The organism is Pseudooceanicola sp. NS-SX8 (assembly GCF_057380755.1).
On record NZ_CM170819.1, the window covers coordinates 818902 to 1726669 of the forward strand.

The 907768-nt window shown below is 65.9% G+C and carries 804 protein-coding genes, 10 tRNA genes, 5 pseudogenes and 2 riboswitches (1 of these 821 cut by a window edge); of the genes and pseudogenes, 488 read left to right on the plus strand and 331 right to left on the minus strand.

Annotated features, from left to right (window positions below):
* Positions 1-466 carry the start of an alpha-hydroxy acid oxidase gene (locus AC2IR1_RS03785; RefSeq protein ID WP_486474949.1) on the minus strand. It extends 701 nt beyond the left edge of the window, so the window shows 466 of its 1167 coding nt (coding positions 1-466); its start codon is at positions 464-466; the stop codon falls past the left edge of the window.
* Positions 467-599: 133 nt separating this feature from the next.
* On the opposite strand from AC2IR1_RS03785, the gene AC2IR1_RS03790 reads away from it, so the two are divergent.
* Positions 600-941, plus strand: a complete 342-nt coding sequence (locus AC2IR1_RS03790) for a 5-carboxymethyl-2-hydroxymuconate Delta-isomerase (protein ID WP_486474950.1) — start codon at positions 600-602, stop codon at positions 939-941.
* 128 nt (positions 942-1069) lie between these two features.
* On the opposite strand, the gene AC2IR1_RS03795 is transcribed toward AC2IR1_RS03790, so the two are convergent.
* From AC2IR1_RS03795 to AC2IR1_RS03810, 4 genes are all read right to left on the minus strand, one after another.
* Positions 1070-1762 carry a helix-turn-helix domain-containing protein gene (locus AC2IR1_RS03795; RefSeq protein ID WP_486474951.1) on the minus strand — a complete coding sequence of 231 codons (693 nt, stop codon included), beginning with the start codon at positions 1760-1762 and terminating at the stop codon, positions 1070-1072.
* A gap of 187 nt (positions 1763-1949) precedes the next feature.
* Positions 1950-2369: a hypothetical protein gene (locus AC2IR1_RS03800; protein ID WP_486474952.1), complete on the minus strand. Its 420-nt coding sequence runs from the start codon at positions 2367-2369 to the stop codon at positions 1950-1952.
* 2 nt (positions 2370-2371) lie between these two features.
* The gene (locus AC2IR1_RS03805; RefSeq protein ID WP_486474953.1) at positions 2372-3991 is read right to left on the minus strand and encodes an amino acid ABC transporter permease/ATP-binding protein; all 1620 of its coding nucleotides are present in this window, start codon (positions 3989-3991) and stop codon (positions 2372-2374) included.
* A gap of 105 nt (positions 3992-4096) precedes the next feature.
* On the minus strand, positions 4097-4951 hold the full coding sequence (locus tag AC2IR1_RS03810; RefSeq protein ID WP_486474954.1) for an ABC transporter substrate-binding protein: 855 nt from the start codon (positions 4949-4951) through the stop codon (positions 4097-4099).
* A gap of 535 nt (positions 4952-5486) precedes the next feature.
* On the opposite strand from AC2IR1_RS03810, the gene AC2IR1_RS03815 reads away from it, so the two are divergent.
* The 10 genes from AC2IR1_RS03815 to map all read left to right on the plus strand — a co-directional run bounded on the left by AC2IR1_RS03815 (position 5487) and on the right by map (position 17753).
* Positions 5487-6647: a mandelate racemase/muconate lactonizing enzyme family protein gene (locus AC2IR1_RS03815; RefSeq protein ID WP_486474955.1), complete on the plus strand. Its 1161-nt coding sequence runs from the start codon at positions 5487-5489 to the stop codon at positions 6645-6647.
* On the plus strand, positions 6644-8722 hold the full coding sequence (locus AC2IR1_RS03820; protein WP_486474956.1) for a hydantoinase/oxoprolinase family protein: 2079 nt from the start codon (positions 6644-6646) through the stop codon (positions 8720-8722). Before AC2IR1_RS03815 ends, AC2IR1_RS03820 begins: the two co-directional genes overlap by 4 nt.
* Positions 8719-10470: a hydantoinase B/oxoprolinase family protein gene (locus AC2IR1_RS03825; RefSeq protein WP_486474957.1), complete on the plus strand. Its 1752-nt coding sequence runs from the start codon at positions 8719-8721 to the stop codon at positions 10468-10470. Before AC2IR1_RS03820 ends, AC2IR1_RS03825 begins: the two co-directional genes overlap by 4 nt.
* A gap of 37 nt (positions 10471-10507) precedes the next feature.
* Positions 10508-11701: a cytochrome P450 gene (locus tag AC2IR1_RS03830; protein ID WP_486474958.1), complete on the plus strand. Its 1194-nt coding sequence runs from the start codon at positions 10508-10510 to the stop codon at positions 11699-11701.
* A 25-nt stretch (positions 11702-11726) separates the two neighbouring features.
* A complete protein-coding gene (locus tag AC2IR1_RS03835) occupies positions 11727-12050 on the plus strand; it encodes a 2Fe-2S iron-sulfur cluster-binding protein (RefSeq protein WP_486474959.1) in 324 nt (107 codons plus the stop codon).
* Between the two features lie 4 nt (positions 12051-12054).
* On the plus strand, positions 12055-13539 hold the full coding sequence (locus AC2IR1_RS03840) for an amidase (RefSeq protein ID WP_486474960.1): 1485 nt from the start codon (positions 12055-12057) through the stop codon (positions 13537-13539).
* A 1-nt stretch (position 13540) separates the two neighbouring features.
* Positions 13541-14290, plus strand: a complete 750-nt coding sequence (locus AC2IR1_RS03845; protein WP_486474961.1) for an SDR family NAD(P)-dependent oxidoreductase — start codon at positions 13541-13543, stop codon at positions 14288-14290.
* A gap of 10 nt (positions 14291-14300) precedes the next feature.
* The gene (locus AC2IR1_RS03850; RefSeq protein WP_486474962.1) at positions 14301-15782 is read left to right on the plus strand and encodes a gamma-glutamyltransferase; all 1482 of its coding nucleotides are present in this window, start codon (positions 14301-14303) and stop codon (positions 15780-15782) included.
* A 204-nt stretch (positions 15783-15986) separates the two neighbouring features.
* Complete coding sequence (locus AC2IR1_RS03855; RefSeq protein ID WP_486474963.1) at positions 15987-16961, plus strand: bile acid:sodium symporter family protein; 975 nt, start codon at positions 15987-15989, stop codon at positions 16959-16961.
* Positions 16962-17006: 45 nt separating this feature from the next.
* Entirely contained in the window at positions 17007-17753 is a 747-nt protein-coding gene (gene map / locus AC2IR1_RS03860; RefSeq protein ID WP_486474964.1) for a type I methionyl aminopeptidase, read from the plus strand.
* Between the two features lie 95 nt (positions 17754-17848).
* On the opposite strand, the gene trpA is transcribed toward map, so the two are convergent.
* Both trpA and ilvD read right to left on the minus strand, forming a co-directional pair.
* A complete protein-coding gene (gene trpA / locus AC2IR1_RS03865; RefSeq protein ID WP_486474965.1) occupies positions 17849-18640 on the minus strand; it encodes a tryptophan synthase subunit alpha in 792 nt (263 codons plus the stop codon).
* 351 nt (positions 18641-18991) lie between these two features.
* Positions 18992-20848, minus strand: coding sequence for a dihydroxy-acid dehydratase (gene ilvD / locus AC2IR1_RS03870; RefSeq protein WP_486474966.1), 1857 nt, complete (start codon positions 20846-20848; stop codon positions 18992-18994).
* A gap of 108 nt (positions 20849-20956) precedes the next feature.
* Here ilvD and AC2IR1_RS03875 point away from each other — a divergent pair, with 108 nt between their 5' ends.
* The gene (locus AC2IR1_RS03875) at positions 20957-21862 is read left to right on the plus strand and encodes a LysR substrate-binding domain-containing protein (RefSeq protein WP_486474967.1); all 906 of its coding nucleotides are present in this window, start codon (positions 20957-20959) and stop codon (positions 21860-21862) included.
* 92 nt (positions 21863-21954) lie between these two features.
* On the opposite strand, the gene AC2IR1_RS03880 is transcribed toward AC2IR1_RS03875, so the two are convergent.
* Positions 21955-22356, minus strand: a complete 402-nt coding sequence (locus tag AC2IR1_RS03880; RefSeq protein WP_486474968.1) for a VOC family protein — start codon at positions 22354-22356, stop codon at positions 21955-21957.
* 128 nt (positions 22357-22484) lie between these two features.
* Here AC2IR1_RS03880 and ychF point away from each other — a divergent pair, with 128 nt between their 5' ends.
* Entirely contained in the window at positions 22485-23582 is a 1098-nt protein-coding gene (gene ychF, locus AC2IR1_RS03885; RefSeq protein WP_486474969.1) for a redox-regulated ATPase YchF, read from the plus strand.
* A 126-nt stretch (positions 23583-23708) separates the two neighbouring features.
* Here the strand turns inward: ychF and AC2IR1_RS03890 are convergent, their stop codons facing one another.
* A complete protein-coding gene (locus AC2IR1_RS03890) occupies positions 23709-24359 on the minus strand; it encodes a DUF1236 domain-containing protein (protein WP_486474970.1) in 651 nt (216 codons plus the stop codon).
* Positions 24360-24645: 286 nt separating this feature from the next.
* On the opposite strand from AC2IR1_RS03890, the gene AC2IR1_RS03895 reads away from it, so the two are divergent.
* Positions 24646-24735: transfer RNA gene (locus AC2IR1_RS03895), tRNA-Ser, on the plus strand.
* A 712-nt stretch (positions 24736-25447) separates the two neighbouring features.
* Here the strand turns inward: AC2IR1_RS03895 and AC2IR1_RS03900 are convergent.
* Entirely contained in the window at positions 25448-27715 is a 2268-nt protein-coding gene (locus tag AC2IR1_RS03900; RefSeq protein ID WP_486474971.1) for a glycoside hydrolase family 3 C-terminal domain-containing protein, read from the minus strand.
* A gap of 119 nt (positions 27716-27834) precedes the next feature.
* Entirely contained in the window at positions 27835-28248 is a 414-nt protein-coding gene (locus tag AC2IR1_RS03905; RefSeq protein ID WP_486474972.1) for a VOC family protein, read from the minus strand.
* Between the two features lie 341 nt (positions 28249-28589).
* Between AC2IR1_RS03905 and AC2IR1_RS03910 the strand changes: the two genes are divergently transcribed.
* The 9 genes from AC2IR1_RS03910 (at position 28590) to AC2IR1_RS03950 (ending at position 36662) form a co-directional block, all read left to right on the plus strand.
* On the plus strand, positions 28590-29318 hold the full coding sequence (locus AC2IR1_RS03910; RefSeq protein ID WP_486476368.1) for an amino acid ABC transporter ATP-binding protein: 729 nt from the start codon (positions 28590-28592) through the stop codon (positions 29316-29318).
* 53 nt (positions 29319-29371) lie between these two features.
* Positions 29372-30298: an N-carbamoyl-D-amino-acid hydrolase gene (locus tag AC2IR1_RS03915; protein WP_486474973.1), complete on the plus strand. Its 927-nt coding sequence runs from the start codon at positions 29372-29374 to the stop codon at positions 30296-30298.
* Complete coding sequence (gene hydA, locus AC2IR1_RS03920) at positions 30298-31752, plus strand: dihydropyrimidinase (protein WP_486474974.1); 1455 nt, start codon at positions 30298-30300, stop codon at positions 31750-31752. The genes AC2IR1_RS03915 and hydA overlap by 1 nt, the downstream gene beginning before the upstream one ends.
* Positions 31749-32387, plus strand: a complete 639-nt coding sequence (locus AC2IR1_RS03925; RefSeq protein WP_486474975.1) for an aspartate/glutamate racemase family protein — start codon at positions 31749-31751, stop codon at positions 32385-32387. Before hydA ends, AC2IR1_RS03925 begins: the two co-directional genes overlap by 4 nt.
* Before the next feature lie 31 nt (positions 32388-32418).
* Positions 32419-33189 (plus strand): sugar phosphate isomerase/epimerase family protein, encoded by a 771-nt coding sequence (locus tag AC2IR1_RS03930; RefSeq protein ID WP_486474976.1) that lies wholly within the window; start codon positions 32419-32421, stop codon positions 33187-33189.
* Entirely contained in the window at positions 33189-34295 is a 1107-nt protein-coding gene (locus AC2IR1_RS03935; RefSeq protein WP_486474977.1) for a Gfo/Idh/MocA family protein, read from the plus strand. The genes AC2IR1_RS03930 and AC2IR1_RS03935 overlap by 1 nt, the downstream gene beginning before the upstream one ends.
* 34 nt (positions 34296-34329) lie before the next feature.
* Positions 34330-35184 carry a substrate-binding periplasmic protein gene (locus AC2IR1_RS03940; RefSeq protein WP_486474978.1) on the plus strand — a complete coding sequence of 285 codons (855 nt, stop codon included), beginning with the start codon at positions 34330-34332 and terminating at the stop codon, positions 35182-35184.
* Between the two features lie 138 nt (positions 35185-35322).
* Positions 35323-36000 carry an amino acid ABC transporter permease gene (locus AC2IR1_RS03945; protein WP_486474979.1) on the plus strand — a complete coding sequence of 226 codons (678 nt, stop codon included), beginning with the start codon at positions 35323-35325 and terminating at the stop codon, positions 35998-36000.
* Complete coding sequence (locus tag AC2IR1_RS03950) at positions 35997-36662, plus strand: amino acid ABC transporter permease (RefSeq protein WP_486474980.1); 666 nt, start codon at positions 35997-35999, stop codon at positions 36660-36662. Before AC2IR1_RS03945 ends, AC2IR1_RS03950 begins: the two co-directional genes overlap by 4 nt.
* A 3-nt stretch (positions 36663-36665) precedes the next feature.
* Here the strand turns inward: AC2IR1_RS03950 and AC2IR1_RS03955 are convergent, their stop codons facing one another.
* Positions 36666-37688: a LysR family transcriptional regulator gene (locus tag AC2IR1_RS03955; RefSeq protein WP_486474981.1), complete on the minus strand. Its 1023-nt coding sequence runs from the start codon at positions 37686-37688 to the stop codon at positions 36666-36668.
* Between the two features lie 46 nt (positions 37689-37734).
* Positions 37735-38661 (minus strand): LysR family transcriptional regulator, encoded by a 927-nt coding sequence (locus AC2IR1_RS03960; protein WP_486474982.1) that lies wholly within the window; start codon positions 38659-38661, stop codon positions 37735-37737.
* Positions 38662-38754: 93 nt separating this feature from the next.
* Between AC2IR1_RS03960 and AC2IR1_RS03965 the strand changes: the two genes are divergently transcribed.
* On the plus strand, positions 38755-39351 hold the full coding sequence (locus AC2IR1_RS03965; protein WP_486474983.1) for a flavin reductase family protein: 597 nt from the start codon (positions 38755-38757) through the stop codon (positions 39349-39351).
* A 39-nt stretch (positions 39352-39390) separates the two neighbouring features.
* Here AC2IR1_RS03965 and AC2IR1_RS03970 read toward each other — a convergent pair whose 3' ends face one another.
* The 12 genes from AC2IR1_RS03970 to AC2IR1_RS04025 form a co-directional block, all read right to left on the minus strand.
* On the minus strand, positions 39391-40491 hold the full coding sequence (locus AC2IR1_RS03970; RefSeq protein WP_486474984.1) for an amidase: 1101 nt from the start codon (positions 40489-40491) through the stop codon (positions 39391-39393).
* On the minus strand, positions 40491-40709 hold the full coding sequence (locus tag AC2IR1_RS03975; protein ID WP_486474985.1) for a hypothetical protein: 219 nt from the start codon (positions 40707-40709) through the stop codon (positions 40491-40493). Before AC2IR1_RS03975 ends, AC2IR1_RS03970 begins: the two co-directional genes overlap by 1 nt.
* A gap of 38 nt (positions 40710-40747) precedes the next feature.
* Positions 40748-41317: a nuclear transport factor 2 family protein gene (locus tag AC2IR1_RS03980; protein ID WP_486474986.1), complete on the minus strand. Its 570-nt coding sequence runs from the start codon at positions 41315-41317 to the stop codon at positions 40748-40750.
* Positions 41318-41363: 46 nt separating this feature from the next.
* On the minus strand, positions 41364-41897 hold the full coding sequence (locus tag AC2IR1_RS03985; protein ID WP_486474987.1) for a flavin reductase: 534 nt from the start codon (positions 41895-41897) through the stop codon (positions 41364-41366).
* 17 nt (positions 41898-41914) lie between these two features.
* The gene (locus AC2IR1_RS03990) at positions 41915-42865 is read right to left on the minus strand and encodes a PDR/VanB family oxidoreductase (protein ID WP_486474988.1); all 951 of its coding nucleotides are present in this window, start codon (positions 42863-42865) and stop codon (positions 41915-41917) included.
* A 148-nt stretch (positions 42866-43013) separates the two neighbouring features.
* Entirely contained in the window at positions 43014-43508 is a 495-nt protein-coding gene (locus AC2IR1_RS03995; RefSeq protein ID WP_486474989.1) for an aromatic-ring-hydroxylating dioxygenase subunit beta, read from the minus strand.
* Positions 43509-43511: 3 nt separating this feature from the next.
* A complete protein-coding gene (locus tag AC2IR1_RS04000; RefSeq protein WP_486474990.1) occupies positions 43512-44774 on the minus strand; it encodes an aromatic ring-hydroxylating oxygenase subunit alpha in 1263 nt (420 codons plus the stop codon).
* Positions 44775-44856: 82 nt separating this feature from the next.
* Complete coding sequence (locus AC2IR1_RS04005; RefSeq protein ID WP_486474991.1) at positions 44857-45687, minus strand: ABC transporter permease; 831 nt, start codon at positions 45685-45687, stop codon at positions 44857-44859.
* Positions 45684-46481: an ABC transporter ATP-binding protein gene (locus AC2IR1_RS04010; protein WP_486474992.1), complete on the minus strand. Its 798-nt coding sequence runs from the start codon at positions 46479-46481 to the stop codon at positions 45684-45686. The genes AC2IR1_RS04005 and AC2IR1_RS04010 overlap by 4 nt, the downstream gene beginning before the upstream one ends.
* Positions 46482-46484: 3 nt before the next feature.
* Complete coding sequence (locus tag AC2IR1_RS04015; RefSeq protein ID WP_486474993.1) at positions 46485-47438, minus strand: ABC transporter substrate-binding protein; 954 nt, start codon at positions 47436-47438, stop codon at positions 46485-46487.
* A gap of 132 nt (positions 47439-47570) precedes the next feature.
* A complete protein-coding gene (locus AC2IR1_RS04020; protein WP_486474994.1) occupies positions 47571-48080 on the minus strand; it encodes a V4R domain-containing protein in 510 nt (169 codons plus the stop codon).
* A 10-nt stretch (positions 48081-48090) separates the two neighbouring features.
* Positions 48091-49302: an acyl-CoA dehydrogenase family protein gene (locus tag AC2IR1_RS04025; protein ID WP_486474995.1), complete on the minus strand. Its 1212-nt coding sequence runs from the start codon at positions 49300-49302 to the stop codon at positions 48091-48093.
* A 489-nt stretch (positions 49303-49791) separates the two neighbouring features.
* Here AC2IR1_RS04025 and AC2IR1_RS04030 point away from each other — a divergent pair, with 489 nt between their 5' ends.
* The gene (locus AC2IR1_RS04030; protein ID WP_486476369.1) at positions 49792-50295 is read left to right on the plus strand and encodes an invasion associated locus B family protein; all 504 of its coding nucleotides are present in this window, start codon (positions 49792-49794) and stop codon (positions 50293-50295) included.
* On the opposite strand, the gene AC2IR1_RS04035 is transcribed toward AC2IR1_RS04030, so the two are convergent.
* Positions 50280-52010 carry a bifunctional helix-turn-helix transcriptional regulator/alpha/beta hydrolase gene (locus tag AC2IR1_RS04035; RefSeq protein WP_486474996.1) on the minus strand — a complete coding sequence of 577 codons (1731 nt, stop codon included), beginning with the start codon at positions 52008-52010 and terminating at the stop codon, positions 50280-50282. The two genes, AC2IR1_RS04030 and AC2IR1_RS04035, sit on opposite strands and share 16 nt — an antisense overlap.
* Before the next feature lie 317 nt (positions 52011-52327).
* Here AC2IR1_RS04035 and AC2IR1_RS04040 point away from each other — a divergent pair, with 317 nt between their 5' ends.
* From AC2IR1_RS04040 to AC2IR1_RS04055, 4 genes are all read left to right on the plus strand, one after another.
* Positions 52328-73561: a leukotoxin LktA family filamentous adhesin gene (locus AC2IR1_RS04040; protein ID WP_486474997.1), complete on the plus strand. Its 21234-nt coding sequence runs from the start codon at positions 52328-52330 to the stop codon at positions 73559-73561.
* 67 nt (positions 73562-73628) lie between these two features.
* Positions 73629-75266, plus strand: coding sequence for a ShlB/FhaC/HecB family hemolysin secretion/activation protein (locus AC2IR1_RS04045; protein WP_486474998.1), 1638 nt, complete (start codon positions 73629-73631; stop codon positions 75264-75266).
* A gap of 42 nt (positions 75267-75308) precedes the next feature.
* Positions 75309-75851 (plus strand): invasion associated locus B family protein, encoded by a 543-nt coding sequence (locus AC2IR1_RS04050; protein ID WP_486474999.1) that lies wholly within the window; start codon positions 75309-75311, stop codon positions 75849-75851.
* Positions 75852-76089: 238 nt separating this feature from the next.
* Positions 76090-76713: a PAS domain-containing protein gene (locus AC2IR1_RS04055; protein WP_486475000.1), complete on the plus strand. Its 624-nt coding sequence runs from the start codon at positions 76090-76092 to the stop codon at positions 76711-76713.
* A 37-nt stretch (positions 76714-76750) separates the two neighbouring features.
* Here AC2IR1_RS04055 and AC2IR1_RS04060 read toward each other — a convergent pair whose 3' ends face one another.
* From AC2IR1_RS04060 to AC2IR1_RS04070, 3 genes are all read right to left on the minus strand, one after another.
* On the minus strand, positions 76751-79312 hold the full coding sequence (locus tag AC2IR1_RS04060) for an HWE histidine kinase domain-containing protein (RefSeq protein ID WP_486475001.1): 2562 nt from the start codon (positions 79310-79312) through the stop codon (positions 76751-76753).
* Complete coding sequence (locus AC2IR1_RS04065) at positions 79309-79860, minus strand: heme oxygenase-like domain-containing protein (protein ID WP_486475002.1); 552 nt, start codon at positions 79858-79860, stop codon at positions 79309-79311. The genes AC2IR1_RS04060 and AC2IR1_RS04065 overlap by 4 nt, the downstream gene beginning before the upstream one ends.
* Positions 79861-80019: 159 nt before the next feature.
* Complete coding sequence (locus AC2IR1_RS04070; protein WP_486475003.1) at positions 80020-80835, minus strand: metallophosphoesterase; 816 nt, start codon at positions 80833-80835, stop codon at positions 80020-80022.
* Positions 80836-81129: 294 nt separating this feature from the next.
* Between AC2IR1_RS04070 and AC2IR1_RS04075 the strand changes: the two genes are divergently transcribed.
* Positions 81130-81744: a phosphatase domain-containing putative toxin gene (locus tag AC2IR1_RS04075; protein WP_486475004.1), complete on the plus strand. Its 615-nt coding sequence runs from the start codon at positions 81130-81132 to the stop codon at positions 81742-81744.
* Positions 81745-82089: 345 nt separating this feature from the next.
* Here AC2IR1_RS04075 and AC2IR1_RS04080 read toward each other — a convergent pair whose 3' ends face one another.
* Positions 82090-82986, minus strand: coding sequence for a LysR family transcriptional regulator (locus AC2IR1_RS04080; protein ID WP_486475005.1), 897 nt, complete (start codon positions 82984-82986; stop codon positions 82090-82092).
* Between the two features lie 184 nt (positions 82987-83170).
* Between AC2IR1_RS04080 and ygiD the strand changes: the two genes are divergently transcribed.
* From ygiD to AC2IR1_RS04095, 3 genes are all read left to right on the plus strand, one after another.
* Complete coding sequence (gene ygiD / locus AC2IR1_RS04085) at positions 83171-83995, plus strand: 4,5-DOPA-extradiol-dioxygenase (protein WP_486475006.1); 825 nt, start codon at positions 83171-83173, stop codon at positions 83993-83995.
* Positions 83996-84045: 50 nt separating this feature from the next.
* A complete protein-coding gene (locus AC2IR1_RS04090; RefSeq protein ID WP_486475007.1) occupies positions 84046-85008 on the plus strand; it encodes a glutathione S-transferase family protein in 963 nt (320 codons plus the stop codon).
* 232 nt (positions 85009-85240) lie between these two features.
* Positions 85241-86020 carry a DeoR/GlpR family DNA-binding transcription regulator gene (locus AC2IR1_RS04095; protein WP_486475008.1) on the plus strand — a complete coding sequence of 260 codons (780 nt, stop codon included), beginning with the start codon at positions 85241-85243 and terminating at the stop codon, positions 86018-86020.
* Here AC2IR1_RS04095 and AC2IR1_RS04100 read toward each other — a convergent pair.
* From AC2IR1_RS04100 to AC2IR1_RS04110, 3 genes are all read right to left on the minus strand, one after another.
* Positions 86017-86868, minus strand: a complete 852-nt coding sequence (locus AC2IR1_RS04100; RefSeq protein WP_486475009.1) for an EamA family transporter — start codon at positions 86866-86868, stop codon at positions 86017-86019. The two genes, AC2IR1_RS04095 and AC2IR1_RS04100, sit on opposite strands and share 4 nt — an antisense overlap.
* Before the next feature lie 148 nt (positions 86869-87016).
* Positions 87017-88339, minus strand: coding sequence for a GH1 family beta-glucosidase (locus AC2IR1_RS04105; protein WP_486476370.1), 1323 nt, complete (start codon positions 88337-88339; stop codon positions 87017-87019).
* A gap of 123 nt (positions 88340-88462) precedes the next feature.
* Positions 88463-89497, minus strand: a complete 1035-nt coding sequence (locus AC2IR1_RS04110; RefSeq protein ID WP_486475010.1) for a LacI family DNA-binding transcriptional regulator — start codon at positions 89495-89497, stop codon at positions 88463-88465.
* 241 nt (positions 89498-89738) lie between these two features.
* On the opposite strand from AC2IR1_RS04110, the gene AC2IR1_RS04115 reads away from it, so the two are divergent.
* The 5 genes from AC2IR1_RS04115 to AC2IR1_RS04135 all read left to right on the plus strand — a co-directional run bounded on the left by AC2IR1_RS04115 (position 89739) and on the right by AC2IR1_RS04135 (position 96030).
* Positions 89739-91007: an ABC transporter substrate-binding protein gene (locus tag AC2IR1_RS04115; RefSeq protein ID WP_486475011.1), complete on the plus strand. Its 1269-nt coding sequence runs from the start codon at positions 89739-89741 to the stop codon at positions 91005-91007.
* Positions 91008-91098: 91 nt separating this feature from the next.
* Positions 91099-92100, plus strand: coding sequence for a carbohydrate ABC transporter permease (locus AC2IR1_RS04120; RefSeq protein ID WP_486475012.1), 1002 nt, complete (start codon positions 91099-91101; stop codon positions 92098-92100).
* A gap of 10 nt (positions 92101-92110) precedes the next feature.
* On the plus strand, positions 92111-93265 hold the full coding sequence (locus tag AC2IR1_RS04125) for a carbohydrate ABC transporter permease (protein WP_486475013.1): 1155 nt from the start codon (positions 92111-92113) through the stop codon (positions 93263-93265).
* A gap of 10 nt (positions 93266-93275) precedes the next feature.
* The gene (locus AC2IR1_RS04130) at positions 93276-94931 is read left to right on the plus strand and encodes an alpha-glucosidase (RefSeq protein WP_486475014.1); all 1656 of its coding nucleotides are present in this window, start codon (positions 93276-93278) and stop codon (positions 94929-94931) included.
* Between the two features lie 4 nt (positions 94932-94935).
* Positions 94936-96030 (plus strand): ABC transporter ATP-binding protein, encoded by a 1095-nt coding sequence (locus AC2IR1_RS04135; RefSeq protein WP_486475015.1) that lies wholly within the window; start codon positions 94936-94938, stop codon positions 96028-96030.
* Between the two features lie 529 nt (positions 96031-96559).
* Here the strand turns inward: AC2IR1_RS04135 and AC2IR1_RS04140 are convergent.
* Complete coding sequence (locus AC2IR1_RS04140; protein WP_486475016.1) at positions 96560-98764, minus strand: NADP-dependent isocitrate dehydrogenase; 2205 nt, start codon at positions 98762-98764, stop codon at positions 96560-96562.
* 282 nt (positions 98765-99046) lie between these two features.
* On the minus strand, positions 99047-99940 hold the full coding sequence (locus AC2IR1_RS04145) for a LysR family transcriptional regulator (protein WP_486475017.1): 894 nt from the start codon (positions 99938-99940) through the stop codon (positions 99047-99049).
* A 381-nt stretch (positions 99941-100321) separates the two neighbouring features.
* On the opposite strand from AC2IR1_RS04145, the gene AC2IR1_RS04150 reads away from it, so the two are divergent.
* The 3 genes from AC2IR1_RS04150 to AC2IR1_RS04160 are packed head-to-tail and all read left to right on the plus strand — an operon-like array spanning position 100322 to position 103142.
* Positions 100322-101302 (plus strand): TRAP transporter substrate-binding protein, encoded by a 981-nt coding sequence (locus tag AC2IR1_RS04150; RefSeq protein ID WP_486475018.1) that lies wholly within the window; start codon positions 100322-100324, stop codon positions 101300-101302.
* A 5-nt stretch (positions 101303-101307) separates the two neighbouring features.
* A complete protein-coding gene (locus AC2IR1_RS04155) occupies positions 101308-101841 on the plus strand; it encodes a TRAP transporter small permease (protein WP_486475019.1) in 534 nt (177 codons plus the stop codon).
* On the plus strand, positions 101838-103142 hold the full coding sequence (locus AC2IR1_RS04160; protein WP_486475020.1) for a TRAP transporter large permease: 1305 nt from the start codon (positions 101838-101840) through the stop codon (positions 103140-103142). The genes AC2IR1_RS04155 and AC2IR1_RS04160 overlap by 4 nt, the downstream gene beginning before the upstream one ends.
* Before the next feature lie 176 nt (positions 103143-103318).
* On the opposite strand, the gene AC2IR1_RS04165 is transcribed toward AC2IR1_RS04160, so the two are convergent.
* The 11 genes from AC2IR1_RS04165 to chvE all read right to left on the minus strand — a co-directional run bounded on the left by AC2IR1_RS04165 (position 103319) and on the right by chvE (position 116182).
* A complete protein-coding gene (locus AC2IR1_RS04165) occupies positions 103319-104290 on the minus strand; it encodes an aldose epimerase family protein (protein WP_486475021.1) in 972 nt (323 codons plus the stop codon).
* A 1-nt stretch (position 104291) separates the two neighbouring features.
* Positions 104292-105140, minus strand: coding sequence for an SMP-30/gluconolactonase/LRE family protein (locus AC2IR1_RS04170; RefSeq protein WP_486475022.1), 849 nt, complete (start codon positions 105138-105140; stop codon positions 104292-104294).
* A complete protein-coding gene (locus AC2IR1_RS04175; protein ID WP_486475023.1) occupies positions 105137-105742 on the minus strand; it encodes a 2-dehydro-3-deoxy-6-phosphogalactonate aldolase in 606 nt (201 codons plus the stop codon). The genes AC2IR1_RS04170 and AC2IR1_RS04175 overlap by 4 nt, the downstream gene beginning before the upstream one ends.
* 55 nt (positions 105743-105797) lie before the next feature.
* On the minus strand, positions 105798-106694 hold the full coding sequence (locus AC2IR1_RS04180) for a 2-dehydro-3-deoxygalactonokinase (protein ID WP_486476371.1): 897 nt from the start codon (positions 106692-106694) through the stop codon (positions 105798-105800).
* Between the two features lie 41 nt (positions 106695-106735).
* Positions 106736-108247 (minus strand): aldehyde dehydrogenase (NADP(+)), encoded by a 1512-nt coding sequence (locus AC2IR1_RS04185; protein ID WP_486475024.1) that lies wholly within the window; start codon positions 108245-108247, stop codon positions 106736-106738.
* A 12-nt stretch (positions 108248-108259) separates the two neighbouring features.
* The gene (locus tag AC2IR1_RS04190; protein WP_486475025.1) at positions 108260-109189 is read right to left on the minus strand and encodes a dihydrodipicolinate synthase family protein; all 930 of its coding nucleotides are present in this window, start codon (positions 109187-109189) and stop codon (positions 108260-108262) included.
* 32 nt (positions 109190-109221) lie between these two features.
* Positions 109222-110148 (minus strand): Gfo/Idh/MocA family protein, encoded by a 927-nt coding sequence (locus AC2IR1_RS04195; RefSeq protein ID WP_486475026.1) that lies wholly within the window; start codon positions 110146-110148, stop codon positions 109222-109224.
* Positions 110148-111893 carry an L-arabinonate dehydratase gene (gene araD, locus AC2IR1_RS04200; protein ID WP_486475027.1) on the minus strand — a complete coding sequence of 582 codons (1746 nt, stop codon included), beginning with the start codon at positions 111891-111893 and terminating at the stop codon, positions 110148-110150. Before araD ends, AC2IR1_RS04195 begins: the two co-directional genes overlap by 1 nt.
* Positions 111894-112163: 270 nt before the next feature.
* The gene (gene mmsB / locus AC2IR1_RS04205) at positions 112164-113360 is read right to left on the minus strand and encodes a multiple monosaccharide ABC transporter permease (RefSeq protein WP_486476372.1); all 1197 of its coding nucleotides are present in this window, start codon (positions 113358-113360) and stop codon (positions 112164-112166) included.
* A gap of 20 nt (positions 113361-113380) precedes the next feature.
* Complete coding sequence (mmsA, locus tag AC2IR1_RS04210; RefSeq protein WP_486475028.1) at positions 113381-114922, minus strand: multiple monosaccharide ABC transporter ATP-binding protein; 1542 nt, start codon at positions 114920-114922, stop codon at positions 113381-113383.
* Between the two features lie 210 nt (positions 114923-115132).
* The gene (gene chvE, locus AC2IR1_RS04215; protein WP_486475029.1) at positions 115133-116182 is read right to left on the minus strand and encodes a multiple monosaccharide ABC transporter substrate-binding protein; all 1050 of its coding nucleotides are present in this window, start codon (positions 116180-116182) and stop codon (positions 115133-115135) included.
* A gap of 161 nt (positions 116183-116343) precedes the next feature.
* Between chvE and AC2IR1_RS04220 the strand changes: the two genes are divergently transcribed.
* Positions 116344-117261, plus strand: coding sequence for a LysR family transcriptional regulator (locus AC2IR1_RS04220; protein ID WP_486475030.1), 918 nt, complete (start codon positions 116344-116346; stop codon positions 117259-117261).
* Positions 117262-117478: 217 nt separating this feature from the next.
* On the opposite strand, the gene glpK is transcribed toward AC2IR1_RS04220, so the two are convergent.
* The 5 genes from glpK to AC2IR1_RS04245 form a co-directional block, all read right to left on the minus strand.
* A complete protein-coding gene (gene glpK, locus AC2IR1_RS04225; RefSeq protein WP_486475031.1) occupies positions 117479-118975 on the minus strand; it encodes a glycerol kinase GlpK in 1497 nt (498 codons plus the stop codon).
* A 23-nt stretch (positions 118976-118998) separates the two neighbouring features.
* Positions 118999-120576: a glycerol-3-phosphate dehydrogenase gene (glpD, locus tag AC2IR1_RS04230; protein WP_486475032.1), complete on the minus strand. Its 1578-nt coding sequence runs from the start codon at positions 120574-120576 to the stop codon at positions 118999-119001.
* A gap of 146 nt (positions 120577-120722) precedes the next feature.
* Positions 120723-121382, minus strand: coding sequence for a phosphoglycolate phosphatase (gene gph / locus AC2IR1_RS04235; RefSeq protein ID WP_486475033.1), 660 nt, complete (start codon positions 121380-121382; stop codon positions 120723-120725).
* 248 nt (positions 121383-121630) lie between these two features.
* Positions 121631-122140: a flavin reductase family protein gene (locus tag AC2IR1_RS04240; RefSeq protein WP_486475034.1), complete on the minus strand. Its 510-nt coding sequence runs from the start codon at positions 122138-122140 to the stop codon at positions 121631-121633.
* The gene (locus AC2IR1_RS04245) at positions 122140-123261 is read right to left on the minus strand and encodes an aromatic ring-hydroxylating oxygenase subunit alpha (RefSeq protein WP_486475035.1); all 1122 of its coding nucleotides are present in this window, start codon (positions 123259-123261) and stop codon (positions 122140-122142) included. Before AC2IR1_RS04245 ends, AC2IR1_RS04240 begins: the two co-directional genes overlap by 1 nt.
* Before the next feature lie 603 nt (positions 123262-123864).
* Between AC2IR1_RS04245 and AC2IR1_RS04250 the strand changes: the two genes are divergently transcribed.
* The 17 genes from AC2IR1_RS04250 (at position 123865) to AC2IR1_RS04330 (ending at position 143138) form a co-directional block, all read left to right on the plus strand.
* Positions 123865-124779, plus strand: coding sequence for a helix-turn-helix transcriptional regulator (locus tag AC2IR1_RS04250; RefSeq protein ID WP_486475036.1), 915 nt, complete (start codon positions 123865-123867; stop codon positions 124777-124779).
* Positions 124780-124830: 51 nt separating this feature from the next.
* Positions 124831-125379: a YbhB/YbcL family Raf kinase inhibitor-like protein gene (locus AC2IR1_RS04255; RefSeq protein WP_486475037.1), complete on the plus strand. Its 549-nt coding sequence runs from the start codon at positions 124831-124833 to the stop codon at positions 125377-125379.
* Between the two features lie 34 nt (positions 125380-125413).
* Positions 125414-126295 (plus strand): polysaccharide deacetylase family protein, encoded by an 882-nt coding sequence (locus tag AC2IR1_RS04260; RefSeq protein WP_486475038.1) that lies wholly within the window; start codon positions 125414-125416, stop codon positions 126293-126295.
* Between the two features lie 141 nt (positions 126296-126436).
* A complete protein-coding gene (locus AC2IR1_RS04265) occupies positions 126437-127417 on the plus strand; it encodes a TRAP transporter substrate-binding protein (protein ID WP_486475039.1) in 981 nt (326 codons plus the stop codon).
* Positions 127418-127527: 110 nt separating this feature from the next.
* Positions 127528-128049 carry a TRAP transporter small permease gene (locus tag AC2IR1_RS04270; RefSeq protein WP_486475040.1) on the plus strand — a complete coding sequence of 174 codons (522 nt, stop codon included), beginning with the start codon at positions 127528-127530 and terminating at the stop codon, positions 128047-128049.
* A gap of 3 nt (positions 128050-128052) precedes the next feature.
* Positions 128053-129336, plus strand: coding sequence for a TRAP transporter large permease (locus AC2IR1_RS04275; protein WP_486475041.1), 1284 nt, complete (start codon positions 128053-128055; stop codon positions 129334-129336).
* 17 nt (positions 129337-129353) lie between these two features.
* Positions 129354-130136, plus strand: a complete 783-nt coding sequence (locus AC2IR1_RS04280; protein ID WP_486475042.1) for an enoyl-CoA hydratase/isomerase family protein — start codon at positions 129354-129356, stop codon at positions 130134-130136.
* 15 nt (positions 130137-130151) lie between these two features.
* Positions 130152-131504, plus strand: coding sequence for an MmgE/PrpD family protein (locus AC2IR1_RS04285; protein WP_486475043.1), 1353 nt, complete (start codon positions 130152-130154; stop codon positions 131502-131504).
* Between the two features lie 10 nt (positions 131505-131514).
* Entirely contained in the window at positions 131515-132909 is a 1395-nt protein-coding gene (locus AC2IR1_RS04290) for a phenylacetate--CoA ligase family protein (protein ID WP_486475044.1), read from the plus strand.
* On the plus strand, positions 132906-134225 hold the full coding sequence (locus AC2IR1_RS04295) for an amidase (RefSeq protein WP_486475045.1): 1320 nt from the start codon (positions 132906-132908) through the stop codon (positions 134223-134225). The genes AC2IR1_RS04290 and AC2IR1_RS04295 overlap by 4 nt, the downstream gene beginning before the upstream one ends.
* Positions 134218-135609 (plus strand): MmgE/PrpD family protein, encoded by a 1392-nt coding sequence (locus tag AC2IR1_RS04300; RefSeq protein ID WP_486475046.1) that lies wholly within the window; start codon positions 134218-134220, stop codon positions 135607-135609. Before AC2IR1_RS04295 ends, AC2IR1_RS04300 begins: the two co-directional genes overlap by 8 nt.
* A 53-nt stretch (positions 135610-135662) precedes the next feature.
* Positions 135663-137339 carry an ABC transporter substrate-binding protein gene (locus AC2IR1_RS04305; RefSeq protein WP_486475047.1) on the plus strand — a complete coding sequence of 559 codons (1677 nt, stop codon included), beginning with the start codon at positions 135663-135665 and terminating at the stop codon, positions 137337-137339.
* Positions 137340-137349: 10 nt separating this feature from the next.
* Positions 137350-138375, plus strand: a complete 1026-nt coding sequence (locus tag AC2IR1_RS04310; RefSeq protein ID WP_486475048.1) for an ABC transporter permease — start codon at positions 137350-137352, stop codon at positions 138373-138375.
* A complete protein-coding gene (locus AC2IR1_RS04315; protein WP_486475049.1) occupies positions 138372-139262 on the plus strand; it encodes an ABC transporter permease in 891 nt (296 codons plus the stop codon). Before AC2IR1_RS04310 ends, AC2IR1_RS04315 begins: the two co-directional genes overlap by 4 nt.
* Positions 139255-141075 carry a dipeptide ABC transporter ATP-binding protein gene (locus AC2IR1_RS04320; protein ID WP_486475050.1) on the plus strand — a complete coding sequence of 607 codons (1821 nt, stop codon included), beginning with the start codon at positions 139255-139257 and terminating at the stop codon, positions 141073-141075. The genes AC2IR1_RS04315 and AC2IR1_RS04320 overlap by 8 nt, the downstream gene beginning before the upstream one ends.
* Before the next feature lie 5 nt (positions 141076-141080).
* Positions 141081-142715, plus strand: a complete 1635-nt coding sequence (locus AC2IR1_RS04325) for a GMC family oxidoreductase (protein ID WP_486475051.1) — start codon at positions 141081-141083, stop codon at positions 142713-142715.
* Between the two features lie 15 nt (positions 142716-142730).
* A complete protein-coding gene (locus AC2IR1_RS04330; RefSeq protein ID WP_486475052.1) occupies positions 142731-143138 on the plus strand; it encodes a GlcG/HbpS family heme-binding protein in 408 nt (135 codons plus the stop codon).
* Here the strand turns inward: AC2IR1_RS04330 and AC2IR1_RS04335 are convergent, their stop codons facing one another.
* Entirely contained in the window at positions 143139-143885 is a 747-nt protein-coding gene (locus tag AC2IR1_RS04335; RefSeq protein WP_486475053.1) for a maleate cis-trans isomerase family protein, read from the minus strand.
* A 286-nt stretch (positions 143886-144171) separates the two neighbouring features.
* Between AC2IR1_RS04335 and AC2IR1_RS04340 the strand changes: the two genes are divergently transcribed.
* From AC2IR1_RS04340 to AC2IR1_RS04355, 4 genes are all read left to right on the plus strand, one after another.
* Complete coding sequence (locus AC2IR1_RS04340) at positions 144172-145119, plus strand: TAXI family TRAP transporter solute-binding subunit (RefSeq protein ID WP_486475054.1); 948 nt, start codon at positions 144172-144174, stop codon at positions 145117-145119.
* Positions 145120-145194: 75 nt separating this feature from the next.
* On the plus strand, positions 145195-147108 hold the full coding sequence (locus tag AC2IR1_RS04345; RefSeq protein WP_486475055.1) for a TRAP transporter permease: 1914 nt from the start codon (positions 145195-145197) through the stop codon (positions 147106-147108).
* 213 nt (positions 147109-147321) lie between these two features.
* Positions 147322-148092 (plus strand): maleate cis-trans isomerase family protein, encoded by a 771-nt coding sequence (locus AC2IR1_RS04350; protein WP_486475056.1) that lies wholly within the window; start codon positions 147322-147324, stop codon positions 148090-148092.
* Positions 148092-149309, plus strand: coding sequence for an FAD-dependent oxidoreductase (locus AC2IR1_RS04355; protein ID WP_486475057.1), 1218 nt, complete (start codon positions 148092-148094; stop codon positions 149307-149309). The genes AC2IR1_RS04350 and AC2IR1_RS04355 overlap by 1 nt, the downstream gene beginning before the upstream one ends.
* Positions 149310-149322: 13 nt before the next feature.
* On the opposite strand, the gene AC2IR1_RS04360 is transcribed toward AC2IR1_RS04355, so the two are convergent.
* Positions 149323-149994 carry a GntR family transcriptional regulator gene (locus AC2IR1_RS04360; RefSeq protein WP_486475058.1) on the minus strand — a complete coding sequence of 224 codons (672 nt, stop codon included), beginning with the start codon at positions 149992-149994 and terminating at the stop codon, positions 149323-149325.
* 17 nt (positions 149995-150011) lie between these two features.
* On the opposite strand from AC2IR1_RS04360, the gene AC2IR1_RS04365 reads away from it, so the two are divergent.
* Positions 150012-150794 (plus strand): SDR family NAD(P)-dependent oxidoreductase, encoded by a 783-nt coding sequence (locus tag AC2IR1_RS04365; protein WP_486475059.1) that lies wholly within the window; start codon positions 150012-150014, stop codon positions 150792-150794.
* Between the two features lie 21 nt (positions 150795-150815).
* Here AC2IR1_RS04365 and AC2IR1_RS04370 read toward each other — a convergent pair whose 3' ends face one another.
* On the minus strand, positions 150816-151133 hold the full coding sequence (locus tag AC2IR1_RS04370; protein ID WP_486475060.1) for an NIPSNAP family protein: 318 nt from the start codon (positions 151131-151133) through the stop codon (positions 150816-150818).
* 179 nt (positions 151134-151312) lie between these two features.
* Between AC2IR1_RS04370 and AC2IR1_RS04375 the strand changes: the two genes are divergently transcribed.
* From AC2IR1_RS04375 to AC2IR1_RS04465, 19 genes are all read left to right on the plus strand, one after another.
* Positions 151313-152221, plus strand: a complete 909-nt coding sequence (locus AC2IR1_RS04375) for a polysaccharide deacetylase family protein (RefSeq protein ID WP_486475061.1) — start codon at positions 151313-151315, stop codon at positions 152219-152221.
* A complete protein-coding gene (locus tag AC2IR1_RS04380; RefSeq protein WP_486475062.1) occupies positions 152221-153117 on the plus strand; it encodes a branched-chain amino acid ABC transporter permease in 897 nt (298 codons plus the stop codon). The genes AC2IR1_RS04375 and AC2IR1_RS04380 overlap by 1 nt, the downstream gene beginning before the upstream one ends.
* Complete coding sequence (locus AC2IR1_RS04385) at positions 153117-153971, plus strand: branched-chain amino acid ABC transporter permease (protein ID WP_486475063.1); 855 nt, start codon at positions 153117-153119, stop codon at positions 153969-153971. Before AC2IR1_RS04380 ends, AC2IR1_RS04385 begins: the two co-directional genes overlap by 1 nt.
* The gene (locus tag AC2IR1_RS04390) at positions 153968-154744 is read left to right on the plus strand and encodes an ABC transporter ATP-binding protein (RefSeq protein ID WP_486475064.1); all 777 of its coding nucleotides are present in this window, start codon (positions 153968-153970) and stop codon (positions 154742-154744) included. Before AC2IR1_RS04385 ends, AC2IR1_RS04390 begins: the two co-directional genes overlap by 4 nt.
* Entirely contained in the window at positions 154734-155441 is a 708-nt protein-coding gene (locus AC2IR1_RS04395; RefSeq protein WP_486475065.1) for an ABC transporter ATP-binding protein, read from the plus strand. Before AC2IR1_RS04390 ends, AC2IR1_RS04395 begins: the two co-directional genes overlap by 11 nt.
* A 53-nt stretch (positions 155442-155494) precedes the next feature.
* Complete coding sequence (locus AC2IR1_RS04400; RefSeq protein WP_486475066.1) at positions 155495-156670, plus strand: ABC transporter substrate-binding protein; 1176 nt, start codon at positions 155495-155497, stop codon at positions 156668-156670.
* Positions 156671-156745: 75 nt separating this feature from the next.
* A complete protein-coding gene (locus AC2IR1_RS04405; RefSeq protein ID WP_486475067.1) occupies positions 156746-157525 on the plus strand; it encodes an SDR family NAD(P)-dependent oxidoreductase in 780 nt (259 codons plus the stop codon).
* Positions 157522-158262, plus strand: a complete 741-nt coding sequence (locus AC2IR1_RS04410; protein ID WP_486475068.1) for an SDR family NAD(P)-dependent oxidoreductase — start codon at positions 157522-157524, stop codon at positions 158260-158262. The genes AC2IR1_RS04405 and AC2IR1_RS04410 overlap by 4 nt, the downstream gene beginning before the upstream one ends.
* A 10-nt stretch (positions 158263-158272) precedes the next feature.
* Complete coding sequence (locus AC2IR1_RS04415; protein WP_486475069.1) at positions 158273-159127, plus strand: isocitrate lyase/PEP mutase family protein; 855 nt, start codon at positions 158273-158275, stop codon at positions 159125-159127.
* Positions 159124-159756, plus strand: a complete 633-nt coding sequence (locus AC2IR1_RS04420) for an isochorismatase family protein (RefSeq protein WP_486475070.1) — start codon at positions 159124-159126, stop codon at positions 159754-159756. Before AC2IR1_RS04415 ends, AC2IR1_RS04420 begins: the two co-directional genes overlap by 4 nt.
* 416 nt (positions 159757-160172) lie before the next feature.
* Complete coding sequence (locus AC2IR1_RS04425) at positions 160173-160997, plus strand: substrate-binding periplasmic protein (protein ID WP_486475071.1); 825 nt, start codon at positions 160173-160175, stop codon at positions 160995-160997.
* A 15-nt stretch (positions 160998-161012) separates the two neighbouring features.
* A complete protein-coding gene (locus AC2IR1_RS04430; RefSeq protein WP_486475072.1) occupies positions 161013-161939 on the plus strand; it encodes an amino acid ABC transporter permease in 927 nt (308 codons plus the stop codon).
* Complete coding sequence (locus AC2IR1_RS04435) at positions 161936-162703, plus strand: amino acid ABC transporter ATP-binding protein (protein ID WP_486475073.1); 768 nt, start codon at positions 161936-161938, stop codon at positions 162701-162703. The genes AC2IR1_RS04430 and AC2IR1_RS04435 overlap by 4 nt, the downstream gene beginning before the upstream one ends.
* Positions 162704-162729: 26 nt before the next feature.
* Complete coding sequence (locus tag AC2IR1_RS04440) at positions 162730-163923, plus strand: FAD-dependent oxidoreductase (RefSeq protein ID WP_486475074.1); 1194 nt, start codon at positions 162730-162732, stop codon at positions 163921-163923.
* A gap of 14 nt (positions 163924-163937) precedes the next feature.
* Positions 163938-164714 (plus strand): VOC family protein, encoded by a 777-nt coding sequence (locus tag AC2IR1_RS04445; protein WP_486475075.1) that lies wholly within the window; start codon positions 163938-163940, stop codon positions 164712-164714.
* Between the two features lie 7 nt (positions 164715-164721).
* Positions 164722-165915, plus strand: coding sequence for a MalY/PatB family protein (locus AC2IR1_RS04450; RefSeq protein ID WP_486475076.1), 1194 nt, complete (start codon positions 164722-164724; stop codon positions 165913-165915).
* Positions 165912-168236 carry a molybdopterin-dependent oxidoreductase gene (locus AC2IR1_RS04455; RefSeq protein ID WP_486475077.1) on the plus strand — a complete coding sequence of 775 codons (2325 nt, stop codon included), beginning with the start codon at positions 165912-165914 and terminating at the stop codon, positions 168234-168236. Before AC2IR1_RS04450 ends, AC2IR1_RS04455 begins: the two co-directional genes overlap by 4 nt.
* Entirely contained in the window at positions 168229-169104 is an 876-nt protein-coding gene (locus AC2IR1_RS04460; protein WP_486475078.1) for a sulfurtransferase, read from the plus strand. Before AC2IR1_RS04455 ends, AC2IR1_RS04460 begins: the two co-directional genes overlap by 8 nt.
* Before the next feature lie 91 nt (positions 169105-169195).
* Entirely contained in the window at positions 169196-169759 is a 564-nt protein-coding gene (locus tag AC2IR1_RS04465) for a MarR family winged helix-turn-helix transcriptional regulator (protein WP_486475079.1), read from the plus strand.
* 132 nt (positions 169760-169891) lie between these two features.
* Here AC2IR1_RS04465 and AC2IR1_RS04470 read toward each other — a convergent pair whose 3' ends face one another.
* Positions 169892-170815, minus strand: a complete 924-nt coding sequence (locus tag AC2IR1_RS04470; protein WP_486475080.1) for a LysR family transcriptional regulator — start codon at positions 170813-170815, stop codon at positions 169892-169894.
* 107 nt (positions 170816-170922) lie between these two features.
* On the opposite strand from AC2IR1_RS04470, the gene AC2IR1_RS04475 reads away from it, so the two are divergent.
* Positions 170923-171612: an RraA family protein gene (locus tag AC2IR1_RS04475; protein WP_486475081.1), complete on the plus strand. Its 690-nt coding sequence runs from the start codon at positions 170923-170925 to the stop codon at positions 171610-171612.
* Between the two features lie 2 nt (positions 171613-171614).
* Positions 171615-172304, plus strand: a complete 690-nt coding sequence (locus AC2IR1_RS04480; RefSeq protein WP_486475082.1) for a helix-turn-helix transcriptional regulator — start codon at positions 171615-171617, stop codon at positions 172302-172304.
* On the opposite strand, the gene AC2IR1_RS04485 is transcribed toward AC2IR1_RS04480, so the two are convergent.
* Entirely contained in the window at positions 172286-173044 is a 759-nt protein-coding gene (locus AC2IR1_RS04485) for an HpcH/HpaI aldolase family protein (protein WP_486475083.1), read from the minus strand. The two genes, AC2IR1_RS04480 and AC2IR1_RS04485, sit on opposite strands and share 19 nt — an antisense overlap.
* 101 nt (positions 173045-173145) lie before the next feature.
* Here AC2IR1_RS04485 and AC2IR1_RS04490 point away from each other — a divergent pair, with 101 nt between their 5' ends.
* The 7 genes from AC2IR1_RS04490 to AC2IR1_RS04520 all read left to right on the plus strand — a co-directional run bounded on the left by AC2IR1_RS04490 (position 173146) and on the right by AC2IR1_RS04520 (position 180518).
* Positions 173146-174096, plus strand: coding sequence for a proline iminopeptidase-family hydrolase (locus AC2IR1_RS04490; protein ID WP_486475084.1), 951 nt, complete (start codon positions 173146-173148; stop codon positions 174094-174096).
* Positions 174093-174923: a nitrilase-related carbon-nitrogen hydrolase gene (locus AC2IR1_RS04495; RefSeq protein WP_486475085.1), complete on the plus strand. Its 831-nt coding sequence runs from the start codon at positions 174093-174095 to the stop codon at positions 174921-174923. The genes AC2IR1_RS04490 and AC2IR1_RS04495 overlap by 4 nt, the downstream gene beginning before the upstream one ends.
* Before the next feature lie 138 nt (positions 174924-175061).
* On the plus strand, positions 175062-175937 hold the full coding sequence (locus tag AC2IR1_RS04500) for an alpha/beta hydrolase (protein WP_486475086.1): 876 nt from the start codon (positions 175062-175064) through the stop codon (positions 175935-175937).
* Positions 175934-177025 carry an ABC transporter substrate-binding protein gene (locus AC2IR1_RS04505; protein ID WP_486475087.1) on the plus strand — a complete coding sequence of 364 codons (1092 nt, stop codon included), beginning with the start codon at positions 175934-175936 and terminating at the stop codon, positions 177023-177025. The genes AC2IR1_RS04500 and AC2IR1_RS04505 overlap by 4 nt, the downstream gene beginning before the upstream one ends.
* A gap of 554 nt (positions 177026-177579) precedes the next feature.
* Positions 177580-178812, plus strand: coding sequence for an ABC transporter permease (locus AC2IR1_RS04510; RefSeq protein WP_486475088.1), 1233 nt, complete (start codon positions 177580-177582; stop codon positions 178810-178812).
* Entirely contained in the window at positions 178805-179878 is a 1074-nt protein-coding gene (locus tag AC2IR1_RS04515) for an ABC transporter ATP-binding protein (protein WP_486475089.1), read from the plus strand. The genes AC2IR1_RS04510 and AC2IR1_RS04515 overlap by 8 nt, the downstream gene beginning before the upstream one ends.
* Before the next feature lie 10 nt (positions 179879-179888).
* On the plus strand, positions 179889-180518 hold the full coding sequence (locus AC2IR1_RS04520; protein ID WP_486475090.1) for a GntR family transcriptional regulator: 630 nt from the start codon (positions 179889-179891) through the stop codon (positions 180516-180518).
* 665 nt (positions 180519-181183) lie between these two features.
* Here the strand turns inward: AC2IR1_RS04520 and AC2IR1_RS04525 are convergent.
* A tRNA-Gln gene (locus AC2IR1_RS04525) sits at positions 181184-181258 on the minus strand.
* 228 nt (positions 181259-181486) lie between these two features.
* Positions 181487-182143, minus strand: coding sequence for an SH3 domain-containing protein (locus AC2IR1_RS04530; RefSeq protein ID WP_486475091.1), 657 nt, complete (start codon positions 182141-182143; stop codon positions 181487-181489).
* 111 nt (positions 182144-182254) lie between these two features.
* On the opposite strand from AC2IR1_RS04530, the gene AC2IR1_RS04535 reads away from it, so the two are divergent.
* On the plus strand, positions 182255-183241 hold the full coding sequence (locus AC2IR1_RS04535; RefSeq protein WP_486475092.1) for a 2-hydroxyacid dehydrogenase: 987 nt from the start codon (positions 182255-182257) through the stop codon (positions 183239-183241).
* A gap of 5 nt (positions 183242-183246) precedes the next feature.
* A complete protein-coding gene (locus tag AC2IR1_RS04540; protein ID WP_486475093.1) occupies positions 183247-184038 on the plus strand; it encodes a hypothetical protein in 792 nt (263 codons plus the stop codon).
* A 553-nt stretch (positions 184039-184591) separates the two neighbouring features.
* Here the strand turns inward: AC2IR1_RS04540 and AC2IR1_RS04545 are convergent.
* From AC2IR1_RS04545 to AC2IR1_RS04560, 4 genes are all read right to left on the minus strand, one after another.
* A complete protein-coding gene (locus tag AC2IR1_RS04545) occupies positions 184592-185164 on the minus strand; it encodes a cob(I)yrinic acid a,c-diamide adenosyltransferase (RefSeq protein WP_486475094.1) in 573 nt (190 codons plus the stop codon).
* Between the two features lie 4 nt (positions 185165-185168).
* Positions 185169-185366: a twin transmembrane helix small protein gene (locus AC2IR1_RS04550; protein WP_486475095.1), complete on the minus strand. Its 198-nt coding sequence runs from the start codon at positions 185364-185366 to the stop codon at positions 185169-185171.
* An 85-nt stretch (positions 185367-185451) separates the two neighbouring features.
* On the minus strand, positions 185452-186315 hold the full coding sequence (locus AC2IR1_RS04555; protein ID WP_486476373.1) for an SDR family NAD(P)-dependent oxidoreductase: 864 nt from the start codon (positions 186313-186315) through the stop codon (positions 185452-185454).
* Positions 186316-186597: 282 nt separating this feature from the next.
* Positions 186598-187290 (minus strand): SH3 domain-containing protein, encoded by a 693-nt coding sequence (locus tag AC2IR1_RS04560; protein WP_486475096.1) that lies wholly within the window; start codon positions 187288-187290, stop codon positions 186598-186600.
* A gap of 218 nt (positions 187291-187508) precedes the next feature.
* On the opposite strand from AC2IR1_RS04560, the gene AC2IR1_RS04565 reads away from it, so the two are divergent.
* From AC2IR1_RS04565 to rplA, 11 genes are all read left to right on the plus strand, one after another.
* Positions 187509-189839, plus strand: coding sequence for a DNA topoisomerase IV subunit A (locus tag AC2IR1_RS04565; protein WP_486475097.1), 2331 nt, complete (start codon positions 187509-187511; stop codon positions 189837-189839).
* Between the two features lie 549 nt (positions 189840-190388).
* Positions 190389-191144, plus strand: coding sequence for a hypothetical protein (locus tag AC2IR1_RS04570; RefSeq protein ID WP_486475098.1), 756 nt, complete (start codon positions 190389-190391; stop codon positions 191142-191144).
* A gap of 499 nt (positions 191145-191643) precedes the next feature.
* Positions 191644-192819 (plus strand): elongation factor Tu, encoded by a 1176-nt coding sequence (tuf, locus tag AC2IR1_RS04575; protein ID WP_486475099.1) that lies wholly within the window; start codon positions 191644-191646, stop codon positions 192817-192819.
* Positions 192820-193117: 298 nt separating this feature from the next.
* Positions 193118-194089 (plus strand): zinc transporter ZntB, encoded by a 972-nt coding sequence (locus AC2IR1_RS04580; RefSeq protein ID WP_486475100.1) that lies wholly within the window; start codon positions 193118-193120, stop codon positions 194087-194089.
* A 387-nt stretch (positions 194090-194476) separates the two neighbouring features.
* Entirely contained in the window at positions 194477-195547 is a 1071-nt protein-coding gene (locus AC2IR1_RS04585; protein ID WP_486475101.1) for a GSCFA domain-containing protein, read from the plus strand.
* Positions 195548-195782: 235 nt separating this feature from the next.
* A complete protein-coding gene (locus AC2IR1_RS04590; protein WP_486475102.1) occupies positions 195783-196550 on the plus strand; it encodes a hypothetical protein in 768 nt (255 codons plus the stop codon).
* Positions 196551-196983: 433 nt separating this feature from the next.
* A tRNA-Trp gene (locus AC2IR1_RS04595) sits at positions 196984-197059 on the plus strand.
* Positions 197060-197704: 645 nt separating this feature from the next.
* Positions 197705-197896, plus strand: a complete 192-nt coding sequence (secE, locus tag AC2IR1_RS04600; RefSeq protein WP_486475103.1) for a preprotein translocase subunit SecE — start codon at positions 197705-197707, stop codon at positions 197894-197896.
* Positions 197897-198204: 308 nt separating this feature from the next.
* A complete protein-coding gene (gene nusG, locus AC2IR1_RS04605) occupies positions 198205-198738 on the plus strand; it encodes a transcription termination/antitermination protein NusG (RefSeq protein WP_486475104.1) in 534 nt (177 codons plus the stop codon).
* Between the two features lie 201 nt (positions 198739-198939).
* Positions 198940-199365: a 50S ribosomal protein L11 gene (gene rplK, locus AC2IR1_RS04610; RefSeq protein WP_486475105.1), complete on the plus strand. Its 426-nt coding sequence runs from the start codon at positions 198940-198942 to the stop codon at positions 199363-199365.
* A gap of 1 nt (position 199366) precedes the next feature.
* Positions 199367-200065 carry a 50S ribosomal protein L1 gene (gene rplA / locus AC2IR1_RS04615; RefSeq protein WP_486475106.1) on the plus strand — a complete coding sequence of 233 codons (699 nt, stop codon included), beginning with the start codon at positions 199367-199369 and terminating at the stop codon, positions 200063-200065.
* Between the two features lie 171 nt (positions 200066-200236).
* Here rplA and AC2IR1_RS04620 read toward each other — a convergent pair whose 3' ends face one another.
* Positions 200237-201019, minus strand: coding sequence for a YkgJ family cysteine cluster protein (locus tag AC2IR1_RS04620; RefSeq protein WP_486475107.1), 783 nt, complete (start codon positions 201017-201019; stop codon positions 200237-200239).
* A 741-nt stretch (positions 201020-201760) separates the two neighbouring features.
* Here AC2IR1_RS04620 and rplJ point away from each other — a divergent pair.
* The 16 genes from rplJ (at position 201761) to AC2IR1_RS04700 (ending at position 222536) form a co-directional block, all read left to right on the plus strand.
* Positions 201761-202276, plus strand: coding sequence for a 50S ribosomal protein L10 (gene rplJ / locus AC2IR1_RS04625; RefSeq protein WP_486475108.1), 516 nt, complete (start codon positions 201761-201763; stop codon positions 202274-202276).
* Positions 202277-202348: 72 nt separating this feature from the next.
* Positions 202349-202729 (plus strand): 50S ribosomal protein L7/L12, encoded by a 381-nt coding sequence (gene rplL / locus AC2IR1_RS04630; RefSeq protein WP_486475109.1) that lies wholly within the window; start codon positions 202349-202351, stop codon positions 202727-202729.
* A 673-nt stretch (positions 202730-203402) separates the two neighbouring features.
* Positions 203403-207539, plus strand: a complete 4137-nt coding sequence (gene rpoB / locus AC2IR1_RS04635) for a DNA-directed RNA polymerase subunit beta (RefSeq protein WP_486475110.1) — start codon at positions 203403-203405, stop codon at positions 207537-207539.
* A 106-nt stretch (positions 207540-207645) separates the two neighbouring features.
* Positions 207646-211869 (plus strand): DNA-directed RNA polymerase subunit beta', encoded by a 4224-nt coding sequence (gene rpoC / locus AC2IR1_RS04640; protein ID WP_486475111.1) that lies wholly within the window; start codon positions 207646-207648, stop codon positions 211867-211869.
* A 200-nt stretch (positions 211870-212069) separates the two neighbouring features.
* The gene (locus AC2IR1_RS04645) at positions 212070-212975 is read left to right on the plus strand and encodes a DMT family transporter (RefSeq protein ID WP_486475112.1); all 906 of its coding nucleotides are present in this window, start codon (positions 212070-212072) and stop codon (positions 212973-212975) included.
* The gene (locus AC2IR1_RS04650) at positions 212972-213805 is read left to right on the plus strand and encodes a glycosyltransferase (RefSeq protein ID WP_486475113.1); all 834 of its coding nucleotides are present in this window, start codon (positions 212972-212974) and stop codon (positions 213803-213805) included. Before AC2IR1_RS04645 ends, AC2IR1_RS04650 begins: the two co-directional genes overlap by 4 nt.
* Positions 213806-214392: 587 nt before the next feature.
* Complete coding sequence (rpsL, locus tag AC2IR1_RS04655; RefSeq protein WP_486475114.1) at positions 214393-214764, plus strand: 30S ribosomal protein S12; 372 nt, start codon at positions 214393-214395, stop codon at positions 214762-214764.
* A gap of 12 nt (positions 214765-214776) precedes the next feature.
* The gene (gene rpsG, locus AC2IR1_RS04660; protein WP_486475115.1) at positions 214777-215247 is read left to right on the plus strand and encodes a 30S ribosomal protein S7; all 471 of its coding nucleotides are present in this window, start codon (positions 214777-214779) and stop codon (positions 215245-215247) included.
* 23 nt (positions 215248-215270) lie between these two features.
* On the plus strand, positions 215271-217394 hold the full coding sequence (gene fusA / locus AC2IR1_RS04665; RefSeq protein WP_486475116.1) for an elongation factor G: 2124 nt from the start codon (positions 215271-215273) through the stop codon (positions 217392-217394).
* Between the two features lie 82 nt (positions 217395-217476).
* The gene (gene tuf, locus AC2IR1_RS04670; RefSeq protein ID WP_486475099.1) at positions 217477-218652 is read left to right on the plus strand and encodes an elongation factor Tu; all 1176 of its coding nucleotides are present in this window, start codon (positions 217477-217479) and stop codon (positions 218650-218652) included.
* A gap of 244 nt (positions 218653-218896) precedes the next feature.
* Positions 218897-219202 carry a 30S ribosomal protein S10 gene (gene rpsJ, locus AC2IR1_RS04675; RefSeq protein ID WP_010137465.1) on the plus strand — a complete coding sequence of 102 codons (306 nt, stop codon included), beginning with the start codon at positions 218897-218899 and terminating at the stop codon, positions 219200-219202.
* Between the two features lie 14 nt (positions 219203-219216).
* The gene (gene rplC, locus AC2IR1_RS04680) at positions 219217-219942 is read left to right on the plus strand and encodes a 50S ribosomal protein L3 (RefSeq protein WP_486475117.1); all 726 of its coding nucleotides are present in this window, start codon (positions 219217-219219) and stop codon (positions 219940-219942) included.
* Positions 219939-220556, plus strand: a complete 618-nt coding sequence (rplD, locus tag AC2IR1_RS04685; protein WP_486475118.1) for a 50S ribosomal protein L4 — start codon at positions 219939-219941, stop codon at positions 220554-220556. The genes rplC and rplD overlap by 4 nt, the downstream gene beginning before the upstream one ends.
* On the plus strand, positions 220553-220849 hold the full coding sequence (locus tag AC2IR1_RS04690) for a 50S ribosomal protein L23 (RefSeq protein ID WP_486475119.1): 297 nt from the start codon (positions 220553-220555) through the stop codon (positions 220847-220849). Before rplD ends, AC2IR1_RS04690 begins: the two co-directional genes overlap by 4 nt.
* 120 nt (positions 220850-220969) lie before the next feature.
* Entirely contained in the window at positions 220970-221650 is a 681-nt protein-coding gene (locus tag AC2IR1_RS04695) for a spermidine synthase (RefSeq protein WP_486475120.1), read from the plus strand.
* 121 nt (positions 221651-221771) lie between these two features.
* A complete protein-coding gene (locus AC2IR1_RS04700) occupies positions 221772-222536 on the plus strand; it encodes an SDR family NAD(P)-dependent oxidoreductase (RefSeq protein ID WP_486475121.1) in 765 nt (254 codons plus the stop codon).
* A 334-nt stretch (positions 222537-222870) separates the two neighbouring features.
* Here AC2IR1_RS04700 and AC2IR1_RS04705 read toward each other — a convergent pair whose 3' ends face one another.
* Positions 222871-223065, minus strand: a complete 195-nt coding sequence (locus tag AC2IR1_RS04705; protein WP_486475122.1) for a hypothetical protein — start codon at positions 223063-223065, stop codon at positions 222871-222873.
* A gap of 59 nt (positions 223066-223124) precedes the next feature.
* Complete coding sequence (locus AC2IR1_RS04710) at positions 223125-223625, minus strand: hypothetical protein (protein ID WP_486475123.1); 501 nt, start codon at positions 223623-223625, stop codon at positions 223125-223127.
* A 326-nt stretch (positions 223626-223951) separates the two neighbouring features.
* On the opposite strand from AC2IR1_RS04710, the gene rplB reads away from it, so the two are divergent.
* From rplB to AC2IR1_RS04915, 41 genes and pseudogenes are all read left to right on the plus strand, one after another.
* Positions 223952-224791: a 50S ribosomal protein L2 gene (gene rplB, locus AC2IR1_RS04715; RefSeq protein WP_486475124.1), complete on the plus strand. Its 840-nt coding sequence runs from the start codon at positions 223952-223954 to the stop codon at positions 224789-224791.
* Between the two features lie 3 nt (positions 224792-224794).
* Positions 224795-225073 carry a 30S ribosomal protein S19 gene (gene rpsS, locus AC2IR1_RS04720; protein WP_486475125.1) on the plus strand — a complete coding sequence of 93 codons (279 nt, stop codon included), beginning with the start codon at positions 224795-224797 and terminating at the stop codon, positions 225071-225073.
* A gap of 3 nt (positions 225074-225076) precedes the next feature.
* Positions 225077-225457 carry a 50S ribosomal protein L22 gene (gene rplV, locus AC2IR1_RS04725; RefSeq protein WP_486475126.1) on the plus strand — a complete coding sequence of 127 codons (381 nt, stop codon included), beginning with the start codon at positions 225077-225079 and terminating at the stop codon, positions 225455-225457.
* The gene (gene rpsC, locus AC2IR1_RS04730) at positions 225457-226179 is read left to right on the plus strand and encodes a 30S ribosomal protein S3 (RefSeq protein ID WP_486475127.1); all 723 of its coding nucleotides are present in this window, start codon (positions 225457-225459) and stop codon (positions 226177-226179) included. Before rplV ends, rpsC begins: the two co-directional genes overlap by 1 nt.
* Positions 226180-226191: 12 nt before the next feature.
* Positions 226192-226605 (plus strand): 50S ribosomal protein L16, encoded by a 414-nt coding sequence (rplP, locus tag AC2IR1_RS04735; protein ID WP_486475128.1) that lies wholly within the window; start codon positions 226192-226194, stop codon positions 226603-226605.
* A gap of 125 nt (positions 226606-226730) precedes the next feature.
* Complete coding sequence (locus AC2IR1_RS04740) at positions 226731-227417, plus strand: alpha/beta hydrolase (protein WP_486475129.1); 687 nt, start codon at positions 226731-226733, stop codon at positions 227415-227417.
* 104 nt (positions 227418-227521) lie between these two features.
* Positions 227522-228142 carry a TIGR02466 family protein gene (locus AC2IR1_RS04745; RefSeq protein ID WP_486475130.1) on the plus strand — a complete coding sequence of 207 codons (621 nt, stop codon included), beginning with the start codon at positions 227522-227524 and terminating at the stop codon, positions 228140-228142.
* A 280-nt stretch (positions 228143-228422) separates the two neighbouring features.
* Positions 228423-228896, plus strand: coding sequence for an acyl-CoA thioesterase (locus tag AC2IR1_RS04750; RefSeq protein ID WP_486475131.1), 474 nt, complete (start codon positions 228423-228425; stop codon positions 228894-228896).
* A gap of 219 nt (positions 228897-229115) precedes the next feature.
* The gene (locus AC2IR1_RS04755) at positions 229116-229880 is read left to right on the plus strand and encodes a prephenate dehydrogenase/arogenate dehydrogenase family protein (protein ID WP_486475132.1); all 765 of its coding nucleotides are present in this window, start codon (positions 229116-229118) and stop codon (positions 229878-229880) included.
* A 131-nt stretch (positions 229881-230011) separates the two neighbouring features.
* Entirely contained in the window at positions 230012-230215 is a 204-nt protein-coding gene (rpmC, locus tag AC2IR1_RS04760; protein WP_486475133.1) for a 50S ribosomal protein L29, read from the plus strand.
* Between the two features lie 11 nt (positions 230216-230226).
* A pseudogene (gene rpsQ, locus AC2IR1_RS04765) lies at positions 230227-230454 on the plus strand (30S ribosomal protein S17); the annotation flags it as partial.
* A 172-nt stretch (positions 230455-230626) separates the two neighbouring features.
* Complete coding sequence (rplN, locus tag AC2IR1_RS04770; protein WP_009574016.1) at positions 230627-230995, plus strand: 50S ribosomal protein L14; 369 nt, start codon at positions 230627-230629, stop codon at positions 230993-230995.
* Positions 230995-231306: a 50S ribosomal protein L24 gene (rplX, locus tag AC2IR1_RS04775; RefSeq protein WP_486475134.1), complete on the plus strand. Its 312-nt coding sequence runs from the start codon at positions 230995-230997 to the stop codon at positions 231304-231306. Before rplN ends, rplX begins: the two co-directional genes overlap by 1 nt.
* Positions 231299-231862, plus strand: a complete 564-nt coding sequence (gene rplE / locus AC2IR1_RS04780) for a 50S ribosomal protein L5 (protein WP_486475135.1) — start codon at positions 231299-231301, stop codon at positions 231860-231862. Before rplX ends, rplE begins: the two co-directional genes overlap by 8 nt.
* 21 nt (positions 231863-231883) lie before the next feature.
* Positions 231884-232189 (plus strand): 30S ribosomal protein S14, encoded by a 306-nt coding sequence (gene rpsN / locus AC2IR1_RS04785; protein WP_486475136.1) that lies wholly within the window; start codon positions 231884-231886, stop codon positions 232187-232189.
* A 14-nt stretch (positions 232190-232203) separates the two neighbouring features.
* Positions 232204-232596 (plus strand): 30S ribosomal protein S8, encoded by a 393-nt coding sequence (rpsH, locus tag AC2IR1_RS04790; RefSeq protein ID WP_486475137.1) that lies wholly within the window; start codon positions 232204-232206, stop codon positions 232594-232596.
* 11 nt (positions 232597-232607) lie between these two features.
* Positions 232608-233141, plus strand: coding sequence for a 50S ribosomal protein L6 (rplF, locus tag AC2IR1_RS04795; protein ID WP_486475138.1), 534 nt, complete (start codon positions 232608-232610; stop codon positions 233139-233141).
* Positions 233142-233152: 11 nt separating this feature from the next.
* Complete coding sequence (gene rplR, locus AC2IR1_RS04800; RefSeq protein ID WP_486475139.1) at positions 233153-233512, plus strand: 50S ribosomal protein L18; 360 nt, start codon at positions 233153-233155, stop codon at positions 233510-233512.
* A 218-nt stretch (positions 233513-233730) separates the two neighbouring features.
* A complete protein-coding gene (rpsE, locus tag AC2IR1_RS04805) occupies positions 233731-234303 on the plus strand; it encodes a 30S ribosomal protein S5 (RefSeq protein WP_486475140.1) in 573 nt (190 codons plus the stop codon).
* A gap of 12 nt (positions 234304-234315) precedes the next feature.
* On the plus strand, positions 234316-234501 hold the full coding sequence (gene rpmD, locus AC2IR1_RS04810) for a 50S ribosomal protein L30 (protein ID WP_486475141.1): 186 nt from the start codon (positions 234316-234318) through the stop codon (positions 234499-234501).
* Between the two features lie 279 nt (positions 234502-234780).
* Entirely contained in the window at positions 234781-235545 is a 765-nt protein-coding gene (locus AC2IR1_RS04815; protein WP_486475142.1) for a gamma-glutamylcyclotransferase, read from the plus strand.
* Positions 235546-235676: 131 nt separating this feature from the next.
* Positions 235677-235955: a hypothetical protein gene (locus tag AC2IR1_RS04820; RefSeq protein ID WP_486475143.1), complete on the plus strand. Its 279-nt coding sequence runs from the start codon at positions 235677-235679 to the stop codon at positions 235953-235955.
* Between the two features lie 171 nt (positions 235956-236126).
* Positions 236127-236585: a 50S ribosomal protein L15 gene (gene rplO, locus AC2IR1_RS04825; protein ID WP_486475144.1), complete on the plus strand. Its 459-nt coding sequence runs from the start codon at positions 236127-236129 to the stop codon at positions 236583-236585.
* A 116-nt stretch (positions 236586-236701) separates the two neighbouring features.
* Entirely contained in the window at positions 236702-238066 is a 1365-nt protein-coding gene (gene secY, locus AC2IR1_RS04830; protein ID WP_486475145.1) for a preprotein translocase subunit SecY, read from the plus strand.
* Entirely contained in the window at positions 238063-238644 is a 582-nt protein-coding gene (locus AC2IR1_RS04835) for an adenylate kinase (RefSeq protein ID WP_486475146.1), read from the plus strand. Before secY ends, AC2IR1_RS04835 begins: the two co-directional genes overlap by 4 nt.
* A gap of 179 nt (positions 238645-238823) precedes the next feature.
* Complete coding sequence (locus AC2IR1_RS04840; protein WP_486475147.1) at positions 238824-239264, plus strand: hypothetical protein; 441 nt, start codon at positions 238824-238826, stop codon at positions 239262-239264.
* A gap of 64 nt (positions 239265-239328) precedes the next feature.
* Positions 239329-239730 (plus strand): hypothetical protein, encoded by a 402-nt coding sequence (locus AC2IR1_RS04845; protein WP_486475148.1) that lies wholly within the window; start codon positions 239329-239331, stop codon positions 239728-239730.
* A 294-nt stretch (positions 239731-240024) separates the two neighbouring features.
* Positions 240025-240393, plus strand: coding sequence for a 30S ribosomal protein S13 (gene rpsM / locus AC2IR1_RS04850; RefSeq protein ID WP_486475149.1), 369 nt, complete (start codon positions 240025-240027; stop codon positions 240391-240393).
* A gap of 15 nt (positions 240394-240408) precedes the next feature.
* A complete protein-coding gene (rpsK, locus tag AC2IR1_RS04855) occupies positions 240409-240804 on the plus strand; it encodes a 30S ribosomal protein S11 (protein WP_486475150.1) in 396 nt (131 codons plus the stop codon).
* Positions 240805-240920: 116 nt separating this feature from the next.
* On the plus strand, positions 240921-241937 hold the full coding sequence (locus AC2IR1_RS04860; RefSeq protein WP_486475151.1) for a DNA-directed RNA polymerase subunit alpha: 1017 nt from the start codon (positions 240921-240923) through the stop codon (positions 241935-241937).
* 392 nt (positions 241938-242329) lie between these two features.
* Complete coding sequence (gene rplQ, locus AC2IR1_RS04865; protein WP_486475152.1) at positions 242330-242752, plus strand: 50S ribosomal protein L17; 423 nt, start codon at positions 242330-242332, stop codon at positions 242750-242752.
* A 220-nt stretch (positions 242753-242972) separates the two neighbouring features.
* Entirely contained in the window at positions 242973-244376 is a 1404-nt protein-coding gene (locus tag AC2IR1_RS04870) for a trypsin-like peptidase domain-containing protein (protein WP_486475153.1), read from the plus strand.
* On the plus strand, positions 244377-245708 hold the full coding sequence (locus AC2IR1_RS04875) for a replication-associated recombination protein A (protein WP_486475154.1): 1332 nt from the start codon (positions 244377-244379) through the stop codon (positions 245706-245708).
* A gap of 137 nt (positions 245709-245845) precedes the next feature.
* Positions 245846-246229, plus strand: a complete 384-nt coding sequence (crcB, locus tag AC2IR1_RS04880) for a fluoride efflux transporter CrcB (RefSeq protein ID WP_486475155.1) — start codon at positions 245846-245848, stop codon at positions 246227-246229.
* Positions 246226-247278: an RluA family pseudouridine synthase gene (locus AC2IR1_RS04885; RefSeq protein WP_486475156.1), complete on the plus strand. Its 1053-nt coding sequence runs from the start codon at positions 246226-246228 to the stop codon at positions 247276-247278. The genes crcB and AC2IR1_RS04885 overlap by 4 nt, the downstream gene beginning before the upstream one ends.
* Before the next feature lie 4 nt (positions 247279-247282).
* The gene (locus tag AC2IR1_RS04890) at positions 247283-247960 is read left to right on the plus strand and encodes an HAD-IA family hydrolase (RefSeq protein WP_486475157.1); all 678 of its coding nucleotides are present in this window, start codon (positions 247283-247285) and stop codon (positions 247958-247960) included.
* Positions 247957-248673: an ATP12 family chaperone protein gene (locus tag AC2IR1_RS04895; protein ID WP_486475158.1), complete on the plus strand. Its 717-nt coding sequence runs from the start codon at positions 247957-247959 to the stop codon at positions 248671-248673. Before AC2IR1_RS04890 ends, AC2IR1_RS04895 begins: the two co-directional genes overlap by 4 nt.
* A 234-nt stretch (positions 248674-248907) precedes the next feature.
* Complete coding sequence (locus tag AC2IR1_RS04900) at positions 248908-249927, plus strand: amino acid ABC transporter substrate-binding protein (protein WP_486475159.1); 1020 nt, start codon at positions 248908-248910, stop codon at positions 249925-249927.
* 120 nt (positions 249928-250047) lie between these two features.
* Entirely contained in the window at positions 250048-251304 is a 1257-nt protein-coding gene (locus AC2IR1_RS04905; RefSeq protein ID WP_486475160.1) for an amino acid ABC transporter permease, read from the plus strand.
* A gap of 1 nt (position 251305) precedes the next feature.
* Positions 251306-252610 (plus strand): amino acid ABC transporter permease, encoded by a 1305-nt coding sequence (locus tag AC2IR1_RS04910; protein ID WP_486475161.1) that lies wholly within the window; start codon positions 251306-251308, stop codon positions 252608-252610.
* 14 nt (positions 252611-252624) lie between these two features.
* Complete coding sequence (locus AC2IR1_RS04915; RefSeq protein ID WP_486475162.1) at positions 252625-253413, plus strand: amino acid ABC transporter ATP-binding protein; 789 nt, start codon at positions 252625-252627, stop codon at positions 253411-253413.
* 83 nt (positions 253414-253496) lie between these two features.
* Here AC2IR1_RS04915 and AC2IR1_RS04920 read toward each other — a convergent pair whose 3' ends face one another.
* The 4 genes from AC2IR1_RS04920 to argB form a co-directional block, all read right to left on the minus strand.
* Positions 253497-253931, minus strand: coding sequence for a DoxX family protein (locus tag AC2IR1_RS04920; protein WP_486475163.1), 435 nt, complete (start codon positions 253929-253931; stop codon positions 253497-253499).
* Positions 253932-254059: 128 nt separating this feature from the next.
* Complete coding sequence (locus tag AC2IR1_RS04925; protein ID WP_486475164.1) at positions 254060-254533, minus strand: SixA phosphatase family protein; 474 nt, start codon at positions 254531-254533, stop codon at positions 254060-254062.
* A gap of 17 nt (positions 254534-254550) precedes the next feature.
* On the minus strand, positions 254551-255231 hold the full coding sequence (locus tag AC2IR1_RS04930) for a ferredoxin (RefSeq protein ID WP_486475165.1): 681 nt from the start codon (positions 255229-255231) through the stop codon (positions 254551-254553).
* Positions 255221-256087: an acetylglutamate kinase gene (argB, locus tag AC2IR1_RS04935; protein ID WP_486475166.1), complete on the minus strand. Its 867-nt coding sequence runs from the start codon at positions 256085-256087 to the stop codon at positions 255221-255223. The genes AC2IR1_RS04930 and argB overlap by 11 nt, the downstream gene beginning before the upstream one ends.
* 334 nt (positions 256088-256421) lie before the next feature.
* On the opposite strand from argB, the gene AC2IR1_RS04940 reads away from it, so the two are divergent.
* Complete coding sequence (locus tag AC2IR1_RS04940; RefSeq protein WP_486475167.1) at positions 256422-257000, plus strand: outer membrane protein; 579 nt, start codon at positions 256422-256424, stop codon at positions 256998-257000.
* Between the two features lie 141 nt (positions 257001-257141).
* Positions 257142-257663 carry an outer membrane protein gene (locus AC2IR1_RS04945; protein ID WP_486475168.1) on the plus strand — a complete coding sequence of 174 codons (522 nt, stop codon included), beginning with the start codon at positions 257142-257144 and terminating at the stop codon, positions 257661-257663.
* 34 nt (positions 257664-257697) lie between these two features.
* On the opposite strand, the gene yihA is transcribed toward AC2IR1_RS04945, so the two are convergent.
* The 5 genes from yihA to ttcA form a co-directional block, all read right to left on the minus strand.
* The gene (yihA, locus tag AC2IR1_RS04950) at positions 257698-258351 is read right to left on the minus strand and encodes a ribosome biogenesis GTP-binding protein YihA/YsxC (RefSeq protein ID WP_486475169.1); all 654 of its coding nucleotides are present in this window, start codon (positions 258349-258351) and stop codon (positions 257698-257700) included.
* Positions 258351-259091, minus strand: a complete 741-nt coding sequence (locus AC2IR1_RS04955) for an MOSC domain-containing protein (RefSeq protein ID WP_486475170.1) — start codon at positions 259089-259091, stop codon at positions 258351-258353. The genes yihA and AC2IR1_RS04955 overlap by 1 nt, the downstream gene beginning before the upstream one ends.
* Before the next feature lies 1 nt (position 259092).
* Positions 259093-260937, minus strand: coding sequence for a membrane protein insertase YidC (yidC, locus tag AC2IR1_RS04960; RefSeq protein WP_486475171.1), 1845 nt, complete (start codon positions 260935-260937; stop codon positions 259093-259095).
* Positions 260938-261236: 299 nt separating this feature from the next.
* Positions 261237-262778: a putative bifunctional diguanylate cyclase/phosphodiesterase gene (locus AC2IR1_RS04965; protein ID WP_486475172.1), complete on the minus strand. Its 1542-nt coding sequence runs from the start codon at positions 262776-262778 to the stop codon at positions 261237-261239.
* A gap of 57 nt (positions 262779-262835) precedes the next feature.
* On the minus strand, positions 262836-263699 hold the full coding sequence (gene ttcA / locus AC2IR1_RS04970; protein ID WP_486475173.1) for a tRNA 2-thiocytidine(32) synthetase TtcA: 864 nt from the start codon (positions 263697-263699) through the stop codon (positions 262836-262838).
* A 49-nt stretch (positions 263700-263748) separates the two neighbouring features.
* On the opposite strand from ttcA, the gene AC2IR1_RS04975 reads away from it, so the two are divergent.
* Positions 263749-264663 (plus strand): YwqG family protein, encoded by a 915-nt coding sequence (locus tag AC2IR1_RS04975; RefSeq protein WP_486475174.1) that lies wholly within the window; start codon positions 263749-263751, stop codon positions 264661-264663.
* A 71-nt stretch (positions 264664-264734) separates the two neighbouring features.
* Here AC2IR1_RS04975 and yidD read toward each other — a convergent pair.
* The 3 genes and pseudogenes from yidD to rpmH form a co-directional block, all read right to left on the minus strand.
* Positions 264735-264950: pseudogene (gene yidD / locus AC2IR1_RS04980) on the minus strand (membrane protein insertion efficiency factor YidD); the annotation flags it as partial.
* The gene (gene rnpA, locus AC2IR1_RS04985) at positions 264950-265426 is read right to left on the minus strand and encodes a ribonuclease P protein component (RefSeq protein ID WP_486475175.1); all 477 of its coding nucleotides are present in this window, start codon (positions 265424-265426) and stop codon (positions 264950-264952) included. The pseudogene yidD and the gene rnpA, both read right to left, overlap by 1 nt.
* 81 nt (positions 265427-265507) lie before the next feature.
* Positions 265508-265642 carry a 50S ribosomal protein L34 gene (gene rpmH, locus AC2IR1_RS04990; RefSeq protein WP_005980833.1) on the minus strand — a complete coding sequence of 45 codons (135 nt, stop codon included), beginning with the start codon at positions 265640-265642 and terminating at the stop codon, positions 265508-265510.
* A gap of 388 nt (positions 265643-266030) precedes the next feature.
* On the opposite strand from rpmH, the gene AC2IR1_RS04995 reads away from it, so the two are divergent.
* The gene (locus AC2IR1_RS04995; protein WP_486475176.1) at positions 266031-267437 is read left to right on the plus strand and encodes a sensor histidine kinase; all 1407 of its coding nucleotides are present in this window, start codon (positions 266031-266033) and stop codon (positions 267435-267437) included.
* 121 nt (positions 267438-267558) lie between these two features.
* Positions 267559-267635: transfer RNA gene (locus tag AC2IR1_RS05000), tRNA-Arg, on the plus strand.
* Between the two features lie 75 nt (positions 267636-267710).
* On the opposite strand, the gene AC2IR1_RS05005 is transcribed toward AC2IR1_RS05000, so the two are convergent.
* The 8 genes from AC2IR1_RS05005 to AC2IR1_RS05040 all read right to left on the minus strand — a co-directional run bounded on the left by AC2IR1_RS05005 (position 267711) and on the right by AC2IR1_RS05040 (position 272584).
* The gene (locus AC2IR1_RS05005; protein ID WP_486475177.1) at positions 267711-268736 is read right to left on the minus strand and encodes a tyrosine-type recombinase/integrase; all 1026 of its coding nucleotides are present in this window, start codon (positions 268734-268736) and stop codon (positions 267711-267713) included.
* A gap of 2 nt (positions 268737-268738) precedes the next feature.
* Positions 268739-269137, minus strand: coding sequence for a hypothetical protein (locus AC2IR1_RS05010; protein ID WP_486475178.1), 399 nt, complete (start codon positions 269135-269137; stop codon positions 268739-268741).
* 184 nt (positions 269138-269321) lie between these two features.
* A complete protein-coding gene (locus tag AC2IR1_RS05015; RefSeq protein WP_486475179.1) occupies positions 269322-269495 on the minus strand; it encodes a hypothetical protein in 174 nt (57 codons plus the stop codon).
* Entirely contained in the window at positions 269473-271038 is a 1566-nt protein-coding gene (locus tag AC2IR1_RS05020; protein WP_486475180.1) for a DNA cytosine methyltransferase, read from the minus strand. Before AC2IR1_RS05020 ends, AC2IR1_RS05015 begins: the two co-directional genes overlap by 23 nt.
* Before the next feature lie 14 nt (positions 271039-271052).
* Positions 271053-271355, minus strand: coding sequence for a DUF2312 domain-containing protein (locus tag AC2IR1_RS05025; protein WP_486475181.1), 303 nt, complete (start codon positions 271353-271355; stop codon positions 271053-271055).
* Between the two features lie 11 nt (positions 271356-271366).
* On the minus strand, positions 271367-271609 hold the full coding sequence (locus tag AC2IR1_RS05030) for a hypothetical protein (protein WP_486475182.1): 243 nt from the start codon (positions 271607-271609) through the stop codon (positions 271367-271369).
* 112 nt (positions 271610-271721) lie between these two features.
* The gene (locus AC2IR1_RS05035; protein ID WP_486475183.1) at positions 271722-271940 is read right to left on the minus strand and encodes a hypothetical protein; all 219 of its coding nucleotides are present in this window, start codon (positions 271938-271940) and stop codon (positions 271722-271724) included.
* Between the two features lie 224 nt (positions 271941-272164).
* Positions 272165-272584: a hypothetical protein gene (locus AC2IR1_RS05040; RefSeq protein WP_486475184.1), complete on the minus strand. Its 420-nt coding sequence runs from the start codon at positions 272582-272584 to the stop codon at positions 272165-272167.
* Between the two features lie 270 nt (positions 272585-272854).
* On the opposite strand from AC2IR1_RS05040, the gene AC2IR1_RS05045 reads away from it, so the two are divergent.
* From AC2IR1_RS05045 to AC2IR1_RS05070, 6 genes are all read left to right on the plus strand, one after another.
* Positions 272855-273328 carry a hypothetical protein gene (locus AC2IR1_RS05045; protein ID WP_486475185.1) on the plus strand — a complete coding sequence of 158 codons (474 nt, stop codon included), beginning with the start codon at positions 272855-272857 and terminating at the stop codon, positions 273326-273328.
* 331 nt (positions 273329-273659) lie between these two features.
* Positions 273660-274214, plus strand: coding sequence for a hypothetical protein (locus AC2IR1_RS05050; protein ID WP_486475186.1), 555 nt, complete (start codon positions 273660-273662; stop codon positions 274212-274214).
* Positions 274211-274555: a hypothetical protein gene (locus AC2IR1_RS05055; RefSeq protein WP_486475187.1), complete on the plus strand. Its 345-nt coding sequence runs from the start codon at positions 274211-274213 to the stop codon at positions 274553-274555. Before AC2IR1_RS05050 ends, AC2IR1_RS05055 begins: the two co-directional genes overlap by 4 nt.
* Positions 274540-275163: a hypothetical protein gene (locus tag AC2IR1_RS05060; protein ID WP_486475188.1), complete on the plus strand. Its 624-nt coding sequence runs from the start codon at positions 274540-274542 to the stop codon at positions 275161-275163. Before AC2IR1_RS05055 ends, AC2IR1_RS05060 begins: the two co-directional genes overlap by 16 nt.
* Before the next feature lie 201 nt (positions 275164-275364).
* Entirely contained in the window at positions 275365-275958 is a 594-nt protein-coding gene (locus AC2IR1_RS05065) for a hypothetical protein (RefSeq protein ID WP_486475189.1), read from the plus strand.
* On the plus strand, positions 275955-276752 hold the full coding sequence (locus tag AC2IR1_RS05070) for a hypothetical protein (RefSeq protein ID WP_486475190.1): 798 nt from the start codon (positions 275955-275957) through the stop codon (positions 276750-276752). The genes AC2IR1_RS05065 and AC2IR1_RS05070 overlap by 4 nt, the downstream gene beginning before the upstream one ends.
* 594 nt (positions 276753-277346) lie before the next feature.
* Here the strand turns inward: AC2IR1_RS05070 and AC2IR1_RS05075 are convergent.
* From AC2IR1_RS05075 to AC2IR1_RS05090, 4 genes are all read right to left on the minus strand, one after another.
* Positions 277347-278972 carry a GMC family oxidoreductase gene (locus tag AC2IR1_RS05075; protein ID WP_486475191.1) on the minus strand — a complete coding sequence of 542 codons (1626 nt, stop codon included), beginning with the start codon at positions 278970-278972 and terminating at the stop codon, positions 277347-277349.
* Between the two features lie 24 nt (positions 278973-278996).
* Positions 278997-279494, minus strand: coding sequence for a sugar dehydrogenase complex small subunit (locus AC2IR1_RS05080; RefSeq protein WP_486475192.1), 498 nt, complete (start codon positions 279492-279494; stop codon positions 278997-278999).
* 2 nt (positions 279495-279496) lie between these two features.
* Entirely contained in the window at positions 279497-280909 is a 1413-nt protein-coding gene (locus tag AC2IR1_RS05085) for a c-type cytochrome (RefSeq protein ID WP_486475193.1), read from the minus strand.
* A gap of 480 nt (positions 280910-281389) precedes the next feature.
* Complete coding sequence (locus AC2IR1_RS05090) at positions 281390-282292, minus strand: LysR family transcriptional regulator (protein ID WP_486475194.1); 903 nt, start codon at positions 282290-282292, stop codon at positions 281390-281392.
* A gap of 130 nt (positions 282293-282422) precedes the next feature.
* On the opposite strand from AC2IR1_RS05090, the gene AC2IR1_RS05095 reads away from it, so the two are divergent.
* On the plus strand, positions 282423-283589 hold the full coding sequence (locus tag AC2IR1_RS05095) for an MFS transporter (RefSeq protein ID WP_486475195.1): 1167 nt from the start codon (positions 282423-282425) through the stop codon (positions 283587-283589).
* 115 nt (positions 283590-283704) lie between these two features.
* The gene (locus AC2IR1_RS05100) at positions 283705-284070 is read left to right on the plus strand and encodes a hypothetical protein (protein ID WP_486475196.1); all 366 of its coding nucleotides are present in this window, start codon (positions 283705-283707) and stop codon (positions 284068-284070) included.
* A 628-nt stretch (positions 284071-284698) separates the two neighbouring features.
* Here AC2IR1_RS05100 and AC2IR1_RS05105 read toward each other — a convergent pair.
* The 11 genes from AC2IR1_RS05105 to AC2IR1_RS05155 form a co-directional block, all read right to left on the minus strand.
* A complete protein-coding gene (locus tag AC2IR1_RS05105) occupies positions 284699-285706 on the minus strand; it encodes an O-methyltransferase (RefSeq protein ID WP_486475197.1) in 1008 nt (335 codons plus the stop codon).
* Positions 285703-287112 (minus strand): ATP-binding protein, encoded by a 1410-nt coding sequence (locus tag AC2IR1_RS05110; protein WP_486475198.1) that lies wholly within the window; start codon positions 287110-287112, stop codon positions 285703-285705. The genes AC2IR1_RS05105 and AC2IR1_RS05110 overlap by 4 nt, the downstream gene beginning before the upstream one ends.
* Before the next feature lie 66 nt (positions 287113-287178).
* A complete protein-coding gene (locus AC2IR1_RS05115; protein ID WP_486475199.1) occupies positions 287179-288255 on the minus strand; it encodes a DNA cytosine methyltransferase in 1077 nt (358 codons plus the stop codon).
* A 971-nt stretch (positions 288256-289226) separates the two neighbouring features.
* The gene (locus AC2IR1_RS05120; RefSeq protein WP_486475200.1) at positions 289227-289520 is read right to left on the minus strand and encodes a helix-turn-helix domain-containing protein; all 294 of its coding nucleotides are present in this window, start codon (positions 289518-289520) and stop codon (positions 289227-289229) included.
* A 158-nt stretch (positions 289521-289678) separates the two neighbouring features.
* Positions 289679-291085 carry an amidase gene (locus AC2IR1_RS05125; RefSeq protein ID WP_486475201.1) on the minus strand — a complete coding sequence of 469 codons (1407 nt, stop codon included), beginning with the start codon at positions 291083-291085 and terminating at the stop codon, positions 289679-289681.
* On the minus strand, positions 291082-291303 hold the full coding sequence (locus AC2IR1_RS05130; protein ID WP_486475202.1) for a hypothetical protein: 222 nt from the start codon (positions 291301-291303) through the stop codon (positions 291082-291084). The genes AC2IR1_RS05125 and AC2IR1_RS05130 overlap by 4 nt, the downstream gene beginning before the upstream one ends.
* A 125-nt stretch (positions 291304-291428) precedes the next feature.
* Positions 291429-292328, minus strand: a complete 900-nt coding sequence (locus AC2IR1_RS05135; protein ID WP_486475203.1) for a nitrilase-related carbon-nitrogen hydrolase — start codon at positions 292326-292328, stop codon at positions 291429-291431.
* 129 nt (positions 292329-292457) lie between these two features.
* Positions 292458-293507 carry an ABC transporter substrate-binding protein gene (locus AC2IR1_RS05140; protein WP_486475204.1) on the minus strand — a complete coding sequence of 350 codons (1050 nt, stop codon included), beginning with the start codon at positions 293505-293507 and terminating at the stop codon, positions 292458-292460.
* A gap of 42 nt (positions 293508-293549) precedes the next feature.
* The gene (locus AC2IR1_RS05145) at positions 293550-294644 is read right to left on the minus strand and encodes an ABC transporter ATP-binding protein (RefSeq protein WP_486475205.1); all 1095 of its coding nucleotides are present in this window, start codon (positions 294642-294644) and stop codon (positions 293550-293552) included.
* Positions 294645-294697: 53 nt separating this feature from the next.
* On the minus strand, positions 294698-296419 hold the full coding sequence (locus tag AC2IR1_RS05150; protein ID WP_486475206.1) for an ABC transporter permease: 1722 nt from the start codon (positions 296417-296419) through the stop codon (positions 294698-294700).
* A 158-nt stretch (positions 296420-296577) separates the two neighbouring features.
* Complete coding sequence (locus AC2IR1_RS05155) at positions 296578-297480, minus strand: LysR family transcriptional regulator (protein ID WP_486475207.1); 903 nt, start codon at positions 297478-297480, stop codon at positions 296578-296580.
* A gap of 91 nt (positions 297481-297571) precedes the next feature.
* Here AC2IR1_RS05155 and AC2IR1_RS05160 point away from each other — a divergent pair, with 91 nt between their 5' ends.
* Positions 297572-298960, plus strand: coding sequence for an MFS transporter (locus AC2IR1_RS05160; protein WP_486475208.1), 1389 nt, complete (start codon positions 297572-297574; stop codon positions 298958-298960).
* A 77-nt stretch (positions 298961-299037) separates the two neighbouring features.
* Here AC2IR1_RS05160 and AC2IR1_RS05165 read toward each other — a convergent pair whose 3' ends face one another.
* On the minus strand, positions 299038-299196 hold the full coding sequence (locus tag AC2IR1_RS05165; protein ID WP_486475209.1) for a hypothetical protein: 159 nt from the start codon (positions 299194-299196) through the stop codon (positions 299038-299040).
* 3 nt (positions 299197-299199) lie between these two features.
* Between AC2IR1_RS05165 and AC2IR1_RS05170 the strand changes: the two genes are divergently transcribed.
* On the plus strand, positions 299200-299646 hold the full coding sequence (locus tag AC2IR1_RS05170; RefSeq protein WP_486475210.1) for a hypothetical protein: 447 nt from the start codon (positions 299200-299202) through the stop codon (positions 299644-299646).
* On the opposite strand, the gene AC2IR1_RS05175 is transcribed toward AC2IR1_RS05170, so the two are convergent.
* The 8 genes from AC2IR1_RS05175 to AC2IR1_RS05210 all read right to left on the minus strand — a co-directional run bounded on the left by AC2IR1_RS05175 (position 299622) and on the right by AC2IR1_RS05210 (position 307253).
* The gene (locus AC2IR1_RS05175; RefSeq protein WP_486475211.1) at positions 299622-300683 is read right to left on the minus strand and encodes a carbon-nitrogen hydrolase family protein; all 1062 of its coding nucleotides are present in this window, start codon (positions 300681-300683) and stop codon (positions 299622-299624) included. The genes AC2IR1_RS05170 and AC2IR1_RS05175 overlap by 25 nt on opposite strands.
* A gap of 59 nt (positions 300684-300742) precedes the next feature.
* Positions 300743-302152: an MFS transporter gene (locus AC2IR1_RS05180; RefSeq protein WP_486475212.1), complete on the minus strand. Its 1410-nt coding sequence runs from the start codon at positions 302150-302152 to the stop codon at positions 300743-300745.
* On the minus strand, positions 302149-303585 hold the full coding sequence (locus tag AC2IR1_RS05185) for an amidase (protein WP_486475213.1): 1437 nt from the start codon (positions 303583-303585) through the stop codon (positions 302149-302151). The genes AC2IR1_RS05180 and AC2IR1_RS05185 overlap by 4 nt, the downstream gene beginning before the upstream one ends.
* The gene (locus AC2IR1_RS05190) at positions 303582-303779 is read right to left on the minus strand and encodes a hypothetical protein (RefSeq protein WP_486475214.1); all 198 of its coding nucleotides are present in this window, start codon (positions 303777-303779) and stop codon (positions 303582-303584) included. The genes AC2IR1_RS05185 and AC2IR1_RS05190 overlap by 4 nt, the downstream gene beginning before the upstream one ends.
* A gap of 87 nt (positions 303780-303866) precedes the next feature.
* Complete coding sequence (locus tag AC2IR1_RS05195) at positions 303867-304814, minus strand: ABC transporter substrate-binding protein (RefSeq protein ID WP_486475215.1); 948 nt, start codon at positions 304812-304814, stop codon at positions 303867-303869.
* Positions 304815-304862: 48 nt separating this feature from the next.
* Positions 304863-305630: an ABC transporter permease gene (locus tag AC2IR1_RS05200; protein ID WP_486475216.1), complete on the minus strand. Its 768-nt coding sequence runs from the start codon at positions 305628-305630 to the stop codon at positions 304863-304865.
* A 10-nt stretch (positions 305631-305640) separates the two neighbouring features.
* Positions 305641-306426, minus strand: a complete 786-nt coding sequence (locus AC2IR1_RS05205; RefSeq protein WP_486475217.1) for an ABC transporter permease — start codon at positions 306424-306426, stop codon at positions 305641-305643.
* Positions 306423-307253, minus strand: coding sequence for an ABC transporter ATP-binding protein (locus tag AC2IR1_RS05210; RefSeq protein WP_486475218.1), 831 nt, complete (start codon positions 307251-307253; stop codon positions 306423-306425). The genes AC2IR1_RS05205 and AC2IR1_RS05210 overlap by 4 nt, the downstream gene beginning before the upstream one ends.
* 316 nt (positions 307254-307569) lie before the next feature.
* Between AC2IR1_RS05210 and AC2IR1_RS05215 the strand changes: the two genes are divergently transcribed.
* The 5 genes from AC2IR1_RS05215 (at position 307570) to AC2IR1_RS05235 (ending at position 313290) form a co-directional block, all read left to right on the plus strand.
* Complete coding sequence (locus AC2IR1_RS05215) at positions 307570-308385, plus strand: IclR family transcriptional regulator (RefSeq protein WP_486475219.1); 816 nt, start codon at positions 307570-307572, stop codon at positions 308383-308385.
* Positions 308386-309014: 629 nt separating this feature from the next.
* Positions 309015-309222: riboswitch (cobalamin riboswitch) on the plus strand.
* 128 nt (positions 309223-309350) lie between these two features.
* Entirely contained in the window at positions 309351-310496 is a 1146-nt protein-coding gene (locus tag AC2IR1_RS05220; RefSeq protein ID WP_486475220.1) for a 5-methyltetrahydropteroyltriglutamate--homocysteine S-methyltransferase, read from the plus strand.
* A gap of 4 nt (positions 310497-310500) precedes the next feature.
* Positions 310501-311481, plus strand: a complete 981-nt coding sequence (locus AC2IR1_RS05225) for a TRAP transporter substrate-binding protein (protein WP_486475221.1) — start codon at positions 310501-310503, stop codon at positions 311479-311481.
* Positions 311478-311990 (plus strand): TRAP transporter small permease, encoded by a 513-nt coding sequence (locus AC2IR1_RS05230; protein WP_486475222.1) that lies wholly within the window; start codon positions 311478-311480, stop codon positions 311988-311990. The genes AC2IR1_RS05225 and AC2IR1_RS05230 overlap by 4 nt, the downstream gene beginning before the upstream one ends.
* Positions 311983-313290, plus strand: a complete 1308-nt coding sequence (locus tag AC2IR1_RS05235) for a TRAP transporter large permease (protein WP_486475223.1) — start codon at positions 311983-311985, stop codon at positions 313288-313290. The genes AC2IR1_RS05230 and AC2IR1_RS05235 overlap by 8 nt, the downstream gene beginning before the upstream one ends.
* Positions 313291-313510: 220 nt before the next feature.
* On the opposite strand, the gene AC2IR1_RS05240 is transcribed toward AC2IR1_RS05235, so the two are convergent.
* On the minus strand, positions 313511-314359 hold the full coding sequence (locus AC2IR1_RS05240) for a helix-turn-helix transcriptional regulator (RefSeq protein ID WP_486475224.1): 849 nt from the start codon (positions 314357-314359) through the stop codon (positions 313511-313513).
* Positions 314360-314544: 185 nt separating this feature from the next.
* On the opposite strand from AC2IR1_RS05240, the gene AC2IR1_RS05245 reads away from it, so the two are divergent.
* From AC2IR1_RS05245 to AC2IR1_RS05265, 5 genes are all read left to right on the plus strand, one after another.
* Complete coding sequence (locus tag AC2IR1_RS05245; protein WP_486475225.1) at positions 314545-316740, plus strand: TonB-dependent siderophore receptor; 2196 nt, start codon at positions 314545-314547, stop codon at positions 316738-316740.
* Between the two features lie 4 nt (positions 316741-316744).
* Positions 316745-318325 carry an alpha/beta hydrolase-fold protein gene (locus AC2IR1_RS05250; RefSeq protein ID WP_486475226.1) on the plus strand — a complete coding sequence of 527 codons (1581 nt, stop codon included), beginning with the start codon at positions 316745-316747 and terminating at the stop codon, positions 318323-318325.
* Between the two features lie 494 nt (positions 318326-318819).
* The gene (locus AC2IR1_RS05255; RefSeq protein ID WP_486475227.1) at positions 318820-319518 is read left to right on the plus strand and encodes a helix-turn-helix domain-containing protein; all 699 of its coding nucleotides are present in this window, start codon (positions 318820-318822) and stop codon (positions 319516-319518) included.
* A 105-nt stretch (positions 319519-319623) separates the two neighbouring features.
* Positions 319624-321765, plus strand: coding sequence for a TonB-dependent siderophore receptor (locus tag AC2IR1_RS05260; RefSeq protein ID WP_486475228.1), 2142 nt, complete (start codon positions 319624-319626; stop codon positions 321763-321765).
* A 261-nt stretch (positions 321766-322026) separates the two neighbouring features.
* Complete coding sequence (locus tag AC2IR1_RS05265; protein ID WP_486475229.1) at positions 322027-323724, plus strand: ABC transporter ATP-binding protein; 1698 nt, start codon at positions 322027-322029, stop codon at positions 323722-323724.
* A gap of 36 nt (positions 323725-323760) precedes the next feature.
* Here the strand turns inward: AC2IR1_RS05265 and AC2IR1_RS05270 are convergent, their stop codons facing one another.
* Entirely contained in the window at positions 323761-324681 is a 921-nt protein-coding gene (locus AC2IR1_RS05270) for a LysR family transcriptional regulator (RefSeq protein WP_486475230.1), read from the minus strand.
* A 212-nt stretch (positions 324682-324893) separates the two neighbouring features.
* Here AC2IR1_RS05270 and AC2IR1_RS05275 point away from each other — a divergent pair, with 212 nt between their 5' ends.
* From AC2IR1_RS05275 to AC2IR1_RS05300, 6 genes are all read left to right on the plus strand, one after another.
* Entirely contained in the window at positions 324894-326507 is a 1614-nt protein-coding gene (locus tag AC2IR1_RS05275; protein WP_486475231.1) for an ABC transporter substrate-binding protein, read from the plus strand.
* A 104-nt stretch (positions 326508-326611) separates the two neighbouring features.
* Positions 326612-327589, plus strand: coding sequence for an ABC transporter permease (locus AC2IR1_RS05280; protein ID WP_486475232.1), 978 nt, complete (start codon positions 326612-326614; stop codon positions 327587-327589).
* Complete coding sequence (locus AC2IR1_RS05285) at positions 327586-328569, plus strand: ABC transporter permease (protein WP_486475233.1); 984 nt, start codon at positions 327586-327588, stop codon at positions 328567-328569. Before AC2IR1_RS05280 ends, AC2IR1_RS05285 begins: the two co-directional genes overlap by 4 nt.
* A 13-nt stretch (positions 328570-328582) precedes the next feature.
* A complete protein-coding gene (locus AC2IR1_RS05290; RefSeq protein WP_486475234.1) occupies positions 328583-329584 on the plus strand; it encodes an ABC transporter ATP-binding protein in 1002 nt (333 codons plus the stop codon).
* Entirely contained in the window at positions 329581-330429 is an 849-nt protein-coding gene (locus tag AC2IR1_RS05295; protein ID WP_486475235.1) for an ATP-binding cassette domain-containing protein, read from the plus strand. The genes AC2IR1_RS05290 and AC2IR1_RS05295 overlap by 4 nt, the downstream gene beginning before the upstream one ends.
* Positions 330430-330475: 46 nt before the next feature.
* Positions 330476-331675, plus strand: a complete 1200-nt coding sequence (locus tag AC2IR1_RS05300) for an amidohydrolase (protein WP_486475236.1) — start codon at positions 330476-330478, stop codon at positions 331673-331675.
* A gap of 46 nt (positions 331676-331721) precedes the next feature.
* Here the strand turns inward: AC2IR1_RS05300 and AC2IR1_RS05305 are convergent, their stop codons facing one another.
* The 6 genes from AC2IR1_RS05305 to AC2IR1_RS05330 all read right to left on the minus strand — a co-directional run bounded on the left by AC2IR1_RS05305 (position 331722) and on the right by AC2IR1_RS05330 (position 337739).
* The gene (locus tag AC2IR1_RS05305; protein ID WP_486475237.1) at positions 331722-333170 is read right to left on the minus strand and encodes an aldehyde dehydrogenase; all 1449 of its coding nucleotides are present in this window, start codon (positions 333168-333170) and stop codon (positions 331722-331724) included.
* Between the two features lie 12 nt (positions 333171-333182).
* Positions 333183-333905 (minus strand): ABC transporter ATP-binding protein, encoded by a 723-nt coding sequence (locus AC2IR1_RS05310; protein WP_486475238.1) that lies wholly within the window; start codon positions 333903-333905, stop codon positions 333183-333185.
* Positions 333898-334626 (minus strand): ABC transporter ATP-binding protein, encoded by a 729-nt coding sequence (locus AC2IR1_RS05315; RefSeq protein ID WP_486475239.1) that lies wholly within the window; start codon positions 334624-334626, stop codon positions 333898-333900. The genes AC2IR1_RS05310 and AC2IR1_RS05315 overlap by 8 nt, the downstream gene beginning before the upstream one ends.
* The gene (locus AC2IR1_RS05320) at positions 334623-335555 is read right to left on the minus strand and encodes a branched-chain amino acid ABC transporter permease (protein WP_486475240.1); all 933 of its coding nucleotides are present in this window, start codon (positions 335553-335555) and stop codon (positions 334623-334625) included. Before AC2IR1_RS05320 ends, AC2IR1_RS05315 begins: the two co-directional genes overlap by 4 nt.
* The gene (locus AC2IR1_RS05325; protein WP_486475241.1) at positions 335552-336421 is read right to left on the minus strand and encodes a branched-chain amino acid ABC transporter permease; all 870 of its coding nucleotides are present in this window, start codon (positions 336419-336421) and stop codon (positions 335552-335554) included. The genes AC2IR1_RS05320 and AC2IR1_RS05325 overlap by 4 nt, the downstream gene beginning before the upstream one ends.
* Positions 336422-336521: 100 nt before the next feature.
* Positions 336522-337739, minus strand: a complete 1218-nt coding sequence (locus AC2IR1_RS05330; RefSeq protein ID WP_486475242.1) for an amino acid ABC transporter substrate-binding protein — start codon at positions 337737-337739, stop codon at positions 336522-336524.
* 250 nt (positions 337740-337989) lie between these two features.
* Here AC2IR1_RS05330 and AC2IR1_RS05335 point away from each other — a divergent pair, with 250 nt between their 5' ends.
* Both AC2IR1_RS05335 and AC2IR1_RS05340 read left to right on the plus strand, forming a co-directional pair.
* Positions 337990-338796, plus strand: coding sequence for a helix-turn-helix domain-containing protein (locus AC2IR1_RS05335; protein ID WP_486475243.1), 807 nt, complete (start codon positions 337990-337992; stop codon positions 338794-338796).
* 113 nt (positions 338797-338909) lie between these two features.
* The gene (locus AC2IR1_RS05340) at positions 338910-339872 is read left to right on the plus strand and encodes a levansucrase (protein WP_486475244.1); all 963 of its coding nucleotides are present in this window, start codon (positions 338910-338912) and stop codon (positions 339870-339872) included.
* A gap of 78 nt (positions 339873-339950) precedes the next feature.
* Here AC2IR1_RS05340 and AC2IR1_RS05345 read toward each other — a convergent pair whose 3' ends face one another.
* Positions 339951-341015 (minus strand): Gfo/Idh/MocA family protein, encoded by a 1065-nt coding sequence (locus tag AC2IR1_RS05345; protein ID WP_486475245.1) that lies wholly within the window; start codon positions 341013-341015, stop codon positions 339951-339953.
* 69 nt (positions 341016-341084) lie between these two features.
* Entirely contained in the window at positions 341085-342590 is a 1506-nt protein-coding gene (locus tag AC2IR1_RS05350) for a GMC oxidoreductase (protein WP_486475246.1), read from the minus strand.
* Positions 342591-342764: 174 nt separating this feature from the next.
* On the opposite strand from AC2IR1_RS05350, the gene AC2IR1_RS05355 reads away from it, so the two are divergent.
* Positions 342765-343670, plus strand: a complete 906-nt coding sequence (locus AC2IR1_RS05355) for a sugar phosphate isomerase/epimerase family protein (protein ID WP_486475247.1) — start codon at positions 342765-342767, stop codon at positions 343668-343670.
* A gap of 95 nt (positions 343671-343765) precedes the next feature.
* On the opposite strand, the gene AC2IR1_RS05360 is transcribed toward AC2IR1_RS05355, so the two are convergent.
* Entirely contained in the window at positions 343766-344620 is an 855-nt protein-coding gene (locus AC2IR1_RS05360) for a sugar phosphate isomerase/epimerase family protein (protein ID WP_486475248.1), read from the minus strand.
* A gap of 414 nt (positions 344621-345034) precedes the next feature.
* On the opposite strand from AC2IR1_RS05360, the gene AC2IR1_RS05365 reads away from it, so the two are divergent.
* A complete protein-coding gene (locus tag AC2IR1_RS05365) occupies positions 345035-345433 on the plus strand; it encodes a RidA family protein (RefSeq protein ID WP_486475249.1) in 399 nt (132 codons plus the stop codon).
* Between the two features lie 4 nt (positions 345434-345437).
* Positions 345438-346199: a glucosamine-6-phosphate deaminase gene (nagB, locus tag AC2IR1_RS05370; protein ID WP_486475250.1), complete on the plus strand. Its 762-nt coding sequence runs from the start codon at positions 345438-345440 to the stop codon at positions 346197-346199.
* A 52-nt stretch (positions 346200-346251) separates the two neighbouring features.
* Here the strand turns inward: nagB and AC2IR1_RS05375 are convergent, their stop codons facing one another.
* The 4 genes from AC2IR1_RS05375 to AC2IR1_RS05390 form a co-directional block, all read right to left on the minus strand.
* Positions 346252-346989, minus strand: a complete 738-nt coding sequence (locus AC2IR1_RS05375; RefSeq protein WP_486475251.1) for a copper homeostasis protein CutC — start codon at positions 346987-346989, stop codon at positions 346252-346254.
* Positions 346990-347031: 42 nt separating this feature from the next.
* Positions 347032-348246, minus strand: coding sequence for an MFS transporter (locus AC2IR1_RS05380; protein WP_486475252.1), 1215 nt, complete (start codon positions 348244-348246; stop codon positions 347032-347034).
* Between the two features lie 128 nt (positions 348247-348374).
* Positions 348375-349817, minus strand: coding sequence for a M81 family metallopeptidase (locus AC2IR1_RS05385; RefSeq protein ID WP_486475253.1), 1443 nt, complete (start codon positions 349815-349817; stop codon positions 348375-348377).
* Positions 349818-349921: 104 nt separating this feature from the next.
* Positions 349922-350785, minus strand: a complete 864-nt coding sequence (locus AC2IR1_RS05390) for a MurR/RpiR family transcriptional regulator (protein WP_486475254.1) — start codon at positions 350783-350785, stop codon at positions 349922-349924.
* Between the two features lie 196 nt (positions 350786-350981).
* On the opposite strand from AC2IR1_RS05390, the gene AC2IR1_RS05395 reads away from it, so the two are divergent.
* A complete protein-coding gene (locus tag AC2IR1_RS05395) occupies positions 350982-351503 on the plus strand; it encodes a hypothetical protein (protein WP_486475255.1) in 522 nt (173 codons plus the stop codon).
* Positions 351503-352594: a D-TA family PLP-dependent enzyme gene (locus AC2IR1_RS05400; protein ID WP_486475256.1), complete on the plus strand. Its 1092-nt coding sequence runs from the start codon at positions 351503-351505 to the stop codon at positions 352592-352594. Before AC2IR1_RS05395 ends, AC2IR1_RS05400 begins: the two co-directional genes overlap by 1 nt.
* Positions 352595-352746: 152 nt before the next feature.
* On the opposite strand, the gene AC2IR1_RS05405 is transcribed toward AC2IR1_RS05400, so the two are convergent.
* The 5 genes from AC2IR1_RS05405 to AC2IR1_RS05425 form a co-directional block, all read right to left on the minus strand.
* On the minus strand, positions 352747-353871 hold the full coding sequence (locus AC2IR1_RS05405; protein ID WP_486475257.1) for an ABC transporter ATP-binding protein: 1125 nt from the start codon (positions 353869-353871) through the stop codon (positions 352747-352749).
* Positions 353872-354005: 134 nt separating this feature from the next.
* Positions 354006-355214, minus strand: a complete 1209-nt coding sequence (locus AC2IR1_RS05410) for an ABC transporter substrate-binding protein (protein WP_486475258.1) — start codon at positions 355212-355214, stop codon at positions 354006-354008.
* Between the two features lie 157 nt (positions 355215-355371).
* Entirely contained in the window at positions 355372-356232 is an 861-nt protein-coding gene (locus AC2IR1_RS05415; protein ID WP_486475259.1) for a carbohydrate ABC transporter permease, read from the minus strand.
* Complete coding sequence (locus AC2IR1_RS05420; protein ID WP_486475260.1) at positions 356229-357113, minus strand: carbohydrate ABC transporter permease; 885 nt, start codon at positions 357111-357113, stop codon at positions 356229-356231. Before AC2IR1_RS05420 ends, AC2IR1_RS05415 begins: the two co-directional genes overlap by 4 nt.
* Positions 357113-358273 carry a Gfo/Idh/MocA family protein gene (locus AC2IR1_RS05425; RefSeq protein ID WP_486475261.1) on the minus strand — a complete coding sequence of 387 codons (1161 nt, stop codon included), beginning with the start codon at positions 358271-358273 and terminating at the stop codon, positions 357113-357115. Before AC2IR1_RS05425 ends, AC2IR1_RS05420 begins: the two co-directional genes overlap by 1 nt.
* Before the next feature lie 237 nt (positions 358274-358510).
* Here AC2IR1_RS05425 and nagA point away from each other — a divergent pair, with 237 nt between their 5' ends.
* From nagA to AC2IR1_RS05445, 4 genes are all read left to right on the plus strand, one after another.
* Positions 358511-359650, plus strand: coding sequence for an N-acetylglucosamine-6-phosphate deacetylase (nagA, locus tag AC2IR1_RS05430; protein WP_486475262.1), 1140 nt, complete (start codon positions 358511-358513; stop codon positions 359648-359650).
* Positions 359647-360567: an ROK family protein gene (locus AC2IR1_RS05435; protein ID WP_486475263.1), complete on the plus strand. Its 921-nt coding sequence runs from the start codon at positions 359647-359649 to the stop codon at positions 360565-360567. The genes nagA and AC2IR1_RS05435 overlap by 4 nt, the downstream gene beginning before the upstream one ends.
* A 183-nt stretch (positions 360568-360750) precedes the next feature.
* Positions 360751-362253, plus strand: a complete 1503-nt coding sequence (locus AC2IR1_RS05440; protein ID WP_486475264.1) for a M81 family metallopeptidase — start codon at positions 360751-360753, stop codon at positions 362251-362253.
* A complete protein-coding gene (locus tag AC2IR1_RS05445; protein WP_486475265.1) occupies positions 362253-363008 on the plus strand; it encodes an SDR family oxidoreductase in 756 nt (251 codons plus the stop codon). Before AC2IR1_RS05440 ends, AC2IR1_RS05445 begins: the two co-directional genes overlap by 1 nt.
* Positions 363009-363106: 98 nt before the next feature.
* Here the strand turns inward: AC2IR1_RS05445 and AC2IR1_RS05450 are convergent, their stop codons facing one another.
* Positions 363107-364141 (minus strand): LacI family DNA-binding transcriptional regulator, encoded by a 1035-nt coding sequence (locus tag AC2IR1_RS05450; protein ID WP_486475266.1) that lies wholly within the window; start codon positions 364139-364141, stop codon positions 363107-363109.
* Positions 364142-364300: 159 nt separating this feature from the next.
* Between AC2IR1_RS05450 and AC2IR1_RS05455 the strand changes: the two genes are divergently transcribed.
* The 13 genes from AC2IR1_RS05455 (at position 364301) to trpS (ending at position 378813) form a co-directional block, all read left to right on the plus strand.
* Positions 364301-365275, plus strand: a complete 975-nt coding sequence (locus tag AC2IR1_RS05455) for a sugar ABC transporter substrate-binding protein (RefSeq protein ID WP_486475267.1) — start codon at positions 364301-364303, stop codon at positions 365273-365275.
* A gap of 149 nt (positions 365276-365424) precedes the next feature.
* Complete coding sequence (locus AC2IR1_RS05460) at positions 365425-366474, plus strand: ABC transporter permease (RefSeq protein ID WP_486475268.1); 1050 nt, start codon at positions 365425-365427, stop codon at positions 366472-366474.
* Positions 366475-366484: 10 nt separating this feature from the next.
* Positions 366485-367495, plus strand: coding sequence for an ABC transporter permease (locus AC2IR1_RS05465; RefSeq protein WP_486475269.1), 1011 nt, complete (start codon positions 366485-366487; stop codon positions 367493-367495).
* A gap of 10 nt (positions 367496-367505) precedes the next feature.
* Complete coding sequence (locus AC2IR1_RS05470; protein ID WP_486475270.1) at positions 367506-368339, plus strand: ATP-binding cassette domain-containing protein; 834 nt, start codon at positions 367506-367508, stop codon at positions 368337-368339.
* A 92-nt stretch (positions 368340-368431) separates the two neighbouring features.
* Positions 368432-369328, plus strand: a complete 897-nt coding sequence (locus tag AC2IR1_RS05475; RefSeq protein ID WP_486475271.1) for a sugar phosphate isomerase/epimerase family protein — start codon at positions 368432-368434, stop codon at positions 369326-369328.
* A gap of 26 nt (positions 369329-369354) precedes the next feature.
* A complete protein-coding gene (locus tag AC2IR1_RS05480) occupies positions 369355-370377 on the plus strand; it encodes a Gfo/Idh/MocA family oxidoreductase (protein WP_486475272.1) in 1023 nt (340 codons plus the stop codon).
* 36 nt (positions 370378-370413) lie between these two features.
* Entirely contained in the window at positions 370414-371355 is a 942-nt protein-coding gene (locus tag AC2IR1_RS05485; protein WP_486475273.1) for a sugar phosphate isomerase/epimerase family protein, read from the plus strand.
* Between the two features lie 4 nt (positions 371356-371359).
* Positions 371360-372406 carry a Gfo/Idh/MocA family protein gene (locus AC2IR1_RS05490; RefSeq protein ID WP_486475274.1) on the plus strand — a complete coding sequence of 349 codons (1047 nt, stop codon included), beginning with the start codon at positions 371360-371362 and terminating at the stop codon, positions 372404-372406.
* A gap of 2 nt (positions 372407-372408) precedes the next feature.
* Positions 372409-372693, plus strand: coding sequence for a putative quinol monooxygenase (locus AC2IR1_RS05495; protein ID WP_486475275.1), 285 nt, complete (start codon positions 372409-372411; stop codon positions 372691-372693).
* Positions 372694-372731: 38 nt separating this feature from the next.
* Positions 372732-374645, plus strand: a complete 1914-nt coding sequence (locus tag AC2IR1_RS05500) for a bifunctional 5-dehydro-2-deoxygluconokinase/5-dehydro-2-deoxyphosphogluconate aldolase (protein ID WP_486475276.1) — start codon at positions 372732-372734, stop codon at positions 374643-374645.
* A gap of 82 nt (positions 374646-374727) precedes the next feature.
* A complete protein-coding gene (gene iolD / locus AC2IR1_RS05505; protein WP_486475277.1) occupies positions 374728-376614 on the plus strand; it encodes a 3D-(3,5/4)-trihydroxycyclohexane-1,2-dione acylhydrolase (decyclizing) in 1887 nt (628 codons plus the stop codon).
* Between the two features lie 15 nt (positions 376615-376629).
* The gene (gene iolB / locus AC2IR1_RS05510; RefSeq protein WP_486475278.1) at positions 376630-377421 is read left to right on the plus strand and encodes a 5-deoxy-glucuronate isomerase; all 792 of its coding nucleotides are present in this window, start codon (positions 376630-376632) and stop codon (positions 377419-377421) included.
* A gap of 333 nt (positions 377422-377754) precedes the next feature.
* The gene (trpS, locus tag AC2IR1_RS05515) at positions 377755-378813 is read left to right on the plus strand and encodes a tryptophan--tRNA ligase (RefSeq protein WP_486475279.1); all 1059 of its coding nucleotides are present in this window, start codon (positions 377755-377757) and stop codon (positions 378811-378813) included.
* 14 nt (positions 378814-378827) lie between these two features.
* On the opposite strand, the gene AC2IR1_RS05520 is transcribed toward trpS, so the two are convergent.
* Entirely contained in the window at positions 378828-379907 is a 1080-nt protein-coding gene (locus AC2IR1_RS05520) for a DUF475 domain-containing protein (protein WP_486475280.1), read from the minus strand.
* A gap of 303 nt (positions 379908-380210) precedes the next feature.
* A complete protein-coding gene (locus tag AC2IR1_RS05525; protein ID WP_486475281.1) occupies positions 380211-381146 on the minus strand; it encodes a LysR substrate-binding domain-containing protein in 936 nt (311 codons plus the stop codon).
* A gap of 162 nt (positions 381147-381308) precedes the next feature.
* Between AC2IR1_RS05525 and AC2IR1_RS05530 the strand changes: the two genes are divergently transcribed.
* The 9 genes from AC2IR1_RS05530 (at position 381309) to AC2IR1_RS05570 (ending at position 390507) form a co-directional block, all read left to right on the plus strand.
* A complete protein-coding gene (locus AC2IR1_RS05530; RefSeq protein WP_486475282.1) occupies positions 381309-382919 on the plus strand; it encodes an ABC transporter substrate-binding protein in 1611 nt (536 codons plus the stop codon).
* The gene (locus AC2IR1_RS05535; RefSeq protein WP_486475283.1) at positions 382916-384034 is read left to right on the plus strand and encodes an NAD(P)/FAD-dependent oxidoreductase; all 1119 of its coding nucleotides are present in this window, start codon (positions 382916-382918) and stop codon (positions 384032-384034) included. The genes AC2IR1_RS05530 and AC2IR1_RS05535 overlap by 4 nt, the downstream gene beginning before the upstream one ends.
* Positions 384035-384127: 93 nt before the next feature.
* Positions 384128-384478 (plus strand): RidA family protein, encoded by a 351-nt coding sequence (locus AC2IR1_RS05540; protein WP_486475284.1) that lies wholly within the window; start codon positions 384128-384130, stop codon positions 384476-384478.
* Between the two features lie 176 nt (positions 384479-384654).
* Positions 384655-385662 (plus strand): ABC transporter permease subunit, encoded by a 1008-nt coding sequence (locus AC2IR1_RS05545; protein ID WP_486475285.1) that lies wholly within the window; start codon positions 384655-384657, stop codon positions 385660-385662.
* Entirely contained in the window at positions 385655-386578 is a 924-nt protein-coding gene (locus AC2IR1_RS05550; protein WP_486475286.1) for an ABC transporter permease subunit, read from the plus strand. The genes AC2IR1_RS05545 and AC2IR1_RS05550 overlap by 8 nt, the downstream gene beginning before the upstream one ends.
* Positions 386579-386582: 4 nt before the next feature.
* Entirely contained in the window at positions 386583-387404 is an 822-nt protein-coding gene (locus AC2IR1_RS05555; protein ID WP_486475287.1) for an ATP-binding cassette domain-containing protein, read from the plus strand.
* On the plus strand, positions 387401-388246 hold the full coding sequence (locus tag AC2IR1_RS05560) for an ATP-binding cassette domain-containing protein (RefSeq protein WP_486475288.1): 846 nt from the start codon (positions 387401-387403) through the stop codon (positions 388244-388246). Before AC2IR1_RS05555 ends, AC2IR1_RS05560 begins: the two co-directional genes overlap by 4 nt.
* A gap of 12 nt (positions 388247-388258) precedes the next feature.
* Complete coding sequence (locus AC2IR1_RS05565) at positions 388259-389392, plus strand: alpha-hydroxy acid oxidase (RefSeq protein ID WP_486475289.1); 1134 nt, start codon at positions 388259-388261, stop codon at positions 389390-389392.
* Positions 389389-390507: an NAD(P)/FAD-dependent oxidoreductase gene (locus AC2IR1_RS05570; RefSeq protein ID WP_486475290.1), complete on the plus strand. Its 1119-nt coding sequence runs from the start codon at positions 389389-389391 to the stop codon at positions 390505-390507. Before AC2IR1_RS05565 ends, AC2IR1_RS05570 begins: the two co-directional genes overlap by 4 nt.
* A 36-nt stretch (positions 390508-390543) precedes the next feature.
* Here AC2IR1_RS05570 and AC2IR1_RS05575 read toward each other — a convergent pair whose 3' ends face one another.
* Positions 390544-391431, minus strand: a complete 888-nt coding sequence (locus tag AC2IR1_RS05575; RefSeq protein ID WP_486475291.1) for a LysR family transcriptional regulator — start codon at positions 391429-391431, stop codon at positions 390544-390546.
* A 158-nt stretch (positions 391432-391589) separates the two neighbouring features.
* Here AC2IR1_RS05575 and AC2IR1_RS05580 point away from each other — a divergent pair, with 158 nt between their 5' ends.
* The 7 genes from AC2IR1_RS05580 to AC2IR1_RS05610 all read left to right on the plus strand — a co-directional run bounded on the left by AC2IR1_RS05580 (position 391590) and on the right by AC2IR1_RS05610 (position 398540).
* Positions 391590-392639, plus strand: a complete 1050-nt coding sequence (locus tag AC2IR1_RS05580; protein WP_486475292.1) for an SDR family oxidoreductase — start codon at positions 391590-391592, stop codon at positions 392637-392639.
* Positions 392636-393214: a VOC family protein gene (locus AC2IR1_RS05585; RefSeq protein WP_486475293.1), complete on the plus strand. Its 579-nt coding sequence runs from the start codon at positions 392636-392638 to the stop codon at positions 393212-393214. Before AC2IR1_RS05580 ends, AC2IR1_RS05585 begins: the two co-directional genes overlap by 4 nt.
* Before the next feature lie 3 nt (positions 393215-393217).
* Positions 393218-393940, plus strand: coding sequence for an SDR family oxidoreductase (locus tag AC2IR1_RS05590; protein WP_486475294.1), 723 nt, complete (start codon positions 393218-393220; stop codon positions 393938-393940).
* 69 nt (positions 393941-394009) lie between these two features.
* Positions 394010-394963, plus strand: coding sequence for an aldo/keto reductase (locus tag AC2IR1_RS05595; protein ID WP_486475295.1), 954 nt, complete (start codon positions 394010-394012; stop codon positions 394961-394963).
* Positions 394964-395157: 194 nt separating this feature from the next.
* Positions 395158-395892 carry a sulfite exporter TauE/SafE family protein gene (locus AC2IR1_RS05600; RefSeq protein WP_486475296.1) on the plus strand — a complete coding sequence of 245 codons (735 nt, stop codon included), beginning with the start codon at positions 395158-395160 and terminating at the stop codon, positions 395890-395892.
* A gap of 153 nt (positions 395893-396045) precedes the next feature.
* The gene (locus AC2IR1_RS05605; RefSeq protein WP_486475297.1) at positions 396046-396615 is read left to right on the plus strand and encodes a MarR family winged helix-turn-helix transcriptional regulator; all 570 of its coding nucleotides are present in this window, start codon (positions 396046-396048) and stop codon (positions 396613-396615) included.
* On the plus strand, positions 396612-398540 hold the full coding sequence (locus tag AC2IR1_RS05610) for an FUSC family protein (RefSeq protein ID WP_486475298.1): 1929 nt from the start codon (positions 396612-396614) through the stop codon (positions 398538-398540). Before AC2IR1_RS05605 ends, AC2IR1_RS05610 begins: the two co-directional genes overlap by 4 nt.
* A 71-nt stretch (positions 398541-398611) precedes the next feature.
* On the opposite strand, the gene AC2IR1_RS05615 is transcribed toward AC2IR1_RS05610, so the two are convergent.
* Positions 398612-399418: an AraC family transcriptional regulator gene (locus AC2IR1_RS05615; RefSeq protein WP_486475299.1), complete on the minus strand. Its 807-nt coding sequence runs from the start codon at positions 399416-399418 to the stop codon at positions 398612-398614.
* Between the two features lie 83 nt (positions 399419-399501).
* On the opposite strand from AC2IR1_RS05615, the gene AC2IR1_RS05620 reads away from it, so the two are divergent.
* Entirely contained in the window at positions 399502-400878 is a 1377-nt protein-coding gene (locus AC2IR1_RS05620) for an SLC13 family permease (protein WP_486475300.1), read from the plus strand.
* Positions 400879-400898: 20 nt separating this feature from the next.
* Here AC2IR1_RS05620 and AC2IR1_RS05625 read toward each other — a convergent pair whose 3' ends face one another.
* The 4 genes from AC2IR1_RS05625 to AC2IR1_RS05640 all read right to left on the minus strand — a co-directional run bounded on the left by AC2IR1_RS05625 (position 400899) and on the right by AC2IR1_RS05640 (position 405979).
* On the minus strand, positions 400899-402407 hold the full coding sequence (locus tag AC2IR1_RS05625) for an alkaline phosphatase D family protein (protein ID WP_486475301.1): 1509 nt from the start codon (positions 402405-402407) through the stop codon (positions 400899-400901).
* 422 nt (positions 402408-402829) lie between these two features.
* Positions 402830-404095 (minus strand): ABC transporter permease subunit, encoded by a 1266-nt coding sequence (locus AC2IR1_RS05630; RefSeq protein ID WP_486475302.1) that lies wholly within the window; start codon positions 404093-404095, stop codon positions 402830-402832.
* Positions 404092-404898 carry an ABC transporter ATP-binding protein gene (locus tag AC2IR1_RS05635; RefSeq protein WP_486475303.1) on the minus strand — a complete coding sequence of 269 codons (807 nt, stop codon included), beginning with the start codon at positions 404896-404898 and terminating at the stop codon, positions 404092-404094. The genes AC2IR1_RS05630 and AC2IR1_RS05635 overlap by 4 nt, the downstream gene beginning before the upstream one ends.
* A gap of 82 nt (positions 404899-404980) precedes the next feature.
* The gene (locus AC2IR1_RS05640) at positions 404981-405979 is read right to left on the minus strand and encodes a taurine ABC transporter substrate-binding protein (protein ID WP_486475304.1); all 999 of its coding nucleotides are present in this window, start codon (positions 405977-405979) and stop codon (positions 404981-404983) included.
* Between the two features lie 245 nt (positions 405980-406224).
* On the opposite strand from AC2IR1_RS05640, the gene AC2IR1_RS05645 reads away from it, so the two are divergent.
* The 4 genes from AC2IR1_RS05645 (at position 406225) to AC2IR1_RS05660 (ending at position 412342) form a co-directional block, all read left to right on the plus strand.
* On the plus strand, positions 406225-407604 hold the full coding sequence (locus AC2IR1_RS05645) for an aminotransferase family protein (protein WP_486475305.1): 1380 nt from the start codon (positions 406225-406227) through the stop codon (positions 407602-407604).
* A gap of 54 nt (positions 407605-407658) precedes the next feature.
* Positions 407659-409131 carry a MocR-like pyridoxine biosynthesis transcription factor PdxR gene (pdxR, locus tag AC2IR1_RS05650; RefSeq protein ID WP_486475306.1) on the plus strand — a complete coding sequence of 491 codons (1473 nt, stop codon included), beginning with the start codon at positions 407659-407661 and terminating at the stop codon, positions 409129-409131.
* Between the two features lie 105 nt (positions 409132-409236).
* The gene (locus AC2IR1_RS05655; protein WP_486475307.1) at positions 409237-409824 is read left to right on the plus strand and encodes a helix-turn-helix domain-containing protein; all 588 of its coding nucleotides are present in this window, start codon (positions 409237-409239) and stop codon (positions 409822-409824) included.
* Positions 409825-409873: 49 nt separating this feature from the next.
* The gene (locus AC2IR1_RS05660) at positions 409874-412342 is read left to right on the plus strand and encodes a GcvT family protein (protein WP_486475308.1); all 2469 of its coding nucleotides are present in this window, start codon (positions 409874-409876) and stop codon (positions 412340-412342) included.
* Positions 412343-412349: 7 nt separating this feature from the next.
* On the opposite strand, the gene AC2IR1_RS05665 is transcribed toward AC2IR1_RS05660, so the two are convergent.
* From AC2IR1_RS05665 to AC2IR1_RS05705, 9 genes are all read right to left on the minus strand, one after another.
* Entirely contained in the window at positions 412350-413009 is a 660-nt protein-coding gene (locus AC2IR1_RS05665) for an adenosylcobinamide amidohydrolase (RefSeq protein WP_486475309.1), read from the minus strand.
* Positions 413006-413755, minus strand: coding sequence for an ABC transporter ATP-binding protein (locus AC2IR1_RS05670; RefSeq protein WP_486475310.1), 750 nt, complete (start codon positions 413753-413755; stop codon positions 413006-413008). The genes AC2IR1_RS05665 and AC2IR1_RS05670 overlap by 4 nt, the downstream gene beginning before the upstream one ends.
* A complete protein-coding gene (locus AC2IR1_RS05675; RefSeq protein WP_486475311.1) occupies positions 413752-414732 on the minus strand; it encodes a FecCD family ABC transporter permease in 981 nt (326 codons plus the stop codon). The genes AC2IR1_RS05670 and AC2IR1_RS05675 overlap by 4 nt, the downstream gene beginning before the upstream one ends.
* Positions 414729-415544: an ABC transporter substrate-binding protein gene (locus tag AC2IR1_RS05680; protein WP_486475312.1), complete on the minus strand. Its 816-nt coding sequence runs from the start codon at positions 415542-415544 to the stop codon at positions 414729-414731. The genes AC2IR1_RS05675 and AC2IR1_RS05680 overlap by 4 nt, the downstream gene beginning before the upstream one ends.
* Positions 415544-417403 (minus strand): TonB-dependent receptor plug domain-containing protein, encoded by a 1860-nt coding sequence (locus AC2IR1_RS05685; protein WP_486475313.1) that lies wholly within the window; start codon positions 417401-417403, stop codon positions 415544-415546. Before AC2IR1_RS05685 ends, AC2IR1_RS05680 begins: the two co-directional genes overlap by 1 nt.
* 134 nt (positions 417404-417537) lie before the next feature.
* Positions 417538-417743: riboswitch (cobalamin riboswitch) on the minus strand.
* A 78-nt stretch (positions 417744-417821) separates the two neighbouring features.
* Positions 417822-418415: an SCO family protein gene (locus AC2IR1_RS05690; RefSeq protein WP_486475314.1), complete on the minus strand. Its 594-nt coding sequence runs from the start codon at positions 418413-418415 to the stop codon at positions 417822-417824.
* Between the two features lie 59 nt (positions 418416-418474).
* A complete protein-coding gene (locus AC2IR1_RS05695; protein WP_486475315.1) occupies positions 418475-419098 on the minus strand; it encodes a copper chaperone PCu(A)C in 624 nt (207 codons plus the stop codon).
* A gap of 102 nt (positions 419099-419200) precedes the next feature.
* Positions 419201-419554: a hypothetical protein gene (locus AC2IR1_RS05700; RefSeq protein WP_486475316.1), complete on the minus strand. Its 354-nt coding sequence runs from the start codon at positions 419552-419554 to the stop codon at positions 419201-419203.
* A gap of 40 nt (positions 419555-419594) precedes the next feature.
* A complete protein-coding gene (locus AC2IR1_RS05705; protein WP_486475317.1) occupies positions 419595-420062 on the minus strand; it encodes a MarR family winged helix-turn-helix transcriptional regulator in 468 nt (155 codons plus the stop codon).
* A gap of 132 nt (positions 420063-420194) precedes the next feature.
* Here AC2IR1_RS05705 and AC2IR1_RS05710 point away from each other — a divergent pair, with 132 nt between their 5' ends.
* From AC2IR1_RS05710 to AC2IR1_RS05725, 4 genes are all read left to right on the plus strand, one after another.
* The gene (locus tag AC2IR1_RS05710; RefSeq protein WP_486475318.1) at positions 420195-422102 is read left to right on the plus strand and encodes an FAD-binding monooxygenase; all 1908 of its coding nucleotides are present in this window, start codon (positions 420195-420197) and stop codon (positions 422100-422102) included.
* A 408-nt stretch (positions 422103-422510) separates the two neighbouring features.
* Positions 422511-423032, plus strand: coding sequence for an SRPBCC family protein (locus AC2IR1_RS05715; RefSeq protein WP_486475319.1), 522 nt, complete (start codon positions 422511-422513; stop codon positions 423030-423032).
* Between the two features lie 175 nt (positions 423033-423207).
* On the plus strand, positions 423208-424143 hold the full coding sequence (locus AC2IR1_RS05720) for an ABC transporter ATP-binding protein (protein ID WP_486475320.1): 936 nt from the start codon (positions 423208-423210) through the stop codon (positions 424141-424143).
* A complete protein-coding gene (locus AC2IR1_RS05725) occupies positions 424140-424901 on the plus strand; it encodes an ABC transporter permease (protein ID WP_486475321.1) in 762 nt (253 codons plus the stop codon). Before AC2IR1_RS05720 ends, AC2IR1_RS05725 begins: the two co-directional genes overlap by 4 nt.
* A gap of 92 nt (positions 424902-424993) precedes the next feature.
* On the opposite strand, the gene AC2IR1_RS05730 is transcribed toward AC2IR1_RS05725, so the two are convergent.
* The 6 genes from AC2IR1_RS05730 to AC2IR1_RS05755 form a co-directional block, all read right to left on the minus strand.
* Positions 424994-426496, minus strand: a complete 1503-nt coding sequence (locus AC2IR1_RS05730; RefSeq protein WP_486475322.1) for an SLC13 family permease — start codon at positions 426494-426496, stop codon at positions 424994-424996.
* A gap of 109 nt (positions 426497-426605) precedes the next feature.
* Complete coding sequence (gene uvrC / locus AC2IR1_RS05735) at positions 426606-428546, minus strand: excinuclease ABC subunit UvrC (protein ID WP_486475323.1); 1941 nt, start codon at positions 428544-428546, stop codon at positions 426606-426608.
* A 289-nt stretch (positions 428547-428835) separates the two neighbouring features.
* Positions 428836-429615 carry an SDR family oxidoreductase gene (locus AC2IR1_RS05740; RefSeq protein ID WP_486475324.1) on the minus strand — a complete coding sequence of 260 codons (780 nt, stop codon included), beginning with the start codon at positions 429613-429615 and terminating at the stop codon, positions 428836-428838.
* Between the two features lie 21 nt (positions 429616-429636).
* Positions 429637-430590, minus strand: coding sequence for a calcium/sodium antiporter (locus AC2IR1_RS05745; protein ID WP_486475325.1), 954 nt, complete (start codon positions 430588-430590; stop codon positions 429637-429639).
* Between the two features lie 6 nt (positions 430591-430596).
* Complete coding sequence (locus AC2IR1_RS05750) at positions 430597-430809, minus strand: hypothetical protein (protein ID WP_486475326.1); 213 nt, start codon at positions 430807-430809, stop codon at positions 430597-430599.
* 39 nt (positions 430810-430848) lie between these two features.
* Positions 430849-431646: a S49 family peptidase gene (locus AC2IR1_RS05755; protein ID WP_486475327.1), complete on the minus strand. Its 798-nt coding sequence runs from the start codon at positions 431644-431646 to the stop codon at positions 430849-430851.
* Between the two features lie 241 nt (positions 431647-431887).
* Here AC2IR1_RS05755 and pgsA point away from each other — a divergent pair, with 241 nt between their 5' ends.
* Genes pgsA through AC2IR1_RS05770 form a run of 3 tightly spaced genes read left to right on the plus strand, consistent with a single transcriptional unit; the run spans position 431888 to position 433296 of the window.
* On the plus strand, positions 431888-432541 hold the full coding sequence (gene pgsA, locus AC2IR1_RS05760; protein WP_486475328.1) for a CDP-diacylglycerol--glycerol-3-phosphate 3-phosphatidyltransferase: 654 nt from the start codon (positions 431888-431890) through the stop codon (positions 432539-432541).
* A 38-nt stretch (positions 432542-432579) separates the two neighbouring features.
* On the plus strand, positions 432580-432825 hold the full coding sequence (gene moaD, locus AC2IR1_RS05765; protein ID WP_486476374.1) for a molybdopterin converting factor subunit 1: 246 nt from the start codon (positions 432580-432582) through the stop codon (positions 432823-432825).
* Positions 432826-432828: 3 nt separating this feature from the next.
* Positions 432829-433296, plus strand: a complete 468-nt coding sequence (locus AC2IR1_RS05770) for a molybdenum cofactor biosynthesis protein MoaE (RefSeq protein ID WP_486475329.1) — start codon at positions 432829-432831, stop codon at positions 433294-433296.
* 263 nt (positions 433297-433559) lie between these two features.
* Here AC2IR1_RS05770 and AC2IR1_RS05775 read toward each other — a convergent pair whose 3' ends face one another.
* The 3 genes from AC2IR1_RS05775 to ubiA form a co-directional block, all read right to left on the minus strand.
* On the minus strand, positions 433560-433889 hold the full coding sequence (locus AC2IR1_RS05775; protein ID WP_486475330.1) for a hypothetical protein: 330 nt from the start codon (positions 433887-433889) through the stop codon (positions 433560-433562).
* A 256-nt stretch (positions 433890-434145) separates the two neighbouring features.
* Complete coding sequence (locus AC2IR1_RS05780) at positions 434146-436128, minus strand: OmpA family protein (RefSeq protein ID WP_486475331.1); 1983 nt, start codon at positions 436126-436128, stop codon at positions 434146-434148.
* A gap of 58 nt (positions 436129-436186) precedes the next feature.
* Entirely contained in the window at positions 436187-437185 is a 999-nt protein-coding gene (gene ubiA / locus AC2IR1_RS05785; RefSeq protein WP_486475332.1) for a 4-hydroxybenzoate octaprenyltransferase, read from the minus strand.
* An 11-nt stretch (positions 437186-437196) separates the two neighbouring features.
* Here ubiA and AC2IR1_RS05790 point away from each other — a divergent pair, with 11 nt between their 5' ends.
* The 5 genes from AC2IR1_RS05790 to AC2IR1_RS05810 all read left to right on the plus strand — a co-directional run bounded on the left by AC2IR1_RS05790 (position 437197) and on the right by AC2IR1_RS05810 (position 441393).
* On the plus strand, positions 437197-437946 hold the full coding sequence (locus AC2IR1_RS05790; RefSeq protein ID WP_486475333.1) for a 16S rRNA (uracil(1498)-N(3))-methyltransferase: 750 nt from the start codon (positions 437197-437199) through the stop codon (positions 437944-437946).
* On the plus strand, positions 437916-438893 hold the full coding sequence (locus AC2IR1_RS05795; protein ID WP_486475334.1) for a GNAT family N-acetyltransferase: 978 nt from the start codon (positions 437916-437918) through the stop codon (positions 438891-438893). The genes AC2IR1_RS05790 and AC2IR1_RS05795 overlap by 31 nt, the downstream gene beginning before the upstream one ends.
* Positions 438890-439465 (plus strand): hypothetical protein, encoded by a 576-nt coding sequence (locus tag AC2IR1_RS05800; protein ID WP_486475335.1) that lies wholly within the window; start codon positions 438890-438892, stop codon positions 439463-439465. The genes AC2IR1_RS05795 and AC2IR1_RS05800 overlap by 4 nt, the downstream gene beginning before the upstream one ends.
* A 90-nt stretch (positions 439466-439555) precedes the next feature.
* Positions 439556-440926 (plus strand): glutamate--cysteine ligase, encoded by a 1371-nt coding sequence (locus AC2IR1_RS05805; RefSeq protein WP_486475336.1) that lies wholly within the window; start codon positions 439556-439558, stop codon positions 440924-440926.
* A 146-nt stretch (positions 440927-441072) separates the two neighbouring features.
* Positions 441073-441393, plus strand: a complete 321-nt coding sequence (locus AC2IR1_RS05810; RefSeq protein WP_486475337.1) for a hypothetical protein — start codon at positions 441073-441075, stop codon at positions 441391-441393.
* Positions 441394-441681: 288 nt separating this feature from the next.
* On the opposite strand, the gene AC2IR1_RS05815 is transcribed toward AC2IR1_RS05810, so the two are convergent.
* The 5 genes from AC2IR1_RS05815 to AC2IR1_RS05835 all read right to left on the minus strand — a co-directional run bounded on the left by AC2IR1_RS05815 (position 441682) and on the right by AC2IR1_RS05835 (position 446010).
* Positions 441682-442071 (minus strand): DUF805 domain-containing protein, encoded by a 390-nt coding sequence (locus tag AC2IR1_RS05815; RefSeq protein WP_486475338.1) that lies wholly within the window; start codon positions 442069-442071, stop codon positions 441682-441684.
* 160 nt (positions 442072-442231) lie between these two features.
* Positions 442232-442846: a glycerol-3-phosphate 1-O-acyltransferase PlsY gene (gene plsY / locus AC2IR1_RS05820; protein ID WP_486475339.1), complete on the minus strand. Its 615-nt coding sequence runs from the start codon at positions 442844-442846 to the stop codon at positions 442232-442234.
* The gene (gene pyrC, locus AC2IR1_RS05825; protein ID WP_486475340.1) at positions 442836-444128 is read right to left on the minus strand and encodes a dihydroorotase; all 1293 of its coding nucleotides are present in this window, start codon (positions 444126-444128) and stop codon (positions 442836-442838) included. Before pyrC ends, plsY begins: the two co-directional genes overlap by 11 nt.
* A gap of 128 nt (positions 444129-444256) precedes the next feature.
* Positions 444257-444886, minus strand: coding sequence for a hypothetical protein (locus tag AC2IR1_RS05830; protein ID WP_486475341.1), 630 nt, complete (start codon positions 444884-444886; stop codon positions 444257-444259).
* Positions 444887-445059: 173 nt separating this feature from the next.
* Positions 445060-446010: an aspartate carbamoyltransferase catalytic subunit gene (locus tag AC2IR1_RS05835; RefSeq protein WP_486475342.1), complete on the minus strand. Its 951-nt coding sequence runs from the start codon at positions 446008-446010 to the stop codon at positions 445060-445062.
* 113 nt (positions 446011-446123) lie between these two features.
* Here AC2IR1_RS05835 and AC2IR1_RS05840 point away from each other — a divergent pair, with 113 nt between their 5' ends.
* The 5 genes from AC2IR1_RS05840 (at position 446124) to AC2IR1_RS05860 (ending at position 453055) form a co-directional block, all read left to right on the plus strand.
* Positions 446124-446960, plus strand: coding sequence for a uracil-DNA glycosylase (locus tag AC2IR1_RS05840; RefSeq protein ID WP_486475343.1), 837 nt, complete (start codon positions 446124-446126; stop codon positions 446958-446960).
* A complete protein-coding gene (locus AC2IR1_RS05845) occupies positions 446960-447568 on the plus strand; it encodes a LysE family translocator (RefSeq protein WP_486475344.1) in 609 nt (202 codons plus the stop codon). Before AC2IR1_RS05840 ends, AC2IR1_RS05845 begins: the two co-directional genes overlap by 1 nt.
* A gap of 3 nt (positions 447569-447571) precedes the next feature.
* A complete protein-coding gene (gene moaB, locus AC2IR1_RS05850; protein WP_486475345.1) occupies positions 447572-448105 on the plus strand; it encodes a molybdenum cofactor biosynthesis protein B in 534 nt (177 codons plus the stop codon).
* Positions 448106-448201: 96 nt separating this feature from the next.
* Positions 448202-449656, plus strand: a complete 1455-nt coding sequence (locus tag AC2IR1_RS05855; RefSeq protein ID WP_486475346.1) for an efflux RND transporter periplasmic adaptor subunit — start codon at positions 448202-448204, stop codon at positions 449654-449656.
* 3 nt (positions 449657-449659) lie between these two features.
* Positions 449660-453055 (plus strand): efflux RND transporter permease subunit, encoded by a 3396-nt coding sequence (locus AC2IR1_RS05860; RefSeq protein WP_486475347.1) that lies wholly within the window; start codon positions 449660-449662, stop codon positions 453053-453055.
* 23 nt (positions 453056-453078) lie between these two features.
* Here the strand turns inward: AC2IR1_RS05860 and AC2IR1_RS05865 are convergent, their stop codons facing one another.
* Positions 453079-453915 (minus strand): protein-disulfide reductase DsbD domain-containing protein, encoded by an 837-nt coding sequence (locus AC2IR1_RS05865; protein ID WP_486475348.1) that lies wholly within the window; start codon positions 453913-453915, stop codon positions 453079-453081.
* Positions 453916-454054: 139 nt separating this feature from the next.
* On the opposite strand from AC2IR1_RS05865, the gene AC2IR1_RS05870 reads away from it, so the two are divergent.
* Positions 454055-454657: a YqgE/AlgH family protein gene (locus AC2IR1_RS05870; protein ID WP_486475349.1), complete on the plus strand. Its 603-nt coding sequence runs from the start codon at positions 454055-454057 to the stop codon at positions 454655-454657.
* 40 nt (positions 454658-454697) lie between these two features.
* On the opposite strand, the gene AC2IR1_RS05875 is transcribed toward AC2IR1_RS05870, so the two are convergent.
* Entirely contained in the window at positions 454698-455660 is a 963-nt protein-coding gene (locus tag AC2IR1_RS05875; protein ID WP_486475350.1) for an L-threonylcarbamoyladenylate synthase, read from the minus strand.
* Between the two features lie 164 nt (positions 455661-455824).
* Here AC2IR1_RS05875 and AC2IR1_RS05880 point away from each other — a divergent pair, with 164 nt between their 5' ends.
* The 5 genes from AC2IR1_RS05880 (at position 455825) to AC2IR1_RS05900 (ending at position 460062) form a co-directional block, all read left to right on the plus strand.
* Entirely contained in the window at positions 455825-457549 is a 1725-nt protein-coding gene (locus AC2IR1_RS05880; protein WP_486475351.1) for an acyl-CoA dehydrogenase family protein, read from the plus strand.
* Positions 457550-457569: 20 nt separating this feature from the next.
* On the plus strand, positions 457570-458610 hold the full coding sequence (locus tag AC2IR1_RS05885; protein ID WP_486475352.1) for an MBL fold metallo-hydrolase: 1041 nt from the start codon (positions 457570-457572) through the stop codon (positions 458608-458610).
* Between the two features lie 3 nt (positions 458611-458613).
* The gene (locus AC2IR1_RS05890) at positions 458614-459069 is read left to right on the plus strand and encodes a DUF6173 family protein (RefSeq protein ID WP_486475353.1); all 456 of its coding nucleotides are present in this window, start codon (positions 458614-458616) and stop codon (positions 459067-459069) included.
* 153 nt (positions 459070-459222) lie between these two features.
* Positions 459223-459357, plus strand: a complete 135-nt coding sequence (locus AC2IR1_RS05895) for an aa3-type cytochrome c oxidase subunit IV (RefSeq protein ID WP_486475354.1) — start codon at positions 459223-459225, stop codon at positions 459355-459357.
* A 45-nt stretch (positions 459358-459402) separates the two neighbouring features.
* A complete protein-coding gene (locus AC2IR1_RS05900; RefSeq protein ID WP_486475355.1) occupies positions 459403-460062 on the plus strand; it encodes a hypothetical protein in 660 nt (219 codons plus the stop codon).
* 49 nt (positions 460063-460111) lie between these two features.
* Here AC2IR1_RS05900 and AC2IR1_RS05905 read toward each other — a convergent pair whose 3' ends face one another.
* Both AC2IR1_RS05905 and AC2IR1_RS05910 read right to left on the minus strand, forming a co-directional pair.
* A complete protein-coding gene (locus AC2IR1_RS05905) occupies positions 460112-460465 on the minus strand; it encodes an AzlD domain-containing protein (RefSeq protein ID WP_486475356.1) in 354 nt (117 codons plus the stop codon).
* On the minus strand, positions 460462-461199 hold the full coding sequence (locus tag AC2IR1_RS05910; RefSeq protein ID WP_486475357.1) for an AzlC family ABC transporter permease: 738 nt from the start codon (positions 461197-461199) through the stop codon (positions 460462-460464). The genes AC2IR1_RS05905 and AC2IR1_RS05910 overlap by 4 nt, the downstream gene beginning before the upstream one ends.
* 98 nt (positions 461200-461297) lie before the next feature.
* Here AC2IR1_RS05910 and mobA point away from each other — a divergent pair, with 98 nt between their 5' ends.
* Positions 461298-461909 (plus strand): molybdenum cofactor guanylyltransferase MobA, encoded by a 612-nt coding sequence (gene mobA, locus AC2IR1_RS05915; RefSeq protein WP_486475358.1) that lies wholly within the window; start codon positions 461298-461300, stop codon positions 461907-461909.
* Here mobA and AC2IR1_RS05920 read toward each other — a convergent pair whose 3' ends face one another.
* The 5 genes from AC2IR1_RS05920 to soxR all read right to left on the minus strand — a co-directional run bounded on the left by AC2IR1_RS05920 (position 461910) and on the right by soxR (position 467433).
* The gene (locus AC2IR1_RS05920) at positions 461910-462389 is read right to left on the minus strand and encodes a transglycosylase SLT domain-containing protein (protein WP_486475359.1); all 480 of its coding nucleotides are present in this window, start codon (positions 462387-462389) and stop codon (positions 461910-461912) included.
* A gap of 117 nt (positions 462390-462506) precedes the next feature.
* On the minus strand, positions 462507-463346 hold the full coding sequence (locus AC2IR1_RS05925; RefSeq protein WP_486475360.1) for a 4-(cytidine 5'-diphospho)-2-C-methyl-D-erythritol kinase: 840 nt from the start codon (positions 463344-463346) through the stop codon (positions 462507-462509).
* Between the two features lie 21 nt (positions 463347-463367).
* Positions 463368-465068 carry a tetratricopeptide repeat protein gene (locus AC2IR1_RS05930; RefSeq protein WP_486475361.1) on the minus strand — a complete coding sequence of 567 codons (1701 nt, stop codon included), beginning with the start codon at positions 465066-465068 and terminating at the stop codon, positions 463368-463370.
* Positions 465069-465177: 109 nt separating this feature from the next.
* Complete coding sequence (locus tag AC2IR1_RS05935) at positions 465178-466821, minus strand: electron transfer flavoprotein-ubiquinone oxidoreductase (protein ID WP_486475362.1); 1644 nt, start codon at positions 466819-466821, stop codon at positions 465178-465180.
* A gap of 96 nt (positions 466822-466917) precedes the next feature.
* Positions 466918-467433 carry a redox-sensitive transcriptional activator SoxR gene (soxR, locus tag AC2IR1_RS05940; protein WP_486475363.1) on the minus strand — a complete coding sequence of 172 codons (516 nt, stop codon included), beginning with the start codon at positions 467431-467433 and terminating at the stop codon, positions 466918-466920.
* A 75-nt stretch (positions 467434-467508) separates the two neighbouring features.
* Here soxR and AC2IR1_RS05945 point away from each other — a divergent pair, with 75 nt between their 5' ends.
* The 3 genes from AC2IR1_RS05945 (at position 467509) to AC2IR1_RS05955 (ending at position 469674) form a co-directional block, all read left to right on the plus strand.
* Positions 467509-467892: a VOC family protein gene (locus tag AC2IR1_RS05945; RefSeq protein WP_486475364.1), complete on the plus strand. Its 384-nt coding sequence runs from the start codon at positions 467509-467511 to the stop codon at positions 467890-467892.
* Between the two features lie 147 nt (positions 467893-468039).
* Positions 468040-468510 (plus strand): transcription elongation factor GreA, encoded by a 471-nt coding sequence (greA, locus tag AC2IR1_RS05950; protein ID WP_486475365.1) that lies wholly within the window; start codon positions 468040-468042, stop codon positions 468508-468510.
* Positions 468511-468651: 141 nt separating this feature from the next.
* A complete protein-coding gene (locus tag AC2IR1_RS05955) occupies positions 468652-469674 on the plus strand; it encodes a hypothetical protein (RefSeq protein WP_486475366.1) in 1023 nt (340 codons plus the stop codon).
* A gap of 81 nt (positions 469675-469755) precedes the next feature.
* Here the strand turns inward: AC2IR1_RS05955 and AC2IR1_RS05960 are convergent, their stop codons facing one another.
* The gene (locus tag AC2IR1_RS05960; RefSeq protein ID WP_486475367.1) at positions 469756-470736 is read right to left on the minus strand and encodes a polyprenyl synthetase family protein; all 981 of its coding nucleotides are present in this window, start codon (positions 470734-470736) and stop codon (positions 469756-469758) included.
* A 105-nt stretch (positions 470737-470841) separates the two neighbouring features.
* Between AC2IR1_RS05960 and AC2IR1_RS05965 the strand changes: the two genes are divergently transcribed.
* From AC2IR1_RS05965 to AC2IR1_RS05975, 3 genes are all read left to right on the plus strand, one after another.
* On the plus strand, positions 470842-471057 hold the full coding sequence (locus AC2IR1_RS05965; RefSeq protein WP_486475368.1) for a putative signal transducing protein: 216 nt from the start codon (positions 470842-470844) through the stop codon (positions 471055-471057).
* 3 nt (positions 471058-471060) lie between these two features.
* Positions 471061-471819, plus strand: coding sequence for a tRNA1(Val) (adenine(37)-N6)-methyltransferase (locus tag AC2IR1_RS05970; RefSeq protein ID WP_486475369.1), 759 nt, complete (start codon positions 471061-471063; stop codon positions 471817-471819).
* Positions 471820-471988: 169 nt separating this feature from the next.
* On the plus strand, positions 471989-472159 hold the full coding sequence (locus AC2IR1_RS05975) for a DUF465 domain-containing protein (RefSeq protein ID WP_486475370.1): 171 nt from the start codon (positions 471989-471991) through the stop codon (positions 472157-472159).
* Positions 472160-472410: 251 nt separating this feature from the next.
* Here AC2IR1_RS05975 and phbB read toward each other — a convergent pair whose 3' ends face one another.
* The 3 genes from phbB to AC2IR1_RS05990 all read right to left on the minus strand — a co-directional run bounded on the left by phbB (position 472411) and on the right by AC2IR1_RS05990 (position 475445).
* The gene (gene phbB, locus AC2IR1_RS05980) at positions 472411-473133 is read right to left on the minus strand and encodes an acetoacetyl-CoA reductase (protein WP_486475371.1); all 723 of its coding nucleotides are present in this window, start codon (positions 473131-473133) and stop codon (positions 472411-472413) included.
* Positions 473134-473315: 182 nt separating this feature from the next.
* Positions 473316-474491 carry an acetyl-CoA C-acetyltransferase gene (locus tag AC2IR1_RS05985; protein ID WP_486475372.1) on the minus strand — a complete coding sequence of 392 codons (1176 nt, stop codon included), beginning with the start codon at positions 474489-474491 and terminating at the stop codon, positions 473316-473318.
* A gap of 132 nt (positions 474492-474623) precedes the next feature.
* Positions 474624-475445 (minus strand): EAL domain-containing protein, encoded by an 822-nt coding sequence (locus AC2IR1_RS05990; RefSeq protein ID WP_486475373.1) that lies wholly within the window; start codon positions 475443-475445, stop codon positions 474624-474626.
* A gap of 61 nt (positions 475446-475506) precedes the next feature.
* On the opposite strand from AC2IR1_RS05990, the gene AC2IR1_RS05995 reads away from it, so the two are divergent.
* The 12 genes from AC2IR1_RS05995 (at position 475507) to AC2IR1_RS06050 (ending at position 488518) form a co-directional block, all read left to right on the plus strand.
* Positions 475507-476094, plus strand: a complete 588-nt coding sequence (locus AC2IR1_RS05995) for a DNA-3-methyladenine glycosylase I (RefSeq protein ID WP_486475374.1) — start codon at positions 475507-475509, stop codon at positions 476092-476094.
* A 420-nt stretch (positions 476095-476514) separates the two neighbouring features.
* Positions 476515-477900 (plus strand): aspartate aminotransferase family protein, encoded by a 1386-nt coding sequence (locus AC2IR1_RS06000; RefSeq protein ID WP_486475375.1) that lies wholly within the window; start codon positions 476515-476517, stop codon positions 477898-477900.
* Positions 477901-478509: 609 nt separating this feature from the next.
* On the plus strand, positions 478510-480183 hold the full coding sequence (locus tag AC2IR1_RS06005) for an OpgD/OpgG family glucan biosynthesis protein (protein WP_486476375.1): 1674 nt from the start codon (positions 478510-478512) through the stop codon (positions 480181-480183).
* The gene (locus AC2IR1_RS06010; protein WP_486475376.1) at positions 480180-480407 is read left to right on the plus strand and encodes a hypothetical protein; all 228 of its coding nucleotides are present in this window, start codon (positions 480180-480182) and stop codon (positions 480405-480407) included. Before AC2IR1_RS06005 ends, AC2IR1_RS06010 begins: the two co-directional genes overlap by 4 nt.
* Positions 480408-480414: 7 nt before the next feature.
* A complete protein-coding gene (gene mdoH, locus AC2IR1_RS06015) occupies positions 480415-482289 on the plus strand; it encodes a glucans biosynthesis glucosyltransferase MdoH (RefSeq protein ID WP_486475377.1) in 1875 nt (624 codons plus the stop codon).
* Positions 482290-482452: 163 nt separating this feature from the next.
* Positions 482453-483397 carry an alpha/beta hydrolase gene (locus AC2IR1_RS06020; RefSeq protein WP_486475378.1) on the plus strand — a complete coding sequence of 315 codons (945 nt, stop codon included), beginning with the start codon at positions 482453-482455 and terminating at the stop codon, positions 483395-483397.
* Between the two features lie 120 nt (positions 483398-483517).
* Positions 483518-484684 (plus strand): ABC transporter substrate-binding protein, encoded by a 1167-nt coding sequence (locus AC2IR1_RS06025; RefSeq protein ID WP_486475379.1) that lies wholly within the window; start codon positions 483518-483520, stop codon positions 484682-484684.
* Between the two features lie 65 nt (positions 484685-484749).
* A complete protein-coding gene (locus AC2IR1_RS06030; RefSeq protein ID WP_486475380.1) occupies positions 484750-485673 on the plus strand; it encodes a branched-chain amino acid ABC transporter permease in 924 nt (307 codons plus the stop codon).
* Positions 485670-486608 (plus strand): branched-chain amino acid ABC transporter permease, encoded by a 939-nt coding sequence (locus AC2IR1_RS06035; protein WP_486475381.1) that lies wholly within the window; start codon positions 485670-485672, stop codon positions 486606-486608. The genes AC2IR1_RS06030 and AC2IR1_RS06035 overlap by 4 nt, the downstream gene beginning before the upstream one ends.
* On the plus strand, positions 486601-487347 hold the full coding sequence (locus tag AC2IR1_RS06040) for an ABC transporter ATP-binding protein (protein WP_486475382.1): 747 nt from the start codon (positions 486601-486603) through the stop codon (positions 487345-487347). Before AC2IR1_RS06035 ends, AC2IR1_RS06040 begins: the two co-directional genes overlap by 8 nt.
* A complete protein-coding gene (locus AC2IR1_RS06045; protein WP_486475383.1) occupies positions 487347-488039 on the plus strand; it encodes an ABC transporter ATP-binding protein in 693 nt (230 codons plus the stop codon). The genes AC2IR1_RS06040 and AC2IR1_RS06045 overlap by 1 nt, the downstream gene beginning before the upstream one ends.
* A gap of 239 nt (positions 488040-488278) precedes the next feature.
* Entirely contained in the window at positions 488279-488518 is a 240-nt protein-coding gene (locus AC2IR1_RS06050) for an Lrp/AsnC ligand binding domain-containing protein (RefSeq protein ID WP_486475384.1), read from the plus strand.
* A 314-nt stretch (positions 488519-488832) separates the two neighbouring features.
* Here AC2IR1_RS06050 and AC2IR1_RS06055 read toward each other — a convergent pair whose 3' ends face one another.
* Complete coding sequence (locus tag AC2IR1_RS06055; RefSeq protein ID WP_486475385.1) at positions 488833-489120, minus strand: DUF2218 domain-containing protein; 288 nt, start codon at positions 489118-489120, stop codon at positions 488833-488835.
* A gap of 180 nt (positions 489121-489300) precedes the next feature.
* Here AC2IR1_RS06055 and AC2IR1_RS06060 point away from each other — a divergent pair, with 180 nt between their 5' ends.
* From AC2IR1_RS06060 to AC2IR1_RS06115, 12 genes are all read left to right on the plus strand, one after another.
* Positions 489301-490236 carry a siderophore ABC transporter substrate-binding protein gene (locus tag AC2IR1_RS06060; RefSeq protein ID WP_486475386.1) on the plus strand — a complete coding sequence of 312 codons (936 nt, stop codon included), beginning with the start codon at positions 489301-489303 and terminating at the stop codon, positions 490234-490236.
* Positions 490237-490250: 14 nt separating this feature from the next.
* On the plus strand, positions 490251-491189 hold the full coding sequence (locus AC2IR1_RS06065) for an ABC transporter permease (RefSeq protein ID WP_486475387.1): 939 nt from the start codon (positions 490251-490253) through the stop codon (positions 491187-491189).
* Positions 491182-492126: an iron chelate uptake ABC transporter family permease subunit gene (locus AC2IR1_RS06070; RefSeq protein ID WP_486475388.1), complete on the plus strand. Its 945-nt coding sequence runs from the start codon at positions 491182-491184 to the stop codon at positions 492124-492126. Before AC2IR1_RS06065 ends, AC2IR1_RS06070 begins: the two co-directional genes overlap by 8 nt.
* The gene (locus tag AC2IR1_RS06075) at positions 492123-492875 is read left to right on the plus strand and encodes an iron ABC transporter ATP-binding protein (RefSeq protein ID WP_486475389.1); all 753 of its coding nucleotides are present in this window, start codon (positions 492123-492125) and stop codon (positions 492873-492875) included. Before AC2IR1_RS06070 ends, AC2IR1_RS06075 begins: the two co-directional genes overlap by 4 nt.
* Positions 492876-493092: 217 nt before the next feature.
* Positions 493093-494139, plus strand: coding sequence for a MotA/TolQ/ExbB proton channel family protein (locus AC2IR1_RS06080; protein WP_486475390.1), 1047 nt, complete (start codon positions 493093-493095; stop codon positions 494137-494139).
* Between the two features lie 21 nt (positions 494140-494160).
* A complete protein-coding gene (locus AC2IR1_RS06085; RefSeq protein WP_486475391.1) occupies positions 494161-494547 on the plus strand; it encodes an ExbD/TolR family protein in 387 nt (128 codons plus the stop codon).
* A 4-nt stretch (positions 494548-494551) separates the two neighbouring features.
* A complete protein-coding gene (locus AC2IR1_RS06090; protein ID WP_486475392.1) occupies positions 494552-494965 on the plus strand; it encodes an ExbD/TolR family protein in 414 nt (137 codons plus the stop codon).
* Complete coding sequence (locus tag AC2IR1_RS06095) at positions 494962-495972, plus strand: energy transducer TonB (protein ID WP_486475393.1); 1011 nt, start codon at positions 494962-494964, stop codon at positions 495970-495972. The genes AC2IR1_RS06090 and AC2IR1_RS06095 overlap by 4 nt, the downstream gene beginning before the upstream one ends.
* Positions 495973-496300: 328 nt before the next feature.
* Positions 496301-496801 carry a type III secretion system chaperone family protein gene (locus AC2IR1_RS06100; RefSeq protein WP_486475394.1) on the plus strand — a complete coding sequence of 167 codons (501 nt, stop codon included), beginning with the start codon at positions 496301-496303 and terminating at the stop codon, positions 496799-496801.
* 44 nt (positions 496802-496845) lie between these two features.
* Entirely contained in the window at positions 496846-497661 is an 816-nt protein-coding gene (gene proC, locus AC2IR1_RS06105; protein ID WP_486475395.1) for a pyrroline-5-carboxylate reductase, read from the plus strand.
* Positions 497654-497995, plus strand: coding sequence for a tRNA-binding protein (locus AC2IR1_RS06110; protein WP_486475396.1), 342 nt, complete (start codon positions 497654-497656; stop codon positions 497993-497995). The genes proC and AC2IR1_RS06110 overlap by 8 nt, the downstream gene beginning before the upstream one ends.
* Positions 497995-498951 (plus strand): 2-hydroxyacid dehydrogenase, encoded by a 957-nt coding sequence (locus AC2IR1_RS06115; protein WP_486475397.1) that lies wholly within the window; start codon positions 497995-497997, stop codon positions 498949-498951. The genes AC2IR1_RS06110 and AC2IR1_RS06115 overlap by 1 nt, the downstream gene beginning before the upstream one ends.
* 96 nt (positions 498952-499047) lie before the next feature.
* On the opposite strand, the gene AC2IR1_RS06120 is transcribed toward AC2IR1_RS06115, so the two are convergent.
* From AC2IR1_RS06120 to AC2IR1_RS06145, 6 genes are all read right to left on the minus strand, one after another.
* Entirely contained in the window at positions 499048-500106 is a 1059-nt protein-coding gene (locus AC2IR1_RS06120) for an alpha/beta hydrolase (RefSeq protein ID WP_486475398.1), read from the minus strand.
* A 191-nt stretch (positions 500107-500297) separates the two neighbouring features.
* A complete protein-coding gene (locus AC2IR1_RS06125; protein WP_486475399.1) occupies positions 500298-500885 on the minus strand; it encodes a thymidine kinase in 588 nt (195 codons plus the stop codon).
* Between the two features lie 76 nt (positions 500886-500961).
* Positions 500962-501519: a hypothetical protein gene (locus tag AC2IR1_RS06130; protein WP_486475400.1), complete on the minus strand. Its 558-nt coding sequence runs from the start codon at positions 501517-501519 to the stop codon at positions 500962-500964.
* A complete protein-coding gene (locus AC2IR1_RS06135) occupies positions 501516-501956 on the minus strand; it encodes a hypothetical protein (RefSeq protein WP_486475401.1) in 441 nt (146 codons plus the stop codon). The genes AC2IR1_RS06130 and AC2IR1_RS06135 overlap by 4 nt, the downstream gene beginning before the upstream one ends.
* A 243-nt stretch (positions 501957-502199) precedes the next feature.
* Complete coding sequence (gene carB, locus AC2IR1_RS06140) at positions 502200-505508, minus strand: carbamoyl-phosphate synthase large subunit (protein ID WP_486475402.1); 3309 nt, start codon at positions 505506-505508, stop codon at positions 502200-502202.
* A gap of 283 nt (positions 505509-505791) precedes the next feature.
* Complete coding sequence (locus tag AC2IR1_RS06145; protein WP_486475403.1) at positions 505792-507078, minus strand: class I SAM-dependent methyltransferase; 1287 nt, start codon at positions 507076-507078, stop codon at positions 505792-505794.
* Between the two features lie 586 nt (positions 507079-507664).
* On the opposite strand from AC2IR1_RS06145, the gene aspS reads away from it, so the two are divergent.
* The 3 genes from aspS (at position 507665) to grxB (ending at position 510932) form a co-directional block, all read left to right on the plus strand.
* Positions 507665-509446 (plus strand): aspartate--tRNA ligase, encoded by a 1782-nt coding sequence (gene aspS, locus AC2IR1_RS06150; RefSeq protein ID WP_486475404.1) that lies wholly within the window; start codon positions 507665-507667, stop codon positions 509444-509446.
* Positions 509447-509597: 151 nt separating this feature from the next.
* A complete protein-coding gene (locus AC2IR1_RS06155; protein WP_486475405.1) occupies positions 509598-510203 on the plus strand; it encodes a hypothetical protein in 606 nt (201 codons plus the stop codon).
* Positions 510204-510293: 90 nt separating this feature from the next.
* A complete protein-coding gene (grxB, locus tag AC2IR1_RS06160) occupies positions 510294-510932 on the plus strand; it encodes a glutaredoxin 2 (protein WP_486475406.1) in 639 nt (212 codons plus the stop codon).
* Between the two features lie 356 nt (positions 510933-511288).
* On the opposite strand, the gene AC2IR1_RS06165 is transcribed toward grxB, so the two are convergent.
* The gene (locus AC2IR1_RS06165) at positions 511289-512215 is read right to left on the minus strand and encodes an electron transfer flavoprotein subunit alpha/FixB family protein (RefSeq protein WP_486473402.1); all 927 of its coding nucleotides are present in this window, start codon (positions 512213-512215) and stop codon (positions 511289-511291) included.
* Positions 512215-512973 (minus strand): electron transfer flavoprotein subunit beta/FixA family protein, encoded by a 759-nt coding sequence (locus AC2IR1_RS06170; protein ID WP_486475407.1) that lies wholly within the window; start codon positions 512971-512973, stop codon positions 512215-512217. The genes AC2IR1_RS06165 and AC2IR1_RS06170 overlap by 1 nt, the downstream gene beginning before the upstream one ends.
* Positions 512974-513362: 389 nt before the next feature.
* On the opposite strand from AC2IR1_RS06170, the gene AC2IR1_RS06175 reads away from it, so the two are divergent.
* The gene (locus tag AC2IR1_RS06175) at positions 513363-515858 is read left to right on the plus strand and encodes a GcvT family protein (RefSeq protein ID WP_486475408.1); all 2496 of its coding nucleotides are present in this window, start codon (positions 513363-513365) and stop codon (positions 515856-515858) included.
* Between the two features lie 839 nt (positions 515859-516697).
* Here the strand turns inward: AC2IR1_RS06175 and AC2IR1_RS06180 are convergent.
* From AC2IR1_RS06180 to xdhA, 7 genes are all read right to left on the minus strand, one after another.
* Positions 516698-517792 carry a BMP family ABC transporter substrate-binding protein gene (locus AC2IR1_RS06180; RefSeq protein WP_486475409.1) on the minus strand — a complete coding sequence of 365 codons (1095 nt, stop codon included), beginning with the start codon at positions 517790-517792 and terminating at the stop codon, positions 516698-516700.
* A gap of 59 nt (positions 517793-517851) precedes the next feature.
* Positions 517852-518772 (minus strand): ABC transporter permease, encoded by a 921-nt coding sequence (locus AC2IR1_RS06185; protein WP_486475410.1) that lies wholly within the window; start codon positions 518770-518772, stop codon positions 517852-517854.
* Complete coding sequence (locus AC2IR1_RS06190; protein WP_486475411.1) at positions 518772-519854, minus strand: ABC transporter permease; 1083 nt, start codon at positions 519852-519854, stop codon at positions 518772-518774. The genes AC2IR1_RS06185 and AC2IR1_RS06190 overlap by 1 nt, the downstream gene beginning before the upstream one ends.
* An 87-nt stretch (positions 519855-519941) precedes the next feature.
* Complete coding sequence (locus tag AC2IR1_RS06195; RefSeq protein ID WP_486475412.1) at positions 519942-521459, minus strand: ABC transporter ATP-binding protein; 1518 nt, start codon at positions 521457-521459, stop codon at positions 519942-519944.
* Positions 521456-522391, minus strand: coding sequence for a xanthine dehydrogenase accessory protein XdhC (xdhC, locus tag AC2IR1_RS06200; protein ID WP_486475413.1), 936 nt, complete (start codon positions 522389-522391; stop codon positions 521456-521458). Before xdhC ends, AC2IR1_RS06195 begins: the two co-directional genes overlap by 4 nt.
* Entirely contained in the window at positions 522384-524774 is a 2391-nt protein-coding gene (gene xdhB / locus AC2IR1_RS06205; protein WP_486475414.1) for a xanthine dehydrogenase molybdopterin binding subunit, read from the minus strand. Before xdhB ends, xdhC begins: the two co-directional genes overlap by 8 nt.
* A complete protein-coding gene (gene xdhA / locus AC2IR1_RS06210; RefSeq protein ID WP_486475415.1) occupies positions 524771-526150 on the minus strand; it encodes a xanthine dehydrogenase small subunit in 1380 nt (459 codons plus the stop codon). The genes xdhB and xdhA overlap by 4 nt, the downstream gene beginning before the upstream one ends.
* A 267-nt stretch (positions 526151-526417) precedes the next feature.
* Here xdhA and dnaE point away from each other — a divergent pair, with 267 nt between their 5' ends.
* A complete protein-coding gene (gene dnaE / locus AC2IR1_RS06215) occupies positions 526418-529927 on the plus strand; it encodes a DNA polymerase III subunit alpha (protein WP_486475416.1) in 3510 nt (1169 codons plus the stop codon).
* A 69-nt stretch (positions 529928-529996) separates the two neighbouring features.
* On the opposite strand, the gene AC2IR1_RS06220 is transcribed toward dnaE, so the two are convergent.
* Positions 529997-530191 carry a SlyX family protein gene (locus AC2IR1_RS06220; RefSeq protein ID WP_486475417.1) on the minus strand — a complete coding sequence of 65 codons (195 nt, stop codon included), beginning with the start codon at positions 530189-530191 and terminating at the stop codon, positions 529997-529999.
* Between the two features lie 421 nt (positions 530192-530612).
* On the opposite strand from AC2IR1_RS06220, the gene hisS reads away from it, so the two are divergent.
* The 5 genes from hisS to AC2IR1_RS06245 all read left to right on the plus strand — a co-directional run bounded on the left by hisS (position 530613) and on the right by AC2IR1_RS06245 (position 536585).
* Positions 530613-532127 carry a histidine--tRNA ligase gene (hisS, locus tag AC2IR1_RS06225; RefSeq protein ID WP_486475418.1) on the plus strand — a complete coding sequence of 505 codons (1515 nt, stop codon included), beginning with the start codon at positions 530613-530615 and terminating at the stop codon, positions 532125-532127.
* Positions 532128-532141: 14 nt separating this feature from the next.
* A complete protein-coding gene (locus AC2IR1_RS06230) occupies positions 532142-533239 on the plus strand; it encodes an ATP phosphoribosyltransferase regulatory subunit (RefSeq protein ID WP_486476376.1) in 1098 nt (365 codons plus the stop codon).
* A complete protein-coding gene (gene hisG / locus AC2IR1_RS06235; RefSeq protein ID WP_486475419.1) occupies positions 533236-533931 on the plus strand; it encodes an ATP phosphoribosyltransferase in 696 nt (231 codons plus the stop codon). Before AC2IR1_RS06230 ends, hisG begins: the two co-directional genes overlap by 4 nt.
* A 536-nt stretch (positions 533932-534467) precedes the next feature.
* Entirely contained in the window at positions 534468-535382 is a 915-nt protein-coding gene (locus AC2IR1_RS06240) for a porin (protein WP_486475420.1), read from the plus strand.
* A 276-nt stretch (positions 535383-535658) separates the two neighbouring features.
* Positions 535659-536585 carry a hypothetical protein gene (locus AC2IR1_RS06245; protein WP_486475421.1) on the plus strand — a complete coding sequence of 309 codons (927 nt, stop codon included), beginning with the start codon at positions 535659-535661 and terminating at the stop codon, positions 536583-536585.
* Positions 536586-536746: 161 nt separating this feature from the next.
* Here the strand turns inward: AC2IR1_RS06245 and AC2IR1_RS06250 are convergent, their stop codons facing one another.
* Positions 536747-537172 carry a DUF1489 family protein gene (locus AC2IR1_RS06250; protein ID WP_486475422.1) on the minus strand — a complete coding sequence of 142 codons (426 nt, stop codon included), beginning with the start codon at positions 537170-537172 and terminating at the stop codon, positions 536747-536749.
* Between the two features lie 238 nt (positions 537173-537410).
* On the opposite strand from AC2IR1_RS06250, the gene AC2IR1_RS06255 reads away from it, so the two are divergent.
* The gene (locus AC2IR1_RS06255) at positions 537411-539699 is read left to right on the plus strand and encodes an adenosylcobalamin-dependent ribonucleoside-diphosphate reductase (protein WP_486475423.1); all 2289 of its coding nucleotides are present in this window, start codon (positions 537411-537413) and stop codon (positions 539697-539699) included.
* Between the two features lie 348 nt (positions 539700-540047).
* Complete coding sequence (locus AC2IR1_RS06260) at positions 540048-541622, plus strand: ABC transporter substrate-binding protein (protein ID WP_486475424.1); 1575 nt, start codon at positions 540048-540050, stop codon at positions 541620-541622.
* Positions 541623-541788: 166 nt separating this feature from the next.
* On the opposite strand, the gene AC2IR1_RS06265 is transcribed toward AC2IR1_RS06260, so the two are convergent.
* Positions 541789-542706, minus strand: a complete 918-nt coding sequence (locus tag AC2IR1_RS06265; protein ID WP_486475425.1) for a LysR family transcriptional regulator — start codon at positions 542704-542706, stop codon at positions 541789-541791.
* A gap of 96 nt (positions 542707-542802) precedes the next feature.
* Here AC2IR1_RS06265 and AC2IR1_RS06270 point away from each other — a divergent pair, with 96 nt between their 5' ends.
* The 9 genes from AC2IR1_RS06270 to AC2IR1_RS06310 all read left to right on the plus strand — a co-directional run bounded on the left by AC2IR1_RS06270 (position 542803) and on the right by AC2IR1_RS06310 (position 551724).
* On the plus strand, positions 542803-543921 hold the full coding sequence (locus tag AC2IR1_RS06270) for an NAD(P)/FAD-dependent oxidoreductase (protein ID WP_486475426.1): 1119 nt from the start codon (positions 542803-542805) through the stop codon (positions 543919-543921).
* Complete coding sequence (locus AC2IR1_RS06275; RefSeq protein ID WP_486475427.1) at positions 543902-544228, plus strand: (2Fe-2S)-binding protein; 327 nt, start codon at positions 543902-543904, stop codon at positions 544226-544228. The genes AC2IR1_RS06270 and AC2IR1_RS06275 overlap by 20 nt, the downstream gene beginning before the upstream one ends.
* Positions 544228-545751, plus strand: a complete 1524-nt coding sequence (locus AC2IR1_RS06280; RefSeq protein WP_486475428.1) for an FAD-dependent oxidoreductase — start codon at positions 544228-544230, stop codon at positions 545749-545751. Before AC2IR1_RS06275 ends, AC2IR1_RS06280 begins: the two co-directional genes overlap by 1 nt.
* A complete protein-coding gene (locus AC2IR1_RS06285) occupies positions 545748-546875 on the plus strand; it encodes an NAD(P)/FAD-dependent oxidoreductase (protein ID WP_486475429.1) in 1128 nt (375 codons plus the stop codon). The genes AC2IR1_RS06280 and AC2IR1_RS06285 overlap by 4 nt, the downstream gene beginning before the upstream one ends.
* A complete protein-coding gene (locus AC2IR1_RS06290; RefSeq protein WP_486475430.1) occupies positions 546872-547810 on the plus strand; it encodes an ABC transporter permease in 939 nt (312 codons plus the stop codon). The genes AC2IR1_RS06285 and AC2IR1_RS06290 overlap by 4 nt, the downstream gene beginning before the upstream one ends.
* Positions 547810-548682, plus strand: a complete 873-nt coding sequence (locus AC2IR1_RS06295) for an ABC transporter permease (protein WP_486475431.1) — start codon at positions 547810-547812, stop codon at positions 548680-548682. Before AC2IR1_RS06290 ends, AC2IR1_RS06295 begins: the two co-directional genes overlap by 1 nt.
* Positions 548679-549671 (plus strand): ABC transporter ATP-binding protein, encoded by a 993-nt coding sequence (locus tag AC2IR1_RS06300; protein WP_486475432.1) that lies wholly within the window; start codon positions 548679-548681, stop codon positions 549669-549671. Before AC2IR1_RS06295 ends, AC2IR1_RS06300 begins: the two co-directional genes overlap by 4 nt.
* On the plus strand, positions 549668-550627 hold the full coding sequence (locus AC2IR1_RS06305; protein ID WP_486475433.1) for an ABC transporter ATP-binding protein: 960 nt from the start codon (positions 549668-549670) through the stop codon (positions 550625-550627). The genes AC2IR1_RS06300 and AC2IR1_RS06305 overlap by 4 nt, the downstream gene beginning before the upstream one ends.
* A 62-nt stretch (positions 550628-550689) precedes the next feature.
* The gene (locus tag AC2IR1_RS06310; RefSeq protein ID WP_486475434.1) at positions 550690-551724 is read left to right on the plus strand and encodes an NAD/NADP octopine/nopaline dehydrogenase family protein; all 1035 of its coding nucleotides are present in this window, start codon (positions 550690-550692) and stop codon (positions 551722-551724) included.
* Between the two features lie 103 nt (positions 551725-551827).
* Here the strand turns inward: AC2IR1_RS06310 and AC2IR1_RS06315 are convergent, their stop codons facing one another.
* Together AC2IR1_RS06315 and AC2IR1_RS06320 are read right to left on the minus strand one after the other, a co-directional pair.
* A complete protein-coding gene (locus AC2IR1_RS06315) occupies positions 551828-553204 on the minus strand; it encodes an MmgE/PrpD family protein (RefSeq protein ID WP_486475435.1) in 1377 nt (458 codons plus the stop codon).
* A gap of 388 nt (positions 553205-553592) precedes the next feature.
* Entirely contained in the window at positions 553593-554864 is a 1272-nt protein-coding gene (locus tag AC2IR1_RS06320) for a sulfatase-like hydrolase/transferase (protein WP_486475436.1), read from the minus strand.
* A 309-nt stretch (positions 554865-555173) separates the two neighbouring features.
* Between AC2IR1_RS06320 and AC2IR1_RS06325 the strand changes: the two genes are divergently transcribed.
* A complete protein-coding gene (locus AC2IR1_RS06325) occupies positions 555174-556202 on the plus strand; it encodes a LacI family DNA-binding transcriptional regulator (RefSeq protein ID WP_486475437.1) in 1029 nt (342 codons plus the stop codon).
* Between the two features lie 31 nt (positions 556203-556233).
* Here AC2IR1_RS06325 and AC2IR1_RS06330 read toward each other — a convergent pair whose 3' ends face one another.
* The 8 genes and pseudogenes from AC2IR1_RS06330 to AC2IR1_RS06365 form a co-directional block, all read right to left on the minus strand.
* Positions 556234-557007, minus strand: coding sequence for an ABC transporter permease (locus AC2IR1_RS06330; RefSeq protein WP_486475438.1), 774 nt, complete (start codon positions 557005-557007; stop codon positions 556234-556236).
* Positions 557004-557786, minus strand: a complete 783-nt coding sequence (locus AC2IR1_RS06335; RefSeq protein WP_486475439.1) for an ABC transporter permease — start codon at positions 557784-557786, stop codon at positions 557004-557006. Before AC2IR1_RS06335 ends, AC2IR1_RS06330 begins: the two co-directional genes overlap by 4 nt.
* A gap of 1 nt (position 557787) precedes the next feature.
* The gene (locus AC2IR1_RS06340; protein ID WP_486475440.1) at positions 557788-558561 is read right to left on the minus strand and encodes an ABC transporter ATP-binding protein; all 774 of its coding nucleotides are present in this window, start codon (positions 558559-558561) and stop codon (positions 557788-557790) included.
* Between the two features lie 21 nt (positions 558562-558582).
* Positions 558583-559611 carry an ABC transporter substrate-binding protein gene (locus tag AC2IR1_RS06345; protein ID WP_486475441.1) on the minus strand — a complete coding sequence of 343 codons (1029 nt, stop codon included), beginning with the start codon at positions 559609-559611 and terminating at the stop codon, positions 558583-558585.
* Between the two features lie 323 nt (positions 559612-559934).
* A complete protein-coding gene (locus tag AC2IR1_RS06350; RefSeq protein ID WP_486475442.1) occupies positions 559935-561449 on the minus strand; it encodes a sulfatase in 1515 nt (504 codons plus the stop codon).
* A 44-nt stretch (positions 561450-561493) separates the two neighbouring features.
* Positions 561494-563710, minus strand: coding sequence for an arylsulfatase (locus AC2IR1_RS06355; protein ID WP_486475443.1), 2217 nt, complete (start codon positions 563708-563710; stop codon positions 561494-561496).
* A gap of 298 nt (positions 563711-564008) precedes the next feature.
* Positions 564009-565402 (minus strand): annotated as a pseudogene (locus AC2IR1_RS06360) (NAD(P)/FAD-dependent oxidoreductase).
* A 72-nt stretch (positions 565403-565474) separates the two neighbouring features.
* Complete coding sequence (locus tag AC2IR1_RS06365; protein ID WP_486475444.1) at positions 565475-566689, minus strand: multidrug effflux MFS transporter; 1215 nt, start codon at positions 566687-566689, stop codon at positions 565475-565477.
* Positions 566690-566822: 133 nt separating this feature from the next.
* On the opposite strand from AC2IR1_RS06365, the gene AC2IR1_RS06370 reads away from it, so the two are divergent.
* Positions 566823-567404, plus strand: coding sequence for a TetR/AcrR family transcriptional regulator (locus AC2IR1_RS06370; RefSeq protein WP_486475445.1), 582 nt, complete (start codon positions 566823-566825; stop codon positions 567402-567404).
* 58 nt (positions 567405-567462) lie between these two features.
* On the opposite strand, the gene AC2IR1_RS06375 is transcribed toward AC2IR1_RS06370, so the two are convergent.
* Positions 567463-568263 (minus strand): SGNH/GDSL hydrolase family protein, encoded by an 801-nt coding sequence (locus AC2IR1_RS06375; RefSeq protein ID WP_486475446.1) that lies wholly within the window; start codon positions 568261-568263, stop codon positions 567463-567465.
* A gap of 357 nt (positions 568264-568620) precedes the next feature.
* Between AC2IR1_RS06375 and AC2IR1_RS06380 the strand changes: the two genes are divergently transcribed.
* The 5 genes from AC2IR1_RS06380 to AC2IR1_RS06400 all read left to right on the plus strand — a co-directional run bounded on the left by AC2IR1_RS06380 (position 568621) and on the right by AC2IR1_RS06400 (position 575644).
* Positions 568621-569547, plus strand: a complete 927-nt coding sequence (locus AC2IR1_RS06380) for a carbohydrate ABC transporter permease (RefSeq protein ID WP_486475447.1) — start codon at positions 568621-568623, stop codon at positions 569545-569547.
* Positions 569548-569552: 5 nt separating this feature from the next.
* The gene (locus tag AC2IR1_RS06385; RefSeq protein ID WP_486475448.1) at positions 569553-570695 is read left to right on the plus strand and encodes an ABC transporter ATP-binding protein; all 1143 of its coding nucleotides are present in this window, start codon (positions 569553-569555) and stop codon (positions 570693-570695) included.
* Between the two features lie 50 nt (positions 570696-570745).
* Positions 570746-571987: an ABC transporter substrate-binding protein gene (locus AC2IR1_RS06390; RefSeq protein ID WP_486475449.1), complete on the plus strand. Its 1242-nt coding sequence runs from the start codon at positions 570746-570748 to the stop codon at positions 571985-571987.
* Between the two features lie 137 nt (positions 571988-572124).
* A complete protein-coding gene (locus tag AC2IR1_RS06395) occupies positions 572125-573066 on the plus strand; it encodes a carbohydrate ABC transporter permease (RefSeq protein WP_486475450.1) in 942 nt (313 codons plus the stop codon).
* A 73-nt stretch (positions 573067-573139) separates the two neighbouring features.
* Positions 573140-575644, plus strand: a complete 2505-nt coding sequence (locus AC2IR1_RS06400; protein WP_486475451.1) for a beta-glucosidase H — start codon at positions 573140-573142, stop codon at positions 575642-575644.
* Between the two features lie 83 nt (positions 575645-575727).
* On the opposite strand, the gene AC2IR1_RS06405 is transcribed toward AC2IR1_RS06400, so the two are convergent.
* The 6 genes from AC2IR1_RS06405 to AC2IR1_RS06430 form a co-directional block, all read right to left on the minus strand.
* A complete protein-coding gene (locus tag AC2IR1_RS06405; protein WP_486475452.1) occupies positions 575728-576963 on the minus strand; it encodes a YbfB/YjiJ family MFS transporter in 1236 nt (411 codons plus the stop codon).
* 24 nt (positions 576964-576987) lie between these two features.
* Positions 576988-577461 carry a DUF2938 family protein gene (locus tag AC2IR1_RS06410; protein ID WP_486475453.1) on the minus strand — a complete coding sequence of 158 codons (474 nt, stop codon included), beginning with the start codon at positions 577459-577461 and terminating at the stop codon, positions 576988-576990.
* A 131-nt stretch (positions 577462-577592) separates the two neighbouring features.
* Complete coding sequence (locus AC2IR1_RS06415; RefSeq protein WP_486475454.1) at positions 577593-578504, minus strand: choline/ethanolamine kinase family protein; 912 nt, start codon at positions 578502-578504, stop codon at positions 577593-577595.
* 2 nt (positions 578505-578506) lie between these two features.
* Complete coding sequence (locus AC2IR1_RS06420) at positions 578507-579451, minus strand: phosphotransferase (protein WP_486475455.1); 945 nt, start codon at positions 579449-579451, stop codon at positions 578507-578509.
* Between the two features lie 2 nt (positions 579452-579453).
* A complete protein-coding gene (locus AC2IR1_RS06425) occupies positions 579454-580845 on the minus strand; it encodes an amidase family protein (protein ID WP_486475456.1) in 1392 nt (463 codons plus the stop codon).
* A 185-nt stretch (positions 580846-581030) separates the two neighbouring features.
* Positions 581031-581822, minus strand: a complete 792-nt coding sequence (locus tag AC2IR1_RS06430) for an inositol monophosphatase family protein (protein WP_486475457.1) — start codon at positions 581820-581822, stop codon at positions 581031-581033.
* Between the two features lie 260 nt (positions 581823-582082).
* Between AC2IR1_RS06430 and AC2IR1_RS06435 the strand changes: the two genes are divergently transcribed.
* Positions 582083-582871, plus strand: a complete 789-nt coding sequence (locus AC2IR1_RS06435) for a DeoR/GlpR family DNA-binding transcription regulator (protein ID WP_486475458.1) — start codon at positions 582083-582085, stop codon at positions 582869-582871.
* A 197-nt stretch (positions 582872-583068) separates the two neighbouring features.
* On the opposite strand, the gene eutC is transcribed toward AC2IR1_RS06435, so the two are convergent.
* From eutC to AC2IR1_RS06450, 3 genes are all read right to left on the minus strand, one after another.
* Entirely contained in the window at positions 583069-583812 is a 744-nt protein-coding gene (gene eutC, locus AC2IR1_RS06440) for an ethanolamine ammonia-lyase subunit EutC (protein WP_486475459.1), read from the minus strand.
* A complete protein-coding gene (locus AC2IR1_RS06445; protein ID WP_486475460.1) occupies positions 583812-585194 on the minus strand; it encodes an ethanolamine ammonia-lyase subunit EutB in 1383 nt (460 codons plus the stop codon). Before AC2IR1_RS06445 ends, eutC begins: the two co-directional genes overlap by 1 nt.
* A gap of 84 nt (positions 585195-585278) precedes the next feature.
* Positions 585279-586508 carry a serine hydrolase domain-containing protein gene (locus AC2IR1_RS06450; RefSeq protein ID WP_486475461.1) on the minus strand — a complete coding sequence of 410 codons (1230 nt, stop codon included), beginning with the start codon at positions 586506-586508 and terminating at the stop codon, positions 585279-585281.
* Between the two features lie 624 nt (positions 586509-587132).
* Between AC2IR1_RS06450 and AC2IR1_RS06455 the strand changes: the two genes are divergently transcribed.
* From AC2IR1_RS06455 to AC2IR1_RS06490, 8 genes are all read left to right on the plus strand, one after another.
* Positions 587133-588665 carry an ABC transporter substrate-binding protein gene (locus tag AC2IR1_RS06455; protein ID WP_486475462.1) on the plus strand — a complete coding sequence of 511 codons (1533 nt, stop codon included), beginning with the start codon at positions 587133-587135 and terminating at the stop codon, positions 588663-588665.
* A gap of 94 nt (positions 588666-588759) precedes the next feature.
* Positions 588760-589746, plus strand: coding sequence for an ABC transporter permease (locus tag AC2IR1_RS06460; protein WP_486475463.1), 987 nt, complete (start codon positions 588760-588762; stop codon positions 589744-589746).
* A 9-nt stretch (positions 589747-589755) separates the two neighbouring features.
* The gene (locus tag AC2IR1_RS06465) at positions 589756-590679 is read left to right on the plus strand and encodes an ABC transporter permease (RefSeq protein ID WP_486475464.1); all 924 of its coding nucleotides are present in this window, start codon (positions 589756-589758) and stop codon (positions 590677-590679) included.
* On the plus strand, positions 590679-592538 hold the full coding sequence (locus AC2IR1_RS06470) for an ABC transporter ATP-binding protein (protein WP_486475465.1): 1860 nt from the start codon (positions 590679-590681) through the stop codon (positions 592536-592538). Before AC2IR1_RS06465 ends, AC2IR1_RS06470 begins: the two co-directional genes overlap by 1 nt.
* Complete coding sequence (locus AC2IR1_RS06475; protein WP_486475466.1) at positions 592528-593292, plus strand: DeoR/GlpR family DNA-binding transcription regulator; 765 nt, start codon at positions 592528-592530, stop codon at positions 593290-593292. Before AC2IR1_RS06470 ends, AC2IR1_RS06475 begins: the two co-directional genes overlap by 11 nt.
* 131 nt (positions 593293-593423) lie before the next feature.
* Positions 593424-593897: a putative pterin-binding protein gene (locus AC2IR1_RS06480; protein WP_486475467.1), complete on the plus strand. Its 474-nt coding sequence runs from the start codon at positions 593424-593426 to the stop codon at positions 593895-593897.
* On the plus strand, positions 593894-595243 hold the full coding sequence (locus tag AC2IR1_RS06485) for a sensor histidine kinase (protein ID WP_486475468.1): 1350 nt from the start codon (positions 593894-593896) through the stop codon (positions 595241-595243). The genes AC2IR1_RS06480 and AC2IR1_RS06485 overlap by 4 nt, the downstream gene beginning before the upstream one ends.
* Entirely contained in the window at positions 595236-596300 is a 1065-nt protein-coding gene (locus tag AC2IR1_RS06490; RefSeq protein ID WP_486475469.1) for a response regulator, read from the plus strand. The genes AC2IR1_RS06485 and AC2IR1_RS06490 overlap by 8 nt, the downstream gene beginning before the upstream one ends.
* Positions 596301-596600: 300 nt before the next feature.
* On the opposite strand, the gene AC2IR1_RS06495 is transcribed toward AC2IR1_RS06490, so the two are convergent.
* The 3 genes from AC2IR1_RS06495 to AC2IR1_RS06505 all read right to left on the minus strand — a co-directional run bounded on the left by AC2IR1_RS06495 (position 596601) and on the right by AC2IR1_RS06505 (position 597772).
* Positions 596601-596674 (minus strand) — tRNA-Cys (locus tag AC2IR1_RS06495).
* Between the two features lie 76 nt (positions 596675-596750).
* Positions 596751-596939: a hypothetical protein gene (locus AC2IR1_RS06500; RefSeq protein WP_486475470.1), complete on the minus strand. Its 189-nt coding sequence runs from the start codon at positions 596937-596939 to the stop codon at positions 596751-596753.
* Positions 596940-597103: 164 nt separating this feature from the next.
* Positions 597104-597772: a GntR family transcriptional regulator gene (locus tag AC2IR1_RS06505; RefSeq protein ID WP_486475471.1), complete on the minus strand. Its 669-nt coding sequence runs from the start codon at positions 597770-597772 to the stop codon at positions 597104-597106.
* Positions 597773-597907: 135 nt separating this feature from the next.
* On the opposite strand from AC2IR1_RS06505, the gene dctP reads away from it, so the two are divergent.
* Genes dctP through AC2IR1_RS06530 form a run of 5 tightly spaced genes read left to right on the plus strand, consistent with a single transcriptional unit; the run spans position 597908 to position 603586 of the window.
* Positions 597908-598891 carry a TRAP transporter substrate-binding protein DctP gene (gene dctP / locus AC2IR1_RS06510; RefSeq protein WP_486475472.1) on the plus strand — a complete coding sequence of 328 codons (984 nt, stop codon included), beginning with the start codon at positions 597908-597910 and terminating at the stop codon, positions 598889-598891.
* Between the two features lie 58 nt (positions 598892-598949).
* Positions 598950-599498 carry a TRAP transporter small permease gene (locus tag AC2IR1_RS06515; RefSeq protein ID WP_486475473.1) on the plus strand — a complete coding sequence of 183 codons (549 nt, stop codon included), beginning with the start codon at positions 598950-598952 and terminating at the stop codon, positions 599496-599498.
* On the plus strand, positions 599498-600814 hold the full coding sequence (locus tag AC2IR1_RS06520) for a TRAP transporter large permease (protein WP_486475474.1): 1317 nt from the start codon (positions 599498-599500) through the stop codon (positions 600812-600814). Before AC2IR1_RS06515 ends, AC2IR1_RS06520 begins: the two co-directional genes overlap by 1 nt.
* A complete protein-coding gene (locus AC2IR1_RS06525; RefSeq protein ID WP_486475475.1) occupies positions 600811-602088 on the plus strand; it encodes a malonyl-CoA decarboxylase in 1278 nt (425 codons plus the stop codon). Before AC2IR1_RS06520 ends, AC2IR1_RS06525 begins: the two co-directional genes overlap by 4 nt.
* Positions 602069-603586, plus strand: a complete 1518-nt coding sequence (locus AC2IR1_RS06530) for a malonate--CoA ligase (protein WP_486475476.1) — start codon at positions 602069-602071, stop codon at positions 603584-603586. Before AC2IR1_RS06525 ends, AC2IR1_RS06530 begins: the two co-directional genes overlap by 20 nt.
* 224 nt (positions 603587-603810) lie before the next feature.
* Here AC2IR1_RS06530 and AC2IR1_RS06535 read toward each other — a convergent pair whose 3' ends face one another.
* The 5 genes from AC2IR1_RS06535 to AC2IR1_RS06555 all read right to left on the minus strand — a co-directional run bounded on the left by AC2IR1_RS06535 (position 603811) and on the right by AC2IR1_RS06555 (position 608119).
* Complete coding sequence (locus tag AC2IR1_RS06535; protein WP_486475477.1) at positions 603811-604545, minus strand: gamma-glutamyl-gamma-aminobutyrate hydrolase family protein; 735 nt, start codon at positions 604543-604545, stop codon at positions 603811-603813.
* Positions 604542-605561, minus strand: a complete 1020-nt coding sequence (locus tag AC2IR1_RS06540) for an amidoligase family protein (RefSeq protein ID WP_486475478.1) — start codon at positions 605559-605561, stop codon at positions 604542-604544. Before AC2IR1_RS06540 ends, AC2IR1_RS06535 begins: the two co-directional genes overlap by 4 nt.
* Positions 605562-605622: 61 nt before the next feature.
* A complete protein-coding gene (locus tag AC2IR1_RS06545) occupies positions 605623-607341 on the minus strand; it encodes a sensor histidine kinase (RefSeq protein WP_486475479.1) in 1719 nt (572 codons plus the stop codon).
* A 14-nt stretch (positions 607342-607355) separates the two neighbouring features.
* The gene (locus AC2IR1_RS06550; RefSeq protein WP_486475480.1) at positions 607356-607952 is read right to left on the minus strand and encodes an RNA polymerase sigma factor; all 597 of its coding nucleotides are present in this window, start codon (positions 607950-607952) and stop codon (positions 607356-607358) included.
* Positions 607949-608119 carry a NepR family anti-sigma factor gene (locus AC2IR1_RS06555; RefSeq protein ID WP_486475481.1) on the minus strand — a complete coding sequence of 57 codons (171 nt, stop codon included), beginning with the start codon at positions 608117-608119 and terminating at the stop codon, positions 607949-607951. The genes AC2IR1_RS06550 and AC2IR1_RS06555 overlap by 4 nt, the downstream gene beginning before the upstream one ends.
* 99 nt (positions 608120-608218) lie before the next feature.
* Between AC2IR1_RS06555 and AC2IR1_RS06560 the strand changes: the two genes are divergently transcribed.
* A complete protein-coding gene (locus tag AC2IR1_RS06560) occupies positions 608219-609043 on the plus strand; it encodes a response regulator (protein ID WP_486475482.1) in 825 nt (274 codons plus the stop codon).
* Positions 609044-609130: 87 nt separating this feature from the next.
* Here the strand turns inward: AC2IR1_RS06560 and AC2IR1_RS06565 are convergent, their stop codons facing one another.
* The 3 genes from AC2IR1_RS06565 to AC2IR1_RS06575 form a co-directional block, all read right to left on the minus strand.
* Positions 609131-609352, minus strand: a complete 222-nt coding sequence (locus AC2IR1_RS06565; protein ID WP_486475483.1) for a DUF1328 family protein — start codon at positions 609350-609352, stop codon at positions 609131-609133.
* A 195-nt stretch (positions 609353-609547) separates the two neighbouring features.
* Positions 609548-610585 carry a 5-oxoprolinase subunit C family protein gene (locus AC2IR1_RS06570; protein WP_486475484.1) on the minus strand — a complete coding sequence of 346 codons (1038 nt, stop codon included), beginning with the start codon at positions 610583-610585 and terminating at the stop codon, positions 609548-609550.
* Positions 610582-611331, minus strand: a complete 750-nt coding sequence (locus AC2IR1_RS06575) for a 5-oxoprolinase subunit B family protein (RefSeq protein WP_486475485.1) — start codon at positions 611329-611331, stop codon at positions 610582-610584. Before AC2IR1_RS06575 ends, AC2IR1_RS06570 begins: the two co-directional genes overlap by 4 nt.
* A 145-nt stretch (positions 611332-611476) precedes the next feature.
* Here AC2IR1_RS06575 and AC2IR1_RS06580 point away from each other — a divergent pair, with 145 nt between their 5' ends.
* From AC2IR1_RS06580 to AC2IR1_RS06590, 3 genes are all read left to right on the plus strand, one after another.
* On the plus strand, positions 611477-612454 hold the full coding sequence (locus AC2IR1_RS06580) for a TRAP transporter substrate-binding protein (protein WP_486475486.1): 978 nt from the start codon (positions 611477-611479) through the stop codon (positions 612452-612454).
* Between the two features lie 74 nt (positions 612455-612528).
* Entirely contained in the window at positions 612529-613053 is a 525-nt protein-coding gene (locus tag AC2IR1_RS06585; protein ID WP_486475487.1) for a TRAP transporter small permease, read from the plus strand.
* Between the two features lie 4 nt (positions 613054-613057).
* Positions 613058-614371, plus strand: a complete 1314-nt coding sequence (locus AC2IR1_RS06590; protein ID WP_486475488.1) for a TRAP transporter large permease — start codon at positions 613058-613060, stop codon at positions 614369-614371.
* A gap of 470 nt (positions 614372-614841) precedes the next feature.
* Here the strand turns inward: AC2IR1_RS06590 and AC2IR1_RS06595 are convergent, their stop codons facing one another.
* Positions 614842-615441 (minus strand): winged helix DNA-binding protein, encoded by a 600-nt coding sequence (locus AC2IR1_RS06595; protein ID WP_486475489.1) that lies wholly within the window; start codon positions 615439-615441, stop codon positions 614842-614844.
* A gap of 189 nt (positions 615442-615630) precedes the next feature.
* Between AC2IR1_RS06595 and AC2IR1_RS06600 the strand changes: the two genes are divergently transcribed.
* A complete protein-coding gene (locus tag AC2IR1_RS06600; protein ID WP_486475490.1) occupies positions 615631-616875 on the plus strand; it encodes an N-acetylmuramoyl-L-alanine amidase in 1245 nt (414 codons plus the stop codon).
* A 288-nt stretch (positions 616876-617163) separates the two neighbouring features.
* The gene (locus AC2IR1_RS06605) at positions 617164-619695 is read left to right on the plus strand and encodes a penicillin-binding protein 1A (RefSeq protein ID WP_486475491.1); all 2532 of its coding nucleotides are present in this window, start codon (positions 617164-617166) and stop codon (positions 619693-619695) included.
* Between the two features lie 184 nt (positions 619696-619879).
* On the opposite strand, the gene AC2IR1_RS06610 is transcribed toward AC2IR1_RS06605, so the two are convergent.
* The 3 genes from AC2IR1_RS06610 to rocF form a co-directional block, all read right to left on the minus strand.
* On the minus strand, positions 619880-620350 hold the full coding sequence (locus AC2IR1_RS06610) for a GNAT family N-acetyltransferase (RefSeq protein WP_486475492.1): 471 nt from the start codon (positions 620348-620350) through the stop codon (positions 619880-619882).
* A 223-nt stretch (positions 620351-620573) separates the two neighbouring features.
* Positions 620574-621629, minus strand: coding sequence for an ornithine cyclodeaminase (locus AC2IR1_RS06615; RefSeq protein ID WP_486475493.1), 1056 nt, complete (start codon positions 621627-621629; stop codon positions 620574-620576).
* The gene (rocF, locus tag AC2IR1_RS06620) at positions 621626-622576 is read right to left on the minus strand and encodes an arginase (RefSeq protein ID WP_486475494.1); all 951 of its coding nucleotides are present in this window, start codon (positions 622574-622576) and stop codon (positions 621626-621628) included. The genes AC2IR1_RS06615 and rocF overlap by 4 nt, the downstream gene beginning before the upstream one ends.
* A 114-nt stretch (positions 622577-622690) precedes the next feature.
* Between rocF and AC2IR1_RS06625 the strand changes: the two genes are divergently transcribed.
* From AC2IR1_RS06625 to AC2IR1_RS06640, 4 genes are all read left to right on the plus strand, one after another.
* On the plus strand, positions 622691-623134 hold the full coding sequence (locus AC2IR1_RS06625; protein WP_486475495.1) for an Lrp/AsnC family transcriptional regulator: 444 nt from the start codon (positions 622691-622693) through the stop codon (positions 623132-623134).
* 135 nt (positions 623135-623269) lie between these two features.
* Positions 623270-624391, plus strand: a complete 1122-nt coding sequence (gene prfB / locus AC2IR1_RS06630) for a peptide chain release factor 2 (protein ID WP_486475496.1) — start codon at positions 623270-623272, stop codon at positions 624389-624391.
* 590 nt (positions 624392-624981) lie between these two features.
* Positions 624982-625197, plus strand: a complete 216-nt coding sequence (locus tag AC2IR1_RS06635) for a hypothetical protein (protein WP_486475497.1) — start codon at positions 624982-624984, stop codon at positions 625195-625197.
* Positions 625198-625717: 520 nt separating this feature from the next.
* Complete coding sequence (locus AC2IR1_RS06640) at positions 625718-626503, plus strand: DUF2189 domain-containing protein (protein WP_486475498.1); 786 nt, start codon at positions 625718-625720, stop codon at positions 626501-626503.
* Positions 626504-626784: 281 nt separating this feature from the next.
* Here the strand turns inward: AC2IR1_RS06640 and AC2IR1_RS06645 are convergent, their stop codons facing one another.
* The 3 genes from AC2IR1_RS06645 to AC2IR1_RS06655 form a co-directional block, all read right to left on the minus strand.
* On the minus strand, positions 626785-630993 hold the full coding sequence (locus tag AC2IR1_RS06645; RefSeq protein WP_486475499.1) for a translocation/assembly module TamB domain-containing protein: 4209 nt from the start codon (positions 630991-630993) through the stop codon (positions 626785-626787).
* Entirely contained in the window at positions 630993-632852 is a 1860-nt protein-coding gene (locus tag AC2IR1_RS06650) for an autotransporter assembly complex protein TamA (RefSeq protein WP_486475500.1), read from the minus strand. The genes AC2IR1_RS06645 and AC2IR1_RS06650 overlap by 1 nt, the downstream gene beginning before the upstream one ends.
* A 439-nt stretch (positions 632853-633291) precedes the next feature.
* Positions 633292-633993: an isochorismatase family protein gene (locus tag AC2IR1_RS06655; RefSeq protein WP_486475501.1), complete on the minus strand. Its 702-nt coding sequence runs from the start codon at positions 633991-633993 to the stop codon at positions 633292-633294.
* Between the two features lie 773 nt (positions 633994-634766).
* Between AC2IR1_RS06655 and AC2IR1_RS06660 the strand changes: the two genes are divergently transcribed.
* The 4 genes from AC2IR1_RS06660 to AC2IR1_RS06675 are packed head-to-tail and all read left to right on the plus strand — an operon-like array spanning position 634767 to position 638749.
* Positions 634767-636194: a circularly permuted type 2 ATP-grasp protein gene (locus AC2IR1_RS06660; RefSeq protein WP_486475502.1), complete on the plus strand. Its 1428-nt coding sequence runs from the start codon at positions 634767-634769 to the stop codon at positions 636192-636194.
* A 5-nt stretch (positions 636195-636199) separates the two neighbouring features.
* Entirely contained in the window at positions 636200-637141 is a 942-nt protein-coding gene (locus AC2IR1_RS06665) for an alpha-E domain-containing protein (protein ID WP_486475503.1), read from the plus strand.
* Between the two features lie 9 nt (positions 637142-637150).
* A complete protein-coding gene (locus tag AC2IR1_RS06670) occupies positions 637151-637954 on the plus strand; it encodes a transglutaminase family protein (RefSeq protein ID WP_486475504.1) in 804 nt (267 codons plus the stop codon).
* Between the two features lie 54 nt (positions 637955-638008).
* On the plus strand, positions 638009-638749 hold the full coding sequence (locus tag AC2IR1_RS06675; RefSeq protein WP_486475505.1) for a proteasome-type protease: 741 nt from the start codon (positions 638009-638011) through the stop codon (positions 638747-638749).
* Positions 638750-638999: 250 nt separating this feature from the next.
* Here AC2IR1_RS06675 and AC2IR1_RS06680 read toward each other — a convergent pair whose 3' ends face one another.
* The gene (locus tag AC2IR1_RS06680) at positions 639000-639374 is read right to left on the minus strand and encodes a CZB domain-containing protein (RefSeq protein ID WP_486475506.1); all 375 of its coding nucleotides are present in this window, start codon (positions 639372-639374) and stop codon (positions 639000-639002) included.
* A 616-nt stretch (positions 639375-639990) separates the two neighbouring features.
* On the opposite strand from AC2IR1_RS06680, the gene urtA reads away from it, so the two are divergent.
* The 6 genes from urtA (at position 639991) to urtE (ending at position 646768) form a co-directional block, all read left to right on the plus strand.
* Positions 639991-641274, plus strand: a complete 1284-nt coding sequence (gene urtA / locus AC2IR1_RS06685) for an urea ABC transporter substrate-binding protein (protein ID WP_486475507.1) — start codon at positions 639991-639993, stop codon at positions 641272-641274.
* A gap of 210 nt (positions 641275-641484) precedes the next feature.
* Positions 641485-643455 (plus strand): urea ABC transporter permease subunit UrtB, encoded by a 1971-nt coding sequence (gene urtB / locus AC2IR1_RS06690; RefSeq protein WP_486475508.1) that lies wholly within the window; start codon positions 641485-641487, stop codon positions 643453-643455.
* 213 nt (positions 643456-643668) lie between these two features.
* Positions 643669-644109, plus strand: a complete 441-nt coding sequence (locus AC2IR1_RS06695) for a DUF6636 domain-containing protein (RefSeq protein ID WP_486475509.1) — start codon at positions 643669-643671, stop codon at positions 644107-644109.
* A 46-nt stretch (positions 644110-644155) separates the two neighbouring features.
* Positions 644156-645334 (plus strand): urea ABC transporter permease subunit UrtC, encoded by a 1179-nt coding sequence (gene urtC / locus AC2IR1_RS06700; protein ID WP_486475510.1) that lies wholly within the window; start codon positions 644156-644158, stop codon positions 645332-645334.
* Positions 645331-646071 (plus strand): urea ABC transporter ATP-binding protein UrtD, encoded by a 741-nt coding sequence (gene urtD, locus AC2IR1_RS06705; RefSeq protein ID WP_486475511.1) that lies wholly within the window; start codon positions 645331-645333, stop codon positions 646069-646071. Before urtC ends, urtD begins: the two co-directional genes overlap by 4 nt.
* Position 646072: 1 nt before the next feature.
* On the plus strand, positions 646073-646768 hold the full coding sequence (gene urtE, locus AC2IR1_RS06710) for an urea ABC transporter ATP-binding subunit UrtE (protein ID WP_486475512.1): 696 nt from the start codon (positions 646073-646075) through the stop codon (positions 646766-646768).
* Positions 646769-647011: 243 nt separating this feature from the next.
* Here urtE and dtd read toward each other — a convergent pair whose 3' ends face one another.
* Positions 647012-647449, minus strand: coding sequence for a D-aminoacyl-tRNA deacylase (dtd, locus tag AC2IR1_RS06715; RefSeq protein WP_486475513.1), 438 nt, complete (start codon positions 647447-647449; stop codon positions 647012-647014).
* A gap of 198 nt (positions 647450-647647) precedes the next feature.
* Between dtd and AC2IR1_RS06720 the strand changes: the two genes are divergently transcribed.
* A complete protein-coding gene (locus AC2IR1_RS06720) occupies positions 647648-648055 on the plus strand; it encodes a hypothetical protein (RefSeq protein ID WP_486475514.1) in 408 nt (135 codons plus the stop codon).
* Positions 648056-648100: 45 nt separating this feature from the next.
* Here the strand turns inward: AC2IR1_RS06720 and AC2IR1_RS06725 are convergent, their stop codons facing one another.
* The 5 genes from AC2IR1_RS06725 to AC2IR1_RS06745 form a co-directional block, all read right to left on the minus strand.
* On the minus strand, positions 648101-649165 hold the full coding sequence (locus tag AC2IR1_RS06725; protein WP_486475515.1) for a DUF2927 domain-containing protein: 1065 nt from the start codon (positions 649163-649165) through the stop codon (positions 648101-648103).
* A 216-nt stretch (positions 649166-649381) separates the two neighbouring features.
* Positions 649382-650632: a toxic anion resistance protein gene (locus AC2IR1_RS06730; RefSeq protein ID WP_486475516.1), complete on the minus strand. Its 1251-nt coding sequence runs from the start codon at positions 650630-650632 to the stop codon at positions 649382-649384.
* Between the two features lie 3 nt (positions 650633-650635).
* Positions 650636-651709 (minus strand): 5-bromo-4-chloroindolyl phosphate hydrolysis family protein, encoded by a 1074-nt coding sequence (locus AC2IR1_RS06735; protein WP_486475517.1) that lies wholly within the window; start codon positions 651707-651709, stop codon positions 650636-650638.
* Positions 651706-651924 carry a hypothetical protein gene (locus AC2IR1_RS06740; RefSeq protein WP_486475518.1) on the minus strand — a complete coding sequence of 73 codons (219 nt, stop codon included), beginning with the start codon at positions 651922-651924 and terminating at the stop codon, positions 651706-651708. The genes AC2IR1_RS06735 and AC2IR1_RS06740 overlap by 4 nt, the downstream gene beginning before the upstream one ends.
* A gap of 425 nt (positions 651925-652349) precedes the next feature.
* Complete coding sequence (locus AC2IR1_RS06745; protein WP_486475519.1) at positions 652350-654071, minus strand: pseudouridine synthase; 1722 nt, start codon at positions 654069-654071, stop codon at positions 652350-652352.
* A 149-nt stretch (positions 654072-654220) separates the two neighbouring features.
* On the opposite strand from AC2IR1_RS06745, the gene AC2IR1_RS06750 reads away from it, so the two are divergent.
* Positions 654221-654688: a nucleoside deaminase gene (locus AC2IR1_RS06750; protein ID WP_486475520.1), complete on the plus strand. Its 468-nt coding sequence runs from the start codon at positions 654221-654223 to the stop codon at positions 654686-654688.
* A 522-nt stretch (positions 654689-655210) separates the two neighbouring features.
* On the opposite strand, the gene AC2IR1_RS06755 is transcribed toward AC2IR1_RS06750, so the two are convergent.
* Positions 655211-656227 carry a ribose-phosphate pyrophosphokinase gene (locus AC2IR1_RS06755; protein WP_486475521.1) on the minus strand — a complete coding sequence of 339 codons (1017 nt, stop codon included), beginning with the start codon at positions 656225-656227 and terminating at the stop codon, positions 655211-655213.
* 119 nt (positions 656228-656346) lie between these two features.
* Between AC2IR1_RS06755 and AC2IR1_RS06760 the strand changes: the two genes are divergently transcribed.
* Both AC2IR1_RS06760 and AC2IR1_RS06765 read left to right on the plus strand, forming a co-directional pair.
* Positions 656347-656949 (plus strand): DsbA family protein, encoded by a 603-nt coding sequence (locus AC2IR1_RS06760; RefSeq protein ID WP_486475522.1) that lies wholly within the window; start codon positions 656347-656349, stop codon positions 656947-656949.
* A 3-nt stretch (positions 656950-656952) separates the two neighbouring features.
* On the plus strand, positions 656953-657798 hold the full coding sequence (locus AC2IR1_RS06765; RefSeq protein WP_486475523.1) for an alpha/beta fold hydrolase: 846 nt from the start codon (positions 656953-656955) through the stop codon (positions 657796-657798).
* A 175-nt stretch (positions 657799-657973) separates the two neighbouring features.
* Here AC2IR1_RS06765 and AC2IR1_RS06770 read toward each other — a convergent pair whose 3' ends face one another.
* The 4 genes from AC2IR1_RS06770 to glyA form a co-directional block, all read right to left on the minus strand.
* Positions 657974-659014 (minus strand): threonine aldolase family protein, encoded by a 1041-nt coding sequence (locus tag AC2IR1_RS06770; RefSeq protein ID WP_486475524.1) that lies wholly within the window; start codon positions 659012-659014, stop codon positions 657974-657976.
* Positions 659014-659484, minus strand: a complete 471-nt coding sequence (locus AC2IR1_RS06775; protein ID WP_486475525.1) for a YcgN family cysteine cluster protein — start codon at positions 659482-659484, stop codon at positions 659014-659016. The genes AC2IR1_RS06770 and AC2IR1_RS06775 overlap by 1 nt, the downstream gene beginning before the upstream one ends.
* Entirely contained in the window at positions 659481-660419 is a 939-nt protein-coding gene (locus AC2IR1_RS06780; RefSeq protein WP_486475526.1) for a bifunctional riboflavin kinase/FAD synthetase, read from the minus strand. Before AC2IR1_RS06780 ends, AC2IR1_RS06775 begins: the two co-directional genes overlap by 4 nt.
* 87 nt (positions 660420-660506) lie before the next feature.
* The gene (gene glyA, locus AC2IR1_RS06785) at positions 660507-661790 is read right to left on the minus strand and encodes a serine hydroxymethyltransferase (RefSeq protein WP_486475527.1); all 1284 of its coding nucleotides are present in this window, start codon (positions 661788-661790) and stop codon (positions 660507-660509) included.
* 196 nt (positions 661791-661986) lie between these two features.
* Between glyA and AC2IR1_RS06790 the strand changes: the two genes are divergently transcribed.
* The 3 genes from AC2IR1_RS06790 (at position 661987) to AC2IR1_RS06800 (ending at position 663601) form a co-directional block, all read left to right on the plus strand.
* Positions 661987-662760, plus strand: coding sequence for an NAD kinase (locus AC2IR1_RS06790; RefSeq protein WP_486476377.1), 774 nt, complete (start codon positions 661987-661989; stop codon positions 662758-662760).
* On the plus strand, positions 662757-663233 hold the full coding sequence (locus AC2IR1_RS06795; protein ID WP_486475528.1) for a GNAT family N-acetyltransferase: 477 nt from the start codon (positions 662757-662759) through the stop codon (positions 663231-663233). Before AC2IR1_RS06790 ends, AC2IR1_RS06795 begins: the two co-directional genes overlap by 4 nt.
* A 170-nt stretch (positions 663234-663403) precedes the next feature.
* On the plus strand, positions 663404-663601 hold the full coding sequence (locus AC2IR1_RS06800) for a CsbD family protein (protein WP_486475529.1): 198 nt from the start codon (positions 663404-663406) through the stop codon (positions 663599-663601).
* Positions 663602-663974: 373 nt separating this feature from the next.
* Here AC2IR1_RS06800 and AC2IR1_RS06805 read toward each other — a convergent pair whose 3' ends face one another.
* Together AC2IR1_RS06805 and AC2IR1_RS06810 are read right to left on the minus strand one after the other, a co-directional pair.
* The gene (locus tag AC2IR1_RS06805) at positions 663975-665879 is read right to left on the minus strand and encodes a propionyl-CoA synthetase (protein ID WP_486475530.1); all 1905 of its coding nucleotides are present in this window, start codon (positions 665877-665879) and stop codon (positions 663975-663977) included.
* Positions 665880-666124: 245 nt separating this feature from the next.
* On the minus strand, positions 666125-668416 hold the full coding sequence (locus AC2IR1_RS06810; protein WP_486475531.1) for an NADP-dependent malic enzyme: 2292 nt from the start codon (positions 668414-668416) through the stop codon (positions 666125-666127).
* A 294-nt stretch (positions 668417-668710) separates the two neighbouring features.
* Between AC2IR1_RS06810 and AC2IR1_RS06815 the strand changes: the two genes are divergently transcribed.
* From AC2IR1_RS06815 to AC2IR1_RS06840, 6 genes are all read left to right on the plus strand, one after another.
* Entirely contained in the window at positions 668711-669100 is a 390-nt protein-coding gene (locus AC2IR1_RS06815) for a cytidine deaminase (RefSeq protein ID WP_486475532.1), read from the plus strand.
* Positions 669101-669103: 3 nt separating this feature from the next.
* Positions 669104-670444 carry a thymidine phosphorylase gene (locus AC2IR1_RS06820; RefSeq protein ID WP_486475533.1) on the plus strand — a complete coding sequence of 447 codons (1341 nt, stop codon included), beginning with the start codon at positions 669104-669106 and terminating at the stop codon, positions 670442-670444.
* Positions 670441-671682, plus strand: coding sequence for a phosphopentomutase (locus AC2IR1_RS06825; protein ID WP_486475534.1), 1242 nt, complete (start codon positions 670441-670443; stop codon positions 671680-671682). The genes AC2IR1_RS06820 and AC2IR1_RS06825 overlap by 4 nt, the downstream gene beginning before the upstream one ends.
* On the plus strand, positions 671679-672683 hold the full coding sequence (locus AC2IR1_RS06830) for an adenosine deaminase (protein ID WP_486475535.1): 1005 nt from the start codon (positions 671679-671681) through the stop codon (positions 672681-672683). Before AC2IR1_RS06825 ends, AC2IR1_RS06830 begins: the two co-directional genes overlap by 4 nt.
* Positions 672680-673318, plus strand: a complete 639-nt coding sequence (upp, locus tag AC2IR1_RS06835; protein WP_486475536.1) for a uracil phosphoribosyltransferase — start codon at positions 672680-672682, stop codon at positions 673316-673318. Before AC2IR1_RS06830 ends, upp begins: the two co-directional genes overlap by 4 nt.
* 66 nt (positions 673319-673384) lie before the next feature.
* On the plus strand, positions 673385-674776 hold the full coding sequence (locus AC2IR1_RS06840) for an SPOR domain-containing protein (protein WP_486475537.1): 1392 nt from the start codon (positions 673385-673387) through the stop codon (positions 674774-674776).
* Between the two features lie 142 nt (positions 674777-674918).
* On the opposite strand, the gene AC2IR1_RS06845 is transcribed toward AC2IR1_RS06840, so the two are convergent.
* Positions 674919-675956, minus strand: coding sequence for a hypothetical protein (locus AC2IR1_RS06845; RefSeq protein WP_486475538.1), 1038 nt, complete (start codon positions 675954-675956; stop codon positions 674919-674921).
* 228 nt (positions 675957-676184) lie between these two features.
* On the opposite strand from AC2IR1_RS06845, the gene AC2IR1_RS06850 reads away from it, so the two are divergent.
* Together AC2IR1_RS06850 and AC2IR1_RS06855 are read left to right on the plus strand one after the other, a co-directional pair.
* Positions 676185-676865, plus strand: a complete 681-nt coding sequence (locus AC2IR1_RS06850; protein ID WP_486475539.1) for a sulfotransferase family 2 domain-containing protein — start codon at positions 676185-676187, stop codon at positions 676863-676865.
* A 150-nt stretch (positions 676866-677015) separates the two neighbouring features.
* The gene (locus AC2IR1_RS06855; RefSeq protein ID WP_486475540.1) at positions 677016-677762 is read left to right on the plus strand and encodes a Hint domain-containing protein; all 747 of its coding nucleotides are present in this window, start codon (positions 677016-677018) and stop codon (positions 677760-677762) included.
* A gap of 272 nt (positions 677763-678034) precedes the next feature.
* Here AC2IR1_RS06855 and AC2IR1_RS06860 read toward each other — a convergent pair whose 3' ends face one another.
* The 3 genes from AC2IR1_RS06860 to AC2IR1_RS06870 form a co-directional block, all read right to left on the minus strand.
* Positions 678035-679147, minus strand: a complete 1113-nt coding sequence (locus tag AC2IR1_RS06860; protein ID WP_486475541.1) for a nickel/cobalt transporter — start codon at positions 679145-679147, stop codon at positions 678035-678037.
* Positions 679144-679827: a DUF1007 family protein gene (locus AC2IR1_RS06865; protein ID WP_486475542.1), complete on the minus strand. Its 684-nt coding sequence runs from the start codon at positions 679825-679827 to the stop codon at positions 679144-679146. Before AC2IR1_RS06865 ends, AC2IR1_RS06860 begins: the two co-directional genes overlap by 4 nt.
* 318 nt (positions 679828-680145) lie before the next feature.
* The gene (locus tag AC2IR1_RS06870; RefSeq protein ID WP_486475543.1) at positions 680146-681351 is read right to left on the minus strand and encodes a multidrug effflux MFS transporter; all 1206 of its coding nucleotides are present in this window, start codon (positions 681349-681351) and stop codon (positions 680146-680148) included.
* Positions 681352-681479: 128 nt separating this feature from the next.
* Between AC2IR1_RS06870 and AC2IR1_RS06875 the strand changes: the two genes are divergently transcribed.
* Positions 681480-682196, plus strand: a complete 717-nt coding sequence (locus tag AC2IR1_RS06875; RefSeq protein WP_486475544.1) for a TetR/AcrR family transcriptional regulator — start codon at positions 681480-681482, stop codon at positions 682194-682196.
* Positions 682197-682356: 160 nt separating this feature from the next.
* Here the strand turns inward: AC2IR1_RS06875 and AC2IR1_RS06880 are convergent, their stop codons facing one another.
* Positions 682357-683478, minus strand: a complete 1122-nt coding sequence (locus AC2IR1_RS06880) for a quercetin 2,3-dioxygenase (protein WP_486475545.1) — start codon at positions 683476-683478, stop codon at positions 682357-682359.
* Between the two features lie 139 nt (positions 683479-683617).
* On the opposite strand from AC2IR1_RS06880, the gene AC2IR1_RS06885 reads away from it, so the two are divergent.
* Entirely contained in the window at positions 683618-684484 is an 867-nt protein-coding gene (locus AC2IR1_RS06885) for a LysR family transcriptional regulator (RefSeq protein WP_486475546.1), read from the plus strand.
* 750 nt (positions 684485-685234) lie between these two features.
* On the opposite strand, the gene AC2IR1_RS06890 is transcribed toward AC2IR1_RS06885, so the two are convergent.
* From AC2IR1_RS06890 to AC2IR1_RS06925, 8 genes are all read right to left on the minus strand, one after another.
* Positions 685235-687424: a 3-hydroxyacyl-CoA dehydrogenase NAD-binding domain-containing protein gene (locus AC2IR1_RS06890; protein ID WP_486475547.1), complete on the minus strand. Its 2190-nt coding sequence runs from the start codon at positions 687422-687424 to the stop codon at positions 685235-685237.
* Positions 687421-687897, minus strand: coding sequence for a cupin domain-containing protein (locus AC2IR1_RS06895; RefSeq protein ID WP_486475548.1), 477 nt, complete (start codon positions 687895-687897; stop codon positions 687421-687423). The genes AC2IR1_RS06890 and AC2IR1_RS06895 overlap by 4 nt, the downstream gene beginning before the upstream one ends.
* On the minus strand, positions 687897-689108 hold the full coding sequence (locus tag AC2IR1_RS06900; protein ID WP_486475549.1) for an acetyl-CoA C-acetyltransferase: 1212 nt from the start codon (positions 689106-689108) through the stop codon (positions 687897-687899). The genes AC2IR1_RS06895 and AC2IR1_RS06900 overlap by 1 nt, the downstream gene beginning before the upstream one ends.
* A gap of 154 nt (positions 689109-689262) precedes the next feature.
* On the minus strand, positions 689263-689901 hold the full coding sequence (locus tag AC2IR1_RS06905) for a glutathione S-transferase family protein (RefSeq protein WP_486475550.1): 639 nt from the start codon (positions 689899-689901) through the stop codon (positions 689263-689265).
* Positions 689902-690259: 358 nt separating this feature from the next.
* Entirely contained in the window at positions 690260-690472 is a 213-nt protein-coding gene (locus tag AC2IR1_RS06910; RefSeq protein ID WP_010139436.1) for a hypothetical protein, read from the minus strand.
* Positions 690473-690684: 212 nt separating this feature from the next.
* Complete coding sequence (locus tag AC2IR1_RS06915) at positions 690685-692463, minus strand: acyl-CoA dehydrogenase C-terminal domain-containing protein (RefSeq protein WP_486475551.1); 1779 nt, start codon at positions 692461-692463, stop codon at positions 690685-690687.
* A gap of 42 nt (positions 692464-692505) precedes the next feature.
* A complete protein-coding gene (locus AC2IR1_RS06920) occupies positions 692506-692910 on the minus strand; it encodes a MerR family transcriptional regulator (RefSeq protein ID WP_486475552.1) in 405 nt (134 codons plus the stop codon).
* Between the two features lie 611 nt (positions 692911-693521).
* Entirely contained in the window at positions 693522-693926 is a 405-nt protein-coding gene (locus tag AC2IR1_RS06925) for a MerR family transcriptional regulator (RefSeq protein WP_486475553.1), read from the minus strand.
* Between the two features lie 153 nt (positions 693927-694079).
* On the opposite strand from AC2IR1_RS06925, the gene AC2IR1_RS06930 reads away from it, so the two are divergent.
* From AC2IR1_RS06930 to AC2IR1_RS06940, 3 genes and pseudogenes are all read left to right on the plus strand, one after another.
* Complete coding sequence (locus tag AC2IR1_RS06930) at positions 694080-694517, plus strand: PaaI family thioesterase (RefSeq protein WP_486475554.1); 438 nt, start codon at positions 694080-694082, stop codon at positions 694515-694517.
* On the plus strand, positions 694514-695032 hold the full coding sequence (locus AC2IR1_RS06935) for a PaaI family thioesterase (RefSeq protein ID WP_486475555.1): 519 nt from the start codon (positions 694514-694516) through the stop codon (positions 695030-695032). The genes AC2IR1_RS06930 and AC2IR1_RS06935 overlap by 4 nt, the downstream gene beginning before the upstream one ends.
* Positions 695033-695034: 2 nt before the next feature.
* A pseudogene (locus tag AC2IR1_RS06940) lies at positions 695035-696378 on the plus strand (MATE family efflux transporter).
* Between the two features lie 139 nt (positions 696379-696517).
* Here AC2IR1_RS06940 and arsC read toward each other — a convergent pair.
* From arsC to AC2IR1_RS06985, 9 genes are all read right to left on the minus strand, one after another.
* Entirely contained in the window at positions 696518-696859 is a 342-nt protein-coding gene (gene arsC, locus AC2IR1_RS06945) for an arsenate reductase (glutaredoxin) (RefSeq protein ID WP_486475556.1), read from the minus strand.
* Positions 696856-697944: a quinone-dependent dihydroorotate dehydrogenase gene (locus tag AC2IR1_RS06950; RefSeq protein WP_486475557.1), complete on the minus strand. Its 1089-nt coding sequence runs from the start codon at positions 697942-697944 to the stop codon at positions 696856-696858. Before AC2IR1_RS06950 ends, arsC begins: the two co-directional genes overlap by 4 nt.
* Positions 697941-698279 (minus strand): DUF952 domain-containing protein, encoded by a 339-nt coding sequence (locus AC2IR1_RS06955; RefSeq protein ID WP_486475558.1) that lies wholly within the window; start codon positions 698277-698279, stop codon positions 697941-697943. The genes AC2IR1_RS06950 and AC2IR1_RS06955 overlap by 4 nt, the downstream gene beginning before the upstream one ends.
* Before the next feature lie 143 nt (positions 698280-698422).
* The gene (locus AC2IR1_RS06960) at positions 698423-699271 is read right to left on the minus strand and encodes an alpha/beta fold hydrolase (protein ID WP_486475559.1); all 849 of its coding nucleotides are present in this window, start codon (positions 699269-699271) and stop codon (positions 698423-698425) included.
* Positions 699268-700353, minus strand: coding sequence for a branched-chain amino acid ABC transporter permease (locus AC2IR1_RS06965; protein ID WP_486475560.1), 1086 nt, complete (start codon positions 700351-700353; stop codon positions 699268-699270). The genes AC2IR1_RS06960 and AC2IR1_RS06965 overlap by 4 nt, the downstream gene beginning before the upstream one ends.
* Positions 700354-700360: 7 nt before the next feature.
* The gene (locus AC2IR1_RS06970; protein ID WP_486475561.1) at positions 700361-701353 is read right to left on the minus strand and encodes a branched-chain amino acid ABC transporter permease; all 993 of its coding nucleotides are present in this window, start codon (positions 701351-701353) and stop codon (positions 700361-700363) included.
* Between the two features lie 9 nt (positions 701354-701362).
* Entirely contained in the window at positions 701363-702067 is a 705-nt protein-coding gene (locus AC2IR1_RS06975; RefSeq protein WP_486475562.1) for an ABC transporter ATP-binding protein, read from the minus strand.
* Positions 702064-702828: an ABC transporter ATP-binding protein gene (locus AC2IR1_RS06980; protein WP_486475563.1), complete on the minus strand. Its 765-nt coding sequence runs from the start codon at positions 702826-702828 to the stop codon at positions 702064-702066. Before AC2IR1_RS06980 ends, AC2IR1_RS06975 begins: the two co-directional genes overlap by 4 nt.
* Before the next feature lie 115 nt (positions 702829-702943).
* A complete protein-coding gene (locus AC2IR1_RS06985; protein ID WP_486475564.1) occupies positions 702944-704140 on the minus strand; it encodes a substrate-binding domain-containing protein in 1197 nt (398 codons plus the stop codon).
* Between the two features lie 109 nt (positions 704141-704249).
* On the opposite strand from AC2IR1_RS06985, the gene AC2IR1_RS06990 reads away from it, so the two are divergent.
* The 4 genes from AC2IR1_RS06990 to AC2IR1_RS07005 all read left to right on the plus strand — a co-directional run bounded on the left by AC2IR1_RS06990 (position 704250) and on the right by AC2IR1_RS07005 (position 713750).
* Positions 704250-704846, plus strand: a complete 597-nt coding sequence (locus tag AC2IR1_RS06990) for a helix-turn-helix transcriptional regulator (protein ID WP_486475565.1) — start codon at positions 704250-704252, stop codon at positions 704844-704846.
* Positions 704847-705923: 1077 nt separating this feature from the next.
* On the plus strand, positions 705924-709526 hold the full coding sequence (locus tag AC2IR1_RS06995) for a calcium-binding protein (RefSeq protein ID WP_486475566.1): 3603 nt from the start codon (positions 705924-705926) through the stop codon (positions 709524-709526).
* Between the two features lie 1214 nt (positions 709527-710740).
* On the plus strand, positions 710741-711913 hold the full coding sequence (locus tag AC2IR1_RS07000) for an amidohydrolase (RefSeq protein ID WP_486475567.1): 1173 nt from the start codon (positions 710741-710743) through the stop codon (positions 711911-711913).
* Between the two features lie 277 nt (positions 711914-712190).
* Positions 712191-713750: a bifunctional metallophosphatase/5'-nucleotidase gene (locus AC2IR1_RS07005; protein ID WP_486475568.1), complete on the plus strand. Its 1560-nt coding sequence runs from the start codon at positions 712191-712193 to the stop codon at positions 713748-713750.
* 120 nt (positions 713751-713870) lie between these two features.
* Here the strand turns inward: AC2IR1_RS07005 and AC2IR1_RS07010 are convergent, their stop codons facing one another.
* Both AC2IR1_RS07010 and AC2IR1_RS07015 read right to left on the minus strand, forming a co-directional pair.
* Positions 713871-714260, minus strand: coding sequence for a hypothetical protein (locus tag AC2IR1_RS07010; RefSeq protein WP_486475569.1), 390 nt, complete (start codon positions 714258-714260; stop codon positions 713871-713873).
* A 208-nt stretch (positions 714261-714468) separates the two neighbouring features.
* Positions 714469-714843: a hypothetical protein gene (locus AC2IR1_RS07015; RefSeq protein ID WP_486475570.1), complete on the minus strand. Its 375-nt coding sequence runs from the start codon at positions 714841-714843 to the stop codon at positions 714469-714471.
* A gap of 494 nt (positions 714844-715337) precedes the next feature.
* Between AC2IR1_RS07015 and AC2IR1_RS07020 the strand changes: the two genes are divergently transcribed.
* Positions 715338-715646, plus strand: coding sequence for a DnaJ family domain-containing protein (locus AC2IR1_RS07020; RefSeq protein WP_486475571.1), 309 nt, complete (start codon positions 715338-715340; stop codon positions 715644-715646).
* 6 nt (positions 715647-715652) lie between these two features.
* Positions 715653-716345, plus strand: a complete 693-nt coding sequence (locus tag AC2IR1_RS07025) for an SOS response-associated peptidase (protein WP_486475572.1) — start codon at positions 715653-715655, stop codon at positions 716343-716345.
* A 16-nt stretch (positions 716346-716361) separates the two neighbouring features.
* Here the strand turns inward: AC2IR1_RS07025 and AC2IR1_RS07030 are convergent, their stop codons facing one another.
* Positions 716362-717039 carry a cupredoxin domain-containing protein gene (locus AC2IR1_RS07030; protein WP_486475573.1) on the minus strand — a complete coding sequence of 226 codons (678 nt, stop codon included), beginning with the start codon at positions 717037-717039 and terminating at the stop codon, positions 716362-716364.
* Between the two features lie 170 nt (positions 717040-717209).
* Between AC2IR1_RS07030 and AC2IR1_RS07035 the strand changes: the two genes are divergently transcribed.
* From AC2IR1_RS07035 to AC2IR1_RS07045, 3 genes are all read left to right on the plus strand, one after another.
* Positions 717210-717569, plus strand: a complete 360-nt coding sequence (locus AC2IR1_RS07035) for an ElaB/YgaM/YqjD family protein (protein WP_486475574.1) — start codon at positions 717210-717212, stop codon at positions 717567-717569.
* A gap of 8 nt (positions 717570-717577) precedes the next feature.
* Complete coding sequence (locus AC2IR1_RS07040; RefSeq protein ID WP_486475575.1) at positions 717578-717943, plus strand: phage holin family protein; 366 nt, start codon at positions 717578-717580, stop codon at positions 717941-717943.
* Between the two features lie 235 nt (positions 717944-718178).
* Positions 718179-719414: an NAD(P)/FAD-dependent oxidoreductase gene (locus AC2IR1_RS07045; RefSeq protein ID WP_486475576.1), complete on the plus strand. Its 1236-nt coding sequence runs from the start codon at positions 718179-718181 to the stop codon at positions 719412-719414.
* Positions 719415-719594: 180 nt separating this feature from the next.
* Here AC2IR1_RS07045 and AC2IR1_RS07050 read toward each other — a convergent pair whose 3' ends face one another.
* Positions 719595-720659, minus strand: a complete 1065-nt coding sequence (locus tag AC2IR1_RS07050; protein WP_486475577.1) for a tyrosine-type recombinase/integrase — start codon at positions 720657-720659, stop codon at positions 719595-719597.
* A gap of 129 nt (positions 720660-720788) precedes the next feature.
* On the opposite strand from AC2IR1_RS07050, the gene AC2IR1_RS07055 reads away from it, so the two are divergent.
* From AC2IR1_RS07055 to AC2IR1_RS07075, 5 genes are all read left to right on the plus strand, one after another.
* Positions 720789-721517: a lysozyme gene (locus tag AC2IR1_RS07055; protein ID WP_486475578.1), complete on the plus strand. Its 729-nt coding sequence runs from the start codon at positions 720789-720791 to the stop codon at positions 721515-721517.
* Complete coding sequence (locus AC2IR1_RS07060) at positions 721514-721765, plus strand: hypothetical protein (RefSeq protein WP_486475579.1); 252 nt, start codon at positions 721514-721516, stop codon at positions 721763-721765. The genes AC2IR1_RS07055 and AC2IR1_RS07060 overlap by 4 nt, the downstream gene beginning before the upstream one ends.
* Before the next feature lie 150 nt (positions 721766-721915).
* The gene (locus AC2IR1_RS07065) at positions 721916-722101 is read left to right on the plus strand and encodes a hypothetical protein (RefSeq protein ID WP_486475580.1); all 186 of its coding nucleotides are present in this window, start codon (positions 721916-721918) and stop codon (positions 722099-722101) included.
* Positions 722102-722229: 128 nt separating this feature from the next.
* On the plus strand, positions 722230-723045 hold the full coding sequence (locus AC2IR1_RS07070) for a DNA adenine methylase (protein ID WP_486475581.1): 816 nt from the start codon (positions 722230-722232) through the stop codon (positions 723043-723045).
* Between the two features lie 412 nt (positions 723046-723457).
* Positions 723458-724735 carry a hypothetical protein gene (locus tag AC2IR1_RS07075; RefSeq protein ID WP_486475582.1) on the plus strand — a complete coding sequence of 426 codons (1278 nt, stop codon included), beginning with the start codon at positions 723458-723460 and terminating at the stop codon, positions 724733-724735.
* Positions 724736-725074: 339 nt separating this feature from the next.
* On the opposite strand, the gene AC2IR1_RS07080 is transcribed toward AC2IR1_RS07075, so the two are convergent.
* Positions 725075-725350, minus strand: a complete 276-nt coding sequence (locus AC2IR1_RS07080) for a hypothetical protein (protein ID WP_486475583.1) — start codon at positions 725348-725350, stop codon at positions 725075-725077.
* A 208-nt stretch (positions 725351-725558) separates the two neighbouring features.
* Positions 725559-726317 (minus strand): hypothetical protein, encoded by a 759-nt coding sequence (locus AC2IR1_RS07085; protein ID WP_486475584.1) that lies wholly within the window; start codon positions 726315-726317, stop codon positions 725559-725561.
* Between the two features lie 845 nt (positions 726318-727162).
* Between AC2IR1_RS07085 and AC2IR1_RS07090 the strand changes: the two genes are divergently transcribed.
* Positions 727163-728274, plus strand: a protein-coding gene (locus AC2IR1_RS07090) for an IS3 family transposase (protein WP_486475585.1) whose coding sequence is annotated in 2 segments (ribosomal slippage) — positions 727163-727412 and positions 727412-728274 — 1113 coding nt in all. Because the reading frame shifts where the segments join, the coding sequence is not laid out codon by codon here.
* 268 nt (positions 728275-728542) lie between these two features.
* Here AC2IR1_RS07090 and AC2IR1_RS07095 read toward each other — a convergent pair.
* Positions 728543-729022 (minus strand): hypothetical protein, encoded by a 480-nt coding sequence (locus AC2IR1_RS07095; protein ID WP_486475586.1) that lies wholly within the window; start codon positions 729020-729022, stop codon positions 728543-728545.
* 379 nt (positions 729023-729401) lie between these two features.
* Between AC2IR1_RS07095 and AC2IR1_RS07100 the strand changes: the two are divergent.
* Positions 729402-730189, plus strand: a pseudogene (locus AC2IR1_RS07100) (IS5 family transposase).
* 855 nt (positions 730190-731044) lie between these two features.
* Here AC2IR1_RS07100 and AC2IR1_RS07105 read toward each other — a convergent pair.
* A tRNA-Gly gene (locus AC2IR1_RS07105) sits at positions 731045-731118 on the minus strand.
* 205 nt (positions 731119-731323) lie between these two features.
* Between AC2IR1_RS07105 and AC2IR1_RS07110 the strand changes: the two genes are divergently transcribed.
* Positions 731324-731827, plus strand: a complete 504-nt coding sequence (locus tag AC2IR1_RS07110) for a MarR family winged helix-turn-helix transcriptional regulator (protein WP_486475587.1) — start codon at positions 731324-731326, stop codon at positions 731825-731827.
* 48 nt (positions 731828-731875) lie between these two features.
* On the opposite strand, the gene AC2IR1_RS07115 is transcribed toward AC2IR1_RS07110, so the two are convergent.
* From AC2IR1_RS07115 to AC2IR1_RS07140, 6 genes are all read right to left on the minus strand, one after another.
* Positions 731876-733177, minus strand: a complete 1302-nt coding sequence (locus tag AC2IR1_RS07115) for a TRAP transporter large permease (protein ID WP_486475588.1) — start codon at positions 733175-733177, stop codon at positions 731876-731878.
* Entirely contained in the window at positions 733174-733698 is a 525-nt protein-coding gene (locus AC2IR1_RS07120; RefSeq protein WP_486475589.1) for a TRAP transporter small permease, read from the minus strand. Before AC2IR1_RS07120 ends, AC2IR1_RS07115 begins: the two co-directional genes overlap by 4 nt.
* 92 nt (positions 733699-733790) lie before the next feature.
* Entirely contained in the window at positions 733791-734915 is a 1125-nt protein-coding gene (locus AC2IR1_RS07125; RefSeq protein WP_486475590.1) for a C4-dicarboxylate TRAP transporter substrate-binding protein, read from the minus strand.
* Positions 734916-734942: 27 nt separating this feature from the next.
* Positions 734943-735818, minus strand: a complete 876-nt coding sequence (locus AC2IR1_RS07130; RefSeq protein WP_486476378.1) for an amidohydrolase family protein — start codon at positions 735816-735818, stop codon at positions 734943-734945.
* A 27-nt stretch (positions 735819-735845) separates the two neighbouring features.
* A complete protein-coding gene (locus tag AC2IR1_RS07135) occupies positions 735846-736313 on the minus strand; it encodes a MarR family winged helix-turn-helix transcriptional regulator (protein ID WP_486475591.1) in 468 nt (155 codons plus the stop codon).
* 2 nt (positions 736314-736315) lie between these two features.
* A complete protein-coding gene (locus AC2IR1_RS07140) occupies positions 736316-737101 on the minus strand; it encodes a crotonase/enoyl-CoA hydratase family protein (protein ID WP_486475592.1) in 786 nt (261 codons plus the stop codon).
* A 144-nt stretch (positions 737102-737245) separates the two neighbouring features.
* Between AC2IR1_RS07140 and AC2IR1_RS07145 the strand changes: the two genes are divergently transcribed.
* From AC2IR1_RS07145 to AC2IR1_RS07160, 4 genes are all read left to right on the plus strand, one after another.
* Positions 737246-739093, plus strand: coding sequence for a feruloyl-CoA synthase (locus AC2IR1_RS07145; protein WP_486475593.1), 1848 nt, complete (start codon positions 737246-737248; stop codon positions 739091-739093).
* 4 nt (positions 739094-739097) lie between these two features.
* The gene (locus AC2IR1_RS07150; protein ID WP_486475594.1) at positions 739098-739859 is read left to right on the plus strand and encodes an SDR family NAD(P)-dependent oxidoreductase; all 762 of its coding nucleotides are present in this window, start codon (positions 739098-739100) and stop codon (positions 739857-739859) included.
* Positions 739856-741499 (plus strand): acyl-CoA dehydrogenase family protein, encoded by a 1644-nt coding sequence (locus AC2IR1_RS07155; RefSeq protein ID WP_486475595.1) that lies wholly within the window; start codon positions 739856-739858, stop codon positions 741497-741499. The genes AC2IR1_RS07150 and AC2IR1_RS07155 overlap by 4 nt, the downstream gene beginning before the upstream one ends.
* 164 nt (positions 741500-741663) lie before the next feature.
* A complete protein-coding gene (locus AC2IR1_RS07160) occupies positions 741664-742893 on the plus strand; it encodes an aminotransferase class V-fold PLP-dependent enzyme (protein WP_486475596.1) in 1230 nt (409 codons plus the stop codon).
* 21 nt (positions 742894-742914) lie between these two features.
* Here the strand turns inward: AC2IR1_RS07160 and AC2IR1_RS07165 are convergent, their stop codons facing one another.
* Complete coding sequence (locus AC2IR1_RS07165) at positions 742915-746304, minus strand: molybdopterin cofactor-binding domain-containing protein (protein ID WP_486475597.1); 3390 nt, start codon at positions 746302-746304, stop codon at positions 742915-742917.
* Positions 746301-746792, minus strand: a complete 492-nt coding sequence (locus tag AC2IR1_RS07170) for a (2Fe-2S)-binding protein (RefSeq protein ID WP_486475598.1) — start codon at positions 746790-746792, stop codon at positions 746301-746303. The genes AC2IR1_RS07165 and AC2IR1_RS07170 overlap by 4 nt, the downstream gene beginning before the upstream one ends.
* Positions 746793-747086: 294 nt before the next feature.
* Between AC2IR1_RS07170 and AC2IR1_RS07175 the strand changes: the two genes are divergently transcribed.
* Together AC2IR1_RS07175 and AC2IR1_RS07180 are read left to right on the plus strand one after the other, a co-directional pair.
* The gene (locus tag AC2IR1_RS07175) at positions 747087-748883 is read left to right on the plus strand and encodes an ABC transporter transmembrane domain-containing protein (RefSeq protein ID WP_486475599.1); all 1797 of its coding nucleotides are present in this window, start codon (positions 747087-747089) and stop codon (positions 748881-748883) included.
* 239 nt (positions 748884-749122) lie between these two features.
* Positions 749123-751024: an acyl-CoA synthetase gene (locus AC2IR1_RS07180; RefSeq protein WP_486475600.1), complete on the plus strand. Its 1902-nt coding sequence runs from the start codon at positions 749123-749125 to the stop codon at positions 751022-751024.
* Positions 751025-751132: 108 nt separating this feature from the next.
* On the opposite strand, the gene katG is transcribed toward AC2IR1_RS07180, so the two are convergent.
* On the minus strand, positions 751133-753307 hold the full coding sequence (katG, locus tag AC2IR1_RS07185; RefSeq protein WP_486475601.1) for a catalase/peroxidase HPI: 2175 nt from the start codon (positions 753305-753307) through the stop codon (positions 751133-751135).
* A 1055-nt stretch (positions 753308-754362) separates the two neighbouring features.
* On the opposite strand from katG, the gene AC2IR1_RS07190 reads away from it, so the two are divergent.
* The 7 genes from AC2IR1_RS07190 to AC2IR1_RS07220 all read left to right on the plus strand — a co-directional run bounded on the left by AC2IR1_RS07190 (position 754363) and on the right by AC2IR1_RS07220 (position 774780).
* On the plus strand, positions 754363-755652 hold the full coding sequence (locus AC2IR1_RS07190; RefSeq protein ID WP_486475602.1) for a TolC family protein: 1290 nt from the start codon (positions 754363-754365) through the stop codon (positions 755650-755652).
* A 116-nt stretch (positions 755653-755768) separates the two neighbouring features.
* Positions 755769-756623, plus strand: a complete 855-nt coding sequence (locus AC2IR1_RS07195) for an efflux RND transporter periplasmic adaptor subunit (protein ID WP_486475603.1) — start codon at positions 755769-755771, stop codon at positions 756621-756623.
* Positions 756620-757768: a BamA/TamA family outer membrane protein gene (locus AC2IR1_RS07200; RefSeq protein ID WP_486475604.1), complete on the plus strand. Its 1149-nt coding sequence runs from the start codon at positions 756620-756622 to the stop codon at positions 757766-757768. Before AC2IR1_RS07195 ends, AC2IR1_RS07200 begins: the two co-directional genes overlap by 4 nt.
* Positions 757769-757818: 50 nt before the next feature.
* Entirely contained in the window at positions 757819-770766 is a 12948-nt protein-coding gene (locus tag AC2IR1_RS07205) for a hypothetical protein (RefSeq protein ID WP_486475605.1), read from the plus strand.
* Positions 770767-770817: 51 nt separating this feature from the next.
* Positions 770818-771123 carry a DUF3467 domain-containing protein gene (locus tag AC2IR1_RS07210; RefSeq protein WP_486475606.1) on the plus strand — a complete coding sequence of 102 codons (306 nt, stop codon included), beginning with the start codon at positions 770818-770820 and terminating at the stop codon, positions 771121-771123.
* A gap of 7 nt (positions 771124-771130) precedes the next feature.
* Positions 771131-772840 (plus strand): efflux RND transporter periplasmic adaptor subunit, encoded by a 1710-nt coding sequence (locus tag AC2IR1_RS07215; RefSeq protein WP_486475607.1) that lies wholly within the window; start codon positions 771131-771133, stop codon positions 772838-772840.
* Positions 772813-774780, plus strand: coding sequence for a site-2 protease family protein (locus AC2IR1_RS07220; protein WP_486475608.1), 1968 nt, complete (start codon positions 772813-772815; stop codon positions 774778-774780). Before AC2IR1_RS07215 ends, AC2IR1_RS07220 begins: the two co-directional genes overlap by 28 nt.
* 205 nt (positions 774781-774985) lie before the next feature.
* On the opposite strand, the gene AC2IR1_RS07225 is transcribed toward AC2IR1_RS07220, so the two are convergent.
* A tRNA-Thr gene (locus AC2IR1_RS07225) sits at positions 774986-775060 on the minus strand.
* Positions 775061-775208: 148 nt separating this feature from the next.
* Between AC2IR1_RS07225 and AC2IR1_RS07230 the strand changes: the two genes are divergently transcribed.
* From AC2IR1_RS07230 to AC2IR1_RS07295, 14 genes are all read left to right on the plus strand, one after another.
* A complete protein-coding gene (locus AC2IR1_RS07230; protein ID WP_486475609.1) occupies positions 775209-775376 on the plus strand; it encodes a hypothetical protein in 168 nt (55 codons plus the stop codon).
* Positions 775377-775381: 5 nt separating this feature from the next.
* Complete coding sequence (gene murA, locus AC2IR1_RS07235) at positions 775382-776650, plus strand: UDP-N-acetylglucosamine 1-carboxyvinyltransferase (RefSeq protein WP_486475610.1); 1269 nt, start codon at positions 775382-775384, stop codon at positions 776648-776650.
* Positions 776647-777120: a DUF2948 family protein gene (locus tag AC2IR1_RS07240; RefSeq protein WP_486475611.1), complete on the plus strand. Its 474-nt coding sequence runs from the start codon at positions 776647-776649 to the stop codon at positions 777118-777120. Before murA ends, AC2IR1_RS07240 begins: the two co-directional genes overlap by 4 nt.
* A gap of 102 nt (positions 777121-777222) precedes the next feature.
* Positions 777223-778527, plus strand: a complete 1305-nt coding sequence (gene hisD / locus AC2IR1_RS07245) for a histidinol dehydrogenase (protein WP_486475612.1) — start codon at positions 777223-777225, stop codon at positions 778525-778527.
* A gap of 143 nt (positions 778528-778670) precedes the next feature.
* On the plus strand, positions 778671-779150 hold the full coding sequence (locus AC2IR1_RS07250; protein WP_486475613.1) for a UPF0262 family protein: 480 nt from the start codon (positions 778671-778673) through the stop codon (positions 779148-779150).
* Positions 779151-779157: 7 nt separating this feature from the next.
* The gene (locus tag AC2IR1_RS07255) at positions 779158-779619 is read left to right on the plus strand and encodes an arsenate-mycothiol transferase ArsC (RefSeq protein WP_486475614.1); all 462 of its coding nucleotides are present in this window, start codon (positions 779158-779160) and stop codon (positions 779617-779619) included.
* Positions 779616-780014 (plus strand): ketosteroid isomerase-related protein, encoded by a 399-nt coding sequence (locus AC2IR1_RS07260; RefSeq protein ID WP_486475615.1) that lies wholly within the window; start codon positions 779616-779618, stop codon positions 780012-780014. The genes AC2IR1_RS07255 and AC2IR1_RS07260 overlap by 4 nt, the downstream gene beginning before the upstream one ends.
* The gene (locus AC2IR1_RS07265; protein ID WP_486475616.1) at positions 780011-780589 is read left to right on the plus strand and encodes a GNAT family N-acetyltransferase; all 579 of its coding nucleotides are present in this window, start codon (positions 780011-780013) and stop codon (positions 780587-780589) included. The genes AC2IR1_RS07260 and AC2IR1_RS07265 overlap by 4 nt, the downstream gene beginning before the upstream one ends.
* Positions 780586-781461, plus strand: coding sequence for a carbon-nitrogen hydrolase family protein (locus tag AC2IR1_RS07270; RefSeq protein WP_486475617.1), 876 nt, complete (start codon positions 780586-780588; stop codon positions 781459-781461). The genes AC2IR1_RS07265 and AC2IR1_RS07270 overlap by 4 nt, the downstream gene beginning before the upstream one ends.
* A gap of 86 nt (positions 781462-781547) precedes the next feature.
* Positions 781548-781766, plus strand: coding sequence for a translation initiation factor IF-1 (gene infA, locus AC2IR1_RS07275; protein ID WP_010137880.1), 219 nt, complete (start codon positions 781548-781550; stop codon positions 781764-781766).
* A 63-nt stretch (positions 781767-781829) separates the two neighbouring features.
* Positions 781830-782417, plus strand: coding sequence for a Maf family protein (locus AC2IR1_RS07280; protein WP_486475618.1), 588 nt, complete (start codon positions 781830-781832; stop codon positions 782415-782417).
* A complete protein-coding gene (locus tag AC2IR1_RS07285; RefSeq protein ID WP_486475619.1) occupies positions 782414-783529 on the plus strand; it encodes a ribonuclease E/G in 1116 nt (371 codons plus the stop codon). The genes AC2IR1_RS07280 and AC2IR1_RS07285 overlap by 4 nt, the downstream gene beginning before the upstream one ends.
* A complete protein-coding gene (locus AC2IR1_RS07290; protein WP_486475620.1) occupies positions 783529-783729 on the plus strand; it encodes a DNA gyrase inhibitor YacG in 201 nt (66 codons plus the stop codon). Before AC2IR1_RS07285 ends, AC2IR1_RS07290 begins: the two co-directional genes overlap by 1 nt.
* A gap of 141 nt (positions 783730-783870) precedes the next feature.
* Positions 783871-783945, plus strand: a tRNA-Phe gene (locus tag AC2IR1_RS07295).
* Between the two features lie 112 nt (positions 783946-784057).
* Here the strand turns inward: AC2IR1_RS07295 and AC2IR1_RS07300 are convergent.
* Positions 784058-784789, minus strand: a complete 732-nt coding sequence (locus tag AC2IR1_RS07300) for a hypothetical protein (protein WP_486475621.1) — start codon at positions 784787-784789, stop codon at positions 784058-784060.
* Between the two features lie 100 nt (positions 784790-784889).
* Between AC2IR1_RS07300 and AC2IR1_RS07305 the strand changes: the two genes are divergently transcribed.
* The 3 genes from AC2IR1_RS07305 to AC2IR1_RS07315 are packed head-to-tail and all read left to right on the plus strand — an operon-like array spanning position 784890 to position 788401.
* Positions 784890-786134, plus strand: a complete 1245-nt coding sequence (locus AC2IR1_RS07305) for a CBASS cGAMP synthase (RefSeq protein WP_486475622.1) — start codon at positions 784890-784892, stop codon at positions 786132-786134.
* 36 nt (positions 786135-786170) lie between these two features.
* Positions 786171-787934, plus strand: coding sequence for a ThiF family adenylyltransferase (locus AC2IR1_RS07310; RefSeq protein WP_486475623.1), 1764 nt, complete (start codon positions 786171-786173; stop codon positions 787932-787934).
* On the plus strand, positions 787931-788401 hold the full coding sequence (locus tag AC2IR1_RS07315) for a Mov34/MPN/PAD-1 family protein (protein WP_486475624.1): 471 nt from the start codon (positions 787931-787933) through the stop codon (positions 788399-788401). The genes AC2IR1_RS07310 and AC2IR1_RS07315 overlap by 4 nt, the downstream gene beginning before the upstream one ends.
* A gap of 75 nt (positions 788402-788476) precedes the next feature.
* Here the strand turns inward: AC2IR1_RS07315 and AC2IR1_RS07320 are convergent, their stop codons facing one another.
* Both AC2IR1_RS07320 and AC2IR1_RS07325 read right to left on the minus strand, forming a co-directional pair.
* On the minus strand, positions 788477-788686 hold the full coding sequence (locus AC2IR1_RS07320; protein WP_486475625.1) for a hypothetical protein: 210 nt from the start codon (positions 788684-788686) through the stop codon (positions 788477-788479).
* A gap of 65 nt (positions 788687-788751) precedes the next feature.
* A complete protein-coding gene (locus tag AC2IR1_RS07325; RefSeq protein WP_486475626.1) occupies positions 788752-788970 on the minus strand; it encodes a helix-turn-helix domain-containing protein in 219 nt (72 codons plus the stop codon).
* 199 nt (positions 788971-789169) lie between these two features.
* On the opposite strand from AC2IR1_RS07325, the gene AC2IR1_RS07330 reads away from it, so the two are divergent.
* Together AC2IR1_RS07330 and AC2IR1_RS07335 are read left to right on the plus strand one after the other, a co-directional pair.
* Complete coding sequence (locus tag AC2IR1_RS07330; protein ID WP_486475627.1) at positions 789170-789676, plus strand: GIY-YIG nuclease family protein; 507 nt, start codon at positions 789170-789172, stop codon at positions 789674-789676.
* A gap of 616 nt (positions 789677-790292) precedes the next feature.
* Positions 790293-790523 (plus strand): hypothetical protein, encoded by a 231-nt coding sequence (locus AC2IR1_RS07335; protein WP_486475628.1) that lies wholly within the window; start codon positions 790293-790295, stop codon positions 790521-790523.
* A 318-nt stretch (positions 790524-790841) separates the two neighbouring features.
* Here the strand turns inward: AC2IR1_RS07335 and AC2IR1_RS07340 are convergent, their stop codons facing one another.
* The 5 genes from AC2IR1_RS07340 to AC2IR1_RS07360 all read right to left on the minus strand — a co-directional run bounded on the left by AC2IR1_RS07340 (position 790842) and on the right by AC2IR1_RS07360 (position 795244).
* Positions 790842-791138 (minus strand): hypothetical protein, encoded by a 297-nt coding sequence (locus AC2IR1_RS07340; RefSeq protein ID WP_486475629.1) that lies wholly within the window; start codon positions 791136-791138, stop codon positions 790842-790844.
* A 132-nt stretch (positions 791139-791270) separates the two neighbouring features.
* Entirely contained in the window at positions 791271-793043 is a 1773-nt protein-coding gene (locus AC2IR1_RS07345; RefSeq protein ID WP_486475630.1) for a bifunctional DNA primase/polymerase, read from the minus strand.
* 23 nt (positions 793044-793066) lie between these two features.
* Positions 793067-793291, minus strand: coding sequence for a helix-turn-helix transcriptional regulator (locus AC2IR1_RS07350; protein ID WP_486475631.1), 225 nt, complete (start codon positions 793289-793291; stop codon positions 793067-793069).
* Positions 793288-794112 carry a hypothetical protein gene (locus AC2IR1_RS07355; RefSeq protein ID WP_486475632.1) on the minus strand — a complete coding sequence of 275 codons (825 nt, stop codon included), beginning with the start codon at positions 794110-794112 and terminating at the stop codon, positions 793288-793290. The genes AC2IR1_RS07350 and AC2IR1_RS07355 overlap by 4 nt, the downstream gene beginning before the upstream one ends.
* Complete coding sequence (locus tag AC2IR1_RS07360) at positions 794027-795244, minus strand: tyrosine-type recombinase/integrase (protein WP_486475633.1); 1218 nt, start codon at positions 795242-795244, stop codon at positions 794027-794029. The genes AC2IR1_RS07355 and AC2IR1_RS07360 overlap by 86 nt, the downstream gene beginning before the upstream one ends.
* Before the next feature lie 276 nt (positions 795245-795520).
* On the opposite strand from AC2IR1_RS07360, the gene AC2IR1_RS07365 reads away from it, so the two are divergent.
* From AC2IR1_RS07365 to AC2IR1_RS07390, 6 genes are all read left to right on the plus strand, one after another.
* Entirely contained in the window at positions 795521-796525 is a 1005-nt protein-coding gene (locus tag AC2IR1_RS07365; RefSeq protein ID WP_486475634.1) for an HNH endonuclease signature motif containing protein, read from the plus strand.
* A gap of 12 nt (positions 796526-796537) precedes the next feature.
* Positions 796538-797188 carry a hypothetical protein gene (locus AC2IR1_RS07370; protein WP_486475635.1) on the plus strand — a complete coding sequence of 217 codons (651 nt, stop codon included), beginning with the start codon at positions 796538-796540 and terminating at the stop codon, positions 797186-797188.
* Complete coding sequence (locus AC2IR1_RS07375) at positions 797188-797802, plus strand: hypothetical protein (protein WP_486475636.1); 615 nt, start codon at positions 797188-797190, stop codon at positions 797800-797802. The genes AC2IR1_RS07370 and AC2IR1_RS07375 overlap by 1 nt, the downstream gene beginning before the upstream one ends.
* Positions 797802-798674 carry a hypothetical protein gene (locus tag AC2IR1_RS07380; RefSeq protein WP_486475637.1) on the plus strand — a complete coding sequence of 291 codons (873 nt, stop codon included), beginning with the start codon at positions 797802-797804 and terminating at the stop codon, positions 798672-798674. The genes AC2IR1_RS07375 and AC2IR1_RS07380 overlap by 1 nt, the downstream gene beginning before the upstream one ends.
* Before the next feature lie 574 nt (positions 798675-799248).
* The gene (locus AC2IR1_RS07385) at positions 799249-802230 is read left to right on the plus strand and encodes a TrlF family AAA-like ATPase (RefSeq protein WP_486476379.1); all 2982 of its coding nucleotides are present in this window, start codon (positions 799249-799251) and stop codon (positions 802228-802230) included.
* Entirely contained in the window at positions 802227-802943 is a 717-nt protein-coding gene (locus AC2IR1_RS07390) for a hypothetical protein (protein WP_486475638.1), read from the plus strand. The genes AC2IR1_RS07385 and AC2IR1_RS07390 overlap by 4 nt, the downstream gene beginning before the upstream one ends.
* On the opposite strand, the gene AC2IR1_RS07395 is transcribed toward AC2IR1_RS07390, so the two are convergent.
* Entirely contained in the window at positions 802940-803161 is a 222-nt protein-coding gene (locus AC2IR1_RS07395; protein ID WP_486475639.1) for a hypothetical protein, read from the minus strand. The two genes, AC2IR1_RS07390 and AC2IR1_RS07395, sit on opposite strands and share 4 nt — an antisense overlap.
* 293 nt (positions 803162-803454) lie before the next feature.
* Here AC2IR1_RS07395 and AC2IR1_RS07400 point away from each other — a divergent pair, with 293 nt between their 5' ends.
* Complete coding sequence (locus tag AC2IR1_RS07400) at positions 803455-803685, plus strand: hypothetical protein (RefSeq protein WP_486475640.1); 231 nt, start codon at positions 803455-803457, stop codon at positions 803683-803685.
* Positions 803686-804093: 408 nt separating this feature from the next.
* Here the strand turns inward: AC2IR1_RS07400 and AC2IR1_RS07405 are convergent, their stop codons facing one another.
* The 5 genes from AC2IR1_RS07405 to AC2IR1_RS07425 all read right to left on the minus strand — a co-directional run bounded on the left by AC2IR1_RS07405 (position 804094) and on the right by AC2IR1_RS07425 (position 808454).
* Entirely contained in the window at positions 804094-805077 is a 984-nt protein-coding gene (locus tag AC2IR1_RS07405) for an AAA family ATPase (RefSeq protein WP_486475641.1), read from the minus strand.
* Entirely contained in the window at positions 805074-805964 is an 891-nt protein-coding gene (locus tag AC2IR1_RS07410; RefSeq protein WP_486475642.1) for a DNA-primase RepB domain-containing protein, read from the minus strand. The genes AC2IR1_RS07405 and AC2IR1_RS07410 overlap by 4 nt, the downstream gene beginning before the upstream one ends.
* Before the next feature lie 393 nt (positions 805965-806357).
* A complete protein-coding gene (locus tag AC2IR1_RS07415; protein ID WP_486475643.1) occupies positions 806358-806591 on the minus strand; it encodes a helix-turn-helix transcriptional regulator in 234 nt (77 codons plus the stop codon).
* Between the two features lie 110 nt (positions 806592-806701).
* On the minus strand, positions 806702-807289 hold the full coding sequence (locus AC2IR1_RS07420) for a hypothetical protein (RefSeq protein WP_486475644.1): 588 nt from the start codon (positions 807287-807289) through the stop codon (positions 806702-806704).
* Between the two features lie 4 nt (positions 807290-807293).
* Complete coding sequence (locus tag AC2IR1_RS07425) at positions 807294-808454, minus strand: tyrosine-type recombinase/integrase (protein WP_486475645.1); 1161 nt, start codon at positions 808452-808454, stop codon at positions 807294-807296.
* 99 nt (positions 808455-808553) lie between these two features.
* Here AC2IR1_RS07425 and AC2IR1_RS07430 point away from each other — a divergent pair, with 99 nt between their 5' ends.
* From AC2IR1_RS07430 to AC2IR1_RS07455, 6 genes are all read left to right on the plus strand, one after another.
* A complete protein-coding gene (locus AC2IR1_RS07430; protein WP_486475646.1) occupies positions 808554-809435 on the plus strand; it encodes a hypothetical protein in 882 nt (293 codons plus the stop codon).
* Between the two features lie 3 nt (positions 809436-809438).
* Positions 809439-809972: a restriction endonuclease gene (locus AC2IR1_RS07435; protein WP_486475647.1), complete on the plus strand. Its 534-nt coding sequence runs from the start codon at positions 809439-809441 to the stop codon at positions 809970-809972.
* 412 nt (positions 809973-810384) lie between these two features.
* The gene (locus tag AC2IR1_RS07440) at positions 810385-811701 is read left to right on the plus strand and encodes a hypothetical protein (RefSeq protein ID WP_486475648.1); all 1317 of its coding nucleotides are present in this window, start codon (positions 810385-810387) and stop codon (positions 811699-811701) included.
* A 134-nt stretch (positions 811702-811835) separates the two neighbouring features.
* A complete protein-coding gene (locus AC2IR1_RS07445) occupies positions 811836-813083 on the plus strand; it encodes a hypothetical protein (protein WP_486475649.1) in 1248 nt (415 codons plus the stop codon).
* Positions 813084-813341: 258 nt separating this feature from the next.
* Positions 813342-813545, plus strand: coding sequence for a DUF6538 domain-containing protein (locus AC2IR1_RS07450; protein ID WP_486475650.1), 204 nt, complete (start codon positions 813342-813344; stop codon positions 813543-813545).
* 282 nt (positions 813546-813827) lie between these two features.
* Positions 813828-814751 (plus strand): GNAT family N-acetyltransferase, encoded by a 924-nt coding sequence (locus AC2IR1_RS07455; protein ID WP_486475651.1) that lies wholly within the window; start codon positions 813828-813830, stop codon positions 814749-814751.
* 64 nt (positions 814752-814815) lie between these two features.
* Here the strand turns inward: AC2IR1_RS07455 and AC2IR1_RS07460 are convergent, their stop codons facing one another.
* Positions 814816-816105, minus strand: a complete 1290-nt coding sequence (locus AC2IR1_RS07460; RefSeq protein WP_486475652.1) for an NAD(P)/FAD-dependent oxidoreductase — start codon at positions 816103-816105, stop codon at positions 814816-814818.
* Positions 816106-816343: 238 nt separating this feature from the next.
* Between AC2IR1_RS07460 and AC2IR1_RS07465 the strand changes: the two genes are divergently transcribed.
* The 8 genes from AC2IR1_RS07465 (at position 816344) to AC2IR1_RS07500 (ending at position 825484) form a co-directional block, all read left to right on the plus strand.
* The gene (locus AC2IR1_RS07465; protein WP_486475653.1) at positions 816344-816712 is read left to right on the plus strand and encodes a cupin domain-containing protein; all 369 of its coding nucleotides are present in this window, start codon (positions 816344-816346) and stop codon (positions 816710-816712) included.
* 181 nt (positions 816713-816893) lie between these two features.
* A complete protein-coding gene (locus AC2IR1_RS07470; RefSeq protein WP_486475654.1) occupies positions 816894-818267 on the plus strand; it encodes an aminotransferase class III-fold pyridoxal phosphate-dependent enzyme in 1374 nt (457 codons plus the stop codon).
* The gene (locus tag AC2IR1_RS07475) at positions 818267-819178 is read left to right on the plus strand and encodes a 2-hydroxyacid dehydrogenase (protein WP_486475655.1); all 912 of its coding nucleotides are present in this window, start codon (positions 818267-818269) and stop codon (positions 819176-819178) included. The genes AC2IR1_RS07470 and AC2IR1_RS07475 overlap by 1 nt, the downstream gene beginning before the upstream one ends.
* Positions 819179-819480: 302 nt before the next feature.
* Entirely contained in the window at positions 819481-820212 is a 732-nt protein-coding gene (locus tag AC2IR1_RS07480) for an HAD-IA family hydrolase (RefSeq protein ID WP_486475656.1), read from the plus strand.
* A gap of 63 nt (positions 820213-820275) precedes the next feature.
* Complete coding sequence (locus AC2IR1_RS07485) at positions 820276-821886, plus strand: ABC transporter substrate-binding protein (protein ID WP_486475657.1); 1611 nt, start codon at positions 820276-820278, stop codon at positions 821884-821886.
* A 111-nt stretch (positions 821887-821997) separates the two neighbouring features.
* Complete coding sequence (locus AC2IR1_RS07490; protein WP_486475658.1) at positions 821998-822960, plus strand: ABC transporter permease; 963 nt, start codon at positions 821998-822000, stop codon at positions 822958-822960.
* Positions 822957-823823 carry an ABC transporter permease gene (locus tag AC2IR1_RS07495; RefSeq protein ID WP_486475659.1) on the plus strand — a complete coding sequence of 289 codons (867 nt, stop codon included), beginning with the start codon at positions 822957-822959 and terminating at the stop codon, positions 823821-823823. The genes AC2IR1_RS07490 and AC2IR1_RS07495 overlap by 4 nt, the downstream gene beginning before the upstream one ends.
* Positions 823823-825484, plus strand: a complete 1662-nt coding sequence (locus AC2IR1_RS07500; protein ID WP_486475660.1) for an ABC transporter ATP-binding protein — start codon at positions 823823-823825, stop codon at positions 825482-825484. The genes AC2IR1_RS07495 and AC2IR1_RS07500 overlap by 1 nt, the downstream gene beginning before the upstream one ends.
* A gap of 111 nt (positions 825485-825595) precedes the next feature.
* Here AC2IR1_RS07500 and AC2IR1_RS07505 read toward each other — a convergent pair whose 3' ends face one another.
* The 13 genes from AC2IR1_RS07505 to AC2IR1_RS07565 form a co-directional block, all read right to left on the minus strand.
* Positions 825596-827863, minus strand: coding sequence for a glycoside hydrolase family 3 C-terminal domain-containing protein (locus AC2IR1_RS07505; RefSeq protein ID WP_486475661.1), 2268 nt, complete (start codon positions 827861-827863; stop codon positions 825596-825598).
* A 204-nt stretch (positions 827864-828067) separates the two neighbouring features.
* A complete protein-coding gene (locus AC2IR1_RS07510) occupies positions 828068-828562 on the minus strand; it encodes an Lrp/AsnC family transcriptional regulator (protein WP_486475662.1) in 495 nt (164 codons plus the stop codon).
* A 236-nt stretch (positions 828563-828798) separates the two neighbouring features.
* Positions 828799-829842 carry a siderophore-interacting protein gene (locus AC2IR1_RS07515; protein WP_486475663.1) on the minus strand — a complete coding sequence of 348 codons (1044 nt, stop codon included), beginning with the start codon at positions 829840-829842 and terminating at the stop codon, positions 828799-828801.
* Between the two features lie 19 nt (positions 829843-829861).
* Positions 829862-830632: an ABC transporter ATP-binding protein gene (locus AC2IR1_RS07520; protein WP_486475664.1), complete on the minus strand. Its 771-nt coding sequence runs from the start codon at positions 830630-830632 to the stop codon at positions 829862-829864.
* Complete coding sequence (locus tag AC2IR1_RS07525; RefSeq protein ID WP_486475665.1) at positions 830629-831606, minus strand: FecCD family ABC transporter permease; 978 nt, start codon at positions 831604-831606, stop codon at positions 830629-830631. Before AC2IR1_RS07525 ends, AC2IR1_RS07520 begins: the two co-directional genes overlap by 4 nt.
* Positions 831603-832595, minus strand: coding sequence for a FecCD family ABC transporter permease (locus tag AC2IR1_RS07530; RefSeq protein ID WP_486475666.1), 993 nt, complete (start codon positions 832593-832595; stop codon positions 831603-831605). The genes AC2IR1_RS07525 and AC2IR1_RS07530 overlap by 4 nt, the downstream gene beginning before the upstream one ends.
* Positions 832592-833635: an ABC transporter substrate-binding protein gene (locus tag AC2IR1_RS07535; RefSeq protein ID WP_486475667.1), complete on the minus strand. Its 1044-nt coding sequence runs from the start codon at positions 833633-833635 to the stop codon at positions 832592-832594. Before AC2IR1_RS07535 ends, AC2IR1_RS07530 begins: the two co-directional genes overlap by 4 nt.
* Positions 833636-833735: 100 nt before the next feature.
* Entirely contained in the window at positions 833736-835817 is a 2082-nt protein-coding gene (locus AC2IR1_RS07540; RefSeq protein ID WP_486475668.1) for a TonB-dependent siderophore receptor, read from the minus strand.
* A 465-nt stretch (positions 835818-836282) separates the two neighbouring features.
* Entirely contained in the window at positions 836283-837209 is a 927-nt protein-coding gene (locus AC2IR1_RS07545) for a nucleoside hydrolase (protein ID WP_486475669.1), read from the minus strand.
* Between the two features lie 99 nt (positions 837210-837308).
* Positions 837309-838685 (minus strand): guanine deaminase, encoded by a 1377-nt coding sequence (gene guaD, locus AC2IR1_RS07550; protein ID WP_486475670.1) that lies wholly within the window; start codon positions 838683-838685, stop codon positions 837309-837311.
* A gap of 4 nt (positions 838686-838689) precedes the next feature.
* Positions 838690-839331 (minus strand): glutathione S-transferase family protein, encoded by a 642-nt coding sequence (locus AC2IR1_RS07555; protein WP_486475671.1) that lies wholly within the window; start codon positions 839329-839331, stop codon positions 838690-838692.
* Between the two features lie 3 nt (positions 839332-839334).
* Entirely contained in the window at positions 839335-841017 is a 1683-nt protein-coding gene (locus AC2IR1_RS07560; RefSeq protein ID WP_486475672.1) for a PDR/VanB family oxidoreductase, read from the minus strand.
* A gap of 13 nt (positions 841018-841030) precedes the next feature.
* Entirely contained in the window at positions 841031-841900 is an 870-nt protein-coding gene (locus tag AC2IR1_RS07565) for an aromatic ring-hydroxylating oxygenase subunit alpha (RefSeq protein WP_486475673.1), read from the minus strand.
* Positions 841901-842043: 143 nt separating this feature from the next.
* Here AC2IR1_RS07565 and AC2IR1_RS07570 point away from each other — a divergent pair, with 143 nt between their 5' ends.
* Genes AC2IR1_RS07570 through AC2IR1_RS07590 form a run of 5 tightly spaced genes read left to right on the plus strand, consistent with a single transcriptional unit; the run spans position 842044 to position 847421 of the window.
* Entirely contained in the window at positions 842044-842742 is a 699-nt protein-coding gene (locus AC2IR1_RS07570; RefSeq protein WP_486475674.1) for a GntR family transcriptional regulator, read from the plus strand.
* A gap of 33 nt (positions 842743-842775) precedes the next feature.
* Positions 842776-843858, plus strand: a complete 1083-nt coding sequence (locus AC2IR1_RS07575; protein ID WP_486475675.1) for a BMP family ABC transporter substrate-binding protein — start codon at positions 842776-842778, stop codon at positions 843856-843858.
* Positions 843859-843894: 36 nt separating this feature from the next.
* Entirely contained in the window at positions 843895-845415 is a 1521-nt protein-coding gene (locus tag AC2IR1_RS07580) for an ABC transporter ATP-binding protein (RefSeq protein WP_486475676.1), read from the plus strand.
* Between the two features lie 3 nt (positions 845416-845418).
* Positions 845419-846501, plus strand: coding sequence for an ABC transporter permease (locus AC2IR1_RS07585; RefSeq protein WP_486475677.1), 1083 nt, complete (start codon positions 845419-845421; stop codon positions 846499-846501).
* Complete coding sequence (locus AC2IR1_RS07590) at positions 846498-847421, plus strand: ABC transporter permease (protein WP_486475678.1); 924 nt, start codon at positions 846498-846500, stop codon at positions 847419-847421. Before AC2IR1_RS07585 ends, AC2IR1_RS07590 begins: the two co-directional genes overlap by 4 nt.
* 47 nt (positions 847422-847468) lie before the next feature.
* Here AC2IR1_RS07590 and AC2IR1_RS07595 read toward each other — a convergent pair whose 3' ends face one another.
* The 8 genes from AC2IR1_RS07595 to AC2IR1_RS07630 all read right to left on the minus strand — a co-directional run bounded on the left by AC2IR1_RS07595 (position 847469) and on the right by AC2IR1_RS07630 (position 857464).
* The gene (locus AC2IR1_RS07595; RefSeq protein ID WP_486475679.1) at positions 847469-849046 is read right to left on the minus strand and encodes a patatin-like phospholipase family protein; all 1578 of its coding nucleotides are present in this window, start codon (positions 849044-849046) and stop codon (positions 847469-847471) included.
* 120 nt (positions 849047-849166) lie between these two features.
* Entirely contained in the window at positions 849167-850147 is a 981-nt protein-coding gene (locus AC2IR1_RS07600; RefSeq protein ID WP_486475680.1) for a hypothetical protein, read from the minus strand.
* Positions 850148-850371: 224 nt separating this feature from the next.
* Positions 850372-851253 carry a helix-turn-helix transcriptional regulator gene (locus AC2IR1_RS07605; RefSeq protein ID WP_486475681.1) on the minus strand — a complete coding sequence of 294 codons (882 nt, stop codon included), beginning with the start codon at positions 851251-851253 and terminating at the stop codon, positions 850372-850374.
* 145 nt (positions 851254-851398) lie between these two features.
* Positions 851399-852838, minus strand: a complete 1440-nt coding sequence (locus tag AC2IR1_RS07610; protein WP_486475682.1) for a c-type cytochrome — start codon at positions 852836-852838, stop codon at positions 851399-851401.
* A 2-nt stretch (positions 852839-852840) separates the two neighbouring features.
* Positions 852841-854430, minus strand: a complete 1590-nt coding sequence (locus AC2IR1_RS07615) for a GMC family oxidoreductase (RefSeq protein ID WP_486475683.1) — start codon at positions 854428-854430, stop codon at positions 852841-852843.
* Positions 854431-854501: 71 nt separating this feature from the next.
* Positions 854502-855002 carry a sugar dehydrogenase complex small subunit gene (locus AC2IR1_RS07620; RefSeq protein WP_486475684.1) on the minus strand — a complete coding sequence of 167 codons (501 nt, stop codon included), beginning with the start codon at positions 855000-855002 and terminating at the stop codon, positions 854502-854504.
* A 289-nt stretch (positions 855003-855291) separates the two neighbouring features.
* Positions 855292-856293, minus strand: coding sequence for a LacI family DNA-binding transcriptional regulator (locus AC2IR1_RS07625; protein WP_486475685.1), 1002 nt, complete (start codon positions 856291-856293; stop codon positions 855292-855294).
* A gap of 265 nt (positions 856294-856558) precedes the next feature.
* Positions 856559-857464, minus strand: coding sequence for a LysR family transcriptional regulator (locus AC2IR1_RS07630; RefSeq protein ID WP_486475686.1), 906 nt, complete (start codon positions 857462-857464; stop codon positions 856559-856561).
* Positions 857465-857557: 93 nt separating this feature from the next.
* Here AC2IR1_RS07630 and AC2IR1_RS07635 point away from each other — a divergent pair, with 93 nt between their 5' ends.
* The 17 genes from AC2IR1_RS07635 (at position 857558) to AC2IR1_RS07715 (ending at position 873818) form a co-directional block, all read left to right on the plus strand.
* Positions 857558-859000 carry an amidase gene (locus AC2IR1_RS07635; protein ID WP_486475687.1) on the plus strand — a complete coding sequence of 481 codons (1443 nt, stop codon included), beginning with the start codon at positions 857558-857560 and terminating at the stop codon, positions 858998-859000.
* Between the two features lie 161 nt (positions 859001-859161).
* A complete protein-coding gene (locus tag AC2IR1_RS07640) occupies positions 859162-860460 on the plus strand; it encodes an ABC transporter substrate-binding protein (RefSeq protein ID WP_486475688.1) in 1299 nt (432 codons plus the stop codon).
* Positions 860460-861272 (plus strand): ABC transporter ATP-binding protein, encoded by an 813-nt coding sequence (locus AC2IR1_RS07645; RefSeq protein ID WP_486475689.1) that lies wholly within the window; start codon positions 860460-860462, stop codon positions 861270-861272. The genes AC2IR1_RS07640 and AC2IR1_RS07645 overlap by 1 nt, the downstream gene beginning before the upstream one ends.
* Positions 861265-861981: an ABC transporter ATP-binding protein gene (locus tag AC2IR1_RS07650; protein WP_486475690.1), complete on the plus strand. Its 717-nt coding sequence runs from the start codon at positions 861265-861267 to the stop codon at positions 861979-861981. The genes AC2IR1_RS07645 and AC2IR1_RS07650 overlap by 8 nt, the downstream gene beginning before the upstream one ends.
* Positions 861982-861985: 4 nt before the next feature.
* Positions 861986-862870, plus strand: coding sequence for a branched-chain amino acid ABC transporter permease (locus tag AC2IR1_RS07655; protein WP_486475691.1), 885 nt, complete (start codon positions 861986-861988; stop codon positions 862868-862870).
* A 10-nt stretch (positions 862871-862880) separates the two neighbouring features.
* On the plus strand, positions 862881-863906 hold the full coding sequence (locus AC2IR1_RS07660) for a branched-chain amino acid ABC transporter permease (RefSeq protein WP_486475692.1): 1026 nt from the start codon (positions 862881-862883) through the stop codon (positions 863904-863906).
* A gap of 79 nt (positions 863907-863985) precedes the next feature.
* The gene (locus AC2IR1_RS07665; protein WP_486475693.1) at positions 863986-865587 is read left to right on the plus strand and encodes a GMC family oxidoreductase; all 1602 of its coding nucleotides are present in this window, start codon (positions 863986-863988) and stop codon (positions 865585-865587) included.
* A gap of 72 nt (positions 865588-865659) precedes the next feature.
* The gene (locus tag AC2IR1_RS07670) at positions 865660-867090 is read left to right on the plus strand and encodes an aldehyde dehydrogenase family protein (RefSeq protein WP_486475694.1); all 1431 of its coding nucleotides are present in this window, start codon (positions 865660-865662) and stop codon (positions 867088-867090) included.
* A 247-nt stretch (positions 867091-867337) separates the two neighbouring features.
* Positions 867338-868762 carry a F0F1 ATP synthase subunit beta gene (gene atpD / locus AC2IR1_RS07675; RefSeq protein WP_486475695.1) on the plus strand — a complete coding sequence of 475 codons (1425 nt, stop codon included), beginning with the start codon at positions 867338-867340 and terminating at the stop codon, positions 868760-868762.
* On the plus strand, positions 868759-869211 hold the full coding sequence (locus AC2IR1_RS07680; RefSeq protein ID WP_486475696.1) for a F0F1 ATP synthase subunit epsilon: 453 nt from the start codon (positions 868759-868761) through the stop codon (positions 869209-869211). The genes atpD and AC2IR1_RS07680 overlap by 4 nt, the downstream gene beginning before the upstream one ends.
* Positions 869208-869474: an AtpZ/AtpI family protein gene (locus AC2IR1_RS07685; RefSeq protein ID WP_486475697.1), complete on the plus strand. Its 267-nt coding sequence runs from the start codon at positions 869208-869210 to the stop codon at positions 869472-869474. Before AC2IR1_RS07680 ends, AC2IR1_RS07685 begins: the two co-directional genes overlap by 4 nt.
* Positions 869471-869773 carry an N-ATPase subunit AtpR gene (locus AC2IR1_RS07690; protein ID WP_486475698.1) on the plus strand — a complete coding sequence of 101 codons (303 nt, stop codon included), beginning with the start codon at positions 869471-869473 and terminating at the stop codon, positions 869771-869773. The genes AC2IR1_RS07685 and AC2IR1_RS07690 overlap by 4 nt, the downstream gene beginning before the upstream one ends.
* Entirely contained in the window at positions 869773-870471 is a 699-nt protein-coding gene (locus tag AC2IR1_RS07695) for a F0F1 ATP synthase subunit A (protein WP_486476380.1), read from the plus strand. Before AC2IR1_RS07690 ends, AC2IR1_RS07695 begins: the two co-directional genes overlap by 1 nt.
* Positions 870471-870716: a F0F1 ATP synthase subunit C gene (locus AC2IR1_RS07700; RefSeq protein ID WP_486475699.1), complete on the plus strand. Its 246-nt coding sequence runs from the start codon at positions 870471-870473 to the stop codon at positions 870714-870716. Before AC2IR1_RS07695 ends, AC2IR1_RS07700 begins: the two co-directional genes overlap by 1 nt.
* A gap of 7 nt (positions 870717-870723) precedes the next feature.
* Positions 870724-871455, plus strand: coding sequence for a F0F1 ATP synthase subunit delta (locus tag AC2IR1_RS07705; RefSeq protein ID WP_486475700.1), 732 nt, complete (start codon positions 870724-870726; stop codon positions 871453-871455).
* Positions 871448-872968 (plus strand): F0F1 ATP synthase subunit alpha, encoded by a 1521-nt coding sequence (locus AC2IR1_RS07710; RefSeq protein ID WP_486475701.1) that lies wholly within the window; start codon positions 871448-871450, stop codon positions 872966-872968. Before AC2IR1_RS07705 ends, AC2IR1_RS07710 begins: the two co-directional genes overlap by 8 nt.
* 1 nt (position 872969) lies before the next feature.
* Complete coding sequence (locus AC2IR1_RS07715) at positions 872970-873818, plus strand: F0F1 ATP synthase subunit gamma (protein ID WP_486475702.1); 849 nt, start codon at positions 872970-872972, stop codon at positions 873816-873818.
* Between the two features lie 15 nt (positions 873819-873833).
* Here AC2IR1_RS07715 and AC2IR1_RS07720 read toward each other — a convergent pair whose 3' ends face one another.
* The gene (locus tag AC2IR1_RS07720) at positions 873834-875312 is read right to left on the minus strand and encodes a sensor histidine kinase (RefSeq protein ID WP_486475703.1); all 1479 of its coding nucleotides are present in this window, start codon (positions 875310-875312) and stop codon (positions 873834-873836) included.
* Positions 875309-876028 carry a response regulator transcription factor gene (locus tag AC2IR1_RS07725; RefSeq protein WP_486475704.1) on the minus strand — a complete coding sequence of 240 codons (720 nt, stop codon included), beginning with the start codon at positions 876026-876028 and terminating at the stop codon, positions 875309-875311. The genes AC2IR1_RS07720 and AC2IR1_RS07725 overlap by 4 nt, the downstream gene beginning before the upstream one ends.
* Positions 876029-876304: 276 nt before the next feature.
* Here AC2IR1_RS07725 and AC2IR1_RS07730 point away from each other — a divergent pair, with 276 nt between their 5' ends.
* The 5 genes from AC2IR1_RS07730 (at position 876305) to AC2IR1_RS07750 (ending at position 881646) form a co-directional block, all read left to right on the plus strand.
* Positions 876305-877549 (plus strand): ABC transporter substrate-binding protein, encoded by a 1245-nt coding sequence (locus tag AC2IR1_RS07730; RefSeq protein ID WP_486475705.1) that lies wholly within the window; start codon positions 876305-876307, stop codon positions 877547-877549.
* Between the two features lie 89 nt (positions 877550-877638).
* The gene (locus AC2IR1_RS07735; protein ID WP_486475706.1) at positions 877639-878511 is read left to right on the plus strand and encodes a carbohydrate ABC transporter permease; all 873 of its coding nucleotides are present in this window, start codon (positions 877639-877641) and stop codon (positions 878509-878511) included.
* Positions 878504-879412, plus strand: coding sequence for a carbohydrate ABC transporter permease (locus AC2IR1_RS07740; protein WP_486475707.1), 909 nt, complete (start codon positions 878504-878506; stop codon positions 879410-879412). Before AC2IR1_RS07735 ends, AC2IR1_RS07740 begins: the two co-directional genes overlap by 8 nt.
* Positions 879413-879416: 4 nt before the next feature.
* Positions 879417-880514, plus strand: a complete 1098-nt coding sequence (locus AC2IR1_RS07745; RefSeq protein WP_486475708.1) for an ABC transporter ATP-binding protein — start codon at positions 879417-879419, stop codon at positions 880512-880514.
* A 238-nt stretch (positions 880515-880752) separates the two neighbouring features.
* A complete protein-coding gene (locus tag AC2IR1_RS07750) occupies positions 880753-881646 on the plus strand; it encodes a glucokinase (RefSeq protein WP_486475709.1) in 894 nt (297 codons plus the stop codon).
* Positions 881647-881917: 271 nt separating this feature from the next.
* On the opposite strand, the gene AC2IR1_RS07755 is transcribed toward AC2IR1_RS07750, so the two are convergent.
* Positions 881918-881992 (minus strand) — tRNA-Glu (locus AC2IR1_RS07755).
* A 379-nt stretch (positions 881993-882371) separates the two neighbouring features.
* On the opposite strand from AC2IR1_RS07755, the gene AC2IR1_RS07760 reads away from it, so the two are divergent.
* From AC2IR1_RS07760 to AC2IR1_RS07825, 14 genes are all read left to right on the plus strand, one after another.
* On the plus strand, positions 882372-883772 hold the full coding sequence (locus AC2IR1_RS07760; RefSeq protein WP_486475710.1) for a family 4 glycosyl hydrolase: 1401 nt from the start codon (positions 882372-882374) through the stop codon (positions 883770-883772).
* The gene (locus AC2IR1_RS07765) at positions 883772-884656 is read left to right on the plus strand and encodes a carbohydrate ABC transporter permease (protein WP_486475711.1); all 885 of its coding nucleotides are present in this window, start codon (positions 883772-883774) and stop codon (positions 884654-884656) included. The genes AC2IR1_RS07760 and AC2IR1_RS07765 overlap by 1 nt, the downstream gene beginning before the upstream one ends.
* Before the next feature lie 4 nt (positions 884657-884660).
* Entirely contained in the window at positions 884661-885575 is a 915-nt protein-coding gene (locus tag AC2IR1_RS07770) for a carbohydrate ABC transporter permease (protein ID WP_486475712.1), read from the plus strand.
* Positions 885575-886693, plus strand: coding sequence for an ABC transporter ATP-binding protein (locus tag AC2IR1_RS07775; RefSeq protein WP_486475713.1), 1119 nt, complete (start codon positions 885575-885577; stop codon positions 886691-886693). The genes AC2IR1_RS07770 and AC2IR1_RS07775 overlap by 1 nt, the downstream gene beginning before the upstream one ends.
* A 31-nt stretch (positions 886694-886724) precedes the next feature.
* Positions 886725-887984, plus strand: coding sequence for an ABC transporter substrate-binding protein (locus AC2IR1_RS07780; RefSeq protein WP_486475714.1), 1260 nt, complete (start codon positions 886725-886727; stop codon positions 887982-887984).
* 85 nt (positions 887985-888069) lie between these two features.
* A complete protein-coding gene (pglA, locus tag AC2IR1_RS07785; RefSeq protein WP_486475715.1) occupies positions 888070-889584 on the plus strand; it encodes a polygalacturonase PglA in 1515 nt (504 codons plus the stop codon).
* Positions 889578-890651 carry a glycoside hydrolase family 88/105 protein gene (locus AC2IR1_RS07790; RefSeq protein WP_486475716.1) on the plus strand — a complete coding sequence of 358 codons (1074 nt, stop codon included), beginning with the start codon at positions 889578-889580 and terminating at the stop codon, positions 890649-890651. Before pglA ends, AC2IR1_RS07790 begins: the two co-directional genes overlap by 7 nt.
* A complete protein-coding gene (locus AC2IR1_RS07795) occupies positions 890648-892081 on the plus strand; it encodes a pectinesterase family protein (RefSeq protein ID WP_486475717.1) in 1434 nt (477 codons plus the stop codon). The genes AC2IR1_RS07790 and AC2IR1_RS07795 overlap by 4 nt, the downstream gene beginning before the upstream one ends.
* On the plus strand, positions 892078-892896 hold the full coding sequence (locus AC2IR1_RS07800; RefSeq protein WP_486475718.1) for an NAD-dependent epimerase/dehydratase family protein: 819 nt from the start codon (positions 892078-892080) through the stop codon (positions 892894-892896). The genes AC2IR1_RS07795 and AC2IR1_RS07800 overlap by 4 nt, the downstream gene beginning before the upstream one ends.
* Entirely contained in the window at positions 892889-894400 is a 1512-nt protein-coding gene (locus AC2IR1_RS07805; protein WP_486475719.1) for an aldehyde dehydrogenase (NADP(+)), read from the plus strand. The genes AC2IR1_RS07800 and AC2IR1_RS07805 overlap by 8 nt, the downstream gene beginning before the upstream one ends.
* Before the next feature lie 110 nt (positions 894401-894510).
* Positions 894511-895413: a 5-dehydro-4-deoxyglucarate dehydratase gene (gene kdgD / locus AC2IR1_RS07810; RefSeq protein ID WP_486476381.1), complete on the plus strand. Its 903-nt coding sequence runs from the start codon at positions 894511-894513 to the stop codon at positions 895411-895413.
* Positions 895414-895421: 8 nt separating this feature from the next.
* Positions 895422-896567: a mandelate racemase/muconate lactonizing enzyme family protein gene (locus AC2IR1_RS07815; RefSeq protein WP_486475720.1), complete on the plus strand. Its 1146-nt coding sequence runs from the start codon at positions 895422-895424 to the stop codon at positions 896565-896567.
* Positions 896568-897422 (plus strand): amidohydrolase family protein, encoded by an 855-nt coding sequence (locus AC2IR1_RS07820; protein WP_486475721.1) that lies wholly within the window; start codon positions 896568-896570, stop codon positions 897420-897422.
* Positions 897422-898321, plus strand: coding sequence for a sugar kinase (locus AC2IR1_RS07825; RefSeq protein ID WP_486475722.1), 900 nt, complete (start codon positions 897422-897424; stop codon positions 898319-898321). Before AC2IR1_RS07820 ends, AC2IR1_RS07825 begins: the two co-directional genes overlap by 1 nt.
* 166 nt (positions 898322-898487) lie before the next feature.
* Here AC2IR1_RS07825 and kduD read toward each other — a convergent pair whose 3' ends face one another.
* From kduD to AC2IR1_RS07840, 3 genes are all read right to left on the minus strand, one after another.
* Positions 898488-899216 carry a 2-dehydro-3-deoxy-D-gluconate 5-dehydrogenase KduD gene (gene kduD / locus AC2IR1_RS07830; RefSeq protein ID WP_486475723.1) on the minus strand — a complete coding sequence of 243 codons (729 nt, stop codon included), beginning with the start codon at positions 899214-899216 and terminating at the stop codon, positions 898488-898490.
* Positions 899213-900037, minus strand: coding sequence for a 5-dehydro-4-deoxy-D-glucuronate isomerase (kduI, locus tag AC2IR1_RS07835; RefSeq protein WP_486475724.1), 825 nt, complete (start codon positions 900035-900037; stop codon positions 899213-899215). Before kduI ends, kduD begins: the two co-directional genes overlap by 4 nt.
* A gap of 171 nt (positions 900038-900208) precedes the next feature.
* The gene (locus AC2IR1_RS07840; RefSeq protein ID WP_486475725.1) at positions 900209-900913 is read right to left on the minus strand and encodes a FadR/GntR family transcriptional regulator; all 705 of its coding nucleotides are present in this window, start codon (positions 900911-900913) and stop codon (positions 900209-900211) included.
* Between the two features lie 264 nt (positions 900914-901177).
* Here AC2IR1_RS07840 and AC2IR1_RS07845 point away from each other — a divergent pair, with 264 nt between their 5' ends.
* Complete coding sequence (locus AC2IR1_RS07845; protein ID WP_486475726.1) at positions 901178-902323, plus strand: mandelate racemase family protein; 1146 nt, start codon at positions 901178-901180, stop codon at positions 902321-902323.
* 291 nt (positions 902324-902614) lie between these two features.
* Here the strand turns inward: AC2IR1_RS07845 and AC2IR1_RS07850 are convergent.
* The 4 genes from AC2IR1_RS07850 to AC2IR1_RS07865 form a co-directional block, all read right to left on the minus strand.
* Positions 902615-902689: transfer RNA gene (locus AC2IR1_RS07850), tRNA-Glu, on the minus strand.
* A 127-nt stretch (positions 902690-902816) separates the two neighbouring features.
* Positions 902817-904562, minus strand: a complete 1746-nt coding sequence (recJ, locus tag AC2IR1_RS07855) for a single-stranded-DNA-specific exonuclease RecJ (RefSeq protein ID WP_486475727.1) — start codon at positions 904560-904562, stop codon at positions 902817-902819.
* A 76-nt stretch (positions 904563-904638) separates the two neighbouring features.
* Entirely contained in the window at positions 904639-905940 is a 1302-nt protein-coding gene (locus AC2IR1_RS07860; protein ID WP_486475728.1) for a homoserine dehydrogenase, read from the minus strand.
* A 113-nt stretch (positions 905941-906053) separates the two neighbouring features.
* Positions 906054-906413 carry a hypothetical protein gene (locus AC2IR1_RS07865; protein WP_486475729.1) on the minus strand — a complete coding sequence of 120 codons (360 nt, stop codon included), beginning with the start codon at positions 906411-906413 and terminating at the stop codon, positions 906054-906056.
* 68 nt (positions 906414-906481) lie between these two features.
* Between AC2IR1_RS07865 and AC2IR1_RS07870 the strand changes: the two genes are divergently transcribed.
* The gene (locus AC2IR1_RS07870) at positions 906482-907069 is read left to right on the plus strand and encodes a TetR/AcrR family transcriptional regulator (RefSeq protein ID WP_486475730.1); all 588 of its coding nucleotides are present in this window, start codon (positions 906482-906484) and stop codon (positions 907067-907069) included.
* Between the two features lie 181 nt (positions 907070-907250).
* Positions 907251-907754, plus strand: coding sequence for a hypothetical protein (locus AC2IR1_RS07875; protein WP_486475731.1), 504 nt, complete (start codon positions 907251-907253; stop codon positions 907752-907754).
* The last annotated feature ends 14 nt before the right edge of the window (positions 907755-907768 follow it).

Consider the following 907768-nt stretch of genomic DNA (forward strand, 5'->3'; position numbering starts at 1 on the left):
TGATCACCAGGGCGGAGCAGTTCGCATCCTTGGCGCGCTGGATCAGCCGGCGCAGGTAATCTTCGTCCTTCATGGTGTAGAGCTGGAACCAGAAGGGTTTGGTGGTGTGTTCGGCCACGTCCTCGATCGAGCAGATGGACATGGTGGAAAGGGTGAAGGGCACGCCGAACTTCTCTGCCGCGCGGGCGGCCTTGATCTCCCCATCCGCCCTTTGCATGCCGGTGAGGCCGACGGGGGCGAGGGCCACGGGCATGGCGACCTTCTGGCCGATCATTTCCGATGCGGTGGTGCGGTTCGACATGTCGACCGCCACGCGCTGGCGCAGGCGGATCTTCTGGAAGTCGGTGGTGTTCTCGCGGAAGGTCTGTTCCGTGTAGGAGCCGCTTTCCGCGTAGTCGTAGAACATCTTGGGCGTGCGGCGCTTGTGCAGCCGCTTGAGGTCATCGATGCAGGTGATGACGGGCATGGCGGAACTCCCCGGGGGCTGTGGTCAGGTTTTCTTACCAATCCTGTCGCAAGGCGGCAAGCGGCCTCGACAGCGCGCTTGACTGCGGCGTGGAAGGGGCAGATTTCGGGAGGAAAGCCAGAAGGAGCCGGAGATGCCGCATTTCGTCATGGAATACACCCCTGCGGAGGGGGTCGCGCTGGACGTGCAGAAGATGATGTCGATCGCGCTGGAGGCGGGCAGCGCCAGCGGGTTCATCGCGCGCGACAACATCAAGGTGCGCGCGGTGCAGCCCGAGGCGATCCTGATGGGGGATGACCGGACGAGCTTCATCCATGTCACGCTTTACCTGCTGGAAGGGCGCAGCACGGCGCAGAAGCTGGTGCTGGCGCAGACGCTGACGGGCCAGCTGCGCGAAGCCTTCCCCGAGATCGGGTCGATCAGCATGGACACGCGGGACATGAACCCGGGGTGCTACAAGAAGAACCTGGTCTGAGCCCTGCGGGGCCTGATGGGCCCGGAGGTGGGGACCGGGAGGAGCAGGTGAAAAGGGCCGCGCGGAGGTGATCCGGCGGCCCTTTGCTTTTGCTGGTTGCCCCGCGATGCCCCTCGGGGGAGGGGGCGTCAGCGCTGGCGCAGCAGGCGCGGTTCGGCGGGGGTTTCATCCGCGTCCACGGGCCGCGCGGCGGAGTGCATGTAGGCCGAGATCGGCGCCTGCCGCGGGCGCGGGTCGTAGGAGACGGAGAGCACGTGGGCGTCTTCCTCGCTGGTGGAGAGGTAGATATGTGCCATCGAACTGTCGAAATAGGCGCTTTCGCCCTGTTTCAGCCGGAAGGGCGCGTAGAGATCCGTGTGGATCTCTATCTCTCCGGAGAGGACGAAGACGAATTCCTCTCCGTTGTGGCTCGACCAGTGATCGAATTCCTCGGGCGAGCGGGCGCGGATGACGATTTCCAGCGGCACCATGCCCTTGCGGAAAAGCTCGGTCGCATGGGCGGTGTAATCGTATTGTTCGGAGGCGAAGCGGGCGCCGGAGCCCATGAGGGTGGTCGTCTTGCGGCCGTTCATGGCGGGGGGCGGGGGCGTTGCGGTTTCGGCGTCGCCCATCATGTCCTCTATGGCGATGTCGAGGCCGTCACAGATCCGCTTGATGATGTCGAAGGAGGGGGAGACCTGGGCGTTCTCGATCTTCGACAGGGTGGAGGCGGAGACGGAGGTCATCTCTGCCATCCTGGTGAGGGTCAGCTTGCGCGCCTTGCGCAGTGTCCGCAGGCGGCGGCCGATGGGGGGCTTGCTGTCTTGATCCGGCGCGGGCATGCGAATTCATCCTTCGGTTCCGTACCGGCAGGGCCGGCGGTCTGGCAACTATAACGGGCGCCTGCGCGGTATGGCACGAAAATTTTCCGATTGGAAAGAAAACGAACAGGAATTTTCCGGGCGCTGCGTGGTGGCGAGGCAGCGCGCCCCGGGGCCCTTGGTCCCGGGGCATCTGGTGTGGGGCAGGTCAGTCGCCGGTGGCGGCAGCGGCAGAGGCGGCCACCAGCGCCTGTGCGACCCAGTGGGCGACCATGCCGTCCTGCTCCGGGGTCAGCCCGGCACAGCCCACGGCGATACCGTCGATCCAGGCGGAGCCGGTCCATTCGCTGTCCTCGGGGCGCAGCATGTGCGGCGGCACGCGGTCGCCTGCCATGCGGGTGCGCAGCGAGAGGTCGCGCTTGGCCCGCGCGATCTGGTCGTTGGGATAGGGATTGGCCGAAAGATCGCCGATGGTGACATCGGAGAGATAGTCGATCGTGCCGTCGCCGGGCGCGAAGGCCACGGAAAGGGCGAGCCCGGGCCGGTTCACATGGGGCTGGGCCAGCAGGCATTCCAGCACGGGGGTCAGCTGGGCAAGGGTGGTGGTGGTCAGGTCGGGGGTGATCATTGTCAGCCTTCTTCTACCTCGTCGCCGCCGAGGCGCTTGAGGAAGGCGCGGGTGCGCGCCTTCCGGGGGGAGTCGATGACCTCGCGGGCGGGGCCCTCTTCCACGATCTCGCCTTCGTCGAAGAAGACGACGCGGTCGGCGACCTCTCTCGCGAAGTTCATTTCGTGGGTTACCACGATCATGGTCATGCCCGCATCCGCAAGTGTGCGCATCACGGAAAGAACCTCTCCCACCAGCTCCGGATCGAGGGCGGAGGTCGGCTCATCGAAGAGCATCAGGCGGGGCCGGACGGCCAGGGCCCGGGCAATGCCCACGCGCTGCTGCTGGCCGCCGGAAAGCCGGTGCGGCAGGTGGTCGGCATGGGTCGACAGGCCCACCACGGCGAGCAGGTCGCGGGCCATCTCCTCTGCCTCGGCGGCGGAGACGCCATGCACCTGCATCGGCGCTTCCATGATGTTTTCCAGCACCGTGAGGTTGGCGAAGAGGTTGAAGTTCTGGAAGACCATCGACACGCCGACCTCTGCCCGGGCGCGGGCGACATTGGAGGTCGGCACCAGTTTGCCCTGTCCCTTCTCGTAGCCGATGTAGCGGCCGCCGACCTTGATTTCCCCATCGTCGAGGTCTTCGAGGTGGTTGATCAGCCGCAGCAGGGTGGATTTGCCCGAACCGGACGGGCCGAGGACGGCCACGACCTCCCCCGGGGCGACGTCCATGTAGATGCCCTTCAGGATCTCGCGGTCGCCGTAGGATTTCCACAGGCGGCGGACCTGGACGAAGGGGCCTTCGGGGTCCAGCGGGTCGAGGGAATGGTGCTTGGACAGGACCTTGCGCATGATCGCCGCGCGATCTGCCTCCGACAGGCGGGCGGGGGCGGCGGGCAGGGGCGTCTTGCCGGTGTCGTCGCGGCGCCGGACGGAGAGGCCCAGCTTGCCGCGCAGGGCCTGCCAGAGCGTGAGCGAGCGGTCGCGATCGGGATCGAGGCGGAATTCCAGCCAGGCCTGGCCGATGGAAATCAGCGAGGTCAGCAGCAGGTAGATGAGGCCGGCGGCGGTGAAGACGGTGAAGAATTCAAAGGTCTGGCCGACGATCTGCTGCGAGCGGAAGGTCAGTTCGTTGACGAAGATGACCGAAGCGACGGCCGTCATCTTCAACAGGGTGATCGACTGGCCGGCCAGCGCCGGCAGGATCGAGCGCAGCGCCTGGGGCAGGACGATACGGCGCAGGGTCTGGGTGCGCGACATGCCAAGCGAGGTCGCGGCCATGGCCTGATCCCGGTTCACCGACAGGATGCCGCCGCGGATGATTTCGGCGCAATAGGCGGCCTCGGTCAGGGAGAAGGCGATGACGGCGGTGACGAAGGGAGAGAATTTCAGCCCGATGGCGGGCAGGGCGTCGAAGATGAAGACCAGTTGCAGCAGCTGCGGCGTGCCGCGCAGCAGCCAGACATAGGTCCAGGTGACGGCGCGCAGAAGGCGGTTGTTGGTCAGGCGGATCAGGGCGATCACGAGGCCCAGCAGCAGGCCCAGGGCCAGCGCGGAGAGCGTGATCCGAACGGCGAGGAGTGCACCTTTCCACAGGAAGTCCGAGGTGAAGTAGCCGAGGACGTCGGAGATGAATTCCATCGGGAGGGCCTTTCGGAAGTAAAAGGACGGCGCCGGGGAAGGGGAGCCCGCGGCGCCGCCAGTCAGAGGGCGCGGACGCCCCCCGGGAGAGGTAACGGAGCCGGATTATTCCGGCAGGAAGGCGGTGGGGATGATCAGGTCGGATTCGATGCCGTAGTGGGCAAAGATCTCTTGCTGCTTGCCGGAGGCCTGCACCAGTTTCAGGGCGTCGAAGATCGCGCCGCCCAGCGGGTTGTCATTGGCCACGGCGGCCCCGATGGCCCAGTCGGTGATCTGGGAATAGCCCAGGTCGAAGGCATCGGGCTGACGTTCGATCATCATGTTGATCAGCGGCAGGTCGGAGACCATGGCATCGGCCCGGCCGGAGGCCACGAGGCGGAAGCCGGAGGCCACGTCGGTGGAGGTCATGACGGTGATCGCCTCGTTGCCGGCGGCGACGCATTCCTCGGACCACTTGGCGGCCTGGCGTTCCTCGACCGTGCCGAGGCCGGCCGAGAGGGTCTTGCCGCAGAGATCATCCTGGGAGGTGATGCCGGCAGGGTTGCCTTCGCCCACGATGGCGCCGGAGCCTGCGCGCATGTAGGTGATGAAGTCGCCTTTCTCTGCCCGGGTGGGGTTGTGGTAGAGGTAGAACATCACGTCGATCTGCCCGGAGACCACGGCGGGGAAGAGGCCCGGCCAGGAGCCCGGCGCGACTTCGAAGTCGAGCCCCATGCAGTCGAAGACGGCGCCGGCCAGTTCGATGTCGGAGCCGATGATCTTCTCGTTATCCTCGGGGTCGATCATGGCGTAGGGCGGGGTGGAGGGATCCGCGCCGAGCTTGATCGTCTTGCCTGCGAGGGAGGGATATTTGGCGGCGAAGGCGGCGGGATCGCAGCTTTCGATATCCTGTGCGCTGGCGGCGGTTCCGGCGAGGCAGAGCGCGCCGAAGGCCGCGCCGAGGATGAGGGACTTTTGCATGAGAGCTCCTGTTGGGTGGCGAAGTTGCTGTCGTGTTGGAGCGGCGGGTGCCGGGCTCGGACTCAGGTAAGAGGCGCGGATTGGAAAATTTCCACCAAAAATATCATATCGGAAAAATTTTCGGGAAAATGGCCCTTAGCGGGGCGTGAATTTGGTGGATTCGGGAGCGTTTGGTTAAAAATTAAGCGGGAAACCCGGGGTGCGACCGGCGGTCGCGCGCAAAAACCGGCCTCATCTGCAGGGCGCCGCTTTGAGCAGGGGAAAGCGGCGGCGGCGCCTGATTTTGCACGGCTTGCGGCTATACCACCGATAAAACACGGGTTTTTCGAAGCTTAATTTTTCTGCGAACAAATGTTTTCATATGCTGCGACAGTGCGTTAGACTGATCTTGGCTCCTCTGAAACGGTCAAAAATTTTCCAGAAATTTCCGAAAGGAAATATTTGAGTTGACCGCCGGAGGGGGAGGCATAATGTGACACCGAACGCGGCAGAGGCCGCCAGACCAAGCACCATCAGCGTCCGACAAGGAAATACCATGAAAATCAAGAGCATCGAGGCTTTCCCCATCCGCTTGCCCGCGCGGCGCGACTTCAAGTGGGCCGGGCTGCGGGAGAACCTGGGTGGATTCGTCGTGGTCCGTCTGGAGACCGAAGAGGGTGTAATCGGCTGGGGTGAAGCGACGCCGCTGCCCGACTGGGGCGGGGCGGCCGGCCGCCGTGGCGGGGAAACCCAGGCGACCGTCTGCACCATGATCCGCGACGTGCTGGCGCCGGTCGTCGTGGGGCTGAACGTCTGTGACGTGAACGCCGCGCGGCTGGCGATGGACGCCGCAGCGATCGGCAACAGCTATGCCAAGCTGGCCATCGACATCGCGCTGCACGATGCCTGGGGCAAGGTCCTGGGCCAGCCGGTCTATCGCCTGCTGGGTGGCCGGGTGCGCGAGGGCGTCCGCTACGCCCACATGGTCGGCCTGATGGACCACAAGGAAGCCATGGAAGAGGGCCTGGGCGCCTTCGCCGACGGCTGCACCGCGCTGCAGATCAAGGGCGGTGTGGATCCGGAGCGGGACATCAAGCTGGTGTCGGAGCTGCGCCGCGAGGCGGGTGATGAGGTCTTCATGCGGCTGGATGCCAACCAGGGCTACCGCACGGCGCGGGCCGGCATCGATTACCTGGCCCGGCTGAAGGACGCGGGCGCCGATGGCTGTGAACAGCCGGGGGCCAACCTGCAGGCGATGGTCGGGATCACGCAGCGGGGCAACCTGCCGGTCATGGCCGATGAAAGCTGCTGGGATGCGGTGGATGCCATGGAAGTGGTGCAGAACGGCGCGGCCGACTGGATTTCCATCTACCTGGCGAAGGCCGGTGGCTATGTCGGTGCGCGCAAGGTGTCCGCGATCGCCGAGACGATGAACATCCCCTGCGACGTGAACGGGTCCATCGAATCGGGCATCGGCAATGCCGCGAACCTGCATTTCGTGATCTCCCAGCCCTGCGTCAGCCTGCCCAACGTCATCCCCGTCAACGCCCCCGCAGGCAGCCACCCCTGCAAGATCGCGGGCAACTACTACACCGACGATATCCTGGCCGAACCGATGACCGTCGTGGGCGACAGCATCATGGTGTCCGACGCGCCGGGCCTGGGGATCGAGGTGGATGAGGCCAAGCTGGCCAAGTACCGGCAGGACCTGAAATGAGCACATCCGGCTACCGCATTGCCGCCGACATCGGCGGGACCTTCACCGATATCGCCTGTCTGAGCGCGGACGGGCGGCTGGTGACGCGCAAGGTGCCTTCGACGCCTGCCGACTATGCCACCGCCATCATCGAGGCCATGGCAGACCTGGGCCAGGCCGAGGGCGGCGTGCGCTTCGACGAGGTGCTGCATGCCTCCACCGTGGCGACCAACGCGATCCTGGAAGGCAAGGGCGCGAAGACCGCGCTGATCACCACCGAAGGCTTCCGCGATGTGCTGGAGCTGCGGCGGATCCGCGTGCCGCGTCTCTATGAACCGCTCTACGAGAAACCGGCGCCGCTGGTGCCGCGCCGTCACCGGTTCGAGCTGGCAGAGCGCATGGATGCGCAGGGCAACGTGCTGGTGCCGCTGGATGAGGCGGCGCTGGAGGCGCTCATCGACCAGATCGAGGCGCTGGACCTGCAGGCGGTGGCCGTCTGCTTCCTGCATTCCCACGTGAACCCGGCGCATGAGCGGATCGTGGGCGAACGCCTGCGGGCGCGGCTGCCGGGGCATTTCATTTCGCTCTCCTGCGAGGTGCTGCCGGAGATCCGTGAATACGAGCGGACCTCGACCACCGTGGCCAATGCCTATATCGGCCCGCCGGTGGCGAGCTACCTGCGGTCGCTTTCCGCCCGGCTGAAGAGCGCGGGGCAGGATGGGCGGCTGTTGATGTGCCAGTCTTCGGGCGGGGTGCAGCAGATCGAGACGATCATCGCCAAGCCCGCCACGGTGGTGGAATCGGGCCCGGCGGCGGGCGTCGTGGGCGCCGCGCGCATGGGCGCGAAGGCCGGTTACGGCAATATCATCACCTTCGACATGGGCGGCACGACCGCCAAGGCGGCGATGGTGGAAGAGGGGCGCATCACCTCGACCAGCGAATACGAGGTGGGCGGGGGGATTTCCCTGTCGGCCGGGCTGGTGAAGGGCGGCGGTTATGCCCTGAAGCTGCCGGTGATCGACGTGTCCGAAGTGGGCGCGGGTGGCGGGTCGATGGTGCGCATCGACGCGGCAGGCGCGCTGAAGGTCGGGCCGCAGTCCGCCGGGTCGACCCCCGGGCCTTTGTGCTATGATCAGGGTGGCGAGGCCGCGACGGTGACGGATGCCAACGTGGTGCTGGGTTACCTGAACCAGGACGCGCTGGCAGGCGGGTCGGTGCCGATCCGCTCCGACCTGTCCAAGGGCGCCTTCGCGGGCGAGATCGCGCCGCACCTGGGCACGGATGTGCATGAAGCGGCGTTCGGCGTGCACAAGCTTGCCAATGTCACGATGATGCGGGCGGTGAAGGCCGTCAGCACCTATCGCGGCCGCGATCCGCGCGATTTCACCCTGTTCTGCTTTGGCGGCAACGGCGGTGTCCATGGCGCGATGATCGCGCGGGAGCTGGAGATGTCGCGCGTGGTCGTGCCGCCTGCGGCCGGTGTCTATTCCGCCGTGGGCCTGCTGTTTGCCGATTTCGAGGCGACGCGGTCGCGTGCCTTCCTGGGCCTGCTGGATGCGGCCACGGCACCGACCATCGCGGGCGTCCTGCGCGAGATGGAGGCCGAGGTGCTGGAGGAGCTGGGTGTCGAGGCGCCCGAGGTCCGCTGGTCCGCCGACCTGCGCTATGCCGGGCAGGCGTTCGAGCTGCAGATCGACCTGCCGCGCGAGGGCGCTCTGGCCGATCAGCTGGGCACGGTGCGGGCGGCCTTCGAGGCCGAGCACAAGCGCAGCTTCGGCCACCTGCTGGCCGCGCCGGTGCAGGTGGTGAACCTGCGGGTGCTGGGCGCGGTGGCGCCGCAGGTGCCCGAGCAGATGGCGCTGGAAGAGCGTAACCCGCCGGCCGAGGGCACGACGCGCCCGGTCTATTTCGGGGCCGACCTGGGCCTGCACGAGTCGCCGGTGCTGCGCCGTCACGCGCTTGGCGATCAGCCGCTGCAGGGGCCCGCGATCATCGAGGAATACGAGGGCACCACGGTGGTGCCGCCCGATGCCACGGTCTTCCGCGACGCCTTCGACAACATCGTCATCGACTTCATCCGGGAGGAAAAGGCATGAGCGGCCAGACAGATCCGATCCTTCTGGAAGTGCTGAAGAACGGCTTCGAGGCGATTGCCGACGAGATGGCGCTGATCCTGATGCGGACGGCCCATTCGCCCATCGTGCGCGATGCGATGGATTACTCCACGGCGCTGTGCAACGCGAAGGGCGAGACCATTGCGCAGGGCGTCACCACGCCGATGCACCTTGGCAGCTTCTACGACGCGATGAACTTCCTGGTGAAGGAGTTCGAGGGGCGCATCCATCCCGGCGACGTCTTCGTGGGCAATGACCCCTACATCATCCAGGGCCAGCACCTGCCGGACATCTACGTGATCGAGCCGATCTTCGCCGAGGGCCGCATCTGTGCCTGGGCGACGACGATTGCGCACCATGCGGATGTGGGCGGGCTGGTGCCCGGGTCGAACTCCATCGGGGCGACCGAGATCCACCAAGAGGGGCTGCGCCTGCCGTTCCTGAAGCTGGTGGACCAGGGCGTCGAGAACGACATGCTGTTCCAGGTGGTGGCCGCCAACGTGCGGGTACCGGAACAGGTGATCGGCGATCTGCGCGCCCAGATGGCCGCCGCGCGGGCGGGCCGCCAGGGGTTTGCCAAGCTGCTGGAACGCTATGGCGCCGACGAGATCGAGACCTATGCCGAAGCGCTGCAGGACCAGGCCGAGGTCTTTTCGCGCAAGGCCATCGAGGCGATCCCGGACGGTACCTACAGCTTCGTCGATCATATCGACGGGCTGGGCGAGAACCCGGAACCCATCGAGCTGCACCTGAAGCTGACCGTGAAGGGCAGCGAGATCGAGGCGGACTGGACCGGGACCAGCCGGCAGGTGAAGGGCGGGATCAACGCGCCGCTGTCGTTCTGCAAGTCCAACGTCTATGCCGCGCTGCGCTCGATCATGCCGGAGGATGTGCCGAACTGCCATGGCTACACCCGGCCGATCACCGTGACGGCGCCGGCGGGCACGCTGGTCAGCTGCGTCTACCCGGCGCCCTGCGGGGCGCGCGGGATCACCGGCTACCGGATCATCGACTGCATCTTCGGCGCCCTGGCTGAGGCGCTGCCGGACAAGATCGCGGCGGACAATACCGGCGGCTCCACCCTGCCCAGCTTCGGCGGCCAGGTGGAGGGCAAGCCCTTCGTCTTCTCCGAATGCGTCATGGGCGTCTGGGGTGCCACGTCGCAGCATGACGGCCAATCCGGCGTGCCGCACATGGGATCGAACCAGTCCAACGTGCCGGTGGAGATGATCGAGGCGGATTACCCCCTGCGGATCGAACGCTACGGTTTCGTGGCCGATACCGGCGGCGCGGGCGAATTCCGTGGCGGCGTGTCGATCCAGCGGGAATGGCGTGCCCTGGCCGACGACACCTATTTCGGCGTCCGGTCCGACAAGGTGTATCACCCGCCCCATGGCCTGTTCGGCGGTTCGGAAGGCATGCCTGCCTTCACCGAGATCGAGCAGGGCAACGAATTGCGGCCCATGCCGCCGCTGGCGACCAAGGCGGAAACGCTGAACGCCGGCACGGTCGTCCGTCACCGCATGGCAGGTGGCGGCGGCTATGGTGACCCCCTGGCGCGGGAACCGCGCCGGGTCGCCGATGATGTGCTCGACGGGCTGGTCACTCCCCAGGCCGCCGTCGATGCCTATGGCGTCGTCCTTGCCGACCCCCTGACCGGGGTGGTCGACGAGGCGGCGACAGCAGCCCTCCGCGCAGAGATGCGTCAGACAAAGGCGGGCGGCGCCTGAGCCGCTCCCAAAGACACCCAGAGCACGGAGCCAAGACATGCCCGACCGCGTGACATCGCAACTCGACCCCTTCAGCCCGGAATTCCGGGCGGATCCCTATGCCGCCTACGAAGAACTGCGGGCCCTGGGAAAGGTCGTCTACCTGGAGAAGCACGACATCTGGTGCGTGCACCACTACGACACCTGCCAGCAGGTGCTGTCGGATTACGAGAACTTCTCCAACGCCGGGGGCGGCGGCATCCGCAACTACTTCAAGGAGAAGCCCTGGCGGAAGCCTTCGATCATCCTTGAGGTCGACCCGCCCGAGCACACCCGCACCCGCACCGTCCTGACCCGGGCCCTGTCGCCGAAGATCCTGCGGGAGATCCGCGGCCGGATGGAAGCCGATGCGGCGACCATGGTGGCGGACGCCCTGCAGAAGGGAGAGATCGAGGCGGTGACCGAGCTGACGCGGCGCTATCCGCTGAAGGTCTTCCCCGACTCGGTGGGCATCGCGGACGAGGGCCGGGACAACCTGCTGATCTACGGCACCATGGTCTTCGGCGCCTTCGGCCCTGTGATCCCCTGGTACGAAGAGTACATGGAGGCCCACAAGGACGTGCCCGCCTGGATCATGCGCCGTTGCGAACGCGACATGCTGGCGGATGGCGGGATCGGCCAGCTGATCTATTCCGCCGCCGATGACGGCCAGATCACCGAGGAAGAGGCCGGCATGCTGGTGCGCACCTTCCTGTCCGCCGGCGTGGACACCACGGTGGACAGCATCGGCCTTTGCCTGCGGGCCCTGGCCGAGCATCCGGAGGAATACGCCAAGCTGCGCGAGGATCCGAAGCTGGCACGCAATGCCTTCGAGGAAGCGACGCGGTGGGACAGCTCCTCCCAGTCGATCTTCCGGACCACGCTGAACGAGGTGGAGGTCGCGGGCCAGACCATCGGCGCGAACGAGAAGGTCATGAGCTTCCTCGGGTCCGCGGGCCGCGATCCGGCGCATTACGACGACCCCGACACCTTCAACATCAGCCGCAAGATCAAGGGTCAGATCGGCTATGGCGTGGGCGTGCACGGCTGCGTCGGGCAGATGTTTGCCCGGATGGAGGGCGAGTGCTTCTTCCAGGCGCTGGCCCAGCAGGTCGAGACGCTGGAGGTCACCGGCCCCGACGAGCTGCGGATGCACCCGGGCCTGCGCGGCCTGTTGAAACTGCCGCTGAAGATGACCGCGAAAGCGGCCTGAGCCAACCAGACCAACGGAAGAGCGAATGCCCAAGGTTACCTATATCGCCGATGACGGCACCGAGACCGAGCTGGAGGTGCCCGTTGGCACCTCCGTCATGGAAGCGGCCATCGAGGCCAATGTCGAGGGGATCCTCGGCGAATGCGGCGGGTCGACCAACTGCGCCACCTGCCACGTCTACGTGCAGGACATGGACCGGTTCACCCTGCCGGACCTGGGCGAGGTCGAGGACGAGATGCTGGAGGCGACCGCATCCGAGCGGCTGCCGGAAAGCCGGCTGTCGTGCCAGCTGATCATGACCGAGGACATGGACGGGCTGCGCGTGCGCCTGCCCGAGGCTCAGTACTGACAAGATGAACGCAGCTCCCCAGAGCGATGCGGCGGGCGGTCCCGCCGGCCGCGCGGCGGACCCGCTGCCGGGCTATCCGGCGCTGTCCGCGCGGGCCATCGCCAGGGGAGTATCTGCGGGAGATCTGGACCGGGCGGCGGTGATCGCCGCCGCCCGGCAGAGACTGGCGGAGATCGCGGGGCTGCAGGCCGTCTGCCAGCGCTTCGATCCGCCGATCCGGTCCGAGGGGACCGGAGACGAACCCCCGGGTGTGTCATCAGAGATGATGTCAGGGGTCCCGCTGCTGGTGAAGGACCTGTCCTTCCCGGTGGCGGGTGAAACATGCGCCGCGGGCAGCAGCTTTCCCGCGGTGCCCGCCCGTCGCCACGCGGTGCTGCTGGCGCGCTACCTGGAGGCCGGTGCCCTGGCCCTGGGGCGCAGTCACAGCCCGGAGCTGGGCGGTGGATCGGCCTGCGAGAGCAGGCACTGGGGGCTGGCCACGCGCAATCCCCATGATCCCCGGCTTTCTTCGGGGGGCAGCAGCGGTGGGGCTGCTGTCGCCGTGGCCACGGGCGCCGTGCCCATTGCCCATGCTTCCGACGCGGGCGGCTCGATCACCATTCCGGCGGCGCTTTGTGGCGTTGTCGGGCTCAAACCCACTCACGGGACGGTACCTCTGGGACCGGAAAGGATCGAGGGCGCGGCGGGTTTCGCCGCGCAGAATGCCCTGACGCGGGACATGGGCGATGCGGCGCTGGCCCTTGCGGTCGGCGCAGCGCGGCCCGAGCTGGCGCGGATCGCGCCGGTGCAGGGGCGGTTGCGGATCGGGCTGGTGACGCGGGCGGCGGACGGGCTGCCGACGCGGGATGACATCCTGACGCGGCTGCTGCGGCAGGCCGGGACCCTGCGCGAGCTGGGCCACCGGGTGGAGTGCGTCACCCTGCCGCCGCTGGAGCCGGAGGTCGCAGAAGCCGAACGTGCGCTGCGGCTTGCCTCCTTCGCCGCGACGGTGGCGGGGATGGAGGCCGCGGCGGGCTTGACGGCGGAGCCTGGGCATTTCGAACCGGCCACCTGGGCGCGGATCGAGGCTGGTCGCCGGGTGCGCGGTGCCGAGGTCCTGATCGCGCGGGAGCGGGTGCTGGGCTGGGCCGCGCGGTTCACCGCCCTGTTCGACCGCCACGACCTGCTGATGAGCCCGGCGCTGAACGCCCCCGCGCCTGCGCTGCACGCGCTGTCGCTGATGCGACCGGACAGCGAGACCGGCCCGCTGAACCGCGACTACACCTGCTTTACCCGCCCCTGGAACCTGTCCGGCTGTCCGAGCCTGTCGCTGCCGCTGGTGCGCGACGGGGCGGGGCGGCCCGAAGGGGTCCTGTTCGGCGCCGCGGCGGGGCAGGAGGCCCTGCTGCTGTCGCTGGGGGCACAGCTTGAAGCCGCCATTGGCTGGCGGCATGATCATCTGGAAACGGTCTTTGCGGCGGATGCGCCGGCGAAGCACCAAGGAGACTGACATGACCCGAGTACTTATCGCCGGTGGTGCCACCGGTATCGGCGCTGCCGTGGCACTGGCCTTTGCCGCCCGTGGGGACAGCGTGACCGTCTGCGACCTGAACGAGGCGGGGCTGGCACGCCTGGCCGAGCAGGCAGAGGGGCTGGCCGGGCTGGTGGCGACCCGGGTGCTGGACCTGGCGACGCCGGAGGCGCCGGCGGAGGCCGTGCGCTTTGCCGAGGAACGCCAGGGCGGCATCGATTGCCTCTTCGTCAACGCGGGCCTGATGCTGTCGGCCGATCTGGCCGACTGGACGCCCGAGATGTGGGCCCGTTCGGTCGCGGTGAACCTGTCGCTGCCGATGTTCATCACCCAGGCGGCGCTGCCCAGCCTGCGCGCGTCGGGCAATGCCAGCGTGATCTTCACCTCCTCCACCGGGGCGCTGCGCGGCCATGCGGGCATGCCCGCCTACCACGCCACGAAATCGGGCGTTCTGGGCCTGGTGCGGTCGCTGGCGGACGAGCTGGGCCCGGACGGTGTGCGGGTGAACGCCCTGCTGCCCGGCTGGGTCGACACGCCCTTCAACGACACCTTCTGGGAGCACCAGGAAGATCCGGCGGCCGCGCGGGCCAAGATCGAGGCGGGCATTCCGATGCGCCGCCACGGCACGCCGGAAGAGCTGGCAGGGACGGTGATGTACCTGGCCTCCGATGCGGCGCGCTATGTCACGGGCACCCAGCTGGTGGTCGATGGCGGCTATTCGGCGGTCTGAGGAGGCGGGCATGTTCAAGATCGCGGATCCGTTCTCGTCGCAGCTGCGCCCGGTGGTCGAAGGCCACAGGGGCACGATTTCCTGCGAAAATCCCCTGGCGGCCTCGGCCGGCCTGCGGGCCTATGACCTGGGCGGCGGCGCGGTGGATGCGCTGATCTCGGCCCAGGCGGTGCTGGCCGTAGTGTCGCCCGACGCCTGCGGGCTGGGGGGCGACATGCTGGCCCTCGTGCATGGCGCGGATGGCGAGGTGGTGGCGCTGAACGGCACCGGCTGCGCGCCGATTGCCTGGGCGGGCCAGCCCATCGAAGGGCCCAATGCGATCACCGTGCCGGGGCTGGTCGGTGCCTGGGCCACGGCCCATGCCCGCTGGGGCCGCCTGCCCATGGCGGAGCTTCTGGCGCCCGCGATCCGGCTGGCGGAGGAAGGGTTCAAGGTGACCTCCTACCTCGCCAAGGCGCTGGTGGCGCAACGCGAGAGGCTGGTCGCCGGTGGCGCAGAGGGCTGGCCGCTGTTCGACCGGGCGGAGGGTGAGGTGGTGCGCCTGCCCATGCTGGCGGCGCTGATGCGCCGGGTGGCGGAGGAGGGCGCGGAGGCCTTCTACACCGGCGCCATGGCGGCGGCGACGGCGCAGGCCGTGCAGGCCCTGGGCGGCACCCTGGCCGAGGCCGACCTGGCCGCGCATGAGACGGTGGTGACAGCACCCAATGCCACGTCCTTCCGGGGCTGCACCCTGATGACCCAGCCGCCGATCACCCAGGGCATCCTGCTGAACATGTCGCTGACGGCGCTGGAGCGCGCGGCCCCCGAGGCCGGGCTTGCCGCCGATCATGCGGGCGCAGAACTGACCGAGGCCGCCTTTGCCTACCGCGCGCGGGCGGGCGAGGGCATGGCGCTGATGGACGAGGTGCTGAGCTATGATCCCGCGCGGGCCCTGCACCGGGGCGGGCCGCGCGCCTACCTGCATACGGCGGGCGTGGCCTGTGCCGATGCGGAGGGGCTGGTCGTCTCCTCCCTCGTCAGCGTCTTCGACGATTTCGGATCGGCGGTCTACGTGCCCGAGGGTGGTTTCATGCTCAACAACCGCGCGGCGGGCTTCGGGCCTGCGCCGAATGATGCGGCCCCGGGCAAGCGGCCGGTGCATACGCTGGCGCCCGCGCTGGTGACGGGGCCCGATGGCGCCGCCTGGGCGGTGGCAACCCCGGGGGCGGACGGCCAGGTGCAGACCCTGCTGCAGGTGCTGTGGAAGGCCCTGGGCGAGGGCACCGACATCGCCTCGGCCGTTGCCGCCCCGCGCTGGCGCTCCGAAAACGGCGCGCTGCTGGTTGAGGGGGGGCATCCCCACGGCGAGGCGCTGGCCGCACTTGGCCACGAGGTGAAGCCGCTGCCGGCCGGCGACCTGCGCTTTGGCGCCGTGGTGGCCGCCGGGGTGCAGGCGGGCACGCCGCGCGCCCTGGCCGACTGGCGGCGCCTGACGACCTCGGGCGCGGTCTGATCAGGGTCTGATCAGGGCCCGGTCCGGCCCGAAGGTGGCCTGACCCCGGGGCCGACCCGGGACGAGAGAAGTTTGCGCAGGCGGATGGCGCGGGGCCGGGAAGCCCCCGCGCACCGCCTGCGCTTTGTTGACACCGGCGTGCCGATGCCGCAGGGCGGGGCGCACGCCACGTGCGTCGAGAGACGACTACAGGAGACCGGACAGGTGAATTCACTCAAACGCATCGGGATCGATACCTACATGATCCTGCTTTTCGTCATGGTCCTGGCCGGGGCGCTGATCCCCGCGCGCGGCATGGCGGCGGATGTGCTGCACCAGGTCAGCTACTGGGCCGTGACCCTGCTGTTCTTCCTCTACGGGGCGAAGCTGGACCCGAGCTCCGTCAAGGCGGGTTTCCTGAACTGGCGCCTGCAGGGGCTGACCTTCGGCGCGACCTTCGTGCTGTTCCCGCTGCTGGGGCTGGCGATGGCGACGATCTTCGGCCCGGTTCTGGGCATGCAGATGGCGACGGGGCTGCTGTTCCTGTCGATCCTGCCCTCGACGGTGCAGAGTTCGATCGCCTTCACCTCCATCGCGGGGGGCAACGTGCCGGCGGCGATCTGTGCCGCGTCGGTTTCCAACATGATCGGTGTCGTGCTGACACCGCTGCTGGCGGCGCTGGTGCTGCACCAGGACGGGGGCGGAATTTCCTCCGGCGCGATCATCAAGATCGGCGAGCAGATCGTGCTGCCCTTCATCGTGGGCCAGCTGCTGCGGCGCTGGATCGGGGGTTTCGTGGCGAAGCACAAGTTCCTGACGATGCTGGTGGACCGGGGCGCGATCCTGCTGATCGTCTATTCCGCCTTCAGCTCCGGCACGGTGGCGGGCCTGTGGACGCAGATCCCGGCGCTGAGCCTGGTGTTGCTGCTGGTGGTGGTCTGGATCTTCCTCGGGCTGGCCTTCGGCATCATGGCCAAGGGCGGCAAGATCCTGGGCCTGCCGGAAGAGGACCGGATCGTGCTGCTGTTCTGCGGATCGACGAAGAGCCTGGCGAGCGGGCTGCCGATTGCCTCTGCCCTGTTCCCGGCGGCGGCGGTGGGGGCGATCGTGCTGCCCACCATGCTGTTCCACCTGTCGCAGCTGCTGCTGTGTTCGGTGCTGGCGCAACGCTGGGCCCGGGCGCGGGCGGTTGCTGCCTGACCGGGGCCTTTATCGGGGTCCATACCGGGGCCGAAAGGACGCGCGATGACGATCACCCAGGAAGATGAACTGGACGGGCTGAAGACCATTGGCCGTATCGTGGCCAACACGCTGCGGCGCATGTCGACGGCCCTGGTGCCGGGGATGACCACGCTTGAACTGGACGAGATCGGCCGGATCGAGCTGGAACGCGAGGGCGCCATTTCCGCCCCGCAGGCGACCTACGATTTCCCCGGTGCCACCTGCATCAGCGTGAACGAGGAGATCGCGCACGGCATCCCCGGCCCCCGGGTGATCGCCGCGGGCGACCTGGTGAACATCGACGTCTCCGCCTCTCGCGACGGGTTCTTTGCCGACACCGGCGCGACCTTCCGGGTGGGGCAGGTGGCGCCTTCGCTGGAGCGGTTGTGCAAGGACGGCAAGCGGGCCATGCAGGTGGGCATCGCCCAGGTGCGCGAGGGTCGCAAGCTGGAGGAGATCGGCAAGGCCGTGGGCCAGTTCGCGGCCGGAAAGGGCTATACGCTGATCCGCAACCTGGCCAGCCACGGTGTGGGCCGGTCGCTGCACGAATACCCCGAGGAGGTCGCCACCTGGCCCTGCCATGACCGCCGCCGGATCGAACGCGGGCTGGTGCTGACGGTGGAACCCTTCCTGTCGCGCGGCGGGCTGTGGGCGGAGGCCGGTGATGACGGCTGGACCCTCTACAGCGAGCCCGCGGCGCCCGTGGTGCAGTTCGAACATACCGTCGTGGCCACGGCACGCGGCGCGACCATCGTCACGCTGCCGGGCTGAGCCCACCTGAGAGTGGCCCGCCTGCAGGTGGGCCGAACGTGAAAAGGGCGCGCTCCTCGCGGGGCGCGCCCTTTCGCATGGGAATGGGGGCGGGATCAGGCGCTGTGGGCGCCGTCGGCCAGGCTCTTGATGAAGGCCAGGACCTCTTCCACCGGCTTGCCGGAGGCGATCTCGTTCACGATGGCGGAGCCCACGACGCTGGCATCGGCGATGGCGGCGATGCTGCGGGCGGTTTCCGGGGTCTTCACGCCGAAGCCCACGACGACGGGCAGGTCGGTGGCGGCCTTGATGCGCGCGACCTCGGGGGCGACCATGTCGGCGGAGGCCTCGGCCGAGCCGGTGATGCCGGTGATCGAGACGTAGTAGACGAAGCCTGAGGTGTTCTGCAGCACCTTGGGCAAACGCTTGTCATCGGTGGTGGGCGTGGCGAGGCGGATGAAGTTCAGTCCCTTGGCCTGGGCGGGCAGGCAGAGCTCCTCGTCCTCCTCGGGGGGCAGATCGACGATGATCAGGCCGTCGATGCCGGCCTCCTTGGCCTGGTCGAGGAAGGTCTCCACCCCACGGGAATAGATCGGGTTGTAATAGCCCATCATGACGATCGGCGTGGTGCTGTCGTCCTCGCGGAAGGCGCGGACCATGGCGAGCGTCTTGTCGAGGGTCATGCCCTGGTCCAGCGCGCGCTGGCCGGCCAGCTGGATCGTCGGGCCGTCGGCCATGGGATCGGTGAAGGGCAGGCCCAGTTCGATGACATCGACGCCGGCGCCGGGCATTCCCTTCATCACGGCGAGCGAGCGCGCCTCGTCCGGGTCGCCGGCCATGATGTAGGCCACGAAGCCCTTCTTTCCCTGCGCCTTAAGATCGGCAAATTTGGCGTCGATGCGGCTCATGCCCGTCTCCCTTTTACGTCCCCGTGGGTTTGGCGGAAATCCGGCTGTGTGGCAAGGGTGGCGAAGGGGGGAGGGGGCGCTGCCCCCCGCCTTCGGCGTCCCCCGGAGTATTTTCGGCGGGTTGAAGACGGAAGGCAGTTCCCGGCTGGGCGGCGGACGTTCGCAATGGGCGCTCGGACGCTTTGCGGCATGCGGGCGCGGCGCCTTCCCGGTGCTGCCGCCCCTGCTTCAATCCGCCGAAAATACTCCCGCCGGAGGCAATCGGCCGGCAGGCCGATACTCCCCCAGTCCGGACAAGCAAAAACCCCGCCCGGTGAGGGGCGGGGTTTCGGTTTCAGCGGCGAAGTGCGATCAGCGGGCCTTGGGGGCCAGCTGGGTCACGTCGCGGACCGCGCCGCGGGCGGCGGAGGTGGTCAGCGCGGCATAGGCCTGCAGCGCGGCGGAGACGCGGCGGGTGCGTTTCTCTGCCGGGGCCCAGCCCCTGGCATCCTGTGCCGCGCGGCGGGCCGCCAGCGTCGCGTCATCCACGGCGAGGTGGATGGAGCGGTTCGGGATGTCGATCTCGATCTTGTCACCCTGTTCGACGAGGCCGATGGTGCCGCCTTCGGCCGCTTCGGGGGACACGTGGCCGATGGAGAGGCCCGAGGTGCCGCCCGAGAAGCGCCCGTCGGTCAGCAGGGCGCAGGCTTTGCCCAGGCCCTTCGACTTCAGGTAGGACGTCGGGTAGAGCATTTCCTGCATCCCCGGACCGCCGCGCGGGCCTTCGTAGCGGATCACCACCACGTCACCCTCCTTCACCTTGCCGGTGAGGATGTCGTTGCAGGCCGCATCCTGGCTTTCGCAGACATGGGCGGTGCCGGTGAACTTCAGGATCGAAGAATCGACGCCCGCGGTCTTCACGATGCAGCCGTCCTCGGCGATGTTGCCGAAGAGCACGGCGAGGCCGCCGTCCTGGCTGAAGGCATGTTCCTTGGACCGGATCACGCCCTTTTCGCGGTCGGTGTCCAGTTCCTTGAAGCGGTTCTCGGTCGAGAAGGCCTGGGTGGTGCGGACACCGCCGGGGGCGGCCTTGAAGAGCTGTTCTGCCTCGGGGTTGTTGGCGACCTTGATGTCCCAATGCGCGATGGCCTCGCCCATGGTGGAGGAGTGCACCGTGGCGCAGTCATTGTGCAGCAGGCCCGCGCGGGACAGCTCGCCCAGGATGGAGAAGATGCCGCCGGCGCGGTGGACGTCTTCCATGTGGACGTTTTCGATGTTGGGCGCGACCTTGCAGAGGCAGGGCACGTGGCGCGACAGCTTGTCGATGTCGTCCATGGTGAAGTCCACGCCGCCTTCGTTGGCAATCGCCAGAAGGTGCAGCACGGTGTTGGTCGAGCCGCCCATGGCGATGTCCAGCGACATGGCGTTCTGGAAGGCCTTGAAGGTGGCGATTTCGCGCGGCAGCAGGCCGTGCTCTTCCAGCTCGTAGTGGCGGCGGGTGATCTCGACGATCTTGCGGCCGGCTTCGAGGAAGAGGTGCTTGCGGTCGGCGTGGGTGGCCAGCGTGGAGCCGTTGCCGGGCAGGGCGAGGCCGAGCGCCTCGGCCAGGCAGTTCATCGAGTTGGCGGTGAACATGCCCGAGCAGGAGCCGCAGGTGGGGCAGGCATTTTCTTCGATATGCTGCAACTGCTCGTCGGTGTAGGCGTCCGAGGCGGCGGCGACCATGGCATCGACCAGGTCGATCTTCTTCACGTCGAGGTCGGCAAGGTCGATCTTGCCCGCTTCCATCGGCCCGCCGGAGACGAAGATCGCCGGGATGTTCAGGCGCATGGCGGCCATCAGCATGCCGGGGGTGATCTTGTCGCAGTTGGAGATGCAGACCATGGCGTCGGCGCAGTGGGCGTTGACCATGTATTCCACGCTGTCGGCGATCACTTCGCGCGAGGGCAGGGAGTAGAGCATGCCGTCATGGCCCATGGCGATGCCGTCATCCACCGCGATGGTGTTGAATTCCTTGGCAACGCCGCCGGCCTTCTCGACTTCTTCCGCCACCAGCTGGCCCAGGTCCTTCAGGTGGACGTGGCCCGGCACGAACTGGGTGAAGGAGTTGACGATGGCGATGATCGGCTTGCCGAAGTCGCCGTCCTTCATGCCGGTGGCGCGCCAGAGGCCACGGGCGCCGGCCATGTTGCGGCCATGGGTACTGGTTCTTGAACGATAACGGGGCATCGAACTCTCCCTGGGTGTGTGATCTGGCGGACCCTACAGGGATGGATGAGGAGAGTGAAATATATTATTATGACCCAATTGGGTCGCGCAAGGTATCAGAGGGGCGGGATGGAGCTGCGGCAGTTGAGGCATTTCCTGGCAGTGGCGGAGGAGCTGCATTTCGGCCGGGCGGCGGAGAAGCTGGGCATGACCCAGCCGCCGCTGTCGCAGTCGATCCGCGCGCTGGAGGCGGAACTGGGCGCGGCGCTGTTCCACCGCACCCGCCGGTCCGTCGCGCTGAGCCCCTTCGGGGCGGATTTCCTGCCCCATGTGCGGCGCGCCCTAGCGGAGGTCGACGGGCTGGGCCCGATCGCCGAGGCGCTGCGGGGTGGCAGCGCCGGGCGGCTGGAGCTGTCCTTTGTGTCCACCGCGGACTACTCGGTCCTGCCCGCGTTGGTGCAGGACTTCCGCCAGCGCTACCCGGGGGTGGAGCTGGCGCTGACCGAGATGACGACGGACATGCAGATCGCGGCCCTGGCGGCGGGGCGCGGGCAGGCGGGGATCGTGATCCCCCATGGGGAGGATCCGCTGCCCGAGGGGCTGGCCTATCGCCGCCTGCTGGTGGAGCCGCTGGTGGCCGCCGTGCCCGAAAGCTGGGTGGCGGAGGGGCGGTTGCCCGGTGGCGCGGGCCCGCTGGCCCCCGAGGTGGTGACGGAGCAGCCGCTGATCGTCTTCCCCCGCCGTGCCGCGCCGCTGTTCCATGACCTCGTGACCGGGTTCTACAGTGCCCACGGGGTGCGCGCCCGGGTGGCGCAGCATGCGATCCAGATGCAGACGATCATCAGCCTTGTCTCTGCCGGCATGGGCATCGCCTTGGTGCCGCAGAGCCTGCGCAACATGGCGCGGGTGGGCGTGCAGTACCGAGAGCTGGGGGCGGATGCGCCGATGCTGGAAACCGGGATCGCCTGGCGGCGGGAGGATGCAACGCCCACGCTGCGCAATTTCCTCGCCCTGCTCGACGTGCCGCAGGGGTAGGGGAGCGGGGCGGGGGCGCCGCCCCCGTCTCCGTCCCGAAATACTCCTGCCGGAGGCAGGAGCGCGCAGCGCTCCAGCATGTCTGGGCGGCATCAGCGGTCGCAGTTCACCATCCAGGGGACGCCGAAACGATCCCGGCAAGTGCCGAAGCCACGCGCCCAGAAGTTGGAGGCGAAGGGCACGATGACCTCCCCCCGGCCGGACAGCCGGTCGAAGAGGACCCGGGCGGTGCCGGGGTCGTCGTGTTCGATCTCCACCGCGAAGCCGGTGTAGTCGACCTTGCTTTCCGTGTCGTAGCGATCCGACACCATGATATCCACGAAGGAAGAGGTCAGGTGGCCGTGCATCAGCCAGCCGTGCTTGTCCCGCGGCAGGGGCGGCGGCTGGGGCATGTCCGCGTAGGTCAGGATGTGTTCGATGTCGCCATCGAGGACGTCGGCGTAGAAATTCAGCGCGGATCGCGCGGTGCCGTTGAAGAAAAGGTAAATGGACAAAAGAAGACCTCGCCGTTCCCCCCGGAAAAAGGAGGCGGCCCCCACCCGGGGACAAGATACCACGGATCGGCTTGCGGCAAAGCCCTTTGCAAACTAAGACGCCGGGGACGTTTTAAACGGAGAGAGACATGGGTTTCAGGATGGGCATCGTGGGTCTGCCGAATGTCGGCAAGTCGACCCTGTTCAACGCGCTGACCAAGACAGCCGCGGCCCAGGCCGCGAATTTCCCCTTCTGCACCATCGAGCCCAACGTGGGCGAGGTGAACGTGCCGGACCGCCGCCTGGACGCGCTGGCGGAGATCGCCGGGTCGAAGCAGATCATCCCGGCGCGGATGACCTTCGTCGATATCGCAGGGCTGGTGAAGGGTGCCAGCCAGGGTGAAGGTCTGGGCAACCAGTTCCTGGCCAACATCCGCGAGACCGACGCGATTGCCCACGTACTGCGCTGCTTCGAGGACGGCGACATCACCCACGTCGAAGGCCGCGTGGATCCGGTGGCCGATGCCGAGGTGATCGAGACCGAGCTGATGCTGGCCGACCTGGAAAGCATCGAGAAACGCCGCGCCAACCTGGTGCGCAAGCTGAAGGGCAACGACAAGGAAGCGCAACAGCAGGACCGCCTGCTGGCCGCCGCTCAGGCTGCGCTGGAAGACGGCAAGCCCGCCCGCACGGTCGAGGTGGACGCCGAGGACCTGAAGGCCTGGAAGATGCTGCAGCTGCTGACCTCCAAGCCCGTCCTCTACGTCTGCAACGTGAACGAGGAAGACGCGGCCAAGGGCAACGACTTCTCCGCCGCGGTCGAGAAGATGGCCGCCGAGCAGGGCGCGGGTACCGTTCTGATTTCCGCCCGGATCGAGGAAGAGATCTCCCAGCTGGATGCCGAGGAAGCCGAGATGTTCCTGGGTGAGATGGGCCTGGAAGAAGCCGGTCTGGATCGCCTGATCCGCGCGGGCTACGAGCTGCTGCACCTGGAGACCTATTTCACCGTAGGTCCGAAGGAGGCACGCGCCTGGACAATCAGGCAGGGCACCATGGCGCCGCAGGCCGCCGGTGTGATCCACGGCGATTTCGAGAAGGGCTTCATCCGGGCAGAGACCATCGCCTACGACGATTACGTCACCTACAAGGGCGAGGGCGGTGCCAAGGAAGCGGGCAAGATGCGGGCGGAAGGCAAGGCCTACATGGTCAAGGACGGCGACGTCCTGCACTTCCTGTTCAACACCTGATCCGCCGTTTCCCCCGGGAAACGCGAAATGGAAACGCCCGCCACCGGGGAGCCGGGGCGGGCGTTTGCCGTTTCGGGTGGCCAGGTCTGGAGGACCAGTCCCGGGGCGACCGTCAGTGGATCCGGGTCAGCGGACGACCTTGACGATGGTGCGGTCGGTGTCGACCAGGACGGGCTGACCGTTGACGTTGATGTAGCGGTATTCGCTGTCGGGAATCGTGGCCAGCTGCGCGCCTTCGGGGATGCCGGCGCCGACGATGACTTCGCCGTTCATGTAGACCGGCTGCACCGGGTGGGCCTGGACGTAGGTCACGGTATCCTCGGGCACGGCAGCGGCGCCGGCCGTGGTGCCAAGCAGGACACCGGCCGCAACCGCGGCGGGGCCGCCGATCAGCGACATGGCGATGGCGCCGCCGGTCAGCGCGCCTGCGGTGGCGGCATCGGCACGGGTGTCTTCGTTCACGTCGACGGTTTCGACCTCCAGCCGCTGGATGTTGTCACGCAGGACTACCGGCTTGGTGTCGAGGGAGGCGGTCAGGTAGGGGCTGTAGGCCCAGCCTTCCTGGCCACCGAAGCTGACCTTGCACCAGTCGATGGCGGTGGCGCATTGTTCGACCAGGACCTCGCCTTCGCCGGGGATCACGCCGATGATCTCCCCCTTGGGGCCGGGGTTGGCGCGCAGGTTCAGATCGGTCGTCGCCGTGGCGCTGGTGGCGGCAAAGCTGCTGGTGGCGGTCAGGATGGCTGCGGTGCTGAGAATGGCGATCTTGCCGTACATGGTCGTATCTCCTTGTCTTCCAACGCCTTTCGGCGCGGGGCTGCGGCGCCTGTCCGGCGCCGCGACGTGACGGGGCTGGCCCGCCGGTTGCATGGGCAGACAACGGTTGCGGGTGCATCGGGTTCCGAAAATGGCGGGCGGGCGGCGGCGGATCACTGCCGGCGGAGGCCGCGCGCCCCCGCGTTCGGCCTTGTGTTGCAGGGGTTCGGGAGGCACGGGGCAGAGCATCGCGCCCGACGATAATTTCCACTTGTTTTCCCTGCCCCTGCCGCATAGACACACCGGCGGAGACGTGGCCGAGTGGTCGAAGGCGCTCCCCTGCTAAGGGAGTAGGCGGGAAACCGTCTCGAGGGTTCGAATCCCTTCGTCTCCGCCACAACTTGGGGCGTTAGAGTCAAGAGACTTAGATCCTGGCGCATTCGCGCGTTTTCCGCGGTATGCGAGATACTCTCCGCCCTTGAGATCCCAAATCAGATGAGAAACAGCCGCCCCGGATAGCGCGCGTCTCTGTTTGGCATTTTGTGCGATACGGGTTTCGGCCGTGGGTTCGGGTGCTGGACTTCACTACTCGTGATTTCGAAGCCGGGGCGAGGCCTGAACAGTCTATTTGCCTCTAACCTGCTCCATGTGACCATGACCGCGTTCGCTGGCAGCTGATCCTGCCTCGCTTCATCGTTTCGAACAGTGGATGGCGGTCCGTTCGCGGGGGCGTGGAGCACAAGGAGAGAGAGGCGTGATGATGCGATCCGGGCCCGGAGAACCGCATCGCAGGCCATGGAAATTCCAATGCGCTGTCCGCAGATGTCCCTGGCTCGCTGCCTGGCCAATGGTGCAATGCGAACAGCTGCCTGGTGGACCTCCGTGCCGGCCGGAACGCCCCCTCAGGTATGGTATTGGTCATGGCATGCGCGCCGCCCGCGTTCATCTGTGTTTGATGCCGCAGGTTGAAGTCGCGATCCATTCCGCTGGAATGGAAGCGCGATCTGCAGGGCCGATCCGCAAAGGAAGCGCCATGCCTATGCAGCCCATCAGGGCCGCGCGGTGCTCTCATGTGGGGGCATACGTTCAGACAGGTCGCGAAGGGGGCATCACAGATCGTCAAACCGGTGTGCTGCTTCCTCCACAAGCCAGCAGAGATCGGATCGGTCGAGCGGTACGCCCGGGAACTCGGCCAAGGCGGCCAGCGGATTGGAGTATACTGTGTTGCGTCCCGTGGGGTCGTTCAGCAAGTCGCCGGCACGGCCCTTCACGCCGCCACGCTCTTCCAGCAGACCCCTGAGGCGAGGGCCCATGATCGGGTCAGCCATCCACTCTCCCAGCAGCGACCAGGAGGTCAGGTTCAGGTGCAACGGTTCGCCCGGCACCTCGATATCCTCGCTCAGGCGCAGATCGCGGGAGGAGGCGCCGATATGCAGGGTCATCGGCCCTCCCGGGAAGATCCAACGGCCCAGCTCGGTATGCCAATGGGCCAGATGGGCGCGTTTGACGGGGATCTCGACCGTCCCGGATTCGCCGGGTTCCAGCGCCAGCTTGGCCCAGCCGCGCAACTCGCGCGGGGGGGTGACGAAGGCAGGCGTGTCGCAGGCGGTGTAAAGCTGCACCACCTCCTGGCCCGCGCGGGCACCGGTGTTGGTGACCTCCACGCGGACGCGGAAGGCGATCTCGTCTTCGGGCGCGCAGATCTCGACGGACATGCGGTCGTGCGAGAAGGTCGTGTAGGAAAGGCCGTGACCGAAGGGGTAATCGACCTCCATCTCGCGCGCGTCGTAGTAGCGGTAGCCGACGAACAGCCCCTCGCCATAGGTCACGCGCTGCTTCTCGCCGGGGAAGTCGAGGTAGGCGGGGGTGTCCTGCAGGCGCCGGGGGATCGTTTCGGCCAGGCGTCCGCCGGGGTTTGCGTCCCCCATCAGGACGTCTGCCATGGCCTCGCCGTGGGCCTGGCCGGTCAGCCAGAATTCGACAATGGCGTGCGCCTGGTCGCGCCAGCACGCGGTGGTGACGACAGCGCCGTTGGTGAGCGCCACGACCAGGGGGACTTCCAGCCCCTTCAGCGCGGCCAGCAGCTCAAGCTGCTGTTCGGGCAGGTCGATGTGGGTCCGGTCGCTGCCCTCGGCCTCGGCTGCGTCGGTAAGGCCGAGGAAGAGGAGGACCATGTCGGAGGACCTGGCCAGTGCCACGGCCTGTTCCGCCAAGGTCGGATCGGACGCTCCGCTGGCCACGCCGTAGCCGGGGGCGAAGGTCACCTGGGCACCGGCGGCCTGCAAACGCTCGGTCATGGCATCGACGCCGGAGAGGATCTTGGGCACGTTGACCCGGGAGCTGCCGGCGCCCTGAATGCGCGGGGTGCGGCCCAACTCGCCGATCAGGGCGATGCGCTGACCGGCCTCGGGCGCCAGCGGCAGGGCGCCGTCGTTTTTCAGCAGAACAGTCGACTGGGCGGCGGCGCGGCGCACGAGGGCATGATGCGCGGCAAAATCGGGGGGGGTGTCTGTCTTGCCGTCCGTCCGGTCGGCAAGCAGACGGGTGCGGGCGATGACCTGGTCGATGGTGGCCTCCGCGATCTCGCCCCGGTCGGCGGCCTCGGTCAGGCGGCTGTCCAGCTCTCCGCCGGGCATGCGCAGGTCCATGCCGGCATTCAGTGCGGGGGCCGGGTCATAGACGCCGCCCCAGTCGGAAATCACCAGCCCGTCGAACCCCCATTCGCCGCGCAGCACATCCGTGAGAAGCCAGGGATCCTGCGAGCAGTGCAGCCCGTTGATCCGGTTGTAGGACGTCATGATCGACCAGGCCGGGCAGACCTCCAGCGCGTATTCGAAATTGCGCAGGTAGATCTCGCGCAGCGCGCGTTCTTCAATGTCCGCGCTGATGCGATTGCGGTCGGTTTCCTGGTTGTTGGCTGCGAAATGCTTGGGGCAGGCGCCCACGCCAACGCTCTGGATGCCCTTGGCGGAGGCCCCGGCGAGCATGCCCGACAGCATCGGATCCTCGGAGTAGTATTCGAAATTCCGGCCGCACAACGGGCTGCGTTTGAGGTTCAGCCCCGGCCCGAGCACAACGTCGACATCCATTGCGGCGGCCTCGGTGCCAAGGGCTGCGCCAACTTCGGCGATCAGCTCGGCATCCCAGGATGAGGCAAGCGTGACGGCGGGCGGAAAACAGGTGGCAGGCACGCTCCGCTCCAGGCCCAGGTGATCCGGGTTGTTGTCATCCTGTACGCGCAGGCCGTGGGGCCCGTCGGCAAAGCGGATGGCGCGCAGGCCGGTCGACGGGTCGGGATGCGAGGTCCAGTAGTCACGGCCACGGGCAAACTTCAGCTTGTGGTCGGAAGGGCGATCGGAGGCAGTCTGGTTGGTCATGGGATCTCTCGCGGCCTGAACGGTCGGGCCTTGGTGACGTGTGGGGAAGGTGGGGCACTGGGGCACCCCACCCTTGGGCAGGTGCTGTCGGCCGGGCGACAAGCTTGCCTGGTGAGGGTTTACTTGGCGAAGAGCCCGGCGAAATCCCTGAAGCCCTTGATCTCGATCGGGTTGCCGGAGGGATCGAAGAAGAACATCGTGCGTTGTTCGCCGGGCTCTCCTTCAAAGCGGATGACGGGCGGAATGTCGAAGGCAACGCCGGCTGCCTCCAGGCGTTCGGACAGGGCGATCCAGTCTTCCAGCGGCAGCACAGCGCCCAGGTGGGGCATCATCACCATGTGGTCACCGACCTTGCCGGTCCTCGTGGTCTTGAAGGGTTCGCCCAGGTGCAGCGAAAGCTGGTGGCCGAAGAAGTCGAAATCGACCCAGGTTTCGGTCGAACGGCCTTCGGTGCACCCAAGGACACGGCCGTAGAAGTCCCGCGCAGCGTCGAGGTCGGTTACGTGGTATGCGAGGTGGAAAGCGGAGCGCATGTTGTCCTCCAGAGGTTTCGGTCGGGACTTGGATGCGCGCGAATTGAGCATGTGACAAGCGGCTGGCCGCCTCGCCCGCGCTGATCCCGATGGAGGCATGATCCTGGCCAGGGTTGTTGGCCGGGGTCGGGGAATCCAATCCATTCAGGTGCTTGCGGTCCCCTCGGGGCCGGATATGAGGGCAATAGACGCGCCCATCAATAAGCTGAGCTTATATTCTTATTCAACTGATTTGCTCGATCAATGTGTCGGCTCGGGCGTAGGTGAAGCCAAGACGACAGAGCCCGCACCATCCATGTGTCGGCTGACAAGAAGGACGGACCATGACCGAAACCCGGCCCATGCTGGAAATCCACTCGCTCGAGAAACGCTTCGGCGATGTCGAAGTGCTGCGGTCGATCGACCTGGAAGTGCAAAAGGGGGAACTGGTCTTCGTGATCGGGCCTTCCGGTTCCGGCAAGTCAACCATGCTGCGCTGCTGCAACCGGCTGGAAGAGCCGACCTCGGGCGCGATCTTCATCGACAACCGGCGGATCACCGACATTCCCGCCAAGGAGCTGGACGAGATGCGCCAGCAGGTCGGCATGGTGTTCCAGTCGTTCAATCTCTATCCGCATATGACCGTGCTGAAGAACGTCATGCTGGCGCAGACCTGGGCGCTGAAACGGTCGAAGAAGGACGCCGCGGCCCGCGGGATGGAGCTGCTGGCGCAGGTCGGGCTGGATCACAAGGCGCAGGCCATGCCGGGTGAGCTGTCAGGCGGTCAGCAGCAACGTGTCGCCATCGCCCGGGCGCTGGCAATGGATCCCAAGGTGATGCTCTTCGACGAGCCGACCTCGGCGTTGGACCCGGAGCTTGTGGGATCGGTCCTGAAGGTGATGAAGGAGCTGAAGGGCCGCGGCATGACCATGCTGGTGGTCAGTCACGAGATGGGCTTCGCCCGCGACGCGGCCGATCGGGTCGTCTTCATGGATGGCGGTCACGTGGTCGAGCAGGGGACGCCCGACGAAATATTCGGCAACCCCAGGTCCGAGCGCCTGCGGGAATTCCTGTCCCGCGTTTCCGAATGACCTTCGCCGCCCACAGACGGGCCGCCCACTAAATTATCTGAAAGACCAAGACTATGACGAAGATGATCATCGGCGCCGCGCAGATCGGCGGCATACAGAAGGCCGAGACCCGCGAGGAAGTGGTGGCGCGCATGCTCGCGCTGATGGACGAGGCGCACCGGAAAGGTGTCACGTTCCTGGCCTTCCCGGAAATGACCCTGACAACCTTTTTCCCGCGTTTCTACGTTGAGGACCGTGCCGAATTCGATAGCTGGTTCGAGACCGAGATGCCTTCTCCGGCAACCCAGCCGCTGTTCGATCGCGCCAAGAGCTATGGTATGGGCTTCACCTTCGGCTATTGCGAGCTGACGCCCGAGGGCAAGCATTTCAATACCTCGATCCTGGTTTCTCCCGAAGGCGAGATCGTATCGAAGTATCGCAAGACGCACCTGCCGGGCCATGCCGAGTTCGAGCCCGAGCGTACTCACCAGCACCTGGAAAAGCGCTACTTCCTGCCTGGCGACACCGGCTTCAACGTTGTCCGCAATCAGGACGTTCTGATGGGGATGGCGATCTGCAATGACCGCCGCTGGCCGGAAACCTGGCGGGTGCTGGGCCTGCAGGGCGTGCAGCTGGTCACCATCGGATACAACACGCCCAGCCAGAACAACCTTTCGGCCAACGAGGGCCTGGAGAAGCGGCTTTATCATCACGAGCTGTCGGTCTGCGCAGGCGCCTATCAGAACTCCACCTATGCCATCGCGGTCGCCAAGTGCGGTACCGAGGACGGCAACCACATGATTGGTGGTTCGATCATCGTCGATCCGGACGGTTTCGTCATCGCCAAGGCAACTGGCGAAGGCGACGAGCTGCTGGTGGCCGAGGCCGATTTCGGCAAATGCGCCTTCGGCAAGTCCACCGTTTTCAACTTCGCCGCGCACCGGCGGATCGAGCATTACGGCCTGATCACCGAGCAGACCGGCGTGAAGGAGCCCGAATGATGTCCTACGATACCGTTATCCACTCCGGCACAATCGTCACGGCGGATGGTCAGTTCCGCGGAGACATCGGCATCACTGACGGCCGTATCGCCGCCGTGGCCGAGAAGATTGATGGCGGCGCCGAACGCATCGATGCCGGCGGACGCCTTGTCATGCCCGGCGGTATCGAGGCGCACGCCCATATCGCGCAGGAAAGCTCTTCCGGCGTGATGACGGCGGACGATTACCTGTCCGGGTCCATCTCGGCGGCCTTTGGCGGCAATTCCTCCTTCATTCCCTTCGCCGCGCAGCAGCGGGGGCAGTCGGTGGATGATGTCATCAAGACCTATGACGCCCGTGGCGCCCGTTCGGTCATCGACTATTCCTACCACCTGATCATTTCGGATCCGCGCCCCGAGGTGCTGTCGGACGAACTGCCCCGCGCCTTCGCCCGTGGCATTACCTCCTTCAAGGTTTTCATGACCTACGACCTGATGAACCTGGGCGACGGCGGCATGCTGTCCATCCTCGAGGTCGCGCGGCACCATGGTGCCATCACCATGGTCCATGCCGAAAACAACGACATGGTGAAGTGGATGAACAAGCGGCTGGCCGACAATGGGCTGACCGCACCGAAGTACCACGCCATCTCTCGACCGCAGCTGGCCGAAGAAGAGGCAATCAATCGCGCCATCCAGCTGGCCAAGCTGGTCGATGCGCCGCTTTTCATCGTCCATGTCTCGACCGAGGGCGGGGCCGAGATCGTGCGCCGTGAAAAGTACAACGGCGCCAAGCTTTTCGCAGAGACCTGCCCGCAGTACCTGGCGCTGACGCGTGACGATCTGGACCGGGAAGGCATGGAGGGCGCCAAGTACATCTGTTCGCCGCCGCTGCGCGGGGCCGATACCCAGGCTGCACTCTGGAAGCACGTCGCCATGGGGACTTTTGAAAGCGTCAGCTCGGATCATGCGCCCTATCGTGCGGACGAGACAGGCAAGTTCCTGAACGGGACCGATGTCGCCTATCCCAAGATCGCCAATGGCATGCCCGGAATTGCCGCGCGCCTGCCCTACCTCTTCTCCGAAGGGGTGATGAAGGGCCGCATCACGCCCGAGCAGTTCGTGGCGCTGTCTTCCACCAATGCGGCCAAGACCTTCGGCTGCACCACCAAGGGCCGCATCGCTCCGGGGATGGACGCCGATATCGCGATCTGGAACCCGGAGACCAAGCGTACCGTCGTCCAGGCCGATCAGCACGACAACATGGACTACACTCCCTTCGAGGGCATGGAACTGACCGGCGTGCCCGAGATCGTGATGAACCGTGGCCGCACCATCGTCGCCAATGGCGAACTCAAAGCCGTCGAAGGGCAGGGGCGTTTCTTCGGCCGTGCCCCGGTTGATCTGCGCGGCAAGCCCGGGTTCACCGCGCCGGAGTTCGATCCGGCCCAGAACTTCGGCACGGTACTGCGATGACCATCCTCGTCATCAATCCCAACAGTTCGGTCCCCGTGACCGAAAGCATCGCAGGGGCGCTTGCACCGCTGTCGGGCTTGTTCAGGGTGATCGGTCTGCCGCAGAGCCCCGCGACCATCGCGACGGTAGAGGACGTGGCCCGTGCCGGGCTCGGGGTTGCAGATGCGATCTCGGCTCATCCCGAGGCGAAGGCCTATGTCTCTGGGTGCTTCTCCGACCCCGGGGTGGAGATTGCGCGTGGGCGCACCTCCAAGCCGGTGATCGGCGCTCAGGAGGCCGGAATCCTCACCGCCATGGCGCGTGCCGATCTTTTCGGGATCATCGCCATGGCCCCGGCCTCCATCCCGCGCCATCGCCAGAAGATGCGACAGATGGGCGTGGACAGCCGCCTGGCCGGAGAGATTCCGCTACCTGCCGGTTCCACCGCCGAAGCCACCGGGCGTGATCCGGAGCTTTACGCGCGCGCCGTGGAAATCGCGGTCGAGCTCAGGGAGCTGGGGGCCGGCGCCGTCGTCCTGGGCTGTGCCGGCATGACCCCGATCCGCGCCCGATTGGAGGCCGATGCGGGCGTCGCCATCATTGATCCCGTTCTCGCAGCAGCTGCCATGGCCCTCGGCTCGGTCTCTCTCGATTGACCCCACACAAGTTCTTTCCGGATCCTGATAAATGACCATCAAACATCCTCATTCCTTCCAGCTTTACTCCAGCCGCAATTTCCCGCCGTTGGAAACTCAGCTTGAGACGATCGCCAAGATCGGCTTCACCAACGTGGAGCCTTACCGGCAGTGCTACGAGGATGTTGCGGGCTTCAGCGCCGGACTCGCCCGGTTCGGGCTGACGGCGGTCAGCGGCCAGATGAACGTGCCTGCTTTGCTGAATGAGACTGACGCCTGTCTGCGCCTGGCCGAAACGCTGGGGCTGAAGATTCTGGTCGCCCCCTTCTTGCCTGAGGATATTCGCCCCACGGATGAGGCAGGATGGGAGGAGCTGGCAGAGTCTCTGGACCGTCTCATCCCGCTGCTCAAGCGGAACGGCTACGAACTGATCTGGCACAACCACGATTTTGAGATGACCGTGCTGCCTTCGGGGCGTCGCCCCCTCGATATCCTGCTCTCCACCGGAATGGGCTGGGAGGCGGATGCGGCCTGGATCGCCCGGGCCGGGGCCGATCCGTTGAACGTGGTCGAGCAATACGCCAGCAAACTCAGGATCTTGCACCTCAAGGACCTGGCGCGCGCTGGTGAGAAGGTTGACGAAGACGGCTGGGCCGATCCGGGGCAGGGGGTCGTCGACCTGGTTGCGCTGTGGGAACTCGCCGATCGCGCCGGGGCAGAGGCGGTGATCGCCGAACACGACAATCCCAGCGATTACGTGCGCTTTGCCCAGACCGCCCACGCCTTTGCAGAGGCGCGACTGGCCGAGGCTGAGGTGGCATGATGCGCGTCGGTATCCTGGGCGCAGGCAATATCTCGAAGACTTATCTGGAGCTGGCGGGGATTTTCGATGCCTTCGGCTATGTCGCCATCGCCGACATCCGGCCCGAAGCCGCAGAGGCCCGGGCGGCCGAGTTCGGGTTGCGCGCTCTATCGGTCGAGGCCCTGCTGGCTGACCCGGAAATCGACACGATCCTGAACCTGACGATCCCGGCGGCGCATTACGAGACGGGTCGTGCGGTGCTGGAGGCGGGCAAGAACCTCTATGTCGAAAAGCCCTTGTCGCTGACACGGGGGGACGCGCAGGCGCTTTTGCAACTGGCCGCGAGCAAGGGGTTGCGGTTGGCGTCGGCCCCCGACACCTGCTTTGGGGCTGCCAACCTCCGCGCCCGGAAACTGCTGGCCGAAGGGAAACTTGGCGCGCCCGTCACCGGCATGTCCGCGATGATGACCCGCGGTGTCGAGGGCTGGCATCCAACGCCCGGGTTCTTCTATCAACCCGGTGGCGGTCCGGTTCTCGACATGGGGCCTTATTACGTTGCCATGATGGTGCAGTTGCTGGGCCCGGTAGAGAGCGTCACGGCCTCCGGCACCATCGGCATCAAGGAACGCCGTATCGCCGCGCCGGGCGCCCCCGATGCCGGCGCGCTGATCCCGATCGACACCTGGACGACGCTCCAGGGCACGCTGACCTTCGCCACCGGCCCGCAGATTGCCTTCAGCTATAGCTGGGACGTCTGCCAGCATGGGCTGCCCTTCCTCGAGCTTTACTGCGAAGCCGGAACTCTGCGTATGGCTGACCCGAACTTCTTCGGCGGCACGCTGGAGCTGGCCATGGGGCAGGATCCCTGGCAGCAGATCCCCTGCGACGGTGACCCCTGGGGCCGGCCCAACATGGAGTTGCGGGGCGTGCAGAAAGCGAACTACCGCGGCCTGGGCCTCCAGGACATGGCCCGGGCCATCATCGAGGGCCGTCCTCACAAGGCCTCGGCCGAATTCGGTTTCCACATTCTCGACGTCCTGCTCTCCATCCAGCAGAGCGCGGAGATGGGCGCGCGGCAACGCGTTGCCTCTGCGGCGGAGTTCGCCGCATCCCTCAACCGCAGCTGATCAAGCGCGGAAAATGCCAACAGGAGTTCCTCCCATGAAGACCATGTTCAAATCCGCAGTCTGCGCCCTTGCGCTGCTCGCCTCTGCCCCGCTGGCAATGGCCGAAGGCCATGACGCCTCCGCGCCGCTGAAGGCTGCCTATGATGGTGGCTTCGCCCCCTTCGCCTTCGTTGGCGATGACGGCAAGCTGACGGGCTTTACCTACGATCTGGGCACTGCCCTGGCCGCCGCGATGGGTCGGCCCTCGCTCGATCCGATCGACACGCCCTTCTCCTCGATCTTCGCCGGGCTGCAGTCCGACCGCTACGAGTTGATCATCGCCCCCGTGAACGGGACCGAAGCGCGCGCCGAAACGATGCTGTTCTCCGAACCTTACCTGTCCACCGAAAGCTCGGTCATGACCCGGAAAGGCGAAGGTGTTTCTTCCCTCGAAGAGCTCAAGGGCAAGGTCATCGCCGTGAACAATGGCTCCGGCGCCGACAAGGAAGCGACCGAATGGGCCGAAAAGTACGGTTTCACCGTCGAGCGCTACAACTCCCAGCCTGATGCGATCCGCGCTGTCATGTCCGGACGCGCCTATGGGACGATGGCCGATGCTTCGGCAAGCCGCTATACCGCAGCGCAGACTCCCGCTGTCGAAGTGGCCTTCACGATCCCCGTTGGCCTGAACGTGTCCTTCTTCTTCCGCAAGGATGACGTGGCCTTCCGCAACGAGGTCGAGGATGCGCTGGAGTGCATGAAGTCCGACGGCAGCTTCGGCGAGATCTACAAGAAGTGGTTTGGCGTCCTGCCGGCAGAAGGCACCTCCCAGGCCACCATCTATCCGGGCTACGGCGCGCCGGGCTTCGACGGCTACGACGAGACCCCGCACGAGCTGACCTGCAAGTGACAAGAATCGGGGCCGCCCTGCTGGCGGCCCCGGGACTGCTGTTGAGGGCGCCCATCCTGCCCGCGACACGGTCCGCAAGACGGCGATCCGGGGTGCATGCCCCGGATCCTGCCCATCCAGACCAATATCCGAGGCCCCATGGACCACTTCCTGACAACCTTCTTCCGGTTCGACTTCCTGGCGGAAAGCTGGCCCATCATCCTGGCCGGGGTCTGGATGACCCTGCGGATGGCGGCGATGACCATGCTGCTGGGGCTCCCGCTGGGCCTCGCCCTTGCGATACTGCGCCTTTACGGGATCCGCCCGCTGAATTGGCTCATCATACTTTGGATCGATTTCTTCCGGGCCGTTCCGGCGCTGGTGATCATTGTCCTGGTCTATTTCGCTCTGCCGATGGCAGGCGTCACATTCTCTTCGTACTGGGCCACTGTTCTGTCGATGGCCTGTGTCCTGTCTGCTGTCGCCGAAGAGGTCTTCTGGGGGGCATTCCGTGCCGTGCCCAAGGGGCACTGGGAAGCGGGCCGCGCCACGGGTCTCGGCTACAACCAGACTCTGTTCCTGATCGCCGTGCCGCAGGTGCTGCGACTGTCGATCCCACCGCTGACCAACCGTTCCATCGGGGTCACGAAGGGTGTGACCCTCGGTGCCGTCGTCGCCGCGCCTGAGCTGCTGCAGGTCGCGTCCAAGCTTCAGTCCGACCTCGCGAACCCCTCGGTCTTTACCCTGACGGCCGCAATCTACCTGGCCATTTTCCTGCCCTTCGTCGCGCTGACGCGCTGGATGGAAACCCGCTTCGCGAAGGGAGTGTACAAGTGAATTTCGCAGACCAGTTCCTGAACCTTGCCGTGCTGCAACGCAGCTGGCCCATCCTGCTGAGCGGCATCGAAATGACGCTGCTGCTGTCGCTGATCTCGGTCCCTCTGATGATCATTGGCGGCCTGTTCCTGGCGTTGCTGGGGCGGGCGTCGAGCCCGGTGCTGAGATTCATCGTGCGTTGGTATGTGGACATCATGCGGGCCTTCCCGCCGCTGGTGCTGCTGATGTTCCTGTTCTACGGGCTGCCCTTTGCAGGCATCGACATCCCGCCTTTCGTCGCGGCAGCGCTGGCGCTTACGCTGAACACCTCCTCTTACGCGTCCGAGATTTTCCGGGGCGGCTTCGCTTCGGTCAGCAAGGGCCAATACGAGGCGGCGCGGGCGACCGGGCTGTCCGGGCCGCAGGCGATGTTCCTCGTGGTGGTGCCGCAAGCGGTGCGCAACGTCTTCCCCGACCTGATGTCGAACCTGATCGAGCTTGTGAAGCTGACGTCGATCGCCTCGGCCGTTGCCCTGCACGAATTGCTGAAATCCGCCATGCAGGCGCAAAGCCTGACCTACAATGCGACGCCCCTGATCGCGGCGGCGGCGATCTACTTCCTCGCACTTTGGCCGCTGGTGCGGATCACCAGCCAGATCCAGGAGCGGCGCTCCGGCTGGTAAGATCTACAGCGGCAGGCTCAGTTCCTTCACGTGCAGCACGTCTTTCAGGATCTGGGTAAAGGTCTTTAACTGGCTGCTGTGGGGGACCCCCCGCCGGGTGACGACGCAGGCGGAGACATCGACCGCGGGCGCGAAGGGCAAGCGGATGACATTCGGGAAACTGTAGGAGGAGGCAGAGTAGGGGTCGACCATGGCGACCCCGATCCCCTGTTCCGACAGTGCGGCCGCCGTGGCGCAGAAACGGACCTCGATGCGAGGTTTGTAGGGCACCGAGCGGCTTCGGAAGGCGTCGCGGATCAACTGGCCCAGGATGCTGTCGTTCTCCAGCCCGATGTGGGGAGTGTCGCGGAGATCCTCGGGCGAAATGACATGCGCCTTCGCCAAGGTGCTTTCCCGGGGCACCAATGCAATCATGCGGGTGCGGTGGATTGGCGTAATCTGCAGCGCGGTATCCACGTTGCCCTCGAAAACGGCCAGGCCAACGTCCGCCTCGCCTGTCTGAACCGCGGTGTAGACTTCGGAAATTCGGCGTACATCGTAAGACGCCGAAAGCGCGGGGTAGTGTTCGTAGAGACGCGCAAGGGCCTCTGGCGCGTGAGAATAACCCAGCGGCGGGGTTGCGACCACGCGCAGCCGTCCCGTGACGCCATGAGCCAGATCCGAGGCGCGCCGGGAAAATCCGCGCAGGGCAAGCATGACAGAGGCCACGTCTTCGTTCAGCAGGATCGCGGTATCGGTCGGCGACAGCCGGCGTCCGCTGCGCTCGAAGAGGCTCAGCCCCAGGGTTTCCTCAAGCTGTCGAATGCTGAGTGATACAGCCGGTTGACTGATGCCGAGGATTTCAGCCACCTCTGCCGTGGTCGAGCCACTCATCATCTTCGCGAAGATTTCCAGGTGACGCAGGGTGACACCCGGATAGCTGAGCAGCCGATCAGAGTAGGACCTCGCACCTTTGCCTTTTGACTTTTCCATGATTGGATCTAACAGCTTGGTTGCGTGGGAGAAACCTGGTTGATGCGCATACATGGATGTCGCCGCATCATTCGGTATCCGGGTGAGCCGGGGCCTTGCTTCAGGCTGTGGGGACCCGGGTGTGCGGTAGCAGGGTTTCGCGGAGCAGGTTGGTGACCCAGGTCAGTCCCGGATCACTGCGGAAGCTGCCGTGGAAATGTGCGTGGATGTCGATGGTGGGCGCCGCAAAGGGCAGCTCCTGCGTGACCAGGTTGCCCTTCTCGACCAGGGCGGAGGCAGCCGAGGCCGGGTAGATCGCAATCAGGTCGCTGCGCATGACGATTTCGGGGATGACCGAGAAGTGCTCGATCTTGGCCCGGATCCGTCGCCGGATATCCTCTTGCTGCAAGATCGCGCGTATCATCTGGAAACCGGTCGCATGCACCGCGACCTCGATGAACTCCATCCGGCCGAGATCGGCGAGGGTAAGCGGTTTTCCTGCCATCGGGTGATCGCGGCGCATGATGCAGACGAACCAGTCTTCCAGCAGGAAGGTGCTTTCGAATTCATCCTTGTTCAGGGAGGGCAGGTATCCCAGGGCCATGTCGACCTGACCTGAGCGCAACTTCACCTCGATATCCTCCGCCTCCAGCTGGACCGAGCGGAGCTGGACACCGGGCGCCTGGGCCATCAGCGTGCCGATGATCTGAGGCAGCACGTAGGTTTCGGAGATATCCGACATGGCCATGGTGAAGACGCGGTCGGAGGTCGCGGGATCGAAGGAACCGTAGGTCGTCATGGTTTCGCGCAGGACGTCGACGCACTGGGTGAAGGGCGCATGCAGGCGGCGCGCCATCTCCGTCGGTTCCATGGTCTTGCCGACGCGGGTGAACAGAGGGTCGGAGAACTGCTCCCGCAGCCGTTTCAGCGAGTGGCTGACGGCGGGCTGGGTCAGGTTCAGGCGACTGGCCGCTGCGGTGACCGAACGCTGTTCCCACAGCGCCAGGAAGACCCGCACGAGGTTGAGATCGAAAGTGTTGAAATTCATCTCATTCATACCTTCGATTAGATATATTTTCTGTCTCGATCAACGGTGGCCTTCTATAGATGCGGTTTCACTTTCAGAAATGGCGGGGACCGCTTGGATTTCATCGACCACGACCTGGCGGATCTTTCCGCCGCGCAGAGCTACAAGCTGCTGAGCGGGGCGGTTCTGCCACGCCCTATCGCCCTGATCACCACGCGCTCCTCTGACGGGATCGCCAATGCGGCGCCCTTCAGCTTCTTCGGGGTGCTCAGCCATGATCCGGCCACCCTGGCCGTGGGGATCGAACCGCGCCCGGACGGGCGGCGCAAGGACACGGCGCGCAACATCTTCGACACCGGCGCCTTCATCGTGCACATCCCCGATGTGGCCATGGCGGCCAAGGTGCAGGCCCTTGCCGCACCGGAAGAGCCGGAGGTGGACGAGATCGCGCTGCAGGGACTGGCGACGGTGCCGGGCCGTCATGTCGATTGTCCGCGGCTGACCGATGCGCCGGTCGCGCTGGAATGCACCTTTCGCCAGTCCATCGACCTTGGCCCCGCCCGGGACATCATTCTGGGGACGGTGAAGGGCATCACCCTGCGGGCCGACGCGGTCAACGACCGGCATCATGTGGATCCTGAACGCCTGGATGCGCTTGGCCGCCTGGGCGGCGCGGTCTTTGCCACGACGCGGGATCGGTTCACGCTCTGACACGGGCTGCGCCGGGCCGCCCCCGATGATCGGCTGCGGTCAGCCGTCGATCAGGGCGGCCACGGCGCAGACCCTGGCATCGGCGCCCCTGGCGCCCACCAGTTGCAAGGATACCGGCGCGCCGTCGAGCGCGGGCAGGGGCATGGCCAGGGCCGGGTGGCCGCTGAGGTTGAAGGCGCGGACGTTGCGGGTGACGGCGACGGCCGTGGTGTCGGTCCGGGCCAGCTCCAGCGTCGGCGGGGCGGAGGCGAGCGTGGGCAGGGCGATCACGTCGACCGTTTCCAGCACGGCGTCGATTTCGGCGATGATGCGGGCGCGCACGGCTTCGGAGGCTGCGAGGTCATCGGCCGTCACATGTTCGCCCGCCGCGATCCGGGAGGCGACCGCGGGGTGAATCCTGCCCCCGGCGACCAGCGGGCCGACGGCGGCCCAGTTTTCGGAGTTGATCAGGCTGACCCCGGCGTCGAAAGCGGCCATGAAGGAGGGCAGGTCGATCTCGATCACCTCGATTCCGGCATGGTCGAGGGCCGCGCGGGCGGCGGCCTCGATCGCGGGCTCTGCCTGGCCGGGGAACCAGCCAATGCGGGCGTTTTCGAGCCGTTCAGGGGTGAAACCGGGGGCGATGACGGACATGGCCCATTCCAGATCCGTCAGGCTGGCGGCGAAGGGGCCAACGCAGTCGAGGGTGGAAGCCGGGGGCATGACGCCCGCGCGGCTGACGCGGCCATAGGTCGGTTTCATGCCCCAGACGCCGCAGCAGGCGGCGGGGATGCGGACCGAGCCGCCGGTGTCGGTGCCGAGCGCCACCCGGGCGGAGCCTTCGGCCACCGCGGCGGCACTGCCGGAGGAGGAGCCGCCGGGGATCAGGTCGGGGAAGTGGGCGTTGACCGCCGTGCCCGCGTGATCGTTGATCCCCGAGACGCCGAAGGCCAGTTCGTGCAGCGTGGTCTTGCCGGTGATCCGGGCGCCTGCGGCGAGCAGCAGCTCCACGACCTCGGCATTCGAGGCGGCGGGGGCGGCATCGTCGAGTGCGGGAGAGCCTGCCCGGGTGGGCAGGCCGGCAATGTCGATGGTGTCCTTGACGGCAAGGGTGATGCCGTCGTCCGGACCGATGGAGAGCTCTTGTACGTAGGTGGTCATCAGCGTGCGCCCTCCACGATCTCGTCTCCGGCGTCACGCAGCAAGCTGGCCTGGGAAAGGAACTCGGCCTCGGTCATGCCGGCGGCCTGGACGTCGCCGTCTTCGACCAGTCCGAAACGCAGCATCGCCACGCCGAAGGGGTCGACCCATTGCTGGATGATGGTCACCTCGTGGCCGGCAAAATCATAGACCTGCCACATCGCGGTTTCATGAGTCATCGCCTCGCTCCTTTCTCAGGTTGTCCCATTGCCGTCGATCAGGGCTTCATCAGCACCGAGCGGGACGGGTAGTCCGAGGCCCAGGTTGCGGGCAGGGGGGCGACGAAGACGTTTTCGGTGCGGTTGCGGGTGAAGCGCCACTTGCCATCGTCGCATTTCTTGAAGGCGTTATACAGACGCGAGGAGCGCAGCAGCGCCTTCCCGTCGGAGAAGAGCCAGGGCTGCATGTGGATCCACTGGCCCTCGGCGGTCAGCCCGTCTTCGGCGACGTGGATCTGTTCAGAGGTCAGGTAGTGGGCGTTCAGGATCAGCGCCGGATCCTGCTTCTGGCCCCAGAAGCCTTCGAAGTGGCGGCGCACGGCGGCCTTGCCTTCGGCGCGGCCGAACTGGTTGTCGTAGTATTCGCCGACGCCTTCCCAGACGGCTTCTTCGGCGAAGAGTTCCATGATCACGTCGATGCGGTCGGCATCGGATTCAACGCCGTATTCCGGCATCGGGGTATCGCAGAGGAACATGTAGCGGGCCTGGACGCGGCGCACTTCGGCCTCGGCTTCGAGGATCGCGATGCGGTGGGTCAGGGCTTCGACGGTCTTGGTCAGGTCGGTCATGGAGGGTCCTTTGGGTCTTTCGGAAAAGGGCTTTTCAGTTAGGGGGTCAGGCGGCGGGGATGACGCCCAGGCGGTGGAAGTCACGGTTGAAGTAGACCAGTCCGGCGGGGCTTTCCTCTCCAAGGCGCAGGGCCTGCACCTCACCCAGGATGACGGAGTGGGTCCCGGCCTCGGTCACGGTGGAGACGCGGCAGTCGAGGGCGACGGAGGCACCGGCAAGTGCGGGCGCGCCGGTCGCCAGCGGGGCCCAGTGACCGTCGGCAAAGCGTTCCTCGGGCGAGAGGCCGGGACGACCGAAGCGCATGGCGAGGTCGGCGTGGTCATGGGCCAGGACATTGACGCAGAAGACGCCGTTGCCGAGCACGAGGTCATGGGCGCTGCTGCCACGGTTGATGCAGACGAGGAGCGTCGGCGGGGTATCGGTCACCGAACAGACCGCAGAGGCGGTGATGCCATGACGGCCCTTCGGGCCATCGGTGGTGATGATGTTCACCGCCGCGCCGAGCCGCGACATGGCCTGCCGGAAGTCGCCCTGGCCCGGGGGAAGGGGCAGGGAGGGGGGCTGCTGTGTCGTCGTCATGTCGAAACTCCGTCCGGTTAAAGATCCAGCACCAGCCGCGCGGATTTGGCGCGCGAGCAGCAGAGCATGATCTGGTCGTTGTCGGCGCGTTCCTCGTCGGTGAGGAAGCTGTCGCGGTGATCGGGGGTGCCTTGCAGCACATCGCAGAGGCAGGTGCCGCAGATGCCCTGTTCGCAGGAGACCTCGACGCTGACGCCGACCTCGGCCAGGGCCTGGACGATGGTCTGGTCGGGGCCGACGGTGACGGTCTTGCCCGATTGCGCCAGCTCCACCTCGAAGGTGTCGCCGCCGGTCTCGACCTCGACCGAGAAATATTCCTTGTGCAGGCGTTCCTCGGGGTAGCCGCGGGCGGCGGCGGAGGTCAGGACGAAATCCATGAACCCGCCCGGTCCGCAGGTGTAGACATGGGCGCCGGTGGCGGGGTCGGGCAGGTCGGTCGCGGGGGAGAAGGCGGCGGTGCCGTCCTCGCCGCTGTCGAAATGCAGGGTGACATTGGCGGCCCAGGGGGCGGCTGACATCTCTTGGAGGAAGGCAGCGCTGTCCTTTTCGCGGGCACAGTAGTGCAGGGCAAAGGGCTGGCCTGCATCATGCAGGGCATGGGCCATGGCGATCATCGGCGTGATGCCGATACCGCCGCCCATGAGCACCGAGAAGGGCGCGGCCTCGGCCAGGGGGAAGAGATTGCGCGGTTCCCCGATGCGGATGGTGGCGCCTTCGGCAAACCCGGCGTGGATGGCGGCGGACCCCCCGCGCGAGGCGGGATCCTTCAGCACGCCGATGCGGTAGAGCGCGCCTTCGGCCGGGTTGCCGCAAAGGGAATACTGCCGCACCAGCCCGTCGCCGACTTCCACGTCGATATGGGCGCCGGGGGTGAAGGGGGGCAGGGGGGAGCCGTCGGCGGAGACGAGATCCAGGACGACGATGTCGCGGGCCTGGGCGTGGCGGCGGGCGATGGTAGCTTCGATCATTTGGACGTCCTTGGGCGCAAGCGGGAAGGCAAACTCGTGAAAAGGGGGCCCGGCACGGGAAACCCCGGGGATGAAGGCCGGGCCCAGTCTGGGGAACAGTCAGGGGAGAGGTCCGGCCGGGCGACTGAGGGAACCCGGCCGGTTTCGGTCAGAGGATGTAGGAAATCCCCGAGAGCGAGTTGTCGGCATTGATCAGCCGCACGACCTTCTGCTGGATCTTCAGGCCCGCGCCTTCGCGGACGAAGGTGAACTCCAGATCGGCCACGTGGGTCTTCAGACGCTCACGGCGATACTCCGTCAGGGTCTGCATGCAGCGCAGTTCGATCGTCTTGCCATCGTCCGACAGCAGGCGGAAACGCGAGAGCGCCCGCACCGTCTTGGCCAACGGCGAGGCGGAGACGCTGTCCCCCCCCATCATCCGCTCGATGCGCTTGGCGCGCATCTCGGCGTTGTCGTAGGCATTGTTCAGATGCGCTTCGAAGTCGGTCACGCCGGGTTCGATCGGCACGATGTAGAGACCGTCTTCGGTCCACATCGCCTGCCAGTCGTCGAATTCGCGATGGTCCAGCCGGTCGGCTTCGAGCCAGGCAAAGGCCATGGCATCCAGCAGCGCGGTGTCTTTCACAGGGGTCATCATGTCCATGGATCAGCTCTCCATCATCAGTTTCTTCCACTGCCTGTAGGCAGCGCGCATGCCGATTTCCGAGCTGACGTCACCCTTCACGGTGCCCTCGTCGGTCGGCTGTTCGTTGTCGGTGGAGCGGTTCAGCAGCAGCCAGAGTTCCTTGCCGCCCTGTGCGCCCTGCTGGACGCGGTCCCAGACCTCGGCATCGTCGGGGGAGCCGAAGCCCATCGGACCCTGGAAGAACTCGTGGATGCGCAGCCGCTCGCGGTTGGCGATTTCCGGGCCGCCGTCCATGCCGAGCGCGATGTGACGCACTTCGGTTTCATTGACCGACAGCGGTTGCAGCACGCGGAAGAAGGCAGCGGAGCAGCCGAGGTTGGGGAACAGGTTGACGTTGAAGCCCGAGCCGCCGACGGCACGGATGATGCGGCGCACCTGCTCTTCCTCGTGGCCTTCGTCGCGCAGGGCCTGGGCCAGGTTGGCGAACTTGTCGGGGATCGGCGCGTCCAGGTTCTCTTCTAGGTCGACCAGTTCCGGCATCATGATCATGACGGAGTGGCCATTGCCCAGGTCCTCGACCCAGCCGCCCTTGTTCATGATGTCGAACTGTTCTTCGGTTTCGACGTCGGTCAGCTTCAGGAAGGGCTTGTGCACCAGCGGGAAGTGATAGGCGTCGGTGGTGTTTTCCAGCTGGATCTTCCAGTTGCCGGGGAAGGTGAACTTGTGTTCGCCATTGGCCTTCACCGGGTAGCCCGCGCCCTGCTTCATGAACAGGTCGATCCACTTCTTGGCACCGGCCAGGAAGTCTTCCAGCGGTTCGATCTCGTCATTGAAGGTGGCGAAGATCAGGCCGTTGTAACTTTCGGTGCGCAGGATCTTCAGGCCCAGCTTGCCGCGTTCCAGCTTGCCGGCATAGCTTTCCTCGTAGGGCACGCCACGCAGCGAGCCGTCGAGGCCGTAGGCCCAGCCGTGGTAGGGGCAGACGAAGGAGTTGGTCTTGCCCTTCTTCACTTCGCAGACGGTGGCGGCGCGGTGACGGCAGCGGTTCAGCAGGACGTGGACGTTCTTCTTGCGGTCGCGGGTGACGATCACCGGCTCCAGCCCGACCTTGGCCATCTTGTAGCTGCCGGGCTCGGCGATTTCGCTGTCATGGGCAACCCAGACCCAGGTCTTGGCAAAGATCTTCTGCATCTCTTCGTCGAAGAGCGCGGGATCGGTGTAGAGCGTGGTCAGGGCGCGGTCGTCCTCGACCCGGGCGGCGAAGGGGGTGTCGATATCCTTCATGTCGTTCTCCTTTGGGCAGAGCTTCCCCGGGCGGTGCCCGTTCGGGGCACCGCAAAGGGGTCTGCGATCATGGGTGGATGGTTCAGAAGCTGAAGCGGACGAACCAGCGTTTGGCGGCGTAGCGGAAGGCGCGGTCGAAGAGGTAGCCGAGGATCCCGAGGGAGATGATGCCCACGAAAACCCAGTCGGTCCGGCCGAAGTTCCGTGCGGTCCAGATCATCGCACCGAGCCCGCTCTGGGCCGAGACGATCTCTGCCGAGACCACGGTGAGGAAGGAATTCCCCATGGCGATCCGGGCGCCGGTCAGCATGAAGGGCACGGAGGAGGGCAGGATGACCGTGGTCATCTCGGCCAGCTTGCCGGCCCCCATCGAACGGGCGGCCTGCAGGCGCAGCGGGTTGACCGCGTTGACCCCGGCGATGGTGTTGATGGTGACGATGAAGACCGTGCAGTAGAAGATCAGCGCGATCTTGGTCAGCTCGCCCGGTCCAAGCCAGATGACGGCCAGGGTCACGAAGGCAATGGGCGGGATGAAGCGGAAGAACTCGATCCAGGGGTCGCAGATCAGCCGCACGACCTGGAAGCGGCCCATCACCAGGCCGAGCGGTACGCCGATGACGACGCCGGCGACCCAGCCCGCGAGGATCCGCCAGGCCGAGGCGCCGATGGCCACGAAGAGCGACCCGTCGGCGATCATGCCCACGGTGGTCTGGGCGACGCTCCAGGGAGAGGGAAGGAACAGCGGAGAGGTGTAGAGCGAGCCTACGTGCCAGATGATGATCCCGACGACGACGGAGGCGATGCCGAACAGGACGGGGCGCATGGCCGGGCCGGTGAGCGCCCGGTAGACCTTGCCCTTCATCGGGCTGCCTTCCGGGGTTTGGGCCGGGGATTGGGTTGCGGCGTCGGTCATTCTGCCGGTTCCTCCTGTGCCAGGCCCTGCTGTTGCAGGGCGCGTTTCACTTCCTCGCCGATATCGTCGCGCAGGGCGCGGTACAGTTCGAGGCATTCGGGGCTGGCCGGGTCACGGGGATGGGCCAGGTCGATGGGCTGGATCGTCTTGATCCCGGCCCGGGGGCCGGCGGACATCACCACGACGCGGTCGGCCAGCAGCAGGGCTTCCCAGATGTCATGGGTGACGAAGACGATGGTGCAGCCGGTTTCGCGCCAGATCCGGTCCAGCTCGCGCTGCAGCACTTCCCGCGTCTGCGCGTCCAGCGCGCCGAAGGGTTCGTCCATCAGCACGACGGAAGGTTCGTTGATCAGCACGCGGGCGATCTGCGCGCGCTGGCGCATGCCGCCGGAAAGCTGCTTGGGGAAGCGGTCCGCGGCATGGGACAGGCCCACGAGGCGGATGAAATACTCGGCCTTCTCGTGCCGTTCCTTCGCCGGAACCCGGGCCAGCTTCAGCCCGTATTCGACGTTTTCGCGGATTGTCAGCCAGGGGAAGAGAACCTCGGCCGACTGGAAGACCACGCCGCGGTCGAGACCGGGTTTGGTGACCCGGTCCCCCCCAACGGTGATCGTGCCATGGACAGGCAGGAACCCGGCGATGGCATTGAGCAGGGTGGACTTGCCACAGCCGCTCGGCCCCAGAAGGCAGATGAATTCACCCGGCTGGATATCGAGGTTCACGTTCGATGCGACATGGACGTCGCCGAAGGAAATCCCGACATGGTCGAGCGTGATGTGAGCACCCTTGGTCATGGCTTATCCCTTGTAGAAGCCGCGCTGCATGTAATCGCGCCAGGGGATTTCACCCTCGGTCGCGCCATTGTCGGCCAGGAATTTCGAGATGCCGGAGAAGCTTTCGTAATCGGCATCGGTGAAGTCGCGAACCACGGCCGTCATGTCCTTGAAGGCGGTGAGCGTCGTGTCGGTGGGGATACGGGTGATCGCCTTGACGCCTTCGGCGGCGCGTTCGGGATCAGACTGGACGATCTCCGATGCCTTGGCGAGAGCGCCCAGCATGGCCTGCAGGCCCTCGGGGTCGGATTCGAGGATCGCTGCCGAAGAAGTGGCCCAGATGGTGTCGGTGTAGCCGACATCGCGGGAGGTCAGCAGGACGTGGCCGCCCTGTGCGACGGCGGTCGCGGGCCAGGGTTCCCAGGCGAAGAAGGCGTCGATGTCGCCACGCACCAGCAGGGCCGGCAGTTCGGGCGGGCCCGAGGGAACCATCTTCAGCGAAGTGGCGTCGAGGCCGAAGTGCTGGATGGTCAGGCCGGTGCAGTATTCGGAGATGGAGCCGGGAACGATGCCGAAGGTCTTGATCTCGGAGGCATCCTTGATGCCGTCACGCAGCACCAGCTTCACGTAGAGGCCGGAGGAGTAGGTCACGGCCAGCGGGCGGATCTCGGCCCGGGGCATGCGGGTCATGGTGGTGGATTCGGAGGCCGCGGCGACATCTACCTGGCCTGCGACAAGGGCGTTCATCGCTTCGCCGCCGCCGGAGTAGGTCTGGATGTTCACGTCAATGCCGGCATCCTTGAAGAAGCCTTCGTGCGACGCGAGGAAGAAGCTGGCGAAGACGGGGTCGGAGCCGACGCCGATGCGGATCGTGCTGGCTGCGCGCGCGATGCGCGGCGCGCCCAGGACCAGGGAAGACGCTGCCAGGCCTGCGCTCGCGGCCATGAAACCGCGGCGGGAGAAGTTGCTTTGTGTCATTTCACATCCTGTTGGGTTGTGCTGAGGGACTTTTTTCATTGGTCTTTCTGTCGTTTCCGCGGGCCCCTGCGATGGGGCCCGTGGCCTCTTGCATCCGGCGCGCTCCGGGGAGCGGTGGAGCGCCAGTGCCGGTCAGCAGCTTACGGTGAAGCTGCAGCTTCCGGTGCCGGAGGTCGCATGGCACTGCGTCTCCGTCACCGTAACTTCCTTGCCGCCGGTCAGCAGCGGGCCCATGGCGGTCAGGATGCCGCGGATCGCGCCGCAGACGGGCATGTCCGAGGACCCGATCCCGTCCGCGAAGGGGCTGTTGCGGACCGTCACGGAGAAGCCGTCTTCGCCCTGCCGGTCGAAGGTCCAGAGGCCCCAGCCCAGCTCCGCTGAGGTTTGAACGATGGTGTGCATGAGCGCCTCGGGATCGGCCGCGCCGCTGTCGCGGTAGGCCTTGACCGATTTGCCACCGTTCTCCGCCACGGAGGCGGCGAGAGCGTCGAGCGCCTCGATCCGGGCGGCCGGGGCGAGACGGGCGAACATGCCCATCAGCGCGTCGGGCCGCATCATCAGGTAGCGGATCGCACCGTCGCGCATCTCGCCTCTGTCGGGCGTGATGGCCAGCCGCTGGTGGAAAGAGAGAGCCAGATCCATCTGTCTTGCCTCAGGGGTAGCCGGCGGGCGGGGTCATGCCTGCCAGGACGGCACCGGCGTTGTCCATCGTCGCATCGTTGAGCGCGGCGTGCTGTGTCACCACCAGGCAATCGCGCAGGATCCGTTGCATCGGGTGCGTTTCCTGGATGACGGCCATGCCCGAAATCCGGAAGCACTGCTGGATGGTATCTGCTGCGGCACGTGCCGCGTGGCTGGCGGAGATGCGCAGCATGTTGTTGGTCTCCAACGAGACTTCGGGGGCATGCTGCAGCTCGTCCCAGGCCTTTTCCGCCATCTCGTAGTAGAAGGAGCGGGCGGCGCGGAGACGGGCTTCGCCTTCGGCCAGACCGGTGCGGAAATAGCCCCGGTCGGCCAGCCGCGAGGCCCCCGGCATCAGCTTGGCCCCGCCGGACATCTGGGTGGCAAGGTCGAGTGCGGCCCGGGCCAGGCCAAGGTTGCAGGCCGCGTGCACCTGCGCCTGGTAGGCAAGCGGCGGGTAGCGGAAGAGCGCCTCGTCGTAGATCCCGGCGGCACCGCGGCTGCAGGTCCACATGTCGGCATAGAAGCGATCGGTCACCATCGTGTCGTGGCTTCCGGTGCCCTGCATGCCCATGACGTTCCAGGTCTCGATGATCTCGACCTCGGACGCGGGGGCCACGGCCATCAGGACCTGCGGGGGCAGACCTTCGGCGGCGCGGGTCACGTGGTCGGCCCCGATGATGCCGACACCGATCCAGTCGGCGCCCATGCAGCCGGAGGCGAATTTCCAGCGGCCCGAGACCTGCCAGCCGCCGTCGACGCGCTTGGCCTCCTTCAGCGGGTAGAGCCCGCCTGCATAGACCTGGTCGGGGCCGTCGGCGTAGATGACCGCCTGGGCTTCTTCCGGCAGGGCCGCGATGTAGGTGTTGGCCGAACCGAAGGCGGCGACCCAGGCGGCGGAGCCATCGACCTCGCCGATCTTTTCGACCATCTTCAGGAAGTGGTGCGGGGCCATCACGTCGCCGCCGAACTTCGATGGGGTCGAGGACCGGAAAATCCGCGCGGCTTTCATCTTGTCGATGATGTCGCGGGGGACATGGCGTTTGGCATGGATTTCATCGCGGCGGCTGCGAATCGTGTCCAGAAGATCCAGGAAGGCGGGCTGTTCAGTCAGGGTCGAGAAATCGACCGCATCCGCCTGGGGACCTGTGTTCGTCTGCCGCACCATTTCGATCTGGTTCATGGTTTTTCCCTTGGTCTCGTTTGACCTAGATCAAGGCGAATGACACGGTATTCTGGAAATGAATTGTCATAATCTGTCGCATGAATCACATTTATTAATGTGACTTGAAGGTGTGCGTTTCCGGTCCAGGCACGGTCAGGCAGCGGTCTGATGGATGATCGGAAATTTATATATTTTTCAGTGTTTTGGGGCTGGTATTGTGGCGGGGCGCTCGGGGGGCTGTCCACCTGGGATCGGGTTCGGTTCGCATGCGCAGGGTGGAGCCGCGAGCGATCGGCGCCGGGGGCTTGCAAATGGATTTGCTGCCAGAATGAGCAGACATGAGGACGGGACCCGCAGTCGGGGCGGCAGGCCGGCCAGGTGGAGCCGCAGAAAGGCGGCGGTCCGCCGTGATGATGGCCTGCAGAATCACCAAACGGGGCGCCGTGGTATCGGCGGGCCAGACATGTGCGGCGAGAGCTGAGGGGGGCGTGCGGGGGCTTGACGCATGTGACGTACGTGGCCGACGGTGCGGCCATGTCCCGGTTGCTTTGCCTTTTCCTGTCGATCCTGCCCTTCGGGGTTTCCGATGTCGCGGGTGCGACGCGGGAAACCTATCGCGACTGGTCGGTCCTCTCTGGCGAGGAAGGCTGCGTCGCGACCGCTTCCGTCGGCCTGGCCGACAGCGGCTCCGGCCTGGCGACGCTGGCTCTCTATCCCCTGGAGGAAGGCGCGATGGTGACGGTGCGGGTTCCGGTCGGGGCGGATCTGCCCACCGGCATCGGCTATTCGCATCTGCGGGATGATGCCGTGGTCGGTCTGGCCTGGCAGTACTGCGATCCGCGCAGCTGCCTGGCATCCGGCCCCGTCAGTCTGGCGGAGCTGTCTCGGTTCCGGGCTGGTTCGCGGATCTACCTTGCCTTTCGCCCGTTGCCGGAGGCGAAGGTGCTGATCGCGCCGGTTTCGCTCATGGGGTTCACGCGGGCCTGGGCGGCGGTTCAGGCCTGCAGCTGAGGCTGCAGCGCGCAGATCTCGTCGAGGATGAGTTCCGGGTGACGATAGAAGACAAGCTGGCCGATGCCCTGGACCTCTTTCAGCCGGGCCCGCGCGGCGTGCCTTTCGGCGAAACTCCGGACCGACGCGATGGAGACGACGGGATCGCTGACCCCGTGCACGATGCGCAGCGGAACGTCTGAACCCGTCACCAGCGGGGTCCAGTCGTTCACCACCTGGCGGCTGTCGATCTCGAACGCGCGGTAGCCCTGCGCGACGGTGAAGCGGTAGCCGTTGAGGATGATATCCTGCACCTCCGGATCCGCGATCACGCGCTGGTCGTCGGGGGCGTGTTCATAGAGCGTGCGCAGGAAGCGCCTTTCGCCGCCAGAGCGCATCTGCCGGATCCCCGCGCGCAGCAGGAAGGGCAGGACCCGGGGGGTGTAGCGTGCGGTATAGGCCACGGCGCGCTGTCGCGGTGACATGCTGGCAAACTGTTCCTTGCCGAGGATCGGCACCCCCGCGGCCACCTGGACGACCCCCGCGATTTCCCCCGGTTCGGCGGCGGCGGCCGTGGCGTGGGCGTAGACCGATCCGGCCATGTGTCCCAGAAGGACAGGTCGTTTCAACCCGAGGGCCCGGGACATTTCCAGCACGTCCCGGGCGAAATCCTGCGGAGCCCGGGCAGCATCCCCGTGATAGGGTTCCGAGGTTCCGAACCAAGGCCGGACCGGGCAGATGAAGTGCAGCTTCCTGTCCGTCAGAAGATCGCGACAGTGCCGGGTGATCGAGGTGCCATCCAGCATGCCGTGGAAGAAGATCACCGGGCGGCCCGAGGGATCGCCGTGCGTTTCGATCGGCATCTGGCGCCCGTCGGAAAGCTTCATTCGGGACAGGACAGCGCCGGGCGCGGCAAGGCGGGGCGGAAGCGGCTGTTCTTCCGCGATACGGATCAACAGGTGCAGCAGGCGCACCAGCTCATGCTGGGCAGATGTGCGGGTCTTGCCCATGATCTTCTTCAGCTGGGTTCGTACCGTGGCGATCCGGGCCTGACGCCGCTCCGCGATTTCAGCGGCGGAAAGACCATCGGCCAGGGCTTCGCAGACCTGGATCTCGGACGGGGTGAGGCCGAAGCTTTCGCGCAGCAGAGGCAGGATGGCCGGGGGCCAGACCGGGACAAGCTTGCTGACAAGGATCAGCCGGTTGCCGGAGCCGTCCGTGATTGCGTGGGCTTCGAAGTGAAGGGAGCGTTCGTCATCCGAGCCGTTGAAGGAAAAGACCTGCGCACGTGGGCGGTTGGAAGGATCGGAGAGGGATAGGACAAGCTCTGTCAGCCTTTCACCGGCGGGGCCGAGCGCAAGGCTGGACAGGCTGTCACCACGGCCGAAGCCCAGCTGGCGTTCGGCCTGTGCATTGCTCCAGACGACCCGGGCATTTCCGTCGAGGAGGAACCGCGGTGCGCGCCGGTCCGAGCCGGTCGGATCCGGCTGTTCACCATCCTCGGTCGGCGGCGGCATGGTTTCATCCAGCAGCCGAGACGCCATGGCGAAATGCGGCTCCAGCTCCGGCAGATCCGTTTCCTCGTGTTCGACCAGCTGGGTCACGACATGTTCGTTCCACTGGTCCATGAAACTGTCATAGCTGTGCGGGTCGAGGGCGATCCGGTAGATCGCCTCGATCAGCTGGTCACGGGTCTGGGCCGGAAGAGCGGCTGGGGACTTCAGGGCAAGGCTCATACCAAAATTTTGGTACGTGAGTTGAAAAACTCAAGTTTCTTCTGGATCGGCTATCGGATGGGGCGCGATTTCGCTTCTGCGGCATTGACCGGTCGGGGGGGAACGCGAACTCTTCAGGCATTGTTACCCACGTCCCATTTTTCATTACGAAGTATTTTTCGATGCGTCGTCCCGTATTGTCTGTTGCATCCCATCAGTTCCGTGATCGACTTCACGGGGCGACGCGCCTCTTCGTGGCGTGGGTTTCCTGTTTCTTTCTTGTTCTGCCGCCACCGCTGGTGGCCCAGGTCATCGCCGATGGGAGGACCGCGACCAGCGTGACTTCCGCCGGTTCGGTGACGGATGTCACGACCGGGACAATCACCCAGGGCTATGGCGTCAACAGCTTTTCCGCCTTCGGGGTTGCCAGCGGGCAGACCGTGAACCTGCATGCCCCGACCGGCACGGCTGGCACCGTGAACATCGTCACCGGTGCGCAAAGCCAGGTGAATGGACTGGTGCAGTCCATGCAGAATGGCCAGATGGGAGGCGAGGTCTACCTTGCGAGCCCCAACGGAATTGTCATTGGCCCGCAGGGCACGATCCGGGGGGGCTCCGTCTCCCTTTCCACCCCGGCGGCGGGGGCGGTTTCGGGCTCCATTACCGATGGCATGATCAGCGGCATCACCGGTGGGACCCTTGCCCAGGGCGATGGTGACATCACCGTCGAAGGGCGGATCGAGGCGGCGGACGCCCTGACCCTGCAGGCCGGTGGGCTGGTCACCATCGACGGCTCCCTTTCGGCGGGAGAGATCATCAACGGCGGGCAGGGTGCGATCAGCATCAGTGGCCTTGAAGGGGTGAGCTTCACTGAAAATGCCACGGTCACGGCCCGCAACGGAGAGAGCGGCGGCACGATCACCGTCACGGACAGCGAGACGATCGGCCTGGCGCGCGGCGCGCGCCTGCTGGCAGAGGGGGAGGGCGCAGGCGACGGTGGCAGCGTGATCCTCTTCGCGGAAGAAAGCGCGGTGCTGAGCGAGGGAGCCGTGATTTCTGCTGCGGCGCTCGGGACGGGCGATGGCGGCTTCATCGAATTCAGCTCCCACAACGAGGCGCAGGCCCTGGGGGAATTCCGGGTCTGGTCCGACGGGGGGCAAGCGGGCGCGATCCTGATCGACCCCGAGGAATATGCCGTCGTCGCATCGCAGGATACAGCCGGCGGAGATCTGACGATCATCGCCTACGAGAGCATCACCTTGCTGGAAGGTACGGTGATTTCGACCCTGGCCATCGCTTCGGCCGGCGACGTGACCCTGATCGCGCCCGAAATCGTGCTGGAAGCAGGCAGCCAGATCCTGGCGGCAGATGAAAGCGGCAGTTTCGGTGGCGTGGTGACCCTGCACGCACGGCTGGACGACCGCATCACGGATGAGGCGGAAGGGCCCGGCGACCTGCGTCACAACGCGGACCCTTCGGCGACCGTGTCGCTGACCGTCACCGGTGCGCTGATCCGGGGGGAGGAGGTCAACCTCCTCGCCACCGCTTACAAGGACAACCTTGCGGACACTGACGCGGCGGCCGCTTCCTACGTCAGTTCCCTCTTCGACAATGCGGCCGGCTTCACCGGGTCGGAGGAGATCTATGCCCTGGCAGAGGAGCTGCTGACCGGCGCCATTCCCGACCTTGGCGATATCAACTTCGAGGCGCTGCCTTCGGCGTTGCAGGCAAAGGCGCTGATCACCGTTTCCGACAGCTATATTGCGGCGATCAATGATGCGAGCGTGGCCGCGGAGGCCTCGACGAAGATCACCGTCGCGCCGGAGAATACCGATACCGCATTTGCCATCGCCGCCAGCAATACCGTGGCGGATGTCCTGTTCGAAGACAGTGCAATCGACGCCGGCGGGGCCATCGCCGTCAGTGCCCTGGTGAACGAAGAGCAGACCCTGATCGCACAGTCCGGGGTGCAGGAGGACGCCGGGGATGGATCCGTCGGTGCCTTCAACCTGGCGCTTGCCGCATCCCTGCGCCGTGCCCGCGCCTCCGTCACGGTCAACGGCATCCGCCCGGCGATCGGTTTCGTCGCCGGCGCCAGCCAGGACGAGGCGACGTCCAGCTATCTGCCCTGGAACAGCGGCACCGATCAGGACGAATATGCGCAGTTCGTGTCCCTGGGCGGGATCTCCATCACTGCGGATGTCGTCAAGAACATCGTCATGACAGCCGATGCGGTCACCAACGAGGAAACACGGGCCGTGGCGCTGGCGCTGTCGTTCGACGACACGCGGACAGAAGTCCTGCTGGGTGGCTCCATGGCCACCGAGAACGGTGAACTGACCGTTGCCGCAACCACCACCTGGGCCAGTTTCCTGTCGCGCGCCCGTGTCAGCGGCGGGATCTATGCCGCCAGCGGCGTGGCCGAAGCGGAGGAGGATCAGCAGGTCTCGGAGGAAGAGCAGGACGCCGAGGCCGAAGAGGTCCTGAATGTGGCGGATGGCATGGCGGATGCGTTGCTGGGCAGCCTGGGGTCCGATGAGGACGGGACAGAGGACGACAGCGGCTTGCTTGACGGCGTGACCAGCGACGAAGGGTCCGGCGAAAGCGACGGCACGCGCTTCGGGCTGGCGATCAACCTGTCGGGCCACAAGACGGAGACGGAAGTGATCTTTGGCGGGCCCGAGGTCACCTACGAGGATGCGGACGGCAACCTGCGCCTTCTGAATGCGCCGCTGGTCGACACGATCGCCGACGGTACCTACGGCGCAAGGGGGGGCACCAGCGCGAAGGCTCCGAGCTACGTGGACCTCGACAGCGATCCGACCATTACCATCGCGGCTCGCAACGTCTTCGAGGATATCCGGGTCGAGACGATAACGACGCTGGGATCCGTGCCGGATACCGACACGACGGCGGCGGGCGAGCTGACCGGCGACAGCGCGGAAGAGCTGGAGGCCAGCGGAAACACCGCCTACCTGATTGCGCTTGGCTATGCCAACTGGAGCGCTGACGCGCTGGTCACCTTGGATGGTGGCGGCGCCAATACCCCCGATGCCCAGATCAACGCGGTCGGCGATGTCGAGGTGATTGCAGAAAACACCTTTGTCGAGGGCGAGGGACGCGATGAAGTCGGAGACTGGTGGGATGCCTACCGAGCAGGTCTGATCGCGGCCGAGACGGGCGAAACGGCCGCCACCGAAGGCGACGTGATCGGAGAGGTCGCCGCTGGCGATCGGGCCACCCTGACGACCGTCGCTTCGGAGGAGGAAGGTGCCTCCGATGAGAGCGGAGAGGGCGAGAGTGGTGAAGGGGACGGTGACGGCGAAGAGGACGGCGGGCTGGACGAAGATGGTGGACTGACCCGATCCGACGCGACGGCGGAGGAGGATGACGCGGACCCGGATGTGCCGGAGGATGCCGACGAGACGCCGGCGCAGGAAGAGAGCGACACCAGGCTCTTCCTGTCTGAGACGGAGGGCTACGGCGACGAGATCGGCGTCGGCTTGAATGGTTTCGTGGCCCAGATCGAACTGAGTGCCATCGCCGATCTGGAAGATGCCCAGATCGAGCTTGAAGACAATTTCCTGATCGACGGTTCACGGACGGAGCTGGACCCGGAAGCCCTGCTGACGATCCGGGCCGCCAACACCGGCGACATTGTCCTGGGGGCCGGGGCGCCGGGCGCAACGACCGGCAGTGACAAGACAGGTTTCGGCGGCGCCGTCGGGATCCTTCTGGTCGATGCACAGGCCGAAGCCCTGATCGGAGACGACGCGACACTGAACATGCACCAGTACGTTCAGCAGGCCGAACAGGATCTTCTGCTTCTCAACACCGCTCGTGCCTATGGCGCCAACGAGGGCGGGTTCGGCCTGAATGCCGGGGTCGCGATCACCAGCTACACGGCACAGACACGGGTGACAAACGGCGCCTTCAGGATCAGCGGAGCCGACCTCGGCTATGCGATGTCGGCGCATGACGGAAGCTCCCTCGTGACCCTGGCCGGGTCTGGAACGGAGGGGGCCAAGACCGGCCTGGCCATCGGGGTGGCCGTCAACCTGACGGACCGGACAACCGAGGCGGAGCTGACCAGTGGCCGGATCCGCATCGAAGGTGACCTCGCGGTGGAGGCGGTCACCGACGGCTACGTCCTGGCCGCCGGAACCGTGTCTTCCAGCGACGGAGGCGAGGTGGAAGACGCAGATACGGGCGAGGCGGATACGGATACTGAAGAAGATGACACCGAGGAAGGGGAAGACGAGGCGACCGTTGCCCTGTCCGAGGCGCTCTTTGGCGATCATGCGGATGCCGTGGCGGAGGCGGCTGGCAATGGCGACGACGGTAGTGCAACAACGGACAGCGGTGATGACGACGATCGGACCTTCGTCTTCTCCGGTGACTTTGCCGGCACCTTCGGTGAGGTGACGACCTCCCTCCTGATGGAGGGGGCCTCGATCGACACCGAATGGCCGACGGATGTGACCCTGGATGCGCGCACCGCGATCTCCTACGGGCAGGCCTCAGCAGTGTCCGCCGTCGCGGTCGACGGCATCGGCATCAGCGGCAGCTTCGGCCTTGCTTTCGTCACCCACCATACCGAGGCCTACGGGCTGTCGTCCTCGATCGCCATCGACGAGGACTGGGCCGAAGACACCACGAATGTCCTGCCGGAGACGCGTTTTGCCGCCACCGACAGCTCGGTCTTCGAGGTGATCGTCACCGGGCGCAGCGGCCATGCCCAGGATGGGTGGGGCGTTGCTGTTTCCGCGTCGTTCAACCGGCTGGAAGTCGTGACACGGACCATGCTGGACAACGTGACCTTCACCAACGGGGACTGGTACTCCGACGATGAGGAATGCGGGATCGAAGTGCCGTGCCCCGACAATGCCTTCGGACGGGAAATGAACATCATCTCCTCCGCTTCGGCACAGTCGTTGGTGACGGTGATCGCGGCCCGGGACGAGCTCGGAGTGGACAGCAGCGGCGGCCAGCAGATGGATCAGGTGGCCACGCAGTTCGAGGATGCGGCGGCAGAGGCACGCACGCCCGAAGGGACGGAGGGCACCGAAGAGGACGGCGAGGCTACCGGAGACGGGTTCTCCGGCGTCAGCATCGCAATCGCGCCGACGGTGGTCGTGGCCGACAGCGAAGTGTCGATCTATCGCTCGGTCCTGCTGTCGGATCGGGCAGCCATCGACGATGATGAGGCGACCGAGGGCCAGCTGAACATTTCGTCCAGCGCGTCGACGGTGGCAAATGTCGATGCGTCGGCCGGTACAATCGGGTTGGCCTTCGCGCAGAGCAAGACCTACAGCCGTGTCCTGATCGAACAGTCCCAGCTGGATTCCAGGGGCAACGGCACGATCGCGATCACCTCGCGGGTGAGCGAGGTTCAGGACATCACCGCGCGCGTGGACAACCAGTCCTCGTTCAAGGCGGCGGGTGTCCTTTCGTTGCGCGATGCCCTGAACAGGGTAGAGATCGACCCGGCCTCTGCGGATTACGGAAGCCTGATCACGGGGGGCAGCCTTGCGACCGTCTCGGCCAGCACGACCCACGACATCACGCTGACGGCCCTGGCGGAGGACAGCACGACCCTGTCTCTGGCCGGGGCCGGCATCGTCTCTCTCGCGGATTCGGATACCCAGATCCTGATCGGCGGGGATATCGGGCTGACCAATGCGGGGACGATCCTGCTGAGGGCCAGCGATACAATGACGAACTACACGGCAACCGCAGCGGCGGTGACCGGATCGCTGACCGATGGAGAGCTCGACAAGTCCATCGCCGAGGATGAGGGCGAAGAGGCCGAGGAGGAAGAGAAGGTCGAGACGCCTTCGGAGGAAGACGACAGCAACGACAGCTCTGCCCTTCTGGATGCGCTGGCGGGGGCCACCGACCAGGTGCAGGACGACATGGCCGACGAGGTGGAGGGCGCCGGAGAGGCCGAGGACGAGGACGACGAAAAGGCGAAAACAGCCCCGAGTTTCGTGGTCGCGCTGAATCTGGACCGGCACGACACCATCGTGAAGGCCCTTTTGGGGGGCAGCGGTACCGACAGCTACAGCGGGGAGGCCTACGACCTGTCCCACGGTGCCCTCTGGGCGGGAAGTGTCGGGGTGAACGCGTCGCTGGAAGCGGTGAATGCGGTTTCCGGTTACAACAAGCTTACGGCGACCAAGGCCGGGAACCTTGATGATACCAGCTTCGGGTTCGTCGGTACCGTTTCACTCGGCTTCATGCAGATGGAGACAGTGGCAGAGCAGGGCATCACCAACTATGCCGGCAACGTCGACAGCCTGACGATAAGTGCCGCGTCCAGCCTGCCCTCCACCGATCTGTCCGCGCTCGAAACGGCGCTGGAAACCGCAAGCAGCGGCCTGACGGAGGAGGTGACGGACAGCGGGCTGTCCTCTGACGATCTGCTGCCCGATCCCGCGCTGACGCTGGATCGTGACCTGTGGTCGGTGATCAACCAGACCGAGGGGGAAGCGAACGTCGGCTTCGTGTTCGACATCGGTGTGCATGTGCAGAACATCACCGCCTCTGCCAGGGTTCTGGACGGGGCCTATGCCCAGTACACCGGATACCTTGCGATTTCGGCGGCGACGACGGGTGGACTGATCGCACTGCGCGACATTCCCCTGGAAAAGGCGCTCGCCGAGGAGGACGAGGAGGAGGATCCGTCGCAGGAGGAGAAGCGGACGGAGAAGGAAAACGAGGTCGGTGCCTTTGGTCTGGGCGGGGCGCTGCAGTACATCCGGCAGCGGATCGAGACGACGGCTGATCTAGGGGAACTGCTGACCGCCGACCTGCAGCTGGACAGTCTTGCGGTATCTGCCGTCAACGATGTGAGCGCCGTTGCCGTGGCCAAATCCTTTGGCGGTGCCGACGGGGTCGCCTTCAACGCGGGCGTGGCGATTGTCGATCACCAGAGCCAGGCGCTCGCGCGGATCGATTCCGACAACGCGCTGGAGATCGTGACCGGGACGACCCTGACGGCAACCGACGCGGCCCGTCTTTTCGCCTTCGGTGCCGCGGGTACACAGGCCGGGACCGTGGGCTTCGGGCTTGCGACCGGGTTGGTCTTTGCCAAGCGGCAAGCCGTGGCGTCTATCACCTCTGACCTGGCAAGCGCATTCGCCGAAGACCAGTCCTTTGCGGGCGGGCCCGACCTGATCCTGGGCGCGCTGTCGATCTCGGCGGAGACGTCAGGGTGGAGCGTGGCCGGGGCATCTGCCGGGGCCGAGGGCCTGGATGAGGAGAAGGCCGATCACAACGCCGGCGAGGCAGGGGACGAGGCGGAGGACGAAGAGGAAGACCGGGAAAGCATCGACGTGCCCGAGACCCTGATCGGCGATCAGATGGACGAGAATTCGGAGGCCTTCGAGCTGCAGCAGGCGCCGGAGGACGAGGACGCGGAGGAAGGAAGCGAGGCCACGCCGGAGAGCAGCTTCGGACTGGCGGTGGCGGCAGACTTCGCGGGCGTCTTCGGATCCAATTCCGCCATCGCCGCCCTTGCGACGGAGGCGACGGTCGACCTGACCGAGGCGGCGATCACGGCGACCAACACCGCCTCCGCCCAGATCGGGACGGGCGCCGCCATCGGCGCTGGTGGAAGCTTCGGTTTGGCGGGGGCAGCGTCGCTGACCCTGATCAGGACCAGCGTTTCCGCCCTCGATCTTGGCGGTCAAAGGCAGGTCGCCGCAGGTGGTTCCTTCGACGTGGGGGCAAACGACAGCGGAGACCTCTTTGCCATCGCGGCGGGGCGGGGCGGTGGCAACAAGGTTGAAGTCGCCGCATCTGCCGCGTTGCACCTTGGCCGGTCGGACGTGACGGCGAGCCGGACAGCCGCCGTTGCCGGAGCCGGAGACATGACCATCGTCGCGGGGCTGGAGGGCGAGACTGTGTCGATCGCCGGTGCGCTGCAGGCCTCCGTGGTGGAAGAGGTCAAGGAGGAGGAAACCGGGACCGATTCCGGCAAGACGGCAGGCGATCTGATGAGCGATGTCGCTGCAGGCGCCGCCGAAGAGGTCGGGGCGGAGGAAGACGAGGAAGATGCCGAAACCGATACCGGTGACTTCGGCCTGGGGGTTGCCGTGGCGATATCCCAGCGAACGGAGACGGTGACCGCGACCCAGAGCGGCGGATCGGTCGAGGTGGAGAGCCTGGCCGTCAGGGCCGTGTCGACGCGCAATATCCTGTCGGTTGCGGCTGCCACGGGAGGCGACACGGAGATCCAGCTCAACGCGTCTGTCGTGGTGAACATCGTCAATCTGACAACCCGCGCCGAGGTGACGGAGCTTGGCACTGCGGAGTTGGGCGAGGTTGAAATCCTTGCCCGCAGCGCGGGGGATACCTCGGCCCAGGTCGGCTTCCTTGGCACCGGGGCTGGTGACTTCGGCCTGGGGATATCCGTCACCGTCCAGTCGGACAACCGCAGGACCCTGGCCCTTCTGGAAGGGGCGGAAAGCGTTGATGCCACGGGCAGCGGAACCGTGACGGTTTCGGCCGAGCAGACCGGCGGGCTCAGCTCTCTCATCATCGCGGGCCAGCGGGCGCAGGGCTTTGCGATCAACATCCCCGTGGCGGTCATCGTGACCGACTGGGATACCGAGGCGCAGGTCTTCAACAGCGAGCTGAGCGGCTACGCCGCCGTCGATGTCGCCGCCACCGAGGCGGCCGTGATCGACAACCGCCAGGATGCGCGCAGCTACGGGGACACCGCAGGCACGATCGGGGTGGTGATCACCCGCCACAACGCCGCGACCCTGGCCGAGGTGCAGGGTGGTACGATCCTGGCCGGCAGCATCGGTGCCGTGGCCCAGACCTCCACCATCCAGCATCTGATCGCCCTGCGGGACGGAGAGGCGGATGACACGGGCGCGGTCCTGGTGGTGATCCTGTCGACCAGTGGCGAAACCCGTGCGGAGCTGCTGGATCTGCGCGCCGAAGGTGCAATCCGGGTTTCCGCCCTGGATGCAACGCAGCGGGATCTGCTGGCGAACGGGAACGCGGTAAATGAAGGGGTGGGGATTTCTGGCGGGGTGATCGTGGATGCCTATCGTCGCGATACCACGGCCCGGGCGGACAATGTGGACCTCTATGGCCCCGTTGCCCTGTCCGCCGTTTCTGAGATGTTGATTTCCAGCGTTGCCATCGGGCGCAACGGCGGTTCCTCGGACGCGGGCGTCACCGGAAACGTCAGCTGGCTGAGCGATGTCCGCGACGTCGTGGCAGAGATCACCGACAGCCTTGTTGCGGCGCCGTCGGGCGAAGTTGCGCTGGAAGCACGGCGCAGTGATCAGGTCTTCTCGGTTCAGGCAAGCGACAGCCGCGCGTCCGACGGGGCGGGGATCGGCGTGGGGATGTTCCTGTTCCACGGCGAAACGGCCGCCCGGATTACCGGGACCAGTTCCTTTGCCACGGATGCCGATGTCAGCCTGGTGGCCCTTGATGAGACCAAGGTCCTGGACGTGGCGATCGGGGTGACCATCGGGGGCGGCTTCGCGGGGGTCGGCTCCTTCTCCTACGTGGCCTTCGGGCAGGCGTCGGACGATCTGACCGATCTCGACGGCGACGAGCGCAGCACGACCCTGCGTGAGACCATCGAGGAAGCGACCAATCTTGTCCTGGATTTCGTGTCCGACAAGACGGGGATGTCCCTGCCGGAGCTGAACCTGAGCAAGGAAAGCGCCATTTCGGCGACCATCGACGCCACCGGGTCCTCCCGCTCTATCGGAGGCGACATGAGCCTGTCCGCCACCGATGCGCGTACGGCGGATGCCCTTGCGGGCGCGATGAGCCTGGGCCTCGACATCGGCTTCGTCTCGGGCCTGATCGACAACTGGACGGTCGAACGCAACGAGGTGACGGGCAAGTTCAAGATCGTGAAGCGGGATATCCTGCCCGGTGAGCGTGACGGAGAGGAAAGCGAGACCACCGAGGACGAGATCGCGGTGCCGGAAGACAGTGCCGGTGCGGATGCGGTTTCGGGCGCGGGGACCGAGGCATCGGGGGAGCAATCGGCCGAAAGCGACGGCGGCAGCGACGACAACGATGCGACGACCATCGGGATCGGTCTGTCCTGGGTGCGCCAGGGCGGCAAGGTGGAGGCGGAGCTGGCGCTGAACGGCGTGCAGACGGAGGTGTCGGGCGATGTGACGCTGAGTGCGGCGGCGCAGACGGACATCATGGTGGGGGCGGCGGGTGCGGCCTTCATGGGCAATGCCGTGGGTGCGGGCGGCGCCATCGTGCGGCAGGCCCAGTCGGTGACCAGCGCGATCACCGGCAACGGGGCGCTGCAGGCGGCGAATGTCTCTCTGCAGACGACGGATGCTAACCGCTTCTGGGCGATCACCGGGGCCCTGCCCATAGGTGAGGACCTGGCCATCGGCGCGACCCTGTCCATCGCCGAACTGCTGGCGAAAAGCACCGCCGTGGTGGAAACCAACGTGGAAATCGCGGCGTCGGGGGATGTCGATCTTACGGCCGCCGAAACCACCAAGGTGCTGTCTCTGTCGATCTCTGCGGGGGGATCGACCTCTGGCGCGGCGGTGAGCGCCTCCAACGGGCTGATCTTTGCGCGTTCGGCCATCGAGGCGCGGGTGTTGGCGGGGGCCGAACTGTCCGCCGGCGGAAGCGTTTCCGTGCAGGCGCTGCGGTCCCAGGTCCTGACCTCCCTGGCCTACTCGATTGCGGCGGGCGACAGTGCCGGGGTCGGGGCTGCCCTGGCCATTGCCTGGGACAAGGGCATCACCACGGCCGAAGTCCTGGATGCGGATATCGAGGCGGAGGAAGACGTGGTCGTCGCGGCGACCAATACCACGGATGTCACTACCAGCGCGGCGGGCGCCGGGGTTGGTGGAACCGTCGGTGTCGTCGGCTCGGTCGCACTGACCCTGAAGCAGGACGAGGTCACGGCACGCATTGCCGGAAGCACCGTCATGGCCGGTGACACGGTGCTGGTCCAGGCGCTGAACGGTGGCACGCTGAGCGGTGTCGGCGGCGGCAACGAAAGCTTCCTGGGCAACTTCGACAATGTCTCCGGCGGCGTCACCTATGGTGGATCTGCGGGCATCGGTGTCTCGGTCACGGTGCTGCGCTCCACCTCCGTGGTGCAGGCGCTGATCGAGGCGGGCTCGCTCGTACTGGGAGAGGGCGCCGGGGATGGAGCTGCGAGCTACGCCCGGCTGGAGACGCTGGCGGGCGAAGATGACCTTTACCTGACCCGCACCAGCGCGACCCGGACGGGGGTTGCCGTCGTCGCCGATACGTTCAGCCAGTTCAATTCGCTGAGTTTCGTCGGGGCGTTGTCCAGTGGGGTGGGTATCGGCCTGCAGCTGCCGATCACCCTGATGGGCGACACGGTGCGGGCAAATATCGACAATTCCACGGTCAGCAGCATGAACGGCGATGTGGATGTCTTCGCCGGCAACGCGACCTCCATGCAGCTGGTGAACCTGGTTCTGGGCGGCGGGCTGACCGCCGGGATCGGCGCGCTTCATGAACTGCTGGTGGTGTCCAAGCTGACGGAGGCCACGGTGACGAGTTCGAATGTCACCGCGGGCCATGACATCGACATTGATGCGGTCACCGCGGAATCGGTGAAATCGACCGCGGCCGCGCTTGGCGCGGGGATCTACGCGGGTATCGCCGGTGTCTGGCAGGTGGCAATCACCCGATCGACGACGAATGCCTATGCGTCCCAATCCGTGCTTGGCGCCGGAAACGACGTGACGATCACCGCAGTCGCACCGCGACGGATGCAGAACGTTGCGGGATCCGTGGGGGTGGGCCTGGTCGGCGCCGGATCCGCCGTGCTGATCGCCAACAGCGAAGACGTCGTCTATGCCGGAACCCTGGATGGGGACGCCTACAGCGGTGTCCGGCTTTCGGCGGGCGGTGACATCGTGGTGGAGGCCGAGGCCAGCAGCACCCCGTTTGCGGAGACCGACAGCGATGTGCTGCTTCCCTCGGGCGAGGATCTGATTTCTGCCAACCAGGTGATCGTCGGAACGGGCGGCGGTCTGGTCGGGGTTGCGGGCGCCGGGCTTTATACCGTGTCGCGCCAGAGCGTGCAGGCACGCCTGGGCGCCTACACGGATGCCACCGCAGGCGGCGACCTGACCGTCCGCGCCACGCAGGTCTTCAGCCAGAGCGCCTATGTTCTTACCCAATCCGGCGGCTATGTGGCGGTTGGTGCCTCGGTGCTGATCTCGACCATGCGCAACACCGTCCTGGCGGAGATCGACGACAATTCCACCGTGGTGATCGACGGCGACCTGGCGGTGGAGGCCTACGGCGAACGCAGCTTCGACGGCGTGGCGGTGTCGCTGGGGGGCGGGGTCTTCTCCTTCCAGGGCTCGGGTGTGCTGCTGAGCTTCGGCACCCCGGTCGCCGTGTCCGGCGATGACAGCGACGAGGCGGAGAGCGCACAGGATGCCATCGACGATGCGGATGCCGCGCTGCAGGACGACTCCTTCACGACCTCGGATGATGCAGAGGACGAGGATCAGGCCGACTACGACATTCACTTCGGCGACGGCTTGGTCAGCTCCCTCCTGGGGGACGTCACCGCCGAAGAGCAGGCAATCAGTCTGAACGCGGCGTTCAACGGGGTGGAAGAAGACACGATCCGTGCCCGGATCGGGGATGGGGTGAGCATCACCTCCGGATCTGCTTCGGTCGCTTCCGAGGAGGGCGGCACGCTGTCTCTTCTGGCTGGGGGGGCGTCCGGCGGGGCGATTTCCGCCACCCATGGCGTGGTCCTGGTGCGCCGCGGTTCCACCGTGGAAACCCTGGTGGGCAGCGGATCGGCGATCAGCACTGCAGGTGCACTGAACCTGACGGCCCTGGCGGATGTGAACGATGGTGAACCGGTGGCCTTTGCCGGCTCTGGCGGGCTGATCGCCTCCGGCGCGGGGGTGGTCGACATCCGGATCGGGCGCGCGGTGCAGGTCGAGGTGGGCAGCAATGCCGAACTGGACGCCGGAGGAGCGCTGGAGCTGACGGCAGAAGAGGCGGCGGAAACCAAGGCCAAGGTCAATGCGGCGGCCGTGGCGGCCATCGGCGCGGGCGTTTCGGTGGCAAACGCCTACCGGCAGTCGACCATTGCGGTGCTGTTGCAGGGCGCGCCGCAGCTTTCGGGCAGCAGTGTCGCGATCCAGGCCCTGCGCTACGGCGCCGTCACGGCGGATATCGATCTGCTGGCGGCAGGGGCCATCGCGGTGGGGGTGACCTACGCCCGTGCCCGGGACCGGTCGGAAGTGACGATCTCCCTCGGGGCTGCGAATATCAACGGGGGGGCGGTCAGCCTGCTGGCAGTCAACAGCGGCGACGTCACTGCGGACACGAAGGCGAACGTCGGTGGCGGTGGCAGTTCCGGCGTCAACGTGGCCAGTGCCAAGCGCGAAAGCTGGACGACCATTGCCGCAAGCGGGCTGAGCGTCGATGCGACCAGCCTGGATGTGCTGGCCGTGGACAATGATCCCGATGCGGAGGACCGGGCGCAGATCTTTGCGACGGCACGGTCGACGACGGTCACGGCCGGATCGTCCGGCGGGTCGGAAGTGCTGGCGCGCAATGCCTCCGAGGTCGAGGTCCTGCTGGGCTTCGACAGCCTGACGACCACGGGCGATGCGGTGATCGAGGCGCGCAATGCCTCCGACCTGGAGTATGAGGCCAAGGGCACCTTCGCGGGGGGCGTCGGGATCGGCGGGACCCTGGCCGAGGCGGAGGATGTCAGCCTGGCGCGTACCGCGCTGACCTTTGCCAGCACGGCGCAGATCGGCGGCACGTTCCAGGCGATCTCCGGCGGTTCATCCTACCTCTTTGGCAATGCGGTCGCCGGGCAGGGCGGGCTGACCACGATCTTTGCCTCCAAGCTGGTGCTCGACGTGGAAACCACGACGGAGCTGCTTGTTTCCGGGGCGGGCATCGAAGCCGCGGAGATCGTGCTGGAGGCCGACCGCGATATCGAGTTCGAGAGCAATTCCGACTCCATCTCGGTTGCACTGGCCGATTTCGGTGCGACCCAGATGCGGAACCACGTGAGCTCCGACAGCCTGCTTCAGCTTTCCAGCGATCTGACGGCAAACCGGATCAGTATCGCCTCGGATACCTCGATCACCAAGACCGCCATCGATTTCAACGGATCCACCGGCAGCTTCGGCGGCATCAACGTGGCGGCGCTGTCCTCCAAGACCGAGGTCATGTCGAACGCGCTGATCGACATCCAGAACGGCACCGTCCTGACGCAGGTCAACGGTGATGACGGAACGGCGGGCCAGGTCTCCATCTCCATGGCGCATACCTATGATCTGACGGACCGGCTGACGGGCGACATGGGGGGGCTCGTGACCATACCACGCCTCGTCAGCGAGCTGGTGGTCGGTGACCTGAACGACGAAGAGGAAACCGCGAGCGGCACGGTGCGTCTGACCGGGGCCACGATTGATGCAGAGGGCGATGTCGCGATCTCTGCCTATTCGGATGCCACCCTTGTATCGGAGGCCTACATCCGTACCTTTGGTCTGGCGGGTGCGGGCGAGGCGCAGGGAAAGACAACGCTGCGTCAGGACAACCTGGTCGATATCGTCTCGGGTACGATCACCTCTTCGCGGGGCGAGATCGAGATCCTGGCGGGTGAGGGAGAGGACGGCAGGCAGACCATCCAGCAGCACGCCGAGGCACGGATTCACAATCGCACCGCGATCCCCATCGGTGCCGACCCGACGGCGGCTGCGCTGGCCGAGCTGGGCAATTTCGTCAACATCGGTGCCGGGGCGACGATCACGGCGGCCTCCGACATCTCGGTCAAGGCGGGGGACGGCTATGTCGATCTCTATGGCTATTCCTATGCCATCGACAGCTACGCCGAAGCGGCAGAGGCCGTGGTCAACTTCTTCGGCAACCTGGTGGGGGTCGATGACGTCTCCCTCGCGTTCGAGGGTGGCTCGGCGGTGAATTCCTCCACCGCGGGGCTGGTCATCGAAGGGACGCTGCTGGCCGGTTCCAATTCGGCACAGCGCGTGATGATCGACTATGCCGGTGGCGATACCGACGTCAGCGACATCGGGGACCTGACCGTCACGACCGAGGGCGACATCGAGGTTTCCTTCGAATTCGACCGCGACGTGGGAAGCCAGATCGAAGCCTATATCGTTGCCCTGACCACCCTGCGAGATGCCTACCCTGCAGACAGCGATACCTGGGCAACGCTGAATACCCAGATCGAGGGCCTCGAAGCGCGGCTTGCCTACCTGGATGTCACGGGGGCAGGCGACTATGTGACCGACTTCGCCATTGTCGAAGAAGGCTATGCCCAGGGCGGCAACATCATCCTGGCAGGAGATTACCTGCTGGGCGACGGATCGATCCAGGCGATCGGCGACTCCCTGATCGAGATCATCAACAACACCCACCTCAGCCTGGAGGTCGGGGACCTGACGATCCCCTATGTCGATGCCGGCGAGCTGAGCTGGAACGGATCCACCTTCCTGACCCTGGCGGAGCTGATCGACCTCGGGGCCGGGACATCGGCCGCGGATCCGGAGCTGAGCAATGTCGCCTCCTCTCCGACGTCGGACATCCAGCCGCAGATCATCCTGCAGAACACCTACAACGTCACCTCCGGCGCGGCGGCGGATCTCTATGTCCGTGGGGAGGTCTCCAACGTCGGCGGGTCGGTCACGATGCAGACCGCCGATGGCTCGGTCTATGTCTTCGGCGGGGATATCAGCGCGCGGGCAATCACCATCGATTCCGGCGGCGATTTCTTCCTCGCGCCGTCCTCCCCGCTGACGCACCTGCCCAGCAATCCCGTTTCGGCCTATGCGACCCTGTTCGAGGCTCAGGAGTATTACCAGGATCTGATCTACGACGCGATGAGGGTCGCACCGGACAGGGATGAGGAGACCATCCAGTCGGTCATCGACGCGCTGATCGCCGCCGGCACGATTGACCCAGAGGTGGATCTGTCGGTCGAATACGAGGTGGCGGATGTCGGCGGATCCGTGACCGCCGTGGGCGCGATCTTCATCTACGCAGAGACGCTCAACATCGACGGGCTGATCCAGTCCGGGATCACCGACTGGTCGCTGACCATCGATTCCAGCATCGACACCCTTCTGGATACGCTCGACAGCGGCAGCACCACGCTCTACTCGCCCCTGCGCGGGACCAGCGCCTCGGTCGAGACGGAAACCAACGTGGATGTCATCGCCGCCAACCCGACGACCGGGCAGCTGGGGGACGACTACATCACCGGCAATGTCGCGGTGGTCTACAATGCAGAAACCGACCGGCTGGAAATCACCGGGGTGGAAACCCTGGGCGGCTACATCGAGATTTCGGGGCAGATCGCCTCGACCGGGAATGGTCAGATCGTGGCGGCCAACGGTTATGGCAGTCTGACGGTCGAAAGCGGATCGACCCGTGACCTGGAATTCGCAGAGATCAACCTGGGCCCCGAAGGCGGGGTGACCGGCACGATCCGGATCATCGACCGCTTCAAGGAGGTGTCGAGCCTTTTCGGCGACGAGACGGGCTATCAGGTCACGACCTTCACGGTCGATGCGGATGGCGACCTGACGAAGAGCGTGTCGGCGACGGTGCCGGGCGTGATGATCGTGGATACCTCGGATCCGGCCTATTACTTCCCGCTCGATGATCTGGCCTGGTACTATACGACCGCGACCGAGATCGACGTGGATCGCACCTACGAGGTGACCGAGACACAGCGCTTCCTGGCGCAAGACACCACCACTTCGGACTACGACGTCGCGGCGGTGGAAGACGATGACATCACGGTGGTTCTGGTCGGCGAAACGCCGGAGGTCGGTTACATCGCGGTCGCCCAGGATGACATGGATGACCCGGACAATTACTACACCTTCTTCTCCTCCTACGAGTTGCTGAACTTCACTTCTGTTGCGGTCGATGACGATCCCGACTGGGACAAGAGCTGGACCGAAGGGTTCTTGACGGGCAACCGGTCCCGGGTCTTCGTCTACGAGGAGAGCTTCACGGAACTGCGGACCTACACCCATCGCCTGAAGGCCGACTACGGGATCGAGGTCGATATTTCCGGTCGCAGCCTGGCGTCGCTTGCAATCGAAAGCGCGGGGTCGGTCCTCTTTTCCGAAAACGTGCAGGTGGGCGATGGCACCATCGACGTGACCGCGGCCGGGGACGTTCTGACCGTTGGATCCGACGTGACGATCACGACCGATGTGCTGACCATCGACGCGGGGGGCGATGTCGCCGGGGCGTCCTCTTCGGGCCTGTCGCTGTCGAAGTGGGTCCTGGACGCCGACATCGAGGCGCGCACAATCTTCGGTCGCAAGAGCGGCGCGAGCCTGCAGGCGGGCAGCACGCCCTATGTCAACGAACTGATCGGCGCCGGCACCATCGAAGGTGACCAGGTGGCCCTGCTGATCGGGGATGACGTGGATCTCTTCATCCAGGCCGAGGGCGACATTCGCCTGCGCAATGAAACCGGGGGGCTGGGGATCTATTCCGTGGAGGCTGCGACCTATGGTGAGGTCCAGCTGGAGGCGGAGGGATCCATCTACGCGGCGGGGGCATCTCTTCTGGGATCCGTCACCGGGGTGATCACCGGGACGGATGTCTACCTCCTGTCGGAAACAGGGGCCATCGGGTACGACGCGGATGCAACGATCCGCTTCGACGGCGACCTCGACGTGATCGCCGCCGGTACGATTTCCGCCTACGCCCGCGAAGATATCGAGCTGAAGACCACCTTCGGTACGATGGTCATCAACGAGATCATTTCCGAAACCGGCGATGTCACCCTCACCGCCTCCAGCTACTCGATCCTTGACGACAACGACGTCGAGGAGACGGATCGCCGGGCGCAGGCCGATATCCTGTCCGCCCTCTGGGAAGAGCTGCAGCTGATCGACCAGGACCTGGATGCGGTCACCCAGGCAGAGATCGCGGCGGCCTCTGACGCCTATGTCGAGGATCAGAACGCGGACTACGCGGCCTTCTGGGAAGAGCTGATCATCCGCGACGCACGCGGCAATATCGTCGGGATCGAGGAGTATGCTGCCGATATCACGCTGAAACCCACGGAAGACGAAACGAAGACCCTTCTGGCAGAGGGCTATTCCAGGGCGGAGATCGAGGCGCTTTACGCCGAGAGGACCGCAGCATTCCACGCGGCGGCGGCCCTGTACCTGGATGAAGGATACGATCCGACCTGGAGCTACAAGCTGACCGAGGCGGACAAGAGCACCATCGAGGCGGCCCTGGCGGCGGAAAAGGCAGGCAGCGATCCTATCGTCGCCCAGGAAATCGAGGTGCGCACCGCGGCCTACTTCGACTGGTGGGCAAAGCTTGCCATCTACGACGACCAGGGCAATGTCACGGGCTATGCCGCCTACGATGCCGATCTCGATCCTGTCAGCTACAGCGCGACACAGCGCGCCAGCCTGATGGCAGATGGCCTGACGGAGGCAGAGGTCGACGCGCTGGAGGCCACGCAGAACGCGGCATTCCACGAGAACTACGCGCTCTACGGGGCGGCGGCCTATGATGCGGCTTATTCCTATACCCTCACCTCGGAAGAGATCACGGAGCTCAAGGCCTCTGCCTACTTCACGACGACGGAGCTGGAGGCAGCCTTCCGGCGGGACCTGATCCTGGATGTCACGGACACCCAGCTGACGATCGAAGCGCCCAATATCTCTGCCCGAAACGTCACGCTGATCGCCGGGGAAAGCATCGGTGCCGAGGTCGAGCCTATCGTGAAAATGGCGGGCAGCACCCTGACGGTCGAAGATCGGCTCGCGCTCTTCTCCGCCTCGGCCACGGATGTCGTGATCGAGGAGGATCGCGTGATCATCCTGCAGAACGAGGACCTGGATATCGAGGCCAGCGGCGAAGTGCGGGTGACGGCCGGCGAAGACGTCTACCTGGGCAGCGAAGGCGATCTGCTCCTGGCGGAAATCGCGGCCGGCGGAGATGTTCAGATCCGCAGTTCCGGTGCGCTCACGGGCCTTTCGGGTGGCAGTGTCAGCGGTCAGGCCGTCTACCTGGAGGCCGCGACGGGTGGCATCGGCACGTCCAGCAGCGCGCTGGAAGTCAACCTGCTGTCCGGCGGCACCCTGGGCCTGCGCGCGGCGGAAGACATCTACGTCACCTCCTCCTCCGGCAACCTGGCCCTGACGGAGGTCTACACGCCCGGCCACGTCGATATCCGCGCGCTCGGCGGGAACATCACCTCTGCGGACGGGGGGGAGACGATCAAGGCGGCTTCCGTCGATCTTGCAGCGTCCGGCGCGGTTGGCCGCAACAGCGTGCTGACGCTGGTGCTGACCCAGCCCGGTGCACTGGTCAACATCCTGGCGCAGACCGGAAACGTTCGCGTGACGCTGAGCGGCGAAGACCTTCAGGTCGGGCGGATCGCTTCCCGGGATGGCAACGTGAACCTGACCACGATCGGCAGCGGTGTCACGCTGGTTGCAGGGGCCGCCGGCACACTGGGCGCGGGGGCAAACGGTGCGCGGATCTACGCGGGGGCGGACGTGACGCTGGACATCGACGGCCAGATCCTTTCCGCCGCGGCGGGTCTGCTCTCCATCAAGGCGGGGGGTGACCTTCAGATCACGTCCAGCGGCGATCTGGGCAGCGAGAGCGAGGCGATGCAGATTGCTGCGGCGACGCTTGCGGTCTACAGCCAGGCGGGCGCGCGGGCCTCGCTGGTCAACCTGTCGGCAAGCGAGGTGATGACGGTCAGGGCCCTGTCCACCGGCGGTGTCGTCCGGATCACGTCGAGCGCGCAGATGTCGCTTGCGGTCACGGAACTTTCCGTGACGTATCTGCAGCTGACGACCTCCGGTCGGGGGAACGAGGCGGATATCGTCCTTCTGCGAACCCTGGGCACCACGGCCGATGTCACCCTTTCCGCCGCGCGAAACGTGACCTTCGAAGGCGATGTGACCCTGGCGGCTGGCACGGTGTCGATCGACGCAGGCACATATGAACAGGGTAGTATCCTGGCGGCAGCAGGCTCGCTCGTGTCCGTAATCGCCACTGCGGCAGTGGACCTCTCCGCGACCGGCGACATCGTGATCGACCTGGTGGAGGCGCCCCTGATCACGGCCGTGGCCAATGGCAGTACGATGACCTTCGTCACGGCGTCGGCGGAGCGGATGGAACTGAGCGGCGCCGCGGACCTGTCGGGCGCGCTGACGACGGCGGAGCTGGATCTGCAGACCGCCTCTGCGGGGCAGGGTGGCACGCTGCGCATCACCCCCGAGGGCGGGGCGCTGCTGGCCACCCTCGCCCTGTCGGGCAGCGGTGAGATCAGCTTCGGCAGCGGGGTCGTCACGCTGGTCTCGGCGACGGCGGGCGGTGACCTGTCCCTCGCGGCAGACGGAACCCTTGCCACCTGGGGCATCAGTGCGGGCGGGGACCTGTCGGTTTCTGCCGCGGATCTGGATGTCGTGGGGCTGCTGGAGACCCCGTCTCTTCTGGAAATCGGTGGGGGTCGCATCGGCAGTGCCTCGGTCCCGGTGCGCTTCCTGGCAGATGAACTTTCGGTCACGGCAGGCGACGAGGCGATCCACCTGGTCAGCGCCGCATCCTTTGCCCTGTCGGGGGTGACCGGGGGCGGCGGCCTGGTGGATATCCTGGCGGAAGCCTCGCTCACCATCGCCGGATCGGTCCTGCGGGATCAGACGGCAGAGACGATCCTGACCTCGCTTGGCGCGATCTACGGCGATGACGCGGGCGTGGACCTTTCGGGTCGGGTCGCCTTGACGGCCCTCGGCGGAGAGGTCGGTCGCCTGACGGTGGGTGAGCAGACCTCGGGCACGCTGGACGTCGCCGCAAACGGTGACATCGAGGTCGCGACCCATGGCGATATCACCATGGGGTACGCGGTATCCGAAACGGGTTCGGTCGAGGTCAGCGTCGGCGGCCTGGCCACGATCGACCTGCTGGGAACCGGTGAGACACCGGAGATTTCCGGGGATGAGGTCATCATTGGCCTTTGGGGCACGGATGAACCGTTGCAGACGCCGGGAACCGAGAGCGAGATCCAGTCGCCGGAAATCTACACGGCGATGGCTGTGCTGGGAGATGGCTCCAGCACCGGCGACGGATCGGATGGTGGAGACGGCGGTGACGGTACCGGTGACGGATCGGACGGTGGCGACGGCGGTGATGGTACCGGCGACGGGTCGGACGGTGGCGACGGTGGTGATGGTACCGGCGACGGGTCGGATGGTGGCGACGGTGGCGATGGTACTGGCGACGGGTCGGACGGTGGCGACGGCGGTGATGGTGCCGGTGACGGATCGGACGCCGGCGACGGCAGCGATGGTACCGGCGGCGGGGCCGAGGAAGGTGTCACCACGGGAGTGTCCGGGCAGTATCGCGGCTCTGGCCTGGTACTGACCCTGCCGACGCTGGACGACGGGTCCGCTCTCGATCTTCAGGGCAAGGTCACGTGGCCGCCCCGCATGACCCGCGAACAGCTTGTGCTGCCGGAGGTCAAGCTTGTCGACGAAGAGCCGGACGAGCTTGGAGACGAGAAATGACCCCACAGAGCCAGGCGCGCCGTGGCGCCACAGGTCGTGGCGCAGGAAGCAGAGGCGGACCCGCAGCGTGAGACTGACAGAGCTGAAATCACTCCTCGCCCTATGGGCCGTCGCGGCGCTGGTCCAGCCCGTCTGGTCAGGGCGGGTCATGGCGCAAGCGGTCACCCTGGATCCGGGCGCGGCAGAGGCCACGGGCACGGGGGGGACAGGCCAGGCAAGCTCCGAGGCGGAGGCAGCCGCCCGTGCCGCCGCCCTTCCGCCTGAGGACCCTGCACCAGAAAGAGCCGCACCCGGTGTCTTCATTCGGCAGATCGTCTTCATCAATGCCTCTGACTACTTCAGCGAGGCAGAGTTGCAGGCTGCGGTCGCGGGGATGGAGGGACGGCGATATGACCGTGCCGGTCTTGCCGCGATCCCCGGGCGCATCGATGCTCTCTACCGCGATGCGGGGATCGTCACGGCCCAGGCCCTGCTGCGTGACGTGACAGGCGGCATTGCCCGGGTGGAGCTGCTGGAAGCCCGGCTGGGAAGGATCGCCGCGACGCCCGAGGTGATCCGGCCCGGCTACTTCAGCTATCGACTGGGACTTGCGCCGGGAACCCTCGCGGACAACCGCGCCGTCGTTGCCGGGCTGGAACGGCTGGCCCTGACCGACGGGCTGCCGGTGGAGCTGTCCTACGCGCCGGGGGCGGACTATGGCACGACCGATCTGGTGCTGCGGACCGAAGACATGCCGCGTCACCAGACCCTGCTTTCACTGGATAACTACGGGTCCGAGGCCCAGGGCGAGGCCGAGCTGACGGTGAGTCACCAGGTCCGTTCCCTCACCGGCTGGAACGACCCGCTGAGCGCTTCGGCGCAGTTGAGGGAAGGCTCGGTCAGCCTGACCCTTGGCTACGCCCGGACCGTGACACCGGGTGGCGGGGTCCTTGGCCTCATGCTGTCGGGGGCCCGGACGGAGACGGCCACGGGGGTCGACATGCAGGGCAGGTCCTACAGTGCCGATCTGACCTATTCCCATCCGGTCATCGTCACCCGGCCGCAGCGCCTGACCCTCACCTTCGGCCTTTCCGCCTATGGCGAGACCTCTGACCTTTTAGGGACGCGCACGCTGGATCACGCGGGAACGGAGCTTTCCGCCGGGCTCTACTGGAGCCACTATGCAGAGGCGGGGCAGCTGGCCCTGTCACCGCGCCTGATGGTCGGCCAGTTCGAAGATGCGGTTCTGGAGGAGACCACGACCTATGGGGCGCTGCAGCTGTCGCTCTTTGCCACCGGACGCATCGGCGCGGGGCTGGCCCTTTCGGGCAGCCTGACCGGCCAGGCCCTGCTGGAAGGGCACCTGCCGTCCCAGAGATCCTTCACCCTGACGGGCCCCGCGGCAGTGCGGGGGTACCCGACGAGCCTGCTGTCGGGCGATCAGGGCTGGCTGCTGCGCCTGCAACTGGAAGCGGCAGAGCCGATCAACCTGCCCCACGGGATACGTCTGCGCCCCTTCGGGTTCGTCGATGGCGGGCGGGCCTATGACAGCATCGGCGCCCTGCTTGGCACCGCCGTCAGCATCGGCGCTGGTGTCTCCATCCTGAAGGGAGACCGCTACTACGGAGACATCTTCGTGGCACGCCCCCTGTCGGACGACATCGACGGCTGGACCTCGCCCGACCTGACGCCGCGCATCGGTATCGCCGTTTCCATGACCTTTTGAAAACCTTGCCTTGAGTGATCTTGAATGATGAAGGAGCTTTCCGTGACCCCCAAATTTTCCGCACTGCGCCGCCTTGCCGCCCTGTCGCTTCTCTCCCTCGGGGGGCTTGCCCCCGCCGGCTCCGCCTTCGCGCAGGATGCCGTCAGCAACGGGTCCCGCTTCGGCGCCTGGACCGTGACCTGCGAAGCCCTGGGCGTGAACCAGACCGCCTGCGTGCTGAGCCAGACACTGGTGCGGTCCAGCGACAATGCCTTCCTGGCGGAGATCCTCGCCTTCTGGTCCGGAGACGGCAGCCAGAGCTACATGGCCGCCCGTGTCCCCGTGGGGGCCTTCTTCCCCTCCGGCTTTGCCTTCAAGGCCGAGGACAGCGAGGACCGGCAAAGCTTTGCCTGGCAGTCCTGCTCACAGGAACTGTGCGAGGCTCTTCTGCCCATCGGCCTCGATGATCTGCAGAGTTTCGAAGAGGGGGCAGAGGTCTATGCCGGCTATCGCCCGCGCCTGGGAGAGGAGCCGGTCGTTTTCCGGTTGGACTTTGCCGGCATGGGAGAGGGCATGGCGGCGCTGAAGGCCGCGTTGAGCAACTAGGGGGGATCGGGGCTTCTGACGTGGTGCGTCCGGGGCCCCGAACCAGGGCACGACACGGGGTAGGACGCCGGGGCATGACACTGGGGTTTTGCGCCTTGGCGGGCTGCCATACGGGAGGGTTCCGTGCAAAATCGCCTCAGCTTGCAGGCCAACGCCACGGAATGGAAGATTTTATTACCGCCCGGACAACAAAGATGGATATTTTCGGGGCAATGAAAGACTCCCTGTATCCACGCCGATGATCTACGCCGACCCTGCCCTGAACTCGACCGCCATTTCCACAATCGTCGCCAGCCTGTCCGAACGCGCCCAGCTTTGCGTGAAGGTGCTGGACCAGGACGGTCGCGTCCTGGCGGTGAACCGGCGCGGGCTGCAACTGATCGGGCGCGATGCGGCGGAGGTCTGCGGGCAGCCCTGGCTGGGCCTGTGGTCGGATGTGAATCGCGATGCGGCGGAGAGAGGCCTTTCCAGCGCGTTGGACGGATCGGTGGCCCGCTTCCTGGCGGAACGGGGGAGCCACCTGGGCCAGGCCGCCTGGGAGGTGGAGCTTTTCCCATGTGACTGGCAGGAGGGGGCAGTATCGCGCGTGGCCGTGATCTCTGCCCCGCTTGCCTCTGCGGGCAGCGCGGATGATGCCGCGCAGGGGCTGCATGTCGCCCAGACCCTGCGGGAGCTGCTGCACGCCATGGCGAACCTGGCCTCTGTCACGACCAGTGCCGCGAATATCCTGCGGCGCGGGGTCGACGAGGCGCGGGCAGAGGTGCTGGCGACCTCGCTCGAAGAAAGCGGGGAGGCCGCGACACGGGCGGTTGCGGATCTTCGTGCGCTGATCCTGCCCACGCCTCCGGACGACATCGCCTGAAGCACGGCGGATGCCGGCCCGGCAGGCCGTCCTGCGATCAGGTTTTCAACCGCAGCAAGGCCTTGGAAAGGGTTTCGATCGTGTAGGGCTTCGGGATCACCGGGGCCGAAGGGAATTGCGCCAGGCTGTCCGACTGGCTGCCATAGCCGCTCGCCAGGACATAGGGCACCTTCCGCGCCGCCAGCAGCTGTGCCACCGGCAGGCTGGTTTCGGCGCCAAGGTGCACGTCCAGCACCGCAAGGGTGATGTCGTTCGCCTCGGCGATCCGCAGGGCCTCTGCCACGGTGGAGGCCGTGTGTACCCTGTCGACGCCGAGGTCGCCCAGGATATCCGCGGCATCCATGGCGATGATCATGTTGTCCTCGACCACCAGCGCGGTCCCGGAGAGGGAGGTCAGCGCGGCGTCTTCCTCCGCTTCGGGGGGGGCGCTGGCGGGGCCGGTCTCCTCCATCCGGGTGACATAGCGTTCGGGCACCAGGAAACCCGCCTGCAGGCCGGTCAGGACGAAATCCACCTGTGCCTTGCCGCCCAGTTCGAAGGGGATCGACTTTTCTATGATCGTGGTGCCGAAGCCGCGCCGTTTGGGCGGATGCACGGCAGGGCCGCCGACCTCCTGCCAGGTCACGCGGTAGAAGCCGTCGGGCAGGGTTTCCACGTTCACCTCGACCCGGCCGTTGGGAGCGGACAGCGCCCCGTACTTGACCGAGTTGGTGACCAGTTCATGGAACACCAGCGCCATGGTCGAAAAGGCCTCCGGCGCCAGCATGATGCCCTGTCCCGTCAGGGTCAGGCGGTCTTCGCGCCCGGCCTGGTAGGCGCGCAATTCCGTCTCCAGCAGTTCCCGGAAGGGGACGGCGGTCCATTCCGTTTCCGTCAGCTGATCATGGGCCTTGGCCAGCGCATGGATGCGGCCGTCGATGGCGGCGGAGAATTCCTCGATCGTTTCGCTGGTCTTGCGCGACTGGCCGACCAGAGACCGGATCAGGCCCAGCACGTTGCGCACGCGGTGGTTCAGCTCCGCGATCAGAAGTTCCTGCTGGTCCTGCGCGCGCTTGCGTTCGATGTTCACCTCGTCGGCGAGTTTCAGCACGACTTCCAGCAGGGTGACGCGGATCGCCTCTGCCGCGCGCAGCGCCGGCTGGGTCCAAAGCTCCGACCGGCTGCCGACGTCTTCCTTCCAGATCTCGAAGCTCTTCCTGGGGGTCAGCCGCGCGCCGAGGGGGCCGACTTCGACAGGTTTGTGCGGGTCGCCGGCCCAGTGGACCTGGCGCACCGCCTCTGTCCGGAACAGGACGATGTAGTCGCGCGGCTTGCGCGAGATCGGGATCGCGAGGATCCCGGCGCAGGTATCGACGGCATGGGCCATCGACGGCAGGCGGGCGATCAGGTGATCGGTCGCATAGACGCGGGAGGCGGCGGCGGTGTTCAGGAACCGCGCGACGGTCTGGAAATCCTCTTCCGAGGGGGCATTGCCGCGGCTGGTATAGGTGCCGTCGGTATAAAGGGCGATGCCGTCGTGGGGGATGACCCGGGCGATTTCCCGGGCGATGCCGTCAAACCCCTGGGCCAGGTCGTCGCCGGAGCTGAGCTGCATCATCAGGCGGTCGTGCAGGCGCTGCGCGCGGCCTGCCACTTCGGAGGCATTGCGGGCCTCCCGGCGCTCCAGCTCGTAGGAGTAGAACTGGGCCAGAAGCTCAATCGCGGTGCGGCGTTCGTAATCGACGTAGAGCGGTTCGCGGTGGTGGCAGGCAAACAGGCCCCAAAGCTCCCCCCGGATGATGATCGACACGGACATGGAGGCGCGCACCTTCATGTTTCGCAGGTATTCCAGGTGGATGGGGGAAACGGCCCGGGTGACAGCCAACGACAGGTCCAGCGGCTGGCCTTCGGGGCTGAACTGCGGCTGGATGGGGGAGACCGGCGCATCCACATCTGCGATCAGGCGCAGGTGGCTGCGCTTGTAAAGCTCCCTCGCCTGTCGGGGAATGTCGGATGCGGGGAAGTGCATGCCGAGGTAGGTTTCGGTATCCTGATCGTCCTTCGCCTCTGCGATGACGCTGCCGTCGCCTTCGGGGCCGAACTGGTAGACCATGACGCGATCGAACCCGGCCAGGTCCCGCAGCTGGCGGGCCGCCACGCGGGAGACGTCGATCAGGTCCTTCTCGGCCGCGACGCGGCGCATCATCGGGGTCACGATGGCCATCTCATCATGGTCCTTGCCGCGCGACTTTGCCTCGAATTCGAAGATGAAGCTGAGGTCGGACTGGTGACCGCAGACATCGAAGAGGCGGCCGTCCTCGAACAGGTCGAACCCGAACAGGCGGCTGACCGCGTGTTCATGGGAGGAGGCGCCGACCCGCGCGCGCAGCTTTTCCACAGAGGCGGCGGGCAGGAAGTGGTTGAGCGGCAGGCCGATCATGTCCTGCGCGGCGATGCCCAGCTGTTCTGCCGTGTTTTCAGAGGCATGCTGCACGATCCAGTCGGCGGAAATCGCCACCAGCGCGCCGAAGGACTGGACGTTTCCGAGGATGTGGATCGGTTCGCGATCGCAGTTGGTCAGATCCACGGGGGTATCGGTAGAGATGAAGCTGTCGGTCATGCGCTCACGGGATCTGTCTGGGTCATTTGGCGTTCGGCTTCCTGGCGGAAGATCTCGAACGCGCGAAGGGCGTCGGCGCGGATGCGCTCGGCAAGCGCCGGTGCGGGGGGATGGCGGGTGATGCGGGTGGAAAAGGCCTTCCACCCGGCAAGATCGGGTTCCAGCGCAAAGAGGCCCGTCCGGTCCGCCTCTGGCAGGCCCTGCCGAAGCACCGTCAGGCCCAGTTGCGAGCCGAGGGTCACATAGGCCACGGCATCGGGGTGCAGGGGCGCGTCGTTGCAGGGCGCCGCGTGGGTCAGCGGAAGGCCGTCGAGCGCCGAAACGGTGGCGCAAAGAAGCGGGGTCGCTTCGGCCGCCTGCCAGTCACAGGCCTGGCCCAGCCGACGGAAGCCCCTGAGTTGTATGAGGGAAAAGGCATTTCGGCCCGCCACATCGGACAGATCGAGGCGCGCCATCAGCCTGTCGAGACGCGCATGCGCGGGCCCTGTCGCATGCCGCAGGCTGTGGCGGAAACCGCCGTCTGCGGTGTCGATCTGTTCTGATTTCATCTGCGAATGCCGGCTCCGTAACCTGTCACGCTCAGGTTACCTAGAGCCAAGCGTACCTGAACAACGTTGCCCGCAGCCTAAGGGTTCCGTGGAAAGTGAAGATTTTTTCGTTTCCGGCTTCGTCGGAGGTCCGGGCGCCTGGCCGGTGCGTGAGCGGGGTCAATCGTGGACGATCCGGGCAAGGCCGGCGGCGTCGAGCGGGGCGCGCAGGCCGATGGGCGTTGCGGTGCGGGCAAGGGTGAACGGATGGGTGATCATCTGGCCGGAGGCCGTCATCTGGTGCAGGTGCATGGCCGGCGCATCCTCCACATGGGCCTGGGGCGCCTGGTCGTGGAAGGAAAGGGCCAGCGCATGGGCCAGGGCCGGGGCGGTGCTGGCGGGGACACCGGCCCATGTGGTGAAGATGCCGCGATGGACATGGCCGGCGATCACCCGCGCGACCCGGCTGCCCTGAACCAGGGCGCGAAGCTGCGGCTCCATCTCGAAGCCCGCGGTGTCGGCCCGCGGCACGCCGGTGGCGAATGGCGGATGATGAAGGGCAAGCAAAACAGGGGTTTGCGCCTGTCTCAGCACCTCTGCCAGCCAGGCCAGCCTTGCCTCATCCACCCCGGCGCCGCCATCGGGCCGGTTGCTGTCGAGCCCGACGAGGGTCAGGGGCCCAAGCGGTTGGACAAAGCTCAGATGACTGTCGGCGAAGGGGGCCGTCGGGCCGAGCGTGGCGCGGAATTCTGCCGGGCGGTCATGGTTGCCGCTGATCGGCAGCAGCGGGCAGGGCGCCCGGTCGAGCAGGCGGAGCGCCCCGGCATAGGAGGCGGCGCTGCGGTCGATGATGTCGCCGGTCAGCAGGATGGCATCCGGCAGGGGCTGCATCCGGGCGATGATGTCGAAGGCGCGGGTCAGGGCCTGGGCGGGATCGTGGCGGAGATAGGCGCCGTCGTCCCGCAGGTGGAGGTCGGAAAGTTGAACGATGATCATGGCTTACCTGCTTCCGCCTGGGAGATGGCCGGGCCGCCCCGGGGCGGCGGCGGGACCGCGCTTCGGCCCCTGTCCTTCTTGCCGCCCGGGCGGGGCTTTGGCCAGAGAGTTTGGCCGGACCGGATGCACAGCGCGGGGTAAAACGCCCGGCAAAGGTGCATTTCCGCTTCCGCAGGCGGGGCATTGCTGTAGGCTTTCGCGACGCCGGAAAGGCCGCGCAGGGGACAGCGCAGGGGACGGGCACGGGTTGGCTTTCGGGCCAGCGACGGGCCAGGAACATCGAGGGGGAGTTGCATGAGCATCAGGGGGCCGAAAACGGCGCCGGAAACCGGGGCGGAGAAGTATTCGCCACAACAGCAGGTGGAGCTGAACAGGCGCCGCACCAGCATCCGCGCGGTGCTGTCCGCGCCCAGCGGAGGGCGGATCGTGACCATGGGGTTCCCGGGGCTGGCCTTCGATGCGGCGGGGGCCGAGGTCTTTGATGCGGGGCGGATGCGCGCAACGCTGGAAGATCCCGCGCTGGAGGGCTGCAAGCACCTGATCGTGCTGGTGGAATCCGAAGAGGTGCCCGAGGGCACGCTGGCGCAGATCGCCGCCTTCTGCGCGGAACGCGGCATGGTGATGGCGCATCTGCCGATCCGGGATTACCAGGTGCCGGGCCGCCGGTTTGCTGCCGGATGGCCGCAGCAGGAGGCCGCTGTTGCGGCGGCTTTGCAGGCGGGCGGGACGGTGGCGTTGTCGTGTCATTACGGGGCGGGACGGTCGGGCATGATCGCCGCCGCGCTGCTGATCGACCAGGGGTTGGACGCGGCGCAGGCGGCGCGGGCGATCCGGGCGCAGTTCCCGGATTCGATCGAGACGGAGGCCCAGATGACCTGGCTGGAAGCCCGCGCCGCAGCGCGAGGTTAAGCGAAGCTTACCCCCACCGTGTCCAACGTCGGTACTGCACTGCGGCGACTCACCCTTTGTTTGCCAGTGTTAACAGGGAAAAACGGGCGAAATCGGCACGTCGGTATTACGTCGGTATCGCGTCGGTATTGCGGCGGTGCAGAAAGCGCCGGAGCGCCCGGGTTAACGGAGCGCGCGGTGTGGGACGGCGGGAGGGGTGCTGGGAAGGTTGGCTGTGACGGTTGCTTGCGAAGGTTGCCTGTGAAGGTGGATTGCGAAGGTTGCCTTTGAAGGTGGATTGGCATCCACCCTACGGGGACATTGGAGCGGGGGCGTCGGGGGGCAAAACCCCTTCGGTCAGCCGCCTCAGTCGAGGGTGCGGTCGCGCATGTCGGCTACGGCGAAGTCGATCAGCGCGCGGAGCTTGCGGGGCAGGCTGCGGCCTTCGAGGTAGACCGCGTGCAGCGCATGGGTGGCGCAGTCGTAGCCGGGCAGCAGCGGCACCAGGCGACCGGCGGCCAGGGCATCGGGCAGGACGAAGCGGGGGCAGTAGGCGATGCCGTGGCCCTCTTCGGCCAGGTCGCGGGCGGCGCGGGCGGAGTTCACCATGAAGCGGCCGCGCACCGGCACCGCGAAGTCCTGGCCGTCGCGGCGGAATTGCCAGCGGCCCGGGTCGGCGCGGTTGGTGTCCACCAGGCAGGCGTGCTGGCGCAGGTCTTCGGGGTGGACCGGCGCGGGGTGCTCCGCCAGGTAGGCGGGCGAGGCCACGACCATCGAGCCCAGCACCCCCAGCTTGCGCCGCTTCAGCGAGGAGGTCGCCGCATCGCCGACGCGGAAGGCCAGGTCGACCCCGCCGGTGGCAAGGTCGGCGTAGTCGTCATCCAGCCGCAGGTCGATCACGAGGTCGGGGTGGGGGGCGGCAAAGCGCGCGATGAGGTCCTTCACGTAGACCTCCCCCAGGGTCACCGGTGCCGAGATGCGCAGCATGCCGGAGAAGCCGCGCCCGTCCTCCGTCACGGAGGAGAGCATCGCGTCCAGCTCATCCAGCAGGGCGGGCGCGCGGGCGAGGAGTTCTTCGCCCGCAGGTGTCACGCCGACGCGGCGGGTGGTGCGTTGCAGCAGGCGGATGCCCAGCTTGTGCTCCAGCTCCGCCACGTATTTCGAGGTCAGCCGGTTGGACATGTTCAGCCGGTCCGCCGCCACGGTGAAGGAGCCGGTTTCGGCGGTGGCGACAAAGGCGCGGAGGCCGTCGATCAGGTCCATGGCGCGGTACCTTGCTGGATCATCTGGGCGATCATTCGGAACGTGGCGGGGAAAGTCATTCCACATACTCTCCATTTCATTCGGCGGCCACAAGGGGCATCTTGGCGTCAACAGGGGTGCTGTGCACTCCGCCACATCACCGCCGGGCGCCGGGTGCGCGCGGCGCGGACGATAGGAGGATCCCATGTCCGTTTCGAAAGATCTGGAAAAGCTGGCCGAGGGCCTGAAGGCATCCGACCGCATGCCGGTGGTGTTCCTGGGCCATGGTTCGCCCATGAACGCCGTCGAAGACAATGAATACAGCCGCAGCTGGACCAAGCTGGGCCGCACCCTGCCGCATCCCCAGGCCATCCTGGTGGTGTCTGCGCACTGGATGACCCGGGGGTCGACCCTGGTGAACGTCTCGAACATGCCGACGACGATCCACGACTTCTACGGCTTCCCGCAGGTCCTGTTCGACCAGCAGTACCCGGCGCCGGGCGCGCCCGACGTGGCGAAGGAGGTTGTGTCGATCCTGGCCTCGCACCATGCCGAGGGCGATGACACCTGGGGCCTGGATCACGGCGCCTGGTCGGTGCTGAAGTTCCTCTACCCCGAGGCCAACGTGCCGGTGTTCCAGCTGTCCATCGACATGACGAAGGACCTGCCGCACCACGTGGAAATCGGCCGGGCCCTGCGCAAGCTACGGGAGCGCGGCGTGCTGATCCTGGGCTCGGGCAACGTGGTGCACAACCTGCGCGCCGTCCGCTGGGGCAAGGGCAGCGAGGCCTGGGACTGGGCCGAGGAGTTCGACGGCCTGTTCGCCGAGCGGCTGGAAGCCGGGGACATCGACACGCTGGCCGACCGGAAGAAACTGGGCAAGTTGCTGCAGGTGGCGCACCCGTCGGTCGACCACTACCTGCCGTCGCTGACGGTGGCGGGCGCGGCCGACAAGAAGGACAACCTGCTGTTCATGACCGACAAGATCGACCTCGGGTCGGTGTCGATGCGCAGCTTCATCTACTACTGATTTTCCCCGCCGGGCCTTCGGGCCCGGCAGGATGACGAAGGAGAGACGACATGCTGGTTGACGGCAAATGGACCAAGGACTGGGACCCGGTGCAGAAGGCCGACGCCAAGGGGCGTTTCGTGCGCCAGGTCTCGACCTTCCGGAACTGGATCACCCCCGATGGCGCGGCCGGACCGACCGGCGAGGGCGGCTTCAAGGCGGAGGCAGGGCGCTACCGGCTTTACGTCGCCTACATCTGCCCCTGGGCGTCGCGCACCCTGATGGCGCGGACGCTGAAGGGGTTGGAGGATCTGATCCCGATCACCGTGGTGAACCCGCAGCTGGGCCCGCAGGGCTGGGAGTTCGGTGGCTACCCGGGGGCGGAGGAAGATCCGCTGCACGGCGCGCGCTACATGCATGAGCTTTACACCCGCGCCGATCCGGCGGTGAACGGCCGCGCCACCGTGCCGGTGCTGTGGGACATGAAGCAGGACGTGATGGTGAACAACGAGAGCGCCGACATCGTGCGCATGTTCGACACTGCCTTCGAAGGGCTGGTGCCCTCTGACCTGCGGCTGTACCCGGCCGATCTGGCCGAGGAAATCGACGCGCTGAATTCCGTGGTCTACGACCGTTTCAACAACGGCGTCTACAAGGCCGGGTTCGCCAGCAGCCAGGAGGCCTACGACGAGGCCGTGAAGGGCGTGTTCGAGACGCTGGACATGCTGGAAGATCGGCTGCAGGGGCAGGAGTTCCTGGTGGGCAACCAGTTCACCGAGGCCGATATCCGGACCTTCGTGACCCTGATCCGCTTTGATGCGGCCTATCATGGCATTTTCAAATGCAACTTGCGGCAGATCAAAGATTTCCCCGCGTTAAGTTCCTATACACAACGTATCTACGGCATGCCGGGGATCCGCGAGACGGTGAACATGGATCACATCACGCGGGGCTACTACGGCATCAAGGCGCTGAACCCCAGCCGCATCCGCCCTGTCGGACCGGCCCATGTGGAGGCGCTGCTGCAGGGGTAAAGATTGGTGTTTTGTGTGTGTAAGAAGGGGAGCCGCTGCGGCTCCCCTTTTGCATGTGGGGCCTGCTTCGGGCCCCGTGTCGGCCCCTGGTCCGAAGACTTTGCGGGCCCGAAGACTTTGCGGCCCCGAATACTTTGCTGGTCCGAAGACTTTGCAGGAACTTCGGGGAAACGTAGCAAAACTGACATGAAAGCGCGCTCAAGAGAGCATGAGACATGCCGAAGTGAGCGCGATGGACCGCAGGGAACAGATTTTGCAGATGGCGCGGCGGGACGGCCGCGTGATGGTCGAGGACCTGGCGGGGGCCTTCGGCGTGTCCGCCCATACGATCCGGCGGGACATCAACGCGCTTTGCGAGGAGGCGAAGCTGCGGCGGCTGCACGGCGGGGCGGAGTACATGGAGGGCCAGGCGAACCTGCCCTACCACGCCCGCGCGGTGCTGCATTTCGAGGAAAAGACGGCGATCGCCCGGGCGGTCGCGCGGGAGGTGCCGGATGGCGCCACCGTCTTCATCTCCATCGGGACGACGCCCGCGATCGTGGCGGGCGCGCTGGCGGAGAAGCGGGCGCTGACGGTGGTGACCAACAACCTCAACGCCGCCTTCGCCCTGTCGGAGGTGCCGTCGAACCGGATCATCCTGCCGGGCGGGGAACTGCGCCTGCCGGACCGGGACATCCTGGGGCCCGAGGCGCTGTCGCTGTTTGAAACCTACCGGGCGGATTTCGCGATCTACGGGGTGGGCGGGATCGACCATGACGGCAGCCTGCTGGATTTCCACGCCAGCGAGGTGCAGATGCGCGAGACGATGCGCCGCAATGCCCGCCGGTCGATCCTTGTCGCAGACCGGACGAAGTTCGGCCGCCGTGCCGCCGCCGTGGGCGGTCGGCTGGAGGACGCGGGCATGCTGGTGCTGGACGCCGCCCCGGAGGAGGGCTGGCGCGGGCTGCTGGAGGACTACCCGGGCAAGCTGGTGCTGACGGTGGAGGTGGCGGGGGAGATGGCGGGGCGCTAGGGCCTGCCGGGCCTGCGGCGGGGCAGCAGGCCGAGGGCGATCCCGCCGAGGATCAGCAGGGCCGAGGCCAGGGCCGTGGGCGTCACCGCCTCTCCCAGCAGGAGGGCGGCGAGGGCCAGGGCGATGGCGGGCACGGAGAGCTGCGCCAGCGCCCCCCGGGTGGCCCCCAGCCTGGGCAGCAGCGCGTACCAGAGCGCGTAGCCAAGCCCCGAGGTGATTCCGCCCGAGGTCAGCGCCAGGGCGATCCCCCGGGCGGAGGGCGTCACGCCGTCCGGCAGCAGCGCCAGGGCCAGCAGCACCGGGGGCACGGCGTAGAGGAAGTTCCAGGCGGTGGCGGCCAGCGGATCGTTCACGCGGCGCCCGGCCAACGAGTAGATCCCCCAGCCGAGGGCGGCGAGGGTCATGCAGGCGAGTGCCGGTAGCGGCGCCGTTGCGGCATCCCCTGGTGCGCCGAGCAGGGCCAGCCCCAAGAGGGAGAGGCCCACCCCCAGCCAGCGGCGCAGCGGCGGGCGGTCCCCTTCGGTCAGCGCGCCGAGGAACATGGTGCATTGCACCCCGCCAAAGAGCAGCAGCGCGCCCAGCCCCGCATCCATCGACACATAGGCGAAGGAAAAGCCCAGCAGGTAGGCGGCAAGGCCCGCCACCGCCCAGGGCGCGGGGCGCGCGGGCGGGGGCAGGGCGCGGTGGCGCAGCCCCAGCAGCAGCAGGAGCACGGCGGCCCCGGCACAGACCCGGATGGCGGCAAAGGCGGCGGGCCCGCTCTCCGCCTCGGAGAGGGCCTGTCGGTTCAGCAGCGAATTGGCGGCGAAGGCCACCATCGCCAGGGTGGTGAGCAGAAACAGTCGCATGGCCGCCTCCTCCCGCAGGGGTCGGGTCATGGTGGCGCGGGGCGGGGGTGTTGTCCATCCGGACGGATGGGTGGGGGCGGCGCATGCGCCCCCACGGGCAACTGTCAGGCCAAGCTGTCAGGCCAAGCTGTCAGGCCAGTGCCTTCTGTCAGGCCAGCGCCTTCTGCCAGGCGTAGTAGGAATTCTTGGGCGTCCGCTTCATCGTGTCGAAGTCGACATGGACCAGTCCGAAGCGTTTTTCATAGCCCAGCGACCATTCGTAGTTGTCCAGAAGGGACCAGAGGAAATAGCCCTGCACGGGCACGCCCTCATCCGCCGCCCTTTTCACCATGGCCACGTGTTTTTCCACGTAATCAAGGCGTTCGGCGTCGTTGACCGTGCCGTCGGGTTGGATCACGTCGGCGTTGGCCATGCCGTTTTCCGTCACGATCAGGGGCAGGTCGCCGGTGTATTCGGCCGCCGTGCGTTTCAGGAACTTGTAAAGGCCTTCGGGGTGGATCTCCCAGTCCATGAAGGTCTTGGGCAGGGGGCCGGGGACCTCTTCGTGGTGGGGCCAGGGGCCGTTGTTCGGGCCGATGAGCTTGCGCGTGTAGTAGTTGACGCCGACCCAGTCGAGGGGGGAGGCGATCACGTCGAAATCGTCCTGCCAGCCCTCGGGCATATGGGGGGCGAAGCCTTCCATGACGTTGGCGGGGTATTCGCGCTTGAACATGCCCGAGAGGAAGAAGCGGTTGTAGTAGCCGTCGTAGAGGTCGGCGGCGGCGCGGGCTTCGGGCGTGTCATCGGCCGGGTCGGACCATTCCATGTTCACCACGGCGCCGAGGTTCTTCAGCCCCATGGCGCGCATGGCCTGGATGGCGGTGCCATGGGCCAGGTTGACGTGGTGCATGGCGCGGGCGGTGGCGCGGATGTCGCGCATCCCCGGCGCATGGAAGCCCAGGAAGTGGGACAGCCAGCCGACGCACCAGGGTTCGTTGATCGGCGCGACGGAATACATGCGGTCGCCGATGCGGCCCATGATGACCTCTGCGAAGTCACCGAACCACTTGGCGATGTCGGGGTGGCGCCAGCCGCCGAGGTCGGCCAGGGGCGAGGGCAGTTCCCAGTGGTAGAGCGTGGCGCAGGGCTTGATCCCGCGTTCGAGCATGGCGTCGGTCAGCCGGTCGTAGAAATCGAGCCCTTCGGGGTTGGGGGTGCCGCGCCCTTCGGGCAGGACCCGCGCCCAGGAGGTGGAGAAGCGGTAGCAGTCGAAGCCCGCGCCCTTCACGAGGTCGAGGTCTTCTTCGTAGCGGTGGTAGTGGTCACAGCCGCGATCGCCGTTTTCAGCGCGCACCACGTTGCCCGGGGTGGCGGCGAAGGTGTCCCAGTGGGTGGAGCCCGCGCCGCCGTAGGCGTGCCCCTCGATCTGGTAGGAGGAGGTGGCGGTGCCGAAGAGGAAGCCTTCGGGGAAATCCTTGCGGGAGAAGGTCATGGGGCGGGAAGGGGTCATGGGATCTCTCTGTGGGTCTGACAGGTGTGGCGCAGCCGGGGCGCGCGCGGACGGTCGGTTGGTTCGGGCCAAGGGTTTCAGGCCAATTGGTTCGGGCCGGGTCTTTCAGGCCGGGTGGACCGGGGCAGGGCCGGTGGAGGCCCCGACCACGAGCTGCGCTTCGAGCAGGCGGGTGATCGGATCCTGATCCGGCTCCGCGATGAGCTGGACCAGCGCATCGGCAAGCAGTTCGCCGGCCTGGCGGACGGAGGACCGGGTGGCGGTGAAGATCGGGATTTGATGCCCGTTGCGCAGGTAGGAGAGGTCATCGTCATGGGTGATGACGGAGACATCGCGGCCCATGGTCAGCCCGGCATCCTCCAGGGCGCGGCGGGTGCCGATGGCGGAGATGATGGAGGAACACAGGATCGCCGTGGGCGGCGTCTCCAGCGCCAGCAGGCGGCGGGTCTGCAGGTAGCCGAATTCCTCCGTCATCTCGTCGCTGGCATGCAGGCGCGGATCGAAGGTGAGGCCGGCGGCATGCAGCGCCTGGACATAGCCCTTGCGGCGACGGAAGGCGAAATCCATCCGTTCCAGCCCGTTGATCAGCGCGATCCGGGTATGGCCCAGCTGGATCAGGAATTCGGTGGCGCGGCGGAAGGCCTGGGTGTTGTTCACATCGACCCAGGAAAAGGGCGCGGTGACCCCGGTGCAGCGGCCGTGGACGACATAGGGCAGGCGGATCTCGTTCAGCAGGGCAATGCGGGGGTCATCGACCTCCGGCGCCTGGATGATCACGCCATCGACCGCGCCACGGGCGCGAAATTCACGGTAGACATTGCCTTCGTCCGCGCCCGGCACACGTGTGAGGAGGATGTCGTAGCCATGCCGGGACAGGGCGTGACTGGCCCCGGAGACGAAATCCCCGAAGACCGGGTTGACCATTTCATGCTGTTCGGAGGTCGGGACGAACTGCCCGATCAGCATGGCGCGCCCGGTCGCGAGCCCCTTGGCCCGGCTGTTCGGACGATAGCCGAACTGCACCGCGGCCTCCTGCACGCGACGACGTGTCGCTTCGCTGACTTCCGGGTAGCCGTTCAGGGCACGGCTGACGGTGGTCTGCGAAAGTCCGAGGGCTTCTGCGAGGGTTTTGAGATTCATCCGGCCGTCCAAAGCGCTTTGAAAACTGCGACGACATTCTGTGTGCAATCAAAGGCTCTGCAGGTCAATGGGCTTCGAAGTTAGGGCGGAAATGCTGACCTTTGCCTTGGAAAACATGCATTTTGTCGCGACTTGTTGACATCACGTGTGCCCGTGTCATTTAAAAGGCGTGCTTCAAAGCGCTTTGAAACGGATTCGGCGCTCACAGGACACGCATGGCGTATTCGGGAGGGAAACGGCTATGAAATCTTCGCTTTTCACTGGTGTCGCAACACTGGCCCTGGCGGCCGGGGTGGCGCATGCAGACACCGTCACGGTGTTCGGTCCCTGGCTGGGCCCGGACCAGGAACAGGTCGAGCAGGTGCTTGACGGTTTCGCGAAGGCGACGGGGCACGAAGTGTCCTATGTCGGCTCCGACAGCTTCGAACAGCAGATCGTCATCGACGCGGAGGCGGGCTCCGCCCCCAATATCGCGATCTTCCCGCAGCCGGGTCTGGCCAAGGACATGGCGCGCAACGGTTTCCTGACGCCGCTGGCCGATGGCACCGACGACTGGGTGAAGGAACACTACGCCGCTGGCCAGTCCTGGGTGGACCTGGGCACCTTCGCGGATCCGCAGGGTGACGATCACCTTTACGGGTTCTTCTTCAAGGTCGATGTGAAGTCCCTGGTCTGGTACATGCCCGAGAACTTCGAGGATGCCGGCTACGAAGTGCCCACCACCATGGAAGAGATGAAGGCCCTGACCGAGCAGATCGCCGCGGACGGCGAGACGCCCTGGTGCATCGGCCTGGGCTCCGGCGCCGCGACCGGCTGGCCGGCGACCGACTGGGTCGAAGACCTGATGCTGCGCACCGTCACCCCCGAGGAATACGACGACTGGGTCAGCAACGACATGCCCTTCGACGATCCGAAGGTGGTCAACGCGATCGAGGAATTCGGCTGGTTCGCCAAGAATGACGACTACGTGGCCGGTGGGGCCAACGGTGTCGCCGCGACCGACTTCCGCGACAGCCCGCTGGGTCTCTTCGATCTGCCGCCGCAGTGCTACATGCACAAGCAGGCGTCCTTCATCCCGACCTTCTTCCCCGATGATGCCGTGGTCGGCGAAGATGTCGATTTCTTCTACTTCCCGGCCTACGAAGAGAAGGACCTGGGCACCCCGGTTCTGGGTGCCGGCACCCTGTGGGCCATCACCAACGACAGCCCGGGTGCGCAGGATCTGATCAAGTACCTGCAGACCACCGAGGCGCATGAAACCTGGATGGCCCTGTCCGGCTTCCTGACGCCCTACAAGGATGTCGATACCTCCGTCTTCGGGGATCCGACCCTGAAGAAGATGAACGACATCCTGCTGGAAGCCACCACCTTCCGCTTCGACGCCTCCGACCTGATGCCGGGCGGCGTGGGCGCCGGGTCCTTCTGGACCGGCATGGTGGACTACGTCGGTGGCAAGTCCGCCGAAGACGTCGGCCATGACATCCAGGCGTCCTGGGACGCGCTGAAGTAAGCTCGCACCGCGAGACATAGCTGCGACAGCGCGGCCCGGGGCAGGATCCCGGGCCGCGCTTTGGACTTAGTTTCTTCCAGACGAGGGCACCATGGCACCGGCTTTGCAGGGGTTGCTGACAATCGTGATCGGCATCGGCGTATGCGTCGGATATTTCTACGGATCCAACCTTCTGCTGGACATCCTGTTTCCCCCACGAGGGCCGAAGGCGGGGCGCAACATCAACGTTGCCAACCTTGTGCGCCCCTGGCTTTTTCTGTTCCCGGCGCTCTTCGCGCTTGGCCTCTACCTGGCCTACCCGGTGGTGGAGACGCTGCGCCTGTCGCTGACGGAGCGGGTGCCGGGCGGCGGCTACGTCTGGGCCGGGCTGGACAACTACCGCCAGATGATGGGCGAACCGAAGTTCTGGGAGGCCATGCGCAACAACCTTCTGTGGCTGCTGGTCGTGCCGGGGCTGGCCACGGTGTTCGGCCTGCTGGCGGCGCAGCTGACGGACCGGATCAAGTGGGGCAATGTCGCCAAGTCGATCATCTTCATGCCCATGGCGATCAGTTTCGTGGGCGCCGCGGTGATCTGGAAGCTGGTCTATGACGCCCGCCCCGCCGGGCAGGAGCAGATCGGCATCCTGAACGCCATCGTCGTCGCCTTCGGCGGGGAGCCGGAGACCTGGCTGACCCTGCCGTTCTGGAACAACTTCTTCCTGATGGCCGTGCTGATCTGGATCCAGACCGGGTTTGCCATGGTGATCCTGTCGGCCGCCCTGCGCGGCATCCCCGAGGAAACGATCGAGGCCGCCATCGTGGATGGCGCGGGCCCGATGCAGATCTTCTTCAAGATCAAGGTGCCGCAGATCATGGGCACGATCATGGTGGTCTGGACGACCATCACCATCATCGTGCTGAAGATCTTCGACATCGTCTTTGCCATGACCAACGGCCAGTGGGGCACGCAGGTCCTGGCGAACTACATGTATGCCAAGCTCTTCGTGGCGCGGGACTGGGGGGTCGGCTCCGCCTCGGCCATGGTGATCATGATCCTGGTGCTGCCGATCCTGGTCTGGAACGTGCGCAACGCGCGCAAAGAGATGAACTGAGGAGGCGGTCATGAACAATATTGCCGGACAGAAACCCGCGCTTCTCTGGGCCACGCATCTGGCGGTGGCCTTCATGGTGATCCTGTGGATCATCCCGACCTTCGGCCTGCTGGTCTCCTCCTTCCGGACGGGGGACCAGATTTCCACCAGCGGCTGGTGGAAGTCGCTGTTTGCCAGCGAGCAGGTGGAAAGCTTCCGCACCCTGGGCCCGGACGACCAGGTGCAGGAGGGGGACCTCTACGTGATCGAGGGCAATGTCTTCACCGATGGGGGCGCGGCGGAAAACACCCTGTCCGCCTGGGGCACCTCTTCGCGCGACGTGAGCGCCTATGGCCCCGGCGATACCGCCGATCTGCGCGGTGGCGGCACCATCACGATTGCGAAGAACGGCGACTACCGGCTTGAAAACACCGAACCCTTCGAAGGCAGCCGGGGCGAGCGGGTCTTCGGCACCGTGTCGGTGCCGCCCAGCTTCACCCTGGAAAACTACCGCCACGTGCTGTTTTCCGGATCGACGACGGACGGGATGCAGAAGGCCTTCCTCAACACCATGACGGTGACGATCCCGGCCACGGTGATCCCGATCCTGATTGCGGCCTTCGCGGCCTATGCCCTGGCCTGGATGGACTTCCCCGGCCGGGCCCTGCTGATCGCCACGGTCGTGGGCCTTCTGGTGGTGCCGCTGCAGCTGGCCCTGATCCCGCTGCTGAAGCTTCACCTCAACATCGGGATCGGCAAGGGCTACATGGGGGTCTGGCTGGCGCACACCGGCTTCGGCCTGCCCATGGCCGTCTACCTGCTGCGCAACTACATCGCCGGCCTGCCGCGCGACATCATCGAGAACGCCCGCGTCGACGGCGCGACGGAATTCCAGATCTTCACCAAGATCATCCTGCCGCTGTCCTTCCCGGCCCTGGCCTCCTTCGCCATCTTCCAGTTCCTGTGGACCTGGAACGACCTGCTGGTGGCCAAGGTCTTCCTCATCGACGCCTCTGGCAAGACCACGGTGATGACCGCCCAGATCGTCGAGTTGATGGGCACGCGCGGTGGCGACTGGGAGATCCTGGCGACGGCCGCCTTCGTCTCCATCTCGGTGCCTCTGCTCGTCTTCTTCTTCATGCAGAAATACCTGGTCCGCGGCCTGCTGGCCGGGTCCGTCAAATAGGACTTTTCCAATGAACGAAACAACTTCTCCGGTTGCGATGTCCGAAGAATGGTGGCGTGGCGCGGTCATCTACCAGATCTATCCCCGCAGCTACCAGGACAGCAACGGCGACGGGATCGGCGACCTGGCCGGTATCACCAGCCGCCTGGGCCACATCGCCTCCCTCGGGGCCGATGCGATCTGGATCTCGCCCTTCTTCACCTCGCCGATGAAGGATTTCGGCTATGACGTCAGCGACTACTGCGACGTCGACCCGATGTTCGGCACCCTGGCCGATTTCGACGCCCTGACCAGCCGCGCCCGGGAACTGGGCCTGAAGGTGCTGATCGACCTGGTGCTGTCGCATACCTCGGACCAGCATCCCTGGTTCGCCGAAAGCCGCGCCAGCCGCGAAAACCCCAAGTCCGACTGGTACGTCTGGGCCGATGCCAAGCCCGATGGCACCCCGCCGAACAACTGGCTGTCGATCTTCGGCGGCTCGGCCTGGCAGTGGGATGCCCGCCGCCAGCAGTACTACCTGCACAACTTCCTGAAGGAACAGCCGGACCTCAACTTCCACAACGTGGAAGTGCAGGAGACGCTGCTGAACGTGGCCCGTTTCTGGCTGAACCGGGGCGTCAACGGCTTCCGCCTGGACACGATCAATTTCTACACCCACGACAAGGAGTTGCGGGACAACCCGGCGCTGCCCGCAGAGCAGCGCGTGGCCAATACCGCGCCTTCGGTGAACCCCTACATCTGGCAGGACCACATCTACGACAAGTCCCGCCCGGAGAACCTGGGCTTCCTGCGCAAGCTGCGGGCGGTGATGAAACCCTATGATGCGGCCGCCGTGGGCGAAGTGGGGGACGACCAGCGCGGTCTGGAGATCCTGGGCGAATACACCGCCGGTGATGACCTGATGAACATGTGCTACGCCTTCGAACTGCTGGCCGGGTCGACCCCGACCGCCAGCTGGATGAAGGACGTCATGGCGCATTTCGACCGCGTCGCCAGCGATGGCTGGGCCTGCTGGGCCTATTCCAACCACGACGTGATCCGCCATCCGTCGCGCTGGAAGCTGGAAGGGCCGGGCATCCGTTGCTTCAACGTGCTGATGCTGTGCCTGCGCGGGTCGGTCTGCCTGTACCAGGGCGAGGAACTGGGCCTTTACGAGGCCGACGTGGCCTACGAAGATCTTCAGGATCCCTATGGCACGCTGTTCTGGCCGGAGTTCAAGGGCCGTGACGGGTGCCGGACACCTATGGTCTGGGAAGCGCACAACCCCCATGCGGGCTTCAGCGCGGAAGGCGGCGACAGCCGTCCCTGGCTGCCGGTCAGCGGGAGCCAGGCCGCCAAGGCCGTGGACTTGCAGGAAAATGTCCCGAGTTCGGTGCTGAACCACTACCGCCGGGCGATCGCCCTGCGGCAGGCGCACCCGGTGCTGAGGAACGGTACGCAAACGCCGATGACGGCAGAGGGCACGGTGCTGTCCTTCGTCCGTGAAGGCGCGGGGGAGACCATGCTCTGCGTCTTCAACCTGAGCGATGCCGAGGCGGGCATGACCCTGCCCGCAGGCAGCTGGGAAAGCGTGGCCGTGGATCTGGACGGGGCCGCTGCGCCTGCGGACGGCGCGCTGAAGCTGGCGGGCTGGGGCTATGCTGTGCTGAAGAAAACGGGGGAGTGAGAGAATGGGTAACCTGACGCTGAAGGATGTTTCCAAGACCTACGGGGGCACGGTCAACGTCCTGAACGATATCAACCTGGATATCACGGCGGGCGAACTGATTGTTTTCGTTGGTCCTTCGGGCTGCGGCAAGTCCACGCTGCTGCGCATGATCGCCGGGCTGGAGAAGATCACGGGCGGCGAGCTGGCCATTGACGGGCAGCGGATGAACGACGTGCCCCCCGCCCAGCGGGGGATCGCCATGGTGTTCCAGAGCTATGCTCTCTACCCGCATATGACCGTGCGGGAGAACATGGCTTTCGCGTTGAAACTGGCGAAGAAATCCAAGGAGGAGATCGCCGAGGCGGTGGAGGATGCGGCGCGCAAGCTGCAGCTGACCGACTACCTCGACCGGCTGCCCAAGGCGCTGTCCGGCGGGCAGCGGCAGCGGGTCGCCATCGGCCGGTCGATCGTGCGGGACCCGAAGATCTACCTCTTCGACGAACCGCTTTCGAACCTGGATGCCGCGCTGCGCGTGGCCACCCGGATCGAGATCGCCAAGCTGAAGGAGGAAATGCCGGACCGCACGATGATCTACGTCACCCACGACCAGGTGGAGGCGATGACGCTTGCGGACCGGATCGTGGTGCTGGCCAACAAGGGCATCGCCCAGGTCGGCAGCCCGCTGGAGCTCTACGAGCGGCCCAAGAACGAGATGGTCGCGACCTTCATCGGGTCCCCGGCGATGAACCTGATGGCGGGCAAGATCACCGCCACCGGCGCGCAGACGGAGATCACGCTGGATGCGGGCGGCAAGGCCCTGTCCCATGTGGCGACCAGTGACGAAGACCTTGGAAAGGTTGTGAATATCGGCGTCCGGCCGGAGCACATGGAGCCGCTGGAGGGGGAGGGCGTCCCGCTCTTCACCGGCAAGGTGGACATCACCGAGGCCCTGGGCGAGGTGACGCTGATCTACTTCGAGGCGCCCAGCACCGACCATGCGGTCATCGCGAAACTGCCGGGGGTGCACAAGCACCTGCGCGGCAAGGAGGTGTCGATGACGGCGGATCCGCAGCATGTGCACCTGTTCCACGAAGGGCTGTCGATGCTCGCGGGTTGAGGCGCATCGCGCCAGATCTGAAGCGACCCCGCCGGTGCCCGCCGGCGGGGTTTTTCGTGCGTGGTGGGGGAGGGGTTTGAGAGGGGGGAAGGCGGGATTGGGAGGCGGGATTGGGAGGCGGGGTTAACCCCGCCCTACGGGACCGTTGCAGACGTCGGTATTGCGGTGCAGCGACTCACCCGGCCCGAGCCTTGGTTAACAGGGGTTTCGGGGCCAAATCGGGGCGTCGGTATCACGTCGGTATTGCGTCGGTATTGCGGCGGTGCGGAAACGCCGGAAGGGGCCGGGTTAACGGGGCGTGCGGTGATATCGCGCCTGCGGCGCGAGCGTGCGGCGCCCACGAGCCAGCAAATAGCAGGGAGGGGGTTTCTTCCTGATATTTGATGGCCACAAATATCCCGGGGGAGTCGCGCCGCAGGCGCGGCGGGGGCAGAGCCCCCTCGCCCGGCATCAAAAGGAAAACCCCCGCCGGAGGGGCGCTCCGGCGGGGGCAGGATTTGCAACCATTCAGCAAGTGCGAACGGTCAGCTCAGCCGATGATGGCGTTCAGCGTGGCGGAGGGGCGCATCACGGCTGCGGTCTTGGCCGCGTCGCCGTGGTAGTAGCCGCCGAGGTCCGCAGGCGCGCCCTGGGCTGCTGCCAGTTCGCCGGTGATCTCCGCTTCCTTCGCGGCCAGCTGGGCGGCGATGGGGGCGAAGTGACCGGCGAGCTCCGCATCGTCGGTCTGTGCCGCCAGGGCGTCGGCCCAGTAGCGGGCGAACCAGTAGTGGCTGTCGCGGTTGTCCGGCTCACCCACCTTGCGGGAGGGCGAGCGGTTGTCGTCCAGGATGCCCTGGGTGGCCGCATCGACGGCCTCGCCCAGGACCTTTGCCTTGGCGTTGCCCTTGGCGTTGGCCAGGAACTTGAACGACTCGCCCAGGGCGCAGAATTCGCCCAGGCTGTCCCAGCGCAGGTGGTTTTCTTCCTGCAGCTGCTGGACGTGCTTGGGCGCCGAGCCACCGGCGCCGGTTTCAAACAGGCCGCCGCCCTGCATCAGCTTCACGATCGAGAGCATCTTGGCGGAGGTCGCCAGTTCGAGGATCGGGAAGAGGTCGGTCAGGTAGTCGCGCAGCACGTTGCCGGTGATGGCAATGGTGTTCTCGCCCTTGGTGATGGTTTCCAGCGAGGCAATGGTGGCTTCGCGGGGCGCCATGATCTCGAACTTGTCGGCGACGCCCTTGGCTTCGAGGATCGGCTTGACGTAGGCGATCAGCTCGGCGTCGTGGGCGCGGGCGGCGTCCAGCCAGAAGATCGCGCGGTAGCCGGTGTCGGCCTGGCGTTCGATGGCCAGGTTGACCCAGTCCTCGATCGGGGCCTTGCGGGCGGAAGCGGAGCGCCAGATGTCGCCGGCTTCGACGGCGTGGGAGTGCAGCACGGTGCCGTCTTCGAGGATCATCTTGACGGTGCCTGCCGCCGGGATCTCGAAGGTGGTGGGGTGGGAGCCGTATTCCTCGGCCTTCTGGGCCATCAGGCCGATGTTCTGAACGGTGCCGGCGGTGGCCGGGTTCAGCTTGCCGTTGGCCTTGAAGAATTCGACGGTGGCGTCATAGACCGGCGCGTAGGAGTTGTCGGGGATCACGCAGTTGGTGTCCGCTTCCTTGCCGTCCGGGCCCCAGCCCTTGCCGCCGGCGCGGATGAGCGCGGGCATGGAGGCGTCGATGATGACATCCGAGGGGACGTGCAGGTTGGTGATGCCCTTGTCGGAGTTGACCATGTACATCGGCGGGCGGGTTTCGCGCACGGCTTCGATGGCGGCGAGGATTTCCGGCTCGTCCTTGACGCGTTCCAGCAGGGCGCCCAGGCCGCCGTTGGGGTTCACGCCCAGCTCTTTCATCTTGTCGCCGTACTGTTCGAAGACCGGCGCCAGCCAGGCCTTGACCGCATGGCCGAAGATGATCGGGTCGGAGACCTTCATCATGGTGGCCTTCATGTGCAGCGAGAAGAGCGTGCCGGCCTTCTTGGTCTCTTCGATCTGCTCGGCCAGGAAGGCGTCAAGGGCGGCTGCGGACATGTAGGTGGCATCGACCACGGTGCCGGCGGGGTATTTCACGCCGTCCTTCAGGACGGTTTCGCCATCGGCGGTTTCCAGCACGATCTTCGCGGTTGCCGCGTCACCCAGGGTGGCGGATTTCTCGTTCGAGAAGAAGTCGCCGCCGGACATGGCGGAGACGACGGTCTTGCTGTCGGCGGTCCACTCGCCCATGCGGTGCGGATTGTTCTGCGCGTATTTCTTCACGGCCGCGGCGGCGCGGCGGTCGGAGTTGCCTTCGCGCAGCACCGGGTTCACGGCGGAGCCCTTGATGGTGTCGTACTTGGCGCGCACGGCCTTTTCTTCGTCGGTCGCGGGTTCGTAGGGGTAGTCGGGCAGGGCGTAGCCCTGGGCCTGCAGTTCCTTGACGGCGGCGACCAGCTGCGGCTCCGAGGCGGAGATGTTGGGCAGCTTGATGACGTTGGCTTCGGGGGTCTTCACCAGCTCGCCCAGCAGGGCCAGGTCATCGGGGATCTGCTGCTCTGCCGTGAGGTATTCGGGGAAGGTGGAGATGATGCGGCCGGCCAGGGAAATGTCCTTGGTGCCGATGGTGACGCCGGCGGGGGCGGCGAAGGCCTGGATGATCGGCAGGAGAGAGGCGGAGGCGAGCTCCGGCGCTTCGTCTACCTTGGTATACACAATATCCGGCGTCTGTTGGTCAGCCATGTTTCTTCTCCCTTTCGCGTTCTTCGGAAGGTCCGGCCATGTGGCGCGGCGTCGGGTTGACGGTCGGTCCGGGCCGGCGGGCCCGGGCAGGACGGGGCCCCCGTTGGAGGCCATCAGGCAAATCCCTAGAGACTGTACCGGGGGATGGCAAGTTTGCTGAGCGTCGCACCTCGGGGTTGGCGCTATCATGGGGAGGGAGTGGGCGGGGAGGGGGCTCTGCCCCCCGTCGCCTGCGGCGCCTCCCCCCGGAGTATTTCGGGCCGGAGGCACCCGGCCGCAGGATCAGATGCGACAGGTGGTGTTGAGGAATTCCAGGAAGGCGCGGACCTTGGGGGACATCAGCCGACGGGAGGGGTAGACCACCGCGAGGCGGGAAATGCCGGGGTCGAAGGTGACGTGATCGCAGACCGGGACCAGCGCGCCGCTGTCGAGGTACTCCTGGCAGTAGAACTGCGGCAGCGGAGAGATCCCGGCGCCGTTGAGCAGGGCGCGGCGCACCACCAGGGGGTCGTTGACTTGGATCACCCCGGTGGCGAGGTCCAGCCAGGAGGCATGGCCGTCGATCTGGACTGGGTGGCGGCGCAGGCCGTAGCGCTTCTCGATCAGCTGGATATGGCCCGCCACCGGGTCGATCCGCCCCTTGAGGCCCTGCTCTTCGAGGTAGGCGGGGGAGGTGACCCAGAGCAGGGGGCCGGAGACGAGGGTCTTGGAGATCAGTTCGGAATCGTCCTGCCGGCCGACGACGATGGCCGCATCCAGCTGTTCGCGTACCAGGTCGACGCCACGGCCGGTGATCACCAGCTCCAGCTCAACCTCCGGGTAATCGCGGCGGAAGGCGGCGAGATTCGGCGCCAGGATCTCCTGGCAGAAGGCGGGGGGTAACGCGATCGTGAGCTTGCCGGAGGGACGTGACGTCAGTCCGGCCATGGCGGCATCGGTTTCGCGCACCTGTTCGAGGATCAGCATGGCCTGGCGATAGAAGGTCTCCCCCTCTCCGGTGACCCTGACGGAGCGGGAATTGCGATCCAGGAGGCGCAGGCCGAGAGAGGTTTCGAGCCGGTTAAGTGACGCTGACACCGTACTTTTCGGCATGTCGAGGGCACGGGCCGCCGCCGTGATGCCGCCGTGGTCCACCACCGCTGCAAAGACCGGTACGTCATCGATATTCCACTTCACGGCGCTCTCCTTCGCGGCAAATTGCGTTCAGAAATCTGAACGCAATGTTCAGTTCGCGCAAATTGTCCATCAGGATAACCTTTGTATAGTCCATAAATGCAAGCAACAGGATCGGCGCCCTGCCCAGGTGGGCGCGTCGGACGATGCCGGTGCAAAAGGTGTGATCGGAGCACATCTTCTGCGTGCAAGCCGGAGGAGAGACCTGCAGGTCGAAGTGACGCGTTCCGTGCCAGGCCGAGAGGCCGGGCGGCGGAGCCGTGGCTGCGGCTGCTGGCACGAGGTCCGGGAGGCCGGGCCGGGCGCGCATCCCCGCGCGTCGGACATCAACCACGACGGTGGCCAGGCCCTTCCCGGCGCGCCGTCACATTCGGGAGGATTACCATGTCCATCATCACCAAGTTCACCGCCGCCGCCCTTGCCCTGACCCTGGGTGCCGGCGCAGGTGCCGCCGAGGAGCTGAAGTTCGCCAACTTCCTGCCCGCCGGCCACCCCTACACCGTGCGCACCTTCGAGCCCTTCGCCGAGATGGTCGCCGAGAAGACCGGCGGCGATGTCACCGTCGACCTGTTCAACGGCGGCGAACTGGGCCCGGGCCCGGTCGAGCAGTATTCCCGCGCCCTGGACGGCGTGGCGGACCTGTCGGTGTCGCTGGCGGGCTATACCGCCTCGACCTTCCCGCTGACCCTGGTGGGGGAACTGCCGGGCGTGCTGGATGAACAGACCGGGACCGAGACCTTCTGGAACAACATCGACCTGCTGAAGGGCGAATACCGCCGCGTGCAGCTGGTGGCGCTGTGGTCCTCGGCCAAGAACTACATCTTCTCGGTCGATACCCCGATCCGCACGATCGACGACATGAAGGGCCTGAAGGTCCGCGTGCCGTCGCGCAACACCGGCCTGATGGTCGAAGCCTGGGGCGCGACCCCGGTGTCGATGCCGGTGTCGGAGATCTACAACTCCATGCAGACCGGCGTGATCGACGCGGCGATGATCGACGGCACGGGCGTCAACGCCTTCAAGCTGGGCGAAGTGTCCAAGTACCTGACCGTGGGCATCGACAGCACCAACTCCCCCTTCTTCATCGTGATGAACCGCGACGCCTTCCGGTCGCTGTCCGACGAAGACCAGGCCGCCGTGCTTGAAGCGGGCCGCGCCGCATCCGACCTGGGCCAGAAGACCCAGCTGGACGTTGCCGCCGCAGGCATCGAGGCCTTTGCCGAGATGGACGGCCACGAGGTGATCACCCCCACGCCGGAGGCCGCAGCCGCCTTCAACGAGGCTTCGGCCAGCATCATCCCCGAGGTGATCAAGGCATCGGGTGACGACGCCCAGGCGGTCTATGACGCGCTGAAGGGCGAGTGAGCCCCTTGAGCACCGCGAAAGTGAAATCTGCCCTGTCGGTCGCGACCGACAGGGCAAGCTGGGTCCTGGCCGTGATGGCCGCGATCCTGCTGCTGTGCATGGTCGTCGTGCTGACGGCCGGCGTCTGTGCGCGCTACTTCTTCGCCAGCCCGATCCTGGGCCTGAACGAGATCGTGCAGCTGAACGCCGTGGCGCTGGCGATGCTGGCGCTGCCCTATGCCACCGCGGGCAATGTCCATGTGCGGGCCGATATCTTCGATCCGTTCATCACCCGCTGGGGCCGGTTCCTGGGCGATATCGTGACCCGGGGGATTTCGATCGTCGCGCTCTACCACCTGGTCGACAAGGCCTACTGGAAGGCGCTGGACGCGAAGGAATTCGAGGATGTGACCAACATGCTGGAACTGCCGCTGTGGCCCTTCTACGGGCTGATCGGCGCGGGCATGGCGCTGTGCATCGTGGTGCTGGCGCTGCAGCTGGTGGGCATCCTGATCACCGGGCGCCCGGAAGGGGAAATGCCCGGGGAGGCTGACGCATGAGCGACCTGACAATCGGTATCCTGGGCTTCGTGGCCCTGTTCGGGCTGATGATCTTCCGCATGCCGGTGGCCTTTGCCATGCTGGCGGTGGGCTTCTTCGGGACCTGGATCGTCGACGGGCTGCGCCGGGCAGGCGCGCTGATGCTGACGGAAACCTATGGCGCGGTGGCGAACTATTCGCTGGTCGTCGTGCCGATGTTCATCCTGCTGGGCAACATCAGCTCCGAGGCCGGCTTCTCCCGCCGGCTTTATGATGCGGCCTATGCCTGGGTCGGGCGGTTCCGCGGCGGGCTGGCCACGGCCTCCGTCATGGGCTGCGCGGCGTTTTCCGCCGTGTCGGGCTCTTCGGTGGCCACGGCCGTGACCATCGGCAAGGTGGCCCTGCCGGAGATGAAGCGGCTGGGCTACGGCGATGGCATTTCCACCGGGTCGATCGCGGCGGGGGGCACGCTGGGCTTCCTGATCCCGCCCTCCACCGGGTTCGTGATCTACGCGATCCTGACGGAGGAAAGCATCGGGCGGCTGTTCATGGCGGGGATCCTGCCGGGCGCGCTGATGATGCTGCTGTTCATCGGGGCGATCTGGATCGTCACCCTGCGGGACCCGGCGGCGGGCCCCAAGGGCGATCCGGTGGCCCTGCGGGCGCGGTTCTGCGCACTGCTGAAGGCGATGCCGCTGCTGGCGGTGATCCTGGTGTCCATCGGCGGCATCTACCTGGGTGTCTTCACCCCGGTGGAGGCGTCGGGCGTGGGTGCGGCACTGACCGTGGTGCTGGCCTTCGCGACGCGGGCGATCAACGTGAAGGGCTTCTGGCGGGCGGTGATGGACACCGTGCGCACCTCGGCCATGCTCTACATGATCGTGGTGGGGGCCAATGTCCTGAACCCCTTCCTGGCGCTGACCGACATCCCCGAGGCGCTGGAACATGCGCTGGTGGCGCTGGGCATCGGCAAGTACGGCACGCTGCTGATCATCCTGCTGAGCTACGTGGTGCTGGGCATGTTCCTGGACGGGCTGGCGATGCTGGTGATCACGGTGCCGATCTACTACCCGGTGATCATGGCGCTGGGCTTCGACCCGATCTGGTTCGGCGTGATCGCGGTGATCGTGATCGAGATGGGGATGATCACCCCGCCGGTGGGCCTGAACGTCTTCGTGGTGCGAAACGTGGCCGACAACGTGCCGCTGTCGACGGTGTTCAAGGGCGTGACGCCCTTCCTGCTGGCGATGATCCTTTGCATCGTGCTGATCATCCTCTTCCCGGATATCGCGCTGATCATCCCGAACTCCATGTTCGGCTGATCGTCACGACAGGCATTGGCAAGGGGGCGCTTCGGCGCCCCCTTTTCGTATCGGCCTGCGGCCGGGTGCCTCCGGCGGGAGTACTTTTGGCCCAGTGAAAGAGCGGGCGGGGTGCCATGCCCGTCCCCCGACGATCGCAAGAGGCGCGTGGCACGCGCGGCGGGGGCAGCGCCCCCCTAGCCCTGCACGAAGCGATATCGCGTGGTGTTGCGGTAGACCTCTCCGGGGCGGATGACCGGATCGGGGAAGGCGGGCCGGTTGGGCGCGTCGGGCCATTCCTGGGTTTCCAGCGCCAGCCCCGACCGGGCGGTGTAGCTGCGGCCGTCCAGCCCCGGCAGGCCCGGGGTGGGCAGGTGCCCGGCGTTGTAGACCTGCAGCCCCGGCGCATCGGTTTCCACTTCAAGCGAAAGGTCGGGAGCGGAGAGGCGCGCGGCGGGGCCCGGACCGTCGAGGCAGAAGCAGTGATCGAGCGGCGCGGGGCCTATGGGGGTTGGCGTGGTGAAGTCGAAGCGGGTGCCGGCGACGGGGGCGATCTCCCCCGTGGGGATCTTGCGCGCGTCGGTGGGCAGGTAGTGGGTGGCGGCGAGATGCAGGTCCTGTGCGGCGATGTCGCCCGTGTTGGTCAGGGTGAAATAGGCGTGGTTGGCCATGGAGAGCGGGCAGGGCGCGGTGGGCACGGCCTCCATCGTCACAGAAAGGGTCGTGTCTTCGCAGCGGTAGGTCACCGTGGCGGCCAGCGCGCCGGGGAAGCCCATGTGGCCATCGGGCAGCAGCAGGGCGAAGGTGACATGGGCGGGGCCGTGGTCTTCGACCTGCCAGAGCTGGCGGTGCATTCCGTCGGAGCCGCCGTGCAGGCAGGTCTGCCCGGCCTCGTTCCGGTCGAGCTGGTACGTCTGGCCGTCGAGTGAAAAGCGCGCTTCCGCGATGCGGTTGGCGTAGCGCCCGACGGTGGCGCCGAAGCTGTCCATCGGGCCGAGGTAATCGGCCAGCCGGGGCGAGCCCAGCACCAATGGCGCCCCATGGCCCGCCAGCCGCAGGTCCTGCAGCCGGGCGCCATGGCTCAGCAGTGTCGCGGTGAGCGCGCCGGAGGTGATGGTGACGCGGGAGACGGCACGCCCGTCGGGCAGGTGATCGAAGAGGTCGATCATGTCAGGCGATGACCCGGTGTTCGGGCTGGCCCGCCACCCCGGCGGGGGCGCGGTAGAGCAGACCCTGGGCCGCGTCGGGATCGGGGATCGCCTCCTGCGCGGTGGTGACGAAGAGCGTGGTCAGCCCCGGGCCGCCGAAGGCCGGGCAGGAGCTGTGCCTTCCGTCCACCGCGATGGCCCGGTCGAAGCTTCCGTCGGGGTGGTAGCGCGCCACCCGGCCCGCGCCCCATTGCGCGTTCCACAGCCCGCCTTCGGCATCGACCACGGCGCCATCCGGGAAGAGCCCCTGGGGCGCGAGGTCGAGGAAGAGCTGGGGGTCGCCTTCGGGCCAGCCTTCGGCATCGAGGGCGACCCGGTGGATCTTCTGCGTCGGGGTGTCGGCGAAGTAGGCGCTGCGCCCGTCGGGGGCAAAGCAGATGGCGTTGGGGATGGTGATCGCATCGAAGAGGCGGGTCACCTGGCCCCGGTGGTAGCGGTAGATCGCCCCGGCGCCGGGTTCCGCGCCCTTGCCCATGGTGCCGATCCAGAAACCGCCCCGGGGATCGGCGCGGCCGTCGTTGGAGCGGGTCGCGGCGTTGTCGGCCTCCACCTCTGCCAGGCGGTCGCGGGTGCCGGTGGCGATGTCGAACCGCCAGAGCCCGGTTTCGGAGGCCAGCAGCAGGGTTTCGCGGTCGATCCAGCCGGCGGCGGAGTGCATTTCGTCGAACTGCCAGGTGAGCGGCGTGTCCCCGAACTGCGACAGCAGGCGGCGGTGGAGGATGTCGAACCAGAAGAGCTGTTCCCGCTGGGGATGCCAGAGGGGGCCTTCGCCCAGTTCGCAGGGGCGGCTGTCCTGGATGCTGCAGGTCACGGGAAGACCCTGTCGTGTTCGGCGGTGATGGCGGCGGCCTTTTCCGCCACGGTTTCGGCGCTGTCGCCGGGGCGATAGATCGCCGTGCCGATGCCGAAGCCCGAGGCGCCCGCGGCGGCCCAGTCGGCGAAGTTCGAGGGATCGGCGCCGCCCACGGCGTAGACGGGCACGGAGGCGGGGATGACGGCGCGCATGGCCTTCAGCCCGGCGGGCCCGATGAGCGATCCGGGGAAGAGTTTCAGCCCCGTGGCGCCTGCGCGCAGGGCGGCGAAGCATTCGGTCGGCGTCATGACGCCCGGCCAGGAGGCAAGGCCGCGCGCGCGCGTCGCCTCGATGACCTGGGGGTTGGCGTCGGGGGAGACGATGAGCGTGCCGCCGGCCTCTGCCACGGCGGCGACATCTTCGGGGGTCAGGACCGTGCCGGCGCCGATTTCGGCGCGGTCGCCGAAGGCCCGTGCCATGGCCGCGATGGAGGCCAGGGGCGAGGGGGAATTCAGCGGCACCTCGATCCGGGTGATCCCGGCGGCGATCAGGGCTTCGCCCACGGGGAGGGCATCGTCGGGGGTGATGCCGCGAAGGATGGCGATGATGTTGCGGTGCATGGGAAATCCGGTCTTCGGGGGGCAGTCGGGAAGGGCTGTTTCAGGTGACGGCTTTTCAGGCGAAGGCGGCCCGCAGGCCGTGGAGGGCCAGGTCGGCCGTGGGGGCGGGGCGGGCGCTGGCGCCGAGGCAGGCCAGCGCACCGGCGTAGCGGGTGGTGAGCGCGGGGGAGCCGATGATGACCGTTTCCCACCCCGTCCAGAGGTCCCGTGCCCCGGCCAGTTCGGCGCCGATCAGCAGGCCGGAGAGCTGGCCCGCGGCCTGTGCCGGCGTGGTGCCTGCCAGCAGCGCGCCGGAGCGGACGGTGAAGAGATCGGCCAGCAGTCCTTCGGGCGCGTGGGCGGCGCGGGTCAGCGCGCGAGTGAAGGCGGTGTCGCAGGCGGGCGCCTCCGTCAGGGAGTGGCGCAGCACCGACTGGCGCGAGAGCAGGGCGAAGAGTTCGCCGGTCATCGAGGTGCGGAAGTGCAGCACCTGGCCACCCGCGACGCGGACCCACTTGGTATGGGTGCCGGGCAGGCAGAGGGTGCCGTCGAAACCGGGCTCAAGTGCGAGAAAGCCCGCGATCTGGGTTTCCTCGCCGCGCATGACGTCGGGCGGATCCAGCTGGCAGAGGCCCGGCAGGATGCGCACCGAAAGGCGCGGATCGGTGGTGGGGGCGGTCACCGGCGGCGTGCCGGTGGGGGCGCAGGGGACCTGGGCGTAGGGTGCTTCGATCCAGCCCTGCCGGGCGCCGGCCATGCCGCAGATCAGCACCGGGGTGACCCGGCCCGGGGGCAGCAGGTCATCGCAGAGCCGCAGCAGCGCCGGTTCGAACTGATCCGGGGCGAGGCTGCCCATGCCGTCGGGCGCACTGCGTTCCGACAGGATGTCTCCTCCGGGCCCGAGGGCCCAGAGGCGGAGGTTCGACGTGCCCCAGTCGACGGCAATGCGCCGGACCGTCGGTGCGGTCAACATGTCGGCGGTGGTGCCGGCGGCCGGGGATCTGTCTGCTTGCATCAGAGCTCCTGCAGGTCCGCCGGCAGCAGTTCCGGCGCCAGGTTCTGGTAGCAGACCGGGCGCAGGAAGCGACGGATGGCCAGGGTGCCCACCGAGGTGGCACCGAAGTTGGTGGAGGCCGGGAAGGGGCCGCCGTGGACCATGGCATCGCAGACCTCGACCCCTGTCGGGAAGCCGTTGGCCAACACCCGCCCCGCCATGCGTTCCAGCACCGGCATCAGCGATTGCGCCACGGGAATGTCTGCGTCGTCCATCATCAGGGTCGTGGTTAGCTGACCGTGGAAGGACTTGGCAAGCGCCACCATCTGATCGGGTCCGGAGACGGTGATGGCGACGCCCATGGGGCCGAAGACCTCTTCCGCCAGGGCCTCGTTGGCCATCCATTCGTCCGCCGTGGTGCGGAAGACGTAGGGCGTGGCGTTCCGGAGGTCGCAGGTGGAGGTCATGACCTCCTGCACGCCGGTCTGGGCGCCGATGGTTTCCACCCCCTTGCGGTAGGCATTGGCGATACCTTCGGTCAGCATGACCTGCGCCGCGCCGGCCTCCAGCTCTGCCCTGGCGGTGGCGAGGAAGGTTTCCGCCGCGGGGCCTTCGGGCAGCACGACGACGCCGGGGTTGGTGCAGAACTGGCCCGCGCCCATCGTCAGCGATCCGGCCCAGCCCTTGGCCATTGCCTCTGCCCGGGCGTCCATGGCGGCGGGGAGGAAGAACATCGGGTTGATGGAGCCCAGTTCCCCGAAGAAGGGGATGGGTTCCGGGCGCTGGGCGCAGAGATCGAAGAGCGCCTTGCCGCCGCGATAGGAGCCGGTGAAGCCCACGGCCTTGATCAGCGGATGCTGGACCAGCGCGCCGCCCGTCTCGTAGCTGCCGCCGTGGATCATCGAGAAGGTGCCGGCGGGCATGCCGGTCTTCTCGATGGCGGCCGCGATGGCCTCGGCGACGATCTCGGCGGTGCCGGGGTGGGCTTCGTGCCCCTTCACGACGACGGGGCAGCCGGCGGCCAGGGCCGAGGCGGTGTCGCCCCCGGCGGTCGAAAACGCCAGCGGGAAGTTCGAGGCGCCGAAGACGGCGACGGGGCCGATGGGGCGTTCGATCATCCGCAGGTCGGGGCGGGGCATGGCGCGTTCCGGCAGGGCCGGGTCGTGGCGCACGTCGAGGTAATCGCCTTTCAGGATGTGATCGGCGAACATGCGCAGCTGGCCGGTGGTGCGGCCGCGTTCGCCCTGCAGGCGGCCTGCGGGCAGGCCGGTTTCGGCGGTGCCGATTTCCGTGATGGTATCGCCGCGCGCCTCTATCTCATCCGCGATGGCGTTGAGGAAGGCGGCGCGGGTGTCGCGCGAGGTGTAGCCGTAGGTCCAGAACGCCTCTTCGGCGGCCTGGACGGCCTGGTCGACCAGGGCTGCGGTGCCCTTGGAGACCATGATCGGATCGCCCGTCACAGGGGTGGAGGCGAAGGTGTCGTCCGAGCCGACCCATTGGCCCGCGATCAGGTGTTTGCCGTGGAAAGTCATATGTTTGCTCCCTTACTTGCCCCAGCGGAGCGCCATGATGTCGAGGTCGCCTGCCAGTTGCAGCAGGCGCGACCGCGTGCGCGGGGACATGGGTTTGAGAGGGTGACGCACGTGATCGGAGGAGATTACGCCACCCTCCTTGTAGACCACCTTGCAGGCGCGCAGCCCGCATTGGCGGTTCTCGTGATTGATGAGCGGCATGCAGAGCTGCCACTGGGCGAGCGCCGCGTCCTTGTCACCCGCGAGGTAGTGGGTGACGATGGGGCGGATCTTTTCGGCGAACATGCCGGAGGTCATGGTGCCGGTGCAGCCCGCGTCGAGGTCGGCCAGCAGGGTCACGGCCTCTTCGCCGTCGAAGGGGCCGATGATGTCCTTGCCGCCTGCCGCGATCAGCGCTTCGAGCTTGTCGGCGGCGAAGGGGGTTTCCATCTTGAAATAGCAGACGTTCTCGATCTCTGCCGCCATCTTCACCAGCAGCGGAACGGGCAGGGTGACGCCCGAAAGCGGCGCGTCCTGGATCATGATCGGGATGGTGATCGCATCCGACACGGCGGCGAAATGTTCAAAGATGCCTTCGGGCGCGGGGGAGAGGCCGACGCCGTGATAGGGCGGCATCATCATCAGCATCGAGGCGCCAAGGGACTGTGCCTCCTTCGCGCGGGCGACCACGACCTGCGTGGAGAAGTGGGAGATCGTCACGATCACCGGCACGCGGCCCGCCACGTGTTCCAGCGACAGCTTGGTCAGGATGCGGCGTTCCTCGTCCGACAGCACGAACTGTTCGGAGTAGTTGGCGAGGATGCAGATGGCGTCGACGCCCTGGTCGATCAGGCAGTCGAGGGTGTTCTTCATGCCCTGCAGGTCGAGGGACCCGTCATCGAGGAAGGGCGTGGGGGCGACGGGCAGGATGCCGGTGAGCGGGGTGGTCTTGAGATCGGTCACGGGGTGTCCTCGGGTCTGGAAATGGGGATCTGTCAGAAGAAGAAGGGATCGGTGGTTTCGCGGGCGCCCAGCAGGAAGGCATCGGCAACATGGCGCATGGGGGCCATGTCCATGTCGACGCCGCCCGCGCGCACCAGCTGCGCCATGTTGGCGTAGAGCCGGGGGTATTCGCCGTGCAGGCCCGTTTCGGAACTGCCCTGGGGCGCGCCGTCGACGAACATCTGCGCGCCGCCGTGGGTCAAAGCCAAGGTGCCTTCCTCGCAGACCGCTTCGATCGACCAGGTCTGTTCGCCTTCCTGGCGGAAGTCGAAATCGCAGGTCACGGCCGCGCCGCCGGGGTGGAAGAACGACAGTTCCGCCGCGATGGGGGCCTGCCGGTTTTCCGGGAAGAGCAGGTCGGCGCGGGTCAGGTGGATGGGCTGGGGCAGGATTTCCGTCACGATGGAGAGGGCGTTGATGCCCGGGTCGAAGACGCCGAGCCCGCCTGCTTCGAAGATCCAGTCCTGTCCCGGGTGCCAGCGGCGGACGTCCTCGCGCCAGGTGACATGCAGGGATTTCAGGGTCTTGCCCGCAAGCCAGGCCTTGGCGGGGGCGACCTTGTCGGCCTCGCGCGAGTGCCAGGTGGCGTAGAGGGACAGGCCCCGGTCGCGGGCCATGCGCTCCAGTTCGACGCATTCCGAGAGGGTGGCGCCCGGCGGTTTTTCCAGCATGACATGGCGACCTGCGGCCAGTGCCCTTGCCGCGTAGTCGAAGCGCGGGACGGGCGGCAGGCAGAGGGAGATCACGCGGATTTCCGGATGATCGGCCAGCATCTGGTCGAAGTCGGTATAGGCGGGGGTGCCCTCCACCGTCCCCGCGCGGGAGACGGTGGCGGCGAGGTCCCAGTCATTGGAGGCGGCGATGGCGGGGACGTGCTGGTCCAGCGCGATCTTCCCGATGCCGACAAGCGCGATATCCATCAGTGCGCATCCTTTCCGACCGCGTTGCCCCGGCAGCCCTTGAGGAAGTCCAGATCGGCCCCGGTGTCGGCGCCTTCGACGTGCTGCTGGTGCATCCAGCCGTAGCCGCTCTCGAAACGTTCGTGGGTCGGCTGCCAGGCGGCGAGGCGGGCGGAGAGCTCCTCGTCGGAAATGTCGAGGTGGATGCGGCGCCCGGCCACGTCCAGTTCGATCATGTCGCCGGTCTTCACCACGGCCAGAGGGCCACCGGCGGCGGCTTCGGGCGAGGTGTGCAGGACGACAGTGCCATAGGCGGTGCCGGACATGCGGGCATCGGAGATGCGGACCATGTCGGTGATGCCCTTCTGCAGGACCTTGGGCGGCAGGCCCATGTTGCCCACTTCGGACATGCCCGGATAGCCCTTGGGGCCGCAGTTCTTCAGCACCATGACGCAGGTCTCGTCGATGTCGAGATCGGGGTCGTTGATGCGGGCCTTGTAGTCGTCGATATCTTCGAACACCACGGCGCGGCCCCGGTGCTGCATCAGGTGGGGCGAGGCGGCGGAGGGTTTCAGCACCGCGCCGTTCGGCGCCAGGTTGCCCTTCAGCACGGCGATGCCGCCCTGGGGCGTCAGGCCCTTGCCCACGGGGCGAATGACGTCCTCATTGTGGTTCAGGACGCCCGAGACCTCTTCCCAGATCGTGTCGCCGGAGACGGTGAGGGCGTCCTTGTGCAGGAGCCCGGCTTCGCCCAGGCGTTTCAGCACCACGGGCAGGCCGCCGGCGTAGAAGAACTCCTCCATCAGGTATTCGCCCGAGGGCATCAGGTTGACGATGGTTTCCACGTCGCGCCCGCAGCGGTCCCAGTCGTCCAGGGTCAGGTCGACGCCGGGCACGCGGCCCGCGATGGCCAGCAGGTGGATAACCGCGTTGGTGGAGCCACCGATGGCGCCGTTGGTGCGGATCGCGTTTTCGAAGGCCTGCTTGGTCATGATGTCGGAGGGCTTCAGGTCGTCCTTGACCATCTGCACGATGCGGCGGCCGGACATCTGCGCCATGACGCGGCGACGCGAGTCTACCGCCGGGATGGCCGCGTTGCCCGAGAGCGCCATGCCGAGCGCTTCGGCCATCGACGCCATGGTGGAGGCGGTGCCCATGGTGTTGCAGGTGCCGGTGGAACGGGACATGCCTGCCTCGGCCTCCAGGAACTCCTCCTGGGTCATCTTGCCGGCCTTCACGGCCTCGGAGAACTTCCACAGGTGCGTGCCACTGCCCACGCGCTCACCCCGGAAGTAGCCGTTCAGCATCGGGCCGCCGGTGACCACGATGGAGGGCACGTCGCAGGAGGCGGCGGCCATCAGCAGGGAGGGCGTGGTCTTGTCGCAGCCGACCATGAGGACGGCGCCGTCGATGGGCTGACCGCGCAGCTGTTCCTCGATCGAGAGCGCCGCGAGATTGCGGAACATCATCGCCGTGGGGCGGAAGGTGTTTTCGGAGGCGGAGAAGACGGGGACCTCGACCGGGAAGCCGCCGGCCTCCCAGATGCCGGCCTTCACCTTTTCCGCCAGTTCGCGGAGGTGGCCGTTGCAGGGGGTGAGGTCGGACCAGGTGTTCATGATCCCGATGATCGGGCGCCCGTCGAAGAGGTCGTGCGGGTAGCCCTGGTTCTTCATCCAGCCACGGTGGTAGATCGTGTCGCGGGAATTGCCGCCGTACCATTCCTGCGAGCGCAGTTTGCGGGGCCAGGGGGCGGGGGTGAACGTCATTGCACTAGGTCCTGACAAAGTTTGAACGGGGGCCGAAGGCGGGGTGAACCCCGCCCTACGGGATGTTGGTGCCCGGGCCGAGACGCGCGGGCGGTGTCGCGCAGACGAGAGGGCGAAGGCGGCGGGAGCGAAGGCGGGGTAAACCCCGCCCTACGGAGCCCGGGAGAGTGGCGAAGGTGGATTTCATCCACCCTACGCAAGGAGGAGATACCTCTCCCCTGGGCGGCGTAGGGTGGATGGAAATCCACCTTTGGCCGCCATGGGTCGTCGTCAGCCCTTGTTCTTCTGGTAGACGTCGAAGAACACGGCGGCGAGCAGCACCAGGCCCTTGATCATCTGCTGGTAGTCGATGCCGATCCCCATGATGGACATGCCGTTGTTCAGCACGCCCATGATGAAGGCGCCGACCACCGCACCGATGATCTTGCCCGAGCCGCCCGACATCGACGCGCCGCCGATGAAGACCGCCGCGATCACGTCCAGTTCGAAGCCGAAGCCTGCCTTGGGCGTCGCGGTGTTCAGGCGGGCGGCGAAGATGAGCCCTGCCAGCGCCGCGAGGAAGCCCATGTTGACGAAGGCGAGGAAGGTCAGCTTCTCGGTCTTGATGCCCGAGAGTTTCGCCGCCTTTTCATTGCCGCCGAGCGCGTAGATGCGGCGGCCGAGCGTCGTGTTCTCGGTGATGAAGGCATAGAAGGCCGTCAGCACCACCATGGAGATCATCACGTTGGGCAGTCCGCGGAAGCCCGCCAGCTTGTACATGACGTAGAAGAGCGCGGCGGAGACGACGGCGGTGCGCACGGCGAAGAACATCGTCGGTTCCAGGTCCATGCCGTATTTCCGGTTCGAGGCGCGCTGGCGCAGGCCCATCCAGATGATCAGCATGACGGCGATCACGCCTGCGATGAGCGCGGTGCCGTTGGGGCGGCCCATGCCGGTGATGTCGGGGATGAACCCCGTCGACAGCGACTGGAAGGAGCGTTCGAAGGGCCCGACCGACTGCCCTTCGAGCAGCCAGAGCGAGGCGCCGCGGAAGACCAGCATGCCCGCCAGCGTCACGATGAAGGCCGGGATCTTCCACACGGCGACCCAGTAGCCCTGCCAGGCGCCGATCGCGATGCCGGCCACCAGGCAGGCGGGGATCGTCGCCCAGACGGGCCAGCCCCAGTTGACCATCATGACGGCGGCCAGCGCGCCGACGAAGCCCATGACCGAGCCCACGGACAGGTCGATATGACCCGCCACGATGACGATCAGCATGCCGAGCGCCATGATGATGATGTAGGAGTTCTGCAGGAAGAGGTTGGTGATGTTGACGGGCTTCAGCAGCGTGCCGTTCGTCACCACCTGGAAGAAGATCATGATGGCGATCAGCGCGACCAGCAGGCCGTATTCGCGCAGGTGTCCGGCCAGGTACTGGCCCAGGCTCTTGCCGTCGGGCTGACCGCCGGTTCCGTTCGATTTTTCCACGAGTTCCACGTTCCCTCTCCCTATTCAGCCGCATCCGCGACGACGTCGGTCACGATCATCGACATGATGGCTTCCTGGCTGGCCTCGGCCTTGCTGAGCTGTCCGACCAGGGCGCCTTCGTTCATGACGTAGATCCTGTCACACATGCCGAGCAGTTCGGGCATCTCGGACGAGATCATGACCACGCCCTTGCCCTGTTCGGACAAGTCGTTGATGATATTGTAGATTTCAAACTTCGCGCCGACGTCGATGCCCCGGGTCGGTTCATCGAGGATCAGCACCTCCGGCCCGGAGAAGAGCCATTTCGACAGCACGACCTTCTGCTGGTTGCCGCCCGAAAGGTTCATCACCTTCTGGAAGACGCTGGGCGTGCGTATGTTCATGGCCCGCCGGTATTCTTCGGAGACGCGGGTTTCCTCCCCTTCGGAGATGACGCCGCGCGGGGCCACGCCGGGCAGGTTGGCAAGCGTCACGTTCCTGGCGATGGTTTCTTCCAGCACCAGGCCCAGGGACTTGCGGTCCTCGGTCACATAGGCCAGGCCCGCGTCGATGGCACGGCCGACGGTGGAGGTGTCGACGGGCTGCCCGTGCATCTTCACCTGGCCCGAGATGTTCTTGCCGTAGCTCTTGCCGAAGATCGACATGGCCAGTTCCGTGCGGCCCGAGCCCATCAGCCCGGCGATGCCCACCACTTCGCCCGCGCGGACGTTGAAGGCGGCGTTGCGGATGACCTGCCGGTCGGCATGTTCGGGGTGCCAGGCGTTCCAGCCTTCGACTTCCATCAGCATGTTGCCTGCGCGGTGCGGGCGGGGCGGATAGCGGTCGGACATGTCGCGGCCGACCATGTCCCGGACGATGCGATCCTCGTGGATCTCTCCCTCTGCCGCGCTGAGCGTGGAGACGGTGGAGCCGTCGCGGATCACCGTCACGCTGTCGGCGACGCGGCGGACCTCGTTCAGCTTGTGGGAGATGATGATCTGGGTGACGCCCTGGGCCTTCAGTTCCAGCATCAGGTCCAGCAGGGCCTGGCTGTCGTGTTCGGACAGCGCCGCGGTGGGTTCGTCGAGGATCAGCAGGCGCACGTCCTTGCTGAGCGCCTTTGCGATTTCCACCAGCTGCTGCTTGCCGACGCCGAGACTGTCGATCTTGGTGGCGGGGCCTTCCTTCAGCCCGACCTTGGCGAGCAGGTCGCCGGTGCGCTGGAATGTCTCGCGCCAGTCGATGACGCCCTTGGACGCGCGTTCGTTGCCGAGGAAGATGTTTTCCGCGATGGACAGGAGCGGCACCAGGGCCAGTTCCTGGTGAATGATGATGATGCCGCGGTCTTCGGAATCGTTGATCCCGCCCCATTGGGCCAGCGCGCCGGCATAGTGGATTTCACCGTCGTAGCTGCCGGCGGGATAGACCCCGGACAGGACCTTCATGAGGGTGGATTTGCCGGCGCCATTCTCGCCGCAGATGGCGTGAATTTCGCCGTCGCGGACGGTCAGGTTGACATTGTCGAGGGCCTTAACACCCGGGAATTCCTTGGTGATGGCGCGCATCTCGAGCAGGGCGGTCATGGTCGGCCTCTTGCGTTCGATGGGGATCCGCCCGGGCTGCCGGGCGCGAAGGATCGGGAGGAGCGTTCGGAACCGGGCGTCGGGATGGAGGACCCGGGCGGATCAGGTCCGGGCGACGGCGGGCGCCGCCCGGAGGAGGATCGGGCCGGGCGGCGGCAGAAGGGCCGCCCGGAGGTTGGCAGAGCCGGGCAGCAGAGCCGCCCGGGATCGTCAGAACTGCTCTTCGGTGTAGTAGCCGGAGCCGATCAGGATCTCTTTCCAGTTCGACTTGTCCACGGCCACCGGCTCCAGCAGGTAGGAGGGGATGACCTTGACGCCGTTGTCGTAGGTTTCGGTGTCGTTGATCTCCGGCTCGGTGCCTTCGACCAGCGCCTTGACCATGCCGACGGTGACGCGGGCCAGTTCACGGGTGTCCTTGAAGACGGTCGAATACTGTTCGTCCGCGAGGATCGACTTCACCGAGGGCAGTTCGGCGTCCTGGCCGGTGACGATGGGCATCTTCATGTCGCCGGAACCGTAGCCCACGCCCTTGAGCGAGGACAGGATGCCGATGGACAGGCCGTCGTAGGGGGACAGCACGCCCTGGATCTGCTGGTCGGTGTAATAGGCCGAAAGCAGGTTATCCATGCGGGCCTGGGCCACCGCGCCGTCCCAGCGCAGGGTGCCGACCTTTTCCATGCCCATCTGGCCGGAGACGACGTTGACCGTGCCGTCCTCGATCAGGGGATCCAGCACGGACATGGCGCCGTTGTAGAAGAAGTAGGCGTTGTTGTCGTCCGGGCTGCCGCCGAAGAGTTCGACGTTGTAGGGGCCGTCGCCGAAGCGTTCTTCGAGGCCCTGGACCAGCGAGGTTGCCTGCTGCACGCCGACCTTGAAGTTGTCGAAGGTGGCGTAATAGTCGACATAGGCGCTGTCGCGGATCAGGCGGTCATAGGCGATGACCGGGATATCGGCGTAGTAGGCGTTCTCCAGCGCGTTGGACAGGGTGGTGCCGTCGATGGCGGCAATCACCAGAACATCCACCCCGCGGGTGATCATGTTCTCGATCTGGGCGAGCTGGTTCGGAATGTCGTCTTCCGCGTATTGCAGGACGGTGTCGTAGCCCGCTTCCTGGAACTGCTCGACCATCGACTCGCCGTCGGAAATCCAGCGCGAGGACGATTTGGTCGGCATTGCGATGCCGATAAGCCCGTCGGCATAGGCGCCGGTGGCGAATACGAGAGCGGCGGCCGTAGTGGCCGCAAGGGTCTTGAGAGTCATGATCTCCTCCACATGCGCGACCCTTGAGACGAATCCTCCGGACGGGTCGCTGTTCTATACGGGCTGGTCTCCTCAGCCGTTGCCTGCCTAGCCTGTCACAATCATACCTGTAAAATTCTATTTCTGGCGATAAGCATATCGAAAGTGGTATGGTGGGCGTCATGGACCTGACCAAACGCCTGAAACCCGTGCACCTTCGCCTGATCGACGAGATCGCGCGCCGTCAGAAATTGCAGCTTGCGGCGGAGGCGCTGGCGATGTCGCAACCGGCGGCGAGCCGGATGCTGGCCGATGTGGAGGCGGAGGCGGGGGCGCCGCTGTTCACGCGCCATCCCCGGGGGATGGAGCCGACCCAGGTGGGGGAGGCCTTTTTGCGGCACGTCCGGGTCATCCTGTGGGAACTGGAAACCCTGCAGGCGGAGGTGGGCAGCATCGCCGCAGGTGTTGCGGGGGAAATCCGGGTGGGCGCGGTGACCGGCCCGGCGATGGGCTTCCTGATCCCGGCCCTACGGCAGGTGAAGGCCGAAAGCCCGGCGATCGAGCCGACGATCGAGGTCAGCCCCTCTGTCCAGCTGGTGCGCGGCCTGCGGGAAGGACGGTTCGATTTCGTCATCGCGCGTCTGCCGCCGGACCAGGAAAGCGCGGATTTCAACGTCTACCCGGCCCGGTCGGAAAACGTGTCCCTGCTGGTGCGGGACAGTCACCCGCTGGCCGGCGCCCGCAACCTGTCGCTGGAGGAAACCCTGGGCTACGAATGGGTGATGCAGGAGCGCGGCTCCCCCATCCGGCAGGCGGTGGAGGCGGTCTTCCTGCAGACGGGCACGCCGGTGCCGCGCAACGTCTCCAACTCCTCCTCCCTGCTGGTGGTGCTGTCGATGCTGGCCCATGAGGACGTCATCTCCCCACAGTCGGAGGAGGTGTCGGAAATCCTGACGGGCGATGCGCTGGGCGCGCGGCTGGTGGCGCTGGACCTAGCGGACCGGATCACCGTGTCGCCCTACTTCATCCTGTCGAACCGTGGTCAGCAGCTGCCCCGCGCCGCCGAACGGGTGCTGGAAGAGGTGCTGCGGAGGTTGTGATGGGCGTTGCCTCCGGCGGGAGTATTTCCGGCGGGTTGAAGCCCGGGGTGGCCGGGGGATTGGCGGAGGTTTGCAAGGGAGAGCGTGCAAGCTCCCTCTTGCAAAAGGAGGGTGCCATTCCGGGTGCCATCCCCCATCTTCAATCCGCCGGAAATACTCCGGGGGAGTCTCCGGCACGGAGACGGGGGCGGAGCCCCCCGCGGCGGCCCCCGGTGCCTCAGACCGTCTGCACTGCTGCCACGGCGCGTTTCCAGCCGTCGTAGAGGCGGGCGCGGGTGTCGTCTTCCATCGCGGGCGTGAACTGCCGTTCCAGCGCCCAGCTCTCCGAAAAGCCCGCCATGTCGGGGTAGATCCCCGCGCGCTGCCCCGCCAGCCAGGCGGCACCGAGCGCCGTTGTTTCCAGCATCTCGGGTCGGTCCACGGGGGCGCCCAGGATGTCGGAGAGGAACTGCATCGCCCAGTCGGAGGCGCTCATCCCGCCATCGACGCGCAGGGTCGGGCTGGTGGCGTGATCGGCGGTGTCCCAGTCGGCGTGCATCGCCTCCAGCAGGTCACGGGTCTGGTAGCCCACGGATTGCAGGGCCGCGCGGGCGAATTCCGCCGGGCCGGAATTGCGCGACAGGCCGAAGATGGCGCCGCGGCAGTCGGCGTTCCAGTAGGGCGCGCCGAGGCCGGTGAAGGCGGGCACGAGGATCAGTTCCTGCCCCGGGTCGGCGGCCTGGGCCAGGGGCTGTGTTTCGGAGGCTTCGCGGATGATCTTCAGCCCGTCGCGGAGCCATTGCACCACGGCGCCGGCGATGAAGATCGACCCTTCGAGGGCATAGGTCCGCTTGCCGTCCAGCTGGTAGGCCACCGTCGTCAGCAGCCGGTGGGAGGAGCGGACCGGCGTGTCGCCGGTGTTGAGCAGGGCAAAGCAGCCGGTGCCATAGGTGGATTTCACCATGCCGGGGGCAAAGCAGGCCTGGCCAATGGTCGCCGCCTGCTGGTCGCCCGCGACGCCCAGGATCGGGATCGGGCGGCCGAAGAGATCGGGCCGGGTCATGCCGAAATCGGCGGCGCAGTCACGGATTTCGGGCAGGACCTGCATGGGGATGTCGAGCATGCGGCAGATCTCCGGCGACCAGTCGCCGGTTTCGATATCGTAGAGCAGGGTGCGGGCGGCGTTGGTGGCGTCGGTGACATGTTCGGCGCCGCCGGTCATTTTCCAGATCAGGTAGCTGTCGACGGTGCCGAAGAGGGCGCGGCCCGCCTCAGCCGCTTCGCGCGCGCCTTCGACGTTGTCGAGCAGCCACTTCAGTTTCGTGCCGGAGAAATAGGGATCGAGAAGGAGGCCGGTGATCTCCGTCACGCGGTCCTCGTGCCCGGCGGCGCGCAGGTCCTGGCAGAGGGCGGAGGTGCGGCGGTCCTGCCAGACGATCGCGTTGTTGAAGGGGCGGCCGGTTTCGCGATCCCAGAGCAGTGTGGTTTCGCGCTGGTTGGTGATGCCTATGGCGGCGATGTCTTCGGGGGTCAGGCCCGCCTTTTCGATCGCGGCGCGGCAGGTGGCGGCGGTGGAGGACCACAGGTCCGAGGGGTCATGTTCGACCCATCCCGAGGCGGGGTAGTGCTGCGGGAATTCCTGCTGGGCGGAGGCGACCTGTGTCATGTCCGGGCCGAAGAGGATCGCCCGGGTCGAGGTCGTGCCCTGGTCGATGGCAAGGATATGGGTGGTCATGGGGTCTCCTCCGGGTCTTGCTGTCAGCGGGCGGCCTGCATCCAGGTGTCCAGCGCGGCAATCTGCTCTTCGGTCAGACGTAGGCCTAGCTTGGTGCGGCGCCAGACGACATCTTCGGCGGTGCGGGCGTATTCGCGGGTCATGAGGTGGCGCACCTCTGCCTCCGAGAGGCCGGCGCCGAAGTCCTGGCCGAGGTCGGCGGCCTCTTTCGCATCGCCCAGGAAGCTGCGGGCCTCGGTGCCGTAGTGGCGGATCAGCCGTTCGGCGCCGCGCGGGCCGAGGAAGGGGTAGTCGGTCATCAGGCGGGAGATGAGTCCCTCGGTCTCGGCGACCTCGAAATCGCCGCCAGGCAGGGTGGCGCCTGCCGTCCAGGCGGGGCGGATCATCGGGAAGAGCGGGGCGAGCTTTTCCATCGCGTGTTCGGCCAGCCGCCGGTAGGTGGTGATCTTGCCGCCGAAGACCGACAGGAGTGGCGGGCCGCTTTCTTCCAGCCGCAGAACGTAGTCGCGGGTGGCGGCGGAAGCCGAGGATGCGCCGTCGTCGTAGAGCGGGCGGACCCCGGAATAGGTCCAGACGACCTGATCGGGGGTGACGGGCGTGCGGAAGTATTCCGAGGCGAAGCGGCAGAGGTAGTCGATTTCGTCGGGCGTTGCTTCGGGCTTCTGCTCGGGGTCGGGGTGGTCGACATCGGTGGTGCCGATCAGGGTGAAGTCCTGTTCATAGGGGATGGCGAAGATGATCCGCCCGTCGGAGCCCTGGAAGAAGTAGCACTTGTCGTGATCGTAGAGCCGTTTGGTCACGATGTGGGAGCCGCGCACCAGCCGGATCCCGGCGGTGGAGTTGCGCCCCAGCGTGCCGTTCAGCATCTCGGCCACCCAGGGGCCTGCGGCGTTCACCAGCGCCTTGGTGCTGATCTGGCGGGTGGCGCCGGTTTCGGTGTCTTCGAGCGTGACAGACCATTCAGATCCTTCAGGCGCGGCGGAAATCACCCGGGTGCGGGTCATCACCTCTGCCCCCCAGCGGGCGGCGTCGCGGGCGTTCAGCACCGTCAGCCGGGCGTCCTGCACCCAGCAGTCGGAATATTCGTAGGCGCGGGTCATGCTGTCCTGTAGGGGGGCGCCTTCGCGGCTGCCCTTGAGGGACAGGGACCGGGTGCCCGGCAGGATCTCCCTCCCGCCGAGGTTGTCGTAGAGGAAGAGGCCGAGGCGGATCAGCCAGGCGGGACGGCGGCCCTTCATCCAGGGCATGAAGAGGTTCAGCAGGCGCGAGGTGGGGGTGGAGTTTTCGAACACCATGTCCTGGTGCAGCGGCAGGACGAAGCGCATGGGCCAGGAGATATGCGGCATCGCCTTCAGCAGCACCTCGCGTTCGATCAGGGATTCGCGCACGAGGCGGAATTCGAAATATTCGAGGTAGCGCAGCCCGCCGTGGAAGAGCTTGGTCGAGGCGGAGGAGGTCGCCCCGGCGAGGTCGCCCTTTTCCGCCAGCCCGACGCGCAGGCCCCGGCCCGCTGCGTCGCGGGCGATGCCGCAGCCGTTGATGCCGCCGCCGATGACGAAGAGGTCGAAACTGTCGCGGGGCGCGTCGGTTTGGGGGGCCATGGGCTGTCCTCTGCTGGTGCCGAGCCTTGCGGGTCGGGCGCAGATGACAACGGCAGGGCCGGGATGTCAAAGCGTTGGAAGGCGTGGGGGCGCCTGTCAGCGGGAAAAACGCCCCGGGCGTCGGGCCTTGGCGGCCCGCTCGGCAATCAGTGAAGGAAGCCCGTCACGAGTTCCGGCAGCTGGGCGTAGTCCGAGAAGGCGGCGTTGCAGCTGAGCCCGCCGCGCCCCTTCCGGTAGCCTTCGGTGAAGAGAAGGAAGGGCACATCGGCCCGCAGGGCGGTTTCGGCGTCGGTTTCGCTGTCGCCGATGTAGAGCTGGGCGCGCGGGTGCGTGGGGCAATCGGGCAGCCGGTCGAAGGCGGCGCGCAGCGGCGCCGGGTTCGGCTTGCGGCAGTCGATGGTATCGCCGCCGACGACGGTGACAAAGCAGTCTTCCAGCCCGAGGTGGCGCAGGATGGCGCGGGCCGCGGCCTCCGGCTTGTTGGTGCAAAGGCCCAGCTGGTGCCCCTGGGCGGCCAGGGCCAGAAGGGTGTCGCGCACGCCGGGGTAGGGGTGGGTCAGGTCCACCGCGTCTTCGTAGCGGGACATGAAATCGGCCAGCATGCTGTCGTGCAGCGCGGGGTCCAGGTCACGGGTGCGGATCATCCGGTCGACGAAGACCGAAACACCTTCGCCCATGAAACGGCGGGTTTCCGACAGTGTGAGGGGGGCCACGTCGTGGCGTTGCAACAACGCGTTGGCGATGCCCTGTATGTCGGGTGCGCTGTCGATGAGAGTGCCGTCGAGATCGAAGACGAGCCGGGCCATGAAACCTCCGGGATACCTGTAAACGGAGGGCGGATTCGCTGCTTCGGTCTTATGCCCTCCCTTCCTGCCTAGAGCGCGGCGCGGGCGGGCGGAAGGAGATCAGCGCCATACGGTAGTGTTTGCTTTGGCGCTGCTCAAAGCTTTGGCGAAAGGGGTCAGAGAGGCGGCGTTCGGAGAAGTCGGCGCCGTCTGCCGGGGCAGTGTCCGAAAAAGGGCAGTGGCTTGCGGGCGCCAGTGGCTGACGAGGGTCAGTTGCCGACGAGGGCAAGGGGGGCGGCATAGGCGCGGTTGGCGTGGACCAGCGGCTTGCCCGGCGCGCCGAGGTGGACCTCTTCCACCGCGCCGAAGACGACGTAGTGGGTGCCCACGCGCTGCGCGGTGTCGATGCGGCAGGCAAAGGAGCAGACCGCGCCCAGAAGGCGCGGCGCACCGATGGAAGTCCGGTCCCAGTCGCCCGCGTCGAATTTCGACGCGAGCCCGGGCACGCGGCCGGCGAAGGCATCGGAAATGCGCGACTGGTCCTCGCGCAGGACGTTGACGCAGAAGGTGCCGTTGCGGCGGATCACCTCCGCCGCGGTGGATTTGTGATGCAGGCAGACGAGCAGCGTGGGCTGTTCGGTATCCGCCGAGACGGAGGACATGGCGGAGACGGTGACACCCGCGCGGCCCGCCGCGCCGTCGGTGGTGACGACGCTGACGGTGGTGGCGGCGCGGGACATCGCTTCCAGGAATTCCTGTCTCAGCGGTTCATCGGGCATCACGGCATCCTGTTCGCAATCCAGCGGGCAAATTCGTAGTTCGGCCGTTCCAGGTGGCTCAGGGAGCCGGGGCGGGCCAGCCGCCCCTGCATGCCCTTCCAGACCCGTTCGGTGCAACCACGATCCTCGTCATTGACGTGATCGAGAAGGCCCTTGAGTGCGGAAAAATGTGCCTCGTGGTCCGGATCGGCGGCGAAGTCGGGATGCAGGCCGCCGCCGTAGAGGATCTTGACCTGGCCGGGGCCGTCGGGGGTCAGGCAGAGGTACCAGAAGTAGCCGGGCGTCAGGGTGATGAGCAGCGACGGATAGATCGCCATCAGCCAGGTGCGGTAGCGGTCATCGCCTTGCAGCGTGGTGTTGTCCTTGTGGGCAATGGACAGGGCGATGCTGTCGTCCTTCAGGATGTGGTGGTAGTTGAAGTGTTCCTTGCCCTCGGGGCAGGTCATCTTGCGCAGGTCCACCGCCCCGCCGATGGTGCCGCCGTGGCACATGGGCAGGTGGTAACTTTCCATGAAGTTCTCGGCCAGAATCTTCCAGTTGGTGTTCCAATGGTGCTCCTCGCGGAACACTTCGACATAGCTGGACATGTCGAGGTAGCCGACCAGGTCGTCGACCTCCTTCAGCTGCTCGGCGGGTTCGGGCAGATCGGGGTCGAGTGTGACCATGATCCAGCCGTTCCAGTCGACGCAGCGGATGGCGGGCAGGGCGTTCTGATCCTTGCAGAAGCCCTTGTTCATGTCCATCGCCGGGGCGCCGCGCAGGGAGCCGTCGAGCGAATAGGTCCAGGCGTGGTATGGGCAGGTGATGACCCGGGCATTGCCGCGCCCTTCCAGCAGCACCGACATGCGGTGGCGGCAGACGTTGGACATGGCGCGCAGCGTGCCTTCGCGGTCGCGCAGCACCAGGACGGGTTCGCCCGAGATTTCCATGGTCAGGTAGTCGCCGGGGTTCTTCAGCGCATCCACCCGCCCGGCGCAGAGCCAGGACTTCGCGAAGACATGTTCCTGTTCAAGGGCCTGGAAGTCAGGTGAGGTATAGACCGATATCGGCATCGCGTTCGCCTGATCAAAGGGCACGGCGACATTCGCGCGGAGCTCGGCTGCGGGATCGTGGATGTTCATGGAGCGCTCCTTTTCGGTTGTACCTGGCGGACGGGCTGGATCAGCGGCCAGGGGATGTTCCGAAAAGAGAGGTTCTGCGCTTCCCGAAATAAAGCAATAGAAGTGTTGGCCGGCCGGAGGTCGCCGGTATTGTTTGATCGCAAACGAGTGCGGATTGGGCAGGTCGCTGCATGGCGGGGGGCAGAGGGGCGACGTCGGGGAAGGCGAAGCAGCCTCCCAAGGGGCGGCTGGCGCCCCGGCCGGGCGTTGCTCAGGGCGCGTTTCGCGCCCTTTCGGCAGCGATTCGGCAGCGTCCGGAGGGCGCGCGCGGCGACGCTGGGTGGCGTCAGATTGGCCGCGCCGCGGTGGTCCGCCATCCGGGCGAGGGGTTTGCGCATGGAAAAACAGTGCACAATTTCGTCACGTATGCCCAAGGGATCGTCGATTGCGGGAAAAAGTACATGTCCGGCGATCCGGGGACGGGACGGGATCTTCCTGTTGCCGGGAGCGCGCCCGCAAACTGGAACCGATCACGCCGCAGGGCCACCGCCTGCAGCCTGCCATCCCAGATCCCTGTAAAGATCCCTGTCCGGAGAGCCCGCAATGCTGATGATGCCTCATGGAATGAATCACTCCTTCCCGCGCCAGACCGGCGGCCGGGAGGTGATCGGGGTTTCCGCCGCGCAGAAACCCAGGGCAGTGCGGGAGCGCAAGGGCTTCGGGCTGACGGCGCAGATCCGGCAGTTCCGGGCGCTGATGGCGACCCATGTGACGGTGGATCACCCGATGCTCGTGGGCGTGCGCGCCGGCCGCAAGATCATCCGCAACGCCAAGGGCGAGGTGACGGTGAACGCGGGCGAGTACATGGTGATCACCCCCGGCGTCTACGACAGCTACAACGAGCCCGAGGCAGACAGCCCCTATATTGCCGACTGGATCATCTTTGCCCCCGACCTTCTGCGCGAACACGATCAGCACCTGCCGGGGCCACGGCCCAAGCCGCTGGAATGGATGCGCCGGATCGAGCCGGTTTACGAAGGCTTCGAACGCAGTTTCGCCGCCAGCCGCGAAGCGCTGGTGGAGGCCGACTACGTGCCCGAGACGGTGGCACGCCTGCGTCTTTACGAGGTGCTGGCCTGGCTGCGCGAAGCGGGCGTTCACCTGATCGACCGGGAGCCGGAGATGGATCAGCTGGTGCGTGCCCTGATCGCCGCCGATCCCGCGCGCAACTGGAGCGCTGCCGAGGTGGCCAGCGCCATGGCCGTGAGCGAGGCCACCCTGCGGCGCCGGTTGTCGAAGCTGGGCACCTCGCTGTCCGCGATCCAGATGGACACGCGGATGACCACTGCGCTGAGCCTGCTGCAGGAAAGCGAACTTCCGATCAACCGGATCGCGCTGGATGTCGGCTACGAGTCGGCCTCCCGCTTTGCCATCCGGTTCCGCCAGCGTTTCGGGTTCGCCCCGTCCGAGGTGCGCAGCCGCTCGGGCGAGATTGATCGGATCGGCGCAGAGGATGAGCGGATCGGCACCGCGGAGTGATCGGAGCTCCGTCAGTCTGGGGATAACGAAACCAGACTGACAGAGAGCCAGATGACCCATCTCTCCGTCGCGGCGGCTGCCGCGCTTTCCCTCCTGGCCTGCAGTGCCGCTGCACAGGATTTCACCCTGACCTCCCCCACCATGCCCGAGGGCGTGATGGAGGCGCAGCAGGTTCTGTCGGAGCCTTATGGCTTCGGCTGTGCCGGCGGCAATGTCGCACCCGCGCTTGAATGGAGCGGTGCGCCCGAGGGCACCCAGAGCTATGTCCTGCGGCTGCACGATCCGGATGCACCCACCGGCATCGGCTGGACCCACTGGGTCGTGGTGAATGTCCCCGGTGATGCGGAGGCGATCGGCCTGGGCAGCGACCTGCCCGATGGCGCGATGGAGACCCGGACCGACTTTGGTCAGCCGGGCTATGGCGGCGCCTGCCCGCCCGAAGGCACCGAACATCGCTATGTCTTCACGCTGGACGCGCTGAGCATCCCGGCCCTGCCGGCAGAGATGATCACCGAGGACAGCATGCCCGCCCTCGTGGGGTTCCTGACCAGCGCCTATTCGCTGGGACAGGCCAGCCTGACCGTGACCTACGGCCGCTGATCCCGCCCTTCGTATCCCTAGACCGAGTTGACCCATGTCCGAATTCACCTGGCCTGACGGCAAGAAACTGGCGCTTTCCATCGTCGTGAACATCGAGGAGGGATCCGAGCTGTCGATCCGCGAGGGCGACAAGAAGCCGGAGCCGGTGGATGAGCTGGGCGTCGGCCTGAAGATCCCGATCCGCAACTACATGAACGAAAGCAACTACGCCTACGGCATCAACGAGGGCGCGCGGCGGATCTTCGACCTGATCGACGAACGCGACATGGCCTGCACCGTCACCGCCGCGGCGCTGGCGCTGGAACGCGCGCCGGAGCTGGCGGCGCGGATCGTCGCGAAGGGGCACGAGGTCTGCTCCCACGGCTATCGCTGGGTGCATCAGTTCAGCTTCGACGAGGATCGCGAGCGGGAGTTCATTGCCGGCGCCGCGCGCAGCATCGAGGCCAGCACGGGCAGCCGCCCGAAAGGCTGGCTGAGCCGCTATCTGCACACCGACCGCACCCAGCGGCTGCTGGTGGAGGAGGGCTACAGCTACCACATGGACAACCTGTCGTCGGACATGCCGTTCTGGCAGGAGGTGGAGATGTCGGACGGCAGCATCAAACCGCTGCTGATCGTGCCCTATGCCATTGATACCAATGACATGAAGCTGTGGACCGAGCCCAGCTACACCCCCGACCAGTGGCTGGCCTACAACATCAACAGCTTTGACTGGTACCTGCGCGAAGCCCGGACCTGTGGACCCCGCATGACCTCTGTCGGGCTGCACCTGCGGGTGATCGGCCGGCCGGGCCGGATCTGGGCGCTGGAGAAGTTCCTGGATCACGTCGACCAGTACCGTGACGAGGTGTGGATCACCTCCCGTGCGGCCATCGCAGACAGTTTCACCGCCGCGCACCCCTGGGGGACGGCCTGAGAAGCCGCGTTCCGTATCGGCGGGCGCCCGGGGACGGGCGTCCGGCGCAGGGGAGGGAACGCGGGAAAGATCAAGAACAGCCCCGAAGACGATCCTCCAACAACCGGGCGCAAAGACCGGTCACAATCAACAGGGAAACACATGAAACACTTTCTGAAATCCACCGCCCTTGCCGCCGCGCTGGCCGTCGGCGCCGTTGCCGCGCAGGCCGAGACCTGGGACGTCTCGATCCCCTGGGGGCCGTCGGAGTTCCACACGATCGACGCCCAGAACTTCGCCGAGGCGGTGAAGGAAGCGACCGATGGCGAGCTGGAGATGATCGTGCATCCGGCGGGCGCCCTGGGCGTGCGGCCGAACGAAACCGTGCGCGCGCTGGAAGACGGCATCGTGCCGATGGCGGAAACCGCCGCCTTCCTCAACGTCGGTGACGTGCCGCTGCTGGGCCTGGACGGTCTGCCCTTCCTCATCACCTCTCCCGAGGATCTGGACCGCTTCTTTGCCCTGGTCCGCCCGGTCTGGGAAGAGGCGCTGGCCGAGCGCAACCAGAAGCTGCTCTATGCCGTGCCGTGGCCGACCCAGCTGATCTACACCAAGAAACAGGTGACCACGCTGGATGACCTGAAGGGCGTGCCGATCCGGACCCTGGACGCGATCACCACGACCATGGCCGACAGCCTGGGCATGCTGCCGCTGATCCTCGGCTCCGGCGATATCGTCCCGGCCCTGGCCACCGGCAAGCTGGAAGCGGTGATGACCTCCGGCACCACGGCAGTGGCGCAGAAGTACTGGGAATTCCTGAACTACGGCATCGTCACCGACCACATCATCAGCTTCAACATCATGTCCGTGAACATGGACTACTGGAACGACCTCGATCCCGAGACCCAGAAGACCGTGGAAGACCTGGCCCTGAAGATGGAGCCGGAGTTCTGGGACGTTGCCAACGCCGAGCACGTCAAGCGCATGGCGGAGCTGGAAGAGCACGGCATGACCATCGAGGAGCCCTCGGACGAACTGCTGGACACGATGCGCGAGGCGACCTCGGGCATGGAAGCGCAGCTGATCGAACGCGCGGGGCCCAAGGCCGCGGAGGTTCTCGAAGCCTACCACGCGGGTAAATAAGCCGGATCTCTCCCCTTACCGGCCAACTGGGATCGCGGGCCTTCAGGTTCTTACCTCTTCGGCCCTCCGGGTGCCGCGGTCCCCATTTTCTTCAAACCGGGAGGTTTGCCATGCAAACGGTTCATCGCCTCTGTCTACTTGTTACCCGTGCGGGCGCCATCGTGGGCGCCGTGGCGACGGCCATCCTCTCGGTCATGCTGGTGCTGGAGGTCGTGCTCAACTCGGTCTTCGGCACCTCGCAGCCCTGGGCGACGGAATATGCCAGCTACTTCCTCTGTGCCGGCCTGTTCGCCGGATCCGGATGGGTCCTGACGGAACAGGGCCATATTCGCGTCAACCTGCTGACCGACCGCCTGCCGCCGATGGCGGAGCGCACGCTGGGCGTGCTGACCGCGGCGATCGGACTGGCGGTGGCGACATATGCGGCCTGGTACATGACGCAATACGCCCTCAAGAGCCTCGATCGCGGAACGGTCAGCCTCTATCCGTCGCGCACCCCCTTGTGGCTGCCGCAGATGGTGCTGGCGGTGTCGCTGTGGCTCCTGTCGGTCGGCATCGTCGCCCGCATCCTGGAGATCCTGGGCCTGGCCCGGTCCCAGGCGCATGAATTCGATCCGGCGACGGAGGTCTGACCCATGGGCGCACCTGCAACTTTCATCCTGGGTGTCCTGGCGCTGTTGCTGCTGGGCGGGACCTGGATCGGCCTGTCGCTGATGGGCGTGGGCATCGTTTCGCTGGAACTGTTCAAGAATATGAAGGTGGGGAACTTCCTTGCCTCCGACATCTGGGCCAATGCCACCTCGGCCGAGATGGTGACGCTGCCGCTTTTCGTCCTGATGGGGGAGCTGCTGTACCACACCCGGCTGTCGCGGAACCTCTTTGACGGGCTTGCGCCCTTCGCGCGCAAGCTGCCGGGCGGCCTGATCCAGGTGAACGTCCTGGCCTCTGCCCTGTTCGCGGCGATCTCCGGCTCTTCGGCGGCGACCACGGCGACCGTGGGCCGGATCACCCTGGACGAGCTGGACAAGCGCGGGTTCGACCCGATGCTGAACCGGGGATCGCTGGCCGGGGCCGGATCCATCGGGCTGCTGATCCCGCCGTCGATCCCGATGATCGTCTATGGCGTGATCGCCCAGGTTTCGATCCTGGATCTGTTCATCGCGGGCATGATCCCCGGGCTGCTGCTGTCGGCCCTGTTCATGGCCTGGGTCGGGATCCGGTCCAAGGCCCCCGTGGAGGAAGGGGTTGAACGGCTGACCTTCCTTGGCGCGCTGAAGGCCCTTGGTCAGCTGGCACCGACGCTGGCGCTGGTGGTCTGCGTCATGGGGTCCATGCTGTCGGGCATCGCCTCCATCACCGAAGCGGCGGCGATCGGCGTGGCCGGCGCGCTGGTGCTGCTGGTGATCGAGAAGGGCAACCGGATCGCCAAGATCGCCGAGGCGCTGATGGGCACGGTGAAGACCTGTTCGATGATCGCGCTGATCCTGTCGGGCGCGCTGTTCCTGACCAAGGCCATGGCGCGGCTGTCGATCCCCAACGACATCGCCCATGCGATCGAGGGAATGCAGCTGAACCCGATCATGCTGATCGTGCTGCTGGTCGTCTTCTACCTGGTGCTGGGCTGCGTGATCGACGGGCTGTCGACCATCGTGATGACCCTGCCCGTGACCCTGCCCCTGGTCACCGCCGCGGGCTTCGACCCGGTCTGGTTCGGGATCTTCCTGATCGTGACCATCGAAATGGCCCAGATCACCCCGCCCGTCGGCATCAACCTGTTCGTGCTGAAACGCATGTCGGGGGATCCCATTGGCCGTCTGGCGAAGGCCGCGCTGCCCTTCTGCCTGCTGATGATCCTGCATGTCGCCCTGATGACCGCTTTCCCGCAGCTGGCCACCTGGCTGCCCGGCGCCCTGCGCTGATGATGACCGGAGTTCACATGACCACCGAAGACCCCATCCTGCTGTCCCGCTCCGGCCCCGTGGCCCGGCTGGTGCTGAACCGGCCAGGGAAGCTGAATTCCCTCGACACCTCCAGCTGGCGCCTGCTGGGCGAAATGATCACCGCGCTGTCCGGCGATCCGGAGGTCCGGGTGATCGTCATTGCCAGTGCGGGCGAAAAGGCCTTCTGCTGTGGCGCCGACATCTCGGAATTCTCGGTGACCTATGCCTCGCCCGAAAACGCGGCGCATTTCGGCGAGGTGTTCAACGGTGCGCTGGATGCGCTGATGAACAGTCCCAAGCCGATCATCGCCGAGGTCGACGGCCTGTGCGTGGGCGGTGGCTGTGCCCTGATCATGGCCTGCGATCTGCGCTATTCCAGCGCCGCCAGCCGCTTTGCCATCACGCCGACCAAGATCGGTGCCGCCTACAGCTTTGGCGATACCAACCGGCTGGTGCAGCTGGTCGGGCCGGGACGTGCCAAGGAAATGCTGTTCTTCGCGGAGCTCATGGCGGCCGAGGACGCCTGCGCGGCGGGGCTGGTTGACCGCGTCTACCCGGTCGAGACGCTGGAGGCGGAGGTTGCCGCCCGGGCGGCAAAGCTGGCGCGGTTCTCCCGCAATTCGCTGCATATCGCCAAGTCCGCGGTCAACGCCATCGTGGGGCAGACCAGCACCACGCCGGCGGAGATAGAGCAGATGCTGGGCGATGTCTTTTCCTCTGCCGATTTCCGGGAGGGCTACAACGCCTTTCTCGAAAAACGCAGCCCCGAATTCAGCTGAGGCCCGAGTATGACCGTGACCGCGAAACAATCTCTCACCCAGGGCCTGTTCGACCTGATGCAGCGGGAAATTCCCGCCGCCACGATGGAACGCGCCCCGCTGCACCTGCTGGACTGGATCGGCTGCGCCATCGGCGGATCCGCGACCGAGGTAGGCCAGAAGCTGCGCACCGTGGGCCCCGTCTACGGGCAGGGCCCCTGCATCGTGATCGGGCACAACGCCGGCCTGTCGGCGGATGGGGCGGCCTTCATCAACGGGGGGCTGGGCAACATCCTGGAGATGGACGACATCCACCGCTCCTCGATCCTGCATCCCGGGCCCATCGTGATCCCGGCCGCCCTTGCCGCCGCAGAGATCCACCACCTGTCCCCGCGCCTGCTGCTGGAAAGCATCATTTGCGGGTACGAGGCGACCATCCGGATCGGGCGCTCCGCCGGGCCGGCCCATTATCGTCACTTCCATGCCACCGCGACCTGCGGGACCTTCGGCGCCGCCGCCGGCGTGGCCCGTGCGCTTGGCCTTGAAAAAGATCGCTTCGCCTGGGCGCTTGGCAATGCCGGGGCGACTGCCGGGGGGATCTGGCGCTGCATCCATGAACAGGTGATGACCAAGCAGTGGCACAATGCGCTGGCGGCCTCTTCGGGGCTGCGCGCGGCCACCCTGGCCGATGGCGGCTTTTCCGGAAGCACCTACGTGCTGGAAGGCAAGGACGGCTTCTTCGAAGGGCTTGCACCGGATGCGGACAAGGACTTCGTGCTGGCGCAGCCGGAGGAGCCCTGGCTGATCCACGACACCTCCTTCAAGCCCTGGCCGAGCTGCCGGCACACGCATCCTTCGCTTGATGCCCTGCGCATGGCGCGGGAAGCGGGGATCCGTCCGGGCGATGTCGCCTCGATCCAGCTGTCGGTCTACAAGGACGCCATGCGGTTCTGCAACCGGCCCCAGCCGGTGACGGAGAACGACGCCAAGTTCAGCCTGCAGCACACCGCCGCCGTCGCCCTGTCGCGGGAGCTGCCGGAGATGTGCGATTTCGCCGTCGAAAGCTTTGCCGACCGGGAGCTTGTCGCCCTGCGCGACCGGGTGAGCGTGGTCGAGGATGCCGCGATTTCCGCAGCCTATCCCAACCATTACGGCGCCAGCGCGCGGGTCGTTCTGACCGACGGCAGCAGCCGCGATTTCCCCGTGCGCGATGCCTGGGGCGATCCCGAACGGCCGCTGGATCAGGATGGGATCATCCGCAAGTTCTGCATGCTGGGCCAGTATGCCGGCGTGTCCGACCCGGCGCTGAGCCGGATCATCGACGCCACGCTGTCGCTGCCCTGGTCGCGCAGCCTTTCCCAACTCAATGCCACCTTTGCCGAGCTTTAAGGACCACGACATGGACTATTTCGCCGCCCTCGACCTTGCCCAGCTGCGCGATCGCTATCCTGTCGGTCAGGCCTTCACCGACCGCTACACCGGGATGAGCCGGGACGAGCTTTTCGCGATCCAGGATGCGCGGTTCCGCGAACTGCTGACCGCTGGCTGGAAGGTGCCGTTCTACCAGCGGCTCTGGGGGGCCGAGGGGATCGAACCCGGGGACATCGACGGGCTGGCCGACATCGCGAAACTGCCGACCTATTCCAAGGACGACCTGATGGAATCGGTCGAGGCCTATCCGCCGCTGGGGGATTTCAACCTGTTCGGCACCTACGCCCCCGAGGCGCGCCCGCCGCTGGTCTTCCAGACGACGTCGGGCACCACGGGGCGCCCGCAGCCGCTGCTTTACGGGCCGATGACCCGCGAGGTGCAGAACATCCTTCTGGGCCGTCTCTACCAGATGCAGGGGCTGACAAACCGCGACGTGGTGCATTCGGTCTATGGCCACGGCACCGTCAACGGCGGGCACTACATCCGCGAGGCCGTCAGCCACTGGGTTGGCGCACAGTTCCTGTCGGCGGGCACGGGGATCGAGACCCGCTCCGCCAAGCAGGTGGAGCTGATGCGCGACTTCCAGGTCACCGCCATCGTGGGCTTCGGCGACTACATCCGAAAGCTCGCCACCGTGGCGCAGGAGGCCGGGCTGGAGCCGGGCCGCGATATCCCTGTGCGGATGATCTCCGGTCACCTGGGCTCCGAAACCGCGGAGGGGCTGGGCGCGCTCTGGGGCGGGGCGAAGGTCTTCGACTGGTACGGCGTGGGCGACACCGGTGCCATCACCGGACAGGGTGCCGATCGCACCGGTCAGCACATCATGGAAGACGCCCAATATGTCGAGCTGCTGGACGTGGACACCCACGCGCCCGTGGCACCGGGGGAGCTGGGCGACCTGGTCTGCACCTGCCTTTACACCACCGATGTCTTCCCGATCATCCGCTTCAACACCCATGATGTGACCCGTGTGATCCCGGGGGACAATCCGCTGGACCTGCCTTTCCGCCAGACGGAAGGCTTCCTGGGGCGGTCCGACAACATGGTCAAGCTGCGGGGCATCAACATCTACCCGCAGGGCATCGGCGCGATCCTGTCCACCGGTTTCGAGGAGACCAACGGCGAATACTACTGCGAGGTGGTCCAGTCCGAGGGGCGCGAGGAGATGGTCGTGCATGTCGAGGCCACGAGCCAGGACGCGGCGCTGACCGAGGCGATGACGAGCCTGCTGCGCGCCCGCCTGGGCGTGGCGATGGATGTCAGCCTTTGCGCGCCGGGGGCCACGGCGGAAGTGACGCAGCTGGAAAGCCGGCAGAAGCCCATCCGCCTGGTCAAGCGCAAGGCCGAGGGTGCCGAGGCATGAGCAAGGCGCCCGATACGGTCCTGTCCCGGACGGAGGCGGCGCTGGCGCGGATCGCGGCGGAGAATGGCGAAAGCCACATCTTCGTGTCGACCTGCGCGGAAACGGCCCGGGCCGAGGCCCGTGCGGCGGATGAACGCCGCGCCGCGGGAACGTCCCTGGGGCTGCTCGACGGGGCGCTGATCGCGGTCAAGGACAACCTGGCGATCGCGGGGGTGCCGCATAGCGCGGGCACCGGTGTCTGGATGGATCGGATCGCCGACGCGGATTCCCACGCGGTGGCGAAGCTGCGGGCGGCAGGCGCCGTGGTGCTGGGCACGCTGAACATGCACGAAGGCGCCCTGGGGGCGACCAATGACAACCCCTTCCACGGCCGCTGCGCCAATCCGCTGGCCGAAGGGTACACCCCCGGGGGCTCCAGCGGTGGATCCGGGGCGGCGGTGGCAGCCGGGCTGGTGGACATGGCGCTTGGCACCGACACCATGGGGTCCGTCCGGATCCCGGCGGCCTATTGCGGGGTCTATGGCCTGAAGCCCACGGATGGCCTGGTGCCGCGTGACGGGCTGGCCTTCCTGTGCCCGCAGCTGGATGCCATCGGCCCGCTCAGCGCGGATCCGGCGCTGCTGCTGCCTGCCGTGCATGCCATGGCCAGCGGCGGCACGGATGCGCTGCGCCTGTCACCCCCCTTCGGCTGGTGCGAGGAAAAGCGGCCCCTTGCGGGCGCCATCGTGCTGTGTCCCGAAAACCTGGTGGACTTCGGCTGCGAACCGGCCGTGCTTGAGGGGTTGGAACGGGCCATCGCCGCGCTGGAAGAAGCGGGCGCGCTGGTGGATCGCGGGCCGCTGCCGGAGTGGGAGCCGGGCCGGTTCCGCCGGGGCGGGCTGCAGCTGATCGAGGCGGAGGGTGCACGGATTTTCGCGGCGGAACTGGCCGACCCCGAAAGCCGGTTGAGCCCGGACTTCCGCGCCATGCTGGACTACGGCGCGCGTCTTCCGGCGACGAAGCTGACAGAGGCGCTGGAGCGGATCCGCTCCGCCGGGGCGATGGTGCACCGTGCCCTGTCGCGCCACCATTTCCTCCTGCTGCCGACGGCGCCGCAACGCGCCTTCCGCTTTGGCGCGGAGGTACCTGCGAACCAGGCCGATTTCACCTGCCTGGCCAACTTCTCCGGCTGTCCGGCGGTGGTGACCCCGGTGCCGATGGAAGAGGGGCTGCCCGCCTCGGTGCAGCTGATCGGCCGCCGCTGGTCCGAGGCAAGCCTGTGTGCCGCCGCGGAAACCCTGGGCGGACTTCTGAAAAGGGAGAGCGTGAATGGATAAGGAAGAGGCCATCATCGACTGGCTGCTGACCCGCGTGGCCGAGACGCCTTTCGAGGCGCTGCCGGAGGCAACGCTGGCACGCACGCGCACCTTCATGCTGGACACGCTGGGGGTGGGGGTTGCCGGCTGCCACGGCACCGGCCTGTCGCAGATCATCGAGATGACGCGCAGCTGGGGCGCGGGGGATGCCGCGACCGTCTGGGTCAGCGGCGAAAAGGTACCGGCGCCCACGGCGGCCTTCCTGAACGGCTACCAGATCCACAGCCTTGAATTCGACTGCCTGGTGGACGAGGCGGTCATGCACCCGATGGCGACGATGGTGTCGGCGGTCATGGCCCATGTGGAACGCCGCAGCGCCGAGGGACGCCCGGTGTCCGGGCGCGACCTGATGGCGGCCGTCGTCCTGGGGATCGACCTGGCGATCTTCCTCGGCCTTGCCTCTCGTCAGGCGCTGCGTTTCTTCCGGCCGGCGACGGCGGGCGGCATGGGCGCGGCAGCGGCGATCGCGCGGCTGGAAGGGTTCGACAAGGCCGGGCTGCGCCAGGCGCTTGGCCACCAGTACGGTCAGCTTTGCGGCACGATGCAGGCCCATGTCGAAGGCTCCCCCCAGCTGGGGCTGCAGATCGGCTACAACGCCCGGGCCGCGCTTGTTTCCGTCGACCTGGTGAAGGCGGGGATCCGGGCGCCGGACCATGCCTTCCTTGGTCCGCACGGATATTTCCGCATCGTCGAGGCCGAATACGACCTGGAGGCGGCGCAGGCCGCCCTGCTGGCCGGGTTCCAGATGGAGAGGATGGCGCACAAGCCCTTCCCCTCGGGCCGGCTGACCCATGGCACCGTCGGGGCCCTGCAGGAGCTGATGGCGGAGCATGGTTTCGCTGCGGCGGATGTGGCGGCGGTCAGGCTGTCGGAACCGCCGCTGGTCTACAGGCTGATGGGGCGTCCCGACGTGCCGGAGCCGGAAGCGAATTACGCCAAGCTCTGCCTGCCTTTCGTGTCGGCGCTGGCGCTGGTGCGGGGCGGGGTGGAGATCCAGCATTTCCTGGATCGGGACACGCTGAACGATCCGCAGATCCATGCGCTGGCGGCGCGGGTCACGCTGGAGGAGGACGGAAATCCCGATCCCAACGCGATGTATCCGCAGGGCCTTGAGGTCACGCTGACCGACGGCACCCAGCATGCGGTGACGATCCCGGCGGCCTACGGCCATCCCGACAAGCCCCTGACCGAGGAAGCGAACCTGGAGAAATTCCGGGCCTGCTGGCGCCACGCGGCGCGGCTGCCCGAACAGAATGCCTCCCGCGTGATCGAAGCCGTGGGGCGGCTCGACACGCTGGAGGACGCGGCGGGGCTTGTGCCCCTGCTGCTTGCCACGTCCGGATAACGACCCGGGCGAAGCCAAAAGAAGAAAAACAAAGTTCCAACAGGAGAAAAAGAATGATTTCCAAAAGAGAAGGAACGCGGCTTCTGGCCGCGACGGCTTTCTGCGCCCTGTTGCCTGCCATGGGCAGCGCGCAGCAGATCCTGATGCTGGCCGAGGACGTGCCTGCGGGCCTTGACTACGACGGGCCCTCGGCCGCCGTGCCGGCTGCCCAGCAGGCCATGGTCAACACCATGGAACCGCTGGTCTTCTACGCCAAGGGTGAGGTCAACGAAGAGGGCGTGCAACTGCCCGACTTCGACACCTTCGAAGGGCGCCTGGCCGAAAGCTGGGACTACGACGAAGCGACCCTGACCTGGACGTTCCACCTGCGCCAGGGCGTGAAGGGCTGCGGCGGCGCGACCTTCGATGCCGATGACGTGCTCTATACCTTTGCCCGCGCCAAGTCGGTCTCGGGTGCGGCGCCGATCGGCTGGTTCCTGTCCAACGTCGGGTCCATCGCGGGCTTCGATTCCTCCGTCTTCGGGGAAGATCCCGCCGCCAAGGAACTGGGCGACACGGTCGTGAAGATCGACGACTACACCGTGCAGATCCGCCAGTCCGAACCCAACGCCCTGTTCCTGCCGGTGCTGGCCGCCTTCGGCCTGCTGATCTTCGACAAGGAGACCATGGAGGCCCACGCCACCGCCGAGGATCCCTGGAGCCATGACTGGGGCAACACGACCTCTGCCGCCAGCTTCGGTGCCTATTGCATCGACGAATGGTCGAAGAACGAGAAGATCTCCTACACCGCGAACGAGGACTATTACCTGGGCGCGCCCGAGATCAAGAAGGTCACCGTTCAGCGCGTGCCGCAAAGCTCCAACCGGGCGGTGGTGCTGATGAGTGGCCAGGCGCAATATGCCTCCGGCCTGACGCCGCGCGAATACGACAGCCTGCGCAAGAACCCCGCCGTCTCGGTGTCGGGCGTGTCCGGCAACGAAGCGACCTTCCTGCACATGAACTTCGATGTCGAACCCTTCGACAATCCGAAGCTGCGCGAAGCCATCGCCTATGCCGTGCCCTATGACCAGATCATCGCCAACGGCTATTTCGGCCAGGCCAGCCAGTGGAACGGCGTCGTGCCTTCGTCCTACCCGGGCTATGTCGATGCGACCGACTTCACCTATGATCCGGAAAAGGCCAAGGAACTGCTGGCGGAAGCCGGCTACCCGAACGGTGAGGGCCTCGATGCCTTCGCGGATGCCTTCCAGCTGACCTACGTGGCCGAGAAGGAAAGCACCCTTGGCCCGATCGTCAACATCATCCAGACGGCGCTGCGCGGCGTCGGCATTCCGGTGACGCTCGATCCGATCCCGCTGTCGCAATACGGCGACCGCCAGCTGGTCAAGCGCGACCTGGGCTTTGCCATCAACGACCAGGAAAAACCGGTTGCCGTGGATGCGGGCTATGCGATCCAGCTGTTCTTCGTCTCTCCCGACAAGGGCGGGCTGAACAACATGGTCAACTACTCTTCCGACGTCGTGGATGAAACCTGGGCCGCCGCCCGCGTCGAACCCGACATGGAGAAGCGTGACGCCATGGTCGCCCAGATCCAGGAGCAGATCGGCAAGGATATCGCCTGGCTTCCGGTGGTCGAATACAAGACCCAGTGGGCGCATTCCGCCGCGCTGAAGGGGCAGTCCTGGTACGCGGACAACGCGCCGCGCTATTTCGACTTCTCGGTCGAGTAAGGGCGCGATCATGCTGAAATATGTCTCCAGGCGGCTTGGCGTCGGTCTGATCCAGCTGCTGGCCCTGACCATCGCCGTCTTCTTCATCATCCGCCTGCTGCCTGCCGATCCGGTGGCACGTCTCGTGGGCATGAATGCCAGCCAGGAGGCATATGCCCAGGCGGAACATCAGCTGGGGCTGGACCGGCCCTTGCTGAGCCAGCTTTCGATCTACCTCGGGTTCAGGCCCGAGGTGGAGCCGGGGCTCGCGCAGGCGTCGCTTGGCACCTCCTGGGTGACGGGGGAACCGATCCTGGGCGAGATCGCCCAGTTCCTGCCGGTCACCCTGCAGCTGGTGACGCTGGCCTTCGTGCTGGCCTTCGTGCTGGCCGTGCCCATCGGCATGGCGGGCGCGCTGAACCCGGGCGGAGGCGCCGACAAGGGCGTCTTCGTCTACTCCCTCTTCGCGGGCAGCCAGCCGGAATTCTGGTGGGGCCTGTTGCTGATCTACCTGTGCTTCTTCCAGTGGGGGATCGCGCCCGCGCCCCTTGGCCTGCTGTCGCCCCTGACCAGCCAGCCGGAGCCGATTACCGGGTTCCTGCTGATCGATGCCATATTGCGCGGCCGCTTCGACGTGTTGGGCGAAGCGCTGAGCCACCTGGCGCTTCCGGTGCTGTGCCTGGCCTTCGTCGTGTCGGGGCCGATCATCAAGATGGTGCGCCAGAACATGATGCGGGCGTTGCAGTCCGACTTCATCCTCTACGGCCGCTCCATCGGGCTGCCGAAGAGGCGCATCGGCCGCTACGCCCTGCGCGCGGCCATGGCGCCTTCGATGACCATCATCGGCATCCTTTACGGCTTCATGTTGTCGGGGGCGGTACTGATCGAAAACGTCTTCTCGCTGAACGGCATCGGGCAATACGCCATCCGTTCGGTGCTCAACTTCGACTATCCCGCCATCCAGGGCGTGGTGCTGGTGATCGCTGCCGTTTCGCTGGTGATCTACCTGGCGCTTGACCTGATCCAGGCGGCGATCGACCCGAGGATCGTCTATTGACCCAGATTGCCGACCCCGAATTCGCCGCGCCGAAGAAACGGTTCAACTGGCTGCTTGCCGTCGGGCTGATCATCGTCGCGGGTGTCATCTTCCTGGCGGTCTTCGGGCCCTATGTCGGGCCCTACGACCCCACGCTGACAACCCCGCGCGTCTCCGTCGCGCCGCCCGCCCTGTCGGAGATCCCGGGCCTTCTGGCCGGATCGCTTGCCGGCACGCTGGACCATCCGCCGCACTGGATGGGCACCGACAGTTCCGGCTACGACGTCTTCAGCCGCGTCATCGCCGCGCCGCGCACCGACCTGACCATTGCGCTGGCGGCCAACTTCGTCTCGCTTGCGCTTGGCGCCGTGCTGGGCCTGCTGGCGGGCTACTTCCGCAACTGGGCGACAGAGATCCTGATGCGGGTCTCGGACGTGCTGCAAAGCTTCCCGGTCTTCATTTCCGCGATGGTGCTGGTGGCGCTGGCGGGCCGGTCCATGGGCAATATCGTCATCGCCCTGGCCCTGGTCTATACGCCGATCTACATCCGCCTGACCCGCGCCGAGGTGCTGCAGAAGAAGGCTGCGGGCTATGTCGAGGCCGCCCGCGCCATGGGCACGCGGGAACTGGCGATCGCCTTCCGCCACGTGTTGCCCAACTCGATGACGCCCGCGCTGATCCAGTCCTCTGTCACCATCGGCATGGCGATCCTGCTGACCTCGGGCCTGTCCTTCGTGGGGGCGGGGGTGCGGCCGCCGACGCCGGAATGGGGGCTGTCGATCTCCACCGGGGCGAACCAGATCATCCTTGGTGAATGGTGGCCCTCCGTCTTCCCGGGCATCGCCATCTCGATCACCGTCTTCGGCTTTGCCGTCCTCGGAAACGCGCTGGAGAACCGCTATGAGTGAGCTGCTTCTGCAAGCGAAGGACCTGATCGTCGGCTATCCGGCGGGAGGGACCTATTCGAAACCGGTCAACGGTGCCTCGCTGTCGATCCGCCCGCGAGAGGTCGTGGGCCTGATCGGCGACGCCGGTTCGGGCAAGTCTACGCTGGCGCTGGCCCTCATGGGGCTGGTGCAGGCCCCGGGCAAGATCCTGGACGGTTCGGTGCAGTTCGACGGGCAGGACCTGACCGCGATGACGGAGGACCAGCTGCGCGCATTTCGCGGCAGCGACATCTCTGCCATCGTGCAGAACCCGCGGGGTGCGCTGAACCCGCTGCTGCGCATCGGCGAGCAGATCTCGAACGCCTATCGCGCCCACACGAAGGCCACCCCGGCCGAGGGGCGCGAAAAGGCCATCGAGATGCTGAAGATGGTGGGCATCAACGATCCCGAGCGTCGGGTGAACGCCTATGCGCACGAGCTGTCGGGCGGCATGGCGCAGCGCGCGATGATCGCCATGGCCCTGGCCGCCAGGCCGCGCCTGCTGATCGCGGACGAGCCGACCTCGGGCCTTGACGTGACCATCCAGGCGCAGCTGCTGGATCAGATGTGGCAGACGGTGCAGGACACCGGATCGGCCATTCTGCTGGTCAGCCAGGACCTTGGCGCCATCGCCAACTACTGCGACCGGGTGCTGGCGCTGCACGACGGAAAGATCGTCGAAGACGCGCCGGTAAAGCGCTTCTTCGCCGCGCCCCAGCATGACTATTCGAAAGACATCCTGGGGCTGCATCACGCGCAGGGCGACCGCTATCCCGAACAGGTGAAGGACGACGCCCGCCGTATCCTGGCCGTTGAAAAGTTGCGCATGGAATTCCCGGTGCGCAATTCGGACAAGAAGGTGCATGCGGTCGGTGATTTCCGCATTGATATCAAGGCGGGCGAAGCGGTCGGGCTGGTCGGCGAAAGCGGCTCGGGCAAGACCACCGTGGGGCGCTGTCTTGTCCGGCTGCTGGATCCGACCGAAAGCATCATCCGCTTCGACGGGATCGACATCGGCTCTCTCGATCAGCGGTCGATGCGCAAGTTCCGCTCGCGCATCCAGTTCGTCTTCCAGGACCCGTTCGACAGCGTGAACCCGCGCTGGACCATCGGTGACATCCTGCAAGAACCCCTGCGGCAGCTGGAAGACATGCCGCGCGCCGAACGTCGCAAGCGCGCCGAGGGGGCGATGGAACTGGTGGGGCTGCCCGTCTCGCTTCTGTCGCGCAAGCCGCGCGGCCTGGGCGCCGGCACCCTGCAGCGGATCAACATCGCCCGCGCCCTGATCTGCGAACCGGAGTTCCTGGTGCTGGATGAGCCGACTTCGGTCCTCGCGCCCCGCGCCCGCAACGCCCTGATCGAGCTTCTGGGCCGGCTGCAGAAGGATCTGGGGATCGCGCTGCTGTTCATCACCCATGACCTGACGACGGTGCGCTACCTCTGTCAGCGGGTGGCGGTGATGTACCTCGGTCAGATCGTGGAGGAAGGCTCGGTGCAGCAGGTCTTCACCGAACCGCGCCATCCCTATTCGCAGGCCCTGCTGGAGGCGCACCTTTTCCCCGATCCCGACCACCGGCGGGTCGACCATCCGGTCGCCTCTGCCCTGCAGGGGGAAATCCCCAGCCCGATCGACCTGCCCAAAGGCTGCTACCTGGCCAGCCGTTGCCCCCATGCGGACGACACCTGCCGGGCCACGCCGCAGCAGCTGGATCGCCTGCCCTCGGGGCAGACGGTGCGCTGCTGGAAGGCAGAAGCGGAGGCCGCAAAGACGGCCCCGGAAACAACAACAGGGTGATTACCATGGACGAATTCGATTTCATCATCATCGGCGCCGGATCGGCCGGGGCCGTGCTGGCGAACCGGCTGTCGGAAGACCCGGCCAACAAGGTCCTGCTGATCGAGGCGGGCGCGGGGGACAAGCACCCGATCTTCCGCATCCCGATCCTGGCCGGCGGGGCCTACTGGTTCAAGCGGTCGAACTGGGGCTACGAGACCGAGCCGCAGGCCGGGCTGAAAGGGCGCACCCTGAAGTGGCCGCGCGGCAAGGTGCTTGGCGGGTCCTCGACCATCAACGGCATGATGTACATGCGCGGCAACCGGGCGATCTATGATGACTGGTCTGCCAGGGAGGGCCTGTCTGGCTGGTCCTACCCGGAGGTGCTGCCCTACTTCCTGCGCGGAGAGGACTGCCCGGAACGTGCGGGCAGCCCCTTCCACAACGTCGGGGGGGAGTTGCGCGTCTCGCCTGCGCCGGCCCTCAACCCGCTTTACGATGACTTCCTTGCCGCGGGCCAGGAAGCCGGGATGGCGCGGATGCCCGATCCCAACGTGGCGGAGCCCGAAGGGCTGGGCCCGTTCGATTTCAACATCCGCGACGGACGGCGCGAAAGCAGCTCTACCGCGTTCCTCTGGCCGATCATGGATCGCCCGAACCTGACGATACGCACCGGCGCGCTGGTGAAGAAACTTTCGGTCAGTGGCAATCGCGTGACCGGGGTCGAGCTGGAAGGCGAGGGTGGCGCCACGTCGGTTACCGCAAGGCGGGAGGTCATCCTCTCCGCCGGGACGATCAACACGCCGCAGATCCTGATGCTGTCGGGGATCGGCCCGGGGGCCGTCCTGAAAGATGCGGGCGTGGAGGTGGTGAAGGACCTGCCCGGCGTGGGGGAAAACCTGCACGACCATATCGGCGTCTACATGACCTATGCCTGCAAGGACCCGGTCAGCCTCTATTCCCTGTTCCGCCCCGATCGTGGCGCGATGCAGCTGGCCAATGCCCTCTTCCGCCGCAAGGGGCCCATGGCCTGTGCCCCGCTCGAAGTCGGTGGGTTCCTGCGCACGCGTGAAGGCCTGTCGGAGCCGGACATCCACATGACCTTCGTGCCCGGGCTCAGCCTGGAAACCAGCCAGAAGGGCCAGGGGCAGCACGGCTACATCATCCACTTCTACCCGACGCGCCCCGAAAGCCGCGGCAGGATCTGGATCGACAGCGCGGATGCCCGCGCCGCCCCGCGCATTGACCCGAACTGCTTTGGCGAGGCGCGCGACATGGAAACCTTCTTTGGCGGGATCCGCCTGGCACACAGGATCGCCACGACCGGCGCGCTTGATGCGCGGCGCAAGGATTACCTGTCCTACGATCCGGCGATGCTGACGGATGAAGCCGCGATGGAGGACTGGGTGCGTGGCAGTGCCGAGACGGTCTTCCACCCCGTGGGCACGGCCCGCATGGGCACCGGCGCCGATGCGGTGGTGGATGCGGAGCTGAAGTTGCACGGCATGGAGGGGCTTCGGATTGCCGATGCCTCGGTCATGCCCTGCGTGACGGGAGCCAATACCTCGGCCCCGACGATGATGATCGCTGAAAAGGCCGCGGACATGATCCTGGGGCGGGCGCCGCTGCCCGCGCTGGATCCCGATGCCATGGCCGCCTGAGACAGGAGAGACAGGATGACGAAACTGACGCAGGAAAGCGTGATGAAGGCCCTTGTCGCGGGGCAGGCAAAGGTGGCGGAGCTGGGCATGCCGTCTTCGCTCGTGGTGCTGGACGAAGGCGCGCGGATGCTGGGTTTCCTGCGCTGTGACGGGGCCTCCTTCGGGACGGGCGACGTGGCGCGGCGCAAGGCCTACACGGCGGCGGCCATGCATATGCCGACCGCGGGCATGGCCGACCTGGCCCAGCCCGGGGCGCCCTTCTGGGGGCTGGAGGTCTGTGGCGAGGAGCCCTTCGTGCTGTTCCCCGGCGGCGTGCCGGTGACCGAAGATGGCCGCACCATCGGGGCGGTCGGTGTTTCGGGCGGCACGCCCGATGCCGACGTGGCGGTCGCAGGTGCGATGATTGCCGCGATCCTGGGGTGATCAGACCTGGAAGAGACGCCCGCCGGCGGGGAGGTCATCGCCGATCCCCGCCGCGCGCAGGCAGGCCCGCAGGGTCGCGGTGTTCGAAGTGATCACCGGCACGCCCAGATCCGCCTCCAGTTTGCGGATCAGGGGCAGGCTGGGAAAGTCGGTGCAGGAGATCAGCAGCGCCTCGCTGCCGGGCACGAAGGCCCCGCGCACATGGGTTTCGACCCGGTCAAGCGGGGTCCGGGCGATCAGTGGGTAGTCCTGCGGGCCGGCCGCGCCCAGGCCCAGCCCGCGGATCCCGGCCACGGCAATTCCATGGTCCCCCAGGAACCGCGTTTCGTGGTCGTTCAGGGCCGCATGGTAGGGCGTTGCAACGCTGATCCGCGCCACGCCCAGGACCCGAAGCGCGTCGATGATCGCATCCGCCGTGGTCACCACCGGCAGGCCCGCCTGTTGCGTCAGCCTGTCGGGCAGCGCGGAGGAGGGCGAAGACATGGATCCCGCAGTGCAGGCATAGGCGATGACCGCAGGCGCCAGCGGCCGCAGCATGTCGATGGCCGCTTCCAGGTCGCGGCGCAGGGCTGCCGCGCCTTCGACGCTTTCGGTGTCCGCATGCAGGGGCATCCGGTGGGCATGGGCCGTGACGCCCGCAGGCAGCAGGCGGGCCCATTCGACCTCATTCACCGTGTTGGTCGGCGGGACGATCATCCCGATGCGGGCGCGGGCGGAATAGGTGGCGGGCGGCAGGGCGGAGCACATCGGGATACCGTGATTGGGGAGGGATAATTGTGCACTGTAATTTTTTCGCGACCGGGACGGAAGATCACGGTGCCTTCCCCATCTGGGAAAAGTGGGCGGCCTCGCGAAAATGCCGAAAAATGCAGTTTTGTAACGGAAATATGCGCGCAAATCCTGTGCGAACCCAACGGATTGGTATGGTTTTTCGCTCCGTACAGGTGAATTTTCCCGGAAAGATCTGGCCGCGCCGCCGTCGCTGTGCCTTCTATTCGGTATACAAAATGAATCGAAAAAACAGGGAAGCAAGATGAAGATGATGAGGAGTTTCGCAGGTGCTCTCGCGATCTGTGCCGGGCTGGCCGGTGGCGCGATGGCGCAGACGGTGGCCCTGGGTACGACCAAGGGCGGTTCCACGGCGCAGGTGGCAACCGCAATCGCCAGCGTTGCGACCCAGTCGGGTGCGCTGCGGGTCATCCCGCAGGAAACGGCCAACACCTCCCAGTACATCCCCATGGTGAACATGGGGCGCGTGGAATTCGGCGTGGCCAACTATCCGCAGATCGCCTTTGCCAGATCCGGCACCGGCATGTCGGAAGGTCAGGCGAATGATCAGCTCGACGTCGTTGCAACGCTCATGAATTTCGAAGTCGGCCTGCTTGTCCTGAAGGATGCGGGCATCGAAAGCATGGCGGATCTGGCGGGGCACAAGATCCCCCGGTTTCCGGACAATTCCCTGGGGGATTACATCATCCGCGCCTCTCTCGCGACTGCGGGCCTGACCTATGACGACGTGACCGAAGTGCCCACGGCGAACTTCCCGGCAATGTTCAGCAGCATCAAGGATGGGTCCATCGACACGTCGATCGCGACGCTCGGCTCTGCCTCGGTGATGGATATCGCGGCCAGCGCGGGGGACGTGGTCTTCCTCTCCTTCGACGGCGAAGGGGATGAGGCCGCAATGGCAGAGGTCCTTCCGGGGTCCAAGGTGTTCGATGTCACCGGGCGGGACCTGCCGGGGGTCGAGGGGGAAACCCGCGTCTTCGGCTATCCCTACCTGCTCTTCGCCAGTGCCGCGACCCCGGATGAGGCCGTGACCGCCATGGTCGAGGCGCTCTACAACGGCAAGGCGGCGCTGGATGAGACAGGCCCCCTGTGGTCGACCTTCACGCCGGAGGGCATGGCGCGGGCCACGGGCCTGCCCTACCACCCGGCCGCTGCCGCCTTCTACGCGGAAAAGGGTATCGAGGCAGAGTGATGCCCGCCTGAAGGCGCGCGCCCGCAATCCGTGGTGCGCGCCTTAGCAATTTTCTTCAGACGTCCGGGATCCACCATGACGCAAAATATCGCCCCGACCATGATCCGGGGGGCCAGGGCCGCGCTTTCGGCTGCGGTCCCCCTTCTGTCGCTCGTCTGGATCCTGAAGCTGCCCATGCATGCCGGGCTGCTGATCTTCCCGGAACAGATCGCGGCGCTGATGCTGGCGGCCTCTCTGGCGGCGGTCTACCTCAATACCATGGGGCATCGCGGCTTGCCGGGCTGGTTGGATGCGATGCTGGCGCTTGTCTCTCTCGGGCTGGGCGGCTGGGTCTTTGTCCGGTTCCAGGTGCTGTCGGAGCAGGCGATCTTCCACCCCGGGGAATCCCTCTGCCTCGGCATCCTCGTCGTGGTGCTGGTGATGGACGGGATCCGCCGGGTGATCGGATGGATCCTGGTCGGGCTCTTCGGGCTCTTCCTTCTTTACGCGCTGTTCGGTGCGCATGTGCCTGGCGCGCTGTCGGGGCGGTCGATGCCGCTGCACGAGGTGCTGGAGTTCCTCGGAACGGACAGTTCGGCGACCTGGGGCGCCTCCCTGCAGGTGGCCTGCTTTGTCGTCGTCATCTTCGTGCTGTTCGGCGGCTACCTCATCGCCGTTGGCGGTGGAGATTTCTTCACCCAGCTTTCGATGCGCATTTCCGGCAACGGGCCGGGCGGGGCGGCAAAGATCGCGGTGACGGCCTCTGGTCTCTTCGGATCCATCTCCGGCTCTGCCGTGTCCAACGTGATGTCCACCGGGGTCATGACCATTCCGATGATCACCCGCTCCGGCATTTCGCCGGTGACGGCGGGCGCGATCGAGGCCGTGGCCTCCACCGGGGGGCAGCTGATGCCGCCGATCATGGGGGCGGCGGCCTTCCTGATGGCAGAGATCCTGCAGGTGCCCTATCGCGATGTCCTGATCGCGGCGATCCTGCCGGCCCTGATCTACTACATCTCGATCTACCTGCAGATCGACTTCATGTCGCGCCGTGACGGCGTCGGATCCATGCGGGATGAGGCACTGGATCGCCTTGGGCGCACCCTGCTGCGGGGCTGGACGACGCTGCTGGGCTTCGTCGTGCTGCTTTCGGGCATTTTCGTCTTCAACCGCGATGCGCAGGTGGCGGCGGTCTGGACGATCTTCGCCCTGATCGCGGTGGCACTGGTGGCCCATGTGGTCAGCCGGGGCATGCCGGGGGCGCTGTCGCCGCGGGGCGTGTGGCAGACCCTTTGCAAGACGGGCCTGGCGACGTCGGAGGTACTTCTGGTCACGGCGGCCGCCGGGATGATCGTCGGCCTCCTGTCGGTCACGGGGCTGGGCTTCACCCTGTCGATCCTGCTGCTGGATCTGGGGGGCACCTCGATGATCGGCATGCTGCTGGTCACGGCGCTGGTCGCGATCGTGCTGGGGCTGGGCCTGCCGACGACGGCGGTCTACCTCCTGCTGGCATCGCTTGCGGCGCCCGCGCTGATCCGTTCGGGGATCGCGCCGATCCCGGCGCATATGTTCGTCTTCTATTTCGGCATGCTGTCGATGATCACGCCGCCGATCGCCCTTGCCTCCTTCGCGGCGGCGACGATCTCCGGCGCGGGGCCGGTGCGGACCGGGATGGAAAGCTTCCGCGTCGGCTGGGTCGCCTACCTGCTGCCCTTCCTCTTCATCTACAAGCCCGCGCTGCTGATGCAGGGATCGGTGCTGCAGATCGTCTATGTCTTCGTCAGCGCGTTGATCGCCCTGGCTCTGGTGGCCGGCGGGATCCTCGGGCATGCGCGCGGGCCGGTGCCTGCGGTCCTGCGGCCGCTCTGGGTGGTTCTGGGCGTGCTGACCATCGCCCCGCTTTCCCGCCTGGGCGGCGGGGCGCTCGAATGGGCTGTCAGCGCCCTGGGTCTGGCGTTTCTCCTGCATCACCTGCTGGGCGCGGCGCGGCGCGAGCGGCCAAGGGTCTGAGCCGGGCCGGCGCCGAATCGTGCCGTGCTGAAGGCAGGGTTTTGGTGCACCAAGGTTCCGGCCTTGTCCGTGGTGTCCGGCGATCTGAGGCAGCTTCCTGCATATTTGGTGTACAAATATTGATTGAGTGAGGCCGGTATGGCGGGTTTTCATGGGGTTCACCTCTGAAACGGTGTACTAAATTATCAACTTCGGACTGAAAAGGAGAATGCCGTGATTGAAGTGGTGGAGGCCCAGGAGCCGTGGATCGGGCCGCGCGGCCGTATTGGGGTTGTCATCCCCTCGACGAACATCTCTGTCGAATATGACATCCAGCGTCTGAACATCCCGGGGGTCACCTGGCACTTCGGGCGCTTCATGGTCGATCAGCCGGACCTGTCCAGCGACGACATGTTCCTCAGCTTCCTGGAGGCGATCCGGCTGGAGATCCCGAAGGCGGTCGAGGGGCTGAAGAGCTGCGAGATGACCCACCTGATGATGGGGATGTCGGCCGAAACCTTCTGGGGTGGCGTCAAGGGCAACGAGGAGTTCATTGCCCGGATCCATGACCAGATCGGCGACATGGGCCTGACCACCGGCGCGGGGGCCATGGTCGATGCGCTGAATGCCTTTGGGGCGAAGAAGGTCGCGGTGATGACCCCCTATCAGCCGGTGGGCGACGGGCAGGTCCTGGACTTCTTCAACGGCTCCGGCTTCGAGATCGCGCGGATCAAGGGGCTGCGCTGCGGCACCGCGACCTCCATCGCGCATACGCCCCGTTCCAAGTTCCTGGAGATCGCGGCGAAGGAGCTGGACGGCGATGACGTGGATGCCATCGTCCAGGTCGGTACCAACCTGACCACCGCCGACTTCTTCCCCACGCTGGAGCAGATGACCGGCAAGCCCTGCATCCCGATCAACGTCGCCACCGCCTGGAGTGCGCTGCGCGCCGTGGGCGTGACCGACAAGCTCTATGGCCGCGGCCGCCTGTTCGAGGAATTCTGATGGCCGGTGACAAGACTTTCTCCCCCCGCGTGATCATCGTGGGGGCAGGTCCCGTGGGCTCTGTCGGGGCATTGCTGCTGGCGCAGGCGGGGATCCCGGTGCTGCTGGTGGAGCAGAACGACGAGCTGCCGGAGGACCTGCGCGCCTCCACCTTCCACCCGCCGTCGCTCGACATGCTGGGGGACATGGGCCTGGGTATTCCGGAATACCTGATCGAGAACGGGCTGATCGCGGATCGCTACCAGTACCGCGACCGCAGTGCGGATATCTACGCGGAATTCGACCTGCGGGTTCTGGATGGCGTGGTGAAGCATCCCTACCGGGTCCAGTGCGAGCAATTCAAGCTGACCCGCCGGGTGGCGGAGCTGATGAAAGACTTCCCCGCGGGGAAGGTTGCTATGGGTACCCAGCTTCTGAGCTACAGCCAGGATGCCGATGGCGTGACCGCCGTCCTGTCCAGTGGCGGTACGACGCAGGAGGTGCGTTGCGAGTACATCATCGGGTGCGACGGCGCCGGTTCGAAGGTGCGCGAGGGCATGGGGGTCTCCTTCGAGGGCTTTACCTATCCTGAACAATTCCTTGTGGTGGCGACCGATGCCCCGCTGGAACAGTCGCTGCCGAACCTGGCGCATGTGAACTACGTTTCGGGCGCCGAGGACTGGTGCGTGATCCTGCGGGTCCTGGGCAACTGGCGCGTGCTGTTCCCCACCGATCCGGATGCCGATCCGGCATCGCTGAAGGATCCGGAGGTGATCGAGGCGCGGTTGCAGAAGCTGGCCCCGCGCGAGGGTCGCTACCCCATCCTGCACAAGTCGCTTTACCGGGTGCAGCAGCGTGTCGCCTCTTCCTGGCGGCAGGGGCGTGCCCTGCTGGCGGGGGATGCGGCGCATCTGAACAACCCGCTGGGTGGTATGGGCATGAACGGCGGCCTGCACGACATCTTCAACCTGATGGGCAAGCTGATCCCGCTGCTGAAGGGCGAAGGCGACGAGGCGGCGCTGGATCTTTACGACCGGCAGCGTCGGATCGTAACGCATGAGTTCACCCAGGCGCAGACGATCGCCAACAAGAAGCGGATCGAGGAGCGCGACGACGCGGCCCGGATCGGCCGCATCGAGGAGCTGCAGGGCTTTGCCGCCGATCCCGGCAAGGCATTGGCCTATCTGCGCAAGGCCAACATGCTGGATGCGCTCGATCGCGCGGCCTCGATTGACTGAGGCCGCCCGGGTGTCAGCGTGCCGCCGCCGGGCGCGAGGTCTGGATATGGGATTCCATGCAGGCCGCGGCCCAGTGGCGGTTGCCGCTTTCCAGGGCGAGGATGATTTCACGGTGCTGCTGATGCGACAGCGTCAGCTGCACCGTATCCCCCCAGACGTAGTGTTTCAGCAGCACGATGGGCACCGTGATGGCGGAGCTGACAGCCGTTTCCAGCTGGTGAGAGCCCGCGATCTCGACGATGGCCATGTGGAATTCCGCGTTGAGTTCCAGGAACTTCGCCAGCGAGTAGTTGGAAACTTCGGGGCCCAGTTCCTCGATCCGGCCGTTGATTTCCTTCAATCGGGCGAGGCCGCAGGCGTCGATCCGCTGCGAGGCGAGGCCGGCGGCGTAGCTTTCGAGCCTGACGCGGACCTCGTAGACGGAGGCGACCTCTTCCATGTCGAATTCGGCCACGCGCGAACGGCGGTTTGCGCCGGTCACGACGAGGCCTTCGGCGGAGAGGCGGCGCAGGGCATCGCGCACCGGCGTGCGGGAGGTATCCGCCATCTCTGCCAGGGTGGCTTCGACCATCTTGTCGCCGGGCTTGAAGGTGCCGTCGAGGATCCGGTTCCGGATCATCTCGTAGACCCGGTCGATCGGGCGCTCGGCTATCTGGGGCATGTCGTTGCTTTCGAAATCGGACACAGCCGGAGGATCCTCCATTGACGCAATTTGCCAAGGATACCGTTACGGCCGCAGAAGGCCAGCGCCTTCGGTTTGAGGGAAAGATCGCGCTGGTGACCGGCGCGGGATCGGGCATCGGGCTGGCCTGTGCGCGCCGTTTGCTGCGTGAAGGGGCGAAGGTGATCGCGGCGGACCTGGTTCCGCCGGAGAGCGCGGGCGCCCTGGTGGGGGTGGAGGCCGACGTGGCCGATCCGGCGGCCTGGGCGCGCCTGGTGGCCGTGGTGGAGGCTGCCGGCGGCCTGGACGTGCTGGTGAACAACGCGGGGCTGATGGCCTCTGGCGAGGAGGTGCATGTCGCCACCGCGAAGCCGGATGCGATCCGCGCCGCGATGGCGGTGAATTTCGAGGGCGCCTGGGAGGGTGTGCGGCAGTGCCTGCCGATGCTGGCGGCGCGCGGCGGGGCCGTGGTGAACGTCGCGTCGCGGGCCGCGCAGGCCGGGGCGCCTGCTGCCGCCGCCTATGCCGCCAGCAAGGCGGCGCTGATCAGCCTGACCCGTTCGCTGGCCCTGCATGGTGCGGGGCTGGACCTGCCGGTGCGGTGCAATGCGGTGTTGCCCGGATCCGTCCGGACGCCGATGTGGCGCCCGATCTCCGGCGCGGCCGCCGGGCAGGGGGGTGGTGATCGGTTTGCCCATATCCCCCTGGGCCGGCTGGCGGAGGCGGAGGAGATCGCCTCTGCCGTGCTGTATCTGGCCTGCGACGAGGCAAGCTACATCACCGGCACCACCCTGACCGTGGATGGTGGGCAGTCGTGCAAGTGACAACGTGCGGCCCGGCATAGGTCAGTCCTTCGGGTTGAAGAAGCCTGCGGGTTTCAGCAGCCAGCTTTCCTGTTCCTGGATCAGCGGCTGCGCGGCCTTCAGGTAGTCCTTCCAGCCGGCTTCGCGGGCCAGGGCGGCCTTTGCCTCGTTCCGGGCCTCGACCGAGTCGTAGCCCCAGATGTTCACGGTGCGGTTCAGCGGGCCCGAGTCGGTCTGCCAGAAGCCGACGAGGCGCTGCTGGTGCTTGAGTTGCAGTTCAAGCGCCATCTCCTCGTAGGTTCGCAGGTATTCCTGCGCCTTGCCGGGGGCGAAGCGGTAGGTGCGCATCTCGTAAATCATCGGGCAGGACTCTCGTCTTTGGGAAAGATGCTCATTTGGTACACAATAGTGGAATTGTGATCCACTTCGATCTCCTAAAGAAAGAGAAAAACATTGATCTGGATCAATGTTGGCGCGAAAGCTGCCGAAAAAAGTATACCGTTTGACCGGTGAATCGACGGCTGTAAAGGAAACGCCCCATGCACTACGATTTTGTTCCCATGCCCCACCGCAAGCCGCTGAAGTGGCCGAACGGCAAGAAGGTCGCGGTGATGCTGACGACCAACATGGAATACTGGGATCAGGTGCGGGACGATCCGGCGCCCTTCTATCCGGGTGGTCCCGGGATCGTTGGCGGGACGCTGGCGGGCAATGTCTACGACAATCCGAACTGGACCTGGCGCGAGTATGGCCAGCGGGTCGGTGTCTGGCGGATGATCGACATCTTCGACAAGGCGGGCGTGCCGTCGTCCTGCACGATGAACGCCAAGATGGGGATCGAGCGGAAAGCCGTGGTGGATGCCGCGGTCGAGCGCGGCTGGGAGATCGTGCCGCACAACTACGTCCAGACCGACCTGCTGACCGACTTCTTCTTCGACAAGGAGAAGGAGCGCGAGGTGATCCGCGAGACCCTGAAGGTCTACAAGGATACCACCGGGCGGGATGCCAAGGGCTGGCTGTCGTCCTCGTTGCGCCAGACGCTGAACACCATCGACATCCTGGCCGAAGAGGGGCTGATCTTCACCACCGACCTGCTGAACGACGACCAGCCCTACCTGGTGCAGACCGAAAGCGGCAAGCCGATGGTGTCGATCCCCTATACCTCCGAAGTCAACGACTTCACCGTCTTCATGCGCCAGGGCATGGACGTGGACGGGGCCGCCAAGGTCTTCAAGGAGCAGCTGAACTGGCTGCGCCGCGAAGCGGAGGAACAGGGGTCGGGCCGCCACATGAACATCGGCCTGCACCCGCATGTCATCGGCCAGCCCTTCCGCATCCGCGCGCTGGAAGAGTTCATCGATTACGCCAGACAGTTCGACGACATCTGGTTCGCCACCCGGGAAGAGATCGCCACCTGGTATCTGGAAAACCACGAGAGCCACATCTGATGCAGATCCTGCAACAGCTCATCTCGGGCCTGATGCTGGGGAGCCTCTACGCGCTGGTCGCGGTCTCCTTCACGCTGGTCATCGGGGTGCTGAACTTCCTCAACTTCTCCATCCCCGGCATCTTCATGCTGGGGGGCATGGTCAGCTGGGGCCTGATGCATTTCGGCGGGCTGGACTGGTACGTCGCCATGGGGCTGGCGCTGCTCGTCTGCGTTGCCGCCTCCCTTCTGGTCGAGCGGTTCACCTACCGCTTCATGAAGGCGCGGTTCGGTGACAGCACGGAACATGCGATTCCGCTGGTCAGTTCGCTTGGCTTCCTGACGCTGTACCAGGGGCTCGTGCTGGTCGAATGGGGGCCGGAAATGCAGTATTTTCCCTCTCCCTGGACCGATCCGAACCTGCGCCTGGGCGATCTGGTGGTGGGCATTCCGCAACTGGCGAGCCTGATCCTGGCGCTGGTGCTGGTGACGGGGCTGAGCCTGCTGCTGAACCGTTCCGGGCTGGGCCGGGCGATCCGCGCCATCGCCGAAAGCCCCGACACGGCGCAGATGCTGGGCATTCGCGTGAACCACATCGTGCCGGCCGTCTTCGTCATCTCCGGCCTGCTGGCCGGTTTTGCCGGGGTTCTCTTTTCCCTCAACTACCTTCAGGTCAGCCCCCGCATGGGCGATGAAATCGCCAACCTCGCCATTTCCGCCATGGTCCTGGGCGGCCTGGGCAACGTCTGGGGCGCGGTGATCGGCGGGATCTTCCTGGGCCTTGTGCAGGTCCTGGCGATCCAGCTTTTCGGGGCCGACTTCCTGCGCGCCATCCTGTGGGGGCTGCTGCTGCTCATCATCGTGGTGCGCCCGCAGGGCCTGTTCGGCGGCGCCAAGATCAGCAAGGGCAAGTTCTGATGTCCGGATATCTGAGCGGCGTTCTGGCCGCATACCTTCTTAACCTCATCATCGCCTACGCGGTCTTCCTGCCCGGCGCCGGGGGTATCATCAACCTGGGTGTCGCGGGCTTTGTCGCGATCGGGGCCTATGCCTCTGCCTGGATTTCCAATGAATACGAATGGCCGCTGGCGCTGTGCATCCTGTCCTCCATGGGGATTTCGGCGCTGATCGGCATGGCGATCTCCTTCCCGATCCTTCGGACCCGGGGCGTCTACATGGTGCTGGCCACCATTGCCTTCGGCGAAGTCGTCGTGGGCCTGCTGATCAACATCGACGCGGTCGGCGGGGCGGCGGGCTATCCGGTGTACGAATTCATCGACCTGCCCGTGATCGCGCTGTGCACGCTGGCTGTGGTGGTCTTCGTCGTCTGGCTGATGTCCACCCGTTTCGGGCTGGTCCTGAGGGCCGTTCACGATGACGAGCCGGCCTCGGCGCTGTTCGGCGTGCCGGTGCGGGGGATCCGCGTCGCGGCCTTTACCTTGGGCGCTGCGCTGGCGGGCCTGGGCGGGGCGCTTTACGGCCACCACTATTCCTATGTCGATGTCAGCTACTTCATGACATCGCTGAGCATCTACACGCTGCTTTACGTCCTGCTGGGCGGGGTCCAGACGCCCTGGGGCCCGATCGTGGGGGCCGCCGTCTACTCGGTGCTGCCGGAAATCTTCCGCGGGGCGGCCGACTGGCGCTACGTGATCTTCGCTGTCGTGATCATTGGCATCATGGCAGTGCGCCCCGAAGGCATCCTGACCCGTGCCCTGTTCCTGCGCCTGAAGCCCGGCGTCCGGAAGATGGAGAAGGAGGCCGCGCAATGACCCCGCTGCTGCAACTGAAGAACGTCGAGAAGCATTTCTCGGGGCTGCAGGTGATCCGCGATGTCAGCTTCGACGTGATGGAGGGTGAGCGGCTGGCGCTGATCGGTCCGAACGGCGCGGGCAAGACGACGATGTTCAACCTGATCACCGGGGTCTACCCCCTGTCGGGCGGGTCGATCCACCTGGGCGGAGAGGACATCACGCAGGTTCCGGACCGGCTACGGGCCCGCAAGGGGATCATCCGCACCTTCCAGAACATCCGCCTGATGCCGCATCTGACGACGGTGGAAAACGTCATGCTGGGCCAGACCAGCCACATGAAGAGCTGGCTCGGTTACCTGTCGCCGGTCGGGCTGCGGGCCTCTGCCTCTCGCCGTGCGGCGGAGGAGGCGCTGGAGATTTCCGGCCTGCTGCAGTACCGCGACATGCTGACCTATGACCTGCCCTACGGTGTGCAAAAGCAGATCGAGCTGGCCCGTGCCATGGCCGCCAGGCCCCGGCTGATGCTGCTGGATGAGCCGGCTGCGGGCCTGAACCCGGCGGAAACAGATGCGCTGGCCAGCCAGCTTCTGGAGATTTCGGCGCAGGGGGTGACCCTGCTGACCGTCGAACACGACATGCATTTCGTGCGCCGGCTGAGCCAGCGCGTGGTGGTCTTCAACTTCGGCGAGCTGATCGCCGAGGGGACGGCGGCCGAGGTGCAGAAGGACCCGCTGGTGCTGGAGGCCTACCTTGGTTCCGACCGCAGGCTGGAGGATGCAGATGCTTCTTGAGGTTGAAAACCTGCAGGTCCGCTATGGCCGCACCGAGGCGCTGAAGGGAATTTCCTTCCAGCAGCAAGCGGGGGAGATCCTGGCGGTGCTGGGGGCCAATGGTGCGGGCAAGTCGTCGCTTCTGAAGGCGCTGTCGGGCGTCGTCGGCCCCGCTGCCGGATCGGTGCGCTACGAGGGGGAGGACATCACGAAGCTGCGGGTCGATCAGCGGATTGACCGGGGGATCGTCCTGGTCCCTGAGGGCCGCCGCATCCTGGTGTCCCTCTCGGTCGAGGAGAACCTTCAGCTGGGCGCGCATCAGCGCCCCGACCGCAACCACATCCATGACGAGATCGCCGCGATCTACGACCGTTTCCCGAACCTGAAGGAACGGAGGCACATGGATGCCTCCTGCCTGTCGGGCGGGGAGCAGCAGATGCTGGCGATCGGCCGCGCGATGCTGGCCAAGCCCAGGCTGATGATGCTGGACGAGCCGTCGCTGGGGCTGTCGCCGCTGCTGGTGCAGCAGGTGTTCGGGCTGATCGCGGAGCTGAACCGGGGCGGGCTGTCGATGCTGGTCATCGAGCAGAACACCTCGATGGCGCTGTCGGTGGCCCATCACGCGGTGCTGCTGGAGCTTGGCACCGTCGTGCTGTCGGGCACGGCCGAAGACATGACCAAGGATGACGTGCTGCGGGAAGCCTACCTCGGCGCGTGAACATAACCGGGCAAACCCGGACTTAACTGAACCCCAACAGGAAAGACCTCTCCATGATCCATACCCGTTCCCTGATTTCCGCGGCCCTCGGGCTGGCGCTGATGGCGGTGCCGGCCGTCGCGCAGGAGCTGACGATCGGCCTGTCGATGAACAAGACCGGCCCGCTGGCTGCCAATGGTACGACCAACGACGTTGCCGTTCAGCTGGCCGTCGACGAGATCAACGCCGCGGGCGGCGTCAACGGCATGCCCCTGGCCATTTCCGTCTTCGATACGGCGGGCGACCCGAAGCAATCCGTGACCGCGGTGCGCCAGTTCGCAAAGGATGACGATGCCCTGGCGATCATCGGCCCGTTTTCGTCCGGCGAATGCCGCGTGGCCTTCCCGGTGGGCGAGCGGGAGAAGATCGTGCAGATCTCCAACGCCTCTTCGGCGCCGGGCCTGACCGAGGGGTTCGACTATGCCTTCCGCAACACCTCTGACGAGCTGACCCAGTTCCGCCGCCTGATGACGGCGATGAAGGATCACGACATCCTGCCGTCCAACGTGGCGATCATCTATGCCACCGACGAGTTCGTCTCCAAGACCCTGGGTGAACAGGCCTTCCCGGCGGCCTTCGAAGAGGCCGGCGTGCCGGTTGTCGCCACCGTCGGTTTCCAGCTGCAGGCCTTTGACCTGGCGCCGCAGGTGACGGAGCTGAAGCAGGCCGATCCCGAAGCGGTCGCCATCGGCGGCACGGTCGAGGCGGTGATCAAGGTCGTGCGCGAGATGCGCCGTCAGGGCATGACGTCGCGGGTGCTGACCTCCGGGGTGGCGGCCGACCCGCACCTGGCGGAGAAGCTGGGCGCCGATGGCGAGGGGACGCTTTACCCGACCTACTACTATCACAAGCTCAACGATCAGGTTCTGGCGTTCCAGCAGAAATTCGGCGCGGCAACCACCGCCGAGGGCTATTCCAAGACCATCCCGCAACACGCGGACGCCTCCGCCTATGAGATCGTCTACATCCTGGCCGAAGCGATGAAGCGTGCCGGCGTCACGGGCGATCCCGCCAAGGTCGAGGAAGAGCGCGTCGCGATCCGCGAACAGCTGGCCGCGATGAAGGACTGGGACTACGCCGGCATCCTGGGCGAAGAGTACTTCGGCCCGAACGGCGACGCCGTGCTGCCGACACACGTGGTGGAGATCAAGGACAGCGATTTCGAGCTGCTCGAGTCGGTCACGCAGTGATCCGCCCCTAAAGGGGGAAGAAGCTGAAAGCCCCGGCCGGTTCCCCCGGCCGGGGCAGACCATGAGGACAGCACCATGACGATGACACTTGGCCCGGGTCCGGGCGCGCGGACCCTGGTGATCGGCGGTTGCGGCGGGATAGGTCGGGCCTATGTCGACGGGCTTCTTGCGGGCGGGGCGCAGGTCGTGGTGATCGACCGAGCCGCCGCGCAGGAAGCGGCCCCGCTGCCGGAGGGCGTCACCGCGCTGGAGGCCGATGTCACGGATGAAGCGGCGTTTCGCGACGCGATCAGCCGGGCCGTGCAGATCATGGGCGGGCTGGACGTGCTGGCCCATCTTGCAGGCATCAATCCGTCCCAGACCCGTGTCGCGCAGATCGACCTGGCCGAATATGAGCGCGTCATGCAGGTCAACCTGCGGTCCGCCCTTGTCACCAGCCAGCAGGCCCTGCCGCTGATGGCGGGCGAGGGCGCGATGGTCTTCGTCTCCTCTGGGCTTGCGACGCATCCGGAGCCGACCTTCGGCAGCTACGCGATGTCCAAGGCCGCGTTGCTGGCGATGGTGAAGACCCTGGCGAAGGAAGCAGCGCCGGGGATCCGGGTCAACGTCGTGGCCCCGGGACTGGTGGAAACCGCCTTTCTGAACGGGGGCACCGGCGCGGGCGGGACCGCAGGCGGGCACGGCTACATCGACGATCTGGGCGAGGTCGGGGAACGCATCCTGGCCTCCATCCCCATGAAGCGCCTGGCCGGGCCGGAAGACGTGGCAGGCCCGATGCTGTTCCTGACCGGGCCCGCGTCCGGCTACATGACGGGTCAGACCCTCTACATCGGTGGCGGGAGGATCATGCCATGACCCTGCAGGGGCGGCGGGCGCTGATCACCGGCGGGGCAGGGGGGCTGGGCCGCGCCATGGCCGCCCGCCTGGTCGCAGCCGGGGCCGATGTGATGCTGGCGGATCGGGACGAGACCGCCCTGGTGCAGGCCTGCGAAGAGATCGGCGCCTGTCCGGTTCTTGCCGACAGCCTGGACCCGAAGGCGATCGCGGATGGGGTTGCGGCGGCCATGTCCGTGCGGGGGCCTGTCGACATCCTGATCAACAATGCGGGCCTGTCGGGCCGGGGCCTGCCCCTGTCGGAGATTTCGGCCGAGGAGGCGGCGCGGATGTTTGCCGTGCATGTGCAGGGGGCCATCCACTATGCCCAGGCAGTGCTGCCGGGGCTGGATCACCAGGGCAAGGGGCGAATCATCAACATCTCTTCCCACTTCGCGATGACCGGACATGAGGTGATGAGCCACTACGTCGCCGCCAAGTCCGCCCTGCTGGGGCTGACGAAGGCCTGGGCGCTGGAACTTGCGCCGCGCGGGATCCGGGTGAATGCCGTCGCGCCCGCCCTGCTGGACACGCCGATGACCCGTGCGAGCATCGGCCCGGCCGAGATCGCGCGACGGGCGGCCACGGTGCCGCTGGGGCGGCTGGGCCGGCCCGAGGATATTGCCGAAGCGGTGGCCTGGCTGGCTTCCGACGCGGCGGAGATGATGACCGGCCAGACGATCAGCCCCAACGGGGGCTGGGCCATTGTCGGGATCTGAGGAGAAAGACATGACGACCCTGAAAGACCGCCTTGCCGCGGGAGAGATGATCACCGCCCCCGGTGTGTTCGAGCTGATCTCGGCCCTGCTGGCCGACCGGATGGATTTTCCCGCGCTCTACGTGACGGGCTATGGCACGGTGGCCTCCTACCTTGGGATCCCGGACGCGGGTATCGCGACCTATACGGACATGCTGGGCCGGATCTCGATGATCTGCGAACGCACGACGACACCGGTGATCGCGGATGCCGATACGGGCTATGGCGGGTTGCTGAACGTCCATCACACGGTGAAGGGCTACGAGGCGGCGGGGGTGGCCGCGATCCAGATCGAGGATCAGGAGTTCCCCAAGAAGTGCGGGCACACGCCGTTTCGCCGGGTGATCCCGGCAGAGGACATGGTGCGCAAGATCCAGGTCGCCGTGGATGCGCGCGAAGACATGCTGATCATCGCCCGCACCGATGCCCGGACCGGGCTGGGCCTGGACGAGGCGCTGCGGCGCGCGCATCTCTATGCGGAGGCCGGGGCGGACATCATCTTTGTCGAGAGCCCGGAGAGCGAAGAGGAGATGGCCCGCATCGGTGCCGAGATCGACAAGCCCCTGCTGGCCAACATGGTGCAGGGCGGGCGGACGCCCATGATCTCTTCCGCGCAGTTGCAGGGGCTTGGCTACCAGATCGCCATTCACCCCGCGATCGGGTTCCTGGCCATGGGGGAGGCGCTGCAGGGGGCCTATGACGATCTGAAGGAAAACGGGATGGCCACGGGACGGGTGCCGCTGCATTCCTTCGCGGGGTTCAACGAATTGCTGGGCTTCCCCGAGGTCCATGCCTTTGAGAAGAAGTTCCGGGAGATCGAGGCATGAGCGAGAGCCAGGAAAGCAACTACTCCGGCGTCTATGAAAACTCGGTGGGTTTCGGGGAGGCCCCGGCGCTGATCATGATCGACTATGCGCAGGCCTATTTCGATCCGAACTGCGCCCTCTTCGCGGATGTGGACGATGCACTTGCGTCGGGGTTGCGCCTGCGGGAGGCGGCACATGCGGCGGGGATCCCGGTCATCCTGACCGAGGTGATCTACCAGTGCGGCGGGGTCGATGGTGGGCGCTTCTTCGAGAAGGCGAAGCCGCTGGAGGCCTATCTGCCGGGCCGTTCGACGCAGAAATTCGCGGATGGCCTCGTTCCGCGAGACGGCGAGATCATCGTGTCGAAGCAGTATCCTTCGGCCTTTTTCGGCACGTCGCTTGCCTCCACCCTGACGTCCCTGCGGCGTGACAGCGTGATCCTGTGCGGGTTGACGACCTCGGGCTGCGTCCGGGCGTCCTGCGTCGATGCCATGTCGCACGGGTTCCGGACCCTCGTGGTGCGCGAAGCCTGTGGTGATCGTCACGATGGCCCGCACGAGGCGAACCTGTTCGACATGAACGCCAAATATGCCGACGTCATCAGCGAGGCCGCGGCGATGGAATACCTGGCGGGACTCGCCGCGGGCTAAGCACACCGGCCTGCGGGAGCCTGTTCGCTTAGATGCCCGCCCACTCAGATGCCTGTCCACGATGTGGGCAGGCATTTTCATTGGCGATATCGCGAGACGGCCGGACGCCCCGGCCGTGCCCTGGGCCGTTGGCGGGTCGTGCCTTCTTCAGCGCTGCCGGACGTGCGACTCGCCTGGCCAAGGTTCCGGCCCGATCCTGCAGCCTTCGCCATCAAGGTGCGCGGAGAATGCGCATTTTTGCAGCGTTTCCGATCATCGCTTCATCACATTTTCCCGGCGGGTCGCCCGCATGGGGATTTAAATGTTGATGAGGTCAACAATCAGCGTAAGCGTCGGCTCAGACCCGGAGAGAGCCGCCGCATGCGCAGCGGAACGTCAGACAATCCGGGCTTGCTATCCCCTGGAGGTTTGAAGACATGATCACCAAGAAATCCGGACGGGCCCTTTCCCTCGTCCTTGCCGGGCTGACCTTCGTGGCCGCCGGTGCCGCCGCGGCCGACGCACCCAAGCAGTCCCCCGTCTGGGGTGTCGTGGAAGGCTTCCCGCCGCTGTCCTCGACCGACGAGAACGGCGACGTGGTGGGCTCCGAAGCCGACATCGCAGCCCTGCTGGGGGAACTGATGGGCGTGACCCCGGATGTTCAGGCCGCTGCCTTCCAGAACAACATGATCGGTCTGCAATCGGGCCGCGTGGACATCGTGACCATGGGCTCGATCAACCCCGAGCGCCTGGAAACCCTGAACATGGTGCCCTACTTCCGCTCCGGCTACGGCCTGGTGGTGAAGGCCTCTGCCGAGGACCTGCCCGAGGATCCCGACAAGGCACTGTGCGGCCTGAAGATCGGCATCACCGCAGGGGATCCGGGGATCGCGGCCTTCGAAGGTCATTCGCAGGCCGGCTGCGGCGACGACCAGGTCGAGATCGTGGGCTACAACGACGGCCCGGCGATCGCGGCCGCCGTGCGTTCGGGCCGGATCGACGCCTGGGCCTGCCCGTCCATGACCTGCGCCGAGCAGGCCAAGATCAACCCCGATACCTTCAAGATGTCCGGCCCGCTGATCGGCGAGAAGACCATCGGCATTTCCTCCAAGGCCGGCAGTGGCTGGGCGCCGCTGATCGCCGCGGCCCTGCGCGAAGCGATCGAAAGCGGCCGCTACGAGGAAGTGCTGGCCAAGTACAACATGCAGGACTTCGCCGTCCCGCTTGAAGACGTGAAGATCCTCGGACCGGACGCCGAGTAAGTCGAGGAAACCGAAGTGACCGCCAGCCTGACTGAACCCAACACCATGACACCTTCCGAAACCCAGACGAAACTCTCTCCTCCGCTGCGCGAGCGCACGACCTGGAGTGCCCACGTCCTTGCCGTGATCATCCTGCTTCTGGTCGCAGCCTTCCTGCGCGACCTGGCCGGAAATCCGATCATGCGGTGGTCCGACGTGGGGTCCTACCTGTTCGATCCCCGCATCCTGAGCGGGGTTGGGCGGACGATTTCCCTGACGGTGGTGTCCATGCTGTTCGGGGTCGTGCTGGCGGTCCTTCTGGCGCAGATGCGCCTGTCGCAGAACTCCATCCTGAATGCCATCGGCGCCTTTGCCGTGTGGTTCTTCCGGGCGATCCCGCTGCTGGTGCTGCTGATCCTGATCTACAACATCGGCCTGATCTACCCGACCGTGGGCCTGGGCATTCCCTTTACCGATATCTCCTTCTTCCGGACCGACGCGCAGGCGCTGATCACGCCCTTCGTGGCCGGTGTCATCGCCTTTTCGCTGCACGAAAGCGCCTATGGGTCCGAGATCGTCCGCTCCGCCATGCAGGCAGTGCCGCGCGGTCAGGTCGAGGCGGCGGAAACCCTTGGCCTGAGCCATTGGGTGATCCTGCGCCGGACGATCCTGCCGCAGGCCTTCAAGATAGCCCTGCCGCCGCTGATGAACAACCTGATCACCATGCTGAAGGGTACATCGCTGGTCGCCTTCATCTCCATGCCTGACCTGCTGTTCTCTTCCCAGATCATCTACATGCAGAACTACGACCTGATCATCCCGATGCTGATGGTGGTGTCGATCTGGTACATCGCGCTGGTTTCCGTGCTGACGCTGGCCCAGATGGCCCTTGAAGCCCGGCTGTCGCCGGGAACCGCCAAGGGTCCGTTCCGCTACCTCGCCAAGAAAGGGTCGCAACGATGAACGCGCCACTGCTTCAGGCAAAGAACATCTGCAAGAGCTACGGTGACCTGCAGATCCTCAACTCCGTCTCGCTTGATATCAAGAGCGGCGAGACCGTCTGCCTCATCGGGCCGTCCGGCGCCGGCAAGAGCTCCCTCCTGCGGTGCCTCAACCTGCTGGAAGCCTTCGAGGAAGGCGAGGTCCGCCTGGATGGGGAGCTGATCGGTTACGAACAGCGCGACGGTTACAACCTGAAACTGCGCAAATCGGCGCTGCAGAAGCAGCGTCAGCAGATCGGGTTCGTCTTCCAGAGCTTCAACCTTTTCGCGCACCGCAGCGCGCTGGAAAACGTGATGGAGGGGCCGGTGCACGCCCTGGGCATGTCAAAGGACGAGGCCCGGGCCGAGGCGCGGCGCCTGCTGGGGGTCGTGGGCCTGGCCGAGTACGAGGACCGCTATCCGCACCAGCTGTCCGGTGGGCAGCAGCAGCGCGTGGCCATTGCCCGGTCGCTGGCGATGCGGCCCAAGATCATCCTCTTCGACGAGCCGACTTCGGCGCTGGATCCGGAGCTGGTGGGAGAGGTCCTGACGGTTCTGCAGGAGCTGGCAGAGGCCGGGGCGACCATGGTCGTGGTGACCCACGAGATGGGCTTTGCCCGCCGCGCGGCGGATCGGATCGTCTTCATGGACCGCGGTCGCATCGTCGAGGAAGGCCCGGCGGAGCAGATCATCGACAATCCGCAGAACCCGCGCCTGCAGGATTTCCTGGGCAGTGTGCTGGCCTGACGGAACGAAAGACGAAGGACATTATCATGAAGGACACAGCCATGAAGGTTGCCGTCATCGGTGTCGGCACCATGGGATCCATGGCCATGTGGCAGCTTGCCGCCATGGGCGCCCAGGTGGACGGTTATGAGCAGTTCGGTGTCGGCCACGATTTCGGCGCGGGGGGCGGCGGGACACGGATGTTCCGCCTCGTCTACGCCGAGGGCGCGGCCTATTTCGATCTGTTGCGGGAAAGCCGGCTTCTGTGGAGCGATCTGGCAAACCGGTCGGGGCAGGATATCCTGGTGCGCAACGGCACGCTGGTGATCGCCCCCGAGGACAGCCCGCAGATCGCCCGGGGGACCGAGATGGCCCGCGCCTGCGGTGTTCCCTACGAGGTGCTGGACGCGCGGACGGCATCGGCGCTTTACCCGCAGCACCGGCTGGCAGCCGACGAGGCCGCGCTGTTCGACCCCATGGGGGGTGTCATCCATACCGAACGGGGCATTCGTGCCGCTGCCGATGCGGCCATTTCCATGGGCGCGCGCCTGTTCGACTATACCAGGGTGGAGGCGATCACCCCGGGGCCGGAGGGCGTTTCCGTCACCGCGGGCGGGGAGACCCGGCAGTATGATCGCGTCGTCGTCAGCACCGGCCCCTGGCTGAACCCCGTTCTGGGACGGCTGGGGCACGCGCTGTCGACGCGGCGTGTCTATACCACCTTCCACCGCCCCCGCGACGCGCGGCTGCTGGAGCCGCGGAACTATCCCTCCACCATCCGCCGCAATGGCAACGAGACCCTGGCGACCATGTCCGCCCTGGATGCCAACACGGTGAAGATCCTGATCCAGAGCGATGGCCTGGCCGCAGATGTTCCGGCGGACGAGGTGCAGGTGGGCCAACCCCCTGCGACCCTGCTGGCAGAGATCCGCGAAATGATGGAACGCCTGATGCCCACCGTGGACCCCGATCCCGTGCGCGTCGCCCCCTACCCGGAGGGCTTCACCGCCGACGGCGAAGGGGTCGTGGGCATGTTCCCGGGCGAGGACAACATCGTCCTGATGTGCGGCTTCTCGGGCGCGGGGTTCAAGAAGGCCCCGGCGCTTGGCAAGGCCGCGGCCGAGCTGGCGCTGACCGGCGAAACGAAACTACTCCCCGACACCATGAAATCGAGGGCCTGGGACAAGCCCGGCGACAACAGCGAGCTCGCCACCCTCTGGTTCGACGTCGGAAATCACTGAAAGGCAGGCACGACATGACCGTTTCCATCGACCACATCATCTTCATGGTCGACGATCCCGCAAGCTGGACCGCAAGGCTGGCCGACAAGGGGATCAATGCCGTCCTGCGTGACGAGGGGCCCGGCTCCGACAAGCACATGCTGGCGGTTTTCGATGGCTGCTCCTACCTGGAGGTGATCCGGCGCCCGGCAAAGCCCGAAGACGCGCACCTGCCGTGGGAGGGCCGCCTGTCGACCCTGGGCGAAGGCTTCGGCGGGTTCTCCATCGCCGTGGACACCATGGAAGAGGCCCTGCCGACGCTCTATTCCGACCGCCCGGTCGAATCCGGCGGTTTCGGCAATACGGTGAAGGACCGCGGCAACTGGCAGGTGAAGCACGGCGCACCGGAAAATCACCTGGATGTCACCACGCCCTTCCTTCTGGAAAGCGTGAGCGGCCGTGACGTGCGGGCGCCGAAATCCGATTCCATGCCGCATCCTTCGGGGTTGACCTTTTTCGCGGGCATTTCCATGGCGGTCGAAGACATGGCTGCCTTCGAAGAGGTCTATTCCCGGATGTTCCCGATCGAGGACGCCCCGGCGACGGAATGGTCCGAAGGCGCGGGGCGGATGGCCCGGATCGGAGACCAGTGGGTCGCGGCCTACCTGGCGCGGCCGGGGACCCCGGCGGCGGAGCGCGTATCGCGCCGTGGCCCCGGCCCGGTCGAAGTGACCCTGTCGACCGGCCCCGCCGAACCCGCGCAGGGGGAGCTGATCGCCGATCTCGCCCCGCTCGACATTCGCATCGCGTGAGGGCGTCATGACTGCAACTGACTGGAACGAACTGACCATCGAGGAGCTGCGCGCCAAGGGCAGCTTCAAGTGGAGCCTTTTCCCCGACGACATAGGCGCCTTCATCGCGGAAATGGATTTTGGCATCGCGCCTCCGATCGCCGAGGCCATTCGTGGCGTCGCGGATGAGGCCGCGACGGGATACCTGCCGATCCCGCTGCGCAAGCAGCTGGGCGCCGTCACCGCGGCCTACATGGAGCGGACCTACGGCTGGAAGGTGAACCCGGCCCATGTCGGCGGCCTGGGAGACGTGCTGCGCGCGTTCGAGATCGTCTTCACCCACTACATCGCCGCGGATGCGGCCATCGTGGTGCCGACGCCGTCCTATACGCCGTTCCTGGCCATCCCGGCCATGCATGGCCGCGAGGTAATCGAGGTCCCGGGCTTCCGCGACGATGGCGGCATCTGGCGGCTGGACGAAGCGGCCATCGAAGAGGCCCTGGCGCCGGGCGGTCGGCTCCTGGTGCTTTGCTCGCCGCACAATCCCCTGGGGCGGGTCTATACCCGGGACGAGCTGGAGCGGATCGCAGCCATCGCGACGCGGACCGGGTCCCGCGTCTTCGCGGACGAGATCCACGCGCCGCTGGTCTACCCGGGCGGCACTCACATCCCCTATGCCTCGCTTTCCGAAGAGACCGCGCGGCACACGATCACGGCGACCTCTGCCTCCAAGGCGTTCAACATCCCCGGGCTGGCCTGCGCGCAGATCATCTTCAGCGATGATGCCGATGCGGAGAAATTCCATGCCCTGGGTCACTTCGTGAGCCGTGGCGCGTCCAACGTCGGTGTCATGGGCAACATCGCGGCCTATGAAAAGGGGGCCGACTGGCTGGCCGAGGTGCTGGACTACCTTGATGGGAACCGGCGCCATCTGGTCGCGCGCCTGGCCGCGGAACTGCCCGGTGCCAGGGTTTCCATGCCGGAGGCGACCTACCTTGCCTGGATCGACCTGTCGGAGCTGACCGACCGAACAGAGCTTGCCGGCTACATTCGTGAGCAGATCGGTGTCGCGATAACAGGCGGAGAGGACTGCGGAGCCGCCGGTCAGGGGGCCATCCGCTTGAACTTCGCCACGCCGCGCCCGATCCTGGACGAGGTCATCACCCGCCTTGTGGGGCTGTTCGGTGATGCCTCCGCCAGCCATGGAGAAGCCGCCCAATGATCCGTCGCGTTCCCCATTGCGCCCACTGGGGGGCGCACACCTTGCTGGTCGAAGACGACAAGATCGTCGGGGTGGAGCCCTTCGGCCCGGATCAGGCGCCGTCGCGGATGATCCAGGCCATGGGTCACTGGATGGATCCCGATCACCGCATCCAGCAGCCCATGGTGCGCGAAGGCTGGTTGCGGGACCGGACCGGTTCGGACAGGTCCGGTCGCGGGCGGGAGCGCTTCGTGCCGGTCAGCTGGGACGAGGCGACCGATCTGGTCGCGGGGGAAATCACCCGGGTGCGCGACACCTTCGGCCCCTCGTCGATCTTTGCCGGGTCCTATGGCTGGGCCAGCAGCGGGCGCTTTCACCATGCCTCTTCGCAGTTGCACCGCATGATGAATGCGGCGGGCGGGTACACCGCGCATCGCGACACCTATTCTCTGGCCGCCGGGCCGGTGATCATCCGCCATGTGCTGGGGGATGAACAGGCCGTCTACGGCGGTGCGAATACCTATGAGAACTGGGTCGAGAACTGCGAGATCCTGCTGGTCTTCGGGGCGTTGTCGACGCGTCCAAGCCAGATCGATTCCGGCGGGATCGATATCCACCGTCTGCCAGGGTACCTGGATCGCATCGCGGAACGCGGTGTGCGGGTGGCCCTCGTCTCTCCCATCCGGGAGGATCTGCCGGAAACGGTTCCGGCGGAGTGGTGGGCGATCCGACCCAACACCGACACGGCGCTGATGCTGGCCATGGCCCGGGAGATCGTGAAGGCGGGGCGCCAGGCAACAGATTTCCTGGATTGCTATACCAGCGGCGCGGAAGAGTTCCTGGCCTACCTTTCGGGAAAGACCGACGGTGTGGAGAAGAGCGCCGAATGGGCCGAGGGGATCACGCAGATCCCGGCGGCGCAGATCCGGGACCTGGCCCTGGCCATGACCGAGAAGCGCAGCATGATCACGGTCAGCTGGAGCCTCCAGCGGGCCGAACATGGCGAACAGCCCTACTGGGCCGCGCTTGGCCTGGCCTGCGTCATCGGACAGCTTGGCCTGCCGGGCGGCGGTGTCGGCTACGGCTATGCCTCCACCGGCGCCCTGGGGGCGAACCGGGGGCAGGCCAAGTCGCCCGCGTTTTCCCAGCTCAAGACAGGCAACAACGACTTCATCCCCTGCGCGCGGATCGCCGATGCGATGCTGAACCCGGGCGGGGCATATGAATATGACGGGCAGACGCGGATCTACCCGGATATCCGCATGGTCTACTGGGCCGGGGGCAATCCCTACCACCATCATCAGGATCTGAACCGGCTGGAACAGGCCTGGCAACGGCCGGAGGCCATTGTCGTGCAGGATCCGGTCTGGACCGCCACGGCGCAGCGGGCAGATATCGTCCTGCCGGCGACGTCGACCCTGGAAAGGAACGACATCGCGGGGACGGCCCGGATGAAGTGGGTGTTCGCCATGCAAAAGGCGGTGGAACCGCTGGGGCAAAGCCGGACCGACTACGACATCTGCACGGAAATCGCTGCGAAGCTGGGCGTGGGAGAGACCTTTACCGAGGGCCGTTCCGAGATGGACTGGCTGCGGCATCTCTATGAAAAGACCCGGACAGATGCCCGGGAGCGGTCTGGCTTCGAAATGCCCGAATTCGACGCGTTCTGGGATGCGGGTCATGCCGAGGTGCCCGTCGAAACCGACCATACCTTCCTGTCGGACTACCGCGCCGATCCGGAGGCCAATGCCTTGCCGACGGCCACGGGCCGCATCCTTCTGGCCAGCGATGCCCTGCGGGCGCGGGGCTATGATGACTGCCCGCCGCATCCGGCGTGGATCGCCCCTGACGAATGGCTGGGCGCAGAGGCGGCGGCGGAAGGGGCGTTGCACATGCTGTCCCAGCAGCCGCGTACGCGGTTGCACAGTCAGCTCGATTACGCGCCTGTCAGCGGAGAGAGCAAGACGGACGGCTATGAGTGGATCATGCTCAACGCCGAGGATGCCGCGGAACGCGGGATCGACGAAGGCGCGCTGGTGATGGCGCGCAACGAGCGTGGCAAATGCCTCGCCGTTGCGCGACTGCGCGATGACCTGCGGCCGGGTGTCTGCATCCTGCCGACCGGCGCCTGGTTCCGCCCCGAGGCCCTGCACGGATCGAACGGGAGTGTCGATATGGGCGGCAATCCGAACGTGCTGACCCGGGACAAGGGGGCATCGGCCTTCAGCCAGGGGTGCGCGGCACAGTCCTGCCTGGTCTGGCTGGAGCCTGTCTCTGCCCCGGACAAGGCGCCGGAGCTGCGCCCCTGGCGCCACCTGGTCGAGGAGACGTCGAATGGCTGATACCTCCATGCCGTCGCTCGTGTCGGCAGACTGGCTTGCCGCACTGCTGGACAACCCTGAAGTCACCGTGCTGGATGCCGCCCTGACCAAGGTGGGAACCACCACGCCGGGGCCCGAACTCTATGCCAGAGAGCATATTCCCGGCGCGCGTCATTTCGACATCCGCGAGGTGTCGGACAAGAGCAGCCCCTTGCCGAACATGTTGCCGGACAAGGGGCGGTTTCAGGCGGCGGCGCGCCGGCTGGGCGTGTCGCGCGACAGTCTGATCGTGGTCTATGATCAGGCGGAGCTTTATGCAGCTGCGCGGGTCTGGTGGATGTTCCGGCACTTCGGTCACGGGCAGGTCGCGATCCTGAACGGCGGATTGCGCGCCTGGAAAGAGGCGGGCCATCCGACCGACAAGGTGATCCCGCCGGAGGGGCAGGGCGACTTCGTATCCAGTGAGCCACGCGCGGATGTGCGTGACAGGGCGGCGATGCAGGCCAACCTGGAAACGCGGACGGAACAGGTGGTGGATGCCCGCCTCGCCGATCACTTCACCGCAGAAACGGCGGGCGGGCCCCCGGGGCATCGTGCTGGCCACATTCCCGGGGCGCGGTCGCTGCCGGTCTTCGCGCTTTCGGACGAAGACGGGCGCCTGCTACCGCCCTCGGCGCTGCGCGCGCGGGTGGATGCGGCGGGGATCGACATGACCGCGCCGGTGGTCGCCAGTTGCGGTTCGGGCGTGACGGCCTGCGGTGTCCTGTTCGCACTGCATCTTCTGGGGAAGGAGGATCTTTCCCTCTACGATGGGTCCTGGGCCGAATGGGGCCAGCCCGGTGATTGGCCCGTCGCCACAGGTGTGGCTGACGATGCGGCAAACGAATGACGAGGGGCCGATGACAAGGCGGGACGAGATGGACAGCACGGCCCAATCCGCGGTAGCCACGACCGAGCCTCCGCAATCGAGCAAGGGCAGAATGTCCGATAGCGCCAAGCCCCAGCAAGACGCCAAAGCGACCGGTGACCGTCCTCGTGGTGGGCGCCTCGATCCGCACGAGGTGGATCCGGGCGTCCAGGCGGACCTGATCGGGACCTATTTCCGACTGCTGATTTCGATCTTCAACACCTCGGCGGACCGCAACATGGCGGAACATCCCGTGGGGCAGGGGGTCGGCAAGATCTCGACCCTGCAGGCGGTCGTGCTGAACCCGGGTATCAGTCAGATGGAGCTGAGTGAGATGTTCGGCCGCGACCGGTCCCTGCAGTTCCGGATCGTCTCCGACCTTGAAAAGAAGGGGCTGATCCGAAGGGAGGTCGATCCGACGCAGAAACGCAGGCATGCGCTTTTCCCGACGGAGTTCGGAGCCGGTTTGCTGCCGGATCTGGATACGATCATCCGGCGCCTGGATCGCGAAACCTTCGCGGTTCTTTCGGACGAGGAATACCTGGTGCTGAAGAACCTGCTGCGGCGCGTCTTCCTGGCCAACCTCGGGCCGAGCGGTGCCGCCTACTGGGAAAAGGCACCTGCCGAAGAGGAATGACAGGGATCTGTCCGGAGGGCCGGGCGGGATGCAAACGCCGAAGGGGCAGTGCCGGTGCCTTCAACATCCTGATCCATGATCGGGCGATCATCGCCGTCAGGTTTGAATGCAAGCCGGTGCAGACAGTGCCGGTCAGCCCGCCCCGGATGAGTTGCGGGCCATTTCGGCGCCAGCTTCTGGCTGATCCTGTGTCAGCGCCCCCATGGCCTTTCGCGCGAAGTTCATCGCCGTATCGGCGGGCAGGCTTCTCGCTTCACGCCGGTGAGCAGCGGAAATCGCAAGTGCGGCAGGCGAGCTGTTCGTCCCGACTTCCACAAGCAAGCTTGCCTCCAACTCTCGCTGGACCGAGGCGCGCGGAACGAGGGCCAGGCCTGCGCCTTCGACGGCGAGCCGGATCATCATGAAAAGGCTGTCGCTTTGCGTGAAGCGATGGTGGCGGCCGGGGCCGAAGGCCGGGGCATGGGTGCTGTCGTGAACAGGCGAGTCCCAGTTGTAGCCGATGATCGGGGAGCGGCCGATGTCTTCCTCCGTCAGGCGCGGGGGGAAGAGGCCGGGGGCGGCGACCCAGGTCATGGCAAAGCCGCCGATCGGTGTCAGCTTCAGTTCTGATCCCGGCGCACTGGCCGAGGTGAAGGCGATGTCGAGCTGGCCCGAAGACAGGTGACGCAGGAGCGTTGCGCTCTGGTTGACCTCGATTTCGAGGCGAAGATCGGGGTGCTGTTTCTCCAGCCTTTCGACCAGTGGCATGAGCCAGGTCGCGGCCACGGGCCCATTGGCCCCGAGGCGCAGGCGCGACACGCGGGCCTCGGGGCTGCGGTGAAAGGACAGGTCGTCGGTCAGGCGCAGGACGTTGCGGGCATAGTCCAGCAGTTCCTCGCCCTGCTCGGTGAGCGTGAGCCCCGCATCACGTCTGAGCAGGAGGACGCCCAATTCTTCTTCGAGCCCGCGAATGCGTGCCGATACGGTCGGTTGGGAAATGCTCAGCGCTTCGGCCGCCCTTCGAAAACTGTTCAGCTGAGTGACCCAGTAGAAGGTGCGCAGGCTGTGGATCTGCATGGGGATGCCTTCCGGTGATCATGAATTTCTATCAGGCTGATCACGCAATTCAAGTGGACCTGACCATTGCACGTCTGTCCTGATAGGGAAAACAACTTGGATGCCCGATGACCTACGCCCTTGCCCCCATGCCCCGGCCTGTCGCTTCGGACGCGATGACGCGCCTGTGCCGGTTCGAAACCGTTCTGTTCGGCCATTTCCTTGATCGGGGGATCCTGGATCCGGGGATACGGCCCGTTGGTCCGGTGGAGAGGTTCGCGGGAACCGCCGTCACGCTCAGCCTTCCGGGCTTTGATTCTACCCTGTTGCACCATGCCGCCGGTCTGCTGCGACCGGGGGATGTGCTCGTGATCGACCGGCGGGGAGACAGGCGCGCGGCCTGCCTTGGCGGTGGCGTGGCGCTGGCCCTTCGCAATGCGGGCGCCGCGGGGGTGGTGATCGACGGCTGCCACACGGATACGCGGGAGCTGTCGGAGCTGGGCCTGCCGGTCTTCAGCCGGGGCGCCTCCGTACTGACGACACGGCTGACGGGGCAGGGTGGGGCTCTCAACCGTCCTGTCAGTGTTGGCGGTGTCCCGGTTCTGCCGGGGGATGCCATCCTGGCGGACGAACTGGGTGTCGTCTCGATCCACGCAGATGAACTGCCCGGGGTGCTGGCGCGAGCCGAAGCGCTTCAGGCGCTGACGGACAAGACCATCGCCGGTGTCGAAGCGGGGGAGAAGATCGGAACCCTCTCCGGCGCAAGCGAGATGGTCGCCCGTCTGTCAGAGCCGGATCTTGTGAAGCAGGAGGCCTGATCATGGACGCGGCCAGGCAGCAGGTGGATCAGCTCTATGCCGAACTCGGCACCTCTGTCCGGGGGCTGGTCTACGACTATTCGCCCGTGGTGTTCAGCAGTGACCCCGCCCGTTTCGTCCTGCCGGAGGTGATAGAGGCGCGTGGCGCGGGGGAACGGCTTCTGGCGGATTGGTGTGGCCGCGCGCTCTACCGGGCCGATCCGGTGCAGGGGCGTGCGGCGCGCATGCTGCAGCCCTTCAGCTGGAGCTACCATGACAGCGAACCTTCGGTCATCGGCCCGGATCTGGATCGGGCTGATGTCGGGGATGTGCGCGAACGCCTCCTGGCCTGGGATCTGGGTCGGGGCATGACAGTGCCGCTGCATCTGCCGGGCCATGGGTTTGCAACCCTGACTGCATTTCTTGAAACCACGGTGGACGAGGCTGCCTTGGCGCGTTTCGCGCTGCGTGCCTTTGATCTGCAGGACAGGATCGGCGCGACGCGGTCGCGTGGTCAGAGCCCGCTTTCACCGCGTGAGGCAGAGTGCCTGGCCCATACCGCCGATGGGCTGTCGTCCAAGCAGATTGCCCATGCGCTCGGCCGGTCAGAGAGCATGGTGGTGAAGCACCTGCAGGCGGCGGGGGCCAAGCTGGGGGCGCGCAACCGCAGTCATGCCGTGGCCATCGCCACGCGTCACGGCTGGATCGACTGAACCGCCGCCAGCGCCGCCCCGCGCAGCAGCCCGACGTCCGAGGCCGCGCTGACCAGGCTGTGACCGCGCGCGAAAAGATCCCGCGCGCTTTCCCCCGGCAGGGTGGCCCCGCCCAGCAGCTTGCCGGTGGCCAGCACCCGCGCCTCCGCCTCTGCCAGGGTCCGGGCCAGTGCGGGCGAGGCAAGATCGCCGAAGGGACCGAAATCCGTGGTGAGGTCCAGCGGCCCGAGGAAGAGCATGTCGATGCCGGGCGTGGCGGCGATCTCCTCGATCTCGTCGAAGCCTGCACGGCTCTCGATCATCACGGCCACCAGGATGCTTTCGTTCGCCTTGGTCGCGTGATCGGGGTCGGCGCCGTATTCCGCCGCGCGGGAGACGGTGAACTGGGCACCGCGGCGTCCCACCGGCGCGTATCGGGCGGCCTCTGCGATGGCACGCGCCTCGGTCGCAGACCGGACATCGGCCACCATGATCCCGTCGAACCCGGCATCGAGCAGCGGCTTGATCGCCCCCGGCGACGCGTCCCGTGCCCGCGCCATGACGAAGGCGTCGCAGGTGGCGCGAATGGCTCGTAATTCGTGCAGCGCATCGGACAGGTCGGCGGCGGCGTGCTCACGGTCGACGATCAGCAGCGGGAACCCCGCGCCAGCCATCACCTCATCCACGTCGGGATTGCCGAGGAAGAGGAAGGCGGCGGGCAGGCGGGTACCGGCCATCAGGGTCTGGCGCAGGGGTTTCATCGGGACCTCCGGAGTTTTCCGCAGGCTACCGGCGCGCCGGGCCCCCGGCACCCTGCAAGATCTTGCAGCTTACCGGGGCAGGTCGATCCGGCGCAGGATCCATGGGCAATCAAGGTGACGACACGAGGATGCAGATGCTGGATCAGCCGCAGGAACAGCCGGAAAGCCGTGAGGGGTTCTGCCCCTTCGGAGAGCATCTGACCTGGTACCGGGTGACCGGGGACCTCGACAACGGCCGTATGCCTCTTGTCGTGGCCCACGGCGGTCCGGGCTGCACCCATGACTACGTCGATGCCTACCGGGCCATCGCGGCCACCGGGCGGGCCGTGGTGCACTACGACCAGCTGGGCAACGGCAAGTCGACCCATCTGCCAGACGCCCCCGCGGACTTCTGGACGGTGGACCTGTTCCTGGAGGAGCTGGAGACACTGCTCGATCACCTCGGCATCCGTGACGGCTATTGCCTGCTGGGGCAGAGCTGGGGCGGCATGCTGGCGGCCGAACACGCGGTGCGCCGTCCTGCCGGTCTGAAGGCGCTGGTCATCGCCAATTCGCCCAGCTCCTTCCCCACCTGGGTCGCGGAGGCGCTGAAGCTGCGCCGCGCCCTGCCGGGCGGCATCCACGAGGAACTTCTGAAGTACGAGGAACGGGGCGAATTCGACCACCCCGCCTACCTTGCCGCGACAGATGTCTTCTACCGGACCCACGTCTGCCGCATGGACCCCTGGCCCGACGAGGTGGTGGCGACCTTCGATGCCATCGCCGCCGATCCCACGGTCTACCACACCATGAACGGCCCGACGGAATTCCACGTCATCGGCACACTGAAGGACTGGACGATCGAGGATCGCCTGCATCTGGTCACCGCGCCCACCCTGGTGCTGACCGGCCGCTTCGACGAGGCGACGCCCCGCGCGGCGGAGGCCTATGCCAACCTGATCCCCGGCGCCGACTGGGTGATCCTGGGCAAGTCCAGCCACATGCCCCACGTGGAGGAGCATGACCTCTGCATGTCCGTCGTCGGCAGTTTCCTGGACCGGAGCGCCGCATGACCCGTTTCGCCGCCATCCAGATGTGCTCCACCGCCGATGTCGCCGCCAACGAGGCGGAAATCGAACGGCTGGTGCGCGAGGCCGCAGGGCAGGGCGCAGAGGTCGTCAGCCTGCCCGAGGCCGCCAACATCCTGCTGCGTGACCAGATGGACTATCCCCGCCGCTGCCTGCCGGAAGAAGAGGACACCACCCTGTCGCTCTGCCGCGCACTGGCGGCGGAGCTGGGGATCTGGCTGCACACCGGCTCTCTGCTGCTGCGGACGGAAGATGGCACGCGGATCTGGAACCGCGCCCATGTCATCGCCCCGGATGGCCGCATCTCCGCGCGCTACGACAAGCTGCATACCTTCGACGTGGCCCTTGGCGGGGCGGGGGACTTCATCGAATCCCGCGCCGTCGCCCCGGGGCAACGTGGTGCCGTCACCGCAGGGGCGGGCGGGCTTAAGCTGGGTCTGTCGATCTGCTACGACCTGCGTTTCGCCTATCTCTTCCGTGCCCTCGCCTCTGCCGGGGCGGAGGTGCTGATGATCCCGGCCTCCTTCTCCCCGATCACCGGGCCCCTGCACTGGGAAACCCTGCTGAAAGCCCGCGCGATCGAATCCGGCGCCTATGTCGTTGCCGCCGCCCAATGCGGCACCCGTGACGGCATCCGCACCCACGGCCAGTCGCGCATCTTCTCTCCCATGGGGGAAGTCCTCGCCGCAGCGGGGGAGGAACCGGCCGTGATCCTTGCCGATCTCGATGCCGCCGCCGTGGCCGAGGCGCGCCGCCGCCTGCCCGTGCTTGCGCAGACCCGCACCCTGGGGGAGGTCACGCATGAGGCATGATCCCGCATCCGGCAGCCTGTTCCGGGGCATGGATGGCCGCACAGGCAAATCCATGCTTCAAATTGGCGCCAATTACGGTGACGATACTGTGGCCAATACAGGCGGCACCCCCGATTCCCCAATTGCGAAAGGCGCGGCATGACGACGACCCGCCCCACCGAAACCCCCATGGCCCTGACCGATCCCCAGGCCGATCCCCTGGCGGGTCTGCCCGCGCACCGGCTTGCCGACGGCGGCTGGCGCTACCTGCTGCGGCAGGCGCCGGCGCCGGATGCGCCGCTTCTCGTGGCGGTGCACGGCAGCGACCGCGACATCGCGGGGCTTGATGCGGGCTTCGGTCCCGGCGGGGACCTCGAAGGGCAGGTCAGCCTGCTTGCGCCGCTCTTTCCCGCGCGGATCGGCGGGAAGGACACGGGCGACGACTACAAGTTCCTGACCGGCGGTGGGGCCGACTACCTGGCGCTGATGGATGCGATCCTGGCCGAGGCGATCTCCCGGCTCGGCGCGCAGCCCCGGCAAGTCTGGCTCTTCGGCTTCTCGGGTGGGGCGCAGTTCGCGCAGCGCTACGCGCTCTTCCGGGCGTCCCGGCTGTCGGGGCTGATCGTTGCAGCGCCCGGCGGAGTCACGCTGTTGCGCCCCGACATCGACTGGTGGCCGGGCCTGCGCGGCGCAGCGGAGGCCGTCGGTACGGCCCCCGACCTCGCGGGGCTGGCCCGCCTGCCCACCGGCATCATCGTCGGCGACGAGGACCGCGTCGCGGGCGTCGTCAACCGTGGCCCGGGCACGAAATTCGGCGCGGCCCAGGCCGATCTCGCCGGGCTGACCCGGATCGAACGGGCCCGCGCGCTGCATGCAGACCTTGCCGCCCATGGCACGCCGGTCACCTACACCGAACTTCCAGGCGTGGGGCACAAGCTTGCCCCCTGCGCCGAGGCCGCCTCGCAGATCCTGCAGGGCTGGCTGAGACAAGAAAAAGCAAGCACCATTCACACCACCAACAGGAGTGACACATGACCCGTTACTGGATCACCGGGGCAGCGGCCCTGCTCATCGCGGGTGCGGCCAATGCCCAGACCGTTCCCGAAGGCTATCCCGCCGACTACACCGACCTGATCTCCCAGGCCGAAACCGAAGGCTCGCTGCTCATCTACACCAACCTGTCCAGCGGCAACCTCTCTCCCGTCATCGAGGCCTTCGAAGAGGCCTACCCGGGCATCGACGTCGAATCGATCGAGATGGGCCCGTCCGAGACCTTCTCCCGCTACGAGGCCGAGGTCGGCACCGGCGTCGAAAGCGCCGACCTGATCGTCGCCAACTCGATACCCGACTGGGTCCGTGCCGCAGGCAGCGGCCTGCTGGAGGATTACGACAGCCCCGAGAAGGCCAATCTGCCGGACTGGTCCTACCCGGAACCCGGTCTCTACACCTTCTCCGCCGACCCGATGGTGACGATCTACAACAAGCTGACGGTCCCCGAAGAGCTGCAGACCAGCTCGATGGAAGAGTACTTCAAGAACATCGTTGCCCATCCGGAGGTCTTCGAGGGCAAGGTCGGCACCTATGACGGGCGCTACGCCTTCGGCGGCTCCATCGGCTATGCCTTCGTGAAGTACCACGGCGATGCCGCCTGGGACTGGTTCTCCTCCGCCGGGCCGCTGACCCGTCCGGGCGGCGGCGCGGGCGGCATGATCGAACGCACCCTGACCGGCGAACTGGCCTCCTCCTTCTTCGTCTCCGGCCCCTCGGTCTTCAGCAAGCTCGACGACGGGCTGGGCGAAGTGCTCGGCTGGACCTTCCCCTCCGACGGCACGCCGGTCTTCCTGCGCGGCATGGGCATCACTGCTCAGGCACCGCATTCCGCCGCGGCCAAGGTCTTCCTCGACTTCGTGCTCTCCGAACCGGGTCAGTACGGCGTGGCCGCAGGCAACCTGACCGCCTACCGTCCCGGTGTCGAACCCACGGCCGAGAATTCCTATTCTCTGGATGACGTGATCGAGGCGATCGGCGGCGAGGAAAAGCTGATCCTGATCGACTACGATCCGGAAATGGTCGCCAATTTCGAGGCCTTCAACGCCAAGTGGGGCGAAGCCTTCAAGATGTGAACCGCGACAGGACCGGGGCCCGCGGGGTCCCGGTCCGACGTGAAAGGACCGACCAATGGCTGACGTGACGATGACCGGGGCGGCCCCCGGGCGCGGACCCGCCGCCCGCTTCGACCGGGCGCGGCTGGCGCAATGGCTGATCTTCCTCGTGACAGCGGCGCTGATGCTGGCGCCGGCGCTGCCCATCCTGCTGCAGGTCTTCGTCGACCGGCCGCTCTATTCCGAAGGCTGGCAGTTCACCTTCGACAACATCTCGCAGATCCTGCACTCCGAACGGATCGGCAGGATCGCCCTGACCACCGGGCTCTTCGCGCTGTTCAGCGTCGTCATCGCCCAGGTGCTGGGGATTGCCGCGGCGCTGCTGATCGGTCGTACCGACATGCCGGGGCGGCGGGTGATGGGGGACGTGCTGATGTGGCCGCTCTACCTGTCGCACCTGATCTTCGCCCTGGGCTGGGTCGTCATGTACGGCCCCTCGGGCTTCATCACCCAGTACATCGCCCAGAACGCGGGCTTCACGCCCTGGACGCTACTCACTGGCGGGGATGTCGGTTGTGGCCGGGATCAGCCAGGCGCCGCTGGCCTATCTCTATTGCCTCTACGGCGCCGTCCGTTCGGTCGATTCGACCCTGGAAAGCGCCGCGCGTACCGTGGGCGCCGGGCCGCTGCAGGTGCTGCGCAGGGTGACCCTGCCGCTGATGATCCCCTCGATCATCACCTCCACCGCGCTGAACCTGGTGATCGCGGTGGAAACCCTCTCCATCCCGCTCTTCCTCGCCCGGCCGGCGCGGATCGACACCCTGTCGACCTTCCTCTACGGCGAAGGCATCGCGGCCTCGAACCCCAATCACGGGCTGGTCGCGGCCTCCTCCCTGCTGCTGATGGCGCTGGTGGGCTCCACCCTGGTTCTGCAACGCATGCTGCTGCGGCAGGGCCACAGGTTCGAAACGGTGAAGGGCAAGGGCTCCCGCCCGATGACTCTTTCCCTCGGCGGGCTGCGCTGGCCGCTGGCGATCCTCTTCGGCCTCGTGCTCCTCGTCGCCGTGGTGGTGCCGATAGCGGGCATCCTGCTGCGCGCCTTCACCTCCTTCCTGTCGCCGCTGATCCCCATCGGTAAGGTCCTGACCCTCGCCAACTTCACCAAGCTCTTCGGGGATGAGGCGAACATCCGCGCGATCTGGAACACCGTGGAAATCTCGTTGCTCTCCGCCGGGCTGGGCACCGTGCTGGCGGTCGCCGTGGCGCTGGTCATCCAGCGCTCCGACTTCCGTTTCACCGGCTGGCTGGAGGCGTTGGCCTATTCCCCCCGCATCATCCCCGGCATGATCACCGGCCTCGGCGTCTTCTACGCCGCCGTCATCCTGCCGCCGATGGGCTGGCTGCGCGGCAACATCGGCATCATCGTCGTGGCCTATGTCATGGCGACCCTGCCGCTGGCGCTCGGCGTGATCCAGCCCGCCATTGTCCAGATCGGCCGCGACCTCGACCGGGCGGCGCGCACCGTCGGCGCCGACTGGGTCAGCGCCATGCGCATCGTGCTGCTGCCGCTGCTGAAACCCGCGCTGCTGGGCAGCTTCATCCTGCTCTTCGTCTTCCACCTGAAGTCCTACATCATCGCCATCTTCCTGATGGCCCCGGGGCTGGAGGTGATGGGCGTCACCATGCTCTCGCTCTGGACCAACGGCGATGTCGGCGTGCTCGCGGCCTTCGCCACCCTGCAGATCGTGATGATCGCCGTGCTGCTGATCCTCGCCCGCGTCCTCTTCAAGGTTAAGATCTATGACTGAACTCGTTCTCACGGATGTCTCCCGCCAGTACGGAGAGGCGCTTGCCATCGACCGCATCAACCTGACCGTGGCCGAGGGCGAATTCCTGACCCTTCTGGGGCCTTCGGGCTGCGGCAAGTCCACCACGCTCGCCTCCATCGCGGGGCTCGACCGGCCCACCGGCGGGCGCATCACCTTCGGCGACCGGGTGCTGGCAGATGCCGCCACCGGCGCCTACCTGCCGCCCGAGGCGCGCGGCTTCGGCGTGGTGTTCCAGAGCTACGCTCTCTGGCCCCACCTGACGGTCGAGGACAACGTCGGCATGGCGCTGAAACTGCGCAAGGTGCCCGCCGCCGAACGGCGCAAGCGGATCGACGAGGCGCTGGAGCTGGTCGAACTCGGCCCGCTGGCGAAACGCTATCCCGGCGAACTCTCGGGCGGTCAGCAGCAGCGCGTTGCCCTGGCCCGCGCCATCGTCTTCCGCCCGCCTCTGCTGCTGCTGGATGAACCGCTCTCGAACCTCGACGCGCAGCTCCGCCAACAGGCACGGATCTGGCTGAAGGACATCCAGCGCGAACTGGGCCTGACGACGATCTACGTCACCCATGACCAGGACGAGGCGCTGGCCATGTCCGACCGCATCGTCGTCATGCGCGGCGGCAAGGTGGTCCAGCTGGGTACGCCGCAGCAGATCTACCGGGAACCGCAGCACCCCTTCGCCGCCAGCTTCATCGGCAATGCCAACCTGATCCCCGTGACCGGGACCGCCGTGGCCGAGGCGGGGTCCTGTGCCGTGACCCTGCCCGACGGGCAGACCATCCGGGCGCGTACACCCATCGGGCACCTTCCCGCCGGGGATCAGCTTCTGGCGATGCGCCCCCACCTGATCAGTTGCACCCCGTGCGAAAATGCGTCTGAAATCAAGGTGCAGTTCGGGGCGGAAAGCTATCTTGGCGATCACTTCGAACAGGAGGCTCTGGTCGCGGGCGATGCGATCCGGCTCAGCCTGGAGGCGCCGCAACCGCGCGGCGAGGGGCGGATCTGGATCCGGCAGCAGGATGCCGTGGTCTTTGCAGCGGACCGGTAAGGAGGGGCGTGTGACCAGGACAGAAACCATCGCCACCGATGTGACGGAACGGCTGCGCAGCGATATCCTTCTGGGGGCGTTGCGCCCGGGGGAATGGCTGCGCCAGATCGATCTGCAGGATCGCTACGGCTGCACCCGTTCTGCCGCGCGAACTGCGCTTGCGACCCTGGCGGCAGGGCAGGTGGTCGAACATGTGCCGAACCGCGGATTCCGCGTCGTCCAGCCCTCGGTCGAGATCCGGGAAGAGATCACGGATGTTCGCCTGATGCTTGAATTGCCCGCAGCCGAAGGCATCGTCGAAAGCGCCACGGCGCAGGACGTCGCGGCGATCGAGGCCGCGGCGCAGGCTTTCGAAGATGGGGTGGACCAGCTGGGGTATCAGCAGATGCGACGCCTCAACCATGACTTCCACCGCGTACTGATCGCCCCGCTGCGCAATGCGACCCTGACGGGACTGATCAATGACCTGCGGGAAAGGGATCTTCCCGGAGACTGGTCAAGCTGGTCCGTGGCGGCGAACATCCGGCGGTCCAGCCAGGATCACCTGGAGATGGCCGCAGCGGTCAGGGCCCGGGACGTCACGCGGCTGCAGGCGCTGATCCGCCAGCATCTGACAGGCTGGAAAAGCGGACAGAGCTGAGGGGCGAGGCTTTCTGATGCCGGTCTTGGGGGGGGCGAGTGTTGCCGCTCAGCCCCCTCTCAGCATGGCTTCGAACCGCATCCAGGCTGACACCGCGAATGCGCCCCGAGCGGCATCAGCGACTACATGGTGGGCGGCCCCTGCACAGAGCGCTGCACGAAACCCTGCGCGTCCTGGCCCCCTTGGGGCAGCTCACCTGCTCCCTGTGTTTCACGACGCTGGCGCGGCGCTTGAAGATCGGTTCGATTCGTCCGTTCATCACATCCCAGCGGTGCGGAATCTGCTCGATTATCCAGCACGCCGCCAGAAGGATGAGGATGTCGAGAAGCGCGTAGGGGAGGACGCCCTACGACAAGCTTCCGGAGTACCTTTCGCAAGACAAGGAAATTGACCGTATAGGTCGGGCGAGGACGGGGATCGTTCTTTCCCGATCCACGCCGGAACTCGCCATTGCAGGGCGCTTGCCGAGGCGCTGCGCCCCGTTGAGACGGGTCCCGGGGCAGTCTGACAGCTTGCTTCGGCACTGGGGGCGTGATTGGCCCGCAGAGGCAGCGGACATCGCTGCAAGGCCCCGCTGGCAGAGGCCGGAAGGGCAACCTGACGTGCCAAGATCCCGGGCCGGAGAGGCCCGATTTCAAACAGGTTTCATGATCTTCAGAGAGAAGTGGCTGGGGTGGTAGGATTCGAACCTACGGTACGCGGTACCAAAAACCGTTGCCTTACCACTTGGCTACACCCCAACGGTGACGCGCTAACTAATTAAAGCCGCGCCGGTGTTCAACCCCTATTTGGAAGAAAGATCACCGGTTTTTCACGAACGGCCCGGGCGGTATCTGACGGGCTCAATAAACCTTGGGAAAACGGGCCCTTGCAAGCGGCCCAGAGGGGCCTTGGTTGGGCCGTGATCGGGGCAGATCGGGAGGGCGAGCCAGGGGCGTCGGCCCCGCCGGGGGCAGGGCTGGCGCGAGTCAGTCGCGGATTTCGTCGGGGAAGACACCCCAGATCGCCGACTTCGGCGCCCAGCCCTTGAAGCCGTTCACCGACAGGCGGCACCAGTCGGTGTCGCAGCGGCCCAGGTCCGCGATCACGCCCTGTTCCAGCTGGGCAACCACGCGGGCATCTTCGGAAGGCTGGAAACGCAGGGGAAGCATGTCCTGCTCGACTAGGACGGTGCGGTTGCCCGAGATCATCACGTAGTGAACCCAGCCGCCAACCCCGTCGTGATCGCGAATCTGTCGCCAGTGGCCGTATTCCGCCACGACTTCCACCGGCATGTCGCGGCGCAGGAATTCCCAGTCGATTCGATGGGTCTTCGACGGCCCGCGCCGGATGTTCACCCGGTCGGATTTCATCGAGACGAAGCGGGGGAGCGGCAGGCCGGTGACCGGGCCGGTCCTGTGACTGGTCAGGGTGGTCGCAACGTCATCCACGGGCAGGGCCCCGGGGGCGGGGGACTGCGCCGCGGCGACCTGCGTGCCTTCGGAGCTGCCTGCGGGCGCGGGCGCTTCGGCCCGGGCCAGGTCGTCGGAGCCTTCGAACCCGGGGGTTTCCGCTGCTGCGAGAATACCTGCGATCCCGAAGAGCGAGATCGACAGCGCAAGGATGCGCATGCGCGACTTGGTCATCGTGCCGTCCGTTTCTGCTACTGCCTCGTGCGGGGTTGTTCTTGTACCCTCGCGTTGTTTGCGCCACTTTGCCCCCGAAACGCCGGATTGGGAAGACGGAGGAGCCTGCCAATGCCATCTCGCCGCCTGAGTGTTGTCGTGACGCGACGCCTGCCGGACCGGGTAGAGGCCCGGCTGGGCGAGTTGTTCGATACCCGCTTCGGTCCCGCCGACCGGCCCATGACCCGCGAAGAGCTGGCCCAGGCCATGCGGGAGGCCGACGTCCTGGTGCCCAACCTGCGCGACCGGATCGATCAGTCCCTGCTGAGCCAGGCCGGGGACCAGCTGCGGCTGATCGCGAACTTCGGCGCGGGTGTCGATCACATTGACGTGGCCACCGCCCGCCAGCGCGGCATCCTGGTGTCCAACACGCCCGACGTGGTGACCGAAGACACCGCGGACATGGCCATGGCCCTGATCCTGGCCCTGCTGCGGCGCCTGCCTGAAGGCCTGGCGCAGATGCAGCGCGACGACTGGGAGGGCTGGAGCCCGGAGGCCTTGCTGGGCGCGCGCATCGCGGGCAAGCGCATCGGCATCCTGGGCATGGGGCGCATCGGCCAGGCCGTGGCCCGGCGGGCCAACGCCTTTGGAATGCAGGTACATTACCACAATCGCCGCCGCCTGCGCGAAGAGGTGGAGGGCGAGCTGAAGGCCCGCTACTGGGAGAGCCTGGACCAGATGGTCGCGCGGATGGACGTGATCAGCGTCAACTGCCCGCACACGCCCTCCACCTTCCACCTGATGAACGCCCGGCGGCTGAAGCTGATGAAGCCCGAGGCGGTGATCGTGAACACCTCGCGGGGCGAGGTGATCGACCAGAACGCCCTGACCCGGATGCTGCGCGCGGGCGAGATCGCGGGCGCGGGTCTCGATGTCTTCAACTTCGAAAGCGACGGCAATCCGCGCCTGAGGGAGCTGCCCAACGTGGTGCTGCTGCCGCACATGGGATCGGCCACGAAGGAAGGCCGGATCGAGATGGGTGAGAAAGTCCTGATCAATATCAAGACCTTCGCGGATGGGCACCGGCCGCCGGACCTTGTCCTGCCGGCGATGACCTGAACGCGATGCGATCCGCCCGCAACTCCCTTTTGTCGGTGGTGCTGGCCTTGCTCTGCCTCGGCCTGGCGGCGGTGCCGCAGCATAACCCGATGATCCGCAAGGCCGAGGCCTACCAGGGGGAAATCGCCGTCGCCTCCGGCGCGACCTACATTTCGCTGCGGGCGATCAATGCCTTCCTGTCGGCCGCGCAGGAGGTGCAGGTGGGCGGGTCGCTGGTGGTCGAGGGATCGGTGCAGCCGCTGAAATGGCTGGAGCCGGTGGACGACACGGTGGAGCGGGTGTCTGCCGCGATCTTTGCCGTGGCGGTTCTGACCGGGGTTCTGAAAATCTCTTTGGCGCCCGTGGCTTCGGTGGGGTTCGCCCTGCTGGCGCTGGCGCTTCTGACCCGGGGCGGCTGCGAGGCCGCGACCGGCTGGCACCGCGCGCCGGAGGCGCTGCGGCGGCTGGGCGGGGTCTGTGGCGGGCTGGGTTTCGCCTTTGCCATCGGGCTGCCGCTGGCCTTCGTCGGCGGCGTCTGGGGCGGAGACATGCTGACGGCCGATGCCGCGCGGGAGGCCAATGCGACGCTGGACATGATCGCGGCGGAGGCGCGCAAGCTGGTGGCGCTGGACGACCAGTCCTGGCGCGAAAGCTGGGAGGCCTACCGCGGCGCCGCGCGCTTCTTCTGGGACAATGCGGATGACCTGCTGACCGCCTCGCTGAGCCTCGTGGGGGTCTTCCTGCTGCGCATGGTGGTGCTGCCGATGGTGCTGCTGCTGGCGCTCTGGGCGGCGGCGCGGCGCGTGGTGGCGGGCTGAGGAACGGCTGGGGGACCGGCCTTGGGCCGGTGCCTCCGGCGGGGATATTTATCAACCAGAAAATGCAGCGTGCGGTGGCCTGAAAGGGGCGCCGTTCACAGCACGTGGTTGTTTGGCGAAGGGGCTGAAAAGGCGCGATTTTAACGTCGGTATTATGTCGGTATCGCGTCGGTATTGCGGGGGTGCGTTTTGGGCGGAGGGGGAGCGGCGCCTTTCCCCCGGTCCTGCGCGTATTCGGGCCCAGCGAATGGGAGGCGATACGGGGTCGGGCGGCGTTCGCCCGGTCGGACCCCGCCCCGCTCTTTCACTGGGCCGAAAATACTCCGGGGGAGCCGCAGGCGGGGGCGGAGCCCCCTTTCGTCGTCCCAGGTCCCTCCGCCGTGTCCCGTAGGGTGGATGCCAATCCACCTTCCGCAGGGGGCGGAGTGTGGGGGCAAGGCGGGGTCCGGAAGGCGGGGTGAACCCCGCCCTACGAGGTGCGGTGCGTAGGGCGGGGTTCGACCCCGCCGCGAGGGATGGTGCGTAGGGCGGGGTTCACCCCGCCGTCCCCGGATCAGCGCGTCGCGCCGGGGACCCAGAGCACATCCGCCTTGCCGCCGTCATTGGCGATGCGGGAGGCGACGAAGAACCAGTCCGACAGTCGGTTGAGGTATTTCACCGCCTCCGGGTTGCAGCCCTCTTCGGACATCAGCGCCACGGCCAGCCGTTCTGCACGGCGGCAGGTGGTGCGGCACAGATGCAGGTTCGCCGCCAGCGCCGAGCCGCCGGGCAGGACGAAGCTGCGCAGCGGCTGCAGGTCGGCGTTCATCACGTCGATCTCTGCCTCCAGCCGTTCCACCTGGGAGGCGATGATGCGCAGGGGCGTGTAGGGGGCTTCGTCGTCGCGGTCCATGTTCGGGCGGGCAAGGTCGGCGCCGAGGTCGAAGAGGTCGTTCTGGATGCGGGCCAGGGCCGCGTCCATCTCCCCTTCGGCATGCAGCCGGGCGAGGCCTGCGGCGGCATTGGTTTCATCCGAGGTGCCGTAGGCTTCCACCCTCAGGGAGGGTTTGGGCACCCGGGTGCCATCGCCGAGCGCGGTGGTGCCGGCGTCGCCGGTGCGGGTGTAGATCTTCGACAGTACGACCATGTGGTCAGCCCTTTCCACGTATCAGGACGAAGGCGAGAATCAGCAGCACCGCGATGAACTGTGCCGCGATCCGCCATCGCATCAGCTTGTTGGAGGTCTTGGGGTCGCCGCTTCTGGCGAAGTTGCCGATGCCCATCAGCAGGATGACGGCCACGATCAGCACCGCACCCGCGGCGACGAGGAATAGGGGGTCCTTGCCCATGTGTTCTCTCCTCCTCCGGTTTGCCCTTCCTCCGGTCCTGTCCTGTCTAAGCCGGGGCTGCCGTGAAAGCGACCGGAAAGAGGGATCAGGCGTTGCGCACCATGCGGTCGATGGCGCGGGCGGGCAGCAGGCGGCGCATGGTGGCGGCGATGTAGGTGGGGGTGGTGACCATGTAGCGCGCCCTGGGCCTTGGGTCTTCGAGCGCGCGGATCAGCTTGGCGGTGCAGGCGGCGGGTTCCAGTTCGAAGCGGGCCTTGCCCTGATACTTAGGCCCGCGCTTGTAGAGCATGTCCAGCAGGCCCGCGCGGTAGTCGTCCGCGCGGTCGGAGGATTCCCAGTCGACCCAGCGTTCGAAGGCGCGGATGGCGTTCTTGCGGAAGTCGGTGCGGATCGGCCCCGGTTCCAGCAGGATCGGGTGGATGCCGGAGCCCGCGAGTTCCAGCCGGAGGGTATCGGTCAGCCCTTCCATGGCGAACTTGGAGGCGTTGTAGGCGCCGCGCCAGGGGGCCGCGACGAGCCCCAGCACCGAGGAGCACATGACGATGCGCCCGCCGCCCTGGCGCCGCATCACCGGGATGACCAGCCGGTTGAGCGCATGGGGGCCGAGGAAGTTGACCTCGAACAGGGCGCGCATGGCATCGCGGGAGATGTCCTCGGTCGGGCCGGGGATGGCGAAGGCGCCGTTGTTGAAGACCGCGTCTAGGGTGCCGCCGGTTTCGGAGAGGACCTGTGCCAGGGCGGATTCGATGCTGTCCTGGTCGGCGTAGTCGAGGTGGAGGGTGCGCAGGCCCTGTGCCTCCAGCGCGGGGATGTCGGCGGGGTTGCGGACGGAGGCGAAGACGCGCCAGCCGCGGGCGTGCAGGCCGAGGGCCGCGTCGCGGCCGATGCCGGAGGAACAGCCGGTGATGAGGATGGAGCGGGGGGCGGAGGAGGAGGCGCGGTCTGTCATGGTCAAGCTATGACGTGGCGGCGCCGGGCGGGCAAGGGTGGGGGAGGGGTGCGCTTGGGACGTGCGGTGGGGGCGGCGGTGGGGGAGGGGGCAGAGGCGGGGTGAACCCCGCCCTACGGATCGGGCCATGGGGGGCGCGCGTTTGGGTGGGGCGCTTTGGGACGGCGGGGGACGGCGGGGTGAACCCCGCCCTACGGTCTGCCGGTGGGGGGAGGTGGAGGAAGGCGGGGTGAACCCCGCCCTACGCCTCGCCCGACGGTTCGCCCAAGGGGGGGGGGAGGGTCAGTTGGCGCTGACGAGGCTGGCGGCCATCCAGCCGGTCGTGCCGTCGCCGGGCACCGTGAGCTTCAGCCAGCCGGCGCTTTCCTCCGTCACTTCGACCTTGGTGCCGCGCGGCAGGGTTTCGACCACGGCGTGGGAGGTGCCGGGACCCTGGCGCAGGTTGACCCAGTCGCCTGCGACCTGGCGCAGGTCGGTTGCCTCGGGCGTGGCGGCGGCGGCGACATCGGGGATGGTGCCCCGGATCACGGCGCGGGTTTCCATGTCATCCAGGGCCGCGGCCGAGGTCGCGGCGGGCAGCATGCCGCGCGTCGCGGTAGAGGCGGTCGCGCTGTCCTGCGGCACCTCCGGCGTATAGGACGCATCGCTGACGGTGGCATAGTGCAGCCCGTCCAGCACCGGGTCGAGGCCCGCGTCGTTCATGCCCGCGGCCGAGGCCAGTTGCACGCCCTTGGTGGAGGGCCGGATCGTGTCGTCGGGGTGGTCGGCGGCCATAGCGGGGGAAGCGATGCCGAAGCCGCCCATCCGGGCCTGGGCCAGGAAGACTCCATGTTCGGGTGCGGTGCCGCGGGAGCGGTCATAGGCGGACGGCGCGTTGATGGCGTAGGAGGGCACTTCGCGCTGCCAGGGTTCGAAATCGGTGCCGCCGCTCTGCTGGTAGAAGACAGCGGCGAGAAGAAGGGTGGTAACAGTCATGAATCGGTACATCTGAAAGCTCCCTGCGGGCGAATTTTCGCGCGTCTTCGGCGGCCCGATGAGCCGGTTCCTGCCGTGACGCCATGTTACCCAGACAACCGGCGAAAGCGGATCCGGTTCCCGGAATTGCGACTTTCGTATCGCGCCGGGGGCCGCTGTGGCCTGCAGGCCGCAGGCGGCGCTTTACCGTGGCACGGGCTGCGGCTATCACCTCGTCCATGAGTGACACGCCCGAAGATTCCGAGACCGGCGCCCCCGGGGGCCCCGGTGCCATGCTGGCAGAGCCGCTGCGCCGCGCGATCGGCGAGCGCTACCTGACCTATGCGCTTTCGACTATCATGCACCGGGCGCTGCCCGATGCCCGGGACGGGTTGAAACCCGTCCACCGCCGCATCCTTTACGCCATGCGCGAACTGCGCCTGTCGCCGACCTCCCGTTTCCGGAAATCCTCCAAGATCTCCGGTGACGTGATGGGCAACTACCACCCCCACGGCGATACCGCGATCTATGACGCGATGGCCCGCCTGGCGCAGGATTTCAACGTCCGCTACCCGCTGGTCGACGGCCAGGGCAACTTCGGCAACATCGACGGCGACAACCCTGCTGCCAGCCGCTACACCGAGGCCCGCCTGACCGCCGTTGCGGAGGCGATGATGGAAGGGCTGACCGAGGATGCGGTCGACTTCCGCGACAACTACGACGGCACCCTGCAGGAACCCGTGGTGCTGCCCGCGGCCTTCCCCAACCTGCTGGCCAATGGCTCCAGCGGGATCGCGGTGGGCATGGCCACGAACATCCCGCCGCATAACATCGTCGAGCTGTGCAATGCCTGTCTGCACCTGATCAAGGCGCCCAATGCCGACGACGACACCCTGCTGAAATACGTGCCGGGCCCGGATTTCCCCACCGGCGGCGTGCTGGTGGAAAGCCCGGAGAACATCGCCCGCGCCTACCGCACCGGACGCGGCAGTTTCCGCCTGCGGGCGCGCTGGGCGGTGGAGGACCTGGGCCGGGGCCAGTGGCAGATCGTCGTTACCGAGATCCCCTACCAGGTGCAGAAATCCAAGCTGGTCGAACGGGTCGCGGAGCTGATCCAGACCAAGAAGATCCCGATCCTGGCCGACATCCGCGACGAAAGCGCCGAGGATGTCCGCATGGTGCTGGAACCCCGGTCGAAGAATGTCGATCCCGAGCTGCTGATGGGCATGCTGTTCCGCAACTCCGACCTGGAGATCCGGTTCAGCCTGAACATGAACGTGCTGATCGACGGGCTGACGCCCAAGGTCTGTTCGCTGAAGGAGGTGCTGCGCGCCTTCCTCGATCACCGGCGCGAGGTGCTGGAACGGCGGTCGAACCACCGGCTGGCGAAGATCGAACACCGGCTGGAGGTGCTGGAAGGCCTGGTCATTGCCTTCCTCAACCTCGACCGGGTGATCGACATCATCCGCTACGACGAGGATCCCAAGGCCGCCCTGATGGCCGAGGAATGGGGTAAAAAGCGCGGCCGCTGCCGGGACGAGAAGGACTATGTTTCCCCGATCGGCCAGGGCGATACCGGCGAACTGACCGAGGTGCAGGCCGAGGCCATCCTGAACATGCGCCTGCGCAGCTTGCGGCGCCTGGAGGAGATGGAGCTGCTGCGCGAGCGTGACGCGCTGATGGCGGAACGGGCCGAGCTGGAAGACCTGCTGGCGACCCCCGACCTGCAGTGGACCCGCATCGCCGAGCAGCTGCGCGAGACGCGCAAGACCTTCGGCAAGGACTACGAGCGTGGCGACCGCCTGACCCTGATCGAGGCCGCGGCCGAGGTCGAGGAAGTGCCGCTGGAAGCCATGATCGAGCGTGAGCCGATCACCGTGGTCTGTTCCAAGATGGGCTGGATCCGGGCGATGAAGGGTCACATCGACCTGTCGGCCCAGGACAAGCTGAAGTTCAAGGACGGCGACGAGGGCCGCTTTGCCTTCCACGCCGAGACGACGGACAAGTTGCTGATCTTCGGCACCAACGGGCGGTTCTACACCCTGATGGCGTCGAACCTGCCCGGCGGGCGCGGCATGGGCGAGCCGGTGCGGCTGATGGTGGATCTGCCCAACGAGGCGGAGATCATCGCGATGCGCATCCACCGCCCGGGCGAGCGGCTGATCGTCGCCTCGACCGCGGGCGATGGTTTCATCGTGCCCGAGGACGACGTGCTGGCCCAGACCCGCAGCGGCAAGCAGGTTCTCAACGTCAAGGACGCGGTGAAGGCCCTGCTGGTGAAGCCGGTGACGGGCGATCACGTGGCCGTGGTGGGCGAGAACCGCAAGGTGCTGATCTTCCCGCTGGAAGAGCTGCCCGAGATGGGCCGTGGCAAGGGCGTGCGCCTGCAGAAGTACAAGGACGGCGGGTTGTCGGACCTGACGACGCTGGTGCTGGAGATGGGCCTGTCGTGGCACGATCCGGCGGGGCGGACGCGCACCGAGACGGAGCTGGGCGAATGGCTGGGCAAGCGCGCCGGCACCGGCCGCATGGCCCCGCGCGGCTTCCCCCGGGACAACACGTTCACCTGACCAGCGGCGGGGTCAGGGACAGGACCCGCGACATGCGACACCCTTCCGGTTTCCCGGGAGGGTGTTTTTGTTTGGGGGGCGGGGTGATGTTGGCGTTGGGGCGGATGTTGGCGCTGGCAGCTGTTCGGGGTGTTGGCTGGGGGCTGGCCTTGGGATGTCGGAACCGGTTGTTGGGGCAGGGTATCGGCCTGCGGCCGATGCCTCCGGCGGGGATATTTGGGAGCCAGAAAATGGGAAGGGGGCGTGGTGGAAGGCCGGGGGGTGCCGCTTGGTGTCGGGGGAGGGGCATTGGTTTGGATGGGTAACGGTGGATTGGCATCCACCCTACGGGCGCTGGCCCGGCGTAGGGTGGATGCCAATCCACCGCCCGGGGTGACCCCGCCGGGAGCGGGCGGCCGGTCGGGCATCTGTGATCGCCGGCTCCGGGGGCGCTCTGTGCCTGCTTCGGGAGTGGGGCTGACCTGATTGAAGCTTGCGTGAATTGAAACGTGGGGGCAATCGGGCTAGATCCGGGGGAACTGCATAAGACAAGGGGGGCCAAGGGAGGCCATGTTCCGCATTTCCGCCGCCGGGGGCATTTCGTCCCGACGTCTCGCCCCGGCCTTCCTGGCCGCAGCGCTGCTGCTGTCGGCCTGTACCAATCCCGACGACTTCGACGAGCCGCTGCCGGACCTGGGCGACTTCCGCCTGGGTCACAATGTCGTGGTTGCCTCCAAGATGAAGCGCGTGCCGATCTCCCGCGAGGCGACGGAGGAGGAATGGGTCTCGGTGATGAAGGCCGCCGTCCAGGAACGCTTCGGGCGTTACCAGGGCGACAAGCTCTATCACATCGGGATCTCCATCGAGGGTTACATGCTGGCGCCGCCGGGCATCCCGCTGGTCGCCTCGCCCAAGTCGGGGCTGATCATCAACGTCACGATCTGGGACGACGCGGCGGGGGGCAAGATCAACGACAAGCCCAAGCAGTTCACGGTGCTGGAAAGCTTCTCCTCCGACACGGTGGTGGGGTCGGGTCTGACCCAGACCAAGGAAGAGCAGATGACCAACCTGGCGCGCAATGCCGCCAAGCTGGTGGAAGACTGGCTGCTTGAGAATCGCGTGTGGTTCGGTGAGGCGCCGGGGCCGGGATCGGCCGCCGGGATCGCCGCGGGGATCCCGCTGCCGGAGCCCGAGGCCACCACCACGACGACATCTGCGACGACCACCTCTGCGACCAGCTCTTCGGGCAGCAGCGGATCCACGGCGGAGGAAACGGACGGCACGACGCCCGATGCCGCCGCCGCAGCGGCCGCCGCGCTGCAGTAGGCGCGGGGGCTTTCCGCCTGCGTTGCCTGACTGCCTTGCCTGACGATGTGGCCGGCTGGGTCGTCTGCTAGAGGGGGCGCCCGTCATGGGGGACTGGCGTGGACAGGTGTCTGGCAAGGCTGTCAGGCATCCGGCGCGGGGTAGGATCCCCCGGGCAGGCCCGCGATCCGGTGCTGCGTTTGCCCTTTGCCGGGCCCCAAGATGGGCCCCAAGATGAGCCTCATGCCGGGCCTCATGATGGGGCCCGATCAGACGCAGATCCGCCGCCCGATCCGGCAGGCGGGGGGGCTGCTGCGCCACGCGCCCCGGGGGGTGTTCGCCGCGCCGGGGATCGGATGGGCCGGAGGAGGCGCCGCCGGTCGGCCGGACCCCGCCGCCACACCCTGCGATCACTGGGCGCGAAGACCCAACTGGCGCTTGATTTTCCCCCACAGACCCAATAAATCGCCGTCCGAGTGAAATCGGGCCAGCGGCCCCCCAGACACGAAGGCGCCTGACGATGGCAAAGGAAAAGTTTGAGCGCGGCAAACCGCACTGCAACATCGGCACGATCGGTCACGTTGACCACGGCAAGACGACGCTGACGGCGGCAATCACGAAGTACTTCGGTGACTTCCGTGCCTACGACCAGATCGACGGCGCGCCCGAAGAGAAGGCCCGCGGGATCACCATCTCCACCGCGCACGTGGAATACGAGACCGAGAACCGTCACTACGCGCACGTCGACTGCCCCGGCCACGCCGACTACGTGAAGAACATGATCACCGGTGCCGCCCAGATGGACGGCGCGATCCTGGTGGTGAACGCCGCTGACGGCCCGATGCCGCAGACCCGCGAGCACATCCTGCTCGGCCGTCAGGTGGGTATCCCCGCCATGGTCGTCTTCCTGAACAAGGTCGACCAGGTCGACGACGAGGAGCTGCTGGAGCTCGTCGAGATGGAAGTTCGCGAACTGCTGTCCGAATACGACTTCCCGGGCGACGATATTCCGATCATCGCGGGTTCCGCGCTGGCGGCCATGGAAGGCCGTGACCCGGAAATCGGCGAGAACAAGATCCGCGAACTGATGGCGGCCGTGGATGAGTACATCCCGCAGCCGGCCCGTGCGGTTGACCAGCCCTTCCTGATGCCGATCGAAGACGTCTTCTCGATCTCCGGCCGCGGTACCGTTGTGACCGGCCGTGTCGAGCGTGGCGTCGTGAACGTCGGCGACGAACTGGAAATCGTCGGCATCAAGGACACGCAGAAGACCACCTGCACCGGTGTCGAAATGTTCCGCAAGCTGCTGGACCGCGGCGAAGCCGGCGACAACATCGGCGCCCTGCTGCGCGGCATCGACCGTGAAAAGGTCGAGCGCGGCCAGGTTCTCTGCAAGCCGGGTTCGGTGAAGCCGCACACCAAGTTCGAGTGCGAGGTCTACATCCTGACCAAGGAAGAAGGCGGCCGTCACACTCCGTTCTTCGCCAACTACCGTCCGCAGTTCTACTTCCGTACGACGGACGTCACCGGCACCGTGACCCTGCCCGAGGGCACCGAGATGGTCATGCCCGGCGACAACCTGAAGTTCGACGTTGAACTGATCGCGCCGATCGCGATGGAAGACGGCCTGCGCTTCGCCATCCGCGAAGGTGGCCGTACCGTCGGCTCCGGCGTCGTCTCCAAGGTCATCGCCTGATGACCGGCCAGGAGACGCCGGCAAGAGGTGTCTCCAAGGTCATCGCCTGATGATCTTTCGGGGTGGGTAAGCGCCCCGGAACGGAAAATTGAAACGGCGGTCCTTCGGGGCCGCCGTTTTCGTTTGCGGCAGGGCGGGGCGTATTCCGCCCACGTAGGGTGGATGACAATCCACCATGGGGGCCGCCGTCCACCATTGGGGCCACCATCGGGGCCACCATCCGCCCCCCCCCATCCGCCCCACCGCCGGCGCCCCGGACGGGGCTGGACCTTTCGCCCGGCGCGGCTACATTCGCCCCATGACAGCACCCGTGACCTTTGCCTATGCCCTGTCCGGCCCGCAGCGCGGCCAGGCCCTGACCGGGGACGCCGTGGCCGACACCCTGCGCGCCGAAACCCTGGGCTGGGCCCACCTGGACGCCGCCCATGCCGGCACCCGCGACTGGGTGGCCGAACGGCTGTCCTACCTCGACGACACGGTGATCGAGGCGCTGACCCAGCCGGAAACCCGCCCGCGCGCCACGCCCATCGGCGAGGGGCTGTTGCTGAACTTCCGCGCGCTGAACATGAACCCGAACCGCGACCGGGAGGACATGGCCTCCGTCCGGATCTGGGCCGACGGCCAGCGGGTGATCACCCTGTCGCGCCAGCGGGTGCGCACGCTGGAGATGATCGCGGCGGAGATCGAGCAGGGTCGGGGGCCGGAAACCGCGGGACAGTTCATCGCCCGGCTGGTGGACGGGCTGACCGACCGGCTGGAGCCCTTCGTGGCGGAGCTGGACGCCGAGGTCGATGCGCTGGAGCCGCAGGTGATTCAGCAGCCGGATCAGGCGATGCGCCGCCGCGTGGTGGAGCTGCGCCTGTCGGTGGTGGAGCTGCGCCGCCACATGCCGCCGCAGCGCGAGGCGATGCTGCGCCTGGCGCAGAGCCGGAGCCCGCTGTTGCAGGAGCATGACCTGCGCGAGGTGCAGGAGGCCTGCGACCGCCAGACCCGGATGACCGAGAACATCGACGAGCTGCGCGACAACCTCGGCGTGCTGCGCGACGAGCTGGCGGGTGCGCTGGACGAGCGGTTGAACCGGCACATGTACACCCTGTCGATCCTGTCGGCGGTCTTTCTGCCGCTGACCTTTTTCACCGGCCTGTTCGGGATCAACGTCGGGGGCATCCCGGGATCCGGCGCGCCCTTGGCCTTCTGGATCTTCAGTGCCGTGATGGTGCTGATCTTCCTGGCGCAGGGCCTGATCCTGCGGCGGCTGCGCTGGATGTAGCGGGGCGTGGGAGTTGCCGGGGAGGGGCCGGGGAAGGCGGGGAAGGCGGGGTGAACCCCGCCCTACGTTGGATCGCCTGGGGCATGGCGGGGTGAAATCCGCCCCGTAGGGTGGATGCCAATCCACCATTCCGGCGCCCACATGCCCCTCACCGCCGTCCGACACGACCCCCGCCGGATTACCTCCCCCCATTCCCGCCCCCAATTCCATCTCGGCGGTGCCTTTCCTCTCCCCTGTACGGGTGCGGACGGAAAACGCCCCGGCGGCGACATGATTTCGCGACAATTCCCTGCAAATGTCTGGTATTGGCCAGAGGCGGCTTTTGCCGTGCAAGAGCCTGTTCCCGTCCGGCAGATCCGCTGCCGGCCCCTTTGCAAGGACCGCTCGATGGCCCACCCCTACGAGGACCTGCCCGACACCGCCTACTGGAAGACGGGCGTGGCCGCGCTGAACCCGCTGCAGATCTCGGGCCTCTGGGCGCCGAAGTTCCGGGTCGACCCGCAGGGGCCGATCGTCACCGCCGGATCCTGCTTCGCGCAGCACATCGGCCGGGCCCTGTCGGCGCGGGGCTATCCCTGGCTGGATGCCGAACCCGCCCCGGGCTGGCTGTCGCCAGAGGATGCGCGGGCCTACAACTACGGCATCTTCTCCTTCCGGACCGGCAATATCTACACCGCCCGCACCCTGCTGCAGTGGCTGCGCCTGGCCTTCGGTGAGATGGCCGAGCCGGAGGAATGGTGGGAGGCGGGCGGCCGCATCTACGACCCGCTGCGCCCGGCGATCGAACCCGGCGGCTTCGAGGACGTGGCGGAGGCGCGCGCCTCGCGCCGGGCGGTGCTGGTGGCGATCCGCCGCGCGGTGGAGGAGGGCCGGCTGTTCGTCTTCACCCTGGGCCTGACGGAGAGCTGGTACAACGCCCGTACGGGGCTGGAATACGCGCTTTGCCCCGGCACGCTGGCCGGGGCCTTCGACCCGCAGATGCACCTGTTCCGCAACCACCGCCATGGCGATATCGCGGCGGACATGGAGGCGGTGCTGGCGCTGCTGCGCGCGCGCAATCCGGCGCTGAACGTGCTCCTGACGGTGAGCCCGGTGCCGCTGACCGCCACCGCCAGCGGCCGGCATGTGCTGACCGCCACGAGCTATTCCAAGTCGGTCCTGCGCGCCGTGGCGGGCGAGCTGGCGGAGGATCACGCCTTCGTCGACTACTTCCCCAGTTACGAGATCATCACCCACCCGGTCTTCCGCGGCATGTTCTATGCCCCCAACCAGAGATCCGTCGTGCCCGAGGGCGTGGAGGTGGTGATGTCGAAGTTCTTTGCCGACCAGGAGGCCGCCTTCGGCCCCGCGCGGATGCCGCGCCGGGGGCCGGATGCCGCCGCCCGGGCGGAGCGCGCGGCCGATGCCGCCGAAGAGGTCAAATGCGAGGAGGAGATGCTGAATGCCTTTGCCCGCTGAGCCTGCCCGGACGTCGGATGCCTCCCGAAACCCTGATCTGCAAAGCCCTGATCTGGGCCCTGATCTTTCCCGGCCCGCAGGAGCTGTGCCGCCCGAGGGCGCGTCCGGCGGGTTTGCCGATGGGATGCCCATGGGCGAAGGCGCCATGCCGTCAGGCAACGAGATCGGCAACGCAGTCGCCCCCGCCGCTGGAGCCGCTGCGCCGTCCGTTGCCTCACCTGAAATGCTGCCTGAAATGCCACCTGAGATCCCGGCCGAAATCCTGCCCCTTCCGTCGCTGTGCATCTTCGGGGACAGCCACATCGCCTCGGTCAAGCAGGCGCTGGACCGGGGGCTGCTGCCCCTTGTCACCCATCACCTGGAATTCTGGGGCGCCGAGGGCCCGGCCTTCCGCCAACTGGATTTCCGCAACAACGCGGTGATCGCGCCGAAGCGGGTGCAGCCCATCGTGGCGCGGATCAACGGCCTGGGGCGGGAGAAGCTGGACGGGGATGCCTTCGCGGCGATCCTGTTCTACGGCGCGCGCCTGCGCATGGCGAAGTTCCTGCCGCGCCAGGCGGCGCTGCTGGCGGAGGGCGGCTACCTCAGCCGTGCGGTGCGCCAGCGCGCGGCGCGCGGGTTCCTGGAGGCGGCCAAGCCTTACCGGATGGCGCGCAACTTTGCCCGGATGAACCCGGGGGTGCGGATCACCTTCGCCCCGGCGCCGCTGCTGACGCTGGGGGTGGGGCACCCGGGCTGGATCTGGCCCGGCTCCGACCGCATCGGCCCGGCGGAGCGCGCCGAGGTGCGCAGCTGGCTGGACGAAGAGGCGGCGCGCGACGGGATCACCCTGCTGCACCAGCCCGAAGAGACCATCGTGGCGGGCTGTTTCACCGACCCGGCCTGGGCGGGGGAGGAGGCGCGGCAGGCCGAGGACGGCGTGCACAAGAGCGCGGAGTTCGCGGCCCTGATGATCACCCGGTATCGGGACATGTTGGCGGGGCAGGGGGGCGGCCTGGGATAGGGTTCGGTCGGGGCCGGGAGGGGTGGTGGATTTCTTCCACCCTACGGGTTGGCGGCGCTTGCGGGGGAGGGGTGGTGGATTGCATCCACCCTACGGGCTGGCGGCGCTTGCGGGGGAGGGATGGTGGATTGCATCCACCCTACGGGCTGGCGGCGCTTGCGGGGGAAGGATGGTGGATTGCATCCACCCTACGCGGGGCGTTTGTGATGGAGGGGGCCACCTAATGAAGCGTGACGGCGGGGTGGCGGCGTTGCGCGGTGGGGGCGGAACGGCCCATCCATTTTTTGGCTGAAAATATCCTCGGGGGGTGCGGGGGCGGAAGGCCCCCGCTTCGGTCCGGCACTCCTTCGGGCCGCGGCGGAAATTTCGCGCCATCGGGTCAGATCGCCCTTGATCTCCCCCTCCGGCTGCCGTAGGTGACGACGACGGATCTAGGGGTATAGCTCAGCTGGTAGAGCGACGGTCTCCAAAACCGTAGGTCGCGGGTTCGAACCCTGCTGCCCCTGCCATCCGATCCCCATCCCGAAAATCACCTTTCCGCCAGTTGAGGCCGGGCCTGACAAACTGTCTGGCATGTCTGGCAGGGCACATTGTCGGTCGTGACGCCGTGGTGGGCATGTCTCCATGTCGGGCATGTCCTCAATCGGGGCCGTGCCGATGGTGGACCTTGCGAATGCCAGGGGCGGCGCCCTTCATGCGAAGGCTTGCGCGGCCCGACGGGGCGCACTGGATTTCGTCACCTTGGGGGCTCGCGCCCATCTCCGCCGTGTTGAGAGGCGCTGCGTTGATGCCGTCGTCCATTTGCCGGCCATGTGGTTGTCAGGTGAGGTCGGGCCGCGCGTCAGGGCGGTGGAGCCTGACTGCCGGGGAGGGGAGGCGGGTGGGGGATCAGAGATCCTCGCAGCTGATCGTTGCGCCGGACCTTTGGGTCGGATCGTCACACTGGATGCCTTTGCCGGATCCTGGCGCCGGATCCTGGCCCTGGATCTTCACACCGGATCTTCACACCGGATCTTCACGCCGGATCTTCACGTGGGGGCCGCCGCGCCCTTATGTGCCTTGATCCCGGCCCCGGTTTTCAATATCTGCAGCGGATGACTCTCCGGGTGCATCCGCCCCGGACCCTCCGTTTGCGATCCGAAAGGACCCCGTCCATGGCGAACCCGCTGCAATTCATCCAGCAGACCCGTGCCGAGATCGGCAAGGTCTCCTGGCCCACGCGCCGCGAAGTGCTGCTGACCACCGTGATGGTCTTCGTCATGGCGGCGATCACCTCGATCTTCTTCTCGCTGGTGGATCTGCTGATCCGCTCCGGGCTGACCGGACTGCTGAGCCTCTTCGGCTGATCGCGATCCCCGCGCGGATCCTGTTCGCGACCGGGTGGGCCCGCTTGGGTCCGCTTGGGTCTGCGCCGGGCGGGACGACGCCGGGCGGGATCAGACGGCCGGGGCAGAGGGGGCGAGGAAGAGACGTCGGGGCGGCAAATGCCCCGCGGGCTTGCGCTTTCCGGCTCTTCGCTGTAACCCACGCTCCACTCCCCTCATGTGGCGCGCGGCGATTCGAGTCTCGCGCCGATTTTCTATGGGGGACAGACAGGAATTTTCGGCCCACGGCAGTTGCCGGCAGGGTCGGGTGAATGAAGGGTCGTTGCGACATGGCTAAGCGGTGGTACTCGGTCTCCGTCCTCTCGAACTTCGAGAAGAAGATCGCCGAGCAGATCCGGACGAGCGTGGCCGAGAAGGGGCTCGAGGATCAGATCGACGAGGTTCTCGTTCCGACCGAAGAGGTCATCGAGGTGCGCCGCGGCAAGAAGGTCAGCACCGAGCGCCGGTTCATGCCGGGCTACGTGCTGGTCCACATGGAGATGTCGGACGAGGGATACCACCTGGTGAACTCGATCAACCGCGTCACCGGCTTCCTTGGCCCGCAGGGCCGGCCGATGCCGATGCGGGATGCCGAGGTCAACCAGATCCTGAACCGGGTCCAGGAGGGCGAGGAAGCCCCGCGGACGCTGATCCACTTCGAGATCGGCGAGAAGGTGAAGGTCAACGACGGGCCGTTCGAGGATTTCGACGGCATGATCGAAGAGGTCGACGAGGACAACCAGCGCCTCAAGGTCTCCGTTTCGATCTTCGGCCGGGAAACCCCGGTCGAGCTGGAATTCACGCAGGTCACCAAGCAGGGCTGACCTGGGTGCGGGCGGGGTGACCCGCCAAGGCGGGATGAAATCCCGCCCTACGGGGCTCCGGTCCCGTTCATACGTGGGGGGCGAGGCGGTCGCGACCGTCGGACCTGACCACGCGTAACAGACCCGGAGGGCGCGCCCCGAGGGTCAGGCGTAGGGTGGATGCAATCCACCGTCACTGCGCGATGAACAAGGAGAAGGCCAATGGCCAAGAAACTCGTCGGCAGCCTGAAGCTGCAAGTGAAGGCCGGGCAAGCCAACCCGAGCCCGCCCGTCGGCCCCGCACTGGGTCAGCGCGGCATCAACATCATGGAATTCTGCAAGGCGTTCAACGCCAAGACGCAGGACATGGAGCCCGGCGCGCCGTGCCCGACCGTGATCCAGTACTACCAGGACAAGTCCTTCACCATGGATATCAAGACGCCCCCCGCGTCTTATTATCTGAAGAAGGCCGCCAAGCTGTCCTCCGGGTCCAAGACCCCGGGCAAGGCCACCGCAGGTACCGTGACCGTCGCACAGGTCAAGGAAATCGCGGAAGCCAAGATGAAGGATCTGAACGCCAACGACATCGAAGGCGCCATGCAGATCATCCTGGGCTCCGCCCGCTCCATGGGCATCGAGGTGAAGTAAGATGGCAAAGTTCGGTAAACGTACCCGCGCCGCTCGCGAAGCCTTCGCCGGCAAGGAAGAAGTCACCGTCGAGGAAGCCGTTGCGCTGGTGAAATCCAACGCCAAGGCCAAGTTCGACGAAACCATCGAGATCGCGATGAACCTGGGCGTCGACACCCGTCACGCAGACCAGATGGTCCGTGGCGTGATCGGCCTGCCCAACGGCACCGGTAAGACCATGCGCGTCGCCGTTTTCGCCCGTGGCGCCAAGGCTGAGGAAGCCCAGGCCGCAGGCGCCGACATCGTCGGTGCAGAGGACCTGATGGAAACCATCCAGGGCGGCACGATCGAATTCGATCGCTGCATCGCGACCCCGGACATGATGCCGATCGTCGGCCGTCTGGGCAAGGTCCTGGGCCCGCGCAACCTGATGCCGAACCCCAAGGTCGGCACCGTGACCATGGACGTCGCCCAGGCCGTCAAGGACGCCAAGGGTGGCCAGGTCCAGTTCCGCGCTGAAAAGGGCGGTGTGGTGCACGCAGGCGTCGGCAAGGCCTCCTTCGACGAAGCCAAGCTGGTCGAGAACATCCGCGCCTTCGTGGACGCGGTGAACAAGGCCAAGCCGGCCGGTGCCAAGGGCGCCTACATGAAGAGCGTTTCGCTGAGCTCCACCATGGGCCCGGGCGTGACCGTCTCTGTCGAGAGCGCCACCGGCAACTGATCGGTTCCCGATCCGAAGAACATGAAGGGCGGTCCTGCGGGGCCGCCCTTTTTCTTGTGTGTGGGGAGGGTGGGGATGGTGGGGTGGTTGGGATGGTGGATTGGCATCCACCCTACAGGCCCTCGTAGGGTGGATGCCAATCCACCATGTTCCAGCCGTCACCGTGACCGATCACCCGAAGATGTCGTGGCAGGTATCGTCAAGCTCCCGGCTGGGGTGCTTGGCGGCGGCGAGGGCCGTCTTTGCATCCTTGCCGTCGATCGCGGCGCGGGCCAGGGCGTCGAGGGCATAGGTGCCGACGAGGGAGGTGCCGCGCATGACCTCCCGCGAGAGGGCGAGGACGGCGAGGTAGTCGAGGTGGTTGCCCAGCATGCCGGACCCGTCCGCATCCCCGCCGAGGGCATTGACCTCGCAGGCGGCGACGGAGGTGGAGAGGAACGAGCGGCAGACAGTGGGCCGGGCGTCGTAGGCCCGGCACTGGCGGGTTTCGGGATCGAGCGCGGCACAGGCGTGGGCGTTCCAGCTGCGGCCGTCGGGCTGGCCGGCGAGCGGCGCCAGGGCGGCGTGCAGGCGGCGGGCCTCCGCCTCGGTGATCAGGCCGCCGTCCCCTTCGAGCAGGATGCAGCAGAAGGCGCAGCCGGGCGCGCAGGCGGCATTGGCCAGTTCCGGCGGATTGGTGGCGCGGATCTGCTCGCCGGTGATCGCGGCGAGGGAGGCCGCGGCCTGACCGGAGGCCAGGGCGGTGAGCGTGTCCGAGAGCGGCTGGCCCTGTGCCTCGGCCGTTCCGAGCCAGGCGTCGAGCATGCGGCGCGCGCGGTCCTCGCGGCCCTGGGGCAGGGCGCGGGCCCGGACCTTGCCTAGGCGGGCGCGCAGCACCGCATAGCTGCCGAGGCGCCCCTTCGGCCCGGTGTTGCGCTGGCTGTTGCGCTGGCGGCTGGTCTTGCTGGCACTCATCTGGGGATCCCGTTTCTGTCGCAGGTGCGGAGTATAGGAGGTGGGGCGGTAGGGTCCAGCGGTGGGGGTACGGCGCGGCGGGACGGCGGGGTGCGGCGGGGTGAACCCCGCCCTACGCGTAGGGGGGATGCAATCCACCTTCGGTGGGGCGCCTTTCGCCGGGCAGGGGATGGCGCGAGTTGGCGCGAGGTTTGGTGCGGGGGGCGGCGGGGTGAACCCCGCCCTACGCGTAGGTTGGATGCAATCCACCTTCGGTGGGTCGCCTTTCGCCGGGCGGGGGATGGCGCGAGGTGGCGCGGGGTTTGGTGCGGGGGGCGGCGGGGTGAACCCCGCCCTACGCGTAGGTTGGATGCAATCCACCTTCGGTGGGTCGCCTTTCGCCGGGCGGGGGATGGCGCGAGGTGGTGCGGGGTTTGGTGCGTGGGGTGGCGGGGTGAACCCCGCCCTACGGGGCGGCGGAGATTTGGGGTTCACAAGGGAGGGGAAAAGCCCTAGAAGGCCGCTCGTCAGGGCTTCCGGGATTCGGAATGCCCTGACGATTCGTCCGAGACGGTGGGTGCCGGGGATATGCCCGGCATAATTCCTGCCCGAGGCGGGTAACAACCAGATTTCTTCCGGCAGCTCGCGCAAGCGGCTCCCCGGGACGATCTTGGACGGACCCCGTTTACGGACCCGCTTGCCGGGCCCCGCGCCCGGCGAAACTGAGCCGGAGGGTCACACCTCCCAAATTGGAGTGAAACTGTGGATAGAGCCCAGAAAGAGAAAGTGGTCGAGGAACTCGGCCAGATCTTCGAAAGCTCTGGCGTTGTGGTGGTTGCCCACTACACCGGTCTCACGGTTGCTGAGATGCAGTCGCTGCGTGCAAAGGCTCGTGAAGCCGATGCGAGCGTCCGCGTCGCCAAGAACAGGCTCGCCAAGATCGCCCTGGAAGGCAAGCCCTGCGAGAGCATGGCCGAATTCCTGTCGGGCATGACCGTTCTGACCTATTCCGAGGATCCCGTCGCAGCAGCGAAGGTGGCCGAGGACTTCGCCAAGGAGAACAAGAAGTTCGAAATCCTTGGCGGTGCAATGGGTGAGACGGCCCTGGACCGTGCCGGTGTCGAAGCCGTGTCGAAAATGCCGTCCCGCGAGGAGCTCATCGCTTCCATCGTCGGCTGCATTGGCGCACCCGCTTCCAACATCGCCGGTGCAATTGGCGCCCCTGCTTCCAACATCGCCTCCATCCTGTCCACGATCGAGGACAAGGCTGCGGCGTAAGCAACAGAGAGACCGGCGTAGGGAAGACCTCCCATACGTTGGAACACATCTAGAGATACGGAAAGAAGTCAAATGGCTGATTTGAAGAAACTGGCAGAAGAGATCGTTGGTCTGACCCTGCTGGAAGCACAAGAACTGAAAACCATCCTGAAGGATGAGTACGGCATCGAGCCCGCTGCTGGCGGCGCTGTCATGATGGCCGGCCCGGCAGGCGGCGACGCAGCTGCTGCTGAAGAAGAGAAGACCGAATTCGACGTCATCCTGAAGTCGGCCGGCGCTTCCAAAATCAACGTCATCAAAGAAGTCCGCGGCATCACCGGCCTGGGCCTCAAGGAAGCCAAAGAGCTGGTGGAAGCCGGCGGCAAGGCTATCAAAGAAGGCGTTTCCAAGGAAGAAGCCGAAGAAATCAAGGGCAAGCTGGAAGCAGCTGGCGCCGAAGTCGAAGTCAAGTAATCGACTTTGGTCCGCGCGAGCGGGCTTTGAAATCTGTGAAACGGGCGTCCTTCGGGGCGCCCGTTTTGCGTCCGCGGCCTTCGGGACCGGGGTTGGGCCGGGATTGGGCCTGTGATGGCAGGCTCCGGGCGGGCGCGGGGCGTTGGCGAAATCTTCACGGGTTTCAGGGCCAGGCATTGCGCTGCGGCGCAAGGTGCCCTATTTGGAAGGTTCCGCTGGACCCGTGCGATTCGGGTCTGGCCGTTGTTGCATTCCCGAGAGGTGTTCCCGACCCCATCCAATTCGTCTTTCGCAGGAAGCGACCGGAGCGGGGCAGGTGCCCGGTTTTCGGCCCCTCGGTTTTCGGTCCCCGGTTTTCGGGCCAGCCAGGACGGGATGCATCGGAACTCCAAACAGGATCACGCGGGGCGCGCCTTCCCCAGGATGGGCCGACCGGAAAGCAGAATTCACGGGCTGGGTGCAGGCTTCCTGCGTCCGGCCAAACCTGTCTGGGGACCCTTCTTGGCGAGGGCTTGAGTGGCAAGCCCTCCCCAAGGCGCGGTTCAGCGATCGGGAGGCCACCATTGGGCAGGTGGCCAGGCATTGATCAGAACCCCCTGTTTCGAAAGGGTGTGGTACCGGGAGGCCCCGACGGTATCTTCACCCGCTTGAGAAACGAAAGGTGACGTCAGTCATGGCTCAGACCTACCTTGGTCAGAAACGTCTTCGCAAATACTACGGCAAGATTCGCGAAGTCCTTGAAATGCCGAACCTCATCGAGGTTCAGAAGTCTTCCTACGAACTGTTCCTGAAATCCGGCGACCAGCCCGACCCCGCAGACGGCGAGGGCATCAAGGGCGTCTTCCAGTCGGTCTTCCCGATCAAGGATTTCAACGAGACGGCCGTGCTGGAATTCGTGAAGTACGAGCTGGAAAAGCCGAAGTACGACACCGAAGAATGCATGCAGCGCGACATGACCTACAGCGCGCCCCTGAAGGTCACCCTGCGCCTGATCGTCTTCGATATCGACGAGGACACCGGCAACAAGTCCGTCAAGGACATCAAGGAACAGGACGTCTTCATGGGCGACATGCCCCTGATGACCCCGAACGGGACGTTCATCGTGAACGGCACCGAACGTGTCATCGTGTCCCAGATGCACCGTTCGCCCGGCGTGTTCTTCGACCATGACAAGGGCAAGACCCACTCCTCGGGCAAGCTGCTGTTCGCCTGCCGGATCATTCCGTACCGTGGCTCCTGGCTGGACTTCGAGTTCGACGCCAAGGACAACGTCTATGCCCGTATCGACCGTCGCCGCAAGCTGCCGGTCACCACGCTCCTGTACGCCCTGGGCCTCGACCAGGAAGCGATCATGGACGCGTATTACAACACGGTCGACTACACCTACCGCCGGGGCCAGGGCTGGGTGACCAAGTTCTTCCCCGAGCGTGTGCGCGGCACCCGTCCGACCTACGACCTGGTCGATGCCGACAGCGGCGAGATCATTGCCGAGGCCGGCAAGAAGGTGACCCCGCGCGCCGTCAAGAAGCTGATCGACGAAGGCACCGTGACGAGCCTGCTGGTGCCCTACGACCGCATCGTCGGCAAGTTCGTGGCCCGCGACATCATCAACGAGGAAACCGGCGCCATCTACGTGGAAGCCGGTGACGAGCTGACCGTCGAATACGACAAGGACGGCGAGCCGCTGGGCGGCACCCTGAAGGAGCTGCTGGACGCCGGCATCACCGAGATCCCCGTCCTGGACATCGACAACGTCACCGTCGGCGCCTACATGCGCAACACCATGGCGATGGACAAGAACATGAACCGCGAAAGCGCGCTCATGGACATCTACCGCGTCATGCGCCCGGGTGAACCGCCGACCGTCGAGGCTGCCTCCGCCCTGTTCGACACCCTGTTCTTCGACAGCGAGCGTTACGACCTGTCCGCCGTGGGCCGGGTGAAGATGAACATGCGCCTGGCGCTGGACAAGCCCGACACCCAGCGGACCCTGGACCGCGAGGACATCGTGGCCTGCATCAAGGCCCTGGTGGACCTGCGTGACGGCCGTGGCGAGATCGACGACATCGACCACCTCGGCAACCGTCGTGTGCGTTCCGTCGGCGAACTGATGGAAAACCAGTACCGCGTCGGCCTGCTGCGGATGGAACGTGCGATCAAGGAACGCATGTCCTCCGTCGAGATCGACACGGTGATGCCGCAGGACCTGATCAACGCCAAGCCGGCGGCCGCTGCCGTCCGCGAATTCTTCGGCTCCTCGCAGCTGTCGCAGTTCATGGACCAGACCAACCCGCTCTCTGAGGTGACGCACAAGCGTCGTCTGTCGGCGCTTGGACCGGGCGGTCTGACCCGCGAACGCGCAGGCTTCGAAGTGCGCGACGTTCACGCCACGCACTATGGCCGGATGTGCCCGATTGAAACGCCGGAAGGCCCGAACATCGGTCTGATCAACTCGCTGGCGACCTTCGCCCGGGTGAACAAGTACGGCTTCATCGAAACCCCCTACCGGGTGGTGAAGGACAAGCAGGTCACCGACGAGGTGCACTACATGTCCGCGACCGAGGAACAGCGTCACGTGGTGGCTCAGGCCAACGCATCGCTGGACGCCGAGGGCAAGTTCACCAACGAGATGGTCAACACCCGCCAGGCCGGTGAATACACGCTGACCCCGACCGAAGCCGTCGACCTGATCGACGTTTCGCCGAAGCAGCTGGTCTCCGTCGGTGCCTCGCTGATCCCCTACCTGGAAAACGACGATGCTAACCGCGCCCTGATGGGGGCGAACATGCAGCGTCAGGCCGTGCCGCTTCTGCGTGCGGAAGCGCCCGTCGTGGGCACGGGTATCGAAGGCAAGGTCGCCATCGACTCCGGTGCTGCGATCCAGGCCAAGCGGGCCGGCATCATCGACCAGGTCGATGCCCAGCGTATCGTGATCCGTGCCACCTCCGATCTGGAGCTGGGCGACGCGGGCGTGGACATCTACCGGATGCGCAAGTTCCAGCGTTCGAACCAGAACACCTGCATCAACCAGCGTCCGCTGGTGAAGGTGGGTGACAAGGTTTCGAAGGGCGAGGTGATCGCCGACGGCCCGTCCACCGACATGGGTGAACTGGCGCTCGGCAAGAACATCGTCGTCGCCTTCATGCCCTGGAACGGCTACAACTACGAAGACTCCATCCTGATCTCCGAACGCATCGCGCGGGACGACGTCTATACCTCGATCCACATCGAGGAATTCGAAGTCGCGGCACGTGACACGAAGCTCGGGCCGGAAGAGATCACCCGCGACATCCCCAACGTCGGCGAGGAAGCCCTGCGCAACCTCGACGAAGCGGGCATCGTCTACATCGGTGCGGACGTGGAGCCGGGCGACATCCTGGTCGGCAAGATCACTCCGAAGGGCGAAAGCCCGATGACGCCGGAAGAAAAGCTTCTGCGCGCCATCTTCGGCGAGAAGGCTTCGGACGTGCGCGACACCTCGCTGCGCGTGAAGCCGGGCGATTACGGGACCGTCGTGGAAGTGCGCGTCTTCAACCGTCACGGCGTGGAGAAGGACGAACGTGCCCTCCAGATCGAGCGGGAAGAAGTCGAACGCCTGTCGCGCGACCGTGACGACGAGCTGCTGATCCTGGACCGCAACATCTACGCGCGTCTGAAGGACATGATCCTGGGCAAGACCGCCGTGAAGGGCCCGAAGGGCGTCAAGGCGGGATCCGAGATCACCGAGGAGCTGCTGGGTTCGCTGAGCCGTGGCCAGTGGTGGCAGCTGGCGCTGGAAGACGACAAGGAGGCCCAGATCGTCGAGGCCCTGAACGAGCAGTACGAGGCGCAGAAGCGCGCCCTGGACGCCCGTTTCGAGGACAAGGTCGAGAAGGTCCGCCGTGGCGACGACCTGCCGCCGGGCGTCATGAAGATGGTCAAGGTGTTCATCGCGGTGAAGCGCAAGCTGCAGCCGGGCGACAAGATGGCGGGCCGTCACGGCAACAAGGGTGTCGTGTCGCGCGTGGTGCCGATGGAAGACATGCCGTTCCTGGCAGACGGTACCCCCGTCGACTTCTGTCTGAACCCGCTGGGCGTGCCGTCGCGTATGAACGTCGGTCAGATCCTGGAAACGCACACCGGCTGGGCCTGCCGTGGCCTGGGCCTGAAGGTGGACGATGCGCTGCAGGATTACCGTCGTTCCGGCGACCTGACCCCGGTGCGTGAAGCGATGCGCCTGGCCTATGGCGACGATGTCTACGAAGAGGGCATCGAAGGCATGGACGAGGACATGCTGCTGGAAGCGGCAGGCAACGTCACCCGTGGCGTGCCGATCGCGACCCCGGTCTTCGACGGCGCGAAGGAAGCGGACATCGACGAACGTCTGCGTCGCGCGGGCTTCGACACCTCGGGTCAGTCCGAGCTGTTCGATGGCCGCACCGGCGAGAAGTTCTCCCGCAAGGTCACCGTCGGCATGAAGTACATGCTGAAGCTGCACCACCTGGTCGACGACAAGATCCACGCACGTTCCACTGGCCCGTACTCCCTCGTCACGCAGCAGCCGCTGGGTGGTAAGGCGCAGTTCGGTGGCCAGCGTTTCGGGGAAATGGAAGTCTGGGCCCTGGAAGCCTATGGCGCCGCCTACACCCTGCAGGAAATGCTGACCGTGAAGTCGGACGACGTGGCTGGCCGGACCAAGGTCTACGAAAGCATCGTCAAGGGCGAGGACAACTTCGAAGCGGGCGTTCCCGAGAGCTTCAACGTTCTGGTGAAAGAAGTCCGCGGCCTCGGCCTGAACATGGAACTCCTGGACGCGGAGGACGAGGAATAAGCGGTTCGGACGGCGGGATAAATCCCGCCCTACGTAGGGCGGGGTTCACCCCGCCTTACCCTGCCGCTCTCCCCCTCTCCAATGCTCCCTCTATGAGGAAAGACACATGAACCAGGAACTGACGAACAACCCGTTCAACCCGCTCACGCCGCCGAAGGCCTTCGACGAGATCAAGGTCTCGCTGGCGTCGCCGGAGCGGATCCTTTCGTGGTCCTACGGCGAGATCAAGAAGCCGGAAACCATCAACTACCGTACCTACAAGCCGGAGCGGGATGGCCTGTTCTGCGCGCGTATCTTTGGCCCGATCAAGGATTACGAGTGCCTTTGCGGCAAGTACAAGCGGATGAAGTACCGCGGCGTCGTCTGCGAAAAATGCGGCGTCGAAGTCACGCTGCAGAAGGTCCGCCGCGAACGCATGGGCCACATCGAGCTGGCCGCGCCCGTTGCGCACATCTGGTTCCTGAAATCGCTGCCGTCCCGCATCGGCCTGATGCTGGACATGACGCTGCGTGACCTGGAACGCGTGCTCTACTTCGAAAACTACGTCGTGATCGAACCCGGTCTGACGGATCTGACCTATGGTCAGATGATGAGCGAAGAAGAGTTCATGGACGCCCAGGACACCTTCGGTGCCGACGCCTTCGAGGCGGATATCGGTGCGGAAGCGATCCGGAAAATGCTGGCCAACATCGACCTGGAATCCGAGGCAGAGACCCTGCGTGCGGACCTGGCCGAGGCCACCGGCGAACTGAAGCCCAAGAAGATCATCAAGCGCCTGAAGGTCGTGGAATCCTTCCTGGAATCCGGCAACCGCCCGGAGTGGATGATCATGACCGTGATCCCGGTCATTCCGCCGGAACTGCGCCCGCTGGTGCCGCTGGACGGTGGCCGCTTCGCGACCTCCGACCTGAACGACCTGTACCGCCGCGTGATCAACCGGAACAACCGTCTGAAGCGTCTGATCGACCTGCGTGCGCCCGACATCATCGTGCGTAACGAAAAGCGTATGCTGCAGGAATCCGTCGATGCGCTCTTCGACAACGGCCGTCGCGGCCGCGTCATCACCGGCGCCAACAAGCGTCCGCTGAAGTCGCTGTCGGACATGCTGAAGGGTAAGCACGGTCGTTTCCGTCAGAACCTTCTGGGCAAGCGCGTCGACTTCTCCGGCCGTTCGGTCATCGTGACCGGTCCGGAACTGAAGCTGCACCAGTGCGGCCTGCCCAAGAAGATGGCGCTCGAACTGTTCAAGCCCTTCATCTACTCGCGGCTGGAGGCCAAGGGCCTTTCCAGCACCGTGAAGCAGGCGAAGAAGCTGGTCGAAAAAGAGCGTCCCGAGGTCTGGGATATCCTGGATGAGGTCATCCGTGAGCACCCGGTTCTGCTGAACCGTGCGCCCACGCTGCACCGTCTGGGCATCCAGGCGTTCGAACCCACGCTGATCGAAGGCAAGGCGATCCAGCTGCACCCGCTGGTCTGCTCGGCCTTCAACGCCGACTTCGACGGTGACCAGATGGCCGTGCACGTCCCGCTGTCGCTGGAAGCACAGCTGGAAGCGCGCGTCCTGATGATGTCGACGAACAACGTTCTGTCGCCCGCCAACGGCGCACCGATCATCGTTCCGTCGCAGGATATGGTGCTTGGCCTCTACTACACCTCCATGGAGCGTGAGGGGATGAAGGGCGAAGGCATGACCTTCTCCTCCATCGACGAGGTCCAGTACGCGCTGGACACCGGCGAAGTGCACCTGCACGCCAAGATCACCGCGCGGATCCTGCAGATCGACGAGGAAGGCAACGAAGTCTACAAGCGCTTCGAAACCACCCCCGGCCGTGTCCGTCTGGGCGCCCTGCTGCCGATGAACGCCAAGGCTCCCTTCGAGCTGGTGAACACGCTGCTGCGGAAGAAGGACGTTCAGCGGGTCATCGACACCGTCTACCGCTACTGCGGTCAGAAGGAGTCGGTCATCTTCTGTGACCAGATCATGTCCATGGGCTTCAAGGAGGCCTTCAAGGCAGGGATCTCCTTCGGCAAGGACGACATGGTGATCCCCGACAACAAGTGGGACATCGTCGAAGAGACCCGTGACCAGGTGAAGGACTTCGAACAGCAGTACATGGACGGCCTGATCACCCAGGGCGAAAAGTACAACAAGGTTGTCGATGCCTGGTCGAAGTGCAACGACAAGGTCACCGAGGCGATGATGTCGACCATCTCGGCCGTGCCGCGCGATGAAAACGGCGCGGAAGGCGAGATCAACTCGGTCTACATGATGGCGCACTCCGGTGCCCGTGGTTCTGTCACGCAGATGAAGCAGCTGGGCGGGATGCGCGGCCTGATGGCGAAGCCGAACGGCGACATCATCGAGACGCCGATCATCTCGAACTTCAAGGAAGGTCTGACCGTTCTTGAATACTTCAACTCGACCCACGGCGCCCGTAAGGGTCTGTCGGATACCGCGCTGAAGACCGCGAACTCGGGTTACCTGACCCGTCGTCTGGTGGACGTGGCCCAGGACTGCATCGTGCGTGAGCCCGACTGCGGCACCGACCGCGCGATCACCGTGGGCAACGCGATCAACGACGGTGAAATCGTCGCGACGATCGGCGAGCGCATCCTGGGCCGTGTCGCGGCCGATGACGTGCTGCGCCCCGGCACCGATGAGATCTTGGTCAAGCAGGGTCAGCTGATCGACGAACGGATGGCGGATTCGATCCAGGACGCCAACGTGCAGTCCATGCGCATCCGCTCGCCGCTGACCTGTGAAGCCGAGGACGGCGTCTGCGCGGCCTGCTACGGTCGTGACCTAGCCCGCGGTACGCAGGTCAACATCGGTGAGGCCGTCGGCATCATCGCGGCACAGTCGATCGGTGAACCCGGCACCCAGCTGACGATGCGGACCTTCCACATCGGCGGCGTTGCCCAGGGTGGTCAGCAGTCCTTCATGGAAAGCTCCACCGACGGTATCGTCGAGTTCGAGAACGCCAACCTGCTGGAGAACGCCAACGGCGAGATCCTGATCATGGGCCGCAACATGAAGCTGCGGGTCATGGACGAGCACGGCGAGGAACGCGCCAGCCACAAGCTGGGCTACGGTACCAAGCTGTTCGTCAAGGATGGCCAGGAGATCAAGCGCGGCGACAAGATGTTCGAATGGGACCCCTATACCCTGCCGATCATCGCCGAGAAGTCCGGTAAGGCCCGTCTGACGGACCTGATCACCGGTATCTCCGTGCGTGACGAGACCGACGATGCCACCGGCATGACGCAGAAGATCGTGACCGACTGGCGCACCGCGCCGAAGGGCAACGAGCTGAAGCCGGAGATCTTCGTGATCGACGAGGACGGCGAACCGATGCGGAACGACGCGGGCAACCCCGTCAGCTACCCGATGTCCGTGGATGCCATCCTGTCCGTCGAAGACGGCCAGGAGATCAAGGCCGGTGACGTCGTCGCGCGTATCCCGCGTGAAGGCGCGAAGACGAAGGACATTACCGGTGGTCTGCCGCGTGTGGCCGAACTCTTCGAAGCGCGTCGTCCGAAGGACCACGCCATCATCGCCGAGATCGACGGCTACGTTCGCTTCGGTCGCGACTACAAGAACAAGCGCCGCATCACGATCGAGCCGGCGGATGAGAGCCTGGAGCCCGTGGAATACATGGTGCCCAAGGGCAAGCACATCCCCGTCACCGAAGGCGACTTCGTTCAGAAGGGCGACTACATCATGGACGGCAACCCGGCGCCGCATGACATCCTGGCCATCATGGGTGTCGAAGCGCTGGCGAACTACATGATCGACGAAGTGCAGGACGTCTACCGACTGCAGGGCGTGAAGATCAACGACAAGCACGTCGAGGTCATCGTTCGCCAGATGCTGCAGAAGTGGGAGATCCTCGACAGCGGCCAGACCACGCTGCTGAAGGGCGAGCATGTCGACAAGGTCGAGTTCGACGAGGCGAATGCCAAGGCGGAAGCCAAGGGCCTGCGTCCGGCGAGCGGCCAGCCGATCCTCCTGGGGATCACCAAGGCGTCGCTGCAGACCCGTTCGTTCATCTCTGCCGCCTCCTTCCAGGAGACCACCCGCGTGCTGACCGAAGCCTCGGTTCAGGGCAAGCGCGACAAGCTGGTCGGCCTGAAGGAAAACGTCATCGTGGGTCGCCTGATCCCCGCCGGGACCGGCGGTGCGACGGCCCGTGTGCGCTCCATCGCCGGTGCGCGCGACAACGTCGTGCTGGAAGCCCGCCGCGAGGAGGCCGAACAGGCCGCCGCCCTGGCAGCCCCGGCCGCCGCGACGGACAGCGACTTGGTCGAAACCCCGGAAAACCGGGACTGAGACCACCCGGTCACATGATCTGAGGAAGGCCCCCGGTTTCGGGGGCCTTTTTCGTTTGCGGTCCGCTGTGACAGACGCCGCATGTTCCTGCGCCTGTGTGGGGGCAGGGGCGGGGGCAGGACGTTGCGGCAGGGCGTGGGGCAGGATTGCTTTTGCAGCGCAGCCGGGTCATTGGTCAGCCAACAATCCGGAGCCGTCTCATGACCGACAATTTCAAGGCCGCGCTGCTGATGATGGCCTCGCTGGCGCTGCTGTCACTGAACGACAGCGCGATCAAGGCCCTTGCGCAGGAGATGCCGCTGCCGCAGATCATCGTGATACGCAACGCCGTCATCTGTGCCGTGCTGGCGCTGGTGCTGCTGCGCCGGCCCGGGGCCTTCTCCCTGTCGCGCCGCGACTGGGCGCTGGTGCTGCTGCGCGCGGTGGGGGAGGCGGGCGCGGCCGTCTTCTACCTTGCGGCGCTGGTCAACATGCCCTTTGCCACGCTGACCGCGATCCTGCAGGCCTCTCCCTTCGCGGTGACCCTGGGGGCCGCGCTCTTCCTGGGCGAAGGGGTGGGCTGGCGCCGGCTCTCGGCCATCCTGGTGGGATTCCTGGGCGTGCTGCTGATCCTGCGGCCCACGACCGAGGGGATCGACCTCTATGCGCTTTATGCCCTGATCTCGATCCTCTTCGTGGTGCTGCGCGATCTCAGCACGCGGGGGCTGTCGGCCAGGGTGCCGTCGATGACGGTGACCCTTTTCACCTCGCTCTTCGTCACCGGGACCTACCTGGTGCTGGGCGCCGATACCGCCTGGGTGATGCCCGGGGGCGGGGCGCTGCTGCTGCTGCCCTGCGTCTCTGCCCTGGTGCTGGGATCCTACCTGCTGATCATCCGCGCCATGCGCCTGGGCGAGGTCGCCTTCGTTTCCCCCTTCCGCTACGCGGCGCTGCTTTACGCGCTGGTGCTGGGGCTGGTCCTGTTCGGCGAATGGCCCGATCCGCTGACCCTGGTGGGATCCGCAATCGTCGTGGCGTCGGGGCTGTTCATGCTCTACCGTGAACGCAAGCTGGGCGTCAGCCCGCGCACCCCGAAAGACCTGCCGGAGGTATCGACGCAGCCATGAGCCGGATCCAGATGCTGGGCCTGTGCCGCTTTTCCTACCCCACGGGCGGAGACGGCTTTGACGAGGTGCTGGGCGATCTCGCGGCGAACCGGGCGCGGCTTTACGATCCGGCGCGGCTGGCCCTGCGGTTCTGGTTCTTCGAAACGCTCTGCCTGCCGACGCTGAAGGCGCAGACCGATCCCGATTTCACCGTGCTGCTGATCTACGGAGAGGCCCTGCCGGAGCCCTGGGCGGGCCGCCTGCGGGCGCTGGTGGCGGATGTGCCGCAGATCCGCGCCATGGCCCTGCCCGAAGGGCTGCCCCATCTGGAGGCCTGCGGGGTGCCGATGCGTGCCGCCCGCGATCCCGAGGCCCGCGCGGTGGGGGAGTTCACCATCGACGATGACGATGGGCTGGCACCGGACTTCATCGCCCAGGCGCGGGCGCGTTTCGACCACCTGCGCCCGATCTGGCGGGAGGGCAAGCGCGCGGCGCTGGATTTCAACGGTGGCATCGCGGTGGATGCGCAGGGGGATGGCCTGACCCTGAGCCCCGTGCAGGCGGATTTCTGGGCGCCGGCGCTGGTCGTCTTCTGTGCCCCGCGGTCGACCCGGTCGATCCAGAATTTCAACCACAAGCGGGTCTGGAGCCGGATCCCCTCCCTGACCCTGCCCAAACCGGCGATGTTCCTGCGCGGCGCACATCACGCCAACGACAGCCGGGTGTCGCGCCGGGTGCTTGGAACGCTCAGCCGGGGCGGACCGGGGGTGGAGGCGCTGTTGCAGGAGCGTTTCGGCCTGCAGGCGGACAGGCTGAAGGCCAGCTGGCAGAGCTTCCTGCAGTCCGCCTGAGCCGGTCGTCCTTCTGACCGCCCCGGGGGGGGCGGGCAGGGCATCCCTGCGGGAGATCCCGACGTTTCCGTCCGGTTCCCCGAGGATGGCGGGTTGGGTCCCGGTCGAAGACCCGGTAAAGGGGCGTCGGAGTGCCGCCCTGAAGCTCCGCCGCGATGGCGGGCGGAGCATTGCCGGAGGCGGCACAGGACCTTGCGGGAAAGGCGCTTCGCCTTCACCCATTGTTGACAACCCCTCCGACTCCCCCTATACGCGCCAGCAATCAGGCGAGGGGGCCGCCCCTTTGCCTTCCAGGTACGAAGTGGTCAAGATCCGGGAGAGATCCCCGATCCTCTGGAAAACCCACCGCGTCGATCCCCGTGTACGTGGGGTCGGATGCGGTTTTTTACGTTGCGCGCACATCGCCTCCTAACCCGGGGCCGAGCGCCCAACGAGACGTCGGGGCCGAACCCCGAAAAAGCATTCCTGCCTCGGCGGGAAAATGATCACCCGGTCCCGGCGGACGCGTCGAGGACCACGTTTATGAACTCGCATGGGGAAACGGCCCCCTCATGCAACACATGTGTTAGAGATGGGAAAATAACCCTATGCCTACGATCCAGCAGCTGATCCGCAAGCCGCGGCAGCCGAAAGTGAAACGTTCGAAGTCCCAACACCTGGAACAGTGCCCGCAGAAGCGTGGCGTCTGCACCCGCGTGTACACCACGACCCCGAAGAAGCCGAACTCCGCTATGCGGAAAGTTGCGAAGGTGCGCCTGACCAACGGCTACGAGGTCATTTCCTACATTCCCGGTGAATCCCACAACCTTCAGGAACACTCCGTTGTCCTGATCCGTGGCGGCCGTGTGAAAGACCTTCCGGGCGTTCGCTACCACATCCTGCGCGGTGTGCTGGATACCCATGGCGTCAAAGACCGTAAACAGCGTCGCTCCAAGTACGGCGCGAAGCGGCCTAAGTAAGAGGATTAGAGAATGTCCCGTCGTCACGCTGCCGAGAAGCGCGAAGTCCTGCCCGACGCCAAATATGGCGATCGCGTCCTGACCAAGTTCATGAACAACCTGATGATCGACGGCAAGAAATCTGCCGCCGAGAAAATCGTCTACAACGCGCTCGACCGTATCGAAGCCAAGGTCAAGCGCGCGCCCGTGGAAATCTTCCACGAAGCGCTGGACAACATCAAACCCTCCGTCGAGGTTCGCTCCCGTCGTGTGGGTGGTGCCACCTACCAGGTGCCCGTCGAAGTCCGCCCCGAGCGCCGCGAAGCTCTGGCCATCCGCTGGCTGATCAACGCGTCCCGCTCGCGCAACGAGAACACCATGGAAGAGCGCCTGGCAGGCGAACTTCTGGATGCTGTGAACTCGCGCGGTTCCGCCGTGAAGAAACGCGAAGACACCCACAAGATGGCCGACGCTAACAAAGCGTTCAGCCATTACCGCTGGTAATTCCAGAAAGGCAGAGGCCCATTATGGCACGCGCATATCCGCTCACTCGCTACCGCAACTTCGGCATCATGGCGCACATCGATGCCGGCAAGACCACCACGACCGAGCGTATCCTTTACTACACCGGCCGTTCGCACAAGATCGGCGAAGTCCACGACGGCGCCGCCACCATGGACTGGATGGAGCAGGAGCAGGAACGCGGGATCACGATCACCTCGGCTGCCACCACGACCTTCTGGCAGTGGCAGGAAGATCCGACCCCCGAGGGCACCGATGACACGAAGTTCCGCTTCAACATCATCGACACCCCCGGCCACGTCGACTTCACCATCGAAGTGGAACGTTCCCTGGCCGTGCTCGACGGTGCCGTCTGCCTGCTGGACGGTAACGCCGGCGTCGAACCGCAGACCGAAACCGTGTGGCGTCAGGCTGACCGCTACAAGGTTCCGCGCATCGTCTTCGTCAACAAGATGGACAAGATCGGTGCCGACTTCTTCAACTGCGTGAAGATGATCAAGGACCGCACCGGCGCGACCCCGGTTCCGATCGGCATGCCGATCGGTGCAGAGGATCAGCTGGAAGGCACGATCGACCTGATCACCATGGAAGAGTGGGTCTGGAAGGGCGACGACCTCGGCGCTGGCTGGGTCCGTCAACCGATCCGTGACGAGCTGAAAGATCTGGCCGACGAATGGCGCGCCAACATGATCGAGAACGCCGTCGAAATGGACGACGACGCCATGGAAGCCTACCTGGAAGGCGAAGAGCCCGACGTGCCGACCCTGCGGAAGCTGATCCGCCAGGGCACGCTGTCGCTGACCTTCGTGCCCGTCCTGGGCGGTTCCGCGTTCAAGAACAAGGGCGTGCAGCCCCTGCTGAACGCCGTGATCGACTTCCTGCCCGGTCCGCTCGACGTGCCGCCCTACATGGGCTTCTCGCCGGACGATGAGACCGAAGAGCGTAACATCGCCCGTCACGCATCGGACGAAGAGCCGCTCTCCGGCCTGGCCTTCAAGATCATGAACGACCCGTTCGTCGGCTCCCTGACCTTCACCCGGATCTACTCCGGCGTGATGAAGAGGGGCGACAGCATCCTGAACTCGACCAAAGGCAAGAAAGAACGCGTTGGTCGTATGATGATGATGCACTCGAACGATCGTGAAGAGATCGACGAGGCATTCGCCGGCGACATCATCGCCCTGGCGGGTCTGAAGGAAACCACCACCGGTGACACGCTCTGCGCGCAGAACGCTCCGGTCGTGCTGGAAACCATGACCTTCCCGGATCCGGTGATCGAGATCGCGGTCGAACCGAAGACCAAGAACGACCAGGAAAAGATGTCCCAGGGCCTGCAGCGCCTTGCGGCAGAAGATCCCTCCTTCCGCGTCGAAACCGACCTCGAGTCCGGTCAGACCATCATGAAGGGCATGGGCGAACTTCACCTGGACATCCTGGTCGACCGTCTGAAGCGCGAATTCAAGGTCGAAGCCAACATCGGCGCCCCGCAGGTGGCCTACCGCGAGACCATCGGTCACGAGGTGGAGCACTCCTACACCCACAAGAAGCAGTCGGGTGGTTCGGGTCAGTTCGCTGAAGTCAAGCTGGTCATCACCCCGACCGAGGCCGGCGAAGGTTACTCCTTCGAGTCCAAGATCGTCGGTGGTGCGGTGCCGAAGGAATACATCCCCGGCGTCGAAAAGGGCATCAAGTCCGTCATGGACTCCGGCCCGCTGGCAGGCTTCCCGGTGATCGACTTCAAGGTCGCGCTGATCGACGGTAAGTTCCACGATGTGGACTCCTCGGTCCTGGCCTTCGAAATCGCCGCCCGGATGTGCATGCGTGAAGGTATGCGCAAGGCTGGCGCCAAGCTGCTGGAACCGATGATGAAGGTCGAAGTGATCACCCCGGAAGAATACACCGGCGGCATCATCGGCGATCTGACCTCCCGTCGTGGTCAGGTCTCCGGCCAGGAGCCCCGCGGCAACGCGGTCGCCATCGCCGCCTTCGTTCCGCTGGCCAACATGTTCGGCTACATCAACAACCTGCGTTCCATGTCCTCGGGCCGCGCGCAGTTCACGATGCAGTTCGACCACTACGATCCGGTCCCGCAGAACATCTCGGAAGAGATCCAGGCGAAATACGCATAAGGGGGCGGCGGGGTGAACCCCGCCCTACCCACAACCGTAGGGCGGGGTTCACCCCGCCACCCGAAAAGACTAGGAGGCCATCATGGCAAAGGAAAAGTTTGAGCGCGGCAAACCGCACTGCAACATCGGCACGATCGGTCACGTTGACCACGGCAAGACGACGCTGACGGCGGCAATCACGAAGTACTTCGGTGACTTCCGTGCCTACGACCAGATCGACGGCGCGCCCGAAGAGAAGGCCCGCGGGATCACCATCTCCACCGCGCACGTGGAATATGAGACCGAGAACCGTCACTACGCGCACGTCGACTGCCCCGGCCACGCCGACTACGTGAAGAACATGATCACCGGTGCCGCCCAGATGGACGGCGCGATCCTGGTGGTGAACGCCGCTGACGGCCCGATGCCGCAGACCCGCGAGCACATCCTGCTCGGCCGTCAGGTGGGTATCCCCGCCATGGTCGTCTTCCTGAACAAGGTCGACCAGGTCGACGACGAGGAGCTGCTGGAGCTCGTCGAGATGGAAGTTCGCGAACTGCTGTCCGAATACGACTTCCCGGGCGACGATATTCCGATCATCGCGGGTTCCGCGCTGGCGGCCATGGAAGGCCGTGATCCGGAAATCGGCGAGAACAAGATCCGCGAACTGATGGCGGCCGTGGATGAGTACATCCCGCAGCCGGCCCGTGCGGTTGACCAGCCCTTCCTGATGCCGATCGAAGACGTCTTCTCGATCTCCGGCCGCGGTACCGTTGTGACCGGCCGTGTCGAGCGTGGCGTCGTGAACGTCGGCGACGAACTGGAAATCGTCGGCATCAAGGACACGCAGAAGACCACCTGCACCGGTGTCGAAATGTTCCGCAAGCTGCTGGACCGCGGCGAAGCCGGCGACAACATCGGCGCCCTGCTGCGCGGCATCGACCGTGAAAAGGTCGAGCGCGGCCAGGTTCTCTGCAAGCCGGGTTCGGTGAAGCCGCACACCAAGTTCGAGTGCGAAGTCTACATCCTGACCAAGGAAGAAGGCGGTCGTCACACTCCGTTCTTCGCCAACTACCGTCCGCAGTTCTACTTCCGTACCACGGACGTCACCGGCACCGTGACCCTGCCCGAGGGCACCGAGATGGTCATGCCCGGCGACAACCTGAAGTTCGACGTTGAACTGATCGCGCCGATCGCGATGGAAGACGGCCTGCGCTTCGCAATCCGCGAAGGTGGCCGCACCGTCGGCTCCGGCGTCGTCTCCAAGGTCATCGCCTGATGATCTTTCGGGGTGGCCTGGCCACCCCGGCAACCGGTTGAAACGGCGGGGGAAACCCCGCCGTCTCTCTTACCGGCTTCCGAAAGGCAGAATCCCTCTGGACAGACTGTCCGGAACCGATTATGCCGCGCCAATTCCAAACGGCGGGCCGCCCTGTTCTGCAGGGTCCGCCGATGGGTTCGACGAGGGACAGGGGTGAGCCCTGTTCGTCCTATCAACTCCTACGCCGCGAAAGGCTGACACAATGAGCCAAACCATTCGCATCCGGCTGAAGGCATTTGATTACCGCGTCCTGGATTCCAGCACGCAGGAAATCCTGAACACGGCGAAGCGCACCGGCGCGACCGTCCGTGGCCCGATCCCGCTGCCCAACAAGATCGAGAAGTTCACGGTTCTCCGTGGTCCGCACGTCGACAAGAAGTCGCGCGACCAGTTCGAGATCCGTACGCACAAGCGTCTGCTCGACATCGTTGACCCGACTCCCCAGACCGTGGACGCGCTGATGAAGCTCGACCTGGCTGCCGGTGTCGACGTCGAGATCAAGGTTTAAGGAGGGTCCAACTGATGCTCCGTTCCGGTATCATCGCTAAAAAGGTCGGCATGACCCGTCTCTTCATGGAAGACGGCAAGCAGATCCCCGTGACCGTTCTTCAGCTGGACAAGCTGCAGGTCGTCGCACAACGCACCGCAGACGCCAATGGCTACACCGCTGTCCAGCTGGGCGCCGGCACTGCCAAGGCAAAGCGCACCTCCCAGGCCATGCGTGGCCACTTCGCAGCCGCGAACGTGGAACCCAAGCGCAAGGTTGCAGAGTTCCGCGTGGACCCCGAGAACCTGATCGAAGTTGGCGCGGAAATCTCCGCCGACCACTACTTCGCCGGTCAGTTCGTCGACGTCTCCGGCACCTCGATCGGTAAAGGTTTCGCCGGTGGCATGAAGCGCCACAACTTCGGCGGCCTGCGCGCCACCCACGGCGTGTCCATCTCCCACCGTTCGCACGGCTCCACCGGCCAGTGTCAGGACCCGGGCAAGGTGTTCAAGGGCAAGAAGATGGCAGGCCACATGGGTGCCGTCCGCGTGACCACGCAGAACCTGCAGGTCGTCAAGACCGACGCAGAGCGCGGCCTGGTCTTCATCAAGGGCGCAGTTCCCGGCTCCAAGGGTGGCTGGGTCACCGTCAAGGACGCCGTGAAGAAGCCGTTCCCCGAGAATGCCGTTCTGCCGGCAGCTCTGAAAACCGCCGCCGCTGTCGAAGCGCCCGCGGCTGAGCAGAAGGAAGGCGACGAATGAAACTCGACGTGATCAAACTGGACGGCTCCGCGGCCGGTTCCGTGGATCTCGGTGACGAGATCTTCGGCCTCGAGCCTCGCGCCGACATCCTGCACCGCGTTGTCCGCTGGCAGCGTAACAAGGCGCAGGCCGGCACCCACAAGGTGCTGACCAAGTCGGAAGTGTCCTACTCGACCAAGAAGATCTATCGCCAGAAGGGCACCGGCGGCGCACGCCACGGCTCCCGCAAGGCGCCGATCTTCCGCAAGGGTGGTATCTACAAGGGCCCGACGCCCCGCAGCCACGCCCACGACCTGCCGAAGAAATTCCGCAAGCTGGGCCTGATGCACGCGCTCTCCGCCAAGGCGAAGGCCGGTTCGCTGGTCATCATCGACACGGCAGAGGCCGACGGCAAGACCGCTTCCCTGGCCAAGCAGGTTGCAAACCTGGGCTGGAAGCGTGCGCTGATCATCGACGGCGCCGCCGTCAATGAAGGCTTCGCCCGTGCCGCCGCCAACATCGACGGTCTGGATATCCTGCCGACGATCGGTGCAAACGTGTACGACATCCTGAAGCGTGACACCCTGGTGATCACGAAGGCGGGTGTCGAAGCTCTGGAGGCTCGCCTGAAATGAGTGCCAAGGCAGAACATTACGACGTGATCCGCAAGCCGGTCATCACCGAGAAGGCAACCATGGCTTCCGAAGCCAATGCCGTTGTCTTCGAAGTGTCGATCGACGCCAACAAGCCGCAGATCAAGGAAGCCGTCGAGGCTCTCTTCAATGTCAAGGTGAAGGCCGTGAACACGACCGTCACCAAGGGCAAGGTCAAGCGGTTCCGCGGCCAGCTGGGCAAGCGGAAGGACGTCAAGAAGGCCTACGTGACCCTCGAAGAGGGCAACACGATCGACGTGACCACCGGTCTGTGATCGTTGCGTGGGCGGCGGGGTGAACCCCGCTCTACGACAGACAGGGCCCCTCGCCGCAAGGCGGGGGGCCTTTTCCATGCGGGCCCTGCGGCCCCACTGCCCTAGCCAACGGAGGCGGCAATGATCCCCTGGGAACTCCTGGCCACGACCCAAGCGCCCGAGGGCGACATCCTGCGCCTGTTCCGGCGCGGCACGGAATATTCCATCCGCCTGGGCGACGGGAACGAGCTGATGAACTCCCGCCTCGGCGGGTCGGAGATCGCGCTCGCGACCCTCTCCTTCGACCGTCTGAAGCCCCGCCCCGCGCCGCGCATCCTGATTGGCGGGCTGGGCCTCGGCTTCACCCTGCGCGCCGCGCAGGAGCTGGCGCCGTCGGATGCGCAGATCGTGGTGTCGGAGGTCGTGCCGGAGCTGATCGGCTGGGCGCGGGCCGAGATGGCCCCGGTCTTCGGCGACTGCCTGTCGGACCCGCGGGTCGAGCTGCGCGCCGGCGACGTCGCGGCGGAGATCGCCTCGGTGACGGGCCACTGGGACATGATCCTGCTGGACGTGGACAACGGGCCGGACGGGCTGACGCGGGACGGGAACGATGTGCTCTATGGCGATGCCGGGCTGGGCCTGGCCCACAGGGCGCTGACACCCCAGGGCGTCCTTGCGGTCTGGTCGGCGCATCCCAGCCATCCTTTCACCAAGCGCTTTGCCCGGGCGAATTTCGACGTGCAGGAGCAGGGGGTGAGGGCAGGGCGGACCAAACGCGGCTCGCGGCATACGGTCTGGACGGGGGTCCGGAAGGGGCGGTAATCTGCTCTCTTCGGCCCTGACTGCGCAGTACGGTGTTCAATTGTGCACATTTTGGTGCGCGGGCGTCGGGTGTACATCTGTTTCGCAGGGGGCTTGGCCCCTGGAAAAATGGAGGTTTCCGATGGAATTCAAGGACAAGGTGGTCCTGATCACCGGCGCGGCAGGGGGCATCGGCATTGCCGCTGCACGCAAATTTGCATCCGAAGGCGCGAAGCTGGCTCTCGTCGATCTGAAGATGGAGGCGTTGGAAAAGTCGGCTGCGGACCTGGAGGGCGCGCTGCTGCTGACGGCCAATGTCGCGAATGAGGCGGATGTGAAGGCCTTCGTGGATGCAACGGTAGAGAAATACGGCCGCATCGACGTCTTCGTGAACAACGCCGGGATCAACGGCGAATTCAAGAACATCGAGGATCAGACGGTCGAGAACTACACCAATGTCCTGAACATCAACGTCGTGGGCGTGGCCATGGGCCTGAAGCACGTGGTGGCGCAGATGAAGACGCAGGAGGGCGGCGCGATCGTCAACACGGCCTCCAACGGTGGCCTTCTGGGCGCCCCGGGGATGAGCGCCTATGTCGCCTCCAAGCACGCGGTGATCGGCATCAACAAGTCGGTGGCACTGGAAGCGGCGCCCTTCAACATCCGCGTCAACGCGGTCTGCCCCTCGGGTGTGGACACCCAGATGATGCGCTCGATCGAGGAACGCGCCACGAAGAACGGCGCAGTGGATCCGCGCAAGACCTTCGAAAGCTCGGTGCCGCTCGGCCGCTATGCGGAAGCGGACGAGATCGCGGACCTGATGCTCTTCCTCGCCAGCGACCGCGCCAGCTTCATCACCGGGGCGTACTACCGGATCGACGGCGGCGGCGGTGCCGTGTCGGTCTGAGGTCCGTTTGGCTGGTAGACCTTGGCCCCTCGCCGGAAGGCGGGGGGCTTTTTGTTTGGTGGGGGAGGTAGCCGGGCAGCGCGCGGTGGTCTGGCGCTTTGTTCGGGCGAACCAAGCGCGGGTCGCGGCATACCGTGTGGACGGGGGTGCGGAAGGGGCGGTGAGGGGCTTGACCCCCTGCGCGATAGTCAGTCCGTGAACACCTCGAATAGGGAGGCAATCCAAGTTCTAGTGGGCTTGTCGGCTGTGGAGCTGAGGCTTCACTTCTCTGCGTCATGTAGGACTGCAACAAAAAGCCGGACAAAAGCCCGGCCTTACGTGTTTGTTTGGCCCATCATGCAGACTTCAGGGGCACAAATTGCTGGGTGTAGCTGTGGGTGCTTGCATGGTCGCGAACCTTAACGGGCTCACGTAGAACCTCTTTGAACTTCGCATCTGCGTTCCAGCCTTCATGACGAAGTTCGCGACGCTTTGCTGCGTTGCGCATAAATTCGATCTGCTGTTCGCGGTTCAGTGGAGCTTCATTCATGTCTCAGTCCTCCTCTGGAGGTCGTTACACGACTCAACGAAGTGCAACTCAACTAGTTCCTATGCTTCGCGGATAAACATCCACATGTCAAACCCGTCGTAGCCCTCGGTCCTGCCGCCGCGGTAGCCCGCGCCGCGTATAGCCGCAGATACGCTCGAATACTTTACAAGAGCTTTATTTGGCGTGTCCCGCTCTTTGGTACTCATGTGAACGGACAACGGCTTACGTTGCTTCAAGATTATATCAACCAAAGCTGCGACCAAGGACAGAACGTCGTCACGGATGTGCTGCTCTGATAAGAACGGCTTAGTTTGTGATCCATTAGCATAGTAAATGGGGTTTCCGTCGCCGATCGCAAGGACCTCGAACGAAACTTCTGCAGCGCCCTCTCCGAAGTGTTGCGCTGGGAGTGCCGTTAGCGAGACGACCAAGCTATACTGGAGGTTCAGTTCCGGATCATGGCCAATCGGGACACGAAACTCGGCCTCCAGAGCATTCTCGCGTCCTGTGACCTTTGTGCTCAAACTGCCGTCAATTGGAAGGTCAGAAACAAATGGCATGAGGATCGTGCGCCCTGATGAAATGAAGGGCCATGCTGCCAGTGAAGAATGCGTCGCGCAAGGTTGGTCACTCCTCCCCACACCCCTTGCCACCCCACCCCCACCTTGCTATACGCGCCCAATCCTGACGGCCCCGGATTCGCTCCGGGGCCTTCGGGTGTTTGACGCCTGGGGACCTTCGGGGCCCTGTAACACCGGGTAGTCTGTCAGCGGCGGCACTTCCAACCGCCCGGCAAATACCCACTACATAGCCGTCCCACGTGGTCCGACCCGACTATCACACGGGCCAAACGAAGGCGGCGCTTGCTAAACGGAAGACAGAAAGCATGGCACTCAAGTCGTATAAGCCGACGACGCCGGGCCAGCGCGGGCTGGTGCTGATCGACCGTTCGGAGCTGTACAAAGGACGCCCCGTCAAGGCCCTCACCGAGGGTCTGACGAAGTCGGGCGGCCGGAACAACACCGGACGTATCACCTCCCGCCGTCGTGGCGGTGGCGCTAAGCGCCTCTACCGGATCGTCGATTTCAAGCGCAACAAGTTCGACGTCGAAGGCGTCGTGATGCGCATCGAATATGACCCCAACCGTACCGCGTTCATCGCGCTCATCCAGTACGTGGATGGCGAGAAGGCCTATATCCTGGCCCCTCAGCGCCTCGCAGTCGGTGACAAGGTCGTCTCCTCCCAGAAGGCAGACATCAAGCCGGGCAACGCAATGCCCTTCTCGGGCCTGCCGATCGGTACCATCGTCCACAACATCGAACTGAAGCCCGGCAAGGGCGGTCAGATCGCACGCGCCGCGGGCACCTACGCCCAGTTCGTCGGCCGTGACGGTGGCTACGCACAGATCCGCCTCTCCTCCGGTGAACTCCGCATGGTTCGCCAGGAATGCATGGCGACTGTCGGTGCCGTGTCGAACCCCGACAACTCCAACCAGAACTACGGTAAAGCGGGCCGCATGCGCCACAAGGGCATCCGTCCGTCCGTCCGTGGTGTCGTGATGAACCCGATCGACCACCCCCACGGTGGTGGTGAAGGCCGCACCTCCGGTGGCCGTCACCCGGTTACCCCCTGGGGTAAGCCCACCAAGGGTGCGAAAACCCGCAAGAACAAGTCGACGGATAAGTACATTATCCGCTCGCGTCACGCGAAGAAGAAGGGTCGCTAATCTATGGCACGTTCTGTTTGGAAAGGCCCCTTCGTTGACGCCTACGTCCTGAAAAAGGCCGAGGCGGCACGCGACAGCGGTCGTAATGAAGTCATCAAGATCTGGTCCCGTCGCTCGACCATCCTGCCCCAGTTCGTGGGCCTGACGTTCGGCGTGTACAACGGGCACAAGCACATTCCTGTCAACGTCACGGAAGACATGATCGGTCAGAAGTTCGGTGAATACTCCCCGACTCGTACCTATTACGGTCACGCCGCGGACAAAAAAGCGAAGCGGAAGTAAGTCATGGGTCAGGAAAAAAATCCCCGCCGCGTGGCAGACAACGAAGCAATGGCAAAGCTGCGCATGCTTCGGACCAGCCCGCAGAAACTGAACCTCGTCGCCGGCCTCATTCGTGGCAAGAAGGTTGAAAAGGCCCTGATGGACCTGACCTTCTCCAAGAAGCGTGTGGCCCAGGACGTGAAGAAGTGCCTGCAGTCCGCCATCGCCAACGCCGAGAACAACCACGGCCTGGACGTCGATGAACTGATCGTCGCCGAAGCCTGGGTCGGCAAGAACCTCGTGATGAAGCGTGGCCGTCCGCGCGCACGTGGCCGTTACGGCAAGATCATGAAGCCGTTCTCGGAAATCACCATCAAGGTGCGTCAGGTCGAGGAGCAAGCCTAATGGGTCAGAAAGTCAATCCGATCGGCATGCGCCTCCAGGTCAACCGCACCTGGGATTCGCGCTGGTACGCCGACACCAAGGATTTCGGTGATCTTCTTCTGGAAGACGTCAAGATCCGTGAGTTCATCAAGACCGAGTGCAAGCAGGCCGGCATTGCCCGCGTGATCATCGAACGTCCCCACAAGAAGTGCCGTGTGACCATTCACACCGCGCGTCCGGGCGTGATCATCGGCAAGAAAGGCGCTGACATCGAGGTGCTTCGCAAGAAGCTGGCCAAGATGACCGACAGCGAGCTGCACCTGAACATCGTCGAAGTGCGCAAGCCGGAACTCGACGCGATGCTGGTGGCCGAATCCATCGCCCAGCAGCTGGAGCGCCGCGTGTCCTTCCGTCGCGCCATGAAGCGGTCTGTTCAGAACGCCATGCGCATGGGCTCCCTGGGTATCCGGGTGAACGTTGCCGGCCGTCTGGGCGGTGCAGAAATCGCGCGTACCGAATGGTACCGTGAAGGCCGCGTGCCGCTGCACACCCTGCGTGCCGACATCGACTATGCTCACGCCGAAGCCATGACCCCCTATGGTATCATCGGGATCAAGGTCTGGATCTTCAAAGGCGAGATCATGGAGCACGATCCGCAGGCCCGCGACCGCAAGGCGCAGGAACTGCAGGACGGTCCGGCTCCGCGTGGCGCTGGCGGTAATCGCCGCGATCGCGACCGGTAAGGAGACAGAAAGATGCTTCAACCGAAACGCACGAAATTCCGCAAGATGCACAAGGGCCGGATCCACGGCCTGGCAAAAGGCGGCTCCGACCTGAACTTCGGCACCTTCGGCCTCAAGGCCACCCAGCCGGAGCGTGTGACTGCACGTCAGATCGAAGCAGCCCGTCGTGCCATGACGCGCCACATGAAGCGTCAGGGTCGCGTCTGGATCCGCATCTTCCCGGACACCCCCGTCACCTCCAAGCCCACCGAAGTTCGTATGGGTAAAGGTAAGGGTTCCGTCGACTACTGGGCATGCAAGGTCAAACCCGGCCGGATCATGTTCGAAATCGACGGTGTCTCGGAAGAAATCGCACGTGAGGCCCTGCGCCTGGCGTCGATGAAACTGCCGATCAAGACCCGCGTCGTCGTTCGCGAAGACTGGTAATCGGTGGCGGGGAGAACCCCGCCCTGCGATAACGGAACCCCCGTCGCGCAAGCGGCGGGGGTTTTGCTTTGTCCGAAGGGCGCGGGCTGGCATGCTGCGGCAGGAACGCAGCGGCGGAGCAGGTGATGACGGCAGGCAAGGACCCCGGGCTGACCCGAATTCCGGCGCAGGCGCCCCGGCTGCGGCTGCTCTTTGCCGTGGGTGCGGGCGGCGACCCGATGCGCCACCGCGGCCTGCTGCAGGCGCTGGCGGCAGGGGGCTGCACTGTCCTTGCACCGCATTTCGACCGTATCACTTCGCCGGTGGCCAGCCTTCGGGACGTCGAGACACGTATCGCGGGCCTCGTGGCGGCCCTGGAAACGGAACGGGACGGGGAGGGGGCAGAGGACCTGCCGCTGGTCGGTCTCGGCCATTCCATCGGCACCGTCGCGCTGCTGGCGCTCGCCGGGGCGCGGGGCCGGGTCCTCTCGGGGGAGGGGTTCGCCGTGGCCACGTCGCTGCCCTTCCGCAGGCTTGTCCTGATGGCCCCGCCGACACGGTTCTTTGCCGTGCCCGGCGCGCTCGACCGCGTGCAGGTGCCGCTGCAGGTCTGGACCGGCGGCGCCGACCGGATCACCCCGCCCGCAATGGCACAGGCCCTGGCCGACGCGCTGTCCGGCAGGCTGCCCCTGGACCTGCGGCAGGCGCCGCGGGCGGGGCATTTCACCTTCATGGACAGGCAGCCCCCGGGGCAGGAAGAGCCTCACCCGGATCGCGCCACCTTCCTGCGGGACCTGGCCGCAGCGACCGGCGCCTTCCTGGCGGAAAGCTGAACCGCCCTGCGGCAATCGTGCAGCCCGGCGTCGCCCGCTGGGGCTTTCGCCAGGGCGCACGTCGCGCTATGGCACCGGGGAAACCATCCGGCCAGAGGTGTCCCATGCCCAAGATCCGCAACCTGTTCGCCACCCCGCTCTACCAGGCGCCCCTGTCCGAACTGGGCCCCAAGGTGGATACCGCCGAGCTGGAGGCCTCCTGCTACTCCATCGCTGAGGATGACGAGGCGGGCCAGGAATGGTGCGAGGCGAACGACTACCCCGGCTATACCTCCTATGCCTCGCTGACCGACCTGCCCTGGCGCTTCCCGATCTTCGAGGACATCAAGACGGCTCTCGACCTCCATGTCGCCGCCTTCGCGGAGGAACTGGCCTTCGACCTGGCCGACCGCCCGCTCGAGCTCGAGGATCTCTGGATCAACATCCTGCCCGAGGGCGGCACCCACAGCTCCCACATTCACCCGCATTCGGTGATCTCGGGCACGACCTACGTGGCCATGCCCGAAGACACCTCCGCGCTGAAGCTGGAAGACCCGCGCCTGCCGATGATGATGGCCGCCCCGACCCGTCGCAAGGGCGCGCCGGAGCACCTGAAGCCCTTCATCTACGTCAAGCCGGTGATCGGCGACGTGCTGCTGTGGGAAAGCTGGCTGCGCCACGAGGTGCCGATGAACATGTCCGAGGATGACCGGATCTCCGTCAGCTTCAACTACAAGTGGGCGTGACGGAACCGGGCCGGACGTAGTCCAATCAGAAACAGGCCGACCAGTAAGTCCGGCCCCCGGACCTTCCGGCCTGACCTGCGGGGCAGGGGCAACCCCGTCCCGCCGCTCCTGCCGCCACCCCAGCCCGCCTGCCTGCCCCATCCCGCCTGCCTGCCCCAGAATGTCGCAGGAAAGCCGCCATCGGCGGCCGTTCCGCCCGTGAAACGCAAAAGCGCTGGAAGACGGCGCCGGGATCGCGGATAGGGGGCAGCAGGGAGGCAATCAAAGACCGGAGCCAGCCATGGACCCCCGCAAGCTCGAAATGACCGTCCTCATGACGCCCGACATGGCCAATTTCAGTGGCAAGGTTCACGGGGGTGCCCTGCTGAACCTGCTGGACCGTGTCGCCTTTTCCTGCGCCTCGCGCTACTCGCACCAATATGCGGTGACGCTCTCGGTCGATCAGGTGATGTTCAAGGAACCGATCAACGTGGGGGAGCTGGTGACCTTCCGCGCCGCCGTCAACTACGCCGGTCGCACCTCGATGGAGATCGGCATCCGGGTGGAGGCGCAGGACATCCGCTCCGGCAAGTCGCGCCACACCAACTCCTGCTACTTCACCATGGTCGCGGTGGACGAGAACAGCAAGCCGGTCCAGGTGCCCGAACTGCAGGTGCTGACGGACGAGGAAGACCAGCGCTTCCGCGCGGCAGAGATCCGCAAGAAACTGCGCAAGGAATTCGCGGCCGAGATGCAGAAGGCCACCAAGGGCTGATCCGAATGCGTGCCCCCCGCACGGGCGCTTGACCCCGCGCCCCGGCAGGCCTATGCCGGGGCCATGACGCTGATGACCCGCACCCCCTTTGCACCGGTTTATTACCCGCTGACCTGATCAGCGGTTGCGTCATCTTGTTCTCCCGCTGCCTCCCCTGCCAGCGGCCGAACACCTCCCCCTCGATGTCCCGGACCCTGGCCCCCTTCAAGGATCAGGATCATGTCCGACATTGCTTCACCCACAATCGCCATCCTCGGCTTCGGCGCCTTCGGGCAGCTGCTGGCCCGGCTGCTGGCGCCCGATCTGCCGCTTGTGGCCTGCGATCCCGCCCCGGCCGCGCGGGGCGCGGCGCAACGCTTGGGCGTGCCCCTCCTGCCAGAGGCACAGGCGCTATCCGCCGATATCCTGATCCTCGCCGTGCCAGTGGATGCCATGGCCGGGTTGCTGGCCCGCATCGCGCCGCGCCTGCGCCCGGGGCAACTGGTCGTCGATGTCGCCTCGGTGAAGGAGGAACCGGCCCGGCTGATGCAGGCCCTGCTGCCTCCGGGGGTAGAGGCGCTGGCGACCCATCCGATGTTCGGCCCCGCCAGCAGCCGGGCAGGGGTGACGGGCGCGCAGGTGGTGCTGTGCCCCCTGCGCGGGCAGCGCTGGCGGCGGGTGGCGGCCTTTCTCAGGGCGCGCCACGGGCTGCGGCTCATCCTCGCCTCGCCCGAGGAACATGACGCCCAGGCGGCGCTCAGCCAGGGGATGACCCACCTGATCGGCCACGCCCTGCGCACGCTTGGCCCCGCGCCGCGCATCCGCACCCGCAGCTTCGACATGATGATGGAGGCGCTCGCCATGGTGGCGGGCGACGCCCCGGAGGTGTACGAGGCGGTGACGCGCGGCAATCGCCACGTCGGCCCCCTGCGCGACCGGCTCGTCGCGGCCCTGCGGGAGGGCGGATCGGGGCCGGCGGGGGCGGACCCGCTTGCAGGCAAGTAATATTGCCCTTTGCCGGTTGACGGAGGCCGGGCACGCGCGTATAGGCGACGCTCATTGTTCTTACATAACCCACCGGATTCGGGGTTACCCCTCTTAGGGGCCCCCCGGTGCAAGGAAGGAAAGGAAGCGCCATGAGCGCCAACGAGCTTCGCGAGAAGACTCCTGACCAGCTGCGTGAACAGCTGGCAGAGCTGAAGAAAGCCCAGTTCAATCTTCGTTTCCAGCAGGCCACCGGCCAGCTCGAGAACCCGGCGCAGATGCGCAAGGCCCGTCGTGACGCGGCCCGCGTTCTGACCATTCTCAACGAAAAAGCTGCAGACGCAGCCGGCGAATAAGGAGCTTTCGAATGCCCAAACGTATCCTTCGCGGCACCGTCACCTCTGACGCCAATGCCCAGACCGTTACCGTGTCCGTCGAACGTCGCTTCACGCACCCGGTTCTGAAGAAGACCATCCGTAAGTCCAAGAAGTACCGGGCTCACGATGAGAACAACCAGTTCAAGGTTGGCGACATGGTCCGCATTCGTGAATGCGCGCCCAAGTCCAAGACCAAGCGCTGGGAAGTGATGACCGCCGAGATGATCGAAGCCGATAAGATCGAGCGGGAAGAGAACGCCAAGATCCAGCAGGAGCTGGATGCCAAGCGTCATGCAGAGCACGAGGCCGCGGCTCACTAAGAGCCGGGGCCTCCCGTCGAAACCCTGGGGGGTCTAACCAGAACAACCCCCAAAGGTCGGGAGAAACCACATGATCCAGATGCAGACCAATCTGGATGTCGCTGATAACTCCGGCGCACGCCGAGTTCAGTGCATCAAGGTCCTGGGTGGCTCGCACCGTCGCTATGCGTCGGTGGGCGACATCATTGTCGTTTCCGTCAAGGAAGCCATCCCCCGCGGCCGTGTGAAGAAGGGTGACGTGCGTAAAGCCGTCGTCGTTCGCACCGCCAAGGAAGTCCGTCGCGAAGACGGCACCGCGATCCGTTTCGATCGCAACGCCGCCGTCATCCTCAACAACAACAACGAACCCGTTGGTACCCGTATCTTCGGACCGGTTGTTCGCGAGCTGCGCGCCAAGAACTTCATGAAGATCATTTCGCTGGCTCCGGAGGTGCTCTGATGGCCGCCAAGCTGAAGAAAGGTGACACGGTCATCGTCCTGTCCGGCAAGGACAAGGGCAAGACCGGCGAGATCACCCTGGTGGATCCGAAGGCCGGCAAGGCCATCGTCGAAGGCCTCAACATGGCCGTCCGCCACACCCGCCAGACCCAACAGTCGCAAGGTGGCCGCCTGCCCAAGGCCCTGCCGATCGCGATCTCGAACCTGGCGTTCGTTGACGCAAACGGCAAGGCAACCCGCGTCGGCTTCAAGATCGAAGGCGACAAGAAGGTGCGTTACGCCAAGACCACGGGGGACGTGATCGATGCTTGATACCGAAAACTACACCCCGCGTCTGAAGGCAGCCTACGCCGAGACCATCCGTGCCGCTCTGAAAGAAGAGTTCGGCTACAAGAACGAGATGATGATCCCCAAGCTGGACAAGATCGTTCTGAACATCGGCTGTGGTGCGGAAGCTGTTCGTGACACCAAGAAGGCGAAGTCGGCTCAGGAAGACCTGACCACCATCGCCGGCCAGAAGGCACTCGTCACCAAGGCAAAGAAGTCCATCGCTGGCTTCCGCGTCCGTGAAGACATGCCGCTCGGCGCCAAGGTCACCCTCCGCGGCGACCGCATGTACGAATTCCTGGATCGCCTGATCACCATCGCGATGCCCCGGATCCGCGACTTCCGCGGCGTCTCCGGCAAGTCGTTCGACGGTCGTGGCAACTACGCCATGGGCATCAAGGAACACATCGTCTTCCCCGAGATCAACTTCGACAAGGTCGATGAAGTCTGGGGCATCGATGTCGTCATCGGCACCACCGCGAAAACCGACGCAGAAGCCAAGGCGCTGTTGAAAGCTTTCAACATGCCCTTCAACAGCTGATCGCGCGAGGGAGATTTAGATATGGCTAAAAAATCCATGATCGAGCGCGAGAAGAAGCGGCAGAAGCTGGTTGCCCAGCACGCCGCGAAGCGCGCTGCACTGAAAGAGGTCATCTACGACCAGGACAAGCCGATGGAAGAGCGTTTCCGCGCGTCCCTCGCACTTGCCAAACTGCCGCGGAACTCTTCCGCGACGCGTCTGCACAACCGTTGCCAGCTGACGGGCCGTCCCCACGCTTACTACCGTAAGCTGAAGGTCTCCCGGATCATGCTGCGCGAACTGGGCTCGAACGGTTACGTTCCCGGCCTCGTGAAATCGAGCTGGTAAGGAGGGCATAGAGAATGAACGATCCTATCGGCGATATGCTCACCCGTATCCGCAACGCCCAGATGCGTGGCAAGTCCACCGTCATCACGCCGGCTTCCAAGCTGCGTGGCTGGGTCCTGGATGTGCTGGCCTCCGAAGGCTACATCCGCGGCTATGAAAGCGGCACCGACTCCAACGGTCACCCGACCCTGGAGATCAGCCTGAAGTACTACGAAGGCACCCCTGTCATTCGCGAACTGAAGCGGGTTTCGACCCCCGGCCGTCGCGTCTACATGGGCGTCAAGGACATCCCGTCGGTCCGTCAGGGCCTGGGTGTGTCGATTGTCTCCACGCCCAAGGGCGTCATGTCCGATGCAGCGGCTCGCTCCAACAATGTTGGTGGCGAAGTTCTCTGCACGGTCTTCTAAGGAGGTCTGTTATGTCTCGTATTGGTAAGAAACCGGTCGAGCTGCCCTCTGGCGTCACCGCCACTGTTTCGGGCCAGACCGTCGAAGTGAAGGGCCCGAAAGGCGCCCACAGCTTCACCGCAACGGACGATGTCACCATCGCCGTGGAAGACAACGCCGTCACCGTGACGCCGCGCGGCACCTCGAAGCGCGCACGTCAGCAGTGGGGCATGTCCCGCACCATGGTCGCCAACATGATCACGGGTGTGAGCACCGGCTTCAAGAAAGAGCTGGAGATCACCGGTGTGGGTTATCGTGCCCAGGCGCAAGGCAACACGGTCAAGCTGAACCTCGGCCTGTCCCACGACGTCGACTTCCCGGTTCCGGCCGGCGTCACCGTCACCACGCCCAAGCCGACGGAAATCATCATCGAAGGCACCGACGCCCAGCTTGTGGGCCAGGTCGCGGCGAACATCCGCGAGTGGCGCAAGCCCGAGCCCTACAAAGGCAAGGGTATCAAGTACAAAGGCGAATTTATCTTCCGTAAGGAAGGTAAGAAGAAGTAAGGACCAGACAAATGGCAAATACGAAACGTACCCTGTTTCTGAAGCGCCGTCTGCGCGTCCGGAACAAGCTTCGCAAGGTGAACTCCGGCCGCGTCCGGCTCTCCGTGCACCGCTCCAACAAGAACATCTCGGTCCAGCTGATCGACGATGTTCAGGGCGTCACCCTGGCTTCCGCCTCCTCCCTGGAAGCGGATCTGGGCTTCGTCGGCAAGAACAACGTCGAAGCGGCCACCAAGGTCGGTCAGGCGATTGCCGAACGTGCCAAGAAGGCCGGTGTGGAAGAAGCCTATTTCGACCGTGGCGGCTTCCTCTTCCACGGCTCGATCAAGGCCCTGGCAGACGCAGCCCGCGAAGGCGGCCTGAAGATCTGATCGTTGTGGCGGGGGGGACCCCGCCGCTCCGACAGCCGTAGGGCGGGGTTCACCCCGCCTTGCGTCCAATCTCCGCAGGGCGGTCCGCCGCCTTGCGACCCCGCTGCGGGCACCCCTCGTGCCCCGATGATCCGGGAGACGCCGTACTGCACGCGCCTCACCTGGATTGGACAACCGGGCGGTCAACAGGACACGCCCATGTGAAAAGGAATTGCCTCATGGCAAGAGATGACAACCGGGGCCGCCGCGATCGCGACGAAGCACCGGAATTCGCCGATCGCCTGGTAGCGATCAACCGCGTGTCCAAGACCGTCAAGGGCGGTAAGCGTTTCGGCTTCGCCGCGCTCGTCGTCGTGGGCGACCAGAAGGGCCGCGTCGGCTTCGGCAAAGGTAAGGCCAAGGAGGTCCCCGAGGCCATCCGCAAGGCGACCGAGCAGGCCAAGCGCCAGATGATCCGCGTTCCGCTGAAGGAAGGCCGCACCCTGCACCACGACATCGAAGGTCGTCACGGTGCCGGCAAGGTCGTGATGCGCACCGCACCGCAAGGTACCGGTATCATCGCCGGTGGTCCGATGCGTGCCGTCTTCGAGATGCTGGGCGTTCAGGACGTGGTCGCCAAGTCGATCGGTTCGCAGAACCCCTACAACATGATCCGTGCCACCCTGGACGGCCTGACCAAGGAATCTTCCCCGCGTCAGGTGGCTCAGCGTCGTGGCAAGAAGGTCGCCGACATCCTGCCGACCCGTGACGAAGCACCCGCTGCTTCCACCCAGGTCGCAGAAGAGGCGTAAGGAGGTCCACCCATGGCAACCATCGTCGTCAAGCAGATCGGCTCCCCGATCCGTCGCCCCGCCAAGCAGCGTGAAACGCTGATCGGCCTGGGCCTGAACAAGATGCACAAGACCCGCGAGCTGGAGGACACCCCCTCCGTGCGCGGCATGGTCAACTCGATCCCCCACCTGGTGGAGATCATCGAAGAGAAGGCCTGAGCCTTCACGGGCCCCGGCTTTGAAAGCCCCGGCTTTCAAGGTGCAGCCCGCTTCGAGACCTGACAGAACGCCCCGGCCCGCAAGGACCGGGGCGTTTTCGTATCCGGCGCATGCACCCGGCGCTCCAGTCAGGGCCTGACAAAACGGGGCCCGCCAAACCTGCGCTGCCCGCCAAAGAGGCGCCGCACAGTGCCCCTGCATCATTGCGCGCGCGCGGGCCTTTCGCGGTGACGGATGAGGTGCCATCTAATGTCCCTCGTGCCCCAACCCGGATCCGCCATGCCCCTCGACCCCGCCGCCTTCCGCCATCATCCCGGCCTGCTCGGCAAGATCCGTGACCCGGAAGACAGCTTCTTCCGGCACATGACCCCTGCCATGCTGGAAGAGCGGATGCGGGAACGCGGCGTCACCCCGATCTGGCGCTACCCCGATGAGCAGCGCGAACAGATGCGGCACGACACGCTGGCGCCCTACGCCGGGCAGGACATCTGGGTCTTCGGTTACGGTTCCCTGATGTGGGATCCGGCCATCTACTTCTCCGAAGTGCGGCGCGCGCGGCTTGCGGGCTACCATCGCAGCTTCTGCCTGGTCGATCGCAGCGGGGCCCGCGGCACGGAAGAGGCGCCGGGCGCCATGGCCGGGCTGGGGCAGGGGGGCAGCTGCGACGGGCTCGTCTTCCGCATCCCCGCCGATCAGGCGGAGCATGAAACGGAAGTGATCTGGCGGCGGGAGATGATCGCCCCCTGCTACCACGCGATCTTCGCCCCGGTGGAAACGGCCCACGGAACGGTGGATGCGCTCTGCTTCGTCGCCGATCCGGAAACCGACATGATCGAGGTGGACCTGCCCCATGATGACCGCGTGCGGTATCTTGCCACGGGCACCGGCCTGCTGGGCACCAGCCGGGAGTACCTGGAGAACGTGATCGCCGGCTGTCGCGAACTGGGGATCGAGGATCCCGACCTGGACGCGCTGCTGGCAGAGGTCGACGCCTGGCCGGGTCCCGTTCCCGGCCCGGCAGGTGCCCCCCTCGCCGAAGGCTGACGACCGAGCCGCCGCGCGGCCCCCCGCTTGACCCGGCCCCCGCTTGACCAGACCCCCGCCGCGCCCCATCTCTGTGTCAGGCAGCAAGGACAGCTCCAGCAAGGACAGTTCCAGCAAGGACGGCGCCCGTGATGGCCAGCAGAGCTCTTTCCCTCCTCGTTTCCACCCTGCTTCTGGCGGGGGCCTCCGGCTGTGCCTCCATGCCCAACCGGCCGGAATACGCGGCGCCTGCAGGCTACGCGACCTCGGGTCCCTACACGGCGGTGCACGGCACCGTCGGCGCGGGGATCACCACCCATGGCCCGGCCGCCAACGCCGACATCACCCTGACGATCTGCGGCAATTCCAGCCCGGTCAGCGTCGGCGTGCGCGGATCGGATGGCACCAACACGGTCGAGGCGCGCTGCTAGGGCAGGACCGGCCCAGCTGCCGGACCCCGCGCGAGCCTTGCATCGCGGGCCTCAACCCGCTAAATGCGCCCGGTGGCCCCTTTCGCAGAATCGGTGCCGCTGACAAATCAACCAAGAAAAGCCGTGGTCACCCTATCCGCTTCGGGGGTGTTTCCGGCAAGGAGAAGCGAAATGAAACTGAACGAACTCCGCGATAACGCGGGCGCATCCCCCAAGAAAAAGCGCGTTGCACGTGGTCCCGGCTCCGGCAAGGGTAAAACCGCCGGCCGTGGTATCAAGGGTCAGAAATCCCGCTCCGGCGTGGCCATCAAGGGCTACGAGGGCGGCCAGATGCCGCTGTACCAGCGTCTGCCCAAGCGTGGCTTCAACAAGCCGAACCGCAAGAAATTCGCCGTGATCAACCTCGGCCTGATCGCCGCCTTCATCGAAGCCGGCAAGATCGACACCTCCGCACCCGTGACCGAAGACGTGCTGATCGCCTCCGGCCTGGTGCGTCGCAAGTGGGACGGCATCCGCGTTCTGGCGAAGGGCGAAATCGCCACCGCCGTGAACCTGGAAGTGACCGGTGCCTCCAAGTCGGCCATCGAGGCTGTCGAGAAGGCTGGCGGCTCGCTGAAGGTGGCCGCCTGAGCGGATTGAGGTTGTGAGCCGCGGTCCCGCGGCTTACACCTTCCACGTCATTTCTCATCGAGCGCCGCCGGGCCAGGGGATGGCTTCGGCGGCGCTCTGCCAAGAAAGAGAGCCATATGGTATCTGCAGCAGAACAGATGGCTGCGAACACCTCCTGGGCCGCGCTCGGCAAGGCCACGGAGTTGCGCAAGCGCATCCTCTTCACCATCGGGTTGCTGATCATCTGCCGGCTGGGCACCTACATTCCCGTTCCGGGAATCGACGGCGCCGCCCTGCGGGAGTTCATGGAAGGCGCGGGCCAGGGGATCGGCGGCATGCTGTCGATGTTCACCGGCGGCGCGCTTGGCCGCATGGGGATCTTCGCCCTGGGCATCATGCCCTACATCTCCGCCTCCATCATCGTTCAGCTGATGACCGCCATGGTCCCCGCGCTGGAACAGCTGAAGAAGGAAGGCGAACAGGGCCGCAAGAAGATCAACCAGTACACCCGTTACGGGACGGTCTTCCTCGCCGCGCTGCAGGCCTACGGCCTGGCGGTCTCGCTCGAAGCGGGCGACCTTGCTTCCGATCCGGGGCTCTTCTTCCGCATCGAAGCGGTGATCACCCTGGTGGGCGGCACCATGTTCATGATGTGGCTGGGTGAACAGATCACCGCACGCGGCATCGGCAACGGCATCTCCCTGATCATCTTCGTCGGCATCATCGCCGAGATCCCGGCAGCCCTGGCGCAGTTCTTCGCCTCCGGCCGTTCCGGCGCGATCTCCCCCGGCGTGATCATCGGCGTGATCGTCATGGTGATTGCGGTCATTGCCTTCGTGGTCTTCATGGAACGCGCCCTGCGCAAGATCCATATCCAGTACCCCCGCCGCCAGGTGGGCATGAAGGTCTATGACGGCGGTTCCAGCCACCTGCCGATCAAGGTGAACCCGGCGGGCGTGATCCCGGCGATCTTCGCCTCCTCGCTGCTGCTGCTGCCGACCACGATCTCGACCTTCTCGGGCACCGATACCGGCCCCGTGATGTCCACGATCCTGGCCTACTTCGGCCCCGGCCAGCCTCTCTACCTGCTCTTCTTCGTGGCGATGATCGTCTTCTTCGCCTACTTCTACACCCACAACGTCGCCTTCAAGACCGACGATGTGGCCGACAACCTGAAGAGCCAGAACGGCTTCGTTCCCGGCATCCGCCCGGGCGCAAAGACCGCCGAATACCTGGAATACGTCGTGAACCGCGTGCTGGTTCTGGGCGCCGCATACCTCGCACTGGTCTGCATGCTGCCCGAGATCCTGCGCAACCAGTTCGCGGTGCCCTTCTACTTCGGTGGCACCTCCGTGCTGATCGTCGTCTCCGTTACCATGGACACGATCCAGCAGGTTCAATCGCACCTTCTTGCCCATCAATATGAGGGGCTCATTGAAAAATCCCAGCTGCGCGGTAAAGGTAAACGACGCGCACGCAAGGGAGGAGCTGCACGTCGATGAATATCATTCTACTTGGACCGCCGGGCGCCGGCAAAGGGACCCAGGCGGGCTTCCTCGTGGAGGAGCGGGACATGATCCAGCTCTCCACCGGGGACATGCTCCGCGAGGCCCGCACCTCCGGCACCGAAATGGGCCAGAAAGTCGCCGAGGTCATGGACCGTGGTGAACTCGTCACCGACGAGATCGTCATCGGCCTGATCCGCGAGAAGCTCGAAGGCGACTGCAAGGGCGGCTTCATCTTCGACGGCTTCCCCCGCACCCTCGCCCAGGCCGATGCCCTGGAAGAGCTGCTGGCCTCCGTTGGTCAGAAGCTCGACTGCGCGATCGAACTGCGCGTCCGGGATGAGGTTCTGGTCGACCGTATCGTCGGCCGGGCCCGCGATGCGGCAGCCGCCGGCAAGCCGGTCCGCGCGGACGACAATGCCGAAAGCCTGCAGAAGCGGCTGATGGAATACTACAAGAAGACCTCGCCGCTGCTCGGCTACTACCACGCGAAGGGCAACCTGAAGCGCGTGGACGGCCTGGCAGAAATGCCGGTGGTCAAGGCTTCCATCGCGGCGCTGCTCGACGAAGCCTGAAGACCGAAGCCTGAACGACCCCGGTCCTCGGACTGAAAATGGGCGCCCCTCCGGGCGCCCTTTTTCGTGCGCTGCCTGTGCGCCGCCTGTGCTCCGCCGGCTGCATCCGGCACGGCCGGGGCGCCCTGACGGGCTTTGTCATTTGCCTGCGGGCGGGGCAGGGGGGGCATGATCGCCCCATGACCTCGCTCCGCCACCTGCTTCCCGCCCTTCTGCTTCCCGTCTTTCTGTTGCCGGTGCCCGCGCCTGCCTCCGACGCGGCGCTTGACGACATCGCGAACCAGCCCGCTGGCCTGGAGGTGGAATGGCTCGACGATCCCGCGCTCTGTGACGCCACCCTGATCGAGTGGGAGGAGGCCGAGCCGATGGTCCTCGCCCGCGACTACCTGGGCAATCACTACGAAGGCTGTTCCTGGGAGGCCACGCCGCTGCCCTGGCCGCTGCCCGCCACGGGCAGCATCCGGATCGAAGGGGCGGAGTGCTACAGCCATGCCAGCGTGCCCAGCCGCTACTGGACGACGGAGATCGAATTCCGGCTGAACGGCGAAGACCGGATCGACATGCATGTGCCCGGGCTTTCGACCCGGAAGAAGACCTTCCATCACTGCGATCGCGGCTGATGGGGCGGGGCGCGTGATCGCCTGCGGTGCAAGCCCTTCCTCCCCGGGCCGCATCGGGGGCCGCATGAGGGGCAGGGCCTTCGCCCTGATCGCGCTCGTCACCCTGGGCACTACCCCCGTGGCGCGGGCGCAGGACGGCGCCATGTTCTACCTCTCCGACCCGGCCCGCTGCGACGGCAGCCCGGCCCCACCCGGCAGCTTTGCGCCCCTCGCGCTGACGCCCCTGTCCTTCGGTAACCTCCACTACATCTGCCGCTGGGATGACCCGCTCGCCCTGCCTCTCGCCCCGGGGCAGGGCAGGGTGATCGCGGCGGCGCGCTGCCACGACAGCCGGGCCTCGGGCCGGGTCGCCTGGGCGGGGCGGTTCACCGGCACGCTCGATCTGCGGGCCGACGGCGCGGGCAGGCTGACCGTCGTGGTGACCGGCGGGATCGGGCGGCGCGTCTCGCTGCATCCCTGCTCTTGATCCGGGCGGCCGGGCGATGTACCGTGTTGCGAACGGTCCGAAGGCGTCCTGCCCGCGACCCGATCCCCTCAGCTCCGCCGGTTCTGCCGGGCGGTGCGTCACGTAACGGTGAAAAAGGGGTTGACCCTCCGCACGATCCCCAATACGCAGCCCTATCTACGGGGGGTGGAACGATTCCCGTTTCCGCCTGCCAGATTGGAATTCAGACATGGCTCCGGGCCAACGTGCCTCGGGTCATCCTGTTGTGAAAAAAGGTTCTGGAGCTACGGAACCGCAACCGAAGGAAAGTGACCATTGGCACGTATCGCCGGCGTTAACATCCCGACTGCAAAACGGGTGCCTATCGCCCTCACCTACATCACCGGCATCGGCCCGGCTTCCGCGAAAGCAATCTGCGAAGCCGTCTCCATCGATGCTACCCGCCGCGTCAACGAACTGTCCGACGCCGAAGTCCTCGCCATCCGTGAGCACATCGACGCCAACTACACCGTTGAAGGCGACCTGCGCCGCGAAGTTCAGATGAACGTCAAGCGCCTGATGGACCTCGGCTGCTACCGCGGCCTGCGCCACCGCCGCAACCTGCCGGTTCGCGGTCAGCGCACCCATACCAACGCCCGTACCCGCAAGGGCCCGGCAAAGCCGATCGCCGGCAAGAAGAAGTAAGGGGAGATCTGACACATGGCACGCGATACCCGCCGCGGCGGTACCAAAAAGAAGGTTTCCAAGAACATCGCCGCAGGCGTTGCTCACGTTAACTCTTCGTTCAACAACACCAAGATCCTGATCTCCGACGTGCAAGGCAACGCGATCTCCTGGTCGTCCGCCGGCACCATGGGCTTCAAGGGTTCCCGGAAATCCACCCCCTACGCCGCTCAGATGGCTGCAGAAGACGCAGGCAAGAAGGCACAGGACCACGGCGTGAAAACGCTGGAAGTGGAAGTCCAGGGTCCCGGTTCGGGCCGTGAATCCGCACTGCGCGCCCTGGCCGCAATCGGCTTCAACATCACGTCCATCCGCGACGTGACCCCGATCGCCCACAACGGCTGCCGCCCGCCGAAGCGCCGCCGCGTCTGATCGGAAGTACCCAGTACGGGGGGTCGCGCCACGGCGCGGCCTCTCTTTTCGTCTTTTGAACCTCGGGCGTGCCGGCCTTCGGACATGGGGCCGGGACAGGAATTGAGGAGACACGCATGATCCACAAGAATTGGGCCGAACTGATCAAGCCGACGCAGCTTGACGTCAAACCGGGCAATGATCCCGCGCGCCAGGCGACCGTTGTCGCCGAACCGCTGGAACGTGGCTTTGGTCTGACGCTGGGCAACGCACTGCGTCGTGTGCTGATGTCCTCCCTGCAGGGCGCGGCCATCACCTCGGTGCAGATCGACAACGTCCTGCACGAGTTCTCCTCCGTTGCCGGTGTTCGCGAAGACGTCACCGACATCGTCCTGAACCTGAAGGGTGTCGCCCTGCGCATGGAAGTCGAAGGGCCCAAGCGCCTGTCGATCTCCGCCAAGGGCCCGGGCGCCGTCACCGCCGGTGAAATCGCCGAAACCGCGGGGATCGAGGTCCTGAACAAGGATCACGTGATCTGCCACCTCGACGAAGGTGCGGACCTGTTCATGGAGCTGACCGTGAACACCGGCAAGGGCTACGTCCCCGCCGACCGCAACAAGCCGGAAGATGCACCCATCGGCCTGATCCCGATCGACGCGATCTACTCGCCGATCAAGAAGGTCTCCTACGATGTGCAGCCCACCCGTGAGGGCCAGGTGCTGGACTACGACAAGCTGACCCTGAAGGTCGAAACCGACGGCTCCGTCACCCCGGATGATGCCGTGGCCTATGCCGCGCGCATCCTGCAGGACCAGCTGTCGATCTTCGTGAACTTCGAAGAGCCCGAATCCGCCGGCCGCCAGGACGAGGACGACGGTCTGGAGTTCAACCCGCTGCTGCTGAAGAAGGTCGACGAGCTGGAGCTCTCGGTCCGTTCGGCAAACTGCCTGAAGAACGACAACATCGTCTACATCGGCGACCTGATCCAGAAGACCGAAGCCGAGATGCTGCGCACCCCGAACTTCGGCCGGAAGTCCCTGAACGAGATCAAGGAAGTGCTCTCGGGCATGGGCCTGCACCTCGGCATGGACGTCGAGGACTGGCCGCCGGACAACATCGAAGACCTGGCCAAGAAGTTCGAAGATCACTTCTGAGCCGCGGAAGGTGGATTGCATCCACCCTACCCGCAGCCCGTAGGGTGGATGAAATCCACCGCTCAGCCCGGGCGACAGATCAAGAAGCCGTAGGGCGGGGATCTCCCCGCCTTTCCCGCACCAGGGCGGCACGATATCCGCCCTTTCCGAATCACCGGCGCCGGGGTAGAGCGCACGCTGCGTTTACCCGCATACGGACCGGTTTTTCGCACCGACGTGTTACAGTTGGAATACCGACGTAATACCGACGTTAATTCCGGGCCCTCAGGGTTCGTTAAGACATTTCGGGCCTGGCCCGGGATCGGGCATACCGCCCCAAGGAGAGCGGCCCCCACGCAGGGCTGCCGGACAAAGCAAAACCGCCCGTAGAGGGCACCCTAGGAGTAAGACATATGCGTCACGCAAAAGGTTACCGCCGCCTGAACCGCACCCATGAGCACCGCAAGGCTCTGTGGTCGAACATGGCAGGCTCGCTCATCGAGCACGAACAGATCAAGACCACCCTGCCCAAGGCCAAGGAACTGCGTCCGATCGTCGAGAAGCTGATCACCCTGGCCAAGCGCGGCCCCGATGATCTGCACGCCCGCCGTCAGGCCGCGTCCAAGCTGAAGCAGGACGCCCTGGTTCAGAAGCTCTTCGACGTCCTCGGCCCGCGCTACGCCGAACGTCAGGGTGGCTACATCCGCATCATGAAAGCCGGCTTCCGCTACGGCGACATGGCACCGATGGCGATCATCGAATTCGTCGACCGCGACGTCGACGCCAAGGGCGCAGCCGACAAGGCCCGCCTGGAAGCAGAGGAAGCCGCAGAGTAATCTGCGCCCCTCGGCACCGTATTGCAAACCCCCGGAAAGCCCTGCTTTCCGGGGGTTTTTGCTTGGCCGGGGTCGCGCGCGGTTCGCACAGGGGGCGGCGCCGGACCGGGCACGCTCCAAGCACGCCGAGGTGACTTTCCGTGCATGGCGCGTGCCTTGCCATTGCGGCGGGGCTGCTTCTATCTGGTGCCATGCCCGTCCCCACAGGAAAGGCCGAAAGGTGACCAGACCCCTCGCCGCGCTCTTCGTCGCACTGACCCTTGCAGCTCCCGTTGCTGCCCCCGTCGCAACCCTGGCAAAGGACCGCGTGCCGGCCTCCCAGGGGGAAATCACGCTCAGCTTCGCACCGCTGGTGAAACAGGCCACGCCCGCCGTGGTGAACATCTACGCCAAGCGGATCGTCGAAACCCGGACCTCCCCCTTTGCCAATGATCCCGTCTTCGGGGATTTCTTCCGCAATTTCGGTCCTTCCCGGCCGCGCGTGCAGAACTCCCTCGGCTCCGGCGTGATCCTGACGGATGACGGCTACGTGGTGTCGAACTACCACGTCGTCGGTCAGGCGGACGAAATCCGCGTGGTGTTGAACGACCGCCGCGAATTCAATGCCGACGTGCTGCTGGCCGACAAGGATGCAGACCTTGCGATCCTGAAGCTGGAAGGCGCAAAAGACATGCCCCACATGGACTTGCGTGACAGCGACACCGTCGAGGTGGGGGAACTGACCCTCGCCATCGGCAACCCCTTCGGCGTGGGCCAGACGGTCAGTTCCGGCATCGTTTCGGGCCTCGCGCGGTCCGGAACGGCTACGGGAAGCGAACGCGGCTACTTCATCCAGACCGACGCGCCGATCAACCCCGGCAACTCCGGCGGGGCGCTGATCGACGTGAAGGGGCGGCTGATCGGGGTGAATACCTCCATCCTGTCGCGCTCCGGCGGGTCCAACGGCATCGGTTTCGCCATCCCGGCAGGGCTGGTGAAGGAGTTCCTGAAGCAGGCAGAGAACGGTCAGACGAGCTTCCAGCGGCCCTGGGCGGGCATATCCGGTCAGCCGGTGGATGCGGACATGGCGGCCCACTTCGGCCTGGACCGGCCCGAGGGGATCGCGATCACCGACATGCATGATGCCTCGCCCTTCAAGGCGGCGGGCTTCGAAGTGGGCGATGCGATCCTCGCGGTCGACGGCTATCCCGTGTCGTCGCCTCCGGAAATGATCTTCCGCATGACGGTCGCGGGGCTTGGCAACAAGGTGACGGTAACCCGGGTTCATGAAGGCGAGACGCGCGATGTCGACGTCCTTCTGTCCGCCGCGCCCGAAGACCCGCCGCGCGCACCGCTGACCACCGCAGCCGACAGCGTGATCCCGGGCCTGGGCCTTGTCACCGTGAACCCGGGCGTCATTGCGGAATCGCAGTTGTCCTTCGACGCCACAGGCGCGATGATTACGGACCCGGGCGCGGTCGGCACCCGGGCTGGCCTGAAGGAGGGCGACGTGATCCGAGAGGTCAACGGCACGACGGTGGAAGGCGCGCAACAGGCAGCGGATGCGCTGCGTGATGCGAAGAATTTCCTGACCCTGTCGGTCCTTCGGGAGGGGCAGACCCTCAGCATGCGTTTCAGGCTCTGAATGGCGGATCTCTTCGACAGTGGACCGGAGGCTGCAGAGGCGGCAGGGGGCAGCGCGCCGCGCCCCCTGGCAGATCGCCTGCGGCCCCAGACCCTGTCGGAGGTCATCGGCCAGCGCCAGGTCATCGGCCCGGATGCACCGCTGACGGTGATGCTGGAGTCGGGCTCCTTGTCGTCCCTGATCTTCTGGGGGCCGCCCGGCACCGGCAAGACCACCATGGCGCGGCTGCTGGCCCATGAAACCAACCTGGAATTTGTCCAGATCAGCGCGATCTTCTCGGGCGTGGCGGACCTGAAGAAGGTGTTCGAGGCCGCCAAGCAGCGGCGCCGGATGGGGCAGGGGACCCTGCTTTTCGTCGACGAAATCCACCGCTTCAACAAGGCGCAGCAGGACAGCTTTCTGCCGCACATGGAAGACGGCACGATCCTCCTGGTCGGCGCCACGACCGAGAACCCCAGTTTCGAACTGAACGCCGCTGTCCTGTCGCGCGCGCAGGTGCTGGTGCTGGAACGCCTGTCGATGGAGGATCTGGAGCAGATGGCGCAGCGGGCCGAGGCGGCGCTTGGGCGGTCCCTGCCACTGACCTCCGAGGCGCGCGAGGCGCTGCTGGCCATGGCCGATGGTGACGGGCGGGCCTTCCTGAACCTGGTGGAACAGGCGGCGGCCTGGAAAACCAAGGAGCCGCTGACGACGGAACAGCTGTCGGCGCGGCTGATGCGGCGGGCGGCGAAATACGACAAGTCCGGTGATGAGCACTACAACCTCATCTCGGCACTGCACAAATCCGTCCGGGGCAGCGATCCGGATGCCGCGCTCTACTGGTTCTGCCGGATGCTGGAAGGGGGCGAGGATCCGCGTTACCTGGCCCGCCGCATCACCCGCATGTCGGTGGAGGATATCGGCCTGGCCGATCCGCAGGCACAGACGATCTGCCTGGACGCCTGGCAGGTCTACGAACGGCTGGGCAGCCCCGAGGGCGAACAGGCTCTGGCCAATGCGGTGATCTACCTGGCGCTGGCGCCCAAGTCGAACGCGACGGAGATGGCCTACATCGCCGCCCGGGCCCAGGCGCGGAAGACCGGGTCGGTCATGCCCCCCAAGCACATCCTGAATGCGCCGACCAAGTTCATGGCCGCGCAGGGGTATGGCAGCGATTACGCCTACGACCACGATGCGGAAGACGGGTTCTCCGGCCAGAACTACTTCCCTGAAGAGATGAAGCGGACGGAGTTCTACCAGCCCGTCGAACGCGGGTTCGAGCGCGACCTGAAGAAGCGGATCGAGTATTTCGCCAAGCTGCGGTCCAAGCGGGCGGGCAATCCCGGCACCTGAGGCCCAGCACCAGAGGCCCAGCACCAGAGGCCCGATACCTGAAGCCCGGCACCCGGGCGTAGGATGCAACCCAGCCAGAACCCGGCGGATCCCTTGGAAAACTTGACAACCGCGGGCCTGCGCGCGAGAGGAACGCAATGATCCTGACCGTTTTTCAAGTTGCCGCCGGGGGCGCTATCGGCGCCTCGCTCCGTTTCCTGTCGGGGGTTGCCATCGCGCGCCTCTTCGGCACCGGCCTGCCCATGCCGCTGGGGGTGATCTTCGTGAACATCCTCGGCTCCTTCCTGATGGGCGCACTGGTCGTCTTCATCGGGGAAAAGGGGCTGGGCCATTGGAACGCCTTCCTGGCGACCGGTATCTTGGGCGGCTTCACCACCTTCTCCTCCTTCTCGCTGGAAGCCTTCACGCTCTACGAGCGGGGGGAGCCGGGCCTGGCGGCCTTTTATGTCGGGATCAATGTCATCATTTCGCTCGCGGCGATCGTCGCGGGCACCTATGCAATGCGGGGTGTTTTCGCATGAGCGGCGTACAGACCATCACGATCCCCGAGGGCGACAACGACATGCGGCTGGACCGCTGGTTGCGCCGGACCTTCCCGCAGCTGACCCAGGGCCGGATCGAGAAGATGTGCCGCAAGGGGGAACTGCGCCTGGACGGTGGTCGGGTGAAATCGAACACCCGGCTGAGCCCGGGCCAGCAGCTGCGCGTGCCGCCGATCCCCGATGGAGAGGCGCCCGCACCTGCACCTGCGCCGCGCATCTCCGACGCCGATGCGGAGATGATCCGCAATGCGGTGATGTGGAAGGACGATTACATCATCGCCCTGAACAAGCCCCCGGGCCTGCCGGTGCAGGGCGGGTCGGGCCAGACCCGCCACGTGGACGGCCTCTCCGAGGCGCTGAAGTTCGGGTTGGAGGAAAAGCCCCGTCTGGTGCACCGGTTGGACAAGGACACCTCGGGCGTGCTTCTGCTGGCCCGTACGCGGGAAGCGGCGGCCAAGCTGACGGCGGCCTTCCGGTCCCGCGAGACGCGCAAGATCTACTGGGCGCTGGTCGCCGGCGTGCCGCATCCCTACATGGGCACGATCAAGTACGGTCTGGTGAAGGCCCCCGGCCACGGCAAGGGCGGCGAGGCGGAGAAGATGATCTGCATCCATCCCGCCGAGGTCGACAAGACCGAGGGTGCCAAGCGCGCCGTCACCGATTATTCCGTCCTGTGGCGGCTGGGGCAGCGTGCGGCCTGGGTCGCGATGGAGCCCGTGACCGGCCGTACCCACCAGCTGCGCGCCCATATCGCGGAGATGGGGCACCCGATCATCGGCGACGGCAAGTACGGCGGTTCGGGCCAGGAAAACCTGGGCGACGGCTGGGGCGCCCAGCTGGGCGGTGATGTCAGCCGCAAGCTGCACCTGCATGCGCGGACCCTGCGCCTGACACATCCCTTCACGGGCAAGGACCTCGACTTCACGGCGCCCATGCCCGATCACATGAAGCGCAGCTGGGATCACTTCGGCTGGTCCGAAAAGGATGTGCGCCGCGATCCCTTCGACCTGGACGAACCCCTGGGGTGAGATGATGACCGACCTGCGACTTGTGATCTTCGACGTTGACGGGACCCTCTCCGACTCCCTTGGGGACATCCATGCCTCGATGACCGAGGCCTTCACGGCCGAGGAATTGACGGTGCCGGACCGGGATCAGGTCATGTCGATCATCGGCCTGTCGCTGGACGATGCGATGCCGCTTCTGGCGAGAGAGGTCCCGCCAACCACCCATGCGCGGTTGGTGGCGGCCTACAAGGCGGCCTATCAGCGGCGCCGGCTGGATGCGGGGGCAGCGCATTCGCCCCTCTTCCCCGGCATGAAGGACCTGGTGGAGAAGCTGGCCGGCGAGTCGGAAACGCTGCTTGCCGTGGCCACCGGGAAGTCGCGGCGCGGGCTTGTCGCGCTGCTGGAAAATCACGGTCTTTCGGGCCACTTCCAGTCGATCCAGGTGGCAGATGACCATCCGTCCAAGCCGCATCCCTCCATGGTGATGACCGCCCTGGCAGAGACCGGCGTCGCGCCGGAACGCGCGGTGATGATCGGGGATACCAGCTACGACATGCAGATGGCCGCCTCTGCTGGCGTTGCGGCGATCGGCGTCAGCTGGGGCTATCATCCGGTGGAACAACTGAAGGGCGCGCGTGTCGTGGTCCGCACGCCGGATGAACTGGCGCAGGCGATCGAAACGCTGATCGGAGCAGGCGCATGAGCGAGTGGAAACCCCGCAGGTTCTGGACCAGCGCCGAAGCGGTGGCGGAGGGCGAAGGCTTTACCGTCAGGCTGGATGGCCGCCCGGTGAAGACGCCGGCGAAGGCCTCCCTGATGGTGCCGACCCGGGCCCTGGCCCAGGCGCTGGCGGCGGAATGGGACGCCCAGCAGGAGGTCGTGGATCCGGCGACGATGCCGATGACGCGGACCGCCAATTCGGCCATCGACAAGGTGTCGATCCAACGCGCCGAGGTGGCAGAGATGCTGGCAGCCTATGGTGACAGCGATCTGCTGTGCTACCGTGCCGACACCCCGGCAGAGCTGGTGGCGCGCCAGGCAAGAACCTGGGACCCGGTTCTGGACTGGGCCGAAGCGGAGCTCGGCGCGCGACTTGAGCCGCGTACGGGGATTCTTCACGCACCCCAGGACCCGCAGGCGCTGGCCCGCCTTTCAGCCCGTGTTCACGCGATGTCACCCTTCGAACTGGCTGCTTTTCATGATCTCGTTGCACTCACGGGCTCACTGATCCTGGGTTTTGCCGCTTTTTTGACCAGCTGGTCCGCTGACGATCTCTGGGCCATGTCGCGACTCGACGAGACCTGGCAGGAGGAGCAGTGGGGCACCGACGAGGAAGCTCAGCAGGTGACTGCCTTCAAAAAGACCGCATTTCACGATGCGCGCCGCTTCGTGTCGCTTTTGGCGGCTGAAAACTGATCATAAGACCATTCTGCGGTACTTCTTTTCCGTCCTCGGGCGGCCCTTCGACATGCCCATCCGTCTTCAACTGTTCGTTCGCTTTTCGTGATGAATGGGTTGACCCTTCGCGATGAATCCGCTCACTGTTTAGGCACTGTTAGGGGGAGCACCTCTAGCGCATTCATCTCCGACCCCACAAAGGGGCGGTGAACCGCCTTAGAGGACAAGGCGGAAAATCAGGAAGAGGTAAACATGAAAAAATCCGTATTTCTTGGCGCGCTGACCGTCGCCACGATGGCTGCCGGTTTCGCCGGTGCGGCCACCCTGGACGACGTCAAGGCCCGCGGTAAGCTGAATTGCGGTGTTTCCAGCGGTCTGACCGGGTTCTCTTTCCCGGACGCCTCGGGCGAGTGGGACGGCTTCGACGTCGGCGTGTGCCGTGCAGTTGCTGCTGCCGTTCTGGGTGACCCGAAAGCTGTCGAATTCGTCCCGACCACCGGCAAGACGCGCTTCACCGCGCTGGCCTCCGGCGAGATCGACCTGCTGGCTCGTAACACCACCTGGACCTTCTCTCGTGACGCCGACCTGAAGTTCACCTTCGTTGGCGTGAACTACTACGATGGTCAGGGCTTCATGATTCCGAAGGCCCTGGGCGTCTCTTCGGCCAAGGAACTCGACGGCGCGACTGTCTGCATCCAGACCGGTACCACCACCGAACTGAACCTTGCTGACTTCTTCCGCGTCAACAACATCAGCTACGAGCCGGTTCCGATCGAAACCAATGCCGAAGCTCAGCAGCAGTTCCTGGCAGGCGCCTGCGACGTCTACACCACCGACGCATCCGGCCTGGCAGCAACCCGCGCCACCTTCGAGAACCCGGGCGACTACGTCGTTCTGCCCGAGATCATCTCGAAAGAGCCGCTCGGTCCGCTTGTCCGTCAGGGCGACGACGAATGGGCTGACATCGCTCGCTGGACGCTGAACGCGCTGATCGCCGCCGAAGAACTCGGCGTGACCTCCGCCAACGTCGACGAGCTGGCTTCCGCGCCGACCAACAACCCGGAAATCAACCGTATGCTGGGCACCGAAGGTGAACTCGGCGCCATGATCGGCCTGGAGCCGACCTGGGCTGTCGCAGCCATCAAGGCCGGCGGCAACTACGGCGAACTGTTCGAGAAGAACATCGGCGAGAACACCCCGATCGGTCTCGCCCGTGGTCTGAACGCCCAGTACAAGGATGGTGGCCTGCTCTACACGCCGCCGTTCCGCTAAGATCCAACGGGGGAGGGCGCGGCAGAAGTCGCGCCCTCCCGCCATCAGCCCCAAGGGGCAATACGACCGGCCACGCGCATAGACGCATTCAAAGAAGCGGCCGGACACGGGGAAATTCACATGACAACGCTTACTGATCCGCCGGCGGACTCCTTCAAGCTATCCATGCTTGTCTACGATACCCGCTATCGTTCGATCACTTTCCAGATTATCGCCCTGATCGGCTTCCTGCTGTTCTTCGGCTGGCTGACGCTGAACACGATGCAGAACCTCAGCGACCTGGGGAAGGAAGTTTCCTTCGGGTTCCTCGGAACGCCGGCCGGGTATGATATCAACCAGCGCCTGATCGAGTACAACAACCAGGACACGCACCTGCGCGCGGCCTTTGTCGGCCTGCTGAACACGCTGCTCGTCGCCTTCCTGGGCTGCATCACCGCCACCGTCATCGGTGTCGTCGTGGGCGTTCTGCGGCTGAGCGGCAACTGGCTCGTCGCGCGCCTGATGACGGTCTACGTCGAGATGTTCCGCAACGTCCCCGTGCTGATGTGGATCATCCTGGCAATGGCCATCCTGATCGAGGGCCTGCCCGCCCCGAGCGCCTTCCGCGGAGACGATCCCGAGGCCACGATGAAGCTGTTCGATTCGGTGGCCCTGACCAACCGGGGCGTCTACGTGCCCGAACCGCTCTTCTCCCGCGGGTTGGGAGATTTCTCCTTCTTCGGTGCCTTCGACATCAGTATCGACCTGATCGCGATCCTCGCGGTCCTCTTCGCATCGATCTGGGTGGTCAAGCGCATCGGCAAATCCGCCGACGCAAAGCAGGAAGCCACGGGCCTGCGTCCCAAGACCTGGCCGATCCAGACCGCGATCATCGTGGTTCCCATGGTGATCCTGCTGGCGATCCTGGGCTTCCACCTGGGCTATCCCGCCCTGAAAGGGTTCAACTTCCAGGGTGGCACGCATATGCGGAACTCTCTGATTGCCCTCTGGCTGGCGCTGAGCCTTTACACCGCGGCCTTCATCGCCGAGATCGTACGCGCAGGCATCATGGCCATTTCGAAGGGTCAGACAGAGGCCGCAGCGGCCCTTGGCCTTCGGTCCAACCGGATCATGTCGCTGGTCATCCTGCCCCAGGCCCTGCGGGTCATCATCCCGCCGCTGATCTCCCAGTACCTGAACCTGACGAAGAACTCGTCGCTGGCGATCGCCGTGGGGTACATGGATATCACCGGCACCCTGATGGGGATCACGCTGAACCAGACCGGGCGAGAGCTCGAGACAGTTCTGCTCGGCATGCTCATCTACCTGACGATCAGCCTGCTGATCTCCGGTGCGATGAACCTCTACAATTCCCGCGTCAAACTGGTGGAGCGTTGATATGAGCAATACTCACGCAGATACCGTCCTCTACGTTCGGGACACGATGCTGCCGCAGCAGGAGCCGCCGTCCTCCACCGTCGGTTTCGTCGGCTGGGCCAAGGGCAACCTGTTCTCCGGCTGGCTGAATACGATCCTGACCCTGGTGGGGATCTTCTTCATCGCCCTGCTGCTGTACCGTCTGGTGCCGTGGTTCGTCTCTCCGACCTGGCATGGGGCCTCGCTTAACGAATGCCGGGAGATCCTGGACGGGCACGAAGGCGCCTGCTGGGGCGTGATCCGGGACCGCTGGCAACAGCTGCTCTTCGGGTTCTATCCGTCCGAGCTCTACTGGCGTCCGGTGCTGACGCTGGTCCTGCTCTTCGTGGCACTGGCGCCGGTTCTCTTCGCGGACTACGTGCCGGCGAAGATGCTGGGCTTCTCGGCTGCCTTCCCCTTCCTGATGGTCTGGTTCCTGTGGGGCGGGACCGTCTGGATGCCGCTGATGGCGGCTGCGGGCTTTGGTGTCGGGTTCTTGGCGTTCAAGCTGATTTCCAAGGCGCTGAATGCGGGGATTTCCCTTCTGATCGCTGTGGTGGTCGCCATCGTATGGTGGGCGCTGCTGGCCGCACCGGTGGCGAATGGCCTGGCCTCGGTCGTGCCTCTGGCGCTTGAGCCGGTGCAGTCGCGTAACTTCGGTGGCTTCATGCTGTCCATCACCATCGGCGTGACCGCGATCGGGTGTTCGCTGCCCATCGGCATCGTGCTGGCCCTTGGCCGTCGCAGCGATCTGCCGCTGGTGAAATGGATGTGCGTCTGCTTCATCGAATTCATCCGTGGTGTGCCGCTGATCACGCTGCTCTTCGTGGCCTCGACCTTGCTGAACATCTTCCTTCCGCCGGGCACCAACTTCGACATCATCCTGCGGGTGATGATCATGACCACGCTCTTTGCATCGGCCTACATGGCCGAGGTCATCCGTGGCGGCCTGGCCGCGCTGCCCAAGGGGCAATACGAAGGGGCCGATTCGCTTGGCCTGGACTACTGGCAGGCACAGCGGCTGGTGATCATGCCGCAGGCGCTGAAGATTTCGATCCCGGGTATCGTTTCGACCTTCATCGGGGTTTTCAAGGACACCACGCTCGTCTCGATCATCTCGATGTTCGACCCGATCGGCCTGTCCAATGCCATCCGTGCCGACACCGCCTGGAACGGGATCTACTGGGAGCTGTTCATCTTCATCGGTGCCGTCTTCTTCGTCTTCTGTTTCTCCATGTCCCGCTACTCGATGTACCTGGAGCGCAAGCTTCAGACCGGCCATCGCTGAGGAGGTAATCCCAAATGACCAATACTGCCGTCGAAACCCCGACCCCCGCCGCGATGAAGGTCTCTGACGAGGTCGCCATCGAGATCAGCCAGATGAACAAGTGGTACGGTCAGTTCCACGTTCTGCGCGACATCAACCTGACGGTGAACCGGGGCGAACGCATCGTCATCGCGGGCCCGTCCGGTTCGGGCAAGTCCACCATGATCCGCTGCATCAACCGCCTGGAAGAACACCAGTCGGGCAAGATCATCGTTGATGGGACCGAACTGACGAGCGATCTGAAGAACATCGACAAGATTCGCTCCGAGGTCGGCATGTGCTTCCAGCACTTCAACCTGTTCCCGCATCTGACGATCCTGGAAAACTGCACCCTGGCGCCCATCTGGGTCCGCAAGACGCCGAAGAAGGAAGCCATCGATACCGCGATGCACTTCCTGGAAAAGGTGAAGATCCCCGACCAGGCGAACAAGTACCCGGGCCAGCTTTCCGGCGGTCAGCAGCAGCGTGTGGCGATTGCCCGTTCGCTCTGCATGAAGCCGCGGATCATGCTGTTCGATGAGCCGACCTCGGCGCTCGATCCGGAGATGATCAAGGAAGTGCTCGATACCATGATCGAGCTGGCGCAGGAGGGCATGACGATGCTCTGCGTCACGCACGAAATGGGCTTTGCCCGCCAGGTCGCCAACCGCGTGATCTTCATGGACCAGGGCCAGATCGTGGAACAGAACGAGCCGGAAGAGTTCTTCAACAACCCGCGTTCCGAACGGACCAAGCTGTTCCTCAGCCAGATCCTGGGTCACTGACCCGGCACCGGCGTAATCCATGGACAAAGAGAAACCCCGCGCGGAGAGAACCGCGCGGGGTTTTCGTTTTCAGGGCGATGGATTTAGCCTTGGGTGATGGCCAGGGCACCTCCGCCGAGCAGCACCTGGACCAGCAGGGTCACGGCCCAGAAGGCGGGATATTCCCAGCCGCCGTTCTCATTGTTGAACCAGAAGCCGTTCTTGCCGTGTGCCAGGACGGCTGCGCCCAGCAGGGTGGGGATCAGCAGCAGGGCGACAAGGCTGGTCTGGAAGCCCAGGATCAGGGCGATACCGCCCAGGGTTTCGGCGGCGATGGTGATATAGGCGAACCAGCCCGGTACGCCGAGAGAGGCGAAGAACCCGGCCGCGCCCTTCGGCGTGAAAACGAAGTATTTCAGGTAGGCGTGGGCCAGGAAGAGGCCGCCCAGGCTGACCCGGAGCAGCAGGGCTGCGATGGCGATTGCGGTGGCGGAACCGGCGCCGGCGACGCCCAGGATGTTGGTGGAAAGGTCGATCATTGTCTTGTCCTCAGCAGGTGCCCGATGGGGCAGTGTTTGTTGTGTTGAGGCAGAGATAGACCTGTCAGATACTCCATGAAATGGAGATTGTGTTGAATGACTTTCCTGAAATCGTTCCTAATGTGCCGTCAGTCGGTCAGATCCCGGGCGAGCACGAAATCCACCGCGGTGCCCGTGCCCGGATCAAGAAGATCCCAGCGGTCGATGGGGAAGTCCGCGATGAGGGTCGCCGCAGTTGGATAGTCTCGGAACCTCGGATTGCCGACAGGGTTCGCCAGAAGGTTCGCGGCAAAGCTGCCGATGCCTGGGTTGTGCGCGATCAGCAGGACACAGGTGCCCTCTGCGTCCCGCAGGGAGGCCAGAAGCTGCGCCTCGTCTGGCAGGTAGAGATTGGGCTCCAGCTGCGGTGACAGCCCCAAAGAGAGGCCTGCGAAGGTTTCCACGGTGCGGCGCGCGGTCGAGACCAGCGCCTGATCGGGCAGGTAGCCGCCCCGGCGCAGCCAGTCCCCCAGGGCGGCGGCGCTGCGCTGGCCGCGCGGGTTCAGCGGGCGGTCATGATCGGGCAGGGAAAGGTCTGTCCATGCGGACTTCGCGTGACGCATGAGAATCAGTCGTTTCGTCACCTGTCCCCCAGGAATTGCCGCATGTGATAGGCCGAATGCGCAGGTATCCTGCCATGCGCGGCGCCGGCCGGACAAGCGCGTCGCGCCAGGCAACCTGCATCGAGGCAGGGGTTGCCGCCCTGGCGAAGGAAGCTCTTGCAGGTGGGCACGTCGTACCCCTTGTCGCCGCCCAGGGCAGAGACGGGGCAATGCGACAGGCAGGGCGCATGGCACGCCGTGCAGGGGGAGGGCAGGGCGGCGGGGACCTCCACCTCCCATGGCAGCGCGAGCGCGCCCCTGAAGGAGGTCATCAGCCCCGGGCCAGTCGAGACAAGCATGCCGATGGGGGAGCCATGAACGCGGCCGCTGGCCCGGGCCCAGGCGAGGAAGGGCGCGAAAGGTGGCCCGCCGAAGGGGAAGAGCGCCTCGGCGTCCAGGGTACGTGCCCAGGTGCCGATTACGCGGGATGACCAGCGGTCCATCGGATCTGGATGGCCATCGGACCATTCGGGACTTTGCGTGAAGGCAGGCCAGAAGGCGGGTTCCGACGGCGAAAGCATGAGCAGGCTGAGGGTGGCCGGAGGCAGGTCGTTGCGCCGGGCGCAGGCGGCGGCATCCAGACCGCAGGAAATGGTCAGGTGGCGCGCCTGTGCGGCGCGCTCCAGCCCGTCCAGATCGGGAGGGATGTCACTCTGCACGGATCATGGAGCCGGCACCATGTTCGGTAAAGAGCTCCAGCAGGACGGCGTTCGGGGCGCGGCCATCCAGGATGACGACGGCGCGGACACCCCGTTCGATCGCGTCCAGGGCGGTCTGGGTCTTGGGAATCATCCCACCCGCGATCACGCCCTCTTCGGTCATGTCCCGAATCTGCTGCGCGGTGAGTGCTGTCACGACCTCTCCGCTGCCATCCTTCACGCCGGAGACATCGGTCAGCAGCAGCAGGCGGTCGGCGCGCAGGGCACCGGCGATGGCGCCTGCCGCGGTGTCACCGTTCACGTTGAAGGTCTCTCCGTCGCGGCCCATGCCGATGGGGGCGATCACGGGAATGATGTTGGCGCGGAACATCGAGTGCAGGATAGTCGTATCCATCTCGTCCGGCGTACCGACGAGACCCAGGTCGGGATTGTCCTGGGTGCAGATCATCAGGTTTGCATCCTTGCCGGACAGTCCGACACCCTTGCCGCCCTGTTCGTTAATCGCTTGGACGATCCGCTTGTTGACCTGGCCGGACAGGACCATTTCCACCACTTCCATGGTGGCTTCGTCGGTGACGCGCTTGCCCTTCACGAACTCGCTCTTCACTTGCAGCTTTTCGAGCATTTCGTTGATCATGGGGCCGCCGCCATGGACGATCACGGGGTTCACGCCGACCTGCCGCATCAGCACGATGTCCCGGGCGAAGCTTTCGAGGCCATCGGCATCGGTCATGGCATGGCCGCCGAACTTCACGACCACGATCGCCCCGGCAAAGCGTTGCAGGTAGGGGAGGGCCTCCGACAGGGTCCGGGCGGTGGCGATCCAGTCTCGGTTCATGGCGGTCTGCTTCTTCATGTCTCGGCGTCCTAGTTTGCAGGGTTGATACGCGTTGCGCCGCGATCTGCCAAGTCTGAGCGCGCCATAAGGGGGGATCCCCGGTTTCAAGGGGTGCTCACGCAGGTGTCTGTGGGCATTTCAGGTCCCGGCAGCCTTCCGCCGTTGCGCCGGGATCTTCCCGGCATTTGACAGCCGATCCGGGGTCTCTTTTTCGGGAGCTATGGAACTTCCCCGGATTTCGAGTGGTTTATGCCGCGAGAACGCAGTCAGCAGGAGCTGCGTTCGCGGCGTGCCGAAGGCGCGCTGCGGGGCGGGCCCGGGTCCGTTCCACAAGAAACAAAAGGAGACTAGAATGCTTCGCACTTCCATGATCGCAGCAGTGGCAGCCACCGTCGTTGCCGGCCCCGTTCTGGCCGGTTCCTATGAGCCCGCACCGGCAGATCCGGTTGTCACCACCCCCGCCCCCGCGCCCGTCTACATGGGCACCGACTGGACCGGCGGCTACGTCGGTGGCTCGCTGGGCTATGGCGACTTCGACGCCGATGACGAATCCGGTGACGGCACCGTCTACGGCCTGCAGGGTGGTTACGACTACGACTTCGGCACCTTCGTGATGGGTGGTGAACTCGACTACCTGGCCAGCGACATCGATATCGGTGGTGTCGACGTCGACTCCATGACCCGTCTGAAGCTGAAAGCCGGCTACGATGCTGGCCCCGCCCTGATCTACGGTGTTGTCGGTGCCGCACGCGCCGATACCGACATGGGCGATGACACCGGCTGGGTCTACGGCGCTGGCGTCGACTACAAGGTTTCCGACAACGTCTCTGTTGGCGGCGAATACCTGTACCACCAGATCGACGACTTCAACGGCACCGGTACGGACGTTGATGGCGGCACCCTGGCCGCACGCGTCAACTACCGCTTCTGATCCTTCGGATCATCGAGTTGCGGGAAAGGCCCGGGCATTGCCCGGGCCTTTTCTGTGCGAGCGGCCTTCGGACAGGCAGCCTTTTGCGGAAAAACGTCCGTCTCAATGAACTTTTAGGGAGAGTCGTGTGTTCTGTCAGTGATGGAACAGAACAACGGTCATATTCCCCTTCCCCTCGCCGCTGGTGCCCTTGCGCTGGTTGCCGTTCTCACCGCTTCTCAGGCCGAGGCGCAGACGGATTGGGATGGCGGCTACCTTGGCGCATCCCTCGGCGTGGCGACCTCCTCAGGTGACGACAGCCTGCGCAGCCTTCATGGTGGTGTCCTGCGCCAGCAGGGCACTCTGACCTATGGGGCAGAACTGGAGTATGTCGAGACCGACATCGGCACGCGCGCCGGCCCGATCGACAGCATGCTGCGCGCCAAGGCTCGCTTGGGTACGGTCAGGAACGGCATCCACTACTACGGAGTTGCCGGGATCGTGGAGGCAGAACGGCGCACGGGCGAGGATACCGGCCTCGTGCTTGGGGCAGGGGTGGAAACCCGGCTGGGCGAACACGTTTCCGTCGGGGCGGAATTGCTGCACCACGGCTTCGCGGATTTTGCGGGTTCGGGAGATCTGGGCGTGAACACCCTGACAGCGCGCATGACCTACCGGTTCTGAGGCCCGGGTTCTGAGGCCGGATCTGCTCAGCCGATCAGGTCAGCCCGGCGATGATGGCGCGCAGCGTCGCGATGCCATCGCCCTTTTCGGAAGAGGTCAGGACCAGTTCGGGGAAGGCGGCAGGGTGCTTTGACAGAGCGCCGCGCACCTGTTCCAGGACCTTGGCGCGATCCTTTTCCTTCACCTTGTCGGTCTTTGTCATGACGCACTGGAACGTCACCGCGGCACTGTCCAGAAGGGCCATGATCTCATCATCGACTGCTTTAACGCCATGGCGCGAATCGATCAGGACGAAGGCGCGGCGCAGGGTCTGACGGCCCTGCAGGTATTGTTTCAGCAGGCGCTGCCATTTCTCCACCACGGCGAGCGGGGCATTCGCATAGCCATAGCCGGGGAGGTCGACGAGGTAGCGTTCCTCGCCAAGCGTGAAATAGTTGATCTCCTGCGTCCGCCCGGGCGTGTTCGAGGCACGCGCCAGCGCCTTGCGGCCCGTCAGCGCGTTGATCAGACTCGACTTGCCCACATTGGACCGCCCGGCGAAGCATACCTCCAGCCGGTCAGCTTCGGGCAGGCCGTCCATGGCCACCACGCCCTTGAGGAAATCGACCTGGCCCGCGAACAGCTTGCGGCCATTTTCGGTCGTCTGGGCATCGGGCTCTTCGGCCACGGGGAAGGGGAGAACGGCCATTACAGCACCTCCAGCGGGTCGCCGACCGCGATCTCGCCGGGGGTCAGGACCTTGGCCTTCACCCCGAAATCAATGTGGCCCCAGGTGCGGCGCAGCACCTGAAGGGTCTGAATGTCTTCCTTGCCGGTCTCCGGATTGACCTGCGTCGCACGACAGCGGTCGATGCGTTCGACGACCTCCAGCTCCACCGCGCCGATGCGCAGGCGCCTGCCTGGCCAGTCGAGCTCTTCCCAGGGCTCCAGCCCGGAAATCCAGAGGTTGCCACGGAAACGACGTGGGTCAAGTTGCTGTCCGCAGGCCTCCGACAGGGCACCAAGGGAGGCGCGCCCGAGGATCGAAAGACAGCCGTAGGGGGCATCGGACATGCCCTCCTCTTCCGGGGCGGCAATCAGGGCACCCAGGGGAGGGCGCTCTTCCGGCCAGAGCGGGCCGAGCCAGGCAACCAGAGCCGCACCGTCTTCCTTCGGATCTAGCTCCAGCTCTCCCGCCGTGGGGTGGGAGAGCCGGATGCACCCGTCCGGCAGGCTTTGGGCGGTGATCGCCATGAGCTCCGGCCCGTAGCAGCCCCGTGCGAAGTTGCGGCAGGGTTGCCAGGCGCCGGTGTCGGTGTTGTCACCGGTCAGCAGGGCCCAGGCCCGATCCCCCGGCAGCGGATGCGCCGGGGTCAGGGAAACGCTTTCAAGCGCCTCGGCTCCGATCCCCTTGATCGGATGCCGCCAGATCTGGGCCAGGCGGCTCATCTCACTTCTTGCCCTTCGCGTCAGCCGCCTTCTTCTTGCGCGAGAACGAGGCCTTGATGTTGCCGAAGACGTCCGGCTTGAACCCATGGCTGCGCATGATGAGGTACTGCTGGGTGAAGGTGATCGTGTTGTTGGTGATCCAGTAGAGCACCAGGCCGGAGGCGAAGTTGCCCAGCATGAACATGAACACCCAGGGCATCCAGGCAAAGATCATCTGTTGGGCCGGATCAGCGGGCGCCGGATTGAGCTTCTGCTGCAGCCACATGGAAATGCCCAGCAGGATCGGCAGGATGCCGAGGTTCAGGATCGCCAGAGCGCTGTCAGCGGGCAGTGCCTCCCAGGGGAACAGGCCGAACAGGTTCACGATGGAGGTCGGATCGGGGGCCGAAAGGTCCTTGATCCAGCCAAGCCAGGGCTGGTGACGCAGTTCGAGCGTCACGAAGATCACCTTGTAGAGGGAGAAGAAGATCGGGATCTGCAGAAGGATCGGCAGGCAGCCCGCAGCGGGGTTCACCTTTTCCTTCTTGTAGAGCTCCATCATCTCTTTCTGGAGCTTGGCCCGGTCATCGCCTGCGCGCTCCTTCAGTCTCTCCATCTCGGGCTGCAGTTCCTTCATCTTCGCCATGGAGGCGTAGGACTTGTAGGCCAGCGGGAAGAGCAGGGCCTTCAGGAAGATGGTCATCGCGATGATGGACCAGCCCATGTTGCCGATGAAGCTGTGCAGCCAGTGGATCAGCCAGAAGATCGGCTTGGTCAGGAAGAAGAACCAGCCCCAGTCGATCGAGTCGAAGAAGCGGGTTACGCCTGCGTCCTGGTAGGCCTTGATCGTGGTGGCGTCCTTCGCCCCTGCAAACAGCTGGGTCTGGACCGAAACGGTTTCACCCGGCGCGGCCTCCACGCCATCCAGAACAGCTTCGGTCTGGTAGATGTCAGGGTTCGGGTAGTATTTCGCGGTGGATCGGAACGGCTGATCGCCGGGGATCAGCGTGGCCATCCAGTAGTGATCGGTGAAGCCGATCCAGCCGCTCTCGGCCACGTCGATACGCTCTGCCGGGACGCCTTCGCGGCTGTCGATATCGTAGTCGGAGATATCCTTGTACTTGGATTCCTCCAGCTCGCCATCGGACATGCGCACCAGGCCCTCGTGCACGACGAAGAAGTTCTGCAGGTCGGAGGGAATGCCGTCACGACGCAGCAGGCCGTAGGGGCGCAGGCCGACGGCGCTCTCCCCGGTGTTCTCGACCGACTGGGAGACGGTGAACATGAACTGGTCATCGACCGAGTAGGTCTGACGGAAGATCAGGCCGGCGCCGTTGTCCCAGGACAGGGTAACGGGCGTGTCGGGGGTCAGCGTGTCACCGCTGTCCAGGGTCCAGACCGTGTCGGCGTCAGGCACATTGGCGCTGTCCACGTTGGTGCCGGCGATCCAGCCGTAGAGGGCGTAGTAGCCTTCCGGTTCGGACTGCGGCCGCAGCAGGGTCACCTCGGGCGAGCTGGGGTCCAGTTCGGTGTGATAGTTCTTCAGTTTCAGGTCGTCGATGCGGCCACCGCCGAGGGAGATCGAGCCGGAGAGGCTGGGCGTGTCGATGGTGACGCGGGGCGCGTCCGCCACGGCGTCGTCCTCACCGGTCGGTTGGGATGCCGTTGCGGTCCCGTCGCCGGCGGGCGACATGCCACCTCCGGTCGCGGTGGTGTCACTGCCGGTGGTGTCGTCCACCTGGGCCTGCTCGGTCCCGTCCTCGGTCGTCGGGGCCTGTTCCTGAGGGGGAAAGAGCAGGAACCACGCGAGCACGACGATGAAGGATAGCACCGTGGCCAGGATTAGGTTCTTGTTCTGATCGTCCATCGCGCTGCGCCACCCTTGGTCGTTGCATACTTGGAATTCGGTCTTGGGGCGTTCAACCTGTCGCTGGCCGAAAGGTCAAGTGCCTTCGGCGGCGCAGGGGGGCTGAGCGTTGGGGTAAACGGAGCGTTTCAAGCCAGTGGAATGCCCATCTACACGGGCTTGCTGCGGCGCGGGGGTGAGCAATGGGCGCCAGCGCCCGGTGTCATCATGGTGGGAACAGCGGGTTCATCCCGCGGCTCTTCGGAGCTGTCGGGAGGGTATTCGACTGCTGCGGTTTCTTGCGGTCATTGAGCCGAAGGTCAGCCGGAGCGACGCCCGAATTTCGGCGCTTCGATAAGCCCGGCATGATAGGCGCGGATCCACTCGATGGTCTGTTCAAACGGCATCGGGCGGGCAATTTCGAACCCCTGAACGTGGTTGCAGCCCAATTGGCAGAGCATCGCATGCTCTCCGGCGGTTTCGACCCCTTCGGCGAGCGTGCTCAACCCCAGGCGTTCGGCCATGGTCAGGATCGCCGCGACCATCCGCTGTTGTTCGATGTCGACGTCCACCTTCATCACGAAGCTGCGGTCGATCTTCAGCCGCTCGACCGAGAAGCGCCGGATCGAGGAAATCGAGGCATGGCCGGTGCCGAAGTCATCAAGGTCGATCCGGCATCCGAGCTTTGCCAGGCCGTTGATGTTCCGCGCGATCACATCATCGGGAGAGGCGGCCACTACCGTTTCCAGAACTTCGATCGTCAGCCTTTGCGGGTCCAGCCCATACCGATCGAGTTGCCAGCGCACACGCTCCACCAGCTTTGGATTCATCAGTTCGTCGGTGGCGAAGTTGACCCCGATCTGCGGCACGCAGACACCGGCATCATCCCAACGGCGCAGCGCGATCAGGGACTGCACCAGCATCATGTCGCCCAGTCTTTCCATCAGCCCGGCCTGTTCGACCAGAGGCAGGAAGTCCGAGGGCGGAATCATGCCCCGTTCCGGGTGGCACCAGCGGGCGAGCGCTTCGAACCCGGTAACGAGGCCGGTGTCGGTGGAGACCTGGGGCTGGAAGAACGGCAGGATCTGGCCGTTTTCCAGCGCCTCGGCGACTTCGCTGCCGGTTGGACTGCCCGCTTGCCGACCTGCCTGCATTTCGGAGGAGAAGGAGCGGATGGCCGAGGGGGCAAAGCGCGCCGCTTCCCGCAACGCGGCCAACGCGGCGGAGATCAGCGAGGCGCCTGTGGGCAACGGGCTGCGCGAGCCGAGGCAGAAACCGATCGAGCAGGACAGATGTGCCGTCGTGGCGTCGAGGGCAAGAGGCTCTTCCACGGCGGCCTGAAGGCGGGAAGCAAGCTGTATCGCGGCTTCGAGGTTGAGCTGCGTCACCGGGGCGATGCCCACGCCAAAGCTCGCCTCGCCCATCTTGCAGACGATGTCACTGTCCCTGAGGACGCTCTTGAGCCGTTCGGAGATCCTATGCAGGGCATCATCGGCCGCTGTTTGGCCGAAGCGGTCGCGGTAGGTTTCGAAGTCGTCGATGCGCAGCATCAGGCAAGCGGTCTTGCCGCCGCCTTCGCCATTCTTCAGCCCGTGGTCCAGGACCCGTTCAAGCGAATCCCGCAGGGCCAGGCCGGTTGCTGCGTCTCGGGGGGCAGGCAGCGGGCGGGCCGGCGTGCTTTCGCCGGCGAAGATGTAGACCAGCGGCAGGACCAGGGCGGCAAGGATCAGGGCGGCTTCGCCGGCGATCCAGAATGCGGTCAGGCAGATTGCGGGCAGGATGGCCACCATCTGGGGCCCGGCGAGGGCCCGGCGCAGTCTGGCGCGGATCTTTGCAAAGTCGCTAGCGCTGAGCCCCGGCATGGCGGTTCATCCCCTCGGTCATGAGGGTGACGCTAGGGCCATAAGCTCAATAGGCGCTTAACGGAGCTTCGGAATCGAGTCCTCTTCGACCGGCTTCCCGCCCAGTTGCAGACCGGCGAAATCGAAGAGCTTGGGATCCAGCAGGTGCGAGGGCCGCGCGTTCATCAGGGCGCGGAACATCACCTGCCGGCGGCCGGGCGAATTGCGTTCCCAGCCGTCGAGAATCTGTTTCACCTGCTGGCGTTGCAGCCCGTCCTGACTACCGCAGAGATCGCAGGGGATGATCGGATAGTTCATCGACCTTGCAAATTTCTCGCAGTCTTCCTCCGCCACGTGGGCCAGGGGGCGATAGACGAACAGGTCGCCTTCCTCGTTCACGAGTTTGGGCGGCATGGTCGCAAGGCGCCCGCCGTGGAACAGGTTCATGAAGAACGTTTCGAGGATGTCGTCGCGGTGATGGCCCAGGACCACCGCAGAGCAGCCTTCCTCTCGCGCGATGCGGTAGAGGTTGCCGCGACGGAGGCGGGAGCAGAGCGCGCAGTAGGTCCGGCCCTGGGGGACCTTGTCCATGACGACGGAATAGGTGTCCTGGTATTCGATCCGGTGCGGGACGCCCATTTTCTCCAGGAACTCGGGCAGGACGGTCGCGGGGAAGCCTGGCTGCCCCTGGTCGAGGTTGCAGGCCAGCAGGTCGACGGGCAGCAGGCCGCGCCATTTCAGTTCATGCAGGACGGCGAGCAGGGTGTAACTGTCCTTGCCGCCCGACAGGCAGACGAGCCAGCGCGTGCCGGGCTCTACCATGCCGTATTGTTCAACAGCTTCGCGGGTGTAACGCACAATCCTTTTGCGCAGCTTTTTGAACTCCGTACTTTGCGGAGCACCATGGAAGAGCGGGTGGATTTCGTCACATTCATCGCGCATGGTCGGCCCATAGTTCTTTTCACGGGACCGGACAAGAGCGGGGTGCGTCATGAGCTGGCTTGGAAAGCTTTTCGGCAAACGCGAAACGGCGACTGCGGAGAGCGAGCCTGCCGAACCATCCGCGCCGGTATCCGAGGCGGAGCAGCCGGCGGTCGCCCCGGCGGCACCCGCGCCCGTCGCCCCTGCAGAGCCCTTAGCCCCTGCGAAGGAGGTGACGGATGCCTTCGTCGCCCTTGCCCTGCCTGCCGTCAGATTGGATCCGCGCCTGGGTGAACCGGTGCCCGAGGGCCCCGTGTCCAGCCTCGGCGGCCGCCCGAGCCTGCCGGCGGACTTCGACTGGCCCAAAGTCGACGGGGTTCCGATGCTCTTCCTCGCCCAGGTCAACTACGCCGATATGCCACCGATCGAGGGGTTTCCCGCCGCCGGCATGCTGTCTGTCTTCATCGCGGATGACGAGACACATGGCTGCGGCTTCCCTTCTGTGGAACGATCCGGTTTCCATTGCATCTACTTCGAGGCGCCGGCTCAGTTCGCGCGACGAGAGGCACCGGCAGCGCCGCAGGGTCCGGATGTCCTGTCGCCGGTTGCGCGCAGTGAAGGCGTCGTCCTTGACGGAAGTGCCTTCGACGCTCTCCCCGATTTGGCGACGCGGGAAGCCGTGGCGGCTTTGACGGCGTTGAGCGCGGCCGGGGTGGATGTCGACGAAGCTGGACTTGAAGCTTGGCTTGGCGCCGGGGCAAGTAGTGCCCTGGCCTATGGCGGCTACCCTGTCTTTGCCCAGACGGACGTCCGGGCGGGGCCCTACCGCTTCTTCGCCAAGTCACTGCTGCTTGTGCGATCTTTCCAGGCGGGGGATGTTTCGGCCACTTGGGGTGACCTGGGAGCGGGGAATTTCCTGATCAAACCCAAGGACCTGGGCCCATTGCGCTTCGACCGGGCGCTTTATTACTACGACAGCTTCTGATCCTCGGCGTCTGCCGCAGGGCTTTTCCCGGCCTCGTGGCTGCAGGTCTTGCCCGTCGTCCCGCGCGGCGGCGGAACGTCATCCACGCCCATGCCGCCCCAGGGGTGGCAGCGGGATACCCGCCGGATCGAAAGCCACAGGCCCCTGACCGGGCCGTGCTTTTCAAGCGCTTCAAGGATATAGGCGGAACAGGTCGGATCGTAGCGGCAGTTGTGACCAACCCAGGGAGAGAAGATCAGCCGGTAGGCGCGGATCGGCAAAGATAGGATCCAGGCGGCGGGTGACATTACTTTGCCTCCGGTCCGGGTTTGCGTTTCGGCCCGTCGTGCAACCGCTCCAGCGCCCGCGCGAGGTCTTGCTTGAGCAGCTCGAAGGGCCGCTCGGCAGTCTGGTCCTTGCGACCGATCAGCACGTAGTCCCATCCCGGCTTCCCAAACTGGGGCAGGATGGCGCGCGCGGCCTCTCTCAGCCGGCGCTTCGCGCGGTTGCGGGCAACGGCATTGCCGACCTTCTTGGAACAGGTGAAACCGACCCGGAGTGTGCCCGCCTGCACGCTTTCGTCCTCGGCACGCTTGCGCGCCTGAACCAGCATGGAACCGGCCGGTTGTCGGCGCGCGCGCGCAGCCGCGAGGAATTCCGAGCGTTTGGCCAGAATCTCCATCCGGGGAGGGGAGGAGGGGAGGCGTACGCATGAAGAAACCGCCGGAGCCGTAGCCCCTTGCGCCGTAGTGGCGGATTTGGGCGTGGCTTTCGGCGGTGTCATGATCTTTCGACCCTCAGGCCCGTGGGCCTGCAAATTATTTGGATCCGCTGCAGGAGAGTTCCTACAGGCAGCCCCCGGCAATTATGCGCTCAGGGACTTCCGACCGCGTGCGCGGCGTGCGTTCAGGATCTTGCGGCCGGCCTTGGTGGCCATGCGTGCGCGGAAACCGTGGCGCCGCTTGCGGACCAGGTTCGAAGGTTGGTAGGTGCGTTTCATCGCTCCGTCTCCGTTTCTATCCCCGCGTTGGCGTTCGGGGTTTCTGTTAATCGCCGTGCAGGCGATGCGAAGACGCCGCTGCACGAAGCTGCACGGTATGGTTTCGGGAATCGCCCCAAAGCCATGGCTGTTCGAAGCCCGGTCTATACGAATGCCGGATGCGGTTGTCAAACCCATCTGCCCGCAGGACTGGGAAAAACTCCGGATCCGTGGGGAAGGCAATCCTGCTTTCTGCCTTTGCTCCTGAAACCCCTCGGGGCGGACTTTCGTGCAAGCTTGTAGCGCCGCTCTGGGAATTTCCCTTGCAAGGCCCTAGATTCAGGGCACGAAACAGTGAAGCAGGCACGCTGGTGCGGCGTGTCCCGGGCACAGGAGGTGACCGACGACCATGTTCCGTTCGCTCACCGGCCGGGTGCTGATCCTGACCGGCATCTTCGTGATCCTGGCCGAGGTCTTGATCCTTGTGCCCTCAGTGGCGCGATTCCGTCAGGATTATTTGGTCTCGCGACTTGAACGGGCGCAGATCGCCTCTCTCTCCCTCCTTGCGGATGACATGATTCCCGAGGATCTGGAGCAGGAGCTTCTGCGCAATGCCGGCGTCTACAACGTCGTGCTGCGTCGTGATGAGGCGCGCCAGCTGGTTCTGTCTTCCCCGGTGCCCGGCCCGGTCGTCGATACCTACGACCTGCGCGACCCTTCGCTGATGGAATTGGTGCGCGAAGCGCTCTTGTGTTTCGTCATGCCCGAGAACGAGGTGATCCGGGTGATCGGCAACCCGGTGCGCCAGGCGGGGCTGCTGATCGAAGTCACTATGCCGACTCAGCCCCTGCGTGAGGCGATGATCGACTACGCGCGCTACATGGTGACGATCTCGACCATGTTCGCGGTGTCGACCGCCCTTTTGCTGTTCCTTGCCTTCAGGTCATTCATCCTGCAGCCGATGAAGCGGGTGATCAGCCAGATGCGTGCCTACGCCGGAGATCCGGAGGATCAGCGCAGGATCATCGAGCCTTCGGCATCTGTCTCAGACATCCGCGATGCCGAAGAGGCTCTGCACGAGCTCGAAACCCAGCTGACCGCGGCCCTGCGTCAAAAGGAGAGGCTGGCGCAACTGGGGTCTGCCGTCGCAAAGATCAGCCACGATCTGCGAAATATCCTGACGTCGACGCAGTTGTTTGCGGACCGGCTCGAGAGCTCCGAGGATCCGACGGTGAAACGGTTGGCGCCCAAGGTCGTCAATTCCGTCAGCCGGGCCGTGAACCTGTGCGAGTCGACCCTTGCCTTTGGACGGGCAGAAGAACCCGCCCCACGCCTTTCCATGTTGGCCCTGGCGGAACTCGTCGGGGATGTCATCGACGGGGAGCGGCTGGCCGTCGGGGATCACGACATTTCCTTCGCGGAGGATATTCCCGCAACCCTGCGGCTCCGGGCGGATCCGGAGCAGTTGTATCGTGTGCTGGCCAATCTTGTGCGAAATGCCCGCCAGGCGCTGGAAGTGACGGGTCAGCCAGGGGAAATCGCGGTCACTGCCGAGGAAACCGATTGCGACTGGTTGATCCGCGTTGCCGATACCGGGCCGGGTCTGCCCCCCAAGGCGCGCGAGCATCTTTTCACGCCCTTCGCGGGGGGCGCCCGCAAGGGCGGAACCGGGTTGGGACTGGCAATTGCCGCCGAGCTGATCCGGGGGCACGGCGGTGCGATCGAGCTGGAACGAACCGGCCCTGAGGGAACTGTTTTCCTGATCCGCCTCCCGCGAGAGGTCTTGTCGGAAGGGCAGGGGCTGGCGGCACGCTGATCTGCCGTTCGAGAAAGTCAGCAAAACAGGGTGGCTGACGGGCGCATGAAAAATCTGTCGAGAAAATTTCGATTTTGCACTTGCGCCCCGAAGACCTGCACGATACATCGCCCCCCACGACGCACCGGTAGCTCAGCTGGATAGAGTACTTGACTACGAATCAAGGGGTCGGGGGTTCGAATCCTCCCCGGTGCGCCACTTCCCCAAATTAGTCCAGCTGGCACAGGCGCTTGGTGATTTTTTCCCACTTTCGCGCGGATCTGTTCCCATGTTCTATTTCTGTTCCGCCCCCATCACGGCGCGCCGCCGATCGGCCAATCGGCAGTAATGTTCTGCCTCTTTCAGGGTCTGCCAGCCTCCCCAGCTCATGATTTGGTGCGCCGAGGCGCCGCCCTCCGCGAGCGCGATTCCGCGGCTCTTTCTCAGCCCATGTGCTGACTTCTCGACGCCTGCTGCCCGGGCCCAATCCCGCATCCTATTGCCGAGGCCTTTTTCGGAACGCGGCGCACCAGCTTCCGTCGCGAGGAAGGTCGCCCGGCGCAGAGTGATGGTCGAGATGGCTTCCAGCATCAGATCGCGTTCCCAGGCAAATGTCTGGGCGTAGGGAGGGAGAGCCGCTGTCCACGGCATAAATGCCGGCGCTTTGACTTTTGATTGTCGGAACACCATGACACCATCGCGGTCTACGTGGCCCGGGCCAATCGAGACGGCGTCAATCAGGCGGAAGCCGGTCCATGAAATGACCTCGAAACAAAGGCGCGGGGTGGAGCCGATTGGCCAGCGATCCCGAAAGGCCTTCTTTTCATCGTCGCTCCACGGTGGGTGTCCATCGGATTTGACCCTTCGCGGTGGCCGAACGCCCATCGTCGGATCCGCGCGGACGGCACCGGTGTCGAGCGCGTGTTGGGCCCAGAAGCGCCATGTCTTGAGGCGGTCATGAGGTGACGCGGCTTCCGCAACATTCTTCCTGACGTGGTAATCTCGCAGGCCCGAGGCTGGTGCCGTTCCCACCTCGTCGCTGATCTGGCCCAGATGGCGGCGCAGAGTGGCTTGGTAGCCTTCGGACAATGTCCTGAAGTATTTGCTTCGCAGGGCTCCATCCGCGATGGCGGCGATGCTGCCAGCTCCTGCCCTACTTCGGACCGGCCCGTTCTGCTCGGCAAGCGCCGTTGCGTAGGCCTCGAGGAATGCGGGGCTATCGAGAGGGACATCAGAGGGCAGTTTCGCGACGATTGTTTGTCGGATCCGGAGGTAGCGATACTCGCGTTCCCCGCGCCGTTTGATGACCAGGCCTTTCAACTCTACATTCCGAATGCCGCGTCGCATGCGTTTTGGCTCTCAACTTCATTGTGGTTGGGGGGCGTATCACCTGTATTGAAAGCCGCAAGGCGGTCCGTTTCATAGGGGAGGTGATCGGCATATGTGTCGAGGTCGGAACGATCGTAGACCCGTTTCCCTCTAAGTTCTCTTCTTGGAAGGCCGAGGCTGCGAAGCATTGATTCCGAAACCCCGAGATAGTGAGCTGCCTGCGGAGCGGGCATCAGCCTGGGGGTGAACTCTTTCGTTGCTGCCATGATCATCGCCCTCGGTGCGGATCGGCGGGAGGGGCGGAAGACGCCGCCCATGTAGAGCAGCGTGACGACGATGGCGAAGCCGACGTGGTGGGGCCAGAAGTCGTGCGTGCGCTCCCGCTTCTGCACGTGCCTGTCCAGGGATATCCCGAGGCCGAGGAACTGGGGGCGAAGAATGCGATGATCCAACCGTTCATGGATTTAACCCTCTTGTTCGAATTGCGGGATCGGGCAGGCCGTGGCGGTTGCGGGTGCGAACCTTCCTGGGCCTGGGATCCTGGTAACTGGAAGCGTTGGTTGGGGTTAGCATGGCTCACCCTTCCTCCTTCAGTTCCCGGATCATGGTCCCGGCCTCTCCGGCGATTGCCTTGCAGACCTTGCGCAGGGCCGGCGAGGCGTCGGCGCGGGCGAGGTCCTTCGCATTGGCGCGCAGCCTGCGGAGCCGTTCGAGCTCTTCGGCCTGGTCATCGGTGGGGGCATCGAACATGGGCGGTCTCCCTGGTTGCGAGCTGTGGGCAGTTGGCGCCGACGAGGGCGGCGGCGACGGGCGGGCAGACGGAGTTGCCGACGCAGCTGACCTGCGTGGTCTTGGGGAAGGGGCGCCAGACGCGCTGGCCCGCCCCGGTCTCCCAGACTCCGTCGATCTGGTAGTCCGCCGGGAAGCCCTGGGCGGAGAAGAGCTCGCGCGGGGTCAGCATGCGCATCCCGATATCGACGAGGACGAAGGTCAGGCCATGGGCGTCGAGCGTGACCACCTCGCCGCCGTCCCAGGCGCCATTGGCCCGCAGGAACGCGGCCACCTGCCGGGCGCGGGCCGCGTGGGCCTCGGTGAAGGGCGGGGCCTGCAAGGCCGCCTGCATGTGCGCCATGCGGTCCTTGACCGTGATGGTGTGGCAGGGCGCGTCGGTCCGGGCGCCGTCGCCGGTGCCGTAGTACTTGGCGAAGAAGGGGGCCTGGATCAGCGTCGGCATTATGACCGCGTTCTGGTCCTTCCGGCTGGCGCAGATCGTGTGTAGGGGGGCCGTGACCGAGCGCGAGCTGCCGCCCTGCTGGGCATAGGTCAGGACCGGGGCGATGACGGCGCTGTGGCCGCCGCCAGCCAGTACGGTCGGGTGCGGGGCGCTGATGGGGCCGTCACGCCGGTCGGTCCCCTTGAGCGAGACCAGGAAGGGCGCGTCGGCCTCCAGCACGTAGCGCTTCACGCCCCGGGCGATGCGGGCAAGGGTGTTCTCGGCAAGCGGCCGCACCGCCCGCAGCCCGTGGGTCGCGTAGATCTCCTCCTTGCTGTCGAAGATCGAGGGGCAGGGCAGCGACCAGTCGATGCACTCGGCCGCCGTCCGCCAGGGCGCCAGCTCGCCCGCAATCACCCGGGGATCGTCGGGCGCGCCATGGGTCGGCGCGGGCCAGGTGATCGGGGCCCCGTCGAAGCGGATGACGATGAAGAGCCGCTTGCGGATCGTGGGGGCCCCGTAGTCGCAGGCACGCAGCTCGCGGCTTTCCAGCCGTCCACCGAGACGGCGTATGGCCTTCACCCAGGCGCGGTAGGTCTCTCCCTTGCGCTCGGGGCAGGGGAAGAGGCCGCGCGGGGTCTCGATGACCGGGCCCCAGGTGGTCCACTCCTCCACGTTCTCCATGATCACCACGTCGACGCAGCCGCCGCTCTGCTGGATGCGCTCGATCCAGCCGGGGATCACCCAGGCGAGGTCGCGGATGTTGCGGGCCACCGGGGTGCCGCCCTTGGCCTTGGAGAAGTGGCGGCAGTCGGGGCTGAACCACATCAGGCCGATGTGACGCCCCGCGAGGTGATCCAGCGGATCGACCCGCCAGACGTTCTCCGAGAGATGCAGCGCCTCCGGGTGGTTGGCCGCATGCAGGGCCAGCGCGGCGGGGTTGTGGTTGATGGCGATGTCGGGCGAGCGGCCGAGGGCCATCTCGATCCCGGTCGAGGCGCCGCCGCCGCCGGCGAAGCTGTCGACGATCAGCGGAGGACCAGAGGGGGCAGGGCGGTTCCCGACCGCAAGGTCTAACATCTGCGCGCCGTCCATCAGTCCATCTCCAGCGCGTCTTTGTAGAGCTGCAGGACGGCCTCTTCCTCGGCCACGTCACTGGCGTCGCGCTTGCGCAGGGCGATGACCCTGCGGAGGATCTTCGGGGCATAGCCGCGCGCCTTGGCCTCGGCCATGACGGCCTTCTGCTGGTCGGAGACCTCTTCCTTCTCCGCGACGAGCCGCTCGAAGCGCTCGATAAAGCTGCGCAGTTCGCCGGCGGTGACGCGGAAGGCCTTGTCGCGCACCTCGCGGTCGGCCTCGGTCTCCTTCAAGCGCGGGGTCTCGTCTGCTTCAGCCATGGTCATGTCCTTCATGCCGAGGTGGCCGCGCGGGCGCGGGCGATCCAGGCGGTGATCACGGCGGCCTCGGTCTCCGCCTGGGCGGTGATGCGGTGCAGGTCGATCACGGCGCGGCCCTCGGCTGGGACGTGGAAGGTGCCGCCGCTCTCGATGGCGGCACAGACGAAGGCCTCGCGCAGGCTGGTGCCGGAGAGGCGGTCCAGGCGCCGCAGGAAGTCGCGGACGGTGTCGGTGTCGAGGAGGAGGGCGGTCATCGGGCTGTCCTCGCGCAGATGGTCGGCGCGGGGGTGGCGGCCCCGGCAATCAGGACAAGCGAGGCGGTCGCGATAGACCAGCCCAGCAGGGCGAGCAGGAGGATGGGCAATCTCATGCGCGCTCCTCCTTGCCGATCAGGGAGCGGACGCGCTGGCGGCAGCGCTCTGTGATGTCATGGATCTCGGCCATCTGGGCGGCGACGGAAGGCGCGCCGGTCAGGTGGTGGGGCTGTAAGCGGGCCATCCGCTCGGCGGGGATGGGGGCGCCGCGGGCGGCCTTCCTCGCGGCCCAGTCGGACCGCAGCCGCGCGCTTTCGTCGGGAGTGAGCATGACAGGTCTCCATCAGGGGTGATGGAGATGTCTAATATGGTGCCAATTGGCACATATCAAGAAAAAAAGGGCCAATAGGCACAATGTGACTTCAATTGGCGTCAAATCCGCTGTTAGTGTTAAGAGGGACAAATGACGCAGGGAGGCGCAAGTGCTTGCAATCGAGGAACTATCCCAGTTGGAGGACTGGGAGTACGAGGCGCTGCTTGTTGCCTGTGGTCAGGTTATTTTTGCCCGCGCTGTGCGAGAAGTCCCCGAACTTGCGCTGCGAGCATCGCTTGTTCGTCTTCGGTCAGGAGTTCGGAGAGGGCGGAGAGAGTGCTTGACCGAGATTCTTCAAGGCGAATGAACTGTTCGACTGTCTTGCCGTAGAATGCTGCGAGTAGGACAGCGTTCTCGACGGCCGTGGAAGAGTTCTCACGCGACAGCAATTTGTTGATCACGTCGCGGGAAATGCCTGTTGAGCGCGCGAGGTCGGATACTCGCGTGCCGTTCTTCTCCATGTGCCAAACCAGCGCGTTGCGAAATTCACCAGGCATGATCGACTGTAAAAGGACAATTGGCACGTGTAGCAATGTGTCAATTGGCTCTTGACTGATTGTGTGCCTATTGGCACATGATTGTGCATGGATGAAATTGCTCAACGCTTAACACGCCTTGAAAGCTATGCGGCGAGGCTCGGAGTCGAGCCTGCAACTGTGTGCCGTCGGGCAACAGGAAATCCGCGGTTGTTTGCGAGGATGCAGCGGCGTGCGGATCAACTGGAGCGAGATCTGATCCGCTTGGAGCAATACATGGCTAGGCATCCTAAAGGCATCCCGGTCTCTGAAGGCACAGTGGGGAAGGCGGCATGACCCAAGTTTATGCCTCCTGTCCCGCGCCTCGTCCCGTGAAATCCCCCGGAGAATTTTCCCATGCGTAAGGCGCGTCCTGCTTCGATCCAGCTGGCGGTGCAGTCCGCCATTCGCGCAGCCGGCGGCCTAGAGGCCGTGGCCAATGACCTCGGCGTTGGCGTCTCGACCTTGTCGCATGGGACGGAAGTCTCGGAGCAGCGACCGGGCGGGTTGGGCGTGAACTACCTCGATCGGCTCAGCCGGATCGTTCCCGAGGCGGCTGTTCCGATCGCTGCCCACTTTGCCAGCCTGGGCGGGGGCACGTTCCACCCGCTGGCGGTGGACGGGGCCACGGCTGCGAACATCCATCGCGTCACCCGCGAGTTCTCGGATGTCCTGGAACGCCACGCGCAGGCGCACTCGGTGGGTTCGGAGGCTCCGAACGACTACAGCCCGCGCGAGGCACAGGAGCAGATCGTCGAACTGGACGAGATGGTCGCGGCTGCGATGCAGTTCCGGGCCGTACTGGTTCGCAAGGCGGAGGGCGCCGCGTGATGCTTTCCCTAGATCACTACACCCTCATTCTCAGTTCCCGCCGACGGGCGGGTGTCTGGCGCCGGCCACCCCTTGGGGGAGCTGCGGGCCAGTTGGCGCGGAGCGGCATGTCCCATCCGACGCTCCGCGCCATTTTCCTTTCGACCATCCACTCACGGAACCCCGCGTCAGCAGCGCGGGGCCGTGGGGAGCGCCTGCGTTCGGGCAGGGCAGGGCGCTCCATCGCGCGGGGGGCCGTCCTCCCGGCCTCCCGCGCACCCCTCTACCTCTGTCTGTCCCAAACTGGGGGCGCGTCCGTCGTGGCGTGCCCCGCCTTTCCGAGGAGCCCCGCATGGACATCGTGACCGAGGAAGAGCGCCGGCTGATCGACGAGGCGCTGGCACGGACGCCGGAGGCAGAGCGCCGGGTGCCGACGGGCAAGAGTGCGCTGGCCGAGGAGTACATCTGGGATCCGAAGGTGCGGCAGCTGGTCTGCAAGACGGCCGAGGGGGCGAAGGGCTTCCGCTTCATGAGGCTGGCGCCGCAGCGAAGCCTCGCCGATCGGCTGAAGGATCACGATATCGCGGCGGACATTCGGGATGGCTACGACGTGAGCCAGGTCATGCGGATGCGCGGCGTGAGCCGGTCGTGGGTGATGCGCGTGGTCGAGGCGCGGGGGCTCGAGCTGCCCAGGATGGGTGAGGAGCCGCCCGCGGCGGAGCCGCAGCCGACCGAGGCGGCGCTTAAGAAGGAAGAGATCACCCGCAAGGTCGTGGCGCTGGCTGACGGCACGCGGGGGCTGACCGAGATCGCCCGGCTGGCGGGCTGCCACAAGGACGCGGTGCGCCGGAGGCGCGATCAGCTCGGCCTCGACATTCCGCCGGCAAAGCGAGGCGAGGCGGCATGAGCAGATGTGTCGTGAAGTCAGGCCTTGTGGCGGATGGCCGGCCGGTCCAGACAGGGACACCCGCGTGTTCCCCCGACGCGCGGCCGGCTGGTCGCAACGTTCCCAACCTGGCGACGGCCTGGCGCGGCGACAGTTTCCATGCCGCCGTCGCGCCATCCCCATCCCTTGATGTCTATGACCTTTGCCGCCGCCTCGGCGCGGGTGCTTGCGGCTGCGCGGCACGCGGCGAGGGGCCCTGCGCGGACCTGCTGGATCTGCTCGACAACCACGGTTCGGTCGAGGCCGCCCACGCGGCAGAGCTGCGGCGCATGGAACAGGTGGCCCGATGCGCCCGCTGGTGAATGGACCGGGCCTGCGGGCCGTCGATGGCGAGGAGCTGGAGGAGTATCCGTTCCCATGGGGCACCCGGCTGGAGAGCCATTCCTACTTCCAGCTCCACTATGATCGCTGGCTGGAGAGCGACTTCTACACCCGGACTTCCCGGAAGGGAGACTGGGATGTTCAGGGGCTCGCCGTGGCCATCTGGTGCAAGGCACGCAAGCAGGACCCGGTGGGCACCATGCCCTCGGACCAGTCCCTGATCGCCGATCTGCTGGGCCTCTCCCTGCAGACCTGGGAAGGCTACCTCCGCCGCGATCCCTCGCCGCTCTACGGCTGGCGGCCCTGCCGGGTCGGCCGCGAGGTGCGGCTGATGCATTCCGTGGTGACCGAGGTGGTCGCCGCGGCGATCGGCTCGCGCGAGAAGAACGCCGACCGGGCCGCCGCCGACCGGGAGCGCAAGGCGCTTACCCGGCTGAAGCGCTCGCTGAAGGAGCTGGGCTTCGAGGCGGTGGCCGAGCAGGCGCAATACGTCGTCCGGCTGAATGCCTGGATGGATGCGCATTACCCCGAAGGAAACCGGACGCCGTCGCGGATCGTGGCGGGTGTCGAGGCGCTGACCAGGCGCTGAGCGGGTTGTCCCAATTCTGTCCGTTTTTGTCCTGCGGACAGAACCGGACAGAATGCGGACAGAATGGCGGACATTCTGTCGGCTGCATGAGAGGAAAAGGAGACGAAAAGACATGAATACGAAAAGAGATCTTCGTCCCACTCCCGATCAGCCGGCGTCCCTTGTGGGTAAGTTGAGCTTGGGCTGAGAAAGGGTAGGAAGATGCAACAGGTGCAGGACCATGAGAGCAAGCGGGACCGCGTGAGGCGGTTGCTGCTGGACCGGTTGAGCAGCATCGGGTTCCGGTTCCCGAAAGGGACCGACCCGGCGGAGGCGCAGAAGCGCCTCGATCGGCTGGCCGATGAGCTGGGCTACATGACCGACCTGAACCTGGAGCGGCTGTTCGAGGCGATGCGCTCGAAGGGCGAGGGCAGGGCGCGGGACTTCTGGCCCAGCCACGCCGCCTTCATCGCCCTGGCGCAGCTTGCCCAGCCGCGCCCGCTGCAGGAGATGCCCGGGCTGGCGAGCTGGTTCGGCAGCGCCGCCGGGCGCGCCGCGCTCGCCGAAGGCCGCCTGGTGGCCGAGTACCGCTGGTGGCGGGAGAAGCACCGCCCGCCGCTGAATGCCCAGGAGCGCCGCATCATCGCCGGCCGGGCAGGGGAGGCGCAGGCCAGGGCCGCGCGGGTCAAGGAACGCCTCGGCCACGCCCTGCCGGTGGATCCGGTGGACCGAGAGTGGCTCGCAGCCTTCGAGCGAGACGAGGCGGCAGCGCGAGACCTTGTAGATCTGGGGCAGACGAAGGAGCAGGCGGCATGATGATCCCAGACCAGGAAGCCTTTGAACGCGCCCGGGAGCTGCCGGGGATCTACGTCAACAGCCGGGGCACGGCCTTTGTCGGGGAGCTGCCCGGGCAGCGGCTGGCGGAGACGGATGCCGCGGCGGCGGATGTGCTGTCCCGGGCGCAGCCGCCGAAGCTCTGCGGGCCGGAGATCCCGGCGGCGCCGGCCCGGGGGCCGATGAGATCGCTGACCCCGACGCGGCTGGTACGGGGCCTCGAGGGTGAGATCAGGCGCGAGGAGGCTGGCTACGAGGGCCGGAAGGCAGCCCGGGCGCTGGATGTCTTCGACCTGATGGTGGCGCAGTCGCGCCGGTCGCATGGCCGCCTGGTGAAGCAGGCGAAAGCGCGGGGCGAGGTGGCGCCGGCCTTCGTCTCGCCCTTCACGGTGGGGCAGGTGGAGACGGCGCGGCTCTACGCGGCGCTGACGGAGCGCTGCGCCAGTTCGGGAATGCGCTGCACGCGCTGGAGCGCCGCCCCGGGCGGCAGCTCGTCTCCCGGCGAGCGCGAGCTCGCGATCCAGCGGGACCTGCAGCGGCTGCGGGCGCTGCAGGCGCGGATCGGCGATGGCCTGGTAAAGGAGGTGCGGCGGATCCGCCCGGGCGGGCGTCCGCGCCGCCCGATCCGGGCACGGGCGCTGGTGGACGGCGTCTGCCTGGCGGACCGCAGCCTGAAGGCGGTGCTGGAGGCCCATGGCTGGGGCTATGACGCCCGGAGCCTGGAGGGGCTGAGGACGGATCTCCGCGCGATCCTCGATCGGATGGCGGGGGGCTGATCTGCGCCAGGACGGAGAAGATGGAGCGGGGCGGCTAGGGAGACGCCCTCAGCCCGTTGCGGACCTTCACGCCTGGCGCAGCATTGTGGTCAGCACAGGCACGAAGGGTGGGAAGCGGCCCAAAGCCGACCTTCGCTGCGCAATTTACGCACGGCAGCAGGCCGGAGGTGTCCGACCCCGCCTTTGTTCGCACTACGACTGCGGATCGCTCAACCGAAGAATATTCTTTCCGGATGGAGGTGTCATGTCGCATTCGGAGCCGTTCCCAGACAACACACCCCTGATCAAGGCCTAGGTAATCGTTCTAAGCAACTTTGGCGCACGATGCCCAGATACCGTACTTTGATTGATGAGCTCGTCCATATCATGCCCCCTTGCGACGAGCGCCGCCGGGGGCGAGAATTGACGGTGCCGAGATGCCGAAATCGGTCTACGTGCCCGATCCGATGGTCACGGCCGAGAACGTCGATGAGGTTTGCAAACCCAGGCCGTCGAAGTAACGGCCCTGGTCGGAAAACGGAAAGGGCAGCATCGCAGGACGCTGCCCTTTTTCATTTCGGGTGAACTTCTTGGTCCTGTCGCACAGGGCAGGCCTCAGGCGGCCTGCCGTCCCAGCAGCGTGTCGGCCAGGCGCAGCGCCAGCGCGGCCCCCGTCAGCGTCGGGTTCACGCATCCGGTCGAGGGGAAGACAGCGGTGGAGGCGACATAGAGGTTGTCGTGATCGTGGCTGCGCAGGTTGCCGTCGACCACCGAGGTCTTGGGATCGTGGCCCATGATCAGCGTGCCCATGATGTGCTGGCGGTTGGCCTTGCCGGGGTTGTCATCGTCGATCTCGGCATCCAGCACGCGGGCGATGTTCTTCACATCCTCGATCGCGGCGGTGCGCCCGTCGTCCCAGTACTGGTTCACGTCATAGTAAAGCTCGGGCACGGGCAGGCCGATGGCATCCACCTTGTCCCGGCTGGGGGTGACGCGGTTTTCCGGGTTCGGCAGGGTCTCAAGGTCGATGCCCAGGATGATGCTACGGGACACCTGGTCGCGCAGCTCGTCAAACAGCTTGGTGCCCATGACGCCCTTCTCCAGCAGGCCCGCCGCGATCCCGCCGTGGGTGGTCAGGTTGTAGAAGGTGGTCTTGTAGGCGGACCTTTCGCTGCGGAAATCGCCATCGCGGCCGTTCATCATGCACAGCAGCGAATTGGGCCCGGTCCCCGGCCAGACCGGCTCTGCGGTCTTCAGGGTGAAGGTCAGCCCGGTGTGGTCCATCAGGTTGCGACCGACCATGCCCGAGCTGTTGCCGATGCCGTCCGGGTACTTGTCCGAGGTCGACATGAGCAGGATCTTCGGGCTTTCGATGCCGTTTGCCGCGACGATGAAGTGGCGGCCGGTGATCGTGCCGTCGGTCTTGTCGGGGCGGCGGAAGGTGGCGGAAACGATCTGCCCCGTGTCATCGGCATCCAGCCGGTAGACGACGGAGTTGGTCAGGATCTTCGCGCCCGCCTTGATCGCCTTCTTGACGTGGATATCGCCGGTGTACTTGGCGCCGATCGGGCAGATTGGATCGCAGGAGTTGTTGCCGGCGCAGGCGGGGCGGCCATCCTGGGCGACCGACAGGCGGGCATTGGGTTCGTGCAGGGCATCGTAGCCGCCGGCCTGCAGCTTCTCGGCCATGACCTTCTGGCCCCAGCTCAGCGGGTGGCCCGGCGTGGGATAGGGCTTGGAGCGGGGCGGGAACTGGCCGCCGTGCTGGCCGCTCTGGTCCTCGTCGTCGTAGCCGTTCACGCCCATCTCTTCCTCGGCGCGCTGGTAGTAGGGCTCGATCTCGTCATAGCTGACCGACCAGTCGCGCCCGACGCCATGGTCGGTCTTCAGGCTGAAATCGCTGGGCAGCATCCGCCAGGACACGGAATCCCAGTGCCAGGTGCTGCCGCCGACCATGCGGATGTAGAGCGTGTCATAGGCCACGGGGCCCGTCTGATCCAGGTAGCCGCCGCCCTGCGGATTCCGGGCCCAGGGCAGGTTGGGGTAGGGGGATCCGGCGTAAATGTTCTTGTCGGGCAGGTTGCGGTAATGTTCCACCGCCTTCCAGCGGGTGACCCAGTCGCCGGCCTCGACGATGGCCACGTCCTTGCCGGCCTCGGCCAGCTCGCAGGCCACGAGGGCGCCCAGCACCCCGGAGCCGATCACGACATAGTCGAAATCGTTCTTGGTCGTCTCGTTCATGGAATGAACCTTCTTCTTCGGGGATTAGCGGTGTGTTTCGGTGACCCAGCTGTCGGGGCCGCCGCCATAGGTGGGCACGTAGATGTGGTCCGCGGTCGCGCGGAACATCAGGGCGTCGTGGAAGGCGATCAGCCGGGCGGAACTGCCGATGCCGATCACGCCAAGGTACCAGGCGGAGGTGACGGTGCGGATCGTCTCGTAGACCGGATCCGTTTCGGAAAGGTCGGCCAGCATGGCGTCGATCCCCGTGTCCCTGTGCGCCGCGCAGGCCTGGATGGCCGCCTGCAGGGCGGAGGCAAAGCCGGGATCCGCATCTTCGAGGGCGCCCAGGTAGCGGCCGGCAAGGACCGGATCCAGGCTCTGTCCGGTGATGAACTGCGAGAAGTCCAGGAAGGCCTGCTGATCGGGGGCGGCAAAGGCCGGCCGCGTGCTGCCCAGGCCCGCGGCGCTGGCAAAGGCCAGGGCCGAGGCGCTGCGCAGGAAGCTGCGCCGGCTGAGGCCGGCAGGCGATGCAATGGTCATGGTCAGGCTCCCTTCCTGGAGGTGCGGCGGGCAAGGACCAGGCCCGTGAGAACGAGCACGGCGAGGATCAGGATCAGCGCGATCAACGGCATCGCCTCTCCCAGCTTGGCAAGCGCCGGCTTCGGGCCGCCGTCGATGATGAGCTGCACGTCTTCGGCGGAAAGTCCTGCGTCGCCCTGGCCGAAGGTGCGGGTGACGTAATTGGTCAGCTGCGCGATCTCGTCGTTGCTCAGCTGATTGACATAGGCGTCCGGACCGAAGGCGGGCATCTGCACCTTCTCGCCGTCTACGGTGCGCTCAACGCCCTGCACGATGGCCGAGACCAGGTTGGAGACGTTCACCGATCCCACGGCCGAGTTATGCGTGAGCGAGGGGTATTCCTGCGCATAGCCGCCCAGGCCGTCCGCGCCGTGACAGGAGGCGCAGTTGCCGGAATAGAGGATCGCCCCCTGGGGCGCGTCGGGCAGCGCCGCGCCGCTGGCGACAGCGAGGCCGCGCACGAGCGTGTCGTCCGTGGCGGGCTGACCCATGGCGGAGCGGTCGCTGTCGGCGTTCCGGATCGGCTCCACCTTGCGCAGGTAGGCGACGATGGCGGTGATGTCGTCGTCGACAAGGTACTGGAAGCTGTGCTGCACGGCCTCGGCCATCGGGCCTGCTGCCTGGCCGCGGCCTGCAGCCCGGCCGGTCCGGAGGTAGCTTGCCAGCTCCTCATCGCTCCAGCTGCCGATGCCGGCGGTGGCGTCCGAGGTGATGTTGGGCGCGTACCAGGACCCGACCTGCCCGCCGGCCAGGGCCTCGCCGCCTTTCAGCGCCATCGCCGCGTTGCGCGGCGTGTGGCATGTCGCGCAGTGTGCCAGTGCATTGGACAGGTACTCGCCGCGGCTTTCCTGTTCCGTCAGCGGGCCGGTGAGCGCCGGCAGCGGGTCGGGAGAGAACATCAGGTTCCAGCCGGCCATGCTGGCGCGCAGGCTGTAGGGGAAGTCGAGCTGCGTCACCGGGGCGGGCGTGTCGACCGGGGCAACGTCCTGCATGAAGTAGGTATAGAGCGCGTGCATGTCCGCGTCAGTGATGCGCGCGTAGGCGGAGTAGGGCATCGCGGGGTAGAGGTGCCGACCCCCGGGGGCCACGCCCTCGCGGACGGCACGGGCGAACTCCGCCTCGGTCCAGTTGCCGATGCCGGCGACCTTCGACGGCGTGATGTTGCTGGACCAGATCGCCCCGACGGGCGAGGCGATGGCGTAGCCGCCGGCCATCTCCGCGTGGGCTTCTGGCGCCGTGTGGCAGGCGCCGCAATCGGCGGCCGTCGCGACGTAGCGCCCCTGTTCGATCAGGGCATCCTGGTCGGCCTCGTCTGCCCATCCCTGGCTGGCGAAGGCCATGGTGCAGGTGGCAGCCAGCACCGCGATGCGGGGCATCAGGCGGTGCCTTGGCTGGGGGTGGGTCCTTGGTCTCATAAGCTTTCGGTCTTTTCTCTGTGGTCAAAGTGGCGAAGCGTCATGGCCGCACGAGACCACCCGGCCGGAATGCCGGTGCGACGCCTGCGGCGCCGGAAACGTGTCAGTCGGGTGGAAACCGGAGCATCCAGCGGGGGCGACAAGCGGCACAAATGGCCGTCATGCCGGTGTTTGCCCGGGTTCGAGAGGCGATGACCCTTTGATTTGTCCGTGACTTGGCCGAAATGCCGAAATCAGGGAAGTGGTCCTTGGCTCAAAGCAATTTTGACTCTGGTGCAAAGATGAGCCTGGTCGGGCCTGCGGCATTTCGCCTCAAGTCATTGCAAATTCACGGTTTTCCTCGTAGTCCCGGATACCTTTCAGCGGAGGGGGAGCGCGGGCGCAGAGTGTCCTTGTCCTGTTCCGCCGGCCTCTTTGGTCTGCCCCTGTGGCGCCGCGGCATCAATCGGAAGCATTCATCCGATCGGAGAGGAAGTCGACGAGCGCCCGCACGCGCCCAGGCAGCGCCGGCCCGCCTACGAAGATGGCATGAACCTCGTGCGGGTCTTCCGCGGCATAGCTGCCCAGAATCTCCTTCAGGCGCCCTGCCCGGATGTCCTCCTCGACCGCGAAGCGGGCGACGCGCGCGATGCCGAGGCCTGCAACCGCCAGCATGCCAAGGGCTTCGCCGCTGTTGGCGCGAATGCTGCCGCCGACCTGCACCTCGATCCGCTGCTCGCCGTTGCGGAAGGGCCAGCGCGACCGCCGCTGGTCGAAGTTGAACAGCAGGCACTGGTGGGTGCGCAGTTCTTCCGGGTGATGCGGTGTGCCGCGGCTTTCCAAGTAAGAGGGCGCCGCGACGACCACCATGGGTTCGTTGCCAAGCTTGAGGGCCATCAGGTTGCTGTCCGGAAGCGGACCAAAGCGGATTGCCACGTCGGCCTCGCCCTGGGCCGGGTCCTCCAGCAGGTCAGTCAGGGTCAGGTCGATGTGTATGCCCGGGTAGAGGCGAGCGAAATCCTCGAGAAGCGGCACGATCCGCAGCCGCCCGTGCGACAGCGCGGCCGATATCCGTAGCAGGCCGGTCGGGCCGCTGCCGGCGCTGATCGCGTCCTCCGCCTGGTCCAGGTCGTCAAGGATGCGCCGGGCCAGGATGGCAAAGCGCTGGCCTTCCTGTGTCAGCGTCAGCGCCCGGGTGGAGCGGGTCAGAAGGCGCACGCCCAGCCGCTCCTCGGTCCGGTCCAGCGTCCGGCTGACCCCGGAGGGGGTCATTCCAAGTCGTCGCCCCGCGGCTGAGAAGCTGCCCTCGTCGAGGACGGCAAGGAAGACCTCCATTGCGCGAAGACGGTCCGGTGCCTGGCTCATCTTTGACTTACTCTCAAAAATCGTTTGCTTGGCGACGGCCTACATCGCGACGCCGGACTGGTCCATACCCGGCACATGCTTCTTGCCGGGCCGTGGCCCGACTGCATCCACGTGACATGAAGGAAATCACATGAGGTTCAATCCAGCCCTTGCGGCACTGACGCTAGGCTCCTTTACCATCGGTCTGACCGAGTTCTCTCCGATGGGTCTTCTGCCGGTGATCGCCGATGATCTCGGCATTTCCATCCCGACCGCAGGCATGGTCGTCACGGCCTATGCCTTCGGCGTCATGATCTTTGCCCCGGTGGTGACGCTGGCCGCCGGACGGATGGCGCGCAACCGTCTTCTTGTCCTGCTGGCTCTGCTACTGACCGCAGGCAACCTGCTGGCGGTTCTTTCGCCCAGCTACGAGGTGCTGCTGGTGGCGCGCGTGATCACCGCGCTGTGCCAGGGTACCTTCTTCGGGGTCGGGGCGCTGGTTGCCGCCAGCCTCGTGCCGCCGAACCGCCAGGCCGGCGCCGTTGCGGCGGTGTTCATGGGTCTGACCGTGGCCAATGTCGCCGGCGTGCCCGCCATGACCTACCTGGGCGAATACTCCGGCTGGCGTGTGCCCTTCATGGTGATCACCGCCCTTGGCGTGGTCTCGGCCCTGGCCCTGACCCGCGTCCTGCCGCATATCCCGGCCAAGGAAGGCGTGGACGCCAAGGCCGAGATCGGCGTCATGCTGCGGCGTCCCGTTCTGGCGGCCCTCGGCATGACCGTGATGACCTCGACCGGGCAATTCACCGTCTTCACCTACGTTGCGCCGATGCTGCAGAACACCACCGGTGTCAGTGCCCAGATGGTCACCCTGGCGTTGGTGATCGTTGGGCTTGGCATGACGGTGGGCAATTCTTTGGGCGGCCGTGCGGCGGACAAGTCGCTGCATGTCACGCTGATCGTCACCCTGGTGTCGCTGATCGTCCTGCTGATCGCGCTGAACCTGGTGCTGAACCAGCTGATCCCGACGCTAGTCTTGCTCTTCATCTGGGGCGGCCTGTGCTTTGCGCTGGTGCCCACCATGCAGATGCGGGTGATGGGCGCGGCACAGGATGCGCCCACGCTGGCCTCTTCGGTCAATATCGGGGCCTTCAACCTTGGAAACGGCCTGGGAGCCGTCGTGGGGGCGGCTGTCCTAAATGCCGGGTTCGACTATCCGGAGATCCCGATGGCCAGTGCCGTTGTCTTTGCGATTCCGCTGGTGTTGGTGCTGGTGCAGGGCGCGCGCTCGCGAACCCAGGCACACAGCCACGGTTGAGGGCGCTCGTCATCCGCTGTGGGTGACGCCCAGCACCGACCCGGCGGCGGTCAGAACCGGATCGCCGCCGTGATCTGCCACAGAGATGGGTGTCGCCCGGATCGATATTGCTTAGGTGAACCAGGAGACGGCTGCGTGGCTGAACGCCGGACGGGCGCGCCATCTCGGGGATCTTCGAGATGATCGGAAAATACAGCAGCCCGACCGCGTTGAAATCGAGCGTGGGCAGCGGTGTGTCGCGGAACGGCCCCTCGGGCGCGGTGCCGCGGTGCACGCGGGCGATCTCGCGCGCCAGGGCGTCCAGGTGCAGCAGGTCGGGCGGCGGGCCCGGAAGGTGGCGCTGGCCGGGCAGGCCGGCGCGCAGCAGGCGGCGGCTCGACCCGGTAGCGTTATGGCGCAGGAAGCAGGTGATAATACTGACCTACGCCAGATCGACCTCCGTCCGCTCGACCTGCGGGTGCCAGACCTTCTCGAAGGGTGACTTGACCGGGGCCTGCGCATTGCGGCCGTTCCTGCCCTCTGCGGCGAACTTCCAGAAACCGCCCTTTGGGCGGGGGGCGGAAGTTCGCCGCAGGCGCGAACGCACCCTCGCCAGAACTTGGAAGCGGACATTCAGCCAGGATCGCGCAACTGGATGGGGCGCAACCTACACAGGGGGCGGAAAGCGGAAGTTCGCTGTTCAGTGGACCGATAACCGCTGCGCGCGGGCAAGCGCCGTTCGTGTCCGGCCCAAGAGTGTCCGGCAGGCGCAGGAAGCGGACTTGCAGCAGGTCGTGCCTCGGCGCTTGCGGCTTAGAATTTTCGCACCTTCTCAGCTGGTCGCGGCAGGTCTAGCATGACGTTTGACGTCGTCACGAGGAGCTGAAACTAGTCCTTAGCCGCGCGCGAATTCTTCACTCGTCGGTCTAGGAAGCTGCGCTTGGCGCTTATTCTGAACGCTGGCGGTCCGGCAGCTGGGTCGTCAATTTTCACTCCCCATAAGAAATACTCAGGAAGGGTCATCGACAAGACCGCAGGGACGTCTGGTCGTTTCAGAAAGGGAAACTTGGGAAGCCCAGCGGGTGCCACTAACGGACATACTCAAGAGCGCACGACCGGAGGAGTGGGACTCATTCCAACACGAGGACATCCGGATAGAACCTGAGTAGATCTTGGTACTTCTTGAAGTGTTCTGCCATTTGCATCTTTGTCATGGCTCCGTCGAACGGATCAAATGGTAGATCACTTGCGAGTTTCTCTGCTCTAAGCGAAGGAACTAGGCGCGTAACGAGTTCTCGTTCCCTGGAAGTGAGCGTCGCTATGCGCAATGGGTGAACTTCGGTCCACCTCGACGAGATCAGAGACCAACTCTGTAGCTTTTCCAGATCGATGATCCGGTCTGGGTCTCTTTCATCCACGATCATAGTCGCTGCGAGCATCTGATGACCATCCGCATAGCGCACGAGAGAAAGAGGTCTCACAACCCCGTCGCCGAGCGCGTCAGCAGCTGCAGCTCGGAGAATTCTCGCAAGCAATATTGGATATCCGCTTTCAGTCAGATTGCTCGGCTCAGCGTCCTCAGGAACGTACTGCCCAACTTGCTCCTTGATCCAGCTAAAGCGGTTTCTGAGCTTCTCAGGCTTGGGAAGTGCCTCCTTGCCGCCTTTGATGGCCTTCTCGTTCGCGTTGAGCGTAATCCTTACGACATCGCCATGTTCGCAATTTCGCAGCAGACTTACGAACTCCTCGACGTTTTGCCCCAGATCAGCGGGTCGGACATAGTCCAACCATACAATTTGGCCCTGCCTTCCATGAATTCCCGCTTCTCTGTAGGCTCGGTCCGGATCGGAGGAGAATTCTGCAGTAGTTAGTTCAACACAGCGGCAGTCGGGTATGGGCTTATTGAATTTTTGCCGCGTGACTGTTTTCGGATCTTCGTCGAAGCAGAAAAGGCGTTGAAGTCCGAGCATTCGGTGAACGCGATGATGGTCAGCCATCGGGTAGCCACCCATCGATGCATAGACATAACCGTCCAATCGAATAATCCGCTCTAGACGTCGGAGCAATTCCACGAAGAAGCTACGATCCGCCATCTTCGCGGTACGAAGGTGATAAGGAACGACTGCACCCGCGTTCATCGGTTGCTATACTCCGCCGCATCCAAAGCGTAATCGAACGAAGAACGACCCACTTCATTGTCCGTCAAATCATCGTTCTCGAAAAACTCGCGAAGCGCATCCAGCTCGGCTTTAGCAACCTCAAAAGAAACACGTGGAGCGCGACGCTTCCGGGAAGGCTTCGGAAGATCCGGTACGGAAATCTCGAACCCCTTTAGATTGCCATGCGTAACCGTGCGTAGGCCTTCGTACGCACGCAGCTCCGCTAACGGCCTCGGTGGGGCTTCCTCAAGAAGCTCTTTTCTGTCTTCGTCGGTTTTAAAGTTGTTAGTAAAAGAAGTGAGCTTCTTCGTCGCATCGCGCATTATATCCAATACACGCGCGTAAACGGCTGAAGATCCGTCTAGGCCCCTCTTGGTGGTAGTCAACGGCAGTTTCTCCACGTCGTCAGCGTAAAGTAGCGCGATTCCCGCGATCACAGAATACTGCCCGTGGTACTGCGCTACCCCCCCGGTTCCCCAACCTGTAAGGAAAGTTCGGTCTCGTGAAACTACGACACGATCATTACAAGCGATGGTCCAGCCGGCCGCAGATTTTTCCGCGTGTTCGTTGTCTGCGGCTTCGATCTCCTTCGAGTTGAGTGGCTTGCGTAGGAGCCCGGCGATCACTCTTACCGAAACACCTTCGACCTCACCCCGATAGATGAAAGGTTGCACCCCGCCGCCGCCGAGATCGCCAGTGACCGCCAATGCGAACTCCGCCGCCCGAACAGGCACTTCCGAGACACCTTCGGCCTTAATTACGACCTCGAACCCCTTGGCGATGATCAACGCGTAATGGTCCGCGACGTATTTGCGGAAGCGCTCGATCCAGTCCCTGGAACCCAAGTCGCGACCTACGGTAGGGTACAGGCTTTCAACAATGATTTGGGTACCTGGTTCAGCATTCAGATCAGGTTCGAATTCCGCCAACTCCAGCGGCTTCCAATCGTCGGATTCGAGCCAATCTGCGTCAATCCTTACTTCGAAGGGATCTTCCCCAGTCGATCTAACAGTCGCATCGCGCCCCATCTTGAAGATCGCGCGCTTCATCCCGATACCATAGACTCCAACCGTCTTGCCGTCTCCAGCAGAAGGTTCTTCCGTCGGCGGACGGCCCAGTCGAAAGGCTCGCTTTCGCGCAGTGCCTATCGGTATCCCGCCGCAGTTATCGACTAGAGCGAAACGATCTGCCGAAAGCGTTAACTCAGCCCGATAGCCTCTGTAGGGGAAATCACCTACATTCTCCGCGGCGCCTGATCGCACTGCACCATCAATGCAGTTGTCCAATAGGTCGAGTATCGCATCCCGAAGATCGATGTCGCGCGTGAGCATTGAAACGAAAAAAGACTTTGACGGTCTAGTTTCCGCTATCCGTTCATTGGTCATACAGCTCGCCTTCCATCTCCTTCTTCGAACTTATCGGAACGTAGCTATAGCGCAAGGCGCTTCACGCTATTCTGCAGCCAGCGCAGGCAGCGCCTCGAAACCGCATATCCGACCAATCTCTTTTAGCACCGTCGCTGCGACCGGAGGGGAAACGCTGTTTCCAATCATTCTGAAGCTGTGCCAAATGGTCGGATGGAATAGATGCCAATCGGGGAAGCCCTGCAAACGCGCAGCCTCTCGTACTGTGATCACTCTAGGCTGAGCCGGGTGCAATGGTCTAACGGACTGGAACGACCCCCGATCAGCTCCCGTGCCCGCTCGTAGGGTAGGGCAGATGCCATTCCAAGAAAGGCGCTGATGCCTGCCAACAGGGTCCGTCTTCCCTTGTGGGACCTTTGCGAAGCGCTTCGATACCGGTTCGGTGTGGACCGTTCGGCGGTGTCCCGTCGATTGTCCGTTGATCGTCCTCAGAGCCTTTGCATATGCCGACACGGTGGCGTCCTGCTCCGTCTCGCCCAAATCGAAGCCGCGATCATCCACGCCCACGCTACGCACGTGTTGAAGGTCACTAATCGCATCGGCAACCGTACTCTTCGGCGCACTTGAGGCGATCTCTAACGCTGCAACGTTTCCACGCTCCTTGCGAATGCCGACTACGAAGCACCGTTTTCGAGATGTAGGCACGCCGAAATCAGCGGCATCTAGAATAATCGGACCGACAACTCCATACTCTTCAGGCAACCGATTCATTGCCGAGGCCAGTACTTCCAAAGCGTCGCCCTGAATAAGGCCTAGGACGTTCTCCATCACGAAGAAAGTTGGCTGAACCTCTGCTACAAGTCGGAAGAAATGATCGACTAGGTTTCTGCGCGGGTCGTCGGCCTGGCGCTTTCCCATTAGGCTGAAGCCTTGGCAGGGAGGGCCACCAATCAGGCCGTCTACCACTCCGCCTGCAGCTTCGACGATAGCCGCGCCTTCAATAAGTGAGACGTCCGCCAGTTTGAGTTTGCCGGTGGGGAAGTTCCACTCATGGGACGAGGTCAGGATCGGATCTAGATCGATGGAGAGCGGCACCTCAAATCCGGCGTTTCGAGCTCCAAGCCCGAAGCCGCCCGTACCGCAAAAAAGATCGACTACCTTCATATTTGGATACCCACCAGACCGTACCTCATGATGCCTTCTCGGCTCACAATTTATCGCAGACTTTTCCATTTCGGAGAAGATCCGCCACCCGTTTCTGTCCCTCGGTGGCTCAGTGATGCGTCCACTTCTTAGCCACCTGTGCAAATTCGCCCTGGAAATGCCTGCTTCGCCCGCCGTCCCTTTCGTGGACTGGACATCCTAGCTGAATGTGAACTTGGACGCGCTCGAACGTCTGCGGAACTTGGCTATGGTTGACCACACTGGCGTCATGCAGACAAGCCTTCGTGGCAAAATGAGTCGAGATCACGAAGCTACGCATCCACTGCGGTTCGCGACTGACGCAGCAAGTGTCGTCTCTCCCGCCCTTCGCGTAGGCGCCTGGCGTCATGCTGCATCCTGCACATATGTCGCGGATGGGCTGAGGCCAGCCGTCAGGCACGCCTGGCACGAAGGTCGGCTGTGGGCCGGGAGCGCCGGACGGCGCGACTGGGGGTGTCTGGCCGGCGACGTTCGCTTCCTCCGCAAAGCCGCCGCCTGCATGATCTCTGTCCGTGCCTCGCGGGGAACCCGAGCGGGTCCTTCCTATAGGATCCTGTAACGGGGGTAATTCGCACCCCGACACTCGCAAGTCTCCTATTCACGTTGAGGGGTGGTGTCTTGGTTGTTGTTGTTTTTTGAAGGCCTCGGACGGCGAAGGGATCATGGCCTTGATTGGCTTCCAGTGAGCTTGCGGCGAGGCAGCCCGAGGGGCTCATGCAGGGGAACGAGTGCGTTCTGGGGGCACTGATTTCCGCGTCTTTTGGCCGGGGGGCGTACGGACGGTCGTCCGGTGGGGATGCCGTTGGTCGGCAACAAGGGCGGGGAAGAGGCGCTGCTGCGCCTGGGACTGGCCTGCCAGCGGCAGACGGCCTGGCATCTGCGGCGCCCGCTGGACTGAAACAATGTCCTGCCCCCCGTTCGCAGATCGGTGGTCAGGACAGCAGCCGGTTGAGCGCCACGAAGGCCGCCAGCTCATAGCGGTTGGCGCAATCGCGCTTGGCCAAAATGCGTCCAATGCGGGTGCGAACGTTGCTGAAGGAACTGCCGGTGCGCCGGGCGATCTCCTTGTCGGGCGGGCCCTTGGTGATCAGCTCGGCAATCTGCAACTCGGCCTCGTAAAAGGCGGCGTGGCGCGGAATTACGTTGATGTGGGCGGGGGTGGAATAGGTCCCCGTCTCCTCCGACCAAAGGAAGGACACGCTGGCATCGGCGCGGGTCAGCATCATAAGGTTTTCCATCGCCGTCAGCTGGGCCGCACTGTCGGTGCCGCCATCGAACTACAAGGAAACCGTGTCCGACAGCAGGTGCAGATCGCTTGGGGTCAGGTCGATGGAGCGCGGCATGACCTATCCGTTTGAGTCCCCGCCCGGTTGGCAACATCGCGTCAGGGGCGCGGAGCGTCAAGCGGCGGCAGGGCCAGGCCTGCCTCCGACAGCGCAGTCTCCAGGGCACGCGCCACCGCCAGCAGCAGCGCTTCGCGTCCCGCCACCGAAACCAGCTGGACCGCCACCGGCCGCTCGTCCACCAGCCCGCAGGGGACCGAGATCGCCGGTGCGCCAAGGGCATTGACCCAGCCGTTGGTGCCCACGTGTTGCCAGTGGCCATAGCCCAGTGTCTCGGGGTCCAGCGGCCCGTTCGCGGGCGCCGGGCCGCTGGCCATCGGCAGCATCAGGATGTCGTTGCCGGGCAGGCAGGCGGCGAACTGCGCGGTGCAGGCGGCGGCCCGCTGCTTTGCCAGCAGGTAATCATCGGCCGAGATCAGCGCGCCGATATGCAGCCGCACCCGCGCATCGCGACCGTAAAGCTCGGGCGTCGCGGCCAGCCGCTCGCGGTGCAGGTGCCAGCTTTCGGCGGTGGCGATCAGGGCGCTGGCGGCGTCCATGTCTTCCAGCCCGTCGAACCCGCTGTCGAAACCCGTCGCACCAAGGCCCAGCAGCAGCGCTTCCACCTGGTCCAGCCGGCTGCGGTAGTCCGGCACCAGCCCGGCGTCGAACCCGGTCATCCGGTCCAGCCGCCAGTCCTGCGGCAGGGTGGCGCTGGCCTCCAGGTAGCTGGGCACATCGGCCGGGCGCTGCGCGGTCTCTGACGGATCGACGGCGACCATCGCATCCAGCAACAGCGCCACATCGGCGGCGGTGCGCGCCATCGGGCCGACGCTGTCCATGCCTTCGGACAGGGGCATCACGCCGCTGCGGCTGACCAGCCCGCGCGATGTCTTCAGTCCGACGATCCCGTTGAACGCCGCCGGCACGCGGACGGATCCGCCAGTATCAGTGCCAAGTGCGCCGGGCACTTCGCCCGCCGCAACCGCCGTGCCGGACCCGGAGGAGGATCCGCCGGTGGCATGACGCGCGCTCCAAGGATTGCGCGGATTGGGCTGGATCGCGTCGGAGCCATGGGCGCCGATGGCGAATTCATTGGTGGCGGTCTTGCCCAGGATCACCGCGCCCTGCGCCCGCAGATGGGCGATGACGAAGGCGTCCTTTCCGGCTACCCGGTCCGCGTAAAGCGGCGAATGGCCGGTGCTGCGTAGCCCGGCGACGTCGATGATGTCCTTCACCCCCAACGGGATGCCGGTGATCGGCGTCACGTCCCGGCCCGCGTCCAGCCGGGCATCGGCCAGGGCGGCGGCGGCCAGGGCGGCTTCCCGGTCAATGGTCAGGAAGCTGCCCACGGCCTCTTCCACCTCGGCGCTACGGGCCAGGTAATGTTCGGTCACCGCGACCGAGGTCAGGCGGCGGCTCCGCAGCGCTTCGGATAGGGCGGTCAGCGTGTCGGGCATGGTCGTCATTGCGCGGCGCCTCCGGTGGGGTTGGTGGGGGCGATCCCATCGGTCTTTGCGGCGCGCGCGCGGATCAGCGCGATCTTGGCGTCGATCATCGGCAGCACCGGGTAGAGCAGCGCGCGGTCCTCGGGCGACAACCCTGCCACGCCCGCACGGTCCAGCAGCAGGTCATAGGCATCTGCGCCGGGAAGGGGCACGCCGGGAAGAGGGGGGGTGTCGGACATGGGAGGCTCCGGTGACAGGATGATCGGGGGAGCATGGCGCCAACCCTCGGGCCGGCGCCATGCAGAGAGACGATGACGCGCCGCGCACGGTCGGGCGGCGGTCCTCAGGTCTCGGTAGGACGATCTCAATCGACCGGCGTATAGCCCAGCGGATCGGCGTCGAAGTAGCTGGCGCGCACCTTGTCCAGGTCGATCTCCGCCATCAGCAGCCCGTCGGTGTCATGGGGCAGCGGCGGCACGGCGTCTTCTCCGGTGGGGGTGAAGATGCGGCTGGCGCCACCGCCAACGCTGATCTTCTCGGCCCGCTCCGGGGTGTCGGAGAATTCGGCGACGATCTCCTTGCCCAGAACCTGGGTGGCGCCCAGAACCCACATGCCGCCCTCGTTGGCATAGGCGGAGGTGACGCCCATGTTGGCGACCGGCCCCATGGCATAGACCTTGGGCACCAGCCCAAGCGCGGGCCAGGACGCGACGTGGATCTCTTCCTTCTTGCCGAACATGATGTGCAGCAGCATCGGCCGCTTGTGCTCGGAACAGTTCAGACAGCCGATGGTGCCGGTGGCGGTCCTGACCACGTTCAGGTTTTCTTCCGGGTTGCCGGGGGCATAGAAGGTGCCCTCCCAGCTGGAGGGTTTCAGCTTGCGGCGGGTCATCACCGTTTCGCCCTCAGCGTCGATCACCCATTGGGCGATGTAGATGCGGCCCTTCTCGTCCTTCTCGGACACACCCAGGATCACCTCGACGCCATGGTCCTTGGCAGCGGCGGCGATGGCGGCATGTTCCGGCCCGCCCAGCACGGGGGAATTGGCGAGGTAGCGTTCGCGATAGGGGGCCTGCCAGTCGGCATCGCCCAGCCACAGGAAGACCGGGTAACCGGGCAGCCAGACCTCGGGGAAGGCCAGGACCTGCACGCCCTGGCGACCGGCCTCGGCGATCAGGGCAACGGTCTTTTCGGTGGTGGCGGCCATGTCGAACCAGACGGGTTCGCTCTGGACGGCGGCGACCTTGACGATCCGCTCGCTCATTGGGGTATCTCCTTGAAAAGGCCGCCGGACCTTGGTCCGGCGGCAAGTCGGGTGGGGACGACCGGGGAGCGCGATCCACCCATTCCGTCAAACCGGGCACCTTGCGGGCGCCCGGTCTTGGGTCTCGCCTCAGTTGGCGAAGACCTCCTTGTACATTTCCAGCTGTGCCGGGTACTCGGCCACCAGGGTACGCCAGTCGATGACGTTGAAGGTCACGCCTTCGGGGGCATCCTTGACGGTGGGGGCGCCGGGCATCGGGCTCTGCATGCCGATCTCGGCCAGCAGTTCCTGTGCGTCGCTGCTGAACAGCCAGTTGATGAACAGCTTGGCGGCCTCGGGGTGCGGGGCGTCGGTGACCAGCGCCTCGTTCAGCGGGATCGACATCACGCCCTCTTTCGGCCAGATGAAGGTGAAGGGCGCGCCCTTGGCGATGGCCGCCTTGAAGAAGTGATAGGGCACGTCCAGGCCGATGGTGGCCTGACCGGTGGCCACGGCCTGGATGGCCTGGGCGTTGGCCTGGCTGACGACCGGGTGATTGGCGGCCAGCGCTTCGAAGAAGGCGCGGTCCAGCGTGCCCTTCAGGGTCAGCGTGGTCAGCGCCTGACCGGTGCCCGAGACGTTCTGCAGGGTCGAGATCGACAGCGCCTTGTCGTACTTCTTGTCGGTCAGATCCGCATAGCCCTTGGGGGCCTCGTCGGGCTTCAGGTAGACCTTGTTGTAGAACATGCCGCCAACGGTCAGCGTCCAGTCATGCCACATGTCGTCGGTGCCGATGTACTTCTCCTCCAGGCCCTCGGCCAGCTCGGGCATGTAGGACACCAGGAAGCCGCGCTCGGCATAGCCGGGCATCTCGTTGGCGGTGGTATAGACGACGTCGGCGGCAACATTGCCCGACGCGGCCTCGGCTTCCAGCCGGGTGGTCAGCTTCGGACCATAGAGGTCGACGCCGGTGATCGCGATCTCGGGGAAGCGCTTGGAGAAGGCGTCGAAGATCGGCTTGTTGGCGTTGGTATTGGGGTTGTAGACCACCAGCTCGGTTTCGCCGGCATCGGTCGCGGCCTTGTAGAGACCGTCGAGGATCGCATCCTCATTGGCGGGCTGGGCCAGGGCCAGCGGCGCGCCGAGGGTGAGGGTGGCAAGGGTCGCCGCGATGCGGGAGGTGCTGCGGAGCAGGGACATGTTCGGACCTTCTGTTGGGAGGAGTTGTTCTTCGTCTTGGGGTTAGGGCAGCACGGGCGCCCGTTCGGGCAGCCGCAGCTTCATCGTGTCGCCGGCCTTCGGCAGGGCGCCAGCGCTGACCGGCTGGGCCACCATCAGGGGCTGGCCATGCACGGTGATCTCAACTTCCGCCGTCGGACCCAGGCGGGTGACGCGGTCGATGACGGCGGTTAGGCCCTCGCCGTCGGGGGCAAGGCGCAGCTCCTCGGACTTCAGGCCAAGCGCCGCGGTCTGGCCCTCGGGCAGGTCGGAGGCCGACAGGATCTCCGCCGCCTCGCCGCCCACGGTGAAGGCCAGTTTGCCATCGGCACCGATCGCGCCGGGGGTGATTTCCAGCATGTTGTCATAGCCGACGAAGCCCGCGACATAGCGGGTGGCCGGGCTGTTCAGCACCACTTCGGGCGGGCCGTACTGCACCACTTCGCCCTGGTAGAGGACGGCCACCATGTCGGCCAGCGCCATGGCTTCCTCCTGATCGTGGGTCACCATGACCGAGGTCATGCCCAGACGGTCGTGGATATTGCGCAGCTCGCGGCGCAGCTGCTTGCGCAGTCCGCTGTCCAGGTTCGACAGCGGCTCGTCCAGCAGCAGGATCTGGGGTTCGGCGCACAGGGCGCGGGCCAGGGCCACGCGCTGTTGCTGCCCGCCCGACAGCTGGCCGGGGAAGCGGTCCAGCAGCGGGCGCAGCCCGATCAGGTCGGCCAGTTCGATGACCCGTGTCTCGGCGGTGTCCTTCGAGGCGCCGCGCTGGCGCAGCGGGAAGGCGATGTTGTCACGCACCTTCATGTGCGGCCACAGCGCGTAGTGCTGGAAGACCATGCCCAGCCCGCGTTTCTCGGCCGGAACCGGCACCGCCATCGCTTCGGAGAACATCGTCTTGCCCTGGATTTCCAGCACGCCCAGGTCGGGGTGTTCCAGCCCGGCGATGGAGCGCAGCAGCGTGGTCTTGCCGCAGCCCGACGGGCCCAGCAGGCACAGGTAGGTGCCGGCGGGTACATCAAGATCGATGCCTTTCAGGACCTCGGTCTTGCCATAGGATTTGCGCAGCGCGGAGATGCGGATGCTGGTGGTCTGTGCGTCAACCTGGGACATCATCATGGGGTCGGTCTTTCTGGAAACGGGGGGCACGCTGGCAACGGTGGACATGGGCATCACGCGGCCGCCGGGACGATACCGGCCTGGCGGCGGATCATTCGTTGGCCAAGCGCGAGGAGCGCCAGCACGACGGTCAGCCCGGCGAAGAGGACAAGGTAGGACAGGAAGAAGGCTGCAGCCTGCGCGACCTCGCCGTTGGCATAGAGCGAGAAGGCATAGGTCGAAACGGTCTGGCTCGAGGTGCTCTGCAGCAGCAGCGGCACGTCCAGTGCGCCTGCGATGGCCAGGCTCACCAGAACCCAGGCGGCGGCCAGCGATGGTGCCGACAGGCGGGCGGTGATCTTCATCACCACGGTCGCGGGGCTGGCGGCACTGATCTTGGCGGCATCTTCAAGGTCGGTGCTGACCTGGGCCAGGATGCCTTCGCAGGCGCGGACCGCCAGCGGCAGGTGTGCCACCACCAGCGCGACGAACAGCAGGGTGTTGGTGCCATAGAGCGCCCGCAGCCCCGGCATGCCGGTGAAGGTCCAGACGAAGGCCAGCGACAGCACGATCCCCGGCGCAGTGGCCGGCACCCATGAGGCGACCTTGACCACCCCGGTCAGGAACCCGACGCGCGACCGGCTCATGATGTAGGCCATCACGAAGGCCAGCGCTACGACGGCCACACCGCCCAGCGAGGCAATGACCAGCGTCGTCAGCAGGATCTTCACCTGCACGGCATCCGACAGGATCGCCACGTAGTTGGCCACCGTATAGGTGCCGTACATGCCGAAATAGGGCTGCAGCGATCCGATCACCATCTGGGCCAGCGGCAGCACCAGGGCCAAAAGCAGGTAGATGACGATCGCCAGCGACACCAGCCATTCGCCGCGCTGCTTCGTGGTCGGCGGCGCCTGCCGCGACTTGCCCACGATCGAGGTGAACTCCCGTCCCCGGGTCATCCGTGCCTGCACCACCAGTAGGGCCGCGATCACAACCATGACGATCAGCGACAGCGCAGAGGCAGAGGACCACTGCGGAGTGATTTCCTTGTTCAGGTAGGCATCGACCGAGGTCGACAGGGTCTCGTAGCCCGCCGGAGAAATCAGCAGCGCCGGGAAGTCGTAGACCTGGATGCCCTCGACGAACATCAGCATGGCCACGGCCAACAGGGCAGGTGTCAGCATCGGGATGGAGATCAGGCGCACGGCTTTGCCCCGGCTGACACCGGACATGACAGCGGCATCTTCCAAGCCCCGGTCCAGCTGCATCACCGGGCCGAGCAACAGCAGATAGGCCACGGCGGTCACCTTCAGAGCGGTGACGAAGACCAACCCGCCGATGCTGTAGGCGGTCATCCAGTCGGGCATCATGATGCCGATTTCACGCAGCCAGCTGGCGATCAGGCCGGTGCGCGGGTTGCCGATCATGCCCCAGCTCAGGCCGAAGAATAGCCGCGGGATGGCCGCGACCACCACCATGGCGGGCAGCAGGATCTTTACCAGCGGCGCCCGCGATCGGGCGGTGGCAAAGGCAAAGCCAAGCCCGCCGATGATCGCCAGCACCAGCACCGCGACCGAATAGAAGATCGAGATGCCAAGCGCTTCGTAGGTCTTCAGCGATCCGAAGACGTTGGAAAAGCCCTCCAGCGTGAAGGTCCATTCCCCGAAGGGCGTAGATTTGAAGGACCCCAGCAGCAGGGTCACGAAGGGCATGAACACGAGGACGGCGAGCGCAAGAACGAACAGCCCGCCCGCGGGGCCCATGCGTTTCAGCGTTCTGACAAACTGCGACAAGGGGGGTCTCCATCAATTTCAGTTTATCCAAGCCACGGATGTAGGGCGGGTAAGATATGCCGTGTAGGCATACCCCCGCCCGCCGTGCCAGGTTTCCGAACGGTTTGGCCTAGAAGCTGAGTATCTGATTAATTTTTGTGCGTCGACAGCCGGGCGGATCAGCTTGCCATGGCGCCAGCCAGGAAACCGCTCTGGTCGCGGGTCAAGAAATCTTGGGTCACGCTTTGGATCACGGGGATCAAGGCCTTGATTTCCGGACGTTTCATCGCTGCCCGATTTACGTGCAGATCCAGCGGAACGCGCACCTGCTGCGATGCGAAAACGGCATGTTTCTCCAACGCGCCAGCGGCCGCCAGCAGGGAATAGGGCAGCACCGCATAGGCGCCCTTGTCCAGCAGGCGCAGCGAATCCGCTGCGGGCCAGACCGCAACCGTGCGTTCCGGCACCAGCGCGAACTCCGCCAGGACCCGACCGATGCTCTCGCGCACCTCCGACCGGCGCGCGGCCTCGACGTAGGTCATGGCCCGCAGGTCCTGCAGGCTCGCCCCGGCGGGACCGACCACCAGCAGGGTCTCGCGCCAGATCGGCAGTGTCATGACCGAGGGGGAAGGCATCTCCGTCCGGCCGATCTTGATGTTCAGCCCAAGCGCCTCCAGCGCCTGATCCGCCAGACCATCGACCTGCAACAGTACGTCGGGCCGTGCGCGGGCATATTCCAGCACGATCCGTTCCAGCAACAGCGACGAGATCGACGACACCATGCCCAGCCGCAATGTGCTCTGCGCCTCTACCGGCGCCTCCGGCCCGTCGCCCAGGCGGCGAATGCGATCCAGCAGCGAGGTCAGCTCGATCGCATGGCTCATCAGCTGCCGCCCGGTGGGGGTCAGAGTCACCCCCTCGTGCGACCGTTCGAACAGCGGTCGGCCGATATCGTGCTCCAGCTTCGCCATACGGCGGCTCAGCGCGGACTGGGTGATATGCAGGGTTTCCGCCGCGCCCTTGATGCTGCCAAGGGTGCCCACTTCGAGGAAATAACGGAGCTGGGTGCTGTCGAGGGCCATGGGTATCTCCAACGGGCATACCGTTTTGTTTTCCATAGCAGCTATCGCTGGGCCTGCAAGCCGCGCCAGTCGGCACCAGAACGAGCAGCCCATGAAACCCATCCACTATATTCTCCTCGCGGCCATCCCGGTGTTCATCTCGGGAATGGAGCAGTCGATCATGGCCACTTCGGCGGCCAGCATCGCTCGTCTGGCGGGGGTGGAAACGGCCATGGCCTGGATTCTGGCGGCCTATTTCATCGCGGCCGCCGTCGCCAGCCCGGTCTATGGCCGGCTGGGCGACAGCTTCGGCGCTATGCGGATGCTGATCGTGGCGATCGTGATCTTCGCCTGCGGCAGCCTGCTGGCCAGCCAGGCCGGAAATTTCGCCACGCTGGTGGGCGCGCGTTTCGTCCAAGGCATCGGCGGCGGCGGGCTGATCGCCCTGCCGCAGGCCTTCCTGGCGCGCAAAATCGAACCGCGGGTGCGCGCCGCCTACCAAGGCTACCTGGTGGCCGTGGCCTTCTTTGCCAATACCTTCGGACCGGCGGTCGGTGGCTATCTGATTGGGCATTTCGGCTGGCAGTCCGTCTTCCTGCTGCAACTGCCGCTGGCGGCGGTGGCGGTGGTGATGCTCTGGCTGGCGCCCAAGGACAGCGGCGCGGAAAACGCCGGTCCGCTGCGCTTCGACTGGCCGGGCGCGCTCATGCTGATCGGCACCGTCACCTGCCTGATGTGCCTGACCCAAAGCCTGCGCAATCCGGGCGACAGCGAAGGCGCCGCGCTCTGGGCGCTTGGCCTGCTGGCCTTCGGCACCGCCTTCGCCTGGATCGAACGCCGCAGCGCCGATGCGTTGATCCCGCCGGAACTGCTGCGCCGCCCGATCGTCTGGCGCAGCGGGCTGATCGTCTGCTGCTATGGCGCGGTCTTCACCGGCCTCAGCTCTTTCCTTCCCGTCCTGCTGCGCCATGTCTACGACCTGCCGGTGGAACAGGTGGGGCTGATGATGATGCCGCTACTGGGTGCCGTGGGGATCGGCTCCATCATCACCGGGCAGATGGTGCGTCGCAGCGGCCGAACGATGATCTTCCCCACCCTGGGCCTGTTGACCGTGGCCAGTTTCCTGCTCTGCTTCTCCTTCGCCTTCCGCTACCTCAGCCCGATGCAGGTGACGATCTGGATGGGCATCAACGGGCTCTTCATGGGCTCCACCATGGGGGTGGTGCAGGTCTCGATGCAGGTCGGCGCACCGGCGGAAATGCTGGGCCGCGCCTCCGCCTTCCTGCAACTCAGCCGCACCATCGGTGCCAGTCTCGGCGCGGGCCTGGGAGCCGTCATCTACTTCCGTGGCCTCGGCGCTGCGGAGCAGGGCACATCGGGCAGCCTTCCGGTGCTGGATCATGGCATGACCGTCTTCGTAGTGCTCTTCGCCAGCTACGCGCTGATCGCGCTCTTTGCCTCGCTCACCGCTCTGACCTGCCGGGTCCCCAGATTGACCTGACGCTTCCGGGCGGCACGCCATCATGACCGCAGAGACGCAAAACGCCGCCCCGCGGGGCGGCGTTTTCGCGTCGGGCCTCAGCCAAACATGAAGACCGTGCGCCGGTTCGTCGGCAGAGTCACCATGGTGTCGAAGTCGATGAAGGCGGCGCTGTCCTCGATCACCTCGGGCTGCTCCCAGAAGGCCTCGGCATTTTCCTCGGTGTCGAAGCTGCAGACCGATACCGCCCGTATCACCTGATGCAGGCGCTGCGGGCGCTGTCTGTCATGCCATCGCCGCTGACTGCCGCGCTGGCGACCCAACGCGCCAAGGATCGCACTGCCGACAGCATCCGCCGTTTCATCCGCGCCGAAAGCGCTGCGCGTCAGGCCATCGTGCGCGAAGTGCTGGGCGGCATGTCCTATCGCTCAGCGGACAATGCCTTCAACATTTGGCTGGACCTGCCCGTAGGCGTCGGCCGTCTGGTGCCGTGGCGCATCGGCCTGATGCTCTCGGACGCCTGCACTGTGGCCGGTGTGCTGGGGGAGCATCTGCGGGTCTGCCTGGGTGGCACAATGACCCGGGAGAACCTGCATTTCCTCGCCAACGGCTGCAGCCGAACGTCTTCAGGGGCTGAGGCCTGTTGCCGGTCGGCGCATCCGCTGCGCGCCGACCGGGGGCGTTACTCCTCGCGCAGCGCGTCGTAGGAAATGACCTGATCCGCCGCCGGCTCGCCTGCCACATGGCAGAGCGGGGCGGGTTTTGTGTTCAGGTTCAGGCTAGCCACATGTGGCGATGAATAGTGACCACCAGTGTCACACATGTACTTGGCCGAGACGATCTGCTCCAGATTGATGTCGGCGTAGATCAGGCCTTCGGCATCATGCGGCAGCACGTCACCGATGGTGATCCCCTGCGGATTGATAATGCGTGCGGCACCGCCACCGGGCTTGAACCGGGCCCGAACCGCCTCGTCTCCCTGCGCGAAGGCGTCGATGTAGTCTTGGCGCATGACCATGGTGGAGGCCAGGACGTAGGACTGCGTTGCCATGGCGTAATAGCGATTGGTCACCTCGAACCCGTTGGATTCGCCGGGCAGGCCGGGTGCGCTTTCCAGCCCTTCGGACGCGGCTGGCATGGGGGCATTCAGGCCGCCCTTGCGCACGAAGGTTCCGACGAAGTTCCAGCAACCCACGTGCACCTGTTCATTCTGGGCTGCCATCAGGGCAAGGTTGATCGGCATGCGATGTTCCCAGCAGATCAGCCCGCCCAGGTTGCCCAGCGGTGTCTGCATCACGCCCATGGTGCTGCCATCGCCTTCGCCCCAGATGAAGCGCTCGGGCCCGGTGGGCTTCAGCTTGCGGTGACGGCCGATCAGGTTGCCCTGATCGTCGAACCAAAGCTGCGACAGGAAAAGTGTGGCCTTTTCCCGTTCGCTGACCCCCAGGGAGACATAGATGCCGTGTTGGCGCGCGGCTTCGCTGATCCGGCGGACGGCCCGATCGGGGACTTCGACCGAGTTGTTGAAAAGCTTCATAAAATGCGCGCCCACGGGGTCATATGGGGCGGTTTCGAAGATCCAGATCGGGAACCCGGGTACGAAGGACTCGGGGAAGGCGATCAGCTTGGCGCCGTTCTCGGCGGCTTCGGCGATGTACTTGACGCAGATGTCGATGGTCGCGTCCAGGTCGAGGAAGGACGGGCAGGCCTGGACGACGGCGACCTTGTAGGCGGGATGCTTCATGCGGGGCAACTCCTTGGGATGTCTGCGGGATGTCGGCGCGCGGTAGGGCGCGAATGGGATTAGGTCTGGGGCTTGATGCGGCGCAGGGCGCTCATCAGTGCGGCGATGGTGCCGAGGGCGGCGGCGGCGTAGAGCGCGGTCGCGCCGCCGCCGGGAGCGTGGTCTTCCAGCGCCATGGCGACGAGGATCGCGCCGAAGAGCTGGCCGAAGAGGCGGGAGGCCGCCTGCATGCCGCTGGCGGCGCCGGAACGTCCCTCGGGGGTGATCATGATGATCGCCTTGAGGTTCGGAGAGACGAAGGTGCCGAAGCCGCCGCCGGCCAGGGCGAGGCACAGGACGATCCAGACAGCGCCGGTGTGGCCGGCGATGGACAGGCCCAGGCCGAGCTGGCCCAGGGCCATCACTGCCAGACCGGCGGAACCGAGGCGCGATGGCGAGGCGGTGTTGAACAGCCAGCCGCTGCAGAACCCGCAAAGCGCCATGCAGATCGGTGAGACGGTCATCACCAGGCCGACCTGCTGGGTCGAGTAGCCCAGTTCGCCCTGAAGCAGGAAGGGGAGCGAGACCATGACGATGCTGGAGGCCGCGAAACCGCAGAGCGTCCCGGCCATGGTGAAGGAAAAGGGCGGAATCTTCAGCAGGTCGACGGGGATGATCGGATTGCGCTTGCCGCGTTCCAGCCGGATCTGCAGGGCGCCAAGGGCCAGGCCAGCCAGCAGAACACCGGCCCAAGGCAAGCGTGTCGTCCCGCGCAGGATGCCGTCCAGCCCGATGCCCAGCAGGCCGAAGGTGAAGACGCTGATCAGGGCGATCTTCCAGTCAAATCGCTCTCCGCTGCCCTGCGAATGGGGGAGTACGCTGCGCGAGATCCACCAGGCGACGACGCCGAAGGGCAGGATCATCAGGAACAGCCATTGCCAGTCGGCAAAGAGCAGAACGAAGGCGGCGAGGGAAGGCGCCGCCATGGCACAGATCTGCGAGGTCAGCGTGCCCAGGCCGACGCCTCGGCCGACAAGCTTGCGCGGGAAGATCTGGCTGATGGAGGAGACATAGACGCTCTGGATCGCGGCAGAGCCGATGCCCTGCAGGGCACGGCCCAGCAGCAGCTGTTCGAACCCGGCGGAGAACCCGCAGATCGCGGTGCCGGCGACGAAGGCTGTCAGGCCGATCAGGTAGATCGGACGATAGCCGATCTGGTCGGCCAGCGAGGACAGGGGCAGCAGCACGACGATCAGCGCCAGCTGGTAAATGTTGATGACCCAGATCGCATCGGAATCGCTGACACCAAGATGCTGGGCGATGGTCGGCAATGCGATATTGGCGATGGTGCCCATCACCACCGAAAGGTTGAACGCGATCAGAACAGCAGAGATCGCGAAGGTCCGCGTAGGTTGGGGAAGCCCGTCGGCAATGGGTGTGTGCGCGCTGCGTGCGGCGCCGATTTCGGGGTCTGTGTCCAGGGTACTCATGCGGCGGCCTCCTCGGGCGACTTGTCCGAGGGCGGGGGGAAGGCAGGGCGTTGGCCGGACCAGCCGCAGGCGGCCTCGATGGCATGGGCCACACGCAAAAGCGTCGGCTCGTCGAAATGGGTTGCGGCCAGCTGCACGCCAAGGGGCAAGCCCTCGTCGTCCCGCCCCGTGGGCAGGCTCAGTGCGGGATGGCCGGTGATGTTGAAGGTGGTGGTGCGGCCGAATTCGGTCATCGCGGGTTTCGGTTCATAGGGCACCGCACCGCCGGACGTGGTGACGGTCAGAAGCACGTCGATATCCGCCAGAACCTCGCTCACCTCGCGGGTCACCTCGGCGCGCAGTTTCTGGGCCTGGATGTATTCCAGTGCCGAAACCCCGATGGCTGGCAGGAAGCTCTGGCGCAGGGTGCGGGTGTCGGGGCCGCTGTCGGCACGCAGGTGATGGGCGTGAGAGGCCAGTCCCTCGACGCCGATGATGGCTCCGGCACAGGTGGAAATGCGTGCGTAGTCCGGCATCTTCACTTCGACGAGGGTGGCGCCGAGATCGGTCAGCAACTGCCGGATCCGGGCCAGCTCTCGGCGCATCTGCGCCGTGATGGGCATGTATTCGTCGAAGGCCGGATCGAAGCCCACCCGCAGCCCTGCTATGCCCCGGCCCAGTCCGGCGCCGAAATCGGGCACTGGGACATCGGCACAGTCGGGGTCGTCTGGGTCGTATGCGGTGATCACCTGCATGCCGACCGCCATGTCGGTCACATCGCCGGTCAGCAGGCCCGCATGATCACAGGAGGGCGCAAAGGGGTAGATCCCGTTGCGGCTGAGCCGTCCGAAGGTGGGTTTCAGCCCCACGGTGCCGCAGGCGGCGGCAGGAAGGCGAATCGACCCGCCGGTGTCGCTGCCGGTCGCGATGCGCAGCATGCCGGTGGCCACCGCCACGCCGGACCCGGAGGAGGAGCCCGGCGTTACCCGCGATGTGTTCCAGGGGTTCGCGGCAGGGGGGAAGGGGACGTGATCGGTGCGGTCCCCGATGGCGAATTCGTAGGTGTTCAACTTGCCCAGAAGGACGCCGCCGCCTTCGGCCATGCGGCGGGAGACGAAGCTGTCGGTCGTGGGGACGTTGTCTTGCAGCAGGAAAGAGCCGCAGGTCGTTCGGATCCCGGCCGTGTCGTAGATGTCCTTCACGCCATAGGGGATGCCCTGCAACGGACCGCGGTCGATCCCGGCGGCGAAATCGGCATCTGCGGCACGGGCCTGGTCCAGCGCCAGCTCGGGCGTGAGGGTGATGAAGGCGTGGACACTGTCTTCCCAGAGCGCGACCTGAGCCAGGGCGGCTTCGGTCAGCTGTACCGAGGTCAGGCGGCCAGCGCGCAGCGCGGCCCCCGCCTCGGCAATGGAAAGCGTCGACGGAGAGGGGCAGGAGGAGGGGGAAGTCATTCGCGTACCGGCGTGGCGGGGTGGAAGGTGAAAGCGGGCAACAGGCCTTCGGGCGCCACGGCAGCCGCACGGGCGCGGTTGCGGGTCTCGAAGGCGGTCACGAGGTCTGCCAGTTCTTCGGGTGGAACGGTGATCCCCGCGCGGGCTGCGGCCGCCAGCAGGGCCGCTTCTGCGTTTCGGTCGGGATCAGTCATGTCAGTCCTCGGGTCGTCTTGGTCTTGGGGATTGGGGTAAGTGCCTGAAAATGGGCCCACCTGTGGATGCGGCGGGCCCGAAACGTCTTATTCGGCGGGGGTGTAGATTGCCTTCATCGGGTCGAAGTCACCCTTGATCAGGCCGCGCTTGGTCATGATGTCGTACCACCACTGGACGTCCTGGGGTTCGACGTCGCCCTTGATCTTGGAGTAGGGGGTGTTCATCACCATGTCCTCGGGCAGGCCGGTGGCGACCAGCATTTCCTTGTGGCCCGCTTCGGGATTGTCGATCAGCCACTGGGTCGCTTCGGCCATCGCTGCCTGGAAGGCGGCGATCTCTTTCGGGTGGGCATCGGCCCAGGTCCGCGAGGTGCCCCAGGAGTTGATCATCACCGGCTGTTCCAGCGCCTGACCGATGTCGCCCACCAGCTCAGCACCGCTTGCGGCCATGACGTTTTCAAGGAAGGGCGAGGCGACGATGCCCGCATCGATGCGGCCCGCCTTCAGGAAGTCCGCCAGGTTCGACAGCGGCACCTTGACCATGTTGACCTTGTCGGTGTCGGCGCCGTTGAACTCCATCCAGTTGCGGAAGAAGATCTCGAACGCGCCGGAGGTGACGATCATGCCGAAGGTCTTGCCTTCCAGGTCCGATGCCGTTTCGATCCCGCTGTCGGGCTTGGCGAAGATGCCCCACTTGTGCTCGGAGGGCAGAACGGCGCCGCCGTAGATCAGCACGATGTCCATGCCCGCCTCTTGCGAGGTCAGCGCGGTATCCGGCGGAATGACCGAGGCGTCGAGAGAACCCGACATGATCATTGCAGGGGCCGAGCTGCCAGCGGGCAGGGTGACCAGTTCCACGTCGAGACCGTGTTTCTCGAAGAAGCCCTGAGACACGGCTGCCTGCAGGTTGGTGAAGTCCGGCGACGGCGTGGTGCGGACGCGCATCGTCATCAGATCTTCGGCATTGACGGATCCGGCGCCGAGGGCGGCAACCAGACCAGCGAGGGCAAGGCCCTTGCGGAAGGAGTTGAGCATTGAGAATTCCCTTTCTGGACTTTGTAGTTGGTTGGTTTTGGAGGAGGTTCAGCGCTTCACGTTCCAGGCCAGCAACCTGCGTTCCGCGAAGTTCAGGAGGGCCGTGGTGATCAGAGCGATGACGCAGATCAGCACGATGCCGGCAAAGACCTGGGGCGCCCGGAACATCTGCGCCTGGTAGAAGATGTACTGGCCCAGCCCGTCCTTGGTGGCCATGTACTCGCCCAGCGTCGCCACGATCAGCGAGATCGTCATGGAAATCCGCGAGGCCGCGAAGATGTCCGGCATGGCCGAGGGCAGGTGGATCTTCCAGAAGCTCTGGACCTTGTTGAAGCCCAGGACCTTCGCCACCTCGCGGTGCCGCGGCTCGATGTTGGAAAACGCGTGCACCGAGGCAAGCAGGGTCGGCCAGCCGGCGGCGAAGCAGATGGTGAACATCACCATCGCCTCGCTCAGGCCGAAGATCGACAGGCTGACGGGCAGGATCGCGGTGGCGGGGATCGGGCGCAGCAGTTCCAGCGTGGGGGCCAGAAAGCGGCGGATGCCCGGGGACATGCCGATGATGCTGCCCAGCAGGATCCCCAGCAGGGAAGCCAGGAACCAGCCTTCGAACATCCGCAGGGCGGTGGCGCCCGTCAGACGCAGCAGGTCATCGGCCTCCAGCCCGTCACGGATCGTTTCCCAGACCTGGACTGGGCCGGGCAGCACGTAGGAGGGCAGCATCCCTGTTACGTTCACGCGGTGCCACAGGAAGACGAGGAAGATCGTCATCGCGAAGCTTCCGCAAAGCCAGAAGATGCGTGTCTTGTTCAGCATGGCGCGGACCTCAGGATTTCGAATTGGAAAGCTGGTAGCGCCAGAGCAGGCGCGTTTCGGCCAGCTCGACGAGGGTGTTCATGGCCCAGCCGAGGAAGGCGATCCACAGCAGGTAGGCGAACATCACGTCCGGGTGCAGACCTTCCTGGGCGCGCATCATCGCGTTGCCCACACCGCGCGGGTTAGAGATGATTTCGACCGAGACGGCGCCCAGAAGAGCAAAGCCCATGGCCATGCGGAAGCCCACCAGAATGCGCGGCAGCATCGCCGGAAGCAGGACTTTCACCACCGAGGCAATGGGGCCCAGGCCCAGGACACGGGTCACTTCCAGCAGGCGCGGCTCGATCTGACGTACGGCAGAGCGTGACAGGATGAAGTTGGGCCAGAAGGTCCCGATGGCGACCGAGGTCAGCTCCAGCTTCAGGCCGATGCCCACCAGCATGATCAGCATCGGGATCAGGACGACGAAAGGGATGGTCCGCAGGGTTTCCATCGTCACTTCCATGATCTGATCCAGCGGCTTGAACAGGCCCATCAGCATGCCGGTGATGATGCCGATGACGGATCCGATCGCCAGGCCCAGGAGGGCAGCCCCCAGGGTCTGGCCGGTGGCGGCGAAGACCCGGCCGCTGATCAGCTCGTTCCACAGTGCGGCGGCGATCTGGCTGGGCGGAGCGAAGGCGAAGGTGTTGTAGTCGTCCGAAAGGCGCATCCAGAGCTCCAGCAGCACCAACACGGTCACCGGCACGGCAAGCCCGGTGGCGATGACCTTCGCGCGGGAAGGGGCTGCGCTCATTGTTCCGCCCTTTCGATGAATTCGAAGAGCTCGCGGCGCAGGCGGATGAATTCGGGATGTTCGCGCGTCGTCAGTTGATCACGGGGGCGCGGCAGCTCGACGTCGTAGATCTTGCCGATGCGGCCCGGGTTCGCCAGAAGGCCGACGATGCGGTCGCCAAGATAGATCGCTTCCTCAAGATCGTGGGTCACGAAAAAGACCGTGGTACCGGTGTCTCGGACGATCTTCAGCATCTCGTCCTGCAGCGCCTGACGGGTCATCGCATCCAGCGCCCCGAAAGGTTCATCCATCAGCAAGACCTTGGGGTTCTGTGCCAGGCAGCGGGCGATCTGCAGGCGCTGTTGCATGCCGCCAGACATCTCGCCGGGGTACTTTTCGGCGCTGTTGCCCAGGCCGGTCATTTCCAGCAATTCGCGGATCCGGGCGGGGCGTTGCGCTTTCGGCATACCCGTCGCTTCCATCGCCAGTTCAATGTTGCGGGCAGCGGTGCGCCACGGCAGCAGCGCCTTGCCATAGTCCTGAAAGACCACGGCGATGTCGGGGCGCGGTCTGCGCAGCTCGTGGCCGTCCAGAAGGACCTTGCCGTTTTCGGGCTGCAGCAGCGCCGCGATCAGGCGTAGCAGGGTGGTCTTGCCGCTGCCGGACGGGCCGACAACGCAGACGACTTCGCCGGCTTTCATGTCGAGGCTCAGATCCTCGAGGATCGTCTTGCCACCCAGGACGACGGTGCTGCGCCAGATCCGTATCAGCGCTTTCAGGGCGTCATCGGGGTTGGCGGCCGAAATGGCGGGCTGGCTCTGGGAGTGGATATCGAGAGCTTCGGTCATCTGTTCCTCGTTTGTCACGAAGAGCACTCAGCATAACCTAATGAGGTTTGTTAATAACGAAATATATTCGGGAAGGGATAAAATCATGCTGTCGCTCGAATTTGCCTAAGATATGCGCAAAGTCTCTTAGTGTCGGCTTGACTGAGGTGATGACAGTGGGTCCCGGTCTCAGTCTCCCGAGAATGCGGGCAGCCGAAGCGCCATGTAATTCGTTCACTGCGAATAATCTGATCGGAAACTGAGGTAAGTTGCTTGCCCAATCCGCCTCCGTGGTCCTACAACCGTCGGCGAGCAGGAAGACGCAGGAGACAGAGACATGGGTGACAGCCCGGCCCCCAAGGCGACCGAGGCCGCGACATCAAAGCGCGGGATCCAGTCCATCGACACTGCCGGGCGCATCCTGAAGGGGATGATCGGCTCTCCACGTCCGCTGATGCTGAAAGAGTTGTCGGACATGACTGGTCTGCCGGGTGGTCAGTTGCATGCCTACCTGGTCAGCCTGAAAGAGTTGGGCCTGGTCGAGCAGGAGACAGGGCAGGGCCGCTACCTGTTGGGGCCCTTCGCCCTCACACTGGGTGCGGCCCGGATGCGCAGCTTCGATCCACTCAACCGCGCCTCGAACGACCTACAGAACATCGCCCGTGATAACGCCTTGCTGATGACACTCAGCGTCTGGGACTTCGAGCGCCCGGCCATTGTGCAGGTGCATCGCGGCACCTTCGATATCCAGGTTCCGCTCTATCCCGGCGGGACGCATCGCCTGTTGACCAGCGCGGCGGGGATGCTGTTCTCGGCCTACCTGCCGGAAGATATCATTGCCAGCGGCATCCGCGAAGAGCTGCGCAGCGGATATCGCGCGGCGCACCACAGCCTGCCGACCACCTTCGAGGAATGGCAGGCCGCAGCCGAGCGCATCCGGGCACAGGGCTATGCGAGCCTGGAAGACAGTCCGCACATCGGTCTGAACGCGGCGTCTTTCCCGGTGATCGACTTCAATGGGCGACTGCAATTCACCTTCACCGCCATGGGCTTCTCGTCCGAGTTTGGCCTGTCGCCGGACAACCGTCTGATGCAGATGTTGCTTAAAGAGAGCCAGCGCATGTCGGCGGAGCTGGGATGGGCCGGTCGTTAACAGGGTCTCTTTTGCACAAACCGGTCGATGGCCGAGACCTACCCTTCCCCAGACGGAGGTATCCCACAACTTCCGTGATAGGTATGCCGAGCGCTATGTAGCTGTTGAGGGCTGCAGTTGCGAATATCAGGGGGACTTCATTGATGCCCGATGAAGTGGTGAGTCTGGGCATGTTGCGAGTGTGTCAGGTGCGCAGATGGACCCAATCTCTGTGTTCCCAATGTCGTCTCAAGTCATTGAATTTGTTGCGTCCGCGCTTGATATGTTCTCACAATAACTCGTTGTTCTTGTGTTGTTCGAACGATCCTCCCCGGTGCGCCACTTCCCGAAACAGCCAGCTGAGATCATTCGGACACCTTCCGATCTTGCAACTCGGTGTCTGCTGATTTTGGATTTTCCGTTCCCGATATGATGTCCTGAAGGGCCGCGCTCTGGCCGTAGCGCGAGGCCTCGCCTTGCGCTTCATATCCCGGGATCACGATCCGTTGCTCGGCCTTCGCGCGGGGCTCCTTTGATGTCGAAGCTCTGGGTTTCCTCCGCGCGGGCCGGACTGCCGTGTGAGCGGCGCTAATGATCTTGTTGCAGGGAATGGGCCGCTGGCCAGATTGACCGGCCTGCCCGCAAGCCGCATACTCCCCGCGATTTCAGGTGCCGCAGGAAGCTGCGGAGAATAGGGAATCCGGTGAGGGACAACCGTGTTGGACCAAATCCGGAGCTGCCCCCGCAACTGTAAGCGGAGAGTCTCCCCGAAAGACCACTGGTGCGACAGGCGCCGGGAAGGTCGGGAGAGGCACTGATCCGCGAAGCCAGGAGACCTGCCTGAAACGCTCACCTGTTCCGATCGCGGGGTGCGTATCGGGCGCGGCTTCTTCCGTAATGGTGACATTCCGCGGGTCCTGCCTGGTGCAGGGCCTTTTCCTGCACGGCATTCGGGCGCGGCCCGGTGTCATCCGAAGAGGTATGTCATGACGGCACATGATTCCAAGATCATCCCTGAAACCCCCAAACGCAAAGCGCCTTACCGGGCAGATCATGTCGGCTCGCTCCTGCGGCCCGAACCTGTGCGAGAGCTCCGCGAACGCGGCATCTTCGACGAGGAACTGACCTGCGTCGAGGACATGGCAGTCCGCGATCTGGTGAAGCTGCAAAAGGAAGCCGGACTGCATGTCTTCACGGATGGAGAGGTGCGCCGTGCCTTCTGGCACTATGACTTCATGGGCATGCTGACCGGGCTGGACATGAAACCGTCCAGCCGGAGCCTTCCCTTCAAGACCGAATACAAGACCCCACCGATCGAGGCGCATCTGACCGGGCCGCTCGACTTCCCCGAAGATCACCCGATGCTGCGCCACTACACCTTCCTGGCGGAGCAGTTGTCCCCCGGCGACGGCATTCCCAAGATTTCCATCCCCGGCCCCTCGGCCTGCCATTTCCGGATGGAAGCGGAGAACATCGAATATGAGCCCTATCGGGATCAGGAACTGATGTTCCATGATATCGCCCAGACCTATCGCAAGGCCGTGCAGGCCTTCTACGACGTGGGCTGCCGCTACCTGCAACTGGATGACATCTTCTTTGCCTACCTGGGCGACCCCAAGCAACGCGAGCAGCGTCGTGCCATGGGGCAGGATCCGGACGAACTGGTGATGAAATATGCCTGGATGCTGGAGGAGGCGATCAAGGACCGCCCCGATGACCTGATCATCGGCATGCACATGTGCCGGGGCAATTTCCGCTCGTCCCATGTGGCCGAAGGCGGCTATCACTTTGCGGCCGATGCGATCTTCAACACGACCTCTGTCGATGTCTATCTGATGGAGTACGACACCGAGCGCGCAGGCGGGCTGGAGCCGCTGGCCAAGCTGCCCAAGGGGAACAAGCGGGTCATGCCCGGCTTCATAACCACCAAGCATGGCGAGCTGGAAAGCATGGACTGGATCAAGTCCAAGTACGACGAGGCTTCGAAATACGTCGATATCGATCAGCTGGGGGTCGCCCCGCAGTGTGGTTTCTCCTCGACCGAACACGGCAACAACATCACCGTGGATGACGAGAAGCGGAAGCTGGAGCTGGTGGTCAAGGTCGCCGAAGAGATCTGGAACGAAGTCTGAGGTCATGACCATGAAGATCCTGAAGGCGGCCGCTTTTGCGGCCTCTCTCGGTGTGCCTGCCGGGCTGTGCGCCGAGACGCTGAAGTTCGCCCATTTCGTACCGCCCACCCACACGCTGACAGCTGCGATCGTCGATCCGCTGACCGAAGGGGTGGCCGACGCCGGTCTGGTGATCGAGACCTATCCCGGTGGCAAGCTGGGCGCTGGACCTGCCGAGCAATATGTCCGTGCGGTTCAGGGTGTCGCCGATATCGTCTGGGGCTTGCCGGGATATACCTCCTCGCAATTTCCGCTGACCATGCTGACCGAATTGCCCGGTGCCTTGCCTGCGGGCATGACGGGCGCTGACATGCTGTGGAACGGCTGGGATGCCGGGGTGATCCGCAGGGAGTTCCCGGCGACCACGCCGCTCGCGCTGTGGACGGCAGAAGCCTCGGTCCTGATCCTGCGCGACAGGGTCGTTCGCAGGCCCGAGGATCTCTCCGGTCTGAAGATCCGCGTCTCGGGCTCGATCACCGGGGAGGTCGTCCGGGCGCTTGGGGCGACGCCGGTGCAGATGCCGGCGGGGGACGTCTACAATGCGCTGCAGACCGGGCTGATCGACGGCGTGATCATGGGCTCCAGCGGGATTTCGGACTTCAAGCTGGACGAGGTTCTGAGCCATGTCACCCTCGGCATTCCGCTCGGCAATCAAGGGTTCTACGTGGTGGCCAACTCCCGCCGCATCGATGCCCTGCCTGAAAGGGAACGCGCGGCGCTTGATGCGGCATCCGGTCGGGATCTTTCCCGCCACGCCGAGGCGCTGTGGAATGCCAGGGGCGAGGCCGCGATCGCGGATCTGCGAAACCGGGCCGACGGGATCGTGACGGATCTGACGGAAGACGAGGCAGCAGCCTTCCGGGCGGTACTTGCACCGTTCACCAGGGAAAAGCTCGAAGAGCTTGGCGCGTCCGAAGCCCTCGCCGTGATGCAGGGGGGCGAATGACCGCCCCTGCCTTGGTGCGCGCGATTGATCGGGGGGTGGGCGGTCTCGCCCACCTCGCCGGTGCGGGGTCTGCGCTGTCCATCCTCTTGCTGACACTACTGCTCTTTGCCGATGTCGCCGGGCGGGCCCTGGGCGTGCCGCTCTTCGGCGCGCAGGACCTGGCGGAAATGGTCATGGTCCTCGCGACCTTCGGTGCGGTTGCCATGCTGGAACGGCAGGATGCCCAGATCCGGGTGGAGCTTTTGCGCCCCGCTCTTCCTTCGCTGATCAATGGCGCCATGGACAGGTTCACTTCGGCCCTTGCGGCCCTGATCTATGGCGCCCTTGCCTGGACGCTGGCAGAGGCTGCGGCGCTGTCCTCGATGCTGTCCCTGTCGACCAACATCCTGGGCTTGCCGCGTGCACCCTTCCAGTACCTGCTGGCAGCCATGGCGGTCATCGCTGCGTTGTCCGCCATGGCACGCGCCTGCTTCGGGGGCGAAGGGCCAGGGAGGCCCCGGAATGAGTGACGCTATGACCGGCCTGGTGGGGCTGTCCCTGCTGGTGCTCATGATCCTGCTGCGCGTCCCCGTGGCCCTGGCCATGTTCAGCGTCGGGCTTGGTGGGATCTGGATACTCTCGGGGCCACAGGCCGCCTTCAGCCTCCTTGCCTCGGAGACCTTCACCCTTGCCTCCAAGTTCGACCTGATCGTCATCCCGCTGTTCATCCTGATGGGCACGCTGGCAAGCCGCACCGGCCTCAGCGCGGCGCTCTATACGGCTGCCTATTCCCTCGTCGGCAGGTTCAGGGGCGGGTTGGCGATGGCGACACTGCTGGGCTGCGGCGCTTTCGCGGCGCTGTCGGGGTCTTCGATCGCTTCGGCCCTGACGATGGGCAGGGTCTCCCTCGCGGAGATGGACCGCTATGGCTATGCGCCTGGTCTGTCGACCGCCTCGGTGGCCGCAGGGGGGACGCTTGGCATCCTCATACCGCCATCGACCGGCTTTGTCCTTTACGCCTTGCTGACTGAACAGAGCATAGGGCGCCTGTTCCTGGCGGGCGTGGTGCCGGGGCTTCTGCTGCTCGGGCTGTTCATCCTGACGGTGGCGCTGTTCTGTCGTCTCGATCCGGCAGCCGGACCGTCAGGCAGGGCTTTTGATCGGCAGGAACGTTTCCGCGCGATCATCGGCGCGCTGCCCGTGCTTGGGGTTGTCGTTGTCACCCTGGGCGGTCTCTATGGCGGGGTCTTTTCGCCGACGGAGGCCGCGGCGGTGGGGGCCGGGCTCTTGCTCATCCTCGGCACGGCGTCGCGCAGGCTTTCTCTGCGTGAGCTATGGGAGGCCCTGCGGGACAGCGCAGGCACCTCGGCCAGCCTGATGCTGATCGTGATCGGGGCACACCTGGTCAACCCGTTCCTGGCACTTAGTCACGTTCCGCAGGTCGTGGGCGATGCGATGGCCGGCAGTGGCCTGCCTCGACTGGCGATCCTTGGCCTTATCCTGCTGAGCTACCTTGTCCTTGGCATGGTGATGGATGGGCTTGCCATGTTGGTTCTGACGCTGCCCGTGTTCTTCCCGGTAATCATGACGTTGGGCTTCGATCCGGTCTGGTTCGGCGTGATGGTCATGATCGTGCTGGAAATGGGGCTTCTGTCGCCGCCGGTCGGTATGAATGTCTTCATCGTCCATTCGGTCGCGAGAGACGTGCCTCAGTCCACCATCTTCCGGGGCGTCTTGCCGTTCTGGGGCGCGATGTGCCTGAGCCTTCTCGTGCTGGTTCTATGGCCCGGGCTGGCGACGTTCTTGCCCGGCAGGCTGATGGATGGGTGACGCAATTCCGCAAAGGCGCTTCGCCGGGGCCGCGCGGTGATGCCAAGGCGATCTGGGGCCGCGAATGGCGCATTCGGCAGGTGCGGCGCCTGATCGGCCCACGCTCCAACAGGCTGAAGCGCACTCTGTGATGCGGGCGCTGCGCAGAGAGGGGCGGAGCTATCTTGGCGGCACTGCGCTAGGGTTGACCCGCCTCTGCCTCCGTCAGGTGTCAGGATGGCTAGATCGCGCGCGACCGGCTTTCCTGCGGTGTCTGCCCGAAGGTGCGTCGGTAGGCCGTAGCGAAATTTGCGGGCGATGCATAGTGCGCGATGTGGGCCGCCTGGGCTACGCTGACCCCGTCTTCTGCCAGCGCACGTCGTGCCAGGCGCAGCCGCTCTGCTCTCAGATATGCGCTTGGGCTCATCCCGAACTGCTGCTTGAATAGCCGCTGCAGCGAGCGCCGATTGCGGCCAAGCGCCGCTTCCATGGCGTCCAGGGACAGGTCTTCAGCGAGGTGATCCAGGATATAGAGGCGTAGCTTGTCGGCGAGGGTCGAAGGCGTGGTCGCCGCGCCTTTTCGATGACTGTCAGAGGCGGCTTCTTCCAGGGCGCGGCGCAACACTTCGAGCCCGCGGCTCATACGGAAGAGACCGCGTTGTGCCGGGTCTTCCGCTTCAGGCGGGCGGATGATCAGGCTGGCAAGGCGGCAGATCTCGGGGCCCGGGCGCCAGGTTCGGATATCGAGATGGTTGTGCATCGTATGTGCCGGGCTGCCGCAGTCGCGGTCGGGCATCTCATCCAGCCAGGTGCAGGGCATCGCCAGGGAGATCTTGCGCAACGGCGCCCCCTGCGAGACCTGGTATCGCAGTTGCGTGGGCACCTCGATCCGCATCATCATCGCGGCAGGTCGTCTGCGGGCATCCAGTTCGACCGGCTGTCCGTCGAGCGTGAAGTGTTGATAGCCCGAAAGCAGGATCAGCAGCTGGAACTTGGGGAGCACATCGTCCGGCGTCGGATTCTCGACCGCAAGCACCACCTGGTCCAGTACGCCGATCCTCAGGTCTCCGGGAAACTGTTCTACGCTCATCCTGTCCGTCCTGCAGAGCCCCATTCAGGCGAAAAGTGTCGTTGTCGCAAAGATCATAGTCGCAGCCGAAAACGTCAGTTCGCTGGACCCAAAGCCCTGTCTAGTTTATCTGACAAAAATAATCAAGAAAGGCGACATGGCTCTGACTGGGATCTGCCATGGCCTGCGAGAGACGGGATAGACAGATGACAGACATGCGGATGACCCGCGCCGGAGTGGTTCCGGTGCGGCAGGGAGTTCTGTGGGCGGCATTGCTGGCCACGACGGCGATCACGGCGCCCATGGCCTGCGCCCAGGAGGTGACGACGCTTGCGCCGATCCTGGTCGAGGCCTCCGACGAGGAAGCCGGTGGTCCGGTCGAGGGATACACAGCCAAGCAGAGCAGTTCGGCCACCAAGTCGGACACGGCGCTGGCGGAAACCCCGGTGACGGTTTCGGTCGTCACGGCCGAGCTGATCGAGGACCAGGCGGCCAATTCCGTGGCCGAAGCGCTGCGCTACGTGCCGGGCACCTTCTCGGAATACCGCGGGACCTCCAACCTGCATGACGAGACCTCGCTCCGGGGCTTCGGTGACCGCGCCTTCGCCACCAAGTACCTGGACGGTCTGCTCATGGGGCAGGCCTCCATGGGCCAGCTTGATCCCTACTACCTGGAGCGGGTCGAAGTGGTGAAGGGCCCGGCCTCGCTGACCTACGGACAGGTCGTGCCCGGCGGCGTCATCGCGCAGTTCTCTAAACTGCCGAAGGAGCAGGGGGGCAACGAGCTGGTCATGGGCTTCGGCTCGGATGGCTACCAACGGCTCAGCGCCGACCTTCAGGGCGACCTCAACGAAGAGGGCACCGCGCGCTATCGCCTCGTGACCTCGGCCTGGACCAAGAACCTGCAGGGCGATTTCGACCAGAGCCGCTTCCTGTTGGCGCCCTCGGTCACCGTGGATATTTCGGAGGCCACCAGCCTGACCCTGAACGCGCTCTACCAGAATGAGCCCGATGCAGGGTATCGCGGTTTCATGCCTCTTTCCGGCACGCTTGAGCCGACGTCGAGCGGATATCTGATCCCGCAGGATTTCGTCAGCTTCGCGCCCGATTTCGACAAGACGACCCGGGAGACCTTCGCGCTCGGCTACCAATTCGATCATGAATTCGACAATGGCCTGAGCCTGCATCACCGCGCCCGCGCCACTCAGATCGACGCGACGCAGCGCGGTGCGACGCTGTGGTCGTCCAGCACCTCTGACGGATACACCTTCCCGATTTATGTCTTCGAAAACACCGAGGAGCTGAGCCAGGTGTCGGCCGATACCTACCTGGAAGGCGACTTGCTGACAGGTGCCGTCGATCATCACGTCGTGGCGGGCTTCGACTACAGCTGGTCCGAGCTGAACTCGACCTATGCCCGCGACGATGGCAGCACGCTGACGTTCGACTTTTCGACCATGAACTACGTCAGCTATGCCGATGCGACCTCGGTCACGCTGGATGCCTATACTTCGACCACCGACACCACCATGCAGCAGACAGGCGTCTACCTGCAGGACCAGATGAGCCTCGGAAACTGGAACTTCCTGCTCGGCGGGCGCTATGACTGGGTCGAGACCAGCATCGCGGAGACCTATGCGGCGAGCTGGGGCAGCGGGTCTTCGGACGACACCTATACGCAGGAGGCCTTCTCGGGCCGGGCAGCGCTGTCCTATGAGTTCGGCAACGGGCTGATGTCCTATGTCAGCTACTCGACCAGCTTCGAACCGGTGACCGAGCTGGACGACAACGGCGATGCGAGCTTCGATCCGACCACCGGCAAGCAATGGGAACTGGGCGCGAAGTGGCTTTCACCGAATGGTAATGTGATGTTGTCCGCCGCTCTCTTCGATATCACCAAGCAGAACATCGTCGAAACGGTGGACCTGGGCGGCGGGCTGAGCGAAAGCCAGCAGGTCGGTCAGATCTCCTCCCAGGGGATCGAGCTTGAGGCCCATGCAAAGCTGAGCGAACGGCTCAGCATCGTGGGCGGCTACTACAAGGCGGATCCGCGTTACGATACCGGCGACTACGAAGGCAACCAGATGCATATCGTGCCGCTGGAAGGCGCCTCGCTTTGGGTGAAATACGGGGTCAGCCAACATGTCGACGCCAGCCTGGGCATTCGCCACGTTGGCAAGAGCTGGGGCGACCAAGAGAACACCGTGACGGTGCCGGCCTACACCTTGGTCGACCTTGGCCTGACGGCGGACCTGGCGATGATCGGTCTCGACGGAATGAGCGCGCAGCTCAACATCCAGAACCTGGCGGACAAGCGCTATGTCACCTCCTGCGCCTTCGGCAACTACTGCTGGCTGGGTGAAGGGCGTACCGTGCAGGCCAATCTGACCTACCAGTGGTGACACCTTGTTTCGCAAGATCATGACCCTGCTTCCGGCGCTGTTCTTCGGCGCCGGTCTCTCCCATGCCGAGGCCCCGCAGCCGGGCGAGATGCGCGTCCTCGGTCCCGCAGCCGCCTTGGCGCCATTGGAGCTGCCCGCCGGAAGCTACGTGGTCGCCCGGCTCAGCGCAGCGCATCCCGTGGTGTTGGACCTGATGACCCCGGACGGCCCCTATCGGCGGCTGGTCTATGGCGCTGCGGGGCAAAGGGCCCTGCATTTCGTGCTGCCGGACGGTCCCGCCTGGCTGAAGATTTGGGGCGGCCCGGCCGAGCTGACCTTTGACCGGATCCTTCCACCTGCGGCGCAGCCCGCCGAGGCGCCAAGGGTCTGGCCGCTGGCCAGGGCCGGCGCACTGCAAAGCCCCACCCTGCGGGCGCTTGCCGAGGGCCTGGCCGCCGGTGACGACACGGCGGCCTTCTGGAAGGCGCGGGCCGCGGAGGGGACGCCGATGGTCGAACCCGGCCCTACTCCTGACACCCGGATCGTCACCTTCCTCTGGCGCGGTGCGGCGCGCAACGCGCGGCTGGTCGGCGGCCCTGCGAATGATCACATCTGGATGCAGAAGCTCGGCGACAGCGACATCTGGTTCACCAGCTTCGAGGTGCCCGACAGCCTGCGGCTTTCCTACCAGATCGCCCCGGACATTCCGCAGGTCGAGGGCAGTTTCCGTGACAAGCGGGTGGCGCTGCTTGCGACCCTGCAGGCCGATCCGCTGAACCGCCAGCCGGTCTGGCCGAAGGGAGTGGACCGTTTCAATCAGATGTCCTCCATCGCGCTGGACAACGCACCCTTGCAGCCCGGCATAGACGGCCCCCTGCCGGAGGCGCGTGGGCGGATGGAGACCCTTCGCTTCACCTCCGATGCGCTCGGCAACAGCCGCGACCTGCAGCTTTACCATCCCCCGGAGGGCGCCGGGGGGAGGCCGCTGGTGCTGGTGGTCTTCGACGGCGAACGTTTCACAGATGCCCGCGCGCCGATCCCTCAGGTGCTCGACCGGCTGATCGCCGCGGGGCGTCTGCCGCCTGTGCACGCGATCTTCGTCTCCTCGATCGACAGCGCGACCCGCTCTGCCGAACTTCCCTTCAACGCAACCTTTGCCCGGGTGTTGGCCGAGGAGATCCTGCCGCTGGCCGAGGCGCGCTTCGGCCTGGCCCATGATCGCGCCCGCACGGTCCTGAGCGGTGCCAGTTATGGGGGACTCGCCTCTGCCTGGATTGCCCATGAGCAGCCGGAGGCCTTCGGCGCCTTCATCTCGATGTCCGGGTCCTTCTGGGCCGCGCCCGAGGGGGCGCAGGTAGAGGGCGTCTACCTTTCGCATCTTTATCGTGACGCCCCGCGTCCGGACCTGCGTGCCTGGCTTTCTGCAGGGATCTACGAAACCGGGCTGGATGGCGACTATGGCATCTTCGGCCCAAGCCGGAACCTGTGCGAAACCCTGGCCTCGCAGGGAGCGGAGGTGCACTTCAGGGCTTATGCCGGAGGCCATGACTACCTGGTCTGGCGCGGGGCCCTGGCCGAGGGTCTTCTGGCGCTTTTCGGTCTGTAAGACGGGTGCCCGAAATAACCGTAGACGCTCGCTCACTTGCTCGGTGCCAGAAGCTGGCGCCGGAGTTGGGAGATAACGGTTCCGGCCCGAGCGACAGCAGAAAGATAGAGCTGCGGGAAACCGTCGCGGAGCCGGCGCATTCCTTGCATGAAGCACTAAAAAGGTAGGCGGCAAATAAGGCCGGTCAGACTGGTTGACGCTGCGCTTGCGTTGACAATCCTTATTGTAATTGTCAGGATTGCGACTACCCAATCGCACTGATCCGCTTTCTCATGACGCCTCCGATGCCCATCCACAGTTCGGCACCGCCTGCATTCCGCCCTCGCATGGAGGCGCGGACGACTGCGTTGCGGACCGTTGCTCCATTGCGGTTTCGGCCGCTGTCCGGCGCGGTGGCGGATCTCTGGCGCGTTGCCGGGGATGTCGGGGCTGGCGGATACTATCGCTCTCCGGACCCGCGATTGGTGGTGTTCTTAGGGGCAAAGCCGCCGCAGATGAGCTTCAGGACAGGCCAGTCGTCGGCCCCGGAACGCGCCGGTGTGCGGGCCTTCTTCGTGCCGGCGGGCCAACCGCTCTGGGTCAGGCTTCTGCAGGCAGAGACCTTTGCGCATGTGGATTTGCACCTCGATGCGCTCTCTTTGCGGCGCCGTCTTGCGCTGTCGGGCGGCGGGGCGCCGCCGGGGGATGTCATCTTCGCAGATGACAGCAAGGAGCTGACGGTTCTGGCGGCCATGGCCGCGGCGGAAATTGAGCAGCCGTCCCGGGGCGAAGTGTTCCTGGACGGCCTCTTCCAGGCGCTTCTGGGCGTGCTCTTGCCGCCGGAACAGGACGCCGGGGCCGTGCTTGCCACGGGGCTGCGTCCCCACCAGATCAGGCTTTTGAATGAGCATGTGGCGGCGCACCTCGATCAGCCGCTCGGCCTGGCAGAGCTGGCGCAGCTGGTGGGGCTTTCCGAAAGCTGGTTCAGCAGGGTCTTCAAGCAAAGTGTCGGGATGACGCCGAAACGGTGGATCGCGCAGCGCCGGATAGAGGCCGCGCAGGATATGATGATCCAGGGGCATCAACCCCTGGCGGAGATCGCCCTGGCAACCGGGTTCTCCGATCAGGCGCATCTTTCGCGCGTCTTCAGGCAGGCGGTCGGAATGCCGCCGTCACGTTGGCGGACGCGACACATGACGCCAAGCCTGTCTTGATTTCTTCAACTGCACGGCGGTTTTCGCCAAATCGCGACAGGCATGTTCAAGACCTCGACTATTTCTTGACTTAAAAAGTCGGAAAATGTGCGAGGGACGTAGGACATGAAACGCAGCTACTTTCTTTTGGCGGGGGTCAGTGCCCTTGCCCTGACAAGCGGTGCAGCCTGGGGGCAGGATGGCGCGGCGATCGAACTCGCGCCGATCATCGTTCAGGGGACAGAGGATCCCACAGGTCCCGTCGCGGGCTATGCCGCCGGCACCTCGGCCTCTATCAAGAGCGACAGGTCACTGCTGGAGGTGCCGGGATCGGTCACTGTCGTGACAAGGGACCAGATTTCGGACACCGGGGCGACCAACCTGTCCGAGGCGCTGAACTATTCCGCAGGCGTTGTCACGGAAGCCTATGGTGCGGATCCGAGGTTCGACTCCATCGTCGAGCGCGGGCAGGACCTTCAGAACCAGATCTACCTCAACGGCCTGCGTTTCCGCCGCTCGTCGGATCCGGACTACGGTGCACCGTCGCTCGACCTTTACGGGACGGAGCGGGTGGAGCTGCTGCGCGGGCCGCAGTCGGTTCTTTACGGCGCCGGGTCCCCGTCCGGCCTGGTGGGCCTTGTTCAGAAGCGCGCGCAGCTCGATGGCGATACGTCCGAAATGGGGGCTGACCTGGACAGCAACGGATCCTGGCACCTGTTCGGAGACTTCAACCGGGTTGTCAGTGATCGCCTGGCCTACCGGCTGGTCGCACGTGCAGGCGATGCAAAGCTGGGGATCGACGAATATGGCAACGAGGGCGGGTACCTTGGCTTCTCCGGCAGGTATGAACTGACGGACAGCACCACGGTCGAGCTGCTGGCGAATGTTCAGAAGGACGACCCTGATGCGCCGTCCGGCGTGCCGAATGCCTTCATAGGTGTCTATCCGGACGAAGACCTTCGCGATTTCTACTTCGGCAACGAGTCGCTGGAATCTGGCGATCGCCGCACCGCGACCCTGGGTCTGCAGGTGACGCACCTCTTCGACAATGGCTGGGAACTGGCCGGCAACATGGGGGTGATGAAGTTCGATTGGGACTACACCAACCTTTCCGTGGGCTCGGTCTCGGGAACGGAAGTGGGCCGGACCCTGCTGGATCAGGCGGAGGACGTCAGCTCCATTGCCGCAGACCTGCGCCTTTCGGGGGATGTGGATATCGGAATGGTGCGCCACCGCCTGACCTTCGGTCTCGACGCTAGCCGGTTCGAAGAGGATGCGACCTCCATCTTCTATTACGGGCAGCAGTCCATCGATTACGCCAACCCTGACTATTCGGCGATTACGCCGGTCACGAATGGCACCACCTGGACTGCTCAGAAAGACGTGACGATCGAACAGCTGGGGATCTATGCCTCGGACGAAGCCGACTGGGGACCTTGGCGGAGCAGCCTTGCCCTGCGGCACGACTGGAACCGGTCCGAGGGGCAGCAGGAAACTCTCTACGATATCCCCGGCGTCGGAAGCACGCCGGGAGTGACGGATCTTGGCCGTGACGACAGCGCGACAACGGGGCAGGCCAGCTTCGGCTACGTCTGGGATAGCGGCATGTCCGCCTACCTGTCCTATGGCACCTCCTTCTCCGTCTACGCTGCACCCGATGCCGGTGGGAACGTCCTGGAGCCGACCCGAGGCAAGCAGTGGGAGCTGGGCTTCAAGTACCTGCCGCCCTCGACGGACATCTACCTGACTGCCGCAATCTACCAGCTGGATGAGACAAACCGTGCCGTCAGCACCAACGTCGGTGGGGTTCCCGTCTACAGTCAGGTTGGCAAGTCGCGTATCCGCGGGGCCGAATTGGAAGGCCGGGCGAACCTCGCTGACGGCTGGAGCTTCACCGGGGGGTACTCCTACACCGACAGCGAAATCATCGGTGGCAGCAATGACGGCAACGAGTTGGGCCTGACGCCGGAGCACACCGCCAAGCTGTGGGTTTCCAAGGAAATCCAGTCGGGGCCGCTGGCCGGGCTGACGATCGGGGCAGGGGCCCGGTTCATCGGCGCGCGCTATGCCTTCAACGAAAACAACTACCGTCTGGACCCGGTGACCCTGCTTGATGCCGGTCTTACCTACGCATTCGACAGCGGGACGGAGCTGCGGCTGAACGTGACCAACGTGACGGACGAGGTCTACATCTCCTCCGTCGGCTACTTCTCCTCCTACTACGGAGATGGCAGAACGGTTTCCGCCACGCTGACCCACCGCTGGTAAGCAGCGTCTCGAACCACGCACGGATGATGCGGACAGCGAAAGAGGGAGGCGGGCAGGGTTCCGCCTCTTTCTGGATGCAACACGGCCCTCTGCCACTGCGCTGAACAATCCGGGCGCAGCCGTTCCGTGAAACAGGCGTAGCGCTGGTTCTGCTGCAGGCAGGACCGCTATAGGAATGGCCTGAAGAAAAGCCTGGGCCGGATCCTGCGCTTGCCGTTCTTCCATCTCCTTCCATGCGACCAAAACGACCGGGTGTTCGCCATGCTAAGACAATTCTTCGAGTACTATCGCCCGCACCAACGGTTGTTCTGGGTCGACTTCGGCTCTGCCGTGCTCTCCGGCCTGCTGGAGCTTGTCTTCCCGCTGGCGATCACGGCCTACATCGACCACCTGCTGCCGCTCGGAGACTGGCGGCTGACGGTTCTGGCTGCGATCGGACTGCTTTGCATCTACGCCGTGAACACGGCCCTGATGGGGGTCGTGATCTACTGGGGGCACCGGCTGGGCATCGAGATCGAGACGGAGATGCGCCGCCGCGCCTTCGCGCATATCACGCGGCTGTCATGGCGCTGGTTCGACCGGGCCCGGACAGGCAAGCTCGTCGCGCGGGTGACCCGCGACCTGGAGGAGATCGGCGAGGTTGCGCACCATGGTCCCGAGGATCTGTTCATCGCCGTCATGACGTTTGTCGGCGCCTTCGTCCTGATGTTCTTGATGCACCCGGCGCTGGCCCTGATCACGGCTGTCATCGTGCCTTGCACGGTCTGGGTCGTCACGGTGTACGGCGCGAAAATGACCCGAAGCTGGCGCGACATCTATGCACGTGTCGGCGCCTTCAATGTCCGTCTCGAAGAGGCGATCGGGGGCATTCGCGTCGTACAGGCCTTCGCGAATGAACGACACGAAGAAGCGCTTTTCGCGCGGGACAACGCGGCCTACCGCGATACCAAGCTGGAAGCCTATTCGCTGATGGCCCGGGCCAGCGCGATTCACTACATGGGACTGCGTTTCGTGCAGGTGATCGTCATGGTGGCCGGGGCGGCTTTCGTCCTGCAGGGGTCTTTGGAGGTCGGCGGCTTCGTCGGGTTCCTTCTGCTGGTCAATGTCTTCTTCCGCCCGTTGGAAAAGATCGCCGCGGTTATCGAAACCTATCCGCGTGGTATCGCGGGGTTCCGGCGCTACCTCGAATTGCTGGAAACCGAACGGGATATTGCGGATCTGCCCGGGGCAACTCCTGCGGGGAAACTGACGGGGGCGATCCGGTTCGAGGGCGTCCACTTTGCCTACGACGGGGCGTTGCCGGTTCTGCATGAGGTCAGCTTTTCCGTGGACCCCGGGCAAACCGTGGCCCTTGTCGGGCCGTCCGGCGCGGGCAAGAGCACGGCCCTGGCGCTGCTGCCGCGCTTCTACGACCCAACCGCTGGACGGATCACGATCGACGGCACCGATATCCGCGACATGACGCTGGAAAGCCTGCGGGGACAGATCGGAACCGTCAGCCAGGATGTCTTCCTGTTCGGGTCCACCCTGCGGGAAAACATCGCCTACGGCAGGTTGGAGGCAACCGAGGAAGCGCTTCTTGCCGCTGTTGCCGATGCGCAGCTGACCGACCTGGTGGAACGCCTTCCCGAGGGTCTGGACACGGTTGTGGGGGAACGTGGCGTGACCCTGTCCGGGGGGCAAAAGCAACGTGTCGCAATCGCGCGCGCCTTCCTCAAGAATCCACCGATCCTGATCCTGGATGAGGCGACATCCGCCCTGGACCGGGAAACCGAGCGCGAAATCCAGGCCGCACTGGAGCGTCTTTCCGTCGGTCGTACCGTTCTGGTGATCGCCCACCGGCTGGAGACCATTCGCGAGGCCGACAGGATTCTCGTGTTCGAAGGCGGGCGTCTGATCGAGGCGGGCAGCGACCAGGAATTGCGCCAGGTCGGCGGGGTCTACGCGCGGCTTCAGTGAGGGGGATGGTCGGCCTTGCGCATCGGCCTGGGGCGATCATCCCAGGGTGCCGGCGATTTCCTCGAACTCCCCGTCACGGATCAACAGATCCAGCAGGTGCCGAACCGGCGCCCCGTGGTATCGACCGCGCCTGGTGATGATCTGCGTATGCGAGGTGATCTGCGATGGGTAGTCCAGTGGCAGGGTCGTAAGCGCCTCGTCCATGTCCCTCTGTGGGGAGGGCTTGTAGGGCATCAGGAACAGGGCCTGCCCGATGGCCACATAGGACAGCGCGACGCGATAGGAATTGGCCAGCATCGTCGGCCGCAGGGTGACGCGTTCCATCCGGGCGATCATGTCGGTGATCTGTCGCCCGCCAAAGCGCGGTTCGAGCAGGACCAGCGGGTAGGCGACGACATCCTTGAGGCGCGGTGACCGGCCAAGTTGCTGCAGCGGGTGATCCTTGCGCATCGCCACGGTCATCGGCACCTCGGATCTTGCATGAAAAACAAGCGACGGGTCGTTGGGGGCGAAATAGGTCACGGCGATATCCGTCTCGTTGGCGAGCAGGGCATCGACGGATTCGCTGGTCGGGTGGATCAGCACCTCCAGGTCGGTATTGGGCCATGCTGCGCGGAAGTCGCGCAGGGGCCGGCCCATAAGCCAGTTGACAAACCCTTCCCCGGACGAGATGCGCAGCCGGGTCCTGCGGGAGTTGCGGAAGCCGTCGAGGTTTGCCTGCAACTGCAGCTCCGCCTCCTGCTGGGACCGGTAGTATTCACAGAGGCTGAGGCCGATGTCGTTCATGATCACGCCGCGCCCCTCCCGCTCCATCAGGGTGAGGCCCAGTTCGGTTTCCAGCTGCGCGATCTGCCGGCTGATGGTGGAGGGCGCCACGTCCAGCCGTTCGGAGGCCTGGCGGATGCCGCCGCAGATATGCGTGTAAAACAGGTAGTGCAGGCGCGTCGGGTCGATCACGGGCGGGGCCTTCCATACGGATCCGGGGTGAGGTGGCGGGCAGCGGTCGGCATGACTGTTGCGCTGGATGCAGCGCTTTGTTGCATCAAGAGGCATTGATTGCAACGGCGTCCCCTACGTAGCGTCCGACCTCATGACCCGTCCCCAGGCATGCCGGCCCCGCCCGGCGACCGGAGGGGCGCAAGAAAACATCCCCCTGCAAGGAGGCAGACTTGAAACTTCGTTCCATCCTTTCCGGTGCGGCCGTCGCCCTGGCACTGGCCACCTCGGCCCTGCCGCAGGCGTCGCTGGCGCAGGACAACACCTTCCGCTTCGCGGCGCAGGGCGACCTGAAGTCGCTCGACCCCTATGCCCTGGCCGAGACCTTCTCCCTCGCCATGATCGGCGGCGTCTACGAAGGCCTGGTGGCCCGTGACGGCGATCTGAACATCATTCCCGCCCTGGCCGAAAGCTGGGAAAAGTCGGACGATGCCAAGACCTGGACCTTCCACCTGCGTCACGGCGTTACCTTCCAGGACGGCAGCCCCTTCACGGCGGATGACGTGATCTTCTCCGCCGACCGCGTGCGGTCCTCCGGGTCGGACCTGAAGACCCGCGTGCCGGCCGATGCCGTCTTCACCAAGATCGACGATTACACCGTGCAGGTGACCACGCCCGAACCCTCGCCCATGCTGATGGCGGTCTGGGATACCTGGTACATCGTGTCGAAGTCCTGGACCGAGGCGCATGACGCCGTGTCGGTGAACCAGGGCGGCACCGATGCCTCTTACATGGCGCTGCATGCCAATGGCACCGGCCCGTTCAAGCTGGTGTCGCACCAGCCCGGCGTCGAAACCGTCTGGGAGCCCAACCCGACCTGGTGGGGCACGCCGGTGCACAACCTCGACAAGGTGGTGTTCCAGCCGATTTCCTCCGGCGCGACCCGCGTGGCCGCCCTGCTGTCCGGCGAGGTCGACATGATCGAGCCCGCGCCGCTGCAGGACGTGGACCGGATCAACGCCTCTGGCACGGCGCATGTGCTGCAGGGGCCGGAAGTGCGGGTGATTTACCTGGGCTTCGACCAGCATTCCGACGTGCTCCCCAAGTCGAACCTGACCGACAGCAACCCGTTCAAGGATCCGCGCGTCAAGATGGCCGTGTGGAAGGCGATCAACGAGGATGCGATCGTCGACAAGGTGATGCGCGGCGCGGCCGTGCCGGCGTCGCTGATGGTCTCGAAGGAGCTGTTCCCGCTCTATGACGAGTTCACCCGTCCCGCCTATGACCCCAAGGGTGCCAAGGAACTGCTGACCGAGGCCGGCTATCCCGACGGCTTCGAAGTGCAGCTGGACTGCCCGAACGACCGCTATGTCAACGACGAGCGGATCTGCCAGTCGATCGTGCCGATGCTGGCCAAGATCGGCATCAAGGTCGACCTGAACGCAGAACCCAAGGCCACCTATTTCGGCCGGATCTTCGCCTCGGGCGGCTACGACACCTCGTTCTACCTGCTCGGCTGGCAGACCAACGGGTCGGGTTCGGTCGGCGTGCTGCGCGACCTGTTCCGCTGCCGCGACGAGGCTGGCAACGGCGGTGGCAACAACGTCGGCAACTACTGCAACCCGAAGGTGGATGCCCTGATCGAGCAGATCGGCAGCGAACCTGACGACGACAAGCGCAACGAGCTGATCGCCGAAGCCTACAAGATCGCCCAGATGGACGAAGTCGCCTATGTGCCGCTGCACCAGCAGACCCTGGCCTGGGGCGTGCGGGACAACGTCGAGGTCGTGCAGCGTGCCGACAACGACTTCCGCTTCTACTGGGTGACCAAGACCCCCGAGGAGTGAGACACCCCGTCGCTCCTTGAACCTGGGCCGTGGCGGCCTCTCCCCCCGCCACGGCCACTTTGTGACCGGCCGCCCCCGGGCAGCCAAACCTTTCGAAAGTTGACATGCTCGCCCTGATCATCCGCAGATTGCTGCAGTCGGTCATCGTCATGCTGGTCGTGACCCTGATTGCCTTCGTCATGTTCCGTTTCGCCGGGGATCCGGTGAACCAGATGGTGGGGGTCGAGACCACCCAGGCCGACCGCGAGGCGCTGCGCCAGTCGCTGGGCCTGGACCAGCCGACCATCGTGCAGTTCGCACGCTACATCGACCGCGTGGTGCACCTCGATTTCGGCAATTCCTTCCAGTTCCGCCAGCCCGTCACCGACCTGCTGGCCGAACGCCTGCCCGCCACGCTGGAACTGGCCTTCGTCGCCGCGCTCTTCTCCATCATCGCGGGGATCCTGCTGGGCGTCTATTGCGCGCTGCGGCCGCGCGGTGTGCTCTCGACGCTGCTGCAATCCGCCTCTCTGGTGGGGGTGTCGCTGCCGACCTTCCTGATCGGCATCCTGCTGATCTACGTCTTCTCGGTCCAGCTGGGCTGGCTGCCGTCCTTCGGGCGCAACGGGCTGGTGAAGATCACCGACCACTGGAGCACCGGGCTGCTGACCTGGGAGGGCTGGAAATCCATGATGCTGCCGGCGATCACGCTGGGGCTGTTCCAGATGACCCTGATCATGCGGCTGGTGCGGTCCGAGATGCTGGAGGTGCTGCGCGCCGACTTCATCCGCTTCGCCACCGCGCGCGGCCTGCCCAAGCGGCTGGTCTATTTCCGCCACGCGCTGAAGAACACGCTGATGCCGGTGATCACCGTGGTCGGCCTGCAGATCGGGTCGATCATCGCCTTTTCCATCATCACGGAAACCGTCTTCCAGTGGCCGGGCGCGGGCCTGCTGTTCCTGCAGGCGGTGCAGAATGCGGATGTGCCGATCATGTCCACCTATCTGCTGCTGATCGCCTTCTTCTTCGTGATGATCAACCTCATCGTCGACCTGATCTACAACGCGGTCGACCCGCGTCTGAAAGGCAAGGCCAAGGCATGACCCAGCCCGACCTCTCTAACCCGAGCACCCCCGCAGTCGAGACCCGTGCCCCGCGCAACGAGCCGCTTTCGGCCCGGGCGAAGCGCGCATGGGACAGCGACCTGTGCATCGATTTTCGCCGCAACAAGCTGGTCCTGCTGGCCACGGTGATCCTTCTGGCGATCCTGCTCTCGGCGATCTTCGCCCCCTGGATCGCGCCGATGGATCCCTTTGACCCGATGTCGTTGGACATCATGAATTCTTCCCTGCCGCCAGCCTGGGAAGAGGGCGGTGATCCGCGCTTCTTTCTGGGCACCGATGATCAGGGGCGCGACATGCTGTCGGCCACGCTCTACGGGCTGCGCGTCTCGCTGGGCATTTCCGCCGTGGGCGTGGCCCTGGCCACGGTGATCGGCATCGCCCTTGGTGTGATCGCGGGCTATTTCGGCGGCGTCGTCGACAGCGTGATCATGCGGCTGGCCGATATCCAGCTGTCCTTCCCGGCGATCCTGATCGCCCTGCTGATCGACGGGGTGATCCATTCCTTCCTGCCGGGCATCGGGCGCGAAAGCTCTGCCTCCCTCATCATCGTGCTGTCGATCGGCGCCTCGTTCTGGGTGCAGTACGCGCGGACGGTGCGATCCTCCACCATGGTGGAGAAGAGCAAGGATTACGTCAGCGCCGCGCGGCTTTTCGCGCTGCCGGCGACGAAGATCATGCGCCAGCACATCCTGCCCAATGTCATGGGGCCGGTGCTGGTGATCCTGACGATCAACTTCGGCCTGGCGATCATCACCGAGGCGACGCTGTCCTACCTGGGCGTGGGCCTGCCGCCGATGAAGCCTTCGCTGGGCACGCTGATCCGGACCGGGCAGGAATACCTGTTCTCCGGCCAGTGGTGGATCGTGGCGGTGCCCGGCGTGGCCTTGGGCGTGCTGGTGCTGACGATCAACCTGCTGGGCGACTGGCTGCGCGACGCGCTGAACCCGAAACTGCGCTGAGGGAGGTCCGGAAATGAGCGAACCCATCCTGTCCATCCGCAACCTGCGGGTCGAATTCCCCACCCGGCGCGGCGTGCTGACCGGGCTGAACGACGTGTCCTTCGACATCCACCCCGGCGAGGTTCTGGGCGTGGTCGGCGAAAGCGGCGCGGGCAAGTCGATGACCGGCGCTGCCATCATGGGCCAGATCGCCGCCCCGGGCCATATCGCCGGGGGCGAGATCCTGCTGAAGGGCCGGGAGATCCAGGCCCTGCCGCCGCGCGAGATGGAGAAGATCCGCGGCCGCCACATCGGCATGGTCTTCCAGGATCCGCTGACCTCGCTCAACCCGCTGATGCGGGTGGGCGATCACCTGGTGGAGACGATCCGCGTGCACCTGGGCCTGTCGCGCAAGGCGGCGACCGCCCGTGCGGTGCAGCTGCTGGACGAGGTCGGCATCCCCGATCCGGAGACCCGCATGCGCAACTACCCGCACGAGTTTTCCGGCGGCCAGCGGCAGCGCGTGGTGATCGCGCTGGCGCTCTGTGCCGAGCCGGAGCTGGTGATCGCGGATGAGCCCACCACGGCACTGGACGTGTCGGTGCAGAAGCAGATCATCGGGCTGATCCGGAAGCTGTGCGAAAAGCACGGCACGGCCTTCATGCTGATCACCCACGACATGGGCATGATCGCGGAGACCGCCGACCGGGTGGCGGTGATGTATGCGGGCCGGGTGGCCGAGATCGGGCCGGTGGCCCAAGTCGTCACCGATCCGCGCCATCCCTACACCCGGGGCCTGATGGCCGCGATCCCCTCGCTGGAAAGCAACCTTGATCGGCTGAAGCAGATCCCGGGGTCGATGCCGTCTCTGTCGTCGATCCCCGAAGGCTGCGCCTTCAGGCCGCGCTGTGAGTTCGCGACGGAGCTCTGTGCCGCGAAACGTCCCGAGCCGGAGGGGCAGGGCGGGCACCTGGCCGCCTGCCATTTCGCCGGCGCCCAGTCTGCAGGAACTCAGGCCGAGGAGGTTTCCGCATGAGCCGCGCCTTTGTTGAAGTCCGGTCGCTGAACCGGCGGTTCGACGTGTCGAAGCCCTGGCTGAACCGGGTGATCGAGCGGGAGCCGAAGCGGTTCGTGCATGCGGTGAAGGACGTGAGTTTCGAAGTGCCGCAGGGCCGCACCTTCGCCCTGGTGGGCGAGAGCGGGTCGGGCAAGTCGACCATCGCGCGGATGCTGGTCGGCCTGCTGGAACCCAGCTCCGGCGACGTGGCGATCGACGGCACGCCCATTGCCGCCAGCCTGGGCGGCGCGGATCAGCGGGCGCTGCGGCGGCGGATGCAGATGATCTTCCAGGATCCCTATGCCAGCCTCAACCCGCGCTGGCGGGTGCGGCGGATCGTGTCGGAGCCGATGCTGGCGCTGAACGTGGTGGCCGATGCCGCCGAGGCCGAGGCGGAGACCGCGCGGCTGCTGCAGCTGGTGGGCCTGCAGGCCTCGGACATGCTGAAGTACCCGCACGAGTTTTCCGGCGGCCAGCGGCAGCGGATCGCCATCGCGCGGGCGCTGGCGGCGCGGGCGGAGTTCATCGTCTGCGACGAGCCTTCCTCGGCGCTGGACGTGTCGGTGCAGGCGCAGATCCTGAACCTGATGCGCGACCTGCAGCAGGAGCTGGGGCTGACCTACGTGCTGATCAGCCACAACCTGGCCGTGGTGCGCCACATGGCCGACGAGATCGGCGTCATGCACAACGGCGTCATGGTGGAACGGCAGGAGGCGCGCCAGCTCTTCCGCGATCCGCAGGATCCCTACACCCGCATGCTGATCGACGCGGTGCCGCAGATGTCGGCCGCCACGCGACGGCAGGAGGTGGCGGCGGCGGGGTGATCCCGCGCGCTCGTCCGAAAGAGACTAAATACCACAGGAGCCAAAGATGCCCGTTACCGAGGCCGACCGCCTGGAGGCCATCCTTCCAGAGCTGATCGCCATCCGCCGTGATCTGCATGCCCATCCCGAAACCGCCTTCGAGGAAGTCCGCACGGCGGGCATCGTCGCAGAGCGCCTGCGCGCCTTCGGGCTGGAGGTGCATGAGGGCATCGGCCGCACCGGTGTCGTCGGCGTGCTGAAGGGGCGTCACCCGGGTCAGCGCAGCATCGGTCTGCGGGCGGACATGGATGCGCTCTTCATCGAGGAGGCGAACGAGTTCGACTATGCCTCCAAGGTGCCGGGCAAGATGCATGCCTGCGGTCATGACGGCCATACCACCATGTTGCTGGGCGCGGCACAGTACCTGGCCGCCGATCCCGATTTCGCGGGCACGGTCCATTTCATCTTCCAGCCCGCCGAGGAAGGCGCCGGCGGCGCCGCCGCGATGATGGAGGACGGGCTGTTCGAGCGGTTCCCCTGCGAGGCGGTCTATGGTCTGCACACCGATCCGCTGCAGGAAGAGGGCGCCATCGCCAGCCGCGAGGGTGCGGCGCTGGCGGGCACGATGACCTTCGACGTGACCTTCAAGGGCACCGGTGGCCATGGCGGCGCCTCTCCGCATGCGGCCAATGACGCGACGATCCCGGCGGCGCAGTTCGTGCTGGCCCTGCAGGCCATCGTCGGACGCAACGTTTCCGCCCGCGAGGTCGCGGTGCTGAGCGTGGGCCACATGGCGGGCGGCTCTCCCTCCTCGCTGAACGTGATGCCCCGCGAGGTGAGTGTCGGTGGCACCGGGCGCTACTTCAGCGATGCCGTGGGCGACATGATCTGCACCCGGATCGAGGAACAGGCGCAGGCGCTGGCGCTGGCCTCCCGCTGCGAGGCGACGGTGGTGATCAACCGCAACACGCCGCCGCTGATCAACTCCGGCGAGGCCTTCACCGCCGCGCTGCAGGCGGCGCGGACGACCTTTGGCACGACGCAGGTGAACCCGGAGCGGGAAGCCTCGACCGGAGGTGAGGATTTCTCCTTCTTCGGCGTTGACCGGCCGGGGGCCTATTTCTGGATGGGCGCGGGCGCGGGGCCGGACGGCAAGGTGCATGACGTGCACACCGACCGCTTCGACTTCAACGACCGGACGCTTGGCCTTGGCGTCAGCTACTGGGTGAACTTGGTGCTGCAGGAACTGGGCCGCGACGACGCCTGATAACCGTTGGGACCGGCCCCGTGGCGGGGCCGGTTCCTCCGTTGCCCTAGATCGGGTAATGCAGATCCCCGTCCTGCATGGTGATCCAGCGCAGCTCGGTAAATTCGTTGATGCCCCAGATCCCACCAAACCTCCCGTAGCCTGAGGCCTTGACCCCGCCGAATGGCATCTGTGCCTCGTCATGGACCGTCGGGCCGTTGATATGGCAGATGCCGCTTTCGATCCGCCGCGCGACGGACAGGGCCGCCATCGTGTCCCGGCCGAAGACGGCTGCGGACAGGCCGAAGTCGCTTTCATTCGCGATCCGGACGGCTTCATCCACGGAGCCCGCCCGGATGATGGCGACGACCGGGCCGAAGCTTTCCTCGCTGTAGATCCGCATGTCGGAGGTGACGTGATCCAAAGCGGCCGCGTTCAGAAGCGTGCCCTGGCCACCGCCCGCGATCAGCCGGGCGCCCTTTTCGACGGCATTGCCGATCAGCGTGCCGATCCGTTCCGCCGCCGCCTCGTTCACGAGGGATCCCAGGGGGCTGCTGCCTTCGACGGGATCGCCTGCGGTCAGGCTTTCGACCTTGGCGGCGAAAGCTTCGACGAAGCGGTCGCCGGCGCTTCCGACGGTGATGATCCGCTCTGTCGACATGCAGATCTGCCCTTGGTTCATGTAGGCGCCGAAACCCGCTGCTGCGACGGCTGCGTCGATATCGGCATCCTCCAGCACGATCATCGGGGCCTTGCCGCCAAGTTCCAGCAGCGCGGGTTTCAGGTGCCGCCCGGCCAGTTCGCTGATGACGCGTCCAACCCGGGTCGAACCTGTGAAATTCACCCGACGGACCGCAGGATGTTCGACCAGCGCCGCAACCACCTCCGGCGCCTCGTCGGGGTCGTTGGAGATCGCGTTCAGCACACCGGGCGGAAACCCTGCCTCCGCCACCGCTTCGATGATGAGCGCATGCACCCGGGGGCACAGCTCCGATGTCTTCATGACCACGGTATTGCCGCAGGCGAGCGGCGTCGCGATGGAGCGCACGCCAAGGATCACCGGTGCATTCCATGGCGCCATCGCCAGCACCACGCCAGCGGGTTGGCGCACGGCAAGCGCGGTGGATCCCGGGCGGTTCGAGGGAATGACCTCTCCCTTGATCTGCGTGGTGAGCGAGGCCGACTCCACCAGCATGTCGGCAGCCAGCATGCAGTTGAACCGGGCCCAGGCCTCGGTCGCGCCGATCTCGTCCTTCATGGCCTGAACGATATCGTCGGCTCGGGCCTTCAGGTTGTCGGCCGCCGCCAGCAGGATCTTGCGGCGCTCCCCGGGGGAGGTGGCGGACCATCCGGCGAAGGCCACCGCAGCGGCATCTACCGCCCGGGCCACGTCGGAAAGGGAGGCCGCGGCGGCCTCCGTCACGACCTCTCCGCTGACGGGGTTGGCCCGGGTGAAACTGCGGCCGCCCTCGGCGGGAACATAGGCGCCGTTGATGTAGAGATTGAGCTTTTCCATGTGGCTCTCCTGTTACCGTGCAGGCGCAAGCGATCCGCCCAGGAAGGCGCGGATTACCGCAGGGTCTGACTTGATCTGGGCCGCGGGACCGGATCCGGTGATCCGCCCGACCTCTACCAGGTAGGCGAAGTCCGCCAGGTCCAGGGTGGCGCGCGCGTTCTGCTCGACGATGAGGATCGTCAGCCCCGTTGCGCGGATGCGGGAGAGGGCGGAAAAGACCTCTTTCACGACGATCGGCGCCAGGCCGAGCGAGGGTTCGTCGAGCAACAGAAGATCGGGGTTGGACATCAGGGCACGTCCGATGGCGACCATCTGCTGTTCGCCGCCGGACATTGTTCCCGCGATCTGGCCATGCCGTTGGGCGAGCTTGGGGAAGAGCGCAAAGACCTCCTCCATCCTGGCCGCGGCGCCGTTGCGGGCGCGTTCGGGAATGGCGCCCAGGCGCAGGTTGTCTCCGACCGTCATGGCGGGAAAGATGCCGCGCCCCTCGGGGACGAGGGCGATGCCTTCCTCGACCAGCCTGTGCGCCGGCTGACGCAGAAGCGATTTGCCTTGATAGAGGATGTCGCCCGACACTGGCTTCACCCGGCCGCCGATCGCCCCGAGCAGAGAGGACTTGCCGGCGCCATTGGCCCCCAGGATGGCGACCATCTGCCCCCTTTCGACCGAGAGCGATGCGGCATCGAGCGCGACATGCTTCCCGTAGGTGATCGTCAGGTCCTTGATCTCAAGCATCTACTTCCCCTCCGAGGTAGGCGGAAATGACCGCGGGGTCGGACAGCGCCCTGTCCGTCGCCTCATCCGCGATCATCTGGCCGGAGTTCATGACAACGACACGCGGGCAGAGCGCGCGCACGGCGTCGATGATGTGTTCGACCATCAGGATGGTCAGGCCGCCGTCATGCAGCTTGCGGATAAGCGCGACGCCCTCCTCAAGCTCCGTCGGGTTCAGCCCGGCAAGCCATTCGTCGAGCAAGAGGACTTCCGGCTCCGCCGCGAGGGCGCGGGCAAGTTCCAACCGCTTCTGATCGATGTAGGTCAGGCTGCCTGCAACCGCATCGGCACGTCCGGCAAGGCCCACGTCCTCCAGTGCCTGTCGGGCGACCCGGCGTGCGGCAGGGCCCCAATGGCCATGACGGCCGAAGACGGCGGTGATCATGACGTTCTCGATGAGGCTGAGGGAGGGCAGGATGCGCACCAGCTGAAAGGTTCTTGCAACGCCGGCCCGGGCGATCCGGTCGGCCCGCAGGCCGGTCAGGTCCCTGCCGGCCAGGCGGATCCTGCCGGAGGTTGCGGGCAGGGCGCCGGAGACCAGGTTGATCAGGGTCGTCTTGCCCGACCCGTTGGGCCCCAGCAGGCCGACGATTTCACCACGTTCCAACCCGAACGAGACCCCGTCGACCGCCCTCAACCCGCCGAACTGTTTCACCACGTCGTTGATTTCGAGAAAGCTCATGCCTTTGCCTCCCGTCGGGACCTGGCGGGCCAGCGCCCGCTGCCGAATTTCTCTGCCGTCGCGATCAGTCCCTTGGGCACCAGGAAGACGACACCGATGAAGAGCAGCCCCAGCAGGATCGGGTAGGTGTCGGGAAAGTTGGAGGACAGCCATTCGAAGACCAGGAACAGGGGCACGGCGCCAAGCGCGGGCCCCCAAAGCCGGTTCGCGCCGCCCAGTAGGGCCATGATCACGGTCAGGAAGCTGACCGTCGGATTGAACACGATCGAAGGCTCCACGTAGACATAGCGCGGAGAGGTGATCGCCCCGGCCAGCGTCAGGATCACCGCCGAGATGATGAAGGCGATCAGCTTGACCCGGGCAAGATGGATCCCGGAGTGCGCCGCCACTGTCTCGTCATCTCCGATCACCCGCAGCGCCATGCCGAGGCGGGCGCGGTGGATCCAGGCGGTCAGCGCGATGGTCAGCGCGCCCAGGGCCAGCATCTGCCAGTAGATCTGCCGGGTGGAGATATCGAGGAAGATGTAACGCCCCAGCGTGCCGGTCACGTTGACCTCGTACCAGGTGATCAACTGCCGGACGAGCTCTGCCAGGCCGAAGCTGAAGATCACGAAGTAGACGCCTTTCAGGCGCAGGGTCGACAGCCCAACGAGGAGCGCCATGGCACCGCCGATGGCCGCTGCAGCCAGAAGCACCGCGCCATAGGGCAGCGCCTCGTTCAGCACGGCCACCGTGTAGGCTCCGGTCCCGTAGAAGGCGACCGTGGCGAGCGAGATGTAGCGCGTCTGGCCCGAGAAGAGCGCCCAGGCAGAGGCGAGCGTGACATAGGTCGCGGTGCCGATCAGCAGGCCCAGCCCGTAGTCGGATACCAGCAGGGGGACCCAGGCCAGCACCCCGAGGGCTGCCAGCGGAAGGAGAATGCGGATCATGTGCGTGCTCCGAACAGGCCCTGCGGGCGCCACAGCAGCACGAGCAGGAAGATGGCAAAGGTCGCGGCAAGTGTCAGGCCCGGGTCGATGGCGGTCGCCACGAAGGTTTCCAGCAGCCCAAGGGCAAAGCCCGCCGCCAATGCGCCCGGCACATTGCCCACGCCCCCCATGATCACGATGACCAGCGCCTTCATGGTGAAGACCACGCCGCCCGTTGCGGAAAAGGTCTGGTACATGGAGATCGAGGCCCCTGCGGTCGCCGCCAGCGCAGAGCCGAGCGCGAAGCCCTGGCGCGCCACCCGGTTGACGTCGATCCCCACCAGCGGGGCGGACCCCGGGGTCAGGGCGACAGCCCGCATGCGCAGCCCCCAGGTGGTCGTGCGCAGGGCGATCACCAGGGCTCCGCCGGCCACGACGCAGATCGCGAAGGCGATCAGACGGTTCAGCGCGACGGAAACCCCCAGCACGTTCACCCCGCGATCAAGGTAGGAGATCGAGGTGAAATTCGCACCGAAGACCACCAGCAGAAGCCCCTGGATAAGAAACAGCAGGCCGAAGGTCGCCAGGATGCTGTCGACCTCCAGCTGTCCGCCACCGCCCGACCGCGCGACAAGCGGGCGCATCATGACCTGGTAGAGCAGCCAGCCCAGCCCGTACCCCGCGACGGCGACCGCCGGCAGCGACAGCAATGGCGACAGGCCCAGCCCCTGGAAGGCGGCGACGACGACAAAGGCGGAAATCAACGTCAGTTCGCCATAGGCGAGGTTCATGATGCGGGCGATCCCGTACTGCAGCGTCAGCCCGAGCGCCAGAAGCGCATAGGTGCCGCCCAGCACGAGGCCGAGGATGAGGGTGGTTGTCAGCATGAGGATACCTTCAGTGTCGGGTTCCCCCGGGGCTCCGGAGACGAGAGGGCCGGGGGCTACGGTCGGCCCGCGTGCCGCAGCGCGCGGGCCAACGGGCAAGTCACCAGTCCGGCTTTGGGATCACGGGGGCGGAGGCCCCCTCCTTGTCGGCGGGGTTCACGGCGCGGAAGGCATCGCCCTGCCACTGACCGACCCACCACAGGTCGCGCAGCTGGTTATCCTCCAGCGTCACGTCCCCGATCACCGTTTCGAACGTCCCGGTGGAGAGTTCCTCCGCCAGGGCCCCATGGTCGAGGCCGACGCGCTCCACCGCCTGGGCCAGCATTTCAAGCGAGGCATAGGTGATGGCAGAGGCCCAGCTGTCTGGCGCCTTGCCGATGAATTCCGCGTGGCGGGTGAAGTAATCCTGGATGGCGGGACTGTCCGCATCGACGCCACCGATGGCCATGACGCCTTCCGCCTTGCCGTCCGCGATGCCCGGGTAAATCGGGAAGGCCCCTCCGACGGAGATGTAGAAGACCTTGGGGTTGTAGTTCATCGACTGCGCGGTCTTGGTCATCCCGAAGGAACCGGGCGGGTAGGAAAAGGCGATGAAGCTGTCCGCGCCGGATCCCTGGGCCTCGCTCATCATCGCGGCGAAGTCGGAGGTGCCGAGCGGGTAGGTCTTGTCATAGACCAGTTCGAACCCGGCGTCTTCGAAGGCGGCGCGCGCGCCGCTGATCAGGTCGATGCCGAACCCGTCCGCGACGGAGACAACGGCGACCTTGTTGTTGATCGTGCCCGCATCCCGTGCCTTGGACAGCACATCGACCAGGCCCGCGGCGTAGTCATGCCCGCCACCCAGCATCCAGAAGCTGCGATCCCAGCGGGCCGCGAATTCCGGGGCCTTGTCCGTCACCGCTGTGACGGCAAGCTGCGGATAACCGAAGCGGGCCATCAGGGGCGCGATCGCCAGGTTCGGGCCGGTGCCCCAGGGCGGCAGGATCAGGTCGACCTTGTCCTGGGTGGCCAGCCTCTCGATCGCCCGCACGAGGTCTTCGTTGGCGGACCGGTTGTCGTATTCGACCACCTCGATCATCTTCTGCGTCCCGTCGGGCATCTTCAGCCCGCCGGCGGCGTTCACCGTATCCACCCAGAGCTCATAGTTGGGGATCGTCGTGATCCCCGCGCCCGTGGCGCTCGGCCCGGTGCGTGCCACGGCATAGCCGATCGTGACGGTGTCGCCCTCGGCCCGGGCCATGCCTGCGGAAAGTGCCAGTGACGAGGTCACGGCAGCAGAGAGCGCGCGCAGGGCTGCGCGCCGCGTAATACCAATCATTGCTTCCTCCCTTTCGGCCAGCCATGTGCCGGCCAGTCGCGTTCCGATGCGGCCCTCTCCTCAGGGTGCAGGGAACAGGACAGCAGACTAATCCCGGGGACTGGTCGTGATAAATGCACTCTCGGGGTGATTAATTGTACTGATGATTGATTTCCGGTCGGGGCAACTGCAGCATCCTTTCATGCCCTATTCGGATCACATCCGGCGCTTGCGCCGCCCCAGCCCGCGGTTGCACCAGATACGCAGCCCCTTGTCGCGTATTGCTTTTGCCCTGCCGGCGGACATGTCGCACCTGCTTTGGCTGGAACACGGCATGGTCCACCTTCGCCGGGAGGGCGGTGCCATGGCCCCGGATCATGCGGGGCCGCGTCTTGTCTGGTGGGCCTCCGGGACGGCGCGGGAAATGATCGCGGAGGCGGGCGCGCGGGGGACGCTGCTGTCGATCCCGGATTTCGTGCTTCTCAATGCCCTGCCTGCGACGCCCATCGGGGCGCAGATGCAGCGGACCCTGTCACAGGACCTGGACCTGGCGGCCGATACCTCTGGCGGGTTGTCGCGCCTGCGCGAAGCGCTCCTGCATGAACAGGAGGAGGCGGCGCCGGGGGCGGACATCGCGGCCTCCAGCTACCTGACCCTGCTCCTGCTGCAGCTCTGGCGGCTGGTGCGCAAGGATATCGTCAACCTGGGCGGCGCGCCCCAGGGCCTGTCGGAACGGTTCATCCTTATGGCGGCGCAGAGGCTGCGCGATCACCTGCCGGTGGAAGACTACGCGCGGGAGCTGAACGTCAGCCGTGATCGCCTTGGCTCCGCCGTGAAGCGGGCAACCGGGTTGTCGCCCCGGGCCTACCTGCACAGGATGCTGATGCGCGAAGCGATGGAACTGCTGGCGAACACCGGAACGCCGATTTCCCAGGTGGCGTTTCGCCTGGGCTTTGCCGATCCGGCCTATTTCACCCGCTTCTTCCGCCGTGAGGCCGGCCAGAACCCTGGCGCGTTCCGCCGCTCCCACGGTCGCAAGGCGGATGAGGAACCCGCCTCCTTCGCCGCATGGCCATGACGCATCCCTCCCGCCGTCTGGACGCGTCTCGCCGCTGTCCCTAGGGTGCGCCGCAAGCCGCCGGCACGACCTGCGCGCGGCCAAGTGACACCGAAACCAGGGGAGCGGCCAACATGCTCGAACTTGAGGACAAATGGATCTGGGACAGCTGGTACGTTGAAGACCAGGGGACCTGGCATGTCTACTTCCTGCAGGCGGATCGCAGCCTGGGCGATGCCGAACTGCGCCACTGGAACGTGACCCATGGGCATGCCACCAGCCGCGATCTGAAATCCTGGACCTACGAAGGCACCGTCTTTGCCCCGGCCGAAGCGCCCGCCTTTGACGATTACACCGTCTGGACCGGGTCGGTCATTCGTGGCGATGACGACCTGTGGCACCTGTTCTACACCGGCACCAGCCGCGCCGAAGAGGGCCTGGTGCAAAGGGTCGGCCACGCGACGAGCACGGACCTGAAGACATGGGACCGGCGCGGGATCGCGCTGGACATGACGGTACCGGGGGCGGAGCTTTACGAGGGGCATGTTCCGGGCCGGTGGAAGGACTGCTCGATGCGGGATGCCTGGGTGATCCGCGATCCCGACGGCCCGGGCTGGCTGATGTATTTCACCGGCCGCTCTCCGGCGCCCGAGGACCCGCTGGAGGCCGGTGCCGTGGGCATGGCGCGGTCCGACGATCTGTTCAACTGGACCCTGGAAGCCCCTGCCTACGTGGGCTTTTTCGGTGAAATCGAAGTGCCCACCGTCTTCGAGAAGGCGGGCCGCTGGTATTGCCTTTTCTGCACCACGGCCGGGGCCTGGTCAGATGCCTACAAGGCTGAGCACCCGGGCCCGGCGCTGACCGGGATCCACTACCTGGTGGCCGATCACCCGCGTGGCCCCTGGAGCATGGGCGAAGGGCCGTTCCTTTTCGGCACGCCGGAGGGGGAACGCTATGCCCCGCGGTGGGTGCCGTCGCAGGGACGGGACCTGATGATGAGCTGCATCACCTATCGCGACGGCACCTTCCTGGGCCTGCTGGACGATCCGATGACGCTGGACGTGACGGCGGACGGCGCCCTGCGTATCGCCGGCTGACGAGCCCTGCAAAAAGGCCCGGCCCCCGACAGATGGACGGGAGCCGGGCCTCTTTCCGGCGGAATTGTCGTGACCGGGTCAGAGCTTGACCGGCTGGCCGGTCCGGATGCTTTCATCCGCGGCAAGGCAGATGCCCAGGCTGTCCACGGCATCCGTCATGTGCCGGGTCAGGTCCACGTCGTCGACAATCGCGCGGTAAAGGTAATCCTGCTCCCGGTCGCACAGGCCCTGGTGATCGGGCTCGCCTTCCATCGACAGGTATTCATCCTCGCGCAGCAGCTCTCCATCCGCGCCGGTTTCGGCATGGTGCACGCGCAGCTTGGAGGTCTGGGTGTGCGCATTGATGTCAGCCGAGCCGGTCTTCTCCTCCATCACGATGGACACGGCGCCATTGGGCGACATGACGTCCTTCACGAAATAGGCGGTTTCCGAGATCATCGGGCCCCAGCCTGCTTCGTACCAGCCGACGGAGCCGTCATCGAAGAGCACCTGGAACTGGCCGTAGTTGTACATGCCTTCCTTCAGGCCGGGGGCGAAGGGCACGCCCATGCCGCGCACTTCGACGGGGCGGCCATCGGTGATCTGGCACATTACGTCGACGTAATGCACGCCGCAGTCCACGATGGGAGAGGTCGTTTTCAGGATTTCCTGGTGGATTTTCCACGCGTTACCGCTGGACTGCTGGTTCAGGTTCATGCGGAAGGCGAAGGGCCCGCCAAGGGCGCGGCTTTCGGAGATCAGCCGCATCCAGGAGGGGTGGTGGCGCAGGATGTAGCCCACTACGAGCTTGCGCCCGTTGGCCTTTGCGGCATCGACCACGCGCTGCGCGTCCGCGACATTGGCCGCCAGCGGCTTTTCCACGAAGACATGCGCGCCCGCTTCCAAGGCCGCAACGGCATAGTCGGCATGGGTGTCGGTATGGGTAGAGATCGACACGACGTCGGGCTTCAGCTCTGCCAGGGCGGCCTTGTAGTCATGCAGCAGGGGATAGGCCTGCAGGGCCTCGGGCAGGGACCGGGCAGAGCGGTTGACGAGGCCGGTGATCTGGAACCCCGGATGGGCGTGGTAGGCCATGGCATGGCTCTGGCCCATCTGGCCGAGACCTACGACCATGACGGAGAGTTTCTGGGCGGTGTCGGTCATGGGAATGTCCGTCCTTGCTGATATGCGGAAGGCCCCGGGCGTGCCGGGGCCGAAGGTAGGGATGGCCGGTCAGGCGGCGAGTTCTGCCACGCTCCGGCGTTCGGCCGCGATCTTGGCCGCGCCGATGGAGGCCAGGGCCACGATGAAGGGCGTTGGATTGGTGGCGGTCACCGTCGGGATCACCCCGTTGCCGGCGACATGCAGGTTCTCGAACCCCCAGACGCGGCTGTAGCGATCACAGACAGAGGTGCCGTCATCGACCTCTCCCATGCGCATAGTGCCTTGATAATGCAGCGAGTTGCCGGTGGGCAGGCGATAGGTGGCAAACCCTTCGACCATGGTGCCGAGGGTCGTCGCGATCTTTTCAGCCATGGCCTTGCCCATGGCGATCCGCTCCTCGTCGACCTCGTTGCGGGGCGCGTGGATCGAGAAGCTGGGAAGGCCCTTCCAGTCGAGGTTGTCGTCGTCGAAGACGATCCGGTTCTCGGGGCGGGGATCGGCGGCCACGAAAAGGCCCATGCCGACAAGGGTGCCCTCGATCTCTTCCGGGAAGGGGAAGTTCGCCGGGTTGTTGCCGTGGATCGTGACCGAGAAGGGGAAATCGGCATCATCGACGCGCGGGATCCAGGACATGGAGGTCAGCGGGCCTTCGATGTCGGTCGTGAAGATCCGGTTGATCAGGTAGTGGTCGTTCAGGTTGCGGCCCAGGGCATCGGGCCGGATGCCGGAGCCATAGAGCAACTGCGGCCCATGCAGGCTGTCACAGGCGACAACGACCGTGCCGGCGGCGACGGTGAAGGCCTCCCCCGAGGTCATGGAGACGAGTTCGACCCCGGTCGCAACGCCGTCCTCATGCAGGACGCGGCGGCAGGCGGTTTCGGGCAGGATTTCGAACATGTCACTGGGTTCATTGACCAAATCGCCAAGAACATGATCGGTGCCATGGGTGATCACCCCATCGTCGGTGACGGTGTAGGCCAGGGGCATCGGCTGCACCTTGCGATCCTCGGGACGGCCGGGGTTGAAGACGGCGCCAAGGCGCGCGCGCAGCTCGTCGGAGCCCTTGTCTTCGGGGAAGGGATGCTTGTTGGAGCCCAGCAGGTCATCGGCGATGGCCAGGGCGGCCTCCATCTCTGCCGGGTCGATGAAGGAGATGCGCTCCGACTGCGAAGGATGCGGGCAGCCGGAGGTCCATTGCACGCCCATGCCGCCCACGGAGGCGGCGGCGAAACCTGCGAAGGCCTTTTCGTCGTGGGCGTCGGTGTTGGAGAAGAAGAGCCCCGGGCGGCGGTGCAGGGAGGCGTCGTGGCGCCCGGCCTTGCGGGCTTCCCATTCGTCGCGGGTGATCGGGTCGTAGCTGACACCACGGGCCGGCCCCTGCGCCAGAAGCCGCGCCGCGTCTCGGCCTTCTTCGGTCAGGTTGTCCAGGTGCTTGCCCGGTTCGGGCGTGGTTTTCGGACCTGCCTCGACCATGAGAATGCGGGCCTCGGGCCAGTCGCGGCGGATGATCCGGGCATAGGTGGAACCGGTCGGTCCACTCCCCACGATGACGACATCGGCGGATCGGGTAGTCATGGTCGGAACTCCGAGTATCTGTAAAAGATTTTCAATTTAAGGCGCATGAACGCGCGCGTGACCGGGAAAGTCAATAAGGTTGTGTAAAGAATTTACGGATGCTAGCGTTTTCAGGACAGCTTTCAGCCCGACGCTCACCGGGCGGGCATTTTCGCATGAAAACAAGGATTTACCATGAAGTTCGGCATCAGCTCCTACAGCTTCCTGCCCATGCTCCAGCGCCAGGAAATCAGTCTGGAAGGCGTTTTCGACCAGATTGCCGCATCCGGCGGGACCCATCTGGAACTGGCGACGCTGACCATAGGCCAAAGCCTTGAAGAAATGATGAATTACGAGCTCTACGAGGATGCGCCGACGCGGGCGCGCCTGGAAGCGGCTGCCGAAAAATCGGGCATCGAGCTTTCCGGCCTGTGCATCCCGGCGAGCTTCATCGACGAGGACGCGGCGACGCGGCGGGGGCAGATCGAACGTGCCAAGCGCTATGTCGACCTGTGCGCCGACCTGGGCGTCGGGTTCCTGCGGACGGACGTGGTGCCCTGGTCCCTGCGGGCGGAAAGCCAGGCCCAGGTCGAGGGGCTCTACCCGGTGATCACCGAGGCCTGCCGCGAACTGGCGGAGCATGCGGCGACGCGGGATGTCATCGTGAGCATCGAGAACCACGGTTTCCTGATGAATGCGAGCGAGCGCTGCCGGCGGCTGATCCATGCGGTGGACCACCCCAGTTTCCGCATGACGCTGGATATCGGCAACTTCCTCTGCGTGGACGAGGACCCGGAGATTGCGGTGGGCAACTGCCTTGATATTGCTGGATTTGTCCATGTGAAGGACTTCCTGCTGCGCAAGCATTACCCGGGCCCCGGCTGGCTGGAAACGCTCAACGGGCGGCATATCAAGGGCACCGTCTTCGGCTTTGGGGACGTGGCCACGCGGGCCATCGTGGAAGCGGTGCTGCGGTCGGGCTACGACGGCTACGTGTCGCTGGAATTCGAAGGCAACGAACCGACGATGATGGGCTGCGACACGGGGCTGAAGAACGTGATCCGGATCTTCGACGAGGTGAAGGCGGAGATCGCCGCCTGAGGCGGGACTGATCCCGGTTGAGCCCGGTTGAGCGTTGCAAAGAGGGGCGCCCGGGGGCGCCCCTTGGTGTTAGCGTGCCTTTGGGGAAGCGCCGGTCAGAGCGCCCGGATCTTTTCCACCCGGGTGCGGATATCGGCCAGGCGATCCCGCCCGCCGCCTTCGACCTCTACCGAGGCCCAGCCGCTGTAACCCACGGATTTCAGGGCCTTGTTCACGGCCGCCCAATCGCAGTCGCCCTCTCCCAGCTCTACATTGAAGCCCTTCCAGGGGCCCTCTGCATCCATCTTGCCGCGGCTGTATTCCTTCAGGTCGACGCGCAGGATGCGCGGGCCCAGGACCTCGATCCAGTCGGTGGGCCAGCCGTTGCGGAGGATGTTGCCGATGTCGAGGTACCAGCCGAGCGACGGGTGATCGAAATGGTCGATGAAGTGGGCGGCCTCCAGCGGGGAGAGCAGGAAGTTGTTCCAGACGTTTTCGATGCCGATCTTCACGCCGGTGCGTTCGGCATGGGGCAGGATCTTTTCCACCCCGGCGATGGCACGGTCCCAGGCGGTGGCATAGCTGACCTCCGGCCCCACGGCGCCGGGCACGAGCAGGACCGTCTCCGCACCGATTTTCTGCGCTGTCTCAAGGGCTTCGACGCAGCCCTGAACGCCCGCAGCGCGGGTCTCTGCATCTGGGGAGGAGAGGGGGTGCGTCCAGTGGCGGGCGTTGATGACACCGGGCAGGGCGACGCCATGGGCGGCGCTGGCGGCGATCACCGCGTCAAGGTCCATATCTGTGGGCGCGTCAAGTTCCACCCCGTCATAGCCCAGTTCCGCCAGCATGGCGAAGGTTTGGTCGATGTTGAGGTCTTCTGCCTCGATCATGTTCCATTTCAGGCTGATGCGGGCGAAAGGCGGGCGGGTGTCGGGGGTGGCCATAGCGGTGGGAGGCGTCGTTTCTGTCATGGGGTCTCTGCTGTTGGGCGTCAGGCCGAAGGGGGAGGTGCGGCGTTTGGAAGGCGGGGGCGGAAGGCGGGGTTAACCCCGCCCTACGGCATCGTTTCGAACGTCGGTACTGCGGTGCAGCGACTCACGCCGCCCGGGCCTTGGTTAACAGGGGTTTCGGGCCGAGATCGCGACGTCGGTATCACGTCGGTATTGCGTCGGTATCGCGGCGGTGCAGCATGAGGGAAACGGCCCGGGTTAACGCAGCGTTCGCCGGTCCCGGCCGATCCGCCGCATTTCGGCGCCCTGGCGGCCTCCGCCCCCATGATTTCGGAAATGAATTTCATAATTTCCCCCGTCTTCGGCGGAATCTATTGCCTATCCCGGGCAAAACCGCCAGAAAAAAGAAAATCAATTTCGTGGAGAGCTCCCGTCATGTCCATCCCCGGTATTCAACGCCTCGACGCCGCCGATGCCCAGGCCGGCGGCCAGGAACGCCCCTTTTCCAAGGCCGTGCGGGCGGGCGATTTCGTCTTCGTGTCGGGGCAGGTGCCGACCCGGGACGGAGAGGTCGTGGTGGGCAACATCTCGGTCCAGACCGAGGTGGTGATCGAGAACCTGAAAGAGGTCCTGGCGCTGGCGGGCTGCACCCTGGAACATGTGGTGAAGGTCGGGGTCTGGCTGGACGACGCGCGCGATTTCTCTTCGTTCAACGCGGTGTTCAAGAAGCACTTCTCCATCGCGCCGCCGGCCCGGTCCACCGTGGAATCCCCGCTGATGGTGGATGCCAAAGTGGAGATGGACGTGGTGGCCTACTGCCCGCTGAAGGACTGACGGCGTGAAGATCCTGATACTGGAAGATGCGGCGGCAGCCTCTGCCCGGGCGGCGGAGCTGATCGCGGCGCAGGTCACGGCGCGGCCGGCCTCTGTCCTGGGGCTGGCGACGGGGGGTACGATGGAGGCGGTCTATGACCGGCTGATCGCGCTGCACCGGGAGGGCCGGGCCAGTTTCGCCCGCGCGCAGAGCTTCAACCTGGACGAATATGTCGGGCTGGCGGGGGATCACCCCTGTTCCTATCGCTACTACATGGCGCAGAAGCTGTTCGATCACATCGACATCGCGCCGGAGGCGGCGCATCTGCCGGTGGGCGAGGCGCCCGATGCCGAGGCGGAGGCCGAGCGCTACGAGGCGGCGATCGCGGCGGCGGGAGATATCGACCTGCAGCTGCTGGGCCTGGGCCTGAACGGGCACATCGGGTTCAACGAACCGACGTCGAGCCTGGCCTCGGTGACCCGGCTGAAGACGCTGGAGCGATCCACGCGGGAGGCCAACAGCCGGTATTTCCCTGATGGCGAGGCGCCGCCACGGCTGGCGATCACCATGGGCATCGGCACGATCATGCGCGCGCGCGAAGTGTTGCTGGTGGCGACGGGGGCGGCGAAGGCCCGGGCGGTCGCGCAGGTGATCGAGGGGCCGGTCACGGCGCGCTGGCCGGGGTCGGTGTTGCAGATGCACCGCCATGCCACCCTTGTGCTGGACCGCGCGGCGGCGTCGGAGCTGGAGCTGCTGGATTATTACCTGGACGTGCATCCGGAGTGAGGCACGCGCGATGCGATCGGAGAGGGCGGCCCCGCGGCCGCCCTTTTGCGTTTCAGAGGAGTTGCTTGAGGCCCGCGACGGTGGCGGCATCGGTGCGTTTGGCGCCTGCGGGCTGAAAGCCGAAGGCGGCCAGGGCGCCTGTGCCGGGAGATGTGCCCGGATCGGGCTGGGAGGCGGAGGCATGCACCTCCTGCGGGTCGAGGGCCTGCAGAAGGCCGGGCAGGGTGGCGGCGGAGACACCGGCGCCGGGCATGATGGAGAGCCTGTCGCCCGCCCGCGCCATCATCTGCGCCAGCCGGGGAATGCCCGCAGTGGCGGTGGCGGCGCCGCCGGAGCTGAGGATGCGGGCGATGCCCAGCTCTGCGGCCTGGTCGATGGCGGCCAGGGGATCCTGCATCAGGTCGATGCAGCGGTGCAGGGTGATGTCGAGCCCGCGCGCGGCCCGCAGGAGGCGCGTCATCACGGGCACATCCAGGGTCACGGTGCCGGTCCGGGGGTCGGTGCGGGTGGCGCCCAGCACGACACCGGCCAGCTCGGCCTGCGCGACGGAGGCGATTTCGGCCTCCATCACCGCGACTTCCTCTTCCGACCAGTCGAAGCCGCCCGCGCGGGGGCGGATCATCGCCATGACGGGCAGCGGGGCCGAGGCGGCGCGGGCGATGAGCCCGGGGGAGGGGGTCAGCCCGCCCAGGGCAAGGGCGGAGCAGAGCTCCACCCGGTCGGCGCCGCCGGTGATCGCGGCCTGCAGCCCGGCGGGGCAGTCGATGCAGATTTCGAGGAGGCGGGGCATGGCAGGGTCCGTTCGCGTTCCGGGTCGGGGTTTGGGGCGATCTTAGGGCGCGGCGGTCTGCGGGTGCCAGCGTTCGAGGGCCAGCAGGCCGAGCGCGCCGCCCAGGCCCGCCGCAATGCCGAGGCAGGCGGCGGTGGAATAGCCGCCAAGCGCGGTGCCCAGCCCGAAGAGCCCGGCGGCGATGGCGCCTGCGAGGAAGAGGTTGAGGGAGATCAGCGAGGCGGAGAGGCCGGGACGGTCAGAGATCAGCTCCTGCAGGTAGCCGAGCGGCAGGGTGATCAGGGCGGAGGCGGCGGTGCCGCCCAGGAAGGCGCCGGCGATGATCATGCCGGGGGTGGTGGCCAGGGCGATGGCGCCCAGGTAGCCGGTGTAGAGCACCATGGCGATGGCGAGCGCCGTGGTGACGGAGATCCGGGTGGTGACCCGGGCCCAGACGAGCAGGAAGAGGAGCTCCATCCCGGCGACGATGCCGACGGTGATGCCCACGTCGCCATTGGTGCCGCCGGCCCGGCCCGTCATGATCAGCGGCATGACGGCGGCATGGACATGGATGGCGGAGGTGATGAGCGCGGTGCCCAGCACACGCAGCGCCACGGCGGGGCGCATCAGCAGGCCGAAGGCCGCGATGAGGGAGACACGGGGCGGGCGCCGGGCGGGATCGCCGCTGCCGCCGCGGGGCATCATGAATGCCAGCACCGCCAGCACCCCCGCCGCCGCCAGCGCGGCCACCGCGAAGGCGGGCAACATGGAACCGGCCCCGGCCAGGGCAAAGCCCAGCACCCCGGGCACCAGGATCCAGGCGGCGGAGACCATGCCGCGCAGCACGGAGGACATGGCCGCGCGCTCCGCCCGGGGCAGGTCTTCGGAGAAGACGCGGCCCGCGGCGAAGAGCATGGGCGTCAGCCCGCCGAAGATCGAGATCGGCACCAGCAGCGCCAGCACGAAGACCGCCGCATGGGGCACCAGGTAGATCGCGCCGAAGCCCGTGATGCCGATCCCGGCCAGCCACATCAGCAGCCGCCGGTAGCCGGAATCGCGATCGGCCAGGGTGCCCAGCCAGATCGAGGAGAGCACGTTGATGATCGCCGCCGAAAGCGTCAGCGCCGAGAAGGCGCCATCCGACAGGCCCAGTTCCCGGATCGCCACCACCGACTTGTAAGGCGCGGTGGAGGCCGCGGCGATGCCGCAGCAGAACACCGCCGCCGCGCAGGCGCGCAGCCCGGGGGAGGCGCGCAGGGTCTTGAGGATGTCGAACATCTTTGGTCGGGTCCTGTGGCGGGTCCTGTCGCAGGCGCTGGGCCCAAAGGTGGGTCCTGAACGGGGGGCGCACCGCAGGGGGGGGGCTGCGGTGCGGTGGGGCCTTGGGTCGGCCGGTGGCCTGCGCGTCAGGCGCGGGCGGAGCGGGTGGGCGCGGGGGTGAAGGTCGCCTCCGGGTTCCAGGGATAGAGGCCGGGGGTGCGGTGCAGGCTGGCCAGGCGCGGGATGTCCTGGTTCACCACGCCGTCCGTCAGCGCCATCAGATTGGGACTGGCGATGGGCGCCAGGTCGGGGGAGAGGTAGCCGGATTTGACCACCAGCAGGCCGACCTTGCGCGGATCCAGGCCCAGCACCTCGAAATCTTCGAAGTTGTGGTAGGGGCGGCGGCGGGCGGCCAGCACGACGGTGATGCCGCCGGTCTTCACCACGGCCTGGGCATAGGCGCCGCCCTGGCCTTCGAGCAGGGTTTCGACCGTGAAGGTCGCAGTGGCCGAAACGCCGGCCGGGTCGAGCTTTGCCCCGATCGAGAGGTCGAGCGTGGCGCCGACACCGGCGGCGAAGCAGGCCTCTACGCCGGGGGCGTCGGTGATGCCGGCGATCAGCGCATCCTGCCAGTCGCGTTCGATCAGCGCGGCCAGCACCAGCCCGTTGTCGCCCACACCGCCGCCGGTGGGGTTGTCGCCGCTTTCGGCCAGGATCACGGGCGCCGTGGTGGCGCGGGCGGCGATGTCCAGCATCTCCTCCAGGGGGCCGGTGACGGGGCCGAAGGCGAACTTGTCCCGCGCGTCCCAGTAGGCCTGGGCCAGATCGGTCGCGACGGCCTCTGCCTCTGCCCTATCGGTGGCGGTGACCACGGCGGCGGCGGTGCCGCGCGGTTCATCCGCCCAGACATAGCCGACCATCTGGTCGGCGGACCAGATGCCGGGGCGCGCGTCATGGCCGGGCAGGGCCGCGTAGAGCGACTTCGCCGGTTCGTCTTCGGTGGAGGACCGTTCGCCGGGCATCAGGACGGGGATCTTGGCCCAGGTGACGAAGGGCTTTTCGCCCGTGCGCAGGCAGCGCAGCAGCATGCCCCAGGCGCGTTGCATGGTTTCGGGCGTGTCGATGTGGGGCGCGGTGCGATAGGCCGCGAACATGTCGATCTGGTCGATGATGCGCTGGCTGACATTGCCGTGCAGGTCATAGCTGACCGAGATCGGGACGTCGGGCCCGACGAGGTCGCGCACGGATTTGATCCAGTCGCCTTCGGCGTCCCACATGCCATCCACATGCATCGCGCCGTGCATCGCCAGGTAGACCCCATCGACCGGCAGCGCGGCCTTCAGCCGGGCCAGAAGATCGGCCTTGAAGCCTTCGTAGGCCGGGGCATCGACGGGCCCGCCGGGCACGGCGCGGGCATGCAGCAGGGGCAGCAGCTCCACGTCATCTTCCGGCAGGAAGGCGAAGTAGTCGGAGGAGGTCAGCTCCTCCCCGCGCATCACGGCGAAGTCTTCGGCGCGGATGAGTACGGGGTTGTAGGTGGAGCATTCGGTGTGGATGCCGCCGACGGCAATCCGTTTCCTGGTGGTCATGGTCAGTCTCGCCTGTTGGTGGGGCGTTGGGTTTCGGGGCGGTTCGGGCCGTTGGGCGGCCTCTGGGGGTGCGACGGTCGGGAGGGACGGCGGGCGTGCGGGGCTCAGTCGCCCAGCAGCTGGCTGTCGTCGCCGTCGCGGTGGCGGATCAGGCTTTCCTTGATCCGGCGCAGGGTGGCGGCGCTGGTGGTGCGGGTGGAATAGGCCACGAGGTTGGCCAGGATATCGACCACGGCCAGCATGGCGTAGCGGGTCGAGGTGGGGCGGAAGATGTTTTCCCCCTCCGGCAGGTCGACGGCCAGCACGATATCGGCGGCCTGGGCCACCTGGGAGTTCGACTGGGTCAGGGCGATGGTGCGCGCGCCCTGGTCGCGGGCCAGCTGGAAGGCGCGGACAAGTTCGGTGTTGCGGCCCGAGAAGGAGGAGCCGATGAGCACATCGCCCTGTTCCACCGCCGAGGCCTGCATCAGCTGCATCCCGTGGTCGGTGGAGGTGGTGATGCGCAGCCCGAGGCGGAACAGGCGGTTCTGCAGTTCCCCCACGATCATCGAGGAATTCCCGCCGGAGCCGAAGGCATAGATCATCTGCGCCGAGGAGACGGCGGCGGCGGCCTTTTCCAGGGCTGCCATGTCCAGGCTGTCGTGCATCATCGCCAGCGCCTTCTGCGCCTTGGTGACGATATCTTCGGCCACTTCCGCCGGGGTCGAGGATTTCGCCTCGGGCCGCAGGTAGCGCAGGCCGACGTAGGAGGACTTGGCCAGGGTCACCTTGAAATCGGAGAAGGAGTTGCAGCCCAGCCTGCGGCAGAAACGCGTGACGGTGGGCGGCGACACTTCGGCCCTTGCGGCCAGGTCGGTAATCGAGGCATTGGTGGCGAAGTCGAGATCCTTCAGCACCAGGTCCGCGAGCCGCTGTTCGGACTGGGAGAGCTTCAGCCCCTCCTGCATCAGCGTCGCGAAGATATCCATGGGCCTGCCCCCTCCGGCGTGCGGTCCGGATCCGTGTCGACGGGTGCCGCCGCTGGCATCGTCCCTGAAGTGGGGTGGCCGGGAAGGGCGAAAATCCGGTCGGATCCGAAAATGATTTTCTTAATTCCGTTGACACTCTGGCATGTCACCCCAAGACTGACCAGAGTTTTCGGCAAACTACGAAAAGAATTTCAACATGACAGCAGATGACGCCGCGCCGATGCGCGATCCGATGCAGAACCCCTTCCCGGTGGAAGACAGCGCCCGCCGGGCCATCTGGGAGATGCTGGTGCCCCGGGATATCGACGCCTACATCGGCGCCGACTGGTCCATGGTGGCCGATGACTTCATCGCGGAGAACTTCACCGGCATGAACGGCAACTTCGCCGCCGATCCGCAGGACTGGAAGTTGTCCTTCGCCTCTCTCTCGGCCTATCGCGACGAATGGCTGCGCCAGGCGGTCGAGGGGCAGAAGACGGTCTATGCCGAGGATCAGCGGACGGGCATCTTCCGCGCGACGAAGCTGGAGGAGATCGAGATCGACGGCGCCCCGGGCAGCCGCAGCGCGCTGGTGCGCAAGAAGTTCGACGGGCGGATCCGGCGGGCCGATGGCGGCGAGGACCGGATGCTGTGGCAGACCCTCTATATCTGCCGCGAGACGGAGGCGGGATGGAAGATCGCGGGCTTCGTCGGCTACCTGCCCTATGGTGGCCATTGATGAGCGCCGGTATCTGGCCCGAAGCGGGCACCCCGCTGCGCGACGTGATGACGCCGCTGCCGGTGATCGACGAGGCGCGCCTTGCCGCCAACATCGCCCGCGCCCAGGCCCATATGGACAGCCTTGGCCGCGCCTTCCGCCCGCATATCAAGACCCACAAGCTGCCACAGGTGGCGCAGGCCCAGCTGGCGGCGGGCGCGGTGGGGATCAACTGCCAGAAGGTCACCGAGGCGGAGGTCTTTGCCGAGGCCGGTTTCGACGACATCCTGATCACCTACAACATCCTTGGCGCGGCCCGGCTGGCGCGGCTTAAGGCGCTGAATGCGCGGGTGGGCGCGCTTGCGGTGACGGCGGACAATGCCCGCGTGGTGGCCGGCCTGTCGGAGACCTTCGACGCGGGGGCGCCGCTGACGGTTCTGGTGGAATGCGACACCGGCGGCCGGCGCTGCGGCGTGCAGTTGCCGGCGGATGCGGCCCTTCTGGCGGCAGAGATCGCGGCGGCGCCGGGGCTGCGCTTCGGCGGGCTGATGACCTACCCGGCGCCGGGCGGCGCGGCGGCGGTCGAAGGCTTCGTGACCGAGGCCAAGGCGCTGCTGACGTCGGCCGGGCTGGACTGCCCGGTGGTCAGCGTGGGGGGCACGCCCGATTTCTTTGCCGCGGGGCAGATCCCTTCGGCGACGGAGCATCGGGCGGGGACCTATGTCTACAACGACCGGTCGATGATCCGGGCGGGCCACTGCGCGCAGGATGATTGCGCGATGCATGTCCTTGTCACCGTGGTGTCGCGGCCGACGGCGACCCGCGCGGTGATCGACGCCGGGTCCAAGGCGCTGACATCGGACCTGCTGGGGTTCGACGATCACGGGCTGATCGTGGAGTACCCGGGCGCGCGGATCACCGGCCTGTCGGAGGAACACGGCGTGGTCGACCTGTCGGAAGTGCCGGGCGAGGGGCCCCAGGTGGGGGATCAGCTGCGGGTGATCCCGAACCATACCTGCGTGGTGACGAACCTGTTCGACCGGATGGTCTTCCACGACGGGGAAACGGTCACCCGGGTGCTGGACGTGGCCGCGCGCGGCACGGTCTGGTGAGCCCGAAGTCGGGTTCGAAGATCAGACTGCGGACATGAAAGAAGGGAGCGGCGGGGCCGCTCCCTTTTCAGTTGGGAAGAGGGGAGGTCTTCCGGGTAAACCACGAGGTGGTTGGGGCGGGGCCCCGGGCGGCGGGCCCGGGATCCGGCATCTCAGGCCAGGGCGGCCTCCGGGATGGGCATGGCACTGTCGACCATGCGGGAAAGGGCCATGCCCTCTGCATCGAAGAGGTGGCAGTCGGAGGCGGTGAAGGAGAGCGTCGCGGGGGTTTCGGGGGCCACCGGCGAGGCGCCGGGCAGCAGGGCCGAAACGGTGCCCACGTTTTCAAGCTCGGCATAGGCGACGGTATTGACGCCGAGCCGTTCCACCACGGTGGGCGTGACGGTGATCGAAATGTCGCCCTCTGCCTGGCTGAGGTGTTCGGGACGGATGCCCAGGGTCACCGCCTGGCCCACCAGCGCTTCCGCTGCGGCGACGGGCACGGTGATGGATCCGCCGGTTGCCAGATCCACCGTGGCCCCTTCGGGGGAGACGGCGGTGCAGGTGCCGGGGATGAAGTTCATCCGGGGATTGCCGATGAAGCCCGCGACAAAGAGGTTGTCGGGCTTGTGGTAGAGTTCGAGCGGGGCGCCCACCTGGCTGATGGAGCCGCCGTCCAGCACGACGATGCGGTCGGCCATGGTCATGGCTTCGACCTGGTCGTGGGTGACGTAGATCATCGTCGCCTTCAGCTTCTGGTGCAGGGCGGTCAGTTCGATGCGCATTTCGGCGCGCAGGGCGGCGTCGAGGTTCGACAGCGGTTCATCGAAGAGGAAGATCGAGGGCTGGCGCACGATGGCGCGGCCGATGGCGACCCGCTGACGCTGCCCGCCGGAAAGGTTGCCCGGCTTCTGGTGCAGGCGGTTTTCCAGCTGCAGCACGGCGGCGGCGCGGTTCACGCGGGCGTCGATTTCCTCCTTCGGGAGCTTTTCGACACGAAGGGGGAAGGCGATGTTTTCATAGACCGACATATGCGGGTAGAGCGCGTAGCTCTGGAAGACCATGGCGATGCCGCGCTTGACGGGGGGCAGGTCGTTGACCCGGGTGCCGTCGATGGTGCAGTCGCCTTCGGTGATCTCCTCCAGTCCGCAGATCATCCGCAGCAGGGTGGACTTGCCGCAGCCCGAGGGGCCGACGAAGACGACGAATTCGCCATCCCGGATGTCGAGGTCGATGCCGTGGATGACCTCCAGTTTCTCGAAGCGTTTCTTCACACCGCTCAGGGCAAGCTGTCCCAAGGGAGAATCCTTTCTGTTTCAGGCGATCCGGCCCAGGCGTAGGAGGGCGGGCAGCGGACCCGGGAGAACCCGTGTGGGGACGGGGTGCCGGAACGGGCCCGGGGGCCCGCTCCGATTGTCTCGACGATCTCAGATCACTCGAGCTCTTTGAGTGCGGCGTCGGCCTTGGCCAGCGCATCGGCGGGTTCCGCCTGGCCGGTGACGACGGACTGAACCATCTCGATCATGATGTTCTGGAAGCCGCGGTAGTCGGTGAAGAGCGGTTCCGGACCACCGAATTCGATGCCGTCGATGTAGGGCGCCCAGTAGGGGTGCTCTGCCACCAGGGCGTCGATGGTGGGGGAGGGACGCAGCGGGGTCAGACCTGCGTTGAGGTCATATTCTTCCTGCGGCTCGGGCGCGGTGATGTACTTGGCCAGGTCGATCGCCTTGTCCTCGTAGCCGGTGCCGGAGAAGACGGCGAGGCTGTCGGTGATCAGCAGCGTGCCGGGACCCTTGGCTTCGGGGCCGAGCGGCAGGTTGGCGACGCCCCAGTTGATGTCGGTGTCTTCCAGGCGGGAGACGGCACCGATGGAGGCGTGCATCATCGCGACACCACCGTCGAGGAAGATCGCGCGGACCTCGTTCTGTTCGTAGGCGGTGGGGCCTTCTTCGGAGTAGGGGACCAGCTCCTTGTAGGCTTCCAGCGCTTCCAGGTTCTGCGGCGAGTTCAGGACGATGTTGCCCTCGTCGTCGATCACCTTGCCGTTGTTGGTGTAAACCCAGTGCAGGAACTGGTGCATCGTGTTGTCGAAGGTCTTGGCGACCAGGCCGAAGCCGGCGCTGTCGGTGTTTTCGGTCACGGCCTTCGCATCGGCGATCACCTCGTCCCAGGTCGCGGGCGGGGTTTCGGGATCAAGGCCTGCCTCTTCGAAGAGGTCCTTGTTCCAGTAGAACGCCTTGGTGGAGAAGGCGACGGGCACGCCCCACTGTTCACCCTGGTAGGTCACGGTGCCCACGACGTTGGGGTAGTAGGAGGCCTTTTCCTCTTCGGTCATCGGGATCGGTTCGATCAGGCCGAATTCCGCGAATTCCTTCAGGGTGCGGGAGCCGACGTAGGCCAGGCCAACCGGGGTGCCGGCGACGGCGAGCGTGGTCACCTTGTCCTGGCACTGGCCCCAGCCGACGACTTCGGGGGCGACGGTCCAGCCCTCGTTCTCGGCTTCCCACATGTCGATGTACTTCTGCTGGATCGGGTCCATGCTGTCGCCGCAGACGATCATGGTGATCTCTTCTGCCATGGCGGGCATCGCGACGGTCAGCGCGGCAAGCGCGGCCCCGGTGCGAAGAATGGTCTTGGTCATCGTTTTCTCTCCTGTTGGACCCCTTGCGGGGCGGACCCGCGCGGGCCACGGGGCCTTGGCGGGACGGGCAGACCCCTTGCGGGGCAGTTGTGGCGCCCCTGTCGCGGGGCGCTCGGTGGGCCCCCGCACCGTGGCGCGGGAGCCGGGTCTTGCGCGATTACTGCTTCACCGCACCGGCGGTCAGGCCGGCCACGAGGTAGCGTTGCAGCGCGAAGATCAGGATCATGGCGGGCGCGATCCCCACGAAGGAGGCCGCCATGAGCTCATTCCAGATGACTTCCTGCCGGCCGAAGTAGGCGTAAAGGCCGATGGGCAGCGGCATGTATTCGGTCTTGGAGTTGAAGGTCAGCGCGAAGATGAACTGCTGCGCGTAGGCGCCGATGAAGGTGGTGATGGCGACCACGGTGATGCCGGGCATGGCCAGCGGCAGGATCACGCGGCGCAGGATGTAGAAGTGGCTGGCGCCGTCGACGTAGGCGGCTTCGTCCAGTTCCCGCGGGATGCGGCGCATGTAGGTGGCCAGCAGCCAGATCGCCGTGGGGATCAGGAAGGCCACGCCGGGCACGATCATCGACCAGTAGGTGTTGAGCAACCCGTAGCTGCGCATCAGGCGGAACAGCGGGATCAGCAGCACCGCGCCGGAGAACATGTTGACCGCCAGGAAGGCGCCCAGCAGGGTGCCCGATCCCTTGAACTTGATCCGGGCGAAGGCATAGGAGGCCGGCACCACCAGCACCAGCACGATCGCGGTGATGATCGTGGAGATGTAGAAGGAGTTGAAGATGTAGCGGCCGAATTCCGGCACGCTTTCCCACATGGTGACATAGGCCTTGAAGGAGCCGTTTTCCGGCAGGAACTTGTAGGGCGTGGAGAAGAGCAGGCCCAGCGGCTTCAGAGAGACCAGGAACCCTTCGATGAAGGGGGCCAGCACGAAGAAGAGGAAGATGGCGATGCCGCAGTACATCAGGACCACTTCCCACCAGCGGTAGCGGTCGATCATGGCGTTCTTCTTCATCATGTCGTCATCCTTTTCGACAGCTGGGTCACGGCGCGGAAGTAGAGCAGGGCGAAGGCCGACAGGAACAGGCAGATGACCACGGCACGGGCCGCACCTTCACCGAACTTCTTGGAGCCGAGCGCGGTGGAATAGGTGTCGATGATCATCGTGGTGGTGGAGCCCGAGGGGCCGCCCTGGGTCAGGATCCAGATCGGGTCGAAGCTGTTGAAGGTCGAGATCAGGGAGATCATCGACATGGTGATCGCCGCCGGGAAGATCATCGGCAGGGTGATCCGACGCATGCGGTAGAAGCGGCTGGCGCCATCGGTCCAGGCGGCTTCGTGCAGGTCATGGGGCACCGACTGAATCGCGGCGAGCATGTACATGGTGACCATGGGCACGCCGATCCAGACATCGGTGACGATGGTGGCCCAGAAGGCGGTGTTGCCGTAGGCGAGGAAGGCGACGGGGCCGTCCACCAGGCCGAAGCGCTGCAGCAGGCCGGAGATCATGCCGAACTGGCCGTTGTACATCCAGCCCCACATGAAGATGCCGATGGCCATGGGCACGATCCAGGGCGGCATCGTCAGGATGCGGAAGAGCGCCCGGCCGGGCAGGGCGGCGTTCAGCAGCATGGCGCCGCCGGTGCCCACGATCATCTTGATCGACACCGACAGGAAGGTCCAAAGGAAGGTCCGGCCGATGATCGCCGCGAACTCCGCATCGAAGATCTTCTCGTAGTTGGCCCAGCCGATGTAATCGGTGGTGCGCCGCAGGGAGGCATTGGTGAAGGACAGGTTGATCGTCTGCAGCAGCGGGTAGGCCACGATGGCGCAGACGTAGATCAGCGCCGGGACCAGCAGGATCCAGGCGAAGATGACGGCGGATTTCTGGGACGACATCAGGCAGGTACCTTCGCGTTCAGCGCCTCGTCGAAGAGATCCCAGGTGCGGGACATCTCGATCACGGTACGCTTGGCGCGGGCTTCGTCCATCGCCATGGCCAGAAGGCCCGCTTCCAGCGCGTCGATGACCGAAACGGGTTGCTTGGCGCCGGTCAGCACAGAGGCGATGACACCCTTGGCCATTTCCTCGTCCGCGCCGTAGTGGTGCGACAGGTCGGAGGCCTGGTAGGTCTTGCGTTCGATCGGCTGCGCGGTGTGGCTGTCGGTGACATTGAGGAAGCCCCGGACGAAATCGCCCTCTGCCATGCCCTGGGTGCCGATCACCGCGAAGCGGCGGAAATCGTCGGGCACGTTCAGGTTGGTGTGGAAGTTCAGCGCGGCGCCGTTTTCATATTCGACGATGGCGACCTGGTAGTCGATGATCTCCGCATCGTTGTCGAAGACCTTGTCCGACCCGTTCCAGCCGGAGGGCTTGCGGTTGTAGACTTCCATGTCGTTGATGCCGCGGTTGCGCGGATCGTTGGCGGGCACGAAGGTGCGTTTGCCGCCGAAGGAGGAGACCCGTTCGGGCCGCGCGCCGATGACGCCGTTGTAGAGGTCGATGTCGTGGCAGCACTTTTCCAGCATGAACCCACCGGCCCAGCGGTCGTAGCGGCGCCAGTCGCGCATGAAGAAGGCACCGTGGTAGGGCGGGATATGTTCGGAGGCCTCGATCGAGATGACCTCGCCCAGCTCGCCCCGGGCCTGGGCCGCGCGCAGGTCGGTGTAGAGCGGCGCATAGCGCAGCACGAGGCCGATCAGCAGGTTCTCGACCCCGTATTTCGCCAGCAGCTTCGCCAGTTCGAAACTGTCTTCCTTGGTGGTGACCACCGGCTTTTCGGAGAAGACCTTCAGCCCGGCTTCGAACCCGGCGCGGATATGTTTAAGGTGCAGGTAGTTGGGCGAGCCGACCATCAGCAGGTCAAGATCCTCGCCCTTCAGCATGGCGTCGAGGGTTTCGTACTGGGTCCCCGCGGAGATACCCTTTTCAACCAGAAGATCCATGCCTGCGGGGGCGGGATCGACGTAGCCCGCGATCTCGAATTCCGGATGCATTTGCGTGAAGACCTGGCTCAGGTAGCCCAGACGGTACCCAAGACCGACGATGCCGACTTTCATTCTCGATCCCTGTGTCTAACTCGGGCTTTGGACGCCGTCGCGGAGGAGGGCCCCGTGACAATGTCACCCGATTTACGTAATTTATTTTCGTAGACTGTGGGGGCAATTCGTGACAGTCAATATGAAAATGCGAAAGACAGCGGATATGGTGAAATTCATTTTCAGGTTCTGCCTGAGGTGCAGGCAATCGGTTCAAGTGTGTGAAAACCCGTGCGCGGGCATGGAGCGTCGGGGCGCATGACGGCAGGGGTTTCCCCGGTCGCAACCCGGGTATTCGACGGTTTCAGCTGGCATGAAAATGCGGCGCTGACGCATGAGGCAGGCCGGGTCACCGGGGTGATTCCCGGCGGCACGGCAGAGGTGGATCTGATCGTGCCGGGCCTGGTCGATCTGCAGGTCAACGGCGGCGGCGGGGTGCAGTTCAACGATCATCGCAGTCCCGAGGGGCTGTCCCGGATCTGTGCCGCGCACCGGGCGCTGGGCACCACCTCGTTGCTGGTGACACTGATCACCGACACCGCGGAGATCACCCGGGAGGCGCTGGAGGCGGTGGCCGCCGCGCGTGCGTCGGGGCTGTCCGGGCTGGCGGGGCTGCACCTGGAGGGGCCGCATCTGGACCCGGTGCGCAAGGGCACCCACGCGCCGGAGCTGGTGCGCCCGATGGAAGAGGCGGATCTGCAGCGGATCTTGGCCATGGGCGCGCGCTGCGGCCACCTGCTGGTGACCCTGGCGCCGGAGGCCGCGAGCCTGGAGCAGGTGACGCGGCTGGTCGCCGGTGGCGTGCAGGTGTCGCTGGGCCACAGCGATTGCACGGCAGAGGTCGCGGCCGCCTATTTCGCCGCGGGCGCCAGCATGTCGACCCACCTTTTCAATGCCATGAGCCAGATGGGCCACCGCAGCCCGGGGCTGGTCGGGGCGTCCCTGGATGCGGCGGGGGTCAGCAGCGGGCTGATCGCGGATGGTCACCACGTCAGCGATGTGGCGATGCGGGTGGCGCTGCGGGGCAAGCGCGGGCCAGGGCATATCTTCCTGGTCTCCGATGCCATGGCGGCCACCGGCACCGACCTGACGCAGATCACCCTGAACGGGCGCATGATCTACCGTTCCGGCGGGCGCCTGACGCTGGCCGACGGCACGCTGGCGGGCGCCGATATCACCATGCTGGAGGCGCTGCGCCACTGTGTCGAAGCGCTGGACCTGCCGTTGGAAGAGGCGCTGCGGATGGCAACGCTTTATCCCGCGCAGGCGGCGGATCTTGCGGGCGTCGGGCGCCTGACTCCGGGGGCTCAGGCCGATTTCCTGGTTCTGGATCAATCCCTTGCACTTCAGTCCGTCTGGACCGGCGGGGTCGAGTGCGGCATGGGGGACGCGGCATGATCGTCTGTTTCGACATCGGCGGATCGGCCATCAAGAGCGCGGTTGCCAGCCAGGGGGCCGAGGTGCGCGCCCTGTCGCGGCGGCCCACGCCCACGGGCGATTTCGACGCCTTCGTCGCCACCCTGCGGGAGGCCATCGCAGAGGCGGGCCAGGCCCCCGAACGGATCGCCATTTCCATCGCCGGGGTCGTCGATCCCCGGACGGGGCTGGCCAATGTGGCCAATATCCCCTGCCTGACCGGCCGGCGCCTGGCGCCGGAGCTTTCGGCGTTGCTGGGGGTCGAAGTGCTGGTGGCCAATGACGCCGACTGTTTCGCCCTGGCTGAGGCCGGGGTGGGCGCCGGGCGCGGGCACGAGGTCGTCTTCGGGGCGATCATCGGCACCGGCGTCGGCGGCGGGCTTGTTGTGAACGGGCGGCTGATCTCCTCCGGTCAGGGCTATGCGGGGGAATGGGGCCACGGGCCGGTCGCCAAGCGGATGCTGGACTGTCTTGAAACGCCGCTGCCGCTCTACCAATGCGGCTGCGGCCTGAAGGGGTGCCTTGATGCCACCTGTTCCGCGCGCGGGATCGAGCGGTTGCACCGCGATATCGCCGGGGCGGAGCTGCCCTCGACGGAGATCCTGGCGCAGTGGCACGCGGGCGATGCCGGCGCGGCAAAGACGGTTGCCGCCTGGCTGGAGCTGCTGTCGGGCCCGCTGGCCATGGTGATCAACATGACCGGGGCGACGGTGGTTTCCGTCGGCGGCGGGCTGTCCAATGATGCGGGGCTGGTCACGGCGCTGGACGCGGCGACGCGGCCGCTGACCCTGGCCAATCCCGAAACGCCGCTTGTGGTACAGGCGCAGTGCCGGACCGAGCCGGGTCTTGTCGGCGCGGCTATCCTGGCCCTGCGCGATCCGCCGCGGGATGCGGCGTGATGGTGCGGCGTGATGGTGGAGCGGGCCGGCACGACCGCCGGGCCGCCAGAATGACCTGACGCGCCTGACGCGTCCGGTGCGATCGGCCTGACCGGTGCGGCGGCGCAGCCCCGCCCGGAGGGGGAAAGTTTTCACGAAGGCGGCCTGCCTCCCCGGGTCGTCGCTAGCAAGGAGGGTCGCCGCGTGAGGGTTTTCACCGCTTCTCTGGCCACCGAAACGAACACTTTTTCACCTCTGCCGACCGATCGCGCGGCGTTCGAGGCCGCTTTCTATGCGCCGCCGGGGGAACATCCCGACACGCCGACGCTGTGTTCCTCTCCGGTGCCGATCCTGCGCCGCCGGGGCCGGGCGGAAGGGTTCACGGTGATCGAGGGCACCTCCACCTGGGCGGAGCCGGCGGGCCTGATCAAGAAGGAAACCTTCGAGGGGCTGCGGGACGAGATCCTGGACCAGCTGCGCGCGGCCATGCCGGTGGACGGGGTGATCCTGGGCCTGCATGGCGCCATGGTCGCGCAGGGCTACGACGACTGCGAGGGCGATTTCCTGGAACGGGTTCGCGCCATCGTGGGCCCCGATGTCCTGATCGCGTCCGAGTTCGATCCCCACAGCCACCTGACGCAGAAGCGCGTGGCGCAGCTGGATATCGCCGTCACCTTCCTGGAATTCCCGCATACGGATTTCGAGGAACGGGGCGAGCTTCTGGTCGATCTGGGTCTGCGGGCCCTGCGGGGGGAGGTCTCTCCGGTAATTTCCGTCTTCGATTGCAAGATGATCGGCATCTATCCCACCAGCCAGCAGCCGATGCGCGGTTTCGTCGACCGGATGAAGCTGCTTGAGGGGCAGGGCAACATCCTGTCCTGTTCGGTGATCCACGGCTTCATGGCGGGCGATGTGCCCGAGATGGGCACGAAGATCATGGTGGTGACCGACAACGCCCCCGAGGAAGGCGCGGCGCTGGCGCGCAAGCTGGGGGAGGAGCTTTATGCCCTGCGCGGCAAGACGGCGATGCCGATCCTGGACTACGAGGAAGGCATCGACCTGGCGCTGGAGGTCCGCAAGCAGGATCCGGGGCTGCCGGTGACCATCGCGGATACCTGGGACAACCCGGGCGGCGGCTGTGCGGGGGATGCGACCTTCATCCTGATGTCCCTGATCGAGCGCGGTATCGACAGCGTCGCCGTGGGGGCGATCTGGGATCCCATCGCCGTCAGCTTCTGCCACGCGGCGGGCCTGGGCGCGACGCTGCGCCTGCGCTTCGGCGGCAAGGCGGGGGCAGAGGCCGGCCCGCCCATTGATGCGGAGATCCAGGTCACCCACCTGGCCGAGGAAGGCTGGCAAAGCTTCCGCGCCAGCCGCGTGACCCTTGGCCGGTCGGCCACGGTGCGCATCCTGGGAACGGAAATCGACATCGTGCTGATTTCCAGCCGGACGCAGACCTACGAGCCGAGCCTGTTTTCCAACCAGGGGATCGATTTCGCCGCGAAGGAGATCCTGCTGGTGAAATCGACCAACCATTTCTACGCGGGCTTTGACCCGGTGTCGTCGCGGATCATCCACGTGGATGCGCCCTCGTCCTATCCGACCCGCCCGGCGGAAACGATGTACCAGAAGGCGGGCAGCGATTTCTGGCCCAAGGTGGCGGATCCGCTGGGCCTGGATACCGTCGACCAGGAGGAGGTGAACTGATGCTGCTGCAGGGAAAACGCGTGGTCCTGACCGGGGCCGGGGGCGGGATCGGCACCGCGATGCTGGCCGCGCTGGCGCAGGCGGGGGCCCATGTGGTGGCCTGCGACCGGGCCGGCAGCGGCCTGGCCGCGCAGGGCGTGGCCGCCGAGGTCGAGGAGTTCGACATCACCGACCTGGCCGAGACGGAGGCCGCCGCCGCAAGGATCGGCGCCAGCCCCGTGGACGTGCTGATTTCCAACGCGGGGGGGACGCGGTTCGACACGATCGAGGAAACCGACACCGCCGCGATCCTGGAGGACATGCAGCTGAACTTCACCGGGGCCGCGGTCTTCAGCCGGCACCTGCTGCCCGCGATGCGCAACCGCCCCGGGGGCGCGGCGGCGGTCTTCGTCGCCTCGGTCAACGGCCTGGCCCACTTCGGCAGCCCGGGCTATTCCTGCGCCAAGGCGGGGGTGATCGCCTGGGCCAAGGGGCTGGCGACGGAAGAGGGCAAGAACGGTCTGCGCGCCAATGTTGTCGCACCGGGGTCGGTGCACACGGCGGCCTGGGACGTGCGCAAGTCGCGCCAGCCCGACATCTTCGACAAGGTCATGGCGCTTTACCCGCTGGGCCGGCTGGTGAACCCGGCAGAGGTCGCCAATGCGGCGATCTTCCTCGCCTCGCCCATGGCCAGCGGCATCACCGGCACCGTCCTGCCGGTGGATGCGGGGCTGACGGCGGGCAACCTGCCCTTCATCGACATCATCTCTGCCTGACCCCGCAGCCGAACCTGCGGCCGAACCCGCACCTGACCCCGCACCTGGCCCCGGATCCGCATTTGGATCGGGGGCCAGATTGAGGGGCAGTTCAGGGATCAGATGCTTTCCGGCGTGACGATCTCGAACGGGACGTTGCGCTGCAGGGTGGTGGCGGCGCCCTGCTGCTTGACCACGTCGATCATGGTCTGCACCAGCAGGTCCGAGGTCTGGTCCAGCGGGTGGCAGAGCGCGGCGGTGATCAGCCCCTCCGACAGGCCCTTGCGGGTTTCGGGGCCGATGTCGCGGCAGATCAGGCGGATGCCGCGGCGGCGATCCTCCGGCACTTCGCGCAGGGCGCGCAGCACGCCGGAAATCCCGCCGCCGAAGATCAGGATCGCCGCCAGATCCTCATGCCGTTCGATCAGCTCCTTCACCATGGCGTAGGCCTGGGCGGAATCCTCGTTGGTGGGGCGGGCTTCCTCCACCACCAGGTGGGGGGCATGTTCCCGCACGTAGGCGCGGAAGCTGGCGTCGGCCACGTCCTGGCACAGGTAGCGGTAGTTGCCGAGGAAGACCGCGATGCGCCCGGGGCCGTGGGTCATGCAGGTCACGAGGTAGGCGGCGGTGCGCCCCATCTTCCAGTTGTTCATGCCGACGAAGGCCGCGCGTTCCGGCGCGGACTGGTCGGTGATGTAGGTCACGACCGGCGTGCCTTCCTCCCTCAGGTCGCGAATCGCGTTGCCGATCAGCGGGTGATCGGCGGCGATCAGGGACACCGCATCGCATTCCCGGCCAAGCGCGCGCAGCCGCGCCGCGATGTTTTCGGGGGTCAGCAGGTCGACGAAATCCACCAGGGGCTCGATCACCTCTTCCTTCCGCGCGCGGCTGGCCTCGATGATCTTGCGGCCGAACAGCTGGTAGAGTTCCCGGCTGGATTGCTGCAGCAGAAAGCCCAGCCGGTAATGCGGCGCGGTCTTCTTCAGCCGGTCCTCGATCGCGCCAAGTCCATAGAATCCAATCTTTTCCGCCGCGGCCTGCACCCGTTGCATGGTGGCCCCGCGGACCGAGGCGGTGCCGCTGAGGATACGGTTCACGGTGGAAACGGACACGCCTGCCTCGGCGGCGAGATCGGCAATGGTGGGGCGATTCATCGGGGTCTTCCTGTGGGTATTGATATCATGATGAATGACATTTTTTGACACATTTGCAACCATGAATGTTATTTGGAATTTCAAGAATGCCAGGGATTGGCTAGCAAAGTAGGCATTCATTTGCCCCCGAGGGAGCGGGGGCCTGGAGGAGGAAAATCCATGACTTCATTCACCCGTCTCGCGGCAACCACCGCGACTGCCATCATGGCTGCCTGCACCGCCGGTGCCGTCATGGCAGCCGACATCTTCGTCGTCGGCGGCAAGCCCGATGACACCTTCTGGTCCATCGTGAAGCGCGGCGCAGAGGATGCCGGCCAGGTGGTCGAAGCGCAGGGTGGTTCCGTGACCTGGCTGGGTCCGCAGAACTACGACAACCTGGGCGTCGACGCCGCGGAACTGATCCGCCAGGCGATCGACCAGGGTGCGGATGCCGTGGTCGGTGCCAACTGGGTGCCCGAGGCGATGGACCCGGCCTTCCAGGCCGTGGTCGACGCGGGCATCCCGCTGATCATCTACAACGCCGGTGGCATCGACGCCGCCGACCGCCTGGGCGCGATGAACTATGTCGGCTCCGACGACTACAAGGCGGGCATGGCAGGCGGCACCCACCTGGCCGAGATGGGCAACACCAACGGTGTCTGCATCAACACCCTGCCGGGCGCCGCCAACATCGAAAACTTCTGCGGTGGTTTCGTGGAAGGCATCGAATCCGCCGGTGGCACCGGCTCCGTCCTGCCGCTGCCGGCGACCTCCTTCGGGTCGGCCACCGCCGTGGCCCAGGCCGTGCGCGCCCACCTGCTGCAAAACCCGGAGATCAACGCCGTCTTCACCGTGTCCAACGGTGACGCCAACGCCGCGATTTCCGGCATCCAGCAGGCCGGCAAGGCCGGCAAGGTCGCTGTCTGCGGGATCAACTTCGACGAGACGATCCTGAACAACATCAAGGACGGCAAGATGGCCTGCGCCATCGACCAGCAGGGCTACATGCAGGGCTACCTGGCCGTGTCGATCCTGAACGCCCGCGTGAACTACGGCCTCTCCGTGCCGACGCGCGAGATCCTGACCGGCCCGGGCATCATCGACAGCACCAATGTCGACGCGACCATGGCCGGCGTGAAGGCCGGTACGCGCTAAGCGCGGACCAGCCCAGCCACCATCGTCCCCCGCGCGCGCTCCATCCGGCCGCGCGGGGGACACCGGACAGACCGTTCAAGCACGCAGACCTGCAAGCGAAGCTGCCCGCCACCAGCGGCAGGCAGACCGGCACAGGGGGGAGACACCACATGGCAAGCGCCACTCAAACCGAAACATCCGCAGGACGCGCGCCTTCCGCCGGCGCAGGCCGATCGCTCGGCGCGCTGGTCCGGCGGCCGGAGGCGGGCTCCGTCCTGGGCCTTCTCGCGGTCTTCATCTTCTTCACGCTGGTCTCCGGCCAGATCTTCGTGTCCCCGGCAGGCTTTGCCAGCTGGCTGAACGTCGCGGCAGAGATCGGCATCGTCGCCCTTCCCATCGGCCTGCTGATGATCGCCGGAGAGCTGGATCTGTCCATCGGCGCGGTCATCCCGGCCTCTTCGCTGACCTTCGCGATCGTGTCGGGCCATTATGACGCCCCCGAGGTGATCGGCGTGGCCGCGGCCCTGGGCGTGGGCTTGCTGGTCGGCGCGATCAACGGGTTCCTGGTGCTGCGCACCGCGGTGCCGTCGCTGATCATCACCATCGGGTCGATGTTCGCCGTGATGGGCCTGACGCTGGGCCTGTCGGTGCTGCTGACCGGATCCACCTCGACCAACGTGGTGCCCGCGCCCTTCTGGAAATCCGCCTTCGGCACCTTCATCGGCGGCATGTTCCAGGTCACGATCTTCTGGTGGGCGGGCTTTGCGGCGATCATCGCCTACGTGCTGCACGTCACCCCCTTCGGCAACTGGATCTACGCCCTGGGCGGCGACAAGATCAGCGCCCGCAACGCCGGCATCCCGACCGAACGGCTGACCGTTTCGCTCTTCATGCTCTCCGGCTTCGCCGCGGCCTTCGTGGGCGTCAGCCAGGCGATGGTCTACCAGTCGGCGCAGGTCGCCGGGGGCCAGGCCTTCATCTTCAACTCGATCATGTGCGTGGTCATCGGCGGGGTGCTGCTGACCGGGGGCTTCGGATCGGTGGTGGGCATCGTCCTGGGCACGATCACCTTCTCGATGGTGAACCAGGGCATCTACTTCACCGGGTTCGACCCCAACCTCGGGTCGGTCATCATCGGTGCCCTGCTGCTGCTGGCCGTGCTGATGAACGACACCTTCCGCCAGCTCGCGCTGTCCTACTCCACCAAGAAAAAAGGCTGAGGGCACAGACATGTATGACCGTATCGTCGGAACCATCCTGAAGCGGCCCGAAGCCGGGGCCATCCTCAGCCTGATTGCCGTGATCGCCTTCTTCGTGATCTTCGGCGGCGTGGACCTGGGCAACATGCTGGGCGCCGCGAGCTGGGTGAACTTCGCCGCCAACCTCGGCATCGTCGCCATCCCCGTCGGCCTGCTGATGATCGCCGGCGAGCTCGACATCTCCATCGGGGCGATGATCCCCGCGGGCTCCATGACCATCTCGATCCTCTCGGGCCATTACGAGCTGCCAATCCTCGTCGGCATCCTGGGCACCCTGGGCCTGGGCGTCGTGGTGGGGCTGATCAACGGGCTGCTGACCGTGCGCACTTCGGTGCCCTCGCTGATCATCACCCTGGCGACGCTGGTGGCGATGCAGGGCCTGGTCCTGTCGGCCTCCGTCCTGCTGACCGGCAAGGCCTCGGTGCCGCTGGCGGCGCCGGAATGGACCAAGATGATCTTCGGCCAGCTGATTGGCGGCTCCTTCCAGATCATCATCCTGTGGTGGCTCGCGGTGGTCGTCCTGGCCTGGGGCGTGGTGCACCACACCCGCTTCGGCAACTGGCTCTTCGCCATGGGCGGCGACAAGGAAAGCGCCCGCAATGCCGGCATCCCGACCACGAAGATGACCATCTGGCTCTTCGTCCTGTCGGCCACCGCGGCGACCTTCGTGGGCATGTGCGGGGCGATCCTGTTCAACTCTGCCCAGGTGTCCGGCGGCATGAACTACATCTTCAACGCCATCGTCTCGGTGGTGGTGGGCGGTGTCCTTCTGACCGGCGGCTTCGGCTCCATCATCGGGATCTTCTTCGGCACGCTGACCTTCGCGGTCGTGAACCAGGGGATCTACTTCACCGATATCGACCGCAACTGGTCGTCCCTGATCATCGGCGTGATGCTTCTGCTGGCCGTGCTGATGAACAACAGCTTCCGCAACGCGGCGGTGAACTTCGCACCCCGCAAGAAAACCCAATCCAAGGCGTGAGGACGAAACCATGACCGCACCTGTTCTGGAACTTCGCGACGTCAACAAGTCCTTCGGGCCCATCGACGTTCTGCACGACATCAACCTGACCGTGAAGGCTGGCGAGGTGCTGTGCCTGCTGGGCGACAACGGCGCCGGCAAGTCGACCCTGATCAAGACCCTGGCGGGCGTGCACAAGCCGACCTCGGGCCAGATGCTGATGGATGGCGAGGCCGTCAATTTCGAAAAGCCCAAGGATGCCGCCGACCGGGGCATCGCCACGGTGCACCAGTTCGGCGGGACCTTCCCGCTGATGACCATCGGGCGCAGCTTCTTCGTCGGCGTCGAACCGACCAAGCGGATCGGGCCGTTCAAGGTCTTCGACCGCAAGACCGCGAACGAGACCGCCGTGAAGGCCGTGCAGGAATTCGGCATCACCCGGATCGACGACGGCGACCGCCTGATCGGCGGCCTCTCGGGCGGCGAGCGTCAGTCCCTGGCCATCGCCCGCGCCGTGCACTTCGGCGCCCGGGTGCTGATCCTGGACGAACCCACCGCGGCGCTGGGGGTGAAACAGGCCTCCCACGTGCTGCGCATCGTGCTGGAAGCCAAGAAGCGCGGCATCGCCGTGATCTTCATCACCCACCAGGTGACCCACGCCATGGCGGTGGGCGATCACTTCGCGGTGCTGATCCGCGGCTCCGTCGCCGCCAACTTCCAGCGCGGGGAAAAGTCCCGCGAGGAAATCACCGACCTCATGGCCGGGGGGGAGGCGCTCGCCGATCTCGACCAGGCCATGGAAGGCTACATGGAAACCCACGAAGGCCACCCGCCGCAGCCTGCGAGCCGCGCGACCGTCGCCTGATCACGCCCCACGGGCGCCGACCTGCCACCCCGGTCCCGCGTCACGCGGGCGCCGGCCCGGTCCCCGCATCTTTCTGGGAGGAGAGAAAGACCATGAAATACACGCTTGATCCGCACATGATCCGCCACCTGTCCCTGGAAGACACGGTGCGCAAGGTCGCCGAGCTGGGCTACGACTACGTCGAGATGTCGCCCCGCCCCGATTTCTTCTCCTGGTGGACCCGGCCGAAGCTCTACCCGGAGCGGATCCAGGGCTTCAAGAAGGCGCTGCGGGACAACAACGTCGGCCTGGCCACGATCCAGCCGATGTATCGCTGGGCCTCTCCCTATGCCGATGAATGGGACATGGCGATCGACAACTGGAAGCGCGCCATCGAATTCGCGGTGGAGCTGGAATGCCCGATGTTCGTCTCCGAATTCGGCCGGGGCGGGTCGCCCAACCGGTCTTTGCAGGACAATTCCGGCATCCACCGTCCCGAGGTCTGCGAAGGCCAGTTCTTCAAGGCGATGGACGTGCTGGTGCCGATCCTGGAACGCGAGGGCATCAAGCTGTCGCTGGAAGCCCATCCCGAAGACTGGGTGGAGGAGATCCACCCGGCGATCGACATCATCAAGACGATCAATTCGCCCATGGTCCGCGCCTCCTTCATCGCGCCGCACACCTTCTTCTACGGCCCCGACATGGAGGCGAACCTGCGCGCCACCGAGGGCCTGCTGGAACATGTCCGCCTGGCCGATACCTACGACCACAACAAGTCGTCGGAGCTGCGCTACATCGTCAACCCGCCGGAATCCAAGGTCCGGGTGCACCAGCACCTGGATTACGGCCAGGGGGAGATCGACTGGGATCTGTTCTTTGCCACGCTGGCGGACATGAAGTTCGACGGCGTGATGTCCAACTGCGTCTTCGGCTGGGAAGACCGCGCCGAGGACAGCGCACGCTTCATGCTGGCGGAAACCAAGCGCTACGTCGGCCAGTATTACAAGTGAAACCCTGACCACGGGAGGTCGGAAATATGACGTTGAATGTAGGCGTTATCGGGACCGGGATGATCGGTCAGGATCACATCCGCCGCCTGACGCAGGTGCTTTCGGGCGTGGCTGTCAGCGGTGTGACGGATATCGACGTGGAACGTGCGGCCTCTGCCGCGCCCGACGGCGCGCAGGTCTTCGAGACGCCGCGTGAACTGATCGGGTCGGACCGGGTGGATGCCGTGGTGATCTGCTCCTGGGGCCCCGCCCACGAGGAACAGCTGCTGGAATGCATCTCGCTGGGCAAGCCTGTCTTCTGCGAGAAGCCTCTGGTCACCACGACCGAAGCCGCCCTGCGGGTGATGGAGGCCGAAGTCGCCTTTGGCCGTCGGCTGGTGCAAGTGGGCTTCATGCGCCGTTTCGATGCCGACTACCGGCGGCTGAAGGCGGTGATCGAGGGCGGCACCCTGGGCCTGCCGCTGATGTACAAGTCCGTGCACCGCAATGCCTCGGTGCCTGTCGGGCTCTATACCTCGGACATGCCGCTGAACGACACGCTGGTGCATGACGCCGATATCTCCCGCTGGCTGCTGGACGATGAAATCGCCGCGGTGGAAGTGCGCCTGCCGCGCCGCTCCCGCCAGGGGGTCGAACTGCGCGATCCGCACATGGTGCTGCTTCACATGACCAGCGGCGTGATCGTGGATGTCGAGATCTCGGTCAACATCGCCTACGGCTACGACATCCGGGGCGAGGTCAGCTGTGAAACCGGCATCGCGGCCCTGCCGAACCGGCCCGCCACCGTCATCACCGACGCCCATGGCATCCGCCAGCAGATCCCCACCGACTGGCGCGAACGCTTCATCGAGGCCTACGACCAGGAGTTCCGCGAATGGATCGTCGCGGCCGGGCAGGGCACGGCCACCGGCCCCTCCACCTGGGATGGCTATGCCGCGACCCTGGTCGCCGATGCCGCCCTGCGCGCGGTTTCCTCCGGCGGGCGCGAGGTGATCACCATGCGCGACAAGCCCGCTCTTTACCACGTCCCCGTCAACCAGGCCGCCTGAGCGCCGTCTGACACCGTCTTACAAGGACCCTAGACGATGAAACTCTCCATCTGCACCGACGTGATGGCGGATCTCTCCTTCACCGAGATGCTCGACAAATGTGTGGCCCTCGGCGTCGAAGGGATCGAGATGACCGGCGGCGGCTGGTCCCCGGGCCCGCATTTCCGCGCCGACGAATTGCTGGCCGACCGTGGCCTGCTGAAGCAGAAGCTGGCGGAGATCGAGGCCCGTGGCCTGCAGATCGCCGCGCTCAACTGCTCCGCCAACCCGCTGGACCCCGGCGAGATGGGCAAGCGCCACCGCAAGGAGATGGAAGACACCATCCGCCTGGCGGGCGAGATCGGCGTGACCAAGATCGTCACCATGTCCGGCCTGCCCGAAGCGGCGCCGGGCGACATGGTCCCCAACTGGCTGGTCTACACCAAGAGCTGGCCCGCAGAGATGCCCGAGCGTGACCGCTACCAGTGGGAAGACCGCGCCTTCCCGCTGTGGCACGACCTGGTGAAGCTGGCCGATGAGGTGGGCGTGGAGAAATTCGCGCTGGAAAACTTCTCCGCCATGCTGGTCTGGAATCCCGAGACACTCTTCCGGTTGAGAAACGAGGTCGGCCCCAAGGTGGGCATGAACCTCGATCCCTCCCATCTCTTCTGGAAGGGGGCCTGCCCCATCGCCGTCGCGCGTGCGCTGGGGCAGGCGATCCACCATGTCCATGGCAAGGACACCCGCATCGAACGCGGCCTGTGCGACGTCAACGGCCTGCTGGAGCTGAAGGAGGTGACCGATGTCGCCAACCGCAGCTGGAACTATGTCGCCGTCGGCGCAGGGCATGACCTGCAATGGTGGAAGGAGTTCTTCTCCGTCGTCGGCATGATGGGCTACGACGGCTGGGTCAGCCTGGAGATGGAGGATTTCACCATGTCCACCGAGGCGGGCATCCAGTCCTCCATCGACGCCCTGCAAGCCACGATCATCCGGTGACGTGATGCGGATCGGGGTGGTCGGATACGGAACGGGCGGGCGGCACTTCCACGTGCCCTTCATCCAGGCGGCGCGGGGCGTCAGCCTTGCAGGCGTCGTGGCCCGCGCGCCGGAAACGGTGGCGGCGGTCCGCGAAGACCTGCCGGGCACCCCCGTCTTCGCCAGCCTGACCGAGATGCTGGCCTCGGGCACCGTCGATGCCGTCACCATCACCACCCCGCCGCAGACCCGCCGGGAGCTGGTGCTGGAGGCCATCGCCGCCGGTGTCCATGTCGTGGCCGACAAGCCCTTCGGCCCCTCGGCCCTTGCCGCGCGGGAGCTGGGGGAGGCGGCAGAGGCGGCGGGCGTGACCCTGGCCGTCTACCACAACCGCCGCTGGGATTCGGATATCCGCACGCTGAAGAAGGTGCTCGATGACCTCGCCGTTGGCCGCCCCTGGCGGCTGCACTCCCGGATGGATTTCGACGACCCCGCCACGCTGGAGGCAGGCCCCACCGGCGGGCTGCTGCGCGACCTCGGAAGCCATGTCGTCGACCAGGCGCTCTGGCTCCTCGGCCCGGTGAAGACCGTCGATGCCCAGCTCGATTGCGTCGAACTGCCCGAAGGGCCCACCGACGCGGGCTTCACCCTGACCCTGCGCCACGCAAGCGGCGCGCATTCCCATATCTCCGCCAGCAAGCTCAACCACATGACCTGCCGCGAACTGCGCCTCTACGGGTCCACCGGCTCCTACCTGTCGCAGTCGATCGACGTGCAGGCCCAGGCGGTCTTCTCCGGCCTGCGCCCGGCCGACAGCCCCGAGACATGGGGCTACGAGCCGGAGGAAAACTGGGGAGAGCTGCACACCGCCTTCGGCACCGTGCCCGTGCCCTCCGAACAGGGCGCCTACCACGCCTTCTACGAAGCCTTCGCCGAGGCCGTGCGCACCGGCACGCCCGCCCCGGTCACGGCCGAGGAAGGCATCGCCACCCTCGCCGTGCTCGACGCCGCGCGCCTCAGCGCGGTGAAGAAGCGCACCGTTTCTCTCGATGAAATCGCAGGGGCCTGCTGACCATGTACAAGTTCATCATCACCATCCTCTGCCAGCCCGGCACCCGCGAAAGGATCCTGGCCCGCGCACCCCAGGCGCAGGCGGCCACCCGCGCCGAACCCGGCTGCCTTTCCTACGATTTCTTCACCTGCACCGACGATCCCGACAAGCTCGTCTTCGTCGAGAGCTGGCGGGACGAGGCCGCCCATGCCTTCCACATGGAACAGCAGCACACGAAGGACTTCATCGCCTTCCATGAACAGTTCCACCGCAGCCTGACCTTCGAAACCATCAACGCCGCCTCCTAGGCGCACCATGACCCGGACAGCCGGGAGAGGGGGAGACAATGACCAAGACACTCGACGTCATCACCATCGGCCGCGCAGGCGTGGATCTTTACGGCGCGCAGATCGGTGGCCGGCTGGAGGACATGGGGTCCTTCGACAAGTACATCGGCGGATCGCCCACCAACATGGCCTGCGGCACCGCCCGGCTGGGCCTGCGCTCCGCCCTGATCACCCGCGTGGGGGATGAGCATATGGGCCGCTTCATCCGGGAGGAGCTGGATCGCCACGGCGTCGACACCTCCGGCGTGAAGACCGATCCCGAAAGGCTGACCGCGCTGGTGATCCTCGGGATCCGCGACCAGGAACAATTCCCGCTGATCTTCTACCGTGAAAACTGCGCCGACATGGCGCTGTGCGAAGCCGACGTGGACGAAGCCTTCGTGGCCTCCGCCCGGGCGGTTGTCGCCACCGGCACGCACCTGGCCCATGACACGCCCCGCGCGGCGGTGCTGAAGGCGCTGGAACTGGCGAAGAAGCACGGCGGCAAGACCGCGCTGGATATCGACTACCGCCCCAACCTCTGGGGCGTGGCGGGCCATGGCGACGGCGAAAGCCGCTTCGTCGAAAGCGCGCGCGTGACCGCCTCGCTGCAGGAAACCCTGCATCACTTCGACCTGATCGTCGGGACGGAGGAGGAGTTCCACATCGCCGGCGGCTCCACCGACACGATCGAGGCGCTGCGCGCCGTCCGCGCCCTGTCCAAGGCCACGCTGGTCTGCAAGCGCGGGCCGATGGGCGCCGTGGCCTTCGAAGGCGCCATTCCCGACAGCCTGGACGACGGCCAGACCGGCCCCGGCTTCCCGATCGAGGTCTTCAACGTGCTGGGCGCGGGCGACGGCTTCATGTCCGGGCTGCTGAAGGGCTGGCTCGACGGTGAACGCTGGCCGGTGGCGCTGAAATACGCCAATGCCTGCGGTGCCTTCGCCGTGTCGCGCCACGGCTGCACCCCGGCCTATCCCTCCTGGGAGGAGCTTCAGTTCTTCTTCGAACGCGGCATCATCCGCCCCGACCTGCGCAACGATACCGTGCTGGAACAGGTCCACTGGGCGACCAACCGCCACGGCGACTGGTCCAGCGTGAAGACCTTCGCCTTCGACCACCGCCTCCAGCTGGAGGAGATGGAGGGCTACTCGCCCGAGAAGGGCGGCGCCTTCAAGGAGCTGTGCCTCGACGCCGCGCTGAAGGTGCAGGACGGGCAGGGGGGCTACGGCATCCTCTGCGACAACCGCATCGGGCGCACCGCGCTGCACCGCGCCTCCGGCTCCGGCCTGTGGATCGGGCGGCCCACGGAACTGCCCGGCTCCCGCCCGATCGAGTTCGAGCCGGAACTGGGCGCCGACCTGGGCCAGTTCCGCGAATGGGCGCGCGAAAACGTGGTGAAGCTGCTGGTCTTCTGCCACCCCGACGACGACGCCGAAACCCGCGCCCTGCAGGAACGCCGGGTGAAACGCCTCTACACCGCCGCGCGCCGTAACGGGCTGGAATTCCTGCTCGAAGTGATCCCCTCCAAGGTCGCGCCGGTGGATGATCAGAGCACGGCAACCCTGATCCAGCAGTTCTACGATGCCGGGGTCTATCCCGACTGGTGGAAGCTGGAACCCTTCCGGACCGAAGAAGCATGGACCGCCGCCGTCAATGCCATCGAACGCAACGACCCGAACACCCGTGGCATCGTCGTGCTGGGCCTCGACGCGCCCGAGGCAGAGCTGGCCGCCAGCTTCGCGCTCGCCGCGAAACAGCCGCTGGTGAAGGGTTTCGCCGTCGGCCGCACGATCTTCGGTGACGCCGCCCGGGCCTGGATGAAGGGCCAGATGAGCGATGCCGATGCCATCACCCAGATGGCCGACCGCTACGCCCGGCTCTGCGGTATCTGGGATGCCGCCCGCGACAACGCGCGCCTGAACGCCGCCTGAGCAGAAGGGGAGGGCGCGCCCTCCCCGCAACGACTGAAAGACTGAAAGACCCGGGGCCGCGCCCCTTCCGGAGGAACAAGAGATGAGCACGATCAGGCTGACCGCCGCGCAGGCCATGGTGAAGTGGCTCTCCGTGCAGATGACGCCCGCCGCCTCAAGCAGCGAAGCGGTAGGCGAACAGAAGTATGAACGCTACATTGATGGCATGTGGGCGATCTTCGGCCACGGCAATGTCGCGGGCATCGGCGAGGCGCTGCATGCCTACCGCGATGTCTTCCCGACCTGGCGGGGCCAGAACGAACAGACCATGGCCCATGCCGCCATCGCCTATGCCAAGGCGCAGAAACGCACCCGCGCCATGGCGGTGACCTCCTCCATCGGGCCGGGCTCCACCAACGTGGTGACCGCCGCCGCGCTGGCCCATGTGAACCGCCTGCCGCTGCTGATCATCGCGGGCGATGTCTTCGCCACCCGCCGCCCCGATCCGGTGCTGCAGCAGGTCGAGGATTTCGACGACGGCACCGTCTCGGCCAACGACTGCTTCCGCCCGGTGTCGCGCTACTTCGACCGGATCACCCGGCCCGAACACCTGCTCTCGGCCCTGCCGCGTGCGCTGCGGGTCATGACCGACCCGGCCAACTGCGGCCCCGCCACGCTGGCCTTCTGCCAGGACGTGCAGACCGAAGCCTACGACTACCCGGTCGAATTCTTCGAACCGCGCGTCTGGCACATCCGCCGCCCGCGCCCCGACCTCGATGAACTGTCCCGCGTGGCCGACCTGATCCGCGCCGCCAAACGCCCGGTGATCATCTCCGGCGGCGGCACGATCTATGCCCAGGCGGAAGAGACGCTGGGCGCCTTCGCCGCGAAACACCGCATCCCCGTGGCCGAAACCCAGGCGGGCAAATCCGGCCTGCCGCAATCGCATCCGATGAACTTCGGCGCCTCGGGCGTGGACGGTTCGGCGGCGGCCAACGCGGCCTCGGTCGCGGCCGATCTGGTGATCGGCGTCGGCACCCGCTTCCAGGATTTCACCACCGGCTCCCGCACCCTCTTCGGGCCGGGCGCGAAACTCGTCTCGATCAACATCCACGGCTATGACGCGGCCAAGCATGGCGCCGAAAGCCTGGTGGGCGACGCGAAGGTCACGCTCGAAGCCCTGACCGAAGCGCTGGGCGACTACCGGGCAGAGGCCCCCGATGCCGGTGCCCGCGAAGACTGGCTGCGCGCGGTCGATGCCTATTGCGCCCGCCCCGACGATCAGGCGGCCAAACCCACCGACGGGCAAGTCATCGGCGCGGTGCAGCGCGCCACCGGCGAAGACGCCGTGGCCATGTGCGCCGCAGGCACCATGCCCGGCGCGCTGAAACTGCTGTGGAAGCCCAGCCAGGCGGGCTACCACATGGAATACGGCTATTCCTGCATGGGCTACGAAGTGGCCGGCGCCATGGGGCTGAAGCTCGGCGCGCCCGACCGTGACGTGATCTGCTTCGTCGGCGACGGCTCCTACATGCTGGCCAATTCCGAACTCGCCACTGCCGTCATGCGCCGCATCCCCTTCACCGTCGTGCTCACCGACAACCGGGGGTATGGCTGCATCAACCGCCTGCAGACCATGGGCTGCGGTGGCGAGCCCTTCAACAACATGTACGTCGACTGCAACGTCGAGGCGCAGCCGGAAATCGACTACGTGATGCACGCCGCCTCCATGGGCGCCCATGCGGTGAAGGCCGCCAGCACCGACCAGCTGGAGGCAGAGGTGAAGGCCGCCCGCACCCGCAACATCCCCACCGTGATCGTCATCGAAACCGTGGCAAAGGACTTCCCCGGCACCGGGCTGGAAACCACGGCGGGCGAACACGGCTTCTTCTGGGATGTCGCCGTGCCGGAGGTTTCCGACCGGCAGAAGCAGCGCGACCGCTTCGCCGAATACCTCGGCCAGATCGCCCAGGCGCGTCTGCTGAACTGACCGAAAGGACCGAACATGAGCCATCTTCTGCACCGCCCCTTCGGCACCCATGGCGAGGTGCACCGGATCACCCCCGAAAGCGCCGGCTGGCGTTACGTCGGCTTCTCCCTCTACCGCCTGCGCCCCGGCGAAACCGCGGCAGAGGCGACCGGCGGGCGAGAGGTCATCCTCGTCATGGTCGAGGGCAAGGCCAGCTTCACCGCCGCAGGCCAGGACTGGGGGGAGCTGGGCGATCGCATGCATGTCTTCGAAAAGAGCCCGCCGCATTGCCTCTACGTGCCCAATGGGGCGGAATGGCAGGCGACGGCCACCACCGACTGCACCATCGCCGTCTGCTCCGCCCCCGGTCACGGCGGCCATGACGCGCGCCGCATCGGCCCCGACGGCATCACGCTGACCCAGCGGGGCGAGGGCTGCAATTCCCGCTTCATCAACAACATCGCGATGGAGAACGAGGATTACTGCGACAGCCTGCTGGTGACAGAGGTCTTCACCCCGGCGGGGAACTGGTCCTCCTATCCTTCGCACCGCCACGACGAGGATGATTTCCCCCGGGTGACCTACCTGGAGGAGACCTATTACCACCGCATCGACCCGGGCGACGGCTTCGGCATCCAGCGCGTCTATACCGACGACCTGCAGCTGAATGAGACGATGGCGGTGCATGATGGTGACGTGGTCTGCGTGCCGCGCGGCCACCATCCCTGCGGCGCGCCGCACGGGTTCCAGATGTACTACCTCAACGTCATGGCAGGGCCCCTGCGGAAATGGCGTTTCGTCTCCGCCCCCGAGGTCGCCCACCTCTGAGGCCCCGATGCCGGGCGTTGTGGTGCCTCCACCACCGCGCGTTCGGCTGCCCCCGGATCGGCATTGTGTGTGCCGCTGCCCTGTGCGGCTTGTTGTGTGTCGTCGGTTCGGGGGCAATCACGCGCTTGACCCGCGCGCGCGCCGCGCTTAGGCCAAGGGCATGAAACACGCACCAACCCTCATCGCACGACGCTGGTGGCTGGCCTCCTGACAAGGCGGCCCGCAGTTTCATGCAATTCTGACATCCATCAGAGGCCGCCGCCCGGGCGGCCTTTCGTGTTTCCGGACCCTTGGCCTTTCCGCGCGGCGCCTCCCTCCCAGGGAACCCCCGCAATGACCCAGACCTTCGCTGCCCCTCAACCCGGCACCAAACCCGATACGCCCCGTGCCACCAAACCCGTCATCCTGACCGGCGACCGGGCCACGGGCGCGCTCCATATCGGCCATTACGCCGGATCGCTGCGCAACCGCCTGCGGTTCCAGGACGATCACCGGCAGTTCCTGCTGGTGGCCGACATGCAGGCGCTCACCGACAATGCCCATGACCCGGCCAAGGTCCGCCGCGCGGTGACCGAAGTGGTGCTGGATTACCTCGCCGTCGGCATCGACCCGGCCCGCACCACGATCTGCCTGCAGTCGCACCTGCCCGCGCTGGCCGAACTGTCGATGCTCTACCTCAACTTCGTCAGCGTCGCCCGGCTGGAACGCAACCCCACCATCAAGGAGGAGATCCGCGCCCGCGGCTTCGGCCGCGACATCCCCGCGGGCTTCCTCTGCTACCCCGCCGCCCAGGCCGCCGACATCACCGCCTTCCGCGCCACCGTCGTCCCGGTGGGCGAAGACCAGGCGCCGCTGATCGAACAGTGCAACGAGATCACCCGGCGCATCAACGCCACCGCCGGCCGCGACCTCCTGCCGGAGGCGCGCGCGGTCATCCCCGAAGGCTCGGGCCGGCTGCCGGGCATCGACGGCAAGGCCAAGATGTCGAAATCCGGCGGCAATGCGATCCCGCTCTCGGCCTCGCCTGACCAGATCCGCACCGCCGTCCGCGCCATGTTCACCGACCCGGGCCACCTGCGCGTCTCCGATCCGGGGCGGGTCGAAGGCAACGTGGTCTTCACCTATCTCGACGCCTTTGACCCCGACCGCGCGGGGGTCGCGGCGCTGAAACAGCGCTACCGCGAAGGGGGCCTGGGCGACGGCGTGATCAAGCAGCGGCTGGAGGAGATCCTGCAGGAGATGATCGCACCGATCCGCGCCCGCCGGCAGGCGCTGGAACAGGACCGCGCCTATGTGCTGCATATCCTGCGCGAAGGCACCGCCCGCGCGCAGGAACGGACCGAAGACACCCGCCGCGCGGTCATGTCCGGCCTCGGCCTCTTCATGCTCTGAAGGTCAGGCGAAGGTCAGTCCGCCGCGCAGTTGCGGTGGTTCCACCGCACCGAGGACCACAGCGCGAGGCCGATCAGGCCCGCGCCCACCAGCCCGGTCACGACCTCCGGGATCTCGGCGAAGGACTGGGTGAACATGACCACCGACAGGGCCAGGATGGCATAGAAGGCGCCGTGTTCCAGGTAGCGGTACTCGGCCAGGGTGCCCTTCTCGACCAGCATGATCGTCATGGAGCGCACGTACATCGCGCCGATGCCCAGGCCGATGGCGATGATGAACATGTTGGTGCTCAGCGCGAAGGCCCCGATCACCCCGTCGAAGGAGAAAGATGCGTCCAGCACCTCCAGGTAGAGGAAGGCACCCAGCCCGCCGCGTGCCACCATGCCCACGGCGTTCTTGCGCGCGTCATTCTCCCGCGCGTCGATGAACCCGCTCAGCGTCTCGACCAGAAGGAAGGTCAGCAGGCCGTAGATGGCCGAGGTCAGGAATTTCGTCTCCGCCGGCTGCGGCAGGGCCTTGGCCACCGCCAGCAGGATCGCCAGGCCGATGGCCACCTCGATCCCGCGCACCGTGGCCGACCGCGCCATGCGTTCCTCGATCCAGGGGCACCAGTGGATCTCCTTCTCCTCGTCGAAGAAGTAGCGCAGGGCGACCATCATCAGGAAGGTGCCGCCGAAGGCAGAGATGCCCAGATGGGCGTGATGCATGATCTCGCCGTAGCGGTGCGGATCGGTCGCCGCCAGCTTCACCGCCTGCCAGGGGCCGACATTGGCGGCCAGCGAAACGATCAGCAGCGGGAACAGGATGCGCATGCCGAAGACGGCGATGACGATCCCCCAGGTCAGGAAGCGGTGCTGCCAGACCGGGCTCATCGTCTTCAGCTTGTTGGCGTTGACGATGGCGTTGTCGAAGGACAGCGAGATTTCCAGCACCGCCAGCACGGTGCAGATGAACAGGAAGGGCAGGGCGCCGGGGATCGTCCCGGTATAAAGGTATCCCACCAGCGCGCCCAGCATCAGGCCCAGGGCCGTGACGATGAAAGCGCCCTTGAAGTAATGGGTCAGGCCCTTCCGGGCCGGGTCAGCGACGGGCATGTCTCTTCCTTTCGGTGGACAAGCCCACGAGGGCCGCTGGCGCGGCGTTCCTCAGGCACGGACATCTCGTCTTCACTGGATGGACCTGTCTCTGCGGCAGACGAAGTTTCAGCGCCGACATCACAAGCATGCCGCAGATGCTTGCCAGAGGGGCCCGGTCGCAAGGCCGTCATATCACGGGACTCGGGGGCGTTTTCAAGCCCCCCGTTCAAGACCCCCGCACCATGCGGTGCCGGACGGGGCTGGATCTGCGGCAGCGATGCCGCAGCGGGCGAGGGGGGCAGGCGAGGGGGCAGGCGGGGGTCAGGCGCCCAGGGGCTCGTCCTCCTGCATCTGCAGTTCCGCCCGGTCCACGTCGTAGCGGTGCAGCTGCTCGCGCAGGACCTCCACCACCCGTTCGGTGGCCATCGACGGCGGGCGGGAGGCCGGCAGCATGATCCACACGTTCATCGTGGTCAGCGGCACGACGGGGCGGCGGATCAGCTTGTCCTCTGCATAGCCCAGCCCGACGAAGGGCGGCACGATGGACACCCCGGCGCCCCCGGCCACGAAATCGCAGGCGGTTTCCGACATCGGCACCTCCACCACCGCGCGCTTCTGTACGCCGCGCAGCTGGAACGCCCGGTCGATGGTCATGATCGAACAATCGTCCCGCGCCAGCCCGACAAAGGGTTCGTCCTTCAGATCCTCCACCCGGATCAGCCGCTTGTCCGCCAGCCGGTGCCCGGCGGGCATGGCGCAGATCATCGCGAACCGCATGGCCAGTTCCGACTTCACGTTGGGGTGGTCGAAGGGCTGCACCGACAGGCCTATGTCGATCTGCTGCCCCTCCACCAGCTCGGCGACTCTCGGGCTGGAATGGCTTGCGATGGAAATGTGCATTTTCGTCTGCTGCGCCATCAGCGGGCCCAGGGCATGGGCCAGAAAACGGGCAGAAAGGGCAGGCGGCGCCGCGATCGTGACCTCGCCCCACTCGCGGTCCCGCACCGCGCGGGCCAGCTTCTGGATGCGGTCCGTGCCGGAGAAGAGACGCGACACTTCCGAGGCCAGAAGCTGCGCATCCGAGGTCGGAAGCATCCGCCCGCCACTGCGGGTGAACAGCCGGAAGCCACAGCTTTCCGTGAAGGCTTTCAACAACTTGCTGACAGCGGGCTGGGAAATGCCAAGGCGTTCTCCGGCCAGGGTGACCGATCCCGTCTCCATGACGGCGTGGAAGGCTTCGAGTTGTCGGATGTTCACGGACGGGCTCTCCGGATCTGGCGTAACATGAGGTCTGGTTATGAAGTCGGTACAAATAGCGATTTGACAATCATGTTAACTGGCGGCTCGCATGGCGTCATCCGGAAAAACCCGCGGGACCACGACAACGATGCCCCAGATGCGAAACAGGAAGGTACTGAAATGAATAAATTGGCATATCTGTGCGGCGCGGCGGCGCTGGCGCTTGCGGCCCCGATGGCCCAGGCCCAGGTGCTGACCGTCTGCCTTGAAGGCGCGCCCGAGGTGTTCAACCCCGAACTGACCAGCAATGGCACCACCGCCTACGTGCTGGGCCAGATCTACGATGGCCTCGTCTCCGTCGAACGCGGCGGGTCGGAAATCGAGCCCGCCCTGGCCGAAAGCTGGGACGTCTCCGAAGACGGGCTGACCTACACGTTCCACCTGCGCCACGACGTGACCTGGCAGTCCAACGACGCCTTCACGCCGACCCGTCCGTTCAACGCCGATGACGTGATGTTCACCTTCCACCGGATGATGGACACCGACAATCCCTATTACGAGGTGTCGGGCGGCAACTACCCGACCTTCAACGCCAAGCTGGCCGACAACCTGGCCTCGGTCGAAAAGGTCGATGACTACACCGTCGCCTTCACCCTGAAGTCCCCGCTGGCGGCCTTCATCGGCACCATGGCGCATGGCTCGCTCGGCATCACCTCGGCCGAATATGCCGATGCGATGATGGAAGCGGGCACGCCCGAACAGCTGGACCTGGCGCCGATCGGCACCGGCCCGTTCCAGCTGCAGGCCTATCAGACCGACGCGATGGTCCGCCTGCTGCCCTTCGCGGACACCTGGGGCGCGGCCATCGGGGACGACCTGCGCACGCCCATGGTCGATGCGGTGGTCATGGCGATTTCCGGCGACGCCACGGTGCGACTGCAACGCGCGCTGGCGGGCGAATGCCTGATCGGGCTCTACCCCAACCTCGCCGACAAGGAAACGATCGAGGCCTCCGACACCGTCGATGCGGTGCAGACGCCCGTGCCGTCGACCGGCATGCTGCACTTCAACTTCAAGGACGAGAAGTTCCAGGACGTCCGCGTGCGCAAGGCCCTGGCCGAAGCCATCGACATGAAGAACTTCGTCGACGTGGTCTATTCCGGCATGGGTCACCTGACCGGCGCCGTGGTGCCGCCCGCGCTCTGGGGCTCCGCCTCCGACATCGGCCCCTGGGCCTATGACCCCGAGGATGCCAAGAAGCTCCTGGCAGAGGCAGGCTACCCCGATGGCTTCGAGACCGAAGTCTGGGCGATCCCCGTGTCCCGCCCCTACATGCCCAACGGGCGCCGCGCGGCGGAAATCATCCAGGCCGACTGGGCCGAGGTGGGCGTGAAGGTCAACATCGTGACCTACGAATGGGCCGAATACATCCAGCGGGCCCGCGCGGGCGAGGCGCAGGTCGGCATGTTCGGCGGCATCTACGACTTCCCCGATCCCAGCCAGATCCCGAACAACTACCTGACCTGCTCCGCCGACGGCACGACCGCGCCGTCGAACATCGGCGCCTGGTGCGATCCGAAGTTCAACGAGGTGATGACCGAAGCGGGCTCCATCACCGACCAGGACGAGCGCATCGCGCTCTACCACGAAGCGCAGCAGATCGTGCATGACGAAGTGCCGGTCATCGTGCTGGGCGGGGCGGATACCATCACCGCGGTGAATACCTCGGTGAAGGGCTACAAGCCCGCGGTCTTCGGCTCCGCACGGCTGTCGGGGGTGACCGTCGAATGAAAGTGACAGTGATTGGCGCCGGGATCCTCGGCGCCAGCACGGCCTACCACCTGGCCCTTTCGGGCCACGAGGTGACCGTCATCGACCAGGAACACCAGGGCAAGGCGACGCTTGCGGGCGCGGGCATCGTCTGCCCCTGGGCGACCAAGGTGGATGAACCGGAATGGTATCGCATGTATGCCTCCGGCGCCGCCTACTACGATCAGCTGATCACGGATCTTGCCGCGCGCGGTGAAACCGACGTGGGCTACCGCAAGGTCGGCGCGCTGGTGACCGCCGAAGATCCGGCCGACTATGCCGCCGCAGGGGATCGCCTGGCGACGCGCACCGCCGATGCCCCCGAAAGCGGCGGGTTCGAGGAAATCACCCCGGCCGAGGCGCAGCAGAAGTTCCCGCCGATCAACCCGGCGTTCAAGGCCTTCTGGGTCCCCGGCGGGGCCCGCGTGAACGCCCGGCAGCTGGCTCCGGCCATGCTGCGCGCCGCCGTGGCGCTTGGTGCGACCTTCCTGAGCGACCTTGCCACGCTGGAGCTGGAGGGCACGAAGGCCCGGGTTCTCGACGGGCGGGGGGAGGAGATCCCCTCGGATCAGATCATCGTCACCGCCGGGGCCTGGGCCAGCCAGATCCTCGCGCCGCTCGGCCTGTCGCATCCGGTGAAACCGCAGCGCGGCCAGATCCTGCACTTCGGCATGAAGGGCGCGGATACCTCGCGCTGGTCGGTGCTGCTGCCCATGGCCAGCCATTACCTGCTGGCCTTCGACGACAGCCGCGTCGTGGTGGGCGCCACCCGCGAGGATGGCAAGGGCTTCGACTACCGCGTCACCTGCGAGGGCCAGCACGAGGTGCTGACCGCCGCGCTGCGCTATGCGCCCGGCCTGGCGGATTCGACCCTGATCGAGACGCGCATCGGCTTCCGCCCCGCCCCGCCGGGCCTGCGCCCGATCCTCGGTCCCGTTCCGGGCATCGAGGGGCTGATCCTGGGCAATGGCCTGGGTGCGGCCGGCCTCACCATCGGTCCGTTTGCGGGCCGACAGCTGGCGCGCATTGCCACGGGGGAGGCGCCCGAAGTGGCGCTGGACCCCTATTTCCCCACCGCTTCCATCCCCGCCGCCTAGGCGGGGACCACTCACGCGAACGACCCGAATAACAAGCTTGAATACCAAGCCCGAAGAACAAGCCCGAATAACAAAGACGAACGGACAGACCCAATGATCCAACGCCACAACGCCCGCCCGCATCTGCATGGCGCCACCGTCCACAACGGTGTCATCTACTGCTCGGGCCATGCAGCCACCAACCTCGACCTCGACATGAAGGGCCAGACGGAAGAGATCTGCGCCAAGCTCGACACCCTGCTGGCCGACCTCGGTTCGGACAAGTCGAAGATCCTGCAGGCCCGTGTCTACCTGTCGGACATGTCCGCAAAGGCCCAGATGAACGAAGCCTGGATGGCCTGGATCGACGCCGCCGACATGCCGTCGCGCGCGGCCATCGGCGGCTGCGACCTGGGCGATCCGAAGCGGCTGGTGGAAATCGTGGTGACTGCCGCGCAGGCCTGACCCCACCCTGATCTGGCTCTGGCCTGATCTGGCCCAGACCTGATCTGGCCCATCAACTCCCGCGCGGTCTATCTCCCCTCTTTCGGCCGCGCTGACTTCCGGGCCGCTTTCCCCCCTTCGGGAGCGGCCCGGATTTGTCCCTTCCCAAGACCGACCTTCCCCGAAAGGACGCCTCCTTGCTCCGTTACCTCGTCGGAAAGCTCGCGATCCTGATCCCGACCTTCTTCGGGATCACCATCGTGGCTTTCGGTTTCGTCCGTGTCCTGCCCGGCGATCCGATCATGCTCATGGCCGGGGAACGCGGCCTGACACCGGAACGCCATGCCCAGCTGATGGCGCAATACGGTTTCGACCGCCCGCTCTGGCAACAATACCTCAGCTACCTGGGCGACCTGTTCCATGGCGACCTGGGCACCTCCATCGTGACCCACCGCCCCGTGGTCGAGGATTTCCTGACCTTCTTCCCCGCCACGGTCGAACTGGGCCTCTGCGCCATGATCCTCGCCATCTGCATCGGCCTGCCGCTGGGCGTCATCGCCGCGGTGAAACGCGGCAGCTGGTTCGAACAGATCTCCATGTCGGCGGCGCTGGTGGGCTATTCGATGCCGATCTTCTGGTGGGGGCTGCTTATGATCATCCTCTTCTCCGGCATCCTGGGCTGGACGCCGGTCTCCGGGCGGATCTCCCTCATGTACTACTTCCCGCAGGTGACGGGCTTCATGCTGATCGACAGCGTCCTGTCGGGCCAGAAGGGCGCGTTCCTGTCGGCCGTGTCGCACCTGATCCTGCCCTCCATCGTGCTGGCCACCATCCCGGCGGCGGTCATTGCACGGCAGTCGCGCTCCGCCATGCTGGAGGTGCTGTCGGAAGACTTCGTGCGCACCGCCAAGGCCAAGGGGCTGGGGCCCGCGCTGGTCGTCGGGCGGCATGCGCTGCGCAACGCGCTGATCCCGGTGGTCACGGTGATCGGGCTGCAGGTCGGCTCGCTCATGGCCGGGGCCATCCTGACCGAGACGATCTTCTCCTGGCCGGGCATCGGCAAGTGGATCGTCGATTCCATTTCCAAGCGTGACTACCCGGTGGTGCAGGGCGGGCTGCTGGTCATCGCCGCGGTGGTGATGATCGTGAACCTGATCGTGGACCTGCTCTATGCCGTCATCAACCCGAGGATCCGACATGGCTGATCCCGCGACCCCCCAAACTTCCGAGCCAACCCTTGCCCCCGAAACGGGCACCACCCGCGCGGCGCTCGCGGCCTTCTGGGCCGACTTCCGGCGCAACCGCGGGGCGGTCATCGGGCTGGCGGTCATCGTGCTGCTGGTCTTCGTGGCGCTGCTGGCGCCGCTGCTGGCGCCCCATGATCCCACGCACCAGTACCGCGATGCCCTGCTGATCCCGCCCGCCTGGACGGGGCAGGGCCACGCCGCCCACCTGCTGGGCACCGATGCCCTGGGCCGCGACATCCTCTCCCGGCTGATCTACGGCTCCCGCTACTCGCTGCTGATCGGGCTGATGGTCGTCACCATCGCGCTGACCGGCGGGATCACCATCGGCGTGATCTCCGGCTACTTCGGCGGCTGGGTCGACACGGTGATCATGCGGGTGATGGACGTGATCCTGGCCTTCCCCTCGCTGCTGCTGGCGCTGGTGCTGGTGGCGATCCTGGGCCCGGGGCTGACCAATGCGATGATCGCGATCGCGCTGGTGCTGCAACCGCATTTCGCCCGCCTCGCCCGCGCCAGCGTGATGAACGAGAAGGGCCGCGAATACGTCGTGGCCGCCCGCATCGCAGGGGCGTCGAACCTGCGGCTGATGGTGCGGACGATCCTGCCCAACTGCCTGGCGCCGCTGATCGTGCAGGGTACGCTGTCCTTTTCCACCGCGATCCTGGATGCCGCCGCGCTTGGCTTTCTGGGCCTGGGCGCACAGCCGCCCACGCCGGAATGGGGCACCATGCTGGCCGATGCGCGGGAATTCATCCTGCGCGCGCCCTGGGTTGTGACCTTCCCCGGCCTCGCCATCCTGGTCACCGTGCTGGCCATCAACCTGTGCGGCGACGGCCTGCGCGATGCGCTCGACCCGCGCCTGAAAAGGGGCTGACGCGATGACGACACTCCTCGAAATCCGCAACCTGACCGTCACCTTCGACACCGCAACCGGCCCGCTGAAGGCCGTCTCCGGCATCGACCTGCACGTGGATGCGGGCGAAGTGCTGGCCATCGTCGGCGAGAGCGGCTCCGGCAAATCGGTCGCGATGCTGGCGGTCATGGGCCTTCTGCCCGACACCGCCACCGTCACCGCCGACGTGATCCGCTTCGACGGCACCGACCTGCTGGCGCTCTCCCCCCGGGACCGCCGCCGCATCATCGGGCGCGATATCGCGATGATCTTCCAGGAACCCATCGCCTCGCTCAATCCCGCCTTCACGGTGGGCCTGCAGATCGGCGAGGTCCTGAAGAAGCACCAGGGCATGAACCGCGCCGCCCGGCGCGCCCGCACCCTGACCCTGCTGGAGGCGGTGGGACTGCCCGACCCGGTAGGCAAGCTCTCGGCCTTTCCGCACCAGATGTCGGGCGGCCAGTGCCAGCGGGTGATGATCGCCATGGCCATCGCCTGCGCGCCGAAGCTGCTGATCGCCGACGAACCCACGACGGCGCTCGACGTCACGATCCAGAAGCAGATCCTCGACCTGCTGATGGACCTGCAGGAGGCATCGGGCATGGGCCTGATCATGATCACCCACGACATGGGCGTGGTGGCCGAAACCGCCGATCGCGTCATCGTCCAGTACCAGGGCGTCAAGCGGGAAGAGGCGGATGTGCTCTCCCTCTTCGAGGCGCCGCAGGACAGCTATACCCGCGCGCTGCTTTCGGCCCTGCCGGAACGGGCAGAGGGCGGCCCGCTTTCGGGGGTGGACTTCCGATGACACGCTACGTGCTGGAGGCAAAGGGCCTCATCCGTGACTACCCGGGGCGGGGCGGTTTCCTGAAGAAGCCCGCGCCGGTGCGCGCGCTCAAGGGGGTCGACCTTGCGCTGGAACAGGGCACGACCCTGTCGGTGGTGGGGGAATCTGGCTGCGGCAAGTCCACGCTGGCCCGGATCCTGACCCTGATCGACCCGGCCACGGCGGGCGAGTTGCTGATCGACGGCCAGTCCGTCGACATCGCCCGCCACCGCCCCGCGGCCGAGGTGCGGCGCAAGGTGCGCATCGTCTTCCAGAACCCCTACGGTTCGCTCAACCCCCGCCAGAAGGTCGGCGATGCCCTGGCGGAGGAGCTGATCCTGAACACCGACCTCCCCGCCGAGGACCGCCGCCGGCGCACCGGCGACATGCTGGAACGGGTGGGCCTGCAACGGTCCCACGCCGGGCGCTACCCGCACATGTTCTCCGGCGGGCAGCGGCAGCGGATCGCGATTGCCCGGGCGCTGATGGTCAACCCGCGCATCCTGATCCTGGATGAGCCCGTCTCGGCGCTCGACCTGTCCGTGCAGGCGCGGGTGCTGAACCTGCTGGCCGACCTGCAGCGCGAATTCGACCTGTCCTACATCTTCATCTCCCACGACCTTTCGGTCGTGCGCCGGATTTCCGACCGGGTGATGGTGATGCAGGCGGGCGAGGTCGTGGAACGCGGCACCCGGGACGAGGTCTTCGGCAACCCCACCCATCCCTACACGCGGCAGCTCCTGGCCGCGACACCCACCACCAACACGGACGCCATCCGCCAGCGGCTTGCCCGCCGCGCCGCCCTGCGCGCCCGGGTCAGCTGAAAGGATCCAAAGATGCTCGACGAAGAACAGGAAGTCCGCCGCGACGACCGCTACGCGACCGCGCAGAAGTTTGCCTCCATGCAGGGGATCCGCGCCGCGGCGCGCAAGAACCTCTCCGACATGGTCTGGAACTACATGCACTGCGGCACCGGGGACGAGGTGACGGCGCGCGCCAATGTCGCCGCCTTCGACGATTACCTCTTCGAGGCGCCGCTCTTCGCCGGCATCGCCAACCCCGACACCTCGACCCGGGTCCTGGGCCACGACCTGTCCTTCCCGGCCTTCACCGCGCCCTTCGGCGGCGGCGAAACCCTGTTCCACCCCGACGGCATGTGCGCCGTGGGCCGCGCCGCCCATGAGGCCGGGATCAAGCAGTTCGTCCCCGTTGCCGCCGGTCATTCGCTGGAAGACGTCCGCGCGGCTTCGCCCGCCGCGCTGGTCTTCCAGCTGACCTTCGTGGGCGAGGAAACCCAGGTCCTCGACATGATGCACCGGGCAAAGGACGCAGGCTACGAATACATCTGCGTCACCTATTCCCCGATCCGCCAGTGGCGCGAACGGATGATGGAGGACCGCTTCTCCATGCCCGGCGCGGGCAAACCCGCCAACTTCGGCCCCGGCAAGTCTGATCAGGCCATGCTTCAGGAGCTGCTGGATTTCACCCGGCCCCGCTGGACATGGGAACAGGCCGCCCGCGTCATCGCGCAATCTCCGCTGCCCTGCATCGTCAAGGGCGTCAGCAGCCGGCGCGATGCCACTGCCGCGCTGAAGGCCGGGGCGCAGGGGCTCTACGTCTCCAACTACGGCGGTCGCACCATCGACAGGGAACCGGCCTCGATCTCCACCCTGGAAGAGGTCCGGCAGGAGGCAGGCCCGGATGTCCCCGTGGTCTTCGACAGCGGCATCCGGCGCGGCTCCGACATCGCCACCGCGCTGGCGCTCGGCGCGGATGCGGTGCTGCTGGGCCGGACCTGTGCCCTGGGCCTGGCCGCAGACGGGCAGGCCGGGGTGAAACGCGTCCTAGACCTGCTGCGCGACGAATTCTGGACCACGCTCGGCCACCTCGGCTGCGCCAGCGTCGCCGATCTCTCGCCCGAGGTCTTCCGCTCCCGCCCGCAGGCCCACGCGCCCCGGGCCCGCACATGAAGATCGCGGTCCTCGGCGCGGGCGCCATCGGTGCCAATATCGCCCATCGTCTGGCCGTGCGCGGCGCCGACGTGGTGCTCATCGACGGGCGCGCGCCGGGCTCCGGCACCAGCGGCGCCTCCTTCTCCTGGCTGTCCTCCTTCCCGCAGCTCTCCTGGGCCGAAGACCCGGGTCGCCGGGTCCTGCGCCTGTCGGTCAACGCCCGCTTCGACCGCCTGGCAGAGGAACTGGGCGGCGACTGGCTCGACTGGTGCGGCACGCTGACGGTCGAAAGTGCCGTGCCCGATTTCGACGCCGCCGTCGCCCGCTCCGCCGAGGCGGGCGCGCAGATCGACGTGCTCGACGGGGCGCAGCTGGCCGCCGTCGCGCCGCAGCTGCGCCTGGCCGAAGGCGAACGCGCGGCCTTCGAACTGCGCTCCGGCTGGGTCGATGCCCCGGCGATGATCGAACAGCTGATCCGGGTCTTCCGCCTGTCGGGGGGCACCCTGCGCCTGGGGCAGGATGTGACGGGGATCACCCGCACCGGCAGCCGGGTGACCGGCGTGATCCTGGCCGATGGCAGCCGGATCGGCACCGACCTCGTGATCAACGCGGGCGGGGCCTCGGCCACCCATATCGCGGCCATGGCCGACCTTTCGATCCCGATGGAGCTGGTGCCGGGGATGATGATCTATGCCGGGGCAGGGCAGCCCGACCTGCCGCGCCACGTGGTGAACGGGGCGGGCTGGCTGATCCGGCCCGACCGGGCGGACGGCACGGCGATCCACTGGCGCGGCGAAGGGCTGACCTCGGTGCATGGCAACAACGGGGCCGATGCCGGGGCCATGCTGGCCGATGTCGCCCGCGCCGTGCCCGCGCTGGCCGGGCTTTCGCCCGCGCGGCAACGCATCGGCATCCGCGCCATTCCCTTCGGCGGGCCCGTCGTCGGCGCGCTGCCCTGGCTGGAAGGCTACTATTGCGCCGTCTCCCACGGCGGCATCGGCTGGGGCCCGATCTGGGCGGAACTGGCCGCGCGCGAAATCCTCGACGGGGAAGAGGTGCCCGAACTTGCCGGCCTGCGGCCCGCGCGCTTCTACCTCGACGTCACGCCGTCGATGATCCCGCTGCCGTCCTGAGGGGCACCCCGACCGGCCCTTTCCGGCCCTTTCCGCCTAGGCCCCTTCCGAAAGGGCCTTTCCCAGGTAATCCACCAGCGTCTTCAACCGCCGGGATCCATGCATGCGGGGGGATACGGCGTAAAGGTTCGTGGCCTCGTCCGTGAAGGGATCCAGCACCGGTTCCAGCCGGCCCGCGCGGATGTCCTCCTCCACGTCGAAGCCGGATTTCAGCACCACGCCCGCCCCGGCCACGGCCCAGTCGCGCAGGGTCTGGCCATCGTTCACCTGCCGGTCGCCGCTGACCCGCACCCGGAACCGCCGGTCACCCTCGCGGAAGGTCCAGGTCGCCTGGGTTTCCCCCGGCGGGCTCAGCACCAGGCAATTGTGCTGCGACAGTTCCTGCGGATGGGCCGGGCGGCCCGCGCGATCCCAGTAGGCGGGGGCGGCGCAGACCTGCTTGCGCCCGCGCAGCAACAGCCGCGCCGTCAGTTCCGAATTGCGCAGCGGGCCCGTCCGCAGACCCAGGTCGAAACCGCCCTCCACCAGATCGACCAGACGGTCGCTCAGGAACAGCTGCACCGTCAGGCCCGGGTGGGCGCGCATGAAGGCATCCAGCAGCGGCGCGATGCGCTGGCGGCCCAGGTCGTTGGTGGCCGTCACCCGCAATTCGCCGCTCAGCGGGCCTTCGGCATCGCTGCCCGCCATCACCTCTTCGAGATCTGCCAGGATCCGCCGGCTGCGATCCAGGAACCGCTCCCCCTCGGGCGTCAGCGACAACTTGCGCGTGCTGCGCAGGACCAGCTGCGTGCCCACCTGCTCCTCCAGCCGCTGCAGGCCCAGTGTCACCGTGGATGGCGCCACCCCCCAGCTGCGCGCCACCGCCGACAGGCTGCCCTTCTCGGCCACGGCCACCAGCAGGCGCATCATCTTCAACGTGTCCATTGTTCGATTTCCTCGAAAGGTCCTGTGCTGCGCCTGTCTATTCCCTTCCGCCGCCGAAAACTACCTGATGGCAGGAGAACCGCCAGCCTCCTGCGCGGCCTCCTCGCCTCAACGGGTGGGAGCGCTCCCGGAAGCTGGCCAGAATACAAGGAACGACCATGTCCACTCCACATGCCCTCGTTGCGGGCGGCCTCGGCGTGATCGGGCGCAACCTGGTGACCCACCTGGCCGACGACCTCGGCTGGCAGGTCACGGCGCTGTCGCGCCGCTCGCCCGATTTCGATACCGCCGCGCGCTACCTCTCCGTCGATCTGCTGGACGAGGCGGCGACCACGGCCTCCCTGGCCGAAGCCGGGCCCTTCACCCATGTGCTCTACGCCGCCTACCAGGAACACGAGGATCCGCAGAGGCAGGTCCAGGCGAACCTCGACATGCTGCGTCACTGCGTGACGGCGGCCGAAGCGGCCTCTCCCGATCTTGCCCGCGTGGTGCTCTTCGAGGGGGCGAAATACTACGGCGCCCACCTCGGCGCCTTCCCGACGCCCGCGCATGAAGACGACCCGCGGGTCATGCCGCCGATGTTCTACTACGACCAGGAAGACTGGCTGACGGCGCAGCGGCAGGGCAAGTCCTGGGATGCCCAGGTGCTGCGCCCCGACGTGGTCTGCGGCTTTGCCATCGGCAATCCGATGAACCTCTCGATGGTCATCGCCGTCTATGCCGCGATCTGCAAGGAACTGGGCCTGCCGCTGCGCTTCCCGGGCTCTGTCGCCTGCTACGGCAAGCTGGCGCAGGTCACCGACGCGGCACAGCTGGCGCGCGGCGCTGCCTGGGCTGCCACCGAAGCGCCGGGCGACACCGCCTACAACCTCACCAACGGCGACTGCTTCCGCTGGTCGCACCTGTGGAAACGCATCGCCGCCCATTTCGACATGGACCCGGGCGAACCCATGCCGATCTCCCTGACCGAAATGATGGCCGACAAGGGCCCCCTCTGGGAGCGCATCAAGGCGAAGCACGGCCTCCTGGACGTGCCCTTCGAAAAGGTCGCCGCCTGGGGCTTCGGCGACTTCATCTTCAACTGCGACTGGGACGTGCTCTCCTCCACCACGCGCATCCGCCAGGCGGGCTTCTCCCGGACCGTCGACAGCGAAGAGATGTTCCTGGCCCTCTTTGACGAATTCCGAGACCGCAAGGTGATCCCATGAAAGACCAGACCACACCCCAGAGCCTGACCGCCACGGCCAACTTCCGCGGCATCGAACATATCGGCATCACCGTGCCCGACCACGCCGCCGCCGTCGCCTTCTTCCGGGAGGCCTTCGGCGCCCAGGTGCTGTTTTCCCTGACCGACAAGTCCCGCGACCCCCTGCCGGGGCAGGAGCTGGAGGACAAGAACGGCCTGCCGCGCGGCCGCGCCATCACCGCCGTCTCCATGCTGCGCTTCGGCAATGGCGCCAACCTCGAAGTGTTTGAAATCGACCGGCCCAAGGGCGACGGTGACATCGGGATCGAGATGATGGGCATCACCCACTTCTCCGTCACGGTCGAAGACATCGACGCCGCCTCCGCCGCCTTCGAAGCGGCAGGCGGGCAGCTGCTTGACGGGCCCTACGACCTCTCCGGCCAGGAAGAGGGGCCGGGCAACCGGGGCCGCTTCGGCCTGACCCCCTGGGGGCTGCTGGTCGAATTCGAACAGTTCCGCTCTCCCATGCACTACGATGGCAATCCGGGCGCCCCGCGCTGGCTGCCCGATCCCGTCGATCCAAAGAAGGAGGACTGAGACATGAGCATCGCAGGACAGGACGTACTGGTCATCGGCGGCTCTTCCGGCATTGGCTTCGGCGTGGCGCAGGCCGCGTTGCAGGCCGGGGCGAAGGTCACCATCGCGTCGCGCTCCGCCGACAAGGTCGCGGCGGCGGTCGACAGGCTGGGGCAGGGCGCCCCGGAGCAGGAGGTCAAGGGCACCGTGGCCGACACCGGCGATGTCGCAGCCCTGGAAGAGCTCTTTGCCGACCGCAGCTTCGATCACGTCTACTGCTCGGCCGCCGCGACCAAGGTCGCCGCGGTGAAGGAACTGCCGCTGGCGCAGGCCTACGGGTCCTTCGATTCGAAGTTCTGGGGCGCCTACCGGCTGGCCCGGGCGGCCCGGATCAACGCGGGCGGCTCGCTCACCTTCACCTCCGGCTTCCTCTCGGTCCGGCCGAAGCCCGGCGCGGCGATCCAGGGCGCGATCAATGCCGCCCTCGAAGGGCTGACCCGGGGGCTGGCGCTGGAATTCGCACCGGTGCGCGTCAACTGCATCTCCCCCGGTCTCGTGCAGACCGAAATGTACGACACCCTCGAAGGGGACGGGCGCAAGGCCATGTTCGACGGCGCCGCGGCGAAGCTGCCCACGGGCATGGTGGGCAAGCCCGAACATATCGCCATCCAGGCGCTGGCGCTGATGGCCAACCCCTACATGACCGGTTCGACCGTCTTCGTCGAAGGCGGCGGGGCGCTGGTCTGACCGGCAGCCGCCGATCCCGCTTTCAAAGCCCGAACCCATTTTTCCCCAATGTTACAAGGAGGAAACCCAATGAAGAAATCCGCACTCGGCACCACGGGCCTCTCCACGGCCCCCATCGTCTTTGGCGGCAATGTCCTTGGCTGGACCACGGACGAGGCGCAAAGCTTCCGCGTTCTCGATGCCTTCGTCGATCACGGCTTCGACACGATCGACACCGCCGATGTCTATTCCCGCTGGGCCGAAGGCCATGAAGGCGGGGAATCCGAAACCGTCCTGGGCCGCTGGTTCGCGGCCCGTCCGGGGATGCGCGACAAGATCACGCTCTTCACCAAGGTCGGCTCCGACATGGGCGGCGAAGGCGAAAAGGGCCTTGGCCGCGACTGGATCCTGAAGGCGGTGGACAAGTCGCTGGCGCGGCTGAAGACCGACGTGATCGACCTCTACTTCTCCCACTGGCCCGACGACAGCGTCACCCACGAAGAAACCCTTGGTGCCTATGACACCCTGCTCAAGGCGGGCAAGATCCGCGCGATCGGGGCGTCCAACTACGACGCCGCGCTGCTGTCGGCGGCGCTCGACACCTCCGATGCCAAGGGGCTGCCCGCCTACGGCGTGGTGCAGCCGGAATACAACCTCTATGACCGGGGCGCCTTCGAAGGGCCGCTGCGCGACCTCTGCCTGCAGCGCAACATCGGCGTGGTGACCTACTTCAGCCTCGCGGCGGGCTTCCTGTCGGGCAAGTACCGGACAGAGGCCGACCTGGCGGGCCGCCAGCGCGCCGGCATGGTCGAAAAGTACCTGACCGAACGCGGCATGCGCCTGCTCGACGTGCTGGAAGACGTGGCGGGCGCCCATGGGGTGAAACCGGCAGAGGTCGCCCTGGCCTGGCTCATCGCCCGCGAAGGGGTCACGGCCCCGATCGCCAGCGCGACCACCGTGGAACAGGTCGAAAGCTTTGCCACCGCCGCCACCCTGGCGCTGTCGGACGAAGACCTTGACCGGCTGACCGCCGCCGGGGCCTGATGCCCGCACCCGTCGGGGGAGGCCGGCCGCCGGCCCCTCCTGACGGCAAGGCTCCCGGAAGCACTCCGGAAGCAGCCCCTCGGATGTCCCCCCGGGATGTCCAGTTTCCCCGGGCAAATGCCCTCCGGGTCGCCGCTGCCGGCGGCGGCCCGCGCCCCGCCTCTGCCCTGACCCGGGCCAACCCGGAAAGCTCCATGACCGAAGACCTCCTCCTCCTGCTTGCCGCGCTGATCGTCGGCGCCTCCAAGGGCGGGCTGGCCTCTGCCGCGGCGATCGCCGTGCCGATGCTGGCGCTCTTCATGAACCCGGTGCGCGCGGCCGCCATCCTGCTGCCGGTCTATATCGTGACCGACTGGATCGGTGTCTGGCTCTACCGCAAGGATTTCTCGAAGCGGAACGTGCTGATCCTCGTGCCGTCCATCCTGCTGGGCGTGGCCATCGCCACCCTCATCACGCCCTATACCTCCGAAGCCATCCTGCTGATCTTCACCGGCTGCATCGGGCTTTGGTACATCGCCCGCGCCTGGCTGAAACGCGGCACCCACGAAAAGACAGAGGCACGGATCCTGCCCGGCGTCTTCTGGGGCACGCTGACCGGCATCGCCAGCTTCATCACCCACTCCGGCGCGCCGCCCTCGCAGGCCTACCTGCTGCCGCAGCAACTGCCCAAGCTCACCTTCGCGGGCACCATCGCCATCAGCTTTGCCATCGGCAACCTGGTGAAACTGCCCGCCTACTGGGCGATCGGCCAGCTCGACGGGCTCAACTGGTGGCTCATCGCCGGGCTCTGCGTGGCCGGGATCCTCGGCACCTTCGTGGGCCGCTACCTCACCAACCGGATGCCGCAACAGCTCTACATGCGGGTCATCCAGATCATGCTGCTGATCCTGTCTGTCATCCTGCTGATCCGCGGCGTCCTGACCTTCTAGGTCTCCACCACTCACGGAACGCCCGGTTGCCCTGTCCCCCCCCTTTCCGGCGGGGGCAGGGCGCTGATGCCTTGCACCGCGCGCATGACCCGGCTGCGGATTTGTCGCGGCTGAATTGTTTGAACTACAAATGATTGCAGTTACAAGCGGCCCATGTCCGCCGATACCCCGATTCCGCCCCGCACCCCTGCCTCCGCCTCGCCCGACAGCCGTCCGGCCCGGCGGCGCTTCGGCTTCCTCTTCGTCCACCTGGCGCGGAACTGGCGCCGCGCGGTGGAGGTGCAGCTGGCCCGCGACGGGCTGACCGATGCCACCTGGACCCCGCTCGTCCACCTCGACGAATGGGGTGACGACATTCCCCAGACCGAACTGGCCCGGCGCATCGGCGTCGACACCTCCACCCTGGTGCGGCTGCTCGACATCCTCGAAGGGCGCGGCTTCATTGCCCGCCAGGCCGATCCGAAGGACCGCCGCACCCGCCGCATCGTGCTGACCGAAGAGGGCCGGGCACAGCTGGCCCGCATCCGCGCCGCCATCGGCGTGCTCGAAGATCGTCTGCTGGCCGATCTCTCCGACGCCCGCCTCGAAGAGCTCTGCACCGAAACGCAGCTGATCGCGGCCCGGGTGGATGCCGAACTGGCAGACCCCAAACCCGATCCAGCGCCCAACCCCGATTCTGGCAGCATCCCCGCAACCGACAGCCCGGACACCGACCGCCCATGACCGCTTTCCTCACCCGCATGGGCTTTGACGCGCCGCGCCTCGCCTATGCTTTCCGCACTGCCCTTGCCGTCTGCCTGGGCTTCTTCCTGGCCTGGGCCCTGGGGCTGGAACACCCGCAATGGGCGGGGATGACCGTTTGGGCCGCCTCCCAGCCGCTGCGCGGCCAGGTGGTGGAAAAGAGCCTCTTCCGCGTCCTGGGCACCATCGCCGGGACCGTCGCGGGGGTGCTGCTGGTCCTGGCCTCCACCATCCACCCGGCCTGGCTGGTGATCGGCCTCGCATGCTGGGTGGGGCTCTGCACCTGGGGCGGCACGCTGCAACGGGGTTTCCTGTCCTATGGCACGGTGCTGGCGGGCTATACCGCCGCCATGGTCTCCCTGCTGGACAGCGCCCACCCGGATGCGGTCTTTGCCCTCGGGCTCGACCGGATGGCGACCATCCTGACCGGGGTGGTGGTGGCCACCGCCGTGGGTCTTCTCTTTGCCCCGCCCGCCGATACCACCGCCCTGCGCCACAGGCTCTGCGTGCTTCTGGCCGACCTGCTGGATCACCTGGGCCGGCAGGCGACCGCATCGGATCCCCGTGATCCGGCCCCCCGGGACCTGCGCTCTCAGGGCCTGGCGCCCCGCGCCCCCGATGCCGGGACCACGGGCCTGCTGACCCGCCTGGCCGAAATGGATGACAGCCTGGATCCCCACGGCGCCGGCCGCCTGCGGGCGCGCCAAAGGGTCCGGGCCGCGCGCAGCCTGCTGCTTTCTGCCATGTCGCTGCTCTTTGCCCGCGGGCTGCCGGTCAGCGCCGTGCCCGCGCTGACCGCCGCCGTCGCCGCCCTGCGCGATGACCGGCCCGCGATGGCCGCGGATGCGCTCGACGCCGCGACCCTGCCGGACGGGGCAGAGGTCACGCCCCACCTTGCCGCCTTCGCCACGGCCCTGCGCCGCTGGGTCGATGCCGACGGCGCCGCGCCACAGCCGGGGGCGGAAACCGCCTTCCCGGTGATCCTGCACCGCGACCGGGCGGGCGCCATGCAGGCGGGGCTGCGCGCCTTCACCGCGCTGATCCTGGCGGGCGCGCTCTGGCTCGGCACGGGGTTCAGCCAGGGGGCCTTCCTGCTTCTGGGGCTCTCGGTGATGACCTCGCTCTTCTCCGGCTGGGAAAACCCGGCGGGGCAGATGCGCTGGGTCTTCATCGGCCAGATCCTGGGCGTGCTGGGGGCCATCGGCGTGCGCTGGCTGGCCTGGCCGCTGGCCGGGAATGAACTGCAGATGATCCTGCTCACCATGCCCTTCATCCTGGTCGGTCCCTTCCTGGTGGGCCACCGCCGCACCGTCGCCGTCAGCTTCGACTACAACATGGTCATGTTGCTGCTGCTGCAGCCGCACCTGCCGCTGACCGGCACCTTCGCGCAGTCGGTGATCATGGGGATCGCGGTGGTCATCGCGCCGCTGGCGGCCATGCTCGCCTACCGCTGGATCTACCCTGTGTCGCGCCGGCGCCGGATGGATGCGGTCACCCTGGCCATGCTCTCCGACATCGCGGACCTGGCCGCCGATCCCGCCCGGATGGAAGATCCCCGGATTTGGCGCGCGCGCAGCTACCACCGCATCCTGCGGCTGGTGCGCCTGGCCGGGCCCGCAGCGCCGCTGGATGCCCGCGCCGCCCGCGTGGGCGAGGCGATGCTGGAACTGGGCCAGGCCGTCGCGCGCTGCCACGCGCTGCGCGCCGATTGCACCACCGATGCGGCGACCCGGACCGCGGCGGGCACCGTGCTCGACAGCTGTCGTGACCTGGGGCGCGATCCGCAGCGCGTGGGTCAGGCGCTCAGCCAGCTGTCGCAGCAGCTGACCGGCGAAGGCGCGGCGCTCATGGCCCATGCCAGCGCGGCGCTTGCGGCGGCCCTGCCGGATCACCGCCTCAAGGCCTGAACCGCCTGTTGCCAGATCGGGGCCAGTCCCGGGGCCAGTCTCGGGGCCAGCCCTGGGGCCCGCCCCCGCCCTCAGCCGCCCCGCAGGACCTGCCCCGGGGCGGCGCCCATGGCGCGCCGGAAGGCGGCGATGAAGGCGGATGCACTGCCGTAGCCAAGCGCCACCGCCACCTGGGAACTGCTTTCGCCGCGTTCCAGCCGTTCCATCGCCAGCAGCATCCGCTGCCGGGTGCGCCATTGCCGGAAGGTCAGGCCGGTTTCGGCCGGGAACAGCCGCGCCAGGGTCCGTTCGGTGCTGCCGGCACCCGCTGCCAGCTCCGGCAGGCCGCGCGGATCGGCGGGATGGCTGTTCAGGTGCCGGGTCAGGCGCCGCAGCCGCGCATCCCGCCCGCCGGGCAGGCCCAGGTCGCTGACCCGCAGCCGCGCGACCTCGTCCACCATCGCCAGGCCCAGGCGCTGCCAGGGGGGCAGGGGGGATCCCTGCGGCCCCAGCTCCGCCAGCCGCGCCGCCATTTCCCGCAACAGCGCCGTGCCCTGCAGCACCGCGCAGTGGCCCTCGGGCCGGGCTAGGGCGGCGATGCCCGGATCCATGTGGATGTTGCAGGTCTCCATCTCCGTCTCCCCGCCGACGGCATGCTGCAGGTCGCCGGGGATCCAGGCGGCATGGCCGGGCGGCACGATCCAGGTGTCGGCGCCCGCGTCGATCCGCATCACCCCCGACAGGATCAGGATCAGCTGCGCACGCGGGTGGGCGTGGGGCGCCACCCCGTGCCCGGCCGGAATGACCCGCCGATGCGCCGTCACCGGCCGCGCCGGATCGCGCAGCTCCCCCGCGCGGCCCCGGGTCAGGATTGGCTGAAACTCTACATCCTTTGACATGATGTATTGATAGCGCGACCCTGCGCCGCCGTCTACAACGGGACAGGGCGGCACAGGCGCCCGGCACAACGGGAGCACTGGCGATGCAATGGATGAAACGGGGCCTCGTGGCCCTCGCGATCGTGGCGGGCCTCACCCTGGCCCTGGTGACCCCCGCGGGCATGACCGCGCTGCAGTCGCGCACCCTGGGGCTGGTGCTGGTCACCCTGTCGCTCTGGGGGACGGGGGTGGTGCCCGGCTACCTTGCCTCGCTCTTCTTCCTGACCACCGTCGTTATCTCCCGCGTGGCCCCGCCGGAGCTCGCCTTCTCCGGCTTCACCTCCCAGGCGATGTGGCTGATCATCGCCGGTTTCGTGATCGGAGAGGCAATCCGCAGTTCCGGCCTGGGTGGGCGGCTTGCGCTGGTGCTGGCGCCGCACCTGGGGCGGGGCTACGCCGCGCTGCTCTACGGGCTCATGGCGCTTGGCATGGGGCTGGGCTTTCTCATGCCCTCCTCGCTGGGGCGCGCGGTGGTGCTGATGCCGGTCGGGCTGGCCCTGGCGGACCGGATGGGGTTCGCGCGCGGCTCCAACGGGCGCATCGGCATCGCGCTGACCGTGGCCTTCGGCACCCACATGCCCAGCTTCGCCATCCTGCCCTCCAACATCCCCAACGTGGTGCTGGCGGGGCTGGCCGATCACCTCTACGACGTGAAACTGGGCTACGGCAGCTACCTGGCGCTGCAATACCCGGTGCTGGGGGTGCTGAAGTCGCTGGTCACCGTCTGGCTGATCGGGCGTTTCTTCCCCGCCCGGGTCGATCCGGACGCCGCCCCTGCGACGGACACCGCCCCGGGCAGCGCCGGGCGACAGCTCTGGCTCATGGCGGTGCTGCTGCTCACCCTGTGCTTCTGGATCACCGACAGCCTGCACGGCATTCCGGCGGCCTGGATCGGCATGGCGACCTCCGTCGTGCTGATGCTGCCGGTGGTGGGCTTCCTGCAGGGGCCTGCCTTCCGCAACGCGGTCGATTTCGGCATGCTGATGTTCGTGGCCGGGGCCATGGGGCTGGGCGCCGTTGTCAACCAGACCGGCCTGGGCGGGCTGATCGCCCATGCCCTGGCCGGGGCCCTGCCGCTGGCCCCGGGGCAGGATTTCGCCAATTTCGCCTCCCTCGTGGGGCTGGCCACCGCCACCAGCCTCTTCACCACGATCATCGGCAGCCCCGCCGTGCTCTCCCCGCTCGCGCAGGAGCTGTCGCAGCTCACCGGCCTGCCGCTGGAAACCGTGCTGATGACCCAGGTGGTCGGTTTCTCCACCATCCTGCTGCCCTACCAGTCCGGGCCGCTGCTGGTTGCCATGGGGCTCTCGGGCGAAGGCACCCGGCCACTGCTGCGCATCACGCTGTCGCTGGCGCTGATCACCCTGCTGGTGCTGGTGCCGATCGACTACCTCTGGTGGGGGCTGCTCGGCCGGTTCTAGGTCCCGGCTCTGGGCGCGGCTCAGATCCGGTTGACCCCGGGCACCCCGTCCACCACGGCAAAGCTCTGCGCCACCCGCGTCGTGGCCCGGGGGTCGGTCCGGTCGCTGACCGCCAGGAAATCCACCTGCGCCGCCTTCGGCCCCAGCTCCACCATGGCATAGCCATGCTGCCGGCCATCGGCGAACTTCAGATGCGGGTTCTCCGCCAGGGCGGTGGCGATCGCCGCCTCGCTCGGCCCGTGGGAGGTGACGGAACCGCAGACGAACTCGGTCGCCAGCGTGGCACTCTCCGGCCGGGCGAAATCGCGCTTCACGTCGGCGGCGTAGAAGGCATGCAGATCGCCGCCGATCACCAGCGGATTGCGCAGCCCGGCCGCCTGCACGCTGTCCAGCAGCCGCGCCCGCGATCCGCGATAGCCATCCCAGGTGTCACCGCTGAACCGCTCGCCCGGCCCGGCCTCCAGATCCCGCTCCGACACCAGGGTCTGCTGCGCCACCACGGTCCACTGCGCGTCAGAGCCCTTCAGCGTGGCATCCAGCCAGCGCTCCTGCTCGGCCCCCAGGATGCTGTCGCCCTGCCGGTACTGCCGGTCATCCAGCAGCGCGATGTCCAGCAGCCCGCCGAACCGATGCCGGCCATAGATCCGGAAGGCCGCGAAATCCCCGCCCGCGTGGGGCGGCACCGGCATGTGCTCGTACCAGGCCTGGTAGGCCGCCCGCCGCATGGCAAGGACCCCCGCGCGCCCGCTGATCCCGGGGGCGCTTTCTCCGCCGTAGTTGTCGCTCACCTCGTGATCGTCCCAGATCACCAGCCAGGGGGCGGCGGCATGGGCCGCCTGCAGATCCGCGTCGGACTTGTAGAGCGCATAGCGCTCCCGGAATTCCCGCAGGGTGCTGGGCGCGCCGGTGCCATGGGCGCGCACCTTCCCCGTGCCCCAGCTCTTCTCGTAGATGTAGTCGCCCAGGTGCACCACCAGGTCCGGGGCGCGCGCGGCCATGTCGCGGAAGGCGGCGTAATAGCCCTGCTCGTACTGCTGGCAGGACGCGAAGGCGAAACGCATCGGCGCGCTCTCCCCCGGCGCCGAGGCGGTCCGGGTGCGGCCCACCGGGCTCACCGCATCGCCCGCGCGGAAGCGGTAGAAGTACCACCGCCCGGGCCGCAGGCCCGTGACGGCCACATGCACCGAATGGGCAAACCCCGCCTCGGCCCGCGCCACGCCGGACCGCAGGATGCGGCGAAACCCCTCGTCCTCGGCCAGCTCCCATGCCACTTCCACCGGGCCCGGCTCGGCCACCTCCGCCGGGGCGAAGCTGAAGGGATCGACCTTCGCCTCCGGGAACAGCAGCCGCGTCCACAGCACGACCCCTTCCGGCGTGGGGCAGCCCGAGGCCACGCCCAATCCGAAGGGATCCTCCTCGAAGACCCGCGCCCCCGCCAGCCGGGGGCAGAGGGCCGCCGCCGCCAACCCTCCCGCCAGCACTCCGCGCCGCGAGATCGTCAGGGCAGGGCGGGGCAGGATCAGGCTCATGGGGCTCTCCGATGGCAACACATCCGCCCCGCTTACCCGCCCGCGATGACACTTCGGTAACGCCGTAGGGTGGATGCAATCCACCACTGCCCCCACGCCCCGCTGCACCCCAACCACCTCCCCCCCACCCACACCGCACTCTCCCCCGGCGCACCGTCCCCCTCCCCCCATTTTCTGGCCCCAAATATCCCCGCCGGAGGCATGGCCCGCCAGGGCCATCCCCCGCGCCGCGCCCTCCGGAATGCACCTCCGTGATACCGACGCGATACCGACGTAATACCGACGTTTTGTTCGGGCCTTTTCAGACACTTCGAAAAACAACCGGGACCTGTGATCATCCCCCCTTTCCGCAGATGAAAAGGGCCCGCCGAAGCGGGCCCCCAGGGTCATGTTCACCGATGTCGCTCGCCTGGCGGGCGGGGTCAGATCCGCCCCTTCCAGGGCACCAGGTAGTTCTCCGCCATCCGCATCAGGATATCGATCAGGTAGCCGATGATCCCGATCAGGATGATCCCCATCAGCACGATATCGGTCAGCTGGAACTTCGACGCCGCGATGATCATCATGCCTGCGCCCTTCTGCGCCGCGACCAGTTCCGCGGCGACGACGGTGCCCCAGCAGACGCCCATGGCGACCCGCGCCCCGGTGAAGATCTCGGGCAGGGAGTTGGGCATGATCACATGCCACAGAACCTGCCGTTTCGACGCCCCGAGGGAGTAGGCCGCATGCACCTTGGTGATGTTCACCCCCGACACGCCCGCGCGGGCGGCGATGGTCATAACCCACAGTGCTGCAAGGAAAAGAAGGACGATCTTGCCGGTTTCCCAGATGCCGAACCAGATGATCACCAGCGGGATCAGGGCCAGCGGCGGGACCGGTCGCATGAACTCGACGATGGGATCGAACCAGCCGCGGAACCAGCCCGACAGGCCCATGGCATAGCCCAGCGGAATGCCCACGAGGGAGCCCAGGAAGAAGCCGGCCAGCACCCGCATGAGGGAGGAGCCGAGGTGCTCCCACAGGGTGAAGTTCTGGTAGCCTTCGGTCGCGATTTCCTTGAACCGCTTCACCACGTCCTCGGGCGGGGGCATCCAGATGGGTTCCATCTGCAGACCCTTGAGGGGCTGGAAGTTCAGCGATCCCTTGGGGGTCATGGTAACCTCGCCGTCGGCGACCTTCACGGTCTCGCCCGGGGCGATCGGCTGGCCGTCGACAGCCACGACCGTCAGGTCCTCGCCCTCGTCGTTTCTGGTGGTCTTGATCAGCGTCGACCGCCAGGCGCCCACAGTGTCTACATCGTTGAGAGCAAAGCCATTTCCGGGATCGACCTCGGGTTCTTCGGGGTCCTCTCCGACGGGGTGGACCCGCACGGTGACGGTGGCATCATCGGTCGCCCCGCTGGCATCCTGGGCGGTGTAGGTGAAGGTCGCATCGCCCACGAAGGGCCCCGGCACGTGGAAGGGCACCCATTTCGATCCGGTGAAGGCCCCCCAGATCAGGAAGATCACGAGGACAGAGATGAAGGAGGCCGCCCGGTCGGGCCTGATGGCGCTTTCGTCCCCGAAGGTCACCGTCTTGAGAGAGGTGAAGTCCCGGTTAGGGCGGCCCAGCCACTTGGCCAGGCGCACGATGAAATAGCCCAGTGTAAACAGGGCGATATAGGCGGCAAGTACGATGAGACCGGTCATGCTGCGCTCTCCGAACGGCCCATGATTTCCTCTTCCATTTCCCAGATCATCGACAGGATCTCGTCCCGGGTTTCCTGGAAACCCTCGCTCTTCTTCACCTGGCGCAGGTCGGCGTTGACCCCGCGTTCGGCGAAGGGCAGGCGGTATTCCTTGTGGATCCGGCCCGGGCGCGGTGCCATCACGATCAGCCGCTCGCCCAGCAGCAGCGCTTCCTCCACCGAGTGGGTGATCAGGATCACGGTCTTGCCGGTCTCCTTCCACAGCTTCAGAACAAGGCCCTGCATCTTCTCCCGCGTCAGCGCATCCAGGGCGCCAAGCGGTTCATCCATAAGGATAACATCCGGTTCATTGGCCAGGCAGCGCGCCAGGGCGACCCGCTGCTGCATGCCGCCCGACAGCTCGTAAACGGCCTTTTCCTTGAAGTCCTGCAGGCCCACGATCTCCAGCAGGTGATCGGTGATGGCGGCCCGCTCCTTGGCGGGCATCCCCTTCATCTTGGGGCCGAATTCGACGTTCTTGCGCACCGACATCCATTCGAACAGGGCGCCCTTCTGGAACACCATGCCGCGTTCCGGGCCGGGGCCGTTCACGTCGTGGCCGTTCATCCGCACCTTGCCCGAGGTCTGCGCCAGAAAGCCCGCGCAGATGTTCAGCAGCGTGGTCTTGCCGCAGCCCGACGGCCCCAGGACGGAGACCATCTCCCCCGACTTGATCTCCAGCGACACGTTTTTCAGTGCCTGCACGCTCGACCCGTTCGGCAGGTCGAAACGCATCGAAATATCTTCGATATGCAGCCCATCCATGGCAGATACCGTCCCCCGTTCTCTGGTTGTTGTTGATTTTGTTGGGTGGAGAGCGCCGCAGCCGGCGCCCTCCCGGTCGTGATCATTCCGCGGCGACGGCTTCCAGGAAGCTGGTGTCGACGGTGTCTTCATAGCTGTCGAGGGACTCGGGGATGGACCCCGCATCCTTGAACACCTGGGCCACGCCGAGCATGAAGCTCTGGATCCCGCCACCCATCCACTTGGAGGAAAGCTGTTCCTCGACCGTGGGGAATTCGAAGGTGGCCAGGGTTTCCGCGGTGGCGTCTTCGTCCATGCCGGCGTCCTTGGCGATGACGGGCAGCATTTCATCCGTATGCTCGCCCGAGGCCCACATGGCGTTGGCTTCGGCGGTGACGGCCAGGAACTTGGTCAGGACGTCGCCGTATTCGGCAGCGTAGTCGGCGGTGGTGGAGGTCACGTCGAAGACGAGGATGCCCAGGTCTTCCTTTTCCTTGCCGGTCAGCAGGACGTTGCCGTGTTCCTTCATGCGGCGCAGCGCACCGCCCCAGCCGCAAACCATGTCGAGCGAGCCCTGCGCAAAGGCCGCAGCGCCGTCGGCGGGTGCCATGTCGACGATGTCCATCGTGGTGATGTCGACGCCGAAGTGCTCCATCTGCTTGAGGAAACCGTAGTGGGCGGAGGTGCCGATCGGCACGCCGACCTTCTTGCCTTCCAGTTCCTTGGCGCTGTCCTTGTCGATCTCCAGCGCCTCGGCCACGACGCAGTTGTCGTTCTCGGCGTAGGACACGGCGATGTCGGCGGCGACCAGGCTCTGCCCGGCGGAGGTGGCGACGACGAAGGGCGGAACGCCCTGGCTGACGGAGATCTGCACGTCGCCCGATGCCATCGCGGCGGACATCGCGGTGCCGGCGTCGAAGGAGACCCAATTCACCTTCATGCCGAGCGCATCATCGTACATCCCGGTGGCCTTGGCGTATTCGAAGGGCATGGGCCATTCGAGGAAGTAGCCCACCGTGATTTCTTCCTGCGCGAAGGCCGCGTTGGCGGACAGCATCGCCCCCAGGAAGGCCGCCCCGGACAGAAGTTTGGTTCGTTTCATGTTTGCATCTCCATGTTGCAGCGATCTCCGGCCTTGTTTCGAGCGCTCCGACAGGTGGTCGCATTCGGCCGGTGGTATCCAGATCAGGGTTACGATCAGGCCTTCGGGAGACAACGACCCAGGGCAACTGGATTCATCGCAACCCTGCGTCTGGCTCTATTGGGCGGCCAAAATCCGTGCATTTCATTTGGGCAGATCCTCCCCCGCCGCGTCGCAGCATCTGTCTGCGACAGAAGGAAACCACCATGACGTTTGACCATACCCCTTCCGATTTCGACGCCGCCGTTGCGGCCGACCGTGCCCATGTCTGGCACCACCTGACGCAACACAAGGCCTATGAGTCCAGCGATCCCCGGGTCCTGGTGAAGGGGCGCGGCATGCGCGTCTGGGACGCGACCGGGCAGGAGTACCTGGATGGCGTTTCCGGAGGGGTCTGGACGGTAAATGTCGGCTACGGTCGCCTTTCCATCGCCGAGGCGGTGAAGGATGCGCTGTCGGAAATGCACTTCTTCGCCCAGACCTCCGGATCCGTCCCCGGCGCGGCCTTTGCCGAGAGGTTGCTTTCGAAGATGCCCGGCATGTCCCGCGTCTACTACGGAAATTCCGGCACCGAGGTGAACGAGAAAGCCTGGAAGATGGTCCGCCAGATCGCCGTCAAACGCCATGGTGGGCGCAAGACCAAGATCCTCTTCCGGGAACGGGATTACCACGGGGCCTCCATCTCTGCCCTGTCTGCCTGCGGGCAGAGCCAGCGGGTCAGGGACTACGGCCCCTTCACGCCCGGTTTCGTCGAGGTGCCACATTGCCTCGAATACCGGAAGCAGTGGGACGTGGAGAACTACGGCGAACGTGCCGCCGACGCGATCGAAGAGGTCATCCTGCGCGAGGGGCCCGATACGGTGGGTGCGCTTTGCCTGGAACCGATCACCGCAGGCGGGGGCGTCATCGTGCCGCCGCGGGGCTACTGGCAGCGGGTGCAGGAGATCTGCCGCAAGTACGACGTCCTGCTGCACATAGATGAGGTCGTCTGTGGCCTGGGGCGTACCGGGGAATGGTTCGGCTACCAGAACTACGGGGTGAAGCCCGATTTCGTGACGATGGCAAAGGGCGTGGCCTCCGGCTACGCGGCGATTGCCTGCCTCGTGACCACCGAAGAGGTCTTCGACATCTTCAAGGAAGCCCCCGAGGACGAGATGAGCCATTTTCGCGATATTTCGACCTACGCCGGATGCACGGCTGGCCCGGCCGCGGCGCTGGAAAACATGCGCATCATCGAAGACGAGGGGCTGTTGCAGAACACCCGGGCCATGGGCGCGCGGCTGATGGGCAACCTGCAGGCCCTGGCGGAGCGGCATCCGGTCATCGGTGAGGTGCGGGGCAAGGGGCTGTTTTGCGGGGTGGAACTGGTGTCGGACCATGCCACACGGGCGCCGCTGGCGGAGGCGAAGGTTCAGCGTGTCATCGCTGAATGTCATGCCCGGGGTGTCATGATCGGATCCACGGCGCGGGCACTTCCGGGGTACAACAACACCCTGTGCATCGCGCCCGCGCTGATTGCCGGGGAGGCCGAGATCGACCAGATCACCGAGACCCTGGATGACGCACTGGCGGCTGTCCCAGGGTGAGGGTTTCGCGCCGGGGCGGGAGGGCATAGTCTTCCCGCGAACCCCGGAGCAGTGATGGCGATCCCGACCGAGACCCTCTTCCTTGATCCTGACAGTGACCGGACCCTGCAGCAGCAGATCCAGCAACTGGTGGCCGACAGCGTGCTTTCGGGACGTTTCCAGGCGGGGGAGAAGATGCCCTCCACCAGGGCCTTCGCCAAGCATCTGAAGGTTGCGCGGATCACCGTGTCGCTGGCCTATAACGAGCTGGTGGCGAACGGTTTCCTGGTGTCGCGGGACCGTTCCGGCTATTTCGTGGCCGATACCGCGCCGCGGCTGCCGCAATTCTCTGCGCCCGTGGTGGAACCGGGGCAGGGGGTCGACTGGGGCGAGGCGATCGCCAATCCCTACCAGCCGCCGTCGGAACTGGTGCGTCCGTCGGACTGGCGCAGCTACCATTTCCCCTTCATCTACGGGCAAAGCGACGCGCGGCTGTTCGACCATCAGAACTGGCGCCTTTGCGCGATCAACGCGCTTGGGCGCAAGGACTTCGAATCCCTCACCACGGACTACTACGAACGGGACGATCCGGTGCTGATCGAATTCCTGCGCCGACAGCTTCTGCCCCGGCGCGGGATCAATGCGCAGCCGCAGGAAATCCTGCTGACCATGGGGGCACAGAATGCGCTCTGGATCGTGGTGCAGCTGCTGCTGTCTGCCGACCGGACGGCGGTGATGGAAAACCCGGGCTACGCCGGTCTGCGTGATCTCTTGCGTCAGTCCCGCTGCGCGACCCGCTTCGTCGACGTGGACGAAGGCGGCCTGCCCCCCGAAGACGTGCCCGAAGGGGCCGATGTCGTCTTCACCACGGCCAGCCACCATTGCCCGACCAACGTGACGATGCCGCAGCATCGCCGCCGTGACCTGCTCAGCCGGGCGCGGGACGAGAAATTCCTGATCGTCGAAGACGACTACGAGTTCGAGTTGCCTTCCCTGCGCGCGCCCACCCCGGCCCTGAAGGCGCAGGACCGGAACGGATCGGTGATCTACATCGGCTCCTTCTCCAAGACGCTCTTCCCCGGACTGCGCATGGGCTACCTGGTCGCGCCGGAGCCCTTCATTCGCCAGGCCCGCTCCCTTCGGGCCTACATCATGCGTCACCCGCCCGGCCATGTGCAGCGCACGATGGCCTATTTCCTGTCCCTGGGGCATTTCGATGCCCAGCTGGCCCGGATGGGGGATGCGTTCAGCCGCCGGCGTTCCGTCATGGAAAAGGCGATAGAGGACAACGGCCTGGAACTGGCGCGGCCGGGTCTGACCGGGGGCTCCTCCTTCTGGCTGAAGGCGCCGGCCCATGTCAGCACCTCGGACCTGGCGCTGCGCCTGCGGGAGGATTCGGTGCTGATCGAACCCGGGCAGGCCTTCTTCAAGTCATCGGAGCTGAACCAGGGGTTCTACCGTCTGGCCTATTCCTCCATCGCGACCAATCGGATCGCCCAGGGGGTCGAGCTCATCGCGCGGGCGATCGAAGAGCTTGGTCACCGCTGACAGCCTGAATTTCGACGGATCGAGTGGCGTTTTCCGGGCAGCCATCCTGTGTCCGGCAGTAAAAATGAAAAAATACTTGAAAATTTCACACCGATGAAATGAAGAATGAGCGTAGATTTTCATTTCGGAGCTGCCATGACCCGCCCGGATACGCTTGGACAGGACATTCGCGCCCTGCGGCTGGCTCGCGGGCTGACGTTGGAGGAGCTCGCGTTTCGTGTCGGACGCTCCGTCGGTTGGCTCAGCCAGGTGGAGAGGGACCTGTCGCAACCGCGCATGTCCGACCTCCGCAAGCTGGTCGATATCTTCGAAGTGCCTCTGTCGCTTCTGTTCGGTGCAACCGACGCGCCGGAAAATGAACGTGGCCGCATCGTCCGCTCTCATGCCCGGCGCCAGATGGGTGATCCGCAACAGGGCCTGGTCGAGACGCTGATATCCCCCGATCTGACCGACAGTTTCGAGGTGATCCATTCGGTCTTCCAGGCACGCACCACGGGTGACGAACTGATCCGCCGTCCGACGCAGGAGGTGGCATACCTCGTGTCTGGCCGGCTGGAGATCTGCCTGGATGACGAACCCTTCAGCATCGAGGCCGGCGACAGCTTCCGCATCCGGAAACAGAGCTTTCGCTGGGACAATCCCCATGACCTGCCCGCCGTGGCGGTCTGGGTGATCTCTCCGCCCGTCTACTGACCCGGATCTGCCGCTTTCGCAGACCGCGCTTCTTCCAAAGGACATTGCCATGCCTACCCCTCCTGCCTCTGCGCGCGTCGTCATCATTGGTGGCGGCGTCATCGGCTGTTCGGTCGCCTACCACCTGACAAAGCTCGGCTGGCGCGACGTGGTCCTGCTGGAACGAAAGCAGCTGACCTCGGGCACCACCTGGCATGCGGCGGGTCTGATCGCGCAGCTGCGGGCGACGAAGAACATGACGAAACTGGCGAAGTACAGCCAGGAACTCTACGGAGAGCTGGAGGCGGAGACGGGGGTCGCCACGGGGTTCCGCCGCAACGGCTCCATCACCGTCGCCCTGACCGAAGCGCGGCAGGAAGAGATCTTCCGCCAGGCCGCCATGGCAAGGGCCTTTGGCGTCGAGGTGGAGGAGATCACGCCGCAGGAGGTCCTGCAGCGCTATCCCCACCTGGAGGTGTCGGACGTGAAGGCCGGGGTCTGGCTGCCAAGGGACGGTCAGGGCGATCCGGCGAACATCGCGCTGGCGCTTGCGAAGGGCGCGCGGATGCGCGGGGCGCAGGTGCTGGAGCGCGTGAAAGTCACCGGTGTTGCGCGGGAGGGGCGGCGTGTCACCGGGGTGCACTGGGCCGCCGACGGGGCCTCAGACCGGGCCTCCGACGAGGCGGAGGGCGTGATCGCCTGCGACATGGTGGTGAACTGTGCCGGCATGTGGGGGCGGGAGGTCGGCCGGATGCTGGGCACCAACGTGCCCTTGCAGGCCTGTGAACATTTCTATCTGGTGACGGAGGACATCCCCGGGCTGGCTCAACTGCCGACCCTGCGGGTGCCCGACGAATGCGCCTACTACAAGGAAGACGCGGGAAAGATCCTGCTGGGCGCCTTCGAGCCGGTGGCAAAACCCTGGGCGCTGAAAGGCATCCCCGAGTCCTTCGAATTCGATCAGCTGCCCGAGGATTTCGAGCACTTCGAACCGATCCTCGAAGCCGCGGTGCAGCGCATGCCGATGCTGGCAGAGGCCGGGATCCATACCTTCTTCAACGGTCCCGAAAGCTTCACGCCGGATGATGCCTATCACCTGGGCCTCGCCCCCGAGATGGACAATGTCTGGGTCGCGGCCGGGTTCAACTCGATCGGCATCCAGTCTGCCGGTGGCGCGGGCATGGCCCTGGCTGCCTGGATGGATGAAGGGGAAAAACCCTTTGACCTCGGGGATGTGGATATCGCGCGGATGCAGCCGTTTCAGGGCAATCGCCGCTACCTGGCGGAACGGTCGACGGAAACGCTGGGCCTGCTGTTTGCCGACCATTTCCCCTTCCGCCAGAAAGCCACGGCGCGGGGAATCCGACGTTCGCCGCTGCATGCGCACCTGGGCGCCGCCGGGGCCGTCTTTGGCGAGTTCTCAGGCTGGGAACGGGCCAACTGGTTCGCCAACGAAGGGCAGGCCCCGGTCTACGTCTATTCCTGGAAGCGCCCCGCGTGGTTCGCAAATGTCGCCGCCGAGCACCGTGCGATCCGGGAGAACCTCGGCATCTACGACATGTCCAGTTTCGGCAAGATCCGGGTCGAAGGGCCGGCGGCCTGCGCATTTCTGAACCGGGTTGCCGGTGGACAGATGGATGTGCCCGTGGGCCGGCTTGTCTATACGCAGTTCCTGAACTCCCGCGGCGGGATAGAGGCGGACGTGACCGTGACGCGCCTGTCGGAAACGGCCTATATCGTCGTGACGCCGGCGGGCTCCAGGGTGGCGGATCTGACCCATATGCGACGGCACCTGGGAGAGGACCGCGTGACCCTGACAGATGTCACCGCAGCCGAGGCCGTCATCGCCGTCATGGGCCCGAACGCGCGCCGGCTGATGCAGGCGGTATCGCCCGATGACTATTCCAACGAGGGGCATCCCTTCGGCTGGTCCCGCGAGGTCGAGATCGGCATGGCCGTCGCCCGGGCGCAGCGGGTGACCTATGTCGGGGAACTGGGTTGGGAGATCTACGTCTCTGCCGACATGGCCGCCCATGTCTTCGAGGTGCTGCAGGACGCGGGGCAGGCGCTTGGGGCGCGGCTTGTCGGATTGCATGCCATGGACACGCTCAGGATGGAAAAGGGATTCCGGCATTTTGGCCACGACATCACCTGCGAAGATCACGTGCTGGAGGCGGGCCTGGGCTTCGCGGTGAAGACGGAAAAGCCCGCCTTCATCGGTCGCGACGCGGTGCTGCGCAAGAGGGAGGAAGGGCTGGCCATGCGGTTGGTGCAATTCCGGCTGACCGATCCGGAGCCCTTGCTTTACCACGCCGAGCCGGTCTTGCGGGACGGCAAGGTGGTCTCTCACCTGACCTCGGGCGCCTATGGTCATCACCTGGGCGCGGCCATGGGGATGGCCTACATTCCCTGCCGGGGGCAAGGCGTCGCGGAGGTTCTGGGCTCGACCTTCGAAATCGACGTTGCGGGGCGCCGCGTCGGGGCGGAGGCCAGCCTGAAACCCTTCTACGATCCGGCATCGGAGCGGGTGAAAGCCTGATCCGCGATCAGAAGGTACCGCGGCCGCGTGCGGTCCAGTAGCTGCGCCATTCGAGGGTGCCATCGCGGACCGCTTTGTAGGTGGCGCGGCCCACGGCCTCCCCGATGGCGGTGTGCAGGCCGCAGTAGCTGGCCTCCCCCGCGGGGGCGGCGACGGCGATGCAATCCGTGCCGGTGCCGGTGGCGCGGCCCGTCGGAAGGTCCGCCCCGTGGTCGATCACGGCGGCCGTCCGGGCCTGTGTCGCGATCGAGAGGGCTTCTGTCAGGGCGGTGTCGGACCATGCCCCGCCCAACCGGACCGCTATGTTGATCGTGCCCCAGTCCGTGCCGCTGCGGTCCAGCCGGGTGCCGACCCGCTCCGCGTTGGAAAGGCCGACGGTGGCGACGACCTCTGCCTCGGCATCCTCCACGCGGATCAGCCGGTGATGATGGGCGCGGATGTCGCGGGAGGTCAGAAAGCAGACCGACTGCGCCTCTCCCCTGGCGGCCACTTCCCGGGCAAGCCAGTCGTGGGCATCCAGATCCTCCGGCAGGTCGGCGTTGCGGACCTCTCGCCACAGGATCCTTCGGGCGGTTACGAAGCCGGGCCGGTAGGGCGCCCAGCTGAGGACCCGGCAGGATGCGCCGAGGTCGAAGCTCAGCCAGGGACGATCCAGCGTCAGGCTCACCGTATGACGCTCAGCGGCTGGAAGACGGGGCCGTCGGCTGTCTGCTGGTGGTGGGCGGTGATGTGGAAAGCCTGCGACAACAGCGGCGCTGTCAGCACCTCGGCGGGCGGGCCATCCGCAAGAAGGCGTCCCTCGGCCAGAAGCAGAAGGCGGGTGCAGTGGCGGGCCGCCAGGCCAAGGTCATGCAGCGACAGAAGAACGCCGTGGCCGGCCTTCGCGAGATCGGCAAAGACCTCCATCGTGGAAATCTGGTGCGCGGGGTCGAGCCCGGCAGTGGGTTCATCGGCCATGAGCAGAGGGGTTTCCTGTGCCAGCGCACGGGCGATCAGGGCGCGGGCCTGTTCGCCGCCCGACAGCCGGGTTGCCGTCCGCTTGCGCAGCGGATCCAGCGCCATGCGCGTCATCGCGGCAGAGATGGCGGCGTGATCGGCTGGGCCTCCGGTGCGGCCATGGGGCAGGCGGCCAAGTGCCACGAGCGCCTCGACCGAGACGGGCCAGGCGATCTCCCGGGCCTGGGGCATCCAGGCGGCGGCGCGGGCTCGCTCGGAGGTATCCAGGGCCGCGAGGGAGCTTTGCCCCTGCGCCGGGATCAGCCCCAGGGCCGCGCGCATCAGGGTCGTCTTGCCCGCGCCATTCGGCCCGATCAGCCCGACGAATTCGCCCGGTGCGATGTCGAAGGAAACATCGCTGAAGACGTTGCGACCGCGCAGCGACACGCTCAGGTCCTTGATCGACAGAAGGGTCATGCGCGTTCCCTCCGGTTGCGCCAGATGAGGTGCAGGAAGAACGGGGCGCCGACAAGCGCTGTCAGCACGCCGAGCTTCAGGTCGCGATCGGGCAGCAGAAGGCGCACCGCGACATCGGCGGCCAGCAGCATCGCCGCCCCGCCAAGCGCGGAGGCCCAGAGCAGCGGGCCGGGCCGGTTGCCGGTAAACCGCCGCAGCAGATGGGGCACCACGAGACCGATGAAGCCGATGGCCCCGGCCACCGCGGTGCCGGCCCCGACGACACATGCCGTGCCGATGACCACCCGCAGGCGCAGGCGCCGCAGGTTGACGCCCATGGATGCCGCCGCATCCTCGCCCAGGGTGAGCGCATCCAGGGAACGCCCGATCCCCGCCAGCAACAGGATGCCCACGGCCATGAAGGGTGCAGCCAGGAGGACATGCGTCATCGACCTGTCAGCGAGCGATCCCATCAGCCAGAACACGATCTCGGAGGTTGCGAAAGGATTGGGAGAGAGGTTCAGCACCAGCTGTGTCAATGCGCCCGAGGTGGCGGAAATCGCGATCCCGGCGAGGATCAGCGTCAGGGTGTCGCCCCGTGCACCCGACAGCGCGAGCAGGATCAGCACGGCCAGCAATGCAAACCCCAGGGCCATCAGCGGCAGGGCCAGTGCAAAGGCCGCCGACAACCCGGTCTGGATCGCGATGACCGCGCCAAGTGCTGCCGAAGAGGAAATGCCGATGAGCCCCGGTTCGGCCAGCGGATTGCGCAGGTAGCCCTGCAGTGCGGCGCCGGACAGTCCGAGGGACGCACCGATCATCAGCCCCAGAAGCATGCGGGGCAGGCGAATTTCCTGCATGACGAGGACGAGCGGCCCGCCATCGCCAAAGAGGGCGCGGAAGGAAGCGGAGAGCCCTGCATCCGCAGGCCCGACGGTCAGCGACGCCAGGGACAGCAGCAGGACGAGGGTGATGAGAAGGGCAGCCAGGCGGCTCATTTGACGGTCTTCCGGAATGCGGTGAGGTCTTCGATGGCGCGCAGCACGTGCGGGGTGCCGCAGATCCAGTCCCTGTCGGTCACCGCGCGGCCTGCGGCGCGTTCGCGCAGGGCTTCGACGACGGGATGCTGCAGGATCTCTTCGGACCGGGAGGCGCCGGGGTAGGGGGTGCCGGTGATGATCGCGTCGGGCTCGGCCATGGCCAGCAGTTCCAGCGGCAGGTGGCCGCCATAGCTGTCGCCCGCGATGTTGCTGAACCCGGCGGTGATCAGGATCTCTCCCGCCAGCGTGCGGTCGCCGGTGGTATATCCGTTGGCGTAGTAGATCGCGGCAGAGGGGCGTTCGGACACGTCTTCGCGCAGCGTCTCCAGGCGGGCGGTGAAATCGTCCGCCAGGGCGCGGGCGCGGTCTTCGTGACCGATCGCGCGTCCGATGGTCATGATCCGGTCGGGGATGTCGTCCAGGCTGGAGGCCGGGGGCACCTCGACCACGCGGGTTCCCAGGCGTTTCAGCATCTCCACCGCCGCGCGGGACGTGTAGGTGCCCGACAGGACAAGGTCGGGTTTCATCAGCCAGATCTCTTCGGCCCGGCCATGGTTGACGGGATAGTCCATCGCGTCTTCCGCCATGGCGGAACTGCGCGGGTCGCGGGAGATCCAGGAGATGGAAAGAAGCTGGCCGGGGTCGGCCAGCATCATGGCAAGCTGATCGGTGCAGAGGTTCATCGAAACGACGCGCCGCGGGGCCTCCTGCGCTCCGGCCGGGCTGGCCAGGGCGGCGAGAAGGGCAAGGATCGCGGCGCGCCGGATCATCAGAACGTTCCGCGGACGCCGAAGTAGATCGCGCGGTCAGAGGTGCCGTAGCCGCTGACGGTCTCGTATTCCTCGTCCAGCAGGTTTTCCACCCGGACATAGGCCTCGGTCTGCGCGTTCAGCATGTAGCCGAAGTTGAGGTTCACCAGGGTGTAGTCGGGCAGGGTCGCGCTGCTGTCCACGGTGTCGATGACGCGCTGGACGGAAAGGCCGGCGGTCATGCGGTCGGTCAGGTCGGCGTTCAGGCTGACGTTGATGTCGTGCAGCGGCACGCGCACCAGGCGATCCCCATCGGCGTCATGGGCCTTGGTGTAGGTGTAGTTCGCCGTCAGCCGCAGGTTCGGCGTGAAGGTGTAACCCCCCGAAAGCTCGACCCCTTCCATGGTGCTGGTGCCTTCGACCTGCTGGTAGGTGGAGGTGCTGCTGGACCACTGGATCAGGTCGGTGATCTCCGTGTGGAACAGGGTCGCCTTCACGAAGGCCGTCTCACCGAAGCGTTTCTCGATCCCCACCTCGTAGGTTTCCGAGGTCTCGGGGTCGAGGTCGGGGTTGCCGTAATAGGCCGAGTAGAGCTCGTAGAGGGAGGGCGCGCGGAACCCGGTGCCGCCTGCGAAGCGCAGGATCAGGTCATCGCTCGGACGATAGGCGACGGAGAGCCGCCCGCTGGTGTGCCCGCCGAAGGTCGAGTGATCGTCCTGGCGCACCGAGGCGACCACGTCGAGCTGATCTGTCGGTGCCCACTTGCCTTCGGTGAAGATCCCGTAGGTCTTGTAGTCCGCGTCTTCGGTGCTGCCGTCGTAGCTTTCGCGGGTCGCATCGCCGCCGAAGGACAGGTCGAAGGTCGGGCCGAGCGCCATGGTCCCGACGTAGGAGAGGGAGCTGCGCTCACCCAGGTAGGGGGTCGCGTAGCCGTCGCTGTAGCTGGTGCGGTCGTTGCGGTAGTATTGCAGGGCGAATTCGTTCTCCACCGCGCCGGTGGTCAGCTTCGCAAAGGCGCGCAGGCCCAGCTGTTCCGCCTCGTTGTATTCGTCCGGCGTGCCGTCGCCCAGCACGTAGGCGGTGCCGTTCCAGGCATAGCCGTCGTAATCGCCCTTCGATTTCTGCCAGAAACCGGCCATGCCGACGGTCAGATCGTCGGAGACGTCGTATTCGCCGGCAAAGGACAGGCGGGTGGCCACGGTGCCGTCGGCCTCGGTGTTGCCGTCGTTCTCATCCGCGGCGGAGAAACCGTCGGAGGTGACGTGGCTGATCGTGGCGGCAAAGCTGCCGCGCTCGCCCAGCCAGGAGGAGTTGAACGAAAGGCGCGCGGTGTTGTAGCTGCCCAGTTCCGCCGCGTAGCGGTTGGTCACGCCCAGTTCGGTCGCACGGTTGGTGGTGATGTTGATCACCCCGGCAATTGCGGACGATCCGTAAAGCGCCGATTGCGCACCCTTCAGGACTTCGATCCGGCAGACGTCGGCGGTGCTCAGGTTCGCCCAGTCGAAGGAGATCTGGGTGGAGGACGGATCGTTCACGTCGATGCCGTCGACATAGACGCCGATATAGGCCCCCGCCGCGCCACGGATGCGCAGGGTGGAGGTGGTTCCGGCCGGACCGTTGGTGCTGATCGAAATGCCGGGCAGGGTGTTCAGGAAGTCGACCAGGCGCACTTCACCGGCTTCGCGGATCTCGTCTTCCTCGATCACTTCGACGGTGGAGCCGGATTTGTCGACCTCGGTCGCCTCGCGGTTGGCGGTGACGGTGATCGCGTCGAGTTCGACGACGTCCTGGGCCCGGGTTGCGGTGCCGGTCAGGGCAATGGCCAGGGTCACGGTCGTCAGGGCGGTGGTCTGCGCAAGGGCGCGCTGGAACGCTGTCATGTACTTTCCCTTCGTATTCCCGGCCTCACCGGGAGAAGCATGTCGGGCTGTCTGGGAAGGGAAGTGCCTGCCGCAGACGGTTGCGATGCCACCGCTACGGAAGGTCCGTCGCCTCGGACGCGCCCCGCGCCCGGACTGGGTGATCGGCCTCGGCAGGTCTCCTGACTTGCGGGTCACGGCTCTTCCGGGTCTTCCCGCCGCAGTGGTTGCAGCAGTGACATGGTCCGGCGTCGCTCTCCGCCTACAGTTGCGGGGGCAGCTGCGGAATTGGGGCTGTCCCCCTCACCGCATTCCCTATTCACCGGACCCTTGGGTCCGGACCGAAGCGGAAATCTGCCTAGAGCAGGGAATCGATTTCGGCAAGAGCCCTGTCCGAGGCGGCCCCGGGCATCGGCATTCGCGCCACAGGCGCAGGAGGTCAGCCGTTCAGCAGGCGGCGGATCTTGCCGACGGCACGATCGTAATCCTCCTGGTAGCCGATCGGTTCGAAGAAGCGCCCCTTGCGGTCGAACAGCAGCACGGAGGCGGAGTGATCCATCGTGTAATCTCCGTCCTCCAGCTCCACCTTGCGGGCGTAGATGCGGAAGGCCTTGATCGCCTTGGCGATTTCCTCCGGATCGCCGGCCACGCCCTGCACGTCGGGCACCCAGGAGGTGTAGTCGCGCAGCTGCTCCACTGTGTCGCGTTCGGGATCGACGGTGATGAAGAAGACGCGGATCTGCTGCCCGGTGGAGGCGAGGTCCTCTTGCCAGGTGGCGATATCGCCCAATGTCGTCGGGCAGACCTCGGGGCAGTGGGTGAAGCCGAAGAAGACCGCGCTAGGTTCGCCCTTCAGGCTGTCTTCGGTGAAGGGCACGCCCGCGGTGGTCATCAGGGTGTAGTCGCCGCGCCCCAGGTCCTCGGCGAGGGAGCGGTTCAGCATGGGCTGGAAGACCTTGAAGCTTGCGAAGGCGATCAGGGCGGCGCCGGCCAGGATCCAGAGCCCGAGGATGGCAGCTTTCTTGGCGTTCATTGCAGGGGTCCTTTCCGTGTGGCTGTCCAGCCCCGCGCGGGGCGCGGGGCCGGGGCTGTTCAGTGGCTCATGTGCTCATGCGCGGACTTGGCATTGGGGGCGCCGATCTCCAGCTGCATGGTGGTCTCCCCGGCCTTTTCAAAGACCAGCTTGACGGCGACCTCGTCACCTTCGACGAGCGGCTGCTGAAGGTCCATGAACATGATGTGGTAACCGCCCGGTTTCAGTTCGACCGTTTCGCCAGCGGGAATTGCAAGGCCGTCGGACAGCGCACGCATCTTCATGACCCCGTTGATCATCGACATTTCGTGCACCTCTGTCCGCCCGGCGATGCTGCTTTCGGCGGCAATCAGGCGATCATCGGCGGTGCCGGTGTTGGTGATCGTCAGGAACCCGCCCGCAACAGGTGCATTGGGCAGGGTCGCGCGGGAAAAGCCGCCGCTGAGCGTCAGATCGCCAAGCGTCACATCGTGCATCGCCATGTGGCTGTGATCCATGCCCATGGTTTCGTCGGCGACCAGCAGCAGGTCCGGCGCCTGGCCGGTGGTCAGCGTCTGGTCGTGCAGCGCGGCGCCGATGCCGCGGGGCAGGGTGCTTTCAACGGGCAGGAGCGGGGCGGCTACCCCGGCCTGTGCGCAAAGGATGGTCGCAAGGGGAATCGCGAAAAGGGTCGTGGTCTTCATGTTTTTTCTCCGGTCTGTCGCAGGGGCGTTGCCGTATCTGCGCATTTACCGGCCGCCGCGCGGGGCGGCGGCACGTCGCTGTCATGGCCTCTAAGGCGGATGTCAGGCGAACAGGGCCGGAGGCGCCCGGGGGGCGTGATCGTCGTTGACCGGAAGGGGCGCGAAGACCTGATGATCGTCGGGCAGATCGCCCAGGTCGAAGGCGAGGCGCCGTTCGAGCGGTGCGATGCGGGGCCCGTCCGCCTTCGGCAAGGCGTGACAGAAGGGGCAGTGGCGCATCGGGCCGGCCTGGTCCCCGCACAGGTCGTCATAGCCGGAGCCGAGCGCCAGAACCGTCCGGGCCTTGGCCAGCTCCTCTTGCGAGGGCGCCATGTGGGACGCCGACAGCACCGAACCCCACGCAAGCAGCAGCGTGAGGAACAGAGCGGAAAGAAGGCGTCCGGATCCGGGTCTCATGCAACGTTCCTAGCCGTTCAGGCAGGATCTGGGAAGCCGTTCAGCCGGCGCCGTCACCTTTGGTCGCAGGGGATGCATCGCCGCCGGAGACATGATCGAGGATCTTCCGGGCCAGGCTTTCGAAGCGGCGGCGTTCCTCGGGCGCGAGACCCGAAAGGATGTCGGCCTGAAGGGCCGAGACGACCGGTCGGACGCGGTCGTGCAGGGCCTGTCCTTCATCCGTCAGCCAAAGCGCGCGGGCGCGACGGTCGGTCCGGCTGATTTCGCGCCGCATCAGGCCCTTCTGCACCAGCCTTTCGATGACCCCGCCGATCGTTGCCCTGTCATATCCGATATGGGCCGCAACGCCCGCCTGATCGATTCCCGGCTCGTCCAGCACTGCGCCCATGGCCGCAAACTGTACCGAGGTGAGGTCGAGCCCCTCTTCCTTCATCCTGGCCTGGAAAACCTGTGTCGAATGCTGGTGCAGTCGGCGGATCAGATGCCCGGACATCTCCTTGATTTCCATGTGGTCTCTCCTTCCACGGCCAGTGTCGCCCGTGCAGGTTAGTCGGAATGGTAAGTGATCACATCAATATCTTGACCCAAAAAATGAAATGTGTACATATCATATGACGTCATATCAAATTTGGGAGGAGACATGCAATTCCATCTGAACGGCTTTCGGCCCGGAGATCCTGCAATCGCGCACCCGGTTGAGGAGACCCCGCAGCATGTTCCCCTGCCGGAGGAAGTGGATGTGCTGATCGTCGGTGCGGGGCCGACCGGGCTTGTCCTTGCGGCACAGCTGTCGGCCTTTGCCGGCATCACCACCCGGATCATTGAGCAGAAACCCGGTCCGCTGATGGTCGGGCAGGCAGATGGCATCGCCTGCCGCTCGATGGAGATGTTCGAGGCCTTCGGATTTGCCGACAAGGTCCTGAAGGAAGCCTACTGGGTGAATGAAACGGCTTTCTGGAAGCCGGACCCCGCCAATCCTGCCGGTATCGCGCGCTCCGGCCGCATCAGGGATACCGAAGAGGGGCTGTCGGAATTCCCGCATGTCATCCTCAACCAGGCGCGGGTGCATGATTTCTTCCTTGAAGTCATGCGCAACGCCACGTCGCCCATTCGGCCGGACTATGACCGCCGGTTGGTGCATCTGCAGCGAGACGAGGGAGAGGAGTACCCTCTGACGGTGACGGTCGAATCCACCGATCCGACGCGGGCCGGGCAGGTCGAAGCGGTGCGCGCCCGCTACGTCGTGGGGTGCGACGGGGCCCGCAGCAAGGTGCGCGAGAGCATCGGGCGGGAGCTAACGGGGGATGCGGCGAACCAGGCTTGGGGCGTGATGGACGTGCTGGCCGTCACGGATTTCCCCGACATTCGCCTCAAGGCGACCGTGCATTCCGCGACCGAAGGAAACCTCCTGGTGATCCCGCGGGAGGGTGGCTACCTCGTCCGGCTCTACATCGAGCTGGACAAGCTTGCCCCGGAAGAGCGGGTTCGCAACAAGAACATCGGCGCGGACAAGCTCATCTCCGCCGCGCAGCGGATCCTGGCGCCCTACACCCTGGACGTGAAGGAAGTCGCATGGTGGTCGGTCTACGAGATCGGCCAGCGGCTGTGTGATCGCTACGATGATGCGGAGGACGGCCGCGCGCCGCGCGTGTTCATTGCCGGGGATGCGTGCCACACGCACAGCCCGAAGGCAGGGCAGGGGATGAACGTTTCGATGCGGGACGGTTTCAACCTGGGTTGGAAACTGGCGGCCGTCCTGAACGGCCAGTGCCCGGCAGAGCTGCTGGACAGCTACACGGCTGAACGGCAGGGCGTGGCGCAGATGCTGATCGATTTCGATCGGGAGTTCGCGCGCATGTTCAGTGCCCGCCCGAAGACATCCGCATCAGATGAAGACGGCGTCGATCCCTCCGTCTTCCAGGCGTATTTCCAGCAGCACGGTCGGTTCACGGCGGGGACGGCCATCCGCTATGCCCCGTCGACGCTTGTCGGGTCGGATGATCACCAGAATCTGGCCCGGGGATTCATCCCCGGTGAAAGGTTCCATTCAGCCCCTGTCGTGCGGCTGGCCGATGCACGGCCGCTGCATCTTGGCCATGTGGTGCGGGCCGATGGGCGCTGGCGTCTCTTCGCCTTTGCCGACCAGGCGGATCCGACGGATGAAAGCAGTGCGCTCTGGCGTCTCTGCTCCTACCTTCACGACGACCCGGCATCGCCCCTTCGGCAGATCACGCGGGAAGGTGCGGATCCCGACTCGGTTCTGGATGTCCGGGCGGTTCTGCAGCAGGATCATCGTGCGCTGTCCCTCCCCCAGCTGCATCCGCTGTTGCGGCCCGCAAAGGGGGCGCTTGGGCTCATTGATCAGGAGAAAGCCTTCTGCGCGGATCATGCGGGCAGGACCGACATCTTCGACATGCGGGGCATCGACCGGACCAAGGGGGCCATGGTGCTTGTCCGGCCGGACCAGCACGTCGCAAATGTGCTGCCGCTGACCGGGCTTGATGACCTTACGCGGTTTCTTCGCGGGGTGTTTTCAGCGCAGGGTTGATCGGGTCCCGCCCCACCTATCCCTTCGGATAGGTGGGCTATCCCCCGGCGCGAAAAATCACGCCATTGGGCAGATGCAAAGGGGCGTGGTTTGAAGCAGTATACAGGAGCGGATCCGAACAACGGTAGAGACCTGGTCGCACACAGCCAGGTCGTACGGCTCCCCCGGCATAACTGACACACACACACCAGCTGCCGGCACAGAATAGAAGCCGAGTCCTCACGACTGACACACACACACCTCCGTGACGACTCGGCTTCGGTCTACCCGGGCGAGTATCCCGCGCCGCCCATAGCGCCGCCCGGGACCGGACCGGCGGACGTCCCGCTGCCGGTCCGGATTTCGGGCTGCTTTCCAAGACAGATCTATTCCACTACGCTCCCTCGGCGCGACCACAGGAGATGCCCGATGGAAATGAGCGACAGCCGCGTTATTGCAGCGGACCGGATGACGGTTTTCGCAGCCCTGCTTTCGGCCGAGGTGCTGCAGGAATGCGTTCCGGGTGCCAAGGAAGTGACGGGCACGCCCGAAGAGGGCTTCAACGCCACGGTGACCCAGAAGGTCGGCCCGGTGAAAGCCACCTTCAAGGGAGAGGTCGCGGTTTCGGACCTCATCGAGGGGGAGCAGCTGACCCTGTCCGGCGAAGGCAAGGGCGGCGCCGCCGGCTTTGCCAAGGGCGGGGCCACGGTCCGGCTTGCCGATGTGGAGGGCGGCACGGAGCTGACCTATGACGTGGAGGCCAAGGTCGGAGGCAAGCTTGCCCAGCTTGGATCCCGGATCATCGACGGTTTTGCCAAGAAGATGGCGGACCAGTTCTTTTCCCGCCTGCAGGAAGTGCTGGAAGCGCCGGAGGAGGGCGAGGGCGATGCCGAGGACACCGCATCCGAGGCAGAGAAGAAGGGCTGGCTGAAGCGTCTGCGCGGGGCATGATGTCACCATCATGACAGAAGGCCTGCACAGAGGCCGCGTAGGCGTTGTGTGAAAAGGCACAGTGCAAATGCGCGGCGGGCGCACTACCTCCTGCTGATCGACGGGCCTTCGGGCCCGTTTGTCGTTTCCGGCGGGCCGCACTTGACCCGCTCAACCCAATTTTCGGGAGGACAGCATGGCTGCGATCCTTCAGGTCCGGGACCTTCGCAAAACCTACGATGGCGGCTTCGAAGCGCTGAAAGGCGTGACGCTGGATATCGAGGAAGGCGAGATCCTGGCCCTTCTGGGCCCCAACGGGGCCGGCAAGACCACACTCATTTCCACCCTCTGCGGGATCACCGAGCCGACCTCCGGCACGGCGACGGTGGGCGGCTTCGACATCAAGACGCAGTTCCGACAGGCGCGTGAACTGATCGGGCTGGTCCCGCAGGAGATCAACCTCGAACCCTTCTCCTACGTCGAAGCAAACCTGCATTTTTCCCGCGGGGTGTTCGGCAAGAAGCGCGACAAGGCGAAGGTCGAGGAGGTGCTGCGCAAGCTCGCGCTCTGGGACAAGCGGGCCAACCGCGTGCGGGAGCTTTCGGGCGGCATGAAACGGCGCGTTCTGATCGGCAAGGCACTGGCGCATGAGCCGCGGGTGCTTTTCCTTGATGAACCCACCGCTGGCGTCGACGTGGGCCTGCGCAAGGAAATGTGGGACGTCGTGGCGGATCTGAAGGCCGCCGGTGTCACCATCATCCTGACAACCCACTACATCGAGGAAGCCGAGGCCATGGCGGATCGCGTCGCGGTGATCCGCGGCGGGGAGATCCTGATGGTCGAGGAAACCGCCCATCTGATGCGGCGCCTGGGCTGCAAGGAACTGACGGTCGACCTGCGAGAGCCGATGACCGAGATCCCCGAGGTCCTGGCAGATTACGAGCTGGAGCTGGCGGAGGATGGCATGTCTCTGACCTATCGCTACGACACCCAGGCCGACCGCACCGGCATCGCCGGGCTGATGCGCGGTTTCACCGAGGCGGGCATCGTGCTGAAGGACCTGCACACCAGCCAGAGCTCGCTCGAGGAGATCTTCGTCGGGCTTGTCGAAGGGGAAGGAGAGGCCAAATGAACCTGCGTGCCATCCAGGCCATCTACATGAACGAGATGTCGCGGTTCTTCCGCACGATCCTGCAGAGCTTCATCTCTCCGGTCATCTCCACCTCGCTCTACTTCGTGGTCTTCGGGGCTGCGATCGGCTCCCGGATCGACACGGTCGAGGGGGTCTCCTACGGGGCTTTCATCGTGCCGGGCCTGATCATGTTGTCGGTGATCATGCAGTCGATCTCCAACGCCAGCTTCGGGATCTACTTCCCCAAGTTCGTCGGCACGGTGTTCGAGCTTCTGTCGGCGCCGGTGAATTTCCTCGAGATCGTCATCGGTTTCGTGGGGGCGGCAGCGACGAAAGCGCTGTTCATCGGGTTGGTGATCCTGGGGACGGCGGCGATCTTCGTCGACCTGACGATCCTGCATCCGCTGGCCATGGTGGCCTTCCTGCTGCTGACCTGCCTGACCTTCGCGCTGATGGGCTTCATCATCGGCATCTGGGCCAAGAACTTCGAACAGCTGCAGCTGGTGCCGCTGCTGGTGGTGACGCCGCTGGTCTTCCTTGGCGGCTCTTTCTACTCCACCTCCATGCTGCCGGAATTCTGGCAGAAGGTGACCCTGTTCAACCCGGTGCTCTACCTGATCTCGGGCTTCCGCTGGGCCTTCTTCGGCGTCTCGGACGTGCCCGTGGGATGGAGCCTGCTGGCGATCTCGGTCTTCTTCGGGATCTGCCTGGTGATCGTGTGGCGGATCTTCCAGACCGGCTGGCGCCTGCGGGACTGAGCTGTGAGGGACTGACCCGCGAGGGACTGGCGAAATGCAAAGAGGGGGGCCGCTGGCCCCCCTCTCTCTTTCTTTCATGCACCGGGGTGTGATCAGACCCCGAAGACCGGGCCCGCCAGCAGGTACATTGCCAGGAAGACCACGGCGATCGAGGCGATGTTGAGCAGGAAGCCCGCCTTCACCATGTCCGACAGGTGCATCTCCTCGTAAGAGAAGACGATGGCGTTCGGTGGTGTGGCGACGGGCATCATGAAGGCCATCGACGCGCCAAGCGCGACCGGCACCATCAGCATTTCCGGCGAAACGCCAAGGCCCATGGCCACGGCGCCCAGGATGGGCAGGAAGGTGGCGGTGGACGCGGTGTTGGAGGTGATTTCCGTCAGGTAGACAATCACCGCCGTCACGATCAGCACCAGCAGCCACAGGTTGATGCCCTGCAGCCCCGCGACCCCGTCTCCGATCCAGGCGGCAAGCCCCGTGGCATTGAAGGCGCCAGCCAGGGCCAGGCCACCCCCGAAGAGCATCAGCACGCCCCAGGGCAGGCTGCGGGCGATGGACCAGTCCAGCACGAAGCCCTGGTTGCGCCCCACCGGGATCGCGAAGAGCAGCAGTGCCGCCGCCATGCCGATGCCTGCGTCGTTCAGAGGCAGGCCGAGGAAACTGCGGGTGATCCAGAAGAAGGCCGCGCCGCCGAAGACGATGGCGACGATGATCTCTGCCCGGTCCATGCGGCCGAGGCGGGCATATTCTTCCTCGATCACCGCATTCACGCCGCCGAGGTCGAGTGACTTCATCGGGAAGACCACGCGGGTCAGCAGGAAGAAGCAGATCGGCAGCATGACGATGACCACCGGCATGCCGATCAGCATCCATTGCAGGAAGCCGATCTCAACGCCGTAGGTTTCGCCCAGCAGGCCCGCCAGCAGGGCGTTCGGCGGGGTGCCGATCAGGGTGCCGACGCCGCCGATGGAGGCGGAGAAGGCGATGGACAGCATCAGGGCCACGCCGAAGTTGCGCACCAGCGCCTTGTCTTCCACGCGGGAGGCGACGAAGTCGATCACCGACACGCCGACCGCGAACATCATCACCGCGGTTGCGGTGTTGGAGATCCACATCGACAGGAAGGCGGTGGCCAGCATGAAGCCCAGCACGATCCGGGTGGGGGTGGAGCCGATGGCGCGCACGATGGTCAGGGCGATCCGGCGGTGCAGGCCCCAGCGTTGCATGGCCCCGGCAAGGATGAAGCCGCCAAGGAACAGGAAGATCAGGTGGTTGCCGTAGCTTACCGTGATCGCGGGCACCTTCTGAATGCCCAGAAGGGGCATCATCGGGATCGGCAGCAGGGCAGTTGCGGGCAGCGGCACCGCTTCGGCCAGCCACCAGATCACCATCCAGACCGTCAGGGCCACGAGGCGCCAGGCCTCGGGCGACATGCCGGCCGGGGCGGGCAGGAAGCTCAGGATGAGGGTCGCAAGCGGCCCGGCAACCAGAGCGACCAGTTTCCACGGTTTGATCGGTTCGATCGGATCGTCATGCGGCGGATGGTTGGGATCCGATTGGGCCTGGATCTCTCTTTCCGTCGGATTTGTGCGCATCGTTGAACTCCGGGACAGTCGTTTCTGCCCTTAGACGCTGCATCGCGTCGAAGGGCAAGCCACCGGAGGCCCCGTCCACGGTCACATCAGGGAGACAGCTGCCGCAGGGTCAGGGACTGCCATGGAAGTGATCGTAGATCGTTTCCGCCAGGCTGTCGGAAATCCCGTCCACCGCCTTGAGATCCGCCAGATTCGCCCGGCTGACCGCCTTGGCGGAGCCGAAGTGGGACAGCAGCGCGCGCTTTCGGGTGGCCCCGACGCCCGGTACCTCGTCCAGCGGGTTGGCCATCTGGCTTTTCGCCCGTTTTGCCCTGTGGGTGCCGATGGCCCAACGGTGGGCCTCGTCCCGCAGGCGCTGGACGAAGTAGAGCACCGGATCGTTCATCCGCAGCGCGAAGGGGCGCTGGCCGGGGCGGTGGAACTCTTCCTTGCCGTGGTCGCGGTCGATGCCCTTGGCGACGCCGACCATGGGCAGGTCGGGCACGCCCATCTCCTCCAGGATCTCCTGCACCGCGCTGACCTGACCGGCGCCGCCGTCGATCAGCAGCAGGTCGGGCCACAGACCCTTGTCATGGTCCGGATCCTCTTTCAGCAGGCGCTTCAGGCGGCGGGTCAGGACCTCTTTCATCATGCCGAAGTCATCGCCCGGGGTCAGGTCATCCCCCTTGATGTTGAACTTGCGGTATTGCGACTTCAGAAAGCCCTCTGGCCCGGCCACGATCATGCCGCCCACGGCATTGGTGCCCTGGATGTGGGAGTTGTCGTAGACCTCGATCCGCTCCGGCATCTTTTCAAGGCCGAAGGCCTCTGCCACGCCCTTCAGCAGCTTCAGCTGCGTCCCGCTTTCTGACATGCGCCGGCCAAGGCTTTCCTTGGCATTGCGTGCCGCACCGGCCATCAGCTCCGCCTTTTCGCCGCGCTGCGGTACGAGCAGTTCGACCTTGCGCCCGGCCTTGCCCGACAGGGCTTCCTCCATCAGGTCGGCGTCCTCGATCGGGTGGGACAGCAGGATCTGACGGGGCGGGTCCTTCTGGTCGTAGAACTGGCCCAGGAAGGCTTCGAGCGCTTCGGCTTCGGACACGTCGGTGCCGGTGCGCGGGTAGAAGTCCTGGTTGCCCCAGTTCTGGTGCGCACGGATGAAGAAGACCTGCACGCAGGCCTGGCCGCCCTCCATGTGCAGGGCGACCACGTCTGCCTCCGCGGTGGAGCGCGGGTTGATCCCCTGGTTCGTCTGGACCTGGGTCAGCGCCTTGATCCGGTCCCGCAGGGCGGCGGCGCGTTCGAATTCCATCTCCTCGGAGGCCTGCTGCATCTGCGCGGCAAGCTTTTCCTGCACGTCCGTCGACCGGCCCTGAAGGAAGCGTTCGGCATCGGCGACGGTGGCCGCGTAATCCTCCTTGCTGATGTAGTCGACGCAGGGCGCCGAGCAGCGCTTGATCTGGTACAGAAGGCAGGGGCGCGTGCGCCCTTCGAACTGGCTGTCGGAACAGTTGCGCAGCAGGAAGACCTTTTGCAGCTGGTTCAGCGTGCGGTTCACGGCGCCCGCGCTGGCGAAGGGGCCGTAATAGGCACCCTTGGTCTTGCGCGCGCCGCGGTGCTTGCGGATCTGCGGGAAGGCATGGTCCTTGGCCACGACGATTTCGGGGAAGGACTTGTCGTCGCGCAGCAGCACGTTGTAGCGCGGCTTGAGCTGCTTGATCAGGTTCTGTTCCAGCAGCAGCGCTTCGGTTTCCGTGCGCGTGGTGAGGAACATCATCGAGGCGGTTTCGCGGATCATCCGGGCGATCCGGCCCGAATGCCCGGTGGGCCGGGCGTAGTTCGACACCCGCGCCTTCAGGTTCCGCGCCTTGCCGACGTAGAGCACCCGGCTTTCCGCGTCGAGCATGCGGTAGACCCCGGGCGAGCTGTCCAGGCGCGACAGGTACGACTGGATCACGGCCCGGCCACGGGGCCTTTCCGCAGGGGCAGTTTCCTGACCCTCGGGTCCGGTCGCGGGACCCGTGTCCGGGCCAGTTTCCGGGCCTGTGCCTGTGTCGTTCTCTGGGGTCATACGATTCCGTCTCGATTCTCACCTTGGCTGCAAGTTTCCGCGCCCGAGCTCAAGTCCAAAGCTGTCCCCGCTTTCTGTGGATAAGTCGGGGGATAGGATTTTGACATCTGGAAAAAACCCTTAATCCGCTGGGCTTTCCTTGGCTTGCCCAAGAAATGGGCAAATTTTCAACCCATTGTTTTCATTGGATATAATTAGTTTCCCGTGCCAAGCAGCTGAAAACGTTAGTGTTTTGGTAACAGCTTTGTAAACGCACCGTGACGCATGAACAACTTTCGCGACGAATGTCCTATTCGACGCCAAGAACGTCCGGGGTCTGCCAGGCGAGGTGCTGGCCGCCATCCGTGCAAATCAGCTGTCCGGTGACCGATTTCGCGGTCAGGAAGTAGCGCAGCGCGCCGCAGATATCTTCGGGGTTGGACCCACGGCCAAGCACGGTGTTGTGGCGCTGCGCATCGAAATGCACCTGGCTTTGACGGGCGCCCTGCAGGGTGGGGCCGGGGCCGATGGCATTGACGCGCACCGCGGGGGCAAGGGCGCGCGCCGCGGTCTGGGTGAAGGCCCAGAGCCCCATCTTGGAGATGGTGTAGGACATGAATTCCGGCGTCAGCTTGTGCACCCGCTGGTCGAGCATCTGGATGACGAGGGCGGAGGGCTCCGGCTCGCCCATGCTGTCGGTGCCGGCGGCGGGCGCCTGTTCCGCGAAGCGCTGCGTCAGCAGGAAGGGAGCGCGCAGGTTCGCTTCCATGTGGCGGTCCCAGCTGGCGCGGTCGGCGGTGCGGATGTTGTCGTAGTCGAAGACCGAGGCATTGTTGACGAGGCAGTCGAGCGGGCCACCCAGGGCTTCGGCCGCGCGGGCGATCAGGGGCTCCACCTCTGCCTCGACCGTCAGGTCGGCCTGAAGCGGGACGGCGGTGCGGCCCATGGCGCGGATCAGTCCGGCCACCTCTTCGGCGGCGTCGGCCGAACCGTGGTAGTGCAGGGCGACGTCATGGCCTTCTTCGGCCAGGGTCAGGGCCATGGCGCGGCCAAGGCGCTTGGCGGCTCCGGTGACGAGGGCGCGGGGCATGGTGTTCTCCTCCCTCCGGGATCAGGTCAGGACGGCGGCGACATAGGCGACGTAGAGCGCGCTGAGGATGATACCCCAGGCACGGCCGATGTCGCGGCGGAAGTAGACGAAGGGGATCAGCAGCAGGGCAGAGATCCCCATGACGGCGAAGTCGAAACCGACATCGAAGAGATCCACCGGGATCGTGCCGAAGAGGGAGGTGATGCCGATGATCGCCATCAGGTTGAAGAAGTTCGACCCGATGACATTGCCAAGCGCCACGTCGGCCTGTCGCCGCAGCGCGGCCATGACGGTGGTCGCCAGTTCCGGCAGCGAGGTGCCGAGCGCCACGAGGGTCAGCCCGATCACGGTTTCGCTGATGCCGTAGTTGCGGGCAATTTCGGAGGCGCTGTCGACCAGCAGGGAGGCGCCGAAGGGCAGCCCGACGAGGCCGAGGGCGAGGTAGAGGCAGACCTTCCACCAGGGCATGTCGGTATCGGCGCCTTCGACCTCTTGCAGGTCATCGGCGGCATCGCGTTCCGCCCGGCGGTGGGACAGCGCATCACGCCCCTGGTCGAGAAGGGCGAGGATCAGGAAGCCGAGGCACAGCAGCCCGGACCAGACATCGAACTGTCCGCGCAGGGAGAGCAGGATGAAGGCGGCCGTGGCGATCAGCATGATCGCGTAGCTTTTCTTCGTGTCGTGGTGGCTGGTGTGCATCGTCGCCAGGATGGCCGGCAGGCCGAGGACCAGCAGGATGTTCGCGGTGTTCGAGCCCACCACATTGCCGAGCGCCATGCCCGGCTTGTTTTCCGCCACGGCCTTGAGGGAGATCAGCAGCTCGGGCGCGGAGGTTCCGAAGGCGACGATGGTCAGGCTGACGATCAGCGCCGGAATTCCAAGCCGCAGGGCCAGGTTGACCGCGCCTCGGACAAGCATGTCACCGGCAAGGAGCAGGATGATGAGACCGAGGGCCGCCATGAGCCAGACGAGCATTGGGGGTTATCCCTTCTTGTTTCTCTTGTTGCCGGTCCCGCCGCAGGGGCAGGGCCCCCGGCCGATCCGGTGTCGCCCGCATTTGGGGCATTTGCCGCCGCCCAGGCTGCGCTGTCCGCCTTTTCCGCCAATACGGCGCCCGCCCGGCAGCGTCAGCTTGCCGAACATAGCGAGCACGCCCATGGCTACCAGGAAAAGGATAACGACCTTGAGGATCATCGCGCGGTGACTGCCCCGCACAGGCGGCCTGTCACCATGTCAGAGGCCGAACCGCGCATAGGCGGCCCTTTCCTCGATCGCGGTGAGCGTATCGCCCAGCACGGAGGCGCCGATGCGTTGCAGCAGGCCACGCTTGCGCCCGTAGCGGCGGATGCGCAGGTTCTCGCCGTAGCGTTCCTTCAGCACCGGGGCCAGGTGGCCGATGCCATCGGCCAGGCCCACGTCGACCGCGCGGCGGCCCAGCCAGACACGTCCGGAGAAGAGCTCCGGCTCGGGTTTCAGCTTGTCGGCGCGGCGGGTCTTCACCTGGGTGATGAAATGGCCGTGGATTTCTTCCAGAAGGTCCTTCAGGCGGGCGACGTCCTCTTCCTTCTCGGGCTGGAAGGGGTCGAGCATGCTCTTGCTTTCGCCGGCGGTGTAGACGCGGCGTTCGATCCCCTGGCGGGCCAGGAAAACATGGGCGCCGAAGCCGGAGGAGATCACGCCGATCGAGCCCAGGAGGGAGCTTTCGTCGGCCAGGATTTCATCGGCCGCCGTGGCCAGCCAGTAGCCGCCGGAGGCCGCGACGTCTTCGACGAAGGCGATGACGGGGATCTTCTTTTCCTCGGCCAGCCGGCGGATGCGGGCGGCGATGAGGGAGCTTTGCACCGGAGAGCCGCCGGGGGAATTGATCTGCAATGCCACCGCCACGGGCTTGCCGCGGCGGAACGCCTTTTCGATCACGGGGGCCAGCCCCTCGTCGCTGAGCGCGCCGCGGGAGCCGGAGGCGATCATGCCGTTGAGGCGGATCACCGCGACCGTGGGGCCGCGCTTCTTGAAGGGGGTCCGAAATGCCATGTCCGGGATGTATGTCGCCCCCCTGCGGCAGGCAAGGCCGGGGGGGCGGAATGGCGCAGATAATGTGCCCGCGATCCTGCGCCGCGCAGGTCCGGGGTTCGGCCCGCGCGATGGTGCCGCAGGCGGGAGGGCGGGAACTGGCCCATTGGCGGCCATCTGTGGCCCTGGCGGGGCCCTGTGCGGGGGCTGCGCCTCAGGTTGCCGCTTCCCCCTGCGCGCAAGGAGGAGTAGGAGGAGGGCCATGAAAATGACCCTGCCGAACCTGCTCACGATCCTGCGCCTGATTGCCGCCCCGGGCATCGCGCTTTGCTTCCTCTGGCTGCCGCGCCCCCTGGCGGATACGCTGGCGCTGGTGGTCTTTGTCCTGGCCTCGCTGACGGACTATGCCGATGGCTACCTGGCGCGCGCCTGGAACCAGGTGTCCAAGCTGGGCACGATGCTGGATCCCATCGCCGACAAGGCCATGGTGGTGATCGCGCTGATGGTGCTGGCGCATTATTCCTCCCTGTCGGAATGGCTGGTGCTGCCGGCGGCGCTGATCCTCTTCCGGGAGGTCTTCGTGTCCGGCCTGAGGGAGTTCCTGGGCGATACGGCGGGGCTCCTGAAGGTCACCAAGCTGGCCAAGTGGAAGACCACCGCGCAGATGGTCGCCATCGCCGTGCTGCTGGTGCAGGGCATCGCGGAGCAATACCTGGGCGAGGTCGCCTTCGGCCTGTACCAGGGCCATGTTTCGGGCGCGGCTTCGTCGGGCGAGGAGGGGCATGAGTTTCTCGTGCTGCTGCAGGAGCTTGCAAGCTGGGGCGGTGTCGTGCTGATCTGGGTTGCGGCGGTGCTTACGGTGATCACCGGGGCGGATTACTTCCTGAAGGCGCGGCCGCATCTGCGGGACGGCTGAACGGCCCGGGAAAACGGACGAGGAGAGAGATGATGAGCCTGCAGGTACTCTACTTCGCCTGGATCCGGGAACGGATCGGCCTGCCGAAGGAAACGGTCGAAACCGCCGCTGCCACCGTGGCCGACCTGGTCGCGGAACTGGCCGAGCGGGAAGAGCGCTACGCCCTGGCCTTTTCGGACCTGAAGGCGGTGCGCGTGGCCCTGGACCAGGAGTTGAGCGAGATGGATGCGCCCCTGGGCGGTGTCCGCGAGGTGGCGTTTTTCCCCCCGATGACAGGGGGATGAGCCATGACCGCCGGCGCTGATATCCGCGTGCAGGAGGCCGCTTTCGACCCGGGCGCGATCCTGTCGGACTTCACGCCAGTGGCCGCGGTGGCGGGCGCCGGGGCCGTCGTCAGCTTTACCGGGCTTGTGCGGGACCTGCCGGGCGGTGGGTTGCAGGCGATGGAGATCGAACACTACCCCGGCATGACGGAAAAGGCGCTGCAGGGCATCGCGGCGGAGGCGGCGGAGCGCTGGCCCCTGGGCCCGGTGCTGATCCTGCACCGCTTCGGCCTGCTGCGCCCGGAAGAGCCGATCATGATGGTCGCCACCGCCTCTGCCCACCGGCGGGCAGCCTTCGAGGCGGCGGATTTCCTGATGGACTACCTCAAGAGCCGGGCGCCCTTCTGGAAGAAGGAAACCACCGGTGCAGGAACCGGTTGGGTGGCCGCCAAGGACGAGGACGAAGACGCCCTGTCCCGCTGGAGCCGTTAACGGCCCCTTACCCCCATCGTTTCGAACGTCGGTACTGCAGTGCAGCGACTCAGCCGTGCAAACCCATGGTTAACAGGGGTTTCGGGGCCAAATCGGCACGTCGGTACCACGTCGGTATTACGTCGGTATCGCGACGGTGGGGAAAGGCGGAATGCGCCCGGGTTAACGGGGCGCGCGGTGGTTGGAGGTGGCGTTGGGGGGAGGGGGCGCGTTGGGGGACAGGCGGTGGGGGGACAGGCGGTGGATTGCATCCACCCTACGGCTCAGGCGCCCTGGTGGACGCGTTCGATGTAGGCGCGCAGTTCCTCTGCCTCGTGGCGGGCTTCGCGCAGGCCGTCCATGGCGGCCGAAAGCTCTGCCTCGGTCTGGGACAGCTGGTTGGTCAGTTCCGCTTCGCGCTGCTGCAGGTAGGTGATCGCCTGGTCGCGGGTTTCCTCTGCTTCGTGCAGTTCCTGCGCCATGCGTTCCAACTCGCCCATGTCGGCCTTGGACACGCGGGTGAAGCGGTGAATCAGCCAGTAGGCGAACCAGCCCATGCAGAAGGCGACGAAGAGGATGATCGCCGTGGCAATGATGAATTCGGTTCTGTTCACCGGTTCGTTCCTGTCTTCTGCTTCACGTCTTGCGCCGGGCGGATGAGGCCCGTCTGGGCCCGTCATTGGTCAAATCGGGCCCGTCGTCAATTCAACTTCTCCGTAGCGGGCGGCCCGGCCCGGTAAAAATCCGGTAAAAACAGGCAAAGAGGCGCGAGATTCTTCGGCCTGGCGATGCGCTGTGCGGAGCCCCGGCAGGGCAGGCGCCTGTGCTGGACCTCGTGCTGGACCTCGTCATGCCCCCGTCCTGGCCGGGTCAGTCGCCGGAGCCGATCTCGGAGTCGGTGCCGGTGTTTGCGTCCTCGTCAGTGCCGTCATCGGATGCGCCGTCAGCCGTCGCGTCGGATGAGGCGTCGGCCGGGGTGTCCCCGGTTGCGGTCTCGGCTGCGGCGTCGTCTGCAGTGTCGTCCCCGGTTTCGGGCCCGGTTTCGGGGGCGATCAGGGAGAACTCGATCCGGCGGTTCGCCTCGCGGCCTTCCTCGGTGCCGTTGTCGGCGATCGGCTGGGTTTCACCAAAGCCCTTTGCCTCGAAGGTGCGGGTCAGCACGCGGCGCAGGCGCAGTTCGTTCAGCACGGCCTGGGCGCGTTGCTGCGAGAGGGAGAGGTTCATTTCCTCCCGGCCCTGGCTGTCGGTGTGCCCGGCGATCATCAGCGGCAGGTCGGGGCAGGTCTTCAGCACCTCCGCGATCTGGTCGAGCAGGTCGAGGCTTGCGGAATCCACGTTGGTGGACCCGGGTTCGAAGTTGATCTTGCTGCCGTCCTTCTGGATCGCCTGGATCTGCGCCAGGCATTCCTGCGGCGTCGGGATGGAGGCGACGGGATCGAGTTTTTCCAGGTAGGTGACGTCGATCTTGAAGGTGCCGTCCTGGCCCAGCTTTTCGCCCAGCAGGCGGGCGATGGCATCGGAGGCGTCCTGGTCCCCGGTATTGCCGCGCACCGAGACCTCTTCGGGGGTGACGATGACCGCGCCGTTGGAGAGCTGCGCCAGGGCGTCGAGCCCGGTGAGCACGCGCATCGCCCAGGTGTCGGGCAGGCCGTCATCGAGGCGGGCGGCGGTATAGACCTTGTCGGAGCCGAAGCGGGCCTTGGCCAGGGATTGGGCGGCGTTACGGGTCAGTTCGTCGCCGATGCGCCCGCGCAGCTGGACGTTGCCTTCGGGACTGAGGGTGGCGGTGAATTCCGGCGGGCCGTCGGCGGCATCGTCGGGGGTTTCGGGCAGCACGGCATGCAGGGCGTAGACCCCGGGCAGGGCGTTTTCCAGCTCCCCCACGATGCGGTCGTAGAGGCCGGAGGCGGTGCCTTCGGCGGCGACCAGGGAGATGTCGGCATCGGAGAAGGTGACGGTGCCGCCGCCGAGCGAGCCGAGCGCGCGGATCGCGTCCACCGCGGCGTCGGACCAGTCGGAGGAGGGCACGCCCAGGCCGATGGTGCAGCTGGCCGAGGTCGGCGCGCCATAGGCGCGGGCGGCGGCCAGGATGCGGTCGCGGGCGGCTTCTGTATCTGCCGTGCAGGCGTCGAAGCGGGCGCCCGCGTCATCCATGACGAAGCGCAGGGTATAGGGGGCGACGATGGGCCGGGGCGCGGTGATCGCCAGGGTCAGGTCGATATCGGTGCCGGCGGCGCGGGTCAGCTCCCCCTGGAGGGAGCGTTTCTGTTCCGCGGAGGCGCTCATCGCGGTGATGGAGACCTGGCCGGCGGAGAGGGAGATCTTGGACTGCGGCAGCAGGCGCAGGGCGTCGAGGGCGTAGTCGATGCTGCGCTGCCAGCCCTTGGGCACGGGGTAGTCGGCGGTTTGCAGCAGGTCGGAGACATCGGTGACGCCGCGCAGCTTGCCGGCCCGCGACACCAGGTCATCGCGGTCGAAATGCGCCGGGATCAGCCCGATGAGGGAGAGTTCGGCGCCGTTGCGCAGGATCTCGACCGAGAAGCGCGGCGGGGCGATGCCCTCGCGGGAGGTGACGCCCATGTCGTCGATCACGCGGGAGGCATCGACCACGGTGCCCGCGACGGACTTGGCCGAGAAGCGCTTTGCCTCGGTCGGGGCGGTGCCGGAAAGGATCACCTGCAGCCCGTCGGCGCGGACCTCGGCCCAGCCGAGGTCGTTCATGTCGAGGGAGTGGCGGACGGAGAGTTCGGACTTGTCCTCCACCAGCCGCACGGCGAAGCCCGCGGCAAAGAGGCTTCCGACGGCGGCGAGCAGGAAGCAGGCTGCGAGAATGGCGATGGCTGAAAGGCGCATGGGTCTTCTGGGCAGTTGGTGGTCCGGGTTCCTTAGCCGTCGGGGGCCGTTGTGGCAATCAGAGCAGGAAGGCGCAGGCGAAAAACGGCAGAACGAGGAGGCCGGCGTTCCGGTTGGACCGGAAAAGCATCAGAAGGACGTCCATGTCCTGGTCATCGTAGGTGCGCAGCTGCCAGAGCAGGTGGATGCCCATGGCCCAGGGTCCGAGCAGCGCGATGATGAGCGCGAGCGGGTCGTGGCGCGGCATCAGGGCGGTGATCACGGAGAGACCCACGAGGGTGACGGAGATCACCAGGAAGCGGGCCAGCCAGGCGGGCGTGCGCTCCATGAAAAGCCGCGCGGTGGATTTCACCCCGATCAGCGCGTCGTCCTCCTTGTCCTGGTGGGCATAGATCGTGTCGTAGAAAAGCGTCCAGGAGATGCCCGCGACATAGAGGATCACCGCCGGCCAGCCGAGGGCGCCGGTATGCGCCGTCCAGCCCAGCAGGGCGCCCCAGTTGAAGGCCAGGCCGAGGAAGACCTGCGGCCACCAGGTGAAGCGTTTGGCAAAGGGGTAGATGCAGACCGGCGCCAGCGACACCACGCCCAGCACCACGGCGGGCAGCGGGAAGGTCAGCAGGATGGCGAAGGCCACCAGCGACTGGATCACCATCCAGGCCACCGCCTGTTTCGTCGTCACCTGGCCCGAAGGGATGGGGCGGGAGCGGGTGCGTTCGACCATGCCGTCGAACTTGCGGTCGGTGATGTCGTTCCAGGTGCAGCCCGCACCGCGCATCAGCCAGGCGCCAAGCCCGCAGCCGATGAAGATCCACAGGTCCGAAAGCCGGGGATCGCCGCCTGCCGCCATGGCGAGGAAGAGGCTCCACCAGCAGGGGATCAGCAGCAGCCAGGTGCCGATCGGCCGGTCGGCCCGGCTGAGCCGCAGGTAGGGGCGGGTCCATTCGGGGGCCATGGTATCGACCCAGTTGCCGTTCACCGCGTCCGAGACCTGACCGGCGAGGATGCCGGCGAGCGAGGGACGGATCTGTTTCTCTGGCGTAGGGCGTCCGGTGCTCATATGTAGGCCTCATGGATATGGCGAAGATCAGGCTCTGTGTAGAGCACCCGCTGGGGGAAGGGCAAACCGTTCCGCTGGAACGTGAACAGGCGCATTACCTTTTCGGGGTGATGCGGCTGACCGAGGGCGCGGCGGTGGCCCTGTTCAACGGCCGCGACGGCGAGTGGCAGGCGGAGGTCGTGAGCGCGGGCAAGCGCGGTGGCGAGCTGATCTGCCGGGTGCAGTCGAAACCGCAGAGCTTCCCGCCCGACCTGTGGCTGCTGTTTGCCCCAATCAAGAAGGCGCGGACCGACTTCATCGTCGAGAAGGCCGCCGAGATGGGCGCGGCGAAGATCCAGCCGGTGCAGACCGAGTTCACCAATGCCGAGCGGATCCGCCGTGACCGGTTGCAGGCCCATGCGGTCGAGGCCGCCGAGCAATGTGGCGCCACCCATGTGGCCGGGGTGGAGGACCTGGTGCGGCTGGACCGGCTGATCGCCACCTGGCCCGAAGACCGGCAGCTGATGTTCTGCGACGAGGCCTTTGCCGATGCGAGCTATGGCACGCCCGATGGCGCGCCGAGGAAGCTGGAGGATGCGCCGAAGGGGCCATGGGCGGTGCTGATCGGTCCGGAGGGGGGATTTTCCCCCGCCGAACGCAAGAAGCTGCACAACCTGCCATTTGCCTGGCCCGTCCAGCTGGGCCCGCGCATCCTGCGCGCCGATACGGCGGCTGTCGCGGCGCTGACACTGTGGCAGTCTACGCTGGGCGACTGGGCCTGACGCCCCACCACGACGCTCACCGCAAGGCCCACCATGGCGCCTTCACTTTCGAGGAGGATCCGATGCCTCATGACCCGATGACCCTTCGCCCGGCCGCCGCAGAGGATGCGGCGGCGATGGAAGCTTTCCTGGCGCAGTATCCCGAGACATCCATGTTCCTGCGCGGCAACATGGCGGAGCAGGGGGTGGGGATCAGCGATCACCCGCATAGTGCCGACTACTGGATATGGGGCGGGGGAGGGGCGATCCGTGCCGTCTTTGGCCTTACTGCGAAGGGCTACCTGATGGTGCAGTGCCCGGGGCGGGAGCCGGAGGCCATGGCGGCCTTCGTCCGCGCGGTGGCGGGGCGGCGGATGCTGGGCCTGACCGGAGAGGCCGGACAGGCGGCGGCGCTGCTGGAGGCGCTTGGCCTGGCGGGGCAGATGCATCTGAACCGGGCCGAGCCGCTTTACGCCATGGCGCTGGCCGATCTGCCGGAGGGGGCGGAGGAGATCCGCGCGCCGGAGGCGGGCGATGGCGACCTGCTGGAGGACTGGTTCCTGCACTACCAGGTGGACACGGGCATGATGCCGGGCCCGGTGCCGGAAGCGCTGGCCGAGGCGCGGGCGCGGCGCGAGGGCGTGATCGCGGGGCGGCCCCTGTGCCGGGTGATGATCGAGGGTGGCAGGCCCGTGGCCATGGCCGCGATCAATTCCCGGGTGGCGGATATGGTGCAGGTGGGCGGGGTCTTCGTGCCGCGCGATCTGCGGGGGCGGGGGCTGGCACGGCGTGTGACCGCCGCGCTCCTGCGGGAGGAGGCCGCGAAGGGCGCCAGCCGGGCGGTGCTGTTCGCCGCCAGCGAAACGGCGGCGCGCGCCTATGAGGCGATCGGTTTCGTGCGGATCGGCGACTACCTGATGGCCATGGCGCCCGGGCCGGTCACCATCCCCGGCGGGGTGGCGGCATGATCCGGCCCGAGGTGAAGATGTTCCTGCTGCGCTGGCGCGAGGCGCTGAGCGGGGCGGTTCTGGCGGCCTGGGGGGCTTACTGGGTCTGGCGGGGCTTCGGCTATATCCCGTGGATCGGTGCCGTTGTCGGGTTGCTGGGGCTGGCGCTGGTGGTGACCGGGGTGCAGCGGGGCCGCTTCCGGACCGGTGCAGGCGGCATCGGCGTGGTGCAGGTGACCGAGGGCCAGATCAGCTATTTCGGCCCGTTCAGCGGCGGGATCGTCGCGATGAGCGACCTGTCCCGGCTGGCACTGGACACGGGCAGCACGCCGCCCGCCTGGCGGCTGTCGCAACCGGGGCAGGAAGATCTGCTGATCCCGCTGAATGCCGAGGGGAGCGATGCGCTGTTCGATGTCTTCGCGGCCCTTCCGGGCATCAGCACGACACGGCTTGTCAGCGAGGTGCGCGAGGCCGCCGCGCGCGGTGCCACAGGGCCGACCACAGGGCCGACCGGGGGCGGCGGCATGCCTGCGCTGCTGGCGCGGTCCCGGCCCGTGGTGATCTGGGAACGGGCGAAGCTGCGGTTGCATTGACACCCGCCGCGTTTCGGACCAGACCTTGGTCCCCAAGGCCCGGTGCGCCCTCACGGCACTGGTGCGAGAGACACCGACGGAGACTTCCCCATGTCCATTCCCCAGTCCGGCGGCGGCCCGATCGAGCGGCACGAGCAGATGGCCGAATATCTTGCCGAGGGCTGCAAGCCCAAGGCCGACTGGCGCATCGGCACCGAGCACGAGAAATTCGGCTACTGCAAGGACAGCCTGAAGCCGCTGCCCTACGAGGGCGAGCGGTCGATCCATGCCGTGCTGACCGGTCTGAAGGACCGCTACGGCTGGGCCCCGGTCGAGGAGGGCGGCAAGCTGATCGGCCTGACCAAGGACGGTGCCAACGTCAGCCTGGAACCGGGCGGGGCGCTGGAGCTGTCGGGCGCACCGTTGGAGACCATCCACCAGACCTGCGACGAGGTGAACGAGCACCTGAAGGAAGTGAAGAGCATCGCCGACGAGATCGGCGTGGGCTTCATCGGCCTGGGCGCGGCGCCGACCTGGTCGCACGAGGAAATGCCGCTGATGCCCAAGGGGCGCTACAAGCTGATGGATGCCTACCAGAGCACCGTCGGCACCACCGGCACCACGATGATGCGGCGCACCTGCACGGTGCAGGTGAACCTCGACTTCGCGTCGGAGGCAGACATGGTGCAGAAGATGCGCGTGGCGCTGGCGCTGCAGCCGGTGGCGACCGCGCTTTTCGCCAATTCGCCCTTCTTCGAGAACAAGCCCAACGGCATGAAGTCCTACCGCAGCTGGGTCTGGCAGAACATGGACGAGGCGCGCACCGGCATGCTGCCCTTCGTCTTCGAAGAGGGTTTCGGCTGGGACGCCTACGTGGAGTATGCGCTGGATGTGCCGATGTACTTCGTCTACCGCGACGGCAAGTACATCAATGCGCTCGGCCAGTCGTTCCGCGATTTCCTGAAGGGCGAGCTGCCGGCGCTGCCCGGTGAGAAGCCGACGCTGTCGGACTGGGCCGATCACCTGACGACGCTCTTCCCCGAAGCGCGCCTGAAGAAGTTCATCGAGATGCGCGGCGCCGATGGCGGCCCCTGGCGGCGGCTTTGCGCGCTGCCCGCTTTCTGGGTCGGCCTGATGTATGATCAGGGCGCGCTGGATGCGGCATGGGACCTGGTGAAGGGCTGGACCTCGGCCCAGCGTCAGGCGCTGCGGGTGGCGGCGGCGGACCAGGGTCTGCAGGCGCAGGTGGACGACATCGACATGCATGCGCTGGCGCGCGAGGTGGTCAATATCGCGGATGCGGGCCTGAAGGCGCGGGCGATGCCCGGCGCGGGCGGGCTGATCCCAGATGAGACCCATTTCCTGAACGCCCTGAAGGAAAGCATCGACAGCGGCAAGGTCCCTTCGGACGAGCTGCTGGAGCATTACAAGGGTGACTGGAACGGCGATATCAGCCGTATCTTCAGCGAATACAGCTACTGACGATCCCGGTTTGCGGCAGCGGGCGGCCTTGCGTTGCCCTGTTGCCGCAGCTGCGCCTTCGCCAGCAGATGCCACCGGGCGCCGCTTGTGCGGTGGCGGGGGATGTGCTGACCTTTGTCCGGGGCACAAGGACAGGGGATATCACGATGTCTGGTGAAAGCAGGCTGATCCGTTTCTTCGTGGGCGGATGCGAGCGGTTGATTGTCATCTTCGGGGTCATGTCGATCCTGCTGGCGCTGGCGGGGGGCATCGCCATCGCGGTGACCCGGGGCGCGGCCCTTAACCTGAGCTATGGCGTCGTGCAGGGGCCGATGGACCAGGTGGAGGCCATCCTGGCCGGTGTGCTGATGTTCTGCGCGGGCCTGATCGCCACGGTGCTGGCCTGCGGGCCGGTGCTGGCGCTGACGGGGATCTATCGCAACACCCGCCGCATGGTCGAGCTGATCGAAACCACGCCCGTGGACTGAAGGAAATGGACTGAAGGAAGTGGACTGACGGGGCGGCGCACGCCGTCGTCCTAGCAGGCGCGGGGCTGGCCTTCGCGGGTCAGGCGTTTTTCTTCTTTTTCTTCAGGTCCGCCGGGGTGGCGGTTTCGGTGATCTCTTCCAGGCCGGAGAGGGCGGGGGCGATCTCTCCCCCCGCGGGCGGCGAGGATCGCGGCGGCGCGATGGAAAAGGGGCCCCGAAAGGCCCCTGGCATGGGTGGCAAGCCGTGCTTTCGGGCCCTGTGGATCAGGCGGGCCCGGGAAAGCGGGATCAGGAGGCGATTGCGGGGCTGAGAACCGGCGCCGGGCCGAAACGGTTCGGGCCTTCGGTGCCCTTCTGGATGAAGAAGATCAGCAGGATCAGCGACCCTACGACGGGGATGAGCGCGATCCAGAGCCACCAGCCGGACTTGTCCATGTCATGCAGCCGGCGCACCCCCACGGAGATCGCGGGCAGGATGACGGCCAGCGAGTAGACCATGATGATGATGGCGAAGACGCCGGCGCCATCGTTGCCGGCCGAGGCGCTGAGCAGGGCCGAGCCACCGACATTCACCAGCACGTTGAGCAGGGTGAAGTACCAGTATTCCGAACGCGGCGCGCGCCCGGAGAAGGTGACGTATTTCGAAAAGCAGGTCTTGATGGCCTCGCCGAATGTCATGACTGAATCTTTCTTTCTGTGTCTGTCCCCTGCGGCCTGTTGTCGGCCGCGCATGCTGGGATCATGCGCAGAAATCCGCTCAGATCAATTGAAACGGGGGCAATGGGCCGGAGGTGACGGCGCTTGTCATCGGGACTGCGGCAAGAAGGTTACCCTTTGGTCAACTCTTCTTGCCACCGATGCGGGGTTCCTCGCCCTTCAGCAGGCGCCGGATGTTGGCCTCGTGCCGGATGAAGATCAGCAGGGCGAGGGCGAGGGCGAGGAGGATCGCATCGGCGCGGTCCATGGCCCAGAACCAGACGGGCACAAGGAGGGCCGCGACCAGCGCCGAAAGCGAGGAGATGCGGAACACCAGCGCCATGAAGAGCCAGGTGGCGCAGGCGGCCAGGCCCACGGGGAAGTAGAGCGCCAGGAGGGTGCCCAGGTAGGTCGCCACGCCCTTGCCGCCCCTGAAGCCCAGCCAGACCGGGAAGCAATGCCCGAGGAAGGCCGCGAAGCCCGCCAGCTGCACCGCGTCGCTGTCGGCCAGGGCGCGGGCCACCAGCACGGCGATGGCGCCCTTGCCGCTGTCGAGCAGGAGGGTCAGCAGCGCCGCCAGCTTGTTGCCCGTCCGCAGTACGTTGGTGGCCCCGATGTTGCCCGAGCCGATCTTGCGCAGGTCGCCCAGGCCGAAGGCGCGGGCGATGACGATGCCGAAGGGGATGGAGCCCAGGACGTAGCCGCCGACGGCAGCGATGAGCAGGACAAGCGCGGGCGAGGTGACCTCAGGCAGCATCGGGCGCCTTTCCGAAGACCTGCTCGCCACCGACGAAGGTGGCCAGGACGCGGCCCTGCATGCGGGCGCTGTCGAAGGGGGTGTTCTTCGACTTCGACAGAAGCTTGAACCGGTCGAGGACGAAGGGCGCATGCGGGTCGAAGAGCACGAGGTCGGCGGGGGCGCCGGCGGCCAGGCGCCCGGTTTCCAGGCCGAGGCGTTTCGACGGGTTGAGCGAGAGCGCTCGGAAGAGCACGGGCAGGGTCAGGTCGCCCGCGTGCACCAGCCGCATGGCGGCGGGCAAGAGGGTTTCGAGCGCCACGGCGCCGGAGGCCGCTTCCTCGAAGGGCAGGCGCTTGGATTCCTCGTCCTGGGGGGTGTGCATCGAGCTGATGATGTCGATCAGGCCGGAGGCCACGGCCTCCACCACGGCCTGGCGGTCTTCTTCTGCGCGCAGGGGCGGCTTCACCTTGAAGAAGGTGCGGTAGTCGGAGACGTCGTATTCGTTCAGCGTCAGGTGGTGGATCGAGACGCCGGCGGTGATGTCGAGGCCATTGCGCTTGGCCCGTTCCAGGGCGGGCAGGGCGCGGGCGGTCGTCACCTGGTCGAAGTGGTAGCGGGTGCCCGTCATCTCCAGCAGGGAGATGTCGCGGTCCAGGCCCATGCGTTCGGCCATGGGCGAGACCGAGGGCAGGCCCTTGAGCGTGGCGAACTTGCCGGCGGTGGCGCAGGCGCCGCGGCTGAGGCCGGGTTCCTGGATGTGGCCAAGCACCAGCGCGCCGCGGGCGCGGGCATAGGTCAGCGCGCGCTGCAGGACCTTGGTGTCGGTGACCACGCGGTCGCAGTCGGTGAAGGCCACGGCGCCGGCATCCATGAGGAAGCCGATCTCCGTCATCTCGCGGCCTTCGCGGCCCTTGGTCAGCGCGGCCATGGGCAGGACGCGGACGGGGGCATCTTCGCGGGCGCGGCGCGTGACGAATTCCAGCGTTTCGGGATTGTCGATGGTGGGCAGGGTGTCGGGACGGGTGACGATGGTCGTCACGCCCCCGGCCGCCGCGGAGCGCCCGGCCGTGCCGAAGCTTTCCTTGTGGCGTTCGCCCGGTTCGCAGACCTTCACGCCGATGTCGACGATGCCCGGGGCCAGCCATTTGCCGTTGCAGTCGATCACCTGGTCGGCGCTGGCCTTTTCGGCCTCTGCCCCGGTGGCGAGGATGCGGCCATCGCCGATGAGCAGGCTTCCCGGTGCTTCCGTCCCCGCTTCGGGGTCGATGAGGATGGCGTTGGTGAGAAGCGTAGTGGTCATGGCGGGGCCTGCGGGAGCGTTTCGGATCGTTCCGGCCCGCTATACGCCATGTGGCGCCGGGGGGGTAGGCGGGAAATGGACCGAGGCCCGCAGCAGGCCGTGGCGACGGGATCAGGCAGGTGCGGGGATCAGACGAGGGCGAGGGCCAGCCAGAGCAGGGTGCCCAGAAGCGCCAGGCCGAGGATGATCAGGGTGATCTGCCAGGGCCTGCGCAGGCGCATCGGCGTCGGCAGCGGCCCCCGGGGTGGCGGCAGGGTGCCGGCGGCGGCACCGCGTGCGGAAAGAGGCGCCAGACCGATGGGCCTGGGGCGGGTGCCGTAGCGCCCGATCAGCGACAGCCCCCGGGGCAGCGGAAGCACCCGGTCGCGGGTGCCCGCCAGCCGCCCGCGCAGCAACACCACGGGCGCCGTCAGCGAATCCAGCAGCGCGGCATCGGCGCGGATCTCTGCCGCATCGAGGCCGAGCCCTTCGTCCAGGTAGCCGGAGAGCCCCACCCCTTCGAGGTCGGCGGGATTGACCAGCTCCACCTCCGCGCTTTCGTCGAAGGCCAGGCCCAAGAGGTCCGAGAGGGTGGCGGGGGTGTGCCCGTTCAGGCGGCGCGGCGCCAGAAGCGGCGCCATGCGCGGCACCGTGGGATCGACGGCGAGCACGAAGACGGCTTCCCTGTCCGTGGGCGCGATGGTCAGGGCCTCTGCGCTGGCGGGAATGATCGGGCCGGGGGCCTGATCGGGGTCGTGGTCGGGATCCTGGTCGGGCATGGTCGTCCTCCGTCTGGTGGGGCGGAGGAGCCTCCGCCCGGGTCAACGCGCGGGCGGGGCGATGGTTGCACGTGGCGGGGCCGCTGTCACCCTTGCGGGGCAGGCGAGACCGGGGCGGTCCAGGGCGGTCGCGGGGGACAGGGCCCAGAGGCGCGGGCCCCGGGGTCTGCGGATCAGGCCACCTGTTCGGCGCGGCGGGCACGCAGGTTTTCGGCCAGCAGCTCCATCGCGGCCATGCGCACGGCCACGCCCATTTCCACCTGGTCGCGAATGACCGAACGGTTGATGTCGTCGGCGATCGTGCCGTCGATTTCCACCCCGCGGTTCATCGGCCCCGGGTGCATGACGATGGCATCGGGCGCGGCGAAGGCCAGCTTTTCGGCATCCAGCCCGTAGCGGTGATAGTATTCGCGTTCGGAGGGGATGAAGCCGCCGTCCATGCGCTCCTTCTGGAGGCGCAGCATCATGACGACGTCGACGTCCTTCAGCCCTTCTTCCATGCTGTCGTAGATTTCGCAGCCCAGTTCGGAGAAGGCCGAGGGCACCAGGGTCGGCGGGCCGACCAGGCGCAGGCGGTTTTCCATCTTGTGCAGCAGCAGCAGGTTGGAGCGCGCCACGCGGGAGTGGGCGATGTCGCCGCAGATGGCGATGTTGAGCCGGTGCAGGCGGCCCTTGGCGCGGCGGATCGTCAGCGCGTCCAGCAGGGCCTGGGTGGGGTGTTCGTGCCGCCCGTCGCCGGCGTTGAGCACGGCGCAGTTCACCTTCTCTGCCAGCAGGTCCACGGCGCCGGAATGCGGGTGGCGCACGACCAGAAGGTCGGGGTGCATGGCGTTCAGCGTCAGCGCCGTGTCGATGAGCGTTTCACCCTTCTTCAGGGAGGAGGCCTGCATCTGCATGTTCATCACGTCGGCCCCGAGCCGCAGGCCTGCCAGTTCGAAGCTGGACTGGGTGCGGGTCGAGTTCTCGAAGAACATGTTGATCTGGGTGAGGCCCTTCAGCGCGTCGGAATGCTTTTCCCCCGCGCGGTTGAATTCGACGTAATCCTCTGCCCGGTCGAGCAGGGTGACGATTTCATCCGGCGCCAGGCGCTCGATTCCGAGGAGGTGCTGTTGCCTGAAGCTCATGATGGTCTCCTGCCGTGGTTGGCGCCTTATAGGCCCGGCGGGGGCGGGGCGGCAAGGGAGCGGGATGCGAAAGCGGTGGCGGAGGGCGGGGCGGGAAGGTAGCGTCCGGAGCCATGGAATCGCTTCACGTATCGGAGATGGACTGGCACCTCGCCCGGGCCCTGCTGGAATGGCAGGTCGAGATGGGCGTGGATGAAAGCATCGCCGAGGCACCGGTGGATCGCTTCGCCTTGGAGGCGGAGGCACAGGCGGCGCGACCGGCGAAGGCCGCGGCCGATTCGGCGGGCAGCCCGGCGGGGCAGGTGGTGGCGATGACGCCCGCGCAGATGCGCGAGCGGGAGCACCTGGATGCCGTCGAACAGGCCCGTGCCATGGCCGAGGCGGCGCAGTCCCTGGACCAGTTGAGAGAGGCCATGGGCGCCTACGAGCACTGCGAGTTGAAACGCGGGGCGCGCAATCTTGTCTTCTCCGACGGGTTGCGGGGTGCCAAGGTCATGATCCTGGGCGAGGCGCCGGGCCGGGACGAGGACCGGATCGGCAAGCCCTTCGTCGGACGGGCCGGGCAGCTGCTGGACCGCATGCTGGAGGCCATCGGCCTGTCGCGGGACGCCAGCGAGCCCGAAGAGGGCGTCTACATCACCAACGTGCTGCCCTGGCGGCCACCGCAGAACCGCGATCCGAAGCCGGAGGAGATCGCCATGATGCTGCCCTTCGTGCAGCGGCACGTGGCACTGGCCAGGCCGGATGTGCTGATCCTGATGGGCAACATCAGCTGCCAGGCGGCGCTGAAGAAGCGCGGCATCCTGAAGCTGCGCGGCAACTGGCAGACGGCCTTCGGCCTGCCCGCCTTGCCGATGACCCATCCCGCCTACCTGCTGCGCCAGCCCCATGCCAAGCGGGAGGCCTGGGCCGACCTGCTGTCGCTGAAGGCGAAGCTGGAGGGCGCGTGATGCTGCCCCTCGACCCGGTGATCCTGCTGACCTTCGTGCCCGCCGCGCTGGCGCTGAACCTGACGCCGGGGGCGGACATGATGTTCTGCGCCGGTCAGGGGCTGCGGGCGGGGGCGGGCGCGGGATGGCGCGCCAGCGGCGGCGTGGCGCTTGGCGGGATGATCCATGCTACCGTTGCGGGGCTGGGCGTCGGCGGCCTAGTCGCGGCGCATCCTGAGGCCCTGCTGGCGATCCGCTGGCTGGGCGCGGCCTATCTGCTTTACATGGCCTGGGGCATCCTGCGGGCGGAGGCGTCGGGCCCGGACATGCGGCCCGCGCGGCCCTTCCGCGACGGGCTGCTGGTGAACCTGACCAATCCCAAGGTGATCCTGTTCATCCTGGCCTTCGTGCCGCAGTTCGTGACCCCGGACCGGCCGGTGCTGCCGCAGTTCCTGGTCATGGGCGCGGTGCTGTCGCTTGGCGGCTTCGTGGTGAACGGGGTGGCGGGCATGCTGGCGGGGCTGGTGCAGGCCCGTCTGGCGGGCGGGGGCGGCGCCTGGGCACGCCGCATCGCCGCGACGATCTTTGCCGCGCTGGCGCTGCGGCTGGTGCTGGGCACGAAAGGCTGAGAGATGAGCGAGAAACCCTTCATCCCCGTCCGCATCGCGGTGCTGACCGTGTCGGACACCCGCAGCCTGGCCGAGGATCGGTCGGGCGACACGCTGGTCGCGCGGATCGCGGCGGCGGGGCATCTGCTGGCCGACCGGAAGATCCTGCGCGACGAGCGGACGGAGATCGCGGCGCAGCTGCGGGCCTGGATCGCGGATGAGGGCGTCGACGTGGTGATTTCCACCGGCGGCACCGGCCTGACGGGCCGCGACGTGACCGTCGAGGCGCATCGCGATGTCTATGAAAAGGAGATCGACGCCTTCGGCACGGTCTTCACCATCGTGTCGATGCAGAAGATCGGCACCAGCGCGGTGCAGAGCCGGGCCACGGGGGGCGTGGCGGGCGGCACCTACCTTTTCGCGCTGCCCGGCAGCACGGGTGCCTGCAAGGATGCCTGGGACGAGATCCTGGTGAAGCAGCTGGATTACCGCCACGCGCCCTGCAATTTCGTGGAGATCATGCCACGGCTGGACGAACATCTGCGCCGCAAGCCGTAGGCCCTGGGCGAATCTGTCGTAAACTTAATGTTTGTTGGCGTAACGTGAGGCGCGGGGGAGGATCATCCCCGTGGCCGCCTTCTCACGGATTTGCTCATGAGATTCCTGACCCGCAGCCTGTTGGGGCTGTTCCTGCTTGCGACGACCCTTGGCCTGCTGGCCTATGCCGGCAGCCTGGTGACCAGCGCGGTGCAGACCCGGCTGGACCGGGACACCGCCGCGCCGCGCGCCCGGGAGCGGGAGTTCGCGGTCAACGTGGTGACCGCGCGGGCGGAAACCATTGCCCCGGTGCTGACCGTCTTCGGCGAGGTGCAGAGCCGCCGGACGCTTGAAATCCGCGCGGCGGTAGGTGGGCAACTGGTTGAACTGTCGGATGATTTCGTCGAGGGCGGCATGGTGGATGAGGGCCAGGTCCTGCTGCGGATCGACCCGGCCAATGCCGAGGCCGCCCGCGACCGGGCGGAGGCGGACCTTGCCGATGCCGAGGCGGAGGTGCGCGATGCAGAGCGCGCGCTGGTGATCGCGCGCGATACCCTGGCCGCGGCAGAGGAACAGGCCGGGCTGCGCGCCAAGGCGCTGGACCGGCAGAACACGCTGATGGAGCGGGGCGTCGGATCGGCGGCCACGCAGGAAGAGGCGGAGCTGGCCGAATCCTCTGCCCGGCAATCGGTGCTGTCGGCGCGCAATGCGCTGGCCGTGGCCGAGGCGCGGATCGACAGCGCCGCCACCGCGCGGGTGCGCGCGCGGCTGGCCCGCGACGAGGCGGAGCGCGACCTGGCCGATACGGTGATCCGCGCGGCCTTCGACGGGCAGCTGTCGGGGGTGAACCTTGTGCAGGGGCGGCTGGTCTCTGCCAACGAGGCGCTGGCGGAGCTGATCGACCCGCGCGCGCTGGAGGTCTCCTTTCGGGTCTCGACCCCGCAATACGCGAACCTGCTGGACGGCGAGGGGCGGTTGCAGGCGCTGCCGGTGGCGGTGGCGCTGGAGAGCTTCGGCACGGCGCTGACCGCCGAGGGCGTGATCAGCCGAGACGGCGCGGTGGTGAGCGAGGGCCAGACGGGCCGGGTGATCCTGGCCACGCTGGGGGCGGCGCGTGGGCTCAAGCCCGGCGATTTCGTCACCGTCCGGGTGCAGGAGCGGCCGATGGCGGGGCTGATCCGTCTGCCGGCAACGGCGCTGTCGGCGGGGGAGACCGTGCTGGCCGTGACGGCGGAGAACCGTCTGGAAGAGCTGCCTGCGCCGCTGGTACGGCGGCAGGGCGACGACATCCTGGTGCGGAGCGCCGCGCTGGAGGGCCGCGCGCTGGTTGCGGAACGCACGCCGCTGCTGGGCGCGGGCATCCTGGTGCGGCCGATGCGGCCGGAAGGGGAGGCGGAGCCCGAGGCCTCCACCATCCAGCTGACGCCGGAGCGGCGGGCGAAGCTGGTCGAAGCGGTGCAGGGCAACACCCACATGCCGGAAGAGGTCCGCGCGCGGTTGCTTGGCCAGTTGCAGCAGGAAGAGGTGCCGGTGCAGGTGGTCGAGCGGCTGGAAAGCCGCATGGGGGGCTGAGCCATGATGCGCGCGGCGCCCGGATCGGCCCGGGGGATCCTGAGCTATTTCACCCGTCACCGCACCGCGGCCAACCTGCTGCTGGTGCTGATGCTGGCCGCGGGTCTGGCCGCGCTGCCGCGGATGCGGGCGCAGTATTTCCCCGACGTGGTCGTCGATACCGTTACCGTTTCGGTCAGCTGGGACGGCGCGGGCGCCGAGGATGTGGACCTTGCCATCGTGCAGGCGCTGGAGCCGTCGCTGATGGCGGTGGAGGGGGTGCTGTCCTCGACAAGCCGGTCGACCGAGGGGCGGGCGCGGATAAGGCTGGAGTTCGAACCGGGCTGGGACATGGCGCGGGCGCTGAACGACGTGCAGGCCGCCGCCGACAGCGTGACCACCCTGCCCGAGGAGGCCGATGAGCCGAGCGTCACCCGCAGCGCCTGGCGCGACCGGGTGACGGATGTGGTGATCACCGGCCCCGTGGGCGTGGACCAGATCGGACGTTTCGCCGACGAGCTGGTGACGCGGCTTTTCGCGGAAGGGGTGACGCGGTCGACCATCCGGGGCCTTGCCGCGCCGCAGACGGTGGTGGAGGTGCCCTCGCTGAACCTGATCACCCATGGTGTCACCATGGCCGAGATCGCATCTGTCATCGGGGCGGAGGTCGATGCCGATCCGGCAGGCGACGTGGCAGGCGCCAACGCACGGGTGCGCACCGGAGTTGAGAAACGCTCTGCCGATCAGATCGAGGCGCTGGTGCTGCGCAGCGAGCCGGATGGCACCACCCTGACCGTGGGCGACGTGGCGCAGGTGCGGGTGGAGGGCGTGGACCGCGCGCGCAGCTACTTCGTGGGTGGCAACCCCGCGATGTCGGTCACGGTGGAGCGGTCCGACAGCGGGGATGCCATCGGCATTCAGCGCAGCGTGGAAAAGGTCGTGGCGCAGATGGCGCCGACCCTGCCTGCGGGCACCAGCATGGACTTGATCCGCACCCGCGCGGAGGAGATCACCGGGCGGCTGGACCTGCTGATCGAGAACGGCGCCATGGGGCTGGGCCTTGTGCTGTGCCTGCTGTTCCTGTTCCTGAACGCGCGATCGGCGCTTTGGGTCGCGGCGGGGATCCCGGTGTCGATGCTGACGGCGATCGCGCTGATGTATTTTTCGGGCCTGACGATCAACATGATCTCTCTCTTTGCGCTGATCATCACGCTGGGGATCGTGGTGGATGATGCCATCGTGGTGGCGGAATATGCCGATGCCCGGGTGCGGCGGCGGGGCGAGGGCCCGGTGGAGGCGGCGGAGACGGCGGCGGCGCGCATGGCGATGCCGGTGTTTTCCGCGACGCTGACCACGGTGATCGCCTTCTTCGGCCTGACGGTGATCGAGGGCCGTTTCGGCGACATGATCAGCGACATCCCCTTTACCGTCATCGTGGTGCTGATCGCGAGCCTGGTCGAATGTTTCCTGATCCTGCCCAACCACATGGCCCATGCCCTTGCCGGGTCGTCGCGCGAACACTGGTACGACTGGCCGTCGCGGCAGGTGAACCGCGGCTTCGGCTGGGTGCGGGACCGGCTGTTCCGACCCTTCATGGGGCTGGTGGTGCGGGCGCGCTACCCGGTGCTGGCGCTGGTCATGGTGATCTTCGCCACCCAGATCGGCCACTTCATTCGGGGCGACCTGCAATGGCGGTTCTTCAATTCGCCCGAGCGGGGGTCGATTTCCGGCAATTTCATGATGGCGCCGGGCGCCACGCGCGAAGACAGTCTGGCCATGATGCGGGAGCTGCAGCGCGCGACCGAGGCCGTGGGCGCGCGCTACGCGGCGGAGTACGGGCGCAACCCGGTGGATTACGCCATCGGCGAGATCGGCGGCAATTCCGGGCGCGGGCTGTCGGGATCCGACAGCAAGGACGAGGATCTGCTGGGCGCGATTTCCATTGAGCTGATCGACCCGGACCTGCGGCCCTATTCCAGTTCCGCCTTCATCGCCGCCCTGCAGGAGGAGGTGCGGCCGCATCCCCTGTCGGAGCTGGTGAGCTTCCGCGGCTGGCGGTCCGGGCCCGGGGGGGACTCGCTCGACGTGCAGTTCTACGGCGCCTCGGCCGAGACGCTGAAGGCGGCGAGCCAGGCCCTGCAGAAGGCGCTGCTGCCCTTCCCCGAGGTCTCCGCCGTCGAAGACAACCTGGCCTATGACAAGGAAGAGATGATCCTGGAACTGACGCCGCAGGGGCTGGCGCTCGGCTTCACCGTGGACGAGCTGGGCCGGGTGCTGCGCAACCGCCTGAACGGGATCGAGGCGGCGACCTATCCCGACGGGCCGCGCTCCGCCGCGATCCGGGTGGAGCTGCCGGGGGATGAGCTGACCGCCGATTTCCTTGAGCGGATGATGCTGCGCACGCCCGAGGGCGTCTACGTGCCGCTGGCCGATATCGTGCGCGTGGCGCGGCGGTCGGGCTTTTCCACGGTGCGGCGGGAGAATGGCCTGCGGGAGCTGTCGGTGACGGGCGAGATATCGGAGGACGATCCGGCCCGGGCCGAGCTGATCAACCGCACGCTGGAGGAGGAGATCCTGCCACGCATCGCCGCCGAGCAGCAGGTGGAGTACCGCGTCGCCGGCCTGTCGGAGCAGGAGGACCGCTTCATGGCGGAGGCCCGGACCGGGCTGATCCTGGTTCTGACGGGGATCTACCTGGTGCTGGCCTGGGTCTTTGCCAGCTGGACACGGCCCATCGTGGTCATGGCGATCATTCCCTTCGGGCTGGTGGGCACCTTCTACGGTCATCACATCTGGGGCGTGCCGCTGTCGATGTTCACGGTGGTGGGACTGCTGGGGATGACGGGGATCATCATCAACGATTCCATCGTTCTGGTGACCACCATCGACGAATACGCCGAGACGCGCGGGCTGGTGCCTGCGATCATCGACGGCACTGCCGACCGGCTGCGGCCCGTGATGCTGACCACGCTGACGACGGTGATGGGGCTGGCGCCCTTGCTCTACGAGAAGTCCAGCCAGGCGCAGTTCCTGATGCCCACGGTGATCACGCTGGTCTACGGGCTGGGCTTCGGCATGGTGCTGGTGCTGCTGGTGGTGCCCGCGCTGCTGGCGATGCAGGAGGACGTGGCGCGGCTTCGCCGGGGCCTGCGCCGCGCGCTGCGGACGCGCCGGGCCCCGGGGCTGCGGGCGCTGAACCTGGTGGGCGTGGCGCTGATGCTGGGCTGGTTCGCGGCGACCTTCGGGCCGGTGCTGGCCAAGGGGCAGCTGGCGCCGCCGCTGGCCGGGGTCTTCCCGCTGCTGGCACTGGCCGGGCCGTTGCAGGCGGCGCTGCTGCTGTTCCTGGGCGGGATGGCCCTTGCGGTGCTGCTGCTTTTCGCGGGGAGCCTTGCGGTGATGGCGGTCAGGCGGCGGGCCTGAGCCGGGTCTGGGGCCGAGCCGGGTCAGCCCGCCTCGCAGCCGTCGATTTCCACCGCGTATTTCTGCCCCAGAACGGTGATCTTCAGCTTCGACCGGTCGAGGCTGACACCCCGGCTCGTGCTGGAAATCCGCGCACGGGAAATCAGGGTGCCGCCCTGCCGTTCGGTCACGGAGTCGGAGACGATGGCGCCCGGCAGGGGCGTTTCGAAGACCGCGACTTCGCGACCGCCGGCAGAGGGCATGGCCAGCCGCGCTTCGACAAGCAGGCCGCCGTCATCGGGGCGGACGCTGCAACGGGCGGAGGTGACCTGGGCTTCGGCCGCGCTGTAGGGCCGGCCGGCGAGGGCCGCGGCGATCGGCGGCGTGCGGGTGCCGGGGTCGTTCGCGGGCAGGGTGGCATCAATGGTGAATTCCAGCGGCACGCAGACGCTTTCACAGATCCCGAGGAAGACCTTGCCGCGCAGTTCGACAGGCTGGCCCGGGGTTCTTGGCGTGACTTCCAGTGGGAGGACGACGCGGTTGTGGTAGACGATGGAGCGCATGCCGTCGGCATCCTGCACCTCTGGCCGGGGCCAGACGATGCGCACATCGCCCAGGTTGGTGGAGCCGGACCAGTCGAAGCTGGGCGGGATGCCCGCGCTGCCGGGCACGCGCCAGTAGGTTTTCCAGCCCTCCGCCAGGGTCAGTTCCAGGCCCGCCACGTGATCGCCGTCCTTCTCCTTCCAGCCGGGCAGGACCCGGACGTCGAGGTAGGAAGCATAGGGGTTTGCCTGCGCCTGGCCGCCGAAGACGGCGAGCAGCGCGCAGAGCAGGGTAGCGGATCGGAGGGCGGCCAGTTTCATGTGATCAGAGATGGCCATCTGCGCCGGATTTGCCAACTCACAAAGAAGCGACAGTTGGTCGTTACCCGTCGGTAAGACGCTATTCCGCGTGTTCTGTGCCGCTCTATGGCGTCTTAAAGGTTGCAAATGACGCGAAATGGCATCAAACAGGAGGAAGGTGGGGTTTTATTTTCGAGTCTTCAGGGGCAGGACATTGCCGGCACCATTTGATCTGACTGGCAGGGTACTTATCGCCATGCCAGGATTACGCGACGAGAGGTTTGCCAATTCGGTGGTCCTGCTTTGCGCGCATTCTCGCGAAGGCGCAATGGGCCTTATCGTGAACAAGCCCGTGGATCACGTAACGTTACCCGAGCTTTTCGACCAGCTTTCCATCGCCGTTCAGGGGCCGCTGCCCGCTGCGGTTGTTCATGCCGGGGGGCCGGTGGAACTGGAACGCGGGTTCGTCCTGCACAGCCCCGACTACGATACGGAAATGGCGACCCTTCAGGTCAGCGCGGATTTCGCGATGACGGCGACACTGGATGTGCTGGAAGACATGGCCGCCGGGGCGGGCCCCTCTCGGGCGATCGTGGCGCTTGGCTATTGCGGCTGGGCCCCAGGCCAGCTGGAGGGCGAGATCGCCGACAATGGCTGGCTGGTGGGGGATATCACCCCGTCACTGCTGTTTTCGCGCGACGACGAACGCAAGTGGGATCTTGCAATGAGCGCGCAGGGGATTGATCCGCTGTCGCTTTCGGCCGCGTCCGGCCGGGCCTGAAGTGGGGCTTTAGGTGACCCGGGGCCGGTGTTGAACGGCGCTAGTCGCGCGGGGCCGCGGCGCGGCGCAGCCGGTCATTGATCGCCAGGCCGATGCCGGTTTCCGGGATCGGGGCCACCGCGATCCGATCCACCCCGTCACGATCCATCTGATGCAACAGCCGGAAAAGCCGGGCTGCGGCCTCTTCCAGGTTGGCCGAGGGGGACAGGTTGTAGGGGCTGTCGGCCGGGCCAAAGGCCAGCAGGGTTTCGCCGGGCAGCAGCTCTTCTGCGTTGAGCCGGACAGAGCCGCGTGGCGCGTAGTGCGATGTCATCTGCCCGGGCGCCTGGATGGGGGTCTGGTCACCCGGCGCAGCGGCGGGGGCGGTGACGGTCAGTCCGGTGCGGGCCTGCACGGTCGCCGCGTCGATCCCGCCGGGGCGCAGAAGGGTCACGGTGCCGTCGGTCGCGACGGCAAGGATGGTCGATTCCAGGCCGATGCCGCAGGGGCCGCCGTTGATCACGGCGGCGATGCGGCCCGAGAGGCCTTCGAGCACATGGGCCGGTTCCGTCGGGCTGATGCGGCCGGACGGGTTGGCGGAGGGGGCGGCGAGGGGGCGGCCGACGCGGGCGATCAGGTCGCGCGCCACCGGGTGGCCGGGCATCCGCAACGCCAGCGTGGGCAGCCCGGCAGAGATGCGGGGGGCCACCGTCGCCCCGGGGATGAGCGGCAGCACCAGGGTCAGCGGGCCGGGCCAGAAGGCATCGGCGAGGGCCAGCGCCTCTGGCGGGAAGGAGACCTGTTCGCGGGCCATCTCCATCGTGCTGACATGGGCGATGAGCGGGTTGAAGGAGGGTCGTCCCTTGGCCGCATAGATCGCGGCCGCGGAGGTGTCGGAGCAGGCATCGCCCGCAAGCCCGTAGACGGTTTCGGTGGGCATCGCGACCAGCGCGCCCGCGCGCAGCAGTGCCGCCGCCTGGTCGAGAGAGGCGTCATCCGTGCCGAGGAGAAGCGTGTCCGTCATCGTTGTCCGTGTCGTCTGTGGCGTCCCGGCCCTGGCCGCTGCGCCGTCTTGTGACGCCGCGTTTGGCTTTGCCGTTCCCGGGGAGGGCGGTAGAGATGCAACCCGGGCCCGGCTGTCCTACAGTCGGCGCCACAGCTTGCCAAGCCGTGAGGGAGGAGACCCACATGCCATTCCGCGCCCCGATCGAGGACTTCCGCTTCATCTTCGACAAGGTGGTCGATTTCGGCCAGATCGCCGCGACCGACCGGTTCGGGGAGGCGTCTTCCGATACGGTCGATGCCATTCTGAGCGAGCTGGGCCGCCTGACCGAAGAGGTCTGGGCGCCGCTGAACCGCAATGGCGACCTGGATCCGGCGGTGCTGGAAAACGGGGTGGTGCGGACCTCGAAAGGGTTCAAGGAGGGGTTCGCGGCGCTGGCCGAGGGCGGCTGGCTGGGCCTTTCGGCGGGCGAGGATCACGGCGGCATGGGCCTGCCGCTGACCCTGACCTCTGCCATGAACGACATGATGTCGGCCTCCTGCCTGTCTCTGGGCCTGAACCCGCTGCTGACGCAGGGCCAGATCGAGGCGCTGGAACATCACGCCAGCGATGAGATCAAGGCGCTGTACCTGCCGAAGCTGATCAGCGGCGAATGGACCGGCACGATGAACCTGACCGAGCCGCAGGCCGGGTCGGACGTGGGCGCGCTGCGGTCGAAGGCGGAGCCCAACGGTGACGGCACCTATGCGGTGAGCGGCCAGAAGATCTTCATCAGCTGGGGCGATCACGATTTCGGCGGCAATGTCTGCCACCTGGTGCTGGCGCGGCTGCCCGACGGTGCGCCGGGGACCAAGGGCATCAGCCTCTTCATGGTGCCGAAGTACCTGCCGAAGGAAGACGGCAGCCTGGGTGATCCGAACGGCCTGCGGGTGGTCAGCCTGGAGCACAAGATGGGTCTGCACGGCTCGCCCACGGCGGTCATGGAATACGACCGCGCCACCGGCTGGCTGGTGGGTGAGGAGCACAAGGGCATGGCCGCGATGTTCACCATGATGAACAACGCCCGCCTGGGCGTCGGCATCCAGGGCATCGGCGCGGCCGAAGGCGCCTATCAGAAGGCGCTGGAATTCGCGCTGGAGCGCAAGCAGGGCCGCACGCCGCGGGAAGGGCAGGGCGGCACCGGCACCATCGCCGATTTCGCCGACGTGCGCCGCATGCTGGGCGAGATGCGCGCCGATATCTTCACCGCGCGGTCCATCGCGCTGGCCTGTGCCGTGGCCATCGACATGTCCACCGCCACCGGCGAGGCGGAATGGAAAGCGCGCGCGGCCTTCCTGACCCCCATCGCCAAGGCCTTCGGCACCGAGACCGGCATGCGCGTCAGCGAGATGGGCATGCAGGTGCATGGCGGCATGGGCTTCATCGAGGAGACGGGCGCGGCGCAGTATTACCGCGACGTCCGCGTCACCGCGATCTACGAGGGCACCAACGGCATTCAGGCGATGGACCTGGTGGCGCGCAAGATGATGGACAAGGGCGAGATGGCCATGTCCCTCATCGACGAGATGCAGGCCTTCACCGAGACCGCGCGCAACCAGTGCGACACCCTGGCGGAGCCGCTGTGGCAGGCCATCGAGACCCTGCGCGAGGCGACCGAATGGATGCTGGCGCAGGGCGACCTGAACGAACGGTTCGCGGGCTGCGTGCCCTACCTGATGGGCTTTGCCCGGGTGCTGGGTGGCTATTACCACCTGAAGGCCGCTCTGGCCGAGGGGGGCGAGGGGCCGCGGGCGCGGCTGGCGGCCTTCTACCTGAAACGGCTGCTGCCGGAACATGTGGGCCTGCTGGCCCATGCCACCGTCGGCGCCGCGGATCTTTATGCGCTGAGCGTCGAGGATCTGGCGGTTTGACCGCCGGACAGGACACCGCATTGGCCGAGAGGGGCGCATTGCGCTTCCCCTGGGAAGAGGCGCCGGCCCCGGGGGAGGCGGTCGAGGTGGCGGAGGGGATCCTGTGGATCCGCATGCCGCTGCCGATGGCGCTGGATCACGTGAATGTCTACGCGCTGGATGACGGCGATGGCTGGACCCTGGTGGATACCGGGGTCCATTCGCGTCGCAGCGTCGCGATCTGGGAAAGCCTGCTGGCCGGGCCGCTGGCGGGCAAGCCGGTGCACCGGGTGCTGATCACCCATCACCACCCCGATCATGTCGGCATGGCCGGCTGGTTCCAGGCGCGGGGGGCGGAGCATGTCACCTCTCGCACCTCCTGGCTGCTGTCGCGGATGCTGGTGCTGGACGTGGAGGAACGCCCGACCGAAGCCGCCGTCACCTTCTGGAAACGGGCGGGCATGGCGCCGGAGGTGCTGGAAAAGCGGTTGGCGGAACGGCCCTTCAACTTTGCCGACATCGTGCATCCGATGCCGCCGGGTTACACCCGGTTGCAGGAGGGCGACACCTTCCGCGCGGCGGGGCGGACCTGGGACGTGCGGATGGGCAATGGCCATGCGCCGGAACATGTCACGCTGTGGTCGCGCGACGATGCGCTGGTGCTGGGGGGCGATCAGTTGCTGGCCTCGATCAGCCCCAACATCGGGGTGCATGTGACCGAACCCGACGCCGATCCGATGGCGGAGTTCCTGGAGGCCTGCACGCGGCTGCGGACCCATGCCCGCGACGACCAGCTGGTGCTGCCCGGCCACAAGATGCCCTACACCGGCGTTCAGCTGCGTCTGGGGCAGATGATCGACAACCACCTGTCGGGGCTGGAGCGGCTGCGGGCGTTCCTCGACCAGCCGCGCACTGCCACGGATTGCTTCCCGGAGCTTTTCGTGCGCCGCATCGACGGGGGAAATTACGGTCTGGCCATGGCCGAAGCCGTCGCGCATCTTAACTACCTACTGAAGAGGGGAGAAATCTCCCGCAGCCTGCGTGCCGAGGATGGCGCCTGGCTGTGGCAAGCCGGAGGGTAGCGGATGCAGGAAACCATGGTCTCGACCAGCGCGGAGGCGGCGGAGGATGCCGTGCTTCCCTGCCGTCATGAGGCGCGGGCCGATGGCAGCGCCCCGGCAGAGCTGCCGGAGAAGGTGATCGACCAGCCGATCCAGAAGAAGAGCCCGGCGGCCTGGGCCTATGAGCGGCTGATCCTCTACATCCAGAACTTCGAGGAAACGCTGGATTCCGAGCATGAGGTCGTCATGGGCTTTGCCGGGGGCGATGCTGGCGTGCTGCGGATCGAGGGGATGGGGTATTTCGATCCCGATATCGTCACCTTTTCGGGCACGGATGCGCAGGGGGTGAAGACCCAGCTTGTCCAGCACGTGAGCCAGCTTTCGGTGATCCTGCGGGCGATGCCCAAGGTGGTCCCGCAGGAGGCGCCCAAGCGCATCGGGTTCCGCCTGCGCGCGGATCTGGAGAACACCCGGGCCTGATATCGCACGTGGCCAGTGCGGGGACGGTGCGGGGCGTGCGCGGCTTGCCACAGGGCAGGGCGCGGGGCCCGGATCGCACCCGAAACAGGTGACAGACGCCCGACCGTGCGATATTGCCGAAGTCAGGAAGCGCCTACAGCAGGAGGACTGGACATGGCGGAACACGAACACGGGACCATGGATATCGAAACCCACGAGAAGACCTTTGAAGGTTTCATCAAGGCTGCGGCCTGGGTGGCCGGTCTCTCCGTTGCGGTGCTGATCTTCCTCGCCCTCTTCAACAGCTGAGGCGGGGCCGGCGGGGAGGCCGGCGCCGATCTACCGGAGTACCCAATGACACGCATGTTCCTTGTCCTCGCGGCGCTTGTCGCGCTTGCGGGCTGTGGCGCGAAGAATGCCGATTACGTCCAGCCGACCCCGGATATGGAGAATGATCACTATGCCGCCGGCGGTCCGCCGTCGCTGACCCTGATCACGATCCGCGCCAATGACACGGGCAAGGGGGCGCACACCGCCCTGATGATCAACGCAAGCGAGCGGGTGATCTTCGATCCGGCCGGATCCTTCCGCCATGCGCAGATCCGGCGCGAGGGTGATGTCCTCGTGGGGATCAGCCCGGCCTTCTGGCAGGGATACCGGTCGATGCACGCACGGGCGACGCACCACGTGGAGACGCAGGAGGTCATCGTTTCGGCGGAGGTTGCGGAGAAGGCGCTGGCGCTGGCCTATCAGCGTGGCGCGGTCCCGGCGGCCTATTGCGCGCGGTCCACTTCGAACCTGCTGCAGCAGCTACCGGGCTTCGAAGGGATCCACACCCGCTGGTTCCCGACCGAGCTGGAAGAGGATTTCACCCGGGTGACCGGTGTCACGCCAAGCTCCTACTACGAGGATTACATGCCCGAGGGCGGATTGCCCGAAGGGGCGGTGCTGGGCGTGGATACGACGACGATCCCACGTGCAGAGGAAGGCCCGCGCGCAGAGGAAGGCGCCTGAGCCGCGAAGCTCGCGTGGCGGATCGGTCCGCCGCGCGCTTCGGGCCGGATCAGCCCACCAGCCAGAGCATGAGGTAGAGCGTGCCCAGGCCGCCGATGATGGCGAGCAGGGTGCGGCGTACGAAGATGCCCAGGGCCAGGGTGACCAGCGCCGCGGTCAGGCGGGCGGGATCCGTCTCTCCTCCGGTGGCGCCGGGCCAGACGATCAGCGGGGCGACCAGCGCGGGCAGGACCGCGACGGGCGTATAGCGCAGGTGCCGCAGCAGCCATTCCGGCATTTGCCGGTTCCCGACCAGCCCGAGGAAGGCAAAGCGCAGAAGGAAGCTTCCGACGCCGAGGCCGATGATGACGACCCAGAGGTCGAGCCGGTCCAGGCCGGCGGTTGGCAGCGTTTCCGCGGTCATGTGTTTTCCCCCCGCGCAGCCGTGCGCCTTTCCACCTCGGCGCCGACCATCATGCCGGCCACGGCGGCGATCAGCAGGCCGAAGTTGTAGGGCAGCCCGGAGAAGATCAGCGACAGGGCGATGGCCGTGCCGCAGGCCGCCAGATGCGCCGCGCTGCGCAGCATGGGCGCGACCATGGCGACGAAGGTGATCGGCAGGGCGAAATCCAGCGCCAGTTCCGGCGGGATGGTCGATCCGATCAGGGCACCGACCACGGTCATGATGTACCAGAAGGGGCAGATCGGCAGGATCACCCCGAAGAAGTAGGCCATGCGCTGCGGCACGCTCCAGTCGCGGTTTTCCTCGTAGGCGGTGACGCAGCAGGCATAGCTCTGATCCACGAGGAAATAGGCCGCCAGCGCCCGCTGCCAGAGCGGCGCCCCGCCGAGATAGGGCGTCAGAGAGGCGGAGTACATCGCCATGCGCAGGTTCACCGCCAGGGCGGAGACCAGGGCGACGATCACCGGCGCACCGTCCCGGAGCAGCTGCAACGAGGCAAACTGCGCCGCGCCCGCGATGACGGCGATGGAGAAGGTCAGCGCCTCGTAGACCTTCAGGCCCGCTTCGGTCGCGACGACACCGAAGAGCATGGCGAAGGGACCGACGACGAGCAGGAAGGGCGCGCCGTCCCGGACACCTTTGAGAAAGGTCTTCCGATGGGTGGCAGCGGCAGGAGGGGCGGCGTAGGATGTCATGATACGCATCGCTAGCGTGATGCCGGGCAAGAGGCAACGCGAGATCCAATGACCAGAGAGTATTCCGCAGCTTCCGGGTGCCCCGACCGGAGGGCGCGATGATCCTGCCGGGGATGATCCTGGCGGGCGGCCTGTCGCGCCGGATGGGCGGGGAAAAGGCCCTGATGCCACTGGCCGGACGCCCCTTGCTGGCCCATGTGATCGACCGGGTGGAGCCGCAGCTGTCGCATCTGGCGCTGAATGCCAATGGCGAGCGCGGCCGCTTCGCGCATTTCGGCCTGCCGGTGGTGCCTGACAGCCTGTCGGGCAATCCGGGGCCCCTGGCCGGTGTCGTCGCCGCGATGGACTGGGCCGCGGGACTGGGGGCCGAGCGTGTCTTTACCCTGCCGGTCGATACGCCGCTGCTTCCGGGGGATCTGGTGCCACGGCTGCTGATGGCGTCGGAGGCGGGCCCGGGGCCCGTTCTGGCGGCAAGCCCGGACGACGCGGGCAGGCTTCGGGCGCATCCGACCTGCGCGCTCTGGCCCGTGGCGCTGCGCGATGATCTGAGGGCGGCGGTCGGCGCCGGTCAGCGCCGGATGATGGACTGGGCCATGGCACAAAGCGGCGCGCGACTGGAACCCTTCCCGGCGCCGGGCGGCGATCCCTTTCTCAACATCAACGATCCCGAAGACCTGGCCGGTGTCGAAGCGCTGCTGGCAGGGGGCTGATCACTCGGTCCGCAGGCCGGTTTCGATCAGCATGTCCTGGCGCTTTGCCTCGTGATAATAGCCACGGGCGTACCACATCACCGCGGCGTCCTGATCGCCATCGGACAGGAGCCAGGCCCCGCGCAGGTACTTCACCGCGTATTTCAGGTTGGTTTCCGCATCCAGCAGGTCGGGCGCCTTGCCGGAGAAGCCCATGGAACGGGCGGTGGCGGGCAGGATCTGCATCAGGCCGTAATAGGGGCCATTGCGGGCCTCGGGCCGGTGGGTGCTTTCACGGACCACGACCTTTTGCACCAGGGTCACGGGCACATCGTATTCGGCCGCATATTTCTCGATCAGGGCGCGCAGCTCCGGCGTCTCGTTGGGGTGGAGCGGGGAGCTGTCCACGAAGGCCAGGCTGTTGGGCTCTTCGGGGGCGGGGGCCGCGCAGGCGGCCAGCGGAAGGAGAAGAACAAGGGCGATACGGGCCAGGTGACGCATCGGTACTATCCGTGTGAACTCGGTTAAGTTCCGATTAAGCGATGCGGGCCGGATCGCAAATACGCGGATGGCTGCCTCGGCGGAGATACGCCGGAGGCCTTGTTTCACTGGCGCTTTTCAGCGCAACAGGCAGTCGGTGATCCACCAGTCGGGCTGCGCGGAGGAGAGCATGCGTGCCGCCGCCGCCGCCGCCGCGGCATCGGGGAAGAGCGCGAAACAGGTGGCGCCGGAGCCGGACATGCGGGCCAGAAGGCAGCCGGGCAAAGAGGCAAGGGCGCCCAGAACGGCGCCGATTGCGGGTTCCACGGCGAGCGCCGGTGCTTCGAGGTCATTGCGAAGCCCGGAGAGCCAGCCGGCGACATCGGCCGGGGTGCCGAGGCCGGAGGGAAGGGGCCCCATGTCGGGATTGTCGCGCTTTTCCAGACGCTTGAAAACGGCGGGCGTCGCGACGGGGCGGCGCGGGTTGACCAGCAGGGCGGGCAGGGCGGGCAGGCCCGGCACGGGGGTGATCACTTCGCCCACCCCCTGCATCCGGGCCGCGCGGGCCGTCAGGCAGACGGGCACGTCGGCCCCCAGGCGTTCGGTGGCCTCTGGCAGCGCCACCCCGAGGGCCGCCATCGCGCGCAGCACGGTTGCCGCGTCGGAGGAGCCGCCGCCGATGCCGGCCTCGCTCGGCAGGTGCTTTTCCAGGGTGATCGCCACGGGGCGCCCGGCCAGGCGCGCGGCCTTCAGGCAGAGGTTGCTGTCATCGGCAGGCACGCCGGAGGCGCAGGGGCCACTGACGGTGAGGGCATAGTCATCCGAGGGGGTGACGCCGATCCGGTCGCCCCTGTCGGCAAAGAGCACGAGGGAGTCGAGCAGGTGGTAGCCGTCATCGCGACGTCCGGTGACGTGCAGCGCAAGGTTCACCTTTGCCGGGGCCAGAAGGGTCGGCCCCGCCGTTTCATTGCTGTCCATCGGGATTTCCTTCGGCCGCGCTCAGCCGCCGTCGGAGGCGACCTGTTCGACGCTCTTCTGCTCTTCCGCGAGCACGGCGTCCAGCCCTGCCTGCAGCTTCCGCCGGATGCGGGCCGCGTCCTTTTCCTCCGGTTCGAAGGAGAGGGCGCGGGTCCACTGGAACTGCGCCTCGCGGATGCGGCCGACCTTCCAGTAGGCGTCGCCCAGGTGATCGGTGACCACGGGATCGACCGGCATCAGTTCCGCGGCGCGTTCCATCTCTGTCACGGCTTCGGGGTAGCGGCCAAGCTGGAAGTAGGCCCAGCCCAGGCTGTCGACGATATAGCCGGAGCTTTGGTCGATCTGGGCGGCCTTCTGGATCATGGCCAAGGCCTCATCCAGGTTCTCGCGCTTTTCGACCATGGAATAGCCGAGGTAATTCAGCAGGTTGGGCTGATCGGGGTTGAGGTTCAGCGCGGCGCGGAAATCGGCCTTGGCGTCATCCCAGTTGTTCAGGCGTTCCTGGCTCATGCCGCGAGCGTAGAAGACGAACCATTTCGCCGGATCGTCGCCATTGTAGAGGTCGAGCGCCTTGTCATAGGCCCTCACCGCTTCGAGGTACTTGCCCTGCCAGCGGTACTGATCCCCGCGGGAGGCCTGCACCTTGGCCACGTCGGGGAAGGTCGCGGCCAGCTGATCGAGCACTTCGAGCGCGGCATCTTCGCGGCCCGACTTGCGCAGGGCAGTGGCCCGGCCGAGTTCGGCCAGGTAGAAATTGGGGTTGTCCCGGGGCACGGCGCGATAGGCCTGGGTGGCCAGTTCCGGGCGATCGAGGTCTTCGAGCAGTTCGCCGGACAGCAGGATCGCATCGACATGGTCGGGGCGCAGCGTGGTGGCGATACGGGCATAGAGCAGGGTGTAGGCCTGTGCCGTTTCCTTCTCCAGCGCGGCGGCGATGGAATAGAAGACCTCTGCCACGCCATCCTGGACGGAGGTCACATGGGTGTAGGGCAGGGTTTCCCCGGCGGTGAGGCGGTCGCGCATCTGCTGCACTTCGCTGCCCGGATCGGAGCCGAACACGCTGTCGAGCAGCGACAGCGCGGCGTCGTTGTGATCGAGCTGGCTGAGCACCTCTGCCCGGGCCAGGACACTGCGGCGGGTCATCTGGATCGGGCGTTCCCCGTCGCTGGTATAGAGCGCCTCGGCCCCTTCGAAGTCCCCGACGTAGGAGAGGGCAAGCGCCTTGTGGTAGCGGGCGAAGCGGGCGAGGCCCGGTTCCTGCCCGACCGCGTCGAACTTGGCGAGCGCGGCGCCCATGTCGCCCTTGCCCAGCAGCATCCAGGCGGAGAGCAGCCCATCGACAAGCGGGCCCACGCCGCGCTGATCCGCGATCCGGGAGAGGACGGCATCGTAGTCCTGGTTCATGACCTCGTCGGCGATCAGGACCATATGACCGACCTGGCTGTCGACCCCCATCTCTTCGAGCCGCTGCGCCGCGCCGACGGCGCCGGGGGTGGACCCGGCGGAGACCTGCGACAGCACCAGCCCGTCCAGCAGGCGCGCTTCGCGCGGGTCGTTGCCGAGCGCGCGCAGGTAGTAATGTGCGGCGGCGTCGTAGTCGCTGGTCAGCCGTGCCTGCCGGGCGGCCAGATAGGCGCCGGACGGTTCGGCGCTGGAGGCCAGCGGAAGCACCGTGGCTAGGGCCAGCACGGACAGATGTGCGGAGATTTTCAGGCTGCTCATCCCGGGGAACCTCGTCCTTTGATCCGGTCGAGCGTAAGGGCCGCATGGCCCGAAAGCAATGCGGGGCGTCCGATGAACGCCCCGCCTCGCGAAAAAGTTCCGGCCAAGTTTACATGTTGGGATAATTCGGCCCGTCGCCGCCCTGGGGCGTGGTCCAGTTGATGTTCTGCGAGGGATCCTTGATGTCGCAGGTCTTGCAGTGGACGCAGTTCTGGAAGTTCACCTGGAAGCGCAGATCGTCGCCTTCGCCGATGAATTCGTAGACCCCCGCCGGGCAGTAGCGGGCCGAGGGGCCGGCGAATTTCGGCAGGTTCACCGTCAGCGGGATCTCGGGATCCGCGAGCTTCAGGTGGCAGGGCTGGCTTTCCTCGTGGTTGGTCGCCGCGAAGGAGACGTTGGTCAACCGGTCAAAGCTGATCTTGCCGTCAGGTTTGGGGTAGTCGATCGGCTGGTGCTTTTCGGCCGGTTCGGTCGCCTCTGCATCGGTCTTGCCGTGCTTCAGCGTGCCCAGCAGGGAGAAGCCGAAGGTGTTGGTCCACATGTCCAGCCCGCCAAGAGCCAGGGAGGCGGTGAGGCCGTATTTGGACCAGAGCGGTTTCACGTTGCGGACCTTCTTCAGGTCCTTGCCGATGGCACCGCCGCGCACTTCGTCTTCGTAGGCGGTCAGCTCATCCGAGCTGCGGCCGGCCTTCAGCGCCTCGTAGGCGGCTTCCGCCGCGGCCTTGCCGGACAGCATGGCGTTGTGGTTGCCCTTGATGCGGGGCACGTTGACCATGCCGACGGAACAGCCCAGCAGGGCCGCGCCCGGGACGGTCATCTTGGGCATCGACTGGTAGCCGCCTTCGGAGATGGCGCGGGCGCCATAGGCCACGCGCTTGCCGCCTTCGAGCAGCTCCTTGACCATCGGATGGTGCTTGAACCGCTGGAATTCCATGTAGGGGAACAGGTAGGGGTTCTTGTAGTTCAGGTGGACGACGAAGCCCACGTAGACCTGGTTGTTCTCCAGGTGATAGATGAAGGACCCGCCACCGGCGTTCTTGCCAAGGGGCCAGCCCATCGTGTGGGTCACGGTGCCTTCCTTGTGCTTCGCCGGGTCGATTTCCCAGATTTCCTTCATGCCGATGCCGAACTTCTGCGGCTCATGGCCCTTGGACAGCTCGTACTTGTTGATCAGCTCCTTCGCGAGGGAGCCGCGCACGCCTTCGGAGATGAAGACGTACTTGCCGTGCAGCTCCATCCCGGGTTCGTAGCCCGGGCCCTCGGTCCCGTCGGGGTTCTTGCCGAATTCGCCGGCGACGACACCCTTCACCACGTCACCGTCGTAGACCAGTTCGGAGCAGGACATGCCGGGGAAGATCTCGACGCCCAGCTCCTCTGCCTGCTCGGCCATCCAGCGGCAGACGTTGCCCATCGACACGATGTAGTTGCCGTGGTTGTTCATCAGCGGCGGCATCGGCAGGTTGGGCACGCGGATCTCGCCTGCCTCGCCCAGCATGTAGAAGTTGTCTTCCGTGACGGGCGTGTTCAGGGGCGCACCCTTTTCCTTCCAGTCGGGGATCAGCGCGTCCAGCCCGCAGGGGTCCAGCACGGCGCCGGACAGGATGTGGGCGCCCACTTCGGAGCCCTTTTCGAGGACGACGACCTCCAGCTCGGGATCGAGCTGTTTGAGGCGAATGGCGGCGGACAGACCGGCGGGGCCGGCCCCGACGATGACCACATCGTATTCCATCGTTTCGCGTTGCGTCTCGGACATGTTGGCTTCCCCGTCGGCGTGGCTTGTTTTGGGCTTCGAAATTTTCTTTCGCATCGTTAGCCGTTTCCCGCGTGTACGGTCAATTGCAACGATGCGTCATAAATCGTCGTTGTTGTCGGGCTTTTCCGCAGCATCTGCGGCGCTGTCACCCATCAGGTATCGCGGCCCGGGGCCGAGCCGTCCGGCGCGGTCACCGGGGTTGTAGAGGGCGCAGCGTTCCAGGGAGAGGCAACCGCAGCCGATACAGCTGTCCAGGTTGTCCCTGAGCCGTGTGAGCTGCGCGATGCGCGCGTCCAGGTCGGCGCGGTAGCTTTCCGAAAGGCGGCGCCAGTCGGTGGCGGTCGGGGTGCGTCCCTTGGGCAGGGTGGCCAGTTGGCCGCGGATTTCCGCGATGGAGGCGCCCAACCCTTGGGCAATCAGGATGAAGGAAAGGCGCCGGATGTCGGCACGTTCGTAGCGGCGTTGGCCCGATGCGTTCCGCCAGGGCGTGATCAGCCCCTCCGCCTCGTAGTACCGGATCGCGGAAACCGCGAGGCCGGTGCGTTCGGCCATGGCGCCGATGGGCAGGCCGTCCCGGCGGTCAGGTTTTCGTATCCGTTTGTGATCGCTCATTTCTTTCTCCTTGCCCTCAAGTTAACTTTAGGCAGGAGACTGGCGGAAGACCAAATCAACCAGGATAGGCGAGAAATGATCCGACTTGAGCATGCCAATGTCACCGTGAACGACCCGGATGCGACCGCGGCGTGGCTTTGCGATGTCTTCGGCTGGCAGGTGCGCTGGCGCGGGTCGGGGATGCAGACCGGCCGCACCGTGCACGTGGGCGGGCCGGACAGCTACGTCGCGCTGTTCACCTTCGGGGAGCCGAATGCACCGCGCCCGGCGCGCTACCGCACCCAGGGTATGCTGAACCACCTGGCCGTCTTCACCGAGGAAGAGATCGGCGCGGTGGAAGACCGGGTGAAGGCCGCGGGTTTCGAACCGATCAACCACCATGACTACGCCCCGGGGCGCCGGTTCTACTTTCTGGACGACGACGGAATCGAATGGGAGGTCGCCTCTCACCAGGCCTGACCCCCTGTCTGCGGGGGGTGAGCCCTTGCGTGGGGGGGTGGTGCAAACCACTTGCAAATGACCCCCGCATTGGGTCAGGTAGCTGAACCGGAGAGATCACGGAGAGGGGCCCCATGCGGCCCCTTTCTACATGCCGTGGAGGGCAGAATGGAAAAGATACCGATGACCCGCAGCGGCTTCCAGAAACTGGAGGCCGAGCTGAAGCAGCTGAAGTCCGTCGACCGTCCTGAGATCATCAAGGCGATTGCCGAAGCGCGTGAGCACGGGGACCTGTCGGAAAATGCCGAGTACCACTCCGCACGGGAAAAGCAGAGCTTCGTCGAGGGGCGCATCAAGGAACTCGAAGGGCTGATCGGCCTGGCCGAGGTGATCGACCCGAAGACCCTTTCCGGTTCCATCAAGTTCGGCGCCACCGTCACCCTGGTGGACGAGGACACCGACGAAGAGAAAACCTGGCAGATCGTCGGGGAGCAGGAAGCGAACATCGAAAAGGGCCTGCTCAACATCAAGTCGCCGATCGCCCGTGCCCTGATCGGCAAGGAAGAGGGCGACTCGGTCGAAGTGCGCACTCCGGGTGGCGAAAAGTCCTACGAAGTGCTGAAGATCCTCTACGTTTGAGTTTCTGATCGCGGCGCGGGTGCCGTGGGCGGCCGCCGCGCCGCGCCGCCGATCCTGCGCCCGATGCGTTGATTGGTTCTGGACCGCGAGGGCTGTCCGGGGGACAAAGGACAGGAGCGTCAAGCACCTGCGAGTTCGGGCATGAGTGAAAGCCAGAAGAGCAAGCCGACCCTTGTCGGCGCCTATGACAGTACCCGCGGTCCCGGCCTGTCCGCCGGAGAGGCGGTCGCCGTGATCATCAGCCTGCTGTGGCTGCTGGGGGCCGCGGTCTATTTCATCTACATCTATGACGCCGACGCGGTGGACGAGGCGCGCCTGAAGGGCTTGCAGCAGGTGCTGACGGTCTTCGCGATCTTCACCCCCGTCGCGATGATCTGGGTCGCCGCCATGGCCGCGCGCTCTGCCCGGGTGATGCGGGAGGAGAGCCAGCGTCTGCGCACCGCCATCGACGCGATCCGGCAGGCCTACGTGAACCAGAACCAGAAGGGCGGCGATGCCAGCATCGCGCGCAAGCTGGACGAGATCGCGATGGCGCAGCGCAAGACCGAAACCGCCCTGCTGACCTTCTCTTCCATCCGGGAGCATTCGGCCGGGCCCGAGCCGAAGCCCGCCGTGGTCGCCCCGGCGCCGAAGCCCGAGGACGAGGGGCAGGCGCCCCTGCCGCTGGATCCCCCGTCGGAGCAGCCGGTGACGCCCCTGGCGATGGAGGATTTCACCCGCGCGCTGAACTTCCCCGAAACGGCGGAGGATGAAGAGGGCTTTGCCGCGCTGCGAAAGGCCCTTCGGGACCGGCAGACGGCCCTGTTGATCCAGGCGGCACAGGATGTGCTGACCCTGCTGAGCCAGGATGGCATCTACATGGACGACCTGCGCCCGGACATGGCCAAGTCGGAAATCTGGCGCCGCTTCGCCACGGGGGAACGGGGCCGGCAGATCGCGGCGCTTGGCGGGATCCGCGACCGGTCTTCCCTGGCGCTGGCGGCCGGCCGGATGAAACAGGATCCGATTTTCCGCGATGCCGCGCACCACTTCCTGCGCCGGTTCGACAAGATGTTCGTGGAGTTCGAAAAGACCTCCTCCGACACCGATATCCAGGCCCTGGCCGATACCCGTACCGCCCGCGCCTTCATGTTGCTGGGCCGGGTCGCGGGCATCTTCGACTGAGCCGCCCGCAGAACGGAAGCCGAAAAGAAAAAGGCCGCGTATCCCTCCGGATGCGCGGCCTTTTCGCTTTGGTGAGACGGATCAGTTCAGGCGTGCAACCACGTAGGAGGCCAGATCCGAAAGGATCGTGCGCAGCTCGCTTTCGGGCAGCACCTGCAGCGCGTCGCGGGCCTTGGCGGACCAGTCCAGCGCGGTCTGGCGGGTGCTTTCCAGCGTGCCGTGTTTCGCGAAGAGCGCCAGGGCCTGTTCCAGGTCGCCCTCTTCCTGCTTGCCGCGCCCGATGGTGCGGCTCCAGAAGGCGCTTTCTTCTTCATCGGCGGCGGCAATGGCGCGGATGACGGGCAGGGTCAGCTTCTTCTCTCGGAAGTCGTCGCCGATGTTCTTGCCGGTCTGGCCGCTGTCGCCGGTGTAATCCAGCAGGTCGTCGGCCATCTGGAAGGCGATGCCGAGCGCGTCGCCATAGGTGAAGAGCGCCTCGATATGTTCTTCCGGTGCCTCGGCCAGCACGGCGCCCGATTGCGTCGCGGCGGAGAAGAGCGCGGCGGTCTTGCCTCGGATCACCGTCAGGTAGGTGTCCTCGGTCGTGGTGATGTCCTGCGCCACGGAGAGCTGCAGCACCTCGCCTTCGGTGATGACGGCGGCGGCCGACGACAGGATGTCGAGGACGCGCAGGTTGCCCGGTTCCACCATCATCTGGAAGGAGCGGGCGAACAGGTAATCGCCCACCAGCACCGAGGACTGGTTGTTCCAGAGCAGGTTGGCGGTGGGACGGCCCCGGCGCTGCTCGCTTTCATCGACGACATCGTCATGGAGCAGCGTGGCCGTGTGGATGAATTCCACCGTGGTGGCCAGGTGGATGTGGAAGGGCCCGGTGTAGCCGCAGAGCTTGGCCGCGGCCAGCACCAGCATCGGGCGCAGGCGCTTGCCACCGGCGTTGATCAGGTGGGCCGTGATCTCCGGAATGCGGGGCGCATGCTTGGAGGCCATCCGCTCCTGGATAAGGGCGTTGACGTCGTCAAGCTCGGTCGCCAGGGCGGCGGCCAGGGCATCATTGGGTTTCATGGCGGCTTGGTCCAACCCGGCTCTCCCGTAATTCGTGGCCCGGGGAGGGGACCGGACCTTCAAGGATCTGGCATTGGTCCCGGCAGTTCGCTAGTGCTTGGTGCCATGAGAGAACTTATGCGCAGCACTGATCCGACCCGCCTGGCCTTTGCCCAGGCCCTGCTTCAGGGGGAGGATATAGACTGCTTTGAAATGGACGTAAACATGAGCGTTCTGGAGGGCTCCATTGGAATTTTGCCGCGCCGGTTGATGGTGAGGGATGCCGATCTGGATGCCGCGCTGGTGGTGCTGCGCGACAACGGCATCCCGAGGGAAAGCTGATCCATGTGGGAAGAGGCGGCGCTGAGCGCCGACAAGTTCCTCGGCGGGCGGCTGGTGCTGCGGCAGCCGGCCAGGGGGTATCGTGCAGGTGTCGATCCGGTGCTGCTGGCGGCCAGCGTGGTGGCCCGCCCCGGGGAAAGCCTGCTGGACCTGGGGTGTGGCGTGGGGACGGCGGCGCTCTGTGCCGGGTGTCGCATCCCGGGGCTGCGGCTTGCCGGGCTGGAGCGGCAGGCGCCCTATGCTGCGCTTGCACGCCGCAATGCCGCCGAGAACGCCCAGGAGATGGAGGTCTTCGAGGGTGACCTTTCGGCCATGCCCGCCGCGCTGCGCCAGCGCCGGTTCGACCATGTGATAGCCAACCCGCCCTATTTCCGGCGCGATGCCTCTACCCGGGCGGTGGCCGAGGATCGCGAGGGCGCGATGGGGGAGGAGACGCCGCTTGCGGCCTGGGTCGATGCGGCGGCGCGGCGCTGCGTGCCGGGGGGGCATGTGACCTTCATCCACCGGGTGGAGCGCCTGCCGGACCTCATGACGGCCTTTGCCGAACGCCTGGGATCGCTGGAGCTGAAGCCGCTGGTCCCGCGGGCGGGGCGTGAAAGCCAGCTGTTCCTGCTGCGCGGGCGCAAGGGAGGGCGCGCGGCCTTCCGTCTGCATGCCGGTTTCCTGCTGCACGAGGGCGCCCGACACGAGAGCGACCGCAGTGACTACACGGCAGAGGCGAGTCGCGTCCTGAGAGAGGCAGAGCCGCTCACGTTCGGCTGAAACCTTCGGGATCGGCGAATAGGTGCAGGCCAAATGCGCCTTTTTCGACGGATTTGCGCATGTTCACGCTCGCTTAAGACTTCGGGAAGGATCCTGCGAGGACTCACGTGACAGAATTATGAAAATGTGGTGCACTGATCTTACTCAACCACAGAGAGGAGTTCCGATAATGAGCCTGTCTTCCCACGTTGACGAACTGAAGAAGAAACATGCCTACCTCTCGGAGGCCGTGGATCAAGCCCAACGGTCGCCCGGTATCCCCGACGAGGAGATTACCGCGATGAAGAAGAAGAAGCTTCGCCTGAAGGAAGAGATCAACCGACTGGCCACCACCCACTGAACGGCAGCCAGGGTGTCTGACGCAGGTCTGCCCCGCCGCTGAGCGCGGAGCAGCCAATCCTCAAATCCCCCAAAGGATCGGGCGGCGGAGCTTTGCGGTTCCGCCGCCCTTTCGTTTGGGCCTGTGCGTTCGGAGCTTGGGCAGGGGGTGCCCCGCCTTGGGGCGGCGGTGGTGCCGTCCCCGATGCCGAGGAAAACGGGCGCCGGGATGGCCCGACGCCCGCGAAAGGTCCTTGAAATCAGGGACGAAAGTCAGACGAAGAACTGCCCGCCGTTGGCGGTGATGGTCGAGCCGTTGACGAAGGTGGCGTCATCGGCGGCCAGGAAGAGGACGCAGCGCGCGATCTCTTCCGGTTCGCCCAGGCGGCCGGTGGGGATCTGCGCGATGATCGATTCCCGCACCTTTTCCGGCACGGCCATGACCATTTCGGTCGCGATGTAGCCGGGGCAGATGGCATTGGCGGTGATGCCGAAGCGCGCGCCTTCCTGGGCCAGGGACTTCACGATGCCCAGGTCACCGGCCTTGGTGGCGGCATAGTTGACCTGGCCGAACTGGCCCTTCTGGCCGTTGATCGAGGAGATCACCACGACGCGGCCGAACTTGCGTTCCCGCATGCCGGGCCAGACCGGGTGGATCGTGTTGAAGACACCCGTCAGGTTGGTGTTGATCACGTCGTTCCACTGGTCCGGCGTCATCTTGTGGAAGGGCGCGTCGCGGGTGATGCCCGCATTGGCCACGACGACGTCGATCGGGCCCAGGTCGGCTTCGACCTGTTCGATGCCCGCCTTGCTTTCCTCGTAGGAGCCGACATCCCACTTGTAGGTGTGAATGCCCGTTTCCTCGGTAAAGGCGGCGGCGGCCGCTTCGTTGCCGGCAAAGGTCGCTGCGACCTCGTATCCGGCCCCCTTCAGCGCCTTGGAAATTGCGGCGCCGATGCCGCGGGTGCCGCCTGTGACAAGAGCTGTACGAGCCATGGTTCCCTCCCACTCAAAAATATGTCGGTAAGACTGTTACGGATAATGACGCCGTTGCGCAATAAAATTTCTTACCGGAATCTTAACGTGCGAAGGCGTATGTTTACGTGTTTCCACGTATATGAGGCTAACCGGATGTCAGGAATATGAAAGGCGCCCGGTGGGCGCCTTTCTGCCGATTATCAGGGACGTTCGAGGCACATGGCCACGCCCATGCCGCCACCGATGCAGAGCGTGGCGAGGCCCTTCTTCGCCTCCCGCCGCTTCATTTCGAAGAGCAGGGTGTTCAGGATCCGGCAGCCCGAGGCGCCGATCGGGTGGCCGATGGCGATGGCGCCGCCGTTCACGTTCACGATCGCCGGGTCCCAGCCCATGTCCTTGTTCACCGCGCAGGCTTGGGCGGCGAAGGCTTCGTTCGCTTCGACCAGGTCGAGGTCGGCGGCAGCCCAGCCCGCCTTTTCCAGCGCCTTGCGGGAGGCAGGGATGGGGCCGGTGCCCATGATCGAGGGGTCCAGGCCGGCCGTGGCGTAGGAGGCAATGCGGGCCAGCGGTTCCAGCCCGCGCTTTTCGGCCTCTTCGGCGGTCATGAGCAGAACGGCGGCGGCGCCGTCATTGATGCCCGAAGCATTGCCCGCGGTGACCGAACCGTCCTTGGTGAAGGCGGGGCGCAGTTTCTGCATCGCCTCGATGGTGGCGCCGTGGCGGATGTATTCGTCCTGATCCACCACGACTTCCCCCTTGCGGGTCTTCACGGTGAAGGGGACGATCTCATCATTGAACTTGCCTGCGGCCTGAGCAGCTTCGGCCTTGTTCTGGGAGGCGACGGCGAATTCATCCTGCTGGTCGCGGGAAATCTGCCACTGGTTGGCGACGTTTTCGGCGGTCTGGCCCATGTGGTAGCCGTTGAAGGCATCCCAGAGGCCATCCTTGATCATCGAGTCGATGTAGGAGACATCGCCCATCTTGTGGCCCGCGCGCAGGTGCGCGACGTGAGGGGCGAGCGACATGTTCTCCTGGCCGCCGGCGGCGACGATGGCGGCATCGCCGAGCATGACGTGCTGGGCTGCGAGCGCGACGGTGCGCAGGCCGGAACCGCAGACCTGGTTGATGCTCCAGGCCGCCGATTCGATCGGCAGGCCGGCATTGATATGGGCCTGGCGGGCGGGGTTCTGACCCTGGCCGGCGGTCAGGACCTGGCCCAGGATCGTTTCGGAAACTTCGGACTTGTCGATGCCGGCACGCGCGACGACCTCGGCCAGGACGGCCGAGCCCAGATCATGGGCGGGAGTGGTCGCGAAAGAGCCGAGGAAGGATCCGACGGGCGTCCGGGCCGCGGATACGATAACGACGTTGGTCATGTAGGTCCTCCACCTGTTGAGCCACGTGACGGCGCGGCCCTTAAGGCAGGGATAGAGCAATTAACCTAGCGTCTCAACATTGCAGCGTGCGGCGGAGAGACACGGTATGCGTGTTCCCGCCCGTGCGGCGCCTCAGCGGGCTTCGGGGGCCCAGGGTGGGTGGATCGTGGGCGCGCCGAAGTAGTAGCCCTGCAGGTACTCCATCCCGTTTTCCGCAAGCCAGGCGGCATCTTCGGCGGTTTCGACCGCCTCTGCCACGGTGAACATGTCCAGTTGCTGGGCAATGATCAGAAGGGCCCGGGTCAGGACCTGGTTGTCTGGATTGGCGGCAATGCCCCGTGTGAAGGTCGCGTCGATCTTGAGGATGTCGAAGTAGAAGTCGCGCAGGTAGCGGAAGGAGGTGTAGCCGGAGCCGAAATCGTCCAGGGCGAAGGCAACGCCCCGGGTCTGCATGTCGCGCATGAAGCAGGAGACGAGCTCCGGCACCAGCATGGCGGAGCGTTCGGTGATCTCGAGGATCAGGCGCTCTCCGATGGTGTCATCCTGCAGGAGGCCGCGTTGCAGGGTGCGGATCCAGCGGGGGTAACCGATTGATCTGGCTGACATGTTTATGGCGATGCGCAGCGAGGGCTGTTCCGCCAGGGTGCGCAGGCCCATTTCGAGGGCGAGGCAGTCGATGATGCGGCCAAGCTCCGTCGCTTCGACGGCGCCGATGAAATCGCGGGCGGGGATGATGCGGCCTGCGGGATCGAAGATGCGGATCAGCCCCTCGTGGAAGGCGGTGCGGTCGGAATTGGCCTGCAGGACGGGCTGGAAGGCGAGGGTGACCTCTTCTGCATCCAGGGCACGGGCCACGGTGGCGAGGATGTCGTCATCCCGCCCGCGGATCGCGTAATTCAGCGGATCCTCCATCCCCGAGGGGATATCGGCCCATTGCGCCTTGCCTCTGGCCATCGGTCCATGCCTCCTGTCCGCAGCGCAGGGTGCGCGAGCCGGGTCAAGAAGGGGTTAAACCGTGAATTCGAACGAAGCGCATCGCTGCCCCTGGGCGGGGCCGGACGAGATCTACCTGGCCTACCACGACGAGGAGTGGGGCGTGCCCGAGCGCGATGCGCGGGCGCTGTGGGAGAAGCTGGTGCTGGACGGGTTCCAGGCCGGGCTGTCCTGGATCACCATATTGAAAAAGCGAGACAATTTCCGCGCCGCCTTCGAAGGGTTCGACCCGGAGGTGATCGCCGGTTGGGGCGAGGCGGAGGTGCAGCGCCTGCTGGCCGACCCGGGCATCATCCGCCACCGGGGCAAGATCGAGGCGACCATCGGCAATGCCCAGGCCTGGCTGAGGATCCAGGAGGGCGAGGGATTCGATCAATTCCTGTGGAAATACGTCGACGGCAGCGCGTTGCAACCGCGCTACGCGACCCAGGCGGAGGTGCCGCCGAGCACCCCCCTGTCGGAGCGGGTGTCAAAGGATCTGCGCAAGGCGGGGTTCCGCTTTGTCGGGCCCACGATCGTCTATGCCTTCATGGAGGCCTGCGGGCTGGTCAACGACCACCTGGTGACCTGCCATTGCCACGACCGGATCGCGGCAATGAAGGATTCCTGACCGCACCGTTTCGAACGTCGGTACTGCAGTGCGGCGAATCAGGGGCCGGAATGCAGGGTTAACAGCGACTTGGGGGCCAAATCGGCACGTCGGTACAACGTCGGTATTGCGTCGGTATTGCGGCGGTGCAGCGGATGGAATTTGCGCAGGTTAACGGAGCGTGCGGCAGGGCGCCGGAACGCCCGGTTGCGCCGGGTCGGCGTGCGAATGCGCACGCCGCGGGGCCGTAAATTCGGGGGTTGCCGTTCATATGGGCGGTGGCAGAGTGGTCCCGTGACTTTCGTGAAGCCGGCGCCGAACGGGCCCTTCCATCGGCTGGAGTGCTCAATATAATGAGCGCCAGGACCTGCCGGAGGGTCGTGGCCCATGCTGCCGCACCGGCGCCAGACATCAGAGACACCCAGGAAAGGGAACAGCCCCATGAACGAGATTTCGAACTCGCTGGTCGCGGCGGACATCGCCCACTCCATGCACCCCTACACCAACATGCGCGCGCATGAGAAACAGGGCCCGATGATCATCGCCCGGGGCGAGGGCGTGCATGTCTACGACGACAAGGGCAAGGAATACATCGAGGGCATGGCCGGGCTGTGGTCCGTCGCCGTGGGCTTTTCCGAACCGCGCCTGAAAGAGGCGGCGATGAAGCAGATGGATCTGCTGCCCTACTACCATACCTTCGCCCACAAGGCGCATGAGCCGTCGATCCGCCTGGCCGAGAAGCTGGCGGAGATGACCCCGGGCGACCTGAACCACTGCTTCTTCACCAACTCCGGGTCCGAGGCCAACGATACCGTCATCAAGATGGTCTGGTTCCTGAACAACGCCCTGGGCCGCCCGGAGAAGAAGAAGTTCATCGCCCGCAACAAGGCCTATCACGGGATCACGGTGGCCTCCGGCTCTCTCACCGGGCTGCCGGGCAACCACAAGGATTTCGACCTGCCGGCGATCCCCGTCACCCATGTGACCACGCCGCATTACTGGCGTTTCGCCGAGGAGGGCGAGAGCGAGGCAGACTTCACCGCGCGCCTGCTGAAGGAGCTGGAGGAGGTGATCGCGGCCGAGGGCGCGGATACCATCGGTGCCTTCATCGGGGAGCCGGTCATGGGCGCCGGTGGCGTCATGGTGCCGCCCGCCGGGTACTGGGAAGGTGTCGCCGAGATCTGCAAGAAGAATGACATCCTGCTGGTCGCGGACGAGGTGATCTGCGGCTTCGGGCGCTGCGGCACGACCTTTGCCTGCGAGAAGTTCGGCTTCCAGCCCGACATCCTGGTGCTGTCGAAGCAGATCAGCTCCTCCTACATGCCGCTGGCCGCGATCATGGTGAGCGATGCCGTCTATGGCGCCATCGCCGACAATTCGGAGAAACTGGGCACCTTCGGTCACGGCTACACCGGTTCGGGCCACCCCGTTGCCACCGCCGTGGGGCTGGAGAACCTGAAGATCATCGAGGAGAAGGGCCTGGTCGCCAATGCGGCGGCGCTGGAAGAGGCCTTCATCGGCGGGCTGCATGCGGCGTTTGACGATCACCCGCTGGTGGGCGAGGTGCGCGGCACCGGCCTGATCGCGGGGATCGAGCTGGTGGCGGGCAAGACCGCCGCATCGGCCTTTGATCCCAAGGCCAAGGTGGGCGCCAAATGTGCCGACTTCGCAGCCGAAGAGGGGCTGATCAGCCGTGCCGTGGGTGACACGATGGCGCTGTGCCCGCCGCTGATCATCACCGAGGCGCAGGTGGGCGAGGTCATCGCACGCATGACCCGGGCCATCGACCGGACCTATGACTGGGCCAAGGCCGAAGGCCTGGTCTGAGCCGGGCTGCCGCCGCGCGCGCGCCCCGGGCGCGCGGCCTGACCGCAAAGATCTGACTGCCAGGACCTGACTGCAAAGACAGACGGCGCGATCCCCCGGGGTCGCGCCTTTTTCATGCGGCGGTGCCGGGGCTGTGGCCCCCGGGCGGGGCCAGTTCGGGGGCCAGGAGGGGGCAACTCGGGGCCCTGCGGAAAACCCGGCGATATGAGCCACTTGGCCGCAGGGATGGGCGGTGCCTTGCCAGCGCGGCGGCGAAGACCCGCCGGTGCCGAATGTTTTTTGCCGCGCCGCGGAAACCGTCGGCGCTTTTTGGCTCATGACAAGTGCGATCCCTTTCGAATCATCTGGCGCAGGTGGCCCGGTTGGCGGTAAATTGCCGAGCTGCAACTACCTGCTATCCAAGGGTTAATTCTGCCTTCTGCCCTGACTTCCTCCTCCTCCAATGAACACGATTGAACTATCGGCGGCTTTTCTGCGTTGCCGCACAGAGGTTCCGGCAAGTCTTGGCCGGGGCCCGGCCCCCCCGATTGCCAATAGCGCCGAACGCGCCAGAGTTCTGGCGAGGTTCCGGGGGACCGACGGGACCGAGGTTTGATCAAGGGATTCTACATGCTGTCGAACAGTACCACTGCCCGCACCGTTTCAGTCGCGGTGCCCGTTTCGCCTGAGCGCAGGCGCCTTCTTGGCCTGCTGGCCGGATCCACCGCCGTGCTGAGCGCCGGTCTGCCCCTGATGGCGCGCGCCCAGGATGCGGCGCCCGAGGCGGCAACGGATGCGGGTGCGGCGCAGGGCACCGGCCCGGCCGAGGCGCAGACGCCGGCCTCCAGCCCGTTCAGCTTCGACGCCCTGGTGGAGACGATGCGGCAGCGCGCGGGCGAGGCCTGGAAGGCGCCGCAGGCGGCCGAGGGGTTCTTTACCGCGCTGGATTACGACGCCTACCAGCGCATCCAGTTCAACCCCGAACGCGCGCCCTGGCTGGAGGATAACGGGCGGTTCCACGTCAACGCCTTCCACCTTGGCTGGCTGTTCAAGGAGCCGGTGGAACTGTTCGAGGTGCAGCAGGGGCAGGCGGTGCCGATGAGCTTTGGCACCGATGATTTCCTGTACCACGCGCCGGTGAAGGTCGATGTGCCCGAGCACAGGACGATGCCGGGGGTGGCGGGGTTCCGGCTGACCTCTCCTATGAACCGGGCAGATCTGTTCGACGAGGTGGTGGCCTTCCTGGGGGCGAGCTATTTCCGCGCCCTGGGGCGGGGCAACCGCTACGGGCTGTCGGCGCGCGGGCTGGCGGTGAACACCGGGCTGGCGGCGGGGGAGGAGTTCCCCCGGTTCGAGGCCTTCTGGCTGGAACGGCCGGGCGCGCATGCGCCCTCGGTCACGGTCTGCGCCGCGCTGTCGAGCAAGAGCGTCACCGGCGCCTTCCGCTTTGTCATCACGCCGGGCGATCCGACGGTCATGCGGGTGGAGACGCACCTGTTCCTGCGCCAGGACGTGGAGCAGCTGGGTATCGCGCCGCTGACCTCGATGTTCCTGTACGGGCCTGCCGATCGCGGCGGTTACGACGATTACCGCCCCGCGGTGCACGACAGCGAGGCCTTGCTGGTGGAGGCCAACGGCCAGCGCATCTGGCGCCCGCTGAAGAACCCGGGACGGCTGGCCAACAGTTATTTCGAGGCGGAGAACCCGCGCGGCTTCGGCCTGGTGCAGCGGTCGCGCGATTTCGACGACTACCTGGATGCGGAGGCGCATTACGACAAGCGCCCCTCGCTGATGATCCGGCCGCGCGGCGACTGGGGCAAGGGAAAGCTGCGCCTGGTGGAGATCCCGTCGGAGCTGGAAACCAACGACAACATCGTTGCCTTCTGGGTGCCTGACGGCGGGTTCAAGAAGGGCCAGGAAATCAGCCTGGCCTACGACATGGAGTGGGGCGAAGGGCCGGGCGAAAGCGCCGAGCGGGTGGCCATCGCGGCGCGGACCATGTCCGGCCACGGCGGTGTTGCGGGCACGGAACCGGCAAAGGATCGCCGAAAATTCGTGATCGACTTCGAAGGCGGATTGTTGAGGGAACTTCCTGCGGATGCGGATGTTTCTCCTGAAGTGGAGGTCGCGGGGGGCGATCTTGTCGAGGTGGTGCTGAGCCGGATAGAGGGCACCTCCACCTGGCGGATGGTGATCGAGGTGCAGAGCCCCGGCGACCATATCGTTGAAATCACTGCGCACATGGAAGGCTTTGGCCAGGTGCTGAGCGAGACATGGGCCTATCAATGGGTGAAAGAAGCATGACACAGAACGTGATGACCGAAACCGCAATGCAATCTGGTCAGGCAGGTGTCCCGGGGGCCGTCGAGGCTGCCGCCCCGGCATCGCAGGAGGCCGAGACGCGGGCAGCCGCGATGCAGTGGGCCCCGCCGGAGGCACCGCTTGCGATGCCGCGTCAGCAACTGGAACGGGACAGCCGGGAGGCGCGCGGCCTGGCCCGCGTCCTTGGCCGGTCCTTCGCGGCCTGAGGCTGACATGAGCCAGACCGGACCGCTGCCGAAGCGCCCCGACCCGTCCCGCGACCTGTACGAGGTCACGACCGCAACGCGGGTGACCCGCGTGGTCGCAGTGGGGTTTGCCGCCCTTGCGGCGCTGATCGCCACCGGCTTCATGGCCGAGGCGGCGATGGCCGATGGCTTCGGCCTGCTGGACGTGCTGCGCAGCCTGCTGGTCTGCGTGACCACGGCCTGGCTGGCCTGGGGTGCGGCGCAGGCGCTGGTGGGCTTGCTGCCCGGGCTGGGGCGTGCCCGCCCGCAGCTGACGCCGCAGCAGATGACCGCGGCCGGGAACGACCCGCAGATGCGGCCCGAAGGCGCGCGCCCGGACCTGGTCCTGCTGGTGCCGATCTGCAACGAGGATCCGGTCGCCACCTTTTCGCGCATCGCGGCGATGGATGTGTCGCTGAAGGCGGCGGGCGTGGAGGCCGACGTGGCCGTCCTGTCCGACACCCGCGATCCTGAGAACAACAAGGCCGAGCGCGCGGCCTTTGCCAGGCTGATCCGGGAAACCGGCGGCGAGGGGCGCATCTTCTACCGCGTCCGCGAGGATGGCCGGGGCCGCAAGGCCGGCAACGTGGAGGATTTCATCCGCCGTTCGGGCGGGGCCTGGGATTACGCGCTGGTGCTGGATGCCGACAGCCTGATGGAGGGCGAGGCCATCGCGCGCATGCTGGAGAGGATGCGCGCGGAGCCCGACCTGGGCCTTCTGCAGACCCTGCCCAACATCCATTCCGCGCGGTCGGTCTTTGGCCGGGCGCTGCAATTTTCCGCCGCGTTCTTCTCGCCGGTCTTCGCACGGGGGCTGGCGCGGATGCAGGGCCGCACCGGGCCCTTCTGGGGCCACAATGCGATGATCCGCATCCGGGCCTTCGCCGAAAGCTGCGCCCTGCCGCCGCTGAAGGGAAGACCGCCGTTTGGCGGGCATATCCTGTCCCACGACTACGTCGAGGCGGCGCTTCTGGCGCGGGCGGGCTGGCGCGTGACGCTGGACGAGACGATCCCCGGATCCTTCGAGGAAGGGCCCGACAACCTGCTGTCCTTCGCGCGTCGCGACCGCCGTTGGTGCCAGGGCAACCTGCAGCATATCCGCCTGCTGACGGCGCCGGGCCTGCATCCCTGGTCGCGCTTCACCTTCCTTCAGGGCATCTTTGCCTACCTGGTGTCGCTGGTCTGGGGGCTGTTCCTGCTGGCCTCCATCGCTGCGGTGATCTGGGCGCCGCTGCCCGATTACTTCCCCGATCCGCACCAGCTGTTCCCCGTCTTCCCCGATGATCGGACCCGGCAGATCATCGCGCTTGGCATCGGGGTGCTGGGCCTTCTGGTGCTGCCCAAGTTCGCCATCCTGCTGGAGGCGCTGGCCAGTGGCCGGGCCGCGCGGGGCTTTGGCGGTTGGCGTGCCGCGCCGTCGATGGTGGCGGAACTGCTGCTGTCTTCGGTGCTGGCGCCGCTGCAGCTGGCCTATCAGTCGAAGGCCGTGCTGCAGGTGCTGTCGGGGGCCGATGGCGGCTGGCCGGCCAACCAGCGGGGCGAGGGGCGCCTGACCCTGGGCGAAAGCGTCGCCGCCGGTGGCTGGATCAGCCTGATCGGCGCCGCGGGGCTGGGCGTGGTCTGGTGGATCGCGCCGGAGCTGACGCTGTGGCTGTTGCCGGTGGGCGGGCCGATGCTGATCGCGCCGCTGCTGATCTGGGCCAGTTCCCAGCCGCTGGACAACTGGCTGTTTACCAGCCCCGAGGAAGACAGCCCGGCAGAGGTGATCACTCGCTGGCGCGCCATCCATGCCCGCTGGACCGGGGCCGACGGCCGCCCGGATCTGGAAAATGCCGCTGCGGCCAATGCCCTGCCGGCAGAGTGACCTGCCGGACCCCGCAAAGCCGCGCCATGGCTCCGCCGGATCGGGCCGTGGCGCGCGGGTGACCCCTTCGGCGGCGTCTTGGCCAATGTCGCCGGGGCGTGGTTTACATCCCCGGCACAGGGCCTAAGTCTTCGCAAAAGAGTCGCAAAGGGGCCGGGCGGGCATGGCGAAGACATCCACGGTGAAATCATCGCAAGAGGCGCCTTCGGGCGCGCAGACCGGGCCCCTGGAGGGTGTGCCTGCAGGGCAGGGGCCGCTGGCGGGCGGCGGCATCGACAGCAGCCTCGACTGTGGAATCAACTGGGCCGATGCCTTCGACAACATGGCCCATGTGGCGCAGGCGGCGGAGATGATCCGCGCCGGCAGCGAGGAGGCCGCGGCCTTCCGCGAGAATGCCTCCAACGCGGAATTCGACCTGGCCTACGGGACGGGCACGCGGCAGGTGATGGATATCTTCTGGCCCAGTTGCGACGAGCCGAAGGGCCTTTCGGTCTTCCTGCATGGCGGCTACTGGCAGAAGCTTTCGAAGGACGACTGGTCGCACATGGCGGCGGGCGCGCTTGCGCGGGGCTGGGCCATGGCGGTGCCGTCCTACACCCTGGCGCCGGAGGCCCGGCTGGGCGAGATGGTGCAGGAGGTGGCGCGTGCGGTGACGCTGGCGGCGGATAAGGTCGAGGGGCCGATCCGCATCGCGGGCCATTCCGCGGGCGGGCACCTGGCGATGCGGCTGGCCTGCGCCGACAGCCCGCTGCCGGCGGAGGTCCTGTCGCGGGTGGAACGTGTGGTTTCCATTTCCGGCCTGCATGACCTGCGGCCCCTGCGGCTGAGCCCGATGAACGCGGTGCTGGGCATCGACGCGGCGGAGGCACAGGCCGAGAGCCCGGCGCTGCTGGCGCCTGCGGTGCCGGGGCCCCGGGTGATCCTCTGGGCCGGTGGCGAGGAGCGGCCGGAGCTGATCCGCCAGACCGCGCTGATGGCCGAAGCCTGGGCCGGGCGTTCGCCCCGGCTGGTGCGGCTTTTCGAGAACGGGCGGAACCATTTCGACGTGGTCGAGGGGCTGTTCGATGCGGCCTCGCCGCTTGTGGAGGCCTTCCTGGGCCGCGACTGATCCCGCGACAGGGATGGGGGAGAAACCGCTTGCCAGAGCGGCCCCGGCCCGTTTTGATCCGGTTGGAGAGGCGAAGATCAACTTCGCCCGGGGCCCCGAGCCCCCCAACGGGAGACAGAGATGAACCGCACCAAGCTGGCCGCAGCGCTGATGATTTCCTCGGCCATGGCCGCCGCCATGGCGCCCGCGATGGCCGCCGCCGAGACCCTGAAGATCGGCATCCTGACCACCACCTCCGGCCCGCCCGCCGTGCTGGGCGAACATGCCCGCGATGCCGCTCTGCTGGCGGCGGAACAGCTGGGCATGGTCGGCGGCATGGAGACCGAGGTGATCGTCGTCGATGCCGAGGGCAAGCCCGACGTGGCCGCCCAGAAGGCGCGCGAGCTGGTGGAGCGCGACGGCGTGCAGTTCGTCATCGGCCCGATCTTTTCCAACGTCATGGGCGCCATCGCCGCGCCGGTGACCGAAAAGGCCTTCCTCATCAGCCCGAACGCGGGGCCGTCGGTCTATGCCGGGGAAGGCTGCCTGCCGAACCTCTTCGTCGCGGCCTACCAGAACGACCAGATGCCCACGGTCATCGCCAAGCACATGAACGACGAGGGTATCGGGGATGCCTTCATCCTGGCGCCGAACTACCAGGCCGGGAAGGACAGCCTGAACGGGTTCAAGTCGGTGTTCGATGGCGCCGTCACGAGCGAGCTTTACGTGCCGCTGGGGCAGCTCGACTATTCCGCCGAGCTGGCGCAGATCGCGGCGATGCAGCCCTCTGCCATCTATGCCTTCCTGCCGGGCGGCATGGGCGTGAACTTCGTCAAGCAATACGATCAGGCCGGGCTGAAGAGCATCCCGCTGATGACAGCCTTCACCGTGGATGAAACCACGCTGCCGGCCGAACAGGATGCGGCCCTCGGCATGTTGTCGGGGACCAACTGGTCGCCCTCGCTCGACATCCCGGCATCCAAGGACTTCGTGGCAGCCTTCGAGGCGAAGTACGATTACGTGCCCGCGCTTTACGCCGCTTCGGCCTATGACGCGGTGATGCTGATCGACAGCGCGGTGCGATCGGTCGGCAACGTGACCGACATGGACGCCCTGCGCGCGGCGCTGGAAGAGGCCGATTTCACCTCGGTCCGGGGCGACTTCAGCTTCTCCTCCAACCATTTCCCGGTGCAAAACTTCTACCTTGCGGAAGCGGTGAAGCGCGAGGATGGCAAGTACCAGACCCAGGTGGTCGAGACCGTCTGGGAAGACTACGCCGACGCCTACGTCGACCAGTGCAAGATGTAAGCCCCGGGCTGGGCTGAAGCGGGGCCGGGCATGGTCCGGCCCCAAGGTTTTCGGAGAATTCCCCCGTGTTCAACCTGTTCCTGCTGCAGCTGCTGAACGGCGCGCAGTTCGGTATCCTGCTGTTCCTCGTCGCCGCCGGGCTGACGCTGGTCTTCGGGATCATGGATTTCATCAACCTGGCGCATGGTGTCCTCTACATGGTGGGCGCCTACCTGATGGCGAGCTTCGCCGGGATGACGGGGAGCTACTGGTTCGGCCTGCTGCTGGCGCTGCCCGCGACGCTGGTCTTCGGGCTGGTGCTGGAATTCCTGGTGTTCCGAAGGCTTTATGACCGGTCGCATCTGGATCAGGTGCTGGCGACCTTCGGGCTGATCCTGATGCTGTCGGAGGGGGTGAAGATCCTCTGGGGCTCCGCGCCGCTGAACGTCGACATGCCGGCGCTGCTATCGGGATCGGTGCCGCTGGCGGGGCCGCTGAAATACCCGGTCTACCGGATCGCGGTGATCGCGGCGGGGCTGGCTTCGGCGCTGGGCCTCTGGGTGCTGATCAACCACACGCGGGCGGGGATGCTGCTGCGGGCGGGGGCGAGCAACCGACCGATGGTGGCGGCGCTTGGCGTCGATATCTCCCGCCTCTTCATGCTGGTTTTCGCCTTCGGGGCGATGCTGGCGGGCTTTGCCGGGGCCATCGTGGCGCCGATCCTGTCGGTCGATCCGGGCATGGGGGAAAGCATCCTGATCCTGACCTTCGTGGTCATCGTCATCGGCGGCGTGGGGTCGATCCGGGGCGCGTTCCTGGCGGCGATCCTTGTGGGTGTCGTGGACACGGTGGGCCGGGTCTTCGGCCCGATCTGGCTGAAGCTGGTGATGGACCCGGCGGCAGCGTCGCAGACGGGGCGGATGCTGGCGCCGATGCTGGTCTACCTGCTGATGGCGGCGGTGCTGTTCTGGTCGCCCACCGGGCTTTTCGGCCGGAAGGGGGCGAAATGAGCGGGCGTTTGAAAGCGGCGTTGGCGATCTTCGTCACCATGGCGCTGCTGCCGCCGGTGGCGCTGGCGCTTGGGGATCCGTTCCTGGTGGTGATCGCGAGCCGGATGCTGGTCTTTGCCATTGCCGCGCTGTCGCTGGACCTGATCCTGGGCTACGGCGCCATGGTCAGCTTCGGCCATGCTGCCTACCTGGGCCTTGGGGCCTATGCGGTGGCGCTTGGCCAACGCTGGGGCGTGTCTGACCTGCTGGTGCAGGTGGGGCTGGGTATGGCGATGTCGGCGGTCTTTGCGGCCGTGACCGGCGCGATCAGCCTGCGGACGCGGGGCGTCTACTTCATCATGATCACCCTGGCCTTCGCGCAGATGGCCTATTTCTTCTTCGTCGCGCAAAGCTCGCTTGGCGGGGACGACGGGGTGTCGCTGCCTGCAAGGTCGAGCCTGCTGGGCGTCCCGCTGGAAGGGGACATGGCGCTTTACTACGTCATTCTGGGGGCGCTGGTGCTGATCTTCGCCGGGCTTTACCGGCTGACCGGGGCGCGGTTCGGCCGGGTCCTGATCGGCACGCGGGAGAATGCGCTGCGGATGCAGGCGATCGGGTTCCGGCCCTTCCGGTATCAGCTGGCGGCCTATGTGATCGCGGCCTGCCTGTGTTCGGTGGCGGGCGTGCTGCTGGCGAACCTGACGCAATACGTGTCGCCCGCCTACATGGGCTGGCACCGCTCGGGCGAGCTGATCGTGATGCTGGTCTTCGGCGGGATCGGGACGCTGACCGGGGCCGTGGCCGGGGCGCTGGTGGCCGTCGGGCTGGAAGAGCTGCTGGCGGCGTTTTCGGAGCACTGGCGGCTGGGCTTCGGGCTGGCGCTGGTGCTGGTGGTGCTCTTCTCCCCCGAGGGGCTGACGGGGCTGGCGAAGAAGCTGGGGGTGGGCCGTGACTGACGTGCTGGAAGTCCGGGGGCTGCGCAAGAATTTCGGCGCGCTGGCGGTGACGGACGGGGTGGACCTGTCGGTGGCCGAGGGGGAGCTGCATGCGATCATCGGGCCGAACGGAGCGGGCAAGACGACGCTGATCTCGCAGCTGTCAGGGCAGCTCCGGCCCGATGCGGGGGAGGTGGTCTATGCAGGTGAGGACATCACGCGGCTGGACATGGCGGCACGCGTGCGGCGCGGGCTGGCGCGGTCGTTCCAGATCACCGCGCTGCTGCCGGGGATGACGGTGTTGGAGAACGTGGCGCTGGCGGTGCAGGCGCGGTCGGGGTCGTCCTTCCGGTTCTGGGGTCGGGCCGGGGCGGAGCGGGCGCTGAACGATCAGGCCATGGCGGCTTTGGCGGAGGTCGGGTTGGCCGACCGGGCGGGGCGCCGCGCCGGGGCGCTGTCCCATGGCGAGCAGCGCCAGCTGGAGCTGGCGGTGGCGCTGGCCATCCGGCCGCGGCTGCTGTTGCTGGACGAGCCGCTGGCCGGCACCGGCGGGCAGGAGGCGGAGCGGCTGGTGGGGCTGATGCAGCGGTTGAAGGGACGGCTGACCATCGTGCTGATCGAACACGACATGGATGCGGTCTTTCAACTGGCCGACCGGATTTCGGTGCTGGTCTACGGCGCGATTGCCGCCACGGGCACGCCCGGGGCGGTTCGCGCGGATCCGGCGGTGCGGGCGGCCTACCTGGGGGAGGAGGCGTGATGCTGCGGATCGAGGCGCTGGAGGCGGGATATGGCGAGGCGCAGGTGCTCTTCGGCGTGGACCTGGAGGTGGGCGCCGGAGAGGTCGTGACGCTGATGGGCAAGAACGGCATGGGCAAGACGACGACGGTTTCGACCCTGTTCGGGTTGCTGCCCGCGCGCGGCGGCCTGGTGCAGATCGACGGGCGCGACATGACGGGCGCGGGGCCGCACAGGGTGGCGCGGGCAGGTCTGGGGCTGGTGCCCGAGGGGCGGCAGGTCTTCCCGAACCTGACGGTGGAGGAGAACCTGGTGGCGACCGCGCGGCGGGGTGGGCCGTGGTCGCTGCAGGCGGTGTGGGATCTGTTCCCGCGCCTGAAGGAGCGGCGGCGGAACATGGGCGACCAGCTGTCGGGCGGGGAGCAGCAGATGCTGGCCGTGGGGCGCGCGCTGATGACGAACCCGCGGCTGGTGGTCCTGGACGAGGCGACGGAGGGGCTGGCGCCGCTGATCCGGGAAGAGATCTGGGCCTGCCTGCGCCGGATCAGGGACGAGGGAGCGGCGATCCTCGTCATCGACAAGAACGCCGATGCGCTGAGCCGGTTTGCCGATCGCCATTACGTGCTGGAGAAGGGGCAGGTGGTCTGGACCGGCAGCAATGAGGCGTTGATCGCGGATGCGGACGGGGTGAAGGAGCGGTGGCTGCACCTGTAAGGGGCGCAGGGTTGGTCGGACCGGGCATGGTGGATTGGCATCCACCCTACGGCGGTGCGCGGGGTGGCGTGCAGGCAGGTGTAGGGTGGATGAAATCCACCATTGCGGAAACGTTGGCCGGTGCGCCGGATGGCGGGGTGAACCCCGCCCTACGGGCCTGTGCTATCCGGCCGCGCGGCACCTTGCAACCGGGCGCCGGGCGGCGCAGATTGCGGCGGAGGAGACCGAAAGGAAGCACCATGTCGACCCCGCTCATCATCCAGCTGCGCTGCAAGCCCGGGACCACCTACGAAGTGGCGCAGGAGCTTGTCCTGCGGGAGTTTCACTCCGAGCTTTATTCCACCTCCGGGGAATTCGACCTGCTGCTGAAGGTCTACCCGCCTGACGACGCGGACGTGGGGCTTTTCGTCGATGAATGCTTCAAGGGCATTCCCGGGATCGAACGGACGCTGACGACGCTGACCTTCAAGGCGTTCTGAGCCGGGCGCTGCGGCGCAGGTCGGGTGTTTTCGATGGGCGTGGGCGTGTTTGGGGGCTTCGGGGGCTTTGGTGGATTGGCATCCACCCTACGTGCCTTCGTTGCGGCGGAGGTGAGGGGGCGGTCGTTTGATGGGATTGGCGGCGGGGAGATCCCGCCTTTCTGTGCCCGGGTGACTGGTCTGGCGTGGAATGGTGGATTGGCATCCACCCTACGGCGTAGGGCGGGATTTATCCCGCCGTGCCCTCATCCCCGCGGTCCTGCCATGCCGCCCTTTGCCGCCTGCGAAGCTGAACGCCCCCGCGACGGGACGACTCAGGCGGTTTCCCAGTCCAGCTTTTCAAGCTTTTCGCGGAAGGCGAATTTCACCAGGTGGATCTCCACGATGTGCTTGGCACGCTCCAGCCCCTCGGGGTCGGCGGCGCTCACGTGCATGTGAAGCCCCTCGGGGTCGGCCTTCAGCAGCGCAGGGCCCGGGGGCAGGGCGGCGCGGCCTTCCTCTGGCGTGAAGTCTACCTCGACCTTGTGGGCAAAGTGCTTGCAGAGCTGTTGCAGGTACTTGGAGCCATGGGCGGTGGCGTAGTGGGCACGGGCGGTTGGCATGGGCTGATCCTTGTCCGATTGTTTCACTAAGGTATCTTCTTGACCCTCGCGACACAACGGGCTAGCCCGGATGCCATGCCGACAGCCATCCCAAAGCCATCGCGGCAGCGAGGCAGGACAAGCCAGCGGCGGGAGCGAAAGCCCCATTCCACCGGACCCCTGGCCCTGGAGATTGCCACGATGACCCGTTTCGGAACCGTTTTGTCCCGCACCCTGCTGGGCGCTGCCCTGATGGCGCCTGCCGCCGTCCTTCCCGTCGCCGCCCTGGCCGAACCCGTTTCGCTGCAGACCGCCGATGGCGCGCTGGAGCTGGACGGCACGCCGCAGACGATCGCCGCCTTCGACTTCGGCGCCATCGACACGCTGGTCGCCATGGGCCATGTGCCCGCGGGCGTGCCGGCCCCGATCTACATCGAGAGCCTGAAGGGGCCGCTGGCGGATGTGCCTTCGGTCGGCAGCCTGTTCGAGCCCGACTACGAGACCCTGGCGGCGATGCAGCCCGACCTGGTGATCGTCGGCGCCCGGTCCGTCAAGCAGCAGCCGGACCTGGAAAAGCTGGCGCCGGTCGCGAACATGTCCATGTCCACCGATGCGATTGCCGACGGGCTGGCACGCATCGAGGCCTATGGCGAGATGTTCGGCGAGCCGGAAAAGGCCGCCGCGCTGGAGGCCGATATCAACGCCAAGCTGGAAGAGGCGAAGGCCGCCGTTGCGGACAAGGGCGGCAAGGCCCTGATCGTGCTGACCAACGGGCCGAAGGTCGCCGCCTACGGCGCGGGCTCCCGCTTTGGCTGGCTGCATGATGCGCTGGACTGGCCGCAGGCCGTCGAGGGCCTGGACGTGGCCACCCATGGCGAGGCGGTGTCCTTCGAGTTCATCGCGGAGGCCAACCCCGACACGCTGATCGTCGTCGACCGTGCCGCTGCCATCCAGAGCGATGCGCAGAGCGGCCATGACACGCTGGACAACGAGCTGGTCCATGGCACCAACGCCTGGAAGAACGGCCAGGTGATCTTCGTTCCGGCGGCGGAGATGTACATCTCCACCGGCGGGTACCATTCGATCATCGACACGCTGCAATCCGTCATCGACGGGCTGGAAGGACAAGACAGCTGAAACCTTCCCTAGCCATGTGGGCCCTGGTTTCGCTGGGGCCCCTCGCCATTCTTTCGCTTTTCCTCGGGGCCGTGCCGGTCGGGCTGACCGACTTCTTCCACGACCCGGAGAGCCAGCGGCTGCTGCTGATCAGCCGCCTGCCGCGCACCCTGGCCGCGATGCTGGCCGGCGGGGCGCTGGCGGTGACGGGGCAGATCATGCAGATCCTGACCCGCAACCGCTTTGTCGAGCCGATGACGGCGGGCGCCGGGCAGAGCGCCGCCCTCGGCATTCTCATCGCATCCTTCATATTTCCGGCCGCGGCCATCTGGGCCAAGATGGGCATCGCCGCCTTCACCACGCTGCTGGGATCCGCCGGGCTGCTGCTGATCCTGCGGCCGTTGCCACCGACCCAGCCGCTGCTGGTGCCGCTGGTGGCGCTGGTCTACGGCGGGCTTATTTCTGCCCTGGTGACCTTCGTGGCCTTCCAGGCCGATATGCTGCAGTTCATCGGCACCTGGCTCAACGGGGAGCTTTCGGGCGTGCTGGCCGGCCGGTACGAGCTTTTGTGGATCGCGGGCATTGCCGCGGGCGCCACCTGGTTCATCGCCGATCGCATCACGGTGCTGAGCCTGGGCGAGGACGCCGCGCGGGGCCTGGGCGTGAACGTGCGCGTGGTCACGGCCCTTGGCCTGGTCGCCGTGTCGGTCACCACCGCGATGGTCGTCGTCACCGTCGGGGCCATCCCCTTCGTCGGGCTGATCGTGCCCAACCTGGTCGCCCGCCGCATGGGCGACAACCTGCGCCAGGCGATCCCGGTCGCCGCCCTGTCGGGGGCCGCGCTGGTGCTGGTGGCCGATATCCTGGGCCGCGTCCTGCGTGCCCCTTACGAGATCCCCGTCTCCACCCTAGTGGGGGTCGCGGGCGCGGGGATCTTCCTGTTCCTGCTCTACAGTGAGCCGCGCCGTGGCTAGGCGGCTGATCCCCCTTTTCCTGGTGCTGGCCCTGGCCTGCGCGGTCTGGCTCTTCCTCGGGGTGAAGGGGCCGTGGAGCTTCATCCTGCCGTTCCGGGCGGAGAAGCTGGCGGCGATGCTGCTGGTGGCGATCTGCCTGTCGACGGCGACCGTGCTGTTCCAGACCATCACGATGAACCGCATCCTGACGCCCTCGGTGATGGGGTTCGATTCGCTCTACATCATGATCCTGACGGTGCTGGTGCATGCGCTTGGCAGCGAAACCTACGTCAAGCTGCCGGTGCTGGGTCTTTTCGCGCTGAACGTCGGGCTGATGTCGGTGCTGGGGCTGGGCCTGTTCCTGCTGCTGCTGAAGGGCGCACGCGGAGAGATGATGCGACTGGTGCTGACCGGGCTGATCTTCGGCGTGCTGATGCGGTCGGGGACGGAGTTCCTGCAGCGGCTGATCGACCCGGTCGAATTCTCCGTCGTTTCCTCGGTCACCTATGCGCGGTTCAACACCGTGGATGACGCGCTGCTGCCGATCACCGCCGTGGTCACCGTGCCGGCGCTGTGGCTTGCCTGGCGGATGCGGTTCCGGCTGGACGTGCTGGGCCTGGGCGAGGCGGCCGCGCTGTCGCTGGGGGAGCCGCCGCGCCGGGGCCAGGCGCAGGCGCTGGTGCTGATCTGCGTGCTGGTGGCTGCGGCCACTGCGCTGGTGGGGCCCATGGCGGCCTTCTTCGGTCTGATCGTCAGCGCCCTGGCCCATGTCATCACCCCCACGGAGCGGCACGCGGTGCTGCTGCCTTCGGCCGCGCTGATCGGGTGCATCATCCTGGTCGGTGGCCAGACCATCATGGAACGCCTGCTGTCGCTTGCGACCCCGATCTCTGTCGTGATCGAGGCGGTCGGCGGGGCGTTGTTCCTGTTCCTCCTGCTGAAAAGGAAAGCGGTATGATCCGGGTTCGCAATGTCAGCCATCACATCGGCGGGACGCAGATCCTGCACGACATCTCGTTGGAGATCCCCAAGGGCGGCATCACGGCGCTGATCGGGCCCAACGGGGCGGGCAAGTCGACCCTGCTGTCGCTGATCGCCCGGCTGATGCCCCTGAAGCAGGGGGAGATCGAGGTCGACGGTCTGAAGATCGGAGAGGTCTGCGACCGCGAGCTGGCGCAGCACCTGGCGATCATGGCGCAATCGACCCATGTCTCTGCCCGGCTGCGGGTGGAGGAGCTGGTGGGCTTCGGCCGCTATCCCTGGCACCGGGGGCGGCCCGGGAAGGCCGATCACGCCATCGTCGAAAGCGCCATCGAACGCTTTGGACTGGGCCCGATGCGGCACCGCTTCCTGGACGAGGTGTCGGGCGGGCAGCGCCAGCGCGCGCTGGTCGCCATGGCCTTTGCCCAGGACACCGATTTCCTGCTGCTGGACGAACCGCTGAACAACCTGGACATCGCCGGGGCGCGCGGGCTGATGCGGCAGCTGCGGACCATGGCGGACGAGGACGGCAAGACCATCGTGATCGTGCTGCACGACATCAACTACGCCGCGCGTTTCGCGGACCGGATCGTGGCGCTGCATGACGGGCGAATCGCCGCAGCCGGCCCGGCCGAAGACGTGGTGACCGAAGACCTGCTGAGCAATGTCTTCGGCACCGATGCCGAGATTTCGCGCATGGACGGCCGCCCGGTGGTCCTGGTGTGACCCCGCAGGGCCGCTTGGCCCGCGGTTTGCTGGTCAGCGGCAAATGTTGACAGTTATTCTTGGTTATCTTAATCCCGGCCCCTGAAGCCAGCCCCTTGCGCGACCTCCCCCGAACGGGCCAGGTCTGAAGCAACGGCCAGCAGGACGTGGCGGACGATCGGTCCCGCCACGCGGACCCGGCGAACCGGGACGTTCCCGGCGCGGAAGGAGATGCGATATGGCAATTCGGCAGGCATGGCAGGCAGGGGTCCTGATCGCGGCCCTCGCGGGGAGCGCGCTGCAGGCACAGGATGCGAGCCCGGTGGTGGGGGATACGCTGGCCCCCGAGATGGGCAGCCCCGCAACCGGCAGCACGGGGACGGACAGCGATCTGACCCTTCCGGGCACCGACAGCGCGCCCGAGCTGGATCAGACCACGGCACCGACCGTTGCGACGGAAACCGCCGAAACCGAGGCGACCGAGACTGCGACGACCGGCACTGACGCCACGGCGACCGATTCCACGGCGCCCGATGCCACGGCATCCGACACCACTGGCGCACCGCTGCCCGAAGCGACCCCCGTTGCGATCCCGGCAGAGCCGGAGCGCGCGGGCCTGGCGGGCGCCTATGACCGGTCGATGGAATTTCTGGTGAACGGCGGCCCGGCGATCTGGGCCATCGCGGCGCTGTCGGTTGTCACCGTGGCCCTGATCCTTTGGAAGATCTGGCGGCTGGTGCTGGCCGGGGCCTGGTCCCGCCGCATGTCCGCCCGCGCGGCCATCGCCTGGGAAAACGGCGAGGCAGGTATCGCCCTGTCGATCGTCGAGGGCCGCAAGGGCCTGCGCTCGCGCCTGACGCTGGCGGCGATGCGCGCCCGGCTGTCCCTGTCCGAAGACGCCGCGCGCGAGGAAACGAGCCGCGTGGCACGGCGCCTGCTGGCCTCCCAGGGGACGGCGCTGCGTGCGCTGGAGCTGATTTCCACCATCGCGCCCCTGCTGGGTCTGCTGGGTACGGTGATGGGCATGATCTCTGCCTTCCAGGCGCTGCAGGAAGCGGGCAGCCGGGCCGATCCCTCGATGCTGGCGGGCGGGATCTGGGAAGCGCTGCTGACGACCGCCGCCGGCATGGCCGTGGCGATCCCGGCCTCTGCCGCGCTGACCTGGTTCGAAGCGGTGCTGGACAACCTGCGCGCGGATCTGGAGGATCTGGCGGCACGCATCTTCGTGGCCGAGCTTCCGGGCGAGGGCCTGGGCGAGACCGTGACGAAGCTGGCCGCGCAGTAAGCCGCGCCGGACCCGACGCCAATGTCCTTTCTCGACCTGACACCGCGCCCCCGCCGGAAGCCGTCGCTCACCCCGATGATCGACGTGGTCTTCCTGCTGCTGGTCTTCTTCATGCTCGCCTCCCGTTTCGGCATGGATGAGGTGATGCCCCTGCCGCTTGCCTCCCAGGGGGGCGGATCGGGCTATTCCGGGCCGCCGCGGTTGGTGGATGTGCTGCCAGAGGGTGTGCAGCTGAACGGTGTGGCGCAGGATCCCGCTGGGCTGGCCGCTGCCGTGCAGGCCCTGACGGCGACCCCGGAGGACACGGTGATCCTGCGCGGGCAGGAGGGCGCCACCCTGCAACGGCTGGTCGACGTGGCCGGGCGGCTGCGGGCGGCCGGGCTGACCAACCTGGTCCTGGTGGAGTGAGCCGATGGCAAAGCCGCATCTGAGCATGTCCTTCACCCCGCCGCCGCGACGCCCCAAGGGCGAGAGCATCGTGCCGATGATCAACGTGGTCTTCCTGCTGCTGATCTTCTTCCTGATGACCTCCCGTCTGGCGCCGCCGGAACCCTTCACGGTGGAGCCGCCCAGGGCCGAACAGGGCGCGGAGGCCGCCGAGACGCCGGTGCTCTACCTGTCGGCCAAGGGCGAGGCCGGGTTCGAAGAGGTCCGGGGCGAGGCCGCTATTGCCGCCTTTGCCGCCCGTGCCAAGGCCGCCCCCGGTGCCGAGGCGCCGCAGCTGCGCGCCGATGCCGGGACCGAGGCCGCCGTGGTGGCACGCACCATGAAGGCGCTGACGGAGGCGGGCCTGTCGAAGGTCGCGCTGGTGGTGGCGCCGCAATGAAGCGTCTGCTGGAACTTCTGGCCTTCGTGGCCCTGGCCGTCGGGATCCACCTGACCCTGGCGATCCGCCTGCCGGCCTCCGGTGCCTCTGCCGGGGGGGCAGGGGGCGAGGCCCTGGTGACGCTGCAGGGCGCGCCCGAGGGCATGGAGGCGATGGTACGTGCCTGGGAAACCCCGCCCGATGCGGTGGTGGATCCCGAAGCGCAGGAGCCGGTGCAGCCGGAGGTCGTGGAGGCCCCGACGCCGCCGGTGATCGAGGAGGCCCCCGCGCCTGCGATGCCCTCCCTGGACGTGGCGGAGGCCTCTGCCGACACGGTGACGGTGCCGAGTTTCGACCTGGAGGTTCCGCCGCCGCCCCGCGCGCCGGAGGACGTCCCGCAGGAAATCCCGGAGATGCAGCCGGAGCCGCAGCCGGAGGTGGCCGAGCTGCCGCCGGAAGTGACGAGCGATACGGCGCCGGACATGTCGCCGGTGGCCAGCCTGCGCCCGATGGAACGGCCCGAGGACCTGGCGCCGAAGGTGGATCGCGCCCCGCCCGCACCCCCGCCCGCGCCGGAACCGGAGGCCAAGCCCGAGCCTGAGGCCCGGCCCGCGGACCGGACCCAGAAGGCGATCGCCGGGGGCAATGGCGGGGTCACGCAGCGGGCCGCCGGCACGGGTGGTGGCAGCCAGGCGGGCGGTGGTGGCACCGCCAAGGTCAGCAGCGACGGCGGTGCACGCGAGGCGCAGCTGAAGAACGTCTGGGGCAGCCAGATCCGGGCCCGTATCGAACGGCGCAAGCGTTTCCCCAACGGGATGCGGGGCCGGTCGGGCCAGGTCACGATCAGCGTCTCCGTCGACAGCGGTGGCAACCTGCTGAATGTGCGGGTCGTGCGCAGCTCCGGCGAGGACCGCTTCGACCGTGCGGCCATCGAAGCGGTGCAGCGCGCGGGGCGGTTCCCCAAGGCACCGAAGGAGCTGCAGGGCCAGACGCTGAGCTTCACCCTGCCGATCAACTTCTCTTCCTGACGCGGGGCGGGCGCCGGCCCGCCCGCCGGGCCGAACAGGGCCCTTTCCGGGCGGCTGTCACAAAACGCTTACCTGACAGGCACTGCCCGGAAGGCCGCAGGCACGGCAAATTCCGTGGTTTTCCGTCTCTCTACGTTCATATTTCGTGGGAACCCTACGGGTTACCCCCAACTAATTGTGCTTTTCCCCAGATTTTGGCTTTACAGAAATCCGCAGCGGCACCACCATATCTTGTATGGAAGGCGAAAACATTTGCCTTTCCTAGAGCAGGCACCTAGCGCTTGGGGCGCTGCCAGCCCCATCCGCTACACACATAAGAGGTGGCGTCATGGCACTGTCCGAATCCTTCATTTCCGAAGAACTGCATCCCATCGACATCGTTGAAACCCTGGCCGAACATCACGCCTGGGATTTCGACCGCATCGGCGACGATCAGATCGCGATGGCCGTGGAAGGCCAATGGCGAACCTATTCCGTCACCCTTGCCTGGTCCGCCTACGACGAAACCCTGCGCCTGGTCTGCACCTTCGAGATGGAACCCCCGGCGGAGGCCCTGCCGGGCCTTTACGAGTTGCTGAACCACGTGAACGACCAGTGCTGGGCCGGCGCCTTCACCTTCTGGGCCGAACAGCAGCTGATGGTCTATCGCTACGGCCTGCTGCTGACCGGGGAGCAGATGGCGAGCGCCGAGCAGATCTCGACCCTGATTTCGGCAGCCGTGCTTTCTGCGGAGCGTTATTACCCTGCATTCCAGCTGAATGTCTGGGGCGGGCGTTCCCCCAAGGCCGCGCTGGAGGTCGCCATTGCAGAGGCCTACGGCCGGGCGTAACACTTGCCCCCGACGCGAAGACGAAGAGCCGAGGGGGCTGAGACATGACACTCGACAAGGTGGCCGAGAAGGGCCTGGTGCTGCTTGGATGCGGCAAGATGGGATCCGCGATGCTGGCGGGCTGGCTGAAGAACGGTCTGCCGGCAACCTCGGTCTGGGTGCTGGATCCGCGCCCCTCCGACTGGCTGCTGTCCACCGGGGTCCACGTGAACGACGGCATGCCCGAGGCGCCCGCCGTGGCGCTGATCGCGGTGAAGCCGCAGATGATGGGCGAGGCCCTGCCGGGGCTGCAGGCCTATGGCAATTCCTCTACCCTATACCTTTCCGTGGCCGCAGGCACGCCGATCGCCGCCTATGAGGCCGCCTTCGGTGCCGAAAGCCCGGTGATCCGGGCCATGCCCAATACGCCCGCCGCCGTGGGCCGGGGCATTACCGCGATCATCGGCAACGGCCATGCCACCGCCCAGGACCTGGACCTGGCCGAGGCGCTGCTGTCGGCCGTGGGCCAGGTGGTGCGGCTGGAGGACGAGGGCCAAATTGATGCGGTGACCGGCGTGTCCGGCTCCGGCCCGGCCTATGTCTTCCACCTGATCGAGACGCTGGCCGCTGCAGGCGAGGCGCAGGGCCTGTCGCCGGAGCTGTCGATGCAGCTGGCCAAGGCCACCGTCGCGGGCGCGGGCGCGCTGGCGGAGGATGCCGAGGAAGACCCGGCGCAGCTGCGGGTGAACGTGACCAGCCCCAATGGCACCACCCAGGCGGCGCTGGAGGTGCTGATGGATCCCGAGACCGGCTTCCCGCCGCTGCTGAAGAAGGCGGTGAAGGCCGCCGCCGACCGCGGGCGGGAGCTGGCCAATGGCTGATCCGATCAGTTTCGACGACTTCCTGAAGGTCGATATCCGGGCGGGCCGTGTTGTCCGCGCCGAACCCTTCCCCGAGGCGCGCAAGCCGGCGATCAAGCTGTGGATCGATTTCGGCCCCGAGATCGGGGAGAAGAAGACGAGCGCCCAGATCACTGCGCATTACACGCCCGAGGGGCTGGTGGGGCGCATGGTGATGGCGGTGGTGAACTTTCCGCCGCGCCAGATCGGGCCCTTCATGTCCGAGGTGCTGACCCTGGGCGTGTCGGATGACGAGGGGGGAATCGTGCTTCTGGCGCCTGATCAGGACGTGACCCCCGGGCAAAGGATGCATTGATGAAAAGAGTACTGCTGACCCGGCCGATGCCGCCGGGAACGATCGAGGCCGCGTCGAACCTGTTCGAGGTCGAGGTGCGGCAGAGCAACCTGCCCATGTCCGCGGCGGAGCTGCGGGCCGGGCTGGCGGTCTACGACGGCATGATGATCACCCTGGGTGACCAGGTGACGGCCGATCTGCTGCAGGATTTCGGGCGGCCGCGCTGCCGGGTGCTGGCCAACTTCGGTGTGGGCTTCAACCACATCGATACCGAGGCCTGCCGGGCCCATGGGGTGACCGTGACCAACACGCCCGGCGCGGTGACCGATGCCACGGCGGATGTCGCGATGACGCTGATCCTGATGACCTGCCGCCGCGCCGGAGAGGCGGAGCGGCTGGTGCGTTCGGGCAACTGGCAGGGCTGGCACCCGACCCAGATGCTGGGCACCCATGTGACGGGGCGCAAGCTGGGCATTGCCGGGATGGGCCGCATCGGGCAGGCGATCGCCAAGCGCTGCCATTTCGGCTTTGACATGGAGATCGGCTATTTCAACCGCTCCGCCAAGGAGACGGATTTCCCGGCGACCCGCCATGACAGCCTGAAGGAACTGGCCGACTGGGCGGATATCCTGGTGGTGGCCGCGCCTGCCACGCCGGAGACCCATCACCTGATCGACGCGCCGGTGCTGAAGGCGCTTGGGCCGCAGGGCCTGCTGATCAACATCGCCCGGGGCGATATCGTCGACGAGGCGGCGCTGGTGGCAGCGCTGGACGCGGCGGAGATCGCAGGCGCCGGGCTGGACGTCTACGAGCATGAGCCTGACGTGCCCGAGGCGCTTCTGGCGCATCCGCGCAGCGTGCTGTTGCCCCATCTGGGCACCGCCTGCCTGGACGTGCGGGAGGAGATGGGCCTGATGGCGGTGGAGAACCTGCGCGCCTTCTTCGACGGCGAGGACTGCCCCAACAAGCTGAACTGACGCGACGCTGACATGACCTTGGCGCGGCCCTGTAGGGGCGCGGGTCACCGGGTCGACTGCAGAATGCCCCGGGGTGCAGGCCCCGGGGCATTTGACTCAGGGCACGATGAGAGAGCGCGACAGGGCGTCGAAGACATAGGCGCCGGGCAGGTGCAGTTCCGGCAGGGCCGCGGCCTGCCGGGTGTAGAGCTGGGCCAGGCTGATGTAGCGCTGGTGGCGCAGGGGATCGGCCTGCACCGCCGAGATGTCGATGATCTGCACGTTGCCGCGCCGGGCGGCCTCCGCCACCATGGGGGAGGAGGCGGGCAGGGCGCCGACGCGGGGCCGGTCGCCGGCCAGCCGGGACGACAGGGCAAGGGCCCGGTCGTCGGTCGATGTCAGGATCACCATGGGGGTCTTCATCGGGCCGATGGCCTTCATCTGCTCGGCGAAGACGAAAACGTCGATGTCGGGCGCCGCCAGCACCACCGCCAACCGGTCCAGCACGTCTTGCCGTCCCGAAAGTTTCAGCGTGCGCAGCGCCTCCACGGTCAGGAAGCCGCCCATGGAATGCCCGAAGAGCAGGACCCGCCGGGGGCCGCCTCTGGCGGTGGCCGAAAGATCCGCCACCAGCCGGGCCAGGGCATCGCGGGAATAAAGCGCCGCCTGCCGGTCTGCCTCGTAGTCCAGCGGCTTGCCCATGGAGGGCCAGGAGAAGAGCACCGGCGCCGTCGTCACGCCCCCGGCGGAGATCTGTGCCACGCGGAAGAGCGCCTCCTGGAAGCGGGTGTTGTAGCCGTGGACGTAGAGGCCGATTTCATCCTTTCCGGCGGCGCTGCGGGTGGCGGAGAGGAAGGCCGCCCGGTCGAGCACGCCACTGTCCAGCACGACGAAATCCTTGGCCGGATCCGGGTCTGCACCGGGATAGGGCAGGGCGACGCCATCTGCCCCCGGCGGGACCGAGATGTCGTAGTAGCGATAGGAGGTGGCAAAGGCCGGCAGGCCGGTGAATTCCCCCGCAAGCGCGCGGTTCGTCGCGGCATAGATGCGCACGGTTGCGGGGGCGCTTTGCGCGAGGTCGAGATGGGGTGTCAGCACCTCGGGACCGGGGCGGACAGAGCAGGCCGCCAGCAGGAGCAGCCCCGCGAGGATGAGGATATGTCGAATGACGGTCATCTGCGCCTCCGTTTGGTCCCCGTGCAGGCCCCGTGAAGGCCCCGGATCCTGCAAAGCAGCTTGGTGGCACGGGGTCAACGGGGCCGTGTGGCGTGTCGGGGGCGACTGCCGCATCTGGCCCCGTGGGATCCCGGCGAGGGAAGGCGGGGGCAGGTTCGTGGGGGCCGGTTTGGGAGGCAGACCTGGCGAGATCAGGGCGCGCTGTCGCCCATTTCTTCCCGCCAGTGACGCCGACAGAGCGAAACGTAGGTCTCGTTCCCACCGATCTGGATCTGGGCGCCTTCGTGGGCGGCGCGGCCATCGGCGCCCCGGCGCACGACCATGGTGGCCTTCTTGCCGCAATGGCAGATGGTGCGCACCTCGCGCATTTCGTCGGCCAGGGCCAGCAGGGCGGCGGAGCCGGGGAAGAGTTCCCCCCGGAAATCGACGCGCAGGCCGTAGCACATGACGGGCACGCGCAGGTCGTCGACGACGCGGGCCAGTTGCCAGACCTGGTCGCGGGTCAGGAACTGCGCCTCGTCGATGAAGACGCAGGCGATGGCACCGGCGGCCTTGCGCGCCTCGATCCTGGCAAAGAGATCGTCGGCCTCGGCGAAGGTGTCTGCCTCTGCGCCGATACCGATGCGCGACCCGATGCGTCCCTCGCCCGCGCGGTTGTCGAACTGCGCGGTCAGCAGGTAGGTGTCCATGCCGCGTTCCCGGTAATTGTGGGACGCCTGCAGCAGGATCGTCGACTTGCCCGCGTTCATGGTGGAGTAGTTGAAATAGAGCTTGGCCATGGCGGTAGATAGGCCGGGTCGGGGGCGGGGGGCAAGGCTGTCGGAGGCCGAAGATCACCGATGGCCGAGGTCAGCCTCAGCAGAGAAAGCCGAAGGGGAATGGGATCCAGCAAGGCTTCGACTGCAGATCCTCATTCGCCAGTATCCCGACGCCAAGAATTGCTTGGGCGGTGATCAGATCTACGGTGAGAGGGGGCGCAATGCCGACGCTTTCGCAGACCTCCAAGACAACCTGGGTCTCTTCTTCTGCGGCGGTGATCTGACCGTGCAAGGTTTCCGAGCTTTTCTCGACCTGCTCGGACAGCAGGGTGAATGCCTTGTCCTGGTTACTTAGGGTGCTGACCAGGGCATTAGAATACAAGCTGAAGTCAGCCGGCTGTTCCAGCGTTGGCGCAAAATTGTCGGGGTAGGCAAGGCGCAGGCTATAGAAGATCCAGGCCAGATCGGTATAGCGCCGAAGGGCGCCCGGGGCCTGCCAGACGGGGTCCTCAAGCACGACACGCCGTACATAGGTGAGGATCTCATCCGGCTCCGTTGACCTGAGCGATTGTGCTGTCGCCGGTCGCAATGGCCCAAGCACAAGCAGCCCGGAGGCAATAGTCATTAGACTGTGGCGACGGGAAATATCCGTCATGCGCGCCTCCAATTTGAGATGGCAAAAATCGCCCCGAAAATCGCGGCCAGCAGGCAGGTCAGGAACTGAAGCCCTGCAAAGCACTGCAGTGCTTTGAAGCCACTGCCCTGAGGGCTGCGCTTCAATTGCTGCATGGCGCCGTCGTCGGATTGAAAGGCGAATGAATAGAGCGCCGCCGAAACGGTTACCAATTGCCCGTTCAGGAGATAACCGAGGACAAGCGCGGCGATCGCGGAGAGCAGTGCTAGAATAAGCCACCCGTTCCCGCCAAGGTACAGGCGGGTCGCTCCTGCAGCCCGTGCCGCATTATGCATCCGTACCTGGACGACAAGCGCCATCAGTGCCCCGATGATCGCAAGCGATAGGGTCGTTATCAGATCGGATTGGTTTTGGATCGCCTTGAAGATTGCATCGGCGATCTTTTCGTCGGCCGGCATTGCAGTCACTCGCTTGGACTTCTCCGGAAGCGATCTTCACAAGAATGGCCGACTATTTCAACGAAAACCGCTACGCCATGATGTGTCAGCAGAGGTCGAAGCCTGATTGTAGGCAGTGGGCCGGGCACTTTTGCCCGGCCACCCGTCAGACGAAGGGCACCAGCGGGACGCCGCAGCCCGAAAGCGCAAGGAGCGCGCTGCCAGCCGCGAGGAGTTTCGCGGTGCGGAGGAAGACGGCGGCGGTCATCCTTCCTGCAGCGCCATGACTTCGATCTCGCCTTCCTCGCGGGCCTTCATCGCGCGGACGGCGGCTTTGGCGCCGGCGGCGGTGGTGAAGTACGGGATCTTGTCATAGAGCGCGACCGAGCGGATTTCACGCGAGTCGGAGACGGACTGTGCGCCCTCGGTGGTGTTCAGGACCAACGCGATGGCGCCGTCCTTCAGCTGATCCACGATGTTCGGGCGACCTTCGTAGACCTTGTTCACCGTTTCGCAGCTGAGCCCCGCGTCGGAGAGCCAGGCCGCCGTGCCGCGGGTCCCGACCAGGCCGAAGCCCATGCCTGCGAGCAATTTCGCCGCCTCCAGCATGTCCGCGTCCTTGTCGGTGTCACGGATGGAGATGAAGACGCGGCCTTCGGTCGGCAGATGGGTGCCGGCGCCCATCTGGGCCTTCAGGAAGGCGCGGGGGAAGGACACGGGATCATAGCCCATCACCTCGCCGGTGGAGCGCATTTCCGGCCCGAGCAGGGTGTCGACGCCCGGGAAGCGGGCGAAGGGCAGGACGGCTTCCTTGACGGCGTAACCGTCGATCTGCGGGTCGACCAGGTCGAAGGTGGAGAGCTTCTCGCCCGCCATGACACGCGCGGCGATGGAGGCGATCGGGCTGTTCACGGCCTTGGCGACGAAGGGCACGGTCCGGGAGGCACGCGGGTTCACCTCGATTAGGTAGATGACATCCTTGCCGTCTTCCTTCTTCACCGCGAACTGCACGTTCATCAGGCCGACGACGCCCAGTTCCAGTGCCAGGGCACGGGACTGGCGCTTCAGCTCCTCGATCACCTCGGCCGAGAGCGAGTAGGGCGGCAGCGAGCAGGCGCTGTCGCCGGAGTGGACGCCAGCTTCCTCGATATGCTGCATGATACCCGCCACGTGGACGTCTTCGCCATCGCAGAGCGCGTCGACATCGACCTCGACCGCGCCGGAGAGGTAGCTGTCCAGCAGGACGGGGCTGTCGCCGGAGACGACGACGGCGTCACGGATGTAGCGCTTCAGCCCTTCCATCTCCCGCACGATTTCCATCGCGCGGCCGCCCAGCACGTAGGAGGGGCGGATGACCAGCGGGAAGCCGATTTCCTCTGCCAGGGCGAGGGCTTCCTCGTCGGAGTGGGCGATCGCGTTCTTCGGCTGCTTCAGGTAGAGGCGGTTCACCAGGTCCTGGAACCGCTCGCGGTCCTCGGCCAGGTCGATGGCGTCGGGGGTGGTGCCCAGGATCGGGATCCCGGCCTCTTCCAGCGCATTGGCCAGTTTCAGCGGCGTCTGGCCGCCGAACTGCACGATCACGCCGTGCAGGCTGCCGTTGGATTGTTCGACCCGCAGGATCTCCATCACGTGTTCGAAGGTCAGCGGTTCGAAGTAGAGCCGGTCCGAGGTGTCGTAGTCGGTCGACACGGTCTCCGGGTTGCAGTTGACCATGACGGTTTCATAGCCCGCGTCGGTCAGGCTGAAGCAGGCATGGCAGCAGCAGTAGTCGAACTCGATCCCCTGGCCGATCCGGTTGGGGCCACCGCCGAGGATGACGACCTTCTTCTTGTCGGAGGGACGCGCCTCGTCCTCCACCTCGCCCATCATGGGCGTTTCGTAGGTGGAGTACATGTAGGGGGTCTGGGCTTCGAATTCGGCGGCGCAGGTATCGATGCGCTTGAACACGGCATTGACGCCGAGGTTGTGCCGCGCCCGGCGCACCTGGTCTTCGTCCCGGGCCGAGAGCTTGGCCAGGCGGGCATCGGAGAAGCCCAGCATCTTCAGCTTGCGCAACCCGTCTTCGGTGACGGGCAGGCCGTTCATGGTGACCTCGGCCTCTGCCTGGATGATTTCCCGCAGGCGGGCCAGGAACCAGGGATCGAAGGCGGTGACGGCCTGGATTTCGTCATCCGACAGGCCGTGACGCATCGCCTGGGCGATCACGCGGATCCGGTCGGGGGTCTTGTGCGACAGCGCCTTCACGATGGCGGCACGGTCCACGTCGGCGGCGGCGCCATCGGCGGAGACGCCCTCGATCTCGATCTCGTCCAGCCCGGTGAGGCCGGTTTCCATCGAGGCCAGCGCCTTTTGCAGCGATTCGTGGAAGGTCCGGCCGATGGCCATGACTTCGCCCACCGACTTCATGGCGGTGGTCAGTTCGGGCTTGGAGCCGGGGAACTTCTCGAAGGCGAAGCGCGGGATCTTGGTGACGACGTAGTCGATGGTCGGCTCGAAGGAGGCGGGCGTGACCTTGGTGATGTCGTTGTCCAGCTCATCCAGGGTGTAGCCCACGGCCAGCTTCGCGGCGATCTTGGCGATCGGGAAGCCGGTTGCCTTCGACGCCAGCGCGGAGGAGCGCGAGACGCGCGGGTTCATCTCGATCACGACCATGCGGCCGTCTTCGGGGTTCACGGCCCACTGCACGTTGGACCCGCCGGTTTCCACGCCGATTTCGCGCAGCACGGCGATCGAGGCCGCGCGCATCGCCTGGTATTCCTTGTCGGTCAGGGTCAGGGCGGGGGCGACCGTCATCGAATCGCCGGTGTGCACGCCCATCGGGTCCACGTTTTCGATCGAGCAGACGATGATGGCGTTGTCGGCCTTGTCGCGGACGACCTCCATCTCGAATTCCTTCCAGCCGAGGAGGGATTCGTCGACGAGGATCTGCCCCACGGGAGAGGCCTCCATGCCGGACCGGCAGTAGTATTCGTAGTCGTCGCGGTTGTAGGCCACGCCGCCGCCGGTGCCGCCCAGGGTGAAGGCGGGGCGGATGATCGCGGGCAGGCCGATGTGCTCAAGGGTTTCCATCGCGGATTTCAGGCCCGCCGCGATGTCGCGCTTGCCGTTTTCCAGCTTCGGCGCGGTGATGATGTCGGCCTTGGGGTTTTCCAGGCCGATCCGATCCATCGCTTCGCGGAACAGCTTCCGGTCTTCCGCCATTTCGATGGCGTCACGGTTCGCGCCGATCAGTTCGACGTTGAATTTCGCAAGCACGCCAGCGTCATCGAGGGCCAGCGCAGTGTTCAGGCCGGTCTGCCCGCCCATGGTGGGCAGCAGCGCGTCGGGGCGCTCCTTCTCGATGATCTTGGCGACGACCTCTGGGGTGATCGGCTCGATGTAGGTGGCATCGGCCATGTGCGGATCGGTCATGATCGTCGCGGGGTTGGAGTTCACCAGGATGACCCGGTAGCCTTCCTCGCGCAGCGCCTTGCAGGCCTGTGCGCCGGAATAGTCGAACTCGCAGGCCTGCCCGATGATGATGGGCCCCGCGCCGATGATCATGATGGAGTTGATATCGGTTCTTTTCGGCATGGGAGGGACCTCGTGACAGCGGTACAGCGCAGGGCCTGATCCCTGCGCAAAATTGTCTGCGTTATAGTCAGCGCGCGTTGGGGTTCAACCCCTCTTCGGCGGCTCCGGCGATGAGATGCGCGCAAAGTCCGCTTTGCAGTGCCGGGCGGGAGGGGCCGGGGGGCAGGGAGGCGGCAAAGGAAACGGCGCATCCCCGGGGAGGGGAAGCGCCGTGCATTCCGCGTGCATTTCGGGGCCCGACAGAGGGGCCCGACAGAGGGGCCCGGCAGATTGAGGCGACAGATCACTCCGCCGCGCGGACAGGGGCCTCTTCTGCGGTGACCGGCTGGTCGAGCGGCGCATCCAGCAGCTCGGACCGGGCCGGGTCGCGATAGAGGTAGTCGCGGGTCAGCGGAACGGCTTCCTGATCCCGGGCCAGCTGGAACTGGAACACCACCTGGTCGTTCATGCGGAAGGTCAACTCGCAGGCGATCAGGTAGAGCCGCCACATCCGCACGAAGCGCGCATCGTAAAGCTCCTCCGCCTTGTCGACGTTTTCCATGAAACGGTCGTACCAGTGCTTCAGCGTTTCGGCGTAGTGCAGGCGCCAGACCTCCACATCCGTGGCGACGAGGCGTTCCTTTTCCACCGCGGCCATGGCTTCCGACATGGCGGGCACGTAGCCACCGGGGAAGATGTACTTGGTGATGAAGGCCGCCGTGGTGCCCGGCGGATCGGACCGGCCGATGGTGTGGATCAGCGCGACGCCGTCCTTGGCCAGGAACTTCTTCACGTGGCGGAAGTATTCGCGGTAATGCGGCACACCCACGTGTTCGAACATGCCGACGGACACGATCCGGTCGAAGGTTTCATCGACGTGGCGATAGTCCTGCAGGCGGATTTCGACCTGGCCTTCCAGGCCCTCGTCCTTGACCCGCTGCACGGCGATGGCGTGCTGTTCCTTCGACAGGGTGACGCCCACGACCTGCGCGCCGTATTCCTTGGCCAGCGTCAGAGCCATGCCGCCCCAGCCGCAGCCGATGTCGAGCACCTTCATCCCCGGCTTCAGCAGCAGCTTGTTGGCGATGTGGCGTTTCTTGGCCAGTTGCGCCTCTTCCAGGGTCATGTCCAGCCGGGGCCAGTAGGCGCAGGAATACTGCCGGTCCTCATCGAGGAAGAGATCGTAGAGTTCTCCGGACAGGTCGTAGTGGTGGGCGACGTTTTCCTGGGCCTTGCCGACCGGGTTGAACTGCGCCAGGCGCCGCAGCATCTTGCGGGAGCTTTCGACCGCCTTGTGAACCTTGCCGCGCACCGCGTCTTCGCTGCGCAGGTTCACCATGGCTAGGGTGATGATCCCGTAGATGTCGTCGTCACCGATTTCGAGCCCGCCATCCATGTAGGCCTCGCAAAAGGCCAGTTCGATGTCGGTGATCATCTTCTTCGGCAGGTCGGGGTCCTTCAGGATGACCGAAACCTCGGGGCCGCCGGGCCCACCACCGAAGCTGCGCTCGGTGCCGTCAGTATAAGTTACGTTGAGGCGTCCCTTCCGGATGGCCCGGTCGAGGAACGAATTGAGTAATGAATCCCACATGGCATATCTCCCTCGAAAGGGCCTTCACAGTCTAGGGCTGACGGGAGGGGGGAGAGGCCGCAGAAGGGCGGCTACCCGTCGCCTGATCACAATGGCAGAAGTTAACAATACATGTAAATCGCATGGATGCGGGGGCAATGTGTATGATTGCACAAGGATTGCCTAATCGGAGTGCGAGGGCCCCTTTCTGCCCGGAAGTTGTGCGGTTTTGAGGGGGTTAGGCCTGTTTTCCGGTGAATTTTCCCGGCCCGCGACAACGTCCGAACGGATCTTAACACGGTTGATACAAAGTTGCGGCGTAATTTTTCGGCGCTTTTCCAGGGGCGCTCCGGTCACCTTGGCAGATCTTCCGGCCGCGCCGAGGCCCGTTTCCCGGCTCGCTGCGATCACCTGGCACCGGGCAGGCGGCGCGCCGGAGGGATGCCAGTGTGATGCGGGGGCGTGATCGGGATCGGGCGGTGCCAGTGCAGCCGCTGCCGCCCTGTCTCCCTTGACTTTCCGCGCGCTTCCGTGTGAACCGGCGCAAGCCCTTCCCGGCGCCCCCGCGCGCCCGGATTCCGCCCGTATGACGAAAGAGGACCAACCGATGCATTCCTACCGCAGCCACACCTGCGCCGACCTGACCAAGGCCAACGTGGGCGACACCGTCCGCCTCTCCGGCTGGGTTCACCGGGTGCGAGATCACGGTGGCATCCTCTTCATCGACCTGCGCGACCACTACGGCGTGACCCAGGTCCTGTGCGACCCCGACAGCACGGCCTTTGCCGAGGTCGAAAAGGTCCGTTCGGAATGGTGCATCCGCATCGACGGCGAGGTGAAGGCCCGTGACGCGAGCCTGGTGAACCCCAAGCTGCCCACCGGCGAGATCGAGGTCTTCATCCGCGACATCGAGGTTCTGGGCGCTTCCAAGGAACTGCCGCTGATGGTCTTCGGCGATCAGGAATACCCCGAGGAAACCCGCCTGCGCTATCGCTACCTGGACCTGCGCCGCGATGTCATGCAGCGCAACATGACCATGCGGTCCGACGTTGTCAGCTCGATCCGTCGCCGCATGTGGGACAAGGGGTTCCGCGAGTACCAGACGCCGATCATCACCGCCTCTTCGCCCGAAGGTGCACGCGACTTCCTGGTGCCCTCGCGCCTGCACCCGGGCAAGTTCTACGCGCTGCCCCAGGCGCCGCAGCAGTTCAAGCAGCTGCTGATGGTCTCGGGCTTCGACAAGTACTTCCAGATCGCGCCCTGCTTCCGTGATGAGGACCCGCGCGCCGACCGCTCGCCCACCGACTTCTACCAGCTGGACATGGAGATGTCCTTCGTCACCCAGCAGGACGTCTTCGACACGATCTCGCCGGTGCTGGCGGGTGTGTTCGAGGAATTCGGCGGTGGCAAGAAGGTCGATGCGCCGCAGGACTGGCCGCAGATCTCCTATGCCGACTCGGCGCTGTGGTACGGCACCGACAAGCCCGACCTGCGCAACCCGATCAAGATGCAGGTCGTGTCCGAGCATTTCGCCGGCTCCGGCTTTGCCATCTTCGCCAAGCTGCTGGAGCAGGAGGGCACCGAGATCCGCGCCATTCCCGCGCCGAAGGGCGGGTCGCGCAAGTTCTGCGACCGCATGAACTCCTTCGCGCAGAAGGAAGGCCTGCCGGGCATGGGCTACATCTTCTGGCGTGACCAGGGCAACGGCATGGAGGCCGCAGGCCCCCTGGCCAAGAACATCGGCCCGGAACGGACCGAGGCGATCCGTCAGCAGCTGGGCCTGGGCGTCGGTGACGCGGCCTTCTTCCTGGGCGGCAAACCCAAGCAGTTCCAGGCGGTTGCCGGCAAGGCCCGCACCGTGATCGGCGAAGAGCTGGGCCTGACGGACCCCAACCGCTTCGCCTTTGCCTGGATCGTCGATTTCCCGATCTACGAACAGGATCCGGAAACCGGCAAGCTGGACTTCGAACACAACCCCTTCTCCATGCCCCAGGGTGGCATGGAGGCGCTGGAAGGCGACCCGCTGGAGGTCAAGGGCTTCCAGTACGACCTGGCCTGCAACGGTTACGAGCTGGTCTCCGGTGCGATCCGGAACCACAAGCCGGAGATCATGTTCAAGGCCTTCGAACTGGCGGGCTACGGCCCCGAAGAGGTCACCAAGCGTTTCGGCGGCATGGTCAACGCCTTCCAGTACGGCGCCCCGCCCCACGGCGGCTGCGCGGCCGGGATCGACCGTATCGTCATGCTGCTGGCGGAGGAGCAGAACATTCGTGAGGTCATCCTGTTCCCGATGAACCAGCGCGCCGAAGACCTGATGATGGCCGCCCCGTCCGAACCCCTGGCAGAGCAGCTGATGGAACTGAACCTGCGGGTCATCCCGCAGGAGTGAGGCAAGGCGTTCAGCCACCCGATCAAGGATCCAGGACACCCGGGCCGAAAGGCCCGGGTGTTTCCTTTTGACCACGCCCCAAGGGTAATCCATACGCGGGCGTTGCGTGGGGAGGGAATAGTTGACCAAAGTAATCGGGTAATGGCCCGGCGTGCGTGATCCGGCGGGCGTGACGCCTGACGAGGAGGATGCAATGCCAGGTTTCAAACTCATCATGCCGGCGGTGGTGGTTGCCATCCTCAACGCGGTCTCGGGGTGTGTCCCGGTCAGCGAGGTCAGGGAAAACCGTGCCGCGGCCGAGGAGGCGTCGCGGCCCAGGTTCGAAACCGCGCTGCAGGCCTTCCTGACCCAGTGCGAACGCGCGCTGCGCGGACAGGACATAGACCGCGGCGCCCTGCATGCCGCAGGGCTTCACGAGCCGGGCGGAGACCCGGACGCGGCCCGGTTCGACATTGATCTTGGCAGCTTCATCAACGGGTTGGGCAAGCCGGTAAGCCTGTCGTTCTCCGGGGCCATCGTCGACAAGCCGTCGAAATCCAGCCCGGGGGGAAGCCCGCGCGCCGGTGCCGGCTGCGTGGCGGATATGGAACTGGCGCCGGTCATGAGTTTCCTTCGGGCACGCGGCTGGAAGATCATCAATACCGACAAGGGGAAGTTCCTGTTGATGCGGGGGGCTGACCGGGCCCGGATGTTCAACGAGTTTCATTACCGGGATGGGACCTTGGCATGGCACCAGATCATGATCGTAAGGCTGTAGCCGCGAGAGGGTGGGCAGCGCCGGGGCCCGCACTTTCCATTCCTGCCTCGGATGCTAGGTTGAGGCCGAACAGGAAAAGAGGCTATCCCCATGAAACTCCACGTTTATGATCACTGCCCGTTTTGCGTTCGGGCGCGGATGCCGCTGGGTCTGAAATCGATCCCGGCGGAGGTGCTGTACCAGGCCAATGATGACGAGGAGACGCCGATCGGCATGATCGGGGCCAAGATGCTGCCCATCCTTGAGGATGAGGAAGGCTACATGGGCGAAAGCCTTGATGTGGTGGCCAAGCTCGACGCGCTGTCGGGGCCGCAGCTCTTCGGGGGCGAGCCGGATCCGGCGCTTGTCGAATGGATCAACCGCTGGGGCGGCGTGCTGAACGACCTGGTGATCCCCCGCACCCCCGACCCGGTCTACCCGGAGTTCGAGACGGCCTCCGCCAGGGCCTATTTCACCGCGAAGAAGACAGCGGTCTTCGGGGATTTTCAGGAGCTTAAGTCCCGCACCGACAGCCTGATCGGAGAGATGGAAACCGCGCTGGACCAGCTGGTGGCGCTGCTGCCGGACCCCGCCGCGCCCTCGATCGGGGATATCCTTCTCTTCCCGCTGCTGCGCTCCCTGACCGTGGTCGAGGGCCTGCGCTACCCGGCCCCGGTCGAGGCCTACATGCAGGCGATGTCGCAGGCCTGCGGCGTGCCCCTGGTGCAGGATCTGCGCGCCGCCGCCTGATCCGAAGGGGCGGAAAGAGGGCCCGGAAACCCCGGTATTCCCAATACGCGGTTCTTTTGCGAAGTGTCTGAAAAGGCGCGAACTTAACGTCGGTATTACGTCGGTATCACAGCGGTATCGCGACGGTCCGAAACGGGGGGATGCAGGGCCCAAATGCGGGGTAGGGGGCAGTCGCCCCGCCCCGCTCTTTCACTGCGCCGACAATACTCCGGGGGAGCCGCAGGCGGGGGCGGAGCCCCCTCCACCCCTTTCAAAAGCAAAAGGGCCCGCGCATTGCACGGGCCCTTCCGATATCCGTAGGGTGGATGCCAATCCACCGTTCCCGGCGTAGGGTGGGGTTTACCCCACCATCCCGGTCACAGCTTCCCGATCAGCTCCGGCACGGCCTCGAAGAGGTCCGCGACCAGGCCGTAGTCGGCCACCTGGAAGATCGGCGCTTCCTCGTCCTTGTTGATCGCCACGATCACCTTGGAATCCTTCATCCCCGCAAGGTGCTGGATCGCGCCGGAGATGCCGACGGCCACGTAGAGCTCCGGTGCCACGACCTTGCCGGTCTGGCCCACCTGCCAGTCGTTCGGCGCAAAGCCCGAATCGACCGCCGCGCGCGAGGCCCCCACGGCCGCACCCAGCTTGTCCGCCAGCTGCTCGATCAGCGCGAAGTCCTCTTCGGAACCCACGCCGCGACCGCCCGAGACGACGATGCCGGCGGAGGTCAGCTCCGGCCGGTCCGAGGTCGCGACCTTGTCTTCGACCCAGCTCGACAGGGCCGGATCCTCGCCCGCCGCCACGTTGTCGACCGCAGCCGCGCCGCCGTCACCGGCCGCGTCGAAGGTCGAGGTGCGGAAGGTGATCACCTTCTTCGCATCCAGCGATTTCACCGTCTGGATGGCGTTGCCGGCGTAGATCGGACGCTCGAAGGTGTCCGCATCGACCACGGCGGTGACGTCCGACAGGATCATCACGTCCAGCAGGGCCGCGACGCGCGGCAGGATGTTCTTGGCATCCGTGGTGGCGGGGGCGACGATGTGGTCGTAATCGGCACCAAGGGCGGCCACCAGGGCAGAGACCGGCTCCGCCAGGCGGTGGCCGTAGAGCGCATCCTCGGCCACCAGCACCTTGGCAACGCCGGCGATCTTGGCGGCTTCGGCACCGGCATCGGCGGCCTTTTCGCCGACGCAGAGCACGGTCACGTCGCCCAGCTTGGTGGCGGCGGTCACGGCCTTGGCGGTGGCGTCGAGGCCAAGCGCCCCGTCGGTGATTTCGGCAAGCAGAAGTACGGCCATCAGACGATCCCCTTCTCTTTCAGTTTCGCCACCAGCTCATCCACGGAGCCGACCATTTCGCCCGCCTGGCGGGTGGCCGGTTCGGAGGTCTTGACGACCTGCAGCCGCGGCGCCGGGTCGACGCCGTAATCCGCGGGGGTCTTTTCCTCCAGCGGTTTCTTCTTTGCCTTCATGATGTTGGGCAGGGAGGCATAGCGCGGCTCGTTGAGGCGCAGGTCGGCGGTGACGACCGCGGGCAGCTTGACCGAGATGGTCTGCAACCCGCCATCGACCTCGCGGGTGACCTGTGCGGCATCGCCTTCGACGGCAACTTCGCCGGCGAAGGTGGCCTGGGACCAGCCGAGCAGGGCGGAGAGCATCTGGCCGGTGGCGTTCATGTCGTTGTCGATGGCCTGCTTGCCGGCGATGACCAGCTGGGGCTCTTCGGCCTCGACCACGCCTTTCAGCAGCTTGGCGACGGTCAGCGGTTCGATGTCGGTATGGACGTCATCGGCGGCGACGATCAGGATGGCCCGGTCGGCGCCCATGGCCAGCGCGGTGCGCAGGGTTTCCTGCGCCTGTTTCACGCCGATGGAGACGGCGACCACCTCGGTCGCGACGCCCTTTTCCTTCAGCCGGATCGCCTCTTCCACGGCGATCTCGTCGAAGGGGTTCATCGACATCTTTACGTTGGCAAGATCGACACCCGTGCCATCCGCCTTCACGCGGACTTTCACGTTGTAATCGATCACGCGTTTGACAGGCACCAGCACCTTCATCGGCGATCACTCCCTTGATCAAATGGGCCGCAAGATTCGTGCGCGGCCCTCCTTCTCCCCGGAGTTGATATAGGGTCATCCCCCGTGTTGACAGGCCAAAAGGGACCTTCCGTTGCGCGGCAACGTCACGTTTTTTCCGCGATGCGGCGCCGTTTCCGCTCTGCGGCGAGGCTATGCGCGAAGTGCCGGGTGCCCATGTTTCGGGCTCATGATCTTTCCGCAGGGGCTGGGGAAAGGGTCGGGAGGGGGGCGGGGTGTCGCAAAAAATCGCTCCGGCGGGCCGGAGGTCGCAATTGCGCGATGTTGCGTCGGCTGGACCCATCGCGATTTGCCGCAACTGCTAAAGCTGGCGGAAACCGCCCAAGGTCGCACTGCAGGGAAACGCGCGAATGAAAACCCAAGTCAAAGCTCTCGTCGTCGGTGGTGGTGCCGTCGGCACCTCCATTGCCTATCACCTGGCGAAGGCCGGCTGGCAGGATGTCATGCTGCTGGAACGCGATGAGCTGACCTCCGGCTCCACCTGGCATGCGGCGGGGCTGCTGCCGCTGTTCAACATGAGCTATGCCACCACGCATATCCACAAGTACTCCGTCGAGTTCTACAAGACCCTGGAGGCCGAGACGGGGCTGAACGCGGGCTTCTCCATCGTCGGCAACCTGCGCATGGCGCAGACCCAGGCGCGGATGGACGAGTACATGGTCTATGCCACCACGGCGGAGACGGCGGAGGTGCCCTACGAGTGGATGACGCCCGCGCAGATCAAGGAGCGCTGGCCGCTGGTCAACGTGGAGGGGCTGAAGGGCGCGATCTTCCACCCCACCGATGGCTACATCAACCCTGCCGACGTCACCATGGCGATGGCCAAGGGCGCCCGTCAGCGCGGCGTGATGATCGAGCGGAAGTGGCAGGTGGACGGCTACCACTGGACCGGTGAGGCCTGGGAGGTGACCTGCACGAAGATGGTGGAGAAGGGCGGCAACCTGGTGACCTCCGACGAGCAGATCGTCATCACTGCAGAGCATGTCGTCACCGCCACCGGCAACCATGCGCAGCGCACCGCGAAACTGCTGGGCATCAAGACCCCGGCGATCCCGGTGGAGCACCAGTTCATCGTGACCGAGCCCGATCCGGCGCTGGTCGAGTTCCGCAAGAACGGCGGGGCCGAGCACCCGGTGCTGCGCGATGCCGATGCCAAGTGGTACGTGCGCGAGGAGCGCGGCGGCTGGATCCTGGGCCCCTATGAGCGCAATGCGCCCGCGCGATTCCGGTTCGGCGTGCCCGACAGCTTCCGCGCCGATCTCTTCCCGCTGGATCTGGAGCGGATCGAGGAAGAGTACATGTCGATGATCCATCGTCTGCCCTCCTCCGAAACCGTGGGGCTGAAGGACGATTTCAACGGGCCCATCTGCTACACCCCCGATGGCAACCCGCTGGTCGGCCCCGCGCCGGGGCTGCGCAACATGTGGCTGGCCGAGGGTTTCAGCTTCGGCATCACCGCCGCCGGCGGCACGGGCTATTACCTGGCGCAGATGATGGTCGAGGGCGAGGCGGAGATCGACATGGCGTCGCTGGATCCCAAGCGCTACGGCAACTGGATGACCAGCGAATATGCCGTGGCCAAGAACGAGGAAGCCTACGAGCACGTCTTCATCCTGCACCACCCCGACGAGGAGCGCGAGGCGGGTCGCCCGCTGCGGACCTCGCCGGCCTATGACCGGCAGAAGGCCGCGGGCGCGCAGTTCGGCCATGTGAACGGCTGGGAACGCCCGAACTACTACGCCCCCGAAGGCTTCGACGATCACGCGGCGCGCTCCTTCCGGCGCGGCGGCTGGTGGCAATATGCCGTCGAGGAGGCGAAGGCCATCCGCGAGGGCGTGGGCCTGGTCGATGCCACCGCCTTCACCAAGCATTCGGTGCGGGGCGCAGGCGCGACCGAGTTCCTGGACTGGTTCACCTGCAACAAGCTGCCCAAGGTGGGCCGCATCAACCTGACCTATGCGCTGACCTCTGCAGGCACCACCCGGACCGAGTACACCATCGTGCGCATGGCCGAGAACGACTACTACCTCGTCTCCGCCGGGGCCTGGGCGGCCTATGACCAGGACTACCTGATCAAGGCAGCCGAGGATTTCTGCGCCAGCACCGGCAAGAGCGTGGTGATCTCCGATGTCACGACCCAGTACGGCGTCTTCGCCGTGGCCGGGCCGAAGTCGCGTGATCTGCTGAAGAAGCTGATCCGCGATGCCGATCCGGAAACGGCGCTGTCGAACAAGCGCTTCCCCTGGCTGTCGGCGCGCAACGTGGAACTGGGCATGGTACCGGTGACGGCCATCCGCGTGGCCTATACCGGCGAGCTGGGCTGGGAACTGCACCACCCGATCGAGATGCAGAACCACCTGTGGGACCGGCTGGTCGAGGCGGGCGAGGAATTCGGCCTGAAGCTGGTGGGCGCCCGGGCGCAGAACTGGCTGCGGCAGGAGAAGAGCTACCGCGCCTTCGGCACCGAGCTGGGCCGCGATGCGACCCCGGCGGAGGCCGATCTGCCCCGCTTCATCGACCTGTCGAAGGAATTCTACGGCAAGGACGCCATGGTCGCGAAAGGCATCCGCGCCAAATGCGTCACGGTGCTGATCGACGGGCCGGAGGATGCCGATCCCTGGGGCCGCGAGGCGCTTTACGTCGATGGCAAGAAGGTGGGGCGCCTGACCTCCGGCGGCTATTCGGTGGCCTTCGGGAAGTCCATCGGCATGGGCTATGTCAGTCCGGACCTGGCCGTGGTGGGGCAGAAGCTGAAGGTCAAGATGTTCGACCAGCTGTGGGACGCCGAGATCGTCGAGGACAGCCCCTATGATCCGAGCAACGCGAAGATCCGCGTGGACGGGTAAGAGGGGGCTGACGGGAACCCGGCCGGGGCCTGACGTTGGGGCCTGACGTTGGGGCCTTCCGGGGGGACGCGCAGGGTATCGGCCTGCGGCCGATGCCTCCGGCGGGGATATTTCGGGCCAGAAAATGGGAAGGGCGCGCGACGGGAGACCGGGCGCGCCCTTTGTCGTGGGGGAGGTGCGTGGTTGGGGGGGGTATGGTGGATTGGCATCCACCCTACGGCTCACGTTGGGGCTTGCCGGCGGGACGTGCAGGGTATCGGCCTGCGGCCGATGCCTCCGGCGGGGATATTTCGGGCCAGAAAATGGGAAGGGCGCGTGACGGGAGACCGGGCGCGCCCTTTGTCGTGGGGGGGGCGTGGTTGGGGGGTGGGTTTGGTGGATTGGCATCCACCCTACGGCTCACGTTGGGGCTTGCCGGCGGGGCGCGCAGGGTATCGGCCTGCGGCCGATGCCTCCGGCGGGGATATTTCGGGCCAGAAAATGGGAAGGGCGCGCGATGGGAGACCGGGTGCGCCCTTTGTCGTGGGGGAGGTGCGTGGTTTGGGTGGGGCGTTGGTGGATTGGCATCCACCCTACGGCGGAGAGGCTGGCTGCGCCCTTGTAGGGTGGATGCCAATCCACCGCCCGGGGCGCGCGACCCCGCAGAGCGACGGCAAGACGCGGAGGGGCCCGTGATCGCTGTGGGCGTGCTTGGGGAGGGCCAAGGGCGCGGAAGGAAAACGCCCCGGCGGATCACTCCGCCGGGGCGCTGTCTTGGTGCAGGGAGGCGGGGGAACCCCGCTGTGCCTGCTTGCTGCGGCCCGCGATTGCTGAGGGCCCGCGATTATTTGGGCCCGCGATTATTGGGGAACGGAGCCTTCCAGGCCTTCGACGTAGAACATCATGCCGGCCAGGGTGCCGTCATCGGCGGTTTCGCCTTCGGCCAGCCAGTCGGAGCCGTCCTGCTTTTTGATCGGGCCGGTGAAGGCGTGGTATTCGCCGGAGGCCAGCTTGTCCTTCAGTTCCAGGGCTTCGGCCTTGACCTCTGCGGGGACCGCCTCGGTGATCTCGCCGATGCCGACCATGCCGTCACCGATGCCTTCCCAGACGTTGTGGGATTCCCAGGTGCCGTCCATGACCGCCTTCACGCGGGAGACGTAGTAGGGCGCCCAGTTGTCGATGATCGAGGACACGCGGGGGGAGGGGGCATATTCCGCCATGTCGCCCGCCTGGCCGAAGCCGATGACGTTGCCGGCTTCCTTCGCGGCGGCCAGCGGCGCGGTGGAATCGGTGTGCTGGATCAGCACGTCGGCGCCCTGGTCGATCAGGGTCTTGGCGGCGTCGGCTTCCTTGGCGGGGTTCATCCATTCCATCAGCCAGATGATCTTGAACTCCACGTCGGGGTTCACCTTCTTGGCGTGGATGTAGGCGGAGTTGATGCCACGGACCACTTCGGGGATCGGCACGGCGGCGATGTAGCCGATAATGTTCGACTTGGTCATGTGACCGGCGATCACGCCTTCGACCGCGCGGCCTTCGTAGAAGCGGGCGGAGTAGGCGGACATGTTCGGCGCGGTCTTGTAGCCGGTGGCATGTTCGAACTTCACGTTCGGGAATTTCTCTGCCACGGCCAGGGTCGGATCCATGTAGCCGAAGGAGGTGGAGAAGATGATGTCGGCGCCCTGCAGGGCCATCTGGGTCATCGCCTGTTCGGCCTCGGGGCCTTCGGCGACGTTTTCCTGCTCGATCAGTTCGACCTTGTCGGCGCCCAGTTCCTCGACCATCTGCATGGCGGATTCATGGTGGTGCTGGGACCAGCCGCCATCGGTGACGGGGCCGACGTAGACGAAGCCGACCTTGATCTTGTCCTCGGCCAGGGCCGCGCCGGCGCTGAGGGCGGTCAGGGCCATGGCGCCGGCGGCGCCTTTCAGGAACGTCCGTTTCTTCAGAAGCATCTCAATCTCCCACTTTTGGTATTGGTTGAGCCCCTTCGGGGGCGCGATGTTGCCAGGCCTCACTGCGAGGCATGGAAGGTGCGACCCAGCGAGGCGGGGGCCCCGCTGCGGTCGAAACTCATGATGACCAGCACGACGATGGTGATCAGGTACGGGGACATGGAAAGGTATTCCGCGGGAATCGCAACCCCCGCCGCCTGCAGGTTCAGCTGCAGCACGGTGACGCCCCCGAAGAGGTAGGCCCCCAGCAGCACGCGCCAGGGTTTCCAGCTGGCGAAGACCACCAGGGCCAGGGCGATCCAGCCGGTGCCGCCGGTCATGCCCTCGGTCCATTGCGGGACGCGGATCAGGCTGATGTAGGCGCCGCCCAGGCCCGCGCAGGCCCCGCCGAAGAGGATGGCCATGATCCGGATGCGGATGACCTTGTAGCCGAGCGCATGGGCCGCGTCGTGGTTTTCGCCCACGGCCTTCAGGATCAGCCCGGCCCGGGTGTACTTGAGGAAGGCCCATGTGGCCGCGACCAGCGCCAGGCCCACGTAGACCATGGCGTCATGGCTGAACAGGATCCGCCCCAGCACCGGCAGGTCCGACAGCACGGGCAGGTCCAGCCTGGGCGAGGAGGGCGGCTTGATGCCCACGTATTTCTGCCCCATCAGCGCGGAGAGGCCGAGCCCGAAGAGCGTCAGCGCCAGGCCCGAGGCCACCTGGTTGGCCAGGGCGAACTGGGTCAGCACGGCAAAGAGCAGCGACAGCACCGCGCCCCCCGCCGCCGCCGCGATGAAGCCCAGGAAGGGCGAGCCGGTGTTGACCGCGACGATGAAGCCGCAGATCGCGCCGGTGATCATCATCCCCTCGACGCCGAGGTTCAGCACCCCCGCCTTTTCCACGATGAGTTCCCCGATCGCCGCCAGCATGACGGCGGTGGAAGCGACCATGAGGGACGCGATCAGCAGGACCGGATTGATAGCCGAGACATCCATCAGGCGGCCTCCCCCAGGGTAATGCGGATACGGTAGTTGGTGAGCACATCGACGGCCAGCAGGAAGAACAGCAGCATCCCCTGGAAGGCCTGGATCGCCGCCGCCGGAAGGCCCATGGCCGATTGCGCCGCCGAGCCGCCGACATAGGTCAGCGCCATCAGCAGGCCCGCCAGGACGATGCCCAGCGGATGCAGCCGCCCGAGGAAGGCCACGATGATCGCGGTGAAGCCGTAGCCGACGGAGAAGCCGGTGGTGATCTGGCCGGAAGGGCCGGAGACCTCGAACATGCCGGCAAGGCCCGCCAGCGCCCCCGCCGTGCCCATGCAGAAGAGCACCAGGCGCGCCGGTTTCACGCCGGAGAACTTCGCCGCGCGCGGCGCCTCGCCCGTCAGGCGGATCTGGAAGCCCAGCAGGTGCCGGTTGAGCAGGATATAGGCCAGGATCGCGGCGATGAAGGCCGCCGCCACCCCCCAGTGCATGCCCGTGCCCTCGATGATGTCGGCGTTATGGGCCGCCGGATACTGCTTGAGGTTCCGCGAGCCGGGGAAGCCGAAGCCTTCGGGGTTCTTCATCAGGCCGATGGCCATGGAGGAGAGGAAATTCTCGGCCACGTAGACCAGCATGAGGGAGACCAGGATCTCGTTCGTGCCGAATTTCACCTTCAGCAGGGCCGGGATCATCGCCCAGGCCAGCCCGCCAAGGGCGCCGGCCAGGATCATCAGCGGGAAGATGTACCAGGCATCCAGCGGGTAGAAGGCCAGGGCCACACCGGCACCGGCGATGGCGCCCATGATGTACTGCCCTTCGGCCCCGATGTTCCAGATCCCGGCCTTGAAGCCCAGCGACAGGCCGAGCGCGATCAGGATCAGCGGCCCGCCCTTCACCAGAAGCTGTGGCCGGTAGTAGAAGGAGAATTCGCCGAACAGCGGATCCCAGAAGATCGTCTTGATCGCCAGCACCGGATCCTTGCCCAGGATGGCAAAGAGCAGGCCGCCCGCGATCATGGTGATCACCACGGCGAGGATCGGGGTGAAATAGGACAGCGTCCGGGAGGGTTGCGGTCGTTTTTCGAGGAAGATCATGCGCATCCCTCCGTCTGTGCCCAAAGGGGCGGGATGGCCCGGGTGCAGCCGGGGGCCAGGATGGGGGTGGGGAGCAGGGGGGCGAGGTCACGCATGGGCTGCCTCCATCCCGTGGGCGCCGCCCATCATCAGGCCGATCTCTTCCATCGACAGGCCCTGTGCGGGCACCACCTGGGACAGGCGCCCCTCGTTCAGGGCCGCGAAATTGTCCGACACTTCCATCAGTTCGTCGAGGTCCTGGCTGATCACGATCACCGCGGCACCGCCTGCGGCCAGATCGAGGATCGCCTGGCGGATCGTGGCGGCGGCGGCGGCATCGACGCCCCAGGTCGGCTGGTTCACCACCAGCACCTCGGGCCGTTGCATGACTTCCCGTCCGATGACGAATTTCTGCAGGTTGCCGCCCGAAAGCGCCCGGGCGGCGGTTTCGGTGCCCGGCGTGCGCACGTCGAAGCGTTCGATGATCGACTGGGCGAAATCGCGCGCCTTGCCCCATTTGAGGAAGCCGTTGGTCATCAGCCCTTCGCGTTCCGCCCCGGTCAGCAGGGCGTTTTCGGTCAGGGTCATGTTGGGCGCCGCGGCATGGCCCAGCCGTTCTTCGGGCCCGGTCAGCAACCCACGACGGCGGCGTTCGGTCGGGCCCCTGGCGCCGATTTCCGCCCCGTCGAGGACGACCATGCCGGGGGCGGAGGTGATCTCCCCCGAAAGGGCCGCCAGCAGTTCGTCCTGGCCGTTGCCCGCAACCCCTGCAAGGCCCAGCACTTCGCCCGCGCGGACGGTGAGGGTCACGTTCTTCAGCGAGGTGCCGAACTGGCTGGGGGAGGGGACGGAGAGGTCGTTGAGCGCGAGGCGCACATCGCCGGGCGTCGAGGGTTCGCGTTCGGGGCGGTGCAGTTCCGTGCCCACCATCATCTCGGCCATCTGGGCCGCCGTGACCTCTCGCGGGGTGCAGGTGCCGACCTTCTTGCCCAGGCGCAGGATCGTCGCCTCGTCGCAGAGGGCGCGGATCTCTTCCAGCTTGTGGGAGATGTAGAGGATCGAGGTGCCTTCGGATTTCAGCTTCCGCAGGGTGGCGAAGAGGATTTCGACCTCCTGCGGGGTGAGGACCGAGGTCGGTTCGTCCATGATCAGGAGCTTGGGATCCTGGAGCAGGCAGCGGATGATTTCGACCCGCTGGCGTTCACCGGCCGAAAGATCCCCCACCAGGCGCCAGGGATCGAGCGGCAGGCCGTATTGTTCGGACACCGCGCGGATGCGTTCGGCCAGTTCGCCCGTCTTGGGCGGGTTGGCCATGCCGAGGGCGACGTTTTCGGCAACGTTGAGCGCATCGAAGAGCGAGAAGTGCTGAAACACCATGGCCACGCCGCGGGCGCGGGCCTCCTGCGGTTCGGAGGGCGCATAGGCGGTGCCCATGAAGGCCATGTCGCCGCTGTCGGGCTTGACCAGGCCATAGATCATTTTGACCAGCGTGGACTTGCCCGCGCCGTTCTCGCCCAGCAGGGCGTGGACCTCGCCTTCCATGATGTTGAAGGAGACGTCGCTGTTGGCGACCACCCCCGGATAGGCCTTTGTAAGACCCACGATTTTCAGCAGTGTCCCCGTCACGCCGTTCTCCCCCTGATGGCGTCTTTGCGCGCCGTTGTCGTCAGTAGCTCAGCCGCCACGCCCACGGCAATCTCCTGCGGGTGTTTGCCGTAGGAAGGTTGACCGATTGGACAAGAAATGCCTGCGATAGAGGCAGGTTGGTGGCCCATGGCCGCCAGGCGGGAGCGAAAGCGCGCCCATTTGCTGGCGGATCCGATCAGCCCGCAGGAGGCGAAGCCGCGGCGCAGCAGCGCGTCGCAGAGCGCCAGGTCGAGCTGGTGCGAATAGGTCAGGATCAGGTGGTGGGCGTCCGGGGCCGCATGGGTCGCCAGCCGCGCGGGATCGGCGGCGGGGAGGATGGTCACGCCGTCGGGTGGCTGTTCGGGGAAGCGGTCGGGCGCGGTGTCGATCCAGGTGAGCGCGATCCCGGGCAGGGGCGCCAGCACCGAGGCGATGGCACGCCCGACATGCCCCGCGCCCCAGAGCCAGACCGCGCGGGCGGGCCGGGCCAGCGGTTCGACCATCCAGCCCTCGTGGATCCCTGCGGCGGGCGGGGTGCCCTGGGCGCGGGCCTCCGCCAGCTGGCGGCGCAGGGCAAAGGGCATTTCGTCCCCGGAGCCGGGCAGCGGACGGGCATAGGCGGTGCCGTCGAGCGTGGCCAGCCGCGCCGCGTCCCAGATTTCATAAAGCAGCTTCACCGCCCCGCCGCAGCACTGGCCCAGGTCGGGGCCAAGCGCGCGCGCCTCCAGCCGGTCGGCGGTGAGGGTGCGGGCGCGCAGCATCGCCTCATGTTCCAGGGTGCCGCCCCCGATGGTGCCGATCAGCGCCTCGGGGGTGACGAGCATGGCTGCGCCGACCTCGCGCGGGGTGGAGCCGCGGGTTTCCGCGACCACCACCCGCACGAGGCGGGGCGCCCGGGCCAGCGCCCGGGCAAGCTCTTCGCGGTCAAGCATTCGTCACCTGGGCCGTTTTCACCCGGTCGATGGCGTCGAGCACGCGTTCCGGCGTGGCGGGCGCATCGAGCAGGGGATAGGCGGTGCCGCAGGCGCCGACCGCATCCGACAGCGCCAGCAGGGCAGAGATGCCCAGCATGAAGGGCGGCTCCCCCACGGCCTTGGACCGGTAGATCGTCTGCGCCGGGTTGGGTTCATCCCAGAGCGCCACGTTGAAGACCCGCGGCCGGTCGGAACAGGCGGGGATCTTGTAGGTCGAGGGCGCATGGGTGCGCAGCCGACCCTTGCCGTCCCAGACCAGTTCCTCGGTCGTGAGCCAGCCCGCGCCCTGGACGTAGCCGCCCTCCACCTGGCCGATGTCCAGCGCGGGGTTCAGCGAAGACCCTGCGTCATGCAGGATGTCGGTGCGCAGGATGCGGTATTCGCCGGTGAGCGTATCGACCACCACTTCGGTCAGCGCCGCGCCATGGGCGAAGTAGAAGAACGGCCGCCCCGCGCCCTGCACCCGGTCCCAGCTGAGGTCGGGGGTGCGGTAATGCCCGGTGGCCGAAAGGCTGACCTGCGCCTGGTAGGTCAGCTCGGCGGCGCGGGCGAAGGTCAGGCTCTCGCCCCCGACGGTGACCATGCCGTCGGCGAAGAAGACCTCTTCCACCGCAACCTGGTGCAGTTCGGCCACCACGCCTGCGATGCGGTCGCGGATCGTGTCGCAGGCGGCCTTCACCGCCATGCCGTTCAGGTCCGAGCCGGAGGATGCGGCGGTGGCGGAGGTGTTGGGCACCTTGGCGGTGTCCGAAGCGGTGATCTTCACCGCCTCCATCGGGATCCCGAAGCGGGAGGCCGCGACCTGCGCCACCTTCTGGAACAGGCCCTGTCCCATCTCGGTCCCGCCGTGGTTCAGATGCACCGATCCGTCCTGGTAGACATGGACCAGCGCCCCCGCCTGGTTGAGGTGCGACAGGGTGAAGGAGATGCCGAATTTCACCGGGCTGAACCCCAGCCCCTTCTTCAGCACCGGGTTCTGCGCATTCCACGCCGCCACGGCCTCTTTGCGCGCCGCGTAATCGCTGCTGTCCAGCAGCTTGTCCGTCAGCCGGTGCAGGATGAAATCCTCCACCACCTGTCCATAGGGCGTGGTCTGCGCCGCGCCCCCTTCTTCCATTCGATGGCCGGAAATACTCCGGGGGGAGGCCGCAGGCCGGGGGGCGGAGCCCCCTTCCGCCCCATCCACGGGACAATCGGCATAGTAGTTCACCTGCCGCACGGCGACGGGATCCAGCCCCAGGTCATGGGCGATGTGGTCGATCACCCGTTCGATGCCCACCACGCCCTGCGGCCCGCCGAAGCCGCGATAGGCGGTGGCGGAGCACATGTTGGTGCGCAGCCGGTGGCTTTCGATGCGGGCGTTTTCCAGCAGGTAGGCGTTGTCGGCATGCAGCATGGCGCGGTCCGCCACCGCCAGCGTCAGGTCCTGGGACCAACCGGCGCGGGTGTATTGGCGGAAATCCACGCCCAGGATGCGGCCCTGGGGGGTGACGCCCACGCGGTAGTCGATGCGGAAATCATGGCGCTTGCCGGTGATCTGCATGTCGTCGTCGCGGTCATAGCGCATCTTGGCGGGCCGCCCGGTCAGCGCGGCGATCACCGCGCAGGAGACGGCCAGCGCATTGCCCTGGCTTTCCTTGCCGCCGAAGCCGCCACCCATGCGGCGGGTTTCGACGCGCACGGCATGCATGGGCTTGCCGATCGCCTCTGCCACCTTGTGCTGGATCTCGGTCGGGTGCTGGGTCGAGGACGACACCAGCACGTCGCCGTTTTCCTGCGGCAGGGCGAGGGAGGCCTGGCCTTCGAGGTAGAAATGTTCCTGCCCGCCCATTTCGATCCGGCCTTCGATGACGCGGGGGGCCGCGGTGATGGCGGCCTCCGCATCGCCCTTGGACCAGACCAGCGGCGGGTATTCGATGTAGCTTTCGGCCTCCAGCGCTTCTTCGACCGTCAGGATCGGCGTTTCCTCGTCGATCTCCATCACCGCCAGCGTCGCGGCCTTGCGGGCGGCGTGGTGGGAGGTGGCGGCGACGAGGAAGACCGGCTGGCCGACGAAATTGACCCGGCCGGTGGAAAGCAGGGGTTCGTCATGCACGGGGGCGGAGGCCACGTCATTGGCGAAGGGCAGGTCGGCGGCGGTCATGACCTTCACCACGCCCGGCGCGGCCTTGACCTTTGCCAGGTCCAGCGCCGTGATCGTGCCGCGCGCCACGGGCGAGGTGCCGAAGGCCAGGTGCAGCGTGTTGGCGGGCAGGGGGATGTCGTCAATGTAGCGCGCCTGTCCGGTGACGTGGAGCGGGCCGCTGTCATGCGGCAGGGGCTTGCGAACCTGTTCGGTCATGCCTCGACCTCCAGCACGTCGACATCCTGGCCGAGGTCGGCGAGCAGGTAGCGGGTGAGCATGTTGCGGGCGGCCTTCAGCCGGTAGGCGGCAGAGGCGCGCATGTCGGTCATGGGGGTGTAGTCCTTGGCCCATTCACCGGCCACGGCTTCGACGGTGGCCAGCGTCCAGGGTTTGCCCAGCAGGGCGGTTTCGACGTGGCGGGCGCGTTTGGGCGTGCCGGCCATGCCGCCGAAGGCGATGCGCGCGGCGGTCACGGTGCCCGCCGAAACGGTCACGCTGAAGCAGCCGCAGACGGCGGAAATGTCCTGATCGAAGCGCTTGGACAGCTTGTAGCAGGCCAGCCGGTCGGGGGTTTCGCCGGTGGGGCGCGGGATGGTCACGGCCTCGACGAATTCGCCGGGCGCGCGGTCCTGGCGGCCGTAGTCGATGAAGAAGTCTTCCAGCGGGATGTCGCGGCGGGTGGTGCCATGGCGAAGGTGCAGGGTGGCGCCAAGCGCGATCAGCGCGGGCGGGCCGTCCCCGATGGGGGAGCCGTTGGCGATATTGCCGCCGACGGTGGCGGCATTGCGCACCTGGACGGAGGCGAAGCGGCGCAGCATGGCGGCAAGGCCCGGGTAATAGGGCGCGATGACCGGCAGCAGGTCGGACCAGGTGGTCATGGCGCCGATGCGGATGCCGTCATCCGTCACCGTCACGCCCTTCAGATCGGCGCAGCGGTTCAGGAAGGCCACTTCGCCCAGGTCGCGCATGGCCTTGGTCACATGCAGGCCGAGGTCGGTCGCCCCGGCCACCAGGGTGGCATCGGGGTTGGCTTCGTACCACTGTGCCAGCTCGTCCGAGGTTTCGGGCTGGAAGGCGATGCCCGCCGCGTCCACCGGCATGCGGAAGGTCGCGGGCAGGTGGGCGGGGGCGGGTTTCGCCGCTGCCTCCTCTGCCGCGCGGATGATCGGTGCGTAGCCGGTGCAGCGGCACAGGTTGCCCGCCAGCGTCAGGTCATGGTCCGTCTCGCCGGTGATCTGGGCCGTCGCCATCGACATGGTGAAGCCGGGCGTGCAGAAGCCGCATTGCGATCCGTGATGGTCCACCATGGCCTGCTGCACCGGGTGCAGCGCGCCGTCGGGCAGGGCGAGCCCCTCGACCGTGGTCACCGACTTGCCGTGCAGCTGCGGCAGGAAGAGGATGCAGGCGTTCAGCGCCTTCGGTCCCTCTTCGGAGGTCACCATGACGGTGCAGGCGCCGCAATCGCCCTCGTTGCAGCCTTCCTTGGTGCCCGTCAGGCCCCGTTCGATGCGCAACCAGTCAAGCAGCGTCATCGTGGGGGGGACATCACCGATGTCCACCCGGTCTCCGTTCAGTTGAAAGGAGAGTGTCATGTTCATTATCACCGCCGCGTTACCCGTTGCGCCCTGAAATGTCCCCTCGATGCGGCGTAGAAGAGACGGCGTTTCCCCTTGGTTCCGCCCAGAAAAGCGGCGAAACGCACGGTTTGCAAGCCTTTCTCGCCTGTATACAGCCGCTTTGCCGGGCCTTTGCCCAAGGAGGCGCCGAACCGTGGTGCGAACCCTGCGGCAGCGCATGCCGCGGGCGGGGTTTTCGGGGGCTCTTGCCGGGGGGCTCGGGCGGGGCCTAGAACTGGTCGGATGAGCGAGCCCCGATTCATCCACCTCCGCGTCCATACCGAGTATTCCCTTCTGGAAGGGGCCATGCGGCTGAAGAAGCTGCCGGCCCTTTGCGAGAAGATGGAGATGCCCGCCGTCGCCGTGACGGACACCAACAACAACTTTTCCGCGCTGGAGTTTTCCGTGACCGCCAGCGGGGCGGGGGTGCAGCCGATCGTCGGCATGCAGACCACGGTGAACTGGCACAGCCCGGAACCGGGCGAGAAGCAGCAGCCGCCGGGCGCGGTGGTCCTGCTGGCGCAGAACGAGCGCGGCTACGAGAACCTGATGAAGCTCAATTCCTGCCTCTACGTGGACAAGCACGGCGATCTGCCGGCGGTCACGCTGGAGGAACTGGAGCAGTATTCGGAGGGGCTGATCTGTCTCAGCGGCGGGGCGGACGGCCCTGTGGGGCGGCTCCTGCAGACGGGCCACCGGCCCGAGGCGCAGGCGCTGATGACGCGGATGGCGGGGTTCTACCCCGGCCGGTTCTACGTCGAGCTGCAGCGCCACCCGGGCGAAGACGGGCTGCCGCAGGCCGAGAAGCTGACCGAACGCGGCTTCGTCGAGATGGCCTATGCGATGGAACTGCCGCTGGTGGCGACCAACGACGTCTACTTCCCCACCAGCAGCATGTACGAGGCGCATGACGCGCTGATCTGCATCGCCGAAGGCGCCTATGTGGACCAGAGCCAGCCCCGCCGCCGCCTGACGCCGCAGCATTACTTCAAGTCGCCGCAGGAGATGGCGACGCTTTTCGCCGACCTGCCCGAGGCGATCGAGAACACCGTCGAGATCGCCCGGCGCTGTGCCTTCATGACCTACCGCCGCGACCCGATCCTGCCGAAGTTCGCGGATGACGAGGTGGCCGAACTGCGCCGCCAGGCCAACGAGGGCCTGCAGGCCCGCCTGGCCGTGATCCCCCACGCGGTGCCCGAGGAAGAGTACCAGAAGCGGCTGGATTTCGAGCTGGGCATCATCGAGGGCATGGGCTTCCCGGGCTACTTCCTGATCGTTGCGGACTTCATCCAGTGGGCGAAGGACCACGACATCCCGGTGGGGCCGGGGCGGGGGTCCGGTGCGGGGTCGCTGGTGGCCTATGCGCTGACCATCACCGACCTTGATCCGCTGCGCTATTCACTGCTTTTCGAACGCTTCCTGAACCCGGAACGTGTGTCGATGCCCGACTTCGACATCGACTTCTGCATGGATCGCCGCGAAGAGGTGATCCGCTACGTGCAGGAACGCTACGGCCGCGACAAGGTGGGGCAGATCATCACCTTCGGTGCGCTGCTGTCGAAGGCGGCGGTGCGCGACATCGGCCGGGTTCTGCAGATGCCCTATGGCCAGGTGGACCGCCTGTCGAAGCTGATCCCGGTGGAAGGGGTGAAGCCCGTCAGCATCGAACAGGCCCTGCGCGACGAGCCGCGCCTGGTCGAGGAGGCGCAGAACGAGGAGGTCGTGGACCGGCTGCTGAAATACGGCATGCAGGTCGAAGGCCTGCTGCGGAACGCCTCGACCCACGCGGCGGGCGTGGTGATCGCGGACCGGCCGACCGATCAGCTGGTCCCGCTTTACCAGGATCCGCGCTCGGACATGCCGGCGACGCAGTTCAACATGAAATGGGTCGAACAGGCCGGGCTGGTGAAGTTCGACTTCCTGGGTCTGAAGACCCTGACCGTGATCCAGAACGCGATCCAGCAGATCCACGCGGGCGGGCGGGACCTGCATGTCGCGGCCGACGGTACCCAGCTTTACGAGCCGGCGCCGGGGGCGGAGAACATGATCAACGCCATCCCGCTGGATGACGAGAAGACCTACGATCTTTACGCCCGCGCCAAGACCGTCGCCGTGTTCCAGGTGGAATCCACCGGCATGATGGACGCGCTGAAGCAGATGAAGCCCACCTGCATCGAGGACATCGTGGCGCTTGTGGCGCTCTACCGTCCCGGGCCCATGGAAAACATCCCGGTCTATTGCGAGGTGAAGAACGGGGTGCGCGACATCACCTCGGTCCATCCGTCGATCGACCACCTGCTTGCGGAAACCCAGGGTATCATCATCTACCAGGAACAGGTGATGCAGATTGCCCAGGTCATGGCGGGCTATTCGCTTGGCGGTGCCGACCTTCTGCGCCGCGCCATGGGCAAGAAGATCAAGGAGGCCATGGACGCCGAACGCCCGAAGTTCGAGGCGGGTGCGGCCAAGAACGGGGTCGACAAGAAGAAGGCCTCCGAGGTCTTCGACCTGCTGGAGAAATTCGCCAACTACGGTTTCAACAAGTCGCACGCGGCGGCCTATGCGGTGGTCAGCTATTACACCGCCTGGCTGAAGGCCAATCACCCGGTGGAGTTCATGGCCGGCGTCATGAACTGCGATATCCACCTGACCGACAAGCTGACCATCTACTTCCAGGAAGTGAAGAAGGGGCTGAAGCTGCCCTATGTGGCGCCGTCGGTGAATACGTCGGACGCGCATTTCAAGGTGGTCGAGGGCGCGCTGGTCTACGGCCTGGGTGCGCTGAAGAACGTTGGCGTCGAGGCGATGAAGCTGGTGGAGAAGGGCCGCGTGGTCGACGGCCGCGAAAAGCCCTTTGCCAGCCTTTACGATTTCGCCCGCCGGGTGGAGCTGAAGAAGGTGGGCAAGCGGCCGCTGGAAATGCTGGCCCGCGCCGGGGCCTTCGACGAGCTGGACCGCAACCGCCGCAAGGTCTTCGAAAGCCTGGAACCGCTGATGTCCTATTCCGCCGCCTACTGGGAGCAGAAGGCCTCGGACCAGGTGTCGCTGTTCGGGGACGCGGGCGACGACCTGCCGGAACCGCGTCTGGCGCCGGTGAACGACTGGATGCCCGCCGAACGTCTGGCGGAGGAGTTCAAGGCGATCGGCTTCTACCTGTCCGGTCACCCGCTGGACGATTACATGGGTGCGCTGAGGCGCAAGAAGGTCGAAACCCTGGACGATGTCTACAAGGCGGCGATGGGGGGCGGGAAGATCGCCAAGCTGGCGGGGATCGTCACCGGCTGTCAGGAACGGAAATCGGCGCGGGGCAATCGTTTCGCCTTTGCCCAGCTGAGCGATCCGACGGGCGCCTACGAGATCACCATCTTCTCGGACACGCTGGAGAAATCCCGCGACTACCTGGTCAACGGTGAAAAGGTGGTCCTGACCGTCGAGGCGACGATGGAAAGTGACCAGCTGAAGCTGCTGGCACGGTCGATCGCGCCGATGGACGGGGTGGTGGCCGATGCGGGGGCCGTCGGCCTGAAGATCTTCGTGGAGGAGGTCCAGGCGATCCCCTCGGTCGCGACGGTGCTGGAAGGCGCGGTCGACTCCGTCCGGGGGGTGGTCAAGGGGCCGATCCTGTTCTGCCTGATGGACCCGGCCCTGCCCGGCGAGGTGGAGATCGACGCCCATGCTGAATTCCCCGTCACCCCGCAGGTGAAGGGCGCGATCAAGTCGCTGCCGGGCGTTCTGGCCGTCGAAGAGGTGTGATGCGGGGCAGGGCGCGCGGGGTGGCGCGCCCGCCCGATCCGGTCAGCCGCAGCCGATCAGTAGTGCCGATCAGTAGTGCGGGGGGCGTTCGTCGCTGAAGAAGACGCCGCCGCTGCCGTCCGACTCCCGGGTGGCTTCGCGTTCCATCAGCATCTGGACCCGGCGGGTGAGCATCATGATTTCCCCCTGTTGTCGCGCGACCTGATCCGACAGGTCATCGACCGTGCGGGTGAGGTGGGCGAGCTTTTCTTCCAGGGCGTTCATGCAAAATCCTCCGAACCGGTAAAGCCCTGCATACACAGTGCAGGGAGCGTGATCTTAGCACGTATCTAAACGGGCGCTAATCTAAACGGTCCCCAATACCAATGCAGTGTTGCAGGCATGGGTATGCACAGATTGCACAGGTCGTCCGATCCGCGGACTTTGGCGGCCCGATTTGCCCGGTGACGGTCTGGTTCAGGGTCGCGGACAGGGGCCCCGGATCATTGCCCTGTACCTTGGCGGCCCATGCGGCCCCCCGTGCCCAATGGCGTGCCCCATCCCCTGTCCCGGCGCCATCCGTTGCCCGGCGGACCCGTGCCGCGCCTTGCAGGGCGTATGCGGGCACCCCGGTTTCCCGGCGCCGCTTGCTCCGGCCCGGCCCATGGGCTATGCCCCGGGCGCGATTGAACCGCGAGGGAATACCATGGCCAAGGTTAAGAAGACCCCGCGTCCCAAGGCGGAGACCCCGAAAGGGTTCCGCGACTACTTCGGGGCCGAGGTGACGGAACGGACGGAGATGCTGGCGAAGATTGCAGGCGTCTACCATCGTTACGGCTTCGAGGCGCTGGAAAGCTCCGCGGTGGAGACGGTCGAGGCGCTGGGCAAGTTCCTGCCCGACGTGGACCGCCCGAACGAAGGCGTCTTTGCCTGGCAGGAAGCGGATGAGAACGACAAGGGCGACTGGCTGGCGCTGCGCTATGACCTGACGGCGCCGCTGGCGCGGGTCTATGCCCAGCACCGCAACGACCTGCCGACCCCTTACCGGCGCTTTGCCATGGGGCCCGTCTGGCGCAACGAGAAGCCCGGCCCGGGCCGGTTCCGCCAGTTCTATCAATGCGATGCCGATACCGTGGGCGCCGCCAGCGTCGCCGCCGATGCCGAGATCTGCGCCATGCTGGCCGACTGCCTTGAAGAGGTCGGCATCCCGCGCGGCGACTACATCATCCGGGTCAACAACCGGAAGGTGCTGAACGGCGTGCTGGAGGCCATGGGCGTGACGGAGGAGGCGCAGGCCGCCGACGTGCTGCGCACCATCGACAAGTTCGACAAGGTCGGCGAGGAGGGCGTGCGCCAGCTGCTGGGCAAGGGCCGGCTGGATGCCTCGGGCGCCTATATCGACGGCGTGGGCCTGGACGAGGCGCAGGCGGAGCCGGTGATCGCCTTCCTGACCTCCAAGGGGGCGACCGTGGCCGAGACGCTGCGGAACCTTTCGGCGGCCGTGGGCGAAAGCGCCGTGGGCGCGGAAGGCGTGGCCGAGCTGGCGGAGATCGCGGGCCTGGTCGCCGCACAGGGCTACGAAGAGGACCGCATCGTCATCGACCCCTCGGTCGTGCGCGGCCTGGGCTATTACACCGGCCCCGTCTTCGAAGCCGAGCTGACCTTTGAAATCCTTGACGAAAAAGGCCGCAAGCGGCAGTTCGGATCGGTGTCCGGCGGCGGGCGCTACGACGGGCTGGTCAAGCGGTTCACCGGGCAGGAAGTGCCCGCGACGGGGATTTCCATCGGCGTCGACCGCCTGCTGGCCGCGCTGCGCGCCAAGGGCCGCGTCGGCGGTCAGGCCGAGGGCCCCGTGGTCGTCACCGTGATGGACAAGACCCGCATGGCCGACTACCAGGCCATCGTCGGAGAGCTGCGCCGCGAAGGTATCCGGGCCGAGGTCTACCTGGGCAATCCCAAGAACTTCGGTAACCAGCTGAAATACGCGGACAAGCGCAACTCCCCCATAGCCGTGATCGAGGGCGAGGACGAGAAGGCGCGCGGCGTGGTGCAGATCAAGGACCTGATCCTGGGCGCCAAGATCGCGGAGAACGCGACCCTGGAAGAGTGGAAGGAACGGCCCAGCCAGTTCGAGGTGCCGCGGGCAGAGATGGTCGCGAAAATCCGGGAGATCCTGGAGGGTTACGCCAATGATGCCGCTCAAGTCGGGGAAGGTCAGTAAAGATGCCCTATCGTATGCCTGATCGGGGCCGGGTGAAAGCCCGCGCCGCCGCGCTGCGGGCCGGGTTCGAGGCCGCGGGCGCCGCGGTCGTCGAGGCGCCGGTCCTGCTTTCTGCCGATGCGCTGCTGGACCTTTACGGAGAGGACCTGCGGGCGCGGGCCTATACCACCTCCGATGCGCTGCGGGGGGAGCAGATGCTGCGCCCCGATTTTACCGTTCCGGTCGTGCAGATGCACATGGAAGGGGGCGCCGAACCCGCGCGCTACACCTATTCGGGCGAAATCTTCCGCCGTCAGGAGGAGGACGAGGCCCGGGCCAATGAATACCTGCAGGTGGGTTTCGAAATCTTTGACGGATCGGACCCGGAGGCCGCCGATGCGGAGGTCTTCGCCCGGATGGCCGCCGCCGTGGCGCCGCTGGGCCTGAAGGCCACCACCGGGGATATCGGGATCCTGCAGGCCGCCGTGGCGGGGCTGGATACCTCCGAGGCGCGCAAGCGGGCGCTGTCGCGGCACCTGTGGCGCCCGGCCCGGTTCAAGCAGCTGCTGGACCGTTTCGCGGGCCGCACGGCACAGCCGCCGTCGCGCCAGGCCCTGCTGTCCCAGGCGGATCCCTTCGCCGGGGCCGGGCCGGACATCGGCCTGCGCTCCCGCGAGGAGATTGCGCTGCGGCTGGATGCGCTGCGCGCCGATGCGGCCCTGCCGCCCGTGGCCGAAGCCCAGGTGCAGCTGATCGAGGCCATCCTGAAGGTGCGGGAAACCCTGCCGAACGCCCTGTCGCAGCTGCGCGACATCGCCGTGGACCTGCCCGCGATTTCCGAGGCGGTGGAACGACTTGCCCGCCGTGGTGCGGCGCTGGCCGGGCATGGTGTCGACGTGGAAAGCCTGGAATTCGAGGCAACCTACGGCCGGACCCACATGGAATATTACGACGGTTTCGTCTTTGGCTTCGTGGTGGAGGGGCGGCCCGATCTGCCCTCCGTCGCCTCGGGCGGGCGCTATGACGCGCTGACCCGGGAGCTGGGCCGGATGGTCGGCAAGCCGGAGGGGATCCCCGCCGTGGGCGGCATCCTGCGCCCGGGGCTGATGGTCGAACTGGAGGACGGGAAATGACGCTGAAGCTGGGCGTGCCGTCCAAGGGGCGGCTGATGGAAAAGACCTTCGACTGGTTCGGCAGCCGGGGCGTGACCCTGGGCCGCGCCGGGTCCGACCGGGAATATGCCGGGAAGGTCGAGGGGATAGAAGGGGTTGAGCTTGTCCTGCTGAGCGCGGGCGAGATCCCGAAGGAGCTGAACGCGGGTCGCATCCACCTGGGCGTGACCGGCACCGACCTGGTGCGGGAAAAGCTGGGCCAGTGGGAACAGCGGGTCGAGGAACTGGCCGAGCTGGGCTTTGGCCATGCCGATCTGATCGTCGCCGTGCCCTCCTGCTGGATCGACGTGGAAACCCTGGACGACCTGGATGAAGCCGCCGCCGTCTTCCGCCGGACCCATGGGTTCCGCCTGCGGATCGCGACGAAATATCACCGCCTTGTCAGGGACTTCCTGAAGTCCCGCGGGGTGGCTGATTATCAGCTGGTGGACAGCCAGGGCGCGACGGAAGGCACGGTGAAGAACGAGACCGCAGAGGCGGTGGCCGACATCACCACCACGGGGGAGACCCTGCGCGCGAACCACCTGAAGATCCTGTCGGATGCCACGGTCCTGAAAAGCCAGGCGACGCTCTTCCGGTCGCGCACGGCCCCGATGGAAGACGCCGATCGCGCCACCCTGGCCAGGCTGACGGAGATGCTGGACCTCGACTGAGGTCCCCCGGGGCCGGCCCGGGGGGGCGGTTTGCTGCGCCCCTCCGGCGGCCCCGATCATGCGGCCCCCGCGCTTCGCCCGTAGGGCGGGATTTATCCCGCCTTGGCCGGACCCATCCCGCCCTGGCCGAAGTCCCCCCTTACCCTACCCTTACCCCACCGTTTTCAACGTCGGTACTGCAGTGCAGCGACTCCCCTTGCGAAACCCTGGGTTAACAGGCGTTTCCGGGCCAAATCGGCATGTCTGTGGAACGTCGGTATCACGTCGGTATCGCGACGGTGGCGGGCGCCGAAAACGCCTTGGTTAACGTAGCGTCCGCTTTACGTAAGCTGCTGGGATGCCCGGGTCATTTCCTGACCAAAGGGTCAGTGTTGCAGATCGGGCACGACGCTAAACTAAACCGAGCAGTTCACATCCTTGTGCCTCGTAACACCTGTGTACAGGGATCATACGTGCCCGTGTGGGAGGGATTCGCTCGGGGGACCGCGCGACCGGGATCCCGCGGAATTTGAACGAGGTATCGTATAATGAAAGCTATGACGCGTTCCGTTGCGCTGGCTGCTCTGCTGGCAGGTCTTGCCGGCGCTGCATCTGCACAAGTCACCTATTCCGGGTCCGCCACCCTGGGCTACGCCTCCGGCGAAGCGACCGGCGAACTGTCCGGCGCCCCGGACATGGACGGCATTTCCGCCGACGTTGCGGCAACCCTGTCCTTCGGCAACGGCTTCGACCTGGACCTGGGCCTGGGCCTGGCCAAGCTGGACATCGACGGTGTCGATGAAGACCTGAACATCAGCTACCTGAAGGCGGCGCCTTCGTACAACTTCGGCAACGGCTTCACCGCCGGCGCCTATGTCGAGCAGGGCAAGCTGGAAATCTACGACGAAGACGTCAAGCTGATTTCCTATGGCCTGAACGGTGAATACGACATCGCCGGCGCCGAGATCTCGGCCTATTACGGCAAGTCCGAAACCGATCCGGACCTGACCGACGATTACGACATCTACGACTACGGTCTGGGCGTCTCCTACATGGTGAACCCCGGCTTCAAGGTCGGCGGTGGCTGGTCCCGCAGCCGCATCAGCGCCTATGGCGAAGATATCGATCTGGACGTCTGGAAGCTGGGCGCGGCCTATGCCTTCAACGATGCCTTCACCGTATTCGCCGGTGGTGCCTTCGGCAGCATCGAAGACATGGATCTGAACATCTACGGCATCGGCGTCAGCTACGACCTGAGCACCGTGACCCCGGTTCCGGTCATCGCCAGCATCGAATACTCCACCGACGAGATCGAATCCGGCGGCACCGGCGGCTACGACGTGTGGCGCTTTGGCGTGACCATTCCGTTCGGCGCCGAAGCAGGCCCGGTTGTCCCGCTCAACAGCGTGGCGGCATCGGCCTTCGATCCGAAAGCCAACACCCTGACCAACTCCATCCTGGCTGCCTTCTGATAGAGGGTGCCACGCACGCCCGGCGTGCGGAGCATTGGACAGTGGTTTGACATGGAAACGGCCCGCGCAGCAGCGCGGGCCGTTTTCGTTCGGGCGCGCCGCCTCGAAAGGAAAGCGCTGGCGCCTGCGCCCGGGCCGGGGATCGGCGTTTTTCGGCCCAAGGGTCCCCCTGGCCGCAGCCTCACGAGGGGTTTGGTTTTTCCGCGCCGCAGAAAATGCTACCCTTCGGCAGAATTAGTCCCGAATTCAAAGAATGGTTATTGCGGAGGTATGGATATGTTCGGAAAGCGATTTTCCGTCGCCGGCGGAGCTTTGCCCGCTGCCATGGTGGGTGGCCTGGTGGGTGGCCTGTCGGTGGGCCTGCTGGCGGGCCTGACGGCAACCCCCGCGATGGCGGTCGACTGGACCGGCACGGCGACGCTGGGCTTTGGCCTGGCCGATCCGGAAGGGGAGGATACGCTGTCCTCCCTCAACCTGGGCAGCCGCAACCGCTGGGTCTGGGATGATCGCTATGTCCTGCAGTTCCAGAGCGGCGCTGACCTGTTCAAATCCGGCGACGATTACCCGATCGCCAGCTACATGCAGGCCGACCCGCGGCTGAAGCTGGACAACGGGCTGGAGGTCGGCCCCTACCTTGGCGTCGGTGCGATGGATGACGACAACGGCAACCAGACCGTGCTGAAGCTGGCGGGCGGATCCCTGCGCTATGACATGGGCGTGGCCGTGGTGACGGGCTTTGCCGGGCTGACCGAGGGGGCGAGCGAGGATCTGAACGACTACGGGATTTCCGGCGCCTACTACCTGGATCAGGACACGACCCTTGCGGGCAGCGTCGTGGTGGAAACCGGCGACAGCGGCACCGATACGCTGTTCGGCCTGGGTGCCGCGCGGCAGGTGCAGGGCGGCATGTCCATCTTCGGCGGGCTGAGCCACCTGTCGGGGGAAACCACCGCGGATGTGACCCTGGCCAGTGTCGGCATGATCTACAGCCTGAACGCGGCCTCGCCCCAGGCGCCCTGGCTGAACGCGGAACTGGTGCTGGCCGACAGCAGCGGCGGCGATCAGAAGGGGGTGAAGCTGGGCATCACCTTCCCCGTGGGGTATGCGGGCGGCCCGATGGCCCCGGCCACCAGCCACTTCCAGTCGATCATGGAGCCGCGCCGGAACCTGCAATCCGGCATGGTCGCGGCCCTGGGCTTCTGAGGCCCGGCGCATCAGGCCGTCAGACAAGATTCAGACAAGATATAGAGGGGCGCGCCCGCCGGGTGCGCCCCTTTGCTGTGCCGCCTTCTGGTTTGCTTTCCGGGCAGGGGGGCTGTGGGGGGGCCTGTGGGGGCCTGTTTCCCGTTACGGGCAGGGCAGGGTCAGATGACGCCGATTTCGGCCAGGGCGGCGTCAAGCTCGGGTGGGAGGGCATCGTCGCTTTCGCGGGCGGCGGGCAGGTCACGTGGGGCGTCCTCGGGTTTGAGGTAGCGCCAGCCCTGGAAGGGGCGCCGCTGGCTGGGCGCGACGCGGATCAGCTCCGGATCCAGGACGATGGCGCAGCGGCGGATGCCGTCGCCACGGTCGACCTCCTGCAGCCCGGTGATGCGCTGGCGCGCCTGGATCTGCCCCTTGATCACCCAGTAGATCGAGCCGCCGTCGAGCAGCTCTGCCTCCCTTTTGGGCCACATGCGGGTGACATGGCGCGGCGCCTGGCCCGTCTCCGCCATGCGGGCGGCCTGCCAGATCGCGAGGTCCTCGGGCGAGTCGGTGCCGACGGAGAGCTTTACGAGGTGCATGGTGGCCATGGTGAGGTGACTTTCCCGCTCATATTTGATACAGAGAACTGACGCCAGCCATGGTGGCGCACTGCTGCAATGAACGCAACATCTGGTGTGATCTGCAGTTGCGCCTTGGGGGAATCCTCTCTAGGAAGAGAACCCGAACCGCCCTGGTGCCGTCGTGCTTCGCTGCGAAGTCAGGCCCCTTGGGCGGGAATCTGATAAACCTTTCATAGTAAGTCTGCCACCCGGAAAGGGACCCGTGATGAGTCGTTTTGCTGCCCCCATTGCCGAACAAGTCTGGGACATGAAATACCGTCTCAAGCAATCCGACGGCACGGCCGTCGATCGTTCGGTCGAGGACAGCTGGCGCCGCATCGCCCGCGCCCTCGCCGTGGTCGAGAAGGACCCCGAGCACTGGGAAGAGGTGTTCTACGGCGCGCTGGAGGATTTCAAGTTCCTGCCCGCTGGCCGCATCACCGCAGGCGCCGGCACCGCGCGCAAGGTCACGCTGTTCAACTGCTTCGTCATGGGCACCGTGCCGGACAGCATGTCGGGCATCTTCGACATGCTGAAGGAAGCCGCGCTGACCATGCAGCAGGGCGGCGGGATCGGCTACGACTTCTCCACCATCCGGCCGCGCGGCGCGGATGTGATGGGCGTGGCGGCGGATGCCTCCGGCCCGCTGTCGTTCATGGATGTCTGGGATGCGATGTGCCGCACCATCATGTCCGCAGGCTCCCGCCGTGGCGCGATGATGGCGACGATGCGCTGCGACCACCCCGATATCGAACAGTTCATCGAAGCCAAGAGCGACCCGGCCCGCCTGCGCATGTTCAACATGTCCGTTCTGGTCACCGATCCCTTCATGGAAGCGGTCAAGGCCGATGGCCCCTGGGAGCTGAAGTTCGGCGACAAGGTCTATCACACGCTGCAGGCCCGCGACCTGTGGAACAAGATCATGCAGGCGACCTATGACTACGCCGAGCCCGGCGTGATCTTCATCGACCGCATCAACCAGAAGAACAACCTGGCCTATTGCGAGACCATCGCGGCGACCAACCCCTGCGGTGAACAGCCCCTGCCGCCCTATGGCGCCTGCCTGCTCGGCTCCGTCAACCTGGCGCGGCTGGTGAAGGATCCCTTCGGCGAGGGTGCAGAGCTGGACGTGGCCGCCCTGGATGCGCTGGTGCGTGTCGCGGTGCGGATGATGGACAACACCGTCGATGCCTCCGGCTTCCCGCTGGACGCCCAGGCGCGCGAGGCCGAGGCCAAGCGCCGCATCGGCCTTGGCGTCACCGGCCTGGCCGATGCGCTGCTGATGACCGGCCTGCGCTACGGGTCGGACGAGGCCGCCGCCAAGACCGAGGAATGGCTGCGCCAGGTGGCGCGCTCCGCCTACCTGGCTTCCGTCGAGCTGGCGAAGGAGAAGGGCGCCTTCCCGCTCTTCGACAAGGATCAGTACCTGGCCTCCGGCACGATGCAGGAAATGGACGAGGACGTGCGCGCCGAAGTGGCAGAGCACGGCATCCGCAACGCCCTGCTGACCTCCATCGCGCCCACCGGCACGATCAGCCTTTACGCCGGCAACGTGTCGTCGGGGATCGAACCGGTCTTCGCCTATGAATACACCCGCAAGGTGCTGCAGAAGGACGGCAGCCGGACCGAGGAGAAGGTCGTCGATTACGCGGTGAAGATGTGGAAGGACCTGAAGGGCGATGCGCCGCTTCCGGACTACTTCGTCAACGCCCAGACCCTGGCGCCGATGGACCACGTGAAGATGCAGGCGGCGGCGCAGAAGTGGGTCGACTCGAGCATTTCCAAGACGATCAACTGCCCCGAGGACATCGACTTCGAGTCCTTCAAGAACGTCTACATGGAAGCCTATGAAACCGGCTGCAAGGGCTGCACCACCTACCGTCCCAACGACATCACCGGGTCTGTCCTGTCGGTGGAGGAGACCAAGGAAGAGGCCAAGCCCGCCATGCCCGAAGAGGGCGGCGAGGTGATCTACATGTCCGAACCGCTGGACCGTCCGGCGGCGCTGGAGGGCAACACCTACAAGCTGAAGTGGCCGGATTCGGAGCACGCGATCTACATCACCATCAACGACGTGGTGATCGCGGGTCAGCGCCGTCCGTTCGAGGTCTTCATCAACTCCAAGAACATGGAGCATTACGCCTGGACCGTGGCGCTGACGCGGATGGTGTCGGCGGTGTTCCGGCGCGGCGGCGACGTGTCCTTCGTCGTGGAGGAGCTGAAGGCGGTCTTCGACCCGCGCGGCGGCGCCTGGATCAAGGGCAAGTACATCCCCTCGATCCTGGCGGCGATCGGCGGCGTGATCGAAACGCACATGATCGAAACCGGTTTCATCGAAAGCGAGGGCCTTGGCCTGAAGTCGGATCCGGCCGCGAAGGTCGTGGGCCTGGATACCGCCGGCGGCACCTCCACCAAGTCGCGCGGCAAGGCCTGCCCGAGCTGCGGCCAGTACACGCTGATGATGGTCGAAGGCTGCATGACCTGCACCTCCTGCGGTCACAGCAAGTGTGGCTGATACGGCAGGTCCGGGCACAGCAGTGACTGGAAAATTGGCAACGGCCCCGGGGTTTTACCGGGGCCGTTTGCATGTCCGGCAGGGGTTTTCCAGGCCCGCGCCAGACGGTAGGGACGCGGTGTCGCAATCGCCCGATTCCTGAAGTGAACCCTGACGCGATCCGGCAACGGCGGGGCCGCCGTTGCGCCCCGCGCAGGCGGGGCAGGGCGCAGGGGGCGCAGGGCAAGCGGAGCTGGCGCGCTCCGTGAGGGGTATAACCTGGGTGAATATCGAACTAATCTTTTCGATTTTGACGACATAGGGGTGGGCCCTCATAGTCGGCCGCATCAAAACAACAGGGAAACGATTATGAACCGAAACGCAGGGACCAAACTGGGTCGCATTCTGGGTCGCACCTTGGGCCTGACCGTGGCGGCCGGCCTGTCGATGACCAGCGCGGCCGCGATCGCCGCGACGCTGAATGTCGGCATCAACATGGACGCGACCAACCTCGATCCGCACCGGGCCACGGCCACCACCGACGTCGCCCTGGCGGGCTGGATGTTCAACGGGCTGGTGCGCTTTGCCCCGGGCAGCGCCGATCCGGCCTCCATCGAACCGGATCTGGCGACCAGCTGGGAAACCTCCGAAGACGGGCTGACCTGGACGTTCCATCTGCGCGACGGCGTCGAGTTCCAGCACGGCTACGGCCCGCTGACCGCCGATGACGTGGTCTACTCCCTGGAACGCGCGGCCGACCCGGAGCGCTCCTCCTTCGCCAATGACTACGCCGGCTTCGAAAGTGTCGAGGCGCTGGATCCGAAGACCGTTCAGATCACGCTCAGCGCGCCGGTCCCGGGCTTCCTGGGCCTGGTGGCCAACTACCACGGCGGCATGATCGTCAGCCGCAAGGCGGCAGAGGAAAAGGGCGATGCCTTCAACGGCGACCCCGTCGGCACCGGCCCGTTCGAGTTCGAGGAAGCGGTCACCCAGCAGCACGTCGACCTGGTGGCGAACCCCGACTACTACCGCGGCGCGCCCAAGCTGGACGGCATCCGCCTGCAGATCATCCCGTCGGATTCCAGCCGCGAACTGGCGCTGATGTCGGGGGAGCTGGACCTGATCTACGGCAAGCGCGAACAGCGCTGGGTCGACCAGGTCAGCCGCAACGAGGACGTGATCGTCGACATCTTCGCCCCCGGCGAATACCGCACGCTCTACCTCAACGAAGCCCATGCGCCGCTGGATGACATCAAGGTGCGCGAAGCGGTGGCCCATGCGGTCAACGTGGATGAAATCTCCGCTTTCGTGGGGGAGGGCGTGGGCCCGCGCGGCTGTTCGGCCGTTCCCTCGGGCTACCTGGGCGAAAACTGCGATGCGGGCACCTACAGCTATGACCCCGAGCTGGCGAAATCCCTGCTGGCAGAGGCGGGCTTCCCCGACGGGATCACCCTGACCGCCGTCGTCTCCTCCAGCTCCTCGCAGCAGCCGATCATGGAAGTGATCCAGGCGCAGCTGGCCCAGGCGGGCATCACGATGGAAATGAACGTCGTCGATCACCCGACCTATCACCAGCAGATCCGCCAGGATCTGAGCGACATGGTCTTCTACGGCGCCGCGCGCTTCCCGGTGGCCGACAGCTACCTGAGCCAGTTCTACCATTCGAAGGCCATCGTCGGCACGCCGACGGCCGTGACCAACTTTGCGCATTGCAAGGTGGCGGATGCGCAGATCGACGCGGCCCGGGCCGAGGCGGATCCGGAAAAGCAGATGCAGCTCTGGGCCGAAGCGCAGAAGCTGATCCACGAGGATGTCTGCTCCGTCCCGCTGTTCAGCCTGCTGCAGGTCTGGGCCCGCACCGACAAGCTGGATTACGGCTATGAGCTGAAGGGGAACCTGAACCTGGCCCCCGCGATCACGGAAACCACCACCCTGTCGGAATAATCCCGGTTTCGGCCCCTTCCCGAACCCCGATCCATTCCGAAGCGAGCAGGCGGCGCCCCCCGGGGCGCCGTCTTTTCGTTTGCCCCCCGTTTGCCTCTCGTCAGGCCCCTCGTCAGGCCCCTCGTCAGGCCTCGCGTGACAGGCCCGTGAGAGTGGGGGCGCGCGATCAGATACCGGGGCCGTCCTCTTCCCAGGCAGAGACCTCTGCCGCGCGGGTGACCTCTTCGACGAAGGCGCTCACCAGCTTGGAGTTGCGGCTGTGCGAGGGCCAGCAGGTGTGGAACTCGAAACTGGTGGCGGGATCGAAGGGGCGCATCGCCACCCGGCCCTTGACCCCTTCGGACACCAGCGGATCGACGACCGTCACCCCCATGCCGCCGGCGACGAATTCGCAGACGTTGGGGGCGGTTGCGGCCTCGATCCGGATGTCGGGGCGCAGGCCGGCGTCTTCGAAGACCGCATCGACCCGCCTGCGGGTCAGGCTGGCGCGGGCGAAGGCGATGAAGGGCTCCCCGTCCAGGTCCTGCGGCGTGATGCGGTCCCTTGCGGTCAGCGGGTGGTCGATGGGCAGCAGGCAGACCATGGGCTTGGAATGCACCGGCCGGGTGGAGATCGTGGGGTGATCCACCCGCGTCACCAGGATCGCCACGTCCAGCCGGCCGGAGATCATCCAGTCCGCCAGGAACTGCGAGCTGCGCGTGTCGACGGAGATGAAGGCCTCTGGGTAGCGTTCGTGGAAGGCCCGGATGGCCCGCACGATGAACCCGCCCGACAGGCCCGGCATGACCCCCACGCGCAATTGCCCGCGGTTTTCACGCCGGATCGCCTCCACCGCGCGGATCAGCTGGCCCACGCCGCCGAAGACCCGGTTGGCCTCGTTGTAAAGGCGCATCCCCTGTTCGGTGGCCACCAGCCGGCCGCTGGCGCGGTCGAACAGCTGCATTTCCGTGTCTTCCTCCAGCGTCGCGATCAGCTTGCTGGCGGCCGGTTGGGAGATCGACAGCCGTTCCGCCGCGCGGCTGACGCTGCCGGCCTCGACCACGGCCATGAGGGCTTCGAACTGCCGCAGGCTGGGTTCTCGCATGGGTATAACCTCTGGGAATATATTGGCGAACTTTTCGATTTTGACTTTCTACCCCTCGCTTTGGATAAAAATCAACAACAAGCAAGGGAGCCCGCAGTGGCACAGCCAGACTACATCGTGATCGGAGCAGGCACCGTGGGCGTCTCGATTGCCTATGGGCTGCAGAAGCGGGGGCAGTCGGTCTGCGTGGTCGATGGCGGTGCACGGGATTTCCGCGCGGCGCGGGCGAATTTCGGGCTGGTCTGGGTGCAGGGCAAGGGGGGCAACCTGCCGGCCTATGCCCGCTGGACGGCGCAAAGCGCGGCGCTCTGGCCTGCGTTCCGTGACGGGCTGGAACAGGTCAGCGGCATTGGCGTGGATTACCAAAAGCCCGGCGGCCTGGTCTTTGCCCTGTCCGAAGAGGCGCTGGACGCGCGCCGCGATCTGCTGGAACGGATCGGCGGCGGCACCCTGCCCGAGGGGGCGGAAATCCTGGACCGCGCAGCGCTGCAGGCCCGGCTACCCGATGCCCCCCTGGGGGAGGAGGTCGCCGGGGCGAGCTTTGGCGCCAGCGACGGCCACGTGAACCCTCTGAAACTTCTCGCGGCACTGCAGCAGGGGCTGTTGCAGCTGGGCGGAAAGATCCTGTGGGACTGGCGGGTCCAGCGGCTGCAAACCACCGATCATGGCTACGAACTCACCGGGCCGGATGGCGCGCACCTGCGCGCGCCAAAGGTCATCGTGGCGGCGGGGCTGGCCACGCCGGGCATCGTCGCGCCCCTGGGGATCGACCTGCCGCTGCGCCCGCAACGCGGGCAGCTGCTGGTCACCGAACGGATGGCACCGATGCTGCCCATGCCCTGCAGCGGGCTGCGCCAGACGGCCGATGGCACGGTGATGATCGGCGCCACCCACGAAGATGTCGGCCTCGACACCGGCACGACCCAGGCCTCCGCCACCACGCTCGCACAGCGCGCCCTGCGCATCCTGCCCGGGCTTTCGGGCGCGCGCATCGTGCGCCAGTGGTCGGGGCTGCGTGTCCTCTCGCCCGATGGCGGGCCGCTCTATACCCAGCCTTCGGACCACCCCGGCCTCTGGACCGTCAGCTGCCATTCCGGTGTCACCCTTGCCGCGGTCCATGCCGATGGGCTGGCCGAACAGATCCTTGCCGGTGCGCTGACCGGCGATACCCGTCACTTCTCAAAGGACCGTTTCCATGTTCCGACCCCTGCCTGACAGCCCGACCGGGCCAACCGTGACCGTCTTCGTCGAAGGCCAGCCGGTCGAGGCGCAGGAGGGAGAGACCGCGGCCAGCGTCCTGCTGCGCCACCTCGGGACCTCGCGCATCACCCCGATCAGCGAAACCCCCCGTGCGCCCTTCTGCATGATGGGCTGCTGTTTCGATTGCCTGGCAGAGATCGACGGCAAGGGATCGACGCAAAGCTGCCTGGTGCCGGTGCGGGAAGGCATGACCATCGCCCGCCAGATGGGTGCCCGGAAGATAGGAGACCGGAAGATAGGGGACCGGAAGGTGGTGGCGTGATGACCAGTGACATGGCGACCAGTGACATGGCGAGCAGTGACATGACGGGCAGTGACATGACGGGCGACACGACCTTCGACGTGGCCATCATCGGGGCGGGCCCCGCCGGGATGCAGGCCGCCTGCGATCTGCGCGGGCAGGGGCTTTGCGTCGTCGTGCTGGATGAACAGCCCGCACCGGGCGGGCAGATCTGGCGCGGGGTGGAGCGGAATTGCCAGCCCGGTTCCGCGCTCGCGCAGGGGCTTGGCGCCGATTACCGCCAGGGGGCAGAGGTCGCGCGCGCCTTCCGCGCCTGCGGGGCCGACTACCGCCCCCTGTCGCGGGTCTGGCAGATCGAGGAGACGGGTGAGGAGGCCGCGGCACAGGGCTGGCAGGTTTTCGTGACCCGCGAAGGACAGGCAGAGGTGATCCCGGCGCGCCGCGTCCTTCTGGCCATTGGCGCACAGGAACGGCCGGTGCCCTTCCCGGGCTGGACCCGCCCGGGCGTGATGACCGTCGGCGCGGCACAGATCCTGCTGAAATCCGGCGGGCTGCTGCCCGAAGGGCCGGTGTGGATCTGCGGCGCCGGGCCCTTGCCCCTGCTTTACGCCCACCAGCTGCGCAAGCTGGGCGGCAAGGTCGCGGGCTTCCTGGACACCGCCCCGCGCGACAGCCTGCGCCGGGGGCTGCCGCATCTGTCGGGCGCCCTGCGCGACTGGAAGAGCCTGGCCAAGGGCCTGGGCTGGCAGACCCGGATGCGCCTTTCCGGCCTGCGGCATGAAATCGGGGTGACCGGCCTGCGGGCAGAGGGGACGGACCACCTCGAAAGCATCCGCTGGCAGACCCCGCAGGGCGAGAAATCGGCCCCGGCCCGGGTGCTGCTGGTCCATGAAGGGCTGGTGCCCTCGATCCATCCGACGCTGTCGTTGCAGTGCGACCATGCCTGGTCCGAAGCGCAGCAATCCCTGCGCCCGGTGCTGGACGGTTGGGGCGAAACCTCCCGCCCGGGGCTCTTCGTGGCCGGGGACGCGGCGGGGATCGACGGGGCAAAGGCGGCGCTGGCCAAGGGGGCGCTGGCGGCTGCGGGCATCGCCCGGTCGCTGGGCGTGCTGTCGCAGGCGCAGGCGGACCGGGCCGGAACTGCCGGGGACCGCGCGCTGGCGAAGGCCCGGGCGGCGCGCCCGCTGCTGGACCGGCTCTACCCCGCGCCAGAGACGCCGATCGCCGATGACACCATCGTCTGCCGCTGCGAAGAGCTGACGGCGGGCCAGATCCGCGCGGCGGCGGCCCGGGGTGCGGCGGATCCCGACCGGGTGAAGGCCGAAACCCGCGCCGGCATGGGGCCCTGCCAGGGCCGCCAGTGCGGCTATACCATCGCCCGGCTTATCGCCGAGGCGCATGACAAGCCGCGCGCCGACGTGGGCTTCCACAACATCCGCCCGCCGCTGAAACCCGTGACGCTGGGCGAACTGGCCTCCCTCGGAAAGACTTCAACAGGAAAGACCGCGCCCGTGAAGACCACGCCGGGAAAGGTGGGGGCATGAGCGCGGGTCACGACCTCCTGGTGATCGGCGGCGGCCTGCATGGGCTGTCGGCGGCGCTGCAGTCGGCGCGGCGCGGTCTGCGCGTGCGCCTGCTGGAAGGGGCCTTCACCGGGCGCCATGCCTCGGGGGCGACGGCGGCGGGGGTGCGCAGCCTCAACCGCGCGGTGGAGGAACTGCCGCTGAGCCTGGAGGCCCAGGCCCAGTGGGAGGACATGGCGGCGCTGGTGGGCGACGATTGCGGTTTTCACGCCGGCGGCCAGGTGCAGGTCGCCATGGACGCAGAGGCAGAGGCCCGGATCAGGGCCCGCATCGCCCGGCTGGAAGGCCTGGGGATGACCCATGAAACCTGGATCGGCCCGGACCGCCTGGCGGACCTTGTCCCGGTGATGCAGCCCGGCGCCCTGGGCGCGGCCTATGTGGCGCGCGATGGATCGGCCGATCCGCACCGCACCATCCGCGCCTTCCGCACCGCCTGCCTCGACGCCGGGGTGGAGATCCTGGAAAACCACCCCGTGACCTGGATGACCCGCGACGCCGGCCGCTGGACCGTCGTGGCCGGGGCCGCCAGCCACGTGGCCCCCAGGGTGGTGAATGCCGCCGGGGCCTGGGGGCGCCAGGTGGCCAGGATGGCGGGCGACCCGCTGGAGGTCGGCATCAAGAACTCGATGATGATCGTGACCGAACGCTGCGAGCCCTGCCTCGGGCCTGTCATCTCCGCCCAGAACCGCAAGCTGTCGTTCAAGCAGACGGCGGATGGCACCTTTCTGATCGGCGGCGGGGTGCAGGGGCGGCTGCGGCCCGGTGGCGGCTCGGCCTCGGTGGACTTCGGCGCGCTTTCGGGGGCCATGTCCACGACGCTGGCGCTCTTCCCCTGGGTCGCCGACCTGCGCCTTGTCCGGGCCTGGGCGGGCATGGAGGCCGCCACCGCCGACCTTCTGCCCGTCATCGGCCCCTCCCGCCGGGCGCCGGGCCTGATCCATGTCTTCGGGTTCTCCGGGCATGGCTTCCAACTGGTCCCCTCCGTCGGACGGGTGATCGCAGACCTGGCAGAGACCGGGCATACAGGAACCGAACTGTCGGCCTTCGACCCGGGCCGGCTCGCAACCAACAGGAAGGCAGCATGACAAGATACATCATCAGGAGGTTGCTCGCGGCAATCCCGACACTTCTGGCCATGTTGACCATGGTCTTCGTGCTGGTCCGGCTGGTGCCGGGCGATGCGGCCATGGCCATGCTGGGCGACCAGGCAAGCGAGGCGTCGCTGTCGGCCCTGCGCGCCAAGCTGGGCCTGGATCAGCCGATCGGCGTGCAATACCTGGCCTTCCTGCGCGACATGCTGGGCGGCAACTTCGGCGTCTCGATGAGCAGCGGCCGCCCGGTCCTGGAAGAGGTCGCCCGCGTGCTGCCCTACACGCTGGAGCTGACGGCGGCGGCAATCCTGATCGGTGCGCTCTTCGGGCTGCCGCTGGGCATGGTGGCGGCGCTGCGCCGCAACGCCTGGCCGGACTACCTGTCGCGCATCCTGTCGCTGACGGGCCTGTCCTTCCCGGGCTTCGTGTCGGGCATCCTGATGCTGCTGGCCTTCGCCGTCTACCTGCGCTGGTTCCCGGTCATGTCCACCGCCTCCGACAACATCGTGGATCACATCCGCAACCTGGCCCTGCCGGCGCTGAACCTCGGCCTGATCATGACCGCCTACATCACCCGGGTAACGCGCTCGTCCATGCTCAACGTGCTGGGCGAGGACTACATCCGCACCGCCCGCGCCAAGGGCGTGCCGCCGCGCCGCCTGATCATGCGGCACGGGCTGCGCAACGCGCTGATCCCCGTGGTCACCGTGGTGGGCCTCTACTTCGGCACGCTGATCGGCAACTCGGTGCTGGTAGAGATGGTCTTCACCCGCCCGGGGCTCGGCAAGCTGATCCTGGGCGCCCTGCAGGCCCGTGACTACACGCTGCTGCAGGGGCTGATGGTGATCTTCGCCAGCTTCGTGATCCTCGTGAACATCCTGACCGACCTGATCTACGCGGTCGTCGATCCCAGAGTGAGCTATTCCTGATGACCGCCGTTTCCGAAACCATCCCCGCCCGCAAACCCAATGTCGTGCTGCAGACCCTGAACCGCAACCGCCTGTCCTGGGTCGGTGTCGGACTGCTGGCCCTCATCATCCTGTCGGCGATCTTCGCCCCGCTGCTGGCGCCGCATGACCCGCTGCAACAGAACATCCTGCACCGGCTCGAAGGCCCCTCGCCGGAGTTCTGGCTGGGCACCGACAGCTATGGCCGCGATGTGCTCTCCCGGCTGCTTTACGGCACGCGTGTCTCGCTGCTGGTGGGCTTCCTGTCGGTGCTGATCGCCATGACGGTGGGCTCCGCCATCGGGATCTTCGCGGGCTATGTCGGCGGCATGGTGGACCAGGTGATCATGGGCCTTGTCGACGTGATGCTCTCCTTCCCGACGCTGCTTCTGGGCCTGATGGTCGCGGCCATGCTGGGGGCGAGCCTGGAAAACCTGATCATCGCCATCGCGATCACCGAAACCGCGCCCTTCGTGCGCATCGCCCGGGCGCCGACGATCTCGGCCAAGCGGAAGGAATACGTCGAAGCGGGCAGGGCGCTCGGCTTCTCCCCCTTGCGGATCATGGGCGTGCACATCCTGCCCAACATCCTGTCGGACATCGTCGTCGTCGCCTCCCTCTGGATGGCCAGCGCGATCCGGACGGAGGCCTCGCTGTCCTTCATCGGCCTGGGCGTGCAGCCGCCGACCCCCACCTGGGGCGGGATGATCCGCGAAGGCTTCGAAAACATCCTGTCGTCCTGGTGGCTGGTGGTCTTCCCCTCGCTGGCGATCCTGCTGACGGTGCTGGCGCTGAACATCCTGGGCGACGCCCTGCGCGATGCCATCGACCCGAAACTGAAAGGTGAGTCATGACTGCTCTTCTCGACATTCGCGGCCTGACCACGGAATTCCGCGTCAATGGCCGCTGGCATGCCGCCATTCAGGACGTGGACCTGTCCCTTGCCGCCAACGAAACCCTGGCCGTGGTGGGCGAAAGCGGCTCCGGCAAGAGCGTGACGGCACTGTCGGCGCTGCGGCTGCTGCCGCAGGCGGGCGCCCGGATCGGACGCGGGCAGATCCTGTTCGAAGGCCGCGACCTGGCGAAGCTGTCGGAACGGCAGATGGCCCAGATCCGCGGCAACGAGATCGCGATGATCTTCCAGGAGCCGATGACATCGCTCAACCCCACCATGACCGTGGGCGACCAGATCGCAGAGGTCCTGATGATCCACCGTGGCATGGGCCACGGCGCGGCCCTGAAAGAGGCGCGCGCCCTGCTGGACGAGGTGCGCGTGCCCGATCCCGGCCGGCGGATCACCGAATTCCCGCACCAGTTCTCCGGCGGGATGCGGCAGCGGGCGATGATCGCCATTGCACTGGCCTGCCGTCCGAAGGTGCTGCTGGCGGATGAACCCACCACCGCGCTGGACGTGACGGTGCAGCACCAGGTGCTGACCCTGCTGGATGACCTGAAGCGCGAACGCGGCATGGGGGTGATCTTCATCACCCACAACCTGGGCGTCGTGGCCCAGATCGCCGACCGCGTGGCGGTGATGTACGCGGGCGAGATCGTCGAGACGGCGGAGTGCAACCGCCTCTTCGAAACCCCGGCCCATCCCTATACAGAGGCGCTCCTGCGGGCGATGCCGCGTGTGGACCGGCGGGCCGACACGCTGGAGCCGATCCCCGGGTCCGTGCCCTCCATCACCGCGCGGCCCGCGGGCTGCCACTTCGCGCCGCGCTGCGGCTACGCCCGGCCCGACTGCGGCCGTCACCCGGTCCTCGGGCCTCTCAGCGGGGCTGCGGGCTCCGATCACCAGGTGCGCTGCATCCTGCGCACCAAGACGGAGGAAGCAGCATGAGCGGTCTGCAAGTCGAAGGTCTGAAAAAGCACTTCACCATCGGGGGCGGTTTCCTGGGCGGCAAGGCCCGCACGGTGCGCGCGGTGGAAAACGTCAGCCTGTCGGTCGCGCCGGGGTCCAGCGTGGGGCTGGTGGGGGAATCCGGCTGCGGCAAATCCACCGCCTCCCGCGCCATCCTGCGGCTGGAAGAACCGACCGCCGGTCGCGTTACCTTCGACGGGATCGACGTGGCCGCGGCCTCTCCGGCCGAGATGCGCCGGTTGCGCCAGCGGATGCAGTTCATCTTCCAGGATCCCTATGCCTCGCTCAACAGCCGCCGCAGCATCCGCCGCACGCTGGAAGAGCCGCTGAAGGTGCATGGCATCGGCGATGCCGCCGAACGCCGCGCCCGGGCAGAGGCGATCCTGGCCGAAGTCGGCCTGCCGCGCGACGCGATGGATCGTTTCCCGCACGAATTCTCGGGCGGGCAGCGGCAGCGGATCGGCATCGCCCGGGCGCTGGTGCTGGAACCGGATCTGGTGGTGGCCGATGAACCCGTCTCGGCGCTGGACGTTTCGGTTCAGGCGCAGATCCTGCGGCTGCTGGACGATCTGCGCGACAAGCGGACGCTCTCCTTCCTCTTCGTCTCGCATGACCTGGGCGTGATCCGGCACTTCTGCGACACGACCTGCGTGATGTACCTGGGCCATGTCGTCGAAAGCGGCCCCACGCAGGAGATCATGGACGCGCCCGCGCATCCCTACACGGTGCTGCTGCGGCAAAGCTCGCCCATCCCCGATCCCGCGAACCGGGTGGACCCGCCGCGCATCGCCGGCGAGATCCCGTCGCCCGCCAATCCGCCCTCGGGCTGCCCCTTCCACACCCGCTGTCCGCAGGCGATGGCCGCCTGCCGCGAAAGCATGCCCGCCGCGAAGGAGATCGCGCCGGGGCGGCAGGTCGCCTGCCACCTCTTCTGAACAGTCGCAAATGCCGGCGCGCCGCTCCCCCGGGGGCGGCGCAGGCACATGAAGGACACCCCATGAACGTCGGTATCATCGGCGCGGGCAATATCGCGCGCGCCTATTTCGCCTATCTCTCCAACGCCGGGCACAGCCCCCGCATGTGGTCCCCGCGCGGCGGGTCGGTGGACGGGCTGCGCGGCCCGCTTGTCGTCTCCGGCGCGGTCGAGGGCCGTTTCACGCCCGACCTGGCCCCCGATATCGCATCTCTCGCCCGGGCAGAGGTCATCATCCTGGCCCTGCCGGCCACCGGCCACCGCGCGGTGCTGGACGCGCTGCTGCCGCATCTGCGCGCGGGGCAGAGCATCATCATCAGCGCCCACCTCTCCTTCGCCGCGCTCTACCTCGGCCAGGCGCTGCAGGCGCGGGGGCTGGAGCTGCCGGTGATCTGCTGGAACACCACCGCCATGACCTGCAAGAGCCCCGAACCGCCTGCGATCCGCGTCGGTGCGCTGCGAAAGCAGGTCGATGTCTGCACCCTGCCGGGGGGAGATATGGCAGGCGACATGGCGGGCGCGCTGGCGCTGTGCCGGGCGCTCTTCGGGGACCGGTTCCGCGATGGGGGCGATCTGCTGGACAATGCGCTCGGCAATCTCAACCCGCAGACCCACCTGGCCATGGCCCTGTGCAACCTGACCCGGATCGAGACCGGGGAAAGCTGGCATCAGAACTCCCTGATGACGCCTTCGGTCGCGCGGTTCCTTGAAGGGCTGGATGCCGAACGGCTGGCGATCGCGCGCGGCTTCGGGCGCAGCGTCCGGCCGCAGGCCGATGGCGCGGCGGGCGGGCTGGAGGCGGTGTTCAGCGCCCGTGTCGCGGCCGGAACCGATCCGCTGGGCCCGGTCGATCCGGAAACCCGCTACATCACCGAAGACGTCCCCTTCGGCCTGGTGCCGCTGGTCCTGCTGGCGGGGATGGCGGGCGTGCCCGCGCCGCTGCATGCCAGCGGCATCGCGATCCTCGGGGCCTGCCATGGCCGCGACTATGCCGCGCTGAACGACCTCCTGCCGGCCGATGGGGCCGAAGGGCTGCGGCGGCAACTGGGCCTGGGTTGAGGGGGCTGGCCTGAAAGACCTGGCCTGAGGCACCGCGCCCCGCAGGGCAGGGCGCGGTGTTTGCGTCAGGTCGGGGGTGTCCGCGTCAGATGGGGTGGCCGCGTCAGATGGGCGTGGCCAGCTGGTCCAGCAGCGGGGCCATCTCCCCGCGGTCAAGGGCATCAATGGCCCCGCGGATCGCCTGCTGCCGCCCGGCCGTCAGCACCAGCCGGGTCGCCTGCCGGAACTTGGCCTCCAGCGCCTCCCAGCTCATCAGCGGCTCCCCCTCGGGCGGGGTCGGGGCAGAGCGCAGCACGCGGTCGCCGCAGGTCAGGGTCACGCGGCCCAGGATCTCCTGCGGGTAGGCTGCGGCAAACTCTTCGTTCCGTTCCAGCGTGACCTTCCGCGCCAGCTCCCTCACACCCGGCAGGGTCAGGGCGCTTTCGGTCACCGGGGTCAGCATCTCCGGCCCGTGCAGCGCCGAAAGGGCCAGGTCGAAGGGGATGCTGTACTGCACGTCGATCAGGTTTTCCGGATCCGCCTTGTTGGAAATGCGCAGGGCGGGCGCGTGGGTTTCGACATGGATCGCGTCGATCTCCGCACCGCTGATCCCGTGGTCGGCCATGACCTGATGCAGGGCGGCCAGCGGGGCGTGGATGTGACGACAGCAGGCATAGGGCTTGATGTAGGTCTGGCAAATGTGCAGGGCCGCGCCCAGGTGCAGATCCCCGGGAAAGACGTAGTGGCGCCGGCTGTCCAGGATGTTGCGCGGGCCGGTATGCCCGGCCTCCGCCATGATGACGGCGGTCATGCCGGTGACGACACCCCAGGGGATGCCCTCCTTCACCGCCGCGCCCTCCGGATGGGGGATGCGTGGCGCGGGACCCCCGGCAAAGCTCTGGTTCGGGGCGCTTTCACCGACGATGGCCAGTGCGTGCTCGATGGCTGCCCGAGAGGTCCCGCGCAGGGCCGCCACCGCCGCCACCACGCCGAAGGGGGTCCAGGTGCCGGAACTGCCGTAGGTCGTGCGCGCGGCGCCGACGGTGACGCCGACCTCGTAGCCGATGACGATGGCGGCCAGGGTCTGATCCAGCGTGGCGCCGACCTCCTGCGCGGTGGCCAGGGCCGCCGGAATGATCGCCGCGCCCGGGTGCCCGGCGGCATGGCGGTTGCCGTCGTCCAGGTCCCTGGCCGCCGCGGCGGAGCTGTTGGCCCAGGCCGCTCCCGTGGCGCTGCTGCTCTGGCCGGTGAACCAGATCGTTGCAGACCCCGTGCCGTAAAGCTGCTCTGCTGCCCGCCGAAGGGCAGCCGGGCCCGGATCGCTGATCCCGACGGCAGCGGCCCCGACGAGGTCGAACAGGCACTGCAGCGCGGCATCCCGGGCCGCAGGCGGCAGCGCGGCCCCCCGCGCGTCGGTGATGTAGCGGGCCAGCGTCGCGACGATCTCGTAGCTGGGCGGCCTGGATTGGGCGGTAGGCTGGGCGGGGGCTGGATGGTCCAATGGGTGTTCCTCGATCCGGTGACCTGTGGGCAGGTTTATCGGAAGGCAGGGGCAGTAGTTCAAAGGCAAACTTTTCGATGTGATATTCGCCGGGGTTATACCGACGTCTTTGCGCCGTATCCGGGGTGGGCGGGGTGGCCAGATCGGGGCGAATGGTGGATTGGCATCCACCCTACGGGCCGCGTGCTCCTGTCGCCAGGGGGCTTTCGCCGGGGCCCAGATGCCCCGGTGGGGGGCGGGATCCGCACCGTCGCGATACTGCTGCGATACCGACGTAATACCGACGTTTAGTTTGGGCCTTTTCAGGCACTTCGCAAAAGAACCGCGTATTGGGAATACCACCCGTTTCGGGCCGCCCTCCGGCGGCCCTCGCGGGCGTGGCTTTCGCTCATTTCCGGGGCGGCAGCCAGGCATCCGTGGGGTTGAAGGCATAGCCCTCGGGCGGTGCCCAGTCCCAGGCGGGCTGGCTTTCCAGCGCGTCGTAGAAACCCTGCATCCGCGCGGCGGCAGAGGGCTGCGGCGCCGGGCCGCCCCGGCGCCATTCGGTGGTTTCGCCCTCTGCGATCATCCGTGCCAGGGGGCCATATTCGCAGATCTGGAAGGGCTTCGGCGGGGCCTCCAGGGGGTTGCGGCCAGGGCGCAAATGGGCGTCACGGGCAGGGCCCAGGCCCGCCGCATCCCGCAGCAGCGCATGCAGGTCGGTGTGGTCGCACAGGGCCTCGTTGCGCTGGCCCTCCGGCCAGCGGCCGGGCCAGGACAGGATCATCGGAATGCGGATGTTCTCATCGAAGAGGTTCTGGGGCCAGGTGCCGTTGCCCTTGCCGAAAATGCCATGTTGTCCGAGGGATAGCCCATGGTCGGAGGTGTAGACGATGATCGTTTCCTCGTCCCTGGGCAGCGCCTCGAGGAGGCGTTTGACCCCGGCGTCGATCTCCGCCACGGCGGCGCGGTACTGGCGCCGGGCCGCCCGGGCGGCGGCGGCATCGGCATCTCGCAGCTCGACATTCAGCAGCGCGTAGCCCTCCGGCAGGTCGGTGGCGGGAGGGGCGGGATCCTCGTCATCCCCGGGCAGGTAGCGGTCCGCGTGGCCGGCCCAGGGCGAGTGGGTGGCGTAGTAGCCGACGTAGAGGAAGAAGGGCGCATCGGGGTCGCGCTGGTCGAGGAAGGTCAGTGCGCCATCGGTGATGACCTCCGACAGCACCCCGTCGCGGGTGGTGATCTCTCCGTTCACGCTCAGCTCGTGGGTGCCGTCGTGATGGATCGGGAAGGCCCCGCTGAGGGCGTGCCAGTGGTCGAACCCCGCGGCGGGCAGCCAGTCCCGGCCGATGTGCCATTTGCCCGACAGCCCGCAGGTATAGCCCGCCCGGCCAAGCGCCTGCGGCAGGGTGTCGATCCCGGCGAGCCAGTCACGATCCTGGAACGGCGGGCGGGAGGAAATGAAGTCGCGCACCCCGTGCTGCGACGGCATCAACCCGGTGAAGAAAGAGGCCCGCGCGGGGGAGCAGACAGGGGTCGGGGTATAGGCGTTCTCCATCACCACGCCGCGGGCTGCCAGGGCGTCCAGCGTGGGCGCCGCATAGGCCGTGCCGCCATAGCAGGGCAGGGCCCAGCGGGCGTGGTCGTCGGTCTGGAAGACCAGGATGTTGGGTTTCTTGGGCACGGGCCGCTCCTGCCTTGCGGCGGCTGGGGCCGCCTTGTCATTCGGAGCGCATGGGCGCTCAAATCGTCGATGAAAACGTTTGCATATCCTTTTGGGCGAGGCAATATGGCTGCAACGCAATGTCGGGGGAGCTGTTGCGGCATCTCTTCCACGGCGATCATGTGACCGAAACTGCACCGCAAAGCGGCTGTTTCCCGGGGTCGGGGTGCGGGGGCCTGACACAGGGGCCGGTCGGCACTACACAAGCGGCGGAAACCATGGCAGTTTCGCCGCGACCCGGCGAAGACCGGAGCCTCAGGAGACTGAAACTTGGCCACAATTACGGATGTCGCCCGCGTGGCCAAGGTCTCGATCACGACCGTGTCGCGGGTGATCAACCAGCCCGAGAAAGTGCAGAAGGAAACCCGGGAGCGGGTCTTCGCGGTGATGCGGGAGCTGAACTATTCGCAGAATGCCCTGGCGCAGGGCCTGCGGTCGGGCCATGTGAAAAGCATCGCCCTGCTGGTCGGGGACATCTCCGGGCCGTTCCACGGGACCTTTGCCAAGGCCGTCAACCGGGAGGGCGAGGCGCGGGGCTACCGTGTCGTGCTGCATGACCTGGACCAGAGTGTCGAACGGCTGATCAAGGTGCTGTCCGAACTGCGCAGCAGCGAGGCGAGCGGTGTCATCATCGCGATCGCCAACGACCTGGATCGTCCCGACGTGCGGGAGGCCATGGCCGCAGCACGGGGGCGCGGGATCAGCATCATCACCAATTCCCAGATCGTCGATCCGGCCGTTCCCGCGGTCCTGCCGGAGTTCGACAAGCTGACCATCCGCGCGGCGGATTACATGGACGGTCTGGGCGTGGGGCCCTTGCTGTTCGTCACCGGGGGGCCGGGGGCTTCGCTTTCGCGGGTGGGCAGCCGGGGTTTTCTGCAGGCGGTGGAGGCCAGCGGTCGCGATGCGCGCACCGCCGCGATCCTCGAAGGGAATTTCCAGGTGGAGCGGAGCCGGCAGGCGATCAAGGATCACCTGGCGGCGCATCCCTCCTTCGTGCCCGAAGCGGGGCGGCGGCTGGGGGTGATCACCCAGACGACGCGGATGGCGGTCGGGGCGATGCTGGCGGCGTTCGACCTGGGCCTGCAGGTGCCGCGCGAGATGGCGATCCTGTGTTCCGAGGAGCTGCCCCAGGCCACGGAATTCCACCCGGAGCTGACCACGCTGGCCATCCCGGTGGCAGAGCTGGCGCGCAATGTCTTCGACCGATTGTTCGAGAAGGAAAAGGCGCAGCCGGTGACCTACCTGGACGGGCTGCTGATCGAGCGCGGCTCGACCGTGGAGCCGCCGGCGGAATAGGCTCCGCCAGCGGTTGTGCCTTGGCTGTGCGTCAGCTCCAGCGGGCTTTCACCCTTGTTTCCGCCCAGCTGGCGCCAAGGAAGCTGGCGACGGAGACGAGGGTCGCGACAAGGCTGGTGCCGAAGGCGCGGGCCATGTCGAAATTGTCCGCCGCGTCGCGGAACATCTCTCCCAGGCCGCCGGCGGACATCAGGAATTCCGCCACCATGGCGACCAGGATCGCGGGCGGGGCGGTCAGCCGGAAGGCGATCATCCAGCTGGGCACGGCAGCGGGCAGAACGAGGTTCATGAAGCGGGTCCAGCGGCCTGCGCCGAAGACCTGGAACAGGTCCGAACTGCCGGGCGGCAGCGCCTTCAGCCCGGCAGAGGTGAAGACCAGCGCCGGGAAGAAGCTGATCACCACCACGATGGCCAGCACCGTCTTCAGGTCATAGCCCAGCAGGCGTGCCAGGATCGGGATCATCGCCACCACGGGGATGGACGACAGCACCAGCGCGACCGGCACCAGCATCCCGTTCAGCAGGCGGGAGGTCCAGGCCAGCACGGCGATCAGCGTGCCGAAGGCCAGGCCCAGGATCAGCCCGGTGACGGCGATCGCCAGGGTCTGCGCACCGTTCACCGCGTAGATCCCGAGGTTGCCAAGCAGGTCGCGCACCACGTCCAGGGGCTGTGGCATGACGATGGTGTTCAGTTCACCCAGGGTGACCCAGGCCTGCCAGCCTAACAGCAGGGCAAGGATGCCCCAGTAGGAGGAGAGCAGGCGGGTCAGGCGGCGGGGGGAGGGGGGGGTGGATTTGGAGGTCATGTGAACCGTCCGTAGACAAGGCGTTCCAGCAGGGTCGACAGGCCGTAAAGCAGCAGCGACACGAAAGCGACGATCAGGACCGCACCCCAGAGTAGGGTGATCTGGTAGTTCTGCATCGCGCTGACCATCAGCACGCCCAGCCCGCGCGAGGCCCCGAACCATTCCCCGATCAGCGACCCGATCAGGGCCGAGGAAACGGCGGTCTTCAGGCCGGTCACGACCGGGGGCAGGGCGGCTGGCAGATCGAGGCTCATCAACCGGCGCCAGCGGTTCGCGCCGAGCGAGGTGAAGAGATCCCGGTGCGCGCGGGTGCTGTTCATCAGGCCCGACGTCGCTGCGATGTAGACGGTGAAGTAGACGTTCAGCGTGGCAATCGCCATGCCGACGTAGTCGCGATCGAGCAGCACCATGAAGATCGGTGCCAGGGCGATGGCGGGAATGGCGTGCAGGAAGCTCGACAGGCGGTCCAGCCCGGGACGCAGCACCCGGATGTTGTGCACCAGCGCCGCCACGGCCAGCCCCAGGAAGGTGCCCAGCAGGTACCCGCCCGACGCCTTGGCCAGGGTCGCTTTCCACGCACGCTGATAAAGCCCGCGCCGGTTGTCGTCGAAGATATAGGCGACGGTGTCGGAGAAGGGCGGCCAGGTCGATCCGAAAACCCGGTAGTGCCCGATCGCTTCCCATCCCGCCAGGAACAGGACGATCCCCATGGCGCCGTAGGTCCAGGTCTGGAGCTTCTCCCGGCCGATGCGCTGCAGCAGGAAGGCAGAGGCGGCCATCTCAGTGCCCTCCCGGTTCCAGGGCGAGGGTCAGCTCGTCCGCCAGTGCGTGGAATTCGGGCAGGCGCTGCACCTCGGGCGCGCGGGGGCGGGCGAAGGGCACCTTGAGGGATTTCACCAGGCGGCCGGGACGGCCGGACATGACGATCACGCGGTCGGCCAGGAACAGGGCCTCTTCGACGGAGTGGGTTACCAGCAGGGAGGTGATGCGGTTTTCGCCCCAGATCCGTTGCAGTTCCACGTTCATGTGGCGGCGGGTCACCGCATCCAGCGCGCCGAAGGGTTCGTCCAGCAGCAGGACGTCCGGTTGCAGCACCAGGGCCCGGGCGATCGACACGCGTTGCCGCATGCCGCCGGAAAGCTGGCTGGGCCGCGCGCTTTCGAAGCCCTTCAGCCCGACCAGTTCGATCAGGGCCGAGACCCGCGCGGCATCCACCGGACGGCCCGCGATCTTGAAGGGCAGCCCCACGTTCTGGCGCACGTTCAGCCAGGGCAGCAGGGCGTGATCCTGGAAGGCCACGCCCAGGCGGTGAGCACGGGCCAGGTCGGCGGGGTCGCGTCCCTCGATGGAAATCGTGCCCTCGGTCGGCTGGTCCAGCGCCGCGACGAGCCGCAGGATCGTGCTCTTGCCGCAGCCGGAGGGGCCGAGGAGGGCGACGAATTCGCCCTCTTCGATTTGCAGGTCGACACCGCCAAGCGCGGTCAGTTGTTCGCCGTTGTCCAGGGTGAAGGTCCTGGTGACAGAGGCGATGTCGATGGCGGTTTTTGCGGTCATTTCACTCTACCGTCGTAAGATTTAGTCGAGCAACGCCCAGGCGTCGTCGACGATGGAGGCATCGAAATGCGTGGCCAGCCCCTCGGGCATTTCCTTGCCGGAGGTGATTTTGGTGGCTTCCACGACGGGGCCCATGACCTTGTCCATGTCGATGCCGTAGATCTCGTATCCCGGTGCGCCACCCGGATGGCTGAAGGCGATCTGCGCGCGGCTTTGCAGCTTCTGCTGTTCGACATCCAGCCCATAGTCGACGCCATATTTGTCGGCGGCAAGCTCTGCCTGGTAGTCGGGGTTTTCCTCGATGTCCTGCTGGGCCTTGATCAGGGCGACCATGAATTTCACCAGCATGTCGCGGTTTTCTTCCAGGTACTCCCGCTTCACCACCAGCAGGTCCGAGACGCTGGCCAGGCCCATTTCATCGAAGCTGCGGAAGAAGAAGTCCTTCTCGGGCTCGTATCCCAGGACCTGCATGGTGATGTACTGGTTGGTGCCGAAGCCGGTGTAGCCCTTGGCATCCCCTGCGATCAGCGGTTCCGGGGAGAAGCCGGCGGGCAGCGTCTCGATGCTTTCGGGGTCGAGCCCCTGCAGCGTCAGCAGGGCCTTCAGGTTGGAGGTGGTCACATTGCCCTGGGACAGGATCCTGGCGCCGGCGATGTCTTCGGGACCCTTGATCGGGTCGGCGGCCATCGACAGCACGCCGAGGGGCGAGGACTGGAAGTGGATCCCGATGGTGACGAAGTCATTGCCCAGGGCCACGGCGTCGACGAAGGACAGGAAGGGCGAAATCGCGACATCGACCTGGCCGGCGGCCAGCTCCGTCACGGCGGGGGAGGTGCCGGGGCCGCCCGGGACCAGTTCCACCTGGACGCCGGCATCGGCGAAGTAGCCGTCCGTATCCGCGATGTAGAAATCGCCGTACTGCACATTCGAGATGAACCCGAGGCGCACCTTGACCGGCGTCAGGTCATCGGCCAGGGCCGCACCGGAGAAGGGAAGCGCGGCGAGGGTCGCGGCGGCAATGGTGGAGGAAAGAAGAGAACGTCGTTTCATCGGGGCCTTCCTGTTGGTCTGCTGTCTGGCGTCTGCCATCCCGCTGGGGCGCGCGCCTGGGTCGATCGGATGTCTGGTTGCGAGGGGAGCAGGCAGTGTGCTGCCGACTCATGGTTTCTGTCTGCTTGGCCAATTTGCCGTGAATGAAAACGTTTTCATATCCAGTTTTTCAGGTCGCCACGGAAAAATTCGATGTTTTCGACGAAGGTTTCGGAAGCGCTGAAATCATGGGCAGGGGCGGCGCGGTGTTCGGGCCCTGCGTGGGGTGCCCGGAGGCAAGCCGTGCCGCCCCAGCCCGGGGCGGCCTCTTCACCGGGCCGCTGTCACCGCAGGCCCAGCCGGGCGTATTGCTCCACGGGGGCGTCATGGCGCGTCATCTCGGCGATCAGCGCATCGGTCAGCCGGGCGATCACGCCGGTGTCGGACGAAGGCACGTCCTGGGCCGGATCGGCGCGCAGGTCCCAAAGGCGCGTTTCCGCATCTTCGTAGGTAAAGCCCCTTCCGCCGGTCATCGCCAGGACCTTGTTGTCATCCGGGCGACCCGGGACGGGCACCTTCAGCACCGGGCACCCCTTGGTGAAGCCGAAGCTGCCGGCGAGCTGGGCCCCCGCCAGCCGTTCAGGCGGGAAGCGGTTGCCGAAGGCCGTGGGCATCAACGTGTATTCGAAGAGGCCCTCTGCGGTCAGGTCCAGCGGATAGCGCATGTAGACGTGGTTGCCGTCGGTGACGTTCACCGCCGCGCCGAAGTAACCGAAGATCGCGACCTCTCGCTGCGGGATATCTGCCTGCAGCACGGGGTCCAGGCGGTGGCCCGTGACCTCGGCCGGGATGTCGATCCCGTGCCAGCCAAGGATCGTCGGCATCAGGTCGGTGACCTGGGTCAGCGCCTCGCGTTGCTGCCCGGCCTTGTCGGCGTGATCGGGGTGGTGGATGAACAGCGGCACGTGGGACAGCTGCTCGTAGACCGGCGCCAGGTTCTTGCCCCACCAGTCATGTTCGCCCAGCAGGAAGCCGTGATCTGTGGTCACGATCAGCGCGGTGTTTTCCCACAGGCCCAGTTCATCGAACTTGTCCATCAGCTGGCCCAGGTACCAGTCGCACATGGCGACGGAGGCAGCATAGTTGGCCTGCACCTCTTCCACCTCCTTTTCGCCTTCCTTCACCCGGCCATACATCGGCCAGTCGAAGATCGGCCCGTCGTAGTCGGTGCGATACGGGTCCTTGAACCGCGGGGGGGAGGTGAAGGGTTCGTGCGGATCGAAGGTTTCCACCTGCAGGAACCAGTTGTCGCTTTCGTGGTTCGTGTCGAGGAATTCGCCCGCCAGCTTGAACACCTGCGGGCAGGTGAAATCCTGTTCCTGCGTGATGTACATCCGGTTGATGCGGTCGTGGTCGGTGAAGGGGCGCACCTGGGCGGGATGGTAAGCCTCGAACACCGATTTCGGCGGGTCGATGACGGCCTTCCAGTCGTCGGTGGACTGGCCCCGCATCGCCTCGTAGCTGTTGAAGCGGGTGTGGTAGGTGGCGCCGCCGTCGTGGAAGTAGTGATAGTGGTCGGTGATCAGGTGGCTGTAGCCACCGCCCTTCTTGCCGATCAGCTCCGGCAGGGAGTTGTCGAAGGGTTCGAGCGGGCCCCAGTTGCGGTGAAGGAAGTTCACCCGGCCCGTCTGCATGTCGCGGCGCGCGGGCATGCAGGGCAGGGAGCCGACGTAGTGTTTGTTGAACTGGACCGCGCGGGCGGCCAGGCGATCAAAGTTCGGCGTCGCGATCTGGCGGCCGCCATAGCTTTGCAGGGCCTGCCGGTTCAGGCTGTCGAAAAGGACGAATACGGTGCGCATGGAAGACCTGTCGGATTGCGTGTCGGGGGCAGGATGAAAGCGGGTCAGTCTTCGCGGGCGAGGATCTGCGCCGTTTCCAGCGGTGTTTCGGGGCGCGGGTAGCGCAGGGTCACGGACTGCAGCACGCCATCGGGCAGCGTCCGGGCCGTGGCGGGGGCGTCGCTGATCGGGGTCACGCGGGTGCGCCCGATGTCGAGCCCCCAGAAGGAAAGGTGGCGCATCGCCTCCGGCACGCTTAGTTCGGCCAGGGGCGCGCTGTCCGCCACCAGGACGATCTTCCTGCCGTCGCCATCGGGGTGGACATCGAAACCCAGCTCCCGCGCGGAGGCGGGGACGGGGGCCGAAACGCGGCGCGATTTGCCAAGGGCGGCGTGCTCGAAGACCAGCTCATCCCCATCGAGGTAGAGCAGGTAGCCCGAGTGCCCGCCGCCGCAGCTGACGAGCATGCCGTCCTGACCGGCCTCGCGGCCCTGCAGATGCGCCCGCAGTGCCACGGGACGGAAGACATGGGCGACCCCGGTCGAGAAGGTGACATGGCTCATCTCGGGGTAGAAGGTGAGCGTTTCCCGCGCGCTGATATGCTGGGGCGAGGTGACCTCGTTCAGCAAAAGCTTCATCGGCCTGTCGTCGAGGGGGAAGACGTTGTTCGCCTCTGCCTGGGCCATCCAGGCATGGATCATCGCATCCAGGCGGGCGGGTTCATCGGCGGCCAGATCGGTGCTTTCGGAGAAATCGGCGGTGGTATCGTAAAGCCGCCAGACATCCTCTTCGTAGGGGGCGCCGGTGACATGTTCGGTGACCGCCTTCCAGCCGTCCAACCACAGGGCGCGGTGGCCGAACATCTCCCAGTACTGGGCATGTCGGGGGGCATAGCCGGGGTCACCTTCGAGGCTACCGGTGATGGGGCGGCCGGCCATGTCCTCGGTGCTGGCGCCGCCCAGGTCGGCCACGGTGGCGGCCAGGTCGATCACATGGACGAAATCGGTCCGAATGCGACCCGGGTCGGGCACCCGCGCTGGCCAGTTGACGACCAGGGGCGAGCGAACGCCGCCCAGATCCACCAGCTGCTTGTAGCGGCGGAAGGGCGTGTTCGATGCCATGGCCCAGCCTTCGGGGTAATGCGCCGGCCCGTCCGCCAGGCCGATCCGGTCGATCCGTGCAATCTGATCCGCCACCGGCTCCGGCTTGCCGCTGTAGTTGGCGTGGATATCGACCGCGCCGTGGCGCATCCCCTCGCGGCTGGCGCCGTTGTCGGAAAAGACCATGACGAGGGTATTTTCGCGCAGGCCGAGCTTTTCGAGGTGCGCAAGGATCCGGCCAATCTCCCGGTCGGTATGTTCCAGGAAGGCGGCATAGGCGGCCTGCTGACGGATGTAGAGCTGCCGCTCCTCTTCCGGCAGGTCGTCCCAGGCGGGCACGCCGGGGTTGCGTTCCGTCAGCCGGGTGGTTTCCGGCGCCACGCCCAGGGCCTTTTGCCGGGCAAGGCGCGCGTCGCGTTCCGCATCCCAGCCGCTGGCGAAGACAGGCACGTACTTCTCGATCAGATCCAGCGGCGCCTGCAGCGGTGCGTGGGTGGCGCCGGGGGCGAAGGTCATCAGGAAAGGCGCCGTGCCCCGGAAGGAGGCGTGATCTGCCAGCATGCGGATCGCGCGATCGGCGAGGCAGGTGTTCAGATGCTCGCCCTCGGTCAGGCTGTGGCCGAGGGTGTTGTTGTCCTCCACCAGTTCCGGCAGGTACTGGTCCGTGCAGCCGTCCATGAAGCCGAAGAACCTGTCGTAGCCACGGGCCAGCGGCCAATGGGTGAAGGGTCCGGCGGGGGTGGTGTGGTGCTTCGGCGCGAGGTGCCATTTGCCGACCAGGTAGGTGGCATAGCCCCGGTCCCGCAGGCGCGCGGGGATCATCGGGATGGCGGTATCGACCCGCCCGCGGGAGTTTTCGAACCCGGTATCCAGCGCCGCCAGGAAGCGCATGCCGACATCGTGGTGATTGCGCCCCGTATGCAGGCTGGCCCGGGTCGGAGAGCAGAGCGGCGTGACATGGAAGTTCGTATAGCGCAGCCCGCCTGCTGCCAGGGCGTCGATCGAGGGCGTTTCGATCCGGCTGCCGAAGCAGCCGAAATCGGACCAGCCGGTATCATCCAGCACGATCTGCAACACGTTCGGCGCGGAGGCGCCGGGGTGGGGATCCGTCTCCCACGAAGAGGGGAGGTTCCGCGCGATCCGGTCGTCGGTGATCCTGGGGCGGGGATTGGGGGCGGTCATGCGATTTGCTCCAAACGGACGGTTTTCGATCTATGAAAACGTTTTCATATTCGGTTTTCATGATTGATTGTCAATCTGTCGGGGGATCGCAACGCAGCTTTGGCGCCCGGATACGATGCATTGTCGGAAAAACGAGCGGTTCCGGGTGCCGTTCCGCCTGGCGGGTAGGGGCGGGCCGGGAGGGGCCTTGCTGCGCGCAGGACGCAGGTGTGGCCTGCCCCTGACAGGGGGGAAGGCCGCGCTTGTGCATAAGGTGCTGTTGGGCCCGGCGGTGCCCGGTGGAGCCCTGCGGGGCAGGTCAGCTGACGCGCAGGTGGTCCTGCAGTGCCGCCATCAGCAGCACCATCTTCACGCCCTGTCGATGGAAGCGATGGAAGGGGAAGGGGCGCAGGTTGCGGGTCGGGAAGTCGAGCTCTTCTGCCGGGGTGCCTGTCAGGCGACGGCCAAGCAGCTGGCCCATGGCGGTGGCCATGGCCACCCCGCGCCCGTTGAAGCCGAGCGCGGCATGCAGGCCCGGCGCGGGCTCTGCGAGGTGTGGCAGGTGATCGGCGGTCACCGCGACGAAACCGCCCCAGGCAAAGCGCCAGGGCGTTCCCGCCAGTTGCGGGAAGAGGTCCTGTGCGCGGCCCTTCAGCCGGGCAAAGGCGCGCTCCAGCCCTGCTTCGTCATAGGCGCCGGCGCCCCCCATCACAAAGCGGTCCGCCGCATCCCGGCGGTAGTAGAGCAGGTGCGTCTGCGTGTCCGAGACAACCTGGCGACCGGGCAGGATGTCGGGCGTCAGGGAGCCGGGCAGGGGATCGGTGGCGATCTGGATGGAGCGTACGGGCACGACGTTGCGGCGCAGCCTTTCGTCCAGCGGGCCCGAATAGCCGTTGGTGCAAAGCGCGATGGCGCCTGCGGTGACCTTGCCGGTGGGGGTCTCGGCCTGCCAGCCGCCATTCATGGCCCTCAGCGATGCCACGGGGCTGTCCCCGTGCAGGCGCACGCCCGCCGCCGCAGCAGCCCGGGCCAGCCCGGTGGCATAGGCCTGCGGGTTCAGCCCGCCCGCATGTCCCAGAGCGCGCCGGCATAGCTGCCGCCGCCCAGCATGTCGCGCACCTGGCCGGCATCAAGATCGCGCACGTCCGCGCCGCGATCACGCCATTGCTGCGCGCGGTCGCGCGTGGCCGCCAGGCCGGATCCGACGGCGGCGCTGATCCAGCCCTCCTGCCGCAGGTCGCAGTCGATCGCGTGGCGCGCCACCAGTTCGAAGACCTGCTGTGGTGCCTGTCCTGCGGCGGCGATCATGCGGCGCCCCATCTCTCCGAAGCGGGCCTCGACCTCCCTTGGGTTTTCCTTCAGCCCGGGCAGGACCTGCCCGCCGTTGCGCCCCGAGGCGCCCCAGCCGGGCACCTGGCTTTCCAGCAGCAGCACCGACAGGCCCGCCTCCGCCGCGTGCAGGGCGGCCGAAAGTCCGGTGATGCCCCCGCCGATGATGCAGATGTCGGCCTCCGCTTCGCCCATCAGGGCGGGGCAATCCACCTGTTCCCGGGACGTCGCGGTCCAGAGCGAGTTGGAGAGCGCGGGGAGTTCGTTTGCAATCGTCATCTGGCAGTCCGGAGAGAGGCCGGCGCCTGCGGAATGCAGCGCCTGACCTTCTTGGTACTGCCGTCCACGGCGAAGCCAAGCGGGGAGATCCGGATGAGACGCCATGTCGCGTCAAATTTTCGGGTTCGCCGCCAGGGCGATCAGATTTGAAGCTATGACCGTCAGGCGGGAGGGGCCTCAGCCTTCCGAACGTGCGGCGGATGGGCCGGCGGCGAACCACAGCAGGCAGGCTGCGAGGGCGGGCAACAGGATGCCCAGGCCCAGGGCCGTCGCGCCACCGCCGCCAAGCGAGACGGCAGAGGAATCGAGGAAGGCGATGCCGAACTGCAGCCCGCCCAGCAGGGCGGACCCGATCCCGGCGCCTTCGGGACTGCCTTCCATGGTGATGGACATGGCGTTGGCGGTCAGCAGGCCCACCAGGCCGATGGCGATCCACAGCGGGGCCACGACGACCCAGAGCGTTCCGCTGCCGGAGGCGGCGACCAGCAGGGCGCCCGAGGTCGCCAGCAGCGGCAGGCCCGCGGCCAGGATCCGGCGCGGCTCGTGGTGGTTGAGGAGCCAGGAGTTCAGCCTGCCGAAGATCACCAGCGCCGCCGCGATGAAACCGAAGAGCAACCCGTAGGTCAGGCTGGACAGGCCGAAGCCCTGCTGGAAGGTGCCCGCCGATCCGGAGATGAAGGCAAACATCGCCGCCTGGATGAAGGCGGCGACAAGGGCGGGCACGATGAAGGCGCGTCGGCGCAGCAGCGTGGCAAGGCGGGCAAAGGAGGTGCGGAAGGGCGTCGCGGCACGACGCTCCGGCGGCAGGGTTTCGGGCAGGCTCAGCTGGGTCAGGATCAGGGACACGAGGCCAAGCGCGACCATGGCATAGAAGATCGAGCGCCAGCCGAACCCGGTCAGCAGCAGGCTGCCGATGAAGGGGGACAGGATCGGGCCGATCGTCATCAGCAGGACCAGCACCGTCATCATCTTCGCCGCGTCACGTCCGGTGAACAGGTCGGACACCACCGCGCGCCCGACGACCATGCCCGCACAGGCGCCGATCGCCTGGAAGAAGCGCAGGGTGTTGAAGACGATCACGTTGTCGGTCAGCAGAAGGGCGACGGAGGTGACGGTAAAGAGCGCAACCCCCGCCAGCAGCGGCAGCTTGCGCCCGTATCCGTCGATGAGCGGCCCCATGAAGAGCTGCCCGACGCAGAGCCCGAGGAAGAAGATCGACAGCGACAGCCCCGTTGCCGCGTCTGTCGCGTTCAGCGCATCGGCCAGGTCTCCCATGGCGGAAAGGTACATGTCGGTCGCCACCGGCGGGAAGACCGACAAGAGGGCGAGCACGGCAGTGATCAGCCAGGTTCTTGGTGTCACGGTGGCGCCAGTGGCTTGTGCTTGCGACATGGGGAGGGTCCTGTCAGGTGAAAGTGGCGCGGGCACGGGCGGGAACCCCGCGCGGGCGGTTGCGCTTACAATTAGTAGACTGCAGTCTGCAATCAAGTGAAAAGCATCTGCGGATCCGGAGAGGGGGCTGTGCATGGATGAGCGGGAGGCGAGGCCGGCAGGTCGGCCGAGGGATCAGGCGGTGGACCGGGCGCTGAAGCGCGCGGCGCTGGAGCTGGTGCGGGCCGAAGGCTATGGCGCGGTGAGCATCAGCGCGATCATCCGGCGCGCGGGGGTGTCACGGCAATCGCTCTACAATCGCTGGTCCACCAAGGCGGAACTGGTGATGGAGGCCTTCTACGACGATGCGAAGACCTATGTGCCGGCCCCCGCGGCAGAGGCCGATCCGCGGGCTGCGCTGGTGGATTTCTTTGAAACCGTCTTCCTGCATCTGGCGCGCAACAATTACACGCTGCGCAACCTGATCGCCTCCGCCCAGGAGGATCCTGAGTTTCGGGAGATATTCCAGGAACGTTTCGTGGCGCCACGGGATGCCATCGTGGTGCGCTTGCTGCAGCGCGCCCAGGATGAAGGCGCGCTGGCGCCCGGAGCCGACGTCGAAATGCTGTCGAGCTTTGCGCATGGCGCCTTCTGGTACCGCCTGTTGACGGGGCAGCCGCTGGACCGGGCCCTGGCGGAACGGATGGTGACGGCGATCTTTGCCTTGGCTGATTGACCCCAGCCCGGCGCGGGCTGGGGGCAGGTCGGGATAGGGCCGGGGTCAGGGCCGGGGATCAGGCCCTTGCGGGCAGGATCTGGCGCACCTTTTCCGCCATCGCGGCCCCCAGCTTGCGGTTGCTGGCAGCGGTCAGGTGCAGGCCGTCGATGCCGTCGGTTTCGATCACCTCGGAGGCGTCGAGGAAATGCACCTTCATCAGGTCGGCAAGCGCCCGGTAGAGCGGACCCAGGGCGCGGGACTTTTCCTCAGCGCCTTCGAACAGCGCCTGGAAATAGGGGTGCTCGGGCTGTCCGATGACTGGCGGGGCAACCAGCAGGATCTGCGGCGCGGGGTAGGTGGTGCCGCCCGCCCCGGCGGAGGCATAGGCCTGACCGATCAGGACCTGCATGCCGGTGGCGATGTCGAACGGCTCCCGCCGGAGGAAGCACTTCATGTCATTGGTGCCCAGCATGAGGATCAGCAGGTCCAGGGGGAACTGGCTGGCCAGGGCCGTCGGCAGGTGCCTGCTGCCGTTCAGGCGCGGGTCTGTCGGGTCATCGGTGGTGGTGCCGCGCCCGCTCAGGCCCTCTTCGAGAACCCGGTAGCCGGGGCCGAGCGCTGCGCCCATGGCGCCGGTCCAGCGGTCTTCCAGCGGATAGCGCGTGGTCGGCGCGGCGTGGCTGACGGGGATCCAGCCCCAGGTGAGTGAATCGCCGAAGCACATGACGGAATAGGGATCGGGCATGGTGTCCTCTTGTTGATCGGGGTCTTGTTGACCTGGCTCCCGCAGCTGTGCTGCGGGGCGCGCCGCACCGGAGGGGTGGGGCTGCGGGATCACCTTGCCTGAAATGCGGATGATTTCCACAAAATAGCACATGGCGGTTTTTCCGGATTCGGAGGGGACCAGCTGCCAAAGACCTCATCTTTTCACCGCATTTGACCTCCGCTCGGCGCAGGATGCGCGAAATCACATGGAAAATATGGGTCTTGTGGTGGTCTTGAGCTGCTTTTCTCGGCCTTGGGCGCCCCTGGGTGACCGGCGGACGGCTACTCGCCTCTCGCGGGAATTGCGATCTTTGAGCCCAAAATAACACACATGTGCACGGATTCTGCTCATATTCTTGGCGGAAGTGTGTAAATGTGTGGGAAATATCGGTTTGGTATTAGCGCTAACATGCCTGGGCGAGGCAGGGTCGGGTCACAAACGCCGCAGTGACCGAGGAAGCGCGCAGAGATGACCAGCCTATCGCCCGCAAAGACGACAGCCCGATCCGGACGCAGCGGGATCAGTCCGGCCAGCACAAATTTGGCCAGTACCAATTTGGCCCGCATAGGTCTGTGGGCCTTCATTGTCGTGACGGTCCTGTTCTTCGCGGCGCCGCTCTACGTCATGATCGTCACCTCGCTGAAGACCATGGACGAGGTGCGCGGAAGTTCCATTTTCGCCCTGCCGATGGCCCCGACGACCGAGGCCTGGAAATTTGCCTGGAGCGAGGCCTGTACGGGTCTGAACTGCGATGGCCTGTCGAGCGGGTTCTGGAGCTCTGTCCGGATCACCCTGCCCAGCGTGATCCTTTCGGTCGCCCTTGGTGCCGTGACCGGCTACGCAATCTCCTTCTGGAAGCCGCGCGGGGCCGAACTCCTCTTCGGTCTGCTGATGATCGGGGCCTTCATCCCCTATCAGCTCTTCATCTATCCGCTGGCCTTCACCTTCGCCAAGACGGGGCTGGCCAACACCCTTGCGGCGGTGGTCATGGTGCATGTCTTCTTCGGCCTGCCCATCGTGACCCTGATCTTCCGCAACTACTACGCGGGTCTGCCCGCGGAACTGGTGAAGGCGGCACAGATCGACGGCGCGGGGTTCTGGCGGATCTTCGGGTCGATCATCTTGCCGCTGTCGACACCGATCATGGTCGTGGCCGTCATCCTGCAGACGACGAACGTCTGGAACGATTTCCTCTTCGGCCTGATCTTCGGCGGCACCAACAATTCCCCGATGACCGTGCAGCTGAACGCGCTGGTCAGCACGCAGTTCGGCGAGAAGCCCTACAACGTGCACATGGCGGCAACGATCCTGACCGCCATCGTTCCCCTCGCAATCTACCTCGCCTCCGGCCGCTGGTTCGTCCGCGGCATCGCGGCCGGCGCCGTCAAAGGATGATCCCCATGCAGACCGAAATCGCCCCCACCGCCTCCCTCGCCACGCCAGAGGAGAGCCCCTCGGTCGAGGTGCGGGACCTGACCGTCAGCTATGGCCATTTCAACGTCCTGGACGGGCTGAGCCTGGATATCCGCCAGGGCGAATTCCTGGTGCTGCTGGGGTCGTCGGGCTGCGGCAAGTCCACGCTGCTGAACGCCATCGCGGGCCTGCAGGAAACGGCTGCCGGGACCATCGCGATTTCCGGGCGGGACGTGACCTTTACCCCGCCCAAGGACCGCGGCATCGGCATGGTGTTCCAGTCCTACGCGCTCTACCCGCAGATGACGGTGGCGCAGAACATGGGGTTCGGCCTGAAGGTGCGGAAGATGAAACCGGCCGAGGTTGCGGCCCGGGTCGATCGCGCGGCGGAGATCCTGCAGATCACCCACCTGCTGAAGCGCAAGCCGGCGGACCTGTCCGGCGGGCAGCGGCAGCGGGTCGCCATCGGCAGGGCGCTGGTGCGGGACGTGGATGTCTTCCTCTTCGACGAACCGCTGTCGAACCTGGATGCCCAGCTGCGCACCGACCTGCGGGTCGAACTGAAGAAGCTGCACCAGTCCCTCGGCAACACGATGATCTACGTCACCCATGACCAGGTGGAGGCGATGACCCTGGCCGACCGGATCGCGGTGATGAAGGACGGGGTGATCCAGCAGCTGGCCAGCCCGGAAGAGGTCTATCGCCGCCCGGCCAACATGTTCGTCGCGGGATTCATCGGCTCGCCCAAGATGAACTTCTTCGAAGGCAGCCTGCAGGCCGCGCCGGGTGCCGCCCGGTTCGAGGGCGAAGGGCTCAGCCTTCTGGTTCCGGGGCTTGCCGCGCCCACGCAGGGGCGGGCGGTCCTGGGGTTGCGTCCCGAAAGCCTCACCCTTCTGGCAGCTGACGCGCCGGCCATGGATGCGGAACTGACCGGGACGGTCGACCTGGTGGAGGCGCTCGGGCCGGAAACCATCGTCTGGCTGCGGGTCGGCGGCACGACGCTGTCGCTGCGCTGCGATCCCCGGCTGGCGCCCGATCAGGGCGCGATGGTGCGGGCGCGGATCTCCCTCGACGAGGTCAGCCTCTTCGATGCCGAAACCGGGCAGCGCCTGCCGGCAGGCGAGCTCTGACATCTGACGATCTCCGAAATTTCCCTCTCCCCTCTCACAAGGATATCTACATGACCTCTCCCGTTCTTCGTTCGATCCTGCCCGGCGCCGTGCTGGCCGCTGTCCTGGGCAGCGCCGCGGCCGCCGAAGGCCCCGTTGCCGATGTCATGCACTGGTGGAACGCCGGGTCCGAAGCGGCCGGCGTCAAGGTGATGGCCGAGGCCTATGATGCCGCGGGCGGCACCTGGGAAGACCGCCCCGTGCCGGGGATGGAGGCCGCCATGGCAACGGGCATCAGCGCCGTGGTCAGCGGCACCGCGCCCGCCGCGATGCAGTTCAACATCAACCGCCAGCTGAAGGAGCTGGCCGAGGCGGGCGTGCTGACCGACGTCACCCCCTATGCCGAACGCGACGGCTGGATCGACCAGGTGCCGCAGTCGCTGCTGAACTCCATCAGCGTGGATGGCAAGATCTTTGCCCTGCCGGTGGTCGTCCAGAACTACACGACGGTCTGGACGGTGAAGGACACCTTCGAAAAGGCCGGCGTCGCCTATCCCACCACCTGGGAAGAGTTCATGGCCAGCCTCGACGCCTTCGAGGCGGCGGGCATCATCCCCGTCGCCAAGAGCGGCGAACCCTGGAGCGAGATGCTCTACGTGCAGGCGATCATGCTGTTCAGCGGCCACCGCGACATGTTCGACGCGGTCTTCACCAACGGGGACCTCGACCTGATCGGCAGCGATGAATTCCTCGATGTGGCCCGCACCATCCGAGAGGTGACCGACCATACCGACGCCGGCGCCACCAGCCGCAGCTGGAACCAGGCCGACGATCTGCTGGTGCAGGGCAAGGCGGCCTATACCTTCATGGGCGACTGGGCCAAGGGCAGCTTCACCGGCGCGGGCCTGACCCCCGGAGAGGATTTTACCTGCGAACTGGGCATCGGCGAAAACCAGTTCTTCGTTCTGATCGGCGATACCTTCGTCTTGCCCAAGAATGACAAGAAGACCGATGCGCAGTCGCTGTTTGCCAAGGTGGTGATGGATGCGCCGACCCAGGTGGCCTTCACCAATGCCCGTGGCGGCAAGTCTCCGCGCCTGGACGCGGTGCCGACGCAAAGCGATGGCTGCACCGACTACCAGCAGCAGTTCGCGGCAGGTGGCGGGACCCAGCTGATGAACACCTCGGCAGAGATGTCGGGCGACCGCTTCGGCGCGGTGAACGATGCGGTGTCGCAGTTCCTGAACACGCCGTCGATGCCGGCGCAGACCTTCCAGCAGATGCTGATCCAGGCGATCTCCTCCACCGAATGATCGGGGGCTGAACGGATCCGGCGCGCTGTCCTCCTCCGTGCGCCGGATCCGGCCCTTCCGATGACCCCCGGGCCGTCGCTCCCTTCTGGCCCGGGGGCTTTTCTTGCCCCTTCCTCCGCCCGCATGACGAGGTGCCCATGTCCGCCGTTCCGACCGCTTCCTCCGCCTCCCAGGTCCCCGGGGCCGCCCGGCCCGCCCCTTCGGGGCGCCGCAGCCGGCGATCCGTCGCGGCGGGTGTCTCCCTGACCCCGGCCTGGGCCATCGTGCTGGCGATCTACATCGGGACGACGATCTGGACGGTCTACATGTCCCTGACCTCGTCCAAGCTGCTGCCGGTGAACGACTTTGCCGGGCTGGACCAGTATCGTCGCCTGTTCACCACCCCGCGCTGGATGCAGTCGATGGAAAACCTGGTGCTCTTCGGGGTGATCTTCATCCTGACGGCACTGGTGCTGGGATTCCTGCTGGCCGTGGCGCTGGATCAGAAGATCCGGGCAGAGGGGATCATCCGGACGATCTACCTCTATCCCTACGCGCTGTCCTTCATCGTGACCGGCGTGGTCTGGAAATGGATGCTGGATCCGACCCTGGGCATCCAGAAGACCATGCATGACCTCGGCTGGGAAAGCTTCCGTCTGGACTGGGTGGTGGACATGAACATGGCGATCTACGCGCTGATCCTCGCCGCCGTCTGGCAGGCGACCGGGCTGGTGATGGCGCTGATGCTGGCGGGGCTGCGTGGCGTGGACGAGGACCTGTGGAAGGCCATTCGCATCGACGGCATCCCGGTCTGGCGTGCCTACCTGTCGATCATCCTGCCCATCATGCGGCCCATCGTCATCACCTCTGCGGTGCTGCTGGGGGTGGCCGTGGTGAAGGCCTATGACCTGGTGGTGGCCCTGACGGGCGGCGGCCCGGGATATGCCACTGACATGCCCGCGAAATTCATCATGGATTTCCTCTTCCAGCGCGCCAACATCGGGCTGGCATCCGCCGGTGCGACGATCGTCCTCCTGATCTCCATTGCCGCGATCCTGCCCTGGATCTACGTCACCTACATCCGCAAGCCGCGCGGCTGAGCGCGGTCCCGTTCCTTTCGGCCCGGTGCCACCATCGCGGTGGTGCCGGCCGGATGATGCGAAGAAAGTACCCATGACCCTTCCTCCCGACGTTTCCCGCCCCGACGCTTCCCGCGATCTTGATGCGCTGCTGGACCAGATGACGCTGGAAGAGCAGGTATCGCTGCTGGCCGGTGCCGACTTCTGGACCACGGTGCCGATCCCGAGGCTCGGCATTCCGGCGATCAAGATGTCCGACGGCCCGAACGGCGCGCGTGGGGCCGGCAACCTGGTTGACGGCACCGCGGCTGCGGCCTTTCCCGTGGGGGTCTGCCTTGGCGCGGGCTGGGACCCGGCCGCGGCAGAGGACATGGGCCGGGCACTGGCCGTTCAGGCGCGGTCCAAGGGCGCGCGGGTGCTGCTGGCGCCGACGGTGAACATTCACCGAAGCGGCCTGAACGGGCGTAACTTCGAATGCTACTCGGAAGATCCACAGCTGAGCGCGGCGCTGGCCACGGGTTATGTCCGCGGGGTGCAATCGGGCGGCGTGGCCGCAACGGTGAAGCATTTCGCCGCCAATGATTCCGAGATCGAGCGGCAGACCATGTCGTCGGACGTAGATGAACGGACGCTGCGCGAAATCTACCTGCCGCCTTTCGAGGCCGCGGTGAAGGAGGCCGGGGCCATGGCGATCATGACCGGCTACAACCGCGTCAACGGCAGCTACGCCAGCGAACATCCCTGGTTGCTGCAGCAGGTGCTGCGGGACGAATGGGGCTTCGACGGGCTGGTCATGTCCGACTGGTTCGGCACCCACACCTGCGAGGCGACGGTCAACGCCGGCCTGGACCTGGAGATGCCGGGCCCGCAGCGTTATCGCGGTGCCGCGCTGGTCGCTGCGGTCGAAGAGGGCCGCGTCGCGCCGGAGACCGTCCGCGCCTCCGCCCGGCGCGTACTGCATCTGATCGACCGGGTCGGCGGTTTCGAGGATGGCGCCCCCGGCGCCGAGATGGCGCTGGATCGTCCGGTGGACCGTGACCTGATCCGTCGCCTGGGGGCAGAAGGCATGGTTCTGCTGAAGAACGACGGCCTGCTGCCCATGGATGCGGGCGCCGTGACCTCCATCGCGGCGATCGGGCCCAATGCGGCGCAGGCGCAGATCATGGGCGGCGGCTCCGCCCAGATCAACGCGCTCCACCGGGTCAGCCCGCTGGAGGGCCTGACCGCCGCCCTGGGCGAAGGCGCCTCTGTCCTGCATGCGCCCGGCTGCGACAATACCCGCCTGGTGCCGGTCCTCGCCGCGCCGATGAAGGTCAGCTTCTACGCGGGCACCGATTGGCAGGGCCGCCCGGTGCTGGTGCAGGATGGCGCCGTCAGCAGCTTCTTCTGGTTCGACCTGCCCAGTGACGAGATCGACCCCAACGCCTTCTCCACCCGGGTGGAGGCGGATTTCACCCCGCAGGAGGATGGCGAACACCTCTTCGGGCTGACCAATGCCGGCCTTGCGCGGCTCTACGTCGATGGCATCCTGGTGGTGGATTCCTGGGACGACTGGACCCCGGGCGACAATTTCTTCGGCCTGGGCAACAGCGAACGCCGGGCGCGCTTCCACCTGCAGGCCGGGCGTCGCTACCGGATCACTGTCGACTACCGGACCCCGATGGAAGGCGTCGAAGGGATCGACGTGCGCGCCCTGCAGTTCGGGATCACCCGCCCCCTGGGCGAGGCGGCCATCGCGGAGGCCGTGGCCCGCGCGGCAGAGGTGGAGGTGCCCGTGCTCTTCGTCGGACGTAGCGGGGAGTGGGACACCGAGGGGCTGGACCTGCCCGACATGGTGCTGCCCGGCCGCCAGGATGAGCTGATCCAGCGGGTCGCGGCCGCGAACCCGCGCACCGTGGTCGTGCTGCAGACCGGCGGCCCGGTCGAAATGCCCTGGCTGGACGAGGTCGCGGCGGTGCTGCAGGCCTGGTACCCCGGGCAGGAGGCCGGTCACGCCATCGCCGATGTGCTCTTTGGCCGGCAGACGCCCAACGGGCGCCTTCCCCAGACCTTCCCGATGCAGATGTGGGACATGCCGGTCTGGTCGGACAGCGCCGGCACCTATCCCGGAGAGGCCGGTCATGTGCACTACCACGAGGGGCTCTTCGTCGGTTACCGGCACTTCGATCGCGCCGCGGCGCCGCTGCCGGCCTTCCCCTTCGGCTTCGGCCTTGCCTACACCAGCTTCGACTGGGGCGCGCCCGTGCTGTCGTCCGACCGGATCGGGCAGGCCGGGGTGGAGGTCTCGTTGCAGGTCACCAACACCGGGAAACGTTCCGGGGCAGAGGTCGTCCAGCTCTACGTTCGGGCACCCGAACGTCAGGTGGAAGGACCCGCAAAGGCGCTTGGATCCTTTGCCAAGCTGCACCTGGCCCCCGGGCAGACGGGAACGGCGCAGCTGATGGTTCGCCCGCGCGACCTTGCCTGGTTCGATCCCGAGGCAGGCGCCTTCCGCGCCGAGGCCGGGCGCTACCAGCTGATCCTGGCGCGCAATGCGGCGACCACCGAAAGCCTGGTGGAGGTCGTGTTGGAGCAGGACTGGATCGAGACGCAGGGCTGAGTCGAGACGCAGGGCTGGGCCGTCAGGGCCTCATCGCGAAAGGGGCGCCCGGCGGGCGCCCCTTTTCCTTGCGTCGGGTTGGATCAGGGGTAGCGCCTGCGCAGCCCGACGTAGATCGCGGCCGACAGCAGCAGCATCGCACTGGCGATCCGCAGCGACAGGTTGAAGCCGAAGTTCGGGTCGTCGACATGGGCCATGATCACCTGCACCAGGGGCGGGCCGAAGATCTGGCCGATGGCGAAGGCGCCGGTCAGCAGGCCGATGAACTGGGCCGGGCGGTGGGGTTGCAGGCGGGCGGCCTCGTCCATGGCAAGGAAGTTGAGCGCGGTGAACGGCAATCCGGCGATGATCGCGCCCAGGATGAAGCCGCCCATGCTGGGCCAGACCGTGGACAGGCCCACGCCCGTGGCCTGCATCACGTGGCAGATGATCAGCAGGGCGCGGGTTTCCAGGCGGCCGTGGATCCGCGTCACCAGAAGGGAGCCCGCAGCGGCCGCCAGCCCGTAGATCGGCCAGAAGAGGTCCAGCCAGACAGAGGGCGGCAGGGCATTGCGGGCGATCACCGGAAGGTAGGTCGCGGTGATGATGTAGCCGAAACCGCAAAGCCCGTAGGCCAGGGTGAAGAACGACAGTTGCGCATCGGGCAGGCCGGGGCGCCAGCGGGCGCCTTGGGCCTCCGGGCGTACCGTCGGGGCGGGGCGATCCTCGGTGCCGGGATCGACGGTACGCCAGATCAGCGCCAGAAGGAGCGCGGCGGTCAGGGCGAAGCCGCCCCAGGCCGCCACCCAGTCCAGTCGGGCAGAGATCATGACGGTGGCCACGACGCCGGAAACCGCGATGCCCAGGCCGACCCCGGTGAACATGGCAGAGCCGAGGGCCGTGCTGCCGCGCCGCTTCATCGCGCCAAGGCACCAGCGGGAGGCATGGACCAGCGCGACCGCGCTGACGACCCCCGACAGGAACCGCAAGATGAGCCAGAGTGCGGGCGCATGCAGCATCATCGCGGCGGTCAGCAGCACGGTGGCCAGCAGCCCCCAGCGGACCAGGCGGGCGCTGGACCAGTGGTTGGGGATCAGCACGCAGCCAAGCGCGCCCACCAGGTAACCCAGGTAGTTGGAGGAGGCGAGCGTGCTGCCATAGGCCAGGTCCAGCGCATCCTCCGAAATCATCAGCGGCAGGATGGAGGTATAGGCAAAGCGTCCGATCCCCATCGCGATGGCCAGGCTGACCGCGCCGGCCGCAACGATGGGAAGGCCGCTGGCAGGGCCGCTGGTGGGGGCAGGGCTGCGCCCGGTTTCATCTGCGGTGGTACAGGTCATCTCGGGTCCGGAGATCGGGAAAGGTCAGAGCGGCAGCGACGCAAGCCAGAGGCCGACGCCGAAGGACATATGCGCCGAAAGGGTCTTCAGCGCGCCACGCCAGGGTTTCGCCGCCCGGTGTCCGAAGATCCCGCCGCCCATGGCAGGTTTCATGAAAAGCATCGGCGCCGCAAGGGTGACAAGGCCGAAAACCAGCGCATTGCAGAGCGTCGGCGTGAGGCCTGCCAGCAAGAGGACAGCAACATAAAGCAGCCCGTAGCCCGCCCCGACAACGTAATGCACGCCCCAGCCGATGGCGTTTTCCCGGGGCAGGGGCGCGCGGGTGCCCAGCTCATGGTCGATGATCCGGCCTTCGCGAAACCCCAGGACCCAGCGACCGACGCTGCTCCAGTTCGGGGACTTGCCCTCGGTCCATTTCAGGAAGGCCCATTGCCACAGGTCCGATACGAGAGTGGCGCCGATCCCGAGGATCAGCGCCTGAGAGAGGAAATTCAGCATTTGCCTTGGTCTCCTTGCGACCGGTGCAGTGGCGGGCGAGGCAGGACCCCGCCCGGAGGAAAGCTCAGCACGGGGCCGGCATGTGGCCGGCCCGCGGACCCTCGGCCTTGGGGGCCTCGGGCCCGGGCTGCTCAAACATGGGCCAGCGCCCAGTCCCACTCGGGGGAGGCCATCTGCCGCCGGGCGCGTTGCAGCAACAGCCGGGAATACTTGGCGAAGTCGAACCCGATGGGGGAGGTCATGCTTTGATGCACCGCCCAGAGGCCCCAGCGGACGGCAAGCACCCCGATGTAGAGGTAGCTGCGCGCCAGGACATCCTGCCGGGCCTGACCTTCGTACATTTCCAGGATCGAGGCGAGCCCGCGCGTGTCGTCGAAGAAGCTTTCGAAGGCGAACATGGCCACGTCCCAGTAGGGGTCGTTGTTGGCCGCGTACTCCCAGTCGATCAGCTTGATCTCCCGGGCCTCGTTGCGCATGAAGTTGGAGATGTAGGCATCGTTGTAGCAGCCCGTCAGCTCGATACCCGCGGCCTCGATCGCCGACTTGGCGCGGCGGCCCTGCCAGACCAGCTGTTCGATGTCGCGCGGCACCAGGGGGGATTTGCCCACGACCTTGCCCACGAAGTCTTCGAACTGGGACAGGCCGGTGTTGTCGCGCGACAGCTTCAGGCCCGAATGCATGTCCTTGTAGGCGGACATGATGTTGGCGCGGATCCGGTCGTCCTGCGCGTCGATGATATCGCAGCTGTCGTAGCCCAGCAGGAACTCGTGCACCTCGATGCCAAGCGCATCGTCATGGAACAGGACCGCCGGGCCCACGTTCTTTTCGGCTGCGAACATGGCGGCGGCCAGCGCCGTCTGCCGGTCGATGAACTGTTCCGTCCCGGGGCCGTGCAGCTTGACGAAGAAGGTCTCCCCGCTGGTTTCATCGACCAGGCGCCAGTTGATGTTGGTGATCCCGCCGTTGATGCGGAAACTCTTCAACTGCCGGCCCTCGAACAGGGGAACCCGGGTGATCGCGGTGTCGATATCGGTCATGTCCATGGTCATACCTCCAGCAGCAGCCGCGCCATGTCGAAGCTCGACAGGTGCAGGCGGAACCGGATCAGCCGGTTCGCGGCGTATTTGTAAAGCTCCGGCCCCCGGCGTTCGGGCATCGTTTCCCCGATCAGCGCCCAGAGGGCCCAGCAGGCATCCTCCAGCATGCCGAGAAGTTTCAGCCGCGCCAGCTCGGCGGTCGAGGCAGGCTGCCCGGTGTAAAGGCTGATCAGCCGCGCGCGATCCTCGTCATCGACACAGGCTTCGAGCGCGAGCGCGGCAAGATCGCCGAACGGGTCGCCCATGGCGGCGCGGTCGAAATCCAGCAGCCGGATCTGCCCGTCGGGGCCCAGCATCACGTTGGAGGCGACAAGTTCACCGTGCAGCGGTGCCTGGTCCGCCCCGGCGGCCTCCAGCACGCCCGCGATCCGTTCGACCCATTGTGTCAGGCCCGGCAGATCCATCCGCAGGGTCGCCGGAAGCACCGGGATTGCGTGCTCCGCCGCGGTGGCCAGATAGGCGCGATAAAGGGGCAGGGGCGCCGTGGCGGCCTGCAAGGGTCCCGCCTGGTGCCAGCGTTTCAGCGTGGCCAGCAGGGTGGAAAGGGTCTCCTCCGGCTGCAGGTCCGCAACGGAGGCCATGCGCCAATCGGTGCCCAGCCGGTCGAAGAGCAGGGTCCCGGTTTCGGCATCGGCGGCCTGCAGGGCCGGCGCGATCCCAAGGGCGCCGGCGGCGGCGGCGGCGCGGGCTGCCCCATCGAAGGTGAAGGGGGCAAGGGCGCCGGTCAAGAAGGTCTTGGCGATCAGCGCGCGCCCTTCGGCCTCGATCGGGCTGATCCGCCCGTCGAGCCCCATGTGCATCGGCATCGCCACGGCGGGCAGCGGATCGCCCAGGCTCGCCCCGGGGGCAAGAAGGGCCAGGCCGGCGGCCTGGCGGTCTGCGGTGGTCGTCATGGTCAGCCCTCCGTCACGTGGGTTGTGGGGGCCAGGTCGGGAAAGGCCGGCAACGGCTGGCGCGCCGCCTCGTAGGCCAGGCCCGCCCGCAGCAGCGTCACGTCCTGCCCCACTGATCCGATCAGTTGCAGCCCGACTGGAGAGGTCCCGGCAAAGCCGCAGGGCAGGGTGACGCCCGGCTGGCCCGACTGGTTCAGCAGCGCGGTGAAGCCGACGTGGTCATGCGGGTTCACGGGATCCGCGCCCACGGCCTCGGCGGGGTAGTTCGCCCAGGGCATCGTGGGGGCCAGCAGGAAGTCGAATTCAGCGGTGGCCCGGGCCAGGTTCAGCTGGGCTTTCTCGATCGTCGACAGGGCCTTGCCGAACTGCAGGGCGGACATCGCCGCACCCTTGTCGGCAGAGCTGGTCAGGATGTCCAGCATCTGCCCCTGACGGTCCGCAGGCAGGCCCGCGCGCTCCCCCGCGGCCTTGACGCAGAAGTAGTCGTGCAGGGCGCGCACGAAGGGGAAGCCGACCGGATCTCCGATCTCCACCACCTCGGCGCCCAGGCTGCGGAAGACCTCTGCGGCCTGCCGGATCAGGGCGGCGACCTCCGGAGCGACGGCGGGGCTGTCCCCGATGGACAGCATCAGGCCGATCCGCTTGCCCGCCATGGGCAGCGGGGTCAGCGTCGCGGGGATCTCTGCGCCCGGTTCGAAGGCACGCGGATCGGGCTGGCCCAGGATGGACATCATCAGCACGGCATCGGCCATGGTCCGGGTGATCGGGCCTGCGACCCGGTCCCGGCTGTAGGGCAGGTGGGGGATGACGCCCGCGGTGGGTTTCAGCGTGGCCAGGCCACAGTGGCTGGCCGGAAGCCGGACGGATCCGCCCACGTCGCTGCCCATCGAAATCGGCGCCAGGCCCGCGGCAACCGCCGCCCCCGACCCGGCGGAAGATCCGCCCGTGTTCAGCGACAGGTCCCAGGGATTGCGCGTTACGCCATGGGCAGAGCTGACGCCGGCGCCAAGAAAGCCCATGTCAGGCATCGTCGACTTGGCGAAGATGATCGCACCGGCCTCCCGCAGCCGGGCCACGGGCGGGCAGTCGGCGCTGTCGGGGGCGGCATCGGCGCGCGCGGCCAGGCCCCGTTTCATCTGCATGCCGGCCACGGCGAAGCTGTCCTTGATCACGCAGGGCACACCGTCCAGCGGGCCCATTGGCGCGCCCTCGGCCCAGCGGGCGGCGCTCTCGCGGGCGGTGGTCATGGCGCCCTCGGCGTCGATCTCGTAAAGCGCGTTGATCTTCGGGTTCACCGTGGCGCTGCGGTCCAGCAGGGCCTGCATCACCTCGACGGGTGTGAAGGTGCCGTCACGATATCCCTGCAGCAGTTCGGTGGCGGAAAGGGTCCACATGGTTCCAACCTCTCTTGGGTCCTGTCACCGGGTGCCGGGGCACCCGTCGTCTGCCTGGCGCCATCGCCCGCGCGATGCGGTGCTCCGCCCCAGCCTAGCGGCAGGCCCGGGCGGGCGGAATGCCCTCCGGGCCTCCGTTCAGCCGGCGGCGCCTTTCGGGCCTCCGGCACGATGGTCCTGCCTGCTCAGGCGATGGCGGCTTCGCGGATGCCGGCCAGCAGGGCCAGCATTTCGGCATGCAGTTCGGGGCTGGCCGAGGCCAGGACCTCGCCCTTGGAATCCAATGTCAGCGGGTTGCCGGACCAGTCGGTGATCACGCCGCCCGCCCCTTCGACAACCTGGACAACCGGCAGGTAGTCATAGGGTTGCTGGGCGATTTCCAGCACCAGGTCGCAATGGCCGGACGCCAGAAGCCCGTAGTTGTAGCAATCGCCCCCAAGCCGCAGCAGGTGCGTGGCCTCTGCCATGGCATCGAAGGCGGCCATGGCCGGCCCCTGGAACAGCAGCGGGTCGGTGGTATAGGCGCGCGCCTCTGCCAGGGTGGTGCATCCGCTGGTGCGGCAGGGCACACCGTTGTGCAGCGTCGGCGTGCCCGCAACGCCCTGCCAGCGTTCGCCCAGCACCGGCATGTCGATCTGGCCCAGCCAGGGGGTGCCGTTCTTCAGCAGCGCCATCAGGTTGCCGAACAGCGGGTGCCCGGTGACGAAGGACTTGGTGCCGTCGATGGGATCCACGACCCAGATCATGTCGGACCCGAGGTTCACCGGGGCCTGTTCCTCCCCGAAGATGCCGTGGTCGGGGAAGCGTTCGGCGATGCGGCTGCGCAGGTAGGCCTCGATTTCCCGGTCGGCGATCGTCACGGGGGAGCTGTCGGCCTTGTCATCCACCTGGAGGGCGCTGCGGAAGTAGCGGGCCGCGATCTTGCGCGCCTCGTCGGCAACATCGGCTGCAAATTCCTGCTCGGGTATCTTCGTCATCTTCGTTTTCCATGCATGGGGCGGCTTGGCGGTGGCAAATGCCTCCGATTTCCTCCCAGATTCAACACAAACACACAAAATGCAAGAAATATGCGCGGCATAATTGGGGTTTTCGGCGCAAAAAGGCAAATAAATGCACAATTGCAACTCGCCGGACATGGCTGAGGAAAAAGGTGGCATCCGCCGTGTCCCGGGCGCCCCGCGGTGTGGACTTGCGAGGCTATTCGCGGCATGAGGGTACGGTCTGGGTGGAGGTAGGCATGTGGTCTCATGAACGACAGGCGATGATCCTCACGCGGCTGGGCCGCGAGGGGAAGGTTGCCACGAACGACCTGGCTGGCGAGTTCGACGTCTCCCGCGAGACGATCCGCCGGGATCTTCTGGAAATGGAGGGCACGGGCCTGCTGCGGCGGGTGCATGGCGGGGCGGTGCCGGGTGCGGGGCCGCAGCCGGAGCCGGAGTTCGCCGCACGGCAGGAGCAGTTCGCGCCGCAGAAGGAGGCCATCGGCCGGCGCGCCTGCGAGCTGATCCCGTTGGGGGCCACCTGCTTCATCGATGCGGGGACGACGACCACTGCCTTTGCGCGGGTCCTGGCGGCCCGGGGGCAGGTGCGTGTCATCACCAATTCCTTCGAAGTGGCCCGGATCATGGCGGGCGGGGAGCAGTGCGACACGCTCATGCTGGGGGGCGTGCCCCATGCGGATGTGCCCGCCACCTATGGCGAGATGACCCTGGCGGAGATCGACAGGTTCCGCGTGGACTTCGCCGTGATTTCCCCCGTGGGCGTGCACCGGGAGCAGGGCATTGCGGACTACGAGCTGCACGAGGCGGAAGTGGCGCGGAAGATGATCCGCAACGCCCGCAGCAGCATCGTTTTGTGCCATTCCGCGAAACTGGATACCGAAAGCCGCGTGTCCATCTGCCCGCTGGACGAGGTGGAGCACCTGGTCACGGATGCCGGCGGGGCGACCTTCGACCTTCCCCGCGGGGAAGTTCATTACGCGCCGGTAATTCCCGTACACGTAGCAGAAGAGAGCCTCGCGGGCTGACCCTTGCCGGACCTGTCATGACGGGACCCCTCAGGGCGGGATCTGTCTGGGCGGATCCAGTCATTGACGGATGGAGCAGATGAGAAAGGGCCGGCGCGATGGCGCCAGCCCTTTTTCGGTCCCGCTTGTCTGGTCCCACTTCTCTGGTGCCACGCGCCTGTCGCGCAGCCACAGCCAAGGCCGGGGCGGGCGCGGGATCAGTCCTCGCCGAGCAACGGCACGGTATCCGACAGGTCCTTCAGGCCGACGCCGGTCACGCCCAGCTTGCGGGCGTGGCGGACAAGCCAGTTGATCTTGTGTGTCGCCGCCGGGATCGACAGCCCGCCCTTGCCGTGAATGTTGGACACGCAGTTGCGCGCACTGTCCGGGGTGCCGACGCGGGGCGCACGGGTCAGGTAGGCGCCGATCGAGTTGGTCACCGAAAGGCCGGGGCGTTCGCCCACCAGGATCAGCACCAGATCTGCCTGCATGGCTTCGCCCACCTCGTCGCCGATGCCGACGCGGCCCTGTTCGGCCAGGACCACCGGCGCGACGTTCAGATCGGCGAAGGCGTCCAGAAGCGAGGCGACCAGGGCGCCGCCGGTGTCGTTGATGGCATGGGCCGACAGCCCGTCCGCCACGACGATGGCCAGATCACAGGGCCCTTCGGGCAGCAGGGCCAGGTCCTCTTCGCGGAGGCGGCGGCCCAGGTCGGGACGGCGGATGTAGACCTCCCGGCTTTCGGCGCGGCTGTGGACGCGGATCGCCTCTGCGCCGGAAAGCGCAGCGGTGATGCCCTGCCAGTCGACGGGCATGTAGATCGCATCGCGGGCACTGGCGTGGCAGGCTTGGAAATCCAGGACGGAGGAGAGTTTCGCCGCCGTGCCGCCCGCTTCGAGGCGGAGGCGGGCAGGGGTGAGGTGGCGCAGGTTGCTGGTGAGGTTGGGGTTCACATCGCTCATCAGGCCACGAGCCCCACGCGTTTGGCGAAATCGCCGAGGTTGGGCAGGGCCTTTCTGTCCGTGGTGGGATCCAGGCCCATGCGGGTCAGCCAGGCATCGAATTCCGGCGCGGGGCGCGTGTTGAAGGTGCGGTGCATCCAGCGGGCATCTTCGAAGGCAAGCGACTGGTAGGAGAGCATCACGTCATCCGATCCGGGCACGCAGATGACGAAGTTGACGCCGGAGGCGCCCAGCACGGTCATCAGCGTGTCCATGTCATCCTGATCGGCATCGACGTGGTTGGTGTAGCAGATGTCGCAGCCCATCGGCAGGCCCATCAGCTTGGCGCAGAAGTGGTCTTCGAGCCCGGCGCGGATCACCTGCTTGCCGTTGAAGAGGTATTCCGGCCCGATGAAGCCCACGACGGTGTTCAGCAGCAGCGGGTCAAAGGCCTTGGCGACCGAGTAGGCGCGGACTTCGAGCGTCTGCTGATCGACCCCGTGGTGCGCCCCGGCCGACAGCGGCGCGCCCTGGCCGGTTTCGAAGTACATCACGTTGTTGCCCACGGTGCCCCGGTTCAGCGACAGCGCCGCCTCATGCGCTTCCTTCAGCACCGAGAGGGTGACGCCGAAGCCGTCGTTTGCCGCCTGGGTGCCCGCGATTGACTGGAACACCAGGTCGACCGGGCCGCCGGCCTCTATCACCTCGATCGAGTTGGTGACGTGGGTCAGGACGCAGCTTTGGGTGGGGATGTCGAATTCCTGGCGGAAGCCATCCAGCGCCTTCAGAAGTTCGGTGCAGTTGGCAATGCTGTCGGAGGCGGGGTTGATCCCGATCACCGCGTCGCCGGTGCCCTGCAGCAGGCCGTCCAGGATGGTGGCGGCGATGCCGCGGGGGTCATCGCTGGGGTGGTTGGGTTGCAGGCGAGTCGACAGGTGGCCTTTCAGCCCGATGGTATTGCGGAATTTCGTGACCACCTCGATCTTGGCGGAGACCGCGATGAGGTCCTGGTTGCGCATCAGCTTGGACACGGCGGCGACCATTTCAGGGGTCAGCGCGCGGGCGGCGCGTTCGAGCATGGCGCCGGTCGTGCCTTCGTCCAGCAGCCAGTCGCGCAGGTCGCCGACCGTCATGGAACGGAAGGGGGCGAAGGCGGCATCGTCGTGGCTGTCGATGATCAGCCGCGTGACCTCGTCGGTTTCGTAGGGCACGACGAGATCCTGCAGGAAGACCGGCAGGGGCAGGTCCGCCAGCACGTAGCGGGCGGCGACGCGGTTGGCTTCGCTGGTGGCGGCAAGGCCGGCCAGTTCGTCGCCGGAGCGCAGGGGGGTGGCCGCGGCGAGGACCTGGGCCAGGGTTTCGAACCGGTGCGTCTCGCCACCGGCGACATGCGAGTAGGTCACGGGGAGGGTGCCTTTCCTTGCTGGTCTTTACTGGGCCGGCCGGGGCCGGGAGGGGGCCGGGCGCGGACGCCCGGCGGTCAATGCTCATTCGGTCGTGTAGATCGCCTCTGCCACGTCGGCGGGGAACTTGCCGCCCAGCCCTTCGAGGCCGGTGTTCGTCATCTCGACGACCGTCAGCTTGCACGCGGGATCTATGAACCAGGTGTGGCCATAGACACCACCCCAGGAGAAGGTTCCGGGGCTTTGCGGGGTCGCGGCTGCCTCAGGATCCAGCAGGACCTTGCCGCCGTAGCCGAATCCGTAGCCGGGACCGTTGGTGGTGACGGGCAGATCGCCGATGTGGTTCTGCATCATGTCCGCCGTGGTGGCGGGGGCGAGAATCGCCCCGCCGCCGGCGCGCAGGGTTTCCAGCAGGGTCAGGATGTCGGCGGCGGTGGAGACCATGCCGGCCCCGCCGGAGGGGAAGGGGGTCTCCTTCCGGGCCCGGGAGGGGGAGAAGCGGATCGCGGCGCCCGGGACGGAGGTGACCAGCTGCGGGTCCTGCATACGGGCGGCGCCTTCGGGGGTGTTGTAGTAGGCCGCGGTCAGACGGTCGGACTGGGTGGAGAAGCCGGTGTCGGCCAGGCCCAGGGGCGCGGAGACCAGGGTGTCGACCGCCTGCTGGAGCGGCGCGCCGGTGACGGCTTCGATCACGGCGCCCAGCACGTCAATCGCGACGGAATAGGCCCAGCTTTCGCCCGGCGCGTAGCCCAGCCCCGCGGCGGAGATGCGGGCCATGTTTTCCGCCATTTCGATGTCGAGCTCATCGAGACCGTCGGAGACGCCCGCGGCGTGGTAGGGGCCGTCGGGCTGTTCGAGCAGGCCGTAGCCCAGGCCGGCGGTATGGGTGATCAGCTGTGCGATGGTGATGTCGGGGGTGCTGCCGTCGGCCAGGGCGGGGCGGAAGTCGGGCAGGTATTTCGTGACCGGGTCCTGCAGCGACAGGCGCCCCTGGTCGATCAGGGCCATGGCGGCGCTGGTGACGAAGATCTTGCTGACGGAGGAGAGGCGGAAGATCGCGTCCTCTGCCATGGGGATGCCTGCCTCCCGGTCGGCCATGCCGGCGGCGCGGGAATAGACGAGTTCACCGTCGTGCATGATCTTCACCACGGCGCCGACGATGCGGTCCTCGGCGATGGCGCTGTCGATGGCGGCGTCGACGCCCGCGGTGATGTCGCCGACGCAGGTCTGCGCGGCAAGGGGGGCCGCCAGGGTCCCGGCGAGGAGGCCGGAAAGGGCGAGGGTGAGGGTCTTCCTGTTGGTGCGAGGGCTCATGCTGGCTCCTGTCTGATGTTGCGGAGGCTGTTTCCGGGGCCCTGCAGGAGATCCCGCGCATCGCGTGTTGCGGATGTGTGTGGATCTGGGGAATCGTGCGGTATATTGGGGTGCCCGGCGGCGTCCGTCTTCGATCTATTTGAGCGAAAATGTGTGATTGTGTAGAGTTTGGTGGTTCCGGATCCGCCGGGTTTCCAAAAAGGCCAGATTTTCGTCGCAACGCGAGGCGTCCTGCGCGCTTTTTCATCCATGTGCAAATATTTGCAAGTGCATCCGTGAGCGTTTTTCCGAAAATAAGGGAAAATCCACCCCTGTCTCAAATCCGAGCTTGACCGATTTGTGGTATTGTGTGGTTTTGTGGGTGTGCCTCGATGGCGCTCGGACCCCTTGCACGGGGATCACCTGACAGGGACCACATCGCCAGATGTCCGGAGTTCCGATGACCTGTGAACCACGAAACTGCGGTTTTCCAAGGGAAAGCGCACAAAAGTGGAAATCAGGGGCATCCGGCCCGGGCGAGGACCGGCACCTGCCGGGGGTGACGGTCCGAGGGAATCGGGCGTCGCAGATCAACAAGGACCCGCAACAGGGCCCGCACCCGGGACCAACAACAGGGAATAGACCATGAAACTCTCTCGCCGTACCTTCCTGATGGCCAGCGCCGCCATCCCGCTGACCGCCGCTGTCCTGGGCTCGCCCCTGCAGGCCGCCGAAACCGGTGTCGTCCGCTGGCTGAGCCCGGAAAACACCACAGGCAACTGGGACCCGTCGGGCAACACCACGCTGGCCAACACCCGCATCGAATTCATCGTCTTCGACACGCTGCTGCGCTACCCGATGACCGGCGACGACCTGCTGGAGCCGGAACTGCGCCTGGCCGAAAGCTACGAGATCGTCGATGGCGCCAATGTCGACATCGTCCTGAAGAAGGGCATCAAGTTCCATGACGGGGCCGAACTGACCGCCGAAGACGTCAAGGCCTCGCTGGAATACTACTCCCGCGAGGGGGCCGCGCGCGCCTTCTACCCCGGCCCGGTCAAGGTCACCGTCAAGGACGACTATTCCTTCACCGTCACGACCGAAACCTTCCCCTCGCACTCCTTCCTGTTCCTGCAGGTCTATTCGCCGATCCTGCGCGCCGCCGACGTTGCCACGCCCGAGAAGCTGCAGGGCAGCATGAACGGCACCGGCCCGTTCAAGTACCTGGGCACCGATACGTCCGGCCACAGCTTCGAGGCCTTCGACGGCTACTGGGGCGAAAGCACCGGTGGCGTGTCGAAGATCGTCGTGCGCTACGTGCCCGATGGCAACGCCCGCATGCTGGCGCTGATGTCGGGCGAGGCCGAGGTGATCGAACGCCTGGAGCCGGAACAGTTCGCGTCGCTGCAGAGCGAGGAGAACGTCGATACCCAGCTGGTGAACTCGGTCGAGAACCGCTACCTGCACTTCCGCTGCAACAAGCCGCCCTTCGACGACTACCGCGTGCGCCGTGCCGCCGCCGCCGCCATCGACCGCGATGGTCTGCTGTCGCTGATCGGCGAGGCCGGCTACAAGGCCGACAGCGTTCTGCCGCCGATGAAGCTGGGCTCCACCCCGCAGCCGGAATACGGCGCCTTTGATCCCGAGCTGTGCCAGACGCTGCTGGCCGAGGCCGGGTACCCGGGCGGCAAGGGCCTGCCGGAGATCGAATACATCACCTCCACCGGGTTCTATCCGAAGTCCAAGGAAATCTGCGAGGCGATCACCGCCATGCTGCAGGCCCAGGGTTTCCCGGTCACGCTGACCGTGATGGAAGTCGCCGCCTGGAACGACGCCTATTACAACGTCAACGCCGGCAACATGATCGACGGTGGCTGGGCGCCCAACTCGCCCGAGCCGAACATCCAGCTGATGCTGCAGTACTATTCCAAGGTCGGCCTGGTGACGGGTGTGAACGAGCCGTCGATCGACGAAGTGCTGCTGAAGCAGGTGGCCGAGACGGACATGGAAACCCGTGCCAAGATCATCTCTGACGACGTGCTGCCGGCGATCGCCGACAAGCTGCCGAACCAGGTGCTGTTCAATTCGAACATGATGATCGCGACGTCTTCCAAGCTGACCGGCATCGGCATGACCGCCGCTGGCGACCTGGACTTCACCAAGGCGACCATGGCCTGAGGCCAGAGCCAGCTCCCCCTGGCCCCCGGGTGTTCCCGGGGGCCTGACTGCCCCGGCCAGCCATGACCACGATCAAAGACCCCAGGGACCAGAGATGATCGCAACACTTTCCTTCCTCGCGAGACGCCTGTCACAGGGTGCCCTCATCGTCTTCCTTGCCGCGCTGATCGTGTTCACGCTGCTGCGCGTGGGTCCGGGTGATCCCGCCCGGATGCTGGCCGGGGGCCTTTCCGACCAGGCCAGCGTCGATGCGCTGTCCGAAAAGATGGGCCTGAACGATCCCTTCCTCGTCCAGTTCGGCAAATACGTCGGCAATGTCGTGCTGCATGGTGATTTCGGCCAATCCTACATCCGATCCGAATCCGGCCTGTCGGTGGGCGGCGGACATGGCGATGACCAGACCCGGTCGAACCGCGCCGATGTGCTGTCCCTGATCGCGACACGCCTGCCCGTCACCCTGTCGCTGGCCGGTCTGGGGCTGGTCATGGCGCTGGTGATTTCGGCCCCCATCGGCATCTACGCGGGCCTGCGCGCCGGCAAGTGGCAGGAGGGGGTTTCGATCCTTGGCTCCTCCGTTCTGGTGTCGATGCCGAGCTTCTGGATCGCGGGCCTGCTGGTGCTGCTGGTCTCGATCAAGCTGAAGTGGCTTCCGGCCGTGGGGTACGAGGGGCCGCGCTATCTGATCCTGCCGGCCATCGTCCTGGCGATCGAGATGGCGCCGATCTTCATCCGGACCTGGTCTTCGGCGATTTCGTCCATGACCCGGCGGGATTTCGTGCGCGTGGCGCCGGTGCGCGGCCTGGGCCGTCGCCAGATCTTTTCCCGCCACGTGATGCGCGGGGCTGCGGTGCCCTTCATCAACACCCTGGGTGTCATGCTGACCAGCCTGATCGGCTCGCTTCTGGTGATCGAATTCGTCTTCGACTTCCCCGGCCTTGGCAAGCTGACGGTGGAGGCCGTGTTGCAGCGCGACTTCCCCCTGGTACAGGCCATTGCCATCATCATCAGCGCCTTCTTCGTGCTGGTGAACATCGCGGTCGACTACGTGAGCGGCCTGTTCGACCCCCGGCTCGACTACTGAGGTGCGTCCATGAGTTCCGTTTCCACCACCCCCGCCGAGGCCAAGCCCGCACTGCCTTCCACCCGCGAACTGGCCATGGGCAAGCGGATCTGGCTGGCCACCCGCTCTTCCCCGTGGTTCCTGCTGGGCGCGGGCCTGTTTGCCCTGCTGCTGCTGATGGCCGTGGTGTCGGTCTTCGTGTTCCAGGTCGATCCGACGAAGATGAACTTCGTCGACAAGTTCGCGCCGCCGATGTTTTCGGAAGGGGCCAAGCCGCAGTTCCCGCTGGGCACCGACCAGCTGGGCCGTGACATGCTGTCCCGCGCGCTGGTGGGGCTGCAGATCACCTTCCTGATCGGCCTGGCGGCGACGTTGCTGTCCTTCGTGATCGGATCTGCCGTGGGGCTTTACGCCGGTTTTGTCGGCGGCAAGATCGACCAGGTGCTGATGCGGGTGGTGGACATCCAGATGTCGATCCCGCCGATCATCCTGGCGATCACCATCCTGGGCCTGGCGCGCGCCACGCCCGCCCTTGTCATCGCCGTGCTGGTGCTGGCCACCTGGCCCAACTATGCCCGCCTGACCCGTGCGGGTGCCCTGGCCGAACGGGGGCAGGAATACGTCCGCGCCGCCCGCGTGCTGGGGGCCGGCAACATCCGCATCATCCTGCTGATGGTCGCCCCGATCGCCCTGCCGCCGATGGCCTTTGCCGCCGTCTTCGACCTGGCCCGCATGATGATCTTCGAATGCGTCCTCGACTTCCTGGGCATCGGCCTGCAGCCGCCGACCCCGACCCTGGGCGTGATCATCGCGGATGGCCGCAAGTACCTGATCAACGCCTGGTGGATCGCCGTGCTGCCCGGGGTCTTCCTGATGCTGCTGCTGCTGTCGCTGAACATGATGGGCACCGCGCTGGAGCGCGCCCGGAACGCCGTCTTCGAAGGATCCAAGTAATGACCGAGAAGCTTCTGACCGTCTCCGGACTGAGCGTCGTCAATGCCGCCGCGCCTGACCAGGCCCCCATTCTGGACGAGGTCTCTTTCGATGTCGCCCCGGGGGAGGCCCTGGCCATCATCGGGCGATCCGGCGCGGGGAAAAGTGTTCTGGGTCGAGCCCTCATGGGCTGGACCGAGGCGCCCCTGGCTGTCACCGGCGGTCAGGTCGACCTTGCCGGCGAAGACATCCTGACCGCCGCGCCGGACGCGCTGCAGCGCCTGCGCGGCACCGGCATCGGCTATGTTGGCGCGGATCCGACCCGGGTCTTTGACCCGACCCTGCCGGTCGGCCGCCAGATCGCGGAAAAGTACCGCGCCGTGCGACCGGGCGTTTCGATGAAGGATGCGCTGGAGCGGGTGCACGAGCTTTTCAACCTGGTGCGCATCCCCGAGGCGCGGCACCGCATGGACGAACTGCCGTCGAAGTATTCGGGCGGGATGATCCAGCGGGCTGCCATCGTCGACGCGATGATCGGCGAGACGAAACTGGTGATCGCCGACAACGTGACCCAGCCGCTCGACGTGACGGTCGCGGCGCAGATCATCCGGCTCTTCCAGGATCTGCGCGAGAGGCTGGGAACCGCTTTCATCTTCATCACCTCCTCGGTGCCGACCATCAAGGATTTCGCGGACCGGATCGTGGTGATGGACAAGGGCCGCATCGTCGAAAGCGGGCCGACGCGGGAATTGCTGGAAGCGCCGAAGACCGAAGCCTCGGAGCAGCTGATCGCGCAGTCGCCCAAGATCTGGGGCACCACCGCCCCCGAAAGCCTGTCGGCGGCAGATGTGCTGAACCGCCCGGCGGCGCTGTCGATCACGCAGGTCAGGCGGACCTACAAGGTCGCCCGCAAGGACAAGCTTTTCGGATCGGTCTACGTGCAGGCCGTGCGCGGCGCCGATTTCGACGTCTACCCGGGCGAAAGCCTGGCCATCGTGGGGGAGAGCGGGTGTGGCAAGTCCACCCTGATGCGTCTGCTGACCTGGCTGGAGGAACCCGATGACGGTGCCGTCCATTTCCACGGCAAGAACGTCGGCACCTTCACCAAGAGGGAGCGTTTCGACCTGCGCGCCCAGCTTCAGCTGGTGCTGCAGGATCCCTATGGCTCCATCCCTGCCCACTGGACCATCGGCCGGACGATTTCCGAAGCGCTGCGCCTGCATTCGGACCTTAGGGGCAAGGCCCGCCGGGCGAAGGTCGAGGCGACCATGGCCGAGGTGGGCCTTGATCCGGCGCTCTACGACAAGCTTCCCTCCGGCCTGTCGGCCGGTCAGCGCCAGCGGATCAACGTGGCCCGCGCCATCGTGCTGGAGCCCACGGTGCTTTTGCTGGACGAAACCTTCTCTGCCCTCGACCCGATGGAGCAGACGCCGCTGATCGAACTGTTCCGCCAGTTGCAGCGCGACCGGGCGATCACCTGCATCTTCATCAGCCACGACCTGGCGCTGGTACGCCGCGTGGCGTCCCGCGTGGCGGTGATGTACCTGGGCCGGATCGTCGAGATCGGATCGAACGAAAAGGTCTTTGGCCAGCCGCTGCATCCCTACACCCGCGCGCTGCTGTCGGCGGCGCCCACGATCGAGGAAAGCCCCTACGATCCGAACGAATGCCTCGTGGATGGCGAGCCGCCTTCGCCGATCCGCCTGCCGGTGGGATGTGCCTTCGCGGACCGGTGCCCGGTTTCGCGGCCCGAATGCCTGCAAAGCGATCCGATGTTGCGAAAGTCAACGGAGCGGGCCCGTGTCGCCTGCCACTTCCCGCTGGCGGATGTCATGCTGGAGCCTCTTGATTCGAAACGGGAATTCTCAAATGTGGGCTAAGGACCGGCATCACCTCATCCTTGCCAAGCTGTCGGTGGGCGAGCGCGTCAGCGTGGATGAACTGGTCGATGACATGCAGGTGTCCCGAGAGACGATCCGGCGCGACATTGTCCAGCTGGAAGGCGAGGGCAAGCTGCGCCGTGTTCACGGCGGGGCAGAGCGCGTTTCGGTCCAGAACGAACCGATGTTCGAGGATCGCAAGCGGGTCAACGCGACGGCGAAGAAGCGGATCGGCATCGCGGCGGCGCGGCTGGTGCAGCCGGGCATGATGGTGGCGCTGGACGCGGGCACGACGACCCTGGCCTTTGCCACGGCCATGGCGGGCATCCCCAACGTGGCGGTGATCACCAATTCCGTCGATGCCGCCCATGCGATCCTGGCCATCCGGCCGGATGCGGACGTGGTCCTGATCGGCGGTCGCGTGGTGCCCGAGATCCCGGGCACCTTCGGCGAAATGGCCACGCGCAGCATGCGCCGCTACAGCCCGGACCTGGGCGTGTTTTCCCCCGTGGCGATTTCGCCTGCGCGCGGGGCGAGCGATTTTCACCAGTCGGAGGCCGATTTCGCCCGGGCGGTGATCGGCGCGTCGAAGAAGGTGATCGCCCTGGCGGATGGATCCAAGCTGGGCGAGGTCAGCCGGGTCGAGATCTGCGGCTGCGAGGAGATCGACGTGCTGGTGACCGAGAAGGGCGTCGACGAGGCCCGGCTGGAGGCGCTGCGTGGCGCGGGGCTGGGCGAAGTCATCGCCGACTGACAGCCGGCGGCCCGCGCCCGGGGGCGTTCGGCGCGCGCCGGGGCGCGGAAGGGCCGGGAGGGCCACGGAAGAATTGCGTCGGCGACGGCGCTTGCACTAGGATTCGGGAATTCCAAGGGGTTCTCGATATTATGTTGCACGCTTTTCTACGTTCGTCGTTCACCGTTCTGTGCCTTGCGCTCGTCTCTCCGGCCGTGGCGGGCGAGGCGCTGCTGACCATCGTCACGGCGCAGGGCGAACAGGTTTATGATCGCGACCGGCTGGAGGCACTGCCCCAGGTGGAAATCGTCACCCATACGACCGTGACCGACGGGCCGCAGACCTTCGTCGGGCCGTTGATGCGGGAGCTGATGGCGGATGCGGGGCTGGCGGAGGCGGAGAGCGTGCTGGCCATTGCGCTGAACGACTACGAGATCGTGCTTCCCTCCGAAGATTTCGAACGGTTCGACGTGATCGCGGCGCTGACGATGAACGGAGAGTTCATGACACCCCGGGACAAGGGGCCGATCTGGATCGTCTATCCCCGGGATGCCCACAGGGAGCTGCAGGACATCAACTATGACTATCGCTGGGTCTGGCAGCTGACGCGCATCGAAGCGCAATGATCAGGAACAAGTTCTGGCGGACGGCGCTGCCGATCGCCCTGATGCTTGTCTGTGTCGGGCTCATGGTCTTCGGATTCCTGCGGCTGCGGGCGATCGAGCGGGGCATGCGGCTGGACGATGCGGCCAACATGGTCTGGGTGATAAGCCAGACGCAGGTCGAGGCGCTGAAGCTGCGCGCGGTCCTGGCGGAAAGCCCCGGTGATGCGGCGCGTATCGGGCTGCAGTACGACCTTTTCCGCAGCCGGATCGACATGATGACCCGGGGCCCGCAGTTGCGGTTCCTCCAGTCGCTGGAGATCGAGGAGGCCATCCTGGCCAGCACCGATGCCATCGCGCGATATGATCCGTCGGTGCGCCCGCTTGCCGGGTTCGAGGAGGCCGCGCTGAGCCGGGAACTGATCGTGCTGAACCGTGCCCTCAACCGCGCCGCGAACCGGTCGATGGTGGGGGAGTGGCGCATGCTTTCGGAACGCCTGGCGCGTTACCGCACGGCTGTCGTCCAGGTGACCTATTCGCTGGCCCTGGGGGTGCTGGCGGCGGTCTACCTGGTCTGGCGGATCGCCGCGGACCGGCGTGCCAGGCTGGACGCCGAGGAATTGCGCTACCGCTCGCAGCTGCTGGAATCCGACCTGGATCGGGAGCGCGCGATGGTGGCGCATTGGCGTGACTTCGCCGCGGTGGTCTCTCACCAGTTCCGGACGCCGCTGGCGGTGATCGACTCCGCGGCGCAGCGGATCTTCCGCCGGGGCATGCCCGCCTCGGAGTCGGTGCTGGAAGCGAAGCAGGCGACCATCCGGGAAATGGTCGGATCGCTTGACCGGCTGGTCGATGCGGCGCTGATGCTGGGGCGGATCGACAACGGGCTGGAGCGGCCCGAGCAGGTGGTCGCCGACCTGGTGGGGCCCGTGTGCTCCATCCTGTCGCAGATGCAGCGGCGCCATCCCGGGCGGGACATCCGGCTGGAACCCGTGGCGGAGCAGATGCGGGCCAGCTGCGATCCCAGGCTGGTGCAGCATATCCTGATGAACCTGGTCGACAACGCGGTGAAGTACTCCCCCGGGGACACCGCGGTGGAGCTTCGCCTGTTCCGCCGGGACGGCCAGCTGGCCTGCCAGGTCGCCGATCGCGGCCCGGGCCTGCCCCAGGAACAGGTGGAACGGCTGTTTTCCCGGTTCGAAAGAGGAGAGAGCATGCCGGGCGAGGGGACGGGGATCGGCCTGTGGCTGGCCCAGAGGCTGGCATTGTTGCAGGGCGGCCGGATCGAGGTGGAGCAACGGACAGGCGGCGGGACGCTGTTCACGCTGTGGTTGTCGGAGGAAGAGCCGGAGGAGACGGATGATGAATGAGGTGCAGACAATCCTTGTCTGCGAGGATGAAAGGCATCTGCTGGATGACATCTGTGCGGAGCTGTCGGAGGCCGGATATGCCACCCTCGCCGCAAGCGACGGGGTCGAGGCGTTGGAGCAGCTGGACAGTCTGCGCCCGGACCTGATCCTGTGTGATATCGCGATGCCGCGGCTGGACGGCCGGGCGGTGCTGACGCAGTTGCGGGAGCGGCGTGAAGATCTGGCGGATGTCCCCTTCCTGTTCCTGACGGCTTTCGGCGACCGGCGCGACATCATCGAGGGGAAGATGCGCGGTGCGGACGACTACATCGTCAAGCCCGTCGATTACGAGGTCCTTCTGGCCACGATCGCGGCGCATCTGCGCCAGGTCCGCCGGGTCAGGGCGCGGCAGACCTCTGCCGATGCGGTGCATGCGGCACGCCAGGCGTTGCAGGATGCCAATGGCGGTGCCTGGCAGGCGCTGGACCGGCTGGCGCAGGGGATCGTTCTGCTGGATGCGGAGCTGCAGGTTCTCCACGCCAATGACGCGGCGCGCGACCTGTGTCGCGATCACTCCGGGTTGCGGCTGGGCCGGACGCTGGATGCGGAGCTTGACCCACGCGCCCTTCGTCAGGCGCTGCGGGATGCGCTGGAACAGGGAACAGGACAGGGGACCGGGGAGGGAACTGGGCAGGGGCAGGTTGCGCCGGCGCCGGTGCCTGTCGAACGGCCGGATCGGGGCATGGGCCCGATCCTGTTGCTGTCGCCTGTCGGGCGGACGGACGATCCGCCCGTGGGCACACCGGCGCTGATGGTGTTGATCGTTGATCCCGGCCGTCGGGTAACCCCCGACCCGGAGGTTCTGCGGCAGGCGCTGCGACTGACCCCGACGGAGGCGCGGATCTGCAGCCTTCTGGCCAGCGGGATGCGCAGCGATGCCATTGCCGAACATTTCGGGGTGTCCCCGGCAACCGTTGCGACGCACCTCAAGAGCGTGTTCGCCAAGACGGAAACCCATCGCCAGACGGATCTCGTGGCCCTGCTCCTGTCACTTTCTGCCATTCCCTCCCCTGAATAGGGGAGGCGCGACGCCCTGGGGCCGTCCTAGGCTTCTATCATTCCCGAGTGCACGTGATTTCAAGGATCTACTGGTTTACGTCCCCAAGTGCCGCGCGCCTGCTCATGCGCGCGGCACACTTTATTTGGCGGCGGTTCGTTTGGACGGTATGCGGCGAAGCGCCTGTTGCGGCCTTCCGCGCGTCTTGAAAGTGAGCTGGCGCGTTGTCCCTCGGGCTATTTCTCCGAAGTCGTAATGCGCCCGGTCCGGCGCATTCGTCGGGCGCCGAGATCTGCTATCTTGATGATGTCAGGGGGAAATTGGAGGCGAGTACCGGAATCGAACCGGTGTGCACGGATTTGCAATCCGCTGCGTCACCACTCCGCCAACTCGCCTTTGCTTTGTGGTTCCGGCCATTTAGCGCGGCGTGAGAAAATGCGCAAGCCCTTCGCCGAACAATCCGCCAAACATTCATGATCCGTTTTTGTTCTGTTCCTGAGCCTTCACGGCAGGCCCCTGCAGGAGCGTTTCCTTGGTGTTGATGCGCGCCCTGGCGAAGCTCCTGTCACCCGTGACGCTCATGATCTTGGCATCGTCGTTGCCTGCGGACGACAGCGCGCTGACCTTTGTGGGGCACGGCGTTTGAAGCTCTTGTGCCATTGCTGCGATGCTACGCGGCAACCTCATCATCCGGTCATGTGCAACACGGTACGGGAGCGGGGCGGGTCTTGCCTGAGCAGGGCTGAATGGCCAGCGGCTGGGGGAGAGCATCAGGGGGAGTGAAGCGGGCGACCTGAACGGTGCCGTGGCTGCCATCCGGGGAGCTACTCGGCGGCCTTGCGCAGACTGGCGATGACGTAGGTGAACTTTTCCCCCTGAATCGCGACATGGCCACGCAAGGCGTCCGCGGCCCCCGCCTGATCGCCGGCCCGAAGGGCCGCCACGACCTTTTCGTGCTCGCAAAGCGATTGGGCCATCCGGCCGCGCAGGCGCAATTGGGTCCGACGGAAGGGTTTCAGGCGCCGGTGCAGGGCCTGCGTTTCCTGCGCGAGAAAGCTGTTGCCGCTCTCGCGGTAGATGATCTGGTGGAAGCGCTCGTTCACGTCGTAGTAAAGCGCGACGTCCTGCGATGCGACGGCCTGTCGACAGGTCGCATTGGCATCGTCCAGCTCTTTCAGCGCCTCGTCGGAAATGCGAAGGGCCGCGAGCCGCCCGCAGGCGGCCTCCAGCTCTGCCATGACCTCGAACATCTCGACCAGTTCCACGGGGCCGGGTTGGCGCACGAAAACGCCGCGCCGGGGGATCTGCTGGACCAGGCCGGAGACCGAGAGCTTCTGAAAGGCTTCGCGCAGGGGGGTGCGGGACACGCCGAAATGCTCCGCCAGTCGCACCTCGTCCAGCCTTTCGCCTGCGGCGAAAGTGCCGTCGAAGATCTGTTCTTCCAGCTGTTCCGCGATGATATCCGCGCGCCGCTTCTCTGGCAGGTTGTCCATGATTTCTTGTAGGGCGCCGTAACTTGCCATGCAAGAACATCCATATTGCATACAAGAATATTGACTCGAAAAACAATGCGCCGCTAGCATCCGGGCAGGTGCCGGGCCTTCGTCCGCGCCGAAAGGGAGGAAATCATGAAACTCAAACTGACGACGGCGCTTGCAGCGCTGGCGGTTGTCGCCGCTGGTTCGGCGGGGGCGACCGAATTGCGGCTGTCACATCAATGGTCGGAGCAGGACGTGCGGCACAAGGTGGCGAAGATCGTCGCCGATGGCGTGGCCGCGGCGGACGTGGACCTGGAAATCAGGATCTTTCCCAGCCATTCCCTGTTCAAGCCGCGCGAGCAGTACAAACCGCTGAGCCGTGGGCAGCTGGACATGACCGTGCTGCCGCTGAGCTACGCGGGCGGGCAGCAGCCGGCCTACAACCTGACCCTGATGCCGGGACTGGTGAAGAACCACGATCATGCGGCCCGGCTGGTCAACAGCGACTTCATGCAGGCCCTGGAGGAGATCATGGCCGGCGATGACGTCATGGTGCTGGTACACGGCTACCTTGCGGGCGGTTTCGCGGGCACCGAAAGCTGCATCACGGCGCCGGAAGATGTGCAGGGGCTGCAGACGCGAGCCGCGGGCAAGGCGTTCGAGCAGATGCTGGCAGGGGCGGGGGCCTCGATCGCCTCCATGGCCTCGTCCGAGATCTACAACGCGATGCAAACCGGGGTGCTGGATGCGGCGAATACCTCGTCTTCGTCCTTCGTCAGCTACCGCGTCTATGAACAGGTGGCCTGCTACACCCCGCCGGGCGACTACGCGCTGTGGTTCATGTATCAGCCGCTGCTGATCAACAAGTCGACCTTCGAAGGGCTGACGGAGGCGCAGCAGGCCGCACTGCTGGAGGCTTCGGCCGAGGCGGAGGCCTTCTACCTTGAGGAGGCGAAGGCGGAGGATGCGGAGAGCCGGCGCATCTTCGAGGAGAACGGGGTCGAGATCGCGGACATGTCGGCCGAGGACTTCGAGGCCTGGCGCAAGATCGCGGAACAGACGTCCTACGTGGCCTTCGCGGAGGAAGTAAACAATGGCGACGCGCTGCTGAACATGGCGCTTTCGGTGGAATGAGGGTTGGGCCCGGCACGCCTGCGCGCCGGGCCTTCCCATGTGCCGAGGGAGGAAACCTATGGCAAGTCCTAGCATGGCCGTGGCCGCGCATTCCGGGTCGAACCCGTTCCTGCGCGGGGTCGCCGCCATTTCCACCGTCGCGGGATGGTGCGCGGCGGCCATGATCGTCGCGGCGGTGATCATCACCTGCCAGATGATCTTCATCCGTTTCGTCATGAACGGCTCCACCGTCTGGCAGACGGAGGCGGTGGTCTATCTCGTCATCGCGGCGACCCTGGTGGGGTTGCCCTACGTGCAGCGCCTCCGGGGGCATGTGAATGTCGATCTGGTGCCGCTGGCGCTCGCCCCGCGGGCGCGTTTCGCGCTCTGTTTCGTGACGCTTTCCCTGTCGATTGCCATCGTCGCGGTGCTGACCTGGTACGGGTACGACTTCTGGCATTTCGCCTGGGATCGCGGATGGCGATCCGACACCGTCTGGGGGGTGAAGCTGTGGATCCCCTACAGCGCGATCCCTCTCGGCTTTGGCCTGCTGCTGTTGCAACTGTTAGCCGACATGGTGGCGCTTCTGACCCGCATCGACCAACCTTTCAATATCGAGGACGCCTGATGGACCCGCTTCTTCTTGCGGCCTTCGTGGCCATCGCGACGATCCTGGTGCTGTTTTCCGGCGTGTCGGTGGCGCTTGGGCTGCTGATCGTTTCCGCCGGTTTCCTGATCATCTTCGACGGGCCGCGTTCGCTGGAACTTCTGCCGGAAATCTTCTTTGGCAAGCTCGACAACTTCGCCCTGCTGTCGATCCCGATGTTCATCATCATGGGGGCGGCCATCGCCTCCACGCGCGCGGGGGCGGACCTGTACGAGGCGCTGGAACGCTGGCTGACGCGGATCCCCGGGGGCCTGGTGATTTCCAACCTCGGGGCCTGTGCCCTTTTCGCCGCCATGTCCGGGTCGAGCCCGGCCACCTGCGCGGCCATCGGCAAGATGGGGATCCCGGAGATGCGCAAGCGCGGCTACCCCGATGGCGTCGCCTCCGGATCCATCGCCGCCGGCGGAACCCTGGGCATCCTGATCCCGCCCTCGGTCACCATGATCGTCTACGGCATCGCGACGGAAACCTCGATCGGGCGGCTGTTCCTGGCGGGGTTGCTGCCCGGGCTGATGCTGGTGGCGCTCTTCATGGCCTGGTCGATCTATTCGACCTGGCGGTCGGGCGAGGCGCAGGTTCTGCAGGCCAGTCGCTACAGCTGGCGCGAAAGGTTGGAGATCCTGCCGAGGGTGCTGCCGTTCCTGGCGATCATCGTCGGCGTCCTCTACGCCATGTACGGCGGGATCGCGACACCTTCGGAAACCGCGGCGGTGGGGGCGATCCTGTGCCTGTTGATCGCCATGGTCATCTATTCCCTGTGGTCGCCGCGCGCGATCTGGACGGTGCTGCGCGACAGCACGAAGGAATCGGTGATGATCCTGTTCATCATCGCGGCGGCCGGGGTGTTCAGCTACATGCTCTCCTCGCTTTTCATCACCCAGGCGATCGCGGAATGGATCGGCACCCTGGAGGTGAACCGCTGGATCCTGATGGGCACCATCAACGTGTTCCTGCTGATCGCGGGATTCTTCCTGCCACCCGTGGCGGTGATCCTGATGGCGGCGCCGATCCTGCTGCCCATCATCACGACCGCCGGGTTCGATCCCGTCTGGTTCGCGGTGGTGCTGACCATCAACATGGAAATCGGCTTGATATCGCCCCCGGTCGGGCTCAACCTGTACGTGATCAACGGGATTGCACCGGACATCAAGCTGAAGACCATCCTCATGGGCTCGCTTCCCTATGTCGCCTGCATGGTCCTCGGAATCCTGCTCCTCTGCCTGTTCCCGCAGATCGCCACGATCCTGCCCGACCTCGTCATGGGACCTGCGCGATGACCCTGCTTGCCGATATGCTCTCTTCCGTCTTTGAACGTCGTGGTTTCCTGTTGCCGCCCATCCGGCGCAGCGGCCGCCCGGTGGAGGAGCTGACCGCCGAGCTTGTCGCCGCCGAGGACGAGGTGACCCGCCTCACCCTCGCGCGGGAGATCCTGCTGCGCTACGCCGCGCTGGAGGATGAGGCGAAGCTGGCGTTCTTCCGGCATCTCGCGAGTGCGATGAACCTTGATCCGGCCCGGCTGCGCGCCGGGCTGGACGCCTACGAGGCAGACCCCTCGGGCAAGACCTACCGCACCTTCATGGAGGCCGCGGAGCCGCCGAGGCAGGAGCTGATCCGGCGGCTGAACCAGGCGCCGGGGGCGACCAAGGCCCTGGTTAGGATGCGGGCCGACCTGCGGCGCCTGGGGCGGGATGAACATGCGCTGCAGGCGCTCGACCTCGATTTCCGGCATCTCTTTGCCAGCTGGTTCAATCGCGGTTTCCTGGTGCTGCGCCCGATTTCATGGGAAAGCCCGGCGCATATCCTGGAAAAGATCATCGAGTACGAGGCCGTGCACGCGATCCATTCCTGGGATGACCTGCGCGGGCGACTGGCGCCATCGGACCGGCGCTGCTTTGCGTTCTTCCACCCGGCCATGCCGGATGAGCCGCTGATCTTCGTCGAGGTGGCCCTGACACGCGGTACGCCGGGTGCGATCCACGCGTTGCTGGAGGAGGGGCGCGCGCCGCTGCGTGCGGCGGAGGCGGACACGGCCGTGTTCTATTCCATTTCCAACTGCCAGGCCGGGTTGGCGGGAATTTCCTTCGGCAACTCCCTGATCAAGCAGGTGGCATCGGACCTGGCGGCGGAACTGCCCGGGCTGAAGACCTTCGTGACCCTGTCACCGATCCCGGGTCTGGCCCGTTGGGCCCTGGCGGAGGGGGTGGAGCTGACACCTGAGGACCACGACAGGATGAAGGCCCTGGCGGCCTGGTACCTGCTGCATGCCAGGGGCCGTGGCGACCTGCCGGCCGATCCGGTGGCACGCTTCCACCTGGGCAACGGCGCCCAGGTGCAGGCCGTGCATGCCGGGGCGGACCTGTCCGAAAACGGCCTGCGCCAGTCCGGCGGCGCCATGGTCAACTACCTCTACCGCCTCGACAAGGTGGCGGAGAACCACGCGAAATTCGCCTCGGGACACGAGGTCGTCGCGGCCGGTGCGGTGCGCACCCTGGCCGCGACCTGGGAAAAGACATCAACCAAGGAAAAAGCCGATGGCCAACCCTCTCTATGACACGCTCTTCGGTTGCCACCGGGGCAGCGCGAAGCCGTTTCTCTACCTGCCCGACGGGGAGGTGATCAGCTATGACGGCTTCCTGGATATCGCGGCCCGTTTCGCCCATGCGCTGGTTTCCTGCGGGCTGGCGCCGGGGGACCGGATGGCCATCCAGGTGGAAAAGTCCCCCAAGGCGCTGGCGCTTTATGCGGCTGCGATCCAGGCAGGGGTGATCGCCCTGCCGCTCAATACCGGCTACACCGCCGAGGAACTGTCGTACTTCGTGGAGAACTCCGGCGCGAAGCTGCTGGTCTGCGACCCGGGCAAGGAACCGGCGTTGTCACAGGTGGCGGCCCGGTTCGGCGCCCGCTGCGAAACGCTGGGGGCGGATGGCATGGGCACCCTGAACGAGATCGCCCGCGCCATGCCTTCCAGTTTCGAAACGGTGGACCGGACGGAGGACGACCTTGCGGCGTTCCTTTATACCTCCGGCACCACGGGGCGGTCCAAGGGGGCGATGCTGTCCCAGTCGAACCTTCTGTCCAACGCTCTGACGCTGGTGGAGTTGTGGCGCTTCACCTCGGATGACGTGCTGCTGCATGCCTTGCCGATCTTCCATACCCATGGGCTGTTCGTTGCAACCAATGTCATCCTTGCGGCAGGCGGCGCGATGATCTTCCTGCCGAAGTTCGATCAGGAGCAGGTGATCGCGAACCTGCCACGTGCGACGACGATGATGGGCGTGCCGACCTTCTACACCCGCCTGCTTGATGATCCCCGGTTCACCGGCGACCTGGCATCCCACATGCGGCTTTTCATCTCCGGCTCCGCGCCGCTGCTGGCGGAAACCCATGTCCAGTTCGAGGCCCGCACCGGGCACCGTATCCTGGAACGCTACGGCATGACGGAGACGAACATGAACACCTCCAACCCCTACGAAGGCGAGCGGCGCGCGGGCACGGTGGGTTTCCCCCTGCCGGGGGTGGAACTGAAGGTCACGGATCCGGAGACCGGGGCAGAGGTGCCGCGGGGCGAGGTCGGCCAGATAGAAGTGCGCGGGCCGAACGTCTTCCAGGGCTACTGGCAGATGCCGGAGAAGACGGCGGCGGAGCTGCGGGCGGACGGGTTCTTCATCACCGGGGACCTGGGGACGCAGGATGCGGAGGGCTATGTCACCATCGTCGGCCGCGGCAAGGACCTGATCATTTCGGGGGGCTACAACATCTACCCGAAGGAAATCGAGCTGGTTCTGGATGAGCAGCCGGGCGTCCTGGAAAGCGCCGTGATCGGTGTGCCGCATCCCGACTTCGGCGAAACCGTGGTTGCCATCCTGGTGCCGGAGAAGGGCGCGCGCCCGGATCTGGAGGCGATCGAGCAGACGGTCGCAAGCCAGCTGGCGCGCTTCAAGCACCCGCGCAAGTACTTCGTGGAGGCGGAGCTGCCGCGAAACACGATGGGCAAGGTGCAGAAGGCGCTGATGCGCCAGACCTACGCGGACCTTTTCGTGCCCGGATGATGCAGGGCGGTAGTGGAGGGGAAGTAGGGCACCGGAGGCGGGGGATATGCCTCCGGTGCCGAGGGTCGTCACGAGGTAAATGACACGACCCCGAGTCGATGTTGGGGATGTCCGGGACAGACTTCATCGCTCGGAAGGTAAACGCCTGACCCGCCAGGTGGTTCCCGAAAAGGTGCAACTTTTTGAAAATTCTTTCCCGGGCCGGCGCAGGGCAGGGTGGGGACTTACTGTGCGGGCATCCGGTCGACACGGTCCAGCTGCTGCTGCCCTTCGCGCCGCGCCTGCGCGGCTGTGACCAGGGCACGAAACAGCCGGCGCTGGCGGCGAGCGTAGATCAGGTGTTCCGGGTGCCACTGCACCCCGACGGCAAAAGGATCGGACAGGCTTTCCAGCGCCTGGGGCATGCCGCCTTCGTCCCGTGCGGAAATCTGCAGGCCATCGCCCAGCTGATCCACGGCCTGCGAATGCAGGGCGTTTACCTTCATCGGATCGGTGCCGGCGATATCGGCCAGGCGGGTTCCCTGCAGCACGGAGATTTCCCGTCGGGGCAGGATCGTCCGGTAGCGGCGGGAACCGAAGACCTCGAAGGCATCCTGGTGCAATGTGCCGCCCAGCACGACGTTCAGCATCTGGGCCCCGCGACAGATCCCGAGGACGGGCAGGCCATGGCCCCGCGCGGCCTCGACCACGCGGGATTCCATCTTGTCGCGTTCCGGATCCAGGGTCACGCCCGCGCGCAGTTCCCCGCCGTAGAGCAGGGGCGCAATGTCGTCCCCGCCGCCGATCACCACGCCGTCCACGGCAGACAGATCCACGTCCGCCCGGTCAATCCATCGCAGGGCCCGGGCCCCCGCGAGTGCGAGGTTCAGCCGGATGAGGGGATAGATCCGCCAGGCGCTGCGCCGGGACACGGTGACGCCGATGACCGGGCGCCCGTCCTGTGGCCTGTCGCCGGTCACGAGGACAGGGCCGCGGCCTGGTCCAGCAGGGATGCGTGGCCGCTTTCGCGCAGGATCTCGTCCGAGGTTTCGAGCCAGAGCGCGAGGGGCGCAAGAACCCGTTCCACAGGATCATGCCGCATTTCGCGCCAGGCGGAGCAGAGCCGGTCGAGGGTCGCGCGGTCCTCGGCCAGCCTTTCGATCCCGCACCACAGCGCCCATTCCCCGGCGAGGCTCCATTTCGGATCGTCGATCCGGCAGTCGGGCATGCGGTAGTGATAGGCGGGACGGGCGGAAACGGTGCCGCCCGCGCCATGGGCCAGCGCGCCTTGGGTCAGCTCCGGCAGCAGGTGGGCGAAGATCGGCAACATGTCGAGCGCGTGGTTGCGCGAATGCGTCGCCTCCAGATAGCCCTGCGCCAGGCTGTCGACCCGTTCGGGCACGCCGAGCGCCAGCCGGTCCAGCAGGCGCGGCGGATAGGGATCGACGAAGGGCAGGGCGCGCCGGGACAGGTCGATCCCGTAGGCACGCCGGATGGCCTGTTCCGCCAGGGCAAAGGCGGTGGTGACCGACCACAGGTGATCTGCGGTGGGGGCCGCATACTGGACGTTCAGGTGAACGCCGAAGCCCAGGAAGACACCGTCGCGCGTGCCGGTGGCACCCTTTTGCTGGAAGTCGCGCAGCACCTCATCGAGCGCAGGCAACTGAGCGGGGTCGAAGGGCGAGGTCACCAGCTCCACGGGGACGACATTGCGCGCGAGATCCAGGGCGGCGCGCCCCAGGGCGGTATCGTCGCGGTCGCGGAACGTCGTGTCGATATAGACCTTGCAGTCGCCGAAGGGCGTGCCCTCGACCCGGAATTCCCCGGGCTGGCGCTTCGCCTCGGTCCCTGCCGCCCGGGCCAGCAACTGCGCGGCCGTCTCCTCGTCCAGGCCACCGAATTCGACCTCGACCCCTAGGAGGCGGCGGGCGCCGTCCCGGTCGGTCGGGTGCGGAAGGTCGGGGAGGGAGGTCTCTTGCGGCGCTTGGCTGTCCATGGGCTGTCCTTTGGTCTTCGCTCTCCGGTGGCGGGGCAGGCGGGACGGCCCGCCTGCCGGCTCAGTAGTCCAGCGGTTCCGGCTGGAAGGTCGCCACTTCGAAGCTGATCGCGGCGCGGTATTCGGTCTCCGTTTCGGACAGGTCGATCTGGCTGCCGAGCTGGGTGGCAAAGGCGCGGATCAGCTGGCTGCCCAGGCCGGTGCTTTCGCCTTCCTGTTCCATGTGGTTCCCGGCGCCCTTGGAGTTCACGACCTGCAGGCGTGCGGTGGTGCCTTCCTGGACCAGGGTCAGGGTCATCCAGGGCGGGCCGTTGTCGCTGCCGGTGTATTTCACCCCGTTCGCCATCAGTTCGGAGGCCAGCAGCGACAGGGGCACGGCCTGGTCCGGGTAGAGGATGACGTCCGCGACATCGATCTTCACCCGGATCCGGTGCCCGCCGGAGGCGGAGGCCTGCAGGGTCTGGTTGGCCACGTCGCGCACCAGCTCACCGACGTTGACCTGACCCTGGCTTTCGACCTGGTGCAGGTTGCGGTGGATCGCGGCCATTGCCAGGACCCGATCCTGCAGCCGGGCCAGGATCGCCTTGGTTTCCGGCGAATGGGCGCGGCGGATGTTCATGTTCATGATCGAGGAGATGAGCTGCAGGTTGTTCTTCACCCTGTGGTGCACCTCCTTCAGCAGCACGTTGCGCTGACGGACGGCATTTTCCAGTTCCGCCTGGTCATGCAGGATGGTCTCCGCCATCAGGATGAAATCCTGCTCCATGTGGCGCAGTTCCTCGGCCGAGAAGCGCATGGTGCGGTGGTCTTCGAAGGTGCGAACCCGTTCGAACCTGCGCATGCGGCGGCTGAGCTGGCGGATGTGGCGGCCCGCCATGCGGTCGATCGCGATGAAGCCGACCACGGCAGAGGCAATCCACATCAGCAGCGGGAACAGGAAAACGGGCGCTTCAAGCCGGTCGGTCATGTCGGACACGGAGGGCCAGATGCCAAGGGCAAAGACCTCGTCCTCCACGATGGGAACAATGACGTAGAGCTTGTCGAGACCGGAAGTGCTTTGCCCGGAGAAGACCATCGGCGCCAGCCGCGCCATGTCTTCGAGCGAGGAACGGATCGGCAGCAGCCCGTCGGAATCCTCCGGCTGGGCGTTGCTGGTCAGAAGCTCGCCCGAGGCGTTGAATGTCATCAGGAAATCCGGCGCCGCGCCAAAGCCGGGTTCCTGCGTCAGGCGCAGGTTGGCATGGGGGACGGAGATGGCGGTATAGCCTTCATAGGTGCCGTCGATCACCACGGGATGCGTGACGATCAGGATGGATGTGCCGCTGATCGCGCCCTCTCCGACCACCATGACACGCGGGGTGCGTTCCCGGATCAGGTCGAGGTGAGAGGGGCGCTGCGACAGGTCCGTGCCCACCCCATGCGACGCGCAGCTCAGCTTGCCATCGACCGGGATGAAGGCCGCGAGGCTGAATTCCGGCATGGCCGTGTTGAATTCTTCCATCACCTTTCGGCATTGCGGGCTGTCGCCGCCCACGCTTTCCACCATGCGGGCCAGTGCCGCAGTGGCACCGAAGGCCTGCTGCAGCACTGCACGTTCCTGCTCCACGCCCTGCTGGGTGAGGGCGAGAAGCGAAAGGCGGGTGACCTCCTCCGCCTGGGAGGAGACCTCGTTGGTCTGGTAGATCGCGATGGAGCCGATGGGCACCAGCGCCAGGGACAGGATGCCTGCGATCCGGAAGGACAGTGACCGGAACCAGGGCGTATTCGCGCTGTGCGGCATGGGGTCTTGTGCCGTCAGCGTGCTGTCATGGGCCGGGAGGTGACGACCGCCATGGTCGCCGGGTCGGTCAGTTCCATCGCCTCGTCATCATTCAGCTGAAGCAGTTCGGCCAGCTTGGCGCGCCCTCGGTTGGCACGGCTCTTGATCGTCCCGACGGCCACGCCGCAGGAATCCGCGGCTTCCTCGTAGGAAGCTCCGAGCGCACCGACCAGGACCAGCGCTTCGCGCTGTTCGTCGGGCAACTGGTTGAAGGCGCGCTGGAAGTCGGCCAGGGCGAGGCGGCCATCATGGGCGGGTTTCTCGGACAGGCTTTCGGCAAAGACACCATCCACGTCCGCCACTTCGCGCCGGGTCTTGCGCAGGGAGGAGTAGTAGGTGTTCCGCAGGATCGTGAACAGCCAGGCGCGCAGGTTGGTCCCGGCCTCGAACTTGTCGATGTTCGTCCAGGCCTTGACGATGGCATCCTGCACCAGATCGTCGGCCGTGGCCGCGTTCCGCGTCAGGCCGAGCGCGAAGGCACGCAGGGCGGGCAGGTGGTCGACAAGTTCATCGCGCGGATTGGGGCCGGAAAGACCGCTGTCCTGAGACTTGGAATTGGCGTCTTGCGTCATTCCTTTGCCTCCGGGCTGCCTGCTTCCGCCTCGGTGGGGGACTGCTCCTGCAGCTGCTTCAGCAGGTCCTTGAACCGATCGGGGATTTCCTCGTCGAGTGTCGACTGGAAGACCCGGCGAAGGTTCTCGTCGATGCCGCCGTTTTCGCTTGATTTCGTCTGACCCAATTTAGTGTTCCTCTCACTTCCGAGAAATTCTCATCGCTGGCGGAACTCAACGCGGCTTCCGGCGTTGGGTTCCCGAAAAAAAGGAAAAAAGGGGATACGATGTCTGTCTCTTCAGGTACTGCAACTTCCACCGGCGATCTCGCGGCGCTCATCGGCACACACCTGCCATTCCTGCGTCGCTACGCGCGCGCGCTGACGGGAGCACAGTCCAGCGGTGACGCCTACGCCGCCGCCACGCTGGAGGCGATCCTTCAGGACCGTTCCGTCTTCGAAGGCGGCATCGGTGACAAGGCGGCCCTCTTCAAGGTCTTCCACACGATCTGGGCCAGCTCCGGCGCGCCGGTCGCGGTCGATGCCGCCGGGCTTGAAGCCCGCGCGCAAAAGCACATGGAAGCCCTCAGCCCGAACACGCGTGAAGCCCTGCTGCTTCACACGATCGAAGATTTCAACATCTCCGAAGTGGCCGCGATCATGGGCACGGACGAGGCAGAGGTCAACGTTCTGCTCGAAACCGCCCGTCAGGAAATGGCCGATGCGATCTCCGGCCGGGTTCTGATCATCGAGGACGAGGCCATCATCGCCATGGATCTGGAGGCGCTGGTCGCCGACATGGGCCATCGGATCACCGGCGTTGCCCGTACCCACCGCGAAGCCGTGGACCTGGGCCTGTCGGAACGCCCGAACCTTATCCTTGCCGATATCCAGCTGGCCGACAATTCCAGCGGGATCGACGCGGTGAACGAGCTTCTGGGCGCCATGGGCGAAGTTCCGGTGATCTTCATCACCGCCTTCCCGGAACGTCTGCTGACCGGCGAACGTCCCGAACCGGCCTTCCTGATCTCCAAGCCCTACCGCGAAGACCAGGTGCGCTCCGCGGTGAGCCAGGCCATGTTCTTTGCCTCGACCGAGACGCTGCGCGGCTGACCCCGGTCGTCGGTACGTGTCGCCGGGACCTGTCGCGCCTTTGCGAAATCACACACGCCCCGCCAGAAATGGCGGGGCGTTTCCCTGTCAGGATCGTCGTGTGGGCTCCGGGTGGCGATGGTGCCGGGTGTGATCCCCATCTTCCATCGTCTGGTTCCAGAAGGTCTGCGCCAGCAGCGCGATGACCCCCAACCCGAAGAAGAGCATGCAGATGATCTGAGCGATCCCTGCAGATGCTGCCGCGATCCCGGTGTATCCGAAGATGCCGGCGATAAGCGCGACAGCGAAGAAAGTAATGGGCCAGATCATGGCGCACCTCCTTTTCGTGTCCGCTTCGGCCCGTCTTGGGCCTCTTCATGATAACAACGCCGGGATGGGGGCAGGGTTCCTGATCCCAGGGCAGACCAGCCATGACGATACGTCAGGGTCCGGAAGGCGAATGCGCTTTCCGTTCCCCTTGTCCCGGCCCCTTGGCCTCGCGGCTTTCGCGGCGCGGTGGCGGGCCTACCGATCCAGATCGTCGCCCGCGGTGACGCCCGAAATCAGCTGGTATGACAGGAGATCGGGGATCGAGGCCGGGTCCCGGACCAGGGGGGCCATGCGCCGTGCGATGTCGCGCTTGCGTTCGCCGGGGGTGGCCAGGCTGGCGGCAGCCTCCTCTTCCTCGCTCATGAAGCGGAAGCGCAGGGCGGCCTTGGCCGGGGCCTGTACCAGCAGGGGCATGTCTTCGGGATGCACGGACCCGATGCGGGGATAGCCGCCGATCGTCTGGCATTCGGCGGTCAGCACGAAGGGGGTCCCGTCACCGGTGATCTGGATGTCGCCCGACTGGATCGGTTCCGACGCAATGCCGCCGGAGGCGACGTGCCAGACCGGCTCCGCCTGGCCCAGAAGCTGTATCGCCTGGCGGTTGCTGCGCGGGCCGCGGGCAAATGTGGCTGCTTCGAAGGCGGCGATCATCGCAGCAGAGAACAGGCCGGTCTGGGGACCGCGCAGCACGCGCAGGGTGCCGCCCTCGAACCGGCGCTCGGGGCGCAGGCCGCGCGGTGGATCCGCGGGCGCGCAGTCGCGGAAGGTGGGCAGGCTGTCCCCGGTCTGCAGAAGCTGCCCGATGCCGGCGGCCAGGTGGGCGGCCCGGCTGCCAAGCACTGGCGGCGTGGCGATGCCGCCGCCGGGGGTCAGGTAGCCGGTGGTCCCTTCCTGAACACCGCTGATCGAAAGTTCCTGTCCGGGGGCAAGGGGATGCGCCGCGTGCCAGGCAACGGGGCGGCCGTCGATGGAGGCCCGCATGGGGGCCCCTGTCAGGGCGATACGCATCGGGGCGGTCACGGCAAAGCGGCCGCCGGCACCGGGCATTTCTATCCCCGCCACGGGGGCGGACTGCCCCAGCAGCACGGCGGCTTCCCAAAGGGCCTGCGGATCCATCGCACCACCGCGGGACAACCCGCGCGCCGCATATCCCGGCCGGCCGAGGTCCTGAACCGTCAAGGCCGGTCCGGCAGAGGTGAGGGTCAGCATGCCGCCCATTGCTTCGTCGCTCATGTCAGCATCTCCAGCCGGGCACCGCCGAGAGGGGTTTCCTCCAGCCGGGCGCGTTCTTCTGCCGAAACGCGGGCGAACCGGATCTCGTCCCCGCTGCGCAGGGGCATCGGATCCTCTGCCTCCGGCTGGAAGGGGCGGAAGGAGGAGCGGCCGATCTGCAGCCATCCGGTGGGCGAGTCGCTGGTGAACATGACCATCTGCCTGATCGCGGCCGCCAGCGCACCGGGCGGCACGTCGCGCAGGGTCTTCTGCCGCGGGAAGTCCCAGTTTTCGGGCAGAACGCCCAGGTAGGGCTGCCCCGGGGCAAAGCCGATGGCCAGCACGCGCGGCGCGCTCGCCAGGATCTCTGCCACGGCGGCTTCTTCGGATTGGCCGGTTCCGGCGGCGGCCTCGGCCAGGCCGGGGGCGTCTTCGCCGTCGAAGCTGACGGGCAGGTGCCAGCGTCGCGTGGGCGCGGTTTCGGGCAGGTTCATCCAATCCCGGGAGGACAGAAGCCCCTGAAGGCGCGTGACAATCTGTTCCCGGCTGGTCCGTTGCGGATTGAAGCGCACCAGCACGGAGGCCAGCGCGGGGACGAGCTCCGCCACCTCTTCCAGGTCGCCTGCGGCCAGGGCAAAGGCGCGTGCCGCGCGGTTGGCCTCCGGCGTGAAGGCGCTGTCGAACCGGGCCAGCACCCCGTCCAGGCCCAGAGGTTCCAGCGAGGGGCCGCCGTTCAGGGTGTCGCGTTCTGCCACTTCGTTGGTCATCTGTCTCCAGCCTCCACGGGGGCTTCCCCGATGTCACGCAGCTTCTGCTTGACATAATTTTCAAAACGCTGACAAATTGTCAACGTAATGTGAATGTACCGAGCCCGACGTTAGATCCGGGCCTGACCCACAGGAGGACTACAAAATGAACGCGATTGCAAAGATGCTGACGGCTGGCGCCGTTTCCGCCCTGACCCTGGCGGCCCCTGCCGGGGCAGAGACCTGGAACATGCCGGTGCCCTACGGCGACACCACCTTCCACACCGTCAACATCCGCGAATTCGCCGCCGATGTTGCCGAGGCCACCGATGGCGCGCTGGAGATCGAGGTGCATTCCGCCGGCTCCCTCTTCCCGCATGGCGAAATCAAGAACGCCGTCCGCTCCCGCCAGGTGCCGCTGGGTGAGTTCTTCCTTTCGACCCTGCAGAACGAGGACGCGGCCTTCGGCATGGACAGCCAGCCCTTCCTCGCCACCTCCTATGACGATGCGGCCAAACTCTGGGCGGCGCAGAAGCCGGTGATCACCGAACTTCTGGCAAAGCAGGACCTGATGCCGCTCTTCTCCGTGCCGTGGCCGGCGCAGGGGCTCTACACTAAGAAGGAAGTGCAAACGGTTGATGACCTGGCCGGTCTGCGCTTCCGCGCCTACAACGCCGCGCTGGAACAGTTCGCCAACCTGGCCAAGGCCGCACCGGTCCAGGTGGAGGCGCCGGACATCCCGCAGGCCTTCTCCACCGGGCAGATCGACGCGATGATCACCTCTCCCTCCACCGGTGCCAACTCGAAAGCATGGGATTTCGTAAGCACTTACACGGCCATCGACGCCTGGATCCCCAAGAACATCGTGGTCGTGAACAAGAAGATGTTCGACCGCCTGCCCGAAGAGGTCCAGGCCGCCGTGCTGGAGGCCGCCGCAACCGCCGAAACCCGCGGCTGGGAAATGTCGGCCGAGGAAGCCGATGCCAAGAAGGCCGTGATGGCCGAAAACGGCATGGCGATCCTCGACCCTTCGGCGGAGCTGATGTCCGGCCTGCAGGAGATCGGCGCGACCATGCTGGAGGGCTGGAAGGCCTCTGCCTCCCCCGAGGCGCTGGCGATCCTCGACGCCTACGAGGCCGAGTGATCCGCCCCTGAACCACGGGCCCCGCGCAAGTCGCGGGGCCTTTCCGTTCCACTTCAACGCGGGGAGACGGGGCCATGCGGCGCCTGCTTGATACGCTTTACCTGGCCGGGGGCGCGGTCGCCGCGCTGGCGATCCTGGCCATCTGCCTGCTGGTTTCGGCCCAGGTCGGATTGAACATCCTGGCCCGGATCGGCGGGCCCGCCTGGTCCTTCACCATCCCGTCATACGCTGATTTCGCAGGCTTTTTCCTGGCCGCGGCGAGTTTCATGGCGCTGGCCTATACCCTGCGGGCGGGGGTGCACATCCGGGTCAACCTGCTGATTTCGCGCATGGGGTCGAAGACGGCCTGGGCGATGGAGCTGCTGACCCTGGTGCTGGCGACGGCCATGGCGGCCTATGCGACGCGCTACACCATCGGGCTGACCTTCGAAAGCTGGGACTTCGGCGACATGTCGACGGGGATGATCGCGGTCCCGCTCTGGATCCCGCAGCTGTTCATGGATGCGGGCCTGGTGCTGCTGACGCTGGCCTTTGCCGATACCCTGGTCGAAAGCCTGCGCGAGGGCCGTTCGATCATCACCGACAACGGCGAGGAGTGAGCAGTTGGACGCGCTTTCCGATCCCGTGATCTTCTCCATCCTGCTGGTCGTGCTGCTTGCGCTGCTGGCTGTGGGCACCTGGGTGGCCGTGTCGCTGATGGCGCTCGGCCTGGTTGCGATGGTCTTCTTCGCCAATGCGCCGCAGGGGCTGGTCCTGGCCACAACCCTTTGGGGACATTCGCATTCCTGGTCCCTTGCCTCGCTGCCGCTGTTCATCCTGATGGGGGAGATCCTGCTGCGATCGCGGCTGAGCCAGGACATGTTCTCCGGCCTTGCGCCCTGGCTGGGCCGGGTGCCGGGGCGGCTGTTGCACGTGAACGTGCTGGGCTGCGCGATCTTCGCTGCCGTCTCCGGCTCTTCCGCCGCGACGGCCGCCACCATCGGGCGGATGTCGGTGCCCGAGCTGAAGGAACGGGGCTATCCCGAAAGCCTCGTGCTGGGCACGCTGGCCGGGTCGGCAACCCTGGGCTTCCTGATCCCGCCGTCGATCATCCTGATCGTCTACGGCGTGGCGACCGAGCAATCCATCGCCCGCCTCTTCATGGCCGGCATCCTGCCCGGGGTTCTGCTGGTGTCGCTCTTCGCGGGCTATGTGATGCTGCGCGCGGCCCTGGCGCCGGGTAAAATTCCGCAGGAAGGTCAAAGCTTTACCCTGAAGGAAAAGCTGATGGCCTCGCGCCGGCTGATCCCGGTGATGCTGCTGATCCTGGGGGTGATCGGGTCGATCTACACCGGCGTTGCCTCCCCCACGGATGCGGCTGCCGTGGGCGTGCTGCTGTCGGTCGTGCTGGCCTTCGCATCGGGCGGCTTTGCCTGGCGCAACTTCTTCGAGGCGCTGATGGCGGCCACGAAAACCTCCTGCATGATCGCCTTCATCCTGATGGGCGCCGCCTTCCTGGCGATCTCCATGGGCTTTACGGGGATCCCCCGCAACCTGGCCGCCTGGATCGGCGCGATGGAGCTTTCGCCCTATGCGCTGCTGGCCGCGCTGACGGTGTTCTTCATCGTACTGGGTTGTTTCCTCGACGGAATTTCGGTGGTCGTGCTGACCACCTCGATCATCCTGCCGATGGTCGAAGCGGTGGGGATCGACCCGATGTGGTTCGGCATCTACCTCGTGCTGGTGGTGGAAATGAGCCAGATCACTCCGCCGGTGGGCTTCAACCTCTTCGTCATCCAGGGGCTGACCGGGATCGACATCCTGCGTGTCGCCAAGGCCGCTTTCCCCTTCTTCGGGCTGCTGCTGCTGGCGGTGGCGATCATCACCCTGGTGCCCGGTATCGTGACCTGGCTGCCGGAGGCGATGGCCAACCGTTGACGAGACCTGAAGCGGGCGCGCGTTCCGGCGAATACGTGCCCGCGGTTCTTTTGCCAGATCGCTGAAAAGGCGTGGAAAAAACGTCGGTATTACGTCGGTATCGCATCGGTATCGCGACGGTGCGTTTCCGGTGCGTTTCCGGTGCCCGCCGGCGCCCCCGGGGCCGCCGGGCAGGGGGCGCTGCCCCCCGCGCTGCCGCGCGTTCCCCGGAGTATTTTTGGCCCCGGAGTATTTTCGGCCCAGTGAGAGAGCGGGGCGCCGCCCGGTCCGGGCGCGAGGGTGCATGTGCGGCAGAGGTCGGACCCGCCCCTTGCCAAAGTCGGGTCCGGCAGGGGCTTGCCGATGATCCTGCATTTCGACCCGCCGGAAATACTCCGGGGGTGAATTGGGCCGCAGGCGCAAGAGGGGGCAGAGCCCCCTTCCTTCTCCTTTGTCGCGGGGCCCCCCGGTCAGCCCCCGGTCAGCCCCGGTCAGAGCGAGGCGGCGGCGCGGCTGGCCTGGTCGTAGAGGCCGGACATGCCGCGCAGGGCGGCGGCGATGCGGCGCAGTTCGGCGCCGTCGAAGCCGGTCGTGGGCAGGGTGCCCAACAGGCATTGCTGGCGGATCTTCTGGTAGGCCATGCAGAGCGCCTGGCCCGCGGGGGAGGTGCGGTAGAAGACCTCCTTGCCGCGTTTCTCGTTCGACAGCAGGCCCAGCTTCAGCAGCTTGCGCAGGGCGTAGTTGACCGTGTGCGTGTCCTCTATGTTGAGGATGAAGCAGATGTCGGTCAGCCGCTTTTCCCGGTCGCGGGAATTGGTGTTGTGCAGCACCAGGATTTCCAGCGGCGAGAGTTCCGGCAGGCCTGCTGCCGCCATGCAGCGCTGCATCCAGCGGGTGAAGGCGTTGTAGGCGATGATCAGCCCGTATTCGAACTCCGAGGCCTCCCAACCTTCCCCCTCTGCCAGGTGGCGGGAGGAGACGATGCGGCGGCTGGCATCGGGGATCGGCGCCTGGGGGGGCTTGTCGTCGGGAAGCTTGTCGCCGGGGCGGGGATCATCGGGGTGGGGATCATCGGGCATGGCGGGGGGCATGGCGGGCCTCGTTGCTGATAAAACGTCAGGGAATTATCGGTATTTTCGGTGTGAATTGAAAGGGGGGCGGTCTGGGGCCGCGGGTCGGGGTTCCTGTCGTGGGCGCGGGCGGGTAGGATGGTGCGAAGCGAACGGGCAGGTGAAGTGATGGGCAAGCGGGGCAGGCGGACTGGTCGCCTGGCGGCGGGAATGGCCGCGGCATGTATCGTGGCGGTCTGGGCCGCGCTGGCGGGTCTGCCGGTGGCCGCGCAGCAGGCCGTGCCGGCGGGGCAGGGGTTTACCGCCCTGGCGCGTGTCGATCCGGCGCAGAGCCGGATCCGCGACCGGCGCGGCGGCATCGACCTGACGCTGGCCCTGTCGCAGGGGGTGCCCTACCGCATCTTCACGCTGGAGGCGCCGCGCCGGGTGGTGCTGGATTTCCGCGAGGTGTCCTGGGCCGGGGTGACGGCGCAGGCGCTGTCGCGGTCGGAGCTGGTGCGCTCCGTCTCCATGGGGCAGTTCCGGCCCGGCTGGTCGCGGATGGTGCTGGAGATCGGCGCGCCCCTGGCGTTGCGGCAGGCGGGACTGCAGGTGGATCCTGACAGCGGCAAGGCGGTTCTGACGGCGCGGTTCGATCCGGTGAGCGAGGAGGAGTTCGCCCGGGCCTCCGGCGCGCCCGCGACGCCGGGGTGGGATGATGGGGGGGAGACGGGCGCGATCACCGTGCCGGAAGCGCCGCCGCGCCGCGCCGACGGCCCCCTGCGGGTGCTGCTGGATCCCGGCCATGGCGGCATCGACCCGGGCGCGGAGCGGGAGGGCATCGAGGAGGCGGACCTGATGCTGACCTTCGCGCGGGAACTGAAGGAGGTTCTGATCCGCTCCGGGGTGGAGGTCTACATGACCCGCAACACCGACACTTTCGTCAGCCTGGAGGGCCGCGTGGCGATGGCCCATGCGCTGGATGCGGACCTGTTCGTGTCGCTGCATGCGGATGCGCTGCCCTCGGGGCGGGCGCTGGGCACCACGGTGCATACCCTGGCGCGCAGTGCCAGCGACGAGGCGAGCCGGCTTCTGGCGGAGCGGCATGACCGCAGCGATCTTCTGGCCGGGCTGGACCTGAGCGGCAGCGACGACGAGGTGGCGGGGGTGCTGATGGACCTGGCCCGGGCGGAGACCCAGCCGCGCAGCGAGAAGCTGGCCGATGCGATCGTGCTGGCGCTGAAGGTGGAGGGGCTGCCGCTGAACACGCGACCGCGGCGGTCGGCGGGGTATTCGGTGCTGAAGGCGCCGGATGTGCCCTCCGTCCTGATCGAGACCGGGTTCCTGTCGTCGAAGCGCGACCGCGAGAACCTGGAGGATCCGGCCTTTCGCGCGCGGCTGGCGGAGGCGGTGAAGGACGGGGTCCTGGCCTGGAAGTTGGAGGATGACGCCCTGGCGCCCTTGCGGATGAAGTAGGTGGCCGGGGGTGGTGCGTGGGGGCGCGATTGGTGGATTGCATCCACCCTACGGAGTGGCGAGTTGGACGACGGCGTTGCGAGGTGGGCGACGGCGTTGCGGGTTGGACGACGGCGTTGCGGGGTGGGCGACGACGTTGCGAGTTGGGTGACGGCAGTGCGGGGTGGGCTGCGTCCTTGCCGGGGCGGCGGGCGGAGGGCTGCCCGCGGGCGGGCTTGCGGCAATGTGTTTTGACCCTCGGGGACGCCCACTCTATATGGTCGGGTTCAAGCAGAGGGGCCCCCGCGCGTGATCAGATTCGTCCTTTCCTTTCTGGGTGGCATTTTCACCCTGGTGACCGCCGCGATCATGATGATCGCCCTGTCGGTCGGTGCGATCTTCTGGGTCTACGGGCGGGACCTGCCCAGCCACGAGGCCCTGGCGCGCTATCAGCCGAAATCCATCAGCCGGATCTATTCCGCCGAAGGCCAGCTGATCGACGAATTCGCGCGCGAACATCGCCTTTACACCCCGACCGAGGAAATCCCGGACCTGGTGAAATTCGCCTTCATCTCTGCCGAGGACAAGAATTTCTACACCCACGCCGGCTATGACCCGCGCGGCATCGCCGCGGCGCTGATCGAGGCGGTGAAGAGCCGGGGCCAGTCGGTGCGCGGGGCCTCGACCATTCCGCAGCAGGTGGCGAAGAACCTGTTCCTGTCGGGCGACCGCAAGATCGAACGCAAGGTGAAGGAGGTCATCCTGGCCACCCGCCTGGTGCAGAGCCTGCCCAAGGACGAGATCCTGGGCATCTACCTGAACGAGATCTTCCTGGGCCAGAACTCCTACGGGGTGACGGCCGCCGCGCGGACCTATTTCAACAAGTCCCTGACGGAGCTGAGCCCGGCGGAGGCGGCGATGCTGGCCTCGATGCCCAAGGCGCCGTCGGACTACCACCCGGTGCGCCAGGAAAAGCGCCTGCATGACCGCCGCGACTACGTGCTGCGGGAGATGTGGCAGAACGGCTATATCGACGAGCCCACCTACCGCGAGGCCGTGGCTTCGCCGATCCAGTCTGTCCAGGGCGGCGATTTCGAGCCCTTCCGCGACAGCGTCCCGCCGCGCGACTACTTCACCGACGAGATCCGCCGCCAGCTGAGCCGCGATTTCGGCGAGGAGGAGTTCTTCTCCGGCGGGTATTCGGTGCGCGCGACGGTGGATCCGGAAATGCAGAGGGATGCCGCCACCGCCCTGCGCCGCAAGCTGGAAGAGATCGACCGCCGCCTGGGTGTCTGGCGCGGCACGGGCAAGACCATCGACGCGGCGCTCTTGGACGACGAGGCGGGCTGGCGCGAGGCGCTGTCGCGTGCGGGTCTGCCGCGCGATATCGACCTGGAGGGCAAGTGGCTGCCCGCCGTGGTGCGCGATGTGGCGGCGCAGAGCCTGACCATCGGAATCGACGGCGTGGCCAGCGACGATCCGCGCGGCAACAGCGTGCCGCGCAGCGACATCAAGTGGATGAAGGGCGATTTCTTCGACAACTTCACCCCCGGCGACCTGGTCCTGGTGCGCGAGGCGAAGACCAGCGGCGGTGAGTTCGACCACTGGTCCCTGCGCCAGGTGCCGGAGCTGGAAGGCGGCTTCATGGCGATGGACGTCAACAACGGCCGCGTGATCGCCATGCAGGGCGGGTTCAGCTACCAGTCCTCGGTCTTCAACCGCGCCACCCAGGCGCGGCGCCAGCCCGGGTCGAGCTTCAAGCCCTTCGTCTATGCCACCGCGCTGGACAGCGGCTATACCCCGGCGACCATCGTCATCGACGCGCCGATCGAGATCGACACGCCCGACGGGGTCTGGCGGCCCAAGAACTCCTCCAACAAGTATTACGGCCCGACGCCGCTGCGCACGGGGATCGAGATGTCGCGGAACCTGATGACGATCCGCCTGGCGCGCGAGGTCGGCATGGACACGGTGGCGCAATATGCCAAGCGCTTCGGCGTCTACGACGACATGCAGCCCTACCTGGCCAATGCCCTGGGCGCAGAGGAGACGACGCTGTTCAAGATGGTGTCGGCCTATGCGATGTTCGCCAATGGCGGCGAACGGGTGGAACCCACCCTGGTCGACCGGGTGCAGGACCGTTACGGCAAGACCGTCTATCGCCATGACCAGCGGGTCTGCACCGACTGCGCCAACCCCGACATCGCGCCCAGCGAGGGCCCGCGCATCGTGTCCCATCGCCAGCGGGTGATGGATGCGATCACGGCCTACCAGCTGACCTCGATGATGGTGGGCGTGGTTCAGCGCGGCACGGCGGCGGGTGTGGTCAACCTGGGCGTGCCCACGGCGGGCAAGACCGGGACGACCAACGACGCGCGCGATGCCTGGTTCATCGGCTTCACCTCCAACATCGTGGCGGGCTGCTACATCGGTTACGACAACCCCCGGCCGATGCTGGGCGGGCGCGGCTATGGCGGCACCCTGTGCGGACCGGTCTTCCAGGAGTTCATGACCGAGGCGGTGAAGAAGTTCGGCGGCGGTCCCTTCCGGGTGCCCGAGGGCGGCCATTTCATCAAGATCGACCGTTATACCGGCGCCCGCCTGCCCGACGACGCCAGTGGCGCCAACGTGGTGGCGGAGCTGTTCCGCGACGGCGAGGAGCCGATCTTCGGCATCTACTACGACGGCGGTTTCGCCATGGGATCGGACCTGCCGCTGTTCGACGATGCGGCCCAGGCGCAGGGCGAGCAGCAACAGCAGGTGACGACCTCCACCGGGGAGACGGCGACGATCGGGCCGAAGGCCGGGTTCGGGACGCTGTCCTCGGGCGGGCTGTACTGAGCTGGTCGCAGCGACGGGATGGAAGGGCGGGGGAGACCCCGCCCTTTTGCGTTTCCGGGGGGCGGTGGTGCGGGTGCGTTGGGGGCGGTGCGATGGCGGGGTGGTGCGAAGGCGGGGTGAACCCCGCCCTACGGGGGCGGGATGCGGGTGGTGGGGGTGGTGTGATGGCGGGGTGAACCCCGCCCTACGGGGCGCGGTGGAAGTGGAGGTCGGTGCCCTCTGTCCGGACATGGCGGAAGCCGAGGCGGGTGAGCAGCGCGCGGGAGCGGGTGTTGGCCGCCTCCGTATCGGCGATGAAACCCGTGACCCCGGGGCGAGCAGAGAGCGCGGCGAGGGTCAGGCGGCAGGCCTTGTAGGCGATGGAACGGCCCCAGGTGCCGGGCGAGAGGACATAGGCCAGGCTCGCCTGCCCGTCGGCGCCGACGGTCGCCTGTGTGTAGCCCACGGCGGTGTCGCCTTCGAAGACGGTCCAGTTGAGCCAGGTCTGTCCGCTTTCGGGCGGCGCACCGGCCTGCAGGCGGCGGATGCGGGCCTCCAGCGCCGCGGCGGAGGCGGGCGGGCCGCCGTCGAGGAATGTATAGATCCGGGGATCGCGCAGGGCCGCGTAGAGCGCCTCTGCATGTTCGGGGGCCTGGGGGGTGATGCTGACGTTCATGCCTGCCTTTCGCGGAAAGATCCGGGCCGCAGCCTAACGCGGGCCGGCGGGCGCCGCCAAGGCGCCGTAGGGTGGGAGACATCCCACCATCCCCCGTCTGGCTCCCGTCTCTCCTCCCGTCTGCGTCCCGGCGGCCGGCCGATGCGTAGGGCGGGGTTCACCCCGCCTTCACCCCACGCCCGCCTTCCCCTCACCCCGCCTTCCCCTCACCCCATCTCCGCCCTCACCCCGCCTTCGCCACCCCCGGCGCCGCCCGTTGCAGCATGCCGAACAGATCGCGCGGCTCGTCCGGGTCGGCGAGCAGGTCAAGCTGCTGGCAGTGCGGGTGGCTCTCCAGCAGGGCGCGGACATGGCGCAGGGCCGAGAAATCCTCGGTCGCGAAGCCCACGCTGTCGAAGAGCGTCACCTGGCGCGCGTCCGTCCGGCCCGGCGCGGCGCCGGTGAGCACTTCCCAGAGCTCGGTCACCGGGTGGTCCGGGGCCAGCTGCTGGATCTCGCCCTCGATCCGGGTCTGTTCTGGGTATTCCACGAAGATCGCCGCGCGGTGCAGGATGTCGGGATGCAGTTCCGTCTTGCCCGGGCAGTCGCCGCCGACGGCATTCAGGTGCACGCCCGCGCCCACCATGTTGTCCGTGAGGATCGTGGCGTACTGCTTGTCCGCCGTGGCGGTAGTGATGATGTCGGCGCCTTCCACCGCTTCCTCCGCGCTGTCACAGCGGGTGATCTGGAACCCGAAGGGCGCGAGGTTGGCGGCGCAGCGTTCGGTCGCGGCGGGGTCGATGTCGTAAAGCCGCAGCCGGTCGATGCCGAGCAGGGCGCGGAAGGCCATGGCCTGAAACTCGGACTGGGCGCCGTTGCCGATGATGGCCATGGTCCGGCTGTCGGGCCGCGCCAGTGCCCGGGCGGCCAGGGCGGAGGTGGCGGCGGTGCGCAGGGCCGTCAGGATGGTCATTTCCGACAGCAGCAGCGGGTAGCCGGTTTCCACGTCCGAGAGCACGCCGAAGGCCGTCACCGTCTGCCGCCCCGAGCGCGTGTTGCCCGGGTGGCCGTTGACGTATTTGAACCCGTAGAGCGTCCCGTCGGAGGTGGGCATCAGTTCGATCACGCCGCCGGGCGAATGGGCCGCCACGCGGGGCGTCTTGTCGAAGAGCGGCCAGCGGCGGAAGTCTTCCTCCACCGTTTCGGCCAGCCCCGTCAGGAAGGGTTCGATGCCCACGGAATGAACCAGGCGCATCATGTCGGCGACATCGACGAAGGGGACGAGGTTGAGGGCGGTCATGCGAAGCTCCTGCGTTCGGGGACGGTGTTGGGACGGTCGAGGGTGCGTTCGCCCATGAGCGAGGCCGCGAGGTCGCACATCAGCCATGCGGTGCGGCCGCGTTCATCGAGGAAGGGGTTCAGTTCCACGAGGTCGAGGGAGGTCACGAGGCCGCTGTCGTGCAGCATCTCCATCGCCAGGTGCGCTTCGCGGAAGGTGGCGCCGCCGGGGACGGTGGTGCCGACGGCGGGCGCGATCCCGGGGTCGAGGAAATCGACGTCGAGGGAGACATGCAGCAGGCCGTTTGCCTGCACCACCCGGTCGAGGAAGGCGCGCAGCAGCGGGCCCAGCCCGTGTTCATCCAGCGCGCGCATGTCGTGGGCGGTCACCGGGCTGTCCGCCAGGGCCGCGCGTTCGGCGGGATCGACGCTGCGCAGGCCCATGATGCAGGTATGTTCGGGCGCCACGGCATGGGTGAGGGGCGGGAAGCCTTCGAACCCGGGGCGGCCGGTGACATAGGCCAGCGGCGTGCCGTGCAGGTTGCCGGAGGTCGTGGAGGAAAGGTCGTGGAAATCGCTGTGCGCATCGAGCCAGAGCACGAAGAGCGGCCGGCCCATGTCGGCAGCACGGCGGGCAAGGCCCGAGACGGTCCCGGCGGAGAGCGCGTGATCGCCGCCGAGGAAGATCGGCATGGCGCCGTCGCTTTCCCGGTGGGCGACCCCGGCCAGGGTTTCCGTCCAAGCGGCGACTTCGGGCAGGGCCTTTAGTGCAGGGTTGGGATGGGTTTCGTCTGCGAAGGGGCCCGAAGCGTGGGGGCGGGGGGCGATATTGCCCAGGTCGCGGATGTCATGGCCCAGCCTGCCGAGGGCCGCCGCGAGGCCCGCCGCGCGAAAGGCCGAGGGCCCCATGTCGCAGCCCTGTTGGGAGGCGCCCGCCTGCAGCGGTACGCCGATGAGTTTGCACAGCATATGGATCTCCTTTCCGGCAGAAGATCCCGGGGGCATGGCAGTTCGAAGGGCATTTATTGGCGGATCGCGCAGGTCACGTTATCAATATGGCAGTTGGAATGATCGGATTGGCATATGGATGCAGTGGATCGGGAGCTGATCACCCTGTTGCGCCACGACGGGCGGCGCACGGTGTCGGAACTGGCGGGCCACCTGGGCGTGTCGCGTGCCACGGTGCGCAGCCGGTTGGAGCGGCTGGAGGCCCGGGGGGAGATCCTGGGCTATACCGTCATCCTGCGGTCGGACGCGGTGGATCTGCCGGTGCGCGGGCTGATGATGGTCAAGGTCGAGGGACGCTGGGCGGAGCGGGTGGTGGCCCGCCTGTCGGCCCTGCCGGAGGTGTCGGAGGTACATACGACCAACGGTCAGTGGGATCTGATCGCCAGCCTGGGTGCCCAGACCCTGACCGATTTCGACGAGGTGCTGCGCCGGATCCGCGACATCCCCGGGATCCTGGGATCCGAGACGAACCTTCTGCTGGCCACCCGGCGCAGCACCCGGGCACGGCTGGACGGCTGAGGCCCGGGGCAGGCCGGCCGCTGTCTGCAGCCTTTCAGTGTGCGGGCGGCGGGCGGGGCGCTGCTGCCTGCGGCCTTGTTCCCGTTCGGGCCATGGGATAAACCCCGGTTTCAGATTTCCCAGAAGGATCGCTCCATGCGCGCCGAGACCCAGAACACCATTGCCGAGATCGAGAAGTCCCTGGAGCTGCTGCGCCAGCGGATGGACTGGGAGACGGCCGGTCACCGGTTGGAGGAATTCAACGCCCGGGTCGAGGATCCGAACCTGTGGGACGATCCGGCCAAGGCCCAGGCGCTTATGAAGGAACGTCAGGCGCTGGTGGATGCCATGGCGACGCATGATGCCCTCAAGCAGGAGCTGTCGGACAATATCGAGCTGATCGAGCTGGGCGAGATGGAAGAGGATGACGAGGTCGTCGCCGAGGCCGAGGAGGCCATCAAGGCCCTGGGCGAGAAGGCCGCCGAGAAGGAGCTGGAAGCGCTTCTGGACGGCGAGGCGGACAGCAACGACACCTTCCTTGAAATCAACGCCGGCGCCGGCGGCACCGAGGCCTGCGACTGGGCCTCCATGCTGCAGCGGATGTATGTCCGCTGGGCCGAGAAGCGCGGCTACAAGGTGGAACTGCAGTCCGAGGAAGCCGGTGGCGAGGCGGGCATCAAGTCCTGCGCCTACAAGATTTCCGGCCACAACGCCTATGGCTGGCTGAAGTCCGAAAGCGGCGTGCACCGGCTGGTGCGCATCAGCCCCTTCGGCAAGGGCACGCGGGAGACCTCTTTCGCGTCGGTCTGGGTCTACCCGGTGGTCGACGACAATATCGAGATCGAGGTGAACCCCGCCGACATCCGCATCGACACCTACCGGTCGTCGGGCGCGGGCGGTCAGCACGTGAACACCACCGACTCCGCCGTGCGGATCACCCACCACCCCACGGGGATCGTGGTGACCAGTTCCGAGAAGTCGCAGCACCAGAACCGCGACATCGCCATGAAGGCCCTGAAGTCGCGGCTCTACCAGATGGAGCTGGACAAGCGGAACGCGGCCATCAACGAGGCGCATGAAAACAAGGGCAGCGCCGGCTGGGGCAACCAGATCCGCAGCTACGTGCTGCAGCCCTACCAGATGGTGAAGGACCTGCGGACCCAGCACGAGACCTCCGACACCTCGGGCGTGCTGGATGGGGACCTGGACGGCTTCATGGCCGCCACCCTGGCCCAGCAGGTCGCCGGCAAGAGCCGCGCCGACGCCGCCCAGGAGTAACGGCCCCGGACTTGGTACTGTTCTGGTCCCAGTCTGGTCTAAGTCTGGTCTCGGGCGCGGCCTGCCTGCCGGGCCATGCTGACCGGCCTGGCTGCCTGGCCCATCCCTGATCCACGCCTGTTAACGGGGCCCCGGTCCTGGATGCGCCCGCCCTTTCGGCGGGCGTCTTGCTTTGCCGGTTGCGAATCTCAACCATGGCTGTGCGGGGCATCTGGCGCCAAAGGCAAGATGCCGTCGGGTAAAGCGCCTTTTAATTCGCTGGGCGCCGTCAATTACAAAACTACGTGTTCCGATGGAATGGGGGGATTTGACCTGTTTCCAATTCACAATTCAGTGCCTGGCGCGGGATTTGCGCCGCGCGCATAACGGAAATGCGGTAAAATGCAGCTGTATACACCTACATTTCATTTGCTTTCGTAGCGTCGGAAAGGCAGAAGCGGGCCACACTAAAAATGTTTGTGTTCAAATAATCTGGTGCTGGTAGGCGCGCTTCGGACCCGGTGTTTTCCGGGGGTGTTCCCCGGGGGGGCATCGGGGTTCGGGGCGCGTTCCCGGCGTCATATTTGTTAGTTTCCAGGAATGGATGGGCTATGAAAACCGGAATACTGATCAAGGGACATTTTCCCCAGCACAACCGCACCGACTGGACCCGGTCCTTCCCGAAGGGCAGCGTGCGCGGCCGTCGCTGGATGCTGGAAGTGCTGGATGATCTGCGCGACTACGCCGATTGCCACGACCTGCCGGAAGCCGAGGCGCTGCTGGAGGAGACGCGCGGCCGGCTGACCCGGATCCTGGAAGGCGAATAGGCCGGATCCCCCGAAATCCTTTACCCCCGAACCCCTTCATCCGGGGCGCGGCGCCATGCGGCATCGGGCGCCTGATTGATCCCGGCGATGGGTAAAGGATGGGCCCCAAAGACCGGCCCAAAGAATGGTGCCGCATTGCCCTGAGTGCGAGCCTCGCACCGGGCCATTCCACCCCGTGGCTTTCCCCGGCATTCCGTCCCTGCCGGTGGCGATGATCCCCCAAAGGCCAATCCCAAACTGCAGCCCCGGTGCGCGACAGTTGAGGCCCTGCAACAGGGCGCGCCGCCGTTGGCCGGCGATCCGGCCCCCCATGGCCCCGGAACCTCCCACCCTGGCGCATCGCTGGCCCGCCCCAATTCGTTTCCCAATCTGTCCCCTAATCTGGCCCCCAATCAGGTCTGGCATCAGGACGCTTGATCGCGGCGCCCCTGCGGGGGCATCCTGACGGCAGAGCCGTGCGGGCGGCAGGGGAGAGGAGCCCCGCGCCCCCCGCGAGAGACACCGGAGGGAGGAGACCGGGATGGAGGAGGTACTGCAGGGGGCCCCGCGCGCGGGCGTGCCCCCGATGAAAACCGTGACGCTGCCGATGCTGCGGCAGGCGGCGGGGCGCGGCTGGGCCGATCTGCGCCGGGCGCCGCTTTGGGGGCTGTTCTTCGCCTCGGTCTATGTCGCCATCGGCTGGGCCCTGGCGGCGGTGACCTGGGCCTCGGGGCAGAGCTACTGGCTGATCTTCGCGGCGCTGAGCTTCCCGCTGGCCGGGCCCTTCGCGGCGGTCGGGCTCTACGAGGTGTCGCGCCGGCTGGAACGGGGGCAGCCGCTGGACCGGCGGGCGATCCTGACGGTGGTCCTGCGCCAGTCGCGGCGCCAGCTGCCTTCGCTCTGCGCGATCATCATCTTCCTGCTGCTGTTCTGGTTCTTCCTGGGCCACATGATCTTTGCCCTCTTCCTGGGGCTGTCGGTGATGACCAATGTCAGCACCTCGGCAGAGGTCTTCCTGACGGCGGAGGGGCTGTCGATGCTGGCCTTCGGCGGGGCCGTGGGGGCGGGGTTCGCGCTGCTGCTCTACATGATCACGGTGATCTCCCTGCCGCTCTTGCTGGACCGGGAGGTCGATTTCGTCACCGCCATGATCACCAGCTTCGGCGTGGTGACGGCCAGCCCGGGGCCGATGCTGGCCTGGGGCCTGGCCATCGCCGCGCTGACCTTCCTGGCGCTGATCCCGGGGTTCCTGGGCCTGTTCGTGGTACTGCCCTGGCTGGGCCATGCCACGTGGCACCTGTACGATCTGGCAGCCGGGGAAGGCTGAGGGCCAAGACGCCCAAAGGACCTTCCGCACGCCAGGAGCGCAGAAGGCCCCCCGCCTGGTGCCGGACGTTCGGGATAAGCGCCTGCAGCCTCTCCCTTACGGGCGCGGCCCGTTCCGGAGGCACCCCGCCCCTCCCATTTTTTGGCCAAAAATATCCTGGGGGGAGTCTCCGGAACGGAGACGGGGGGCAAAGCCCCCCCGCCCCGGCAGCCGGATGTACGCCGTTCAAGCCAGATGCACAAAGCCCCAGCCAGGCGCCCCCGACCACACCAGACGTGCCCTCAGTAGTCCTTTTCGAAGAACAGCCCCAGCCCGGTATCGCCGGTGGTATCCACCGACCCCTTGGCGCGGATGTTGTCCGTCAGGTCGAGGTTGATCGACAGGCTGGTATCGCCCGCCGCCGTCACCTCGGTTTCGGTATAGAGGTTCTCGTTGATGTACTTGCCCGCCGTGAGGGAGGCCTCACCATCGGCATCCGTGGCCACGTCGAGGTTGTCGAGGCCGGTCTTCTCGCGCAGCGAGCCCAGCACGCCACCGCCGCCCTTGCCGGTCAGCGTGGCCACCGCCGCCGCCAGCTGGGCGGCCTGGATGGCCGAAAGCTCCGACAGGGGCTTGTCGAAGAACAGGCGCGAGAGGATCTCGTCCTCGGGCAGGCCCGGGCTGGAGGAGAAGCTGATCTCGGGTTCGGAGGCGGTGCCGTCGATGCCGATCTCGTAGGTGTAGCTGCCCGACTGGGAGGCGGCGACGAAGTGCAGGATCGGTTCGAAGCCGCCGGCGAGGCGCAGCTCGCCCTCCGACAGGTCGAGCCGCTTGGTCAGGATGGCGAGGCGGCCGCGCACCAGCTCGAACTGGCCCACCGGGCGCGGGTCGGAGGTGGTGCCGCCCACCGTCAGGTCGCCGCGCAGTTCCGCATCGAGGCCACGGCCCCGGATGAAGACCGACTCGTCGGTGACGATGCGCAGGTCGAGCCCCAGCCCGCCCGCGCTGCCGCCGCTGCCGGAGGAGACGACGCTGCTGCCGCTGTCGGAACCGGTCAGCCCGGCGCGGGCGCGGGTGGTGTAGCTGGCCGCGGGTTCGTTCAGGTGGGTCATCTCGGGGATGGCTTCCTGCCCGCCGAAGCCGCCGGAGGGCACGCGCACCTCGGTGTCGGTCATGCCGATCCGGCCGGAGATCGCGCCGCCGCCGGTCAGCGGGCCGGAGACATCCAGCGCGCCGTTGAGCGTGGTGGTCAGCAGGCCCGACTGGGTGATGATCACGTTGTCGATCGCCACGTCGAGGCCCGCCGTGTAGGGCGCTTCCAGCCCGAGCGGGCCGGAGATGCGGATCTGGCCGCCTTCGGAGGGGCTGGCCTGCAGGTTCAGCTGCGCCCGCCCGCCGGAGAGTTGCACGGTGCCGCCGATGCCCTCGATCACCTGCGAATAGCTGGGCGCGATCAGCCGCCCGCCGGAGAGCGAGACCTGGCCCGAGACAGACGAAAGCGCGGGCTGGCCGTCGACCGAGAGGTCGAAGCGGGCGAGGCCCGAGACGGAGCGTGGCGCGAGGAAGGGATTGGCCAGTCCCAGCGGGGCGGAGCCCTGCAGCGAGAGCTGCATCGTGCCGTCGGGTTTCGCCACGAGGCCCGAGACCGTCGCGTCAGACCCCGCAGGCCCGGAGGCCTGGGCCGAGACCTGCAGCGCGCCGTCGGCGCCGGGGCTGACATTGCCGGTGACCTGGAGCGGACCGTTGAAGCCTTCGGCCAGCCGCGCCACGTTGTCGAGCCCGGCGGAGAAGTCCATGGTGATGGCCGATCCGTCCACCGTGCCGGAGGCGGAGGCGTCGAGCGCGGTGGAGGCGACCTGTGCGGCTTCCACCGTGATCAGGCCCGAGGAGGCCATGGTGACCAGCGCCGAAAGCGTGGTGTCGCCCGCGAAGAGCGCATCGAGCTGGGCATTGCCGATGCCGATATCGGTGCCCTTGCCATCGGCCGCGATGCGGTAGCCGCCGTTTTCGCCGGTGACCTTCGCCGTCAGGGCCAGCGGCCCGGCGGAGGCGCCCAGCGGTGCGGCGGAGTTGGGCAGCGAGAGCGCCAGGTCAAGCGCCGTGGCATCGCCGTCCACGGTGCCGGAGGCGTTCACGTCCAGGCCCGCGGCATCCACCACGGCCTTGCTGACGGTGATCTTCGACCCTTCCAGTGTCACGTCGGCGTCGATGGCGGTGGGCCCGTCGAGCAGGGCGTCGACCGCCTCGATCCCGGTGCCGATCTCATCGCCGCCGCCCGAGAGCGTGGCGCGGATCGCATCGCCCGCGCTGGTCACCTGGCCGGTGAGGGAGAGCGGGCCCGCGCTGCCGCCGGTGAAGGTGGCGGAATTGGCAAGCCAGGCGGAAAGGTCGATCGCCATATCGCTGTCCGTGCCCTTCAGCGGGCCGGAGGCCGAGAGGCGCAGCGCGTCGTTGGAGATATCGGCGCGGTCGATGCGGATCGCGCCCTCCTTGGGCAGGGTCACAAGCGCGTCGAGGTCGATGCCGGAGGCCAGCAGCCCGTCCAACGCATCGACGCCAAGCGCCAGCCGGTCGCCGCCGCCCTTGGCGGTGACGGTCATCGCCTCTGCCGTCTGGGTGATGGCGCCGGAGATATCCAGCGGCGCGGGATCGCCCGCAGCCCCGGTCAGCAGGTTGGCATCCGAGAGCGCAAGGTCATAGGTGATCTTGCCGTCGTCGGAGCCCAGCCGCCCGCCGCCCGTCAGCTTCATCTGGTCGGTGCCGAGGGCGAGCGTGTTGAGCGTGATGCCGGTTTCGTCCCGCGTCACGTCAAGGTCGAGTTTCGCGGGCGTTGCCAGCAGGGCATCGGCCTGGGCGATGCCGGTCTTCAGGTTCTGGCCCGTGCCGGTGGCGGTGATCTGGCCGGTGCCTGCGGGCAGCTGCATGTCGGCCTTCACCGACAGCTCCGCCTGGCCAGCGAGGTCGAGGCCGGAGAGGGAGGAGAAGGCGGCGAGATCGGCCACGGAGGCCGCCGCTTCGAGCGTGAAGGCGGCCTGGCTGGTCTCTTCCTGGTCCTCGCCTTCGCCTTCGGTGGTGGTTTCCAGCCCGCCGTAGCGCGCGGCGCCCGTCAGGGTCAGGGCGGGGCCGGAAAGTTCCAGGTTCTCTATGGCGATGGGGCCGGTGCCGAAGGTGACATCGGCGCTGCCGGTCAGGGTCTGGCCCAGGGCCTGGGCCACCGCCGGGTCATCGGCCGACAGGCCGGTGGCGGCCAGCGCCAGGGTCAGCTTGCTTTCGCCGCTGTCCTTCAGCGGGCCGGTCACGTCGAGCGTCAGCCCATCGGCGCCGAAGCCGGGCATCACGGCGGAAAGTGCCTCCAGATGCGCAGTGACGTCGTCGGATTTCGAGCGGTCGAAGGAGGCGCTGATCTGCCCCGAGGCCAGCGAGAGCCCGTCGCCGAAGGGCAGGTCGAGCCGGTCTGCGCCGGTGGGGGAGGCCAAGAGGCCCTTCAGGTCGAAGCTTTGCGGGCTGCCGCCGCCATCCAGCGCCACGCGCCCTTCGAGGTTGACCGAAGCGGAGCTGAGCCGGAAGAGCTGCAGGTCGAGCGCGCCATCGTTGCCATAGGTGCCGGTGGCGGTCAGGCCGATGTCCTCTCCCAGGAAGTCGCGGTAATCGGGCGCCATGAGCGCGGTCAGGTCGCCGCCCAGATCGGCGGTGAATTCGCGCCCGCCGTCGTCGCGCCCGCGGATCGACACATCGCCTGCCAGGCGCTGCTCCCCATCGGTGTCGAGCTTCAGCGTGGCGTCATAGGCATCCAGCGGGCCGGTGCCCGCGATGGCCAGATCGACAGAGGGCGTGCCGGGCAGCCCCATGAGGGAGGAGACAAGCCCGCCCTGCGCTTCCTGCGCGGTGATGTTCAGGCCGAGGTTGTCGGTTTCCGGGTCGAAGCTGGCCTGCAGGGCGATCTTGCCGGGCTGGTCCAGCCGTTCGATCGCCAGGTCGGTGTCCAGCGCGCCGGAGGCGAGAGAGGCCTTGCCGTCGAGGGAGAGGGTCGCCGCCTGGCCCACCACCGCTTCGCCCAGGTCGAAGGAGCCGATCTTCAGCGCGCCGATCTGCACTGCCACGGGCAGGTCGGGGATGGAAGGGATGGAGACGCCGGAGGCCTCGGGCGTGGGGGCTTCGTCCTCGCCCTCGGGCAGGCGGGTCAGGGTGATGCTTTCGGCCGACAGTTCGTTCACGTCCAGCCGGCCGCGCAGCAGGGCGCCGCGGTTCCAGTCGAGCACGGCATTGTCCATTTCCAGCCAGACGCCGTTTTCGTCGGAGATGGTCAGCCGGGCCATGGTGGCCTTGGACGACAGCGCCCCTTCGAAGCCGGAGATATCGACGCTCATCCCGTCAGAGGAGAGGGCGTTTTCGATCGTGCGGGTCAGGAAGCCTTCGCCATCGTCATCCGAGGAGGAGGATTGCTGTGCGAAGGCCGGGGTGAGGGCGATGCAGGCGCAGGAGGCCAGCAGGAGGGAGCGGGAAGTACGCATCAGAAGCTCTGTCCAATTCCGACGTAGACGGAGACGGAATCCACCGACCCGGTGACCGGCACGGCGATATCCGCCCGGATCGGTCCGATGGAGGTGAAGTAGCGCACGCCGAGGCCGGCGCCGCCCTGCCATTCGCCGCCCGCGAAATCGGGATCGGCGGAGACATAGCCGTAGTCGAGGAAGGCGGCCGCGCCCCAGGTGTCGGTGATATGCGCCCGCAGTTCGGTGGAGATCGTGGCGAAGCCGCGCCCGCCGGTGGCATCGTCGCCGGTGCCCACGCCAAGGGACTGGTAGCCCTGGCCGCGTACCGTGTCGCCGCCACCGGACCAGAACAGCCAGTCGGCGGGGGTTTCACTGATCTCCGGCCCGTAGATCGCGCCCAGCTGCACCCGGGTGGCGATGACGAAGCGGTCATCGGCAAAGCCCTTGTAGCCGCGCAGGTCTGCGGTGCCCATCACGCCGCTTTCGGTGTCGCCCAGGCCCAGGAAGGGCATGGCGGTCACGTCGGCATAGAAGCCGTCGGCCGGGTCCACCGTGTCATCGCGGTTGTCCCAGGTCAGCCCGCCGGTGAAGAGCATGTGGGTGAAGTCGCGGGTGCCGTCGCTGTCCTCGGTCTGCGACACGCGGAAGCCGATCTCGTAATTGGCCGAGAGGGTCTCGGTCAGGTAGCGGTCCACGCCGACGGTCGCCTCTCCGTAGGTGGAGATGTACTTCGGCTCATCCTCGCGGGCGAGGTCGATGCCGAAGATCAGGCTGCGGTCGGGGTTGAGGAAGGCGGGGTAGGTGTAGGTCGTGCCCAGCTCGTAGTCGATGCCGCCGGTGCCGCCGCCGATGCCCGCCACCTCTGCGTCGAAGCGCAGGCGGTCGGCGGCGCCGGTCAGGTTGCGGTGGATCCAGTAGCCCGACAGGGTCAGCCCGTCGGTCGAGGAGATCTCGGCCCCGATGCCAAGGCGGTGGGGCTTGGCGTCCTCCACCTCGATCGTGGTGGGCAGGGTGTCGTTCGGCCCGGTGGTTTCGGATTCCGTCACCACGCCGGAGGCAAAGGCCCCGGCGGTGCGCAGGCGCGTTTCGGCGCGGGAGATTTCGGCGGGCGAATAGGTCTCGCCCTCCGGGATGCCGGCGATGGCGCGGATCCGGCGGGGGCGCACGCTGCTGTTCTGCGAGGTTTCCGACAGGGACACCGTGCCGAAGGTCAGCTTTGGCCCGGGGGTGATGCCGAAGGTGGCATCGACCACCTGGGTGGCGTGGTCCGCGGTGATCTTCTGGCTGCTGATGGCGGCCTTGGCATGGCCTTCGTCGCGCCAGGCGTCCCGCCCGGCCTGGGCGGCCTGGCGCATGACGGCCGTGCCGGCGGTCTGCCCGGTGGCAAAGCCTTCGGGCAGGATGGCATCGGCGGGCAGGGGGCTGACCTCGGTGGTGCCGAAGGTGAAGCGGGGGCCGGGTTCGACGCTGATCTCGATGCGGCCGACCTCGGTATCGGGGCGCAGCACCGAAACGCCGGAGGCTTCCTTACCGTCGATCCGGATGGAGACGGCGCCGGAGAAATAGCCCTTTTCGTAAAGCGCGGCGAGCAGGCGGCGGTAGTCGGCCTGGGCCGCCGCGATCAGTTCCTGCGGGTCGGTGGTGCCTTCGGACTGGGCGGAGACCGAAAGCGAGGCCGCCTTCATCTGCTTGGCCAGGTCGCTGTCGCCGCCGGCGGTCACCGTGACCTCTGCCGCGCGGGCAGGCAGGGACAGCGAAAGCGACAGGGGCAGGGACAGCGGAAGCGCGATGGAGAAGGAGGCGAGACCGGCCACCAGCAGGCGCGGGGCGGTCCGTCGGATCTCGGTGGCGTCAGAGGAGGCGGGAGGGCGAGGCATCATCTGGGCGCTGGGCCTTTCGTGGCAGCCGGCACGGGGCCGGTGGAACTTCTGGACGAAACCCGAAGCCCGGGCCGCGGACCGGCCGACCGGCTGCGGGGAACGGCCGGAAACGGGACAGGGAGCTTCCCCCCGAAGCTAGTTCGATGCAGGGGGAAAGGCCAGTGGATCCGGGGTATAAGTTGCGCTGCAGCGAAAAGCCGCGAGCGTCTGGGCCGGGGAAAGGTGATGAGGGAAGCCGGTGGCGGACGGCAGGGACCGGGGGTGGAGGTGTGGCCTGTGCAGCAGGTCGGGGCAGGGGGCCTGTGCGGGCCATTCGCCGGGCCCTTCGATGTGCCGCACTTCGAGGGCCTGTCAGCGCGTCCCGTCACGGGGCGAAGGGCCAGGGTCCCCCGCTTCCCTGATCAGGCCCCGGCCATGCCTCGGGCCATATGCCCCTTCAAAGGCCGTCGTAGACTTCGGAGATCGTGTGCCCGTCAAACCGCAGGGGGGCTGCGCCACGCACGCGCCAGACCCGTGCGGCATCGCCGCCCAGCAGGCGGCAGGCGCTGTCGGTATCGCAGACTGCCCCGCCGTAAAGCCGGTTCGCCAGGGTGATGACCCCGGTTTCATGCATGTGCCGGGTGCCCGATCCGCAGGCATCCTTCACCAGCAGGACCCGCACCCCGTGATCCACCGCATCGCGGCAGGTCGCGGCGACGCAGGCCTCTGTCCAGACGCCGCAGATGACCAGCCATTCGGGGGTCATCCGGCCCAGGTGGTCGTGGAAATCGGCCTCGGTGAAGCACGACAGGTTGTTCTTCAGCACCACCGGTTCCCCCGGCAGGGGCGCGACCTCGGGGCAGAAGGCCGTCAGCGCCGACCCGGGGGCGGAGAAGGCGGGTGCGCCGCCGGGCATCACTGGCTCGAAGGGGCGGGGCGGCACCCGGCCGAAATCGCGCAGGTAGCCCGCGTGCAGCACCGGGGCGCCGCCCCGGCGGGCGGCCTCCAGCAGGCGGGCGGCATTGGCGAGCACGCTGTCGTAGCCGGCCACCAGGTAGCGCGGATCGGCGCGGTGTTCCTGTTGCATGTCGATCGGCAGCAGGCAGCAGCGGGCGGGATCGAGGGAGAGGATTTCGTGGGGCAGGTCGGCAGTGGTCACCGTGCGGGCTCCGGTCTGGTGGGCTCAGGCGTCTGGGATGGCGGGGCGGGTGGCAGAACGTGGTGGCGAAAGGCGCGGGGGACCCGCGGCTGATCCCGCGTCAGGATCGGGGATGGAACGGATCCCGGGGGCAGACTGGCCTGCTTCGCGCCGCGCCGCCCGCCCGGAAACGTCATGGCAGCGGCAGGAAGCGGCAGCAGGCCAGTCTGCCCCCGGGCCCTGGGGGCGATTTGCCCTCCTGGAAACTTCTGTATCCAAAACAGTCGCTTGGATGTCTCTCACCGGCGCCGGGGTGCCCGGCGGGCGGGGCTGCGTGCCGGGGGCATCCCGCGCTCTGCCGCTTCCCGGCGCGTCAACCCCTTGACCTTCGACGTCAATTCGCGCCTCCTTGCCGAAACCGCTTCGCGGGTGGGGAGGCGGCGCTGCGCCAAAGGACCAGGAAAGACCCGGGCAAACCCGGGCATGGTCGGCAGCGCCTCAGATTTGGGCAATGGCCCGGAAACTCGTCATTCCCGTGCCGTGTTGCGGTGGTCCGCCCCTCGCATCCCCCCAAGGGCTCTGCGAGGATCGGCATTCGATACCGTTTGGCGGGGCCGTCTGGTGGGCCTTCGGCTTCCCCGGTCCGCACGCCGGTCACGGGAAGCGGGCCTGCGGGACCGGTTCGACGGCAGGGCCCGCCCGCCGGGCCGGAACAGAAGGGGCGAGGCAATCGCGCCGGCCACCCGACCCGCAGGGGAGGGGGCAGAACAGGGACGAGAGGGCTGAGGATAACGATGACCGACAATCGGTTCTTTAACGAGATGGAAGCTGTTGCGGGGTCGCCGCGCACGCCCTACGCGGATTATGCCGAATGGTTTTCCGGCGAAGATCCCAAGGTTCTGCTGAAGAAATCCGCCGAGGCGGAAAGCTTCTTCCGCCGCATCGGGATCACCTTCAACGTCTACGGCCAGAAGGAGGCGACGGAACGCCTGATCCCCTTCGACATCGTGCCGCGGATCATCGCCGCCAAGGAATGGCGCCAGCTTGAAAAGGGGATCGAGCAGCGGGTGCGCGCGCTCAACGCCTTCCTGGCCGACATCTATGGCCGGCAGGAGATCATCAAGTCCGGCCGCCTGCCGGAGCATATCATCAGCCAGAACGACGCCTTCCTGCCGCAGATGGTGGGCATGGTGCCCCCGGGCGGCGTCTACACCCATATCGTCGGCACCGACCTGGTGCGCACGGGCGAAAACCAGTTCTACGTGCTGGAAGACAATGCGCGCACGCCCTCCGGCGTCTCCTACATGCTGGAGAACCGCGAGACGATGCTGAACATGTTCCCGGAGCTCTTCACCAAGATGAAGGTGCGCCCGGTGTCCTCCTACCCGGCAGAGCTGCGCCGCTCCCTGTCGGAATGCGCGCCGCCCAACTTCGACGGGGTGAAGCCGCGGGTGGCGGTGCTGACGCCGGGCATCCACAACTCCGCCTATTTCGAGCACAGCTTCCTGGCCGACCAGATGGGTGCCGAGCTGGTGGAAAGTTCGGACCTGCGGGTGGTCGACGGCAAGGTGCAGATGCGCACCACCGAAGGGTACAAGCCCATCGACGTGATCTATCGCCGGGTCGACGACGACTTCCTGGATCCGCTGAACTTCAACCCCGACAGCATGCTGGGCGTGCCGGGGATCATGGATGTCTACCGCGCGGGCAATATCACCATCGCCAATGCGCCGGGCACCGGCATCGCCGACGACAAGGCGCTGTATTCCTACATGCCCGACATCGTCGAATTCTACACCGGCGAGAAGGCGATCCTGCAGAACGTGCCGACCTGGCGCTGCTCGGAACCCGAGAGCCTGAAATACGTCCTGGACCACCTCAGCGAAGTGGTGGTGAAGGAGGTGCACGGTTCGGGCGGCTACGGCATGCTGGTGGGCCCTGCCGCGTCCAAGAAGGAACTGGCGGAGTTCGAGGCCAAGCTGCGCGCCAAGCCGGGCAATTACGTCGCCCAGCCGACGCTGGCGCTGTCGACCGTGCCGATCATGACCAAGAAGGGCCTGGCGCCGCGCCACGTGGACCTGCGGCCCTATGTGCTGTGCGCGCCGAACCGGGTGCATATCACCCCCGGCGGCCTGACGCGGGTGGCGCTGAAGGAAGGCTCGCTTGTCGTGAACTCGTCGCAGGGCGGCGGGACCAAAGATACCTGGGTTCTGGGGGACTGAGTTAGATGCTAGGACGGACTGCAGGCGGACTCTTCTGGATGTTCCGCTACCTCGAACGCAGCGAAAACACGGCGCGCCTTCTGGAAACCGGTTTCCGCATCGCGCTGACCGCGCAGGACAATGCGGCGGCGGAATGGGAAAGCATCGTGTCGACCGCCGGCGCGCGCGAAGCCTTCATGGCGAAATACGATGATTTCGACCAGGCCAATGTCATCAACTTCCTGCTGCGCGACCGCGACAATGCCTCTTCGGTGCTGTCGTGCATCGAAGCGGCCCGGTCGAACGGCCGGATGGTGCGCACCGCCCTGTCGACCGAGGTCTGGGAGGCGGTGAACGAAGCCTGGATGACCATCAAGGAAGACCTCAAGCGGCCGGTGTCGGTGAAGAACCTGGCGGAGGTGCTGACCTCGATCCGGCAGCATTCCAGCCTGGTGCGCGGGGCGCTGCACGGCACCATGCTCAGGAACGACATCTTCGATTTCTGCCGGCTGGGCACCTTCGTGGAACGGGCCGACAACACCTCCCGCATCCTGGACGTGAAATACTATGTCCTGCTGCCCTCGGCCGCCTATGTCGGCTCCTCCATGGACAACATGCAGTGGGAAACCATCCTGCGCTCCGTCTCTGCCTTCCGCAGCTATCGCTGGCTGCATGAAGGCGACGTCAGTCCGAAGACCATCGCGGACTTCCTGATCCTGGACAAGCGCATGCCGCGGTCGCTGGCCTTCTGCTATTCCAAAATCGTGGGCAACCTGAACTACCTCAACGGGCCCGACCAGCCCGAGCTGCCCTGCCTGACCCTGGCCACGCAGACCCATGCGCGGCTGTCGGGGCGCAGCATCGACACCGTCTTCGACGAGGGGCTGCACGAGTTCCTGAAGACCGCAATCTTCGACACCGGGCGTCTGGCCAGCCAGATCCAGGACGATTTCCGCTTTTACGGGTAGGATGGGGCCATGCGTCTGAAAATCTCTCATACCACCACCTATTCCTACGACCGTCCGGTCAGCTACGCCCTGCTGCAGCTGCGGGTCACCCCGCGCGATGCGGTGGGGCAGCGGGTGATCTCCTGGTCGTCGCGCCTGGAGGGGGCGACGCGCCAGGTGGCTTATAGCGACCAGTTCCTCAACGAGGTCGAAATGGTCCAGATGGACGAAGGGGCGAGCACCGTCACGATCACCTCCGAGGGGGAGATCGAGGTGGAAAACCTCAACGGCGTCATGGGGGCGGGCTCCGGCCTCGTGCCGCTCTGGCTCTACCGGCAGCAGACCCGGGCGACGACGGCCGGAACGGCGGTGAAAAAGCTTGCCGCGCAGGCGAAGGAGGCCGTGGCGGCCGACGCCCTGCAGGGGGTGCATGCGCTGACCGCGCTGATCGCGGAAAGCGTCAGCTATGCCAAGGGCACGACCCATGCCGCCACCTCGGCCGAGGAAGCGGCGGCGGCGGGGCAGGGGGTCTGCCAGGACCACGCGCAGATCCTGATTTCCGCCGCGCGGCACCTGGGCCTGCCGGCGCGCTACATCTCGGGCTACCTGCTGCTGGACGGTACGGTGGACCAGGAGGCGGCGCATGCCTGGGCAGAGGTCTGGATCGAGGGGCTGGGATGGGTCGGTTTCGACGTGTCCAACCAGATCTGCCCCGATGACCGCTACGTGCGTCTTGCCATCGGTCGCGACTATTCGGAGGCCGCGCCGGTGCATGGCCTGCGCCAGGGCGATGCCGTCGAAGAGCTTTGCGTTTCCTTGCAGGTTCAGCAATAGAGTTGCCCCGGCCCCGAATCGTTCGCGGGCATGCGATTGGAGCTTTGACGCCAGATGACCTATTGCGTTGCCATGCAACTGGATCGGGGCCTGCTGTTCATGTCGGACACGCGGACCAATTCCGGCGTCGACAATATCTCCACCTTCCAGAAGATGTTCCACTTCGAGGTGCCGGGCGAACGCTGCATCACCATGATGACGGCGGGCAACCTGGCGACCACCCAGGCGGTGGTCAGCCTGCTGCAGGAACGGTCGAAAAGCACGGATGAGCGCAATCCCGACATCCTGCACCTGCCGACGATGTTCCAGGTCGCGGGGCTGGTGGGCCAGACCCTGCGCGAGGTGATCGCGCAGCATGACGACAACGGCCAGCGGGCCAGCTCCACCTTCTCCGCCACGATCCTGCTGGGCGGGCAGATCGCGGGGGGCGAACCGCGCCTTTACCTGATCTACCCCGAAGGCAACTTCATCGAGGCCTCTGCCGACACGCCCTATTTCCAGATCGGGGAGACCAAGTACGGCCGCCCGATCCTGGTGCGCGCCTACGAGGCCGACATGTCCTTCGAAGAGGCGATGAAGCTGGTGCTGGTCAGCTTCGACAGCACGATCAAGGCGAACCTGTCGGTCGCGCTGCCGCTGGATTTCCACGCCTATGACGCCGGTGCCCTGACCCGGGGCCGGACCGGGCGCATTGGTCAGGATGACCCCTATTTCCACGAGATTTCAAACGGTTGGGGTGTCGCCCTGAAAGAGGCATTCTCGGCCCTGCCGGATTTCTCCTTCGACGCGGAGTAGGGGGCTTCCGGGGGGCTCCGGGGGGGCTCCCGGGCCCGGATGCGGATTTGGGTTCGGTTTCGCGTTGGGTACGGTTTCGCGTTGGGTACGGCGGGGTGAACCCCGCCCTACGGCGGTTCCTGCGCCGTCGCTGCTCTAGCCCGGCCCGGCCGATCGGGGCGGCCGCATCGAAAGTCAGCCTTCGACATGCCTGCCCGGGCGGCGCGTCCGGGCCTTCGTATCGCCCGTCTTTCCCGGCTGGGCCGGGCGGCTACATGGAAAGCCGCCAGCGGTTGATGGCCTGTTCAAGCGCCTGGCTGGCCCCGGCATAGTTCGGTCCGGCAAGGGCGGACCCCGCGCCGGCCCTGTCTCCGCTTTCCACCAGGCTGGCCACGGCCCCCGCCTGACGGTGGAAGGCGGCATGGGCGGCCACGACGCTGCGGTAGCCGTCGGATCTTGCGACCTCCGGATCGGACCTGAGTTTCTGCAGCCACTGCCCGAAGGCGCACTGGTTGTCCGTCGCGATGTCCTGCGCGGGCTTCGGAAGCGCGCCGGAAAGCACGGCCGTGCGCAGCTTTTCCTTCCACGCGCCGTGGGCGGCGAGGGCGTCCTTGATGTTCCGGTCGAGGGTCGTCTTGTCGATCATCGGTCGTACTCCGTTGCCTCGGATGGTGGCCGGGGGAGGGGCTGTCCTGCGCCGGGAGCCCGTGCGGCCCTCCGGCAAGCGCCGGGGGCGCTTGTGCGGGAGTGTCGCGTCATCGCCTTACGGAATGGTTGAGATGCCTGCCCGGGCGGCGCCCCCTTGGCCGAACCGGAGGGTTGGGCCAGTTTCGAGACCTGTTTCGGGACCTGTTTGGGGCCCCGGGATTGAGACCTGATCGCGGGGTCAGTTGGGTGGCGTGCGAGTCACACGTATTCACAATATTGGCAGAAGGGCCTGTATACAGCCCTCTTTGCGGGCAGAGGCCCGCGGATCTGCCCGGGAATGAGGCAGTTTCCTGCATCCGTGGCGGGAATTCATCCGAAGCTTTGCCATGAATGTAGGAAAACTCGGCTGTTCCGGCGTTGATCAACCTGCGCGCTGCGGAAGATGGCGCCGATCAAAATCTGCGATGGAGGCCAATCTGGCGGTTCGGCCCCCACCACAGCAATGAAGCAACTGCAAAAGTCGCTCGGGGAGAATTAGGGGAGGTTTCATGCGGGTCAACCGTAGCCGTACCCTTGTGCGCCCGACGCGGCGTCATGAAGGGATGAACCATCCAATGTCGCACTTTCTGAAGACGATGCTGGGCGCCACTGCCGGTACCATGCTGCTTGCCGGTGCTGCCGTGGCTCAGGACGACACGATCAAGGTGGGCGTGCTGCACTCGCTCTCCGGCACCATGGCCATTTCCGAAACCACGCTGAAGGACACCGTCCTGATGCTGGTCGACCAGCAGAACGCCAAGGGCGGGATCAATGGCAAGATGCTGGAAGCGGTCGTCGTCGACCCGGCGTCCGACTGGCCGCTGTTTGCCGAAAAGGCCCGTGAACTGCTGACCGTCTCCGACGTCGACGTCATCTTCGGCTGCTGGACCTCGGTGTCGCGCAAGTCCGTGCTGCCGGTGATCGAGGAACTGAACGGCCTGCTGTTCTACCCCGTCCAGTACGAGGGCGAGGAATCCTCCTACAACGTCTTCTACACCGGCGCCGCGCCGAACCAGCAGGCGATCCCGGCCACCGATTACTTCCTGGATGAACTGGGCGTCGAGAAATTCGCGCTGCTGGGCACCGACTACGTCTACCCCCGCACCACCAACAACATCCTGGAAAGCTACCTGAAGTCCAAGGGCATCGCCGAAGAGGACATCTTCGTCAACTACACCCCCTTCGGCCATTCCGACTGGTCCAAGATCGTGTCGGACGTCGTGGCGCTGGGCGCTGACGGCAAGAAGGTGGGCGTGATCTCCACCATCAACGGCGACGCCAACATCGGCTTCTACAAGGAACTGGCGGCCCAGGGCATCTCCGCCGACGACATCCCCGTGGTTGCCTTCTCCGTGGGTGAGGAAGAACTCTCCGGCCTCGACACCACCAACCTGGTGGGCCACCTGGCGGCCTGGAACTACTTCGAATCCGCCGATACGGCCGAGAACGAGGAGTTCATCAGCGAGTGGAAGGCCTTCGCAGGCGAAGACCGCGTGACCAACGACCCGATGGAAGCCACCTACATCGGCTTCAATATGTGGGTGAACGCGGTCGAGGAAGCGGGCACCACCGACGTCGACACCGTGATCGGTACCATGGTCGGCCAGACCTTCCCGAACCTGACCGGCGGCACCGCCGAGATGCTTCCGAACCACCACCTCTCCAAGCCCGTCCTGATCGGCGAGATCCTGGAAGATGGCCAGTTCGACATCATCTCCGAAACCGATCCCGTCCCCGGCGACGCCTGGACGGACTACCTGCCGGAATCGGCCGTGCTGAAGTCCGACTGGCCGGGTCTCGACTGCGGCATGTACAACACCGAGACCGAGACCTGCGTGCAGAAGCAGTCCAACTACTGATCGGCTGACCTCGTGACCGATCTGCCCGGGCGCCGCTCCTGCGCCCGGGCACCGACGGGCGGGACGGCATCGCCTCCTCCCTGGCGCCGCCCCGCCCGCCTCATCCTATTCCCTGCTGCCGTTCCCATGCCGGCAAGCCAGTCCCGAAGGACCGTCCGGCAGGCCAGTCCGGCAGGACACTCCATGCAGGCCCGTCCAAGTAGGATCGCAATGCTAAAACGCCTTCTCCCGGCCCTCGCGGTGGTGCTTTCGTGCCTGCTGCAGGTGCCAGCCGCCTCCGCCCAGGACGCGACCGACAGCATCCAGCCGCTTTTGCAAAGCCAGGCGGAGCTGATCCTCAAGAGCTCCCGTCGTACCATCGAACCGGCGATCGAGGCGATCGCCACCTCCGGCCATCCCAAGGCGCCCTTCGTTCTGGAAACCTGGGCCGCCCGCGACATGTGGATGCGCGAGGAAGACGGGCTGTTCTTCCGCGGCGTGCGCAACGAGGATCGCACCTACACCCTGTTCGATTTCGACACCGGAGAAGAGGTCGGCACCTACGACAGCAAGGCGCTGGACCAGCAAAAGCCCAACTCCGGCATCCAGGCCCTGATCGGCGCCGCCCTGGTGCGGTTCCAGCTGAACGATCCCGATCCGGCGGTGCGGGCCGGCGCGCTGGACAATATCGACCGCAACGGGGAGGCCAGCCACCTGGCCCCGCTCGCCGCCTCGATCGAGGGGGAGCCCGATCCGGATCTGAAGGCGCGCAAGGAACAGTTGCTGACCCTGCTGACCATCCGCTTCAGCCAGGACGAGGCCGCCCGGATCGCTGCCATCGAAAGCGTGGCGGGCAATCTGGACGTGGCCGTGCGCGCCGCGCTGAACCCGCTGGTGGCGACGACCCGTTCCGTGGCAAAGACCCTGCCCGAAGGCCGCAATATCGCGGCCGAACTGCGCCCGGGCAGCGATGCCCTGCCGCGCGACGAAGCCTACGCCATGCTGGTCGCCGCCGACATGGCGCCGCCGCTGCTGACCTCGGCGGACCTGCGCAACCTGTTGGCGGAGCATATAGAGGACGGCGCCGTCGGCGGCGTGCCCCTGGCCGATCTGGCGGAACCGGCGGCGCGGGAACGGGCCTTCGACGCCCTTGTCGCGGCCGGGCTGACCGAACCCGCCGCGACCGAGGCCGATATCGACGCCGCCCTGGCCGCCCATGTCTTCTTCGACACCTATGCCGAACCCGATCCGAAGATCACCGATGCGGCCAATGCCGCGCTGGGCTCCATTTCGCGCATGGTGGCGCTGAACCAGGTGCTGGACCTGGCGCTGGATGCGCTCTCCCTCGGCTCGATCTACTTCCTTGCGGCCATCGGCCTGGCCATCACCTTTGGCGTGATGGGGGTCATCAACATGGCCCATGGCGAATTCATCATGATGGGCGCCTACACGGGCTACGTCCTGCAGCAGGTGATCCCCGACTACACGGTGTCGATCCTTCTGGCGATCCCCTGCGCCTTCGCCGTCACCTTCGCCGCCGGCGTGGCGATGGAACGGCTGGTGATCCGCTGGCTCTACTCCCGCCCGCTGGAAACCCTGCTGGCGACCTTCGGCGTTTCCATCGCGCTGCAGCAGCTGGCCAAGAACATCTTCGGCACCCAGGCGCGGCCGCTGACATCGCCCGACTGGCTGAACGGATCCTGGATCCTGAACGACATCGTCGGCATCAGCTACATCCGCATCGCGATCTTCGTGCTGGCGCTGATCTTCCTCGGCCTGTTCCTCTTCATGATGAAGAAGACCCGGCTGGGGCTGGAAACCCGCGCGGTGACCCAGAACCCCAGGATGGCGGCCTCCATGGGGATCAACCCCGACCGGGTGAACATGCTGACCTTCGGCCTGGGTTCCGGCATTGCCGGGATCGCGGGCGTGGCCATCGGCCTTTATGCGCAGGTCACGTCGGAGCTGGGCCAGCAATACATCGTGCAGAGCTTCATGACCGTCGTCGTCGGCGGCGTCGGCAATATCTGGGGCACCCTTCTGGGCGCCACCATGATCGGCTTCCTGCAGAAGGGGATCGAATGGTTCAACCCGTCCAACACCCTGGCGGCGCAGACCTACATGATCGTCTTCATCATCATCTTCATCCAGTTCCGCCCCCGCGGCATCATCGCCCTCAAGGGCCGCGCAGCCGGAGATTGAGCCCCATGTACGACCCGATGTTCCACAACCTCCGCCCCGCCAACCTGGATCGCCCGCCGCTGCCCGTCGTCGACGGCGGCCGCGGCGACGAAGCCCCGGGGGAGGAGTGACCGATGAGCAAACCCAGTGACACCTGCAGCCGCAGCAGCGGCACCGGCAGAACCCGGACCCATTCGAAGACCCGACTGAACGACCAGATCAGAAGGATCACCCATGCTCATTTCCCTCTCGACCTGCCTCCGGCGGTGCTTCCGTGCCGCCTTTGTGCTGACCCTGCTGGCGGCATCGCCCGCGCGGGCGGATGTCTTCATGTTCGAAACCCCTTCGGGCAACATCGAATGCTCGGTCGGGCAGGGGCAGGGCGGCGCGGACATCATCTGCAAGATCGTCTCCTTCTCCGCCCCGCCGCCGCGGCCCCGGCCCGCCACCTGCGCGGCCAGCTGGGGGCACAGCTACGCGATGACCGACCGCGGGCCGGTGCAGATGGATTGCACGGCGCCACCGCGCAACATCGAGATCTGGGAAAAGGCCCCCTACGGCGTGACCGGCAGCTGGTCCGGCATCACCTGCACCTCTCAGACGACGGGCCTGCAATGCAGCAATGCGGACGGCCACGGCTTCCTGCTGTCGCGCCGCGTCCTGCAGGTCTGGTGACCCGGGCCCCGCAGCGCGACCGGGGCCTCGATTGGGGGATCCCCGCATGAGACAGAGCTTCCTCGCCCGCAATCCCTCCATCCTGATCTTCCTGGCCTGCCTGGCGGTCTTCACCCTGGCGGTCACGCTGATGAGCCACGCCATGGGCACCGGGCTGATCTCCACCTCCTTCGTCAAGACGCTGGGCAAGACGCTCTGCCTCTGCCTCGTGGCCATCGCGATGGATCTCGTCTGGGGCTACTGCGGTATCCTCAGCCTCGGCCATTTCGCCTTCTTCGGGCTGGGCGGCTACATGATCGGCATGTGGCTGATGTACGCCCGGACGGAGATCATCGTGGCCGACAGCCTGGCCAACGCGGCGATCCCGCCGACCCCGGACGAGGTGCGCGATGCCATCGGCACGCAGATCTTCGGCGTCGTCGGTTCGTCGGATTTCCCGGCGATCTGGGCCTTCGCCTCCTCCCTGCCGGCGCAGCTGGCGCTGGTGGTGCTGGTGCCCGGCGTGCTGGCGCTGGTCTTCGGCTGGCTCGCCTTCCGCTCCCGCGTGACAGGCGTCTACCTGTCGATCCTGACCCAGGCGATGACGCTGGCGCTCTCTCTCTACCTCTTCCAGAACGAAAGCGGGCTGCGCGGCAACAACGGGCTGTCGGGCCTGCAGAACCTGCCGGGCGTCACCGCCAGCCAGGACTGGGTGTCGCTGTGGTTCCTCTGGGCCTCGGCCGTCGCGCTGGCCCTGGGCTATGTCCTCTGCGCCTGGGTGGTCTCGGGCAAGTTCGGCTCGGTGGTGCGCGGCATCCGCGATGACGAGGCGCGGGTGCGCTTCCTGGGCTACTCGGTCGAAGGCTACAAGCTCTTCATCTTCACCTTCACGGCGATCATCGCGGCCATCGCGGGCGCGCTCTACTACCCGCAGGCGGGCATCATCAACCCGGGCGAAGTGGCCCCCATCGCTTCGATCTACCTGGCGGTCTGGGTCGCCATCGGCGGGCGCGGGCGGCTCTACGGCGCGGTGATCGGCGCCGCCGTCGTCTCCGTCATCTCCACCTGGTTCACCGGCGGGCTGGTGCCCTCGGTCCCGCTGGGCTTCTACACCGTCGACTGGGTCGACTGGTGGCTGGTGCTGCTGGGCCTGTCGTTCGTGCTGGTCACGCTCTTCGCGCCCAAGGGCATCGGCGGCCTGTTCGACCTGCTGGCCCGGCGCGGTGAAAAGGAGGCGGGGCAATGAGCGCACTCCTTGAAGTTTCCGGCATCTCCGTCACCTTCGACGGCTACAAGGCCATCCGCAACCTCAGCTTCGAGATCGGCGAATGCGAGTTGCGCGCCATCATCGGGCCGAACGGGGCGGGCAAGACCACCTTCATGGACATCGTCACCGGCAAGACCAGGCCGGACGAGGGCAAGGTGCTCTGGGGCGAGCTGTCCCGCAACCTGCTGAAAATGAAGGAATCCAGGATCGCCCAGGCGGGCCTGGGCCGCAAGTTCCAGCGCCCCACGGTGTTCGAGGACCAGTCGGTGTTCGACAACCTGCTGATGGCGCTGAAAAACCCGCGCGGCGCCTTCGCCTGCCTGTTCTACCGCCCCACGAAGGCCGACCGCGACCGCGTCGCAGAACTGGCGGAGGAAGTGGGGCTCGCTCACCAGCTGCAACGCACCTCCGGAGAGCTGTCCCACGGCCAGAAGCAATGGCTGGAGATCGGCATGCTGCTGGCGCAGGAACCACGCCTGATGCTGGTCGATGAACCGGCGGCGGGGATGACGCTGGCCGAACGCGAACATACCACCGACCTGCTGGTCAACCTGGCCAAGACCCGCGCCGTGGTGGTGGTGGAACATGACATGGAATTCGTCCGGCGCCTGAATTGCAAGGTGACGGTGCTGCACGAAGGTTCGGTGCTGGCCGAAGGCTCGCTCGATCATGTCACCGCCGACCCTCGGGTCATCGAAGTCTACCTGGGGCGCTGAGATGCTGGACGTGAACGGACTGACCCTCCACTACGGTCAAAGCCAGATCCTGAACGGGATCGACCTTTCCGCCGAGCAGGGCCGCGTGACCTGCATCATGGGCACCAACGGGGTCGGCAAGACCTCGCTCCTGAAGGCGATCTCGGGGACGCACCCGCGCTCTGGTGGCACCATGGCCCTGGATGGTGAGGACCTGGGCCGCCTGCCGGCACATATGCTGGCGCAGAAGGGCATCGGCTACGTGCCGCAGGGGCGCATGATCTTCCCGCTGCTGACGGTGCAGGAGAACATGGAAACCGCCTATGCCTGCCTGCCCCGGTCGGAGCATTTCATCCCCGACGAGATCTACGAGCTCTTCCCGATCCTGAAGGAATTCCTGCACCGGCGCGGCGGCGACCTTTCGGGCGGGCAGCAGCAACAGCTGGCCATCGCCCGGGCGATGCTGACCAAGCCCAAGCTGCTGCTGCTGGACGAACCGACCGAAGGCATTCAGCCCAACATCATCCAGCAGATCGGCCGGGTCATCGAATACCTGCGCGACCGCGGCGACATGGCGATCATCCTGGTGGAGCAGTATTTCGAATTCGCCTACGGGCTGGCGGACAAGTTCTATGTCCTGCGCCGGGGCTCCGTCACCGCCTCCGGCACCAAGGAGGAACTGACCAAGCAGGAACTCATGGCCGAGGTTTCCGTCTGAGACCGGGCAGGGGGGCGCTGCCCCCCGCCGCTCCTGCGGAGCGACTCCCCCCGGAGTATTTCCGGCGGATTGAAGCAGGGGGGACGGCGCCCGGCCAGGTGACCGACTTTCGCAAGACAGAGCGTGCACCCTCTCCCTTTCGAACGTCCGCCGCCCGGAAAGGCACCGCCCCCATGCCTTCAACCCGCCGAAAATACTCCCGCCGGAGGCCATCGCCCGTCAGGGCGATCCACGCTCGGGGGTTCAGACCTCCATCCAGATGGTGATCGGCCCGTCGTTGGTCAGGCTCACCTGCATGTCCGCCGCGAAGCGCCCGGTTTCCACCCCGATCCCTTCCGCCGCCAGCGCCCGGGCGAAATGTTCGTAGAGCCTGCGGCCATCCTCGGGGGCGGCGGCGGTGGAAAAGCCGGGCCGGTTCCCGCGCGAGGTGTCGGCGGCCAGGGTGAACTGGCTCACCACCAGGGCCTCGCCCCCGGTGTCGCGGATCGAGCGGTTCATCTTGCCCGCCTCGTCCTCGAAGATGCGGATCTTGGCGATCTTGGCCGCCAGCTTCTCCGCGTTGGTTTCTTCGTCGCCCTGCATGGCGCAGACCAGGATCAGCAGCCCCGCGCCGCAGCGCCCGACCAGCTCTTCCCCGACCTCGACCTTCGCGCCCGTGACCCGTTGCAGCAGTGCCCGCATCTGTCGTTTCTCCTTCGTTTGCCGATCCCTAGCGCATTGGCGGCGCCGACACGAGGGGGGCGGGCAGGGGACTGGCAGGGCAGGGGGCGGCGGATGCCGGGGGGCATCGCGGAGCGCCCGAAACCTCTGCTCATTCAAGATGCCGGTAACATCCCTCGCCAATCCTTACCGCATGTTTCAGATGTGAGGAGGACGGTGATGATCGGTGACTGGTATCTTGCGCAGGAACTGAAAGCGGCCCGGGAGGAGCTGGGACGCTGGCAGGCGCTGCATCTGGAAATGGCACTGCGGCTGCGGCGGGGGCGGCGGTCGGGCCTGGTGCTGGGCGCCCGCAAGGCGGGACGCGACAAGAGCGGGCACCACGGCGACAACTGCCGCCTTGGCCGCTGTCTTGCGCTGCTGGCGCAGAAGCGGCCCGGCGATCCCTTCGTGGAGGAGCTGAACTGGGTGCATGACGATTTCCACGCCTATGCCGATGCGGTGCGGGCCATGATCGCCTGCGGCAGGTCGGAGGCCGCGATAGAGGCGCTGACGGGGCTGGAATACGAGGCCCGCCGGGATGCGCTGACCGACAGGATCAGCGAGCTTCTGGGCACGGCTGCCTGATGCGATCCCGACCTGAGGCCCGCCCCGGGCCTTCCCCGGGCCGGGTCATTCCTCCTGCCAGAGCGCGTAGCCGGTGCCCTGGGACATCTGTTCCCGGGCGAGCTCGGCGATGATCGGGCGGGCTTCGTCCAGGGTCATCCCCGGGCGCAGGCGCGGATCGTAGAGCATCGCCAGCATCTTCTCGTCCATCGCGGTGAGGAAGGCGAACTCCCCGTCATCGTTGAAGATCGAGGGCCGCGCCGCGTCGCTGTCGTTGCGCAGGCCCAGGCCCTGGGCGATCTCTTCGTGGAAACAGGCGCGGCGGGTCAGCTCCGGCAGTTCTGCCCGGACCAGGGCGATGGCGGTGTCATAGACCGCCGGGTTGCGCCCGGAGGAGAAGCCCATGACAAGGCAGGGCACCTCGGGCGGCAGGGTGCGCAGGGTGTTGAGCGTGGTGGCGGAGATCTGCGGCACCGCGCGGCGCACGGCCTCCAGCATGGTCTCCCGGTCGTCCGTGCCCATCACCAGCACGCGGAAGTTGGCGCGCCCCTCGGTGGTGGTGATCTGGTGCCCCGTCAGCCGGGCCAGCCGCTGTGCATAGGCCCGCACGAAGGCGCCGTCACGGGCGGCCTCCTCAGGGTCCAGCGCCGGGCCGTATTGCAGCCCGATCCGGACGGGCCGCTGCCAGCGCAGCAGGACGTCGGGGGTGTTCCCGGCAGGTTCCAGCCCCGCCCCGCGCCGGTATTCGCCGTAGAACGCCAGCCTTTCGAAGGTCTGCGCCAGCTGGGCGGCGTCATAGGGGGCATCCGTGGCGTCGCCATCCTCGCGCAGCAGGCCGCGCGCCAGGTCGCTGCTTTGCTCGCGTTCGTAGCGGCGGGTCAGAAGCCGGGCCTGGGCCGAGGCAGGGCCCGGAGCGGCGCTGGCCCGGGGGACCGGGCGCAGGCTCTCGCTTGGGGCGGTGTCGGGGGCGCTGCCGGGCAGCAGGCTGCAGCCCGAAAGCGCCAGCATAAGCACCAGCATTTGGGCCAGCATTTGGGCCAGTACGGGGGAGGGCACGACGGCCGGGCGCCGCATCGCGCGGGGCTGGCGGGCCGGGGCCTTGGCCCCTGCTGGTCGTGGCGCTGTGATCATGCTCGTCCGCTCCCGTGTCCCGTTCAGTCTGTTCAAGGTTGGGGCCTGGGTGAAATCCGGCCCTTCGGAAAGTCGCCCCCAGCCCGGATCGGCTTTCAAGGTCGCCCCGACCGGACGTCTGCGACCCGTTTCTAACCGGGGCCTGCCGCGATATTGGCCCAATGCACTATGCCATCGCGCGCGGGCACAGGCATCGGTGCCGGGCCGTGGCCCGGGTCAACTGCGCGGGGTTTCGCCGGTTCCTCTCCCCGTGCCCCGCTCAGGGGCCCCTTCGGACACCTGCAGATCGGTCAGCCGCTGTTCCAGCGCCTCGGCCATGCGGGCCAGCTCCGCCTCGGCACGGGTGCGGCGCTCCCGCCCGGCGCGGGTCAGGGCCAGGCTCTCCTCTATGGTGGACACCAGGCTCTCGTTGGCTTCGCGCACGGCGTCGATGTCGAAGATGCCGCGCTCCATCTCGGTGCGGATGGCGGCGTTGGACTGCTTCAGCCGGGCGGCATTGCCGCGCAGCATCTCGTTGGTCAGGTCGTTGGCGGCGCGCAGGGCGCCGGCGGCCTCGGCCGCGCGCTGCAGGGTCAGGGCCTGGGCCAGCTGGGTTTCCCACAGCGGCACGGTATTGACCAGCGTGGCGGAAATCCGGCTGACCAGCGCCTTGTTGTTCTCCTGCACCAGCCGGATCGAGGGCAGGGCCTGCATGACCACCTGCCGGGTCAGCCGCAGATCGTGCACCCGGCGTTCCAGGTCGTCGCGCGCAGCGCCGAGGTCGCGCAGCGCCTGGGCCTCCTTCGGGGCGGCGCCCTCCGCATCGGCGGTCCGGGCGGTGTCGAAGGCGGCCTCCAGCGCCGGCAGCTCGCGCGCCGCGATCCGTTTCAGCCGTTCCTGCCCGGCGGTGATGTAAAGCGCCAGCTCGTCATAGTAATCCAGCGTCTTTTCATAAAGCAGGTCCAGCGCGCGGATATCTGTCAGCAGGCGGTGTTCATGGGCCAGCAGGTCATCGGTGATCCGGTCGATCTGGGCCTGTACCTCCTGGTAGCGGGCGGTGAAACGGGCGATGGGGGCGGCACGGCCGGTGACCTTTTCCCACAGGCTGCGGTCCCGGCGCAGGGCGTCGCCCTCGGGGGCAAAGCCGCCGATCACCGTCACCATCTCCCGCAGCTTGTCCCCCGCCGGGCCCAGGTCGCGGTTCTTCACGTCGCGCAGCATGGTGCGGCTGACCTCCTGCAGCTGCACCTGGGCACGGGCGCCGAAGCCCAGGATCGTCGCCGTATCGGCCAGGTCCAGTTCCGCCATGCGGGTCAGGATCTGGTCCGCGTAGTCATCGCTGACCTCGTCGAGAGTGACGCTGGTCTCAGCCGGGGAGGGCTCCGGCAGCTCCAGCGCCGCGACTTCCTCCACCAGCTGGTGGGAGCTTTCTGCCTTGCTGCGGATGGCCTTGTCGAGGGCGGGCCTGTTGCGATTGGTCTCCGACATCTGTCAGCTCTCCTCCTTCTGTTGCGCGGGCCCCTCGGGGCGGGGCTCTCGCGGCCCCTGTTGCTTTCGTGGTTTCCCCGGCTCCCCTGGCCCCTGCGGGGTGGCCCGCTGTTCGGGCGGGTGTGCCGGGGTCGTTGTTCCGGCCTGCAGCCCCTCCCGGGCCAGGCGATCGCGCAGCACGTCGATCTCCACGGTCATATCCAGCGCACGGGTCTGTAACATCTCTTCGGTGGCGCGGCGCAGGCTCTGTGCCAACTCCCGCAGCAGCGCCAGGTAGGCCCCGCGCTGGGAGGGCGCCCCGGGGCCTTTGGTGGGGCCAGTGGTGGGGCCGGTGGCGGGGCCGTAAAGGCGGGAGTAGCTCTCCGTCGCTTCGCGGGTGCCGGACAGGTAGACGCCAAGGTAGCGGCGTGCGGCGGTCAGCTCCGCCGTGGGGGCGCTGTCCTGTTCCAGGGCGCGGATCATGGCACGGGCGGCGGCGGCGACCTCCTCCAGCGCCTGGGTGATCTCCGGGTCGTGGCGGGGGGCGGCGGCGGCCATGGCGGCCAGTTCCGCCTCGGCCCGGCGGGTCAGCCGGGCGCGGCGCAGGCTCTCGAAGGTTTCCGGCTCCGGCGTGGCGGGGGCGCCCGGGGTGCCCTGCGGTGTTGGGGCCTGCGCGCGCATCCGCTGCAGGAGCGTGCGCAGATCCGCGTCGCTGCCAAAGGCCGTGGCATGCAGGGCCAGCGCCACCAGCCCGTAGAGCAGCGCCGCGCCACCTGTGCTGCCATGGGCGGCAGCAGCCAGGGTGGCGCCTGCGCCGCTGGCCAGCGGTGGCACCAGGGCGCGTGCCAGGGGTTTGCCGCCGGGCTGCTGCATCATCCGCGCGCCCCCGGCCCAGCAGGCGGCGCCACCCAGGCCAAGCGCCAGTCCCGCCACCCCCTGGAAGAGCGCGGTCAGCGCCAGAAGGCCCGCCGGCAGGAACAGCAGGTTGATCCGCGCCACCGGCGCCCGGCCATCCGGCTGCGCCCCCGTCCTGGTACCTGACCCGGCATTCGACCCGGCGTCCGATCCGTTCGTCCTGTCCTGCGCGGGTCCGGTCATGGGCTGCCGATCAGCCCGCTTGCTAGCCCCGCCATCAGCAGCCAGAGCAGGGCAAAGGCCAGCCCCCGCAGCGGCGTCGCCCCGATTCCGCGCGGGCGGGTGTTCCGCCTGGATCCGGTATCGCGATCCGCCGCCCCGCCCAGTGCCGCCAACGCCAGGACGGACACCAGCGCCACGGCACCCAGCAGCATGAAGATGATGACAAGCCGGGCCATGGCACCCCTTTTTCCTGCTCTCACGGCGCCGGGCGCCGATCCTGTCCACTCCGGTCCTGTGCAGGATGTAGGGCCCGCACGGGGCCGGGACCAGAGGCAGCCCCGCCACAGGCCCGGAAAAACGACGCGAAGTGACGTCACCTGTACCTGTTCCGAGGCCCGTCGCCTGCTGGGCGGGAAGGCGGCCCGGACGGGGGACAGGAGAGAGGGCAGGCATGGCGGCTCCGGAGATTGAGGCGGGGATCAGGCGAGGATCGGGGCGTGCCGGGCGCGGCCAGGCGGGCTGCCCGGGGTCGTCTTGCAGGTAGGCTTGAGGGCGGGACCCCGGATGCTAGAACGCAAGGCGCCGGCGAGGGAACCCCAGGCCGGCGCTGTCATGCGATTGTCAGGAAACTGTCACGCGGGGCGCCCGCGCGGGGGCAGCACTACCGCTTGCCGCGAGGCGGCTTGCCATCCTTCGTCCCACCCCGGGGCCGATCACCCCCGCGCTCCGGTTTGCCACCAAAGCTCTTGCGCGGACCCCGATCCCCATCACGCTCCGGCCTGCCACCAAAGCTCTTGCGCGGACCCCGGTCGCCGTCACGCTCCGGCTTGCCGCCAAAGCTCTTGCGAGGCCCACGGTTGCCATCACGCTCCGGCCTGCCGCCAAAGCTCTTGCGCGGGCCGCGATCCCCATCACGCTCCGGCCGGTCGCCAAAGCTCTTGCGCGGACCCCGGTCGCCGTCACGCTCCGGCTTGCCGCCAAAGCTCTTGCGCGGGCCACGGTCGCCGTCACGCTCCGGCTTGCCGCCAAAGCTCTTGCGAGGCCCACGATCCCCATCACGCTCCGGCTTGCCGCCAAAACTCTTGCGCGGGCCACGATCCCCATCGCGCTCCGGCTTGCCACCAAAGCTCTTGCGCGGGCCACGATCCCCATCGCGCTCCGGCTTGCCACCAAAGCTCTTGCGCGGACCCCGGTCGCCGTCACGCTCCGGCTTGCCGCCAAAGCTCTTGCGAGGCCCACGGTCGCCATCACGCTCCGGCTTGCCACCAAAGCTCTTGCGCGGGCCACGATCCCCATCGCGCTCCGGCTTGCCACCAAAGCTCTTGCGCGGACCCCGGTCCCCATCACGCTCCGGCCGGTCACCAAAGCTCTTGCGCGGGCCACGGTCGCCACCGCGTGCGGGGCGGTCCCCGTAGCTGTCGCGCGGGGCCTCTGTCGTGGTCTCGCCGGGGCGGAAGTACTGCTTGGACCGGATCGGACCGGCCCCCTTGCCCGGGCCCTTGCCGGACCCGCGCGCATGGGGCTTGCGCCCGCTGCGGATCTCGGTCGTCTCGGGACCGCCTGCGGCCCGGCCGGAGGCCGCCTGGCCCGGCGTGGACCGGCCCGCGGGCGCGCCCTTGCCACGGCGCGGCAGGCGCTGCGGGCGCGGCCCGGCGTCTTCCAGGCCCAGCTGTTCGCGCAGCACGCGCGGGCGCAGTTCCTGCACCTCGCCCGGCTCCAGATCGCCCAGCTGGAAGGGGCCATAGCTGACGCGGATCAGCCGGTTCACCACCAGGCCGATGCTTTCCATCGCGCGACGGATCTCGCGGTTCTTGCCCTCGCGCAGGCCCACGGTCAGCCAGGCGTTGGCGCCCTGCTGGCGGTCCAGCGACACCGACATCGGCTGGAACCGCTCCTGGTCCACCACCACGCCCTCGCGCAGGGGCGTCAGCATGTCCTCGTAGGGTTCGCCCTTCACCCGCACCCGGTACTTGCGCACCCAGCCGGTGTCCGGCAGCTCCAGCTTGCGCTTCAGCTCCCCATCGTTGGTCAGCAGCAGCAACCCTTCGGAGTTGAGGTCGAGCCGCCCGACGCTCATCACCCGGGGCATGTCCTCCGGCATGGTGTCGAAAACCGTCTCGCGGCCCTGTTCGTCCTTCGCCGTGGTCACCAGGCCCGCCGGCTTGTGGTAGAGCCAGACACGCGGCGGCTCCGCCTCGCCCAGGGGCTGGCCATCGACGGTGATCCGGTCGGCGGCGGTGACGTTCAGCGCCGGGCTGTCGATCACCTGGCCGTTGACCGCCACGCGGCCCTCCAGGATCATCTTCTCCGCATCCCGCCGGCTGGCCAGGCCCGCACGCGCCATCACCTTGGCGATCCGGTCGCTGCCCGTCGGGGTCTCCACGGCAACAGAAGGCTTCGCCGGCGCGGCCGATGCAGGGCGGCGCAGACGTTTGGGGGAGGCGGGGCGTTTGGGATCACGGGGACTCATGGCGCCCCTGTAGCGCAGCTTGGGCGCTTGCGGAAGCGGTCATCGCAGGGCAGAGAGAAGCTATGCGTGCCGAACAACCCCCTTTCACCTCCCACATGGACGCCGCCCTGGCCGAGGCGCGGGCGGCGGCCGCGCGTGGCGAAGTGCCGGTGGGCGCGGTGATCGCCGACCCCTCGGGCCGCATCGTGGCCCGGGCGGGCAACCGCACGCGGGAACTGTCGGACCCCACCGCCCATGCGGAGGTCCTGGCCATCCGCGCCGCCTGCGCGGCCGCCGGCTCCGAACGGCTGCCGGGGCATGTGCTCTACGTCACGCTGGAACCCTGTCCCTTCTGCGCCGCCGCGATCTCCGCCGCGCGCATCGCCCGGCTGGTCTACGGCGCGGGCGATCCGAAGTCGGGCGGCGTGGCCCAGGGGCCGCGCATCTTCGCCCACCCCCAGGCCCACCACGTGCCCGAGGTGATCGACGGCATCGCCGCGACCGAAGCGGAAGCGCTGCTGAAGGATTTCTTCGCTGCCCGCCGGGGGTAGGGGGCAGGGGGCTAGGGGGCAGGGGCTCGCGGCAAAAGGGAAGGGGGGCCTTGCCCCCCTCTGTCGCCTGCGGCGCCATTCACCCCCCAGAGTATTTTCGGCGGATTGAACAAGGGGGGGGCGGCGCTCAAGAGGGGGCCGGGGTCTCTCCGACCGGTGTGGCACGCCCGGGCAGCAAAAGGAGGCCGCCTCTCCGGGAACCGTCCTGCCGGTTTCAATCCGCCCCAAATACTCACCTTGGGGCAGGACGGGGCAGCCGGTGCACCGCCTGGCCACGGGAGGACGCCGGAGGCGCGCGGGCTGAGAGCGTTCGCCGCGTTAACCTTCGCCATCCACGGCGTTTCTGCACCGCCGCGATACCGACGCAATACCGACGTGATACCGACGTTGCAAAAAGGGCCCCGAAGCCCTGTTAAACAAGGTTTCGGAGCCCTTTACGCTGCAGCGCAATACCGACGTCGGGTCCGGTGCCGTAGGGCGGGGTTAACCCCGCCTTCGCCCCGCCTGACCCGACCTTTCCGATCAGCCGCGGAAGAAGCCTTCGTAGATCGGTTCCAGCGTGCCCTGCTCGAAGAGCGAGGAGACGGAGGTGCCGTTCCAGATGTTCAGGATCGCCTGGGCGAACATCGGCGCGGTCGGCAGGATGCGGATCTGTTCGCAGGCCTGCACCGGGCCGGTGGCGGCGATGGAGTCGGTGATCACCAGGTTCTTCATGACCGAGTTGGATATCCGCTCGACCGCCGGGCCCGAGAGCACCCCGTGGGAGACATAGGCGTGCACCTCGGTTGCGCCGTTGTCCATCAGCAGCTGGGCGGCCTTGCACAGCGTACCGGCGGTGTCGCACATGTCGTCGACGATGACGCAGATCTTGTCCTTCACGTTGCCGATGACCGTCATCTCGGCCACTTCACCGGGCTTTTCGCGGCGCTTGTCGACGATCGAAAGCGGCGCGTTGATCCGCTTGGCCAGTTCCCGCGCGCGGGCCACGCCGCCCACGTCGGGGGAGACGACCATGATGTCTTCCATCCGGTCCTTGAATTGCTGTTTCAGATCAAGGGCAAAGATGGGCGAGGCATAGAGGTTGTCGACGGGAATGTCGAAGAAGCCCTGGATCTGCGCCGCGTGCAGGTCCATCGTCAGGACCCGTTCGACGCCGGCTTCGACCAGCATGTTGGCGACCAGTTTCGCGCTGATCGGCGTGCGGGCCTTGGTGCGGCGGTCCTGGCGGGCATAGCCGAAGTAGGGGATCACGGCGGTGATGCGGCTGGCCGAGGAGCGGCGCAGCGCATCGGTCATGATCAGCAGTTCCATCAGGTTGTCGTTCGCCGGGTTCGACGTCGACTGGATGACGAACATGTCCTCGCCGCGGACGTTCTCGAAGACCTCGACGAAGATCTCGCCGTCGTTGAAGCGTTCGACGCGGGCGTCGACCAGGCCGACGTTCATGCCGCGATGCATCGACATGCGTCGTGCAATGGCGGTCGCGAGCGGCATGTTGGCATTGCCCGCGATCAGCTTGGGTTCGATGATATTCGGCATGGATGTCTCCGGAGGCAGCAGGCCCGCAAGGGGGTCGGAATGACAGATTCGTGACGTTGTGCACGCCTTAGCACCCCGCTAACGTCTTGCCAAACGAGGAGGGCCGGGGGAACCACCACATGCGCCGCATCATAGACTACTACTTCATGCCGATTTCGCCCTGGACCTACCTGGCGGATGACGGGCTGGAACGGATCGCCGCCGCCCACGGTGCAGAGATCCGCTACAAACCCATTGATTTCTTTAACCTTCTGCCGCGCAGTGGCGGGCTTCCCCTGTCGGAGCGTCCGCCGGCCCGCCAGGAATATCGCCTGCAGGAGCTGCGTCGCGCGAAGGTGAAGACCGGGATGGCGCTCAATATCCATCCCGCGCATTTCCCGACGAATCCCGCCCCCGCCAGCTATGCGATCATCGCCGCCGACCGCGCGGGGGGCGGCGACACCGGTCTGCTGGTGCGGCTTCTGTTGCGCGCCTGCTGGGCCGAGGAGAAGGACATCGCGCAGGACGAGGTCATCCGGGAGGCTCTCTCGGCTGCCGGTTTCGACCCCTCGATCGCCGACAGCGGACTGCTCACCGGGGCGGAGCTCTATATCCGCAACACCGACGAGGCGGTGGCCGCCGGGGTCTTCGGCGCACCCTTCTACGTGGTCGACGGGCAGGAGCGGTTCTGGGGCCAGGACCGGCTGGAAGACCTCGATGCCTATCTCGACGGGCGGCTCTGAGCCATGGCACTGACGGATGCAGGGGGGGCGCCCATCGGGCTGCGCAGCTGGGGCGCTTCGGGGCGCAAGCTGCTGATGATCCACCCGTCGCTGGCCCATTCCGGCGCCTGGGGCGGGGTGGCCGCCGCGCTGGAGGGCGAGGCGCAGATGCGGGCCTTCGACCTGCCGGGCCATGGCGGCAGCGCCGACTGGGACCCGGCCCGAAGTTTCCAGGAACAGGCGCGCGCCATGGCGGAAGCGGTGGTGGAGGACTGGGGCGGCGGCCCGGTGGACCTGCTGGGCCATTCCTTCGGCGCCACCGTGGCGCTGCGGCTGGCCGTCGACCGGCCCGACCTTGTGCGCTCCCTCACCCTCTACGAGCCGGTCTTCTTCACCGCCGCCTTCCGTGCCTTCCCGGAGCTGGAGGCGCGCCATGACAGCGAGCTGGGCGATTATGCCCGGGCCTGGGCCGCGGGGGACCTGGAGGGGGCGACCCGGGCCTTTCTGCGGGTCTGGGGCGATGGCCGTCCCTGGGCGGATCTGCCGCAGGCACAGCGTGAGAGTTTCCGCCGCCGCATCCCCCTGATCCATGCCATCCGGGATACCAACTACGGCGATCCAGCCGGCATGCTGGGGCAGGGGCGGCTGGCCGCGCTGACGGTGCCGGTGATGCTGATGGAAGGCGCCGAAAGCCCGGTCTATGTCCACCGCATCAACGACGCCCTGCGGATCGAGATGCCCCGCGCCCGGCGCGAGGTGCTGCCCGGTGCCGCCCACATGGGCCCGTTGACCCATGCGGCAGAGGTGGCAGCCCTGGTGGCGGATTTCCTGTGGGACGCGGTGCCGCTTGGCCGGGAAATCCCGGGCTGACGCCCCTTTGCGCGGTCCGGTTGCGGCATTGCCGCAGCTTTGCCGTGCAAGCGCTTTCACTTTCCTGATAATCGGCCGCAGGGGGCGGAAAAGCGAAACCCCGCGTTTACTTCAGAAACGCGGGGCAAGCGATTTCACTTCCTTGCGAATTTGGCCGTCCGGCACCCAGTGGCGCTCAGGCGCCCTTCGCGATCTGGATGAAACGGTCGATCTCCGCCTCGGGCAGGGACCAGTCGCAGACGAAACGCGCCATGAGAGGCTCATCGCCGTCGCCCGACACCTCGCCCTTCAGGTAATAGCGCGCACCGGCCTCGTGCAGGCGGCGGTGCACTGCGCGGGGCAGGGCGGCAAACAGGATGTTGGCCTGCGGCTCCTGCAGGAACTCCGCGCCCAGATCGCGCAGACCGGCAGACAGCCGCGCCATGTTGGCATTGGCCATCCGCGCCATCTGCAGCCACAGCCCGTCCTTCAGGTAGGCCTGCATCTGTGCCGACAGGTAGCGGTGCTTGGAGAAGAGATGCGCGCCGCGCTTGCGCCGCAGCTCGAATTCCCAGGCCAGCTCGGGATCGAAGAAGATCACCGCCTCGACCCCCATGCAGCCGTTCTTGGTGCCGCCGAAGGACAGGGCGTCGACACCGGCGCGCCAGGTCATCTCGGCCGGGGTGCAGTTCATCGCGGCCAGGGCATTGGCGAAGCGGGCGCCGTCCATGTGGGTCTTCTGACCGGCCCGCGCGGCGATTTCCGTCAGGGTGCGGATCTCCTCGACGGAGTAGATCCGGCCCTTCTCGGTCGCCTGGGTGATGGTCAGGGGCCCGGGCTGGGCATTGTGCACCGACACCCGGGGGCTGTCGCCCATGGCATGGGCCAGTGTGCGGGGGTCGATCTTGTCGCCCACGCCCACGGCGCGCAGCCGGGCGGCGCCCATGTAGAACTCGGGCGCGTTGCACTCGTCCTCGTTCACATGCGCCACGGGGGAGCAGAAGACCTGCTGGAACGGCTCGGTCATCGTGGCCAGCGCCAGCGAATTCGCGGCGGTGCCGGTGGCAACCAGGTAGACGGCGGCCTCGGGCGCCTCAAAGAGGTCGCGCAGCGTCTGACGCACCTCGTCCATGATCTCGTCATTGCCGTAAGGCATTGCGAAACCTTCATTTGCACGAACCACGGCCTCCAGGATGGAGGGATGCGCGGGGCCCGCGTTGTCAGATGCGAAATACATCAGAGCGGCTCCTCTATGATGTGATCCTCCCATTCGTCGTCCGACACCTCGAACTCCGGCACGGTGATCCCCTGGACCGAGACGCCGGCGCGGTGCACGCTTTCGGGGTCGCCGGTGATCAGTGGATGCCACTCGTGCAGCGGCTCCCCCTCGTGCAGCAGCTTGTAGGCACAGGTCTGCGGCATCCAGTAGAGGTGACTTTCCAGGTTGGACGGGCGCAGCGTGATGCATTCCGGCACGAACTGGTGCCGGATCTCGTACTGCGAACACAGGCAGCTTTCGCCGTCCAGCAGGCGGCAGGCGACGCGGGTCAGCGCGACCTCGCCCGTCTCCTCGTCCTCCAGCTTGTTCAGGCAGCACTTGCCGCAGCCGTCGCAAAGCGCTTCCCACTCGCGCTGCGTCATCTTCTTCAGCGGCACGGTTTCCCAGTAGCGCGGGCGCAGGCCGCTGCGGTCGATCGCCTCGGTCATAGGCTCTCCAGGATCTCGCGGGCGCGGGCGCAATCCTCGTCCATCTTGTCGATCAGCGCCTGCAGCCCGTCGAACTTCAGCTCGGGGCGCAGGAACTCCACCAGCGCGACGGAGAGGTCGCAGCCGTAAAGATCGCCGCGGAAGTCGAAGAGGAAGCTTTCCAGGTTCGGTTCCTCGCCGTCGAACATCGGGCGCAGGCCCAGGTTGGCGGCGCCGTGGTACTTGCCCTTGTGCGGGCCCTCCAGCACGTCCACCAGCACGGCATAGACGCCGAAGCGCGGGCGGTGCAGCCCGGTCAGCGCCATGTTGGCGGTGGGGAAGCCCAGGTCGCGCCCGCGCTGGTCGCCACGGATCACGACGCCCTCGATGCGGTGCCAGTGACCCAGCATGGCCGCGGCATCCCTCGGGCGGCCCTCGGCCAGGGCCAGGCGGATCTCAGTAGAGGAAATCTCGCGATTGTCGGTTTCAATAAGCTGCGCAACGGAGACGCCGAAACCGTGAATTTCTCCGAATTTTTTCAGATCCTCAACATTTCCGGCACGTTTGGCGCCAAAGTGGAAATCCGCGCCGACGACGACGTGGCGCAGACCCAGGCCCTTCACGATCACCCGCTCGACGAAATCGGCGGGGGTCAGCGAAGACAGCCCATGGTTGAAGTTCAGTTCGTAAAGCACGTCAACGCCCAGCTTTTCCAGACGGTGCGCCTTGGCGGCGGCATTGGTCAGGCGGAAGGGCGGTGCATCGGGGGCAAAGACCTGTCGCGGATGCGGTTCGAAGGTCATGACACCCAGGGGGGCGCCCAGGCGTTCGGCCTCGGCGCGGGCGATGTCGATCACCGCCTGGTGGCCCAGGTGGACCCCGTCGAAATTGCCGATGGCGGCGACGGCGCCACGGTCGGCATCAGAGGTGAACTGGTAATCGCGGACGGTTCTCATGGGCCCTGCCTTGGTCATGGAAGATGCCCTATCCCCCTTGCCGGGGGGAGGCAAGGGGCGCGGATCACCGCGCCCCCGGCCGTCGTCTTACATTTCGGGGTAAAGCGGGAAGTTCGCGCAAAGCGCCTCGACTTCCGCCTTCACCTTGGCCTCGACCTCGGCGTTGCCCTCTTCACCATTGGCGGCCAGCCCGTCGACCACTTCGACGATCCAGTCGGCGATCTGGCGGAACTCGGCTTCCTTGAAGCCGCGGGTGGTGCCGGCCGGTGCGCCCAGGCGGATGCCCGAGGTCACGAAGGGCTTTTCGGGGTCGAAGGGCACGCCGTTCTTGTTGCAGGTGATGTTGGCGCGGCCCAGGGCGGCCTCGGCGGCCTTGCCGGTCACGCTCTTGGGGCGCAGGTCGGCCAGGCACAGGTGGTTGTCGGTGCCGCCGGAGACGATGTTGATCCCGCCCTTCATCAGCTGGTCGGCCATGGCCTGGGCGTTCTTCACGACCTGTGCGGCGTAGTCCTTGAACGAGGGATCCAGCGCTTCACCGAAGGCCACGGCCTTGCCGGCGATGACATGCATCAGCGGGCCACCCTGCAGGCCGGGGAAGACGGCGGAGTTGATCTTCTTGGCGATATCGGCGTCGTTGGTCAGGACCATGCCGCCACGGGGCCCGCGCAGGGACTTGTGGGTGGTGGTGGTGACCACGTCGGCGATGCCGATGGGGGAGGGGTGCACGCCGCCGGCCACCAGGCCCGCGATATGGGCCATGTCGACCATCAGGTAGGCGCCGACCTCATCCGCGATGTCGCGGAAGGCCTGCCAGTCCCAGATGCGGGAATAGGCGGTGCCGCCGGCGACGATCAGCTTGGGCTTGTGGGCCAGGGCCTTCTCGCGGATGTCTTCCATGTCGAGCAGCTCGTCCTGCTGGCGCACGCCGTAGGACACGACGTTGAACCATTTGCCCGACATGTTGACGGGGGAACCGTGGGTCAGGTGACCGCCGGAGTTCAGGTCGAGACCCATGAAGGTGTCACCGGGCTTCAGCAGGGCCAGGAAGACGGCCTGGTTCATCTGGCTGCCGGAGTTGGGCTGCACGTTGGCGTATTCGCAACCGAACAGCTCCTTCGCGCGGTCGATCGCCAGTTGCTCGGCGATGTCGACGTACTGGCAGCCGCCGTAGTAGCGCTTGCCCGGGTAGCCTTCGGCGTACTTGTTGGTCATGACCGAACCCTGCGCCTGCAGGACCGCCAGCGAGACGATGTTCTCGGATGCGATCAGTTCGATCTCGTTGCGCTGGCGACCCAGTTCCTTGGTGATCGCGCCGAAGATCTCGGGGTCGCGGTCGGAAAGGGTCTGGGTGAAAAAGCCGGTGTCGGTCATGGCGTCACTCCTGAAGGCTGCGATTGGCCGCTTCCTACAGGCTTGCGCAGGGGCAAGGAAGGGGACAAATCGGCGTTTTCCGGCGGAAAAGCGGCAGGGCTGGTGCCCACACGTCATTTGTGATTGTTTCGGACCCGAATGAGGGCTTTCGGAAACCGGCGTGCCGGCCAGCCCCGCGCGGCATATTGCGGAAGAGATGGGCAGGATGGCACTCAAGATCGCCTTCACCGCCAGCCGGAGCCAGACGGCACAGGCGGCACGTAAATCCCTGACGGCGCGGTACGGATCCGTGCCCGAACCCCAGGCCGATGTCATCGTGGCCCTGGGCGGGGACGGTTTCATGCTGGCCACCCTGCACCGGACCCAGGCCCTGGCGGCGCCGGTCTACGGCATGAACCGCGGCACCGTCGGCTTCGTGATGAACGAGTTTTCCGAAGACGGTCTGATCGAACGCCTCGAAGGCGCCGAGGAAGCGGTGATCAACCCGCTGCACATGCGCGCGACGCGTGCCGACGGGAAGACCCAGGAAGCGCTGGCCATCAACGAGGTCTCTCTGCTGCGCGCCGGTCCCCAGGCGGCCAAGCTCAGGATCTCCGTCGATGGCCGGGTGCGGATGGATGAACTGATCTGCGACGGCGCGCTGGTCTCCACTCCGGCGGGCTCCACCGCCTACAACTATTCCGCCCACGGGCCGATCCTGCCCATCGGGTCGGATGTGCTGGCCCTGACGGCCATCGCCCCCTTCCGCCCCCGCCGCTGGCGCGGTGCGCTGCTGCCCAAGGAGGCGACGATCCGCTTCGACGTGCTGGAGCCGGAGAAGCGCCCGATCATGGCCGATGCCGACAGCCGCCGCTCGGTCGCCAATGTCCTCTCGGTCGAGGTGCGCTCCGAACCCGGGGTTGCCCACCGGATCCTCTTCGATCCGGGCCACGGCCTGGAAGAGCGGCTGATCCGGGAACAGTTCGTATGACCCCCGAACTGCGCCCGCTGCGCATAGGCGATCTCGGCTGGATCGTCTCCGCGCAAAGCCGGCTCTATGCCGATGAATACGGCTGGGGGCCGGAGTTCGAGGCCGCCCTGCTGCGCGTCATGCTGGCCTTCGCCACCAGCGAGGATCCCGACAAGGCCGGCTGGATCGCAGAGGCGGGCGGCCAGCCCCTGGGCGCGGCGCTGCTCATCCGGCGGGAGGGCACCACGGCTCAGCTGCGCGCCGTCCACGTCGAAAAGGCGGCGCGGGGGCAGGGCATCGGCGGCATGCTCCTCGATGCGGTGCTGGCCCAGGCCCGCGCGCGCGGCTTCACCCGCATGGTGCTGGAAACCAAGGATGTGCTGAAGCCCGCCCATGCGCTCTACCGCTCTCGCGGGTTCGCCCTGGTGGCGCAAGCCCCGCAGGAACGCTTCGGCCAGGCCATGCACGAACAGACCTGGGCACGCGACCTCTGATCCGCCCCGCGCCGATCTGCAGCGCGCCACGCCCTTTCGCCGAAACCTGCCGGTCCGTGCTCAGGTCCCATCCAGGCCCGGGATCTGCCGGAACTTCTCCGCCCTCTGCCGGGTTGTATGGTCAACGGGTGCAAAGGCATCCACTCACCAAGGCTGAAAGGAGAGATCCGATGAACTGGGATCGTATCGAAGGCAACTGGAAGCAGATCAAGGGCGAGGCCATCACGCAGTGGGGCAAGCTCACCAATGACGACGTGGACCAGATCAACGGCCACCGCGAACAGCTGGTCGGCCTGATCCAGGAACGCTACGGCATCGCCAAGGACGAGGCCGAGGCACAGGTCAAGGAATTCGAACGCAAGCACTGATCAGTGCGACGGATCTGAAAAGGGGCGGCTCCGACGGGGCCGCCCTTTTCGTTGCCTCTTTAACCGCGCCCCGCGTCGCAGTCTGGGTTGACGCAACTTCCCTGTCGCAAGGGGCGCGGGGGCCGGGGCAGGGGGGCTTTGCCCCCCGTCTCCTCCGGAGCCTCCCCCAGGATATTTTTGGCCAAAAAATAGCAGGAAGGGGGCGCGTCTTGCCTGCCTCCCGCTCCGCCGTCGGGCGCTGCGCTGATCCGCGACCTGATCTCTCAGGGGGCGTCCGCCTGGCGCCGACGCCCGTCCATTTTCTGGTCGCAAATATCCCCGCCGGAGGCAGCGGCGCGTCTCCTCCCTTGCGGAGGGGACGTGCCGCCACCTGTCACGCGGTCTGCTTTTCCGGCGCGTAGCCGATGGTCTTCAGCGCGGTGCGGATCTCGTCAAGGATCGCCTCGTCGTCGATCGTGGCGGGCATCTTGAAGGGCTCGCCATCGGCGATCTTCACCATGGTCGCTCGCAGGATCTTGCCCGAACGTGTCTTGGGCAGCCTGTCGACCACCACCGCCTTCTTGAAAGCGGCAACGGGGCCGATCTGGTCGCGCACCATGGCCACGCATTCCCTGACGATCTCCGCATGTTCCCGGTTCACGCCCGTGGAAAGGCACAGGAAGCCCAGCGGCGTCTGCCCTTTCAGCGGGTCGCTGGCGCCGATCACCGCGCATTCCGCCACGTCCGGGTGGGAGGCCAGGATCTCTTCCATCGCGCCGGTCGACAGCCGGTGGCCCGCCACGTTGATCACGTCATCGGTGCGCGCCATGATATAGAGGTAACCATCCTCGTCGATCATGCCGGCATCGCCGGTCTCGTAGTAGCCCGGGAAGGTGGTCAGGTAGCTCTTCTTGAAGCGCGCCTCGGCGTTCCACAGCGTCGGCAGGGTGCCCGGCGGCAGCGGCAGCTTGATCGCGATCGCGCCCAGCTCCCCGGGGGGGACGGGGTTGCCGCCCTCGTCCAGCACCTGCACGTCGTAACCCGGCATCGGCACCGAAGGGCTGCCCAGCTTCACGGGCAGTTCCTCGATCCCCAGCGGGTTGGCGGCGATGGCCCAGCCGGTTTCGGTCTGCCACCAGTGGTCGATCACCGGCACGCCGAAGTGCTTCTGCGCCCACTGGATCGTGTCCGGATCCGCGCGTTCGCCCGCCAGGTAGATCGCCTGCAGCTCATGCGCCTTGTAGCGGCGGATCCATTCGCCGTCCGGATCCTCGCGCTTGATGGCGCGCAGGGCGGTGGGGGCGGTGAAGAAGCTCTTGATCCGCTGGTTCTGGATGATGCGCCAGAAGACGCCGGGGTGGGGGGTGCCCACCGGCTTGCCCTCGAAGACCACCGTGGTGGCCCCCGCGATCAGCGGCCCGTAGCAGATGTAGCTGTGCCCCACGACCCAGCCCACGTCGGAGGCGGCCCAGAAGCGGTCCCCGGCCTCGATGTTGTAGATGTTCTTCATCGACCAGTTCAGCGCCACCAGGTGGCCGCCGGTGTGGCGCACCACGCCCTTGGGCTGGCCGGTGGTGCCGGAGGTGTAAAGGATGTAAGCCGGGTGGTTGCCCTCGACCGGCACGCATTCCGCGGGCTTCACGCCGTACTGGAAGCCGTGCCAGCTGAAATCGCGGCCCTCGATCAGCTTCGCCACTTCCTGCTCCCGCTGGAAGATGACGCAGAACTCCGGCTTGTGGGTGGCGACCTCGATCGCCTCGTCCAGCAGGGGCTTGTAATGGACCACCCGGTTCGGCTCCAGCCCGCAGGAGGCGGCGATGATCGCCTTGGGCGTGCAGTCGTCGATCCGCACCGCCAGCTCATGCGCCGCGAAGCCGCCGAAGACGACCGAATGCACCGCGCCCAGCCGCGCGCAGGCCAGCATGGCTTCCAGCGCCTCGGGGATCATCGGCATGTAGATGATGACCCGGTCGCCCTTCTCCACCCCCCGCATGCGCAGCGCCCCGGCCAGGCTGGCGACGCGCCGCTGCAGCTCGCTGTAGGTGATGCCCTTGGTGGCATGGGTGATCGGGCTTTCGTGCTGGATGGCGATCTGGTCGCCGCGGCCCGCCTCCACGTGCCGGTCCACCGCGTTCCAGCAGGTGTTGACCATGCCGTCCGCGTACCATTCGCCCGCCGGACCCTGGTCGGCGAAACAAGCCTTGCTCGGCTGTTCCGTCCAGTCGATCCCCCCGGCTGCCTCCATCCAGAATGTCTCCGGATCCGCCTTCCAGGCGGCATAGACCTCCCTGTAGGTCATGAGCCTCCTCCTCCTTCAGCCCTGTTGCCGTCAGGTTAGAAGAGGTCTTTCCGTTCCGGCAAGCGGCGAAGCGCTGCCTGCGTCAACTTGGTATGCAAAATTTGCAGTCCGGCCATGTTAGCGATTGCAAAGTTTTGCAAAGTCGCTGTTTCTATGCAGGAATCGGCAAAAAGAAAGGGAGTTTGCAAAGTCTGCAAACTCCCTTCTGCAAATCTCGCTCCGCCCGGTGCCGGGCGAAGGGCGACTCAGCCGTAGTGCGCCACGGGCGTGCCGGCGATGGCGGCCATGTTCAGCAGGCCCCGCGCGGTGATCGAGGGGCTGACGATATGGGCGCAGTTGCCCATGCCCATCAGGATCGGCCCGACCTCAAGCGCATTGCCCTTCATCTTCAGGATGTTGCGCACGCCGGATGCCGCATCCGCCTGGCCGAAGACCAGCACGTTGGCATTGCCGGGCAGGCGCGAGCCGGGGAAGATGTGTTCCCGCAGGTTGGCATCCAGGGCCGTGTCGATGTTCATCTCGCCCTCGTAGGCGAAATCGCGCGGTTTCGAATCCAGGATCTCCAGCGCGCCGCGCAGGCGGCGGGCGGTTTCCGTGTCCTGGTTGCCGAACTGCGACCGGCCGCACAGCGCGATCTTCGGCGTCAGGCCGAAACGCTTCACGTGGCGGGCGGCGCCGATCACGGCCTGGGCGATCTCTTCCGCGTTGGGCTCGTTCCAGACATGGGTGTCGGCCAGGAACAGCGGCCCGTCTTCCAGGATCATCAGCGACAGGGCGCCGTGCGGCTCCCGGTCGGGACGGCCCAGGATCTGCTGGATGTAGTTCAGGTGCCAGCGGTATTCGCCGAAGGTGCCGCAGATCATGCTGTCGGCCTCGCCGCGATGCACCATGACCGCCGCGATGGCGGTGGTGTTGGTGCGCATGATCGCCTTGGCCAGATCCGGGGTCACGCCACGGCGGGCCATGATCTTGTGATAGGTCTGCCAGTAGTCGCGATAGCGCGGGTCGTCCTGCGGGTTGACCACGTGGAAGCTCTCGCCCGGGCGGATCGTCAGGCCGGCGCGTTCGCAGCGGGCCGCGATCACCTCGGGACGGCCGATCAGGATCGGCTGCTCCGGGGTTTCCTCCAGGATGGCCTGGGCCGCGCGCAGCACCCGTTCATCTTCCCCGTCGGAGAAGACGATGCGCCGCGCCGCAGTTGCCGCCGCTTCGAAGACCGGGCGCATCAGCATGGCCGACTTGAAGACCGATCCGTTCAGCTTGGCCTTGTAGGCGGCCATGTCGTCGATCGGGCGGGTGGCGACGCCCGATTCCATCGCGGCCTTGGCCACGGCGGTGGACACCACGCCCGACAGGCGCGGGTCGAAGGGCTTGGGGATCAGGTAGTCGACACCGAAGGTCAGCTTCTCTCCCTGGTAGGCGGCGGCGGCCTCTGCGCTGGTGGTGGCGCGGGCCAGGGCCGCGATCCCCTCGATGCAGGCGATCTGCATCTCGTCGTTGATCTCCGTCGCGCCGACGTCCAACGCGCCCCGGAAGATGAAGGGGAAGCAGAGCACGTTGTTGACCTGGTTCGGGAAATCCGACCGGCCGGTGGCGATGATCGCATCGGGGGCGACCTGGCGCACGTCGTCGGGCATGATCTCCGGCGTGGGGTTGGCCAGGGCAAAGATGATCGGCTGCGCCGACATCTTCTTCACCATCTCGGGCTTCAGGACGCCCGGGCCCGACAGGCCAAGGAACATGTCCGCGCCCTCGATCACCTCGTCCAGGGTCCGCAGGTCGGTGTCCTGGGCATAGGCCGCCTTCTGCGGGTTCATGTCCTCGTTCCGGCCCTCGTGGACCAGCCCGTGAATGTCGCAAAGCCAGACGTTTTCGCGCTTCACGCCCAGTTTCAGCAGCATGTTCAGGCAGGCGATGCCCGCAGCCCCGCCGCCGGTGGACACGATCTTGATGTCCTCGAACTTCTTCTTCGCCACGCGCAGGGCGTTGGTGGCGGCAGCCCCCACGACGATGGCCGTGCCGTGCTGGTCATCGTGGAAGACGGGGATGTTCATCCGCTCGCGGCAGATCTTCTCGACGATGAAGCAGTCGGGCGCCTTGATGTCTTCAAGGTTGATCGCGCCGAAGGTCGGCTCCAGCGCGCAGACGATATCGGCCAGCTTTTCCGGATCGCTCTCGTTCACTTCGATGTCGAAACAGTCGATGCCGGCGAATTTCTTGAAGAGGACGGCCTTGCCCTCCATCACCGGCTTGGAGGCCAGCGCGCCGATATTGCCCAGGCCCAGCACGGCGGTGCCGTTCGACACCACGGCCACCAGGTTCCCGCGCGAGGTATAGCGCGAGGCGTTGACGGCATCTTCCTTGATCTCCAGGCAGGCCTCGGCCACGCCCGGGGAATAGGCCAGCGACAGGTCGCGGCCATTGGCCAGCGGCTTGGTCGCGCGGACCTCCAGCTTACCGGGCTTGGGGAACTCGTGATATCCCAGCGCCGCGTTGCGGAAGCTGGACTTGTCGGTACTGGACCCTGTTTCGGACATGCTTCGCCTCTCTCCACAAAGTAGTTTGGCGTTAAACTATCTTGGTCGCGGGGGAAAGCCCCGCCTTGAAAAACAGATCCTCCCGGCGGAAATCCAGAACGTTGTTCCCCCGATCCGCGTGGCCTGCGGGCCGCCTGTTTCGCGCCCGCCGGGGCGTCGCGGCCCGGGGCTGGCGGGCTGCTCCGTCGCGTCCCCCCTTGCCAATGGCCGCCCGCCCCGAAAGACTGCGCCAAATTCCGGGCGGAATCCGGCCCCCGCGCCGTTTTCGCGCCCCAGCATATCACGGAGATGACAATGGATCTGCACAAGGCAGCGACCGAGGCCTACGAGAAGGCCTATGCCCCCTATTCCAAGTTCAAGGTTGGCGCCGCGATCCGCACCACCTCCGGGGCGGTCTTCCAGGGGGTGAACGTCGAAAACGTCGCCTATCCCGAAGGCACCTGTGCAGAGGCCGGCGCCATCGCCGCCATGGTCCTGGGCGGAGAGACCGAGATCGCCGAGGTCGCGGTGATCGCCGATGCCACCGCCCCCGTGCCGCCCTGCGGCGGCTGCCGCCAGAAACTGTCGGAATTCGGCAACCCCGACGTGAAGGTCGCCATGTACACCCTGTCGGGAGAGAAACTGGTGATGACCCTGGCGGAACTGCTGCCGGGCAAGTTCACCAAGGACCACATGAAAGACTGACCCATGGATGCGCGTGCAATCATCGCGAAGCTGAGGGACGGAACGCCCCCCGGCCGGGAAGAGCTGTCCTGGTTCGCCAACGGCCTGGCCTCCGGCACCGTGTCGGATGCCCAGGCAGGGGCCTTTGCCATGGCTGCCCTGCTCAATGGCCTGGGGGAGGAGGGGCGCGTGGCCCTGACGCTGGCCATGCGCGACTCGGGCGACGTGCTGCGCTGGGATCTGCCCGGCCCCGTCCTCGACAAGCATTCGACCGGCGGGGTGGGGGACAGTGTCTCCCTCGTGCTGGCACCTCTCCTGGCGGCTGCGGGCGCCTATGTGCCCATGATCTCGGGCCGTGGGCTGGGCCATACCGGCGGCACGCTGGACAAGATGGAGGCGATCCCCGGCGTCGTCACCCAGCAGTCCGAAGCGGACTTTCGCCGCATCGTCACCGATTGCGGCTGCGCCATCGTTTCCGCCACCGGCGACATCGCCCCGGCGGACAAGCGGCTCTATGCCGTGCGGGATGTGACCGGCACGGTCGAAAGCATCGACCTGATCACCGCCTCGATCCTGTCCAAGAAACTGGCCGCCGGGCTTCAGGGCCTCGTGCTTGACGTCAAATGCGGCTCCGGCGCCTTCATGAAGACGCTCGAGGAGGCCCGCGCGCTGGCGCAGGCGCTGGTGTCGACGGCCAATGGCGCGGGCTGCCCGACCACGGCGCTGATCACCGACAATTTCCAACCCCTCATCCCCTCCCTCGGCAATGCGCTCGAAGTGGCCGAAGCGGTGGAGGTGCTGACCGAACGCCCCGAGGGCGCGCTGGCCGATCTTTCCATCGCGCTGGGCGCCGAACTGCTGGTGCAGGCGGGGATGGAGGCCACGCTCGACGCCGCCGCGACCCGGCTTGCGGGGCTTCTCGCCTCGGGGGCTGCCGCTGAACGCTTCGGCCGCATGGTGGCGGCGCAGGGCGGGCCCACGGATTTCCTCGAAAACTGGGAAACCATCCTGCCGCCCGCCGGGGATGCCATCGCCCATGTCGCCAACCGCGACGCCGTGGTCACGGCCATCGACGCCGAGTGCTTCGGTCGCGCCGTCGTGGCGCTGGGCGGCGGGCGGCGGGTGGAAACCGATGTGATCGACCCCGCCGTGGGCATCACCAACATCATCGCGGTGGGCGAATCCGTGCAGGAGGACGACATGCTCTTCGCCCTCCACTTCAACGACCCCGGGAAGGAGAGGGAGGCGGCCGATCTGCTGCGCGACGCCATCTCCTATTCCCACGACTACGGCCACCAGGGCGACCTCTCGGGCACGCCACGCCCCGAAGTGCCGCCGCTGATCCTGGAAAGGGTGACGGCATGACCCGCGCCTTCCTCGTGGTGATGGATTCGGTGGGCATCGGCGGCGCGCCCGATGCGGATCGCTTCTTCAACGGCACCACGCCCGACACCGGCGCCAATACCGTCGGCCATATCGCCGAAGCCTGCGCCGCCGGCCGGGCGGAGGAGGGGCGCAGCGGCCCCCTGCACCTGCCAAACCTCTCTGCGCTGGGCCTCGGCGCCGCGCTGACCCGCGCCTCGGGCCTCTCCGCACCCGCGCTGAACACCCCCGTCACCGGCCACTGGGCCGCCGCGGCAGAGGTCTCCCCGGGCAAGGATACGCCTTCGGGCCACTGGGAACTGACCGGCGTGCCGGTGCCCTGGGACTGGCACTACTTCCCCGAAGCCACGCCCGCCTTTCCCGATGCCCTGGTGGCAAAGGTCTGCGAGCTGGCGGGCGTCGATGCCATCCTCGGCAACTGCCACGCCTCCGGCACCGCGATCATCGCGGAACTGGGGGAGGCGCACATGCGCACGGGCCAACCCATCTGCTACACCTCCGCCGACAGCGTCCTCCAGATCGCCGCGCATGAGGGGACCTTCGGCCTCGACCGGCTGCTGAAGCTCTGCGAGGACATCGCCCCCATGCTCCACGCCATGAAGGTCGGCCGCGTCATCGCGCGCCCCTTCGTGGGGGAGCCGGGCAGCTTCACCCGAACCGGTAACCGCCACGACTACGCCATCGCCCTGCCGGAACCCGGCCTCTGCGACTGGGCGCAGGCCGTGGGCCGCGCCGTGCATGCGGTGGGCAAGATCGGCGACATCTTCTCGATGCAGGGGATCGACGACGTGGTGAAGGGCTCCGATGCGCAGCTGATGGACCACCTCGACCGGCTGGTGGAGGAGGCCGAGGACGGCTCTCTCACCTTCGCCAATTTCGTCGAATTCGACAGCCTCTATGGACATCGCCGCGATATTTCGGGATATGCCCGCGCGCTGGAATGGTTCGATGCGCGTATCGGTGCCGTGATCGCGGCCCTGCGTCCCGGCGACCTGCTGCTGATCACCGCCGACCACGGCAACGATCCCAGCTGGACCGGATCGGACCACACCCGCGAAAGGGTGCCGGTGCTGATCGCGGGCCTTCCCGGCGCGGGGGAGCTGACCCCCGCGCTCTGCCAGTTCACCGATGTGGCCGCCACCGTGGCCGCACATCTATCCATCGCGGCCCAGGGACCGGGCCAGCCCTTGGCCCTCGGGCCTGATCGGAGCCTGACATGACCGAAGAAGGACAGGATTTCGCCGCCTTCCCCAAGCTGGAACTGCACCTGCACCACGAAGGGGCGGCGCCGCCCGCCTTCATCCGCGGCATCGCGGCTGAAAAGAAGGTCGATATCTCCAAGGTCTTCGACGAGGCGGGCAACTACGCCTACGACGACTTCTGGCACTTCCTGCAGGTCTACGAGGCCGCCACCTCGGTCCTGAAGACACCCGAAGACTACGCCCGCCTGACCACCGCCGTGCTGGAAGAAAGCGCCGCTTCGGGCGTGATCTACACCGAAACATTCCTCTCGCCCGATTTCTGCGGCGGCCGTGATCTCGGCGCATGGAAGGAATACCTCCACGCCATCCAGGAAGCGGCGGCGAAGGCCGAACGCGACATGGGGATCGTCACCCGGGGCATCATCACCTGCATCCGCCACTTCGGCCCCGAAAAGGCCAAGGAAACCGCCCTCTGCGCCGCCGAAACCCTGGGCGATTTCATCACCGGCTTCGGCATCGCGGGGGATGAAAAGGCCGGCAAGCCCGGCGATTTCGCTTACAGCTTCGACATGGCGCGCGAGGCGGGCCTTGCCCTCACCGCCCATGCCGGGGAATGGGGCGGGCCGCAGTCCATCAAGGACGCGCTGAACGATCTGAGGGTCACCCGCATCGGCCACGGCGTCCGCGCGATCGAGGATCTCGAACTGGTGGACCGCATCGCCGAAGAGGGCATCGTGCTCGAAGTATGCCCCGGTTCCAACGTCACCCTCGGCCTTTACCCGAACGTGCAATGCCACCCGATCGAGATGCTGCGCGAACGCGGCGTCAAGGTGACCGTCTCCACCGATGACCCGCCCTTCTTCCATTCCACCATGGCGAAGGAGTATGAAGACCTGAACCGCGCCTTCGGCTGGGACGAAGAGGTCTTCGGCCAGATCGCCCGAACCGCGCTCGACGCCGCCTTCTGCGACGCCGCCACCAAAGAGAAACTCGCCAAACGCCTGGAGGCTTCCGAATGACCGACCAAGAGCACCTGACAGTCGTCACTCACCCGCTGGTGCAGCACAAGCTGACCCTGATGCGGGAGGTCGAGACCTCCACCGCGAAGTTCCGTCAGCTCCTGCGCGAAATCTCCCAGCTGCTGGCCTACGAGGTGACGCGCAACCTCGAAATGACCACCAAGACGATCAACACGCCGCTGCAGGAAATGGATGCGCCGGTGCTGGACGGCAAGAAGCTGGCGCTGATCTCGATCCTGCGGGCGGGCAACGGCCTGCTCGACGGCATTCTCGAACTGGTGTCCGCCGCCCGTGTAGGCTTCGTCGGGCTCTACCGCGATGAAGAGACGCTGCAGCCGGTGCAATACTACTTCAAGGTGCCCGAGAACCTGGATGACCGCCTTGTGATCGCCGTCGATCCGATGCTGGCCACCGGCAATTCCTCCGTCGCGGCCATCGACCTGCTGAAGAAGGCCGGCGCCACCAACATCCGTTTCCTCTGCCTGCTGGCCGCCCCCGAAGGCGTCGCCCGCATGAAGGAAGCGCACCCCGATGTGCCCATCGTTACCGCCTCTCTCGACAGCCACCTGAACGAGAGCGGCTATATCGTGCCGGGTCTAGGGGATGCGGGCGACCGGATGTTCGGCACAAAATAAGCCGTCCCGGCTTTACTCCGCAGGGCTTCTGCGGCAGAGTCGAGGGATGACGTGCTGGGGGGCATGATGACTCTGCCAAGAAGACCCGTTGCGGTTGCTTTCTCTGTTTCCAGGCTCGCGCGTGGGCTGTGTTCCGGTCTTGGTTCTGGCCTTGGTTCCGGTCTCGCGCTGGGCCTTGTTGCCGGGCTCACCCTGGTGCCGGTGACGGCCCAGGCGCAAAGCCTCAGGCGCAGCGGCGGCCCGGCCGAAGTGCCGCCTGCTTCCTACACCGGCCTGCAATATGTCGACAGCAAGGGCTGCGTCTACATCCGTGCCGGTGTCGACGGCGCGGTGACCTGGGTGCCCCGGGTCACCCGTGACCGCAAGCAGGTCTGCGGGTTCAAGCCGACCCAGGTGGCCGGTGCCACCACGCCTGCCGCGAAACCCGCCGCCGCCGCGCCGGTGACGATCACCGCGGCCCAGCCCGAAAACCAGCCTGACAGCAGCGCGTCCACGGCCACCGTGGCCACGGCCGCCACCGCGACGACCACGGCCCGCACCACGACAACCGCCCGCACCACGACCACGGCAAAACCCGCCGCGCGGACGGTGCGCTACGCCGCCGTGCCCGCGCCCGAAGCCACGCCGGTCATTCCCGCGGCCGCGGCCCCGGTGGCGCCCGCCCGCATGGCGGAACCGGCCCGCCCGGTCACCACGGCCTGCCCGAACCTCTCGCCCGTGGCGCAGCAGTACATCCGCCCCGGTCGCTACCCGATTTCCTGCGGGCCCACCGGCACCGCGCCCTCGGTCCAGACCGAAAGCTACACCCGCCCGGTGCCGGGGCAGGTGGTCAAACCCGGCCAGGTGCCCGCCACCACCCGTGTCGTGCCCAAACATGTCTATGAACAGCGCTACGCCGCCGATGCCGGGGCGCAGCCGGTGCCCGAAGGCTATGAGCCCGCCTTCACCGATGGCCGCCTGAACCCGCACCGCGCCGAAGGCACCTTCGAAGGCCTGGCCGCGATGGAGCTGGTCTGGACCCGCACCGTGCCCCGCCGCCTGGTGGAAAAGAAGACCGGGCGGGATGTCACGGCGCAATTCCCCTGGATCCAGCCGGGCCAGACCGGCGTCTTTCGCGCGCCCGTGATCTCCAGCCAGTCGCGCACCCCGGCTGCCACGCCGCCCGCAGCTGCCGCCTCGGCACCGCTTGCGGCCTCGATGCGCAGCCCTGCCGCGCCGAGGGCCACCGCGACGGCCGCCGCGCCCTACCGTTTCGTCCAGGTCGGCACCTTCGGCCAGCCGGGCAATGCCCAGGGTGCTGCCGCCCGGCTGCAGGCCCGGGGCTATCCGGCGCGCATCAGCGCCAGCGGCCGCTACCAGGTCGTCCTGCTGGGGCCCTTCGCCTCCGAAGCGGACATGGCCCACGCCCTCTCCGCCGCCCGCGCCGCAGGCTTCGACGACGCCTTCCCGCGCAACTGATCGCGCGCATCTGCCAGGATCCATCCGGCAGGCCACTGAAATACGAAACGGCAGGCCCCCGGGGCCTGCCGTTTCTCTTTCCCGAGGCTCAGATACAGACGCCCTGATGATGGGGCCGATCCCGCCGCCTGCCGCGCCCGCCTCAGCCGCCGCAGATCGACTGCAGCCGCAGCCAGTCGCTGTCCCGCATCACCGGTTCCGGCGCGCCGGAGGGGTAGGGGTCGCCCTCCACCAGGCCCAGCACGCTCTCCCCGGTGATGTCGCGGGCAAAGGCATAGGGGCGGGACTGGATCCCGGCGGCGCGGAACCCTTCCAGCAGGGTCTCCGTCGAAAGCTCCGACAGCGGGTCGCGGCCGCCGCTCACCAGCTCGCGGGCATAGTCCTTCAGATCTTCTTCCGACAGGTCGCCGGTGGTCAGCAGGCGCAGCACGCCGCCGATCCCCGCACTGTCCAGCAGGTGGCGCATCGGGGCCAGATCGCGGGCGCGCAGCGCCTCGGCCACCACGTAGCCCGCCACGATCTCCGGATCCTCGTGATCCTCCACCACGCCCCGCGACAGCAGGATCAGCGGCCCGGGCAGGCTCATGCTGTCCTGCAGCTCCACCGGAAGCACCATGATCTGCGGCGGTTCCTGCCCCTCGGGCGTCACGCGTGCCGACATCAGCGCCAGCGCCTCTGTCCCGCCGGGGCCGGTGCAGGGGCTGCCCGTCAGGGCCTGGACCTCGGAAAACAGCTGCCGCCCGATCTCCTCCCGCTTGACCTCCGGCAGGACGCTCAGCGCATGGGTCTTCAGCGCCCCGGGCAGCCAGAACAGCCCAAGCGCCAGCGCGCCCGCGGCAAAGCTGCCGATCAGGCCCAGCCGCAGCCGCCCGCGCTGCGGACGCCGCCGCGCCACCGCCAGGCGCAGCTTTTCCAGCGCGTCCAGCATGTCGGTCTCGTCCTCGGCGATCTCCAGGGTTTCCTGGGGGTCGCCGTCGGGGTGGTAGATGGCCGGAAATTCGCCCGGGTTGGCGCGGGTCAGCGCCGCGATGGACCAATGGGTCAGCGGGCGGTCCTGCAGGTCCGATATCGTCACCGTGGCATCGCCGATGGACAGGATCACGTCCCGCCGCTGGCCCTCTGCGGTCTCGCGCCACAGGGCCCCGGCTTCCAGCCGCTGGTACTTCTCCAATGCCGTCATGGGCCTGTGCTTCCGGACTGCTCTCGGGCCTTGCTTGGGGCGCCACGGGGCCCGGCCTCTGCTTCGCCGCGACGTTAGCACGAGGGGCGGAAGGGCCGCAATTGCATGCGCGTGCCCCGGTCCCTTTCCGTGCCTGTTTCCCATGGCTGTTCCCCGTTCCGGTTCCGGCCCCTGCCGCCACCCCTCAATCCCCTTCCGTCAGCGGCGACAGGGCGTTAGCCTCGCGCCATGATCCTTTCGCGCGGTCGCCGCTACATCTTCATCCATGTGCCCAAGACCGGCGGCACCTCCATGGCCCTGGCCCTGGAAAGCCGCGCCATGGCCGATGACATCATGCTGGGCGACACCCCCAAGGCGCGCCGCCGCCGCCACCGGGTGAAGGGCATCCAGACCCGCGGCCGGCTGTGGAAACACTCCCGCCTCTGCGATCTGGAGGGCCTCGTGACCCCGGATGAGGTGGAGGATTTCTTCATTTTCACCCTGGTCCGGAACCCCGTGGACCGGGTCGCAAGCTACTATCTCTGGTTGCAGCGGCAGCAGTTCGACCACCCCGCCGTCCACCACGCCCGCAGGTTGAGCTTCAGTGATTTCATACGTGCACCGATGATCTCGGAGAGCTTCCGGAAGGCGCCCTATGGCAGCTATGTGACCGAATCATCTGGCCGTGAGAAATGCAGCAAATTCATACGTCTGGATAAAGTTGACGTCGACTCTGACGCACTGTGGCGTCATCTCGGTTTTCGTCTGACGCTGCCGTGCGTCAACACTACGGACGCGTCTGTCAAGAACGAACTTGTATACCGTGATGAGGACCGGAAATTCATCGCGGAAATCTGTGCCGAAGACATGGAACGTTTTAACTATGACACATTTTGCAGCGGAAATGAGGGGCTTTCTCCTCGATACTGAAACAAATTGCCCTCAAAGAACCCATTGTCTTTGCAAAACGTTCAGTGCCGTTTTTCCGCCGCAATCCGTCCCCAGACCCGTCGTAGTTGTAAGTCCCTATAAAGAGCATACGAGCCGCTCAAGCGGCCGGCGACATCGGGAAACGACAGAATGTTTGAGATCAAAGCACGGCGCGACGCGCTGAGGAGATCGGAGGAAGCCGAGGGCTTCGGCGATCTCGCCGGGGACGGGAGGCTCGCTCAGGAGTCCGCGCTTTCCGGCATCGTAGCTGGAACACGGGTGGCCACGGCCGTCGGTTGGCGCAACGTCGAGGACCTGCGTGAGGGAGACGCGGTCCTGACGTTCGACAACGGGCTGCGCACGCTCGCGGGTATCCGCCGCAAATCGCTCTGGGAAGGCAACGGGGCATGCCCCAGCCGGTACCAGCCCCTGCACGTGCCGCGCGGCGCCATCGGCAACCGCGAGGAAATGCTGCTGCTGCCCCGTCAGGGCGTGCTGGTCGAAAGCGACATCGCGGAAGAGGAACTGGGCGATCCCTTCGTCCTGGTCCGGGCCGAGGCGCTTGACGGTGTCTGCGGGATCGCCCGCCGCCGCCCGATCTTCGCGCCCGACGTCTTCGTGCTGGAATTCGACGAGGATCAGGTGATCTTCGCCTCCTCCGGGGCGCTCTGCGTCTGCCCCGCGGCCGGCGACATGCTCTCCCGCCTCTTCACCCGGAACGCGGAACCGACCAGCGATTACACCATCCTCAGCCAGGACACCCACCGCGATCTGATCGAGAAGATCACCTGGGAACTGGAAGAGAAATGGGCCTTCGCCCTGGCGCGCTCCAACGGCCAGCGCAGCGGCACCGAACGCAGCAGCGCCCGTCGCCAGGAACTGCGCCCGGTTCGCTGAACCCAGCCTCTCCGCGGCGCCACCCCTCCCGGGGCGCGCCGCGATGAAACAGCTCGGGACAGCCCGCCTTGCGGGAGGTCCGGGGTGGTCATGACCCTGCCAGGTCATCCCCCTGTAAGAGCGTTCACGGCCCGGTGTCCTCCAGCGCCGGACCGTCCCCTTCGGCCTCCCCAACGGGGGCCGCACGATCCTCGCCCCGTCTGCTCAAGCCGGGGTCCTGCAGTTCCCGGACCGTCCCCTGTCCGGTTTCGTTTCCCCGAGCAGGGCTCCGGTCACATTAAGTGCAGAACAAGGCCAGTGGCAGCGGAGGCGATGAGCGCGCCGGCGGTCAGTTCGACCAGGGCGAGAAGCGGAGCGGGTCTCCTGTCCCAACTGCCCGTCTCCGTGGATCCGGCGAACGCGCCGGTGCGCAGAAATACGGCGGCCAGCGCCACCGAGATGGTGACGCTGGCCACCCCCAGCCCCATCGCGACGGCCCCCGCGATCCCGGCGCCCAGGATGTCCATCCGCCAGGTCAGGATCAGCAGGAAGATCGCGCCCGTGCAGGGCCGCGCCGCGATCACCGCGATCAGCATCACCGCATCCCGCACCGACCTGACCCGTTCCGCATCCTCGATCGAGGGCCCGTGCCGGTGCCCGCAGGCACAAAGCCCGTCGGCCCCATGGTCATGCCCGTGGTCGTGCCCGTGATCATGCCCGTGATTATCCCCGTGCCCGTGGTGATCATGCCCGTGATGATGATGGTGATGATGATCCTCCCCGGAATGGCCCGCCGCGGCCTGCCGCGCGGCCCGCATCTGCGCCAGCGCCTGCCACAGGTGCCGCAGCCCGCGCAGCGCCAGGAAGGCCCCCACCAGCCCGATCGCCGCGTAGGAGGCGGGCGCCAGCCACTCTTCCACCACGCCCACCATGTGCTGCCGGCTCCAGTTGAAGGCCAGCACGCCCATGCCCACCAGGATCACCGCGCTCAGCGTCTGCGCCAGCGAGGCCGCCAGCGCCAGCGCCGAGAGGCGCAGCGCGGTCACCCGCTGCGACACGCCATAGCCGCCGATCAGGATCTTGCCGTGGCCCGGCCCGGCCGAATGGAAGACGCCGTAGGTGAAGCACAGCCCCAGCAACAGCGCCAGCGCGCCCGGCTCGCCCGCGCGGATCGCCCGCAGGGTGCGGGCCATGGCGTTCTGCGCATCGCGCTGCCCCTCCGCCGCCCAGGCCGTCAGGCCGGTCATCCCGTCCATGGCCCAAAGCCACCAGGCCAGCGCCAGAAGCCCCGCCAGCAGGGTCGCCGGCAAGGCCACCCGCAGCACCGAAAACAGCCGGGGCAGGGCCCTGGCCAGGATCCTGGGCTGGGCCGCACCGCCCTGCGAAATCTGCGCCCCGTCGCTCATCCCCTGCCTCCGCAGCTCACGTGGATCGCATCGGCGAATTTCTCTCCCACCTCGGGAAAGCGGATCTCCGTCGCATCGGCGGGGATCTTCGCCAGCTCCGCCTGCAGCTCCTTCAGGGCCTTGTCCTCCGCATGGGGCACGATGGTGATGCCGCAGGCCGGATCGCCTGCAACCGTCACCCCGCCCGTCAGGTCGTAGGCGGTGTAAAGCGTCGGGTCATAGGCCTTCACCACCAGCCCCTCCGCCGGCAGGGGATGGGGCAGGGGGCGCAGGTGGCGGCTGGTATAGACGCCCTCCTCGTACCGCACGCCCAGGCTCTGCGGCGGGCCCAGCTCCACCGCGCTGCCATCCGGCGCGGTGACGTAAAGATCCCCCGCGTAGCCCTCCATCCACTGCAGGTCATAGCCGTCCAGCTTCTTCAGCTCCGCCTCGGTCAGCACCCCGTCGTAATCGGGATCCAGCGACAGATCATCGAGCAGCAGCATCGAATACATCTCGTCGTAGGACCAGCTGACGGCGATCCCCGTCAGCAGGCCCTGCGGATCAACCTGCAGTTCCAGCGCCGTGGCGATGAAGATATGCGGATGCGCCCGGGCCGCGCCTGTGGGCCCCAGAAGGGCGGCAAGGGCAAGCGGGGCGCAGGACAGGACCGCGCGAAGCGAAGGACAGGGCCGGATCATGCCGCGCAGGATAGGGGCGGGAGGCGCGCCGCGAAAGGGGCGTTCTCCGGTGCAGGCAGGGTGCCGCCGCGAACGGACGGCGGGCGGCAGGTCACGATGCCGTCAGTGCCGCGAGGCAGGGCAGTGGGGGCAGGGCAGAGGGGGCAGGGCGAAGGGCGGCGCTGCCCTGGCCCGAAAGGCACGCCGGGTCGGGAAAGCGGAAGTGGGCTCCGGGCATGAAAAAACCCGGATCCCAGGGGGATCCGGGCTCTCGGGAAGGCCACGCTGACCGGCGGGGGATGCCGCCGGCCATACGGGGAGTATGGGCCTTCCGTCCGGTTACTCCGCCGGCGCGGGTTCCACGCCCGCATCGTCGGAGAATGTGAAGACGGCCAGAGCCGCGGCCAGCACCGCGCTCACCGCCATGGTCAGGGCGATCGGCCAGGCCGATCCGTCGCTCAGCAGGCCGATGACAAGGCTCACCAGCGCGCCCGCGCCAAAGCCCGCCGCGCCCATCAGCGCAGAGGCCGACCCGGCGTTCTGTCCCTGCTTGTCCAGCGCCAGCACGGACACCGATGGCATGACGAAGCCGAGAGAGGCGATCAGCAGGAAGACCACCACCAGGAAGACCGGCAGGGTCAGCGCCCCGGCCAGCGACAGCACCAGCATGATCAGCGACATCGCGGCGCGGAAGACGGTGGCGACACGCGCCATGCGCACCGCGCCCACCCGGCCCACCAGCTGCCCGCCGGTGCGGGCGCAGATGGTCATGCCGATGGCGTTGACCGCGAAGATGATCGAAAAGACGATGGGCGCCACGCCGTAGCCGGTGATCAGCACCACCGAAGCGGCAGAGATATAGCCGAAGAAACCGCCCTGGGTCAGGGCCATGGTCCCGGCATAGGGGATGAAGCTGCGGTCGACCAGCAGCCGCATGTAGGTCCCCGGCGCCTTCAGGGGGTGGCTGTTGCGGCGCATCTCCTCGTTGCGGGGTTCGGGCATCAGGCGCCAGACCAGCACCATGATCGCCACGGCCGCCAGGGCCAGCACGGCAAAGATCACCTGCCAGGGCGCAACCATCAGGATCGCCCCGCCCAGGATCGGCGCGATCACCGGCGCCAGGCCCAGCACGATCACCACCATGCCCATCATCTGCGCCGCCTGGGCGCCGCGGAACCGGTCGCGGACCGACGACATGGCGATCACCATGCCGATCGACCCGCCGATCCCCTGGATCAGCCGCCAGATCATCAGATGCGGGATCGTCCCGGCGATCATGCACCCGATGGAGGCAATGGCAAACAGGCTCAGCCCGAAGAAGACCACCGGCTTGCGGCCCGTGCGGTCGCTCACCGGGCCCAGCACCAGCTGGCCCAGGCAGAAGCCCACGAAGAAGGCCATGACCGACATCTCGATCTCGCCATGGGCGGCGTTCAGTTCCGCCGCCATGGTCGGCATCGCCGCCAGGTACATGTCCATCGAAAGCGGCCCGATGGCCGCGATGGCGCCAAGGCAAAGCGCCAGAATCTTGTCGTCGCGTTCCATGAAACCTCCGGAAGCGCAGAATGTCGGAAACCGGGGCGCGCGGCCGGTGGGGGAGAGATTTGTAAACGGCGCCGTTTCATAACTTAAGAAACGCTTGCGTTTCCGAAAGTCAACCCTATCTTGCCGGTATGACCCACACCGACGATGTGCAGGAAAGCGAAACCACCGGAGAGGCCGCCCCCAAGGCAGGCCCCAGGGCAGGCCGCCCGCCCGCGCTTTCGCCCGAAGAGCGGCGCAAGGCGCTGCTCGATGCCGCGGAACGGGTCTTTTCCCGCGACGGGTTCGCCGGGGCCACGATGGAAGGCATCGCGGCCGAGGCCGGCATGTCCAAACGCACGCTCTACCGCTTCTTCGCGGACAAGACCGCCGCCCTCGAAGGGCTGCTGGACCGCCACGATCAGCGCGCGCTGCTGCCGCCCTACAGCTACACCCCCGGCGACGACCCCGAGCAGGAGATCCGCCGCACCCTGCTGTCGCTGATCCGCTACATGCTGGATCCGCGCCACGTGGCCCTGCTCCGCGTCGTCATTGCCGAGGCGCCGCAGCATCCCCAGCTCACCGAAAGCTTCGAGGGGATCGAGGTGTCCCAGACGATCTCCCGCGCCAGCGCCCGCTTCGAACGGCTCCGCCGGGACGGGGCCATCGGGGCAGAGGATCCCTGGGCCCTGGCCTCGCTGATGATCGGCGCCCTGATCGGCCCGATGCAGCTGCGGGCGCTGGCCCGGGTGCCCGCCCCCCGCCTGGACGAGGCAGAGCTTCAGGCAAGGCTCGACCTGCTGATGCAGGCCTTTGCGCCTCTGCTGCGCTTCCCCGAACCGCCCGCCGGGGCGGGTGGGGCAGGCTGACAGCGTCACCTCATACAAGAGACCGAAGAAAACTGGACCCGTAGAAAACGGGGGCCCGAAGGCCCCCGCAGTGCCCCGCCCGGGGTGGTGCCCGGCCGGAGTGCTGCCTGGCCCGGGGCGGATCCAGACCAGGCAGCACGCCGGACGGGCCGGGAGGAGATCAGTCGTTCACGATCAGCACATGCAGATCCAGCTCGTCGATGTGCTGCATCACCGGGCCGAAGTTGAAGGGCGCGGGCTCCACCGGGAAGACATGCGGCTGATAGGGCTGGCCCAGGTAGCGGAAGAAGGGTTCGAACACCGCCGGGACAAGCCAGCCGAAGAACTTGGTATAGGGCGTGTCCAGCCGGTAGCTGTGCACCGTGTTCGGCGGCACCACGGCGAAATCGCCCGGGTGCAGCTTCACTTCCTGGCCGTTGATCCACATCGTCATCATGCCTTCCAGGCAGAAGAAGTTCTCGGTGTGGTGCTGGTGATAGTGCCAGGGGATCGGCGCGCCCGCGGGCCCCTCGGTCAGGACCGAGAAGAAGGTGTCGTCGGTCGATGCCGCGGTCTGGGTGAAGCTGAACAGCTGGTCGGCGGCGATCAGGCGCTCGCCCTGGCCGGCCTGCAGCACGTAGGGCTGCTTCGACCCGGGCACGCCCTCTGCGGTCACCAGCACGGGGGAGGCCTCCTTCATCTCGCCCAGGAACTGCACGTCGCTGGCGGCGGCGGCGGCATCCAGCTTGTCCTGTGCCACGCCCAGCTCCGGCGCCTCGGGCTGCACCGGGCGGGTGAAGGGCTCACCCAGGGACTGGTAGAAGTCGGCCAGCCCGTCGCCAATGGACCAGGTCAGGATCCGGGTGCGCCAGGACTGCATGCGGTAGCCATGTTCGGTGCCGGCGGGGATATAGGCGTAATCGCCCTCGGTCAGCATATGCGCCTTGCCGTCCATGTGCAGCTCGACCCGGCCGTTCATGACGTAGAACACCTTGTCGGTCTTCGCGTGCACCATCATCGGCAGGCCCGCACCCTTGGATCCGGTCAGCACGGCGGCGATGTAATCGCCCCCGGTCTCGGCCTCGCGGGCGATCAGCGTGGCGACCTGGCCGCCGAACAGGTGGAATTCACCCTGGCCATCGCGCAGGGCATAAAGCTCGCCAGTGCCGGGCAGGGTGCCGGCTTCCAGCTCGGGCAGCTGGCCCAGCGGGGTGGCCGCCACCACCGTATCGGCGGCGATCATCGCGGCGGCGCCGCCAAGCGCGCCCCGGGTCAGGAATTTGCGGCGGGAGAAGTCGGTCATGGGTCTCACCATTATTCTGAATCTGTGATGCAGGATCTGGACCTTCCGACCGGTCACGTCCAATATGTCTTTCAGACCAACTGATCATCCAAACTGATCAGTTGTCCCGCCCCCGACCCTCACCTAAGAGCCTGCCGCCATGGAACTGCGCCACCTCCGCTATTTTCTCGCCGTGGCGGACCAGATGCACTTCGGCCGCGCGGCGGAGAAGCTCAACATCGTCCAGCCGGCCCTCTCGATGCAGATCCGCCAGCTGGAGGAGGAACTGGGCACGCCGCTCTTCGACCGCTCCCGCCGGCAGATCCGCCTGACGGAGGCCGGCCGCCTCTTCCTTCCGGAGGCAGAGCGCACCCTGGCCCAGGCGGCCCAGGCCACCCATGTCGCCCGCCTGGCGGCGCGGGGCGCCCGTGGGCGGCTGCGGCTGGGCTTTTCGGCGGGGGGCGTGCACTCCGGTGCCCTGGCAGAGCTCGCCGCGGGGCTGCGGGACACGGCGCCCGACCTGGTGATCGACCCGCGCGAATGTCACCCGATGGAAATCCTCGACCTGCTGGACCGGGGACAGCTCGATGCGGGCCTGGGCACCTTCCGCGCCCATGCCCTGCCGCCCGATCTGAAGGTGAAGGTCCTGTCGACCCATGCCGCACGGCTGGCGCTGCCGGCGGATCATCCGCTGGCCGGGCTGGCGCAGATCCCGGCAGAGAGGCTGCAGGGCGAAGGCTTCATCGGCTACGCCGGTCCGGGCGATGCCGAGGGCATGGTGCTCACCCGCGAGGTGCTGGGCTTTCAGCCCCCGGTCGCCTGTGTCGTCTCCACCCCCACCACGGCGGTGCACCTGGTCGCCGCAGGCTTCGGCCTGGCGATCCTGCACGATGCCCTGGCCACGCCGCACCCGGGCGTGACCTACCGCAGCCTGGCCCATGCCCATGACGGCATCTCGGTCGCCCTGCTCTGGCGCGACGCCCCCGTGGACGGCCCCCTGCGCGCCCTCCTCGACCTCGTCGCCTGACCCTCACGGTCGGGCAGGGGGGATGCGCCATCGGTGGATTTCATCCACCCTACGCAAACCGTCCCCCGCTCCAGGCGTGGATGCAATCCACCGATGGCACACCGCCCCACACCCCGTAGGGTGGATGCAATCCACCACCGACGACCACGCCTCATCCCGCGCGCCAATCCCCGTAGGGTGGATGCAATCCACCACCGGCGAACCACGCCTCATCCCGCGCGCCAATCCTCGTAGGGTGGATGAAATCCACCGCCGCCAAACCACCCCACACCCCGCACCCCATAACGTGCATCCAATCCCCCCATCCCCCGTCCCAACGACCCCATCTCCCCGCCCGGCCTCCTGCACCCGTCCCCCCGTTAACCGGCACACCAGCCCAGCCGCCCCGCGCTTCGCCCCTCCCATTTTTTGGCCAAAAATATCCTGGGGGGAGTCTCCGGCACGGAGACGGGGGGCAAAGCCCCCCTTGCCTCCTCTCCAACACGCGCCCCGCCCGCCCTTTACGCCTCTTGCTGCCCCACCTCTCACCGCCCGGTCCGCCCTCAAAGCGTCCTCAAACCGCACCCCCGCGTTACCGACGCGATACCGACATAATACCGACGTTAAAATCCGGCCTTTCCAGTACCTTCGCCCAACAACCCCCTATTGTGACGACCCGCCCCCGTGCACGAAAAAGCCGCCCGGAGGTCTCCCCCCGGACGGCCCTTTTCATACGGCCCTTCATACGGCCATTTCAGGCGCCAGATGCCCTCAGGCGGCCTTCGCTTCGGGGCCGAACCGGCCATAGAAGCTCTGGCCCTTCCCGGCCATCTCCCGCAGCAGGGCGGGGCAGGCAAAGCGGGGGCCATAGGTGGCTTCCAGGTGGTCGCACCGCTCGGCGGCATAGGCGGCCCCCAGCATGTCCAGCCAGCTGAAGGGCCCGCCCGACCAGGGGGCAAACCCCCAGCCCAGGATGGCGCCCACGTCGCCCTCGCGGATGTCCATCAGGACATTTTCCTCAAGCGCACGAACGGCTTCCAGCACCTGCGCGAACATCAGGCGATGCTGCACCTCGATCAGGTCGGGCTGTTCCTCGGCCAGCGGGTACTTCTCCTCCAGCCCGGGCCAGATGCCGGTCCGCTTGCCCTTTTCGTCGTAGTCGTAGAACCCCGCGTTGGCCTTGCGGCCCTTCCGGCCCAGGTCGAACATCCAGAACATCAGGTTGTCCACGCCCTTGGCATCCGCCGGGTAGGCATCGCCCATGGCCTCCTTGGTGGCCTTGGCGATCTTGACGCCCAGGTCGATCGAGGTCTCGTCGATCAGCTGCAGCGGCCCCACGGGCATGCCCAGAAGCCGCGCGGCATGGTCCACCAGCACCGGGCTCACGCCCTCGCTGACCATCCGCGCGCCCTCGTTGAGGTAGGGGATAATGCACCGGTTTGCATAGAAAAAACGCTCGTCATTGACGACGATCGGGGTCTTCCGGATCTGCCGCACATAGTCCAGCGCCTTGGCCACCGCGCGGTCGCCGGTCGCCTTGCCCTTGATGATTTCCACCAGCAGCATCTTCTCCACCGGGCTGAAGAAGTGGATCCCGATGAACTGCTCCGGACGGCTCGACGCCTTCGCCAGCCCGGTGATCGGCAGGGTGGAGGTGTTGGAGGCAAAGATCGCATCTTCGGGGATCACCGCCTCGACCGCCTTGGTGATCTCCGCCTTGACGCCGGGATCCTCGAAGACCGCCTCGATGATCAGGTCCACGTCCGACAGGGCCGCGTAATCGGTGGTCGCGGTGATCCGCGCCAGCAGGGCTTCGGCCTTTTCGGGCGTGGTCTTGCCGCGCTTGATGCCCTTCTCGGTATAGCTCTGGGTATAGGCCTTGCCACGGTCGGCGGCTTCCTGGGTCTGGTCGATCAGCACGACCTCGATCCCCGCCTGGGCGGAAACCAGCGCAATGCCCGCGCCCATCATGCCCGCGCCCAGCACGCCCAGCTTTTTCACCGTCTGATCAGGGGCTTCGGGCCGGTTCGCGCCCTTCTCCAGCGCTTCCTTGTTGAGGAACAGCGAGCGGATCATGTTGCCCGAAGACGGGTTCATGATGACGGAGGTGAACCAGCGCGCCTCGATCTTCAGCGCGGTGTCGAAGGGCACCATCAGGCCTTCGTAGACGGCGCTCAGCATGGCCTTCGGGGCCGGGTAGGCGCCCCAGGTGTTGGCCATAATCATCGCATTGGCGCCGACCATGGTCTGGAAGCCGGCCGGATGATAGGGCGCGCCGCCTGGCACCTTGAACCCCTTGGCATCCCAGGGTTTCACGATATCGGCGTTGGTCGCGGACAGGACCCAGGCCTTGGCGGCCGCCAGCGGATCCTCTGCCACTTCATCGATGATGCCGGCCTTCACGGCCGCCTTCGGGTCCGACAGCTTGGCCTGCAGCAGGAAGGGGGAGGCCCCCATGATGCCCAGCTTGCGCACCAGCCGCGTCGTGCCGCCCGAGCCGGGGAAGATCCCCACCTGGATTTCCGGCAGGCCGATCTTGGCCTTGGGATTGTCGGCGGCAAAGATCCGGTGCGTCGCCAGCGGCAGTTCCAGCCCGATGCCAAGCGCGGTGCCCGTCAGCACCGAGGCAATCGGCTTGCCGCCCTTGTTTGTCTTGGGCTCCATCCCCGCCCGCTCGATCTTGCGCAGCAGGTGGTGGAGCGACATGACGCCCTCGAAGACGCCCTCCGCGCCCTGTTCCTTGAAGCCCGCCAGCACGTTCAGGTCCATCCCGGCGGCAAAGGTCGCCTTGCCGGAGGTGATGACGATCCCCTTCACCGCCTCGTCCGCCAGCGCGTCGGTGACGCAGGCGTCCAGCTCCCCGGCGCCGGCCATGGACAGCACGTTCATGCTCTTGCCGGGCACATCCCAGGTGATTACCGCGACGCCGTCGGCGCCTTTTTCCATCGTGAATTCAGTCATTTCTCGCTCCCATTCTCTGGGCCCTCGTAGGGCTGGCCATTGCGGCGGATCACCCGCCGCCGGCCGTCTTCGCGAACAAGTACCTTGTCGATATCGGCGTAATAGGCCCGGTCGTTGCGGGACCTCGTGCCGACAAGCAGGTAGGTGGCGGGCGCATCGCTGTCGTTGACCACGCAGTGCCCATTGGGCACGCCCGCAGGCCAGCAGACCGCATCGCCCGGGTGGACGACATGGGCCCCGTCATTCTCGATCACCGTGACCTGGCCCGACAGCATGTAGAGGAATTCATCCTCGTCGCTGTGCCAGTGCCGGTCGGAGGTGCGCGTGCCGGGCTGGATCGTCTCCACGAAGGCGCCGAACTGGGTCAGCCCGCCGGTGTCCGAGTAGAGCAGGGCGTCGTATTGCCCGAACTTCTCCCGGATCTCCGGCGTGGCCGTGTCGGTCTGCACTTCTGCCCGGCGGATGACGGTCATCAGACCAGCTCGATCACGGTCGCAGCGCCCATGCCCGACGCCACGCAAAGCGTCGCCAGGCCGGTGGACTTGCCGGTACGCTCCAGCTCGTCCAGCAGGGTGCCGATGATGATCGCGCCCGACGCGCCAAGCGGGTGGCCCATGGCAATGGCGCCGCCGCAGGTGTTCACCTTGGAATGATCGACGTCGAAGGCCTGCATGAAGCGCAGCACGACCGCGCTGAAGGCCTCGTTCACCTCGAAGAGGTCGATATCCCCGATCTCCATGCCTGCGGCCTTCAGCACCCGCTCGGTCGCAGGGACGGGGCCGGTCAGCATGATGGTCGGATCGGTGCCGATCTTGGCCGTGGCGCGGATGCGCGCGCGCGGTTTCAGCCCGTATTTCTCGCCGAATTCCTTGCTGCCCACCAGCACGGCGGCAGACCCGTCGACGATGCCCGACGAATTGCCCGCATGGTGCACGTGGTTGATCTTCTCCAGGTGCGGATACTTCAGCATCGCCACCTTGTCGAAGCCGGGCATCACCTCGCCCAGGTCCTTGAAGGCGGCCTTCAGCCCGCCCAGGGCCTGCATGTCGGTGCCGGGACGCATGTATTCGTCATGATCCAGGATCGGCAGGCCGTTCACGTCGCGGATCGTCACGATGGACTTGTCGAAACGCCTTTCTTCCCAGGCCTTTGCAGCCCGGTCCTGGCTGGCCACGGCCAGCGCGTCGCAGTCATCGCGGGAAAAGCCGAACTCGGTCGCGATGATGTCGGCGCTGATGCCCTGGGGCACGAAGTAGCTCTCCATCGCCACGGTCGGGTCCACGGCCACGGCCGCGCCGTCGCTGCCCATGGCCACGCGGCTCATGCATTCGACACCGCCGGCGATATAGGCCTCGCCCGCGCCGCCCTTCACCTGGTTCGCGGCCAGGTTCACGGCTTCCATGCCGGAGGCGCAGAAGCGGTTGATCGACAGGCCCGGGATCCGCTCATCCAGGTCCGAGGCCAGAACGGTCGTCCGCGCCAGGCAGCCGCCCTGTTCGAAGGCCTGGGTGGCATTGCCCCAGATCACGTCCTCCACGGCGTGACCATCCAGGCCCGAGCGTTCCCTGATCGCGTTCAGCACCTGCTTGCCGAGCGCGACCGAGGTCACCTCGTGCAGCGAGCCGTCGGCGCGTCCCTTGCCGCGCGGGCTGCGCACGGCGTCGTAGATATAGGCTTCGGTCATGAGATCCTCCGCTCCTTCCTGTGCTTGGCCGGAAGGCTCCTCCGCCCCCGGTTCACGCGCCACTCTCCGCGCTCGCGCGGCGTATTTCCATCGCGACGTTACGTAGGTTCGGCTGACGTGCCGCGACGTCCACGTCAACTTTGGCGGGGGCCGCTTACAGCCCCCGGTCCGATGGCCGTCCCGGCATCAGGTCATAGGGATGCTTCCAGCCGGGCAGGGCGGCGATATTGCCGAGCCAGCGGTCTATATTGGGCCAGTCGGCACGGACAAAGGTGAAGGGCTCGGGATAGAACAGGTAGCCGCAGCAAGAGAAGTCGGCATTGCTGGGCCCGTCCCCCACCAGCCAGTCGCGCCCTTCCAGCGCGGCATCCAGCGTGGCAAAGGCGGCCTTCAGGCGACCGGCGGTGAAGGCGATGACCTCGGCCGGGCGCTTCTCCTCGGGCAGGAAGTTCATCAGGAAACGCAGGGTGCCGCATTGCGAGGACATCTTGTGATTGTCCCAGAAACACCAGCGCATGATCTCTCGCGCCTCCTTCGGCGTGGCGCCGCCGAACTTGCCGGTCTTCTCGGTGATGTACATCTGGATGACGCCCGACTGGCTGATCGTTACCTCCCCGTCGATCAGCACGGGCGCCTCGGCCATGACGTTCATGGCCCTGTACTCGTCGGTCCGCGCGCCGCCGTTGAAGAAATCAACCTTCACCGGCTCCCAGTCGAGGCCCGAAAGCTCCAGCGGCAGGGCTGCCTTGTAGGAATTGCCGCTTTCTCCGAAGCAATGCAGCTTGATGGTCATGGGATCTCCTCCGTTCTGCCGTTCCAAGGCGGGGGTTTCACACCCCCGCACCCCCGTGGAGTATTTCCAGCGGGTTGAAGATGATATTCACCGCATCTTAACCACGTCTCCCCCAGTCTCGTCTCGCGTTACAGGCTGGAGAGCCGATGGACGTGCGGGTTGAAGCCCCGTTCCGACAGATCCGGCAACCAATCCGGTGGAGCGGGGCGGGGTGGATACTCCTTGGTCTACCTGGGCAAGGGGGGCGTGGCCCGTCTGCCTGCTTGCGCGACCCCGCACTTCCGGGACCGACACCCATCCTTCAACCCGCCGGAAATACTCCCGCCGGAGGCGTGCGACGGTCGCGGGCATCGGGCGGTCAGCGCTTTCGCGCCTCCAGCTCCGAATTGAAAACCCGCAGCCGGTGGGTCAGGTTTTCCTCGTGGGTCACGCTGTCGAAGTTCTCGAAGAGGAAGGACAGCGCTTCGCCTTCGTCCAGCCCCGCCTCGGCGGCGAAGCGGCGCAGGCGGCGGTAGCCATCCTCGGTCATGGCGGCGGGAAAACGGCGGGTCAGGCGGAAGCGCTTGGGCATGGCACAGACATAGCCCAGGGGCGGTTGCGCTGTCCCGCTAAAACCGCAGGCGTCTGCCGCGCGCCGTGCATGGGCCTTGCGTGGTCCGTGCATCCGTTGGGGCAGGGCGGTGCCGGTAAGGGCGAGACGGAAAAGGGCGCGGCACATACCGTGCCGCGCCCTCCCGTGAGTGGGGCCATGCCCCCCTGTTGAACCCTTCGGGATGTCCCGCTTCAGAAGGCTTCCGCCTCCAGCGCCATGACGTTGTCCGCGCCCGACAGGATGCGCTGCAGGTGCATCGCACAGGCGGGCATGCGGCGGGTCATGTAGTAGCGTCCCGTCACCAGCTTGGTTTCATAGAAGGCCGCGTTGCCTTCGCCGGCGGCCAGCTTGGCCTTGGCCGAAAGCGCCATCATCGTCCAGACGTAGCCCAGGCAGACATGGCCGAACATGTGCATGAAGTCGTAGGAGCCAGAGAGCGCGTTGTTCGGGTTCTTCATCGACTGCATGAAGTACATGGCTGCTTCCTGCAGCTGCTTCGACGCGGTCTTCAGCGGCTCGACGAAATCCTTCGCGATCTCTTCGTCCTGGGCTGCGGCCTCCTTGCAGAAGTCCTTGATCATCTGGAACAGCGCCATCGCCGGCTTGCCGCCGTTGGAGCTCAGCTTCCGGCCCACCAGGTCCAGCGCCTGAACGCCGTTGGCGCCTTCGTAGATCTGGGTGATGCGCGCATCGCGGGTGAATTGCGACATGCCCCATTCCTCGATGTAGCCATGGCCGCCGTAGACCTGCTGGGCCTGCACGGTGGACTGGAAGCCCTCGTCGGTCAGGAAGCCCTTCAGAACCGGCGTCAGCAGCGAGATCAGACCCTCGGCATCCGCATCCTCGTTCTTGTGGGCGCGGTCCAGCATGGTGGAACCCCAGAGGCCGAAGGCGCGCGCACCCTCGATGAAGCTCTTCTGGTCCATCAGCATGCGGCGCACGTCGGGGTGCACGATGATCGGATCGGCCGGGCCGTCGGGGTTCTTCACGCCGGTCACGTCGCGGCCCTGCAGGCGGTCCTTGGCGTAGATCACGGCGTTCTGATAGGCGGCCACGGCCTGCGAAAGGCCCTGCATGCCGACGCCCAGACGGGCCTCGTTCATCATGGTGAACATGGCGCGCATGCCCTTGTGCTCCTGCCCCAGCAGGTAGCCCTCGGCCTCGTCGTAGTTCATCACGCAGGTGGCATTGCCGTGGATGCCCATCTTCTCCTCGATCTTGCCGACCGAGACACCGTTGCGGGCGCCGATATTGCCTTCGTCATCCACCAGGAACTTCGGCACGATGAAGAGCGACACGCCCTTGATACCATCCGGGCCGCCGGGGATCTTGGCCAGAACCAGGTGGACGATATTGTCCGCCATGTCGTGATCGCCGGCGGAGATGAAGATCTTCTGGCCCGTCACCTTGTAGGTGCCGTCACCCTGCGGCTCGGCCTTGGTGCGCATCAGCCCCAGATCGGTGCCGCAATGAGGCTCCGTCAGGTTCATCGTGCCGGTCCATTCGCAGCTGACCATCTTCGGCAGCCACTTGGCCTTCTGTTCCGCCGTGCCATGGGCATGGATTGCGGAATAGGCGCCATGGGTCAGGCCCGGATACATCATGAAGGCCTGGTTCGCGGCAGAGAACATCTCTCCGGTCGCGACCTGCATCAGGTAGGGCATGCCCTGGCCGCCATATTCCGGATCGCAGTCCAGACCCGTCCAGCCGCCTTCGCGCAGCTGGTCGAAGGCCTCCTTGAACCCGGTGGGCGTGCGGACCACGCCGTTCTCCATCGTCACGCCTTCCTGATCGCCGACGGCGTTCAGCGGAGCGATCACTTCGGCGCAGATCTTGGACGCCTCCTCCAGGATCGCCCCGGTGAACTCCCGGTCAAGCTCGTCATAGCCCGGAACATCCTGTTCCGAGATTTTCAGGACGTCATGCAGGACGAACTGCAGATCCTCGACCGGTCCGGTATAGCTGGGCATGGTCTCTCTCCCTTTGCCTTCCTGCCCGGAAAGCCCGGGCGATCATTCCGCGGCGTCGTGCGCCTTCATGGAGGCGATCACTTTCGCCACCCAGTCCATCTGCTCCTTCAGTTCCGCGATCGCCACGTCCAGCTCTTCCCGCTGCGCTTCCATGGAGCTCAGCCGCTCCTGCGCCACTTCCAGGGTCTTGGTCAGCTGCGTCTGCTGCTGGTCACCCATGTCGTAAAGGTCGAGCAGCTGCCGGATCTCCTCCAGGCTGAAGCCGAAGCGCTTGCCGCGCAGGATCAGTTTCAGCCGGGCCCGGTCACGCCGCGTGAAAAGCCGTTTCTGGCCTTCGCGGATCGGAAAAAGCAGCTCCTTTGCTTCGTAGAACCGCAGCGTGCGCGGCGTCACCTCGAAGGCATCGCACATCGCGCGGATCGTCATTAGGTCTCCGGTGTCCGTCATTTTCTACCACTCATCTTTTATCGGTTGGTCAGAAATGCAGGCCACATTCCCTCGATACAACGCTGAACTAAGTTGACGTAAGTGCAACGTCACGTCACTGCCCGGGTGACGTAAGATAACCATGCGCTACCACATGGTCCGCGCAATTTCATTCTCCTCCCGCACTCATGCGCCGTAGGGTCGGGGAGGACGGGCCGCAAAAACTGCACGGGTTTTGCGCGTGATTCGCCGCCAGACTTCCCCCGGCCGGAATGCCCGGCCAGCCTGCGTGATCGTAAACGACTGGAAGCAGAATGGGGCGGAAATGAGGCAAAAACAACGGTCTTGCTGACGATCGGTGAAGTCTTGCGACTGCCGGATGCCGCAGGGGCATGTAATGGCGCGACATGGCGTCAGATGGCCTGCAGGCCCACTTCCGGGTCAGTCTGTTGTCTTCCCGGACAGTACAAATGGCGCGGCATTTCCGGCTGGCCGAGGCACTGGCGGAGGGCCCCGCTCCGGAAGATCCGGCAGGGCAGGGCCAGCGGTCGGGCGATCAGAGAGACCGGACGGTTCTCGCCCCCCCCCCCGGCGGCACGGCGGCACGACAGATCAGGACAGATCAGGCCAGTTCAGGACGGGTCCAGTTCGCCCTTGGTGGCATCGCGCAGCTGGCGCAGCTCGTCCATTGCCTCGTCGATCTGGCGCCGCTGTTCTTCCAGCTGGGCCATCTGCCGGTCGGCCATCTCGATCCAGACACGCATCTGGGTTTCCGAGCCCTGCTGCTCGCGCATTTCCAGCCACTGCCGGATCTCTTCCAGGCTGAAGCCGAAGCGGCGGCCGCGCATGATCAGCGTCATGCGGGCGATTTCCCGGGCGGTGTAGAACCGCGACCGCCCCTCGCGTTCGGGCTCCAGAAGCTCGATGTACTCGTAGTAGCGCAGGGTGCGCGGGGTCACCTCGAACTTCTCGCACATCTCCTTGAAGCTGAGACGGGCGTCGGCATCTATGGGGGCGGTGGCGTTCTGCTCGGTCATGGCCGGTCCGGGTCGTTTCTGGGTCCTCGGGAAATGTAGGCCGACCTCGGGGGAAGGGCAACAGGGGGGTGCTTGCCCCCGGCGCGGATCGGAGGTTTGATGCAGGCGAAATGCCCCGCCGTCCCCCGGTGCGGGATCAGCAACGAGGCCTGCATGAGCTCCGAACAGCAGTTGCGCATCGCGCGGCAATTCATCACCAGCCTGCCCCATGCCCGCGCCCTGGGCATGGATGTGGCCGAAATCGCCCCGGGGCGCGCGGTCTTCACCATGCCCTATGATGAAAAGCTGATCGGAGATCCCGAAACCGGCGTTCTGGCGGGGGGCGCGGTTTCGGCCCTGCTGGACACCACCTGCGGCGCCGCGGTGATGAGCCACCCCGAAAGCGCCGCCGCCACCGCCACGCTGGACCTGCGGATCGACTACATGCGCGCCGCCACCCCCGGGCAGACCATCCGGGCAGAGGCCGAATGCTACCACGTCACCCGCTCCGTCGCCTTCGTGCGGGCCGTGGCGCTGGATGACGACAGGGACCGCCCGGTGGCCACCGCCTCCGGCGCCTTCACCTTCCGCAAGAAGGAACCGGCCGAATGACCCGCAGTGCCCCCGAACCCGTCCAGATCATCAAGCAACGGCGTGATGCGGCGCTGCAGGCCCTGGTCGATGCCGTGCCCTACATCCGCTTCCTGGGCATCCGTTTCGACCTCCGCGGGGATGAGCTGACCGCGATCATGTCCTTCGACGAGAAGCTCATCGGCAACCCCGCGTTGCCGGCGCTGCACGGCGGGGCCACGGCGGCCTTTCTTGAAACCACCGCCGTGATCGGCCTGGCCTGGTCCCACTACTGGCCGCTGCTGGAAAACGGCACCATCGACCCGCGCGCCATGGCCTCGGGCCAGTTGCCGCGCCTGCCCAAGACGATCGGGATCACCGTGGATTACCTGCGCTCCGGCCTGCCGCGCGATGCCTATGCGCGGGCAGAGGTCACCCGATCGGGCCGTCGTTACGCCTCCGTCCGGGCAGAGGCCTGGCAGGACAACCGGGCACGTCCCATCGCCCAGGCGACGGGCCATTTCCGCATGCCACTGGCCGCGGGGGAAACCGATTGAGCGTGTCGGCCGCGCCCGTCGCGCCCGACGCCCACCTGCCGCTGACCCACCGCCGGGTGCTGCGCATCGCGCTGCCCATCGTGATCTCCAACGCCACCGTGCCGATCCTGGGCGCGGTGGACACCGGCGTGATCGGCCAGATGGGCCTGGCCGCGCCTATCGGCGCCGTGGGCATCGGCGCGGTGGTCCTGTCGGCCGTCTACTGGGTTTTCGGGTTCCTGCGCATGGGCACCACCGGGCTGACGGCCAATGCAGCCGGCGCCGGGGACCGGGCAGAGGTCGCGGCCCTGCTGACCCGCGCCCTGCTGATCGGCCTCGGCGCGGGGCTGGCCATCATCGCGCTTCAGGCCCCGCTCTTCTGGGCCGCCTTCCGCATGTCGCCCGCCTCCTCAGAGGTGGAGGGCATGGCCCGCACCTACATGGCGATCCGGGTCTGGTCGGCGCCCGCGGCGGTGGCGATCTACGGGCTGACGGGCTGGCTCATCGCGCAGGAAAGGACGGCGGGGGTGCTGGTCCTCTAGGTCGGTATGAACATCGTCAACATCTCGCTCGATTTCCTCTTCGTGCTGGGCCTCGGCTGGGGCGTCGAAGGGGTGGCCGCGGCGACCTTCATCGCGGAATGGAGCGGGCTGGCGCTCGGCTTCTGGCTTTGCCGGGGCGCCTTCCGCCTGCCCGCCTGGCGCGACTGGACCCGTGTCTTCGACCGGGTCCGGCTGATGCAGATGGCGCTGGTCAACCGCGATATCCTGCTGCGCTCGCTGATGCTGCAGGCGATCTTCATCATCTTCATGTTCAAGGGGGCCAAGTTCGGCGACGTGCAGCTGGCGGCGAACCAGGTGCTGATCCAGTTCATGGAGATCACGGCCTATGCCCTCGACGGTTTTGCCTTCGCGGCAGAGGCGCTGGTGGGGCAGGCCATGGGCCGCCGCGACCGGCCCGCCCTGCGCCGTGCCGTGGTGCTTTCGGGCATCTGGGGCGCTGCGATCAGCCTTGCGCTGGCGCTGGTCTTCGCGGTGGCGGGCGGCGGGCTGATCGACCTGCTGACGACCTCGGAAACCGTGCGGGAGGCGGCCCGCGCCTACCTGCCCTGGATGATCGCCACGCCGATCCTGGGCATCACGGCCTGGATGCTCGACGGGGTCTTCATCGGCGCCACGCGGGCCCGGGACATGCGCAACATGATGGCGATCAGCCTGGCGATCTACCTCGGCGCGCTGGTGGTGCTGGTGCCGATGATGGGCAATCACGGGCTCTGGGCCGCGATGCTGATCAGCTTCGTGGCACGCGGCATCACCCTGGCCCTGCGCTATCCCGCGCTGGAAGCAGGGGCCGCACGCCCGCTCTGAAAAGGCGGGGCGGCATTCTGCCTGCCCGCCGCCCCCTCGCGCTGCCCCCTTCCCCTATTCGACGGCTGAAAATACTCCCGCCGGAGGCTTCGGCCGGAAGGCCGAAATGGACATGGCCGAATAGACATGGCCGACATGGTCAGAGCACGTCCAGCGCCCGTTCCGGCGGCCGGGCGATCACGGCGCGGGGACCGTTGATCACCACCGCGCGCTCGATCAGCTTGGGATGGGCGGCCATGGCGTCGATCAGCCGGGCGTCGGGCATGTCCTTCTTCAGCCCCAACTCCCGGAACAGCGCTTCCTTGGGCCGCATCATCCCGATGGCGGGCAGGCCCAGCTTGGCCTGAAGCTCCAGCAGCTCGGCCACGGTCGGCGGCTCTTCCAGGTAGCGTCGCACCTCCATCGTGGCGCCAGCCTCTTCCAGCAGGGCCAGCGCCTGGCGCGATTTCGAACAGCGGGGATTGTGCCAGATGGTGATCACAGCCAGTCCTCCCGCCCCGTGCCGACCGCTTCCGCGACCGAGGCAAAGCCGTCCCTTGCCAGCAACCGGTCCAGCCCTTCGGCAATCCGGGGCACCAGCGACAGCCCCTCGTAGACCAGCGCGGAGTAGAGCTGCACCGCAGAGGCGCCAGCGCGGATCTTGGCATAGGCCTGTTCGGCCGAGCCGATCCCGCCCACGCCGATCAGGGGCACCTGTCCCTGGGTCAGCTGCGACAGCCGCGCCAGCAGGCGGGTCGATTTCTCGAAGAGCGGCGCGCCCGACAGCCCGCCGGTTTCCGGCGCATGGGGCGACCGCAGGCCGGTGCGGTCCAGCGTCGTGTTGGTGGCGATCACTGCGTCCAGTTTCAGCGACAGCGCCACGTCGGCGATGTCGGCCAGTGCCTCGGCATCCAGATCCGGCGCGATCTTCAGGAAGACCGGGATCCGGCGCGCCAGCCCGTCACGGGTTTCCAGCACGCCTTCCAGCAGGGCGGTCAGCGCCGCCTTGCCCTGCAGGTCGCGCAGTTTCTCGGTGTTTGGCGACGATACGTTGACCGTCGCGAAATCCAGATGCTGCCCGCAGCGCGCCAGCACGGCGGCGAAATCGCCCGCGCGGTTCTCGCTGTCCTTGTTCGCCCCCAGGTTCAGCCCGATCACCGCGTCCGACGGGCGCTGCGCCAGCCGGCCGGCGATGGCCTCCATCCCCTCGTTGTTGAAACCGAAGCGGTTGATCACGCCCCGGTCCTCGGTCAGCCGGAAAAGCCGCGGTTTCGGGTTCCCCGGCTGCGGGCGCGGCGTGGCGGCGCCCACCTCGACGAAGCCGAAGCCCGCCCGCGCCAGCGGCGCCAGCGCCTCCGCGTTCTTGTCGAAACCGGCGGCCAGGCCCACCGGATTGGCCAGGCGCAGCCCGGCGACCTCCCCGCGCAGGCGGTCGCTGGTCACCAGCCCCGCCAGCGGCACCACGCCCGCGCGCAGCGCCTTCAGCGACAGCCCGTGTGCCCGTTCCGGGTCACAGCGGTGCAGGGCGGCAAGGCCCAGCTTTTCCACCGCGCGGTCGAAGCCGCCGGGAAGGTCGATCCCGCTCACGCCATGACCTCCGGGAAGGCATGCTGGCCGTCGACCAGCGGCAGGGGCCAGTGCGCGGTCACGTCGTCCAGCCGCAGCTCGCGGTAGAGATGGGGGAAGAGCGCGCCGCCGCGCGACACCTCCCAGGTCAGGGCGGAGCCGAGCGCCTCGCTGTCGCAGGCCGCCAGCACCAGCCCCTCGACCCCGGCGAAATGCTTCGCCGCGGTTTCGGCGGCCTGTTGCGCCGTGGAGAAGTGGATGAACCCGTCGCTCAGGTCGATGGGGGCGCCAGCGGTCTGGCCGGCACGCTGCAGGTCCTGCCATTCGGCATCGCGGAAGATCTTGTAGATAAGCATGGCGACGGCATGCCCGGAAAAGCGGGCTCCGTCAATCTGGCTTGGCCCGGCGCGGGCCGGGGCGGTCAGGCGGGGCGGTCAGGTGGGCGGGCTGGCCCGAAGGGGCAGGGCGGGCCCGCCGGCGCGCCCCGCTCTTGCGCAGGTCAGCCGCCAAGTTCCGCCAGCAGGCCCCGCACCAGCGCGATGTCCTCGGGCCGCGACAGGGTCGGCGCATGGCCGCAGCCCTCGATCACCGTCAGCCCCGGTTTCGGCCCGCTTGCCACCATCCGCTCTGCCACCTCCGGCGTGAAGAGGTCCGAACTTGCCCCCCGGATCGCGTGGCAGGGCAGGCGGGTCCGGTCCCAGCGCTCCCATGTCACCAGTTCATCCGCCGAGGCGGTGAAGGCCACGGTGATCCGCGGATCGTAATGCAGGGTGAAAAGCCCGTTGCCCCTGCGCCGGATCGAAGACCGCGCCATGCGCCGCCAGAAGGCGTCGGAGGCCGGGCCGAAGGGCACGTAGGACTGGCGGAACCAGACCTCCGCCTCGGTCACGGTGCGGAACTCGGGCGAGGTGCCGGCATAGCTCAGGATCCGCTCGATGGCGGGGGCGGGCACTTCGGGGCCGATGTCGTTGACGATCAGGCAGGACAGCCGGTCCGCCTGCGGGCCGGAGGCCAGCCGCATGCCGATCATGCCCCCCATCGAGGTGCCCAGCCAGGCCGTCCGGGTGATCCCGTAGCGGTCCAGCATGTCGGCGGCGATCCCGGCGTAGTATTCCACCGAATATTCCGCCACCGGGTTGGCGGACCAGCTCGACAGGCCCCGCCCGATGGTGTCGGGGCACAGCACGAACCACTCATCCGACAGCGCCCGCGCCAGTTCGTCGAAATCGCGGCCCGTCCGCGCCAGCCCGTGCCACAGCACCAGCGGCGGCGCATCGGGATTGCCCCATTCGGTCACGTGCAACTCGTGATCCATGACGGGGATGAAGCTGAAACGAGGTGAGGTCATCCCGCCCTCCCTGCCGATGTCCCTGTCGATGTCCGGGCCGAAAGCGTGCCGGCGATCCCCTTGGGAAAGAAGTAGACCAGCAGGATGAAGACGATGCCCAGCCACAGCAGCCAGCGTTCCGGGCTCAGGATCTCGGGCAGGACGGGCAGGCCCGCCAGCGCCTCCGACGCGCTGCCCATCAGGTCGCGCAGGTAGTATTGCGCCAGCACCAGCAGCGTGGCCCCGATCACCGCGCCCCACATGGTGCCCATGCCGCCGATCACCACCATCAGCAGGATGTCGATCATGATGTCGAAGCTCAGCGCGGTTTCCGGCCCGGTGTATTTCAGCCAGACCGCATAGACCGTCCCGGCAAGCGAGGCGATGACGGCCGCGATGCAGAAGACGAAGGTGCGGTAGGCCACCACGCGATATCCGATCGCCTCGGCCCGCGCCTCGTTCTCCCGGATCGCCTTCAGCACCGTCCCGATGGGGGAGGCGACGAGGCGCAGCATCACGGCAAAGAGCACCAGAGAGCTGAGGAAGACGAAGTAATAGGCGGCCAGCTTCCCGTTCAGGCGCACGCCGAAGAGGTCGACCACCTTGCCGTCCGCATCGACCAGCAGCTTTGTCGCGGGCTTGAAGAGGTCGGGCGCCTTGTAGGTGATGCCGTCCTCGCCCCCGGTCAGCCCCGACAGCTGAGAGGCCAGCACCAGCGCGACCGAGGCGGTGGCCAGCGTGATCATGGCAAAGAAGATCGCCTTCACCCTGAGCGACAGCAGGCCCACGGCCACGGCGGTCACCAGCGACAGGGCCACGCCCGCCAGCGCGCCCAGCAGGACGGGCGTCCATCCCGGGCCCATCCGGTCCAGCGCGATGGCCGCGCCATAGCTGCCGAAGCCGAAGAACATGGTATGGGCGAAGCTGACGATGCCGGTGTAGCCGATCAGCAGGTCATAGCTTGCCACCAGCACGATGAAGACGCAGATCCGCGCGGCCACCTGGATCGACCGCACATCCTGGAACAGGAAGGGCCAGAACAGCAGGGCGGCGGCGATGGCCAGCACGGCGATCTTGACGACAGGAGAGGTTTTGTTGGTCATGTCCGCCTCACTTCACCGCCGGTTTCAGGCCGTTGGGCCGCCACATCAGGATCGCCATCATCAGCAGCATGTTGGATGCCAGCGACAGCTTCGGCGCCAGGAAGCCGATGTAGTTCGACATCAGCCCCACCATGATCGCGCCCAGAAGCGTGCCCTGCACAGAGCCCAGGCCGCCGATGATCACCACGATGAAGACGACGATCATCATGTCCGCCCCCAGGTGCGGGGTGATCAGCGTTTCATACCCGGCCCACATCGACCCGCCGAGGGCGGCCAGCGCCGACCCGGCCATGAAGACGCCGATGAACAGCCGGTCGATGCGGAACCCCAGGGCCTCCACCATCTCGCGGTTCTCGACACCGGCGCGGATCAGCAGGCCCAGCCGGGTGCGGTTCAGCACCCAGTAGAGGCCGGCATAGACCACCAGCCCCAGGGCAAAGGCGAAGGCGCGGTAGATCTCGATGGTGACATTGCCGATCAGGAAGGCGCCTTCCAGGAAATGCGGGCGGCCCACGCTGAAGGGCGTGCCGCCCCAGATCGCCAGGATCAGCTGCTCCACCACGATCAGCGCGCCCATGGTGATCAGGATCTGCCGCAGGTGGTCGTTGTAGACGGGCTTGATGATGACCGTTTCAAAGAACCAGCCCGCGACCAGGCCGAATGCCATGGCCGCGCCATAGGCCGCCAGCAGCGCCGCGATGTTCAGCAGCAGCGAATCCGACCCCAGCCAGCCGCCCATGGCCGCCAGCACGCTTGCCGCGATGAAGGCGCCCAAGGATACAAAGGCCGAATGGCCGAAGTTCAGCACGTCCATCAGCCCGAAGACGAGGCTAAGACCGCTCGCCATCAGGAAGATCATCATCCCCATGGCCAGCCCCGCCACGGTCAGCGTGGCCCAGCTGGACGGCGCGCCGATCAGCACAAAGCAGACGGCGGCCACGGCGACCGGCAGCAGGTAGACCCCGCCCAGCCGGTCGATGGTTTCATTGAACTTGTCCATTGCTCCTCCTCAGGCGGACAGGGACAGCAGGCGGTCCTGCAGGTCCTTGTCGGCCACGAAATCCGCCATGCTGCCGGTATGGGCGACCCGGCCGTCCTCGATGACGGCCATGTCGCGCCCCAGCGATCTGGCGAATTCGAAATTCTGTTCCACCAGCAGGATGGTGGTCTTGTCGGAAATCTCCCGGAAGGCCTCCGCCATGTTGTCGACAATCGACGGGGCCAGCCCCTTCGTCGGCTCGTCGATCAGGATCAGCTCGCGTGGTTCGATGATCGCGCGGGCCACCGACAGCATCTGCTTCTGCCCGCCCGACAGCGCGCCCGCAGGCTTGTCCCAGAACTTTTCAATCGCGGGGAACAGCTCGTAGATCCACTGCAGCCGCTTCTGGTCGAAGGTGCCATCGGCACTGGCGAGGATCATGTTCTCCTCCACCGTCAGCCCGCCGAAGATCCCCATGTCCTCGGGGACGAAGGCGATGCCCTTGCGGCTGATGTCGGCGGTGTGCATCCCCGTGATGTCCTCGCCGCGGAAGGTGACAGAGCCGGGGGAGGGGGACCACAGCCCCATGATGCTCCGCAGCGTGGTGGACTTGCCCGCGCCATTGCGGCCCAGCAGGCAGAAGACGCCGCCCTCGGGCACGTCGAAACTCACGTCGTGCAGCACGTGGTACTGCCCGATGGAGGTCTTCATCTGTTTCAGGCTCAGCAGGCTCATGCGTGTTCCACCCCGCGGCCAAGGTAGACATCTTTGACAAGCTGGCTCGACATCACCTCGTCCGGCTTGCCGTCGGCCAGCAGGGTGCCGTTGTGCAGGACGATGATCCGGTCGGCCAGCGCGCGCACCACGTCCATCTTGTGCTCCACCAGAAGCACCGTCTTCGAGGTGTCGTGCTTGATCTCAGCGATCAGCTCCAGCACGTCGGGGGCATGGTCCAGGCTCATCCCCGCGGTGGGTTCGTCGAACATGTAGATGTCGGGCTCCATCGCCATCAGCAGGGCGACCTCCAGCTTGCGCTGATCGCCGTGGGACAGCTCCGATGCGGGCTGATGCGCCACTCCCTGCAGCTTGGTCGCTTCAAGGTAGCGCTCGGCCCGCGCCGTCAGCTCGGTCAGGGACCGGGCGGGCCGGAACATCCGCCAGCCGTCACCGGATTTCGCCTGCACCGCCAGCCGGATGTTCTCCAGCACCGACAGCGCGGGAAACAGGTTGGTCAGCTGGAAGGCGCGGCCCACGCCATGATGGGCTCGGGTCGAAGGCGCCATGGCCGTCAGGTCGGTGCCATCCTTCATCACCTTGCCCGAGGTCGCCTTCAGCTGTCCGGAAATGAGGTTGAAAAACGTGGTCTTGCCCGCGCCGTTGGGGCCGACGATCACGGTCAGCTCCCCTGGGCGGAACGCGCAGCTGACGGCATTCACGGCCACGTGGCCGCCGAACCGGATCGTCAGATCCTGCGTGACGAGAGAGGGTTGGGACATGGAAAGGGGCCTGTCGTCTGAAAGGGGCCTGACCTCTGGCCCCCGCAGCGGGGGGCATGGTCAGGAAGGTGTCCTGGGCCGGGGATGGAACCGGCCCGGGACGGGATCGGCCGGATCAGTTCTCGCGGCCGATCGGAATGTTCATTTCCTCGGGCTTGATCTCCCGCACCAGCTCGGGGATGGCCCAGGCCACATCGTCGTCGACCCGGATCTTGAAGTGGTACATCGACTGCAGCGCCTGGTGATCTTCCGGGCGGAAGGTCATCGTGCCCTTGGGTGTCTCGAAGGACATGCCCTCCATGGTCTCGATCAGGGTCTCGGTGTCCCACTCATCTGCGGTTTCCAGCGCCTTGACCACGGCCATGCCGGCCGCCATGCCGCCCGCGGTGAAGAAGTCCGGCGGGGTCTCGAAACGCTCCATGTGGGTCTTCACCAGCCAGTCGTTCACGTCGTTCTTCGGCAGGTCGTAGTAGTAGTAGATCGCGCCCTCCATGCCCGGCACCCGCTTGTAGGTGGGCAGGACCGACAGGATGTGACCCCCGGTGGAGATCTCGATGCCATAGCGCTCGGGCTGCATCGCCTTGATCTTGCCCATCGGGTCGCCGCCACCGGCGACGTAGATCATGATGACCTTGCGGCCCTCCTTGTCCTTCAGCGCGTTGAACATGCGCTCTGCGCTGGCGGTGAAATCGGTGGTGCCCTGCGGCACGTATTCCTCGGTCACGACCGTGGCGCCGGACCCGTCCAGCGCCGACTTGAAGGCGGTGATGCCGTCCCGGCCAAAGGCGTAATCCTCGGCCAGCGTGGCGACATACAGGTTCTCGTCGGGATCAAGCGCCAGGGCCTGGGCCTGCATGTCCATGGACGAGTTGCGCGAGGTCTTGAAGATGTAGCGGTTGCTGTCCGGGCCCGTCAGGCTGTCGGCCACGGCCGGTTCCACGATCAGGATCTTCTCGTATTCCTCGGCGATGGGCAGCATCGACAGGGTCACCCCCGAAGAGGTCGCGCCCACGGCCAGCAGCACGTCATCGTCGCCATAGGCCTCCTCCAGCACCGCGCGGGCGACGTCCGGCTTGAACTGGGTGTCCTTGTGGATGATCTCCACCGGGTGGCCCTTGATCATGTTGGTGCCGCCCGTGGCATATTCGATGCCCAGCTCGAACCCGGTCTGGGACTGTTTGGAAAAGGCCTCGAAGCTGGATCCGGACATGCCGTGCACCAGGGCGATCTTCACCGGGTCCTCCGCATGGGCCGCTCCGGTGACGCTCAGGCCGAACGCGAGCGCGCCGACCAGTGTGAACACTGATTTCATGGGTCCTCCCTCCCTATATCCGGACGGCAGGCGCATTGCGCTGATCCATCCGTTTCAGTATCTCCTTGCGGGAGGGAAGATCCCAAGGACCGGGGTCGGGAGCAATATCGTGGAACTACTTATCGAGGATGCCTATCGCACGGGCCGGTTCGAGGAGATCGCCTTTCTCCACGCGCCGATCGGCCTCGTGGTGACCGAAAACCGGGTGATCCGCGACTGCAACCTCGCCTTCGCAGAGATGTTCGGCTACCCCCGCGAGGAGCTGCGCAACCAGACCTTCCAGGTGCTCTACCCCTCCCGGGAGGAGTTCCAGAACATCCGGGATCGCGGCATCCGCGCCCTGTCGGACAAGAACGTCTACTGGGACGAACGCATCATGGCGCGCCGCGACGGGTCGCTCTTCTGGTGCCGGGTGCGGGGGCATTCCTTCACCCCGGATGAGCCGCTGGCCCGCGCCGTCTGGTCCTTCGCCGACCTCTCTCCGATCCGTCCCTACAACGAGCTGACCCGGCGGGAGAGGGAGATCGTCTCCTTCCTCGCAGACGGCCTGACCTCCAAGGAGATCGCGCTGAAGCTCGACATCTCCCACCGCACGGTTGAGGTCTACCGCGCCAAGCTGCTGAAGAAGTTCGGGGTGGTGAACACCTCCGCGCTGTTCCAGGCACTGGGCCAGATCGACGCCGACCACGTGGTCGACCGCAGCTGACCCCGCCCGAGGTCGTCCCTGAAGTGGCTTCTCATGATCGGGGGTGCTCACATCGGGCCGCCGTCGCGCCGATCTGCCGGGAAATACCCGCATAGGGGTACAAGCTATGCGCTGAGCGCATGGAATTTGCCACGGTCTCGCCTCAATCCGCCGTAAGAGCTGACAAGTTGAAAGAATTGCCACAGTTCCGCCCTAGTCGAACAACCTTTGGTTGATTTGCTTGCGGGGCTGGAAGAGAGCTATTCTCGGAAAAGTGGCGGGGCGTATCGGCCTGGCGGAGCACTCCGGCGCAGCGAAGGCCGCCGCGAATCTCGACGGCAAGGATCGCGCCCGATCCTCGAGATCTGGGTCGCAGACGCTAAAGAGCAACGAATTTGCGACCAAAGTCGTAGGTGAATTTACCCTGTCTGGCCGGTTGAAAAAGATGACCCTAAGTCAACTCAATTTCCGGAGGGGGCAGGTGATCCGCGGAAATCCTCGCGAAATGCTCCTGCATCGTGGGTAACTCCCCCGTTTTCTCCCCCTGTTGGGTTAAGAAAGCGCCGAATCACCCCAGCCCGATTTGTCGGAGCCCGGTCAAAGCGGCCCTCGGGACAACTCGTTGCGCTGAAAATGGCCTGACCGTTATTTTCTTACCATTTTCGGGCCCGTTGGGATAAAATGGGGTCAAGATACAGCTCTGCTCCGTCACCCTGACACACACACACACCCGATGGTCATTGATGTATCACGGCGGTGAGGAGCCCCTGGAAAGGGTCTCCTCACTCGCCTTTTGGGCGAAAATTCATCACACCCCTAGGTTGTGACGTAACGCAATCCCGGCTTTGCAAAATCATTCAGACTGGTTGATTGTTTTAGTGCAATCGAGGAGTCCCGAATACACCTTTTGCGTGTTATTCAATGTTTTCAATTGTTTGAGTTTTCGCAGCGCCTTCCAGACCCATGCGTAGGGCGCAACTCATTCGGGACCATTCAAATTTATCGTAAAGCTGTCGTTGCACGGATAGTGCTTTCACCTCCGCAGATATCGGGCAAACTCCTTCTTGTGTGTGTCAGTTGTGAGTGCGGAGTTTAAGTGTGGAACCGTTACTAGTGTCGCTCTTCGGCATGTTGGCCTCGGGCCTCGTGGGCGAAGGGAACTTGGGTAAAGACCTCTCCACGGATGAGGAAAGCGACGGGGAAGACGAAGAGGCCGAGATAGAGGAGACGTCCGAGGACGCAAGCTCCGACATCATGGACTACGTCTTCCCCGAAGCCTCCGAAACCGCGGAGACCGGGACGACGGAGGACGCGGCCGATACGGCCAGTACCTCCTCGGATGACGAGGCCGCGGTGGCCGGCGCCGCGGCTGTCAGCGCAACGCTGACCCAGTCCGAAGCCGGAGACAGCGACGACGACGGCGATACCGTGGTCGAAGATGAAGACGACAGCGTGCAGTTCGATGTCGTCACGGGCCTGGCAGGGGCCGCACCGGCACTGATTTCCGGTTTCGACACCGCCACCGACGACCCGACCCTGAAGTCCGATCAGATCTTCCTTTATGCATCTGACGGCACCCTGATCCCTGAAAGCGATTTCACCTCGGGCGACCGCTACCTGTCCATCGTGGACATGGAAGACGGCTCCGGCGCCGGCCTCTACCTCGATGACGAGCTGGTGGCGGTGATCGAGGATTACACCGCAGACGAACTTGCTGCCGACACCTCCTGGGTCGGCAACTTCACCGAAGGCCTGGGCGAACTGGTCGAGGTGGACGACGACGGCAACGACATCACCAATGTCTTCGCCGATCTCGACGAGGAAGAGACCGAGGAAACGGTCGCCACCGACGAGACGGAAGAGACCGAAGAAGCGGTTGCCGCCGACGAGACGGACGAGACCGAGGAAACGGTCGCCGCCGACGAGACGGACGAGACCGAGGAAACGGTTGCCGCCGACGAAGCGGAAGAGACCGAAGAAACGGTCGCCGCCGATGAGGCGGAAGAGACCGAAGAAACGGTCGCCGCCGATGAGGCGGACGAGACCGAGGAAACGGTCGCCGCCGGCGAGGCGGAAGAGGCTGAGGAAACCGCCGCAGACGAGACGAACGAGACCGTCGCTGCGGACGAAACCGAAGAAACCGATCTCGCCGCCGAGGCGGATGAGGAAACCCTGGCCGGCAGCGAGGGCGATGACAGCCTCGCCGCGGCAGAGGAGGAGACGGAAGAGGCCGTCGCCGAAGATGATGCCGAAGACACCGCCGCTACCGCCGAAGGCGACAGCGAGGAAGAGGCAACGATCTCCCTCACCGTGACCGCCGCGGAAAGCACCGGCAATTCCGTCAGCGAAGAGATGTTCGGCGGCAATGTCATCTACACGGTCAACACCGAAGATGGCGAGATCAACGACAACATCAGCGAGGCGATCGAGGATCTGGAGATCAGCTCCATCCGCTACCCGGCAGGCCAGGGCGATGGCACGGCCGAGGAAGAGGGCACCGGCTGGATCAACATCGTCGACCTGGATTACGACGAGGACGGCAATGCCAGCCTCAGCGACGCGGTCACCGCGATGCTCGACTACGCGGCCGATCCCAACGGCGACGGCGACACCTCCGATGCGCTGTCGGTCACCCTGGTCATTCCGACCCAGAACATGACCCTGGAAGAGTACGAGGAGTTCGCCGACGATATCGAACTCTTCAGCCAGCTGGTGATGGAAGACTACGGCGACATCATCGAAGCTTTCGAGGTCGGCAACGAATACTGGACGACCATCGGCGAAGAGGAATACGGCGCCAAGGCCAACATCGCCATCAAGGCCCTTGCCGACGGCATGGAGGCCGCGGGCTACGAGGCGGACGACCAGCCCGAGATCATCGTGCAGATGGCCACGCCCACCGGCGAATCCGACTACAACGCCGAAAGCTCCGACATGAGCTGGGTGGACCGGCTGGAGGCCGCCAACCAGACCATCATCGACCAGCTGGACGAAGAGGCCCGCGAGGACCTGGATGGCGTGGTGGAGCACTACTACTACCGCCAGGACGACGACAACTACGATGGCAGCCTGGACGAGTTCAACTACATCGAGAAGGACTACGCCGTCTGGGACGAGGCCTTCGACAAGGACCTCGACCTCTACATCACCGAGTGGAACATCAAGACCTCCAATGCCGATGAACTGGGCATGAAGGCCGCCTCCACCATGCTGGAGCAGTTCGAGAACATGATCGAACTGGGCGTCGACGGTGCCGATGTCTGGGCGGTGATGCACAACACCTCCACCGATCTGGCCGGCGACAAGGATGGCGAGGTCACCACCGATGACCAGGGCCGCGTCACCACCTCCATCAACGGGGCGATCTACGACATGATGTCCTCCTCGCTGGTGGGCAAGGACCTGGTGGATGTCGACCTGGGCGGCGATGACAGCGAGGTCGACGTGACCGTCTACGCCGACGACGAGGAAACCGTGGTCTACGTCGCCTCCCGCTCGCTCGATGTCGAAACGGTGGAGATCGACCTCTCCTCCCTCGTCTCCGACTACAGCTCCGTCACCGGCACCAAGGTCGGCATCGACCAGTCCACCTCGGACGGCCAGATGTGGATCTCCGGCGAAGGCCGGGTGGAAGCCGACTACGTCACCATCGACGGAGAGAAGTACTACTACAACGAACACGATGTCGGGGCCGAATACACCGATTACGTCTTCGACGACACGACGGTCAGCGTCACCCTGAACCCCTACGAGGTGATCGAGATCACCATCGTCGGCGGCAGCGCCGTGGTGACCGTGGTCGATACCTCCGAAGAGGACGACAGCGCCAGCCTCGACGCCGCCTCCGGTGACGACGAGGTCGCAGGCTCCGAAGGCGAGGATGACCTGAGCGTCGCCGCCGACGAGGACAGCCTGAGCACGGCAGAGACCGCCGAGGCGACGGCCACCGAAGAGGAGACCGCAGAAGCAGAGACCGAAGCCGCAGCCACCACCGATGACGCGGCAGAGGAAGACACCCTTGCGGAAGGCACCTCTCTCGACGACAGCCTCGAAGGCACCGAAGAGGCCGACTACCTGAAGGGCTATTCCGGCGATGACACGATTTCCGGCGGCTCCGGCGCGGATACGCTGGCTGGCTCCGAAGGCGAGGATGTCATTGATGGCGGTGCGGGCGACGACAGCCTGAACGGCGGCCAGAACGATGACCGCGTCACCGGCGGTTCCGGCGATGACGTGATCCTGGGCTGGTCCGGCAACGACTACCTGAAGGGCAACCAGGGCGCCGACATGGTCGACGGCGGCGAAGGCGACGACACGCTGGCGGGCTCCCAGGGCAATGACACCCTCTATGGCGGTGAAGGCGCCGACAGCCTGAATGGCGGCAAGGACGATGACTACATCTCCGGCGGGGCAGGGGCCGATACGGTCACCGGCTGGTCCGGCGCGGATATCTTCGCCTTTGCCGAGGACGAGATCGAGGACGGCGACACCGTCACCGACTTCCAGTCCGGCAAGGATGCGATCGAACTGGATGTGCCGGGCCTGACCTCCATCGCCGACCTGGTCTTCACCGACCGCGAAGAGGGCGGCGTTCTGGTCGAGGTTCCGGGCTATGGCACGATCCTGCTGCTGGGCGATGACCTGACGGCGGAAGAGGTCGCGCAGGAAGGCAACTTCGTCTTCCTCGGCGCCGCTGCCTGACCTGATGAGCGGTGGTGCCTCTGGGCGCCGCCACACCTGAACAACGGTGGTGCCCCTCGGGGCACCGCTGGCCGAAGACCCCGAAGGGCGACCCTGCCGGAATGCCGGGTGCCCGACCTCGGGGATGCAACTTTCCCGGGCCGCTCCGGCGGGCCGGATCCCCTCACATGCTGGCCGATGCGGCAATGCCTGCGAAAACGGGGCCTGCGAAAACGGGTCATGCGAAAACGGGTCATGCGAAAACGGGTCATGCGAAAACGGGGCTTGCGAAAACGGGGCAGGGCACAGCCTCCAAGGGTCCTGTCCCGCGCCTGCCGGAATATAGCCGGCAGGCACGAAACTCCCGGCGCCCCGGCGCGTGTCTCCGACGGGATGCGCGGGGCGCGTCCCGGGGCCGCCAGGGCGCCATGCCCTGCCGTCCTGCGCGGGGACCCGCGCAAGGGCGCGGTGGCGGGAAGAAATGGAAACGCTCCCGAAATTTAGGGGGTATAGGTACGATCCAGCGCCCGCCGGGGTCCCCGGGGTGGCGCTGCAGGAAAGGACATATGTGGCCCGCCCGATGCGGCGGGTTCAGGAGACTGCGGGGAGAAGCCGGTTCCACATAGCTTCTCCCCGTGGGCGCGGGCGGGCCTGGCACGGCCCACCCGCAGCTTCCGACGGCTGATGGCACTCACACACACACAGCCGGTCGTCAGAAGCACCTTCGCGCGCCCCGGGCCCCACCGGGGCGCGCACCCGCCCGCCGGGCGCGCCTGGCCCCAGGGGGAGACCGCCATCGGACCGGCAAGCGCCTGATCCTCAATGCAAATGAGTCCCGACACCTCCACTATAGGGCAGGTTTTGAACCGTCGGAAAGTACCCAGCCGAAGGGCGCCGTAGCGTCACTTCGTCCCGACCGTTGCCAGACTCAGGCCCGTCTCTCGCCTTCCTGTGGCCTGCACAGGCCCGGGCGCGCGCGGGCCGGGTCATCCCCGGGTGCGCTCTCTTTTCACCTCCCCTTGTGGCCTCGGGTTTGCATATCCCGCGTGCGGCGTGGCCCCGATGCCTGCCTGGCGACTGCCAAGTGCCTGTCTGGCGCCCTCCGGCCCATTGCCTTCGCCCCCTCCATGCGGCAGCGTCGGCGCTGACCGGGCGAAACCGGGGCGTCACCGGAGCTACGTCGCCTCATGTTGCCCCTTGCCGCCCAGATCCGCGCCGAAAGACAGGACCCCCAGATGACCAACCCCGCCGCCGCCCGCTTCCTGGCCGATCGCTTCCCGGTACACCGCGACTGGCGCCGGGACATCCACGCCCACCCCGAACTGGGGTTCGAGGAACACCGCACCGCCGCGTTGGTGGCCGAACGCCTGCGCGATGCCGGGTTCGAGGTGACGACCGGCGTGGGCCGCACCGGCGTCGTGGCCACCCTGCGCCGGGGCGAGGGGCCCTCCATCGGCATCCGCGCCGACATGGATGCGCTGCCGATGCAGGAACAGACGAACCTGCCCCATGCCTCCAAGGTGGCGGGCAAGATGCACGCCTGCGGCCATGACGGTCACACCGTTTCCCTTCTGGCCACGGCAGAGGCGCTGGCGGCCCATGGGGCGTTTTCCGGCACGGTGCACCTGATCTTCCAGCCTGCGGAAGAAGGCCAGGCGGGCGGCGCCGCGATGATCGCGGACGGGCTCTTTGACCGCTTCCCCTGCGATCGCGTCTTCGGCTTCCACAATGAACCGCGCATGGCCCTGGGGCAGGCGGCGACCCGGCCCGGGCCGACCATGGCCTCGGCCGATGAATTCCGTATCACCTTCACCGGCAAGGGCGGCCATGCCGCCGTGCCCCACATGGCGAAGGATACCGCGCTGGCGCTGGCCGAACTGACCGTCGCGCTGCAGTCGCTGGTGGCGCGGCGCATCGACCCGCTGCACGGCGCCGTCGTCTCCGTCACCCAGATCCACGTCGGCACCGGCGACAACATCATCGCCGGCGACGGCTGGATCGGCGGCACCGTCCGCTGCCTCGTGCCTGGGGATCGCACCTTCCTCGAAGAGGGCATCCGTCGCATCGCCGCCGCCCATGCCGCCGCCGCGGAGCTGGAGATGACCTTCGACTGGCACCACGGCTACCCGCCGCTGGTCAACGATGCCGCCGCCGCCGCCGATGCGGCCCTTCTGCTCTCCTCCGATGCCGCGCCCGTGAGCTATGCTGAGGCCACGCCGATCCTCGCGGCCGAAGATTTCGCCTTCATGCTGCAGCAGGTGCCGGGCGCCTACATCTTCTTCGGTGTGGCCGAAGACGGGCTGCAGGGGCCGATGGTCCACGACCCGGCCTATGACTTCAACGATCGCCTGATTCCGCTGGTCGCGGAAAGCATGGTCGCCCTGGTCGAATCCGAACTCCCCGCCTGATCGCACCGCCCTCCACGGGCTGCCACTCCGCAGCCCGTTTCGCCCCGACCCCCGCCTGATCGGGCCCCGAAAAGCCCCGGATCTGCTCCCGGTCCGCGACTGGGGGCAGGGGCCGGTCACGCCCATGTAACAGAAATGTAAATTTTTTGATCATCCGGTCAGCGACACCCCGCCGCCGGCATCTGTCATACCCCTGACGCAGAGTTCGGCTTTGACTCCTCCCGCATGACCGGGGCAGCATCTCCGGCACGACAGTATCCAAAAGGGGAGATACCGCATGTCCGTCCGTCTTCTGACGAGCGTGGCCGTCCTGGCGCTCAGCGCCGGGTCCGCAATGGCCGACTATTCGCTGACCATCCTGCATACCAACGACTTCCACGATCGTTTCGACCCGATCAGCAAGTACGACTCGACCTGCGGTGAAGATGACAACGCCGAAGGCAAGTGCTTCGGCGGTATCGCACGCATGGTCACCGCCGTGGCCGACGCCCGCGCCGCCGCACCCGGCGATGTCCTGCTGCTCGACGCAGGCGACCAGTTCCAGGGCTCGCTGTTCTTCACCGAATACGCCGGTGACCTGGCCGCCGAATTCATGACCAAGATCGGCTATGACGCCATGGCCGTCGGCAACCACGAATTCGACAAGGGCCCGCAGGGCCTGTCGGACTTCCTCGACAAGGTCGAATTCCCGGTCCTTTCCGCCAACATCGACGTCTCGGGCGAGCCGCTCCTGGCCGACCGCGTGGCGACCTCCGTCGTCCTGACCCCGGGCTCCGAAAAGATCGGCGTCATCTCGGTGCTGGCCGAGGATACCGCGGAAACCTCCTCCCCGGGCGACAACGTGATCTTCTCCGCCGTGGCCCCCGCCGCCCAGGCAGAGATCGACAAGCTGACCGCCGAAGGCGTCAACAAGATCATCCTGCTGTCCCACGTCGGCTACAACGAGGATCAGCGCCTCGCCTCCGAACTGGACGGTGTCGACCTGGTCATCGGCGGCCACTCCCACACCCTGCTGGGGGACATGGACGGCGCCGCCGGCGCCTACCCGACCATGGTCGGCGACGTGCCCGTCGTCACCGCCTATGCCTACGGCAAGTACCTGGGCGACCTGCAGCTGACCTTCGACGACGAAGGCACCCTGACCGAGATCACCGGCGCGCCGATCCTGATCGACGCCTCCGTGGCCGAGGACGAAGCCACCAAGGCCCGTGTGGCCGAACTGGCCAAGCCGCTGGAAGAGATGAAGGCGACCGTCGTGGCCGACGCCGCCGAGAAGATCGAAGGCGACCGCACCGTCTGCCGTGCCGTGGAATGCTCCATGGGCAACCTGGTGGCCGATGCCATGCTGGACCGCGTGAAGGATCAGGGCATCCAGATCGCCATCCAGAACGGCGGCGGCCTGCGCGCCTCCATCGACGCCGGTGAGGTTACCATGGGCGAGGTGATCTCCGTCCTGCCGTTCCAGAACACCCTGTCGACCTTCCAGGTCACCGGCGCCACCTTCGTGGAAGCGCTGGAAAACGGCGTGTCCGAAATGGCTGACGGCGCGGGCCGCTTCCCGCAGGTGGCCGGTGTCTCCTTCACCGTCGATCCCAACGCCGAAGTCGGCTCCCGCATCTCCGACGTCATGGTCGGCGATGAACCGATCGACCCGGAAAAGGTCTACGGCGTGGTCTCCAACAACTACGTCCGCAACGGCGGTGACGGCTACAAGATGTTCAAGGACGCGATGAACGCCTACGACTACGGCCCCGACCTGGCCGATGTCACCGCGGCCTACATCATCGCCAACGCGCCCTACCAGCCCTACACGGACGGCCGCATCACCGTGAAGTGACGCGTGCCGCCGCCGGATCCCGCGGGTCGGGACCCGGGAAACACGAAGGCCCGCCGGTTCTCCGGCGGGCCTTCTGCATTTGGGCCTTCTGCAACCTGGGCCGCGCGGTGCGGGCCGCGATCAGTTGTTGGAGGTATCCGCCCAGCCGGCAGAGGTGCCCAGGTCCACGCCCCGGCTGTTCAGGTTGTAGCCGACATCGCCTCCCACGTAGAACCCGTCGCCCAGGTAGGCCGCGCCGACGTTCGGGCGGATGCCGCCGCCGTTGAACTGGTAATCCACGCCCAGGCTGCCGGTCAGCTGGTGGTCGTTGTCATCCCAGAACAGCCGCGCGCCCGCGCCGGGCTGTGCGCCACCGGGGCCAAAGGCGATGGACATGCCGATGCCCAGGGCAGGGCCCGCCTGGGCGGGGGTGGCCATCGGCAGGGCCAGGGGCAGGGAAAGGCAAAGCGCCAGGGCAGGGCCCGTGGCAAGCGCGGCAAGGCCGCGCAGGGTATGAATGGGGGTACGCATTTCTGTCTCGCTCGATAACGCCGGGCTTCCGCCGGCTCTGTCGTCAAACTGGTCAGCGCGGCGGTGCCGTCAAATGCAAACTTTCGTCATCAGCGGAAAGGCGCCGCAGGGCGCGACGTGAAAAGGCCCGCCGAAACGACGGGCCTTCGCGACTGGCAGGGTGCCTCGCCGGGCGCCGGGGGCGGTCATCGCCCGCCCCGGGGCGGCGTCAGTCGGGTTGCTGTTGCGGGCTGTCTTCCTGCGTATCGGCCCAGCCGCCCGTGGCGCCGAAGTCGATGCCGCCGCCCATCAGGCCGTAGCCGACATCGCCACCCAGGTAATAGCCTTCGCCCAGGTAGGCCGCGCCCAGGCTGGCACGCCAGTCACCGCTGCCGAACTGGTAGTCGAGGCCAAGCATCGCCGCCGCGCTGTCTTCCTCGTCGTCGGAGAAGACGCGGACGCCAACGCCGGTCTGCGGGCCGGCCGGCCCGAAGGAGACGGACAGGCCGAAGCCAAGGGCGGGATCCGCCTGGGCCGGGGCTGCAAGGGAAAGGGACAGTGCCAGCGCGGGCAGTGCCGGGGCAAGAAGCAGGAATTTCCGCATGAGATCACCTTGATCGAACTTCAGGAGCAGGGGCCCGGGGCGGGCCCTGGCAAGACAGGGGAAATGCCGACTTCGGTCAGTTCGCTCCCGTCGGCCCCTAGCTTCCGGGAAAAAACGCGTAAATTCAAGGTGATAATTTATCGTGCGCCGGGGCGCGCAAGGGCGCACCCTGGCCGGCAGGCAGGCGTGCGGCCCTGCGGCCCGCCGGGCGTTCGACCCGGTGTTCAGCGCGCAGCCACCGCGACCCTGCGTGCGCTGCGTTAACCCGGGCCGGTTCCGCGCATGCCGCACCGCCGCGATACCGACGTAATACCGACGTGATACCGACGTGCCGATTTCGGCCCGAAACCCCTGTTAAACTTGGTTGAGAAAGTCTGATTCGCCGCAGTGCAGTACCGACGTTCTGCGCGCCCCGGTCAGATTTCGTTCATAGCTGCCGCCCTCCCTTGCGCCCTGCGGGGGACCGGCCCTATCTTCTGGGAAAGGAGAGGCCCATGGATCACCCCCTTCTCGACCTCATCAGCGCCCGCATCGCCGAGGCAGAGGCCCGCGGCGAATTCGACAACCTGCCCGGCGCCGGCAAGCCCCTGCCCAAATGCGATGATCCCGAAAACGCGCTGCTCAACCGGCTCGTGAAAGAGGCCGGGGGGCAACCTGAATTCGTCACCCTTTCCAGGGAGTTGCAGGCCCTCCGGCAGGAGCTGGCAGAGGAGCATGACCGCACCCGCCGGACCGAGATCATGAAGGAGATCTCGATGATGGATGCGCGGATCGACCTGGCCCGCAAGGCGCATGGCCGCTGATCCCTGATGTGCGGACGCATCGCCAACACCCTGCCGCATGATGCCATGGCCCGGCTTTTCTCGGCCCGTCCGGCGAACGATCTGCCGGATGTGCCGAACTACAACCTCTGCCCGACCGAACCGCTGGCCGTTGTCCTCTCCGAAGGGGAGGCGCGTCGCTATCTGCCGATGCGGTGGGGCTTTCTTCCCAGCTGGTACAGCTCCCCCACCGACGGTCCCCTCCTGATCAACGCCCGCGCCGAAACCATCGCGGAAAAGCCAGCGTTCAGAGAGGCTTGCAGGTCACGCCGCTGCCTCGTTCCGGTCACGGGGTTCTACGAATGGCACCGGGAGGGCGGGCAGAAACTGCCCTGGTTCTTCCGCCGGGCAGACGGTGATCCGCTGGTTCTGGCAGGCATCTGGCAGGACTGGGGCCAGGGGGAGGCGCGCTGTTCGACGCTGGCGCTCGTGACCACTTCGGCCAACGGCCTGATGGCCCCTGTCCACCACCGCATGCCCGTGGTGATCTCCCCCGACGACTGGCCCCTCTGGCTGGGGGAGGCAGGCCACGGTGCCGCGCGCCTGATGCGTCCTGCCCCGGATGACACGCTGACGGCCTGGCGTGTCTCCACCGCCGTCAACTCCAACCGTGCCGAAGGCCCCGACCTGATCGAGCCCTTCGAAGATGGCGCTGAAAGTGATTTGATTTCAGGGCATTGACCTATGCCCTGCGGGGTCAGTTGGTGGCGGGCTGGTTCACCACGTTGCCTTCGGTATCGACGACGTAGACATGGGTCCGCGTCTCTTCGATGGCGGTTTCAACCTCGGACAGGTTCAGTTCCTCTGCCAGGCTGGTGTTCAGGTAGGGGTAGGTGTCCGGATCCGTCTCGTCGTCGTTCACGTCCAGGGACACGCCGCCGTCATAGGTGTAGGTGTAGGTGTTCTTCCCGTAAGAATAGGTCGTGACCCCGCTGTAATCGAGCTCTCCATCGGCATCGACGATCACGGTGTAGGTGTCCCCGTAATCCATGTCGCCCGAGGTCCAGCTATCGTCATCCGCGGTGATCTCCTGGCTGTTGGAGCTGACGTTGACGAACATGAGCGCATCGCCTTCCACCGCGTGGACGACGTCGGGAAAGAACATGTAACGAAGGAGATAGATGACATGGGTGACCCCTGTCTCCTCGATCGGATCCTCTTCTTCCTCTTCCGTCGTCCCGCCACTGTCGGAGCTATCTCCCGAGCCGCCACCACCGTCGTACGGGCCCCCGTCATCGTGGTGGTAGTAGTCGGCCATGGCCGCCTGCGGGCCGGCGCCCGCGATCATCAGTGCCAACAGGACCGCAGCCGTGATCACCGTCGCATTCTTCTGCGAAAACAGCGGGGTAGGGCGGTGGAGGCGGGTCTTGGACATCGGGCAGATCACGGTTGGCGGAATCAATTCCCCTAGACCTATCGACAGAATGCGGCTGTTTTTGGACCAATGGAATGATCCGTTCGCGGGGCCTTGGCGGTGGAACCTGACCCGGGGTTGTGCGTTGATAAAGCGAAGAACATCGCAATCCCCGCGAAGGAGACAGAGATATGGCGACCGCAAAAGCTGCTGCAAATTCCTCTAATTCCACCTCTAGTTCCAAGGGCTTCGAGCCCGGTGATCCTGCCGCGATCCAGGCACAGCTCGATGCCGTGCGCGCCGACGTGGCGGAGTTGACCCGTACTCTGGCCGCCTATGGCAAGTCCCAGAAGGAGCAGGTCAGTGCAGAGGCCCGCGCCCGTGCGGAGAAGCTGAAGGCGGATGCCGAAGCCGGTCTGCATGATGCAGAGGCCCGCGCCCGCGCGGCCTATTCCCAGGCCGAAGGCGCGGTGCGGGAAAACCCGGGGGCGGCCATGGCCGTTGCCGGCGGTGTCGGCTTCCTGCTCGGCCTGTTCCTGTCCCGCCGCTGAGGCACGGGATGTTCGGTTCGTTCAGTTACGGGCTCCGGCGTGCTGCGCAGCGCGCCGGATATTCCCTTGCCGCACTGGTGCTTATCGGTATCGGGACGGGCTTCCTGACGGCGGCGCTCTGGATGCTGCTGGAGGAGATGCGGGACGCGCTCTTCGCCGCCACGGTGATCGGGGGCATCTATGTGGGCGTGGGCCTGATCCTCCTGGCGTTGTCGCGTCGGACGCGGCCGGTGCCCATGGCGCACCCGCGTGATGTCCCACCGCCGCCCGCGGCCTCCGCGGCGGGGCTGTTCGCCGCCCTGATGCAGGGCGTGGGGGCAGGCATGGCGGCAGGCGCGACCCGTCGCCCCGATCCCCACCCCCCGGCGGAGTAAGCCGCCGGAGAAAGCCACGCCCGCTGTCCTGCTCCCCGGGGCGGCGGCTTTGAAATGCAGGGTTTTTGCCGCCTCTTGCCCGAAGTCAGGGCAGGGGCTTGCCTGCTTTTTGCCTCTCCGATGCAAGAATGCCGCTGACACGGCTTTTTCACCTCTGGTTGATTGCCGCCTCTTTCTTCCGGGCAGGAATTGATTTTTCCTGCCGATGGAGGGTCAGTTGGGTCGCGGGGACCAGATGCGTATCGCCATTGTTGGGGCAGGAATTATCGGGCTCAATGCCGCGCTGGCATTGCGCGCGCAGGGGGCAGAGGTTGCGATCTACGATCGCGAAGGCGTCGCCGCAGGCGCATCCCGTGGAAATGCCGGGATTTTTGCCGATTACGCCGTTCTGCCCGAAGCCCGTCCCGGTCTGCGCAGGGAAGTGCCGCGCATGCTGCTGGATGGCAACGGCGCGCTCTCCATCCGTTGGAGCCACCTGCCCAAGCTGGCGCCCTGGCTCATTGCCTTCATGCGGGAAGGCACCCCGGAACGGGTGGCGCGCAGCACAGAGGCGCTCTCTGCGCTGATGGCGCATGTCCGCAACGACTGGGACCGCGTGCTGGCCGATACCGGGACAGAGGACCTGCGGGTTTCGCACGGGGGGCTGCATGTCTATCGCCATCGTCGCAGCCTCGATGCCTCCCTGCCGGAGTGGCAGATCATGGCAGATCACGGCATTCCCTTCGACCTTGTCATGGGCCAGACCCTGCGGGACCTGGAACCGGCGCTGTCGCATGATTACACCGTCGGGGTCCTGCTGACCGACCTGTCGCACTCTCTTAATCCTCAATCCCTTGCAGAGCGTCTCGCCTCCGCCGCCCGGTCGCGTGGGGTGGAGCTGCGGCAGGGAGAAGTGACCGCAATCCTGCCCACGGAAACCGGTGTCCGCCTGTCCTTTGCCGGCGGCGGCACGCGGGATTTCGATCGTGCGATCATCGCCTGCGGGGCACATTCGGCCGCGCTGTCGAAGCCATTGGGGATCGACGTGCCGCTGGACACGGAGCGCGGCTACAACGTGACGCTGCCGGCGCCGGGGGTGACGCTGAACCGGCCTGTCTGCCTGCCCGAACGTGGCTACTACATGACCCCGATGAACATGGGCCTGCGGATCGGCGGCCGGGTGGAACTTGGCGGGCTGAAGGCGCCGCCGCGCTGGTCGCGTGCGGAGGCGATGGCGCGGCATGCCGAAACGGTCCTGCCGGGCCTGAACCGCGACGGGGAGCAGCGTTGGATGGGGTTCCGCCCGTCGATCCCGGACACCCTGCCGGCCATCGGGCCGGTCCCGGGGCAGGAGCGGATCCTGCTCGCGTTCGGCCATGGGCACCTGGGGCTGACCCTCGCGGCCACGACAGGGCGTATCCTGGCGGAAATGATCTACGAGCTTCCGCACCAGGTAGATCCAACCCCTTGTCTACCCTCGCGTTTCACCTGACCTAAGGCGTGCCTGCGTGGTCTGCGTCTGCATGGTGAAAAAGGGGGGGATTTGGAGCGGGCGACGGGATACGGAGACTGGGAATTTATCCTGTCTTTTCAACGCTGAAGTGGCCCATGGCGAGGGTGACGTCGGTGTAATAAACTCAATGGGTTACGGGCGTGGTGTCCCACGGTATTTTCACCATTCCATCCCTTCCAGGCTGGTCATCGCAGCCTTGGCTAGCTTCCAGCGATCAACGCCCTTCGTGTAGATTTCCGAGGTCTGGGCCTGTGTGTGGCCGTGGATCGTCATGATCTGATATTGCGAACAGCCTTCCTGTGCGAGCAGGTGTCCTGCGGCCTTGCGAACCCCGTGTGCGGAGCGCCCTGCGAGGCCGGCCGCATCGCACCAGCGACGGAACATGGTGCCCAGAGAGTCTGGCGTGGCGAACGGCTCACCCTTCGCGTTAAGAAGGTAACTCTTGCCCTGGATCGACGCGGCTCGGGTGGCGCGATGAAGAGGGGGCAGCATCGGGATAGTGACCACGGCAGACCCGCGCTTGGAGGGCTGCCAGCGGAGCGCCTGGATGCCCTGCACCTTGGTCTCATGCTCGCGGCCAAGCCAGATCGCATCGCCGATCCGGCAGGCGGTGAACATCAGCAGCGTGAGGCACAGGTGGGGCGTGGTGCCAGCCGGATGGTAGGCTCTGAATTTCTTCAGGTCCTCGGAAGACCAGGGAACCGCGCCGCCTTTTCCTGCGTCGATGCGCGCGATGCCGACAGCCGGGTTCACCTCGCAAAGGCCTCGTTCGCAGGCCCAGCGATACATGGAGCGGATGCCCTCGATGATGCTGTCGGCGCGAGCCGGTGTCGCGACGAACTCGTCGCGCAGCTCGATCAGCTTGGTCTGGGGCATCGACATCGCGTAGTCGGCATACCTGTCGGTCAGAACCTTCATGACCCCGATCCGCTTCTTGAGGGTGAGCGGCGATGTGGCGCCGGCCTTCACGTCGCGTTCCATGGCCGCCAGGTGCTTTGCGGCGATCCAGCCGATGGAGTAGCGAATGGCGCGTTCCTCAGGAGTGGATACCGGTTCCAGGCGCACACCCGCGCGAGCAGCGCGGTAGATTTCCACGAACTGGGGATGATCTGGCCCGACTGACAAAGGGATGCGCCTAGTCTTGTCCCCCTCGACGCGTACGCGGAAGCGGACGGAGCCGGAGGGCAATGTCTCTGCCAGCAGGCCCGGGTAACGGATCTTCATTGCGCTGAGGTCCAGGACAGGGGTTTACGTCTATCCTCTGCGGCTTGTCTCCCGGGGTAAGGCCATCATCCGTTGAAACCCTCCAAGCCCTGCGCATCGCGCGGGGCTTTTCCATTCCCGGAGATCCCCATGAAACTGAAACTTGTCTACAACTGGCGCGATGTGCTGCGCGGGGCCTTCTCGGTCTGGCTCATGGCGCTGTCGGTGCTGCTGATCTTCGCGTCGGTCGCGCTGTCGCTCCTCGATGCGGAACTCCTCGGCCTCGATGCGCTGACCTTCGCAGTGCTGGCCGGGATCCTCACGGCCCTGGCCATTCCCGCCCGGGTCATCCTGCAGGCCAAGCTGGAAGACTTCCTGATCGAGGAGGACGGCGCCCTGGGCCTTCCGCGCAGCGGCCGCGCGAAAGCCGGGCTGGTGGCGGCGGTCCTGGCGATGGCCGTGCCGTTGGTCGGCGAGTTCGAGGGGCTGCGGCTGGAGCCCTATCAGGACGTGGTCGGCGTGTTGACCTGGTGCTACGGCGAGACCGAGGGCGAGCCGCAGGCCCACTACACCAGGGCCCAATGCGATGCACTGCTGGAGGACCGCCTGGCGCAGTTCTACGTCGAGCTGCAGGCAGCCTTCCCGAAGCTGGAGGCCGCGCCAGTGGGCGTCCAGGTCGCCGCGTTGTCGCTGGCCTACAACATCGGCCTGACGCGCCTCATCCGCTCCGAAAACACCGGCGGGGCCCTGCGCGCTGGCGAGTGGCGCCGGTTCTGCGACATGCTGCCGAGCTGGAGGTGGGCTGGCGGAAAGGTCTGGCAGGGGCTGGTGAACCGCCGGGGCAGGGAGCAGGGCATCTGCCTCGGGGCATTGGCATGATCGGCCGCGTGGTCTTCGGCGCGCTCCTCGCTGCCCTGGTGCTGTGCGCAGGGCAGGCCTGGCGCCTCTCCGCCCGCCTCGCCACGCTGCAGGCGGAGCAGGGCGCGCTGCAGACCCGGCTGGTCGGATGCACCGGCCGCCTCTCCGACATCATTGCCGACAAGGAGCGTGACCATGCGGTGGACGCGATACCCGATACCGATCTGGCTGGTTCTGTGCCTGGGCGCTGGATCCTGCCTGCGCCCTGATCCGGTCGCACCCGCGCCGCCGCCTGGTCCGGCCTTCTGCGATGTCGAGGAGCTGCGGCGGTTCACCCAGGAAGAGATCGACTGGCGCGCAGCGCATGCGCCCTGGAACCTGCGCCGGGATCTCAAGACAAATGCCACCTGGGAGGCCGCATGCGCCGCTACTGGGTGAAGATGGAAAATCGCGCCTTCGGCTACGATCACCCGGCCCGGGAGCTGGTCTTCGAGGCGCCCGACGAAGCGGCCGCGCGCCGGGCCGCATGGGCCTGGGACCCGATGGCAGACATCCTTTCCGTCCGGCCTGGCGATGACGCCGGGGCGGAGGCGATGGCCCCCTGACGGGGGCGGCGGTGCGTCAACACCGCCACCACGCAGCCCAGTTTGCAGACCGGCTGCGCCGGCGAGGACAAACCAGAATCGCCGCCCGCACTCTTGCAAGAGCCGGGCGTTTGTGACTGGAACCTTTCATGAACACAACGACGAAGGTGACCCCGGCCGCGCCGGTGGCGCCCTGGCGTGGGGGCAAGAAGGCCCTTCACCGCACGATCATCGACCGGATCGAGGCGATCCCGCATGCGACCTATGCCGAGCCCTTCCTGGGCATGGACGGGGTCTTTCTGCGTCGCTCCTGGCGCCCGAAATGCGAGGTGGCCAACGACCTGGACGGCGAGGTCACGAACCTCTTCCGCATCCTGCAGCGGCACTATCCGCAGCTGCTGGACGTGATGCGCTTCCAGATCACCTCCCGCCGGGAGTTCGAACGCCTGCGCGCCGTGGATCCGGCGCAGCTGACCGACCTGGAGCGTGCGGCCCGGTTCCTCTACCTGCAGCGACTGGCCTTCGGTGGCAAGTTGGGCGGGGTGTTCGGCGTCGCCCATGACCGAGGCGGCCGGTTCAGCCTGGCGCGATTGGAGCCTCTGCTGGAGGCCGCGCATGAACGGCTCGACGGTGTGATCTTCGAGAACCTGGACTGGGCGGAGCTGATCCGCCGCTACGATGGGCCGGGGACGCTGTTCTACCTCGATCCGCCTTACTGGGGCGGCGAAGATAACTACGGCAAGGGCTTGTTTGCCGCCGACCAGTTTGCACAGATGGCGGAGCTACTGGGAGAGATCCGCGGTGCGTTCCTGCTATCGATCAACGGCCGCCCGGAGATCCGCGCGCTGTTCGCGGCGTTCCACATGGATCCGGTGACGCTGAAGTACACGGTGTCGAAGGCCGGCGCGTCTGAGGCGAAGGAGCTGATCATTTCAAATCGAGAGGTGCGCGTGGGGCTTCTCTAGGGGGAAGGACCGACGCTCGCAGCGAGATTTGCGGGCGCCGGCCGGGCATATAGGTTGGCGACGTCGGGCCGGGGCGTCAGTGAGCGGTCGGCACTTCCGGCCCTTACCGGACTTTCGCGCCAAGCTCGGTGGATGACCGGTGTCAGCCCTTGGCTACCACACGCACTCTGGAGCGACACCCCTAAGATAGGCGCTACCCTCTCAGTTTCCTGCGGCACGCGAACCACTATGTGATACTGATAAGCGCACCCGAAACTATCGACACGAGACGAGCGGCTAGCCTTTGATCAGCACCGTAGCCTCAGGCGATTTCTGAGGAAGCGCAGTTGGAATATTGTTTGTGGAACTTCATGAAGTTAAGGTGGCCGCGTTGAACTCCTTCAGATCTGCCAAGCCTTAGGTGTGCCTATACATGTGGAAAGAATTCGGTTTTCAGAAAAACCTTTATGACACTCACCCCGTCTCGGGAAATGCTAGAGGTGAACGCTTGCTTGTTGGAAGGCAGAAGGAGCTTCGATCGCTGAAAAATCGGATTACCGAGTTCAAAACGGTTACTACCATAGAAGGGCCTAATGGCGTCGGGAAGACTAGTGTTGTTTTGGTCGGAGCCTTCCAGATTCAAAATGAAACTGCAAAGTCGGGAAAAAGCTCCCTCATTCTACTCCCAGATCCCGTTCAGCTAACAGCAGAGGATACCGCAGTTGACTTCAAGAGAAAAATTTACGCCGCAATTGCCTCGCACTTCATAGAACATGAAAGCGAGCTTCGCCAGCGGCTTGACCTCCAATTCGGATTGAAGCCGCTCGAGGCCTGGCTTGAGAATCCTCTATTTTTTAGCGGCTCAGCTACTGTCGCGTCTTTTGGACTGGGTGGGGGGAAGTCAGCGAACGAATCCTCTGGGTTCGATCTCCATGGTTTCTTCACGTTGGTTGATCGCCTGTTAAAATCGGCTTTCAACGACGAAGGTGGTATTATTTGTGTCATTGATAATCTTGAAATTCTTAACACCCATCAAGTAGCACGTCAGCGATTGGAGGCTCTACGCGACGACCTGTTTTCGAAGCATGGAATTAGGTGGGTTGTATGCGGGGCGAGGGGCATCGTCAGGAGCGTGGCCAGCAGTCAACGCCTGCAGGGTCGTTTGCAAGAGCCAATTGAGATTATGCCACTCGACGCGGAGGCAATTGAAGACTTGGTCCGCACGCGTGTCGACGAGTTTAGGCTGCGCCCCGATGCGGTCCCACCTGTAGGGTCTAAATCCTTTCAGCTTGCATTTCGAATTCTCAACGAAAATCTGCGCGACACGTTGAAATTTTGTGGCGATTTTTCACTTTGGTTAGATGATAGCGGACAGGTAAGCGACAACTCAGATAACTTGGATCAGCTTTTTGAAGTATGGATCGCCGACCAAAGTGAGCGGTACATGGATGCCATAAATGTTCCACCTCGCGCATGGAGGTTGTTCGATGATATTTGCGAACGAGGCGGCTCCATTAGCCCATCTGACCATGAAGAGTTTGGGTTCAATTCTTCTCAGAACATGAGAGGACAGGTTCAGAAGCTGGAACAGGCGGATCTCGTTGTTTCGGAGTTAGAAGACTCGGATCACCGTCGAAAAACAATTTCGGTTGTAGCTAAAGGTTGGCTTTTGAGGCATCACAGAACGGGCTATGCTACACCGAACGTTTGAGGATTGCAGTTTCGAATAAGATCGCGAAGCTCTCTTTCCTTTGCTCGGCCCGCCGATAGCGGGATGTTGACCGTCCGGTATTTCTCCCCACCATCGGTCAAGGAAGGCCGAGCACAGCGTCCACTCTCTCGTCATAGCTGACTTTGGTGCTGACTGCAGCGAACTTCCGCTTTCCGCCCTTCGTGCCTATGCTGGCCACGATGCTGCGCCAGGCGTGAAGGTTCGCAACGGGCGGGGAGCCGTCATTCGCTGCGCCTCGCACTTAAGACAGTTTTGCGGGCGAAGCTTTCATTCCACTTAGATATTGTCAAAGCGTAAGGTGGCCACCATGCAGTGCTTCTAGCGAAGCAAAGCTAAGATCTTTGCAAATGACTCTCGCGTTTCTGTTGTCAGTTCAATGCCAGTTACCTCGACCATGTACGTGAGATGGTCGAATGCCAAACCAAACTCTCCATGCCCTAGAAACTCGTAAACAATCGTGTCGCCACCTCTCAGGTTAACTTGTTCTAAAGCCGTTCCTGGCTCAGGCTCACCTGAGAGATTTGCAAATACCAAGTCCACCAGCTCCTGAATTTCAGGTGTCACAAGACGTATGGCGAACTCGATTTCAGACATTTGAGATCTCTAACCTGATTAGAGCTATCTGCCAAGGTAGCCATTGGCTCGAACCGTGCCTTCGCAGGGCCTGATGCGAATGGCGCCTACGGGCTGAAACCGGTCATCCACCGCGCCTTGCATGAAGGTCCGCAGTGGGCGGGGAGCGGTCGTTCACTACATTGGCATTGAGCCAATCGACCAGAAGTTTCGTTTTAAGACCAGACCTTCAGCCTTGCCGAAATTCCAGCTTCGCCAACCCTTTTTCAATCCAGCTAGCCGACCATCTGGCCGGGCCGCGGACACCCTTGTCAGGATCGTCGGGGCGATCTTGTATTATGCGGGGATTGACTATCAGTTTGTCCAGCATCGCTTGCGCCGCGCGCAGCTGCGCTACCGTCAGTGTGGGCATTGATTTATGGCTGAACTCGGCAATCAAGATCTTGTGTAGCGCGGACGTTAGCGTCCATACCGTATGCAAGCGGATGCCCTGCAGGTTCTTGTCGCCAGCCAGCCGATCTAGACAAGCTACCAGAGGATCAAAAAACTGCGGATCACGAAGAGTCCGGATTACCACGGCGGCGGCATAGACCTGATTTGCAGTTGCCCCCGGTTTTAGCCCGTCATAGACCGGCGCCAGATCGTCTAAAGTCCCCGCCTCAGCCTTGATCGCCTGTCGGACACCCTCCAGTTCGGCTACAGGTGCGTGCGCATTGAAGCCAGCAGCTAATTCAAGGAACCTGGTGCGTTCCTGCTCCAGATCATTTTCCAGAACCGCAACCTGCGCCTTGGTCTCCTCCAGCTGTTCCCTCACCTCGCGAAATTCCATCTCCATCTGACCGATTTTCAGTTTCGAGACATACTTAGGCAATTCCTGCGACAGGGCGGTGCGTTTGACCCAGACAAGGGATACAACGATCAGCCCAACGATAGGCCAAAGGTTCTCTAGGATGAGTTTTATAAATTGATATGTCGCGTTGTCGTCCATCGCCGCGCTCCAGAAAGGTGCTGATTAAATGCCCGAAATGTTCCGAGGCGAAGCACGATCTGTCAAGCGTTTGCCAAATTCAAAGCGCGCTTGGGGTGTTCGTCTCTGCCTCAGCAGCGAGCTTGGCGCTAGGTGTGGCAGATGGCCGGTGATCTGTCCTTTGACGCCCTATGTGCTCGCAGCAGCCTGACACCAAGCGCCAACTCGGGCGGTGAGCTGCCATTCGCTGCGCTTGTCACGAACGACAGCGGTGCGCAGGAAGCGGACATAGCTTGCTCTGACATACTCGAAGCGCCTATTTCTGTCCTGGCGCAGCAATGGCCATAGGATAGTGTCTGTTGTGGATGGCTTACTTCTTGAGGAGAATGCCCAACCATGCAAAATAAGCTCATGGAAGACATAAGTTCGCAGCTCGTTTATCAACGACTTCGCAATCTAGTGATCGATTTGCTCGACATGTACTCGTCTCTTGAAGGCTGCGCGAAGTTTGGCGCCTTTGAGATGATCAACATGGTCGACGACTTGTTGCCACTAGAATACGAAGATGCCCCCAACGTGTTCAGCTAAAATGAGAAAGAAACAATTTCTGAGTTCCTGAAACTCGTTGAGAAAGCCTCTGACGCAACTGAAGTGGATTGGTGCGATGTAGACTCGTTTAAGCGTTCGGAGGAGTGGGTAACGCATCTTTACATGCAATGCACGCAGTTTCTGTTTTCTCCAAGCGAGGACGTTTCTCCGAGGAATACGAAGAGGCACTGACCACTTTGCTTTCGTAGTTCCTGACCTGCTCCCCTGAAAAGTCCGCGGTTTGAAGATAGCCTGTTCTCCACACGAGGAGACAGACGATGCGGAAAAGCCGTTTTAGCGAAGAGCAGATCATTGGCATCCTGAAGGAGCACCAAGCCGGGATAGGCGCCAAGGAGCTTTGCCGGAAGCATGGCATCAGTGATGGCACGTTCTACAAATGGCGCTCGAAGTATGGCGGCATGGAAGTGTCTGAGGCCAGGCGGCTGAAGGCGCTCGAAGCCGAGAATGCAAAGCTGAAGAAGATGTTGGCTGAACAAATGCTCGACGTGGCCACGCTCAAGGAGATGCTGGGAAAAAACTTCTGAAGCCCGGTGCAAGGCGACGCGCTGTGGACTGGGCCATGACAGAGAAAAGCTACAACCAGCGGCGGGCTTGCGCCCCAGCCGGGATCGATCCGCGTGTGTATCGGCGTGGATCAACCAGACCTGCAGACACCGGACTGCGAGAGAGGCTAAAGGCGCTTTCCAGCGAACGGCGTCGCTTCGGCTATCGGCGACTGCACCTCCTGCTGGGCCGAGAGGGCTGGAAGGTGAACTGGAAGAAGCTCTACCGGATCTGCCGAGAAGAAGGCTTAACAGTCCGTAAACGGGGCGGTCGCAAGCGAGCCCTGGGGACCAGGGCACCCATGACGATCCCGCAGGGGCCGAACCAGCGATGGTCGCTGGACTTCGTGTCAGACAGCCTGTCCGATGGTCGTCGCTTCCGGGTGCTCTGCGTCATCGACGACTTCAGCCGGGAATGCCTGGCCGCGGTCGTGGACACCTCGCTGTCAGGGCAGCGCGTTGGCCGTGAGCTCGACAGCATCGCTCGGGTGCGCGGCTATCCCTGCATGGTGGTCAGCGACAACGGCACGGAGCTGACCTCGAACGCCATCCTCAAATGGCAGGAGGACCGCAAGGTCGAGTGGCACTACATCGCTCCGGGAAAGCCCATGCAGAACGGCTTCGTCGAGAGCTTCAATGGCCGCCTGCGCGACGAGTGCCTTGACGAGCACCTGTTCGCCAACCTGCGCCACGCTCGGGAGCTGATCGCCGAATGGCGCGACGACTACAACCACCACCGCCCTCACACGAGCCTCGACGGGCTCACCCCGTGGGAGTATCACCAACGGTCAGTAGAGGACCAAACCCTGAACAGAGCTAACTCATAAACGCGGACTCTATGGGGAGCAGGTCACACAGACACCTTGGCAGCTAACGCCACCTTGGCGAGATCACCTCGGCTTTCGATCAGCACCGATACTTCGAGCTTCACGTCAGACGCCAAGGCAATCATGAACACCACATATAGTGGGGTTTACCGAGAGCTATTCCAAGGGGTGGCGTCGCGATCAATTCGAAAGATGTGTAACAGATGAAGGGTCGTCCACATGTTACACTTGGAGTGGAATCCTGTAAAATATTACTCTGTCGCGCGTTCTAAATCGGGCGGAAGTTCTTACGCATAAAACGAACCACTCCTTGGATCGTATCCCCTGAGATGGCGGCTTCATCACCGTCAAAAGCATCCAAAATGTATTTGCTAACGTCATACTCGCGAGAGTCGGAGCGCACCAAAATGCGATCTATGCAACCATTCTCGCCTTCCATGTCATAAATTGTAGAGCCGCCATCGACACCATCGACCAGATCATGAACTATCATCTTCATTAGAACAATCTGGGTGATCGCCTTTTGACTGACGTCGTTGAAGGCTGGGCTATCAAACATGTCTTGATTGATCTGGAGGACTTTCATTTCGTTAAGCTGGTCAAACTTGAAGCTGTCCAACTCTGTCCAAATTCGCTCGAACTGTGCTTTCGAAATCCCAAGTCGAAAAGGTAACACGCCGTCCTGCGGCTCGATCAACTTGCCTGATTTTCTCAATAGGTCGTAGGCTACGCTGGTATCGTACTGCATGCCGACTCTCGGTTTGCTTTTTTTTGCCATGTACAGAAACACCCCCGACGCGACAACTAGGAGTACAAGAAGCGCTAGAGCCATTTTTGGCCACCCCAGTGTTGCCTTAGTGAACAAATAGATCCACCTCTTCTGGGTCGGGTTTCGGCAAGACTTGTCGATCACCCAGAACACTCGGATTCAAAAGTGTTCCGTCTCCAACCACAAATCTCCCCGTATCTGGATCATAGCTAGTGGTTCTATGATAAACAGCAACACCACGCTCAGTGGCTAACTTGACAAGAGAGTCACCGACTTTGGTTTCGGCTGTTGTAACTAGGTCGTGTTGACAAAAGGGATTCCCCTCGGGCGTAGGGCATGATTCAAGCTGGCATCTGCGATGGAGACCAGCTTGGCACGAGACCTTATGTCGGACGAGGAATGGGCGTTCTTTGAGCGCTTCATCCTTGCAGTCCGGGCCCCGAACGGGCGCAAACCCACCAACCACCGCCTCGTTCTTGATGGGATTTTCTGGATTGCCCGAACCGGGGCGCCATGGCGCGATCTTCCCGGGGAGTTCGGCAAATGGTCGAGCGTCTATCGGCAATTCCGGCGCTGGACGTTGGCCGGGCTCTGGGAGGACATCATGGAGGCACTGAACCAGAGCGGGGCCGTGCCAAGCGCCCTGCAGATGATCGACAGCACCGTGATCCGCGCCCACCATCAGGCAGCGGGCGCTAAAGGGGGACTCCACGACAAGGTTTCGGCCGTTCTCGAGGTGGCTTTACGACCAAGATCCACCTCCTCGTCAATGCGCACGGGCTACCCATGAGGACAGAGATCACGCCTGGCCAGACGTCGGACTATCTCGGTTTCGATCTGGTGATGGCGGATAATCTGCCCCGCCCGAGCGTGCTGCTCGCGGATCGCGGCTACGATGCAGACTAGATCAGAGACGGCATGGAGGCGCGCAACGTCCTGCCCGTGATACCGATGCGAAGGTCCCGCAAGAAGCGGATTGGCGTCGATCGCTCTCTGTATCGCCTGCGTAATATGGTCGAACGCTGCTTCAACAAACTCAAGAACGCCAGGCGTGTCGCGACCCGCTACGACAGGACGGCGGAAAGCTTCCTCGGCTTCATTGACATCACGTCGATCCGTCTCTGGATCCGCCATTTGTCAACATGACCTAGACCGGATTGGTCCATTAAATTCTGGTGCAGACACGGCATATGTTCTTGGAGGAGACGTCGGGCCCATTTCTTGGATCACGACAAATGACTTTGAAGGCGGCTACTTCGTTCAGTGGATAGGCATAGACGATGAAGCCGAAATCCTGCCTGCACTGCATTCCGAGGCGTTCAAAGAGCTACTTGAAAGCGAACGAGCGGAACACATCAGTATCTAAGTTCACGAACCAGGTGAGCTGCGGGTCATCCAGGCCGTAGAAATTGGTGACAACCTTGTTGCAGCAAGCTTACCAATCAAACTGCGACCGGGGACCTATTGTGCGACTTCAGTCTATTTCGAAAGCACATCTCTCATGATCGTTGTTCGAAGGTTTAAGCTCCAATAGTGCTCACCTTCCGCTTCAGGAGAGCAGGCATCGGCATAGCGGCGGTGAACTGGCGCATTGTCCGCACTGCTGACCTCTGCATGCCTGAACATGCTGCACGATGCCACCGATGGCCGGTTTGGGGACGCTGCGCCACAGCGAGGCCGAACCTTGCGAAGGTCCGGATGGGGCCGGGGGCGGCGGAGCGCTGCGCTTGGCACGCGTCACCGCTTCGGTCTGACTTAGTCTAGTCATGCTCGCTAGGTCGAGTCGAGGGTCCGCTTCGCGTGGAACGTCACTGCCTGGAGCGCGGTCGGCGCGCGCCGATGGTAGAGAAGGTGTCATCGGCGGTGTTCTAGGTGCACTCGGCGACGGCATGCGGGCTTGCCTTGGTCTTGAAAGCGAGAGCGTGGTGTCCCACGGGCACATTCTACGTGGGACACGTTTGGCCCTAAGGGACTGAAAAACTGAAACAAGTTTGGAAGACTTGGAGCGGGCGACGGGAATCGAACCCGTATCTCTTGCTTGGAAGGCAAGGGTCTTACCATTACACAACGCCCGCTCGGGTGCGCCGTGACTATTGCATCGCGCGGGGGAGGGTCAAGTGGGTTCGTGCCCCGAAGGGCAGATCGCCGGACGGTTCCGCCGGGCCATCTGTCCGGAATTGGCCGAGACTTCCGCAAGCTTTGTCTGGAAACGAGCGATGCGATGCGACATGCTCTGCCCAATGTTACTTTCAGGTAATTTGTTTTCTGTGGGGGATATTGATGGAGCGGAGCCGAAACGCAGCAGACGATGTCGGGCAGGTTGGTGCACAGGTTGAAATGCCCGCGCCGCGCAACGAACTGGATCTGGACCACTACGCGCCCTTCCTGCTGAATGCTGTCAGCACGGCCTGGACCCGTCAGATCGCGGGTGTCTTTCGCAATGACTTCGGCCTTGGCGTCGTTGAATGGCGCGTGATCGCAGTGATCAGCGTGGAGCCGGGCACGAGCGCGTCCCGGATCTGCAGCGCCCTGCGCATGGACAAGTCCGCGATCAGCCGGTCGCTTCACATGCTGAGGGAACGTGGCCTGTTGGAGTTCCGTTCGCCCCCCGGTGACATCCGCCGGCGCAGTTGGTGGCTGTCCGACCAGGGGCAGAAGGTCTTTGAAGACATGCTTGCCATCGCGCTGGAGGCGGAAACGCGCATGCTCAGAGGGGTATCAGACGCGGATTTCGAGGTGTTCCTGAAGGTGATGCGCCAGTTCCTGCAAAATCTCGAAGACTGATCGGGCGCACCCCGTGGCCCCCAAAGGCGCCACGGGCTCTGGCTGGCGTCACAGCAGGGATGGCAGGAAAAGCACCAGTGCAGGGAAGATCACCACAAGCGCGGTAACCAGAAGATCCGACAGGAGAAACGGGCCGACCCCCTTGAAGACCTGCATCGTCGTCACGTGTTCACTGGCCACGTTGCGGATGACGAAGACGTTCAGGCCGACGGGTGGCGTGACCATGCCGATTTCCAGCAGCTTGACCACGAGGACCCCGAACCAGACCAGGCTGATGCCCTCTGCATTGAGGATAGGAATGAAGATCGGCAGGGTCACCAGCATGGCGCCGAAGGGTTCCATCACCATGCCCAGCAGGAAATAGATCAACACGATCATGAGCATGAGCTGATAGTACCCGATGTCGGCGCCGCTGACCTGTGCCGCGATGAAGTTGGACAGCCCGGTGATGCCGAGGAATCGGGTAAACATCGCCGCGCCGATGCCGATGATCAGCAGCGATGCCGTGGTCTGTAGTGTTTCCAGAAAAGAGGTGCGCAGGACCTTCCAGCTGAGCCGCTTCACGAGGGCAGCGCAGAGCAGGGCGCCAGCCGCGCCAACGGCGCCCGCTTCGGTCGCGCTGAACAGGCCGGAGAACATCCCGCCGAAGACAAGGGCGATCAGCGCGAGAACCGGCCAGGTCTGCAGCAAGGCTTCTCCCAGGGGCGGCGTGTCGCCCTCGATCGGGCGGCGCGGCACCAGGTGGGGCCAGAACCAGCTGCCGATCAGGATCACCACGGAGTAGCCGATTGCGGTCATGATCCCGATGGTGACGCCGCCCATGAAGACCTGGGTGATCGAGGTTTCGGCGAAGACACCATAGATAATCATGATGATCGACGGCGGGATCAGCGCCCCGATGGTGCCGCCGGCGGCGATGGACCCCGCCGCGATGGAGGGCGAGTAGCCAGCCTTGACCATTTCGGGGATGGCGATCCGGCCCATCGAGGCCGCCGTCGCGATGGAGGAGCCGCAAACCGCCGCAAAGCCCGAGCATGTGAAGACCGACGCGATGGCCAAGGCACCCGGGATCCGTTTCAGCAGCACTTTGGCGGCGGTGAAAAGGCCCGAGGTCAGGTTGGCGTGAAAGGCCACGAAGCCCATCAGCAGGAACATCGGTACGGCGGACATCGTCCACTTTGCGGCGAAGTCGTAGGGCGTGTTCTGCAGGATGCCGATGGCGGGTTTCATGCCCAGCAGGCTGACGATGCCGCCAAAGCTGACGGTGATCATCGCCAGGGCGACAGGCACCCGCAGGACCAGCAGCAGCAACAGGGCGGCGATGCCGTAGAAGCCGGTTTCAACACTCATTGCTCTGGGACCTCGGGGTTGTGCGTGACGGCCGTCGGGCCTTTCAGCAGGACCACCACGCGCAGGGCGGTCACCAGGGCCGCAAGGAAGAAACCCGTCGTGGGGAGGAAATAGCTGGGCCAGGTCGCGATCTTGTGGCCCAGGACATCGACGAAACTGCCGATCTTCATGTTCTTCAGCGCGACCTGCAGCGTCACCCATCCGAGGGTCCCGTAGACTGCGGTCGCAAGCAGCCCCACTGCGGCGTCGGACAGTCGGCGCCCGAAGGGCGTCAGCACCATCTCCATCACCTCGACCGTGATCATCGTGCGGCTCTTTTCGACCCAGGCTAGCGGCAGGAAGACGATCAGAACCATGTAATAGCTTGAAACGATTTCATTCGTGGCCGGGATCGGCGTGGCAATCGTATTGCGCAGCGTCACGTCCACGGTGACATGCACCAGCATGGCGATGAGGCCGATCGAACCGAGAAGGGCAAGGCCCTGGGACAGTCGGTCCGCGGCCCTTTCCAGGGTTTTCATGGGTCAGGTCCTGTTGGATGAGATAGGCAGTGTGCCCGCGGCCGACCGGAACCGACCGCGGAACATCCGAGCGTCAGGTGTCGGTCCGGGGATCACATCCCGTAGGTGGCGAAATCCACCTTGCTCCAGACTTCATCCCAGACCTTTTGCACCATGGCATCCTTGTCGTGGCCGACCTCGTCGGAAATGGCTTCCCACTTTTCGATCAGTCGCACGAACTCGGCCACGCGTTCATCCGCATCGGCCATCCCGAACCGCTCGGCCGAGATCTGGGCGGCGGTTTCGCGGTCCGCGATCGCGAAGTCAGCCGCGGCCTTGGTGAACTCGGGCGAGGCTTCGGTGATGGAAATGCCGGCTTCCTCGGCGGCCTTTTCGGCAATCGCGGGGAAGTCGTAGCCCCAGCGTTGCGCCATGTCCGCGTTGGCGCGGTTGGCGGCACGGGCCATGGCTTCGCGCTCCTCCAGCGACAGGCTTTGCCAGGTGGGTTTCGCGGTGGTCAGGTTGGAGGTGGCGAAGTAGGTGCCCAGCGGAATGACCGTCACGTCCTTGACCAATTCGATCAGGCGGAAGGCCAGCAGATCCCCGATGGAGGCCATGGAACCGTCGATCGTGCCCTGGGACATCGCCTCGAAGGTTTCGAGCACCGAGACGGAGACCGGGGTCGCGCCGAAGTGTTCTGCCCAACGGGTGTAGGGCGCACCGCCGGATCGCAGGCGAAGGCCCTTGATATCCTCTGCCGAAGTGACGGGCGTCTTGGTCAGCAGGGCGTACTGGTCGGACGAGCCGGAGCCCAGGTAGACCATGCCGAAATCCGACAGCTCCGTCTGGCAGGTGTCGCAGGTAACCGTGTATTCGGTCAGGGCGGCGGACATGGCGTGGGCGTCGCGGCCTGACAGGGACAGCTCCCCCGCCAGGGCGAAGTTCGGCAGTTCTGCCGGGAAGTAGAGCGGCAGCAGGTTGCCCACGTCCACGAGGCCCGTTTGCAGGGCGTCCTTCATCTGGCCCAGGCCGACCACCTCCGTGCCCAGTTCGATGGTGGAGATCGCGCCGCCCGACTCCTCCTTGATGTACTCGGCGAAAGGTTTGTACAGGTATCCGTTGGACGGATGCGCCGGCGGCGCGCCCGAGGCGATCCGCAGGTCACGTGCATCGGCGGTCGCGGCGAAGGCCATCCCGGCTGCCACCGCCATCATCAGGGTCTTCTTCAAAGCCACCATTTTCTCCTCCCTGGTTGCTTATCAAGATCAGATCTTCAGGAGCCTCCTTGCGTTCTCCTTCAAGATCAGCGGCTTGACCTCCTCCCTGAGGTCAAGTTCGTCGAATTCGGCCAGCCAGCGGTCCGGCGTGATCGCCGGCCAGTCCGAGCCGAAAAGCATCTTCTTCTTCAGGATCGAATTCGCATATTTCACGAAGATCGGCGGGAAGTACCTGGGCGCCCAGCCGGACATGTCGATGTAGACGTTGGGCTTGTGCTGTGCGACCGACAGGCCTTCCTCGGTCCAGGGGAAGGAGGGGTGGGCCAGCACGATCGGCATGTCGGGGAAATCGACGGCCACGTCATCCACATGCATCGGGTTGGAGTACTTCAGCCGCATTCCCATGCCGCCCCGCATGCCCGATCCCACGCCGGTCTGACCGGAGTGGAAGAGGGAGATCGCCCCTTCCTCGGCGATTGCCTCGTAAAGATCGTAGGCCATGCGATCATTGGGGAAAAAGCCCTGCATGGTCGGGTGAAACTTGAACCCCTTCACGCCGAAATCCCGGATCAGGCGCCGGGCTTCGCGTGCGCCGGCCTTGCCCTTGTGCGGGTCGATCGAGGCGAAGGGGATCAGCACATCGGCGTTCTCCGCCGCCAGTTCCGCGACTTCCTCGTTGGAGTAGCGTTGAAATCCGGTTTCCCGTTCAGCATCGACGGGGAAGATCACGGCGCCAATCCGGCGTTCACGGAAGTATTCCGCGGTCTGAGGCACGGTCGGCAGCATGCCGTCAGCGCCCGCGGGATTCTTGAAATACCGCGCCATACCCGCCTGGAATTCATGGTAGCCGTCATCCCGCCCGCAATCGCAGGGCTCCTCGGCATGGGTGTGGAAGTCGATGGCTATCAGTTCATCGACATTCATCGTGCGGGTCATGGGTTCCTCCCCCCTTCAGTCCTTGTCGAGCCCCGTCATCTTGATGAGCAGGCGACGTAGCTCTCGCGTCTCCGCATCCGTCAGGTTCTTGCGGGTCCGTCTCTCGATTTCGGGAAAGCCTGCGGTGATCCGCGCGATCAGGGCTTCCCCGGGTGGCAGCAGGCGAAGTTCGATGGCGCGGCGGTCCTCCTCCGGCACGCGCTTCTCGACCAGGCCGTCCGCCTCCATCTTGTTGATCATCTTCGACATCTGAGCGCGCTTGATCTTCAGCGTCCTGGCAACGATCCCCTGGCGGATGCCGGGGTTTTCGCGGATCAGGTCAAGCACGGTCACCTCTCCCGGCCGAACGTCCTCTTCCTCCGTGACGGCGAAGAAATGTCCGAAGGAGCCAAGCTGCGCGAGACGCAGCAGGAAGCCCAGGGATCCCTTCAGGCTCTCCCTGGAGATCGCATCGGCATCGGGGATGGTGTCGGGGCCGTTCATCTTCAGCCCGCCAGCACTTTCTTCGCGCGCTTTTCAAGGAAGGCGCGCAGGCGCTCCTGCGCTTCGGGGGTCATTGAGGCCAGGGCGGAAACCATGGATTCGACGAAGAGCCCGTCTTCGGACGACATGTCGCGAATGCGGGGCAGGGCATTCATCACGGCATAGTTCGAGAATTCGGAATTCGTCGCGGTTTCCTCGGCCAGGGCGATTGCCCTTTCCACGGCATGCCCCGCCGGGGTTACGTAGTTCACCCCGCCCCAACGTTCCATTTCGTCGGACTTTGCAACGCGACCGGTCAGCATCATGTCCGTCATCCGGGATGTCCCGATCAGACGTTCGATCCGGACTGACCCGCCGCCGCCCACGAAGATACCCCGCTGGCCTTCCGGCAGGCCGAAGTAGGCCGTCTCGTCCGCCACCCGGATCTGGCAGGAGGAGGCAAGCTCGAACCCGCCGCCGACCACTGCGCCGTGCAGCGCGGCGATGAAGGGAATGCGCCCTCGTTCGATACGGTCGAAGACCTCGTGCCAGCGGCGAGAGCCCAGGATCGATTCGAGCAGGGGCTTTTCGGAGTGCTCGGCCAGGTCGAGACCGGCACAGAAATGCTGCCCTTCGCCGAAGATCACGGCGGCTTTCGCCTCTGCCCGTGCACGATCAATTATGACGGAAAGCTCTTCGATCACCGCGTCACTGATCGCGTTCCGCTTTTCCGGCCGGGTGAGGCCGATCAGCGCGACATTGTCGCGCAACTCATAGGAAATAAAAGACTTTCCATCGGAATCGGCCATCCGCCCGGTCTCCCTTTAACTCGTCTTCGTCTCGATATTTGTTTCCTAGTAGACAAAATAAAATTGCTGAGTCAATCTCTGATCAACCAATCCCGGAACGTGAGGAGAGAATTGTTCCGGGTCACTTGGCAACGGAGGAGACCCATGTCCGACAATTCGCGGGCCCAGGATTTCTGGGCACCCGTCATTCGCCACGAGTGTCGCGAAGACGGCTCGATCCTGGTCTGGCAGGAGGAGGAGCTGGGCCCCTATCCCCGCTGCATGACTGAGAGATTCATGCACTGGGCCGACGTGGCGCCTGATCGCAGCTGGATGGTGCAGCGCGGCGGCGACGATGGTGACTGGCAGCACACGACCTATGCGGAAGGCGCGGCGATGATCCGCGCCGTGGGCAGTGCGCTGTTGGACGCCGGGCTGTCGCCGGAACGGCCGCTGCTGATTCTTTCGGGCAATTCCACCAGCCACGCGATCATGGCCCTTGCCGCCCAGCATGTCGGGGTACCGTCGGCTGCGCTGGCGCCGGCATATGCTTTGGCCAAGGGGGACCTGGGAAAGCTGGTTGATGTCGTGGCGCAACTGACGCCCGGCATGGTCTTTGCCGAAGATGTCACGCCCTTTGCCCGCGCGGTGCACGAGGTCTTCGACCCGTCCGTGCCCGTTGTCTGCGTGAGCGGCCGCCTGAAGGACCGCGATGTCTTGCGCTTCGATGATCTGATCGCGACGGAACCGAGCGCGGAGATGGAGACGGCCCATGCCGCCGTCGGCCCGGACACAGTGGCGAAGTTCCTGTTTACCTCGGGCACGACCGGCTCGCCCAAGGCGGTGATCCAGACCCAGCGAATGCTCTGCTCCAATCAGGAGATGGTCGCGGATTGTTTCTGCTACATGCGCGAGGAGCCCCCCGTCATCTGCGACTGGGCGCCCTGGAACCACACTGCGGCGGGCAACAAGACCTTCAACCTCGTGATCTACAACGGCGGCACCTTCTACGTGGATGACGGCAAGCCGACGCCGCGCGACATTGGAAAGACCATCCGAAACCTGAGGGAGGTCGCACCGACCTGGTACTTCAACGTGCCGCTTGGCTACCAGATGTTGCTGGACGTCATGGAGACGGATCAGGTGCTGCGGAAGAATTTCTTTAGCCGGGTCAAACTGTTGATGTACGCCGGGGCCGGGATGAGCCAGCCCGTCTGGAACAGGATCACCCGGGTGGCGAACGAGATGGTCGAAGGTGGGGTGCTGCTCACGACCGGGTTCGGCGCGACCGAGACGGGGCCCTTTTCGGTGATGAACACCGTGCCGCAGGAAACTGCCGGGAACCTCGGAATTCCTGCGCGCGGTGTGATCCTGAAGCTGGCGCCGGAGGGGGACAAGTACGAAGCGCGGGTGAAGGGGCCGAACATCACCCCGGGCTACTGGCGGAATGAAAAACTGTCGGCAGAGGCTTTCGACGAGGAGGGGTTCTACGGTTTCGGTGACGCCTTCCGCTTTGTCGAGCCGGGCAACCCTGCGGCGGGTTTCTATTTCGATGGCCGCCTGGCCGAGAATTTCAAGCTTGCCTCCGGCACCTGGGTGGCTGTTGGTCCGTTGCGGGCGCGGCTGACCAACGACCTGCAGGGGCTGGCTTCGGACGTGGTTATCGCGGGGGAGGGGCACACCGAGCTCGGAGCTCTGGTGGTGCCGGACTGGGATGCCCTTCGAGCCATGGTCGATGACGATGACCTGCAGGGCGAGGCGCTGCTGAACGATCCCAAGGTGCGCCGCGTGGCGGCGGATCTGCTGGATGCCCATGCGGCAAAGGCCACGGGATCGGCAAGCCGGGTGACACGCATGATGTTCCTCGAAGCGCCGCTGTCCTTCGAGAAGGGAGAGGTGACCGACAAGGGGTCGATCAACCAGCGGGCGGTTCTGCGCTATCGCGCGGATACGGTCGCGAACCTCTGGTCAGAGGATCCCCGGGTCATCTCGCTGCACATGGAAAGGATCTGACGCCATGAACCTTCAGGATGCACATGTGGCCGTCACTGGCGGCGGCTCGGGCCTTGGTGCGGCGACTGCGCGCCGTCTGGCTGCGTCGGGGGCCAAGATCACCGTGATCGACCGGAATGCCGAGGCGGCGCAGACGGTGGCCGCGGAATTGGGAGGCGTGGCGCAAGCCATCGACGTGGCGGATCCGGGCGCGGCGGAGGCCGCCCTGGATGAGGCAATCTCGAAGCTTGGCCCGCTGCGCGGCCTTGTGAACTGTGCCGGCATCGGGGAGGCGGGACGCGTCGTCGGGCGTGAAGGGCCTTTGCCGTTCGGGGATTTTGAACGCACGATCCGGGTCAACCTTCTGGGATCGTTCAACATGCTGCGCCTTGCCGCCGCGAGAATGGTCGCCTCGGACCCATTGGAGGACGGAGAGCGCGGGGTGATCGTGAATACCGCCTCCGTTGCGGCCTTTGATGGGCAGATCGGGCAGGCGGCCTACGCGGCTTCGAAGGGTGGAATCGTTTCGATGGCCTTGCCGATCGCGCGCGAGCTGGCGAAGTTCGGCGTTCGGGTAAACACGATTGCGCCGGGCCTGTTCCTGACCCCTCTTCTGGAAGGATTGGGCGAGGAGGTTCAGAAATCCATCGCGGCCACGATCCCGTTTCCGCAACGCCTTGGAGATCCAGATGAATTCGGACGCACCGTGCGTTTCATCTTCGAGACCGCCTACCTGAATGGCGAAGTCATTCGTCTGGACGGCGCGGTGCGGATGCAGCCCAGATGAGTGCGGAGCTGATTTCGGACATCCTGCAGGTCACGCCCGGTTGGGGGGCGATTGCCTCTGACGCGGGACTGGATCAGGAAGACACCGAGATGATCCTGCAGGAGGCCGGGCGACTGGCCGAGGATCTTCTCGTGCCCCTGGGGGATCAGGCTGACATCCAGGGATGCAGGGTCGAAAACGGACGCGTCCGAACGCCGGAGGGATACGCCCAGGCCTTTGCGAAGCTGGGGGAAGACGGATGGCTGGCGGCCGACCTGCCGGAGGCATACGGCGGCCAGGCCCTTCCGACGACCCTGCATGTTGCGGCCTCTCTGGGGTTCGAAGGGGCGGCCATGCCGTTCATGATGCTTGCCGGATCTACCCGGGCGGCGGCTCATTGCCTGATTGCTGCGGCGCCGGATCTTGCGGCCAGCTGGGCCCCCAGGCTGGCGGCCGGGGAATGGGCCGCGACGATCTGCATCTCCGAACCGGATGCGGGATCCGACGTGGGCAGGATCCGGACCCGGGCCGAGCCCGCGGGAGAGGCCTGGAAGATCACGGGGCAGAAATGCTGGATTTCCTTTGGGGATCAGGACATGACCGCGCGGATCGGGCACCTTTGCCTGGCACGGACCGGCGCCGCCGAAGAAGGCACGAGGGGGTTGTCTCTCTTTCTGGTGCCGGATGTGAAGGACGATGGAAGTCGCAATGCGATCCGGCTGGAACGGATCGAGGAGAAGCTTGGCCTGCATGGGTCTCCGACCTGCGTGATCAGCCTGGAAGGGGCCGAGGGACGGATGATCGGTGTGCCCGGGCGGGGGCTGGTGACCCTGTTCCGGATGATCGAACTGATGCGCCTGCAGACCGGATGCCAGGGGGCGGGGATCGCGCTGCGCGCGTCGGCGTTGGCGCGGCGCTATGCCGGGGAAAGGATGCAGGGGGGGCGATCGGACGCCGCGCCTGTTCCAATCCTGAACCATCCGGATGTGCGTCGGCAGCTTCTCGAACTGGAATCCGCCTCCGCCCTGCTGGTTGCGCTGGTGCTGGAGGCGGCCGTGACGGCAGATGCCGCGCGTGCCGGGAGCGAGGAGGCGGAGTTGCGCTCTGCCTTCCTGTTGCCGCTGGCCAAGAATTTCGGAGGGGAGGTCGCCTTCGCAACTGCATCCGGGGCGGTGCAGGTGTTGGGGGGGGCCGGGTACACGCGGGAATGGCCGGCCGAACGGTACCTGCGCGATGCGCGGATCATCACGATCTACGAAGGCACGACGGGTATGCAGGCACAGGACTTCCTGATGCGGCGACTGCTAAGGGATGAGGGGGCAAGCCTGCGGGCGTTCCTCTCCTCGGCGCGGACCGAACTGGCGCAGTGCCCGGCCGACTGCGGAGGGCTGCAGGCGAGCGATGTCCTTGACCGTTTCGAGGCTCTGGCGGACCGCATTTCGAGGTCCGGCGCGCCGATGCCGGTGATCCTGGGGCAGGCGGATGGCTACCTTCGTGCAGGCTGGGCGGCTGCCGGCGCGCTGCTGTCGACGCGGCTGGCGCGTCTGGGGGGGCAGCGCAGCAGCTGGGCCCGATATCGCCTGCATTTCGCCGGGGCCGAGATGACACGGGCCGAAGTTGCCTGTAGCCTTGCGCCAGACCTTCTTGAAGGGATTGCCTGAGCCGGGACTTGAGATAGGTCAGGGCACGGACTGCGGGCAGGGATGCCACAGTCCGAAAAGGTGGATTCAAAAGGCACTTGAAGCGAAAGAGGCGGTGACCTCCTTTCGCGAAGGAGTGACGCTGCGCGTAGGTGCGGCGCTCTCAGTTCGAATGTTTGTGAAGAGTGCAACCGGGTGATGGGGCAAAATTGAGTTTAGAGGATCTGAACGTAGACGCGCTGAGGAAAGCCACGCCGGCGCTTCCCGGGATCGTGCATTTCAACGCAGCCAGCAGTGGCCTGCTACCGGCAGAGGTGGTGGACGCGCTGCAAGACCAGTTGGCCCGGGAACTGCGTGGCGCAACGCATGAAGCCGGCCTCGAAGTGGCCGAGATGCTGGAGGACGCGCGGGACGAAGCCGCCTGGCTGATCGGTGCGACGGCCCCTGAAATCGCCTTTACCTCTTCGAACACCGATGCCTGGAACAAGGCGTTCCTCGCACTGGCTCCCTTGCGGCCCGGCGACAGGATCCTGGTCGGCGGGTCGGAATGGGGCGGCAATATCCTGACACTCCAGCAAGAGTGCAATCGTTGCGGGGCGCGGCTGGAACGCATCCCGGAACTGGCCGATGGGCGGATGGATATTTCTGGCCTGGCGGAGTTGATCGACAGCAACGTCCGATTGATCGCAGTCACTTGGGTTGGTGCCCACCTTGGCTATGCCGCACCGGTGGAGCGTATCGGCCAGCTGGCCCGGGCGCGGGGGATCCCGTTCTTCGTGGATGCAGCGCAGGCTGTCGGTGTTTTGCCGGTCGACGTGGCGCGCATCGGTTGCGACGTGCTGACGGCCGCTGGTCGCAAGGAGTTGCGGGGTCCAAAGGGGACGGGATTTCTTTACGTACGTGAAGGATTTCTGGAGCAACTGACGCCACGGGCCCTGAACCTGCGTGCGGCCGGTGCCGTCGCCGGGGAAGTCATCCTGCGGCAGGACGCAGCCCGTTTTGAAACCGGGGAGTTCTCTCCCGGGCTTCGCCTTGGGCTTGGCGCAGCCATACGACTTGCCAACCGGTTGGGCGCGGTCCCGATCCGTGACCGTGTCCTGGAAAGGACGACCGCGTTGCGACGCGCGCTTGCGGAGGTGCCCGGCCTTGTCCTGCGAGAGGCCGGTCCGGCGGAGAGCCACATCACGACATTCCATCACCCCGCGATAACACCTCAGCAGGTTCAGCAGGCGCTGAAGGTCCGCCAGATCACGGTTAACGCCGTCAGCCACAGCTACGCGCCCCTTGCCACCCTTGAAATGCCGCAGGGCGCGGTCTGTCGCGCATCGGTCAGCTACCTGACCCGGGACGACGAGATCGAGTGCCTGGCAGACGCGCTGAAGCTGGTGCTTGCGCCCCTCGATACGGCACCCTGACGCCGCTGCCTCTGGCCGGGATCAGTCCCAGCCGGGCAGGTCGGAAGCGTATCGCGCGCGCAGGTACCGGGCCAGGGCGGCGATATCCTGTTCCGGCAGTTCGGCGGCGTAGCCCGGCATGTCCCGGAGGGTGGTTCCGGAAGGCGCGACAAGGCCCTGGCGGATGACCGTTTCTGCCGTTTCCGGCCCCGGTGCCCGTAGGGCAGGGGCGCGCGCCAAAGGAATCTGCGCCGCTGTCACCAGATCGTCGAAGGCGGGCTCATGGCAGCTTGCGCAGGCGCTTTCGTAGATGCGGTGAATGCGGTCCGCCTTGGGGAGCGTCTGGGCCGGAGCCGGCAGCGGTTCGCCTTCCCCAAGTGAGGCCAGATAGGTCGCCATGGCGTGCAGATCCGCCTCGGGAAGCTGGGAGGTGCCTTCGATGACCTCTGCCATCGGGCCGGATGCAGCGGACAGGCCTGGGGCGGTGCCGGTTCTCAGGTAGCTGGTCAGCTTGTCGATGTTCCATCCGCGAGAGCCCGCCTCTCCCCCGGCGAGGGGCGGGGCGAACCAATCCCTGATCATCGCGCCCCCGAGCGGTTTTGCCGCGATTTCCGCACCGGCGGCCCCTCTTGGGGTGTGGCAGGCCGAACAATGGCCGACGGTCTCCACCAGATATCGCCCACGGTTCCAGATGGCATCGTGGTCCGGTTCGGTCGTCAGTGGCGCAGACCGATGGTAGAGCGCGTTCCAGGCCGCCATCGCGGGGCGGGGGACCTGCATTTCAGATTTCGGGACCTCTGACCTGACCGGAGGCAGGTTCTGCACGAAGGCGTAAAGCGCCTGGATGTCCGCGTCCTGCATTTTGGCGAAGGAGGTGTAGGGGAAGGCGGGAAAGAGGTTATGTCCGTCCCGGCTGATGCCCTGACGCATTGCGCGCGCGAAAGCCTCGTAGGACCATTGTCCAAGGCCGGTTTCCGGATCGGGTGTCAGGTTGGTTGAGTAGGCCGTGCCGAAAGGCGTTTCCACGGGTTTGCCGCCGGTGTTGGGAAGCCCCCCCGGCGCCGTGTGGCAGGAACTGCAGTTCCCGAGCGCAAAGAGTTCGCGCCCCCGGGCCAGTTGTTCTGCGGTGCTCGACAGCGACGGTGTCACCGGGGGCAGGGCCCGTGCGAGGGGGAGCGAAACCGCACCGAGTCCGGTAAGCCCCATAACGCCAATCGCACCGGCCATGAGCCTGTTTCGCAGCGGCTGCGCCTTGCGCGGCGAGGGACCGGGAAGCGCGGTGACGCCCTGACCTTTGTCCTCTCTGCCAAGCGCGGCCCGCATCTTTTCCGGTGTGAAGGGCGCTTCTCGCATCCGGATCCCGGTCGCATCGAAAATGGCATTGGCGATTGCCGCCGCGGCGGGCACCGCGGCGCTTTCCCCGACGCCGAGAGGCGGATCCTCGGGTCTTGCGACAATCAGGGTCTGTATCTGCGGCAGCTGCGGGAAGGTCGTGATCGGGTAATCGGCAAAGCTGCGATCGCTGACGCTGATTTCGTCGAAGGAGACCTCTTCGCTCAGCACGCGGCCCGCTGTCTGGATCACGTTTCCATGGATCTGCTGGCGGACCCCATCGGGATTGATCACCATCCCCTGATCCTGGCCGACGAAGACCCTGTTCAATGTGACTTCACCGGTTTCAGTATCGACGGCCACGTCCACCACCCAGGCGGCCGAGGCCGCCGCCACGCCCGGGAAGGGGCCATGAACGTAGGTGGCAAAGGCAAAGCCCTGCCCATAGGCCATGCGCCCCTCGCGGCGCAGGCGCGGGGTGCTGCGGGGGGCCCATCCACCCTTTTCCGCGGTTTCGCGCACCAGCGCGGCCTGACGCGGATCGTCCATGTGCCGCAGGCGGAAGGCGACGGGATCTTCTTCCACCTCGGCCGCCAGTTCATCCACATAGCTTTCGTGCGCGAAGGTATTGGGCAAGGCAGAAACGCCGCGCAACCAGGAGGCGCGCACGATGGGCGCCATGTCATGCGCGGTGATCTTGCGGTGTGCAATCCGGTAAGGCGGGACTGCCGTGCGGTCCCCCATCGTGTCGGGGCGCGGTTCGGGGCTGATCCGTCCGGTCAGGAGCAACGCAAGGTTCGGACCCCGGTTCGAGGGATACCAGCTCTCGAACTCGTAGGCATGGAAGTCATTCGCCGCATTCAGTCCGCCGCGGACTTCCATCAGCTGGGCGGCGCCTTTCGGCTCCCACAATGTTTCCTGCGCCCGGGTCAGCTGCACCCGGACCGGGCGACCGCAGGCCCGCGACAACAGCAGGGCATCGCCGGCCACGTCGTCCGCACAGTTGCGGCCATAGCAGCCGGCCGCCTGGTGGCGCCTGACCTCGATCTGACCGTCGGGCATCCCGACCAGCTGAGCAAGATCGGCCCGGAGCATGTGCGGGTTCTGGGTGCCGGACCAGACAACGGGAGAGCCGTCATTCCAGTCGGCTACGGCGCAGGATGGCCCGATTGAACCGTGGAGGTGCCAGGGCCAGACATAGGTCCGATCCAGTCGGTGGGTGGTTTCTTCCAGGCCGGTCCGGATCTCGCCGCTTTCCAGCAGCAGGCGGGGCGTCGAAGGCTGCTCCTTCAGGGTCCGGGCGACGGATTGCATCCCGGGCAGCGGCGGGGGAAGGCGCCAGTCGACTTTCAGCGCCTCTGCGATGGCGCGCGCCTGCGGGGCCTTCTCTGCCAGGACGGCGAGGAAGTCTCCTTCCCGGAATATGCCCAGGAAACCAGGCATGCCGGCGACCGCCGCCTCGTCATAACCGATCAGGCTCCGCCCGATGAAGTCGCCGCTGTCCCGGCCGGCATAGGGGGGGCGTATGACATGTCCGTGCACCATGCCGTCGACGCGAACGTCCTGGATGTAGGTGAAGTCTGCCGTCAGCTTGGCAGGCAGGTCGATCCGTCCGGCCTTGCGCCCGACGAGGCGATAGGTCGCCGGATCCTTGACCGGGGTGGTGTCATCAAGCGGCAGCGCCTCCGCATGGTTTTCCAGAAGGGTGTCATAGGGCAGGGCATTCGACTGCCAGGCGCAGGCACCATCCTCCGTCGTGATCTCCTCGACCGGGGCATCAAGACGAAGCGCGGCCTGAGATACCAGCCAGGCGCGGGCCTGCGCGGCGGCCAGTCGAAGTGGTCTGGCGGCGACCTGTATCGTTTCGGAGGCGATCGTCGGCCCCTGGTTCGGGGTGTGCGCCGTGTCGCCCAAACGGATGGTGACCGCGTCCAGCGGCAGGTCGAGCTCCTCTGCCACGATCTGGGTCAGGGCGATCCCGATGCCGGTGCCCAGATCGACATGGCCGTTGTAACCGATGGCCTTGCCATCTGCGGACAGGGTCAGGAAGACGTCGCGCCCGGAGGCGGTGTCGCGGAAGATCGTCAGGGCCTGGGTCATTCTTGGCTGGCCTCCCGCAGGAGTTCCGCGGCACGCCGGACCGAGGCGACGATTTCCAGGTGGGCTCCGCAGCGACAGAGGTTGTGGCGCAACGCGCTGCGGATCTCATCCTCGGTCGGATCGGTGTTGTGGCGAAGCAGGGAAAGCGCGCTCATCACCATGCCATTCAGGCAGTAACCGCATTGTGCGCCTTCGTGTTCGAGGAAAGCCTGCTGCACGGGATGGAGCGCGCCAGAGGTCGGATCAGACAGCCCTTCCAGCGTCGTGATCTCCCGTCCTGCCACCTTTTCGGCCCGCAGGACGCAGGCACGCGCGGGGGAGCCGTCGACGAGAACAGTACAGGCCCCGCACTGTGCCAGCCCGCATCCGTATTTCGGTCCGTTCAGCCCCAGTTCGTCGCGCAGAAGATCCAGCAGGGTTGCCCCCGGAGCTGTTTCACACGTCGCTTCCCGGCCATTCACTCGCAATGCCAGCACTTGCCCTACCATGTCATTCTCCGGACGCCTTGGGGCGTCTCTCCGCTTGCCCGGGGTTCCAGGAACGCGCCGGTATATTTGCTTGCGCACGAACGATGTACCGGAACCGCGCGTGACGCCAGAGCCAGTCAGCCACGTATTCGTTCGCCGCTCAACTTTGCCGTCAAACTGTGCAGTGAACAGGTGATCCGCCCGGAAGCGGGGTCGTGGCAATTCGGCGCGACGGCTTGACCGGGGGGGCAGGGGGCGGCATGTAGCCTCTGCCTCGCCGCCTTCGCGGCCCGGCCATCCTGGAAGGAGCACGCCTTGGCACGCAGTCCCTCGACCCAAACCAGCCTTCCTGAACGCGACAGATCCCGGCGTGTCGGTTCCCTGGGGGAGCTCTGGCCGTTCCTGCGGCCCTATCGCGCCCTGCTGATCGGTGCGCTGCTGGCCCTGGTGTTGACGGCTTCGGTGTCCCTAGTTCTGCCGCTTGCAGTCCGGCGCGTGGTGGACAACTTCGAAGACGGGTCGGCCCGGATCCTGGATCAGTACTTCATGGCGGCGATCGGTATCGCTGCCTTGCTCGCGCTTGGGACGGGGCTGCGCTACACCTTGGTGACGAAACTGGGGGAACGGGTCGTCGCGGACATCCGCAAGGCCGTTTTCGGCCGCGTCATCGGCATGAGCCCGGCCTTCTACGAGACAACGATGACCGGGGAGGTGCTGAGCCGGATTACGACAGATACCACGCTGATCCAGTCGGTGATCGGGTCGTCCGTCTCTGTCGCGCTGCGCAATGTTCTGATCTTCTTCGGCGGCTTCGTGATGATGCTGCTGACCTCGGCCAAGCTGACAGGGCTTGCGCTGCTGATCGTTCCGCTTGTCGTGGTGCCGATCCTGACCCTTGGTCGCCGTTTGCGCAAACTCAGCCGGGAGAACCAGGACTGGATCGCGCAAAGCTCCGGCAATGCGTCTGAGGCGCTGCTGTCGGTGCAGACGGTGCAGGCCTTCACCCATGAAAGCCGCAGCAGGGCCGCCTTCGACGAGGTGACGGAACAGAGCTACCGTTCGGCCATGCGTCGCGTGGTAACCCGCGCGGTGATGACGATGATCGTGATCTTCCTTGTCTTCGCGGGCGTGGTCGGCGTGCTCTGGATCGGTGCGCATGATGTCCGGGCCGGGCAGATGTCGACCGGCGGACTGGTACAGTTCGTGATCTATGCGGTGATGGTCGCAGGGTCCGTCGCGGCTTTGTCGGAAATCTGGGGGGAGCTGCAGCGCGCCGCCGGCGCCACGGAAAGGCTGGTCGAGCTGCTGACGGTCGAGGACAACGTGCAGGATCCCGAAGTGCCGGTTTCCCCGGCCAGCCCGGCGCGGGGAGAGATCAACTTTCAGGATGTCACTTTCTTCTATCCTTCCCGCAGCGCCAAGTCGGCACTGGAGGGCGTGACCCTCACCGTGCGGCCCGGCGAAACCGTTGCCGTGGTCGGGCCGTCGGGCGCCGGCAAGTCGACGCTGATCCAGCTGATCCTTCGCTTCTTCGATCCGACATCGGGCAAGGTCATGCTGGATGGGGTCAACCTGCGGGACATGGCGCGGACGGACTTCCGCCGCTCCGTCGCATTGGTGCCGCAGGATCCGGTCATCTTCGCGGCTTCCGCCCGGGAAAACATCCGCTTCGGCTGGCCGGGTGCAACCGATGCCGAGGTCGAGGAAGCCGCCGCAGCGGCCGCGGCACATGAGTTCATCGAAGCGCTTCCAGAGGGATACGACAGTCCGGTCGGCGAACGGGGCGTGATGCTGTCCGGTGGGCAGAAGCAACGGATCGCCATCGCGCGCGCAATTCTGCGGGATGCTCCGGTGCTGCTGCTGGACGAGGCGACCTCTGCTCTGGATGCGGAAAGCGAGCGGCTGGTCCAGCAGGCGATCGAGACCGTCTCTGCCGGGCGCACGACCATCATCATCGCGCACCGCCTTGCGACCGTGAAGAAGGCGGATCGGATCGTCGTGATGGAAGATGGACGTATCGTTGCGCAGGGCACCCATGACGACCTGGTGGCGCAGGGCGGCCTTTATGCGCGCCTTGCACGTCTGCAGTTCACCGATGGGGCCGCTGACTGAGGCCTGGATCCAAAGCCCCCGCGAAAGGGGCCTCGGCGGCCCATTGAAATGGCCTCCGCGCGATGGGTCAGTCCCTTGACTCTTCCTACAAAAACTCTCGCCCCCGCATCTTTCCATGCTAGGGTTTTCGCTACGTTGCGTCCACGGGAGGAATACGCAGCGTCACGCTTGCCTTTGCGGCGTTGGTCGAAAATCTAGCGGAGAGCGCATGGAGGCGCGGGGAGATGGGAGGAGAACGCATGACCTTCAGAGGCGTGCCAGATGTAAAGCGTATAGAAGCGGAAATGCCTTGGGAGGCCCGCGACGTCGCAAAGACGGTCTACGGGATGATTTGCCGTACGGCGGAGTGTTATCCGGCCAATGATGCGGTCTCCTTTCAGCTGGAGTCCGGCCCGAAAGACAGGGCGGAGACGCTGAGCTGGCGCGAGTTGCGGGAGAGCGTCGCGCAGGCTGCCAACGCCTTTCGCGCGGCGGGCATTGGGGAAAGCGACGTGGTGGCCCTGGTCCTGCCGAACTCGATAGAGACCGTCGTGGCAACCCTTGGCGGGATGACCGCGGGTATCGTCAATCCGGTCAACCCGCTGCTGGAGCCTGAACAGATCTCCGCCATCCTGCGGGAGACGAACGCCAGGGTCGTGGTCACCCTGAAGTCCTTCCCGAAAAGCGATGTCGCCCAGAAGGTCGCCCAGGCTGTGCTCTTCGCGCCGAATGTGCACACGGTGATGGAAATCGACCTCAATCGGTATCTTGCACCGCCCAAGAGCTGGATCGTTCCGCTGCTGCGCCCGAAGATGCCGGAAAAGCACCACGCGGACATCCGCAGCTTCGGCGCCGAACTGGAAAAGCAGCCCCGGACCCTGGCGTTCGAGGACAGCAAGACGGATCGCATCGGCGCCTACTTCCACACCGGCGGAACGACCGGGATGCCCAAGGTGGCCCGTCACCTTCATTCAGGCATGGTCTACAATGCCTGGGTCGGTGCGTCGTTGCTGTTCACGGACGAGGACAGCATCATGTGTCCGCTGCCGATGTTCCATGTCTTTGCCTGCCAGGTGATGCTCATGGGGGCCTGCATGTCGGGCGCCCACGTGGTGTTTCCGACACCGGCGGGCTACCGCGGTGACGGTGTCTTCGACAATTTCTGGAAGCTTTGCGAGCGCTGGAAGACGACTTTCATCGTGTCGGTTCCCACGGCGATCTCTGCCCTGATGCAGCGGCCGGTCGATGCGGATCTGTCCACCGTCAAACTGTGCTTCTCCGGCTCCGCTCCCTTGCCGGTCGAACTGTTCAAGAGGTTCGAGTCCGCCGCCGGCCTCAAGATCCTGGAGGGCTACGGCCTGACCGAAGCGACCTGCCTTGTCTCCTGCAATCCAGATGAAGGGGAGCGCAAGCACGGCTCCGTCGGTGTGCCGTTCCCCTATACGGACGTTCGGATCCTCGACAACACCTCTGGCGAGCCACGCGAATGCGGTGTCGATGAGGTGGGGGAAATCTGCGTCGCCAACCCGGGTGTCTATGCCGGGTCGACCTACACCGAGGAGGCGAAGAACCGGGACCTCTTCCACTACGACCGCTACCTGCGGACAGGCGACCTTGGTCGGCTGGATGCGGATGGCTACCTCTTCATCACCGGCAGGGCGAAGGATCTGATCATCCGTGGCGGCCACAACATTGACCCGGCAGAGATCGAGGAAGCGTTGCTTGCCCACACTGCCGTGGCTTTCGCCGGTGCGATTGGCCAGCCCGATCCTCGGGCGGGGGAACTGCCCTGCGCTTACGTCGAGCTGGTGGACGGGGTATCGGTGACGGCGGAGGAGTTGCTTGCCCACTGCAAGGTTCACGTGCACGAGCGGGCTGCCATTCCGAAGTTCATCGAGGTCCTGGACGAATTGCCGAAAACGGCCGTGGGCAAGGTTTTCAAGCCGGCATTGCGCAAGAGCGCGATCCGCAGGGTCTACAATGCTGCGCTTGCCGAGGCCGGATTGGACGCCGAGGTTGTCGAAGTCATAGATGACAAGAAGCGTGGGCTGACGGCGCGGATCCGGCGTAATGGTACCGTCGACGAAGCGGCGCTGAAGACCTTGCTGGGCAATTACACCACGCCCTGGGAATGGGTCGAAGACGTCAAGGAACCTGCCTGATCCCTCGCTGGTATCGCTGGCCATCACCACAGGCCATCCGATGAACCGCAGGACGTGAAAAAGGCTCCCCCGTTTCCGGGGGAGCCTTCTTGTTTCTCCAGCCGTGGATCAGGCGATGTCGAAACGGTCCGCGTTCATCACCTTCGTCCAAGCTGCCACGAAGTCCTTCACGAACTTCTCTCCGGCGTCGTCCTGGGCGTAGACTTCCGCATAGGCCCGCAGGATCGAGTTGGAGCCAAAGACCAGGTCCGCACGGGTCGCGGTCCAGGCCACGGCGCCGGTCCGGCGATCGCGGATCTCGTAGGTGCCGCCAGAGACGGGAACCCAAGAGTAGGCCATGTCGGTCAGGTTGGCGAAGAAGTCCGTGGTCAGGGCGCCGACCTTGTCGGTGAAGACACCGTGGGCCGTGCCGCCGTGGTTGGTGCCGATCACGCGCATCCCGCCGACAAGAACGGTCATCTGCGCCGCGGTGAGGCCCATCAGCTGGGCCCGGTCCAGCATCATCTCTTCGGGGCTGACCACGTAGTCCTTCTTGGCCCAGTTGCGGAAGCCGTCCGCCAGTGGTTCGAGCGCGTCGAAGCTGTCGGCATCGGTCATCTCGTCGGTCGCATCACCACGGCCGGGGGCGAAGGGGACATCCACGTCAAAGCCAGCGGCCTTGGCGGCCAGTTCAACACCCAGGTTGCCGGCAAGCACAATCGTGTCGGCGATGCTTGCACCAGCTTCTGCCGCCAGCGGTTCAAGCACCGACAGGACACGGGCGAGCCGCTCGGGTTCGTTCCCTTCCCAGTCCTTCTGCGGGGCCAGGCGAATGCGCGCGCCGTTCGCCCCGCCGCGCATGTCGGAACCACGGTAGGTGCGCGCGCTGTCCCATGCGGTGCTGACCATGTCGGAGATGGACAGGCCGCTTGCGGCGATCTTGGCCTTCAGGTGACCGATGTCGTACTGGGTCGGACCCTCGGGAATCGGATCCTGCCAGATCAGATCCTCGGACGGAACATCGGGCCCCATGTAGCGGGCTTTCGGCCCCATGTCGCGGTGGGTCAGCTTGAACCAGGCCCGTGCGAAGGTTTCCGAGAAGTACTCGGGGTCTGCCATGAATTTCTGGCAGATCGCGTTGTAGATCGGGTCCACCTTCATGGCCATGTCGGCGTCGGTCATCATCGGCATGCATTTGATCGACGGGTCTTCCACGTCGACGGGCATGTCTTCTTCCTTGATGTCGACAGGCTGCCACTGGTTGGCGCCTGCGGGCGACTTCGTCAGTTCCCACTCGTAGCCGAACAGCATTTCGAACCAACCCATGTCCCACTTGGTGGGTTCCTTGGTCCAGGCGCCTTCGATGCCCGACACCACGGTGTCGCGACCGATGCCGCGGCCCTTGGTGTTCATCCACCCGATCCCCTGGAATTCGACGTCTGCTGCTTCGGGATCGGCGGAGAGGTTGTCCGCATCGCCGTTGCCGTGGCTCTTGCCGATGGTGTGTCCCCCGGCGGTCAGCGCGGCCGTTTCCTCATCGTCCATGGCCATCCGGGCGAAGGTCTCGCGCACCTGCGCGGCCGTCTTCATCGGATCAGGCTGACCGTTGACGCCTTCGGGGTTCACGTAGATCAGGCCCATCTGCACCGCAGACAGCGGGTTTTCCATAGTCTCCGGCTTGTCCACGTCGTCGTAGCGTTCATCGGAGGGCGCGAGCCACTCCTTTTCGGAGCCCCAGTAGGTGTCCTTCTCCGGGTGCCAGATGTCTTCGCGGCCGAAGGCGAAGCCAAAGGTCTTCAGGCCAGCGACTTCGTAGGCGATCGTGCCGGACAGGATCATCAGGTCAGCCCAGGAGACCTTGCTGCCGTACTTCTTCTTGATGGGCCAGAGCAGGCGGCGCCCCTTGTCGGTGTTGACGTTATCGGGCCAGGAGTTCAGCGGCGCAAAGCGCTGGTTGCCGGTGCCGCCGCCCCCGCGGCCATCGGCCAGGCGGTAGGACCCTGCAGCGTGCCAGGCAACACGCGCGAACATGCCGACATAGGATCCCCAGTCGGCAGGCCACCATTCCTGGCTTTCATTCATCAGGGCGCGCAGGTCGTTCTTCAGGGCTTCGACGTCCAGCTTCTTCAGCTCTTCGCGATAGTTGAAATCCGGCCCCATCGGGTTGGTCTTGGTGTCATGCTGGTGGAGGATGTCCAGGTTCAGCGCATTGGGCCACCAGTCGGTCACAGTCGTACCGCTGGTCGTCATTCCCCCATGCATGACCGGGCACTTGCCACCGGTTTTTACGTCATTTCCATCCATTGTCTTCATCTCCGACTAGCTGCTGCGTTTCTCAGGAAACAGTGGCGTCCTGGCCCCCTGAACTACCTGAGGGAGTCTGCGGGTCGCTTTCCTCTCCTCGTCCCTGAGGAGTCGTACCAAGGTATTTCTATAATTTACAATCGTATTAATTTTGATTTGGTATAGGTTCGGATTATCTATCTGGTTTCAGGCGGTCGTTGCGTCCGATCGTTGCCTTCACCGCCTTGATGGTAGGGCAAAACAGGTCTTTGGCGACTGCGTGTTTCGCAGGTTTTGGACCAAACCTTCACGCTGCGTGGTGCGCCCTCACCTAAAGCGCTTCAGGTGGGGAGGAGGCGAAGGCGCAAATGCTCCCTCGAGGGTTTGATCCATACGCGACTGTATTTGCTTGCGGATTTCAGAATCCGACCTGCACGTGGCGAAAAATTTCCTTCCAACTGTGGCGGAAAAGTCATCCCTTGACTGAAATTTCGCCGCGTCGACTTGAATGAGAGATCAATTAGTCCGGGCCACTCTGGTCGGGTGGGGTGGCCCGCTGAATGGCAGGTTTTGTTAGGCTGTATAACCCTAAACGCCTGTGTAATATGGCTCTCGTGAGCTTGTTATCATGCTCATGTGATGCCGATTGACGTCGGCGCAGATCCTGATGACTGCCGGAATCTGGCGGCGATCCGTGGCGACTCGGGGGCGCGCCAAAAATTGCAGGCGCCAAAAAAAGTGATATCGCTCTCGAATTTCTTGATTTTGGACTTGCGAAAAGCGACGTTGCGAGGAGCAGCTTCGGCGTGATCCCGCTTGTTCGGTCATGTCGTCAGTCATCCGCGAAACACGCTTGGGGGCGTCGCGGAATCGGGGAAAAAGTCGGGAGCATTTTGATGCCCATTCGTCAGAAAGCAGCTGCGGCTGCACTGGTCGGACTCGCTCTGGCGGGTTGTCAGCAGGACGGGTCCAGCAGCCAGAGCCTGAATGCACTTCTTGCATCCGGGCCCGATGCGCGGACCCGCGAAGTTCTGAGCACGGATCTTGCGGAAGTTCTGGATCAGCATGAGGGCGCCTTGGCCCGCTTCGATGGCAGTGCCGATGCGGGTGAGGCGGCGATCCCGCTGAATACCCTCCTGGCGCAGGCCATGGTGCGCAACCCGTCCATCGGTCAGGCGGCCCAGGCGATCAACCAGGCGGATGCGGAGCGCATGCGTGCGGTCTACGCGATGCTGCCTCAGGTCTACATGAATTTCACCTATGACGGGCTGGATCAGAACGTGATCGAGTCCGACAATGCCGTGTTCGAAGAGGGGCGTGCGCGCTACCCGGTCAAGACGTCCTCGGCGAGCCTGGTGCAGCCCCTGTTCGACCCGGCGCGTCGTTTCCGTCTGCAGCTGGCGAAGAACGTCAAGTCGGGTGCGGAGGTTGATTACATCGGCGCCGTGCGTGATGTGGTCTACGAAGTCTTCGACAACTATATCGTCGCGAACCAGGCCCGCGCACGCATGGCGTCCCTGAAAGAGCGCCGTTACCTCATCAATCGCCAGATCAGCAGCCAGGGCGACCTCGTCGCAACGGGGCTGTCCAACGTGCTGGAAGCATCTTCCCTGCGGAGCGAGCGCGACACCACTGCCGCACAGGAATCGCTGGAGGCCGCGCGCTACGCAGAGGCACTCAGCAACCTGGCGTCGCTGACCGGGCTTGTGATCTCGGATGTCGAAGCGCTCCGCATCACGCCTGAGCTCATTGCCTCGGTCAAGAAGATCGATGTGGACAAGGCCGTTGCCGATGCGCTGGAGAACAACCCGGGCATCATGAGTGCGGCTCTGCAGGTCGTCAGCTCCGAGATCGAGCGGAAAGAGGCGCATGCCTCCGACATCTCTCCGGTGCTGGAAGCCTACGCGACCATCGAAAAGGAAGATCGCGCCGACAGCCGCTTTGGTGGCGGGTCCATCACCGTCGACAAGACCGTGGGTGTCAGCCTGACGGTGCCGATCTTCAACTCCAAGGGCACGGGGCTTTCGGAGCCCACCAAGCGCGCGCAGGTCAAGACTGCCGCACTGGAATATCACGTCCGGCGTCGCGCGGTGGAAACGGAAGTCCGTACCACCCACGCCCGCCTGCTGGAGCTGGTCAAGGCCATCAGCCAGTCGCAGAACGCGGCCTACCACGCAAGCAAGGCCCTGGAAGTCGAACAGCAGCGGGTCAATTCGGGTGAAAGCGTCGACCTGGCAGTCGCGGCGCGCCAGCTTCGCCTGAATGAATCGCGGGAACAGATGTTCTATTACCGTGCGGAGTTCATGCGCTCCTGGGCGCGGCTCAACTACCTCATGGGTGCCGACCTGACGCGGCAGGGCTTCTGATGTCCATGCCGGCTGGCATCCGGGTAAGCGGGAAGAGGCGTTCAGCCTCTTTTCGTGTTGCCGGCGTGGTGCTTCTTCAGGGGGCGGCGCTTCTCGCGGCCACGGGGCAGGGGGCCATGGCGCAGACCACGAGCCGGGAAGAATTCGCCGCAAAGGCGCAGCAGGTGCAAGGGGCAACCCCGCCTGCCTCCTTCGGGACGCCAGGGGTGGATCAGTTCAACTGCACAATTCGCCCTCTCCGCGTGGTCGAGGTCGCGGCCGAGATCAACGGCGTCGCCAAGAGCGTCCTGGTGCGCCCCGGGCAACGGGTTGCTGCCGGTGATCTGATGGTCGAGCTTTTCAGCGACATGACCCGCGCGGACCTGAGGCTCGCCGAGGCGCATGCCAACAGCACCGGTGATCTGCGCGCAGCTGAAATCCGCCGGGACGGCGCGGCGCGCAAGGAGGCGCGCCTGAAGGATGCGCTGGAACGCCGTGCGGTCAGCCCGTCTGACTACGAGGCAGCCCAGCTCGAACTGGAGATCGCGGCCAACGACGTGGAGCGGCAGAAGCAGGCGCTGGAATTTGCAGCCCTGGAGGCGGAACAATCCGCGCTTCTGGTGGCGAAATCCGAAGTACGCGCGCCGGTCGACGGGGTCGTGGGTGAAGACCTGATCGATCCCGGCGAAAGCACCTCCGGTCGTGCTGTTGCAACGATCTACGACAATCAGCCGCTGCGGGTCGAAGCCTATGTGCCTGCCGGGGTGATGGCAGATTTCGTGGCCGAGGGACAGTTCGCGATCGTCGTGAACGATCAGACCGATGCGCCACTTCCGGTGGCGCTGGACTATGTGGCGCAGCTGGCCGACCTGACCTCCGGCACGATTTCAGTGTTCTTTACCCTGGATGCACCGGGGGTTCTGCCAGGCAGCAAGTGCCTGGTTTCAACGACCAGACTTGAGACTGAAGAGACGATCGGGGGAACAGAATGACCGGGCAATATCCCAACAGTGGGCGTATTCGCCGCTGGCTCCGCACCAGCGTTGCAAGCCTTGTCGTGGCATCTTCGGCGGCGGCGGGTGGCATGATGGCCTTCGCGCCGGTAAGTTCCGCCGATGTGGCGACGACGGGCAGTTTTGTTGCCGGCGCCGCGATCTCTTCCGTTTACGGGGCGACGGCGAATATCGGGCTGAATTTCAACAATCTGTTCGACGCCGGGATCGATGCCTCCCTCGATTTCCGGGCCGGGGAAGAAGGCCAGGCGCTGACACTCGGCATCTCGCGGGAGCAGTCCCTGGGAGAGACCTTCATGGGCCGGGATACGATCCTGGACTATGGCATCAGCGCCTCTGACGAGGATTGGGATTTCCGCTCCTACCGCAACCAGAGCTACGAACTGACAGTCGGGGCGGGGGCGCATCTGACCGATGCGTTCAGCTACCGGGTCGGCGTGTTCCACCAGTTCGACAAGCTGGAGGACGCGGACAGCACCCTGTCGCCGTTCATTCTGGCGGATATGCAGGAAAGCACTGCGACCGGGCTGGAACTGTCCCTGGACTGGAGCAACCGCGCCGGTGACGGCCTGCTGGAGCCGGGTGTCGATTTCGGTCTCGGCTATCGCGTCTCGGGCCTTGGTGACAGCCGCGAATTTCAGGCCGTGACCGGTGGCGTCGATTACTACCACCAGATCTTCGGCGCAGCGATCCTGAACCTCGGGCTCAGCGGTGGGGTCGTGACCGGGGGTGGTGACGGCTACGTTGCGATCAACGACCGGGCCTTCCTGGGCGGCGACATGCCCCGCGGGTTTGCCTATGGCGGTATCGGACCCGTGGATGCCTCTACCGGGGACTCCCTGGGCGGTACCCGCTACGTGTCGGCGACGGCACAGGTCATCGTTCCCACCGCGCGGCCCGGCCTGGCCGTGGGGGCCTTCTGGGATGGTGCCAGCTTGTCGGACCTGCTCGGGATCGACAGTGCGGATGTCGACGAAAGCGCCTTCCTGCGCCAGTCGGTCGGCATCTCGATTATTTACGATACGAAAATGGGCCAGTTCAGCGCGGCGATTGCCGCGCCGATCGAAAAGCGACCTGAAGACGAGGTTCAAAACCTCTCCTTCTCGTTTACCGCGAATTTCTGACGTTAGGTTGACGGACCGGGTGGGGGCCCGTCCGTGCTAGGGGATCCAGAATGGGACAGAACCGGAAGCTCGATAAAGACAAAGCTCTGGCCGTCGACGATCGTGCGACGCCGCTTGAGCCGCGGGTCATGCTCGACGCGAACCTGACGATCGACCTCGCAGGGACGGAAGATCTGACGGAGCTGATGCTGGGCCTTGCCCACTCCTTCGACGAACAGGCGGAGGATGCGAGCGAGATCCTCGAGTCTCTCGAAACGGCAGGTGACGCGGCACTGACGCTGCTGAACCCCCTTCTGGATGGCCAGACCGAGGACCTCACGGCGATCACCGACACGGTGAGCCGCATTCAGGATGCCATTGAGGAGCTCCGTTCCGGCCTCGCGGGGGAGATCGACGATCTGTTCACCTCCGGCTTCCAGTCCAACCTGGCGACCAATGCCAATGCATCCCTCAGCGGCGTGACGGTGACGGCCAGCGGCCTGTCCGACATTTTTGACAGCGACAGTGTTCTTGGTGGCACCCTGATCGACGAGCTGATCAGCTACCTGGAAGATCAAGGCTCCAGCGATGCGGAAGGCGATGCCTCCATCGTTCTGGACGAGGTCGTAGGCTCCCTCGAATCCGTCACCAGCGCACTGACGCTGACCCTCAGCGACATTGTCGTGGACGGTGAGACCCTGGTCGAGTTCACCGACGGAGATGACGGTGCGGTGACCGCGACCGTGAACCTGTTGTCGGATGACGTGGAACTGACCTCGGATCTGACCTCGCTGCTGTCTTCGGCGCTTCCGGGGCTCGATCTGCCCTTCGCGCTCAGCACGACCGTGGGGATCGGTAGCGGTTTCAGCTTCGACATCTCCGCGGCCGTCAGTGTCGACAGCAGCACGCTTGCCCTGGAGAGCCTGGAAGTTCACGTCGACAACTTCGAGTTCGACAACATCCTGACCTTCGGTGGCGATCTGACCCTGACCGGCACCACCTCGGCCACGTTGGGTCTTCTGGACACCTCCATCGACTCCGTGACGCTGGCCAGCTTCGCGTTGTCGGTCGAAGGGGCGGATGACCTCGATCTCGGCGGCGAGATCGACTTCACCTCCGGCCTGGATGACCTGGACTTCAGCTTCTACGGGACGAGCACCGGATCCGACCTGTCGATTGATGTCCTCGTGGCGGAAGCCGGGAGCTCCGACTTCGCAAGCATCGTGGATGATCAGGAGTACGACCTTATCTCCGTCGCGATGAGCGCGAGCATCGACTTCGGCGGATCCACGCAGGACTTCGGAACCGATGTTTCCGTCAGTGCCGTGCTGTCCAATGGCGGCGGGGCGAACATCCTCGATACCATGATCGACAGTGCGTCGCTTGGTCTGGACCTTGACCTTTCGAACGTCGTCGGACTGGGCGACGAGGCGAAAGAGATCTTCGAGAGCATCGTTTCGGCGCTGGTCACCATGTCGACCGCCGATCTTATCGAATTCCTGAACGACACCGGCACGGCCCTTGCCGGGGTGCTGACGGATACGCTGTTCGACATCGACATTCCCTTCACCGACATTTCGTTGTTGGAAGCGGCGGAAGCGATTTCCGATGTCTTCGCGGATCTGGTTTCCGCCTTCATCATCGAAGACACTTCCCTGGGCTTCGGTGAATCTACCGATGCGCTGGTCCTGACCAACGAAGTGGTCAGCCTTGACGGTTCGATCCTGTCCGAAGACCAGATGGACCTGCTGGCGAACTATTCCGAGCTGACCTTCGCGGTTCAGGTCGCAGGGGACTATGTGCTCGACATCACGGTCGACCTGACGTCCGAGCCTGCTCTGCAGGATACCAGCCTCAGTGTCTACGAGCGTATGACGGCCCTGGCGGCGCTGCTCAGCTCTTCGGTTCTGTCGACGACCTACGGGTTCACCTTCTCCACCTCGAAGCTTGGTGCGCTGACGATCACCACGACCAAGTCCGAAGAGGACGCGGATACCGGTGTCGAAACCTACAACACCCTGGCGATCACCGGTGGGACGCAATTTGTCGAAGACGACACCGTGAGCGGGATTACTCTCGAACAGCTGGGCTTTGCGTCCTCCGAGCTGAATGAGTTGTCCTATGTGGTGTCCGACAGCGATACCAGCTCTGCCATCCCTGCCGATGAAGCGGATGACGACGCTGAATCCATCAGTGAAGACTTCCTCGGCTTCACCTTCGCGGAAACCAGTGTCGAACTGGGCACCTTCACGTTCGACGATATCTCCGGCGTGACCTCCCTGCGGTTCACCTTCACCGTGGATGGCGTGGATCGCTGGGTCGATGTCACGAACGAAGATGGCTGGTCCGATCTCACGACGCTGATCGACGACTTCAACACCGCCCTCGCGTCCGAGGGTATCGGCATCACCGTGTCCGAAAACACCGATGGCGACGGCCTGGCCTTCACCATCGATGCGGCCGAAGACAGCAAGATCGAGATCTCGATCGACGACAGCGTGCTTCTGCGCGCGACTTCGCTGGAAGGCCTGATTGCCTGGGCGAACTCTGCGCTGCAGGATGTATGGGCCGGCGCCGCGCTTTCGCTGAGCGACGATGGCGAGCTTGTCTTCCAGCTGCCGGAGGTCTCGGCCTCCACGTCCATTACCGAAGATGACGAAGTCTACTTCACGGCCGATGAAATCGGTTTCGGTCTTCTGGGGGACACCTCCCTTTCGGCCCTGCTGACGGCCGAACTCTCCGGTGCGATGAACGCCTCCTTCGGGATCGACCTGGCTGCGCTCGGTTCGGACATCATCGATGCTGGCACCGATGCTCTGAGCGGGGCTGCGACCCTTGGTTCGGATCTGATCGACACCGTGCTGGAAAACGCATTCTTCACCGATGTCTCGATCGATCTGACCGTGAGTGCAACGGCTTCCGACATTACCGGTACGGCGGATCTGGGGATCGCCTCGATCACTATCGGGGGCGAGGATTCCAGCCAGAACTACGTGGCTTTCGGCCTGCAGCTCTATGCGTCGATGATCGGCACGGATTCCGAAGGGGCTGCGAGCAGCCGGATCAGTTTCGGCAATATCTGGGATGCCGTCGTCAACACGATTTCGCTGGATGATGCCGGGGACGCCGTTGCAACGACCGCCTTGGGGCTCGAGGGTCTGATCGGTCGCCTTGACCTGCTCGGGACCATCGTGACCGACGGTGAGGGGCTCGCCCTGGATGCGGGCGGTGAGGAAGCAACCAGCGCCTCCGACATCGTGATCGTCGATGGCGTGGCCTACTCCGGCGATGCCGTCCTGGCTCAGATGGTGGCACGTTTCGGCGATGTCTCGATCGAGGTCGGCACGATCTCTGGCCTGAATGAAGATATCATCGACGGTCTGGGCATCACCATCCTGGACCTGACGAACTACGCGGATACCACCTCCCTCGCGATCATCGCAGAGAACGAAGATGCTGCCGAGGCGCTCGAAGGTCTCGCCGCGCTGGAAGGTGACGACATTCTCGATGCGCTGGTGTCCATCGCCAACATGCTGGTGGTCGTGGGCGAGGCCCTGGAAGACAACCTGCCGTTCCTGTCGCAGGACATCCCGCTGCTGAACTTCTCGATTCTGGATACCATCAGCTTCTCTGCCGACTTCCTGGAAATGCTCCAGGACATCCGGAATGATCCGCAGGCGGCCCTGGATGAACTGGACAGCCTGCTCGAAGGTTACTTCGGTGACGACACGGTGCAGCTGACCTGGGACGAGGACAACGCGACCATCGAGTTCGCGCTGACCTTCGAACTTCTTGACGACTATTCGGAATCCCTGCCGTTCCAGCTCGACCTGTCGGAGCTTCTGGGCGACAGCCTGGCCGATATCCTTGGGGATGACCTGGCCGCAACGGTGTCGGGTCTGGTTGATGCCTCCGGCGACGGCGAGATGGTCTTCGATCCGCTGCTCAGCTTCAACTTCGCCTTCGGCCTCGATCTGAGCTCCCTTCTGGCAGAGCCCGATACGATCGCGGCGGCCTCCACCGCGATTTCCGCCCTGGCGACCGTTGGTTCCGTCAACCTGCGTCCCGACGGCGGCGCGGAACTGCGCGTGTCGCGTGTCAACGCGGACGGCGACCTGGAAACCGTCGACATCGACCTCGACGGTGCGGAAACCATCGAAGATGTGGTCACGCTCGTCGATACGGCTGTCAAATCTGCCTTCGGCGACACCGTCACCTTCGCCTATGATGAAACGACCGGCGTGTTCTCCCTGACCGACAGCCTGGCGGAAGCCACGGATGACACCGGCGCAGAAGCACTGACAGGTGCTGCGGAAACGGAGTCAGAAGAGGTCGACGGTCTTCAGACCATCGCGCTGTCGGATCTCACCGACTACGAGGCCGCCTACGAGTTCGATATCGAGATCGGGGACGATCGCGTCACCGTTTCCATCGACGCGGTTGTCGGTCGGACCGAGGAAGAGTTCGTCGAGGCGGTCAACGCCGCCCTGGCAGAGCTGGACGTCGATCGTTCGGCCGTGTTCGACACCGGCGCACCGGGAACCACCGTGGTGCTGTCGCAGCTTGTCCATGCAGTGACCGACGGGTCCGGGAACGTGACCCTGGTTTCGACCGGCTTCGACGAAGTTCTGGGCTACGACACCTACAGCTTCGCCTTGAAGGGCGTCGATACCTCTGCGGATATTGAGTTCGCCCTGACCGATCTTGGTGGCGCCAACTTCGCGGCTGCCATGGGCTTTGACGGGGATGGGGATTACAGCACCGGCTCCCTTACCTCGGAAGTGATCTACGAAGCCGTCGAAGACGGTTCGATCCGCATCTACCTGGATACCGAAGAGACCGGGATCACCCTGTCGATGACCGCAGGTGTGACCGAGGGGCTCAACCTCTCGCTGGCGCTTGGTCCGCTTACCGTGTCTGTCGATGACGGCTATGCCTACATCGGCGCCGCCGACGGTTCTGGCGATCCGGCCTACATCAGCTTCACCATCGTCGATATCGACGGGGACGAATACGAGAACCAGTACGATCTGGCCCACCTGTTCGAAATCTCTCAGGACGACTCCGTCAGCCTGACCGACCTGTTCGACCTGGATATCTCGATCGGGATCAACGTCAGTCTGCCGCTGAGCGACAGCATCGGCATCTTCGACCCGGATACCGATGGCGTGTACTGGAACGTGTCGCTGGTCAACATTGTTGACGGCAAGAGCTGGCACGACCTGCTGGGCACCGATAGCTACGATGATGTCTTCGAAGGCGCGCTGATCGACCTGATGTCCGGCAGCCTGTCCAGCGTCTATCTGCCCGAGATCAGCTTCCCGGATCTCAGCGACCTGCTGGACAGCGTCAACATTCTTTCGCTGCTGAACGATCCGGTTCTGGTCCTCGATGGCCTGGACATGATCCTGGACATGGTCCAGTCCTCGCTTGAAAGCTTCCTGAGCGCGATCGACCTGCCGCTGGTGGGGGACAACCTGACCTCGGCGCTGACCTTCTTCGATGAATTCCGCATAGACGTCATTGAAACGGCGCTGAGCTATGCCGAGACGCCACAGGACGACGGCACGCTGCCGACGACGATCGACCTCATCAACGACTTCCTCAATGATGCGCTGAACGATCTTCTGGGCACCTCGGGCACGACCTACCTTCAGGCCTACCTGAATACCGACGGCGGCACCGAAGACAGCTATGTCTACGCGACGCTGAACTTCTCCCAGATCATCTTCTCCGAGTCGATGAACCTGGGCTTCGACCTGGGCATCCCTGGTTTCGAACTGGAACTTGCCGACGCGGTCGAACTGCTGGTGCAGCTGGAGTACTCCGTCAACATCGGCTTCGGCTACGACAAGAACGGCTTCTTCCTGCTGAACGACACCGACGACGAGGAACTCAGCATCGACTTCACCGTCACGGCGGAGAACTTCGAAGCCTCGATGGAGCTGTTCGGCATCCTCGGCGTCACGGCGACGACCGATCCCGATACCTCTGATGATCTCTATTCCTCCCTGGTGTCCGAATACGCCGATCAAGGGGAGATTTCCCTGACCGCGTCGCTCTACGTCGATCTCTATGGCGATCAGGGTCTGGCGATCCTCGATCCGACGACCCAGGGCGATGCCGATGCAATCAGCTCTGCCGGTGTTTACCGCGACTTCACGGGTGTGACCGCGACCGATGGCAACGGCGACGTGCTGACCTATGAACGCGTCGTCTACATCAGCCAGCTCGACACCGGGAACATGATCGACTTCGGCTTTGAGGCGGAGGTCAACGTGATCCTGTCGCTGCAGGGTGACGTGCTGGATCCGACCACGGGTGAAGCGCTGCTGATCGACGGGGTGCAGTTCATCCCCTCGGTCGCGACCGAGCTGGAATTCCGGGCGGTCTACACCATCTCCGACGGGTTGGAGATCACGGCGCTTGCCTTCCACGACATGCGCATCGACCTCAGCGCGATCGAGGAAGCGATCCTCGACCCGATCTTCGATCCGCTGCGTGAATTCATCGATCCGCTTGCCGAATACTTCTCCTTCATCAAGGAAACGGCGCCGTTCTCGTTCATCTACTCGGCCCTCACGACGGCCTTCCCGATCCTGGGGATGATCGACTCCATTGCCTCGGTGATCGTCGAGATCAACGACTTCCTCAACGATTTGGATGAAACCGGCGGCGTCTTCGTCTACGGCGACTACGACTACTACGCCTCGCTCGACGACCTCTCCAGCGGCGAGGCAGAGCTGGGATCGGTCGACAGCAAGTCGGTTTCGACCTCGCTGAACTCCAGCCTCACCGACTCGACCTTCGGCATCTTCGGCAACTCCACTTCCGGCGTGTCGGTGGAAATCCCGCTGCTGACGGATCCCTTCTCGATCCTCGACATCTTCCTTGGCAACTTCGAGGACGTCGGCCTGGTCGAGGTGCACCTGACGCTGTTCAACCTGCCTCAGAGAACAATCAACCTGGCAGACGAGATCTTCAGCATGATCGGTCTGCCGGGCTGGGTCGCCGACATCGTGGAGAGCTCCTTCAAGGCGACGGTGAGCCTGAAGCTCTACGGTGGCATCACCGTGGGTTACGACCTGAGCGGCGTGGTGAACTTCGTCGAGACGATGGATCCCGAACGGCTGCTCGACGGGATCTATATCGAGAGCGGCGTCGGTTCGATCGTCGACGTCAACTTCGGCTTCTCGATCTCGCTGAGCCTCTATGTGGCCGGTGTCGATTTCGACGGCTATGCCTACTTCCGCCTTGGCTTCAACGATCCGAATGGCGATGGCAAGCTGCGCTTCCCGGAACTGATCGCGGTGATCGACGCGGCGCTTGATGCGGACAGCATCAGCGAAATGCTCGGCCTGATCTTCGTCGGCGACGCCGGTGTCGACCTGAGCCTGTCGCTCTGGGTGAAGATCCCGCTGGTTGTCTACACGTACAAGAATAGCTGGGAGGTCTTCGACTTCTCAACGTCGATCGACTTTGGCGGCAACCCGGTTTCGGCCGACCTGTCGACGGACATCAGCGATACGGGTGGTACCGCGATCCTCAACATCGGTTCGCGCGCAGGTGCTTCCATGTCCGCGATCGACGAGGATGGCGATGACACGGTCACCATCACCGGCCCGAACTCGCCCTACAAGCTGACCTACACCCAGGACGGTGAGACGGTCACGGCCGAGATCGACATGGACGCTGCGGCGATCATCATCCCGGCCGGCTCCGGCAACAACAAGATCGACCTGTCGAACGTGCATGAGTACAACGGTTCGACCGCGACGACGATCACCTACACGGGCAGCGGCGAGGACGAGATCATCCTGCCCTCGACCGGTGTGCACGTGGTCTTCGCAGGCGATGGCGACGACACGATCACTGCGACCGACGCGGAAGGTGTCTACATCATCTTCGGGGAAGAGGGCAGCGACACCGTCAACATCGACGGCGGCACGGTGATCTACTTCGGGGCCGACGACTACGGCATGCGCGACCTCTTCATCAGCGCCTTTGCTGAGGGTGGCGTGTCTGTCGATGCGGTTCTCGAACTGCTTGGCCTGGAAATGGACTCCGACGGAAATGTCACGGTTGACCAGTCGGTTAGCGGCGACAATCTGGATCTGCAGGCGCTGATGGACAGCTACACCGCAGACACCCAGAACGATGCGGACGACTCCGCCGACACCGTGATCCTCGGCGCCGGCGGCACCAAGATCGTCCTGACCGGGGCAGGGGCCGACCTGATCGACATCGAATCCTCCGGCGACGTGACGATCATGTCGGGTGCGGGCAGCGACACGATCAGCGCAACGGGTGACAACGTCTATATCGAAGGTGGTGCAGACGGCGACCTGATCAGCGTCGACGGCGCCCAGACAGAGGTCTGGGGCTGGGGCGCTGCGGCTGGCGAAAGCGGCACCGACGGTGGTCAGACCATCCGGTCGCTTGCGCTGCAGGACGACCAAGATATCATCACGGGCGGTTCCGGATCCGACACGATCTATGGCCAGCTGGGTGACGATATCCTGCAGGGGTCCGAAGGCGACGACTCCATCTTGGGCGGCAAGGGCGACGACCTGGTGACGGGCGGTACGTTCAAGCTGACCAACAGCTCCGGGGCCGAAATCGACCTGCTGACGATGACGCCCGGCCAATCGCAAAGCACATCGATGATCCTGTCGGTACTGGATGCCGCGGATGGCGACGACCAGCTCTTCGGTGGTGACGGTTCCGACATCATGATCGGCGGCGGCGGCAACGACAGCCTGACCGGCGGTATCGCGGCCGACCTGCTGATCGGTGACTTCGCCGATGTCTACCTCTCCGCCAGCTTCGTCGCGACGGGCGTGACATCGACCTACACCACCTCCTCGCGCAATGGCACCGACAGCCTTGCAGGGGGCGAGGGTAACGACATCCTTATCGCTGGCGGTTCGTCCTCCGGTGTCGAGGTGATCGAGGATCTCGATGGCTCCAACGTGGTGATCGGCGACTTCGCCAAAGTCACCGGCGCTCAGATCCTCTCCGCCGTGACGGGGATCGTCTCCATCGCCTCCGACCTCGGCGGTGCCGACCTGATTACCACCGGTCGCGGCAACGACCTGATCGTGGGCGGCGAAGGCTCCGACTCGATCAGCGCTGGCCTGGGCGCCGACATGGTGCTGGGCGACCTCGGCACCCTGTCGATCACCGACGGCACGTTCACGGGTCTGTCCGACGACAATGACGGAGATGACGAGATCATCTTCGGCGCCGACGACAGCAGCCATTACGGAAGCGATGCGCCCGATGACTTGAAGGATGTCGCGATTGCCGGTCTGGGCGATGACACGATCACTTCGGCCGCGGCCGACCTCGTTGCCATCGGCGACGCGGGCACTGTGACGATGGATGCGATTTCCCTCAACGCCCTGCGCAGCTACCAGCCGCTCGGCTCGAACCCGACTGCACTGGAAGAGGCGGAGGACGAAGAGCAGCTGAACCTGATTTCCATGCTTGTCACCGAGATCGAGACGGCAGGTACGGCGGATGACGGTGACGATTCCATCACCTCCTCCGGTGGCGAGGGGATCATTGCCCTGGGCGGCGGCAGCGACGTGGCCGAACTGGCGGATGGCGTGAATTACGTTCTCGGCGATGACGGCAAGATCACCATCTCGGCCAACGATGACTACACCGGCCACCTGGTCGAGATCACGAGTGCCGACACCAGCGCCACGGAGAGCGACGACCGGATCGTTTCCGGCCTGGGCGACGATGTGATCGTTGCCGGCGAAGGCAATGACACCATTGATGCCGGCGAAGGCGTGAACCTTCTGCTGGGGGACAGTGGCGAGATCACTTCCGACACGCGGGATACGGATGTCCCGGTCTATGCGCTGACCTCCGCTTCGGATGAAAGCGACGGTGACGACAGCGTGACCACAGGTAATGCAGATGATCTGGTCATCCTTGGCGGCGGCGCCGATGAAGCGGACCTTGGCCATGGCAGTAACCTGGTGCTGGGCGACAGTGGCGAGGTCGACGCGACGATCGGCACCGGCTTTGACCTGCTCACCACCGATGCCGCAACGGGTGGCGACGACGATGTGACCACCGGCTCCGGTGACGACTACGTCCTTCTTGGTGCTGGAAACGACGAGGCGGACCTTGGCCGCGGATCGAACTTCGTTGTCGGGGACAACGGGGAAATCCACGATACGCTGGCAACCGGGTATGAGCTCTTCTCCACGGATGCAGGCACGGGCGGCGGCAAAGATACCGTCACCAGCGCGTCGGGCGACGATGCCGTGCTGCTTGGCGACGGGGCCGATGAGGCCAACCTGGGCGATGGCGACAACATTGCCATCGGCGACAACGGCCGCATCGCGGTGACCCGCGGTACCCTGGTGGAGCTGACGTCCGACGAAACCGGGACCGGTACCGGCGACACGATCACCTCCGGGGCTGGACAGGACGCGATCCTGGGCGGCGAAGGGGCCGACAGCATCGCAGCAGGCGAAGGATCGAACTTCATCCTCGGCGACGGCGGTTCGGTCACCCTCGACACGAGCACGCCTTCGGCTGCAGTCTATGACCTGGTATCGGAATACGACGCCAATGACGGAAACGACACGGTTTCGACCGGGTCGCAGTCCGATGCGCTGGACGTGATCGTCCTCGGCGCAGGCGATGACAGCCTGACCATGGGCGACGGAACCAACATCGGTCTCGGCGACAGTGGCGAGGTACATGTCACGGTCGGGTCCGGCTACGACCTGCTGACGACCAACCCTGGCACCGGCGGCGATGATACCGTCACCGGCGGTGTCGATGCGGATGCGGTCCTGCTGGGGGATGGTAACGACAACGCCGACCTGTCCGACGGCTCCGACATTGCCGTGGGCGACAACGGCGAAGTCCACTTCGATATCACCGACGGTACGCTGGATCTCTTCAGCACCTCGCCGTCGATCGGAGGGGACGACAGCATCACCAGCGGCCTCGATGCACTCATCGCCATCGGTGGCGTCGGTGCGGACACCATCAAGGCGACCGGAGGTGCCAACTGGCTCCTGGGCGACAACGGCGACATGTCCTTCGATGCGACGGGCACGGTCACCATCTCCACTTCGGATGATGAACTCGGCGGCGCGGATGTTCTGCAGACGGGCTCCGGTGATGACCTCATCATCGGCGGGACCGCGGGCGACCAGATCGATGCAGGCAACGGTACCAACCGCGGCCTGGGCGACTCCGGCTCCTATACCCTGGATGACACCAGCGGCACCGATGACGGCGATCTCGTCTCGGCCTACCTGTCGAGCGATGGTGCGGACAGTCTCACGTCGGGTGAAGGGAACGACTTCTTCATTCTCGGCGGTGACAGCGACACGGCAGAGCTCGGCAACGGCGAAAACCGCGTGATTGGCGACTCCGGTGAAATTCACTGGGCTGATACCCACCTGACCGAACTGACCACGACCGACACCAATACCGGCGCTTCCGATACCATCACCAGCGGCGCAGGCGCCGATGCGATCCTGGCCGGTGATGGCGGTGACGAGGTCTATGGCGGCTCCGGTGACAATGCGATCATCGGTGACCAGGGCAAGCTGGTGCTTGATGCAGGCGCGCTTGTGAACGTGGTGCGCAGCGCTACCACCTTCGACGAAAGCGAAGGCGGCGCCGACAGCATCGTGACCACGGCGGGCGAGGATGTGATCCTGGCCGGTGCGGACAGCGACACCGTCGAATCCGGCGCGGGTGAGGATGCCATCCTGGGCGACAACGGCGTCTGGATCTCTTCCCATGTCACGGGCGAGGGCAGCTTCACCGCGACCGTGCTCGACTTCGGTGGCGATGACGTGATCGACAGCGGCACCGGTTCCGACCTGGTGATGGGCAACCTCGGGGATGACGACATCTTTGTTGACGCCGGGGAGGACATCGTCCTTGGCGACGATGGCACGATGACCTTCATCAACCGTGCGGACGTTCGGACCCTGGTCCTGACGAACGAGGATCTGGGCGGTGACGATACGATCAGCGCGGGCGACATGTCTGGCGACAACGTCATGGCGGGGCAGGCCGGCGCGGACAGCATCAACGGTGGCGGCACCGATGACATGATCATCGGGGACATCGCCGAGCTGACCTTCACCGATCCTGCGACCGCACTCGCAGGCCAGTCGGCGGTGGATCGTATCGACTACCTGATCGGGACCCGGATCGATCTTGGCTTCGATGACGTGATCGACGCCGAAGACGGCAATGACTTTGTCGTCGCGGGCTTCGGTGCGGATACGGTGAATGGCGGAACCGGCCAGGACTTCCTGATCGGCGATACCATCATCTATCAGCGGACCTTCACCGAGACGGAGACCGGTCTGTTCGAGGTCATCCTGCTGGATACCAACTACGCCTACGAGACCGGTGGTTACGATATCATCAGCGGTGACGAAGGTAACGACATCATGATCGGCAACCTCGGGGGTGACCTGTTCTACGGCAACACCCGTGAGGACGTGATCTTCTCCGACGGCTACGCAGGGGAATACCACGGCAAGTGGACCGGCCTCCTGTTCGAAGGCGACACGGCATTCCGCACTCTGTGGAAATCCAACTTCGCAGGCCCGGGCGCAATCGACGTGGTGTCGCGGGCGCAGCAGGACGACTCGATCGGTTCGCCCTTCGACCTGGTGCCGGAAGCAGCCATGCCCCAGTTCAACCTCATCATCGGCGAGATGGGCGACGAGTTCATCTCCGATGGCTTCGACGGCAACGAGGCACTGTTCTTCGTCAACCAGGTGATGGACTACCTGTCGTCGGAGAAAGTCGTCGGCGCCCTGGCGGTGATGTTGAATTCCGGTGCGGATCGTTCCGTCATGGACGATGCGCTGCGGGCCGGTATCGCAGGTCAGTTCGCCGGGGTCTGGGATCTCGAGGCACCCGAATTCGAACTTGTCATCCGCCAGATCATCGCGTTCCTGCTGGAACGGGTCGAGGCGGCAAACGAAAACGAAGCGCCGTCCGAAGCGGCCTGAACGAGCGGGGTGCCGCCGGCATCCCGCCACCACACTTGAGGAAAGAGACACATGTCCAACGAAACTCCGTCCAAGCCCGCATCCGGCTCCATCAATGGCGTGAAGATCCACTGGGACGACAGCGAGATGGAAAGCCACTACGCCAACATCGGCACGGCGACCGCGAACCGCGAGGAATTCTTCCTGCTCTTCGGCACCCACCAGCATTGGCGCGGCACCATGGAGCAGCAGAAGGAAGTCGACGTGAAGCTGGCGAACCGCATCGTGATGAGCCCCTTCGCGGCCAAGCGCCTCGCGGTGATCCTGACCCAGTCGATCAAGGCCTACGAAGACCAGTTCGGCAAGATCGAAGCCTGATAAGACCTTGATCGAAAATCTGGAGGCAGCTCTTTGCATCAGCCCGGCCGGAGAGGCCCGGCTGGTGCAAGGCGTTTTGCCGGACGACCTCAGCACTGAAAGCATCCTTGCCCTGCGCGAGGCGAAGACGGTGATCCGTCGCGCCGGCGCGCGGCTTCTCGTCGTGCAGCCGGTATCGGGCCAGCATGTTGCCTGGATCCTGTCCTCGGTTCCGCCGGTGACGGAGCTTCCCGGCCTCATCGAACGCCTGACCGAGATGGGGCCCTCCCTTCTTGGCGGTGGGGATGGCCCGAACGGGCAGCAGGCCCTTGGCGCGATTTCACTGGATGGAGAGGCGGAGCCGCTGGCCATCCCGGCGCCCGGCTTCGCCTCCGGCCAGTCATCCGGCGCAAAGGCCGCGCTGGCCCGCGCGAGCGCCCCGGCGCTGATCGCGCTGGAGCAGATGGCCGGGGCAGAGAAGCTTTCGGTCGGGGCAGCGGCACAGGTGGTCGCGGATGCCTGCGTCGAGGCGGGCATTGCCCGTGCCGCCGTGGTGGCACTTTGTGACGGGCGGGAAGGGGCGCGCGGCGTCGGGCTGATCCGTGTTTCGGATCGCTCCCTTGATCCCGTGGCCGAAGAAATCCGGCAGATCATCGCGACCTACCGGCCCGCGCCGGGCACACGCTTGCAGCCGCTGCGGGTCAAGGCCGACGACCTGGATGAGACCGCACTGGATGCAGCACTTCTGGCGCGCATGGCCGCCGCGTCCGAGCTCTTGCTCGACCTGCCGGCCAATGGCTTTGAAGGGGTGGCGATCCTCCTGATCGATCCTGCGGCGGATGCGGATACCTCCGGACTGGCGGATCTGGTGCTGGTCGGGGGACGCCGCCGCAGCAAGGCGCGCCGAACGCTTCGGGCGCGGATCGTCAAGGGTGTTGCGCTTGCGGCCCTGGTCGGCGTTGCCGTCTGGATGGCCTTGCCCGCACCGCTGATCGTCACGGCGACCGCGCTGAGCCAACCTGCCCGTGCGACCTCCGTGAACCTTCCTTTCGACGCCTACCTGCGCGAGATGCTGGTCGAGGTGGGGCAGAGCGTCTCAGCCGGCCAGACCATCGCCCGTTTCGCGGCTCCCGAGCTGGAGGAACAGGTTGCCCAGGCACAACTGCAGATCGCGATCGAGAAAACCAATGCACAGGCTGCATTGGCCGAAAACGACTACGGCGCCTACGTGCTGTCGGAGCAGCGCCAGGATGCGCAGCAGCGGCAGCTCGATCAGCTCCAGGATCGCCTGGATCAGCTGGTGGTCCGGGCGCCGGTGGACGGAACGGTGATTTCCGCTGTCGGCAGCAACGTCCTGGGGCGTTTCCTTCCGACCGGAGAGGACATCGCGACCCTGCAACCGGATGATGCCTTCGCGGTGTCCGTCTCCGTGACCAGGGTCGATGCGCCGCTTCTGAAGCCCGGGCTGGAAGGCGAGGTCTATTTCCGCGGTATCTCGGACCAAAGCTGGCCGCTGGTGCTGGAAACGCCCGTTTCCATCGTTCAGGGTGAGCAGGGCGGGCAGCAATTGAGCGCATGGGCCCGTCTGGAAGAGCCGGGCAACGGGCAGCTTATCGTAGGCCTTACGGGCTTCGCCAGGCTGCAGGCCGGAGAGACGATACGCATCCGCGCCGTTTCGCGCTACGTCGTTGAGTGGGTCAAGGTGAAGACATGGCAGTACCTGGGTTTGCGCTGGTAGAGCAGGTCGCCCTGCGGCTCAGTGCCGACGGGCGTGACCGCAGGCTTTACCTGGCACAGGACCGCTCTTCGGGGCGGATCTTTACCATGCCGCGCCGGCTGGCGCTGGCCCTTCATCGCATGCGCGCGATCAACGAAGGGGATGAGGAAGCCCGCCGGTCGATCGGGGAGGCAGAGCTTCGCGATGCCTTTTCCTTCCTGCGCCAGATGAGCGGAATGCGGGGGGAGGACAGGCTGCGCCGCCGTACCTTCAACCCGGTCTTCATGGCGCTGCCCCTCATCGACCTGGCCCCGCTGCAGCCCAGGCTGGTGCCGATTGCGCGACGCCTCGTTTCGCCTCTCTACCTTCTGTTCCTGGCGGGGATGGCTATGGCCGCCGTGATGCTGGGGATCCGAAGCGACTGGGCGATCATGGAGACCTACCGGAACGTCTTTTCTCTCCAGGCGCTGACGACTTTCGGCCTGGTGGCGCCGGTGCTCAAGATCGTCCACGAATTCGGCCACGCGCTGACGGCGACACGATATGGCGTGCGGCTGCGAAAGGGGGGGCTTTATGTCATCGGCCTCTACCCCATGCCCTATGTCGATTGTTCAGAGGCGGACATGGCCGCGCATCGCCGCCACAGGATCGCGATCAGTGCGGCGGGGATTGCGGTGGATGTCGGCGTGGGCCTTGCCGCCTTCATCCTGTGGTACCTGGTCGAGGGCAGCTACATGCAGGTTCTTGTCGGGAATATCTTCGTTTTCTCGACGTTGAACTCCCTGTTGTTCAACGCCAATCCCATCGTGCGGCTTGATGGCTACTACGTCCTGTGCGACCTGATCAGATCACGCAACCTGGCGACCCGCGCCGCGTCGATCTTCAAGGACCTGCGCGTCTGGCTTTTGACACTGGGCCGGGCAGGGGATCTGCCAAGCCGGCCGGGCCATTGGGGCATGCTTGTCTATGCGATCCTCGGTTTGCTCTACCGCCTGCGCATTCTCTTCGTCATCGGCTTCGCGCTGATGCCGCGCTATCTTGGCCTCGGGGTCGTCATCGTCTGCTGGGGAGCCATTGCCATGTTTGCCGTACCCATGATGCAGGACCGCATGCCGCGGACCGATCTGGAACCTGATGCACGCCGCCTGCGCCGCTACACCTTGGCCGGGCTTGGCGCGGCCATCGTCCTGGCGCTTCTCTTCGTGCGCATGCCCTATCACATCATGGTTCCGGTCGCGCTTGATACCAATGGGGTCTATCGCGTCACTGTCAGGACGTCCGGTTTCCTCGAAGGCATGACACCCCCCGGGAAGCTGACTGAAGGGGATCAGATCGCGAACTTCGCTAACCCTCTGCTTGAAGACCGGGCTGAGGTTCTGGAAGCGAATCTGGACGGTGCGAAGCTGGCTTTCGAAAACGTCCGCTCGGATCACCCGGCAAAGGCGGCGATTGCCGCCAAGCAGGTGGAAAGCCTGCTCCGCCAGTACGAGGTTTCCACCGGAGAGATGGACGGCCTGCGGATCGATGCGACCGACACTGGCGTCTTCGTACCGATTTCGGGCATGCCCCTTGGCCATTACATGACATCGGGTGAACCGCTTGGTGCCTACCTCCCGGACCAGGGAACCGCGCGACTGTCCGGCCTTTTCCCGGAGCGGTATGTCGAGAAGTTCCAGGAGGATCTGGTTGCAAGCGAGCTGCGTATCGACGGCCGGTTTGTCGACCTGGATCCGGCGGGGGCCGACCTGCTTGCGATTCCCGGGCTGGATCCTGAAAGCGGTCGTCGCTCCTACAAGCTGGTGGTCACGGATGCGGTGCCGCCCTCGGCCCTGGTCGGGATGCCAGGATTGTTGCGCCTGACCTTTGCAGCCGAACCACTGCATGCACATCTGGTCTTCTGGTATCGCGGCCTCGTCGCGCGATTCCGTGAGGCGCAGATCTCTGACCGCGAAAGCTGGTAGGGGAGGGCCTTCCTTCCGCCTGAAATGAGAGTTTGCCAGCGGGGCCCAGTTGCCCTGCTGCAACACGGCTGCCTGCCCGCATGACGGCCGAACCAACTGCGCAGGATGGGCTCCGGTAAAGCGGCAGGCCACAGGCAGATAGACCTGGTTAATGAACGGCCAAGCTTCGAAGGGCGTTCCAACATTTTGAATTTTGGGATTTTTATGGTGCCGCAGGGGAGGATTGAACTCCCGACCTCACCCTTACCAAGGGTGCGCTCTACCACTGAGCTACTGCGGCATCCTGGGCGTTTTGCAGATCGTCTGATCGCGTCCCGTCCGGGTGCCGATCACCGTTTCCAGCGACCGTGGGCGGGTGATTAGACGCAAACCGCCGGGGGTGCAAGCACAATCTGGACGCTTTTTTGCGGCTGCTTTACAGAAGGCTCATGGCAAGGAAACCAGGTGCAGAAAAAGACGCGCTGACACGCGAGGACAGGCTGAAATCGGCGCTGAAGGCGAATCTCGCCCGGCGCAAGGCGCAGGCCAGGGCACGCGCCGCGTCGGAGGACGAACACGATTCTTCCGATGCGGCCAAAAAACAGAAAGAGGACTGAGGCAGATGGATTCGATCCTGGTAACGGGCAATGGCCCGCTGAAAGGCAGTATTCCGATCGCAGGTGCAAAAAACGCCTGCCTGACGCTGATGCCGGCGACACTTCTCTCCGAGGAGCCGCTGACCCTGACCAACGCGCCGCGGCTGAGCGACATCAAGACGATGTCTTCGCTGTTGCAGTCGCTGGGGGGCGAGGTGGCCCGGATGTCTGACGGAAAGGTCCTGGCGCTTTCCAGTCACGACCTGACGTCCACATGGGCAGACTACGACATCGTGCGGAAAATGCGGGCGTCCAACCTGGTGCTGGGGCCGCTGCTTGCGCGAATGGGGCACGCAGAAGTCTCCCTGCCGGGCGGGTGCGCCATCGGGGCGCGGCCGATGGACCTCCACGTGCATGGCCTGGAGGCGCTTGGCGCCGAGATCGAGCTGAAAGAGGGCTACCTCTATGCGAAGGCGCCGAAGGGGCTGAAGGGGGCGGAAATCGCGCTGCGCTTCGCCTCTGTCGGGGCAACGGAAAACATCGTCATGGCCGCGACCCTGGCGAAAGGAACGACCGTTCTGACCAATGCCGCCCGTGAGCCGGAGATCGTCGACCTGGTGAAGTGCCTGCGGTCCATGGGCGCGCAGATCGAAGGCGAGGGGACCGAGCGGATCGAGATCCAGGGTGTTGACCGCTTGCACGGGACGACGCACCAGGTGGTTGCGGACCGGATCGAACTGGGCACCTACATGCTGGCCCCGGCCATCGCCGGTGGTGAGGTCGAGTGCATCGGCGGCAGTCTCGAACTGCTGGGGGCTTTTGTCGAAAAGCTGCAGATGGCGGGCGTGTCCGTGGAAGCGACGGAGCGTGGGGTGAAGGTGTCGCGCCACGGTGGCCGCATCCAGGCCGTGGATGTGAAGACCGAAGTGTTCCCGGGCTTCCCGACGGACCTTCAGGCGCAGATGATGGCGCTGCTCTGCACGGCAGAGGGCACTTCCGTTCTGGAAGAGACCATTTTCGAGAACCGCTTCATGCATGCGCCGGAACTGGGCCGTATGGGCGCCCAGATCGAAGTGCACGGCGGGACCGCCAAGGTCCATGGCGTTGAGCGTCTGAAGGGCGCGCCGGTCATGGCGACGGACCTTCGCGCCTCTGTCTCGCTCATCCTGGCCGGCCTCGCCGCCGAGGGGGAGACCCTCGTGAGCCGGGTGTATCACCTCGATCGCGGTTACGAACGCGTCGAGGAGAAGCTGTCTGCCTGTGGAGCCAAAGTCGAACGGATTGCCGAGCAATGACCGAAGATGCACGTTTCGAAGATGGCGGGGAAAGCCCGCTGAACCTTGGTGCCCTGACCGATGAAGACCTGCAGGTCCTTTCGGCGCTTGTCCAGGACGCGATCCTGCCCGTGTCCGAAATGCGCTGGTTCAAGGATGAACGCCGCTTTGCGATGCTGCTCAATCGCTTCCGCTGGGAGGACAAGGGGCGGGAACGCCACGGGGCCGAGCGTGTACGCTCTCTGCTTGTCTTCGAGAACGTGCTGGCGGTTGCCAGTCAGGGGGTCACGCGGGACGATCCGGAGATGATCCTTTCGACGCTCTCGCTGGAGTTTCGTCCCGATGCGGAGCCGCCCTCCGGTGAGGTTCTGATTACCCTGGCCGGTGACGGGACGATACGGCTTCGTGTCGAAGCACTGGAAGCGGTGCTGAAGGATGTGACCCGCCCGTATCGTGCACCCTCCGGCAAGGTGCCGGATCACGGCGCCTGAAACCACGGGGCAAACAATGCAGCACAGGGCGGAGACGTCCGGTGCTGCCTTGAACCTCTTGCCTGCTTCGGTCTAGAGAGTTCCGACTTCCCGGAGGGTTCCATGCCGCATTTCCTGTCCACGACCGAGACCGACTTCGAAGCCCGTTTTACGGCCCTTCTGGGCGCAAAGCGCGAGGATTCCCCGGATGTTGATGATGCCGTGGCGCAGATCATTGCAGATGTCCGGGCGCGCGGCGATGCCGCCCTGCTGGAGCTGACCGCGAAATTCGACCGGCTGGAGCTGACCGCCGACACGCTGGCGTTCACCGCCGAAGAAATCGATGCGCAGTGCGCAAAGGTTTCCGCGGAAGAGAAGCAGGCGCTGGAAACGGCTGCGCAGCGGATCCGGGCCTACCACGTGCGCCAGATGCCGGAAGACGCCTTCTGGACCGACCCTGACGGGGCGTCCCTTGGTTGGCGCTGGACGGCGGTCTCGGCGGCCGGTCTCTATGTGCCGGGCGGGCTCGCTTCCTACCCTTCGTCCGTTCTGATGAACGCAATTCCGGCCAAGGTGGCCGGGGTGGAGCGGCTGGCGATCGCGGTGCCGACGCCGGACGGAAAGGTGAACCCGCTGGTGCTGATGGCGGCCCGGCTCGCCGGGGTGGACCAGATCTATCGCATCGGCGGCGCCCAGGCGATTGCAGCGCTGGCCTACGGGACGGAGACGGTGAAGCCCGTCGACAAGATCACCGGGCCCGGCAACGCCTATGTCGCGGCGGCCAAGCGTCGGGTTTTCGGCAAGGTCGGCATCGACATGATCGCGGGACCTTCCGAGATCCTGGTGATCGCGGATGCGGACAACGATCCCGACTGGCTGGCGCTTGATCTGATGAGCCAGGCCGAGCATGACGAGAGCGCCCAGTCGATCCTGATCACCGACAGCGAGGCGCTTGCCTCCGCCGTGGCCGAAGCGGTCGAGAAGCGGCTGGAAACGCTTGAACGGCGGGCGATCGCCGGGGCAAGCTGGAAGGACTTCGGGGCTATCATCACCGTGCGGGACATGGATGAAGCCGCGGCCCTTTCGAACCGTATCGCGCCCGAGCACCTGGAAATCTGCACTGCGGACCCGCTTGAACTGTCTGAGAAGTGTCAGCACGCGGGCGCGATTTTCTTGGGCGGCTGGACGCCGGAGGCAATCGGTGACTACGTCGGCGGCCCGAACCACGTCCTTCCGACGGCACGTTCCGCGCGCTTTTCTTCCGGCCTGTCGGTGATGGACTTCCTCAAGCGGACCACCCTGTCGCAGATGACGCCCGCCGCGTTGAAGGCGATCGGACCCGCTGCCGAACGTCTGGCGATTTCGGAAAGCCTGGAGGCGCACGGCCTGTCTGTCCGGGCGCGACTCGATCGGCTCAATGAAGGCTGATCCTTGTGTCGGTTGCGTTACGGAATGATTTCAGTAACGTGACGCAACTTCACCAAGGCACCAAGTTGCAGTAGCGTTTTTCTGCGATGCAGCATAAACTGTAGGCGAGGGGAATTCCGTCCGGAGTCCGAGGGAAACGCAACATGTCCCATATCGCGCATATCGAACTCGACGACCGAAATCTGCCGCCTCCCACGCCGGAGATCGAGCAGGAGCGGCGTGTCGCCATCTTCGACCTGATGGAGGAGAATTCCTTCAGCCTGCCCAAGCGGGATGACCGTATCGTGCCCGACGGGCCGTACAAGGTTGGCCTGTCCATCCGTGACAAGCGGCTGGTCTTCGACGTCCAGACCGAAGCGGGGGAGGCTGCGGCACAGTTCCTGCTGTCGCTTGGTCCGTTCCGTCAGGTCGTGAAGGATTACTTCGCGATCTGCAAAAGCTATTTTGATGCGGTGAAGAATCTGCCCCCTGCGCAGATCGAGACCATCGACATGGCGCGCCGGGGCATTCATGATGAAGGCGCGCGCGTGCTGGAAGAACGACTCGAAGGCAAGGCCATCGTCGACCACGACACGGCGCGACGGCTGTTCACGCTGATCTGCGTGCTGCACTTCGGAGGGTAATGAGGTCTTGCCAGCGGAACGTCCGCAATCGGTTTTGTTCTGCTGCGACCACAACGCGGTGCGTTCGCCCATGGCCGAGGGCATCATGAAGAAATTCTACGGCATGGACACCTACGTGCAGTCCGTGGGGGTCCACAATGACCTTGAAATCGACGGGTTTGCCATCGCGGCCTGCAAGGAGGTCGGGGTGGAGCTGTCGCGCCACAGGTCCCGTTCCTTCGAAGAGATGCAGCAATGGGGGGACGACCTCAGTTCCTTCGACCTCGTGGTCGCGCTGTCGCCTGCCAGCCAGCGCTCCGCCCTGGAGCTGACCCGCTACTTCCATCTTGATGTCGAGTACTGGCCGATCATGGACCCGACGGGCATCGGGGAGACAAGGGATCAGAAGCTGAACGCCTACCGGCAAAGCCGGGATCAGATCATCAACCGACTGAAGGACCGTTTCGGTCCCCCTACCGAGGCCGCATGACCCAGATTATCCAGCGCTACTTCGACGCCTTCAACGCGGGCGACACCGATGCCATGCTCGAATGCCTTTCCGAAGACGTCAAACACCATGTCAACGAGGGGAAGATCCGTGTAGGCAAGGCGCTCTTTGCCGAATTCAACGATCACATGACCCGCTGCTACAAGGAACTGCTGACCGACATGGTCCTGTTCGAGGCCGAAGGCGGGCGCCGGATGGCTGCGGAATTCGTCGTGAACGGAACCTATCTTGCGACGGATGAGGGCCTGCCCGAAGCGACGGGGCAGACCTATCGCCTGCCGGCTGGCAGCTTCTTTGACGTCGATGAAGCCGGGCTTATCTCTCGCGTGACCACCTACTACAACCTTGCGGACTGGGTGGCCCAGGTCTCCGCATGAAGGTCGAGGTCCTGACGGGGCAGGCGCTGGAAGCGGCGCTTGATGACGTGGCGCGGCTTCGGATCGAGGTCTTTCGCGCCTTCCCCTATCTCTACGATGGGGACCTTGCCTATGAGCGGCAGTATCTGTCGGACTACCTTTCGCCGTCCGCGATCGTCGTGGCAGCGATCGATGACGGCCGCGTTGTCGGTGTGGCGACCGGGATGGGAATGGAAGCCCATGCCGACGATTTCTCCGCCGCGTTCTCTGGTCGTTCAGAGCCGCTGGAAGAGGTCTTCTACTGTGCCGAGTCGGTCCTGTTGCCCGAATATAGGGGCAGGGGACTGGGCCATGCCTTCTTCGATGCGCGTGAGGCGCATGCACACCGTCTGGGGCGGCGCTACAGTGCGTTCTGCGGGGTGGTGCGTGCAGCGTCCCATCCTGCGCGCCCGCCTGACTATCGACCTTTGGATGATTTCTGGCGCAAGCGAGGCTATGCGCCCCTTCCCGGCGCGGTTGCACATTTCCGCTGGAAGGATATCGGTGAACAGACGGAGACGGAGCACCCCCTGCAGTTCTGGATGAAGACCCTATGAAGCTCGCCACCGCCGCATATCCGCTGACCTACTTTAAGGACTGGTCTGCCTATGAAGAGAAGCTGACCACCTGGATCGCCGAGGCGGCGGGGCAGGGCGCGGAATTGCTTGTCTTCCCTGAATACGGAGCGATGGAGCTGGCCACGCTTGGCGGACGGGAAGTCTGTGCGGATCTCGCGCGCGCAACCCGGCAGGTTTCTGACCTCATGGAGGATGCGAACCAGCTGCACCGCGATCTTTGCGTAAGGCATGGTGTTCACGTCCTGGGGGCCTCTGGTCCGTTGATGCGTGCGGACGGCACCACGGTAAATCGTGCGCATCTGCATACTCCAACGGGGCAGACCGGTTTTCAGGACAAGGTGGTGATGACCCTGTGGGAAAAGGACCCGTGGGAAGTCACGGGGACAGGGCCGTTGAAGGTCTTTGATACGGCGGTGGGGAAACTGGCGGTGAACATCTGCTACGACAGCGAGTTCCCCCTTCAGGCCCGGGCACAGCGCGAGGCAGAGCTGCTTTTGGTGCCTTCGGCCACCGACAAGTTGGAGGGGTATTGGCGTGTCCGCATTGGCGCCATGGCGCGTGCCTTGGAAAACCAGTGCGTCAGTGTCATGTCATCCATAGTCGGGGCGTTTCCGGAGCTGGACGCGGTGGACGTCAGTGTCGGGATGGGTGGTGTCTTCGGCCCTCCGGATGAAGGTTTCCCGCCGACGGGTGTCATCGCCGAAGGCGTGCTGAATCAGCCGGGCTGGACCTTTGCGGACATCGACCTGGACGCGGTGCGTCGCGTCCGCCGGGCGGGCAATGTTCGCAATCTGCGGGACTGGGATGTGCAGGCTGGCGAGGATTCCGTCGAATGCTGTGAGCTGCGCTAGATTATTCCCTTGAATTTCTACCAAAGAGCGACCATTTACGCGGCACGGCCGCGCTATCGCGGCTTACACGCAACACAGGAGACCACATGGCCAAGGAAGACATTCTCGAATTCCCCGGCGTCGTGAAGGAACTCCTGCCGAATGCGACTTTCCGGGTCGAGCTCGAGAACGGCCATGAAATCATCGCACATACGGCAGGGAAGATGCGCAAGAACCGCATCCGCGTTCTGGCCGGCGACAAGGTGCAGGTCGAAATGACCCCCTACGATCTGACCAAAGGTCGGATCAACTACCGCTTCAAGTGACGCCGCGCGGTTTCGCGCGGCGACTGTCTTTGCAGACACACGTCTTTGAAAAGAGGGCCTGATTTGAAACTCGTCCTCGGTTCGGGAAGCCCCCGGCGGCTGGAACTTCTGGCCCAGCTGGGGGTGGTTCCCCACGATATCCGCCCCCCAGACATAGATGAGACCCCCGCCCGGGGAGAGCTCCCACGTCCCTACTGCCAGCGAATGGCGAGGGAGAAGGTCGCGGCCGTTGTCGCAGCGGACGATGAAATCGTCCTGTGCGCAGATACCACCGTTGCGCTCGGCCGGCGTATCCTTGGCAAGCCTGCCGATGCGGGAGAGGCTGCCGCCTTCCTGCATGCGATGTCCGGGCGCCGCCATCGGGTCATCACCGCAGTTGCCGTCAAGATCGGGCCGCGTGTCTGGGAACGTGACGTTGTCACCGCGGTCCAGATGAAACGTCTCTCCGACGTGGAGGTGAATGGATATCTCGCCACTGGCGACTGGCAGGGCAAGGCCGGAGGCTACGGCATCCAGGGGCCCGCAGGGGCTTTCGTGCCGTGGATCCAGGGTTCCTTCTCGGCCGTGATGGGACTTCCAGTGGCAGAGACCGCCACGCTGTTGAGTGCGGCCGGCTGGCCGCTGTGGCAAGATCCGGAGGTTGGCACATGAAGGGCCGTCAAATCGTTCTCGACAAGGTGACGCAGCCCGATGCGTCCGGCACGCCCACGGAATGTGAGGTCGCGGCCCTTTTCGAGGACGGCAAGCTTGTCGATCTGCTGGTCGAGGATCCGGACCAGGTTCCCGTCGGGACGATCTACCGCGCCGTCGCGGATCGCCCGGTCAAGGGGCAGGGCGGCATGTTCCTTAAGACCCCGGATGGCAATGCCTTCGTGCGGCAGGTCAAGGGGATCAGCCCCGGCGACACGATGCTGGTGCAGCTGACCGGCAGCCCCGAGGCCGGCAAGGCGCTTCCGGTGACCACGAAGGTTCTCTTCAAGGGGCGCTATGCGATCGTCACGCCTGGCGCACCGGGAATGAACATTTCCCGTTCGATCAAGGATGACGACCTGCGTGACGGCCTGCTTGAGATCGCGCATGAGGTATTTGCCTCTCACCCCGTGGCTGGGGCGGGTGCGGGGCTGATCCTCCGGTCTGCCTGTGCAGAGGCGGACCTGGCTGACATCGCAGATGAGATCGCGGCGGAAATCGCCGATCTGGCGGAGCTGGCGGCGCAGGTCATGGGCGACGAGGGCAGCGCGCCGGAGCTGCTGGTCGACGGGCCGCGTGCGCACGAGCTTGCCCTGCGCGACTGGGACCGTGGTGAGATCCTGGAGCAGGACGCCCATGGGCCCAAGGAGGCGCTGCTGGAGGCGCTTGGCGGCTATGACCAGCTGGAGACCGAATTCCTGGACCGGACGCCCTTGAGTGGCGGGGGGCATCTCTTCGTGGAGGTGACGCGTGGCGCTGTCTGTGTCGACGTCAACACCGGCGGTGACAACAGCCCGGCAGCCGGGTTCAAGGCAAACCTGGCGGCTGTGCGAGAACTGCCGCGTCAGCTGCGGGTGCGCGGGCTTGGCGGGATCATCTACCTCGACCTCGCGCCGATGGGGAAGAAGGACAGGCGCCAGTTCGAAAGCGCGATGAACGCGGCATTCCGCAGGGATCCCGTGGAAACTGTTCTGGCAGGCTGGACCCCGCTCGGGAATTTCGAGCTTCAGCGCAAACGTGCACGGGCGCCGCAGGACGCCTTTATCCGGAAGATGCTGCAAGGGGGACAATGATGGCCTGTCCCATCTGTAACCGGAAGCCGGATCCCGCCCTGCATCCCTTCTGTTCCGCCCGCTGTGCCGACGTGGATCTGGCACGTTGGTTATCGGGAACATATGCGATCCCTTCCAGGGATCCTGAAGACATCGAGGCAGCGCTGGACGCGACCGAAGAGTTGTTGTCAGGCTCGGAACCCGGATCGCGTCTTTCCTGATATTTTTCATGGTGTTGCATGGCGCTGAGGGCGATTTTCGGTGGACCGGGAAGAGCGTTGGATCTTTTTGTAAAATTCCTCTGGACACTCTCCCCGGCGTCGCCTAGAACGCCTCCACCCGACGGCGAGGCCGTCACCCGTGCCCGGGTAGCTCAGGGGTAGAGCAGTGGATTGAAAATCCTCGTGTCGGTGGTTCGATTCCGCCCCCGGGCACCACTTTTACCAATTTAAACAAAGCCTTAGGTTGGCGAGGTGGCAAAGCTCATGCCGATAAGATGCTCGTGGGTATCACTTGGGTAGCATTTCGAGCCTACCCCGTGCCGGGTCTCTATCGGCTCTTTCTCCTAAGTGTGATCTCACCAGCGGCGTTTAATCCGAGATTCCAAGATCGGTTTTGCCAGTACTGTCCCTTTAGTTCGGTCGCACCCTCGTTCACATTGAGTACGGCAGACCCGTAAAACTTGGGTTGGTCCGTCACCGCGAGAGGCTGAGAGTTGTCTTGCTTGTTGGTCTGCTCGTAGACCCATGCAACCGATTTTTTCCCATTCTCTGACTTGAAAAATTCCACGGAGATTGTCTCGGAACTCAGCAATGGCGTGTTTTCGTTCGGTAGGAAGGCCACGTCGGTCCGAAACCACGTCTGTTTGATTTTCACATCAAAATTCGCTTCCAAAAGTCCGGGGCGCTCGTCGTTGACAGGATCAAAGGTGATTTCGTTACTGGCGGCGGCGGTTTTCAGGCGTTCTACAATCAGCCAATTGGACTGGATCGTTACATCCCACTCGCCGTTCAGGTCAGGAAAGTAGCGATTTGCGAACCATGGCCCTGCCAAAGGTAGCTTCCAAAGAAGACGCCAGCCTGGCGCGACGATGAACAGCGCAATGCTACCCCAGATGACCCCCGCGACAACTCTAGAAGTCAGTAGGTTGGCAACTGGCGATCCCAGAACAGGCAAGTTGGCGGCAAGCCAAGTCTCGATCCAGCCAACGGCAAGCGGTGAGGCCAAAGCCAGATAGACCGCCAAGGTGATCCAGAACGAAAGGGAAACAAACTTTGCCACGATGCTCAACCTCTGGTATTGAAGACTCGGTCCAGTGCCCCCAAGTATATGGGCAAGCGGCGTCACCACCACAAGATAAGACCAGAAGAGGGACAGTTTAATGCCTGTTAATGCACATAAAGCCTTCGTGTCCCGCCCCTCGGGTTACAAGTTCGCATTGAACCTTTCGGAGGAGCAGGAACGGACACTGCGGGACGCTCGGGATGAGATTCGCAGCGCAATCTCCTCGCAGTTTGGGTCGTTTGCGAAAGCTCTGGGTGATCAGGTCCTGTTCGAAGATCAAGCGCCAGAACTTGTGCGTAGTTACCAGACCCCGAAGTTCAGGATGCAGGGCAGCTTCTCGTACCACACTTGCAACCAACCCGCGCATGTGCCGCCTCAGGAGATTGACTTGGACGATGGGCTTTTCATGCCCGTCTCCTACTTTCAAAAGGGTGGAGACAGGTCGCCGGTTGTCCAAAGCGCCGCCTACTTTTTCATTATCGAGCGCATTCTAGCGCCACTTTGCGACAAAAAGGGTTGGCAACTCGTTACGGACAAGCCTTCGTGCATTCGAGTGAAGATTGACGACACCATGCATACCGATCTCGCACTATACTCGGTGCCGGATACGGATTTTCAGCGCATCGTGAAAGATGCCCAAAGTCGTGGTGTAGACTTCACAGCCGAACTAATGATGGAAGACACCGCGTATAGAATGTTGTCTCACGACGAGATGATGCTCGCGCACCGAAACGAGGGTTGGATGAAATCCGACCCGCGAAAGCTCGAAGACTGGTTTGTCGATGCCGTGAAACAATACGGCGAGCAGGTCCGAACCGTCAGCCGCTATCTAAAGGGCTGGAAAGACTTCCAATGGCCCGAAGGAAGGTTGGCATCAATTGCACTGATGGCCGCAGTCGTGTCGGTCTTTGAGAAGGCGTCGGCAGCAATTGCCAGCGACAGGGACGATCTGGCGTTGTTGCGGGTCGCAGAAGACTTGCCCGACTTTCTCGCCAATGACATTCCAAACCCGGTCGTAGAAGGCGCGCGGTTGGATCAGGGTTGGTCACCTGAGGAACGCGGCGATTTCGTTGCGAAGGCCAGAGTGCTTGCTGAGCGCCTGAAAGACGCGCTGACACAGACGTCAGACCGCACGGCAGCTTTCGAAGCCCTACAACACCAATTGGGCGGGCGTATCCCAGACGATCTCACCCTCTATGTGCCCGACGCTGGCCTTGAGACAAAGGCAAGCGAGTTGGCTGCACCTGCTGCCCTTACTTTGGGGATTGTGGAAAAGGTTGACGCTGAGCAAAGCAATGACCTCGCCGCTGTGAACAAGCAGGGCGGAGGCCGCTACGGGTAGTCGGCATTGACTGGGCCGTCTGAACCTACCGATCTCATGATAGCTGAGTTATCCCGCTGGGTGCTCGCTCAATGTCCGAATGCGCGAGACCTCACGCAGGGCGAATTGTCTCGATACGAGGCCAAGGACCCAATCCACGGATGGGTTGTCCCGTTTCAACATCAAGCTGACCGCTTTGATCTGCAAGTGGTGCTCTTGCAGGATTTCCCGTGGACGAAGCCGCGCGTGTACTGCACCGAAAAATTTCGGTTTATGCAGTATCCGCACATCGAAAAAGACGGTGCATTTTGCCTTTACCCACCGGGGACAGAGCACAATCCTCTGAACCCCAAAGGGTTAATATGGGACGCTATCAAAGAAGCCACTCGATTGATCGTCGCTTCATACGACGACGCGTTTATCCGTGATTTCGCGGACGAGTTCGATTCTTATTGGAGCAAAACTGATGGGGGCAAAAACATTGTCAGCCTCCTGTCGCCCGGCGGTCCCTCTCGTCGGGTGTCCCTGTGGTGCAGTACAGGTGACTACTATCTGGCAGATGACCACACGGCTTTGGAGAGTTGGCTTCGCAACCGTTTTCCGGGGAACAAGAAGGACTACAAATTCAACACCGCGACACACATCGCCCTCAATAGGCCCATTCTGCCTTTGGAATACCCGAGGTCGGGTGCGGCGGTTCTACGCTTTTTGCGGGAGTTGGCACCCGAATCCGTAGAAATGCTGGAAGATGCGGCTGTAACCGCTGATGACAAGTTCACCGTTTCCTTCGAGGGGCGCACGGATGATGGACCGGTGTTTTTCGCCGTCGAAGTTATGCCCCCCGTCAAACAAGGTATGAAAGCCGGGCGACGCCCAGACATGGTGCAGAAGGGCTTTCGGCCTGGAAAGGTACCGACCCATATCCGAATGCAGCGGCTTTTCGGGGGGAACAAGGTTGAGCGCCACGAGACTATGCGCGCGGACCCATCGTGGATTCACGGGCGCGACACCGCTACAGTCGCCCCTTTGTTTGACAAGCGTGTTCTGATGATCGGCGCGGGATCATTGGGAAGCGAGGTTGCTCTGCTTCTGGCCAAGACGGGTGTTGGCACGATCTCATTGGTCGACCCGGAACTTCTGGACTATCCCAATGTTGGGCGCCATACGCTCGGGGTCACGCAAGTCAGGACGTTCAAAGCGAAGTCACTGGCAGAAAAATTGGCTGCTGACTTCCCGCATATGCGCTCGATCAAGTACTTTTCCGAGGGCTGGCAATCGCTCTACGGCAAACGTCCTGAGGTGTTTCACAACACCGATTTGATCGTGTCCACGGTTGGCAGTTGGGTGGCTGAAGGCAGGCTTAACCAAGTGGCTAGGAACGAAGCGGATTTCCCCCCTGTGATCTATGGGTGGGCGGAACCCTTTTCTGTTGCAGGACACGCCGTATTGATCGGCTCCAATGGCCCATGTTTTGCTTGCGGTATGGACCATTTCGGGAGGGCACAACGAACTGTGTGTGAGTGGGACACCGAGACGACGCGAAAACAGCCCCACTGTGGGGCCAGTTTTCAACCATATGGGCCAGTATCGTTGTCAGGCGTAGCGGCCTTAGTGGCGAAGACCTCAACGAAAGCACTGCTTGGTGAGGTGCACCCCGGGACAGAGGCCGTTTACTGGGCTTCGAAGGAAGAAATTGCCGAGCAAGGAGGGCGCTTCACCCCGGACTTCCTAAATTGCTTTTCTAACGTTCCTGAGTTCGGCGGAACGAGGAGATTTGAGTGGAGGCAAAAGGGAGACTGTGCTTTTTGCGGAGAAGCATGAGTATTCGCTACCCCGTTGGAGAAAGTGGGCAATTTCTGACCCTAGAACAGGATGTTCTCGATCACCTTGCTAAATGGCGACAGTTGGACCCGAAAATGCCTGAAGCTGGTGGGCAGCTATTCGGCGCGGTCGAAGGTCAATGCATCCAAGTCAAGCTGGCAACCGGTCCGAGGCGGTCCGACCGACGAGGGCGCTTCTTCTTTGTCGCAGACCGTTTTGCGGAACGCCGGGAGATCAGCGCATTGCACAAATCTGGGCTGCACTATTTCGGAGATTGGCACACTCACCCGCAACCAATTCCCACCCCTTCTGGAACTGACATTTCATCAATGGCCGACCTATTCGCTCGCTCAAAGCATGAGTTGAATGCATTCTTGATGGTGATTGTCGGCACAGCCGGGTTTCCAGATGGTCTGCATGTGTCACTTCATGAAGCCAATGCATGGTCGAAATTGCCGAGTGAATGAACTGGTGAAGGAATAGAAAAAACGGAGCGAACTACCCGCTCCGTTCATTTTCCTGATGGCCGTTCAGCGAAGTCATCAGTCCTTTTTCGGCTGTAAGGCGCGGCGCGCCTCCTTCTCGGCTGCGGACCCCTTCACCCATTGCCACGGCGTGCGCGGCTTCCTCGCCTTTGCAAGTTCGGGGTTCGCCTTGGCATCTCTGGCGGCGGCGCGCAGGCGTTCGCGGGCCTCGCGCGGGTCGATTTTGAGTTCGTCGCAGATGGCCTTGAGCGTCACGATGTCGGTCATTTCGATCTCCTAAGTTGCTGATGCAGATCGATAAGACGCAAGGTTGGAGCGTGTCAGGGATAACCCTAATTCGGCTTGAAGATTTCCGAGACGTCCACGCCGAGGGCGTTGGCGATGCGCTCGACCACCAAGATCGACGGGTTGCGTTTCCCGGTTTCGACGCCGCTCAGGTAGGTCTGGTGAATGTCAGCGCGATGGGCGACCTCTTCTTGCGAAAGGTCCTTCTCTCTCCTGATCCTTTGGATGTTTCTGGAAACGCGCGATTGAATTGACATGCGCGGCATGGCGCATGGCGGTCACGCTGTCGACCATAGACTATGAGTCATAATCGACTTAGGCTTGCGGAAGGCCCAAAGTCACTGGCGGCATTCAGGAATGCAGAAAGAGGCAGGGGGACATGCGCCCTCTAGGTTGACTCATAGTCTATCAGATGAGGCGAGGTCCGTTCTGTCGCCCGAAGCCCTCCTGCTGCCTGATCATGTATTGGAGTTCATAGACCGGCACGCGGTCACGCACGGCGTCTATGGGTGGTGGTTCGACAACCGCTTGCCTTTGGTGCCGAGGGGCGGATGCAACGAGCGTGACGGGAAACATCTGCTCTACATTGGCATTGCACCCCCGAAAGACCGGCCAGTGCGCCGAGCTGGGCCGACGCCCGTGAAAAGCCGCCTCTGGCGCAACCACCTACGCGGAACGGTGCGCACCTCAACCTTGCGCCTGTCGCTCGCAGCCCTTCTCGAACAGGAACTTGATCTGGCGTTCTGGCGCGACAAGCGAAATCGCGTGCGCATGGATCGCCACCACGAGGACAAACTGACAGACTGGATTGCCGAGCACGCGGCAATCTCGGTCGTGCAGCATGACGAACCGTGGTCTCTTGAGGAAACGCTGGTCAGGAACGGGCCGCCCTTGCCCCTGAACCTGAGCATGTCCGGGCATCCGTTCAGATCGACGCTGAGCGACCTGCGCCGCGCATTGGGGCGAAACTGACCGCGCCCGCAACTAACCCCGAGGATCGAGAGCGAAACGCGCGCGCGGCGGCGTTGTATTGAGCCAGGAGTGCCGGGGCGTGCCTCGGTCATGGTGATCCCGCCGCGAACCGGGCTGGCGCGCTGTGCACTGCGCTGAGGCGTGCTTGATCCGCGCGTCTTGTCGCGGGGCTGGATGCGCCAGCTTGGCCACCAGAACCACAGTGGCGGCCCCTAGGACGTGATGCACGCGAAGAGACCGCCCTAACTCCCCGAAAACACGACCACCAATTCAGCGCCCGACACAGGGCCTCTGGCGCACGCTTGCCGCCTGCGCGAGGTGACCACAGTCGAGCGCTGGATGGTAGCATGCCCGTAGAGCGGCGGAGCGGGCCACTGAGCGCCGACTCGACATTTTCCGCCGCCATTCCACCCAAAACCGCCAAGCGCCGCTCCTGCGCTCGCTCTGAGGCGCTGCGAGGGCAACACATATGATCTGTCCCGGATAATGCGATGGCGCGGTGCATCGGGGTGGTTGCCCCTGTTGTCTCCTTCGTCGGCGCGGGAATTACCCTGACGGGGGATGGTCCCCGATCTTATTGCTCTGGCATCGAAATCAACCAGTGAGGAAATCGGCAATGGCGGTACGGGCGAAGTGGAGTTTCAACGGCGAGACCAAGGTTATAATCGGAACCGGGCACCGGCTTTGGTGCTTCATCTTTGGCCCGTTGTACTATTTATCCAAAGGCATGTGGCTGTGGGCACTGCTGTCCTTGCTGACGGCCAACGGACTCTGGCTCGGGTTCCCGCTCTATAATCGGTCCATCGTGCTGCGCCACTTTCACCGAAAAGGCTGGGTTCAAGAATGACCGCTCGTGCCTCCGCCCAACCAGTTTGCCACCCGAGTGGAACCCGGCGCACGATACCGAAACCAAACGCGATTGCGGACTGTATGAAAAGACTCGGCAATTTGGGTCCGGCTCGCATCCGACAGACTGATAGATAGTCAACGGGTCGGCCTGTGGCGTTCCGCGCAGTGCCCAATCCGGCGCTGACGCAGGGTGGCCACAGGGGGATGGGGGGGAGGCGTTTTTTTAACGCCGCGTACCCTGCGGGCAGACGAGGGGTCATATCGACTACCGAGATTTCCAGCCCTGAGCCGCTGCCCCTGCCCACCGCACCTTGGCTTAGTGAATTTTCGAGCGGGGGATCACGTTCATGGGTATTTTGCCCTTTTTTCGCAATTTCTCAAATCGCTCGATGTGACTTAAGATCGTCAGGGCGTGTTTGAACGAAAGCTCCTTCCGAGAATACGTCTCGAAGCCGTGGATAGAGGCGTAAAATCCGGTGATCTCCAGCAGGGCCTCGACAACATCGGTGTTGGTGAGATTCACCTCGTCGGTGCCTTCCGTCTTACCTTCGTTCAGGATTGCCGTCTGGATCGCGGTTTTCAGGCGGTTCTGCATTTCTTGATGGTTGGGCATTTCGATCTTCCTTTTTGTTTGTGATTGCCTGAGCCGACAAGGCCCGTGGGCGCGGTTTTCGGCGCGGATGAACACTTGCTCAAAAATCCCACACGTGTGCGACTTCTGAGCAAGTGATGCTGGCGGCATGGTTCAGGGCAGCGCCCAGACGGAGGATTTGCCCTCCTTCGACTTCACCACGCCGAGTGCTTCGCCCGCGCGCCGGAGGGTCGGGAGTGATACCCCTTCTTCCTTCGCCCAGCCGTCCAGAACCTTCTTCTTGACCGGCCCTTTGCGGAGTACGCTTTCCAGCCACGCGGTTGCCGTGTCGCGTTGCCGTGGCGGTCGGCCCCGTTCGGCCTCGGGCGGCGCGAGCAGTTCGCCCACCGTCAACTCAGGCTCGCAGGCGTGCCATTTCACGCGGGGGTGTGAGCGCGGCCCGGTACTCTGCATCTCGAACACGATTGTCGGCCCGGGTTCGGCATAGTTCGACTTGGCGTGGGCCACCGCGCGCAGACGCGGGTCATCTGGATGCGGCGCGAGGATCAGGCCTGAGCGAACCCGCGCTGATATCGAAATCGACCCGATACCTTGGTGCATCGCATGGTCTGCCCGCGCCTTGCGAAGGTGCCGCACGATCAGGATGGCCGTGTCGAACTCGCGCGCCAACTGGTCGATCTGCACCATGAAATGCATGGTCTCGGTTGCCTTGTTCCCGTCCGCACCTTCCTTCATGAACGCGATGATCGGATCGATCACGACAAGGGCGGGCGTGTTTGCTGACAGTTCTTGCCGGAGCAACGCCAAACCACGCTCGTCCAAGGAAAATGGCTCCTGTTGAAAGCGGACTTTTGAAACATCCGCCCCAGCCTGTATGAGGCGGGGTTTCAGCACCCGCGACGGATCGTCCTCCGCAGACATGAAAAGGACTGAACCTTTTTCTATGTTATCCACGAACGGCGGGGGCTTCCCTGTCGTCACGGCGGCCGCGATGGCGCAAGTGAAGGTGGATTTCCCTTGCCCCATGTTCCCGTCGAGGACAGTCAAGGCACCTTTCACTACATAGGGATACATCGAGAATTGCGGCGTGGATTCCTCGACGTCTCCGAGCCAGCCGAAAGCCTCTTCATGCCCAGCCTCGTATTTGCCGACGCTGGAAGCGATACGCTCGACCTCATCGGTATCGAGCGGCGGGCTACACGCCGCTGCGTTGATTGCCTGCAACGCGCCTGCGATTGCCGTTTCGGCCAACCCGCGAAACCTGAGCGATCCCGCAATCTTGGTCAGTTCATTGTTGCGGCTTCCAGCTCTGAAGGCACCAACCGTGTCGAAGCTCGCTGTGCGGGTCTTCTCACGCTTCAGCTTGCGCACGAAGTCGGCAGGCAGCGCCGCCACGTGGTCCTCTCCGCGCTGCACGCGATACCGGCGACCGCATTTGTGCATGCTGGGCGGACCGACGAGATATCCACTGGCATTGTCCTTGATATCTATGCCAGCAAGCGGCGCTTTCCTCTTGGGTAGAGCTTCCGAGGCGCGGAAATAGTAGTGTGTTCCGCGACCTGTGCGGACCGACAGAGTGGGCGGGAGGTTCAGCTTCTTGAAGGTTTCGGCCCCCTCCGGGCCGTCAACATCGAGCACAACCAGCCCCGGCGGAAGGATCACGCCGAAGTTGGCATTGGGGTACTTCTTGAACGCGCGACGGATTTTTACCGCGCTGGTCGTGGCGCTATGCTGCCCCTTCGGAAACAAGTCCGCGATTGGGTGCTTGCCCGGACTCTTGCAATCGGCCTTGCCACACGTGCATTGGCCGTAATCATCAATGCCATGTAGGGCGACGATTTTGCCGCCATTCCGCGCCCAAGCGCGCGCGGCTTTGGCAACCGAGGACGACAACATGTCACCCTCGAAGCGAAATGCTTTTCGCATCTCAGTTCTCCTTGTCTGGGTGATCAGTAATCGGCGTAGTGCGTGCGAGCGCGTTCTTCGGCGCGTTCAGCGAGCCAGTCCTCGATCTCGGACATGAACCACGTGACCGTTGTACCGCCGATTTTCGCCCTTCGGGGAAAGCGCCCGCGGGCTTCCCAGCGAAGCAAAGTCGTATTGCTTACGCGGATGCCAAAGCGCTTGAGGTCGTCGCGCGTTACAAGCAACGGTCTGTCTGTTTCATCCTTCATGGAATTTCCCTTTCGTCGGTTAGACAAAGGAGCCGGCTCCATGTTTGGACAACATATGACAGATTGAAACGCAGTGATATCAAAGGCGTAGCTAAAGCTGCGCTTAGGTTGCGCAGGTTTATCTCTTGCCTCGCAGTTTCGCGACTTCGTCCAAGGCGTTTTCCCGAAAACTTGAAACCGTTGCCGAAGACCTCTTGCGCGCAGTCGTTCAGGAATTCCTGATACTCACTGCTCGGGCCCGGAGTGCGATCATAGCCGCCTCGTGAATGACGAGCGTTTGGGAAGTGACGTTCAAACACGCCTGCAAGTGCGTTCCCGAAATCGATTTTGAACTCCTGAGAAACCGACGAACCTTTCCGTTTTCGATCATCCAAGACCTCGACAAGATCGCGGGTTCGGTTCCTTAGTTTGGTAAGTTCTTCGATCAGTGTGTGCCGGTTCGGCGGGGGCGATGGCAACTCGTCAGGCCATTCAGAAAGAGCGGTCAGGTTCTCATCGGAAAGCACTTCCATCAACTGCTCGGCAGGACGCAAGACCGAACCCGTGATCGTTCGTTTTCTGGCGTGAGGCGTCTGTGACTCTGGCCCACCTTGAACGCCGAGAGGACTGGACATAGCCGCGACCCAAAAGACTTTAGCGATGGTTCGAAGATCATCAGCTAGGCGTATTCGGTCGGTTTCATCGTTCGCCCCACCAATGCGGCAAAGCCGGTCAATTGCTTTTTGCGGGAAGAATTCAGGCGCTTGTGGGAGTGGACGATCCAGCCACCCCAACTCGCGGTACTTGAGATAATACGGCTGATCTGGTGAATTTTTCGACATGACTATTCCAAAGCTCAAGCGCCACGCGCTTTTCGTCGGCATATGAATAGACATTGTAGATAGCGGCCACGCCTGAGACCACACCCGTCTTGTGGTTGAGCAGCGCTTCGGTGACGGGCTGTGGGACGCCCAGCATCGCCATATTGGTGGACATTGTTCGGCGAAGGTCGTGGATGATCCACGGCTCCGTGCCTTCGGGCAATGCCTTATCGAGCCGATCTTTCAGGCGACCGAACCCCGAAATGGGAGTTTTCCCGGTGGTTGTGAACACGTAGTCCGAATTGAAGAACCTCGGCGTCTTGCGCAACACTTCAACCATAGCGTCTGTGAGCGGAACAGTGTGCTGCTTGCCGTTCTTGGCGCGCTGCGAAGGCAGCGTCCAAAGGCGTTTTTCGAGGTCGATTTCCGGCCAACGCATTTCAGCGACCTCGGCGCGTCTCTGGCCGCTGAGCATAAGGAACTTCATACAATCCCCGAAAGGATAGCCTTCGTCGCCAAAGACCTCCCACAGCGCGCCCAGCTCGTCGTCGGTCAGCACGCGCTCGCGCGACCGCTCTTTCGAAAGCGGTTTCATCCCGGCGATGGGGGAGGCGTCGATCATGCCGCGCTCGACGCACCAGCTCATCAGGTGCTTGAGGTGAGCCAGCGCACGGTTCGCGCTGACCGGCGCGGATTTGTGGATCACGTCGCAGGCTTTTACGACATCAGCCCGCTTGATCTCGTCGATCCGTTTGCCGTGTAGGGAGGTGAACTTGGCCAGCAGGGCTTCCTTGCGCTTCCAGTCCCTGTTGTGAACCTTGGCATGTTTCTCGATGTAATCGGGGATCACGTCGCCAAGCGTCGGTTTCGTTTCGAACTCTATGCCGGTGCGATCCTCGAAGCGTCCTGTCTCGATTTCGTAGAGAACCTGTCGCACCCGCTCTCGCGCATCGGCCAGTGACATGATGGGAAACCGTCCGATGGTCAATCGCCGCATTTTGCCGTTGATACGCTTGTGTAGGCAGTACGTCTTGGTCCCCGAGGCGCTGATGCGCAGGACAAGACCCGGCATCAACTCGTCCCGAAAATCGAGGCGTTTGGACGGGTCAGGCTTTTGCCCTTCGATGAACTTGGTGGTGAGTTTGCGTTTCATAAGCCCATGATAAGATGGGCGGACAAGCCGCGTCAGGGACAATCCTAGACGCGTTGAGGCGAGATGGCTCGCTCTGAATTGGCGGTCCGGTGAGCTTGGTGCTCTTCGAGGGCTTCAATCGTTGGTTGACGTCGTGTCTATGCGCAAGACATTCTTTGGCTGCATTTCAGAGCATAAGGCAGCGCCAGACGCCGTGTTTCATGTCTTCCAACAACAACCGGCACCAGAGCGATTAGTCGTGAGAAAGCCGAAGCAACTTTTGCGCTGGAGAGTGTGATGTCATCTTGGGACCAAACAAATTTGCCAGTGGGCGATCAAGATCACTTGCTTGACGGCTACGATAACGAAATTGATGTTGAATATCGAGGTGAGCGTTATCTCGTTCGCGATAACGGTGCGGTTTACCGCTTCAATGAATATCGAAAGCGCGCCCGTCCCCTAGACAAAACGTGGACCTTCGGGCGCCAAAACCAGACAACCGGATATCAATACCTTGCAGGTGTCCCTGTTCACCGGATTGTTTGTTCTGCATTCCACGGAGAACCACCCACAGATCAGCACGTCGTGGATCACATTGATACCAACCGAGCGAACAACCGACCGGAGAATTTGCGGTGGCTAACGAGGCTGGAAAACGCTTTGCTGAATGAGATCACGGCGCGACGCATCGAACTGGTCTACGGTTCCATCGAAGCCTTCCTAGCCGATCCGTCGAAACTTCAAAGTGACGCAACTTACCCAGATGTGTCGTGGATGCGAACCGTATCGAAGGACGAGGCCGCCAAGACGAAGTCACGCTTCCAAGCGTGGGCAGAAAGCGGTTCGGTTCCCAGTGGTGGCGCAATTGGTGAATGGTTGTACGGCACCGCTGAACGCGCGGATTTCGAACCCGACCCTGAAGAGTACGAGTCCCTCACCCCCTCGGTCATCCAAGTTCGCTGGCGGGTGCCAACGGAGTTTCCCGAATGCCCGACGGAAGTGACTGACGATGCGCTGGAGCGCTATGCAGAGAGCCTTGTGTTCGGAAAGGTGTTCGCACGAAATGACATCTACCAGAGCTTGGTAGTTCAACGATCTCTTGTTGAAGATGCATTGATCGTCCTGACCCACAACCCCGGCCCCAACGCAATCAAGGATTGGGCGGTAGCACAGATTTTCGTTCGTGGCGAGTTCTTATACCATCGCAGTGAACATCAGTATTTTTCTTTGCAGGGTGCGCTAAAGACCTTTTGTGAACTGACCGGGGACAGCTATGAGGACTGTATGGATGACTACTGTTGATTGGACGCGGGGGTGAAGATTTTGGACATTCGGATTTCCTTTTCAAGCCCTGAGAGTGGGTTTCACTGGTCTGATTTGCTGCCGTACACACCCCATCTTTTGTGGGCACTTTTCTTTGCCTCTGTGTTTTTCATCGTCGGGCCAAGAACCATTAGATATGCCTTTGCCCGCGCGACAAAGTTAGGGTTCGCTGGGGTTGAGTTGGAGTTGTCAGGGGAGGTGCAGGAGGCTGCAGAAGCAAGAGATATCACATTGCCGCCAGGCTTGCGGAATCAATTGGACAGAAGAATGAGAACGATTGGGCCGCTGCTAAGGTCGTCACGAATTTTGTGGATCGATGACAACCCCTCAAACAACATCCCCGAAATCGGCATTTTGCGAAAACTCGGCGTTCTGATGGATCTTGCAAAAACAAATGAAGAAGCGCGAAAGAAAATGGAAGGCGCAATCTACGACATCGTAATCAGCGACATGGGACGCGGGAACGACGGAGAGGCTGGGGAAAAGCTGCTTCCCGAGTTACTGTCCTCCATCTCAAGTCCTTTTGTCATTTATTATGTCGGTGCACACCGCGATACGCCTTGCGGCGCATTCGGGCTAACTACACGCCCAGATGAACTGCTCAATTTGATACTCGATGCGACGGAAAGGCGTAGGGGCTGATGTATATCCAGAAGTGCGTAAAAGGGATTGCCGGTGACCCTTCTGGCCTGACTGGCCTCACACAATCTGAGGCGCAGGAAATCATAAGTCAGGACAATGGCATCATGTCGAGTTGGTGGAGAAGGGAGCGCCAAATAACTCCGCACATGGTTGCGAATGTGTTGACAGCGCACAATCTTGACCGACATTTGCACGACTACGGGAATTTCGGTGACGAAACCCCGTTTATCTCTTTGGCCAGTGGTGCAGTTGAAAGAAACACCATCCTTCAACAGAATTTTGCTTACTCTGCCATCGATACTGCCTTGCAGTTTGCCACAGACGACTGGACGAGGCCGGGGGCATTGTTCTTTTGCTGGGTGGCTACGAGCCACTACCCCGCGGTTGAGGTCAGCAATGTCGCGGAGGCGGTACGAGACATAAATATTTACCAAAGATGGTCGCCGTACCAGCTAGAAGGCGAATTAACAGCCAAGGTTCACATACCGTCTAATCAAATCGAGCGGGTTGAATGGTGGGAGCCTAGTCATGGCCATTGGCGACCGCAGCACACGTGGTCGAATCCAAAGTATGTTGAGCCTGATGTCCTAAGCAACATTAGGGAGATTTTCTAATGCATGACGAAGGTTTTTGGATCGAACCCGAGAGGCTTAGCAATCGGCTAAAGTTTCTCAAAGGTCGCGCTGAGGTCCATAACGAGTTCAGGCGGCATGGTTATGAACATCAAGCGATTGCAGCGACTGCATACCGTGATGCTGCATCGATTGCGCTACTGCTAGAAGACTCCAACGAAGCCCGTGACCTTCTCCGAAAAGCTGGGAACGGTTTTCTTGAACTTGGGATTATTCATGGCGCTGTGCTACTCGCATTGTCAGGAGGACCAAAAGCCGTTTCTTCTGTAGAGGATCACAGCGACCTCATTGATGGCGTCAGAAGTCAAAAACGTTTGGAAGATGAGGGGGAACGCTTTGCGCGCCCCCTGGAAAACTCGGCACGAACGACGACTAGTCAATTGTTCGCATTGTATCAAGTTGAGTGTTTGCGAGATGGATTGTCATCAAAAGATAGCAGCGAGGTTCCGTTTAGGCAGGCGCTGGAGCGTCGTGCGGGCTTCCAAGTTGGTGTGACAGGTCTTTCCATTGATAGCTACATGCGAATGGGAGAGGAGCTTATTAACCCGTTCAAAAGTATGTCAGGACTTGACCGCCCCTTCATTTTGCGAAGCGTTGAAACGATTGCAAATACTCGTTTTGAGGCAATCCAATCCGCAATGAAAGACAGCTATCATTGGCAGCGCATACTGCGTCCCTCTGCTCTGTTGGATTTTGACACGCTAGTATTGGGCTCTTTGGCGCTGTCTAGCGGCTTTGGTCTTGGCCCGTACGACAGGTTGTTGAGCGACGACGTCCCGTATCTTGGCGCTCCAATACGTGCAGCAAAGCTCCTTCAACAAGGACCTGAGCAAGAGCCGCTTAGTACCTACTAATCGCCGCGCTTGGGTATCACTGGGGTAGCAGAAGCGGTGAGCTTGAATGCTACGGCGTGAAACAGGTAGAGACGATCTGCCATGCAAAAAAGGTCAAGGTTTTCAATCGACTAAGTTACAGATTGAGCGCTCTTGAGACAGGCCGCACGGATCAACAGACCAATTGAAAATCCTCGTGTCGGTGGTTCGATTTCGCCCCCGGGCACCATTTAAATCTATGAAAACAAACAATTATTCATGCGCGTTTCCGCTTGGTCATTCGTGCTCTCATCCTCTTGGGGGCCGAATGGGTGCCGTTTGTAGACAATTGGTCCAACCGTAGTCAGTTGTGAGCAACTCTCGTCTGAAAGGGCTAGCGAGCCTAAGCTTGCTTTGCCACGTCAAAGAACTCACCTTTAAGTGGCATTTGATAGTGAAACGCGTCCAACTTGCCTCTAGTATCAAAGAGACAGAGCCTTAGTGACTTGCTGAAAACGCAACTTATTTCAGCGAATTTCAGGCGAAGACTCTTGTTTTGGCGGCCACGGCAGTTGGTGCATTGCGAAGTAACTTGAACAAAATAGGATTCCAAACAGTGTTAAATAGGGGTTCTGAGTGGCGCAGGTGGGAGCCACATATTCATGCTCCCGGAACGATCATGAACGATCAGTTTAAGGGGCCAAATGCGTGGGAGGATTATCTCACTGCGTTGGAAAACGCGTCACCGAAAATCAAGGCATTGGGTGTCACTGATTACTACCTGACCCATACCTACGAGAAAGTGCGAGAAGCAAAGCAAAGCGGACGGCTGAGCGAAATAGAATTGATCTTTCTGAATGTTGAGCTGCGCATTGGAATTGGTACAACCAAGGGTGGGTGGGTGAACATGCACCTCATGGTGAGTCCTGAAGACTCTGACCATCTTGAGAAAGCGAAGGCGTTTATTCGAAACCTTCGGTTTCGTGCCCATGACGAAAGCTTCAACTGTACCAAGGTAGATCTAATCCGTTTAGGACGTTTAACAGACCCCTCCAAAACCACTGACGAGCTGGCTCTGGAGCATGGTGCAACACAGTTCAAAGTCGGGTTCGACCAGCTTCGAGATGAGTTTGACAAGTCAAAATGGGCTCAAGAAAACATTCTTGTGGCAGTCGCCGGAAGCAAAGACGACGGGACCTCTGGCGTAAAGGAAGCTGCGGATGCGACCCTACGGCAAGAGATTGAGAAATTCGCTGACGTCATTTTTGCGAGTAGTGTTGCACAACGTGAGTTTTGGCTGGGCCTTCGGGCCGCTTCCACCGAGGAACTCATGTCAAGCTATGGGGGGCTGAAGCCGTGCATGCATGGAAGCGACAGCCACGAAACGAGGACTGTAGGGAAACCAGACGGAAACCGTTTTTCTTGGATCAAAGGAGGGCTAGAGTTCGATGCCCTGCGGCAGGCCTGCATTGATCCGGCTGGGCGCGCATTTGTTGGTGAAACACCCCCACGCTCTGGAACACCGTCTCAGCTCATCGACGAAATTGAACTTGTAAACGCACCATGGACGAAGACGCCTCGTATTGCCTTCAATCATGGGCTTGTTGCCGTAATCGGCGCTCGAGGTTCTGGCAAAACTGCGCTGGCTGATATTGTCGCCTCAGTTTGCGATACTACGCCACAAACCTCTGAGGGCGGCTACAGTTCCAAGCCAAGCCCGTCCTTCCTGAGCCGCGCAAACGATCTATTGGGGGACGCCAACGTGAAGGCGATATGGCGTGCGGGCGAGCCGACAACACGATACCTTGATGGCCGTGATCATCCAGACGTAGTTAATCCGCGCGCGCGTTATCTTTCTCAGCAGTTTGTAGAGGACTTGTGCTCGGCGGATACGATGACCGACGGCCTCCTGCGCGAAATCGAACGCGTGATTTACGAGGCCCACACCCTGACGGATAGGGAGGGCGCGCTTGATTTTCGAGAACTGCTTGAGCTGAAGTCGGCTCGGTTTCGTCACGCCAGAGAGCGCGAAGAAGAAACAATCGTTTCGTTGTCGGATCGGATTAGTACCGAGTACGAACAAGTTCGCATGGTGTCCAAATTAACTGCAGATATTGCGGCCAAAAACAAACTCATTGAGCAACTGAACGAAGATCGTGGCAAGCTGGTCGTCAAGGGTTCTGAAGCCCGAATGGCACGTTTAAATGCACTTTCAACGGCCGCCGAAACAGTTCGCGGTTACCTTCGCCATTTCAATCAGCAAAAGTCAGCGTTAGAGGGGCTTTCTGATGATGTGAAGGACCTAAGAACAGCGAAGGCCCCGGAACTTTTGCGAGCAACTCAGGAGCGACGAAAGGCTAGTCAGATAAAAGATAGTGATTGGGATGCGTTTCGGATTGACTACACAGGTGATGTCGACGCCCAACTCGTCAAACTTCTTGAGAACTGCGAAAAATCTATAAGCTCTTGGAAGGGTGTCACCCCGCCAGCGCCCACGACTTCGGAGACCTCTCTAATCCCAGAAGGTGCTGAGCTCAGCAAGCAACCTTTAGCGCTCCTGCAAGCCGAAATCTCGCGGCTTGAAAAGTTGGTTGCTGCCGATGAAGTGACTAAAAAGCAATTCTCCGCCCTCACATCGAAGATTTCAGCAGAAACTACATCTCTTACCATCTTGAAAGAAAAACTTGAGGCCGCAAAAGGAGCCCGTGCACGTATCACAGAGTTGCAGGCCGAAAGAGATGAAGCCTATGCTCGAGTATTTAGCGCGGTCACCTCTGAACAGGCCGTTCTGACAGAACTCTATAAGCCCTTGCTTGATAGACTGTCCGGTTCAACCGGAAGCCTCAAAAAAATGTCGTTTACAGTATCCCGTTCGGTCGACGTCGACAGATGGGCGGCCTTCGCAGAAAAGTACCTTATCGATCTACGCAGGGATACCCCATTCAAAGGCGCCGGCACGTTCCTGTCGAAAGTCAACAATGACCTCAAAGCCACTTGGGAAACTGGAGATGCAGATGCCGTAGGTAAGGCCATGGCAGCTTTTCGAGCCGAGCACATGTCTGCTTTGCTCGATCATGCCAACGTTACGAAATCGGATGAGAACGAGTACCGCGAGTGGCTCAAGCGTTTTGCCAAGTGGTTGTATTCGACAGATCATATCAGTCTTCAATACGGCATCGATTTTGATGGCGTTGATATTCGTAAGTTGTCGCCCGGTACGCGCGGGATTGTGCTTCTACTGCTTTACTTGGCGCTGGATGATGCTGACACACGCCCTCTGATTATCGATCAGCCAGAAGAAAACTTGGACCCAAAGTCGGTCAACGATGAGTTGGTCGACTTGTTCATCGCGGCAAAAGCAAAGCGACAAGTGATAATGGTCACCCACAACGCAAATCTGGTGATCAATACAGACGCCGACCAAGTCATCATCGCAAACGCTGAAAACCACACAAGAGGGGAATTGCCTGAAATAACCTACTTGTCTGGTGGTCTAGAAAACGCACAAATCCGAAAATCGGTTTGCGACATTCTTGAAGGGGGTGAAGTCGCGTTTAAAGAACGCGCGCGTCGGCTTCGAGTGAGGTTGAAAAGATGACGCGCTTTAGATGGACGAATTGCTATGCCGATGTTCAGACATCTATGCACGACAAGACAATAAGGGCGTACTTTAATGATGTGATTGCGCCTTCAATTGACACCTTAGAACAACGTGTCGGTGAGTTGAAAGAGAGCGACGATCCATTAGACGTGTTCATACAGTCGGATGCCCTAGATGTTTTGCAAGAAGCAAAATTGGCATTTGCATTGTCTATTCAGTCGATTTGGGAGCGCCAACTGAGAGCGTATTTAGCCGGTTGTGCCAAGGAGCTTCGACCCGATGAGAACCTTAAAAACAAAGTAGAGAAGGCAAATTGGGACGCATTACAAAGGATCTTTCGGGACCTTCGTGGCCTTGGACTGGATAGTTTCCCAAGTTTCGCCTTGCTAGACAATCTTCAACACCTCGGAAATGCATGCCGACACGGCGACGGAAAATCGGCCATCCGACTACATCAGCTTAGCCCCAATTTGTGGAAGCCCGTCCCATCAACGCCAGACGGTTTCGGGGTTGCAAGTAGTGAACCACCCTCGGTCAGTCTTTTGGATATTTCCTTAGAACACTTGCGCCAGTTCACTGAAGCCGTCGCGCAGTTTTGGGATGACACGACCTACATTTATAATGAGAGCATCGAACGCAAACACCCAAGCTTGGAGGCGAGGTTAGTTCTCGAACGGAAGACGAGGCATTGGATTCCTGTTGGCGTCTAACTTTTCTTAGTTGATTTCGCGCTGGACATTACGCCTCGTGCTTCTTTCTCAGCCGTCGATCCCTTGACCCATTGCCAAGGTGTGCGTGGCTTCCTTGCCTTCGCCAGTTCAGGGTTGGCTTTGGCGTCGCTGACGGCAGCGCGCAGGTGTTCGCGAGCTTCGCGCGGGTCAATCTTCAGTTCTTCGCACAGGGCTTTCAGTGTGATGATGTCGGACATGTCGATCTCCTAGGTTTCTGATGCAGATCGATAAGACGAGGTCAGCAGGCATGTCAGGGACAACCCCAACCAAGCCCCGGCATGTGCAGCGATAGGCGCGCGTGGCCGCGTTGTATTGAGCCAGCAGGACGTGTTGCCGGCATTTGCGACTATCCCGGCCCGACGCTGGGCCGAGGCTGGCGCTGGCGCCTGTGCGCCGCGCAGGCAGGTACCTCACCGGGAAATACCCTGACGACTGCTGCTGTCCGATCTTATTGCTCTGTTGCGACTGCAATCAGCGAAAGGAGATCGCAATGGTCATTCGAGCAACTTGGAGCTTCAACGGGCAGGAGAAAGTCATCCTCGGCAACCTGCACAGGCTTTGGTGCCTGCCGTTCGGCCCTTTCTACTATGCCTTCAAAGGCATGTGGTGGTGGGCAATCCTTTCCTTCTTCACCTTGAACGGCCTGTGGATCGGCAACCCGTTGTTCAACCGCGCCATTGTGCTGCGCCATTACCATCGCAAGGGCTGGGTTCAAAACTGATGCGCCGGACACTCCAGCCAATGAGTAAACCCACCCACACGGCACCCAAATCATCGATTGAAGATTGTCGCCAATACGGGCCAATTAAAAAGACTCAGATATTTGGCTCAGCCACACGTCCAACAGCCTGATCAATAGTCCGCGTGTCGGTCTCGGGTGCATCTGGTCAAGTCGACGACAACAGGTGACCACAGGGGGATAGGGGGAAGCGTTTTTTTATCAGCGCGCGCCCTGTGGACGGACAAGCGGTCATATCGACTGCCGAGAATTTCGGCCCCAAGCCGTTTCCAAGAACGTCAAGATCGCCAAGGGCGTCATGCATGATCGTGGCGATCTTGGGGGCGAAGTGCGCCAAAATCATCGATGGTGATGTTGGCGTTCTTGGCGCACTTCACATCCTACCTGTGGTCATTCTTCGTCTGGCAAGGATAGGAACCAGCCTTTCCCCTTCTTCTTCGATCTGACGCCTAGAGCGCGCCTTGCGCGTTCCAAGGTCTTGGGGGCGATGTCGCGTGCCGCAGCCTCCTTCTCCACCTTGGTTGACGGTTCCGGCCCGTTCTTGAGAAACACGCGCAGAAACTGGGTCGCTTCGTCCAGCGCCGACATTCGCGTAGCGCCTTCGGAAGAGATCAAGTCGTCAATCGTGATGTCTGACGGCCCCAGCCAATTGAGGGATGCCCTGCCGCCATCTTCTCCGACGATTTCATAACTCTGCGTTTGGCCGCGAACGGCAATGTTGTGCTTGATGTGCACAATCAGCTTGGTCGAACTGTCGTTGGGGTGTTCGCACACCAGAAACGCCGATCTCGCCGCGCCGATCACATCCATGGAACCACCCCCCTGATATATGGCCTTGCTGTGCTTGGCCTTCGTCAGGTGCCGAATGATCACCACGGCCGTTTCACCAGCCTCGGCAATGTCTTTTAGAAAAGACAAAAGCTGCCGGATCACATTGGGTTTGTAGATATCCTGCCCCGCCGGAATGTAGGCGAATAAGGGGTCAAGTATCAGTAGGTCCGGTGGCTTGCGCTTCACCTCGCGCATGAGGGCATTCAGCCCCTTCTCATCGAGCGACAGGAAATCACCCTGCACGCGAATTCGCGACGGGTCGCCCCCCATCGCATCGATGCGCGGCCTGATCGTGTAAGCTGCATCATCCTCCGCGCTCAGGTAGAGGACGCGACCACGCCCGATCTTTTGTCCCTCGGGCAATTCACCACCGATACTGACCTGAACCGCGAGTTGCATGGCGAGGAAGGATTTGCCCACGCCGGGGTCGCCCTCCATGATAGTGATCATGCTGAAAGGGATGAAAGGCTCCCAGAGCCAGTCCACTTCCTTTGGATCGATGGTGTCCAGATCGACGAAAAGTTCCTTCTTCTTGGAGGTCATCGGGCATTCTCCACCTTCGAGATGATCGTGTAGATCTCGCGCTCTAGGCGCTTCTCGTTGTCGCCGTGCTTCTCACGAAAATATGGACTGGTCCAAATGACGCTGGCGATTTCGTCCAACGATGCACCGGCCTCGAAGAGGCCAGCCACCATCGCGAAAACTCGACCAGACCGATCAGAAGCACGAACTGAGTTGTGCCTGATCAACGAACTTGCCGACGCATCCAGTTTTCGGCGGTATCGTCTCCAAACATCCATTCTGTCATGGGCATACGGGTTTAGCGCGCGCTCCTCGACTTCGGCTCTTTTCTTGATTTTCTGACCACGAAGAAGTTTTGGCCGCGCATCTATCGGCGTGAGGTCGCATTTCAAAAGCGGAATGAATGGCTTGGCATATTTGGACTTGTGGTTGAAAGAACCGGGCAACCTAAGAAGTTTGTTGGCCGCACTGCCGCCGCTGTCTCCCCCGTGCCGCTTCGTGAGGGCCATCGAAAACGCTGCGGCCTCATCGGGTGTGTGGGGGTTATCCCAGAACCATAGAGCCTGCGTGTGCCCCGGCGATGTCTGCCAAACGACTGAGGGCGCAGGCCTGAATGAAAAGGGATCAGCAGCATCAACGTCACACCACCCCCACCAACACGTTTGAGACACGCTGCTGAGTAGCCGGCTTTCCTCGGTGAAGGTGTTGGGGCTGAAAAACTGATCCCACTTATGGCGGTCGTATTTTCGCAAGATGCCGACAACGCTCATGTCATCGGCAAGTTGGACGAACTCTTGAACCATTCTGGACGACCCCTTCTTGCGAAAGCAAAGGCAGCCAAATGTCTCAGTGTGATCCTGCACCTGTGGTCCCCAGATCGCGAACAGGAACTCATCCTGCTCCTTCATGGTCAGGCGGTCCGGCCACCCGTCTTGCCAAAGCGTGGGAGTCACATAGTCATCTATTCGAGTTGTCATATTCTTCTCTTTCGTTGCGCGCAGCTCTATGGGGCGCGCAAAATGCGCGTGAGTTCCGGCTGCGTTGTGTTAGGGGGTGGAGGGGCGACTACCGCCCCACCGTCGCTGGTGTCAGCTTCTGCAAATGAGGATGGGAGGATGCACGCCCGTAGCGAGCAGATACCACCTGTCGACTGCGTCAGCGTCCCATGTTGACGGGCCGATCCGAGGGGGGAATATGCCTTTAGCCTCAAGGCGCTTCAGGTGCTCTGGGCTATTCTTGATGCCCAAAACTCTCAGGCAACGTGGGCAATACGTTCGCGTGTAGGTAGGTTCCATCTGGTCTTACCTCGCATCCGCATAAGTCCACGAGGCGCGTTCAGCCTTGCGAGCTTCAATCCAAGACAAAACCTCTTCGCGATCCCAGCACACGCAAGCACCCGAAAGGCGAATGCGCACAGGAAAACGGCCAGCTTGTTCAAGTCGGATCAGTGTGGAATTCGAATGCCAAATTCCTAGTTCTTTCAGATCATCTCTCGACAAGAGGATCTTGTTGGTGCTTGTGGCGGACTCTGCCATTGGTGGCTCCTTCTCGATTAGGGGAAGGAGAATGCGCATTCTCTAGGTGACGTCTGAGAATGACATAGCAGCGGCGCAGGTCCCGAAATAGATGGCGAAAACCAGTTAGGTCATCGGTTTATTTTGGGGCGTCCCGAGCGGAAAATATCGTGCTTCCCGGTCTGCCTGACGGCTGCAAGGCGCGCGCGCTTTATGCCAGCGCCTGAGACGTTCTGAAACTTTTCTCTGGCCACCTTTTCGGTTTCGTTGACACTCAGCCGCGCTTGTTCAGTCTTGGAAATCAAATCGATGAACCACTCCTGGCATTTTTTCTCTGCGGCAGATGTGAATCTTGGCTGAGTGTCATTCAGATCAAGCAAGCAGCTTTGGAGTTGTTTAGCGTGGACTCTGCATAGCACAGGCTCGTTGACGCCAGCATGGAACATGGTGTCTTCATGGAGACGGATCGAAAAGTATTCGTGATCGACCTCGACGGGCTGAAGCTCGCCAGACACCTCGTGGTCAGACGTGTGCCAATGCGCGGCGACATCGCCAGACCTGAGAATGTTGCGTAAGCGTGTGAGCACGACCTTGTGATTTGTGGCATCCTTCTCAAAAACGCTTTCGTGCCAAGCGTCTCCCAGCGAAGCCTTTCCCACGATTTCAAAAGCTTCACGGAGGCCGACGAATGGGCTCTTGTCGAAATCGTTTACTGGCAAGTCTTCACCCTCTCAAAATTTCGTCGATGTGCGCTGCCCACTGTACCAGCGCCGCGCGCTTCTCGTTGAAATACGTGTAGCGATTGTAGGTTGCGCCGACACCTGAGACGACTCCCGATTTGTGGTTAGTCACGGCGTCGATCACATGAGGCATCACGCCAAGCTTTGCCATGCCTGTCGAGGCTGTTCGCCGGAAGTCGTGAAAGCGCCAGTCGGGCGTCCCGTCAGGCAGGGTCGTATCGACGCGTTCTTTCAGTCGGCCAAAGCCTGAAATTGCCGAGCGCCCGGTCGTCGTGAACACGAAGTCGCTGTCGAGGAAGCTGTTCAGCGAACGCAGGATGTGCACGGCCTGATCTGGCAACGGCACGATATGCAGGCGAGCGTTTTTTACACGTTTGGCAGGGAGTTCCCAAATGCCCTCATCAAGGTTGAGTTCTGACCATCGCATCCCAGCGACCTCGCTCCTGCGCTGACCAGATATCAACAGGAGTTTGAGGAAGGGGCCAAACGGGTAGTCCTCGGCATTGCTGTGCCGCCATATCGCACGAATTTCGTCATCGCTCAGCACACGATCACGAGGGATTTCGCGCGTAGGTGGCCTGAGGAGAGCCACAGGCGATGTTTCGATGTCGCCACGCATGACACACCAGTTCATGAGCTTCTTGATCGCTGAGAGCGCCCGATTTGCCCGTGTCGGCGTACCGTTAGCGATGATGCCGTCCAGCACCTTGCTAACATCCTGCCGTTTGATCTGGTCGATAGGCCGATCCTTCAATCCATCGAACTTGTGCAGAACGCTTTCCGTGCGCTTCCAGTCCTTGGTATTGGGCTTGGCGTGAAGCTCGATGAACTTGGGGATCATTTCGCCTAGCGTTTCAGCCGACGCCTCGGAAACCGCAGACGGTTTCTCGAACTCGCCCAACTCGACATCACGGGCGATTTCCATCGCCTTGCGTCTGGCGTCGGCGAGGGAGACCACAGGGTAAGGGCCGATTTTGATGCGCCTGCGCGAACCATTCGGGCGGACCAACGTGTAGAACACCTTGGCACCTGTGGTCGACACACGCACATGCAGGCCGTCTTCTTTCTGGTCGCGCACCTCGTACCGTTTGATGGTCGCGGGGGGCATCGCGTCGAGCGATTTGGTTGTCAGCATCTGTTTCATGCAGACATCTTAAGACACCCAGAATCCGCGTGTCAGGGTATGGTTTGGGGTGGTCTGAGGATCTATGGTTCTTTTTGAGATGCACTGCGAGGAAATCCGATGGCCTTTATTCGAAATTGCTACGTTTCAGCTCCTGCCGGACTGGACATCTCAAAGCTTGGGAGGATCTTGAACTCAAAAGGTGTGCAGATCGTCGGCGCCGAACGCATGCCATCTTTCTCGGGCTTGGACTCCTCAACTCAAGCAATCACTTCAGCTGACTTGGTCATCGGCGTTCTAACTCGCGAACGGGACTCACAGTGGGTGCTCTTTGAACTTGGTCAAGCGCACGCTCTGGGGAAACGAATCCTGATAGTTGCCTATCCCAGTGCAGGGAGTATTCCCTCTCAGTTTCGCAAGCTTCTTATTGTCCGCTCTAATTTGAGTGACTTGCAGGCAGTCGAATTCGCGCTGGATCAGGTCCTTGCTGCACCCGATAAGACGAACAGAGAACCGAATGATCAGGCCAGTTTCGAGCGCCCGGTCGATTACCAAGCCATCGCCCATCTGAGGGAGGCAAAAACAGTTGGGTATCAGGGACATAGAGAGGTTGAGGAACTGGTTGCTCAGGCTCTTCGTGCCGGTGGTGCTGAAGTTGTTGTAGAGTCGGGTACACCAGATCATGGCGCAGACTTGGCTGTTTGGTCTGACCTATGGTCTCCAACAATAGCCAATCCGTTGTTGGTCGAGATCAAAACCAGCGTACATGGTCGGACGCAGGCAGAACGAGTGGCGTCTCAGTTGCAGCACTATGTGCAACGAGCCGGATCCGGCATTGGTCTACTAGTTGTTGTCAAAGGAGCAGACGAGTTTTCAAGATTGCCAAAGTCCAAGATGAAACAGTTACTGGTCCTTTCTTTGGAGGAGTTGATCGACGGGATACAAAATACTGGGCTGCAAGAAACTATACTTGGCGCCTTGACCAATAAACGGGTGGGCTGAGATATGGCGCAACTCGATCAAGCAACCATGCAGCAATTTGTAGACACGGGAAACGCCGCGCCAAATACTGCAGTAAAAGGTCAAGCTTTAGAAGACTTAATCTGCTACGTGTTTGGTGAGGTTCCAGGTATTTCAGTTACTATGAGAAATGCTATGAACGCGTTCCATAATGAAGAGATTGACGTAGCGCTCTGGAATGAACAGGTCGCTGAAGGCTTCCCCTTCCTATCAAACATTGTTCTCATTGAATGTAAAAACTGGTCCAATGCAGTAAGTAGTGTCGAAGTGAACTGGTTTGACACGAAACTCAGGAATAGAGGATTAGACTTTGGAATCCTTGTATGTGCCAACGGCATAACCGGTGATCAGCAGCAACTCACAGCGGCCCACGACACAGTATCGAAGGCACTTATGGAGAAGCGCCGACTGGTGGTTGTAACCGTAGCCGAGTTACTGGCAATGGTAGACACAAGCAATTTGGTTGATCTCATCAAAGAGAAATTATGCACGTTGGCGGTAAGCGGCACGATTACCTGACAATGCTGGGTGAAAATGTGAGAAGCTAAAGGCGCGGTTTGGAGCGACGGAATCCATGTTGGGTGCGATAGTATTCCGAGTTTTAGTGGAATGATAGGTAAAGAATTTGATGACGGGCAGGTCGGAAATTGATTGAAAAATATAACCAGCCACAAAAAAACACGCACGTACAGCGGCACTAAAGCACGCCGTCGAAATTATAACAGACAATCGCAAAGAAGGGGTAATTGTCGGCGAACACTATGTTGGTCAAGTCAAGGCAACATTGCAGGCAAGAGGCGGATATGACAAGGCTGCATCCAGCCCATGCAATGACAACACCATCAAAGCATGGGAGGGGTTTTGGAGATCAAAAGTTGGTGTAAAGCACCCATCCGAGCTTTTGGTCGCCTATCTTGCTGGGCCAGAGCCGATGAACGATTTTCAAGTCCTCGTGGATCTGGGAGTTCATCCCCTCAACATTTACGCCTTTGAGACAGATAATCGAGTTTTCAATGAGGCGCTGGAGAACGCCAAGAATTCAAAATTTCCATTGATCAAGATATTCAAAATGCCGATGGATCGATACCTTCAATCCGTCCCTCTTACGTTCGATATAATCTATTTTGACGCCTGTGGTCCTTTGCCGAGCACCTCTCAGCGAACCTTAAGAACAGTCGCTAACGTGTTCCGGTATCAAAGGCTGTCTCCATTAGGTGTGCTGATCACGAACTTCGCGAAACCCGACGTTGAGGACATTGATCAGCTCAACGCTTCTTCTGACATCATCGCGTCCTACCTTTACCCAAAGCCTATGCTAGAGTCGGGTAGCTCCGATTGGAACATGACAGACGGCCCGGTCGCTCATGGAAAGACGCCCAAAGAAGAAAATTCAGAAGACTCATTTTTTCACGAAGTGAGGGCAGATTTCTCCAATTACTATGGGCAGTTCATCACTCGGCAGCTCTTTGACATCGCGTCGTTTATCATTCCATTGATGCGCTTAGACAGCAACGGACTGTGGTCATACTTCTTCAAAAAGTCGCCGCGTGATCTCGTTCCATTCACCTCATCACAGATGAATTTTTCGGAAGATTTCAGCGGCGGAGATTACATCGTTGATCCCGACATGAGCGCAGTTGCGTGGAGCATGACGGCGCTCGAAAATAAAGGGGGGGCTGACTATCTTTCTATTGAGGCAAAGTCTAAGAAACTGGTTGATACTTGGATGAGGGAATTGGGCGGTTCGCCGGATGCGAAGGCGTCAGAGGTAATCCACGCCTACATGTATCTGCGGAGTGATCGAACGGGCCAATTTCTCAAGGAGCCAATGCGTGACCTGCTGAAGGAATATCGATACGCCCAAAATATGTTTCAGTTTTGCGATGTTCCTACAGATGAATTGGCGCTGTTTCCTATCCTAGCTCAGTTCTCCATGCCGTATCACTATAACGTCAGCCAAACACGGCGTTACAGTTACGTCGCTGACGGGAAGTCCACGGAAATGTTCCTTGACGTAGTTCCATTTGATACATGCAGGTATATCTATGATTGGTTGCCTTCTGCCGAATTGACACCCGATGCATTCGACATGACTTCACATCAACTAGTATTTCGCTTCGTGCTAGATGGTTTGATGAAACATACCATCAGATACAATAATGAGTATGTTTTTGGAGGGCATGTGGTTGGAGTAAATGAAACCGGTTACTCAGAGCGCCTTTTGCAACCTCGCAGCCACATCACTTAACTTCGCTTCATGGAGACAAGGTTCAGGCACAGGCATATACGTTGTTTTGCGCATTTAAACAAATGAACGGACACAAACCCGATACATGTTTCTAGGGAACAGTTGTCTGCAATCCCAAGTGAAAGTCGATTGACGTGAAGCTGTTTGAGAACGAAGGAAAAATGCAGGAATGGCTTGAGGGCGAGATAGCCGCCCGAGAAAGTCTGTCCGAATTGATCGATGAGTTCGCCAAAGATTGCGACAGCCCAACCTCGCGGGCCGGGAAAAAGATTGATGACGCCTACCGGTACTGCATTGAATCTCTTCATATTTTGGAAGTCATCGCTACAGACGAAGACATTGCATTGGCCAAAAAGGACAGGTTAAGGCCAGATATTCTCGCCTATGCGCCCGAAACTCAGAGCATTGTGATAATAGAATTGAAGAACATATCAGGCCCAACTCGGGAAGCCGGAACCGAGCTCTCTGCCTATTGTGCTGAGATTAACAACTATCTTCCGTTCATCTCTGATGCGGACATAGTGAATGTTATCGTGTCCAATGAGTGGCCAACGTTGCTGCGCCGACATGTAGTCCAAGATATTCTGTGGCGCGGGCGCAAATTACTTTGCCTTCGCCCATATCGCGCTGGAACAGAAATTCGCTTGCAGACTGTTTCGCCCATGGAACTTGGTTGTGCTGAAGTTGACTTGAAATTGGCTACGCAACACATGGGCGGCTTCCAGCTTTGCCTATACGACAACGAACTGTATTCCAAAGAGCCAGATCGCACTCGCCTCGACCAGTACTTGCCTCAAATGCGTTCTGCTATGTCAGCGATGGCTGCAAAAGGCAACTTGGCAGGAAACCATGGCTTTGCATTCCTCTGGAAAGACGACTGGGAACTCAGCCTTGCGCCGTACAGCATCACAATCCTGAACGTTGCAGCCTTCAATCGGCTTGATCGCTTCCTTATCGACCTCCCGCAAGGCCAAAACTTGAGCGATATACAAGAGCGCTTTCTTAGGCTGGCTACAGAGCATGCCCCCGAGGGGCATGGTCAATCATTGAATGAACTGACGAACGAAGCCGAGCGTTTCCTCGAAGCGTTTTGTTCACCACGGCCCGAGGGTTTCACAACTTGGCCCGCGTTGCGGCATGTCATGGACGGTCGAGCAGAGTATATGTCGTTCGCAGCGTGGGGGTTTTGGGGGGAGCGTCATCTTGAGCTACTGCAGGAAAAATATGCAGCCGGGCAAAACCCCGTGTTCGACTCGCCAGAGCTAGGGTTCGAGCTTGTAGCCAAGGTGCTAGATCCAAACGTTCCGTACATCGATCTCGCCCACAGCGGTTGGGGCGATGACGATGATGATTGGGATGATGACGGAGAAGAACTTGTCTAACTGGGTGCACTATGGGTGCAAGAATTGCCGAGTTAGAATGGCTCAGCCTGATACACTATGTTCGGCGCTGAAACGTGCAAGTTATTGATGGCGAATGTTCATTGCTTCGGAATGCTCAAGTTTGGAGCTGCATGAGTAGAGCCTAAGGAAAATTGAAAATCCTCGTGTCGGTGGTTCGATTCCGCCCCCGGGCACCACTTTCTTCGGCTAACCTGTTGATACGCCTGAAGCTTCTACGACGGATGCCTGTGGTAGGACATGGCGTATGGCATTGCCGTACGGCCTGCGGCCACCAAGCGGGGTATCTTCTGCTTAGAACGGCGTGTGCCGAGCGATCTGAAGAAGCACCAGCCCGGCAAGATCTGCTTCTCGCTGCATACCAAGTCCACGACGGTGGCTGCCTCTCGCGCTCAGCGCGCGGCGCAGCGGCTCTACGTATTGGGGGGGCTTGATGGTGTCTGACCGTCGCGGTGCGGCTTGTCGCCAGGGCGGACCAAGGCTTGCTCCCTCATTCCGTTGCCCGGACAGGTGGAGGAGCGTCGCGTGCCGCCGCAGTTGGCGAAAGGGGCTCTCCACCCTATCCAGCTCTGGTGCCTTCGGCTGCGCGGGGCGGCAATTCGAGGCATAAAGTTTTTGAGAGCCTGAAAATTCGGTGGAAAACGCTCCGCCGTTCGCGCGATAAATCACTGAAGGGGCCCGGCTGGGATGCGGGGCCCGCAGGACGATTGAGAGCGGAACAAGCGAATGGGCAGCAACGCGCGTTACAAGGCCTTCATGGCCCCGGAGACCAGCGACGAGGGGGACCTGCTGCAGTTCGAGAACTACAATGCGACGCTGAGCGAGGTCGATGCCTCCAAGCTGCCGCTTCTGCATGAGCTGGCGATGTCGGTCTTCTGGCCGCATCGAGGGCGTGACATTTCCCTCTTCATCAAGCTCGGGCAGGGCTACATCGCCCTGGATGAGATCGGCCGTCCGCTCGGATCCGCGATGTATTTCCCGCTAGGTGACGATTTCGCCATGCTGGGGATGATGGTGGTGACACCGCGCCTGCAGGGCGGGGGGGCAGGGCGGCGTCTGCTGCGGCGGATCATGCGCGAATGCGAAGGCCGGCAGCTGCGGATTACCGCGACGCGCTCCTCCCGCAGCTTCTACGAGGCGGCCGGGTTCGAACCCGTGTGCGAGATCATTCAACAGCAGGGTATCGCCAAGCCGATCAAGCTGCCCGATCCGTTGCCGGGGCTGACCCTGCGCGCGATGACCTCTGCGGATCACGAGGCGGTGCTTGCGCTGGACAGGGGGGCCTATGGGGCGGATCGGACACGGATCATGGCCGCGCTCTTCCCCATGTCCGAAGGCGTGATCGCGGAGCGGGAGGGCAAGGTGATTGGATATGCCATGAAGCGTCCCTTCGGCCGCGGCACCGTGGTGGGGCCGATCGTTGCCCCTGATGACGAAACGGCGATGCAAATGGCCGCGCCCCTGATCCGATCCTGTGAAGGCAAGTTCACGCGTGTCGACACTGCCGAAGCCAACACCGGTTTCCGCGCGTTCCTTTCTGCTGCGGGGCTGGGCGCATATGACACCGTTACCGAAATGCGCCTAGGCGACGCCCGTCGTCCCCTGAGCGGGACACGGGTCTTCGGCATGGCATCCCATTCGCTGGGCTGAAGCCACGCTTGCCTGAAATGCGAAAGGCCCGGGGGATCTTCCGGGCCTTTCGCGTTTGCAGGGCTCAGGACAGCTTGTCCTTCAGGCCGAAGTACATGCCGACCAGGGGCAGGAACCAGGGCGTGCCCGTGTGCATCGGGATCGTCGGCCAGTCGAGCCCGTCCAGCGGGTTGGTGTCGGTCCGGCCCATGGCCATGTCGGCAAGCGCCTGGCCGATCAGGGTCGACATCTGCGCGCCGTGGCCCGAATAGCCCATTCCGTAGAACATGCCTTCTGCCTCGCCCGCGCGGGGATAACGATCCTGTGTCATGCCGACCAGACCACCCCAGCAGTAGTCCAACTGGATGTCGGCCAGATGCGGGAAGGTTCGGGCGAAGCTGCGGCGCAGGATCTCTCCGGACTTGGCGTCGGATTGCTGGTTCGACACCGCGGAAAAGCGTGCCCGCCCGCCAAAGATGATGCGGTTGTCCGGCGAAAGGCGGAAGTAATTCCCGATGTTGAGCGTGGTGACGTAGGTGCGGTTGCCGGGCAGGGTGGCTGCGACCTCTTCCTCGTTCAGTGGGCGGGTGGCGATGATGAAGGACCCGACAGAGATCATGCGGCGGCGGAAGTACTGCAGCTTCGCGCCCTTCTCTCGGCCCGAGTAGGCGCCGGTGGCCAGGATCACCCGGTCCGCAGACAACTTGCCGTTGGGCGTCGTCAGTTCCCAACTGGAACCGCTACGTTCGCGCGACTGAACCGGGGCACCTTCCCAGATCTTCGCACCATGGCGCGCCGCGGCCTCGGCAAGACCTGCCACGTAGCGGCCCATGTGCATCATCGCGGTCTTCTCGTAGAGCATGCCGCCGTGGAAATCCTCCGACACGACCTCCCCGGCAAGCTCGCTCCGGTCGATCCAGCGTGTCTCGGGGTCGACCTCACGGTTGATCAGCTCGAAGTTGGCGCGCAGCCCGGCCACGTGCGACGGCTTGGATGCGAGCTTCAGCTTGCCGCAGCGACGGAAGGAGCAGTCGATGCCTTCTTCGGCGATGACGTTTTCGATCATGTCGATGGAGCGGTCGTAGGCCTTGTAGAGCCTGTGCGCGCGTTCGGCCCCCAGGTGCGACTTGGCGCTGGCATAGCCATGGGCGATGCCGTTGTTCAGGTGTCCGCCATTGCGGCCCGAACCGCCGGCGCCCACATGCGCCGCTTCCAGCAATGCGACCGACACGCCTTCACGGGCCAGTTTGCGGGCGGCGTTCAGGCCGGTAAACCCCCCGCCGATCACCACGACATCAAAGCGGCCCTCGACCGGCCCCTCTTGTGCAGAGCTGAAGGCCGGCGCGGTATCGTGCCAGTAGGAGGAGAATTTCATGACGTCTTCCTTCGACGGGGTCGGTGTCCGCGGGACCTTGGGCCGGGCGGGCTGTTAGGGGCAGCTTGCGGCGAAACGGGAAACATCGCTTGCCGCAGTCGTACGGCAAAAAGCACGAAATTGCATTTCCGGGGGCAGGGACGGCACGGCGTTGCGTGGCCCCGGTGACTTCGGTGCAAGGCGCGTGAGGAATGCGGGCAGATTGGCCGCGAAACAGACCCATCCCGGAAAGACCGACATGACCAAACTGATCCCGATCACCACCTCGCCCGACTTCGCGCCCAAGGAAAGCATCTGCGCCGAAGAAAACCGCGTCGAAGGCATCCCGGAGTACAGGAGCTGGAACCTCGACACCGCCATGAACAAGGCCAGGGACTGGGGCCAGGTGCGGACCGGCATCTGGGAAATGAGCCCGGGCGCGCATGTCTCGATCAAGGGCGAGACATTCGAGTTCTGCCACATCCTGTCCGGCAAGGTCGTGATCAGCGAAAATGGTGGCGAAAGCCACACCTTCGGTGCGGGCGACAGCTTCATCATGAAGCCCGGCATGGAAGGCACGTGGAAGACGATCGAGGCGGTGAAGAAGATCTACGTGATCGCATCGTGACCCACCGTCGCCCGTTTGCTGCAACGGCATGAAATTCGGTCCGGTCCGGGCAGGGCGGCGCAGAATGCCGCCCACCGGCCCGGATCGGCAAAAGCCGCCGCAGGGCTTGCCCTATCCTGCGGCCAAGGGCCCGCCGCCGGGACGTTCCGGCAGGAGCCCGCAATCCTGGAGATACCCACCCGTGCTGACCAATTCTCTTGTCGAGCTTGACCGTCGTCACCTCGTCCATCCCGTTTCCTCCTTCCAGGGCCACGAAGAGCGTGGCGTGCGCATCCTGAAGTCCGCCAAGGGCGCCCGCGTCACCGACGTCGAGGGCCGCGAGCTGATCGATGGCTTCGCAGGCCTGTGGTGCGTCAACGCCGGCTACGGCCACCAGAGCGTGATCGACGCCGCCACCCGCCAGATGCAGGAACTGCCCTATGCCACCGGCTACTTCGATCTGGGCGCCGAAGCCCCGATCCGTCTGGCCGCCGAACTGGCCGAGCGCGCGCCGGGCGACCTGAACCACATCTATTTCTCGCTGGGTGGTTCTGACGCGGTCGACAGCACGATCCGCTTCATCCGCTATTACTGGCACTCCAAGGGGCAGCCGGCGCGGGATCAGTTCATCTCCATTGCCAGCGGCTACCATGGATCGACCACCATGGGCGCGGGTCTGACCGCGCTTGGGGCCTTCCACGAAGGCTTTGGCGTGCCCTACGACTGGCAGCACAAGATTGCGTCGCACGACCTTTATCGCAATCCGCTGGCCGGGGATGATGCCGCCGTCATTGCTGCCTCCGTGGCCGAGCTGAAGGCCAAGATCGAAGCCATCGGGCCCGAGCGCGTCGCGGCCTTCTACTGCGAGCCGATCCAGGGGTCCGGCGGCGTGCTGGTCCCGCCTGCGGGCTGGGTCAAGGCAATGCGCGACCTCTGCGCGGACTATGGCGTGCTGTTCGTGGCCGACGAGGTGATCACCGGGTTTGGCCGCACCGGCCCGCTCTTCGCCTGCGAGGACGAGGGCATCGTGCCCGACCTGATGACCACCGCAAAGGGCCTGACCTCCGGCTACGTGCCGATGGGCGCGGTCTTCATGCGTGACCACGTCTACGAGACGATCGCGGAAGGTGCGGGCGCCAAGGCCGTGGGCCATGGTTTCACCTATTCCGCGCACCCGGTCTCTGCCGCCGTGGCGCTGGAGGTGCTTAAGCTCTACGAAGGTGGTCTGCTGGACAATGGCCGCAAGGCTGGCGCCCGTCTGATGGCGGGCCTTGAGGGGCTGAAAGATCACCCGCTGGTGGGCGACGTGCGCGGCCGTGGCATGCTGGCCGCCATCGAGCTGGTTTCGGACAAGGCGAAGAAGACGCCGCTTCCGGCCTCCGTGCAGCCCGCGACGCGGCTCTTTGACCGGGCCTGGGAAAAGGGGCTGATCATCCGCTCCTTCGCGCAGGGCGTCTTTGGCTACGCGCCGCCGCTGTGCTGTACTGACGAGGACATCGACGGCATCATCGACCGTACGCGCGCCGTGCTGGACGAGACGCTGGAAGATGCGGACGTGCGGGCGGCACTGGCCTGATGGGGCTGCTCTTCCTTGGCGATCCGCCCCGTGCGGAGGTCTGGGCAGAGGTTTTCGACGGCACCGGAGAGGTGCTCTGGCAAGATGAGGCGGCGGTCGGGGATCCGGCCGCCGTCACGCATCTGGCCTGCTGGAAACTGCCCGAAGACCTGTCGCGCTATCCCAACCTGCGCATGGTGATCTGCCTGGGGGCGGGCATCGACCAACTGGGCCCTGTGCCTGCGGGCCTCATGGTCGTGCGCGCCCTGTCACCCGGCATCACGGAGATGGTCCGCGACTGGGTGGTGATGGCCACGCTGATGTTGCATCGGGACATGCCGCTGCTGCTGGAGCAGGCCACGCGGGGCGACTGGCGCGGGCTGGCCTCTTGTCCGAGCGGCGCGCGACGGGTGGGTATACTCGGCCTGGGCCGCATCGGGATAAGCGTCGCGCAGGTGCTGGGTGGGATGGGCTTCCCGGTCGCGGGCCTCAGCCGCTCGGGTCGGGCGATCGAGGGCATGGAGGTCTATGGACCCGGGGACGAAGACCTGTTCCTGTCCCGCACCGACCTGCTGATATGCCTGTTGCCGCTGACCGAAGAGACCCGGGGAAAGCTGGACGCCGGCTACCTTGCGAAACTGCCCGTGGGCGCGCGTCTGGTACAGGCGGGGCGTGGCCCGCAGCTGGATCTGGACGCCCTCCGCGCGGCATTGGATCGCGGGCAACTGACCTCGGCCATGCTGGATGTAACCGACCCTGAACCACTGCCTGCGGACCACTGGTGCTGGCGCGATCCGCGCGTGGTGGTGACGCCGCATATCGCGTCTTTCAACCCGGCGGGGCAGGGGGCGGAACACGCCCTGGAGGTGCTGCGGGCCGAACGCGAGGGGCGTGCGATCCCCGGGCTGGTCGCGGCCGATCTGGGGTATTGATCCCGCCCTGGGGCCTGCCTGCACAGGCTGGGCAGGCCCTTTTGAGGACGCGGAGCGAAATGCCGCACCGGCCTGCACTACAGAACAATCTGCCGCGCGGGTGCTGCAATTTGGCACCCCGATGGCGCCTCCGACAGGCACTCTTTCCCCATGGCGCCCCGGTGGGATTGGGAAAAGCCCTGTTTTGCAAGGTTTCTTCCACGACCGGCTTCGCACGGCAAGAAATGCCGCGCGGATCCCCGGGGCGAAACAAGATTCTGCTGTGCTGCTCCCCCGGCACGATGACGAAAGGACCGCCCCAGATGGCGACTGAGACTGCTGTGAAACCCCTGACCGCCTTCGCTTACGTCACCTTTGACGTCGTGGGCACGCTGATCGACTTCGAAGGCGCGATCAAAGACGGGCTGGCCCAGATCGCTGCGAAGGAAGGCGTGGACATCGATGGCGAGGCCGCCCTGAACGTCTACCGCGATGCCCGCTACGAACCCGGCGCGCTGCGTTTCCCCGATGACCTTGGCCGCTGCTATTCGCGCGTCGCCGCGGCCTTCGGCCTGCCGGATACCGAAGAGTACCGGCAGCTGATGATCGACACCGTGGGTGAGGCCAAACCCTTCCCCGACAGCGCCGAGGCCATGGCCAAGCTGAAGTCCCGCTACAAGCTGATCGCGATGACCAACGCGCGTCGCTGGGCCTTCGAAAAGTATTCCGAGAAGCTGGGCAACCCGTTCTGGGCCGGTTTCACCACCGACGACACCGGCTGCGAGAAGCCGAACCCCGACTACTTCCACCAGGTCTTTGCCTACGTGGAAAAGGACGGCGGTTCCAAGGATGACATCCTGCACACGGCGCAGAGCCAGTACCACGATATCGGCATCTCGCGAGAGCTGGGCATGACCAACGCCTGGATCCAGCGCCGGCACGCGCAGAAGGGCTACGGCGGGACAATCGAACCGAAAGAGTTTACCGAGCCCGATTACCATTTTCACGCCCTGATCGAGCTGGCAAATGCCGCCGAGACGGCGTTCGAAGCGTGAAAACCCCCGGCCCGGCAGGCTAGAACCATGCCGGGCCAAATCAAAATCAACAGGGAATACAACATGACCAAGACTCCGACGAACTGGACCGGCCGTGACGACGCCATGGTCGAGAACATGATCCGCAAGGGCGCGTCCCGCCGTGACCTGCTGAAGATACTGTTGGCCTCCGGTGTTGCCTTCTCCGCCGGCAGCTCGCTTCTGCTGCGCGCCGATGCCGCCCTGGCCGAGACCCCGGTTTCCGGCGGCTCGCTTCGCGCCGCGGGCTGGTCCGCCTCGACCGCTGACACGCTGGACCCGGCCAAGGCCTCCCTGTCGACCGACTACGCCCGGATCTGCGCCTTCTACAACCGCCTGACCTTCCTCGCCGATGGCGGTGACGTGCAGATGGAACTGGCGGAAGAGTTTGCCTCCGACGACGCCAAGACCTGGACCATCAAGCTGAAGTCCGGCGTCCAGTTCCATGACGGCAAGACCCTGTCGGCCGCCGATGTCGTCTACTCCCTGTCGCGCCACAAGGACGAGGCCGTCGGCTCCAAGGTGAATTCCATCGCCAAGCAGTTCGACGAGATCACGGCCCTGGACGACCTGACCGTGAAGATGGTCCTGACCGAGGCCAACGCCGACCTGCCGACGATCCTGGCGCTGCATCACTTCATGATCATCGCCGACGGCACCACCGATTTCACCAAGGCGAACGGCACCGGTGCCTTCATCTGCGAGGTCTTCGAACCGGGCGTGAAATCCGTGGGCACGAAGAACCCTAACTACTTCAAGGACCAGGGCCCCTACCTGGACAGCTTCGAGTTCATCGCGATCGCCGACAATACCGCGCGCCTGAACGCGCTGATGTCGAACGACATCCAGCTGGCCGGCGCCGTGGGCCCGCGTGCATTGCGCATGCTGGAAGGTCAGTCCACTGTCCGCGCCAGCACCACCACCGTGGGCAACTACACCGACCTGAACATCCGCCTCGACATGGAGCCCGGCTCCAAGGCGGAATTCGTGCAGGGCATGAAGTCCCTGATCAACCGCGAACTGATCCACAAGTCCGTCCTGCGTGGTCTGGGTGACATCGGCAATGACCAACCCGTCTCGCCGACCAACCGTTACTACAATGCCGACCTCGCCCCGGCGGCCTTCGATCCCGAAAAGGCCAAGCACCACTTCGAGAAGGCAGGCGTCCTGGGTACCGAGATCCCGCTGGTCGCCTCCGACGCTGCGGGCTCTTCGGTCGATATCGCGACCGTGCTGCAGCAGACCGGCCAGCAGATCGGCATGAACCTGAAGGTCGATCGCGTGCCTTCCGATGGCTACTGGTCGAACTACTGGCTGAAGGCGCCGATCCACTTCGGCCACATCAACCCGCGTCCGACCCCGGACATCCTGTTCTCGCTGCTCTACTCCTCTGACGCGCCCTGGAACGAGAGCCACTGGAAGTCCGAGAAGTTCGACGGGATGATGCGCGAAGCCCGTGGTATGCTGGACGAAGAAAAGCGGACCGCGATCTATCACGACATGCAGGCAATGGTCGCAAGCGACGCCGGCACGATCATCCCGGCCTTCATGGCCAACGTCGATGGCGTCTCCTCCAAGGTGGGCGGCCTGACCGCGAACCCGCTGGGCGGCCTGATGGGCTTTGCCTTCGCCGAATACGTCTGGCTGAAGGCCTGATCCGGCACCCGCCGGCAGGCCCTTCCCCCGCCGGCGGGACATTCACGAAAAGGAAGGCGGCCATCGGGCCGTCTTTCCGCCGTTCCACTTCCGACCCTGAGGAGGCATCGCTTGTCCCCATCCCTGCTACCATGGTTCTACGTGGGTCAGCGCTTCGCCATTGCGCTGCTGACCTTGCTGATCATCTCCTTCACGGTCTTCTTCGCCTGCCAATTGCTGCCCGGTGACGTGGCAGAGATCCTGCTGGGCCAGGCCGCCACCCCCGAAGCCGTCGCGGGCCTGCGCGAGGCCATGGGCCTGAACCAGCCCGCGATCTATCAGTACTTCGGCTGGCTGGGCGGTTTCCTGCATGGCGACCTGGGCACCTCCTACGCCAACAACATCTCCGTTTCCGAGCTGATCAGCGGCCGCCTGTCGAACTCTCTGCGGCTGGCGGCGATCACCACGGTGATCTCGGTGCCCGTGGCGCTGACGCTGGGGATCCTGGCGGCGATGTACCGTGGATCCGCACTGGACCGGGTGATCTCGATCTTCACCATTTCCATCATCTCCGTGCCGGAGTTCATGCTGGCCACGCTCGCCGTGCTGATCTTTGCCGTCTGGCTGGGCTGGCTGCCCGCGCTGAGCCTGGTGAACGACAATGCCCAGAGTTTCGGTGACCTGCTGCGCACCTATGCGATGCCGGTGATCAGCCTGTCCATCGGCGTTTCGGCCCAGATGATCCGCATGACCCGTGCCGCCGTGATCGACACGATCAACACGCCCTACGTCGAGATGGCCCTTCTGAAGGGCGCGAAGCGTCGCCGGATGGTACTGGTGCACGCGCTGCCCAATGCCATCGGCCCGATTGCCAACGCCATCGCGCTGTCGCTGTCCTACCTCGTCGGTGGCGTGATCATCGTCGAGACGATCTTCAACTACCCCGGTGTCGCCAAGCTGATGGTGGATGCGGTCGCCACCCGCGACCTGCCGCTGATCCAGTCCTGCGCCATGATCTTCTGCGTCTCCTACCTGTCGCTGATCACCCTGGCCGACATCGTGGCCATCCTCTCCAACCCGAGGCTGCGCAAATGACCACTAGGACCCGTACCACCCCGCTTGGCTTCCTGCCCACGCCGCGCCGCCTGGGCTATCGCTTCAACGTCGTCGGTCAGATCGGCCTTGCCGTGATCCTCTTCTGGGCCGTGATGGCGATCATCGGCCCGATGATCAGCCCCTATCCCCCGGGGGAGATCGTCGACTGGGACTACTTCACGCCGATGAGCGGCAAGTTCTGGTTCGGCACCGATTACCTGGGCCGCGACATGGTTTCCCGCATCCTGATGGGCGCGCGCTATACCGTTGGCATCTCGCTTGCGGCGGTGGCGATCACCGTGACCGTGGGCGTGCTTCTGGGCATGGTCGCAGCCGTCATCGGCGGCTGGTTCGACATGGTGTTGTCGCGCCTTCTGGATGCGCTGAACGGCATCCCGTCGCTGCTGTTCGGCCTTGTGACCGTGGCCGCCATCGGTTCGTCCATTCCGGTCCTGATCCTGACGCTTGCGGCGATCTACATCCCCGGCGCCTATCGCTATGCCCGGGCGCTGGCGGTCAACGTCAACACGATGGACTACGTGACCGTGGCCCGAGCGCGGGGCGAGACGACCTTCTACCTGATCACGCGAGAGATCTTCCCTAACATCCTGGGCCCCGTTCTGGCCGACCTGGGCGTGCGCTTCATCTTCATCGTGCTGGTGCTGTCGGGCCTGTCCTTCCTGGGCCTGGGCGTGCAGCCGCCGAACGCCGACTGGGGCGGCCTGGTGCGCGAGAACATCGAGGGCATGGGCCTTGGCGCCCCGGCGGTGATCTTCCCCTCGATCGCCATTGCCACGCTGACCATCTCGGTGAACATGTTCATCGACAACCTGCCCACCAAGATCCGCGACAGGAGCGAATGATGACCAAGCCCCTCGTTTCCGTTCAGGACCTGCGTATCGGCGCGATCACCGACAGCGGCCGCCGGGTCGAGATCATCAAGGGTGTCAGCTTCGACATCGCTCCGGGCGAAATGGTTGCGCTGATCGGCGAAAGCGGATCGGGCAAGACCACGATCGCGCTGTCGCTGATGGGCCATACCCGCACCGGCTGCTCCATCGATGGGGGCCGCATCACGCTGGGTGCGCACGACATCACGGCGCTGTCCGAAAACGACCGCGCGGCGCTGCGTGGCACGCAGGTGTCCTACGTACCCCAGTCCGCAGCGGCGGCCTTCAATCCGTCGAAGCGGATCATGGACCAGGTGCTGGAGATCACGAAGATCCACGACCTGATGCCGCGCGACGTCGCCGAAAAGAAGGCGGTGGAGCTCTTCCGGGCGCTGGCGCTGCCCAATCCCGACAGCATCGGCGACCGCTATCCGCACCAGGTTTCGGGCGGCCAGCTGCAGCGCTTGTCGGCGGCCATGGCACTGATCGGCGATCCGCAACTGGTGATCTTCGACGAACCGACCACTGCGCTTGACGTGACCACCCAGATCGAGGTGCTGCGCGCCTTCAAGCAGGCCATGTCGGGCGGCGAAACCTCGGGCGTCTACGTCAGCCATGACCTTGCAGTCGTGGCGCAGATCGCGGACCGGATCATCGTGCTGAAGGACGGGCAAATCCAGGAAGAGGGCACGGCGGAGCAGATCCTGCATGCGCCGACCCATCCCTATACCAAGGACCTGCTTGCCGCATTCGAACCCAAGTTGCACGACGCCGCGGTCAAGGATGCCGAGGCCAGGCCGCGCCCGATCATCGAGGTGCGCAACCTCTGGGCCGGCTATGGCCACATGCGCAACGGAGAGCCGCAGGCGAAGATCCTGAAGGATGTGAACTTCCGGCTGGAGCGCGGACGCAACCTTGGTGTCATCGGGGAAAGCGGGTCGGGCAAGTCGACGCTCGCACGGGCCGTGGCGGGGATCCTGCCGCCCTACAAGGGCGACGTCCTGATCGACGGTACGGAGATGCGCGCGGACCTTGCCAAGCGCTCCAAGGAAGAGTTGCGCAAATGCCAGATCGTCTTCCAGCTGGCGGATACGGCGCTGAACCCCAACCATTCCATCGGGGCGATCCTGGGGCGTCCGCTGACCTTCTTCCACGGCTTGAAGGGCCGCGCCAGAGAGGCGCGCGTGATCGAACTGCTGGACATGGTGCAGCTGCCTGCCAACATCCGGCACCGCCTGCCGGGTGAGCTGTCGGGCGGGCAGAAGCAGCGGGTGAACTTCGCCCGCGCCCTTGCGGCCGAGCCGGAGCTGATCCTGTGTGACGAGATCACCTCGGCCCTCGATACCGTGGTGGCCGCCGCCGTGATCGACCTGCTGAAGGAGCTGCAGCGCGAGCTGGACCTGAGCTACATGTTCATCAGCCACGACCTGTCCACGGTCGAGGCGATCTGCGACGACGTGCTGGTCATGTACAAGGGCGAGGTGGTGGAGGCGCTGCCGGCGCGCGACATGTCCGCCAAGGCGGAGCACCCCTATTCGCGGCTGCTTATTTCCTCCATCCCGCAACTGGACACGGGCTGGCTGAACGGGCTGGAACAGGACCCCGAACTGATGGAACAGTTCGCCCTGCGCTGAAGGCGTCAGGCAGAAGACATGAAAAAGGCCCCTAGATGGGGCCTTTTTTGTTGCCTGCATGGTGCCTTCGCCCGGGTCCGCCTTTCACTAAGACGGCCCCGGGAACCGAGATCATTCAGCGTCGCTCAGCGCCTGGGCTTCCAGGCAGATGGCATCCAGGTCGGCGAGCACCAGCGGCACACCGGGGAATTCCGACAGAGAGGCGAGGGGGCAGTCGCAGACGCCCTCGCGTCCCGCAGGGTCGTTCATCAGATCGGCGACCCGCCCCCTGAAGCCGCCCCGCTCCTCGATCATGCCTTCCAGCCGCGGACCAAGGGCCGGGTGGTCCAGCCATTCGCCCAGGGAGGAATACTTGCCGAGCGTGATCTTCACCGGCGTGCCAGGAACCTCGACCACCTGCGACAGGCGCAGATCGCGGGAAGAGGCGCCAAGGTGCAGCGTCAGTGCGCCACCGGCAAAGACCCAGGCCCCGGCCTTTTCGTGCCAGTGGGCGAGGTGTTCGCGGCGCACGGCGATCTCGACCCGTTTTGCCTCGCCGGGGGCGAGGTGCACCTTTGCCCAGCCGCGCAGCTCACGCTCGGGCGTCTGGAAGGTGGCAGGGGTGGTGACATAGAGCTGCGCCACGTCGCTGCCCGCCCGTGTGCCGGTGTTGCGCACCGTTGCCTGAAGGCGGAAGGCAATGTCGTCGTCCGGTGCCATCACCTCGACCGAGAGGTCTTCGTAGGCGAAGGTGGTGTAGGACAGGCCGTGACCGAAGGCGTGATCCACCTCGATGTCGCGCGCATCGTACCAGCGGTAGCCGACGAAGATCCCCTCGCCGTGGCGGGCGACCTCGTGATCGCCGGGGAAGTTCAGGTAGCTGGGCGTATCCTGCAGGCGGCGGGGGATCGTCTCGGTCAGGCGTCCGCCGGGATTGACGAGGCCAGTCAGCACATCTGCGATCGCTTCGCCATGGGCCTGTCCGGTCAGCCAGAATTCGACGATGGCCTGCACGTCATCGCGCCAGTCGGCGGTGGTGACGACGGCGCCGTTGCACATGGCGGCCACGCGGGGCGTGTCGATGTCGGCAAGCGCCGCGATCAGGTCCAGCTGCTGGCGGGGCAGGTCGATGTGGCTTCGGTCACGCCCCTCGCTTTCGTAGGCGGCGGGAAGGCCGACCATCAGGATCACCACCTCTGCAGCTTCGGCCAATGCGCGGGCCTCCGACAGCAGGGTAGGGTCCGTGGCTTCTTCCTTCAGGGTGTAGCCGGGCGCGAAGCTGACGCTGGCACCTGCGGCTTCGGCGCGCGCGGTGAGCTCGTCCAGCGCAGTGCTAATCCGGCTGGGGTTCACGCGGGAACTGCCTGCGCCCTGGTAGCGGGGGCTGCGTGCCATCTCGCCCAGCACGGCGATGCGCAGGCCGGGGTGCAGGTCCAGCGGCAGGGTGCCATCATTGGTCAGAAGCACGGCGGATTGGGCGCTGGCGCGGCGCACCAGGGCGAGCTGCGCATCGGGATCGACCGGTGTGACGACCTTGTCGGCGGTCCGCTCTGCCAGCAGGCGCATGCGGTCGATCACCTCCTGCAGGCGGGCATCGGGGATCGCCCCCTCGGCATGGGCCTGGGCCACGCGGCCATCTTCGGGGCGGCCCGGCATCCGCACGTCGAGCCCGGCGCTGAAAGCAGCGACCGGATCGTAGACACCGCCCCAGTCGGACATGGTGATCCCGTCAAACCCCCATTCACCCCGCAAGACGGTGCCCAGAAGCCAGGCATGTTCCGAGGTGTAGGTCCCGTTGATCCGGTTGTAGGAGGTCATCAGCGCCCAGGCACCGGAGCTTTCGAAGGCGATCTGGAAGTTGCGAAGGTAGACCTCTCTCAGGGTGCGGGTGTCCATCTCGGCGCTGACGCGGTGCCGGTCGAGCTCCTGGGTGTTGGCCGCGAAGTGCTTCAGGCAGGCCGCGACGTTGCGGCTCTGAATGCCGCGGGCCGAGGCACCGGCGAGGCGACCGGAAAGGAGTGGATCTTCGGAGAAGTATTCGAAGTTGCGACCGCAGAGCGGGCTGCGTTTCAGGTTCAGCCCCGGCCCCAGCACGACGTCGACACCGGCCAGCGCCGCTTCGGCGCCGAGGGCCGCCCCGACCTCCTCGATCAGGGCCTCGTCCCAGGATGAGGAGAGCGTGACCGCCGGGGGGAAGCAGGTCGCGGGCATCGACCGTTCAAGCCCAAGGTGGTCGGGGTTCTCGTCGTTTTGCACACGAAGGCCGTGCGGACCGTCCGCAAAGCGCAGGGACCGAAGCCCCAGTTCGGGGATGGCCTGCGTCGTCCAGTAGTCCTTGCCGGTGTGCAGGGGCAGTCCAAGCCGAATGTCGTCATTGGCGGTGGTGTCGGGTGAGGTCATCTTGGGGTCTCTTCTGAGGCGCCGGTGGCAGGGCCGACGGGGCGTGCGTTCCTGCCTTCGAAGCACAGCTGCGCAGCGTCTTCAAAGCATTCCGGGCGCTGGAAAAGACCTGCGAAGAGATTCGCAATCTTGTGCTAGATTGCAATGTTAGCGCAGATCATTGTGCTGCGGGGATGCTGCAGATCCGGGCACCCTCGTGGGGGGTCAGACCTTGTCCTCGAACAGCCGGGTCAGCGGCAGACCGGTCTTGGAGAAGTTGGTCTTCATCACCACGAAGCTGAAGTACTTGTCGACGCCCACGTCGCGGTCGATCAGCGCCTCGACGATTGTCTGGTAGTCCGAGATGGAGGAGCAGACGAATTTCGCCAGGTAGTCGTACCCGCCCGAGATCAGGTGGCATTCCACGCAGCTATCGACCTTTTCCAGCGCTTCCTGGAAACGGGCGAAGTCGATCTGGCGGTGGTTTTTCAGGGTGAATTCGGTGAAGACGGTCAGGGTTTCGCCCAGCTTGGCCACGTCGATCTGAGCGGAATAGCCCGTGATGTAGCCAGCTTTCTGCAGCTTCTTCACCCGCATCAGGCAGGGCGAGGGGGTCAGGTGCACCAGATCGGCCAGTTCGACGTTGGTGATGCGCCCGTTGCGCTGCAGTTCGGACAGGATCCTGAGGTCGATCCGGTCGAGTTTGTAGCTGGCTTTCATATCGTCTCCCCAACCCGTGACCTGGGATCGAAGCTGCCCGGACGAAACCGGTCCGACATGCCCCGAAGCTCTTTCATACACAGGACCAAGCCGCCGCGCCATATCGGGATGAGGCATGTCGTACAAGCGCGGCATGAGGTGTGGAGGACCATGTGACGGCCCCTGGACGTTCGGATCGGGTCGGGGGGCTGCCCCGTATCACCATGCGCCGAGGGGCCCCGGGGCAGGCCTGCGGGTCAACTCCAGTAGCTGGCGAAGTAGCTGAGGCGGCGGTCGAACCCGGGAATGGCGGAAAAGTGATCGCGCGCCTTTCTTGCAAGGGGGGCGCCGGCGGCGATCCAGAGGAAAGTGCCTGCCTCGACCTCTGCCGTGCGCAGGCTGTCCCACAGGCCGTCGCGGCGATCAATCCAGCGCAGCGTGATGCCGGGCGGGACGACCTCGATCAGGCGGTCGCGGGGATCTGCCGTTTCCACCAGGACGAGGCCCCGGGCATCGGGGCTGCGGGCAAGCATGTCGCGGATCGCGGGCAGGGCAGTTTCGTCCCCGGCCATCAGGAAACGGTCCGCCCGGGGTAGGTCGCCGCCGCCGGGACCGGATATGACGAGCGGAGCGCCCGGTTCTGCCGTCTTGGCCCAGTCGGTGGAAGGGCTGCCGGGGTGATCGAAGATGTCGAAGGTGAACCGACCCTTGACCTCATCCCGCGTCACGAAGGTGAAGGCGGCCCGGTGCAGCTTGTCTTCGCCCTTCGGCCAGATCGTGCGGCCCTTCTCGCTCAGCGAGGGCCAGATCGCCTTTCGGCCGGGGGCGGGGATGAGCAGGGAAAAGTGCATGCCTCCGACCATCATCGCGGCGGTGCCCGGGCAGTCGAGCGTGACACGCAGGAAGTTGGCGCCAAGGCGTTCGGTCTTCACGAAGTTTGCGTGATACATGCCGGGCGGCAGGGTGCCCTCTGCCCCCTCCGTCGCATCGGGACGTTCCCAGCCGAGCGTTTCTGCCGCCTCGGGCCAGAGATGCTCCAGCATGTGGACGGCCCCTTCGCAAAGGTGATGGCGGGCGACCGTCGTGTCCGCGGCAACATGGACCGCGATCCCGGCGCTTTCGACCCGCAGCGTCGTGCGGCCCTGCGGCAGGATGAGGGTGATCCGGTCGGGGCCCGGTTCGACCGGCAGGGAGAACTGCTCCATGTAGTCGCGCACCTGCCGAAGGAAGTTCTCGGGCGGCTGCCTGTCGCAGCGGGCTTCGGCGGTGAGGGGGGATTCCTTGGTCAACGAGGTGGCCATTTCGAGGTCCTTTCCGGGATCAGCAGGGGATCACCATGGGCGTGCCCGCGACGGGATCGGGATGCACCACGGCGTCGAGGCCGAAGGCCTGCTTCAGGTTGGCTTGCGTCAGCACGGTTCCGGGCGGTCCTTCGGCAACGGGCCCGTCAGGTCCCAGAAGCAGAAGGTGATCGGAGAAGCGCGCGGCCAGCGCCATGTCGTGCAGGACGCTGACAACGGTCATCCCGCGCGTGGCGTTCAGGTGCCGCAGAAGGCGCAGGATCTCGACCTGGTGCACCAGGTCGAGGAAGGTCGTCGGTTCATCCAGCAGCAGGGTCTGCGGGGTCTGGGCCAGGACCAGCGCGATCCAGGCGCGCTGCCTCTGGCCGCCGGAAAGCGATGCGATCGGAAGGTCTGCCATCTCGGTCAGGCCCGTCGCAGTCAGCGCCTCTGCGCAGGCTTCGGCATCGCTGCTGCGCCAGGGGCCCAGCAGGCCGCGCCAGGGCAGGCGGCCCCGCCGGACCAGATCCCCGACGGTGATCCCTTCGGGCGCCAGAGGTGCCTGGGGCAGGATGGCCAGGCGCCGGGCCAGCGCCCTGTCGGGAATGGCGGAAAGGGATTTGTCCTGCAGCAGGACATCGCCGGACAGGGGGGGGATCAGCCGGGCCATGGTCTTCAGCAAGGTCGACTTGCCGCAGCCATTCGGCCCCAGGATGGCCGAAACCTTCCCCTCGGGCAGGCGGAGGGTGAGGTCGCGCAACACGGTGCGCTGGTCATAGGCAACGGTCAGGGCACGGGTTTCTAGGCTCACAGGTTTCCCTTTCCCATTTCGCGTGACAGGCGCCAAAGCAGGTATGGCGCGCCGAGCAGGCCGGTGACGACCCCGGCAGGCAGGCCGATGCCCGGCATGGCGGCACGGGCCAGCAGGTCCGCTCCGGTCAGGATCGCGGCGCCCGAAATCATTGCGGCGATCATCCGGGGGCCAAGGGCCCAGGCGCCCGCCAGGCGCGCCCCAAGAGGGGCCGCCATCAGGGCGATGAAGGGCACGGGTCCGGCGGTGGCCACGGCGAGCGCTGCCAGCAGCACCCCGGTTCCGGCAACCGACAGCCGCGCGCGTCCCACCCGCAGGCCAAGCCCCCCGGCCAGCTCCTCCCCCAGGTCCAGTGCCTGCAACAGGCGAAGCTGAGCCAGCGACGCCAGGCCCAGGATGGCCAGCCCAGAAAGCAGCAGGGTCACGTGATCCCAACCGATCGCATTCAGCGAGCCGGTCATCCAGCGGGTGGCCTCTGCCGCGTCCTGGGGCGGCAGGATCGTCATGACGAAGCTGGAGGCCGCGGTGGTCAGAAAGCCGACCCCAAGACCCACCAGCACCAGGATCAGCGGCGCGATGACCTGCCCGCGCCGGTGCGCGACGGTCACGACGAAGGCGGCGGTGGCAAGCCCGCCCAGGGCCGCGACCAGGGGCACGGGCAGGGTCAACCCCAGGGCCGTGGCCAACATGATGGCCAGCCCCGCACCAGAGGTGAAGCCCATGACATCAGGCGCGGCCAGCGGGTTGCGGAAGAGGGTCTGGAACAGCATCCCCGACAGGCCGAGCGCGGCGCCGACCAGCAGGGCCGCCGCGACGCGGGGCCCTCTGATCGAACCCAGGACGAGGGCGGCGAGATCATCCTGGCCGCGCAGCCCGTGCCAGATTTCGGCAAGACTCAGCGGGAGTTGTCCGATCATCAGGGCGGCAACCGCCAGCAGGAGCGTTGCGAGGAACAGGAGCCAGAGGCGCATCATGCGGTGGCCCCCGGCCGCAGGCCCCTTGCAATCCAGATGAAGACGGGCCCGCCCAGCAGGGCCGTCATGATGCCCGCCCGGATCTCCGTCGGGGCGAGGAGCAGCCGGCCGACAAGGTCTGCCAGCAGCAGGAGGAGCGCCCCCAGCAGGGCGGAGGCGAGCAGGCCACGGCGCAGGTCGTGGCCGACCAGCCTGCGGGCCAGCGGCGGCACGACAAGGCCGAGAAAGGCAATCGGCCCGGCAACGCCGACCGCGGCCCCGGTGCAAAGGGTGATCGCGACCAGGGCGGCACCCTGTACCCGGCCCGGATGGCTGCCCAGCCCGCGCGACAGCGCAGCCCCGAGGGAGAGCGCCTCCATCCGGGGGGCCATCAGCAGCGAGAGACCTGCGCCCAGGACGGCAATGCCGGCCATCAGCGCCAGCGGCCGCTGGTTCGCCTCGGTCAGGGAGCCCGCGACCCAGAACCGGTAGACCTCCATCGAGTCCTGGCGGAGCATGACGATGGCGGTCACGAAGGACAGCAGGAAGGCGTTGAGCGCGGTGCCCGCGAGGGTAAGGCGCACCGGGCCGGCATCCCCGCGCAGGCCACCGCCCAGGGCAAAGACCAGCAGCGCCGCACCCCCCGCGCCCGGAAGGGCGAGAAGCGACAGCGCCGTGGCATCCGACCGGCCAAGCAACGTTGCCCCCAGCAGCAGCGTGAAGGAGGCGCCGGCATTGACGCCCAGAAGGCCCGGATCTGCCAGCGGATTTCGGGTGACCACCTGCATGACCATGCCTGCAATGCCCAGGGCGCCCCCGGCGATGAGGCCCGCCAGAAGACGGGGCAGGCGCAGCTGCATCAGCGCCACATGGCTCGCATTTAGCGGATCATAGGCGGTCACGGCCTGCCAGGCGGAGGCCGCGGAAATGCCGCGATAGCCCAGGATCAAGGCCGCAAGGCAAGTCGCGACCAGCGCCAGCGCAATGAGGGGGAGGGCACTGCGTTTCAAAGGTTGCTGTCCGGCGCCAGCCCGAACTTGACCGCAGAGGCGACAGGGGTCGCCGGATCTCCATCGAGCGCGGCTATGATTTCCGGCTCGATCATCTCCAGCGCGAAGGGGATCGACAGCACCGTCGCGAAGGACAGCGCCCCGGACAGCAGGTCGCTGCCGAAGATTTCCCGGCCTTCCTTGTGGGCCTTCAATGTCTTGCGCATGGGCAGGTTCACAAGGTCGCCGGCGCGGGCCTCGGCGGAAATCCAGATCAGCAGATCGACATCGATGGGCGAAAGATCCTCGGGGGAGAGGCTGGCGTAGAACCCGTTGATCGGCGTCAGGGTGTCGAACCCGGGCGGCGACACGAAGCCGAGGTCTTCGAGGAAGCGGGCCCGGGCATCGCTGCCGAGGTAGACCCCGGTCTGCCCGCCGTCATGCCAGGCTGCCGCCGCGGTGCGGCCTGCCCAGTCGGGGTGTCTTTCGCGGACCGCGGCAACCTGTGCTTCGACCTGCGCCGTCAGCTTTGCCGCGCGGGCAACCCGCCCGGTGGCACGGCCCAGCATTTCCATCTGGGTCTGCCAGGACGTGCCGTAGGTGGGGGTGCCCTTGGGCGTCAGGATCACCGGCGCAATGCGCGACAGCAGCAGGTATTCCGCCTGGCCCATCCCGGATCCCACGGCAAAGATCAGGTCGGGCTTGAGGCTGGCGATGACCTCGGCCGAGGCTTCGCCGCGCATGATTTCGGGCATGTCCCCCTTGAGCAGCGGCCGCGCCCAGGGCCATATTCCACCTTCGTAGTCGCCGTACCAGTAGCGCACCGCGATGGGATCCAGCCCCAGGGACAGGATCGTGTCCTGCGTGTTGTATCCCAGCGAAACGATACGCGAGGCGGGCTTTTCCACAACCGTCTCGCCATAGACATGTTCGAAGCGTGCCGGTTCGAAGGTCTCCCCGGCCCGGGCCGGGCGGACGGAGAACCAGGAGGAGGAAAGCAGGGCAGGCGCAGCCAGTGCAGACCCGGTGCGGGTCAGGAAAGTGCGGCGATCTTTGCGCATGGCGCGGGTCCTTCTGCTGGGAATGCGGGGGGCAATGCCCCGGACGGAAGAGGGCGCCCCGGCCCGAAGCCGGAGCGCCCGTTGGTGAGCGGGTCGGGCGTTACCAGGTCTTGCGCAGGGTCACGGAGACCTCACGCCCTTCGCCGTAGTAAAGCGATCCGTAGTAGTCGGCCGTCAGGTACTGTTCGTCGAAGAGGTTGGAAACGTTGAGCGAAAGCGTGGTGTCCTTCGCCACCTCGTAGCTTGCCGCCAGGTCGTAGACCGTGCGGGCGGGCACCGAGGCGGTGTTGGCGCTGTCCGAATAGGACTGACCGACATAGCGCACACCGGCCCCGATCGTCGCCTCTCTCGGCAGGATGCCGGCGGCCAGCTTGTAGTCGAGCCAGAGCGAGGCGACGTTTTCCGGCACGAAGGCCGGGCGGTTGCCCTCGTTTCCGGCGATGCCGTTTTCCCGGATCTCGCCATCCCAGTGGCTGTAGGAGGCGATGATGCTGAGGTTCGGGTTGATCTGCCCCTTGGCTTCCAGTTCGAGCCCGCGCACGCCGACCTTGCCCACGGTTTCATAGGTCAGGGCCCCGGTCTGGGTCAGGACGTTGGACTGTTCCAGGTCGAAGACCGCAGCGGTCAGCAGCAGGTTCGTGCCTTCGGGCCGGTATTTCAGGCCGACCTCGTACTGGCGGCCTTCGGTGGGTTCCGCGATGCCGTCGAAGGGGCTCGGCGGTTCGAAGGATTCCGAGTAGTTGGCGTAGAGCGACAGGTTCGGCGTGGCCTTGTAGGTCAGGCCCAGGCGGCCGGAGGCATTTTCGAATTCCTGCGAGGTGGTGGTGCCGCCCAGGCGGTCCTCCACCTCCAGGTCGACCCAGTCGTAGCGGGCGCCGCCGGTCAGGATCCAGCGATCTGAGATCGTCAGTTCCTGCTGGGCATAGATGGACTTGGTCGTCAGCTCCGGCACCCAGTCGATGTAGTCACCCAGGGTGATGCAGGAGGTGCCGCAGTAGACGGGATCGGTGTAGTCAATCGGATCTGCCGATCCGGAGTAGGCGGTTTCGTCGACCTTGACCCAGTCGTATTCGGCCCCGAAGAGGCTGCGCGCCTCGATGTTGGAGCCGATGGTGAAGTCGTACTGCAGGCGGTTGTCGATCGCGAACTGTTCCGAGCTGGAGTAGACCGCGAAGGAGGAGCGGTCGGCGCTGGCATTCGCGCTGGCGCCATAGACCTGCTCGTAGGTCATGTCGAAGCGGGAGTAGCGGGCGACCTGGTCGAAGGAGAACCCGCCGCCGAAATCATGGTGCGCCTGCCAGCCGACAGAGGTCTCGCTGGTGTCGACACGGTTGAAGTCCGGCTCCCCGAAGAAGGAGGACGGATCGGCGTCCATGCCCGTCTTGAGGCCGGTGCCCGGGGTACCGTCGCGGTCGAAGTGATCCACCAGGAAGGTGACGGAGGTCGCATCCGTCGGCGCCCAGGTCAGCCCGAGGCCGAGGTACTTCCGGTCGTCGTTGGAGTAGTCGTAGGTCTTTTCCCCATCTTGCCACTTGGCCGTCACCCGGTAGCTGAGCGTGCCGTCGGCATTCAGAGTGTCCCCGAAATCTGTGCCGAATTCCAGGTGGTTATCACCCAGGGTCGTGTAGACCTCGCCAAAGCGGTAGTCCTTCGGCGTCTTGGAAACGGCGTTCACCAGCCCGCCCGGGGCGTTCAGCCCGAAGAGCGAGGAGTTGGAGCCCTTGAGCACTTCGATGCGTTCGTAGCCATAGGGTTCGCGGCGCGAATAGGTCCAGCCGAAGCCGCGGACGGGCAACCCGTCGCGGTAGGCGCCAAGGGACAATTCGTCGAAGCCGCGGATGCGGAAGCCGTCGTAGCGGTCGTCGCCGCCGCCCCATTCGTCGGCCACGACGCCGGCGGAATAGGTCAGCGCATCTTCGAGGTCCTGGACCGCGCGCTTCTTCATTTCGGCCTCTGTCACGACGGAAACGGAGGCGGAGCTGGAAAGCGCATCGGTGTCCATCTTGGACCCGGATCCGTAGCTTTCCGCGACGAGGCTGGTGCTGTCGTCACCGCCCTGGACGGTGATCGGAGCCAGTTCGACGGAGTCGTCCTGGGCCATGGCCGCAAGGGGTTGCAGGGCGGTGGTGCCGAGCAACACCAGAGTAAGCGCCTGACGGCGCCTGGAAAAATGGAGGTGCATGTAAACTGTCCCGGTTCTTATGCATGTGCTGACTGCGCTGGCAGGGCATGGCCGGGCTGGCGTACCTGAGTTCTTTAGTCAGCTTATTCTGATCATTCAAGCAATTCCCGCATGTCGGACAGTTGGCACGGGGCGCGCGCGGGGAGAGGAGGGCGTTTGCTGGGCAGGAACCGTTAGCGGGGCGCACGGGGGGGCTGCGTTAATTTTTCCGGCCCTCGAGCGCCGGGTGGCGGCAAGCCCATGGGTTAACGCCGAAATCCGACGTCGGTATCGCGTCGGTATTACGTCGGTATCACGTCGGTATTTTTCGCGGATCCGGGCATTCGTTACCGCAGCGCACGCCGGGATGCGTTAACACTTTTGCCCCGCCGGAGGGGCCCCGGCGGGGCGCCTGACCGGCTTGCGCAAAGACCAAGGTGCGGGTTTCGGGCGCGTGTCCGTCATCATGCCCGCGCCTGCGCCCGATCAGGCGTTGCGGAAGGTTTCGAAGAAGCGGGCCTTCACCTCTGCCGGATCGCAGGAGACGGCGACCTCGACCATGGGGCCTGTCGCGCGGCGGCGGGTGGCGCCGAACTCCGCCTCGGTCAGCAGGACCTCCAGCGGGGTTTCCACGGTGCCCAGCAGGTCGGGCATCAGCGCCGACATCACCGCCATGGGATCGTGCAGGCCGCAGCCTTCGAGCCCGATGGTGTGGTAGAATTCGAGATAGAAGAGCCCGATTTCCTGCAGGAAGGTGCCGTGGAAGGGGTGGAGCTGCGACAGGGTTTCGAAGTCCGCCTCGGTCAGCAGGACGGAGTTGGTCACGTCGAGGCCGACCATGCGGATCTTCGCCCCGCTTTGCAGCACCACGTTCAGCGCCTGGGCATCGTGGTATGTGTTGGCCTCTGCATGGGGCGTGATGTTGCCGGGCACGTCGAGCGCGCCGCCCATGAAGATGATGGCGGCGAGGTTGCCGGCGAAGTCCGGGTCGAGGCGGATCGCCTCGGCGATGTTGGTGATCGGGCCGACGGGGCAGAGCACCAGTTCCCCGCGATGTTCCCGCGCCATGCGGACGAGGAATTCGGCCGCGCTTTCGTCGATCTTGCGACCACGGACAGGGACGTCGGTCATCCGGCCGAAGCCCTCGGCGCCGTGGATGTGGTGCGCGGGGGTGGAGGGTTCCTGCTGCAGCGGGGCGCTGGCGCCCTCGGCCACGGGAAGGTCGAGGCCCGCGCGTTCCAGCAGGTAGAGCGCGTTGCGGGTCGCCTGCTGGACGGTGACATTGCCGAAGATCGTGGTCAGGCCCAGAAGCTCGATCCCGGGGTGCAGCGCCGCGTAGAGGATCGCCAGCGCATCGTCCACGCCGGGGTCGGTGTCGATGATCATCTTCAGGGGCGCGGTCGTCTCGGTCATGGGTCCAATCCTTGGCAGGTTCCGGCCATGGTCCTTGCCCCGGCGGGGGCCGGGTTGCAAGGGGGCGGGGTGCCGGGAGGGCTGCGGAGGGGCCGAGGCTCAGGCCGCGAGGCGCTGTTCGCCCGCGACCCAGACCTGGGCGATGGCGCCGCGATCTGCGGTCAGGACCAGCTTTTCGAAGACCTCGGGCAGGGTGTCGGTGCCGGCGAAGCGGCGGAAGGGGCTGCCGGGGGCATTGGCGCGGATCACCAGCGCGTCGAACTGGTGCCCGGTGGCGAACTGCCCGATGGGCAGGGAGAGCGCCTCGGCCCCGCCGGCGGTGGCCAGCCAGAAGGTTTCGACGGTGGTGAGCGGCGCCGTGCCCGGGCCGCGCCGGTCGGGTGGCAGGGCCGGGTCGCTGCCGGAGGCGGCGATGCGCGAGGCCATGAGCGCCTGCCGTGCCGTGTCGAAGAGCGAGGCGCTGAACCCGCCGGAGACATCGGTGCCGAGCCCCACGCGTACCCCTTCCTTCATGGCCTGCCGCAGCGGGAAGACCGCATTGGCGAAATAGGCGTTGGAGAGGGGGCAGTGGGCGACGGCGCTGCCTGCCTCGCGCATCAGGGTCATGTCGCCTTCGGTGATGAAGTTCGAATGGGCCAGCACGGTGCGGTCACGCAGCAGGCCGAAGCGGGAGAGCGCCTCGCAATCGGTGCAGCCGAGCCGGTCGTGGACATGGCCGACTTCCCAGTCGCTTTCGGAGCAATGGGTCTGGATGTGGCAATCCAGCTCCTCCGCCATGGCGCCGAGGCCTTCGAGCAGGGCATCGGTGCAGGAGGGGACGAAGCGCGGGGTGATCACCGGCAGGACCAGCGGGGCACGGTCGGGGCGGGCGGCCAGGGCGCGCAGGCGGGTGATGAAATCGCGGGTGGCGGCAAGGGCGGCGTGGGCATCGGCGTCGCGGTAGTAGTCCGGGCAGGTGGCCGGATCGTCCATCGCCACCTTGCCCACCAGCGCGCGCTGGCCGTGGCGCAGGCAGGCTTCGGCCAGGATCAGGTTGGGTTCCACGTCGACCGAGCCGAAGTAGAGCGCGGTGGTGGTGCCGTTGGCCAGCAGGGTGGCGACCAGATCGTCATAGACCTCTGCCGCGAAGGCGGGATCGGCGAAGCGCGCCTCCATCGGGAAGGTGTATTTCTGCAGCCAGACTTCCAGCGGTTCGTCCAGCGCCTTGCCCAGTTGCGGCCATTGCGGGGCGTGGACATGCAGGTCGATCAGCCCGGGCGTGAGGAATTCGTCCGGCCCCAGTTCGCGCAGCACGCCTCGGGCGCGGGCCAGGGCCAGGCGCGCGGCACGGTCGGGGTGGCCGGGGGGCAGGATGTCGGCGATGCGCCCGTCGGCGGAAAGCAGGAAAGCGTGGTCTTCCAGCACCTCCAGCCGGTCGCGGGCAGGGGTGTGGAAGGCCGTGCCGGTGATGACGCGGGCGGGGTCGGGAAGGGGCATGCGGTCAGGCCCCGAGGGTGGCGGGGAAGATGCCGGGCATGACGGCGAAGCCCGGGATGCGCTTCACGCGGTCGGTCCAGCGGCGCAGGGCCGGGTAGTCTTCGCGCGGGATGCCGCCCTCTTCGGAGAGCATCACGTAGGGGAAGCAGGCGAGGTCGGCCAGGGTCGGATGCGGCGCGGAGCAGATCCAGTCGCGGCCCTCGGCCTCGTTGAACCAGAGCTGTTCGTCGAGGATGGCGAACAGGCGGTGGGCGCCGGCCTGGGCCTTTGGCAGGTCGATGTCGAAATCCATCCCGATGGCCAGCCGCGCGGCGGAGGCGGTGGCCGACAGCCCGTCGGCGAGGGAGAGCCATTGCTGGATCTCGCCCAGCAGGGCGGGGTTGCCGGTGGGATACCACTGGCCCGAGGTGTCGTAGCGCGTGGCGAGGTAGACGAGGATCGCGTGGCTGTCGCGCAGCCGCAGGTCGCCATCGTCCAGCACCGGCAGCTGCCCCAGCGGGTTGATCGCCAGGAACTCCGGCGCCTTGTGTTTCATGCCGGGATAGAAGTCGATGTTGCGGCGGGTGTAGTCGATGCCGAGGATGCCGAGCAGCAGCCGGACCTTGTAGCAGTTCCCCGAGAGGTCGAAGTCGTGAAGGGTGATCATGTCTCAGAGATCCAGGATGAGGCGGTCGGATTTGGCGCGGCTGACGCAGGTCAGGATCCTGTCGCCGGCGGCCTTTTCGGCCTCGGTCAGGTAGACATCCTGGTGGTCGGGTTCGCCTTCGATCACGCGGGCCATGCAGGTGCCGCAGGCGCCCTGGCAGCAGGAGGAGGGCATGGCGACGCCCGCGTCCTGCAGGACCGAGAGGATGGAGCGGCCGGAGGGGACCTCCAGTGTCAGGGCCGACCGGGCGAGTTCGACGCGGAAGCTGCCGGAGGTGTCGATGTCGTTGGGGTTGGCGAAATATTCGAAATGCACCGCCGCATCGGGCCAGCCCGCGGCGCGGGCGGCGGCGCGGGTGGCGTCGAGCATCGGCGCGGGGCCGCAGACGTAGATCTGCCGGTGCGGCGCGGGATCCGCGAGCAGCCGGGCGAGTTCGGCGGAGGTCGCCTCTGCCGTCAGGCCGAGGTGGGTCTGCAGATGCGGGCCGAGGGCCGCGAGGCGGTCGGGGAAAGCCAGCTGCGCCTCGCTTCCTGCGAAGTAGTGCAGGGTGAAGGGCTGATCGTCGTCATCTTGCAGGGCGGCGGCCATGGACAGAAGCGGCGTCACCCCGATGCCGCCCGCGATCAGCAGCGTGCCTTCGACATCGCGGCGCAGGGGGAAGTTGTTGCGCGGCTCGGAAATCGCCAGCAGGTCGCCTTCGGCCAGGGTGTCGTGGATCAGGGCGGAGCCGCCGCCACCATTGGCCTCCCGCTTGACCGCGATGGTGTAGTGGCCGGTCTCGCCGGGGGCGTTGACCAGAGAATACTGGCGCAAGAGGCCGTTGGGCAGGGCGACGTCGATATGGGCGCCGGGCTGGGCCGTGGGCAGGGTGCCGTTGAGCGGCGCAAGATCGAGCGAGGTGATGCCTTCGGCCACGGCGGTCTTCTTCGCCACGCGGACGCGCAGGCGGGCGGGGCCGTCGGAGAGCGCGGGCATCTCGGCCAGCTCGGCCGGGACGGGTTCGATCCGGTGGGGGATCGGGTCGGGTGCGGGCGACAGGGCGGCGCGGGCGAGGATCCGGTCGCGGGCGTCCTTCAGCGCCTGGTTCAGGCGGCGGAGCAGGGGCAGGGGCGCCTCGCCACTGGTGACGAGACCCCGGATGATGGTGCGGCCCGCATCAGCGGGTTGCAGCAGCAGGGTCAGCCGGCCTGCGGGGCCGGCGGCGGTCAGGGCCGCGCCCAGCGGGCCGAAGCCTTCGGGGGCGAGGGTCGCCAGCTCTTCCGCGACCAGCGTGGTGGCGGCGGCCACGGGCAGCGGGCGCAGGGCCAGCCCTTCGGGCAGTTCGGGCAGGGGCGGGTCGATGTCTTCGAAATGGGTCCAGACGAGGCCGCCCAGTTCCACCGCAGGCCAGGTGCGGTTGCAGATGGTGCGCGCGGGCGCATCGGCGGGGTGGGCCGGGATGTAGGTGCAGCCGGCGGTGCGGTTGGCATAGCGCCAGCCGTGGTACTGGCAGACCAGTTCGGTGCCGGTGTTCACCCCGATGGACAGCCGCACACCCCGGTGCAGGCAGCGGTTTTCCCAGACGTTGACGTTGCCGTCATCGGCGCGCCAGATCGCCAGTTCCTGCCCCATCAGCCGCCCCTGGAAGACGTGATGCGGGGCAAGGTCGGTGCTGTTGGCCACCGGGACCCAGGTCTTGTCGGTCATTTCTTCGGTCCTTTCAGGCCTGGACGGGCAGGGTGCCGTAGCTCACCCCGTGACCGGCCAGCCAGCGGCGGTACATGATGGAGGTCTTGTCGGCCCGGATCGGCGTTTCCGCCCGGGGATCCAGCGGCAGGCGCTTGGGCATCTGGTTTTCCAGGATCGGCTTGTCCTGGCCGAAGATGTGCAGCTGGAAGTAGCCGATGAAATCGTCGGTGTTCACGTCGTCCAGGATCGACAGCATCATGTGGCCGCGGAAGGTTTCCTGCCCCGTCGGCTGGCCGAAGAGCGCGATCACGTCGAGCCGCTTTTCATCCATGGGGGAGGATTTGTAGAGCACCGAGCAGGTCGGGTGCGGCACCCGGTAGATGTATTCCACATCCGCCCCCGAGGTGGAGACGGTGGAGGCCATGGGTTGATAGAACAGGCATTCGGTCGCCATGAGTTCAAGCCCGTCGCGGACCTCTTCGACCTTGTATTCCTTCACCTCGGTATGGGGCAGCACGCCCAGGATCCCGGTGTGGACATAGGGGAAGTGGCCCATGTCGAGGAAGTTCTCGATCCCGCGCTGGGCGGAGACATGGACGCCGATGGTGCCGGCGGCGACGTTGCGGCGATCCGGTTCGACATATTCGGGAATCGAGAAGAGCGGCGCGGGCGTGCCGAGAGAGGTCCAAAGGCACCCGTATTCGGCCAGCACCGGCAGGTCGCGGCCCTCGCTGCTTGCGGAAAAGGCACCCTGGCCGTCAGCGGAGAAGGTGACGCGGCGACCGAAGAGTTTCGTGACCTTCGGCTGGCCGGGCGGGATATCCTGTACGGCAGCGACTGGGTACCATTGGTCCAGCATGAAGGGATCCGGCTGGGCGAGGTCGTTTGGCTGGATGGTCACGGGGGTCTCCGAACAGCAATTCAGCAGATTGCTAGGCAATTTTCGGATTTAGCTATGACAACTGTTGGTCTGGCTTGACAAGAGTTCAGCCGCGCTCGCTTTCTCTGATCGAACGAGATGCACAGGCAATAGGCAGAGATCCGATGAGCGACAGACCGAGACAGATTGCCGAGGCGATCATCACGGCCATCGTCGCCCAGGCGTTGCCGCCCGGCACGAAGCTGGGCGAGCGGGAGCTGGCAGAGGTCTGGGGCACGTCGCGGGCGGTGATCAAGCAGGCGCTGATCATCGTGGGCGAAAGCGGGCTGGTGGAGACGCGGGTGAACCGTGGTGCCAGCGTGGCGCAGCTGAACCAGCGCGAGGCCTACGAGCTGTTCGAGGCGCTGAGCGCGATCGAGCAGGGGGTGGCGTTTCAGCTGATGCAGCGGCTGTCGGCGCGGGAATGGGATGCCCTGCAGGCCAATGTGGATACGGTCTATGCCTGCATGGACGATGGCGATGATGCCTCTGCCGACAGGCTGGGGCCTGTGTTCCATGACCTGCTGCTGCAGATGTCGGGCAATCAGACGGTGATTGGGGTGCATGCCCGGCTGGTGCGGCGGATGCAGCTGTTGCGGCAGCTTTACATGAACCACGATTACCACCGCTGCCGGCTGAACGACGACCACCGCGACCTGCTGGCGCTGATGCGGGCGCGGCAGGTGCCCGAAGCGCTGGCGCTGATCCAGAACCATTACGATTCCATCGCCCGGGGCTACGACGTCGATGCCCCGGTGGCGGAACCCGAAAGCCTGGCCAGTGCGCTTGCGCCCTGGCTGGCCGTGCAAACCGAGAACGCCTGAGGACAATCCGGGCGAGACAACAGGAGTGGGACAATGACCATCAACCGCAGAACCATGCTGCAGGGCTCCGCCGCCCTGCTGGGCACCGCCGCCCTGCCGCGGCTGGCGAGCGCCGAAGGCGTGCTGAAGATCGGGCAGCTCAATGCCTCCCCCGCCGCCGAGATCGGCTGGGCCAAGCAGCATGCGCTGGGCATCGAGGCGATCAAGGCCGAGTTCGGCGACCGGGTGGAGATCACCGTGGTCGACAACACCTTCCTGCCGCAGGATGCGGAGCGGGTCTTCCGCGAGATGGCCTCCACCGGGCATCAGCTGATCTTCGGCACCTCCTTCAGCCTCGGCGCGCCGATGCAGAAGGTCGCGCCGCGCTTCCCCGACGTGGCGTGGGAGCATTGCTCGGGCATCGTGCACCTCGACAACCTCGCGACCTTCGAGGCGAAGTATTACGAGGGCATGTACGTGGCGGGTGTCGCGGCGGGCCACATGTCGAAGACCGGCAAGCTGGGCTTCATCGGCGGCTTCCCCATTCCCGACATCATCGGGCCGGGCAATGCCTTCCTGCTGGGGGCGCAGTCGGTCAATCCCGACATTACCTGCAACGTGGTGTTCCTGAACTCCTGGTTCGATCCGGGCAAGGAAAAGGAAGCCGCCAGCGCGCTGATCGCCCAAGGCTGCGACGTGCTGCTGGGCATGACCGATACCGGCGTGGCGGTGCAGACGGCGCAGGAAAAGGGCGTCTATTCCGTGGGCTATGCCTCCGACCTGTCGAGCTTCGGTCCGGACAGCCAGCTGACCTCCATCGTGCTGGACTGGTCGAAGGACTACGTGGGTGCGGCCCGCGCGGTGCTGGACGGCACCTGGGAGACGGAAAGCGCCTGGGACGGGCTGGCCGCCGGTGTCGTCACCATGGCGCCCTTCCTCGACGCCATCCCGGAAGAGGTCCGGACCGAGCTGGAGGCGCTGGTCGGCGCCGTCGGATCGGGCGAGGTGCAGCCCTATGCCGGGCCGCTGTCGGACAACGAGGGCAATGCCAAGATCGCCGAGGGCGAGGTGCTGACCGACGAACAGGTGCGCGGCATGGACTGGCTCGCCGCCGGCATGATCGGCAAGCTGGGCTGATCGCGTGACCATGGTACCGGCAGGAAGGACAACTGCATGACGGCGCGGCTGCAACTTGCCGGTATCACGAAGGCCTATCCCGGCGTCGTTGCCAATGACGGCATCTCCCTCTCGGTCGCCGCGGGGGAGATCCATGCCATCCTGGGCGAGAACGGCGCCGGGAAATCCACGCTGATGAAGATCATCTATGGCGTGACCCGTCCCGACAGCGGCGAGATCCGCTATGACGGGCGGCTGCTGGAGGCGCACAGCCCTGGCCAGTCCCGCGCGCTGGGCATCGAGATGGTCTATCAGCATTTCTCCCTCTTCGAGACGGTGACGGTGGCGGAGAATGTCGCGCTTTGCCTTGAAGGGCGGCTGGACCTGCCGGTGCTGCGGACCCGGATCGCCGAGACGGCGGCGCGCTATGGCCTGTCGGTCGATCCCGACCGGGTGGTGATGGACCTGTCGATGGGGGAGCGGCAGCAGCTGGAGATCCTGCGCTGCCTGATGCGCGATCCGCGCCTGCTGATCCTCGACGAGCCGACATCGGTCCTGTCGCCGCAGGCGGTGGAGCAGCTCTTCGAGGTGCTGCGCCGGATCGCGGCAGAGGGCTGTTCGATCATCTACATCTCCCACAAGCTGGACGAGGTGCGGGCGCTTTGCCAGTCGGCGACGGTGCTGCGCGGCGGGCGCGTGACCGGAGAGGTTGATCCGCGGACGGCCAGCAATCACGAACTGGCGGTGATGATGGTGGGCAGCGACCTGCCGGTGCCGGACCGGGCGCCGAGCCAGCCAGGCGATGCGCCGCGCCTGTCGCTGCGGGGGCTGTCCGGGGCGCCTTTGGGTGCCGCCGGGCGGGCGCTGCATGATGTCACGCTGGACCTTTACGGCGGCGAAGTGGTTGGCATCGCCGGGATTTCCGGCAATGGCCAGTCGGAGCTTGCCGCCTGTCTGAGCGGCGAGGCCCTGAGCGCGGCAGAGGTGGTGGAGATCGGCGGGCAGCCCATGGGGCAGGCCCGGCCCGACCGGCGGCGGCGCGCGGGCCTGGCCTATGTGCCGGAGGAACGGTTGGGCCGGGGCGCGGTGCCGGGGCAGTCGCTGACGGAAAACACGGTGCTGACGGGATATGCCGCCGGGCTGGTGAAGCACGGCATGGTCCGCCTGGCCGAGGCGCGCGCGCGGGCGGCGGCGATCATCGAGCGGTTCTCCGTCAAGGCTGACGGGCCGGGGGCGCTGGCCTCCTCCCTGTCGGGGGGGAACCTGCAGAAATTCATCCTGGGCCGCGAACTGGCGCTGGCGCCGGAGGTCCTGATCGTGGCGCAGCCGACCTGGGGCGTCGACGTGGGGGCCGCGGCCTTCATCCGGCAGCGGCTGATCGACCTGTCGCGGCAGGGGGCGGCGGTTCTGGTGATCTCGGAGGAGCTGGACGAGCTGATCGAGATCTGCGACCGCATCCATGTGCTGTCCGAAGGCCGTCTGTCGGCGCCGGTGGCGCGGGCCGAGGCCACGAAGGAACGGCTGGGATCGCTGATGACCGGGGGCGAGATCGGCCCGGTGACCGAAGCGGCGGAGTAAGACATGAGCCTGCATATCGAACCGCGCCGGAGCATCCCCGCCTCGGCCCGCCTGCTGGCCCCGGTGTTGGCAGTGGTGCTGACGCTGGTCTTCGGCGGTGCGCTGTTCGCGGCGCTTGGCTATCCGCCGTTGCAGACGCTGGTGGCCTTTTTCATCAAGCCCGTTTCGACCATGTACGGGTTCACCGAACTTCTGGTGAAGGCGGTGCCGCTGATCATCATCGCGGCGGGCCTGTCGGTGGGGTTCCGGGCCAATGTCTGGAACATCGGCGCCGAAGGGCAGCTGACCATGGGCGCCATCGCGGCGACCGGCGTGGGTCTTTTCGCGCCCGAGGCGCTGCATCCGGTGCTGTTGCCGCTGATGTTCCTGGCCGGCCTGCTGGGCGGGGCGGCCTGGGCGGGGGTGGCGGCGGTGCTGCGCACGAAGCTCAACACCAACGAGATCCTGGTCACCCTGATGCTGACCTATATCGCGGGGCTTTTCCTGTCCTTCCTGGTGCGGGGGCCCTGGCGGGATCCGCACGGGTTCAACTTTCCGCAGACGGCAATGCTGCCGGCCGATGGCCTGCTGGAGCCGCTGGACCCGATGTATCGCGTCACCGGATCGGTCTGGTTCGCGCTGATCGCGCTGGCGGTGCTGTGGGTGGTCACGGCGCGCAGTTTCGCAGGTTACAAGCTGTCGGTGGGCGGTGCGGCGCCGCGTGCGGCACGTTACGCGGGCTTTTCCGAGACCGGGGCGATCTGGGTCGGGCTGCTGGTGGGCGGCGGGGCCGCGGGCATCGCGGGCTTTTACGAGGCGGCGGGGCCGCTGGGGCAGCTGTCGCCGGTGATCTCCCCCGGATACGGCTTTGCCGCGATCATCGTGGCCTTCGTGGGCCGGCTGTCGGCGCCGGGGATCCTGCTGGGCGGGCTGTTCCTGGCGCTGACCTACGTGGGCGGCGAAAGCGTGCAGGTGAGCCATGGCATCCCCGCGCATATCACCCGCGTCTTCCAGGGGCTGTTGCTGTTCCTGCTGCTGGCGTCGGAATTCTTCATCACCTACCGGCTGGTGCGCCGGGGCAGGGCGGCCGGGGGGCAGGGCGCATGAACGAGCTGGTCATTTCGGTCTTCACCGGCACGCTGATCGCGGCGACACCCCTGCTGCTGGCGGCACTGGGGGAGCTGATCGTGGAGAAGTCGGGTGTGCTGAACCTCGGCATCGAGGGGATGATGCTGATCGGGGCGGCCTCCGCCTTTTTCGTGGCGGCGCATGACGGCGGGCTGCTGGCGGCCTTCGTCACTGGGGCCCTGGGCGGCGCTGCGGGGGCTGCGATCTTTGCCGCGCTGGCGCTGGTCTTTCTGACGAACCAGTATGCGGCGGGGCTGGCGCTGGCGATCTTCGGCACGGGCGTGTCGGCGATGATCGGGGCGGGGTTCGGGTCGCATCCCATTGCCGGGCTGAAGCCGCTGGATCTTGGCCCGCTGTCGGATCTGCCGCTGCTGGGGCCGCTGCTGTTCCGGTTCGACATCATGGTCTACCTGGCGCTGGCGCTGGTGCCCGCGACCTGGCTGTGGCTGCGGCGGAGCAAGGCCGGGCTGATCCTGCGGGTCGTGGGCGAGAGCCCGGAGAACGCCCATGCGCTTGGCTACCCGGTGCTGCGCATCCGGTTCCTGGCGATCCTGTGGGGCGGCGCGTTGGCGGGGCTGGCGGGGGCCTATCTGTCCGTCGCCTACACCACGATCTGGGTGGAGAACATGACGGCGGGGCGCGGCTGGATCGCGCTGTCGCTGGTGGTCTTCGCCACCTGGCGGCCCTGGCGGGTGCTGGTGGGCGCGATCCTGTTCGGGGGCGTCACCATCCTGCAGCTGCATGGCCAGATCCTGGGCTTGCCGATCCCGTCGGAGGCGCTGTCGGCCGCGCCCTACGTGGCGACGGTGATCGTGCTCGTCCTGATCTCCCAGGACCGGGCGCGGATGGCGCTGGAGGTGCCGCTGTCGCTGGGGCGGCCCTGGCGCGCGGGCAGCTAGGGCGACTTCTGCACGGGGGGCTTCTGCACGGTGGGCGGGCGCGGTTTTCAGGCCTTGCCGCGCGCCGCCTTCCAGCGGTCGAGGAAGTCGCCCATCCGGTCATAGCCGTCATCGAAGAGCGCCCGGGCCTGGCGGGCTGAGGTGTTCATCTTGGTGCCATGGCCCAGGGCGGCCGCGATCTCTTCCGACATGTCGATGAAGCCGAAATCCACCGGGTCGTAGACCCTGGGCGTGTTGGTGCCGTTGGGCCGGGTCAGGCCCGCCATCTTCATCACGTGGCGGATTTCCTGGTGCAGGGGCAGGTTGCCCGAAAGCTCGTTCCGGCGGTCCGCGATCTCTGACGGGGTGTCGAGCGCGCCCTGGCGGTCCAGCGGGTTGATCCGGATCACCCAGATTTCCTGCGGGTCCTGCCCCTTGCGCCCCTGCGAGGAATGCAGATCCGGCAGGTCGTAGATCGGCGGGTTGGAGGAATAGAGCCCGTCCCACAAGCGGGTGCCATCCATTTCGATCGGGCGCATCATCTCCGGTATGGCGGCGCTGGCGATGATGCAGTCGACCAGGTCGTCGAACCGCTGGGAGCCGCGGAAGACGCGGAAATTGGTCTTCGGCACGGGGGAGGAGCCAGAGGATGGGGTGCCGTCGGCATCGTCTTCCGGGTCGTGGCTGTGCAGGGCATCGGTGGCGCCGATGAGGACCTCCGGGGCGAGGTCGCCGTTTTTGCGCAGCGCCTCCAGCCTGTCACGCATCTGCTGGCGGGTGTCGTCATCCAGATAGCGGTCGATCACCGAGCGGAAGGCGGATTGCACGTCGAAATCGCGGCGCCCCAGGGGTGGCTGGCCGGGCTGGGCGATGCTGTCGCTGTGCAGCGGCGCGAGATCCATAAGCTCCCCCATCAGGGTCGCGGCCTGGCGCGCGCCGGGCAGGGGCATGTCCTTCATCCCCGCAAGTCCCGTGCGGGCGCCGGCGGCAAGGAGATTGGCCATGGCCCCCATCGGGCTGGCGTCGATCATCGAGAAGGCCTGATGCCAGTAGGCGGGTTTCATCCCGATCTCCATCTGCAGGGGCGCCAGGGCCCAGGCGGCTTCCATCGCCTCGCCCATCACGGAGCCGCCCGCGTTGCGGGCCCAGGCGGCGGTGTTCTGCCCCGGCAGGTGCCCGTCGGAGAAGAACCCGGCCCAGTCGCTGGCCAGGCAGTCGGGGAAATCCAGTGCGGCGTTGCCCGCGGGGTAGGCGGTTGTCCAGTAGCGTTCGACGGTGGAGGGCACCGCCCGCCCCAGCAGCAGGTCGCGCCAGGCAAGCGCGGCGCAGAGCGCGCCACCGGATGTCCCGCTGAGCCCGACGATGCGGAAGGGCGGGGCCTCGGCCCTTGTTTCGTCTCCTGTCTCGGCCCCTGCCGTGTCCTGCGGATCTTCGGTGCTGGGGGGCAGGTACTCCTCCAACAGGCGGCTGAGCGCGCCTGCGGTGAAGGCCGTCTGTGCGCCGCCGCCCTGACAGGCGATGGCGACGCGGACGGTGTCGCTTTCGGTCGGTTCGCCCTGGGGTGGGCCGGTTCGGGGCGCTGCGGTGGTCCTGGCGGAGGTGCCCGCCGGTGCCCTGGTCGTGCTGGAAGGGTCGTCGACGGTCATGCGGAACCTCATCGGCAACGTGTGGCACAACCTTGAGGTGATTCCCGGCGGTGGCAAAACGAAAAGCGGCGCGACCCCCGGGGACGTTTGGGGGGTCGCGCCATCGCCCTGTCCCCTTGCTTAACGGAGAGGCAGGGCGATCCGGGTGCGGCGCCAGACCCAGCCCAGGAAAAGCGCGTGCAGGGCGCCGATCACGAGGGTCGGCACATAGGCGATGGTGGTTCCCATCGCGAGCGCATAGCCGATGTCGTAGAGGTGCAGCAGGAGGGGGATGCCGAAGAGGATGAGGCCGTCTGCCTTCATGTCGATGGGCCCGGCGCGGCGGATGAAGGCGCCCAGAAGGGCCAGGGCCACCCCGTAGTTGAGGCAGAGCATGAGGATTTCCCGCGTCATCCCGACATGCCCGGAGAAGCTGCCGTAGAGCAGGAAGGGCGTGAAGGGGGCGCCGATGCTGACCATGTTCAGCGCGCCTGCCGCGAAGGGATAGAACGCGCCCCAGATGCGGGACCCGGTGGTGCGGTGGATCCAGCGGAAGAACAGGATCCAGGCACTGTAGAAGGCCATCAGGTACATCCAGCCGGAGAAGTTGTAGAAGGGGATCCCGAAGAAGCCGCCCTCGTACCCGGGATCGGTCCAGTTCCACTGGCCCGAAAGGACGCCGTCGCCGAAGGCGCCGGGATAGAGCGCATTGGCAGAGGCGGTGGCGCTCTCCGGCAGGGGGTAGGTGTCGTAGACGGCGGCGGGGTCGATCGTCATATCCTGCACCGATCCGAAGAGGCCGACCACAAGCGGGATCGTCCAGACCGGCAGCCGCAGCCGCAGCGCCAGGTTGAAGGCCGCGTACCAGATCACCGCTTCGATCAGCAGGATTTCCATCGGTACATCGCCCACCATGATGATGCGGCGCAGGTCGTAGTAATAGGTATGGACGACATTGACGCCGACATTTTCGAAAAGCGCCGCGCCCAGGATGAAACCGAAGAGTTCCAGTACCTTGGAGTATGGGTGGGCCTGCCGCATCGCATGGTTCAGGGTGATGAAGAAAAGGGCCAGCGCGAAAACTTCGACCAGCAGCCAGGATATGGGGGATCCGAAAATCATGAGACGCTCCGACGGTGATGCCGACAGGCGGCGCGGGCCCGAAGGGGCCGGCCGTGTCATGCCAGAGGGGACCTAGGGCCGGGGCGGGCGTTGCGACAGTGCGGATGCGGCGGAATAGATCGGCTTATCCTGCTGTGCGTCTGGCCTGCGGTTGCGGCCCGACATGAGGGCCTGAGATCGGGGCCGAGATCGGGGGCCGAGATGGCACCCGGTGGCGGTGATGGTCAGCCCGCGCGGCGGCCGGCACGCCAGGCGCGGGGCGTCTGCCCGTGCGCGGTGCGGAAGGTGCGGATGAAATGGGTCACGTCGCGATAGCCGACCTCCCCCGCGATGACTTCCACCGTCGTGTTGGTTTCCAGCAGCAGCCGCCGTGCAGCGCCCATGCGGTGTTCGCGCAGCCAGTCGCCGATGGTCAGCCCGGTTTCCCGCCGCACCGCGTGGGACAGCCAGGAGGGGCTGCGGTGCAGCCGCGCGGCGATCTGGGCGATGGTGACGGGCGACAGGCAGCAGCGGGCGATCTCCTGCAGGGTGTCGCGGACGATCGCGCTGGCCAGGACGCCCGCCGCGGGCGCGCCCTGCTGCATTTCGCGGTGCACCTCGATCAGCAGCAGCGACAGCAGCGCGCGGGCGGCAAGCTGTGCTTCGGTTTCCGGCCGGGAGAGCTCTTCGTGCATGGTGGTGATCAGCAGCAGGATCTTTTGCCAGCGGGGGCCGCCTGGGCGCAGGCAGAGCAGGCCGCGCAGCAGCAGGCTGTGATCTGGCAGGAGCTGGGTGATGTCGGGCTGTCCGGCGGGGGCGCGCAGGTCTAGAAAGTCGAGTGCGGCAGGGTCGAAGGCCACCAGCCAGCCCTGCAGGTCGCCGGGGCGCAGCATTTCGCGCCGGGTGCCGGCGGGGATCAGGTGGATGTCGCCCGCGCGCATGTCCAGGGGTTCGATGTGGCGGCCGCTGCCCTGGCCGTGGGTCAGCACGAGGATCATGAAGCAGCTGGCGGTCTTCACCCCGGTCGTCCCGGGGGCGGAGAGGCTGTCGAGGCGCAGCACCTGCACCGGGCGGCCCTGGGCGCCCAGCCTGTCGAGGGTGACGATGTCGGGGGAGGTGGCGGCCACGTCTGCTGTCCCGTTCTGTCCGTGCCGGAGGCGATCGGCAGAGCCTAGGGAGGGGCCGCGCCCGGGGCAAGCCCGGCGATGTGGGCAGGCCCGGAGGAGGGGCCCCCCGCGGCGCGAACCGCGAGGGGCGATCTTTGAAGCCGGATCAGGCTGCCGTGCGACGGCGCGCGCGGCGGATGATCAGCACCAGCAGCAGCAGGACCACCAGGCCGCCGATGACGAAGCCCGCGATGGCCAGGTTGGCCGCGTTGGCGATCAGCCAGGAGGGTTCGCCCCCGGCGCGGATCACCCGGACGTCTTCGCCGGTCAGCCCCGCGTCGCCGGTGCCGAACTGGGCGGTGACGAAGTTCGCGACGGCCGCGATCTGGTCATTGTCCAGGCCGGTGTGGATCACCTGCGCTTCTTCGGAGAAGGCGGGCATGACGGCCTTGCCGTCGGCGCCTTCGCGGTGGATGCCCTCTGCGATGGCCATGACGAGGTTGTCCGGATGGGCCGCCCCGACCGCCGTGTTGGAGGTCAGCGAGGGGAAGTAGCCATCACGGCTGCCTTCGCCGCTGATCCCGTGGCAGGCCGCGCAGTTGACGTTGTAGAGCATCGCGCCGTCATCCGAGGAGGCCGAGAAATGCTCCGGGCTGTCGCTTTCGGTCTGGGTCGTCTCGAAGGCGGTCCAGTCCACGGCGGCGGCCTTGGTCACGGCGTAGTCCGGCGCGGTCTGGCCGGCGTCGCGGATCGCGGGAACCGTCGTCAGGTAGGCGGCGATGGCACCGGCGTCCTCATCCGTCAGGAAGCGGAAGCTGTGTTCCACGGCATCGGCCATGGGGCCGCCCGCCTGGGCCTTGCCCTCGGCATGCCCGTTCTTGAGGTAGGAGACGACCTCATCCCGGGTCCAGCCACCGATCCCGCTGATCTCGTCAGAGGTGATGTTGGGCGCGTACCAGCCTTCGACGGAGCCGCCGGCCAGGAATTCACCCGACTTTTCCGCCATCAGCGCATTGCGCGGCGTGTGGCAGGTGGAGCAGTGGGCGAGGCCTTCGGCCAGGTACTTGCCGCGGTTCTCTTCGTCCGACAGGGCGTTGTCGGGGGTGAAGGGCTTGCCGTTGGCAAAGAGCATGTCCCAGGCCAGCATGGTGCCGGGCAGGCCGAAGGGGAAGTCCAGCGTGGTCTGCTGGGACGGCGCCTTGTCCACCGGGGCCACGGCCTTGGTGAAATAGGCATAGAGCGCGTCCATGTCCTCGTCGGTGATGTTGGCATAGGCCGTGTAGGGCATCGCCGGATAGAGCCGGGAGCCATCGGGGCGCACGCCCTTGCGCACGGCGCGGGCGAATTCATCCCGCGTCCAGCTGCCGATGCCGAACTGGTCGGACGGGGTGATGTTGGACGAATAGATCGTCCCCATCGGCATGTGGAAGGCATAGCCACCGGCGAAGGGCTCTTCCTCGTTCGAGGTGTGGCAGGCGACGCAGTCACCCGCACGGGCCAGGTATTCACCCTTGGCGACCAGGTCGTCCTGGGCGAAGGCCGCGCTGCCGCTGGCCGAAAGCGCCAGGCCGAGAGCCAGTCCGAGCTGCTTGATGGAAAGGGTCATTCTCACAGCTCCTTCGCGATGATGTCGGCGGACCGGATGCCCATGGCAACCGCGGTCAGCGTCGGGTTGATGACACCGGCCGCCGGGATGTTGCCGACGGTGGCCAGGAAGAGGTTGTCGTGGTCGAAGGTGCGGCCTTCGTGGTTGACCACCGAATCCTTCGCATCGGCGCCCATGATCGTGGTGCCCATGAGGTGGTCGTGGTTCTCGAAGCCGCTGATGCCCAGGATCTCGCCGCCCATCTTGGCGTTGATGTCGTGGTACATTTCCTTTGCCTTCTCGGCGCCGGCCTTGACGTAGTCGTCCACGTCGAAGTGGATCTTCAGGCCCGGCATGCCGATGCTGTCGGTCCAGTCCTTGTTGGGAACCAGGCGGTTGGCGGGATCGGGCAGCTGTTCGAAGAAGCTGTAGACATACATCCAGCGGCTGGCGTGATCCTTGATCCGCGCGTCCAGTTCGGCGCCCATGTAGCCTGCCTCGATCGCTTCGCGCGCCATGTCGACGGTGGCGTTGGGGTTTGCCAGCGCCGTCTTGTTGGCGGAGAAGTCACGGCGGTGATCGCCGTCGCGCCAGTCCATGATGGTGGCCTGCTGCACCGGGCCGCGGCCCGACCACATGGTATCACCGGCCAGGAAGGACATGGAGATGCCGATGTGGTCCATCATGTTCCGCCCGACCATGTCGGAGGAATTGGCGATGTCGTTCATCAGCAGCAGCTTGGCGGTTTCGAAGCTGTGCGCCGCGATGACGAAATACTTCGCCGTCAGCGTGTGCTCTTCCTTCTCGGGGGTCAGGTAGCTGATCGAGGCGATCTTGCCGCCTTCGCCCTTGGTGATCTTGTGCACAACCGCTTCGGTGATCAGCTGGACACCTGCGCGCTGGCATTTGTCGGCGTGGATCGACCCGTTGTAGAGCGTGCCGATGGGGCAGACCTGGTCACAGTTGTTGTTGCCCTGGCAGGCCGGGCGGCCGTCGTAGGGGCGGTGGGTCCGCACGGTGGGTTCGTGGACGATCTTGTAGCCCGAGGGTTCCAGCGCGTCCTTCATGGCCTTGGAGCTGTAGACCCATTCCTCGGCGTCCACGGGGTAAGGCTTGGAGCGCGGCGGGAAGGCCTGGCCGGGGTTCTTGCCCGACTGGTCCTCGGTGTCCGACCCGGCGATGCCCAGCTCGTATTCGGCCTTGGTGTAGTAGGGTTCGAGGTCCTCGTACTCCATCGGCCAGTCGCGGCCCTTGCCGTAGAGGGTGTTCAGCTTGAAGTCGTTGGGGATATAGCGCCAGGTCGCGCCGCCCCAGTGCCAGGTGGTCCCGCCGACGAGCTTCAGCATGCCCGGCATCATGTCGAAGGAGCCGGTGTTCTGGATGTAGCCTTCCTGGTAGGAGGTCGGCGCCCAGGGGTTGTTGGGGTAGGGGTCGTTGTGGTCGTAGTGACGCCCCGAGTTGCGGAAATTCTGCAGCAGCTTCCAGCGCGGTACCGAGGGGCCGGCTTCCAGCATGATGACGGATTTGCCCTGCTTCGCGAGTTCGTAGGCCGTGTTCGACCCGACGACACCCGAACCGACGACGATGACGTCTGCGTCGTATTCTTGAGCCATGATGTTGTCCTTGGTTGCTAGGTCTCGACTGTTCCTGGCGGGCCGTCAGCGGCGGCCCTGTCCGGGACCGGTCAGCCTTGGTCGGGAAGTTCTGCCCAGTAGCCGGAACCCCAGGTGGAGTAGCTCGGGATCGGCACGTAGGCGGAGGTCACGCCGTAGCTCAGCGCCTGGCTGAAGGTGACGAATTCCACGTTGTCATGGGCGGCGTGGGCCTGCGGTTCGCCCGCGTAGCCCAGGTAGACGGCCTTCAGCAGCTCCTTGGCGGTGTCCTGCAGGGGGCCTTCGAACCCTTCGGCCGCGCCCAGGGCGGTGCTGTCGGAGATCTCGTTGTCCGCGATGAAACTGGCCAGGGCTGCGAGCGCTTCGGGGAAATCGGCGTTCACTTTGGTGAGAGCGCTCCCGGCACGGGCGCAAAGATCCGGGTCGACGGACTTGCCTGCCAGAAGCTCGGTCACGGTGACCAGGCTGCTGTTCATGTCGGCGGTGGCGGCAAAGCTGGCAGAGACGTTGCCAAAGCTGGACGCAGCCCCGGCAAGCAGGGTCGTACCGATAATAAATTTGCGTCTATTCATAGTGTTAACGCGCGGTCGCACGGGGGAATTATCCGATACGCCGACCTGGCTTCTCGAACTCATGGCGAGTGGCTCCTGATTGATGGACCGGGGCAGGGGAGGGCGCCCCGGGTCCTGAAGTCTGTGTGCAACGGTGCACTTAGCGTCCTTCTGATGCAGAAAAGGAAGTTCGACAATAGGAAAAGTCAAAGGATTGGGAGCGATTGCAGTGTGGATTTATGAACAGTGCACACGCGGTTCCGCCCCGGGAAGGTCGGTGAATCGTCAAAAATCCAAGAAAACGTTGGCGCTAGCGGTTGTGCGCGATGTCCGAAGAGCGGCGCTCGATCAGCTCGATCGGGACAACCTGCAGGAGGGGACCGTCCCGGCGGGAGAGCATGTCGGTGATCAGCCGGGTCGTATATTCCCCGAACAGGGCGGAGCTTTGCCGGACGCTGGTGAGGGAGACGGTCTCACTGCCCGAGTCGATGGCATCGTCGTAGCCCACGACGGCGACATCTTCGGGCACGCGGTAGCCCAGGTGCAGCAGGCGGTTCATCGCGCCCATGGCGATCCGGTCATTGGCGCCGAAGATCGCGGTCGGACGGGTGCGGCGGGCCATCAGCGCATCCGCCCCGGCCTGGCCGCCGTCCAGGTCGAACCAGCCGCGCTGGATCACCGGTTCCAGGCCTGCATCCCGCATCGCGGCGGTATAGCCATCGGCCCGGCCCTTCGCCCCCGCGCCGTCCCCGCCGGAGATATGGGCGATTTCGCGGTGGCCCCGGTCGATCAGGTGCTGCGTGGCCATCCGGGCGCCCAGCACGTCGTCACCGATGACGCAGCGCAGGCCGAGATGGGTCAGATCCTCGCCGATGTAGACGACGGGCACATGCCGGCCGATCTCCGCCACGGCCTGCGGATCCCGGGGGGAACCGATCAGGACCAGCCCGGCAATGCGGTGGCGCAGCAGGGGATCCACCTGTTGCAGCGTCACTTCGACCCCGGCGCGGCCCAGGCTGATCATCGGATCCAGGTCCTGGCGGACCAGGGCGTCGGAAATCTCGGTCGCCATCATCATGTGATAGGGGTTCATCGGTTCGCCCACGACGATGCCGATGCCGGTGGCCCGCCCGCTGGCCAGCTGCCGGGCGGCCACGTTGACCTGGTAGCCAAGCTCCAGCGCCTTTTCCTGCACCCGGTTGCGGACCTCTTCGCGCACCCCCGGATCGCCCCTGAGCGCGCGGGAGGCCTGGGACCGGGATACGCCCGCAGCCACGGCAACTTCGCTGAGTGTCACGTAACTGCGCTGCATGGTCCGATTGCCTCTCTTCGTTCCCGGCGGCGGGAGACGTTCGCTCCCGGCCGCTTTCGGTATCCCACGGTATTCAACATGCGTCGGCGGATCGCAAGCAGTCCGGCGCGGGCAGGGGCCGCTTTGCGCGGGACGTTGCGGCGCAAACGGAGTTTCGTCCGCTCTCCGGACTGTTGGGGCCGGACTGTAGTGTAGCAGCCTGTTGCGGCCTGTCCCTGGCCGATTGTTGCCCGGACCGGAGGGCACGAGGCCCCGCGCCGGGGGCTCAGAAGTGATAGTAGGCTTCGGCGAAGTAGTCCTTAAGGATTGCGATGAAGACCTCGACGGGGCGGGGGCGCATGTCGCCGTAGTGGTCCACGGTGATGATATTGGGCGCCGGCAGCGGATCCAGCAGCCGCAGGCGCCGGGTGCGCTGTTCCACCGGCAGCGGCTTGCGTGGCCAGGCGTTGAGGATGGTGGAGCCGAACCCGCGCGACACGCCGCGAATGATGCTTTCGTAATTGCGGCTCTTGAAGATGATGCGCGGCCGCCGGTCCGAGAAGTCGAACAGCGTCATCAGGTAGGTCATGGTCAGCGGCAGGCTGAGCAGGGAAATCGGGTGTTCTGCCAGCTGGCTGATGCTGATCGCCTCGTGCCGGGCCAGGGGGCTGTCTTCATGCACCATGGCATGGGGCGGGGCACGGCCGATCTTTTCGATCGTGCCGGTGAAGTCGGGGCCGAGGTCGTAGACCACCACCAGGTCGACTTCCCCCCGGTCGAGGTAACGCTTCAGGCTGGGCTGGTCCGCCTCCACCAGCTCGACCGAGACATTACCCAGCTGTGCGCGCAGGCGGGTCAGGACCTCTACCATCATGATGGAGCTGAAGGGTTCGAACAGGCCGACACGCAGCTGGCCGTCATCCGCGCTCTGGGATCGCAACTCCCGGTTGAATTCCTGCTCGGCGGCCAGAAGGCGCCGGGCCGCCGCGATGAATTTTTCACCGGCCGAGGTGGTCAGAACCCCCCGTCCTTTCTGTCGGGAGAAGATTCGCACCCCCAGATCGTGCTCCGCCGTGTCAACGGCGGCGAGGATCGAGGACTGCGAAATGTTCATCTTCTGTGCAGCTTTCGCGAAGCTGCCGGTTTCCTGCACGGCACAGATATAGGTGAGCTGCTTCAGGCTGGGGGTCATGAGGGAGATACCCAAAAAATGTAATGATTTCGGCCATTCTTTGTATTTTACGTGTTGGGACGGTTTCGCCAGCCTTGGGTCAACACCAAGCGAATGATGGACGAAGCCGTGCTGAAAACTCAGACGCATCCCGTGTCGGATGCATGCGAAACATGCCAGATGTCGGTGGCGGAGCTGACCACGGCCTATGCCTCCGGGGCGCTGTCCCCGGTCGAGGTGACCCGGGATGCCCTGAAGCGGGCGCATGAGGCGCAGGCGCTGTGCAATGCCTTCGCCCTGATCGACGAGGAAAGCGCGCTTGCCTCTGCCGCCGCCTCTGAAGAGCGCTGGAAGAAGGGCGAGGCGCTGTCGGCGATCGATGGCGTGCCGGGCACCATCAAGGATATCGTGCAGATCGCGGGCTGGCCCGTCAGCAACGGCAGCCATCTTGGCAGCGATGAACCCTGCGCCGAAGATGCCCCCAGCGTCGCCAAGCTGCGCGATGCGGGCCTGGTGATGCTGGGCACGACGATGACCCCGGAATTCGGCTGGAAGGCCCTGACCGACAGCCACCGCTGGGGCATCACGCGCAATCCCTGGAACACCGAAGTGACGCCCGGCGGGTCCTCCGGCGGTGCCGCCGTCGCGGCGTCCATGGGAGCCGGGGTGTTGCACCTCGGCTCCGACGGGGGCGGGTCGATCCGCATTCCCTCCGCCTTCACCGGCATTTCCGGGATCAAGCCGACCTTCGGCCGCGTGCCGGCCTATCCGGCCTCTGCCTTCGGCACCGTGGCGCATATCGGTCCGATGGCCCGCCGGGTCGAGGACGTGGAGCAGATGCTGACCGTCATGTCCGGCCGCGACCGTCGCGACTGGTTCCAGGGCGAGGCCCCGCTGCACCAGCTGGCACCGCATGAAACCTCTCCCTCCGGTCTGCGCATCGGCATCTGGGCGACCCCGCCGGTGGGCACGGTCGAGCCCGCCGTCGCCGCCGCCTTCGAGGCCGCCGTCGCCCGCTTCCGCGCCGCCGGGGCGGAGCTGGAGGAGATCGCGCTGCCGATGTCGGACCAGCTCTACGAGATCGCGACAAAGCTGTGGTTCTGCGGTGCCCGCGCCCGGCTGGAGGGCTTCGGCCCGCTGGACAGCCTGCCGCGTGACCGGATCGATCCGGGCGTCATGGCCATCGCCGAAGAGGCCATGGGCTGGACCACCACCGATTACATCACTGCCGTGAACGCCCGCGCGGCCTTCGGCAGCCAGATGGACAAGATGTTCGAACGTTTCGACTACATCATCGCCCCGGGCTGCGCCGTGCTGCCCTTCAAGGCAGGCGAAGAGGTGCCCCCGGGCAGCGGCCTGGATCGCTGGTTCAAATGGGCCGGCTTCAGCTTCCCCATCAACCTGACGCAGCAGCCGGCGGCCGTGGTGCCAAATGGCGTGGATGAGGCATCGGGCCTGCCGCATTCGCTGCAGATCATCTCGGCCCGTGGCCGCGACAGCGCGGTGCTGGCCCTGGCCAAGTGGTGGCAGCGCCAGGATCCTGCGCACCTTCTCTAGTTCTCCCGTCCGCCCTTCCGGGCGGGACGACCGGGAGGGGCCGCCAGCTCTGCAGCCCCGCTGCAACCGCCAGCTGCCCCGCACCCCACCCCACGAAAGACCAAGAAAAGGATCGGCCCCAAGGCCGACCATCCCCAACGAGACCAACAAGGAGACAAACCATGATGAACAGACGCTCCCTGCTTCGCAGCTCGCTTGCCAGCGGCGCCGGCCTGTCGCTGCTCGCCGGCATGAACGCCGGTCAGGCCAAGGCCGCCGGTGGCGACCCGATCCCCGTGGGCGCCGCCCTGCCGATGTCCGGCGTGGCCGCCGCAGACGGCATCGAGTTCCAGAACGGCCTCAACCTTGCCATCGAGGAGATCAACTCCGTCGGCGGCATCCTGGGCCGCCCGCTGGAACTGCATGTCGAAGACACCGCAGAGATGGGCGCCGACGTGGTCAGCCAGGCCATGCAGCGCCTGATCGACCGTTACGAGACCCCGGTGATCATCAACGGCTACAACAACGGCACCAACATGGTGGAAATGGATGTCGCGGCTGACAGCGACGTCATCTTCTGCCACTACAACACGCTGATTTCGCACAACAACAAGTTCAAGGAAGACCCGGATCGCTACTACGGCTGCTTCCAGGGCGATCCGCCCGAATACTATTACGGCCCGGGCCTGCTGTCCTATCTGAACAACCTGGTCGACACCGGCCAGTGGACCCCTGCCAACCGCAAGATCGCGCTGGTCGCCTCCTCGGTGGAATATTCCATCGTGATCGCCAACGCCGTGCGCGAATTCGCCGAGGAAGCGGGCTGGGAAATCTCGATCTACGAGACGGTGCAGTTCCCGACCAACCAGTGGGGCCCGACGCTGGCCAAGATCCGTCAGGACGAACCGGCGGTCATCGCGGTGACGCACTTCCTGCCGCAGGACCTTGCGGCCTTCATGACCCAGTTCATTCCGCAGCCGACCAATTCGCTGATCTACATGCAGTACGGCCCCTCCCTGCCGGCCTTCAAGGAGATCGGCGGCGACGCGGTGAAGGGCGTGCTCTATTCCACCGTGGTGGGCTGCCTGCCCGACGACTTCTCCGAAGGGTTCCGCACCACCTACCGGGAGAAGTTCGGCCCGAACGCTGCCTATCTGACCGGCTCGCAGACCTATGACGGGCTGTGGAAATGGGCCCTGGCCGCGGCGATCGCCGGTGGCGCGGGCGAACCCTACGATGGCGAGCAGGCCCGCGCCGTTGCCGCCTCGATGAACCGGCTGATCTATCGCGGCGTGAACGGCGTCTGCCGCTTCGACCCCGATGGCCAGTCCGCCTATACCTACCCGGCACAGACCAATGACGCCTCGCTGGGCATGCCGCACCAGTTCCTGCAGCACCAGGACCTGACCCAGGACCCCGTGCTGGTGGCACCGGGCAGCTACGCCAAGGGCAGCTTCGTCATGCCGCCGTGGATGTCCTGATGGCCAAGGATGCGCAGCCCCTCCTGGTCTGTGAAGAGGTCTCCCGCCACTTCGGCTCTCTTGCCGCGGTGGACGGGGTCTCCCTTCAGGTGATGCCCGGCGAGGTGCTGGGCATCGGTGGCCCCAACGGCGCCGGCAAGACCACGTTCTTCGACGTGGTCACCGGCATCACCGCTCCCTCCGGGGGGCGGATCACCTTCGACGGTCACGATGTGACGAGCTGGGGGGCGGACCGGATCTGCCACGCGGGCGTCGCGCGGACCTTCCAGCTGAACGCGGCCTTCGATCACCTGACAGTGCTGGAGAACGTGCAGGTCGCGGCCCAGTTCGGCCGCGCCGCGCGGAAGTTCCCCGGTCTGCGGCTGGGTGCCGAGACGCGGGCGGCGGTGGAAGAGGCGCTGGAGTTCGTGGGCCTGTCGGCCAAGCGCCACATGGTGGCGGGCGACCTGCCGGTGCTGGACCGCAAGCTGCTGATGATCGCGGGCGCCATGGCGACGAAGCCGCGGATGATCTTCCTCGACGAACCCGTCGGTGGCCTGAACACCGAAGAAATCGACCATATCCAGGATCTGGTGCGGAAGATGCAGGGGCAGGGGATTACCATCGTGCTGATCGAGCACGTGATGCGCTTCCTGCTGTCGCTCTCCACCCGGGTGATCATCATGCACCACGGCCAGGTCATCTTCGAAGGCCGCCCTGACCAGGTGGCCGAGGATGAGACGGTGGTGGAAACCTACCTGGGCGCCGGCACCGCCGGGCGCCTGAAATCGCATTTCTCCGAAGCCGGGGCAGAGGAGGCCGCAGATGCCTGAAGCCATGCTGGAACTGGATGGCGTGCATGCGGGCTATGACGGCCCCGACGTGCTGCACGGTATTTCCCTGACCGTGAAGAAGGGGCAGATCGTCACCGTCGTCGGCCCCAACGGGCACGGCAAGTCGACGCTGCTGCGCACGATTTCCGGCCTGACCTCGCTGTCGAAGGGCACGATCCGGCTCGGCGGGCGCGACCTGTCGCGCACCCGGCCAGAAAGGATCGCGGCAATGGGTCTGGCCCATGTGCCGCAGGGCGACCTGCTGTTCCCGGAAATGACCGTTTACGAGAACCTGCAGATGGGCGCCTACCTGAACCGGGACGCCACCCGGTTCGAGGCCCTGCTGGAAGAGGTCTATGCCCTGCTGCCCCGGCTGAAGGAACGCCACGGCCAGGTCGCCTCGTCCCTTTCGGGGGGCGAGCGGCGCATGGTCGGCATCGGGCGCGGCCTGATGGCGGGCGCCGACGTGCTGATGCTGGACGAGCCGTCCCTGGGCCTCGCGCCGCTGGTGATCGAACAGATCTACGAGGTGATCGGCAAGCTGCGCGCGCAGGGCCGCACGATCCTTCTGGTGGAGGAAAACCCCGCCCGCGTCGCGCATCTGTCGGATGTCATGCACCTGCTGGACGACGGTCGCCTGACCTGGTCGGGCCTGCCGGCCGAGCTGCTGGAACGCGGCGAACTACTTGAAACCTATCTGGGGGGCTGAGCTGATGGATATCCTCATCGCCATCCTGTCGACGGGGCTGACGAACGGCGCGCTCTATGCGCTGGCAACCGTCGGTCTGTCGCTGATCTGGGGCTCCATGGGCATGCTGAACATGGCCCATGGCGCCATGCTGGCCCTTGGCGGCTACACCGTCTTCACCATCGCCACCACGCTGGGCCTGCCGGTCTGGCTGGCCGTGCTGGTCGCCGCTGCCGTGGGCGCGGTGGCGGGCATGGTGCTCTACGTGCTGGTCGTGCGCTCGCTGCTGAAGACCGCCGGCAAGAACTTCGAGACCAGCGTGATGATCGCCACGGTGGGCCTGTCCATCGCGCTGCAGAACGCGCTGCTGCTGGTCTATGGCGGCCAGCCGCTGGCGCAGCCCTTCGGCGTCTCGGGCGCGCTGCGCATCGGCGCCAGCGCGGTGCCGTGGCTGAACATGGTCATCATCGCCGTGGCGGTGGTGGTCATGGTGATCCTGGCGCTGCTGATCGGGCGCACCCGCATGGGCCGCGCCATCCGCGCCACCGCCCAGAACCGCGAGGCCGCGCAGCTGATGGGCGTCGCGGTGGAACGCACCTACCTGCAGGTGCTGGCGCTGTCGGGCGCCGTCGCAGGCATCTGCGGCGTGCTCGTCAGCTCGGTCACCCAGCTGTCGCCGACACTGGGCGCCGACCCGATGCTGAAGGCCTTCATCATGTGCGTGGTGGCGGGCCTGGGCAACCTGCCCGGCGCGGTGGCCGCGGCCTTCGGCCTCGCGCTGGTCGAGGCGGGGGTGCAGTTCGGCATGGGCGCCCGCTGGGGCTTCCCCGTCCTGCTGATGCTGGTCATCGCCATCCTGATCTGGCGCCCGAATGGTCTTTTCGGCCGTGCCCAGATCCGCCGCATGTGAGGAACGAGAGATGAGCGATATCACCCAAACCCTTCCCGCAAGCACCCCGCGCCGCCCCTCCAAGGGCCGCACGGACCTGCTGATCGGCGTGCTGCTTCTGGCTGCCGCCGTGGCCGCGCCCTTCTTCATCGAAAGCCGCTACATGATGGGGCAGGTCATCGTGGGCCTGTTCTGGGCCTCGGTCGCGGTGCAGTGGAACCTTCTGTTCGGCTACGCCGGTGTCTTCAGCCTGGGCCAGATGGCGGTCTTTGCCGTCGGCGGTTACGGCACGGCGATGCTGGCGCATTACCTGGGCTGGAACATCTACGGTGCCATTGCCGCGGGCGCGGTCATCGCCACGGCCTTCTCGGCCATCGTGGGGCTCGCCTGCCTGCGCCTGCAGGGCGTCTACGTGGCGCTTCTGACCTATGCCATCGCCCAGGTGATCTACCTGCTGATCGTCACCGATACCGGCTGTTTCGAGATGGTGGGCACCTCCTGCCGCCAGTTCACCGGCGGCGCGACGGGCTTTGCCCGCTTCGGGGATTTCGGCATGCGGCCGATCCTGAAGGGCGACTGGATCCGGGGCAACTACGCCATCGTGCTGGTCTCCTTCGTGCTGTCCATGGGCGCCAGCTGGATCATCCTGCACGGGCCGATGGGCCTGGCCTTCAAGGCGCTGCGCGACAACCAGCCCTATGCGGTGGCACGCGGCATCAACCGCTTCCACACCCAGCTTCTGGTCTTCGGCATCTCGGCCTTCTTCACCGGGCTGACCGGCGGGCTCTACGCCACGCATTTCCAGGCCATCGGGCCCAACATCTTCTCCATGTCCTCGCTGCTGTTCATCCTGGCGATCGCCGTGGTGGGGGGCGTGGGCACCTTCTGGGGGCCGGTGGTGGGCACCATCGTGCTGATGACCGCGGATGAGCTGATGCGCGAGATGGGTGAGTTCCGCACCATCGGCCTGGGCCTGATCATCGCCGCCGCCGTGGTGCTGCTACCCAACGGGCTGGTGGGGAAATTCACCGACATCCTGCGCAAGCTGCGGAAATGAAAAGATAAACCGGGGCGCATGACGCCCCGGGCCAAAACGGCGCGGCAAAGCCCCGCGACCAACAGAGAAGGACCCTTTCATGTCTGAGACCTCTTTCGACACGATCATCGTCGGTGCCGGTTCCGCCGGCTGCGTCCTGGCCGGCCGGCTCAGCGCCGATCCCTCCCGCAAGGTACTGCTGCTGGAAGCGGGCGGCGATCAGCCGCTGGATTCCAAGATCCCCTCCAACTGGGTGTCGCTGTTCAACACCGATGCCGACTGGGGCTATTACACCGTCGCCCAGGACGGTTGCCGGGGGCGGCGCATCTTCTGGCCGCGCGGCAAGATGATGGGCGGGTCCGGGTCCATGAACGCGATGATCTACATTCGCGGGCTGCCCTATGACTTCAACATCTGGGAAGAGGAAATGGGCTGCCCCGGCTGGGGCTGGGACAGCGTGCTGCCCGATTTCATCGCCTCTGAAACCAACGCCAACCACCAGGACCCGATGCACGGCCAGGACGGCCCCCTGCATATCCAGAGCCCGGAGTTCCGCCACCGGTTCGAGGAAGCCTGGGTCGAGGCCGGTGCCGCCGCAGGCTACGGCGCCAACCCCGATTTCAACAGCGACAGCCAGGAAGGCTTCGGCTTCTTCCAGTTCTTCATCAAGGACGGCCAGCGCTACGGCACCAATGCCGCCTACGTGCAGCCCTTCCTCGACCGGCCGAACCTGACGGTCACCAAGAACGTACTGATCACCCGGGTGCTGATGGAAGGCAACCGCGCCGTGGGCGTGGAATACCTGCAGAACGGCCAGCCGGTGCAGGTCCGCGCCGACAGCGAGGTCATCATGGCCGCCGGGGCCATCGGCACGCCGCAGATCCTGATGCTGTCCGGCCTGGGCGTTGCGGATGAACTGAAGGAGGCGGGCGTGACCCCGCAATTCGACATCCCCGAGATGGGCAAGAACCTGCAGGACCACATCAACGTCGCCTTCAGCTACTACACCAAGGATCAGGATGGCATCGGCGCCTGGGATGCCGATTTCATCGCCGGGGCGCAGAAGGAATGGGAAGAAAAGGGCACCGGGCCGTTCTCGGTGCCGTGGGTGGCCGCCGGTGCGCATGTGCGCTCCCGCCCTGACGTCGAACCGGACCTGCAGCTCTACGGCGCCGCCTCGCCGCACCGCGACTACACCCGCTTCATGTCGGTGAAGGCCGGGATGACCATGCACTCCACCCTGCAGCGGCCCGAAAGCCGGGGCGAGATCAAGCTCTTCTCCGCCGACCCGATCCGCTATCCCTCCATCGACCCGAAGTATTTCTCCTCCGATGAAAGCGGCAACGACATCAAGACGCTGGTGGAGGCGATCAAGATCCAGCGCCGCGTGGCCGAAACTGCACCTCTGGCGGGTATTCTGGATGGCGAAATGGCGCCCTCTGCCGATTGCCAGACCGATGCGGATATCGAGATGTACGTGCGCAGCCACTGCATGACGCTCTATCACCCGTCCTCCACCTGCCGGATGGGCAAGGACGCGACCGCCGTGGTCGACAGCGACAGCTTTGCCGTCAACGGCGTCGAAGGGCTCTACGTCGCCGATGCCTCGGTCTTCCCGCGCATGATCTCGGGCAACCTGAACGCCACGGTGATCCTTGTGGCCGAACGCGCCGCAAAGGCCATCGCCGCCAAATCCGCCTGATCGCGACACCATCCCCCACTTGCGGGCCGGTCGCCCCCTTCGTCCGGCCCGCGCTTTTCTTCGAGAGAGACCATGCAGCTTTCCCCGAACAGCAAGAAATTCTACATCGACGGTGCCTGGGTCGATCCGGTCACGCCCAGGTCCCTGCCGGTCATCGACCCGGCCCATGAAACGCCCTTCGACGAAATCTCCCTCGGCTCCGCCGCCGACGTGAATGCCGCCGTGGCCGCCGCCAGGAAGGCTTTCGAGACCTTCCAGTTCTCCACCAAGGAAGACCGCATCGCGCTGATGGAGAAGATCCTGGAACGCTACATCGCCCGGTCCGAGGATATCGCCCAGGCGGTCAGCCACGAGATGGGCGCGCCCATCGGCTTTGCCCGCGAATGGCAGACCGGCATCGGCCAGTGGCATATCGAGGCGACGCTGGAGGCGCTGAAGAAGATGGAGTTCACCGAGACGCGCGGCACCACGCTCGTCGCCCGTGAACCCGTGGGCGTCTGCGCCCTGATCACGCCCTGGAACTGGCCGCTGAACCAGATCGCCTGCAAGGTCGCCCCGGCTATCGCGGCAGGTTGCACCATGGTCCTGAAACCGTCCGAGATCGCGCCGATGTCCGGCCTGATCTTTGCCGAGGTGATGGACGAGGCGGGCGTTCCGGCGGGCGTCTTCAACATGGTCAACGGCGACGGCCCCTCGGTGGGGCAGGTCATGGCCGAACACCCCGACGTGGACATGGTCTCCTTCACCGGCTCCACCCGCGCGGGCGTCATCGTGGCGAAATCCGCCGCCGACACGGTGAAGCGCGTGGCGCAGGAACTGGGGGGCAAGTCGCCCAACATCGTCCTGCCCGACGCCGATTTCGCCGCCGCCGTGGCCGAAGGCGCGGCCAGCTGCTTTGGCAATACCGGCCAGTCCTGCAACGCGCCGACCCGCATGCTGGTCCCGGCGGACCGGCAGGACGAGGCGATGGAGATCGCGGCCAAGGTCGCTTCCGCCATCGTGTGTGGCGATCCGCAGGATGCCGCCACCACCATGGGCCCGCTTGTCAGCGAGGTGCAGTTCGCCAAGGTGCAGGCCCTGATCGAGAAGGGCATTGCCGAGGGCGCCACCCTCGCCGCCGGTGGCACAGGCCGTCCCGAGGGCGTGAACCGGGGCTATTTCGTCCGTCCCACGGTCTTCGGCAATGTCAGCAACGACATGACCATCGCGCAGGAAGAGATCTTCGGTCCGGTGCTGTCGATCATCTCCTATGAAGACGAGGACGACGCGGTGCGCATCGCCAATGACACGGTCTATGGCCTTGCCGCCTACGTGCAGGGCAGCCCCGAGGCCGCGCGCCGCGTGGCGCTGCAACTGCGGGCGGGGACGGTGCACCTGAACGGGCCCGCCTGGGACCGCTTCGCGCCTTTCGGCGGCTACAAGCAGTCCGGCAACGGCCGCGAATATGCCGACTGGGGCCTGCATGATTTCCTTGAAATCAAGGGCGTCGTCGGCTGGGGCTGAGCCTGCTCCCAAAGGGGTCGCCCCTGCCGGGGCGATGCCTCCGGCGGGGATATTGGGGAGCCAGAAAATGGTGGGGCCCGGCGCGATGTGCCGGGCCTTCCGCTTTTGCGGGCGGGCAAAAGGCGGGCACCTTTGCAGGGGCGGTGGCAAGGAGCGGCCTGCGGGGCGCGGAGAGGGCCGCGGGCAGGTGACAGTACCGTATGTTCGGGTGTAGGCCTGAGGGGGAACATCTTGGAGATCAAGTGTTTTGACGTCCGAATCCCTCTCCCCGGGCCGTGTCGTCGCCGTGCGTGGCGCCGTGGTCGACATCGCTTTTCCCGATGGTGGCCTGCCGCCCGTCAATGATGCGCTCACCATCCGCTCGCCCGACCTGCCGCCGCTGGTGGTGGAGGTTCAGGCCCACCTCGACGACACGCGGATCCGCGCCATCGCCCTGCAAGCAACGGGCGGATTGCGGCGCGGCGCGGCGGTCGATCACCCGGGCGGTCCGCTGACCACGCCGGTGGGCGATGCGGTGCTGGGGCGGCTCATGGACGTGACCGGCGCCACCGGCGACCGCAAGGCGGAGCTGGGCGCCGATGTGCCCCGCCGCCCGATCCACAACGCGCCCCCGCCCTTCGCGGCCCAGGGCGGCACCTCGGAGATCTTCCACACCGGCATCAAGGTCATCGACCTGCTGGCGCCGCTGGCGCAGGGCGGCAAGGCCGCCATGTTCGGCGGCGCAGGCGTGGGCAAGACCGTGCTGGTGATGGAACTGATCCATGCCATGGTCGCCAGCTACGAGGGGATCTCCGTCTTTGCCGGTGTCGGCGAACGGTCCCGCGAGGGGCACGAGATGCTGCAGGACATGACCGACGCGGGCGTGCTGGACCATACCGTGCTGGTCTATGGCCAGATGAACGAACCCCCCGGCGCGCGCTGGCGGGTGCCGATGACGGCGCTGGCGATTTCCGAACATTTCCGCGACGAACAGCACCGCAACGTGCTGCTCCTGATGGATAACGTCTTCCGCTTCGTGCAGGCCGGGTCCGAGGTCTCGGGCCTTTTGGGCCGCATGGCCTCCCGCGTGGGCTACCAGCCGACGCTGGCCACCGAGGTGGCGGAACTGCAGGAGCGCATCGCCTCGGTGGGGGATGCGGCCATCACCGCCATCGAGGCGGTCTATGTCCCCGCCGACGATTTCACCGATCCGGCCGTGACCACCATCGCCTCCCATGTCGACAGCATGGTGGTGCTGTCCCGCGCCATGGCCGCCGACGGCATGTACCCCGCCGTCGATCCCATCGCCTCCTCCTCGATCCTGCTCGACCCGCTGATCATGGGCGAAGACCACGTCGCCGTCGCCGGAGAGGTCCGCCGCGCCATCGAGCATTACCGCGAACTGCAGGATGTCATCTCCCTTCTGGGGAAGGAGGAACTGGGCCGTGAGGATCGCCATATCGTCGACCGCGCTCGCCGGTTGCAGCGCTTCCTGACCCAGCCCTTTGCCGTGACGGAGGCCTTCACGGGGATGGAGGGCCGCTCCGTCTCGCTCGAAGACACGATCGCGGGCTGCCGCGCGATCCTGGCGGGGGAGGCGGACGACTGGGACGAAAGCAGCCTCTACATGGTCGGCACCTTCGAGGAGGCGCGGGCCAAGGAAGAGGCGGCGCGCAAGGCCCAGGCGGCATGAGCGCGCTGCACCTCACCATCTCCACCCCGATGGACGTGCTGGTGGAGGCAGAGACGCCCTCGATCCGGGCCGAGGATGAAAGCGGTGGCTTCGGCCTGCTGCCCGGCCATGTCGACATGCTGACGGCGCTGCCGGCTTCGGTGCTGCGCTGGCGCGACGGCGCGGTCTGGCACTTCTGCGCGCTGCGCGGCGGGCTTCTGACCGTGCGGGAGGGGCGGGAGGTCTCCGTCGCCTGCCGCGAGGGGATCCTGGGCGATGATCTGGGCGCGCTGGCGCAGCAGGTCGCGGCCTTCCGGGCAAAGGAACAGTCGGCCGACCGCGACGTGCGGGTGGAACAGATGCGCCTGCATTCCCAGGCGGTGCGCCAGCTGATGCAGTACCTGCGCCCCGGGCGCGCCAGCCTTCTGGGCCATCCGCCGCAGATCCAGCCGGGCAGGGGGGGCGAATGAGCGACCGCACCGAAGAGGCCGCCCGTCGCGAGGAGGCCCGCCGCCAGATGTCCCATGCCGATCCCGAGCCGCCGCTGGCCGCGCGGCTGGGGCAGATCGGCGTGCTGGGCTGGATCATCGTCGCGCCGATGCTGCTGGGCACGGTGCTGGGCCGGTTTGCCGACCGGCAGTTCGACACCGGGATCTTCTTCACCGCGCCGCTGATCATGCTGGGCGCCGCGCTCGGCCTATATTCGGCCTGGAAATGGATGCACCGCCAATGATCGAGACGGCAAAGGCCCTGACCGCCGCCCATCCCCTTGCCGCCGCCCTGCTGGGCGCGGTGCTGTGCTTTGGGCTGGGGCTGGTGCATTTCGCCTCGCTCCACCGGGTCACAGCGCTCTGGCTGGGGGCGGACCGTGCGCCGGGCCGGGCGATCACGCTGCAACTGGCGCGCATGGCCGTGCTGGTGGTGGTCTTCACCCTGCTGGCGCTGGCGGGCGCGCCGGCGCTGCTGGGCGGTGCCGTGGGGCTGCTGCTGGGCCGCGCGGTGATCCTGCGCCGCAACCGGAAGGCCGCGTGATGGAGAACCCGCTGAACCTCACCCCGGTCTTCCAGCTTGGCCCCGTACCGCTCACGCAGCCGGTGCTGCTGACCTGGGCGATCATGGCGGCGCTGGCACTGGGCTGCCACCTGGCCACCCGGCGCATGACGCTCAGGCCCGGGCGGGTGCAGACGGTGCTGGAAATGGCCGTGACCACCGTCGACGACCTGATCCGCGAAACCATGCGCCGCGATCCCGCGCCCTTCCGCGCCCTGATCGGGTCGCTGCTGATCTTCGTGCTGATCGCCAACTGGTCCGGCCTGCTGCCGGGGCTGGAGGCGCCGACGGCCCATGTCGAAACCGATGCCGCGCTGGCGCTTGTCGTCTTTGCCGCCACCATCGGCGCGGGCCTGCGCCTGCGCGGGCTGGCTGGCTACCTGAAGACCTTCGCCGAACCCAGCTGGATCATGATCCCTCTCAACCTCGTGGAAGAGATCACGCGCACCTTCTCGCTCTTCGTGCGCCTGTTCGGCAACGTGATGAGCGGGGTCTTCATCAGCGGCATCATCCTGTCGCTGGCGGGGCTTCTGGTCCCCATTCCCTTCATGGCGCTCGACCTGCTGACCGGCGCCATCCAGGCCTATATCTTTGCCGTTCTGGCCACCGTCTTCATCGGCGCCGCCGCCGGTGAAGAGCCCGGCCCCCATCCCCTTCCCGACACAAAGGACACGCCCTGATGGACAACCTGATCCAAGTCGTCTCGATCTTCTCCGCCGCGCTGGCCGTGGGCCTCGGCGCCATCGGCCCGGGCCTGGGGGAGGGGCGCGCGGTCGCCGCCGCCATGGATGCCATCGCCCGCCAGCCGGAGGCCGCGGGCACCATCTCCCGCACGCTCTTCGTCGGCCTCGCCATGATCGAGACCATGGCGATCTACTGCCTGGTGATCGCGCTGCTGGTCCTCTTCGCCAACCCCTTCGTCTGAGCAGGCCATGAGCATCGACTGGTGGACCCTCGGGCTCCAGACCGTCAACTTCCTGGTTCTGGTCTGGATCCTCTCCCGGTTCCTCTTCCGCCCGGTCAGCGCCATTCTGGCCCAGAGGCAGGCGGCGGCCCATGCCGCGCTGGATGAGGCAGAGGCCGCCCGGGCCGAGGCCCAGGCCGCCCGCGCGCGGGAGGAGGAAGCGGAAAAGGCGCTGGCTGCCGACCGTGCCGCACGTATCGCCCGGGCCCAGGCCGATGCGGAGGCGACCCGTGCCCGGCTGCTGGACGAGGCCCGCGCCCAGGCCGACGCCACCCGCGCCACCGCGCTGGCGGGGCTGGAGGCGAAGCGCGCCGAACAGTCCCGCGCGCTGGAGGCCGAGGCGGCGGAGCTTGCGACGGAAATCGCCGCGCGCCTCATGGCGCGGCTGCCCGACAGCGCCCGCATCGCGGGGTTCATCGACGGGCTGGCCCGCGCCGTGGCGGAGCTGCCCTCCGAAACCCGCGCCCGGCTGGCCGAGGCGACCGTGACCCTGCGCAGCCCCCGCGCCCTGACGGACACGGAAGAGGCGGCGCTGCAATCGGCGCTGGCGGGCGTGCTGGGGCATGAGCTGCGCCTCGTGAAGGTGGTGCAGCCCGACCTGCTGGCCGGGCTGGAACTGGAAACCCCTCATGCCGTGGTCGCCAACACCTTCCGGGCCGACCTCGACCGGATCAGAGCGGAGCTTGACGCGCATGGATGAGACGGAAACCGGCTGGCTCTCCCGCAGCCGCGACACCCTTGCGGAAACCACGCTGGACGCCAGTGCAGAGGCCGTCGGCCGCGTCACCGCCATCGCCGATGGCGTGGCGCGCGTCAGCGGCCTGCCCGAGGCCGCCCTTGGCGCCCTGCTGAAGTTCGAGGGCGGGCAATATGGCTTTGCCCACGGCCTTGCCGAGGACAGCATCGACGTCGTGGTGCTGGATGCGGCAGCCGCGGTGCAGGCGGGACAGAAGGTCACCGACACCGGCGAGGTGCTGCGCGTCCCGGTGGGGGAGGCGCTGCTGGGCCGCGTCGTCGATCCGCTGGGCCGTCCGATGGATGGCGGCGCGCCGATTGCCGCCAGCGACCAGATGGCGGTGGAACGCGCCGCCCCCGCCATCATCGAACGCGCCAACGTGACCGAACCGCTGGAAACCGGGGTGCTGGTGGTCGACAGCCTCTTTGCCCTCGGCCGGGGGCAGCGGGAGCTCATCGTGGGCGACCGCGCCACCGGCAAGACGGCGCTGGCAGTGGATGCCATCGTCAACCAGAAGGACAGCGATGTCATCTGCGTCTATGTCGCCATCGGCCAGCGGGCCACGGCGGTCGAAAGGGTCATCGCCGCCGTCCGCGACCACGGCGCACCCGACCGCTGCATCTTCGTCGTCGGCGGCGCCGCCACCGCGCCCGGCCTGCAATGGATCGCGCCCTTCGCGGGCATGACCATGGCGGAATATTTCCGCGACCGGGGGCAGAACGCGCTGATCGTCATCGACGACCTGACCCGCCACGCCGCCACCCACCGCGAACTGGCCCTGCTGACCCGCGAACCGCCGGGGCGCGAAGCCTATCCGGGGGATATCTTCTACCTCCACGCCCGCCTGCTGGAACGCGCCGCGAAACTGTCGGAGGAGGCAGGGGGAGGATCGCTGACCGCGCTGCCCATTGCCGAAACCGATGCGGGCAACCTTTCGGCCTATATCCCCACCAACCTGATCTCGATCACCGACGGGCAGATCGTGCTGGACACCCACCTTTTCGCCGCCGGTCAGCGGCCCGCGGTCGACGTGGGCCTTTCGGTCAGCCGGGTCGGCGGCAAGGCCCAGCACCGGGCGCTGCGCGATGTCTCGGGCCGGGTGCGGCTCGACTATGCCCAGTTCCAGGAGCTGGAGATGTTCACCCGCTTCGGCGGGGTCTCCAACCCGCGCGTCCGGGCGCAGATCGCGCGCGGCGAACGCATCCGCGCCCTGCTGAACCAGCCGCGCTTCTCCGGCATGCGCCTTGCCGATCAGGTGGCCCTGCTGGCCGCCCTGGCCGAGGGCACGCTGGACGATTTCCCCGTCGCAGGCATCGCGAAACTGCGCGCCCGCCTGCCGCGCTGGCTGGACGGGCATGCGGCGGCGCAGGTGGCCGAACTGCAGGCCAGCGGCAAGCTGTCCGACGACACCCGCGCCGCGCTGATCGCCGCCGTGGCGGGGCTGGTCGCGGACCTCGCCCCCCGGCAGGGCGCCTGAGATGAGCGGCCGCCTCTCCGACGTCGAGGGCCGCATCGACACGGTGCACAAGCTCGCCTCGGTGATCTCCGCCATGCGCGGCATCGCCGCCGCCCGCGCGCAGGAGGCCCGCGCCCATGTCGAGGGCATCCGCACCTATGCCCGCACCATCGGAGAGGGCATCAGCCTGGCGCTGAGCCTGCAGGATGCCGCCCCGGCCACCACTTCGGGCGCCGCCGAAGGTGGCCGCGCGGTGATCCTGATCGCCGCCGAACAGGGCTTCGTCGGCACCTACAACGAACGGGTCTTCGACGCCGCCGAACCGCTGCTGAAAGATGCGCGCGCGCTGTTCATCCTGGGCGACCGGGGGCTGCTGGTGGCCGATGAAAAGGGGCTGACGGTGGACTGGTCCGCCGCCATGATCTCCCACCCGGGGCAGGTGCCGGGGCTGGCGACCCGCCTGACCGAGGCGATCTTTGCCCCCATCGCCGGCGGCCAGCTGGGCGAGGTGGTGATCGTGCAGGCCCTGCCCGGCGGGTCGGGAGAGCTGGAGGTCGTGACCCGCTCCCTCGTGCCCTTCGACTACAGCCGCTTCCCGCCGCCCGCGCCGGGCAGCCGGCCCATGCTGACCCTGCCGCCCGCCCGCCTGCTGGCCAATCTGGTGGAGGAATACATCTTCTCCGAACTGGCCGAGGCGCTGATGCTGGCCTTCGAGGCGGAGAACGAGGCCCGCATGCGCGCCATGATCGCCGCCCGCGCCAATGTGATGGAAACCCTCGGTACGCTGGTCTCCGAATGCCGTCGCCTCCGGCAGGAGGAGATCACCGACGAGATCGTCGAACTGGCCGCCGGGGCCAGTGCAGTGCGTTAGGGCCTTTGCGGTGCGTCAGCGCCGGGTGATTTCCAGCCGGGCGATCATCCCGCCCGATCCGCGCGCATAGCTCAGCCGCCCGCCATGCTGCTCCGCCACCGCCTGTACGATGGTCAGGCCCAGGCCGAAGCCTTCGGAGGCCACCGCATTGCCGCCGCGCCGGAACGGGCGCACCAGCGCCTCCATCTCCTCCGCCGCCATGCCCTGGCCCGCGTCCTTGACGAGGATCGCCGCGCGTTCCGCCCCGGCCTCGATCCAGACCTCGGCCCGGCGGCCGTATTTCAGCGCATTGTCGATCAGGTTGCCGATGGCCCGGCCAAGCGCCACGGGCCGTGCCGTCACTAGCACCGGCCCCTCCTCGGGCGCGGGCAGGGCAGGGCGGTCCAGCCGGGCGGCAAAGAGCGTGCCGCGCAGCGCGCTCGGCCCCGGTTCCGGCGGGCGCAGGGTCACGGGGCGGCCCATGTCCTCGTAATCGGCCACCATCGCTTCGACCAGTGAGGTCAGCGACAGCTCCCTCGGGGCCTCCGCCGACATTTCGGACCGGGTATAGGTCAGCACGCTCTCGATCATCCCGGTCATGCGGTCGATGTCATGGTCGAACTTGGCGCGCAGCGCGTCGTCCTCGATCAGCCGGGTGCGCAGCCGCAGGCGCGTGGCGGGGGTGCCAAGATCGTGGCTGACGCCCGACAGGATCTCCGCCCGGCGGGCCAGCAGGGCACGTTCGGCCTCCAGATGGGCGTTCACCGCATCGACCAGCTGCGCCAACTCGGCCGGGCCCTCGGCCGGATAGCGTTCCGGCCCGCCCGCGATGCGCCGCCGGTCCAGCGCCACGGCGAAGCCGCGAAAGCGCGACGTCACCTCCGCCACCCGGGTCCAGAGCACGGCCAGCACCACCAGCGCCAGCAGCAGCCCACCCAGCCGGTAATCCCCGGGCTGGGCGGCACAGCTCCAGATCCCCGGCGCCTCCACCCGCTGCCAGGGGCCATCGCCCGCGCTGGCAAACAGCACCGGGTTCGAACAATAGGTCGCCATCAGCCGCGTCACCCGGCCCAGCTTTTCCGGCCCCGTCCGCGCGCCGCCCGCCAGCTCCGCCACCTCGTAGCGCAGCCCGTCCGACACGATGGCCAGGCGCAGCACGGGGCTGCCGAAATCCTCCGCCGTGCCGTCGCGGATCGAGGCGCGGGTGATCTGGGCGGGCACCGGCACATCGGGCAGGCGGCCGAATTCGCCCTTCTCCGCCTGCGCCTGCTGGTCCAGCGGCACGGGCGTCATCGTCATGCCCTCGGGCGGGGTGGTGCCGCGCATCAGGCTTTCATGCAGCGACACGCCCGCCATCTGTGCCCGGCCGAGGTAAAGATCCCAGGCCGCCCGCGACCCGACCCAGAGCGCGGCAGACCCGGCGCCCGCGGCAAAGGCCACCAGCACCCAGAGCGTGCCCATCTCCCGCAGGCCCATCCTGCGCAGCCAGGGGCGCCGCGGCGCGCCGGGGCTCATCCCTCCCGCACCTCGACGTCGCAGGACAGGACATAGCCGGTGCCGCGCAGCGTCTTCAGCAGGCCGGGCGCCTTGGGGTCGCGCTCGATCTTGCTGCGCAGCCGCCCCATCAGCACGTCGATGGCGCGCCCCGCCGCCTCTCCCTCGTCGCCAAGGGCCACCGCGATCTCCTCCCGGCTCAGCGGGATGCGCGGATTGGCCAGCATGACCTTCAAAAGCTCCGTCTCCCGCCGTGACAGCGCCACCTGGAAGCCGCCCGGCGCCGTCACCTCGTCCCGCATCCCGTCGTAAAGCCAGCCGGCAAAGGCGAAGCGCCCCTTGGCCCGGCGATAGACCAGCGAGGGCGTGCGCCGCGCCCGCTTCAGCACCGCACGCACCCGCGCCAGCAGCAGGTCCGGGTTGAAAGGCTTGGCGATGTAATCGTCCGCGCCCACCTCGTAGCCCGCCATGCGCTGGTGATCGGCGGACAGGGCGGACACCAGGATGATCGGCACCTCGTGTTCCGCCCGCAGATCGGCACAGATCGCCACGCCGCTTTCATCGCCCAGCATCACGTCCAGCAGGATCAGGTCGATGCGGCCCTTCTCCAGCGCCGCGTCGATTTCCGCCCCGCTGGCGGCGGGCAGCACGAAGAACCCCGACCGGCGCAGGAAGTCCGTCAGCATCTCCCGCATCTCTTCGTCGTCGTCGACGACCAGCAGTCGCGATATCGTCATCTCTCTCCCCCGCTCCGGGCGCCAGACTAGACTGGCCGGGGGCGCCCCGCAATCGCCTCCGGCCCGCACCTGCGCAGCGGCTCCGGGGTGCTTTTCGCTGCGCTGCGGCGCGTATCACCCTGAAATCCCTTCGGTAACAGCGTGTAACAAACTGGCGGTCGTTTGCGCTAACAAATACCTTTCCCGCGGCGGGACGGGTTGTCAGGGCAGGGGTGGCGGCCCAAGAATGTGGCTGTCTTCGCACCTGGAGGGGTGCATTTTAGGGGAGGACATCCAATGACGATCAAGACCATGATCGCGGCCTCGGCCGCGCTGACGACGCTTGCCCTGCCGGTTCTGGCAGAACCCAAGGCAGAGGTCCTGCACTGGTGGACCAGCGGTGGCGAGGCCAAGTCCGTGGCGGTTCTGCAAGAGGAATTCGCGGCCCGTGGCGGCACCTGGACGGACATGCCCGTGGCGGGCGGCGGCGGCGATGCGGCCATGACCGCCCTGCGTGCCCGCGTCCTGTCGGGCAATGCCCCGACCGCGGTGCAGCTGAAGGGCCCGGCGATCCAGGAATGGTACGAGGAAGGCGTGCTGGCCGACATCTCCGACGTGGCCGAAGCCCAGCACTGGGCCGACGTGCTGCCCGAACAGCTGGCGGCACACATGAAATGCGACGGCCACTGGTGCGCCGCGCCGGTGAACGTGCACCGGGTCAACTGGATCTGGGGCAACAAGGAAATCCTCGACGCCAACGGCATCGAGATGCCCACCACCTGGGAAGAGTTCAACGCCGCGGCAGAGAAGCTGCAGGCGGCGGGCATCACGCCGCTGGCCCATGGTGGCCAGGCCTGGCAGGATGCCACGATCTTCGAAACCGTCGTGCTGGGCATGGGCGCGGACTTCTACCAGAAGGCGCTGGTGGACCTCGATCCCGAGGCACTGGGCTCGGACACGATGAAGGCCGTCTTCGACGAGATGCGCACCCTGCGCGGCTTCGTGGATGACAACTTCTCGGGCCGCGACTGGAACCTGGCCACCGCCATGGTCATGAACGGCGAAGCCGCCTTCCAGATCATGGGCGACTGGGCCAAGGGCGAATTCCTCGCCGCCGGCAAGGAACCGGGCACCGATTTCGTCTGCGCCGCAACCCCGGGGCACGGCTTCCTCTACAACGTCGACAGCTTCGCCATGTTCGACGTGGGCGGCGATGACGACAAGGTGGCGGGCCAGGAACTGCTGGCGGAACTGATCGTCGGCCCCTCCTTCCAGGAGACGTTCAACCTCAACAAGGGGTCGATCCCGGTCCGCACCGACGTGTCGCTCGACAAGTTCGACAGCTGCGCGATCAAGTCCTCCGAAGACATGCAGGCGGATGCCGAAGACGGCTCGCTGCTGCCTTCCTACGCCCACGGCATGGCGCTGCGCGGCGAACCGGCGGGGGCCATCACCGACGTGGTGACCGCGCACTTCAACTCCGACATGTCGTCGGAGGATGCCGTGCAGATGCTGGTGGATGCCGTCGCCAACGCGATGTGATCGCCTGACCTTCGCCGCCGTCCCGGGCCTCCCGGGGCGGCGCTTCTTCCGTTCGCGCGGCCCCGCCGCGCCCGACCGCTGGAACCTCCATGACCAAATGGCTTGAAACCCATGTGCCGAAGCTGGTCCTGGCCCCGAGCTTCGTCGCCATCCTGCTTTTCGTCTACGGCTTCATCGCCTGGACGGCCTGGGTCTCCCTGACCAAGTCCAAGCTGATGCCGCGCTACGATTTCGAGGGCTTCGGACAATACGTCAAACTCTTCGACACGCCGCGCTGGCACACCGCCCTTTCCAACCTGGCGATCTACGGCATCCTGTTCATCGTCATCTCGATGGTGCTGGGCCTGATCCTGGCGATCCTGCTGGATCAGCACATCCGCGTCGAAGGGGCGATCCGCACGATCTACCTCTACCCGATGGCGCTTTCGATGATCGTCACCGGCACCGCCTGGAAATGGATCCTGAACCCGGGCCTGGGGCTCGAAGCCATGGTGCGCGGCTGGGGGTTCGAGAACTTCAGCTTCGACTGGCTGGTGAACCCCGACATGGCGATCTACACCGTCGTGCTGGCGGGCGTCTGGCAGTCCTCTGGCTTCGTCATGGCGCTGTTCCTCGCGGGCCTGCGCTCGGTGGATGGCGAGATCATCAAGGCCGCCCAGGTCGACGGCATCCCGCATTGGCGGATCTACACCGCGATCATCATCCCCTCGATGGCGCCGGTCTTCCTGTCGGCCTTCATCGTGCTCTCTCACCTCGCGATCAAGAGCTTCGACCTGGTGATCGCGCTCACCGGCGGCGGCCCCGGCTATGCCACCGACCTGCCTGCGACCTACATGTACGCCATGGCGTTTTCCCGCGGGAACCTGGGCCAGGCGGCAAGCTCCGCCATGGTCATGATGGCCGTCGTCTTCGCCATCGTGGTCCCCTACCTCTATTCCGAGCTGAGGGCCAAACATGACTGACATGCCCTATGTTTCGCCCCGCGCGGGCACCCGCACCTCCGGCCAGCTGATCGGGCGCATGGCGCTCCGCTGGGGGCTTTATATCTTCCTCGGCCTCTTCGCGCTGTGGTTCCTCATGCCGCTCTTCGTCATGGTCACCACCTCGTTGAAATCGCTGGATGAAATCCGCACCGGATCGCTGGTGGCGCTGCCGCGCGAAGTGACCTTCGACGCCTGGAAGACCGCCTGGGGATCGGCCTGCGCCGGCATCCAGTGCGAGGGGCTGAAACCCTTCCTGCTGAACTCGCTGATGATCGCCATCCCGGGCGTGGCGCTCTCGACCGTGATCGGCGCGCTGAACGGCTATGTCTTCGCGCAATGGCGTTTCCCCGGCGCGAACCTGATCTTCTCGGGCCTGCTCTTCGGTTGCTTCATCCCCTTCCAGGTGGTGCTGCTGCCCATGGCGCGGATGCTGGGCATCCTGCACCTGGCGGGCACCATCCCGGGGCTGATCCTGGTGCACACCGTCTACGGCATCGGCTTCACCACGCTGTTCTTCCGCAACTACTACGTCACCATTCCGCAGGAACTGGTGCGCGCGGCCAAGATCGACGGGGCGGGCTTCTTCCGCATCTTCTTCGCGATCTTCCTGCCGCTGTCGCTGCCCATCGTCGTCGTCTCGGTCATCTGGCAGTTCACCCAGATCTGGAACGACTTCCTCTTCGGCGTCAGCTTCTCCGGCCCCGGCACCCAGCCGGTGACGGTCGCGCTGAACAACATCGTCAACTCCACCACCGGCGTGAAGGCCTACAACGTGGACATGGCCGCAGCGATCCTCGCGGCGCTGCCCACGCTCCTCGTCTATGTCGTCGCCGGCAAGTATTTCATCCGCGGCCTGACGGCCGGCTCGGTCAAAGGATAAGCCCATGGCCCCGATCCTCGACATCCAGAACCTCCGCAAGTCCTACGGCGCGACGGAGATCCTGAAGGACATCAACGTCGCCATCGAACCGGGCGATTTCCTCGTCCTCGTCGGCCCCTCGGGCTGCGGCAAGTCCACCCTGCTGAACTGCATCGCGGGGCTGGAGCCGATCACCGGCGGCACCCTGTCCATCGCCGGGCAGGACATGACCAGCGTCTCCCCCAAGGACCGCAACATCGCCATGGTGTTCCAGAGCTACGCTCTCTACCCCACCATGTCGGTGGCCAAGAACATCACCTTCGGCATGAAGGTGCGCGGCGTCGATCAGGCGACGCAGAATGCCAAGCTCGCCGAAGTGGCCGAGATGCTGCAGATCGACCACTTGCTGGACCGCAAGCCGGGCCAGCTTTCGGGCGGGCAGCGGCAGCGGGTCGCCATGGGCCGCGCCCTGGTGCGCGATCCCGCGCTCTTCCTCTTCGACGAACCGCTGTCGAACCTCGACGCCAAGCTGCGCGTCGAGATGCGGACCGAGATCAAGAAGCTGCACCAGACGCTCGGCGCCTCCATCGTCTACGTGACCCATGACCAGATCGAGGCGATGACCCTCGCCACCAAGATCGTCGTCATGAAAGGCGGCGTGATCCAGCAGGTCGGCACCCCGGCGGAGATCTACAACCAGCCCGCCAACCTCTTCGTGGCGGATTTCATGGGCAGCCCGGCGATGAACCTGATCCCGGCGCAGGTGAAGAAGGACGGCCCCGGCCACCGGATCGAGATCGCCCGCCCGGCGGCGGAACCCCTGGTGCTGGCCGATCCGCGCCCGCTGGACCTGCCCGCCGATGTCATCCTGGGCCTGAGGCCCGAGGATATCGCCGAGGCGGGCTACCGTTCCGGCGACCAGGTGCAGGAAGCGCCCTGCATGGTGGAAATGGTCGAACCGGCGGGGGCGGACACCTACGTGGTCTCCCACCTTGGCGGCAAGCAGGTGACGGCGCGGCTGCACGCGGAAACCTCCGCCCGGCCCGGCGCCACGCTGAACCTGGCCTTCGACCTGGCCAAGGTCAGCTACTTCGCCCCCGAAAGCGGCGAGCGGCTGAACTGAGGAGGAGGAGGGGGGCTCCGCCCCCCGCCTGCGGCTCCCCCCGGAGTATTTCCGGCGGGTTGAAGCCATGGGGGCGGTGCTTTGCGGGCCCTGCCGCGCTTTCAGGCTGCCGAAGGTCCAGGGCGGGCCCTGTCGTGTCGGTTGCATGAATTTCTCCGCCGACGGCGCGGCTGGCCATTGGTTTTACCGCTAACAATGGCTATTCAACCTCCGACGATACCAGACCGGCGAGGGGCATATGAAACTGGTTGCTGATGTGGGCGGAACCAACGTGCGGTTCGCTCTGGCCGACGGGACCCGGGTCCTGGCAGAAACGATCCGGTCCTACCGCAACGACGACTTCCCGACCTTCTACCTGGCGGCGGAACGCTACATGGCCGATGCCGCCCCCGGTGCGCTCGACCGGGTCTGCGTCGCCGTGGCGGGGCCGGTGACCGGCAATCATGCCCGGCTCACCAACCGCGACTGGGATCTGCACATCGACCGCCTGATGGCCGATTTCGCCCCCGAGGCGCGGCTGATCAACGACCTGGAGGCACTGGGCTACTCCGTGCCGTCCCTGACCGAGGACGGCCTGCAGCTGGTCACGCCCGAGGTCGCGCCCTGGGGGGATCAGGCGCTGGTGGCGGGCATCGGCACCGGCTTCAACGTCAGCCCCGTCATGATCCGCCCCGAGGGGCCGGTGGTGCCCAAGGCAGAGATGGGCCACGTGCAGCTCGCCTGGCGCATCCGCGATGCCGTCGAGGCGCGCAGCCCCGGCGCGGGCGCGGCCTTCCCGACGGTGGAACATCTCTTCTCCGGTCGCGGGTTCGAAAAGCTCTGGCACCTCTGCTCCGGCCGTGCCGAGAAACCGGCGGAGCTGATGGGGACGGGCGATGCCCAGTTCCAGGATCAGGTGGCCTTCTACGGCGAGCTGATGGCGATGCTGGCGCAGGACCTGCTGCTGGCCTTCCTGCCGGGGCAGGGGATCCATTTCTCCGGCGGCGTGGCGCGGGCGGTTCTGCTGAACGGCGGGGCCGATGCCTTCCGCAAGGCCTATGCCGGGCCGTTGGCGCTGGATACCGCCTCCCATGTGCCGGTGAAAATCATCCTGGATGACACCGCCGCTCTGGCGGGCTGTGCCGCCGCCTGATCGCGGGTCGGCAAAGATGAACGGGGCGGCCTGCGCCGCCCGGCGGGCGGGCCTTCTGGCGCGCCCGTTTCGCTTTGGCGGGGGCGGAAATGCCGCGTTGCAGTACCGACGTGATACCGACGTGGCACCGACGCGATACAGACAGGCCTTTTCAGCAGCTTGGGCGAAATCGCCGCGCTGCGGCGGAAATGGAGGGGATCCCGAAACGCACGCGGGCTTCATCGCTGGTTCAGGATCAGCGTACGCGCAGGTCACGATGTTCGGGGAAAAGTGGCAGCCCGTAGGGGAATCGAACCCCTCTTTCCAGGTTGAAAACCTGGCGTCCTAACCGATAGACGAACGGGCCACTCTTGGTGTGAAGCGGCTTCTAGACAATGCCGCGGGACTCCGCAAGAGGCTCTTTCACGCTTTGCGAAATTCTTGTGACGGCGCCGCGACTCCCCCTCAAATGCTGTCGTACAAGTTCGCGTGAAGTTCAGGGTTTCCGGCCGGAAAATCGCGCCATGGCTGTGCGATTCCACCGGGATTCCCTATTTGGCCCCGGACGCAGAAGCGCGGTATCCCCTAATAATACAGCATTATTCCTCATGTATTGCGGATTTCGGCCCCCTCGAAAGTTAACTGTTGCTTACTCAGGGCGGGATGTCATACAAGTAGTCCGACAACTTGTGGAGGAGGGGTCCCCAAGGGCGCTGCGGCGCCGTGCGGGGGCCGGTTGTGCAGCGATGACGGACAGCAGTTCCAAGAATCTCGGCGTCAGCATTGCCTATATCGGCGGGGGCTCGATCAACTGGGCGCTTGGCCTGATGGCCGATCTTGCCGCCGATACCAGCCTGGCCGCCGAGGTGCGCCTTTACGACATCGACGTTGCGGCAGCAGAGGAAAACGCCCGTCTCGGCGCCCGCTTTGCCGAGGTGTCGCGCGGCACCCCGGCCCGCTACACCACCTGTACCACCCTGGAGGAGGCGCTGACCGGCGCCGATGTGGTGGTCGTCTCCATCCTGCCGGGCAGCTTTGCCGACATGGCCGAAGACGTAAATATCCCAAGCCGTTACGGCATCGTCCAGTCGGTCGGGGATACGGTGGGGCCGGGCGGTTTCGTCCGCGCGCTCCGCTCCGTCCCGATGATGCTGGAGATCGGCGCGGCCATCGCCGCCTTCGCGCCCCAGGCCCACGTCTGCAACCTGACCAACCCGATGTCGGTGCTGACCGGCGCGCTTTTCCATGCCTTCCCCGGCATCCGCGCCTGGGGCGAGTGTCACGAGGTCACCAAGCTGCGCAAGCAGGTCGCCTGGCTGGCCAACCGCGAGGCGGGAGAGGCGCTCTGGTCGCACCGCGATGTCGAGGTCAACGTGCTGGGCATCAACCATTTCACCTTCGTCGACCGGATCGCCCTGGCCGGGCGGGACATGATGCCCGCCTACCGCGCCTTCGCCGAGGAATTCGCGGGCCCGGGCTGGGTCGCGCAGGAACCGGACCCTTCGGACGAATGGGCGCAGTACTACGACGACCGCAGCCGGGTGAAGTTCGACCTGACCCGCCGCTTCGGCATCGCCGCGGCCGCAGGCGACCGGCACCTGGTCGAATTCATGCCGGCGGCAGAGTATCTTGCGCAGCCCGGCGACTGGGGCTTCGGCCTGACCCCGGTGGAGTTCCGCATGAAGGACAACGCGGCCAAGCGCGCCCGGCGCGCGGCGCTGCTGGCGGGGCAGGGGCAGGTCGCCCCCAAACGCTCGGACGAGGCGCTGGTGGAGCAGATCGTGGCGCTGATGGGCGGGGCAAAGCATGTCTCCAACGTCAACCTGCCCAACCGCGGCCAGATCGCCAATCTGCCCGAAGGCGCCATCGTGGAGAGCAACGCGCTCTTCTCGGGCCTCGGTGTCACGCCCCTGATGGCGGGCCGTCTGCCCGAACCGCTGGCCGCCACCGTCGCGGCCCACGCCGAACGGCAGAGCGCGCTGCTCTCCGCGCTGGCCAGTGGCGCGCATGACGGGCTTTTCGATCTTTTCCGTACCGATCCTCTGGTCGCGCCGCTTGGCGCCAACGAGGCGCGGCAGATGTTTTCCGAGATGATCCGGGCCACGGCCCGGCATCTCCCGAACGACCTGGTCAAGGAGGTGGCCTGATGGGAGGAGAAAGCAGATGGGTGGGGCTGTGGTATGTCGCGCCCTACATCATCGGGTTGGTGTTGTTCATCGCCTTCCCCTTCGTGTCGTCATTCTATCTCAGCTTCACGGATTACGATCTGCTGTCGAAGCCGGAGTGGGTGGGGCTCGACAATTATCACAAGCTGTTCACCCGGGACCGCACCTTCGACAAGTCGCTCAAGGTCACGCTGATCTACGTCTTCTCGACCGTGCCGCTGAAACTGGCCTTCGCGCTGTTCATCGCGGTGGTGCTGAACTACCGGCTGAAGGCGATCAACCTGTTCCGCACGGCCTATTACGTGCCCTCGATCCTGGGCGGCTCGGTCGCCATCGCGGTGCTGTGGCGCTACATCTTCGCGGACACCGGCCTGGTGAACATGATGCTGGCGGGCGTGGGCATGGATCCGATCAACTGGTTCGGCGATCCCACCAACGCGCTTTTCACCATCACGCTGCTGCGCTGCTGGCAGTTCGGCTCGGCCATGGTGATCTTCCTCGCAGCGCTGCAGTCGGTCGACAAGTCGCTTTATGAAGCGGCGGCCATCGACGGCGCGGGACCCTGGCAGATCTTCCGGTCCATCACCCTGCCGCTGATCACGCCGGTGATCTTCTTCAACCTGATCATGCAGACGGTGCAGGCGTTCCAGGAATTCAACGGACCCTACATCATCACCCAGGGCGGGCCCCTGAAATCCACCTACCTGCTGCCCCTCTACATCTACGACAAGGCGTTCAAGTCCTTCGACATGGGCTATGCCTCCGCGATCGCCTGGGTGCTCTTCGCCATCATCATGGTGCTGACGCTCATCGCCTTCTGGACGTCGAAGAAGTGGGTCTACTACGCAGGCGACAAGCGGAGCTGAGACGATGGCTGCCTTTTCCAACATCACCGGCCATCCCCAGGCCGACCGGGAACCGCCCACCCAGCTGGAACTGAAACTGCGCCGCAAGGCCCGGATCAATGCCACGCTGCGCTACACGATGCTGACCGTCATCGGTCTGATCATGATCTACCCGCTGATCTGGCTGATCGGCGCCTCCTTCAAGACCAACGCGGAGATGTTCTCCTCCCCCGGGTTCTGGCCCGCCAACCCCACGGTGCAGGGCTATATCGACGGCTGGAAGACCTCGACCCCCTATACCTTCGGGCGGTTCTTCCTGAACTCGCTCTGGATCATCATCCCGAAGACCATCGGCACGGCGATTTCCTGCACCCTGGTGGCCTACGGCTTTGCCCGCTTCGAATTCCCGGGCAAGAAGATCCTCTTCGCCTCGGTCATCGCCACGCTGCTGCTGCCCAATGTGGTCACCCGCATCCCGCAGTACCTGCTGTTTCGCGACCTCGGCTGGCTGAACTCCTTCCTGCCGCTCTGGGTGCCCTCGGCACTGGCGGGTGACGCGTTCTTCGTCTTCATGGTGATCCAGTTCCTGCGCGCCATCCCGCGCGACATGGAGGAAGCGGCCCGCGTCGACGGTGCCAGCACGTTCCAGACCCTGATCCACATCGTCGTGCCCATGCTGATGCCGGCGCTGATCTCGGTCTGCCTGTTCCAGTTCATGTGGACCATGAACGACTTCCTCGGTCCGCTGATCTACCTCTCCTCGGTCGACAAGTACCCGGTGAGCCTCGCGCTGAAGCTCTCCATCGACACGACAGAGGCATTCGCCTGGAACCAGATCCTCGCCATGTCCGTGCTGGCCCTCGCGCCAAGCCTGGCGGTGTTCTTCCTGGCACAGAAATATTTCATCGAAGGCATCTCTACAGGGGGGGTGAAAGGCTGATGGCCGAGTTGCAACTGCGCAAGGTCGAAAAGACCTACGGGAACGGGTTCAAGGCCGTTCATGGCATCAACCTGGATGTGGAGGAGGGCGAGTTCATGGTCCTCGTCGGCCCCTCGGGCTGTGCCAAGTCCACCACGCTGCGGATGATCGCGGGGCTGGAAACGATCACCGGCGGCGAGGTCCGCATCGGCGAACAGGTCGTCAACGACCTGGTGCCGGGGCGGCGCGGCATCGCCATGGTGTTCCAGAACTACGCGCTCTACCCGCACATGAAGGTGCGCCGGAACCTCTCCTTCGGGCTGAAGCTGCAACGCAAGCCCAAGGCGGAGATCACGGAACGGACGGAGGAGGTCTCCGGCATCCTGGAGATCGAGCAGCTCCTCGAACGGCTGCCCAAGCAGCTTTCGGGCGGACAGGCGCAGCGGGTCGCCCTGGGGCGCGCGCTGATCAAGCACCCGGAAGTCTTCCTCTTCGACGAACCGCTGTCGAACCTGGATGCCAAGCTGCGCGCCTCGATGCGGGTCAGGATCACCGACCTGCACAAGCGCCTGCGCTCCGAAGGTCGCCCCGCCACCGTGGTCTACGTGACCCACGACCAGGTGGAGGCGATGACCATGGGCGACCGGATCTGCGTCATGAAGGACGGTCACATCATGCAGGTGGCGGATCCGGCCACGCTCTACGACCGGCCGGCCAACGATTTCGTCGCGGGTTTCATCGGCATGCCCGAAATGAACCTGGTGAAATGCGTGCTGACCCGGGATGGCGGCCTGCCGGTGCTCAGCGCCGGGGGGCAGCAGATCGCGGTGACCGAAGGGCTGGGCGACCGTCTTTCGACCGTGGATGGCCCGGTGACCATGGGCGTGCGGCCCCAGCACCTGAAACTGGTGCCCGCAGGGACCGAAGGTGCCTTCACCGGCACGATCTCCAATCTCGAATTCATGGGGCATGAGGTGAACCTGCATGCCGACGTGGATGGCGCGACCTTCGTGGCCGTCATTCCCACCGGCGAATTCGATCCGAAGCTTCAGCGCGGCGACAAGGTGGGGCTGAAGCCCGACGGCCGCCTGATGCACATTTTCGACGTCGACAGCGGGGACAACGTATCGCTGTCGTAACCAAGGCCAACGTCTGTTCAGGGAGGACACAATGAGGAAGACGTTCACTGCCACGGTACTTGCCACGACCATGCTTGCGGGCATGGGTCACGCCGCTGATCTGAGGATGAGCTGGTGGGGCGGCGACAGCCGCCACGCCGCCACCCAGGAGGCCCTCAAGGTCTGCGGTGCGAAGTACGGTCATACCATTCAGCCCGAATTCACCGGCTGGACCGGCCACTTCGAAAAGGTCGCGACCCAGATCGCCGGCCGGACCGAAGCGGACATCATGCAGATCAACTGGCCCTGGCTGCCGATCTTCTCGCGCGATGGCAACGGGTTCGCGGATCTCAACGATTTCGCCGATACCATCGACCTGTCGAACTGGACCTCCGATCAGCTGGCCGCGGGCACCCGCGACGGCAAGCTGAACGGGCTGCCGCTGTCGACCACGGGCCGGATCTTCGTCTTCAACAAGACGACCTGGGAAAAGGCCGGCCTGCCGCTGCCCACCACCTGGGAAGAGCTCATGGCCGCGGGCCCCGTCTTCGAGGAGAAGCTGGGGGAGGGCTACTATCCCTTCGAAGGCATCGGCCTCGACGCCTCGCTGATCATTCAGGCCTACCTGACGCAGAAGACGGGCAAGCCCTTCATCGATCCCGATACCAACGAGATCTCCTGGTCGAAGGAGGAGCTGGCAGAGGGGCTGACCTACTATCAGTCCATGGTCGAAAACCACGTGATCCAGCCCTGGCCGCAGGTGGCAGCGGCGGGCAATATCCCGCTGCATGAAAACCCCAAGTGGGCCAGCGGCGAAATCGCCGGGACGCTGCAGTGGGATTCCACATACTTCAAGATCAGCGATCCGCTGGCCGACGGGATGGAGCTCGACTACGTCGGCATGCTGCACCAGCCGGACGAGAAGACGGAAGGCATCTATCGCAAGGCCTCCATGCTCTTCGCGATCTCGGCCAATTCCGACAACAAGGAGGCGGCGGCGCAGATCATCAACTGCATGCTGAACGAACCCGAAGGCATCGCCGCCATGGGCACCGCCCGGGGCGTTCCCGCCTCCACCACGGCCCGGGAACAGCTGATCGCGGCCGACGCCTTCCCGCCGATGCAGATCAAGGCGCAGGAAATGGTGCTCGACGCCACCGGCCCGGCGATCAGCCCCTACATGGAAGACCAGGACGTGCGCGGCGCGATCGAGGAAAACCTCGAACTCTTCGCCTACGGCGAGATCGACGCCGAAACCGCGGCGGATGACATCCTCTACGGCATCCAGGACTTCCTCGACGACCTCGACTGATCCCGATCACACCAGACCGGATCAAACCAGAAACGGGCCGGAGCCTTCGGGCTCCGGTCTCCCTCCGCTCCATCGGACGCTGCCCATGACTGCCCCTCTCTCCCTCGCTTCGGTGTCCGCGCGCACCGCCTGCCTGCTGGTCACCCCGCCCGGCACGCGCTTCCGCCTGGCCGGCCCCCTGTCGTGGCGCTGCGACGGGCCCGGGATCAGCCTTGCCGGCACGACCGACTGCGCGCCGGTCTTCCTTGAAGGGCTGGCGCCCGATACCGACTACCTCTTTGCCTGCGACGGTGCCGAACTGGCCTTCCGCACGGGGCCCTGCACGGGCCTGGTCGACGTGACCGATCACGGCGCCGCGCCGGGGCTGCCCGACAATGCGCCCGCCTTCGCCGCCGCGCTTGCGGCCCTGCCCGAAGGCGGCACCCTTCACGTGCCCCCTGGCACCTACCGCATCCGCCCCGTCTTCCTGCGCCCCCGGATGACGCTCTGGCTGTCCGAAGGGGCCACGCTTTACGCCGATCACGACCGCGCGGGCTGGCCGATCCTGCCCGCCCATGATGACCAGGGCCGCGTCACCGGCACCTGGGAAGGCCTGCCCGAAGCCGCCTTCGCCGCGCCGCTCACCGCCATCGGCTGCGACGGGCTCACAATCACCGGGCGCGGCACGCTGGATGCGGGCGGCGACCGGGGCGACTGGTGGTCCTGGCCCAAGGAAACCCGCGACGGCGCCCGCCGCCCCCGCGCGCTCTTCCTCGCCCATGGCCGCGACGTGCAGCTCTCGGGGCTCACCGTGCGCAATTCCCCCAGCTGGACGGTGCACCCCTTCCGCATCGATGGCCTGACCTGCGCGGGCCTCACCATCCAGAACCCGCCCGACAGCCCCAACACCGACGGCCTCAACCCCGAAAGCTGCACCGACGTCACCCTGACCGGCATCCGCTTCTCGGTCGGGGACGACTGCATCGCGGTGAAGGCCGGCAAGCGCGGGCCGGGGCAGGTCGATCACATCGCCCCCACCCGGGGCCTCGCCGTGCGCCACTGCCTGATGGAACGCGGCCACGGCGGCGTCGTGCTGGGCTCCGAAATGTCCGGCTCCATCACCGAGGTCGACATCGACGCCTGCCACTTCATCGGCACCGACCGGGGGCTGCGCATCAAGTCCCGCCGGGGCAGGGGGGGCGAGGTCGCCCATGTCCGCCTGAAGGACGTGCTGATGGAAGGGGTGGGCACGCCACTGGCCATCAACGCCTTCTATTACTGCGATGCCGATGGCCGTTCGGCCGCCGTGCAGTCGCGCAGCCCCGCCCCGGTGGACGACACCACGCCGCATATCCATGACATCTCGCTGACCGATGTCACCGCCACCGGCGTCCGCATTGCCGCCGTGGCCGTGCTGGGCCTGCCCGAGGCGCCGGTGACCGGCGTCACCCTCACCCGCTTCCGCGTCTCCTTCGACGCCACCGCCACGCCCGAGGTGCCGCTGATGGCCGACGGGGTCGATGCCGTGGCGAACCTCCCCCTCTGGTCCGACTTCGCCCAGGTGACGGGAGAGGTCGCGCCGCTGACCGAACCGACAGACGACAGGATCCCCACATGCTAGAGCGTTATTTCGACCAGTTTCTCGCCGGCTACCAGCCCTACAAGGGCGGCGCCTGGTGCTACGAGGACGGCTGCATCTACCGGGGCCTGACGCTGCAGCACGATGCCACGGGCGATGACCGCTGGCTCGCCGCGCTCAAGCCCCGCGTCGATGCCCAGATCCTGCCGGGCCCGGCCCTGCAGGGCTACAACCCCTCCGATTACAACATCGACAACATCCTGTCGGGCCGCGCAGCCCTTTGGCTCCACGCGAAGACGGGCGAGGCGAAGTACATGGAGGCCGCAAACCTCCTCATCCGCCAGCTCGACACCCATCCGCGCACGAAATCCGGCGTCTACTGGCACAAGCTGCGCTACCCTTGGCAGGTCTGGCTGGACGGTCTCTACATGGGGCCCTGTTTCCAGATCGAATACGGCATCGCCACGGGGCAGGAGGCTTACGTCACCGACAGCCTGACCCAGCTCGACACCGCGCTGACAATGCTGGCCACGCCCGAAACCGGCCTCTACGCCCACGCCATCGACGAGGCGAAGATGCAGCCCTGGTGCGATCCGGTGACCGGCATGTCGCACGCGCACTGGTCCCGGTCCCTGGGCTGGCTCGCCATGGCGCTGGTCGATGTGGCCGATCTGGTCGGCCCCGCCCGCTTTGCCCCGCTGGAAGCCCGCACGCGCAAGCTCCTTTCGGACATCGCCCGCTTCCGCCAGCCCGAAGGGCTCTGGCTGCAGGTCCTCGACCAGCCGGAGCTGGAGGGCAACTACCTCGAAAGCTCGGCCTCGGCGATGTTCGTCTATGCGCTGATCCGGGGCAGGGCGCTTGGGCTCTACTCTGGCGATATCGCGGCCCTGCTGCCGGATCTGACCGCCCATGCGCTGCGGCAGGTTGATGGCAAACCCTCCTTCACCGACATGTGCTGGGTCGCGGGGCTGGGCTGGTTCGAAGGCCGTTTCCGCGACGGCTCCGCCGCCTATTACGTTTCCGAAAAGCGGGTCTCGGATGATGCCAAGGGCGTGGGGCCGCTGATGATGGCCGCCGCCGCCGACCTGATGGCGCGGCAAACGGCATGAGCGTCGATGCCGACACCCACTGGGCGCTGCGCCGCACCGGCATCCGCCCCCGGCTGACCGACGAACAGGCCGCGCAGGTGACGCGGGCCGAGGTGCTGCGCCTCACCGGACCCGTCACCGCCCTGCGCGCCGATCCCTGGAATCCGGCGCCGGTCCAGCCTGATCCCGGCTACGATTTCCTCGTGGCCCCCGGCCAGCCGGGCGCACATCCCACTGTCCAATCCGCCGTCGAGGCGGGCATAGCCCGGGCGCGGGTCACGCGGGGAACCGGGGACCCCCTCCGCATCGCCATCGCGCCCGGGCGGCATGCCGGTCTCGTCTACCTCCCCCGGGTGGAGGTAGCGGGCCACCCCCTGCGCTTCACCCTCACCGGGCTGGGCCGCAGCCCCGCCGATGTCCTCCTGGTCGACGACATCGACGCAGAGATGCCCGGCACCGAATATGCCACCCGCTTCGGCGCCCAGTTCGCCACCGCCTGTCCGGAAACCCGTGCGATCTTCACCCGCATCGCCGCCCGCGACACGCTCTCCACCGCCAATGCCTCCGTCGTCCGCGTTGAATCCGATGACACGCAGCTCCTCAACCTGACGATCCGCAACAGCTACGGCTGCGACCGGGCCGAGGCCACGCCCACCGGCACGCCGATGACGGCGCAGGGCTTCTCGCGCGGGCAGCATCAGGCCGTGGCCCTCCTTTCCGCCGGGGCCGACCGGCTGGTGCTGGGCCATGTCCACCTGAAGGGCTTCCAGGACACGCTCTACCTGCAATCCCCGGACAAGCGGTCGACCTGCCGCAGCTTCCTCTTCGCTTGCGACATCGAAGGCGACGTGGATTTCATCTTCGGCCAGTCCACCGCCTGGTTCGAAGACTGCACCATCCGCGCCCTCGGCACCCGCGGCGCCCATTGCTGGCTGACCGCGCCCTCGACCCATATCCTCACGCCCTGGGGCTTCGTCTTCCACGGCTGCCGCCTGACTCATGACGGCTCCCCCCGCATCCGCGAGGGGCGCACCAACCTTGGCCGGCAATGGTTCGAAGGCGTCCGCGCCACGCCCTATGGCCGCTCCCCCGTGCCGGGCTTCGCCGTCACCCGGGGGCAGGAAAGCCGCTACGACCCGCCCACCGGCACCATCTCCGACGCCAGCCTCTATTCGGTCGGCAAATGCCTCTGGCTCTCCTGCGCCATGGGCACCCACATCAACCGCGCCGCGCCCTGGGATGACTGGTCCGGCCCCGGCTACGACACCTCGGGCGGGCTGCGCCCGGGCGACTGGGCGCCGCGCTACCGCCCCGTGCAGACAGGCGCCGACGACATGCACCGCTTCCTGGCCCCTTGGGACGACACGCTGCCGACAGGCCCAGATTTCCCCTGGCTGGGCGAACACGCCACCACCGATCTTCCTGACGACCTCCCCGAGGCAGCCTCATGACCAAACCGCTCAAGAAACTCCTGCTCACCGGCGCCACCGGCTCCATGGGCACCGCCATCCGGCCGCTGCTGGCCGACCTGGCCGAGACCGTCGTCGTCTCCGGCCGCCGCCCCATCACCGACCTCGCCCCGCATGAGGTCTCCGCCGTGGCCGAACTGCACGACGCTCAGGCCCTCGCCACCGCGATGCAGGGCTGCGACGCGGTGATCCACCTCGGCGGCTATTCCGTCGAAGGGCCCTTCGCGCCGATCCTGCAGGCCAATATCCTGGGCCTCTACAACCTCTATGAAGCCGCCCGCGCCAACGGCAAGCCGCGCATCCTCTTCGCCTCCTCCAACCATGTCGTGGGCTTCCACCCGCAGTCCGAAACCCTCGACGCGATGGCGCAGCCGCGCCCCGACAGCCTCTATGGCGTCTCCAAGGTCTTCGGAGAGGCGCTGGCCAGCTTCTACCACGACAAGTTCGGGGTCGAGACGGCGATCCTGCGCATCGGCTCCTGCTTCGATCATCCGACCGATCACCGCATGCTCTCCACCTGGCTCAGCTACCGCGATTTCGTGGCCTTCTGCCGCGCCGCCTTCACCGTGCCGGTGCTGGGCTGCCCGGTGGTCTACGGCTGCTCCGCCAACGACCGCAGCTTCTGGGACAACCGGCGGACCAGCTACCTCGGCTGGGCGCCGCAGGACAATGCCGAAGACTACGCGCTGCAGGTCGCCGAAGCCACGCCCAACCCCGATCCGACCGACCCCCTTCACCTCTACCAGGGTGGCAAGTTCACCGCCCTCCCGCTCTACGAGGAGACAGACGATGCTTGATGATACCCAAGGCAAACACCTGATCGCGGGCCGCTGGACCGGCTCCGCCGACACCTTCACCTCCAGCCCCGCCACCGGCACGCCGATGACCGTGGCCAAGGGCACCGCCGCCCTGGTGGACGAGGCGGTGAAGGCCGCCGAAGAGGCCTTCTGGACCTACGGCTATTCCTCCCGCGACAGTCGTGCCGCCTTCCTCAATGCGATCGCAGACGAGATCGAGGCCCGCGGGGCGGAGATCACCGCCATCGGCACCGCCGAAACCGGCCTTCCCGCCGGGCGGCTCGAAGGGGAACGTGGCCGCACCACCGGCCAGCTGCGCATGTTCGCCGATCACATCCTGAAGGGCGATTACCTCGATATCCGCCACGATCCGGCCCTGCCGGAGCGCGCCATGCCGCGCCCGGACCTGCGCATGGTGCAGCGCCCCATCGGCCCCGTTGCCGTCTTCGGCGCCTCCAACTTCCCGCTGGCGTTTTCGACGGCAGGGGGCGACACCGCCTCCGCGCTCGCCGCCGGCTGCCCCGTCGTCGTGAAGGGCCACGAAGCCCACCCCGGCACCGCGCAGATCGTGGCCGAAGCCATCCATGCCGCGATCGAGAAGACCGGCCAGCATCCCGGCACCTTCTCCCTGATCCACGGCGGCGCCTACGAGGTCGGCGGCGCCCTGGTGCAGCACCCGCTGATCAAGGCCGTGGGCTTCACCGGCTCGCTTCGGGGCGGCAAGGCGCTCTTCGATCTCTGCGCCGCGCGTCCCGAACCGATCCCCTTCTTCGGCGAACTGGGCTCGGTGAACCCGATGTTCTTCCTGCCCGCCGCCCTGTCCGCCCGCGCGGCCGACATGGCCAAGGGCTGGGCCGGGTCGCTCACCATGGGGGCAGGGCAGTTCTGCACCAACCCCGGCGTGGTGGTCCTGACCGAAGGGCCCGATGCCGAAACCTTCCTCGCCACGGCGAAGCAGGCGCTGGAGGCCACGGCCCCCCAGACCATGCTGACCGACGGCATCGCAGAGGCCTTCCGCAAGGGCGCCGCCACCCTCGCCGCGCAGCAGGGCGTGGCAGAGGTCATGACCTCCACCTGCGACCTGCGGCAGGCTGCCCCCGTGGTCCTGCGCACCACCGGCGCCGACTGGCTGGCCAATGCCGAATTGGGGGAGGAGGTCTTCGGCCCCCTCGGCGTCGCCGTCGTGGTGAAGGACGCCGACGAACTGCAGGCCGTCGCCCGCAACTTCCCCGGACAGCTGACCACCACGCTGATGATGGACGAAGGCGATACCGCGCAGGCGCAGGCCCTGATGCCGGTGCTGGAACGCATGGCGGGCCGCGTGCTCGCCAATGGCTACCCCACCGGGGTCGAGGTCTGCGACGCCATGGTGCATGGCGGGCCTTACCCGGCCTCCACCAACTTCGGCGCCACCTCCGTCGGCACCCTGGCCATCCGCCGGTTCCTGCGGCCGGTCTGCTATCAGAACCTCCCCGCCGCGCTGCTGCCCGGCGACCTTTCGTGAATATCCCGACCGGCGCGCCCGCCGGTTGACACCCCGTCCAGAGATATCATACAACTTGTATGACAGGTTTTGAAAAGGTGCCAGACATGAGCCTCGACACGCATTCCTCCATGACCCCCGCCGCCCTGAAGACGGCGCTTGGCTCCGGCCTGCTGTCCTTCCCCGTGACCCATTTCGACGACGAGGGGCGCTTTGCGCCCGAAAGCTACAAGGCCCATGTCGAATGGCTGGCGGGCTACAACGCGCCGGTCCTCTTCGCTGCCGGTGGCACGGGGGAGTTCTTCTCCCTCAAGCCCTCCGAAATCGGACCCATCGTCGCCGCCGCCAAGGAAAGCGCCGGTGACACCGCCATCGTCTCGGGCTGCGGCTACGGCACGGAACTGGCCATCGACATCGCCCGCGATGCCCAGGCGGCGGGGGCCGACGGCATCCTGCTGATCCCGCACTACCTGATCGACGCGCCGCAGGAAGGCCTCTACGCCCACGTCAAGGCGATCTGCGACGCGGTGGACATCGGCGTGATGATCTACAACCGCGACAACGCCCAGTACGAGGTCGACACCATCGCCCGCCTCTGCGACGCCTGCCCGAACATGGTGGGTTTCAAGGACGGCTCCGGCGACATCGGCCGCATGCGCCAGATCACCGCCAAGATCGGCGACCGGCTGACCTACCTCGGCGGCATGCCCACGGCGGAACTCTTCGCCGAAGCCTACCTCGGGATCGGGTACGAGACCTATTCCTCCGCCGTCTTCAACTTCGTTCCGGCACTGGCGATGAAGTTCTACGCCGCCCTGCGCGCCGGTGATCGCGCCACCTGCGAGCAGATCCTGAACGATTTCTTCTTTCCTTTCATGGAGCTGCGCGCGCGCCGCAAGGGCTATGCCGTCTCGGCCATCAAGGCCGGCGTCCGCCTCGTCGGCCACCCGGCAGGGAAAGTGCGCGCGCCTCTGGACGATCTTACGTCCGAGGAGGAAGCTATCCTCGAACAGATCATCGCCGCCAACACCTGAGACTTCCCATGAAGACGCCCAAGGTCGCCCAGATCCGCACCCACCTGCTGGAACACCGCCTCGACACGCCGTTCGAAAGCGCCTCCATGCGGTTCGACCGCCGCCAGCACGTGCTGGTGGAGGTCACCTGCGAAGACGGCACCACCGGCTGGGGGGAGGCGCTTGGCCCCGCCCGCCCCAATGCCGCCGTCATCGCCGCCTATGCGCCCCATGTGATCGGGACCAACCCGCTGGAGACGGAAAAGACCTGGGCCACCTGCTACAACGCGCTCCGCGACCAGGGCCAGCGCGGGCTGACGGTGACCGCGCTCTCGGCCATCGACATCGCGCTCTGGGACATCAAGGGGAAACTGCTGGGCCAACCCGTCTCCATCCTCCTCGGCGGCCGCTGGCGCGAGAGGGTGGAGGCCTATGCCACCGGTTCCTTCAAACGCGACGGCGTCGACCGCGTGGCGGATAATGCAGAGGAAATGGCCGCCCATGCCGCCGCCGGGTTCAACCGCATGAAGGTCAAGATCGGCTTCGGGATCGAGGAAGACCTGCGCGTCATCGAAGCCGTCCGCGACGCCATCGGCCCCGACCGCCGCCTGATGATCGACGCCAACCACGGCTATACTGTGGCCGAGGCGATCGAACTGGGCACCCGCGCCGCCCGCTACGGCATCGACTGGTTCGAGGAACCCGTGGTCCCCGAACAACTTGCTGCCTATGCAGAGGTCAAGGCGCGTCAGCCCATCCCATTGGCGGCGGGGGAGACCTGGCACACCCGCTGGGGCTTCCGCGATCCGCTGCAACAGCGCTGCGTGGATATCATCCAACCCGACATCTGCGGCATGGGTGGCCTGTCGGAAGCGAAGAAGGTCGCCGATCTCGCCTCCGTCCACGGCATCCGCGTGGTGCCCCATGTCTGGGGAACCGCAGTGCAGATCGCCACGGCGCTGCAATTCATGGCCGCCATGACGCCCGACCCGGTGCGCAGCAACCCGGTGGCCCCGATCATGGAGTTTGACCGCACCCACAACCCCTTCCGCCAGGCCGTCGTCACGACGCCGCTGGAACATGTGGAGGGCTGGGTGACGGTCCCCGACGGCCCCGGCCTCGGGATCGAGATCGACCGCGAGGCGCTCACCCGCTTCGCCATGCCGGAGGCCTGAATGATCGACCGCAAGCTTTCGGGCGCCAAACCCCTGACGCCGATGCCGAAGGGCACGGTGGATACGCAGATGCACATGTACCTGCCGGGCTTTCCGGCCTTGCCCGGCGGCCCCGGCCTGCCGCCCGATCCACTACCAACGCCAGAGATGTACCGCCAGGCGATGGACTGGCTCGGCATCGACCGGGTGGTGATCACGCAAGGCAACGCCCATCAGGCCGACAACGCCTGCCTGCTCGCCTGCCTGGCCCAGATGGGCGGTTGCGCGAAGGGCGTCGCCGTCATCACGCCCGACACGACCGAGGCAGAGATGGAAACCCTCTCCGCCGCCGGTGTCGTCGGCGCGCGCATCATGGACCTGCCCGGCGGGGCCGTGGGCCTCTCCGCGCTGGAAGAGATCGACGCCCGCGCCCATGCGGCGGGCTGGATGATGGCGGTACAGTTCGACGGCTCCGCCCTGCCGGAACTTGAAGACCGCCTCGCAAGCCTCAGATCCCGTTGGGTGATCGACCACCACGCCAAGATCTTCTCCGGCGCCACGCCGAAGCATGTTGAGGTAATTCAACGCCTGCTGGATCGCGGCAACATCTGGTTCAAGTTCGCCGGCTGCTACGAAAGCAGCCGCGACGGCGGGCCGGATTTCCCCGATATCGCCGCGGTGGCCCGCCAGATCGGCGCCCATGCCCCCGAACGGATCGTCTGGGGCACCAACTGGCCGCACAACGCCGCGCATCGGACCGAAGACTACCCCGATGACGCCGCGCTCATCGACACCACCCTGTCGTGGTTGCCCGATGATGCCGCCCGCGTTAGGGCTCTGGTCACGAACCCTGTCGAACTCTACGGATTTTCCTGATGCGCTTTCTCTCGATCGGCGAGGCGATGGTGGAGCTTTCGCCCACCTCCGACGGCACCTTCCGTCAGGGTTTTGCCGGCGACACGCTCAACACCGCCTGGTACGCCCGCGCGGCGCTAGGGCCCGGGGTGGGCTACGCCACCGTGCTGGGCCAGGATGCCATGTCCGACGCCATGGCCGCTTTCATCGCGGGGGCCGGGATCGACACCAGCGCGATCCGCCGCGATCCGGCCCGCACCGTCGGGCTCTACATGATCTCCCTGAAGGACGGCGAACGCAGCTTCACCTACTGGCGCGGCCAGTCCGCGGCGAAGACCCTGGCCGACGATCCCGCCTGGCTTTCGCAGATATTCGCGGGGCCGGAGATGATCTATCTGTCCGGCATCACCCTGGCGATCCTCGCGCCTGCGGCCCGCGAAACCCTCTTTGCCGCACTGACCGCCGCCCGCGCCTCCGGGGCCCGCATCGCCTTCGACCCGAACCTGCGCCCCCGCCTCTGGTCCTCGACGGCCGAGATGACGGCGACGATCATGCAGGCCGCCGCGCTTTGCGACATCTGCCTGCCCAGCTTCGAGGACGAGGCCACGGCCTTCGGTGATCCCACGCCAGAGGCGACGGCGGCCCGCTACGCCGGCGCAGGCGTGTCCGAGGTCATGGTCAAGAATGGCGGTGGCGTGATGTTGGGGCAGGTGGACGGAACCCGCTTCTCCCTTGATCCCGGCGCACCGCTGAAACCCGTGGATACGACCGGCGCGGGCGACAGCTTCAACGGCAGCTATCTTGCCGCCCGGCTGCAGGGCGCTTCGCAGCCGGATGCCGCCCGTGCGGGCCACGCCATGGCCAGCCGCGTGATTGCGCATCCAGGGGCCCTCATGGCGATGGATCCCGCAAGCATCTGAGGGGGGAGGGGGCTTTGCCCCCGCCCCGGCAAGCCGGGACTCCCCCAGGATATTTCGGCCAAAAAATGGGAGGGGCGTCGGAACCATGCTCCGACGCCCCTCTCATTTGCTGGCGGGAAATATCCTCGCCGAAGGCATCGCCCCGCCAGGGGGCGACCCTCGGCGTTCACCGGGCGAGCCAGCCGCCATCCACCGCGATCGTCTCGCCGTGGATGTAGCCCGACGCCGGGGCGCAGAGGAAGACGGCGGTATCCGCGATATCCTCCGGCGCGCCCCATCGGCCTGCCGGGATCCGGTCGAGGATCGCCTTCGACCGGTCCGGATCGTTGCGCAGGGCCTCGGTGTTGTTGGTCTCGATATAGCCCGGGGCGATGGCGTTGACGTTCACGCCCTTCGCCGCCCATTCGTTCGCCAGGATCTTCGTGATCCCCTGCACCGCGTGTTTCGACGCGGTGTAGGAGGGCACGCGGATGCCGCCCTGGTAGGACAGCAGCGAGGCGATGTTGACGATCTTGCCCGCGCCGCCGCGCGCGAAGACCTCCCGCGCGAAGGCCTGGCAGGTGAAGAAGAGCGCCTTGGCGTTCACGTCCATCACCGCGTCCCAGTCCGCTTCGCTGAAGTCCACGCTGTCCTCGCGCCGGATGATGCCCGCGTTGTTCACCAGCAGGTCGATGCCCGCCCCGGCGAAGACCTCGGTGGCGGCCATCGGGTCGGCGAAGTCCAGCAGCAGTTCTTCCGCGCTGGCGATCTGCGCCACGGTTTCCGCGCAGCTGCGGCGCCCGGCGCAGATCACATGCGCCCCCGCCGCGCCAAGGGCCAGGGCGATGGCCTGGCCGATGCCGGTATTGGCCCCGGTCACCAGCGCGCGGCGTCCTTCCAGGGAAAACCGGCTCATTTCAGGTCCTTCGGCTGGATGAAGTCCATGTCGGTGTAATCGACGTTGTCACCGGCCATGGCCCAGATGAAGGTGTACTCGCCGATGCCGGCGCCCGAATGGATCGACCAGGTAGGCGACACCACGGCCTCTTCGTTCGCGACGACCAGGTGCCGCGTTTCCTGCGGTTCGCCCATCAGGTGGATCACCCGCGCCTCTTCGGCCATGCCCCAGTACAGGTAGGCCTCCATCCGCCGGTCATGGATATGGCTGGGGATCGTGTTCCAGACCGACCCGTCCTGCAGCGAGGTATAGCCCAGGATCAGCTGGCAGCTTTCCATCACCGTGGGGTGGATGAACTGCTTGATCACCCGCTTGTTCGAGGTCTCCGCCGCGCCCATTTCCACCTTCACCGCGTCCTCCACGGTGATCAGCTTCGACGGATAGGCCTTATGCGCCGGGGCGGAGGTGATGTAGAACCGCCCCGCACCGGCGAAGCTGACCGCCCCCGTGCCCATCCCGAGGTAGAGCACATCGCCGGTCCCCATCTCCCAGCTCTCGCCATCGGCCGAGACGGTGCCGGGGCCACCGATGTTGACGATCCCCATCTCGCGCCGGTCGAGGAAGCCGGGCGTCTTCGTCTCTGCCACCTCGTCCAGCACCAGCGTGCCCGCGCCCGGCACCGCGCCGCCCAGGGTGAAGCGGTCGTAATGGGTGTAGATCAGCCGGATCTCCCCCTCGGCAAACAGGCCGGTGCCCAGGAAATGCTGGCGCAGCGCGGTCGTGTCCATGCCCTTGGCATGGGCGGGGTGGATGGCGTGACGGGTTTCGACGGAAAGCATGGGGCAGGTCCTCCGGCCTGAAAGGCGCGAAGAGGTCGCGCCATGTATGACTTCATGGCGAAGTTGTCATACATGATGCGGCCTGTCAAACGCTGACGGCGGGTTTTGCCAGCCCTCCCGCCCCGGGGAGGGCCTGAGGCCCGGTCTGGAGCCCGGTCTGAGTTCGGGGCCTCAGCCCCGAAGCAGACGGCGATAGCGGCTCTGGCTGCCCTTCAGGTGCCGCCGCATCGCCTCCCGCGCGGCCTCCTCGTCGCCGTCCAGCACGGCGTTGACGATGCTTTCATGCTCCTGCTTCAGCAGGTTGAGGTAATCCTTCGACACCACGCCACCGCTGGCGGCCAGCCCCTGACGCGGGATCATCTGTGCGCCCAGCATCCGCAGGACCTCGGCAAAGCGGGGGTTGTTCGTCGCCTCGGCAATCGCCAGGTGCAGCGCGAAATCCGCCTCGTGGCTGCCGGGCTCCCCCAGGGCGGCCTCGTTGACGCCCCGCAATGCGCCCAGGATCTTCTCCTCCTGCGCCGGCGAGCGGCGCTGCGCGGCCAGGCCCGCGGCCTCCACCTCGATGGCGGCGCGCAGCTCAAGCAGCTCCAGCATCGACGACAGCCGGTCGGTATCCACATCGGAAAACGGTGCTGCTGCAACGGGTTGCGGCTCTATCACGAAGACACCCGCGCCGCGCTGCGGATCCACCAGCCCGTCGGCCCGCAGGGCCGCCACGGCTTCGCGAACCACGGTGCGCGACACGCCGTATTCCTCGGTCAGACGGGCCTCGCTGGGCAGGCGATCGCCGGGCTTGTACTGGCCCGAGGTGATCTGCGCGCGCAGGCTGTCCAGCACCTCGACCACCAGGGTCTTTCGTTTCGGCGTCACTTGCATCTTCGGGGGTCGCTCCGTCCTGGGGTCTGTGCTCTCTCCTGCTCCTGTGGGGCAACCTGTATGATATTTTGGCTGCGTCCGGGGGAAACATGGCGATTACTGGTCTACAGGTGCCTAAACTAGCAGGGGGACCGGCAAAAAGGAACTGCCTTTGCGCGCAAAACCGCACAGTGCTGCGGCGACTGTGGCAATGTTGTATGACATGTTGTTGACTTCTCCCACAAGCCGGGCCTACCCAAGAGCAAATCGCGGAGGAGGCGAGAGATGATCATCACCGAAATCGACACGGTTACCTTCCGGCACAGCACACGGAAACATGCCGATTCCGCGGGTCACGCCCACCCCGGCGGGCCGCATGACGTGCTGCAGACCATGGTCACGATCCGCACCGAAGACGGCCATGCGGGCCATTCCTTCTGCCCGCCAGAGGTCGCCCGCCCGCATGTGATGGAGAAATTCGTGAAGAAGGTCCTGATCGGCCAGGACCACCGTGACCGCGAACGGCTCTGGGCCGATCTGGCGCATTGGCAGCGCGGCTCGGCCGAACAGCTGACCGACCGTACCCTTGCCGTCGTCGACTGCGCGCTCTGGGATCTTGCCGGGCGGACCCTGGGCCAGCCGGTGCACAAGCTCATCGGCAGCTACCGCGACCGCGTGCCCGCCTATGGCTCCATCATGTGCGGCGACGAAATGCCCGGCGGCCTTGCCACGCCCGAGGATTACGGCCGCTTTGCCGAGGCCCTCGTTGCGCGCGGCTACAAGGGGATCAAGCTGCACACCTGGATGCCCCCGGTCAGCTGGGCGCCTGACGTGAAGATGGATCTCAAGGCCTGCGCCGCCGTGCGCGAAGCCGTGGGGCCCGACATTCGCCTGATGATCGACGCCTTCCACTGGTATTCCCGCACCGATGCGCTGGCGCTTGGGCGGGGCCTCGAAAAGCTGGGCTTCGACTGGATCGAGGAGCCGATGGATGAGCAATCCATGTCCTCCTACGCCTGGCTGGCCGGGCAGCTCGACATCCCCGTCCTCGGCCCCGAGTCGGCCCATGGCAAGCACTGGGCGCGCGCGGAATGGGTGAAGCACGGCGCCTGCGACATCCTGCGGAGCGGCGTCAACGACTGCGGCGGCATCACGCCCGCGCTGAAGGTCATGCGCATGGCGGAATGTTTCGGGATGGAATGCGAGGTGCACGGCAATACCGCCATGAATCTGCATGTGGTCGGCGCCTCGCGGAACTGCCGCTGGTACGAACGCGGGCTGCTGCATCCGTTCCTCGAATATGACGACGGGCTCGACTACCTCAAATCCCTCTCCGATCCGATGGATGCCGAAGGCTACGTCACCATCCCCGACCGTCCCGGACTGGGGGAGGATATCGACTTCGACTTCATCGAGAATCGCCGGGTCTGACGTCCCGGGGTGTCAGATGTTTGCCGGGGCAGGGGGTTAACGCGCATGGCGCGCGGTGCCTCCGCCCCGGGGGCCTGGTGTCCTGGTGACGGGCTCCTGCAAGGCGGAAATGCTGCGCTGCAGTACCGACGTGATACCGACATGATACCGACGCGATACAGCGTGGCGTTTTCAGCGGCTTGGCGGAAATTGCTGCATTGCGGCGTAAAACGGGGAGGGCGCGGAACGCACGGCGCGGTAACGACTGATCCGGGATCAGCGTCCGTTAGTGTCACGTTTTCCGGGGAAAAGTGGCAGCCCGTAGGGGAATCGAACCCCTCTTTCCAGGTTGAAAACCTGGCGTCCTAACCGATAGACGAACGGGCCGCGCTTGGCGTGAGGCGGGTTTTATGAAAAGCGCATCGCCTCTGCAAGGGGTTTTTTCGCGGATCCGCAGATTTTTTGCGCCGCGCAGGGCAGGGGCGGGGACGGCGCGGCAAGGCTCTGAAAAGCCTTATTTTTCAGAGGCAGGCGCGGCATCTTCCAGGCGCAGCTGCACCGACCGTCGGCCGCCCCATTCGTTGATTTCCAGCTTGCCCGCCAAATGGAAACTGCGCCCGCCGTGTCCTTCCAGCGCGGGGCCCAGGGGGCCGTCGAAGGCGCCGAAGCAGATCGCCTCGATCCGTCCGCCCATGCCGTCGGAGAAGGCGATCTTCAGGTGGGTTTCGCCGACGCGCTTGGCAAAGTTGATGCGCTGCGCGGGGAAGGCGAAACGGGGGGCGGGGGCGCTGGCGCCATAGGGGCCCGCGGCCTCCAGCATCTCCACCAGCTCCGGCGTGGCCGCCCCCGGCATCAGCAGCCCGTCGATCTTCAGATCCGCCGGTCCGCCCTGTCCAGCCCCTTGTTTTTCCAGCAGTTCCGTCAGCCGTGCCATGGCGGCGTCCAGCTTGTCGCGGGCCACGGTCAGGCCTGCTGCCATCTTGTGGCCGCCGCCCTTGATCAGCAATCCTTCCGCCGCCAGCTTCTGGATCGAGGCCCCCAGGTCGACGCCCGAAACCGACCGGCCGGAGCCTTTCCCCTCGTCCCCGTCGAACCCGATCACCACCGCCGGGCGGTTGGTCGATTCCTTGAGGCGGGAGGCGACGATTCCCACCACCCCGGGGTGCCAGCCTTCGCCCGCAGCCCAGACCAGCGGCGCCTCCAGCCCGCGCCCTTCGGCCTGGGCCATGGCGGCGGCGCGCACCTCTGCCTCGATCTCCCGCCGCTCGGTGTTCAGCGCGTCCAGCCGTTCCGCCAGGGCCTTTGCTTCCATGGGGTTATCGGTCGCCAGAAGCCGCGCGCCGAGGTCCGCAGCGCCGATCCGCCCGCCTGCGTTGACCCGTGGCCCCAGCAGGAAACCCAGGTGATAGGCGGCCGGTGCCGAGGTCAGCCGGGACACATCCGCCAGGGCTGCAAGCCCCACCCGGTCGCGCCGCGCCATGACCTTCAGCCCCTGGCGCACCAGCGCCCGGTTGACCCCCAGCAGCGGCGCCACGTCGGCCACCGTCGCCAGCGCCACGAGGTCGAGAAAACTCATCAGATCCGGGCCCTTGACCCCATCCTCGCGCAGCAGCCGGTTGACCTCCACCAGCATGAGGAAGACCACGCCCGCAGCGCAAAGATGGGCCAGGGCGCCATCCTCGTCCTGCCGGTTGGGGTTCACCACGGCGACACAGTCGGGCAGGGTTTCACCGCCCAGGTGGTGGTCCAGGATCACCACCTCGCATCCGGCGGCGGCCACCGGCTCATGGCTCAGCGTGCCGCAGTCGACGCAGACGACCAGGTCGTGATCGCGGCCAAGTGCCTGCATTGCCGGAACATTCGGGCCATAGCCCTCGTCGATCCGGTCGGGGATGTAGAGTGTCGCCTGCCGTCCCATCTGGCGCAGCCAGTCGATCAGCAGGGCGGCAGAGGTGCCGCCGTCGACGTCGTAGTCCGCAAAGATCGCGATCCGCTCGCCCCGTTTCGCCGCCCGCAGGAAGCGTTCGGCGGCGACTTCCATGTCGCGCAGGGTGCGGGGATCCGGCAGCAGGGCGCCGATCTTGGGATCAAGGAATGCGGCGGTGTCGCCGGGCTGAACCCCGCGCCGGGCCAGGACGCGGGCCAGCGGGTCGGGCAGGTGATCGGCCTGGACGATGGCTTCCGCCATGCGCTCGACCTCTGCTCCGGGGCCGCACCAGCGGCGATCCGTGACGGAGCGCGAGACGTCGAGAAAATCCATGGCCTTTCCTTTGTGCTGCCCACAACTCCCTGCAGGAGCAGGGAAAACCGGGCGCGTCCGCGCCCGGTTCGCCGTCTCAGACGGATTCGATACGCAGGGCGACCGGATCGCCCTCGACGACGCCGGTGGCGGTCATCCCGGCAAGGGCAATGTCCAGCGCCGCGCGCTGCACCTTGTGGGTCACGATCAGCACCGGCGCGGCGCCGTCTTCGTGATCGTACTGCCGCATCCGGTGGATCGACACGCCTGCCTCGCCCAGGACCGCGGCCACCTTGGCCAGCGCTCCCGGTTTGTCCTGCAGTTTCAGGCGGATGTAGAAGGGTGCCGGCGTGGTGGAGATCGTGCCGGTTGCCTCTTTCAGGGTGCTGGCCGGTTGTCCGAAGACGGGCAGGCGGAACCCGCGTGCAACGTCGCAGATGTCCGAAAGCACGGCAGAGGCCGTCGGCCCTTCGCCTGCGCCTGCGCCACGCAGCACGATCTGGCCCACGGCATCGCCTTCCAGCAGCACCATGTTCGTGCCGCCCTCCAGCTGGCCCAGGGGGCTTGTTGCCGGAACCAGGCAGGGTGCCATGCGCTGTTCCAGGCCGCGGCCCGTCATGCGGGACACACCCAGGAGCTTGATGCGGAAGCCCATGTCGGAGGCGGCGCGGATGTCCTCGATCGCGATGCGCTGGATGCCTTCCAGCTCCATCTTGTCGAAGGCGACCTTGGTGCCGAAGGCGACAGAGGCCAGCAGGGACAGCTTGTGACCCGCGTCGATCCCGCCCACGTCGAGGTTCGGATCGGCTTCGAGGTAACCCAGCTTGCCGGCCTCCTCGAACAGCTCTTCATAGCTGCAACCGGTCGCCTCCATCCGGGTCAGGATGTAGTTGCAGGTGCCGTTCATGACGCCCATGACGCGGGTGATGTTGTTGCCGGCCAGGCCTTCGGTCAGGGCCTTCACCACCGGGATGCCCCCGGCAACGGCGGCTTCGAAGCGGATGACGCGGCCCAGGCCCTCGGCCAGTTCGGCCAGTTCCTGACCGTGGACTGCCAGCATCGCCTTGTTGGCGGTGACGACATCCTTGCCGGCACGCAGCGCCGCCTCGGTCGAGGCCTTGGCGGGGCCGTCGGACCCGCCCATCAGCTCGACGAAAATGTCGATATCGTCGCGCTGCGCCAGGACGACGGGATCGTCTTCCCAGGCGTAATTGTCCAGCGGCACGCCACGGTCCTTGGAGCGGTTGCGCGCCGAGATGGCGGTGACTGTGATCTCACGCCCGGTGCGGGCGGTGAGCATCGCGGCCTCCTTGCGCAGGATCTTCAGAACGCCGATGCCGACGGTGCCAAGGCCGGCAATCCCCAGTCGGAGGGGTTGGGGGCGCATGGGCTCGCTCATGTGGTGTCTCCAAGGTTGTCGCGGATTTCCGTTGCATGGGCCTAGCGCCTTCGCAGGGACCTTGCAACGCGACTCTTGGGGTCAGCGGTCCTGCGGGCCGGGGCAGGGGGCCGTCAGGTGTCGAATTCGCGGGCACGCAGCTCTGCCGCGCGTCGGCGCAGCAGGGCGGCGCGGTAGGCCAGCGCATCGTCGCTGTCCTCGCCCAGGCGGCCGCCGGTGTCGCCGGCGTTCAGGATCTGGCTCTCGGGGACCAGGTCGGGGTAGGCCAGGTCCGCGGGAAGGGCGGCGTTTTCTGCCGAACGGGGCGGCAGGCTGCAGCCCGCAAGGGACAGCGCGGCGAGGCCTGCGAACAGGGGGCGAAAACGGTGATGGGGGCGCGGGGCGTCGGTCATGGCATCGGTCTGCCGCAGCGCGCGGCCGCTGGCAAGCCCGGAGGTGAACTGAGCGTGAAGGCAGTGGAAGGTGCGGGGCATCCTGTCGTTTTCGCGGAAATCCCCTCCGTCTTCCTTGTTCGCGTTGCAGGGCCGGGTAGAAATGGGGAATGGATCCGACGAGCACCACCGCCCCGGCAGATACGGCCACTCGCCTGCAACAGGCCGCGCTGCGGCTGTTTGCCCGCCACGGCTATGCAGCGGTGTCCATGCGCCAGATCGCGGCGGACCTGGGGCTGCATGTCGGCGGGCTCTACAACCATATTCCGGACAAGCAGACCCTGCTGTTCCGGCTCATGTCCGAACACATGTCAGAGCTGCTGACCGCGCTGGACAAGGCATCCTTGCCCGAGGCGCCTGTTGCCGCGCTCGAAGGGTTCACGCGGTTTCACATTCGTCACCATGCGGCCCGCCCGGATGCGGTTTTCATTTCCTACATGGAGCTGCGGAACCTGACGGATGAGAACTTTGCCGCGCTGGAGGCCTTGCGGGGGCGCTACGAAGGGCGGCTGCAGGCAATTCTGGAAGCCGGTCGGGCGCGGGGCGTGATGACGATGGAGGATCCCCGAATCGCCACGATGGCAATCATTGCCATGCTGACGGGGGTGAACACCTGGTTCCGCGACACCGGGCGGCTGACCCTGTCGGAGGTCGAGGCGATCTACTGGGGCATGGTCCGGCGGCTCGTGTCGGCCTGAAGGCCCGGGACCTGTGGGACGACGACAGGAAACGCGCGGGTGGCCGGGCGGTGCTTGCGGTTTGCGGTCGCCTTTGGCGCGGTCCTGTCGTACCCATCCCGGTGACACCGCCCGAAGAGGTGGTCCCAACCGCGTGTGATCCCGGCTGGCCGGGGCAACGGCGCCGTGACAGGAGGCGAAGATGAGCGATGAGACCCGCAAGGAAGACCGGATCCTGGCCACCCTTGGCGTCGGGGCCGGGCGCAAGGGCCTTGGCCTGCTGGTGACCGGAGGGCTGGCCCTGGCGCTGGCCTGGATCGCTCTGTCGCCCCAGCCGGCGCCCTTCGGAATGCGGGTGCTGGTGCTTGTCCTGGCCGTGCTCATGGCCGTGGTGGTCTGGCGGCTTTGGGGGGCGGCAAAGCTGCGGCTGACCCTGACGGAAGAGGCGCTGACGGACAGCGCGGGAGAGGTCCTGGCGCGGCTGGACGAGATCGAGGCGGTTGATCGCGGGCTGCTGGCCTTCAAGCCGTCCAACGGGTTCGTGCTGCGCCTGCGCCGCCGCGCGCCGCTGCGCTTCCGTCCCGGGCTTTACTGGAGCATAGGGCGCAGGCTGGGTGTTGGCGGGTTGGTGCACGGTTCTGAATCGAAACAGATGGCCGATGCGATTGCCTTCCACCTTGCCCGATCAGAGCAGGCTGAGGACTGATCCCTGATCCCGGG

Bases quoted from the DNA above. Each gene is read 5' to 3' on its own strand.
- AC2IR1_RS05645 (WP_486475305.1), top strand. From the start codon at position 406,225: ATGACGTTTGACCATACCCCTTCCGATTTCGACGCCGCCGTTGCGGCC.
- AC2IR1_RS04025 (WP_486474995.1), bottom strand. From the start codon at position 49,302: ATGAACCAGATCGAAATGGTGCGGCAGACGAACACAGGTCCCCAGGCG.
- AC2IR1_RS05380 (WP_486475252.1), bottom strand. From the start codon at position 348,246: ATGTTCGACATCCTCAAGACCCTGCGCGCCTCCCCCGGGCTGCGCGCC.
- AC2IR1_RS05835 (WP_486475342.1), bottom strand. From the start codon at position 446,010: ATGAGCTTCAGGCAACAGCACCTCCTCGGAATCGAGCGCCTGGCGCCG.
- AC2IR1_RS05955 (WP_486475366.1), top strand. From the start codon at position 468,652: ATGAGTGAAAGCCAGAAGAGCAAGCCGACCCTTGTCGGCGCCTATGAC.
- AC2IR1_RS04390 (WP_486475064.1), top strand. From the start codon at position 153,968: ATGACCCCGCTGCTGCAACTGAAGAACGTCGAGAAGCATTTCTCGGGG.
- AC2IR1_RS05830 (WP_486475341.1), bottom strand. From the start codon at position 444,886: ATGCCCGACCAGGATCCCGACCACGACCCCGATCAGGCCCCCGGCCCG.
- AC2IR1_RS05855 (WP_486475346.1), top strand. From the start codon at position 448,202: ATGAGATTCCTGACCCGCAGCCTGTTGGGGCTGTTCCTGCTTGCGACG.
- AC2IR1_RS05050 (WP_486475186.1), top strand. From the start codon at position 273,660: ATGGACATCGTGACCGAGGAAGAGCGCCGGCTGATCGACGAGGCGCTG.
- AC2IR1_RS05745 (WP_486475325.1), bottom strand. From the start codon at position 430,590: ATGCTCGTCTGGCTCATGGCGGCCCTCGGTCTCATCATCCTGCTCCTT.
- katG (WP_486475601.1), bottom strand. From the start codon at position 753,307: ATGGATGGAAATGACGTAAAAACCGGTGGCAAGTGCCCGGTCATGCAT.
- AC2IR1_RS06490 (WP_486475469.1), top strand. From the start codon at position 595,236: ATGAATGAGGTGCAGACAATCCTTGTCTGCGAGGATGAAAGGCATCTG.
- fusA (WP_486475116.1), top strand. From the start codon at position 215,271: ATGGCACGCGCATATCCGCTCACTCGCTACCGCAACTTCGGCATCATG.
- AC2IR1_RS06185 (WP_486475410.1), bottom strand. From the start codon at position 518,772: ATGGATGTCTCGGCTATCAATCCGGTCCTGCTGATCGCGTCCCTCATG.
- AC2IR1_RS05845 (WP_486475344.1), top strand. From the start codon at position 446,960: ATGCTGCCCCTCGACCCGGTGATCCTGCTGACCTTCGTGCCCGCCGCG.
- AC2IR1_RS06570 (WP_486475484.1), bottom strand. From the start codon at position 610,585: ATGAGCGACGAAGCAATGGGCGGCATGCTGACCCTCACCTCTGCCGGA.
- AC2IR1_RS06280 (WP_486475428.1), top strand. From the start codon at position 544,228: ATGACCAGTGACATGGCGACCAGTGACATGGCGAGCAGTGACATGACG.
- AC2IR1_RS06355 (WP_486475443.1), bottom strand. From the start codon at position 563,710: ATGACCGCCCCCAATCCCCGCCCCAGGATCACCGACGACCGGATCGCG.
- rpsG (WP_486475115.1), top strand. From the start codon at position 214,777: ATGTCCCGTCGTCACGCTGCCGAGAAGCGCGAAGTCCTGCCCGACGCC.
- AC2IR1_RS05630 (WP_486475302.1), bottom strand. From the start codon at position 404,095: ATGACCGGTCTCATCGTACTTGCCGCCTATATCGCCCTGTTTACACTG.
- AC2IR1_RS05925 (WP_486475360.1), bottom strand. From the start codon at position 463,346: ATGGACAGCAATGAAACGGCGGGGCCGACCCTTCTGGCCCCGGCAAAG.
- AC2IR1_RS07390 (WP_486475638.1), top strand. From the start codon at position 802,227: ATGACGCGCTTTAGATGGACGAATTGCTATGCCGATGTTCAGACATCT.
- AC2IR1_RS05660 (WP_486475308.1), top strand. From the start codon at position 409,874: ATGCCTACCCCTCCTGCCTCTGCGCGCGTCGTCATCATTGGTGGCGGC.
- AC2IR1_RS04195 (WP_486475026.1), bottom strand. From the start codon at position 110,148: ATGGATATCGCGCTTGTCGGCATCGGGAAGATCGCGCTGGACCAGCAC.
- AC2IR1_RS05890 (WP_486475353.1), top strand. From the start codon at position 458,614: ATGCAGGAAACCATGGTCTCGACCAGCGCGGAGGCGGCGGAGGATGCC.
- AC2IR1_RS06800 (WP_486475529.1), top strand. From the start codon at position 663,404: ATGAACTGGGATCGTATCGAAGGCAACTGGAAGCAGATCAAGGGCGAG.
- rplC (WP_486475117.1), top strand. From the start codon at position 219,217: ATGCTCCGTTCCGGTATCATCGCTAAAAAGGTCGGCATGACCCGTCTC.
- AC2IR1_RS06050 (WP_486475384.1), top strand. From the start codon at position 488,279: ATGTCGACCCCGCTCATCATCCAGCTGCGCTGCAAGCCCGGGACCACC.
- dnaE (WP_486475416.1), top strand. From the start codon at position 526,418: ATGAGCGAGCCCCGATTCATCCACCTCCGCGTCCATACCGAGTATTCC.
- AC2IR1_RS06840 (WP_486475537.1), top strand. From the start codon at position 673,385: ATGACTCTGCCAAGAAGACCCGTTGCGGTTGCTTTCTCTGTTTCCAGG.
- AC2IR1_RS05200 (WP_486475216.1), bottom strand. From the start codon at position 305,630: ATGCTGAACAAGACACGCATCTTCTGGCTTTGCGGAAGCTTCGCGATG.
- AC2IR1_RS05265 (WP_486475229.1), top strand. From the start codon at position 322,027: ATGCTAAGACAATTCTTCGAGTACTATCGCCCGCACCAACGGTTGTTC.
- AC2IR1_RS03930 (WP_486474976.1), top strand. From the start codon at position 32,419: ATGACCATCAAACATCCTCATTCCTTCCAGCTTTACTCCAGCCGCAAT.
- AC2IR1_RS07505 (WP_486475661.1), bottom strand. From the start codon at position 827,863: ATGACCTCACCCGACACCACCGCCAATGACGACATTCGGCTTGGACTG.
- rpsJ (WP_010137465.1), top strand. From the start codon at position 218,897: ATGAGCCAAACCATTCGCATCCGGCTGAAGGCATTTGATTACCGCGTC.
- AC2IR1_RS06475 (WP_486475466.1), top strand. From the start codon at position 592,528: ATGTGGGCTAAGGACCGGCATCACCTCATCCTTGCCAAGCTGTCGGTG.
- AC2IR1_RS04580 (WP_486475100.1), top strand. From the start codon at position 193,118: ATGACAGCACCCGTGACCTTTGCCTATGCCCTGTCCGGCCCGCAGCGC.
- AC2IR1_RS06435 (WP_486475458.1), top strand. From the start codon at position 582,083: ATGTGGTCTCATGAACGACAGGCGATGATCCTCACGCGGCTGGGCCGC.
- prfB (WP_486475496.1), top strand. From the start codon at position 623,270: ATGCGCGCCGAGACCCAGAACACCATTGCCGAGATCGAGAAGTCCCTG.
- AC2IR1_RS07625 (WP_486475685.1), bottom strand. From the start codon at position 856,293: ATGCAGCGCAGTTACGTGACACTCAGCGAAGTTGCCGTGGCTGCGGGC.
- AC2IR1_RS04395 (WP_486475065.1), top strand. From the start codon at position 154,734: ATGCTTCTTGAGGTTGAAAACCTGCAGGTCCGCTATGGCCGCACCGAG.
- AC2IR1_RS07075 (WP_486475582.1), top strand. From the start codon at position 723,458: ATGTGGAAAGAATTCGGTTTTCAGAAAAACCTTTATGACACTCACCCC.
- AC2IR1_RS05805 (WP_486475336.1), top strand. From the start codon at position 439,556: ATGTCCATTCCCCAGTCCGGCGGCGGCCCGATCGAGCGGCACGAGCAG.
- AC2IR1_RS06865 (WP_486475542.1), bottom strand. From the start codon at position 679,827: ATGATCCGGCCCTGTCCTTCGCTTCGCGCGGTCCTGTCCTGCGCCCCG.
- AC2IR1_RS06090 (WP_486475392.1), top strand. From the start codon at position 494,552: ATGGCAAAGCCGCATCTGAGCATGTCCTTCACCCCGCCGCCGCGACGC.
- AC2IR1_RS05755 (WP_486475327.1), bottom strand. From the start codon at position 431,646: ATGGCATTTCGGACCCCCTTCAAGAAGCGCGGCCCCACGGTCGCGGTG.
- AC2IR1_RS06405 (WP_486475452.1), bottom strand. From the start codon at position 576,963: ATGACCTGTACCACCGCAGATGAAACCGGGCGCAGCCCTGCCCCCACC.
- AC2IR1_RS06470 (WP_486475465.1), top strand. From the start codon at position 590,679: ATGACCGAGAAGCTTCTGACCGTCTCCGGACTGAGCGTCGTCAATGCC.
- araD (WP_486475027.1), bottom strand. From the start codon at position 111,893: ATGACGTTCACCCCCGCCCCCTGGCCCCGCAAACTGCGCTCGCAGGAA.
- argB (WP_486475166.1), bottom strand. From the start codon at position 256,087: ATGAAGAAGCAGACCGCCATGAACCGAGACTGGATCGCCACCGCCCGG.
- AC2IR1_RS05210 (WP_486475218.1), bottom strand. From the start codon at position 307,253: ATGACCGAAGCTCTCGATATCCACTCCCAGAGCCAGCCCGCCATTTCG.
- AC2IR1_RS07310 (WP_486475623.1), top strand. From the start codon at position 786,171: ATGATAGCTGAGTTATCCCGCTGGGTGCTCGCTCAATGTCCGAATGCG.
- AC2IR1_RS07680 (WP_486475696.1), top strand. From the start codon at position 868,759: ATGAGCGCGCTGCACCTCACCATCTCCACCCCGATGGACGTGCTGGTG.
- AC2IR1_RS04355 (WP_486475057.1), top strand. From the start codon at position 148,092: ATGGCCGGTGACAAGACTTTCTCCCCCCGCGTGATCATCGTGGGGGCA.
- AC2IR1_RS05410 (WP_486475258.1), bottom strand. From the start codon at position 355,214: ATGACCAAGACCATTCTTCGCACCGGGGCCGCGCTTGCCGCGCTGACC.
- AC2IR1_RS05575 (WP_486475291.1), bottom strand. From the start codon at position 391,431: ATGGACACGTTGAAGATGATGCGCCTGCTGGTGGCCGTGGCCGAGAAG.
- mobA (WP_486475358.1), top strand. From the start codon at position 461,298: ATGATCCTGCCGGGGATGATCCTGGCGGGCGGCCTGTCGCGCCGGATG.
- AC2IR1_RS06935 (WP_486475555.1), top strand. From the start codon at position 694,514: ATGACCCGCAGTGCCCCCGAACCCGTCCAGATCATCAAGCAACGGCGT.
- AC2IR1_RS05160 (WP_486475208.1), top strand. From the start codon at position 297,572: ATGAAACCCATCCACTATATTCTCCTCGCGGCCATCCCGGTGTTCATC.
- AC2IR1_RS05310 (WP_486475238.1), bottom strand. From the start codon at position 333,905: ATGCTTGAGATCAAGGACCTGACGATCACCTACGGGAAGCATGTCGCG.
- AC2IR1_RS06980 (WP_486475563.1), bottom strand. From the start codon at position 702,828: ATGTCCCAACCCTCTCTCGTCACGCAGGATCTGACGATCCGGTTCGGC.
- AC2IR1_RS04965 (WP_486475172.1), bottom strand. From the start codon at position 262,778: ATGCCGGGGCTCAGCGCTAGCGACTTTGCAAAGATCCGCGCCAGACTG.
- AC2IR1_RS06810 (WP_486475531.1), bottom strand. From the start codon at position 668,416: ATGTCCGAAACAGGGTCCAGTACCGACAAGTCCAGCTTCCGCAACGCG.
- AC2IR1_RS04940 (WP_486475167.1), top strand. From the start codon at position 256,422: ATGCTTCGCACTTCCATGATCGCAGCAGTGGCAGCCACCGTCGTTGCC.
- AC2IR1_RS07560 (WP_486475672.1), bottom strand. From the start codon at position 841,017: ATGACCGACAAGACCTGGGTCCCGGTGGCCAACAGCACCGACCTTGCC.
- AC2IR1_RS06400 (WP_486475451.1), top strand. From the start codon at position 573,140: ATGACCCTTCCTCCCGACGTTTCCCGCCCCGACGCTTCCCGCGATCTT.
- AC2IR1_RS06820 (WP_486475533.1), top strand. From the start codon at position 669,104: ATGGATGCGCGTGCAATCATCGCGAAGCTGAGGGACGGAACGCCCCCC.
- AC2IR1_RS07165 (WP_486475597.1), bottom strand. From the start codon at position 746,304: ATGACCCAGGCCCTGACGATCTTCCGCGACACCGCCTCCGGGCGCGAC.
- AC2IR1_RS06330 (WP_486475438.1), bottom strand. From the start codon at position 557,007: ATGACCTCCAAATCCACCCCCCCCTCCCCCCGCCGCCTGACCCGCCTG.
- AC2IR1_RS04065 (WP_486475002.1), bottom strand. From the start codon at position 79,860: ATGAAATCAGAACAGATCGACACCGCAGACGGCGGTTTCCGCCACAGC.
- AC2IR1_RS06180 (WP_486475409.1), bottom strand. From the start codon at position 517,792: ATGCTTCTGAAGAAACGGACGTTCCTGAAAGGCGCCGCCGGCGCCATG.
- AC2IR1_RS06910 (WP_010139436.1), bottom strand. From the start codon at position 690,472: ATGCCCAAGCGCTTCCGCCTGACCCGCCGTTTTCCCGCCGCCATGACC.
- AC2IR1_RS05295 (WP_486475235.1), top strand. From the start codon at position 329,581: ATGAGCCGCGCCTTTGTTGAAGTCCGGTCGCTGAACCGGCGGTTCGAC.
- AC2IR1_RS07260 (WP_486475615.1), top strand. From the start codon at position 779,616: ATGACCCAGATTATCCAGCGCTACTTCGACGCCTTCAACGCGGGCGAC.
- AC2IR1_RS05425 (WP_486475261.1), bottom strand. From the start codon at position 358,273: ATGAAAGTCGGCATCGTCGGTCTTGGGTACCGTCTGGGCTACCTGAGC.
- AC2IR1_RS06970 (WP_486475561.1), bottom strand. From the start codon at position 701,353: ATGGACAAGTTCAATGAAACCATCGACCGGCTGGGCGGGGTCTACCTG.
- AC2IR1_RS05325 (WP_486475241.1), bottom strand. From the start codon at position 336,421: ATGCTGACAACCACCCTCATCCTCGGCCTCGTGCTGGGCGGCACCTAT.
- AC2IR1_RS07045 (WP_486475576.1), top strand. From the start codon at position 718,179: ATGCGTATCGCCATTGTTGGGGCAGGAATTATCGGGCTCAATGCCGCG.
- AC2IR1_RS04335 (WP_486475053.1), bottom strand. From the start codon at position 143,885: ATGTGCTCCGCCCTGCCGCCCGCCACCTATTCCGCCCGCGCCCGCATC.
- AC2IR1_RS06075 (WP_486475389.1), top strand. From the start codon at position 492,123: ATGATCCGGGTTCGCAATGTCAGCCATCACATCGGCGGGACGCAGATC.
- kduI (WP_486475724.1), bottom strand. From the start codon at position 900,037: ATGCTTTCCGTCGAAACCCGTCACGCCATCCACCCCGCCCATGCCAAG.
- AC2IR1_RS05580 (WP_486475292.1), top strand. From the start codon at position 391,590: ATGTCCACTCCACATGCCCTCGTTGCGGGCGGCCTCGGCGTGATCGGG.
- AC2IR1_RS05055 (WP_486475187.1), top strand. From the start codon at position 274,211: ATGAGCAGATGTGTCGTGAAGTCAGGCCTTGTGGCGGATGGCCGGCCG.
- AC2IR1_RS07510 (WP_486475662.1), bottom strand. From the start codon at position 828,562: ATGAAAGCCAGCTACAAACTCGACCGGATCGACCTCAGGATCCTGTCC.
- AC2IR1_RS05840 (WP_486475343.1), top strand. From the start codon at position 446,124: ATGGAATCGCTTCACGTATCGGAGATGGACTGGCACCTCGCCCGGGCC.
- AC2IR1_RS04415 (WP_486475069.1), top strand. From the start codon at position 158,273: ATGACGACCCTGAAAGACCGCCTTGCCGCGGGAGAGATGATCACCGCC.
- AC2IR1_RS04550 (WP_486475095.1), bottom strand. From the start codon at position 185,366: ATGGGCAAGGACCCCCTATTCCTCGTCGCCGCGGGTGCGGTGCTGATC.
- AC2IR1_RS04875 (WP_486475154.1), top strand. From the start codon at position 244,377: ATGGCGGATCTCTTCGACAGTGGACCGGAGGCTGCAGAGGCGGCAGGG.
- trpS (WP_486475279.1), top strand. From the start codon at position 377,755: ATGACCCAGACCTTCGCTGCCCCTCAACCCGGCACCAAACCCGATACG.
- AC2IR1_RS07450 (WP_486475650.1), top strand. From the start codon at position 813,342: ATGGCGTATGGCATTGCCGTACGGCCTGCGGCCACCAAGCGGGGTATC.
- rplA (WP_486475106.1), top strand. From the start codon at position 199,367: ATGGCAAAGTTCGGTAAACGTACCCGCGCCGCTCGCGAAGCCTTCGCC.
- AC2IR1_RS04015 (WP_486474993.1), bottom strand. From the start codon at position 47,438: ATGACACAAAGCAACTTCTCCCGCCGCGGTTTCATGGCCGCGAGCGCA.
- AC2IR1_RS05920 (WP_486475359.1), bottom strand. From the start codon at position 462,389: ATGCGTCACCTGGCCCGTATCGCCCTTGTTCTTCTCCTTCCGCTGGCC.
- AC2IR1_RS04945 (WP_486475168.1), top strand. From the start codon at position 257,142: ATGGAACAGAACAACGGTCATATTCCCCTTCCCCTCGCCGCTGGTGCC.
- AC2IR1_RS07655 (WP_486475691.1), top strand. From the start codon at position 861,986: ATGGATATCCTCATCGCCATCCTGTCGACGGGGCTGACGAACGGCGCG.
- xdhA (WP_486475415.1), bottom strand. From the start codon at position 526,150: ATGACACTCTCCTTTCAACTGAACGGAGACCGGGTGGACATCGGTGAT.
- AC2IR1_RS07665 (WP_486475693.1), top strand. From the start codon at position 863,986: ATGTCTGAGACCTCTTTCGACACGATCATCGTCGGTGCCGGTTCCGCC.
- AC2IR1_RS04385 (WP_486475063.1), top strand. From the start codon at position 153,117: ATGTCCGGATATCTGAGCGGCGTTCTGGCCGCATACCTTCTTAACCTC.
- AC2IR1_RS07065 (WP_486475580.1), top strand. From the start codon at position 721,916: ATGCGCCGCTACTGGGTGAAGATGGAAAATCGCGCCTTCGGCTACGAT.
- AC2IR1_RS04565 (WP_486475097.1), top strand. From the start codon at position 187,509: ATGAGTGACACGCCCGAAGATTCCGAGACCGGCGCCCCCGGGGGCCCC.
- AC2IR1_RS05860 (WP_486475347.1), top strand. From the start codon at position 449,660: ATGATGCGCGCGGCGCCCGGATCGGCCCGGGGGATCCTGAGCTATTTC.
- AC2IR1_RS06915 (WP_486475551.1), bottom strand. From the start codon at position 692,463: ATGCCCAGCTATACCGGACCGGTCGAGGATCTGCAGTTCGTCCTGCAT.
- AC2IR1_RS05420 (WP_486475260.1), bottom strand. From the start codon at position 357,113: ATGTCGTCCCAGAAATCCGCCGTCATCTTCGCCTGGATCCTGCTGGTC.
- rplQ (WP_486475152.1), top strand. From the start codon at position 242,330: ATGCGTCACGCAAAAGGTTACCGCCGCCTGAACCGCACCCATGAGCAC.
- AC2IR1_RS05260 (WP_486475228.1), top strand. From the start codon at position 319,624: ATGAAACGCAGCTACTTTCTTTTGGCGGGGGTCAGTGCCCTTGCCCTG.
- AC2IR1_RS06460 (WP_486475463.1), top strand. From the start codon at position 588,760: ATGATCGCAACACTTTCCTTCCTCGCGAGACGCCTGTCACAGGGTGCC.
- AC2IR1_RS03905 (WP_486474972.1), bottom strand. From the start codon at position 28,248: ATGCGCTCCGCTTTCCACCTCGCATACCACGTAACCGACCTCGACGCT.
- AC2IR1_RS04105 (WP_486476370.1), bottom strand. From the start codon at position 88,339: ATGACCTTCTCCCGCAAGGATTTCCCCGAAGGCTTCCTCTTCGGCACC.
- AC2IR1_RS04475 (WP_486475081.1), top strand. From the start codon at position 170,923: ATGACCTACGCCCTTGCCCCCATGCCCCGGCCTGTCGCTTCGGACGCG.
- AC2IR1_RS04455 (WP_486475077.1), top strand. From the start codon at position 165,912: ATGATCCGTCGCGTTCCCCATTGCGCCCACTGGGGGGCGCACACCTTG.
- AC2IR1_RS04115 (WP_486475011.1), top strand. From the start codon at position 89,739: ATGAAATCTTCGCTTTTCACTGGTGTCGCAACACTGGCCCTGGCGGCC.
- AC2IR1_RS04690 (WP_486475119.1), top strand. From the start codon at position 220,553: ATGAGTGCCAAGGCAGAACATTACGACGTGATCCGCAAGCCGGTCATC.
- AC2IR1_RS06870 (WP_486475543.1), bottom strand. From the start codon at position 681,351: ATGGAACGCGACGACAAGATTCTGGCGCTTTGCCTTGGCGCCATCGCG.
- AC2IR1_RS05470 (WP_486475270.1), top strand. From the start codon at position 367,506: ATGACCGCACCTGTTCTGGAACTTCGCGACGTCAACAAGTCCTTCGGG.
- AC2IR1_RS04955 (WP_486475170.1), bottom strand. From the start codon at position 259,091: ATGAGCCGCCTGGCCCAGATCTGGCGGCATCCGATCAAGGGGATCGGA.
- AC2IR1_RS06290 (WP_486475430.1), top strand. From the start codon at position 546,872: ATGACAAGATACATCATCAGGAGGTTGCTCGCGGCAATCCCGACACTT.
- AC2IR1_RS05480 (WP_486475272.1), top strand. From the start codon at position 369,355: ATGACGTTGAATGTAGGCGTTATCGGGACCGGGATGATCGGTCAGGAT.
- AC2IR1_RS06450 (WP_486475461.1), bottom strand. From the start codon at position 586,508: ATGAGCCCTCGCACCAACAGGAAGACCCTCACCCTCGCCCTTTCCGGC.
- AC2IR1_RS06885 (WP_486475546.1), top strand. From the start codon at position 683,618: ATGGAACTGCGCCACCTCCGCTATTTTCTCGCCGTGGCGGACCAGATG.
- AC2IR1_RS03795 (WP_486474951.1), bottom strand. From the start codon at position 1,762: ATGCCCGCGCCGGATCAAGACAGCAAGCCCCCCATCGGCCGCCGCCTG.
- AC2IR1_RS05590 (WP_486475294.1), top strand. From the start codon at position 393,218: ATGAGCATCGCAGGACAGGACGTACTGGTCATCGGCGGCTCTTCCGGC.
- AC2IR1_RS06755 (WP_486475521.1), bottom strand. From the start codon at position 656,227: ATGCCGAATATCATCGAACCCAAGCTGATCGCGGGCAATGCCAACATG.
- AC2IR1_RS06845 (WP_486475538.1), bottom strand. From the start codon at position 675,956: ATGACGGCATTGGAGAAGTACCAGCGGCTGGAAGCCGGGGCCCTGTGG.
- AC2IR1_RS03945 (WP_486474979.1), top strand. From the start codon at position 35,323: ATGGACCACTTCCTGACAACCTTCTTCCGGTTCGACTTCCTGGCGGAA.
- AC2IR1_RS06790 (WP_486476377.1), top strand. From the start codon at position 661,987: ATGGGCAGGATGGCACTCAAGATCGCCTTCACCGCCAGCCGGAGCCAG.
- AC2IR1_RS05175 (WP_486475211.1), bottom strand. From the start codon at position 300,683: ATGAAGCATCCCGCCTACAAGGTCGCCGTCGTCCAGGCCTGCCCGTCC.
- phbB (WP_486475371.1), bottom strand. From the start codon at position 473,133: ATGGCTCGTACAGCTCTTGTCACAGGCGGCACCCGCGGCATCGGCGCC.
- AC2IR1_RS06760 (WP_486475522.1), top strand. From the start codon at position 656,347: ATGCGCCGCATCATAGACTACTACTTCATGCCGATTTCGCCCTGGACC.
- AC2IR1_RS07620 (WP_486475684.1), bottom strand. From the start codon at position 855,002: ATGAATAGACGCAAATTTATTATCGGTACGACCCTGCTTGCCGGGGCT.
- AC2IR1_RS05865 (WP_486475348.1), bottom strand. From the start codon at position 453,915: ATGGCCATCTCTGATCACATGAAACTGGCCGCCCTCCGATCCGCTACC.
- AC2IR1_RS07305 (WP_486475622.1), top strand. From the start codon at position 784,890: ATGCCTGTTAATGCACATAAAGCCTTCGTGTCCCGCCCCTCGGGTTAC.
- AC2IR1_RS05975 (WP_486475370.1), top strand. From the start codon at position 471,989: ATGAGCCTGTCTTCCCACGTTGACGAACTGAAGAAGAAACATGCCTAC.
- AC2IR1_RS04245 (WP_486475035.1), bottom strand. From the start codon at position 123,261: ATGAACATCCACGATCCCGCAGCCGAGCTCCGCGCGAATGTCGCCGTG.
- ubiA (WP_486475332.1), bottom strand. From the start codon at position 437,185: ATGAGCACCGGACGCCCTACGCCAGAGAAACAGATCCGTCCCTCGCTC.
- rplE (WP_486475135.1), top strand. From the start codon at position 231,299: ATGCTTGATACCGAAAACTACACCCCGCGTCTGAAGGCAGCCTACGCC.
- AC2IR1_RS06560 (WP_486475482.1), top strand. From the start codon at position 608,219: ATGTCTGTCTCTTCAGGTACTGCAACTTCCACCGGCGATCTCGCGGCG.
- AC2IR1_RS06230 (WP_486476376.1), top strand. From the start codon at position 532,142: ATGCCTGATCGGGGCCGGGTGAAAGCCCGCGCCGCCGCGCTGCGGGCC.
- AC2IR1_RS03985 (WP_486474987.1), bottom strand. From the start codon at position 41,897: ATGACGACGACACAGCAGCCCCCCTCCCTGCCCCTTCCCCCGGGCCAG.
- AC2IR1_RS06020 (WP_486475378.1), top strand. From the start codon at position 482,453: ATGGCGAAGACATCCACGGTGAAATCATCGCAAGAGGCGCCTTCGGGC.
- AC2IR1_RS03955 (WP_486474981.1), bottom strand. From the start codon at position 37,688: ATGTATGCGCATCAACCAGGTTTCTCCCACGCAACCAAGCTGTTAGAT.
- AC2IR1_RS03995 (WP_486474989.1), bottom strand. From the start codon at position 43,508: ATGGACATGATGACCCCTGTGAAAGACACCGCGCTGCTGGATGCCATG.
- AC2IR1_RS05475 (WP_486475271.1), top strand. From the start codon at position 368,432: ATGAAATACACGCTTGATCCGCACATGATCCGCCACCTGTCCCTGGAA.
- AC2IR1_RS04740 (WP_486475129.1), top strand. From the start codon at position 226,731: ATGACGGCAGGCAAGGACCCCGGGCTGACCCGAATTCCGGCGCAGGCG.
- AC2IR1_RS06770 (WP_486475524.1), bottom strand. From the start codon at position 659,014: ATGTATTTCGCATCTGACAACGCGGGCCCCGCGCATCCCTCCATCCTG.
- AC2IR1_RS06500 (WP_486475470.1), bottom strand. From the start codon at position 596,939: ATGGCACAAGAGCTTCAAACGCCGTGCCCCACAAAGGTCAGCGCGCTG.
- xdhB (WP_486475414.1), bottom strand. From the start codon at position 524,774: ATGACCGAACAGGTTCGCAAGCCCCTGCCGCATGACAGCGGCCCGCTC.
- AC2IR1_RS06390 (WP_486475449.1), top strand. From the start codon at position 570,746: ATGACCTCTCCCGTTCTTCGTTCGATCCTGCCCGGCGCCGTGCTGGCC.
- iolD (WP_486475277.1), top strand. From the start codon at position 374,728: ATGAGCACGATCAGGCTGACCGCCGCGCAGGCCATGGTGAAGTGGCTC.
- AC2IR1_RS04095 (WP_486475008.1), top strand. From the start codon at position 85,241: ATGGACCGCAGGGAACAGATTTTGCAGATGGCGCGGCGGGACGGCCGC.
- nusG (WP_486475104.1), top strand. From the start codon at position 198,205: ATGGCTAAGCGGTGGTACTCGGTCTCCGTCCTCTCGAACTTCGAGAAG.
- AC2IR1_RS07495 (WP_486475659.1), top strand. From the start codon at position 822,957: ATGACCACTAGGACCCGTACCACCCCGCTTGGCTTCCTGCCCACGCCG.
- AC2IR1_RS05365 (WP_486475249.1), top strand. From the start codon at position 345,035: ATGTCCATCCCCGGTATTCAACGCCTCGACGCCGCCGATGCCCAGGCC.
- AC2IR1_RS07630 (WP_486475686.1), bottom strand. From the start codon at position 857,464: ATGACCCCCAGCCTGAAGCAGCTCACCTATATCTGTGCCGTGCAGGAA.
- AC2IR1_RS06165 (WP_486473402.1), bottom strand. From the start codon at position 512,215: ATGGCCGTACTTCTGCTTGCCGAAATCACCGACGGGGCGCTTGGCCTC.
- AC2IR1_RS05020 (WP_486475180.1), bottom strand. From the start codon at position 271,038: ATGTTAGACCTTGCGGTCGGGAACCGCCCTGCCCCCTCTGGTCCTCCG.
- AC2IR1_RS06265 (WP_486475425.1), bottom strand. From the start codon at position 542,706: ATGCGAGAACCCAGCCTGCGGCAGTTCGAAGCCCTCATGGCCGTGGTC.
- AC2IR1_RS06170 (WP_486475407.1), bottom strand. From the start codon at position 512,973: ATGAAGGTGCTGGTGCCTGTCAAACGCGTGATCGATTACAACGTGAAA.
- AC2IR1_RS04330 (WP_486475052.1), top strand. From the start codon at position 142,731: ATGACGAAACTGACGCAGGAAAGCGTGATGAAGGCCCTTGTCGCGGGG.
- AC2IR1_RS03890 (WP_486474970.1), bottom strand. From the start codon at position 24,359: ATGTACGGCAAGATCGCCATTCTCAGCACCGCAGCCATCCTGACCGCC.
- AC2IR1_RS06245 (WP_486475421.1), top strand. From the start codon at position 535,659: ATGTTCGGAAAGCGATTTTCCGTCGCCGGCGGAGCTTTGCCCGCTGCC.
- AC2IR1_RS07085 (WP_486475584.1), bottom strand. From the start codon at position 726,317: ATGGACGACAACGCGACATATCAATTTATAAAACTCATCCTAGAGAAC.
- AC2IR1_RS06565 (WP_486475483.1), bottom strand. From the start codon at position 609,352: ATGATCTGGCCCATTACTTTCTTCGCTGTCGCGCTTATCGCCGGCATC.
- AC2IR1_RS04705 (WP_486475122.1), bottom strand. From the start codon at position 223,065: ATGAATGAAGCTCCACTGAACCGCGAACAGCAGATCGAATTTATGCGC.
- rpsE (WP_486475140.1), top strand. From the start codon at position 233,731: ATGGCAAGAGATGACAACCGGGGCCGCCGCGATCGCGACGAAGCACCG.
- AC2IR1_RS07030 (WP_486475573.1), bottom strand. From the start codon at position 717,039: ATGTCCAAGACCCGCCTCCACCGCCCTACCCCGCTGTTTTCGCAGAAG.
- AC2IR1_RS06060 (WP_486475386.1), top strand. From the start codon at position 489,301: ATGACCCGTTTCGGAACCGTTTTGTCCCGCACCCTGCTGGGCGCTGCC.
- AC2IR1_RS04445 (WP_486475075.1), top strand. From the start codon at position 163,938: ATGACCGTTTCCATCGACCACATCATCTTCATGGTCGACGATCCCGCA.
- AC2IR1_RS04275 (WP_486475041.1), top strand. From the start codon at position 128,053: ATGGGCGCACCTGCAACTTTCATCCTGGGTGTCCTGGCGCTGTTGCTG.
- AC2IR1_RS06175 (WP_486475408.1), top strand. From the start codon at position 513,363: ATGAAAACCCAAGTCAAAGCTCTCGTCGTCGGTGGTGGTGCCGTCGGC.
- ygiD (WP_486475006.1), top strand. From the start codon at position 83,171: ATGTCCGTTTCGAAAGATCTGGAAAAGCTGGCCGAGGGCCTGAAGGCA.
- AC2IR1_RS05635 (WP_486475303.1), bottom strand. From the start codon at position 404,898: ATGGATGGGCTGCATATCGAAGATATTTCGATGCGTTTCGACCTGCCG.
- AC2IR1_RS07735 (WP_486475706.1), top strand. From the start codon at position 877,639: ATGACCAAATGGCTTGAAACCCATGTGCCGAAGCTGGTCCTGGCCCCG.
- AC2IR1_RS06080 (WP_486475390.1), top strand. From the start codon at position 493,093: ATGGCAATTCGGCAGGCATGGCAGGCAGGGGTCCTGATCGCGGCCCTC.
- AC2IR1_RS07170 (WP_486475598.1), bottom strand. From the start codon at position 746,792: ATGGTAGGGCAAGTGCTGGCATTGCGAGTGAATGGCCGGGAAGCGACG.
- moaB (WP_486475345.1), top strand. From the start codon at position 447,572: ATGAGCGAGAAACCCTTCATCCCCGTCCGCATCGCGGTGCTGACCGTG.
- AC2IR1_RS06815 (WP_486475532.1), top strand. From the start codon at position 668,711: ATGGATCTGCACAAGGCAGCGACCGAGGCCTACGAGAAGGCCTATGCC.
- AC2IR1_RS04000 (WP_486474990.1), bottom strand. From the start codon at position 44,774: ATGAAGGATATCGACACCCCCTTCGCCGCCCGGGTCGAGGACGACCGC.
- dtd (WP_486475513.1), bottom strand. From the start codon at position 647,449: ATGCGGGCACTGCTGCAACGGGTCACGGGCGCGAAGGTCGAGGTCGGG.
- AC2IR1_RS07600 (WP_486475680.1), bottom strand. From the start codon at position 850,147: ATGATTTTCGGATCCCCCATATCCTGGCTGCTGGTCGAAGTTTTCGCG.
- AC2IR1_RS07355 (WP_486475632.1), bottom strand. From the start codon at position 794,112: ATGTCGAAAAATTCACCAGATCAGCCGTATTATCTCAAGTACCGCGAG.
- AC2IR1_RS07610 (WP_486475682.1), bottom strand. From the start codon at position 852,838: ATGACCCTTTCCATCAAGCAGCTCGGACTGGCTCTCGGCCTGGCGCTT.
- soxR (WP_486475363.1), bottom strand. From the start codon at position 467,433: ATGAGCGATCACAAACGGATACGAAAACCTGACCGCCGGGACGGCCTG.
- AC2IR1_RS07465 (WP_486475653.1), top strand. From the start codon at position 816,344: ATGACCAAACTGATCCCGATCACCACCTCGCCCGACTTCGCGCCCAAG.
- AC2IR1_RS05385 (WP_486475253.1), bottom strand. From the start codon at position 349,817: ATGACCACCAGGAAACGGATTGCCGTCGGCGGCATCCACACCGAATGC.
- AC2IR1_RS07040 (WP_486475575.1), top strand. From the start codon at position 717,578: ATGTTCGGTTCGTTCAGTTACGGGCTCCGGCGTGCTGCGCAGCGCGCC.
- eutC (WP_486475459.1), bottom strand. From the start codon at position 583,812: ATGAGCGATGTGAACCCCAACCTCACCAGCAACCTGCGCCACCTCACC.
- greA (WP_486475365.1), top strand. From the start codon at position 468,040: ATGGAAAAGATACCGATGACCCGCAGCGGCTTCCAGAAACTGGAGGCC.
- AC2IR1_RS06740 (WP_486475518.1), bottom strand. From the start codon at position 651,924: ATGGCCCGGCTTGTCATCATCTTCATGCTGCTGGGTGCCGTGGCGCTG.
- AC2IR1_RS05220 (WP_486475220.1), top strand. From the start codon at position 309,351: ATGACGGCACATGATTCCAAGATCATCCCTGAAACCCCCAAACGCAAA.
- AC2IR1_RS05605 (WP_486475297.1), top strand. From the start codon at position 396,046: ATGTCCGCCGATACCCCGATTCCGCCCCGCACCCCTGCCTCCGCCTCG.
- AC2IR1_RS07870 (WP_486475730.1), top strand. From the start codon at position 906,482: ATGGATCCGACGAGCACCACCGCCCCGGCAGATACGGCCACTCGCCTG.
- AC2IR1_RS05030 (WP_486475182.1), bottom strand. From the start codon at position 271,609: ATGACCGCCCTCCTCCTCGACACCGACACCGTCCGCGACTTCCTGCGG.
- AC2IR1_RS04620 (WP_486475107.1), bottom strand. From the start codon at position 201,019: ATGAGTGCCAGCAAGACCAGCCGCCAGCGCAACAGCCAGCGCAACACC.
- AC2IR1_RS04890 (WP_486475157.1), top strand. From the start codon at position 247,283: ATGACCGACCTGCGACTTGTGATCTTCGACGTTGACGGGACCCTCTCC.
- AC2IR1_RS04250 (WP_486475036.1), top strand. From the start codon at position 123,865: ATGAATCACTCCTTCCCGCGCCAGACCGGCGGCCGGGAGGTGATCGGG.
- AC2IR1_RS03815 (WP_486474955.1), top strand. From the start codon at position 5,487: ATGAAAATCAAGAGCATCGAGGCTTTCCCCATCCGCTTGCCCGCGCGG.
- AC2IR1_RS07400 (WP_486475640.1), top strand. From the start codon at position 803,455: ATGGTCATTCGAGCAACTTGGAGCTTCAACGGGCAGGAGAAAGTCATC.
- AC2IR1_RS05395 (WP_486475255.1), top strand. From the start codon at position 350,982: ATGACAGCAGATGACGCCGCGCCGATGCGCGATCCGATGCAGAACCCC.
- AC2IR1_RS06830 (WP_486475535.1), top strand. From the start codon at position 671,679: ATGACCGAAGAAGGACAGGATTTCGCCGCCTTCCCCAAGCTGGAACTG.
- AC2IR1_RS07645 (WP_486475689.1), top strand. From the start codon at position 860,460: ATGGCCAAGGATGCGCAGCCCCTCCTGGTCTGTGAAGAGGTCTCCCGC.
- AC2IR1_RS06305 (WP_486475433.1), top strand. From the start codon at position 549,668: ATGAGCGGTCTGCAAGTCGAAGGTCTGAAAAAGCACTTCACCATCGGG.
- AC2IR1_RS03820 (WP_486474956.1), top strand. From the start codon at position 6,644: ATGAGCACATCCGGCTACCGCATTGCCGCCGACATCGGCGGGACCTTC.
- AC2IR1_RS06420 (WP_486475455.1), bottom strand. From the start codon at position 579,451: ATGACGACCACCGCAGACCGCCAGGCCGCCGGCCTGGCCCTTCTTGCC.
- AC2IR1_RS06025 (WP_486475379.1), top strand. From the start codon at position 483,518: ATGAACCGCACCAAGCTGGCCGCAGCGCTGATGATTTCCTCGGCCATG.
- AC2IR1_RS05800 (WP_486475335.1), top strand. From the start codon at position 438,890: ATGATCCGGCCCGAGGTGAAGATGTTCCTGCTGCGCTGGCGCGAGGCG.
- AC2IR1_RS04140 (WP_486475016.1), bottom strand. From the start codon at position 98,764: ATGGCTGACCAACAGACGCCGGATATTGTGTATACCAAGGTAGACGAA.
- AC2IR1_RS06000 (WP_486475375.1), top strand. From the start codon at position 476,515: ATGAACGAGATTTCGAACTCGCTGGTCGCGGCGGACATCGCCCACTCC.
- AC2IR1_RS06920 (WP_486475552.1), bottom strand. From the start codon at position 692,910: ATGACGGACACCGGAGACCTAATGACGATCCGCGCGATGTGCGATGCC.
- AC2IR1_RS05585 (WP_486475293.1), top strand. From the start codon at position 392,636: ATGAAAGACCAGACCACACCCCAGAGCCTGACCGCCACGGCCAACTTC.
- AC2IR1_RS05485 (WP_486475273.1), top strand. From the start codon at position 370,414: ATGAAACTCTCCATCTGCACCGACGTGATGGCGGATCTCTCCTTCACC.
- AC2IR1_RS07285 (WP_486475619.1), top strand. From the start codon at position 782,414: ATGAAGGGCCGTCAAATCGTTCTCGACAAGGTGACGCAGCCCGATGCG.
- AC2IR1_RS06045 (WP_486475383.1), top strand. From the start codon at position 487,347: ATGCTGCGGATCGAGGCGCTGGAGGCGGGATATGGCGAGGCGCAGGTG.
- AC2IR1_RS04555 (WP_486476373.1), bottom strand. From the start codon at position 186,315: ATGACAGACCGCGCCTCCTCCTCCGCCCCCCGCTCCATCCTCATCACC.
- AC2IR1_RS07650 (WP_486475690.1), top strand. From the start codon at position 861,265: ATGCCTGAAGCCATGCTGGAACTGGATGGCGTGCATGCGGGCTATGAC.
- AC2IR1_RS06610 (WP_486475492.1), bottom strand. From the start codon at position 620,350: ATGAACGTCAGCATCACCCCCCAGGCCCCCGAACATGCAGAGGCGCTC.
- AC2IR1_RS05225 (WP_486475221.1), top strand. From the start codon at position 310,501: ATGACCATGAAGATCCTGAAGGCGGCCGCTTTTGCGGCCTCTCTCGGT.
- AC2IR1_RS05685 (WP_486475313.1), bottom strand. From the start codon at position 417,403: ATGACAGCGTTCCAGCGCGCCCTTGCGCAGACCACCGCCCTGACGACC.
- AC2IR1_RS05615 (WP_486475299.1), bottom strand. From the start codon at position 399,418: ATGTCAAAGGATGTAGAGTTTCAGCCAATCCTGACCCGGGGCCGCGCG.
- rpsH (WP_486475137.1), top strand. From the start codon at position 232,204: ATGAACGATCCTATCGGCGATATGCTCACCCGTATCCGCAACGCCCAG.
- AC2IR1_RS07115 (WP_486475588.1), bottom strand. From the start codon at position 733,177: ATGAGTGTTGAAACCGGCTTCTACGGCATCGCCGCCCTGTTGCTGCTG.
- AC2IR1_RS06725 (WP_486475515.1), bottom strand. From the start codon at position 649,165: ATGATCACAGCGCCACGACCAGCAGGGGCCAAGGCCCCGGCCCGCCAG.
- AC2IR1_RS07180 (WP_486475600.1), top strand. From the start codon at position 749,123: ATGACCTTCAGAGGCGTGCCAGATGTAAAGCGTATAGAAGCGGAAATG.
- AC2IR1_RS04900 (WP_486475159.1), top strand. From the start codon at position 248,908: ATGAAAAAATCCGTATTTCTTGGCGCGCTGACCGTCGCCACGATGGCT.
- AC2IR1_RS05305 (WP_486475237.1), bottom strand. From the start codon at position 333,170: ATGGAAAAGCTCAATCTCTACATCAACGGCGCCTATGTTCCCGCCGAG.
- AC2IR1_RS07500 (WP_486475660.1), top strand. From the start codon at position 823,823: ATGACCAAGCCCCTCGTTTCCGTTCAGGACCTGCGTATCGGCGCGATC.
- AC2IR1_RS07750 (WP_486475709.1), top strand. From the start codon at position 880,753: ATGAAACTGGTTGCTGATGTGGGCGGAACCAACGTGCGGTTCGCTCTG.
- AC2IR1_RS07130 (WP_486476378.1), bottom strand. From the start codon at position 735,818: ATGAATGTCGATGAACTGATAGCCATCGACTTCCACACCCATGCCGAG.
- AC2IR1_RS07315 (WP_486475624.1), top strand. From the start codon at position 787,931: ATGAGTATTCGCTACCCCGTTGGAGAAAGTGGGCAATTTCTGACCCTA.
- urtE (WP_486475512.1), top strand. From the start codon at position 646,073: ATGCTGGACGTGAACGGACTGACCCTCCACTACGGTCAAAGCCAGATC.
- AC2IR1_RS07375 (WP_486475636.1), top strand. From the start codon at position 797,188: ATGTATATCCAGAAGTGCGTAAAAGGGATTGCCGGTGACCCTTCTGGC.
- AC2IR1_RS06095 (WP_486475393.1), top strand. From the start codon at position 494,962: ATGAAGCGTCTGCTGGAACTTCTGGCCTTCGTGGCCCTGGCCGTCGGG.
- AC2IR1_RS05140 (WP_486475204.1), bottom strand. From the start codon at position 293,507: ATGTCCCTGCTCCGCAGCACCTCCCGCATCGCGGCGACCCTTGCCACC.
- AC2IR1_RS05185 (WP_486475213.1), bottom strand. From the start codon at position 303,585: ATGACTTCCCCCTCCTCCTGCCCCTCTCCGTCGACGCTTTCCATTGCC.
- AC2IR1_RS07570 (WP_486475674.1), top strand. From the start codon at position 842,044: ATGAGCGACAGACCGAGACAGATTGCCGAGGCGATCATCACGGCCATC.
- AC2IR1_RS05815 (WP_486475338.1), bottom strand. From the start codon at position 442,071: ATGACATTCGGCGAGGCCATCAAGACCTGCTTTTCGAAATACGTCACC.
- AC2IR1_RS06465 (WP_486475464.1), top strand. From the start codon at position 589,756: ATGAGTTCCGTTTCCACCACCCCCGCCGAGGCCAAGCCCGCACTGCCT.
- AC2IR1_RS06545 (WP_486475479.1), bottom strand. From the start codon at position 607,341: ATGCCGCACAGCGCGAATACGCCCTGGTTCCGGTCACTGTCCTTCCGG.
- AC2IR1_RS06735 (WP_486475517.1), bottom strand. From the start codon at position 651,709: ATGACCGGACCCGCGCAGGACAGGACGAACGGATCGGACGCCGGGTCG.
- grxB (WP_486475406.1), top strand. From the start codon at position 510,294: ATGAAACTCCACGTTTATGATCACTGCCCGTTTTGCGTTCGGGCGCGG.
- AC2IR1_RS06395 (WP_486475450.1), top strand. From the start codon at position 572,125: ATGTCCGCCGTTCCGACCGCTTCCTCCGCCTCCCAGGTCCCCGGGGCC.
- AC2IR1_RS03915 (WP_486474973.1), top strand. From the start codon at position 29,372: ATGACGAAGATGATCATCGGCGCCGCGCAGATCGGCGGCATACAGAAG.
- AC2IR1_RS04160 (WP_486475020.1), top strand. From the start codon at position 101,838: ATGAGCGACCTGACAATCGGTATCCTGGGCTTCGTGGCCCTGTTCGGG.
- AC2IR1_RS06240 (WP_486475420.1), top strand. From the start codon at position 534,468: ATGACGCGTTCCGTTGCGCTGGCTGCTCTGCTGGCAGGTCTTGCCGGC.
- AC2IR1_RS04375 (WP_486475061.1), top strand. From the start codon at position 151,313: ATGCACTACGATTTTGTTCCCATGCCCCACCGCAAGCCGCTGAAGTGG.
- AC2IR1_RS07050 (WP_486475577.1), bottom strand. From the start codon at position 720,659: ATGAAGATCCGTTACCCGGGCCTGCTGGCAGAGACATTGCCCTCCGGC.
- AC2IR1_RS07730 (WP_486475705.1), top strand. From the start codon at position 876,305: ATGACGATCAAGACCATGATCGCGGCCTCGGCCGCGCTGACGACGCTT.
- AC2IR1_RS03910 (WP_486476368.1), top strand. From the start codon at position 28,590: ATGCTGGAAATCCACTCGCTCGAGAAACGCTTCGGCGATGTCGAAGTG.
- AC2IR1_RS07345 (WP_486475630.1), bottom strand. From the start codon at position 793,043: ATGCGAAAAGCATTTCGCTTCGAGGGTGACATGTTGTCGTCCTCGGTT.
- AC2IR1_RS04325 (WP_486475051.1), top strand. From the start codon at position 141,081: ATGGACGAATTCGATTTCATCATCATCGGCGCCGGATCGGCCGGGGCC.
- AC2IR1_RS07070 (WP_486475581.1), top strand. From the start codon at position 722,230: ATGAACACAACGACGAAGGTGACCCCGGCCGCGCCGGTGGCGCCCTGG.
- AC2IR1_RS05540 (WP_486475284.1), top strand. From the start codon at position 384,128: ATGATCCAACGCCACAACGCCCGCCCGCATCTGCATGGCGCCACCGTC.
- tuf (WP_486475099.1), top strand. From the start codon at position 217,477: ATGGCAAAGGAAAAGTTTGAGCGCGGCAAACCGCACTGCAACATCGGC.
- AC2IR1_RS06220 (WP_486475417.1), bottom strand. From the start codon at position 530,191: ATGAACGCCCTGGAAGAAAAGCTCGCCCACCTCACCCGCACGGTCGAT.
- rpsL (WP_486475114.1), top strand. From the start codon at position 214,393: ATGCCTACGATCCAGCAGCTGATCCGCAAGCCGCGGCAGCCGAAAGTG.
- AC2IR1_RS05445 (WP_486475265.1), top strand. From the start codon at position 362,253: ATGCTGCTGCAGGGAAAACGCGTGGTCCTGACCGGGGCCGGGGGCGGG.
- AC2IR1_RS05195 (WP_486475215.1), bottom strand. From the start codon at position 304,814: ATGCTCAACTCCTTCCGCAAGGGCCTTGCCCTCGCTGGTCTGGTTGCC.
- AC2IR1_RS07845 (WP_486475726.1), top strand. From the start codon at position 901,178: ATGATCATCACCGAAATCGACACGGTTACCTTCCGGCACAGCACACGG.
- murA (WP_486475610.1), top strand. From the start codon at position 775,382: ATGGATTCGATCCTGGTAACGGGCAATGGCCCGCTGAAAGGCAGTATT.
- rpoC (WP_486475111.1), top strand. From the start codon at position 207,646: ATGAACCAGGAACTGACGAACAACCCGTTCAACCCGCTCACGCCGCCG.
- AC2IR1_RS04585 (WP_486475101.1), top strand. From the start codon at position 194,477: ATGGCCCACCCCTACGAGGACCTGCCCGACACCGCCTACTGGAAGACG.
- AC2IR1_RS06695 (WP_486475509.1), top strand. From the start codon at position 643,669: ATGCTCATTTCCCTCTCGACCTGCCTCCGGCGGTGCTTCCGTGCCGCC.
- AC2IR1_RS06595 (WP_486475489.1), bottom strand. From the start codon at position 615,441: ATGCCCCCCGCCATGCCCGATGATCCCCACCCCGATGATCCCCGCCCC.
- guaD (WP_486475670.1), bottom strand. From the start codon at position 838,685: ATGCCCCTTCCCGACCCCGCCCGCGTCATCACCGGCACGGCCTTCCAC.
- AC2IR1_RS04710 (WP_486475123.1), bottom strand. From the start codon at position 223,625: ATGCCATTTGTTTCTGACCTTCCAATTGACGGCAGTTTGAGCACAAAG.
- AC2IR1_RS05460 (WP_486475268.1), top strand. From the start codon at position 365,425: ATGGCAAGCGCCACTCAAACCGAAACATCCGCAGGACGCGCGCCTTCC.
- ychF (WP_486474969.1), top strand. From the start codon at position 22,485: ATGGGTTTCAGGATGGGCATCGTGGGTCTGCCGAATGTCGGCAAGTCG.
- AC2IR1_RS07460 (WP_486475652.1), bottom strand. From the start codon at position 816,105: ATGAAATTCTCCTCCTACTGGCACGATACCGCGCCGGCCTTCAGCTCT.
- AC2IR1_RS04570 (WP_486475098.1), top strand. From the start codon at position 190,389: ATGTTCCGCATTTCCGCCGCCGGGGGCATTTCGTCCCGACGTCTCGCC.
- AC2IR1_RS07525 (WP_486475665.1), bottom strand. From the start codon at position 831,606: ATGATGCGCCTCTGGCTCCTGTTCCTCGCAACGCTCCTGCTGGCGGTT.
- AC2IR1_RS04135 (WP_486475015.1), top strand. From the start codon at position 94,936: ATGGGTAACCTGACGCTGAAGGATGTTTCCAAGACCTACGGGGGCACG.
- AC2IR1_RS06410 (WP_486475453.1), bottom strand. From the start codon at position 577,461: ATGCTGAATTTCCTCTCTCAGGCGCTGATCCTCGGGATCGGCGCCACT.
- AC2IR1_RS04470 (WP_486475080.1), bottom strand. From the start codon at position 170,815: ATGCAGATCCACAGCCTGCGCACCTTCTACTGGGTCACTCAGCTGAAC.
- AC2IR1_RS04370 (WP_486475060.1), bottom strand. From the start codon at position 151,133: ATGATTTACGAGATGCGCACCTACCGCTTCGCCCCCGGCAAGGCGCAG.
- AC2IR1_RS04545 (WP_486475094.1), bottom strand. From the start codon at position 185,164: ATGGTCGTACTGTCGAAGATCTACACCCGCACCGGCGACGCCGGCACC.
- AC2IR1_RS05595 (WP_486475295.1), top strand. From the start codon at position 394,010: ATGAAGAAATCCGCACTCGGCACCACGGGCCTCTCCACGGCCCCCATC.
- AC2IR1_RS05360 (WP_486475248.1), bottom strand. From the start codon at position 344,620: ATGACAGAAACGACGCCTCCCACCGCTATGGCCACCCCCGACACCCGC.
- AC2IR1_RS06520 (WP_486475474.1), top strand. From the start codon at position 599,498: ATGGACCCGCTTCTTCTTGCGGCCTTCGTGGCCATCGCGACGATCCTG.
- AC2IR1_RS04295 (WP_486475045.1), top strand. From the start codon at position 132,906: ATGAGCAAGGCGCCCGATACGGTCCTGTCCCGGACGGAGGCGGCGCTG.
- AC2IR1_RS06665 (WP_486475503.1), top strand. From the start codon at position 636,200: ATGCTAGGACGGACTGCAGGCGGACTCTTCTGGATGTTCCGCTACCTC.
- aspS (WP_486475404.1), top strand. From the start codon at position 507,665: ATGCATTCCTACCGCAGCCACACCTGCGCCGACCTGACCAAGGCCAAC.
- AC2IR1_RS05450 (WP_486475266.1), bottom strand. From the start codon at position 364,141: ATGAATCGCCCCACCATTGCCGATCTCGCCGCCGAGGCAGGCGTGTCC.
- infA (WP_010137880.1), top strand. From the start codon at position 781,548: ATGGCCAAGGAAGACATTCTCGAATTCCCCGGCGTCGTGAAGGAACTC.
- AC2IR1_RS04645 (WP_486475112.1), top strand. From the start codon at position 212,070: ATGACCGACAATTTCAAGGCCGCGCTGCTGATGATGGCCTCGCTGGCG.
- AC2IR1_RS05170 (WP_486475210.1), top strand. From the start codon at position 299,200: ATGCAGGCGCTGCGGGCGCTGTCTGTCATGCCATCGCCGCTGACTGCC.
- AC2IR1_RS06930 (WP_486475554.1), top strand. From the start codon at position 694,080: ATGAGCTCCGAACAGCAGTTGCGCATCGCGCGGCAATTCATCACCAGC.
- AC2IR1_RS07860 (WP_486475728.1), bottom strand. From the start codon at position 905,940: ATGAGCGAGCCCATGCGCCCCCAACCCCTCCGACTGGGGATTGCCGGC.
- AC2IR1_RS04060 (WP_486475001.1), bottom strand. From the start codon at position 79,312: ATGACCGACAGCTTCATCTCTACCGATACCCCCGTGGATCTGACCAAC.
- AC2IR1_RS07865 (WP_486475729.1), bottom strand. From the start codon at position 906,413: ATGCCCCGCACCTTCCACTGCCTTCACGCTCAGTTCACCTCCGGGCTT.
- AC2IR1_RS07055 (WP_486475578.1), top strand. From the start codon at position 720,789: ATGAAACTGAAACTTGTCTACAACTGGCGCGATGTGCTGCGCGGGGCC.
- AC2IR1_RS07700 (WP_486475699.1), top strand. From the start codon at position 870,471: ATGGACAACCTGATCCAAGTCGTCTCGATCTTCTCCGCCGCGCTGGCC.
- AC2IR1_RS04180 (WP_486476371.1), bottom strand. From the start codon at position 106,694: ATGTTGACCGCACCGACGGTCCGGCGCATTGCCGTCGACTGGGGCACG.
- AC2IR1_RS05655 (WP_486475307.1), top strand. From the start codon at position 409,237: ATGAGCGTAGATTTTCATTTCGGAGCTGCCATGACCCGCCCGGATACG.
- AC2IR1_RS05355 (WP_486475247.1), top strand. From the start codon at position 342,765: ATGAAGTTCGGCATCAGCTCCTACAGCTTCCTGCCCATGCTCCAGCGC.
- AC2IR1_RS05695 (WP_486475315.1), bottom strand. From the start codon at position 419,098: ATGAAGACCACGACCCTTTTCGCGATTCCCCTTGCGACCATCCTTTGC.
- AC2IR1_RS05090 (WP_486475194.1), bottom strand. From the start codon at position 282,292: ATGAGCCAGGCACCGGACCGTCTTCGCGCAATGGAGGTCTTCCTTGCC.
- AC2IR1_RS04820 (WP_486475143.1), top strand. From the start codon at position 235,677: ATGGCCAGCAGAGCTCTTTCCCTCCTCGTTTCCACCCTGCTTCTGGCG.
- AC2IR1_RS05145 (WP_486475205.1), bottom strand. From the start codon at position 294,644: ATGATGATGTCCCAGGTTGACGCACAGACCACCAGCATCCGCATCTCC.
- rpmC (WP_486475133.1), top strand. From the start codon at position 230,012: ATGAGCGCCAACGAGCTTCGCGAGAAGACTCCTGACCAGCTGCGTGAA.
- xdhC (WP_486475413.1), bottom strand. From the start codon at position 522,391: ATGCTTGACCGCGAAGAGCTTGCCCGGGCGCTGGCCCGGGCGCCCCGC.
- mdoH (WP_486475377.1), top strand. From the start codon at position 480,415: ATGAGCCAGACCGGACCGCTGCCGAAGCGCCCCGACCCGTCCCGCGAC.
- AC2IR1_RS06860 (WP_486475541.1), bottom strand. From the start codon at position 679,147: ATGAGCGACGGGGCGCAGATTTCGCAGGGCGGTGCGGCCCAGCCCAGG.
- AC2IR1_RS05565 (WP_486475289.1), top strand. From the start codon at position 388,259: ATGCTCGACGAAGAACAGGAAGTCCGCCGCGACGACCGCTACGCGACC.
- rplN (WP_009574016.1), top strand. From the start codon at position 230,627: ATGATCCAGATGCAGACCAATCTGGATGTCGCTGATAACTCCGGCGCA.
- AC2IR1_RS04450 (WP_486475076.1), top strand. From the start codon at position 164,722: ATGACTGCAACTGACTGGAACGAACTGACCATCGAGGAGCTGCGCGCC.
- AC2IR1_RS06485 (WP_486475468.1), top strand. From the start codon at position 593,894: ATGATCAGGAACAAGTTCTGGCGGACGGCGCTGCCGATCGCCCTGATG.
- recJ (WP_486475727.1), bottom strand. From the start codon at position 904,562: ATGGATTTTCTCGACGTCTCGCGCTCCGTCACGGATCGCCGCTGGTGC.
- AC2IR1_RS06585 (WP_486475487.1), top strand. From the start codon at position 612,529: ATGCGGCGCCTGCTTGATACGCTTTACCTGGCCGGGGGCGCGGTCGCC.
- AC2IR1_RS06480 (WP_486475467.1), top strand. From the start codon at position 593,424: ATGTTGCACGCTTTTCTACGTTCGTCGTTCACCGTTCTGTGCCTTGCG.
- AC2IR1_RS05560 (WP_486475288.1), top strand. From the start codon at position 387,401: ATGACACGCTACGTGCTGGAGGCAAAGGGCCTCATCCGTGACTACCCG.
- AC2IR1_RS06955 (WP_486475558.1), bottom strand. From the start codon at position 698,279: ATGCTTATCTACAAGATCTTCCGCGATGCCGAATGGCAGGACCTGCAG.
- urtC (WP_486475510.1), top strand. From the start codon at position 644,156: ATGAGACAGAGCTTCCTCGCCCGCAATCCCTCCATCCTGATCTTCCTG.
- AC2IR1_RS03790 (WP_486474950.1), top strand. From the start codon at position 600: ATGCCGCATTTCGTCATGGAATACACCCCTGCGGAGGGGGTCGCGCTG.
- AC2IR1_RS06295 (WP_486475431.1), top strand. From the start codon at position 547,810: ATGACCGCCGTTTCCGAAACCATCCCCGCCCGCAAACCCAATGTCGTG.
- AC2IR1_RS05285 (WP_486475233.1), top strand. From the start codon at position 327,586: ATGACCCAGCCCGACCTCTCTAACCCGAGCACCCCCGCAGTCGAGACC.
- AC2IR1_RS06750 (WP_486475520.1), top strand. From the start codon at position 654,221: ATGCGTGCCGAACAACCCCCTTTCACCTCCCACATGGACGCCGCCCTG.
- AC2IR1_RS05315 (WP_486475239.1), bottom strand. From the start codon at position 334,626: ATGAGCTTTCTCGAAATCAACGACGTGGTGAAACAGTTCGGCGGGTTG.
- rpmH (WP_005980833.1), bottom strand. From the start codon at position 265,642: ATGAAACGCACCTACCAACCTTCGAACCTGGTCCGCAAGCGGCGCCAC.
- AC2IR1_RS05945 (WP_486475364.1), top strand. From the start codon at position 467,509: ATGATCCGACTTGAGCATGCCAATGTCACCGTGAACGACCCGGATGCG.
- hisG (WP_486475419.1), top strand. From the start codon at position 533,236: ATGACGCTGAAGCTGGGCGTGCCGTCCAAGGGGCGGCTGATGGAAAAG.
- AC2IR1_RS04835 (WP_486475146.1), top strand. From the start codon at position 238,063: ATGAATATCATTCTACTTGGACCGCCGGGCGCCGGCAAAGGGACCCAG.
- AC2IR1_RS07815 (WP_486475720.1), top strand. From the start codon at position 895,422: ATGAAGACGCCCAAGGTCGCCCAGATCCGCACCCACCTGCTGGAACAC.
- AC2IR1_RS06660 (WP_486475502.1), top strand. From the start codon at position 634,767: ATGACCGACAATCGGTTCTTTAACGAGATGGAAGCTGTTGCGGGGTCG.
- AC2IR1_RS07135 (WP_486475591.1), bottom strand. From the start codon at position 736,313: ATGAACGGCCCCGACACCATCCCCGATGCCGATGCGATCTCCAGGGAG.
- AC2IR1_RS05135 (WP_486475203.1), bottom strand. From the start codon at position 292,328: ATGAGCGAGCGGATCGTCAAGGTCGCCGCCGTCCAGAGCGAACCCGTC.
- AC2IR1_RS06670 (WP_486475504.1), top strand. From the start codon at position 637,151: ATGCGTCTGAAAATCTCTCATACCACCACCTATTCCTACGACCGTCCG.
- AC2IR1_RS05290 (WP_486475234.1), top strand. From the start codon at position 328,583: ATGAGCGAACCCATCCTGTCCATCCGCAACCTGCGGGTCGAATTCCCC.
- AC2IR1_RS04035 (WP_486474996.1), bottom strand. From the start codon at position 52,010: ATGAGCCTTGCCCTGAAGTCCCCAGCCGCTCTTCCGGCCCAGACCCGT.
- AC2IR1_RS04280 (WP_486475042.1), top strand. From the start codon at position 129,354: ATGACCACCGAAGACCCCATCCTGCTGTCCCGCTCCGGCCCCGTGGCC.
- AC2IR1_RS04915 (WP_486475162.1), top strand. From the start codon at position 252,625: ATGACCAATACTGCCGTCGAAACCCCGACCCCCGCCGCGATGAAGGTC.
- AC2IR1_RS07585 (WP_486475677.1), top strand. From the start codon at position 845,419: ATGAGCCTGCATATCGAACCGCGCCGGAGCATCCCCGCCTCGGCCCGC.
- AC2IR1_RS03845 (WP_486474961.1), top strand. From the start codon at position 13,541: ATGACCCGAGTACTTATCGCCGGTGGTGCCACCGGTATCGGCGCTGCC.
- AC2IR1_RS05390 (WP_486475254.1), bottom strand. From the start codon at position 350,785: ATGGATATCTTCGCGACGCTGATGCAGGAGGGGCTGAAGCTCTCCCAG.
- yidC (WP_486475171.1), bottom strand. From the start codon at position 260,937: ATGGACGATCAGAACAAGAACCTAATCCTGGCCACGGTGCTATCCTTC.
- AC2IR1_RS06250 (WP_486475422.1), bottom strand. From the start codon at position 537,172: ATGGCCACCATGCACCTCGTAAAGCTCTCCGTCGGCACCGACTCGCCC.
- AC2IR1_RS05280 (WP_486475232.1), top strand. From the start codon at position 326,612: ATGCTCGCCCTGATCATCCGCAGATTGCTGCAGTCGGTCATCGTCATG.
- AC2IR1_RS04075 (WP_486475004.1), top strand. From the start codon at position 81,130: ATGAGCATCAGGGGGCCGAAAACGGCGCCGGAAACCGGGGCGGAGAAG.
- AC2IR1_RS04435 (WP_486475073.1), top strand. From the start codon at position 161,936: ATGAACGCGCCACTGCTTCAGGCAAAGAACATCTGCAAGAGCTACGGT.
- AC2IR1_RS03900 (WP_486474971.1), bottom strand. From the start codon at position 27,715: ATGACCAACCAGACTGCCTCCGATCGCCCTTCCGACCACAAGCTGAAG.
- rplX (WP_486475134.1), top strand. From the start codon at position 230,995: ATGGCCGCCAAGCTGAAGAAAGGTGACACGGTCATCGTCCTGTCCGGC.
- AC2IR1_RS05895 (WP_486475354.1), top strand. From the start codon at position 459,223: ATGGCGGAACACGAACACGGGACCATGGATATCGAAACCCACGAGAAG.
- AC2IR1_RS04320 (WP_486475050.1), top strand. From the start codon at position 139,255: ATGAGTGAGCTGCTTCTGCAAGCGAAGGACCTGATCGTCGGCTATCCG.
- AC2IR1_RS07800 (WP_486475718.1), top strand. From the start codon at position 892,078: ATGACCAAACCGCTCAAGAAACTCCTGCTCACCGGCGCCACCGGCTCC.
- AC2IR1_RS06900 (WP_486475549.1), bottom strand. From the start codon at position 689,108: ATGACCGAAGCCTATATCTACGACGCCGTGCGCAGCCCGCGCGGCAAG.
- AC2IR1_RS05095 (WP_486475195.1), top strand. From the start codon at position 282,423: ATGAGGTTCAATCCAGCCCTTGCGGCACTGACGCTAGGCTCCTTTACC.
- iolB (WP_486475278.1), top strand. From the start codon at position 376,630: ATGAGCCATCTTCTGCACCGCCCCTTCGGCACCCATGGCGAGGTGCAC.
- AC2IR1_RS06005 (WP_486476375.1), top strand. From the start codon at position 478,510: ATGCTGTCGAACAGTACCACTGCCCGCACCGTTTCAGTCGCGGTGCCC.
- AC2IR1_RS07695 (WP_486476380.1), top strand. From the start codon at position 869,773: ATGGAGAACCCGCTGAACCTCACCCCGGTCTTCCAGCTTGGCCCCGTA.
- AC2IR1_RS07205 (WP_486475605.1), top strand. From the start codon at position 757,819: ATGGGACAGAACCGGAAGCTCGATAAAGACAAAGCTCTGGCCGTCGAC.
- AC2IR1_RS05015 (WP_486475179.1), bottom strand. From the start codon at position 269,495: ATGTTCGATGCCCCCACCGATGACCAGGCCGAAGAGCTCGAACGGCTC.
- AC2IR1_RS05330 (WP_486475242.1), bottom strand. From the start codon at position 337,739: ATGATTGGTATTACGCGGCGCGCAGCCCTGCGCGCGCTCTCTGCTGCC.
- AC2IR1_RS07365 (WP_486475634.1), top strand. From the start codon at position 795,521: ATGTCATCTTGGGACCAAACAAATTTGCCAGTGGGCGATCAAGATCAC.
- AC2IR1_RS04100 (WP_486475009.1), bottom strand. From the start codon at position 86,868: ATGCGACTGTTTCTGCTCACCACCCTGGCGATGGTGGCCTTCGCCGCC.
- pgsA (WP_486475328.1), top strand. From the start codon at position 431,888: ATGAAAATGACCCTGCCGAACCTGCTCACGATCCTGCGCCTGATTGCC.
- AC2IR1_RS07515 (WP_486475663.1), bottom strand. From the start codon at position 829,842: ATGGCCACCTCGTTGACCAAGGAATCCCCCCTCACCGCCGAAGCCCGC.
- AC2IR1_RS05710 (WP_486475318.1), top strand. From the start codon at position 420,195: ATGCAATTCCATCTGAACGGCTTTCGGCCCGGAGATCCTGCAATCGCG.
- AC2IR1_RS07150 (WP_486475594.1), top strand. From the start codon at position 739,098: ATGAACCTTCAGGATGCACATGTGGCCGTCACTGGCGGCGGCTCGGGC.
- AC2IR1_RS05670 (WP_486475310.1), bottom strand. From the start codon at position 413,755: ATGACCCTTCTGTCGATCAAGGACCTGAGCGTGTCGCTGCGCGGTCGC.
- rpsS (WP_486475125.1), top strand. From the start codon at position 224,795: ATGGCACGTTCTGTTTGGAAAGGCCCCTTCGTTGACGCCTACGTCCTG.
- AC2IR1_RS07670 (WP_486475694.1), top strand. From the start codon at position 865,660: ATGCAGCTTTCCCCGAACAGCAAGAAATTCTACATCGACGGTGCCTGG.
- AC2IR1_RS05350 (WP_486475246.1), bottom strand. From the start codon at position 342,590: ATGACTACCCGATCCGCCGATGTCGTCATCGTGGGGAGTGGACCGACC.
- AC2IR1_RS07410 (WP_486475642.1), bottom strand. From the start codon at position 805,964: ATGAAGGAGCAGGATGAGTTCCTGTTCGCGATCTGGGGACCACAGGTG.
- AC2IR1_RS04005 (WP_486474991.1), bottom strand. From the start codon at position 45,687: ATGACCGACGCCGCAACCCAATCCCCGGCCCAAACCCCGGAAGGCAGC.
- AC2IR1_RS04120 (WP_486475012.1), top strand. From the start codon at position 91,099: ATGGCACCGGCTTTGCAGGGGTTGCTGACAATCGTGATCGGCATCGGC.
- AC2IR1_RS04125 (WP_486475013.1), top strand. From the start codon at position 92,111: ATGAACAATATTGCCGGACAGAAACCCGCGCTTCTCTGGGCCACGCAT.
- AC2IR1_RS04560 (WP_486475096.1), bottom strand. From the start codon at position 187,290: ATGACTGTTACCACCCTTCTTCTCGCCGCTGTCTTCTACCAGCAGAGC.
- rpoB (WP_486475110.1), top strand. From the start codon at position 203,403: ATGGCTCAGACCTACCTTGGTCAGAAACGTCTTCGCAAATACTACGGC.
- urtA (WP_486475507.1), top strand. From the start codon at position 639,991: ATGTCGCACTTTCTGAAGACGATGCTGGGCGCCACTGCCGGTACCATG.
- rplK (WP_486475105.1), top strand. From the start codon at position 198,940: ATGGCCAAGAAACTCGTCGGCAGCCTGAAGCTGCAAGTGAAGGCCGGG.
- AC2IR1_RS06515 (WP_486475473.1), top strand. From the start codon at position 598,950: ATGGCAAGTCCTAGCATGGCCGTGGCCGCGCATTCCGGGTCGAACCCG.
- AC2IR1_RS05990 (WP_486475373.1), bottom strand. From the start codon at position 475,445: ATGGCCAGAGGCAAGGCGCAATGGGCCGATATCCCCTCGGGGATGGAG.
- AC2IR1_RS03850 (WP_486474962.1), top strand. From the start codon at position 14,301: ATGTTCAAGATCGCGGATCCGTTCTCGTCGCAGCTGCGCCCGGTGGTC.
- AC2IR1_RS07480 (WP_486475656.1), top strand. From the start codon at position 819,481: ATGGCGACTGAGACTGCTGTGAAACCCCTGACCGCCTTCGCTTACGTC.
- AC2IR1_RS05110 (WP_486475198.1), bottom strand. From the start codon at position 287,112: ATGACCAATGAACGGATAGCGGAAACTAGACCGTCAAAGTCTTTTTTC.
- AC2IR1_RS03835 (WP_486474959.1), top strand. From the start codon at position 11,727: ATGCCCAAGGTTACCTATATCGCCGATGACGGCACCGAGACCGAGCTG.
- AC2IR1_RS06825 (WP_486475534.1), top strand. From the start codon at position 670,441: ATGACCCGCGCCTTCCTCGTGGTGATGGATTCGGTGGGCATCGGCGGC.
- AC2IR1_RS07690 (WP_486475698.1), top strand. From the start codon at position 869,471: ATGATCGAGACGGCAAAGGCCCTGACCGCCGCCCATCCCCTTGCCGCC.
- AC2IR1_RS07435 (WP_486475647.1), top strand. From the start codon at position 809,439: ATGGCGCAACTCGATCAAGCAACCATGCAGCAATTTGTAGACACGGGA.
- AC2IR1_RS07580 (WP_486475676.1), top strand. From the start codon at position 843,895: ATGACGGCGCGGCTGCAACTTGCCGGTATCACGAAGGCCTATCCCGGC.
- AC2IR1_RS06600 (WP_486475490.1), top strand. From the start codon at position 615,631: ATGGCCGCGGCATGTATCGTGGCGGTCTGGGCCGCGCTGGCGGGTCTG.
- AC2IR1_RS03825 (WP_486474957.1), top strand. From the start codon at position 8,719: ATGAGCGGCCAGACAGATCCGATCCTTCTGGAAGTGCTGAAGAACGGC.
- AC2IR1_RS07440 (WP_486475648.1), top strand. From the start codon at position 810,385: ATGAACGATTTTCAAGTCCTCGTGGATCTGGGAGTTCATCCCCTCAAC.
- AC2IR1_RS04420 (WP_486475070.1), top strand. From the start codon at position 159,124: ATGAGCGAGAGCCAGGAAAGCAACTACTCCGGCGTCTATGAAAACTCG.
- AC2IR1_RS04090 (WP_486475007.1), top strand. From the start codon at position 84,046: ATGCTGGTTGACGGCAAATGGACCAAGGACTGGGACCCGGTGCAGAAG.
- AC2IR1_RS07145 (WP_486475593.1), top strand. From the start codon at position 737,246: ATGTCCGACAATTCGCGGGCCCAGGATTTCTGGGCACCCGTCATTCGC.
- AC2IR1_RS04305 (WP_486475047.1), top strand. From the start codon at position 135,663: ATGATTTCCAAAAGAGAAGGAACGCGGCTTCTGGCCGCGACGGCTTTC.
- AC2IR1_RS04300 (WP_486475046.1), top strand. From the start codon at position 134,218: ATGGATAAGGAAGAGGCCATCATCGACTGGCTGCTGACCCGCGTGGCC.
- secY (WP_486475145.1), top strand. From the start codon at position 236,702: ATGGTATCTGCAGCAGAACAGATGGCTGCGAACACCTCCTGGGCCGCG.
- AC2IR1_RS04310 (WP_486475048.1), top strand. From the start codon at position 137,350: ATGCTGAAATATGTCTCCAGGCGGCTTGGCGTCGGTCTGATCCAGCTG.
- AC2IR1_RS05960 (WP_486475367.1), bottom strand. From the start codon at position 470,736: ATGAAACCCAATGATGCCCTGGCCGCCGCCCTGGCGACCGAGCTTGAC.
- AC2IR1_RS05155 (WP_486475207.1), bottom strand. From the start codon at position 297,480: ATGGCCCTCGACAGCACCCAGCTCCGTTATTTCCTCGAAGTGGGCACC.
- rocF (WP_486475494.1), bottom strand. From the start codon at position 622,576: ATGCTGTGCAAACTCATCGGCGTACCGCTGCAGGCGGGCGCCTCCCAA.
- AC2IR1_RS07595 (WP_486475679.1), bottom strand. From the start codon at position 849,046: ATGACCGTCGACGACCCTTCCAGCACGACCAGGGCACCGGCGGGCACC.
- AC2IR1_RS05790 (WP_486475333.1), top strand. From the start codon at position 437,197: ATGGATATGGCGAAGATCAGGCTCTGTGTAGAGCACCCGCTGGGGGAA.
- AC2IR1_RS07740 (WP_486475707.1), top strand. From the start codon at position 878,504: ATGACTGACATGCCCTATGTTTCGCCCCGCGCGGGCACCCGCACCTCC.
- AC2IR1_RS05080 (WP_486475192.1), bottom strand. From the start codon at position 279,494: ATGACCATTGCATCGCCTGCCGGCCTCAGCCGGCGCAGCTTCCTGCGC.
- AC2IR1_RS07760 (WP_486475710.1), top strand. From the start codon at position 882,372: ATGACGGACAGCAGTTCCAAGAATCTCGGCGTCAGCATTGCCTATATC.
- AC2IR1_RS04860 (WP_486475151.1), top strand. From the start codon at position 240,921: ATGATCCACAAGAATTGGGCCGAACTGATCAAGCCGACGCAGCTTGAC.
- AC2IR1_RS05530 (WP_486475282.1), top strand. From the start codon at position 381,309: ATGAATAAATTGGCATATCTGTGCGGCGCGGCGGCGCTGGCGCTTGCG.
- AC2IR1_RS07640 (WP_486475688.1), top strand. From the start codon at position 859,162: ATGATGAACAGACGCTCCCTGCTTCGCAGCTCGCTTGCCAGCGGCGCC.
- ttcA (WP_486475173.1), bottom strand. From the start codon at position 263,699: ATGCGCGATGAATGTGACGAAATCCACCCGCTCTTCCATGGTGCTCCG.
- AC2IR1_RS04380 (WP_486475062.1), top strand. From the start codon at position 152,221: ATGCAGATCCTGCAACAGCTCATCTCGGGCCTGATGCTGGGGAGCCTC.
- AC2IR1_RS07535 (WP_486475667.1), bottom strand. From the start codon at position 833,635: ATGCGCAAAGATCGCCGCACTTTCCTGACCCGCACCGGGTCTGCACTG.
- AC2IR1_RS07230 (WP_486475609.1), top strand. From the start codon at position 775,209: ATGGCAAGGAAACCAGGTGCAGAAAAAGACGCGCTGACACGCGAGGAC.
- AC2IR1_RS07820 (WP_486475721.1), top strand. From the start codon at position 896,568: ATGATCGACCGCAAGCTTTCGGGCGCCAAACCCCTGACGCCGATGCCG.
- AC2IR1_RS05215 (WP_486475219.1), top strand. From the start codon at position 307,570: ATGGGTGACAGCCCGGCCCCCAAGGCGACCGAGGCCGCGACATCAAAG.
- AC2IR1_RS05060 (WP_486475188.1), top strand. From the start codon at position 274,540: ATGCGCCCGCTGGTGAATGGACCGGGCCTGCGGGCCGTCGATGGCGAG.
- AC2IR1_RS03830 (WP_486474958.1), top strand. From the start codon at position 10,508: ATGCCCGACCGCGTGACATCGCAACTCGACCCCTTCAGCCCGGAATTC.
- AC2IR1_RS04070 (WP_486475003.1), bottom strand. From the start codon at position 80,835: ATGATCATCGTTCAACTTTCCGACCTCCACCTGCGGGACGACGGCGCC.
- dctP (WP_486475472.1), top strand. From the start codon at position 597,908: ATGAAACTCAAACTGACGACGGCGCTTGCAGCGCTGGCGGTTGTCGCC.
- AC2IR1_RS07095 (WP_486475586.1), bottom strand. From the start codon at position 729,022: ATGCAGTACGATACCAGCGTAGCCTACGACCTATTGAGAAAATCAGGC.
- AC2IR1_RS04650 (WP_486475113.1), top strand. From the start codon at position 212,972: ATGAGCCGGATCCAGATGCTGGGCCTGTGCCGCTTTTCCTACCCCACG.
- AC2IR1_RS04700 (WP_486475121.1), top strand. From the start codon at position 221,772: ATGGAATTCAAGGACAAGGTGGTCCTGATCACCGGCGCGGCAGGGGGC.
- AC2IR1_RS05085 (WP_486475193.1), bottom strand. From the start codon at position 280,909: ATGCCCCGCATCGCGGTGCTGGCTGCCACCTGCACCATGGCCTTCGCC.
- AC2IR1_RS05690 (WP_486475314.1), bottom strand. From the start codon at position 418,415: ATGAACGCCAAGAAAGCTGCCATCCTCGGGCTCTGGATCCTGGCCGGC.
- AC2IR1_RS04995 (WP_486475176.1), top strand. From the start codon at position 266,031: ATGTTCCGTTCGCTCACCGGCCGGGTGCTGATCCTGACCGGCATCTTC.
- chvE (WP_486475029.1), bottom strand. From the start codon at position 116,182: ATGACTCTCAAGACCCTTGCGGCCACTACGGCCGCCGCTCTCGTATTC.
- AC2IR1_RS03980 (WP_486474986.1), bottom strand. From the start codon at position 41,317: ATGACCGACCTGACCAAGACCGTCGAAGCCCTGACCCACCGCATCGCG.
- AC2IR1_RS05555 (WP_486475287.1), top strand. From the start codon at position 386,583: ATGACGACACTCCTCGAAATCCGCAACCTGACCGTCACCTTCGACACC.
- AC2IR1_RS06780 (WP_486475526.1), bottom strand. From the start codon at position 660,419: ATGAGAACCGTCCGCGATTACCAGTTCACCTCTGATGCCGACCGTGGC.
- AC2IR1_RS07485 (WP_486475657.1), top strand. From the start codon at position 820,276: ATGACCAAGACTCCGACGAACTGGACCGGCCGTGACGACGCCATGGTC.
- AC2IR1_RS06775 (WP_486475525.1), bottom strand. From the start codon at position 659,484: ATGACCGAGGCGATCGACCGCAGCGGCCTGCGCCCGCGCTACTGGGAA.
- AC2IR1_RS03935 (WP_486474977.1), top strand. From the start codon at position 33,189: ATGCGCGTCGGTATCCTGGGCGCAGGCAATATCTCGAAGACTTATCTG.
- AC2IR1_RS05905 (WP_486475356.1), bottom strand. From the start codon at position 460,465: ATGACCGCGGAAACGCTGCCAACCGCCGGCCTGGACCGGCTCGACCTC.
- AC2IR1_RS04905 (WP_486475160.1), top strand. From the start codon at position 250,048: ATGACAACGCTTACTGATCCGCCGGCGGACTCCTTCAAGCTATCCATG.
- AC2IR1_RS06635 (WP_486475497.1), top strand. From the start codon at position 624,982: ATGAAAACCGGAATACTGATCAAGGGACATTTTCCCCAGCACAACCGC.
- AC2IR1_RS07200 (WP_486475604.1), top strand. From the start codon at position 756,620: ATGACCGGGCAATATCCCAACAGTGGGCGTATTCGCCGCTGGCTCCGC.
- ilvD (WP_486474966.1), bottom strand. From the start codon at position 20,848: ATGCCCCGTTATCGTTCAAGAACCAGTACCCATGGCCGCAACATGGCC.
- uvrC (WP_486475323.1), bottom strand. From the start codon at position 428,546: ATGACCCCAGAGAACGACACAGGCACAGGCCCGGAAACTGGCCCGGAC.
- AC2IR1_RS05550 (WP_486475286.1), top strand. From the start codon at position 385,655: ATGGCTGATCCCGCGACCCCCCAAACTTCCGAGCCAACCCTTGCCCCC.
- AC2IR1_RS04750 (WP_486475131.1), top strand. From the start codon at position 228,423: ATGGACCCCCGCAAGCTCGAAATGACCGTCCTCATGACGCCCGACATG.
- AC2IR1_RS07250 (WP_486475613.1), top strand. From the start codon at position 778,671: ATGTCCCATATCGCGCATATCGAACTCGACGACCGAAATCTGCCGCCT.
- AC2IR1_RS04505 (WP_486475087.1), top strand. From the start codon at position 175,934: ATGACCCGTTACTGGATCACCGGGGCAGCGGCCCTGCTCATCGCGGGT.
- AC2IR1_RS03940 (WP_486474978.1), top strand. From the start codon at position 34,330: ATGAAGACCATGTTCAAATCCGCAGTCTGCGCCCTTGCGCTGCTCGCC.
- AC2IR1_RS04175 (WP_486475023.1), bottom strand. From the start codon at position 105,742: ATGCACCGCAACATCATCGCCATCCTTCGCGGCATCACCCCCGACGAT.
- AC2IR1_RS05125 (WP_486475201.1), bottom strand. From the start codon at position 291,085: ATGACGACCATGCCCGACACGCTGACCGCCCTATCCGAAGCGCTGCGG.
- pdxR (WP_486475306.1), top strand. From the start codon at position 407,659: ATGGCGATCCCGACCGAGACCCTCTTCCTTGATCCTGACAGTGACCGG.
- AC2IR1_RS06365 (WP_486475444.1), bottom strand. From the start codon at position 566,689: ATGTCGCAAGCACAAGCCACTGGCGCCACCGTGACACCAAGAACCTGG.
- rplV (WP_486475126.1), top strand. From the start codon at position 225,077: ATGGGTCAGGAAAAAAATCCCCGCCGCGTGGCAGACAACGAAGCAATG.
- AC2IR1_RS04150 (WP_486475018.1), top strand. From the start codon at position 100,322: ATGTCCATCATCACCAAGTTCACCGCCGCCGCCCTTGCCCTGACCCTG.
- AC2IR1_RS07005 (WP_486475568.1), top strand. From the start codon at position 712,191: ATGTCCGTCCGTCTTCTGACGAGCGTGGCCGTCCTGGCGCTCAGCGCC.
- glpK (WP_486475031.1), bottom strand. From the start codon at position 118,975: ATGACCACCCATATCCTTGCCATCGACCAGGGCACGACCTCGACCCGG.
- plsY (WP_486475339.1), bottom strand. From the start codon at position 442,846: ATGCTGCCTGAGGTCACCTCGCCCGCGCTTGTCCTGCTCATCGCTGCC.
- AC2IR1_RS07020 (WP_486475571.1), top strand. From the start codon at position 715,338: ATGGATCACCCCCTTCTCGACCTCATCAGCGCCCGCATCGCCGAGGCA.
- AC2IR1_RS05340 (WP_486475244.1), top strand. From the start codon at position 338,910: ATGCTCGAACTTGAGGACAAATGGATCTGGGACAGCTGGTACGTTGAA.
- AC2IR1_RS04260 (WP_486475038.1), top strand. From the start codon at position 125,414: ATGTCCGAATTCACCTGGCCTGACGGCAAGAAACTGGCGCTTTCCATC.
- AC2IR1_RS06065 (WP_486475387.1), top strand. From the start codon at position 490,251: ATGTGGGCCCTGGTTTCGCTGGGGCCCCTCGCCATTCTTTCGCTTTTC.
- AC2IR1_RS07395 (WP_486475639.1), bottom strand. From the start codon at position 803,161: ATGTCCGACATCATCACACTGAAAGCCCTGTGCGAAGAACTGAAGATT.
- glpD (WP_486475032.1), bottom strand. From the start codon at position 120,576: ATGGCCCCCCAAACCGACGCGCCCCGCGACAGTTTCGACCTCTTCGTC.
- AC2IR1_RS05455 (WP_486475267.1), top strand. From the start codon at position 364,301: ATGACTTCATTCACCCGTCTCGCGGCAACCACCGCGACTGCCATCATG.
- AC2IR1_RS07615 (WP_486475683.1), bottom strand. From the start codon at position 854,430: ATGGCTCAAGAATACGACGCAGACGTCATCGTCGTCGGTTCGGGTGTC.
- AC2IR1_RS04815 (WP_486475142.1), top strand. From the start codon at position 234,781: ATGCCCCTCGACCCCGCCGCCTTCCGCCATCATCCCGGCCTGCTCGGC.
- AC2IR1_RS07155 (WP_486475595.1), top strand. From the start codon at position 739,856: ATGAGTGCGGAGCTGATTTCGGACATCCTGCAGGTCACGCCCGGTTGG.
- AC2IR1_RS06350 (WP_486475442.1), bottom strand. From the start codon at position 561,449: ATGCGCACCGTATTCGTCCTTTTCGACAGCCTGAACCGGCAGGCCCTG.
- AC2IR1_RS04695 (WP_486475120.1), top strand. From the start codon at position 220,970: ATGATCCCCTGGGAACTCCTGGCCACGACCCAAGCGCCCGAGGGCGAC.
- AC2IR1_RS05065 (WP_486475189.1), top strand. From the start codon at position 275,365: ATGCAACAGGTGCAGGACCATGAGAGCAAGCGGGACCGCGTGAGGCGG.
- AC2IR1_RS07685 (WP_486475697.1), top strand. From the start codon at position 869,208: ATGAGCGACCGCACCGAAGAGGCCGCCCGTCGCGAGGAGGCCCGCCGC.
- AC2IR1_RS04255 (WP_486475037.1), top strand. From the start codon at position 124,831: ATGACCCATCTCTCCGTCGCGGCGGCTGCCGCGCTTTCCCTCCTGGCC.
- AC2IR1_RS05770 (WP_486475329.1), top strand. From the start codon at position 432,829: ATGACCGCCGGCGCTGATATCCGCGTGCAGGAGGCCGCTTTCGACCCG.
- map (WP_486474964.1), top strand. From the start codon at position 17,007: ATGACGATCACCCAGGAAGATGAACTGGACGGGCTGAAGACCATTGGC.
- AC2IR1_RS07555 (WP_486475671.1), bottom strand. From the start codon at position 839,331: ATGATCACCCTTCACGACTTCGACCTCTCGGGGAACTGCTACAAGGTC.
- AC2IR1_RS06960 (WP_486475559.1), bottom strand. From the start codon at position 699,271: ATGACCTCACCTCGTTTCAGCTTCATCCCCGTCATGGATCACGAGTTG.
- AC2IR1_RS04540 (WP_486475093.1), top strand. From the start codon at position 183,247: ATGCGATCCGCCCGCAACTCCCTTTTGTCGGTGGTGCTGGCCTTGCTC.
- AC2IR1_RS05875 (WP_486475350.1), bottom strand. From the start codon at position 455,660: ATGACGGACACGCTTCTCCTCGGCACGGATGACGCCTCTCTCGACCAG.
- AC2IR1_RS06345 (WP_486475441.1), bottom strand. From the start codon at position 559,611: ATGAAACGACGTTCTCTTCTTTCCTCCACCATTGCCGCCGCGACCCTC.
- AC2IR1_RS05910 (WP_486475357.1), bottom strand. From the start codon at position 461,199: ATGACATCCTACGCCGCCCCTCCTGCCGCTGCCACCCATCGGAAGACC.
- AC2IR1_RS06720 (WP_486475514.1), top strand. From the start codon at position 647,648: ATGATCGGTGACTGGTATCTTGCGCAGGAACTGAAAGCGGCCCGGGAG.
- AC2IR1_RS04425 (WP_486475071.1), top strand. From the start codon at position 160,173: ATGATCACCAAGAAATCCGGACGGGCCCTTTCCCTCGTCCTTGCCGGG.
- AC2IR1_RS07025 (WP_486475572.1), top strand. From the start codon at position 715,653: ATGTGCGGACGCATCGCCAACACCCTGCCGCATGATGCCATGGCCCGG.
- AC2IR1_RS07425 (WP_486475645.1), bottom strand. From the start codon at position 808,454: ATGAAACAGATGCTGACAACCAAATCGCTCGACGCGATGCCCCCCGCG.
- AC2IR1_RS05105 (WP_486475197.1), bottom strand. From the start codon at position 285,706: ATGAACGCGGGTGCAGTCGTTCCTTATCACCTTCGTACCGCGAAGATG.
- AC2IR1_RS07795 (WP_486475717.1), top strand. From the start codon at position 890,648: ATGAGCGTCGATGCCGACACCCACTGGGCGCTGCGCCGCACCGGCATC.
- AC2IR1_RS04220 (WP_486475030.1), top strand. From the start codon at position 116,344: ATGGACCTGACCAAACGCCTGAAACCCGTGCACCTTCGCCTGATCGAC.
- AC2IR1_RS06675 (WP_486475505.1), top strand. From the start codon at position 638,009: ATGACCTATTGCGTTGCCATGCAACTGGATCGGGGCCTGCTGTTCATG.
- AC2IR1_RS07000 (WP_486475567.1), top strand. From the start codon at position 710,741: ATGACCAACCCCGCCGCCGCCCGCTTCCTGGCCGATCGCTTCCCGGTA.
- AC2IR1_RS04400 (WP_486475066.1), top strand. From the start codon at position 155,495: ATGATCCATACCCGTTCCCTGATTTCCGCGGCCCTCGGGCTGGCGCTG.
- hisS (WP_486475418.1), top strand. From the start codon at position 530,613: ATGGCCAAGGTTAAGAAGACCCCGCGTCCCAAGGCGGAGACCCCGAAA.
- trpA (WP_486474965.1), bottom strand. From the start codon at position 18,640: ATGAGCCGCATCGACGCCAAATTTGCCGATCTTAAGGCGCAGGGAAAG.
- AC2IR1_RS05070 (WP_486475190.1), top strand. From the start codon at position 275,955: ATGATGATCCCAGACCAGGAAGCCTTTGAACGCGCCCGGGAGCTGCCG.
- AC2IR1_RS06375 (WP_486475446.1), bottom strand. From the start codon at position 568,263: ATGTGCTATTTTGTGGAAATCATCCGCATTTCAGGCAAGGTGATCCCG.
- AC2IR1_RS05620 (WP_486475300.1), top strand. From the start codon at position 399,502: ATGCAATGGATGAAACGGGGCCTCGTGGCCCTCGCGATCGTGGCGGGC.
- AC2IR1_RS03805 (WP_486474953.1), bottom strand. From the start codon at position 3,991: ATGGAATTCATCTCCGACGTCCTCGGCTACTTCACCTCGGACTTCCTG.
- AC2IR1_RS06680 (WP_486475506.1), bottom strand. From the start codon at position 639,374: ATGATCGACAAGACGACCCTCGACCGGAACATCAAGGACGCCCTCGCC.
- AC2IR1_RS06085 (WP_486475391.1), top strand. From the start codon at position 494,161: ATGTCCTTTCTCGACCTGACACCGCGCCCCCGCCGGAAGCCGTCGCTC.
- AC2IR1_RS05720 (WP_486475320.1), top strand. From the start codon at position 423,208: ATGGCTGCGATCCTTCAGGTCCGGGACCTTCGCAAAACCTACGATGGC.
- AC2IR1_RS05750 (WP_486475326.1), bottom strand. From the start codon at position 430,809: ATGATCCTCAAGGTCGTTATCCTTTTCCTGGTAGCCATGGGCGTGCTC.
- pglA (WP_486475715.1), top strand. From the start codon at position 888,070: ATGACTGCCCCTCTCTCCCTCGCTTCGGTGTCCGCGCGCACCGCCTGC.
- AC2IR1_RS05130 (WP_486475202.1), bottom strand. From the start codon at position 291,303: ATGTCCGACACCCCCCCTCTTCCCGGCGTGCCCCTTCCCGGCGCAGAT.
- AC2IR1_RS07240 (WP_486475611.1), top strand. From the start codon at position 776,647: ATGACCGAAGATGCACGTTTCGAAGATGGCGGGGAAAGCCCGCTGAAC.
- AC2IR1_RS07430 (WP_486475646.1), top strand. From the start codon at position 808,554: ATGGCCTTTATTCGAAATTGCTACGTTTCAGCTCCTGCCGGACTGGAC.
- AC2IR1_RS04290 (WP_486475044.1), top strand. From the start codon at position 131,515: ATGGACTATTTCGCCGCCCTCGACCTTGCCCAGCTGCGCGATCGCTAT.
- AC2IR1_RS05490 (WP_486475274.1), top strand. From the start codon at position 371,360: ATGCGGATCGGGGTGGTCGGATACGGAACGGGCGGGCGGCACTTCCAC.
- AC2IR1_RS06120 (WP_486475398.1), bottom strand. From the start codon at position 500,106: ATGACCGTCATTCGACATATCCTCATCCTCGCGGGGCTGCTCCTGCTG.
- AC2IR1_RS07635 (WP_486475687.1), top strand. From the start codon at position 857,558: ATGATGGACGAAGCCGTGCTGAAAACTCAGACGCATCCCGTGTCGGAT.
- AC2IR1_RS06975 (WP_486475562.1), bottom strand. From the start codon at position 702,067: ATGAGCCTGCTGAGCCTGAAACAGATGAAGACCTCCATCGGGCAGTAC.
- AC2IR1_RS06055 (WP_486475385.1), bottom strand. From the start codon at position 489,120: ATGCCAACCGCCCGTGCCCACTACGCCACCGCCCATGGCTCCAAGTAC.
- AC2IR1_RS06905 (WP_486475550.1), bottom strand. From the start codon at position 689,901: ATGACCATCAAGCTGCATTGCTTCGGAGAAAGCGGCAATTCCTACAAG.
- rpsC (WP_486475127.1), top strand. From the start codon at position 225,457: ATGGGTCAGAAAGTCAATCCGATCGGCATGCGCCTCCAGGTCAACCGC.
- upp (WP_486475536.1), top strand. From the start codon at position 672,680: ATGACCGACCAAGAGCACCTGACAGTCGTCACTCACCCGCTGGTGCAG.
- AC2IR1_RS04530 (WP_486475091.1), bottom strand. From the start codon at position 182,143: ATGACCAAGTCGCGCATGCGCATCCTTGCGCTGTCGATCTCGCTCTTC.
- urtB (WP_486475508.1), top strand. From the start codon at position 641,485: ATGCTAAAACGCCTTCTCCCGGCCCTCGCGGTGGTGCTTTCGTGCCTG.
- AC2IR1_RS06875 (WP_486475544.1), top strand. From the start codon at position 681,480: ATGACCCACACCGACGATGTGCAGGAAAGCGAAACCACCGGAGAGGCC.
- AC2IR1_RS05345 (WP_486475245.1), bottom strand. From the start codon at position 341,015: ATGACCGACACCGCCCAGAAACTCTCCGTCATGGTCGTAGGTCTCGGC.
- AC2IR1_RS04440 (WP_486475074.1), top strand. From the start codon at position 162,730: ATGAAGGACACAGCCATGAAGGTTGCCGTCATCGGTGTCGGCACCATG.
- AC2IR1_RS05320 (WP_486475240.1), bottom strand. From the start codon at position 335,555: ATGATCCGCATTCTCCTTCCGCTGGCAGCCCTCGGGGTGCTGGCCTGG.
- AC2IR1_RS06615 (WP_486475493.1), bottom strand. From the start codon at position 621,629: ATGACCGCCCTCAACCTCGTCCCCTTCGTCGATGTCGCCGACATGATG.
- AC2IR1_RS06985 (WP_486475564.1), bottom strand. From the start codon at position 704,140: ATGAAATCAGTGTTCACACTGGTCGGCGCGCTCGCGTTCGGCCTGAGC.
- AC2IR1_RS06455 (WP_486475462.1), top strand. From the start codon at position 587,133: ATGAAACTCTCTCGCCGTACCTTCCTGATGGCCAGCGCCGCCATCCCG.
- AC2IR1_RS05255 (WP_486475227.1), top strand. From the start codon at position 318,820: ATGAGCTTCAGGACAGGCCAGTCGTCGGCCCCGGAACGCGCCGGTGTG.
- AC2IR1_RS05625 (WP_486475301.1), bottom strand. From the start codon at position 402,407: ATGAGCCTGATCCTGCCCCGCCCTGCCCTGACGATCTCGCGGCGCGGA.
- hisD (WP_486475612.1), top strand. From the start codon at position 777,223: ATGCCGCATTTCCTGTCCACGACCGAGACCGACTTCGAAGCCCGTTTT.
- AC2IR1_RS06430 (WP_486475457.1), bottom strand. From the start codon at position 581,822: ATGACGAAGATACCCGAGCAGGAATTTGCAGCCGATGTTGCCGACGAG.
- AC2IR1_RS07320 (WP_486475625.1), bottom strand. From the start codon at position 788,686: ATGACCGACATCGTGACGCTCAAGGCCATCTGCGACGAACTCAAAATC.
- AC2IR1_RS05930 (WP_486475361.1), bottom strand. From the start codon at position 465,068: ATGAGCAGCCTGAAAATCTCCGCACATCTGTCCGTGCTGGCCCTAGCC.
- AC2IR1_RS05400 (WP_486475256.1), top strand. From the start codon at position 351,503: ATGAGCGCCGGTATCTGGCCCGAAGCGGGCACCCCGCTGCGCGACGTG.
- AC2IR1_RS05500 (WP_486475276.1), top strand. From the start codon at position 372,732: ATGACCAAGACACTCGACGTCATCACCATCGGCCGCGCAGGCGTGGAT.
- AC2IR1_RS06645 (WP_486475499.1), bottom strand. From the start codon at position 630,993: ATGCGTACTTCCCGCTCCCTCCTGCTGGCCTCCTGCGCCTGCATCGCC.
- AC2IR1_RS06110 (WP_486475396.1), top strand. From the start codon at position 497,654: ATGGCTGATCCGATCAGTTTCGACGACTTCCTGAAGGTCGATATCCGG.
- AC2IR1_RS05780 (WP_486475331.1), bottom strand. From the start codon at position 436,128: ATGCGCCTTTCAGCCATCGCCATTCTCGCAGCCTGCTTCCTGCTCGCC.
- AC2IR1_RS05600 (WP_486475296.1), top strand. From the start codon at position 395,158: ATGACCGAAGACCTCCTCCTCCTGCTTGCCGCGCTGATCGTCGGCGCC.
- AC2IR1_RS07590 (WP_486475678.1), top strand. From the start codon at position 846,498: ATGAACGAGCTGGTCATTTCGGTCTTCACCGGCACGCTGATCGCGGCG.
- AC2IR1_RS05495 (WP_486475275.1), top strand. From the start codon at position 372,409: ATGTACAAGTTCATCATCACCATCCTCTGCCAGCCCGGCACCCGCGAA.
- AC2IR1_RS07475 (WP_486475655.1), top strand. From the start codon at position 818,267: ATGGGGCTGCTCTTCCTTGGCGATCCGCCCCGTGCGGAGGTCTGGGCA.
- AC2IR1_RS05970 (WP_486475369.1), top strand. From the start codon at position 471,061: ATGTGGGAAGAGGCGGCGCTGAGCGCCGACAAGTTCCTCGGCGGGCGG.
- AC2IR1_RS05740 (WP_486475324.1), bottom strand. From the start codon at position 429,615: ATGCCCCGCGCCCTCGTCACCGGAGCCGCCAAGCGCCTTGGCCGCGCC.
- gph (WP_486475033.1), bottom strand. From the start codon at position 121,382: ATGGCCCGGCTCGTCTTCGATCTCGACGGCACTCTCATCGACAGCGCA.
- AC2IR1_RS06625 (WP_486475495.1), top strand. From the start codon at position 622,691: ATGGATGCAGTGGATCGGGAGCTGATCACCCTGTTGCGCCACGACGGG.
- AC2IR1_RS06380 (WP_486475447.1), top strand. From the start codon at position 568,621: ATGACCAGCCTATCGCCCGCAAAGACGACAGCCCGATCCGGACGCAGC.
- AC2IR1_RS06135 (WP_486475401.1), bottom strand. From the start codon at position 501,956: ATGCCGGCCGACGAAAAGATCGCCGATGCAATCTTCAAGGCGATCCAA.
- kduD (WP_486475723.1), bottom strand. From the start codon at position 899,216: ATGAGCCGGTTTTCCCTGGAAGGACGCCGCGCGCTGGTGACCGGGGCC.
- AC2IR1_RS04340 (WP_486475054.1), top strand. From the start codon at position 144,172: ATGAAGATGATGAGGAGTTTCGCAGGTGCTCTCGCGATCTGTGCCGGG.
- AC2IR1_RS05120 (WP_486475200.1), bottom strand. From the start codon at position 289,520: ATGATGCTGACCCGCGCCGATGCCAGCGTGTCCTTCCTTTGGTCGGAG.
- AC2IR1_RS07265 (WP_486475616.1), top strand. From the start codon at position 780,011: ATGAAGGTCGAGGTCCTGACGGGGCAGGCGCTGGAAGCGGCGCTTGAT.
- AC2IR1_RS03960 (WP_486474982.1), bottom strand. From the start codon at position 38,661: ATGAATTTCAACACTTTCGATCTCAACCTCGTGCGGGTCTTCCTGGCG.
- AC2IR1_RS06035 (WP_486475381.1), top strand. From the start codon at position 485,670: ATGAGCGGGCGTTTGAAAGCGGCGTTGGCGATCTTCGTCACCATGGCG.
- AC2IR1_RS05935 (WP_486475362.1), bottom strand. From the start codon at position 466,821: ATGTCCGAGACGCAACGCGAAACGATGGAATACGATGTGGTCATCGTC.
- AC2IR1_RS06100 (WP_486475394.1), top strand. From the start codon at position 496,301: ATGGCACTGTCCGAATCCTTCATTTCCGAAGAACTGCATCCCATCGAC.
- AC2IR1_RS04460 (WP_486475078.1), top strand. From the start codon at position 168,229: ATGGCTGATACCTCCATGCCGTCGCTCGTGTCGGCAGACTGGCTTGCC.
- AC2IR1_RS06530 (WP_486475476.1), top strand. From the start codon at position 602,069: ATGGCCAACCCTCTCTATGACACGCTCTTCGGTTGCCACCGGGGCAGC.
- AC2IR1_RS05045 (WP_486475185.1), top strand. From the start codon at position 272,855: ATGCGTAAGGCGCGTCCTGCTTCGATCCAGCTGGCGGTGCAGTCCGCC.
- AC2IR1_RS07715 (WP_486475702.1), top strand. From the start codon at position 872,970: ATGAGCGGCCGCCTCTCCGACGTCGAGGGCCGCATCGACACGGTGCAC.
- AC2IR1_RS05535 (WP_486475283.1), top strand. From the start codon at position 382,916: ATGAAAGTGACAGTGATTGGCGCCGGGATCCTCGGCGCCAGCACGGCC.
- AC2IR1_RS07350 (WP_486475631.1), bottom strand. From the start codon at position 793,291: ATGAAGGATGAAACAGACAGACCGTTGCTTGTAACGCGCGACGACCTC.
- AC2IR1_RS06855 (WP_486475540.1), top strand. From the start codon at position 677,016: ATGTTTGAGATCAAAGCACGGCGCGACGCGCTGAGGAGATCGGAGGAA.
- AC2IR1_RS06145 (WP_486475403.1), bottom strand. From the start codon at position 507,078: ATGTGGGATTCATTACTCAATTCGTTCCTCGACCGGGCCATCCGGAAG.
- AC2IR1_RS04345 (WP_486475055.1), top strand. From the start codon at position 145,195: ATGACGCAAAATATCGCCCCGACCATGATCCGGGGGGCCAGGGCCGCG.
- AC2IR1_RS03800 (WP_486474952.1), bottom strand. From the start codon at position 2,369: ATGATCACCCCCGACCTGACCACCACCACCCTTGCCCAGCTGACCCCC.
- AC2IR1_RS06300 (WP_486475432.1), top strand. From the start codon at position 548,679: ATGACTGCTCTTCTCGACATTCGCGGCCTGACCACGGAATTCCGCGTC.
- AC2IR1_RS06730 (WP_486475516.1), bottom strand. From the start codon at position 650,632: ATGTCGGAGACCAATCGCAACAGGCCCGCCCTCGACAAGGCCATCCGC.
- AC2IR1_RS07765 (WP_486475711.1), top strand. From the start codon at position 883,772: ATGGGAGGAGAAAGCAGATGGGTGGGGCTGTGGTATGTCGCGCCCTAC.
- AC2IR1_RS06925 (WP_486475553.1), bottom strand. From the start codon at position 693,926: ATGACCGAGCAGAACGCCACCGCCCCCATAGATGCCGACGCCCGTCTC.
- AC2IR1_RS04515 (WP_486475089.1), top strand. From the start codon at position 178,805: ATGACTGAACTCGTTCTCACGGATGTCTCCCGCCAGTACGGAGAGGCG.
- AC2IR1_RS05235 (WP_486475223.1), top strand. From the start codon at position 311,983: ATGAGTGACGCTATGACCGGCCTGGTGGGGCTGTCCCTGCTGGTGCTC.
- AC2IR1_RS04485 (WP_486475083.1), bottom strand. From the start codon at position 173,044: ATGAAACCCCTGCGCCAGACCCTGATGGCCGGTACCCGCCTGCCCGCC.
- AC2IR1_RS06425 (WP_486475456.1), bottom strand. From the start codon at position 580,845: ATGTGGACCCTTTCCGCCACCGAACTGCTGCAGGGATATCGTGACGGC.
- AC2IR1_RS06115 (WP_486475397.1), top strand. From the start codon at position 497,995: ATGAAAAGAGTACTGCTGACCCGGCCGATGCCGCCGGGAACGATCGAG.
- AC2IR1_RS05465 (WP_486475269.1), top strand. From the start codon at position 366,485: ATGTATGACCGTATCGTCGGAACCATCCTGAAGCGGCCCGAAGCCGGG.
- AC2IR1_RS07705 (WP_486475700.1), top strand. From the start codon at position 870,724: ATGAGCATCGACTGGTGGACCCTCGGGCTCCAGACCGTCAACTTCCTG.
- AC2IR1_RS04845 (WP_486475148.1), top strand. From the start codon at position 239,329: ATGAGGGGCAGGGCCTTCGCCCTGATCGCGCTCGTCACCCTGGGCACT.
- AC2IR1_RS05240 (WP_486475224.1), bottom strand. From the start codon at position 314,359: ATGAGCGTAGAACAGTTTCCCGGAGACCTGAGGATCGGCGTACTGGAC.
- AC2IR1_RS05190 (WP_486475214.1), bottom strand. From the start codon at position 303,779: ATGACTGATCCCGACCGAAACGCAGAAGCGGCCCTGCTGGCGGCCGCA.
- AC2IR1_RS06340 (WP_486475440.1), bottom strand. From the start codon at position 558,561: ATGACCGCAAAAACCGCCATCGACATCGCCTCTGTCACCAGGACCTTC.
- AC2IR1_RS05730 (WP_486475322.1), bottom strand. From the start codon at position 426,496: ATGCGCACAAATCCGACGGAAAGAGAGATCCAGGCCCAATCGGATCCC.
- AC2IR1_RS04020 (WP_486474994.1), bottom strand. From the start codon at position 48,080: ATGGATCTGGCTCTCTCTTTCCACCAGCGGCTGGCCATCACGCCCGAC.
- AC2IR1_RS06765 (WP_486475523.1), top strand. From the start codon at position 656,953: ATGGCACTGACGGATGCAGGGGGGGCGCCCATCGGGCTGCGCAGCTGG.
- AC2IR1_RS05965 (WP_486475368.1), top strand. From the start codon at position 470,842: ATGAGAGAACTTATGCGCAGCACTGATCCGACCCGCCTGGCCTTTGCC.
- AC2IR1_RS07120 (WP_486475589.1), bottom strand. From the start codon at position 733,698: ATGAAAACCCTGGAAAGGGCCGCGGACCGACTGTCCCAGGGCCTTGCC.
- AC2IR1_RS04110 (WP_486475010.1), bottom strand. From the start codon at position 89,497: ATGAATCTCAAAACCCTCGCAGAAGCCCTCGGACTTTCGCAGACCACC.
- rpsN (WP_486475136.1), top strand. From the start codon at position 231,884: ATGGCTAAAAAATCCATGATCGAGCGCGAGAAGAAGCGGCAGAAGCTG.
- AC2IR1_RS04920 (WP_486475163.1), bottom strand. From the start codon at position 253,931: ATGATCGACCTTTCCACCAACATCCTGGGCGTCGCCGGCGCCGGTTCC.
- AC2IR1_RS06540 (WP_486475478.1), bottom strand. From the start codon at position 605,561: ATGGACAGCCAAGCGCCGCAAGAGACCTCCCTCCCCGACCTTCCGCAC.
- rpmD (WP_486475141.1), top strand. From the start codon at position 234,316: ATGGCAACCATCGTCGTCAAGCAGATCGGCTCCCCGATCCGTCGCCCC.
- rplL (WP_486475109.1), top strand. From the start codon at position 202,349: ATGGCTGATTTGAAGAAACTGGCAGAAGAGATCGTTGGTCTGACCCTG.
- AC2IR1_RS07290 (WP_486475620.1), top strand. From the start codon at position 783,529: ATGGCCTGTCCCATCTGTAACCGGAAGCCGGATCCCGCCCTGCATCCC.
- AC2IR1_RS05520 (WP_486475280.1), bottom strand. From the start codon at position 379,907: ATGCCCGTCGCTGACCCGGCCCGGAAGGGCCTGACCCATTACTTCAAG.
- AC2IR1_RS07575 (WP_486475675.1), top strand. From the start codon at position 842,776: ATGACCATCAACCGCAGAACCATGCTGCAGGGCTCCGCCGCCCTGCTG.
- AC2IR1_RS06890 (WP_486475547.1), bottom strand. From the start codon at position 687,424: ATGACTGAATTCACGATGGAAAAAGGCGCCGACGGCGTCGCGGTAATC.
- AC2IR1_RS06880 (WP_486475545.1), bottom strand. From the start codon at position 683,478: ATGACCGACTTCTCCCGCCGCAAATTCCTGACCCGGGGCGCGCTTGGC.
- AC2IR1_RS07060 (WP_486475579.1), top strand. From the start codon at position 721,514: ATGATCGGCCGCGTGGTCTTCGGCGCGCTCCTCGCTGCCCTGGTGCTG.
- AC2IR1_RS03975 (WP_486474985.1), bottom strand. From the start codon at position 40,709: ATGACTCATGAAACCGCGATGTGGCAGGTCTATGATTTTGCCGGCCAC.
- AC2IR1_RS07455 (WP_486475651.1), top strand. From the start codon at position 813,828: ATGGGCAGCAACGCGCGTTACAAGGCCTTCATGGCCCCGGAGACCAGC.
- pyrC (WP_486475340.1), bottom strand. From the start codon at position 444,128: ATGACCACTACGCTTCTCACCAACGCCATCCTCATCGACCCCGAAGCG.
- AC2IR1_RS05610 (WP_486475298.1), top strand. From the start codon at position 396,612: ATGACCGCTTTCCTCACCCGCATGGGCTTTGACGCGCCGCGCCTCGCC.
- AC2IR1_RS04840 (WP_486475147.1), top strand. From the start codon at position 238,824: ATGACCTCGCTCCGCCACCTGCTTCCCGCCCTTCTGCTTCCCGTCTTT.
- AC2IR1_RS05230 (WP_486475222.1), top strand. From the start codon at position 311,478: ATGACCGCCCCTGCCTTGGTGCGCGCGATTGATCGGGGGGTGGGCGGT.
- AC2IR1_RS07720 (WP_486475703.1), bottom strand. From the start codon at position 875,312: ATGAGCCCCGGCGCGCCGCGGCGCCCCTGGCTGCGCAGGATGGGCCTG.
- AC2IR1_RS05700 (WP_486475316.1), bottom strand. From the start codon at position 419,554: ATGAGACCCGGATCCGGACGCCTTCTTTCCGCTCTGTTCCTCACGCTG.
- AC2IR1_RS05375 (WP_486475251.1), bottom strand. From the start codon at position 346,989: ATGCCCCGCCTCCTCGAAATCTGCATCGACTGCCCCGCCGGGCTGCAG.
- rplO (WP_486475144.1), top strand. From the start codon at position 236,127: ATGAAACTGAACGAACTCCGCGATAACGCGGGCGCATCCCCCAAGAAA.
- AC2IR1_RS05035 (WP_486475183.1), bottom strand. From the start codon at position 271,940: ATGCTCACTCCCGACGAAAGCGCGCGGCTGCGGTCCGACTGGGCCGCG.
- carB (WP_486475402.1), bottom strand. From the start codon at position 505,508: ATGCCGAAAAGAACCGATATCAACTCCATCATGATCATCGGCGCGGGG.
- rplB (WP_486475124.1), top strand. From the start codon at position 223,952: ATGGCACTCAAGTCGTATAAGCCGACGACGCCGGGCCAGCGCGGGCTG.
- AC2IR1_RS05985 (WP_486475372.1), bottom strand. From the start codon at position 474,491: ATGACCAACGTCGTTATCGTATCCGCGGCCCGGACGCCCGTCGGATCC.
- mmsA (WP_486475028.1), bottom strand. From the start codon at position 114,922: ATGACCGCCCTGCTCGAGATGCGCGCCATCACCAAGGAATTCCCGGGT.
- AC2IR1_RS05680 (WP_486475312.1), bottom strand. From the start codon at position 415,544: ATGATCCGGCGCGCCGCGATCCTTGCCCTTCTCGCCGCCCTGGCCAGC.
- AC2IR1_RS05900 (WP_486475355.1), top strand. From the start codon at position 459,403: ATGACACGCATGTTCCTTGTCCTCGCGGCGCTTGTCGCGCTTGCGGGC.
- rplD (WP_486475118.1), top strand. From the start codon at position 219,939: ATGAAACTCGACGTGATCAAACTGGACGGCTCCGCGGCCGGTTCCGTG.
- AC2IR1_RS06190 (WP_486475411.1), bottom strand. From the start codon at position 519,854: ATGATCTTCCTCGAAAAACGACCGCAACCCTCCCGGACGCTGTCCTAT.
- AC2IR1_RS05705 (WP_486475317.1), bottom strand. From the start codon at position 420,062: ATGGAAATCAAGGAGATGTCCGGGCATCTGATCCGCCGACTGCACCAG.
- AC2IR1_RS05675 (WP_486475311.1), bottom strand. From the start codon at position 414,732: ATGAGCCGCCTGGCTGCCCTTCTCATCACCCTCGTCCTGCTGCTGTCC.
- AC2IR1_RS05715 (WP_486475319.1), top strand. From the start codon at position 422,511: ATGGAAATGAGCGACAGCCGCGTTATTGCAGCGGACCGGATGACGGTT.
- AC2IR1_RS04165 (WP_486475021.1), bottom strand. From the start codon at position 104,290: ATGATCGACCTCTTCGATCACCTGCCCGACGGGCGTGCCGTCTCCCGC.
- AC2IR1_RS04495 (WP_486475085.1), top strand. From the start codon at position 174,093: ATGACCCGTTTCGCCGCCATCCAGATGTGCTCCACCGCCGATGTCGCC.
- AC2IR1_RS04490 (WP_486475084.1), top strand. From the start codon at position 173,146: ATGGGCAATCAAGGTGACGACACGAGGATGCAGATGCTGGATCAGCCG.
- AC2IR1_RS06575 (WP_486475485.1), bottom strand. From the start codon at position 611,331: ATGACCAACGAAGTGGCAGAACGCGACACCCTGAACGGCGGCCCCTCG.
- AC2IR1_RS04185 (WP_486475024.1), bottom strand. From the start codon at position 108,247: ATGACTTTCCACGGCAAACACCTGATCGCGGGCCAATGGGTCGGCTCG.
- AC2IR1_RS06795 (WP_486475528.1), top strand. From the start codon at position 662,757: ATGACCCCCGAACTGCGCCCGCTGCGCATAGGCGATCTCGGCTGGATC.
- AC2IR1_RS06125 (WP_486475399.1), bottom strand. From the start codon at position 500,885: ATGGCCAAGCTCTATTTCAACTACTCCACCATGAACGCGGGCAAGTCG.
- AC2IR1_RS07270 (WP_486475617.1), top strand. From the start codon at position 780,586: ATGAAGCTCGCCACCGCCGCATATCCGCTGACCTACTTTAAGGACTGG.
- AC2IR1_RS04925 (WP_486475164.1), bottom strand. From the start codon at position 254,533: ATGCGTCACGCGAAGTCCGCATGGACAGACCTTTCCCTGCCCGATCAT.
- rnpA (WP_486475175.1), bottom strand. From the start codon at position 265,426: ATGACACCGCCGAAAGCCACGCCCAAATCCGCCACTACGGCGCAAGGG.
- AC2IR1_RS06385 (WP_486475448.1), top strand. From the start codon at position 569,553: ATGCAGACCGAAATCGCCCCCACCGCCTCCCTCGCCACGCCAGAGGAG.
- AC2IR1_RS04265 (WP_486475039.1), top strand. From the start codon at position 126,437: ATGAAACACTTTCTGAAATCCACCGCCCTTGCCGCCGCGCTGGCCGTC.
- AC2IR1_RS07540 (WP_486475668.1), bottom strand. From the start codon at position 835,817: ATGCACCTCCATTTTTCCAGGCGCCGTCAGGCGCTTACTCTGGTGTTG.
- AC2IR1_RS06260 (WP_486475424.1), top strand. From the start codon at position 540,048: ATGAACCGAAACGCAGGGACCAAACTGGGTCGCATTCTGGGTCGCACC.
- AC2IR1_RS06550 (WP_486475480.1), bottom strand. From the start codon at position 607,952: ATGACGCAAGACGCCAATTCCAAGTCTCAGGACAGCGGTCTTTCCGGC.
- nagA (WP_486475262.1), top strand. From the start codon at position 358,511: ATGACGGCAGGGGTTTCCCCGGTCGCAACCCGGGTATTCGACGGTTTC.
- AC2IR1_RS05810 (WP_486475337.1), top strand. From the start codon at position 441,073: ATGTCTGGTGAAAGCAGGCTGATCCGTTTCTTCGTGGGCGGATGCGAG.
- AC2IR1_RS05300 (WP_486475236.1), top strand. From the start codon at position 330,476: ATGCCCGTTACCGAGGCCGACCGCCTGGAGGCCATCCTTCCAGAGCTG.
- secE (WP_486475103.1), top strand. From the start codon at position 197,705: ATGGCGAACCCGCTGCAATTCATCCAGCAGACCCGTGCCGAGATCGGC.
- AC2IR1_RS06580 (WP_486475486.1), top strand. From the start codon at position 611,477: ATGAACGCGATTGCAAAGATGCTGACGGCTGGCGCCGTTTCCGCCCTG.
- AC2IR1_RS05075 (WP_486475191.1), bottom strand. From the start codon at position 278,972: ATGAACGAGACGACCAAGAACGATTTCGACTATGTCGTGATCGGCTCC.
- AC2IR1_RS07210 (WP_486475606.1), top strand. From the start codon at position 770,818: ATGTCCAACGAAACTCCGTCCAAGCCCGCATCCGGCTCCATCAATGGC.
- AC2IR1_RS04130 (WP_486475014.1), top strand. From the start codon at position 93,276: ATGAACGAAACAACTTCTCCGGTTGCGATGTCCGAAGAATGGTGGCGT.
- AC2IR1_RS07875 (WP_486475731.1), top strand. From the start codon at position 907,251: ATGAGCGATGAGACCCGCAAGGAAGACCGGATCCTGGCCACCCTTGGC.
- AC2IR1_RS07710 (WP_486475701.1), top strand. From the start codon at position 871,448: ATGGATGAGACGGAAACCGGCTGGCTCTCCCGCAGCCGCGACACCCTT.
- hydA (WP_486474974.1), top strand. From the start codon at position 30,298: ATGTCCTACGATACCGTTATCCACTCCGGCACAATCGTCACGGCGGAT.
- tuf (WP_486475099.1), top strand. From the start codon at position 191,644: ATGGCAAAGGAAAAGTTTGAGCGCGGCAAACCGCACTGCAACATCGGC.
- AC2IR1_RS07840 (WP_486475725.1), bottom strand. From the start codon at position 900,913: ATGCAAGTGACGCCGAAACGAAAGACCCTGGTGGTCGAGGTGCTGGAC.
- AC2IR1_RS03840 (WP_486474960.1), top strand. From the start codon at position 12,055: ATGAACGCAGCTCCCCAGAGCGATGCGGCGGGCGGTCCCGCCGGCCGC.
- AC2IR1_RS06650 (WP_486475500.1), bottom strand. From the start codon at position 632,852: ATGCCTCGCCCTCCCGCCTCCTCTGACGCCACCGAGATCCGACGGACC.
- AC2IR1_RS06505 (WP_486475471.1), bottom strand. From the start codon at position 597,772: ATGGACAACCTGCCAGAGAAGCGGCGCGCGGATATCATCGCGGAACAG.
- AC2IR1_RS07015 (WP_486475570.1), bottom strand. From the start codon at position 714,843: ATGCGGAAATTCCTGCTTCTTGCCCCGGCACTGCCCGCGCTGGCACTG.
- AC2IR1_RS06965 (WP_486475560.1), bottom strand. From the start codon at position 700,353: ATGACCAACAAAACCTCTCCTGTCGTCAAGATCGCCGTGCTGGCCATC.
- AC2IR1_RS04500 (WP_486475086.1), top strand. From the start codon at position 175,062: ATGACGACGACCCGCCCCACCGAAACCCCCATGGCCCTGACCGATCCC.
- AC2IR1_RS07010 (WP_486475569.1), bottom strand. From the start codon at position 714,260: ATGCGTACCCCCATTCATACCCTGCGCGGCCTTGCCGCGCTTGCCACG.
- AC2IR1_RS06525 (WP_486475475.1), top strand. From the start codon at position 600,811: ATGACCCTGCTTGCCGATATGCTCTCTTCCGTCTTTGAACGTCGTGGT.
- AC2IR1_RS07415 (WP_486475643.1), bottom strand. From the start codon at position 806,591: ATGGCAGAGTCCGCCACAAGCACCAACAAGATCCTCTTGTCGAGAGAT.
- AC2IR1_RS07340 (WP_486475629.1), bottom strand. From the start codon at position 791,138: ATGCCCAACCATCAAGAAATGCAGAACCGCCTGAAAACCGCGATCCAG.
- AC2IR1_RS07380 (WP_486475637.1), top strand. From the start codon at position 797,802: ATGCATGACGAAGGTTTTTGGATCGAACCCGAGAGGCTTAGCAATCGG.
- AC2IR1_RS07780 (WP_486475714.1), top strand. From the start codon at position 886,725: ATGAGGAAGACGTTCACTGCCACGGTACTTGCCACGACCATGCTTGCG.
- AC2IR1_RS07405 (WP_486475641.1), bottom strand. From the start codon at position 805,077: ATGACCTCCAAGAAGAAGGAACTTTTCGTCGATCTGGACACCATCGAT.
- AC2IR1_RS05245 (WP_486475225.1), top strand. From the start codon at position 314,545: ATGACAGACATGCGGATGACCCGCGCCGGAGTGGTTCCGGTGCGGCAG.
- AC2IR1_RS04755 (WP_486475132.1), top strand. From the start codon at position 229,116: ATGTCCGACATTGCTTCACCCACAATCGCCATCCTCGGCTTCGGCGCC.
- AC2IR1_RS07545 (WP_486475669.1), bottom strand. From the start codon at position 837,209: ATGACCGAGACGACCGCGCCCCTGAAGATGATCATCGACACCGACCCC.
- AC2IR1_RS04590 (WP_486475102.1), top strand. From the start codon at position 195,783: ATGCCACCTGAGATCCCGGCCGAAATCCTGCCCCTTCCGTCGCTGTGC.
- urtD (WP_486475511.1), top strand. From the start codon at position 645,331: ATGAGCGCACTCCTTGAAGTTTCCGGCATCTCCGTCACCTTCGACGGC.
- AC2IR1_RS04405 (WP_486475067.1), top strand. From the start codon at position 156,746: ATGACGATGACACTTGGCCCGGGTCCGGGCGCGCGGACCCTGGTGATC.
- AC2IR1_RS04535 (WP_486475092.1), top strand. From the start codon at position 182,255: ATGCCATCTCGCCGCCTGAGTGTTGTCGTGACGCGACGCCTGCCGGAC.
- AC2IR1_RS04745 (WP_486475130.1), top strand. From the start codon at position 227,522: ATGCCCAAGATCCGCAACCTGTTCGCCACCCCGCTCTACCAGGCGCCC.
- AC2IR1_RS04080 (WP_486475005.1), bottom strand. From the start codon at position 82,986: ATGGACCTGATCGACGGCCTCCGCGCCTTTGTCGCCACCGCCGAAACC.
- kdgD (WP_486476381.1), top strand. From the start codon at position 894,511: ATGACCCCCGCCGCCCTGAAGACGGCGCTTGGCTCCGGCCTGCTGTCC.
- AC2IR1_RS04010 (WP_486474992.1), bottom strand. From the start codon at position 46,481: ATGACCAAGGGTGCTCACATCACGCTCGACCATGTCGGGATTTCCTTC.
- AC2IR1_RS07360 (WP_486475633.1), bottom strand. From the start codon at position 795,244: ATGAAACGCAAACTCACCACCAAGTTCATCGAAGGGCAAAAGCCTGAC.
- AC2IR1_RS05025 (WP_486475181.1), bottom strand. From the start codon at position 271,355: ATGGCTGAAGCAGACGAGACCCCGCGCTTGAAGGAGACCGAGGCCGAC.
- AC2IR1_RS03925 (WP_486474975.1), top strand. From the start codon at position 31,749: ATGACCATCCTCGTCATCAATCCCAACAGTTCGGTCCCCGTGACCGAA.
- AC2IR1_RS03970 (WP_486474984.1), bottom strand. From the start codon at position 40,491: ATGACCACCTACGTACAAGAGCTCTCCATCGGTCCGGACGACGGCATC.
- AC2IR1_RS06335 (WP_486475439.1), bottom strand. From the start codon at position 557,786: ATGGCCGCCTCTGCCTTCCTGCTGCAGCGCATCGGCCGGGAGAAGCTC.
- AC2IR1_RS06010 (WP_486475376.1), top strand. From the start codon at position 480,180: ATGACACAGAACGTGATGACCGAAACCGCAATGCAATCTGGTCAGGCA.
- AC2IR1_RS06370 (WP_486475445.1), top strand. From the start codon at position 566,823: ATGGATGAGCGGGAGGCGAGGCCGGCAGGTCGGCCGAGGGATCAGGCG.
- AC2IR1_RS07790 (WP_486475716.1), top strand. From the start codon at position 889,578: ATGCTAGAGCGTTATTTCGACCAGTTTCTCGCCGGCTACCAGCCCTAC.
- AC2IR1_RS06310 (WP_486475434.1), top strand. From the start codon at position 550,690: ATGAACGTCGGTATCATCGGCGCGGGCAATATCGCGCGCGCCTATTTC.
- rplF (WP_486475138.1), top strand. From the start codon at position 232,608: ATGTCTCGTATTGGTAAGAAACCGGTCGAGCTGCCCTCTGGCGTCACC.
- AC2IR1_RS04910 (WP_486475161.1), top strand. From the start codon at position 251,306: ATGAGCAATACTCACGCAGATACCGTCCTCTACGTTCGGGACACGATG.
- AC2IR1_RS04895 (WP_486475158.1), top strand. From the start codon at position 247,957: ATGAGCGAGTGGAAACCCCGCAGGTTCTGGACCAGCGCCGAAGCGGTG.
- AC2IR1_RS05205 (WP_486475217.1), bottom strand. From the start codon at position 306,426: ATGAGCGCAGCCCCTTCCCGCGCGAAGGTCATCGCCACCGGGCTTGCC.
- AC2IR1_RS04055 (WP_486475000.1), top strand. From the start codon at position 76,090: ATGATCTACGCCGACCCTGCCCTGAACTCGACCGCCATTTCCACAATC.
- AC2IR1_RS06255 (WP_486475423.1), top strand. From the start codon at position 537,411: ATGAGTCGTTTTGCTGCCCCCATTGCCGAACAAGTCTGGGACATGAAA.
- rpsK (WP_486475150.1), top strand. From the start codon at position 240,409: ATGGCACGCGATACCCGCCGCGGCGGTACCAAAAAGAAGGTTTCCAAG.
- AC2IR1_RS05725 (WP_486475321.1), top strand. From the start codon at position 424,140: ATGAACCTGCGTGCCATCCAGGCCATCTACATGAACGAGATGTCGCGG.
- AC2IR1_RS04975 (WP_486475174.1), top strand. From the start codon at position 263,749: ATGAGCTGGCTTGGAAAGCTTTTCGGCAAACGCGAAACGGCGACTGCG.
- AC2IR1_RS06130 (WP_486475400.1), bottom strand. From the start codon at position 501,519: ATGACGGATATTTCCCGTCGCCACAGTCTAATGACTATTGCCTCCGGG.
- AC2IR1_RS07745 (WP_486475708.1), top strand. From the start codon at position 879,417: ATGGCCCCGATCCTCGACATCCAGAACCTCCGCAAGTCCTACGGCGCG.
- AC2IR1_RS07335 (WP_486475628.1), top strand. From the start codon at position 790,293: ATGGCGGTACGGGCGAAGTGGAGTTTCAACGGCGAGACCAAGGTTATA.
- AC2IR1_RS05180 (WP_486475212.1), bottom strand. From the start codon at position 302,152: ATGAGTACCCTGGACACAGACCCCGAAATCGGCGCCGCACGCAGCGCG.
- rplR (WP_486475139.1), top strand. From the start codon at position 233,153: ATGGCAAATACGAAACGTACCCTGTTTCTGAAGCGCCGTCTGCGCGTC.
- AC2IR1_RS06640 (WP_486475498.1), top strand. From the start codon at position 625,718: ATGGAGGAGGTACTGCAGGGGGCCCCGCGCGCGGGCGTGCCCCCGATG.
- AC2IR1_RS07125 (WP_486475590.1), bottom strand. From the start codon at position 734,915: ATGGTGGCTTTGAAGAAGACCCTGATGATGGCGGTGGCAGCCGGGATG.
- AC2IR1_RS06275 (WP_486475427.1), top strand. From the start codon at position 543,902: ATGTTCCGACCCCTGCCTGACAGCCCGACCGGGCCAACCGTGACCGTC.
- AC2IR1_RS06285 (WP_486475429.1), top strand. From the start codon at position 545,748: ATGAGCGCGGGTCACGACCTCCTGGTGATCGGCGGCGGCCTGCATGGG.
- AC2IR1_RS06415 (WP_486475454.1), bottom strand. From the start codon at position 578,504: ATGGACATGACCGATATCGACACCGCGATCACCCGGGTTCCCCTGTTC.
- AC2IR1_RS05880 (WP_486475351.1), top strand. From the start codon at position 455,825: ATGCCATTCCGCGCCCCGATCGAGGACTTCCGCTTCATCTTCGACAAG.
- AC2IR1_RS07805 (WP_486475719.1), top strand. From the start codon at position 892,889: ATGCTTGATGATACCCAAGGCAAACACCTGATCGCGGGCCGCTGGACC.
- AC2IR1_RS05415 (WP_486475259.1), bottom strand. From the start codon at position 356,232: ATGATGAAGAAGAACGCCATGATCGACCGCTACCGCTGGTGGGAAGTG.
- AC2IR1_RS05435 (WP_486475263.1), top strand. From the start codon at position 359,647: ATGATCGTCTGTTTCGACATCGGCGGATCGGCCATCAAGAGCGCGGTT.
- crcB (WP_486475155.1), top strand. From the start codon at position 245,846: ATGATCCTGACCGTTTTTCAAGTTGCCGCCGGGGGCGCTATCGGCGCC.
- AC2IR1_RS07825 (WP_486475722.1), top strand. From the start codon at position 897,422: ATGCGCTTTCTCTCGATCGGCGAGGCGATGGTGGAGCTTTCGCCCACC.
- AC2IR1_RS07080 (WP_486475583.1), bottom strand. From the start codon at position 725,350: ATGTCTGAAATCGAGTTCGCCATACGTCTTGTGACACCTGAAATTCAG.
- AC2IR1_RS07660 (WP_486475692.1), top strand. From the start codon at position 862,881: ATGAGCGATATCACCCAAACCCTTCCCGCAAGCACCCCGCGCCGCCCC.
- AC2IR1_RS03875 (WP_486474967.1), top strand. From the start codon at position 20,957: ATGGAGCTGCGGCAGTTGAGGCATTTCCTGGCAGTGGCGGAGGAGCTG.
- rplP (WP_486475128.1), top strand. From the start codon at position 226,192: ATGCTTCAACCGAAACGCACGAAATTCCGCAAGATGCACAAGGGCCGG.
- AC2IR1_RS07035 (WP_486475574.1), top strand. From the start codon at position 717,210: ATGGCGACCGCAAAAGCTGCTGCAAATTCCTCTAATTCCACCTCTAGT.
- AC2IR1_RS03990 (WP_486474988.1), bottom strand. From the start codon at position 42,865: ATGATCGAAGCTACCATCGCCCGCCGCCACGCCCAGGCCCGCGACATC.
- AC2IR1_RS07140 (WP_486475592.1), bottom strand. From the start codon at position 737,101: ATGGCCGATTCCGATGGAAAGTCTTTTATTTCCTATGAGTTGCGCGAC.
- AC2IR1_RS04240 (WP_486475034.1), bottom strand. From the start codon at position 122,140: ATGCCCGATGAACCGCTGAGACAGGAATTCCTGGAAGCGATGTCCCGC.
- AC2IR1_RS04885 (WP_486475156.1), top strand. From the start codon at position 246,226: ATGAGCGGCGTACAGACCATCACGATCCCCGAGGGCGACAACGACATG.
- AC2IR1_RS05115 (WP_486475199.1), bottom strand. From the start codon at position 288,255: ATGAAGGTAGTCGATCTTTTTTGCGGTACGGGCGGCTTCGGGCTTGGA.
- glyA (WP_486475527.1), bottom strand. From the start codon at position 661,790: ATGACCGACACCGGCTTTTTCACCCAGACCCTTTCCGACCGCGACCCC.
- AC2IR1_RS05570 (WP_486475290.1), top strand. From the start codon at position 389,389: ATGAAGATCGCGGTCCTCGGCGCGGGCGCCATCGGTGCCAATATCGCC.
- AC2IR1_RS04410 (WP_486475068.1), top strand. From the start codon at position 157,522: ATGACCCTGCAGGGGCGGCGGGCGCTGATCACCGGCGGGGCAGGGGGG.
- AC2IR1_RS07725 (WP_486475704.1), bottom strand. From the start codon at position 876,028: ATGACGATATCGCGACTGCTGGTCGTCGACGACGACGAAGAGATGCGG.
- AC2IR1_RS07195 (WP_486475603.1), top strand. From the start codon at position 755,769: ATGGCGCAGACCACGAGCCGGGAAGAATTCGCCGCAAAGGCGCAGCAG.
- AC2IR1_RS03810 (WP_486474954.1), bottom strand. From the start codon at position 4,951: ATGCAAAAGTCCCTCATCCTCGGCGCGGCCTTCGGCGCGCTCTGCCTC.
- AC2IR1_RS06805 (WP_486475530.1), bottom strand. From the start codon at position 665,879: ATGACCTACAGGGAGGTCTATGCCGCCTGGAAGGCGGATCCGGAGACA.
- AC2IR1_RS04270 (WP_486475040.1), top strand. From the start codon at position 127,528: ATGCAAACGGTTCATCGCCTCTGTCTACTTGTTACCCGTGCGGGCGCC.
- AC2IR1_RS06895 (WP_486475548.1), bottom strand. From the start codon at position 687,897: ATGACCGTCATCCGCCGGGCAGAAGTGCAGACCGACACGGCCACGCCG.
- AC2IR1_RS07770 (WP_486475712.1), top strand. From the start codon at position 884,661: ATGGCTGCCTTTTCCAACATCACCGGCCATCCCCAGGCCGACCGGGAA.
- AC2IR1_RS07220 (WP_486475608.1), top strand. From the start codon at position 772,813: ATGGCAGTACCTGGGTTTGCGCTGGTAGAGCAGGTCGCCCTGCGGCTC.
- AC2IR1_RS05640 (WP_486475304.1), bottom strand. From the start codon at position 405,979: ATGAAACGAACCAAACTTCTGTCCGGGGCGGCCTTCCTGGGGGCGATG.
- AC2IR1_RS07110 (WP_486475587.1), top strand. From the start codon at position 731,324: ATGGAGCGGAGCCGAAACGCAGCAGACGATGTCGGGCAGGTTGGTGCA.
- AC2IR1_RS06850 (WP_486475539.1), top strand. From the start codon at position 676,185: ATGATCCTTTCGCGCGGTCGCCGCTACATCTTCATCCATGTGCCCAAG.
- AC2IR1_RS04465 (WP_486475079.1), top strand. From the start codon at position 169,196: ATGTCCGATAGCGCCAAGCCCCAGCAAGACGCCAAAGCGACCGGTGAC.
- proC (WP_486475395.1), top strand. From the start codon at position 496,846: ATGACACTCGACAAGGTGGCCGAGAAGGGCCTGGTGCTGCTTGGATGC.
- AC2IR1_RS04480 (WP_486475082.1), top strand. From the start codon at position 171,615: ATGGACGCGGCCAGGCAGCAGGTGGATCAGCTCTATGCCGAACTCGGC.
- yihA (WP_486475169.1), bottom strand. From the start codon at position 258,351: ATGGCCGTTCTCCCCTTCCCCGTGGCCGAAGAGCCCGATGCCCAGACG.
- AC2IR1_RS07775 (WP_486475713.1), top strand. From the start codon at position 885,575: ATGGCCGAGTTGCAACTGCGCAAGGTCGAAAAGACCTACGGGAACGGG.
- AC2IR1_RS07325 (WP_486475626.1), bottom strand. From the start codon at position 788,970: ATGCCGCGCATGTCAATTCAATCGCGCGTTTCCAGAAACATCCAAAGG.